Below are 922,746 nucleotides of genomic sequence, written 5' to 3'. Positions count from 1 at the left end.
TCACCAGAATAATGTGTCTGTTTTCTACAACAATGAAGTAATTAAGCAGAATATAAAAAGAATAGTGTTGGAGGGAAAAGCGGCGGACTTATACCCAGAAGGATATGATTTATCTACATTATTTGTAAGCTATACGGAAAGGAAATTCAACCATGACATAGAAAGAGGTTCCAAAAAAGCTTTAAGAAAAATAGCTAAGGAAATAAAAAACAAACCCAATAAGTAGGAAATGGCTAAGTAAGCTTACTCTCTATTTACTCAATAAGAATAAAACTCTCCAGCTAGAGCAAATTAGACTCTAGGAGGTGAATAGTCATGAGTAAAAACAACAAAAAAACAATCAATGTCAGAACTCATAATAGTTACGAGCTGTATAAAAACCCAACGAATAATCCTGATGAGGAGTTTTCAGAAGAGTTTGTAGAGATATCCAAAAATAAGATAACGAATGAAATTAATAAAAACCCCTCTAACAAAAGAAAAAATAATTAATATATAAAAGGTGAGATTAATTGGAGCTCACCTTTTTCTTGTATTTATTTACCCTAGCAAGCATGTTGTGTTTCCCGCTATTAGTTATATAAACTTTATCTTAAATTATACATGATGGTGTCATACTACCAAATTCTATGTGGATTTTCTCTTTTATTGTTTCAAACTTTTCTAAAGCAACTAATGCATTATTACCACTTCTTTTATTTTTTGCTTATAGTCCATAAATATACTAATGAGTAAACTAATTGGATTTCTATATCGCCTGAGATTTAGAGTAGCTATTAATAGCCTGAACATTCTCCGATATTAGGCAATTCTATGCAGGGATATATTTCTTTCTATCGAATTTAAATTAGAAAGGAAAGGGTGAAGGAAATGAATAAAAATAATCCTGTAGAAGGAGCTCAAAAATTTGTACATAAGTATTTTCCAAATTGTAATGGGGCCTTGTTAGCAGGGAGTGTCGTTCGGGGGGAGACGACGGAAACGTCTGATTTAGACATTGTAATTTTTGATGAAACGTTTCTTTCTTCCTATCGAGAGACATTTATAGAATTCGGGTGGCCAATTGAAGTGTTTGTACATAATGGAAGCTCCTATAAGTCGTTTTTTGAGATTGATCGAGAGCGTGCACGACCTTCGCTGCCTAGAATGGTGTCAGAGGGAATAATTTTAAGAGACGATGGGATTATAGAAGCTATAAAAAAAGAAGCGGAGGAACTATTAAAGGAAGGACCAGAACAATGGACCGAGAAAACTATACAATTCAAACGGTATTTTCTTACAGATACATTAGATGATTTTATAGGAAGCTCTAATAGAGCGGAAGGAATATTCATCGCAAACACATTAGCAGAAATTACAAGCGAATTTGTTCTTAGAACTAACCGACGTTGGATAGGAACTTCTAAATGGATTGTTCGCTCTTTAAAAGCATTTGATGAAAACTTCGCCAATCAATTTGTTGAAGCTTTTGATACATATTACACAACCGGCGATAAAAGCAGAGTAATTTGTTTAGTAAAGGCAGCGATGGAGCCTCATGGGGGACGGTTACTAGAAGGTTTTTCATTAGGGAAATGATGGAATAAGGAGGTCTTATGAAAACTATAATTGGAATATTATCCATATTATTTGGAGCATTGTTTATAAATATCACAACTAATCAATTCGAGAAAATAGGAAATATTATGCTGACCTTTTACGGGATAACGTTATGTGTACTCGGTGCTAATGTACTTAGCAATCGAAAAATAACAAATGGAAAAATTTACACAAGAGTTATAGGAATAGGTATTGCGATGATATTATTTGGAGTTGCGTTCGTATTGAAACCAGGTGAAGCAGGTAGCAGTTTTGGAATGACCATAATTATCCTTGGTTTGTTATTTTCATTAGTAGATTATTTAGAACTATAGGATAATGAGCTGGAATGAAGTCGATGTCCAAAATAAATATAATGCCGACTAATAAAAGAATTTTGCAAACTTTTTACTCTTGTTCGACGTCTAATAAATACTAACTATAAAAAGTCCGGTTTAATAGGCATATAACAGGAGGAATAGCGTGAAGAATTTACTAGTTCTTTTAATGCCAATGATGCTATTGGTAGGATGCAATAATGAGGAGACAGAACCGGCTACAGAAACCGATAAGCTAGGAAGCGAGACGGTAATAGACGAGCCAAATATTGTTGAAGAAGATAAAGATAATAATGTAGTGGAGGAAAATAAGAATAAGCCAGTAGTCCAGGAAAAACCTGTAACTAAAGAAAAAACAGAAACTGTAAATCTCTCCGGAACAAAAGATAAATATTTAAAGCAGCTAAATGACATTGAAAATAGTCTAGGTGATTTAAACAATCAATACAACAATGGTACACAAACCGAGATGAACGAAGCAAAGTCAAAAATTTTAAATAAATGGGATGCAGCTTTAAACGAGATCTATGGTGTATTGAAAAAACAGCTGTCTGCAGATGAAATGAGTAGTCTAAAAGTGGAACAGCGAAATTGGATTAAACAAAGAGATCAAAAGGCTAAAGATGAGTCCTCTGTTTTTACAGGTGGAACAATGGAAGCTACTATATACGTATCTACACAGGCACAGCTGACGAAAGAACGCTGTTATGAATTAGTACAAAAATATATGAAATGAAAATAGAGTTGAAAGTCAGCGAATGTTGATTTTCAACTATTTTTGTACTTACTCAATATACTGGAAGGAATAATTACTCATTTGTTGAATTAAACAATAGGCTTAAATATGAGGTGAAAAACCATGTGGATCATTAAAAATATGGAGAATAAGGAACTGGAATTCTTGAAGGATATGTTATATGAATCGATTTATATGCCGGAGGATGTAAAAGATAAAGCAAAGCTATTAAACTCCCCTTCAATAAAAAAGTATTATGAAGATTGGGGAAGAAAAGGAGATATAGCATTAATAGCAACTGATGCCAATAATAGAGCAGTAGGAGCAGTTTGGTATAGACTTTTTGATGAATCTAATATGGGATATGGCTATGTAGACAATCAAACTCCGGAATTAGGAATCGCAGTTATGAAAGAAGCAAGAGGATTAGAAGTAGGCACTTTACTTATGAAAAAGATAATCGAACAGGCTGCAGTGGATGGATATAAAACACTCTCCTTAAGTGTTGACCCTGATAACAGAAGCGCAGTTCATATTTATCGGCAGCTAGGTTTTGTAGACTACGGCATATCAGGGACATCGATAACGATGATTTACCGTGAAGAGAGCAAAGTTTAATATTAAATAATAAAGTCAGTTTGGGGAACAACTAAAGTGACTATTTAAATCTTAAACAAGGGTGTGTTTCACATGAAGACTGCAGTTTTCTTGGATCGGGATGGTGTAATTAATGAGGTGCTCACGGAGCGAGTTAAATTTGTGAACAAACCAGAGCAGCTATACTTTTTAAAAGGGGTACCTGAAGCTATTAAGAAATTGAACGCTTCCTTCGATCATATATTTGTCGTTACCAATCAAGGAGGAGTAGGATTGGGGTTTATGAAGGAATCCCAGCTGCAAAGAATCCATGACCATATGATTGCAGTTTTAAAAAAGGAAGGTGCTACTATTCATGAGGTTGTGTACTGTCCGCATAAGCCAAAGTCTGGTTGTGCATGTCGAAAGCCAAACAGTAAGTTAATAGTAGATCTGGGTAAAAAGTATAATGTGGATTTGTCCAAATCCTATATGGTAGGGGATACGGACACAGATATTATTGCTGGGAAAAAAGCCGGAACAAAAGGAGTTTTTCTAGGGAAAATTGACCCTATTGCGGATGCTGTATTTCCGGATCTTAAAAGCGCGGTAGAATGGATTTTACAGGATGCAAAAACAAGTTAAGGTATTTTATGTTACATCAAGCGTATAATTTGAAAAGGAGTAGGATTTTGCTAAAGACTCGTGAATATGAGATGATTTGAATATGCATGGATCCACGAATAATACCATATGTATGTGAAATACTATATGGATAAACAAATCATATAAGTTTTGTGTAAATGCAAGTTGTATTGGGTAGTGAATACTAGAAAGAATACGTGATATTAATAGGAGGAATTTGAAATGGAAGAAAAAATGGGTAGTATTGAAGTAGGAGAAATCCTAACGGTATTAGATGAAGAAGATCGCGAACAAGAGATCGAAGTAATCGGGCTTTTAACAATTGAAGAAAAAGAATATGCAGCAGTTGCATTTGCGGAGGATACGCAAGAAGAAACCGACGAAGACATGGATGTATTCTTTTTCCAAGTAGTTGAAGGTGAGGACTTAGCGGAAATCGAAACAGATGAAGAATTTGAAAAAGTATCTGCAGCATTTCTTGAAGCAGAAGAAGCAGTAGAAGACGAAGAATAGAAAAACTAGAAAAGAGAGGATAATCTCCTCTTTTTTTCAATTAGTAGTAGGATAGCTTTGGTAGGAGGTAAATGGAATGTTACAAAATGAAGGTAAACTAGATATTGGCAGTACATTTAAAGTGTTAGATGAAAATAACCAAGAACAAGAAATGAAAGTTGTAGGATATTTGACTGTAGAACAGATGGAATATGTTGCAGTCATTTTCCTAGAGGATATACAAGAAGATTCTGAAGAAGATATAGGTATTTTCTTTTTCCGGTTAGATGAAGACAAAAACTTTGTCATGATGGAAAGCGACGAAGAGTTCGAAAATGTATCGGCAGCATATATCAAGCTAGAGAAAAATAACTTTGCTAAAAAGAAAAAAAGATAAATACTTGTAACTTTAAAGCATGATACCTAACACAATAGGTATCATGTTTTTTTATATACATCTTCAGGCGGAGATAGAACCGTACCTAGGGGCTAATTTTAATATAGCTATAATAAGATAAAATGAATAATAATAGTAAAAGATAAAGGGGTAGAACTAGTGGATACGTATAGATGGAAAGTTGAAGAGGAACTATTTCTTTGGAAAAGGAAGATGACGAAACGAACGGGATTAATAGGTCGTACGTCTAAGAATGTACAAACAAAGGTTAACGGACTTATTCCTGAAAAGGTCCATCAAGTGATAACGGAAAGTATTAAGAATATGGTAAAGGTGACGCTTGTTGGGTCAAATATAAAAATGAAAAAAAGGCTGCCACTGGAACTTAACCTTCAGGAGCGAGATGAACTTTTACAGGAAAAACTTACTACGTTCCGAAAAACTGCTGTAGTAGAAGGAGCAGGGACAGGAGCAGGAGGCATACTCCTTGGACTCGCTGACTTCCCGCTACTATTATCAATTAAGATGAAGTTTCTCTTTGAAGCAGCGACGGTTTATGGATTCGACACGGATGAATACGAGGAAAGGTTATATATATTGCATATATTCCTTTTAGCTTTTTCTAGTGAGGAAAAAAGAAAAGAAACGCTAGAAATTATGGAGCACTGGGAGCAACAAAAGAGCTTAATTGGCGAGATTTCCAACAGGAATATCGGGATTATATTGATCTAGTGAAAATGCTCCAATTACTACCTGGAATAGGAGCGATGGTAGGAGCTGTTGCTAACTATAATTTGCTCGATCAACTTGGTGAAACAGCGATGAATTCATACCGACTTCGTTTATTGTCAAAAAATGGTCTTGAAATAACAAAGGGCATTGACTTTAATAATTAGATTCCATACCAAATTATTGGTATTTTCTCTATCTTGCAATCATAGACTTCAAAGACTGCAAAAGAAGGAGAGATTTTTTTATGAGTTTTAAATATGTTGGTATCATACTAGGCGCTTCTGCACTATCAATCGGACTTTTTTCAGCGAACGTCCATGCAACTACTACTTTGAAAGAACAACCCCCTGTACAAATTCAAGCAGCATCAACAGACAATGTTTTTACAAAAGAGGATTTGATCAAAAAGTTTCGAGGTCTATTTCCAAAGCAATTCGATTTCTTGAAGAGTTCCGATTTCCAGATGAACGGTGGTTATTATTTTCCTGGTGACGAGACAATGCGTTATGATCTATACTTCACAAAAACAATCGATGGAAAACAGTTATATGGCAATGTTTCGTTTGTTGGTAAAGATTTACAAATAGAAAACTTCTCTTATCAACCTGCAACTGTAACAGAAGCGCTTTTTCCAGCTAAAGTTTCTAAAGTGGAAGCGCAAAAGATAGCCGGAGATTTTATGAAAAAATATCTAGACGGCGGAGAATATCAATTAGAGACGGATTCTTATGGCTATTATCCAAATCAGGTATTAACGGAACCAATACGATATTCATTTTCCTACACTCGTTTGAAAAACAAAGTTTCTGTTACTGACCAACGAATTGAAGTTTCCGTTCTAGGAAACGGTGAAATTGTTGGCTTTTATAGAAATCCAGAAACTAACAAAGCATCCACTTTTGATGACGTGAAAAAAGTTAAAGCGAAAGATGGCGTATTAAAGAAGGTAAAAGAAAATATATATGTGGAAAAGCAATATCAAGTAGAAACAGATTACCAAACTGGTGAACGACATGTGCGACTCGTATATCAACCGTTACCAAATTTACTTGGTGTTCATGCTTCTTCTGGAAAATACTTAACTTCCAAAGGATACTCAGTAGATTTCCCTAAAAAATCAACCATTTCACTGCTTTCTTCCAAGCAGCTCCCAGCCAACTATAAGAATGGGATCACTATAGAAGAAGCAAAGAAAATGTCCGAGAAATTACTGAAAATAGATTTGAAAAATGTTAAGTTGAACATCGACTCTATCAGAGAAATGACTAATTATAACGGACAGGAAGTTATTAGTGTTCAATATATGTATAATTTTCCAAATGGCGGTACTGGAGCAAGTATAGAGATAGACAAACAAACAGGTGAAGTAATTCAGTACTATAATATGAAGAGTGAGATCTTAGCGCAGATGGGTGAGAAGCCAAGTGAAGCGAAGCCACTTTCCGAAAAACAAGCGCTTGAAAAAGCAGTGGAACATATGAAAAAGTGGATTCCATCTTACCTTCATAACTATGCAAAACCTACAGAAGTAGCATATATGGATGAAATGCAGGGTAGCTTTATGTTTAATTTCCCGAGAGTTGTAAATGGAGTTGTGGTTTCGGGTGATTCTATTAATGTCGGAGTGGCGAAGGATGGTTCACTAAATAATCTTTATGTTAATTATCAAGAGGTGAAGAGTTGGCCATCACCAGAAAAAGCAATATCAGAAAAAGAAGCGAAGGAAATAATAACTAAGGCATTGAGTTTAAGACTTAACTATATGAAATCCAATCAAAAAGAGGGAAATAACCACTATGACCTAGTCTACTCTCAATTATTTAATGAGAAATCTTTTAGTACTTTAGATGCTTTAACAGGTGAGTGGCAAGTGCTTAATGGAGAGAACAATACAACTGTTGTTTCCCATCCTTGGGCGCAAGAGGAACTAAATTATTTTATAAATGCAAAAATCCTTGATGTCAAAGATCCAAAACAGTTTGACGGAGATGCTGCTATTTCCAAGGGAGAAGCGCTAAAAGTAATGATGAAATCACTTACTTATATGTATGATGGCTATTATTATCCTGAGCAGGACAATCAGAAACAATCATTTGACAATATCGATCCTAAGCATCCACTATACCAGTCGGTCGAGCGTGCTGTGGATATGGGAATCCTAAAAGCCGATACAAAGAGTTTTGCGATAGATGAGCCGGTAAGTAAAGAACTGCTAGCAGTTTGGTATATTCGTGCATTAGGTCTCGAACAGGCTGCCAAAAATTCGACTATTTATAAACTTCCTTTTACAGATGCTGATAAAGTACAAAAGGAATTATTAGGTTATGTCGCACTCGCTAATTCATTAGAATTATTGGAGGCGGAAAAAGGAGTATTCAATCCTAAAAAAGAAGTAACCTATGCAGAACTAGTAGTTTCAACAATTCACCTTGCTCACAAGATTTCAGAAAAAGGAAGAACTTTTCTTTATTGATATTTAAGCAATTTAAACAGCTTTCAATTATTTAAATTTACGTTGCTTTTTGGATCTCTGGATGATATTATCGGATTATAAATACGCATATTGGTCACATGTTACTGAACTTTCAGGCATGGTGGTAAACTGTGAGGGAATAATACTATTATTCTTTTCCATTACCCCATGCCTTTTTATGTTCTTTTAGGTCTCATGGAGCAATATATTTTAATAAGACAATTTCCATAATATCTTTATACAAAGGAGTTCTACTAATGTTTGCTAAATTCATGAAAAAAAATAAAGTACAAGTATTCTCACCACTATCTGGTCAAGTGATTCCCCTAGAACAAGTTCCAGATCCAGTTTTCAGTCAAAAAATGATGGGTGAGGGAGTAGCAATTATGCCAACTGGAGGAGATGTAGTAGCGCCGATTGATGGGACAGTTGTATTAATCTCTAAAACAAAGCATGCGATCGGTATTCGGACAAAGGACGATACCGAAGTGCTAATTCACGTTGGTTTGGAAACAGTCACACTAAAGGGTGAAGGATTTACTGTATTTGTAAATGAAGGCGATGTAGTTTCTACAGGACAAAAACTAATGACAGTGGATTGGGATTTTATCAAAGATAAAGTGCCAAGCATTATTACACCAGTAGTAATTACGAATAGTGCAGAAAGAACTGTAGAATATACTGATGCGTCAGCAAGTGTAGCGGGTGACACATTGGTAATGTCTGTTTCTTCGAAGTAATTCAGGTTGGATAGTATGTGAAGGAGGCTGACTTTCCATTAAAATCACAAAGATACTTAATAATAACGCTGTGATTGTTCTACATGATGGACGCGAGAAAATAGCTATTGGCTCGGGTATAGCTTTTCAAAAGAAACGGAATGACATTATCATTGGGTCCAAAATTGAAAAGATTTTTGTTATGCAAGAAAATGATAAGCTAGTGCAGCTATTAAGTCGAATTCCAGAAGAACATTTTACTATTTCAGAAGAAATAATTACTTACGCCGAAGCGTATTTAAATACAAGATTAAATGAGCATATTCATATAGCTTTGACAGACCACATCTCATTTGCTATTGAAAGAGCAAAGGATGGCATTAATTTAAACAATAGACTGCTTCATGAGATTCGAGTTCTATATAGAGCAGAGTTTGAAATAGGTCTTTGGGCAATTCAGCATATAAATAAAACGTGTCAGGTAGAAATGCCTGTAGATGAAGCGGCTTACATAGCGCTTCATATTCACACGATGAAAATTCAAGGGGGGGATTTACATCAGACAATAAGACAAACTAATTTAATAAAGGGCATGGTTTTATCGATTAAAAAGTACTTGAATATTGAAATTGAGGAAGACGATATTTCCTATCATCGGTTAATCACCCATTTACGCTTTGCATTAACACGGTTAAATCAATCTGAGCTTCATATGATGGATGAGGAAATGTTAGTGATGATTCAAAAGAAATTCCCGGTTGGCTATAGTTGCGCAAGCCAAATAGCAAAAGAGCTTAAGGCGGACCATGGAATTGAGTTTCCCGAAGAAGAGTTAGGTTATATTGCACTGCATATTGAACGGTTAAGAAAGCAAGTTTCATAATTCGGCATTATTTTATACTATTATATTTTTATTAAAAATCAGTTAAAAGGAGATGAATAAATTATGATGAAGTTTTTACAAAATTTGGGGCGTTCGTTAATGCTTCCAGTAGCTGTTTTACCCGCAGCTGCAATATTAATGGGGATTGGATACTGGATTGACTCGGATGGTTGGGGATCAGGAAATGTATTTGCAGCCTTCATGATAAAAGCTGGTAGCTCGATTATTGATAATATTCCTATTCTGTTTGCAGTAGGAGTAGCGATAGGGATGTCCAAGGCGAAAGATGGGGCAGCCGCTTTAAGTGGATTAGTAGCTTTCTTAGTTGTAACTACGATGCTTTCAAGTGGGACTGTTGGTTTATTACAAGGAATCGATGTAGAGAGTGTTGATCCTGCATTTGGAAAGATTAATAATGCATTTATAGGTATTCTTTCTGGTCTTGTTGCTGCAACAATGTATAATCGCTTCAGTCACGTGAAATTACCTGATTTCTTAGCATTCTTTAGTGGAAAACGTTTAGTACCTATTATGTCCGCTGTTGCAATGTTAGTTGCTTCTGCAGCACTATTTTATATTTGGCCAATCGTTTTTGGTGGACTAGTTAACTTTGGTGAAGCAATTAGTAGTCTAGGAGCAGTAGGCGCTGGGCTTTATGGCTTCTTTAACAGACTATTAATACCTACAGGATTGCATCACGCATTAAATGCAGTGTTTTGGTTTGACACTGTTGGTATAAATGATATCAATAAGTTTTGGAGCAGTGAAGGCGTTAAGGGTGTAACTGGTATGTACCAAGCCGGATTCTTCCCGATTATGATGTTCGGATTACCAGCAGCAGCTCTTGCAATGTATCACACGGCTAAAACAAAAAGAAAAAAACAAGCAGCTTCTCTTATGCTTGCAGCTGGTTTTGCTTCATTCTTTACAGGTGTAACTGAGCCACTTGAATTTTCATTCATGTTCTTAGCTCCAGCACTTTATGTAGTTCATGCAGCTTTAACAGGGTTATCTTTATTCATCGCAGCATCCTTTAACTGGACAGCAGGCTTTGGATTTAGTGCAGGGTTAGTCGATTATCTTTTAAGTCTTCGAATTCCAATCGCTAATTTCCCGCTTATGCTATTGCTACAAGGGCTAGTATTTGCAGTTATTTACTATTTCTTATTCCGTTTCTTAATCTTGAAGTTTAACTTAAAAACTCCAGGTAGAGAAGACGATACAGATGAAAGTGAAGAAACTGTTGTAGTTTCATCTGATGATAAGTTTTCAAATATGGCAGCTAGAATCTATGATGGGCTAGGTGGGGATGCCAATGTTGCATCTGTAGAACACTGTACAACTCGTTTACGTGTAGAAGTATTAGATATGGATAAAGTCGATCAAAAGAAAATTAAAGATACTGGTGTTCCAGGTATTAATATAGTTGGTCCGAAAAATATTCAAGTTATTGTTGGAACAAGCGTACAATTTGTTGCAGACGAAATTGAGAAAATACGTAAAAAGTAGATAATTGAAAAGCTGTTTAATTTGGGTGTCCATATTAAACGGCTTTTCTTTATGGTGATGCAGATTCTATTTATCATTTTGGGATTATTAATCTATACTGTTATTAAGCAAACTGCGGAGGTGTAGTAATGAGTAAAACAATTCTAATATCGAACGTGACTATTGTAAATTATGATCGTGAAATTACAGGGGATCTATTTATCCGAAATGGTAAGGTAGAGAAAATTGGACAAGCTTTACAAGTGGAGGCAGATATCTTTTTAGATGGAACTGCAAAGAATTGGATAGTTATGCCAGGTTTTATCGATATGCATATTCATGGGTCAGCTGGTTTTGACATGATGGATGCTACAGAAGAAGCGCTTAGAGGAATGTCTCGTTCATTAGTAAAAGAAGGTACGACTAGCTATTTGCCAACTACTATCACTCAACGGGTGGATGCGATTGAAGCAGCGCTTGAAAATGTAAATGGCTTTGTAAATAATGCAGATGAAGCAGAGGTTTTAGGGATTCATGTAGAGGGACCATATATTTCTACAAAATGGGCTGGAGCACAGCCAATTGAACATATTAGCGAGCCCTCTATTGAACAGTTTCTAAAGTGGCAACAACTTAGTGGAAATCGCATTAAACAAGTGACCGTTGCTCCCGAAATAGTGGGTGGTTTTGAATTTGTACAAGCCATGAGTGAGGAAGGCATTATCTCTTCAATCGGACATTCAGATGCTAGTTCAGATGAAGTTGAAAAGGCAGTACAATTAGGAGCTAAGCAGGCTACCCATTTATATAACCAAATGCGTCCATTCCATCATCGTGATACAGGTGTAGTCGGATCAGTTCTGCTAGACGATCATATGAAAGTGGAAATCATTGTTGATTATATACATAGTCATATGAAGGCAGTGAATTTAGCATACCGTTTGAAGGGTGCTGAAGGAATTATTTTAATAACAGATGCTATGCGTGCTAAAGGATTAGAGTATGGGGAATACGATCTTGGTGGACAGACTGTTTATGTCACAGAAAAAGGTGCACATCTGTCTAGTGGCGCATTAGCGGGAAGTATACTGACAATGGACCAGGCTGTTCGTAATATGAAGCAAACGACGGGTTGTTCCTTGCAAGAACTGGTATCGATGTCCTCTACTAATGCAGCGAAACAATTGAAATTATCCCATAAAGGGTATATTGATGAAGGCTTTGACGCAGATTTGGTTATATTGGATTTGGAATTGAATGTACAAAAAACAATCTGTCGAGGAAATATAGTATTTGAAAGTTAATGAAAATAGAGGTGATCAAATGCAGTCCTATTGGAAGGAAATAAATAGTTTACTGGAGCAGGTTGCAGAACTGGAAAAAGAAAATATAGATAATACTTCTAAGCTAATTGGTGACCGTATTAAAAAGGGGGGAATAGTGCAATTATTTGGTTGTGGACATTCCCATCTTTTAGCTCAGGAAGCATATTACCGTGCAGGAGGGTTAGTACCGGTTGCTCCGATTACCATAGAGCCTTTAATGTTACACAAAGGTGCGTTGACTTCTTCACAGAACGAGAAAGATCCTACGTTCATCGAGCGTAATAATGACCACATAAGCTTCCAACCGAATGATATTCTAATTGTTATTTCTACTTCTGGTCGCAATCCAGCTCCAATAGATATGGCTTTCTCAGGGAAAAAGGCGGGTATTTTAGTTATCTCTCTTCAGTCTTTAAATTATAAAGATCAAGAAGGTCGACACGCGAGCGGGAAGCGCCTAGAAGATGTAGTGGATATCGTTTTAAATACACATATACCTGTTGGTGATGGACTTCTGAGTAACAAGGGATTGCAATATGGTCCATCTTCTACGGTTGTTGGGGCTGCTCTTCTTAATGCACTTATCTCGCAAATTATCGAGGAGATAAGTAAGGAATCTGATCAAATACCGGTGTTTAAAAGTGCAAATATCTCAGATAGCCAATTGCATAATGAAGAGATGATGGAAAAGTATAAAAGTCGAATAGATTTTAACTAAAGTATTATTAGTGCTTGTTTGCTCTCGATTTGCATCAAATGACCAAATTGAATATAATGATAATTTTACTAACGTAAAAATTTAGCAATTAGTGAGTATGCGCAATTCAGAAAAAGGTGGTTTTCAGTATGGCATTAGATTTAGAAGTATGGGAAGACAATGATGCTCTATATAGTCGGGCACAAGAAATATTTTCAACACAGATAAAGAATGGTGCAACTACATTTGGATTAGCAACGGGCGGGACGATGATTCCACTTTATGAAAAGTTGCGAAGTAGCGCGTTGGATTTCTCTCACTGTAATAGTGTAAATCTAGACGAGTATGTGGGAGTTCCTCAAGGACATCCAGCAAGCTACCATACGTTTATGCAACAACATCTCTTTGATGCAAAACCATTTAAAGCTACATATATTCCTAATGGTGTAGCTGAAGATGTACATGCAGAAGCATTAAAATATGAAAACGTGTTAAAATCACTAACTGTCGATATGCAATTATTAGGTGTCGGAGTGAATGGGCATATAGGTTTCAATGAACCAGGTACATCCTTTCAAAGTGAAACAGATGTGGTTGAGCTAACAGCTTCCACTAGATCTGCAAATGCTAGATTTTTTGACTCGCTTGATGAAGTTCCAAAGCAAGCCATTACGATGGGCATTGCTTCTATAATGAGAGCGAAATGCATTCTTTTAATTGCAGTAGGAGAAGAGAAAAGAACTGCGATTGAAGCGTTATTAAAAGGAGATGTAACGGAGGATATTCCGGTTACACGGCTTTGTAATCATCCCAATGTTATTGTGTTAACTGATTTGCAAATATAATAACGACTAAAAATAGCATAGTTACAAGTAGCGTTCGAAGAGTCCATTTTCGAACGCTTTTTTGTATGTATGAAGAAGCAGTGTTTATTGTAAATACATAATGAGAAATAGAAAGAAGGAATTTTCGGATAATTGCAGAAGTAGGTATAGATGAGTTTGTTTATAAGGAGGGAATTACTATGGAACGAAATACTTCACTAGACTATGCCCAAAAATTAGATGAGCAAGATACTTTAAGGATGTATCGACACGAATTTTATATCCAACCAAATACCATTTATATGGATGGAAATTCCCTTGGGTTACTCTCTAAGCGAGCAGAAAATTCAGTATTAACCCTACTAGATTCTTGGAAAGAATATGGAATAGATGGCTGGACAAAAGGGCAGTATCCTTGGTTTTATTTCCCTGAGTTATTAAGTGAGATGTGTGCTCCACTAGTAGGAGCCTCAAAGGACGAAGTAATTATAACGGGCTCTACAACGGCAAACTTGCATCAGTTGGTTGCTAGTTTTTATCGACCCGAGGGAAAGCGTACGAAAATAGTTGTGGATGAACTAAATTTCCCATCTGATATATATGCTATTAGTAGTCAGCTGTCCTTGCATGGATTGGATGCTAAAGACCATATGATAATGGTGAAAAGTCGAGATGGCTATACGTTAGAGGAAGAAGATATTATTAATGCGTTGACCGATGATGTGGCTCTAATAGTACTACCTAGTGTGCTATATCGAAGTGGTCAAGTATTAGACATCCAATTGCTCACGGAAGCGGCGCATAAGCGCAATATTATTATTGGTTTTGATTTGTGTCATTCAATAGGATCTGTACCACATGAGTTAGATAAATGGGATGTAGATTTTGCTTTTTGGTGTGACTACAAGCATCTGAATGGTGGACCTGGCGCAACAGGTGGCTTATATGTGAACCGTAAGCATTTCGGAAGAAAGCCTGGATTAGCAGGGTGGTTTGGGTCAGATAAAGAGAAGCAATTTGATATGTCTACCCAAATGGTACCAGCAGTTGATGCTGGTGCGTATCAGATCGGGACTCCTCATATACTAAGTAGTGCACCATTATTAGGTTCGCTAGAGATGTTCCAAGAGGTTGGAATGGAAGCGATTCGTGAAAAATCATTAAGGCTTACCGATTATCTGATGATGTTAATTGATTTGGAGTTGGGTGAGTATAATTTTGTCGTTTCTAATCCGCGTGAATCAGAAAAGCGTGGGGGTCATATCTTTTTAGTGCATGAAGAGGCGGCACGTATATGTAAAGCGTTAAAAGAGCATCAAGTCATTCCCGATTTTCGTTCACCTAATGGTATTCGCCTGGCACCAGTTGCATTGTATAACTCGTTTGAAGACGTTTGGAATACTGTGCAGATGTTAAAAAGGATTATGGAGGAAGAGCTGTATAGAAAATATGAAAACAAACGTGATGTCGTTGCTTAATAAGGAGGGATGATATGCAAGATGAAAAGAAGGAAAGTGGCATTCATACAGATTTTAGCAATGATATGACGTATGGAGAATATTTGCAACTGGATAATTTATTGTCTAGTCAGAACAGATTATCTGGACATCATGATGAAATGCTGTTCATCATTATCCATCAAGTTAGTGAACTTTGGATGAAGCTTATCCTACATGAATTGACTAGTGCCATTCATGCTATTCAGGCTGATAAGATGCAATCTGCCTTTAAAATGCTAGCAAGAGTGACGAAAATTCAAACACAAATTATTCAAGCTTGGGATGTTCTTTCTACATTAACACCGGCAGAGTATCTAGAATTTCGAGATAAGTTAGGCAAGGCTTCTGGATTTCAATCTTTTCAATACCGACAAATCGAATTTGCTCTTGGCCATAAGTCCAAACATATATTAAAGATTTACGAGCAGGATGAAGAATTGCATAGAGAATTAGAAACTGCTTTTCTTGCACCGAGTATTTATGATGTTTCGATTCAAGCATTAGCTAGAGCGGGGTTTCCGATAGCTCCTTCATTATTGAATCGAGATTATTCCATTTCGTATGTGGGAGATGAATCAGTAGCCAATGCATGGAAGGAAGTTTATCAAAACGTCGATCAACACTGGAATTTATATCAACTAGCAGAAAAGCTAATAGACGTGGAAGACTGGCTTCAACAGTGGCGCTTTCGTCATATGAAAACGGTTGAAAGAATAATAGGATTTAAGAAAGGCACTGGGGGATCTTCCGGTGTGAATTATTTACGACATGTGTTAGATCATCGTTTTTTCCCGGAACTTTGGGATTTACGCACTAATTTATAGGGGGTCACGGATATGAATAAGGAATGGATCGATATTACACAAACTATCTCTACTAGAATAGCTACATGGCCAGGAGATACACTCTTTGAATATGAACTAACCGCTACAAAGGATGATGGTGGTGCTGCAAATGTTGGGACGATTACAGCAAGTTTGCATACTGGAACACATGCAGATGCCCCATTTCACTATGTAAGTGAAGGGAAAACGTTAGATATGCTAGACGTTAATATGTATATTGGTCGTGCCAAAGTGGTGAGTGTCGTTGGGGCTACGGAAATTGGTAGGGAGGAGTTAGAAGGGTTTGATCTAACAGGTGTAGAACGTTTGCTTTTAAAAACAACGAATACTGCATCTCCTGAAAAATTTCCAGACAGGATTAACACGTTGAAGGAAAATATTGGACCTTTTTTAAAGGAAAAGGGTATCTATCTCATTGGCACCGACCAACCGTCCGTGGACGGTATCGAAAGTAAGGAACTATTAGCTCACCATTCGCTGTTTAACAACGATGTATTTATAATTGAAAATCTTTTGCTCGAAAATGTAGAACCAGGTGATTATGATTTAATCGCTCTGCCCTTGAAAATTGAAGGGGCAGATGGAAGTCCCATACGAGCTGTGTTAAGAAAAGTATAATACCAAGGGTAGATATAGCACTTAGAAATGCTAGTCTATCCATTTTTTCTTTTGGTTCTATTAAGGAGGAGCTTGAATGAAAAGATTTTTATTTATTTTCCTTTCAACGGTAATAGTTGGAGGTGTTTTTTATATGGGCATGGATTATCAAATGCGATTAAGAGAAAGGTCAGCGATAGTATTTGATATTAAACCTTTTATAATATTTACAAGTATTTTCTCTATTTTTATGGGAATGTTGTTACGATTACCTAAATTGATCATAGAAATTAAAGATAAAAAGAGATGGTCGATTGATTGGGTAAAGGTCCTTGTAATTGGAATCCCATCTATTTATATCGCTATGATTCGGCTTCTGGCTATTGTTTATGGAAAGAATTTGTTATTTTTCAATGAAGTAATGCTATTAGGTGATTTTACATTCACGTATATAGCAGGAGTTATATTTGGCTATGTTTTGTTAGACAGTCTGAAAAGCAATGATTCATCAAATGATAAGGGTAAATTAGCATAATAGTGAATTCAGTCGATAAAAAAGCCTTGTTATTATACAAGGCTTTTAGTTTGACGACAAAGGTATTTTTATAAACGGTTATGAATAGTAATAAATGTTCCTAAGGATGTTTATTCATCCTATTAAAAGTAAGATATTGAATTCTCTATTGGAACTGTTTATAAGGCAAGGTCCACCACGAAGACTCCAGTGGTAAAAGCTTGAGCTGAAGACCCCGCAGGAACGTAGTGACGAGGAGGCTGAAGCCAAGCCCACGGAAAGTGAAGTGGTGGGCCTTGCCGAGTTTAATATTCAACTCTATACACCTAGAATTGAATTTGTCTACAGTCTGAAAGCCTTGTTATTATACAAGGCTTTTACTAATGGAGATTGTTTCTTTAGAATTAGTTTTTCTCTATTTGTTCATAATTTACCTTCTCGTAGTGAGGTAAATCATATCCGATAATTTTAAAAACGCTTATACTAGTTATATGAAGTGAAATAAGGAGTGGTTATGTTGAAAAGAATAGTAGTTATAGGCGGAGGCATTACAGGCCTTTCAACGATGCATTATTTGCAGAAACTCAAAAAAGAAAAGTCATTAGATATAGAGTTAGTGTTAGTTGAAGCAAATGAGTATTTAGGTGGTAAAATCCATACCGTACTGGAGAATGACTTTATCATGGAGGTTGGGGCAGATTCAATCGTTGCAAGAAATGAATCCATCATTCAGCTAATTGAAGAGCTTCAACTAGAAGATGAAAAAGTGTACAACTCAACAGGCATTTCATATATTTACACAAATAATGAGCTCCATGCGATTCCTGCAGATAGTGTTTTCGGTATCCCTGCAAGTATCGAGTCGTTAAATAGCAGTACGCTAGTATCCGAATTAGGGAAAAAAGAAGCGTTAAAGGATTTAGAAATACCAAATGAAACTTTCACAAAAGAAAGTTCTGTCGGATCATTTTTAGAATATTTCTTAGGGAAAGAATTAGTGGAAAAACAAGTTGTTCCTGTGTTATCTGGCGTATACTCGGGGGATCTAAATAAGCTTTCTATCGCTTCAACATTGCCATACTTAATCGATTATAAAAACAAATACGGCAGTATAATGAAAGGGTTAGAAGAAAACAAAGCGCAATTCCAGGCCTCAGCAAATAAGAAGTTTATTTCCTTTCAAAACGGACTTTCTACACTTATCGATCGCTTAGAGGAAGTGCTAAGCCAATCAACAATTATTAAAGGTGTGGCAACGAAGAAAGTAGAGAAGAAAGATGATTATTATTCGATTTTATTGACTAACGGAGAAACGATTGAAGCGGACAGTGTAGTGCTAGCAACTCCTCATAACGTGGCGCAAGTAATTCTTCAGGATGAAGAGTTGGATACGGACTTTAACAAATTGAAAAATTCCTCCCTTATTAGTGTATATCTTGGTTTTGATATTCCAGACGAGCAGCTCCCAGCGGAGGGAACTGGTTTTATCGTTTCGGAAAATAGTGATGTGAGATGTAATGCATGTACGTGGACAAGTCGGAAATGGACGCACACATCAAAAAATAATCAGTTATTAGTTCGTATGTTTTATAAGAGTTCGAACCCGGCTTTTGAGAGTATGAAGAACATGAGTGAAGACGAGCTAGTGGAAGTGGCGCTTCAAGATATTGAAATGAGCTTGAAATTAACAGGCAAACCTGAAGTCATAGAAGTAACAAAATGGAACGAGCAAATGCCGAACTATCATTTAGCGCATGGAGATGCGATTCAATCATTAACAGCTAAAATGGCAAATGACATGCCAAATGTCTTGTTAGCTGGCTGTTCTTATTACGGAGTTGGGATTGCGGCTTGTATTAAGAATGGCAGAGAAACTGCAGAAAAAATCATAAATTCAATAGTACAGTAAATTACGGGACCAAAATTCACTTTTGGTCTTTTTTTTATGCGGAAAACAGAATAGTTGCGTATTTAATGGAATTTACAATTTCTTTTATTGTGCTACGATGCGGGTGGGGGTGGTTGGTTGCTTACAAGAATAGATACAAGAGAATACAATTTAGTGGGCCTACAAATGTTAGGGGAACGATTAAATGATACACATCCGCAAAAGGAAATAATTATTGCAAAAGCAAGGGCGGCAAAAGCTGGTTTGCAAGGAGAAAGAAGAATAAGGGACGTGTTTGCAAAATATACATTTCCATTTGAATACTTTCTCGTTGAAAGTGTAGGTTTGAATTCAAACGGTAAATTTCAAATGGATGCTATCTTTCTGACACCTTATTTTTTAGTTATTCTTGAAAGTAAAAATATTAGTGGTAAATTATTTTTTAAACAAAATCCTGCATTATTAGAGCGTGAAACAAATGAGGGGAAAATTGATGTTTTTGAAAGCCCAGAAATTCAATTGTCGCGAAATATTTATTTACTTCAAGAGTGGCTAGGTGAACATGTATTGCCTATCCCAATCCACGGAGTAATTGTTCTGAGCAACCCGAAAGTGAGAGTAATTGAACCTCCGAAAAAACATATTGCTATTCTTCCGCAAACGATCCCAGTCTATTTACGCAATCTACCTCGTGAAACTATGTATTATAATTCAACCCAGATGCAAAAGTTTAGTGAAAAAATAGTAGTCGACCAACAAACCTACATTCCTTTTCCAATGTGTGCACGCTGGGGTATTAAACCTGAAGACCTGATAAGCGGGGTACGATGTGAAAAGTGTAATTTTCATGGAATGGTAAAAAGGAAAAATGGTTGGACTTGTCCTATCTGTGGTCATTTCGATAAGATTGCTCATGAAAAAGCAATAAGGGATTGGTTTATGCTAATTAGCGATACGATAACGAACAAACAATGTAGAACCTTTCTCCATTTAGAATCAAGCGAGATTGCCCACAGACTACTACAATCAATGAATCTAACCCACACAGGAACCTCTAGGGATAGAAAGTATAAATGGACTTGGTAAAAGGAAACACCCGAAAGTTTGTTAGAATCACCTGAATGTAGACGATAATCACCAGAATATACTCAAAAATCACCCGAATATAGTGTGAAATCACAGGAATAACTCAGCTCAACCCAGTTCTTCCGAAAATATAGAAAGTTCAAAATATAACTTGACGCTTTAGTTGAATAAAGGTACGATATGTCTAATTAGAAAACTGAATAGTGAAATTCTTATCAAGAGAAGCCGAGGGACTGGCCCTACGACGCTTCAGCAACCAGCCATTCATTTGGTCAGGTGCTAAATCCAGCAGACTTTGCAAAAGTTTGAAAGATGAGAAGGTGGTATCTTGCATACTAGTAAAGCCTTCTTTTCATAGAAGGCTTTTTTATATGGGAGGATGAATGCACTATGAGTTTATTGGAGAAGTTACAGACGTCAATACTGACAGCAGACGGGGCAATGGGGACACTACTGTACTCTTATGGAATTGACTATTGTAATGAAGAGTTAAATATTCAAAAACCGGAAATTATAGAGAAAATCCATCAGGATTATATTGCGGCCGGAGCAGATATTATTCAAACGAATACATACGGAGCAAATGCTATTAAGCTTGCTCGCTATGGACTAGAAAATCAAGTGAAAGAAATAAATGAAGCTGCCATTCAAATTGCGAAAAGAGCTGCCGCATCTGGAAACCAATTCGTCCTCGGGACTATTGGGGGGATTCGAGGAATTCGAAAAAGTGATGCTACACTCCAAGAAATTATTCATTCACTCGACCAACAAGCAATCCAATTGTTGGCGGGAGATCCAGATGGTCTATTACTTGAAACCTATTATGATTTCGAAGAGCTAAAGACTACTGTGACTTATCTTCGTACACTTACCGATATTCCGATAATAGCTCAAGTGTCTATGCATGATCCGGGTATTTTGCAAAATGGCTTACCTCTAAATGATGCGCTGCATGAGCTTGAAACAATTGGAGCCAACATTGTGGGAGTCAACTGTCGACTAGGTCCACATCATACAATTCAAGCATTTGAAGGAGTAAAGCTGCCAGAAAAGGCATTCTTATCTGCTTATCCAAATGCGAGCTTACTGGATATAGATGAAGGACGCATAGTTTACGAATCCGATGCTGAGTACTTTGGTAAAGCTGCATTATATTTGAGAGATGCAGGAGTGTGCTTAATAGGTGGTTGCTGTGGAACGACTCCAAAGCATATTGAAGCAGTGAAAAGACATATTGGGCATTTAACCCCTATTACCAATAAAGTAGTAGAGACAAGAAAGCCTATTATTATTCAAGATGCTAAGCCAACTAATACCCAAGCTCTACATGAAAAAGCGAAAACAGAACGGACCATAATTGTTGAATTAGACACTCCCCGTCATCTCGATACGACTACATTCATGGAAGGTGCAGAAAAGCTATATGCAACTGGAATTGACGCGGTGACAATGGCGGATAATTCATTGGCTTCTCCACGAGTTAGTAATATGGCGATGGGTTCGATGTTAAAACACCAAAAAAATATTAGACCACTTGCTCATATTACGTGCCGTGATCGTAATTTAATTGGTCTTCAATCTCATTTGATGGGATTGGATGCGCTTGGAATCCATGACATTCTTGCAGTTACTGGAGACCCGACTAAAATTGGGGATTTTCCTGGGGCGACAAGTGTTTATGATGTATCAAGCTTAGAACTGATTCAACTGATCAAACAATTAAACGAAGGTATTTCTTTCTCAGGAAAGTCGCTACGGAAAAAGGCTAACTTCTCTGTAGCAGCTGCTTTTAATCCGAATGTTCGTGTGCTGGACCGTGCAGTGAAGCGACTAGAGAAGAAAATTGAGTGTGGGGCGGATTATTTCATCACACAGCCTGTCTATTCGAAAGAAAAAATCCATGAGATTTACGAAGCGACCAAGCATTTATCAACCCCTATTTTCATCGGAATTATGCCACTAACCAATAGTCGAAATTCTGAATTCCTTCACAATGAAGTCCCAGGCATAAAATTGTCTGAAGAGGTGCTAGAGCGTATGCGTTTATGTGGAGAGGATAGAGAGCGAGCTACTGCAGAAGGTATTCAAATATCGAAGGAATTAATCGATACAGCAGCGGAACTATTTAACGGAATTTATATTATTACACCATTTTTCCGTTACGACATGTCTCTAGAATTAATTCATTATATTCAAGAGACTGACCGGGAGAAAGAGAGAGGATTCAGCTATGTCCAAACATCTAATTGAGCAGCAGCTCCAACAAAGAATACTAATTATTGATGGTGCAATGGGAACGATGATACAAAATGCGGATCTTAGCCCTGAAGACTTCGGAGGGGAAGAATACGACGGTTGTAATGAGTATTTAAATATCGTCAAACCAGATGTTATTGAACATGTTCATCGTGAATATTTAGCTGCTGGGGCTGATATTATTTGTACGAATACATTTGGTGGAACCCCAGTCGTGTTAAATGAATATGATCTTGGTGCTCAGGCACATGATATAAACTTTCGAGCAGCCCAGCTAGCTAAAATATGTGCAGATGAATTTTCTACATCTGACTGGCCACGATTTGTAGCTGGGGCAATAGGGCCAACGACTAAAACACTATCGGTTACTGGTGGTATTACGTTTGACGAACTTACAAACGACTTTTATGTACAGGCAAAAGCTTTAGTAGAAGGTGGAGTAGACGTTATTTTACTAGAAACGAGCCAGGATATGCTGAATGTGAAGGCTGCGACAATTGGTATCCAACAGGCTTTTACTGAGCTAAAGATAGAACTACCTATTATGATTTCTGGAACCATTGAACCGATGGGAACGACACTTGCAGGGCAGAGTATTGAAGCATTCTATATTTCCATCGAACATATAAAGCCACTTTCTGTTGGATTGAATTGTGCTACCGGACCAGAATTTATGACCGATCATATCCGTTCGTTATCTGAGCTATCAGATGGATATGTTAGCTGCTATCCTAATGCTGGCTTACCAGATGAGGAAGGGCATTATCACGAATCTCCTGAATCACTTTCTAAAAAGCTGAGAGGCTTTGCGGAAAAAGGGTGGTTGAATGTTGTTGGTGGATGCTGTGGAACTACTCCAGCTCATATTCGAGCAATACGAGAAGCGGTAAAGGATCTTTCACCACGTAAACCCGTAGAAGCAGGTCATGGGCATGTAGTATCAGGGATTGAGCCTCTTCAATACGACGAAACGATGCGGCCACTCTTTATAGGAGAACGAACAAATGTAATTGGCTCTCGAAAATTTAAACGTTTAATCGTAGATGAAAAATTTGAGGAAGCCTCTGAAATTGCTCGGGCACAGGTAAAAGGTGGAGCTCATGTTATCGATATTTGCCTAGCAAATCCGGACCGCGATGAACTAGAGGACATGACTAACTTTATGAAAGAGGTAGTGAAAAAAGTTAAAGTGCCACTTGTTATTGATTCGACTGATGAAAAGGTAATTGAAGTTGCACTGAAATATTCCCAAGGAAAAACAATTATCAACTCTATTAATTTAGAAGATGGAGAAGAGCGGTTTGAAGCTGTAATGCCTTTAGTGAAGAAATACGGTGCTGCAGTTGTAGTTGGCACAATTGATGAGATAGGAATGGCGGTTACAAGACAGCGAAAGTTAGAAATCGCAGAACGTTCATATGATTTATTAGTTAATAAATGGGGGCTTGCGCCAGAGGATATTATCTTTGATCCACTCGTATTCCCAGTCGGAACAGGTGACCAACAATACATTGGATCAGCAGTAGAAACGATTGAAGGGATTCGCCTCATTAAAGAAAAACTGCCAAGAGCACTAACTATTTTAGGAGTAAGTAATGTATCCTTTGGTCTTCCGCCAGTTGGTCGCGAAGTATTGAATGCAGTCTATTTATATCATTGCACGCAGGCTGGTTTGGACTACGCGATTGTAAATACCGAGAAACTGGAGAGATATGCGTCTATTCCTAAACAAGAAATCGACATGGCCAACGAGCTTTTGTTTACGACGACTGACAAAACACTTGCTGATTTCACTGATTTTTACCGAGATAAAAAGAAAGAAAAGACCGAAGATGATATACCCAAAACTGTACCAGAACGTCTTGCCTATTATGTTATTGAAGGGACGAAGGAAGGACTTATCCCGGATTTAGAAGCAGCACTTCAAATGTATGATGCACCACTAGATGTTATTAATGGTCCATTAATGAAGGGCATGGCTGAGGTAGGGCGACTGTTTAATGACAATCAGTTAATAGTTGCAGAGGTTCTTCAAAGTGCGGGAGTGATGAAGGCTTCTGTTGCATATTTGGAGCAGTTCATGGAGAAAAAAGAGGATGACTCTGGTAAAGGGAAGATCGTCCTTGCGACTGTAAAAGGCGATGTACATGATATAGGTAAAAACTTAGTTGATATTATATTGAGTAATAACGGATATAAAGTAATCGATGTTGGGATTAAAGTAACTCCAGCCACGTTAATAGAGGTAATCCGGAAAGAAAAGCCTGATATGATCGGACTTTCAGGGCTCCTTGTAAAATCTGCGCAGCAAATGGTCATCACTGCTCAAGACTTTAAAGAAGCGGGTATTGATGTGCCAATATTAGTAGGTGGAGCAGCACTTTCTCGTCGTTTTACTGAGACAAAAATTTCCACTCAATATGATGGGCCTGTTCTATATGCGAAAGATGCCATGCAGGGTCTAGACTTAGCCAATCGATTACAAAATAAAGAAGATAAAGAAACTCTATTAGTAGAACTTAGTGTTCAACAGGAAAAACGAAAAATTGCGGAAGCTAATCGCTCGGCCAAACAAGCGGTAGCTGTTTTAGAAAAACCAGTGAAGACAGTAAGTGAGGATGTTCAGGTATACATTCCAAAGGATGTTCGTAAACATGTATTAAAGGATTATTCAGTTGCGCATTTGCACCCATATGTAAATATGCGAACATTAATAGGCCATCATTTAGGATTAAAAGGGTATAGTGAAAAACTATTAGCAGAGAATGACGGGCGTGCAACGGAATTACATGAATTAGTCACAGGATATTTGCAATCTGATATATTGAAGCCACAAGGAGTATATCAATTTTTCCCTGCTCAGGCAGATGGCAATGATGTCATTATTTATGACCCGACCGATGGTAAAACAGAAATCGAGCGCTTTACATTCCCACGTCAATCCGTCGTGCCATTCCTGTGTTTAGCAGATTATATAAGGTCTGTAGACAGTGGAGAAATGGATTATGTAGCGCTGATGCTAGTTACTGCAGGACATGGAGTTCGTGCGGAAGCAGCTATACTTAAAGAGCAAGGGAAATTCCTAGAGAGCCATGCGTTACAGGCAACTGCACTTGAAGTAGCAGAAGGATTTGCCGAACGCATTCACCAAGAAATCCGAGACCAATGGGGATTCCCAGATGCAACGGAATTCACCATGCGCGACCGTTTTGCTGCAAAATACCAAGGCCAACGCTTCTCCTTCGGCTATCCAGCCTGCCCGAATCTGGATGATCAAGCAAAGCTATTTGGTTTGATAAAGCCTGAAGTAATTGGAGTAGAGCTTACAGAAGAGTTTATGATGGAACCGGAAGCATCAGTTTCTGCCATCGTATTTGCTCATCCGGATGCAAGATATTTTGTAGTGGATTAAAGATTAACCACTGCCAACTGACTTGGCAGTGGTTTTTTAATAGCTAATCGGTTAAGAAACACTTAATATCTGCGGAATCAATCGATGATCCACTAAAATCAATCGATGATGCTCCATAATCGATCCACCGAGTAAGAATATCGATCGATAGCGACCGATAATCGATCAATCACAAACAATAATCGATCAATCCTCACACATTTATAAGGAACGGCTCTTCACTCGCTTCAATTGTGCAACGATAATAACGCTTATAATCACAAGTAAAAACCACGAGCTAATTTTGCCGATATGCACGAGCGACCAGGTCTCCGCTTGGTTAGGATACTGCCATGCACCTAAGAAGGTAACGATATTCTCAGCGATCCAAATAAAAAAGCCAATTAGTAAAAATGCAAGAATCATAGGCATTTTAAACACTTTTTCTCTTAACTCAAAAGTCACTACTGTGCGGAAAAAGATGATTAACAATAAGCATTTTAGAATCCAACGAATATCAGAGGTGAAATGGTGGGTAAAGAAATTGAAGTAGATAAGAACACTAATTCCTACCGCCCAAAAGGGTTTCGGCCAATTGTACATATGGAGATTCATCCTACGCCAACTTTGACAAATATAGCTCGCAACACTCGCATACATAAACCCGCTATACAAAGGTACGCCACCTACCTTACTAAAGGCGTCCTCGGGGTACGACCAAGAACCCATATGTACTTTATATAATTCTAAACCGAGACCAATAATATGAAACAAACAAATTACCTTAAATTCATCCCAAGTCTCTAATTTGGAAATGAGCATAAATATTTGCCCCGCTATACAAAGGAGTAGGATCAGATCATATCTAGGGATAAGTGGGATACTGACAAATTTAGAAAGAGCTAAGGCTGAAAAGATGATTACAGGAAATATACAAGAAAGTGCCTGTAAATAAGTAAATAGTAGAAGATTTCGCATTCCCATACTCCTTTTAAATGGCTATAGGAATATGGACGAACTTAAAACAGATTGGTTCAAGGATGATTATTCATGTATAATTTTGACTATATTTAAAAAGACAAGGGGGAATTGCTCATGAATTCGGAAAGTTATTCGATAGGGGATAGAAGAATTCGGAGAACAAAAAATCTCTTGAAGATGCATTTTATCCAGCTAGTGAAGAGCAAAGGATATAAAAACGTTACGGTCACAGATATAGTGGAAAAGGCAGACTATAATAGAAGCACCTTTTATTTACACTTTAAAGATAAAGAGGACTTAGCAGAAGAATTGCTAGCAGAAGTATTAGGAGAATTAAAATTAGCATTTCATAAGCCATTTCTAGACACAAAGGTTGTTGATTATAATCATATATTACCTTCATCCAATGCTTTTTTTAAACACTTTTATGATAATAGAGATTTTTATAGTTTATTAACATTAGAAGATTCCATTCCTAGGATGAATGATAAATTCTTTTTGAAATTTAAGGAAGTATTTGAGGGAATCGTATATTTAAATGCAGCGAATGAAAGTATTGAGCTAGAGCATTATAATACATATAAAATGTATGGTTCTTATGGGGTAATTCTTGAATGGATACATGGTGGGTGTAAACAAACACCAGAGCAAATTGCAGATAATTTATTAGAAATATTTAAAACCAATAATAGCTCATTTCATTTCAAAAAGAAAAGCTAATTCTAATAAAAAAAGCTGGTCTTGACAGATGTCAGGACCAACCAAAATTATTATTTTTTATCTAAATTTACTTCAGATGCTTCGACTTTTTTATCATCTTTTTCTTCATCATTTATAATATCTCGAGTCGAGGTTTTGAATTCTTTTAACGTTTGTCCAACAGCTTTGCCTAGTTGAGGTAATTTAGATGGACCAAAGATGATCAAAGCAATAATTAGTACAAGTATTAAACCGGGTATCCCTATGTTTGGCATAGAATCTCCTCCTTCTATAAAGAATCGTTATTAATATAACACATTTTGAAAGAAAATGATGGTTCTACACTTGCTACTGTATTATTTTTTAGGAACTAATGGTCCGCCGCCGTTTTTTAAGTACTCAATCATACCTTCAGTTGCTCGGTAAGCCAATGCACCAACAGTTGGAGTTGGATTCGTTGGACCAAAGTGAGGGAATGCCGAAGCTCCACAAACGAATAAATTATCTACATCCCACATTTGCATGTAATTATTTACTGCAGAGTTTTCAGGGCTATCACCCATGATTACACCGCCACCATCATGTTGGAAAGTAAATCTTCCACCAAAATGCTCAGCCATTGGAATTGTATCGATAATGTCTGCTCCCATTTCTTTTACTACTTCATTAATTTTTTCAACTAAAAATTCATTACGTTTATGGTCCATCTCAGTATAATCGAATGTTACACGAATTAACGGATCACCGTAATCATCTGTATACGTTGGATCTAAGTCTAGATAATGATCTTTATGAGGCAATATAGCTCTTTGTGATACTACACTTAGGTTACGGTAGAAATAGTGTAAAGAGTTTTTCTTAAATTCTTTACCCCAAGTCGGCGTACCAAATGGTGCAGGATTATTAGAAATAGGTTCATTACCAAATAAATGCAATTCAATCTGCCCACCATGTATGAAATCTAGATTTGCATGGTCAAAGTTATCCGCATTAAAGTCATTGAAAGCCGATCCTAAAGAACCTGTTCCGATGTAACTATTGAATTTTTTCTCTTCAAAATAACCAATAGCTCCAGTAATCGTATGATGATCTGTGTAGTTTTTACCGATAATTCCTTCACCAGTTTTAGGATTATACGGTTTTCCAATACCAGATAACAATAGTAAGCGAACATTATTAAAGATATAGCTTGTTAAAACAACAAGATCTGCAGGTTGTTCGAACTCCTCACCAGTTCTTGTATCTTTATATAAAACACCAGTTGCTTTTGTTCCATCATATAATACACGCGTTACGATAGAATTTGTTCGAAGTTCAAAATTACCTGTTTTCTTAGCAGTTGGTATTACTGTTACGATTGGGTCTGCTTTTGCTCCGTACTCACAGCCATAGTTCCCACAAAATGCACAGTACTGACATGCATTTAATGTTTCTCCATCTGGATTCGTATATGTTTCTGACACATTTGCAGTAGGAACTACGAATGGATGATATCCAAGTTTCTCTGCTGCTTCATGAAACATTTTCATTTGTGGTAATTTTTTTAGTGGTGGTGTTGGGTAATCGATCGAACGATGTCCTGCTAAAGGATCGGGTTCCCCTGATATACCAGCCATTTGTTCAAACTTGGAGTAATATGGTTCGATTTCATCGTACGTAATACCCCAGTCTTGAATAGTAACATCAGCCGGAATTTTACCTTCACCATATTTTTCAATCGTTTTACTACGAATTTCAAAATCATATGGGAAATAGCGATACGTTTGGCCACCCCAGTGAGCACCGCCGCCGCCAGTACCAGTTCCTACTACTAATGCACCTTCATCACGTACTGGTTTGGCAGTATCGTTTAATGTATTACGGAATGTAATAGTATCTTTTGTTAACTTTTGCATTAATTCTTTATGAATATTATATTTTAATTCATCATGACCATGTAAATAATCTTCGATGGATCTTTCTACTCCACGTTCTAATCCAACAACATGATAGCCAGCTTTTGTCAGTTCAGCAGCAACAATACCGCCTGTCCAACCCATACCAGTTGTTACAACATCAACTTTTGGTAATTTTGTAACCATAATAATCCTCCTCTTATTGTTTTACCTTATGAATGTTTGTGTCCGCCTAAACTAATAGGATCTATTAATACAAATTCTTCTTCATCTAAATAGGAAGCATACGACATTTGAGCTCCAGGGAATTCTTTCATTTTCCAGCCAGCCATGTTTTTATTGCCACCATAAAGTGGGTCTGAGAAACAACCTTGTAATGTAAGTGTTCTTAGTAAACCAAAAAATGCTGCAGAATTTACTAAATCCATCTTTACTTCTCCAGCTTCAAAAGTACTAAGGATAGTAATTTGTTGCTCTTCCGATAAATCTTTGAAGACCGTTCCATCATACTCTTTCTCTGCAACTTCATTTATTTTACGAACACCCTGCAGCATAATTTCTGCTTTATCTAGAGGGACTTCGCCTGGTTGGAAAGGACCTTTTCTATAATCATCCGTATTAATTCCCCAAGGGCTAGCTAATTGTTTGTCTATAAAGTAAGGAGCGCCGAGTGTAATAGCGCCTGGACCATGCTCATCCTCTGGATAAATTAGTTCCGTCGCTGTACTAAGTGCATCAAAATCTTTTTGTCTTACGAAAAACTGACGAGTATCACTGTAATCGATTGCCGTATGAGTACTTCCGCTAGTAGCCGTATGACTAGTTGTTTCCGTTTTCCCTCCAACTAACGAACCGATTGCTCCACCTAAAACAAGTCCCCCAACTGTTAAACCAGAATTTTTGATGAATGTACGTCTAGATGAACGCTTATCTAAAATAGGACTCTTTTTTTCTTGTTCTGACATATTCAAACCCTCCATTTATGAAAAAAGTATTAATGTACAATAGTTTGCCAATTATAAACGATTGAAAATAAGGCAGTGCTTACTAATAATGCGGCGATGAAAAGTGTGTATTTTTTTCCGGTCCAACAAGCAACAATAATGGACAATCCAATAGCTGCGCCAATTAATGAGAACCAGGGAAAAATATTATTAGTGAAATGAAGGAAAAGTGCAAAATCAGCAACAATAAATAGGGCAAACAAAAACTGATTTAATAGTTTCAACTCTTCTAAATTATATTGAGTCACATTATCTCTCCTTTAAATTCTATCTTTTTGGAATAATATTTTTTTATAGTTATAACAAGCAATGAAATTGTAACAAGTTTGTAATATGGACACAATCACTAATACATGGCTATATGACTAACAACTAGACATATGTATATAGAGTGTTTAATAGAAAAGTGTATTGTGAATATTCAATGTATAATAATTGTAGAAAAGATGTATGCGCTCAATATTCCTTTTTATTCTTAATCTTCAGGCTGAAAAACTAAATTATATCAACCATCTACGGCTTAGGACTTAGTCACTTTCCACCTTAAGTACGTTTGGAATTATTAAAAAATAGAGGATGATTAGGATAATAGATTAGAGGAAAAATACCTCTTCTGAACGAGGTGGAAAAAATGGGGAAAAAGGTTTATATCATTCTAAGTAATACTGGGACACTTTTTTCAAAAGCGATTGGCATGTATACAAAAAAAGAGTTGAACCATGCCTCTATTGCTTTTGATGAGGAACTAAATGAGATGTATAGCTTCGGTAGAAAAAGTGATCATAACCCTTTTAATGGCGGGTTTATAAAAGAAAACCCGATTAAGGGAATGCTTCAAAGAGCTACTTGTGCCATTTATGAGTGTGCGGTAACGGATTCCGAATATTTACGGATGAAAAGTATAATCACTCAAATGGAACAACAACAGCAATTATACAAATATAATTTAATCGGCTTAGTGTACGTTGCGATAAATATTGAAAAAGAACGTGAGAATGCATTCTTTTGTTCTCAGTTTGTCGCTACAATTATGAAAGAATGTCCGTCCTCGCAGTTCCGGGTTGCACCTCCTTTAACGCAGCCATATCATTTCGAACAACTTTCAGCATTATCCTTAACATTTAAAGGAGATTTACAAACGTATGTTAGTGGAAAAAGGAAAGTAGAGAAACCGATTCACGTATCGGTTTGGAGAAAGTATGCACTTTCTATAGCAAGCTTTATGTAATACTGGAATATTTACTCATTGTTCTGGACAGTATAGAGAGGAATGTAAATTCTATCTTGTGTTTAGGAGGATGAACAGTGAAGGAAGAACAAACTAATAACACTACAAATGTGGAAAATGAGGATACTCTTACGAATAGGCAGGGGCATCCGGTAACGAATAATCAGAATATGAGGACCGTTGGAAACAGAGGACCAGCAACGTTAGAAAATTATGATTTCATTGAGAAAATAAGTCACTTTGACAGAGAAAGAATACCAGAGCGAGTAGTTCATGCAAGAGGTGCCGGAGCGCATGGTTATTTCGAAGCTTATGGTGCTGTGGGAGACGAGGCAGTTTCTAAATATACTCGTGCTAAAGTATTTCAGGGAAAAGGAAAGAAAACTCCTGTTTTTGTTCGATTTTCATCCGTTATTCATGGAGGGCATTCTCCTGAAACGCTACGTGATCCACGTGGGTTTGCAGTGAAGTTTTATACAGAGGATGGAAACTGGGATTTAGTAGGGAATAACTTAAAAATATTCTTTATCCGTGATGCGATAAAGTTCCCGGACATGATTCATGCTTTTAAGCCAGATCCGGTAACTAATATTCAAGATTCAGAACGTTTTTTTGATTTTTGTGCGAGTTCCCCTGAGTCATTTCATATGGTGACTTTCATCTATTCTCCATGGGGCATTCCGGCAAATTACCGAATGATGCAAGGGTCAGGTGTAAATACGTATAAATGGGTAAACAACGAAGGTAAAGCAGTCCTTGTAAAATATCACTGGGAGCCAAAGCAAGGCATTCGTAACTTAACTCAAAAAGAAGCAGAGGAAATACAGGCAAAAAACTTTAATCATGCAACACAGGATTTATATGATGCAATTGAAAAAGGTGATTTCCCTGAGTGGGAGTTACTAGTCCAAACGATGAGTGATGATGATCATCCAGAGTTAGACTTTGATCCATTAGATGATACAAAGCTGTGGCCTGAAGACTTATTCCCCTGGAAGGCTGTTGGAAAAATGGTGTTAGATCGAAACCCAGTGGATTATTTTACAGAGGTGGAACAGGCAGCGTTTGGTACCGGTGTACTCGTAGATGGATTGGACTTTTCGGACGATAAAATGCTACAAGGCCGTACATTTTCATATTCAGATACACAACGTCACCGTGTTGGAGCAAACTATTTACAGCTTCCGATCAATGCACCTAAAAAACGTGTTGCAACCAATCAAAGCGGTGGCCAAATGGCGTACAAGTTAGATAGAGGTCCGTTCCAAAATCCACATATCAACTATGAACCTTCCATACTAGATGGCTTAAAGGAAGCAACACAAATTGGTAAAGAGTACACTCCAATGATTAAAGGAAACTTAGTGCGCGAGTCCATTGACCGTCAAAATAACACAAAGCAAGCAGGAGAAACCTATCGACAATTTGAGCAATGGGAAAAAACGGAGCTCATCTCGAATTTAGTAAACGACCTGTCTGCCTGTGACCCACGAATTCAAGAAAAGATGATTGCTTTAGCGGAGGAAGCAGATGAAGACTATGGGCGTCATTTAAGAGAAGGACTTGCTCAAGCTAAAAGTAATGGTTCCTCTCAAAAACCGTTGGGAAATAAAGACGGAGATAAAGCACCAGAACAAGCAATTGATAAAAGTCATGAAGCGGATCCATATTAACCGGAAAACCCTGCTCTCCAAGAGCAGGGTTTTCCAGTTTGACGACAAAGGTATTTTATAAATGGTTATGAATAGTAATAAATATTCATAAGGGTTTTATTTATCCTATTAAAAGTAAGATTTACATACTCTATTGGAACTGTTTATAAGGCAAGGTACCACCACGAAGACTCCTGTGGGATTAGCTTGAGCTGAAGACCCCGCAGGAACGTAGTGACGAGGAGGCTGAAGCCAAGCCCACGGAAAGCGAAGTGGTGGGCATTGCCGAGTTTAATATTCAACTCCATCTAAAATTAAGTTTGTCTACAGTCTGAACCCTGCTCTCCAAGAGCAGGGTTTTATGCTGTTGTCTCCAACTTTATTGGTATATACTAATGCATAGTAGTTTGATAGGAATAGAAGTAGAGGAGTGGATGATTTTGTCTAAAATATATATAATTCATGAAAATGATGAGTGGACGGTTCATTTAACAAAACGATTAGAAGAATTAAATTTACCGTATGAATTATGGCATCTAAACCAGGGAATTGTAGATTTAACAACAGCGCCTCCAGAAGGGGTGTTTTATAACAGAATGAGTGCTTCTTCCCATACTAGGGGACATAGATATGCACCTGAATTAGCTGGTGGAGTGCTGTCTTGGCTTGAGCTTCATGGAAGAACAGTATTTAATGGAACGAAAGCGTTAAGTTTAGAACTAAGTAAGATCAATCAGTATACTGCTTTACAAGCAAGCGGCATCAATACGCCAAAAACGATAGCGGCTGTTGGTAGTGAGGAAATAATTTTAGCTGCTAAAAAGCTTGGGAAGACGCCATTTATCACAAAGCATAATCGTGCTGGTAAAGGATTAGGAGTACAATTATTTCAAACAATTGAGGCATTGGAAGCTTACGTGAATGGCCCTGCATTTGAAGATCCTGTAGATGGTATTACGCTTATCCAACAATACATCCAATCACCAGATGCTTATATTACGAGAGCAGAGTTCATCGGTGGTAAGTATTTATATGCAGTAAGAGTAGATACTTCAGAAGGATTCGAGCTTTGTCCGGCAGATTCTTGTCAAATTGGAGATGCATTCTGTCCAGTGGGAGAAGAACCAGCTATGAAGTTTGAAGTTAAAGAAGATATAGATGTATCTTGGGTCGAGCGATATGAAGCATTCTTGCAAGCAAACAAAATTGATGTAGCCGGTATTGAATTTATTCGTGATGCAAACGGGGAAGTGTACACGTATGACGTAAACACAAATACGAACTACAATGCGGATGCAGAGGCTAAGGCAGAGAAATATGGGATGCTGGAGCTTGCTAATTTTTTAGGGACTGCCCTAGAAAAGTCTAAAGTCCATGCTTAATAGAGTTAGCACCAAAGGAGGGTTTTTATGAGCTTAGTATTGTTTGGGGCTATTTCATTAGTTATTTTGTTTGGGCTATTTGCATTAGCTATCGCCATATTTGTGTTACTGAAGATGACTAAAAAGTAAAGAGTAAGTCAGTCTTTATTGAAAGAGAACGATGTAATCTAAAATGACTATCAGATTATATATCAATCTGATAGCCATTTATAAGGGATGAGAGATAGCGTACTTCGAAAATGTTTAACGTTTTTTAAAGTTAGATTTCTCATAACCAAAGTTCATGCGCTGATAGCGTCCGAGTATGATTTGGTGGAGGCCATATAAAATTAGTCCAATTGCTACTATAGCTAGCAAAAATTTTCCGAAGGGCTGGTTTGCTAATTCTGTCAAAGCACCCCCAAACCCTTTAGATTCTTCGGAGTTATTTGTATATGCGGTGCGAATAAAGAAAAATCCGATCATACTTATAACAGTCCCTCTTGAAATAAGACCAATTTTCCCTGTTATTCTAGCAATATTTCGTTCCATACCATTCATTTCATAGGTTTTGAATTCAGACATGAATTTCTCTTTAATACCACTATAAAGTTCGAAAACGCCACATCCAATAATTATTGCACCAACTATTCCAACTAACCATATACCAAATGGTTGTTCCAGTAACTTAATGGAAACGTTTTTCTCAGATTCACTATTACCAGCATTTCCCGTATGGCTTGCTAGTTTTATAGCTCCATATGATAAATTTGCATAAATGACTCCACTAATGAAATAACCCGCTCTTTTTATTAGACCTGGTACATCAGTTCCTACATTATTAGGATCTTTAATTGCTAATATAAAAACCCATAGGATATAACCAAATAAACCTATTCCAATAATCCATAAGGCAATTTCCCCGAATGGTATTTCAGAGATTGATTGCAGTACACCAGACGTTCCGGTCATCTCTCCTCGGGGTCCGAATGCTGCTAAAGCTGCTAGAATGCCGATCATTCCATACACAATACCTATAGTCATATAACCAAAACGACCAAAGCGACGAACCCAAGGTTTCGCTTCGCTCATTTTATGTTTTGCCCCGGATGATTTTAATGATACATCCATGTATTCGACACTTCCTCTACTATTCTCTTATTTATAAAGTACCCTTTTTCTCACTAAATAGAAACCCAATCTAGCGACCAATATATGCTAGCTAGAATGACAGAATTCTTAACCAAAAGAGGATTGATCTATATTAATCAGCATAACTCTGGAATTATAAAAATCTCCATTACTTGTCTTGCCTACTCATTGTTTTTAAAAGAGACAACACTTTGTTATGATTAATATAAAACTAGTTACATAAGTTTCTATCTTGGAGGATATAAAATGAAGTTGGTTTCATGGAATGTGAATGGCATAAGAGCCTGCGCGAAAAAAGGATTTCTCGAATATTTTAATGAAGTAAACGCTGATATTTTTTGTTTGCAAGAAACAAAGCTACAAGCTGGTCAAATTGAGCTACCCTTACACGGCTATGAACAGTATTGGAACTATGCCTTGAAAAAGGGCTATTCTGGTACAGCAATTTTTACGAAGGTAAAACCGATTTCCGTTAAATATGGTGTTGGTGATAATGTTTCAGAGGACGAAGGTAGAATTATTACACTAGAGTATGATCAATTTTACTTGGTGAATGTATACACTCCGAATGCTAAACGAGATCTAACGAGACTTCCATATCGACTGGAATGGGAAGATGAAATGCGTACTTACTTAATAACACTTAATGCTATAAAGCCTGTAATTATGTGTGGGGACTTAAACGTGGCTCATAGCGAAATAGATTTGAAAAACGCTAAATCTAATAGAGGTAACTCAGGGTTTACGGAACAAGAGCGTGGCAAAATGACCGATTTACTTGCAGCAGGATTTGTAGATACATTTCGTTACTTTTATCCAGAAAAAGAAGATGCCTATAGTTGGTGGTCCTATATGAGTCAGGTGCGAGAGCGGAATATTGGATGGAGAATAGATTATTTTATAGCTTCTGAAAAACTAGTTCCTTTTTTGAAGGATGCTTCTATAGATTCACAGGTACTCGGAAGTGATCATTGTCCTGTTATTTTAGAATTAGTGCAGTGACAAGGTTAGAATGATATATTTCACGTAAGGGTATAATACTTTAGTTAAATAGAGTACAATATTTGTAAATCAGATATTATGGAGGTACCAATAGATGAATGCTTTAGCAACGCAATTAAATGAAAAAATGCAAAAAGAAAACCCAGCAGTCTATAATATGTTGTCCGATTTAGGTAAAAACTTGTACTATCCAAAAGGTATTTTAAGTCAAAGTGCAGAAGCAGGGAAAAAAGCACATCGTTTTAATGCTACTATTGGAATCGCAACGGAAAATGGGGAACCGATGCATTTCAACCATATACAAAAGAAGTTAGATTATAAACCAAATGATATCTATCCATATGCACCTCCTCAGGGGAAGGAAGCTTTACGGTTAGTATGGAAGGAAAAGCTTTTAGTAGACAACCCATCGATGAATGGTAAATCAATTGGTACACCGATAGTAACTAGTGCACTAACACATGGCTTAAGTATTGCAGCAGACTTGTTCATGGATGCTGGAGACGTATTAGTAACACCGCAACAATATTGGGGGAACTATAACACAGTGTTCCAAGTAAGAAGAGGTGGACGGGTAGAGACTTTCCCTCTTTTCAATGAGGCTGGTAGTTTCCATGTGGAAGCGTTCCGTGACACACTTGCTAAACAAACGGAAAAAGCAATCGTCTTGTTAAACTTCCCTAACAATCCTACGGGCTTTACGCCTTCTGTTAAAGAGGCAGAAGCAATCGTTCAAGTATTGAAGGATGCTGCTGAAGGTGGTTTGAAATTAGTAGTTTTACTAGATGATGCATACTTCGGGTTATTTTATGAGGATTCTATTAAAGAATCGTTGTTCGGTTTATTAGCGGATAGTCATGAAAACATTTTGCCAGTCAAAATTGATGGTGCGACAAAAGAAAATTACGTTTGGGGATTCCGTGTTGGATTTATCACATATGCGGCGAGTCCTGATACATTAGATGCTCTAGAACAGAAGACGAAGGGAATAATTCGCGGTACGGTTTCAAGTGGATCTCATATTTCTCAGACAATTCTGTTGGAATCTCTTCAATCTGAAGAGTTTTTACAAGAAAAAGAAGAAAAGTTCCAAATTATGCAGGGTAGAGCAGTAAAAACAAAGCAAGTCCTAGCGGATGAAAAATTCGCTCCATATTGGACCTATTATCCATTCAACTCGGGTTACTTCATGTGCTTGAAGTTAAACGCAGTGGATGCAGAAACTTTAAGACTACATTTACTTGATCATTATGGTGTAGGAGTAATCGCAAGCAACAAAACAGACATCCGCGTTGCATTCTCCTGTGTAGAAGAGAATGACATTCAAGAGTTGTTTGATCTAATCTATGAAGGTTGTAAAGACTTAACTAAATAAGAAGGTATTAAAAAAACTGTTCAGGAGTCTAAACTCTTGAACAGTTTTTTTATTTGATTCGACTATCGAAGAAACCGCATTTCTATCAAATTCGAAACATAAAATATTTAAACGGACATTTCACTATTTTTGAAGGGAGAGTCAGATGAAAAATAGAGGATTATCAGTATCTGCACTATTCTTTATAGGATTAGTAATCACTTTAGTAGCTTTTTTTATGATATATCTAGTAATAAACTTTGAAAACTTGAATGAAGGGAACGGAGAAGTTCCATATGCCAGCATAACAGTAAAAGAGGAACCAGAGGAAGAGACAGAAGTGGAAGAAAGTCCATTAATACCTAATGAAGTAGTAAAATATTCTTCAACTGAATGGACAACAAATGGTGGAGATTACTACAACAGACGTTATTCTATGCTAAACCAAATCACTACTGAAAATATTGGGGATTTAAAACCAACTTGGGTTAGTAGCTTAGGAGGGTCAGGAGCAGAAGGTAAATATTCTGGAGAAGCAACTCCTATTGTAGTTGATGGTATTATGTATATCGCTACTGGAGCAAATGATGTTTTCGCTATAGATGCTAAAACTGGAGAACAATTATGGGTATACAATCCGGATATACCGCAAGAAATGGATACAGTATGCTGTGGTTGGACGACTCGTGGAGTTGCGGTCGGTGACGGAAAAGTATTTGTAGGATTACTGGACGCACGTTTAATCGCACTCGACCAAAAGACAGGAGAAGTATTATGGGAAACTACTGTAGCTGAGTGGGAAGAAGGTTACACGATCACTAGTGCACCTCTATTATATAATGGGAAAGTCTATACGGGGGTAGCGGGAGGAGAATATGGTATTCGTGGACGTGTAATGGCCTATGATGCAGATTTAGGTTTTGAAGTTTGGCGTTTCTACACAATACCTGGTCCGGGTGATATAAACGGAGATACATGGCCAGCAGATAGTGACGCTTGGTTAACAGGTGGAGGACCGGTATGGAATACTCCATCCGTTGATCCTGAACTGGGGTACATTTACTTTGCAACTGGAAATACCGCTCCAGACTTAGATGGAAGTAACCGTGAAGGGGATAATTTATATGCCAATTCGGTCGTCGCGGTGAATGCTGAAAACGGACAATATGTATGGCATTTCCAAGAAGTGCATCATGATATTTGGGATATGGATCCAGCAAACCCAGTCGTTCTTTATGATGTAGAAATGGATGGGAAAATGAGAAAAGGGCTTGGGCAGGCCGGTAAAACTGGTTGGGTTTATCTATTAGACCGTGCCGATGGAACGCCGCTTGTTGGTATAGAAGAAAAACCTGTACCGCAGGATGAACGTCAAAAAACGGCAGCAACGCAACCGTTTCCTGTTGGAGATGCCTTTGTTCCTCAGGCTGTGACAGAGGAAGATGTGAAGAATGATCTATCATCTGATTTCACAGGTGAAATTGGAGGTATCTTTACACCATTTTGGGATGTTCCAATTACACTTAAGCCAGGGCCAACTGGTGGAGCAAACTGGCCACCTTCAGCTTATAATCCGGATACAGAGTACTTTTATGTATTAGGTAATGACACATATATGTCCTTTGAAAGAAGTGAGTTGGAAGAATTTAAAGAGGGAGATCAATACTTTGGAAGTATTTTTGGACCAATTTTAGATGCTCCAGTTCGGGGGACTGTCACTGCAATCGACGTAAAAACTAACAAAATTGCTTGGCAGCAAAAGTGGGATACTCAAGCGTATAGTGGAGTGTTAACTACTAAAGGAAATCTTGTTTTTGTTGGACATAATGACGGCCGTTTGATTGCATACGATGCAAAAACGGGCGATCAAGTTTGGGAATACATGATGGATGCAGGAGCAAATGCACCTTCCGTTACGTATGAAATTGATGGTGAGCAATACATCAGTATATATGCTGCGGGTAATGCACTTGCAGGTAGTAAGCATGGAGATAAGATATACACATTTAAATTAGGTGGAGATTTACCAGAAGGGCAAGTAATTAAGTTCCCAGCAAAAAGTACAAAACCAGCAGAAAAGCCGACTGAAGGGGACACAGTGAGTGCAAATCCTGATAAAGGGATTACTGTATATGATGCAAACTGTTTAGCTTGCCATGGAAACCAAGGCGCAAACGGCCATAATGGACCTAATTTACAAAAAAGTGAAGTTGCTGTAAGCAGAGATGATGTTATAGCGCGTATTGAAGAGGGTGGTACTTCCATGCCTTCGTTTAAAGATACGCTGACCGCTGAAGAAATCGAAGCAGTTGCAGCCTATGTTGTAGATGTAATTTCTCCAATGGGAGAATAATAAAACCCAAAAATACTAGCTACTCATTAAGTTGTTATTCAAACTTATTGAGCAGCTTTTTCTGTTTTTAAAACTACTAATATTAATTAGATTAGATATCATTCTCTCTAGGATAATACGTCACACCTAAACGTCAGGTTTTCTCCGAAATTGTAAGCGTCATTGGGATAGGATTATTTGCAAAGAAAAAGGGTAAATAGTGTATACTTATTTCAATAGTTATGAAAAAGGGGATTTTTATGAAGAAAAATTATCCAGATGACGGTTTAGCCTTACATACTGATTTATACCAAATAAATATGGTGGAAACCTATTGGGCAGATAATATGCATGAACGGAAAGCAGTGTTTGAATTGTTTTTCCGCAAACTCCCATTTGGTAATGGATATGGCATTTTTGCAGGACTAGAAAGATGTCTAGATTATTTGCGTGATTTTCACTTCACCGACAGTGATTTAGAGTATTTGCAAGAAGAGCTTGGATACAGAGAAGACTTTATAGCCTATTTACGTACTATTCGTTTTACCGGAAATGTATATTCAATGGTTGAAGGGGAGCTAGTATTTCCGAACGAACCGATTATTCGTATTGAATCTACGCTTGCGGAAGCGCAGCTAGTAGAAACGGCCCTGCTTAATATCGTCAATTATCAAACGTTAATAGCGACAAAAGGATCTCGTATTAAACAAGTGCTTAAAGATGAAATCGCTATGGAGTTTGGTTCAAGACGTGCGCAAGAAATGGATGCAGCCATCTGGGGTACTCGAGCTGCCTACATAGGTGGAATAGATGGAACTAGTAATGTTCGTGCTGGGAAAAAGTTTGGAATTCCTGTGACTGGAACGCATGCTCATTCACTAGTGCAAGCATATAAAAATGAATATGAAGCATTTCATTCGTATGCGCAGCGCCATAAAGATTGCGTATTTTTGGTGGATACATATAATACATTAAAAACTGGGGTTCCTACAGCTATAAGAGTAGCGAGAGAACTGGGAGATAAGATTAACTTTATCGGTATTCGTTTAGATTCAGGTGATATTTCATTTTTATCGAAGGAAGCTAGAAAAATGTTAGATGAAGCTGGCTTCCCTAATGCTAAAATCGTTGTTTCCAATGATTTAGATGAATATACTATTTTGAACTTAAAAGCACAAGGTGCCAAGGTTGATAGTTGGGGAATCGGAACGAAGTTAATCACTGCATACGATCAACCAGCACTTGGAGCAGTTTATAAAATTGTCTCTATTGCAAACGAGGCAGGGGTGATGGAAGACACGATTAAGATTTCTTCCACTACTGAAAAGGTGACAACGCCTGGCCAGAAAAAACTATATCGAATTATTGATAAAGAAAATGGTAAAGCAGAAGGTGACTATATTACAATGCACGATGAAGATCCAACACATGAGGAACGCTTAAAGATGTTCCATCCAGTGCATACATTTGTCTCTAAATTTGTAACCAATTTTGAAGCAAGGGATCTACATGAAAAAGTGATTGAAAATGGGGAAGTTATTTATCGAATCCCTGAGTTATCGGAAGTTCGGAAATATGCGCATGACAATCTGGATCTATTGTGGGAAGAGTATAAACGCTCTCTAAATCCGGAGGAGTATCCAGTGGACTTGAGCCAAAAATGTTGGGACAATAAAATGCGTAATATTCAAGAGATTAAGGACATGGAACATAATATTATTGACCAAAATGGAGGTAGGTATTAATGTCAGCTAAACAACAAGAAATTATAGCAGCGTTAAAAGTGAAACCAACCATTGATGTACAACAAGAAATACGTATTAGTATTGATTTCATGAAGGACTATTTAAAAAAACACCCCTTTTTAACAAGTATGGTCTTAGGTATTTCTGGAGGTCAAGATTCTACATTAGTAGGGAAACTTGCTCAGCTCACAGTCGATGAATTAAATGAAGAGCTTGGTGAGGATAAATATTCATTTATAGCAGTAAGTTTACCGTATGGTATTCAATTCGATGAAACGGATCGTCAAGATGCATTGGACTTTATCAAGCCAAGTAAACGTATAACAATCAATATAAAAGAAGCTGTGGATGCTAGTGATAGGGCTTTAGTGGAGGCTGGAGTGAGCTTATCTGATTTTGCTAAAGGGAATGAAAAGGCTCGAGAGCGTATGAAAGCTCAATATTCTATAGCAGCTATGCACAATGGTGTGGTCCTTGGTACGGATCATGCAGCAGAAGCCGTAACAGGATTTTATACAAAATACGGAGATGGTGGAGTAGATATTACGCCAATCTTCCGCTTAAACAAGCGTCAAGGTAAGCTGATTTTGAAAGAATTAGGTTGTCCTGAACATCTCTATACTAAAATTCCGACTGCAGATTTGGAAGAAGACAGACCGGCTCTACCGGATGAAGTAGCGCTTGGCGTAACATATGATGAAATTGATGATTATTTAGAAGGTAAAACGGTATCGAAGGAATCGGAAGAAAAAATTGAAGGTTTCTATATTCGGTCCATGCATAAACGTAATATGCCAGTCACCATTTTTGATGATTTTTGGAAATAATAACAAAGTCTGATGTATAAAATAAAAAGTCGAACTGTCGAGTAAAAAGGCAGCTCGACTTTTTTGTTTTCTATTTGTACTTAAGGCAAATTTTGGGTATGCTTATAGCGTATTGTAAAAATTTTCACGCAAGTCAATTTATACGTGATTTTAGGGGGAGAATGATGAGAGAACGAGCACAGATAGAAACGATTATTCGAAATATAGAAAAAGTAATGATTGGTAAAAAGGATATTGCGGAACTTGCAGTAGTTGCATTATTAGCGCAAGGACATGTGTTATTAGAAGACGTACCAGGTGTAGGTAAAACGATGATGGTGCGAGCACTTGCCAAATCTATTGGAGCAGATTTTAAAAGAATTCAATTCACACCGGATTTATTGCCTTCGGACGTATTAGGGGTTTCTATTTATAATCCAAAGGAAATGGAGTTCGAGTTTAGACCTGGACCTATTATGGGGAATATAGTGCTTGCGGATGAAATCAATCGTACATCCCCAAAAACGCAATCTGCGCTACTAGAAGGGATGGAAGAAGCTTCCGTTACCATTGATGGAGTGACTATGCCGATTCCAAGACCATTTTTTGTAATGGCGACGCAAAATCCGATTGAACATGAAGGGACCTACCCGTTACCAGAGGCCCAATTAGATCGTTTTTTACTTAAGTTAAAGATGGGTTATCCGCATCCAAGCGAAGAAATTGAAGTATTAAATAGATTAGAGCATGCATCACCGATTGATACATTGGTGCCTGTCATTTCTCTAGAAGAGTTAATCGAACTTCAGAAAAAGGTGAAGCAAGTAACAGTAGATGAAACAATAAAGAGCTACATCGTTGAACTATCTAATCGTACAAGACAGGATACATATATTTATCTAGGAGTAAGTCCACGTGCATCTATTGCATTAATGCGCGCGTCGCAGGGTCTTGCGTTGCTTCATGGTAGAGATTATGTAAACCCAGATGATATTCAATATTTGATGCCTTATGTTTTTGGACATCGTGTCATCTTACGCCCTGAGGCACGTTATGATGGAATTTCGTCTGAGGAAGTGCTTGCTCGAATTGTGAAGAGGACTCCGGTTCCTATTAAGAGGAAAATAAGTCAATGAAGCATATGCTCAATCGATGGAATAAGATTCGAGGGATAGTAGGCGTTCTATTCCTTCTAGTAGTAGCTTTTGTTTATGCAATGTTTCAAGGAGGGTTTGTTAGCTGGTTTTTGTTTTATTTGATCGTCCCTATTTCTTTATATTCGTTGTTATTATATATGAATTCACTGAACGATATCGTTGTGGACCGAATAATTGAAACTGGTAAAGTTCAAAGTGGTGGAAGGTTTTCAGCAACTATTCAGGTGACAAGAAAAAGTCGTTTTCCACTAATGTACGTTCAAATGGAGGAGAAAGTAAGCCCTTCTCTTGCTACAGAAGCTTCATGGAAACAGCTTACCTTTTGGGGCATGAAAAAAGAATTTAGGTGGACTTATGAAATAGAGCATATTCCACGTGGCGAGCATGTTTTAGAGGGGACAAGCATTGTAGTAAGCGATTTATTTGGTTGGGTGAAAAAAGAAGTATTTGTAACAAACTCTAAAACAATTCTCGTATTTCCAAACTTGACTGAGATGGTCTACATTCCAATTGAAACGAGATATGACCAAGGAGCGGCTGCTTCTAGAATTCAAGCTATGAAAGATACATCAATGGCAACTGGGGTTAGATCATACCAATCGGGTGATCGTGTATCATGGATTCATTGGAAGTCTTTCGCCAGAACACAAACACTAAAGACAAAAGAATTCGAAGATCGTCAATCCCAGGATATGTTCGTGGTGATGGACCGAACGCCTTCTCCTCTGTTTGAGGAAGTGGTCGACTTAACAGCCTCAATGATGCAAGCGATTGTAAAACATCAGGCATCCTCTGCATTTCTCTCGGTTGGAGAGGAACGATTGTTCTTGCCTGAAGTTCAAACTGACCAGCATCTTCAACGAGTGCTATATCATTTAACAAAGGTAAAAGACGATTTAACGAAGCCGCTAGAGCAAGTAATTTTGCATGACCGATCATTATCCAATGCGACAACTCTTTTATATGTGACTAGTAATCTAACTTATGAATGGATGGATAATGTACAAAAAAATGCAACAAACTTACGAGCGTGTACTTGTTTTGTCATAAAATCCAAAAATGAAAAAAATACGAGTGAAGAGAATGCTATGTACAAGTATGCAGCAAGTAGAGGTTTTCAAGTACAGTCGATTACGAAAGATCGCTTTGCCCAAGCCTTTTTGGAGGTGAAACGTTCATGAGTAACAAAGCGCAGCAAACAATAATATCTATACTTATTTATTCTTTTGTTTTTATCTTAATGATGGAATGGTTAAAACCAGTTATCGAGTTAACGAGTACAGGTTTTTTAAGCTTATTTGGTTGGTATTTAGTAATCTCCTTTTTGTTTTATCTTATAAAATTGAAATGGATATATGCATTTCCTGTTAAGTTAGTATTTATTTGTTGGGTAATTATACATATCTATACAGATCTATCTTTCTTATCAATAGAGGCATTGAAGTTTATTTGGGGGATGTTCGTAGGAAATATCGCTTCTCTTATAAGTCAAGATTGGGTACAGGTGACAGACCCCTTCCGAACATTTTTATTTTTCATTTTATTATGGATGACTACGTATCTATTAAACTATTGGATACGAGTACGTAAAAACTTAATGTTATTCTTTTTGTTTACCGTTTTATTTATAACAATCTTAGATACATTTAGTCCATATAGTGGAGAGAAGAGTATTGTTACCGTGTTAATATCTGGCTTCCTCATTTTGGGACTATTATATGCTCAAAAAATGTTATCGGGGCAAGATGGGAAAATACATGGTGCATTTATAGTAGCATGTATTGGAAGTTTGTTAAGTATTATAGTTATTAGTAGTGCCCTCGCTTACGTTTTGCCAAAAGCAGGTCCTAGTTGGCCAGATCCAGTGCCTTTTCTATTATCGACCAGTCCAAATGCAGATAATAGGGAAGATGGAAAAGGTGTTGGTGGAGGAATACAAAAAGTCGGCTATGGAGAAAATGATGAGCGCTTGGGAGGAGCCTTTGCGAGCGATGATACTCCCGTATTTTATGCGACTAGTCCAACGAAACAATATTGGAAGATTGAAACGAAGGATATGTATACTTCTAAAGGCTGGGTAAATTCAGCAACAGAGCCTCCAATCCTTTCGAACTACGGGCTGGGAGAACCGATTCAATCTGATATTGCACCTGGGACAGAAGATGAGTCGTTAATAGCTAGAATCTATATGTCTCAACCGTATCCTTTTATCATGCAGCCTTATGGAATCGAGCGGGTTGACTCAGTGGAGCCTATTTCTTTAAAAATGAATGAAAGAAATCAAAAACTATATACATTTAATGGAGACAATGAAGTACCTGTTGGAACCTATGAAGTAACCTATAACGAGCCAATCTATAGCTTAAAAGCACTTAGGGATACGGCGCCTGCAAACTTAGAAGGATTGTCTAGTGAATTCGATCGCTATTTGCAGCTTCCAGAAACATTACCTTCAAGGGTAAAGGAATTGGCAGCTTCTATTACTGCAGATACCGATAATTTATATGATAAGGCAAAAGCAATTGAACGCTATTTCCGATTAAATGGTTTTAGCTACAATCAGGATTTGGCGGCAGTTCCAGAAGGTGATACCGATTATGTCGATCAGTTTTTATTTGATACGAAGGTCGGCTATTGTGATAACTTCTCCACTTCGATGGTTGTATTGTTGCGTTCGGAAGGAATTCCTGCACGTTGGGTGAAGGGGTTTGCACCGGGAGACGTAGTTGAACGTGATAATGGAGTTCCAGTTTATGAAGTGACAAACAATAATGCACACTCATGGGTAGAAGCTTATTTTCCAGGTACTGGATGGATGACATTCGAGCCTACAATTGGATTTACGAATGCTGTCAATTTAAATTATGATATAGACAATGAAAAAGATGAGTTGGAAACACCGGAAAATACACCTAAGGAGACTCCAGAAAAGTCTCAAGCTGAAAAAGATAAGAAGGAAGTTTCCAAAGGTTTTACAGAAATCATGAGTAGCTTTGCTAAATGGATTTCTAATAACAAAGCACCTATATTATGGACACTACTCGGTTTAGTATTGCTTTCTATGGTAGCCTATCGTTATCGAAGAAAGTGGTTATCCAAAGTGTTAATACCGGTGAGCCGAATGCGGAAAAACGACTGGGATACATTTGAAAAAATGTATCATCAGCTATTGAAACAATTAGATGCATATGGAATGAAGAGAGAGCAAGGACAGACGCTATCTGCTTATGCAAAATATGTGGATTCTGGCTTTGGAGAAACACATATGCGTAAATTAACAGATGCATATGAAAAAGGCTTATATGGTAATAATCGAGAGGGCGTAAATTATGAGTCGATGAGAGAAAGTTGGGAATATTTAATCAATCAGCTTAGCGGTTGATTTTGAGGGCAACTACCTGTAAACTAAAGTCAAATTAAATGACCAATGTTGCCCTCGTATATGTCCGATAATATGGTTCGGATGTTTCTACCAAGTTGCCATTAACAACTTGACTATGAAGGTGAATGCAGTCATGTCTTTTTTAGGCATATGCATTCACCTTTTTGATGTAGAGAACATAAACGCGTAGAAAGAGGAGGTATGCTTTCTTACGCGTTTTTTTATCATTCTATTAGATTGAGGGTACGTTTGGATTATTATCAGAAGAGGTGGAACTAATGACTTTAACACCATTATTAAAGGAACAAGAAAAGATAGTTGTTTTGGATTTCGGTAGTCAATATAACCAACTAATTACACGTCGTATTCGTGAATTTGGTGTTTACAGTGAACTACTGCCACATACAGTTACAGCAGAAGAATTGAAAAAAGTAAATGCAACAGGGATCATCTTCTCAGGCGGACCTAATTCAGTTTACGATGAAAATGCATTCCATATCGATTCTGCAATCTATGACATAGGTGTTCCAATTTTAGGTATTTGCTACGGTATGCAGCTAATGTCTCAGCATTTTGGTGGGAAAGTAGAAAAAGCTTCTCATCGCGAGTATGGGAAAGCGGAGATCAATGTGAAAAACGCAACTCCTTTATTTGGACAACTTCCAGAAAACCAAGTCGTTTGGATGAGTCACGGAGACCATGTAACAGTTGCTCCTGAGGGCTTTGAAGTTATTGCAACAAGTCCATCTTGTGAAGTAGCTGCAATGGCAAACGAAGCAAAAAATTACTATGCTGTACAATTCCATCCTGAAGTTAGACATTCTATTTATGGGATTGAGTTAATACGTCAATTCGTATTTGATATTTGTCATGCTAAAGGTGACTGGTCCATGGAAAGCTTTGTAGAGATGCAAATCCAAAACATTCGCCAAGAAGTTGGGGATAAAAAAGTTCTTTGTGCACTAAGTGGTGGAGTAGATTCTTCAGTAGTTGCGGTACTAATCCATAAAGCAATTGGAGACCAACTAACATGTATGTTTGTGGACCATAACTTAAACCGTAAAGGTGAAGTAGAGCAAGTAATGAAGACTTTCACAGAAGGTTTTAATATGAATGTTATTAAAATTGATGCTCGCGAACGTTTCATGAACAAATTAGCTGGGGTTTCAGATCCAGAGAAAAAACGCAAAATTATTGGGAACGAATTTATATACGTATTTGACGAGGAAGCTTCTAAGTTAGACGGTATGGATTTCCTAGCACAAGGTACGCTTTATACAGATATTATTGAGTCTGGAACTGCAACAGCTCAAACGATTAAATCTCATCATAATGTTGGTGGATTGCCAGAAGATATGCAGTTTAAACTAATTGAGCCACTTAAAACATTGTTTAAAGACGAAGTGCGTGCATTAGGATTAGAACTTGGTATTGATGAAAAAATCGTTTGGCGTCAACCTTTCCCAGGACCTGGTTTAGGAATTCGTGTATTAGGTGAAATTACTGAAGAAAAATTAGAAATCGTTCGTGAATCTGATTTCATCCTTCGCGAAGAAATCGCCAAAGCCGGACTTGATCGTGATATTTGGCAGTACTTCACCGTTCTTCCAGACATCCGCAGCGTTGGTGTAATGGGTGATGCACGTACATATGATTATGCAATCGGTATCCGTGCAGTAACCTCTATTGATGGAATGACTTCTGACTGGGCACGTATCCCATGGGACGTTCTAGAGAAAGTATCTGTTCGTTTAGTCAATGAAGTGTCTCACATTAACCGCGTACTGTATGACATTACGAGTAAACCACCAGCTACGATTGAGTGGGAATAGGACCAAACACTAAACATCTTATATCAGGATTTAAAGGTTATGAGTGATCGTTTCAAAATAGGGCTTTCTTTTATTCATGTAATTCATGATTAAAGGGAGGTCTTATTTTATGTTCTGAATCATTGAATTGAAGGAAGGTTTCAAAATGAATCAGGAAACTGTATTATGTAGAGATGTGTATTAAAGCATTGGAGTTGATTCATATTAAGAAGTACAAGTACATTCAGTACCGTAAATCTAATCTTTAGATTAGCTATTAAGCTAATAGGGTTTAATTCCGTAAAATAAGGTATATTATATTTGTTGAATAGATTCTCTTTAAAGACAAGAAAAGTGGGTGAACAAAGTGGGAAAATATCTTTTGGATAATAAAGGTCAGGCAGCTGTGGCAAGTTATCATGAAAAAAACAAGCCTGCCAAATTTGATAAAAAGCAGCAGCTAGAAAAAATACGGGCAGAGTATTTGAAAAAGAAACAAAACCAAACGGAAAAATAATATAAATGAAAACACAGGAGGATAAACCCTTTCCTGTGTTTTTCTTATTCCAGTTATTGGAGATAGAGTTATTTGAATTTATAAATGAATAATAGTCGTTCCGTTTTTAATATAATACATATTCCTTCTATTTAAAATGGAAATTACAAATTTGCTCTTGTTTACAGTAGTAAGTATGAGGAGTATTTGAATTAGTAAGAAATACTAAAAATGTCATAATGACGAACTATATTAACTTTTTATATAAAAACGTTCGGATTTAGTATTGATTTTCTAAAATAATGATGTTATATTACATATATAATTTAATATGTCGTCGTATAACGTTGGGAATAAGGCCCAAAAGTCTCTACCGAATCACCGTAAATGATTCGACTACGATTAAGAGGAAGAAGGATAATTCTTCCCTTACTTGAGATACTAAAGCATACGACTGATTTACTAGTCGTATGCTTTTTTCTGTTATACGGACAATAACTGGAGGAAATCATGAAAAAGTATTTTCAGTTTGAAGAATTAGGGACTAATTACCGCAGTGAAATTATTGGAGGGTTAACAACTTTCCTAGCTATGGCGTATATTCTTATAGTAAACCCGATGATCCTTTCGCTTGAAGGGATAGAGGGTTTACCAGATTCCATGCATATGGATAAAGGAGCTGTATTTACAGCTACTGCTCTTGCAGCAGGTCTTGGTTCTATATTAATGGGAGTACTGGCGAAATATCCAATTGCACTAGCACCAGGTATGGGATTAAATGCATTTTTTGCTTTTACAGTAGTACTAGATTTTGGAATCTCATGGCAAATTGCTTTAACTGGCGTTTTTGTAGCAGGAGTAATCTTTATACTTCTATCGTTAACTGGCATTCGTGAAACAATTATAAACGCAATTCCAACCGAACTAAAGTATGCAGTGGGTGCTGGAATTGGTTTGTTTATCACTTTTGTAGGTTTGCAAAACTCTAAGATTATCGTGAGTGATCCTTCTGTAATTGTTGGTCTAGGAGATTTAGCAGACCCTAACATTTTATTAACGATTTTTGGGCTTGTTATTACAGTGATTATGATGGTGAAAGGCGTTAAAGGTGGAATATTCTACGGAATGCTGATTACGGCAATCGTTGGTATGATTTTCAGTCTAGTGCCACTACCATCCGGAATCGTAAGTAGTATTCCAGATGTAAGCCCAACATTTGGAGCTGCACTTGATCCAATTTTTAATGATCCAACTTCTTTATTAACTACACAATTCTTAGTTGTAGTGCTTACTTTCTTATTTGTAAACTTCTTTGATACAGCTGGAACATTGATATCTGTTGCTAACCAAGCGGGATTAATGAAAGGCAATAAATTACCACGTGCTGGTAAAGCGTTACTAGCAGATGCAATAGCTACTACAGCTGGAGCAGTAGCGGGTACTTCCACTACTACTAGTTATGTAGAATCAACAGCTGGTGTTGCAGCTGGGGCGCGCTCAGGTTTCGCGGCAGTAGTAACGGGAGTGCTGATGTTATTAGCATTATTCTTCTATCCAATATTAAGTGTAGTTACTTCTTATGTAACGGCGCCGGCGTTAATAATAGTTGGGGTATTGATGGTTTCTGCTTTAGGAAATATAGAGTGGAAAAAATTCGAAGTTGCAGTGCCTGCGTTTTTCGTAATCATTGCAATGCCATTAACTTATTCTATTGCAACTGGTATCGCCATTGGATTTTTATTCTACCCAATTACAATGATCGTAGCAGGGCGTATTAAAGAAATCCATCCGATTATGTATGGTTTATGGGTTATATTCCTTTGTTACTTTATCTTCTTATAAAAATAGTAAAACAAGAGAGAAGCATTGTGCTTCTCTTTTTTGTTTCTTCTATATAGATTTACCTTATGATAAATTCATCTAACTTTACTAAACTTTGAAAACTAAAGAGGGTATTATCTCTTTGTTCTAACTTATTTTAATTAGAATCTTAAATATTATAATTAGGAATCTAGATAGATTTGAGTTTAAAGGAAGTGTCGTTATTTTCATAGAAACCTAGCGTTTAAAAGGGTTCCTATTAACTCTATTTAATTGTTGCATTTATCAGAAAAAAGTGTTATTATATTTTACACAACAACTTTACAAAAAGCTGTTGACGAAGGTAGCAAAAGGGTGTTAAGATACAAAGGTCGCTGAAACAAGACGACAACTTAAACAACATGAACATTGAAAACTGAACATGCAAAACGTTAAGAAACATAGCTTTCAACTAACTTGTTAGGATGAGAGCAAAACAATTTTGGACATCATTTAATGATGATGCCAGCAAAACAAAATGAGCTTTTAAACTAGTTCTAATTTGTTCGCTTTCAATGTGCTCTGCATACTGGAAGTGAACTATTATGGAGAGTTTGATCCTGGCTCAGGACGAACGCTGGCGGCATGCCTAATACATGCAAGTCGAGCGAATGACGAAGAAGCTTGCTTCTTCTGATTTAGCGGCGGACGGGTGAGTAACACGTGGGCAACCTGCCCTGTAGATTGGGATAACTCCGGGAAACCGGGGCTAATACCGAATAATCCATTTCCTCACATGGGGAGATGTTAAAAGACGGCATCTCGCTGTCACTACAGGATGGGCCCGCGGCGCATTAGCTAGTTGGTGAGGTAACGGCTCACCAAGGCGACGATGCGTAGCCGACCTGAGAGGGTGATCGGCCACACTGGGACTGAGACACGGCCCAGACTCCTACGGGAGGCAGCAGTAGGGAATCTTCCACAATGGACGAAAGTCTGATGGAGCAATGCCGCGTGAGTGAAGAAGGTTTTCGGATCGTAAAACTCTGTTGTGAGGGAAGAACAAGTACGAGAGTAACTGCTCGTACCTTGACGGTACCTCATTAGAAAGCCACGGCTAACTACGTGCCAGCAGCCGCGGTAATACGTAGGTGGCAAGCGTTGTCCGGAATTATTGGGCGTAAAGCGCGCGCAGGCGGTCCTTTAAGTCTGATGTGAAATCCCACGGCTCAACCGTGGAAGGTCATTGGAAACTGGGGGACTTGAGTACAGAAGAGGAAAGCGGAATTCCAAGTGTAGCGGTGAAATGCGTAGAGATTTGGAGGAACACCAGTGGCGAAGGCGGCTTTCTGGTCTGTAACTGACGCTGAGGCGCGAAAGCGTGGGGAGCAAACAGGATTAGATACCCTGGTAGTCCACGCCGTAAACGATGAGTGCTAAGTGTTAGGGGGTTTCCGCCCCTTAGTGCTGCAGCTAACGCATTAAGCACTCCGCCTGGGGAGTACGGTCGCAAGACTGAAACTCAAAGGAATTGACGGGGGCCCGCACAAGCGGTGGAGCATGTGGTTTAATTCGAAGCAACGCGAAGAACCTTACCAGGTCTTGACATCCCGCTGACCGGCCTAGAGATAGGCTTTTCCCTTCGGGGACAGCGGTGACAGGTGGTGCATGGTTGTCGTCAGCTCGTGTCGTGAGATGTTGGGTTAAGTCCCGCAACGAGCGCAACCCTTGATCTTAGTTGCCAGCATTTAGTTGGGCACTCTAAGGTGACTGCCGGTGATAAACCGGAGGAAGGTGGGGATGACGTCAAATCATCATGCCCCTTATGACCTGGGCTACACACGTGCTACAATGGACGGTACAGAGGGTCGCAACCCCGCGAGGGTGAGCAAATCCCATAAAACCGTTCTCAGTTCGGATTGTAGGCTGCAACTCGCCTACATGAAGCCGGAATCGCTAGTAATCGTGGATCAGCATGCCACGGTGAATACGTTCCCGGGCCTTGTACACACCGCCCGTCACACCACGAGAGTTTGTAACACCCGAAGTCGGTGGGGTAACCCTTACGGGAGCCAGCCGCCGAAGGTGGGACAGATGATTGGGGTGAAGTCGTAACAAGGTAGCCGTATCGGAAGGTGCGGCTGGATCACCTCCTTTCTAAGGATAATATCGGAATACGAATATTTATTCGTATCTTAACGTTTTGCAGTTCAGTTTTGAATGTTCATTTTATATGAAGATTCAACGCTTGTTCTTTGAAAACTGGATAAAACGACATTGAAACAATAAACAACAAGAAATTCTGTTGTGATTATTTACGTAATCACGACGTGTAAGACTTTTTAACTTTTAGGTTAAGTTAATAAGGGCGCACGGTGAATGCCTTGGCACTAGGAGTCGACGAAGGACGGCACTAACACCGATATGCTTCGGGGAGCTGTAAGTGAGCTTTGATCCGGAGATTTCCGAATGGGGAAACCCACTGTTCGTAATGGAGCAGTACATTTGCGTGAATACATAGCGCATCTGAGACACACCCAGGGAACTGAAACATCTAAGTACCTGGAGGAAGAGAAAGAAAATTCGATTCCCTGAGTAGCGGCGAGCGAAACGGGAATAGCCCAAACCAAAAGGCTTGCCTTTTGGGGTTGTAGGACACTCTACATAGAGTTACAAAGGAATGAGTTAGACGAAGCGATCTGGAAAGGTCCGCAGGATAGGGTAAAAGCCCCGTAGTCTAAAATTCATTCTCTCTTGAGTGTATCCTGAGTACGGCGGAACACGTGAAATTCCGTCGGAATCTGGGAGGACCATCTCCCAAGGCTAAATACTACCTAGTGACCGATAGTGAACCAGTACCGTGAGGGAAAGGTGAAAAGCACCCCGGAAGGGGAGTGAAATAGATCCTGAAACCGTGTGCCTACAAGTAGTTAGAGCCCGTTAATGGGTGATAGCGTGCCTTTTGTAGAATGAACCGGCGAGTTACGATCCCATGCAAGGTTAAGTCGAGAAGACGGAGCCGCAGCGAAAGCGAGTCTGAATAGGGCGAATGAGTATGTGGTCGTAGACCCGAAACCAGGTGATCTACCCATGTCCAGGATGAAGGTAAGGTAACACTTACTGGAGGTCCGAACCCACGCACGTTGAAAAGTGCGGGGATGAGGTGTGGGTAGCGGAGAAATTCCAATCGAACCTGGAGATAGCTGGTTCTCTCCGAAATAGCTTTAGGGCTAGCCTCAAACGTTAGAATCTTGGAGGTAGAGCACTGTTTGGACTAGGGGCCCATCCCGGGTTACCGAATTCAGACAAACTCCGAATGCCAATGATTTATGTTTGGGAGTCAGACTGCGAGTGATAAGATCCGTAGTCAAGAGGGAAACAGCCCAGACCACCAGCTAAGGTCCCAAAGTATTTGTTAAGTGGAAAAGGATGTGGCGTTGCTTAGACAACCAGGATGTTGGCTTAGAAGCAGCCATCATTTAAAGAGTGCGTAATAGCTCACTGGTCGAGTGACGCTGCGCCGAAAATGTATCGGGGCTAAACAAATCACCGAAGCTGTGGATTGATACCTTTGGTATCAGTGGTAGGAGAGCGTTCTAAGGGCGTTGAAGTCAGACCGGAAGGACTGGTGGAGCGCTTAGAAGTGAGAATGCCGGTATGAGTAGCGAAAGACGGGTGAGAATCCCGTCCACCGTATGACTAAGGTTTCCTGAGGAAGGCTCGTCCGCTCAGGGTTAGTCGGGACCTAAGCCGAGGCCGATAGGCGTAGGCGATGGATAACAGGTTGATATTCCTGTACCACCAAACCACCGTTTGAGTAATGGGGGGACGCAGAAGGATAGGGTAAGCATGCTGTTGGTTATGCATGTCCAAGCAGTAAGGTGTGAATGTAGGCAAATCCGCATTCTTTAACATTGAGCTGTGATGGCGAGGACGTATGTCTAGAGTTCCTGATTTCACACTGCCAAGAAAAGCCTCTAGCGAGGTGAAAGGTGCCCGTACCGCAAACCGACACAGGTAGTCGAGGAGAGAATCCTAAGGTGAGCGAGAGAACTCTCGTTAAGGAACTCGGCAAAATGACCCCGTAACTTCGGGAGAAGGGGTGCTCTTTTGGGTTCATAGCCTAGAAGAGCCGCAGTGAATAGGCCCAGGCGACTGTTTAGCAAAAACACAGGTCTATGCAAAACCGTAAGGTGAAGTATATGGGCTGACGCCTGCCCGGTGCTGGAAGGTTAAGAGGAGTGCTTAGCGCAAGCGAAGGTGCGAATTGAAGCCCCAGTAAACGGCGGCCGTAACTATAACGGTCCTAAGGTAGCGAAATTCCTTGTCGGGTAAGTTCCGACCCGCACGAAAGGCGTAACGATCTGGGCACTGTCTCAACGAGAGACTCGGTGAAATTATAGTACCTGTGAAGATGCAGGTTACCCGCGACAGGACGGAAAGACCCCGTGGAGCTTTACTATAGCTTGATATTGAATTTTGGTGCAACTTGTACAGGATAGGCAGGAGCCTTAGAGCCCGGAGCGCCAGCTTCGGAGGAGGCGTCGGTGGGATACTGCCCTGGTTGTATTGAAATTCTAACCCATACCCGTAACCCGGGTAGGAGACAGTGTCAGGCGGGTAGTTTGACTGGGGCGGTCGCCTCCTAAAGTGTAACGGAGGCGCCCAAAGGTTCCCTCAGAATGGTTGGAAATCATTCGAAGAGTGTAAAGGCAGAAGGGAGCTTGACTGCGAGACCTACAAGTCGAGCAGGGTCGAAAGACGGGCTTAGTGATCCGGTGGTTCCGCATGGAAGGGCCATCGCTCAACGGATAAAAGCTACCCCGGGGATAACAGGCTTATCTCCCCCAAGAGTCCACATCGACGGGGAGGTTTGGCACCTCGATGTCGGCTCATCGCATCCTGGGGCTGTAGTCGGTCCCAAGGGTTGGGCTGTTCGCCCATTAAAGCGGTACGCGAGCTGGGTTCAGAACGTCGTGAGACAGTTCGGTCCCTATCCGTCGTGGGCGTAGGAAATTTGAGAGGAGCTGTCCTTAGTACGAGAGGACCGGGATGGACACACCGCTGGTGTACCAGTTGTTCTGCCAAGAGCATCGCTGGGTAGCTATGTGTGGACGGGATAAGTGCTGAAAGCATCTAAGCACGAAGCCCCCCTCAAGATGAGATTTCCCATTACGCAAGTAAGTAAGATCCCTCAAAGACGATGAGGTAGATAGGTTCGGGGTGGAAGCGTGGCGACACGTGCAGCTGACGAATACTAATCGATCGAGGACTTAACCAAATTTTGTTTAACGTAACAATGTCGTTTATCCAGTTTTGAGTGAACAAGCACTCTAGTTTACATGAGGGTTTCAAGACACGAGTAATTCGAGGAAACAATTGAGAGAGGAAAGGAGCATACTACCGTATGTGACTGACCGAACGAATGAAGTTGACGAAGAAGTACGATGTGTATTGGAAGCCGAAAGAGTCTAGTGATGATGGCGAAGAGGTCACACCCGTTCCCATACCGAACACGGAAGTTAAGCTCTTCAGCGCCGATGGTAGTTGGGGGTTTCCCCCTGTGAGAGTAGGACGTCGCTGGGCACCAAAAAGAAGTCGTTACCGAGTTATATCGGTAACGACTTTTTTGTGATTATAGATATTTTTCTCCCACTTATCCAAAGGGAAAAGTTCACTATTTGCAACTAGGAACAAGGAAGTTTGATATCCTTTTTCTTTAACATGCGCAATTAAGAAAGGCTTAGGTACTCGTTACCTACAATACCTGGCGAGGCTATTTTTGGTGCTCTTTTTTGTGGTGATTTTTTACTATTCCAAGTAAACAGCTCAAACTTCCAACTACGCCCCTTTAGCAAAAAAAAGAGAAACCCCACTGTGATTTCTCTCATTTTTATACTATTACTGCATTTTTCACGGTAAAGTAAGCGTAAAAAAGAGGGGCAAATCTCAAGAATGTAAGGAAGAGATGCTCAGAGGTATATTATACCGGAGAATCAAAAGAGAGCCCTAACGATAAAAATCTAGACATATTATGCCATCATAAGTTTTAGCCACGGCCGATTAAACTCTTGCACAGGTCTTTGTAAGAGTATGACATCACTAGACGCCATATAAAAAGTCGGCACTAAGTTTAATTCAATAGCAACTTATTAGACTTTTTTTGAATATAAAGAAGTAAGAAAATTAATTTTATATTTTATGAAATTCACTCCCTACTTTCATAAATGAAGCATATGAAAATTTCAAAGATTCTTGAGTTTTCTGGGATATGAAAGCTTTTTTAAGTGAATATAAATAGGAAGCTTTTTAAGTAACTCCATTTTTTGTTGCTCATTATACTTTTTTTCAATTTCCTTGAGACGACTTATTTCTTCTTGAGAATATGGAGAGAGCGCATTTTTCCCATCTTCTTTATATTTTCTAATCCACGTTGTAACTGAATTGACGCTTACGTGCAATTCATCTGCTACCTCTTTACGTCCTCTTCCGTTTTTTAGAACTTCTTGTACTGCATACATTTTTTGTTCTTGTGTTGTTTGTGTATATCTTTTTCTAAATTGTCCATGCATTGACTGATCCCCCTAGAAATTGGTGATATTCTCTAACAGTATTTATGAACTAAAACAATTTCAAATCCACACTTCACCCAATTAGTGTATTGTACTATCTTTTGTATAATATGTCATCAGAATATTGTAAATTTTAACTTTATAATAAAGGAATACAATTTCAGCTAAAAGCTTTAATTCCTTGAAATTGCGACACTATATGCGATAATGAAGAACAACATATGTTAGGAGTTGATGAAATGGATGTATCTCCAATTTTAATGATAATCATTATTTTTTCTATTAATATTGTTTATGTTACTTTCTTTACTTTGCGAATGATTCTTACATTAAAAGGATACCGTTATATCGCCGCACTTATAAGTATGGTAGAAACGGTAATTTATATAGTGGGACTAGGTCTAGTATTAGATAACTTAAATGAAATCCAAAACTTGGTTGCTTATGCAGTTGGGTATGGTACTGGAGTTATTATTGGAACGAAAATTGAAGAAAAAATGGCACTAGGGTATATTATGGTAAATGCAATCTCTACAGACACTAAACTAAACTTACCTTTAATATTGAGAGATGAAGGATATGGAGTTACAGATTGGCATGCGAATGGTAGACAAGGTGAGAGACAAGCTCTTCAAATACTAACACCAAGGAAATATGAGTTAAAACTGTATACTAGACTGAAAGATCTTGATCCGGGTATTTTCATAATCGCCTATGAACCCAAGTCAATTCACGGCGGATTTTGGGTGAAATCTTTAAAGAAGGGAAAACTGTTTAAATGAAGAAAGAAACAAAATGGTTTGAAGTGGAAGAGAATGAAACTATTTCAGAGTGTATAGACAGAATGACTGAAGATGGTTATCAAATTGCTGGACGGAGAGAAGAGCCAATTTTTGCAGAGGTTGAAGGTGGTCCCCCTGTACCAGTAAGACAATTAATTATGTTAAAAGGAATTAAAGAAACATAATTGTTGTAATTACTCCTAAAACCGAACAATAAAGTTATCTGAAAATTAATCGTTCGTATTTAAGCGTTGACGTTCTTCGTATAAGTTGTTAAAATATGAATAGAAATAGACGATTATATCCCCATATATGCTAAAGGATTGGCTTTAGCGTCTCTACCAAGTCACCGTAATGACTGGACTATGAGGGAAAGCGACTTATGGATAATGCAAAAGGGTGTGTTTGTTTATGTTTTCCCTGACACAAACTGGGCAATTATGTTCCCTAAGTAAACTGCTTTTCTTTCATAGAGAGAGTAGTTTATTTGGGGAATTTTTTATGCTTACAACATATAAGCCTTAGGTTAATCTATTATGCTCGATATAATCTTCAGAGTTTTAGTTTCGATGCCGAGGTGAATCTGACAGAAGGGACGATAACAATGAATACAAAAATTGGTGTGATTATGGGTAGCTCAAGCGATTGGGAGACGATGAAATATAGCTGCGAAATTCTTGAGGAACTGCATATACCGTTTGAAAAACGCGTAGTATCGGCACATCGTACTCCAGATTTAATGTTTGAATATGCAGAGGAAGCGAGATCACGTGGAATACAGGTGATTATTGCAGGAGCTGGAGGTGCAGCGCATTTACCAGGTATGGTTGCGGCTAAGACAACACTTCCGGTAATCGGGGTGCCCGTTCAATCTAAAGCACTAAACGGATTAGATTCATTATTATCGATTGTTCAAATGCCTGGTGGAGTACCGGTGGCAACTGTTGCAATAGGTAAAGCAGGAGCTACAAATGCTGGATTGCTTGCCGCTCAAATCCTTTCTATCTCAGATGATGAGTTAGCAGAACGTCTTGAAAAGCGAAGAGAAGATACGAGAAACAAAGTTCTTGAAAGTAATGGTGAACTTCAATGACAAAAGTAATCTATCCAGGACAGACTATAGGAATTATTGGTGGAGGCCAACTTGGTCGTATGATGGCACTAGCTGCTAGGGAAGCAGGATTTAAGGTGGCGGTTTTAGACCCTACGATAGATTCTCCTTGCGGGCAGGTTTCCGATATACAAATTGTTGCCCCGTATGATGATGAAACGGCGTTAGAGGAGTTAGCAGAAGTAAGTGATGTTATAACTTATGAGTTTGAAAATATTGATTATACAGGGTTGAAGAGGCTATCAGAAATTGCGTATGTTCCCCAAGGAGCGGAACTGGTGAGAATTACGCAGGATCGTATTCTAGAAAAAATAGAAATTCAGTCGGCTGGTGTAGCTATTGCGAAATTTGTCGAAGCTAGCACGTATGAAGAGTTAGAGCAAAGAATTGATAGAGTGGGCTTCCCTTGTGTAGTTAAGACCTCTCGCGGAGGATATGATGGCAAAGGGCAGCAAATAATTCAAACAAAAGAGCAATTATCCTTAGCCAAATCTTTGTTTGCTCACTCCGCCTGTATCGCTGAATCCTTTGTTCCCTTTACAAAAGAGATATCCGTCATTGTACAGCGTAATGGAAGTGGAGAAACGTATTGTTTGCCGATTGGTGAAAATATTCATGTAAATCATATATTGCATGAAACGATTGTGCCAGCAAGAATCGATGAAACACTTACTACAAAAGCAATAGAGGCCGCTGAGAAAATTGCCAACCATTTAAACTTAATTGGTACGCTTGCGGTTGAAATGTTTGTTTTAGAGAACAATGAAATCATAATAAATGAATTGGCACCTAGACCACATAATTCTGGCCACTACTCAATTGAAACATGTAATATTTCTCAGTTTCATCAACATGTAAGAGCTATCTGCGGATGGTCACTTAGAAAGCCAAAACTTTGGACATCAACAGTTATGGTGAATATATTAGGTCAGCATGTAATACCTGTTACAAACAATCTTTCTAAGTATCCTAACTGGTCGGTTCATTTATACGGCAAAAGCGAAGCGAAAGAGAATAGAAAGATGGGACATGTCACCATCCTATCGACTAATATTGAAGACACTTTAAACGAAATAGAACAATCTAAAATTTGGTTATAAATTAGGAGGAAGTTAAATGATAGAACGCTACACACGCCCAGAAATGGGAGCAATATGGACAGAACAAAATAAATACAATGCATGGTTAGAGGTAGAAATTCTAGCTTGTGAGGCTTGGGCAGAGATTGGAGATATTCCAAAAGAAGATACAGTTCTCCTTCGTAAAAATGCCTCCTTCGATGTAGAACGTATATTAGAAATCGAAAAAGAAACAAGACATGACGTAGTAGCGTTCACTCGCGCCGTATCAGAAACTTTAGGAGAAGAGCGTAAATGGGTTCATTACGGTCTTACTTCAACAGATGTAGTAGATACAGCTCTTTCTTATATCATTAAGCAAGCAAATGTTGTTTTGCGAAAAGATATTGAAAACTTCATCGAAATCTTAGAAAACAAAGCAAAAGAACATAAATACACAGTAATGATGGGGCGTACACATGGTGTTCATGCAGAGCCAACTACTTTTGGTTTAAAGTTAGCACTTTGGACAGAAGAAATGAAACGTAACCTAGAGCGCTTTGAGGCTGCTGCAAAAGTAATTGAAACTGGTAAAATGTCAGGTGCTGTTGGAACGTATGCGAATATCGATCCATTTGTTGAACAATATGTATGTGAAAAGTTAGGTTTAGCTGCATCACCAATTTCTACACAAACATTACAACGTGACCGTCATGCACAATACTTAAGTGTTATCGCATTAGTTGCTACTTCTATCGAAAAATTTGCTACAGAAATTCGCGGTCTACAAAAATCAGAAACTCGCGAAGTAGAGGAGTTCTTCTCTAAAGGTCAAAAAGGATCTTCTGCAATGCCACATAAACGGAATCCTATCGGTTCTGAGAACATGGTTGGGCTATCAAGACTTATCCGAGGATATATGATGACAGCATATGAAAATGTTGCATTATGGCATGAAAGAGATATCTCTCATTCATCTGCAGAACGTGTAATTTTACCAGATGCAACAATTGCCTTGAACTATATGCTAAACCGCTTTGGTAATATCGTGAAAAACTTAACAGTATTCCCAGAGAACATGAAACGTAATATGGATTCCACTTTAGGATTAATCTACTCCCAACGTGTATTACTAGCATTAATAGATAAAGGGTTAGCTCGTGAAACAGCATATGATACTGTTCAACCACTTGCTATGCAAGCATGGGAGTCTCAAACTGCATTCCGCACTTTTGTAGATGCAGATGAGCAAGTTACTTCTCTATTATCAAAAGAAGAGCTAGATGATTGCTTTGACTATAACTATCACATTCAACATGTAGATATGATTTTTGAACGTTTAGGACTTAACTAAGCTTTAAATTGATTAGGGGGAATTGAAAGTGGAAAAGGGTCGCCTACTATACGAAGGTAAAGCAAAACAATTATTTGAAACAGATGATGAAAATATATTGTTTGTGTCATATAAGGACAGTGCTACAGCATTTAACGGTGAGAAAAAAGAAGATATTGATGGAAAAGGCATTTTAAACAATAAAATCACAACGATTCTTTTTGAACAGTTAAAAAGTAAAGGAATTGAATCCCACTTTGTAGAGCAAATCTCAGACAATGAGCAGCTTGTTCGCAAAGTGGATATCATTCCACTTGAAGTAGTAGTCCGTAATATCGCAGCTGGAAGTCTATCAAAGAGATTAGGAATTAAAGAGGGTACACCTTTAAAGCATACCATCGTGGAATTTTACTACAAAGACGATGAACTAGGAGATCCACTACTCACAAATGCTCATATAGAATTACTTGCACTTGCTACACCGGAGGAAATAGATACTCTTCAAACTAAAGCACTGGAAATCAATCAAGTGCTTCAGCCCATTTTCAAAGAAATAGGTGTTACCCTAATCGATTTTAAATTGGAGTTTGGAAAAACGGCAAATGGAGAAATCTTACTTGCTGATGAAATTTCTCCCGACACTTGTAGATTGTGGGATGACAAAACAAATAACAAACTAGACAAAGATGTGTTTAGACGTAATTTAGGAAGCTTAACAGAAGTTTATGAAATAATACTTTCCCGCCTAGGAGGATTATCAAAATGAAAAAAGTTAAAGTGTATGTGACGTTACGTGAAAGTGTTTTAGATCCACAAGGTTCTGCAGTGATGGGAGCTCTTCATTCAATGGAATACAGCGAAGTAAAGGATGTTCGTATTGGGAAGTTTTTAGAACTTCAGATTGAAGAGGGAATTCGTGATATAGATACAGTAGTAAAGGAAATGTGTGAAAAGCTTCTAGCAAATACAGTGATTGAAGACTATCGTTTTGAAGTTGAGGAGGCTGTAAGCAAATGAAGTTTGCAGTAATCGTATTTCCTGGATCGAACTGTGATTTAGATATGTATCATGCGATCAAAGATGAACTTGGAGAAGGAGTAGAGTACGTTTGGCATGATGCAAAGGATTTGAGCGAATTTGATGGTATTTTATTGCCAGGAGGGTTCTCCTATGGGGATTACTTGCGTTGTGGAGCTATGGCCAACCAATCGAATGTAATGTCTGAAGTGGTGAAGGCAGCTGAGGCAGGTAAACCAATTCTAGGTATTTGTAACGGGTTCCAAGTATTAACGGAAGCTGGGTTGTTACCTGGAGCACTTCTGCGCAACAAAAACTTAAAATTCATGTGCCGTACCGTAGAGTTAAAAGTAGTAAATAACGCTACACAGTTTACAACTGGCTATAAAAAAGACGAAATAATCCAAATTCCAATTGCCCATGGCGAAGGAAATTATTATTGTGACGATGAAACACTTACTAGATTAAAAGAGAATAACCAAATTGTTTTTAAATACGCTTTTGAAGGACCTAATGGAAGCATTGAGGACATTGCAGGTATTGTAAATGAAAAAGGGAATGTCCTTGGTATGATGCCACATCCAGAGCGTGCAGTACATGATCTTATAGGTGGATCAGATGGACTAGCGTTATTCAAATCAATAGTGAAACAGTGGAGGGAAACTCATGTCAGTCATGCTTGAACCAAATCCAATGCAAATTAAAGAACAAAAGATATATGCTCAAATGGGAATGTCTGATTCAGAATTTGAAATGGTGGAGAAAATTCTTGGTCGTTTACCGAATTATACAGAAACCGGATTATTTTCAGTTATGTGGTCAGAACATTGTTCGTATAAAAACTCTAAACCGGTATTAAGTAAGTTTCCTACAAAAGGGAAGCATGTTTTACAAGGACCGGGTGAAGGTGCTGGAATTGTTGATATTGGCGATGGTCAAGCAGTTGTATTTAAAATGGAGTCCCACAACCATCCATCTGCAATTGAACCTTATCAAGGAGCTGCAACAGGCGTAGGCGGTATTATCCGTGATGTTTTCTCGATGGGAGCTCGTCCAATTGCATTGCTGAACTCACTTCGATTTGGAGAACTGAAGACTCCACGTGTGAAATATTTATTTGAAGAAGTAGTAGCTGGTATTGCGGGTTATGGTAACTGTATCGGAATTCCAACAGTTGGCGGAGAGATTCAATTTGACGACTGTTACGAAGGAAATCCACTGGTTAACGCAATGTGTGTAGGTCTGATCAATCATGAGGATATTCAAAAAGGAATTGCAGCAGGTGAAGGTAACACAGTCATGTATGCTGGAGCTAAAACTGGACGTGACGGCATTCACGGAGCAACATTCGCATCGGAAGAATTAACTGAAGCTTCTGAAGAAAAGCGCCCTGCAGTTCAAGTTGGGGATCCTTTTATGGAGAAACTTCTATTAGAGGCTTGTTTAGAAGTGATTAAGTCAGATGCGTTAATTGGTATTCAAGATATGGGAGCAGCAGGGTTAACTTCATCATCTGCGGAAATGGCTTCAAAAGCTGGCTTCGGTATAGAGATGAATTTAGACTTCGTACCCCAGCGTGAAACGGGGATGACAGCATACGAAATGATGCTTTCAGAATCACAAGAACGCATGTTAATCGTTGTAAAAAAAGGTCGTGAAGAGGAGATTGTTAAAATCTTTGAAAAGTACGACTTAGATTGTGTAGCGGTTGGTAAAGTGACAGGCGATAAAATGCTTCGATTAATTCATAACGGAGATGTAGTAGCGGATGTACCTGCAGATGCACTTGCAGAAGAAGCACCAGTTTACTATAAACCATCGTCGGTACCTGCATACTATACGGAATTTCAAGCAATGGAAAATGTAGAGCCTGTAATTTCGGACTACAAAGAGACTTTACTAAATCTACTTCAACAACCAACAATTGCTTCTAAAGAATGGGTTTATGATCAGTACGACTACCAAGTACGCACAAGTACAGTAGTAACCCCTGGTTCAGATGCTGCAGTAGTTCGAGTTCGGGGGACGAATAAAGGACTTGCTATGACAACGGATTGTAATTCTCGTTATATCTATCTAGACCCAGTAACAGGTGGGAAGATTGCAGTAGCTGAAGCAGCTCGTAATATCGTTTGTTCAGGTGCAACGCCACTTGCTATTACAGACTGTTTGAACTTTGGTAACCCAGAAAACCCAGAAATCTTCTGGCAAATTGAGAAATCTGCAGACGGTATTTCAGAGGCTTGTATTGCATTAGAATCACCTGTTATTGGTGGGAACGTTTCGTTATATAACGAACGTAGTGGAACTGCGGTTTACCCTACACCAACAATTGGGATGGTCGGACTTGTAGATGATCTTGCACATGTAACAACCCAATCAGTGAAACAAGCTGGAGATGTTGTATATGTAATCGGGGAAACTAAAACAGAGTTTGGTGGATCGGAACTACAAAAATTAGTGGAAAAACGTATTTTTGGGCTTGCTCCATCTATCGACCTTGAAGTAGAAGTGACTCGTCAAAAAGCTCTTTTAACAGCTATTAAATCTGGTGTTGTACAATCTGCGCATGATATCTCTGAAGGTGGTTTTGCAGTAGCTTTAGCTGAAATAGCTTTCGGTGCAAATGGTCTTGGAGTTGAAGTAACTATTACTGGATCAGCTACAAGTGCATTATTTAGTGAATCTCAATCACGCTTTATCGTCACGGTAAAAGCTGAACATGCTAGTAAATTTGAAGAAATCGTAGCAGATGCAGTACAAATTGGTAGAGTAACTGAGTCTAATAATTTAGTAATCTCACATGAAGATGGAACTACTTGGATTAGCGGTTCTGTTGATGAATTCCGTTCCGCTTGGAAAGGAGCAATACCATGCTTGCTGAACTCAGAGGCTTAAACGAAGAATGTGGTGTTTTCGGTATTTGGGGTCATCCAAATCCTGCAGCCATGAGTTATTACGGATTACATGCACTTCAGCATAGAGGGCAAGAAGGTGCTGGAATTATTGTGACAGATGGTACTAGGCTACGCGCAGTAAAAGGCGAAGGTTTAGTAAACGATGTATTTAATAATGGCAAGTTAGAGAAATTGGAAGGTCATGCTGCAGTAGGGCATGTGCGTTATGCTACTTCCGGCGGCTCAGGAATTGAAAATGTCCAACCTTTGTTGTTCAACTCAACTACTGGTGGCCTTGCGATTGCTCATAATGGGAATATTGTAAATGCTACACGTTTAAAACGTAATTTAGAACAGCAAGGTAGTATTTTCCAAACGACTTCGGATACGGAGGTACTTGCCCATTTGTTGAAGAAGAGTAATCTTGCTTCTTTCGAGGATCGTGCCAAACAAGCTTTACGTTTATTGGATGGAGCTTTCGCCGTTGTCATTATGACGGAACACGCGATGTATGTAGCGCAGGACCCACAGGGCATGCGTCCTCTTTCTTTAGGAATGTTAGATGGTGCTTATGTAGTAGCTTCTGAGACAAGTGCCTTCGATTTGATAGGTGCAGAGCTAGTTCGCTCGATTGATCCAGGGGAGTTATTAATAATAAATGACGAAGGTTGCCGTTCAGAGCGTTATGTAGAGAAAAAAGACCGTGCTATTTGTACGATGGAATATGTCTACTTCTCTCGTCCAGATTCAGATATTGATGGCATTAATATTCATATGGCTAGAAAACGTCTTGGTAAGCAACTTGCGAAAGAATTGACAATTGATGCAGATGTTGTAACAGGCGTACCTGACTCCAGTATTTCTGCTGCTATTGGTTTTTCAGAAGCTACAGGTATTCCTTATGAGTTAGGTCTTATAAAGAATCGTTATGTGGGTAGAACGTTTATCCAACCTTCACAGGACTTACGGGAGCGTGGGGTGAAGATGAAACTTTCACCAGTACGTCAGGTTGTAAAAGGAAAACGAGTAGTCATGGTAGATGATTCAATTGTTCGTGGGACAACTTCACGTCGTATTGTGAAAATGCTGAAGGATGCTGGGGCGACAGAGGTTCATGTCGTTATAAGTTCCCCACCATTAAAAAATCCATGTTTTTATGGGATTGATATAAGCTCGGATTCTGAGCTTATTGCTGCTAATAATACAATTGATGAAATGCGTGAACTGATTGGAGCAGACTCGTTAACATTCTTATCGGTTGAAGGAATGGTAGAGGCAATTGGCAGATCAGATGGGGAAAAAAATTGTGGACATTGTTTAGCATGTTTCACTGGAGAATATCCAACTAGTATCTATGCGGATACGAAATTACCACATGAAAAAGAGCTTGTTCGATAGGAGGATTTTACATGTCAAAAGCATATGAAAAAGCAGGCGTGAACATTGAAGCTGGGTATGAAGCCGTGCAAAGAATGAAATCACATGTCGAGCGCACAGCTAGAAAAGGTATCATGGGTACTTTCGGTGGTTTCGGTGGAATGTTTGATTTGTCTTCCTTGAATTATAAGGAACCTGTTTTGATATCTGGAACAGATGGTGTTGGAACAAAGCTAAAGCTTGCGTTTATGACAGATTCACACGATACAATCGGCGTAGACTGTGTAGCAATGTGTGTGAATGATATCGTTGCACAAGGTGCGGAGCCTCTATTTTTCTTAGATTACGTAGCAGTAGGTAAAGCAGTTCCTGAACGAATTGAACAAATCGTTAAAGGTGTGGCTGACGGCTGTGTACAGTCTGGAGCAGCATTAATCGGGGGAGAGACAGCCGAAATGCCTGGTCTTTATGAGGAAGACGAATATGATCTTGCTGGATTTGCGGTTGGAGCATGCGAAAAATCAAAAATCGTTACAGGGGAGAATATTACAGAAGGTGATGTACTAGTAGGTATCGCTTCTAGCGGTGTTCACTCAAACGGATATTCACTAGTACGTAAAATTGTTTTTGAAGAGCAAGGCTATTCTCCAAAGGATGTTGTAGAAGGATATGAAACGTTAGGCGAAATTGGTAAAGCCCTTTTAACACCAACGAAAATCTATGCGAAGCCAGTAATGGAAATGCATAACGAGCTTTCTATCCACGGGATGGCACATGTGACGGGTGGAGGTTTTTATGAAAATCTACCGCGTATGATGCCTGAAGGGTTAGCTGTGGAAGTTAAACTTGGTTCATGGGAAGTGCTTTCTGTATTTGATTTGTTAAAAGAAAAAGGTAAGTTAGAAGACCGTGATTTATACAATGTGTTTAATATGGGGATAGGCTTTGTACTTGCACTATCAGGTGAAGAGGCGCAAAAAGCAATTGCAATTGCGGAAGCCCACGGAGAAAAAGCATATACGATTGGCCGTGTAGTGAAAGGTGAAGGTGTTATTTTCAACGGAGCACATGACGGGAGTTTAGTGTAATGACCGGAATGACAAAATTTGCTGTATTTGCATCAGGGAGCGGTACGAACTTTCAAGCTATCAACGATGCAGTGCAGGAAGGAAAACTCCCTGGTGAAGCTGTTCTAGTAGTGACAGATAAGCCAGGAGCTTTAATAGTAGAACGTGCCGAGAAAGCGGGTATGGAAGTACTTGCTATTAAGCCTGCCGGTTTTTCTTCCAAAGCAGTGTATGAGCAACTGATTTTAGAAAAACTACGAGAGTTAGATGTAGAGTGGATTGTGCTCGCTGGATATATGCGACTGATCGGAGATGTATTGCTAGCAGCATTTCCCAATCGAATTATCAACATCCATCCTTCGCTATTACCAGCCTTTCCTGGGAAAGACGCTATCGGACAGGCAATGGATCACGGCGTGAAGGTGACTGGCGTAACGGTTCACTATGTGGACGCAGGAATGGATACTGGAACAATCATAGCTCAGCAAGCAGTAGAAGTAGTAGAAGGCAATAGAGCACAAACCGAAGAACGAATTCATGCAGTAGAGCATGCTTTGTATCCGAAGGCATTGCAGCAACTGTTTGTCGGTAAATTATAGGGTTACTCACAAAACGGAAAATATCTATTTAACTTGCACTGTAGCTGATTTGTTTTTCGTTATGGGAGGGCATTTCGGCTAATGCAGGCGTAATGAAGTAGTTATTTATAATAATAGGAACACAACTAGAACTACCAATTTAAGGAGGAATTATGGTGTCAAAACGTGCGTTAATTAGTCTTTCAGATAAATCAGGAATTCTCGAGTTTGCAAAAGAGTTGGAACTACTTGGCTATGAAATTTTATCAACTGGTGGAACCAAAGCATTTTTAGAACAAAATGGTGTGGCAATTACATCAGTAGACCAAGTGACAAACTTTCCAGAAATTTTGGATGGTCGAGTAAAAACATTGAACCCAATGATACATGGGGCTTTATTGGCAAAGCATGACGACGCTTCTCATCAAGCACAATTAGAAGAGCATCAAATAACTCCTATTCAAGTAGTTTGTGTTAATTTATATCCTTTCCGTGAAACAATTTCTAAGTCAGATGTGACGTTTGAAGATGCTATCGAAAATATTGATATCGGTGGTCCATCAATGCTTCGCTCTGCAGCGAAAAATCATCAGTATGTAACAGTTGTAACGGATGCATCTGACTATGAGGAAGTACTTGCTCAGTTAAAAGAAACTGGTGAGACGACACTAGAAACGCGTCGTAAACTGGCTGCAAAAGTATTCCGCCACACCGCTGCTTATGATGCGTTGATTGCTGGCTATATGACTGACTTAACTGGAGAAGAATTCCCAGAACTATTAACACTTACATATGAACGTAAGCAATCATTACGCTACGGTGAAAATCCGCATCAACAAGCAGCGTTTTACAAACGACCACTTGGATCTGATTTTTCTGTAGCTTCTGCTACTCAATTACATGGGAAAGAACTATCCTATAATAATATCCAAGATGCCAATGCTGCGATTCAAATAGTAAAAGAATTTAAGCTTCCAGCTGCAGTAGCGGTAAAACATATGAACCCATGTGGTGTTGGTACCGGCGAAACAATCTCAGATGCATTCAATAAAGCCTATGAAGCGGATTCAACATCTATTTTCGGAGGAATCGTTGCCTTAAACCGTGAAGTAGACGCAGCAACCGCTAAAGTATTGGCTGGCATTTTCTTAGAAATTGTTATTGCTCCTTCATTCTCCGATGATGCAATTGCAATGTTAACGGCGAAGAAGAACATTCGCTTGCTCACAATTTCTTACGAACAAACGAAAAAAGATGCATGGAATACTGTATCTGTAGAAGGTGGATTATTAGTGCAGTCTCCTGACACGTTCGGATTAAAAGAGGCAGATGTGAAGGTCGTTACAGACCGAGAGCCGACCGCGGAAGAATGGAAAGCATTAGAGCTTGGTTGGAGCGTAGTGAAACATGTAAAATCTAATGCAATTGTAGTAGCTACAGAAGATATGACTATTGGTGTCGGCGCAGGACAGATGAACCGCGTAGGCTCAGCTAAAATTGCTTTAGAGCAAGCTGGAGAACGTGCAAAAGGAGCAGGTCTTGCTTCAGATGCATTCTTCCCAATGAATGATACGGTGGAAGTGGCGGCTAAAGCAGGAATTACAGCTATTATTCAAACAGGTGGATCAGTGAAAGACCAAGATTCAATCGACAAAGCAAATGAGTATGGGATTGCGATGGTATTCACTGGCGTACGTCATTTCAAACACTAAGGAGGAATTGCTAGATGAATATTCTTGTAATTGGTAGTGGGGGTCGTGAGCATGCAATCGCCCAACAATTCATAGATTCACCTTCAGTTGAAAATGTATTTGTAGCTCCAGGTAATGACGGTATGTCAGGTGGTATTCAGATTGTGTCTATTGATGCGTTGGCCTTTGAAGAGCTAGCAACCTTCGCAAAGGAGAACAAAGTCGACTTAACATTCGTTGGACCGGAGCAACCACTGGCAGCGGGTATTGTAGATTATTTTGAAGCAGAAGGTTTACGTATATTTGGACCAACAAAAGCTGCGGCTCAAATTGAGGGTAGTAAGGCATTTGCAAAAGAAATTATGGATAAATATAATATTCCTACTGCTGCATATGAAACTTTTACAGAAGTAGATAAAGCAAAGGAATATATTGAGAAGTTAGGTGCTCCCATCGTTGTGAAAGCAGATGGACTTGCTGCAGGAAAAGGTGTAGTTGTTGCTATGACTGTGGATGAAGCGAACAAAGCGGTGGAAGACATGATCGGCAACCAATTATACGGAGAATCCTCATCACGTGTGGTCATTGAGGAGTATTTGGAAGGGGAAGAATTCTCCTTTATGTCATTTGTACATAAAGGCCAAATTCATCCAATGGTTATCGCACAGGATCACAAGCGAGCTTATGATGGAGATAAAGGACCTAACACGGGAGGAATGGGTGCTTATTCCCCAGTTCCGCAAATCTCCTCGGACATAGTTGATATAGCTTATGAAACTGTAGTAGTTCCTACCGTTAAAGCGATGACAGAAGAAGGAATTCCATTTACAGGTATTCTATATGCTGGTCTTATTTTAACAAGCGAAGGACCAAAAGTGATCGAGTTCAATGCCCGTTTTGGAGACCCAGAGACACAAGTGGTATTACCCCGAATGACAAGTGATTTTGGAGAGTTTATGATAGCTTTGATGAATGAAAATCCGTTTGAACTATCATGGTCGGACGAGGGGATGCTTGGAGTTGTAATTGCATCAGAGGGCTACCCTACTGACGTGAAAAAAGGAGCCAAGCTGCCAGATCTAGGGACATTAACAGACACTGGATTATTCGTTTTTCATGCTGGTACAAAAGCAGATGATAAAGATTTTATTGCTAATGGCGGACGTGTCATACTTGTAGCAGCAAGGGAGTCTTCTATAAAGAAAGCGCAACAAAAAGTTTATTCAGGTCTCACTAAGTTAGAATGGGATGGTCTCTTCTATCGAAAAGATATTGGTTGGCGTACATTTCAATAATTGCTGAACAGGCAAAGAAAAAACTGATGTTTTTCTTTGCCTGTTTTTCTATATTGGTTTTAGGTTCCTATTTCCTAACTTTCCTGTAAGAATTACCAAAAATAGAATTCAGTACTTTGCTTTACTAAAGTACTATGCTAATATTATTTTTATGAGTAAACAAAAAGAAAGGAGAATGGATGCAATGCAATATCCCATTTGGAAAATTGAAGAAATAAGGCATCAGATTGATGTGGTCAATGGAACAAAGTCTCCTGATATAGTAATTACTAATGCAACTTTTTTGCATAGTCATTTAAAAAAGTGGATCACAGGAAACATATGGATAGTGAAAGATCGAATTGTTTATACGGGTTCTGAAATGCCACTAGTTTCCGACCAAACTGAGGTATATGATGCAACTGGTCAAAAAATAGTACCTGGCTATATTGAGCCTCACGTACATCCATTCCAACTTTATAATCCACAAACATTTGCAGATTATGCAGCGCAATTGGGAACGACTACGTTTATAGCGGATAACTTAACATTGTTCTTGATGCTTGAAAATAAGAAAGCGTTTTCATTAATGGACGAACTGAAAGAACTGCCATTTTCCTTCTATTGGTGGGCGCGTTTTGATTCGCAAACTGAGTTAAAGAATGAAGAAGAATTATTTACCTCTAAGACGATTGGAGAATGGATTGAGCGTTCGGATGTCATTATGGGTGGTGAACTGACTGGATGGCCTCGTTTGCTTTCTGGAGATGATCAAATGCTCTATTGGATGCAACAGGCTAAGACAAACGGTATGAAAATTGAAGGCCATTTTCCTGGAGCTTCCGAGCGCACGCTTGCAAGAATGCGTTTGTTAGGAGCAGACGGAGATCATGAAGCAATGACCATTGAAGAAGTGGAACGACGAATTCTACAGGGATATGCAGTAACTCTCCGTCATTCGTCTATACGTCCTGATCTTCCACAACTATTAAAGGATATTTTGGAAAAGGATCTTCAAATTTTTGATCACTTAATGATGACGACAGATGGAGCAACACCTTCTTTTCATATAGATGGAGTTATGGATAAATGTATTCAAGTTGCACTAGATGCAGGTGTAAAACCGATTGACGCCTATTTGATGGCATCCTTTAATGTGGCAAAGTATTATAATATGTCTAATCTACATGGGGTGATTGCAACAGGGCGCTATGCAGATCTCAATTTCTTAAAGGATGAACACAGTCCAGTACCTTTAAGTGTACTTTCCAAAGGAATTTGGCTAAAAAAAGAACAACAAAAAACGAGGGCGCTTGATCCAATCAATTGGTCATCTATACCAGATCTAAACTTGTCATTTGACGTTTCGGAAGCTGATTTTCAGTTCTCTATGCCATTTGGGATAGAAATGGTAAATGATGTAATTACCAAACCCTATTCCATTAGCCATGATACGACTGAAATGGAATTATCCAAAAATCATGATGAAAGTTTTCTTTTGTTAATAGATCGCAAAGGAAAGTGGAAAGTTTCAACACTTATTAAAGGCTTTGCAACTTCACTAATGGGCTTCGCCTCTTCATACTCTAATACGGGTGATATTTTATTGATCGGGAAGAACAAAGAAAGTATGCAACAAGCTTTCCGGGAAGTAAAAAAAATGAATGGTGGAATTGTTATTGTGGAGGATGAACAAATCATTTGTTCTGTCCAACTCCCGATAGGTGGAGTATTATCTAATAAGCCAGTAGAAGATTTAATAGAAGAGGAACTAGTTTTAAAAAGAGAACTAGCAGCTAGAGGATTTAAGCATGGGGATGCTATTTACACATTGTTATTCCTTCAAGCAACACACTTACCGTATGTAAGGATAACGCAAAAAGGAATTTTCGATGTGATGAAAAAACAAGTATTGTTTCCAGCATTAATGAGGTAGGGGGACGTAAGTTGTGTTCAAACAGTGGGGAATTTTAATGTTAGCTAGTGTACTTCTTGTAGCTTGTTCCGATAAAGAGAAAGGAACAGAAGAGGTTAATCCAGTAGACGATACAATAGAGGAAGTCGGGGAAGAAGTTGTAGAGACAGAAGAGGAAGTAGTATTGCCGTTCACAGCACCTTTCACAGGTGTTGGATCAGAGAAAGAATTGACACAAAGACCTATTCTAGTCACTATAAACAATCATCCGCTTGCACGTCCACAGTCAGGAATTGCAAAAGCAGATATTATTTACGAAATGTTAGCAGAAGGTAATGTAACAAGATTTTTAGCAGTTTATCAAAGTGAGATTCCAGAAAAAATGGGCCCAGTTAGAAGTGCTAGAGACTACTTTGTTGATATTGCTAGAGGGCTAGATGCATTTTATGTTGCACATGGATATAGTCCTGATGCTCAAAGTATGCTAAGTTCTAGAGTAGTTGATAACATAAACGGAATGCAATACGACGGTATATTATTCGAACGATCGAGGGAGCGAAAAGCACCGCATAATTCGTATATATCAAAAGATAAAGTATTAGCAGGTGCAGAAAAAGTAAAGGCTTCGATGGAGATTACTAAAATACCAAGGTTTTCTTTCTTCGACTCTTTTGAAGGGATAAAGATTGGGAATCCAGTATCTAATTTTTCTATACATTACGGTGCAGGCTCCACTTTTGAAAACGAATATACGTATATTTCAGACGAAGGTTTATATGAGCGTGAGACCGCTGGAGCTCTGACAATAGATAAAGAGACAGACAAAGCTGTTAAAATTGCCAATATAATATGCATGGAAATTCCGCACAAAATTATTGATAGTTCAGGTCGCCGTCAGTTATCTTTAAATGATGGAGGAAGAGCGTATATTTTTCAAGCAGGTATTATGAAAGAAATCGAATGGGAGAATATCGATGGAATTCTGATGCCGATGGAAAATGGAGTTCCTGCTAAACTAGTACCTGGTCAAACATGGATCAGTTTTATACCGACAAACCCTGGTTTAGAAGAGATGGTCACTTATTTACCTTAACCAATCTAGAAGACCCAATATAAACAAGAAGGAGGATGACTGCAATGCAAATTGAAAAAATCAAAGGCAATCAAACAGAACAACTATTTAAGGCAGTATTAGAGTTAAAGAACATGGAAGAATGTTATAAGTTTTTTGACGATCTTTGTACAATAAGCGAAATTCAATCCTTAGCACAACGTTTCGAGGTTGCACATCTATTACGTTTGAAGAAAACATATGAATCTATTAAAAAAGAAACTGGGGCAAGTACTGCTACCATTTCACGTGTAAGACGTGCCTACGACTACGGCAACGGTACTTATGATGAAATGTTAGGTCGCTTATATCCAGATGAAAATTCGACGCCAACCATTAAAGAGTAGATTAAAAAATATAAGTTTTCAAAATATGTAAGAACATGTACTGAACAGCGATGTCTGTTCAGTTTTTTTGTTATAATGGGATGAATGTTAACTAATTAGATGTAGGTGAAAAAATTGGAATATAAAGATTGGCGACATATATTCAAGTTAGATCCAGCAAAAAATATAGAAGCAGATGCTCTTGAACTAATATGTGAATCTGGCACAGATGCAATTATTATCGGGGGCTCTGACAATGTAACACTCGATAATGTGATTGATTTGCTAATGCGGGTTAGAAGGTATGCAGTTCCTGTGGCGTTAGAAGTATCTACGATTGAAGCTATAACTCCTGGATTTGATTATTATTTTATACCTAGTGTATTAAATAGCTCCGAAACGAAGTGGGTGAAGGATTTACATCACGCAGCTACGAAGGAATTTGGAGAGGTTATGAATTGGGATGAAATTATTCCAGAAGGGTATTGTATTTTAAACCCTGATTGTAAAGCTGCAAAATTAACGAATGCCTTGCATCCGTTAAGTGAAGAGGACATTATAGCATATGCGGAAATGGTCGAGCATTTGTTTAGATTTCCGGTTTTCTACATGGAGTATAGCGGAATGTATGGAGATGTACAAACTGTGAAAAAAGTGAGTAAACGTTTAAAAAACACTCAACTGTTTTATGGTGGAGGTATTCAAACCGAGGAGCAAGCAAGACAAATGGCTACCTATGCAGATACAATAATTGTTGGTAATTATATATATGACAATCTGGCAGAGGCTTTAAAAACAGTAGAAGCAGTAAAGACATTGAGTAAACAATAGATTTACGATATGATTAGAGAACAAATGTTCTTGAAAGGAAGTGCACTATGGAAATCATCGCGAAAAACTTATTGAATGGTATGAATAAAGAACAAGAAGAAGCCGTGAAGACAACAGAAGGTCCACTTCTTATTATGGCAGGTGCAGGTTCAGGGAAAACACGTGTACTAACCCACCGAATTGCTTATTTAATCGTAGAAAAGGAAGTATACCCATCGAAAATACTAGCCATCACCTTTACCAATAAAGCAGCAAGAGAGATGCGAGAGCGTATAGATGGCTTATTAGGACCGGGGACTGGAGAAAGAATGTGGGTATCTACATTTCACTCCATGTGTGTACGTATTTTAAGAAGAGATATTGACCGAATAGGATATACAAAAAACTTTTCTATTTTAGATACAAGTGATCAACTGACGGTTATTAAAAATGTTTTAAAAGAACAAAATATTGATTCAAAACAATATGATCCTCGTTCGATGTTAAATGCGATTAGTGGAGCCAAGAATATATGCATCGATTCGGATATGTATCGTGCACAGATGAATGAGATGAATCCTTTTGAAAAGACAGTAGCAAATGTGTATCAAAGCTATCAAAAAAAATTGAGAAAGAACCAATCACTCGATTTTGATGATTTAATCATGCTAACATCAACGCTGTTTAAACGAGTTCCTGATGTCCTGGAGTTTTATCAAAACAAATTCCAGTATATCCATGTAGATGAATATCAAGATACAAACAAAGCGCAGTATGAGTTAGTACAAATGCTTGCTAAAAAGTTCAAAAATATTTGTGTTGTTGGTGACTCGGATCAATCGATTTATCGTTGGCGAGGAGCAGATATTCAGAATATCCTATCGTTTGAAAAAGATTATCCTAATGCAAAAGCCATCATGCTAGAACAAAATTATCGTTCTTCTCAACGAATCTTACAGGCAGCAAATGACGTCATTGGTAATAACACGAGTAGATACCCGAAGGTTTTACGAACAGAGAATCTAGATGGGGAAAAAATCGAGTTATTCCGTGCGATGAATGAACAGCAGGAAGCACAATATGTCGTTCAAAAAATTCAAGATTTAATGGAATTAGAGAATCGTACATTAAATGATTTTGCCGTTTTATATCGGACGAATGCCCAGTCACGTGTGATGGAGGAAGTACTTGTAAAATCGAATATGGCCTATACAATTGTGGGCGGTACAAAGTTCTATGATCGTAAAGAGATTAAAGACTTACTTGCCTACCTGCGTCTAATAGCAAATAACGATGATGACTTATCACTTGCTCGAATTATTAATGAGCCGAAACGAAATATTGGAGCGACTTCTTTTGAACGTATGGCTCTCTATGCAATAGACCAAGATCGTTCGATTTTAGATGCATTAAACGAAGTCGACTTTATGGGGATACCTGCTCGGGCTGTAAACTCTGTTATTCAATTCCAAGGGCTGATCAATAACTTAACCCAAATGCAGGAGTTTTTGTCTGTCACAGAAATAGTGGAGCAAGTGCTTGATAAAACAGGGTATCGTACGATGCTTAAAAATGAAAAGACAATTGAATCGGAAAGTCGATTAGAAAATATTGAAGAGTTTTTATCAGTAACGAAAGCATTTGAGAAACAGAGTGAAGATAAGTCGTTAGTTGCCTTTTTAACCGACCTGGCACTTATCTCAGATATAGATAAGTTGGATGAAGAGGAAGATATATCAAAAGGGAATATTATATTAATGACGATGCATGCTGCAAAAGGCTTGGAATTTCCAGTAGTATTTATCATAGGGATGGAAGAAAATATATTCCCACATTCACGTTCTCTTGGTGATGATGATGAAATGGAAGAGGAACGACGCTTGGCTTATGTAGGAATCACTCGTGCAGAAGAAAGACTTGTGATAACCTGTGCCCAGTCTCGAACTATTTTTGGTCGTGGCAGTTTTAATAGCCCATCTCGTTTTATCAAAGAGATTTCAGATGATATTATTGAGGTCGTTGGATGGACTAAAGACATCGGCAAAAATCCAGAACGAAATGCAAAAGCTATGGCTAACACTCGTAAAGCAGTAGTTACTCGTCCAGCATATAACGAGTCTGGTGGGGATAAAATGGGCTGGCAAGTTGGAGATAAAGCGACCCATAAAAAATGGGGCGAAGGTATGGTTGTCAGTGTTCGTGGCGATGGTGAGAATACCGAGCTAGATATTGCATTTCCAAGTCCTACGGGCATTAAGCGTCTGCTTGCTAAGTTTGCCCCTATCGAAAAAGTATAACTACAACAGGAGGAACCCTGGATGGATCAGTTAGAACAACGAGTACAAGAGTTACACAAGCTGTTAAATGATTATGGACATGCCTATTATGTATTAGATGATCCTATTGTTCCGGATGCCGTATACGATCAATACTTGCATGAACTAATAGCTTTGGAGGAACAAAATCCAGATTTGATATTACCAGATTCTCCTACTCAGCGAGTTGGTTCCATCGTAAGTGAAGGCTTTAAAAAGGTAACTCATGCAAATCCAATGCTTAGTCTATCTAATGCATTCAATGAAGGGGATTTGCGTGATTTTGATAAACGTATTCAAGGTATTATCGATGAAACACCAACGTATATATGTGAACTGAAAATCGATGGACTGGCAATTTCCCTATTATATGAGGACGGTCTTTTGAAAAGAGGGGCTACTCGAGGAGATGGGACGATTGGTGAAGATATTACCAGTAATATTAAAACCATTCGTTCGATTCCAATGCGCCTAAAAGATTCAGTAACCTTGGAGGCAAGAGGCGAAGCGTATATGCCAAAGTCTTCCTTTGCAAAGTTGAACGAAGATCGCACAGCACAAGCAGAAGTCTTATTTGCCAACCCACGGAATGCGGCAGCAGGTTCTTTACGTCAGCTTGACCCGAAAATAACTGCTAGCCGTAATTTATCGATGTTCGTCTATGGAATGGGCGGAGATGGTGAGGACCAGAATATAGACAATCATTTGGATGCACTAGGTTTTATGAATACACAGGGATTACCGACTAATAAGGAAACGAAGAAGTGCACTTCTATCGAAGAAGTGCTCAGCTTTATAGAAGAGTGGACAGAAAAAAGGCATGACATTCCATATGAAATTGATGGAATTGTTATAAAAGTTAATGACTATGCCCAACAAGAAGAGCTAGGATTTACAGCAAAGAGTCCACGATTTGCAATTGCTTATAAATTTCCTGCCGAGGAAGTAGTCACGCAAATTATTGATATCGATTTAACTGTTGGTCGCACAGGTGTTGTCACGCCAACTGCAATTTTAGTACCAGCACAAGTAGCAGGTTCTACTGTACAACGTGCTACACTTCATAATGAAGATTTAATCCGTGAAAAAGATATTCGAATTGGGGATCATGTCATTATCCGTAAAGCAGGAGACATTATTCCAGAAGTAGTGTCTGTTATAACGGAAGAGAGAAAAGGCACAGAGGAACCATATAAAATGCCAACTCATTGCCCGGTATGTGAAAGTGAATTAGTGAGAATCGAAGAAGAAGTAGCACTTCGTTGTGTAAATCCGCAATGCCCAGCTCAGATCCAAGAAGGTATTTACCACTTTGCTTCACGCAATGCGATGAATATTGATGGACTTGGTGAAAAAGTGGTAGAACAGCTTTTTAGAGAACAACTGATCAAGGATATTTCAGATTTATATAAATTGACAGTAGATGACTTAGTGAAGCTTGAGCGCATGGGGCTCAAGTCAGCAACCAATTTAGTGGAAGCATTAGAAGTATCTAAAGCAAACTCAATGGAGCGAGTGCTATTTGGACTTGGTATTCGTCATATTGGAGAAAAAGCTGCCAAAATACTTTCGGCTAATTTTCATAGTTTTGAGGCATTGATGAAAGCAACAAGGGAAGAGCTTATAGCTATTTATGAAATTGGTGACAAAATGGCTGATTCATTAGTGACTTATTTTGAGCAGGAAGAGGTCCAGTTATTGATTGAACGCTTAAAAGAAGCTGGATTGACCCTACAGTATACTGGTAGAATTATTGATGCAGATGTAATGGAGAATAGTCCGTTTGCTGGTAAAACAGTTGTTTTAACAGGAAAACTGATGCAACTATCACGTACTGATGCTAAAGAAAAAATAGAGTCATTAGGTGGTAAGGTTGCTGGAAGTGTCAGCAAGAAAACAGATTTGGTCATTGCCGGAGAAGAAGCAGGATCAAAATTGGAAAAAGCAACAAGCCTAGGTATTGAGGTTTGGGATGAACAAAAATTATTGGACTCCATAGTGGAGTAAAGGGAGTGGCGAACATGACCAAAAAACATATAGGCATGTTGACGCTGGCTTTATTACTAACGGTTTCTGGGTGTGCTCCTTCTTTAGATGACGAAACAAAAGTTATACAAAATACAGAAGAAGAAGAGACCAAGACAGTAATAATTCCGAGTTTGCAGCTAGATGAAACATACTACAGAACATTATTACCTTATGAGGAAAGTGCAAGTAAAGGATTAGTATTATCTAATTTGTCTACTAAGTACGATATGAAGGAAGTGGAAACTGGACTTCTACGTATTTCTCAAAATGAATTCTCGCCTGATAAGTATTTGTTCCAGGAGGGACAGTACTTAGATACGACAACACTGAAGAAATGGCTTGCAAGAAGCAACCAAGCAGAAGGTGGATTAAACCCGGATGATAAAGGTTTAACTGGAGAAGAAAAAGCCCAAAAAGCACCAGTCTATATCACGCATATTGTGGAACAAAACTATTTGGAAAAAGTAGATAATAAAGTTAGTCTATCTGGGATATCTATTGGATTGGCGTTAAATTCCACGTATTATTACACGAAGGAAAAATACGGTGCTACTTATGAAGAAAAGCTGAGCCAGGCTCAGATTGAAGAGAATGGAAGAAGAATTGCGGAAGAAGTAGTTACCCGTTTACGTAAGATAGATGGTCTTGCAGATATTCCAATTGTAGTAGGTTTGTTTAAGCAAAATAGCCGAAATGCAGTTGTTCCAGGAACATACTTCTCTTATAGCACTGCGCCAGCGGGCAAAAATGTGTCGGATTGGAAGGGAAATGATGAGGAATATATTTTATTCCCAACGGCTGAATCAGAAGAAAAGTACCGAGATTTAGATACAATTTTCCGGAACTTCAAAATGGATGTAGAGACATATTTCCCTAACTATACAAGCATTATTGGGACTGGTTATTTCAAAGACAAACAGCTTCAAAAATGGACGATCACCATTCCTATTCAGTTTTATGGAACGGCAGAGATAATTGGCTTTACACAGTATTTGGCTGGACTTGTAAAGGATCATTTTAATCCATCGATGAATGTAGAATTACAGGTTAATTCCTTGGATGGTGCAGAAGCATTACTTGTTAAAAAAACTGGCGATGAAGAAGCTTATGTCCATATTTACACGCAATAGGCTACGCTCTGTTCAAGTAGAGTGAAAAATGATATGATATTTCGTATGGTTATTGAATTCGGAGGTGTTATAAATGGCGGAATTAACAAAAGAAGAAGTTAAGCATGTTGCGCATCTTGCAAGACTTGCAATTACAGAAGAAGAGGCAGAAAAGTTTGCGCTACAACTAGGAGCAATCACTGAATTTGCTGAGCAATTAAAAGAATTAGATACAACAAATGTAGAACCTACTACACATGTCCTACCTTTAGTAAACGTGTTACGCGAAGATGTAGCTACAAAAGGATTGGACCGTGATACGATGATGTTAAATGTTAAAGAACAAGAAGCAGGACAAGTAAAAGTACCATCAATAATGGACTAATAGATGTAAGGAGGGAAAATCATGACGTTATTTAATCACTCAGCGAAAGAACTACAAGCACTTGTACATAGTAAAGAAGTTTCTTTAGTAGATTTGACTAACGAAGCTTTTGGACGTGTGGAAAAACTAGATGGCGAGGTAGAAGCCTTCTTAGCTTTGAACAAAGAAAAAGCATTAGAAACAGCTACAGAATTAGAAAAAGTTCCTTTTGAAGAACGTGGACCATTATTTGGGTTACCGATCGGAGTGAAGGATAATATCGTAACTGAAGGATTAGAAACGACTTGTGCAAGTAAAATTTTACAAGGATTCAATCCTATCTATGATGCAACTGTTGTGAAAAAGTTGCGTGAGGCTGGAATGATTACAATTGGTAAACTGAATATGGATGAGTTTGCAATGGGATCTTCCAATGAAAACTCAGCATATAAAACAACAAAAAATCCATGGTCATTAGATCGTGTTCCTGGTGGATCTTCAGGTGCATCTGCAGCAGCTGTAGCAGCTGGTGAAGTACCATTCTCCTTAGGCTCAGATACAGGTGGATCTATTCGTCAACCGGCATCCTATTGTGGTGTTGTTGGGATGAAACCTACATACGGACGTGTGTCCCGTTTTGGATTAGTAGCGTTTGCATCTTCTTTAGATCAAATTGGTCCAATCACTCGTAATGTAGAAGACAATGCACTACTTTTAGAAGCAATTTCTGGAGTTGATGCACATGACTCTACTTCGGCAGATGTTGAGGTTCCAAACTTTGCAGCTGCTCTTACTGGAGATATTAAAGGTCTTCGTATTGCCGTGCCTAAAGAGTATTTAGGAGAAGGTGTAAGTGAAGCAGTTCGTGGGTCTATTATGGATGCATTGAAAGTATTAGAAGCAAAAGGAGCTACTTGGGAAGAGGTTTCATTGCCACATTCTAAATATGCTTTAGCGACATATTATATTCTTTCTTCTTCAGAGGCTTCTTCTAACCTTTCTCGTTTTGATGGAATTCGTTATGGCTTCCGTGCTGAAAACGTAGAAAACTTATTGGACCTTTATAAAGAAACTCGTGCGCAAGGATTTGGGGACGAAGTAAAACGTCGTATTATGCTTGGGACTTACTCGTTAAGTGCTGGAACATATGATGCTTACTATAAAAAAGCGCAGCAAGTTCGTACGCTTATCAAACAAGATTTTGATAAAGTTTTAGCGGACTATGATGTAATCGTAGGACCAACTGCACCAACTCCAGCATTCAAAATTGGAGAAAACGTAGAAGATCCATTGACGATGTATGCCAATGATATATTAACAATCCCAATTAACCTTGCAGGTTTGCCAGCAATTTCTATCCCTTGTGGATTTGAAGATGGAATGCCACTAGGATTGCAAATTATCGGAAATTATTTTGATGAGTCCACGATTTATCGTGTAGCACATGTTTACGAGCAGTCTACTGATTTCCATAAACAAACTCCTCAAATATGGGAGGGAAAATAACATGAACTTTGAAACAGTTATTGGTTTAGAAGTACACGTTGAGTTAAAAACAGAGTCGAAAATCTTCTCATCAGCACCTAATCATTTTGGTGCTGAACCTAACACTAATACAACAGTAGTAGACCTAGGATACCCTGGTGTTTTACCAGTATTGAATAAAAATGTAGTCGATTTTGCGATGCGTGCAGCACTCGCATTAAATATGGAAATTGAACAAAATACAAAGTTTGATCGCAAAAACTATTTCTATCCAGATAATCCGAAAGCATATCAAATTTCACAATTTGATAAACCAATCGGTAAAAATGGTTGGGTTGAAATTGAAGTCAATGGTGAGAAAAAACGTATCGGGATTACTCGTCTACATATGGAAGAGGATGCTGGGAAACTTTCACATGCAGATGGATATTCACTAGTAGACTTTAACCGTCAAGGAACTCCACTAGTAGAAATCGTTTCAGAGCCAGATATTCGTACTCCTGAGGAAGCATATGCTTATTTAGAAAAAGTTAAATCAATTATCCAATATACAGACGTTTCTGACTGTAAAATGGAAGAAGGATCTTTACGCTGTGATGCCAATATTTCTATTCGTCCTTATGGTCAAGAGGAATTTGGGACTAAAACAGAGTTGAAGAACTTAAACTCTTTCAACTTTGTACGTAGAGGGTTAGAGCACGAAGAGATTCGTCAAGCAGAAGTATTATCTACTGGTGGAATTATTGAACAAGAAACTCGTCGCTATGATGAGAAAACTGGTAAAACGATTCTTATGCGTGTTAAAGAAGGTACGGATGACTATCGTTATTTCCCAGAGCCAGATTTAGTGGATCTTGTAATTGATGATGCATGGTTAGAACGTGTACGCTCAGAAATCCCTGAACTACCAGATGCGCGTAAACAACGTTATATCCAAGAGCTTGGATTATCTCCATATGATGCACATGTATTAACGTTGTCTAAAGATATGGCGAACTTCTTTGAAGCAACCATTGCTGATGGTGCAGACGTAAAACTGGCTGCTAACTGGATGATGGGTGAGGTTTCCGCTTACCTAAATGCAGACCAAAAAGAGTTGAAGGATATAGAACTTACTCCTGCTAATCTTTCTGGAATGATCAAACTAATCTCTGATGGCACCATTTCTTCAAAAATTGCGAAAAAAGTATTCAAAGAGCTTGCTGATAATGGCGGAGACGCTGCGGAAGTAGTAAAAGCTAAAGGCTTAGTACAAATTTCGGACGAAGGCGCACTTCGTGAAATCGTTACAGCAACACTGGATGCTAACCCACAATCTATTGAAGATTTTAAAAACGGAAAAGACCGCGCAATCGGCTTCTTAGTTGGACAAATCATGAAAGCAACAAAAGGCCAAGCAAACCCGCCTCTTGTTAACAAAATCTTGAACGAAGAAATTACTAAACGCTAATACTCAAGGATACCCACTTTAAGTGGGTATCCTTTTTTGTGGGTATATTTAACTCGTCTCTCATATGGATGCAAAGTTCTCTCGGATAAAAGTCAATCGCTCTCGTATAGTGTGGATATTTCGAGATGTCTCTCGTAAGGATTCGAAATGCTCTCGGATAGCAGGTTATTGCTCTCGGATAGCAGGTTATTGCTCTCGTATGGATGCCAAGCTCTCTCGGATAGCAGTTGATCGCTCTCGTATAGTGTGGATATTTCGAGGTGTCTCTCGTAAGGATTCGAAATGCTCTCGGATAGCAGGTTATTGCTCTCGTATAGATGCCAAGCTCTCTCGGATAGCAGTTGATCACACTCATTAGTAAAGAACTTTTTGAATAGAATTGTATTTATTTCCAAGAAAACTGATGCTATGATAAATGAATATTTATTTAACATATAAAGAGGTGAATCAAGGTGGAGCTATGTTTTATTGGTGGGGGACATGTTTTAAAGGGTGAGCTAGATGATATATTTGAAGAATTGACGAAAAAGATTAAAGCAAATGCAAAAGTTTTAGTAGTTCCTTTTGCGACAGAAGTTTCTAATTATGACAGCTGGATGGTAAATCTAAAACAGGCTTTTTCTACCTATACAAACGCTACACTTAGATTATTACATGAGGACCTATCCAAAAAAGAAATGGAAGATTTGATAAATGATAGCGATGTTCTGTATTTAATAGGCGGGAGACCAGAAAAATTACTTCAGCTGATTGAAGAAAAAGAACTTGCTAGGAGTATTGAAAATTTTCCTGGGCTATTAATCGGTTATAGTGCAGGGGCTTTAGCATTTTGTAAGGATTGTCTTTTAACTAAAGACGATGACTATCCGGAGTCCTTAGTCATAAAAGGGTTAGGTTTAGTGGACTTTAGTGTGGAGGTGCATTATAACGAAGCATCTGATGACGAATTGTCTACTCTTTCCTCCGCTCGTAGGATTTATGCTCTCCCTGATGGAAGTGCCATTTTCTACAAAGAAGGTAAACTACATAAAAAAGTGAATGATGTCATTTTATTTGAATCGAAGAAAAAATTAATGTTATAGAAATTGGCTGTCTTTGATGACAGTCTTTTTTTTTGAAATGAATGGCACAGTTTGTGACACTAACATATAAAGATATTTGCTCAACTAAGTAATGAGGATGAAAATGTACACTTGGGTTATATTGATTTAGAGAGCGGAAAATCACACGAAATTAAAGCACCTCCATTTTCAGAGACGCTGTATTTGAAGACTATAATTCGATAAACGTAAAGGAAACCACTATGGTAAAAATAGAAGACAATGAGCAACATGAGTGAAAGACTTGTGCGACCACGCTTTACAGAAGAAGGCACACTTGTGGTTAACGGTGAAGGGGAACAGAGAAAGCTGTATTTACAGGGTGTAAACTTCGAACAATAATATAGTTTATATATTCATGAGTCTAGCTTGTTTGAATAACATTTAAAAACGAAGTATACTTAGAAAAAAGGGGGCTACTCACTTGACTACAGAACAACAGTATTTTGAAAATGCAAAACCACTAGCTCAATATATGGATGTTATGACTACGAAAAAAGAAGAATCTTTCAGCATCTATGAAAAATTTGATGTGCCAGCGGATGATGAATTCATCCAAGTACTAAAGGATAGAGCGCCACATATATTAGTTATTACAGAAGACTGGTGTGGCGATGCAATGATGAACAATGCGATATTGCGTAAAATTGCAGAAGCAGCAAATGTAGAAGTACGTGCTGTTTATCGCGATGAAAACTTGGATTTAATTGACCAGTATTTAACAAATGGTGGTCGTTCAATTCCCGTTTATTTGTTGATAAGCAAAGATGGTGAAGTGATTTCTAAATGGGGTCCCCGTGCAGAGAGTGTTCAGCAATTCGTAATGGATGGCAGAGCTAAATTCCCAGCCAAAGAAGACCCATCATTTGAGGAAACTCAAAAAGAATTTTACGCACAAATGTCTAATGAATTTGTAAACAATCAAGAATTTCACCTAGCAGTATATGAAGCAATTCGTAATGCTTGGTTACCAGCACTACAAAAATAATTAGGCTGATCAAATTATTAAAGGAGTCGGCAACAGTCGACTCTTTTAATAGTGGAATGAAACTTTTTTTGATGAAACATAGTCTTTATAATAACAAAGATTGTGAAACAGAAAGGAAATAAGTATGAAACGTGCACGAATTATCTATAATCCAACTTCTGGAAGAGAACTATTTAAAAAGAACTTAGCAGAAGTATTGGAAACGTTAGAGATTGCTGGGTATGAGACATCGTGTCACGCCACTACGCGTGAAGGTGATGCTACAGAGGCAGCGAGGAAAGCAGTGGAAAATGGCTTTGATATTATCATTGCATCTGGCGGAGATGGTACGCTAAATGAGGTTGTTGCAGGGGTAAGTGAATTCGAAAAGCGACCTAAAATTGGGCTGATTCCAATGGGGACGACGAATGACTTTGCAAGAGCAGTTCATATTCCAAGAGACATAAAAAAAGCTGTGGAGATTATTGTTAAAGGTGATTCTATTCCAGTTGACGTGGGATTAGTTAATGACCGCTATTTTATCAATATTGCTGGTGGTGGTCGAATTACCGAGCTTACGTATGATGTACCAAGTAAACTGAAAACAATGCTTGGGCAGCTTGCTTATTATTTAAAAGGGATTGAAATGCTTCCGTCGATTAAATCAACAAGAGTTAGAATTGAATATGACGGGGAAGTATTTGAAGACGAGGCCATGATGTTCCTAGTTGGTTTAACGAACTCGGTCGGTGGGTTTGAAAAGCTTGCCCCAAGTTCAAGTATTAATGATGGATTGTTTTCTTTGTTAATATTGAAAAAGTTGAACATAGCAGAGTTTATCCGTGTGGCATCTTTAGCCTTACGGGGGGAACATTTAACGGATCCCCATGTTATTTTTAAAAAAGCAAAACATATTAAAGTAACTTCTGACGATATGGTTCTTTTAAATTTAGACGGAGAATACGGCGGAGTTATACCTGCCACATTCCAAAATTTACACAGACATATAGAGGTTTTCGTACCGATTGATGAAATACGTGAAGAGGATAGACCTTAAGTAAAAGCTCAGCATTTTATTAAATGCTGAGCTTTTTTATATTCTTTTAGAAAACACCGATAGATAAAGTTCAATATTTTTGTTTTTGGGTAATATGATGATAAAGGGGTGGAGCACATGTATAAGAAACAAGAGAAGTATTTAATGTGGCTTGCTTTTGTTGTGGCAGGAATCATGATGCTATCAATAGCGGGGAGAATATTTGGGAACTAGAATGGGGGAAGGCTGATGAATGAAGAATCGGTATTTTTTAGTCGCGTTTTAACCGAATTGACCTTATCGTTTCATATTATTTACGCAACTATTGGTGTTGGTGTACCTTTAATGATTATGATTGCCCAGTGGGTAGGTATTAAAAAGAATGATGAGCATTACATATTGTTAGCACGTAGGTGGGCGAGAGGATTCGTCATTACTGTAGCGGTAGGAGTTGTTACAGGGACCGCAATTGGTATGCAGTTGTCATTACTGTGGCCGAACTTTATGGAACTTGCGGGGAATATTATAGCTCTTCCTCTATTCATGGAGACTTTTGCTTTCTTTTTTGAAGCTATTTTCCTTGGTATTTACTTATATACTTGGGATCGATTTGAGAACCAAAAGAAGCATCTCCTGTTACTTATTCCAGTTGCCATTGGTGCTTCATTTTCCGCAGTTTTTATAACCATGGTAAATGCATTTATGAATGCCCCTCAAGGATTCGATATAGTTAACGGGGAATTAGTGAATATTAGCCCGCTGCTAGCCATGTTCAACCCTGCTATGCCAACAAAGGTTGCTCATGTAGTGGTAACGGCGTATATGACCTCTGCATTTGTGTTAGCGGCGATTGCAGCTTTTCGTTTATTGAAAGGCTCTAATCATATATACCATAAAAAAGCATTATTTTTAACGATGAAAGTAGGGTTAGTATTTTCAATTGCTACTGCTATTATTGGAGATTTCTCAGGAAAGTATTTAGCGGAGTATCAGCCTGAAAAACTAGCTGCAGCTGAATGGCATTTTGAAACGGAAGAAAGTGCGCCACTAATTCTCTATGGAATATTAGATGATGGAGAAGTGAAGTATGCAATAGAAATACCCTTTGCTTTGAGTATTCTCGCCCATTTCAATCCGACTGCAGAAGTGATTGGTTTAGATCAGTTCCCAGAGGATGAAACACCGCCGTTATATATTCACTACTTGTTTGATATTATGGTGACGATTGGTATGTCGATGGTAGCACTTTCGGGACTATACTGGCTTGGTAAAATCCTGAAATGGTCCTTTGTCAATTCTAGATGGTACCGTTGGCTCATAGTTTTGGGAGGACCAGCGTCTATACTCGCTATTGAAGCTGGTTGGTGGCTTGCGGAAGTAGGAAGGCAGCCATGGATACTAAGAGGTATTATGCGGGTGGAAGATGCTGCAACGACCAGTCCACATGTCGATATCATGCTGATTTTATTTGCTGGTCTTTACCTAGTACTTGGGGTCGGAAGTATCGTTGTTTTAAGTCGTATGTTCAGAAAGAATCCAGTCGAACAGGAAATAGAAGACCGACATGCTGAAAAGGGCGGTGATATGTTATGACATTAGAGATCATCGGAATTTTTGTGTTGTGGACGTTTCTTTTCGGATATTTAGTCGTTGCATCTATTGACTTTGGTGCAGGTTTTTTTAACGCGTATAGTTTACTCACAGGAAGGCAGAGGATATTAACGAATATTATACAGCGTTATTTGTCGCCAGTTTGGGAGGTAACGAATGTATTTTTAGTTTTTTTCTTTGTAGGGATTATCGGATTTTTCCCGAAAACTGCATTTTATTATGGTACGACCTTACTAGTTCCTGCAAGTATAGCTCTAATATTACTTGCGATTCGCGGCTCTTATTATGCTTTTGAAACATATGGTTCTAGAGGGCACAAGGGATACTCATTTATGTATGGTCTTGCTGGTCTTTTTATCCCGGCAGCTTTGTCTATTGTATTAACAATATCAGAAGGCGGCTTTGTTCATATGATCAATGATTCGCCTACTCTCGATTACGAGGCATTATTTACAAGCCCACTCACATGGTCGATTGTTGTATTAAGTCTTTCTTCAGTATTGTATATTTCATCCGTGTTTTTGACCTGGTATGCCAATAAAGCAGGAGACATAGATGCGACAAGGCTGATGCGAAAGTATGCACTTATTTGGGCACTGCCGACGATAATAACAGCGGGTGGAATTATGGTGGAGCTTCGTTCACATAATCCGGAGCATTACGAAAACATGCTTAATATTTGGTGGGCATTTGCATTATCACTATTACTTTTCATCGGTACAGTGTGGTTATTATGGTCGAAAAGAAGTTACGGATTGGCTTTTGTGTTATTAGGAGGCCAGTTTCTTATAGCATTCTTCGCATACGGATTTGCGCATCTCCCATATTTGCTGTATCCACATTTAACAATCTATGACAGCTTTACTAATGAAGCAATGGCTCTTGCTTTAATAGTCGCTTTTATAGCTGGGCTTGCTTTACTAATACCATCGCTATATTTACTACTGAGATTGTTTTTGTTCAATAAAGATTATGTACGTGGAAAAAAAGAAGATAATCACGCATAAGGAAGGAGCAAACTATGACAGAGTTTATGATATTTTATGCACCATTCATCGTATTAATCGGCTCCATTATCATAGCCTTTTGGGCAGCTTCTAAAGACGGGGCAGTGAAGGACGAATAAACGAATGTCCTCGGTCGACTTGATCGGGGACATTATTATGTGTTCAGTCAGATGACCCTAAAAACTTTATATGGCCAAAACAGATTAAATATAGTCCATAAATAGCACTATTACATGCAAGAAAGCCCTAAAAGTTAATAAGATAGCCCATATAGCCCATTAAATATTTATTGGACCTGGAAAGAATATCTTCTTATTAGAAAACACTAAAGGATATTTTAGTCTAATATCTATTCTGCTACAATTGGAGGGACAGGAAAGGGGTATTTTTGATGAAATATGATGTACTACTATTTGATTTAGATGACACTTTACTTGACTTTGGAATGACTGAACATAATGCATTTCGTTTTTTGTTTGAAGAGTATGGATTGCCAAATGGTTTAAATGATTATCTAGATACCTACAAGGCTATAAGTAAAAGCTTATGGGAAGACCTAGAATATGGTCGTACCACTTTAACAGAGCTAAAAGTCGAACGTTTTAAACGGTTATTTACCGAACATTCCTTAGACATAGATCCGATTATATGCGGAGAGAAGTACATAGAAAATTTAGGGAAAGAAGTTCATCTGATTGAAGGAGTAGAAGAAATGTTAGCAAGCATGAAAGATTTCCGAATCGCTCTTCTTACTAATGGATTTAAAGATGCACAGCATGCACGAGTAAATGGATCTTCTTTAAAGAATATTTTTGAAGCCATCATAACCTCGGAAGAAACAGGATTCCAAAAACCTCAAAAAGAAATTTTTGCATATGCATTAGAGAAGCTACAAATTTCAGATCCATCTCGCGTATTAATGGTTGGTGATTCACTTTCTTCCGACATTCAAGGAGGAAATAATTTTGGAATTGATACATGTTGGTTCAATCCAAATAGAAAACAGAATCAAACTAATATAGAACCAACCTATGAAATTCATTCATGGGAGCAATTAGCTGGTCTCGTTAAAATATTGGCAGTAGAAACAAAGTAATATTGGACCTCAAAATGAGGTTCTTTTTTATTTTTATTCTACTTATAGCATTTTATACAGTTTTTCAAAAAAGGATAATTGCTGCCTAGTGGCACATGATAAAACAAATTGAAGGAAGGAGATTTGTCTATGAAAAAACATTGGGTTAGTGTTATAACAGCAATTTTAATGTGTTTGGGAATAATGGGGTTTTCATTAGAAACAAAAGCAGAAATGCCAGCAGATATAAAGTTAACGGCGAAACAACAAGAAGAGATGAAGTCTTTACAACAAGATGCGCTTAACCAAAAGAAAGAAATTATTAACAAATATGTTGAGTATGGTGTGTTTTCTAAAGAAAAGGGACAAAAGATAATAACCCATCTAGAGGAGCGCTATTTAAAACTGGAACAAAACGGATTTGTTCCAGTCATTCATGACGACTATAGAAAACATCGAAGTAATGAATCCTAATCTTATACTAAGCTAAAGCTCTAGTTAGGTTTTTCTCATTAATTTACCTCTGTCCTGCTATTAATTTCATATGCAAAAAAGCCAAGTAGTAGGCCTGCCCCAGAGCCAAAAGATAAAGTGGATAATAATGAAAATGAGAAAAGTATATTAAATATAACCCCAACTACACATCCAAATAGCATTCCTAGAGGTATCAAACTGTCCAGTAAATCTTGTTGGTCGTTTGAATTTTTTCTGCCAGTCTTACCTTGCTTTTGTTTATGCTCAAGCTTTTTAATAATAAAGATCGCAATGCCTCCAACTATTACAACGGGCAGTACATTACCTATAATTTCCATAAGTAACTCCATCTTATTACCTCCATTATTATCTAATTTGATTTATTTTTAACTTGTTTTTTAAAACATTCAGGACAGTGTTTGTGGAAGATGGGCTTTTTAAATAAATAAAGCTATAACTAGTATAACATTTCTAAAAATTCTGTTATATTATAGAAGGTTCACATAACTGTGATTTTGTGTAGAAGAATTGAAAAATAATTGATAATGCGTATGAGTCAGCAGACTTGTACGCATTCTTTTTGGTATAATGAATCAATCATAACTAGAACGGAGATTAACATTGAATACACCAGTACAAAAAAATGATCAGTTAACAGTCTATATTGAAGATTTAACACATGACGGAGCGGGTGTCGCAAAGGTCGACGGATATCCTCTATTTATAGCAGGAGGCTTGCCAAATGAAACTGTAGAAGTCCACGTGCTTAAAACATTAAAAAACTATGGCTTTGCCAAGTTAAAAAATATCGTAGAGCCATCTCCATTTCGTGTAGAAGCACCTTGTCCAGTATTTTATCAATGTGGAGGCTGTCAGCTTCAGCATATGACATATGAAGGACAGCTTGCATGGAAGGAAAGTATGGTTCGCAATGTCATGAAACGCATTGGGAAAATAGAAGCACCAGTTCTTCCTGTAAAAGGTATGGACAAGCCTTGGGAATATCGCAACAAATCTCAAATACCATTTGATTTAGAAAATGGTCAAGTTATTGCAGGCTTCTATCAAGCGAAATCTCATCGAATAGCAGATACGAATACTTGTTTAATACAATCAGATGAGGCAGATAGATTACTAAGAGCAGTAAAAGAAAATGCATTGAAACTGGATTTAGTTCCATACAATGAAGAAACGAAAAAAGGTCAGCTACGCCACTTAGTCGTCCGTAAAGGACGGGCAACTGGAGAAGTGATGGTTGTACTTGTAACGAAGCATGCAAAATTAGCGAAGCAAGAGGAAATTATTCAATTCATCCGTGAAGTAGAACCAAATGTGAAATCAATTGTTCATAATGTGAATAACCAGAACACAAATGTGATTTTTGGAAATGAAACAAACGTTATTTGGGGCAAAGCCGTTATTGAAGACTTAATCGGGGATGTTCGCTTTGAAATTTCAGCGCGCTCATTTTACCAAGTAAATCCTGTACAAACGGAGGTCCTATACAAGCAAGCACTGGATTATGCACAGCTAACAGGGGAAGAAACAGTAATTGACGCATATTGCGGAATTGGTACAATTTCATTATTTTTAGCGCAAAAAGCCAAACAAGTACTTGGAGTAGAGATCGTCCCACAGGCAATTGAAGACGCAAAACGAAATGCAGAGCTGAATGGTTTTACTAACACATACTTTGAGGCTGGACCTGCAGAGGAAGTTATTCCTAATTGGTACAAAGAAGGCAAGCATGCAGATGTCTTAGTAGTGGATCCACCGAGAAAAGGTTGTGATGAAGCACTATTAACGACAATTATAGAGCAGCGTCCAAAGCGTGTTGTTTATGTATCTTGTAACCCCGCAACGCTTGCTCGTGATTTGAGAATATTAGAAGACGGCGGTTATAAAACAAAAGAGGTTCAACCAGTGGATATGTTCCCGCAATCGACGCATTGTGAAGCTGTGGCGTGGCTTGAACTAGCTGACTAATCCTACATCAAGCGTGCTTTTCAACGTACGCTTTGTTGGGATGAATCTTTGGTATAGCTAATTTAATATTGTTGAAAACATAAAAAGCAGACGGTTTAGAAGTGCAATAATGCACTTCTAGTTGGGCGTCTGCTTTTACTTGTTAGTTTATGAATTAAGGGAGCTAAGATTGTTGGTGTCAGCTCTGTAAGTGGTTGTTTAGAATTTTATTGAGGAAAAATAGCTGTTATCAACCTAACCTTACATTGGAAAGCTTTACATAGATTTTAATAATTGAATTACCTCTTTGGCCACTGCACCACCTGATGCAGGATTTTGTCCAGTAACGATACGATTATCAGCTACAGCAAACACTGCCCAGTCTTCGCCTTTTACGTAATTTGCCCCTTTACGAACAAGTTCATCTTCAGTTAAAAATGGCACGACTTTATCTAGTCCAACAGCAATTTCTTCTGTGTTAGTAAAACCAGTCACTTTAGTATTTTTAATTAAATATTCACCGTCACCATTTTTAATATTTAATAATCCAACAACTCCGTGACAAACAGCAGAAACAACGCCACCGTTATCGTAAATGGTACTGGCAATGTTTTGTAGGTTTTCATCTTCTGGGAAATCCCACATAACTCCATGACCACCTGCATAATAGATAGCATCATAATCATTTGGATTAATAGCGTCAGCCGATAAAGTAGTACTTAGCTTGTTTAAGAAATCATCATTTGAATAATATTGCCAATCCAATTCCGTCATTTGATCAGCTTGTAGGCTGTGTGGGTCAAGTGGCGTGTGACCACCTTTAGGGCTTACAAAATCAATTTGGTAGCCTTCCTTTTCCATTTCAGCTGTAAAGTGAACAGCTTCCCCTAACCATAATCCTGTTGCGCGTTCTAAATTTGGATATTTAGAAATATTTGTTACTACTACTAAAATCTTTTTCATTATACATTCTCCTTTTGATTTGATACTATCAACCTTAAAGGTTAAACCATACTTTAAGTCAAGGAGGATGCCTCGTGTATACAATTCAACAAGCTAGTCTCTTAGTTGAAATTCCATCAAGCTCAATTCGATACTATGAAAAAATAGATTTAATTGCATCAATAAAAAGAAATACACAAAATCATCGAATATTTGATGATCAAGATATTGAACTCCTAAAATTAATCAAATGTTTTCGAAATCTGGGCATGTCGATTGAGGATATACGAGAAAATATTTCAACTCTGAATTTAGAACAGGAAGAGATTAATACGCAAGCTATATTAGTTCAGCACAAGGAAAAATTAGAAGAGCAAATTGGGGTTTTAAACTCTTATATTCATGAAATCGATGGGAAAATAGTTACTTAAATAGCGGATTACCTGTAGAGCGTGCAAACAGAGAAGAGTTCGCTTAGGAACCGAGCCTAGTTCTAAAACCTTTTAATATTAAAAGGTTTTAGATGCTACATAATCAATACACCGCTCCACAAACTCCAGTTAGCTCTTTTTCAAAAGTAAAATAAAATTTACGATGGAAGCGCTAAAAATAGCTCCTTTTTAGTGAATGAAAATACGGAAATACGAAATATCTATTTTTGTTGTACAAGTAATTATTAGATGTGTCATGCTGGATCCGACGACCAAAGAAAAAAGGTTGTTGAAAATAAATTAATAAAAATTGACTCGACTTTATTAAACTGGGAACTAGCCAAAATAATTAAACCCACCAGCACTCCAAACATTGTGAAGCAGTCACTTGGTTGGAGTTAGTATAATGAAAGAAGAACGAATTTCCGTTGTATGGAATTCGTTCTTTTCTCTTGTTGTTTTAAAAAAGATAAAATAATTTTTAGAAGGTAAGTCCATGAATACAACCTTGACTATTAATCAAAGGGGATAGACATCACTATTTGTAACTTTTGTATGGAAAAATCCCAATTGACCTCTACAATGATCTGTCCCATATTCACACTTTATTAATGAATGTCTTGAACTACTTTTTCTAGGAATTCACCCATTTGTTTAACAACTGGCTCTGAAAAGTCAAAATTTACCCCAGTTTCTTTATAAATAGTTGCGATGGATTGATTGTAGTCTGCACTTGCACCTTTTTTAAAGGATTCAACTGCTTTCTCTGGGTTGTTCTGATAATTCTCCAGTATTTGTAGTGCACCAAGCATCGAGATAGAGTATTCAATAAGATAGAAAGGAACTTGGAAATAATGAAGGGTACCAGCCCAGATCATCCCAATTTCTTCCTCCAGGCCAGAAGTATCAACAGGGTTTAAGCCATAAAGTTTTGAGATTTCAAAGTACTTTTCATCTCGCTCTTTGGAAGTGTGTTTAGGATTTGTATACATCCAATGCAGGAAGAGATCTCCTGCTAATGGTCCGATTAACATCGAAAATGCTCGTCTCAGCTCTTCACGCTGTGCATTCTTAAAATCCTCCTCTTCTGGATAGAAACGGTCAAGCTTATCCAATAAGAGTAATTCCATCCCATGAGAATAAAGCTCAGCAACTTCACTTCGTCCTTTGTAGTCTTCAATGGGGCCGTGTTCGGATAACTGAAAATATCCATTCACTGCATGGCCCATTTCATGAATTAATGCGATAAGAGAGAAAAAGGAAGGACTAAAGTTCGCAAAAACAAAAGTATCCCCTGATATAGGTAAAGAAGTACAGAAACCACCTGGGACTTTACCTTTTCGGTCATCGAGGTCTAGTAACCCATTCGCTCTCATGTAATCGAAACGGTCTGCAAAAAATGGGTCAGTTTTGCCTAACATTTCAGAAACGCCATCCATCAGAGTAGACACCTCAGAGTATGGTGGGTTTTTCATGAATTTAGCCGTGTTATCCCAAGGGCGATACTTATCGACACCAAGCTTTGTTTTAAAAACATTTGAGAGACGATTCCAAGCGGGAATAATATATTTTGCTACATTTTCATGAAAGTCATAACAATCCTGGATGCTATATTCACGATTTTTCTCTATAAACATATAATCACGGTAATTTTCAAATCCTGCATTTAAAGCTATTTGATGGCGCAGTTGAATAAGCTCGTCCATGATGGCATCCATATCGGGCTTAATTTGACGATGGGCTGACATCATTGTGTGATAAGCTTTTTTTCGCACGGCTCTGTCTAGATGATCTAGAAGGGATTCGATAAATGGAAAAGGCTTTTCCTCTCCCTCCCATTCAACTGTTAGGCTACCCATAATTTCATCGTACTTAGTACAAAGCTCTTGTTCCTTTACAAGTAGTGGAATATTCTCTTCTCTGAAAAGTTTAACCTTCGACTCACGAACACGTCGCATCAAGCCGTAACGGTTATCATCTAAATGAGTAAAATAAGTAGAATCACAGCATTTTTCATTTAACTTTGCTACGTATTTCATTAAAAGTGGTTGAATGGCTTGCTGATCGTGAAGATAAGTTGACTTGATGTCCGCATCTTCTGTGTTTCGGTAGAAGTCGACTTGGTGACCTGTCATCGCCTCATCGATTATAAACAGTAAATCCTTTTCGTCTTCTAACCACTTTTCTAAATCAGAAATGGATTCAATCGGAACAGCAAGTAAACTTTTAAACTGAGCTTCCACCCGTTCGACATCTTGTAAATCAATTAATTCTTTATAATAATTAGGACTTGTATTTTGTGACATGAATGACTCTCCTTCTATCATATAATTATTTCAATAATTTTAATTATTAAAACTATTATATTATAGATTGCTAGTTATTAACCCTTTTAGAAAAAATAATTAACAAAAGATGCCTTAAGGGAAGATGAGTTTAGTTGAAGATAAAAAATAAAAATAGGCTCGATTCCCCAAGAATAGGAACCGAACTTATATAATTAATCTCACCAGCACCAACGGACATTGTAAGAAATACGAATGGTATAAAAGATAAAAAAAGCGTAGTAGTAAAGACCATAGCCATGGTTTCTACTACTATGCTTAATTTGTTTTAAAACAATAGATTTTCGCATTAATGAGCAAAACTTAAAGCTTCTCTACATTGTGATTTAAGCGCGTGAGAAATTGCTTGAGTTGCTGTAAATCACTATCAGAAAAATCATCGTAGAGATCATTCATAAATTGATCTTTAAACATTGTACAACCCTCTAATAATTCTCGTCCTTTATCAGAAATCGTTACAAGTACTTCACGATTGTTTTTTTCATTACGTTTGCGTTCGACATATTGCTGTTCTTCAAGCAACTTTAAGTGTCGCGTAATTGCCGATTGATCGATAGCTAGGGATTGTTGTAGTACTTTTTGTGAAACACTACCCTTTTTAATTAGAGAAGCTAAAATTTCATATCTAGTCAAACTAACTTCTGTTCTTTTTTCAAAAACTTGCGTTACGTGCCGGTCTAATCTTTTCAACATCATAATCATTTGTTTTTTATCATCCAAACAAACTTCCATACTATTCCTCCTCACATTGATTGTTTTTCGTTTTGCACGCATTAAAAATTGAGTTCGAATTCGGCATTTATTTTAGAAGATTTTTAGGTGTTTCATAATGTACGCCAGATGCTCTATGTGACATTGAACAGAGGGACGCTATGTCTAAACCTATATAATAGCATTTTCGTTTATTAGAAAGGATAACAAAATCAAATTTAAAATGAATTAAGAGCTGAAATGCCTTATTTAGCTAGAAAAGCGAATAATTTGTTCAAACGGTAAACGTGATGAATTACGTGCTGGCATAGCCGCTTTACCGATAGCGATTAACACCATTGGTATCTCATTTGCAGGTAGCTCGTATTTTTGAGCGAATGCTGCTTTATCGAAGCCACCCATAATTACAGTGTCATAACCCATATCCTTCGATAAAAGTACGATTTGCATAGTAATTAAACCAGCATCTAAATGTGCAATGTTTGTCCGTTGTTCATTCGATAAATCGCTATACGTGGATTCCGAGTTGGCGATCATCATATCAGCAATATCGCGTGGCATATAGCCTAGCTCAACATTTAAATCATTAATTTGTTTAGCGTTTTTATGCATTTCATTATCACCTAATACAGCAATAATCGCTGAAGATGTTTCAATTTGTGCCTGATTAAAACCAGCAATACGTAATTCTTTCTTTTGTTCTTGATCATCAATAACTAGGAAGCGCCAAGGCTGTAAGTTACTTGATGATGGAGCTGATGTAGCTTGCTGTAAAATATGCTCGATTGTTTCGCGAGGAATCGTAACGCCCGACTCATACTTACGCACAGATTTACGCTCCTCCATTAATTGTTCTAAAGCTGTTTTTTGTTGTATCATATTTTCCACCCTTTTTTATTGAAATATAAATCTATGGTTATTATAGTTGATTAATCAATAGTTGACAAGTCATGTGTTTGATTGGAATCTTTAATAGGAGAAGGATTAAAAAATGGTAAGGTGTTTTGATTCGATTGTTTATGTATATGAAAGATAGCTTGAGGAGTAGGGAAACATCTTATCTTTGTTGGAATTGGTTTAATAGTGAAATTAAAAGCAGATGGTATAGAAGTGCTGGTATCGCACATCTAAACCATCTGCTTGTTATTATAGAAGGTAAACTTTTGATTTAATTTAATAATGCTCACACTTGTCTTGAATTACTTTTTCTAGAAATTTACCCATACGTTTAACTGCTGGCTCTGAAAAATCAAAATCCACTCCCGTTTCTTTATAAATAGCGGCAATGGGTTGATTGTAATCCGCACTTGCACCTTTTTTATAAGATGCTCGAGTTAGTTGGACAGTATTATTTATTTATATCCGGGGAGATTAGTAAAAATGAACTTTACCAATACTTGATACTAGGTATATCCCTTTTAATTCTAGTACGATTCATAAACCGATAATCTCTTGATTTAATTTAATAATGACAGGGGGATAAAATCGATTGTTGACTTAAGGACTTTATAAATTTTAGTTAGTATAATCAATAAAAATATCGCTATATCAAAATCCGCGTTTGAATGGGTTTAGACAAAGAGGTTTGTTTGAGGCTTTTGAATTGCAGTTAATTATCTCACCGGGTGCAACGCTGATTTAACACATTAAATTGAGATGTTTTAACGTTTTATATTTTCGTATTTAGTCCGACCTACCTAAAATTAAGACTAATTTATTTTCTCTTATTCTTACCCATTTTCTCGTTTCCACGTTTAAAGTTACCTGTAATTTTCGCTAACAATAATTGTACTTCTAACATATTATTTTCAACTGCTTTAATTCTTGCTATAAGTCGCTCAGCCTCCTTATCCTTTACAACTTTAATCTGTTTACCTTTGTAATTGATTGTTACCGTTCCATTTTTCGTTATTTGATAAGTAAATGGTTCCTCACTTAATCTGTTTCGTTTATCTATTTCGCTCACTATACCAGCTCCCTAATTATTTTGGGTTTCTTATTATATTCAAATAAATAAGCCAACAATCCAATGAAATATAAAAGAGATAGAATCGAAATTTAAAATTTTCCTAACTTATCTATAACTATATATTGCATATAAGCACTAGCAATTGCTAGACTAAAATCGAAAAAGATTGTTGCGTATGCAATAAGATAACCAAGAATTCCCGAAAGAGCTGTGGAATACCACGTTAACGAGTAGTCCTAATGAAAGAAAAAAACTAGACAAATTAGAACTTATCTAGTTAAATAAATCATGGAAAAACACAAGCTTGTTGGGATTACTGTCAAATAAGGTTTTACTTAGAGGAGAAGCATGGAAAAAATTAAAAAATACTTCGGTGAATTTAATATGACCTGGCCAAGAGTTATTCTTTTGGCTATTATTACAGCCGTATATACTGCCCTAATCAATCAGGTGTCTTTTTTGAAAGGTACCTCATTTCAGGACATAGCTATTTATGTTGACTGTTGGTTTCTTTTTGCCATTTTCATTATTGTTAATTGCCAAAAGTGGTGGGAAGCTTCGCTTAAATGTTTCGTGTTCTTCCTTGTCAGCCAGCCTCTTATTTTTTTGATTGAGGTTCCGTTTTACGAATACGGTTGGGAGATATTCCGTTATTATGAATACTGGTTTAAAATCACACTTCTGACCCTGCCTGGTGCTGTGATAGCATTCCAACTCAAAAAGAAAAACTGGCTCAGTGTCCTAGTTCTATCCGTGGCAACAGGTTATCTTTCCGCCGCTAGCGTCCGTTATTTCAGAACTGCAATGGCAAATTTTCCGAATCATTTACTCAGCTCTATTTTCTGCCTTGCTCTGGCCATTTTCTTCGTTTTTATTTTGCTAGATAAGAAAAAGCACCGCGTCGCAGCGCTTACTGTCATAGCTGCAGTTCTTATTACGTTTGTTAGCATCACTGGAGTAGACAAGTCCAAGGATATATTCCTTGACGATGGAAATTGGGCATACTCGATGGAGGATGAGTCTGTTGTCGTTGTCGAGATTAAAGATGGGAACCATGTCGTGCTTACGGCAAAGCATGATGGCAATACGTTCATCCGCTTTGAAAATGCTGACGGTAGTGAGCAAAACTACTATATTACTGTAAGCGGCGGCAACATTTGGATTAACCTGCTTGACGAAAACTGAACTTTTACTCCACGCTCAGCATCATGACAATGTGAAGTCGTCTCGTGGTTGGAGTTAGTATAAAAAGAACAAAGCGGTAAGGGTAATACCTAAAAAGGTAGCATTTAATAATGCAGCTAATTGGCTGGTATGAGTTCGGTTTTTTACCGGCTCATGCTCGCCAATTTTTGTTTAATTCGTTCATTGTTATAAAAAGTCCTGATCTCACTAAATTGGAGCAAGCCTATGAAATGGTTGGAACTGTTGGGCGGATTCTAATAGTAGAGTCCGGTCTTTTTTACGTTGTTCCAATAAGGATTATAGGTGTTTTTGGTTAAAATTTATTGAACGTAAGAGGCAAATTAACATGCAAGTTTCTTTAAATAAGTGGATTGTTTAGAAGGGCAGGAAAGCATTTCAAAACCGTCTGCTTTTTCATTCCACCTATCTTTAATTCGTCATGAATGTTGGTGAGTAAGTATTAGAATTAGTTGGCGGAAGAAATCATAACTTTATATGTCTACCCTCAAGTAAATCAATAAGATTTTTCTCCAAGGTAGTATTGATATTCCACTTCTTATGTGAATTTTCTGATTATTAAACTGATTAATATCCCGGTCTAGTGTATATTAAGGATAAATAAAATAACTAATTACGCAGGAATGGTTGCGTTGGTTGAAAGGAATGTTCAATGAGTAGGATTATTTTTTCGACAGAGAGTGGCGCTGATTTACCGAAAGACCTGGTTGAGAAACATCAAATCCAAGTAGTGCCGATGCATGTCATCATGGATGGGAAGGATTACTTAGATGGTGAGTTACCGGTAGAGGATGTTTTTGATTATCATAGTCGCACGAAAAAAATACCATCTACAACAGCAACGAATATACATGAGTACCATGAATTGTTTACGAAAATTAGAAAATATTTTCCTGATAGCATCATTATTCATATTGGATATACGTCCAAAGCATCTGCTTCCTTTCAAAGTGCATTAATCGCAGCGGAAGATTTTGAAGATCTTTTTCTAATTGATGCGCTAAATGTAACAGGTGGATTAGCTGCAATCGTGATGTATGCTGTAACTTTGCTTGAGGAAGAACCTTCCATTAGCCATGTTCACTTAATGGAAAAAATAGAATCTGTAGTTCCTAAAACAAGACTGGCTTTCCTTCCCGGCAGTTTAGATTTTCTAAGGTCTGGTGGAAGGGTAAGTAACGTTGCTTATATTGGAGGAGTACTATTAAAAATAAAGCCCTGCATCGAATTAGTAGAAGGAAAGCTTGTTTCAACTAGAAAATATCGTGGAAGTATGAGCATAGTTGCGGAAAAGCTCATGCGAGACTACTTAAACCAATACGATATTGATAGAAAGCAGCTGTATTTAATCTACTCTATTGGACTTGATGAGAGTATTAAAAGACGAATGGATGAAATCGCGAAGGAAGCAGGTTTCGAGAAAATCACATGGATGCAAGCAGGTGCAATGATTTCTACCCATGCTGGACCAGGTGGTTTTGGGATTGCAGGAGTGGAATGTTAGAAATTTTAGAGGGATTTAGTATATAAATAAAAGAGAGTAAAATCTAAGCAGGGAGATTCACTCACTTTGGCTGAGATTGTGGATAGTCCTTAGTTAACTAGTCTTTACAACATCTGAGCCGATTGATATATTAAGTGTTAATATCAAAAATAAAGATTAGGGAAAAGGGGTTTGAAAAGTGGATGTTAGATACCCAATTGGAGAATTACAAGTTCCTGAAAAAGTAACATTAGAAAATATTCAAGAATGGTTAAAGGAAATTAGAACGTATACGGTGCGACTTAGAGAAACGGTTGACACATTAAGTGATGAAGAGTTAAACAAAACGTATCGTGAAGGTGTATGGACAGTTCGTCAGCTTGTTCACCACATTGCAGATTCACAGTTGAACATGTACCAACGTTTGAAGCTAGCTTTAACTGATGAGAATCCAGTAGTACCAGGATTTAGTGAGGAGAAGTGGGCAATACAACCAGATACAATACTTCCTGTAGAAAGTTCTATCAAAATGCTAGAAGGTATAAATGAGCGTATTGTTTCTTTAGGGCAGGATTTAACTGAAGACCAATTAAAACGAGTATTTACTCATCAAACAAACGGCGAAATAACAGTGGCGAAAAAAGTTGCAAAACTGGCTTGGCACGAAGAGCATCACTTAGCTCATATAAAGATCGCATTATCCAATTAATATAATAATTAAAATAACAGACGGTTGAGAATTGCGATAATGCACTTCTCAACCGTCTGTTTAGTTTTAGATTTTTTTTTTAGTATCAAACATGGTAGAAGAAAAATTATATAAGCTAGGTTATACTATAATAATGACTTTATTATTTTAACCAACAGATAACACCATAGTGAGAGGATTTGAATTTTAGTATGATAGATAATTTTTGGCGAGATTTACCACGACCATTTTTTGTACTTGCGCCAATGGAAGATGTGACGGATGTTGTTTTTCGTCAAGTTGTAAGTCAAGCTGGTAGACCAGACGTGTTTTTTACGGAGTTTACAAACTCAGATAGCTATTGTCATCCAGAAGGGACGAAAAGTGTCCGTGGTCGCTTAATTTTCACTGAGGATGAACAGCCAATGGTGGCACATATATGGGGAGATAATCCTGAGTATTTTCGTCAAATGAGTATTGGTATGGCAGAGTTAGGATTTAAAGGTATTGATATTAATATGGGATGCCCTGTACCGAATGTGGCTACTAGAGGAAAAGGAAGCGGACTTATCCTTCGTCCAGATGTTGCAGCGGAACTTATACAAGCAGCAAAAGCAGGAGGATTGCCAGTCAGTGTGAAGACAAGACTTGGTTTTACGGAACTAGAGGAGATGCATGACTGGCTAACACATATTTTGAAACAAGACATTGCGAATCTTTCCATTCATCTACGGACAAGGAAGGAAATGAGCCAAGCAGATGCCCATTGGGAGCTCATTCCGGAAATAAAAAAATTACGCGATTCTATAGCACCAAATACGCTACTAACAATTAATGGGGACATTCCTGACCGTAAAAAAGGTTTGGAGCTTGCTGAAAAATACGGTATTGATGGAGTGATGATTGGACGAGGTATTTTTAAAAATCCATTCGCTTTTGAAAAAGAACCAAAGGACCATTCCACTACTGAATACCTGAATCTGCTAAGATTACAACTGGATTTACAAGATCAATATGCAGAAGAATTACCACGATCAATCACAGGACTGCATCGCTTCTTCAAAATATATGTCAAAGGATTCCCTGGAGCTGGGGAGTTAAGAAACCAATTGATGAATACAAAGTCAACGGATGAAGTGCGTGCTTTGCTTGATAAATTCGAGGAACAAAGTGAAGAGACGGAGAAAACAGTAGAATGATTAGAAACAGTGAGTAGAATTTCGTACTCACTGTTTTTTATGTGTATTTATTTCAATCAAAAATATAATGGATGACATCTATCGCTTGATCAACAGTTTCTACGGTTACATTCGCCTTGTTTGAAAGCTCTTTTAGTGGGTGAGTCAATGATTCAGGTCTAATAATAATCGTCGGCTTGTTCATAGCAATAGCCGTGCTAGCATCCATTGCAGTATTCCATTGTTTATATTTCTCCCCGAATAAAGCTATGACGATATCCGCTTTTTGCATTAAGACTTGTGTTCGGAAATTATTAATATCTGATGCAGCATCATCTTTATAAAGGTTAGATGGCTGTTTTCCTTGAATTTCTTCACCGATATTGTCTGAACGATCATGGTTTGTTTGAGGCCCTACAAATTCGAGAGGAAGATTTTTGGCGTTTGCTTTTTGTGCAACTTCTTCTCTCCAATCATCATGAATTTGACCTGCTAAATAAACAATAAGTTTCATGCTAATTCCTCCAATACTATTTGACTCTACTCATATAGTATCGAATTTAATGAAGTTTTCAAAGGGAACACCTAAATCTCCTTGCTTCAAATGAGGTGTCCTTCATTTAGCGTGAGCTTGAAATGAAGTTTAAACTGTGTGAAGATAAATTCAATAAGACTTGAGTTAAATTAGGAGGAGATATATATGACAAAACAAAATAGGCAGTTGTCACACGAGCAACGTGAGGAATTACTCGACATATTGAAGAACCGTTTTGAGAAAAATATGAACCGTCATGACGGGATGGAGTGGAATAGTGTCCAATCAAAGCTAGAAGCGAATGATGATAAACTCTGGACGCTCTATGAAATGGAGAGAACTGAAGGGGAACCTGATGTAGTGGGCTATGATAACGAGAATAACGAATATATTTTCATGGACTGTTCAGCAGAAAGCCCTAAAGGTCGCAGAAGTATTTGTTATGACCGTAAGGCATTGGATTCTAGGAAAAAAAATAAACCAGAGAATTGTGCTTTAGATATGGCAACAGAGATGGGCATTGAACTTTTAACAGAGGAACAGTATCGAGAGTTGCAGAATCTAGGAAACTTCGATTTAAAAACGTCAAGTTGGGTGCAAACACCGGACAATATAAGAAAACTTGGAGGAGCAATCTTTTGTGATAGTCGCTACGATACTGTCTTTACGTACCATAATGGAGCAGATTCCTATTATGCCGCAAGGGGATTCCGAGGCTCTCTAAAGGTTTAGAATTATACTTTGAATTGGAAGACGAAAATAAGTTGCCAAATTCTAATACAAAATTGACAAAAATAAATAATATTATTAAAAAAAGGTTGGAAATTAATGTACAAAGTTAATGGTAGTTATGAAAGTTAAAGTTGAAAATACGATAATTGAATTTAATGTTCAGTATGGAAATGGAAAGAAGCTATCTATTCATATAGATTCATCAGGTTTCATTACTGTTAAAGCTCCAAAAGACACAAGTAAAGAAGTAATTAATGGAGCAATAGAAAGTAAAGGTACATGGATACTAGAGAAACTCGAGGAGATTAGAAAAGCTCGAGAATTACCTCAGGCAAGAGAGTATCATGCTAATGGCAAGTTCTTATACATGGGAGAAGAAAGATTTCTTCATGAATTAATAGATTGTAGTGATTTAAATGAAGAAGTACTTAAAAGAAATCTGAAGAAATTCTATATGACTAGATGCAAGGCTATTACCGAGGAACGTATAAAAATATATCAAAAACAGCTGAAAGTAAAACCTAAAATTATTGAAATTGTAGAATCTAAAGTTAAATGGGGTAGCTGTAGTTCAGGTAAAAAGATTACCTTTAATTTTCGTCTTGCTATGGCTCCCATTGAAGTAATCGATTATGTAATAATTCATGAGTTATGTCATATTACACATATGAATCATGATCGATCATTTTGGCGACGAGTGGGGAGTATTATGCCAGATTATAAAGAGAAGGAAGAATATTTAGCAAGGCACAGTCAGTCAATGTCACTTTAAAAAAAACTACACTGCTCAAAAGTGTAGTTTTTTTTATTAAAAATTTATATTAATAACATTCGTGACAAAGGATACGTTATAAATTTAATCTCGAATTATTAAAACTGTTCGGCTACAAAGAAAATCTAACTAAATTATATTTAACTGTGCTCATAACCTCCGTGTCCCTTAAGTGGTTGCATATTTTATAGAGAGGGGGAAGTTATATATTGTCCTCTTTGATTAATTTATAGGGGGGAGGAATGGACATGTTGTTTTTTGGAAATGAAATACGGAAAGTAAGTAAAAAAATGGGGCCTTCAGCATGGAGTACTATGCGATTACAAGACCCACGCGTAAACGGACAATTGCGGAAGGATCAGATAGCCCGGGAAAAGGAAGCAAATGAAGCAGAGAAACATAGAAATCGTTTATTGAACAGAGATGACTGATTGGGATAAAAGACGTTGCTTCACCCGGAAAGCTGGGGCTACGTCTTTTTTGTTTTAGGATAAGTATATAAAAATCACCGGGAATACTTCCGTTGCAGGTCGACGCTTTCCGCGTGGTAGATCGGTTTTTCTGATGAAGTTGAGTCTATAATATTTGTTTGTGTATATGTATAATTATAACAAATAGTATTACATAGACGGGGAGGTCATATTATTGTTACTCTACTTTTGATAAGTATCATCTATTCTAATATGTTAATAACATTAAGGAGATGATATTTATGAAATACAAAAATACAACCAGTGATATTTCCACCGATATGTTAGAAGGTTTTTTCGTAGATTGGCCAAATCCCCCCAGTCCCAAGACTCACTTAATAATGCTAAATAAAAGCAGTAAAGTAATTGTGGCGATTGATGAAAGTTCTAATCAAGTAGTTGGATTTATTACTGCGATTAGTGATGGCGTTTTATCTGCCTATATTCCATTTCTGGAGGTTTTACCAGAATACAAAAAGAGAGGTATAGGCAAGGAATTAGTAAATCACATGCTAAAAGAACTTAATGACATTTATATGATTGATTTGTGTTGCGACGATGACTTGGTTCCTTATTATGATACGTTTGGAATGACTAAAACAAATGGTATGGTTTTAAGAAACTATAAAATGCAATCTGGCAATATAAAAAATTATGAGCAAAAAATCTAAAAGTGTAGTGTAAACCATTAACACTTAACAATAAAACTTTAAAAAGATGCGAATGGTGTTATATAAGGTAATTCCTCAAATGGTAGTCTAAGTTGTTTTAAACCAATTAAGTTCGGGGAAACTTAGAAGGAATAATGGATAGATTCAGCGAATTTAGAAAGAATGTATTAAAAAAGGGAGCTGGAAGAATGGATACTAATCGCTCATTAATAACAGTAGAAGCAATTATACATGCACCTGTGGAACAAGTATGGGAATATTGGACAGTACCTGCTCATATAACAAATTGGAATAATGCCTCGGAAGAATGGCATACGCCATACGCTGAAAATGATTTAAGAGCTGGGGGCAAATTTGTTTCTAGAATGGAAGCAAAAGATGGAAGCTTTGGCTTTGATTTTGGTGGCCTATATGATGAAGTGCGTTCTTATGAGTTCATCTCCTATACATTAGGGGATGGGAGAAAAGTTGAAATTACATTCATTCCTCACCAAAACGAAACGAAAGTGGTAGAAGTTTTTGAGCCTGAAACAACTAATCCAATTGAAATGCAACAAGAAGGTTGGCAGGCAATTTTAAACAATTTCAAAAAATATGCGGAGCAACAATAAATAAAAAGGTGCCTGTTTCTAATACAATTTTGTATTTGGAAACAGGCACCTTTTACTAAAGGAGAAAAAACATGAGAACTTCAGATGAAATATTTGAATTAGTTTTAGGTTACGCAGCAAATGATGAAAGGATTCGAGCAGTAGGGCTAAATGGTTCAAGGACGAACCCCAATGCTCCAAAAGACTTGTTTCAGGATTTTGATATTGTTTATGTGGTAACTGATGTGAATTCATTCATTGAAGATCCACATTGGATAGAGGTATTCGGTGAACGAATCATTATGCAAACTCCCGAGAATATGTCTATGTTTCCGCCAGGTTTAGGTGGTAGGTTCTCCTACCTAATGTTGTTTACTGATGGAAACCGTATTGATCTTACGCTTGTTTCGAATGATGAAAAAGATACATATTACAAAGAGGATAAGTTAACGGTTATTTTAATGGACAAGGATAACGACCTAGCTGAACTCCTGCCACCAACAGACAAGGATTATTGGGTAAAACGTCCTTCTGCCGAATTCTTCTCCGATTGCTGTAACGAGTTTTGGTGGGTATCTACATATGTGGCGAAGGGCTTGTGGAGAAGTGAAATTCTTTACGCAGCGGAGCATTTAAATAATATTATGAGACCGATGCTGTTAAAGATGCTCGAATGGAAGGTTGGTATTGAACACTCTTACTCCGTCAGTATAGGTAAATTTGGTAAGTACTTGGAGAAGTACCTATCCGAAGAGAATTGGCAAGAACTACTCTCCACTTATGCTGATGGAAGTTATAAAGATATGTGGAGAGCATTATTTGCAATGTTAGTTCTATTTCGTACCACAGCTATATTTGTAGCTGAAGGATTAGGTTATGAATATTCCAGAGAAGAGGATGTCAAAGTTACTGCATACCTAGAGCATATAAGCCATTTATCACCCAACGCAACGAAAATCAATGGATGAAAGTATGAAACATTTGAAAGTGTAATTTCCAATTTTAATGTTGTACTCTATAGAATAACTTTGAAATAAATGGAAAGTAATATAGTACTGATTTAGACTCATCCTAAGTAATTCTAAAGTGAGTTTTATAAATATTTAAAATAGACTGACTTGTTTTTAATTAAATTTACAAAAGCTTTACAATTGTAGTATTAAAAATTTACACTCTGCCTTTATTCTATAATTAGACAAAATACGTCATAGAACAGACATAACTTATTTTCTTGGAGGTAAGAAATGATTAGCTTGAATAAAGTGAAAATAGGATTGTTACTGCTGTCTATACTTACTGTATTAACAGCATGTTCAAACAATAACAAGGATACTACAGAGTCAAGTGGTAATAATGCAACAGTATCTATTTCCGGATCTACTTCCGTAGGACCTCTAGCTGAAAAATTAGCAGCAAAATATACAGAGAAAGACAACACGAATATCGAGATAAATCAAATTGGTTCCTCAGCGGGAATTACAAACGCTATTAGTGGGGTGTCGGAGATAGGAATGTCTTCGCGTGATTTAAAAGAAGAAGAAGTTGCAAGTGGATTGAATGAAGTAATTATTGCTTATGATGGAATTGTAGTAGTAACTCATCCAAGTAATAAAGTAAAAGATTTAACGATGGAGCAGGTTAAACAGATTTTTACTGGGGAAATAACAAACTGGAGTGAACTCGGTGGGGATGACTTAGAAATTGTAGTGGTTTCTCGCGAGGACGGATCAGGTTCACGTGATGCCTTTCAAGAAATAGTAGAATATAGCTCTGGAGAGTTAATCAGAAACTCGATCATTGCAAGTGGTAATGGAAATATTAAAACAACAGTTGCTAACAATAAACATGCAGTTGGTTTTATCTCTTTTGAATATATTGATGAGAACATTTCAACAATTGACATTAATGGTGTAGAAGCTACAGCAGAAAATGTTTTACAAAAAAAATACAGCTTGTCTAGGCCATTCTTGTTTGTCTATAAAGAAGGACAATTAACTGAGGCGGGACAGCAATTTATAGATTTTATACTAAGTGAAGAAGGACAACTCATTGCAGCAGAAGCAGGAGCTATCCCTATAAAGTAGATATAGATGAATTAGGAAGACAACAACATAAACTTTTGACTTACTTTTGGAGGAATAAGAGTGTCTATCCCAACAACTAACAAGCAGTCCGTCGAAATCGGCAAAGCAAACAAGAGAAAGTATATGTTAGAGAAGGTGTCCCAAAGACTATTCTTAATTTGTGCACTTCTCTCCGTAATCACTTTATTGTTAATCATTGGATTTGTATTTTATAAAGGTGCCCATCCATTTGTAGCGGAGGGCTATAGCTTTATAGATTTTATATTTGGTAGTGATTGGGTACCGAGTGAAGATAAATTCGGTATATTCCCAATGATTGTTGCATCTATTTTTGCGACAATTGGAGCTTTAATCATTGGAGTTCCTATTGGTCTATTTACAGCTATTTTCTTAGCTGAAATTGCCTCAGAACGATTAGCAAAGATTATTTCACCAGCAGTACAATTGCTAGCAGGTATTCCATCAGTGTTATATGGTGTGTTTGGACTTGCTATCATTGTTCCATTTTTACAAAATACTTTCGGTTTAGTGAAAGGGCAAAGCCTAATCGCAGTTATTCTAGTGCTAGCAATCATGATGTTACCAACCATTGTAACGGTTGCTGAAACTGCCATTCGTGCAGTGCCGCAAACATATCGTGAAGGATCACTAGCTCTCGGGGTATCGCAAATTGGGACAATTTTTAAAGTTATTGTACCAGCAGCAAAATCTGGTATTATGACTGCCATTGTATTAGGTCTTGGTCGTGCAATTGGAGAAACAATGGCAGTTATCTTAGTAGCTGGGAACAGCTTAATCGTGCCAACTAGCTTAACAGATAGTGTGCGTCCATTAACGACAAATATTGCTTTAGAAATGGGTTATGCATTCGGTACTCATCAAGAAATGTTATTTGCTACGGGAATTGTTTTATTCTCGTTTATCTTAATACTAAATTTCGTTTTAGCAAAAATAAGTTCCAAAGGAGGCAACTAAGATGAGACAATTTAAAGATAACTTACTCCGAGGACTTTTGTGGTTATCAGCTTTCTTATCAGTTGCCGTTCTTGTTATGATTGTAGGTTTTATCTTTTATAAGGGAATTGGTTTGATCAGCTTCGACTTTATCTTTGGTGATTATTCTCCAGATGGAGATGGTGGTATTTGGCCAATGATCGTAACGACTATATATACAGTCCTTATCTCGTTAGTCATCGCAACACCTATTGGAATATTGGCAGCCGTTTATCTACAGGAATATGCAAAACAAGGCCGATTAGTAAGACTAATACGATTTGCAACAGAAAGTTTAACAGGAATACCATCTATTATTTACGGTTTGTTTGGAGCGGTGTTCTTTGTTACAACATTAAAATTAGGTATGTCGATATTAGCAGCTTCATTAACTTTAACGATTATTGTATTACCTGTAATTATACGGACAACTGAAGAAGCATTAAAAACAGTTCCAGGTTCGTACCGAGAAGGTTCACTAGCGCTTGGGACAACAAAATTACAAACACTGTATAAAGTAATTTTACCAAGCTCAATGCCAGGTATACTATCTGGTATTATCCTTTCAGTCGGAAGGATTGTTGGTGAGTCAGCTGCTATCTTCTTAACTGCTGGAACCGTGGCAGCTATGCCAGACAGCATTCTATCATCTGCTAGAACCTTAACTGTACATTCGTATCTAGTTACACAAGAATCTGGAGATATTGAACTTGCTGCAGCTGTAGGTATAGTTTTAATCGTAATTATATTAGCAATTAACCTTTCGGCAACATATATTTCGAAAAAATTTAACAGAGCTACAAATAAATAAGAGTATGTTAAGTCCACAGTAATTGAACATGCAGAGCTAATGACCAAATAAATTACGTAGGGAAGGTATTTTAGCATATGGAGCAAAGTAAAGAAGCAACTATAATCAATGTAAGAGATTTAAATTTATTTTATGGCGAGAAACAAGCATTATTTGGAGTCGATCTTGCTATTCAGGAAAAAGAGGTTACAGCTTTAATCGGTCCATCTGGCTGTGGGAAATCTACTTTTTTACGCACACTAAATCGTATGAATGATTTAATCGATGGTGTGAAAATTACAGGAGAAATTGTCATTGATCATGAAGATATTTATAAATCTAATGATGTTATCAAACTCAGAACGAAGGTAGGAATGGTATTTCAAAAACCAAATCTATTTCCTATGAGTATTTATGACAACGTGGCTTACGGACCAAAAATGCAAGGTATTAAAAACAAAAAAGAATTAAATATAATTGTAGAAGAAAGTTTACGTAGTGCAGCAATTTGGGATGAAGTAAAAGATCGTCTTAAAACATCGGCCCTAGGATTGTCAGGTGGTCAGCAACAACGTGTATGTATTGCTCGTGCAATAGCGATGAAACCTGATATTATTTTAATGGACGAGCCTACTTCCGCATTAGATCCGATTTCTACTCTAAAAATAGAAGAACTAATCACCAATATGAAAGAAGATTATACAATTGTTATTGTGACACATAACATGCAACAGGCTGCTAGAATCTCCGATAAAACCGCATTTTTCTTAAATGGAGAAGTAGTAGAATACGATGATACAGATAATATTTTCTCCACCCCACAGGATCAGAGAACAGAAGACTATGTTACAGGTCGATTTGGATAATAGGAGGTTACCAATGGGTATTCGTGTAAACTTTGAAAATAATTTAGAAGAACTAAAGAGTAAGATTATCGAAATGGGTGAACTCTCAGTTGTCGCTCTAGAAAAATCTTTTAAGGCGTTAAAAACACAGGATGTGGAGATTGCTCTAAAAGTAATTGAAGGAGATACAGCGATTGATAATCTTGAAATAGAAGTAAATCAGTTCTCCATATGGATGATAGCGAAAGAATCACCTGTTTCCAGAGATTTACGTGAAATAATTGGTGTCCTTAAAATTTCATCTGAAATTGAACGGGTCGCAGATTTTGCTGTAAATATTGCAAAAGCAACGATTAAAATCGGCAATACTGAATCTTTACTAGATATTACCCATCTAGAAAAGATGAAAGATATATCGATCGAAATGCTTCGAAAAGCATTACAATCATTCTTAGAGGAAAATATCCTGCTTGCTAAAGAAGTGGGAGATTTAGAGGACAATGTAGATCAATATAGTAGAGAGACATATAAAAAACTTACTGCTTATCTAAGTGAACATCCAGAAGAAACAAGTCAGCTTGTACAATTATTATTTGTTAATCGCTTTTTAGAGAGAACAGCAGACCATATTACGAATATCGCTGAAAGCACAGCTTATTTGATAAAAGGTCAAATATATGATTTCAATTCATAGGCAAATGAAATCAAACTGGTGGAGAAAATGAAAAATTTCTCTTCCAGTTTTTTTATACTAGCTCACATTGTGCTATTCTAGTAATGATTAGTTCCGTATGATATCTACTTATGCGGACATTGGGAGGTTTATAAATGGAAAATAATGATATATTAATCAGATTGAGATATGCCCTTGATATAAAGAATAAGGATATGGTAGAGGTATTTAAACTTGGCGGTATGGAAGTAACTAAAGAGGAAGTTCTCAAAATTCTTACCAAAGCAAAAGAGGAAAGTGAAGAGGAAGAAGTAGTAGAGGATGAAAACCACATAAAGTGTAATAATAAAATGTTAGAATCGTTTTTGAATGGACTAATCACACATAAAAGAGGCAAGCAGGATCCAAAACCGGAACAGCCAGCAGATACGGAGCCAGTTGTACAGCAGAAGGATCACGTGAATAATATGCTGTTGAAAAAGCTTAAAGTAGCTCTACAATTAACAACAGAAGATATGCTAGATGTGTTGCATGATGGTGGTATTGTAGTTTCAAAAGGTGAGCTTGGAGCTATTTTACGAAAACCAGGTCATCGTAATTATAAAGAATGCGGAGACAATTTTGCGCGCAAATTCCTTAAAGGCTTAGCGGTTAAATATAGAAGTTAAATTAAAAAAGAGCGAATTCCAGTAGTTGGAATTCGCTCTTTTTAAGACTTTACGCCTTCTGGTAGTGTAGTTAATACTTCCTTTAAAGTAGTAAGCTCCTCAGCATTTAAAGGAACCATAGGTAGGCGAACTCCACCCACGGGAACACCTTTTAAATTCAATGCTGTTTTAACAGGTGTAGGATTTGGGGCTGCAAATAATGCTTTCATGACAGGCAATAGTCTGCGATGATCCATTGCAGCTTCTCTTACATTGCCATTATTGAACTTTGCGATCATTGCTTGCATTTCATTTCCTATAATATGCGAAGCTACGGAAATAACACCCGTTCCACCAATTGATAGTACCGGAATTGTTAAACCGTCATCACCACTATACAGCGAAAAGTCCTCACGAGTATTACTAATAATCTCAGACATAGTGTCCAAATTGCCGCCCGCTTCTTTGATAGCAACGATATTCGGAATCTCAGAAAGTCGGATGACGGTATCTAATGACATGTTGACCACGCTTCGACCTGGAATATTGTATAGCATAATCGGCAATGATGTTGTTGCAGCAATTGTTTGGAAGTGTTGGTACAAGCCTTCTTGAGATGGTTTGTTATAATAAGGAACAACAAGCATAATACCATCGACACCAGCATCAGTAGCCTGTTTTGTTAAATTGATAGAAGCTTTTGTGCTATATGAGCCGGTTCCAGCAATAACCGGCACTCTACCATTCACAACTTCAACTGTAAATTTAAACAGCTGTACTTTTTCTTCATCAGTTAACGTCGGAGACTCTCCGGTTGTTCCAGACACAACCAAACCTTGTGTTCCATTGGAGATTAAGTAATTTATTAAGTTTCTTGTAGCTGGAAAATCTATATCCTCATTATGATCAAAAGGAGTAACCATAGCCGTTAATATTTGTCCGAAATTCATAACTTCTCCACATCCTATAATTTATTATTAAAAATTCAGGGAGAAGGGCTTCATCAATTACACTTCGGTGTAATTGCGTCCAGATTTTGAATTGCGCTAGCGCAATTAACTCCAAAGTCTGTGACATCCACCGGAGGCTTAACTTGATATTTGTTTGGTAGTCAAGTTAAGTAAACGCGAAAAAGCAACAACGAGGGCTCGTTGTTGCAGTAGAAATAGAGTAATATTTCTGTGCGTAAGATAGCCCTCCATATAGTCTCCTATATGACAATTCAGTGTTTGTTCAACAGCTGAACCAGCTTCAAGAAAAATGAGATTCTTTCAACTTCGGCAAATTCCCCTTTCCACAAATGTCCTAGGATCTCATTATCCTCTAATTGTGTACTAATGGTTTTTGCGCCTCTATCCTTACTTCAAATATAATTGAAATAAGAGAATATTTAATTATTAAAATAATACATGACTTTTAATACTATTGCAACAGTTTACCTGTAAAATAAATATTAAGTAGTAAAATCCGTCAAAGTTGATCTTCACTCCAGGTGGACGCTTTCCGCGGATATGGCTTCACTCCTCGTCACTGGAGTCGCCACCTTGCGCTACAATCAACGGAGTCCAATTTTATATTGATAAAAGTAATTTGAAGTTGACCCAAATAACTTTTAAATTAGTTTATTAATAAGTTTCGTATGTAAAAACCATACTATATAAGAGGTGAAGAGAATGTATAAATTATTGTCCCATAATGATTTAGATGGTGTCGGATGTGGTATTTTAGCAAAGCTAGCATTTGGTGAGAATGTAAAGGTGCGCTATAATTCGATTTCATCTCTTAATCGGGAGATTGAATATTTTTTAGAAAATGATGAACCTGATACATTTTTATTCGTAACGGATTTGACGCCGAACGGGGATAATGAAAAAAAATTAAATGATTTTTACAATGCAAATGGGAAGGTACAACTAATCGATCATCATAAATCAGCGTTGCACTTTAATGATTATGAATGGGGATATATTTTAGTGGAAGATCAGGAAGGCAAATTAACTTCTGCCACATCCTTATTATATGAGTACCTTGTATCCAACAAATTATTGGAACCAACTGCTGCAGTAACAGAATTTGTAGAATTAGTTAGACAGTATGATACATGGGAATGGGAAAAGAACGGGAATCATCAGGCACATTCCCTAAACTCATTGTTCTATTTAATATCGATGGAAGAATTTGAAGAAAAAATAATGGAACGACTTCGTACGAGTGACCATTTTGATTTTGATGAATTTGAAAAGAAAATATTGAAAATGGAATCCGAGAAGATTGATCGCTATATTCGTCGCAAGAAAAGAGAGATTGTACAGGCAAAAGTGGGAGACCATATTGCTGGGGTGGTCTATGCAGAAACGTATCATTCGGAGTTAGGTAATGAACTTGGCAAAGAGTTTCCACATCTCGATTACATCGCAATTGTAATCATGGGAGGAAAAAGAATTTCTCTTCGTACAATTTATGATCATGTCGATGTTTCTGAAGTTGCTGGACAGTTCGGCGGCGGAGGACATCAAAAAGCATCAGGATGTACTTTAACGGAGGAAGCATATAAGTTATTTGTTTTGGACACTTTCCATCTGTCCTCAATACCAGAAGATGCAAAAAGAAATCAGTATAATTTGAAACAATCGGCTTTCGGTTCGTTTTATAAAAATAGAAATAATGACACGTTCATCTTATATTCTAAAAATGATCAAGATTGGATTCTCGAAAAAAATAAAATCGAATTAGAACAAACCTTTACAAGCTTTGAAGATGGCGAACGTTTCTTAAAGAGAAACTATGAGGCAGCTTTAGTAAGGGATGATCTGTTTGTCGATTATTTAATGAGTGAAGTGAAGAAGAGAGAGGATGCTTGAGGACAAGGGTTACTGAGTATTACTGGCGTTCACTCTATTGAATACTAGCAGATGGTTCCTTACATACTCTCTCTCGAGTTATTTTTACCCGTGAAACAGAATATCTTTCCAAAATCCTCTTTCTCCAATGAAACTGATAAATTGAATATAAATAGGATAATAAGGTATCATTAAGGCCGAAAGCATCCTTATATAAACAATTGAACGCAATAATGATTGGGGGAAAAATTAAGTGGAAATTGGTATAACAACGTTTGTGGAAACCACTCCAGATGTAAAAACTGGAAAAGTAATTAGCCATGCGGAGCGTATTCGTGAGGTTGTGGAAGAAATAGTATTAGCAGATGAAGTTGGGCTAGATGTATTCGGTGTAGGAGAACATCATCGCAAGGATTACGCGGCTTCCGCGCCCGCTGTTCTTCTGGCTGCAGCTGCGTCACGGACGAAGAATATAAGACTAACTAGTGCTGTAACAGTACTTTCATCGGATGATCCAGTACGAGTATTTGAGGAATTTTCTACATTAGACGCTATTTCCAATGGTCGAGCAGAGATCATGGCAGGGCGCGGTTCCTTTATCGAATCTTTCCCACTCTTTGGATATGATTTAAAGGATTATGATGAATTGTATGAAGAAAAGTTAGATTTACTCTTAAAAATACGTGAGTCTGAAATGGTTTCATGGAGTGGTAAGCATCGAGCTGCGATTCAGAATCGTGGGGTTTATCCACGTCCCGTACAAGACCCACTTCCCGTTTGGATTGCGAGCGGTGGAACACCGCAATCTGTTGCTCGAGCTGGATTCCTTGGATTGCCACTAGTGTTGGCAATTATCGGAGGTAGCCCACTCCAGTTTGAGCCACTTGTGAAACTGTATAAGAAAGCCGCGACTCAAGCAGGACATGATTTATCGAAGTTAACGGTTGCATCGCACTCGCACGGGTTTGTGGCAGAATCTACGGATATTGCAGTAGAAAAATTTTTCGCACCAACACAGCAAGCAATGAACGTTATAGGAAGAGAGCGCGGATGGGGTCCGTATACTCGTTCGACATTCGATGATGCACGTAGCTTGGAAGGTGCTTTATACGTTGGAGATGTGAAGACAGTAGCTGAAAAGATTATTTTCTTACGTAAAAATGTGGGTATTACTCGCTTTATGCTGCATGTACCAGTTGGATCAATGCCTCATGAAGACGTGATGAAAGCAATTGAACTACTTGGCAAAGAAGTGGCACCAATTGTTCGTGCAGAAATAGATAGATGGGAATCAGCTGGTGAAGTTGAAAGTAATTAAGACAATTTTCTATAGAGTGTAGAAAGTAACCCCCAAAAAGTACAATAGCACCATGAACTGTGAGCCGAATGAGCTGCAGTTCATGGTGCTTTTTTTGAAGACGGTAATAAGTTGTCAGTTAGATAAAATCCAACGGTCTTTCATAAATAGCACACGCCCGATAAAGAAAATAATAATTGCTAATAGAATATTACTGCTTAGTGTCAGTAAAATATGTTCTACATTCAACACACCAAAAAATAACTCTTTGAAGATTGTAAATAAATTCATTAGGGGCACTACAAAATGTATAGTTGATAATTCATTTAACCCTAAACTTGACGTAAGTAACGCTGGCAACATAACAATCATTGTCACTGGTGTTCCATAACTTTGAGATTCTTTTACCGTTTTCGCTAAAATACTTGTTACCATTAGGGCAGATGCCATAAGTGCAGCAAAGGCTATTATTACTAATAGTGCTACCACTGCTATCCATATTGCTTCATTGTTTTCAAATGCCAAACCTTCCTTTAATTTCTCAGTAAAGAATATAATCTCCACTGTGACAATGAGCAAGGTAATGATGCCTGTCAAACTTGCTATAATCACCATGGTTATCCATTTTCCTAATAATAGAGCACTACGGTTCACTGGAGTCATCAATAAAGCTTCCATTGTCCGACGTTCTTTTTCACCAGCGACTAAATCCGAAGCTGATGGGCCAACTCCTATACCTACTGCAACCGATAACATTAACGGAACTAAGAATGCAATTAACATCATAGATGAATCACCTTCCACCGTTTGAACTTGTTGAATTGTAAAGGGTGTTAATAGTTCACTATCTAATTTATTTTGTTGTAAACGTTCCGCAACAATTTGTTGATTATATTGTCCAAATGCAGACTCAATATAACTAGCTGCAAGCGCGCTTTTTTGACTGTATAAATCACCAAGTACTTGAATAGTTGGTGTATTCTCGGTTGTTATTTGTTGTTCAAAGTCAGATGGAATTATTACTCCAGCTATTGCATCGCCATTCGCAATAGTTTCTTCCACATTTGCAACACCTGTCACTTCCATATTGTCATAAGAAGTGAGTAATTGCTTTGCGAATTCAAGTTGCTCTTCATTTACGACAATCCCGTAAGTTTCATCTTCATCACTAGCTAATAAATTTTCATAGAAGAACACAAGTGCACTCATGAGTACCAATGGAAGCAATACTGTAAGAAGTAAAGTTCTACGATCTCGAAAACTATCTTTCAATTCTTTTTTTAAAATATTAAGCATCCTTTTGTCCTCCTCGCACTAACTTACTCATAAAGATATAGTTTAAGTCCTGGTTATTTTCTTCTCTATAAAGTTCTTCAAGAGTTCCTTCATATACTAATTCACCTTTATGAATCATTGCCACTCGATCGCAAAGCGTGGTTATTTCTTCTACATAATGACTAGAGAATATAATCGTTTTGCCTTCCCCTTTTAGCTGATGAACGAGTTGGCGAAATACACTCGAAGATGTAATATCAAGACCTGTAGTCGGTTCATCAAAAAGAATAATATCGGGATCATGCAGAATCGTTCGTGCAATGGCTACTTTTTGTCGCATTCCTTTCGAAAAACTACCTACTCTACGATCTAAGTAGTCGCGCATACCAAAAGTTTTTGCTAGCTTTTCAATACGCACTTTTGTCTCATGTGCGCCTAAGCCATACAAGGAGGCAAAGTATTCTAGGTTCTCTCTTGCTGTTAGACGATCGTACAAACCTGTCTCACTTCCGAATAATACTCCGAGTCTTTTTTTTACTTCATCAGATTCTTTCACTGTATCAAAGCCATCAACTTGAATTTCACCACTCGAGGGTTGAATGAGTGTAGCGATTGAACGGAGTAAAGTTGTTTTCCCAGCTCCATTTTCACCAAGTAGTCCGAGAACTTCACCTTCTTCAATTTTTAAAGAAACATGCTTTAAAGCTGTTACGTACTTCTTTTTTTCAGAGAACTGCTTTGTTACTTCTTGTATATGGATCATATTTTTCACCTCTGTTATTTATTGTCTTTATCTTACTAAGGAAAGCAGTGGCTGTCTGCGAAGATGTCGCGAAAGAGCCATTTGAGGTCGCCAAACGGGTAAAACAAAGTAACTTATGCCAGAAAATTCATTTTAGTGTAAAATTAATAAGGTATAAGGGGAGATAATATGAGAGTAGGACTAGTTGATGACAGACAAATAGATTTAGATAAATTACAAGGGATTATCGCAATGATTGAAAAGGTTGAGATAGTTTTTGCGACAACTTCTGCGACAACAGCTTATGAAGAAATCAAAAAGCAATCCGTTGATTTACTTATTGCTGATATTGAGATGCCAGACCTCACAGGCTATGAACTAGCTGACATTATCCATTCACATGCACTTAATATCTCTGTTATTTTTGTAACAGCGAATAGTGGTTATGCTGTACATGCTTTTGAAATTAATGTACACGACTACATTATGAAGCCATATACAAAAGATCGCCTCATCCAATCAATTGAACGTTTAATGATGAAACAGTATAAATCGGAAATGACTGGGCGTCTATATATTAAACAAAAAAATGATATTCATATTATTCAAAAACAAGATATTATTTTCATCGAACGTACGGGACGTTCAACAATGATTCATACAAGAAATGGTCAGGTCAAAACCTATCAAACTCTAAATGAATTAGAAGGTGAATTAAGGGAGCGTTCATTTTTAAGATCTCATCGTTCCTTTATTATTAATATTCTTTTTATTATGAACTTCTCCTTATATGCAAAAAATTCCTACCTTGTTTCCTTTGAGAATATAGAAGAAAAGGCAATGATTACTAAGGAAAATATTGGAATACTTCAACGAAATTATTTCTGAGGTGAGATTTATGGGAAGACGCTTTTTATATAGTGCTTTGTGCATATTACATATGATTTTATTTTTACAAGCAGTATCATCATTCTGGATAGCAGGACTAATAGGGCTTATCATCAGCATCTATACTTATAAATACGTAATACTGGATGAAACCTGGAGTATTCAACTATTATTAATTGGCGTGTATATATTTAGTGAACCTTCGTTAGCATATATTTGTGTATTATGCAGTAGTACCGCGTTATTTCTATACAGCGTGAAAGATAGTAAAACAAAGAACATGATTAGTGAAAAAATAGCTGCAACGGATGTTCAACAAGACAAATTCAACCAAACTTTCCAAACTCTTAGAAATGAAAGACATGACTATTTAAAGCATATAACAGCTATTCATTATTTGCTGGAAAAGCAAACATCGAAAGAGGTAAAGGAATATATGGAAGTATTAATTGATGGATATGAGGAAACAAACTTATCTATTAAAGGAGAGCATGGTGCAGTGGCCGCTATATTACACAGCATTTATAAACGTGCTCACGATGCCAATATAACTCTCAACTATCACTTCGATCTACCCTGTTCTAAATTGCCTTTGCCTACTCCTAAAGTGGTTGCATTGGTAGGTAACATTTTGGAAAATGCTTTAGATGCGTGTGAGGAATGGCAACAACAAAGTGGCATGCAAGGCTATATTGAAATGACTTTGCAAAAACGAAGTGGTCTTTACATATTAACTTGTAAGAATAGTACGTTACCACTCTCTCCACATATTGCAGATCAATTATTTCAAACGGTGGGCATAACAACTAAATCTTCCCATGATGGACTTGGTACTTCTATTATTCAAAATATTATTAAAGAACAACAAGGATATTTAGATTTTTTAAATGAAAAGGAAACTTTTACATTAACCTGTAAAATTCCAAGTATTCAATAGTAGAAGATGGACAGTTTAATGCCATAAGATGAACGGAAAAGGAGGGGTGGTCGTGACATGAGTCATGACCACCCCTCCAAAATTAGCCAGAAAATAATATAGCTTAAAGCAGCCGCCCAAGGCATTCGATAACATTTGAAACAGGTTTTTCTTATTTTTCGATTATGAAGCAGCGGTTTGACTCATAGAAATAGAAAGAGGAATAATTCTGTAGCTTAAAGTAAATCATCCATACGTTGAATGTTATAATTATAATAGTAATTGGAGTGGAATTTATAAATAAGAAGTGAAGGTGAGTAATGATATGAACAAAGAATTAATCATTAATACCGATGCTTGTTACAAGCAGGCAGAAGAGAAGGCCAATCATTATTTTCAATCACTTTATACGCAGGTTCAACAGAAGACATATGTGAAAGTTCTTACAGAAGATATACATTTGTGGAAACATAATCATATACGACACCATTCAATACTTTCTCTGTTTTCCAGGGGGAAAGGAAAAGCTAATGCGAGTGGATATCACAGTTATATAAAGTGGCTAAATTATACAGGGAAATTAGATAATTATCTGAATCGAAGTATTTCATATATATTTATGAGAGATTTAGGAAAAGCGTTGAATTCTCCAGAAACGGAAAGTCGAATCCGAAATGTAGTGGAAAGTTTGAAAACTCATCTTATCTCTTCCGCAACAGATCGAGAGAATGATAGTGAAATGTTCAATATGACTGCCTTGTATCGCCTGGCTCAGAAAGAAGGCGTGGAATCGACTTTCATCTGGCTGATCAATAAGTTAAAAAATGTATCCGCTAGTATTCCTACAGGGATGGAGGCTGAGCATGCCCAACGAAAACTTATTAAAATCATTGCAGGGGTAATCATGCAAGAAATAGAAGAAATGAATGGGGATGTTTCTCCAGAAGAGCGAAAGTATAGGCTTGATAAAGCGATAAGGCTAGGGTTTTCCTATGGACTTACGTATCCATTTATTGACGATCTTCTAGATGCTAAAATTCTAACAGTAGACGAAGAAAAACAATATGCTAATCTGATACGCACTACCCTTACTACGGGAATAGTTCCCGAACTAGGTGATTGGAAAGGGGAAAATGCGGAACTGATTGGTTATATTCACTCAGAACTTAGTGAAGCATTTGAATATATTAAGGAACATCAGCGACCAGAGACAAGAAATAACTTTTTCGAGCAATCTTATGTGTTTTTCAACTCTCAAGAAGTGGATCGCAAATATGATTTGGCTTATCCAGAATATACGAATGAGGAGCTTTATATACCAGTCATTCTAAAATCTGCATCTTCTCGATTGATTGTTCGTTCTGTAATTGGTGCTTCTGAGGATGAAGGTTTTGACACTCGAACATTTTTTTACGGAATCTACAATCAACTTGCGGATGATTTTGCAGATATGTTTGATGATATGGAGGAAGGGGCGGTAACTCCCTACACATATTACTTGAAGTATCACGATAAACGGCCAGATCTCATAAATCCATTTGAAATGTACTGGACAGTAATCTCTAATTTGATTCATCATGTTTATGATTCGGATCAAATGACGCGTGAAGTTATTTTAGACCGAGCTATCAACGGTCTTAAAAGATTTAAGGAGCGGGTAGGTTCCGGAAAATATAAGGAGATAATGAACCTTTTTGCTTCTGGAAACCCTACTTTCAATAAACTAATCCAAGAGATGGTTCGAAAAGCAGATGATGTAGATTTCTTCGATAAGCTGCTGCGTGACCATATGATTACAAGCTTGAAAAATAATAGACAGGGACAGGAAGAATTTATAGAAAACGCCAAAACTGTCCGGAATCAGATTAACGAAGTTCTAGATCTCTCAAAACCTGATAAGTCGCCTGATTCCATTATAGATGCTGCGAATTACAGTCTACAAGGTGATGGAAAACGTTTAAGACCAATAGTCACTTGGTTTATGGGAGTCAATGCATATGGGTTAAAAAGCTCAGAGCTAGAACCACTTTTAAAATCATTAGAGTATATGCATACAGCTTCTCTCATTTTTGACGATCTTCCATCTCAAGATAATGCTTCACTCCGCAGAGGTCGGCCTACCCTCCATGAGGTTTATAATGTTTCCATCGCAGAGTTAACAGGACTTTTCTTGACTCAGAAAGCTATTTGGGAGCAAACGACATTGGATCAGTTCGATTCGAAAGCTGTGTTGAAACTCATCCAGTATTCTGCCCAAGTGACGGCCGATATGTGTAGAGGTCAGGCAATGGACTTAAATTCAAAAGGCGAACAATTATCTTTGGACCAATTAAATAACATGTGCTTCTACAAAACAGGACTTGGATTTGAAGCATCTATTCTAATGCCTGCAATCCTTGCCAATACTAGCGAATTAGAAATTGAAGCATTGAAAAAGTTTGCACGCCATGCAGGTATTGCATTTCAGATTAAAGATGACCTCCTTGATGTAGAAGGAGATACAGCTTTGTTAGGGAAAACCGTTGGGAAGGATTCCGAAAATAACAGCTCTACTTTCGTTTCTATATTAGGGGTTGAAGATGCCAAAAAAGAGATGTGGGAAAATTACTGTGTTGCGATGGAATCATTACATGACGTGCCACGAGATACAACTTTTTTGAAGCACTTTTTGGATTATATTATTAATCGAGACAAGTAGACATAGCTTTAGAGACTACCATTAAGTTTTTATTTTCAAGACTTAATGGTAATCTCTTTTTATTTTGAATAAAGTACTTAAAAATGTCTGGTGAACACTGAGATTGCGGGACTTGAAGAATAACACAGCTGATTTTTGCTTCAGATGGACGCTTGCTGGGATTAAGCAAAGCCTCTAACTTAGAGATAAGATTAGTCAAAGTTAAAGGAGGGATAAAACCGTCTGCCCGATAACGAATACTATTTAATAATGAAAGAAGGAGTATATTTTCTTTTTTTTGAGTCTATTTTATCATTAATTATTTTAGGATAATACACCTGTATTTATGTGGTTTTATCTTCATTTATATAAAGTGGATCTAGTTGATTGGAGCGCAGAGCGGCGACTCCAGTGGGAACAGCACGAGCTGAAGACCCTGGACTGAGCGTAAGCGAAGGAAGCGGCTGAAGCCGTGCCCACGGAAAGCGTCCGCTCGGAGCGGAAATCAACTGCATACTTACCAACGTTTCTTTTTTAGAGGACCTGGCGTCTCTTTAACCAGTTTGTCTTATGGCCTTATTGAAACGGGAGTACCGATCGGAATTATACGTGCTAATTCTTCTACATCTTTATTGTTCATACGGATACAACCACGTGATACTGCTCTGCCAATCGAACTGGGATCGTTAGTACCGTGAATCCCATAATGTTCTTTCGATAAACTCATCCACATGGTGCCGAAAGGTCCTCCCGGATTAGGTGCTTTGTTTATAATGATAAAATCTCCAACAGGTGTATTGAATAACATTCTTCCTACCGCAATAGGATACTCTTTTTGTAAAAGCCCATCTTTAAACAACCGTAGTCGCCGATTGTTTATGGAAACCTCGATCTGATATGGCAGTGAGTTAGGATCTGGAAAACCTGGTATCACAATGGATTGACCTATATAAAGTATATTTGGGTTTATAGATGGGTTAGCGCTAATGATGTTGGATAGGGGTGTACGATAGTCTCGAGCTATTTGACTCAGTGTTTCCCCTTGTTGAACAGTATGAATCAGCATAAACACCTCCGCTTTAATGAAATAATATATTATATGCTAAATGATTGAAGTTGGTAATTTATTTTCGTCTATTTCGGTGATTGGAAGTAGACAATTTCAAAGACTTAAGTATAAGGACATAGTTTCACGAATAGAATCTCTTATAACAGAATTCTAAAGGTGGAATGAGATTGAAAATACTAGTTATATTTCTATTATTCTTTATTTATTTCGCATTATCACTTTCACTAGAAAGTACAAATGCAATTGGATTGTATCTGGTCATTTCATTGGGATTATTCTTTTGGGGAGTTATAGAATGGAAACTTTTTATAAATAGAAGAAACGCTGAAAGTAGAAGGAGATTAGAGGAACAACTTGCAGAAATTCCCCATACACAGTCTCTGATCTCGAACAATTTGTTAAATGTCATGTTAATAGATGATGTAGGAAACTTTCTTTATATACTTCAAAGAGATTCCATAGAAGAAGATTTTAGTATAGATCCTATTTCCTTTTCTAAAGTATTAGAGGTTGGCTTAGTAGAAGAGGGAGAGGTTATAAACTTATATCCGCGGAAAGGTTTGTTAGGCAGTACACTATTGCATGATCAAGCCGAAATGGAAGAAGATGTTGACGAGGAAGATGAAGAAGAAGATGAGGATGACGTTGAATCTATAGAAGCATTATGTTTGAGAATAGTGGTGGATGATTTGATCAATCCTATTTTAGAATATCCATTTATTGCAGATGACCAATCCTTTGAAATCGATTCGGAAGAATACACAGAAGTAAATACACTTTGTAATGAATGGTATCAAAAAGTATGTATTATTATTAAACGCTATGAACATACCAATGTAGCTGTGAGACTTTGGCAATAAGAGAACAACTGTCGGAAGAAATAATAATATAAAAGGTGTCGAACCAATTAACGGAAAATGACTTAGGCGGCACCTTTTTATACTAAGTATAAGTGATTTAATGAGATCTCCCTAGCTCTCACAAGTTGGCATACCTGGAACCGTGCCACTTGTCGGAGATAATCTTTTTTGCTTGGATTGTTCTTGGAGAATACTTATTAATACTTTTTGAATTAGTTTGGATTCGGGAGTTTCATTCAAATGAAATGCAAGATTACATTCTTCCGTTGGATCTCTAGTGACATTATATAATTCATATTCATCGTCGACTGGAGTTTGTTTCGTGGTAGTTATACAAATAGCTACTTCCTTCGTATCTGTAACTGGAGTGGAATCCTCCTGACTTGTCACTTTATCTTCTACACCGGGATTGCTCCAAAACTGTGGATTGTCAAAATAACGGGTAAGCTTCCAGACCTCATCGGTTTTTTCTTTGCCAGTAGGCAATTTCAAAATAATGGTTTCTAGATGGTTTGGCTGAATAACTGATTCATATGGTTTTCCGGTTACAGTAAACTGATTTAATCCTTTTGTCACTTCATCGTCCGTCATAAAGTATATAGGCTCGTTTGCCCGAGGGAAATTGGTTTTTCCATTTATTAACGGGGAGAAATCTCGTCCAACCAATGGGTGCACCTCGCTATGGCTTTTCTTAAGTTCTTTTTGAGCATCGACTGCATTAATATTGGCAAGACCTAAAAGTGTAGGGATAATGTCTAGATGGCTTGTGATTATGTCCGTTTCTCTAGGGACTGAAAATTTTGGGCTATGAATTATTAAAGGAACATGTAAGGATTCTTCATAAGCATTATGCCACTTTTGAAATAGTCCACCATGTGCTCCTACTAAGCTTCCATGATCTGCTGTGAAAATTATTATTGTGTCTTCATAAAAGATGGATGATTGAAGGGCTTGAAATACTTTGTACATTTCATCATCTACCTTCTTTTGTAGAGAATAGTAGAGTTGTCTATAAAGTAGCGAATCGAATGTGGGCTGAAGGGCTTGTTGGTAGATATCACGATAACTTAACTGAACAGAAGGTTTGGTAAGTAGGTTTTCATTTGCTGTAGGTGCTGGTGGAACGAAAGGAAGAGTCGGATCAATCTCAAAATTATAGGAGGGATTGAATCGTGTGAATAGACCAAGCAGGGTAATATCATGTGGGTTCACGAATGAGGATACGATTAACCAAGGTTGATCGTTAGGTGATTTTGCATTTTTTTCGAGTGAATGTATTAAATCTACTACCTCTTTAGCGTAAACTTCATCTCTTCCACTTACTCCGACACCTGCCGAAGATGCAGAATTTCGCGGATTTGATCCATGAGGTTCAGGACCTATCCAACCATCAAAGCCATAATCACTTAATCTATTGGCTTTTTCATAAATTTGCTCTTGCGCACTGTTAGGTACACCAGTTTTTGTATTGTAGCTCGGTAATGCGTCATGCGTACCAGGTATTAGAATATCCTCATCCGATAGATGCCATTTTCCTTTCCAGTACGTTTGATATCCCGCTGTGCGAAAGTATTCCCCTAAAGTAGGCACTGTGCTATGATCTAACCAAAATACATCGGGATCAAATGCACCTTTTGCAACACCAGTCGTTTGTGTCACTCCATGAAGTGACGGATACTGGCCAGTAAAAAGCGTTGCTCTACTTGGTGAACAAGCGGTACTCCCAATATAATGATTTGAAAATGTCATTCCATTTTTGCGTAACAGCTCTTGCGTTTTTAAATTTTTCACTCGCCACTCTTTTATTGCTTCAGTTTCATAAACAGTCGGAAATCTCTCTTCATCTACAATGATAAAAAGAATATTAGGTCTTTTATTGTGATGATGAGAATTTGAAAAGTTCTCATTTGATTTGCTCAATTTAATAACTCCTCCTACTTTATTTTATATATCTGTTTAGTTTATGAAAAAAGGAGCAGGGGATATGGATAGTTAGTCTAGAGAGATGTCCAATTAACGCAAAAAGCTGCAACGACAAATAGTCATTGCAACTCTTATTGAATTATTCTTACTCTTAGTTCTTAGTAATGGCTATCAACTATCGCATTACTTACTTTTCTCCAACATTTCTAAGAAAGCAGGGGCGATTGTTATTTGTTGATTTGAATTACTTATTAACTTAGTCAATTCATCTACTTCGGTTACTTTGTTTTCTTTTTTGATTACTTTTACTTCATTATGCAGTCGTTCCATTTTCTGATCTAATGCAAATGCTGAATCGGCTGCTTCTTTTAACTCGATTAATAACTGTTCCGGTACCGACTGATCATATTTATAAAAGATTTTATGTTCAAGGCTTGCCCAAAAATCCATCGCAATAGTTCGTATTTGCACTTCGACGGTTACAATTTCTTTACCATCGGACATAAAAACAGGTGTTTCCAATAAAACATGTAAACTTTTATAGCCATTACTTTTTGGGTTTTTAATATAATCTTTTACTTCTAATACCTTTATATCACTTTGTTTTTCCAACATACCAAAAACTCGATATATATCAGAGATGAAAGAACAAGTAATACGCATTCCTGCAATGTCTTTCACATTTTCACGGATGCTTTCTACTGAAATACTTTTACCCTTGCGATTAAGTTTTTTTAATATACCTTCTGGAGATTTCAATCTGGAATTCGTATGTTCAATTGGATTATAATCATGGATCATTAAAAATTCTTCTCGAAGAATTTCAATTTTTGTTTCAAGCTCACTCAATGCAAACTTATACAACAGCATCATTCGAGTCATTTTCTTTTTCATCTGTTGAAACTGTTCTACTTGTTCTTTATTCATCTATAAGCGCTCCTTCAATAACTACCTGTAGAAATGATAACAAACTTATCCTTTCTAAACAAACGTATTGCTAAGTAACGATTTTAGGATGAAATATATTTTACAAGTATTTGGATTTAGTTTTTTAGTATCTAGAGTTTCTACAAGTAAAAGCTGTTTGCAATTTCATATAATTATAGAGCGTTCGGGCATGTCTTCCCTTTGGTGTGTGATTATTTACTTTAGGCTGTAGCCGACGGAGAAACTCACGATCACATTCACATCGATTATTTCCTCTTCTATAGCATTCATCGTGTGCTTTACAAGCCGCATCCACATCATTTATAGGAGCACCAGGTCCACTACAACCGGGTCCACACCAATTATAACCAGGGAACACACAAAAACGGGGATTTCCATTTCTTCTATATGCCAAATATATGACCTCCTTATCATTGTTTTCTTTCTTATAGTCTATTCCTAAAATTTGGTATTGTATAAACTATCCGACCCATTCATGGATTGTCCACTAGTAGTCGATAAAAGCAAAAAAAGCTGTTTTTCCAAAACAGCCATCATAGCTAGAATGCTATGATGCTAGGATGTTCATAACACAGATGAGACTTTGAGAATTAAATAATCCGTTTGGATACAATGGTATCTATTTTAAAATTTATTACCTTGACTTCAAGATAATAAATCCATACACTTAACTAAACCAAGTGAAATACTATGTTTAATAGAAAAGGATGATGAGACATGGAAGAGACTAAGAAACAAGGTCCAACTGAAGTGGATGAAAAGGGTAAATTTATTCGTCAAAAAAATCGATTCTCAACAACTTTTGGAAGTGAAGCTGGGGAACTTCCAGTAGAAGCAGGAAAGTATCGTCTACTATGGGCAGCTGTTTGTCCATGGGCACATCGCTCTGTCATTGTGAGAAGTGTACTTGGGTTAGAAGATGTTATTAGCTTAGGAACTGCAAGTCCAATGCGTCCGAATATTGATTGGGTAGATTGGGAGTTTTCCTTAGATAAGAATGGCGTTGACCCCGTTTTAGGTATTAAATATATAAGTGAAGTATATTTACAAGCAGATGCGACATATGAAGGCAGACCCACTGTTCCGGTCATTGTCGATATAGCAGAAAAAAAAGCTGTGAATAATGACTATTTCCGATTAACCAATCATTTAGAGACAGCTTGGAAGCCGTTCCACAAAGAAAATGCACCTGAGTTATATCCAGAGCATTTACGAGAAGAGATTGATGCATTAAGCGATATCATTTTCCATGAAGTGAATAATGGAGTGTATAAATGTGGCTTTGCACGTTCCCAGGAAGCATATGAAGAGGCATACGACGTGTTATTTGCCCGTTTGGACGAACTAGAAAATCGTCTTTCTACGCAACGTTTCTTGTTTGGGGATTATATTACAGACTCAGATGTTCGCCTATATGCGACACTTGTACGCTTCGATGTTGCGTACTATGCGGCTTTCAAAACAAATCGAAACCGCATTGTTGATTTTCCGAATTTATGGGGTTACTTACGTGATTTATACCAAACACCTGGATTTGGTGATACAACAGATTTTGAAGCGATTAAAATACATTATCATTTATCAAACCATATTGCTAGTGACGATCAAAAAGGACCAAATAATATATTACCAAAAGGTCCGGATACGTCTATCTTCAACTCAAAGCATGACCGTGAGGCTTTAAGTGGTAAGGAAGAGAAATTTCTTATTCAATAAGGAGATGAAAAAAATGATTATTCGTAATGCGAAAGAAGAAGAGTTAGTTCATATACGTGAAATGAGATTACATGCATATGAAGAGCATGCACCTAAAATACCGGAGGCCCACTGGAATGCACTTCAACAATCTATTCTATCGGATGCAGATTCCAAACCTGGTATTGAACGAATCGTGGCAGAAATTGATGGAGAAATTGCAGGAAGTGTTGCTTTGTTTGCACCTGATAAACAAATTTATGAAGGTTTACTGGACGAAGTGCTCAATTATCCAGAGTTACGTATGCTAGCTATCTCTCGACAAGCTAGAGGTAAGGGTGTAGCAACAGCACTTATCCATGAATGTATGAAGCGCACAAAAGAAAAAGGTTTTACAGAGATGGGACTGCATACTGCAGATTTTATGGAAAATGCCATAACATTATATACGCACCTAGGCTTTGAACGCTTACCACAATATGATTTTGAACCAGCAAATGACGGGATTATTGTAAAAGCATTTCGAATTAAAGTATAGCTAAGGAAAAAGATTCTCTTTATGTAAAATAAGAGGATCTTTTTTTTACGTTGTTCCGATTATGTAGCTGAATAATGAACATTTTCATATGATGAAAGGATGGAGCCAGTTCTTTCATAAATGTGGTATTTCTAAATCACCAACCATATTATAGACTTCATCGTTTTAACTCTTGATCAAAACAAGGAGGTGATATGTATGAACGAACAGGAAAATAACAGTAAAGAAGAAGCTGCTTCTCCTAAACAAAAGGAAACAGAAATAGGAGTAAATAAAAATAATGCAATTGGTTTAGATGAAAATATTGCTGGAATGCTTTGTTATTTTTTCATCGTCGGACTTATCTTTCTATTTGTAGAGAAGGAAAATCGCTTCATTCGTTTTCATGCATTGCAGTCCGTATTTTTAGGGGTAGCTCTTATTATAATAAGTATGGTCTTGCCTTTTATCCCAATAATCGGTTGGATGCTGAGTATCTGGTTGCCTTTACTTGTCCTTGCACTGGTAGTTTTCTTAATGTACCAGGCTTACAATGGGAAATACTACAAGCTTCCACTTCTTGGTGATATTACTGAAAAACAGTTAAAGTAAGTTAGATATAAAGTTTCCGTAATTAGATGAAACACTAAAATGGGATACCTAGTTCTTTACAGCATAGTCTGTTTTAAGAGCTAGGTGTTTTTGTTTAAAATGAGTGAAAGAAAAAGAGAGTCAAAAGGAGTGATATAAGCTATTGAAAGCTAGTAAATTCATTTCTATATTAGACGATGAAGTGGGTCAGCTGTCAAATCGTCTACAATTGTTAAAGTGCATACCTGATTTAACTCAAGAAGGAATAGAAGATTACCAAGTTGTCTTTTGTATTTTGGAAATTGATCATTTCAAACGTTATATTGATTTTCATGGTCGTAAAGAAGGAGAACATTGTTTACAACAAATTTCAGAGTGTATAAAAGTATTTTTGAATGGACGACAAGGAGAAATAGGACGTCTTAGTGAAGAAAAATTTGTTTGTTTTTTTATGGATATTAGTCGAGATACATTAGGTCCCTTGATGAATAATATGAGGGAGGCTATTGAAAACCTAAACTTAAAGTTTTGTTGTGAGCAGCATTCTTTTCACATTACTAGTAGTGTGGGTGGCGTACATGGTGTAGTGAGGCAATTTAAGGATATGGCAGAAATGCTTGTAATAGCAGAAGAGGAGCTCTATCAAGCAAAATCGACTGGATGTAATAACGTCAAAATAAAATTCAAATGATGAAGGCTGCTCGGGGAATTACACGAGTAGTTTTTTATAGAGGAAATTCAAAAGACTAAGCCGAATATTAATAGAGTAGATAGGGAGGGAAAAGATTGGAATATGCCTTTAAAATGTTTTCTGGAGTACATTTAACTTCCGCTATTACATTATTTATATTAATCTTGCTGTTATTTTTTACTAGAAACAAGTGGTCTCATCAACAACAGAAAATCCAATTAAGGGAACGTTTTTTCGCTCTGACTTTATTTATTATGGATGGTTGTTATTATATGTGGCTTGTTCAAACAGGAAGGTGGGATTGGGGAAACTCATTGCCCCTTGAGCTATGCAGCATTAGTTTAATCGTTACAATGGTTTTACTTTGGACTGGTAACAAGAAGTTCTATCCGTTTGTATTTTTTGCTGGAATTGGAGGAGCTATTCAGGCAGTTGTCACCCCGGTATTAGATATAAATTTTCCTCACTTCAGGTTCTTTCATTTCTTCTATACACATTTTGGAATTATTTTAACTGCCCTTTATTTCACATGGGTGAGAGGTTACCGACCAACTTTTAAAGGGCTTATCCAGACGATGGTTATTTTGAATATATTGCTACCTTTCTTATTCGCTATAAATTTTATAGTAGATGGCAATTATATGTTTTTACAGGAAAAGCCAAAGGGTGGGAGTTTATTGGATTTCCTAGGTCCTTATCCGTGGTATGTATTATCACTGGAATTTGTAGCGTTTGGTGTATTTTACTGTCTATGGCTTTTGTTTAGGAACCGGAGCAAGTAAGGAGAGAGTGTATATGTTAAATAATCCGACCATCTTTTCAGACTGGGTAACACCACATTCCATAGAGTGGTATGAACAACTGTCAGCATTGCAACGTGTTTATAAGTACAATTGGAATTCTACAATAACCATACCAAATGGAGAGTCTGTTTTTGATGAAGAAGTGATGAGGTTGATCAAAAACAAAAAGGTTTTGGATGCTGGTTGTGGGCATGGCGAGTTTACTAAGTATTGTAGTTCATTTGCAAGGCAGATTGTAGGTTTTGATGTTACCGAAAACTTCTTGGAAATCGCGAATGTAAATGAGAAGTCGAATCTATCTTTCCTAGCTGGAAATACAAAACATGGGATGCCTTTCAAAAAAGAGGAGTTTGAATGTGCTTACATACGAAAGGGACCTACCTCGGCATATTCCTCCCTTGCTGAAATAGTTCAAAAGGGAGGAATCATTCTGGGACTTCATCCTGGAGACGACTTCGGCAAAGAACTGCCTCAAATATTCCCAAAGTTATTTGAACAATCCTTGGGTACGCCTTTCTTAGATAAAATAGAATTACAATTAGCGAATAATAAGTACACCACTTCTAAAATTGACTATATAGTAAGTACAGAATATCTTCTTTCACCTTTAGACGTATTAAAATTACGCTGCTTTGGTCAGCAGGCTTCAGTTTATGACAAGCTAAAGGAAGAAGATTTAGAGGAAGTTACTAAAATATTTAATGAAAATAGTACAACGAATGGTCTAGCAGTGACCAATTCCTTCTACATCGTTCGCTTAATTGTTTAAATGGACTGAAACTTTTTTTATGGTAAAAGTGTCCTATATATAAAGGGGAGAATTTACAGCATGAAGTTATTAAAAAAGACGAGCATGGCTATTCTAGTCATGTTAACCGTGATTGTATTGAGCGCATGCGCAGAAAAGGAAACACCAAAAGAAGCAACACCAAAAGAATCAATGTCTGCAGGTGAAAAACTCGTTAATATTATGAATTATGAGCTTTCTACAAAGCTTCTCACTTTGGATGAGGTTGAATGGATTGATGAATCGGATACGGATAGGATTAAGGAATTGGGATTAGATGTAGAGAAAGATCTACCTACGTCATTTGCTGTTAATGGATTTGCAATTTATAACGAAAACATGGAAGAAGTAAGCATAAAACTAGCTGATGATGCAGAACTGTTTTTAGTAAATCAAGAAAATCCATTGGAGCCAAGAGCGGTTGATGAAAAGGAATTTATCACTTATTTATTAGGTGTTAAAGGTCCTTATAATGTAACGGTTAAAGATGATGAAGTAGTGAGAGTCGAAGAAAAGTATATGCCTTAATGAACGAAAACACTTGGATTACTGTAAATAAACAGTAATCCAGGTGATTTTTTTGTTCTAGGATAGTTTTTATCGATTATGAGCTATGGTAAGAGCTTTAAGGTCTAAAGTGGTGATTTTATGGGCTATGTGTGCACTCCTTCGCTTGAGAAATATTATTTATAAAAGAGGAATTAATTGCTAATCGGGAGAATTTAAGAGTAGAAAGCATTATAGAAGGGATTGAAATCTTGTATATATTAAAGAAAATGACACAGACGCAAGCTGAAGATATAGCTAGTAATTGGCATTATAATGATGAATACTCTTTTTATGATATGGATGCAGATGAAGAGGACCGTGTTGAATTCTTAAATCCAAATCAACGTAAGGAGTCTACATTTGCTGTCATGAATGGTCAAGATATTATTGGTTACTTTAGTTTTAATAGAGTAGATAAAGGAACGATTGATATAGGTTTAGGGCTGAAACCAAATTTAACTGGAAATGGAAGAGGAGTGGAGTTCCTAAGAGCAGGCCTAGATTTTGCTAAATTTACGTATAATCCTGACTATATTACATTATCGGTAGCAACCTTTAATCAACGAGCTATAAAAGTATATAAAAAAGTTGGATTTAAGGAAGTGCAGACATTTATGCAGACAACAAATGGAGGTTGTTATGAGTTCCTTAAAATGACTTATCCATGTGTTCGCTAAAAGGAGAGATATTTATAAATATAAAAGTAAGATTAATTTTCGTTATGATATGTTTAATCGTTTTAGTAGGGTGCGCAGAACAACAGTTAATATCAGAGGATAAGATTCGTATTGGAGTTATTGGCGACAATATAGAACAATTTAAGTATTCAAATGTCATTTATGAATCTTTAGAGGTGGAGGAAGTACTCACAAATGACGAATTGAAAACAAAGTATAATTTTCTAATGGTTAGTAATGAACATTTTAACACTGTATCTGGAAGTGATTATATATCTCGTTTTGACAGTATGCAGATGCCTGTTTTATTTGTTGACTCAACAAAAGGGTGGATGCCCTTTATTAGCCCATTAAATTTGCAAATACCTAAACTGTACAGTGAATTTAACACTCTCCCTTTTAAACAATCTATCATTTCTACCTATGAACTTACGGGGGTATTTAGTGGAGTATCAGTTCAATATCCCAATGATGAAAAACTTTCTCAAGAAGAATTTGAAGAACTAGCGACTTATATTTTCAGATAATATAAAAGCTTATGGGCTTGAAAGTATCGACATTGATTTCACAATAGAACTTAAATAAGATAGACGAGAAGAGACACATCGCTAGGAGGTGAGAATTTGGAAGAGACCAATAAGTTCGCTTTGTATTTTTATGCTTATGCAGGTGCATTAGGTCTGGTTCTTTTAATAGTAACTATCATAAAATATTATGAAAGTGTTGAATTTAGTTCTAGTTACCTATTACCTTTCTTTGGATTTATTCTTACATTTTCTTATATAAATTACTTGGAAAGTAGAGCAGGCATTAGTAAAAAGATTATTTGGATCAAATCGATTTCATCAATTATTATGTTGCTGTTAATTTCAAAGGTTTTATTTTATTAATCTAATACCGCACATTCAGTGGTAACTTTTACGGCAATGTATGACTACTAGGGCAGTTTAAAACCGGATGGTATAGATATATTGGTTTCGACAAAACGTTCAACCAGAATAGAGGGGATATTATGGATATATCTTTTAAAACGGCAGAAGGTAGATTTAATTATCGTGTGGGGGGATTGATAGTGCATGATAACAAGCTGCTAATCATGCAAGACCAAGGTCAGCCATACTATTATGTCCCAGGTGGACGTATTAAAATGAACGAAAAAAGCGAAGATGCAGTCAAGCGTGAAATAAAAGAAGAGCTAGGCGTGGAAGTCACTGTAAAGCGAATGCTTTGGGTAAATGAAAATTTTTTCAAAGAGGAAACACTTAATGAACAATTTCATGAAATTTGCTTCTTTTATTTGCTGGAGTTAGAAGATGAAAAACTCCTAAAAAATAATGAATTTGTAGTAGATGAAGAAGGAAAAATACATACATATTATTGGAAAACGCTGAATGAACTTAAACTTATTAATCTGTATCCACAGTTTTTGAGAGAGAAGATAGTTGAGCTGCCTTTGCATATAAAACATATTGTAGTGACTTAAAATAAGTCGTGGTGATACTATAGTTAAGCGAAGTGAGTAATGGAATAATAAAAAACGCTGATTTGATTCAGCGTTTTTATTATGTTGATATTTGGTAGAAATCATCTTGTTAATAGGTAGTTACTTTCGTAAACTTTTGCAATGTATAAATCCATCTTTGCCACCAAGTAAATCCGTCTTGGAACTCTTCCAATTCTACTGTGTACATAGCGTCTTCGTTATTCCAAAGTCGTTCAAAATAAGTTTCCATTTGGATTACTAATTCACTATCATTTGGTGCTACTACTTTTAAATTATTTTCAAGATTATAATCATCTAGCGTTCTTTCCGTGTAATTAGAAGAACCACTAGAAATAATCGTATGCTCGTCCGATTGAATCCAAATTGCTTTTGTATGGTATTGACCAATCACCGTATTATACCATCGTATATTCAGTTTACCTTTTGTATCTTCAACCATTTCCTGTACTACCGGACGATTTGGAAGACCAGATTTTTCCTGGCCAAATGAATTTTCGTTTGGATCGAGAATCATATTAACTTCTACACCTCGATTTGCGGCATCTATTAGTGCATTTACGATATCTCGCTTAGCAACAAAAAACATCCCGAGCCAAATTTTATCGCCTTTTTTGGTTGCTGCTAAGTCTTCGAGTAAAGCATCGAGAATCTTTTTCTCTGTTAAATACTGCACCTGATATTGTCCGTTGGATTCTTTTGTATCTACACGAGGCAGTTTAGGACCACCGGAAAACAAGGAAACGGCTTCTTCTGATTTTAAAATATCATTTAAGATGGGACCGGTAACTTTCAGTGCAATATTACCATGAAACCCACTCGCATCATGCGGGTTAGAAGACGTTACCATTGCTTCTTTTTCCGTAACTACTGCCTTCCGATGGTTTGCTTTCACATTAAGCAAAGTCAAATAGGAAGCAACTGTCATCTTAGGGGCTTCACTTGCCATCGCATTCGCAATCCAGCCCTCGCCTCCAAAGTCAAACCACTGGAAAAAGGTACGATAAATACCCGAATAGACGGGGGTAGAATCGCGCAAAGGATCTAAATCGGTATAAACTATTTCTACACCAGCTTCTCGCATTTTCTTAAACCACTTACTTTCAAAGGACCCGTAGCCCTTGTTTAGAGGATCGGTGATAAATACGATAGGCATATCTGGATGGTCTATCTTTTTTTGGGCTAATGTTGAAGACAATGTATCTGCAATCTTAGGGAAGTCTTCCTTTTCATCGTAATAGCCATCAACCAGGAAAAAATCCACTACGACAAAATCTTCTGCTTCCTCAATCATGTTATAAACTTCTTCAAATATATGATTTTCGTGTACCATGCCAGTCCCTTTTTGGTCCTGTGCATAGGTTAAATCAGTAATCATCTCAACTGAATCTGTATTATGTATGTCCCCTTTAAAAGAAACTCCCTCTGGTAAGGGTTTATATGTATGCCACAGCATGACTGCTATATAAACTACCGCAAACGCACATAGAGAACCGACCACTATTCTTTTTCGTTTACTCCATGGCTTCTTCTTCTTTCTAACCATCTTTCTTCCCCCTACTAATTCTCTTTTCTAGTTCTTTTCCCTTATAACTTGGAATACAAACCACCTTAAAGAAGTCATGTAGCATTGTTTCTTAGGAAAGTGGACACACCTAGATATTCCATTAAATATCAATGAAAAAAGAGACCAATCATATTATGATATGGGCTCTTTTCTGTTGTCTATTATTTAGAAGAAACTACCAAAAACCGGATAGTCTTGTCTGAATAGTTATACCAGTAATGAGGCATATTCGCATCGAACATTATGGATTGTTGTTCCTGTAATTCCCTTTTTGACTCATTTACGACAACAGTTAATGTGCCTTCTAGAACAAATAAAAATTCATGACCTCCGTGAGAAAAGGCATTTCCTTCATTTTCACCTGGCTGGAGAGTTACTAGTATAGGGGCATAGGATGCTTCTTTCATATCACAGGATAAATCCTTGTAATAGAATTGCTGTCTTATTTCTTCTAGTTCTTCTGCGTGTGTGCTATCTGGGAAAAATACGGTTGGATTCACTGTTAATGCGTCTGCTATTTTTTTTAGGGATTCGAGTGTAACGCTCGATTTTCCTCGCTCCACCTGAGATAGGAAACTGATGGAGACATTGGTTTGTTCTGCTAAATCCTTTAAGGTTAGTTTTCGTTCTTTTCGTAATTCCTTTAAAATCTTACCAATTGAATGAGAAGACATCTATTATTCTCCTTAACTATGATGTATATATACATCATACCTTACCTTTTTGATATTCTTCCAATTATTATATTAAAAATAATGTTGACAGAAAATTTAAAACTATTTAGAATGTTAAAAACGGGAGAATTAAAGTGTCACTTCAATTATTAAAGGGGAAATGTGCGATGGATCCAAAGAAAATGAGGAAAGTCTGGATTGCAAGTTTAGTAGGAAGCTCGATTGAATGGTTCGATTATTTCTTGTATGGTACAGTTGCAGCACTTGTATTTAATCAAATATTTTTTGTTACAGAAGATCCATCAGTTGGACTAATACTTGCTTATGCATCATTTGCTCTATCATTCTTCATTCGCCCATTCGGAGGGATTATCTTCAGTCATATTGGAGATAGAATTGGGCGTAAAAAAACTCTAGTAGTTACACTATCACTGATGGGCGTCGCTACTTTTGGAATGGGGTTACTTCCAACCTATCAGGCGATTGGAATTTGGGCACCAATTTTGTTAATCACTTTACGTTTAGTCCAAGGGCTAGGTATTGGTGGAGAATGGGGAGGAGCCCTATTATTAGCGGTTGAATACGCGCCAAAAGAAAAAAGAGGTCTTTACGGATCCATCCCCCAAATGGGTGTAACGATTGGGATGGTAATGGGTACAGTTGCCTTATCTATAATGACTCTACTACCGGAAGAGTCCTTCATGACTTGGGGTTGGCGTATACCATTCTTATTAAGTGCTTTACTAGTAATTTTCGGATTGTGGATTCGTAAGGGAATTGACGAAACGCCTTCATTTAAAAAAGTACAAGAAACTGGAGATATTCCTAAATTACCAATTGTAGATACATTAAGGTATCACTGGCGTGAAGTATTAATAGCAATTGGTGCGAAGGTAGTAGAAACGGCACCATTTTATATATTTGGAACATTTGTTGTTTCCTATGCAACTACGGAACTAGGTTTTTCTAGAACGACGACTTTGAACACCGTAATGGTAGCGACGATTATTACAACTATATTGATTCCTATTATGGGTAGCTTATCCGATAGAATCGGTCGTAAAAAAGTGTATGTAGCTGGTACAATTGGGATGCTATTATTTGCTTTCCCATATTTCTGGATGCTACAACAACAATCAGTTGTTTTACTAGTTGTGGCAACTGTAATCGGTCTAGGTATTATTTGGGCTCCAATTACAGCGGTACTTGGTACTATGTTCTCTGAAATATTTAACGCGAAGGTTCGTTATACTGGAGTTACATTAGGGTACCAAATTGGAGCGGCTTTAGCTGGAGGAACTGCCCCATTGGTAGCGGCGAGCCTGATGTTACAGTTTAACGGTTCTTATGTGCCAGTTGCAGTATATATCATGTTCACGGCAGTAATCTCTTTAATTGCTATTTGGGCAGTAAAAGACCGCAGTCAGGAAAACTTAGATGAGGAAAGTCCGTTAATAAAACCAGGTAGCAAAAGTATTAAAGTTGAAAAAGAATTAAGCAAAGTCTAATAACAAAACTCGTCTTTGCACGTGAGTGAAAAGACGAGTTTTTCATCATTGGAGGGTCACATAATGTTAATAGTGAATGAACAACAAATTATGCGTACATATAATATGAATGAAGCAATAAAAGATGTAGAAGAAGTGTTGAAGGCGAAAGTAGCTGAGAAAATTTCAAACCCGCATCGGACTGTAATCGAATTTCCACAACATGAGGCATCAGCCCTTTACATGCCGAGTGCGGATTTAGTAGAGGAAGTAACTGCTGTTAAAGTAGTAACTATCTATCCAAACAATCCAACTAATGGAAAACCAACGACACAAGGGGTTGTTCTATTATCGGACGCCAAAAATGGGGAGCATGTGGCAATGTTGAACGCTTCTTACTTAACTCGATTACGAACGGGAGCCCTAAGTGCTATTGCTACCAATTATTTAGCTAGAAAAAATGCAAAGGTACTGACGGTTATTGGTACTGGGGCCATGGCTTTTGAACAAACTTTAGGCGTACTAGCAGTTCGAGATATCGATCGAATTATATTATTTAATCGTACTGCAAAAAAAGCACAGCAATTTGGAGAGCAGTTAAAAGATTTTGGTATAGAAGTTCCTTTTGAAATAGCAGAAGACGTATCTGTAGCAGTTCGTCAGGCACATATCATTTGCTGTGCAACTCGTTCAGTCGAACCTGTATTTAATGGGAATGACTTACAACCAGGCACACATATTAATGGTGTAGGTTCTTATTTACCACATATGTTGGAGCTAGATGTAACAACTATAAAACGTGCTTCTAAAGTAGTTGTGGATGATTTGGCAGGAGTGAAGGATGAAGCTGGTGAACTGATACATGCTGAGAGTATTGGGGAGTGGTCATTTAATGATGTGCACGGAGAAATAGGACAGCTTGTTGCACGACAAGTAAATGGTCGAGAAGAGGAAGATGAAATTACTATATTCAAATCTGTAGGAGCGGCCTATTTTGATTTGGCTGTAGCTAAAGGCGCCTATATAAAAGCCAAAGAAAAAAACATTGGAACACATATAGAAGTTTGATGAACAAGCTAAAACTGTCTCCACTATGGGACAGTTTTTTTATTGGAAGAAAAATTAACTCTATGAGAGGTTTTATTTTATAAATCTGTGGAAGGATAGCATTATTGACAGGTTTTAATATCCATGATAAAATTACTTTGAATTAGAGATACTTAAATTAAAGATAAATTATTGGAGGAATATAGATGAATCACTTAAAAGGAATACACCATGTTACTGCTATTACAAGTAGTGCAGAAGAAAACTATAGATTTTTCACTTATGTATTAGGCATGAGACTCGTTAAGAAAACAGTCAACCAAGATGATATTCAAACTTATCATTTGTTTTTTGCAGATGATGTTGGTGGGGCAGGAACGGATATGACGTTCTTCGATTTTCCAAACATACCTAAAGGGACACACGGTACGAACGAAATATATCGTACTGGCTTCCGCGTGCCTACTGATGCTGCGTTAGATTACTGGGTAAAACGTTTTGACCGCCTAGATGTAAAACATACTGGCATACAAGAGCAATTCGGAACTCAGGTGTTATCATTTGTAGATTTTGATGACCAACAATATCAACTAGTATCAGATGAAAACAATAATGGTGTAGCAGCAGGCACACCATGGCAAAAAGGTCCCATCCCACTAGAATTTGCTATAACTGGTCTAGGACCGATTACTATACGCATTGCTGAATTTGACTACATGAAAGAAGTGCTTGAAAAGGTATTATTATTTAAAGAGATTGGGCAAAACGGGTCATTCCACTTATTTGAAGTAGGTGAGGGTGGTAATGGTGCACAGGTTATTATAGAAAAAAACGTCATACTTCCTCCAGGTCGTCAAGGTTTCGGAACTGTTCATCATGCAGCCTTCCGAGTGGAAGATCGAGCAGTATTAGATGAATGGACACAACGGATGGAAAGCTTTGGCTTCAAAACATCTGGATTTGTTGATCGATTCTTTTTTCAATCCTTGTATTCAAGAGTTGCAAACGGCATTCTGTTTGAATTTGCCACAGATGGTCCAGGATTTATGGGGGACGAATCATATGAAACACTTGGGGAAAAATTGTCATTACCTCCATTCCTAGAACCACAGCGCGAACAAATTGAAGGACTAGTTCGTCCAATCGATACAGTTCGAAGCACAATCGAATTTGTAAAAGAATAAAAATAGAGTAAACCGTTTCCTAAAAGGGAGGCGGTTTTTTTATATGGCTGCATTAATAGTTGAGAGTAAAAAAATGCTTCTAGGAATAGTATCCGCTTAGTGAGTAAACGAGCGATGAGCCAAGTAAATTCAGTTTAACAGTGAGTAAAAACTTACTTATAAAGCTATCTGAACTATGTAGTAGATTCATTAAAACAGATTTCAAATAAAAGTCATAAATAGAGCAATCGAATGCTTTATCTTAAACTTTTCAGGGTATACATAGAGGTTAGTAAATATAGTATAGATAAGGGGGCATACAATTTGATTCGTTTCGAGAATATTACGAAGGTGTTTCCAGACGGAACGAAAGCTTTGCAAGGGGTCTCTTTAACAATTCCAAAGGAGCAATTAGTGGTCATCATAGGACCGAGTGGTTGTGGTAAAACAACCCTTTTAAAACTTATTAATCGTTTAGAAACTCCTACGACTGGAGAAATTTACGTAGGCGACAAGGCAATTTCTGCTATCGATCCTGTTGAACTAAGGAAAACAATTGGATATGTAATTCAGCGCATTGGCTTATTTCCTCATATGACTATTGAAAAAAATGCTGCACTAGTCCCAAACTTGAAGGGCTGGCCAAAGGAAAAAACGGCAACCCGTATTTTCGAATTAATGAATATGGTAGGACTTAAACCCGAACAGTTTTTACGAAAATACCCACTTGAGTTAAGTGGTGGTCAGCAACAACGAATTGGTGTTGTGCGTGCACTAGCTGCGAATCCAGATATTATATTAATGGATGAACCATTTAGTGCGCTGGATCCGATTAGCCGGGAACAATTGCAAAATGAGATAAAGTATTTACAAGAAAAGATAAAGAAAACAATTGTCTTTGTTACACATGATATTGATGAAGCACTGAAAATTGCAGATATGGTTATAGTCATGAAAGATGGCATGATTGAGCAGATTGGGACACCTACAGAGTTAATAGAAAACCCTATTAATGATTTTGTGAAAAACTATATCGGAATCGAAAGAATTAATCGGAAAAAATCTGTTGGAAAAAGGGAGCTAAAGGACTTTTCCTCCTTTTTTGACGGCGAATGGGAAGCTCCATATATAGAGGTCGATGCAGCTATGTTAATAGAAGAGGCTATTGCCTTACTAGAAAACGGAACTACACATGGCCTTCTAGTGAAGGGTAACAACAAGGTGCTGGGCTTTGTAAATCAATCTATCCTACTTCGTGCAATATTAGCGAAGGAAGAGGTGGTATAAGTGAGTACCTTTATAGAGACGGTTCAAAGTCGTTCAGATTTAATACAAGAGGCGTTTATGCAGCATATTTACTTATCATTTGTAGCTTTAGCCGTTGGTATTGCCATTGCCTTACCTTTAGGAATATTAGTTGCAAGGTATCGTAGAATAGCAGAGCCAGTTATAGGAATCACCGCGATCTTTCAGACAATACCTAGCTTAGCGCTTTTTGGCTTCCTCGTTCCATTAATAGGAATTGGTGCTAAAACAGCTTTAATAGCCTTAATAATTTATGCACTTTTACCTATTTTACGTAATACATATACCGGGATTTCAAATATCGACGAATCTATGATTGAAGCTGGAAGAGGAATGGGCATGACGAAAGGTCAGTTGCTCTGGCAAATTGAATTTCCGCTTGCTTTGCCATTTATAATGGCGGGTATTCGAACGGCTACAGTTCTAACTGTAGGTATTGCTACCTTGGCAACATTTGTTGGAGCAGGTGGGTTGGGAGACGTAATTTACCGTGGATTGCAATCATACAATAATTCGCTCGTATTAGCAGGGGCATTACCAGTTGCATTACTAGCAATTCTGTTTGATCTGCTATTGAAATGGATTGAGAAAAAAGCTACACCAAAAGGAATGAAAACTGGAGGATGAAGAGATGAAAAAGATCATAGGATTAGTAGGAATTGCAGGAGTGATGCTTTTAAGTGCTTGTTCGAATTCAGATGAAGCATTAGTAATTAGTGGGAAGCCGTGGACGGAACAATTTATACTCCCACAAATTTTAGGCCAATATATTGAGGAAAAAACAGATATTGATGTGGAATATAAGGAAGGTCTAGGAGAAGTAGCAATTATGACTCCCGCTTTGGAAAAAGGTGATATTGATCTTTATGTTGAGTACACTGGCACAGGCTTAAAGGATGTTTTAAAAGAAGAATCTGAAGTAGGAGAAAGCTCAGATAGTGTATTAGAAAAAGTAAGGAAAGGCTATGAGGAAAAGTTTGAGGCTACTTGGTTAAGTCCACTTGGATTTGAAAATACGTATACACTAGCTTATACAAAAGATAATGAGTACAATGCAGAAACTTACTCAGAATTGGTAGAAGCTTCTAAAACTGGTGGTATGGTATTTGGGGCCCCTCATGCATTTTATGAAAGAAAAGGAGACGGCTTTGATGATTTAATAAATACATATCCATTTGTATTTTCTGAAACGCAAAGTCTAGATCCTAATGTTATGTATGAAGCATTGAAAAACGGAGACGTCGATGTTATACCTGCCTTTACGACTGATGGACGTATCGAACGATTTGACTTGCAAACGACAACGGATGATTTGGGATTCTTCCCTAAATATGATGCAGCTCCAGTCGTACGTATGGATGCTTTAGAAAAGTTTCCAGAGCTTGAGGATGTACTAAACGAGTTAGCGGGTAAAATATCCGAAGAGGATATGTTGAAGATGAATGCGAGAGTTGACATTGATGGAGATAAACCCGAAGATGTAGCCCACGACTTTTTAGTGGAAAAAGGATTAATAGAAAAATAAAAAACACCCGGTTCTAGTTTTCTAGAATCGGGTGAAGTTATTTAGATTAGCGTCTTAAAATTCAATCGTTTATCTAAAGCGATAATAATTGGGATACCGACAGCTAATACGGTGAACTCACCAGCTGCAACGGTTAACCATGTATAGAAGAATGGGAAATCTAGCGCAAGCATTAGTTCAAATGCGATAATACACATGGTAAATGTAAAGAGCACTGTATTAATAACCATGCGTGCTATGTTTCCTTTTACATATTTAGTCGCCAAAATCGTTAGCGATAACGTAATGATGGAATGTGCTACTCCAAATGTTAGGTCATAAGCGGCCATTGGAGAGAACATATTTGTTATAAATACTCCTAATACAATACCAAAAAAGTATTTTTTATTAAATACGATTAAGTGATTGAACATCTCCGCAATACGAAACTGTACTGCACCAAATGCAAAAGGAGCCACTAGTAGAGATACCGCGACATAAAGAGCGGCAATAACACCAGTTACTGCTATAGTCTTTGTTTTCATTATTCATTTCTCCTTAGTTTTTTTCCGTGGGAGGTTCTCGAACCACGTTAGTTTTCACAAACAGTTATTCTATGCGAATAGCTATCAACTGTCAAGGGAATCTTTAATATATGAATCTTAGTGTCCTATGGTAGAATCATGCAAAGTACGAAAAGGAAGGTTTTATATGAGAAAGATCACATTTTTAGTAAGTATATGTATAGCTGTTTTGCTAAGTGGCTGTACATTAAATCAGCAACCAGATAAAACAATACAAGCATCACAAGTGCCAGTGGAACCTGGAGACAAAATGAAGGTTCATTTTATAAATGTAGGGCAAGGGGATTCAATATTAGTACAATCGCCAAACGGAAAAAATTTGTTAGTAGATGGGGGGACAAAAGAAGCTGGAAAGGATGTAGTAAATTATCTACGAAAACACGGGGTTGAGAAGCTCGATTATGTTGTGGCAACTCATCCAGATGCCGATCATATCGGAGGCTTACATTCCGTGTTGAATTCTATATCTATAAAAAATTTCGTGGACTCTGGAAAAACACATACTTCTCAAACGTATAAGGAAATGTTACAGCTTATATTAGACAAAAATATACCATTCATCGTGCCAAAAACTGGCGATACGATTCCTCTAGATGAGGAGTTAGATATCTCTGTCATACATATGGGAGACAAATCAGCTGATAATAATGAAGCATCTATAGTATTAAAATTATCTTACGGAGAAACTTCCTTTTTATTGATGGGAGATGCAGATATCAGGGTAGAGAAAGACATACTAGAAGAGACGAATGTTAAAGCAACCGTTTTGAAAGCAGGACATCATGGTTCGGACACTAGTAGCTCGCAAGATTTTATAGAAGCAGTAAATCCAGAGGTTACCATTTTAAGTTATGGAAAAGATAATTCCTATGGTCATCCAAATGCAGAGGTGAAGTCAAGACTGGAGCGGATAAGTTCACAATTATATGCCACAGCAATAGTTGGTAATATAGTAGTGGAAACAGATGGAGTAGATTATAACGTAATAACAAATGGTAATGTTGGGCCAACTGAAATTGCTAATACGGAAGCCATAGGTATTAATATTTCTAGTAAAGACCTTAGAGGCGAAATAGTAGGAATTACCAACTCCGGTGAGTCAGCTGTTAATTTAGAAGAATGGCATTTAGTTTCCGTAGATGGTAATCAAACATTTAAGTTTCCGAACATTAGCTTGCAAGCAGGGAAAACAATATACGTCACAAGTGGACCCAAAGCAAAAGAGGGAGCTGGCTATTTGAAATGGACTACTACGCAAATGTGGAGAAATGATGGGGATGCAGCTATATTATTAAATAACAAAGGAGAGATTGTGAGTGAATTCGAATAAATATACGCTCGATCGTTTTGAAGGAGATTATGCAGTCTTTTTAAAAACTCCAAATGAAACAGAAATCCTTCAAATTCTCTGTTCTGATATAAAAGTTAAACTAAAACAAGGGGACATAGTGAACATTTCATCAATAGAAGATAAGTATGAAATCGAACCTCTTGTGGAAGAAACAACTAATCAGAAGGAAAAGGTTCGTCGATTACTGGAACAGCTAAAAGAAAGAAGCTGACTGGAGTTTGACAATATAATAATTGCCTTGCTGTAGTTTAAGATCAAAGAGTTGCTTCGGCAACTCTTTTTTTGTAGGTTATGTTAAAAGATAAAGGGTGATTTAAAATGTACTTAAAAATGAGTTGGGATATGTATCTCAAGTACATTTTATATTGCTGTCCTTTTTTACTAAAGCACCTGTTAGTTGTATAACACTTACGACTAGCTCCTAATATTTCTGTTCTGCTAAAGTCCCTGTTTTTCCAATAACTTCTTAAAAATCTTTATTATTAATATCCCAGCTATCCCTATTATTCCTCCTACAAGACCAGCTATAATTACAGTAACAATTTCGCCCCAATAAACCTCTTCGTTCTTCCATAAACTTTTTGCAATTAGCACGATTATTATTACAAACATAAATGAGAACCACGATTTAAATTGCCTTTTAGTCACTATTTCCCCCCTTAAGATGGCCTTGTTTAACTAAAGTTAAGGTACATTACTTCACAAACACGGTAAATTTTGCGAGTTATTCTCCACTTTTATGTCTATTATCTCCCATCAAATAGATGTTGGAACTTTCTCCTGGTTTTGCATTTGAATTAATCGGATTCTGATTATTGTTACTAATTTTATTATTTCTTCTGTCAACTAATAAAGCAAAGGTGATAATAACAAAAAGAATAATAAGAACTATTAACCAAATCATATTTATCTCTCCTTTATTTACAGTATATTCGAACTCTTGAAACCTACAATCTTTTTAAAGGATTTTCTTCTTCAACTAACCCGCTTCGTTAATTCAATAAGAAAAAAGCTTTACTCCATCTTGAAGTAAAGCACCCGTTAGTTGAATAAACTAAAACCATCTATCTAATGTCCATCCTTCAGCTAATCTCTGTTTAAGTAAGGTGTCATTCCAAGTTCCCCAAGGTGATAGTTGCTTTTGTTCCTCAGTCATTCTTTCGACTTTTTCTCTGTTCCAAGTATCATAATCAATGAGATGCCAACAAATAAATTCACCATTTACCGTATGTTCACTTCTAAATTTTTTAGGTAATTTAAAATTTTGTGGAATGGGATAACTACCTTTTTTAGTTACTAACTTTTGATTTAATGCAGCTCCTAAAGGGAAATGAATAAGATATAATTCCTTCTCTTTCACTATTTCATCTTCTATAACATAACCCTCCTTAAATAAGCAGGGTAATATACGAATTAACTCTCCAATGGTTTCGTCTTTATGAACATATTGAAATAACCCTATTCCATTTGATGTAACTATCTCAAAAACATCACCAATTTTTAACCGTGTCACTCAAATCATTCCCTAGTGTTTTTCTTTATTTTAACACACGCCTTATTCAACTAAACTGCCGCTTTAGTTCAATTAGAAAAAAGGCTTTACTCCTTCTTGAAGTAAAGCACCCGTTAGCCATCCATGTAGCGCAAAATCAGCGCTACACCACAGAGAATGAAAATGTGAAAACCTGGGTATAGGATACTACGGCTGGGAGAGGAAGGTCGATGAACTATGGTGCCATAGAGCCCATCCGTTAGTCTGACTCCAACGACCACGGTGCATCACAGACTGTCGCTCCCTTACGGGAAGCACTCATGGGAGATTAATCCTACTCTGGTTATTGCACCAGCCTCCAATACTATTTGCCGTAGAAAGGATGATTACCATGGAAGTAATCATTGAACGTGCTTGTGGGATGGATGTCCATAAGGATTCCATTACTGCTTGTATTATTACGCCTAAAAGAAAGGAGATTCAAACGTTTTCCACTAAAACTGTATTTCTATTACAGTTAATTGACTGGATTAAGGAGCATGGTTGTACTCACGTAGCAATGGAAAGTACAGGTGTATTTTGGAAGCCTATTGTTAACTTGCTAGAAGCCGAGAGCATTGAGTTTTTAGTAGTGAACGCTCAACATATGAAGGCAGTACCAGGTCGCAAGACCGATGTAAAGGATGCCGAATGGATTGCCAAACTTCTTCGTCATGGTCTACTTAAAGCAAGTTTTATTCCAGACCGAAATCAGCGGGAATTACGAGAGTTGGTTCGATACCGTCGAAGTATTATTGAAGAGCGTGCGAGACAACATAATCGGATTCAAAAGGTTTTAGAAGGAGCGAATATCAAACTCGGTTCCGTTGTCTCCGACATCATGGGTGTTTCGTCGCTTGATATGCTTCGTGCTATCGCCGATGGCGAAAATGATCCTGAGAAATTAGCCAGCTTTGCCCGCCGATCAATGAAGAAGAAAAAGAGTGAACTAGAACTAGCTCTTCGAGGGTATATCAATCCACATCAACGTCTCATGTTAAGAACCATTCTGGTCCATATAGAATTTCTAACTGAGCAGATTGAGCTATTAAACGAAGAGGTGGCTACTAGGTTATCCTCCCATCAAGAAGATATAGAACGATTGGATTCCATTCCTGGCATCGCCACTCGAATGGCTGAACAAATCTTAGCCGAAGTCGGTACAGATGTGGAGAAGCAATTTCCCAGTTCAGCGCACTTATGTTCCTGGGCAGGATTAGTACCTGGACATAATGAAAGTGCGGGCAAGAGGAAATCAACCAACATGAAAAAAGGAAACAAGTACTTGAAATCGGCGTTAATTGAAGCAGCGCATTCTGTTAGAGGATCCAAAACCTACTTGGGAGCCTTGTATAGGCGTACTGCATCAAGAAAGGGTAAAAAGCGTGCAGGTATATCAGTGGCCCATGCCATTTTAAGAATCAGCTATTATCTCCTAACTCGCAAAGAAATGTACGTAGACTTAGGGGAAGATTATTTTGACAAACAAAAAGAACAATCGATTGTACGATATTCTGTTCGAAGACTTGAAAACTTAGGTTACAACGTGACAATCACTGAACCAAATGCCTCCTAGTTCAACCCACAATTTAATTCACATTTAGGCGCCGCACTTTTTTAAAAAATTATTGAGCTGCGTCAGATTTCGTATTGCCTTTTTCTCTAAATCGAAGATTTAAATTTTCATGGGAGTTGAATAACCGTTTATGTTGTTTCTTTTGTTGCGCCCCTGTGTTAGAAACTACTCTGATAATTCACTACAATTCAGTCCTTGTTTGAAAGTCTACCTAAATCCTGTTCACTTAGCCATTTCCTAACTGATTGCCTAGATTCCGTATTTCACATGTTTGATATAGTCTCTGGATAGTAACCGAATCATTTCTTGTACGGAGGTGTTGTTAATGATCCTAAGAGAACTAGAACTTTTTGCCAATATACACCCTATAGTATTTCTTATAGAATAGGTGAGAAAGTTTTTCAAAATTTCCATCGGGATAAGGAGAATAAGTAAGTGAATAAATGGTATTTATTTGTGTCAGTTAGTATATTAATCCTTGGATTTATGATAATGCCTAGTACAGGCAAGGCTAGTTCCTTTTCTGAGGCGGAAAAGCTAGTTCAAAAAGCAGAGAATGCTGCATCCATGTTAAAATGGGAAATTTCTTTAGAGTATCGGAAACTTAAATACGCTGATCCCATCACATCGCCGAATATGAAATTATACAATGATACAAAACGTGCAAAGCAGTTAGCGGACGAAGCCACTAAAAATCTGTCTACTCAAGAAAAAAACATACTAAGCGCTCGATTGGCTAGCAATGTTGATATTCATCTGACTAGGTCTATGGCTTATATAGATGCTATACAGTCTGGTAAGAAAATTCTAGTAAAAACAGATGCGCTAAATAGTTCATATAAATTAGATCCTTTTAGTGCTGCAACTGAAAAAGCGTATCACTATTTATCTAGTGAGATTAGAAAGCAAGCGATTTTACTATATCGTGTATACGGCAAGTCAACTAGAGATGCGATTTTAGACAAATACAAAAGTCCAGGTGAAAAAGCCAGACAATCTGCCATCCATGTAATAAGCTCAAAACTTGAAATGGAAAAGCTTCAGCAAGCTATTGCGAATGGTATAGCTAAAGAAGAGTTGCTTTTTTCCGTTCAGCAAATAGAAGTGAATATCCGTAAAGTGGAGGATGAAAAAGCTAGAGCCCTCTTACAAACTCAATTAGATGAAGCTAAAAAGAGCATTTTAGAAAAGGATATGCCTGTTAAAGATGAGTTCTTCTTTTTATCTGATCTAGTTAGAGAGGTCGTTATTCATCCGTCCCAACCAATTATTTATGCTCTGAATGAAAAGAAGGATGTTCTAGCTATCAACTTTGAAACGGGTGAAACGAAGCGACTTTCGATGAACTTAGAAACTCAAACGATCTACTATCAGAACAATGAGTTATATGTTGGTCTTTTAAAAGGGATACATAGTCCTTTTCGTTATGATCAAGAAGGTGCTATTGCTATTATTGATACCAACAGTTTTACATTAGCAGAACAGTTTGATACGAATATCGACCCGTTTGATATTGTGGCAGATGACAAGTCTATTTACGTATCAAGTGGCTCTGGTCAATGGACAACTATCCAAGGGTATTCTAGAGAAACGTTACTGGAAACATCTGAGGGCCATGTGTATTCAGAAAGTTATATAGAGATGCATCCAAGCTTTGAAAGAATTTATTCTATTGATACGACGCTAAGTCCAAGAATAGTCAAGACGCATTTAGTGGTAGATGGTAAATTAACTCCTGGCTACGACACTGCATACCAGGGAAATTATAGACTCCAGAAAAATATGAGTATTTCTCCTGATGGAAAATACATCTTTAACGGTTCTGGTGTAATTATGGCATCTTCTGATCATTCACAGATAAACATGAAGTATCTAACAAAATTACCTACCTCCTTTGAGCAAATCACTTACAACCTAAATGAAGGATTCTTTTATACAAGTAATAAAAACAATCTAGAAGTCTATAATTACGCAACAATGGAAAAAGTAACGAGTCATGCATTGAGCGGAAATATTCAACATATTTTCTATCAAGACGGGAAATTGATAGTTGTTACTATCGAAGAATTATACTCTACCAAGCTTCCCACATATGCTATAAAAATGTATAAGGTCGAAGGTAGTAAAGTCACCGAGCTTTGAGTCGTCCTAAAAGCAACGTCCACCTAATTCAGTGTTGGGCGTTCTTTTTTGCTGACTGTAGAATATTTTACCAATATACTTATCTTTATTAATCTCTTAGACTAAATAGGTAAGATTTTGAAAATTTACAATTAGATAAGGAGCGAAAGTAAGTGAAGAAGTGGAAGTTTATATGGAGAATCCTCCTTTTAGCAGCTGTTATTCTGATTGTCCCTACTAATAGTAACGCAGCTACCGTATCAGATGCAGAAAAGCTTGTTAAAAAAGCAGAGAACGCTGCCACCGTTTTAAAGTGGGAAGTTTCTTTAGAAAATCGAAAGATCAAGTATTCAGATCCCGTGACATTACCTAATATGAACTTTTATAACGACACCAAGCGTGCTAGACAATTAGCGTACAATGCGATTAACACATTGCCTACACAGGAAAAAACGATATTAACCAAAAGAATGGAAAGCAATGTAGATATCCATTTAAATAGATCTATGGCTTATATCGACGCACTAAAGTCTGGTAATAAAATCCTTGTAAAAAAAGGTGACTTGGATTTTGCATATGGTTTCAATCCATTAAGTGAGCAAACGGAAAAGGCTTACCATGATTTGTCTAGTGAGATTCGTAAACAAGCGATATTACTCTATCGTGTTTATGGAAAGTCAACTAGAGAGGCAATATTAGACAAATACAAAACACCAGGAGAAAAAGCTAGACAAACCACTATGCATGCAATAAGCGCAAAAATGGAATTGGATCAGCTTCAGTCCTCTATTGCTAAGAACAAAACAAAAGAAGAACTACTTCTAACGGTTAAACAAATTGAAGCGACTGTTAATAATCTACAAGATGAAAACGCTAAAAATCTACTAATCACTAAACTTAATCAGATTAAAAAGACTATTCCAGGTGTTAGTCTCTTAGATTTTAATGAGTTCTTCTATTTAACAGATTTAATTCGGGAAACGGTAATACACCCAACAGAGCCAATTATTTATACGCTAAACGAAAATAAAGATGTTCTAGAGATTAACTATATGACAGGTAATATTCGACGACTTCCCATGAATCTAGTTCCCCAAACATTATATCTACATAATAATGAGCTATATGTTGCTTTATTAAAAGGACCACGTAGTCCTTATGGGGAATTGCAAGACCAGGAAGGGGCTGTTGCAATAATTAATACTGCTAATTTTATGTTAACGGAGCAATTTAATATTCAATCAAATCCATATGACATTCTGGCAGATGATCAGACCATTTATGTAGCAAGTGGGGCAAGTCAAGTGGGGAATATCCAAGGGTATTCAAGAGAAACGTTATTGGAAACCTCTAAAATCAGTTATACAGATGATGAGAGTTATATAGAAATGCATCCAAGCTTGAATAGAATTTATTCTGTTGATACGACTGTTAGTCCTAGAGATGTGGAAACCCATTTTATTGAAGATGGTAAGATAAAAAAAGGATACGATTCACCTTACCACGGTGATTATGATCTTCGTACAAATATAAGTATTTCACCTGATGGAAAATATATTTTTAACGGCTCTGGAGTCGTTATGATTGCTTCCGATTCGAAGGCAATGAATATGACGTATTTTACAAAACTATATACGCCTTTTGATGAGATTACCTTTAATCTGGAGGGTGGATTATTCTATACAGCCAATAGAAAAAATCTAGAGGTCTACAATTATAAAACAATGGAAAGAGTGAAGAGCTATCCACTGAGTGGTTACATCGATGATCTATTTTATCAAAATGGACGAATAGTAGTGGTTACGACCGAATCATTATATTCTTCAAAATTCCCAAAACATGCGATCAAAACCTATAAAGTGGATGGAAGTGAAGTTATTATCCAGTGATGCGTCCCTGTGTCAGAAACAATTCCGATAATTTAATACAATTTCAATATTTACACTAGCAAAAGAGCATGAACCCATTTTAGTAAAGGGTTTCGTGCTCTTTTTGCTTTCAGAGATCCTGTTGCTTAAAGAATAAATCCGCACATACAGTGGTGTGAGAGGCTGTAAGCTAATTCTTCCCTCCTACCCGATTCTTGAACAACATTAAACAAGGAAAACAATAAACTAATGGCGAATATTTGATAAACAAACTAATAAGGATGATGGTTATATGAGAATAATAATTCTAGGTGCAACAGGCTTTTTAGGCTCAAATTTATTTCAACTGGCTTCACAGAACATACTGAACATTTCCTCCTTGCAGATACAATCACATTCTGAAATCCTTATTCAACTACCCTGCTGCGTTAGTTCAATAAGAAAAAAGGCTTTACTTCTTCTTGAAGTAAAGCACCCGTTAGTTTAAGTGTAATTTTTCACAATATAACAAGTAAAGATAAATTAACTTTTATCATCTTTAATCAACAAAAAAGATAATAAGTCCTATATAAGTAAAAACACTTGAAAAAAATAACAAACCAAAAACTATTCCGTTTATCGCTTTATAATGATTCCGTATCAAATAGATTAAGAGTATTCCAAAAGCAATTGAAATATCTTTACCTGCGTTACCAAAAATATCAATTAATAAATCACTTTCCATAGAACCCAATACTAGACCATTTAAAACAAACAAGGATAAAAAGCATAAGAAAATTTGCATACGAACGCCTCCTCTTCCAATTGTTATTCAACTACCCTGCCGCGTTAGTTTGATAAGAAAAAGGCTTTACTCCTTCTAAAAGTAAAGCACCTCATTAGTTCAATAAGAACATTTCACAAAATACTCTTTAAAATTTCTAATAAAAAACCTGAGAGCGACATTATAGCAAAATAACGATAAAGTCTAAATGAATTAAGGTAGTACTCATCCGCTCTTATCATTTTTTCTTTCTTTTTATTAAGCCAAATACACACTTTTATTAGTTCAATTAATGCAAGTATTAAAAAGACAATAAAGACGATAAAAAGTATATTTTTTAAGAAAAAAATTATTATCATTTGTCTAACCTCCACACACCAAACTAACATATATTTACCTCCGCTTTGTTTATTGCGAAAATTTTGTTTATATGTAGTCATCCTAACTCTTATTCAACTAAATTGCTGCTTTAGTTTAATAAGAAAAAAGGCTTTACTCCTTCTTGAAGTAAAGCACCCGTTAGTTGAATAAGAATATATTATTTTTCTAATATTCCTATAATTTCTTCAAGTAAATCAAATGGTTCTACTTCTACCCCAATTAACTTCGCATTCCAGTTCGCACCAACTAAAAGACCATCTTCATTCATTCCGTTCAACCAAGTATTCATAAAAATTTCCAAAGGTATCGATGACGGCTTATAATGTGACCAACCATCTACTGCACATTGTCGTGCATATGCCTCATCTGACCAAAACAACATAACAACAGTATCTTCATATTCATTAGATTCGCAAACACACCATCCATCTTCATTTTCTAAACCCCAAACCACTTTATTTTCCGAAACTCTTTTTATAAAATTTTCATAACGTCTTTTAGAATTTATTATCAAATCAAGCATCGTTTTAATTCTCCCCATCTTTCAGTTTCCATATAATTCTTTACCTCTATAAGCTTAACGATATATCGCCTTGATTCATACATGTATTTTTTTCTTATTAAACTAAACTGCCCCTTTAGTTTAAGTGAACGCTTTCACAATCTAACATTTATATTAACATAGGTATCAGAACGGGAAACCCATTCCTTATTCATTAAAATCAATCCGAGCCCTTAATATAGCCTTTTTGTACTTTAGGTGCCGGTATTGAAGAAGGGATTATCTATTATTTGTAGAACTAATTACTATTACTTTTTTCTGAAAGGAGCATGTGGATGAGACAAATAATTGCTCTTGGTGGTGGTGGCTTTTCGATGGAACCAGATAATCCCTTGTTAGATTTGTATATATTGGAACAAGCAAAGAAAGTTAATCCACAAATTTGCATTATCCCTACTGCAAGTGGGGATTCTGATAGTTATATATCAAGGTATTATAACTTTTTTAACCAACAAGATTGTAAACCATCCCATTTATCATTATTTGCACCTCCGACAAGGGATCTGGAGAGCTTTATTTTAGAGAAAGACATACTTTATGTTGGTGGAGGAAATACTAAAAACCTTTTAGTCTTGTGGAAAGAATGGAGTTTAGATGACATTTTAAGAAAAGCGTGGAATCACGGCGTTATTTTGGCAGGGTTAAGTGCAGGTTCCATTTGTTGGTTTGAAGAAGGGATTACTGACTCGTATGGGGATGGACTTGAACCAATAAAATGCTTGGGTTTTTTAAACGGGAGTAATTGTCCGCATTACGATGGAGAAATAGAAAGAAGAGCAGCATATCACAAACTTATGGAATCAAAAAAAATAAAATCAGGCATTGCGACAGATGATGGGGTTGCTATTCATTACAAGGAACAAGGAATTAGTAAAATAGTAAGCTCTCGGCCTAACGCTAAGGCGTATAGTGTTTCCTTCGAAACTAAGGTTATAGAGACAGAACTTCAAACAGAATTTTTAGGCTCTTATTGAAATACCGCCGTGCTTTAACAGAACAAGGCTGTAATGAATTGGCTAACAGACGGAGGAATTCAATTGAAAAAATGTATACTGCTAATTTTATTTAGCTTCACCTTAATCTTATCTGCTTGTTCTCAAGCTGAAGAGGACACACAGTAATATTTAGGGGTTATTGGTGAAGGAAAAGCTTTTGGTTATGAGTACACCGTAACAAAAGAACAAAACAATAAATTTTCTTGGAAGATTGGATACAAAGGAGATATATCTATTATTAAAGAGAGTGATGCCAATAAAAAGGATTTAATAAATTTTATGGATGCTGTAAACGATAGTAAATTAGTATTAGTAAAACTAATTACATCGTTATCATACTTTTTAATCGTAATTATCACAACGGTTATCCTCTTTAAGAAAGATAGAAAAATACTTAAAGATAGCGGAATTATTATATCTATATTTGCTGGTATTGCAATATATATTGCCTTCCAAGCATCATTTGATTTAATTAGTTTATTACAAGATACAAAGTACTATTACTTGACACTAACTAATTGAGCTATTGGTTGCTTTACTTCAAGAAGGAGTAAAGCCTTTTCTTGTTGAACTACCGGCGAAGTTTAGTTCAACAGGAATTTAATAGTCATTCTGTAGCAATTTGGTAGCTATTCTATTATGGAAAGAAGGAAGGAAATAATGTTACAATCACTGATTTTTGATATGGATGGAACTCTATTTCAAACAGATAAAATTTTAGAAATATCTCTAGATGATACATTTAATCATTTACGGTCATTAAATAAATGGGATACAGTAACCCCTATTGATAAATATCGTGAAATTATGGGCGTACCTTTACCAAAAGTATGGGAAGCTTTGTTACCCAATCACTCCAAGGTAGACAGAGAACAGACTGATGCCTACTTTCTGGAAATGTTAGTTAAAAACATAAGAAGTGGAAAAGGGGCTTTATATCCTAATGTAAAAGAAGTTTTCAGTTATTTAAAAGAGAATAATTGTTCCATTTACATAGCGAGTAATGGGTTAACAGAGTACTTAAAAGCAATAGTAAATTATTATAATTTAGATAATTGGGTTACTGAAACTTTTAGTATTCAACAAATACAGTCGCTAGATAAAGGAGATTTAGTTAAAGCTATTTTAAAGAAATATGATATAAAAAAAGCAGCAGTAATCGGAGACCGTCTATCTGATATAAATGCGGCTAAGGATAATAGTTTAATTGCAATTGGATGTAATTTCGATTTTGCACAAGAAGATGAGCTCGCGCAGGCTGATCTGGTAATAGATGACTTAATTGAACTAATAACAATATTACCTAAAATAAAACACTCACATCTGCAGAACTAGGAAATTCAAACTTATGAAGTGTGTATTACGTCCTCAAAATAGGTGAAATATTTGTATAGAATCATTAATATTAATGATTTTAGGAAGGCGATGATTAAAATGACTAAGCTAACAAAGATTGTATTATTGCTTTTTTCAATCATTATGTTGTTTAGCATCTTATTTTTGAATCGTGTATTAAGCCCAACGTTAAGTAGTATTCATGTGAATGAGAAGTCAATTGATGTCAATGGTATAGAAATTGCTATTGATGATACCTATGATTTAGGAATAAATAATGAATTTGGGGAGAGATTGTATAAATGCTATTTTCACTCCGTTCTAAAGGGATTTTTTTATGCAAAATAAAATAATAATATGGATTGCCATTCCACTTTTATTGGTAGGGTCTGTAATAGTTAACTGGAACTATATTTCCAAATCTATTGAATGGAAATTGAATTGGGGATTTGCGGCACCTATAACAAATAAGATAGAAACAGTATTTCATACAAGGAATGAGTTTCCGAATGAGGGGGAAACCTTTCATGTCCTTAAGTATAGGTATATTGAAAAGAAGTTAAAGGAGAAAGATGGTTGGATTCCTATTAATGAAGAATCCTTTGATACTGTTTCAAGACACCTTAAAACATTTCAAAAAGATGTGGTTAGTATCAATAAGGATACGCAGAACCTTAATGTGTTATTTCAAGAGAATCCCGTGACTTACGATAATAATGATAAATACTTTTATAAACTAGAGGAAGATAATAGCTATATCCTTGTAATTTCAAATGTGAAAGAACAAAAACTATTTGTAATGGAATGGATTCAATAGTTGCATATAAAGATCTTGTTTAATTTTGTTGGATAAATTGACTAATTTCATAAAGCTGATTGAAAATAAAAAAATGATGAGGGATTCAGATGGAGCAGGAGTTACTAAAGGTATTTGATGATAAACATAACCCAATAGGAGTGAAGTCCCGAGAGGAAATCCATCGACTCGGTTTATGGCATGAAACATTTCAATGTTGGTTCATTGGTAACCATGAAGGAAAACAATATGTTTACTTACAATTACGCAGTAACTTAAAGAAGGATTATCCAGGCTTATTGGATATTACTGCTGCAGGTCATTTGTTGGAAAGTGAAACTGTCTTTGATGGAATACGCGAGGTAAAAGAGGAGCTTGGAATCGATGTCGTTTTTGAGGAATTGTATTCACTGGGTGTGCTGAAGTATTCAGTTACAACGGCTGATTTAATAGATAATGAGCTAGCACATGTATTTATATATGATTGTTCACTGGATTGGGACCAATTTACGTTACAGGCAGAGGAAGTATCTGGGATTGTGCGAGCCGAGATTTCTCAATTTGTAAGCTTATGGAAGGGTGAATTAGAGGAACTAGAAATCATTGGTTTCAGAGTAGAGGACGATGGAACAACAAGCCCGATTCATGAAATAGTTGGAAAGACAAATTTTGTGCCACATGCGCAATCGTACTATGAAGAAATATGCAGAGGAATAATATTTGTTATATCAAAAAACCAACTTTCTAGTTGAAAGTTGGTTGTATATTTTATTCTAAGATTTTAACATTTACATTTTTACGTCCCCATTTATAGGCTTCGCTTTTGGAGGAAAAAAACACGTCAATTTTATTTCCTTTGATCGCACTTCCTATATCACCAGCTACTGCATATCCATAACCTTCCACATAAACCTTAGTTCCTAATGGAATTACTTTTGGATCAACTGCGATAACTTTTACATCGGGATTACGTTTGAGGTTAATACCTGTGCTAGTAACACCAGAGCAACCGTTACAGTTTGCTGTGAATGCACTTGCAGAAACTACAATCTCCTTCACTACATTATCATCTGTAGATCTAGACGGGTTTTTCTTTTTCTTTGCTGCAGTTGCCGTTTTTGCTGAAGTTTTTAATTTTTGATTGAGCTTAATCGTATCGGATTTTAAATTGTTCCAAGATTTTAAAGTGGATACAGACACTTTGTGTGTTTTAGCAATTTTAAACAAAGTATCTCCTTTTTGAACCGTATAAGTTGAAGATGCGGCTAGGCTTATGCTTGACCCGCTAACCAATAGTGCAATTGTGATGATGAGTGTCCCAAGAATTCTTCTCAAATACTCTACCCCTTGCTATTTAGTCTAAGCATATCTTACCAATACATTATTACGAGAATATTACGACAATTTGGCATTATCATGACAAATATAAATAATATTACAGATATATATCACTAGATTATAGTCTATTAAATAGACTGGTTATTTATACCAATAAGATAGAAGATAGCCCATAAACTTTGCAATATAGCCCTTAAAACGGTATCAAGAGCCCATAAAAACAAAAAACAGTCTATAAACTCACAAACATAGGCCATAAACTCACTTCACAACGAAAAGGCCTCACTAGTTTTTCACTAGCGAAGCCTTTATTCCATCCATTATAGTTACACTAGAATCTCTCCATCAAACACACTCACAGCAGGTCCTGTCATGAATACTCCTTCATCGGTGTAACGGATAACTAAATCCCCACCTAAAAGTTTTACAGTAATATTGGAATCTTTATCACAGTATCCATTTAAGACTGCTGCTACAACTGCCGCGCAAGCTCCGGTTCCACACGCAAGTGTTTCTCCACTGCCACGTTCCCATACGCGCATATAGAGGGTGTTACGGTCCTTAACTACGATAAATTCTGTATTTACACTCTCCGGAAAAAAAGAATGATGCTCAAATTTTGGTCCAATAAGTGGTAAGTCTACTAACATCGGGTCCTCCACGAATACAACACAATGAGGGTTCCCCATGGATACGGTTGTTATATGGTAGGATATGTCCTCCACTTGCAAGGGGAAGTTTATTAATGGATTTTCTTCTTTCGATTGAACTGGTATAAGAGCTGGTTCTAAAATAGCTTTGCCCATATCCACTTTAGCAGTAGTCATTTTGCCATTTTCCATAAAAAGTTCTATCGTTTTAATCCCACTAAGTGTCTCAATCTTTAACACTTCTTTTGCAATGATATTATTGTCATACACGTATTTGGCAACACAACGAATAGCATTTCCGCACATTTTACCTTCACTGCCATCTATATTGAACATGCGCATCTTAGCATCAGCTTCATCGGAAGGGCATATTAATACAATCCCATCTCCACCAATACCAAAATGGCGATCTGATATTTGCTGGCTTAGTGTACTAGGATTATCTATAGTATGCTCAAAACAATTAATATAAATATAATCATTTCCGCAGCCATGCATTTTTGTAAAAGGTATCTTCATTTTCAATGTAACTCCTTTGTCACAATCTTCTTATTTATCCCATTATAGCATAGGGATAAGCAAGGGAATATGTTATGGAGTTTTGCTATTAAACGTGTCTCCACCCTGGATTGTGCCGTTTTCATACCCTTTGTAAAACCAACTCTTACGTTGTTCAGATGTACCATGTGTGAAACTTTCGGGAACGACATAGCCCATAGCTTGTTTTTGGAGTGTGTCATCACCAACTGCACTTGCAGCGGTCAGTGCCTCATCTAAATCCCCTTCTTCTAAGTAGCCCATACCTTGTGCATGCTTCGCCCATACTCCAGAGAAATAATCAGCTTGAAGCTCAAAGCGGACAAGGTATTTATTGAATTCTTCTTCACTTAGCTTCTGCTGTAGAGGCATTACTTGTTCGGTTGTCCCGAGTAAAGTTTGCACATGGTGGCCAACTTCATGGGCAATTACATAAGCCATGGCAAAATCTCCTGGGGCATTGAACTTCGTTTGTAGTTCCTGATAGAAACTTAAGTCGATATATAACTTCTGGTCACCAGGACAGTAAAAAGGTCCAACGGATGCTCCAGCTGCACCACATGCAGAATTGACACTATCCGTATATAACACTAAAGTCGGCTCCACGTATTCCATACCGTTTTCTTTAAATATTTCTGCCCATACCTTTTCCGTATCAGCTAGAATAACGGAAACGAATTCAGATAGCTCTTTTTCTTGTTCGGATTCTTCATAGGGTACACTGCTCGACTGGTCTGTTGTTCCAAGATTACCCATTAGATCATCAGGGTTTCCACCAAGTAACGTAATGATAATTACAATGATTAGTCCGATTCCTCCACCTACTCCGGCAATGGCCTTACCGCCACCTTTTCCTCTGCGGTCTTCTACGTTGGAACTACCGGCTCTACCTTTCCATTTCATGTTGCCCACATCCTTCTCTGTTGCAGATTATATGTATATTGTTTTTATACCCAAAAATTTTCATATTAGTCATTCATGAAGGATAGATTCCTTTATAATGAATTAAAAAGGGGGATTAATCATGCTGAAAAAACCAAAAATGCTAAAAGCGGGAGACAAGGTGGCGACTATTAGTTTGTCGTGGGGTGGCGCTGGTGAACCTGATCTTCGATGGAGGTATGAACAAGGAATAGATAGATTGCGTAATGTGTTTGGCTTGGAAGTGGTGGCGATGCCAAATAGTTTAAAGGGTGGAGACTATTTATATGAAAACCCACAAGCACGTGCAGAAGATTTAATGAATGCATTCAAGGATCCTACTATTAAAGGTATCTTTTCTAATATTGGGGGCAGCGAAAGTATTCGACTATTACCTTATATTGACTTCGATGTAATTCGAGATAATCCTAAGGTTTTTATCGGCTATTCGGACTCTACTGTCACGCATCTATTTTGTCACAAAGCAGGGATATCCTCCTTTTATGGACCGGCTATATTGACGGATTTCGCGGAAAATGTAGAGATGCATGAATATACGGTAGAAGCATTGAAGAAGACATTGTTTACAGCAAGTGCAATAGGTGAGGTAAAACCTGCAACTGAGTGGACAAGTGAAAGATTGGAATGGATTATCGAAAACAAAGATAAAAAACGGAAAATGAATACAAATAAAGGCTATGAATTATTACAAGGTTCTGGAATAGCACAAGGTAGATTAATCGGAGGATGTATCGAAGTATTAGAATTTGCTAAAGGTACATCACTTTGGCCAGCAAAAGAATATTGGAAAGACAGTATATTATTTTTTGAAACGTCTGAGGAGTTACCAACACCTGGTAATGTAGAATATTGGCTACGTAATTATGGCACTCAGGGAATCCTTCAGCAAGCAAAGGGGATAATTTTTGGTAAACCTCAAAATGAGAAGTACTATGAGGAATATAAGGAGTCCATTCGAGTAATTATGAAAGAACTTTCTTTAGAAAATTTACCAGTTTTATATAATTTAAACTTTGGTCACACAGAACCTAAATTTGTACTACCATATGGCGCAATGGCAGAGATTAATTGTGAAAATAGGACGTTTTCCATTTTAGATAGTGGAGTGGAGTAATTGATGTCATCTTATATTATAGTCGGAGGAGGAATTCTAGGAGCATCGACCGCTTATCATCTTGCCAAGCGAGATGTGAAAGTCACCCTTATCGATCGTCACGATAAAGGGCAGGCATCGGCTGCAGCTGCTGGGATAATTTGCCCTTGGATTTCTCAACGAAGAAATAAAAAGTGGTACGCATTAGTAAAAAATGGAGCAAGCTACTATAAACAACTTGTAGAAGAGTTAGAGTCTCTCGGAGAATATTCCACAGGTTATAAGCGGGTAGGTGCTATTGCACTTCAAAATGATCCGAAAAAACTACAGAAAATGTTAGAACGTGCACTAGAGAAAAGAGTAGATGCGCCTGAAATAGGTGAATTGAAAATATTGTCACCAGAAGAGACGAAAGTACGATTTCCTCTAATTTCAGAAGACTTCACTTCCTTGTACGTGGAAGGAGCTGCACGAGTGGATGGTAGTGCAATGCGTGATGCATTAATAAGTGCGGCTAAAAAGCATGGGGCAATAGTGATTAACGGTGATGCTACATTTTCGGATGGTGTTTTACTAGTGAATGGTCACTCAATGGAGGCAGATGCAATCGTGTTAACTGCAGGTGCATGGGGCAATGAGTTGCCACAGGAGCTTGGTGTTGATATGAAAGTTAGTTTTCAAAAAGCCCAAATCATGCATTTCCAAGTGAATGAGTTGGACACTGGAGAATGGCCGGTGGTATTACCCCCAACGAATCAGTATTTATTAACATTTGATAATGGTAAGGTTGTGGCTGGATCTACGTATGAAGAAAATACCGGTTATGATACTAGCGTGACGGAGGCTGGTAAGAAAGAGCTTTTAGAAAATGCTGTTAGTATCACGAGTTCATTAAGAAGTGCGGAAATTTCAGAAGTTCGAGTAGGATTTAGACCATACACGCCAGAATTTCTTCCGGTAATTGGAAAATTGCCTGGTTATGAGTCCATTTACTTCTCCAATGGGTTAGGGGCATCTGGTTTAACCGCAGGGCCGTTTGTTGGCTCTGAGTTAGCTAGATTAATCATAGGAGAAAAGACTATTTTGGATCTAACTGATTATGCACCAATGTAAAGATTAATATGGGGGTTGAGGATTGTGAATTATTCACAAACAGAAGAAGTAAATGATATGACCGTGGTAGAGGCTTTAGAAAAGAATTTAGCTATTATCCGATTTGATTTAGACCGTCGTGTTGCGTATGTAAATGAAAATTTTGCAAAAGAGATTGGCTACTCCGTAAGCGAACTAATGGGAAAACAGCATAAAGAGCTATGTTTTCCCACATTTACAAAAAGTCCAGAATACGAAAAACTTTGGAAAGATTTGATGTCTGGAAATACGCTTCAGGATAAAGTAGAGCGTAAAAGTAAACTGGGTAATAGTGTTATGCTAGAAGCTACTTATATGCCAATAATCGGATCTGCTGGAAAGGTTTTAGGGGTAACTAAAGTTGCAACGAATGTAACAAAACGCCATGAAATATTGTTAAGCGTGACAGAAGAACTGAAAGAAATGTCCATGGAATTGAGTACGCGTGCAGAAGTTGGCACTAATAGAAGTGAGGAACTGCTGCAGCGAATAGATGAAATTGCAACTGGCTCCAAAGAAAATACTGCTTCTTTGCAGAGCCTCCAAGGACAAGCAGATTCGATTCGAGGAATTGTACAAACCATTCGAGAGATAGCTGCTCAAACGAATTTACTTGCATTAAACGCTGCAATAGAAGCAGCGAGGGCAGGAGAGCACGGACGTGGGTTTAATGTAGTGGCCCAGGAAGTGCGTAAATTAGCTGGCAGAGTGGAGAATTCTATCGTAGAAGTACGTGAAAATATTGAAGGAATTGCGAAGCAAGTGGAAAAAGTAACGACTAGTAATAGTAATTCCCAGACAAGTATCGAAAAAAGTCAGAAAGAAATACGTTCTGCTTTGGAAGAGTTCAAGGATATTTCATCAGCAGCAATCAAATTAGAAAGCCAAGCAGCAGAATTTGTGAAGCTGATTTAAAGTTGTAAAATGTATATTCTTACCTCAATCATGCTAAAATAGGTGAGGTATAGGAGGTGCAACAGATGAGTAAATATCTTATAAGCTATATTGAGATTGAACGGCAAATAGATTTTTATTATCAAATGAAGCAGATTGAAAAGAAGTTCGAACTTCAGTTAACAGTAGATGGGTTCATATCTGATCGTCATCAGTTTATGTTACAACATGTATACGATGTATCTCATAAACCATTCTCGTTTGGAGGCGGCCTATTATACCTTCATACAAACCAAGGCGTTTTTCCTTTCCAAATTCAAGAAAATCCATCAACATTTATACAAGGTTTTAAGTCATTGAAAACTGAACACTCCTGAACATCTACGATTTCATAAAACGTGGGTGTTTTTTTGATATCCCGACTGAATTTTATGAATCATTGAACATTTTGAAGAGCAATTGAAAACGGGGATAAGCATGCTATAATGAGAAATATTCAAATAATAAGAACTCGTATAATAGCAGGGATATGGCCTGCAAGTTTCTACCAGCTTACCGTAAACAAGCTGACTATGGGTGGCGATGAAGTACTTAGTTTATGGCATTTTTGTCATAGTCTATTTTATTTCTATTCGACTTTTTTAGCTCGAATGACATTGCTCCACTCCATAATTGAGTGGTTGCAATATCATTCGGGCTTTTTGTTTGTCCAAATTAAAAATAGAGAGGGAATGTTTAATTATGAAATTATTACAAGAGGAAATTATTAAAAATGGTAAAGTATTATCAGAAAATGTATTAAAAGTGGATACTTTTTTAAATCATCAAATAGATCCTGTGCTAATGCAAGCAATAGGAAATGAATTTGCTGCACGTTATAAAGATGCTGGAATTACTAAAATACTAACGATTGAATCTTCTGGTATTGCCCCTTCTATGTTTGCTGGACTTACACTAGGTGTGCCTGTAGTATTCGCGAGAAAACGTAAATCACTTACTCTATCAGACAACTTATTTACTTCTAAGGTGCACTCATTTACTAAAGGGGAAACAAATGATATTTCTGTTTCAAAAGATTTTATAAGCAAGGAAGACACGGTATTGATCATTGATGACTTCTTAGCGAATGGACAAGCGGCATTAGGGCTTTTAGAAATTTTAGATCAAGCAGAAGCAAATACTGCAGGTGTTGGAATAGTAATAGAAAAAGGCTTTCAGCCAGGAGGAAAGCTAATTCGTGACAAAGGTATCCGAGTAGATTCACTAGCTAATATTAAATCATTGGCAAATGGTAAAATTGAGTTTTTTGAGGAGGAAACTGTAAGATGAATAGCGCCTTAAAAAATACTGCGCTCGGAATTCAGCATGTCCTTGCAATGTACGCAGGAGCGGTAATTGTACCCTTAATAGTTGGAGGAGCAATAGGTCTTACAACAGAACAGCTTACATATTTAGTAGCAATTGATATATTAATGTGTGGTGTGGCAACCATCTTACAGGTTATGAGTAATCGCTTTTTTGGAATCGGACTTCCTGTAGTCTTAGGATGTACGTTTACAGCAGTTGGACCAATGATTGCTATAGGTGGGGATTATGGGGTTTCCGCTATTTATGGAGCAATTATTGTTTCTGGGGTAGTCGTTATATTAATAAGTGGCTTTTTTGGGAAGCTTGTGAAGTTTTTCCCACCAGTTGTAACAGGCTCTGTAGTAACGATTATTGGGATTACGTTAATACCCGTTGCGATTAATAATATGGGCGGTGGTCAAGGAGCAGCTGATTTTGGTTCCTTGCCGAATATTCTATTAGCCTTTGGAACTCTACTATTTATCGTATTGTTATACCGATTCTCTTCAGGCTTTATAAAAGCTATCTCTATATTAATAGGTATTGTAGGCGGAACGATTGCAGCGGCATTTATGGGAAAAGTAGACTTTTCTCCAGTGCGAGATTCAGATTTTTTCCATATGATTCAACCTTTTTACTTTGGTACACCTACTTTTGAAATCTCTCCTATTATTACAATGACGTTAGTAGCCATCGTATCGTTAGTTGAATCGACAGGTGTATACTTTGCTTTAGGGGATATGCTTGGTAAAAAGATAGAAAAAGAGGATTTAACTAAAGGTTATCGTGCGGAAGGGATCGCTGTAGTATTAGGTGGTATTTTCAACTCATTCCCTTATACTACGTTTTCTCAAAACGTTGGGCTAATGCAAATCTCTGGGGTGAAAACGAAAACGGTTATTTATATAACTGGGGTAATGCTAATTGTACTTGGTTTCATCCCAAAGATTGCTGCTCTAACAACAATCATTCCCGCGTCTGTGTTAGGTGGAGCGATGATTGCTATGTTCGGGATGATTGTGGCACAAGGGATTAAAATGTTAAGTAAAGTCGTATCTGATACAGAAGATAATTCAATGATTATTGCATGTTCTATTGGTATAGGACTTGGAGTAACAGTCGTTCCTGAATTATTTGCGGAATTACCAACGAGCATGAAAATCTTGACGAGTAATGGGATTGTGGCAGGGAGTATAACTGCAATTGTTTTAAATATTGTGTTTAACATGATTCCAAGAAGAAAAAAATCATAATAATTTAATTACTGCGAAGGAGATATTCCTTCGTAGTTTTTTATTTTGGGATCCATAAACACAAAAGAAGTGTTTCTCATACTATAATGTGAGGTGAGAAAATGCCAAGAATAAAGTATCGAGATGCGGACGTTGACTTAGTGGCAAGGATGATGAGAGCAGAAGGCGAAGGCGAAGGAAACCAAGGTATGTTATATATTGGGAATGTAATTGTTAATCGTGCTGTTGCAGATTGTTTAGATTTTAGAGATGTAAGAACAATTGAAGACGTCATTTATCAGGTGCAGGGAGGAAATTATTCTTTTGAAGCTGTTCAAAAAGGTAATTTATTTTATTCGCCTGCGAGAGAAAATGAAAGAAAATTAGCAAGACGAGTTTTGGAAAATTGGAGAGACCACCCAGCGAAATTTGCTCTTTGGTATTTCAATCCATATGGCGAATGCCCTCCAACATGGTATGATCAACCTTTTACTGGTCAATTTAAACAACATTGTTTCTATGAACCAATAGCCGGAACATGTGAAAGTGTTTATAGGGGATAGGTAACAGTAATTAGTATTTAACCACTCTAATGAGCCTTACTACATAGTGTTATGTAGTAAGGCTCTAGTTTTTTTGGCTTTATGCTTGTAAAGAAATTGTTAAATATTCAAAAGCGTGATAAAAGTCACTGTGCACCAAATACCTATTTGGTAGCATGGATATTAATGCTAAACACTTTGGAGGTAATAGAATGTTTAGAAAAAAACGAATTAGTTCACCTATCAATCTGTTAAATAGACCTGATGTTCACTTCGATATTAAGGATAAACTTAGACTGATTCAGTTGCAGTTGATTGATTTCACTGAAAAGGATCTTGCCAACCTTTAACAAATGGAATCATACTTTGCGCCCCACATTCCAGAAGCGGTTAAGAACTTCTATGACTCCCTAATGGCAAATGAAGAATTAATCGATATTATAAATAAACATAGTTCACGAAATCGTTTAGAACAAACATTAATAATACACATTGGGGATTGGTTTGCTGGATTTTTGAACGAGGGGTACATAGAAAAACGAAAGAAAATTGCTAAAATGCATGTACATATTCAGCTGAAAACGAAATGTTATTTAGGAGCATGTTATCAGCTCCAAAACAGTTTAGTGGAAAAAATACAATTAGCTCAATTGCCAATTGAAAAACAAATCGGATTTGTAGCATCTTTAAACAAAATAATTAACTATGAGCAACAATTAGTTGTAGAAATTTACGATAAGTATGCCGAAGAGCAAGCAGGGGAAAAAGAAGATCGTATAAAAAGAGCCATAAAAGAAACATTGGGAAGTATCGTTACTAACCTAGAATATCAAACTACTGAAACCACCACCTCTGTAGAGGAGCTAATTGGAACTACAAAAGATGTGGAGATAGAAGTAGCGAAGGGAGTAGAAATCTCACAGAGGACGATTGAAAAGGCCGAAAATGGGAAGCAAATTATACAAACCTTAACGGGTCATTCACAGGAAATTTACGACAAAACGAAGTCGATGTCAGGCTTAATCATCAAATTAAACCAATCTTCTCAAGAAATTTTGAATGTCGTAAAGATAGTCAAAGATATAGCGACTAAAACAAATTTGCTCTCATTGAATTCAGCGATAGAAGCAGCAAGAGCTGGAGAGAGATTATGGATGAGAATCGGTTGAATGTCATAAAGAATCGGTCGAATATCACAAATAATCGGTCGAATCCAACGGACAATCGGTTGAATAATACGAAACCTCCTCTATGGTCAGGGGATATAGATTTATGGGGAATCTGAATTTTCTCACAGATCTCATTCATTAGCTATAAAATTGTCTATTTCGTAAATCGAAATAATGTGGTAGGATAGTTTAATTAATCAATGAGTTGTGGGGATATAGAATGAGAATAAGAGATTGGGATCGTAGTTTACAGGTCCGTTTGTTTGGGGAGTTTTTTAGTAATTTAAGCTTTTGGATGGTATTTCCCTTTTTAGCTATTTATTTTGCTGATGAATTTGGTACGAGTATGGCAGGGGTTTTACTAGTTGCATCGCAAGTTTTTTCAGTAGGGGCTAATTTAGTAGGGGGCTATTGTGCGGATAGATTTGGTCGCCGGACAATGCTGTTTTTCTCAGCAATAGCAGAAGGGTTGGCATTCATATTATTTGCGTTTGCGAACTCCCCCTGGTTAGATTCACCGATGCTAAGCTTTGTAGCCTTTACGATTGCGGGGATGGCAGGGTCGTTATATCATCCTGCAAGTCAAGCAATTGTCGCGGATGTTGTGCCGGAAAAAGACCGAAGCACTGTATTTTCGGTGTTCTATACGTCTATAAATATTTCGGTAGTAATTGGTCCAATAGTTGGGGCGGTATTATTCTTTAATCACCGTTTTATACTTTTATTAGTTTCGGGAATTATTTTCTGTATCGTTGGTTTGGCAATTAGATTTTTAACGGAAGAAACTTTGCCCGACGATATGAAGGCTAAGATGGCAAGCGGGTCGAATAATTGGACTCAGGTGATTGTCACTCAGGTTAAAACTTACGGGTTAATCGTAAAGGATAAGGTTTTCTTCTTATTCGTTATAGCAGGTATTTTACTTGGACAAACCTATATGCAATTGGATATGCTGATACCAGTTTATATGAAAGAGGTTATCGACAAGCAAGTGCTTGGTACTCTTTTTAATAGGGAATGGTCTGTAACAGGAGAAGGCTCGTTTGGTATTCTTCTTTCCGAAAACGGATTATTAGTAGTACTGTTTACGGTAATTGTTACAAGGTGGATGACAAAATATCCGGAGAAGTGGGTGTTTTTTCTATCTTCGTTTTTATACGCAGTGGCAATGCTTATATTCCCGATGACAGCGAACTTCTGGGTTTTCTTAATAGCGATGGCAATCTTTACTTTAGGAGAATTAGCAACAGTTGGATTACAGGAAAGCTTTGTGTCCAAATTAGCTCCTGACGATATGAGGGGACAATATTTTGCGGCGGCAAGTCTCCGCTATACTATTGGTAGAACAATTGCACCCTTAGTATTTCCGCTAGTAGCTTGGATTGGGTTTACGTGGACATTCGCGATACTTGCAGCTTTAGCTTTACTGAGTGGATTCATCTATTTGCTGATGTTCAAAGAATACAACAAACGAAAAAAAGAAATAGCTGGATAAATTGGACAAGGGGCGCTCTCATAATGAGAACACCCCTTGATTTTGTATAGGTATAACATAACTTTTGAATTTTAAAATTTTCATCCCGAAAAGCTCGGGGAATAATTTCCATGAAAGAAACCTTTCAATGCCGCGGTAAATTGTTCCACTGGTTGCCTTCTAACCTAAGCAACGTAAACCCTACCTTCTTTTACGTCCTTGCGACCCTATAGCCGCTCCAGTGTGAATAAGTATTATCAAAAACACATATAGCAGAATGCCAATATCGAAAAACTATGTCGTACCAAATGTTAACTAAAGTATTATCTCACACATGAAAATAATTGTCAAACATGACTAAAACTAAGATGCTTGAATGATATACTATTTGTAACGAATAAGGTGTAAAGAGGGTGCAGAAATGGAACGTTGGGATATTGTGAATGAGTTCAGAGAGAGTACGGGAAAGATATGGATAAGAGGAAATGAGATGATGGAGGGTGACTTTCATCAAGTAGTTCATGTATGGATCATGAATGAAAAAGGTCAATTTCTTATTCAACAGCGTCAGCCGTGGAAAAAAGGCTGGCCAAGTATGTGGGATTGTGCTGCAGCAGGGGCTGTTCTTGTAGGAGAAACTAGTGAAATGGGTGCTATTCGTGAAACGAAAGAAGAATTAGGCATTGAGTTGCAAATGGAAGACGCAGAGCTGATATTCACTGTAAAGTTTTCTCGTGGTTTTGATGACCATTGGCTAGTCAAACAAGAAATAGAGGCGGATCTATTAAATTTACAATACGAAGAGGTAGCGGATGCTAAATGGGCATCAATCGATGAAATATATGAACTGGTTAAAAGTGGAGATTTTATCCCCTATCATCTTTTAGAAGCGCTTTTTGAAATAAGTAAGTCTTCTATTTCTCTAAGGAAAGCTAGTTTATCAGACGCTTCTGAACTATTTACATTACAAAAAAAAGTGTTTCAACCTATCTATGAAAAATACCAAGACCATGATACTAGTCCTGTTTTCCAGACGTTTGAAAGGTTTAATGAACGGTTACAGACAGGGGACTATTTTAAAATCTTAAAAGATGAATTGTTGGTAGGGAGTGTTCATGTATATCCGAAGTCACCAGGGGTGATGAGATTACACATGATTAATATTCTCGAGGAATTTCAAGGGAAAGGTATTGCCCAAGAAGTCATGAGCCGTATTGAGGGCATGTATCCACATGCGATAAAGTGGGAGCTAGATACAATTAAGCAAGAACAAAGAAATTGTTACTTATATGAGAAAATGGGCTATATGAAGACTGGTGATGAATGGAAGGTAAATGAGCAGATGACCCTCATTCACTATATGAAAACGAATGGTATAAACCAGTTAATATCATTTTAATAAGTGTATTAAGTTATATAAACCGGTAAAAAGGGATGCTAGTTAATTGTGGTGGAAATCACAATTAACTAGCATCCCTAAAAATTTACTCGGTAAATATATAGCAAAACGTCTATTCAAAGTCCTTCGAAGAGGTTTTAATCTAAAAGGACCCACGTCATTTTTATCCGTTTTTCATTAACTAACTGTTACTGCTGAGAAAAATTCATTGTATAATGCACGCAGAATTTTGTTCTCACTACTTTCTTGAACACCAAATGACAGACTGACCTCAGAAGATCCTTGGTTAATCATTTCAATATTTGCTCCAGTATTTGCAATAGCGGATGCAGCACGTGCTGCCAGTCCTGTACTATTGTTCATACCTTCTCCTACAATTACAATCATGGAAAAATGATGGCGGAAGTGGACATCATCTGCTTTAAGTTCGTTCAATACTCGACTCATAATACGTGCTTCTTTCTCTGGGTCCAGTTGATGACTACGTACAATAACAGAAATATCGTCTAATCCAGATGGTGTGTGTTCATAAGAAATATGCTCTTCTTCTAAAATTTGAAGCAACTTACGACCAAATCCGATTTCTCGGTTCATTAAATACTTACTTACATATAAAATAGAAAAACCGTTATCAGCGGAAATTCCAGTTACTGGGCGCTTGTTGTTTTTACGTTTAGCTACTATTTTCGTTCCAGGAGCTGATGGGTTATTTGTATTTTTAATACATACTGGAATGCCACTTTTAAATACAGGCATTAATGCTTCATCATGAAAAACAGAGAAGCCAGCGTAGGAAAGCTCTCGCATTTCACGGTATGTGATTTCTTCAATTTCAGCAGGATGGTTCACTACTTTAGGATTAGCGCAAAACACAGAATCGACATCCGTAAAGTTTTCGTATAAATCGGCTTTCACTGCTGCTGCAAGGATAGAACCGGAGATATCAGATCCACCACGATCGAATGTGCGCAGAGTGCCATTTGGTGTAAACCCAAAAAAGCCAGGGAATACAACAACGCCAGAAAGGTGGTTTAATGCATATAGATTGTCATATGCCTGTGGTAACGCTTGGGCTCGCTCAGGGAGATCATTTACAAGCAACCCTGCAGTCCTCGGGTTAATATATTGAGAATCGAGACCAATACTAGTGAAATAAGCGGAAATTAGTTTTGCATTATTATCTTCTCCACTTGCTTTAATATTGTCTACAAATAATTCAAGAATACTTTGGTCTTCGTTAATACGTGAACGTAGGTCCTCTTCAATAACGTTACAAATTGTATCATCTAGTTCTAGGCCCTGTGCGATTTCTTTATAACGATCCAAGACTTTGAATAGTTTTTCTTCTACTTCTTCTTTATGTATAGCAGCGATTGCCAATTCAATTAGTAAGTCCGTTACTTTTTTATCGGTATCGTAGCGTTTACCTGGTGCAGATACAACAATGAATTTTCGAGATGGATCTGCTTTAACTATTGCAGCTACTTTTTTAATTTGGATTGCACTTGCAACAGATGTTCCACCAAATTTACTTACTTTCATCTAATCAAATCCTTATAATTTAATGTTATTGTACTCACAGGAAAAACAAATGGTTTTATACAGTGTACAAATTAAACTCTTTAAGGTCAATAACTTTATAGCTATTTTTAAAATATATTTTTATATATACGAACTTTAATTGGTTTAGAATAAATAAAGTTCGCTTTTACATTTAAATTTCATATATTAATTATATTTTTAATGCTTATATCATTAGAACACGAATTAAAAATATTTATAAAGTTTTTTCGGATTGTTAAACTGCTTCATATCAATGTTTTTTTGACACAAATAAAAATGATAGCGTTTTCAAGTATTTTGACTATATTGACAATTAGTCTACTGGTGAGTATGATGAATTTAATTCAATAAAGCGTAAACAATTTTGACGGAGATAAACTTTACAATTTGAGATCTTCAGAGAGCTGATGGTTGGTGTAAATCAGTGATTTTGTTTGTAGAGTAGCACTCTAGAATTGGTGGACTGAAAACAGAGGATTTAGGTTCATCCGTGAAATGCGCGTTAAGCATACTAATTGAGAATCTGCGAGATGATTGCAGTAAAATTTGGGTGGTACCGCGTGAGTGTATAAGCTCTTCGCCCCTTACATGTTTGTAGGGAGTGGAGGGCTTTTTTATGTTTTTAAAATAAGGAGGAGTACTGGTATTTCATTTGATGCTAAATAATCGTACAAAAATATAGTAATAAAAGGAGAAGATTCATATGACATTTAATATTCTAATCAGTGATCCACTAAGCGAAGATGGTATTTTCCCGTTAAGAAATGCAGAAGGATTTAATATCGTTGTTGATACTTCATTAACTCCAGAACAACTTGGCGAAAAAATTGGTGGGTTTGATGCATTGTTAGTTCGTAGCCAAACACAGGTTACTCGAGAAATTATTGAAAAAGGAACTAATTTGAAAATTATTGGTCGTGCAGGAGTTGGGGTGGATAACATCGACTTAACTGCTGCAACAGAACGTGGGATCATCGTTGTTAATGCTCCTGATGGAAATACGAACTCAGCTGCAGAACATTCTATTGCTATGCTTATGTCGCTTGCGCGCAATATCCCACAAGCCTTCCATTCCTTGAAAAATAAAAAATGGGATCGCAAAACTTTTATCGGCGTAGAAGTGAAGAACAAAACATTAGGTGTTCTAGGCTTCGGAAGAATTGGGCAGGAGGTTGCTTTCCGTGCAAAAGGGCAACGTATGAATGTCATTGCCTATGACCCATTTTTAACAGCTGAAAAAGCGGAGAAACTAGGAGTTCAGTTTGGTTCAGTAGAAGAGGTGATCAAAGCGGCAGACTTTATAACAGTACATACGCCTCTATTGAAAGAAACTCGTCACTTAATAAATAAAGAAGCTTTTGAAAAAATGAAAGACGGGGTTCAAATTATTAACTGTGCTCGAGGTGGAATTATCGACGAAGATGCATTATATGATGCTATCATGTCAGGTAAAGTTGCAGGTGCTGCACTGGATGTATTTGAGGAAGAACCTTTTGTAGAGCATAAATTATTAACACTTCCACAGGTTATTGCAACACCCCATTTAGGTGCTAGTACGATAGAAGCACAAGAGATTGTAGCAATTGATGTGTCTTATGACGTTGTGAGCTTCTTACAAAATGGGACAGTGAAGAATCCTGTTAACCTTTCTTCTGTACCAAAGGATGTCCTAGCTAAAATTGAGCCATTCTTTAATCTAGCGGAGCAATTAGGTTCATTCCTAAGCGATCTTGCGGATGGAGTACCTGAGGAGGTCAATATTACTTATTCTGGGGAATTGGCAAATCTAGACACTCGTCCATTATCACGTAATGCTATAAAAGGTCTACTGAAAAGCAAATTAGGGGAATCAGTAAATGATGTAAATGCGAAATTCCTTGCAGACCGTTTGGGCATTACAGTAAACGAATTAAAAACTTCCAAGTCCAAAGGTTTTACAAGTTTAATAACGGTTGAAATGAAAACAGCGACTGGAACAAGAAAAGTAGCAGGCACATTATTAAATGGTCTAGGTGGCCGTATCGTACGTGTAGATGACTTTATCGTAGATGTAGTTCCATCTGGTTATTTATTATTTATCCGTCATAAAGACCAACCGGGTGCTATTGGTCGCGTAGGAACACTGCTTGCTTCGGAAGGTATCAATATTGCAGCGATGCAAGTGGGTCGTTCTGAAGTAGGTGGAGATGCGATTATGATGATTTCAATTGATAAGCATGTGGAAGAGTCAGGTGTAGAGCAGCTTAAGGCATTAGAAGATATCTTTGATGCAACGCCGATTGATCTATAAAATAAAAAGGTGGATTCACGACAATTAAATGTCGAGGATCCACCTTTTCTTAATAGAAGAAGAGTATAAAATTTAGTGCAGTGAGTTCATCTATCTAGGTATCATGAAGAATAAGATCTATACAATGATACTACTGATTTCCGTTTCTGGTGGAGAACAAAGGCTAAGTGCGCCACGTCCTGTGGCAAAGCCTTTGTGACCAACCTCCTGTTGTCCTCCTCGTTCGCTACGCTCCTGCGGGGTCTCGACTTTCTCGCTTCGCCACCTTGCACTCCAATCAATATAGTGAGTAGTACTCCACTCTAAGATTATGCATAGCTTCTCGCTTAGATGTTAATAGTGATTACCGGAAAAAGAAGTGGTGGTCGTGACGTTAGTCACGACCACCCTTCAAAAATTAGCTTAAAGTATAGCAACAAGTCTGTCCAAAGCGCTTCGAAAGCGATAGAAACAGGTCTTTACCTTAAAGTACCGAGTGTTTTTTGTCCGTTTTTATAAAGAGAGCAATGTTAAAAGCTCTCGCAAGTTTTCAATTGTATATGTAGGTTTTACTTCTTCACTGGCCGGTTTTTCCTCGCGGTTAATCCACACAGATTGAATGCCAACCTTAGAAGAGCCCAATATATCGGTCATTAAGTTATCACCGACCATCAATACTTCTTCTGCCGATAATCCTACCATCTCTAAGGCATGTTCAAAAATGGATGGATCAGGCTTTCCTTTACCGAAGGATCCAGAGATAAGGATATGATCAAAATATGGAGCTATCTCCGGTGTGATTTCTAATTTAGTGTTTTGAAGACTTGGTGAACCGTTTGTCATTAATAATAATGAATACTTTTCTTTTAGTTGGTCTAATACTTCATAGGTTTCTTCATATACAAAGGGGCTTTCTTTTCGCATTCGTGGGAAATACTCCGCCAGCTCTCTGCCTAATTCTTCATTATTAATCCCTAACTGCTCTAATCCCTTCGTCCAAGCTAAACGCTGATATTCGGGTATGATAGCTTTCATCTTTTGAAAATCTTCAGAAGGATCGTCAAAAGTTCCCCATAGCCCTTCAAAAGGATTAATGCCGATCATTTTAGTGTAAGCACGTGTTTCATATGTATCGTACAATGTGCTTGCCTCTGAACGTACGGCTTGTTCTAGAGCAAATGGATCCACATTAACCTGAGTGGCTGCATATACGCATGTTTTGTGAAACGCAGTGGACACACTTTTATTGTCCCATAGTAAAGTATCATCTAAGTCAAAGAAAATTGCTTTTTTCATTCCCATAAACCCCCAGTACGTATTTATATAATACTTTACCGTACTAAAGAGAGTGTGTCACTAGAATGGAATCATTTTTTCAAGAATACCACCTTCCCGAATAAGATTTTCTATATCTTTAATGGTAATTGGAAAATAGGGGAAGCCGTATACATACGGAGTCCATTCATACACTTGAAAATAAATGACAAGTGAATGGTCCGCTATATAAAAATCTTGATCACTTCGTATTTGTGTAAAATCCTCTAATAGAGGTACATCCCACTCGACAATTTTCTTTTCAATCATGTCAGAGAGGACTTTTACATAATTGCTGTCTGGCTTAAACAATTCACTTAGTCCATACTGCTTCCCAGTCTTGACATCAAAGGTGAGTGATTTTGTAATTGTTAGACCATGGGCTCCACCTGTAAACGAATAGACAGTTAAACTTAAGCTGAGAACGCCTCGTTCATTCGTTTTAATCTCATAAGTACCGACCATTTCAACTAAATGTTCACTGTAAAATCCTTGTTCGATTAAAAGCTTGTTTAGTTCATGAATAATATCTGCATTAATCTTTTTTTCAACGGCAGGATTGGGTAGATTAGTTACTATAGGATAGTACACGTTAATTTTTGGCGAACTTTTCTTAATATATTTCGTTTCTATACGAATAGGTAGATCCAAGGCAAACAACCTTTCTTCAGAAGTAATAATTTATGATATGAGTGGGAGAGGAATCATATGTTTTTAAATAGAGTGACCCTTTTCAAAGAGCCGCAAATGGAAAGGCAGTATCCATTCACCATTCCTGCAATTAGTAACTTTAATGAATTAGAGCTAACTTCTCCTGTCACTTTCTTTGTGGGAGAGAACGGGACTGGGAAATCGACATTATTAGAAGGAATTGCAGATAAATGTGAGTTTAATACTGCTGGAGGAAGTCGAAATAACCTTTATGATGTAGATGCTGCAGAAAGTGCACTGGGGAAATATCTAAGACTTTCTTGGATGCCCAAAGTAACTAGTGGTTTCTTTTTACGAGCAGAATCCTATTATCAGTTTGCTTCACATCTGGATGAACTGGAAAGAGAAAATCCTGGCCTTGGTGTGTTAGACAGTTATGGTGGAAAATCCCTTCATGAGCAATCTCATGGTGAGTCATTTTTGTCGTTATTTAAAAATCGATTTAATGGTAGGGCTATTTATCTGTTAGACGAACCAGAGGCAGCATTATCACCGCAGAGACAATTGGCATTTTTACGTATCATGCATGATTTGATCAAAGAACAGAATTGCCAGTTTATCATTGCGACACACTCTCCAATATTATTAGGATATCCTGAAGCGACGATCCTAAGTTTTGATGAAGGACAAATTGAGGAAATCGATTATGAACTGACAGCGCATTATCAAATTACAAAGTATTTTTTAGATCATAGGGAAAAATTTTTAGAAGAGTTATTTGAAGGTGAGTAGATGTATGTAATCATAAATTATTTAGATGATATGTTATTTTTTATAGGGATTGCCTTTCCATTGATCGTCATTTGGCGACTATTTCGTTGGAAGAAGAGAGGATTTAAGCTTAAAGAGACTTTACATGAGATTGGAATATTAGTGTTTTTCTCAGTACTTGTTGGTCTTTTTTCTCAAACAATAATACCTAAAGTAGGGGACGTACCTGCCTATACTACTGGTGTAAATTTGGAGTTATTTCGTGTTGTAGAAGAAACCTACAAGTCAGTTGTATACCTAGGTTTTTGGCAACCATTTTATATAAACTTCCTTGGTAATATCATTCTATTTATGCCAATTGGATTTCTTCTACCTTTACTATTTAAAAGGATGGAACTTTTTATATTACCTGTATTTGTGGGATTATGTATCTCCTTATTTATTGAAATTATGCAGATTCCACAAAGTAGGAGCAGTGACGTGGATGATTTGTGGCTGAATACACTTGGGACATTTCTAGGCTTTGTATGCTATTACTTTGTTCGTAAAGCTTTCCCATCATTTACGGGTGCTTTCAAAAGAATGAAAAGACAAGTTTATTAAACCTTAGAATGGGTAAAATACAATGGAATAAAATTTGCAAGGAGACATTAACATGATGATAAAAGAGTCACAAACAGAACAAAAACGTGATGGAATTATTGAAGAATTTGTAAACAAAGGTGTATATAAAATTGATGGAAGACAATTATATGAGTTGAATTTTTATGAATTAATGAAGGAATATACAACTGAAGAGGATAGTAAATAAGTGCCTTTTTTACAGGTACTTTTTTTTATCTAAATCTCTATAATCTATAAATAATAGTCGATATAAAAAATATGGTACACTTGACTTAAATACGGATAAGGTGGAAACAAATTTGACTTTTATAACTAACTTAAATGAAACATTACAAAACAAATGGCAGGATGCAAATTTTGCATCACCAATGCCTATACAATCTCAATTAATCCCACATATGCTGGATGGCTCTGATATTGTTGCAGAATCTCCAACAGGAACGGGAAAAACGCTTGCTTATGTACTTCCAATCTTGCAGATGGTAGACCCTACCAAAAAACATATTCAGGCAATGGTAATCATTCCTTCTCAAGAACTTGGAATGCAAATTGTAGAGGTTTTTCGTGAATGGGTGAAAGGTACAGACATTTCAGTTGCACAATTAATTGGTGGAGCAAATATTCACAGACAAATTGATGTACTTAAAAAGAAACCGACAATTGTCGTTGGAACCCCTGGTAGATTGCAAGAACTAGTAAAAACGAAAAAACTAAAAATGCATGAAATAAACATCGTTGTCCTAGATGAAGGAGACCAACTTCTGAGCAGAGAACATCGCACAACTGTGAAAAGTTTAGTTGATGCAACTGTCGAAAGCCAACTAATAGTAACTTCTGCAACAATCACAGAAGAAATAGAACTAGTTGCGGAACGTATGATGAAGAATCCTGTGCGTATTCAAGTAGCAGCAGAAGATATTCCTTCGCAAGGGGAAGTTATCCATAGTTTCGTGAAGACAGAACCTCGTGATAAAACTGAATTACTGCGTAGAATATCTTACTTGAAAGGTATGCGAGGCCTTGCATTTGTAAATAGTTTAGATCAGCTATTAATGAAGGATGCAAAACTTTCTTATAGAGATGCGCCGATTGTATCCCTTCATTCTGAAATGAAAAAGGATGAACGGAAGAAAGCATTAGATGATTTTAAAAGCGGTAAAGTAAGTTTACTAATTGCTACAGATGTGGCAGCAAGAGGATTAGATATATCTGGACTTACTCATGTAATCCATGTAGATGTACCACACTCAGTGGAACAATACTTACATCGTTCAGGACGCACAGGTCGTGCAGGTGCGGATGGAGAGGTAATGACATTATTAACTTATTCCGATGAAAAGACTTTTAAAAAGTGGACAAAAGAGCTTCCTAAAAAGCCAATTCAAAAAGTATGGTATCGCGGAGAGTTAATCGAGGGGACATCTAAAACTATTAGTCAAAAGGGGAAATAAAGATGGATTTTCAACAAAAGCTTGAAGAGTATGCAGAATTAGTAGTGAAGGTAGGCTTGAATATACAGCCGAACCAACCACTTCTTATAAATACGACGACAGATACAATTGAATTTACACGATTAATAGTGAAAAAAGCTTATGAAGCTGGCGCAAAAAGAGTAGATGTCAACTATACAGATGAAGTAAATGCACGCGCATTTTATGATTTTGCTCCAGATGAAGCATTCCATGAATTTCCTAAGTGGGCTGCTATGCAGCGTGACGAGTTAATCGAAAATAAAGGCGCATTATTATGGATTGACGCGGATAACCCAGATCTACTAGAAGGTGTTTCGATTGACCGTATTTCAAGCTTTCAAAAGGCAAGTGGGAAAGCGTTAGAAAATTATCGAAAAGCTGTGATGAATGATGTAATTACATGGTCCATCGTTGCAATGCCTTCGGAGAAATGGGCTGCCAAAGTTTTCCCTGATCTTAAGCCTGAAGAACAAATGCAAGCCCTTTGGGAGTTGATATTCAAAGTTGTGCGCATCGGCGAAGGCACAGCAGTTCAACAGTGGAAAGAACATATTGACAACCTGGAAAGTAGAGCGGCACTACTAAATAATAAGCATTTCAAAAAGCTGCACTATAAAGCAGAAGGAACAGATATTCAAGTGGAACTTCCAAAAGAACATATTTGGATGTCCGGAGCTAGTAAAAATGGTCAAAACACACCATTTATAGCAAATATGCCAACAGAAGAAGTATATACTGCACCACTTAAAACAGGTGTAAATGGCTATGTGAAAAATACAAAGCCATTTGTTTACCAAGGAAATGTAATAGATGATTTTACTTTGACTTTTGAAAATGGGAAGATTACTTCTATTAAAGCTGCAACTGGTGAGAAACTATTGCAAGAGTTAATTGGAACAGATGAGGGAGCAAAGTATTTAGGCGAGATTGCTTTAGTGCCACATGAATCACCTATTTCCGCTTCGAATGTATTATTCTTTAACACCTTATTTGATGAAAATGCCTCCAACCATTTTGCAATTGGAGAAGCATACCCTACCTGTGTGGAAGGTGCTCGTGGCTTAACTCATATTGAATTAGAAGCTATGGGTATTAACACATCCATTGTGCATGAAGATTTTATGATTGGTAGTGGCGACATGGATATTATGGGAGAATTAGCAGATGGATCAATGGAGCCTATATTCAAAAAAGGAGCATGGGCTTTTTAAGGAGTGAGTAGTTTGAAAAAAATGCTTGGTACTTTAATCATTCTGTTTATCTCATTTGGCTCTATAACAGTAGATGCAAAGGGATCTGAAGTCTATATTGCACTTGGCGATTCTTTGGCAGCCGGTCAAACACCAAATCGTGCCATCGATACTGGTTATACAGACTTAATCGCACAGAAACTAACTACAACAGGACAGCTGGCTTTCTATTCAAAAGCATTAGCATTTCCAGGATATACAACAGCAGATGTTCTTGAGAGTATTCAGACAGATGAAGCGAAAGAGTTGCTGAAGAAGGCTACGTTAGTTACGATATCCGCAGGAGCAAATGATTTGCTACAAATGGTACAAGTGAATTCAACGAGTGGTTCTGTAGCATATCAACAAATTTCAGCTGATTTTGCTTTAAATAATGCGCGAAAAAATATAGCGCAGATTATTAAAGAAGTGCAAGTACTAACACCAAAAGCAAAAATTTATGTCATGGGTTATTATTTTGCTTATCCTCATGTCAGAGAGTCGCAAAAGGGTGGTATTAAAAAAGAGTTAGACCGTTTGCAGCTTATATTAAAAAAACAATCAGAGGCAAATGGAGCAACTTATGTGTCAGTAGAGGAGTCATTTGGAGTTAATGCAACGACATTATTACCAAATCCTGCAGATGTCCATCCAACGATGGAAGGTTATCGTATTATGGCAAATGCATTTTTTTCACAGTACAACAAGGGAATATTTGTGACCCAAAGTGAGTTGCCTGCACCGAATCCACTATCGTTTGAACAAATTCTGAATGCTAGTAAAGAAGAAGGAAAATCTCCTGTAGCTAGGGCAGAGGGAAAGGACAACTACTACTCATTAACAGAATTGAAGCCACTAATATAGCATGTTGCTTACCTTTCCAAATGCTTAGCTTGTATTGACGCTTGGGGGAAGTTGCTTAAATAGGGGTAGAAGTTGCAAATTTACTGATGAATGCTGCGCAAAAGCACCTCATATACTAAAAAACTGTCCCCTTATTTAGGAGGACAGCTTTTTAGCGAGTAGTTTTTTTAGATTTTAACACTTTGCGGATAATGGGATAAACAATTGGTGCAAATTTAATTGCTGTTTTGACTAAGTTTTTTACTTTCATCATAATCGCTCCTTGGCTTTCGTTATTAATAATTATGTACCCTTAAGAGCCTATAAATAAACGTTATCTTAATACTTTAATGCCTTGAACAATATTCCAAACCATTACTATAACATACACAAGCATATATATACCGATTAGTATTAAAGGTCCCACTGCCATCCAAAGGGTAGGCTGTTCATTATATCCAGTTGTAAAAGGCATAAAACTTGAAAAGATACTAATGAACAAAATTACTAATAAAACAACAGGTATGATATGAGAGATTAAGGATTTTTTTGCATGATATTTAACTTCAGAATCCTGTGAGACAAAATAAACGATGATGGGCAAAAAAAAGGGAGCAAACAAAACACTAAAATAGGAAAGTGCTGATAAAATTCTTGGATTATCCAGTTTATATCACCTCTATTCTTTCTAATATATCCTACGAAATTATGATATTTTTCTCACTTTTACCTAAGGAGACTAAGATGTTTTTATAAGTTTCCGTAGAGGAAATAGATACATATTCTTTTTCACCATGCCAGTCCCCACCACTTGGTCCAAACTCAATAGCGCCTGCTCCAGTTTCTGCATAAAAGCGAGCATCAGCTGCTCCATGCTGCCCAAATAACACAGCAGGTTTTCCTATAAACTGTGAAGTGACCTGAGCAATACGTTCGATATATGGGTTAATAGCTTCAGTTGTTACTGCAGGAGCGGTAGTGTGCACTTGTATTTCACTATTGGGAAATTCTTCTGTCAACGTTTGTAGGTCTAAAAGAATACTATGCATATCTTGTCCGGGTACGTAACGAAGATCATAACTTACTATGCACTCATCAGGAACTACGTTATATCGTTCTCCTGCTTGTATTTTTGCCAAGTTTAAGGAAGGATAATCATAGAACTCATTGCTTGCTGTTAAAAAAGAAAGTGTGCGAAGCTGTTGGTCAAAAAGAAACGCTTGTTCAATTGCATTTATTCCTTCCCAAGGACGACTGCCATGACTAGATTTGCCCTTAAGTATTACATCAAACTGGATAATTCCTTTTGCCTGTAAGCCAATTTGTAGATGGGTAGGTTCTCCGCATATAACAAAGTCACCGATATATCCTTGATCGACCAAAAATTTAGATGTCTCTCCGTCTGTTTCCTCATCGGTTACGATATGTAGTTGAATTTTTTGAGCAAGATTTTCAGGTTGTTTAGATAGCTCATAAAAGGCTTGCATCATCGCAGCAACTCCCGCTTTCATATCAGCTGTTCCACGACCATATAAATAATCTCCCTCAATATAAGGCTGAAATTGTGAAGTTTCTCCTGGAACAACATCTACGTGACCATTCCAAATCATACATTTATCACCGTCTCCTATTACTGCCACAAGCATCAGTTTTTCCTCATGCTTTAAGATCGTAGTAGTAATACCTCGTTCCTCTAGCCAATTCTCACAAAATAACAAAGCATTATTTGCGCCTTCCAATGTGTCACTTTTGATACGTATTAAATCTTTTAATAATGTAATCATGTAAACATCCCCTTACGCATATAGTTTTTACAAGTATAACAAAAGAACAAAAGAAGGTTGCAATACTTTATCTATTCAGCTACAATGAACTCGAACTAAATAATTCAAACCACAAGGGGCGCCGTTGATACGGCTGAGATAGTACCCTTCGAACCTGTAAGTTAATACTTGCGTAGGGATGTGGATGGAAACTGACAATCGCGCGATGTCTGGGTCTATCCCGGGGGTCGTTTTTTTTGTGGTCAAAAAAAGGGGATTGTCATGAAGAATAATCGAGTATTAATATTAATGGAAATCGCTATTTTTGCAGCTTTAGGATATGTTTTAGATATGATCGGCTTTGGAATGCCGCAAGGTGGATCAGTTACATTCGTTTTAGTACCTGTTATTTTAATGGCTTTTCGTCGTGGTATTGTAGCAGGTTTAACTACTGGATTTTTGATAGGTGTATTACAAGTCGTTACAGGCCGTTTTTACGCAGCGCCCTTATCATTTGAAATAGTGATAGCACAAGTAGCAATAGATTATTTCATCGCATTTATGGTAGCTGGTTTTGCTGGTTTTCTGAGACCTGCGTTTCTACATGCATTTGAACAAAAGGATAAAATGAAAATGGTTAGAGCAGTTGTCTTGGGAACGTTCATCGCAGCTTTTCTTCGTTATTTAGCTCATGTAACTTCAGGTATTCTATTCTTTGGTGAATTTGCTGGTGAGCAAAATGTTATTTTGTATTCGTTGATCTATAATTCTACTTATATGATTCCTGTATTTTTAGTAGCAGCTTTCATTTGTTCCATATTATTTGTTAAAGCTCCGCGCCTCACACTGCCGAATCTTCACTAAATATGGTATGATTAGAATACATTTAGTGAAGAAGGGATCTTGTTAAGATGATTGTACAAACTGACGAAGAGTTAGTAGCATTAAAAAAAATAGGGCGTATTGTTGCAGAAATTCGAGATGTAATGAAGGCTGCTACTAAACCTGGTGTGACTACGAAAGAGTTAGATGAAATCGGCGGAAAGCTATTTAAAGAGCATGGCGCGATTTCTGGACCAATGGGAGAATATGATTTTCCGGGATATACTTGTATTAGTGTTAATGAGGAAGTAGCTCATGGTATGCCAGGCGCTCGTGTTATAAAAGATGGTGATATCGTGAATATAGACGTTTCAGGATCACTTGATGGTTATTTTGCAGACACAGGAATTTCTTTTGTCGTAGGCGAAGGATATGAAGAGAAAGAGAAGTTGTGTGCTGTAGCTGAGAGTGCATTTGAGCGTGCAATGCTAAAAGTTAAAGCAGGTTCACGATTGAACCAAATTGGTAAAGCAGTAGCTAGAGAAGCCAAAGATAATGGCTTGCATGTTATTATGAACCTAACTGGACATGGTATTGGGAAATCACTTCATGAAGCTCCTCAACATGTATTGAATTATTATGATGCATGGGATCCAACAATATTAAAAGAAGGAATGGTTTTAGCAGTTGAGCCATTTATTTCTGCGAAGGCAGAGCATATTGTGGAATCAGGTGATGGTTGGACATTTATCACTCCTGATAAATCCTTAGTAGCACAGATTGAGCATACAATTGTTGTCACAAAAGGTGCACCAATTTTATTAACTAAATTAGATTAAAACAAAACGCCTTCAAGAGTTCACTCTTTCGAAGGCGTTTTTTATATTAAGAGTATGAATTATCCTACTACGAAGTCAGTGCTCATGGTAATTTTCGGCTGATTCCGTTACAGGTGGACGGTTTCCATGGGCGTTGCCTCAGCCTCCTCGCTTAGAAAACACATTTATATCTAGTTATTTAAAAATACATTAACTATTTCTTAAAGTTGTAGGAGACAGACAGATAAATATGTTTAACGAAAAAAGAGAGGCTGTTTGTGACAACTACCACAAACAGCCTCTAATATTGTAAAATGTCTGTCCAAACCTTAAGGGGTTCTGGAACCTTTCTTAAGGAAAATTATCCCAACGACCAAGACGCAGCTTAGGAAAAGAGAAGCTGAGGTCAGGAGCAGTTGACTAAAGTTGTGTTGGATTGCTACCCCGACGAAAGTCCAGATAAACACAACTGACATAAGACGATCAAAATAATGATAGCGGAAGTGAAGAGCTATCGCTGTCGCAATGGTTAAGAAGATAACACCCCAAAGTGATTTTGTCATACCAAATCCACCGAATTCATAAAACGTGAGGAGATAAGATAGATTTATGAAGAAACTGATAAATGTCCATCCTAAAAGGAAGGAAATTGGTAACCGATTTTTTCGATTTATATCATCTAAAGGATAGGTTAAATATAATTTAAACAAGCAGCTTAGTAAGATAGTGAGAATACCAAAAGCATAACCAAACAGTTCGTAATGCCAACTGAATATATACAAAATATATAACACAGATGATGCCCCGTATAATAGAACGCGTCTAGTAGGGATAGGATGAGAAGACTTGTAGTCTTTCATTATATTCCAAATCCACCAAGCTAATGAGATGAAAATAACAATCCATATGTAAAACACATAATTTGCTGGAGTAAAAAAGACGGGAAGTCTATTGAAAATCTCGCCACTGGTTTGACCATTTATGGGAAGTAGAATAGATAGTAATTTAACGATTACAGTAGATATAAAAAATAATATTAAAAGGATTATTTTAAACATTCAGCTGCCTCCTTCTATTTAATAAGTATACCTTTGATATATACCAACAACAAATTAGAATTATGAATGTTATGTGACGAAATTGGGACAATCTGTATGAGGAAAACATGATATACTAGAAATCTAATATAATTGTCAATATAGGAGGAATATTTAGATGATTGAACAAACTTATCCGGTTGTATGGGATCTTGATCGCTTTTTTGAAGGGGGTAGTAGCTCTCCATCTTTAAGAAGCCATTTGGATGAAGTAAAAGGAAAGCTAAGCAGTTTTGACACAAAACTCCAAGACTTTAACTCACCAACATCTATAGCAGATGTCTCCGTTATTGAGCAAACAATAGAACAATTAAAAGATATCGCAACAAATTTATCTGAAGCTGGAGCAGTAATAGGTTGCTTTATGGCACAGGATACAACTGATAAGCAGGCAGCATTATTAGAAGGGGAGATAGGGTCACTTTATGCTAGATTCTCTTCTCAAATGCTCACAATTCAACAAGTGCTAAGTAAAACAGAGGAATCTGTATGGGAAGATCTACTTCAAACACCTGAGCTTTCTTCATTTGCATTTGTGTTGAATGAATGGAGAGAAGAAGCAAAAAGAATGCTTTCTGAAAAAGAGGAAGACATAATTACTAAACTTGAGGTAGATGGCTATCATTCATGGGGACAACTTTATGATTTACTTGTAGGTGATATTCGTATTAAACTTACAATAGATGGAGAAGTAAAAGAAATGTCAGTTGGACAGGTTAATAATCTGAGCTCCCATGAAGATGCAACGATTCGAAAAGAATCATTTGAAGCACTTGAAGCTTCTTGGACAGATAAAGAGGAGTTTTTTGCAAAAACACTGAATCATATTGCTGGCTTCCGTCTTGCAGTTTATGAAAAGAGAGGATGGAATTCTGTTTTAGAAGAGCCTCTTCATATTAATCGTATGAGTGAACAAACACTAGATGCAATGTGGGGAGCTATCTCTAAAAATAAAGCTCCATTCGTAGAATACTTAAACAAAAAATCGGCAATGCTAGGCGAAAAACAAATGCATTGGTACGACTTAGATGCACCCGTGAGTACTTCTACAGAGAAAATGGATTATCAACAAGGTGCTGAGTTTATACTAAAACATTTTAAAGAATTTGGACCAAAGTTAGAGTCATTTTCAAGAAATGCGTTTGAAAAAGGTTGGATTGAAGCAGAGGATCGTCCAAACAAGCGTCCAGGAGGATTTTGTACAGGAATGCCTGTAACAGAGGAATCACGCATTTTCATGACGTATAGTGGGTCTATGTCCAATGTTTCTACGTTAGCTCATGAATTGGGTCATGCCTTCCATTCATATGCTTTAAGACCAGTACATTGGATGAACCGTCAATATGCTATGGGTGTTGCGGAAACTGCATCCACATTTGCTGAAATGATAGTTGCCGATGCTGCTGTAAAGGAAGCAACAACTGATGATGAAAAAATTGCTTTACTAGAAGATAAAATTCAACGTAGTGTAGCATTTTTTATGAATATCCATGCTAGATTCTTATTTGAAACTAGATTCTATGAGGAACGTAAAAATGGAATAGTTTCTGCTGCTCGTTTGAATGATTTAATGGTTGCAGCTCAACAGGAAGCATACGGGGATGCATTAGACACAACACATCCTCATTTCTGGGCATCTAAACTGCATTTCTATATAACGGGAGTACCATTCTATAACTTCCCATATACATTTGGTTACTTATTCTCTTTAAGTATCTATGCTAAAGCTATAAGTGAAGGTGCGAACTTTGAAGAGAAGTACATTGCATTATTGCAAGATACGGCAGTAATGTCGGTAGAAGACTTAGCGATGAAACATTTAAATGAAGACATTACTCAAGAAGCATTTTGGATAAAAGGAATTGATCTATGTATCCAAGATGTTAAAGAGTTTATTCAATTGACTAACGCAAAAGGGTGAAGGTGTTTGATTTATCTAGAAGGAGATACATGTTATTTACGAACATTAAATACGAAAGATGCACCAGCTCTAGCGGATCTGACTTATCGCAATAAGATGTATTGGTCTGTTTATGAACCGCTGCATCGGGATGATTATTATACTACTTCTGTCCAACGGGAGAAAATTCGGGAATCTCTTATGCTCTCAAAGGAAAAAAGAGAGTATAGCTTCGGGATTTTTGAACATCAGTCAGACAAAATGATTGGTAGTGTATCCTTATACAGTATTAAAAGAATGCCTTTTTCTAGTGGGCTTATCGGGTATTCTATGGACGAATCCAATATTGGAAAAGGGATTGCTTCTGAAGCGGTTCACCTTGTGAAAATATTCGGATTTGAGCATGTCCAACTAAATCGTATTGAAGCATATGTATCTCCAAATAACCCTGGTTCTATTAAAGTATTAGAGAAAAATGGCTTCAACCAAGAGGGATTACTACGAAAACTACTTTATATCAATGGTAAATGGCAGGATCATTTTATCTATGCATCCTTAACAGAAGAAGATATTTAACAAACTTAAAACCCACTTATTCATTTTTCATGAATAGGTGGGTTTTCTTTAGAATTCATTATTTAGTCTCGCTGTCGATTTCCCTGGAAATAGTTTATTTCTTGTCGATATTCCCATCAGTCACTAAATCTAGACGCCCGGTTTCCGGATCTATAATTAGACCATGAACAGGGATTTCCGGAAGCATAAGCGGGTGATTACGAATCATTTCAACACTATGTAAGACACTACTTTCTACGTTAGAAAAACCTTCCAACCATTTTTCTAAGTCCACGCCAGAATTTTTAAGCGTATCTAATACACGAGGATCTACCCCACGTGTAATCATTTTATCAATCATTTTATCGGTTTGTATAGCACTCATTCCACAATCATGATGACCAATTACATATATCTCATCGGCCTGAAGCTCATAAACAGCTACCATAAGACTACGCATGATTCCACCAAATGGATGGTTGATAATTGCGCCAGCACTTTTAACGATTTTGACATCGCCATTTTTAAAATTCATGGATTTTGGAAGCATCTCTGTGAGTCTTGTATCCATACAAGTTAAAATAACAATTCGTTTGTTTGGAAACTTTGTAGTTAAAAAAGGTTCGTAAAGTTTACTTTCTACAAAATGATCATTGTAAGTTAGAATTTCTTGTAAGCTTGGCATCGTATTCCTCCTTTAGGTTATAATTATATTTTATAGGAAATGAAAGATAATTGCTTTATTTAATACTTAGTACTTCCTATTCAATTTAATAGTATACAAAAAAGCAAAATGTTGTTCATCTGAATGAACAGTATTTTGCTTTTTCATTAGGTATTTTTATATTTTAAGGTCTAGAAACCATTAAGTGAACTTTATTTTATTTCGCTAGTTTTTGTTTTCGGTCTGAGACAATATAGGATTTCCCTGTCCCAATAGCAACAGATTGTAATGGCTCCGGTGCAAGGTGAACTGGAACTTCAATGACCTGAGTTAACCATTCGGAAATACCTTTTAGTAGTGCTCCACCACCAGTTAGTATTACCCCGTGATCGACGATATCTCCAGCAAGTTCAGGCGGGCAAGTTTCCAACGTAGCACGAATTGCTTCTAAAATTGTTTCCAGTGATTCTGTTAAAACTCCTTGAACTTGAGTAGACGATAGATAAATGGTCTTTGGTAATCCACTCACTACATCTCTCCCGGTAACTTGCATTTGTTCTATTGCATGGGGAACTAAAGCATGTCCAATAGTCATCTTTATAAGTTCAGCGGTAGGTTCGCCAATTATGACATTATATTCTTTTCGGACAAAGTGAATAATCGCTTCATCCATACGATCTCCAGCAGCCTTTACTGTATTAGATGCGACAACACCACCGAAAGAAATAATACCCACTTCCGTAGTACCTCCACCAATATCCACAATCATACTTGCCACTGGTTCATCTACAGGCAGACCAGCACCGATTGCAGCTGCAACAGGTTCTTCCATTAACTGAACTTCCTTTGCTCCACTTTGTCTTACGGCATCTTGTATAGCTCTTCGTTCAACAGAGGTTGCACCAGATGGAGTACATACAACAACAGTTGGTTTTCTCAAAGAAGTGCCAAGTTTTTTTCCTGCTTTTTGCATAATAAGTTTTAATAATTGTGTTGTAATATCAAAATCGGCAATTACGCCATCTTTTAGAGGACGTATTACCTCAATAGAAGTGGGAGTCTTGCCAACCATTTTTTTTGCCTCTTCACCAAAAGCTACAATTTCACGAGTTTTAGTATTTACTGCTACTATGGTAGGTTCATCTATTAATAAGCCTTTGCTTTTTGTATAAACTAATGTATTTGCTGTACCTAAATCTATTCCAATATGTGAGTTTGAAAACATTTGTCTTCCTCCTATTCCAATCATACTAAATAAGTATAATAGATAAACAGAGGTTTGCCATTTGTCACATTATGGTATTTTACATATATTTCATCAGATTTTAGGTCAATAGAAATAGAGAGGGACATAAAAATAAACGAATAGTATTGGTTTGTCATCTCTTTGTAATAGTTTTGTAGTTAATTTGAGAACAAAAAGAGATAACATAACATAAAAAAACAACCGTCAGCTTACTCGACGGTTGTTTTTGGTATTATTGAAAAGGTTTTGGATCTATCGTAGTGGAATCTTTTGAATTCATGCCTTTTCCGAAGAAATGTAAAATCGCATATCCAACGATTCCCATTACTACAGAAAATCCAAGTACTGTAGATATGAATAAAGCCATTATTAAACACCTCACTAGTCTTGTTTATTTGATTATAACCCAAATTCGAAAGAATAGTAACTAGTAAAATATTGAATTATAGTTAACAATTAAAATGCCCAGTTCCCATTACGGAATATTGGCTCTGTAGTTCCATCTTCTTTTATACCGTCAATATCCATTTTATCTGACCCAATCATGAAATCAACATGTGTAATACTTTCGTTCAAACCATTTTCTGCTAGTTCTTCACGACTCATATTTTTGCCACCTTCTAAACAGAAAGCATATGCACTTCCGATTGCTAGATGGTTAGATGCATTTTCATCAAAAAGAGTGTTGTAAAATAATAGATTTGAATTAGATATCGGTGAGTCATGTGGTACAAGTGCAACTTCGCCTAAGTAATGAGACCCTTCGTCCGTTGCCACTAAGTTCTCCAGAACTTCTTGACCTTGTTCTGCCACCACTTTAACAATACGACCATTTTCAAAAGTAATAGTGAAATTATCAATAATATTTCCACCATAGCTTAATGGTTTCGTGCTTGCTACATAACCATTAACGCCTGTTTTCAATGGGACAGAGAATACTTCTTCCGTAGGCATGTTAGCCATGAAAGAAAATCCTTTTTCGTTTGTGCTGCCAGCTCCACACCATAAATGACCCTTTGGTAATTCAATAGTTAAGTCCGTACCTGGAGCAGTATAATGAAGCTTTTGATAATTTTTTTCGTTTAGATAATCTACTTTCGTGTGTAAAAGGTTATCGTGGTCAATCCATGCTTGCGTTGGGTTAGCAACATCCGCACGAACTGCTTGGAAGATTGCTTCCCATAATGCTGGTACTTGTTCCTCTTCTGATAGCTCAGGGAATACCTTTTTAGCCCAAGCTGTAGATGGAGATGCAATTACTGACCAACTTATTTTATCGGATTGCACATATTGACGATACTTGCTCAGAGCTTGACCAGCAGCTTTTTGGAATGCTGAAATTTTAGAAGAATCCATGCCTTTTAATAGGTCGGGACTTTGGCTGACAACACTTATAAATGCTGCACCACCATCAGCTAATAGTTCTTTTTCTTGTGCTTTCCAAGATGGGAAGAAGTCAAATGAATCCTCGGGTGCCAGTTCATAACGAAGACGAGTAATCTCATCGTCTGTTAAATCTACGAATACTTGTTTAGCTCCGGCTATGTATGCTTTTTTAGTAATTAATCGAACAAGTTGCACACTATCCGTTGAAGCGGCGATAAATAAATTTTGACCAGGCTGAATGTTTACTCCTACTTCTACAACAAGAGAAGCATAATTTTCTAGTTTTGTGTTGAAAGATGTCATTTAGATACTTCCTTTCTATTATTATCTCCATAGTATCAGTATTGAACATGTATTATCAATATTCAAATTTGTCTATTAGTAAAAATTTGTTCATAATTTAGAAATTTAATATAAACATTCTGGCAACTTATATTAATAAAATATTTATCTTGCCGAAATAAAGTAGAGAAATAGAATGTGGGGGAAGTTGAATGGATAAGTCTACAGTGTTTGGTTTAATAATAGGATTTGTATCATTATTAGTTGGGATGGTTATGAAAGGTGTTACCATAGGAGCATTATTAAATCCTGCAGCAATCTTAATCATCATTTTCGGTACGATTGCTACAATAGTTATTGGATTCCCAATGAATGAATTAAAGAGAATACCTAAGCTTTTTGGCGTTATTTTTAAGGAAAAAAAACTAGTACCAGATGTTGAAGTTATTAAAATGTTCTCTAGCTGGGCAGATTTAGCAAGAAGAGAAGGGTTATTAGCGCTTGAAAGTAAAACAACAGATGTAGAAGACCCGTTTTTGAAAAATGGTCTTACATTAGCAATTGATGGACAAAATGCAGACTATATTCGAGATGTACTAACAGAGGAAATTGACGCACTAGAGGAAAGGCATTCTGGTGGTGCTCAAATTTTTACTCAAGCTGGTACATATGCTCCAACGCTTGGTGTACTTGGAGCAGTAGTAGGTTTAATAGCTGCTTTAAGTGATATGAGTGATATCGATAAACTAGCTCATGCTATCTCTGCAGCCTTTGTCGCAACTCTTTTAGGTATTTTCACTGGATATGTTCTATGGCATCCATTTGCAAATAAATTAAAGCGTAAATCGAAACAAGAAGTTAGACAAAAGACAATGATGCTAGAAGGAATACTTTCTGTATTAGAAGGAGATGCTCCTCGAGTTATTGAACAAAAACTAGCTTCCTACTTATCTATGTCTGAGCGTAAAAAAGTTTTAGATGAAAGCGGGGAGGCTGGCCTTGGCAAAGAAGCATAAAAAACATAAGCATGAAGAGGAAGTAAGTGAAGCTTGGCTTCTTCCATATTCGGATGTTTTGACCTTATTATTAGCATTGTTTATCGTATTATTTGCTACGAGTTCCGTAGATCAGCAAAAAATGGAACAAATGTCTGAAGCCTTTAACCAAGTTCTTAATGGTGGGACTAGTGTTTTTGAACAACCGTCTCCGGTGGAAATGCCTGATACACCTAATGATTCAGGCAAGGGAGAAGATGGAGAGAGTAAGGCTTATTTGGAAGATCAGCAAGCACTGTCAGAAATTCAAGATAGTGTTGATGAATATATAGCGGTAAATGCACTTGAAAAACAATTTATTACGAAACTTACGGATGAAGGATTACTAGTAACAATAAGAGATAGTATCTTATTCGATACCGGGGAAGCCGAAGTAAAAGGGGAATATCGTCAAATTGCAGTAGATATTTCTGATTTGCTAGTGTTTGATCCACCAAGAAATGTAGTTATTACTGGTCATACAGATAATATTCCGATCTCTAGTAGTGAGTATTCTTCTAACTGGGAACTGAGTGTAATGCGTTCAGTAAACTTCCTAAAAATATTAGCAGGCAACAATACGATAGATCCTCTATATTTTAGTGCGAAAGGTTACGGTGAATTTAAACCTGTAGTTGCCAATGATACTCCAGCAAATAGAGCAAAAAATAGAAGAGTTGAAGTACTCATTCAACCACGTGTTTTAGAAGATGGTACATTAAACGATAAACCTGAGTAAATAGAGCAACTGACAACTAGATTAATGGTTGTCAGTTTTTATTTGACTTATTAAAACAAAAGTTTATAATTGAAACATAAGTTTAAAGTGGCGAGGAGGTGGAAAGTAAATGAATTCAAAAGAAACAAGTATTTTAAAGTACTTACGAGAAAACCCGTATGCTTCTCAAATGGAAATAGCAAATGAATTAAAAATGTCTAGACCAGCCGTTGCGAATATAATCTCCCAATTAATTAAAAATGGGAATATTACAGGAAGAGCGTATATATTACCTGAGAATAAAGAAATTATTTGCATAGGCGGAGCGAATGTAGATAGAAAATATACATTGAATAATAAACTCCAAATGGGTACATCCAATCCGACATCCAGTATACAAAGTGTAGGAGGGGTTGCAAGGAATATTGCTGAAAACTTAGGTAGACTAGGACAATCTGTTCGCTTATTGTCTGTTGTAGGTACCGATATGGAATACGAAGCGATTGAAAAAGCCTCTAGTCATTGGATGAATTTATTTTCAGTCGAAAAGTTACCAAATTACACAACTGGAACATATTCCGCAGTGTTAGATTCAACGGGAGAAATGCTTCTTGCTTTAGCTAATATGGATATTTATGAACAGTTAACTGTGGATTATTTAAAGAAACACGAAGCTCATTTGACCAATGCACAGCTAATCATTATAGACATGAACTGCTCGAAAGAAGTAATAGAATATATTCGAACTGTCTCTATTGGACATAATATACCGCTTGCTTTAATACCTGTATCTTCCCCGAAAATGGATAGAATGCCTGAATCCTTAGAGGGGATTGAGTGGTTAATCACCAATAAAGATGAGGCAGAAACGTATTTAGGTGTGAGCATTAACGATAAGGAATCTTGGGAAGAAGCCACAAGACTATTTGTGCAAAAAGGTATTTCTCATGTCGCTATAACTTGGGGGAGCCAGGGCATCATGTATGCAGGTAGTGATATGGAAACGTCGCATTTTCCAGCAATACTAGTGGAGAATGTAATTGATGTAACAGGAGCAGGAGATGCATTTGTATCCGCAACTTTATATGCATGGTTAAATGGTGATGTTATTTCAACTGCTATACAAACAGGTATGTTAAATGCCAGTAATACAATTCGTTCAAGCGAAACGGTAAGAACAGAACTTTCCAGAAATAATTTAACTAATGAGATGGAGGAATTTATAAAATGAAACAATATATCACTTATTCAGAAGAAGTAGCAAAAGGTATGCAAGAAGGAAAGGCTATAGTAGCGCTAGAGTCGACGATTATCTCACACGGTATGCCATACCCTCAGAATGTAGAAACAGCTAGAAAAGTAGAGCAAATTGTACGTGACAATGGTGCCGTTCCAGCGACTATTGCTATCATGGACGGGAAGATTAAAATCGGTTTATCTGATGAAGAATTAGAAACACTAGGAACTAGCAAAAATGCAAGAAAAACTTCTAGACGAGATCTTGCATACGTTGTATCTTCAAAAGAAATTGGTGCAACTACAGTAGCAACGACAATGATTTGTGCAGAAATGGCCGGCATTAAGCTATTTGTTACAGGTGGAATTGGCGGGGTGCATAGAGGCGCAGAAACGACGATGGATATCTCTGCTGATTTAGAAGAACTAGCAAATACAAACGTTGCAGTAGTTTGTGCAGGGGCAAAATCTATTCTAGATATCGGTTTAACTCTAGAGTACTTAGAAACAAAAGGTGTTCCAGTTGTAGGCTACAAAACTGACTCATTCCCAGCATTTTATACAACGACAAGTGAATTCAATGCGGATTTCCGTTTAAACAGCGAAAAAGAAGTAGCAGAAATGTTAAAAGCTAAATGGGATCTTAAGTTGGATGGAGGAGCAGTAATTGCAAACCCTATCCCAACAGAACATTCTTTAGAAGACTCTTATATTAACTCGATTATCCAAACTGCTTTACAGGAAGCTGAAGCAAATGGCATCAAAGGAAAAGACGTAACTCCATTCATGCTAGGTAAAGTAAAAGAGCTAACAGAAGGTAAATCTTTAGAGGCTAACATCGAACTAGTTTATAATAATGCTCGAGTTGGTTCTAAAATTGCAGTCGAGTTAAATAATCTATAATCATAAGGGCTATCTATTGTCGGTAGAAGACAATAGATAGCCCTTTTTTACAAGTTAAGCAAGTTATAAAAATACAGTATGAACACTTGATTTTGCAGAGTATTTAAGAATGATAACACTACTGATTTCCGTTACATATGGAGAACAAAGGCGAGGACGCAGAAAGCGTCCGCTCGGAGTAGAAATCAATGGCATATTTCCGTATTTGTTTTAAAAGGACCGGGCGCATTTGGGAAACATTTGAAATATAAATGGATAAATTATTCTTTCCGAAAGTAAATCTCCATCAAGAGCAAGTAAATGGCTATCTAGTGGTAATATGCCTTAATTCTTCCTTGATCTCTTAAATGGAATAAAATAATAAAGTTGACCATGAACGAATTCATGGTCAACCATTATCATATGATTATTTACGTAAGTTTCCTAGTTCAGATGCGATTGCTTGCATTTCACTTGGACTAAAAGTATCTCGTTTTTTTACCATTTCATATAAGTAAACAAGATCTTCATATTGTGTTGCATTAAAGTCTTCTGCTCTCATTGCGTCTACATTGACCATACGAAGCTTTTCTTTAATTGTTTCAATCATATACGTTACATTTTCCGCTGAGGGTTGTGATAGATCCATTCTTAGTAACCTGCCTTTCATACATTAGAATTATCATTTCACGCTACGCCTACAATGTCAAACACTAAATAGATTTTGATGCCTCTTTTTCTTCTTTTAATTTCTCCTGGATTTTCTTCGTTTCATAAATAATTACTCCAGACAGTCCTAGAAGACCTATTAAGTTAGGAATTGCCATTAATGCATTGGTAATATCAGAGAACGTCCAGATTAAATCTAGAGAAATGACTGACCCAACAAATACCATCAAAACAAAAGCAATACGATATACAATTAGAAGAGAAGGATTTTTAAATAAATATTGGAAACATTTCTCGCCATAATACGCCCATCCGATAATGGTAGAAGAAGCAAAGAATATCAATCCAATTGCCACTACTATTGGTCCGAGGTCACCTAAGAAGTGGCCGAATGCTCCGGTTGTAATTTCATTTGCAGCTAGGCTTTTATCCGTATATATTCCCGACATAACAATTGTAATACCAGTAATGGAACAAATGATAAATGTATCAAAGAACACCTGTGTCATGGAGATAAGTCCTTGCCTACCTGCAAGATCTGTTTTTGCAGCAGCTGCCGCAATAGGAGCAGAGCCTAAACCAGCCTCATTGGAGAAAACTCCACGAGCAATCCCGTAACGAATAGCGGCACCGATTGCTCCGCCTGCAGCGGCTTCACCAGAGAACGCCATTTTGAAAATCGTAGCAAAAGCTTCAGGTATTGCAGTAACATTCATAACCATGACTATTAATCCAGCAGCTACATAGAATATAGCCATTACAGGAACAAAAATTGCCGTAACCTTACCGATAGATTTAATACCACCTAAAATAACTAAAGCAGCAAATACAGTTAGTACAATTCCTGTTATCCAATTATCAATACCAAATGTAGCATTAACTACTCCAGCAACGGAATTCGATTGAGTACCGTTACCAATACCGAATGCCGCAATTGCTCCAAAAATTGCGAATAAAACAGCTAACCACTTTTGTTTTAAGCCATGCTCTAAATAGTACATAGGTCCGCCGGCCATTTCGCCATTTGCATCTTTTACCCGATACTTAACTGCTAGTACGGCCTCTCCATATTTTGTTGCCATCCCGAAGAATGCGGAAACCCACATCCAAAATACTGCACCTGGTCCACCTAGAACTATAGCAGTGGCAACACCAACAATATTACCAGTTCCCACTGTTGCAGCCAGTGCAGTCGTAAGAGCTTGAAACTGTGAAATATCTCCTTCTGCCGACTTATCATGGTTTTTGGAGAAAACTTGCTTTAAAGCAGCAGGTAACAAGCGTAATTGTAAAATTCCTAAACGCACTGTCAAATAAATACCTGTACCTACTATTAATACAAGAAGTGGGATACCCCATAAAAAAGTAGAAACGGAACCTAAAAACTCATTTAATTTTTCCATCGACAAGAACCTCCACATATTTAAAATGAACTCTATCATCCTTTCAAATTATTTCTCCTTGTTACAATATTCGTAAAATTATGAGTTCTAGTCAAGGGTATTTTTTAAATATATAAAATTATTGTTTGATTCTTTTTTACTGAGGGTATAATTAAATCATCTATATAGTTAAACTTGGAGGTAATTCGGATGAGTGAAAATAAATTTGTAAAAGGCATTTTATATGGAGCAGTTGTGGGGGGAGCAATCACCCTACTAGATAGAAAAACTAGAGATTCAGTTATGAACAAAACAAGATACGTACGAAATGAAATTAAATATTACAGCAAAAATAGAGAAGAGTTAAAAAACAATATTGAACAGCAAATAACAAAGTGGAAGTCTGTCTATGATCAATTTTCATCGGATGCTATGTATTTAACTGAAAAAGTGAACGAGGCTAAAGAAATAACGCCTCAGGTTAAAACTTTATTTACAGATACAAAAGATGCATTTTCCCAATCAAAAGAAGAATACAAATCAATTGTAGTTCCTGAACAAGAAGAAAAAAGTATTTTTGAACCAAAAAAGTAATGGCCATAACGAAAGGAGAGGATGAAGTGAAAGAATTTCATAAGACTGAAGAAGATGCGAACCCTTCATCCTCAAATAGTAGTTGGTACGAGAAGTTAAAATTTCTTAATATAAAGAAGAAGGAAAAGCAAGACGTGCACCATGATCTTACAACATGGTCGGGATACATAAAGCATTTAATACAACATATTCAAAAAACAGATATTGCAGGATTAGCAGCTCAGTTAGCCTACTTCTTTCTATTATCTTTATTTCCCTTACTAATTTTCATAGTTACTTTGTTGCCGTACTTAAATATTGACGAGGCGCAAGTCTTCCGTCTATTAGAGAACATCGCGCCACAGGAAGTATATATCCTTATTAGTGATACGTTATCTGAAGTTCTTACAAATAGAAATGGTGGGCTATTATCCATCGGGATCATTGGTACGATATGGTCTGCTTCTAATGGAGTGAATGCAATAGTTAAGTCGTTAAACCTTTCATATAGATTGGAAGAAACAAGACCCTTTATAATTGTTCGACTATTATCTATCGTGTTTACGTTATTAATGATTATGTTGTTTGTAGTAGCACTAGTATTACCAGTCTTTGGTCAGCAAATCGGAACAATTCTCTTCTCATACTTTGGGTTTGAAGAAAGTTTTGTAACGCTTTGGAATAATTTAAGGTGGACGATTAGTCCATTAATCATGTTTATCGTTTTAATCGCGTTATATTGGATTGTCCCGAATACAAAACTATTCTTAAGAAGTGTACTACCAGGGGCTGCTTTTGCAGCAATTGGTTGGCTTCTAGTATCATTAGGATTCTCTTTCTATGTTAGTAATTTCTCTAACTATTCGTCCACCTATGGAAGTATCGGGGGAATCATCGTATTAATGTTATGGTTATATATATCAGGGAATATTTTGTTGGTTGGCGGTCAAATAAATGCAGTTATGCAGGAACGTAAAATAGCATTAGAAAAAAAAGAAACAGAAGGACACGTTTAAACGTGGTCTTCTGTTTCTTTTTAAGTGCTCCTATATATTTCGATTCAACATACGTAATCCATTTAATATAACTAATATGGTACTGCCTTCATGACCAATAACTCCTAATGGAAGATCTACTACTTGAAGGAAATTAGAGACAATGAGTAGGGCGATTACCGTTACGGAAAATACGATATTTTGCTTAACGATACGTCGCATTTTACGTGACATCTTCACTGCGTACGCAATTTTAGATAAATCATTTTTCATTAATATAATGTCAGCAGTTTCTAGTGCCACATCTGTACCTTCTCCCATGGCAAATCCAGTAGTTGCTGTTGCAAGTGCTGGAGCATCATTTATACCATCTCCAACCATCCCAACAAACTTATGTTGCTGTAGTAATTCTTTCATATGCTTCACTTTAGTTTCTGGTAAACACTCTGCAATATATTGGTCAATACCAGCCTCTTTTGCGATGACACTTGCAGTCTTTTCATTGTCCCCTGTAAGCATTACCGTTTTAATACCAAGGGATTGAAGTTGTTTAATCGCAGCCTTTGCTTCTTCACGGACCGTATCTTTTAATGCAGCTACAGCTGCGATTCCTTTTTCATCTCGCATAAAAATAACTGTTTTTCCTTCTTCAGCAAGTGTAATAGCGATACCATTTTGAAAGGCAAAGGCATCTTTCCTATTAACAAAGTCAGGTTTTCCAACTAGTATTGTCTCTCCATCGATAGTAGCTTGTATTCCAAATCCCGGTTTGTCTTCAATAGGAATAAGGGGTAAATTTCCTACACCTTCAGATTTTGCAAAGGCTGTAATTGCCTGAGCTAGTGGATGATTGGATTGACCTTCAATAGTTGCAAGCTTTGTTAACGTAGCTATTCTATCTAAATCTGGTCGAACTAAATAATCTGTTACAACGGGTTTCCCGGTTGTTAATGTACCAGTTTTGTCTAATGCGATTGCTTTCATCTCACTGATGTTTTCTAAATGTACTCCACCTTTGAATAATATCCCCATTTTAGCACCGTTCGAAATTGCTGCTAAAGTGGCTGGCATGATCGAAGCGACCAGAGCACAAGGAGATGCCACTACCAATAAAACCATTGCACGATAGAATGTGGTGTTCCAGTCCCAATCAAGTAGGTAGTGGGGAAGGAACAGCATAAATGCTACTGAAATTAGAACCACTTTCACATACGTACTTTCAAAGCGTTCGATAAACTGTTGAGCAGGAGACTTTTCATCCTGAGCTGTTTGCACAAGATTAATAATTTTTTGGAATAGCGAGTCCTTGTTATCCTTCGTCATTTCCATCGTAATAGCACCGCTCATATTAACAGTTCCTGCGAAAAGTTCATCATTTAATTGTTTAGTTACAGGGATTGACTCGCCACTTATAGCAGACTCGTCAATCACAGTAGTTCCGCTTAGTATTTTACCATCTGCAGGAATTCGTTCACCTGGCTTTACAATTAAGTGATTGCCTACTAAAAGTTCACTTACTGCAACGCGAGAGCTAGTGCCATCATTATTTAAACGCAACGCCTCATCGGGTTGGAGCTCCATAAGAGAGGAAATTTCCTTTTTGCTTTTATTCATCGTGTACGTTTCAAGGGCACCACTTACAGCGAATATGAATATTAGAATGGCACCTTCCGTCCAATAACCAATGATGGATGAGCCTATTGCTGCAAGTATCATCAGTAATTCTACATTTAGTTCTTTTTCTTTAAATGTTTCTATTAAACCTTCTTTGGCTTTTGCATATCCACCTATTATAAATGCAAGTAAGTAGAAAATAATTGATGCAGTTTCTTGATCGGTATTTCCTAACAGCCAAGCTATGAGGATTAGTATCCCAGAGAAAAGAGCTGCGATCAATTCAATATGAGACTTTAAGGTTTCAAGAAATAATGGGGTAGATTTACTCTCAGTTATTGTTGTCATATAAAAACCTCCTTGATAATGATTTTCAATATTAATAGTCCTTATAAATGAAGAAAATGGACTTCCAATAGGAAATCCATTTTGTATTTATTACTAATTTATAATTATTATAATCTAGAGGTTTTTATAAGTCAACTGTTTACATTAACTGAATACTTTTTCTTTATAAGCTGATAGTTTTTCAAGTGAAGATTTTTCTACATCAGCATGTAAGCTATTACCATGGGAATCCATTGTTACTACAGCTGTGAATTTTTCGACACGAAGATGCCACATAGCTTCAGGAATGCCGAATTCCATCAAGTCCACACCTTCTACCCCTTTAATACAATCTGCATAATACTGAGCAGCTCCGCCGATTGCATTTAAGTAAACTCCACCATGTTCAGAAAGAGCAGCAAGTGTTTTGGGACCCATTCCACCTTTACCGATTACTGCACGAATGCCAAATTTCTTCATAATATCGCCTTGGTAAGGTTCTTCACGGATAGATGTAGTTGGACCTGCAGCACGAACATGCCAGTCACCTGCGTCATCTTTTTGCATGACAGGACCACAGTGATAAATAATTTGCCCATTTAAGTCAACTGGTGCATCATGGCTCATCAAGTGGTGATGTATTGCGTCACGGCCAGTATACATACGACCACTGATTGAAACAACATCTCCGACCTGGAGTGCACGAATTTGTTCCTCTGTGATAGGAGCTTGTAATTCTACTACTTTTTGAGGAGCTTCTTCGGAAGATTGGTCTTTGAACTCAATTTTCTCTCCATCTTGGTAGTGCCATTCGATAATTTCACCTGTAGTGGAGTTAATATTAATCGCCATACGACGGTAAGCCCAACAATTATAAGCAACAGACACATAGAAACTTGCAGGAATACGGTGCATTACTCCAATTTTACAGCCAAGTAATGTAGCTTCTCCACCGAAGCCCATTGTACCAATGCCTAGTGTGTTAGCTTTTTCAACTATATATTGCTCTAATTTTGCTAGGTCAGGATTTGGGTTTGTATCTTCTACATGACGGAATAATTGTTCTTTGGCTAAATCATATCCAGAAGAACGATCCCCACCGATTCCTACTCCGATAAAGCCAGCTGAACAGCCTTGTCCTTGTGCTTGATAGACAGAATGTAAAATACATTTGCGAATTCCGTCTAAGTCACGACCAGCACGACCTAATCCTTCTAACTCAGTAGGTAGGCTATATTGAATATTTTTGTTTTCACAGCCGCCACCTTTTAAAATAAGCTTCATCTCAATGTAGTCGTTTTCCCATTGCTCAAACTTAACAACAGGAAGACCATCCCCTAAATTATCCCCACTGTTAGCACCGGTTAAAGAGTCAACTGCATTCGGACGAAGCTTTGCATCTTTAGTAGCTGTAGCTATTGCACGCTTAATCGCTGCTTTAATTTCTAATTGGTTCACGCCAATAGGTGTTTTAATCTTGAAAGTTGGTAAACCCGTATCTTGGCAAATAGGAGAAACATTATCATCTGCCATTTGAATATTATTTGTGATCGTATCTAAACTCATCGCAGCTCGAGTACCAGCATTTTCAGCAGCTTTTGCCTTTTTTATCGCACGTCGAACATCCTTAGGTAAATTTGTAGAAGTTTCGGTAATTAAATCATAAATACTTTTTTCTAATTGCTCCAATTGCATGAGGTGAACGCTCCTTTTATATGTAAATAGGTAACAAACATTACAAGTATACTATTTTATGGAGATGAAAAAAAGAGTAGCTGAGGGAATAAATACTTGGAATGGCGTAAGTGCGGGGACAGTGGCTTCAGGGGAAAATGCTCTCACACTAGTAGAGGCTTAGGAGAGAGGTGTATCCGTAGGGAACCACCCGAGTGTCCAAGTAGAGTGGTCATCAGCCTGAGAGAAGAAGTTATGTGCCCGAGAACCACGGCTATCCGCCCAGGAAACGCCCGATCGCCCAAGAGAACGGCTTATCCGCCCGAGCGAAGTAGGTATGCGCTCGAGAACCACGGCTATCCGCCCACGAAATGCCCGAGTGCCCAAGAGAACGGCTTATCCGCCCGATCGAAGTAGGTATACGCCCGAGAACCACGGCTATCCGCCCACGAAACGCCCGATCGCCCAAGAGAACGGCTTATCCGCCCGAGCGAAGTAGGTATGCGCCCGAGAACCAAGGCTATCCGCCCACGAAATGCCCGAGTGCCCAAGAGAACGGCTATCCGCCCGAGCGAAGTAGGTATGCGCCCGAGAACCACGGCTATCCGCCCACGAAACGCCCGATCGCCCAAGAGAACGGCTTATCCGCCCGAGCGAAGTAGGTATGCGCTCGAGAACCACGGCTATCCGCCCACGAAACGCCCGATCGCCGAAGAGAACAGTGTATCCGCCCGAGCGAAGTAGGTATGCGCTCGAGAACCAAGGCTATCCGCCCACGAAACGCCCGATCGCCGAAGAGAACAGCTTATCCGTCCGAGCGAAGGAGCTATGCGCTCGAGAACCACGGCTATCCGCCCACGAAACGCCCGATCGCCGAAGAGAACAGCTTATCCGTCCGAGCGAAGGAGGTATGCGCCCGAGAACCACAGCTATCCGCCCACGAAACGCCCGAGCGCCCAAGAGAACGGCTTATCTGTCCGAGCGAAGGAGGTATGCGCCTGAGAACCACGGCTTATCCGCCCGATCGAAGTAGCTATCCGCTCGAGATCTACAACCATCCATCCACGAAAAAAAAGTTCGGAATGATTTCATTCCGAACTTTTTAATTATTCTTTTGTGTTTTTAAACTGTTCAACTTTTAACTCAAGGTCGTCCATCATTTGAATCAGGCGGTCTATATCTTCAAGTTCAGTTGTTTCAGGTTCGATTGTGTCTAAAACTTCTAAAAACATTTGAAGTCGATCTTTTAAATAAGATACTTGTTGTTCTGGATTTGAAATTTGTTTACCCACAGAATAACACCTCACTTTAGTATAGGATATAGGAAATTGTAAAGAAAAGATAGGTCTAAAGAGTTAATTTAATGATTTCTATATTTACAATGTTTACAATATTCTGTTTATATGATAAAGTATCAATAAGATACATAGAAGGGAGGCCGTAGTGAACAGTCGACCATTCTAATCAGTTGAAAGAGGGTGTATAGACATTTCACCGGCAGACAGGCCGAAAATGCAGTTATGAATATACAAGTAAATAATAGTTATATGTAAAGGCTCAGTCCATTATCTTACAGAGATATCGGCTGAGCCTTTTGTTGTGTAAATTTATATATTACCCATTCTTATTCTCTGCTAAACTAAAGCTATTATGAAAATAGTTTGGATAAAAAGAGGTAATAATATGCATGAATTTACATTAGAAGAAAAAAGACGTTTTAGAATATTAGTTGCTATTGTTTCGATATCTGGTTTTTCGCAAGGGATGTTGCTTCCTTTAATTTCTGTAATTTTTGAACAAGATGGTGTTAGTGCTACTTTAAATGGATTAAGTGCAACTGGATTATACATAGGTACGTTATTAATCTCTCCTTTTATGGAACCACCTCTACGAAAATTCGGATATAAACCGATAATAATTGTAGGTGGACTTCTTGTTATTGTGTCCTTAATGCTTTTTCCTTTGTGGAAAAGTGTAGCATTTTGGTTTGTGTTGCGGCTATTGATCGGAATTGGTGATCATGCTCTTCATTTTTCGACACAAACTTGGATTACTAGCTTTTCACCACAGCATCGATTAGGTAGAAATATTGCTATTTACGGATTATCATTTGGCGTAGGTTTTGCGGTGGGACCTTTATTTGTCCAATTAGTGGAGATCTTTGAAGGTTTACCGTTCATTGTTTCGAGTATCCTTTGTTTAGGTGCGTGGGTCCTTGTATTCTTCATTAAGAATGAAAAGCCTGAAGTTTTTTCCGATAGTGCCTTAATAGCTGGGACCTGGAAACGCTTTGGAGCAGCATTTGCAGTTGCATGGATAGCATTTATACCACCGTTTAGCTATGGTTTTTTGGAGTCCTCACTGAACGCAATCTATCCGGTGTATGCACTACGTAATGCTCTAGAAGTTACAGATCTTTCTTATATATTAGCAGCATTTTCTATCGGGGGTGTTGTATCTCAGCTACCATTAGGGGTATTAAGTGATCGCATCGGTCGAAGAAAAGTGTTGATCGTGGCATTGGCCATGGGCTCTTTAACATTTGGTATAGCTAGTATGTTCGAAACTTCCGTACTAGTCATAGGAAGTATGTTTTTTATAGCAGGTACATTTGTAGGTTCAACGTTTTCCCTTGGTATTTCGTATATGACCGATTTAACACCAAAAGAATTACTACCAACTGGCAATTTACTCTGTGGAATTTTCTTTAGTTTAGGAAGCTTGTCTGGACCATTTTTAGGTGGGCTTTTCATACAACTATTTGATGGCCTAAGTTTCTTAATACTTATAGCTCTATTGTTAGGTTCATTATCATTTCTTATACTCATCTCCAATCCACAGAAGAAAGGTCGATTGTTATGAAGCAAAAATCATCTAAGTTAGGAAGTAAAATTACACTCTATATTGTCGTAGGGATACTATTACTCGTAGCATTATTTACCACTGTCCTTGTTTACAACACGAACAAAACTGTAAAAGATTCATTAGGGGGAAATGGCATACATATTGCGCAAAATATCGCAACGTTAGTAGATGTTCCAGCCTATGAAGAATTTAAAAAGAACCCTGAACAAAATGAAAAGTACTGGGAATTAAGAGAAGAGTTAAATAATTTATTAATACAAAATGGCATATTATATGCGTATATTACGGATATTCCTAAAGAAGGAGAAACAGCCACCATCATTGTCGATGCTGCAGGAAAAGATGATGATAGTGCTTATTTACCAGGGGATATAAGTGAAGGAACAAATTATGAAGCTGTAGAAGGTGCATTAACTGGAAGTGGAAGCTACACAGACTTAATTGAGGATGAAGAATACGGGGAATACTTATCATCGTATGCTCCTTTGAAAAATGAAGCAGGAGAAATAATTGGGATTGTAGGAGTTGATATTTCTGCAGCGAATGTCCAAGTAATTCAACAAAAAAGCTTAAAAGAATCTGTTCCTTTTTCTTTGATAATGGTTATTCTGTTAGGTACAGTCATCACTTTAATACTCTATCGTTATGTTCGAACTGCCTTGAAGCCACTAACAAATATGCAAGATGCTTCTATTAAGTTTGCAAATGGAGACCTTCGAGGGGCTGAAGAATTATTAAAATCGGTGTCATTAAAACAGAATAATGAAATATCCGATTTTGCTAAATCATTCCGAAAATCCATTGTTCAATTATCCTCTATTTTAACAAATATGAATGGAACAGCGGGTTCGCTATTAAAAGTATCTGATGAATTAGAGGAAGTAATGAAGTCAGTTAGATCCTCAAATGATGAAATATCAGAGAGTATTTATAAAATAGCTTCTGGATCTGAAATACAGAAAATAAATAATGATGAAGCTCTAACTGCTATGGAAGAGATGACTATTGGCATCCAGAGAATTGCAGATTCTTCTACATCAGTGGCCACATCATCTAGTGATATGACAGAACTTGTTACCTCAAGTGCAGCAAATTCTATGACAGTAGTTCACCAGATTAAAAACGTCGAGGCTTCTGTATTGGCAACTGAAAAACATGTGAAAGATCTAGGAGAGAAATATCAATCCATTGAAGAGATGGTTACAGTGATTACAGGTATTGCTGATCAGACGAATCTACTAGCATTGAATGCAGCTATTGAAGCGGCTCGGGCAGGTGAAGCAGGTAAGGGCTTTGCTGTTGTTGCAGATGAGGTTAGAAAACTAGCAGAAATGTCGAGAAACTCTGCGGAGGAAATACGTGATCATATTCAAGGATTCCAAACAGTAACTGTTCTAGCACTAGAAGAAATGGCTAGAAGCGCAAAAGATGTACAAAGTGGATCATTAGCCGTCGAAGAGATCGGAAACGATTTGAATAAGGTACTGGAATCTGTTGTCCGTGTAAATGAAGAAGTGCAAGATGTTTCAGCTGTAACAGAACAAATGTCTGCAAGCTCCGAAGAAGTACTTGCATCCATGGAGCAAGTTACCGCTATTGTAAATGAGTCAGTAGAACAAACGAAAACTGTTGCTGTTTCGGCAGATTATCAAGTGGATACCGTTGAAAACTTAGACAAAACAATTCAAACTCTACAACAATCAGCCCGTCAGCTTCAAAAAGCAATTAACCAATTTAATCTGTAATAGCGAAGCACTAAGGATTGTTCTTTTTTAAGAACAACCTTAGTGTTTTTGCTTTTGGCTATTTTAAAGATAAAGGCTTTTCTGGTCTATTAGGGCAATATTTGCAACTAGGGTCGCTACATTTAGAGTCTATCCAACTATTACATTTAGGACAAAAATACGTATCAAAATTATCATAATAAACTAAATTAAACTTGCAGGTTGAACAATACTTTTCTTGTTCAATTTGACCATAAAATTCAAAGTCATCTACTATCACTTTGTTATCTACTTCTTTTATTTTCATGAAAATCTCCCCCTTAAGTTCATTTCCTACGTCCCATCCCTGAAAATAACATTATATAAACAACTCTTGACAATATTCTGAATAATAGGTTAGTCTGAGTTAATTATAGTAAAGGGAGAGATTCATATGCAAAGAATAACACTGACTTCTTCATTCAAATTGGAGGGCATGTTGGTTTAATAATATGATCTCCGATTTGATTCAATCCAGAATCAACTAAATCGGAGGAATTATAGTGAGCATACAAAATTTTTATTACACAATCACAAGTTCTAGATCGTTTTTTATCCAAATTGTGTTTACATTAAATGCTATTTATTATGTAACGCAAGCAGACTTAAATGCATTGCAACTGGTTTTAATCGGCACAATTATGGAAGTTTCCGTTCTCTTGTTTGAAATGCCAACGGGCTTGTATGCAGATCACTACGGACGAAAACGTTCACTAGCACTGGGCACAGTTATTATTGGTTTGGCACATGTTCTTGAAGGGAGTACGCCAGAATTTTGGGCGATTGCTTTCGCTTCTGCGATGTGGGGAATAGGCTGGACTTTCATAAGTGGAGCTGAACAAGCATGGATTGCGGATGAGTTAGACGGCGAAGACTTAGACACCACGTTCATTCGTGGTTCCCAATTTTCTTCTTTTGCACGTTTCGCAGCAATTTTGGCCAGTGTGGCAATTGCGGCTGTTTGGTCGGTACAAACGGCGATTATATTTGCAGGTGTCATGCTGATTGCCCTTTCATTCTGGGCATTCATCAAGCTACCCGAAACCAAGTTTGTCAAAGTAACACGTGAAAAAGGTGTCTCGGGTGTCACTCATATGGTTACCACTATCAAAGCTGGACTATCACAGATTCGTGGGAATACTATGCTAGTTAGCATAGCGGTAGTTACATTATTATGGGGACTTGCGAGTGAAGGATTCGACCGTTTATATGGTGCCCATTTCATTACTGACTATAATTTGTCGGAAGATGAGTCCATCTACTGGTTCGGTGCTTTTTATGCGATTGCATTTTTACTTAATATTGTCGTACTACGTTTTGTTGAGAAAAACGTGAAAGGTCGCTACGCGGCTGTGCTATTGCTTATAAATGCTGTGTTGACAGGAACGATGCTAATTTTCGCATGGACAGGTCATTTCTGGGTAGCTGTGGTGATGTACTGGGTGACAAGTGCACTGAGAAACGTAAACTATCCATTAATGAGCATCATTACAAATGAACAAATTGAATCGAAAGGTAGAGCAACAACACTTTCCATGTTTGGGCAACTTGATGCTTTTGGACAAATTGTTGGGGGCCCATTAGTAGGATTGTTAGCATTATACACAACAATTGCAGGAGGCATTTCGGCATCTGCATTCCTAATTTTACCCGTTCTTTATTTCTTATGGCGAATGAAGCGGAAAACGGTTCATTCATAATTTTTTAGTACTTGATGCGAATGAGCATCAGGTACTATTTGATTGGAGTGATATGTGATAAGAAGCTACTCCATCAATATGATGCCAGTTGTTGTAGCCCCTTTAGTTTAAGTGATAACCTTCACAACAATGATGTATGTATCTTTACCATAACCGTAATTGTGTAACTTTTCTGCTTACTTTACGTATAATCAATAAATACACTACTTCAAAAAAAGGAGTGGAATCGATGATAACGCTGAATGCAGAAAAAAAGTATATAAATTTACTTCTATACTTGCTTCTCATAGCTTTTGTGCTTGTCACATACACCTTGGATTTATATCCAGGAGCACATCAAATAGATTATAGTGATGAGCAATCTTTTACTATAACTAAGAAAGGTATGCTTCACTCGGAGCAACATAAGGTTATCAAAACAGAGGAATCCACCTTAAAAGTTGCACTGATAGATTATGAGGTAAATTTTCTGAAGGCACTTTGGCTTGCGGGTATTATAGTATTCTCCATGTTTTTTATTAATCTTGTTAACTTACTGGAACAAGGGAGTATTAAGCCAGCCCTAATAATATCAGCTATTTATATCGTTATTTTTATAGGGGCTCTTTTTGTCTATATAGATAGATTCCTTTTTGTAAATGAAGTAATTAAGAAATTAATAGTTTGAAGATCAACTAAAATGAAAAATAGATATTGTTTATTGAAGAATGGAAGGAAATGATATTTTCAAATGGAAGCAATGGAACTTAAAGAGATATTATCGGAGCTTAAAAGTGGGGAAAGAATTTGGGAAGCCGAGGAAACAGTCATTATTATCAAATCGATGATTGAACATATTGGTTCTTCAGATGGCGAGTTGAGAGATCAATTAATATATAGCTGGTTTTATCATTTAATAATAAAAAAGAATTTGCTAGATCAGGATCTGTTGAAGGAACTATTAGAAGTGGCACTAAAGGATTTGTTATTGAAAGGTATTGGAGATAAAGACACAGATACTGTATTCACAAGGTCTTTTACTACTCTTTTAATAGCACTTATCTTATCTAGAGACAACGAAGATGACTTTCTTAGCCAAGATGTAATTTTGCAAGTAAAGAATAAAATAGTAGATTATATTAATCTTGAAAAAGACTTAAGAGGATATATTCCATATAAAGGATGGGCTCACAGTGTAGCGCATGTCGCAGATACTTTGGATGAATTGATAAAAAGTAAAAAAGTGGACGAAAAATACTTTGGAGAAATCTTAAATGCACTGTGGGATAAAGTCCTTGTTTCCACTACTGTTTACATTCACGAAGAGGAGGAAAGAATATTAGTTCCAATACTGGAGATGCTCGAACGAGGTCTAGAAATAAAAGAAATACAATCATTGTTACAGCAAATACCAGATGAATTACATAAACAGAAAATGTTAGTGAGTGAAGAAGAGTATTGGTATTTATATGCAAACTGCAAGTCATTCTTAAAAAGCTTTTTGATTGAAGTTCAAAAAAGACCAAAATTATATCCTTTGCAAAAAAGTATTGAAGATTGCCTTGAATCGGAATGGAATCTTATGTCATGAGAAAAGGACAGACAAGTTGAATGTCTGTCCAATGTATTATATATAATTAAGGTTTTAACACGAATTTAATACTTTCTTCTTCATGATCATGGAAAGTTTTATAAGCATCGCTTGCTTTGTCTAATGGCATACTATGTGTAATAATTTCTTTTGGATCGAATTCACCGTTCGTAATTTTATCAAATAAGGTAGGCATATAATGTACAACTGGGGCTTGTCCCATCTTTAGGGTTACATTTCGTTCGAAAATATTACCTAGTGGGAACATATTATACAATGACCCGTAAACGCCTGTTAATTGAATTGTCCCAAACTTTCTTACTGCGTTTATTCCGATATCTAGAGCACTTAATGTTCCACCCTGGAGTTTTAGCTTTTGTTCCACTTTTTCAACCATCGACATTTTACCGTCCATACCTACACAGTCAATCACTACGTCTACTCCACCGTTAGTAATTTCTTTAATATGTGAACCCATATCATCGTATTGTTCAAAATTATACACTTCAACATTATTCATCTTTATAGAATGTTTTAAACGATAATCTAAATGATCCACTGCAATTACTCTCTTTGCACCTTTCATCCAAGCAAACTTCTGTACCATCAGACCGATAGGACCTGCTCCTAAAACGGCAACGGTGTCTCCTTCTTTCATGCCAGAGTTTTCAACACTCCAATAGGCAGTAGGAAGAACGTCTGAAAGAAATAACAAAGATTCATCTTCTAGTTCACAAGATTCCGGTATTAAGAACGGCAGATAGTTTCCATATGGTACTCGTAAGTATTCTGCCTGACCCCCAGGGAAATTACCATAACGTTCGGTAAAACCAAAGTAACCCCCTGTATCCAAGGCTGGATTATCATTAGAGTTATTGCATTGGCTTTCCATCTCATTCTGACAATAAAAACATTCGCCACATGATACGTTAAATGGAATAACTACTCTATCTCCTTTTTTAACTTTCGTTACTGCTGGTCCAACCTCTTCCACTATTCCCATTGGTTCATGCCCGATGACATAGTCCTTTCGAGTAGGCATGGCACCTCTATAAATATGAAGATCTGATCCACAAATAGCTGTAGTGGTAATACGTACGAGGATATCATCTTGTTTTTCTAATTTGGCATCTGGAACTTCTTTTACTTGGACATCTTTGGCACCTTGATATGTGACAGCTTTCAAAAAAATCTCCTCCTTTAAAAGTATGTTCAATTTAATCTTTCCCTATGATCTCCAAATTAAAACTCATGAAGATATGATGAGGGTGGGGAGTGAGAAAAGTAGTAATCATTAAAATCTGGTAGAAAAAATAAAAATCCCGAGAAATAATTCTCGGGATTTTCTATTATTTTAGTATTAATAATGTTACTGCTTCAACATGTGCAGTTTGAGCAAACATATCAACAGGCTGGATGTATTCTATATTGTAAATTTCTTTAAGAGCAGCTAAATCCTTCGCCAGTGTCGATGGGTTACATGATGTGTAAACAAAACGTTTTGGTTTAATATCCAAGATCGTTTTTAACAATTCATCATCTAAACCTGCGCGTGGTGGATCTACTGTTAATACATCTGGAACGAATCCTTCATTTTTCCACTTTTGTAACCAATGTTGTGCTGTACCATGTACATATTGCGTATTTTTGAAGCCATTTCGCTTGGCATTCTTTTTAGCATCTTGAACAGATTCTTGAATAATATCCATACCACGAACCTCTTTGGCATTTTTTGCAAGCCATAGTCCGATGGTGCCGACACCACAATAAGCATCTACGATTGTTTCTTCTCCTGTAAGAGCCGCTGCTTTTTCGATCTCATTGTACAAATGCACTGTTTGTTCCGGATTTAACTGGAAGAATGCTCGAGCAGATAAATCGAAAGCTAATTCTCCAAGCTTTTCATGAATCGTTTCTTTCCCATGTAAGTTAATCGTCGTATCACCAAATATTAGCGAAGTATCTTCTGCATTGATATTCTGATTAATGGACACTATATTAGGATCAATTGCTCTTATTTTTTGAACTAGTTCTTCTTTTTGATGCATTTTCTTTTGAGTTGTCACAAGGGTAACTTGAATTTGTCCAGTTTTCATACCCGTACGAACGACAATTGTGCGGACGACTCCTTTAGAATTTCTTCCATCATAGATAGAAATTTTCATTTCTTCCAGGAATCTTTTTATTTCATTTGTAATATGGGTAGTAGCCGGGTGTTGAACGGAACATTCGTTAATATCGATTAACATATTGGATTCTTCCGCGTATAATCCAGCAATAACTTTATCGCCTAATTCTCTCACTTGGAATTGACTTTTGTTGCGATAGTGCCATGGGTTTTCCATGCCAATCGTTGGTCTTACATCAATTGATGGGGCTAAGTCCTTCACATATCGTTCTAAAGCCTGTATAACTAAATCTCTTTTTACAAGCAGCTGACTTTCATAAGTCATGTGCTGTAACTGACATCCCCCACAGGATTCATATACTGGGCAAGGTGGAGTAACACGATGCGGAGACGGTTCTCTTAATGTTTTAACTTCTGCTTCGGCATACTTAGGATTTGCTACTGTCACTTTCGCAGTAATTACTTCTCCTGGAAGTGCACCTTTAACAAAAACAACATTACGTTTAAAGAATCCAACGCCTTCTCCATTGATACCAAGTCGTTTAATCGTCAGGGGGAATTCTTGTCCTACTTCTATAACTGATTTTTCACTCATACCTTCACGTCCTTTATAATCTTCCTTCTATTATAAAGGAGTTTATTCAGGAAGCAAAGTAAGCGGAATATCCAGATTATTCATGACTAGATCATCTAGTGTTCCAAATGTATATCCCATTTTTCTAGCATCCTTGATGAACATTGGTAAGCCTTCTGCATTATCAGGAGATACTGTGTGCATTAAGATGATTGCACCAGGGTGGATTTGGGACATTAGCTCATCATAAGCATATTTACCACCTTTTTTCTGATCCTTATGCCAATCAATAAAAGCTACAGACCAAAAGATATGCTGATATCCTATTTCATTGGCAGCCTCTAGCACTTGTTCGTTAAAAGTGCCTTCCGGTGGCCGAGTGACGGTTGTTCGGGTTAATGAAGTTAGTTCACTTAAACGTTTATCAAATTTTTGCAGTTCTTTTTTCACACCATCCTTAGAGAGCCTTGCTAGGTTCGGGTGTCCATATGAATGGTTGCCAATCTGGTGTCCTTCTGCAATCATTCTTTTTACTAAAGGAGTTGCACTTTCTAAATAATGCCCAGTTAAAAAGAATGTAGCTTGAATATTTTCAGCTTTTAAAGTGTCTAAAATACTTTCGGTATAGCCGTTTTCATAGCCGTTATCGAATGTAAAATATAGAATTTTTTCATCTGCAGATCCCTTATATATGGAACCATGTTTTTTGAGCAAGGCATCCATTTCTCCACCTGCTTCTGCTTGTTGTTCATTTGTAGCTTTTTTTAAGCCCCAATGGATTTCCTTATCAGCTTGGGCAGAAAAAGGTTTATTCATAAATCCGATACTTAAAATGATTGTTGCAATAATAATTCCTACTAGGTGAGATTTCCACATAAAAACGCAACCTTTCTTTTTTAAGTAGGTTGCGCCAATAAGAGTCAGTTATTCATTTATAAATAACGCGTAAAGCACTTTCTAAATTAGGAAAGTGGAATGTATAACCTTCATCCAGTAGAACCTTTGGTATAACATGTTGGCCTTCTATGACAAGCTGACTTTTTTCACCTAAAGCAAACTTTAAAGCAAAAGATGGAACGGGAAAATAATGTGGCCTTTTCAATACAGTTGCTAAGGTTTTTCCAAAATCGTTCATCTTTTTTGCATGGGGCGCAGTAATATTAAATGGACCATTAATGGGTTGTTCTATTGCAAATAATAAGGCACTTGCAACATCTTTAACATGTACCCATGACATCCAATTATCACCTGTTCCAATAGGTCCACCAACAAAAAGCTTGTATGGTAATGCCATCAATGGAAGTGCACCTTCAGATTTCCCTAAAATAATTCCGAATCTACCATAAGCAACACGTATCTGAAGCTCTTCTGCACTTTTAGCTTTCAGCTCCCAATCTCGAACCGTTCGAGCTAGAAAGTCAGTACCAACTTCTTTCGATTTTTCTGTATATCTTGTACTAGTCGAGGCTGGATAAATGCCAATCGCACTTGCATTTACTAGTACTTTCGGTTTTACAGCAAGCGCTTTTAATATCCGGAGCAGTTCATCCGTTGTTTGCATCCGACTATCATAGATTTTTTGTTTTTGTACTTCTGTCCATCGCCCATTATTAATGGACTCACCAGCCAGATTTACAAAAGCATCGATGCCTTCTAACTGTTTTTCAGGGTGGGCATTTTCAGATAGCCACTGTACATATGTTATGCCATGTTCCGTTCCCTGTTTAGAACGAGATAGTATATATACATCATGTCCTTTTTGCAACAGTAACTCTGTCAGTTCGCTTCCTACAAATCCAGTTCCTCCAGTAATTGCAATTTTCATTTATCTTTAACCTCCTTCTTAGTTTTATCATAACAGTTCAATCATTTATCACCAACCAACTTATACGCTATAATTGAAGAAAGGCGAATGGAGAGAGTGAAAATGCCGGTTATTACGAGAATTGGACGACAAAAGAATAATAATGAACGGTATAATTTATATTTGGATGAAAAGTATGCATTTAGTTTGGATGAAGCAGTTCTGATCAAGTACCAATTATCTAAGGGCAAAGTCATCGAAGAATTTACACTAGATGAAATTGTTTTTGACGATGAAGTAAGAAAGGCGTTTAACAAAGCCATTAACTTTTTAAGTTACCGTATGAGAAGTGAGTACGAAGTAAAACAAAAACTATTGCAAAATGAGTATGGTGAAGCAGTTATATTAGAAGCAATTCGAAAATTATATGAGTATGGCTTTCTTAATGATGAAAGCTTTACGAAAGCCTTAGTAGAAACACAAAAGAAAAATAGCAAAAAAGGACCTACTGCAATACGTCAGGAACTGAAGAAAAAAGGAATTGATAAAGATCTCCAAGAGAAAGTATTGGGCAATTATTCAGAAGAAGAGCAAGTAGATATAGCGAGAACTTTGGCAGAAAAGATTATTAATCAAAATCAGGATAAAACACCAAGGCAGATAAAACAAAAAGTCCAAGATACACTTCAAAGAAAAGGGTATAATTTTAGTATAATTACCCAAGCACTTTCAACATTCGAATTAGAAAAAAATGAAGAAGAATGGATCGATATAATTGCTACGCAGGGAGACAAAATTTGGCGAAAACATTCGACTAAGTATAAAGGAAACGATTTACGAAGACGTATAAAGACAGCGTTATATCAAAAAGGTTTTCCTGCAGAACAAATTGATCTATATATAGAAAAGAAGGAGTTGGAAGAGCAAGATGAGTGAAAAAAAATATGGTGATATGACTGTACCAGAGCTAAGAACGGAAATTGCAAATTTAAAAGAGAAATCACGAAAAGCCGAGCAACTAGGAATAGTAAATGAATATGCCGTTTACGAAAGAAAAGCATTGATGGCCCAAGCTTTTCTAATAGATCCTGCTACTATTAAACCAGGTGAGATGTACCGAATTATTGGAGATCCTGGTGTGTTTTTTCAGGTAGAATACTTAAAAGGAAGATTTGCATGGGGTTACAGATTAGGTGGAGAAAAATATGAAGAGGCCTTGCCAATATCAATGCTAGAATCACTGGAGGAAAGAAAATAATATGCAAACAAAAATAGATGAATTAACTTTCGCACTTCTAGAAAAAAATGATAAGCTATCTGCTGCAAAGGCAAGAGCTTGGATAGAGTTACTATGGTCAGACTTTGAATCCTCGTATGCCAAAGCTGGATATGATTATAAAGGGGCTGCTGTCACAGAAATGGTCATTAGAAAATGGATAGATGGCTACGGTGCACAGCTACATGAATTTGCAAATACGAACGAGAAGTATAAACATTTATTGGAGACCGACGATTTTAGCAATTAAAAACGCTAGGAAATGTATCCTAGCGTTTTTTCTTTATTAGTTATGTGGGATAAAATCTAGCTTTTTACGTAGCTTATCCTCACTAAATATCCAACCTGTGTAGGAATTGACTATTTCTAGATCTTCATTTAAATGTGCCACGGCTACGAATGGATAAAAGTCATTACTGCGATATCGTAAGTCAATTAGTCTTACTTCATATATATGCTCAAATTCTGTAATCTCCCAGCGGTATATAGGAGAAAACGAAGTAAATGCACTCATATTTTGGTCTTTCAAAGCAGCTTTTACTAAATCAGATTCGGGCAGCGGATTACGTTCGAACTTATCATAAATAGTGATAGATCTGCCGTATGCTCTTCCTACATAATGATGTGTTTTAGAATTTGCAGCTACTCTCCATTGAAAAAATTTCATCGTAGGTGCAACAATAATTTCATCTGCATCGGGAATAGTATGCTTAACAGAATTTTTCACTGCATGCTGTACGGCGAATCGTAAAATATAGTACAGGAAAATAATAGCGTACATAGTAAGAAAAGTTGGTACAGGATTTAAGCTTAACATCCATAAAAGTATACCAACCACATGAATACCAAAAATAATTGGATCAAATGTATTAATAACTCCCAGGGCAACCCATTTCTTTGAAAATGGCCTTAAAGCTTGAGTTCCATAAGAATTGAAGATATCTACAAAAACATGTACAAATACAGCAAGAAAAGTCCATAACCATAAATGCAGTAAATTGGCTTCAGGGAAAATAAGCCATAACACACCTGCTATTAAAATAGGCCATAAAATAACGGCTGGAATTGAGTGGGTAATTCCACGATGATGTCGAATATAAACTGCATTATTGCGTAATTTTAGAACAGTATCTATATCAGGGGCTTGAGAGCCTATAATTGTACCTGCTATAACTGCAGTCGTTGTAAGTGTGCTCCCTGCAACAACGGGGTCAATAAGAGAGAGACCGCCTAGTGCAACACCCATAACAACATGTGTACCTGTGTCCATACAACCAGCTCCTTTAGGATTACAGCTTACTACATCTTAAAATAGATTAGTTAAAAAACAAAGCCGCTACTATTCATATACCCAAATTTAATGTCAATAATCGCAAGGAAGGATTTTACAGTGAACGAATTATACAAAAAAAATGTTAGAGAATCACTAGTTTCATGGTTTTTAGAAGAAAAACGTGACTTGCCGTGGAGGAAAACAACAGACCCATATAAAATTTGGGTTTCCGAAGTAATGCTACAACAAACAAAAGTGGATACTGTTATTCCTTATTATGAAAGATTTATCGCAAAATATCCTTCACCACAATCATTAGCTAATGCAGAAGAAGGAGAACTATTAAAAGAATGGGAAGGATTAGGTTATTATTCCCGTGCCAGAAACTTACAGAGTGGTGTAAAAGAAGTAGTTGAACATTATAATAGCGTTGTACCTTCCAATCGAAAAGAAATTTCCAAGTTGAAAGGTATTGGTCCATATACTGCTGGTGCTATTTTAAGTATTGCATACGGAGTGCCAGAACATGCTGTAGATGGTAATGTTATGCGTGTACTTTCTAGAGTCTTATTGATAAAAGAAGACATTGCGAAGCCAAAAACAAAGAAAATATTTGAAGAGGCAGTAATGGATTTGATAGATCGTGAAAATCCCTCTGCCTTTAACCAAGGTCTTATGGAACTAGGTGCAGTAATTTGTACCCCAACTAAACCAAAATGTCTTTTGTGTCCAATAAGAGAAAATTGCTCTGCATTTTTTGAAGGTGTGCAAGATGAGTTGCCTATAAAAACAATTCAAAAGAAATCAAAGACCCATAAAGTGAAAACCGTAGTTATACAGAATAAGGATGGACATGTATTACTTGAAAAACGAGCTTCTAAAGGCTTACTAGCGAATATGTGGCAATTCCCAATGGTAGAGTTACCAACGCCTAACCATACAGTAGAAGAGATTGTCGAACATGATTACGGAATAGAGATTGAAAAAGGTCCGTTAATCAATGAGTTTAAACATGTGTTTTCGCACCTAGTATGGGAAATGGAAAGTTTTGAAGCAATCTTGAAGCAGGAAAAAGAGCTTCCAAATCGTTGTAAGTGGCTTACTATAGAAGAAATAAATCTACAACCGATGCCCGTCCCGATGTTGAAAATTTGGAATGCATGGAAAGAGAGGGAGATTTGAAAATGACAACAAATAAAGTAGCTTTAGTTACAGGTAGTAGCAGAGGTTTAGGGAAAGCTATTGCTATCGAACTTGCCAAAAACGGATATGATATCGTCGTAAACTATGCTCGAAGTAAAACCGCTGCTCTTGAGACAGTGAAGGAAATTGAAATCCTAGGAAGAAAAGCACTTTTAGTAAAGGCGAATGTAGGAGATGTGGAAAAGCTTCGTGTTATGTTCCACACTATTAAAGAAGAGTTTGGTCGTTTAGATATTTTTGTTAGCAATGCTGCTTCCGGTGTTTTAAGACCTATTATGGAATTAGAGGAATCACATTGGGACTGGACAATGAATATTAACGCCAAAGGAATGTTATTTGGTGCCCAGGAAGCGGCTAAGTTAATGCCAGACGGTGGGAAAATTTTGGGGATCAGTTCTTTAGGGTCTATCCGTTATTTAGAAAACTACACAACAGTCGGAGTTTCAAAAGCCGCAATAGAATCACTCACAAGGTATTTAGCAGTGGAGCTTGCACCTAAAGGAATTGTAGTAAATACTGTATCTGGTGGTGCGCTCGACACTGACGCACTCAAGCATTTTCCAAATCGAGATGAATTACTAGACGATGCCAGAGTAAATACACCAGCAGGACGGATGGTAGAAATAGATGACATGGTCAAAACAGCTATGTTCTTGCTATCTGATGACGCTTCCATGATTAGAGGCCAAACAATTATTGTCGATGGCGGAAGATCGTTAAAAATGTAGTGTCTTACACTCCCACTAATTTTTCAGCTAGGAAGACATAAATGCATAGCGTGCGACGGCCACATCTGAGTAAAACTTCTTATATTGGTATAATGAAGACTGTCTATCTAAACTTGAAGGCGAAGATGCAAATGTAAGCTAGATTCATAAATGACTATCTATTTATAGTAGCTATTACTTCATACACAGTGGTCGGTTGGATGTGCGCCTTCCAAGCCGCATGAGCGCGAAGAATGAGACGTTAAAAGGGTGAAGGAACGGAGTGACTCATCCTTAAAGGCTCATGCGTAGCGTGCGGCAGCGCACATCCGTGTAGAAATTTCTTTTATTGCTAGTACTCTATATGAAATTGACTCAAAGAATGAATAAAATTATGCCATCTGCACATGATAGGAATGTACGGAGGTGAACAATCCATGAAGAATAACAGAAAACAGCAGAACCAAAACCAAGAGTTTGCTTCTGAAACTGATATTCAAAAAGTTAAAGAACAAAATCGTCAAGCAGAGTTGAAAAAACAACAAGCTAGCGGTCCACAAGCAAATCGTTCTTCTAACCGAACTAAATAACATGGATTCACCAAAAATCAGCGAGGGTAAATAACCCTCGCTGATTTTTTTACTATAGTTTTTTACATTGAATTGCTATAATAAGAAAATAAGTATAAAAATTCTAAATTTACGCTTGATGAAAAGGTGGCTAAATCATGGCGATTCCAAATGAAGGAGAAACTATTCAAATTCACAGCTACAAGCATAATGGTCGAATCCACCGGGTCTGGCAAGAAACGATGGTTTTAAAAGGAACCAAAAATATTGTAATTGGAGCAAATGAACGAACACTTGTAATTGAATCCGATGGTAGAACTTGGATTACTAGAGAACCTTCTATTTGTTACTTTCATGCAGAATATTGGTTTAACATTATTTGTATGCTACGAGAAGATGGTGTATACTATTACATCAACATGAGTTCTCCATTTGTCTATAACAATGGAATGCTAAAGTACATTGATTATGATTTAGATGTGAAGGTATTTCCTGATATGACCTACACAATTCTGGATGAAGACGAATATGAGCAACATAAAAAAGAAATGAAATATCCAGAAGAAATTGATGGTATTTTAAATCGAAATGTCGAGAAGCTCATTTCCTGGATCAAACAAAGAAAAGGTCCGTTTGCACCAGATTTTATTGAGGCTTGGACAAGTCGTTATCATTTTCAAAAACAGTTGAATGAGTAGTTAGAGAAACCTGTTGAAATATGCAACAGGTTTTTCTCATGGTAGAAGGGAGTTTTTATATGAATTCGATGAAAAGATATATGGAATTTGTAAAACCGTATAACTTTCAAATTTTCTTGACAATCGTCATAGGGGTTATAAAATTTGCTATCCCATTATTTATTCCGATTCTTATCAAGATTGTAATTGATGATATTATCGGAGCAGAAGCATTAACCAATGATGAAAAAATGACTCAATTAATATATTGGCTTGGCGGGACTGCATTAGTATTCTTAATCGTTCGACCACCAATAGAGTATTATAGACAATACTTAGCGCAATTAGTGAGTAATAAAATCTTGTTTGATATACGTAAGAAAATGTATATCCATTTACAAAAGCTTAGCTTAAAGTACTACTCCAACACACGTGCTGGTGAGGTTATTTCTCGAGTTATCAATGATGTGGAGCAGACGAAAAATTTTGTCATGATTGGATTGATGAACGTCTGGTTGGACCTAGCGACTATTTTAATCGCTATCGGCATCATGTTAACGATGAATGTAAAGCTTACTTTAGTTACATTATTAGCATTTCCGTTCTATGCATTCAGCGTTAAATACTTCTTCGGAAGATTACGGGATTTAACAAAAGAGCGTTCTCAAGCATTAGCTGGTGTTCAAAGTTACTTACATGAGCGTGTACAAGGAATGAGTATTATTAAAACCTTTACGCTAGAAAAGCATGAACAAAAATTATTTAATGAGACAAATGGAGAATTTTTAGATGCAGCAGTAAAACAAACAGTATGGAATGCAAAAGCATTTGCAGTAGTTAATACGATTACAGATATTGCTCCTTTACTTGTTATTGCTTATGCGGGTTATGAAGCTATTCATGGAAGACTTTCTGTAGGGACAATGGCTGCATTTATTGCTTATGTGGAGCGCTTATACAGCCCGTTAAGACGTTTAGTCAATTCATCCACAACATTAACGCAATCATTCGCTTCGATGGATCGTGTATTTGAGCTAATGGATGAAGAGTATGATATTGTCGATAAAAAAGGTGCTTCTACTTTAGGAACCTCTAGCGGAGAAGTGACATTTTCTAACGTATCATTCCAGTATGAAAAAGATGGACATATGATTTTAGAGGATATCGATTTCCGTGTTAATGCAGGTGAAACAGTAGCTTTTGTAGGTATGAGTGGCGGCGGTAAATCGACTATTATTAGCTTAATTCCTAGATTTTATGATGTTACTAAGGGACAAATACTAATTGACGGTAAGGATGTTCGTGATGTCACCATTGAATCCTTAAGAAAGCAAATCGGTATAGTGCTACAAGATAATATTCTTTTTAGTGATTCGGTCAAGTCCAATATTTTAATGGGGAAACCTGGTGCTACAGATGAAGAAGTAATGGAAGCGGCTATAGCAGCAAACGCACATGACTTTATCATGGAGCTTCCTGAAGGATATGAAACAAAAGTCGGAGAGCGTGGAGTGAAACTTTCAGGAGGTCAAAAGCAGCGTGTTGCGATCGCCAGAGTATTTTTGAAAAATCCATCTATTTTAGTTCTAGATGAAGCAACTTCAGCATTAGACTTAGAGAGTGAATCTTTAATACAGGATTCTTTAGAGAAGCTAGCTTCCAATCGTACGACCATAATCGTAGCACACCGTCTATCTACTATTACGCATGCCGATAATATAATCGTTATTGAAAATGGTAAAGTGATTGAGAACGGTTCACATGCGCAATTGATGAAACAAAAAAATACTTATTACAATCTATTTCAAATTCAACAACTTGATACAGAATAATTACTCAAACATCTTATAAGTGTTTCTTCCGCTTATAAGATGTTTTTTTATATTTAGGAAGGGAGGATAGTCGTATGATTTTTCAGAAAAGTGTTGCATAACAGAATTTTTTGTGTAAAATATCATTTATAGTACTTTAGTTAGAAGATTCGAATATTTGTGAAAAGAGGGAACATCATGAGTGAACGACAAACAATTTTGGAAGTGAAAGATCTTCAAACGTCCTTTTTCACAGATGATGGTGTTATTCCATCCGTAGATCATATTGATTTTCATGTAAGAGAAGGCGAGATTCTAGGTATTGTTGGAGAATCAGGATGTGGAAAAAGTGTTACTTCTCTTTCCATCATGGGACTAGTTCCAAGTCCACCAGGGAAAATTACGAGTGGTCAAATATTGTTTGAGGGCAAAGACTTAACAAAGTTTTCTGAGAAAGAAATGCGCAAAGTCCGCGGCAACGATGTGGCAATGATTTTCCAAGAACCAATGACATCATTAAATCCTTTATTTACAATTGGAAATCAATTACTAGAGGCAATAACCTTACATAAGAAAGACTGGAACAAAAAGAAAGCGAAAGCAAGAGCGATAGAAATGCTAAAACTAGTTGGACTTCCGAGAGCAGAAGAACTTATGAATGACTATCCACATCAGCTCTCCGGTGGAATGAGACAACGTGTAATGATAGCTATGGCATTAGTTTGTGATCCCAAGCTCTTGATAGCTGATGAACCGACAACAGCTTTAGATGTAACTATTCAAGCCCAAATATTAAAGTTAATGCGCGAGTTAAATGAACGGCTGAATACGGCGGTAATATTAATAACGCATGATCTAGGCGTAGTAGCTGAAACTTGTGAACGAGTTGTAGTGATGTATGCAGGAAAAGTAGTAGAAGAGGGCACCGTGGATACAATCTTTAATAACCCACAGCATCCATATACAAAAGGTTTAATTGCTTCTGTTCCAGATATGCGATATAAAAAACAGCGCCTCTACTCTATTCCTGGGAGTGTTCCAAAACCTGGATCCATCAAACAAGGTTGCAGATTTGCAGCTCGCTGTGAATTTGTAGTAGGAAGATGTACGGAAGAAAATCCTCCTCTATATGAAACAGCTGAAGGTCATAAAACAAGATGCTTCTTATACGATGAAAAGGAGGTTTTGGAAGATGACAGAGCCGCTGTTAAAAGTTGAAGGATTGAAAAAGTATTTTCCAATACGTACTGGGATGTTAGGAAAACATACAGGTAATGTGAAAGCTGTAGATGATATTTCTTTCTTTGTAAATGAAGGAGAAACTCTAGGAATAGTGGGTGAATCTGGTTGTGGTAAATCTACTACAGGCAGGATGCTTATGAGATTACTAGAGCCTACTGAAGGAAAAGTGACGTTTAACGGAAAAGATCTAACGAGTATTTCAAATGATGAGATGAGAAAAGCTAGACGTGAAATACAAATGGTATTCCAAGATCCTTATGCTTCTTTAAATCCTCGTCATACAATTGAAAAGATTCTAATGGAGCCTTTAATTGTCCATAATATTGGAGACCCAAAGAGTAGAAAAAAGAAAGTACATGACTTTCTAGAAATTGTCGGTTTAAGTAGCTATCATGCCAAACGTTATCCACATCAATTTAGTGGAGGACAAAGGCAACGTATAGGAATAGCAAGAGCATTGATGACTAATCCGAAGTTGATAATAGCGGATGAGCCAGTGTCGGCACTCGACGTTTCGATACAGGCACAAGTCTTGAATCTCATGCAAGATTTACAGAAGGAGCTCAAGTTAACTTATATCTTTATTGCTCATGATTTGGGAGTTGTTCGCCATATCAGTGATCGTGTAGGGGTAATGTATTTAGGAAGAATGGTAGAACTCGCTACAAGTGAATCCATGTACGCTGAACCTTTACATCCTTATACAAAAGCTTTACTTTCTGCAGTTCCAGTTCCAGATCCGGAGTTTAAACGGGAACAAATTATTTTAGAAGGAGACATTCCAAGTCCCTCAAATCCACCTTCTGGGTGTACCTTCCATACAAGATGTCCTTTTAAGATGGATATTTGTGTGAAGGATGTTCCACAATTACAAGAAGCTAAAACAGGTCATTTTGTTGCATGCCATTTATATAATGAGCAATTGCAGCATTGATAATAAATAAATAATTGGAGGGGTCCAAATGGGAAAAACGAAGATATGGTCATTTTTGCTGCTGATGTTCGTTGCACTTACTATGGTACTTGCTGCGTGTTCATCTGACGATTCATCAGACGGCGATACAAAAAAAGATAATGACAAGGGAACTACAGAAACTGCGGAAGATAAAGTATTAATCTTTGGTCGTGGAGGAGATTCTGTTTCACTCGATCCAGCTGCTGTAACGGATGGTGAATCATTCAAAGTTACACAAAACGTGCAAGAAACTTTATTAAACTTTGGTGAGCAAGATACAACAATTAATGAAGGATTAGCTACAAAGTGGGAGCCATCTGAAGATGGACTTACGTATACATTCACACTTCGTGAAGGTGTAAAATTCCATGATGGAACTGATTTTAATGCAGAAGCAGTTGTTAAAAACTTTGAACGTTGGGCTAGCGGTTCTGAAGATCTATTCCCCTATTATGGGTCTATGTTCGGTGGATATGCTGGTGATGAAGGTCATGTAATTGAATCAGTTACTGCTGAGGGAGATTACACGGTAATATTCAAACTTACGCGTGCACAAGCACCTTTCTTGAAAAATATTGCAATGAGTCCATTCGCTATTGCAAGTCCAACTGCATTTGAAGCAGCAGGAGATAAATATGGAGATAGCCCAGTTGGTACTGGACCATTCAAATTTGTAGAGTGGAAACGTAATGATTCTATTACTATTGAAAAGTATGAAGAGTATTGGAATTCGGAAGAGCCGAAATTAGATCGTGTTGTTTTCCGTGCAATTCCTGATAACTCTGCTCGTTTAAACTCTCTTTTAACTGGAGAAATTGATTTAGCTGATGGTGTAAATCCTTCGGACGGAGCTACAGTTGAGTCAGAGGCAGCTCTACAACTATTCGAACGTCCATCTATGAATGTTGGGTACCTTGGGTTAACAAATACTCGTCCTCCATTCGATAACCCAAAAGTTCGTCAAGCTGTAAACTATGCAATTGATAAACAAGCTATTGTGGACGCTTTCTTTGAAGGTCGTGCAGAGGTAGCGAAAAACCCTATGCCATCTTCTATTAGTGGATACAATGAAGATATTCCGGGTTATGAGTACGATCCAGAAAAAGCGAAGCAATTATTAGCAGATGCTGGTATGGCTGACGGTTTTGAAATGGAACTATGGGCAATGCCTGTACCACGTCCTTATATGCCAGATGGTGCAAAAGTTGCTGAAGCTATTCAAAAGAACTTAGCTGATGTTGGTATTACTGCTAATATCGTATCTTACGAATGGGCTACTTATTTAGAAAAAGCTAAAAATGGTGAAGCAGATGCATTCTTATTAGGTTGGACTGGTGATAATGGAGATGCGGACAACTTTATCTATGTTTTACTTGACGAAGATAATATCGGAAGTAACAACTATAGCTACTACAAAAACGATGAGACACATAAAATCTTAATCGAAGCACAAACAGAAGTAGACGAAGACAAACGTAATGAACTTTATAAACAAGCACAAGAATTAATCTTTGAGGATGCTCCGTGGGTTCCACTTGCTCACTCAACACCATTACTAGCTGGAGATGCTGAAATTACTAATTTCTTCCCACATCCAACTGGTTCTGATAGATTAAACAAGGTCGACTTTAAGTAATAAGCTTAAGGGGGGAGGTCTTCGTGATTTCTCCCCTTTATTCATTAAATTAGATATTGTATTTATTCAGCATTTGTTTAGCTCCTACGTCTAGTCCCTCGAGTTGCTTCAAGATATCAGGGGCGTATGATGAGGGTCAGTAGTTGTGACACGACGATCATAATCATATACTGACTTCCAATTACATAGGCGTTTGTGCTTTTCTTAATTTAAATTAGAGAGGTGAAGAAAATGCTTCACTATATCGGTAAACGATTATTACAATTGATACCTGTATTACTTGGTATGACATTTGTTGTTTTCATGATCATACGAGCAATTCCTGGTAATCCCGCACAAGTAATATTAGGACAATTAGCATCTAAAGAAGCGATAGAAGCATTGGAGATTAAACTAGGCTTGAACCAGCCTTGGTATACACAATACTTTGACTATTTAGCTGGTCTCCTAAAAGGTGATTTGGGCGAATCTATGCGAACGGTTCAACCAGTTGCTAAAGAGATTTGGCCATACTTGGCTGCAACAATGGAGCTAGCTTTCTTTGCCATTATTATTGCAGTAATAATTGGAGTTAATGCAGGTATTATATCGGCTTGGTTCCAAAACTCTTGGTTCGATTATATGGCAATGGTCTTAGCTTTAATCGGAGTATCCATGCCAATTTTTTGGTTAGGTTTGATGGAACAGTGGATTTTTGGTATTGAATTACAATGGCTTCCAACGACTGGTCGAGAAGAGGTTCGAGATCCCATTAACTCCATCACGAGCTTGTATGTAATAGATACAATTATACAGGGAAGATTCGATCAACTAGGTACTGTACTGAAACATTTAATATTACCTGGTATTGCGTTAGCAACAATTCCTATGGCGATAATTGCTCGTATGACTAGATCAAGTATGCTTGAAGTAATGAGAGCGGATTATGTTCGTACTGCTAGAGCTAAAGGGCAGAAAATGTTTTTTGTAGTTTACAAACATGCTTTAAAAAATGCAATTATACCCGTATTAACTGTAATTGGACTTCAAACTGGGCTTTTACTTGGAGGCGCTATTTTAACGGAGACTATCTTCGGATGGCCAGGAATCGGCAGGTATATTTACGAAGCTATCTCGTTCCGTGATTATCCAGTAATTCAGTCCGGTATATTGGTTGTTGCTTTTATATTCGTGATGATTAACTTATTTGTAGATATTTTATATGGGTTAGTAGATCCGAGGATTAAATATGATTAAAAGGAGGAATAGATATGTCCGAAATGGTTCCGAATGCGACAAATGATCAACTAATAGTAACTAAAGAAACGTCGACCGGTCCTTGGCGAGATGCATGGCGTAGCTTTCGAAAAAACAAAGGAGCGCTTGTAGGAGCAGGGATTGTCTTATTCTTCTTATTTTTAGCATTTTTTGGTCCTTGGCTTGCACCACAAGGTATTAATGATCAGCTTTTAACAGATCGATTGAAACCACCGTCTAGTAAGTATTGGTTTGGTACGGATGATTTTGGTCGTGATATATTCTCTAGAATTATTTATGGAGCTAGAATCTCCTTAATGGTAGGGTTTTTCTCTGTTATTGGTTCTGTAGTAGCTGGTAGTATTTTAGGTATTATTGCAGGTTACTATGGGAAATGGATAGACATGATTATTTCAAGAATTTTCGATATCATGTTAGCTTTTCCAAGTATATTATTGGCCATTGCTGTAGTTTCTGTCTTAGGACCGTCTTTACAAAATGCATTGATTGCTATTGCGATTATTAATATTCCTAACTTTGGTCGCCTAATACGCTCGAAAGTTCTAAGTATTAAAGAAGAAGAGTACATAACATCTGCTAAAGCAATTGGGATGAGGGACATTCGAATTTTGTTTTCTCATATTCTACCTAATTCTATGGCACCGGTTATTGTTGCAGGAACACTGGCAATCGCTTCAGCTATTATTGAAGCAGCTGCTCTAGGGTTCTTAGGATTGGGAGCTCAAGCGCCTGCTCCTGAATGGGGGAAAATGCTAGCGGATGCCCGTATGTATTTAAGAAATGCACCGTGGACGATGATTTTCCCAGGAGTAGCAATAATGTTAACAGTTGTAGGATTTAACTTGATGGGTGATGGACTCCGAGATGCACTAGATCCGAAGATGAAAAATTAATAACCCTGCCACTTAGCATTCTAACGCTAAGTGGCATTTTTTTAGAAGAACTTTTACGAGGCGTAACTAATTTACTTGTTGTATTTGCTAAACAATAATCGGACGATCCAACTACTAATATCTAAAAAAAACTGGTTGGTCGCGAGAAAACTCACGATCAACCAGTTTTTTTAATAAGGCGTTTCTTCAATTTCAACAGTCAGCTCTTCGCTATGAAAGTTTTGATATGAGGTGATGAGTTTATCCACATGTTCCAATTGTTCCTCATAGCTTAAAATAGCAGATAGTAAATGTAGCAGATGGTATGAAGAAAACTCCTCTTCCATTTGTGTAATAGTAATTTGTTTGACGAAAATATCCATTACTTCTTGCCTTTGTAAAAATGCCTCGGAATCGTTCTCTTCAATATGCTCGGGTCTTAACTTACCGATGAATTTCAAATGGAGCTGTTCATGATAGGTTAATAGAGTATCCAATCTTTCCTTTATCATCATTAGAAAATGTTCGGGAAGAAGAGTAAATTCATGCTCATGGTGATGCAACTTTTTTAGTACATCTAAGCTTTTATAGGAAGCCGAAATTAATTCGCGGTAGACGACTAATTTTCTTCCCTTTGTGTGGTTTGCTTTCTTAGTGTATCCACGTTCTTCTTTAAAGAATGAGTATATTTGATCAACACGAACAAGTCTTTCATTTAATTGACTAATGGTTTGTTTAGTCGATTGATGATCGGATGCTTGTCGAACTGCTATTCGTAACCAACGAATTATTTCGTCCTGTGTATAGTGAATTGCATTGAATAGCTTCTTTTCAAACTTAGGAGGTAAAAATACTAAATTCACAATAAAAGCAGATATTACTCCAACTAGAATGGTAGCAAATCGTAATACTGCAAATAGTAGAAAGTCATCTCCTTGTATTTCCATAATCGCAATTACCGTAACAAGAGCTAGTGTTAAGGCTTTCTCTAATTTTAGTTTAAGCATAATTGTAATGGTGATGATTGCGGCAAATCCTACGATTACATAATCTTTACCGAAAACTAAAGAGAAGATAACTGCAACAATGGCTCCGATTAAGTTCCCTTGAATTTGTTCAGTGGCTGTTTTATACGACCTATATATAGAAGGTTGAATGGCGAAAATAGCTGCTATTCCTGCAAATACAGGATTGGGAAGCTGAAGTAATTCAGCTATGAATAAAGAAAATACAATAGCTACTCCAGTTTTAAATATTCGAGCTCCTAATTTCATTAAATCCAATCCTTTCGTAAGAAACAGCGCACTTGTTTATTGAAGTTTAGCAAATGCATTATTAACTGCAGAAAGTGTTTCTTGAATATCACTTTCTGAATGCGCAGTTGTGATAAACCAAGCTTCGTATTTTGAAGGTGCCAAGTTAATACCTTGGTTTAACATTAACTTAAAGAACTTCGCAAACATTTCCCCATCACTTGCTTCTGCTTGTTCATAATTCTCTACTTTCACATCTGTGAAGTAAACGGAAAGTGCGCCTTTAATACGATTAATAGTGATGGTCACATTATTTTTCTTGGCTGCTTCTAAAATACCGACCTCAAGTAGTCCACCTAGTCTATCGAGTTCATCATATAACCCAGGAGTTTGTAAAACTTCTAAGCAAGCAATACCCGCTTGCATAGACGCTGGATTACCTGCCATAGTTCCCGCTTGGTATGCTGGTCCTAATGGGGCAACTTGCTCCATAATTTCTTTTCTGCCACCGTAAGCACCTATTGGAAGACCTCCACCGATGATTTTACCTAATGCTGTTAAGTCAGGTGTTTGCTCTAACATAGTAGATGCTGCGCCGTAATGGAAACGGAATGCGGTAATTACTTCATCGTAAATAACTAGTGCACCTTTATCTTTTGCCAATTTATGAACTAGTGGAAGGAAATCTTCATTTGGCTCTACCATTCCAAAGTTTCCTACGATTGGCTCCACTAAAATACAAGCTAATTCGTCTCCCCATTTCTCCATAGCCTCCTCAAAAGCTTTTGGATCATTAAATGGAATAGTAATTACTTCTTTCGCTGTTTCTTTAGAAACACCCGCAGAGTCAGGAGTACCTAATGTAGCAGGACCTGAACCAGCTGCAACTAGTACTAAATCAAAGTGGCCATGATAGCATCCCGCGAATTTCATCACTTTTGTTCTTCCAGTATAAGCACGAGCAACTCGAATTGTTGTCATTACTGCTTCTGTTCCTGAGTTAACAAAACGAACTTTGTCCATTGAGGGAATAGCATCCTTTAACATTTTTGCAAAGGTTACTTCATGTTTTGTTGGAGTCCCATATAACAGACCAGTTTGTGCCGCTTTTGTGATGGCCTCGGTAATATGAGGATGTGCATGACCTGTAATAATAGGTCCGTATGCCGCTAAATAGTCGATATATTTATTGCCATCCACGTCATAAAAATAAGCACCTTCTGCTCTTTCCATAACGATAGGTGCTCCTCCACCTACTGCTTTATATGATCGTGATGGACTGTTTACACCACCTACTATATGTTCTAGTGCCTCAATTTGAATTTTTTCTGATTGTGTTTGTTTCAATGTCCTAGCCTCCGCTCAGTTTGTTTACAGATAGAAAGTATAACGTTTCTATTCAATTATTGTCTAGTATACTAATTCTTTAAGTTCCTCTTAATTGTAGACAATAATATTGAAAATTGCTAAGAAAATTGAACAAAGTGACTAACTTCGTTACGATATATATATAATAGGAGGGATTATGATGGAAAAACTAGAAGGCATGGTAGCACCTAACTTTTCATTGAAAAATGAAAAAGGAGATATTATTTCATTAAAAGACTTTGCAGGGAAGAAATATGTCGTTTTGTATTTTTACCCAAAGGATGCTACACCGGGCTGTACAACGGAAGCATGTGATTTTAAAGCGGCTCATACAAGTTTCACTGACTTAAATGCAGTTATTCTTGGAGTTAGCGCAGATGATGAAAAGGCCCATACAAAATTTATAGACAAGCATGGTCTTCCATTTTCGCTATTAGTAGATGATACGCATGAAGTATCAGAGGCATATGGAGTATGGAAGTTGAAAAAGAATTTTGGAAAAGAGTATATGGGTATCGAACGTTCTACTTTTTTAATCGATCCTACTGGAACGGTCGTAAAAGAATGGAATAAAGTTAAAGTCGACGGACACGTAGAAGAAGCACTTCTAACATTAAAATCATTAGTGACTGAAGGGCAATAATATGAGTATATTGTTTTCTTTTTTACCAAAGCAGGAGCAACAGGATGAATTAGTAAAAAAGTTCCCACATGCAGAATTTATATTTCAAAAAGGTTTAAATGAAGAACTGCTAAAGTCAGCGTCAATTCTAGTTACGTACGGCGAGGACATAGATGCACCTCACCTCAAAACTGCCGAACAGCTAAAATGGATTATGGTGGCTTCTGCTGGCTTAGAAAAAATGCCGTTACTGGAAATTGCAAAGCGGGGCATTGTCGTTACCAATGTACGAGGAATTCACAAAACTCCAATGGCAGAAACGATCTTAGCCCATATACTTTCTATTAAGAAGTCACTCCCGTTGATCAATGAAAATCAACGAAAAGGGGAATGGTCTAAACGTGTGTCTCCAACCGAATTATTAGATTCAACTGCGATAATATTAGGTCCCGGTGCAATAGGCGGGGAAGTAGGAAGAATACTACAGGCTTTTGGCGTGCACACAATTGGATGTAATAGCAGTGGAAAACTACCTCCATTTATGGACGAAATAGTTACCTTCGATAAACTAAATGAAGTTTTACCGAAAGCGGATATTGTTATTTCCATTCTACCGAGTACGGAGCAAACAAAGGGATTAATCACATACGAGCATTTACAGTCTATGAAGCAGAGTGCAATCTTTATGAATTTTGGACGTGGTGATTTAGTGAAAGAACAACACTTACTACGTGCATTAGAAGAAGAGAAAATCGCATATGCTGTACTGGATGTATTTGAGAAGGAACCACTTGCCGCAGAACACCCATTTTGGAGTATGAATAATGTAATCGTTTCTCCACATGTCTCCAGTCACTCTTCTCAATATGTAATAAGGGCGCTACAAATTTTCTCAAGTAATTTAAATGCTTGGATGGAGCAAAAGCCACTGGAAAATGAGATTGATTTGGAAAAGGGTTACTAATCTATGTATATCTTTCCTTAACGAGTAATAAATTTGACAGTTCATGCCCTTTCTATTTATACTTATTGTAACAATTATAATTAAAGAATGAATATGAAAAGAGGTGCATTGCGATGACGGAAGTACATTTAAGAGATGCTTTAGATACATTAAAATCGACTGGTGTACGAATTACACCTCAACGCCATGCGATACTGGAATTTATTATCCAATCTATGTCACATCCCACAGCGGACGATATATATAAAGCACTAGAAAGTAAATTTCCTAGCATGAGTGTTGCAACGGTTTATAATAATTTACGTGTTTTTAGAGAAGCAGGACTCGTTAAAGAGTTAACCTATGGCGATTCTTCTAGTCGTTTTGATTTTGTTACGAATGATCATTATCATATGATTTGCGACGCTTGCGGTAAAATTGTTGATTTTCATTATCCTGGATTAGATGAAGTAGAACATTTAGCTTCTCATTTAACTGGGTTTGATGTAAGCTATCATCGAATGGAAATTTACGGTGTTTGTCCAACATGCAAAGAGCATGCAACTAAAGTTCAATAAGCAAAACCGAGCGTAGTAAGACACGCTCGGTTTTTTATTTGTATAGTGGAGGTTGGCAAAAGCTCTGTATTTGCCACAATATACTAAGACAAAAAACATAGGATTTTCACTTCCACCTTCCACCTACTTAGAATAGAAAAAACACTTTGCTAAAAAAGCAAAGTGTCCATTATCTTTTTTTATTCAATGCTTCATCAAATTCTTGACCTTCAAGATTAGGATCTAGCGTTAAAGGTTCTTTACAATACATACACATATCTACTCTACCTAATACTTTAGTATGCTTACCACAGTTAGGACATACAACAGGCACTGCTTTTGTTGATAATAATCCAATCCAACCATAGACTGCTGTACTAGCTAAAATAGATAGTAGCCCCAGCGTTACGAAAATGGTAACTAATATACCGTTATCTTTAAAAAAGATTGCACCGTACATAATGATAAAACCAAAGAATATAAGTCCAAGTGCAAACGAACGTATACGATTTATTTTGTTTTTATAGGGTTTCATTTTTCAGCCTCCTAATTTCTACATACACTATATCATATTTTAGTATAAAGTTAAGTTAGGAATGAATTATAGAAGGAAATATAGAAAAGTTGTCGAAAATTTATAGTAGAAGTAAATAAAGGAGGCTTCATTTTGGAAGCGTTATTGAGACCGATTTATCAAGAAAGAGCAAGTGAACCTAATACACTTGGTGTTATTTTAGTAGAGAAACGGGCAGATTTTAGTCCTATTACAGATATGTTTGACTCTATTTTATTAATATTAACGAAAGAATCTGAGGTACCTGTTTTTACAAAGCATTATACGTATGAGGATAAAAAAACTGCGCTTCATATAATTACAGAAAAGCAGTTAAGAAAATGGCTCTTGTTGGGAACTAACCCGAAACTGGTGGATTGGTTAATCAACGGTCGCGTGGTATTTGATCGCAATGAATATGTAGAAAGTTTAAAACAAGAGCTATACGTATTTCCGATAAACGGAAGAAAAGCTCGAATGGGTATAGAGTTTGCCAAACTAACGAGACGGTATTTAGAAGGAAAGCTTTTTTTTGAACAACGTAATTTCTTAGATGCTTATAATCATATGGTAGATTCTTTACATCATCTAGCACGATTAGCTGTTTTTGAAAATGGTATGCACCCAGAAGTGATGGTATGGAATCAAGTAAAAGCATTAGATCCTTCTATATATAAATTGTACGATGAGTTAATCTCTAGTGATGAATCATTAGAAAAAAGATTAGAGCTTTTGTTTTTAGCGAGTGACTTTTTGATTCATTCCCGATCAAAAGATGGAGCACAACACATTATAGAAGTACTTGGCTCAAAAGAGTTTTGGACGATCCAAGAAATTCATGAGCAAGAAGAGCTTAAAAACTACTCTGTAGATTTAGAGGTTTTTATCGAGTTTCTAATAGATAAAGGGTATATTTCAATTGAAGAACAGCAAACCAAAAGCAACGCGATCATGCATAGATACTACAAAGTGATGATGTAGAAACAACATTTAAAAACGAACAATGAAATTTGTTCGTTTTTATTGTTGACATAATAAATAAATGCATGGTATTATAATAAGCGTCGTCAAAAACAACACAAACTATTTCAAACAAATAATAGTGAAAAAGTTTTTTAGAAAAACTTCTTGACACTTACCGAGTACGATGGTAAATTAGAGAAGTCGCAAAAAACGACACAACAAAATGAACATTGAAAACTGAACATGCAAAACGTTAAGAAACATAGCTTTCAACTAACTTAGTTAGTATGATAGCAAAACAATTTTGGACATCATTTAATGATGATGCCAGCAAAACAAAATGAGCTTTTAAACTAGTTCTAATTTGTTCGCTCTCAATGTGCTCTGCATACTGAAGGTGAACTATTATGGAGAGTTTGATCCTGGCTCAGGACGAACGCTGGCGGCATGCCTAATACATGCAAGTCGAGCGAATGACGAAGAAGCTTGCTTCTTCTGATTTAGCGGCGGACGGGTGAGTAACACGTGGGCAACCTGCCCTGTAGATTGGGATAACTCCGGGAAACCGGGGCTAATACCGAATAATCCATTTCCTCTCATGGGGAGATGTTAAAAGACGGCATCTCGCTGTCACTACAGGATGGGCCCGCGGCGCATTAGCTAGTTGGTGAGGTAACGGCTCACCAAGGCGACGATGCGTAGCCGACCTGAGAGGGTGATCGGCCACACTGGGACTGAGACACGGCCCAGACTCCTACGGGAGGCAGCAGTAGGGAATCTTCCACAATGGACGAAAGTCTGATGGAGCAATGCCGCGTGAGTGAAGAAGGTTTTCGGATCGTAAAACTCTGTTGTGAGGGAAGAACAAGTACGAGAGTAACTGCTCGTACCTTGACGGTACCTCATTAGAAAGCCACGGCTAACTACGTGCCAGCAGCCGCGGTAATACGTAGGTGGCAAGCGTTGTCCGGAATTATTGGGCGTAAAGCGCGCGCAGGCGGTCCTTTAAGTCTGATGTGAAATCCCACGGCTCAACCGTGGAAGGTCATTGGAAACTGGGGGACTTGAGTACAGAAGAGGAAAGCGGAATTCCAAGTGTAGCGGTGAAATGCGTAGAGATTTGGAGGAACACCAGTGGCGAAGGCGGCTTTCTGGTCTGTAACTGACGCTGAGGCGCGAAAGCGTGGGGAGCAAACAGGATTAGATACCCTGGTAGTCCACGCCGTAAACGATGAGTGCTAAGTGTTAGGGGGTTTCCGCCCCTTAGTGCTGCAGCTAACGCATTAAGCACTCCGCCTGGGGAGTACGGTCGCAAGACTGAAACTCAAAGGAATTGACGGGGGCCCGCACAAGCGGTGGAGCATGTGGTTTAATTCGAAGCAACGCGAAGAACCTTACCAGGTCTTGACATCCCGCTGACCGGCCTAGAGATAGGCTTTTCCCTTCGGGGACAGCGGTGACAGGTGGTGCATGGTTGTCGTCAGCTCGTGTCGTGAGATGTTGGGTTAAGTCCCGCAACGAGCGCAACCCTTGATCTTAGTTGCCAGCATTTAGTTGGGCACTCTAAGGTGACTGCCGGTGATAAACCGGAGGAAGGTGGGGATGACGTCAAATCATCATGCCCCTTATGACCTGGGCTACACACGTGCTACAATGGACGGTACAGAGGGTCGCAACCCCGCGAGGGTGAGCAAATCCCATAAAACCGTTCTCAGTTCGGATTGTAGGCTGCAACTCGCCTACATGAAGCCGGAATCGCTAGTAATCGTGGATCAGCATGCCACGGTGAATACGTTCCCGGGCCTTGTACACACCGCCCGTCACACCACGAGAGTTTGTAACACCCGAAGTCGGTGGGGTAACCCTTATGGGAGCCAGCCGCCGAAGGTGGGACAGATGATTGGGGTGAAGTCGTAACAAGGTAGCCGTATCGGAAGGTTCGGCTGGATCACCTCCTTTCTAAGGATAATATCGGAATACGAATCTTTATTCGTATCTTAACGTTTTGCAGTTCAGTTTTGAATGTTCATATTTATTATATGGAAATTCAAAGAGGGCCTATAGCTCAGCTGGTTAGAGCGCACGCCTGATAAGCGTGAGGTCGATGGTTCGAGTCCATTTAGGCCCACCATACCCTTTTTAAATCCCGGGGCCTTAGCTCAGCTGGGAGAGCGCCTGCCTTGCACGCAGGAGGTCAGCGGTTCGATCCCGCTAGGCTCCACCAAAGATTATTATTTGTTCTTTGAAAACTGGATAAAACGACATTGAAACAATAAACAACAAGAAATTCTGTTGTGATTATTTACGTAATCACAACGTGTAAGACTTTTTAACTTTTAGGTTAAGTTAATAAGGGCGCACGGTGAATGCCTTGGCACTAGGAGTCGACGAAGGACGGCACTAACACCGATATGCTTCGGGGAGCTGTAAGTGAGCTTTGATCCGGAGATTTCCGAATGGGGAAACCCACTGTTCGTAATGGAGCAGTACATTTGCGTGAATACATAGCGCATCTGAGACACACCCAGGGAACTGAAACATCTAAGTACCTGGAGGAAGAGAAAGAAAATTCGATTCCCTGAGTAGCGGCGAGCGAAACGGGAATAGCCCAAACCAAAAGGCTTGCCTTTTGGGGTTGTAGGACACTCTACATAGAGTTACAAAGGAATGAGTTAGACGAAGCGATCTGGAAAGGTCCGCAGGATAGGGTAAAAGCCCCGTAGTCTAAAATTCATTCTCTCTTGAGTGTATCCTGAGTACGGCGGAACACGTGAAATTCCGTCGGAATCTGGGAGGACCATCTCCCAAGGCTAAATACTACCTAGTGACCGATAGTGAACCAGTACCGTGAGGGAAAGGTGAAAAGCACCCCGGAAGGGGAGTGAAATAGATCCTGAAACCGTGTGCCTACAAGTAGTTAGAGCCCGTTAATGGGTGATAGCGTGCCTTTTGTAGAATGAACCGGCGAGTTACGATCCCATGCAAGGTTAAGTCGAGAAGACGGAGCCGCAGCGAAAGCGAGTCTGAATAGGGCGAATGAGTATGTGGTCGTAGACCCGAAACCAGGTGATCTACCCATGTCCAGGATGAAGGTAAGGTAACACTTACTGGAGGTCCGAACCCACGCACGTTGAAAAGTGCGGGGATGAGGTGTGGGTAGCGGAGAAATTCCAATCGAACCTGGAGATAGCTGGTTCTCTCCGAAATAGCTTTAGGGCTAGCCTCAAACGTTAGAATCTTGGAGGTAGAGCACTGTTTGGACTAGGGGCCCATCCCGGGTTACCGAATTCAGACAAACTCCGAATGCCAATGATTTATGTTTGGGAGTCAGACTGCGAGTGATAAGATCCGTAGTCAAGAGGGAAACAGCCCAGACCACCAGCTAAGGTCCCAAAGTATTTGTTAAGTGGAAAAGGATGTGGCGTTGCTTAGACAACCAGGATGTTGGCTTAGAAGCAGCCATCATTTAAAGAGTGCGTAATAGCTCACTGGTCGAGTGACGCTGCGCCGAAAATGTATCGGGGCTAAACAAATCACCGAAGCTGTGGATTGATACCTTTGGTATCAGTGGTAGGAGAGCGTTCTAAGGGCGTTGAAGTCAGACCGGAAGGACTGGTGGAGCGCTTAGAAGTGAGAATGCCGGTATGAGTAGCGAAAGACGGGTGAGAATCCCGTCCACCGTATGACTAAGGTTTCCTGAGGAAGGCTCGTCCGCTCAGGGTTAGTCGGGACCTAAGCCGAGGCCGATAGGCGTAGGCGATGGATAACAGGTTGATATTCCTGTACCACCAAACCACCGTTTGAGTAATGGGGGGACGCAGAAGGATAGGGTAAGCATGCTGTTGGTTATGCATGTCCAAGCAGTAAGGTGTGAATGTAGGCAAATCCGCATTCTTTAACATTGAGCTGTGATGGCGAGGACGTATGTCTAGAGTTCCTGATTTCACACTGCCAAGAAAAGCCTCTAGCGAGGTGAAAGGTGCCCGTACCGCAAACCGACACAGGTAGTCGAGGAGAGAATCCTAAGGTGAGCGAGAGAACTCTCGTTAAGGAACTCGGCAAAATGACCCCGTAACTTCGGGAGAAGGGGTGCTCTTTTGGGTTCATAGCCTAGAAGAGCCGCAGTGAATAGGCCCAGGCGACTGTTTAGCAAAAACACAGGTCTATGCAAAACCGTAAGGTGAAGTATATGGGCTGACGCCTGCCCGGTGCTGGAAGGTTAAGAGGAGTGCTTAGCGCAAGCGAAGGTGCGAATTGAAGCCCCAGTAAACGGCGGCCGTAACTATAACGGTCCTAAGGTAGCGAAATTCCTTGTCGGGTAAGTTCCGACCCGCACGAAAGGCGTAACGATCTGGGCACTGTCTCAACGAGAGACTCGGTGAAATTATAGTACCTGTGAAGATGCAGGTTACCCGCGACAGGACGGAAAGACCCCGTGGAGCTTTACTATAGCTTGATATTGAATTTTGGTGCAACTTGTACAGGATAGGCAGGAGCCTTAGAGCCCGGAGCGCCAGCTTCGGAGGAGGCGTCGGTGGGATACTGCCCTGGTTGTATTGAAATTCTAACCCATACCCGTAACCCGGGTAGGAGACAGTGTCAGGCGGGTAGTTTGACTGGGGCGGTCGCCTCCTAAAGTGTAACGGAGGCGCCCAAAGGTTCCCTCAGAATGGTTGGAAATCATTCGAAGAGTGTAAAGGCAGAAGGGAGCTTGACTGCGAGACCTACAAGTCGAGCAGGGTCGAAAGACGGGCTTAGTGATCCGGTGGTTCCGCATGGAAGGGCCATCGCTCAACGGATAAAAGCTACCCCGGGGATAACAGGCTTATCTCCCCCAAGAGTCCACATCGACGGGGAGGTTTGGCACCTCGATGTCGGCTCATCGCATCCTGGGGCTGTAGTCGGTCCCAAGGGTTGGGCTGTTCGCCCATTAAAGCGGTACGCGAGCTGGGTTCAGAACGTCGTGAGACAGTTCGGTCCCTATCCGTCGTGGGCGTAGGAAATTTGAGAGGAGCTGTCCTTAGTACGAGAGGACCGGGATGGACACACCGCTGGTGTACCAGTTGTTCTGCCAAGAGCATCGCTGGGTAGCTATGTGTGGACGGGATAAGTGCTGAAAGCATCTAAGCACGAAGCCCCCCTCAAGATGAGATTTCCCATTACGCAAGTAAGTAAGATCCCTCAAAGACGATGAGGTAGATAGGTTCGGGGTGGAAGCGTGGCGACACGTGCAGCTGACGAATACTAATCGATCGAGGACTTAACCAAATTTTGTTTAACGTAACAATGTCGTTTATCCAGTTTTGAAAGTACAAAAAAAATATAAAAAAAAGCTTGAATTATTTTCTAGTTTTGTTATACTAAGTATTGTCTTTCAAATTAATAAGGTCTAGTGATGATGGCGAAGAGGTCACACCCGTTCCCATACCGAACACGGAAGTTAAGCTCTTCAGCGCCGATGGTAGTTGGGGGTCTCCCCCTGTGAGAGTAGGACGTTGCTAGGCTGTATTATTCCGAAGTAGCTCAGTGGTAGAGCAATCGACTGTTAATCGATTGGTCGTAGGTTCGAGTCCTACCTTCGGAGCCATTTTAGGAGAGCTGTCCGAGTGGCCGAAGGAGCACGATTGGAAATCGTGTAGGCGGGTTAAACTGTCTCAAGGGTTCAAATCCCTTGCTCTCCGCCAGATTAGTTTTCTACATAAAAGTATGGCCCCTTGGTCAAGCGGTTAAGACACCGCCCTTTCACGGCGGTAACACGGGTTCGAATCCCGTAGGGGTCACCATTTATTAAATTGAACGAATGAAGTTGACGCAGAGATGCGAAGCTTATCGTAATTTAACCCAGGAGGATTAGCTCAGCTGGGAGAGCATCTGCCTTACAAGCAGAGGGTCGGCGGTTCGAGCCCGTCATCCTCCACCATTTCTTTTGAAACAAATTAGCAATTATAGTATTGTCGCGGGGTGGAGCAGTGGTAGCTCGTCGGGCTCATAACCCGAAGGTCGCAGGTTCAAATCCTGTCCCCGCAACCAAATGGTCCCGTGGTGTAGCGGTTAACATGCCTGCCTGTCACGCAGGAGATCGCCGGTTCGATCCCGGTCGGGACCGCCATTTTTTAAAAGATTGGTGATAAGCAAGAAGGTCGAGGAAGCGATTGAGTGATGGAAGGAACGTACTAAAGTACGTGACTAACTGAACGAATGAAGCTGACAAAGAGATTCGCAGCTTAGCACAATCGAATTTGGCTCAGTAGCTCAGTCGGTAGAGCAAAGGACTGAAAATCCTTGTGTCGGCGGTTCGATTCCGTCCTGAGCCACCATATTTATACGCCGGAATAGCTCAACTGGTAGAGCAACTGACTTGTAATCAGTAGGTTGAGGGTTCAAGTCCTTTTTCCGGCACCATACACTGGTGGGGTAGCGAAGTGGCTAAACGCGGCGGACTGTAAATCCGCTCCTTCGGGTTCGGCGGTTCGAATCCGTCCCCCACCACCAGTTTTTAGGGGCATAGTTTAACGGTAGAATAGAGGTCTCCAAAACCTTTGATGTGGGTTCGATTCCTACTGCCCCTGCCAATTTTTTTTAGTTAGCTTTGAATAATGGCGGTTGTGGCGAAGTGGTTAACGCATCGGATTGTGATTCCGACATTCGGGGGTTCAATTCCCCTCAGTCGCCCCATATTCCTTAGTAGTTAGCTCTTTTTTTATTTGTGGCGGTTGTGGCGAAGTGGTTAACGCACCGGATTGTGATTCCGGCATTCGGGGGTTCAATTCCCCTCAGTCGCCCCATTGGGGTATAGCCAAGCGGTAAGGCAATGGATTTTGATTCCATCATGCCCTGGTTCGAATCCAGGTACCCCAGTTTGCGGAAGTAGTTCAGTGGTAGAACACCACCTTGCCAAGGTGGGGGTCGCGAGTTCGAACCTCGTCTTCCGCTCCAATTACTTTACGGCGGCATAGCCAAGTGGTAAGGCACAGGTCTGCAACACCTTTATCACCGGTTCAAATCCGGTTGCCGCCTCCAATTTTTAAAAATGATTTAATAACTGCCTAGTATTTATTTTGCCGGTGTGGCGGAATTGGCAGACGCGCGGGACTCAAAATCCCGTATCCTCTGGATGTGCCGGTTCGACCCCGGCCACCGGTATAAAAGCAAAGAACCCTTGATATTTCAAGGGTTCTTTTTTTGGAAAAATGTAGATAACATAGTTGTACTATAAATAGAAAAAGAAATTACTCACGGTTTCAATAGTAATAAGAATAAGCCCAAGAGAAATCACCTCTTGGGCTTTATATGTTTACAAGCTACCACAAAGCTTTTGATCATTTAGTGTGTTCCTACAATAGTTAGGAATCAACACGGCAAACTCTGCACTCCTTTGGAATCTAGGGCAATTCTCTTAAGCAACGATACATGTTACGCATAACCATTTACAAAGTACTCGATTATTTCTAAATCGTCTTCCGTCACGTCACGGCCAAAATGAGAGGACATCTCTTCTGCAATTGCCTCTATTTTTCCTTTATGTTTATTTGTTAATTCTGCACTTGTCTTCAATAATGATACAAAGGAAGTAAATTCATCCTTTGTTAAAGGTGCTGGATGATGAGATAGGAAGAAGATTTCTGCGTCATAGCCTTCAATTTTCTCCAAAAGCTTATACATCTTTTCAATGGTATAATGCCACTTTTCTGCGTACATATTTGCATAGAGACAGTCCCCAAGAAATAATGTCTTTTCCTCTGCTATATAAATGAGATTCGAATCAGGTGAATGATCTCCACCAACATGTTCAATGATACAGTTAACCCCACCTATATTAAGTTTGATTTGCTTGTCAAAAATGATAGTGGGATCTGGTATGATAACTTCTCGCATACTTCCTAGCTCTAGCTTTATCGCATCTGCACAAAAAGGAATTTCAATCCCTGCTTCGACACGTCCATCCAACTCCTTGTCTTCCCATGATAGCTTTTGAAGTTCTTTTACTTTGTTATAGGTCATGGAATTGGAAACTGAAGGAACATCCATTTCACGTAAGCCAAATACATGATCCCAATGCCAATGTGTGAGAGCCAGAATATCCCCGGTGAGATGATAGGAAGCTAATTGCTCTTTAAAGTATTTAGCGTGATTAGAAGAATTACCAGCATCAATCAGTAGAGTCTGTTTGTCCCCTACAATAGCAGCTAATATCGGTCGATCTGTCTTTTGATATGCAGGCAGGTAAAAGAGTCGATCGGAAAGTTTTTTCAATGTTTGCATGAACTCGTACTCCCTTAAGAATGTTTATAATGTTCATTATATACTACTGTTTCAAGAGATGAAAAATAAAGCTAACTAGAAGTGTTTTTTAACTTTGCACTCCCGGGTGGGGATACATAGTTGTTAAATCTAGTTGCATATAAATTTGCTCGTGCAAACATGTAAAATTTATTATTGTTTGATAAAGATCCACTTTCATTTAATTTTTTAAACTATATATGTACTTTAGTAAGCGAGTCTCTTAAAGGTAGAGTTTGAAAAGATTCACAAGATAGCTTATTAAGCCCTCCCGTGAACCAATTCTAATAGTAAGTAAAACCTATCCAACAAACTGTTTGATTAGCTCGTTAAATTTTTCTCGTTCTTCCCAGAAAAGCCCATGTCCGCTATAGTGAAATGGAACGAGATGCGAATTTTTTATGGCTTCGTTAAGTTCTTGAGCTTGTTTAAATGGCACAAGCTTGTCATGTACACCATGAACGATTAATGTAGGAACTGTTATTTTAGGAAGATCTGTACCAAGCTTTTCATCTCTTAAAGTGTTGATAATTGCTGCTGTGGACCAACCAGCTGCTTGTAGTCCTAATCCATTAAACCAATTAGAGAATGGGGCAGAAATATATTGAAAGAAAAAAGTATCTGTTACACCTTGCATCATTTTAGGTCGGTCGTTTAATGTTTCTGTAAGAAGTCGGTTCGCTGTTTCCTGTGTAAATCCAGTTGGAGCAGCGGCGTCTATTAGAATCAGTCTCGATAATCCGTAAGCATTGTGACGAGTCGCATATCGTATAGCGATTGCTCCTCCTGTAGAATGGCCAGCTAGCGTAAAGTTGGTTAACTGGAGTGATTTAACTACTGCATGGATGTCATCTGCTAGTCTGTCAAAGTTGTAGCCATGGATTGGTCTATCTGACTTTCCAAATCCTCTCCAGTCAATACCAATACAGCGATATCCCATTGATGGCAGAACATCATACTGATATTCGAATTGTTCATGGTTTAAAGGCCAACCATGTAAAAACACAATTGTCTTGCTTGCACTAGGATTGATATCCTCTACAAATAAATTCACACCTTGTTCTACGTTTACAAAGTAACCCACGCCAATTCCTCCATGAAAAAGTTTTATAGGTTAAGATACTCGAAAGTGTTTAAATGGGTGAATCGCAAGATACTAACCACAAATCGCAAATTAGAATTTTTTAATCGTAAGTTCCCCTAAGATAATCGCAAGTTCCAAGGCTTGCTCTTTACATAAAAAACATAAAATTATTAGCAGAGCTTTATTCACATTGTATTAAAGTAGGATATTTGGTATATTATTAGTAATACAATCTACGAAGTGACCAAGTAAATGAGAATTGTGAAACAGAAAGTATGGCCAATGCTGAAAGCTATACCACCGCTTCTTATTGAAACCTATCACGGAGATGTTATGTAAACATAACCGACTCGTTTTCGTTAACAAACGTTTAGAGGGCTTAAAATTTTTAAGCTAAACTAAGGTGGTACCACGTCTATTCAGCACAGAGACGTCCTTTTACGAGGATGACTTTGTGCTTTTTTCATTGATGTAAATAGGAGGAATATAAATGACAAATCAACAGCAAAACGATTTTACTAAATGGTATATTGACACGATTCAGAAGGCAGATTTAATGGATTACACACCAGTTCGTGGGTGTATTGCTTTTAAACCAGATGGCTTTGAAATTTGGGAGCATATTCAAGATGAGATGAACAGACGTTTTAAAGAAACAGGTCACCGTAATGCTTATTTCCCAATGCTAATTCCTGAATCTTTCTTCCAAAAAGAAAAGGATCATATTGAAGGGTTTGCGCCAGAATTACCATGGGTTACTGAGGCAGCTGGTGAAAAATTAGAAGAGCGTTTAGCATTACGCCCAACATCAGAAACAATGATTGGTCATTTGTATTCGAATTGGATTAAGAGTTATCGTGATCTGCCAGTTCTTATTAACCAATGGGCTAACGTTTTTCGTTGGGAAAAGAAAACACTTCCATTTATCCGTACTTCTGAATTTTTATGGCAAGAAGGACATACAGCACACGTAGACGAGGAAGAGGCACGTCAGGAAACAATGCAGATGCTTAACATCTATAAAGAGGTTGTAGAGGAGCTTTTAGCAATTCCTGTATATGATGGTCAAAAAACACCTTCCGAACGTTTTGCAGGAGCTGTAGATACCTATTCTATCGAAGCTATGATGAAAGACGGAAAAGCTGTTCAAGCTGGGACTTCTCATTACCTTGGAACAAAATTTGCGGAAGCATTTGATATCAAATACTTAAACAAAGAAAACAAGCATCAGCATGTGCATACAACGTCTTGGGGAACATCTACTCGTTTAATCGGTTCAGTTATTATGGTACATGGTGATGAACAGGGTCTTGTATTACCTCCACGTGTTGCACCAACTCAAGTAGTGCTAATTCCTGTGGGTCCTTGGAAGAAGAACCCTGCAATTATGGAGAAATTAGATGAGCTATATGCTGCATTAAAAGCAAAAGGTATTCGTGTTCGACTTGACGATTCAGATCAATCTCCTGGTTATAAATTCAATGAATGGGAGCTTAAAGGTGTACCGGTTCGTATTGAATTAGGACCTCGTGATTTAGAGAACAATCAAGCACTGATCAAAGTACGTGACCTGATCGAAAAAGAATCAGTAGAAATTGCTGTTATAGTAGAACGTATTGAAGAAGAGTTAACTACTATGCAAACACGTTTACTGGAGAAAGCTCGTGCATTCCGTGATGAGAATTCCCATACAAATGTAGATTCTCTAGAGCAATTAAAACAACATCTTACGGATTCAACGGAAAATGGCACAATTCCTGGATGGATTCTTGCAGGATGGTGTGGGGAGGATGCTTGTGAAGAGAATGTGAAGAATGAAACGAAATTTACGACTCGTAATATTCCATTCAACCCACCAACTGAAAAAGCAACATGTATTAACTGTGGGAAAGATTCGAAACATACTGTATGGTTCGGTCGTGCCTACTAAAAAATAGTAGTGATTAAAAAAAACAACCCTAAGTGGTTGTTTTTTTGATGACGAAACATATTATTTTGATCCTGCTACCCAATTCATACCCCAGTTATACGCATGATCCATCTCTTTATGACCCTTGAAGTATTCTACTAAGCGTTCAATTTTAAATGTCTCATTATTTATATTTTCAATCATTGCGACTGCACACATTATTTGTCCATTACGATGTTCATCTAGCTTCACTTCAATAGCTGGTCCAGCCGGATATGTTAATGTAACAACTCCATCTGCTTCTGCCCAATTGGCTACCCCTTGATAGATAAATGAATACACCAAAATTCTTTTTATATCTGTTATTTTATTTCCGTTAATTCTCAGGTTTTCTCCTCCTGATATGGAACCAGTACGATCATCACCATCGAGTTCCATATAGGGTGCTTGCTTTAGTGTGCCAAAAGCGTTACCTAAAGCTTGTACGCAGCCTTTTTCGCCGTTATTTAATTCATATAAGCAACCTAGGTCTAAGTCTACACCTTTAGGTTTTCCACCGAGTAGGGAAGAAAGGAATCCAGTAGATTTTGCTTTAACTTGTTGATCCCATTGGAGATTTACTAAAATTTCTCCGATATTATTGTTGTTTTTAGTAAGATTAATGGACTGTCCCTTTTTCTTAAGCTCAATCTTGTTCAAATTTACCATCAATAATCACTCCTTTTCTAATTTCACCATTTTGTCTACTTAAACTAAAACCGAAGAATCTTCTGAAGATAGGATTACTGGCTGTTCTATGTGTGTTGCTTTCAAACCAAATTTAGGATAAAGAGGCTCCAACTGATTACCTAGCAATAATTTAATAGCATAGTAGGGGAAATTGATATCTGCTAGACAGCTGATATGCAATCCACCACTCATACGGGGATTAATCTCTAGTAGCTTAGGAATACCGTCTTTGTATTTAACTTGGATATTAAATACATAAGGAATTTTATATTGTATTGCCATTTTCTCTGCGATTTCGATTAAATCTTTGTTGTATTCAATTTCTCGAATACGTCCATTTCCTTTTTTCCTAGGTATTGCAGTAAGTAGTGTTCCGTCTGCATCAGCTAAACAGTCGATACTATACTCATAGCCATCCAAATATTCCAAAACCATTAAGTCCGGGAAATGCTCCTGCGTTTGTAAAATTCTAAGGGCAGTTTCATATGAAATTTTTTGAGAAGAAGCAGTATTGAATATAAAAGGAATCGTATCTGCATCATTATCTATAATTCGGAATCCGCTTGCTCCTTCTCCAATGACAGGTTTAATGCATAGTTTCGTATTATCCTTACTTAATTGTTCATAGGCTTCTTTAAATTCCTTCGCATTGTTAACAATTTGATAGGATGGAATAGTAACGATAAAGTTACCTTCCTTTTCTTGGCTTTGTAAAGATTGATACATCGCTGCTTTGTTATCTACCATGGCCATTAAATCACCATCCGGACAAACCAACACTGACACACCGATGTCTTCGAACTTTTCTAAGTGCCGAGATATAAGCAAGTTTTCTTTTCGTGGAACAAATATATGAATCTGATTTTGTATACAATAGTCTAAGCAAAACTGTATATAATCCTCGCCCTCAATATCTGGCTCTGTACTAAACACATCGCAATAATTGAAATATACAGTGTCAGAATTAGGATGTGTTCCATGAATGATAAATTCTTGTTGATCGGGATTATGACGTATCAACTCCATGTAGTGTGAAACAGTTGAAAACCATCTGTTAAACCAAATATTGAGGACCATTATAACTCTCCTTTGCTCGTATGAAAGTTTGTATTTAAAATTTTTGTTTTAAAATCACCGCCATGTATTTGAGTAAACATGGAAGCCATAGATTCAAGTAATTTCTTACTTTCCTCTATCTTTAAGGAAGGACGTAGAAATACGATTTGTAATGCTTCTGTAGTATCTTCTGTTACAGCTGTTCGTGCAGAGTCTACAAATGGACTTCCAAATGGTCCTGCCTCATCCTGTAGAGTTATAATATTTTTTAATGTATTATCTCTGTCATTTAATCCGACATAAGTTGTTTCTTCGGTTCCAATAGTGATGTTTGTTTCACCTTGAATTTTCGCCACATCATATATACCCATTGGAATTTCATATTGCATAGAGAAGAAGTTGTTTAAATCTACAGCAGAATGCAAGGGTGTGATATAATTTTGTTTTGCAATCCTTCTATACATAGCTTCCATTGAGGGGCGGTACCGATTAGGATCTGCTCCGAACTTTTTCCAGAGAGCTCTCCATTCTTTAATCCCCGCGAAATCATTTACGGGCTTGTCGTCCATTTCAAAGAAAAGTTGCTCTTGAAATAATTGAAGTCTTCCTTTAAGCATTTGGGGTGAGGAAGTAACAATAATTTTGGTATAATGAATAATACCTATTTTAAATGAGGGCTCTATTTCAGTAATTGAATCATCCAATTTTACTAACATATCAACCATCCTTACAATTATTTTTCTTAAGTGTAGCATAAGAAAGGAGAACATTTGTGAATATCATTCAGTTTCAAGAAAACCTCATAGATTATGCAGCATCCATTGGAATTGACAAAATTGGATTTACTTCTGTTTCTCCATTTCATGAATTAAAAAATCGATTAATCCGACAGCAGGAGTTAGGGTATGCCTCTGGATTCGAAGAACCTGATATTGAGAAAAGAGTGCATCCTGAAAACTTGTCAGAAGAAGCTAGTAGTATTATATCTATTGCAATTGCGTATCCTTCAAAAATGAAAGATGCCCCTCAAAGTGTGAAAGGTGCAAGACGAGGAATCTTCGCACGCGCATCATGGGGTATAGATTATCATACAGTTTTACGTGAAAAGTTAGCACTGTTAGAATTATATATTTTATCGCATATTCCAGATGCTAAATTGCGCTCAATGGTAGATACAGGAGAACTTTCGGATCGTGCCGTAGCAGAGCGCGCCGGAATAGGATGGAGTGCAAAAAACTGCGCTATTATTACTCCTGAGTTTGGTTCTTATGTCTATTTAGGAGAAATGATTACGTCAATTCCTTTTGAGTCTAGTGAGCAGATGGAGGACCAATGTGGTGATTGTCGATTATGCTTAGATGTTTGTCCAACAGGAGCCTTAATAGAAGGTGGTCAGCTAAATGCCCAGCGCTGTATTGCTTTTATAACCCAAACGAAAACAAGGGTTCCAGATGAATTTCGAGCAAAAATTGGTAATCGCATATATGGTTGTGATACATGCCAAACAGTTTGTCCAAAAAACAAAGGCAAAGCCAATCTTCACCAAGAATCATTTAAGCCAGAACCTGAGTTAGTGAAACCTTTGCTACTACCTTTACTTAAAATGACGAATCGCACATTTAAAGAAACATATGGTCATATGTCCGGTGCTTGGCGAGGGAAGAATCCAATTCAGCGAAATGCTATAATTGCATTAGCTCATTTTAAAGAGCAGGCAGCAGTTCCAACACTGATAGATTTAATGCAACATGATGCTAGACCAGTCATCCGTGGTACAGCAGCGTGGGCAATAGGTAAAATAAATACACAAGAAGGCTTGCTAGCCCTTCAAGAGGCTGAACAAAGTGAACAAGTGGATGAAGTTTTAGAAGAGATTAGAAAAGGGTTAGAATATTATACAGTAGAGAATTAGGAAGTGGAATATTTGAGTATTAATGTTGTTTTATATCAACCAGAAATACCTGCTAATACAGGGAATATAGCTAGAACTTGTGCCGGAACAGATGTTAAATTACATTTAATCCGACCTTTAGGATTCTCCACAGATGATAAGATGCTAAAGCGAGCAGGATTAGATTATTGGGAACATGTAGATATTACTTATTATGATGGTCTCGATGAGTTTTTTGCAGCACATCCATCTGGCGAATACTATTTAATTACAAAGTTTGGGGCTAAGCCACATACTACGTTTGATTTTAGTGATACGGAGAAGGATCATTTCTTTATTTTTGGACGTGAAACAAAAGGGTTGCCAAGAGAGTTTATAGATGCACATCCTGATCGTGCATTGAGAATTCCTATGAACGATAATATTCGTTCCTTAAATTTATCGAATACAGCAGCCATTCTAGTTTACGAGGCATTACGTCAGCAAAACTATCCAAATTTGCACTAAGAAGAGCTAGGTATCATGATTGGGTTCACTAAAAAAACGGACGAGGTCATAAATGACTCGTCCGTTTTAACAATAGATTATTTTTCAGATGCACCTGGTTTGTCATCGTATCCTGCTGTGAAAATTGCCACAAGGAACGAAATACTAACACCAAGAATAAGGATTAGTTTCATATGGAGTGCCTCCTCTATAGTATTCTGCACCTAGTATACCCTAATTTGTTTGAAAAAGAAATATTTCAAAAAAACGAAATTTGACAAAAATCGTTCATTTGAATGTTGCAACCTTTCGAATATTCTACTAACATAAAGAAAAGGAGTGATTTTTGATATGAACGAATTCAAAAATGGTCCAGAGAACGGTTCAATGGCAACAAACATGGAAGAACTAAAGCAGTTAGGAAAACAAATGGATAGAATGAGAGACAACAAAGAGCTAGAAGAAGATAATCGAGTGTCCGATCCAGCCCAATCGGAAGAAACATCTTCCATGAAGAAAAGAGAAAACGACTGAGTAACTCAGTCGTTTTCCTCCTAAGAAAGGATGAGAACTATGGCTTTAAATATACATTCAACAAAAAAGTTATCAAATGGAATTGAGATGCCTAGATTGGGATTAGGCGTTTATAAAATGACTGAACCTGATATGGCAATTCAAGCAATGACAGCTGCTCTAGATTATGGCTATCGTCATATTGACACGGCAAGTTTATATGCCAACGAAAAAGAAGTGGGCGAAGCAGTTAGATCATCAAATGTTCCACGCAAAGATATATTCATTACTACAAAGGTGTGGAATACAGATCAAGGCTATGATCAAACTCTCAGAGCATTTGAAAAGTCTTTAAAGCTCTTAGAGATGGATTACGTAGATTTATATTTAACGCATTGGCCAATTACAGAAACTTTTGTAGATACATATCGAGCAATAGAACGGTTATATGATGAAAAGCTAATTCGAGCTACAGGTGTTGCCAATCATCATCAGCATCATTTGGAGGCTATTTCTGTTAAAGCAAACGTTAAACCAATGGTTAACCAAATTGAATGTCATCCACGCCTTACGCAGTTTGATCTACGTGAGTATTGTGCAGAACAAGAAATCGCGATAACTTCGTGGTCTCCACTTGCAAGAGGACGAATATTAGAGGAGCCAACATTACAACGTATTAGTAACAAATATGGTAAGTCTACTGCTCAAACCATTATAAGATGGCACCTGCAACATGATTTGATCGTCATTCCTAAGTCAGAAAATCCATCTAGAATTGCCGAAAATATGGATGTATTTGATTTTGAGTTATCATTCGAGGACATGAAAAATATAGATGCACTTAACTTAAATGAGCGTACTGGTAAAGATCCAGATAACTTTAGTTTTTAATAAGATGATTTAAGTAATATTGCACGATAGTATCTCTCCTGATTTTGAAGAGAAACTATCGTGTTTTTATTTATATTGGAAAATATTACGAAATAATGAAACCTATTACATATTTAAGCGTATTAGTAATAATACATGAATAAATATTAGATGAGGTCAATAATGAATATATTTTTTGAAAAGACTTACAAGAAAAAAAGTAGTAAGCCGTTCATAATATTAAAGATGCTATTGATAAGTTTGATGATTGCAATGCTAATAATGACCATATGGAATAATTTAGATATTTTTTATGTGAGATTAGTATTCATATTAGCAGGGATTAACTTTATGGTAGATGCTATAGAAAGTTATCTTCAAAAAGAAAGTAAAAAAGTGATAATAAGAGAAGTAGTGTTAGGGGCTTTGCATATATTATTTGCTTTAATCCTTAAGTGGTGAGTGTTAGGAGGAGACTTTAATGGAAGGTTTTATGGGAACAGGAAATTGGCTAGGCATCTTATCTATCGTTTTTATAGTATTATGCTTTTATTTTACGCTTACTTTTTTTCAATACTTAAAACAAGAGGATGCACGTTTAACTAAACAATCCAAATTTGGAGCAGTTATTTGCCTCGCAGTGAGCTTGCTAATTCCAGCAATATACAATCTATATATTTTTATGGAGATGATGAGGTAAGGGAGTATGGGGTTATGAAGCAATGGAAGACGTTAAATACGGAGTATGTCCATAAAAGCTCTTACGGAAATATTAGGAAAGATATATGTGAGCTTCCTAATGGTCTGGTCATTAATGATTATTTTGTAAATGAGTATTCCGATTGGGTGAATGCTGTTGTTCTAACTAAGGAAAATAAAATACTACTGGTAGAGCAATATAGACATGCCGGAAATGATATCTATTTAGAAATTCCTGCAGGTAAAAGAGAACATGGGGAAACGGATGAGGAAGGCATTATAAGAGAAGTTAAAGAAGAAACAGGGTACATTTCACGACAAACACCTATTTTGCTGGGTGAATTTATGATTAATCCTGCTACGCAAACTAATAAAATTAGAACCTATCTCCTGTTAGATGCATATAAACAATTTGATCAAGAACTAGATGAAACCGAGGAGATATGTGTACAATTGTTAGATTTTGAATCGTTAGGTTCTCTTATAAAAACAAATAAGATCAAAACACAGCTTTTTACTGCTCATGCTTATCATCTGACAAAGACTTTCCTTTCTGAAAACCCGTAAAAGTAGAGGAGTGATTATTATTTCTAACACAGATTACTTCATATTATTTGTAATTACTCTCGTAAGTATACTTATCAATTTTATTTTGTCGAAACTGTACAAAGACAAGGAAAAAGTAGATAAGGGTTTTGTATTTGTTTATCACAAGCTAACCTATAGAAGAAAAATGGTGCGAACACTTTGGACAGCTCCTTTTTTAATTCTTTGTTTAATTATGATAAAGAAAGTTAGTGAATGGCCATCGTACTTAATTCTCCTGTTCTCTATCTTTTGTTTTGTAATGATTGTTTGGGATTTTTCTTATAACTATTTAAAGTGGAAAAAGTTAGAGAAAAATAGAGAAGAAGTAGATGCTAGAGAAAAAGAAAAAGTAAAATCCATATAAAACGCAGATGAGAATTAAAAATCTCACCTGCGTTTTCATTTGTGCAACGTTTGAATTCATACTCGCAACGTCGGTTAGTATAGAAGCAACATTTGACTACTTATTCGCAACGTCCACTGATTTACTGCCATAACATCAACCTAGTTCTGTTGGCGTTTATCTTCTATAACGAGTACTTCACCTGTTATGGGATGATTAAATTGGACTTTAAATGCATGAAGCTCATACATTTTAGTTGGTGTTCTTTTAGCACCATATAGTTCGTCTCCAACAATTGGATGTCCTAGATGAGCTAAGTGAACTCGAATTTGGTGGGTACGTCCAGTTTCTAAAATGGCATGTACTTTCGTGAATTGTTCATGTTTCCCTGCAACTTCATAATGAGTAATAGCATTTTGCCCAGACGGAGAAACTCTTTTGCGGGTCGGATGGTGGCGATCATTACCGATAGCTGCTCGAATGGTGCCATGCTGGTTTTTCACTTGACCTTCTACAGTTGCCTCGTACGTGCGGACAATTGTTTTGTTCTCCAGCATACGATCGAGCATACCTTTGACAAGTGGATTTTTTGCAATAACTACTAATCCCTTTGTGCCTTCATCGATGCGATGTACATGTTCACCGTAATGCTGGTCTTTACTGTGTAAATAATTTGTCACAGTGTTCATAAAGGTATGATTTTGACCATCTTCGTTAGGATGTGTCGCTACTCCGCGTGGTTTAGAAGCGATTAGTAAATACTCATCTTCATATGCTACATATAAAGGAATCTGATCGGAAAGGAGATAGTTTGAAGATTCCCCCTCCCATTTAATAACGAGTACATCACCTTTTTTGTTTGGAAGCTTCCATTGTAGAAGTTCTCCGCTCTTGTTGCTTACGGCTTTCTGCATTAGTAACTCATGTATTAACTTCTTGCCTAATTTCCATTTCTCTTGAAATAGATTATTGATGGTTAATCCATCTTCTTGTACGGTATACGTTAATGTATGAATCATCTTCCTAACTCCTTTAAAAAAAGGGTCTGTCTGCTCGACATGACCCTTTTGGTTATTTTAAAACGACTTCATCAAAGAATCCTTGAATTTGACTATTAGATATGGCACCTTCTACTCGAACTACTTCTTGGCCTTTTTCAAAATAGATCATTGTTGGTGTTGCTTTGATACGGTAATCATTCCAACCCTTTTCATACTCAAGTACATTGTATTTTACAATTTCAACTTTATTTTCTTTAGCAAGCGGTGTCAGTCGTGGTGTCATCTCTTGACAATGTACACACTCTGGGCTGAAGAAGTAAGCTGTCACAGGTTCTCCAGTAGCAATCTTTTTTTCCAATTCTTCTGGTAAAATAATATTTTGATAGTTCGGATCATCGATTAGATCAATAGTAGATTGTCTTAGGTCATCCGTATCGTATGGATTATTCGCTAATGCATCCTTGTTTTTCTGAGCGTTTAACACAAAGATTAATACAAAGACTGCAACGATAATACCACCAAAAATAAGTAGTTTTTTCAAGTTACTTTTCCTCCTTGATGTCCCTCCATACTAAAACACTTGTAATTGCAATTATAATAAATGCAATAAGAGCTAAAAATGGAATGGTTATAAAACCTGCATAGTTAATATATTCTCCAGTACACGCTACTCTACCACATGCGGGTGCTGATTCTTGCATGAAAGTAAGTTTTTGAATGCTATAATGATAAGCAGATATACATCCACCAATCACGGAGAATATAAAAGTTGTTACTGCAATTTTAGGGTTTTTTTGAACATATGCAATTCCTAATATTAGCACAAGTGGATACATGAGTATACGCTGGTACCAACATAAATCACATGGTTCGTATCCTCTTACTTCTGAAAAGTAGAGTGAACCTAATGTTGCAGTAAGGGAAACTGTCCACATAAATAGTAATAGATTTTCCAGTTTTTTTGTCATAGGAACTCCTTTAAATTACTTTGAACTCAAATTAAAGTATAATCCTTCTTTAAATACATGTAAAATATTTTATCTGAAGAGCAAATAGCTATATAATGAAAGTTACTGATGAAAGAGGAGCCGATACAATGACAGAAGAATTTGATTTATCCCCATTCGAACAAAGCATGATTATAAGACAAACGTCTTTTTCCGATATAGAGTCGATCTTAGAAATACAACGACAATGTTTTCCGGGTATGGACCCTTGGGAAGTATCCCATTTACGTAGCCATTTAACTATTTTCCCAGAAGGCCAACTTGTTGCAGAACTAGACGGCAAAGTAATTGGTTCCTGTTCTAGTCTTATTATAAATTTTGATGAGTATGATGATCGTCATTCTTGGTCGGATGTAACAGATGCAGGCTACATTACGAACCACAATCCAGATGGCTATAATTTATATGGTATTGAAGTAATGGTGCATCCTGAATATAGAAGAATGAAGGTTGGTCAACGTTTATATGAAGGCAGAAAAGATATTGCAAGACAGTTCAATTTAAAGTCCATTATAATCGGAGGGCGCATTCCAAACTATCATAAGTTTGCAGAAGAAATGTCTCCAAGAGAATATGTGACATCTGTTTCTCGCCACAAAATATATGATCCAGTACTTACCTTCCAATTGATGAATGGCTTTACGCTAATGCGTATTAACCCAAATTATCTACCGGATGATATGGCGTCAGCCAAATATGCAACGCTGATGGAATGGAATAATGTCGATTATATTCCACTTTCTAAACGTCACTTTAAAACAAGCTATCCTGTACGAATTTGTGCAGTGCAATATATGATGCGTAAAATAAATTCATTTGAAGAGTTTGCTAACCAATGTGAATATTTTGTTGACGTAGCTTCCGATGCTCAATCTGATTTTGTAGTGTTCCCGGAAATCTTTACTACGCAGCTAATGTCCTTCCTGAATGAACCATCGCCAAGTCAGGCAGTTCGTAAACTGACAGAATATACTCCGCAATATATGGAGTTATTCTCAGATTTATCGATTCGTTATAATATCAATATTATTGCTGGTTCTCACTTCGTGGAAGAAGAAAACGAGGAAATTTATAATATCGCCTATTTATTCCACCGAGATGGTGCAATTGATAAGCAATATAAAATTCATATTACACCGAACGAACGTAAATGGTGGGGAATTAGTGCAGGCGATTCTGTACAAGTATTTGATACGGATTGTGGGAAAATTGCGATTCAAATTTGTTATGATATAGAGTTTCCAGAACTTGCCCGCATAGCTACTGATATGGGTGCAAATATTATCTTCTCTCCATTTTGTACCGAGGATCGTCAAGGATACTTACGAGTTCGCTATTGTGCACAAGCACGTGCTATTGAAAACCAAATCTATACTGTTATTTCAGGTACAGTTGGAAACTTGCCACAAACAGAAAATATGGATATTCAATATGCACAGTCTGCCATTTTCGCACCTTCTGATTTTGAATTTGCACGTGATGGTATTGTGGGAGAAACAGAACCAAACGTTGAGATGGTCTTAATAGGGGATGTAGATTTAGAAATCCTTCGTCGTCAACGTCAAGACGGGACAGTTAAGCATTTAAAAGATAGACGTCATGATGTATACAGTATCGATTATAAAAAATAATGAAGTGGAGTTGACTTTCCTATGCGTTATAGACAACTATTTGACCAATGGAATAACTTCTCAGAGTTAGAAACCGATTGGAAAGAGAACCTTCAACAGCTAGCCAAGGATGAAAAAAGGATAGAGGATGCATTTTACCGTGATCTAGAATTCGGAACAGGTGGCATGCGTGGAGAAATTGGTGCTGGAACGAATCGTATGAACACGTACACTGTTCGTAAAGCGACTACAGGTTTAGCTTCCTATATTAAGGGAGCCGGAGCAGAAGCTATGGAGCGTGGAGTGGTTATCGCTTATGATAGTCGAAGATATTCTCCAGAGTTTGCGCGTGAAGCAGCGAGTACACTAGCCTCTAATGGTATTAAAGCGTATTTATATATGGAACCTAGAACTACACCTCAGCTGTCATTTACGGTTAGACATTTACACGCATTTATGGGGATAGTTATTACTGCAAGTCATAATCCTCCTGAATATAATGGATACAAAGTATATGGCGAGGATGGTGCGCAGCTAAACATTGAGGACGCTGAGGTTGTTATTGAGCATGTCAATGATGCTGGAGATGCACTCCATATCGATCAACGAAATCCTGATAAACAATTAATAATTCAATTAGATGAAAAATTGGATGTAGCTTATTTGGAAGCCTTAAAAACAGTGCAAGAAAACGAAGAATTAGCATCTTCTTCTGATCTGAAGGTGGTATTCACTCCCTTACACGGTGCTTCTGGTAAAACAGTCCAACGTATATTAAAAGAAGTTGGTTACAAGCATATTTCCTATGTAGAAGAACAGATGGAGCCAGATGGAGACTTCCCGACAGTGGAATCTCCAAATCCGGAAGAGCAAAGTGCTTTTGAATACGCAATTCAGTACGGCGAAAGGAATCATGCAGATATTCTAATAGCAGTCGATCCAGACGGGGACCGCGTTGGTATTGCCGTAAAATCGGATTCTAAGTATGAACTTTTAACTGGCAATCAAACCGGTGCGATATTAATCGAATATCTATTATCACAACGTAAAGCGAAGGGTAATATCCCAGCTAATGGTCGCATATTTAAAACGATTGTTACTTCTGATCTAGGTCGTGTAATTGCCGAATATTACGGAGTAAGTTCAGAAAATGTATTAACAGGCTTCAAATTTATCGGCGAAAAGATTAAGAAATACGAAGAGACAAAAGAGTTTGAGTTTCTATTTGGCTATGAGGAAAGTTATGGTTACTTGATAAAAGATTTTGCACGTGATAAAGATGCGGTGCAAAGCGTGTTAGCGATAGTAGAAGCTGCTGCCTATTATAAGCAACAAGGAAAGACCTTACTCGATGTTTTAGCAATGTTATATGAAAGACATGGCTTCTATTTAGAAGGGCTTCAATCTGTTACGAAAAAAGGAGTAAGTGGTGCGAATGCCATTAAAAACTTACTAGAGCGGGTTCGGACAAACAGAATTACGGAAGTAGCAGGGATACATGTTACCTCTCAAGAGGATTACTTGCACTCCACTCGAATGTTTACCGATGGACGAGAAAAAGAGGAATTATTCTTACCAAAATCAAATGTAATTAAGTACTTCCTTGCAGACGGCTCATGGGTTTGTGTAAGACCAAGTGGAACCGAGCCTAAGATCAAATATTATTTTGGTGTACTTAGTGGCACAGAAGTAGAAAGTAAAGAAAAACTAAATTCTTTGAAGGAAGATTTTTCGTTTAAGATGAATCAATACTTAGTAGATTAATATAGAAAACAGGAAAAGTGAAATCTCTTTTCCTGTTTTTTTCGGTCAAAAGTATGATGCGCATACCCTACAGTGAATAGTAAATAAGTGATACTATGGAATTATCTGAATTACATACTTGGAGGAGTTTACATGTTATCAAATGAACTCTCGAACATAGAATTACTAAAAGAAATAGCAGAGTTGTTAAATGAAGAAACGGAAATGGAGAAAATGCTACAAGGTGCCTTGCAAAAACTATTAGATGGTACCTTATTTGAAACTGGGTGGATATTTTTTATTGATGAAAAAGGAAAACAACAGTTAATTGCACATGAAAATTTACCGAACGCATTAAAGCAGGATGACTGCAGACATTTGCAAAAGGATAGCTGCTGGTGTGTGTCCAGGTTTCAAAAGGGTGAGTTAAAAAAAGCTTCCAATATTATTGAGTGTAAAAGAATAGTAAATGCAAGAAAAATGAGTAATGAGGACAGTGGGGGCATCACGCATCATGCAACTGTACCCTTACAATCAGGACAAGAAAGCTTTGGCCTATTAAATGTTGCCACTCCAAACACGATACGATTTTCAGACGGCGAACTCGCGTTGCTCGAATCGGTGGCTTTTCAAATTGGGTCAGCAATTAAGCGGATTCTCCTCACAAGACAGGAGCAGCAAGTAGCTCTTGTACAGGAGAGAAACCGATTAGCACGAGATTTACATGACTCCGTTAACCAATTACTATTCTCCGTCACGCTTACTGCCCGTGGAGGAATTGAAATGACAGAGCAGCCGGATATTAAAGATACATTTAAAGAAATTCAATATTTAACGCAAGAAGCACTAACAGAAATGCGCGCCCTCATTTGGCAGCTACGTCCCAAAGGATTAGAATCAGGAATTATTGAAGGCCTTAAAGGATATGGTGATATTCTAGGGCTTACAATGACAGTGAAAGTAAAGGGCGTTGTTAACTTACCTGCGATTATAGAAGAAACACTCTTCAGAATTGCTCAGGAAGCACTGAATAATATTCGGAAGCATTCTGGTGTACTCATAGCAGAACTATACTTAACGGTCACTTCTACAGATGTATTGTTAGTTGTGAAAGACGAGGGTTGTGGATTTCATATGAAAGAACCCAATAAGCTACGTTCAATTGGTTTACAGAGTATGAAGGATAGAGCTAGTTTCGTTGGTGGGACAGTAGATTGGGTGACAGGTTGCGAAAAAGGAACAGAAATATTAGTGCGATTACCTTATTAGGAGGGTGTGATTATGATACGTGTATTAATAGCTGATGATCATCATGTAGTAAGAAGAGGATTAATGTTTTTTCTGAAAACCCAAAAGGATATGGATATTGTAGGGGAGGCTACTAACGGAAAAGAAGCGATGGAGCTAACACAAAGTTTAAAGCCCGATGTTATATTAATGGATTTAGTAATGCCGGTAATGGACGGAATTGAAGCAACGAAACTTATAAAATCTACTAATCCGGAAATTCAAATACTAATGCTCACTAGTTTTTCAGATAGAGATCATGTAATTCCTGCCTTAAAAGCTGGCGCAGCGGGTTATCAGTTAAAGGATATAGAACCGGATGACCTCGCTGATGCCATTCGTAAGCTCATGCGCGGAGAAAATACGATACATCCAGAGGCAACAACTCAATTAGAAAAAGAGTGGGAGCCCGTTGTACCAAGTCCACATGAAGAACATCCTTTAACACCTAGAGAGCAGGATGTATTATCTGAGTTGACAAAAGGAAAGAGTAATAGAGAAATAGCATCCTCGTTGTTTGTCACCGAAAAAACAGTCAAAACACATATTTCCAATATATTCGCGAAGCTACATGTTCAAGATCGTACACAAGCCGCCCTATACGCAGTAAAACACGGCCTAACAGAACCAAGCGGACGATGAAAAGCACGGAGAATCGCAATGACTATGCGATTCTCCGTGCTTTTTGTTTTTATTAACGTATCGATCGATGGCAACTAAGAATCAATCGATCAGCAGAAACTATCTACTGCTGATCGAGCAAGTCCATATTTGGTTCAATGTGGACTAAGATAACTGAAAAAGGTTTGACCTTCATAATACGATGTTCTATTTCTTCTGTTATACGATGACTATTCAACACGTTTAAATATGGATCCACTGTAACCGTAATATCGACAAACATTAAATTTCCATGCATTCTCGCTTTAAAATCAGTTAACTCATCCACACCCTCGACTAGTCGTACTATCGTAGAGAGGGATTCAGCTTCATCCACATTAAAACCGTCGGATAGCGTATATGCTGCATCATGAAAAATAGTATAGGCGGTATAGATAATGATGATACCAACTAACAGGGCAGTTATACCGTCTAAAAGAGGAAAACCTAAAATAGAACCGACGATACCAATAGTTGCACCGATACTAACAAGTGCATCAGAGCGATTATCATAAGCTGCCGCTTTTAGAGCAGCACTATTTATACGGTTTCCAAGGTTTAAATTATATCTATAAACAATATACATGATAATGGCACTAAACAAGGCAACAATTGCGGTTAAAAGGGAAGGTGACTCTTGGATAGGGTTAGCAAGATGTTGTACTGCTTGAATGAGAACCTGGATACCGATAAACGCCATAATAAAAGCGGCAACAAGGGAGGCAATGGTTTCTGCCCGTAAATGTCCATATTGGTGATGCTTATCTGGTGGTTTTTGAGAAATTCGCAATCCGATTAAAATAGCAACGGACGCAATGATGTCTGTAAAATTATTTAGACCATCGGCTTTTAAGGCTTCAGATGAACCGATAATACCAACAGTTAACTTAAGTGTACTTAAAAGTAAGTATACGCCAATGCTAATCCAGGCACCTTTTTCCCCTTCACGTAAGTTTGTATATAGTTCCACAATGTTTCCTCACTTCAACAATTATAGACATAGGAAAACGACCCTCATTTGAGAGTCGTTTTTTGAAATCTAATAATTTTTTTATTCCACTATCGGTTCTAGTTCTTCAACTGGAGGTGCAGATTTAATAATCTCTAGATATTGAATATGATGCCCATCAACTTCTTTAATCATGAAATCATAGCCTTGTTCCTGAATCTTTTCACCTTTAATGGTTTCGTAGCTTTTAGTCATAAACCAACCACCTATAGTATCTATATCCTCTTCATCGATATCTATACCAAGTAGGTCGTTAACATTTTCTATTAACATTTTCGCATCGAGAATATAATGATTTTCCTCTAACTTTTGAACTTCTGGAAGTTCATCAGTATCGAACTCGTCACGTATATCTCCTACGATTTCTTCGATAATATCTTCTATAGTTACAAGTCCTGAAGTACCACCGTATTCATCCATTAAGATTGCCATATGAATTCGTTCACGTTGAATCTTAAGTAATAAATCAGCGATTGGCATATTCTCAATAACTCGGATAATCGGTTGCATATAATCACTTACGGGTGTGGTTGCATTCGTTGGATCTTTTATATATGCAGTTAACAAGTTTTTCATATTTACAAGTCCAATAATATGGTCTTTATCACCGTCAGTTATTGGATATCTTGTATATTGTTCCACACCGATCAACTGAAATACTTCATCTAATGTAAAATCTTTATCAATAGAAGTAATCTCGGTGCGTGGAACCATGATTTCTTTTGCAATACGATCATCAAATTCAAAGATTTTGTTAACATATTTGTATTCGGCTTGGTTGATTTCTCCGCCTTTAAAGCTATCGGAAAGAATCATACGAAGCTCTTCTTCGGAATGGGCTACTTCTGACTCTGATACAGCATTTAAACCAAATACTTTGGTTGCTAAGAAACGAGCAGAACCATTCATACCGTGAATAACTGGATACATAAGTTTATCGAAAATGATAAGCGGTTTTGCTACCGCTAATGTAATTTGTTCAGACCTTTGAATAGCAAACGTCTTTGGTGTTAACTCTCCTACAACTACATGTATATAAGTTACAAGAGAGAATGCAATAATAAATGAAAGTAAAGAGGAAACACTCTCTGGGAGCTCAAAATAAGTAAATGCCGGATGTAAAATCCGTTCAATTGTCGGTTCTCCGAGCCAACCTAGCCCTAAAGCTGTTATGGTAATCCCGAGCTGACATGCAGATAGATATTCATCCAGATTGGAAACTACTTTTTTGGCATTTATCGCCTTAGTGTTTCCTTCAGCTATAAGCTGATCAATTCTTGTAGTTCTTACTTTTACAATTGCAAACTCACTCGCAACGAAAAATGCAGTGAATGCGATTAAGACAGCAAATGCTGCCAATCGTATGGCTATGTCCAAATAATTACTTTGTCCCTAACCCAAATGGGGGGTAAGACAAAGTGTACACCTCCTGTTTTCTAAAAAATAGTTTATACGTTTAATAATAAAATATAAAAAAAGAAATTACAAATCTTTCTACTTTAAATAGAGATTTCTATTAATAATTTTTACAAAATCTTAACATTTAGACGCTAAGAATTATTAGATAATAAAGATTATGCCTGTAGAGGAGGTAAAAATGAAAAATAAATATATCGATATACTGAAAGCATCTACTAAGCTTGGCTTAACGTCATTTGGAGGACCAGCTGCTCATATTGGTTATTTCCGGGAAGAATATGTGGAAAAAAGAAAATGGCTAGATGACAAGTTATATGCGGATATCGTTGCGCTATGTCAGTTTTTACCTGGACCGGCCTCCTCCCAAGTAGGAATCTCTATTGGATTATTAAGAGGAGGATTATTGGGAGGTATAATCTCGTGGATAGGTTTTACAATACCGTCTGTAATTATTTTAATGTTATTTGCTGCATTCATATCGAGTTCGGGATCTTTTGATAGTGGGTGGATTCAAGGACTAAAAATAGTAGCTGTTGCTGTAGTAGCACATGCGTTAATAGGTATGCAAAAATCATTAGCACCAGATCGTATAAGAATAAGTATCGCCATAGGATGCGCAATATTAACATTGCTTATTCCTACCGCAATTGGACAAATTACGATTATTCTCATAGCGGGTATTTTTGGTTTTTTCTATTATAAAAATGACGCAATAGAACCAGCACCTGAATTGAAGTTAAGTTTTGGTAAAAAGACTGGCATTATTAGTTGGGTATTATTTTTTACATTGCTCACTTTGCTTCCATTACTAAAACCGTTTGTACAATCTGTCTATTATGCGATATTCGATACTTATTACCGCGTTGGATCTATTGTATTTGGTGGTGGGCATGTTGTATTACCAATGCTACAAAGAGAGGTTGAGCTATCTGCTGATATGTTCCTGACTGGTTATGGAGCAGCACAAGCAGTGCCAGGACCATTATTCACAATCGCTGGTTTTTTAGGACAGATAACTGCTGGTACAGGTGGAGCATTGCTTGCCGTTTTTGCGATGTTTTTACCTTCCTTTTTATTGGTCATTGGAACATTGCCATTTTGGTCTATTATTCGTTCTAAAAAAGGGATTCAAGCAGCTTTAAAGGGAGTGAATGCAGCCGTTGTTGGAATTCTTCTTGCGGCACTTTATGATCCTGTTTTTACAAGTGCGGTAAATAGTACGCTTGATTTTGTTATTGTGTTAATTACTTTTACACTTTTAGTGGTGTATAAGTTAGCGCCATTCAAAGTAGTACTCATCAGTATTGTGTTAGGCGCAATTGTTCATTCATTATAAAAATTCAAAAAGTATTGACAATTAAAATTTCGGTATGCTAATGTTAATATACACAAAAAAATGGAAATGGAGGTATGACAAATGATTCGTTTAAAAGATAGCGCTGTTAACTTAAAAAGTTGTTCATACCTTCCATTAGATCGGAAATGATTTAATAATAGACTTTTGTATTCCATTGTCTATTATTGAGCGCATTACCTCTAGATGGGTAATGCGCTTTTTTCTGTCTTTTTGACTTCCAATTTTTGGTGAAAAATAAAAAGGAGTGTTGGTTATGGAAACAATTCAACGGACAAAGCAAATTTTATTAAAGGAATCTCTTGAAGGTGGCTAGTTATTAAGTAATGTGTAGAAAGAAGAAAAGAGGGGTTATATAATGTTTTCTGTTTTATTTAAGTTGAAGTGGTTTTTTAAGGATCATTGGAAACGATATACAGTAGCGGTTAGTTTGCTAATAATTGCTAGTGCTCTGGAGGTTTTACCACCGTGGTTAGTTGGGGAAGCGATCGATTCCATAACTATGGGAGATATGACTAGAGAGTCGTTAATGCAATATGTATTCTATTTTATCGGAATAATAATAGTAGGTTATATATTAAACTTTGTTTGGCAATACCAACTGTTTGGTGGTTCGATTACAATCGAGCGTATTTTACGGTCAAAGTTAAATTTGAAATTTTTGAATATGACTCCTACATTTTATGAAAAAAATCGTACGGGTGACTTAATGGCTCGTGCAACGAATGATTTGAACGCAGTAGCAACTACAGCAGGATTTGGGATTATGACATTAATCGATTCTACTATGTACATGGCTGCACTTATACTGGCAATGGGCTTTATCATTTCATGGAAGCTTACTATCTTTGCAATTTTACCAATACCTATTTTAGCTTTTATAATGCAATATTTAGGGAAAATTATTCATGAAAAATATATGGTAGCTCAAGATGCATTTGGTGATCTGAATGACCGTGTACTAGAATCGATCGCCGGGGTTCGAGTTATACGCGCTTATGTTCAAGAAAGAGCGGATGAGAAGAACTTTGCTGATATGAGTGAAGAAGTCTATGAGAAAAATATGGTTGTAGAACGTATTGATGCTCTTTTTGGTCCTATTACGAAGGTAGGAACTGGTATCAGTTATGTAGTTGCACTAGGTTATGGTGCTTATCTAGTATCCAAAGGTGAAATGACAGTCGGAAATTTAATCACCTTTAATGTTTACTTAGGTATGGCAATTTGGCCGATGTTTGCAATCGGGGAACTGATCAATGTAATGCAACGCGGAAATGCCTCGCTTGATCGCGTGCAAGAAACATTAGACTACGAGCAAGATGTAAAAGATCCAACTTCACCAGTTCAGTTAGACAATGTGGAGTCAATTGGATTTACCGATGTTGGATTCCAATACCCATTGTCCCAAGTGAAAAATCTTCAAGATATTCGAGTGAACTTAGAGAAAGGTCAGACACTTGGGATTGTAGGGAAAACGGGTTCTGGGAAAACTACCTTTATGAAGCAATTATTAAAGGAATATCCGATTGGTGCTGGACAGCTAACAATTGGAGAGACCGCAATTTCCGCACAAACGAAAGATCAGGTGCTAGAGTGGATTGGATATGTACCGCAGGATCATGTCTTGTTTTCGAGAACCATTCGTCAAAACATTCTATTTGGTAAAGAGGATGCAACAGAAGATGAACTAGAGGAAGCAATTCGCCTAGCGCATTTCCAACAGGATCTGATGAACTTACCGATGGGCTTAGAAACGTTAGTTGGAGAAAAAGGGGTATCATTATCCGGTGGACAAAAACAACGTGTATCCATTGCTCGAGCACTTATTAAAAATCCAGAAATACTACTGTTAGATGATTCTCTTTCTGCAGTAGATGCAAAGACAGAAGCCAAAATTATCGAAAATATACAAAATGAACGCAGTGGAAAGACAACAATTATTACGACGCATCGATTGTCTGGTATCCAACATGCAGACCATATTATCGTTTTAGATGAAGGTCTTATTGTAGAAGAAGGAACTCATCAAGAGCTTCTAAAACAAAATGGTTGGTACAAAGAGCAGTTTGATCGTCAGCAGCTAGAGGGGGTGTCGTCATGAGTACAGGGAAACGACTCTACCATTATGCGTTATTTTATAAAAAACCAATTATCCTTGGTCTAATCTTTTTAACTATTGCAGTGTTTGCAGATCTAACTGGTCCATTTATTGCAAAGAAAATTATTGACGACCATATCACAGAAGGGGCTATTAACCTTCAGCCGATACTAATGTTACTTGCTGTCTACTTTGGTTTAGCCATTGTCACAGCAATCTTTAGATATTTTATGTTCATCAACTTACAGGTCGGTGCTAACCGCGTTGTGCAAAAGCTGCGTAATGATGTTTTTCAACATATTCAAACTTTGCCGATACAGTATTTTGACAACTTGCCGGCAGGAAAAGTAGTTGCGCGTGTTACGAATGATACAGAAGCTATTCGTAATTTGTATGTGCAAGTACTTTCTCAGTTTGCGACTAGTATCATTTCGATTGCAGGGGTTTATGTTGCCTTGTTCATCTTAAATGTACAAATGGCTCTCATGGCACTTTTTGTAGTTCCTATTGTATATGTGTGGATGATTGCTTATCGTAAGTATGCATCTAAATATAATCACGTAGTTCGTACGAAAATTGCAGATTTGAATGCAATGCTAAATGAATCCATCCAAGGGATGTCCATTATTCAAGCATTTAAACGTGAGAAGCAGATGGAACGCGAATTTGAAGAGATGAATGATGAACACTATACGTACCAGAAAAAGTTACTTACATTAGATTCAGCAACTTCGTTTAACTTAGTAAGTGTGCTTCGTACGATTATGTTCGTCATGTTCATCTGGTATTTCGGAAGCTTATCCATGGAACCAAATACAATCATTTCAGCAGGTATGCTTTATGCCTTTGTAGACTATACAACTCGTTTATTTAATCCAATCACTGGGATTGTAAACCAATTTGCTCAGTTAGAAAGATCATTGGTTGCTGGTCATCGAGTATTTCAATTACTAGATGAAACTGGAGAAGATGTAAAAGACGAACGTATGGAACGATATGAAGGGAATGTAGAGTTTCAAAATGTATCATTTGCCTATAAAGCAGATGAATATGTCTTGAAAAATTTAAACTTTGTTGCCAACAAAGGGGAGACAGTAGCATTAGTAGGTCATACAGGATCTGGGAAAAGTTCCATTATGAATTTATTGTTCCGTTTCTATGATCCTTCTAAAGGTAAAATCCTAATCGATGGTATAGATATAACGACTGTACCTAGACAAACAATTCGAGATCATATGGGCATCGTGTTGCAGGACCCTTATTTGTTTTCAGGTACGATAGAGTCAAATGTGAGTTTAAGTGATCCTCGTATTTCTAGAGAAACGGTTATAGCCGCTTTAGAAGCGGTTGGTGGGGAACGAGTGTTGAAGAATCTAGAAAAAGGCTTAGATGAGCCTGTAATAGAAAAGGGTAGCACCTTATCATCCGGTCAACGACAGCTTGTTTCCTTCGCTAGAGCACTTGCATTTGATCCTGCTATATTAATCTTGGATGAAGCGACATCTAATATTGATACAGAAACAGAGGAAATTATTCAACATGCAATGGATGTACTGAAAAAAGGAAGAACTACTTTTATCATTGCTCATCGACTTTCTACTATTAAGAATGCAGACCGCATTTTAGTACTAGACCGTGGGGAAATTGTAGAAAGTGGATCGCACGACGAGTTAATAGAGCTACAAGGTCGCTATGAACAAATGTATAAACTACAAGCAGGAGTATCTCAGCATGTTTAACACATGCGGGGATATTCCCTTTTTTGTTGAATAGGTTATCCGCGTGACGAACTGAGCTATGTGCTCGAGCGACTAGGTTATCCGCCCGAGAAACTGAGCCATGCGCCCGAGCAGCCCGTTTATCGGCTCATCAAGCGGCCGAACGCTCGATTGATTAGGTTATCCGCCCGAGTGACCAAGCCATGTGCCGGAGCAAAGCACTTATCCGCCCGCCAAACAGAGCCAAGAATCCAAGCGAAACATTTATCCGCAGCACGCAATTATATATTGAAATTTTCTAACGATAATCGTATATTTAGTGTACCGAAATAAAAAAAGAAGAGGTACCTTATGATTTATTGGTTTGCAAATTGGAAAAAGAGCATTGCTTTATTCAATAGAAATATAAAAATGTTCATGCTTGCCAATGTACTCATTCAAGTGGGGATGGGTGTATTTTTAGTTATGTACAATCTATATATAAAGGAACTCGGGTTTCCAGAAACATTGAACGGTAAAATCATCTCTATGACATCTCTTGCTTCAGCGATTATGTTAATACCAGCTGGATATCTAAGCGACCGGCTAGGTAGGAAAGGAATTATTATTACTGGTGCTATTTTTGCTGCTGGTACGTTATTTTATAGAAGTTTGGTCACCGGCGAACAAAGCTTAGTTTATGCAGCTTTCTTTACTGGGTTGTTTATGGCATTGGTGCAAGTATCCGGTGTTCCTTTTCTTGCTGAAAACTCCACTGCTGGAGAACGAATGCATCTTTTTAGTATTCATTTTTCGTTGATGACTATAGCAAGCGTTATTGGAAGTCTTGGAGGAGGGGTATTAGCAGATGCGCTTCATCTAATTGGGAATATCTCCACAGTAGATTCTATTATGTATGTACTAATTATTGGAGCGATTATATTTACGATGGGCATAGTTCCATTGTTTCAGCTGAAACCAACGCAAAAAATAGAAGGTCAAACAGAGGCAAGTACCGAAGAATCAGAAGGAAATGCTCCGACTGGGTTCAGAAAAAATATGAAGGTTATTGTGTTATTTGGAGTTGCAAATCTATTAATAGGAACAGGGTCTGGTCTAGTTATTCCTTACTTGAACTTATACTTTGCGAACCGATTCGATGCATCGAACACTTATATTGGAATTATCTTGTCACTCGGATCAGCGATGGCAGCCGTTGCAATGCTACTTGGGCCAGCACTTGTGAAGAAGGTAGGGAAATTTAAGGCATTGGTCATTTTTCAGCTACTATCGATTCCATTTCTGTTCATCACAGGTTACACCAATTCATTAATCATCGCTTCGATTGCATTTTTGATGCGCCAAGCTCTAATGAATGCGGGGAATCCTATCCAAAGTGCAATTGCAATGGAACTAGTACAAGATAAATATAAAGGACTTGCTAACTCGGTAAATCAAATGGTCTTTAATGTAGGATGGGCAAGTACTGGTGCAATTTCGACAGGGCTTGTTATGACATTTGGCTTTTACTGGGGATATGCTTATACATTTACAATTACAGGGATTCTCTATATTATTGCATCTACTTATTTTTATTTACTGTTTGGGCGTAAGCGTACTTTGCGCAAGAAACAAGTATGAATGCTTCTTGCACAGTGACACCTCAGTCATACACGTGAAATAGCATTAACTCATGTATCATTTTTTTTACTGTTTCTTCATCAGCAGGTGTTTCACCTAGCCACTTAATCGTGCCATCCGGTTCATATTCTGCAGCGTATCTTTGTTGTTTATAAAAGAAAGAGACGGACCAACCAGGTAGTTGTTTGTTTTCATAGAGTGGTTTGAAGCTAAAGTGTTGTAGCAAGAATATCAACCTTTCATGTGAGTGAATTTGTTCGCATACACTAATATAAATGATTAGTGAAGGAGCATCGAATTGTTTAATGATCAGCTAAGGCAAGCAATACTTAATGAATATCATGATTATCATTTTTATCGTTCTATGTATAAATTGACGGATGATCCATACTGGCAAGGTTTTATCGAACATATTTATGAGGATGAAAAAAGCCATTACGAAATGTTCCAACAACTCTATTATATGCTCACTGGTACATTTGTACAAAACTTTCCAGAACCCACTTTATGTACAGACATGAAAGAGTGTTTAAAAAATGCGATAAGAGATGAATTAGAGGCTGCAGAACTGTATAAGGAAATGCTCTTACAAATACCAATCCAACAAGCATATGCTCCTCTATTTGTTGCGATGCACGATGAAACGGAGCATGCTATTCGTCTTACTACTTTGCTTCATCTATTGTAAATTCTTTTAGTGTTTGCCTCTCCTCTGCTATAATAATCTAGAAGCTAGAGGAAAAAGGTGAAATTGATGAATTTTATATGGACAATCACATTTATGGCAGTGGTCGGAGCAGCAATCGGAGCGGTAACTAATCACTTTGCTATTAAAATGCTATTCAGACCTCATGAGGCAAAATATATAGGGTCTTGGCGCATTCCATTCACACCTGGTCTGATCCCTAAGAGACGTGATGAACTTGCAAAACAATTAGGTAATACAGTAATTCAACATTTGCTGACACCTGATATTTTCAAGAAAAAATATTTTAACGAAGAGATGAAACAAAAGGCAAATCATTTTTTAACTGAGCAACTAAACGATAAAATCTTTCAGTCGGATAAAACGATAACAGATTGGTTAAAGCTTGCTGGACTAGAAAATGTTCCGACTATTGTAAATGATAAAATAGAAGAACAGGTGGACGTTCAATTTAGTCAATTAAAAACTAGGTTTGAACAAGAAACTATACGTCAACTTGCACCAATAGATTGGCAACTAAAAGCGGACACTAAAGTCGGAGAAATAGTTTCGTACATTCTACTCAAAGGTGAAGATTTCTTCGAATCAGAAGAAGGCAGAATGACGGTAAGAAATCTAATTGATGATTTCCTTTCTACAAAAGGGACGCTTGGCAATATGATACAAATGTTCATGGGCGAATCTTCATCACTTGCTGGAAAAGTTCAGCCGGAAATACTAAAATTCCTAAGAGCTCCAGGTACTAAAAATATGTTAGAAAAAATAGTACGAAGCGAATGGGAGAAGTTAAAAGATCGCCCACTCAATGAAATGATGGACGGCTTTGACTTTGAACCAATTGTTAAAAATGTTAAAGTATACTTAACTGGACAATTGGCTGTGGAAGAAAGATTGAACTATAATTTCCTCCATTACTTCCCTGGAGCAACTGGATGGACAGAGTCATATCTTATACCTAAAGTGACGACATTTGCATTCCATGAAGCAGAAACAAAGCTAGAAGAAGTCTTGCGTAAAATGAAATTAGAAGATATGGTAAAAGAGCAAGTTGATACTTTCCCAGTATCTCGCTTAGAGGAAATTGTTCTTGGTATATCGAAAAGAGAGTTCAAAATGATCACCATTCTAGGTGGTGTTCTTGGTGGACTTATCGGTATTATTCAAGGACTAATCGTTTTCTTAACTAATTAACCCTAAAGGAGCTTACAACATGATTAACATTTATGATGACATTAACAAACTTGAAAAAACACTACGTCAAACAGATGAATTTTCCAACGTTCAAACAGCAGTAGAATCTGTAAAAGCTGACGAACAGGCTCTAGTATTATTCCAAAGTTTCCGTAAAGTTCAAATGTCTCTTCAAGAGAAGCAAATGAATGGTGAAGAAATCTCTGGAGAAGAGATTGAGTATGCACAAAAAACGGCTCAGCTAGCACAAGGAAACGAAAAGATTTTCCATATGCTTCAAGCTGAAATGGCTTTGAGCCAACTTATTGAAGAAGTAAACCGTGTATTGATCAAACCCGTTCAAGAACTTTATGAAGGTATCTAAGAAAACAAATGAAAGGAACTTCTCCTACTATGGAGAGGTTCCTTTTTTCATTTACTAGAGAAATGGATAAATACTCCGTTGCGCTAGTAAATCCTCATCGAATGCGAGTAACTAAAAGCTATAAATAGTTTTCCCCTTTCTAAGAAGGACTTTAATAGTATAATGGCGAATTTAACAAGAATGAATGACTATTCACTTATAAAGGGGAATGTATATGTACAAAACTATATTGTTAGAAAAAGATGGTCGTATTGCGACTTTAACAATGAATCGTCCAGAAGCGATGAACTCGATGAATGGGGTTATGATGAGAGAGCTAGCAGAAAGTCTAGAATCTCTGCTAACAGACAAATCAGTTCAAGTGTTAGTTATAAAAGGTGAAGGGCGAGCATTTTCTGCTGGTGGAGACATTAAAGCAATGCTAGATAAAGAGAATCCTTTAGACATTGACGAGGCGATGACGTATCTTACAAGAATTGCTACAGCTTTATATAAGTTACCACAGATTACTATTGCATCAGTTCACGGCGCTGCTGCTGGATTAGGTTTTAGTATGGTATTAGGCTGCGATATTATCATAGCAGAGGAAAATAGTAAGCTCGCTATGAATTTTATCGGAATTGGGCTTGTTCCAGACGGTGGAGGCCATTTCTTCTTAAAGGAAAGAGTAGGGATCCCAAAAGCAAAACAACTGATGTGGAGCGGGCAGCTTTTCTCTGGAAAAGAAGCACAAAAAATCGGACTTGTGGATGAAGTTGCATCCGATGGTTTAGGTTCTGCAACTGCAGCATCCTATGCACAAAAACTAATCCAATCTCCAATTGCTGCCATGATCGCATCAAAAGAAATCTTACACGCAACGAAAATAAATGAATTGCAAACTGTTCTAGAAAAAGAAGCTGTTACGCAATCCGCAATGCGAAGAACCGAAGATCATTTAGAGGGTATTAAAGCATTTGTTGAAAAAAGAAAACCCGAGTTTAAAGGAAGATAAGATTTACATGGAGGATCATTTAGCTGATCCTCCTTTTTATTTGATTACATACTTTATTAAAAATGAAAGAGGATGGAAGCGACAATTAAACTGTTGGGATAATTTGTGGAATTAGAGATAAGTGAACGTTTTATAAAGTTCTTTTAACTAGGTTATTTTTCTTCTGAAAAGTTCTATTTACAAGATAGATACCAATAATAATAAACAAGCCACCAACGATGATAGAAGGGTATAACGTCTCCCCTAATAGTAACCAACCAGATAATACACCGAAGAAAGGTGCCAAAAATAAATAGGCACTCGTTTTTCCTGGATCCCCCTTTTGTAAAAGATAATACCAGACGGCGAATTGGACAATAGAAGACATAATACTTAACCATAATAAAATGAACAATGAATTACCATTCAAAATGAAGACTTGTTTTTCAAGAATAAAGCTGCCAAGTAGAAGTAGTAATCCACCAAAAAGCATCTGGTAAGCGGATAGAACCCACGTATTGAAAAGTGCCCCCCATTTTTTAACTAATAATGTGGAAATTGCCCAAAAAACAGCAGAAAGAATGCCAAAAAGAACGCCAATCTTTAATTCAATTTGCGCACCTACTGCAATACTAACCCCTACTAACCCTAAAAGAACACCAACCCATTGATAAAATTTATAGCGTGTTTTTAAAAACAAGGTACCGAATACAACAACAAGTAACGGGTTAGTGAATGTGAGAATTGAGGATTCACTAGCTGTAATGGTTCGTAAACTCAAGAAAATACAACCCATAACACTGGCAGTTTGGAAAGTACCAATAATAAGCATCTTTATCCAGTTTCCTTTAGATACTGGGTGCGGTCTTTTTAAAACGATAACACTTACTGCCATTATGAATCCAGCAAGTGTGAAGCGTAATCCTGCTAATAACAATGGGGATGAATAAGACAAACCTATTTTACCAACTGCAAAAGAAGAACCCATTAAAAATGTCGTTAAGAGTATTAATAATGTAAATTTGAAAGTATTCATTTTTTATCTCCCTACATATTATACTGAGCTATTTATGTCTATTATAACTTCTAAACATTTCAACTACGGTCGATATATGGAATGCAATTATGGTGCAATATGTCTTCATTAAATCAACCTCTCCGTTTTGATGTTTAACCGCTTTTGACTTACTCAGTATGGGAAATTACAAAACTATCAACTGAAAAAGTTGATCGGATTAAATGCTGAAAGAATGATATTGTTTTAGGTATGCTACGGACAAGAACATTACTCGATTTAAATATGACATGCAGTTATCTTATTAAGAATGGTACAGTAAGTTTAACAAGATGGAAGAGGTGAAGCTATTAATGGAACAATGTTTATGGCCGCAAAGCAGTGAGCTTATGCAAGCTTATCATGATGAAGAATGGTGCAGACCTAGTTGGGATGACCGGTATATTTTCGAGATGTTGACGTTGGAGGGGGCACAAGCTGGATTGTCGTGGAGTATTGTTTTAGCAAAACGCAAAGCTTACAAAGATGCTTTTCAAAATTTTGACATTGAGTATTGTGCTAGTCTGAGTGACACGGATTTAGAATTTATAAAAGAAAATTACAATGTCATTAAACATTTTTCAAAGCTTCAATCCATTCGCACCAATGCAGAAGCAGTAGTGAGGATACAAAAAGAATTTAAGAGTTTTTCCCATTTTTTATGGCACTTTGTTGATTTTAAACCAATTAATAATAATTGGGAGACAGACATTCAAATCCCTGCTCAATCTCCATTATCGGTACAGGTTAGCAAAGAGTTAAAAAAGAGAGGCGTCAAATTTGTGGGACCTGTTACAACGTATTCCTTTTTACAAGCAATAGGCATAGTAGATGATCATATTAAATCATGCGATCATCATACTTTAAATCAAATAAATCGTGAAAAGACTTGATATGACTTTAACAAGCAATATATTGATGGGTGGAAATGATAATTTACTAGAAATTTGCGTTAACGAAGAATATTCTACGTGCTTACTCAAATGAGCACTATTGAAGCCTATCGGATCTATATGAAAAATAAAAAAAGGACTTAGCCAATATAATGGTTAAGTCCTTTTTGTTGTTCTATACATGAAATAATACTAGTTTCCCAGAACTATTTACTAAACGATGTGTTTTATTGGAAAAGCCTTTTTCTTCAATAATTGCTTCCCCTTTTTGCTTTGCTTCCTCGTCATTTTCATATTCCCAAGTTTCCTCTAAAATTAGTTCTCCGGTTGGTTCAAAGGCAGTAAATCGGTATGGTTTCATGAGTCAAACACCCCTTCATTATTCTACTATATATTATACACAAAAAATTATGAAAACAAAATGTAAAGCTAGCTTGACAATGAAGTGTGAAGTAAAGTAAACTTTACGTAAAGCTAACTTTACAAAAAAGGAGGGGCAAGTTGAAAAACTACGTTCGAGATAAACGGATGGCATTTGGCATGACACAGGACGAACTATCAGAAAAGCTAGATGTATCCAGACAAACAATAATATCGTTAGAAAAAGGAAAATACAATCCATCGATTAATTTGGCTTTTAAGTTATCCAGACTATTTACATGTACGATTGAGGATCTATTCATTTACGAGGAGGAAGAGAAGGATGTATGAAAAATTTGATTTACTTACATTTTTAATCGGTTTGCCATTAGCAATTGTAATAATAGGTATAGTTTTCATGATCAATCGAAAAATCGGCAAGAAAAAGAGATGGTTTGATGAACGATACAATAGAATACATGAAAAAGCACGATCCTATTCATGGGTAGCGACGACTATTGCAATCTTAGTTGTCTGGATGATTGTCATAGTAATGGAGGGACCTGGGCTGACCTTTTTCTTATTAACGGGTCTTTGGATCGTTCATATGCTTTCCTATACAATCGGAGCATTTGTTGCAAATCAAGATAACTAAGAAGGATCGTAGAAGACTGTATACATTTAGTTGTATACAGTCTTTTCCTTATGGTAAAATAAGAACAAATATTCTATTTTGGGATGAGGTGTACTTGATGGCAAGAATTCGTTTTCTACATGTGGCAGATTTACATTTGGACAGCCCTTTTAAAGGTATTTCCTCTATTCCTAAAAAAAGGTGGAAAGAAATACGGGAGAGTACTTTTCAAGCGTTTCAAAACATGATTAATTACGCGGTGGAAAGTAAACCGGACTTTATATTAATAGTTGGCGATATTTATGATGGGGAAAATCGGAGTCTCCGTGCGCAGCATTTATTTCAACAAGGAATGGAAGCTCTAAATGTAGAAAATATTCCGGTTTACATCTGTCATGGCAATCATGATCATTTAAGTGGGAATTGGGTTCGTTTTCAATTGCCTGCAAATGTTCATGTATTTGGCGAAAAGGTAGAAACCAAAACACTCTTAATAAGAGAAGAAAAAGTCCATATTACAGGATTTAGTTATAAAGAACGTCATATTCAGGAAGCAATGCATAGCTACTATCCAATTTCTAATCATGAGGAAATTCATATTGGAATGCTCCATGGTAGTGTAGAAGGCAATAAGGAGCATGATGTATATGCACCATTTCGAAAAAGTGATTTGCTAGAAAAAGGCTATCATTATTGGGCGCTTGGTCATATACACAAGCGTCAAATAATCCATTCCGAACCACCTATTGTTTATCCGGGAAATACGCAAAGTAGGCACCGCAATGAAAGTGGCATAAAAGGATTCTATGAAGTAACTTTACTTAATACTCAAGCTGACCTTCAATTTGTCCCATCATCTGCTTTTATTTATGACAAACTTTCTATAGATTGTGCAGATATAATCCATGCAAATGAATTAATCATCCATATTGAAACTGCACTAAGAAATTACAGTGAAATATACGGGAAAGCAATCTTGGAACTTACGTTAAATGGAATGACAGATGAAACAATTGAATTATTAAAATCTAGCAATAAAGAGGAGTGGCAAGTATTAATCCAGGAGAGTCTCGAACAAGCAAATAACTTTTTAATAATCAAAGAACTGTATATAGAAACTCCCATTGAGAAAAGCCCTGAATCTACTATGCTATTATCTTCTTTGAATGAATGGAACACTTCAGAATGGAAGCTCGCTTTAAAGGAACTTTATCAGCATTCTAGAGGGAGTAGATATTTACAGCCCTTAGATCAAGTTTTTATGGATGACGTCGTAAAAGAAGCAGAATCATTAGTTTTAGAGGCTATTGCAAGGAGGGGTAGCAATTGAAACTTGTAAAGCTTCAAATATATGGCTTTGGAAAGCATGAAAATATAGAGATTAAACTTAGCGATGGTATAAATGTGTTCTTTGGTGAAAATGAGGTAGGAAAGACTACTATTCAACAATTCATCCTGCATATTTTATTTGGATTTCCGCAAAGAAATGCACAGTTACTTCGCTATGAACCTAAAAGCAATGCTACTTATGGAGGTAAAGTAGAAATAATTGATGACCAAGGACAGCTCATAACGATTGAGCGAGTTAAAGGGAAAGCAAGTGGAGAGGTTACATTATATTATCCAGATGGGACCCGTGGAGGCGAAAGGGAGCTGTCTAGTATTCTCCACGCTTATTCACGCTCAGACTTTGAAGCCATTTTTTCTTTCTCTTTACTTCAATTACAGGGCTTCGAGAAGATGACAGAAGAAGAGCTTACGAAAACGTTGTTATCTTCAGGAACAACCGGCATCGATACATTAGCGATTGTCGAAAATCAATTTACAAAAGATATGGGAGAGCTATTTAAGCCCACTGGCAGAAAACCTTTAATCAATCAAAAGATAGAAGAACTACGTGAACTGGAGACTGCCTACAAGCATCAGCTAGAAGAAGTAGGAAAATACCAACCTGCTATAAAACGTCTGAACGAAATAGAAACGATAGTTGAGGAACTAGATCAACAAGAAAAAGAGATTTCTCAGCAGTTACAACGCTATATGGAATGGAAGCAACTGAAACCATTGAAAGAAACAGAAATGGACTTAAATCTGGAGCTCGACTTAGTAAAAGAACAGACCTTTCCTTCAGACGGTATTCGAAGATTTGAGTTGACGAAAGATAAGTTGAATCGTAATTCTATAGAGATGGAGCAAGTGAAAAAAGAATTAGATTCTTTAACGATCAATACAACTAGCTTAACTTCATCGCAAATAGAGGGATTACAATCATTTCTAAATCGAGAGGCAGAATGGCATCAGCTTCGCTCCAAACGAATACAAATAGAAGAGGAGCAAAGTAAAACACTGCAAAGCCAAATGCAGCAGTTAGCGCTAGTAGGAGTGAACTGGGAAAAAAGCTTGCAGCATATAGTCCACGCAGATGTTTCCATACAGCAAGAGGACAAACTGGTTACGACGCTTCAAACTGAAAAAAACTTGGAGCTTGAGATACAGCAAGAAAAACGATTACTTCAAATGAAGGAACAGGACTTGCTCCATTTACAACAAAGAGTGATAGAGTCCAAAAAGGTTAATAAATCCTCTTGGGCTCAACAAACCAATAAAATAATGTTCGGTATTATTGCAGCTATTGTTCTTATCGGGGTTATTATAGGTGTTGCACAATCAAATTGGATAGTTCCTCTTACTGCTATTATCATTAGCGGAATTGTATATGCAGGATTTACTTTCATGATGAATACATGGAAGCAATCGGATGATGTTCGAATATATGCAGATTTATTAAACAAGGAACTGCAGCCACTACAACAAGCAATTTCACATTTGAATCAAAAAATTAATGAGTTAGAAACTAATAAAACAAATATATCAAAACAGGTAAATGAGTTTTTGACAAGCTATCATATTAGTGAACAATTATCACCAAGTCTATTACCTGAACTATTTAAGCGACTTCGCCTAATTCAAGAACAGCAAATTCAGCTAGAACAAATGGAAACAAAGCTCTATGAAGTTGGTCTGCGAATACAGGAATTGTATAGACAAGCATTGGAAAAAGTTCCTTTTAATCTCTCAGAAGAAATGCTATTCCACCAATTACGAGATTTCTATTTAGCTGAAAAGCAAAAGTTAGAAGATCAGCAGTATAAAGCGACAAGGATTTCCGAGCTGCAAAAGAAATATAAAGAGCTTGCTTTACTTCAAGAGTCTTTTACCGAACAAATCCGCCTATTATATCAGGAGGCAAATGTGGATTTAGAAAGCGATTATTATACGGCAAATTCTCTCTATGAGAAAAAAGTGGAGCTTGAAAAGGAATTACGCCATATCCACATGCAATTAGCTGGAAAACATATAAACTTGAACGATTTTGAAATTACATTTGAGGACAAGTGTAAGGGAGAACTACATCAGCTACAACAACAGAGACATAAATATAATGATGAAAAAGCAACTTTGTCTTATCAAACGAAAAGATTATTAGAGGATGAAGAGCAGAGTGAACAATTACAATTATTAGAACAGAAAAAAGCAGAACTACATGAGCTCGTAAAAAAATGGGCGGCTCAAAAAGTAGTTGTTGAATCGATTAAACAGATGATGAAACAGTTAAAAGAAGAGCGACTTCCCGAAGTATTAGAAAATGCACAACATTACTTTCAATTGCTTACAAACCAATCATATGTACAATTGATCTTATCACCAGAAGGGAACTTTGAGGCAGTTAAAACCACTGGACAACGCTTTAAAATTGCAGAGCTCAGTCAAGCGACAAAAGAGCAAGCATATATTTCCTTACGCCTGGCCCTAGCAGTTTCCTTGCAAAGAAAAGCACCATTTCCCATAATCATGGATGATCCATTTGTACATTTCGATCGTGTCAGACTTCAACAAGTGGTACAATTAATGGCAGAGCTACAAAAAGAACACCAATTACTCTATTTTACTTGTCATGACAACATGCAATATGTATGGGAAGACGCATCCGTCATACAAGTAGCGACATTATTACCTAGAAAGGTAGGGGTTGTGAAATGAAAGGCATTACACAATTGCGAGTAGGGGAACCAGTTGATCACTACTTACTTATAAAACAATCTACAAAAGGTGTAACAACCGTTGGAAAACCATTTATGTCACTAATATTGCAAGATAAGAGTGGAGATATTGAAGCAAAACTGTGGGATACAAATGATGAGCATGAAAAGCTTTATGGTGCGAGTCAAATTGTACGTGTCGGTGGGGAAATCCAAGATTACCGTGGGAAGTTCCAGTTACGTGTAAAAAGTATTCGCCCAGTAAAAGCGGAAGAACCCATTTCGATTAATGATTTAGTTCCATCTTCAGAAAAACCAAAAGAAGAATTGATGGAAGAGCTTTTACAATACTTCTTTGAAATGAAAAATCCAATAATACAACGTATTACGAGACATCTGATGAAAAAACATCAGACATCATTTATGACGTTCCCTGCAGCAACTAAAAACCATCATGACTATGCTTCTGGACTAATAGATCATGTTGTGTCTATGCTTAAATTAGGAAAATCGTTATGTGATTTGTATCCAACGTTAAATAAGGATCTTTTATATGCAGGAATTATCTTACATGATATTGGAAAAGTAGTGGAGCTTTCAGGACCTGTAGCAACAACATATACAGTAGAAGGTAATTTACTTGGACATATTACCATAATGGTAACTGAAATTTCTAAAGCTGCCGAAGAATTGGAAATCGAGGGAGAAGAGGTAATGCTTCTTAAACATATGGTACTGTCTCATCATGGTAAAGAAGAGTGGGGAAGTCCAAAACGTCCTGCACTTCGTGAAGCGGAGATGCTCCATTATATCGATAATATTGATGCGAAGATGAATATGCTTAATCGTGCATTAGATAAAACAAACCCTGGTGAATTCTCCGAGCGATTATTCCCATTAGAAAACCGTTCATTTTATAAGCCAACATTTGAATAGACAAAAAAAGCGTAAAGGTGCGAAGCCTTTACGTTTTTTTATGGCTTTGTATTACCGATCATTTTCGTAGTTTGTGAAGCTTTAACTAACAGACGCACTAATTCTATAAAGGGTGCTTTACTTCTTCATAAAGGAGTAAAGCACCCTTTTGGGTTAAAAAGTATAGATAGATTAATTGAACAAGGGAAATCTTAAAGGAATAGAGAATAGATAGAATTGAAGGGGATGAACACATGGAAAGAAAGTTCAGTAAGATTTCCATTATATTAATTATTGTTGGAATTTTTGGTGCATATATGGCGTTCCCACCCATTAATATTGATATTTTTGGGTGGTGGGGAATATGCATTGGCTTTGGTATCTATCTAACAGGCATAGTGCTTGGCATCTGTGCATTCTTTAAGAAAGAAAAAGGGGTAATGAAGTATATCTCGTTACTTTCTGTTTCGTTGGGTGCATTATTTATAGGTTTTCTTTATGCAATTATCGGTAAAATTTAATGACTAATTTGGTGAGCTTATCCCACCCAATGAAGATTTTAATACGCTCAATATCTATAAAATTGCATAACAGAAATTACTATTAAAATAAGCTGAGCCCTCAGAATATGGTGCTAGAATACTTAAGTTATAGGAGGTACATATATGTTTTATAGGAGAAAATTTTACATTATAAAAAATGAATTTGTAGAGAAGTTTAATGAACACTTCAACAATACTAATTTACCTAATCAACTAAAGCACGGAGCTCGTTTGGTAGGACGATGGATGTCGGATAACAAAGATAATACCACAGAAATATTTGCTATTTGGGAATATGACAGTTATAACGATTATATAGAAATAGAGAACAATGTAAAAGCTGACAATGCCCATATTAAACGCATTAAAGAGTGGTATGAAAAAAATGGTGGAAGGGAACATGTTTTTACTAATTATATATTGGAAGTGAAAAATGAAGCATTAGTATCTACTTTAAATAAAGTAGATTATTAATCTTAAATACGTGTTTAAATCTTTGGGTGCTTATGCGCGTTGGTTCATTCACGTCTTCCACATGTTACTAGGGAAATTAAACATATCTTCTTAAACACAGGTGCTTTAAGAAAGATCATATTGATAATTATTTTATGTATTAAGTTGCATTTTTTCGTTCCGTACATGAATGATAGTATTCTGAAAAAGAACGAGAGCAAAATAAAAAAGGTTGAACATGACTTCCGTCATGTTCAACCTTTTTACTTGTGTTATTTATTTTTCGTCTTCAGTTGCCTCAGCATCTTCAGTTGTATCTGTTTTAGCTTCTGCATCTTCAGCTGGTGTTTTTTGTTCTTCAGCAGCTGCTAAAAATTGATCTAATGATGTTTTTAAGTCCTCATCTTTAATCTCGATTTTAGCGTCTTTCATCATTTTAGCCACTTTTGGTAATAATTTTGATTGGTCAGCTTTTTCTAACTTCAATTGTTTTTCAATTTCAGCTTTTTTATCTTCATATGATTTCTCAATTGTGCGAGTATCCGTTACTTCAATAACGTGGTAACCAAATTCCGATTTAACTGGTTCAGATATTACATTTTTCTCTAAACCAAATGCTACTTTTTCGAATTCTGGAACCATTTGGCCTTTACCAAACCAACCTAGTTCTCCGCCACTTGTTTGAGCTACTTCTTCCGTAGAGTATTCTTTTGCAACTTCTGCAAAGTCTTTACCTGACTCTAATTCAGCTTTAACTTTTTTCGCTGTTTCTTCGTCTGCTACTAATACGTGACGAGCATTAATTTCATTTTTAATATTTTCATATTCTGCTTTAATTTCTTCTTCTGTTACTTTAACATCTTCTATTAAAGCTTTTTCTTGCAATAGGTTTAGTTCTAAGAATTTTTTGTAAGATTCTTCAGTATAGCCTTGTTGAGCAATCATTGCTTCAAAACTTTCCCCGTACTGCTCTTTATCAGCTTTTAACTGAGTGTTTACTTCATCCTTAGACACTTCGTACTTATCTGCAAGTACTTTTTCAATCATTAGCAATTGGAATGCTTGATCGCCGATAGATGATTTCATCTCTTCATACAAATCATTCTGTGTAATATCTCCGACTTTAGATGTAGCAATAACTTCACTGTTTTTGTCTGAGTCCCCGCTACAAGCTCCTAAAGCAAGAACTGATGCTGCAAGTGTTAATGTTAATACTGTTTTTTTCATGAAATATTCTCTCCTAACTTCTATGTGTTGCCGTAGTTACTATAACATAAACGAAATAAAAACAAAAATAGTTCCCTTACATTTGCCTACCGAACATTTAAAATGCCGCATAGGATACATGGAAAAGGAGGTGTTTTAAATGAGCGGACAATATAACGGTGGCGGCGGATATAACGGTGGTTCAGGGTTTGCTTTGATCGTAGTTTTATTTATTCTATTGATCATTGTAGGCGCAGCGTTTCTCTACTAATTAAATAGGAGAAACTGAGATCGTCTAAAAAACGATCTTAGTTTCTCGTATTTGTAGAGTGAAAAAAAGAAATGACCCAATCTTATGAAGATTTGGGTCCACTTTTTTTCTCTTAAACTGCGTAAACTAGCTCAACATAAAAGGAAACAAGAAGAATCGTGATCAGGATATTGATCGTACGAAAAATCTTCGGATGTTTCTCTTCCGGAATTTCTTTTGACATTACTAAAGCATATGTCATTCGGTTAATTTGTAGCAAATAAAATGCTGAGAATAGAACTAATGTGAATATAATCATGTCTAGACTCCCTTCATATACTGACTAAGCATAACAAACAATGAGGAGGATATACAAGTGTTACATATTGTTAATAGTTTTATTCCGCTATTAAAATTTCGTACCCTGCATCTGTTTCCTCGATTAAAGCGCACTTAGGTGATTTACTTAAGTTTTTTACATAAATTAAATCGATTAAGCAAATTCCACAATGGTAAGCAAACAAAATAGTAAAATAGTGTGCAAAAACAGGAACTGCTAACGCTCCTATGACAAGTAAAGCATTTAAGAAAATAAAAGGAGCTAGTAAGATGAAAAGAAATCTGCCTTTTTGAATTGGTTCTATTATTCTTAAATGTACAGTGGGAATAAATCTAAATTGATTAAAGACAATAAATTTTATTTTTTCTTTAAGTCCAATCATTGGGATAAAATGAAATATTTTATGAAGTGGATAAACACCCAAAAATGCTATCGTAAATATCCAAAAGTAATCATCCGATTTATGTGTATCATTAATAATTCCTAATAAGGCATATGCAAATGAAAAAACCATAATTACTACTAAAGAAGAAAGAACAAATAATCTTTCTAAGCCATATTGTTTTTTCACATTAATTGTTTTCCAGCAGTGCAAGGTATGCAACTCCTATATATATAAATTTAATTTAGATACATAAGATAATCCTTTTTAATAGAAAAAGCAACCTCTTTATTTATAGGGGATTATTAACCTCGTATTATTAGTCTTTTGCTACAATTGTACTCTCGAGATTTTTTAATGATCTTTCGAAGATATCCATGAAATCGTCCCCGTAAATATTGCGAATAACAGCGGTTACATCCATGAAATCTGGAAATTTGCCATATACCTCTTTGATAGGGAGAGAGCCTTCCAGTACAGCATGCGGAGTCTCATGGTAGTTTTCATACATCTCTTCTAAAAGTACCTGTCCTTTTTTGGTCACATCTACATACGTATTTCGCTTATCTGTTTCTCTTTTAGAAAATGAAAGTAATCCGCGTTCCTCTAATTTCTTAGAAAAATTAAATGCTGTGGAGACATGCATGACTCCGAATTTTGCTATATCAGAAATAGTTGCACCTTTAAGGTGATATGATATCCATAAAATATGATGTTCATTAATATTCAAGTCATAAGGTTTTATCCATGATTGCCAATCTTTTTCTACTGCTTTCCAAAGTGCTTTAGATAGTTGTGCTATCCGCTGACTGTAAAGCATTGCTTCTTTCTTCGTATAAAATTGATCTGCCATGTTACCCCTGCTTTCTGTATTTAATTTCTTAAAAACATTATAGCAAGAAAGTAAGTAAGTGAATACAAGTTTAATAAATATTATTATTTTTATAATAATATTTCGGATAATTTTTAGAGTGAAACGTTTATAAAAAAAGGGTATATCCCATTTTGGAATATACCCTCCGTTCATATTATATTGTTGCTTCTTTTTTCTTTGGTAACTTACTTTCTAAATCTGCCATTGCTTCTTGAATAGATGAAATTTCTGCTTGAAGATGGGCTTGAAGAGGTGCAGTTTCGTTTTTCCATTGGGCAATACTAGATTTAAGGTCTTCAATTGTACTTGGTACTACTTCTTTTGAAGAATTTGTTAAGTTGTTTATTGAACTTTTAACATCTGCTAGTTGAAGCTTTATGTCAGAAAGCTTGTCTCTAAAATCATTAGAGGTAGACTTTAAGGAAGATCGAACTTCCATACCTGATTTTGGAGTGGTCATAAGTACAGTAGAAGCCCCAACTAGTAAACCAGTTGTTAACCCGTAAAATAATGGTGCTAGTTTCATAATAATTCACTCCTTTGCTTATATGTATTATTCCTTACCTTATGATAATTAAAACATATTATTTTATATAACAAAAGGGCAAGCTCCACGATAGGCAATTTGCACAGCAGCAAGGCACTTGTGTCTGGACGGAGCATCACTTTAGAAATTTATTTATATGTCGCTAATTAGATAGTTTTCTATAGAAAAAAAGCTTTCCTTCGAAAAGGAAAGCAGTTAGATTATATTTATACGGTTAGGGCTGTTTCAAAACTAGTACGTTTAATCAATTTACCTATAATTGGATAGATGATAAAGAATGCTATTGCATTTATAGCAATCGCTGGAATTACTACAATAACAAATAATTCCTGGAAAATTGCACCTGCTCCGAATACAAAAATAGCAGTTGATAAGAAAACTGTACCTGATATTAGTGTGCCAATTCCTGTAAGGATTACACCGACTGCAACCTTATTGGCTAATTTGTTTAATAATAATACAAGACCTAAGAAAACAAATGCTGTTACTGCTTTATCAATGATATTTGGAACAAATCCTCCTGGAAAAGTAGAAAACAGTCCAGAAATAACACCTGTTGAAATACCAAGTAAGAATGTGCTTTTTACGTTAGGAAATAATAGTATTCCTATAAACATCATTGTCAGCATAAAGTCTGGTTTCATCCCACCATTAATTCCTGGGATAATAATGTAAAGTACTGCTCCGACACCTACTAAAAGGGCCATCAAAACTAAATTCTTCGTATTCATTTCTCATCTCTCCTCAGCTATTCTATGCTCTGTTTGTTAATTTCCTCTAACGTATCCTCATGATCGTTAGCAAGAAACTTATATATGATTTTACTTGCTCGATGTAGTAATAGCAAGAATTACTTCTTCAATTTTTCAAATAATTCTCCTGCTAAGTTTTGTATGATCTCCGGAGTAAATGTTTTCTCTTTTGTGATCCAAGTTGGACGGAAGCCATCTGTTTGATCGTAACGCGGGATGAAGTGTAAATGGAAATGAAATACGCTCTGACCGGCAGGTGCTCCATTGTTATTTAATAGGTTCATGCCCACTGGACCGAAACTTTCTTTCAAAGCACTCGCAATTTTAGGGACAACTTTGAATAAGTTACTAGCTTCTTCTTCGGATAAATCATACACGTTCTCTTTGTGATTTTTAGGAATAATTAGTGTGTGACCTTTTGTTAATGGCATTATATCCATGAAAGCATACACATACTCATCTTCATAGATTTTCGCACTTGGAATAGAACCATCAATTATTTTGCAAAAAATACATTCACTCATCATATAGCCTCCATATTCATCGTTATGAAAAGTTTAACATATAATAGGACAGGCTGTGGAATGATAGAAGATTTTTTGAATTTTTTTTGGTAAACTATGTATAAGAAGTGAGGTGCGTAAGATGACTGTATTAGAAGTCAAAGACGTGACAGGTGGCTATACAAGAAAGCCTGTGTTACATGATTTAAACTTTTCGATTGAAAAAGGAGAACTAGTAGGGTTAATCGGGTTGAATGGTGCTGGTAAAAGTACTACCATCAAACATATTATCGGAACAATGAACGCTCTAAAGGGTGAAATCCTACTTAACGGTAAAACATTGAAAGAGGATCCAGCACAATATCGTACATCGTTTTCCTATATACCTGAAACGCCAGTGTTATATGATGAGTTGACGTTAAAGGAACATCTTCAGCTAACAGCGATGGCCTACAATTTAGATGAATCTGTTTTTGAGGCAAGAAAAGAAGCATTATTGAAAGAATTCCGTATGGAAAAAAGATTGAACTGGTTTCCAGCGCACTTTTCTAAAGGAATGAGACAAAAAGTAATGATTATGTGTGCGTTCCTAGTGAATCCAACATTGTTCATTATCGATGAACCGTTTGTAGGTCTGGATCCATTAGGTATTAAATCATTACTGGAGCAGATGAAAACAAGAAAAGATGAAGGGGCATCCATATTAATGTCCACACATATATTGACTACTGCTGAAAAATACTGTGATCGTATCCTACTTTTGCATAACGGGAAAATTCGTGCTCAGGGGACAATGGACGATTTACGGGCGGCATTTCAAATGCCTGATGCAACATTAGATGATCTTTACATCGAAATGACGAAGGAACAACAAAATGAATAATTTGCGTGAAGTATGGAGTAAACGGTTTATATTTTATATAAATGAATTGCAAAAATACTTGAAGTATATTATTTCTGGGCATATTGCAATTGTCATTGTATTTGTAATTGGGGCAGCCGGGTATACGTATAGTGAATGGTTGAATACAGCTCCAAAGGATTTTCCCGCCTTTTTAGTTGTATCATTCATCGTGAGTATTTTACTCGCTTTGAGTATGCCAGTTACGTTAATGAAAAAAGCAGATAGTGTTTACTTTCTTCCATTAGAAACAAAACTAGGTGAATATTTAAAACTCGCGCTTACATGGACTTTCTTTTCATCTATTATAGTACCGTTAGCAGCTTTAGTTGTGTCGATACCACTGCTAACAAGAATAGCTGGTTCCACATCACAAGAAATATTATTCTTCTTCGGAGCGATCCTTATTTGGAAGTATTGGAGTATCCAAACGGAATTCCAATATCGATGGGCATCCAACGGTAAAAATGTCTGGGTAGATTATTTCATGCGAATGATTTTATTGTTTACCGGTTTATATTTCTTACTAAGTGGTACCTATTTATTTTTACTTGCGGTCGTTATTATTCAAATACTCTATTTAATAGCTTGGAAGAAGAAAAAAGCAGAAGTACCTTTTCCTTTTGATCATTTCATTGAAGTAGAGCAATCACGTATGATGCGTTTTTATCGTTTTGCTAATTACTTTACAGATGTCCCGCATATTCAGGGGATGACGAAAAGAAGAAAGTGGCTTGATATTCTTTACAAACTTGCACCCTATGAACAAAAACACACACAATTATATTTAGTGGTACGTACATTTGTCCGTACAAATGATTATTTCTATTTATGGGTTCGTCTTACAGCGCTCGCTATGATCGGGGCCATTTTCATACCGTTTCCAATCGTTGCGATCATCTTTACTAGTGCTCTTTCATTTGCTACAGTCATTCAACTCCGCCAGTCTTTAGCGGCAGGAGAAGAATTCCGAATGGATTTACTGTTTCCTATTAAAGAGGGTGCACGAAAAAAAGCTGTTGATAAACTGATAAGAATAATTCAACTCATTCAGGCAATTTTCGTCTTCATCGTAATTTTAGTACAAGCAGGGTTCATAATGGAGTTAATGTTCATACCGATTGTGATGATCATTATTTCTGAACTGACGCTTCGGGTAAGTAAAATATAATTTAAGAAAAACTAGGCAAAAAGACGCCTAGTCCTTTAAGAACAGAAACTTGGGTATGCAGTTGATGTCCGCTGCGCGGACGCTTTCCGTGGGCACGGCTTCAGCCTCTTCCTCGCCCGCGGAGCCCAAAAGGATGTTGGTCACAAAGGCTTTGCCACAGGACGTGGCGCACTTTAGCCTTTGTTCTCCACATGTAACGGAAATCAGCAGACTCATTCTAAAAAGTCCTGTAAAACCGGTGTTCTTGCCGGTACTTTTATATACTTTCTTATATGGTAAGAAAAAAAGAGGGAGCTTTAAAAAGCTTCCTCTTCTTCTATGGATTGGTAGGTAGATATATATGGTGCGCTTGTAAACAAATTTTGTTTATCTGCAATCATACTAAAATCCAGGTTGACTGTTTTTTCCCATACTTCATAGCTACTCGGACCAGTCCATTCCGATAAAATGATATATGTTTCGGATTTAATAGGTTCTAGCACTCTTAAAGCGATAAAACCCGGTTCATTTTGCGCAGTAGGACCAAGGTTTGTGTATTTGTGCTCGAAAATTGTTTTCCCTTCATCTGTAATGGGAATATGTTGTAAAACGAAGTAACCATTGTGTGAAAAGTTCCCTGCCGATTCTAGCACTTTATATTTTCTGGGTACTTGAAAAACTGATTTATTGGAGGTTTCGTGGATTAGAACGGAATTTCCAGTTCCGTGTAATAGGAAGAGTTCTTCGTTTGGATGTTTCTTTTTTATGGACTGCATAAATTCCGGAGTCCCGGATGTCATATATAAATTCATGAAATTAACTCCCTTTCTCTCTTTTCTTATATCGTTCCCATATTAATGATTTTAAAAACATAATACACAAGTATCATACAGAATTCCGGACAAATTTATGACAAATGCACTGTTTGGCTATACTTTAGAAAAAAGAACGTCTATAGTTGTAACGTATAGGAAAAACAGTACGTTTATATAAAGAGAGGCAGGTACCTTTAATGACTAAATTTAACGATACACTTCTTCGTGCAGCACGTGGAGAGCAAGTTGAACACACGCCAGTTTGGTTTATGAGGCAAGCTGGAAGATCACAACCTGAATACAGAAAAATAAAAGAAAAATATTCTCTAGAGCAAATTACACACGAACCTGAACTTTGTGCATATGTTACACGTTTACCAGTAGATAATTACAACGTCGATGCAGCAATTCTGTACAAAGATATAGTAACACCGCTTGTTGGAATAGGCGTAGATGTAAAGATTAAAAATGGAGTTGGCCCTGTAATTTCTAATCCAATCCGTACAGTTCAAGATGTAGCAAACTTAGGGGATTTATCTCCTGAAGATGATGTGCCATTTGTATTGGATACGATTAAATTATTAACGACTGAGCAGCTAAATGTTCCATTAATCGGATTTGCAGGGGCGCCATTCACTCTTGCTAGTTATATGATTGAAGGCGGTCCTTCAAAAAGCTATAACAAAACAAAAGCATTTATGGTTTCAGAACCACAGGCTTGGTTTGCATTAATGGATAAGCTTGCAGATATGATTATTGTCTACATCAAAGCTCAAGTTAAAGCTGGTGCGAAGGCTATTCAAATATTCGATTCGTGGGTAGGGGCTTTGAATGTAGCAGATTACCGTATTTTCATCAAACCGGTTATGACACGTATTTTCACGGAGCTTCGTGAAACAGGCGTTCCGCTTATTACATTTGGTGTTGGTGCTAGCCACTTAGCGAAGGAATGGCATGACCTTCCTGTTGATGTAGTCGGTATTGACTGGCGCTTATCTATTGAAGAAGCCCGTGCAAAAGGACTGACAAAGCCTTTAATGGGGAATTTAGATCCATCTTATTTAGTTGGCAGTTGGGATGAAATTGAAAAACGCGCGAAAATTATCGTAGAACAAGGTGTGGCTCAGCCTGGGCATATCTTTAACCTTGGACACGGCGTGTTCCCAGAAGTAGAACCGGAAACACTTAAACGTTTAACTTCTTTTGTTCATGATTATAGTAAAGAACTAATCGCAGCAAAATCAAACTAAATTTTTATGAGGTGAAGATGATGAAAAAAACAATGGGATTATTAGTAATGGCTTACGGAACTCCTTACTCAGAAGCAGATATTGAACGATATTATACACATATCAGACATGGTCGTAAACCGAGTGATGAGCAACTGGCTGATTTAACTGGACGTTACGAAGCAATTGGAGGTATTTCCCCACTTGCTAAAATCACTGAAAGCCAAGCAAGAGGATTATGTGACCGTTTAAATGAATTGCAAGATGAGATTGAATTCAAGTTATATATTGGCTTAAAACATATCGAGCCTTTCTTAGAGGATGCAGTTGCAGAAATGCATAAAGATGGTATTACAGAAGCAGTATCAATGGTATTGGCACCACATTTCTCTACTTTCTCTATTAAATCATATAATGGTCGTATTAAAGAGGAAGCAGAAAAGCTGGGTAACCTTAAAATTACTTCAATCGAAAGCTGGTACGATGAACCAAAATTCATCCAATACTGGAGTGACAGAGTAAGCGAAGCATTCGCAGCAATGACGGAAGAGCAACGCGAAAAAGCATGCTTAATCGTTTCTGCCCACTCATTACCAGAAAAAATAAAAGAATTAGGCGATCCATATCCCGACCAATTGCAAGAAACAGCAGATTTAATTGCACGAGCAGCAGGCGTGGAAAACTACGAAGTGGGCTGGCAAAGTGCTGGACAAACTCCTGAGCCTTGGATTGGACCAGATGTACAAGATTTAACTCGTGAATTACACGAACAAAAAGGATATACTACATTTGTTTACACTCCAGTAGGATTCGTTGCAGAGCATTTAGAAGTTCTTTACGATAATGACTATGAATGTAAAGTAGTATGCGATGATATCCAAGCGACATATGTACGCCCTGAAATGCCAAATGCACAACCTCAATTTATCGATGCAATGGCAGATGTCGTTTTAAAACACTTGAAATAATAGTTATCTAAATTACTCTGGACATCTGAATGATGTTTAGGGTAATTTTTTTGATCTTTAGGTGGAACAAAAAATTGAAATCTATTTCAAACTTTTTTCACATATTCTCGTTATAATGAAAGAAATGGGGGTGGATAGGTGAAAAAGTTATATATACTCTTATTACTTTGCCTTATAGGAGGGTGTTCAGAGGCAAGCTTTCCAGCCATCCCCTCGGATACGGATTTTGTTGCTAGCTTGAATACATTAGGCGGAAGCATAGACTTTATATCAAATGAAGCTGAAATAATGGAGTCATGGGAGCTAGAAGAGGCCTACACGGGTTTTGCATTAGCAACAGATGATCTACTTCTAGTTTACGGATACACCGTTGAAAAGGCAGAGCTCATTGAATTATCAACAGGTAAACAGGTAGCTTCTATTGACGTAGGTGAAGGCTCTACTTATGCGTATGTATATGAAGAAAAAATCTATATTACCAATGCTATAGATAATACAGTTTCCCTTTATAATACAAAAGGGGAAAAAATACAGACTCAAGCTACTGGAAATTATCCAATGGCAATGATTTCTGATGGCAATAATCTTTTTGTCGTCAATTTTAAAGATGAATTCCTCTCTAAACTATCTATGGAGTTAGAAGAAGTAGATGAGTGGGCGATTCCGACTTCTTCTCATGGTCTATTTATAAAGGACAACGAACTTTGGTTAGGCGGCCACGGTGCAGGAAGTAGTCCTAATCGCTCTATTAAAAGAATGAATATAAATACTGGTGAACTAATAGGTGAAATTGAAGTTCCATTAATGCCTATTAATATGGCTAGAGCGAAAAATGGACATGTTTTCACCGTAAGTCACGGTAGTAGTTCAGTCTATGAAATATCCGAAACTGGTGAGGTTTTAAACTCTATCAAAGCAGGAGCAAACCCGTTTTGGATAAGCTCCTTTGGTGATAGTATGGTGCTTGCTGGTTATGATGATCATCAATTATATTTTATCCAGTCTGGTGAGATTACCAAAAAACTGCAGGTCGGAAAAGGCCCATTCCAGTTAATCGTAAGGGAGATTGAATGATGACTACTATATTAGTCGTAGATGATGAAAGAGAAATGCGCAAGCTAGTTGAACTTCATTTATATCAAGCAGGTCATCATGTCCTCCACGCGGATAATGGAGAAGACGCAATTGAACAAGTGCGAACGTCCAACATAGACTTAATACTGCTAGATGTGATGATGTCTGGCATGAATGGATTTGAGGTTTGTGAGAAAATAAGAACATTTTCTCCAATACCGATTATCTTTTTAACTGCGTTGGATGCTAAAACAGATTTAGTCAAAGGGTTAAAGCTTGGTGGGGATGACTATGTCATCAAACCATTTACAGCTATCGAATTAATGGCTCGTATAAATGCTATACTTCGTAGAGTTGGGATAAACTCATATGAACATCATAAAGTAGGAATTATTGAACATGATGTAGTGAGTAGACAAATTACAGTAAATAATGAAAAAATCCAACTGACGTTAAAGGAATATGAATTACTTCATATATTCATGAAATATGAAGGAAAAGCATTTTCCAGAGAGCAGCTATTAGAACGAATTTGGGGAATGGATTATGAAGGCGGAACGCGCACTGTTGATACGCATATTAAAACACTTCGTTTAAAGCTAGGAGAACAAGCTGGGAAATATATTGAGACGGTGTGGGGAATAGGTTATCGGTTTGAGGTAGTAGAATGAAAAAACTATCCGTAAAAATTTGGATGTTGCTTTTATTGTTCATAACTATCACGATTGTATTCTTAATGATATTCACTAATTTTCTATATGAAGAACTTTATGTGGAGGATACAGAAACCTCCATGATAGAGATAGCAGAAAACTTACGAGGTACGTATAAGGGTGGAGCAGTTACAAATGACTTCATCAAACAAACAGAAGACTTCAATCGATTTTCGGACGTAGAGGTTTTTACTGTACGAAATCCGAAAGAGCTTAGTGCTTGTATTCCTTTTGATATAGACTATGAGTCATTAATTGGTCCAGAGGAACGCGCTCAGCTTATTGAAGGTGAGGCAGTCATTAAACGAGGTTATGAAAAGAGATTTAACCGTGAAGTTGTATCCGTTATTTATCCTTTAGTTGATGAAAATAGGCTAGAAGGAATTATTTATGTCTATGTACCATTAACGAAAATGACGGAAATGGCTTCGAAGGATGTCATTTTTTTATTGATAACAGTATCTCTTCTACTCCTTTTAATGGCATGGATCAGCTTAAAGACAGTGCAAAAAGTTCTCGTGCCGCTAGATAAGCTAAAAGTAGCAGCCAATGAAATGGCAGTAGGAAAATACGACACAAGAGTTGATGTGAAATCGACCGACGAAATTGGGGAACTTGCTAAAACCTTTAACCAAATGGCTACGTCTATTCAGGAAGAAGATGAGAAAAAAAGAGATTTCTTATCTATAGTATCCCATGAACTACGTACGCCGATTAGTTATATAAAAGGGTATGGGGAAGCATTTGAACAGCATCTTGTTCCAGAAGAAAAGAAAAAAGAGGTTTATACACTTATTGTGCAAGAGGCTAATCGAATGCAGAAACTGACAAATGATTTGCTAACATTAGCACGTTCTGAACAGCATCAGGAAGTTCATATATCGCCTTTAGTGTTATCGGAGATTGTGCGGGAGGTATTGCAGCTGGTCAAAACATTAGCAGATAAAAAGCAAATATCGTTTACTGTTACAATAGACGAGGATACAATTATAAAAGCTAATGAGCAAATGACCAAACAAATATTAATCAATATTTTAGAAAACGCTATTCACTATTCGTCTGTTTCATCCTCCATCAAAATAGGAAATGAACTAGCAAAGAATGACACAACTATTCATATTCAAGATGAAGGGTGTGGAATTGCACCGGAGCATTTGACACGTATTACCGAAAGGTTTTATCGTGTGAATAAGGCTAGAAGTCGTATAGATGGGGGAACTGGTCTTGGACTATCCATTGCTTCTCAACTTATCGAAATGCAAAAAGGCAAGCTAATATTCACAAGTGAAGTAGAAAAAGGAACAACGGTTTATATAACATTACCAATTTGGGAGGAATAGTTTTTATGAAAAAGACATTAGCAGTTCTAGTATTTGCAACGATGACACTTGTAGGTTGCGGAGATAAAGAAGTATCGGAAAGTCCATCAACAAGTAATAATGAAGGCACACTGGAAGAAGTGATAGTAGACATCCAAACAGCTGAAACACTTTCTGTAGATGATGTTGTCTTATCTGCAAAAGTAACGCAATCGGATGAAGCAGTGGATGATGCTAGCGTTGAATTTGAGGTATGGGAATCAGGCTTGCGTGACGAAGGGCATATGATAGAAGGAAATTTAACAGAAGATGGCGTATATGAAGCAAATTATTCATTTGATCATGATGGAGTTTATTATATGTTTGCTCATACAAATGCAAGGGGACTTCATGTTATGCCAAAGCAGGAACTGATTGTTGGTGAACCCGATATGAGTAAGGTATTGCCAGATGATAGTGATAATTCAATGAGTGAAATGAATCACGAATAAATACCTTGCCAATGAAATAAGATGGGTGTATTATAATGACTAGATGACCGAAACGGTTTTCTGGTCATTTTTTAGATTGGGGTGTAGCGAATGGATCGCAGGCAGGAAATATTAGAAGCTGCAACTAAATCCTTTTCTTTGTTTGGCTTTAAAGCTACAACGATGGAGCAAATAGCTAAAATTGCAAATGTAGGAAAAGGAACAATATATACCTTTTTTGAAAATAAAGAAGTACTTTTTCAAGAAATTGTACTTCGTGTAATTACGGAGATGAAACAGGAAGCGACAAAAGTGATTAATGAAGAAGCTTCTTTCCAAGAAAATGCATATGCCGCTTTGATGAAAATGCTAGAATTCCGGGACACTCACCAACTGTTTGCTAAAATTATTGCAGAGGAGCAGGAATGGAGAACCCCCGCATTAATACAGGTAAGGGCGCAAATTGAGCAAGCAATTGTTTCCTTTATTAAACAGAAGGTTGATAAGTATATTAATGCAGGAGAAATTCGTCAAGTAAATAGTGAACTCTTTGCATACTTACTATTAAAAGGGTATTTGGCGTTCGTTAACGACTGGAATCTAACACACGAAAAACCGTTAACAGAAAAGGAAATAACAGACTTTTTTCAAGATACCATTTTTCATAGTCTCATTATTTGAGACTTATTTTTTGGAGAAAATTGACCAACTGAACGAATTGGTCATACAGTACTAGGAGGGAATATTAATGATTAAATCAGAATGGAAAAATATTTTCACAAATAAAAAGTTACTCATTTCTATAATAGCGGTATTGTTTATACCTGTTATGTACGCAGGAATGTTCCTATGGGCATTTTGGGATCCCTATGCAAACTTAAGTGATCTACCTGTAGCAGTAGTAAATGCAGACGAAGGTGCTACGTATAATGATACTGCTCTATCGTTAGGGGACGACCTATCAGAGAAGTTAAAGGAAAGTGAACAGTTTAAGTTTATTTCTGTTTCAAAAGAAGACGCAGATGAAGGATTAGTAAATGAGGACTATTATTTATTAATCGAGATTCCTGAAAACTTTTCACAACATGCCACAACATTGTTAGATGAAGAGCCCCAAAAGATGGTAATAACATACAAAGCAAATGAAGGATATAACTTCCTATCCTCTCAAATTGGGGAAACTGCAATGGACCGAATACGTGCAGAGGTGAATAAGCAAGTCTCTGAAACCTATGCGGAGCAATTATTTGATTCTATTACGAAATTGGGAGATGGATTTGCCGAGGCTTCGGATGGAGCTGGTAAATTAAAAGATGGTGCTGCAGAGATTAATACGGGAGCATCTGATTTAAAAGGTTATTTAGAGCAATTGGCCAGCAGTACGATCAAGCTTCAAGATGGTACTAGTACAGTTGTAAATGGCATACAGAAAGCAGCAACTGGTTCAACCGAGTTAAATAGTGGACTATCAACACTTTCAGGTGGTTCAAAGCAATTAGCAGACGGAGTCAATCAAACAGCTACTGGTGCAGCTCAACTAAATAGTGGAATTCAAACATATACAAGCGGCGTAGCTAAGCTAAATGATAGCTATCAATTATTAAGTGAAAAAGAAAAGGAATTAATAAATTCCTTAGCTACATTACAGTCTAGCAGTGCAACTATTAATAACAGTACGAATCAGTTATCCGAAGGTTCTACTCAGGTAACGGCTGGGATTCAAGCACTATCTCAACAGTTAACTCAGTTATCTGAGTCATTACCAGCAGAACAGGCAGCAAAACTAGTTGAAACAGTGAAACAGTTAGAAACGGGTAGTTCTACAGTATCAGCGGGTCTTAAAAAGCTGGCTAATGGTACAGCTGCACTAGAAAAAGGTACTACTCAAGTGAGCAGCGGGGCAAATCAGCTTAGTGCCGGTTATACACAAGCACAGCAAGGGATTTCCAAACTAAATGGCTCTTCTAGTGCATTAATAGAGGGTTCTGCAAGCTTAGCAACTGGTACTAGTACACTTGCTTCTAAAATGAGCGATTTTACAACAGGTATTCAACAAGCATATAATGGCTCCTCTAGTTTAGTAGCTGGTCTGAATGAGTTAGCATCTGGCTCAAATCAGTTAAAAACTGGAACTGGAACATTGGCTGAGAAATCTGGAGAGTTAGCATCTGGCTCCGCTAAATTAACGGAGGGAACAGAACAATTAGCAGAAGGAACTGGAACTTTACAATCTAGCTTAAAGGATGCTAGTGAAAAGTCTAAAGAGGTATCAGCAAATGAGTCAACCTACGAAATGGTTGCTTCTCCAGTAGATGTGGAAGTCGAAGGAGTAAATGAAGTACCAAACTATGGTACCGGATTTACACCATACTTCTTATCTTTAGGATTATTTGTTGGAGCATTACTAATATCGATCGTATTTCCATTCGTGCAGTCTGCTATTAAGCCTACAAGCGGATCATCTTGGTTTTTCAGTAAGATCTCAGTATTGTCATTAGTAGGGATAATACAATCATTAGTAGTTGTAGCTATCGCTTTGTTTGCCTTAAAATTGGAGCCGCAAAGTGTAGGGTTATTCATATTATCAACAATCATTACAAGCTTTACCTACTTGGCTATTGTCCAATTACTTGTAACTGTACTAGGTGACCCAGGTCGCTTTGTAGCAATTGTCATCTTAATACTTCAATTGACAACTAGTGCAGGTACGTTCCCATTGGAGCTAATACCTCAGCCGTTACAAATCTTTAATAAATTCTTACCGATGACTTATTCAGTCCAAAGTTTTAAAGCATCTATTTCAACAGGAAACATGAGCAATTTCTGGTCAACTAATAGTGTATTATTAGGGTTTATGATAGTATGTTTTGCCTTAACTTTTGGTTACTTCATGCTAATGTTCAAAAAACGCCACTCTAAAGAAACAGTTGAAGCTTAAACTTTTTAACCCATCTCGTAAAAGAGGTGGGTTTTTTTTGAATAAAGCAAGATCCTGTGAACTTGAATTGTAAGCAATTATTTTAGATTTAATAGGAAACACCCCAAGGATATCATTCTTGGGGTGTTTGCATATGTGTTCCTTTTTACGAACAAAAAATCCCACTAGAAAGGGAGGTTTCTAGTGGGTAGTTCTTTCCATTATTAAAGTTTTGTACATTTATCACAGTGGTTCCCGTAGCATTCATGTTGTTCTTCAATTGTGTCACCACAGGTAGCACATTTCTTCGCGGGTAGGTTACGGAAAAATTCAAGTACGTTTTCTAACATAGTTGTTCCACCTCCATCTGTTATATAACTGGTTTTATTATTATCATTGTATTATAACACAGTTCAATTTGTCAACATATTGTCTGAAATTTTGATAAAATAATGTTAAAGGAGAGATGAACATGTATTTTATTGATAACAAAGGAATTACAGATCCACGCATTAACTTAGCAATTGAGGAATATGCATTAAACACAATGGACATAGAAAAGGATTCTTTTCTTCTGTTTTACATAAATCAGCCTTCCATTATAATTGGAAGAAACCAAAATACGGTGGAAGAAATAAATACTGATTTTGTAGAGAAGAATGGGATTATTCCTGTTCGAAGACTTTCAGGTGGTGGAGCTGTGTACCATGATTTAGGAAACCTGAATTATAGCTTTTTAACAAAGGATGATGGAGAAAGCTTCCGTAACTTTAAAAAGTTCACTCTGCCTGTTATAGAGGCACTTGCAAAAATGGGTGTAAATGCAGAGCTATCTGGAAGAAATGATATTTTGGCAGAAGGTAAAAAAATCTCTGGCAATGCACAATTCTCTACTCGTGGCCGAATGTTCAGCCACGGAACATTAATGTTTGATACAGATATAGATGCTGTTGTATCAGCTTTAAAAGTAAGTAAAGAAAAAATTGAATCTAAAGGTATTAAATCTATTCGAAGTCGCGTAACAAACATCAAAGAGCTGTTAGATAATCCTATGACAATCGAACAGTTCCGTTTAGAAATTCTTGCTTCTATTTTTGAAGGAGAAGAAAATATCCAGTATTGGGAGTTAACAGAGCAGGACTGGGAAAATATCCACAAGCTTTCAGAAGAGCGTTACCAGCAATGGGATTGGAATTACGGTAAATCACCTAAATTTAATATGAAACATTCACATCGCTTCCCAGTAGGTGGAGTAGATGTGCGTTTAGATGTAAATAGAGGCATGATGGAAGAAGTGAAAATCTTCGGCGACTTCTTCGGTGTAGGTGATATGGCGGAAGTAGAACAGCTACTAACTGGCAAACCATATAGCAAAGAAGGCATAGAAGCGGCGTTAGCAAACGTAGACGTACCTAAATACTTCGGTGGTATTACAAAAGAAGAGCTTGTTCAATTAATTTATTGATAAATGGAAGAGAGTCTGACGTATGTTGGGCTCTTTTTTGATATGATAAAGTAAGAACTGTTTTTGTGGAGGAGGATATTTGTGACAACGCATCGTGTGTTAGTAGTAGAGGATGACCGAAAAATTGCATCTTTGCTTGCAGATACTTTAAGGAAATATCATTATGAGGTACATACTATAGAGAACTTCGATCAAATAGTAGAGGAGTTTACTGCATTTGATCCACATATTGTTTTACTAGATATAAATTTACCGTCCTATGATGGCTATTATTGGTGTCGCCAATTGCGTCAATTGACGACTTGTCCGATTATATTTGTTTCCGCGAGATCTGGAGAAATGGATCAAATTTTCGCTCTAGAAAATGGTGGAGATGATTTTATCACGAAGCCTTTTCACTATGAAATCGTCTTAGCTAAAATAAGAAGTCATTTGAGACGAACGTATGGTGAATATGCTGCAAAGCAGGAAGAAAGAATTGTGAAGGTTGGCAGGCTCCAACTTTATATGGAGCGTATGGAGTTACATACGCCCAATGGTGAAATTCCGCTTCAAAAGAAAGAGTGTACGATATTGGAATTATTGTTACGCAATCATCCGAAGCTTGTGACCAGAGAGCAGCTACTAGAGGAGCTGTGGGATGACCAGTCATTCGTGGATGAGAATACATTAAATGTAAATATGACAAGAGTTCGAAAAAAGTTAAGTGACTATAAGGTTATATCTACGATTGAGACGGTAAGAGGAGCGGGATATAGATTAATCCTAAGCCCGGAGGAGTCATAATATGATTCGATTGTTCATAAAGGAGCATTTAGTTTTTTTAGTGTTTCAGGTTTTATTAGTATTATTTGTCATGCTATTGTATTGGCTAGATGGCTTCCGAAATGTTGATACTGCAGTGTATTCTATAGTTATTACGAGTATATTGACAATGACCTTTTTAGGGACCTTATTTGTAAAAAAGTATGCATTTTATAAAAAAATTCTTTCTGTACCTACTGAAATAGAGGGTGTCTTACAACGAGAGTCGCAGTCCGCAGAGATCAAACAAGTAGAGACGTACTTGCAACATATTTACCGTCTGTATCAAAAGGAAGTACAGCTTTTATATGCGAGGCAAAATAGACATCTCCAATTTATGAATAGTTGGGTGCATCAGATGAAAACACCTATTTCCGTTATCGAGTTAATGACGCAAGGGAATGATCAAGTTGATGCAGTTGGTGTTTCGGAGGAAATGGATCGTCTGAAGCGTGGTCTCGAAGCAGTTCTGATGAACGCACGATTAGATACATTTGAAGAAGATATGCATATTGAACAAATTGATATAAAGCAACTTGTTACCGAAGTGGTTTCGAGTAATAAGCGTTTGTTTATAGGAAGTCATGTGTTCCCAGTCATTTCGATTGCAGAAGAATGTGTGATTACTTCAGATTCAAAATGGTTACGATTTGTAATAGCTCAATTTATAACAAATGCTATTAAATATACATTTGAAGAAAACAAAAAGGTATACTTTGAAACTACCTTTGAACATAACCAAGTAATTTTGTCCGTGCGAGATGAGGGAATTGGTATTCCTGGCTCTGACATGAAAAGGGTAACGAAAGCCTTCTTCACTGGAGAAAATGGAAGGAAAACGGGAGAATCTACTGGCATGGGATTATATTTGGCTCAAGAAATTTGTCACAGGTTAGGACATGAGCTTCAAATCGCATCCACTGTTGGAGATGGAACTACTGTATCTATTATTTTTGAACAACATGAATCTACAGAACGAGGTGAGCTCGATGTCGATATTGATGCTGGAAGAAATAACGAAGGTTTATGAAGGAAAAGTAGCGCATCTAGCGATCAATCAACTGAGCTTCGAGGTTGAAAAGGGTGAGTTTCTAGCAGTTATGGGACCTTCAGGAAGTGGTAAAACAACATTACTAAATCTAATATCAACAATAGATCGCCCGACTTCTGGAGATATAATGATCAACGGTCTGGATCCATTGCAGTTGAAAAGCAATGATCTATCCCTATTCCGTAGAAGACAGCTTGGCTTTGTATTTCAGGATTTTAATTTACTTCCTGCGTTAACAGTGGAAGAGAATATGGTCTTACCTCTAACTTTAGATGGTCAGCCGGTAAGTGTCATGAAAGAGAAAGTTAATAAGATTGCGGAACAGCTTGACCTAACCTCTATTTTAGAAAAGCGTCCATTTGAAATTTCAGGCGGACAGGCGCAAAGAACTGCTATTGGACGCGCATTAATACATGAGCCCTCCATCATACTGGCAGATGAACCAACTGGAAATCTAGATTCAAAAGCTGCAAAGGATGTACTAGAACTACTATCTAATGTAAACAAAAAAAGTAAAACAACCATCATTATGGTGACACATGATCCGATTGCTGCGAGTTATTGTGATCGAGTTCTATTTATAAAAGACGGCGAATATTTTAATGAAATTTATAAAGATGACCGCAGACAAACGTTCTTTCAACGTATTTTAAATGTCTTATCATTACTAGGTGGAAATGTAAATGACCTTTCAACAATTCGCTTATCATAATGTCATTCGTAATGCACGGGTATATGCTGCATTTTTACTAGCTAGTATTTTTTCAGTTTTAGTATTTTTTGTTTACTCTATGTTAATGTTTCACCCTAATATTGAAGATCAATTTTTGCAAAATATTGCATTTGGTGGAATGTTCATTGCACAGGTAATTCTAATAATATTTACTTTGTTTTTTTTGTTTTATTCGATGAGTGCTTTTTTACAGGCACGGTCGCATGAATTTGGAGTGCTTCTTAACTTAGGAATGGACAAGCATCAGCTGAATCGGATGATTTTTTTAGAGACAATGATTTTAGGCGTCGTATCCACATCTGTAGGTATATTTTTCGGATTTGCCTTTTCTAAATTTTTCTTTATGGTTATTCGTGAAATGTTTTTACTAGATAGTCTGCCGCTATATATGTCATGGAAACCCTTTACATTAACCATTCTTGTATTTTTATCTTTGTATATTATTATTTCGTTTGGTAGTTCAGTATTTATTCGTAAAAAGAATATTATTCAATTGTTGAAAGGATATAGTAAGCAAAATGAACAGGAGAATTACAGCAAGGGTAGAGCAGTTTTAGGGTTATTGCTACTTTTAACGGCTTATAGTTTAGTAATATTTTCACTATTTCAACTTAAGGTTTACCTGAGCGTAGTCATTATTATACTGGCTTTTATAGGTACCTATCTGTTCTATACCGACAGTATTTTGTATATTTTAGGAGTTATACGAAAGCGTAAGAATTTATATTGGCATTCTTTCCGATTAATAGCTTTTGCAGAAGCTTCTATAAAAATTAGAGAAAATGCTCGAATGTTTTTTATAGTAACGCTTGTTTCGACTTTAGCCTTTCTTTCGGTTGGAGTCGTGACTTCGTTTACATCTTTTACAGCGCAATATCGGGAGATGAACCCGATTAGTATTTTTTACACTAGTAATTGGGACAATCCTTTTGAGGAAGAGCATGTGATGAAATTATCTCAGGAACTCCAAAAGGAAGGGTTATCCTACGAGTTGGTTAAGTTCACCGTAAAAAAACAAACTTCCTCCAATTTACGTAGCCGTGTAAATCTTATAAAGGAATCAGAAGTGAATAGTTTGGCGGTTGCATTGAAGATTCCATTGATTGACCTTCAAAATGGGGAAGCATTGGTCATTCCGAATAAGCGTGAGGCATCTGAAGAAATAAGAACAGAAGATGAGCAAACAGTGTTAGAAGAAAGTAATGTACCAATTCAAATTAAAGGAGTCTATAAACAGGTGATTTTCCCTTCACTTGCTCTTGGAGATAAATCATTAATCATTAGTGATGAGGATTATGGGCTGATAACCGAGCCTTTATATGGGCATGGCTTGAGGGAATCTAACATAACCTATTATGCTTTTCACGTTTCTGAGTGGCTTCGGACGAAGGATGTTGGGACAGATTTAGATAGAATTATGACACAGTCCATGGGTACTTCAAATACAAATCCCAACTCCTTCTATTTCTCCAATCCTGGTTTAAATTATTCACTTATCCAGGCAACGTTTTCTTTATTGTTATTTACAGGTCTACTGGTAGCAGCGGTATTGTTGCTTGCAGCTGGCAGTTTTGTTTACTTTAAACTTTATACAGATCTTGAGCGTGACAAAAAACAATATGATGTACTTCGGAGAATGGGTGTTACGGATAGAGAGCTAGTGAAAATCGTAAATCGTCAGTTAATCCCTCAGTTTTTCTTGCCTTGGGGATTGGCTATGGTGCATAGTACATTTTCATTTATGTTTTTACAAGCCTTTTGGGTTGATCTAGCTGCCGTTTCGATAGCGATGGAAATGTTACTCGTGTTAATAGCGTTCACGATTATTCAAGTCTCTTATTTCTTTTTGATCCGTTGGAGATACATTGCTCATATTCAGTAAAAAGGAAGGTTTAAAGGTTATCGATTGGTGTTAATATCGCAAGAAGTGTAATGTAAATAAAAATGTATATTAAATGGCACCGCTAGTGCGGTGCCATTTGTATATAAAAATAAAGGGTATGTTAAAGGTAAAGATTGATTTTTAGTAAAGCATTATGGATTTTACCTGCATCTAAAAGTTTGTGAAAGAATTTACTTAAACTAAAGCGGCAGTTTAGTTGAATAAGAGAAGTGGAGATGGGTGAAAATATGACAAATTCGTGGGAAGGCTTTTTAGACATAATTGCGTTAGACCAAAGTATCAGACTAAAAGGAAATTTACAGATTTTAATGGATTCATTTCCCAAATGGTAATCCAAATAAATCCTTGTTGGTAAGTTTATTCGACCAGATTGAAAAAAATTTATGGGAATAAGAGATGCACAATCTTTTGGTGGAATAATGGTAGAAGTCTTAATTCAAAGACTATTAGTAAAGACGATTTGGATTTTTTACAGTATTTTTGGGATGAAATAGTTGGAAATTTCTTTGTTGTTTTTACTAGAAGAGGTTGATATAAAAAGAACAAAAGTCGAAGGCGAGGAAGCATTCATTGGAAAGTGTTTAAAAACAACAGTCACACAAACTATTATCAGTTGTTGGATTATAAAATAAGAAACTCCTGACTAAATCAAAACGATTAATGTCAGGAGGTTCTATTTAAATACGTTCTTTATTTTTATAATTCGGAAGCATACTTGTTTAACTCTTTACTCATCGAGTGAATTTTGGTAATGATGTTAGAGATTTCTTCAGTAGAGGATACCTGGTCTCGTCCAACAATAACAACCTCTTGTATGGAAGCTGTAATCTCATTCACAGACTTTTGGATGTTAGTTAATGTTTGTCTTATTTTTTCTGTGGAAGAAACTGTTTCTAAAGAAAGTTTTCTTATTTCATTAGCAACTACTGTGAAGCCAAGACCTTTATCACCAGCCCTTGCTGCTTCAATAGCAGCATTTAACCCCAAAAGATTTGTTTGATCAGCGACTCTCTTAATGAAATTTAGTACTTCATCCGTATTATTCACTTCTTCCGAAGCACGATTGGACTTTTCTAACAATACATTACTTATTTTTGAGAGACCTTCCGAGCCATCTTTTATAGATACAACACGATTATTAGCTTGTTCCAGTGATTGTACAATCTGCTCTGAAATGGTTCTAAGTTGTTTTTCGTTTTGTTTTTGTAATTGAATGGCTAATGCTCCAATGACCTGACCATTATCTACAATAGGTGCAACTGATCCAGTGAACGGAATTCCAAAGAATTCGGATGGAACTTCTTCGCTTATTACTATCATGTTTTTAATACAATCTGCTAATGGTTCGAGTGGATTGATTTTAGTACCAGCTCTTGCTCCTATATCTATTTTACGCCCAGGATGATAAGCAATCCATTCTTGCGTATTTGTTAATCCAATAGCTATGTCTGGTAATATCGAGTGGAATATAGGTAAGATTTCTAAATAGTTTTGTAGACTTGGATGAATGGCTGAATTCGAATTTAAAATTTTAATATTAGTCATTTTCTATTTTTCCTTTTCTACTAAAAGATGGATTTTAATTTATCTTATCACTAGTAATTAAAATTGTCTGCTAAATTGTATTTTTTTGGTGCTCCATTACTATTATCGTTGTGAATTTTCTATTAAATTAGAGGATATAAGCTTTATTATAATTAATTGTCTTATTCCTAATATTTTTCTCTTTATAATAAATACAAATTCTATTCCAACTGTTGATTTGATTGATAATTAGAACAAGATCGACATATTGTTTCTCGTCATAATGTTCTCGTATTCGCTGATAAAGCTCATCTGGAACACGTTTCATCGGGATTAATGTCACGTGCTCTGTCAATTCTAAAGCTACTTTTTCTGCTTCAGTGTAGAAATCACACTCTTTCCATGCACTGACACAGTAAAGTCGCTGTTCGGTTTCACCCATTTTTCGGGCATCGGTTGTATGCATATTCAAACAAAATGCACATTCGTTAATTTGAGAAGCACGAATTTTAATTAGCTCACGAAGTTTTCGTTCGATAGCTGTAGTTTTCGTATATTTCTCCATTTCCATCATATCATATTTATTCAAGATGAAATCCAACTGTAAAGAGTAATTAGGGGTGCTTCGCAGTAAGTAGATAATGTGTAATAAAAGAGAAGGTGCTTATTGGGCACTGACTACCTTTTATGAGACAAGAATAAAACACCTAATTATGCAGCCAATTGACGGTATTGAACCGGTGATTGGCTGTTTAGTTTCGTTTGAATACGGATATTGTTATAATAAATAATGTATTCTTTGACTATATTTATCACACGCGCATTAGTCGTGTGGTAAATATCTTCAAGGTAAAACGTTTCAGACTTTAGCGTGGAATGGAACGTTTCGATGGGGGAATTATCAGCTGGCGTGCCTTTGCGGGACATGCTCATGGTAATTCCTTTTCCTTTGACTGCTTTTTGATAAGCATACGACGTATAAACGGATCCTTGGTCGCTATGCAGAATACATCCTTTTGGTACTTCGGGTAACTGGTGAAGTGTATCTAATACAAGGGTTGTATCTTGATTCAAGCCAATCGTATAGGCGATAATTTCACCGTTAAAGAGATCTTTAATACTGGAAAGATACAACATCGTCTGACCAAAAGGCAAGTAGGTGATATCTGTTACAAGCCTTTCCAGTGGCTTAGTTGCCGTGAAGTCACGAGCCAATAAGTTATCAGCGATATAGGCAGGTTGACCAGTTTTCTTACGTCTCTTGACTTTGACCTTACATTGCCATCCATATTTTTGCATAATACGCTGCACGGTTTTTTCCCCAATACCTGGATACAAAGCAGTTATCTTTCGATAACCATATCGGAACTTATGTTTTTTGCACATGTCTCCGATCTGCAGATCTCGAATCTCCTTTTGTGTGAGTTGACCCGCCTGCTTTCTCCATCGATAGTAAGACGAGCGACCTACACCAAGGTGGCGACAGATTTCACCAACTGGCATGATATCCTTTAAGTCTTCCACTAATTGAATTACTACTGCTGGCGCCACTTCCTTTCCAATTCCTTGTACTTTTTTAAAACTTCAATCTGCTGTTTCAAAAAACGATTCTCTGCTTGTAGTTTGGCAGTTTCACTACCATATTCCGGTCCTTTACCGAAGGTATATTGTTTACCGACTGGTTGATGGAGACGGTGGGTTTCTCCATTTCGATGCCACCGCAACCATGTTTCCAATTGTGTTTTGTTCCGAATGTTTAACTCTTCCATTACTTCTTTTACCGGCACCCCAGCCAATCGCATTTCAATGGCCTTCATTTTTACTTCCACTGGATAACTGATTCTTGTTCCCATAGAAAAAACACCTCCGTATTGATAAGTTAGGTAATGTATACCCGCTTTTCAACGAAAGGTGTTTTTATTTGTCTCATTTTTTTAGGTCACTGCATTTAGCTAACGGGTGCTTTACTTCAAGAAGGAGTAAAGCCTTTTTTATTAATTAGCATAAGATGAGAATGGGAGTTTTTATGTAGCATTTGACATAAGACGAGTTATAAAAAACCTACATCAAATGTAAGAACAAGAACTATTTCTTTTCAAGTTCTTCTATTCTTTTTTGTAATTTTTTCAGTCTATATTCATTGCCGACAGAAGAACCAAGACCAGCTACAGCAAAGTCAAAAGCGATATAAACAAGATAATTTTCCATTAAGACACCACCTAATATTTGTTAATTTAACTGTATAGTAAAAATCTTGACTATACAAGATGCTTAATCAAGTAACGGGTGCTTTAGTCAAATAGAGCAACGTCCTTTAAGGCGTTGCTCCTTCTTCATTTAAAAGTACTTCTGATAATACTCTTTTCTTAACCTTCCACTTAGCTGAGCATAGATCTAGGTGGTTTCACTTTTCTCATGGCCCATAAGACTTTGTATGACTTCAAGAGGAGCTCCATTATTCAACAAATGAGTTGCGTAGCTATGTCTAAGTTGGTGCGGATGAATTTCTTTATTAATTTCAGCACGATTGGAGATTCGCTTGATGATGTATCGCATTTGGGCGACGCTCATTTTGTGAGGCTGTCTAGCGGTTACAAAAATAGCAGAGTTATGATCATTACGGCTTTCTATATAGCGTTTAAGCCATATATCGCAACGTGTATTAAAATAAACCTCCCTTTCCTTGTCACCTTTTCCTCTAACAATCGCAGATTGATTGGACCAGTTAATATGGTTCTTTTCTAATGCAACTACTTCTCCAATCCGACAACCGGTAGAAAACATGAATTCAAAAATCGCTTTTTCGATTGGAGAATGACAGGATTCACGAAGGTGTTCGATTTCCAGCTCAGTTAAATATTTTGGTATCCGCTTACCCACTTTGGGTTCTTTGATTTTGGACGTTGGATTCTTACTCAGGTAGCCTTCTTCGTGGGACCAACGAAAAAATGACTTCATAAAACGAATGCGATGTGCAAGACTTGCTGGTTTTAAATGCTTGCCGGATATAGCGAGATATTCTTTCAGTTGATTTGTATCCAGTACCTCTATCTCTACATCCTTAAAATAATCAATTAGTAGCAAAGACTGTAACCGGTAGGCCTTCAATGTTTGTGGTGAAAATCCCTCTATTCGCTTATCAGCCTCAAACGAAGTCCATGCATTCGATAGTAACAACTCTATTCCCCCTAAAATAGTAATATTAAAAGGATTATTGCCAATTTAATAGAATTATAGACATAGGGTGTATTTCAACTAACGCGGCAGCGCGACAAGTTTTGTTATAAGCACTTATGTGTGAAAAAACAAGGGATTTCTTCGGAAATCCTAACTTTATAACCGAGGATAGGAATGACAAAACCATGTATTTTGAAACTATCCCATTAAGTTTCCTGCATGCGTCATAATGGACAGATTATGGGGTCTGAAGCTCAGGTAAAGTCGGCAGAACAAAGGCTGAAGCCACTCCTTACGGAAAAAGGTATGCCAATGGATATGCCGGATGGCTGAAAAACTAAATATGGTGAGAATTTTCTTGTGAAATAGAATAGACAAACTTCCGAACGTACGGGTCTAAAGTTAGAGCATAAGGAAACTTGTGTACCATCCAACGATGGGGTGAGTGACGTGGAGTAAAAATTGCTGCTATGAAACACGCTATACCGAACAATGGCGGTATCCAGCTCACAGGCTTACAGGAAGCACCTAAGTTTAGAAAAAGATAGCTAGGTTTTAAGGGACTTGGAAAGTAAGGAACGTTGAATCAAGGGCTGTCACCCGAAACGGTTGCTATAAGCTTTATGGCGAAATGCATTTATCCTTGTGAGGGTAGGGGTACGACCAATGAAACTTCTGTAATGGAAGTGGAGGAACAGCCCCAAGTCTAGTGATAAGTAATAATTATTTTTCAATTGTGCATTGCACCGGTCGGGTAAGAACGTGGGAACATCACTTCAAAGAGGAATGATGCCACAGTGCAAGCTCTCCGATATTGGGATTATTATGGGATGACAGACACCTTTACGGACTTACATGAACGAGCCAAAAATAAAGAATCATTCCTTCTGTTATACGGCATCATCACGTCGAGGAACAATATTTTATTAGCGTATCGAACAATCAAGTCAAATAAAGGGTCGAAGACCCCTGGAACAGATGGTAAAACTATTGTAGACATAGAGAAACAATCAGAGAACGAATTAGTAGAAGAAATACAAAGTAAGCTTAATAATTATCGCCCAAAGAAAGTTAGACGTAAACTAATCGAAAAAGATAATGGCAAGATGCGACCATTAGGTATTCCATGCATTCTGGATAGAATCATACAACAGTGCTTTAAACAAGTGTTAGAACCGATTGCTGAGGCTCATTTTTATAATCACAACTATGGATTTAGACCTTTGCGGTCTACTCATCATGCAATGGCAAGAATTCAATTTCTAGTTAACCGGTCGAAACTCCATTACGTTGTAGACATTGATATCAAAGGGTTCTTTGATAATATCAATCATACCTTGCTAATTAAGCAGCTATGGAATTTAGGTATCCGGGATAGACAAGTTCTGGCCTGTATATCTAAAATGTTAAAAGCCGAAGTGGATGGAGAAGGTATTCCAACAAAAGGTTCTCCGCAAGGTGGCCTACTTTCGCCGTTATTGTCTAATATTGTATTAGATGAATTGGACCAATGGGTAGCGAATCAATGGGAACTATTCCCCATCCTCAAAAACTTAAAAACTAGAGAAAGTCAGCTAGTTGAAAAGAAGCGAACTCACTTAAAAGAAGGCTACATAGTTCGTTATGCCGATGACTGTGTGCCACGAAAGCAAACGAAGTGTGCTTGAGAAGTAAACTTTGTAAGCTATGCTGCACTTAAGATGAGAGAAGGCCTCTCGCAATCGCTATACAGGTAGAGATTGCAAACCACCCTAAGGTGCTATAGTCAAAAGCTATGGTATTGAGCGTTAGGGGAAAAGGCAGAGCATGACTCTGTCAGGTATGTATTAAGGAGACGAAAACCATTGAACCGCTGATGAAGTATCGAAAGCGTAGAGATGTCATCAAAACTGAGGGGGAGTCATTAACTCAGGATAAGTTCGGAGGAAACCTGTTTACTGTCCGTTCGGTGACCGGTATAAAGGCGGCGTGAACTTAATACAGGCTTTTGTGTGGAACGTGGGAACCTACGACATGGATGCTAAGGGAGAGATTTCAAGTGGAAGCCCCACAAGAATCGGAGTACCAATGCCATGTATAGGGGCGGAATAACTCGTAGTAGCGATGAAATCTCCTAACGGAGATGGAGCGAAGGGGTTATATTATTCAGTTTTATATACAAGTCAACCAACAAACTGGGAGGAACTTATGCATAAAACAAAGCCATATGTTATATCCAAAAACGTAGTATATGAAGCTTTTCTAAGAGTAAAAGCAAACAAAGGGTCAGCAGGAATTGATGAACAATCCATAGCAGAATTTGAAGAAAATCTCAAAGATAATCTGTATAAAATATGGAACCGAATGTCATCTGGTAGTTATTTTCCTCCAGCTGTTAAAGCTGTAGAAATACCAAAGAAAGCTGGGGGTACAAGAACACTTGGAATCCCAACTGTGGCGGATAGAATTGCACAAATGACGGTGAAATTATATTTTGAACCTTCGGTAGAACCATTCTTTCATGAAGACTCCTATGGATACAGACCGAAGAAAAGTGCCATTCAAGCGTTAGAGATCACTCGGAAAAGATGTTGGAAGTACAATTGGGTACTTGAATTTGATATTAAAGGTTTATTTGATAATATAGACCATGATTTATTGATGAGAGCGGTAGAAAAGCATACAAAAGTAGAATGGATAAAGCTATATATCAAAAGATGGTTAAAAGCACCGTTTCAAACGAATAAAGGAATAAAAGAACGTACCTCTGGCACACCGCAAGGTGGGGTCATAAGTCCGGTATTAGCAAATCTATTTCTTCATTATACGTTTGATAAATGGATGGAAATCAATCATCCTAACAATCCATTTGCTAGGTACGCAGATGACGCAGTCATCCACTGTAAGACAGAGGAAGAAGCAAAGAAGTTGCTTGAATCCCTAAACAAGAGAATGAATATATGTAAACTCGAACTTCATCCAACTAAAACCAAAATTATTTATTGCAAGGATGCAGATAGAAAAGAAGAGCATGAAAATATATCGTTTGATTTTCTAGGGTATACGTTCAGACCGAGACTGTCGAAAAACAGGTGGGGGAAACACTTTGTGAATTTCACTCCTGCTATCAGCAATAAATCTAAGAAATCAATTCGGCAAAAAGTAAGAAGTTGGAAACTGCAACTGAAGGCATATAAGGAACTCTTTGACTTATCGATGATGTTTAACTCAGCTATTCAAGGATGGATTAATTACTATGGGAAGTTCTACAAATCCGAAATGTATTCTAGTTTGAGGCATATTAATAAAGCCTTAATCATGTGGGCAAGAAAGAAATATAAAAGACTTGCTCGTCATAAGAAAAATGCGGAACGTTTTATGGGTAGGATTGCTATTCAGAATCCTAAGCTCTTCAAACATTGGGAACTAGGAATAAAGCCTACGGCTGAATAATGGGAGCCGGATGAGTTGAGAGGCTCACGTCCGGTTCTGAGAGGGGCTACTGGGGAGGTTCCAGTGGTCTACTTGCCTTAAAATCATCTGTCGAGATTGGAAAACTGCCCAAAAATGGTATCATGCTGTTAAGCTCTATCTAAAAGAACGTTTAAAACTTGATATTTCACCAGAAAAATCGAAGATTATTAATCTACGCAAGAATGAGTCTGCTTTTCTTGGCTTCACAATACGTGCCAATCGTAAAGGAAAAAAGCGAGTGGCACACACGTTTGTCAAAGCTGAAAAGATGCAGAAAATTAAGGTGGATGCAAAGAAACGATTAGAAATACTCCGAACATCGCCAACTACTCAAAATGCCATGCGCTTTAATAGTTTTGTCTTAGGGTTACACAATTATTTTAACAGAGCTACTCACGTCAACTTAGCGTTCTCACGACTTGCCTACGAAATAGGTGCATCTATGTACAATCGTCTTAAACCTATCGGTAAATATGAACATCCTAACAACCCGCCACCTGTCTATAAAAAGTTCTATGGCTTAGGCTCTAAAACATATAAAATTGCCGGGATATACCTCTTCCCCCTTGGGATCATCAAAACTAAAAATGTGATTGCTTTTACTCAAAGTATAACCCCATTTACCGAAGAAGGTCGAGTACAAATATCTAAACGGTTGAGTAAAAATATAAGACAGGAAATAGTATTGTTAATGGATTCAAAAATACCGACACGAAGTGTCGAATATATGGATAATAGGATTAGTAGGTACAGTATGAAAAAAGGAAAATGTGAAATAACTGGCATGTTCCTACAAGCAGAAAACGTATACTGCCACCATTATATACCTAAACATCTTGGTGGAAACGACAAATTCAATAATTTACGTATTCTCCAAAAAGAAGTACATGAATTAATCCATATGACCGACAAAATTAAGGCGAATACACTCATAAAAATTTTGGGCATCACTGAATCGATGTTAAAGAAAATTAATAAATATCGAGAAAAATGTGAGCTAGAAATAATAAACTAACCCAAATCAACAAGAGTAACTTGAAACTTATAATTAATAATACCATCGCTAGATGGAACGCGGAATGCTGGGAAACTGGCACGTTCCGTGCGGAGTAGGGGAAAAGCTGGAGATAACTTCAAATGCTTACCTATTACTAACGTTTAGTTGAAGAAGCTAATTAATAAATTTTGGTATTTGGTTTGATATAATCCCTATAGTGGAAGAGGGTGTTATTTTGAAGAAAAGATATATAGCTCTGCTTATTGCATTGGCGATAGTTATGAATGTAATTGTTTTATACTTATTTTTTTTGTTTTTGGAAATGAAAAATCAAGGAGAGTATTGGAAATATGATAAAGGGGTTACTATTGAGGTAAATAATCTGAGTAATCAAAGTCTACCTAATCTTATTTTCTCATATAGCGTCAATAAGACAGATTATAAAGAGGTAGGAACGATTAAAAGTCTAAACGCTGGAGAATCAACTCAAATAACTGGTAGCAGTGAAGAAATAAATACTGGCGATTTAAGTTTATATTTACAATATTATATTAATAATGGCGGAAAAAAATTGGATAGTATAGTCTATTTCAATATTATGAAACCTAGAAAAGCAGTCGCAGTTATAGATATAATTGAAGTGGATGCCAATGGATTTTTAAAGTATGAAATGAAGGGTTTTGATGGTCTTTGGGAATTTGGACCAGAAGAAATTGGCAGTAGTGAAGTGAAATATTAATAATTGTGGAAATATTCTTATTCGACTAACGCGGCAGTTTAGTTGAAGAAGAGACGTTGAGGTTCTATGTCGCATTTGACACATATTGTGCAATAAAAAAAGTGTTTAGAAATAACCATTCTAAACACTAAGCATAATCTAATCAGGTGTGTTGCCTAACTTGTTTTGACTTTCTAATACAGAACTGTCATATGCAATTAAAGCTACATCTAATTGTTCCTCTAGTTGTTTTATTTCCTTGAGTTGCTCATGATTTAGTTCTGCAAATTTTGTTTCTTCCAAAAGACTCACATCCTTCTACAAGTATTATTTTAAGTATGAGAATTTTTTTGGAATTTAAACTTAATATTTACAATAAAACCGATTGTATTACCGTTATTGTCCATATCCTAATGAACAATTCGACCATAATGTGTAATAAATGGGCAGGTACTTATTCAACTAACGGGTGCTTTAGCAGAACAAAGAAAATATATTATAAATTAAATTTGAGTGTAAACCGAGGATTTGGGAGGTAATTTTTCTATGTCGCATCCATATAAAAAATTTGAAAATACACCTTTATGGGCAGTTATAAATAATGGTATAGATGACCTTGTGGAAAATAATGATATTGAAGAAAGTACACAAAGAGATTACATCGTTGGCTATCTCTGTAAGTTAATATCGGAATTAGAAACAGAAAATAAATAAGACTCTTTGTTTCACTAACGAGGTGCTTTAGGAGAAGTAAAACAAGAATATAATCGAGATTGGATTATAGGGGAGTTGGAATTGTGTGAACCTCTTTAAGTTTTTTGTTTATCAAGTCGTTTTTTCTATGATTGGTTTAGCAAATAATTCTTTTTTTAGGGACTTTATTTATGAACAGTTCCATATCAATAATAAATTTACTGTTTCACTGATTAAGACACCTATTGATTTGATAATAATTTATTTCACCTTTAGGTTATATTTCTTGTTAAAAATTAAGTTGAGATATAAGATTTTAATTCACATAGGTGCTTTTATTGTTGGGTTTGTAATTTTAGGATTAATAACTAATCAAATAGTTATGTAAAAATCTAAGGTTCAACGAATGATTTCTTATTAAACTAAAGGGTGCTTTAGTGAAATAAGAAATGCAATAAATTTGGATATAGCCAAGAAAAAGAACATGTATGAAGGTATGTGAACACTGTTGTTTTACATTCTTTTTCTTCTTTGTTTAACATCAAGTGAGGAATTAGTAGAAGAATTAACAGAACCAAAATTTAAGGTTATCAAACAAAAACAGATGTTCAGTGAAAGTTCGAAAGATAAATTAATGGAATCCTTAAGAAGAATAGCTATATTGGATAATGAGAACAAGAAGATGAAAAACAATAATGCTCGTTTACTTGGAAAGTTGACTAACAGATAAGAAAACCCCTGTATCTTTTACCTACTAAGGATGATAATTGATACATGGGGTTTTATAATGGTTCTATATACTAGCCTAAAATGATATTTGTCAAACGGTTTACCGCAGTATGCAAAGTTTCTTTCCCCTCTACACATGCCATTGCAACCCCATAAATGCCCCAACTCCAAAATGTAGCAAGAAAATAATGTTCTTCCTTCACACCATGCTCTTTATCTAATAAAGCGTGCAGATTTTCCGTCAATCGTTGTTTAATTTCATAGTCCATTTTCGGTTTAAATTCTTTAACTGCTCGTTGACAATGTAGGGCTAAATTTGTTTGAGAACCCATAATAGCTTGTAGGGACATAATAATCGTTTGTTCATCGATGACTTCTTGTAATGCTACTTCTTTAAAAATTTCTTTCGTAAGAACTTCTCTTTGAATCACATCGATTAAATCGTATTTATCCATAAAATGATAGTAAAATGTTGAACGGTTAATCTCTGCTTCTTGTGTAATATCAGCAATGGAAATATCACTAAAATCTTTTTGTTTAATCAGTCTCATAAAACTATTCATGATATTTTGTCTTGTCCGTTGAACCCGTGGATCTAGTTTTTTCATTCGTACCTACCTCCTCAAAACAAAATTATTTTTTAACACTTGTTGGATTAAATGAATGACTCGATTATAACAGAAAAATTTTTAGAAAAAAATAAGCAATTCGTGGTCCATACAAAATGGACCACGAATTGCAATATAAAGATAATAAACGATTAGAATTTTTGTGCTAATTGCTTTGATCGCTCGATGCCTTCTGCTTTAATTTCCTCTGCTTTTGTTGGCATTTTAGCTTGACCTTCAATAAATAAACCTTCGTATTCAGTAATACCCATGAAGTTCATGATATGTTTTAAGTATCTATCGCCTAGCTCTTCATCTGCTAAATGACCTACTGAATAAAAATCTCCACGAGCTTGAATGTGAAACACTTTTTTACCATGAAGTAAGCCTACAGCACCAGTTTCCGTATATCTAAACGTCTTGCCAGGTACAGCTACAGCATCAATGTATGCTTTCACAACTGCTGGAAATGAGAAATTCCACATAGGCGTTACGAATATCATTTTATCCGCTGAAATAAATTGATCGAGAACTTCGTTTAGGCGACTAACTTTTGCTAATTCCTCAGTTGAAAGAGCATCCAATGGCTGTCCTGCACGAAGTTTTCCCCACCCACTGAAAACATCTGCATCTAAATCTGGAATATCGTCCTTAAATAAATCCACGGTTACAATTTCATCCATTGGGTTTGTTTCTTTATATGTTTCAATAAATGCCTTTCCTGCTGCCATACTAAACGAATGATTTTCATCATTTGGATTTGCTGTAATAAATAATACCTTAGTCATAATTATTCCCTCTATTTCTTTAAGATTTACAACAACTGTTGTGTGAATTAGTATAAAACGATTTATTAACTAAACAAACCAACAGTTTTATCGAATTGTTGCAAATCCAACATTCAGCTGGTATTGACTAAAAAAAGAATAATCTAAATAAAATTAAAACTCCTGTCATAAAAAAAGATTAGAGAAGATTAGCTTCCTGACACGTAGGCCCAGACGGAAAAACAAGAAAGAAGAAATAACTCTTATTCAACTAAAGTCGTGCTTTAGTAAAAAAATGGACATCAAAGTAAACGGGCTTGGAGATACAATTCACAGCTCCGTTTTATTTGTAGTATTTTTAAATCATCCTTTACCTTTAACATAGCCAAAATAAAAAACCCAGTCCATTGAACTGAGCAATACATTGCCTACGCAGTATTTAACTTTATAAGAAAATGGACCTCTATTATATTTAGCTATTTATTCAAATTCGGTGATCAGGATTCGCTTGGTTTTGTAACTATTTTTACAAGTGCAGTGGATGTTATAACAAACATGGCAATAGTATAAGTACCGGTGATTAAACTATTTGCCCCACTATAATAGAGAGCAATTGAGTTCCTTTCACAATATTCCCACCCATATATGCCCTTTTAAGACCATTTTATTTTTCTCTGATTTTATACTAACTTGGAAAAGATAAACATAGCTCACTTATTAAATATGTTAGGTAGAACAACTTTCCATATATCATTTTCTTTTTTTAATTCCATTAAGGTCGTAGCTGTGAACCTGCCATAGGTAACCAATAATTCGACTAATAAGCCATTACTCTCTTCTTGTTTGACCTGGATTGAATCATAATATCTGAAATCTAAGGCTATTTCCATGTTGGATATGTTAAGGTGCGTGTAATATTTATCTTTAAAATTGTCGAATTCCAATGACTCACCTTCCATATAAGCCAACGCATAGATAGCTTCGATATCATCAATAACTGCTGAATGAATATATATAAGTAAAATATTTCCTGGTGAAAAACCTTTTAAGTATTTTGTATCATATTCTTCTGTAAATTGTTTATAGGACTTTAATTCTTCTTCCGACAAGTCAGTTAAATAAGAAAACTGTTCTTCCGAGTCCACCATCTTTAATACTTTCTAATCCACTTTACTGATTACATCTTCCTTTTTTGTTTCATTTGTTTTTAAGGAATTACTAGGCGTACAACCAGTTATTAAGAATAATGAAGTTAAAAATGCAACGAGAGAAATATTAGATTTCAAATAAATTACTCCTTTCATGCACCCTTGTAAGCTATATATTCTGCATGTTCTTAATTATTCCTTCTTCTACAAAAGTAGCCTTCCTTTTCACAGGTTTCACATAGCCTCTAGAATTCGAAGTTCTAGTTTTTGTTGAATTGTCAAAACTTTTCTTATATAATGAATATGGGATAATGAATGGTCATTCATTCAAAAAGATGGGGGACGAGAATATGAGTTTAGTTTCACGTGTTCAACAGATTGCCAGTGAGCATCCAGAGAAGATTGCTTATAACTTTATGGGGAAAGATACTACATACGCAGCATTTGAACAATCAGTGGAGTTATTTGCAGGGGCTTTAAAGTCAATTGGTGTGGAAAAAGGGGATAATATAGGTTTTTTACTAGGTAACTCACCACACTTTTTAATTTCTTTATATGCCACTATGCGAATAGGTGCTACCGCTGTTCCGATAAACCCAATTTATTCGCCAGATGAAATCAGTTATATTGTAAAAAACAGCGACGCTAAAGTAATTATTGCTCTTGATGCATTATTACCATTAGTAGAGAAAGCTGCAGGGGTTTTCACTTCGGTTGAAAATTATATTATTTGTGAAACACAACCAGACACGGTTCAAAAACTAGCAGCTTTACCTGAAAACTTAAAGACAAAAGTGAAACCGTTTTCAGTAATGATTTCTTCAGCTGCTATGGGTACGTCTGCTGTGGAAACTGATCCAGATGATATAGCAGTAATCTTATATACTTCCGGAACAACTGGTCATCCAAAAGGTGCAATGTTAACATATAACAATATTTACTCCAATGCTCGAGATGTTGCAGAATACTTAAAGATTAATACAGAGGATCGCGTAATTACAACGTTACCTGTATTTCATGTGTTCGCTTTAACGGTTGTTGTGAATGCTCCATTATTAATGGGTGCAACGCTACTATTAATTCCAAGATTTAGCCCGCAAGAAGTGTTTCAAATTGCAAAAGAGCAACAAGCTACTGTATTTGCAGGTGTTCCAACAATGTATAATTTCTTGTATCAATTCCCTGAAGGAAATGCAGAAGATTTTTCCAGTATACGTTTAGCAATATCAGGAGGATCTTCTTTACCTGTAGCCCTGTTGCATAACTTTGAGGACAAGTTCAATGTTCGTATATCTGAAGGGTATGGATTGTCAGAGGCATCACCAGTTACATGCTTTAACCCAATTGACCGTGATCGCAAGCCTGGTTCAATCGGAACAAATATCATAAATGTGGAGAACAAAATCGTCAATGAGCTTGGGGAAGAAGTTTCAGTAGGTGAGGTAGGAGAGTTAATCGTTCGTGGACCTAACGTGATGAAAGGTTACTACAAAATGCCGGAAGAAACAGAAAGTGCCATTCGCGATGGGTGGTTATATACTGGGGATCTGGCTAGACAAGATGAGGAAGGTTATTTCTTTATCGTAGATCGCAAAAAGGATATGATTATCGTAGGTGGGTATAATGTCTATCCTCGTGAAGTGGAGGAAGTTTTGTTTGCACATCCAGGTATCGTTGAGGCAGCGGTTGTCGGAATCCCTGATCCAAACTTTGGAGAAGAAGTGCTTGCATTTGTTGTAAAAAAAGATCCTACATTAACAGCGCAACAACTGGAAGCATATTGTTTAGAAAAACTAGCAAAATATAAAGTGCCGAAGAAGATTGAATTCTTAGAGGAACTTCCGAAGAACACAACGGGTAAAATATTACGTCGTTCTTTAAAACCACAAACAGTTTAAGAGATAAATTTGTTCAAGCTCCTCATGTATCTATGAGGAGCTTTTTTTTATATAAACTTTTCATAGAAAATAGAAGGAAAAAGATTTCGGTTGTCGAAATAAATAGGGAGAGAAATTTAAATAGAGGGAGATATTAATAATGGCAAAACGAAAATTAGAAGCTACTGATTTATTTAAAATACAATCAATCACCAATCCAGTAATTTCACCGGACGGGAATGAGGCAGTTTTCATCCGTACGGAAATGCACAAAAAGGATAACAAGTACTATGCTTACTTATATCATGTGAAGATCGAAACGAGTGAGGTAACACAATGGACTCATGCAAAAGAAAAAGTATCCTCTCCGAAATGGTCTGCAGATGGTAAACAATTAGCATTTATATCGAATCGTGACGATAAAAACCAAATTTACATAATGTCGGCTAAAGGTGGAGAAGCAAAACAGCTGACGAAATTTGAAAAAGGTGTTTCGAGCTTTATATGGTCTCCTTGTAGTAAAAAGATTTGGTTCTCTGCATCTCTAAAAGATGGGAGAAGTTGGACAGACGAAGCTGAAGAGAAAGAAGACAAACTACCAGAAGCTTACGTGGTAGATAATATGAAGTACCATAATGATGGTGTAGGATTATTACCAAAAGATACTTACCGACAAATAGGGTCTATCGTTATAGCATCAGGGGAAATTAAAGCCTTCACCGAAGGTACATTTAATCATAGTCTACAAGCAATTTCTCATGATGGAAAAAAACTAGTAATGGGTGTTAATCGTGATGAAAGTCAAGATTTTTCATTCCATGAACCTATGTTATTAATCGATATAGAAACGAAAAAGGAATCAGTAATCATTGAAGAAGACGGACACTTTGGAGGAGCTACATTTTCATCGGATGACCAATATATCGCTTTTGGTGGAATGCTTCACACATTTAAAAATGCAACGCATGCAGAAGTATATGTATATGAAGTGAGTACTGGAAAACTCCAAATACTAACAGAAGGGATAGACGCGCCAGTAGGTGACTATGCAGGGGCGGATATTCAACAAGGAGCAAATGCACCTGATGTTGTTTGGACTAACCAGAATCACCTATATTTCCAGTTATCCACAATGGGAGACGTACGGCTGTATTTTGCATCTTTGGATGGAGAAATTTATCCAGCATCTCCAGAAAACGAGCATGTATATGGATACGATATCGCTAGAAATGGAACTTATGCTCTAGCGACAATAAGTAATACAATATTTCCCGGGGAATTATTTAAACTAAATTTGGCGACTGGTGAAAGAATTACAATCACTAACTTTAACGAAGAGTTGATAAACGAGGTAGAGCTTGTCGAACCAGAAGCCATTGTGTATAAGGGTCTTAACGATTGGGATGTACATGGTTGGCTTATGAAGCCAGCGGGCTATCAAGAAGGACAGAAGTATCCCCTTGTTGTGGAAATTCACGGTGGACCTCATACGATGTATGCAAATACGTTTTTCCATGAGCTTCAACTATTAGCAGCCCAAGGGTATGGAGTATTATATGTAAATCCACGTGGAAGTCACTCATATAGTCAACATTTCGTCGACGCGGTTCGTGGGGACTACGGTGGTGGCGACTATGAAGATATCATGGCTGGAGTAGACTATGTGTTGAAGGAAAACAACTGGGTTGATGAAAACCGTTTAGGTGTAACTGGTGGGAGCTATGGTGGATTTATGACTAACTGGATCGTCGGTCATACAAATCGTTTTAAAGCAGCTGTTACGCAGCGTTCGATTTCTAATTGGATTAGTTTTTATGGAGTTTCTGATATTGGATACTACTTTACTCCATGGCAAATTGGCACTGATATGACAGATATCGATAAACTATGGGATGCTTCTCCACTTAAATATGCAGCTAATGTAGAGACACCTTTATTGATCTTGCATAGTGAAAATGACTATCGCTGTCCTATCGAACAAGGACAACAGCTATATATTACGCTAAAAGCTATGGGGAAAGAGACAAGTTTCGTTCGTTTCCCGCAATCTGATCATAATTTATCTCGAGTAGGGTTCCCAAATCTAAGACAAACACGACTAGACCAAATCACAAGCTGGTTTGCAAAATATCTTTGAAAATAGAGAAAACCCCTTCATTTCGATTTTGAAATGAAGGGGTTTTGCTGAATCGGAAACCTATTATCTTTTGTGAAATCCTTTTTTGTAATAGACAAAGACTAACCCAATTATCCATATAGGACCTACGATTAGGGCAATTCGTGTATCGGGGAAATAAGCCATGAGGCCAAGAACCAATACTAAGAAAGCTAATGCTAAATAAGAACCTACTGGGTAGAACAAAGCTTTATAGGAAAGCCTTGAAATTTCCCCTTTTGTAAGTGTTTTGCGGAATTTCAATTGGGATAATAATATAATTCCCCATGTCCAAACGGCTCCGAAAGTCGAAATACTCGTTACCCAAATGAATACTTTTTCAGGAACTAAGTAGTTTAATACAACGCCGACTAATAACAAGAAGGCAGAAAATATAATAGCCTTGGAAGGTACTCCCGTTCTACTAATGCTAGCGAATGAATTAGGAGCTTGTTTCTGCTCAGCCAAATTAAATAACATACGTCCTGTGCTGAAAATACCACTATTACAACTAGATAATGCTGCTGTAAGCACAACAAAGTTTATAATACCTGCTGCTGGACCAATTCCAATTTTCTCGAACATTAAAACGAAAGGACTTCCATTGGCTCCTATTTCATTCCATGGATAAATGGACATGATTACAAATAATGCCCCGACATAGAAAAGCAAAATACGCCAAAACACCGTGTCGATTGCTTTTGGAATAACCGTTTTAGGGTTTTTGGCTTCCCCTGCAGTTACACCAATCATTTCGACACCCAAATAAGCAAACATGACCATCTGTAAGGACATAAATATGCCAGTAACTCCATTTGGCGCAAATCCGCCGTTCGACCATAAATTACTTATGCCGACAGCAACTCCGCCATTACCAAGACCAAAGAGAATGACACCTAGCCCAACAAAAATCATCGCTAATATGGCAATAATTTTAATAAGTGCAAACCAAAACTCAAATTCCCCATAAGCTTTTACAGCAATTAAGTTAACCAATGTCATAATAACTAATGCCGCTAATGCCCAAATCCAAGGGGCTGTGTCTGGATACCACATTTTCATATATACTCCTACAGCAGTAATCTCTGCCATACAAGTAACTACCCATAAAAACCAATAATTCCATCCAGTTATGTATCCTGCAAGAGGGCCAAGATAATCCTTTGCATACCGACTAAATGAACCTGAAACTGGATTATGTACGGCCATTTCACCCAGTGCACGCATAATAATGAAAATGGCTATTCCTCCGACAATATAGGAAATCAGAATAGCAGGTCCTGCCAGCTGTATGGCTGTAGCTGAACCTAAAAATAGACCAACTCCGATTGCTGCTCCTAATGACATCAAGGTGATATGTCGCTGTTCTAATCCTCGCTGTAACTGCTGATTTCCACCCAAGCTATGTCACTCCTTATAAATTTATTACTCTGCAAGATAAAACTCTATCACAATAATATACGTATTGGGAACAGTCTATCATACTGATATTGTGATAAAATTATGAATACAAAGCATGATAGATTGGAGTTAAAAGATGAAAGTTGTATCGATTCGTCCTATTATCGAAAAAGAGCTTGTTCGACTGTGGGAATTAAGTGCAAAGGAAAGTGCTCCCGAATGGAAAAAATGGGATGCACCTTATTATCCCCATATTCCTTCAACTTTAGAACAATTTTTAGAAAAGAAAGATCAACTCGCCAACCAAGAAGATATGTGGGGGATTTATGTAGATGGAGAATTAGTCGGCTCGCTCTGTTACTACTGGGAGCATGAAGAATCCCTTTGGCTAGAAATGGGGATTGTCATTTATGAACCCCAATTTTGGAGTGGAGGAATAGGTACAGAGGCACTCCGAATGTGGATTAATCATTTATTTAAAGAATTACCACTTGTTCGTGTTGGCTATACAACCTGGTCAGGCAATGAACGGATGATTAAAGTCGGTGAAAAGTTAGGAATGACAATGGAAGCAAGACTTCGAAAATGTCGATTCTTTAACGGTGTATATTATGACTCAATACGAATGGGGTTATTAAGAGAAGAATGGGAAGAGTTAGAATGACTCCATTTTTGCAATTAAAGCAGCTGAAGAAGCATTGGGATGCATAAGTACCTACAATTGAAAGATTGGAGATAGTGAATGGAGCCAATAGTGATTGAAGAAACGCCGTCTATAGTTACAGTTAAATATGATTCAACGCCATACGAATTACCAGAACAAATGAGGGAAAAACATGAACACTTCTGGAATGAACAATTAAAGATAAATCCACATTTTCGTAATGGAGAAGTCTTTACCATTCAAAAAATTTGTAGAAATTCAGAGGAACTTCAAATTACTGTAGCAAAAACAGACTACAAGCATTATTTATATACGATTCGTCATGAAGAAAAAGTATTTCCGTGCAAAGTTATTTTTACTTGTGTGGCTGTTATTACCAAAGACAATTATATTGCATTTGGGAAAATGAACAAACATACTTCCACACCAGGTCGTTTACAATTTACAGGTGGAGGTTTAGACGAGTCGGATTTAAAAGGTGAGTTATTTAATCTGGAGAAAAGTATCGAAAAAGAATTGATTGAAGAAATGGGTTTATCAATTAACCCCTCCTATACAAAATCTTTTAGACCAATGTTTGTTAAGCGCGGAGGATTAAATGATTTTTGGGCTGTCGTTTTCGAGCTGAATGTGAATTTTACATCGAATGAATTACAAGTTATATTAGAAAAACACAATATGAGTATAATAGGAAAAGGCGAACAACCAGAATTTGCTGAGTTCCTCTTAGTCGCGTTAGATAAAGAAAGTGTGCATTCCTTTATACAAAATGATCTTTCTTTAAAAGAGGAATACTTAGAGCCAATTTTGGAGAAGTATATTAATCAAATGACTTAAGAATGACAAAATGCTGCAAGGGTTTGCTCCTGGCAGCATTTTCTATTGATTTAATATCCATTTGACTGCTTCCAGTAAATTCTCGGCAATATAATCCGGTTCTATGTCTTTCCATTCGACTCGATACTGTGATAACGAGTCTGTTCCCCAACCAGTAAGCACTAATATTTTCAGCGCTCCAACAGCTTGAGCAGCTAGCATATCAGTACCACCGACATCCCCAATAACTACACAATTTTTAAGATTGAGATTGTATTTGCTAGCAGCCTCAAGTAACATGCCAGGATTTGGCTTACGACATACACAGGAATCGAGAAGGCTATGTGGACAAATGAACCCATCATCAAAACCATAGGACAGAAATTCTTTTTGAAATTCCACTATGGATGCCTCTCCTCGACTCACCCGATGTTGGTTGGTGAATCCAAATATTTTAATTCCTTGGGATTGTAGTAACTGAATCGCTGTTCTACTAAACTCATAAGGAACAAAGTCATTTGGATGTATAAAATGACCTGTGCCACCAATTGTCCCATCACGATCTATAAAAACTGCTTCTAATTTCCTTATCAATTTATCCATTGCTCCATTAGTGCAATCTCTCTTTCACCAGAATTCATTTTAATTCGTCGTCCAATAGGCATTGTTAACATCGGGTGGGTATGGCAGCAGTCGAAGTCAGCAAGAATTGGAATTGTTGAAACTCCTATAATTTCTACTAAAATATCAGCCGGCATTCTCCCGGTTCCTTGATCATCAAACAATTCATGTTTTCCTAATATAATTCCAGAAACTCTATCAAATACACCATTTAACTTTAATAGGTTGAAGTTTTTTTCCACAACAGCTGCAGATTTCATCGTGTCTTCTATTAACAAAATATCTCCATCTTTTATTAAAGGCATAAACGGGCTTCCCCAAATACCATACATAGCATTCAAATTCCCACCTATTAATCTACCTTCAGCAGTTCCCTCATTTACGCAAGTCCATTCATTCGGTCTTAGTTGTTTGTCACAGGTTTTAATTTCCCAATTGAGTGGCTCATCTGTCCAATAAGGGGGGAGTGGGATAGTGAAAGGAATTTGTTGCTCGTTTATTAAAATATCCTTGAAATAATCATATGTATAATTTACGTAGGGTTCAAACTCTCCAAATGACGGCACTAATGCTGGTCCATAAAATGTTGGTATTCCAGTTTGAGCATAAATTGCGAGTAAAATTGCGGTAGCATCGGAGTAGCCAATCATGATCTTAGGGTTTCTTTTAAAAGCTTCATAATCAATATATGGCAAAATAGCGTTAGAGTTTGTCCCACCAATAGTAGACATAATACAGTGGATTTCAGGATTACGAATAAGCTCGTTTAACTCCTGAGCACGCTCTTGAATATCTCCAGAGCGGTAAAAGTCTTGTTTCCCAGTTAAATTTCCCTCTATAATTTCAAATCCCTTTGCTTCTAAAAAAGTTCTAGCTCTTTCAAAGCGCTGGGGAGAAGAATGCGTAATCGGTGAAGAAGGTGAATAAATTCCAATTTTGTCGCCTTTTTGTAACCTATTTAAACCTTTCATAGGTAGAATCATTCCTTTCAATAAATCGTAATGAGAGAATAAATTATAAAGATATGACTCTGAAGTTAAAATAATAAGTTGAATATTCTCTATTTAACATAACTTAAATATTATATAATTGGAACTACTTATATTAAATGAGTAATACATAGTAGAGAGGAGATAGATTAATGTATAAAGAAGAAATTGAGTTTACTAGTAAAGAAGAATTTTATATAAGTACGGATAAAAATTTATTGGATAAGGATGTTATCTATAAATTTCTTAGTCAAGAATCCTATTGGTTAGAAGGTACTTCAAGAGAATTAGTTGAAGCATCGATTGAGAATTCCATTCTTTGCTATGGGATTTATGAGGGGGATCCAACTAAGGGCAATCCAAAACAAATAGGTTTTGCTCGTGTTGTATCAGATCTTGTCCGATATTCTTGGTTGGGCGATGTTTTCGTACTTCCCGAGTATAGAGGAAAGGGACTTAGCAAATGGCTAATGACAATTATTACTGAAAATCCGAAATTGAAAGGCACTAATTTTCATTTGGCGACAAGAGATGCTCATACCCTGTACGAACAATTCGGTTTTAAGTCTGCGGAGAAAAGCGAAGTTAGTATGACCAGACCCCTTGATTGGGACGCTATTAATGCAATTTACAAAAAAGAAACGGTTTGAATCATTTTTGTATATCTTGTGACCTTTCCAAAAGAATACGTTTTCACTTATAGCTTTGGTTAGGAACTTTACATGGGCTTCTTATATAATGAGGGTAGAATTATGTAAGAAAGGATTCGCTCTATTATGCAATTAACTATTACATTTGTTGTTTTAGCGATCAGTATCGTTTTGTTTATAAGCAATCGAGTGCGTGCAGACCTTGTCGCGATTCTTGCACTTTTAGCTTTTGTTATTTCAGGTGTGTTAGAGCCTACGGAGGCACTTGCAGGGTTTTCTAATTCTGTCGTTATTATGATTGCAGGGCTATTTGTTGTGGGAGCTGGAATTGTTCGGACAGGTCTGGCACAGTCTGCCGGGAATTTATTGTTGAAATGGTCGGGGAAAAGCGAGAGGAAATTATTCGTTTTATTACTTATTATTACAGGCAGTGTTGGCTCCTTTATGAGTAATACGGGGGTAGTTGCTTTAATGCTACCGATTGTTATTAGCATCGCCATCAGTATTAATAGCAGCCCGTCTAAGTATTTAATCCCCCTATCTTATATTAGTAGCTTGTCAGGGCTAATGACACTAATTGCCACACCGGCCAATCTGATTGTCAGCCAGGTCCTTGTAGATAATGGATTTGAAAAACTAGGTTTTTTTGAAATTACCCCACTTGGAATTATTGGAATCACTACTGGTATCTTATATTTTCTTGTTGCTCGAAAATATGTGTTGCCGAATGATAAAAGAAAAAATAATGCCGGAGAAGGGCATAAATTATCTCCACAGCAACTGGCAGCAGATTATGAGTTAGGTGGTAACTTGCATCGTATTCGAGTGGTAGAGGATTCTTCGATTATTGGAAAACAACTCGCGGAGTTAAAGCTTCCTGCAAAATATCATCTTGCTATTTTGAAAATTGACCGTAAGTCGATGGAAGGCATGAATATCCTACCTATCCGTTATCAGGAAATGGCTGGTCCTATGAGTGTGATTGAAGGCAAGGATATTTTATATGTTCAAGGTCCACTAGAAAATACTTTGCAATTTGTGAGAGATTTTCACTTAGAGGTTGATGAAGAAACGAATGCAGAGGAACTCGTTTCTAAACAATTGGGTATAGCAGAGGTACTATTAACTCCACATTCCAATTTGATAAACGAAACGGTTGGAAGTATTAGTTTCCGAGAAAAATATAACTTAAATATACTAGGCATTAATCGCAAAGGAGAATATGTATTAACCGAAATGGCGGAAGTACGATTGCGATTCGGGGATGCGTTGTTGGTCCAAGGAGCTTGGGAAGAGATTGAGCTTTTGTCTAGAGCTGTAAAAGATGTTGTGATTATTGGGCAACCTAAAGAGCATGCAAGTATGGCTGCTGCTAGTGGGAAAGCGCCAATTGCTGGAGCAATTATGCTATTGATGATTGGGTTAATGGTTTTGGAAGTGTTTCCTGCAGTCATTTCTGTTCTTTTAGCCGCTACTTTAATGGTCATGACTGGGTGTCTGCGTAATATGGATGATGCGTATGGCAAGATGAACTGGGAAAGTATTATTTTAATCGCCGCCATGCTTCCAATGGCAACTGCCCTTGAAAAAACGGGTGGTATGGTAATTCTTTCCGAAGGGATAGTTAATCTTCTTGGTGGGTTCGGTGCAATGGGAGTGTTAGCTGGTATTTACTTTGTGACGATGATATTTGGTCAATTTATTAGTAATACTGCGACTGCTGTTTTGTTTGCCCCAATAGCAATGACTGCAGCCATTAGTTTAGATGCAAATCCGTATACATTTTTAATCGCTATAGCTGTATCTTCAAGTATGGCTTTTGCGACTCCTGTAGCGTCTCCTACTAATGCATTAGTAATGACAGCAGGAGGATATAAATTCTTTGACTTTATCAAGGCAGGAATACCTTTACAAATAATTATGTTCATCATTATGATGATTGCAATTCCAATATTTTTCCCATTGTAATTTTAAAGAGTTTCTCTTCCAAAGAGATGCTCTTTTTTTGTTTGACAATTTGTTGGAATATGATATAACTAATATTGTTAAGCCTAAAACAAAGTATGCAAGTAGGAATAATATGATTCAAAAAGGGGTTAAAAAATGGGCAGAGAATTTGTCGATATTTTTGATGGTTGGGCAGACTCTTATGATGCTTCCGTTTCGGGTAAAGATCCGGAGTATCGAGATGTATTCGAAGGCTATGAAACTATTTTAAGTGAGGTAGCTAACCGTGTTTCTGGTACTATTATTGAATTTGGAACAGGAACTGGGAATTTAACTGCCAAGTTATTAGAAGCAGGTTTTTCAGTTATTGGTATCGAACCTAATACTAAGATGCTTGAAGTAACCGCTAAACGTTTTCCTTCTATTAACTTAATTGATGGGGATTTACTTGAATTTGATGTACAAGATGAAAATATAGATGCATTTGTAAGCACTTATGTGTTTCATCACTTAACGGATGATGAAAAAGGAATAGCACTGAACAAATATGCTAACCTACTTTCGAAAAATGGAAAGGTCGTTTTTGCGGATACTGTTTTTCTTACAGAGGAAGCCAAACAAGCGCAAATTGCTAAGGAAAGAAATCGTGGATTCTTAAATGTAGTAGAAGATCTGGAACGAGAATATTATACAACGATTCCTAAACTAAAAGAATTGTTCACAGAAGCAGGTTTTCAAGTAGAATTCGTGAAAATGAATGATTATGTTTGGTTAATGGATGCAACCAAAAAATAAGGAGCGATAACGATGAAAAAAATGAATGTAGAAAGCTTTAACTTAGATCACACAAAAGTAGCGGCACCATTTGTACGCCTTGCAGGTACAAAAGTAGGGAACAGTGGCGATGTAATATTAAAATATGACATCCGTTTTAAACAGCCAAATAAAGAGCATATGGAAATGCCTGGTCTACACTCTTTAGAGCATTTAATGGCAGAAAATATTCGCAATCATACTGATCAAGTAGTGGATTTGAGTCCTATGGGCTGTCAAACTGGTTTCTACCTATCTGTTATCAATCATGATAACTTTGAGGAAATTCTGGAAATCTTAGAAAAAACATTACAAGATGTTTTACAAGCAACAGAGGTTCCAGCTTGCAATGAAGTCCAATGTGGTTGGGCTGCAAGTCATAGTTTGGAAGGTGCGAAAGAAATAGCTTCTGACATGCTAGCTAAAAAAGATGAATGGCGTCAAATTTATAAAGAGGAAGCATAATGAACATTTTTAGTAGTGTACAAGATTTAATAGGCAACACACCTGTAGTAGAGATAAAACATATTCCTATTCCTAATAATTGCCGTATTTTCGCAAAGCTTGAATATTTTAATCCTGGTGGCAGCGTAAAGGATCGACTAGGCTTGTCCTTGATTGAAGATGCTGAGAGGTCTGGGAAACTTCTACCAGGCGGTACCATTATTGAACCTACTGCAGGTAATACTGGTATAGGAGTTGCTTTAGCTGCAATTGGTAAAGGATATAAAGTTATTTTTGTTGTTCCAGAGAAATTTAGTGTAGAAAAGCAAACGTTAATGCGTGCATTAGGGGCGGAGATTGTAAACACAGATACAGCTTTAGGTATGCAGGGAGCGATTAAAAAAGCTATAGAACTAGTGGCTACAACACCAAATGCTTTCTCTCCTTCTCAATTTTCTAACCCTGCAAATCCAGCTACGTATACAAAGACAATCGGACCTGAATTATGGCGAGATTTAGATGGTGAAATTGATGTCTTTGTTGCAGGTGCAGGATCAGGTGGAACATTTATGGGTACTTCAATCTATTTGAAAAAACAAAAAGAATCGATTAAAACAGTTATTGTAGAACCGGTCGGATCCATATTAAATGGTGGTGAATCTGGTTCTCATGTGACAGAAGGAATCGGTATGGAGTTTCTACCGGACTTCATGGATACTTCCTATTTTAATGCAATCCATACTGTTACAGATGAGGATGCATTTCAACAATTACGAGCACTTTCAAAAAAAGAAGGCTTACTAGTCGGAAGCTCATCTGGAGCTGCTTTTCAAGCTGCATTGAAGGAAGCAGAGATAGCGAAAGAGGGAAGTCATATTGTAACGATTTTCCCAGATTCGAGCGAACGATATTTAAGCCAGAACGTTTATGAACTTTTCAAGGAGGAATAAGGATGCGCGCTAAAACGAAGTTAATACATGCAGGAATTGTTGGGGACGAGGCAACTGGAGCAGTATCGACACCTATTTATCAAGTAAGTACTTATAAACAAGAGGCAGTAGGCAAATTCAAAGGCTATGAATATTCACGTACTGGCAATCCGACGCGCCATGCTTTGGAAGTATTAATCAGCGAGCTAGAAGGAGGAGTTGCAGGGTTTGCTTTCGCATCTGGAATGGCAGCAACAAGCTCTGTTATGATGCTTTTTAGTAAAGGTGACCATGTTATTTTAACGGATGATGTATACGGTGGAACTTTCCGTGTAATTTCTAAAGTATTGAATCGCTTTGGCATTGAAGCAACATTCGTAGATACTGGAGACTTATCGAATGTTGAAGCGGCTATCCAAGAAAATACAAAAGCAATTTTCTTAGAAACCCCTACAAATCCATTGTTGAAAATTACCGATATTGAAGCAATTTCCAAGTTTGCGAAAGAAAAAGGATTATTGACTATTGTAGATAATACGTTCATGACGCCATATTTCCAACAACCGATATCACTTGGTGCGGACATTGTCGTGCATAGTGCTACTAAATATTTGGGTGGACATAGTGATGTTGTGGCAGGTCTTGTTGTTGTAAACTCGGATCAGCTAGCAACCGACTTACACTTTGTTCAAAACTCTGTAGGAGCAGTTCTTGGGCCGCAGGATTCTTGGTTGCTTATGCGTGGTATTAAAACACTGGGTATTCGGATGGAAGAGCATAATGTAAATGCTCAACGAATTGCAGAGTTCCTAAATAATCATGAAGCTGTTTCTAACGTTTTTTATCCTGGTCTAGCTACTCATCCAGCACATAACTTGATGAAGAAACAGTCTACAGGATTTGGCGGAATGATTTCCTTCGATGTTGGAAGTGGGGAGAAAGCAGATGAGCTTTTAGCGAAGCTTCGCTACTTTACACTTGCAGAGAGTTTAGGTGCGGTGGAGAGTTTAATCTCAGTTCCTGCGCGAATGACTCATGCATCCATCCCAAGTGAGCGTCGCGCTGAGCTTGGTATTACAGATGGGCTTGTCCGAATTTCAGTAGGAATTGAAGATGTGGAAGACTTATTAGAGGATTTAACACAAGCACTCGCATAATGTTGGATTAAGCATATCCCTTTGACAGAGGGGGTGTGCTTTTTTGTTGCTATATATCATTTAGTTGGAATGTGAACAGATTTAGTTGGAATTTCAATATATAAAGAGAGGCTGCAACCTCTCTTCATTATTACCAAAAAAATGCAGTAGCTAGTACGATGCCGGTAATCGCACCTAGTGCAATACCGTAGCCAAAGTCCGATCCGTATCCTCCAAAGCCGAAAAATCCAAGTCCGTAACCACCAAGATTTTCATCAGGACGAATCCATACCATATTTCTATTAACTCTTGTAACCTCTCCACGATGTACTCGCCCTTGGTTATCTACAATTCTTACTCGTTTTCCCTGATAGCTACAACAGAGATTATACATATCATTTTGATTCATCTATAGTCCTCCTCTCGCTAAAACTACATACAAGTATGTTCTGTTAGTTTATGTTGGTCCAGTGGACTTGCTAGAGACACTTGTCTATACACGGTAACTAAAATAAATTAAAAACATATGCTATAAGACAAAAAGGAGAGGGTTCATGTCGGTCAAAGAAACAAGAAATTTACTCTTTACATTTGCTGAAAAATGCGAAGAACAGCATGGGAGAGGGGCTGAGACTTTACAGCGAGAGATTATATGCGATTCAGTTATGAAGTTTTTCCCAGAGGTAAATTCGGAGGTCATACAATACGAACTTTTAAAAAATGGTTTATTTGAACCGACTGAATGGAAGTCTTTAAAGAAAACCGTGCGAAAATTAGAACTCAATCATGTTTGGGATATTGTGAAACAAGAATATAAATATTTGCGAGAATTATGGGGAGGTCCCAAGGTTTCTATTTATATTTATCCGATAAAAAAAGAAAGTGCACAGTGGAGAAAGGATTTTCCCCGTAAAAACGGGATCGCTTATCGAAATGTACTTTTTCTTTTCGTCTCTCCTGAGCTTAACAAAGAAGAGATTAAAGCATTAGTAGCTCATGAGTATAATCATGTATGTAGATTAAAATTTTTAAGTTCTCCGTCTTCAGCTATCTCCTTAGCAGATTCAGTGATTATTGAGGGGCTAGGCGAGTTTGCGGTAAAACAGTTGTACGGAAAAAAGTGGATAGCTCCTTGGACGAATATGTATCGTTTGGAAGAGGCGAAAGAAGTTTGGGAAAGGCATTTTGTACCTGGCTTGCACATAAAGGGTATTAAAAATCACCAGCTTTACTTATTTGGTCAAACTAAGACGCCGTTTCCGAAGTGGATTGGCTATCATATTGGCTATCAAATTGTGTATACGTACAATAAAAAACACGGGCCTTTTGTTATGAAGGAATTGCTGCTTAAGTCATCTGATGAAATAATCGCAGGCTCTGATTTTGCTATATAAACTGGAATCCTTTCCTATAAAAAAAGCGTCATCTCTGGCTTTCAAGAGATGACGCTTTTTTGGGAGGAATTCATCTTTATCTAATATTGTAGCAACTCAGAGGATTCACCATTACTCAAATCAATAGTTTCAATAAATCTTTCAACTGTAGTTGTTAAATATGTATTGGAACGTCTGATAAATACGGTTTTAATTTCACTGTATTTCGTAGGCAATAAATGACAGTGGATCAGTCCACGGGCCTCTAAATGGGACACTGCTGACCTTGGGATAAAAGTGATGCCTAAGCCAGCGACAACACTGCTTAAAATCGTTTCTAACGTTCCAAACTCCATTACTTTTTTAGGAACTATATTTTCATCTTTATACCAGGCTTCTAATCTAGCTCTGTATCCACAGCCTTTGCTAAAACATAAAAAGGGTTCATTTTTCAGTTGTTCTAGAGTTGTAGTATTTATATTTGATATTAATACTAGTTCTTCTTGAAAAACATCATGGGAGACAAGCTCTGGATGGGGAGTAGTTTCTGTAACAAAAGCTCCATCTAATCGATGATTCAATACTTCCTCCTGCAGTTTTTCTGTGACACCTGAGAAGAGAGAAAGGTCTACCTCTTTATACTTTTTAGTAAATGTAGATAAAATAGTTGGTAGTTTTATAACAGTTTCGACTGTTCCAATTTCTAATTTTCCCGATGGGTGTTCTTTATTTTGCACTACCTTTTTCATTTCGTTGGTTAATGATAAAATTTGCTCACAATATACTAATAGCTTTTTTCCTTCAGGTGTTAAATTCATCCCTCTATTATGGCGGTTAAATAATGGTGTATTTAGCTCTACTTCTAATTTTTTAATACGTGCTGTAATGTTGGATTGAACATAACTCAGTTCTTTTGCGACTGCTGTAACTGTTCCTTTTTGTGCAACAAGTTGAAATATTTCTAAGTCTTTTAACTCCACCTTGCATTCTCTCCTTTGTAAAATTATATGATATCACAATAAATGATACATAACATCAAAAATAATCATTTTACATGATAGGTAATCATGACGTTTAATAGATAAGGGAATACGAGAAGGAGAATAAATTTTATGAAAAATAATATTTTTTTAGGTGCCTTATTATGTTTTATCGCAAGTGTGTCATGGGGAGCAATGTTTCCGGTAGCGCATCATGCTTTTACTTATATTGATCCATTTTACTTTACTATTTTCCGCTACGGAGCAGTCTCCATAATTTTAGTTTTACTTTTACTATGGAAGGAAGGACCAAAGGCGTTTCGATTGGAGGGAAAGGGAAGGTTATTATGGTTTTTTGGGACAATGGCTTTTACTGTCTATAACTTACTTATTTTCTGGGGTGAAGACTTACTAGGAGAACCAGGTGTTATGGTTGCTTCTATTATGGAATCGTTAATGCCCATGATTTCAATTATAATCGTTTGGCTATTTTATAGACGCCGTCCTTATTCATTTACAATTTTATGTGTGGTGGTTTCTTTTGTGGGAGCAATACTTGTTATTACTAAAGGTGATATCACTTCCTTTTTGACTGCTACCAATAATATAATTCCATCTATATTGATTTTCATCGCGGTTATTGGCTGGGTTATTTATACAATGGGTGGAGACAAGTTTAGAGGGTGGTCTGTGCTTCGTTATTCGACATTAAGCTGTTTACTAGGTACGATTTCTGCAGTTGTAATTGTAGCAATAGCAACGATGGTAGGATACGTCTCTGTGCCGACATTTGGTACTATTCAAACAGTTAGTCCACATTTGCTATTTATGATTGTCTTTCCTGGAGTTATTGCTTTAGTTGGATGGAATATTGGTGTTAGTATTCTTTCGCCTTTAAATGCTTTGTTGTTTATTAACTTTGTTCCTGTTACGACTCTTGTTATTTCGAGTGTTCAGGGTAACCATATCTCTTCCTTTGAAATTATAGGAGTAGGTTTTATTATTCTGGCTCTTCTTGCTAATAATATTTTTGTCCGGTTAATTCAAAAAAAAGAGACAAGTCAACAAGTAAAACAAAGTTTACAAGAGAGTATTTCCTAGTTATAAAGCGACTTTCACTACAATGAAAATATTGTAGAAGAAGGCGCTTTTTTTGTGAATATTTACGCTATACTAGTTTTAGTATAATAAGGTTGGTGGGAATAATGTTTAAATATATGGGAGAATTATTATTAGTACTTACCGCTATTATTTGGGGTAGTGGATTTGTAGCAAGTGCAGTAGCTTTGGAACATTATACGCCGTATCAGATTTTAGCTGGCAGGTTTTTAATCGGAGCGGTTATATTAAGTCTTATATTTTTCAAAAAGTTTAATAAGCTAAACAAAAGTACGCTTATTAAAGGAGCGCTATTAGGGCTATTTTTATATATTGCTTTTGCTCTTCAAACAGTGGGACTCCAATTTACAACACCATCCAAAAACGCTTTTTTAACAGCCGTGAATGTTGTTATCGTTCCATTTATAGGATTTCTTTTATATAAAAGAAAAATAGATATGTACGAACTAACTGGTGCTATTCTCGCTGTTGTTGGTATTGCTGTCCTATCTTTAAAATTATCTTCGGACATCAATGTGGGAGATGTATTGACCTTAGGTTGTGCGGTAGGATTTGCTTTTCATATTTATTACACGGCTAAGTTTGTTAAGACGGAAGATCCTGTTGTGCTTACGATTGTGCAAATGGTTACTGCAGCAGTTATTGGTTGTATCGTCATACTATTTAGAGGAGAAACGAGTTTTTCCGTCGAATCTGAAGGTGTGCTGAATCTGTTATACTTAGGAATTTTTTCTACAACGATTGCTTTTCTCATGCAAACAGTGGCTCAAAAATATATTACAGAAACTAAGGCAGCCATTATATTAGCTACTGAATCGTTTTGGGGCATGGTCTTTTCCATTATCATTTTGAGTGAAATCATGACAGGAAGAATGATTATTGGAGCATTTCTCATTTTGTTAGCTATTCTAATTTCCGAAACAAAAATGGGATTTTTGAAAAAGGATAAAATGAAAACAGTCGGCTGATTTTACAGTTTGTGGTATAGAATCTCGCTGGAGCTTTTTGTGAAGGTATGTAGTTTTACAATCGATTCACAAGATAGTATTATTTTGACTCCAGCGGCCACACTGTATGGAAGACGTATGCATTCATTCATGAGAGATGAATCATACTCGGGTTCCTGCATTATCCCAACATTGGTTTTTAAAATGAAAAAAAATTTTCTCCACAGTCATTTTACGTTAGTGTCTTTTTTACTAAAGCATGATATTACCTTCAGAAACCTATCTTGTAAAAAGCAGCCAAATTAAAACAATAACAATAGCGATAAAAACCCAAGTAATGGCTTGGCTACTTTTTTTCATTACAAAACCTCCTCTTAAAACACTCAATACTAAACTATTTTTGTTAAAATAAGGAAATATTTATTTCCTTTTTCTACTAAAATATGGACCTAAACTTGTTTCATGTGTATTAACGTATGTCCAAGTGAAATCCTTATCAACGACAAAGATATCACCTTCATTATAGTCATCTTTCTGTACAAAATCACTGGCAGTAACAAATGTTGCATTTTCTATGATCAACGCGTAATCAGAGTTTTGATAGAATACGTAACATGTATTTTTTGATATATTATTAAATGCTTCATTGGCTTGCGTTTCTTTTAAACAATCTCTTTTTTCATAACTAAAAATATGCCATAAGTAGCCATGAGCAAAACCGTTATAAGACAGATGAATTTCTTCCTTCTCTTTATAGCTAAGGTGTCCAGCAAAACTATCTTCCCACTGCTGCCGTATATAAGGTCCCCAACCTGGTATTTCTCTCACCTGTACTTTTTTTATTTTAAGCCGATTTACTATATCCATAAATACCTCCATAAATATAAAAGTTCATTCGTTTCAAAAGTTCTAGCTAAAAGTCTTCACTAATTTGAACCAAACAATCTATGCCTCTTAAGTTGAACTTGGAAAGAAGAGGTGCTTATTATTGTTCCACTTAGGATGCGTTGGTTGTTAAAAGCGTCTGTCTTTACTCATTAAATCTTCCCATGATTATAGTATTATAATAATTCCCATCTGATAGTAGCTTATCCTTCTTCAATATCCCTTCTTCTTCAAAACCATATTTTTTATAAAGCATGATGGCTTTTTGATTAGTTTCCAGTACGTTCAAAGTAATTTTCTTAATTTCGTTTGTATCAGCGAACCTAATTGTTTCTTTTAACAAGTTTGTACCAATGCCGTATGTCCAGAAATCCTTGAGTACACAAACACCAAATGTGACTTTATGAGACATTCTTTTCAACTGACTTCCTTCACACCTTGAAAAGCCAACAATCTTACCGTTTGCTTCGCAAACTAAAAATAGATTATAAGGACTTTTGATGTCTTCAATGATTAGTTGTTTAAAACTACCTTCATCTATGTATGCTTCGCCCATTTCTCTATCCATATTTTCTGTTTCGCCATCTATCTGCAACCTCACTTCAGCTAAAGTTTTCGCATCCTCCTCTTTTGCTGACCTTATTACATAACTCAGATTTCGTATATTAAATTTTATTGTATTTCCTCTAATTACAAACATCTCCTTTCTGCAGTTTTGTTTAAGCGAATACTTTCACATATTTTAATATTTCAATTTCTCTTCATGTATGAATCGTTATTTCTGGTAAAAGATAAGAACGAATCTTAGTTGTTTTCGATATGTTATCCCATATCGTCGCTATCATTCGTAGAACTAATGAAGGAGGAGTTAATCAGTGGGATTTATACATCGGCTTGCTTTAGCCCTCGTTATAATTGGTGCAATTAACTGGGGATTGATCGGCTTTTTCGAATTCGATTTAGTTGCTTCTATTTTTGGAGGTCAGACTGCAGCTTTTTCTAGAGTGATCTATGCATTAGTAGGAATAAGCGGCTTAATCTGCATTCCACTTTTATTTAGAACGTCTGAGGAAGAAGAGTTCGGAACCAGCAGACAAAGTTCTCGAAACCTTCAATATGGAACTGAATTCGGGGAGGAACCAGAATTCACGGATATAAATGAAGCAGCTTCAAAAGAGAATGAGAAAAATAAATAACTAAGAAAGGATAGATAACTGCACCTTCAAGCAGATTATCTATCCTTTTTTAATAAGCATTTATGGATGCGGAAACTTATTTCCCCTTAAAAATCGGCTTTCTTTTTTCTCCGAAGGCTTGTAATGCTTCTAATCGATCTTCTGTAGGTATTGTAATTTCATATGCTTTTCTTTCAATACTTAAGCCAGTTTGTAGATCAACATTCATCCCGTGTTTTACAGCGAATTTAGCTTGCTGCAAAGCAATAGGTCCATTTGCAAGCATTAGTTGTGCAAATGCCTCTGTTTCTTCTTGGAGAGCTTCTCGAGTTGTTACCTTCGTTACTAATCCATAGGACATTGCTTCATCTGCTTTTAGTCTTCTAGCAGTTAATATCAATTCTAATGCTTTAGATTCTCCTATAAGTCTTGGCAGACGTTGAGTTCCACCAGCTCCGGGGATTATTGCTAAACTTGTCTCCGTCAAGCCAAGTAGAATATCATCTGAAGCAATTCTAAAATCACAGGCAAGCGCCAATTCTGTTCCGCCACCAAAAGCATAGCCATTTAGCATAGCTATAGTGGGTTGAGGAAGGTTTTCAATCGCTGTAAATACTTCGCCAATTTTATATATATTCCGTTTAACTTGTTGATCAGTTAATGTTTTTCGTTCCTTTAAGTCTGCACCAACACTAAATGATTTTTCTCCTGCACCCGTGAAAATAACAACACGAATATCAGGGTTAATACGTATAGATTCTGTAATATCTCCGAGTTTACGTAGCATTTCATAGTTAAATGCATTTAATGCGTCTGGTCTGTTTAGCGTGACATATGCTATATTCCCCTGTTGTGTATAACGAATAGATTCCATTATTATTTCTCCCCTTTCGACGTTCTTCCCCATTATCAAACATATCATGTTCCAAGTTTTCTGTCATCCACAGGTAACAATTAGAAAATACATCGATATCCTTGGAAATATTTGCTACAATAGACATATTGAATATTTAGGATTTGAGGAGTTTGTATGGATGTTTTTGTGGCAAGACAACCAATCTTTACAAAAAATGAGCATATTTTTGCCTTTGAATTATTGTATCGTAATAGTGGTACGAATGTATTTCCTATTACAGACGGAGATTTTGCGACTTTAGAGGTATTAACTCATTCATTTTTGACGATTGGTATAAACAACCTTGTTGGAGAAAAATTATGCTTTATTAACTTTACAGAAAACTTATTAGATAATACAGTATTTGACAAGATTCCACCTAAACGTGTTGTTGTGGAAGTTCTAGAGGATATTTCGATTACGCCGTCTTTAATTGGAAAGCTTAAGTATATTAAAAAACTTGGATTTTTAATTGCATTGGATGATTTTATTTTACATGAAAATATAAACTTATATGATGAATTATTTAGTTTAGTTAATTTTATAAAAGTAGATTTTATGTTGAGTAAACCTTCTGAAAGACAAGTAATTGAAAAAATTGTGAAGAACAATTATCCTCATATTGTCCTGTTAGCTGAAAAAGTAGAAACGCGTGAAGAATTTTATCAGGCAAAAGAAGCTGGATACGGGTTATTCCAAGGGTACTTTTTTGCTAAACCTGAAATTATTAAAGGAACAGACGTACCTGCTAATATGGCACAATATTTTCGTATTATTAGCTTACTTAGTGACCCAGTTTCTTCTATTGAACAAATAGCAGAGGAAATAGAGCGTGATGTGTCGCTTTCCTTTAAAGTTTTGAAAATTATTAACTCTCCAACCTCCAGAAAAAGATCTAAGATTCGTTCCATTAAACAAGCTGCAGTGATGTTGGGCCTTGAAGAATTGAATCATTGGTTATATGTATTAATGTTGAGAGAGTCGACCGTAAATTCAAATGGTGATGGCATGGCTCTAATTGAAGCATCCTTATTTCGTGCGAAGTTTTGTGAGCTGTTAGCCAAAAATCATTCATTACGAAACTCTTCTGAATACTTTCTTGTAGGAATGTTTTCTTTAATAGATACATTATTGCATCAAAAGATGACTCTTTTACTTCAAGAACTGCCTCTCACAGATGAGGTAATAGAGACGCTAGCAGGAGAAAATACTGATATGACTCCTTATTTAGAACTTGCCGTAGCATGCGACGAAGTTAGATGGAATGCTATGATCGCAGGTGCTGGAGCTATGGGTATTGATCATATTACATTAAACAAATATTATTTAGAAGCCCGTAGGTGGGCTATGGATATAGTAGCTTAAGAACAACTGCCATTTTAGAGATGGCAGTTGTTCTTTTTAGTGATTGTTTTTTCTAATGTTTCATTTATATACCAATAACTCGTTTGTTGCTTTTTCCGATAAAAGTAGTACAATTAATAATAAGAACGTATGTTCCTAAAAGGGGAAGGAGGAGTAGTTATGCCATTAATACCGGAAGAGGCAATTCCATATCTTGAAAACATGATTTATCTTCCAATGGTCTTGACTATTTTAGAAAAAGATCGGACTATTTTTGAAAATGCTCCATTTAAATTGAAGCGTCCGTATATCGTTTTAGTAGAAGAAGCAGGAAAGCAAGTACAAAAAGAGTTAAAACAGACGCATATGTACATGAAGCGTCACAGTATGAAAGTTCTTCGGGGAGAAGGAGATGATATGTTCACAGAGTATGTATTTTTTCATGGTGGCTATGAAGAACATCGTCGTTACTTAAATGTTCGTCTCCGCAATAGAGTTGAAGAACTACTATCTATATATTTGGCAGTAGTAGAAAAACTTCGTTAGTACTGTGTGTCTTTTTGAATTTGTGGAGTTTGCGTGGTGTAACCAGTGTTTATTAAATAGCTCATCCGTTTCAGTAAATGCATATTTAGTATATTAGCAAATCCAACCTGTCTACTTATTGTTTGTGGAGAAGAAGGAACGATTATTTTTTGGCCATTAGTTAAAACAACGACACAACCTTCCTCAGACGGATAAAATCCTGCTATTGCCTTCAAAGAGAACCACACATTTAAATCAGATTTTGGCGAGAGTATTGGTAAGAAAATACATGGATTTCCGAAATCATGCGCTATAAGAATTGGTAACTTTAAATAATTTCCAATCGCATCTCTCGATAATCGTACTGTATGCTGAAACGAAGAGCCATAAAAAGAACAAGAATGACGAACAATATCAAAAGGCTTTTTACCTATAATATGGGATTCACCTGAAAAGTTAGTTACTTTCGTAAATATCATATTATTCACTATAAAAGGTTGAAGTACAGCGGTTTCAAATGAAATAAAATAAGATTTTTCTTCTGCTTTATTCGACATAAAAATCCACCCCTTTGTATTATATACCTTAATTATAGTTAATATTGGAAGTAAAGCAAGTATATATACCGAAATTTCGGAATATTCCATATTAACCATGTAATCTTAATTTTCTAAAAATGATTGCAAGTAGCTCGTTGCTTTTATATAATAGAAAAAAGACATCGGGGTGATGGAGATGGACAAACAATATTCATATGCAGATTTCTTGAAAGCAATGAGCCAGGCAGGGAAGGAAAGCTCTGCTGAAAATTTGTTAAACGAAATATATCTTGATATGTTTTTGAACATAATCCACCGGGAACAAAGTAGTAAACGTCTATTAACATTAATAGATGAGGCATTGGATCAGAAAGACATGGCAGCATTTATGGATTATACAACTGCACTTCATCAACTAAACAGTCCTAAATAATCAAATCTAACGTAAAAAACCACTTCTATTGAAGTGGTTTTTTTATATCGCAAAATTCTATTTCTTTTGACAAAATAGTACGTTAAGCTAAGAGAAGTTGAAAGATTTACCACTATAAGTGTTAAAGAAGGAGGATGCAATAAATGAAACATGGTTTGCTGACAGCATTATTTTTACTATTAATTCTACCAACTATTGTCCAAGCAGAAGACAGATGGGATATTAAAACCCTTGATACCTATCAAGTACTAACGGATGCCTCCATTGATTCTTCTATATTATTAGATGGTACAAAAGCTGATGTATACGAAACAACAGGTTTGCAGGAAGGATATTATAAAATTGATTTTAATGGAGTACAAGGATTTATCCATAGTAGTCAAGCAAGCACTTTGTTTGAACAAGAGCGAATGAGTTTTAAAGTAGTGGAGGATCAAATCCCATACTATATTATGACAAAAGGAAAGCTAGTGCAAAAAGGAACTCTGTTAAAAGAAGCTGTTTTAACTCGTACTAAAACTGCTTCTATCTATCATTTAGTAGAAGTGGGTAAAGAAGTATACTATATTCCACTGGCAGGTACGATTCCTACGACGACGGAACCTATAATAGATACTAGCAAAAAAGCGAAATATCCAATGAAATTATATAATCGTGATGAGGTACCTATTTACAATAAACAATTAATCCAAATAGCAACTCTTTCCGCCAATCAATCTGTGGATTTAATAGCATTAGAAAAGAGTAAAGGTGTTATTTATTTTCTTGGACAAGAGGCAAGGATAAATATGAATGATTTTGTCCATATGGATTTATTGCAACCGAAAAAAGTTTTAACTTATGAAGAAATGACTTATTTACTTCAAGTAGTTGCTACATTATATCCAGAGTTTACAAAGCTCCAGCAAATAGGTAAATCTGTAGAAGGTACCCCTATGTATGCGATGAAAATAGGAAACGGCAAAAAGGAAGTTCTACTAGATGGTTCTTTACATGCTCGCGAGCATATGACGACAAACGTTGTAGTTGAAATGATTGACACATATAGCATTCATTACAAAAACAAATCTGTTTATGGTGGATATAATGTTCGTGAGACATTGGACCAAACTGCTATTTGGTTTATCCCCATGATGAATCCTGATGGTGTAAAACTTGTTCAATCCGGACCAAAACCTTTAAAAAATGGGGCACTTGCTACAAAGATAAATGGAAGTACTAATTTTAATCGGTGGAAATCGAATATTCGTGGAGTAGATTTAAATGATAACTTTGCGTCTGGTTGGGATAAGATTACCGGCGGTCATAAGAAACCTGCATATATGGCATATAAAGGACCTAGTGCTTTTAGTGAACCAGAGTCACAAGCATTTCGAGATTTCGTCAAAAAACACAAATTTAAAACGTATATTTCTTACCATTCTTCAGGTCAAATTATGTACTGGTTTAACTATCAAAAGCAAGCAGAATCCAAGCGAGATCAAGCATTGGCAAAAACATTATCAAAGCTCACTGGCTACAAAGTAATGCCTCCTCAATATTTGCCGGGTTCAGGGGCATCTGCTGATTGGTTTATCCAACAAACGAAAATGCCAGGTATCACATTAGAAATTTCTCCGTATGTAGGAGATATTCCTGTGCCTTTATCGAAGTGGGATGCTATCTGGAGGCAGAACAACAAAGTAGGCTTATATTTAGCGCAAGAAGCATCTAAAAGATAATAATGGAATTAATAAAAGTCACTGATATCAGTGGCTTTTGTTATATTTAAAAAACGTATGTTCGTTTTATTAGGAAACAAAAAAAGAGTATGTTAAACTGAAATTATTCAAAAAATGGGAGGCTTATGTATGGAACAAATATTCGAATTACAAGCTCCGTATGAGCCAGCGGGAGATCAAATCGAAGCGATAAAAGAACTAGTAGCGGGTGTTAAAGAAGGGAAAAGATATCAAACCTTACTAGGTGCGACAGGTACTGGTAAAACATATACGATTTCAAATGTTATTCAACAGATAAACAAACCAACGCTAGTGATGGCACATAACAAAACATTAGCAGGTCAATTATATAACGAATTTAAAGAGTTTTTTCCTAACAATGCGGTTGAGTACTTTGTAAGTTACTATGATTATTTTCAACCAGAAGCGTATGTTCCTTCAACGGATACATTTATAGAAAAAGACTCCAGTGTCAATGAGGAAATAGATAAGCTTCGCCATTCCGCAACCTCTTCTTTATTCGAAAGAAAAGACGTTATTATTATTGCGTCTGTATCCTGTATTTACGGATTAGGGAATCCAGAAGAATATAATGAAATGGTCGTATCGCTAAGAACGGGAATGGAAATTGAACGCAATCAGTTATTACGTAAACTAGTCGACATTCAATATGAACGAAACGATTTAAACTTCGTACGTGGAAAGTTTCGTGTTCGCGGTGATGTAGTAGAAATTTTCCCCGCTTCACGTGATGAAAAATGTCTTCGTGTAGAATTTTTCGGAGATGAGATTGATCGGATTCGTGAAGTTAACGCACTTACGGGAGAAATTTTAGGCGAACGAGATCATGTTGCTATCTTTCCTGCATCCCATTTCGTTACTCGGGAAGAAAAGATGAAGCTAGCGATAGCTAATATTGAAAAAGAATTGGAAGAACAGCTGGCTTACTTACGCAGCGAGGATAAGCTGTTAGAAGCACAACGATTAGAGCAACGTACAAGATATGATTTAGAAATGATGGAAGAGATGGGCTTTTGTTCAGGCATAGAAAACTACTCCCGCCATTTAACATTAAGAGAGGCTGGAGCAGTTCCATATACATTACTAGATTATTTTCCAAAAGACTTTTTACTCGTAGTAGATGAAAGTCACGTTTCATTGCCTCAAGTAAGAGGAATGTATAATGGTGACCAAGCTAGAAAATCTGTGCTTGTAAATTACGGTTTTCGATTGCCATCTGCACTAGACAACAGACCTTTAACTTTTAATGAATATGAAAAACATATAAACCAAGCTATATTTGTTTCGGCAACACCAGGTCCTTATGAGTTGGAGCATACACCAGAAATGGTAGAGCAAATTATCCGACCAACTGGACTTTTAGATCCTGTCATAACTGTCAAGCCTATTGAAGGGCAAATAGATGATTTGATCAATGAAATTCATGAGAGATCTGCCAAAAATGAGCGAGTAATAATCACTACGCTAACTAAAAAAATGTCAGAGGATTTAACCGATTACTTAAAAGAAATAGGAATTAAGGTTCAGTACTTACATTCTGAAGTAAAAACTCTAGAACGCACAGAAATTATTCGACAGCTCCGTCTAGGTACGTACGATGTAATAATAGGGATTAACTTATTACGAGAAGGTATAGATATACCGGAAGTTTCTTTAGTAGCTATATTAGATGCGGATAAAGAAGGATTTTTACGTTCTGAACGTTCTTTAATACAAACAATTGGTCGTGCCGCCCGTAACTCAAATGGGGAAGTAATTATGTATGCGGACAAAATGACGGACTCCATGCGAAAAGCGATTGATGAAACGCAACGTCGCCGGACAATTCAAATGGAGTATAACGAAAAACATGGTATTACACCAATAACAATTAAAAAGAAAATAAACGATGTTATCCGTGCATCAAAAGTCGCGGAAGAGGAAGAAACATATGCTCAACGATTAATGAGTGGAAAACCACTATCGAAAGAAGAAAAAGCAACACTTCTAAACAAATTAGAGAAAGAAATGAAAGATGCAGCTAAAGCACTTAATTTTGAACGAGCTGCAGAATTACGGGATGCTATTTTGGAACTGAAGCTGGAAGGGTGATATGTGTTGAAAAATCAAGAAATCGTTATTCAAGGTGCACGTGCAAATAATTTAAAAAATGTTAGCTTGAAAATACCAAGAGATAAGCTAGTAGTCATGACTGGACTTTCTGGCTCTGGTAAGTCTTCTTTAGCTTTTGATACTATCTACGCGGAAGGTCAAAGACGCTATGTAGAGTCATTGTCTGCGTATGCACGACAATTTTTAGGACAAATGGAAAAGCCAGATGTCGATGTTATTGAGGGTCTATCACCAGCTATTTCCATCGATCAAAAAACAACGAGTAAAAATCCACGCTCCACTGTAGCAACGGTGACGGAAATTTATGATTATATGCGACTATTGTATGCGCGAGTTGGAAAACCGATATGTCCCAACCATGGTATTGAAATTTCATCACAAACGATTGAACAAATGGTCGATCGCTTAAGTGAGTACCCGGAAAAAACAAAGATGCAGGTGTTAGCACCCATTGTTTCAGGTCGTAAAGGAACGCATGTCAAACTTTTGGAAGAGATGAAAAAAGAAGGTTTCGTTCGAGTACGTATCGATGGGGAGTTAATCGATTTAGATGATGATATCAATCTAGACAAAAATAAAAAACATAATATTGAAGTGGTTATCGACCGAATTATCATGAAAGAAGGAGTTGCTCCAAGGCTTAGTGATTCCCTAGAGTCTGCACTAAGACTTGCAGATGGTAGAGTTTTAATAGATGTTATGGAGCACGAAGAAGTTCTATTTAGTGAACATCATGCCTGTCCAATATGTGGTTTTTCTATCGGAGAATTAGAGCCTCGTATGTTTTCGTTCAACAGTCCCTTTGGAGCTTGTGGGGAGTGTGACGGACTTGGTACTAAGTTAGAAGTAGATGCGGAATTAGTCGTTCCAGATAAAAGTATTTCCTTAGCAGATGGAGCAATTGTCGCATGGCAACCAACAAGCTCTCAGTATTACCCGAAGCTATTAGAAGCCGTTTGTAAGCATTACAAAATAAAAATGAATGTTCCAGTTGAAAAATTACCAATCGATCAATGGAACAAAATTATGTATGGATCAGGGGACGATAAAATTCGTTTTCGCTATGAAAATGAATTTGGCCAAGTTCGTGATAGTGAAATGTCATTTGAAGGTGTCCTTGCTAATATTGAACGCAGATTCAAAGATACGTCATCGGATTATATTCGTGAGCAAATGGAGAAATATATGGAGCAACACGATTGCCCTGCATGTAAAGGTTATCGTTTAAAAGAGGAAACGCTTGCGGTAAAAATAAATTCCCTTCATATCGGTGAAATTACAAGATTCTCCATTGAAGAAGCAAATAAATTTTTCGCGGAGTTGTCCTTATCAGAAAAAGATATGCAAATTGCTCGTCTTGTGTTGAGAGAAATCCATGAACGATTAGGATTTTTAGAGAATGTGGGACTAGATTATTTAACGTTAAACCGTGCATCAGGAACTTTATCCGGAGGAGAAGCGCAACGTATTCGTTTAGCTACTCAAATCGGATCAAGACTGACAGGTGTGTTATATATTTTAGATGAACCTTCTATTGGTTTACATCAGCGAGATAACGATCGATTAATTGAGACGCTAAAAAACATGCGAGATATAGGAAATACATTAATTGTCGTAGAGCATGATGAAGATACAATGATGGCTGCTGACTATTTGATAGATGTGGGACCTGGTGCAGGAGTGCATGGTGGAGAGATAATCGCTGCAGGAACTCCTGAACAAGTGATGAAAAACAAAAAGTCACTAACAGGACAATATTTAAGTGGGAAAAAGTTTATTCCACTTCCAGCTGAAAGAAGGAAACCAGACGGTCGCTTTATCAAAATAAAAGGCGCTTCTGAAAACAACTTAAAAAATGTCAGTGTAGATATTCCGTTAGGCGTATTTACCGCTGTGACAGGAGTTTCAGGATCTGGTAAAAGTACATTAGTCAACGAAATATTATATAAATCATTAGCACAAAAGTTAAATCGCTCTCGAGTAAAACCTGGTATTAGTAAAGGTGTTGAGGGTATAGAAATGTTAGAAAAAGTGATTGAGATTGACCAATCGCCAATTGGACGTACCCCAAGATCTAATCCCGCTACCTATACGGGCGTGTTTGATGATATACGAGACCTTTTTGCAACAACAAATGAAGCAAAAGTAAGAGGATATAAAAAAGGAAGATTTAGCTTCAATGTAAAAGGCGGCCGCTGTGAGGCATGTCGCGGAGATGGAATACTCAAAATTGAAATGCATTTCTTGCCAGATGTCTATGTGCCATGCGAAGTCTGTCATGGTAAAAGATATAATCGTGAAACATTGGAAGTACATTATAAAGGTAAAAATATAGCGGATATTTTAAAAATGACTGCAGAGGATGGCTATGCCTTTTTTGAGAACCATCCAAAAATAAGCCGGAAGATAAAAACGATCGTAGATGTAGGATTAGGGTATATGGAATTAGGACAACCTGCTACAACACTTTCTGGTGGTGAGGCACAGCGGGTTAAACTGGCTTCTGAATTACACAAGCGCTCTAACGGGAAGTCATTTTATATTTTAGATGAGCCAACTACGGGTCTGCATGTAGATGATATCGCAAGATTATTGATCGTACTTCAACGTTTAGTAGATAACGGTGATAGCGTGCTAGTAATTGAGCATAATTTAGATGTCATTAAAACAGCAGATTATATGATTGATTTAGGACCTGAAGGTGGAGAAAAGGGTGGTACCATCATTGCGGTAGGTTCACCTGAAAAAATTGCTGCATCAAAAGATTCCTATACAGGGAAGTACTTGAAAACCGTTTTAGAAAGAGATCGACAAAGGATGGATGATGTTGTAGCGAAAGCAACTAAAAAGAAAAAAAGTCCAGTATCCACTACATGATGAAACTTTTTGATTTTTCATTCGTATAAAGTAATGTAAGTAAAAATGATTTATAGTATAAATTCATGAGGAGGCCTTTCACTATGCAAGAAGAACGAAAACGTATTTTAGATATGGTTGAAAATGGCACGATTACTGCACAAGAAGCATTGGCATTACTAGAAGAGCTTGGAAAACAAACAGCACCTGTTACACCGTTTGTCCCTGAGGAAAAAGAATATAAAAAGTCATCGAATAATAATACGGATTTCGTCGAGGACTTGAAGCGTGATTTTACCGTGATGGGTGAAAGATTTATGCAGTTTATGCAAGGTACCGTCGACAAAATGAAAGATTTTGAAATGCCATTTGGAGAACCGGTTGTATTTGAAGAAGAATTCGTCCAAGCGGATACAGATTTCACAGATATCTCTATTAATATTGCGAATGGTAAAGTGGAAGTACTTCCGTCGGAAGAAAAGCATGCGCATGCTAGTGTCAAAGTTAAATCCTTTAAGAATTCATCTGAAGAGGAAGCAAAGGCACGTTTCCGTGAGGAGTTTATATTTACAACAGAAGGAAACAAATTACGTCTTTATAGTGATATGAAAACCACTTCTGTTCAAGTAACGTTATATGTACCGACTAAAGAGTATAACTATATTTCTGCTCGATTGTTTAATGGTGAGTTCTTAGCTAAGAATTTAGAAGCGAATTCATTTAAAGTGAAGACTACAAACGGAAAAGTAGAATTAGAGGACTTGAAGTTTGAAAGAGCTGATATAGAAACGGTTAATGGATCGGTTCAAGTTCAAAGGGTTGTAGGAGAAACAATTGAAGTAGAGACGATGAATGGTCGTATTTACGTAGATGGCAAGCTTAAAGAAATTGAGGGTTCATCGGTTAGTGGACATGTTATTTTAACAACAAAAGATAAAGCAGCACGTAAAATAGAAGGAACGGCAGTAGCTGGAACGGTTGAACTGTACATTCCAAAAGATGTTTCGATTAAAGGCGAAGCTACTTCCCAAATTGGTAAGATAGATGTTCAATTGGCTGATGTTACACACTTAAATCAATCTGAGCAGCTGTTAAACAAAAAGGTTGGGTTCACGAAAATAGTCGATTCCGAAGCTGTACCTTTACGAGTATACGGGGATGCAAAAACAGGATCTGTTGTTGTCCGTTATACAGTAGAAGGAGAATAAGAAAAAATGGAGGGGGATAATATCCCCCTCCATTTTTTTATGTGCAAAGATAATAAAATGATATTACGGATTTCTGTTTTAGATGGACGCTTATCGCGGGAGTTGCTACACGATGTGGCGTACTTATCCTTTGTTCCATTGGTACATTCCTGCGGAGTCTTCACTTAACGCTCTTTGTACTAGAGTTCATTTCAACCTAAACTTATGAATTAATACGTACCATTGTAGTCAGTTATTCGTTTATCTCAAGTGGATATTGTTGATTGGAGCGCAGGTCGGTGACTCTAGTGGGAACAGCACGAGTTGAAAGCCCCGCAGGAGCACATGTTTTCGTAGTGACGAGGAGATTGAAGCCGTGCCCACGGGAAAGCGTCCGACCAGAGCGGAAATCAACGCCATCCCTATGTATGGACGTATTTTTAAAGTATATCTTTTCAAGTTTAACGTTTCTGTTGAATCCAACATAGAATTGCATAGGTGATGGCTTTTGCACAGTGCATTCTGTAATTCGTGGATTGAAGTAAGATTGCTTCATTTTTATTCGTCATGAATCCACATTCCACTAGTACTGCTGGCATTCTTGTATCTCGAACAACCGCAAAGTCTGCTTTTTTCACACCTCTGTTTAATCTTCCTGTAATCGAACATAAAGAGTTTTGGATAAGCGATGCGAGAATAGTGGACTGTTTGGAAGGCTTCGTATAGGTGAAGGTTTCAATTCCACTCGTATTATTCCATGTTGTCCCGAATGCATTCGCATGGATAGAAATAAATGCATCCACTCCCATTTTATTTGCTAAAGCTGTTCTTTCGTTTAAAGGAACATCCCTCCCTCTGTCATGACCATTAATAACTATTAGTCCAATAGCAGTCAGCTCCTTTTTAACAAACTGTGCAACAGCCTCATTAAATTCAAATTCTTTCATTTTTCCATCTAGTGTACGTTTCCCCGCAGTATTAGGTCCGTGGCCAGCATCCAACATAATTTTCATCGGAAAAACCTCCCTTCCTCTCTTAAATAGAAGAAGAAAAGATAAATGGATACAATTTAAGTAGACAATCATGATAAAATAAGTACTAGGTTTGCAAATGTAGGACGAAGGGAGTTAAGGGGTATGTCACATGTGACGACGAAAGATATAAAAGAGCATTTGAATCTCACATTAGTAAGTGGGGAAGAAGGTATTGGACGTCACATTTCCATGAGTGATATTTCCAGACCAGGAATTGAAATTGCAGGTTACTTTACACATTATCCTTCAAATCGTATACAGCTTTTAGGAAAGACAGAGATTTCTTTTTTTGCTTTGCTACAGCCAAAAGAAAAAAGTGAACGAATGAGAAGACTTTGTGCACAAGATACACCGGTCATCATTGTCTCACACGGAATGGAAGTACCGAAGGAGTTAATCGCTGCATCTAATGAAAGTTCGGTTCCTGTATTAACGACAAGTTTGCCTACTACAAGATTTTCTAGTATGCTTACAAACTTTTTAGAAAGTAGGTTAGCGCCTTCAACTGCAGTACATGGGGTACTTGTAGATATTTATGGGGTTGGTGTGCTAATCACCGGGAAAAGTGGAGTCGGAAAAAGTGAAACGGCGTTAGAGTTAGTGAAAAGGGGTCACCGTTTAGTAGCGGATGATTGTGTAGAGATTAGACAAGAGGGGGAGGACACGCTAGTTGGAAGTGCTCCACAGTTAATCGAACATCTTTTAGAAATCCGCGGATTAGGTATTATCGACATAATGACCTTATTCGGAGCAAGTGCAATTCGGAGTTATAAACGTATAACGCTTGTAATCGAATTAGAAATCTGGGATGAGAAAAAGACATATGATCGCCTAGGTCTAGAAGAAGAGAAAATGGAAATTATTAATACAGCAATTACGAAGTTAACTGTTCCAGTTCGCCCTGGTCGAAATATAGCAGTTATAATTGAAGTGGCAGCCATGAATCATCGATTGAAAAAAATGGGTGTAAATGCTGCGGAAGATTTCGCTAAACGTTTAAATGATGTTATAGAACAAAATACAGAAGTGGATTATTAATTGATGCTTGAAGGGAGATACATATGAGTTTGTTACAAATAATTGATCCAGTAGCTTTTTCGCTAGGACCGTTATCAGTACGTTGGTATGGAGTAATCATTGCTCTAGGTATCGTATTAGCATTTTTCGTGGCACAAAAAGAAATGGTAAAACGAGGATTTCATCCGGATTATTTAACCGATTTACTTATTTGGGCGGTTCCCATTGCTATTCTTAGTGCGCGAATTTACTATGTTATTTTTAAATGGGATTTCTATGGTCAAAACCCTGGCAAAATTATTGAAATTTGGAATGGTGGAATTGCCATTCATGGGGCGTTGATAGGATCGTTTATCACGGCCTATATTTTCACCAAAAAACGTGGCTCTTCTTTTTGGAAGGTTGCAGATATAGTAGCACCGAGTATTTTAATCGGTCAGGCTATTGGTCGGTGGGGAAATTTCATTAATCAAGAAGCTCATGGTGGAGAAGTTACGAGAACTTTCTTAGAAAATTTAATGCTTCCCAATTGGATTATTGAACAAATGTATATAGATGGAAAATATTATCACCCAACTTTTTTATATGAATCCATCTGGAACTTTGTAGGCGTGATCATATTAATATTGCTTCGAAAAGTAAATTTACGTCGAGGGGAAATGGTGCTGTTTTATGCAGTGTGGTATTCTATTGGCCGATTCTTCATCGAAGGAATGCGTACGGACAGTCTCTATTTAATAGGGGAGTTGCGAACTGCACAAGTCGTTTCAATAGTGACCATTGTAGTTGCTCTAATTGTATTTATATATAGAAGAATGACAGTCAAACCTGTTGTTCATTATCAGGATAAGTAAGAAAGCTGGGATAAGATGGGGACGTTGAAAAACGGACTGTTAGCTGGTCTTAAAACAACATGGACATTAAGTAAAGTAATCTTCCCGATTACATTAATTGTAGTGATTTTACAATATACTCCTGTTCTTCCTTGGATTATTGATTTCATCTCGCCGTTTATGGGGTTATTGGGACTTCGGGGAGAAGCCGCAATTCCTTTAGTGCTAGGAAACGCATTAAATTTATATGCCGGGATCGCAGGTATACTATCTTTGGAGTTAACTGTAAAAGAAGTTTTCATATTAGCGACAATGCTTTCCTTTTCACATAATATTTTCATTGAAACTGGAGTTGCCCTTCGCGTTGGAGTGAAATTATGGGTTGTTTTGGTTGTACGATTTGGTTTGGCAATCCTTTCTGCTGTCATTATTAATCTTGTGTGGCAAGGAGGCGGAGAGGTAGCAAAATATGGTGCGCTAAAAGTAAGTCAGCAAGTTCCTGATGGATGGGGAGAAATTATTTTGCTTGGCTTACAGAAGGCCACGTTCGGTGTTATACAATTAGCGCTAATCGTTATACCATTAATGGTCATCATCCAATTTTTGAAAGACCGAAATTACTTGCAAAAGTTCTCAGAAAAGCTAGCTCCCTTTACGAAAGTTATTGGCGTACAACCAAATGCTTCTCTTACACTTGTAGCAGGCCTAACGATTGGGCTTGCTTATGGGGCAGGTGTAATGATTCAAGCAGTGCAAGAGGATGGAGTTAGTAAAAAGGATGCAACATTGGTCTTTATATTCTTAGTGGCATGTCACGCAGTGGTCGAGGATACATTAATCTTTATACCATTAGGAATTCCAATATGGCCATTACTATTAATAAGATTAATAACCGCTTTCGTATTAACAATTGTAGTAGCTTATGTTTGGAGGAAAGCGGAGCAAAGTAAACATAAGGAAGTGGTAGTCCCGTGAAAAACTATAAAGCGCTACTTTTTGATTTAGACGGTACATTATTAGATACGAATGAACTAATTATTGAATCTTTTTTACACGTATTAGGAGAAACATTTCCGGGGAAATATAGTCGGGAGCATGTGCTACCGTTTTTAGGTCCACCATTATATGAAACATTTGATGGAATAGATCCAACATTAACGGAGACTTTAACTGCTTCTTATCGTAAATGGAACCTAGAAAGACATGACCAGATGGTAGTACCGTTTGAAGGTGTCGTAGATACTTTACGACTACTAAAGCAGGATGGCTATAAAATGGCAATTGTTTCTACTAAAAGAAGAGAAATGATTGATCGAGGTCTCCAATTAATGGAGTGTGAAACATTATTTGATACGATTGTTGGATTCGAGGATGTTACACATACTAAGCCCGACCCTGAGCCAATCCAAATAGCACTTCAAAGAATTGGAGCTAATAAGGAAGACGCACTGATGATTGGCGACAACTTTCATGATATTGTAGGAGGGCAAAGAGCTGGTGTTGATACAGCAGCTGTAGCTTGGTCCATCAAAGGAGAAGCACACTTAGCTACTTATAATCCTACTTATATGCTTCATCAAATGAGTGACCTACTAGATATAGTAAAAGGGCAGCATATATGAGAAGGACCGAGCGTTATCCTGTAAAAGGTGCAAACTCTCTATGGCATGTATACGACACTGTTCCATTTTGGAAAGTGATGAAAAATTTTATTTTTATACAGGCGGCTAGATATTCCCCATTTTTAAGTTGGAAGAACTTTTTCTATCGGACCTTTTTGAAAATGGAGGTAGGAAAGGAAACTTCTTTTGCTTTAATGGTGATGGTGGATGTCATGTTCCCAGAGCGTATTAAAGTAGGCGACAATTCCATTATCGGCTACAATACGACAATTCTAGCACATGAATATTTGATCGATGAATATCGTATCGGTGATGTCATAATTGGTAATCGAGTATTGATTGGTGCAAATACGACCATTTTACCTGGCATTACAATTGGAGATGACGCAATTGTTTCTGCGGCAACTCTCGTCAATGCAGATATCCCAGAAGGATGCTTTGTTGGAGGAAACCCAATGCGCATTATTTATACGAAGGCAGAAATGATAGAACGAAGTAAAAACTAATGGAAAGGCTATCCTATTTTGGATAGCCTTTTTTGTGTGTGGAAAAATTTACTATTCCAACTAAAGGGCTCAAAATTCCAACTAAACAATCTCGTTCCTTATTAACACTGATAAATTCTCTCCATAAAAATATATCTCACTCAAAAAGAGGGAATACCAACAAGTTGACGAAATGGTTAAAATAGTATAAAATTTTATTAATTCATCTTGTTAGTTCTCTAGTGTACTAAAGTATTTTTAGGAGTGGTAATGTGAGCAAAATTCAAATGTTTGAAAAACCTCTTGGAATGAGAGATTCGTTTCCAGAAGTAAACGAACAAAAAGAATACATACGATTAACAGCAAGAGACTTTATACGAAGAAAAGGGTACGACTTTATAAAAACGCCTTCCGTGGAGTATTTCGAAACAATAGGTAAGGCTTCCGCTATTGATGAATCATCATTATTTAAACTAGTAGACAACCAAGGCGAAATGCTAGTTTTACGTCCCGATATGACGACGCCGATTGCTAGAATAGCAGCTTCTAAGTTATTGAAGGAAAAAAATCCATTACGCTTAGCATACTATGCGGATGTATTTCGAGCACAACAGCGAGAAGGCGGAAGACCAGCAGAGTTTGAGCAGCTAGGACTCGAACTGATTGGGGATTTTAGTCCTTATGCTGATAGTGAAATAATTTATACAGCAATCGAACTGTTGAAGGATTTAGGGGTTCAAGGCTTCCGAATTACAATCGGTCACGCTGAAATTCTAACGGCATTCTTGACAAATAACACGAATAATAATGAAGAGGTTGAATTGCTTAGACAACTATTAGTCGAGAAGAATTTAGTAGGTTTCTCACAAATGTTAGAAAGCATGAACTTACTAGAAGAACAAAAAGGCAGACTAAGTAAAATAATAGAATTTACAATCGATGCCAATGTATTTTCTGATTTCCGTCAATTCCTTAATGATGATCAACAATATTTGATTGATCAAGTGGAAGAACTTCAAGCTCTATTAGAATTTCAATTGAATGACTTTTCGGTTGTATCTTTCGATTTCTCTTTGGCAAGTCATATGAGCTATTACACAGGCATGCTGTTTGAGATTCATGCGGCAGGAAGTGGCTTCTCTATTGGTAATGGTGGTCGATATGATGAGTTATTTAAACAGTTCAACGAAAAAGTAGGAGCTACTGGATTTGGAATCCGAGTAGATCGATTATTGGAAGTTTTACCGAAGCAACTAATGAAAGAAAAGCGCACACTTCTTCTATTTGATAAAGGCTCTTTTTCTAAAGCGAATGTGTTAGCGGAAGCTAGAAGAAATGCATCCGAATATGTGACACTGCAATACGCGGAGAGTGTAAGTGATATTGAAGCGTTTAAACAAATTTTCGATGAAGTCATTATCGTGTCCGAAGGTGGTTCTTTCCGTGAAGAATGAATTAACAATTGCAATGCCAAAAGGGCGTATTTTTGAAGAAGCATATAAACTATTTGTCCAAGCAGGATTTAACTTACCGGCCGAGATTGATGATTCTAGAAAGTTAATCGTAGAGGCTCCCGACGAGCGCATTCAATTCATATTGGCAAAACCGATGGATGTACCTGTATACGTTGAACATGGTGTAGCGGATATCGGTATTGCGGGCAAGGATGTTTTGCTAGAGCAGCATCGTGATGTCCATGAACTATTAGATTTACAAATTAGTAATTGTTATATTGCTACTGCAGGTCTTCCGAACACAACGATGAACGATATTGCTCCACGTGTTGCTACAAAGTATCCTAGAATCGCAACAAACTTCTATAAGGAAAAAGGAGAGCAAGTCGAAATCATAGAGTTGAATGGATCGATTGAGCTGGCTCCAATGATCGGTCTTGCAGATCGCATTGTCGACATTGTTTCCACTGGACAGACTCTTAAGGAAAATGGCTTAGTAGAATATGAAAAAATTGTACCCATTTCCTCGCGGTTGATCGTCAATCCAGTAAGCTACCGAGTAAAAAGTGAACGGATTAATGCTTTTATTGCACAACTAAAAAATGAATTGAACAAAAGGTAGGGAATCCTATGAGAATAGAAAAGCTTACAAATACAATTTCATTATTGCGTTCGGTGGAACAAGCAAATGCCGATCATTTAACGACAGTTCGTGAGGTAATTACGGATGTACGAAAAAATGGTGATCTAGCACTTTTTCGTTACACAGAAAAATGGGATGGCGCAAAACTCACATCACTCAAAGTAACCAAAGAAGAGATGGACGAAGCGTATGCTAATTTTGATAGACAACTGATAGGCGATTTGGAAGAGGCAGCTACTAATATTCGCGCATTTCATACAGAGCAGGTTCGCAAACAAATAGACTTCCCATTAGCTAACAATTCTTATATTCAATACAAAATTTCACCATTAGATGCGGTAGGTTTATATGTACCAGGTGGAACAGCTGCTTATCCTTCCTCGGTATTAATGAACGCAATACCTGCATTAGTAGCAGGAGTAGGAAGGGTAGTTATTGTATCACCACCATCGAGTAATGGAAAACTACCTGATTCAGTATTAGTAGCAGCTCGTATAGCTGGCATTACCGAAATATATAAAGTTGGCGGTGCTCAAGCTATAGCGGCTTTGGCCTACGGTACTGAGTCGATAAGAGCGGTAGATAAGATTACGGGACCGGGAAATAGCTTTGTAGCACTTGCTAAACGAGAAGTGTTTGGTAGAGTTGCAATCGATATGATAGCTGGTCCAAGTGAAATAACGATAATTGCAGATGAAACTGCCTATGCAGACGAGGTAGCAGCCGACCTTTTGGCGCAAGCAGAGCATGACCGATTTGCAAGCTCTGTTTTAATTACTACAAGTGAAACTCTGGCAGAACAAGTTTTCTCAGAAGTAGAAAGACAATTAAAGCTTCTTCCGAGAGAAGAAATTGCTCGTGCATCTATTGAAAAATTCGGATATATCTATATTGCAGAATCATTAGAACAAGCGGTAGATGCGGTTAATGAACTTGCACCTGAGCATTTGGAAATTATTACAAAGCAACCAGAGGAACTCAGTAAAAAAATTAAGCATGCTGGAGCTATTTTCATCGGGAGATTCAGTAGTGAGCCAGTAGGTGATTATTTTGCGGGTACCAATCATGTACTTCCGACAAATAGCACGGCAAGATTTTCAAGTGGATTATGTGTAGATGATTTTGTGAAGAAAACAAGTGTCGTCTACTATTCGAAAGAAATGTGGCAGGAGCAATATCCTAAAATTGCACGCTTAGCGAGACTAGAGCAATTAGAAGGGCATGCTAGGTCTGTAGAGTCAAGAAGTTGGGATAAGGGGGATTCACAATGACAAACAAAAGAACGGCAAAAATAGAAAGAATGACGAACGAAACAAAAGTATGGGTTGAAATAGATTTAGATGGTGAAGGAAAAGCGGACATAGATACAGGAGTACCATTTATGGACCACATGTTAGATTTATTTACTAAGCATGGCTTATTTGATGCATCTATTAAAGCTAAGGGAGATACGTATATTGATGATCACCATACGACAGAAGACATCGGTATTGTTCTAGGACAAGCGGTAAAAGAAGCATTAGGAGACAAAATAGGTATTAAACGCTATGGTAATGCCTTTGTACCAATGGATGATGCTTTAGCACAAGTAGTCATTGATATTTCGAATCGTCCACATTTAGAGTTTCGTGCACAGTTTCCAACTGAAAAAGTAGGGAATTTTGATACAGAGCTTGTTCATGAATTTCTCTGGAAATTTGCCTTGGAGGCACGTATGAATGTACATGTAATCGTTCATTATGGTGCAAATACACATCATATGATTGAAGCAATTTTCAAAGCATTGGCTCGAGCTATTGATGATGCTATTACAAAAGACGATAGAGTGAAGGGCGTTCCTTCTACAAAAGGTCTACTTACATAAGAAGGAGAGAATAATATGACGTCGATTCAAGTTTACCCCGCAATTGATATGAAAGGTGGAAAATGTGTCCGCCTGTATCAGGGAGATTATGAGCAAGAAACCGTTTATGGAGATTCTCCATTCGATATGGCTAAGAAGTTTGCAGATGAAGGTGCTACATGGATTCATCTAGTGGATTTAGATGGGGCAAAAGATGGCGAAAAAATTCATGCCGACGCAGTTATACGCATTGCAAAAGAGCTACCAGTTAGTGTACAAATTGGTGGAGGCATTCGTACGAAAGAGGACGTTTTATTTTATTTGAATAACGGTGTAAATCGGGTAATTATAGGAAGTCTTGCTATTTCACAACCGGACTTAGTAGTAGAGTTATTGGAAGAATTCGGGGGGGACCGAATTGTCATTGGACTAGATGCAAAAGATGGCATGGTGGCTACACACGGGTGGCTAGAAACCTCTACGCAATCTGCCGTTGAGGTCGGTCAGTTTTTTGCTTCTAAAGGAGCCAAACACGTTATCTTTACGGACATTGCAACAGATGGAACGCTTCAAGGACCAAACTTACAGGCAAACAAAGAACTTGCTGAAGAAACGGGATTATCTATTATTGTATCGGGTGGGATTAGTTCGTTAGAAGATATTGCAGCCGTAGCAAAATTAGCGCAAACGACTACAGTTGCTGGTGTAATTACAGGTAAAGCATTGTACAATGAGCGGTTTACGCTTTCTGAAGCACTTCAAGAATCGATTAAATAAGTAAATAACCATTCGGTAAAATTGAATGAAAGAGGAGTAGAACTATCATGACTAATTTAACATTTGATGAAAAAGGTTTAATACCTGTTATTGTGCAACACGCGATGACAAGAGAAGTATTAACTCTTGCGTATATGAATGAGGAAGCTTATGCAAAAACGGTAGAAACCGGAGAAGCATGGTTTTTTAGCCGTAGCAGACAGGAACTTTGGCATAAGGGCGAAACTTCGGGAAATACGCAAAAAGTAGTTTCTATTAAGACAGACTGTGACTCGGATGCATTAGTAGTAGAAGTACTGCCAGCGGGACCTGCTTGTCATACTGGAGAAGATACATGCTTCCATAAGACAGTAGAGAAAATGGATGACACGGTAGGCTTTAATGCAATCTCCTCTCTTATTAATGTTATCGAAGAAAGACAGCAGTCCATGCCAGAAGGTGCGTATACAACGTACTTATTTGAAAAGGGTATAGATAAAATTTGTAAAAAAGTGGGGGAAGAGGCATCTGAAGTTATTATTGCTTCCAAAAATAATGATGGAGAAGAACTGAAGTGGGAAGCGGCAGATCTTCTATATCATTTACTAGTTCTTTTACAAAACCAACAAGTCAGTTTCTATGACTTACTGCAAGTATTACAGAAGAGACACGAAGCCAAAGCAGATAAAAAATAAATATATGTGATATACTGAAGAATATACTAATAAGGGACGTTTTTAACGTTCCTTATTATTTTTCGGAGGATTATATTGAATAAAAAAAGTAAAAAAGTACTTAGAGAAAATATCATATCGTTTTTACCTACGGGTGAATACTACTATAAAAAAGCATTAGATGAACTACAAAAAGATCAATATGAAAAAGCACATAAATATTTAAAACGAGCAGCAGAACTTAGTCCTAATGATCCCATGATATTGCTACAATATGCGATATTACAAATGGAGATAGATAATTTTGAACTAGCTCATGAGCTTTTGAGAAGTGCCCATGCTATTGATGGTAATGAGTCTGAAATAGTTTTCTTTTTAGCGGAAGTAAATGCCCATCTCGGGAATTTTGTAGAGGCCAATAAATTTGCTCAGCTGTATTTGGAAATGGATATACAAGGGGAGTATACGGAAGAAGCAATGGAAATTGTTGACTTCACGGAGCAGGAAGATATAGTTTCACTTCAAGTAGATGCTCCATCAGGTGAAGCGTTATTTTTACAAGAAAAATCGAGACGTTTGATGGAACAAGGGAAGTTTGCTGAGGCGGTAGAGCTATTAGAATCTATCGTGGTGGATCATCCAGATTTTTGGGCGGCATTTAATAATTTGGCGCTTGCTTATTTTTATATTGGCGAAGAGGAACAAGCGAAAGCTTTACTACATGATGTCCTACATGAAAATAGAGGTAATATCCACGCGCTATGTAATTTAGCAGTGATTCATTACTATGAAAAAAATGTAGAAGATCTGGAAGAAATCGTAGAGTTATTAGCAAAGATAAACCCTTACTTTGTTGAACATCGCTATAAGTTAGGTGCAACATTTGCGTTAATAGGCAAATATGATCAAGCCTTTAAATGGCTGAGAAGTTTACAGCGAAAAGGTTTTGAAGGGGATCCAGGATTCTATTTCTGGTTGTCTCATTCTGCTTATTTCTCTGGTCATGAAGAGATTGCTAAAAGTGCTTGGAAGTCGTTATTAAAACTAGATCCCGAAAAAGCTGGATTTGAACCTTGGTTACCTCAGAAAAGTGAATCAGATGATGCGGCTTCTAAAATTCAAAAGGAATATATTTTAGAGAAGATCGAGCATAAGCATGTGAGTGAACGTATATATGGGTTTTATTTGTTAGGGAAATCTAAGCATCGTCAAGAAATTATTTCACATCCTAAATGGATTGTAGTAGACAATCTAACAACGATGGAAAAACTATTCCTTGCCAATTCATTGGGGCATGATTTTGATGAAAAATCACCTGCGGAGAAAGCTTTCCTACGCGCTATTGCAGCGACAGATTTATTATATGATAAATATAAGCCGTTGGAACATGAAGACACATTTCTATTTCAAATGTGGTTTGTACTAGTGGAACGTGCACTAGAAAAAGGCTATAGCTTCAAAAATCCAAGTGCATTAGCAGCAGCAACGGAGTATATGTTTGAATCGTCTCGTTCTAAAAATGTAACAAAAAAATATTATGCCGAGCAATATGGTATTACGACCAATACATTGACTAAATATATTAATGAACTAATGCCATTTTTGCCTCTTTTTGATGCGTAGGCAAAATAGTTGAAGCGTATGAAAAAATCCTATAGATTGAGGATAGTAGCAATGTATGTAGGAGGAATAGAAGATGACTGTAGATAAAATTTATGATGTAATAATAATTGGTGCTGGACCAGCAGGAATGACAGCGGCGGTATATACTTCACGCGCAAACCTTTCCACTTTAATGATTGAACGTGGGATTCCAGGTGGACAAATGGCAAACACAGAAGAAGTTGAAAACTACCCTGGATTTGAAATGATCTTAGGACCTGAGCTTTCCACTAAGATGTTTGATCATGCGAAAAAATTTGGTGCGGAATATGCATACGGCGATGTGTCAGAAATTGTTGATGGAGAAGCTTACAAAACAGTTAAGGTAAGTGGAAAAGAATATAAAGCATTAGCAGTCATTATTTCTTCTGGTGCGGAATATAAAAAAATGGGAATTCCAGGCGAAACTGAGCTTGGTGGCCGCGGAGTTAGTTATTGTGCAGTTTGTGATGGAGCTTTCTTTAAACAGAAAAACCTTGTAGTTGTAGGTGGAGGAGACTCTGCTGTTGAAGAAGGTGCGTTCCTAACGAAATTTGCAAACAAAGTAACTATTGTGCATCGTCGTGATACGTTGCGTGCACAAAAAATTCTTCAAGATCGCGCATTTGCAAACGAGAAAATTGATTTTATCTGGAACACCACTTTAAAAGAAATTCATGGCAAAGATGGTAAAGTAGCAAGTGTTACATTAGTGTCTACTGTGGACGGTACGGAAAAAGAATTTGAAACAGACGGTGTATTTGTATACGTAGGGATGCTTCCATTAACAAAACCTTTTGGAAACTTAGGCATTTTAAATGACAATGGGTATATTGTGACTAACGAAAAAATGGAAACAACTGTACCTGGGATATTCGGCGCAGGAGATGTTCGTGAGAAAATGCTTCGTCAAATCGTTACTGCAACAGGCGACGGAAGTATTGCTGCACAAGCTGCGCAACACTATATTGAAAAATTGAAAGACAAAACAATCTCAAACGCTTAATTTAACTTTATTTTAATCTGATTGTAAACGTCTTGAAATATACAAAGTGTATAGTAAAGAATATAAATTGACCCCCCTTTTTATATAGAAACATTTGACGGGCTGTTTCGCGATATTAATCGTGAAGCAGCCTCTTTTTATGAAAATTAATGTATAATATAGTTTATTAACACATGATAGATGTGGAGTGAAGATTTGTGCAAAGAATAGCAAACCTGCTCGTATGTAAAGATGATAAAGTACTACTATTAAAAAAACCAAGAAGAAATTGGTATGTGGCACCAGGCGGTAAGATGGAAATAGGAGAATCTATTCTAGTTTCTGCCGTAAGAGAATTTACAGAAGAAACTAATACTGTTCCAATACAGCCACACTTAAAAGGAATTTACACAATGGTTATCGAAGAAGAAGGTAAGCGTGTAGATGAATGGATGTTATTTACCTTCGTCGCTAGAGATATAGAAGGTATACCTTATGAAGTAACAACCGAGGGTATATTAGAATGGCATTCAGTCGAAAGCTTACACCATCTTCCTATGGCCGAAGGTGATCGAACAAATCTATTATTTGCTGCGCAAGAAAAAGGTATGCAATATGGAACTTTTGTATATACACCTAATTTTGCCTTAATAAAGGAAACAATTCAGCAGTCAACGGAGGGGGAATAAACAATGGATAGTCTTCAAAAGCACGAAACAGAAGTTGTCATTATTACAGGAATGTCAGGTGCTGGAAAGACTGTAGCTATCCAAAGTTTTGAAGACCTTGGCTATTATTGTATTGATAACCTACCACCAGAACTATTAAGTACGTTTATCAAACTTATGATAGAGTCCAACAAACAACCACGGAATATCGCAGTGGTAATGGATTTGCGTGGTGGAGATATGTTCAATTCATTAGCAGATTCTGTTAATGAATTAGAAGAGGCAACAAAGGTGACACCGAAATTACTATTTTTGGATGCCGGAGATGAAGTACTAGTTAGACGATACAAGGAAACACGTCGATCGCATCCACTCGCTAACTCCGGATTACCATTAGAAGGTATTAAAAAAGAACGACAATTACTTTCTGATTTAAAGGGAAGAGCACAATACATTTACAACACTTCTAAGATGAAACCACGGGAACTAAGAGAGAAAATACAAGAAGAGTTTTCCTCCAAAAGTAGTCAAGTGTTCACTGTGAACGTCATGTCTTTTGGATTCAAGCATGGTATTCCGATAGATGCTGACTTAGTGTTTGATGTACGCTTTTTACCTAATCCCTACTATATAGAAGAGCTACGCTTAAAATCTGGGCTTGACGAAGAGGTATCTAGTTACGTATTAAAGTGGATCGATACTAAAACCTTAATCGAAAAGTTAACAGATCTGTTTCAATTCATGATTCCTCAATATAAAAGAGAAGGTAAAACCCAACTAGTTATTGCTTTTGGATGCACCGGAGGGCAACATCGCTCTGTTACACTAGCCGAATACTTTGGAAAGTCATTGAAAGCAGACGACAAAACCCTTGTAACGCACCGCGATGTTGTCATTAGAAAGGATTGAAGGAATGAGATCTACAAAACATCGTAAAAAATTGGTGATACTTGGTGGAGGTACTGGTCTGTCTACGTTACTTCGTGGCTTAAAGAAATTTCCACTGGATATTACAGCAATTGTAACGGTTGCCGATGACGGTGGTAGCTCTGGGCGACTACGTGATGAATATGATATACCGCCTCCAGGGGATGTTCGAAATGTGTTAGCAGCCCTTTCCGATGTGGAGCCTTTAGTAGAAGAAATGTTTCAGTATAGATTTTCTCAATCGGAGGAGTTAAAAGGTCATTCACTAGGCAATTTAATGTTAGCTGCCCTAACCTCTATAACAGGGGATTTTGCGCATGCCATAACGGAAATGAGTCGAGTGCTAAATATTCGTGGAAAAGTTCTACCTGCAGCCAATCAAATAGTAACTTTACATGCATTGTTTGAAGATCAAACAACCGTTGCGGGAGAATCTAAAATCCCTAAGTATGGTAAAAAAATTGAAAAAGTATTTATTACTCCTACGGACGTGAAACCGCTGCCAGAAACGATTAATGTCATTCGTCAGGCAGATGTTATTGTTATTGGTCCAGGAAGTCTATATACTAGTATTTTGCCTAATCTATTAGTGCAAGATATTCAACAAGCAATTAGGGAATCGAACGCAAAGAAAGTGTATATATGTAATTTAATGACACAGGCAGGGGAGACAGGGAATTATTCTGCATATGATCATGTAAATGCCCTGATCGAACATGTCGGAGAGAATTTCTTAGATGCTGTGTTGATAAGTAAGGAAGAAATTCCCGAAAATGTTCAGTATATGTATAAACAAGAGCAAGCATCTCCTGTTAAAATAGATATTGACCAATTAAAAAAGTTGAATATAGATATAGTAAAAAAAGACATTTCAGTCGTTCATGGCGGTGCAGTCCGTCATGATGCAACCGAAGTGGCAAAATGGCTTGTAGAATACGCAGACGGTTTAAAAACTTAACCCGTCCAGGAGAAAGGGGGAAACGGAAATGTCGTTTGCTTCTGAAACAAAAAAAGAGATGACCCAGGAAGAATCAGAACCTTGCTGTGCACGGGCAGAGCTATCAGCGCTTATACGCATGAATGGATCTCTCTCTTTTAGCAACAAAATGTTAAGCTTAGATGTACAAACAGAAAATGCAGCTATTGCTAGAAGACTATATACGTTGATAAAATCGTTATATCCATATCAAGTAGAATTGCTCGTTCGAAAAAAAATGAGGTTGAAAAAGAATAATATTTATATTTGTCGTATTAGAGATGGGGCAAAAAGTCTGCTAGAAGATCTTCAAATTCTAAAAGACGGCTTTCAATTTGAATATTCTATCTCCAAAGATCTTGTCTCAAAAAATTGCTGTAAGCGTGCTTATCTTAGAGGTGCATTTTTAGCAGGAGGATCAGTAAATAATCCGGAAACTTCTTCTTATCATTTAGAAATTTATTCTTCCTATAAAACACATAGTGATGCACTAGTAGATTTGATGAACGGATATGAACTAAATGCGAAAACAATTGAACGAAAAAAAGGGTTTGTCGCCTATTTAAAAGAAGCAGAAAAGATATCTGATTTTTTAAGTATTGCTGGAGCTCATAGAGCATTACTAAAATTTGAAGACGTTCGAATAATTCGAGATATGCGAAATAGTGTTAACCGACTAGTAAATTGCGAAACGGCCAATCTGAATAAAACAATTAGTGCAGCCATTCGCCAAGTGGACAATATACGTTTTATCGAAAATTCTATCGGATTAGATCGGTTACCTGAAAAACTTCGTGAAATAGCTAGGTTACGTGTAGAGTATCAAGATGTTACACTTAAAGAACTAGGTGAGATGGTTTCCTCAGGCGATGTGAGTAAATCAGGTGTTAATCACCGATTGCGAAAAATAGATGAAATAGCAAATGCGCTTCGTAATGGAGAGACAATTTAAGAAATGGGGAGTAGACTATGGCAGAACAGCAGGTGGAAGTAAAATTATCTTCAGGACTTCAAGCAAGGCAGGCTGCACTTTTTGTACAAGAAGCAAATCGTTATATTGCAGATGTCTATTTAGAAAAAGATACTAAAAAAGTGAATGCAAAAAGTATTATGGGAATTATGAGTTTAGCGATCAGCAAAGGAACAAAAGTAGGCTTAAGTGCAGACGGTTCCGATGCAGAGGAAGCAGTAGAAGCTTTAGCTAACTTCATCTCGAGTGAATCATAAAAACGAACGGCCTCATTAGTCATTTAGACGAAAGGGCTATTTTTTTTGAGGAAAATAAGGCATTATAAAACTCAAGAAGTTAGGAAAGTAGTTGCTCCATAGCTATTTAACGGTATCTTAGTGAATAAGATAGGTGGTGACTGTATGAAAAAGAATTTCATCTTAGGATTCTTTTTATGCTTAATCGTTTTAGCAAGTATTCAATTATCCAAAAGTATACTAATAGAAAATGAATTAACGGATGAGTTTTTTAGTAGTAATACTATTTTAAGGATAGAGGAAATAAATAAGACAAATTTTACAGAAACCAATACATCATTAGAAAAGCAACAAGCAATGAAAGAATTACTAAAAGGGCAGAAACTATCAATAATGGAGAAATCGTTTGATCCGCTTAAGGCGGAATATAGGATAGTGTCAACATCAAATCCGAATGACCAAATTTATATATTTGTTGAGGAAAATGTAATTGTATTTCCTCACAAAAGTAGTAGAGGATATAGCATAAAAAATAATCATGAGCTGATAAGAGAAGTTGATTTTTTATTGAAGTGAGGAAATTTCCTTTAAAAAAATCCCAAAGGAATAAATTCCTTTGGGATTTTAGTGGATAGATTATGCTTTTTTCATTTCGCTACGATCGATAATATGATCGATTAAGCCATATTCTTTAGCACGTTCAGCAGTCATGAAATTATCACGATCTGTGTCTTTTGCAATGACTTCGATTGGTTGACCAGTACGTTCAGAAATAATTTTGTTCAACTTATCGCGTAAATGTAAAATGCGTTTTGCAGCAATTTCGATTTCAGTTGCTTGCCCTTGTGCTCCACCAAGTGGTTGGTGAATCATTACTTCTGCGTTAGGAAGCGCATAACGTTTCCCTTTTGTTCCAGCAGTAAGTAGGAATGCTCCCATAGAAGCAGCCATACCGATACAAATTGTTTGTACATCAGGTTTGATGAACTGCATTGTATCATAAATTGCCATACCAGCTGTAATACTTCCGCCTGGGCTATTGATGTAGATAGAGATATCTTTTTCTGGATCTTCTGCTTCTAGGAATAATAATTGTGCAACGATTGAGTTTGAAACGTTGTCATCAATAGCACTTCCAAGCATAATGATACGGTCTTTTAATAATCGAGAGTAGATGTCATATGCACGCTCTCCACGATTAGTTTGTTCAATAACAGTAGGAATTAAATTCATCCTGATTTCCTCCTTCAAAGGTGGGTTAAATTATTTAGTTACTGAGAAAAGTTCCCTCAGTTGTAACTTTATCATACACATAATGGTCAAGGAAGGTCAAATGTTAAGCTTTGAAATGTTTGCTTGAATTATATGCCTTCTATTTGTATAATAGATAAGTCGCTTGCCCTTGTAGTGTAATGGATAACACACAAGCCTCCGAAGCTTGTAATGTGAGTTCGATCCTCGCCGAGGGCATATTATTTTAACATAGTTATACATAAGATATTGCAATCCTCCGTTTATTTTCTATATAAACGGAGGGTTTTTATTAGTTTAAAAACACTGGGTTTGTATTGTTTAGGGTGTTTTTTCGTCCTCTTTATTTCTTCTACCAAAGGAAACTGCATAAGCATCATGTCTAAAATGAAGAATCGAATCTTCGGAAAGGTCTATACCTTCTCCCACTATTGTCGGGTCAAACAATAGACTTTCAGTAGGGAAAACCTTTTTATTAATTGTTAAACTCCCTACTAATATCTTTTGTCTATCAGATGGCCATTTATCGGTAGGGTCATCGGTAGGATCTGTATCTTCCCCTATTCGAATATAGAGCTCAAATCCGACAGAGCCTTTTTCGACTCGCTTCTCTAAGTCCTCGTGTAAATAATTCTTCGATAAATGAATGTTGTCCAAGATAGAAGGGGATTTTTCATCTTTTAAAGGATGCCATTCATATTTTATAGATTGTCTTTTACCTTCAGCATTAACTAAAAAGAATGCATGAATAGGGTAGTAGTTTAAAGCCGCATAGCTAATCGGAGGTTGCTTTAGCTGTTCCTTAAGAGTGAGCAATGTATTCTTATGTTCTGGAAAGGTTGTCAGAAGCTTAGCCACTCCTAAACCTAAATCTACGGAGTGAATACCCGTTTTATGAGAGCCTAAAATTTTCAGCATATCTATAAAGGTTTTAGGGTCTTTTGTGACGAACATTGGAACCGTAGTACACACTTGATGACTATTAGAACCATCTGGCTGATGGAAATGGATAGCCATTCCTTTAGCTGGAGATAAGAAATCTGCTGCAGAGGGGTCTGGTAGACTATTGGAAAAACGAACGGTAGCAGCTACTGGTTCTTGTTGAAGATGGGGTGCCGTCGTATATGGAATCGCATTTCCGTTTGGAATAAAAGTGGCTTCATAAAATTCGCCTTTTGCATGGGCACGTCGATAACCAGGAAATTTACCTTGAAGTTGTTCTAATGTATTAACGGCATTTTGCGGTAGTGAATTACTCATCCAATCACCTCATTTTTTTGAATGAAAAGAAAGATTTCATTTATTAATCATTACCACTGAATAAATTACCTAAACAATGAAGTACTAAAAATATGTAAATATAGTATGAAAATGGTTAGCTAAGCTGATTTATATCTAAAATATGTTTACTTGCGAAACGGAAAAGTCATCCCATCTAGTTACTTCTATATAAGCATAAGATGAAACTTATATATATTTGGTCCGTAAATGATAATAGGTTTTGTATTTTCGAATTAAAGGTACAATAATACTATAATTATTGAAGAGGTGAGCGAGTTGAAAAAATTATTAGTGCCCATTATTATAGTCGTTGTAATTATTGCGATAATCGCAGGGATATTTATGGGAAGTTATAACGGATTTGTAGACAAAGAAGAAAACGTAAATAATGCGTATGCGCAAGTTGAAAACCAACTGCAACGTAGAATGGATTTAATACCGAACTTAGTTAGTACCGTTAAAGGTTTTGCAGCACATGAGGAAGAAGTGCTTGGAAATATCGCAGATGCACGATCAAGATTGGCAGGAGCGGGTTCACCTGAGGAACAAGCTGAGGCAAATGATGAATTATCGGGAGCTTTGAGCCGATTATTAGTTGTTGTGGAGAATTATCCAGAACTTAAGGCTGATGCGAACTTTAGACAATTAATGGATGAACTTTCAGGTACAGAAAACAGACTTTCTGTAGCAAGACAAGATTATAATACAGTTGTTTCGGATTACAATAAAAAAGTAAAACGGATGCCTGGTAGTATTGTAGCGTCTATGTTTGGCTTCGATGAGAAAGAATACTTTAAATCAGCTGAGGGAGCGGAAGAAGCGCCCGTAGTCGATTTTGAAGGAGATGGAGAGTGATGAAGAAAAGTGCATATGCTATCACATTTGCACTTCTCCTTACATTCCTCTTCCCATTATTAACTTTTGCAGAATCTAATTATCCAGAGCCTTTACCAGGTGAATTATATGTGCAAGACTTCTATGACGTTCTAACAGAAGAGCAAGAACAAGAAATTGAAAGGCTTGGACAAAACCTAGAAAATGCTACTGGTTCGCAAATCGTTGTAATGACAGTAGAGTCTTTAGAAGGTCAGGATGTTGCGACATATGCTGTAGATGTAATGCGTGGCTATGGTATAGGGGATGAAGAGAAGGATAATGGTGTACTTTTTATCTTGGAGATGGATCCTAATAAAGTAGAAGGCCGTGATGTATATATTGGGGTCGGCTACGGTTTAGAGGGAGCTTTACCGGATGGTAAGATTGGTAGAATTTTAGATGATTACACCTTTCCTTACTTAGAGAGTGGGGATGTACCTGGTGCTATTCTTTCGACTTATCAGCTATTATATAATCAGGTAGCTACTGAATACGGTTGGGACGGGGAGTTAACAAGTCCCAAAGGTCCTTCTCCTCTTGTAGGCTCTACAGATGGCGGTGGATCCACGATTAGAACAATTATTGTAGGTGTGATTGTCATATATATAATTGTTAGTTTAATGTCTGGAGGCGGAGGTAGTTCCGGTTCTGGTAGAAGACGAGGTATTAGTGGTAGAAGCTTCGGAGGCTTCGGCGGAGGCGGTAGAAGTTCCGGTGGTGGCTTTGGAGGTTTTGGCGGCGGTAGCTCAGGTGGTGGAGGAGCAGGTCGTAAGTGGTAAATATTAAAGTAAGTTTCTTAAATAAGATATAAACTAGAAAAAACCAACAAATTGTTGGTTTTTTTATTCGTTTTCAGCGAATTCCTCTAACATCAGCCTGACTTTTTCATACATCTCAACATGAGATTCTATAGTGATATCGCCAAGGTTTCCAAAGTCAGCACCTGTTGCGAACATTAGCACCCCATCATCGAATATGGTAATTGTATACAACGTATTTCCTTTATCTGCAGCATTTGTTAAGTAAATTTGATAATTATCGATTTGAGGAAGAGCTGCCGACCTCTCCGTACTTTCTTGTTCAGTTGCCGTTTTTATAGGAAGGTCATCAAAGTTTTCCAAAATATTATTTATCTTATTCTTGTCCGAAGTACAACCCGATTCAAATTCTACTTTCTCACCTTGGACATTCTTACGAGTATTAAAGCAAAGCGTATCGAAGGAAATATCAATAAGAGGTGTTCTAACATCCTGATTATCTTCAATATATGCAGGGAATTTTTCAATTTTCTCTTGAAGTTCGATGCCCCCACCATCCCTCACACCATTATAACTCCCTATTTTTCCAGGCTCAGATGTAGAAAAGATAAATTCTTCTTTCAATGTATGGAAAATTTTCTGACCTTCGTTATTAGTTAGGGAGACTTCGATAATGGGACGATAGATATTTGGATGCTCTTTTTCCTGTACTACTTTGACATTTTCTAAATGCACTTCGATGCTATTCTCTATAAGACTATAGTTATATTTGAAAATCAAATTCGACGCAATTGCATTTTTTAACAAGTTCTCAGTAAAATATTCACCATAAATAGTTGAATAATAATCCATTAAATCTGTGTATTTCTTTGATTGTAGAAGTTGGTCGTACTCTTCTTGGTTCTTCGTTTCCGTTACATTTTGGAGGTCCCACCATTCGTCTTGTAAGCGAGCAAGCTCCATATCTGGTCCATTATATTCTCTCTCTAACACCGCTCGTATAATTTTTTCGTTATCGATAGCTTGAGATGATTGCTCTGTTTCGGAGGGGTTTATATAAGTGAAAATTAGAAAAGAAGCGATTGCGATTATAGCCAATGAAATAAAAGCAGGAATAATAGGGCGTTTTCTTTTTGTTTCCACTTTTGCTTTTAATGCTAGCCAGGTATTTCTTTTTGCTTCTTCTGACCGCTCTACATGTTTCATTTCTGCCAACAGCTTATCGAATTCTTTTGATGGATCCATTTGGGTGACCTCCTTCCTGATGAAACTCCTTTTTCAGTGCCTCAAGTGCTCGTGTCATTTTCATCTTTACTTTAGCTTCTGTCCAACCAAGTATATAAGCGGTCTCTTGAATGGAACACTCTTGTATTTTGCGTAAGAGTAAGACTTCTTGGTAGTCTTTTTTTAGGGTATACAGGGAGTTATACATTCTAGCAAGCTGTTCTTTTTTTTCATAACTACATTCGGGCGATAATTCCTTATTTTCTATATCATGTTCTTTCTCGAAGGAGAAAAATTGTACGACCCTTTTCCTTCGAAAATAGTCATAAGTAACATTACGGGCAATTTTTAATAGCCAAGTAGAAGTGGAAGCTTCTTGGTTAAAGGTGCCAAGTCCTTTATATGCTTTATAAAATGTCTCTTGGGTGAGATCTTCCGCACATTCCTTGTGGCGAACAAGAAAGTATATAAAGCTATAAACCTTGTCGCTGTATTCTTTATATAGCTGTTCTATTTCCATCCTCTGACCTCCCTTATAGCTATAGACGAACGGTGAGTTTAAAAGTATCGCTATTATTTTTCCTTTAAACTGTTATGAGCGATTTTATTTATAAAAAAGATTATAATAAAATGAATGAAATGATTATTAAAAGGGATGATATAGATGATTGTACATTTTTACACAAGACCAGGCTGTCATTTATGTGATGATGCTAGGCTTATGTTGAAGTTAGTAAGAGAAGACGTAGCTTTTGACATAAAAGAAGTAAATATTGAAGAAGATGATACACTGCATGAAAAATATATGCTGATGATTCCGGTGATCGAGTTGGAAGATAAAATAATTCAATATGGACAAGTAGATTACGCAACTATATTGGAAGCGTTGCTTAGATAACTTTCTAAGCAATCGCAACAACCAACTTCTGATTCGCAACATAGCGAGGCATAATCGCAACAACCAACTTCTAAATCACCATATAGTAATCCGTAATCGCAACCTATGAACACCCAATCGCAATATAAAGTAGTAGTAGAAGTGCTTGAAAGCAGCTATAAGTATGTTTTGGAAAAAATTCTGGATAAATTTGTGTAGAAATAGGTTTCAAATTCTTGCTATTGGGAATATAGTATTGTAAGCTTAATTTAGAAATTAAATTTTTTTAAGTGCATGGGACAAAAATAGTAACCATGGGACAAAAACGTCACATGTGGTTGGGATGTGAAAAATGGATTCATTATTACAGGCTCAGTTAAAGTTAATGCCTGAGATGAGCATCTTGCTACAAAAAAGATATCAAATACTTCAAACGATTCAATTGTCTCCTGGTTATGGTCGTAGAGTGATCGGTGACATTCTAGGATTGTCTGAACGAGAAACTAGAAAAGAATTGGACTTTTTGCGCAATAAAGGCTTCATAGAAATATCAAGAGATGGCGCTAGTATAACTTCTAGCGGAAATGATTTATTGATAGAGCTGAAAGAAGTTGTTCGAGAATGGTCAGGTAGATTACAACTCGAAAAATCGCTTGCAAGTTATTTAAATATAAAAGAAGTGATAATTGTTCCGGGAAATGTAGATACTAATACAAATACTGCTTTGCTTCAGTCTCAAGAAGCAGCTAAATATTTGGAAAGTATTCTATCGGATGAGTTCATCATTGCTGTTACTGGTGGTACAACGATTGCTTCCATTTCAAATTATGTTCATCAAACGGACAAGTGGAAGCGACTATTATTTATAGCCGCAAGAGGTGGAGTTGGTAAGGATGTTAGGCTCCAAGCCAATACAATTGCTTCCTTATTTGCAAATAAAATGAATGGTTCATACCGAACATTATATATGCCAGATAGCTTGAGTGAGGAAGCATACTCTACGATGAAAAAAGAGCCATTTATAAAAGAAATGGTGGATTTATATGAACGCACGAACATCATTATTCATGGTATTGGGGATGCACTTGAGATGGCCCGCCGAAGAAATTCAAGCTTAGAAGAAATGCAACGCTTGGAAGAAATTGGCGCGGTGAGTGAGGCTTTTGGGTATTACTTTAATAACCAAGGGGAAGCAGTGCACAGAATTCGCACGATTGGCGTTCAACTTAAGCAATTAGAAAATATGGAGCATCTTCTAGCAGTAGCTGGAGGAACTAAAAAAGCAAATGCTCTACTTTCATATTTTAAACAAGCACCAGCTCAAACGGTTTTAGTAACCGATGAAGGTGCAGCACAAGAAATGATGAGAATAGTGGAACAAAACAACTAGGAGGAATTTAAAATGACAGTAAAATTAGCGATTAATGGTTTTGGACGTATCGGACGTAAAGTATTCAGAGAAGCTTTAGAACAAAAAGATTTAGAAGTAGTAGCAATCAATGACTTAACGGATGCTGCAATGCTTGCACATTTATTGAAATATGATTCAGTTCACGGAATCTTCAATGCAGACGTTTCTTCTGAAGGAGATTACCTTGTAGTAAATGGCAAAAACATTCGCGTGTTCGCAGAAAAAGATCCTTCAGCACTACCTTGGAAAGAAGAACAAGTGGATATCGTAATTGAATGTACGGGAATTTTCAGCACAACTCAAGCAGCTAGTAAGCATATTGAAGCTGGAGCTAAAAAAGTAATTTTATCACAACCTGCTAAAGACGATATGCCTACATTCGTTATGGGTGTAAATGCTGATCAATACAACCCAGCAACTGACCATGTAATTTCAAATGCATCTTGTACAACTAACTGTTTATCACCAATTGCTAAAGTATTACAAGATCAATTTGGTATCAAACGTGGGATGATGACAACAATTCATTCTTATACAAACGATCAACGTATTTTAGACTTACCGCATAGTGATTACCGTCGCGCTCGTGCAGCAGCAGAATCAATGATTCCTACAACAACAGGAGCAGCAGCAGCAGTAGCTAAAGTACTTCCTGAGTTGAAAGGGAAATTAGATGGTATGGCAGTTCGTGTACCAACTCCAAACGTTTCAATCGTAGACTTTGTTGCAGAATTAGATAAAAATGTTACAGCAGAAGAGTTAAATGCAGCGCTTAAATCAGCTTCTGAAAGTGATTTAAAAGGAATTATGGATTATAACGAGCTTCCTTTAGTTTCAAGAGACTATAACGGAAATACAGCTTCCTCTACAGTAGATGGTCTTTCTACAATGGTACTTGGAGATAACTTAGTAAAAGTATTAGCTTGGTATGACAACGAATCAGGATATTCTGCGCGTTGTATCGACCTTGCATTACTTATGGCTAAAAAAGGACTATAAGATTTTCGTTTTGACAAGGAAATACACATAATATGAATGTGATTTTACGTGGCGAATCGATAAAATAACCTCTATAATGAAAGAGGGTAAAGGAGCCAGGGATTACCCCTAGCTCCTTTTTTTAACATAATAGATGAATGAGGTGCTTTTATCGGCGCCTGTGCTTTTCATAACATAGAAGGAGGCTTATCTCATGAAGGTAAAACAAACAATGAGCGATGTAGCTTTACAAGGAAAACGTGTATTTTGTCGTGTAGACTTCAACGTACCAATGGAAGATGGGATTATCACGGATGATACTAGAATTCGTGCAGCATTACCAACGATCAATTATTTAATCGAACAGGGTGCGAAAGTAATTCTAGCAAGCCATATGGGACGACCTAAAGGTGAAGTGAAGGAAGATTTACGTTTAACCAAAGTTGGAGAACATTTAGCAAAACTTTTGGATAAGCCAGTGAATAAATTAGAAGAATCTATCGGCGAATCGGTAGAGAAAACAGTTTTAGAAATGAATGACGGAGATGTTGTTCTATTAGAAAATGTTCGTTTCCATGCAGGTGAAGAAAAGAACGATGCAGAGCTAGCTAAATCTTTTGCCAAGCTTGCAGAGATTTTTGTCAATGATGCTTTTGGTGCTGCTCATCGTGCACATGCTACAACGGAAGGTATTGCAAAACTACTACCAGCTGTGTCAGGTCTTTTAATGCAAAAAGAGTTAGATGTATTAGGCAAAGCTTTAGCAGAGCCTGAGCGTCCATTTACTGCCATCATTGGTGGGGCAAAAGTAAAAGATAAGATTGGCGTTATCGATCATTTATTGGACAAAGTAGATAATATCCTAATAGGTGGAGGCTTATCGTATACATTTACGAAAGCACAAGGCCATGAGATTGGAAAATCTCTACTAGAAGAAGATAAATTGGACCTTGCGAGAGGCTTCCTAGAAAAGGCAAAAGAAAAAGGTGTTTCTTTCCATTTGCCAGTGGATGTAGTAGTAGCTGATGATTTTTCAAAGGATGCTAACATAAAAGTAGTGGATATCGATCAAATTCCTTCTGATTGGGAAGGATTGGATATTGGACCAAAAACAAGAGAATTATACGCGGACGTTATTAAAAATAGTAAGCTCATTATTTGGAATGGACCGATGGGTGTATTCGAAATGGATGTATTTGCAGAAGGAACAAAAGCGGTAGCAAATGCAATGGCAGAAACAGCTGGCTATACAATTATCGGAGGCGGCGATTCTGCGGCAGCTGTAGAAAAGTTTAATGTTGGTGAGAAGATGGACCATATTTCCACTGGTGGCGGAGCTTCCTTGGAGTTTATGGAAGGTAAGGATTTACCGGGAGTTTCTGCTTTAAACGATAAGTAATGGAGGAGATGTCATATGCGTAAACCAGTAATAGCAGGGAATTGGAAGATGTATAAAACACTTGCGGAGGCAAAGGAATTTGCACTTCAGTTAAAAGAACAACAAGTGGATGGCACAAAAGTTGATGCAGTAATCTGCGCTCCACCGCTATTTTTAGATCAGCTTGTTGAAGCGACAAAGGGTTCTTTCGTTTCAATTGGAGCACAAACAATGCACGAGGAAAAAGAGGGCGCTTATACTGGTGAAGTTAGTGGACATCAGCTACAAGACCTAGGAGTAGAATATGTAGTACTCGGTCACTCGGAACGTCGTCAATATTTTAATGAAACAGACGAATCGGTGAATAAAAAAGCTAAAGCTGCTTTTGAAAATAACCTGACACCAATCATTTGTGTAGGCGAAACTTTAGAGCAACGTGAGCAGAACGAAACAGAAACGATCGTATCTAACCAAGTAATGGCAGCAATTGAAGGGTTAACAGAGGAACAACTAATCCAGTCTATTATTGCATATGAACCTATTTGGGCGATTGGTACTGGGAAAACAGCTACTGCTGACGATGCAAATGATGTCTGCCAAGCAATTCGTGAAACGATACTAGATGGCTACGGGGAAGAAGTGGCAAATAGTGTTCGTATTCAGTACGGTGGTAGTGTGAAACCTGAAAATATTGTAGAGCTTTTATCTAAAGAACATATTGATGGTGCACTTGTAGGAGGAGCAAGCTTACAAGTAGATTCTTTTGTAAAACTGTTGGAGGCCGGTGCAAATGCCTAAAAGTCCAGTAGCATTAATCATTCTAGATGGTTTTGGCTTGCGTCATGAAACCTTTGGCAATGCAGTCGCTCAAGCCAACAAACCAAATTTTGATCGATATTGGAAAAGTTTTCCTAACGCAACCTTAACGGCGTCTGGAGAAGCAGTTGGCTTACCAGAAGGCCAAATGGGTAACTCAGAAGTTGGTCATTTAAATATTGGTGCTGGGAGAGTTGTATACCAAAATCTAACTCGTATTCACAAATCAATTCGTGAAGAGGAATTTTTCTTGGAGCCTAAACTTTTAGCTGCCATTGAACATGTAAAGCAAACAGGTGGAAAATTACACTTAATGGGATTACTTTCGGATGGTGGCGTTCATAGTCACTATACGCATTTATTTGCATTATTGAAGCTAGCTAAAGAACAAGGATTAGAAGACGTTTTTGTCCATGGCTTTTTAGATGGACGCGATGTAGGTCCTCGTACAGCCATTGGTTATGTAACAGAAACAGAAGAGAAAATGAAGGAAATCGGCATAGGGAAGTTTGCCTCTATTAGTGGTAGATACTATGCGATGGATCGCGATCGTAGATGGGAAAGAGTTTTACTGGCATATAAAGCTATTGTTGACGGTTTAGGAAGAACAGCAGAATCAGCGACAGCTGGTATTTTAGCATCCTATGAAGAAGATATTGTGGATGAATTTATTGTTCCTTTCGTTATCGAAGAAGATGCAAAGCCTGCTGTAACGATTGATACAAACGATGCCGTTATTTTCTTTAACTTCCGTCCTGACCGTGCTATTCAATTATCGATGGCTCTTAACACACCATCATTTGATAGTATTCCTTTAAGCGACAAGCATCCAACGAATTTAAAATTTGTTACATTTACTCATTATAGTGATGATGTTGTGGCAGATGTGGTTTTCGAGAAAGCAGATCTTTACAACACAGTAGGGGAAGTTCTTGCGAAGCATGGCAAAACCCAATTACGTATTGCAGAGACAGAGAAATACCCACATGTAACATTCTTCATGAGTGGTGGGAGAGAAGCAACTTTCCCAGGTGAAGAACGTATCCTGATCAACTCGCCAAAGGTTGCTACATATGATTTGCAGCCCGAGATGAGCGCCTATGAAGTTACAGATGCTCTATTGGATGCAATTGCACATGATAAATTTGATGCGATTATTTTAAACTTTGCTAACCCCGATATGGTTGGACATAGTGGAATGCTAGAGCCGACGATTAAAGCTATAGAAGCAGTAGACGATTGTTTAGGTAAAGTGGTCGATGCAATTTTAGCTAAAGGCGGTCATGCAATTATCACTGCCGACCATGGTAATTCAGATGAAGTAACAACGGTGGAAGGGCAACCGATGACAGCCCATACAACCAATCCGGTACCGGTGGTTGTTACAGAGAAGAATGCAACACTAAGAAGTGACGGAATTTTAGCCGATTTGGCTCCAACCATGTTACACTTATTAGGGATAGAAACACCGCCTGAAATGACAGGTAAAACACTAATCGAAACGGAGAGTTAAAAATGCCAATTATTACACAAATTCAAGCACGTGAAGTATTAGATTCACGCGGAAACCCAACAGTAGAAGTAGAAGTATTTACAGAAAGCGGTGGATTTGGACGCGCAATCGTTCCGTCTGGTGCATCTACTGGTGAATATGAAGCAGTAGAACTTCGTGATGGTGACAAGTCAAGATACCAAGGCAAAGGTGTTTTAAAAGCAGTTGAAAATGTGAACAACATTATTGCAGCTGAACTAGAAGAAAACTTCTCCGTATTGGATCAAGTAGAAATTGACCATGCAATGATCGAATTAGACGGAACTGAAAATAAAGGGAATTTAGGCGCAAACGCTATTCTTGGCGTATCAATTGCTGTTGCACATGCAGCTGCAGATTATCTAGACATTCCGCTTTATCAATACTTAGGTGGATTCAATGCGAAGCAACTACCAGTACCAATGATGAATATTGTAAATGGTGGAGAGCATGCGGATAATAACGTAGATATCCAAGAATTTATGGTAATGCCAGTAGGCGCAGAATCATTCCGCCACGCATTACGTATGGGTGCTGAAATTTTCCATAGCTTAAAATCAGTATTAAAAGAAGCAGGATTAAACACAGCAGTTGGAGACGAGGGTGGATTTGCACCTAACTTAAAATCTAACGAAGAAGCTCTTTCTACCATTATGACGGCAATTGAAAAAGCTGGATATAAACCAGGCGAAGAAGTACTTCTTGCAATGGACGTTGCAGCTTCTGAGTTATTTAACAAAGAAGATGGCAAATACCACTTATCTGGTGAAGGCGTTGTAAAAACTTCAGAAGAAATGGTTGCTTGGTATGAAGAGCTTTGCGAAAAATACCCAATCATCTCCATCGAAGACGGCTTAGATGAAAATGACTGGGCTGGTCACAAATTATTAACGGAACGTTTAGGTAAAAAAATACAATTAGTTGGCGATGATCTTTTCGTAACAAACACGAAAAAATTAGCGCAAGGTATTGAACAAGGTGTAGGTAACTCTATTCTTGTGAAAGTAAACCAAATTGGTACACTGACAGAAACATTTGATGCTATTGAAATGGCTAAACGTGCTGGATATACAGCAGTAATCTCTCACCGTTCTGGTGAATCAGAGGATGTTACAATTGCAGATATCGCAGTTGCAACAAACGCTGGCCAAATCAAAACTGGTGCACCATCTCGTTCAGACCGTGTAGCAAAATACAACCAATTACTACGTATTGAAGATCAATTATATGAAACTGCTCAATACCTAGGCAAAGAAACATTCTATAACTTAAAAAAATAATGTAACAAAGCAGTTAGCGAAAGTTGCTAACTGCTTTTTTACTGCTAAATATGCTACTGATTTTCGTTTCAGGTGGACGCTTTCTGTGGGGTGAGCGATGAGCTATCACCGTCGCTTACGCGTCGATGTGATATCTCATCTGTCTCACTCTTCCCACTAGAGTCGCCACCTTTCACTCCAATCAGTTAAGTGAGTAGTACTCCACGAGAAGATGGACCATCGCCTCTCGTTTAGATGATAATAGTAGTCAAAGTTAATAGAGAGAGAAAACTGTCTACGGGGTTAGACCCGGTTTTTCTTAAATAGAAAGTAAAAATTCTACGTTCTATAAAAGCCAGGGATATCAAAACCTAAAGTTTCGCGAGGACTTACTACGTTTAAAATAGATAAATAAGAAACACCACTTATTCCTTATGAAAAGGAGGAAGTGGTGTTTTATTACTTATACAAATATTAACCAAAGGAGCATAGTGACAATAATTGTTGTAGCACCTTGAAGTAAGGTGGCCATTGTTTGTGCCTTGTATGCATCTGTTACTTTCATTCCACTAAATTGTGTAACTACCCAGAAGTAGCTGTCATTTACGTGGCTGACTGTCATTGCACCTGCTCCTATAGCCATAACCACTAATGCTAATGGCATCGCTCCTTCAATACCTAATGTAGGCAGCATTGGAGCTATGAGCGAAGATGTTATAACAAGTGCCGCTGTAGAAGACCCTTGCGCCGTTTTAAGTGCCGCTGCTATTAAAAACGGTACTAATAGGAATAATGCTCCTGTTGATAGAGCACCTAAATCCATCTTTTGTAAAATATCGGCAACACCAGAATTCTTGATGACTGTACCGAATGATCCACCAGCACCTGTGATTAGTAGAATGGGAGCTGCTTCTTTTAACGCATCACCAATCCATCCAGACAATGTTTTTTCACTAATTTCGGGTAACAATAAGAAGGCTGAAAATACGCCCAATATTAACGCGACAGTTGGTGCGCCTAAGAATTGCAAGAAATGTGTAAAGCCTGATTCGCTTCCTGTTAAAGCTGCCACTGAACCAATACCGATCAGCGCTATAGGTAAAACGATTGGAAGAAATGATTTGAAGGTAGATGGCATTTTACCAAATGATTTGATAATTTCATCATAGTCAAGTGCCTCTTCCTGATCCGCTTCTACATCAATTTTTGACCCTACTTTTACCGCCCAAATATAACCTACTATAACTGCAGGAATTGCTACTAATAGACCAACTAAAATGATTGTTCCTAGATAGTCCGAAGCCCCGATATTACCAGCTGCAGCTATTGGCCCTGGTGTTGGTGGAACTAATGTATGTGTCGCATATAACCCAGTGGATAATGCGACAGCCATTGAAGCAACTTTCACTTTGGAACGCTTCGCTAATGACTTCATCAAACTCGATAGAATAATAAATCCAGAATCACAAAATACAGGAATTGACACAATATATCCGATAATTGACATGGCAAGTTGTGGACGTTTTTCCCCTAAAACTCGAAGTACAACCTCTGCCATACGATAAGCAGCACCCGATTTTTCTAAAATAACGCCTATGATTGTACCAGCAACAATGACAATACCTATACTCGTCATCAGTCCACCGAAACCAGTATTTACATTTTCGACTACTGTTAGTAATGGCATGCCTGAAGCAATACCTACAAAAAAGGCACTAATCAGTAATGCTAAAAATGGGTGGAGCTTGAACACCGCCGTTAAGACTACAACTAAGATGACTCCAATTAATATGACTAAAAGTAACACATGATACACCCCTTTTTATTTTTGTAATAACTTAAACATGGTCTCTTTTGTTCTAATCCTTAAATAATGTTCCGCATTTTCAATCGACTCCTGTTGCGAAACAGAATCATCTGTAACGCTCACTAATAAATCGAAGTGAGTAGATAATGCCAAAATACTATCCGAAGCTATAAGACCGGAGATTAATATGACTGGAATATTCTTTGCTTTAGCCACACTCGCAATGCCAATTGGCGCTTTTCCAGAAAGGGTTTGAAAATCTGATTTTCCTTCCCCTGTAATAATAAAATCTGCGTGCTCAATTTGTTGATGAAAATTAACAGCTTCCAAGACAACTTCAATACCTGGTTTTAATGTGACTGGAAAAAATGCTAAAAATGCACCTCCAAGTCCGCCTGCTGCCCCTGCCCCTGGACGATCATGAAGGGCTATCCCTGTTAAACTCTCTATCTTATTTGCTAGATTTGCTAGATTTTTATCGATTGATTCAACCTGTTCTGGTGTAACGCCTTTTTGAGGTCCGAAAATAGCTGTAGCTCCATTTGGCCCGATGAAAGGATTATCTACATCGCATGCAATAACGAAGTGAGCATCTGCTATACGCAAGTCGAATTCAGTTGCATCAATTTCATGAAGGGACTGCAGTGACTCGGCACCCTGAGAAATTTCATCGCCAACTTCATTAAGGAATTTCATCCCTAGAGCACGCAGCATTCCAGTGCCACCATCATTCGTAGCACTTCCTCCAATACCAATAACAAATTTCCGATATCCCTCGTCTAATGCATGTCGGATTAACTCACCTGTCCCATAAGTAGATGCGATAAGCGGATTTCTTTCATGGTCTAATAGAAGAGTTAACCCTGAGGCTTTAGCCATCTCAATGACGCATGTTTCGCCGTCCCCAAGAATTCCATACTCTACTCGAATAGGACGACCTATTGGATCATTTACCTCCAGGAAAACTAGTTTTCCTTCTGTTGCAGAGATAAGTGGCTCTAAAGTTCCTTCCCCTCCATCTGCAACAGGTAGTAGTACAGTTTCAATTGTTGAATCGAGTTCCTTTATACTTCTAACTATTACTTGCCCAGCCTCTGTTGCGGTTAGTGATCCTTTAAAAGAATCAGGACTGACAACGATTTTCACTATAATACCTCCAATTAATAAAGCGCTTACATAGAATTTACAAAACAGCTTGCTGAACAAATTGTTGACCAAACAATGTTGCGACTTCAACGTAATATTAACGTTATGGAAACAAACGGCATGATCTTAGCTTCAGGTGACCTATTGCGTATCGAAAGTATTCATGAAGGAGCTTTAATAGTTGCTCAAACGAAAAAGCCTTTATGGATTACGGAACAGAACAAACATTTATATCCAAAGACAAAGCCGGGAATAAATTTACCTATATTCTATCAAAATGATTTGGTAGGGGTTATAGGCATTACAGGAGATCCTGAACAAATAGAAGAAATTGCAACACTTGTACAACTCACAACAGAAATGATGGTGCATCAAGCACTAATTGTATCGGAACGAGAGTGGAAACGAAAAATGCAAGAGATGATTTTTCTAGAGCTTATGAATAACCAAGGCATACAAAAGGTTATGTTCGAAAGAATGACAAAGTTAGGTTTTTCACTGAAACCTCCTTTTTACGCATGGGCAATTGAACTAAATCCAGAAACAGCGTCCTATCAAACTATTGTCCAAGATCTTGAATATTTTTTTCGAAACGACTCAATTATCCTCGGACACTATCAGCTGGACGAACATTTTATCCTTATTTCCGAGATGGAAGAAAAAGAAATGAAAAAGAAATTAACGATGCTCAGTCCTAAGTTGAAAAAGTATAAAGCTCTTAGACTAGGTGTCGGACAAGTAGTAGAGACACTGGATAGTATTCACTATGCCTATGAAACTGCGAAGGTAGCTTTACAATACGGTAACCCGAAAAACGTTATTGCGTATTTTGAAGACGTAGAACTCTATTCTTTATTCAAAAAAAGAGAGTCATCTGAAGCGCAGCATTTTACGAATCATATGTTAAAAGGATTAAATGATAAACTACTTCATACATTACAAGAGTATTTCAACTGCAACCAACAGCTAGCGATATGTGCGGAGACATTAGAGATTCATAGACATACCTTGACCTATCGTTTAAACAAGATATGCGAAATAACCGGTTATAATCCATCCGTTCTTCAGGATGCTATTACCTTGCAAATTGCATTATGGTTAAAGAAGGATTGAATATTTCACTTAGTAAAGTCGGGCAACAAGAAGGGCAGCCCTATGTGAGTCCTTTATATAACTTCTATCAATTGATCAATCTCTTTTTATGAGTTTCTTAACCTAGATTAAATCCAAGCTTTAAGGGTGATGGAGGAAGGCTAGTAAATTCTATACGAGTGCGAGTAAACAAATTTCAAGCTAATACACAGAGGAGTCAGATTTTTTTAACTAAATATTTTTCCGATAGGTTGTCAATGTTCGTGTTTTTTGGTAAAATTAGATATGTTGTGAACGTTCATATCAGGAGGTGGAATAAATGCACGCATTATTAATGACTTTACTAGTCATCGTTGCGATCGCATTGATCGTTGTTGTATTGTTACAATCAGGGAAAAGTGCTGGTCTCTCAGGAGCCATCTCTGGTGGAGCTGAACAACTTTTTGGAAAACAGAAAGCTCGCGGTATGGACTTAGTCTTACATAGAGTAACGATTGTACTGGCAGTTCTATTTTTCATATTGACTATTGCCGTAACTAAATTTTAATCCTAATCTATTGATAGGATGATTTTTTCTGGCGAGTGTATTATACACCTAAGCCTTTTTGATAATAAAACAGATGCGAACCGCCTGACCGACTTCTGATTGGTTAGGCGTTTTCTTATACATATGAAACATAAGGCATTATTCGGGCATATTACATTAATTAATGAAATAATTAGTATTGGCGAATAATGTATATAGCTTAATATTGATGGAGGTTTTACATATGCGAATTTCAACTCCTAAGCCATTTTTCTTTGAAGCTGGAAAACGTGCAGTATTGCTACTTCATGGTTTTACAGGGAACTCTTCAGATGTTCGTATGCTTGGACGGTTTTTAGAAAAAAATGGGTATACATCCTTAGCTCCTCATTACAAAGGGCATGGCGTTCCACCAGAAGAGTTACTGGAAACTGGACCACAGGATTGGTGGAAGGATGTCATGCAAGGATATGACCGACTAAAATCAGAAGGTTATGAAGAAATTGCTGTTGCTGGGTTATCTCTTGGAGGAGTATTCTCCCTGAAGTTAGGGTATACAGTACCTGTAAAAGGTATTGTTACGATGTGCTCCCCAATGACGATGAGAACAACTGATATTATGTTTGAAGGTGTATTAAAATACGCAAAAGAATATAAAAAGTATGAAGGAAAATCCGAACAGCAAATAGAAGAAGAAGTAGAGGCTATACGACAAACACCAATGGAGACATTGGCTGAGCTAAGAGAGTTTGTTTACAATGTCCGTGAGCATGTAGATCATGTGTATGCTCCGTTACTCGTAACTCAAGGGAAAAAAGATAAGGTAATCGATATTACCTCTGCAGATTATATATATGAACAGGCAGAATCGTTTGAGAAAAAACTAAATTGGTATGAGAATTCAGGACATGTAATTACACTTGGCTCGGAAAAGGAACAATTACACGAAGATATATTAAACTTTTTAGAGTCGCTTGATTGGAATGTGTAAAACAGTCCAAAAGTGCACACGCTGAAAAAGGAGGGATGTTTGATGGAAAATATGAAAGAACAATTACTTGAACTTATGAACACAGAAGAATATAAACCATTAACAACAAAAGAGTTGGAAGAACATTTTAATCTGGTAGATGCAGATGATTTTAAAGAATTAGTAAAAACGCTTGTTCAAATGGAGGAACAAGGTGCAGTCGTTCGCTCTAGATCGAATAGATATGGAATTCCTACTCGTATGAATCTAATAGCTGGGAAATTCATTGGACATGCAAAAGGATTCGGTTTCGTTACTCCAGAAGAGAGCGGAAATGATGATATTTTCATACCACCTACAGAAGTAAATGGAGCAGTCAACGGAGACAAAGTACTTGTACGAGTTTCCAAAGATTCATCTGGAGATCGCCAAGAAGGTGCGATTATCAAAATAACCCAACGCGGCATGACGCAGGTTGTCGGAACATTCCAGGACAATAAAGGCTTTGGCTTTGTTATTCCAGACGATAAAAAGGTCCCAATGGATGTGTTTATCGCTAAAGGAGATACATTAGGCGCTATTGAAGGGCATAAAGTAGTCGTAGAAATTACCGAATGGCCAAATGAAAGAAAGTCCGCTACCGGGATGGTAACACAAATTTTAGGACATAAAAATGATCCAGGTGTCGATATACTTTCTATTATTTATAAGCATGGTATTACGATTGACTTCCCAGAAGAAGTGATTAACCAAGCAGAAGCTGTTCCAGACCAAATTGACGAAAAAGATTTAGAGAATCGCCGTGATCTTCGTGACGAAGTAATCGTTACAATTGACGGAGCAGATGCTAAAGACTTAGATGATGCAGTAACCGTAACGAAAAATTCGGATGGTACATATAAACTTGGCGTCCATATCGCTGACGTTAGTCATTATGTAACGGATGGATCACCATTAGACCGTGAAGCTTATGACCGGGGAACAAGTGTCTATTTAGCAGACCGCGTTATTCCAATGATTCCGCACCGTCTATCAAACGGAATTTGTTCGTTAAACCCTCAAGTAGATCGTTTAACATTATCTTGTGAAATGATTATCGACGGTTCAGGAATGGTAACTTCACATGAAATTTTCCAAAGTGTTATTCGCACTACGGAAAGAATGACGTATGCAGATGTATACAAAATTCTTGAAGAAAAAGACGAAGCATTAATGGAACGCTATAAAGACTTAGTCCCTATGTTTGAACTAATGGGAGAGCTTGCGGAAGTTCTTCGTACGAAACGTGAAAGACGCGGAGCAATTGACTTCGATTTCCCAGAAGCGAAAATTCTTGTAGATGAAGATGGCTGGCCAACAGATATCGCTATAAGAGAACGTACTGTAGCAGAGCGTCTGATTGAAGAGTTTATGCTTGCTGCCAATGAAACAGTTGCCGAGCATTTTAAATGGATGGACGTACCGTTTATCTATCGTATTCATGAAGATCCAAAGCCTGAAAAACTAGAACGATTCTTTAATTTCTTAACGAATTTTGGGATTGTCGTTAAAGGTACTGGTAACGAAATTCATCCAAAAGCGTTACAAGAAATTATTGAAAACATTGAAGGAATGCCTGAAGAACCGGTTATTTCTACAATGCTTCTACGTTCATTACAACAAGCGAAATACTATTCTGAATGTCTAGGACATTTTGGTTTATCAACCGAGTTTTATACGCACTTCACATCACCAATTCGTCGTTATCCGGATCTAATCGTACATCGTTTGATACGCACATATTTGGTAAATGAAGATGTGTCCCAAGCTACCGTAAATCATTGGGGAGCTATCATGGACGATATTGCAGAGCATACGTCTAAACGAGAACGTCGCGCTGTAGATGCAGAGCGTGATACGGATGCACTTAAAAAAGCACAGTTTATGGCTGACAAGATTGGCGAAGAATTTGAAGGTATTGTTAGTTCCGTAACAAACTTTGGTCTGTTTATCGAACTTCCTAATACAATTGAAGGCCTAGTACATGTTACGAATATGACGGATGATTATTATCGTTTTGACGATCGTCAATTGGCGATGATTGGAGAACGTGGTGGTAAGCAGTTCCGCATTGGTGACGAGGTAACGGTTCGAGTATCTGCCGTAAAACCAGAAGAAGCTTCGATTGACTTCGAAATTGTAGGGATGAAAAAAGCATTCCAACGTACAAGAAGAGAAGCACCAAAAGTGATAAATGCCTCTAAAAGAGCAAGCAGTGGGTCAGGCAGTCGAGAAAAATCGCAGCCAGGACCAGCAAAAGGACCAAAACAGAAACAGAAGTTTTACGAGTCTGTTGCGAAAAAATCACAACGTCGTAAACGTCCAAAGAAAAAATAAGAGAGCGATCACTAAGTCGCTCTCTCTCAGTTTTTGAGTTTTGAGGGGTGAATGAAATGGCTAAAAAGAATGAAGACAGGATTCTTGCACAGAACAAAAAAGCAAATCATGATTATTATATTGAAGAAACGATTGAAGCTGGAATTGTATTGCAAGGAACTGAGATTAAATCTATACGTAATGCTAAAGTACAGTTGAAGGACTCTTTCGTACGTATTCGGAATAACGAAGCGTGGATTTCGAATATGCATATCAGTCCATATGAGCAAGGGAACCGATTTAACCATGATCCATTGCGTGCAAGAAAGCTATTGCTACACAAGAAACAAATAAGTGAGTTAATCGGTGATACAAAAAGAGATGGTTATTCCATCGTTCCTTTGAAGATGTATATGAAAAACGGCTTCGCCAAAGTATTAATAGGCGTCGGAAAAGGGAAAAAAGATTATGATAAACGCGATGTGTTGAAGAAAAAAGAAGCAAAACGCGATATGGATCGAGCATTTAAAGAGAGCAATAGATAAGAGGATAACCATAACTGGTAGAATGTCTCTCTTGAATTTTGACTATATTTGATGTATAGTTAGGTATGTAACAAAGCTTACATTATTCCATAAACGGGGACGTTATGGATTCGACAGGGATAGTCTGAGCTTGAGTTGCGCGTCGGAGGCTCGGCTCCGTAAAAACGGAACTTATAACAACAGGCAAAACAAACAACAACTTAGCATTCGCAGCGTAAGCTCGGATCTGCTTTATCTACCCATCGCCCATGTGGCTAGGTAAAGCTCAACTTTAGTGGGATACGGTAGCCAGTGCAACTTGAGCTGTCTGCAAGAGATTTCCAAGTTAGCGTACACAACGCCCGCTTGTCGGCATAGTGCTACGCGAAACCTAAATAGGCAAGATACACGCGTAGAAGCTTAAGTGTTAGAGTTTCTGGACGCGGGTTCAAATCCCGCCGTCTCCATACTTAAAGTGGCTGTAAATGCAGTCATATCAACGGTTTTAACTATAAGGGAGTTTGAACGGGTGTTGAACTAGGGAGGAAACTCTCTAATAAACTCCCTAACGAACTTGCGACAATTGACCTTCTAATTTATTAAAGTTAGGAGGTTTTTTGTATGGGTAGAAAACATGGTATTTTTTCCATTCAATCAGAAGAGGTTAACATTTCCACAAAGAAAAAAGTAGTAAAAAGAAGCGGTATAACAATTCCGCAAGCATTAGAAACAATTTATCAGCAAATGCGAATCGCAGGAAATCGAATTAGAACAATTGAAAGCTACGACTATATCTTTAATCAGTTTTTAAAGTTCAATAAATTGGAATATGTAGAGGATATCACAGCCGATAGCATTTACGAGTACTTAGGTTCATTAGAAGTTGCTCAACAGACGAAATTAATACGTTTAAAATCTATAAAAGCTGTATTAAGTAAATTTCATAATAACGGTTGGATGAAACAAAAATTCTGGAGTACCATAAACATCAAAATTGATAAGCAAATAAAAAAAGGTGCTAAGGCAAATGATATTGAAACGCTTATTGAACTAATTGACCAAAACACTTTCATTGGCTTTCGAGATACAGTAGCCATTCTAACAATGTATAAGACTGGTATACGTATTCAAACTTTAGGAGAGTTGAAAGAGAGACATATTGATTATGATAATCTTTCCTTAAACTTGGATGGCTCTATTTTGAAAAATCATAAGTTCTTAAAACTGCCAATTGACCAAGAATTAGCCGACTTTTTCAAAGTATTGATTAATCAAAATGATAAGATTCGAAGTTACTACAATACGGAGAATACAAATATCATCATTACTCAGAACGGCTTACCCATTAATAATAGTAAAACGTCTAATAACGCCATTTCCAAACAACTTAATAAATATTCCAAACGATTCGGTTTGGAAGACATCAATGCACATGCAATACGTAGAGGATATGCAAAGAAGCTACTAGACGCAGGAGCAAGCATTGCTATAATCTCAAAGGCACTTGGACATTCTGATTTAGGTGTAACAACACAGTATTTAGATTTAGATGTCGAAGAGGTAGCGTCTAGCTTGAGGGACTACCTTTGAGGGTTATAAAATAACATCTTATTTAGATGAGTAGAAGGCATGACCCATACTAAGAATTTTAAGAATCCAGTCTTTCATTAGATTGGGTTCTTTTTTTCTATATGTTTAAAAAGGCTTGTTGGAGCAGTAAACGGCAACGCAAGACGAACCTGTCTAGATGTTGAATAACACATGTGAAGAGGACATGGGGGAGTGTTTACAGGATAGCCAATAGCTACCCTAAGTACAATGGCTAGAACAGTTCTAGCCACAAAATAGGAATGAAATATAATTACGATACGAAAGGGAATTTAAGTTTCTGCCAAAAAGAGATAACAATTCAATTGCAAAACACTCTTGGAATTACAAAAACGAGCTGATGATGATGAAGTTGAATGAGTTATAAGTTATTTTTAATTGTTATTTTCAAAAAAGCCAAAACAATAGAATTTCATTGCGTAAAGGCTCTTTTAAATTTGAGTGGATATCAGTTGAGTTTACTGAAACATTTAAATTACAACTAAAGGAGCAGTATAATGATAGATTTATTTAGGGATAAAGGTATTTTTACAGAAGAAGAAGCAATTGAAATTACTACTCAATATGGTTATGATGGCGCAGAATATAAAACAGCGGTTTGGAAAACAAGAGGATGCTTGTCACCTAATAGAACATTGGATGCACTTATTCGAAAACTAAAAACCATTTACGATATTGTTGAAGTTGAAGGGAAAGGAAAAAAGCGTAAATACACCCTTAATAATAAAAAGGAAGTAGTTACCGAAATAGAATACAATTATAAAGGTACTGTTCCAACAGCGGATGACTATTCAATGAAAGAATATATTTTTAACTATCTAATAAAGAATGGAGTAATGAGTCCTAAAACATATAATAGGTGGGGAGAAGAGTTTGGATTACTACAACAAAAGATGGTTTCAGTTGATTTGTTAACTGATGCTATGAGGGAGCTACATAGCGGGGTGTTTTTTAATCCCAACGAAATCATTAGTGAGTTTATAAATGCTATTAAGAATCATAATATTGCTATAGTGCGTAATTCTTTTAATCGTCTTGAAAAGGAAGGAAGAATTAGTCAATCATCTATCTATGTTTTTAAAACAATCAAGGGTCATCATAAAGAGGTTAGTAAAGATGAATATGAATACGCAATTGAATACAAAAAGGAGTTAGTTGAATCATTAGGAGTTGACTATAAGCATTTTATATTATCTTATCATAGTGGTCATATAAATAAAGAAATGAAAGAGATTATCAAAGAAGTAGATAGTCAAATGTCGAAAAAATTCAATATCCATTACATGTATGAAATGATAAATATCTCAATTATAGATAAACAAGTGAAAGAAGACATCAAAAGAGTTGAATTTGACCGAGCATATTTTAAAAAGTTTATTAAATTAGCTATGGACAGACAGAATAGGCATGATTATAAAATCACTAAATCTTTTTGGAGAAGTACTTATTTGATGAACACATTGAAGATATTGTCACTAATTATTAAGGATAAATCGGAGTTAGAGCGAATAAATAAATTAATGGGTAAAGAAATAAAAAGAATATCAACAGATGGATTTATGGATTATACAGTAGAAAATTAGTTATTAGTTCTAAGAACGATTACTTTGTACACATTCCAAACTAGTAATATATATATCTATATACTACTTTGGGTTGTGTACATAATTTTAAAATCTAAAAGTGATTGCTATTCAGCCCGTGAGGGGGTGTGGGGGTGGTGCGGGAGGTTCTGTAATTGTGGAGTGAAACGGAACATTTACAGAAGATGGTCCAGCACCCCCACTAAAATTATTTCACCCATCTGCTTTGGTATGTACTGATACAGCCACTAACTACAAGAAGTTTGCCAAACTCAAAGGACTATTGCAGAGGGGTTACGTAATAGTAAATGAAATCACAATTCTATTTAGATTGGTAGTGGGTTAGACAAACAAATTCATCTCTATAGAGAAAAAATTAAATATTATAAAAATAACATTTTGGTTCTATTTGGTAACTGTTACAATAGGTTTAAAGGGTGAAAAAAGTATAGCATATTTAGATTAGAAAGGAGTAAGTTTGATGGATAAAATACTTTACTTTCCGACAATTAATATACCTAAGAGTCAATGGTTGATGAGTGCTTTATTTTATTGGGATAAGGTAGGGTCTATCGTTCCGTTAGATTTTTTAGAAAGACCACATAAGTTAGATAAATACATGAGAGAACTAGTTCACGCTGAGTTAATTGAGCAAGTAGTTCCAGAACAGTATTTAGGAAGTATCCCAAATCTAAGAAAAGGATTCTTGGATTACATTGATAATAATCCAGTATTTAACCATATATCAGGATTGGGTAATATGGGGCTGATTGGAAATGGGAGATTAATTCAGTCTACTTCGTTAATACATATGGGGAAACTTGACGATATTGGCGAAGAACTGGTAAGAAGAGGCTTAGCAACAAAGCAAAGAGGCCCATGGTATGCTGTTGAGAGTTATACAGCATCGAATTATATGACCTACTTAGCAACATTGTTAGGAACAGTAACAGATTATATGCCTGTAACAAATAGTTATAAAGAATTGTCGAATTTTCTTGAAATTCCCAAAAAATATGACAATCGAAAAGCTCTAAAAGAGCAACTTAGGGCGCGTATTCTTGAAAGAATACTACCTGTTCCATCAGTTATAGATGACCCATATGATATTTTTCGTTTTAAAGAAAAGCATCATGATGAATTAAGAAGATTTAGAAATTACATAGAGGATTTTATTCTTAATCTTGAAACATTTCCAGATGACCTTGTTGATGAAAAAATAAAATATTTTGTTAGTAATTCGGAAGATGAGATTAAATATATAAAAGATAGAATGCAATCTTTTAAATGGAAAGATGTCAATTTAACTACAATATGTTCTATAGGCTCACCAACAATATTTTTATTGAATGAAGTTGTAGAAAATAGTTTAATGAATACAGCAGGTGTCACTCTTGGATTACTAGGAGCAGTGAGTACTGCGCTTGGCAAAGAAAGATTATTAGATATTAAGTCTAAACCTTTAGCTTACGCCGCAATAATAGAGAGAAACTTTTGAAATCTTAAAGTACTACTAAATAAAATGGCGGCGAAGAGGTTCTACACCTTTCAAATATATTAATTTTATTCAGTTGCAAAAGAACATAGTATTTCTTCCCTTACTTAAAAATTCTTTTCTCATGGAAGTAAATCTTTATATGAAGCCTTGGCAAGCTCCTTGGTCTTATGGAGATAAGACTAAAATACTTATGGAAGAACTACTATTTTCAATTGAATTTTTAGATATAAAGAAAATGAAATGATAATCGAAAATAAGCTATACATAGTGTGTTTATTATTTCCAATATAGTACAATTAAAGAAACATACTATATTGAAGAGCGGTGAAATTATTGAAGAGTAACTTTGCTTTTTTTGAAGGTCAATGGGAAGTGCTAGGTAAATTAGGGGAAAGTGCTGAGCGTAATGTGTATCAAGACCCTCATACATCGATTATGAAACTTCGATTGTTTGCTGAAACGATTGCAAAAGCTGTATTAGCTTCTGATAATATTCGTGAAGCTTACAATACATCGCAAGTAGACCGAATAAATACAATGAGAAAAGAAGGCCTTGCAGAGCCAGAAATATTAGATATTTTTGATATATTACGTCGTAAAGGGAACACAGCTTCTCATGAAGCAAACTATGGTAAAACAGAAGAAGCGAAAAGCTTATTGGAGCTTGCATATCAACTATCTATTTGGTTTGTGGAAGTGTATGTTGATTGGAGCTTTTCCGCTCCTAAGTATATAGAACTGTTGCAACAAGTTGATATAACTACTAAAGAGCAACTTCAACAAAAAATAGAACAACTTGAAAAAGAAATTGAAACTAAAGAGAAGCAACTTGTTAAACAATTAGATGTAATAACAGATGATACGATTTCAAAAGATGTACGTGTAAAGCGTAGAGAAAAATCACAGCTTCATGTTAAGAAACATCGTCTTTCAGAAGCACAGACGCGAATTATTATTGATGAGAAATTAAGCTCTGTTGGTTGGGTTGTTGATACAGAAAATCTTAGTTTTAAAAAGAATAAAACAATGCCAGAGAAGAATAAAAATATGGCTATTGCTGAATGGAAAGTTGGTAGCAAATATGCTGACTACGCTCTATTCATTGGATTGCAATTAGTGGGCATTGTTGAAGCAAAAGCGAAGCATCGAGATATTCCCGCAGCTCTTGATAGTCAAACGAAAACGTATGCACGTTTAATAGAAGAAAAGGAAGGTATCACATTGCTTCCTGCAAATGGTGAATATAAAGCACCATTCTTATACGCTTCAAATGGACGACCATACTTAAAACAATTACAAGACCAATCAGGTATCTGGTTCTGGGATTCACGTACACCTCACAAACATGCGCATGCATTAGAAGGATGGCACTCACCAGAAGACTTAAGCTTACTTTTAGATGTAGATGATAAAGAAGCAAATGCGAAACTAGCAGTAGAAGATATTACAAAGTTTGGTTTACGTCCTTATCAACAAACTGCGGTTTTAGCTGTTGAAAAAGCATTAATCGAAGGACAGCGTAAAATGCTACTTGCGATGGCAACAGGAACAGGGAAAACACGTACAGCAATTTCACTTATGTATCGACTGATTAAAGCGAAGAAATGTCGTCGCATCTTATTTTTAGTTGACCGTAATTCACTTGGGCAGCAAGCAATTGACTCGCTAAAGGATACGAAAATTGAAGGCTTATCATTTGCTAGTATTTATGATGTAAAATCGCTTGAAGATATGACACCAGATGTTGAAACAAAGGTACAAATTGCGACAGTACAGGGAATGGTCAGACGCTTATTTTATAATGATGGAGAAAAGTTGCCTTCTGTTGGACAATATGATTTTATCATTGTCGATGAAGCACATAGAGGTTATACAAGTGACCGCGAAATGTCAGATGATGAGTTGTTATTCCAAAATCAAAATGACTATGTGAGCCAATATCGTCGCGTTATTGACTATTTTGATGCAGCAGTTCTTGGACTAACAGCTACACCAGCACTTCATACAACGGATATTTTTGGAATACCAATTTATAAATACTCTTATACAGAAGCTGTATTAGACGGTTACTTAGTAGACCATGAGCCGCCATATTTATTTGAATCAGAGTTAGCGAAGAGTGGTATTAAATTTGAAAAAGGCGAAGAAGTTGAAGTATATGACCCTGAGCAAGGTAAAATCATTCTTGAGCGTTTAAAAGATGAACTAAACTTCAATGTCGAGCAATTTAATAAACAAGTCATTACTGAACCATTTAATCGCGCAGTCCTAAATAGATTAACAGACTATCTTGACCCAGAAAGTCGAGAAAAAACTCTTATCTTTGCTGCAACGAATCAACATGCGGATTTAGTAGTACGTTTACTAAAAGAAGCATTTGCGAATCGTGGTGATGTAGTTTCAGATGATGCGATTGTAAAAATTACAGGTTCTATTTATAATCCAAATGAAATGATTAAACGCTTTAAAAATGAGCTTTTACCAAATATAGTTGTAACGGTTGATTTGCTAACTACAGGAATAGATGTGCCTACCATTACAAACTTAGTCTTTTTAAGACGTATAAAGTCGCGTATTTTATATGACCAAATGTTAGGTCGCGCAACTCGTTTATGTCCTGACATAGGGAAAACACATTTTCGAGTTTATGATGCGGTTGGTATTTACAATCAACTACAAAAATATACAGATATGAAGCCTGTTGTGAAGCAGCAACATTTCACGATTACAGATTTACATGAATCATTTAGGCAAGCTGAATCAGAAGATGAAGCTGAGCATTTCCGTAATCAGCTTGTTGCGAAAATTCAGCGCAAAAAGCAAAAAATAGATGATGCAGGGCAACGTCGCTTTGAAGAATTATCAAAAGGTGTATCACTTGATGAATGGGCGCAAGAAATTCAACATTATCGACCAGAACAAGCTCAAACAAATAGTATTTTGTTTGAATATGTCGCAACGTATCAGACACCTAAAGAGCTTCAAATTATTTCAAAGCATGAAGATGAAGTAAAGGACGTAACCCGTGGATATGGAGAAGGAAACGAAAAGCCAGCAGACTATTTAGACGGTTTTGTCCAATATATTCGTGATAACATGAATGAAATCCCAGCACTTCAATTAATATGCACAAGACCAAAAGAATTAACACGGAAAGATTTACGAGAGATTGTAACTCTTTTAGATATAAAAGGTTTCAAACAATCACATTTACAATCAGCTTGGAAGCAAGCGAAGAATGAAGAAATTGCTGCGGATATTATAAGTTTTATTCGTCAAGCTGCATTAGGTGAAGCTTTGGTTGACCATGAAACGCGCGTGAAAAATGCTATGCAAAAAGTTTATGCATTACACGATTGGACAATAAGACAGCGTAAATGGCTTGACCGTATTGAAAAGCAGTTGCTACAAGTCCCTGTTTTAGCACCAACGCCAGAAGAGGCATTTTCAGAAGAGCCTTTTAAAAGTAGCGGAGGTTATAAAGTGCTAAAACGTGAATTTGGAGATGAGATTGATAAGATTGTATATGCGATTAATGATAATTTGTATATAAGTTAATGAGGTGAGTAGATGATTGAAGAAGTATGGCAACGTATTGTTGAAAATCACGGGAATATATTTAAGCAAATTCGAGGAAAACAGTTTTCGTATACAGTTGTAGGAACATCAATTAAATTAACGACAACGAATCAACTAATAGCAAAAACTAAATTTGAAAAAGCTTTAGCTTTCTTACCGTTAAGTAATACAGTACCTATTCAACATTTGAGAGCACCGTCTTACATTTATGCAATTTTGACAGATAAACGAATAATTGAGTAATAAAAAGGGAGTCCATTAAGATGGATTCCCTTTTACTATCGAGATTATACCGAAATTCAGGTATAATTACTTAGATGAACAGACACCTAGGAGGAACACAATGAATAACGCAGAAATTGTTTCGAAGCTTTGGAATTTAGCGTCCGTCTTAAGAGATGACGGTATTACATATCATGAGTACGTTACTGAATTAACATATCTACTTTTCTTGAAAATGATGCAAGAACAAGGTACGGAATCTATTATTCCAGAAGGCAAGCGTTGGAGCGACCTAGTTAGTAAAGAAGGAATAGAATTAAATAGGTTTTATCGTCAATTACTACTCGATTTAGGTAATGAAGATATTGAAAATGAAAGTTTGCGTATGATATATAATGGTGCTTCAACTAGCATAGATGAGCCAAAAAATCTTGAAAAAATTATTAAATCAATTGATGGTTTAGATTGGTACAATGCTAAAGAAGAAGGATTAGGAAATCTTTATGAGGGATTACTTGAGAAAAATGCGAGTGAGAAAAAATCAGGAGCAGGTCAATATTTTACGCCACGTGTATTAATTGATGTAATGGTTCAACTGATTGAACCAAAAATAGGAGAGCGTTGTAATGACCCAGCAGCAGGAACATTAGGCTTTATGATTGCGGCTGACCATTATTTAAAGGAAAAAACAGATAATTATTTTGACCTTTCACCAGATGAGGCGGAATTCCAGAAGAAAGAAGCCTTTACGGGGATGGAGCTTGTTAAAGATACACATCGTTTAGCATTAATGAACGCATTACTTCATGATATGGAAGGGCGTTTAGAGCATGGAGATTCTTTATCAGCAAATGGTAAATGGATGAAAAACTTTAATGTTGTATTAACAAATCCTCCGTTTGGTACGAAAAAAGGTGGCGAACGTGTTACACGTGATGACTTAACATTTGAAACATCGAACAAACAATTAAACTTCTTGCAGCTGATTTATAACTCCTTAGTAACAGATGGTACAGGACGCTCAGCTGTTGTATTACCAGATAATGTACTATTTGAGAGTGGAATAGGGGCGCAAATCCGTCGTGACCTAATGAATAAATGTAGTTTGCATACTATCTTACGTTTACCAACAGGTATTTTCTATGCACAGGGAGTAAATACAAATGTTTTATTCTTTGATAGAGGAATAACCGATGAAGACAATACAAAAGAAGTATGGGTTTATGATATGCGTACAAATATGGTGAACTTCGGAAAACGTACACCATTTACAGAAAAGTATTTTGAAGGGTTTATTGCTGCTTACAATGCAGAAAATCGTCTTTTAGTGAAAGATGAACGCTTTAGTATGTTTACGCGTGAGAGTATTGCATCAAAGGGTGATAATTTAGATATTGGTTTAATCTCTGACGATTCACTATCAAGCTATGATAACTTACCAGCCCCAATTGAATCAGCAGAAGAAGCCATTGAGAAACTGAAACAGGCAATAAGCTTATTAAATGAAGTGGTAGATGACCTGCGCGCCATTGAGGTGAGTAAGGATGAGTAAAAAAACGAAAGTTCAGACATTAGATGAACTACTAGAAGAAGCATTAGTGCCAGAAGACGAGCAACCTTATGAGATTCCTGAGAATTGGGTATGGGTTTATTTAAAAGATATTACTCAAATAAATATGGGACAATCACCTAAAGGAGAGAATACTACTGAGAATATAGAAGATACTCCATTAATTGGTGGTCCTGCTGATATGGGAGAGAATTTTCCTATCGCTCAAAGATTCACATCAAAACCTACTAAATTAAGTGAAGTAGGGGAATTGATTGTTTCTATAAGGGCTACTTTAGGTAAAACTAATATCGCAGATGGGGAGTATTGTTTAGGAAGAGGAGTAGCTGGGATACGTTCTCATTATTTTGATTTAAAGTTACTTAGATTCTACTTTTCAACTATCAAAAATTATTTATACGAAATTAGTACGGGGACTACTTTCTCTCAGATTTCAAAGAATGATATAGAAAAATTGATGATTCCATTACCGCCAATAAAGGAACAAAAGAGAATCTTGTATAAACTAGAAGAGTTATGGAATAAAATTGATGAAGCTAAACAATTAATTAAAGAAGCAAATGAAACGTTTGAACTTCGTCGTGTAGCTATATTAGAAAAAGCATTTCACGGAGAGTTGACAAGGAAATGGCGGAAAGAGAATGTGTCTATTCTCCCCTATGTTATTGATGAATCTATTCCTGAGGAATGGAAACCAGTTATTAATATACCTAATACATGGGTGTATAAGTCGGTTGAAGATATATGTATTAAAGTAACTGATGGCACACATGATACTCCTAAAAGAACTGAATCTGGAGTACCTTACATTACAGCAAGGCATATAAGAGAAGGAAAAATTGACTTTGATAATTGTGACTATGTAAGTGAAGAGGACCATAAAGTCATTTACTCTAGGTGTAATCCAGAAAAGAACGACATTCTCTTAGTAAACATAGGGGCAGGAACAGCAACTACCGCATTAATTAATGTTGACTTTCAATTTAGTTTAAAAAATGTTGCTTTATTAAAACCTGACAATAGTATTGTAGATTCTAAATATCTTGAGTATTATTTAAGATTTGTTAAACTTTTCATTTTTAACAAGTTTACAAATGGAGGGGCGCAACCATTTCTAAGCTTAAAAAAGATAAAATCAATACCTATTATAGTGCCGACTTTGCAAGAGCAAAAAGAAATTATTGATAAGCTAGATTTAATTTTTCAGAAGGAAATTCGGATAAAAGCTGAATTGGAAAGGTTATCAATAATATTGAATGATAACAAAATGTCCATTCTCTCAAAAGCTTTTAAAGGCGAGCTAGGAACAAATGATTCTAATGATGAACCAGCAATTGAATTATTAAAATCTGCATTACATGAGAAATTGAGTTAGCTTCAAATTAATATACGTTTGATATATACTATTATATAGAAGGTCATTGAACCAAGTTCGTAAAATATGTAATACTCCCTATGAGTAAAACCATCAAATATATAAGTATGAAAACGGCACAAACCGTTGGGACTCTAATGTCGGCATAGTGCTACGCGAAACCTAAATAGGCAAGATACACGCGTAGAAGCTTAAGTGTTAGAGTTTCTGGACGCGGGTTCAAATCCCGCCGTCTCCAGAAATCATTGGATTACAATAGATGTCAAAATGTGACTTAAAGCATAAAGATGTCAGATTACATCTTTATGCTTTATTATTTAGTTGACAATCTTATGCTTTAGAAAGTAAAGTGAGTTTTTTAAAACTTGTGGTCTCAAATGTTTTGAGTATATTTAAAGCCCGTAAAAAATTAAGTGTGGCACTGGGCACTGACCTAAACAAATGAGACAAATAAAAACACCTTTCGTTGAAAAACGGGTATACAATACCTAAATTCAATGCGGAGGTGTTTTTTCTATGGGGACAAGAGTTAGTTATCCAGCAGAAGTGAAAATGAAGGCAATTGAAATGCGCTTGGCTAAGGTGCCGGTAAAAGAAGTAATGGATCAGTTGAACATTCGTAATAAGACGCAATTAAAGACATGGATGCGGTGGTATCGAAATGGAGAAATCCACCGTCTCCATCAACCAATTGGTAAACAATATACCTTCGGTAAAGGGCCAGAATACGACAGTGAGACAGCCAAGTTACAGTTGGAGAATCGGTACTTGAAACAGCAAATTGAAGTCTTAAAAAAGTACGCAGAATTGGAAAGGAAGTGGCGCCAAAAGTAGTCATCCAATTAGTCAAAGAATTAAAGGACATTATGCCAATAGGCGAGATTTGTCGGCACCTAGGTGTAGGTCGCTCATCCTACTATCGTTGGAGAAAGAATGCGGATCAACTCACTCAAAAAGAAATTCGAGATCAGCAGATTGGCGACTTATGCAAACAACATAGGTTCCGATATGGTTATCGCAAGATTGCCACTCTGTACCCAGGAGTTTGTGAGAAGACTGTGCAGCGTATCATGCAAATAAATGGTTGGCAATGTAAAGTTAAGGTGAAGAAACGCAAGCGTACCGGGCAGCCCGCATATGTCGCACCGAATTTATTGGCACGGGATTTTACAGCATCTAAGCCCTTGGAGAAGTTAGTCACAGATATTACGTACTTGCCTTTTGGCCAATCGATGATGTATCTTTCTAGTATTCTAGATGTCTACAATGGGGAGATTGTGGCACAAACTATTGGATTTAAACAAGACACCGACTTTGTGTTGGACACGCTCTATCAATTGCCTGAGCTACCCGAAGGGTGTATTCTGCATAGTGACCAAGGTTCCGTTTATACATCCTATGCTTATCAAAAAGCAGTCAAAGAAAAAGGAATTATCATGAGCATGTCCCGCAAAGGCACGCCAGCTGATAATTCCCCTATCGAAACGTTTCACTCCTCGCTAAAGTCAGAAACGTTCTACCTCGACGAAATTTACCGCACAACTAATGCGCGTGTGATAAGTATCGTCGAAGAATACATTACTTATTATAACAATATCCGTATTCAAACGAAACTAAACAGCCAATCGCCGGTTCAATACCGTCAATTGGCTGCATAATAGGGGTTTTTATTCTTGTCTCAAAAAGGGTAGTCAGTGCCCTGCTATAGTGGCTTTATTTTAGAAAACTTTATAGTTAATTTTTTTGCGACTTTAAGTATATCTTTGCCATAATGGCAAGGGTATACTTAATTTTGTTTTAGGGACTCTGGAAGGAAGGGATTAACGTTTGTTTTGTTGAACTTATTATACTAATAGATCAAAATACAAAAAAATGATTGTAGTAAGACCTATAAATAGGTAGTCAGAAACCATTTGTTAGAGGAGTTTGTGAAATGTTTCACTTAAACTAACGAAGCAGTTGTGCGGCCGAGCCTAGGTCGTATCATATAGCGGGTGGGATTCCCGTCGAGAAAGAACTAGCCATTCACTCGTAGCGAGTCTTGGAGGGCTAATGGTAACATTAGCCTTTAAGCGTAGACAGTTAGGTGGCGGGCCGAAAGCCAAATGGTTGAAGGGATTGAGCTCCATAATGTTAGTAAATCGAGAGGGCTGATGCCTTAACTGCGGTAGAAAGCTACATTTTATTCTTCGATAAAGGCAAGAAGAATAAAACCTCTCTGGGGTCAGAGACCTTGGCACGTCACACATGGATATGATACGGCAACTCGGGAGACCCTACCGGTCTCTTCTAATAGAAGAGTATGGTGTACAAGTGATAATAAGCAAGGAAACCAAATGCCGTTGTAGGGAGTCGGATAGCAGCGTAGTACCAATGAAGTTGGGTAATGCCGATGGAGGAAAGGCTGCTACCAAGTTATCACCCTTACTAGGGACACATTTACTACACTCGGAGGTAGGAATATTAAATGGAAACAAAACTATTAAGGATAGCAGAATTAGCAAAATCTGATCCTAAAATGAAATTTACATCTATTGTCCATTTACTAAATAAGCAATCTCTAGTTCAGTGTCATCTTGAATTACCTAATAAGAAGGCTACTGGGATTAATGGCACAACTAAAGAGCAATACAGTGAAACACTAGAGGAAAATATAGAGGATTTAGTAAGTAGGCTTAAAAGTAAAAGTTATCATCCTGTTCCCGTAAGGAGAATGTATATTCCGAAGCTTAACTCCAACAAGAAAAGACCATTGGGGATACCGGAACATGAAGATAAGATTGTACAGAAAGGCATTACAAAAATACTAAATGCCATCTATGAAAATGATTTTCTAGATTGCTCTTTTGGGTTCCGCCCAAATCGTAACTGCCACGATGCTTTGAAAATATTAAATTATTACATGGAAAAGAAATCAGTAAATTATATAGTAGATGTAGATATCAAAGGGTTCTTTGACAACGTTGACCACATATGGATGATGGAGTTCTTAAAACTGCGAATTGCTGACCCTAACTTACTAAGAATAATTGGTAGGTTTCTTAAAGGTGGATACATGGAGGAAGGAAAGAAATACAAGACAGATAAAGGCACACCGCAAGGTGGAGTCATATCTCCGATACTTGCCAATCTATACCTCCATTATGTCCTGGACCTGTGGTTTGAGAAGGAAGTTAGAAAACAGTGTAAAGGAGAAGCATACATAGTTCGTTATGCAGATGACTTTGTTTGTTGCTTCCAATATAAGAGCGAAGCTCAGGAATTCTTTCAATCATTAAAGCTGAGATTACAGAAGTTTAACTTAGAAATAGCGGAGGATAAAACCAAAATTATCCCCTTCGGGAGATTTGCGGAGAAAGATGCAAAACTAAAGGGAAATGGAAAACCTGACACCTTTGATTTCCTAGGTTTTACACACTACTGTGGAAAGAGTAAATCTGGATACTTTCGTGTGAAACGGAAATCAAGCAGGAAAAAGCTACAAGGTAAACTTAAGGAATCGAAGGAATGGATAAAGAAGAACCGAAACAATGATATTCATATGATTATGGATAGATTTAAACGCTCGCTTGTAGGTTATTACAACTACTATTGCATCACAGATAACACTCCAAGTGTTCAACAATTTAAAGACAAAATCCAATACTTACTGTTTAAATGGCTCAACAGAAGAAGTCAAAGAAAATCCTTTACTTGGGATAAATTCAATCTCTTTCTTCATAAATATCCGTTACCTTCACCAAGAATAAAGGTGAATATATACGACTTAAGAAAAGAGATTAGCTATATTTTGTGAATGAAGACTTGGAGGAGCCGTGTGCGTGAATAGCGCAAGCACGGTTCTGTGAGGGGAGAAGAACACAATCTACCGCAAGGTAGAGAGGTTCTCTTCTACTCGACTAGTTTAAGAAGATGGTAAAGTAAAGTATTGTTAATACATGCAAACATAGGGGTGGAAATATGGAATTAATATTGGCAACAAATAACGAGATTAATGCACTTCATTTAAAGTTTAATAAGTTTGATGTTCATCTTCTCGAAGAGCCCAGAAAACTATACAATTTTATCGGTACTATGGATGTGTTTAATCGTGTGCTTAATGCAGAAGAGGCAAGTGAGCTATTAGTGAGAAGTCATAATATAAAGCACAGTGCTAAATTTGTTAGCACTTTTACAAATCTTTTTAACATAGGTGAAAAAGAAGTATATGTACACATTAATAAAAAAGCAGTTGGAAAAGAAGAATTGAAGTACATATTAAGTTGTTTAAATCGAAAAGAGGCTAATTTTTTCCGAAAATTGTTTTCCGATAACAAGGGGATTTATAAAATAGGTGACCATGAAGCCATTGTCTTTTTAACGAAACTCTCAGTGAATGAACTATGTTTTGCAGATTTTTTCTTTCCTTCTCTTGATACAGTGATAATAGGGAATTATGATTTGTCATTTCCTGTTTATTCCAAGACGGTAATAGGGTTTAATAAGTGTAAAGAGATAATTGAAGAAAACGATTTGTTTATGCGGTAGTAGGAAATGAACAGCGATAGAAGTACCGATTTTTTGTTAAACTAACGGGTGCTTAGTTAAAATGGATGTTGCTTAGGTAATTCTTTTTTCTTATTGAATTAACATTGATGGTTAGCTACAAAACGGCATAGGAGGAAGGAATAGTATGCAATATAATTTAGCTTTCAATATACCAACCTATACGGATGATGAATCAACCTTTCCAAAGCCATTAATCGGAAATTACGATTATTGGACTGCATTATTCGAACATTTTTTAAAAAGTTCAGATACAATTGAAATTCATTGTTGGAATGAAGAGATTGACACTATTTCAGAGATTAAATCTCTCAATATAAATGAATTAGAAATTGTTAAAGGAGAAAATCTCACTATATTTAGCTGGCGAAAACACTCTACCCTTTCAGATTATTTATTGAATAACTATTTAAATATAATAGGAGAATTCAAGTGGTTCACAGTTAATTTAGACAAGGATATGGTGTCTGTGTTTCATTCGGGACACTGGGGGACGGAATTCTTTGTACCTAATGCATTGAAAAGTGATGTTGCATTAATCAAAAGTGTAATTCCCGATGAAACAAGTTTTCATCAAAGTTAACAATTCCTTATTCAACTAACGAGGTGCTTTAGTTCAACAAGTTGGCTGTCTGTAAAGGTAGCTTTTTCTTCTTAAACTAACGCGGCAGTTTAGTTTACTTTCTAAATAAATGGATAGTTATGTTAAATTGTATAGGAGGCATTTGTGAGGTTGCTTCAGAACTTATAATTATAGGATAAAAGTTGATAAAATGTTTATCTTTATTAATTTGACAATTTTAAAAATTTGAAAGAGAGGAGTTTATCGTATGTTAAAAAAAATAGTTTTTCTTAGTTTTCTAAGTATTTCTGTACTGGCAGGTTGTGGAGACGACAATGAACAAAACTCAACCGATAAGAAAGCACCTTCAGAGGGGGTTGAACAGAATGTTTCCTCTAGTAGTAATGATAAAATCAATCTAAATGATTTTATGGAAATTAAATCTTCTGCTTTAAATGACAGTGGTAATGGTGAATATAAACTTTCTGATACTAAATTAGAAAATGCGGAAGTTATTATAACTGATCCTCTTAATTTAGAAAAAAATGAGAAAGTAACAATTGAATTCCTATTAGAATCTAATGATTCTATAAACAACATAACTATTGGAATAATTAAAAATTATAATCCAGATGGATCTAACGAAATTGAAAAAATACATTCGGAAATCGTAGATGACAAATTGAAAATCACTTATACACCTCAAGATGATTCTGAATATTCATTTTGCTTTATAGGAAGCATGGCAGATACTGTTTTGATAAAAAACGGAAAAATAACAAAGTTGTAGGGAAGGATATTATATCAAAATGATATACCAACTGTATTTTAGTGTATCTGATGAATATGAAAAAATTGATTATTGGGTTCCTGTGATGAACTATTTTTTATTACAATCAGACAGCATAGAAATCCATTGTTGGAATGAAGAAGAAGTTGTTGTCGAGGAAACAAAATCAATGCTTAAAGGCTCATTTGAAACAATCACGGAAAACAACCTCACTATTTTCAAGGGAAATAAAGCACTAGATGTTGTAAAACATTTATTATATATTACAAGTGAATTATTACAAATCTAATATTGTATTAATTTATAACAATTGCAGTAGAGATAATTTACATTCTTATATTGCTTTAGGGAACAGTTAAAGTATCTTTAAATCATTTGGGTCAAACTTCCGTATGGAGAATTGTTGTGGAATGTGCAATTTATTTTTGAAAGGGGAATTTAGAAATGATGAAACAAGCTATGATTTCAGGAATTGTATTTTGTTCAATCTTGTTAGTTGGATGTAATACAACCGAGGTATTAGAAAGCGAGCAGGAAGTAGTAGTTTCTCAGAGAAGCAGCTTATTTTCTGAATTACAAAATGAAATAATATTATCAATTACAGAGCAGACGGAACTTGCTAGTGATTCACTAGCAATAATGATAGATGGTGGTACTGATGAATTAACAGTTTCAGTAGGTTTCCCGAAGGATGCAAAAATTGATAATACGTTGATTCAACAAATAGTTGAAGATTCTATTAAGAATGTTTCTGAAGCAGAAACAGTAACAGATAGCGAAGAAAAAATAAAAGTGAAAATAAAGATCGAGAAATACTAACATTGAATTTCTTAAAGGATACAAACGTCCTTAAAAATAAAGTAGTTTTATAAGTATGTGAATAAATGTACTTAAACTAACGGGTGCTTTACTTCAAGAAGGAGTAAAGCCTTTTTTTATTGAACTAAAGCAGCAGTTTAGTTGAATAATGCTGTAAAGTGATTGTAGTTTATAATAGCTAGAATATACTGTAAATAAAGGAGTGATAAATATGATTTGGTTAATAATTCTTATTATACTTTTTATTATTATCGCCTTTGCTTTACTAGTTGACAGGAGAAACAAGAAAATTAATAACAATAACCAGAATCCAATTAATTCAAATGCAAAACCAGGTGAAAGTTCGAACATCTATATGATGGGAGATAGTAGACATAAAGGTGGAGAATAACCGCTTAATTTACAGAGTTGTAAAGTGGCGTATTTAAACTAACGAGTGCTTTACTTCAAGAAGGAGCAAAGCACTTTTTCTTATTGAACTAACGCAGCAGTTTAGTTGAAGAAGGAAATATTACAACTGTGTAACAAATATTACAAGGGTGGTTTTTGAGTTCATTTGGTAATAGGTCAAATCCTTTTAAAAATGATGTTTAGGAGGTTCGATTGAGGCAGTTATATAATACGTCATTTGTGTGATTTAAATAGTAAATATGATTTGCAAATGCCTTTTAGAGCTAAATCGGAGCGCTTTTCTCATCTGAATTTTCTGGCAAAATAACGTTAAATTAATATTGATGTAACATCGGGAATGGTAACATTTAGTAAAATGGATAAGAGAGATAACTTTTACTAAGGGGGAAGTTTTTTGGAAAAGGCAATATTGAATTATGAGAATTTGCAAGAAATGTTAGATGGATTCCTAAGAGAGCCAAAGGATTTTTGGGATGATTTTTATATTGATAGGACTAAAGAAATTCCTTTTTTCAAAATTAAAGCTCCTGATGAAAATCTTGTAGAATATTTTAATAACGGGCTGGCACCTAAACGAGTATTGGAATTAGGATGTGGACCGGGTAGGAATGCTGTTTATATGGCTCATAAAGGCTGTGAGGTAGATGCTTTAGACCTGTCTACCAATGCGATAGAATGGGCAAAAGAAACGGCTAGAGAAGAAGGAGTTAATATAGATTTTCATTGTATTTCCCTATTTGACTTCAAGTTTCAGCCACACTCGTATGATTTTATTTATGACTGTGGGTTGTTTCACCATTTAGCACCACATCGCAGATTAACATATATTGAAATGCTGAAAAAAGCATTGAAAAGAGATGGATACTTCGGAATTGTTTGCTTCAATACTGAGGGTGCCTTAGATACATCGGATTGGGATGTCTACAAAGAAGGTAGTTTAAAAGGAGGAATAGGTTACGCTGAAGGGAGATTAAAAGAAGTGTTTATAAATGATTTCAATATAATTAATTTTAGGGAAATGAAAAAGATTACTCAACCAGATAATTTATTTGGTGAGGACTTTTTATGGGTCAGTTTGATGCAGGTTAGAAGTTAATTTCTTATTCAACTAACGGGTGCTTTAGCAGAACAAGGACAAGTCTACAGAGAGAACAAGTGAATAGAAAATACTGAGAAGTGGGGTTAGGAATTGGAGAAAGTTCTTGAAAAATTAGAGGAACTAAAGTCAGGTGAAGTGGGAATTATTATTTATTCTCAAGTAAAACAGGATATAGTTTTATCATTAAATAAAGGGCTATTAGTACCTCTTGCTTCTGCGGCAAAAGTTGCTATTGCCTTTTGTATCGCAAAATTGGTTGAAGAAAGACACTATAAATGGACAGACATTGTTGAAGATGTAATTTTAAATCCAGAAGAGGATAGCAACGAAGTGTATCCTCACTTTCAAGGTAGAGAAAACTTGGCACTCCAAGATGCGGTGGAAGTTATGATAGCCTGTCACGATAGCTTTGTCGCAGAGAGAATTGTTCAATTTTGTGGTGGATGGGAAATGATTAACAATAGAATAAAATCGTATTTTAAAAACATAAATATTACTCAAAATCCAAGAGACTTGGAAAACAGCGGAGAATTGAGTGAGATGTTAGAACTTTTACGATTAATACATCAAGGATACAAAACTAATCCTGATTTATGGATTCCCGTAATAAATGGTTTAGTTCGGCAACGAGGTGATATAGAAGGTATACCAAGCCATTTCTTAAATCATATGACTGGTGGATTAGATAATGTATTAGTTGATATTGGGATAATGGGTGAGTTTTCCAAAAAGCCATTATTATTTGTTTTGGGTGCAAAGGAGTTACCAAATCGATATAAAGAGAAATTAGCTGATGAAATAATTATTGATGCAATGAAATTACTTTATGATGAGTATTGCAATCAGGAAGTTGAATTGGAAAATGAAAGTCTAACTAATTCGTAAAATGCTTATTAAGCTAAGGGGTGCTTTACTTCAAGAAGGAGTAAAGCCTTTTTTCTTATTGAACTAAAGCAGCAGTTTAGTTGAATAAGATGATAAAGCAAGAGGTGAAAATATGGAATTAATAATGGCAACAAATAACGAGATTAAAGCACTTCATTCAAAGTTTAAAAAGTTTAATGTTCATCTTCTCGAAGAGCCCAGTAAGCAATACAATTTTATCGGTATTATGGACGTGTTTAATCGTGTGCTAAATGAAGAAGAGGCAAGTGAGCTATTAGGGAGAAGTCATAATATAAAGCACAGTGCTAAATTTGTTAGCACCTTTACAAATCTTTTTCACCTTTGTGAAAAAGAAGTATATGTACACATTAATAAAAAAGCAGTTGAAAAAGAAAAATTGAAGTATATATTAAGTTGTTTAAATCGAAAAGAGGCTAATTTTTTCCGGAAATTATTTTCCAATAACAAGGGGATTTATAAAATAGCTGACCATGAAGCCATTATCTTTTTAACGAAACTCTCAGTGGATGAACTATGTTTTGCAGATTTTTTCTTTCCTTCTCTGGATACAGTGATAATAGGGAATTATGATTTGTCATTTCCTGTTTATTCTAAGACGATAATAGGGTTTAATAAGTGTAAAGAGATAATTGAAGAGAACGGCTTATTTATACGGCAGTAGGAAATGAACAGTGGTAGAACTACCGATTTCTTTTTTCACTAACGGGTGCTTTACTTCAAGAAGGAGTAACGCCTTTTTATTATAGGTTCAGAAGGGTAATTTGTTTAGACTGAAAAATATGTAAAGATATAACTGCAGGACCTAAATTCATATTTGGATAGGAGAAAAAAATGATTTCAATTGATAGAAAAATAAGATTACAAGATTTAGAGATTTTTCGTTTCTTTAAAGATCATAAGATGTTAGCTTATGTTATTATCGAAGATACTAGAGGACCATATACAGAAGAAGACAAAAAGTTAGACCCACTTTGTTTTTTAGACGAAGAAGATCTAAATGAAATTGTTAATGTATTTAGAATTTATCTCCTATCAGATAAGCCTTTAGAAAAAGAAGATTCGATTATGTTAAGACAGTTTTTTGGAGAAATAGTCGGTATAGGTTCTTCTACAAACTACATTACTCAAGAATATGTACATAAAGACTTATATGAACATGTTGATTCTCAGAATATTAAAACTTATCAAAGAATGTTAGATATTGTTGGATCAAATTATAAAATTAAAGCCATTGATAAAAAAAACTGGTCACATTTATCTCAAGAATAAAGTCAATTTAGTTGAATGTCATGGGTTGCTTAGGCAACTCTTTTTTCTTATTGAACTAAAGCAGCAGTTTAGTTTAAGAAGGAATTGTTATAATTTATGTTGAACTTAGAAGTATAAGGAAAACCTGGAAAAGAGGTAGTTAAAATGAAATTTGCTAGATTTCTATATTTTTGTATAGTGTTTATATTTATTATGTTATTTGTGAATCTTTACATTCTTGATAGACCATACCATCATATTGTTTTTATGGTAGTCGGTATAACTTTTATAGCATCTTCATTTGTATATTATAAATATCAAGAAAAGGCAACAAAGTCATAAAAACGTGGAGTTGCTGAGAACTTTAGAACAAAAACGTAAAAACATTGTGAAAATTACACTTAAAATAAAGGTGTGCTTTACTTCAAGAAGGAGTAAAACCTTTTTTCTTATTGAATAAAAGGGGCTGTTTAGTTTAATAATGGTATCTTTTGAAATTGACAGATTATCAGTAGGAGGTATAAATAAATGGAAGAAAAAAAGTTTGATATTTTAATGTTATTTCAAATAATATTTGTAATCCTTGTTATATTAATTGGTATTTACGGTAAGGTTACGGAAAACTATAACTTACTACCATTGATGTTAATACTTCTGAGTATAACGTTACTTATAATGGGGTTACGAGAATATAAAAGAACTAAGAGTTTATTGTGGGGTATCTTCCTTTTATGCACTTCGGTATACATTTTATTCTCTGTGGTTGAAGGCATTATGAATAATTAAATTGAATTATTATTCAACTCCCATGAAAATTAAAAAATGCTCAAAATATACAAAATTGCATAACAAAAGAGACTCAGAAATTGCTTTTTTAAAAAAAGGCTGAGCCTTCAGAATGTTTATATTAAGTTAAAAGGTAAATCAAGAATCAACTCCATTCTTGTAAGAATAAAGGGTGGCTGGTGCAATAACCAGAGTAGGATTAATCTCCCATGAGTGCTACTCGTATAGAGTGCGACAGTCTGTGATGCACCGTGGTCGTCGGAGTCAGACTAACGGATGGGCTCAATGGCACCATAGTTGATCGACCTTCTTCGCCAGCCGTAGTATCCTATACCCGATTTTCACATTTTCATTCTCTGTGGTGAAGCGCTGATTTTGCGCTTCATGGATGGCTAACGGGTGCTTTACTTCAAGTATGGGTAGCACTTTTTCTTGAACGAACCAATAGATAGATTTTAATGGGAGGATTATATGAGAGGCAAAACAAAAGACTCTAAATATCCAAATTTCAACAACTATTTTAAGAAATTATTTCCCTTTATTTTTATACCAACTTTAATAGTATCTCTGTTCAGTGACCCTTACATTACAAATAATCCGTTCGAAGAATTAGAGGATTATGGTTCCTTTTTATTTGTAATATTATTTTCCTTATTAATAGCAACTATAGTTAGCTCAGTAATTATTAGTCTTATTTGGACATTTACTAAAAAGGTCGATTAAGTGGTATAGTTTTCATTCCCAGTGTCTGCCTTTCTTCAACTCCCATGAAAATTAAAATCTTCGATTTAGAGAAAAAGGCAATACGAAATCGGACGCAGCTCAATAATTTTTTAAAAAAGTGCGGCGCCTAAATGTGAATTAAATTGTGGGTTGAACTAGGAGGCATTTGGTTCAGTGATTGTCACGTTGTAACCTAAGTTTTCCAGTCTTCGAACAGAATATCGTACAATCGATTGTTCTTTTTGTTTGTCAAAATAATCTTCCCCTAAGTCTACGTACATTTCTTTGCGAGTTAGGAGATAATAGCTGATTCTTAAAATGGCATGGGCCACTGATATACCTGCACGCTTTTTACCCTTTCTTGATGCAGTACGCCTATACAAGGCTCCCAAGTAGGTCTTGGATCCTCTAACAGAATGCGCTGCTTCAATTAACGCCGATTTCAAGTACTTGTTTCCTTTTTTCATGTTGGTTGATTTCCTCTTGCCCGCACTTTCATTATGTCCAGGTACTAAACCTGCCCAGGAACATAAGTGCGCTGAACTGGGAAATTGCTTCTCCACATCTGTACCGACTTCGGCTAAGATTTGTTCAGCCATTCGAGTGGCGATGCCAGGAATGGAATCCAATCGTTCTATATCTTCTAGATGGGAGGATAACCTAGTAGCCACCTCTTCGTTTAATAGCTCAATCTGCTCAGTTAGAAATTCTATATGGACCAGAATGGTTTTTAACATGAGACGTTGATGTGGATTGATATACCCTCGAAGAGCTAGTTCTAGTTCACTCTTTTTCTTCTTCATGGATCGGCGGGCAAAGCTGGCTAATTTCTCAGGATCATTTTCGCCATCGGCGATAGCACGAAGCATATCAAGCGACGAAACACCCATGATGTCGGAGACAACGGAACCGAGTTTGATATTCGCTCCTTCTAAAACCTTTTGAATCCGATTATGTTGTCTCGCACGCTCTTCAATAATACTTCGACGGTATCGAACCAACTCTCGTAATTCCCGCTGATTTCGGTCTGGAATAAAACTTGCTTTAAGTAGACCATGACGAAGAAGTTTGGCAATCCATTCGGCATCCTTTACATCGGTCTTGCGACCTGGTACTGCCTTCATATGTTGAGCGTTCACTACTAAAAAATTAATGCTCTCGGCTTCTAGCAAGTTAACAATAGGCTTCCAAAATACACCTGTACTTTCCATTGCTACGTGAGTACAACCATGCTCCTTTATCCAGTCAATTAACTGTAATAGAAATACAGTTTTAGTGGAAAACGTTTGAATCTCCTTTCCTTTTGGCGTAATAATACAAGCAGTTATGGAATCCTTATGGACATCCATCCCACAAGCACGTTCAATGATTACTTCCATGGTAATCATCCTTTCTACGGCAAATAGTATTGGAGGCTGGTGCAATAACCAGAGTAGGATTAATCTCCCATGAGTGCTTCCCGTAAGGGAGCGACAGTCTGTGATGCACCGTGGTCGTTGGAGTCAGACTAACGGATGGGCTCTATGGCACCATAGTTCATCGACCTTCCTCTCCCAGCCGTAGTATCCTATACCCGGATTTTCACATTTTCATTCTCTGTGGTGTAGCGCTTTTTTTGCGCTACATGGGTGGCTAACGGGTGCTTTACTTCAAGAAGGAGTAAAGTTTATTCTAATTGAACTAAAGCAGCAGGTTAGTTGAATAGGAGAATGAAAGTTTTTATATCGCATTTGACACATATAACGACATAGAAGGAATGTTAGATTTGGAACTATTATCACTTATAAATGAATAAGTTCAAAAAGGATATGCAATCAAGCATGGCATTGTTAATCAATGCGAAAACGGATATTGCGAAGAGATCCATGCAGGTAACATACCTAACTTCACTTACACATTTTATATTCATCAAATGGAAGAAGAGCTTTGGTTATATTCGGTAGATACGTTAGAGGAAGGATTTTCTTTAGAAGAAAAATAGCTAAAAGGCAACAAAACTATAACTGGTTTTTAGGGTAAGTCGTTGTATTTAGACTCCTTAAAGTAAAGAAAAAATAAATATTATGACCCAGAGAGAGCGTATGTATTTGAGGTTTTTGTAATTTCATTTTTATCTAGTAAAGCAGCTAAAATAGAAGAATTCCCTATCTATTACTAGTTAATTATCTCTTATTTATTTTTGCTTGATAAACAAACGATTTGAATATTTGCTTCGAGAAGTTGATAAACAAATCTTTGTTGACCTAAGAGAAGTTATAAACGAAAACCCAGCGTTACATGATAAAATATTTATATATACAACCGCCGACATCTTAAATGTACTTGAGAAATAAACAAAGATAAAACCTCTTATTGACCAGGTATATCAAATACCTTGACTGTCTATAAGCGGTTTCTTCATCTTTGTTATTCAACAGACTAAACAATGACTTTTATTATATTAGCCAAGTCTTTTTCTGCTCGGTTGATATTAGATTTATCTTTTGTAAGAGTAAAACCCAAAATTGCATTTTGGAAAGATTCAGCCGCTTCACCTAAATATCCACATTTTTTTAAAAGTAGACCGTTCAAATGATATACCTTTCCTAATATGTACATCGATTGGTGCGATTCTAGATAATAAAGGACCTTATTAATGACATCTAAAGCATCGAGGTATCGTTCTAATTTAAATAATGTATGAGCATAGTTATAACCAACTCGCGGAGTAAGAGTGGGATCCTCAACAACAATATGATTTTGTAATTTCTTGTTTATAACATTATAGATTCTATGGGCTACTTCGACTTTTTCAATCGATAAATTAATTAGAGCAATGGAATTTAAAATATTGAAATCCAACTCTGAATTACTTGTCTTCAAATTTGCAAGTGAGTTTAAAACACGAAGAGCATCTAAAGGTTTCCCCACATTTTTGTGTAATAGAATCGCATGCTGCCATTGAATAAACTTCCTAAATTCCTCTTTGGTATAAACAGAGTCAATATCGTTTAAAACCTTTTTACATTCGTCTATGGTAAATTTTAACGATAGATAATCCTCATTATAAGTATGCTCTCTGCAAAGCCTCTTTAGTTCTTCCACTTCCTCATTTAAAGGAAATAATGCTTTAAAGGGCATCTCTAGTTTCGTACAAATGTCGTTTAGAATCTCTAAACGGGGAAGTTGTTTACCTTGCTCCAGTCGATAAATTGTTGATTCATCACATAGGTTTTCAGCGAGTGTTTTTACGGTAAATCCTTTTGCTTTCCTATAATCTGACACTTTTCTTCCTAAATCATACATTTTCTACACCCCTTTATGTCATAATCATGCACATTATCCTGTATACCTTAACAATAGTTTACTTTATATTAGTAAAGAAGGCACTATTATTAAGGAGGAAATCATGAGAAAAAAGAAACGAGTCATATTTACTATATTAGTAGCTCTAGGACTTTTTATAACTACTAGTCCCCATATAGAGAATAATAATCTACCAACAAAAAGTTTAATCGAAGTATTAATGGATGAACCAATTGATGGAAACCATTAATATATAAAAAACTCAGTTTATTTTAATCGTCATAGTAAGTAGTTATAGCAATCATTTAAAGTAGTTAATCCCATATAGATAACCCCTTACGTAAATGATCATCAATATTCATTGAAATTTAAAGTCAAACGAAAAGATCTTGTTTTTGATAACACAGTAGGTACATACGAAGTAAAATTAAAGCCAGATGGATCATATAACGATGGTTTATTTACTTTGTCACTTGATAAGTCTTCCAACTATTATATTGAATTTGCTGGACCAAATGAATTTAATGGATATATCGAATAATTCTTTAAACAATATGAATACAACTTCATTAGTGATTATACTAATTGCTATGGTGATTACTCATATAGGACAGCTTCTACAAATCACTCGATAAGAAAAAGAGAAATCGATGCCATTCGATTTCTCTTTTTTCTTGTATATCAGCAAGACCATTTACTAGAACACCCTCACATGTATTTATATATGATACTTTTTGCTAAGTCGTCTATTATACTTCACTTCCTACTGTCACAACTCTTGCATAACATCCTGTATATATTAATAATAGGTTTCTTTATATTGGAGTAGAAGACAGAGATATGGGGAGGGAAAAAGAGAACAATTTTTATAGCAATATTGCTAGCAACTAGTATATTCGTAAAGGTTGCAAGTAACGCTAGTGATAATCTCACACATTCTGCACAATATTTGTAATTAAATCAGACGAGGGAGCGATATTCATGAGTAAAATTTTCACTAAAATATCTTCACTAGCTTTAGCAGCAGCTGTTGTAGGGAGCGGATTAAGCGTTAATGTCAACGCTGCTGAATTAGAAAAGAAAGTACCAGATTCAATTGAATTAAAGAATGCAGTAGTCTCTGAAACACAAGAAAATGTAGGTGTAAATGAGGTAGGAGCAGGAGTAGGAGATCCAAACGTAATTGTACCTTATGATGTATCAAAACCAACTTCTACTTGGAATCTTTCTACGGATGGTCGATATCCGATCAGTGGAAAATCAAGCATGGCTACCTTATACTCAAATTACTTATTTACGGGAGTAAGTTCATTTACTATTAATATAAGAAATTATCATAACACTTCATTGAAAGTTAAATTAAAACGCAAGGACGCTATTTTGGATAATACTTTAGAGACGTATATAGTAAAACCATTTTCAAGTTGGCAAGATGATTTAAACGTTTCTTGGTCAGTCAATAGTTCTTCTAAATATTATCTTGAATTTGAAGGTCCAAGTGAGTTTTCTGGAAGTATCCAAAAAAACTAAAATAAATTGTACTAATTGCTAAGGTGATTACTCATATAGGACAGTTTATACAAAACACTCCTGTAAAGAACAAGAAAAAAGAGAAATCGATGGCATTCGATTTCTCTTTTTTTTTATTATATCAGCTAGTTATGTCCCAGCCTCTATATAATTATATTGGAGTTGCATAAAGCTGTTTTTTTATTGGATCCCAAATGATAATCCCAACATCTTGTTTTTGATCTGTAATAGTAATAGTGATAGGTATAGGAAGATAATTAACTAAAACAGTATTAAATTTACCAGCAGTGAGCTGTAAAAGACCAATTAATTCAGGATCATTAATTAAAGGCACGTTAACATCTATTTTTAAGTCGATTAATTGCCCGTTTTCATATCGAAGTTTACCAACTATTTTAGGATTTAAATGTTCAAAACCATCATGAATATCTTCTTTTAAAATTAATAATTTATCATGAGTTTCTTTGTCTAAACTATATAATGAATCTGAAGGGAATGTATAATTTTTTATATCTATATCAGTCCATTCATCTATTCTATCTCCTTCTGGAATATATGTTTCAGTTAAAAATATTCCTGGAAGTATACTATTTTCAATCGATTCTTGGTATAAAGTTAAATAAATAGGGACATTAGGTATTTCTTTATTGTTTCTAATATCTTTAATTATAATTTCGGCAATTTCCTTACCGTAATTTTCCACGTCATTTACATTATCATCGTTACTATCTACTTTAACTTGATCTGTATAAACTAAACCTTCAACATTTACTCTAATGTCATAAAATTCATTTAAGGATATGGCTAAAGATATTCCTTCTACATTTCCATTTTCTTTGTTAATAAAGTTTTGCTCTAATACATGAGATAATATCTTAGGATTATTTTTTTCGTCCTCTAAAACATCTCCAGTACTATTTTTTATAGTTGGGTTTAAACCAAAACCTTCTTTTGATTTTCTAACTAACCATTGACTAATAGTATTTTCATCTAAATATTGACCTTCCTGCATATAAAACTTGTTTGTAGAAAAGTGTTCTATTGATAAGTCCATTAGTCCTTTCTCTATTTCCTCTACATTTAAAGAATTGTTTATATTCCTCATTATCAATCCTCTTGAAACATTAAAATTTTCAGGTTGTTTAATTTCATATATATCCTTAGTTTGAGATGGTGATATAATATTTTCCACAATTTGTTCATCACTACTACAAGCAACTAAAAAGAATAGTGGTGTTATTAAAAACAAAATATTCTTCCGTATATCCATTTATTAGATCCACCTTTCTAATCTACATATAATTTAACCATACATTTCTATTTTAGGGAATTTAAAGTGAAAAGTATATACAAAACACAGATAACCAAATTAGTTATATAAAAATCTAACTTAATTATCTAAGTTTAGAATAGTACAAAGAGTTTTTATTCTCGAATTATTATCTCCATTATATTAAACAAACAACTCTTCTTATCTTGTAGTATTCGTGTTAACAGAAGATGGACTAATCTACACCTAAGATTAAATTTGTGGTCATATCTAAAACCTTTACAAGAGCTATATAACTAACTAGAGGTTCCAAAGGAGTTTCTATATATAAAATCAAGTTAATAAAACCGATTGGGAATCCCCCCCTTTAAACAAGGTCACGATTAGATACGTGTAACTTTTTCTGATTTAGTCGTGGAGTTTGAAGGAAGTATTTATCTTGAATTGTTTCACGACAGTAATTACTTTGAGGGATGGCAGTTAAGCGGGGAGAACGGGTTTTATTTATTTACTTTACCAGGAGGTACTTATTCGGTTTAAGTGGTGTACTAACCCCCTTCTTCTTCATACTAACGGGTGCTTTAGTTAAATATTCGAATTCCGAAATAATTAATATAAAATTACTGCGTATTTTAAATTTGAATCATAACATTAAGAAATGAGTTACTAACTATAATGTAAAAACCTTAAAGTACAATTGGATGGGTTACCAACTATAATGTAACTGGACATTGAAAGACAATAGATATGTATACTGAACAATAAAAAAATTAGCCGTATTTAAAGGAATTTTCCCTTAAATGCCGCTCTTTTTATATAATGAAGTTCCATTAGTATACAACTTTATTGTCCTAATGAAATTTCATTAAGCCTAACAATGCTACTTAAAGCATTTGTTAGTATACATCTTTATTGTAATTAAACATCCAAATATGTTGTGTCCAGTGACATTATAGTGGGGTACTCATGTTAAGAGATAAAGCTAGAGCTCAAGGATAGCAGTTGAAAAAAGTATGTTAAAAATCACCTCTAGTTTAATTAGAGGTGATTTTTTATTGAATATTTATGTTATAAAAATTAAATTAATGGTCTGAAATAGGAGGCTGCCACAATAAGTCTCGTTATTATTATAACTTATTGCCAAGCCTCTACATTTGTTATCCTTGTACTCATTGTAACAATTAAACTTAGAATTCTACATAATATACTTATTTGTCACAATTCCTGCATAACATCCAGTATATTTAAATATTCTCCTTAGTTATATTTGAAAAGTGAAAAAACTTTAATTAGAAGGAGAAGTTAGGATGAAGAAAAAAAGCAAAGTAATAGTCAAATTAGGAGGAAATATGAAAAAATTAAAAGTGAGTATCTGTTTATTAATTGTTTGTATAAGTTTTCCATTTGCGGCATACGCTTTTTATGGGGAAGTAGAGGGCGGTACGCTCCTTTTTGATGCAGGGCAAAATGATACAAAGATTCATAGTAGAATACAAGACAATTTGCACAACTTAAATGCATATGTTGTGGATGATGGTAAAAACTTTGCAGTAACGGCATCAGTTAAAGTTGGCAGTACAACGCATACATCTGATTGGAAAATAGCGGAAGCAAGTATAGCTGCAAATAGAGTATGGTATGCAAATGAATCTTCACATTATAACTTTAAATCAATAAGTACAAAATACACAAATCAAAATTGGGGAACTAATTATTAATAGATTTTAAAGAGCTATAATTTTTTATTATGTAGCCAGTTTAAAATAGTTGGGTATATTTATCCAACTATTTTAAATATGTTGAACTATACTAATTAAGTTAGTTAGTGAAAGAAATAATAATAGTTTATTTTACATATGAGATGGAAGGTATTTATATGAAAAAAATATATATAATTTATTTGACTGGTTTAATGATTATATTTTCCTATATTTATACTAATTCCATTTATGAAATCCATGGACTTAATAATATCGGAGATTCCTCATTGAATGAATATCAAGTAGATTATAAATCTGGTGAGGACTTATTAAAAGTCTATAAAGGACTTATTGAAGAGAAAGCAGAATTTCAGGTAGTAAAAAACCCTATTTCAGATGATGGAAATACCTATTATGATATTTACCATACAGATATAAACTCAGTAAAACAATTTGTTGGTATTTCTCATAATATTTATCGATATTTTAAAATGACAGAAGATGACTTTATAGATAGTCCTGGATATTTCAGTACAAATTTATCCAATAACCAAATAGAAGAATTTTCGCAAAAAAATGCAGTAGACATTAAAGTATTAAGCAAAAATGGGCTATCTTACGGTGACATTTTTTATAATAATCTATTACAATTTTTAATATTAAGTATCACTACTTTTGCCATTTTATATATATATACAATGTTTAGATTTAAAACAAATGCAGTGAAAAAGTTAGCGGGTTTTTCACCTTCAAAAATAGTCATAACGAACATAAAGGAAACTTTACATATACAAGGAATTCTTATCGTACTATTGGTTGTAGGACATTCATTATTTTATTTGACAACTGGTAAATTTTCTTGGACCTATGCAATTTTCTTAATATTATTTTTATCAATCATTAGTATCGCAATCATTTTATTACTGTTATTATTACAACATTTCGTAAGGAAGACCAATGTTGTTGCGGCGATAAAAAATAAAATATTTTCTAACAGACTATATACTATTATTAATTTGATTAAAATTATATTAATTCTTTCTGTTACCATTCTAATGAATCTTGTTATTAATTATTATGAAGAGGTAGATAAGGTCTATAAAAAATATGATCACTATAAAATGCTAGATTCCTTTTATTCTTCGCATGGTAGAAATTCAGATGAACTTGATAAATTATTAAAAAATACCCAAATGTTGGAAAAAGTTGCTGACAATGTAAAGCAAATGTATGCTGTAAATAAAGATCAAGCATATATTATGTTTGATCCAGTTATAGATAATTTGAACCCAGATTTGCAATACAATGGAATTTCGCGAGAAGAAGTAATGAATACTTATCAAAGAAATAATATAATTTTAAATAAAAATTATATAGAAAACTATACTGATATTAAAGTGCAATGGGACTTTAATGATAATATCCCTACAATACTTGTTCCTGAGAAATACAGAACTAGTGAAGAAGATATAAAAGAACATTTTATAGAAAGGTATAATACCACACTTAACTATAATACAAGGTATGGTATTAAAGTTAAGGAAGTTAGTATTAATGATATACAAATTATTTATGTTGAAAATGGAAATAAATATAAAATATTAAGTTCAATTCCCTTTGAAGATGAGATAGATATTGAACTTACAGATTCTATTATCATGCTTGATAATGGAAGTTTTGGAAGTGGATTTTATTTCGATATGTTAGGTTCTTCTCAGCTGGCATTTAAGTTAAATGATAGAGAAGAATTTAAAAGTATGTTGATTCAGTATGATTTAGATAATCTATATATGGCAAATAACTTGTTGACCCCTTTTGAAACTATTTTCAGTAATTATGAATTTCTAATGGATCAAGCAAAGCTTTTTGTATTCTTATTTATCATATTATTAGTTTTTATTATTTATATTTCGAATTATATAGATATGATTGTGAATGGTAAAAGGTATGCTTCAAGATACGTGCAAGGGTATCATTTACTAAAGAATTTAAGAGCTAATTTTGTAATGATAATTTTTATGATTGGTATTTCTATTGTATTTTATATTTTAAAAGTAAATATTTTAATTTATTTGCTGTTTATCTTATATGATTTGGTATCTATGCTTTATTTGTACAAGAAGCTTATAGTAAAAGACATATATAAAGTTTTGAATGGTGGGAGTTAACTTGGAAATAGTGAGATTAGAAAGCATATGTCAAGAGTTTAATGAAAATAGGGTTTTTGAAAACATTAACTTTTCTATAAATAATGGTGAAATGATAGCAGTCATGGGTAAGAGTGGTAAGGGTAAAACAACTCTATTAAATATAATGGGATTAATCTCAAAACCATCTGAGGGAGATTTATATTTATTTAATCAAAAGAATGTTGAAATCAATTCAAAACAAGCAATGCTATTAAGACGTCATAAGATTGGTTATTTATTTCAAAATTATGGTTTGGTAGAAGATGAGACAGTAAAATGGAATTTAAATATTGCATTAGAGTACAAAAACTTGTCTAAAAATGAACGACTACAAAAAATTAAAGAAGCACTAAAAGTTCTCCATTTAGAGAAACTTATGGATAAACAGGTATATAAGCTAAGTGGAGGAGAACAACAGAGAATAGCGATGCTAAAACTATATCTACAAGAAAGCCAACTCATATTAGCAGATGAACCCACAGGTTCTTTAGATGAAGAAAATCGGGATGTCATTATACAAATGTTGAAAGATTTTAATAACGAGGGTAAAACAATCGTTATTGTAACCCATGATAATTATATTGCTCAAACTTGTAGTAGGGTCATTAATATATAGAAAAAAGGATCTTCAAGTGAAGATCCTTTTTCAATATCGATAACAGGGGTTATATCTACATGGGGTTATGCAGCGAAAGAGTTAATTCTTGAAAAAATCTGAACGCATTCCCTTCGAAAAACGTTTGGCTATCATCAGATAATAAAAGGGACTAACATTACTCCCTTGATGAAGATGTTCAACCATATTTCCTTTTCTTATTGAACTAACGCCGCAGTTTAGTGGAACAAGGATTATAGTCAGATTTACAATCCTAAGTATAGAAATGTTATCAAACGATGCTTTGGAAACCTTATAAAAACAACTTAACTATTCTTCCATTTTTTTGAAACTTTCAGTTCATTGTATTCGTAAAGATAAGTGAATGGATTTCTTTTGAACGCTGAAATTGGAGGATACATATGTCAAAATTAGACTTAAATAAATTTGAAGAACACTTTATCAATGAAGAGTTTGAATTACTTTATAAAACTACATCAAAAGATTTTCAAAATCTTCTTGGGTTAAATGAATTTCAAAATATATGCTATTCCTATAAACAAGGTATTCAAAAATTAGAGAAGTTTTCCGAAAAGGAATGGTTTGGTACAACTCAAGTTATTTGGATAGACCAAAATAAAGAAAAAGCGATTCAGTTAGCATATGATTCTAGGCAAGTAATTACAGGATTTTATTTGAAACCGTTTATCACTTACGACTCTGACAAAAAATGGACAAAAAACCAATATCGTATGCCAATCCGTGATGAGTGGTTCGTGTTTTGGGGCGGTACAAATGAGTTTGATAATTATCATTATGCGTATGAAAACCAACGCTATGCTTACGATTTAGTACGTGTAATAAACGGGGTAACATATGAGGGTACAAATTTAATCAATGAAAATTATTTTGCTTTTGGCACATATATTGTTGCACCTTTTAATGGGAAAGTTGTAGAAGTAGTAGATGGTATTAAAGATAATGTACCTGGTGAAATGAACGAGCAATATCCTGCCGGCAACTATATCGTGATTGAACATCCAAATAAGGAAAATAGTATGATTGCACATTTTAAAAACGGCTCGATTTTAGTAAAGGAAGGCGAACAAGTTAAAGAAGGCCAACTATTAGGGCAATGTGGGAATTCAGGAAATTCGTCAGAGGCACATATCCACTTTCAAGTAATGGACCGCCCACAATTTGAAAAAGCGAAATCAATTCGCATCCAGTTCCAAAATCATCTTGAACCAGTACAGGGGGATACAGTGACGTCATTGCCTTTGGATGACAATAAGGTGGATACTTTGATAAAATAGAAAATTCATTAACATTTACAGATATAGTACTGACGATTCCAAAAATCATTGGACAGTATTTTAAGGGATAAAGAGAAATTTATAAAGCATGCGAAACAAATTCAAAAAATGTTCCCAAATAAAAGTTTCGGATTATATATAACCTCTTAGAATTTTTAGCATCTAGGAGATTTCTCTTTGTTTAACTTTAAACAGTTTTTTATGCAAAGTCGTTTGATGATGGATACCACAAGACTCTCTTTATTCTTCACCCTCAGAGTTGTGAACTTATATTGAATTGTGAAGATTTCGAATCATATACAGAAGATACAAAAGAAGAGGTTTAGGCTAGATTGTGAAAAATTGTACTTAAACTAACAGGTGCTTGTGCGGCCGAGCCTAGGTCGTATCATATAGCGGGTGGGATTCCCGTCGAGAAAGAACTAGCCATTCACTCGTAGCGAGTCTTGGAGGGCTAATGGTAACATTAGCCTTTAAGCGTAGACAGTTAGGTGGCGGGCCGAAAGCCAACTGGTTGAAGGGATTGAGCTCCATAATGTTAGTAAATCGAGAGGGCTGATGCTTTAAGCACGGCAGAAAGCTACATTTTATCCATCGTTAAAGGCAAGAAGGATAAAACCTCTCTGGAGTCAGAGACCTTGGCACGTCACACATGGATATGATACGGCAACTCTGGAGGCCCTACCGGTCTTTTCTTCTTATAGAAGAGTATGGTGTACAAGCGATAATAAGCAAGGTAACCAAATGCCGTTGTAGGGAGTCGGATAGCAGCGTAGTACCAATGAAGTTGGGTAATGCCGATGGAGGAAAGGCTGCTACCAAGTGATCAACCTCACTAGGGACACATTTACTACACACAGCGGTAGAGATAATAAATGTAAACTAAACTATTGAGGATAGCAGAGTCAGTGTGAATGATGATTTGGAGGAGCCGTGTGCGTAAATAGCGCAAGCACGGTTCTGTGAGGGGGGTGGAACACAATCTACCGTAAGGTAGAGAGGTTCCCTTCTACTCGACTACTTCAAGAAGGAGTAAAGCCTTTTTTTCTTATTGAACTAACGCGGCAGTTTAGTTTAATAAGAAAAAAATACATGTATGAATCAAGGCGATATATCGTTAAGCTTATAGAGGTAAAGAATTATATGGAAACTGAAAGATGGGGAGAATTAAAACGATGCTTGATTTGATAATAAATTCTAAAAGACGTTATGAAAATTTTATAAAAAGAGTTTCGGAAAATAAAGTGGTTTGGGGTTTAGAAAATGAAGATGGATGGTGTGTTTGCGAATCTAATGAATATGAAGATACTGTTGTTATGTTGTTTTGGTCAGATGAGGCATATGCACGACAATGTGCAGTAGATGGTTGGTCACATTATAAGCCGTCATCGATACCTTTGGAAATTTTTATGAATACTTGGTTGAACGGAATGAATGAAGATGGTCTTTTAGTTGGTGCGAACTGGAATGCGAAGTTAATTGGGGTAGAAGTAGAACCATTTGATTTACTTGAAGAAATTATAGGAATATTAGAAAAATAATATATTCTTATTCAACTAACGGGTGCTTTACTTCAAGAAGGAGTAAAGCCTTTTTTCTTATTAAAGTAAAGTAAGCAGTCTAGTTCAATAAGAAGATAAGATAGGAAAATGAAATGTGTGCCGAAATACAACTTAAAACTACTGGATTAAGGAGGAAAGGAATGACAAAAGATAAAAAAAACTAGATAAAAAAATGCACCGAATAGCAGACGAAGAACGATATATAGAAGTAAAGGAAATGACAGCAGAGGAATGGAATACAAAACTTGAAGAAAAAAGTAAGGCTAAAACTGGGAAGATGAAAGATAAAAAACGAAGGAAAAAAGTACAAGATAAAGTAATACATGGGACGACACCCGAAGAAAGATTTAAAGAAATACACGGAATGACTATTCAGGAATGGAATGCAGAGCAAGAAGAAGAGTTTAAAGCTAAAACAGGAATGACATACGATGAATGGTATGTAAATCAAATAAAAACAACCATACCTATTGAATTTCTTAAAGAACCCAACGGCACTATTACAGAAGATGATGTAAAGATGGTTAAGGATTTGCAAGTATTGGGACTGAAAGATGAAGTGATAAACGTTTTACTGCATTATGTTACAGTGGTTAGTAGAATAGGACTTGTACATCCTTTAATCAAAGAAATGGGTAAAAGTTGGCACGAAAACAATATACTAACCGTTGAAGAAGCTATTGTATTTGTTAGGGAAGAACAGAAAAAGTACAAAGAATCATCAGAGAAAGGACCATAATAGCAACTTTCTTCTTTAAGTAACGAGGTGCTTTACTTGAAGAAGGAGTAAAGTATTTTTTCATTTTGAACTAACGTGACAGGCTTGTTAAAGATTGCAGTATAAGGATTTTACTGAAACTGATAAAAGATTTGGAGGAAGAGAAAAATGAAAGATATTCATGATGAAAGTACATGACCCGTTTGGGCTAATGAAACAATAGACATTGTCGAACCAAATCCCAAGTGGATAGAAAAAGGTACTCAAGAAAAAGTCCATCTTCTTAATCTACTTTCAACTTTCGGCATAACGGAAATTCAACATTATGGAAGTACATCAATTCCTAATTTACCAGCTAAACCAATAATTGATTTAATGGCTAAAATTGATTCATTTCAAAAAATTAAAAAAATATCTTCATGGTTAGCTAATCATGACTGGCATTATGTACCACCTAACTTAGACAATCGACCATGGCAAAGATTTTTTGTGAAAGTAATTAACGATAAACGAGTAGTGCATTTACATATTTTACTTGAGGGAGAGGAACGGTGGGATAATCAGCTACTTTTTCGTGATGTATTACGGAATAATCAGCAGTTTATTGATGAATACGCTATTCTTAAAAGAAATTTAGCAAAAAAATATAACAATGATCGTGAAGCATACACTAAAGCAAAAGCAGAATTTATCAATTATGTTCTTAAATCTTAGTTGCGAACTAATATGAGTTTGTGAAAAAATATACTTGCACTAACGGGTGCTTTAGGAAGAAAAGGATATCAAATACAATGAGCTTGGAGACACATTTCCCAACTCATTTTTTTGTGCATTTTAAATTAACCTTTATCTTTAACATAGCCTTATATTATAAGTCCTCTACGATAAAACTTCTAAGTTAATATTTTGAGGAAAGAAATAATAATGAATATAGTGAATATTTACCGTTATATGATAAAATAGGACATAATTCTTAGAAGCTTTCTTAACAGATTAGTAGGAGTGGGGTATACTAGTGAATGTATTATTTAGATTATTTTTAACTTTTAATGCTACTTCCTTAATTATAGTTGTATATCTTGCCAAAGAACAATTTGTGTTAGGAGATATTGTTTCTTGTTTTGATATTATTCCTGACTTTATCTCTTATTTTATATATATTTTGATTCCAATTTGTCTTACTTATGTCAGTCTTACATTGTCAAACTTTTTAGATGACGATAGTATTCATTCAGATAAAACCCCTGTAATAAAAGAAGTTGAACAAGCAAATAATGCATTTCTTCCAAGTTATCTTGGTTACTTTTTTGTTGCATTAAGTGTTCCATATTTCGAAACCTTATTCTTTGTTTTTATTATACTTTTTGTTTTTACATTTCTGTCCCAGACACTATATTTTAATCCATTATATCTAATATTCGGTTACCACTTTTACTATGTAACCACTAATACAAGCGTAAAGGTATTTATTATTTCTAAACGAATACTAAAGGATCCTAAAAATCTCAGCTTTCAAAGATTAAAACGCATTAATAATTTTACTTTTATAGATCGAGAGGTGTAAATTATGAATTATTTGGTCTCCAAAACTAAGGGTGTTCAAGGAGAGTTTTTTAAAGTTCTATCAAGTGAAAAAGATATTTATCTGATACCTCAAAACTTAGAAAATGGAGTTCCATATTCTCCATCCTATAAGCTTGAGGAAGATGAATGGTTCACGATAGATGATTTTTCCAACAAAGAGTTCTATATAGAATTCTTATCTAGAACTTTCATATCAACTGACTATAATCAAGTTACCAAACAAAACTACAGTAAATTAGAGTATTTATGTTCAGTTCAAGGGGGAACTTACTTTTTTCAAAAGATATATGAATCGAATTTGATAAAAAAGAAGTTTCTTTCTATGTCTGCTACTCCAGTTCTTGTTGATAGTGAAAATGAACCAATATTAATATTGAACAAAATTCCAGATGCAATTTACGACAAGGATTTTGATTTACTTTATTTTAAAAAGTTAAGTGCATTAACAAGTATTTTCCGAGGAATTGAAACATTATATAAAGAAGCAACACAGGGAGAAACAGAGCAATTTTTAAAAAATGACTTTATTAGGTTAGAGGAAGGTTACAATGTTAATAAGGTGAAGACAGCTAATAGAAAGCGGATAGCATTAGCTATGGATACACTTGGAACCTATTCTCCTCAAGATCAGCAAAGTATATTTGCCTATACAAAAGAATACTGCGGAGAATTACAATATGATGAAAACCAAAAATTTTTTAGGATTAAATCCGAGGATGATCTAAAAAAACTTCTCTATGGTATAGAGCAACGATATTATACAACATTGCTCGGTAATGAAAAAAGGCTTGCAAATTCAGTAATGGTCCTAAATAATTGAACACTTTTAATTGGTTATGACTGCACAGTAAAGATATGGGAAGCAAAAATAACATTTATAAGAACAGCAAACAAAAGCGTCCAAAAAGTTGAACGTTTTTGTTTGCATTTGACTGATTCAATTTTTATTCGTAATAGTAGCAGATACCCTTGTATGCTTTGAACTTTAAAACACTAACGGGGCAGGTGTGCGGACGAGCCTAGGTCGTATCATATAGCGGGTGGGATTCCCGTCGAGAAAGAACTAGCCATTCACTCGTAGCGAGTCTTGGAGGGCTAATGGTAACATTAGTCTTTAAGCCTAGATAGTTAGGTGGCGGGCTGAAAGCCAACTGGTTGACGGGATTGAGCTCCATAATGTTCGTAACTCGAGAGGGCTGATGCCTTAACTGCGGTAGAAAGCTACATTTTATTCTTCGTTAAAGGCAAGAAGGATAAAACCTCTATGGGTTCAGTGACCTTGGCACGTCACACATGGATATGATACGGCAACTTGGGAGACTCTGCCGGTCTCTTTTTATAGAAGAGTATGGGTGTACCTGTGAGGGGGAGGAACCACAATCTTCCGTAAGGTAGAGAGGTTTCCTTCTACTCGACTAGTTGAAAGAGGAAAGTAAAAACGCTTAGAGAAATATTCTCTAAGCGTTTTTATTATGTTATTACAATTAAAACATCGTTAATTCGTTATATTCAATCCACTTTTCTTTTTCCCGCTCAACTGCTCGATTTTGCCATTCAAACCAAACGAAAGAACATTCACTACAATGACTCTCTACACCACTATTATTATGTAAATCTCTACGTATAAATAAAGTCCTTTTGCGACAACAGTAACAATAAATAATCTTTTCATCATGTTTTTTTATTATCATATAAACTTCCCCTCCAATATACATTATTAATTGTCTATTACATGGGAATTTATTCTTTAATCAAATAAATTGATCATTTAAAACTTATTAGAAATATTGGTCATCTATATACCCTTTATATTTTGATGTTTCTTTTTCAAAATTATTTTAGGTATTTGAATAAATATATTATTTAATTGCCAATAATTAATAGTAATCTATCAAGGTAATTATTGGAGGTGTTAACTATTCAAGCGTCTAGAAGTATTTTGTATAACATTGAGCCTATTGGAATTGAAACAGGTTTAGTAGAAAGTCTGGTTAGTTATTTAATTAGGCTCTCATATGAACATAACATCAATGTTGGTCACTTGGTAAATAAGATAGTGGTTCCTGAATTGCATAAAGATTATTTGGAAAGAAGCTCTAAATACGGTGGCAACAGTTTTTATGAAGGCGCGAAAACAATAAATGGATATACAGATAACTCAACTGAATTGGTTCGTGTTTTGGAAGAGTTAACAACCAGAATAGATTTAACTAGCTTAACTCTGTTTAAATTAAAAGATTTAGTTCCTCTAAGAAATTTATTTAAAGAAACTTTTTCTTGGTGTCCGGAATGTATAAAGAATTGGAACGATACTAATAAGAGTATATACTATCCTCTAATTTGGTATTTAAAACCGATACAGACTTGTTTTGAACATAAGTGTTTTTTAATTGACAAGTGTCCGACTTGCTATAAAAAAACTGGCATACTGCGTAGAAAAATGATTCCTGGTCATTGTCCATTCTGTTTTAATTTGTTAATTCAGGATGAAGTTATAAAAGAGATAAATAATCAGGAATGGCAATGGCATACATTTGTCTATCTAAATATTGAATGCTTAATAGGAATAAAATCTAGTAAGCTATTCGCTAAAGAACAGATTAGTAAACAATTAAAATTTATCAAACATCAATATTTTTCTAATAATATTATTGATTTTTCCGAATACTTATGTATTCCTAAAAGTACTTTAAGAGCCTGGATTAAATCTGAAAATATGCCGCCACTAGAAGAGTTACTAAAAATCTGTTTTAAATTAGATATTACAATTTTGGAATTCCTCTCAAAAAGTTTGCAAAATGTGACTATAAGTCATCTGGTTGAGAAACAGAATACAAAAAAAGAGTTAGTGATTAGAAGGAAACTTGACCTTGTTTCAATTGAAAATAGAATGAAGGAAATTCTCAAATATGACCCGCCAATATCTATGGCGGCAACTGCAAGAATGGTAGACCGAGATAAACGAATTTTATATTGTAATTTTCCAGAGTACTGTAAACAAATTTCAAAAAGATATAGAGATTATATCGATCTAAAATCAAAACAGAGAATAGAGGAATTAAAAAAAGAAATTCAAGTAGCCTTTTATTCTTTAGTAAATGAGGGTATATATCCAAGTAGTCGGAAGATTCAAATTAAAACTAAAAGAAGTTTACTGAGGGAGAGGGCTCTTCAAGAATTTTGGAAAGAATTATTGGTTAAGAATAATCTTTACAATGGATAGTGGAGAAATAGTAACAATTAGTGATAGCTAGTTTGAAGATTTGGGATACTAATTTAAATAGTACTTGAACAAGAAAAGTGGAATAAATAGAAATATGGAGGTGAATAGGAATGTTATCTGAAGTTGAATTTTTAAGCTGGTGCGAAAGGAATAATATAACAAAAAAGACACAAGAATATATCAATAGTAACATCCGCTTTGCCCCACCTGCACGGTCAGTAGGTGGAGGTCGTAAAAGTACTTCGGGGAAATATCCATCAAAAAAAATGGGTGTAACTATTCAGTGGGAAAGCGGAAAAGTTGAGGGGCCAGCGGTTTTGATGATGGAGAATGAAGAAAAAGTATTAGAATATTATGATCAACCAAATAAAATTAATATTAGTTACGTAAATGGGTCAGGTAGAAATAGAGGAGTTCTGTATACACCTGATTTCTTTGTTATTAGGAAAAACGGGGCTGGTTGGGAAGAATGGAAAAATGAAGATGACCTATTGGCTATATCCAAAAGGCAACCTTGGAAATACATTAAGGACGAAAGTGGTAATTGGAGATGTCCACCTGGGGAGAAGTTCGCCAAAAAATTAGGTCTGGAATTTAAGGTATGTACAAGTAATCGTATTAATTGGAATCTGCATAGAAATTATGTATTTTTAGATGATTACTTACGAAAAATAAATAATCTAGAGGGAAATATGGATTGTTTGGATGAAATTAAGGAAGTTATCTTTGAAGAACCTGGAATAACACTTAAGAATTTAATAGATAAATCTACTAGTCATGAATTTTCTGCAGATGATGTATATATTTTCGTAATTAATAACCTTATTTATGTAGATCTAAACGAAGCCGCATTAGCGGAGCCAGATTCCGTAAGAGTATTCTTGCATGAGGAACATGCAAAGATGTTTAGCAATTTAATTTCATGTAATTCAGATTTATTTTCTCCTAAAAAAATCACTATACAAGTCGGAACAAAGTTTTTATGGGATAACTATATATGGAAAATTATTAATATAGGTGCAAGCAGCTATTCATTTATTTCGGATGGAACTTATAATGAAATTACACGAGAATTATTTGAAAAGTTATTAAACGAAGGGAAAATTATTTTTGAGACTACTGACCAAGTGGATAATAATTCTTTAATTGATTTAATTGTTGAAGCAAGTGAAGAGGACTATAAAGAAGCAAACTATAGATTAATCCATGTGAAAACATATTTAGAAATAGGATCAAAAGAATATAAAAAGAAGAAAGAACCTAATTTACGCAGAGTCCGTGATTGGGTAGGTAAGTTTAGAAAAGCCGAAAAACTTTTTGGAAATGGTTATGTAGGACTACTTCCTAATCATAAAGCCAAAGGAAACAGTCAGAACAGATTTAGTATAGAGGTAACTTCTTTAATGGATCATTATATAAAAGAAGAATATGAAACGCTGGTTCAAAAAAACAAAACTTTAGTTTATGGTTCCTTTAAGAATGCATGCGAGGAAAAAGGCTACATTGCACCAAGTTTAGCAACTTTTTGTAGCTACATTAACAATCGACCAATTGAAGAACAAGTTAGAAAACGGAAGGGAAGAAGAGCAACCTATCAAAAAGAGACTTTTTATTGGGAACTAGAAAGAACAACACCGAGACACGGGGATTTTCCTTTTAATATATGTCACCTTGACCATACAGAATTAGATATTGAGCTATTGTGTTCGCAAACAGGGAAAAACCTTGGTAGGCCACACTTATCTTTGATGATAGATGCCTTTTCAAGAAGGGTATTAGCATTTTATTTATCTTTTGAGTCACCGAGTTACAGATCATGTTTAATGGTTTTTCGAGATTGTGTTAGGCGTTATAATCGGTTGCCGCAGCAGATAGTAGTGGATAATGGAAGAGAATTTCATAGCATTTATTTTGAAACACTACTTAGTATGTTCGAAAAAGAATCAAAGCGAAGACCGCCAGCACAACCACGATATGGTTCAATTTTAGAAAGACTCTTTGGAACAACAAACACTAAATTCATTCATAATTTACATGGAAATACCAAGATAATGAAGAATGTAAGAGAGGTTACGAAAAGCATAAATCCCAAGACACAAGCTGAATGGAGCTTGGCGAGCTTATCATTAGCTTTAAATGAATTTTTCTTTGAACTCTATGATACTATTGAACATCCTGCTTTGGGTCAAACACCAAGAGAAGCTTTTCAAAAGGGGTTATTTTACTCCGGTGAGAGGAAGGAGTTTTATATTCCATATGATAGTCTTTTTGAAATCTTGACTTTACCTTCAACTCAAATAGGGGAAGCAACAATTCAACAAAGTGGTATAAAAGTAAATTATATCTATTACTGGAATGATGAATTTAAAAGTCTTCATGTAAAGAAAATGAAAGTAAAAGTCAGATATGATCCTTTTAACATTGGGATAGCATACGCATATGTAAATAAAAGGTGGATAAAATGTAATTCTCAGTACTATTCAGTCTTTAAAAACTTAACTCAAAAAGAGCTTAATTTTATAACATCAGAAATTAAAAAAAGTAAAAAAAATCATTCAAAAAGTTACACAATAAATGCACAAAGAATAGCCAAGTTTATAAAAGAATTAGAAGGTAATAACCAGTTTGATTTATTAAAGTCTAAAGCTGCTGAATTAAAGAGTGCAAACAAATGGATTAATAAAGATTCAAATATTAAAAGTATTAACTCAGAAGTACCTAAACCAAATAAAGTAGAAGAATCGATTGAAAATTTTAACGAAGATCAAATCCTTGATGTATATGGAGAGTTTTAGTATGAGTAAAACTAAAAGATTTCCTTTTAATTTACAAGAGGCATCCATTGAGGAAAAAAAGAATTACTTTCTAAAACGTAACGTTAACCACCCTATACTACATAAGGTTTTTTTAAGTGTAATGGAAAAAATCCAGTCATCATCTGGAGGAAAACTTTATTTAGTTTTTGGTCCTAGAGGTGTAGGAAAGTCAACTTTATGTAGTAGAGTTAAAGATGAAGTATTAAAAGGCAATCAAACAATTATACAGAATGATAAAGGTGTAATCCCAGTCATATCTCTCGAACTACCATCACCAGATAACGGGAGATTCAATTGGAAAGATTTCTATAGGAGATTGTTAAGAGAGTTGAATGAACCGCTTATTGACTATAAAGTTAGTTATTCTAGTAATGAGGCCAAAAACAAAATACCCAATCATTACCCATCTACAGCACCAGAATTAAGGGAATCTTTAGAGAATGCTATTATTCATAGGAAAACAAAAATAATCTTATTAGATGAGTCGCAACATTTACTTAAAGTTGCAGGTGCCAAGGGAATACAGGATCAGATGGACGCAATAAAGTCTCTTGCTAATTTAACTAGTTCAGTTTTTGTGATGTTTGGAACTTATGAGTTAATAGATTTTTTCGACATAAATGGACAGTTAGGTAGAAGAACTGAAGAAATTCATTTCCGTCGTTATAAAATAGAGGATTCTCAAGATCTTATATCATTCAAAAGCGTTATTAATACATTTCAAACTCAATTGCCACTTACAGAGGACTCTAATCTAATTCCAAAATGGGAATTCATGTATGAACGATCCATTGGATGTGTAGGGATACTTAAAGAATGGCTTAATGTTTGTTTAATTGAGGCCTTGAATAAAAATTTACCTAAAATCACTGAAGAATTATTAATAAAGCATGCCCCTCTGCCTTCAAAAACTTTAAAAATAGCGGAAGAAACTATATATGGTGAACGTAAGATAGATGAGCAAGAAGATTCTCGTTCTCTTCTTCAAAATGTATTGGGCTTAACTAAAGATAGGGAAGAAGATAAAAATGAGAATAAAAAGACTCTTGAGAAAAAGATTGTTGGAAAACGGAATCCAGCTCGAGATGAAATAGGAATAACAGAGAATGGGACTTAATAAGGTGGTGACAAATTATTAATAATAAATTAGAAACATACGATAATTTCTTAATTGAACCCCCAGAAATAATCTCTTATTCTTTATATAATATAAAGCCAATTACTATATGTGGTAAGGATGGAGAAAGTTTAACAAGTTTTTTGTTTAGGTTAGCGAATGCTCATTGTGTTTCACTGGGGAAATTGACAGGTTACTTGCTGGCACCACAACTATCTGGTAAGTATAGTAAAAATCCATATAGGTTTCCTCCTCCTCATATTAATGGATATGGTAATATATCTCGACAAACTTTGGATATTTTGGAGAAATTAAATGGACTTAGTTGTAATACACCTTTGACTTTGAAGAATTTTGAAACAGTCTTCAGTATAAGAAATTTACTTAGAAAACATAGAGCATGGTGCGCATTATGTCTTGAAGATATGAGAGGGGAAATAATTTACGAGAAGTTAATCTGGTATATAACCAAATATGATGTATGCATTATACACCAAGTGAAAATAGAAGATACTTGCAGTAAATGTGAACGTCAACAAGAAAGCATTCCTTTGAAAGCACAGAATGGACATTGTCAATTCTGTAATAATTGGCTTGGGAGAAAAGGTAAAAAGACGTCAAATATAGATGTGATAGAAGATAAAGAAATTATATATAAGTCCAAACAAATAGAGGAAATGGTTAATTACTTTTATAAAAGATCAGCAAATAAAAAAAAGTTGATCTCATCACTAAAAAAAATTGATGAACAGTCAAAATATGAAATGCAAAGAAGAGAACTTTGTTTATTTAATTTAGGGATAGTGAATGAAACGTTTATCAATTATTGTAAGGGGTCGGGAAGATTGTCCCTAGATATACTCCTTGAAATTTGTTGGAACCTAAAAGTGAGTATAGTTAAATTAATGGAAGATAAACATATAGACTTTTCCCTGGATAATGAAAGTTTTATTGCGAGAAAAAGATCGTATAAAAATGAAACTGATTATTTGAAAGTAAAAAAGTATTTAGAGGATATTGTTAGAAGTAATGAATTCACCCATCTATCTGCGATAGAAGTAAAAATGAATATCACAAGTGTTACTTTACGGAAAAGATTTCCAAAATTAATGAGGAAAATTATTAATAAGAATAATTCATTAAGAAAGAAATACGGAAAAAAAATTGAACAAGGTTTTAAATCTGACCATATAGAAATTCTAAATTATTTGAATAGGTTATTCCATTCATCTAAGTTAACCCCAATTAATCATATTGCCAGTGAATTAGGAGTTAGTCATACTTTCTTGACTAAAAAATTTCCAGATTTAATAGAATCTATTCATCAAAAAAACCAGTCTTTAATGGAAAGGCGTGCAATTAAAAAGAGTAATAGAGTTTCAAAGTTTCATAAAATAGAAAAAGAAGAGCTTAAGAATATTGAAGTGAGGTTGCTGGAGATTTTAGAATCAATAATTGAAGAGCCTAAGTTTATTAATGATGTCTTAAAGGAAATAGGTAAGTCGCGAGCATTTGTTAAGTACTTTCCTGACATATTTAATAAAATTGTCGAAAAAAATAAAGAAGTGGGGGCGAGAAATCGAGAACAAGTGCTTCAACAGCGTAAAAAATTAATAAAAGAAGCTGTTATTCATCTTCATTCTACTGGGGTTTATCCAGGAATTAAACCAGTAGAAAGGCATATAGGATTTCAACTCGATAAAAATTTACTTGAATTTAGGAGAAATGCTCTAGCAGAATTGAATATTGAAAAGAAGATGTTTCCGAAATAAAGGTTTGAATATATTAGGAGTATCTACAATCTTGTTCGAACACTCTATAAAGGATAATATTGAATATAAGAGTACCGTAATGGTCCAGTAAATATTTGATGTTCTTATAAAGCAAAAAAACGTTAGAAGTTAGATTATAAAGCAATAGAATGTAAGGAGTTAAATATATATTCTAAATTTCTTTAAAGACATCAGTAGGAATTAAATTCCTACTGATGTTTTTAAAGAAATTGACTAAAGAATCGTTGTCATTAATGGTTTTATTAACATGACATACTTATGGTTTATTCTGTTACTATTTTATGGTTTAAGTCACACAAAACCCTTGGATAGGGTTTTGACATTTTTAATCCATTAATCCAAAAAGGTGTAGTCTTCTCCTAATGAGAAGACTACACCTTTTTAGTTAACTCTATAAACAAAAAACATTTGCCTTAGGCTCCTATATAACAAGAAAAAGGCAGGTATTTTCCAAAACCTAATTGTAATACAAGTTTTCTGTCGGATATACCGGATCATTGGTGATGTCGATTCCAAGCTTTTTAAAAGTCTGTTCGTTTTCTCTATTCATTATAACCGTAGAATGAGCTTGTGTGTCTTTTAAATTTGGCATCTGCTTATAAGCTAGCTCAGAAGTAGGGTTGGTGACTGCACTGATTGCCAGTGCAATAAGCACTTCATTGGCACTTAGTGTCGGGACTCGGCTGTTTAAATCATCGGTTTTCAACCGTTGAATCGTCTGCAAAATCATCGGTGACAACAAATTAATTTCATCGGCAATATTGGCCAATTTCTTCAACCCATTCAGAATCGCGGCTGCCGAAGCATCCATTAAAGTTGTCGTTCGACCGGTGATCATCTCTCCATTTGGCAGTTCTATCGCAATTACGGCTTGCAAATTCGTGCTGTCAATTTTCTCTTGGATTGCTTTCGCATAATTACGGGCCGGCAATACAGGTGCCCGATCCTCTTTTTTTAAGTCCGTCTCTTCCAAAATCACTTGCATATGGCGTACACTATCTTCATCGGCAAGCCCTTTTTTATAGTCGTTCTCTACACTGAAACTGCGCCGAATGATTTCCTGCCTTGCAGCTTCCTGCACGACCATATCGTCGGTGATACCAGATTTCAGACGATTAACACCCATATCGGTTGGTGAGCGGTAAACAGACTCTTTACCAGTAATTCTTTCAATAATCCGTTTGATGACAGGAAACGTCTCCATATCACGATTGTAATTGATCGCTACTGTCCCGTATGCTTCATAGTGATAATTGTCAATCATATTCACGTCTTTCAAATCGACGGTAGCCGCTTCATAAGCGATGTTTACCGGGTGCTTTAATGGCAAGTTCCAAACCGGAAAAGTCTCAAACTTGGCATAGCCGACTTTATTCCCCAGTTTATTCTCGTGGTACATTTGGTTAAGGCAGGTTGCAAGCTTTCCGCTGGCCGGCCCGGGCGCCGTTACTACCACGATTGGCTTTGTCGTTTTAATATAGGGATTCTTCGCAAATCCTTCCTCGCCAATGACCGCGTCCACATTTGTGGGATAACCTTTGATTTCGCTGTGGGTGTAGACGCTAATTCCGCTTCTCTCAAGCTTGCTCATAAATACTTTTGCTGTTGGCTGTCCTTGATAACGAGTGAGCAACACACTGTTGACAGAAATACCATATGCCCGATATTCATCGATTAAGCGCAAGACATCTTGGTCATAAGTGATACCATAATCTTCACGGACTTTGTTCCGCTCGATGTCTCCAGCGTACACACAGATGATGATTTCCGCATTTTCTTTCAGTGTATTCAATAATTTGATCTTGGCATCTTCATCAAATCCAGGCAAGACACGCTTGGCGTGTTTGTCGCCAATCAATTTTCCGCCAAATTCCAAGTAAAGTTTATCATACTGCTGCACCCGTTCTAGAATGTAGGCAGATTGTTCTTGCAAATATTTCTCCGAATCAAATCCGACTTTTTTCATTTAATTTCCGCCCGCCTTCTATACTCTAAGCATTCTCATAAACGATAGATTATAACACATTAAGAGAGAATGCTAACTAAATTACATCTTTTATTATTATAAAGCTTTTAAAAAAATAGACAAAGGAAAACTGGTCAAACCGTTTTAGTGATTGGTTATTCTAATAGGTACATTGACCTTAATATGGATGTATCCAACCAAAATAACGGAATTTGGGCGTGAGGAGTTTACCCGCTTAACCTTTTTATAGTTTAGCATTCCGAAATTCAAAAAGTTGTTCAATTCTTTAACCCTCCTGAATAGATTAGCCTTTACGAATTGGTTACCTTCTAAAGAGTGAAGAAACATAGTTAGAAAGTAGAAAAAGTATTGCCAGTAAAAAAATTGGACACCGATAAGTTATGGAATGGAAGTAGTTTTTAAACAAATGCCAAATGTAGCTTGTTGGTAATAGACCAACTTTACAAAAGCTATAATTATATATTTAAGCAATTTGTTCAATAAAATGGGGTGGTATTTATAGAAGAAATCAATTCAGAAAGTATTTTTAATTACTTGGAAAATCTCGATGTTTCTTTGCAAACAAAAAAATCCGTACTAGGAAAGCTTTTATAACAATTGGATATAAGGAAATTTGGAAGAGCATACATATCAAAATTGAGAAGGAAGTAAAATCATCCGCTAAACAATGTGATAATCAAGCGGTGTTTCATTTGATAGAAAAATCTACCCAAAAGTAATAGGAAGAGAATTTGATTATGAGATGAATCGCGTGTATGTATATTTAGAGCATCTATCAATTGATTCATCTGATGAATACGATTTAAAAGCTTATGTAGATAGTTACTTAAGCATGATTGGGGTTGTTCTTATTATGGCTTTGAGAAATAGTAAAGATTAATCAACTTCAAGCACTCTCATAAGTTTGGGGGTGTTTTTCTTTTGACCAAATTTCATGGGAGTAGTTGTAACCGTCAAGTGAAAACATACAGTTTTTGCTCGTTTGAAATGAACTTAATGTATCCTTTAAGTTAAAACATTTAGTTGCACTAACTAGCTCTGTGATCTGTTACACATCACCTCAAATAAATGAGCCATGCTTACACGTAGGTAAGCATGGCTCATTTAATGGTTAGATACTTATGCCAAGTGAAACCAGTAAGTAGTTTAGTGAGACGATTGCAACAGAGATGTGTAACAATACAGTTAACCAATTCTTATGTGTCCCTTGAAAGTCTTGCACTAGCATAGCTACTGACCATATGAAAATAAATAGGTAAGCAAGCTGTAATAGTATAGCTGGTAACATTAAAAAACCTCCCTTTCGATATTATATGAAATAAACAAGAGAAGGATGCCAGTGGAAAACGAGTGAAGAGGCTGTTGAAAAGAACTAAGAGAAGATGAAGGAAGAGTTAGCAGATATAATAACGTATGCACTTTTGTTTGCTAAGAAACTAATATTGATGTTGTGAGCGCAGTACATCAAAAATTAACTAATAATGAAGAGAAATATCCTGTGGAGAAGTCATTCGGGACTCTAGGGTTTTTTCTTCAGTGTAGTGGCTTTCACCTAGCTTCACTGAGTATCAATCAAACGTAAACTTTCTAAATTCCACGTTTGTTTCTAACATAGGGAACAATTGACTTTGTATATACATATTTTATACAATGATAACTCGACTGAAATTTTAGAAAGCTTAGGGGGGGAGTATCATAATGAGCACAATATATGAAGAGGAATTAAAGAGATTGCAGGAAGTTTTATCTACACTGGATGACCGAATACACAAGCTAGAAAGTATTCCAGTTTATCATGGAGATAACTATACCGAGCAAGTTCTTGAAAGTATGAGGGAGTTAAATCGGCAAAACTTACGAATTGGTGTACAGGAGCCATACTTTGGTCGGTTAGATTTTAGGGAGGATGGCCATTTAGAGCCAAATCCATTATACATTGGGAAAGTTGGTGTTTCGGATGAGGCAGCCAAGAAACCAATAGTGATTGATTGGCGTGCACCAGTTGCGAGTATGTTTTATTCTTTCAATGGAGGAGAAGAACTGGCTTTTTATCAATCGCCTGATGGATTGGTAGAAGGAGAAGTCTATTTAAAAAGAAATATAGCCATTCGTAAAAGAGAACTAGAGCGTGTGGTGGATACGTATATAAAAGGTAGTGAAGATGTATCCCTGACAGACGAATTTCTCTTATACCGATTAGGTGAAAATAAAGATAATAAATTAAAAGATATCGTTTCAACGATACAATCTGAGCAAAATGAAATTATCCGAGCTGAGAAAAATATACCGTTATTGATTCAAGGGGTTGCAGGGAGCGGAAAAACAACTGTCGCTTTACATCGCCTTGCTTTTTTAATCTATGAATATCGTGAACAGCTACAAGCAGATAGAATGATCATTTTCGCACCAAACAGTTTGTTTTTAGACTATATTTCTGGTGTACTTCCTGAACTGGGAGTAGGTAATATTAAACAAACTACTTTTCCAGAGTGGGCGTTACGTCTCTTAGATAATGCGGTGAAATTAAAACAACCAGAAGAAAAGTTGAAAGAAGCTTTTTCAATTAATCGTGACAATCATAAAGTGATGCTCGATAAATTGAAGGGGTCAATCAAGTTTAAGTCATTTATTGAAACAAGTCTCATTCAATTTGAAGAAAATCTAGTACCAACAACGAATCTCGAACTTTGGGATCAAGCTGAGATAACAGTAGATGAAATTAAGAAGTGGTTATTGGTTGAATATAAGCATTATCCATTAACAAAGCGCAGGGAACGATTAGTTGCACGAATCAAGCGTTGGATAGAGATAGAACTTAAAAAGGTCGAAGGAACTAATGAGAAAAAGCTACTGAAAAAAGAGGCTAATATAAGATTAAATGCATATATGAAGTTCTGGCCGAAAATAAGCGCTTTATCGTTTTATACATCCTTGATGAAACGAAAAGAAATAGTAGAACTACTGCCAGAAGGGCTTGTACGAGAAACAGAAAAGAATTGCCAAAAGAAAGAAGTAAATGTAGAAGATTTAGCACCACTCCTCTATATTCATCACCAATTAATAGGAATAGAGGGCAAACAAAAATTTCATCATGTTGTCATCGATGAAGCACAAGACTTTTCACCATTTCAAATTTATCTTTTAAAAGAGATTACACTGGGAAATTCTTTTACCATTTTGGGCGATTTGTCTCAAGCAATTTATAATTATCAAGGTATTGAGGACTGGAATGACTTTAAAGAATTGTTTCAAGAAACGGGTTATTATGAACTGACGAGAAGCTATCGTTCGACAAAGGAAATTATCGAATTTGCAAATGAGGTCATAAAGCATGCTGAAGTTCCAGTAGGTCTTGCAACACCAGTTTTTCGTAGTGGTGAAAAAGTGAAAGTGATTGCTACGGATGATCAAATTAACGAAGTCGTGAAGGTATTACAAGATTTAGGGAAAGGAAATCTCAAGACGATTGCGATAATAGGTAGAACAGACGCTGAATGCCGTTCGATACATGAAAAGTTACTAACTGCAGGGATTAATGCGAACGTCATTAAAGCAAATCAAAGTAAATACGCAGGTGGTATTTCAGTCGTACCGGTGTATTTAGCTAAAGGGTTGGAATTTGATGCAGTGCTACTTATCGATGTGGATGCAAGTCACTATAAAGATTCAAAGTATGATGCCAAATTATTATATGTAGGCTGCACGAGGTCTCTCCACGATTTACGTATTTTCTATTCTGGTGAAGCATCACCATTAATTCAAGGAATTCCAGAAGAATTTTATGAAAGTAAATAATAGATGTTGGAAGAGGATTACTCTGTGAGATGTTAGAGGGCCTCTTTTTTGCGTTATTTTAGCGAGAGTAGTTGGTCTTCTTGGAGAAACTGTTTAAAACCATGTCCACCTGTTACAAATTGTTGATCTAAGAATGATTTAATCTGTTCCATTGTCATGTCATCAATATTTTCTGTAAAAACTTTTGCAGTATCAAACTTACCTTTAATTAGTTTCATCATTTCAAACTTCCTCCTTTTTAACACCTATGTAACCATTCTAGTAAGGAGCAATAATCCCTTTTTCTTTAACGTAAATTTTATCAATCTTTGTCTAGCATTTTTATGGTAGCTAAAAACCTTCTAATTCAAAGGATAAGGATGAATTAGAAGGCTTTTCTATCAAATCATATATTATATCTAGGTTATGACTAATTTAGAACGGTATTTCCAACAAGAATAACTATTCAGACTGTTTAATAGTTTGCTTAAATAGTCGGAATAATAATCCTTAACTGCTATTCATTTAAAGAAACACTATTTCATCTTACTTTTTGTTTTCTCATCCATTGGGTTGCGACCCACTTCTCACCTGTTATAACTGGTGCTCCACCATGTAAAGTTAAATCGTTTATATTTTGATCATTATAAAAATACTCGAAGTAAACGGCCATCCCTTTTTTGGGTGTTACTGAAAAATTTAATTTAGGGAAGTAAGTTTCTCCACCTTCTTCTACATCATTTAAGTACATAACAAGTGTACTGATTCTATTATTGTTTGCTGCTTTACTAGTGGATGAAAAGAAATCATTATGAGCTCTATACTCTTGACCGGGTGTATATTGGAGTATTTGAAGGCCTTCTCCGTGTTCTATAGGTATATTCATGATAGAGGAGACTCTTTTTTCAACTCTCGCAACAATTTCATTTTCACTTTCTTCGAAAAACATACTACTACTTGTTCTTAGTTCATTTACTTCGCGTGACGCTCCAATTTTGGAACGATTCAATTTGTCCTTAGACAACCTGATTAATTCCTCGCACTCTTCATTACTTAATACATTACCCAATAGCACTATTAGTGGTTCCTCTAAACGAGTGACTATGTCAATCTCTCTATCTGTCATTATTTTGTTGCCAACGTGATCGAATATAGATTGCTCTTTGTTGTCCGTTATCAAGTGCAAATCTCCTCTTAGACTATTAAATTTTCAAAGCTAGTAAGTTATTATGTGAGAATATAATGCTAACGGTTAACTTTTCCTTAAAATATTTGAATTAAAAGGAATTAACTTATGCTCCTTTCTGGAATTAATTTCAATATATTTTATCATACTATTTTTATATATCGCAAATATGAGAAAAGTAAAATAAGTTTTTGGAATAGTCATTAGTTGGGGAATTATTTCATCGGTGACCTTTAACTATTTTGTGATAATGTATTTAAGAGGAGGGATACCCATGAAATGCGGTGCAAAGTGTTTTACTGTGGAGGCTGAAATAAATGGCAAGATGCAATCGATACCCGTGACAGCGAGGACTTCTATTCAAGCCAGAAAAGCTTTATCTCTAGAGTATGGCAATGAAATAAAGATTATTGCAGTGAAGGCTGATCCTGTTACTTAGGAAATTAATAGAAGATAAAAAAAGCACCTTTTCCTGCATATACATGGAGGGAAAGGTGCTTAAAATGTAATTTTAGTATACTTGGAAAAACTACGTTTACTTAGCCGCGTATCATGTTTCGACCACCATTAACTGGGATAGTTTGCCCGTTAATGTAGCTTGATGCATCAGAAGCTAGGAATACCATAACTGGTGCCATATCGCGATCTACGTCGCCCATTTCACCTTTCATCGGTACTTTTAAACGCTCTGCTTTTAAGAATGCTTCACGAGCATCTGGCTCTAAGCTATCTAAATATTGTTGGTACATAGGTGTTTTCATAGTTGGGTTTACACAGTTCGTACGGATATTGTATTTAATCGCCCACTCGTATGCAATTGTACGCGACCAAGAAAGTACTGCACCTTTAGAAGCTGCATATAGAGCGGAGTTTGCCATACCAGCTAATGCTGCGTCTGAAGCGAAGTTAATGATGGCAAATTCGCCTTCTTGACGTGCCATAATTTTGCAAGCTGCCTGGTTTGTGAAAATGGTACCGTTAATATTTACATCCCAAACAAATTTCATTTCTTCTGGTGTATAATCTTCTGCAGTATTAATTTTTTCGACTCCAGCTATATGTGCAAGAACATCTAATCCGCCCATGTCCTTAGAAGCTTGTTCGAACACAGCGAATACTTCATCGCGATCAGAGACATTACAGTGATAGTATGTAGCTTTTCCTTCGCCAAGTTTGTTCGCTTCTTCCACAACTTTTAACCCTAGTTCATCTTGAATATCCAACACTGCCACTTGAGCCCCTGCTTTTACATAACCACGAACTGTACCTGCAGCAATACCCATGGATCCACCAGTTACAATAATACGTTTATCTTTTAATTGCATAATAAAGCAGCCCCTATCATTTTATAGTTGTTTCTATATAAATTATAAAAAGCCAGTAACATAAATTCTACTATCGAAAAATGAAGTGTGTAACCTATTTTGTAACAGTTTATAGAAAGTGTAACCTTTGGTAGCTAGTATAAATGATTAAAAGCTGGAATTGTCCATTTCTCATACATTAAAGCCATTTCTTTAGGATGAATTATCATACCATCATTTATCCATTTCTTCAGGATCATCGTGTGAGAAGCTGCATAAAAGTAGATAGAATATTCTTTTGCATGGTCGGGTATATCTAAATTCCCCACTCTTTCGGAAATCATGTCGCTTGTATGATCAAGTATTAAATCCAAGAATGAGTTTTGACCTGTAAACAAACTTACTCTTGTGTAAAATAATCGGTCCTCATAAAATTGCTCATAAAGCCAACTAATGATTGTTACGGAGGGGAATTCAAAAGACTTAGATAGCTTAAACAATTGAGTCATTGGTTGAATAATATTTAAGAAAACGATATGGTCCACAATATCGTTTTTATCCTTGAAGTATTGATAGAAGGTTTTTCTAGAGATGCCCGCAACTGTACTAATTTCTGCTACAGATATTTTTTCGAAATCTTTTTCAGTCACTAATTTTTTGAAAATAGTAATGATTATGTCGTAAGTCTTAGATTTTTCCTTGTAGATTCTATTGTTTAAATCCTCTAATTTAAGTTGCCATTTATTATTTTTAATCATCTTCATTCCTCTTTATAAAGAATTTAATAATCATATTCTATCATTGATTTGCGAAAACAAAATGTGTCTATACGCAATCGTTGACCATTAAAAAACCCTTCGAAGATGGTACACTAAATCCAATACTTACATTCGGAGGTAACGGACATGAGCGGAAGATCAGAAGATAGAATGGTAAAGGAAATAATTTTAGATAATAGGTTAATAAAAGTAAATCATTATGAACAAGAAAAAATAAATGGTTTACACCAAATTTCAATAGTGTTTGACGTAACAAGTGAAGATTATCATGATATTGCGACTTTACTGTATAAGGGTACTTTTGAAGTTACTGTTCCAGACGCAGTATTATTTTTCCGGGGAACTATTAGGAATTACTCAACTTCCATTACTAACTTATATGAGCAAGGGCAAGTGGGCGAATATAAATTGACTTTGCTGGAGACGGAGATATAAGAAGGGGGCTTAAAGATGAAGTTAAGTATTCTGGATCAATCGCCGATTTCATCCAATCAAACAGCTCAAGAGGCTTTAAAGGATTCGTTGAAGTTAGCACAAGTTGGAGAGTCGTTAGGGTATTCTCGCTATTGGGTTACGGAACATCATGATTTACCTGGCTTAGCAAGTTCGGTTCCAGAAGTGATTTTAAGTTATATTGGAGCAAATACTAGTACAATTCGAATCGGCTCGGGAGCTGTGTTATTGCCTCATTATAAACCGTTCAAAGTGGCAGAAATTTATAATACACTTGCTACATTATTTCCTAATCGTATCGATGTAGGTATAGGACGTGCACCGGGAGGATCAGCTGAAGCAACCAATGCTTTATCGGATAATTATTTGCAAAATGTTTATAAGATGCCTAGTTTAGTGAAGGATTTACTGCATTTCCTAGATGATGATTTTCCGGCTGACCACGAGTACTCGAAAATCTCTGCGTCTCCCATTCCGTTAGTAGCACCAGTACCTTGGCTTCTAGGGACTAGTAAAAAAAGTGCTTTGCTCGCTGCAGAAAATGGGATGGCCTATACATTTGGGCAATTTATGAGTGACAATGATGGACCGTCCATTATTCAGGAATATCTAGAAGCTTTTACTCCTCGGAAACAAGGACAAACAGCGCAAGTGATGATAACTGTTTCTGTTATTTGTGCGGAAACAACGGAAAAAGCAAATGAGTTATTGTTAAGTTCGCTCATATGGGAATTGCAGAAAGCTAAAGGGGGAGGACACAAAGGAATTCCATCTATTGAAGAGGCACAGCAATATAAATGGGATGACCGAGAAAAAGTTACGCTTGATAATATGAAAAAGAATATAATCATCGGTAATCCACAGGAAGTAAAAGAGAAATTAATCGACTTGCAAGCTTCCTATAAAGCAGATGAAATTATGCTAAGTACCATTACATATTCTGCTGAAGCGAGAAGAAACTCCTATAGACTAATAGCAAATGAATTACTTATTAATAATTAAACATGGGACAGCCCACACCCTAGGTCAAAGTTAAACACATGAAGACGAATTACTAAATAATGATGAAAATGCCCGTGAAGTATATAAACTTCACGGGCATTTTTTCGTTAGATGAGTTAGTGTATTGCTATAGATTAAATAATAGTGTATGATACCCAGTATAAGATAGTGTATGACACATAGTATACAGTAGTGAGGTGAAACATGGAAAAATTGTTAAGTTCATTAATAACTGAGTTACGTAGAGGAACATTGACACTTGCTGTATTGAGCCAGCTAAGAACACCTCAATATGGATACTCTTTGGTGCAATTACTAGAAAAGTCGAGTGTTTCTATCGACCAAAGCACTCTATATCCTTTGCTGCGGCGCTTAGAAAAACAGGAATTAGTCGAGAGCAGCTGGGATACAACGGAAAGTAGACCGAGAAAGTATTATGTATTAAGCGAATATGGAATTGAAATTTTGGAGCAGTTAAAAGCCGAATGGGAAAAATCTACGAAGGAACTTCAAAACTTATTAAAAGGAGATGTTGAAAATGAACCTGATTGATATATATATACAGGAAGTGACACGCAGGCTTCCTGAAAAAAGTCGTGATGATATTGCACTTGAATTAAGGTCAACTATTGAAGATATGCTCCCAGAAAATTACACAGAGAAAGAAGTAAAAGAGGTTCTAGGAAATCTAGGAAACCCGGCATCACTTGCAAGTGAATACTCAGATCGACCGATGTATTTAATAGGGCCCAGATACTTTGATACGTACATGACTCTTTTGAAAATCGTGATACCAATCGTGGCGATACTCGCATTTTTAGTTATTGTTGTGGAAAATGTCATTTCTTATAGTGGGGAAGAAGACATTGTTAACGGAATTATTAACGTAATCATTTTGATCCTAGGTCATGGTATTTGGGGTATGTTCAGTGCAGCAATGGAGACATTCTTTTGGATTACGCTTGTTTTTGCCATTTTGGAACGCAAGGATACTTCAAAAAGCAAATCACCACTCACACCGGGTTGGACAGAATGGACACCTGATGATTTAAAAAGCATATCGCTTATTTCGAAAGAGAAGAAAATTTCCACTGGAGATATATTTGGTCACCTGTTGTGGATTGCTATTTTTATTTCAGTTTACTTTAATGCTGGTCACTTACTAGGTGTTTATGAAAAAGTACAAGGCAAAATAGAGTTAATCACCCCTACATTTAATCAGGAAGTATTACATTCGTATTGGCTAATTGTAATAGTTGCGTTAATAATAGAAATTGCTTTTGTATTTTATAAACTTATCCTTCGTCAATGGACATCTAAATTGGCAATTATGAATACGGTAAGAAATATAGTTTCTACCATAGTATTTATCATCGTTATTAGTAATGATCAACTTATAAATGAAGAATTCTATATGTATTTAGAGGATTTGTGGCAGTTATCATTTGAGCTTAAAAACTTATTTATCATTATTTTAATTGTATTTTGGTTATTTTTAAGCATTCTAGATATCGTACAAGGATTTAGAAAAGCAAATACGAAATAACAGGAATTTGGTTATTTGTAGTAACGCTCACATAAGTAAGGAACATTCACGTAGCGACAACTAGCTACAGGCATCCATCTATAAGGATGCTTTTTTTCTTTGTCCTACATGGATTACTGCTTACTTTTTTGTGAAGAACAAGGAGAATTAAAAAAAGGTGTGCGTTATTCCAGTTAAAAATAGCATCTAAGACCCCGCGTTTCAAACCTTCAAATTATTATATTTGGAGGTTTTTTTGATGGAACGTTATTTAAGGGGAAATACATTTCATAAAGATAATATTGTTAAAGCTTAAAAAGCAACTGTAGATATTTATTATTAAAAATTATCTAAAAATATATATTGACAGGAGGTTAAAATAACATTAAATTTAAATGAGAATGATAATCAGTCTTATTTCATTGCATATAATTATATTTAAGTATTAATAGAAATTATACTTTTTAATAAGAGTTGATAATTTTATAGAAGAGGAAGGGTTACATATGCAAAACAAAAAATCTTTATTACTAATGCTTGCAATGGCTTTTTTTGCAGTTTTAGTATTAGTAGGATGTTCAGATGATTCAACAACTGAAGAAGTAGATAAAAAGGATTCAGATACTTCAACTGAAACAGCAGCAAAAACAGAAACAGAATACCCAATGACAATTAAACACGCTTTAGGAGAGGCAGTACTTGAAAGCAAACCTGAGCGTATTGTAACTATACAATGGGCAAACCATGATATCTCTTTAGCCCTAGGTGTTGTGCCAGTTGGTTTTTCAGCTGCAAACTTTGGCGTTCAAGATGATAGTGGTTTACTACCATGGACAAAAGAAAAATTAGATGAACTTGGAGCTACAGATCCAAACGTGTTTCAAGATACAGATGGGTTAGATTTTGAAGCGATTTCAGATGCAAATCCAGACGTTATCCTTGCTGCATACTCAGGTATTACAGAAGAAGAATATGAAACATTAACACAAATTGCACCAGTTGTAGCATATCCAACATCAGCATGGACTACTACATGGCGCGAGCAGGTTGAATTGAATGCGGCAGGTATGGGGATGAAAGAAGAAGGCGAACAACTGATTAAAGATACGGAAAATTTAATCGCTGAAAAATTAAGCGCTTATCCACAAATCGAAGGTAAAAAAGTTGTGTGGGTGAATTTCTCTGCGCAGGATTTATCGCAATTACACATTTATACACCAGTGGATTCACGTGTAGCATTTTTAGAAGAATTAGGGCTAACGGCTCCTGAAAGTATTTCATCATTAATCACAGATCCAAAAAGTTATTCATTAAACTTAAGTACGGAAAATGTAGAAGCGTTGTTTGATGCAGATATTATCGTAGGATATGGTGATGAGGAATTGTACAATACCATTAAAGCAGATCCTTTACTTGGTAAAATTCCGGCTGTTGAAAGAGGTTCTGTAGCATTTATCACAAGTGATACACCATTAGTAGCGGCAGGAACTCCAAACCCACTTTCAATCGCGTATACGATTGACGAGTATTTAGAACTAATCGGAGGAGCTATAGACAAGATCAATGAATAGCACCACTGATTCCAAAAAGAAGCAATTAGATTTACATTTGCCAAAGCATTTTACGCTCATTTTGGTGATTGCAATCATCTTGTTGATTGTTAGCATCGTCTCCTCGCTTATGTTAGGGGCAAGGGTTGTAAGTTATCAAGAGCTGATGGACGGCTTATTTTATACAAACCAAGATTCTTATGGAGCCAACGTAGTGCGCAAACGAATTTCCCGCACGGTCTTTAGTTTGTGCTGTGGTGTTGCTTTAGGAATTGCAGGTGTGTTGATGCAAGCCGTAACACGTAATCCATTAGCAGACCCTAGTATTTTAGGGGTAAACACAGGTGCCACGTTATTTGTTGTAATAGGTATTACACTTTTTAACATTACAACTGCAGGGGAATATATTTGGTTAGCTTTAATAGGAGCGAGCATTACAGCAGTTTTCGTGTTTGGAATTGGTTCCATGGGGCGTGGTGGTGCTACACCTATTAAGTTACTCCTAGCAGGAGCTGCAACTAGTGCAGCTCTTTCTTCGCTTGTCACCGCAATTATTATTCCGAGCGCTTATGCTCAGGATCAGTTTAGATTTTGGCAAGTGGGAAGCGTTGGATCAGGAAATTGGGATTCTATCAAGATTTTCCTCCCGTTTCTTATCGTTGGGCTTTTAATAGCGTTTATTTCCGCACCTGCTTTAAATGCATTAGCCTTAGGGGATGATGTTGCGACTAGTCTAGGAGTACGCCCTGGTGTATTACGTGCTTTTGCCATCATTGCCGGTGTTGTTTTATGTGGGGCTGCTACTGCTTTAGCAGGTCCAATTGGATTTATCGGTCTGTTGGCAACACACGCTATGCGTTTTGTTATTGGACCAGATTTACGCTTTTTAATACCGATGTCGGCATTAGCAGGAGCCATCATTTTGACGTTTTCAGATGTTGTTGGTCGACTGATTGCTAGTCCAGGAGAGCTTGAAGTTGGTATTCTAACTGCGTTTATTGGTGCACCTATACTTATCATATTAGCTAAGAAATCGAAAGTGCGGTCATTATGAAAAATCAACCTGTTGAAGTTAATTTTATTATGCAAGGGATGCGTCAGAGAAGACGGAGATGGCTTTTTGTTACGACGCTCCTCGTCATTTTAGCTGTAGTACTTAGTTCTGCTATGTTGCTGCTCGGCAATACAATTTATCCAGTACATATTGTTGTGCGGACCCTATTGGGCGAAGAGATTTCTGGAGCCAATTTTGCGGTGAATACAATTCGACTTCCACGAATGCTCGCAGGGGTATTTGCAGGATTTGCTTTTGGTGTTGGAGGCTATGTCTTCCAAACGATGCTGCGAAATCCATTAGCAAATCCAAATATTTTAGGGATTACATCGGGCTCAAGTGTAGCAGCAGTATTTTGTATAACTGTATTGCATACGAGCAACTCGACTATATCTATTGCAGCCGTCATTGGTGGTTTAGCAACGGTAATTGTTATGTATTTATTAGCTCGCGGGGGAACATTTTCCATCGGTCGCATAATCATTATCGGTATTGCGATTCAAGCTATGTTAGATGCTGTCATTTCTTTTTTACTCCTGAAGAGTGCTCAACAAGATATTGCTGGAGCAATCAGATGGCTTGGAGGCAGTTTGAATGGCTCCAAAATGAGTGAGTTGCCTCCATTAATAATCGTTGTATTACTTTTCACGCCAGTAATTATTATATTTGGGAAGCAATTAGGCATTTTAGAGCTTGGTGAGCAAATGGCTTCTTCCCTAGGTGTTTCAACCGATAGACTACGGATTATTCTAATAGTCAGTTCTGTCTTTATGATTGCAATTGCTACAGCAACAACGGGACCAATTGCTTTTGTATCATTTTTAGCAGGGCCAATCGCAAATCGACTAGTTGGTGTTAGCTCATCTAATATTCTTCCAGCAGGGTTAGTAGGGGTCAATCTTGTTCTAATTGCCGATCTTATTGGACAATTTGCATTTGAATATAGATTTCCTGTAGGTGTTATCACAGGATTACTAGGGGCACCATACTTAATATATTTACTAATCCGTATGAACCGAAAAGGAGAATTGTAATGGGGAACACACACAGTTTTCGAGCCGATAAATTGTTTTCCGGCTATGACAATAAAACAATTATTCAAGGAATTGACCTTGAAATACCTAAAAATAAAATAAGTGTAATTATTGGTGCAAATGGTTGTGGAAAATCTACACTTCTTAAAACGATAGCAAAGCTCATAAAGCCCTCAGAAGGTGATGTAACGCTTGACGGAAAAGCGATAAACAAATACCCACCTAAGCAGTTAGCACGGATATTAGGTATTCTTCCTCAATCACCTGTTGTACCGGAAGGAATTACAGTTGCCGATTTAGTTGGAAGAGGAAGGTTTCCGCATCAATCCTTGTTTAGTGGATGGTCTAAGAAGGACTATGAGGCAGTTGAGGAAGCAATGGATTTTATGAACATTACGGAGTTTGCTAATCTTGATATTGACGAGCTATCCGGTGGTCAAAGGCAGCGAGTTTGGATAGCCATGGCTCTTGCACAGCAAACGGATATTTTACTACTAGATGAACCAACAACATTTCTAGATATCACCTATCAAGTAGAAATTTTAGATTTACTAACAAGCCTTAATGAAAAGTATGGGACTACCATCGTTATGGTGCTGCATGATATCAACTTATCTGCTCGTTATGCAGATTATATCTTTGCGCTCCATAAAGGTGAGCTTGTCGCAGAAGGAAAACCTTCGGACATCATAACAAGTGACTTAGTAAAATCTATTTTTGACTTGAATTGTGTTGTGATCCAAGATCCAATTTCCGATACACCTTTAGTTATACCTAAAGGCCGCTACCATGTAAAAAGTTAAATTTACGAGTGAACAGTCCTTATGACGATGTTTTGTTCATCCTTATTTTCGAAATGATGTAATTTAAATATAAGTGAGAAGACCAGAAAAACTAACTTCTGGTCTCAGTTTGACGACAAAGGTATTTTTATAAACGGGCATGAATAGTAAGAAATGTTCCTAAGGATGTTTATTCATCCTATTAAAAGTAAGATATTGAATACTCAATCCGAACTGTTTATAAGGCAAGGTCCACCACGAAGACTCCAGTGGGAATAGCTTGAGCTGAAGACCCCGCAGGAACGTAGTGACGAGGAGGCTGAAGCCAAGCCCACGGAAAGCGAAGTGGTGGACCTTGCCGAGTTTAATATCCAACTCTATACACCTAAAATTGAGTTTGTCTACAATCTGAGACCAGAAGAACTAACTTCTGGTCTTTTTTGTTTTCTTAATGATTAATCAATTTTAAAGGTTATCTACTAAATCAATTGACGAGGTCAATAATCATCCTATACAATAGTAAATGAAAGTGATTCTCATTATCATTTAATTTCCACTTAAAGATAATACAAAGAACCGTATTGTATGAACAAGGTCATTCAGCACAAACCAATAACAAGGGAGGAACATCTTATGAATGAAAATTTTATAATACTAGAAATGTTTCAGCATGAAGTAAGCTGTTGCTGTCCAGGACAAAAGCATAAACATATGATTGAGTTCCATCCAAGTGATGTATGGACGATAATAGATGAGCAAAAGTACGATGATTCTCTTGGATGGCACTTTTTGGTGACTGTTAATGGAGAGTTTCAATTTCTTATTCAAGTGGATGATATTGAAGAGCTTAGTAACGAAGGCAGAATTTGCTCCCTTATGGATTTAGAGTTAAAAATGATGCATTTGAATTTTAAAGTGAATGAATCACTCGATCAACATGATGAGGAGGCATTTACTTTGTTTGCAAATGAACTAAGCAATGTGCAGAAGATCATGGAAAATGGATATTCCTCTTTAGGTATAAAAGCTTAACCAAACCTTCCGTGAAGGAATTTTTTATATATTGTTACATATTATTACCGGAACATGAAAGAGAATGTATTGTTAATGCATATTAGCATATCCAATATTTGCTAATAATAATTACCTCCGTTATGGCAATCATAATTTTTGGAGGTGAAGAACAATGGCAAACAACAATAACAATAACGTTCCGAATGCAGCTCAAACAAATGCAGAAGAAGTTAGAAAGCAAAATGCTCAAGCAAATCAAAAAGCGCAACAAAATGGACAAGGTGCTTCACAAAACAAGTTTGAATTTGGATCAGAATTTGGGGTATCCTCAGAACGTCAAACAAATGCCCAAGAAGTGAGACAACAAAATGCTCAAGCAAATCAAAAAGCAGGACAAGCTGGATCTCAAAACATGTCTAGCGAATTTGGATCGGAATTTGGCGTATCAAAAGAGCGTCAAACAAATGTGCAAGAAGTGAAACAACAAAATGCTCAAGCTAACAGTAAAGCACAACAAAACGCAAATAATTTTAAGAAATAATATATAACTAAAATTTTGATGGGAGCTTAAACACTCCCGTCATTTTTTATTGGTTTAAAAACCTGGTTTACAAAAAAACTCAAAAAGTTGTAACAAAAAATAACAATGCAAGATTCTAAAAATTTGTGCTAAAATAAAATATCAGTCTACTTAAAGTTAAAATAAGTACATATTATTTTAATTGGGAAATTGAATTTTGTATTTCTTTCTAAAGGGAGAAAACTATGGGGGATAGTATGATGAAGAATTTATTAGCTAAATGGAATCAAATGAGTTTAGTAAAAAGGATTGTTATTGGTATTATTGTCGGTGTTATCTTAGCTTTAGCCGTTCCAACTGGCGCAAGCTGGATTTCTATTTTGGGCTCTTTATTTGTCGGAGCATTAAAAGCAGTTGCGCCGATATTAGTATTATTTATAGTAATGCACGCAATTGCTGTACATAAGAGTGGTAAAAAGACGAATATGAAATCAATTCTTGGCCTTTATGCTATTGGTACATTACTTGCCGGAGCAGTGGCTGTAGTAGCAAGTTTTCTATTCCCAGTTACACTAACGCTTACAACAGGAGTAGAAGAACTAACTCCCCCTGAAGGTATTGCTGAAGTTATTGAGACCTTACTATTTAACCTAGTTGCTAATCCAATTGATGCAGTAGTAAATGCTAACTATTTAGGGATATTAATGTGGGCGATTGTTCTTGGCTTTGCACTAAAAAATGCAAATCAACATACAAAAGATATGTTAGGTAATTTTTCGGATGCTATCACTAAAATAGTACAATGGGTGATCAATTTAGCACCACTTGGTATTATGGGGCTTGTATTTGATGCAATTGTAACAAGTGGTCTTTCGGCTTTAGCTGATTATGGTAGATTACTATTAATATTAGTTGGGTGTATGGTGTTTATCGCACTTGTAGTGAATCCAATAATTGTGTATATCTATACGAGAGAAAATCCTTATCCAATTGTTCTAATGGTTTTAAGAGAAAGTGGTATTACGGCGTTCTTTACACGTAGTTCCGCAGCAAATATTCCAGTAAATATGAAACTATGTGAAAAACTTGGATTAGATGAGGATACTTATGCAGTATCAATTCCTCTAGGTGCTACTATTAACATGGCTGGCGCAGCAGTGACTATTGCTGTTCTAACTCTAGCAACTGTAAATACATTAGGTGTTGAAGTAGATTTTGTGACTGCTCTTATGCTTGTTGTCGTTGCCGCTATCTCTGCAGCAGGTGCATCAGGTGTTGCAGGGGGATCATTGCTACTTATCCCATTAGCATGTAATTTATTTGGCATTCCTAATGACATTGCTATGCAAGTAGTTGGGGTTGGGTTTATCATTGGTGTTATACAAGATTCTTGCGAAACTGCTTTGAATTCTTCATCTGATGTATTGTTCACGGCTACAGCTCAGCGTGCGAAAGAGCGTAGAGAAGGTAAAACTAAAGTAGTTAAAACGATATAATAAAATTTTAAAAGCCACGGTTACCGAGAATAATTCGGTAATCGTGGCTTTTAAATATTAATACATTTATTTTACTTCTTTAAATCCTTGACTTTCTAATATTTCAAGAGACTTTTTCATACTCACGCCTTTATCTTTAGGATCTTCGGTAAACTCCATCCCCGGTAAGCTCTTTATGTCATCGTATTCTGCAACCTCATAATCTATAGTTAACGTTTCAATAGCTTTAGTATCCTCATATTCTAGGTTATGTGTTATTCCATCAATGTCTTGAAATTGCTCCACAAGGGGAGCAAAAAGCTCTTGTGCTTCTTCTTTGGAAGGAATACCCGCTAAGTCATATTGGATAATGTTTTCGGTCGATTGTTTAGTAACTTTATCTCCTTTAGTTGTGTATACCATCGTGGTAATAACACCATTTTGTTCTAATTCAAATGTTCTAGTAGACTCACTTCCACATGCTGTTAAAAATAGAGCTAAAACCATAATAATTATAAATCCAGTTAATTTTTTCATTGTTACACTCCTCGTGTATGTATAATTTAGTATAAAATTTTAAATACCATTATTAACCATAATATGATGCCAAAAAGAAAGCAGAACTGATTTTTTAAAATAGCATTTCTAGAAAAATGAAGATGATATAAATAATAATGTTTTATTTCCCGGCAGTTAACATCTCCTTTTTTCTTAGTTTCTCTTAAATTGGTTTTAATACCCTTCTATTCACCTAAACTTTTTTTAGTTTATAAGAAAAAATACCCTATTAATAGGTATCTTAAACTTTTTTTGTTGTATTTTAGTAAAAAATAAAAAAAGCTTGAAATTGTTATTCTACGCCTTTTTTCGAGACGACATAAATAATTTTTTCAGAGGTGAATTCTAATGATTGCGTATATAGTGTTACAAAATAGTGAACGCTTACATCAAATATACTTTTACTTTCTCCACTTGCAAACATTGTATTTGGACATCAGGAATAATGAAGGTATACTTAATAAGTAAGTGAGAAGGTTGTCAGACGTTCAACCTTATAAGAATACATCTTTGTGGAGGCATACAATGAATTATATAATCTCAATCGTGGGCTTAATTGTTGTTCTGGGACTTGCTTGGATTGCAAGTAGCAATCGTAAAGAAATTAAAGTCAGACCAATTATCCAGATGCTTATCTTGCAATTAATTTTGTCCTTTTTATTACTGAATACTAAGTTTGGGTTAATTATTATTGAGGGGATTGCAGCCGTTTTTACAAAATTACTAGATTTTGCGAATGAAGGAATCAGCTTTGTATTTGGTGGCATTGCGAATGAAGGACAAGCTCCTTTCTTCTTAAATGTTTTACTTCCAATCGTCTTCATATCAGCGCTAATTGGTATTCTACAGTATATTAAAGTTCTTCCTTTCATTATGAAGTGGTTGGGCTGGGGAATAAGTAAAGTAAACGGACTGGGTAAATTAGAGTCATACAATGGGGTAGCATCTGCTATTGTTGGCCAATCGGAAGTATTTATCACGGTGAAAAAGCAGCTTGGACAATTATCGTCTCAACGTCTTTATACACTCTGTGCATCAGCGATGTCTACTGTATCGATGTCTATTGTTGGGGCTTATATGACAATGGTGGAACCGAGATATGTCGTGACGGCTATCGTGGTTAATCTATTTGGTGGATTCATCATTGCTTCTATTATTAATCCATACAATGTCACTGAAGAAGAAGATATACTCGTTGTTCAAGAAGAAAAACAGAGCTTCTTTGAAATGTTGGGCGAATATATTATGGATGGATTTAAGGTTGCGATCGTAGTAGCGGCGATGTTAATCGGATTCGTTGCACTTATGGCAGGAGTAAATACCTTATTTGATATGGTATTAGGAATTTCATTCCAAGAAATTATTGGATATATCTTTGCTCCATTTGCAATTTTAATGGGTATTCCTGTATCAGAGTCAGTAACAGCTGGTGGTATTATGGCTACCAAACTAGTTACAAACGAATTTGTAGCGATGCTTTCATTAAATGATTTAGCATCAAATCTAAGTGAACGATCAATCGGAATTATTTCCGTGTTCCTTGTTTCGTTTGCAAACTTCTCTTCCATTGGGATTATTTCTGGTGCTGTAAAAGGTCTTCATGAAAAACAAGGTAACGTTGTAGCACGTATGGGCTTGAAACTGTTATACGGAGCAACATTAGTAAGTGTATTAACAGCGATTATTGTAAGTTTTATCTTATAAATAAAAATTTCACGATTTCAAAGAAATTAGTCTTATAAAGAATGAGCAAAAAACCTCCTAAGCAATTTTGATTAGGAGGTTTTTTGTATTAATTATTAGTCAATTTTTTGACGTGTTTTTGTTACGCTATTATGGAGAAAGGGGATTCCTTATGAAAACTCGAATGAGGGAACTAAGGGCACGTGATGGGTTGAACCAAACACAACTTGCAAAGCTTATTAAAGTTTCCAGACAAACAATTAGTTTAATAGAACGAGAAGAATTAATACCATCTTTGTTAATTGCTGCTCGACTTGCACGTGTGTTCAATGAACCAGTGGAAAGTATATTTCTAATCGAGGAGGATGAATTATAATGAAAACAGTGATACAAGTACTGCTTTGTGCAGTAACAGGGTTTGTTGTCGCTATACTTATGCTCAATAATTTCACTATAGATCTTATGGAGTATGCCGAAACAATAGTATAACTTTAATCGGTATCATTATAATATTGTTAGGTGTTAGCTTAAAATTATATTGGGAAGTAAAAAAACTGTATAACACGGAAGCTAAAGGGGATGAAGAAGATGAAGTAGATTTATTGATCTATAAAAAATTTGCAGATTACTCATTTCTAGTGCAGTCTAGTATAGTACTTTCCGTGTTGGTCTTGTGTACAACAGTAATTACATTACAGAGTATAGTTTTAACAATCATTGCCATCGCTACTATGATTGTAAGTTATTTGTTCACAATATTCATGACCAACTTAATCCAATTAGTATACCCAGAACGAAATATCCCCAAATTATCTGATTCCAAGTATGCAGAAAAACTGTTAGAAATTTCGGATGAAGGTGAAAAACATGTTATGTTAATTGGGTTTTATAAATCCTATAATTTACTGAATGTTGGTCTACTCATTGGTATTGTGCTTTCTACTTTCTATTCCATTTCGACAGATCAATCTCAACTATTCTCTATTATAGTAATGAGTTTAGTATTAGTCATTGTAAATGGGAAGTATTGTTTTACCATTCGAAATAAATAATTTTAATATTAAATTCCCTTTAGGAAAAAAGATAATAACTCCTTCAAAAGAATTTCATTAATCTAGGCAATAAAAAAAGCACTACCTCCAAGGAGATAATGCTTTTTTTCTAAAGAATTCTTTGTTCCTAAAGAACTCCTGCGGGTTTGGCACCCATTAATGTCGACTAAAATAATAATCGATAGTATCGATGTCAAACTTATTTCTTACTAGAAGATTAGTATAGCACATAAGTATATTAAAAACAACATTTATTGAAATGTGTATAAGGAGCCTATAAGTGATGGTATAATAACTCATTGAGGTAGATTTAGGATTCATGAATCTTGTTGAACAGAAGGTTGACGATGCTTCTTCTTCTTATACTTAAATAATATCGCAATCGGAGGTGTCAATATGAATAAAAAATGGACGATAGATGAAATAAGAAATTATGTTAGTAAAAATTCAGAAAGTACATTACTTTCAAAAGAATACGTAGGTTACTCACAAAAACTACTATTCAAATGTTCATGTGGAACGAACTTTGAAAAAACATTTACAAAGTTTAAAGCGAGTAATCAAAAAAAATGCTCTAATTGTCAAGAAGCTAGACCTTCGCGATAAGGTAATGAGGATTTTATAATAACAGATAAACAGATCATAGCTGGTTGCTATGGTCTGTTTATTGTCGTTAAAATAACTTTATTCTACAGAGGTGTCCTCATTGGCCATCTGTTTAACGCGTTGTTTTCTAGACTTTCTAAAATATAATAATTCATATATACATGGTATTACTATTAATGTAAGCAGGGTAGCCATAGCCAACCCACCAATAACAACAATAGCAAGACTTTGTGATACTAGGCTTCCCGTTTCAGCTTTTTTCAGCAATAGAGGAAGCATTGCACAAATCGTTGCAATGGCTGTCATGAAGATTGGTCTCATTCTCGTAGCGGCTGCCTCTACAAGCGCATCTCGTATAATCATTTTCTGCTCGTTTTGTTTCACGCGATCTAACAGTACGATCGCATTGGTTACAACGATACCTATAAGCATTAATGCACCAAGAAGGGCAGTAATATCTAAGGAAATACGACTGATAAGAATTCCTAAAATAGCGCCTATTGCAGCTAAAGGTAGTGAGCAAAGAATGGCAATAGGAGCTTTGATAGACTTAAAAGTAATGACCATTATTAGGAATACAATTCCAATGGAAACAAGCATGATTAGGAATAAATCTGTAAAATCTTCCGCTTGTTGACTACTTGAACCACCTATTAATACCTCAACATTTTCAGGGATATCCATACCTGTATTGTCTTGGTCCCCGAATATTGCTAAGTTAACTGCTGTTGCAATTTCGGAAAGCTTGGAAGGATCAACAGATGCCGTTACTCGAAGGTATGCATCCCCGTCTTTATGAATCTGGTTGGTAGAGCGTTCCTCACTTTGTAAAGTCGCAACGGAAGAGACTGGGGCTATTCCTTCATGGGTCATAACAGGAATATCTTTTAGCTCATCGGGTGTTACGGTATCCAGAAGAGGTTCCAGAATTACAGATTTTTGCTTGTCATTTATACTAACTGTTCCTATCGGTGTTTTGTTTAATAGTACTGCTAACTGGGATGCAATTTGTTCTGTATTGCCTTTAGAAGGATCAACTATTAGGGAGTGAACAGTTTTCTTTTCATCTTGGTTAGTCGTAACTTCCTCTACACCCTCTAATCTTTCTACCTTCTCTATAATTTCGGTTGCTACTTTCTCTAATTCAAGTATACTTTCCCCGATAATATCAATTGTTATATTTGGACTAGCTCCACCCATCATAAATGAAGCAGTGCTTACTTCAAACTTAGCATCTGAATATTGTTTTTTTTGAATTTTCATTTCTTTCACTAGAAAGTCGGTGTTCTTTTTATCCTCTAGAAAGATGCTGAAAGTTGCTTCTGTGGAAGAACCGACCCACCCATAATGAGCTGCTTCAGGAGGAGAACCAATTTGAGTAAATATGTGTTGAACCTCTTCCTTTGCAAGAATAGAGGATTCCAATTCAAAGGTTTTTTCCTTCACTATTTCCATTGGTGTATCAATTGGGTAAGCCAGTGTGACGATTACATAGTCAGCGGAAGAACTATCCACAGCCCCTTTAGGAATGGCGAAGTAAGCTCCAATAGACCCAACGAAGAGAAGGAGAGAAACCGAAAACACGATCCATTTATGGTTTAAAGACCAAGTAACCAATTTAGGGAAACGAACTGCGGGCTTATGCTCAGGAATCTTAGCGTTCTTCAATAATCCCGCACTCATCAGAGGGACAACTGTCAATGCAACGATTAAAGAGGCGAGTAATGAATAGGTTACGGTTAAAGCAAATGGTAAAAGGAATTCTTGAAGTCCACCATTTAACAAGCTCATTGGCAGGAAAACCGCTACTGTTGTTAATGTGGAAGCAGTTATTGCAACTCCTACTTGCTTAGTTGCATCAATAATCATTTGTATAGAGAATTTTTCTGATTGCATTTTGCGGAAAATATTTTCAATGACTACAATACTATCATCTACAAGTCGACCCACTGCAACAGCGACGCCACCTAGAGTTAAGATGTTTAATGTTACACCGGACCATGATAGTAAGAATAATGTAAAGCAAAGAGACAATGGAATCGATACGATTGTAATAAATGTAGAGCGTATATTTCGTAAAAAGAGCATGATTATAATCGTTGCAAAAAGTGCACCAAGAAGTACCTCTTTTATCATCGTGTGAACAGAATTCTCCACCAAGTCGGAGGAAGAAATATAAATAACAGATTCCTGTTGCTCAAACTTTTCATTTATTTCTTTTGTTACTTTTTCAATCTCCTTGCTAATCGTAACCGCGTTGGATTGACTATCTTTTGTAATACTAATATCTAAGCTATCCATCCCATTAAATCGACTAACGAAGTTTGAATCATTCGTTTCCTCAATAGTAGAGATATCTCCCAAAGCTATTTCAGGTGTAATCGGAAGAGCTTTTAATTCATCTAGACTTGTAAGATCTCCGATTACTTTAATATTGCTTGTTTTACCGTCTATTATTTTTTCGCCGATTGTGACAGAAATATTTTGACCTTGAAGAATCCCTACAATGGACTGAAGTGGAATTTGATTTTCGGATAGTTTTTCATCATCAATGACAACAGAAATGACGGAATTGGTTATCCCATATACATCTACGTTAGAGACCCCTTTTATCTCTTGATACATGGACTGTAGTTTGTTTCGTGCAAACTCCTTATTTTCTTCAGTTAAACCCTCTTCAAAGGTAACGGCAATATTAACAATTGGAATCATCGAAGTGTTAAGCTGTGAAATAATTGGCTTAGATATATAGGGAGGCAAGGATATCCCATTTAAAGCATCTTGAACATCTAACTTTGCCTGTTTCATATCATATCCTGCCTCGAAAAAAAGATCTACTTTTGAAAATCCATCGCCTGTTGTTGAAAAGACAGACGTTTTGCCATTCAATCCTGTAACTGATCTCTCAATTGGGAGGGTCACCTCAGACTCCATCGTTTTAGAGTCAATCCCTTGGCTCATGGAAATAATAGTTACTTGAGGATTATCCGCTGTTGGTAGAAATTCCATAGGCAGTCTAAAATAACTTACAACCCCTATAACTAGTATTAATACAGTTAGTACTGCCACTGCTGCTTTGTTCCCGAAAGCCCATTTTGTAAATAATGACATATAAAGTTTCCTCCTAGGTTAATTGCCTGTGAATCAAAATAGAAAAATGCTAAAATCTAACGCTTTAAGACAATTTATACTGATTTACCAGATGTGCTCCTCCCTAAGAATGGTTTGGTTACCAGTTAATTGTATAAAAGAGGGTAGGATTCTGCATTGAACTTTGGATAGAAATTAGTCTAGGGCTTGAGGTGTAGTAAAACCTAAGTAGGTTACTTTAAAGAAAAGATAAAAAGAAGGTATGCTTGAAAACTTCCATACATAGAATAAATGATATGGAAACCGGTTTATAAGAATTTTCAAAAAACTAATTGATTTTATTTTTAATTAGATTATAATGGAAATTGAAAGCGCTTTTATATATAGAAATTTGGTTTATTTCCTATTTTTTTAACCTTTATGGAAACCGGTTTCTATAAATAAGATGATTGTAATGACACCGAAGATGCGGAGCTTGATGGGATTAAATATAAGATGGGAGGGCGGTTTGGAGTAAAGGGGTTTTATTGTATGAATACTAGTAAACTATTAAAATTCAGGGGGAAATCATAATGAAACTAAAAAAACTACTAATCGCTTCATTATCCATATTGTTTGTGTTATTCGTTGCAGCATGTTCCGATTCATCAACTGATGATTCAGGTAAAAAAGCAGATGGCAAGGAACAAGTTACGCTTAACTTTTGGATGTTCGGTGCTACTGGTTATGAAGAACTTGTAAAAGAATATGAAAAACAAAATGAAAATATCAAAATTAAAATAAAAACATCAGAAACTGCTGATCATCATAATAACTTATTTACAGCCCTATCTGCTGGTAGTGGGGCACCAGATATAGCAGCACTTGAGCTTGATCAATTGGATCGTTTCCGTGATGCGCAAGATCGTTTTGTGAATTTATACGATATGGGTGCGAAGGATATTAAAGGAGAGTATTTGGACTGGAAATGGGAAATTGCTGAAAATGATAATGGAGAGTTCTTAATGGGTCTTCCAACGGATATTGGTCCAAAAGGCCTTTACTACAGATTAGATATATTTGAAGAAGCAGGATTACCTACAGATCCAGAAGAAGTTTCTGCTTTAATCGCAACTCCAAAAGATTTTAAGGATGCTGCTATAAAAATTAAAGAAAAAACTGGTAAACCAATGGTTGCTAGTATGGAAATGATGTACCGTGCGCAACTAGATGCTTTAGAGGAAAGTTATTTTGACGCAGAAGGAAATTTAATGATAGATGAAAGTGGTAACGGCGTTAAAGAAGCATATGACTTAGCAATCGATATGAATGAACTTGGTTTAGTCGGAAATTATGCAATGTGGTCCGCTGAATGGGCAAATGGTGTGAATAATGGCGACTTTGCTGTTGAATTAGGAGCTGCATGGTTCAAAGGGTGGATGGAATCTAATGCGCCTGATGCTGCTGGAAAATTTAGTATTGCTACATTACCGACGGAGTACAGTGGAAACTGGGGTGGTTCTTACATTTCAATTCCTAAAGAAACAAAGCATGCAGAAGAAGCATATGAATTTGTAAAATGGCTAGTTTCAGCTGAAAATCAATTGAAATCATTCAAGAACAATGGTCTTTTCCCTTCTGCTCCTGCTGTATATGATATGGCTGAATTTAAAGAAGCAAGTGATGAGTATTTTGGTGGACAGTCCACACAAACAGTATTTGCTCAATCTGCACAAAAGATTGGAAAAGTATATAAAGGTAAGGATTATACAAGCGTTCACGATGAAATCCTTGCTGCTTTAGTTAACTCACAGGCTGGTGCTGATCCGGAGAAAGAATGGACGGAAGCTATCAAACGTATTACAACTAAACTAGATCGCTAAGTTCAGAAAAGTGTTTAACATATTCGGCGGTATAACCGCCGGATATACTCTGTATGTAGGTAGGGGGACGAGTGTATGGTTTCTTTAGATGAAAAACAGCAAAAAAAACGAAGGAAAGGTTTTTCATCCCAAGATATGAAAGAGATGCTTTCAGGGTATTTATATATATCCCCATTCTTTATCATATTTGCGATTATTGGTCTATATCCGGCAATATTTAGTTTAATCCTCGCTTTTCAGAAATGGAACGGTATGGGGGAAATGGAGTTTGTCGGGTTAAATAACTTTCAAGTAATACTAAGTGACCCGCTATTTTGGAAATCTGTATATAATACCGTCATCCTTGGACTGATGGGCACTGCTCCTCAGCTCGTAATTGGATTGATACTAGCATTTTTATTGAACCTATCTTATTTACGATTTAAAGCCTTTTTCAGGGTCACAATATTCATGCCATATATCACTTCTATGGTAGCGGTTGCTTTAGTATTTAGTGTGTTTTTTAGTAATAATGAAACAGCGTTAGTGAATTATATTATTGGATTATTTGGTTTTGATCCAGTGAGCTGGAAGACCTCTGAATGGGGTGCGAAAATTGCAATTTCTACGATGGTATTTTGGCGCTGGCTTGGATACAACACCATTATTTACTTAGCAGGGATGCAAAGTATTCCGAACGAGTTGTATGAAGCATCTAAAATAGACGGCGCTAGCATCTTCCAACAACTTCGATATATTACGATTCCGTTATTAAAACCATTTATAATATTGACTGTCTTCTTTTCGACAGTTGGAGCGATGCAATTGTTTACGGAGCCAACAGTGTTTTTAGGTAACACCGCATTTTCAAGGGATGAGGCAATGACAGTTGTTATGTATTTATATCGAGATGCCTTTAAGTTATCTTCCTTCGGGACAGCATCTGCTGCTGCTATTGTTCTGTTGTTATTCATCGTAGTTGCATCTGCAATTAATATGTTACTGACAAAAAGGCTTGGAAGGGATAGGAGGGAAACATAGATGAAAGGTGATGTTGGTACTAAAAAGTGGGGCATTGGGCGTATAGGAATGTACTTGTTTTTAACGGTAATATCGCTCTTTTCGTTATTCCCTTTTTACTGGATGTTTGTTATGTCAACGAGACATAGCTCTGCATATAATTCGATACCTCCAGCGATGGTTCCAGGTGATCAGTTAAAGGAAAATTTCCAAAAAGTATTAGATATGATTCCATTTTTCCAGTCGATGTTCAATACATTAATCGTTTGTCTTACGGTAACGATTGTCGTGTTACTTATAAGTTCACTAGCTGGTTTTGCATTTTCTAAGCTGAAATTTCCAGGGAAAAATATTCTTTTCTTCGCTATATTGTTCACTATCATCATTCCGCCGCAACTTGGATTAATACCACAGTATTTGTTAGTTGCCAAAGCAGGATTATTGGATAATTTATTTGCAGCGATGGTATTATTTTTCCTAAATCCATTAGGAATATTTCTAATGAGACAATATGTGAGCGAATCTGTACCAGATGAATTGATCGAAGCCGCAAGATTAGATGGTTGTTCGATTTTCAGAATATACCGTAGTATTGTATTACCTATCATTTTACCTGCTTTTGCAACACTAGGAATTATTGTGTTCACCTCGGTTTGGGGAGAGTTCTTATGGCAGTTTACGGTGCTTCGAGACCCTGAATCCTATACAATTCAAGTTGCTTTAGCATCATTAAACACTCAATTTAAAGTAGATTTCGGTATGTTGTTATCTGGCGTATTTTGGGCTACAATACCACTTCTAATAGTGTTCTTGTTATTCAATAAACTATTTATATCTAGTATAGCCGAGGGATCGGTTAAATAATTGCGGTCAGCACATGGAATATGAGGGATGTAAAATGACGACTTTAACTATACGTGATATTGCTCAGATGTCGGGTGTCTCTAGGGGGACCGTCTCTAAAGTGATTAACAACTACGATGGTGTAAGTGAACTAACAAAGCGTAAAGTATTAGAGGTTATTGATAAAACTGGCTATCAACCTACTTTTTCTGCTCGATCACTTGCAACGAAAAAATCCAGCCTAATCGGACTGATCTATGCAGGGAAGATAAATGTAGAGTTTAACCATCCTTTTTTCAATGAGGTAATTTCATCTTTTCAAAAAACACTTGGTGCGATGGGCTATGATATTATCATTTTTTCCAATGAAATGTTCGATAAGGACAGTGTAGATTATCTTGCAAGGTCGCGGCATTATCGTTTAGATGGCTGTTTGATAATTGCGGGGGAAGAAGTAGAGGAAGCTGTTTCAGAGTTAGATAAAAGTGATATACCTTGTCTAGGGATAGACCTTGAGTTGACTGGGGAAAATTCTAGTTACGTCATGACTGATAACTTTAAAGTATCACAGCTTGCAGTGGAATACTTATATTTGAACTCTATTAGAGATGTTGGTTATATTGCTGGGAAGGACAGCTCTGATATATCGAATCAGCGATTAGAAGGATTTTTGCAGACAATGAGTCAATTTGGGATGACAGCGCAACCACAATGGATTAAACACGGAAACTTTTTTGAATCTAGTGGATACGAAGCAATGGAAGTAATACTTCAAGGCGAATCTTTGCCAAAAGCAATTATTGCCGCATCCGATATGATGGCTCTAGGTGCAATGAGAGCGATTAAAGACTATGGACTTCGAATTCCTCAGGATATTCAAGTGCTAGGTTGTGATGATGTAGAGGCTTGTCGTTATATGGAGCCTGCTCTTACTACTATTAAGCAGGATAAACAGAAAATTGGTAGATTGGCAGCGATAAAGTTAAACGATTTGATAAATGGAGTAACAGGTTTAAGGCCGTCACTCGTAGATCCAGAACTAGTAATCAGGAATTCTTCGGGTACCGCAGAAGAAGTAACGAAAAAACGATAAATGAAGGGTGGGCAATAAATGGCAATTATACAGTTTCCAAAAGACTTTAAATGGGGAGCAGCAACGGCTTCTTATCAAATTGAAGGTGCAACAAACGAAGATGGTAGAGGGGTATCGATATGGGATACTTTTTCTAAAACTCCGGGGAAGGTACATAATGGAGACACCGGAGACGTAGCGTGCGATAGCTACCACCGGTATGAAGAGGACGTAGAGCTAATAAATGATTTGGGAGCAGATGTGTATCGCTTTTCTGTTGCTTGGCCAAGGATTTTCCCTAATGGTACGGGAGAAGTTAACCAACTAGGAGTCGACTATTATCATAAATTAGTAGACTCGTTGTTAGAAAAAGGTATTGAACCAATGTGTACTTTGTATCATTGGGATCTACCACAAGTCTTACAGGACAAGGGTGGTTGGGATAACCGCGAAACAATCGAAGCTTTCGTTCAATATGCAGATTTCATGTTTAAGGAATTTGATGGCAAGATAAAAAAATGGATTACGGTTAACGAACCTTGGTGTTCCTCGTTCTTGTCAAACTATATTGGAGAGCATGCACCAGGGAATCAGAACCTCCAACTAGCGACGGATATAGCGCATCATTTATTGGTTGCTCATGGCCGTGCGGTAAAACAATTTAGAAACAGCAATATAGAAGGTGAAATAGGTTATGCTCCAAATGTTACTTGGTTTGAACCGTATAGCGCGAAACAACAAGATATTGAAGCGTGCAATCGAGGTAACGCTTGGAATTTAGAGTGGTTTTTTGATCCTGTATTTAAAGGGAGCTATCCTTCCTTCATGGTGGATTGGTTTAAAGAAAAAGGAGCTACTCCTACCATTTTAGATGGCGATCTAGAAATTATTTCACAACCAATCGATTTTCTAGGGATAAACTATTACACGGGTAATGTAGGGCGTTATAAAGAGAATGAAGGGTTATTTGATTTAGAAAATATAGATATGGGATATGACAAAACAGATATAGACTGGTTTATCTATCCGGAAGGTTTTTATAAAGTTCTGGTCAAAATTAAAGACCTTTATGGCAATGTTCCGATATATATTACTGAAAATGGCGCATGTTACAATGAGGAGCCTGAAAACGGGGAAGTCGCCGATCATAAACGAATTGACTACTTAAAGACTCATTTAACGGCATTGAAGCGAAGTATGGATTCTGGTGTAAATGTAAAAGGATTCTTATATTGGTCGCTAATGGATAACTTTGAATGGGCTTTAGGGTATAGTATGCGCTTTGGCATTGTGCATGTGAATTATGAAACTTTAGAAAGAACCAAAAAAGATAGTTACCACTGGTTTGGTGAAACGATTCAGAACGGTGAATTTACATTGTAATCTAAATAGAGAGGTGAGCGCTAAGCTACTTAGTGTTCGCTTCTTTTTTGATGCTGATCTTTTAATAGGTGTTGCATTTTCATATTCACTATTTGATCAACTGGATGAATTGTTTCAATTACTTAATCAATATGTGATAATATTACGTTTAAAGGATTTTAGAAAGTTTTATAGAATGTTATCGGAACAGTATTATTAGGAGGATTTGCATTATGGAGTTTATTACTACTTTGTTCAATTCGCATTATGACCTATATATTCGTTTGGGTGTAGCCACTTTTATAGGCTTCTTTATAGGCTTAGAGAGAGCGATAAAAAATAAACCAGCAGGAATCCGGACGCATATTCTAGTTTGCTTAGGGTCCACTCTAGCAATGGCGTTGTCTTCTCTAAACCAAGGAGCATATATGGATCCGATGCGTTTAGCCGCACAAGTAATTAGTGGTATTGGGTTTCTTGGAGCAGGTGTCATATGGGTAGATAAGGATAATGTAAAGCGGGGTCTAACTACTGCGGCTAACCTTTGGATTACTGCTTGTGTAGGATTAACTATTGGTTATGGTGCATATGATTTAGCGATCATAACAGTTATTTTAATGTTCATCGCAATGAATCTTCCAAAGTTGGCTGTGAAACTAGGTATACTACCTTCTCGAGGGAAAGAAGAAGAAGATAGTGACGGCGAATAAATGTAACAAAAAATAGGTATATGATAGGTAAACTGTCATCACTGTTAAAAACAGTGATGACAGTTTTTTTATTTGAATAGAAATATTTGAGAAGAAAAGCAGGCATTTCAAAGGTTTTAAAGTGATGGTAAATAGAAAATAAAATATATTCAGAAAATTGTGTTGACATCTAATCAAAAACGAATAAAATGAATATTATAAGTTATGTTAGCTTTTCTTACATCGTAAGATAGTTAAGTTGACATTAGAAAAGGAGAGATGAAAATGGAAGATGTAATGTATTTGATGAACAGCGTATGGACCATGATTGCTGCAATTTTAGTTATATTTATGATTGGTGGATTCATATTATTGGAAGCTGGTTCGACGAGAATGAAAAATGCTGGTCACGTTGCAGGTAAAACAATATTTACATTTGGTTTAGCATCAATGGTGTTCTGGGCAGTAGGTTACGGATTTATCTTTGGAGGCGATGCGAACTTCTTCGTAGGTATGACAGACTTTTTCTATAGTGGAGAAATTATAGAAGGAGCTGGTCTTGCCACAACGGTATTCTTTGTTTTCCAGTTAGCATTTGCTGGTATCGCGGTAACGATTGCATTAGGTGGATTTGCAGAACGTGCAAAATTATCCGCATATGTAATTTTCACCATTCTTTTTGGAATAATCGTTTATCCTGTAATTGCTCACTGGGTATGGGGTGGAGGATGGTTGGCTGAACATGGTAAACAGGATTTTGCCGGCTCCACTGTAGTTCATTTAACTGGTGCGATGGCTGCCCTTGCAGCAACAATGATTCTAAAACCGAGAATTGGGAAGTTCAACAAAGACGGCTCGGCAAACAATCTTGCAGGACATAACCAAGTTTATACAGCGCTAGGAGTACTAATACTTTGGGTTGGTTGGTTTGGATTTAATGCCGGGAGTACTATTTCTGTAGATGCTGCATTCTTTGGATATGTTGCATTAAATACAACACTGGCTGCTGGAGCAGGCGCGGTGGCTGCCACATTAATATCATGGGTAGTACTAGGTAAATCAGATATTCCTACCATTTTAAACGGTGCTTTAGCAGGATTGGTCGCTATTACAGCTTCTTGTGCATTCGTAGATGTTTGGGCGTCTGTAGTCATTGGTTTAATCGCAGGAGTATTAGTATTCTATAGCGCTAGATTTTTTGAGAAGCGAAAAGTGGATGATCCAATTTACGCATTATCTGTTCATGGGGCTGCTGGGGTATGGGGCACATTATCTACTGGTTTCTTTGCAACACCAGAGCTTGCCTCTGTTGGTAAACCTGGATTATTTTACGGTGGTGGATTCGATCAATTAGGAGTTCAGCTTATGGGTGTGGTGTCTTGTGGGTTATTTGCATTCGTAGTTTCCTATGCTATTCTCTTTATAATGAAAAAAGTCATGGGTGGTATTCGTGTAACAGAAGAAGAGGAACTAATGGGCCTAGATATGAGCGAACATGGCAACTATGGTTATCCAGAACAAATGATTTTAGAAGAATCTAAATCACTAAATTAAATTGAAAAAGCCTCTATTATTTAGGGGCTTTTTATATAAAAGGGCGTGAACTTGTGGAAACGTATGAATCTATTCGAGAATGGAAGGAACTAAATATTACAAACTTCCTAGATGACATCGTTTCTCTCAATTATTTTCATGATCGGGTGATGCTCAAAGTATTGGAAGTAGCATCTAAGAAAATGGAAATTGGTTCAGCTCCATGTGATTTTTCTTGGTTTATAACTGGTAGTGGAGGACGGTTAGAACAAGGGTTAATCAGTGATCAGGATCATGGAGTTATTTATGAAAAGTCTAATGCTGTAAATGATCTGTATTTTCAGGTGTTTGGAGCAGAAATTTCGAAAGGTCTCTATGAAGTAGGTTATCCATATTGTGAAGGTAAAGTGATGAGCTCCAATCCTATGTGGTGCAAGTCATTTGATAATTGGCGTTTACAGCTCCAAGAATGGGTGAAAGATGAAAGTTGGGAATCCATTCGTTACCTTCAAATTTTCTATGATGCTAGGGTACTGCATGGCAAGGGGGAATTCATGCTTCAATTAAAGTCATTCATTTATGAATACCAATTACAACATCCTATTTTACTAAGTCGATTTTCTGCGAACGTAGAACATGTTAAAAATGTAATTGGTCCAGTTGGCCAGCTATTAGTGGAAAGGCATGGAATATATCATGGATGTGTAAACTTAAAGTACTCGGGATTCATACCATATGTAAATGCCATTCGACTTTTATCGATAAAAGAAGGGGTAATGGAAACTTCCACTTTAGCTCGCATGAATAAACTAATTAAGATGCAAAAATATAGGAGCTTACTAAAATATAGTGATAGAAATTTTGTGGATTTATTAACCTATCGTCTGACCTTATCTCAAGTAGATAGCTATTCGGATACACACTATTTACACATTGAAGAACTGAACAAGACGGAACAGAAAGATATTAAACGGATTATTAAAGGTGGTATTAAATTACATCGCGAAGTAATTGCGATGATGAAAAAAGGTGGCCCCAATGGCATTTGAACCATTCATGCAAATACTAAGAGGTATTCAAGGGAAACGGTCAAATGTCGGTATAGGGGATGTTCAGAACGCTCAACAAATGGCCTTTCTAAGAAATCTGCAAAAAGAAAAGAAGAAAGAAGATACCCTAAAAGTTCCGTTAGATGAGCTAGATGTGGTCGTGTTCGACATTGAAACGACGGGCTTTAAACCCGAACAAGGCGATGAGATTATCTCCATTGGTGCCATAAAAATGTGTGGTTCTTTCATTCAAGAAGATGCTGTTTTTTACTCGCTTATAAACACTGGTAAAGAAATCTCTGCGGAGGTAGTTAATTTAACAGGGCTTACAAACGAAAAATTAAAGGAAGCCAGACATGTTGGGGATGTACTAATTGAATTCCTTAAGTTTGCAAAAGACTGTACACTTGTAGCACATCATGCGAATCACGAAAGAAATTTTCTGCAATACACCAGTAATAGAGTATTCCACACACCCTTTAAGCAAAGAATAGTGGATACGTCTTTTCTTTATAAAATTGTAGAACCCCATATTCAATTAAGTTCTTTAGAAGATTTGTGTAAACATAATACCATTCCAGTAATAGGAAGGCACCATGCATTAGAAGATGCAAAAATGACCGCCAAGCTTTGGAGCCTTTATTTGGAAAAAGTTAAAATGCTAGGCTGCGATACATTACAAGATGTATACGATCATTTTGCAAGAATATAAATGCACGACAGGAGAAATCGCCTGTCGTGCTTTTTTTATGGGGATAAGTTCCTTTTCGAACTAAGTTACGATTTTTCCAAATGAACTGCGCAAAATCCCAACTAAATTTAATAATCCTTCTCTGTCGATACTTTTTCATAAAATAAAAGTTTCCGAAATAAATTTCTGAACCATTCTTGGTCTAAATAGTCTGATAAACAATATGTTCTACCTTATTTATTGAAAATACGGTTAGAATAACTTGTCCTATGAATATAAAATTTAGTTCTTTTTTAATAGGTATATTGAATATACTTTGCTAAGTACTTTCTAAAATTTTGTTAAAAGGAGACCAGCCACTGGAAAGTTTGGAGCATACATTTTCTGAGCAGGATACGACGTTTTTTTATCGACGATTTGGTAAACGGATATTTGATGTGTTAGCTAGTTCATTGCTACTCGTTTTATTATTTCCAGCTATTATATGTTTGACTATTATTCTATTTATCTTTACAGGTAGTCCTGTTTTATACAAGCAAACTAGGGCAGGATTACATAATCGATCCTTTAAAATTTGGAAATTTCGAACAATGCATACTGGGGATATTGAGTCCAGTTTTCATCAATATGAATGGAAGGATGAAGTGCCACAAAACTTTTCTTTTACAACACCACCAACCTTAATAATTACAAAGCCGGGGAAGTTTTATAGGAAATATAGTTTAGATGAAATTCCACAGCTTTGGAATGTCTTAAAAGGGGATATGAGTTTTATAGGTCCAAGGCCAGAAATCATTGAAATTACTAATCATTATTCTCCTAGCCAAAAGAAACGCTTATTGGTAAAACCAGGTATCACAGGTTATGCACAGGTGAATGGTCGTTCCGCAATCACTCATGGGGAAAAGGTAAAACATGATTTATATTATGTCAAGCATTGCTCTCTGTTGCTTGACCTGAAGATTATAATACGAACGATTTTCATAGTAATTACGGGAAAAGGTGCTTGTTGAAAAAGAAAGGAAGAGGGGTTTGCTAGTAGATATTCATAATCATATTTTGCCTGGTCTAGATGATGGTCCTAAATCTCTAGAAGAAGCATTGTTACTTGCAGAAAACGCTGTTGCTAATGGAGTTTCTCATGTTATAGCAACCCCTCATCATAAAAATAGAAGGTATGTAAATTCACCATTGACAGTAAAACAAGCTGCAAAATGGTTGAATGATGAGCTATTAGAAAGATCAATACCACTGCATATTTTATGTGGACAAGAAATCTATTTTCATAACGATATGCTACAGAATATAGAGAGAGATATTTTGTGCTTAGGAGATAACGGAAAGTATTTATTGTTAGAGCTACCTACTTACTATTTCCCAACATTTATTTTTGATATCTTACTGGAGCTTCAGTTTTTAGGATATACCCCAATTATTGTTCATCCGGAAAGGTATGATTTTTTAAAAAAGGATAAGCAGTTAGGATATGAGCTAGTGAGACGAGGAGCACTATTTCAAGTGAATGCATCAACAATTTTAGGTATGAATGGGTTATCGTTGCAAAGATTCGCAAAGGATCTAATTAAACATAACTTAGTGCATTTCATTGCTTCCGATGCCCATCATTATAAAGAGAGACCCTTTTTGATAAAGGAAGCGTATAAATATATTCAAAAGAAATTCACTTCACAATACGTCACTTATTTTATGGATAACGCAAAACATGTGCTGGAGGGTTCTTTTCTACAACCTATACCGCCTATCAGTTTCAAAAACTAAAATACTTCTTTTCCTATAGAGGAGATGATCTGTTTGGAAGGTAAAGTTAGCCTATATGAAATAGTAAAAATAGTAAAGAAAAGAGCGCTATTAATTATAGTCTGTTTACTATTAATCGTAGGGATTACTGGTGCTATAAGTTATTTTTTTATTACTCCACAATATGATGCCAATGCACAAATATTGATTAATCATAAAGCGGTACAAGATCAACAATTGAGCACTCAAGATATACAGACAAATTTACAATTGATAAATACCTATACGGCCATCATAAAAAGTCCGGTCATTCTTTCAATTGTAATTGATAACCTAAATTTAAATACCACTCCTGATTTACTCATGGAGAAAATAGCGATGTCTAATGATCAAAACTCTCAAGTGCTCAATATCTCTGTAGAGGACACTAGTCAAAAAAGAGCAGTTAGTATTGCGAATAAGACTGCAGAGGTCTTTCAGGAGCAGATAACTGAATTGATGAATGTGGACAATGTCACGATACTTTCCCCGGCAAAAGAAAAGAAAAACAAAAATCCAATCATACCAAACATTCCTTTAAACTTAGCCATTGCTACATTTCTTGGATTAATAATAGGGGTTAGTATATCACTAATGATAGAGTTCTTCGATACAACAGTTAAAACTGAGCGGGATGTACAAGATATTATGAATTTTCCATTGTTAGGTCTTATAAGTCCTATTTCTACCAAAAGCATTATAAAAAAGGACATACAGTGAAGGGAGGGAGTGAAGGTGTTTAAAAAGAAAAATATGCAGCATGGTAGAAAACTTGTCATATTTACAAATAGGAAATCTATTGTGGCGGAACAAATTAGAACTGTTCGCGCAAATATTAAATTTGCAATGAAAGATAAACAGTATAAGACACTCTTATTTACATCGACCTCAATTGGTGAGGGTAAGTCTACATTAGCTTCGAATATTGCTATTTCCTTTGCTCAGGACGGACAGAAAGTTCTTTTGGTAGATGCTGATCTTAGAAAACCTACTATGCATTATACGTTCAATAAGCCTGTTTCGCCGGGACTTACGAATCTCTTAATGAGTAATTGGAGTTTATCAGACATTCTAAAGGATTCCGGGGTAATTGGTCTAGACTTGATAACTTGTGGACCGATTCCATCTAATCCAGCAGAATTACTCGGCTCGTTAACTATGAAAAAATTTTTGAAAGAGACAATTTCGTTATATGATCTAATTATTTTCGATGCACCACCTTTACTCTCGGTAGCTGATGCTCAAATACTAGCAGACATATGCGATGGTACAGTCCTAGTAACTAGCTCTGGCATAACCGAAAAGAAAAATTTGTATAAAGTTAAAGAGGTTTTAGAGGCATCAAATGCTCACGTATTAGGAATAATATTGAACCGTTTTAAACTAGAAAAAAATCATTATTATTATGAGTATTATGGAGAGAAAGAATAATTATTAGAAAAGTCAAGTTGAGGGGAGGAAAAAATTGAAAAAGAGAATATTGCATATTCTAAGTTCAAATGAATTAGCAGGCGCAGAAAATGTTGCAATAAATATTATTAATAATCTTTCTAATAAGTATGAATGTGCATATGCCTCTCCGGAGGGGGGGATAAGGAAAATACTAGAATCTAATGACATCCACTTTATACCACTTGAAAAATTTAATGTTTTTCAACTAAGAAAGGTAATAGATTTGTGGAAACCAGATATAATTCATGCTCACGATTTTAAAGCTACGGTGAAATGTCTGGTTGCTTCTATTATGATTCCGGTAGTTTCACATATTCATCAAAATCCGAATTGGCTTAAACGAGTAAATCCCTATTCTATATTGTTTTTTCTTGCTTGTTTCAAAATAAAACAAATTGTTGTTGTGAGTCCAGATATAAAAAAGTCGACTTTCCTCGCTACTATTTTTAATAGCAAGACAACTGTAATTAGAAACATAGTAGATATTAAGCGTATTAAAGAAATGTCTGAAACCACTATAGAGGATGAATATGATATTGCCTTTATAGGAAGGTTAAATCGTATCAAAAATCCTTTGAGATTTATTTCTATTATAGAAAAAGTGAAAGAAGTTATACCTAATTTAAAGGTTGTAATGCTAGGGGAGGGACCCCAGGAGAAAGAGTGTAAAGAGCATATTAAAAAAAGTGATTTAGTAGGTGTCATTGATTTGAAAGGTTTTTTACCTAATCCTTATCCACAGTTATCTAGTAGTAAAATTTTGGTGATGACTAGTCTTTCAGAAGGATTGCCAATTGTAGCAATAGAAGCACTGGCATTAGCCAAACCAATCATTGTCCCTCGTTTGGAGGGGATGGAATACATTGTGAACAAGACCTGTGGATTTATATGTAATAGTGAGGATGAGTTTGTGTCGAAAATCATTTACTCACTAAAATCGGAGAAATCTTATATAGACATGTCTAGAGCAGCTGCAAAACAAGCTACAGAACTATGTGATATGAATGTATATAGAAGAAATCTAGATCAGGTATATCGAAGTGTTTTCTAATAAGAATACTTTAAAAATGTCTCCCTCTAAAACTTCAAATGAATCAATTTTTTGGTTGTTGTTAGATACAGTAATAATTGGAGGATCTATTTTAGGTCAATTATTTGGTCCTAGTAACCTAATTATCTCTGCTTTAATTTGCTATCTAATAATGCGCTTGTTTTTTTCTTCATTGATTAATAATTTTGCGATTTTGATCTTTCTAGTACCCAATCTAGGCAGTACTTTTATATATATAGGTACCACTTCAATTCCTATTTTAAATTTATTGATATGTGTGGCTTTATTAAAACTCTGTTTAACATATTTTCATGATACAGTGAACAAAAAAGTTCTACTTGTAGCTAGTGTTTTTGTCCTGTATGAATGGATTCATATTTTTTTCTATGATGCAAAAACACTGGCTTTACTAATAAGTTGGAGTGCGGCAGTTTTATACGTATTTCTAATAAGTATCTATTGTCGTTCCGCCTATCATCATGAAACAGTCCTTAAATATTTTCTTGCAGGTGTTGGTATTTCTATAGTTTATGGTTTATTAAATTTCTATAATTTGTATGGCACTCTTCTGGCCAATAATCCTACGATTCGATTTAAAGGGGCTGCTGGTGACTCCAATTACTTTGCTATGTATATTATGATTTCGATGTTCAGCATACTATATCTTATAAATAAAAAAAGTAGTAAATGGGTACAAAGCATTTATCCATTACTTTTCCTTTTTTACGGAGCTTTTGGTGTGTTAAGTCTATCGAGAATGTTTTTGTTGGTTGTTAGTTTTTTAATGTTAGTAATGGTAGTGAAAGTGTTTATTGGACTTAGAGATAATAAAAAAATGTTTTGGTTTATTATTATTCTATTGTTATTAATAGCAAGTTTCTTTTTATACTTTAGTGAAGAAATTAATTCTGTATTTAGTTTATTCCTTTCTCGATTTACAGACTTTTTAGAAGATCCAAGTGGATTAACAAGTAATAGGAATGTAATAGCTGAGAGATATTTTGATTTTATAGTGTCTGACTTTTTTTCCATGTTAGTTGGTATTGGTATTCAAGAATATTACATTAGATCAGGTGTTTTTCTAGAAACCCACAACATTTTGCTAGAGATATTGGTAGTTTGGGGGCTAGTGGGCTTTCTAATATTCGGATTATTTATAGCAACAATATTTAAAATTGTGGCGGCCGAAAGAAAAATAAGTGAAACTAGTATTTTAGGATGGTTACCTATTATCTGTATGGCGGTGAGCTATATGTCTATAAATGCTATGTCCAACGAGAGTTTCTTTCTATTAGTTTTCTTTGCAATAAATCATATATATGAATTTGAGTAATTAATTTCGTAAAACTAGGAATGAAAATTAATAAATAACTAAGCGAAGAAGGACAAGCTATAGAAATGATAAAGAAGACAGCGTTTGTCATTATGATTATTACGATATTATCTAAGGTAACGGGATTTTTTAGAGATATAACACTCTCCTATTTTTATGGTGCTTCATCTATTAGTGATGCCTACATTGTCTCTATTACAATTACATCTGTTCTTTTTAGTTTAATAATTGCAGGCATCTCTACTGCTTATATACCTATGTATAAAAATATTGAATATAACGATAGTCGTTTTGCAGCCATTAAATTTACAAATAACCTAATCAATATCATCCTTATTATCACTACTACAATAATCGTAATGGGACTAGTTATGTCAAACTTATTAGTAAAAGTATTTGCTTTTGGCTTTGATGGAGAGACGTTGAAAATAGCCGTTTTATTCACTCGAATTGGGATGGTGGGTATCTACTTCTCTAGTTTAACCCAACTATTGGTTGGATATCTCCAGCTAAATGGGAAATTTGTAATACCCGCTATGATAGGTCTTCCATTTAATCTAATAATCATTATGTCAATTTTTGTTAGTACTCAAACTGATATTATCGTACTTGCTATTGGTAGTGTACTTGCGGCACTCTTTCAACTAATTTTTTTATTTCCTTCCTTATCTAAAACTAATTATAGATATAAATCAACTGTGAAGTTTAAAGATCCCCATATAAAGAAAATGTCCTTAATTGTTTTTCCGATAATGATTGGTATTTCTATTGATCAAATAAATTTAATGATTGATAAAACACTTGCTTCCACAATTATGGAGGGAGGTATATCAGCATTAACTTATGCAAGTAGATTAAACGATTTTGTACAAGGTATTTTCGTCCTTTCATTTGTCACTGTTATGTTTCCGGTTATTTCTAACTTAGTTGCACAAAAAAATATTACAGATTTTAAAAAGTCAATTAGTGGAGTAATCTCCAGTGTAATTCTAGTTGTCGTTCCAGCTAGTGTAGGGATTATGGTATTATCGGAACCCGTTATAAGATTACTATTCGGTCATGGTAACTTTGATGAACAAGCAATTCATATGACTTCACAAGCTCTTTTTTACTATTCCATAGGCATGATTGGTTATGCGATACGAGAGGTATTAAATCGTACATTTTATTCCTTGCAAGATTCGAAAACTCCAATGTTTAATGCAGCACTCGCAGTCGTATTAAATATTGTATTAAATTTTGTTTTATCTTCCATTATGGGACTTCATGGCCTAGCTTTGGCGACAAGTATTTCCGCATTATTTTGTTCGTTTATCCTAGGATTAAATTTACGTAAAAAAATTGGTCCATTTGGTATTAAAGAAAATGTTATTACTTTACTGAAGGTAATATGTGCATCTTGTGGGATGGGATTTGTTATTTATATACTACAAAAGTATATGCTGACAAGCTGGGTTCCTTTTTTGAAAATGTCTGTTGTCATAGTCATTGGTGTTTTAATATATTTCTTACTTATAACTATTTTAAAAGTAAAGGAATCAAAACTAATTATTCATCTTATAAGGAAGAAGCTTCATCTTTAACTTCTAAAAAAAAGAGGGATGTTGATGAGAATTGTTCAACTAATCACACATATGTATGAGGTAGGAGGAGCTCAAGTACATGTACTAGATCTTTCGGAAAGACTAGTAGCGGACGGTAATCAAGTTTCAATTTTTTATGGAAACGAAAAACAACGAGCTGACGTGCTAACTATTAATAATGTTGAATATATACCATTGAAAAACCTTATAAGAAAAGTACATGTGGCAAAAGATGTTCTAGCTTTTTTGGAGATAAGGAAAGCGTTGAAGCAAAAACAACCTGAAATTGTTGCCATACATTCTTCCAAGGCGGGAATAATTGGTAGACTGGCTTGTTGGACACTACGAATACCTTTCGTTTTTACAGCACATGGGTGGGCCTTCACAGACGGAGTAGAAAAAAACAAACAGAACTTTTATCGTACGCTGGAAAAATGGATAGGGAAATTAAGTACAAAAGTAATTACAGTATGTGAATATGACAGAGTTTTGGCATTGCAGCATCAAGTATTAACCTCGGCAAAATTAGAAACAATTCACAATGGTGTGATTGATCGAAGTCAACCTAAACAAGCTTTACCTCAGGATATGGTCAAGATATTAATGGTTGCTCGTTTTGATATCCCGAAAAAGCATTTAGAACTTTTAGAGGCCCTGTTCGTTATACAGGAACTAAATTGGCATATGATTTTTGCAGGAGATGGAATACTAAGGGAGCAAGCTGAAAATTATGTGCAAGAACATAATCTGGGGCATAAAGTAACTTTTTTAGGTAATCATTCTAACATTTCGGAACTACTAAACGATGCAGATATTTTTGTACTAACCTCATCATGGGAAGGGTTACCATTATCTATATTAGAAGCGATGTCTCATGGACTTCCAATTATTGCTTCCAATGTAGGAGGGATTAAGGAAGCTGTTAGGAATTCTGAAAACGGTTTTTTAATTCATCATAATTTGCCTCAACTTCTTTCTATATTAATAGAGAACCCTATGCTTCGAAAAAAAATGGGAACAAAGAGTCGTGAAATATATGAAATTAGCTTTACCTTTGAACGGATGTATGATCAAACCTTAGTAACATATAAAAATTTAATTAAATTGGGGGAAAAAGGTTGAAGGTGCTAGTCACAGGAGCAGCTGGGTTTATAGGTTCGTATGTAGTACAAGAGCTCATAAATCACCAATATTCGGTTGTTGCATTAGATAATTTATCAAAGGGTCATAAAAATAGGTTACCTAGGGGTGTCACATTCTATGAAACTGATGTGAATAATACTGAGACTGAGGAGATTTTTCAACTCGAACAGCCTGATTATGTTATTCATCTAGCTGCACAAACCTCAGTCCTAGCTTCTATGGTTAATCCAGTAGAGGATTGCCAAGCGAATGTTTTAGGTACGCTGAATATTCTTAAATTCTCCAATCAATTTAAAGTGAAAAAGTGTGTTTTTGCTTCTTCAGCTGCCGTTTATGGAAATCCAACAGTTATCCCTGTAGAAGAAGACTCTAAGTTGTCTCCACTTTCCTTTTATGGATTATCAAAAGTTTCTGCTGAGAATTATGTGCATTTGTATGAAAAAATGTTCGGTCTTAGAAGCTGTATTTTAAGGTTTTCAAATGTCTTTGGGCCAAATCAAGAGAATGGAGTTATCTCAAACTTTTTAAATCAAATTTATAAAGGAAATGCTCCCATTATCCATAACGGAAGTCAAACGAGAGATTTTATTTATGCTAAGGATGTAGCAGCCGCTTGTCTAACTGCAATGTTGAGTAATGAAACGGGTGTTTTTCATATTAGTTCCGGCACAGAAATTTCAATTTATGAAGTATTTAAATCTATCTCTCAATTAACAGAGATAGAAATAGAGCCGCTTTTCAAAGAAATGGATGTTGCGGAGATTAAAAGAAGTGTCCTTTCAAATGAAAAAGCTAGAAGGGTTCTAAATTGGGAACCAAGTTATTCTTTAGAAGAGGGATTAAGAGAAGTTATCCACTCTTATAGCAAGGTCTATCATTTGTAAACAAAAGGAGGATTATTTGAAGCTTATAAGTATTAAATCTTATACACATTTAGAAGTTTACGAAGAAGACTGGAATAAGATAACAGGGGATAATAAAAATACGAATCCCTTTATAGAATATCAGTTTGTTTATAACTGGTGGAAAATTTTAGGGGCTCAAGAAAACGTAGAGATTTTGGCAGTACAGGAGCATAACAGGATTATTGCTTTTTTTCCATTTCAATTTCAAAAAAAATGGTTTGGATATATAGCTCACTTCTTAGCTCTTGGAATAACAAATTATATGGATATTATAGCTAGGAAGTCTGACGTAAGCAGGACAATAATGTTTGCGTTAGATGAGGTAATAAATTCAAAAAAAAGTATTGTGTTTTATCTCCATGGTTTATTGGAAAGTACGAATACCCCACATGAATTATCAAAGTATTTACATGCGAGAAATATGAAAGAACGCCACTTCTCTATTGTTACCCCGTTTATAGATTTTGATAATCTAGATCTTGATGAGTATATGAATTCTCGAAAAAAAATGCATGGGATGGATCGTCGGAGCAAGCGATTAAAAGCATTAGGTGATGTTTCTTTACAAGTTTTAAAAGGGAATGAAATGGATGAAATTGTACGCCTGCATAAGCGAAGGTGGGAAAAGAAAAATGATACAAGTGGTTTTTCAACAGAAAGCAAGCAGAAGTTCTTTAGACATTTAGCTGAATTACCAGAAGGAGATTTTTCTGTTCGTTTGACAACATTACAATTACGAAACGAAAAGATTGCTTTTACGTATGGGTTTACATGCCGTACAAGGTATTTAGGATATGTATTAGGTCATGACTCGGATTTTGATTGTTTTGGGCCAGGAAGATTATTGGTAAAAGAAAAAGTTAGCCAACTAAAGTCTGAGGGATTTCAAAAATTGGATATGAGTATTGGCTACGAGCCCTACAAAATGGAATGGAATACGGACGTGGACTATACAAGGAAATCTATATTTTCGACAAATACTATAAGGGCAATGACTTTTAGAAATACATTATGGTTCAAGAACATATTTATTTCTAAAGTTAAGAAGTATAGAGCTGTCGTGTTATTTAGAAGAAATACAATAGGGAAGATTAAATACTTTTTTCGTCATAAAGGAAGTTTTCGATATTGGGCTAGAGACATTCATAAGAAGCTATTTCCCTTTGTCTATGATAAAAAGTCATATGTTATAGGTAAAATAGCGAAAGCAATAGCAGTAGGAGATGCACAAGCTAACTTTTCAGAAATTACGCCTAATTTAGTGCTTTCCTCTAAGCTTGAACGAAAAGATATTTTACAGAAGATTTATAACGGTTATGCAGGATTTTACACAAAAGATATATTAAAAGCATTTTGGGTTAATGAAAACGTCATTCGATTAGATGATGTTGAAGTAGTCATGAATCTAAAAAAAAGAAGCGTTTATATTCGAGATTGGCAAAATGAAAATATCCTACAAATTATTGGGTTTGTGAATCGGTATTACAAAGGAAAAGATGTATTTATAAGTGTGCTAACAAAAGATCAAGAAAGTGTTAAAATACTAACTAATCTTGGGGTTCAATGGACTGATAAAGTGACTTTTACAAGAGTTTTAGGTAAATCTAAAACTAGTAGAGAAGAATTCTGAATGAAAAGAAGGTGTCCAGATCATACTTGTGAAGCGAAAACTAATAAATTTGACCCTAGTGAATTGTTACTTTTTAAAAACTGGAGAAACTTCATTACCACCTGCGCACTTAATCGGATTTTCACATGCCTATCGACCGGTTAACCAATTAATAAAGCAAACTACATTACTTATAGATTTAACAAAAAGCAAGGAACAATTATTGCAAGATTTTCATCGTACAAATAGAAAACAAATTCGACAGGCGACTAATTATGATTTTCAGATAGAGGTGATTGACTCGCCTAACCTAACTGATATTCGAGAATTTCAAAAATTTTATAACAAATTTGCGAAATATACAAATACGTATAAATGTGGTGCATTCCACATTAAAACCATGGAACTATTAATGGAAACCAATAATTTAATTATTACCAGGATAGTAAGTAAGAATAGTAATGAAATCCTTGCCTATCAAGTTTACGTTGCGGATCAGGATACTGCATTTTCCTTATACTCTGCATCTCATTTTAGATTAAAGGCCGATGCAATTGACAAAAGAATGTTAAGTATAGCTAGCAGGTTTTTGTTATGGCAAAGTATTCTTTACTTTAAGCGAAGAAAAAATTTGGTGTATGACATGGGTGGATTAACGGAGAATAAAAATATTAGTAGTTTCAAAATGGAATTCGGTGGGGAGATTAAAGAAGTATACTCAGGTTATGAAGCAACATCAACACTTGGGAAATTGGTGCTCTTTGGGAGAACGATTAAACTGAGGAAAGGATGAGGAACTGGGAGCTCTTATTATTTCTTTAGATTTTGAGCTTAATTGGGGAGTACATGATGTATACACAATAGAAGAATATGGCGCCAATATATTGGGTGCTCGATTGGCAATTCCTCAAATACTACAATTGTTTTTAAAATATGATATTCATGCAACATGGGCGATTGTGGGAATGCTATACTGCAAGGATAAACAGGAACTCATATCTTATTTAAAAGAGGTGGATATACCTTATGGGAAAACTGCATTTAGCCCCAAAAACAATCTTTCTAATGTAGGTGAAAATGAAACGTTGGATCCTTATCATTTCGGATTGTCACTAATCAAGATGATTCAAGAAACATCAAATCAAGAGGTTGGAACGCATACCTTCACTCATTATTATTGCTTAGAAAAAGGGCAAAAGAAGGAGCATTTTATAAAGGATTTGGAGGCTGTTACTTCTTTAGGAAATACAGCATCTTTGGTTTTTCCAAGAAACCAAGTAAATCAACATTATTTACATGTATGTAAAGAGTATGGAGTTAAGGCGTATCGAGGAAATGAAAAAAACTGGATGTATAAAGCTAATACAAGCAATGAAAATTCATGGCTGAAACGATTGTGTCGCTTAATAGATGCTTATGTGAATATATCAGGAAATCATACTTATTGTTTAAAAAATATGGAGACAGATCCTATTGTGAATATTCCTTCCAGTCGATTTTTGAGGCCGTATAATAGTAGATTGTCTATATTAGAGCGATTTCGTCTTCGTCGAATTAAAAAGGGATTAACTAGCGCTGCAAAGAAAAATGAGCTCTATCATTTATGGTGGCACCCACATAATTTTGGGAAAAACACAAAAGAGAATCTACTATTTTTAGAAGAAATTTTAAAACATGTCGACTATCTAAAGCACAAGTATAACTTTCAGAGTATGCATATGAGAGATGTAACGGAGGTTTTAAAGATTATTTCTTCAAAAATTCTTAAGACCAGCTACTATTTTCCTTTTATTCTAGCTCTCTAAGATTGTTAGCTATGACATGCTGAACTCTCTTGTTTCCAATTTGGTAGTTAAAAGTTGGATAGAGGATTATGCATTATCCATGATCCTCTATCAGCTTAAATAATTATCTCACACCATATCTCCGCTCAAGATGAAATAGCTCGGAATCTTCGTTTCTATTTCCTAGTATTAAATCTCTTAAAATATAAGAGCCTAGCATGCTATAGACAGTACCATTTCCACCATATCCAAGTAGGTAATAGTGATTGGACTTCGTTTGGTGTTCCCCTATAAATGGAATATTATCAATAGATTCTCCAAAGCTTGCTGCATATGCGTATTCTATTTGAATATCATAGTCGGGGAAGAGCTCTCTTGCTTGTTGTAACAAATTTTCTGCTCGTTGTTGAATAACTTCCTCAGAGTCTGGTGCCTCAGCTTTATCCTCATCTAATCCCCCAACTATTAATCTTCCATCAACTGTTGAGCGAATATATAAATAAGGTCGCTGAGTTTCCCAAATTAACGCTTGTTCATACCAATCACTCAGTTTCGAGATTGGGTTACTAACGAAGGCAAAAGAGCGGTTAATATCTGCCCCAATTCTTTTGCCAACTGGGGGAGTTTCATAGCCAGTTGTATAGATGATTTGTTTAGCTTTAAAGGTGTTATTAGATGTTCGGATATCTAAATAATCATTGTCCTCAAATACATCCATTACCTCCGTATAAGGGAATAAATGTCCACCCAGTTCCTCAATTCTAGTAAGAACTCCATGAACAAACTTAAGTGGGTTAATCTCTGCATCGCCATGAGTAACTAAGGCGCCATATTTGGTAAAAGGCATTTTTTCTGCCATTTCATTTCTTCCCCAGTAGTCGCAAGGGAACCCGTATTTTGTTAATGTGTCATATTCAGCTTTTATCTTTTCTACATCGTTTTCATCGCTCGCATAGCATATGCTTGGTCTGCGTATGAAGTCTACTTCGTTTGGAAGTTTTTTCGCAACACGTTCAAGATCATCCATTGCCTCATAACAAAGTTGGTAAAAACGAACAGCATCTTTTTCTCCGATTTGTCCAATTAGTTCGTGTAGCATAATATCATTGGAGTACTGTAACAGGCCGGTATTTGCACTAGAACTGCCTGTAGCCATTTCACGTTTATCTAGTATCGCTATTTTGAGACCACTTTCAGCTAAAGCAAGTGCTGTAAGTGCACCTGACATTCCAGAACCAACTATGACTACATCATATATGTCTAGTTTTTCATAAGTAGTTTTTGGTGTAAATGGTGTTGTAGTAGTTGGCCAATAAAGAGATCCATTATGTATTTTCATCTTTCATACTCCATTCTATTAGTTTCCTAGTATATACCCATTGTTTAATAGAATGAACCTCCCCATGTTATAATAAGTAAACTTCAAAAAAAGGGTGTTTGAAATGACTCAGGAAAAACCACATGTATTAGTAATAGATGGAATGGCATTATTATTTAGATCGTTTTTTGCCACAGCAATGTCTGGTAACTATTTCAAGAATGATAAAGGAATTCCGACAAATGCGGTGCAAGGTTTTGCTCGGCATGTATTAGCAGCACAAAATTTGATGCAGCCTACTCATATGGCTGTTTGTTGGGACAAAGGGATGCTTACATTTAGGAATGAGTTATACGACGGTTATAAAGCAAACCGTCCAAAGCCAGCTGAAGAGCTTATTCCACAGTTTGATATGGCTCAGGAGTTGTCTGAGCATTTAGGATGGATGAACTTTGGAATAGCTGGAATGGAAGCAGATGATACCATTGCTTCCATTACACATAAATGGAAGGATGACGCAAGGTTTACGATAGTGAGTGGAGATAAGGATCTGCTCCAATTACTGGAGCCATCTACAGAAATTGCGTTCACGAAAAAAGGTTTTTCTATTTATGATATGTATAATGAATCTCGCTTCTATGAAGAATACGGCATTTCTCCATTGCTTTTCCCTGATGTGAAGGCATTTATGGGAGATTCTAGTGATGGCTATGCGGGCGTAAAGGGAATTGGTCCGAAAACAGCTTTACAACTTGTTCAAACCTATGGAACAGTAGATAAAGTCTTAGAGGCTTTACCGCTTTTGAAAGCTGGTCAACGAACTAAAATTGAAACGGATTTGGAAATGCTAAAGCTTTCTAAAGAGTTAGCTACCATTCGAAGAGATGTCCCGATTGGAGCGGAGCTGGAACATTTAGTATTAAAAGAAATCCCTTCAGCGAAACACGATTTCTTATATGAGCATGGTTATACTATTTTGGCGAGACAGCTTCAAAAATAGTTATTTTCCTATTGGAGTAATTTGGACAAATGTCAAAATCGGTGCATTATCTGAATAGCGAACTCTTCTAATTTGACTTGGACGATTTCTACCTCCATTGTCGTGGATTATTAATACTACTTCGCTATCAACTATTTCATAGCCAATAAGTGGAACCCAGTGATAGGAAAACGTAAATTTTTTATTCCACTTTAGTGAAAAGTACTTATCGAATTTTAAGGCAACTGCTCTGCCACTTTTTAGTTCGACCAGAGCATCTCGTAACGTACATTTGTCTACTATCCAATTCGGCCCGAGCAACTTACGCATATTTCGTATTAATCGATAGGTAAATAGCCCAATACGTGTACCTCCCAATTTTTCATACAAATCATTTGGCTGATGGTAACTAGTATTTGGGAACAAATAATTTAATAACACGTAAGCAGTGACTGGACCACACGCAGAAGCGCGGTAGTTAGCTTGAATTGTAGTATCATATTGGGAGTAACCTTGAACCGGTAATTGTATCTTCATGTTCGACCTCCTAATAGAGTTTTCCTTTTTCATGGGAAAACTCTATTTTTATATCTGAAGCAAATTATTATTCTCTAAATTGTTCGTCTATTCTATAATACAATTTAACACAATCGATAATACTGGAGGAAATAGAATGATTAGGTTACTGCAAAGCAAGGATTTAAAAAAGGCTGCCGATATAGCTTCATTAGCTTATCCTGGAATGCTAATTCAAACGGATGAAAAGAAAAAAGAATTAATAGAGCGATTGGAAACAGAACAAAGGGAAGCTAATGGAATTCAATTCTATGGTTGTTTTGATGAACAAGATGAACTTCTTGGGATTTTTCGTGTGAATGATTTCGAGTGCAATATAAATGGAAAGTTTCAACGTATATTTGGTATTGGTATGGTCGCAGTGCATTTATTACATAAAAAAGAAAAAGTAGCTTATCAACTTCTATCTTATTTTCATAACTATGCTAGACAGGAAAAGGTCGCTCTTGTTTCACTTTATCCTTTTAATCCAAGTTTTTATCGGAAAATGGGTTATGGTTATGGCCCACTACGATATGAATTTAAATTTAAACCGGGAGAAATGTTAGCTGATGGCAATAAAGGCCGAGTGAAATTTTTAACAGCTTCGGATGAAGAGGCGATTGTAACTCTCTACAATGAATACGCACAAAACAACCATGGTATGTTGAAAAGAACTTGGAAGGAGAGAGAGTATATTAAAGCGAGAAAAACATATTATGTTGGTGTAGAGGAGGAAAATCGTTTAGTCGGGGCTCTAGGTTTCACGTTGGAACCAGTAAAAGATAGTCATTTTCTACATCATCATATGATTATTCATGAATGGATCTGGAGTAACCCAAATGCCTATAAGCAACTCGCTTCATGGGTAAGTTCACAACAGGATCAAGTAGATCGAGTTATTTTCCGCACGAATGATCAATCATTTGTATATAGTCTTTCTAATCCATCGAACGATTCCAATCATGTAATTCCCAGTGTATATCATGAGGTGGCTACTACAGGTTCTGGTATTATGTATCGAATTACAAGTATAGAGTCATTTGTTAATGGCACTAATTTTCATGGTCTAGGAAAACCTCAAGATGAGACAAAAGTTTTATTGGCAATTGAGGATACATTTATTACAGATCAACATGGATTATATGAATTATCTTATAGTAGTGGGCAGTGGGCGATTCAGAAAGTTGAAGATAATATACAAGCAAATATTACTATTGGAATCCATGATTTAAGTTCGTGGTGGATGGGCTGTGTAACGGTAGAAACACTATATAATATCGGAGAAGCAGCGATACATCAGATAGATCCTAAAATACTAGATGAATGGTTTAAACCAAAAAATGGGCCAATTTGTTTTACGGCTTTTTAAATTAATAGAGCGAAAGTAAAACAAAAGGAGAATCGCTATACAATAAGCAATTCTCCTGATCATTATTTTTTAATGTTAAGGGTATTATCGGATTCACCTAAAAGTTTTTTCAATGCTTCACGGAAACTTTTATACGTTTCAATATCAACTTGGATACTAGCATGCACAATTTCACGGATAAAACGAGGATTGAAACCAACATAAATAGGACGAATACCCATTAAACGAAGTGAGCTATTCAAACTGGAAATAGCCAGTGCAAGTTCGTTATAGTCAAAGGCCTCCACATCTTCTACATTAACACCAGTAAAATCAAATACTGCTTGTTCAATTTCTTTGTGTTCTCCAATATATTGAAGCGTTTTAGTTTGAATATTTTCAAAGCGTTCTCTAAACATATAGCCAGCGATAGGGATTAAAATCGTCTTTGGAACGATTGATGGAATAATAGGTGTAGAGATTGTTTTGATAATTTTTTCGTAGTAAGTGATTTTTTCTTTAAGTTCCATTATTTCTTGTTCGTGAGACATATAAGTAAGCACCTCTATTATTTTCTGTTCTTTCGTCTAAAAGAAAAGGCTGCTTCTAATAGAAACAGCCTTTCTATCCATATACTTCTTGGTAGCTATGATTCTGTTACCGTGCTCTTGCAGAAAGCTCGTCGAGTATAAAGGTTAGATGTATTTTACTATAGATACTATCTTACTTACTTTGTGCATCTAAAAATTCTGTAACCTGCTCAGGGGATTTTGCATTTGCGCTATGAAGATGTGCTTTTTTCTCGCCATTTTGGTAAATAAGAAGGCTTGGAATTCCCATTACTTCATATTTTTCAGCTACGTCCGGAAGTTCATCACGATTTACTTCGTACCAAGTGTATTGGTTGTATTTTTCAACGATCGGATCGATGAACATTTCCATACGACGGCAATCAGGACACCAGCCAGCTTCAAATTTTACTAATACCTCTTTATCACCAGAAATGATCTCATTGAATTGTTCAGTAGTTGTAATTTTTTGCATGTTTATTTACCTCCTATGACTTTGTTTACAGTGTACACTGTTTCTTATGTTGGAGAAAGAAAAAAGAATTATTTATTCATTTTATTATTGCGAAAATTTAAATTTTGGTCTAAACTAATAGACATAGAGATTGCTTCTATTTTTTTTGTGAATAAAATGAATGAGCGTTCATTCAAGATGAAGGGGAGGCTTTGCATATGACATATCAAATTAAAAAGGCCGCTGTATTAGGTTCAGGAGTTATGGGGTCAGGAATTGCTGCTCACTTAGCGAATATCGGTATTCCTACATTACTATTAGATATCGTACCAAAAGAGGTAAGCAAAGATGAGGAAGCAAAGGGACTAACTATAGAGCATCCAACAGTAAGAAATAAATTCGCCGGGACAGCTATTCAAAAGTTGTTGAAGCAAAAACCTGCACCACTAAGTGCTAAGAAAAACTTACAGTTAATAACGGCAGGCAACTTAGAGGACGATCTTGAAAAACTAAAAGACGTCGACTGGATTATTGAAGTAGTAGTTGAAAACTTAGAAATTAAAAAGAGTTTATATGAAAGAATAGATGCAATTCGTAAGTCAGGCACAATCATTAGTTCAAATACATCAGGCATTAGTATTAATGCTATGGTGGAGGGTCGTTCGGAAGATTTTGGAAAGCATTTCTTAGGAACACATTTCTTTAATCCTCCTCGTTATTTGAAACTTTTAGAAGTTATTCCAGCTAATACAACAGCTCCTGAAGTTGTGGATTTCATGAAGCAGTTTGGTGAAGATGTATTAGGAAAAGGCGTAGTACTAGCAAAGGATACACCGAACTTCATTGCCAACCGCATTGGTACTTATGGCTTGCTTGTAACACTTCGTGAAATGCAAGCTAGAGGATATTCAGTTGGAGAGGTAGATTCGGTGACAGGACCACTAATTGGTCGTCCTAAGTCTGCGACATTCCGTACATTAGACGTAGTTGGTTTAGATACATTTGCACATGTTGCGAAAAACGTATTTGACCAAACAACTGGTGAGGAACAAAAAGTATTTGAAGTACCTGCATTTATGCAAAAAATGTTGGACAACAAATGGCTTGGTGCTAAAACGGGGCAAGGGTACTTCTTAAAAGAAGGAAAAGAAATTAAAGAACTAAATCCTGAAACGCTTGAATATGAAACAATGAAGAAATTGAAAACGCCTTCAATGGAAATGGCTAAGCAACAAAAAGGTCTTGCTGCAAAAGTGAAAACATTAACTTATGCAAAAGATAGAACTGGAGAATTACTTTGGAGCATTTTAAGTCCTACACTAATTTATTCGGCTAAATTACACGGAGAAATTGCAGATAATATCGTTGCAATTGACCAAGGAATGAAGTGGGGCTTCGGTTGGCAGCAAGGTCCATTTGAAATATGGGATGCCATCGGAGTAAAGGAATCCGTTGAAAAAATGTCTGCTGAAGGACTTGAAATTCCAGTATTCGCTCAGTCTTTACTTGATAAAGGATTCGAATCCTTCTATAAAGAAGAAGATGGAGATCAATACTATTTTAACGGAACTGATTATTCATTAGTTGCCGTAAGTGATAAAGTAATTGACCTAAAAAGATATAAGAAAAAACATGGCGTGATTAAATCTAATTCGGGTGCTAGTTTAATAGATTTAGGAGATGGAGTTGCTTTGCTTGAGTTCCATTCTAAATCGAACTCGATTGGTCTAGATATCCTTCAAATGATTAGCTTTGCGGTGGAGGAAGTTGAGAAGAACTTCAAAGGCCTTGTTATAGGTAACCAAGGGAAAAACTTCAGTGTTGGAGCGAATCTGGGAATGATTTTAATGGAAGCACAGGACGATAATATCTTCGAATTGGATTTTGTAGTTCGTCAATTCCAAAATGCAATGATGAAGATTAAATACTCGGCTAAACCAGTTGTAGTTGCTCCATTTGGAATGACTTTAGGTGGGGGAGCAGAAACATGCTTACCGGCTGCTCATATCCAAGCATCTTCTGAGACTTATATGGGCTTAGTAGAAGCTGGAGTTGGCCTTATCCCTGGTGGTGGAGGTAACAAAGAGCTTTATATTAAGCACTTAAAGGGACTTCCAAACGGTGTCGAGATAGATTATCTATCGGTAGCAAGCAAAGTATTTGAAACGATTGCAATGGCAAAAGTTTCTACATCAGCTGAAGAAGCTCGTGAAAACAACTTCTTGAATTTTGCAGATGGAATTAGTGTTAACCCAGACCACTTAATTTATGATGCGAAGCATGCAGTACTATCTCTTGCAGAAGCAGGATATAAAGCACCAATTCGTGAAAAAGTTCCTGTATCAGGATCTCCAGGATTTGCGGCACTTGTTTTAGGTGCTGAAGGAATGTTCCTTTCAGGATTTATCAGTGAGCATGATCTTAAAATTGCGAAAAAGCTTGCATATGTTGTTGCAGGTGGAGAAGTTCCATACGGTACGTTTGTAGATGAGCAATATTTACTTAACTTAGAGCGAGAAGCTTTCTTAAGTTTAGTTGCAGATCCAAAATCTCAAGCAAGAATGCAACACATGCTAGTGAAGGGTAAACCACTACGCAACTAGAGTTGTATAAAGGTAAAGGAGGAGAGCTCATGCGTGAAGCAGTATTAGTAGCTGGGGCAAGAACACCAGTAGGTAAAGCGAAAAAAGGTTCTTTAGCGACGGTTCGTCCAGATGATTTTGGAGCGCTAGTAGTTAAAGAAACATTACTAAGAGCGGGTGGATACGATGGCCCGATAGATGATTTTATATTAGGTTGTGCAATGCCAGAAGCAGAGCAAGGGATGAACGTTGCTCGTAATATCGGAGCATTAGCAGGACTGCCGGATACAACTCCAGCAATTACAGTGAATCGTTTCTGTTCATCTGGTTTACAGTCCATTGCATATGGTGCAGAGCGTATTATGTTAGGTCACGCGGAGGCGATTATCGCTGGTGGCGTAGAGTCTATGAGTATGGTTCCAATGATGGGTAATACCATTCGCCCGAACGCACATCTAGCACAAACAGCTCCGCAATACTATATGGGAATGGGGCACACAGCAGAACAGGTGGCCACGAAATATGGTATTAGTCGTGAGGACCAAGATGCATTTGCAGTAAGATCACATGAACTAGCAGCAGCTGCAATTGCTGCAGGAAAGTTCAATGATGATATTGTACCTGTTGAAGTTATCAAGCATTTTGTAGACGAAAACAATAAAGCACAACAGAAAAAATTCATGTTCGAAATGGACGAAGGCGTACGTGTCGGAACTTCACTGGAAACACTTGCAAAATTACGTCCAGCATTCAATGTTCGTGGATCCGTAACGGCAGGAAATGCTTCACAAACTTCTGATGGAGCAGGCGCTGTTCTAATCATGGACCGTGAAGTTGCTGAAGCACAAGGATTAAAACCGCTTGCAAAATTCCGTTCTTTTGCAGTTGGAGGAGTACCTCCTGAAGTAATGGGGATTGGACCAATTGTAGCAGTACCAAAAGCATTAAAACTTGCTGGTTTATCCATTGAGGACATCGATCTTTGGGAAATCAACGAAGCATTTGCTTCTCAATCAATTCAAGTTGTTCGTCATTTAGGCTTAGATATGGATAAGGTGAATGTAAATGGTGGAGCGATTGCACTTGGTCATCCACTTGGAGCGACGGGAACAATCTTAACATTGAAAATGATGAGTGAGTTAAGACGTCAAGGGAAGCAATTCGGAGTTGTTACAATGTGTATCGGTGGCGGTATGGGAGCTGCTGGAGTTTTCGAATTACTATAAGAATCTTTTAAACAAATAGGAGGAATATATATGAACGAATTAAAAGAGGCAATCAAAGGTGGAGCGTTTTTAGTAGAAGATTTGGACGCTAGTCGTATATTTACACCAGAGGATTTTAACGACGAGCAAAAGATGATTGCGAAAACGACAGAGGAGTATGTTAAAAACTCAGTACTTCCAGTGGTAGAAAACTTGGAGCATCATGAATTTGAACACTCTGTTCGTTTATTAAAAGAAGCGGGTGACCTAGGTCTACTTGCAGCTGATATTCCAGAAGAATATGGTGGAATTGGCTTAGACAAAATTTCTTCTGCACTAATTTCAGAAAAAATGTCTGTAGCCGGTGGGTATTCCATTACTCACGGAGCACATGTTGGAATTGGTACACTGCCAATCGTTCTATTTGGTAATGAAGAACAAAAACAAAAATACCTTCCGTCATCTGCATCAGGTGAGAAGATATTTGCTTATGCACTTACAGAACCAGGTTCAGGATCTGATGCACTAGGCGCAAAAACTACGGCTAAGTTAAATGCTGAAGGTACACATTATGTATTAAATGGGGAGAAACAATGGATTACTAATGCTGGATTTGCAGATGTATTCGTTGTTTACGCTAAAGTGGATGGAGACAAATTCTCTGCATTTATCGTAGAAAAAACATTCCCAGGCGTGTCTGTAGGAGCAGAAGAGAAGAAAATGGGTATCAAATCATCTTCAACTCGTACATTAATCTTACAAGATGCTCAAGTTCCTGTTGATAATCTTTTAGGTGAAATCGGACGCGGTCACGTTATCGCTTTCAACATATTAAATATTGGTCGTTATAAATTAGGGGTAGGTACAATCGGTGGATCTAAACGTGCGTTAGAATTAGCAATCGCTTATACAAACCAACGTCAACAATTTAAAACACCAATCTCTTCCTTTAATTTAACGAAGAACAAACTAGCTACAATGGCTTCAAAATTATATGCGACAGAAAGCTTAATCTACCGTACTGTAGGATACTTTGAAGAGCGTATGAGTCAGTTAAGCCCAGAAGAGCAAAAAGACGGAAAAGCAATCGCTGCTTCTATCGCTGAATATGCAATTGAATGTTCTATTAACAAAGTAGTAGGATCTGAGGTTCTAGATTACATTGTTGACGAAGCTGTTCAATTACATGGTGGATATGGCTTCATGCAAGAGTATGAAGTAGAGCGCCTTTACCGTGACTCTCGTATTAACCGCATCTTCGAAGGAACAAACGAAATCAACCGCTTAATCGTTCCAGGAACATTCCTGAAAAAAGCAATGAAGGGTGAATTGCCACTTCTTCAAAAAGCTGCGGGCTTACAAGAAGAGCTATTAATGATGATGCCTGAAGAGGTTGGAACAGAAGCACTTGCACAAGAAAAAGTATTAGTAGCTAATGCAAAGAAAATTGGTATTTTAGTAGCTGGGCTTGCTGCTCAACGTTTTGGTACAAAACTAGAGGCAGAGCAAGAAGTACTAGTGAACATTGCGAATATCGCTAATAACCTATTTGCTATGGAATCCGCAGTCCTTCGTACAGAAAAAGCTATCGGTCGTGATGGAGAAGAAAAAGCAGCACAAAAACTTCTTTATACACAAATCTTTACACAAGAAGCGTTTATCGAAATCGAACAAGCGGCAAAAGAAACTCTTATTGCAGCTGTAGATGGAGATAACCAACGTATGATGATTTCTGCTTTACGCAAATTGACTCGCTACACTCCATACAACGTAATTGAGAAAAAACGTGAAGCATCGGTTAAACTGATCGAAGCAGAAAAATACGTTCTTTAATCAATTCATGAAAAAGCCGATTCCTTATGAATCGGCTTTTTTGAAGATTAAGAGTATATAAAATTGTACCGGAACACTGTGTTTTAAGGGTGAAAGAATGAATAATTACTAATACTGATTTGCGTTTCAGGTGGACGCGTTTCGCGGGGTGAGCGATGAGCTAGCGCGTCGCTGTGATATCTCATCTGTCTCACTTATCCCGCAGAAGTCGCCACCTTTCACTTCAATCAATTAAGTTAGTAGTACTCAACTTTAAAATATTGCATAGCTTCTCGCTTAGATATTAAGAGTAGTAAAAGTTAATATAGGGATAAAACCGTCTCCTTAGTTAGGAACATTATTTTAATAAGGAAGTAGAAAGTGGATTTTCTTTGATACGATTCCCTTTCAGCCTTACTTATTTTAAGAAGAAATTATTATATTTAGGTAGTTTTATAATCAATTATCCGAACATTTAAAGCAATCTAGTTGTTTGGAGCGCAGAGCGGTGACACCAGTGGGAACAGTACGAGCTGAAGACCCTGGACTGCATCGCGAGGGAAGCGGCTGAAGCCGGGCCCACGGAAAGCGTCCGCTTGAAGCGGAATTTAATGGCACTTCTATATTCTTATTTTTAAAGGACCGGGCGCATTTTGCTCGGCTTTTCTTGATTGGAGGTTCAATCATATATTAATTTATTCAAAATAATTGCCTATCCTTTCGGCTTTTATGTATGATTAAAAGAAAAAGGTGGTACAACATGACTATTCAATATTATGGCTATCCAAAATGTACAACGTGCAGAAAAGCAAGTAAATGGTTAAAAGATAATGGATTAGATTACATAGACAATCATATTGCTGAAAATCCCCCAACGAGAGAAACTCTTCAAAAAATGTTTGAGGTAAGTGGACTAGAACTAAAAAAATTCTTTAACACTTCCGGTATGAAATATCGCGAGCTTGGACTAAAAGACAAGCTTCCAACAATGTCAGAAGACGAACAATTATCCTTACTTGCTTCGGATGGAATGCTTATTAAACGACCAATTGTTTTTGACGGGAATAAATTAACGCTAGGCTTCAAGGAGCAACAGTTTGAGGATGTATGGAAGACTTCTTAAAGTCACTTGTTTTTACTATTAAAATATGTGAATATAGTAGATGAATGTATTATTAATGGAGAGGGGTATAATATATGAACGCACCTAAAGATTTAAAATACTCAGCAGAGCATGAATGGGTAAAAACTGAAGGCGGCAATGTCCGTATCGGTATTACTGAATTTGCACAATCTGAACTTGGAGATATCGTTTTTGTTGAACTTCCACAAGTTGGAGATGAGATCAAAGCAGGAGATCCGTTTGGAAGTGTTGAATCGGTTAAAACTGTTTCTGAACTGTATGCACCAATTAGCGGTAAAGTAGTAGAGGTAAATACAGAACTAGAAGATAGCCCTGAGTATGTTAACGAATCCCCTTATGAAAATGCATGGATGATTGTTATTGAACCATCTGATGCAGCTGAAGTGGATGGTTTACTTTCTCCAGAAAAATACGAAGAATTAATTTCAGAATAATTTCGAAAACGCCGCTTAATATCGGCGTTTTTTTCATATAATATTGGAAAGGGCATAGTTGGGAGAGAGGCTGAATGGCTATTGTCTTTAGTGAAAAGATAATTCTTGTTGAGGGTAGATCTGATAAACTAAAGCTTTTAAAACTGCTGGATGAATCAACAGAAATTATTTGCACCAATGGAACGATATCGAATGTCAGGCTAGAAGAAATTTTAAGTCCTTATGAAGGCATTCCTATTTATGCGTTTCTGGATGCAGATAAGTCTGGTGAGCAAATTCGCTCTGTCGTGAGAAAAGAATACCCTGAAGCGATTCATCTATATACCAATCCGATGTTCTGCGAAGTAGCGACCACACCATTCAAAGTTTTGGCTTCTATATTAAAAAGTGTTAATATAAAAGTGAAAAGACAATATTTACTTTAGGATGATGTTAATATGAATGAATGGACCTTAGAACAATGGAACAGCCATAAGAACAGTGGGCAGCTTACCATATTTTATATTTATACACCTATGTGTGGAACCTGCCAAGTTGCTAGTAAAATGATGCAAGTTATAAAAGAGATAAAGCCTTTTTTAATTGGTCAAGCAAATATTAACTATCTTGGAGATTTTGCTATGGATCATCAAATTGAAAGTGTGCCATGTCTGCTAATCGCTAAAGGAGGAACGGTATATAAAAAAATATATGCCTTTCAGTCAGTTCCGTTTATCTTGGATGCGATAAAAAGTATTGACGACCAAGTTGTCGTATGATAACATTTGATATACCGACAAATTAATAGTTTTACTCTTATTAAGAGAGGTGGAGGGAAGTGCCCTTTGAAGCCCGGCAACCGTCATGTAAATGAAATGGTGCCAAGTCACGCAAAGCAAATGCTTTGGGAAATGAGAGAATGGATAAATGTTATTAAATTGGATAACTTTAAACCCTTCTGCTCTTTTGCAGGAGGGTTTTTTTAGTTGAAAATGGGAAGAATAAGGTTTTAATACAAAGTAAATTTCAACAACCTGTTAATAATAGATAGGTATAGAATAGTTTAAAGAAAGGGGGCAAGGTTCCCATGATTAGTTTAAAAAATATTTCCAAAAAATTTAGTACGAAACAAGGTACGATTGTTGCAGTGGAAGAGGTGAATCTTGACATAAAAAAGGGTGAGATCTTTGGCATTATTGGTTATAGTGGTGCTGGCAAAAGTACACTCATTCGCTTATTAAATGGATTAGAAAAACCAACTTCAGGTGAAATCATCGTAAATAATGAAGACATCACAAAGATAAATGAAGTGAAGCTTCGCCAAGTAAGACAAAAGGTAAGTATGATTTTTCAACATTTTAATTTGTTATGGTCAAGAACGGTTGAAGAGAATATTGCTTTCCCATTGGAGATCGCCGGTATACCACCAGCTCAACGTTCTCAAAGAGTAAAGGAACTTATTGATTTGGTTGGTCTGGAAGGGCGAGCGCATTATTATCCTTCACAACTATCAGGTGGACAAAAGCAACGTGTTGGGATTGCACGCGCATTAGCCAACCGTCCAGAAGTACTTCTTTGTGATGAAGCAACTTCTGCATTAGACCCCGAAACTACAGATTCTATTTTAGATTTATTAGTTAGTATCAATGCAAAACTAGGTCTGACAATTGTATTAATAACCCATGAGATGCAAGTTATTCAGAAGATATGTGGTCGCGTTGCAGTTATGGAAAAAGGTCATGTAGTAGAAGAAGGAAATGTGCTAGATGTATTTCAAAATCCGCAACAAACGATTACGAAACGTTTTGTTTCGCAGGTCAGTGATTCCAATAAGGCGTTGCAAACAATACAGCAATTAAAAGAACTTTATCCAAATGGCAAGCTGATTAAGCTCGTATTTGTTGGAGAGCAGACTGTACAACCAATACTGTCTAGACTTATCAAACAGTTTGATTTGGAAGTAAATATTGTACAAGGAAATATTTCGCATACACAAACTGGTGCATTTGGTACGCTAATCCTTCAGTTAGAAGGAGAAGCATTACTAATAGATGATGCAATTCGATATATACACGAACAAAAAGTAAATACAGAGGTGATCAACAATGATTAATAATTTGTTTCCTAATGTTGATTGGCCAAAAATGTGGGAAGCCACAGTTGAAACATTATATATGACTGCAGTATCAACAATTTTAACAGCTATTATTGGACTAGTTCTCGGTCTTCTACTTTTCTTAACTAGCCCTCATCAAGCGTGGGCAAACAAATTAGCAAACTGGTTAACAGGAGCTTTCGTCAATATATTCCGCTCCATTCCATTTATTATTTTGATCATTTTGCTAATACCTTTAACGAAGTTTTTGGTCGGAACAATGCGTGGTCCAAATGCGGCCTTCCCGGCTTTAGTAATCGGAGCTGCTCCATTCTACGCCCGTATGGTGTTAATAGCGCTTCGAGAAATTGATAAAGGTGTGCTAGAAGCTGCAAAATCGATGGGTGCTAAAACTTCTACTATTATATGGAAAGTATTAATGCCAGAATCTATGCCTGCTTTAGTATCAGGCATAACGGTTACAGCGATTTCACTAGTTGGATATACAGCGATGGCTGGTATTATCGGAGCTGGTGGACTAGGAACATTAGCCTTTTTAGATGGTTTCCAAAGAGGTAGGACAGACGTAACGCTTGTTGCCACGGTATTAATATTAATTATGGTATTTATCATCCAGTGGATTGGTGATGTAATTACTACGAAGATAGACAAACGATAATAGGTGTTAACGAGAGTACTCGATCACATAGAAATAATAGGATAAAAAGGGAGAGATATTGAATGAAGAAATTTTTAGCTGGAGCATTACTATCAGTAAGTGCATTAACCCTTGCAGCATGTGGAGATGAAAAAAGTAGTCAACTAGTAGTAGGTGCATCTAACGTACCTCATGCAGTTATATTAGAAGAAGTTAAACCAATTCTAGAAGAACAAGGAATTGAACTTGTTGTAGAATCATATCAAGATTATGTATTACCAAACAAAGATTTAGATTCAGGAGACTTGGACGCAAACTTTTTCCAACACATTCCTTACTTTGAATCACAAAAAGCTGATTTTGGATATGACTTCGCCAACGCAGGCGGTATTCACATCGAGCCAATCGGTTTATACTCTAAAAAATACGGTTCTATTGAAGAGCTTCCAGAGGGTGCAACTATTTTAATGAGTAACTCTGTTGCGGATCATGGACGTATCCTTGCAATGTTAGAAGCGAAAGGCCTTATTAAATTAGCAGACGGCATTGATAAAACAAAAGCGGAAGTAAAAGATATTGTGGAAAATGAGAAAAACCTTGAATTTGATGCTAACTATGAATCTGCTTTAATGGTTCAGTTATATGAAAATGAAGAAGGCGACGCAGTACTGATCAACTCTAACTATGCAATTGACGCTGACCTTAATCCATTAGAAGACTCAATCGCTATTGAAGAATCAGATGAATCTCCATACGTAAATATCATCGCAGTAAACTCTGGTGATGAAGACAATAAAGAGATTAAAGCTTTAGTAGAAGCATTAAAATCTAAAGAAATCCAAGACTTCATCCTAAGCGAATGGGGCGGATCAGTAGTACCGGTAAAATAATAATATTGTAGAGAAAACAGGCATCCTGGGGTGTCTGTTTTTTTGTGGTTGGTTTTTGGTTAGGATATGCCATAACAATGTCCAAATAGCCCATAACTAATATATATAGCCCATTAAACAAACCAACTCCATGATTAATAGAATATTACGTATATTACTCATCCTATTCACTTTAATAAATGAGTGTGCTAAAGTGTATGAAAGTTATAAATAACACATTTGTACATTTGAGGAGGACACTTCATGAAAAGGTTTGGGTTATTGCCACGAATAGTGGTAGCGATAGTAACTGGTGTTTTATTGGGATTAGTTGTCCCTAAAATAGTAGTGGAGATTATGGCTACTTTTAATAGTATTTTTAGTTCATTTTTAGGGTTTATTGTTCCTTTCATCATTATTGGTTTTATCGTTCCGGGGATAGCTAAACTCGGAAAAGGTTCTGGTAGATTACTAGGGATTTCTACGGGTATTGCTTATTTATCTACTTTAGTAGCAGGTTTTATTGCATTCTTTATCGCTTCCAATTTATTGCCGAAGCTTATAGGTGGGAAAGAGAGCGTGAAGTTAGAAAATCCAGAGGAGTTTTTAATTGGTGGGTTGTTTGACATGCCCATCCCTCCAATGATGGATATTATGACTGCATTGGTTTTCTCCTTTATTATGGGAATTGGAATTTCTAAATTAAAAGGAAATACGTTACAAAATGCATTTGAAGAGTTTAGTGAGATTATTGAAAAGGTAATTTCGTTTGTTATTATTCCGTTGTTACCGATACATATATTTGGGATATTTATGAATATGGCGTACGGTGGTCAAGTGGCAAAAGTATTATCTGTTTTCGGAGTTGTGTTTGTCATGATTATCGCACTGCATATTGTAATGCTTCTATTACAATATACTGCTGCCGGTACTGTAACTGGAAAAAATCCTTTGAAGCTGTTAAAAACAATGTCACCAGCCTACTTTACAGCTTTAGGTACACAGTCTTCAGCGGCAACTATTCCGGTGACGTTAAAACAGGCGCAGAAAACGGGTGCTTCCGATAAAGTAACAAACTTTACGATTCCTCTTTTTGCAACTATTCACTTATCAGGGAGTACGATTACGCTTGTCTCATGTTCTATTGGAGTATTGCTTATAAATGGGCAAGATATTCTGTTATCTATGTTTATACCATTTATATTCATGCTCGGTGTAACAATGATCGCAGCTCCTGGAGTTCCAGGTGGAGCCGTTATGGCAGCATTAGGTTTACTGGAAACAATGCTAGGCTTCAACGGGGCTATGATAGGTTTAATGATTGCTCTTTATATTGCACAGGATAGCTTTGGAACAGCGACAAATGTAACTGGTGACGGAGCACTTGCGATTATCGTAGATAAGTTTTCTAAGACAAATTAAGTTTTTTTATAAATAAATGTTTAAGTCCGAATTAGTTGGGTATATAAATCATGAACTCAAAAATAGAGAGGATGATTCATTATCAGTTCGGAAGATTTACCTTATACAGAACAGATGGACCACGCATTTAGAGGAGTACATGGTTTTGGATACGATGAATTGAGACAAAGTCAGGAATTACGATTGCAGGTCGAAAACAAGCGACAGCAGGATCATGAAAAATGTATGCAATTAGCGGCTAAACTTGATGCCCAAGCATTTAGGGGATAATATACAAGAATCCATGGAGAATTTCTCCATGGATTCTTTTTTGTTTACACTAGCTTCATAGTGAAATCCATTCTCAATTAGAAAGTTCTTAATGAAAATAAAGGAAGATTACTATTTACCTAATAGTTTAGTGAAAAGTCAATAGAAAACAGTAAATCTGTATATTCTACAATATTAAATAGAATATGCTTCAAAAGATTTGCAAGGTACCTTCGTTTGGGTTAAGATTAGAATGATAATAAATTAGAATGATTATACATTCGTATTTACTTAATGGAGGTTATTAAATGTCGACTTTAGCTATTAAAGATTTACACGTTGCAATAGACGGTAAAGAAATTTTAAAAGGTGTTAATTTAACAATTAATACAAACGAAATTCACGCAGTAATGGGGCCAAATGGTACAGGTAAATCTACTTTAGCTTCTGCTATTATGGGTCATCCAAAATATGAAGTTACATCTGGTTCAATTGAATTGGACGGCGAAGATGTATTAGCAATGGAAGTAGACGAACGTGCGCAAGCAGGTCTATTCCTAGCAATGCAATATCCAAGTGAAATTACTGGAGTAACAAATGCAGATTTCTTACGTTCAGCAATCAATTCACGCCGCGAAGAAGGCGATGAAATCTCACTAATGAAATTCATCCGTGAGCTTGATAGCAAAATGGAATTTTTAGAAATGGATTTAGATATGGCACAACGTTATTTAAATGAAGGATTCTCAGGCGGAGAGAAAAAACGTAACGAAATTCTTCAATTAATGATGTTACAACCAAAATTCGCTATTTTAGATGAAATTGACTCTGGTCTTGATATCGATGCTTTAAAAGTTGTTTCTAAAGGGATCAACCAAATGCGTGGAGAAGGATTCGGAAGCTTAGTAATCACTCACTATCAACGTCTTCTTAACTACATCACACCTGATCATGTTCATGTAATGATGCAAGGTCGCGTAGTTAAATCTGGTGGACCTGAGCTTGCTCAAAGATTAGAAGCAGAAGGCTATGAATGGATTAAAGAAGAATTAGGAATTGAAGACGAAACAGTTGGACAAGAAGCATAAGAAAGGAGTCGAATAAGCATGACGGTTGAAACAAAATTGGCATTAACCGAGCAAGATATCCGCTCCTTTTCAGAAGGTAAGCAAGAACCAAGCTGGATGACAGAACTTCGTCTAAAAGCATTTGGTCAACTTGAAACTCTTCCGATGCCAACACCAGATAAAACAAAAATTACTAATTGGAATTTCACTGAATTTCCAGTTCATACTGTAGAGAGCAGCAAATTTACATCTTTAGTAGAATTACCTGAAGAAGTGAAGGCTGTCGTAAATGCAGAGCAACAAAACATTTACATTCAACATAATAATACACCTGCTTTTCTTTCATTATCAGAAGAGCTAAAAGCAAAAGGTGTTATTTTAACAGATATATACACTGCAATTCGTGAGCATTCAGCACTTGTTCAACAATACTTCATGACCGATGGTGTCAAAGTAACAGAACATAAACTAACTGCACTTCATGCTGCATTATTAAACGGTGGTGTATTCTTATACGTACCTAAAAATGTAGTAATCGAAGAACCAATTCAAGTTATTTACTTACATGATGATAAAACAGCTTCTCTTTTCAATCACACTTTACTAGTAGCTGATGAAAATAGTTCTGTAACATATGTAGAGAACTACTTATCTACTGTGGATCATGCAGAAGGATTAGCTAATATCGTGACGGAAGTCATTGCCAAAGACAATTCAAGAGTTACATTTGGAACAGTTGATGTTCTAGCAGAAGGATTTACAACATACGTTAATCGTCGTGGTGTAACAAGTCGAGATGCAGTTCTTGAGTGGGCACTTGGTATGATGAATGATGGTGATACTATTTCTGAAAATACAACACATTTAGTTGGAGATAATTCAGAAGGTCATGTGAAAATGGTTGTTGTAGGTCGCGGGAAACAAAAGCAAAACTTTACAACAAAAGTAATCCACTGGGGCAAACATACGGAAGGTCAAATTCTTAAGCACGGCGTTATGAAAGACGAAGCTTCATCTATATTCAATGGTATTGGTAAAATTGAGTATGGTGCTACTAAATCTAACGCAGAGCAAGAATCTCGTGTATTAATGCTTAGCGAAAAAGCACGTGGAGATGCAAATCCTATTCTTTTAATCGATGAAGATGATGTAACAGCAGGTCACGCAGCATCAGTTGGCCGAGTAGATCCACTTCAGTTGTACTATTTAATGAGCCGTGGTATTTCTCAACATGAAGCAGAGCGTCTAGTAATTCATGGATTCCTTGCTCCTGTCGTAAACGAATTACCGATAGAAGGCGTGAAGAAACAACTGACGGAGGTTATTGAAAGGAAAGTTCGCTAATGCTCAATACTAAAGAGATTCGAAGCTATTTTCCGATTTTAAACCAAGAGATTAACGGTCATCCATTAGTCTATTTAGACAATGGGGCTACTTCTCAAAAACCAATTCAAGTAATAGAAGCGATCAAAAAGTATTATGAATTTGAAAACGCAAATGTGCATCGTGGTGTTCATACGCTGGGTAACCGAGCGACGGATAGTTACGAAGGAGCACGTGAAAAGGTTCGAAAATTTATTAATGCTAAGTCTACTAAAGAAGTTATTTTTACTCGTGGTACAACAACCGCTATCAATATGGTGGCACAGAGCTACGGCCAAGCTAACCTAAAAGAGGGCGATGAAATTGTTATTACGCATATGGAGCACCATTCCAATATTATTCCTTGGCAGCAACTAGCTAAGAGAACAGGTGCCGTATTAAAATATATCGATTTAGAAGCTGATGGTACACTTTCTTTAGAGAAGGTTAGAGAAACTATTACTAACCGAACTAAAATTGTGTCAATCGTTTATGTATCGAACGTCTTAGGAACCATGAATCCGATTAAAGAAATTACGCAAATTGCACATGAACATGGAGCTGTAATGGTAGTTGATGGTGCTCAAGCTGCACCACATCTAAAATTAGATGTTCAAGCACTTGATTGTGACTTCCTTGCATTCTCTGGACACAAAATGTGTGGGCCTACTGGAATAGGGGTACTATACGGAAAAGAAGCTTTATTGGATAAAATGGAACCAGTCGAATTTGGTGGGGAAATGATCGACTTCGTAGGTTTGTATGATTCTACGTGGAAAGAACTTCCTTGGAAATTCGAAGGGGGAACACCAATAATTGCTGGTGCCATTGGTCTTGGAGCTGCAATTGATTTCTTAGAGGAAATTGGCTTAGATGAAATTGAAAAGCATGAACATGAGTTAGCTGCTTACGCCATGGAAAGAATGTCTACAATTGAAGGGTTAACCATTTATGGACCTGTCGATCCTGCGAAACGTGCAGGAATTGTTACATTCAATTTAGATGATGTGCATCCACATGATGTTGCAACAGTTTTAGATATGAGTGGAATTGCAGTTCGTGCGGGACATCACTGTGCACAACCATTGATGAAATGGTTGCAATGTGTGGCAACTGCTCGTGCTAGTTTCTATATATACAATTCAGAAGAGGATTTAGATCGTCTAGTTACTGGATTGCTTTCAGCAAAGGAGTATTTTAACGATGTCTTCTAATTTAGATCAACTTTATCGCCGTGTCATTATGGATCATTATAAAAATCCTCGTAACAAAGGTAGTATCGAGGATGGGGCTTTGACAATTGATATGAATAACCCTACTTGTGGAGATCGCATCCATTTAACACTTCAAGTGGAAGATGGTAAAATTCAAAATGCGAAATTTGATGGAGAAGGATGCTCAATTTCTATGGCATCTGCTTCTATGATGACACAAGCAGTTAAAGGAAAGTCTGTAGAGGAAGCTTTACAACTTTCTAGTACTTTTTCTGAAATGATGCTTGGGAAAGATTATGATGACTCTTTAGATCTTGAAGATATAGAATCATTAAGTGGTGTTTCTCAGTTTCCAGCACGTATCAAGTGTGCAACTTTAGCTTGGAAGGCAATGGAAAAAGGCGTTTCAGAAGAAAAAGAATAACAGACGAACGGAGGAAATACGATGGCTAAAAAAATGCCTGAAATTGGTGATTACAAATATGGTTTCCACGATAAAGACGTATCCATTTTCCGTTCTAAACGTGGATTAACGAAAGAAATCGTAGAAGAAATATCACGTATGAAATCAGAACCACAATGGATGTTAGATTATCGCTTAAAAGCGTTAGAAATTTTTTACTCAAAACCAATGCCTCAATGGGGTGGAGATTTAGGGTCATTAAACTTCGATGAAATTACGTATTACGTGAAGCCTTCTGAACAAACAGAAACTTCATGGGATGAAGTACCAGAAGAAATCAAAGCTACTTTTGATAAATTAGGTATTCCAGAAGCAGAACAAAAATACCTTGCAGGTGTTTCTGCACAATACGAATCAGAAGTTGTATATCATAACATGAAGCAAGAGCTTCAAGACTTGGGTATAATATTTAAGGATACTGATTCTGCACTTCGTGAAAATGAAGATATTTTCAAAAAGCATTGGGGTACAGTAATTCCTTCTTCCGATAATAAGTTCTCTGCACTTAACTCTGCAGTATGGTCGGGTGGATCGTTTATCTATGTACCACCAGGCATTAAAGTGGAAACACCATTACAAGCATACTTCCGTATTAACTCTGAAAACATGGGTCAATTCGAACGTACGCTAATTATTGTAGACGAAGGTGCTTCTGTACATTATGTAGAAGGATGTACAGCTCCTGTTTACACAACAAATTCACTTCATAGTGCAGTTGTTGAGATCATTATTAAAAAAGATGCTTATTGCCGTTATACAACAATCCAAAACTGGGCAAACAACGTTTATAACTTAGTTACAAAACGTGCAGTTTGTGATGCAAATGCAACGATGGAATGGATTGACGGAAATATTGGATCTAAATTAACGATGAAATATCCAGCCGTTATCTTAAAAGGTGAAGGCGCTCGTGGTATGACTCTTTCTATCGCAATTGCTGGTAAAGGTCAACACCAAGATGCTGGTGCGAAAATGATGCATTTAGCTCCAAATACTTCTTCTACTATTGTTTCGAAATCAATTTCTAAACAAGGTGGTAAAGTAACATACCGTGGTATCGTTCATTTTGGCCGTAAAGCTACTGGTGCACGTGCGAATATCGAATGTGATACATTAATCATGGATAATCAGTCTACTTCTGATACAATTCCTTACAACGAAATCTTGAATGATAATATTTCTTTAGAGCATGAAGCAAAAGTTTCAAAAGTATCTGAAGAACAATTATTCTACTTGATGAGTCGTGGACTTAGTGAAGAAGAAGCTACTGAAATGATCGTAATGGGCTTCATCGAACCATTTACAAAAGAACTTCCAATGGAATATGCTGTAGAAATGAACCGTCTTATCAAGTTCGAGATGGAAGGCTCTATCGGTTAATCCATTTATATAAATGCAGCAGGGTGTACTTCACCTTGCTGCATTTTTTTATACTCTAAATAGGCAAATTGCTAAAAACTGTTAGGTTTGGTTATAACTATTAAGTGGTACTCAGAAAGTAGTAGAAGTATTTTGTAAAGAGAGGTATCGACAATGATTGTATTTGAAAGAGAAAAAAGCTATGTCATGGTTACTCAAGATGATCATGCCCAAGTTTCCAAGCAAATAGCAGAACATTGTAAAGATGATTTTTATTACGATTCTAAAGATGTGCAGGAAGTCGTTCTCGCCATTCAAGAGCATGACCGTGGTTGGATAGATCCGGATAAGTCCCCAGTATGGAATGATCAATTAGAACAGCCATTCTCGTTTATAGATTATCCTACAGATCTGAAGATTTCTTTTTATGAAAAAGGATTAGATGAAGTGGAGGAAATGAGTAAGTATGCTTGTTTATTGTGTAGTTTACATTACTCCTCTTTTGTCCAAGATGCTGATGAAACTGCAGTTCAAAAATTTTGGGATATAGAAAAGCAAAGACAGGATCGACTTTATGATGAATTAGGAATTGTCGGCAATGAGAAAAAGAAAGAAACGTTAATGTATCATTTAGATCTGCTGAAGTTTTCAGATTTTCTATCTTTGTTTATTTGTTTACACGAGCCAGGAAACAATGATAAATTGCATCCATTTTTTAAAAATGGATTTCCACAATTATTCCTATTCGTCACGCAGGAGCCAATTATAGCTAGCTGGGAAAGCGATGAAGTCGTTACTTTATCCTTCTCCCCCTTGAAGAGCGAACTAAATGTAAAGCTTACGTATAAAGAAGTATGGAAAGAACAGATTGAGAAAGATGGACTATTGCAGGCATTTAAGGATACTCCAGTTGCGCATAGAAAAGTTACGTTTAAATAATAGTATGCAAAAACCAGTCAAAGTAATTTGACTGGTTCTGTCTCTTTTTAAACCATCACAACAAACTGAGAAGCAAAAGATTGTTCTTTCTCTATTTGGATAGCTTGAATTTTAGCAACTTCTTTTTTCCTTACTGAAGCACAATCAGCAGTATTAAGAGAGGTAATTGTATTTTTGTCGATTAAAGAAGAGAAGTAATCCGCATCTTTTAGAGCACTGTTTAACCCAAATGCTCCAGTAGGAGTCATCGTGTGAACTGCATCTCCGATTAAAGCTAACCCTTTTTTCCCCCAAGTCTCACTAGAGCTACTATACACATCTAATAGAACAAAATCCTTCCAAGATTGAATATTTTCTCGAACGGTTTGTTCAAGTTCTGGAAAAGCCATTATGAGTTGCTCGATAAATGGAGTAAAAGGCTGTTTTCTAAGTGTTGCAAAAGAACCCTCTTCAATATTCCAACCAATTTGTATATAACCCTTTGCCTGTGTAAATAGGGAAATTTGCTTCCCTCCAATTAAAGTCATCCGAATAGACGGTTCCCAATTTACAGGTGCTGGTATTCTAGCCCAGAGTAAATCATATCCGTGTTTTCGAATAGTTACATCCAGATCAGCTTTCTTACGTACGGTCGAATAACGACCATCTGCACCAATAACCAATTCACTTTCAATAATAATTTCTTCTCCATTTTCGGATGCTTTTACTCCAGTGTAGGAGCCATGTTCATCTTGTAAAAGTTCATCAACTTTTGTGTTCAGCATTAAATGGAAGTTTGTATACTTCTTTGCAGCGTCTATCAATACTTGTAGTAAATGTGCTTGGGGAACATGAATACCAAGATGTCCGATCTCAGGATGAGGTAAAATAGTTTTAAATACTTCCCCATGCTGCCAATATTCAAGTTTTTTCATTCGTAAAAGCCCGAGCTTTTCTATTTCGTCAAATAAGTTATATTTTTTTAGAATCGCTTCGCCTTCTTCATTTAAATGTTCTCCACGAAACGTTTTTCCGATTTGATTTGTTCGCTCTATTAATACAACAGATATATTTTTCTTTGCCAATAAATACGCTAGAAGGGCACCACCAGGACCTGCACCGACTATACATACATCTACTTTCATCATGTTATTTCCTCCCTTTGCTTCAAAAAAGCGTAATGGGCTATATGTAACGACGACACTTATATATTTTAGCTAAATAAAAAATTATTATCCATCTTTTCATCCTTTGGGGGTCAATACGCTAATACGTGTAGTGCATACAGCTGAATACACCCAACTGAGTGATTATGCTATTATAGTAATAATAGTGAGGTGTTGTAAATGATTCAAATAGGCCTAACAGGATGGGGGGATCATCCTGACTTGTATGTATCCTCGGCAAGAGAAAGGTTACAAGATTACAGTGCACATTTTCCAGTGGTGGAATTAGATGCAGCATTCTATGCAATTCAACCAATAAAAAATAGCTTAAAGTGGATTAAAGAAACTCCAGATAATTTTCAATTTGTTGTAAAAACTTATCAAGGTATTACGGGTCATTTACGTGGTGATTTTCCTTTTGATTCGATCGAAGAAATGTTTGAATTATATCGACAATCGGTTATGCCATTTAAAAATTCGGGAAAGCTATCAATGATACTTGCACAATTTCCGCCTTGGTTCCAATGCACAAAAGAAAATGTACAATATATACGTAAAGTGAGAGAAGAACTAAAGGACTTTGAAGTGGTTATTGAGTTTCGTCACCAATCTTGGTATTCTTCTGAATATAAAGATTCTACGCTTCATTTTTTAAAAGAGAATGGTCTTCATCATAGTGTTTGTGATGAACCGCAGGCTGGGGATGGTAGTATTCCTTTAGTTCCAATTGCAACTACAAACAAGGTACTCGTAAGGTTACATGGTAGAAATACTTATGGGTGGGTTAATCCGGGCAATAATGTGAAGTGGAGAGAAGTAAGATACCTATACGATTATAATAAAGAAGAGCTTTCTTCTATTAAAGGTATTTGTGAGTATTTAGAGAAGCAGGCAAAAGAGGTTGTTGTGTTGTTTAATAATAACTCTGGAGGTCATGCAGCCAATAATGCCAAAACATTTCAAAGTATGTTAGGAATAGATTTTGAAGGACTTGCTCCAAAACAATTAGATTTTTTTGAAGGAGATTTTTAAATGGAATGGATTATACTAGCAATTAGTGGACTTTTCTCTGGAATTGTAGGAGCATTGGTTGGCCTCGGTGGAGGCGTTATTTTAGTACCGGCTATTTTGTTTTTTGGAGCTTCTCTTAGTTTAATACCAAATATTACTCCGCAAAGTGTTGTTGGTCTTTCTGTGGTTATGATGATATTCACAGGACTTTCTTCTACCCTATCCTATATGAAAACCAAAACGGTCGACTTTAAAAGTGGATTTATTTTTTTCATTGGTAGTATTCCTGGTACTATACTCGGAGCATTTGTAAACAAAGGACTGGACTTACCTTCTTTTAATTTATACTTTGGTATCTTACTTGTTATTTTATCTACTTTATTGTTGGTAAGAGATCGTTTAAGTCCTGTTCGATGGTTTGTGGAAAATGGGAAAAAGAAAACCTTTAATGATGGCGATAAAACATTTGTATATGGATATCCAATTTGGTTCGCATTATTATTAACTTTTGGTGTAGGATTCGCATCGGGTCTATTTGGTATTGGTGGGGGATCTATACTCGTACCAGCGATGATATTACTATTCCTGTTTCCGCCTCATGTGGCTGTCGGTACGTCTATGTTCATGGTATTTCTGTCGTCTTTAGTGAACTCTGTCACACATATTTCATTAGGAAATGTACCGTGGCTGTATACGATTCCGGTTATACCTGCTGCCTATATCGGAGCTAAGATAGGAGCAAAGTTAAATAAAAAGTTGAACTCAGATACACTAGTTTTGGCTTTGCGAATTGTACTTTTATTACTAGGTGTACGATCGATTATAGAAGGACTATTTTAACGTAAAATATGTAATGGATAGGGTGGGCAAAGAATGAGAGAGACGATTTATATATTCCACACAAATGATTTGCATAGTCATCTAGAAAACTGGCCCGCTATTCAGCAATTTCTCTCAGATACTCGGAAGAACCTTGGTGACAAGGCTTCCTATTTAACATTAGATATTGGAGATCATCTAGATCGTTCGAATATATATACAGAGGGTACACTTGGAAAGGGAAATGTGCATCTTCTAAATGATGCCAAGTATGATTATGTAACGATAGGAAATAACGAAGGCATTACCCTAAGTCATGAAGAATTAGAAACGTTGTACATAGAAGCTAATTTTGAAGTGATTGTCTCCAATTTCACGGAGTTAGGAGGAAATATTCCTTCTTGGGTATTACCCCACAAAATACATGTAACACCAACTGGTATACGGATTGGCATTGTTGCGGCAACTGCTGACTATGGTATTTACTATGAAAAATTGGGATGGCAAATTCAAGAGCCGATTACCCGACTGAAAGAGGTATGTAATACACTTCGTCCGCAAGTGGATGTTCTTATTTGTATGTCACATTTAGGGAAATCACTTGATGAAATAATTTCTTTGGAAATACCACAAATTGATGTGATATTGGGTTCACATACACATCACACGTTTGAAAAAGGTAAAGTAATTGGGAACACGTTGCAAGCTGCTACCGGTAAATTCGGGATGAATGTCGGACTTGTAACGTTGGAGTTTGATCATGCAGCAAAAGTAATCCAATCGAAGAAGGCAGTTTTATTTCCTACGGAAGCACTACCAGTTCCACTATATGCAAACGATTTACAGACTGCTTGGGAAAATGAAGGAATAGCGGAGATGTCTAATATTGCTTTTTATAATTCTTTTTTATTGAAGAAGGATTGGTTTAAGGAATCGGATCTATCCCGCTTTTTCGGAAAAGCACTTCTAGCTTTTACAAAAGCGGATTGTGCCATGTTTCCAGCGGGGATATTCTTAAAGGATCTTCAACAGGGGCCGATTACTGCAAGAGATCTACATCAATGTTTGCCTCATCCGATAAATCCTTGTGTTATTACATTAACCGGTGCAGAACTACTAGAAGTTATCCGAACAGGGAAAAATGAAAAATGGCCAACGCTTGAAGTAAAAGGGTTAGGGTTCAGAGGTAAATACCTTGGGGTCATATTATATGAACAGCTAATAGAGTTAGAAAGTGGTATAGTTCTAGTAAATGAATCTCCTATTGAACTAGAAAAAGTATATACATTGGCAACTTTAGATATGTTTACATTTGGTTACTTTTATCCGTCTTTAAAATTTGCTCCCAAACAGTATTTTATGCCAGAAATGATTCGAGATATTGTGAAATGGTATGGACAGCTTGAAAAAAGTGAATATGAGTCATGAAAATCCTCTTTCTTACATAAGTAGTAATTAGGGGGATTGTTTTTGTTCTATAGAAAGAAGAAAAAACGATTGACTTTCTTTACTAATCAGCGAAAATTAGCCATTTTTTTAGTTTGTTTTATGTTGTCAGTTGGAGGCCTCATCTATTATATTAATAAACAATTGACAGCTACCTATTTGGAATATGCAGAAGTACAAACAACAAAAATAGCATCCATGGTAATAAATAAAGCAATTAACTCAAGAATTTCAAATACGCTCGATGTAAATGACATAATCGAAGAGGTGCCATCAGACAGTACTACAATGGTAACTACTCGATTTAATACAGAAATTATAAATCGTATACTATCTGATACAAATCAGTTAGTTCAGTCTCATTTGGAGCAGGCTGAGCAGGGAAACTTTTCTAGCCTACCGTATTTAGATGACATCGAGTACGATAAACAAACGATGGAGGATCAGGGGGGAGTTGTATTCTTCGTTCCGATAGGGCAAGCGACGAATATCCCCATCATAGGTAACTTAGGCCCTAAAATTCCTATACGCTTTCACGTTATCGGAAATGTTCAATCGAATGTAGTTCCTTCTATTACTAAGTTTGGAATAAACAATGCTTATGTGGAGGTTAATATCCACATTACGGTAAATGTACAAATAATAGTTCCTCTGGCAAGTAAGATGAGTACGGTGGAACAGAGTATACCTGTGGCAATGGGAATCGTGCAAGGCCAGGTTCCTTACATTTACACAGGAGGAGACGGGGACGCTGCACCATCAATAGAAGTACCATTGCCATTACCTGAAAAATAAAAATCCTTAAGAATATTGTTTTTACTGCTATACTAGTGGAAATGAATAAGAATAGGTAGAGGCCGCATAACAAAAGAGTAGTTTACAGGAGAATGACAACTGTGATTGTAAACGAAAGGAAGTTATGCCGAAATTAGATGTTGACCGTCAAGTCAAATCTAGTTGGGGTTATTTTGAACAAAAATAACACTGTCATTTATACATATGTATAAATGGAGAGCTACAAAGTATAAAATTTTTGCTTGAAATTTTATCTAAAAGCCAACCTATATTTATATTAGGTTGGCTTTTTTATATTCTAAGGCATAATACACTTGTTCATTTTCGTTAGTGTATCGTCAGCTCATATCTCATCGAGTCTTGGGGTATATAAGGTGTAGATCATGCAGTCGTTGCGATAGGATGTCGCGAATTCAGACTGCCTACATTGAAGTAGGCACATACGCATTTCATATTGTCTAGCTTCAGCGCCTAGCCCCTCGAGTCGTTTCAGTCTGACGGTTAAGGCAAAGTACGCCTTGACCGTCAGGCTTCCAACGCGAGTCGGGGCTGGAGTAGGCGCATACGCATTTCATACTGTCTAGCTTCAGCGCCTAGCCCCTCGAGTCGTTTCAGTCTTACGGTTAAGGCAAAGTACGCCTTTACCGTCAGGCTTCCAACGCTAGTCGGGGCTGGAGTAGGCGCATACGCATTTCATTATTAGGAGGAAATTATGATGGAAAATACGATTTTTTCAATTTTACCGCCATTACTAGCGATTGTAATGGTACTTGTTACGAAAAGAGTTTTACTATCACTAGGAGTCGGGATTGTTTCAGCGGCTTTGTTAGTAGAAAGCTTTTCGCCGATTGATTCATTAATCATTCTTTGGGATTCCTTTATCACGTCATTTTGGGATAATGGATTGAATATGTATAATATTTATATATTATTGTTTATATTGTTGCTTGGGGTGGTTACTGCGATTGTTAGTCTGTCAGGAGGAAGTACTGCATTTGCTGCATGGGCAGTTAAACGTATTAAAACAAATCGCGGTTCTAAACTCCTTACAGCTTTTTTAGGTATTATTATCTTCGTAGACGATTATTTTAATGCACTTGCTGTAGGACAGATTGCTCGTCCAATTACTGACACTCATCGTGTTTCTCGTGCAAAGCTAGCTTATTTTATCGATTCTACTTCTGCACCTGTTTGTGTAGTTTCTCCCGTTTCTAGCTGGGGTGCGTTTCTAATAAGTCAGCTAGGTGTTATCTTTGCTACCCATGCCGTAACAGACTATACTCCACTGCAAGCGTTTATGTTAATGGCACCGATGAATTTCTATGTCATTGCTGCGCTTGCAATGGTATTTTTTACGGCATGGACAGACAATGATTTAGGTGAGATGAAAAAACATGAAACACTTGCAAGAGAAACTGGTGTCCTTTTTGATCCAAATAAATCAAATCCAGGTGATTTACAAGGTAATTTCCCGGAAAATAATTTTGGTAAAGTAAAGGATCTAATCCTTCCGATTGTATCATTAATAGTAGTAACTCTTTTTGCAATGTTTTGGACAGGCTATCAGGCTTCAGGAAAAGTAATGGACATATTTGTTATTTTTGAAAATACAGATGTTCCGCTCTCTCTATTTATAGGTGGGATGATATCGAGTATTTTAGCTGTACTATTGTATACGCGTCAATTCAAGAAAAACAAAGATGCTAATTTGGGCTTACTGGGGAAAGGAATTATTTCTGGTATAAATTCAATGTTACCTGCTATTTGCATTTTAATATTTGCTTGGTCCCTGTCATTTTTAATAACAGCTTTAGGAACTGGTGAGTATTTAGCTCATCTCGTTACAGATAATAATATTCCAGCAGGGGTTATTCCAGTCTTACTGTTTGTTTTAACAGCTTTTATGGCTTTCGCAACTGGATCTTCATGGGGATCATTTGGGATACTATTACCAATTGGTGCAAGTATCATCATGGTAGTAGAGCCAGAGTTATTACTCCCTGTTTTAGCGGCCGTTTTAGCGGGAGCTGTTTTTGGAGACCATTGTTCACCTATTTCAGACACTACAATTATGTCAGCGACTGGTGCAGGAGTTAATGTAATCGATCACGTAATGACTCAGTTACCATATGCCATTATTAGTGCAGTCATTGCTGCAATTGGTTATTTAGTATTAGGTCTTACAGGTTCTGTTATGTTTGGCTTTATAACAGTAGTGGTCATCCTTATCCTATTTTTCACGATCTGGAATTTTAAGAGTAAGAGGGTAGCTTAGTTGTTTTAAAATTGGTTGTCTTTGGTATTTGTATGGTTGTTTGCAATTAAATAATATGTTACATTGACAACAGTGTAGTTAGTTTATTTAGAATGGGGTCGGGATGAAATGACATCGTGTAAACCAACGAAAACAGAGTACCAAAGAAAACCAGAATGGCTAAAAATTAAGTTAAATACGAATGATGAATACAAGGGTCTTAAAAAGCTGATGCGTGAAAATAATTTAAATACAGTATGTGAGGAAGCAAAATGTCCAAATATACATGAGTGCTGGGGTTCACGTAGAACAGCTACATTTATGATTTTAGGAGCTATTTGCACACGTGCTTGCCGTTTTTGTGCCGTAAAAACTGGCCTACCTAATGAGTTAGATTTGGCAGAACCAGAAAGAGTTGCAGATTCGGTTGTTGTTATGAATTTAAAACATGCTGTCGTTACAGCAGTTGCTCGAGATGATTTAAAAGACGGTGGTTCTGAAGTTTTTGCTGAAACCATTCGTGCGATTCGACGCAAAAATCCTTTTACATCAATAGAAGTTTTACCTTCTGATATGGGCGGTATTGAACAAAATATCCGTAATATTATGGATGCAAAACCGGATATCCTAAATCACAATATTGAAACGGTTCGTCGACTCACTCCGAGAGTTAGAGCGAGAGCTAAATACGATCGTTCACTCGAATTATTGCGTCGTGCAAAAGAAATGCAACCAAGTATCCCAACGAAATCATCCCTAATGTTAGGTTTAGGGGAAACTCATGAAGAGATTCTGGAAGTAATGGACGACCTTCGTGCGAACAATGTAGATATCATGACGATTGGTCAATACTTGCAACCTTCAAAAAAACATTTACCGGTACTAAAATATTACTCCCCAGCAGAATTTGGAGAATTACGAAAAATTGCGATGAGCAAAGGATTCTCCCATTGTGAAGCTGGTCCACTAGTTAGAAGTAGCTACCATGCAGATGAACAGGTAAACGCTGCGGCTAAGCAAAGACAACTGCAAGGTGAACAACTTCTAGCTACTCCAAATAGTTAATGGATGGTGATTGAATGATAGTTGCAGAAGGCTTTACATATGAAATTATAGAAGATTATCGCGAGGCATTTAAAGAGGAAGCGTTTTTAGATCGTTATAGTGAAATTTTAACTAAATACGATTATATTATGGGTGACTGGGGTTACGGTCAGCTGCGTCTTAAAGGTTTTTTTGAGGATCGTAGTCATAAGGCTACATTTGATACGAAAATAGGAACGATGAAAGATTATTTATATGAATATTGTAATTTTGGATGCGCCTACTTTGTCGTAAAAAAAATAGGGGTTGCTCCAAAAATTGTTCCTGACGAAGCTATAATAGAAGTAAACGAAAACCTAGAGCAAGATCAACTATGATCTGCTCTAGGTTTTTTGCTTTTGCAACCAGATATGGGCTATCCCTCAAAAAATCTCCACACTAGTCTGGTTTAAGGATTAACTATTTGTATAAACTGATATTATTTCTAACTCTACTGCAATAAAAAAGCTAGTCGTGATATGAAATCACAACTAGCTATTTATATATTATATTAACTCAATAATTCTCGAAGATAATCTCGTAATTCTACTGCTTCTTCTTCTGATCTATTAAATACATGTTCGAGATAGCCTGGTTCTTCCACATCATCAGCTCCGATAATGGCAGCTCGTCCATATTGTATATCCATTACAAGTACTTTTCCAAAAAAGCGAGAGCTTTGAGAAATAGCTAAATCATATCTTTGGGATTCTCCTGTAAAGCCAACAAATCTCGTTTTAGTATCCTCTACATCATCGTACAAATAAAATCGCTCCACTATGTGACACTCCTTCCTACCTTAGAATTATGGTACTATAGAATAGGAGTATATATCAACTGAACAACAATTAGGAGGCCTTTCCATGTATTTTGTAGATAGAAAAAAGATTGCTTTAACATTGGCTCATATGAACCAATTGTTGAACCTTATTGAAACAAAACAAGATTGGCAAGTAGATGAATTATCTAACTTAGCGTTTGAGCGAATTGGTCATAATATTATTGAATCTATTATCGACGTAGGCAATTCAATGATCGATGGGTTTATCATGCGTGATCCTGGTGGATACGATGATATTATCGATATTTTAACGGATGAGAAAGTTATTTCTGCTGAGATGGATGGACCATTAAAAGAAGTTATTGAGTTTAGAAAAGTGCTTGTTCGCCAATTTTATGCGGTGGACCACAAAAAATTAGAGGAAGTTCTGAAGAATAATTTACCATTCTTAAAGGCCTTCCCGAAAGCTGTAGAAACTTATTTAGTTAATGAATTAGGGCCAGTTTCTGCCTTTTTACCTGAGGATTCTAATGTTAAATTATAAAGCTTACTTTATCGATTTAGATGGCACTGTCTATAGAGGTAAAACACCAATTCCTGAGGCTGTGAAATTCATTCATTATTTACAAAGCAATGGTAACCAACCATTTTTTGTGACGAATAATTCTTCTATGACTCAACAACAACTACAGGAAAAGCTGGCCATCATGGATATTCAAGTAGATACGGAACATATTATTTCATCGTCTATTGCAGCTGCAAATTATATTAATGAGTTTATGCCAGGTAAAGAAGTATTTATGATTGGTGAACTGGGCTTGGAAGATGCACTTAAATCACGAGATATTTCGATTACAACTGGCATGGCAGATGTTGTCGTACTTGGAATTGATCGTCACATTAATTATGAGAAGCTGGCAACTGCCTGTCTTTCCGTAAGAGCGGGCGCTACATTTCTTTCTACTAATAGTGATCATGCTTTTCCTTCTGAAATTGGATTTTTACCTGGAAATGGAGCCTTTACAAAGTTAGTGGAACATTCTACTGGAGTAGAACCAATCTATATGGGGAAACCTCAACCTTTTATGTTAGAGTTTATACAAAAAAAATATGGATTTAGTAAAGAAGAGATGGTCATGATTGGCGATAATTATCAAACAGACATCTTGACCGGAATTAATATGGGGATTGACACAGTACATGTGAACAGTGGGGTAGATTCTACTGCAGAAGTTAAGCTTCAGGCAGAGCAACCTACCTATTTTTTAGAATCTTTAAGCGAATGGACAAAATAAAAAGACTGTGCTCAAAGTACAGTCTTTTAAAATAGAGGGTTGTCCTCTATAAATTGATATATGTTTGCGACAAGTTCGCTTGGGGTATTTGCTTCTACAACTTCACCATTCACAATAGCAAATAAAGTTTCAGAACAGAGGGAGCAATAACTCAGGCAACCATACTCTAAAACGTCTAAATTGGAGTCTTGTTCTAATATTTCAAATGCTTCTTGGGACCCGTTTGCAAGGTTGCTTATACAAAATTCAACCATAGGATTCACAGCTGTTCACCTCACTACATGGTCATGCTACTCTTTTTTAAAGAAAACGTCAATTAAGAAGTTCTATTGTGAAATGTATCACAATCTATTATAATTTGAGATGACATTAAATTTAAGGGAGAATATTATGCGAAAATTAGTATTGTTAGGTGGGGGATATGGAAATATGCGAATATTACTTCGCTTATTGCCAAATAATATTCCTGATGATGTAGAAATTACTTTAATAGACAGAACACCGTTTCATAGTTTAAAAACAGAATTTTATGCACTAGCTGCTGGAACATCTCCAGATAGCGGTATTAGAGTAGCTTTCCCAGAAAACGAAAAATTAAAGGTAACATACGGAGAAATTTTAGAAATAGATGTAGATAGCAAGCAAGTGTTATTAGCTGATGGACAAGCAGTTTCTTATGATGAATTAGTAATTGGACTAGGTTGTGAGGATAAATACCATAATGTACCTGGTGCAGATGAATTTACTTATAGCATTCAAACGATTGGTAGTTCAAGAGATACGTACAATAAAATTGGTGGTCTACCATCAGGTTCTGTTGTAGGTATTGTTGGAGCGGGACTTAGCGGAATAGAACTTGCGAGTGAACTTCGTGAAAGTCGCCCAGATTTATCGATTAAATTATTTGACCGCAGTCCACGTGTTTTGAGAGATTTTCCAGAACGATTAAGTAATTATGTACAAAAGTGGTTTGATAATAACAATGTAGATGTAGTTAGTAATTCAAATATTACAAAAGTAGAGCCAAACAAATTATACAATCACGAAGAAGTAATTCCTGTAGATGTAGTTGTATGGACTGCAGGTATACAACCAGCAGCACCAGTAAGAGCATTACCTGGTGAAAAAGATAAAACCGGTCGTGTTATATTAACACAGTATCATGACTTACCAAGCTATCCAAATGTATATGTTGTTGGTGATGCAGCATCACTGCCATTAGCACCAAGTGCCCAGTTAGCAGAAGAGCAAGCTGAGCAAATTGTTAAAGTGCTTCAAGCGCGTTGGAAAGATGCACCACTTCCTGAAAAGATGCCAGAAATTAAGCTTAAAGGATTCATGGGCTCTCTTGGGAAAAAACAAGGATTTGCCTATTTAGCGGATATCTCAGTCACTGGACGTATTGCACGTTTGATGAAGTCTGGTCTGCTGTGGATGTATAAACGTCATAATGGGTAATAGAAAAAGCTTCGAAGGCTCCTTAGAGAGCACTTGGAAGCTTTTTTTGATCAATCTGTGTAGCCATATTTCTCAAGGGCAGCATAGATTGGTTTTAATTGGATATACCCTTCTCCAATCATCTCATCATTAATCATTACAAGTGGATAAAAGAATTCATCTTCCGCAATTCGGTAGGCGATGCTCTGTTGTTTTTCATTCTCAATTGGCTTTTCAATATCGATATAGTTGAAAATAACTTTGTGATTTGGAAATTTGCGGTCGATTGCAGCTTGTAACCATTCGTATGTATCCTTAGAAGATGGTGCGTTTACACAACTTGCGCAAACAACATCAGCCCCATAAATTTCTATATTTATAGATTGAAACGTCATAATAATGACCTCCTTGGAATTCTTTATTGGATTTTTTCCTTCCTTCACATTATAATGATTATAGCGAAAGGAGTCGATAGAAATGACTGATACAATGAATGAACAAGTTCAAGAGGTTTTAGATAAATTGCGTCCATTTTTACTTCGAGATGGAGGAGACTGCGAGCTTGTAGACATTGAAGATGGTATTGTAAAACTACGTCTTCTAGGAGCTTGTGGCAGCTGCCCAAGTTCAACGATTACACTTAAAGCTGGTATTGAACGTGCACTTCTAGAAGAAGTTCCGGGAGTAGTAGAAGTAGAACAAGTATTCTAATAATAATTATAAGCAAGCACCTATGTCTGCCTCGACAGGTATGGCACTGGAGTCTTTGCAGAGAATCTCTTGTAGTTAGAGTTCCTGCAAAATAGATTTTATACTTTCTTAAAGTAGAAAAAGGAGCCTAACCTATGGCTTCTTTTTCTTTTTGCGCACGAATTTCCTGCCAACGATCTTTTGCCATTTCAACAATAGTCGGTTCTAGAGAACTATTTTGTTTTTCAATTACTTTAGAAAAGTATCGCGTAGCATATTCAATATCACCGATTTTTCTCGATAATTCCGCTATTAAGTAGAGCATACGGGACTCAGACATTTGTGTACCATTGTAGTCATCGTTTGAATAGGACTCTGCATACCGATTACGTGCCATTTCTAAGAACCGGATTTCCTCTTCTTGTTTGTCTTGTAAACGGTATAACCATGCAGTACGTAACGCTAAACCGGCCATATTTACAAATTTTTCTTTCTTAAGAGTGCCCGATAGAATTCCGAGTTTATAGGTCATAATTCCCTCTTCAATCGACCTTTCATTACTGTATGTTCGAGGTACCCATTTACTGGAAATTTGTTCTTGGATTATTTCTTTCACTCCTGGTGCAAAATACTTTGTGAAGTCATCTGTAAATGAAAATCCACAATGTTCACATACGAATATGTTATATAGCAAAGGATTTATTTCTTTATTTTCATATATTGGTTGAAAATCTGTATGGTGTGATTCAACTTTGATAAATTTGGAGCGGACCTTTGTTGTTTTGAATTTTTGTTTACAATGTAAACATTCAATGTCTTTTTGATAATAGGGTGTAAGTTCCATCTTTAGTCCTCTTTTCACTTGATGTTTTATAGTTCCATTATACCTAACGTGGGTGATGAAAGCTAAGTAAATATTCAAGTGGTTTTCCTTGTCTACATAGTAATAACATTGATATGATATAAATAAGAAAAGGAAGGTGATTCAGATGTCACAAATAGTTATTTTATCTGAAGCGGCAGCTTACCGTGTAAAAGAAATGATGACACATAATGGAGAAGAAGGCTCTGCTCTTCGTGTTTCAGTTAATGGTGGCGGATGCAGCGGTCTTACTTACGGAATGGGATTTGAAAAAGAAAAACAGCAAGAAGATATAGAACTTCATCAGCATGGAATAGATATAGTAGTGTCGACAGAAGATGCTTCTATCCTAACTGGAACAACCATTGACTATAAAGAATCATTAATGGGGGGCGGTTTTACGATAGAAAACCCTAATGCCATTGCTTCTTGTGGTTGTGGAACGTCATTTAGAACAGCTAAAAAAGAAGGAACTCCGGAAAGCTGCTAATAGAGGAAAGAACATTTTCTGTAGAAGGAAATGTTCTTTTTTTGTAGTAGATTTTTCAGCTTTAGCCTAAGGTGCTTTTTTGGAAAGATAGGAGCTCAATCTCAGTATTTTCAGACCTTTACAATTAAATAACAATGTATTGAAATCATGTGAGAAAAGGTCTAATATAGGAAGTAAGAGTTTTTGTCGGAAAATAGACAAAGATGAAGCGTTTAGAAGTTATTTTTGTGTAATAACTTTTCTTAAAAAATATAAAAAGGTGGTTGTGATCTTCGTGAAAAGACCAACAATTCTAGTATTAGGTGCAGGATACGGTGGACTATCTACAGTAGTAAACCTTCAAAAATTAGTAGGTGCAAATGAAGCAGATATTACATTGATCAATAAAAATGATTATCATTATGAATCCACTTGGTTACATGAAGCTTCTGCTGGTACATTACGTCCCGATCAAGTTCGCTATGATGTGAAAAGCGTAATCCAATCTAGTAAAGTTAACTTTGTAAAAGCTACAGTTGATGCTATTGACGTTAATACTAAGAAAGTTACAACGAGTGCTGGTGAGTATACATATGACTACTTAGTTATTGGTTTAGGCTTTGAAGGAGAAACATTTGGTATTCCTGGCTTAGATAAATATGCACTTTCAATTGCTAACGTAAATGCTGCTCGTCAAATTCGTGATCATATCGAATATCAATTTGCTACTTGGTCTACTGAGGAAGTACATGATGATACTCGCTTAACTATCGTAGTAGGTGGAGCAGGATTCTCGGGTATTGAATTTTTAGGTGAACTAGGAAATCGTATTCCAGAACTTTGCAAAGAATATGATGTACCGAAAGAAAAAGTACGTGTAGTTTGTGTAGAGGCTGCTCCAATGGTTTTACCAGGATTCGATCCAGAGCTAGTTGAATATGCAGTAAGACAATTAGAGTCTAAAGGAATTGAATTCTCTATTGGAACTCCAGTAGTTGAAGCAACTCCAGAAGGCGTAAAAATTAAAAAAGGCGAAGAAGAATTCGAATTTATCAAAGCTGGTACTGTTGTATGGGCAGCGGGAGTTCGCGGAAGTCGCTTAATCGAAACATCAGGTATTGAAAATATGCGTGCGCGCGTTAAAGTAGAAAAAGATATGAGAGCTCCTGGTTTCCCTGACGTATTCATCGTCGGTGACTGTGCTTTATTAATTAATGAAGCTATTAATCGCCCATATCCACCAACTGCTCAAATTGCGATGCAACAAGCAGTAACTGTTGCTAAAAATATTGTAGCTCTTATTAATGGTAACCCAACAGAAGAATTTGTACCCAACCTAAAAGGAGCTGTATGTTCTCTTGGAGAGCATGACGCAATTGGGGATGTAATGGGAAGAAAACTGACAGGTACAAAAGCATCAATTATGAAAAAAGTAATCGATAATCGTGCCCTTTACATGATCGGTGGACTTCCACTAGTAGTGAAAAAAGGTAAATTCAGCTTATAATATCCGTTAACTATAGAAGCTCCCACTAAAATTTAGTGGGAGCTTCTTTTTTGATCATCAGTAAATTGAAATAAAAAGTATTTTATTAAGTTTTTACTTGTATTAGAGCTAGTTTTAGCCATATACCAAGTAGAAAACTGCATTTTGTTGCTAATTATATTACTCCTTTACAAATTATTTTGTATGTGATATATTATCTGAATATTAAGAAATATAGAGAGGGGTCGATTACATTGATAAAAAAAGAGACAAAGAATACGCATTGCCCATATTGCAAAGGGGAGGGATATTTCCAACTTCGCTTAGGTGGATCTGAGACTTGTAATTGCTGTAATGGATCTGGAAGAAAGTGAAGAAAGTATGACAAAAAAGTGAAAACAAATATGTTCATTGAATACTAACCTCCGTTAAGGTAAACTATTTACAGATGTTACGGAGGTTATATAATATGGAGTTTATGTTAGTTCAAATGATACTTTCAGTTGTTATATTTTTTGTCATGTTTTTTGGGATCGCTTTCTTATTGAATATGTTACTTCGTATGACATGGTTCATGGCCATTCTTTATCCGATTGTTGTGGTATTAATCATCGATGAAGTTAGATTTTTTGATTACTTTACAAAACCAGGTTCAGCTTTCTCCGCTCTAGGGGAAAAAATTGTTTCTCTTCATGCGGCTGATATTATAATATTAGCTGGCGGACTCGTTGGTACTATTGCAGCAGGCTTTGTCATAAAATTTTTAAGAAAAAATGGATATCAGATGTTTTAATAGAAAAGGATGGCTCCATAATGGAGCCATCCTTTTCTTTGTTTGGTTTTTCCTATAGTAGAAAGTTATAAATGATTACGGAAATTAGTATTCCAGTTATAGCACCCATAAAAACTTCAATTGGTTTATGACCAAGTAACGTTTTAAGCTCTTCTAACTTTTCATCATTTTTTTTATGTGACCATTCTTTGGTTTGTTCAACGAATAGTTGAAAGTCAAGACGCATTTGATTGATCATAATTGCTTGTTGACCTGCTTGAAAACGGACACCCGTTGCATCGAACATAACAATTACTGCAAATACCGTAGCAACTGCAAATAATGTTGAATCGAGTCCTGTTTCAAAAGCTATTGCCGTACATAAAGATGTAACAGCAGCTGAGTGAGAACTAGGCATCCCGCCAGTAGAAGTGAATAGCGACCAATCTAATTTTCTCGTCATTAAAAAGTGAATTGGAATTTTGACAAATTGTGCAAAGAAAATAGAAAAAAGTGCAGCTAGTAGTGGAGTGTTTTGGAGGATTGCCAAAGTAGACACCGCCTTTCATTTTGAACTTATATTATTGATAGTATAACACACTCCTACTAGTCGAAAAATAAGTAAGGTTCCTATATAATAAGATTATATCCGAAAATAGTAGGGGGAAAAATAATGATCATCCATACAAATGAAGTATTGTTTGAAGAAGTACAATCTGAAACTCTTGTAGTGGCAGTTTCAAAGCATGTAGAAAACACACCGAAATGGGATACTTTCTTAAAGAGCTTTGGGGAGCATATTGGAGATTGGGTAAAAAGTGGGGATATCTCCACTGATTTAAAGAAAATCGTTAAAATTCCTGTTTCTAACCATGAATCCGTAAAAAGAGTACTGTTTGTAGGTATAGGTGATCGTAAACAATTAACACAAGAACGACTTCGCGAAGCATTTGGCCTTGTTGGGAAAGAATTACTAGTTAGTAAACCTGAATCACTAGGAATCTGGCTACCTTCATTTACAACGGATGCTATAACTGTAGCAGATGTAGCTTATTTAGCAGCTGAAGGTATTGGCATGGGTTCATTTACATATGAAGGGTATAAAACATCTTCTAATGTTCCGGACTACTATCTGCCATCTATTGAACTTTTGATGGACGAAGAGGATGAAGAGATCGTCTCGTATTTTGAAGTGGGAACTATTTATGCAGATGCGGTAAATGAAGCAAGAATTCTTGTGAACACGCCTGGTAATGTGCTGACTTCTACTCAGTTGGGTGAATATGCAAGAGAATTGGGCGAAACATACGGATTCGAAACTGAAATACTGGGCAAGAAAGAAATTGAGGAGCTTGGAATGGGCGCACTTCTTGCTGTAAACCAGGGATCAGTTGAAGAACCAAGACTTATCGCATTAAAATATCAAGCAACAGACGACTGGACAGATGTTGTAGGGTTAGTAGGGAAAGGTATCACTTTTGATACAGGTGGATACTCGATTAAAACGAAAACTGGCATCGTTGGGATGAAAGGAGATATGGGAGGAGCTGCGGCCGTTTTAGGTGCAATGCAAATCATTGGTGAGCTTCGTCCAAACAAAAATGTTATTGCTATTATTGCTTCTACAGACAATATGATTTCAGGCAATGCCTTCAAACCAGATGATGTTATTACATCCATGAGTGGTAAAACGATTGAAATTTTAAATACAGATGCAGAAGGTCGTTTAGTTCTAGCAGATGCTGTTACATATGCTAAGCAACAAGGTGCGAACTATATTGTAGATGTTGCGACATTAACTGGTGGCGTTATAACAGCATTAGGATACGATAAAACCGGTGCATTAACGAACAATGAAGAGTTCTTCGAGACATTCATGGAATCTTCATTAGAAACAGGAGAATTCGTTTGGAGACTACCTCTAACTGAAAACGATAAAAAACGTATTCGTAAAAGTGATGTAGCAGATCTAAATAATTCACCTGGTGGAGATGGCCATATGATATTCGGTGGTGGATTTGTTGGGGAATTTGTGGAGGAAACTCCGTGGATTCATTTGGATATTGCGGGTACATCTGATACAAAATCAGCTCATGACTTTGGACCAAAAGGTGGTACAGGGGTAATGGTACGTACACTAGCAACATTAGTAGAAAGAATGGCAGAAGAAGAGTAGGGCGTAGGGCAAACACACAGCCTCGCTTTCCCTAGTGGCATACACTGAGGGGAAAGGAGGAGTAACATGGTAAGATTGCGCGGAGGTTATAGAGGACCCGGCTATGGTGGTTACAGAGGTCCAGGATTTGGAGGCATAGGAGGCATAGGAGGCTTCGGAGGCTTTGGGGGCCCGTTTGTAGGGGGCTTACTCGGAAGTTTTGTAGGTTCTGCATTATATGGAGGTGTTGGTGGATATAGGCAACCATATCCATATTATCCTTATCCTAATTACTATCCATATTCACCATATCCTTTTTATGGTGGTTATTACTAATAAAATTAATACTGGTAAAAAAGCTTCTGTATCCTCGGTTAATCCTTGGGTACAGAAGCTTTATTTTATTTATAGTGTAGATTGAGCTTAAGTAAAAATAAGAGATCTAGAATCGATTATTTCTCCCAATGAAGGGGGGATATGTCGAATGGGACCGAAAAAGGAGAGGAGAGAGGTTCGTTTGAATTTATTCATGACCTAGTCCTATTTAAAAAGCAAATTGGTAGAAAATCTACCAATTTGCTTTTTAAAAATCGAGTATTAATTTTCCGGTAATCATTCTATCAATCATTCAAGTTCCGATACAGTTACAAATGTATATCCTTCGCTGATCAAATATACAAGTACATCTTCTAGTCCTTGAGCAGTGGATAAATGTATATCATGCATTAAAATGGTGCTTCCATCATGAACACTGCTCTTCACAGATACTAATAGCTGAGAGGCATCACGGTGTTTCCAATCAAGTGTATCCACGTCCCATAATACAACCGGTAAGTTCAAAATGTTCACCAAATCATCATTGAAAGCACCGTAGGGAGGACGAAAAACGGTTGGTTCCTGTCCAGTGGATTGTTCGATGATGTTATTTGTTTTGGACACCTCTTCCAAGATTGCATCTGTGGTCATATTAGTCAATTTTGCATGAGTCCATGTGTGATTGCCAAGCTCATGTCCGGCTTTCAACACATCGCTTGCAATCTCCGGGTAGAATTCTACTCTGCTCCCAAGCATAAAGAATGTCGCTTTTGCATCATATTTTGCTAAAGTTGTAAGAATACTAGGTGTAACTTTTGGATCTGGTCCATCATCAAAAGTTAAAGCAACTCGCTTCGTTTTAGTATCATCAATTTGTTGGTCAACTTGAGTTGAAGTCTCATCTTTACTGTTTTTTTCCACTTGAACATCCACAGAACTATCTTCTACAGGAGGTTTCGGCAATCTATCCACTGAATTATCAAGCTTATAAGGTGCAAGTAGTTGTTCGTTTAACTCGGAAAGGGGGACAGCGATAATCGGTGCACCTGCAACCCCGCTAGCAATCTCATACTCATCAAAATAGATAACAAGTGTATCGTCTATTATTGCAAACTGTTCAAAGTTACCCCACCTAGGTTCGGTAGCTAGCAACATTTCCTCTTCTTGCACCTGATCTTTCAAGCTGGGGTCTTTCTTAATATTATCTCGTACAAGTGATGAAAGCTTTACCAGATTAGATTCATCATCTCCAAATAGATCATTTATCCCTATAATTTTTTCTGATTTGGGGTGAAAATTAACCGTATTAAATTCTGTATATCCATTTGCTCCTCCAGTATACATTCCGGTAATCATAACAAATGAAAAAGAGCCTGAGGTATGTGGAAATATTTCAAATGCGATGTTCAATTCACCAGGGATCTTACTACCGATCCGTTTATTTTCTTGCATGGTGCTTAAATAAGTGTCCAGTTGTTCATCTATGTATTTTTTAATATGTACATTGAATGCTTCTACTTTGCTGTTTGGGTATTGTATTGAATAAGGCGAATACTCGTCATTTGACACCTCCGTTTTAATAAGTATTCCAGGAAAAGCTGATTCTTTAGTAGAATCTTCTTTTGTTATTTTTGTATTTTTTCCATTGCTGCTAGTTTGGTTTGCATTACCCTTTGTTGAGGAACTGAGTAGGATAAAGCTCATGCTCAGAAGTGCAATTAAACCAATACAAGCAACCTCAATCCAAGGACCTCGTTTTTTGTTAGTGGGTTTGTTCATAAGATGGTATTCTCCTTTATTAATTGTAATTCAACTTCACATTCATAAATAAATATACTACTATTTAGACGGTTAATAAGATAAAAAGTTTACTAAAATAATAGTTTCTAGGGAATTTATATTCATTACGATAAATATTACTAATCTAGCTACGAGAGAGCCCGAATTCAATCTATAAATTCATCAAAAAAAGCATGTTTTGAATTTTTTCAAAACATGCTCGTTAGATTTAATATTAAACAGCTCTTATTGAAGCTTTTCTCTTTTCTTTTTAATCACGTCAGCTAAATCATCTCTGACTGTTTGATCGGAAAGTTTTACACCTGATAGATAAGCTGCGCGACCCATCATATGACCTCCTACTGGCCCGGTGATGAAGAGAAAGGCAATCCCTAATAATATTCTAGAATTGAAATGTCCTTCGATTAGCCAAAAATGAAGGAAGACCCCTAGCAGAATACTCATAACCCCTAAAGTGGCACTTTTTGACGCGGCATGAGCTCTGGAGAATGCATCGGGTAGACGTATTAAACCAATTGCAGTTACTAAGATGAAAATGGTTCCAAAGGAAATTGTAGCAATGATAAGTATATTAGCTATTACGGTCACGTTGAATGATTTCTCCCTTCTCCGTGAATTTAGAAAATGCCACTGTTCCTATAAAGGATAGAACAGCTAGTAATAATATAACTTCTAAGAAAAAGACAGTATCAAAGAGTATGGATATAAGCCCGATCAGCGTTATAAGTCCTACTCCTATTGCATCTAACGCAATAACACGGTCAGGTGTAGACGGACCTTTTACTAGACGATAAACAAAGGCTAGGATGGAGAAACTGATTAACACTACTATTACCCAGAGAAAGGTTATCATGATCTGCTCACCTCCAAAATGGCTTTTTCAAACGTATTTCGAATTGAATCTATAGCTTCATCAATATCTTCAAAGTCTAGCGAGTGGATGTATAGTGTTTTATTGTCGTCTGAAATGTCGATAACTACGGTGCCTGGTGTTAATGTGATCAAACTAGACAAAAGGGTAATCTCCCAATCCTGTTCGAGTACTGTCGGCATTGCAAAGATCGCCGGACGAATAGGCATTGTTGGTTGGATGATTAACTTTAAAACAGAGAAATTGGACATGACAAGTTCCTTTAGGAAAAGGCTAGTTAACTTCACAACAGCCCACAGACGATCCATATAAAATCGAGAGCTAAAGGATTTACGTAGCATGAACAGCATTAGTAAACCAATTAAATAACCGACTATAAATGTCGTAGGCTTAAATGACACGGATAGGAACATCCAAGTAAGTGCTATTAATACATTCAATAAAATTTGAAAAGCCATATTATTTCACCCCTTCAAATACAGCGTCAATATATAGAGAAGGTTCAAGGAGCACATTTGTGGCATCTCCCATAAATGGTACCAAGTATTCTGCACCAACACCATATAGAACTGTAATAGTAGCTAATGTTATAGCAGGAGCTAATAAATGACGGTACTTTTTATCACTAATAAGATGTTCTCCTTTTTCTTCCCCCCAGAATGCGTAAATGAAAATACGAATAACTGAAAGTAGAACTATAAGACTGGAAGCTAGTATGAAAATACTTTGCCATAATAGATCTCCTTCAAAACCACCTTGTACGATTAAAAGTTTCCCTATAAAACCACTGAGAGGGGGGATACCAGCCAGTCCGAATGCAACAACTAAGTAAACCCAGCCTAACATCGGGTAACGCTTCATAAGTCCTCCCATTTTCCGTAAATCTGACGTTCCAGTTATCTTAATAATAATTCCTATTAATAAGAACAGAGCGCCTTTTATGAGAATATCATGGATCAAATAAAACACAGATCCCATCATTCCACTTTCATTCATCACGGAGGCTCCAAACAATATAACACCTACTGCTATTACGATATTGTATATAATAATTTGTTTGACATCGAAATAGGCTAATGCCCCAATGCAACCTACAACAATAGTAAGGATGGACAGTATCATTAACAAAGTATGTGTATACCCAACATCGGTGGTGAAAAACAGAGTATAAGTTCGCATAATTGCGTATACTCCTACTTTTGTGAGCAATGCACCAAACAGTGCAATCACTGGGATAGGTGGCGCTGCATATGATCCTGGTAGCCAGAAAAATAATGGGAATATACCACCTTTAATCCCAAATACGATGAGGAACAATACAGCTATCACTGTCACAATTCCTGATGGACCTATTTCTGCAAGCTTCACAGAGATGTCTGCCATATTCAGTGTGCCGACTACGGAATACAAATAACCTACAGTAATAACAAACAATGAGGAAGATACAATATTTACGATTATGTATTTGATAGATTCTTTTAATTGAACCTTTTCTCCTCCTAATACAATTAGAACATATGAGGACATTAACAACACTTCAAAGAATACAAACATATTGAAAATATCGCCTGTAGTAAATGCACCGTTTACACCTGTGAGCATGAATAGTATGGCAGGGTAGTAGAAAGCCTTTTCTCGTGCCTCTCCTATAGAGCTAAAGCTATACCACACTACAAAGAACGCAATAAGTAGAGAAGATGTAACCAACATTGCAGAGAACATATCCGAGACCATTGTAATTCCAAATGGTGGTGCCCAACTGCCTAAAGTAAGTGCTTGTACACCATCTACTTTTACTTTGTAAAGTAAGACAAAGGAAGAAGCTAAAGCAAATAGCAAACCAATCATCGTTACAATTCGTTGCGCTTTCACTTTTTTCGGGAATAGTAATAGAACAGCAGCAAACAGGAAAGGAATTAGGACAGGAAATAATAATAAGTTAATCATTGTCTTCATTTCCTTTCATCAAATCCATATTGTCGGTACCAACAACTTTATATGCACGATAAGCTAAAACGAGAGAAAATGCAGTCACTCCAAAGCTAATCACAATCGCGGTTAAGATAAGTGCCTGTGGCAAAGGATCGGCATAATCAGTGATGCCATCTGCTAATACTGGAGCAGATTTCCCTCCTAATCCACCCATAGTCAGCAACAGTAAATGAGTTCCGTGACTTAGTAAACCTGTGCCAATTATTATACGTAACAAGCTTCTAGAAAGTATTAAATAGACGGCAGCCATAAATAGAAAGCCGATTAAAATGGACATGAGGATTTCCATTATTCATCTCCTCCTATCATTTGAATGATGTTCATCGTAACGCCTACCACTACTAAGTATACGCCTGTATCAAAAAACATAGCTGTATGAATAGAGGTTTCACCAAGTAATGGTAAGTTAAAGTAATCATAGACATGAGTGAAGAAAGGAACATTAAAGAAAATGGATCCTGCTGCAGTAAATAGGGCTATTAATAATCCTATAGCAGTAATTAAGGTGTAATTAATCGGTAGCATGTCTTGTACAGTTTTCAAATCAAAGGCTAACATCAGTAAAACGATTCCACTAGACATGACTAATCCGCCTACAAATCCTCCCCCAGGTGTATAGTGACCTGCAAAAAAGATATGAATGGAAAATAGAAAGATGATGAAAAATACTAATTTCGTAGTAGTCTGGATTATTAAATCATTTGTTTTCAACTTTTCTATCTCCTTTCTTTTTTGCTAGGCGAACAGTAATCATTCCTATAATTCCAAGTGAAGCAATAGTAAGTACACTAATTTCAAATAATGTATCAAAGCCACGATAATCGACTAAAATAACGTTTACGATATTACCTCCACCTGCTTCCGAGTAAACAGTTTCCTTATAATACTCAGAGATGGAGACAACAAGCTTTTGAGAGTGTGAAGCTATAGCAATCAACGTCACCATGACTCCAACACCTAAAGCAATTAGAAAGTTATTCAATCGGAAACGACGATCTTCTTTCCCTTTTTCATACTTGTTCAATTTCGGAAGATGATAGAAGGCACCTAAGAAAAGTGCAACCGATACAGTTTCAATGACTAACTGTGTTAATGCTAAATCTGGAGCTTTAAAAATGATATAAAATAACGCTACAGTATATCCAACAGCACCAAGAGCAATGATAGCAGTGAGTCTAGATTTGGTAACTAAAATAGTGATTGTACTGATGATTAACACAACTGAAATTAATACCTCAAAAAATTGAATTGGAGCTAGATTAGTGAGGTCCATAACAAATGCATCTTTTATCCACATTGTAAAAGCTAACAGAATTATCAATGCTGCAAACATGTAGATTAAATAGGATCGAATAGATCCAGTCATATAACTAGAAGATAATCGGTTTGCACCTTTGTCTGAGAGATTCATCAGGCCATCATAAAATCTATTCAGTGAAATCTTAGCAGGCATATTTTCGTATAGTGGAACCCATTTAGCAATTGTTTTATATAAGAGGAACCCTATTAAAAAGATGCCTAATGTCATATACAATGCTGTAGATTCAAAACCATGCCATGCTTTAATCTTAAATCCAACATCTGCTGGTACTTGATATGCAAGCGGCTGAATGGCAGCTACTGCAGGTTTTATAAACGTATTACCAAAAAAGTTGGGAACAAAGAATATTACTATTACAAGTATTGCTAAAATTGCAGGAGACACTAGCATTCCTAGAGGAGCTTCATGTGCTTTTTTCGGTAATAGTTCAGGTTTATATTTCCCACGGAATGTATGGAAAACGAAATACAAACTGTACACAAAGGTGAAAACACTAGCAACCCAAGCAATTACTGGAAACAAAATCCACCAGGAATCTAAAGAGTGTACATTAAATTGCTGCAAGGAAAGCGTAGCATCTAAAAACATTTCTTTACTTAAGAAACCATTAAATAATGGAATACCAGCCATGGAGAAACTACCGATCATAGCGATGGTAAAACTAATAGGCATCAAGCTCATTAGGCCGCCAAGTTTACGAATATCTCGTGTACCTGTCTCATGATCAACAATACCTGCAATCATGAACAAGCTACCTTTAAATGTAGCATGATTCATTAAGTGGAATATTGCTGCAAAAGAAGCGAATGTAAAGGTGGTTACTAAGTCTTCTGTAACATGATAGGAGATTGACCCAATTCCAAGTAAGGACATGATCAGTCCGAGTTGGCTCACGGTAGAGAAAGCAAGTATAGCCTTTAAATCTGTTTGTTTCACAGCAAAGATAGAACCCCAGAATAATGTTAACAATCCTACTCCAGTCACAAGCCAAACCCAAACTTCAGATAAAGCGAATATTGGAGTGAACCTGGCAACTAAATATAAGCCTGCTTTAACCATTGTAGCTGAATGTAAGTAGGCACTTACAGGAGTTGGGGCTTCCATCGCATCCGGTAACCATATGTAAAAAGGAAACTGAGCTGACTTTGTAAAAGCTCCAATTAGTACTAGGACAAGTGCCCAAACAAATAAATCATGATTGACGAGTGTAGAAGCTTGGTCGATTAGTTCACGAATAGAGAACGTGTTTCCCATAATACCTAGTATGATGAAGCCTCCAAGCATCATCAACCCACCGAATACAGTAATCATCATCGATTTTAGAGCGCCAAAGCGAGAGCGATCCTTTGTATACCAATATCCAATAAGTAAGAAAGACGAAATAGAGGTTAACTCCCAGAAAAAATATAAACTAATGAGATGATCCGATTGGACAACGCCTAACATTGCACTCATGAATAGCAATAGATAAACGTAGAAGTTTCCAAGTTTCTCTTTTTCCTTATCCAAGTAAAAAATAGAATAGAGAACGACTAACATACCGATTCCAGTAATTAGTAAAGAAAATAGTAAACTTAACCCGTCCAGATATGAAACTAAGGAAATATCCAAGGATGGAATCCATGCAAACTCCTCCATGTAAGTATTACCGGCCATGATGTCAGGGATATAGGTACCATAAAAGGCAACCAATCCAAGTGGAACAAGTAGTACAAACCAGCCGGTATGAATATTAGAAACTTTCTTGAACAGAAAAGGAATCACGAAGGCCACTATTATAGGTAAGAAAATAGCAAAAATAAGGGACAAGGGGAATCCTCCTTTCAGATAAGTATGTATTTATATGCACCTCAAATTATAACGTAAAAAATTATTATTTGCATGGACTATTGCGTATAGTCTATTTCATTCGATATGATAATTAGGATTAGTTAAATAAGTAGTACTACGTTTTGGAAATGTCATAAAGTATTCACTTGTTTCAATAATCGACACAAAAATAGCATTTATCAATTAAAGGAGTACTTATGAAAAACCCTTATCTGTTTGGCTTTTTACCATTAATTACAATAGTATTATTCAGTTTGTCCTTTGCAACATTCTCGATGAATAAAGTTATAGACCTTTTTAAGGTGATCGGGGTGTATAGCGGGATGAGAGAATTTCTTTCTGATATAGAACTAAAACTTTTTTTACTGATTATTTTGGCATTAATCTATTTTATGGTTTTTTCGGCATTAAAACTTATTGCTGAAACCATTCATGAAATAGGTATGTTATTTTTCTCGAAGGACTATGAAGGAAAAACAATGGCGCAGGCCCGTGGTGGATTTGTAATCTTTTTTATAGGGGCAATAATTTCTCTAGTAGGATTTCAATCGATTCAGTTTCTACTAATTATATTCTTGTTAACTACTTTTATATATTTTGTGTATGTTGTATATAAATTGAGTGGTTCAATGAGTCTTATCGGTACACTTGGTTTAGTCATGTTTGAAATTATTATCTGGAGTCTTTTCATGGCTCTGGTCATATATATAATTATCAAACTATACAATGGGATAATTGCCAGCCTACCGTTTCTTTAGGATTTACTAGATATACTATAGAACGGACATTTATCAGAGTAAGCAGTATAAGGCTAAAATGAATTATGACTTAGCGGGGTAGAGAAATGGAAAATATAGACAAAATCATAAGCGCTCTAACGAACAAACACATCATTGAAGAACAGAATATAGAATGGAAAGAGATAAAAAGTGGCACAACAGATGGAACTATATATAGATTATCTTCTGAAAAGAAGCCGTTATATGTATTAAAAAAAGATGAACCTAAAGTTGTTGCCGCGACTAATGGATTTCTTGAAACTTATAAAAATATTAAGTTATTGCCAAATGTACTTTACACGGATGAATTTAATGAGTTTATTGTTTACTCGTATATTTCAGGAGACACTCATATAAATCGCGGATCTAAATTTGAATGGATGAAGATTATAGTTGGAGAATTGATAAATCATTATAAAAAGCAGAGGAGAATTTTAGCCGTGGGAGAGTAACAGGTATAAATAGAAGCTTATGGGCTGACTTTAATCTGGAAAGCTTGGAATATGCTAAAGCTAATATCGGGGATTTATTTTCGAACGAAGAACACAGGAGAGTTAGACTTTTAGTAAATAAACTAAATACTTATGAATACCAACAAGAGAAATATTATCTTCACGGAGATGCAGGTGTGCATAATTTCGTATTTAAGAGCCACAAATTAAATGGAATTATCGACCCATCACCATTAATTGGTCCTAAGATTTATGATTTTACATATGCATTTTGTTCCTCTCCTGACGATTTAAATCTAGAAACCTTATATTCTTCGTTTTCGTTGTTGCATCAAGAACAGCGCATTACTAAGGTGGAACTTTTGGAAGAGGTTCTATTTCAGTTGTATACACGTATTGGTATTTGTAAAAAAGTGCATCCTCAAGATTTGGTTGCCTACCTTGAAGTATGGAAGGAATGGCGAGTATACCTTCCTTCTTTCTAATTCTATTTCTAAAATATGACAACGGAGTTGTCTAATGAAAAGGTTAGTAATTATGACAGTTGGAAAAACGCATAGTGGCAAAACTACATTTGCCAAAGCTTTAGAAAAAGAGCTTCTCAACTCAGTTGTGATAGATCAAGATAATCATGCGGAGTTTCTTTATGAGCATTACCAATCCTTATTGCCCAAGCAGGGTAGTAATACGATAAAATATGCAATTACACAAGCTATTGTTCATCATGCTGTTCATGAGACAAATTATCATATGATTCTTTGTAACTCAAATCGCAATCGGAATGGTCGTTTGAAACTAATCAATTATTATCAAAACAAAGGGTTTACTTGTATCCTCGTAAAATTTGAAATCCCTGATCATGTTTTAAAAGAGAGAATTACAAAAAGTGAGCGTAGTACATCGATTTTAAGAGTGGCTGCTACTTTTGATGAAGTATTTCTTCGCCAACAGGCAGAAACAAAAGAAGGCGATATACTAGCTCCTGCTGGAGATGAAGCCGAGCATTTATTTGTTATTAAAAAGCAAGAGGATGTTGAGTCCATCATTCGAAAAATCGTAGATACTGCTTTTTGAGGTATGTAGAGATTAGAAAAAATTATTATATAAAGAAGCAAAATAGCGAACGAAATTTCATCTTCGAGAACTTGCTTACTGAATAGGAAGCTATCCTTTCTCTAGTAATCCATGCTAACGTGTCTCCGAGTGGTACAAAGAAGACGGACACAACTATAAGACGAGAAAAAGGGATGCTGGTAGGTTGTGAAGGACGTCACAACAAACTAGCATCCCTTAAATATGACTCGGTAATAATCAATTAGCATAGTAACTATTCAGAGCCGTTCGAAAACGATAGAAACAGACTTTCTCAATTCATTATTTGATTAAAAATTTTATGGTGAATTTTTTTCGATTCTATCGATTTCATATTTTTCGGCATATCATAACCAATCCACACTGCAGCTGTATAAGTATCTGTAAGCCCTGTAATCCAGTAATCATAAAAATCATTGGTTGTTCCTGTTTTAGCCCCAATATAAGAGGACTGCACACTTATGCCTTTGCCGGTCCCATTAGCGACCACGTCTGCTAGTAAATCTCTCATTGTATGCACAGTTGTAGGAGACCAGACTTCGATCTTTTCTTCTTGCCATTCATATAGAGAATCGCCATTCTTGTTCGTTACTTTTTGAATAGCGTGAGCCGGTTTATACATTCCATTGATAAAGCCTGTGTAAGCATCAGCCATCTCCAGGACTGTAACCCCATTCGTTAACCCCCCTAGAGCAGCAGGGTAGGTATGATCTCCCGGAACTAAGTGATTAAATTGAAATTGCTCTAATTTCGCAAATGCCTCTTCAATCCCTACAGTTTGTAATAGACGCACAGCGGGTGTATTGTGACTAAATCGAAATGCTTGTTTTAGCGATACATTGCCGTATATGGCCCCACCATAATTTTGCGGACAATAACTCATAATACATAGTTTCCCCCCACTAATCTCATTGTTTGGAGTTAATGAAGTCGTTTCAAAAACGGGACCATATACGAGTAAAGGTTTTAAAGCTGAACCGGGTTGTCGCACTGCTTGATTGGCCCGGTTAAAATCAAACTTTTTATAATCTTTGCCGCCGAACATACTGACTATTTCTCTTGTCTCATTATTAATAACGATAGAAGCAGCTTGTAAATCATTTGTTCTGTCTAGGAGATTATCGATATATGTTACATCTTCTTTTTGCTTATGAGGATCTAATGCGGTATGCACGATTAGTCCTTGCGAGATTACTTCGTTAACCCGAGTTTGTAATTCGTTTTTTAGAAACACCGCCTGCTGCTCGTTGGAGGCAGAATCAATTTTCTGTTGAAACCCCTCGTTACTACTGATCAGGGACTTTAGCTCGTCTAACACATAGGTGCTATAAACTGGATACAATTGTTTTTTTGTCTTAGTCTGAAGAACAATAGGCTCGTTTTTTAAGCTATTTCCTTGCTCTGAAGAAATTTTGTTGTTTTTCACTAATACCTCTATCAACAACTCTTGTCGTTTTTTTGTAGCTTCGAAGTTTTCTAAAGGATTATATAGAGACGGGTTGTTAGGTATAGCGGTTATGAATACTTGTTGTGCTTCTGTTAATTCATTTAACGGTTTACCAAAGTAGTAGGTTGCAGCTGCCCCAATTCCATACACTTGGTTACTAAAGTATATTTCGTTTAGGTAATTCTCAAGTATCTCATCTTTTTCTGTTTGTTTTTCCATCTCATAGGCATAGACGAGTTCCGTAACTTTTCGTTCATACGTTTTTTCTGTAGATAAGTAACGTAGCCTCACTAATTGCTGAGTAATCGTACTTGCCCCCTGGTCGCTGGAATTTGCGGCAGCATTGGCAAAAACTGCACGGAAAATCGCACTGAAATTAAAGCCAATATGATTATAAAACTCTGCATCCTCACTTTGTATAAGCACCTCTTGTACGAAGAGAGGAATAGATTCTAATGGCAGGGGATCTCGCCACTCAACATAATCTTCCGAGAAAATTTCCTTATCTTTATCCAACAGTACTATAGGAGATGTAATAACGGGTGTATTCAGTGGAATTGCCTCTTTTAAACTTTCTTTAAACTCTGATGCAGTTAAAATTTCGCTATGGATAAACGAGTATAAAATCCAAATGAGAGGAAAGCAAAGAAGAACAATAATATATCCAAATGCTTGTCGCATAAACTTGCACTCCAATTCTAATAATCTAATAACTAAAGCGCAAATACCCATGTCTCCCATGGAAAGAGCTAAGGTATGTCAATTTAAATTTACGACATCGTGGTTCTTCTGCGAGAAGGGCATCGCAAAATAAAAAACATTTTGTAACGACTCGATGGGTAAGGCGCTGGATCTGGTCAGATAATATGTCAAAGCATATATTCTCTTTTCTAATAAAAAGAATAGCACACTTTCGATATGGAAAGTGTGCTATCTTTAAGTTAATTTTGCATGCATTTCTTCCTCTATTAACACATCCTCAAAATCTATTCGAGGTTTTTTTCTAGCGTAGTATATAATAACGAATGCTATTAAGAACAACGCACCAGTAACAAAAAAGACAGATGAAATACCGATGTAACCACTGATAAATCCTCCAAACATTGGTCCAATTATATTACCTAAAAAACGGAAACTTGTATTATATCCCATTAGTTCACCTTGAACCTCGATAGGGGCTTCTCTTCGTATTAAAGCGGTAGTAATTGGTATTAATCCACCAGATGCAATACCGAACAAGAAACGAAGTATTATCAGTTGCCATAATTCGGTGACGAATGCCTGAGGAACGATAAAAACAAAGGCTATAATTAGAAGAAAGGATAATATCTTTTCATATCCAATAGAATCTCCTAGTTTTCCCCAAGTTCTTGCAAACAGTAGACTTCCTACTCCGGTAGCACTAAAGGTAATACCTGCAAGAAGGGCAACTTCTTTCGAGTTCGTTAATTGAGAAACATATAAAGATAAAAGTGGCTGAATACTAAAAAGTCCAATTTGTATTAAGGAAGTTATCATTAGAACATTTAACACGAGACGGTGGTGAAATATACTGGAGATAACAGTTTTTCTGGAATATTCATGATCTCCTTCTTTTTTCTCTTTGCGAATTTCATGTATTCCAAAAAGAACGATTAAAGCCGCAATAGAGACAGCTGTTGCAGTAATCATAAATGTATATTGAAAACCGAAAGTATCTGCTAGTAACCCACCAATAATGGGGCCAAATAATGTACCAGAAACACTACCCATTTGCAAAGTACCCATTGTTTTTCCAGCAATTTTCTTTGGAGTTTGAGAGCTTATAAAGGCTAAAGAGGTAGGGATGAATCCAGTGACAATCCCCATAAACAAACGTAGGACAAAGAAGGCTTCTACAGAATTAACAAACCCCATTAACAAAACACTAATTGCAATCCCAAATCCATTAATGATTAAGATTGGTTTATATCCATATTTATCAGCTATTCTTCCCCAGATAGGTGACATTAAAAATGCAGAAACAAATGTAGCGCCGAATACGAGTCCCGACCATTTTTGAACATACGCTTCCGAGAAATCACCCATTGTATTTATATATAAGGATAAGAACGGCATAATCATTGTCATCGTGGCAGAAACTAGAAAGATTGAAAACCACATGATCGTAAAATTGCGCTTTTGTACGCTCACTGAAATCCCTTCCCTCTATTGTTTTCTTAGCTTGTACTATTACTAGTATAGAACATTTAGTGTGTCGAAGAAAGTTAGATACTTTGTCACTGAATTTTGGTGTATTGTTATGGTAAACTAATTTGGGGTGAATGATTCATGAAAAAACTATTAGTCATTATAGGGATAGCAACAACTATTTGCTTTTTAAGTGCTTGTGGAACAGATGATTCCAAAGCATCGAAAGTAGAGTTAAAAAAAGAAGATTCTACTATTAATTCTGATACCCAACAAGAAGGAGAGATAATCATGTATCCACAACTATCTAAAGAGGTTGCTTCAAATGAAGCACTAGTAACTATGAATACATCAATGGGATCGATTAAGATTAAATTATTCCCGGAACTAGCTCCAAAAACAGTGGAGAATTTCTTAACACATGCAGAAAACGGTTATTATGATGGCTTAATATTCCACCGTGTTATTCAAGATTTCATGATCCAAGGTGGAGATCCAACTGGTACTGGCATGGGGGGAGAAAGTATTTACGGAGCAGAATTTGAAGATGAGTTTTCGATGAATCTCTTCAACCTAAGAGGAGCTCTTTCTATGGCAAATGCAGGACCAAATACAAATGGTAGTCAATTTTTCATCGTTCAAGCTTCTGAACCACCTGCAACAGCTAAGCAAATGATCGATGGTGGATGGCCAAAGGAAATAGCTGAAGCTTACGAAGAAATGGGCGGAACTCCGCATCTTGACCAAAAACACACTGTATTTGGTCAGGTCATTGAAGGTATGGAAGTAGTGGACCAAATGGCAGCAGTTAAGAAAGGCGCTCAGGACAAGCCACTAGTCGATATCACAATAGATTCAATCGAAATCACGCAGAAATAATTAGAGGAGTGTCTATATGTTTTCGTTTTTACATCTAGCTTTTTTGTATTTCCCAGAAGATAAATCGGAATATATACCTGTTGTAATCGAATTAGTTGTTTTAGTAGCGCTTTGTGTAATTGTTTTTAGATGGTTATTGAAAAAATCTAGAAAAGACGCTGAGAAAGCAAGAGTTTTAGAAGAAAAAATTATGCAAGCAAAAAAAGATGAACTTCACAAATAGTCTCTAAAATAGTATGACAATTACTATAGGTGCATATACAAAGAGACCCTCCATTTACAGAGGGCTCTGAAAAAGTCCTAAAAGGTATTTTATAGCGAGTAAGGGAACAATTTTATGTTCTCTTGCTCGTTATTTTAAATTGGGGAGTCGTTGATTTGCATTCCAGTTGAAGTCGCTACCTTCCAAGCTAATCAGCTAGTATCATCTGCTTATTAGGAAGAAATTTTTCTTCTATCTAAAGAATTTTTCTCTTCCTGTATACTCAGATGGTGCGTCCCATGATTTCAAACAAAGAAACTCTTAACTAAGTCCATACATGTGATTTACGATATCGTCGTGCCGAAAGACAATAAGCTTAGTCAATTTTCGCATAGAACTTCACTTCAGGGTACCACAATAATATGCACTGTGAATTTCAAGCGAAAAGTGAAGATATTAGATGACTAAGGGTAAGAAATAGAAAATGAAATAAGGCACTCTCTGACCAAAACGGACAGAAAGTGCCTTGTTTTTTTATTCATAAAAGTCTTTTAGTACTATGAAATGATCGTGCTTTAAAATACTTCTATTCAAGTGATTTTTTAAAACGTTCGACGCCATCTTGAACGGTGGATAGGGGACAAGCTAGATTCATTCGCAAGAATCCCTCTCCCGCTTTTCCATACTTGGATCCTGGTTCTAGAGCAAGCTTACCAACAGTTAATAGACGATCCATCATTTCTTTTTCAGAAAGGCCTGTCCCACGGTAATCAATCCAAACCAAATAGGTGCCTTCAGGCTTGGAAACTTTAATGCCCTCTAATTTGGAAAGATGTTCTATCACGTAATCCATGTTTACAGTTAATACCTCTAATAATTCTTCCAACCATGGACCACCTTGTTCATATGCAGTTTGAAGGGCAGTAAGTGAAAATATATTTAAGCCCATATATCCACGACTCATCGCAAGGTTCTCTAATACTTTACGTTTTTGTTCATCAGGAACCACCATAGCAGCTGCTTGAATACCTGCAAGATTAAACGTTTTAGTTGGAGCAAAAAAAGTAATAATATTATTTGGTTCTTCCGCTACATTAAGTAATGGAGTGTGCTTATTTGGTTCAAAAATGAGATCCGAATGAATTTCATCAGATAATACTAATACATTATATTGCTGACAAAGTGCAGCCATTTTCGTTAAGTCACCTTTGCTCCAAACTTTTCCACCTGGATTATGTGGATTACATAATATAAAAGCTTTTACATCATTCTTTAAACAGTTTTCAAATGAATGCCAGTCCATCTCATAGGAATTATCCATTTCTATTAACTGACTTGTAACCACTTCTCTCCCTAAATTTGTAGGGATGGTCGTAAATGGGGGATAGACTGGAGTATGAATAAGCACCTTATCGCCAACTTCCGTGAAGGCTTCAATTACTTCCGCTATTCCTGGTATTACTCCTTGGCGAAACATAATCCACTCATTTTGTATAGTTACTTGATGCTTATCTGCAATCCATTTAGTAAGCGATGATTTTGTTTCTTCAGGTGCCATTGAGTAACCAAATACTGGGTGCTCCATACGTGTTTGTAATGCCTCAATGATAACAGAAGGGATGGCGAAATCCATATCCGCAACCCACATAGGGAGTACTTCCGAAGCGTTATTGATAGAATATACTTGCTCTAACATATCCCATTTTGCAGAATATGTATTTCGACGATTAAAAACAGTAGAAAAAATGGACAAAGTGATTTCCCCTTTCAATTTATATTTATTATGTTATTATAACCCTATCTAATAAAACTAGTAAGGTGAAACTAAATGGACACAATTGAAATGAATAGAAGAGCGGTATGGACATTACAAAAATGGGATCCTTTCCACATTGGAGAGAATGCATATGAAACAGAAACGGCAGATGTTGTTGCCTATCTACAAAATATTGACCATCCATCTGATTTAGCGAAACGAATTCAAGAAATTTATGAACATTCTTTTGAAGAATGGATTCCATTAGAAAAATGCGTAGAGATATCTTATAAGCTAATCGCTTTAAAGTATGAAATGAAATGTATTATTTAAAAACAAAAAGCTTTCGGTTTTATTAAACCGAAAGCTTTTTTTATTGATTAAGCTTCTTTAATACCGTCTAATAAGTTAGAAGCTGGAACTTCAAGTGCATTGGACAATCTTAGAATTGTTTGAACTGATGGTTGTTCAACGCCTGATTCGTAGGCTTCTAGCTTACCAGTACCAATTCTTGTTTTTAATGCAAGAGTTTCTAGCGTAATATTACGCTCTTCTCTAAGTTGACGTAATTGCTCATGTAAACCTTTTTTCATGTTAAACCCACCCCTATCTTAATGATTATATTATAACATAATTCCTCTTAAAACTTTTGATATTAATGTCAGAAAAAGTACAATTTTTACATTAATAATTTCATAGCACCTTGGATGAATACCACAAGTATAGCGATAGGAGCTGCAAAACGCACAATAATATGCCAAGAATTCAGTAGAAAATCATTCAATTGAAGTTCTTGGATTAGTGTGGACTTAGAAAAATGGAAACCAGCAAATAATGATATAAACAATGCTCCCAGCGGTAATCCGATACTACTCGTTAAGAAGTCGGCGAAGTCGAAAATCGACATACCTAAGATGCGAACATCTGCTAATATACCAAAAGATAGGGCACTTGGAATACCTAATAAGAAAATGAGGAAGCCATAACTCCAAGCAGCCCGTTTCCTTCTATCATATTTAGACTTGATGCCAATTGATACAACTATTTCTAACATACTGATGGAAGAAGTAAGTGTTGCAAACAATAGGAGAACAAAGAATAAAATTAAGAAAAATTGACCGAAAATGATTTGATCAAATACTGCTGGAATAATGATGAACGCTAACCCTGGTCCTGCGTCCGGTGAGAAGCCTAATGCAAAGACTGCTGGGAAAATAACAAGACCTGCCATAATGGATATACCGATGTTTAAAAGAGAGACGCTAAGTGCAGATGAGCTAATATTAGTCTCCTTCGGTAAATAAGATGCATAAGTAATCATTCCAGAAATACCAACACTTAAAGAGAAGAACGCTTGGCCTAATGCAAGTAATGCAGTCTCCCATGTAAAGTAGGACCAATCCGGTACAAATAAAAACCTAATCCCTTCGATAGCACCGTCTAGTGTGAGGGATCGAATAGCTAGTACTACAAAGAAAATTAGCAAGATGGGCATCATCCATTTACTAGCTTTCTCAATTCCTCCTTTAATACCCCCAGATACAATCCAAATTGTTAACAGGATAAAAGTTGCCTGAGCAATTAATACCTCCCATGGATTTGAAATCACGGTATCGAACAGATCATTAAAGAATGATTCACTACTACCATTTAAGCTAAATGTAATGGCGCGGAACAAATAAGATATAATCCACCCACCAACAACACTATAGAATGATAATATGATAAATGAAAAGGCAAAACCTGCCCACCCGATTAGAAACCAAGGTTTGTCCGGAGCAAGTTTTTTGAAGCCTGTGACAGCATCTGCTTGACCTTTTCTCCCAATTACAAATTCAGCAAGCAAGATAGGAAGACCTATTAGTAAAGTACATAAGATAAACAAGATAACAAACACACTACCCCCGTTTGTCCCTGCCATATAAGGAAATTTCCAAATAGCACCTAGTCCAATTGCACTTCCGGCTGCCGCTAATATAAATCCTATTTTAGATCCAAAATGATCCCGATTTGTCACGAAAATTCCTCCTTTAATAGGACTGTTTTATTGTACCTGAGGATTTAGAGAAAATGTTAATTTATTTTACGAAACAAACTGCAATAATCTTTCGTATCATCATTAGAGCACTAGAGAGAGAGGGAGGAATATGTTAGAGATCGAGTTAATAGAAAGAGCGCAAAAAGGGGACAAAACCGCATATACAGAACTCATACATATACATCATAGAACCGTTGAAAAATTTGCATTTCAGTGTGGTGTTCAAGTTCATGACATTCCAGATGTTACTCAAGAGGTATTTGTGAAGCTATATAGGTTCTTACATCAATTTCAGCGTGAACGGTTTACGACGTGGTTATATAAAATCACCTTAAATACTGCAAGGGATTACTACAGAAAAGAAACGAAAGAAAAGGAAAAGGAACAGAAATTGCACGTAGAAGTCGGATTAAATTATACAACGAAATCAGCGGAGGAACGAGTTTTAGTGTTTGAGGAAGACCGGCATCTCCATAATGCTATCCAAGCACTAGATGAAAAATATCGTCATCCTATTATTATGTTTTACTTTCATGAATTATCATATGAACAAATTGCAGAAGTATTAAATGTACCCTTATCTACGATAAAAATACGGTTAATGCGAGCAAAAGCATTATTAAAATCTGCTATACAAGTGAATGGAGGAGTCAAGCATGGACGATAAACAATTAGAAGAACGTTTAAATCTTTTAAAATCATCCTATGATCGATTGCCCTCATCTATTGATCCCGGTGAAATTTTAACAAAAATAGAAAATGAGAATAATGTTCCTCCGATAGAAAAGAAAATCAGAGGATCAAAGCGGCAACGAATTACCGTATGGGCAGTGAGCGTAGCAAGTGTGTTAGGGATTGGACTTTTAGGAACAACATATCTAACCGATTCAGATAATACAACAACTAGTGATGAAAACTACAGCGATGAAGATATAGAAAAATTTAAAAGCCGTTATAAAGACGAACGATTAAAACGTCAAAAAATTCTTCAGATGAATGATGCGGAGTTTACTACATTAGATTTTGTTCAGTACGCTGATAATATTTTTTCCTCCCAAATTGCCCCAGGGACTTTAGAAGGGAAAAATGATGATATTTCTATTCAAGAGGCATATGATTTGGCTATTGAAGGATTAAATCTTCCTTCTGAAATGATAGAAGTGGCTAAACAAAGAGGTAAAATAAATAGTAAAGAAAGCTCCTATTTTGTAGAAGATTTTGTTACTAAAACGGAGAATTTAGTTTTCTACTATGAGCAAATTCTACGAGATAATGAAGATGCTCTTAAAGTTGCCAAACATGAGGGAAGACTAAGTGAGCATGTACTCATTGCCAATCGATATAATCTCTCAAAAGAAATACAAAGCATGATCGAAGTTTTGCCTAAAGAAGGATTGAAATTAGGTGTAAATTTGGAAGGAACGGAATTTCGAATTATACCTGATTGGGCCTTATTCACAAGAGACCTTTTCTCCATTTTAGATGAAAATGAGGCTCGTTATTTAGGAATGTATGAGTTAATTCCAGGTCACGGGATAGCCACTTTGTTAGAGGAACAAGAACTATCTCAATTAGGATATTATTTAGCTAGCATAGAATTTACATTACTAAATTCAAGCGAAAGTTCGGCAATACATTCTCGCTGGGAAAATTATTACTTTGAGTTAGCAGAAAAAATTATTTTTCCATCAGACATTGGTGAAATATTAAATGATGACAATAAAATAAATATTGAAACCCAGATGGCATGGGAGTCACTAGTAAATATTCCGGGTGTGTCACCATTAGCTACAATGATGAAGCCTATCGTTGCTTCAATGAAATCAAGTGATTGGACATACAATGAGAACTATAAACTGTTGGACATTGAGCAACTAAGAGATTATTATCTCTTAGCCTTGGATAACAAACTAGAAACGAACAAATTAGACTGGATTTCTATACTGCCTGACGGAGTGGAGAATAGTTTAGAGACTCCTTATACAATGTATGGAATTCATGAATTGTATAAAAAGTTCAATGAGAACTTTAATCCCCTAGTATTACATGGAACTGGACCTATGGATATCACGCTCTTGTATCATTATGCTGATGGGCAAGATAACCATGAAATGATGTGGGAATTGATGACTAGTGATTTTAAAAATGAATATAAAAAAGCAGAATTTTTAGAGAATCCAACTTTTCAAAATATTATTGGAGATAGTGCAAAAAATCTATACTTTAACAAAGAGTATTTAATCCCGGACAATAATAATTTGAAAACCTATATTGGACAGGAAAAAGGAAGTCAAGTCAGCTACGATATACTTCTCCGTCTGGAAAATGATGATATATGGAGAATTCAAGGAGAAGAGGATCATTTAACAAGTAATGCAACTCCAGTGGACGATAAATTTGTCCAACGTGTGCATGCTTTATATAAGTTATTTGCAGGAACACATGACCAATCTGTCTTAACAGTGGCGTCACCGGAGGAAATTGTGGGGCTGTATTATTATTCTGCTCAGTTAAACGACTATGAAACACAGTATGAATTGTATATAAAAGATGAAGGGTGGGCACAAATACCTAAAGAGGAATACATGAACGGGGAGCATCAGATTATAGTAGATATTAGGCTTAATTTTAAAACGATGGAATTCAATACTCATGGCAAAGGAGAGGGAGTAGTTACCTTAACTAAACATCTCGATACCCGTAAATTTGCGGATAATAAAGTAATTGGCTTTCAGCTAATCCAAACTGAAAATGGATGGAGACCACCTTTTATGCCGACACAGTGATTTTTGCCGTCATACTTCCTACTATGTTATAATTTAACATGACTATATCGTATATAAGAAAGTAGGAACGGATTATGACTCAAAATTATAAGGTAGGAGATGTTGTCACGGGTAAAGTTACAGGGATTCAACCATACGGAGCCTTTGTAAGCTTAGATGAGCAAACACAGGGTCTAGTGCATATTTCAGAAATAACATACGGGTATGTAAAAGAAGTGGAAGAATTTTTAACTGTAGGGCAAGGCGTAGAGGTGAAAATTCTAGAGATTGACGATGAGGCTGGTAAAATAAGCTTGTCCATGAGAGAACTCCAGGAAAAACCGACACTACCAAAACGTGACGATAGACCTCGGAAATCACTTCAAGATCGTATAGATGAACATGATGAAGAAGGGTTTAATTCGTTAAAGGAAAAATTAGCGGACTGGATCAAAAAATCAGCACTATAAAAAGAGTTAGCTCTCGCAGAGATTATCCTCATGTATAAAAAAAGCAAGAATGTTGTTCAAAAATATGAACTCATTCTTGTTTTTTTGTATAAGCAGAATCTCTTATCGCTTCATTTTCCGTATTCGATATTGTAAATTTTGACGGCTCATGCCTAATGCTTCCGCAGCTTTAGTTATATTGCCATCAAATTTATCTAAAGCTTTTTGTAAGTAATACATTTCTGCGGATCGTAAATATTCATCTAGAGGAACCAATTCTTTATCGGAAGTTATCACAAAATCCTCTGCTTTTCCTGAAGTCACATTAAAATCCTGGACCTTTAACTTAAAGTGTAAAGGTAACATATCAAATTTCAATACTTGTTCAGTAGTTACCATTGAACTTATTTCATCTAGCAGCAGTTCTAATTCTTTCAGATTACCCGGCCATTCGTACTTTAAAAAAGCTTGAACAACTTCTTCTTCAATATCCTTTATAGTGGAACCATAACGGTTTAAATAGCGATTAAAATAATCATACATAAAAGGAAGGATATCTTCTGTACGTTTGCGCAAAGGTGGAATACTGATTGTTACCTGGGCAAAATAATAATATAGTTCCTTGCTTAACTTATTCGAAGAAATAAGATCTACTGGGTCCTCGCCAATACTTGCTATATAAAGGTTTTGTCCTGCTTCATTTGCAGATAGAATTTGCAAAAGTTCATTTTGTAATTCGAGGGATAATAAATCAATTCTTTCACAAAATATTGTACAGTGTGACATATCAGAAAGCTCTTTTTGAAATTTTTTTATTAAAAAACTATCCGAACTATGACAGTATAGAGAGATAAACTGTTTGTTTACTGGGGAGAGTTGGTTGTGAATTCCTTCAGCAATCAATTCCTTGCCCGTTCCAGCTTCTCCAACTAAAAGGACAGGCATTCGTACATGTGCCGCCTTAATAGAACGTTCTAATATATCTTGCATTTCTGATGAAACTGCTGTAATGCTAGAAAGGGTAATCGATTCATTGTACCTCTTTAAAGGCTGATAAATTAGTCTCTCTAGAGCAGTAATATCGCGAGAAAACTCCACTGCTCCTATAAGTTTTTCCTCAAGACATATAGGGTATGTATCATTAATAGTGGTTATTTCTTGGCCATTACGATTCCAGTAGGTCTGTTTAGCTCGTAATACTGGTTCGCCACTATGCAAAACTTTTAACAATGTACTTTCTTGTTGTTCAAATTGGAAAAGTTCGAAGATGGAACGGTCTACAACATCAGTTAAATTTAGCCCTTCAATCTCTTTCATTTTTTCATTGTAAATAATGGTTTTGCCTGTTAAGTCAATGGCATGAATACCAACTGCTACCTGTTCGGTAGCAAATTTATAAAACGGTAGAAAATCTTTTATTTGTTCGTCCAAAAGGCTCACCTCAAAAAAATATTTCACATTTTAGAATTTTTTACTTGAATTACGCAACAATCTTTTGCATTATTATATATGTAAACTAATTAGAACTGCAAATTTTTTTTGCACCCAAATCGAAGGAGGATATTAAATTGATACCTTACAAACATGAACCATTCACGGATTTTTCAAAAGAAGAAAATAAAAAAGCGATGCAAGAAGGATACAAAGTAGTTGATGCATACCTAGGAAATGATTTCCCATTAATCGTTGGTGGAGAACGTATTACTACAGAAGCAAAAATTAAATCTTATAATCCAGCAAAAAAAGAAGAATTAGTTGGTGCTGTTTCTAAAGCTACACAAGAAATTGCTTCTAAGGCTATGGATATTGCTGATGAAACATTCCAAACTTGGAAAAAAGTTAAACCTGAAATACGTGCAGACGTTCTTTTCAAAGCAGCAGCTATCATTCGTCGTCGTAAATTTGAGTTCTCTGCTCTATTATCAAGAGAAGCGGGTAAAACTTGGGTTGAAGCTGATGTAGAAGTTGCCGAAGGAATTGACTTCTTAGAATACTACGGACGTGAAATGTTACGTTTAAAAAATGGTGCACCAGTTGAAAGTCGTCCAGGTGAATATAACCAATATAACTATATTCCACTAGGTGTTGCTGTTGTAATCTCACCTTGGAACTTCCCATTTGCAATCATGGCTGGTACTACTGTTGCGGCAATGGTAGCAGGTAATACTGTACTATTAAAACCAGCTTCCACAACTCCAGTCGTTTCTTATAAATTTGTAGAAGTATTAGAAGAGGCGGGTATGCTTCCAGGAGTAGTAAACTTCATCCCAGGTTCTGGTGCTGAAATTGGTGATTTCATGGTAGAACATCCACGCACTCGTCTAATCAGCTTCACAGGTTCTCGTGATGTTGGATTAGGAATAGTAGAAAAATCTTCTAAATTAGCTCCAGGGCAAATTTGGATTAAACGTTCTATTCTTGAAATGGGTGGGAAAGACACAATCGTAGTGGATAAAGAGGCTGATTTAGAATTAGCAGCTCAATCTATTGTGAAGTCTGCATTCGGTTTCAGTGGTCAAAAATGTTCTGCATGTTCACGTGCAGTAATCGTAGAAGACGTTTACGATACAGTGTTGAACAGAGTAGAAGAATTAACAAACGCTTTAACGGTTGGTATTCCTGACAGTGATGAGCACTTTGTTGGTCCAGTTATCGATGGTGCTTCATTCAAAAAAATTATGAGTTATATCGAAATTGGTAAAGAAGAAGGTCGTTTGGTTACTGGTGGTACAGGAGATGATTCTAAAGGATTCTTTATCCAACCAACTGTCATTGCTGACCTATCTCCAACTGCACGTATTATGCAAGAAGAGATCTTCGGACCAGTTGTTGGTATTTCTAAAGCAAAAGATTTCGATGAGGCATTAGAAATAGCAAACAATACAGAGTACGGTTTAACAGGTGCTGTAATTACAAATAATCGTTTGAATCAAGAAAAAGCGCGTGAAGAGTTCCATGTAGGGAACCTATACTTCAACCGTGGATGTACAGGTGCTATTGTTGGTTACCAACCATTTGGTGGATTTAACATGTCTGGTACAGATTCAAAAGCTGGTGGACCAGATTATGTCCAACTTCATATGCAAGCGAAAACAACATCTGAAATGCTTTAAAATTTCCAAGGCAGACTTTGTTTGAAGTCTGCCTTCATTTTAAAAAAAAGGGGTAATGAAAGCATGACTATTTCATCGCAAATGATTGAACAAACGAATAAATTTGGTGCAAACAACTATAACCCACTTCCAATAGTAGTATCTGAAGCAGAGGGTGTTTGGGTAAAAGATCCTGAAGGTAACAAATATATGGATATGCTTTCTGCTTATTCGGCAGTAAACCAAGGACATCGTCATCCGAAGATTATTCAAGCGTTAAAAGATCAAGCGGATCGTGTAACTCTAACTTCTCGTGCTTTCCACAATGACCAATTAGGTCCATGGTATGAAAAAGTTAGTGAGTTAACAGGTAAAGACATGGTCTTACCAATGAATACTGGAGCAGAAGCAGTTGAAACAGCATTTAAAGCAGCTCGTAGATGGGCATATGATGTAAAAGGTGTAGCAGCTGACCAAGCAGAGGTAATTGCATGTAATGGAAACTTCCACGGTCGTACTATGGGAGCGGTTTCACTTTCATCTGATCCTGAATACAAAAGAGGATTTGGCCCAATGCTTCCAGGTATTAAGTTAATACCTTATGGTGATTTAGAAGCGTTGAAAGCTGCAATTACTCCTAACACGGCAGCATTTATAATTGAGCCAATTCAAGGGGAAGCTGGAATTATCATTCCACCTGCTGGATTCATGAAGGCAGCGCTTGAATTATGTCGCGAGAATAATGTTTTATTTATCGCGGATGAAATCCAAGCTGGTCTTTGCCGTACTGGTAAAATGTTCGCATCTGAATGGGAAGAAATAGATCCAGATATGTATATACTAGGAAAAGCATTAGGCGGTGGAGTTTTCCCAATCTCATGTATCGTTGCAAACAAAGAAATTCTAAGTGTATTTAATCCGGGATCTCATGGGTCTACATTTGGTGGTAACCCAATGGCATGTGCGGTTTCAATCGCAGCGTTAGACGTGTTGATAGATGAAAAATTAGCGGCTCGTTCCCTAGAACTAGGAAATTACTTTATGGATGCATTGAAAGAAATTAAACATTCTTCTATTAAAGAAGTACGCGGTCGTGGATTGTTTATTGGAATGGAATTAACAGAAGACGCACGCCCGTTCTGTGAAGAGCTTAAGGAATTAGGCTTACTATGTAAGGAAACACATGATACAGTAATTCGTTTTGCTCCACCTCTAATCATTTCAAAAGAAGAGTTAGATTGGGCAATTGAAAGAATCCAGAAAGTATTCAATAAATAATAATTTTTAGACAAATATCAACAATTCTATGTTACAATGGTTCCGAAGAAATTATTAAATATTAAAGAGGCGAAAATATAAAATGGCTGAAAATTTAAACCTGTTTACATCAACTCAGGCTGTAATTAAAGAGGCTCTGAACAAACTTGGTTATGACGAAGCAATGTATGACCTTTTGAAAGAACCACTAAGGATGCTAGAAGTTCGAATTCCAGTACGCATGGATGACAATACAGTAAAGGTATTCACTGGATACCGTTCACAGCATAATGATGCTGTTGGACCTACAAAAGGTGGAGTACGTTTTCATCCAGGTGTAACACCAGATGAAATGAAGGCTTTATCTATGTGGATGACATTAAAAGCTGGTATTGTGGACCTTCCTTATGGTGGAGGTAAAGGTGGAGTTATTTGTGATCCGCGCGAAATGTCAATGGGAGAAATTGAACGTCTAAGCCGTGGATATGTACGTGCGGTAGGACAAATCGTTGGACCGACAAAAGACATTCCTGCTCCAGACGTATTTACAAATGCTCAAATCATGGCATGGATGATGGATGAATATAGTCGTATGGACCAATTCAATTCACCAGGCTTCATCACTGGTAAACCACTTGTACTTGGTGGTTCACAGGGACGCGACCGTGCAACTGCTCAAGGTGTTACTATTATTATCAATGAAGCTGCAAAAAAACGTGATATTGATATGCAAGGAGCGCGCGTTGTTATCCAAGGTTTTGGTAATGCAGGAAGCTTCTTAGCTAAGTTTTTGAGTGATCAAGGTGCAAAAGTTATTGCTATTTCCGATGCTTACGGAGCTTTACATGATCCTAATGGTCTAGATATTGACTATCTATTGGATCGTCGTGATAGCTTTGGTACTGTAACAACTCTATTTGAAAATACGATTTCTAACCAAGAGTTATTAGAATTAGATTGTGATATTTTAGTTCCAGCTGCTATTGAGAACCAAATTACTGCTGAAAACGCTCATAATATTAAAGCGAAGATCGTAGTAGAGGCTGCCAATGGACCAACTACAACAGAAGGTACAAAAATTCTTTATGACAGAGGAATTCTATTAGTTCCTGATGTTTTAGCAAGTGCTGGTGGTGTAACAGTTTCTTACTTTGAATGGGTTCAAAATAACCAAGGTTATTACTGGACTGAAGAAGAAGTAGATGAGAAACTAGTGAAGAAAATGGTAGATGCATTCGCAAATATCTATGAAGTGGCATCCACTCGTAATATCGATATGCGTTTAGCTGCTTACATGGTAGGTGTACGTAAAACTGCGGAAGCGTCACGTTTCCGTGGATGGGTATAATATAATTGAAGTACTAGTAAGGTGAACCGCTTGTTTTTTACAAGCGGTTTTTTTATTATTAAGAAAGTATGGAAAGAGGAGGATGTCAAATGAATGCTTTTTCATTTTATAACCCTGTAAAATTGATATTTGGTAAAGATCAACTATTAAAGTTAAAAGGGGAATTATCATTATACGGAAAGAAAGTCCTTGTTGTTTACGGCGGGGGGAGTATCAAGAAAAATGGTTTATATGATAGCGTTATGACTGAATTAAAAGAAACAGGAATGGAAGTTTTTGAACTTGCAGGGGTGGAACCAAACCCTAGACTATCCACAGCTAGAAAGGGAGCAGAGATCTGTAAAAAAGAAGGCATTGATGTTTTGCTAGCAGTTGGTGGAGGTTCCGTAATTGATTGTACGAAACTTATCGCAGTTGCAGCTAAATACGACGGAGATGCTTGGGACTTTGTTTCACGTAAAGCGGTTCCACAAGAAGCTTTACCTTTTGGAACTATTTTAACTCTTGCAGCAACCGGTTCAGAGATGAATTCTGGATCTGTTATTACTAATGAAGAAACTCTAGAGAAGTATGGATGGGGAAGTCCTTTAGTTTATCCTAAATTCTCTATTTTGGATCCAGTAAACACGTTCACTGTTCCTCTTGATCAAACGGTTTATGGAATAGTGGATATGATGTCTCATATGTTCGAACAATATTATAATAATGCGACAAATACACCGGTTCAAGATGAAATGATAGAAGGTACTCTTCGTACAGTAATAGAAGTAGGACCAAAACTCATAGAAGACCTTACAAACTATGAGCACCGTGAAACTATTCTATTTGCAGGTACATTAGGGTTAAATGGCTTCCTACAAATGGGGTACAACGGGGACTGGGCAAGTCATAATTTAGAACACGCGATTTCAGCAGTTTATGACATTCCACACGGTGGAGGATTAGCTATCGTTTTCCCTAGATGGATGCGTCACAATGTAAAAGTAAATCCTCAGCGTTTTGCTAAGCTTGCAATTAATGTCTTTAACGTGAATTCTGAAGGTAAAGCAGTAGAAGAAGTAGCGTATGAAGGAATTGATCGCTTAGAAGCGTTTTGGAAGTCATTGAATGCACCTTCTACATTAGGTGATTACAATATAGATGAAAGCAAGATCGATTTGATGGTAGAAAAAGCAATGGTTTATGGAGAATATGGTAATTTCCATAAGTTAAATGAAGAAGATACAAAAACAATTTTAACAGCTTGTCTATAATAGTAAGAAATAAGAAAACCACATGGCAGAATTGATGTGACCCCAAAAAGTTAGACATAATTATTTGATTTGATATTTGAGAGAATAAAAAGATTTAGCGAATAAGTCATTCTTTTTCCTGCCCATCCATTTCTTCCGAAGCGTAGCGAGGAAGAAATGGATGGGCAGGTCGTGGCTTGCTTCGCTACCGCGTTTATCATTTAACACTTATTAAGCTGCTTGTTGGGCATGAGTTCGGTATTGTATCGGACTTTTGCCTTTTAATTTTGCCTTAATTCGTTTGTTATTATAGTACTCCATATATTTTTCTAGTTCTAATTTAAAATGTTCCACACTCTCAAATTCTTTTAAATAGAGAAACTCTGATTTCATAATGCCAAAGAAATTCTCCATCACTGAATTGTCGTAACAGTTCCCTTTACGAGACATACTTTGCGTGATGCTTCTTTTTTGTAAAGCATGACGATACTGTTTCATTTGATAATGCCAACCTTGATCGGAATGCATGAGAAGCTCATCTTCTTCGGAGAGACGTTCAAATGCTTTCTCTAACATTTCTGATACAAGTGAATAGGTAGGTTTAGAGCCGATTGTATAGGTAATGATTTCACTATTAAATAAATCCAGTACAGGGGACAGATAAAGCTTTTCTCCGAATAATTTAAACTCTGTAATATCTGTAACCCATTTTTCATTCGGTTGCTCGGCTGTGAATTGACGATTTAAAATATTCGGCGCAACTTTACCAACTGTTCCTTTATAGGATTTATATTTTTTCATACGCACAAGGCATTTTAAACCTAACTCTTTCATAATTCGCTGTATTTTTTTATGATTTACTCTTTGCCCACGATTGGTTAATTCATCACGAATACGACGATATCCATAACGACCTTCATGTTCCTCATAAATCGTTTTAATTTCTACTTTTAAATCGGCATCTGGATCAACTCTATCCATTTGTTTTACATAAAAATAATAGGTACTTCGAGGAATTTCTGCTAGCTTTACTAATTCTTTCACCGGAAACTCATGCCTTAATTCATAGACTACTTGAGCTTTGTCTTGTTTGGTGATTTTTCCTTGTTTTGAACTAAGGCATTCAACTTTTTTAAATACGCATTTTCCATACGCAAGCGTTCTAATTCTGCTTGTAACGCTTCCACTGATCCTTCTGCTGGAGTGTTGTTTTTAATAGCTTGTTTTACGTTTTCGTTTTTCATGAATGGACGCCCCTTTTTCTTTGATTTAAGGGCGTCAATTCCAATGTCTTCCAACTGCTTTTTCCATGTCAAAATTGTGGAGTGAGTTGGAATATTAAAAATTGCTGCTGTTTCTCGTATAGACGTCCCATTTTCGTTCATGTAATTGAGTACGTCTAGTTTATATTCCACTGTATAATTTGTACAGCGTTTCTTAAAAGCTTCATCTCCATGATGTTGATATTGCTTAATCCAGTTTAGTAATACCGAATGATCAACTCCTACCATATTTGAGACTGGTTTAAGCCCTTCATCCCCATTTAAATATATTTTGACAAACTCTACTTTTTCTTCTTCCGTAAATTTCGACAAAAGAAAAGCACCTCCAATTGTTAGATTTTTGTCTAACAATTGGGGTGCAGTTCAAATTCGTCATGTGGTTTTCTTATTAATATTGTTTTCGATAACACTAATCACGTGTTTTTAACACGGTACGTTGATCTCGATGTTCAGTCCACGTTCTGATTCCGTCATCTTCATCAAAGGAGATTGTAATATCTGTTACTCCTTGTTGATTTAAAATAAGTTCTTTAATTTTATCCTGAATATCGTCCACCTCGGCGAAAGAATATTGAGGATCTATCTCAATAATTATTTCCACATGGAGATATTCACCTTCTTTTATAACTTCAAGCTTTTGAATATCCTTTACATGCGGATTCTCAGAAACAATATGAGCAATATGAGTGAGCATTTGTTCATCTGTTTCCCCTAGTGCGCCTCGAGCGTTATCTAGGAATACTTTCCCTACCACATAGAACATCATAATACCGATCATAATAGAAGCTATACCTTCTGCTTGTAAAAAACCAGTAAAGTGGGAAATTAAAACTGCCACAAACGCTAATATTCCTCCTGCTGTTGCTACTAAGTCCTCCATAAAAACAAGCTTTGTTGCAGGTTTAGCTCTCTTTAAGTGAGTAAAGCTTGTTGTTAATGGAGAAAAGGCGGTTCCTTTAATCCCGACTTCATGCAAAATCTCTTTTCCAGCTTTATATAAGACGGCAAATTCCAAAATTATGGCAATAGCAAGTACGCTTAGGGTAATGGCAACACCTGTAGATTCAGTCGGGTGTTGAATATGGTGCCAACCTTCTATAATTGTTTCATAAGATAAAATTCCGACAATAATTACAGCGCCTAAGCAAACGAGGTTTACTAAGCGTCCAAAACCATTTGGAAATCTTGGCGTAGGGGCTTTCTTAGATAAGGATGACCCAATATAAACAAAGAATTGGTTTGCTGCATCGCCAATGGAGTGCATCATCTCTGCAAACATAGCTACATTTCCTGTAAAGAAAAACGCACCACCTTTTAAAATTGCAATAATAGTATTTACAACTGCTGCTAATAATGAAGGCTTATTACCACCTTTTAACAACCTAAATAATTCTCCCATATGATTACTCCTTTTTAAATAGATTCTACATCTACCGATTCGATAAATTTTTGTTTTTTAATGGTAGCGTAAAATTCTGCAGTATTTTTCTTAGTGATTATTGATAACCTCATATTCATTTCATGTTTAATTGTATTATTGTCTAAAGTGACGTCTTTAATGCGAATACTTTCTATATAAACACCGCTTCCTTGTAAATAGTCATATACTTTGGGAATGCTTTCTGGATTTCTTACCACAACTGTTAGAGATAGCTCCTTGGATCTCAGCCGTTTTGGACCTACTTTTGTTAGAAGGGGAGGGATTAACTCAATTCCTATTATTACAATAATTACACTAAGAGCGGATTCCATATAAAATCCAGCACCTACAGCTATACCAATCCCGCCAGCTCCCCAAATCATAGCTGCGGTTGTTAAACCAGTTATAGTATCATTACCTTTACGGAGTATAACTCCTGCACCGAGAAAACCTATACCGCTTACTATTTGTGCTGCCAAACGCAAAGGATCCATTGTAATATTTATAGCATCATTCGGAATGGCGGTGTAAGCTGCTTCTATTGATATATAAGTAAGGAGACAACTAAATGTTGCAATCACTATACTTGTCTTTAATCCAATAGGTTTCTTTTTTAGTTCCCTTTCTATACCTATTATTAAACTTAATAATGCAGCAAAGATTAATTTAAATGTAATTTCAGTATAATCATCCAAGTAGTTTACCCATTCCATCGATAACTCCTCCTTTATTCTTTAGGGGTTGAAGATATTTTACAAATCGATTTAATCTAAGAAGGACATTAAATATGGAGATCTGTAGAGTGATAATTTATACTTAAGGTGGATGCACTAAACTAAAAGCATAGTAGTAGATTGGGAGATTTCTTGTTATCTCCTATTATAAGTATAGAAGATGTTAAAATAAAGTTCTGACGTATGTATCAATTTCTAACTTATTTCATTATTGCTTTAGGGTGAGCTCTATTAGTCAAACTAATATTTGAAATCACGCTGATTGAATTTGCTGTAGAGGTTTGGTAGTCTTTTATGAACGAAATAAGAAGGCTAGATTTCTCATGAGTTATTCTGGAAGAACTTATTAAGTGATTGTAAGAGCTCAACAATTCAAGAGTTTAATAGATATTAAAGTTTTTTTCACAAAAAGGGTTGCTTTTTCTTTCTAGACGATGTATATTAATACTTGTCCTTCGGAACGAGATACAAACAACTTAAAAAAAGTTAAAAAAAGTGTTTGACATCAAATCTGAAATAAGTTATACTAATAAAGTCGTCAAAACGACGCGAACAACATGAACATTGAAAACTGAACATGCAAAACGTTAAGAAACATAGCTTTCAACTAACTTGTTAGGATGATAGCAAAACAATTTTGGACATCATTTAATGATGATGCCAGCAAAACAAAATGAGCTTTTAAACTAGTTCTAATTTGTTCGCTTTCAATGTGCTCTGCATACTGGAAGTGAACTATTATGGAGAGTTTGATCCTGGCTCAGGACGAACGCTGGCGGCATGCCTAATACATGCAAGTCGAGCGAATGACGAAGAAGCTTGCTTCTTCTGATTTAGCGGCGGACGGGTGAGTAACACGTGGGCAACCTGCCCTGTAGATTGGGATAACTCCGGGAAACCGGGGCTAATACCGAATAATCCATTTCCTCACATGGGGAGATGTTAAAAGACGGCATCTCGCTGTCACTACAGGATGGGCCCGCGGCGCATTAGCTAGTTGGTGAGGTAACGGCTCACCAAGGCGACGATGCGTAGCCGACCTGAGAGGGTGATCGGCCACACTGGGACTGAGACACGGCCCAGACTCCTACGGGAGGCAGCAGTAGGGAATCTTCCACAATGGACGAAAGTCTGATGGAGCAATGCCGCGTGAGTGAAGAAGGTTTTCGGATCGTAAAACTCTGTTGTGAGGGAAGAACAAGTATGAGAGTAACTGCTCGTACCTTGACGGTACCTCATTAGAAAGCCACGGCTAACTACGTGCCAGCAGCCGCGGTAATACGTAGGTGGCAAGCGTTGTCCGGAATTATTGGGCGTAAAGCGCGCGCAGGCGGTCCTTTAAGTCTGATGTGAAATCCCACGGCTCAACCGTGGAAGGTCATTGGAAACTGGGGGACTTGAGTACAGAAGAGGAAAGCGGAATTCCAAGTGTAGCGGTGAAATGCGTAGAGATTTGGAGGAACACCAGTGGCGAAGGCGGCTTTCTGGTCTGTAACTGACGCTGAGGCGCGAAAGCGTGGGGAGCAAACAGGATTAGATACCCTGGTAGTCCACGCCGTAAACGATGAGTGCTAAGTGTTAGGGGGTTTCCGCCCCTTAGTGCTGCAGCTAACGCATTAAGCACTCCGCCTGGGGAGTACGGTCGCAAGACTGAAACTCAAAGGAATTGACGGGGGCCCGCACAAGCGGTGGAGCATGTGGTTTAATTCGAAGCAACGCGAAGAACCTTACCAGGTCTTGACATCCCGCTGACCGGCCTAGAGATAGGCTTTTCCCTTCGGGGACAGCGGTGACAGGTGGTGCATGGTTGTCGTCAGCTCGTGTCGTGAGATGTTGGGTTAAGTCCCGCAACGAGCGCAACCCTTGATCTTAGTTGCCAGCATTTAGTTGGGCACTCTAAGGTGACTGCCGGTGATAAACCGGAGGAAGGTGGGGATGACGTCAAATCATCATGCCCCTTATGACCTGGGCTACACACGTGCTACAATGGACGGTACAGAGGGTCGCAACCCCGCGAGGGTGAGCAAATCCCATAAAACCGTTCTCAGTTCGGATTGTAGGCTGCAACTCGCCTACATGAAGCCGGAATCGCTAGTAATCGTGGATCAGCATGCCACGGTGAATACGTTCCCGGGCCTTGTACACACCGCCCGTCACACCACGAGAGTTTGTAACACCCGAAGTCGGTGGGGTAACCCTTACGGGAGCCAGCCGCCGAAGGTGGGACAGATGATTGGGGTGAAGTCGTAACAAGGTAGCCGTATCGGAAGGTGCGGCTGGATCACCTCCTTTCTAAGGATAATATCGGAATACGAATCTTTATTCGTATCTTAACGTTTTGCAGTTCAGTTTTGAATGTTCATTTTATATGAAGATTCAACTCTTGTTCTTTGAAAACTGGATAAAACGACATTGAAACAATAAACAACAAGAAATTCTGTTGTGATTATTTACGTAATCACGACGTGTAAGACTTTTTAACTTTTAGGTTAAGTTAATAAGGGCGCACGGTGAATGCCTTGGCACTAGGAGTCGACGAAGGACGGCACTAACACCGATATGCTTCGGGGAGCTGTAAGTGAGCTTTGATCCGGAGATTTCCGAATGGGGAAACCCACTGTTCGTAATGGAGCAGTACATTTGCGTGAATACATAGCGCATCTGAGACACACCCAGGGAACTGAAACATCTAAGTACCTGGAGGAAGAGAAAGAAAATTCGATTCCCTGAGTAGCGGCGAGCGAAACGGGAATAGCCCAAACCAAAAGGCTTGCCTTTTGGGGTTGTAGGACACTCTACATAGAGTTACAAAGGAATGAGTTAGACGAAGCGATCTGGAAAGGTCCGCAGGATAGGGTAAAAGCCCCGTAGTCTAAAATTCATTCTCTCTTGAGTGTATCCTGAGTACGGCGGAACACGTGAAATTCCGTCGGAATCTGGGAGGACCATCTCCCAAGGCTAAATACTACCTAGTGACCGATAGTGAACCAGTACCGTGAGGGAAAGGTGAAAAGCACCCCGGAAGGGGAGTGAAATAGATCCTGAAACCGTGTGCCTACAAGTAGTTAGAGCCCGTTAATGGGTGATAGCGTGCCTTTTGTAGAATGAACCGGCGAGTTACGATCCCATGCAAGGTTAAGTCGAGAAGACGGAGCCGCAGCGAAAGCGAGTCTGAATAGGGCGAATGAGTATGTGGTCGTAGACCCGAAACCAGGTGATCTACCCATGTCCAGGATGAAGGTAAGGTAACACTTACTGGAGGTCCGAACCCACGCACGTTGAAAAGTGCGGGGATGAGGTGTGGGTAGCGGAGAAATTCCAATCGAACCTGGAGATAGCTGGTTCTCTCCGAAATAGCTTTAGGGCTAGCCTCAAACGTTAGAATCTTGGAGGTAGAGCACTGTTTGGACTAGGGGCCCATCCCGGGTTACCGAATTCAGACAAACTCCGAATGCCAATGATTTATGTTTGGGAGTCAGACTGCGAGTGATAAGATCCGTAGTCAAGAGGGAAACAGCCCAGACCACCAGCTAAGGTCCCAAAGTATTTGTTAAGTGGAAAAGGATGTGGCGTTGCTTAGACAACCAGGATGTTGGCTTAGAAGCAGCCATCATTTAAAGAGTGCGTAATAGCTCACTGGTCGAGTGACGCTGCGCCGAAAATGTATCGGGGCTAAACAAATCACCGAAGCTGTGGATTGATACCTTTGGTATCAGTGGTAGGAGAGCGTTCTAAGGGCGTTGAAGTCAGACCGGAAGGACTGGTGGAGCGCTTAGAAGTGAGAATGCCGGTATGAGTAGCGAAAGACGGGTGAGAATCCCGTCCACCGTATGACTAAGGTTTCCTGAGGAAGGCTCGTCCGCTCAGGGTTAGTCGGGACCTAAGCCGAGGCCGATAGGCGTAGGCGATGGATAACAGGTTGATATTCCTGTACCACCAAACCACCGTTTGAGTAATGGGGGGACGCAGAAGGATAGGGTAAGCATGCTGTTGGTTATGCATGTCCAAGCAGTAAGGTGTGAATGTAGGCAAATCCGCATTCTTTAACATTGAGCTGTGATGGCGAGGACGTATGTCTAGAGTTCCTGATTTCACACTGCCAAGAAAAGCCTCTAGCGAGGTGAAAGGTGCCCGTACCGCAAACCGACACAGGTAGTCGAGGAGAGAATCCTAAGGTGAGCGAGAGAACTCTCGTTAAGGAACTCGGCAAAATGACCCCGTAACTTCGGGAGAAGGGGTGCTCTTTTGGGTTCATAGCCTAGAAGAGCCGCAGTGAATAGGCCCAGGCGACTGTTTAGCAAAAACACAGGTCTATGCAAAACCGTAAGGTGAAGTATATGGGCTGACGCCTGCCCGGTGCTGGAAGGTTAAGAGGAGTGCTTAGCGCAAGCGAAGGTGCGAATTGAAGCCCCAGTAAACGGCGGCCGTAACTATAACGGTCCTAAGGTAGCGAAATTCCTTGTCGGGTAAGTTCCGACCCGCACGAAAGGCGTAACGATCTGGGCACTGTCTCAACGAGAGACTCGGTGAAATTATAGTACCTGTGAAGATGCAGGTTACCCGCGACAGGACGGAAAGACCCCGTGGAGCTTTACTATAGCTTGATATTGAATTTTGGTGCAACTTGTACAGGATAGGCAGGAGCCTTAGAGCCCGGAGCGCCAGCTTCGGAGGAGGCGTCGGTGGGATACTGCCCTGGTTGTATTGAAATTCTAACCCATACCCGTAACCCGGGTAGGAGACAGTGTCAGGCGGGTAGTTTGACTGGGGCGGTCGCCTCCTAAAGTGTAACGGAGGCGCCCAAAGGTTCCCTCAGAATGGTTGGAAATCATTCGAAGAGTGTAAAGGCAGAAGGGAGCTTGACTGCGAGACCTACAAGTCGAGCAGGGTCGAAAGACGGGCTTAGTGATCCGGTGGTTCCGCATGGAAGGGCCATCGCTCAACGGATAAAAGCTACCCCGGGGATAACAGGCTTATCTCCCCCAAGAGTCCACATCGACGGGGAGGTTTGGCACCTCGATGTCGGCTCATCGCATCCTGGGGCTGTAGTCGGTCCCAAGGGTTGGGCTGTTCGCCCATTAAAGCGGTACGCGAGCTGGGTTCAGAACGTCGTGAGACAGTTCGGTCCCTATCCGTCGTGGGCGTAGGAAATTTGAGAGGAGCTGTCCTTAGTACGAGAGGACCGGGATGGACACACCGCTGGTGTACCAGTTGTTCTGCCAAGAGCATCGCTGGGTAGCTATGTGTGGACGGGATAAGTGCTGAAAGCATCTAAGCACGAAGCCCCCCTCAAGATGAGATTTCCCATTACGCAAGTAAGTAAGATCCCTCAAAGACGATGAGGTAGATAGGTTCGGGGTGGAAGCGTGGCGACACGTGCAGCTGACGAATACTAATCGATCGAGGACTTAACCAAATTTGTTTAACGTAACAATGTCGTTTATCCAGTTTTGAAAGAATAAATTTTTTAAAAATAACTCTTGTAATATTCTACAGAGTTGGTATAATAAAACTTGTCTTTCAATAATTATTCAAGTCTAGTGATGATGGCGAAGAGGTCACACCCGTTCCCATACCGAACACGGAAGTTAAGCTCTTCAGCGCCGATGGTAGTTGGGGGTTTCCCCCTGTGAGAGTAGGACGTCGCTGGGCTTGCAATAAATACATAACTTACCCAGGAGGATTAGCTCAGCTGGGAGAGCATCTGCCTTACAAGCAGAGGGTCGGCGGTTCGAGCCCGTCATCCTCCACCATATATTTACTCCTGCCGGAGTAGCTCAACTGGTAGAGCAACTGACTTGTAATCAGTAGGTTGAGGGTTCAAGTCCTTTCTCCGGCACCATTTTCCGAGCCATTAGCTCAGTTGGTAGAGCATCTGACTTTTAATCAGAGGGTCGTAGGTTCGAATCCTACATGGCTCATCACTTTTTCAGTGAATTATGTATGCGGGTGTGGCGGAACTGGCAGACGCACTAGACTTAGGATCTAGCGCCGCAAGGCGTGGGGGTTCGACTCCCTTCACCCGCACCATTTAATTTAATAACCGAGCGGAAGTAGTTCAGTGGTAGAACACCACCTTGCCAAGGTGGGGGTCGCGAGTTCGAACCTCGTCTTCCGCTCCAAAGATTCACTAAAGTGCCGGGGTGGCGGAACTGGCAGACGCACAGGACTTAAAATCCTGCGGTAGGTGACTACCGTACCGGTTCGATTCCGGTCCTCGGCACCACTTTTTTGAAACATTGCGCTCGTAGCTCAATTGGATAGAGCACTTGACTACGAATCAAGAGGTTGCAGGTTCGAGTCCTGCCGAGCGCACCATATAACGGGAAGTAGCTCAGCTTGGTAGAGCACTTGGTTTGGGACCAAGGGGTCGCAGGTTCGAATCCTGTCTTCCCGACCAGTTATTATTTATGGGGCCTTAGCTCAGCTGGGAGAGCGCCTGCCTTGCACGCAGGAGGTCAGCGGTTCGATCCCGCTAGGCTCCACCATTTATAAATTAGTTTGAAAATCATGGCGGTGTAGCTCAGTTGGCTAGAGCACTCGGTTCATACCCGAAAGGTCGTGGGTTCGACTCCCTCTGCCGCCATCTTAAGGACCTTTAGCTCAGTTGGTTAGAGCAGACGGCTCATAACCGTCCGGTCGCAGGTTCGAGTCCTGCAAGGTCCACCAACAATGTCTTGGAGGAATACCCAAGTTCGGCTGAAGGGATCGGTCTTGAAAACCGACAGGCGGGTCATACCGCGCGGGGGTTCGAATCCCTCTTCCTCCTCCATTTTTATCTTATTGTTTGTGGAAGTAATAATAATCCTTAAGTATTTTATTGTCGCGGGGTGGAGCAGTGGTAGCTCGTCGGGCTCATAACCCGAAGGTCGCAGGTTCAAATCCTGTCCCCGCAACCAAATGGTCCCGTGGTGTAGCGGTTAACATGCCTGCCTGTCACGCAGGAGATCGCCGGTTCGATCCCGGTCGGGACCGCCATTTATTTAATAATATTAATACATATCAATTGTAAATATAGCCTAAACAATTAGCTTTTATTTTAAGATTGAAGAGGCTCAGTAGCTCAGTCGGTAGAGCAAAGGACTGAAAATCCTTGTGTCGGCGGTTCGATTCCGTCCTGAGCCACCATTTAATGCGGGTGTAGTTTAGTGGTAAAACCTCAGCCTTCCAAGCTGATGATGAGAGTTCGATTCTCTTCACCCGCTCCAAAATAATGGGCCTATAGCTCAGCTGGTTAGAGCGCACGCCTGATAAGCGTGAGGTCGATGGTTCGAGTCCATTTAGGCCCACCATTATTCCGAAGTAGCTCAGTGGTAGAGCAATCGACTGTTAATCGATTGGTCGTAGGTTCGAGTCCTACCTTCGGAGCCATATATGGGGAAGTACTCAAGTGGCTGAAGAGGCGCCCCTGCTAAGGGTGTAGGTCGGGCAACCGGCGCGAGGGTTCAAATCCCTCCTTCTCCGCCATATATTGGCCCCTTGGTCAAGCGGTTAAGACACCGCCCTTTCACGGCGGTAACACGGGTTCGAATCCCGTAGGGGTCATACTCAAAAAAAGGTAACCAATCATTGGTTACCTTTTTTATTTTTAACTTTTATTTTATTCCTTTCTCTTTTTCTATGCCAATGTATGGAAAGGTCAGTCAATAGAATGTATACAACATAATGACCATTGATACCGCATGAATAATGAACCTAAGGTTATATTTATAGTGGTTTTAAAATATGATATAATTTCCAATGAAGGGAGAGGTTATAGTTGTTTCAAAAATTTAGTAAAGTTATGCTCATACTTGTACTAGCGGTAGGCTTCACAAGCTTAGGTAACATGCAAGCAGACGCAGCTACAAACAAAGTTATGTGGGGAAAAACAGAGTTAAAACAAGGGCAAATAGGTAAAGTAACAATTCTTGCAGACACGAATTTAGTTAAAGTTGGCTCCAATGGATCACTTAATAAAGTACGCACACTAAAAAAAGGTGATGAATATAGAGTCTATACGTATAAGGGAACAAATGGTGGCTTATATGGAGTAGGGGCAAGTAGTTTCGTACAAAAAGGTTCTAAAGTGAAATATGAAACTCCATCTAAAAGTAAGCTAGCTTTGCTTAATAAAGAAGTAATTGGTGGGCTAACTCCAAAAGCAGGGATGAAGCTTGTTTATTCTCCTAGCTTTACTGAAAATACACAAAATGAATTTACTGTTAGTGATTCCTATAATTCTGAATATGATGTGACGGAAGCTTTTCTAATGAAGAAAGGTAATTCCCTAAATAGTTTTACTTATATTGAACATAAAGATCGTTTAATATTTGGGGTAGGTCATACAGATTGGGCCATACTTGATATTGCTTTTCCATTGATTGAAGGAAAAACAACGAAAGAATATTATTTAACAGAGGACAACAGTCAAGCTTTTTATAATGTAAATGTGGAAAGTACTACTAGTACGGTTAAAGTAAAAGCCGGAACATTCCAAAACGTGGTAGTTGTTCGCACAAACTATGGCTACACGTTCTATATCGCACCTGGAATCGGAATTATCAAGCTTGTCGATAAAAAAGGTGTACTTAAAGCAGAGTTATTATCCTATAAATAAGAAAAAAACCAGAGTGCTAGCTTTTTACTAGCATTCTGGTTTTTTAAAATATTATAAATAATAGCCAATCAATAGACCTAAGCCTAAAAGGAATACAAAAATCGTATTCGTAAGAGCGGTGTCTTTCATAGCAGGCGCAACTTTAACTGGATTTTCTGTTTGTTTAAATAATTTTATCGCATGTATAGGTTTTTTCAAACTCAATAAAACTAATAAACTCCATGGAGTGATTATTTGCAAAACTACTAAACCTATAATCCATAGGTAAGACAAAACAAAATAGGAAGCTAGAATTGTAATTGCTGTTTTCCGACCAACTAATATAGCCATCGTTTTTCGTCCGCCTATTGTGTCTTCTACTAAATCGCGAATATTATTAGATAGCATGATTGCTGCTACTAGCAGAGCACTTGGTACAGATAACAATACAGCGAATAAAGGCACTGAACCTACTTGAATATAAACTGCAATTAAAACAATAAGCATCCCCATAAATAACCCACTGAAAAGCTCACCAAAGGGAGTACTAGAAATAGGGTAAGGTCCCCCAGTATAGAAATATCCCACTGCCATAGAAATTGCACCGACTATTAATAATAGCCAAGAGCTTTCATAACAAATATAGATACCTAATATAGCAGCTATTACATATAGCAATAGAGCTAGTTGCATTACCGTTTTGGGTTTTACACCATTCCTAACAATTGCCCCACCAATACCGACCGATTCCTCGCTATCGAGACCTCGTACAAAATCATAATACTCATTAAACATATTTGTAGCAGCTTGTATCAGTAGACAAGCTAATAACATAGCAATAAACAATAGCCAATCAATATTTGCCTCGTATAGGGCAATCATTGTACCAAGAAAAACTGGTGCAAATGAGGCAGTTAGGGTATGTGGTCTTGTCAGTTTCCACCATACGCGCCAGCCCTTGTCAGCTTGAAATTCGTGTGACATATTTTTTCTCTCCTTTAAAAGAATCCAATATCAATTTTAACATAAATTTATAGCTAAATGTGTGCTGAAATGTGTAGAAAGATGTATGATTAAAGGTAGAGTAAATTAGTTAACCTAGATAAAAGAGTAGTTACTAAACGGAGGTCATATTTATGCCGAAAACCACCGGTACCATTAATACAAAATACCGTTTTTATACTGAAACAATAGAAGTATCGAGATTGTCTGCACAAGCTTTTTTTGAAGCAGGGGATGAAATATATAAAGGGAAACGTTATTTTTGGCAAAACAAAGAGAAGACATTGACCTTAGTAGGATTGGGACATGCTCATACTATTACAAATAACTTAGAAGATAATAGATATAAGGATATTGATACAAAATGGAAGGAACTTTGCCAGTCATCATTAAAGGAAAAAGCGGATGTATCTCCTATCCTATTTGGCGGGTTTGCTTTCGATCCAAAAAACAAGATTTCTTCGGAATGGGATACATTTCCTTCTGCATTCTTTGTCGTGTCTACGTTTCAGCTAGTTATCCAACATGATCAGGCATTCGTGAACATTCACTATATTACGGACGAAGCAAAGAGTACGGAAACGTTTGAACTGTTACGTATAGAAAGAGATACGTTAATACACACTGCTCAAGTAAAAGAGTTAAGGGTACATGAAAAACCGTCCTTGATCAAACGAGAAGACCGCTTGAAGAACGAGTATTTACATGCTGTAGAGGATGTAACGAAGAGAATTCGAAAAGATGAAGTCCAAAAAGTAGTTATAGCTAGATCACTTAAACTGACATTTGCTGATACTTTCTCACCAGCAACAGCAATATATAATGCTTCCATGGAGCAACCTGAAAGTTATCTATTTGGATTAGAAAATGGAGAGAAAATCTTTTTTGGTGCAACACCAGAGCGACTTGTTAAAGTAGAAAATGACAAAGCCCAATCTGCTGGACTTGCCGGTTCTACGAGAAGAGGAAAGCATTCTCTTGAGGATAAGGAGCTTGGAGAGGCATTATTATCAGATCCCAAAAATTTAGGTGAGCATAAATATGTAGTGGAAATGATTAAAAAAGTATTCATGCAATATTGTGAAGACGTCAAAGTACCCACTAGACCAAAGCTTATGAAAATTAGAGATATTCAGCATTTATATTCTCCGATTGAAGGAAGTCTGAAAAAGAATTCATCCCTTTTTGAGCTAGTACAGGCTTTACATCCTACTCCAGCACTAGGTGGGGAGCCACGCCAGGATGCGATTAAGATTATTCGCGAATCGGAACAGATGAATCGTGGGTATTATGCTGCTCCAATTGGCTGGATAAACGCTGAAGGAGACGGGGAGTTCGCTGTTGGAATACGTTCTGCTTTAGTAGAAAATGAACACGCCTATTTATATGCAGGTGGCGGAATCGTTGCCGAATCATCCTCCATAGAGGAATTTGAAGAAACACGAGTGAAGTTCCGTCCAATGCTTCGAACACTTGGAGGAAATATGAATGACTAACATCGAGTATTTAACATCTTATGTAAATCACTTTGTAGAAACAATTAGACAGGCAGGTGTTCAGGACATAGTGATGTGTCCTGGTTCAAGGTCAACTCCTCTGGCATATGCATTTGCCAAAAGTGAGGGTTTTCAATTTTATAGACAAATAGATGAACGTTCCGCCGGTTACTTTGCTCTTGGCATTGCGAAAGCTAAGAAAACTCCAGTTGTGCTTTTATGTACTTCTGGAACCGCTGCTGCAAACTTTTTTCCAGCTATTGTAGAAGCGTATTATGCTCGTGTACCGCTATTAGTTGTTACAGCTGATCGTCCACATGAACTTAGAGAAGTGGGAGCACCTCAAGCAATAGACCAGCTTCATCTATATGGAAAGCATGTTAAATGGGCAGTAGACTTTCCTCTACCAGAATCAGAAGCAAATTTAGCGTTTGTAGAGCGTCATATTCAGCGTGCAGTGTCTACTTCCAAAACTGCTCCGATGGGACCTGTTCATATTAACGTACCATTCCGTGAGCCGTTATTACTTGATATGGAACAGCCATTACCAACAATGAACATACATGTACCCGAGATTGGAAAGTTGGCACCAAGTGAAGAATTTTTAGTGTGGTATAAAGATTTGCTTCAAAATGAAGTAAGAGGCATATTTATCGTAGGAGATTCTCTTCAAACTACTGATGGTTTTTGGGAATTTGTAAAAATGGTACAATGGCCAGTTCTTGTTGATCCGTTATCGAATTTACGCACATCTATACCTGCGGATTGCATGGATTTATGTATTGATCAATACGATGCCATTCTGAAAAACAAGTCCTTTCAAGAGATGGCTGTACCAAATATCGTAATTCGTTTTGGAGCACAACCAGTTTCTAAACCACTTATGCTTTATTTAAAAGAGTGTAAGCCTACGGTATTTATGGTTGTCGACGAAAGTCCACTTTTCCGTGATTCACTTCATATTGCTACGCATCATGTACAAGTGGATGCTGAATCACTATGGCTAAAAACAGATACAAAGTCTTCTTCTACATACACGGATTGCTGGACTCAAGCAAATAATATAGCGACTGCTCATGTGAACAGCTATATGGAACATGAAACAGATGAAGGTGCATTAGCAGGTTTGTTGTTTGAAGCACTACCAGATAAGTCATATTTATTTGCTAGTAGTAGTATGCCAATACGAGACCTTGATACCTTTTTCAATAAAACCACTAAGGATATTCAACTCTACGCAAACAGAGGAACGAATGGAATAGACGGGGTAGTTTCTTCCGCACTTGGAGTTCAAGCAGCACTAAATCGTCCTGGTTATTTATTGATTGGAGATTTAGCGTTTTTACATGATCTGAATGGTTTGATAGTTAGTCGGTTCCACCATTCTGATATGACGATTATTGTTATGAATAATGACGGCGGAGGAATTTTCTCTTATCTCCCTCAATCTACAGAAACCAATTATTTTGAGCATTTATTTGGTACTCCGACAGGTTTAGAGTTTTCCAATATAGCATCTATGTATAATGCTCAGTACAATGCAGTTCACTCGAAGGAAGATTTTAAAGAAGCTTTAGCCGAGGAAAAGACGAAGGATATTCGTATTATCGAAGTATTCACGAATAGACAAGTAAATACAGAGACACATCGAAAATTATGGGCTGCGATTTCGAAGGAGCTGGATTCGGTTTGGAAAGTATAACAGTCAATATCCGAGGAATTGATATTCATATCAACAGATATAATAAGGGTGCAAATGAAAAAATTGTTTTTTTGCATGGATTTACGGGGTCTACACATAGTTGGGATGAAGTAATTTCACATCTACCCAGTACATTTGATCTCCTTGCAATTGATCTTATAGGACATGGGGGGACTTCTAAACCTATGGATTCAGGTCGTTATTCAGCAGAGGAGCAGATAAAAGATTTGCATGCATTATTTCAACAGCTTCAGTGGAGTAACCTTACGCTTGTTGGTTATTCAATGGGTGGTAGGTTAGCTCTAGCCTATGCAAGTCAGTACACTGTAAAAAGACTAATTCTAGAAAGTAGTTCTCCCGGACTTATAGGAATAGAAGAACGCACCAATAGAAAACAATCCGATGAGCAGCTTGCCAATCGAATATTGGAAGAAGGGCTTGTATCTTTTGTAGATTTTTGGGAAAGAATACCTTTGTTTCAATCCCAAAGAAAGTTATCCTTGGAGAAACAGCAGCTTATACGACAAGAGCGACTAGCAGGGACTGAAATTGGTTTGGCAAATAGTTTACGTGGATTTGGCACTGGAGTGCAACCTTCTTATTGGGAAAAGCTTGATGAGGTTGTTACACCTACATTTTTAATAACAGGCGAGTTAGATGAAAAATTTAGTAATCTTGCGAAAAAGATGAAAAACTACTTTCCAAACGCTGCCCATACAGAAGTTAGGAATGTAGGTCATGCAATTCATGTGGAAAATCCTGAATTGTTTGCTACAATAGTAAAGGATATTATTTTAAAGGAGGATGTAAGATGACTCGTGAATGGACAACATTACATACATATGAAGATATTAAGTATGAGTTTTTTAACGGAATTGCTAAAGTAACTATTAACCGTCCTGAGGTGCGTAATGCATTTCGCCCTAAAACAGTAATGGAAATGATTGACGCATTTTCTCGTGCTCGTGACGATAAAAATGTAGGTGTCATTATTTTAACTGGTGAAGGTGAGCATGCATTCTGTTCAGGCGGAGACCAAAAAGTACGTGGACATGGTGGATACGTTGGAGAAGACGAGATTCCACGCTTAAACGTACTAGACTTACAACGCCTAATCCGTGTAATACCTAAACCGGTTGTCGCAATGGTAGCTGGTTATGCAATTGGTGGCGGACATGTTCTACATGTTGTTTGTGATTTAACAATTGCAGCGGACAATGCTAGATTTGGACAAACTGGTCCTAAAGTTGGATCATTTGATGCTGGTTATGGTTCTGGCTATTTGGCACGTATTATTGGACATAAAAAAGCGCGTGAAATTTGGTATTTATGTCGTCAATACGATGCACAGCAAGCTCTTGATATGGGCTTAGTCAATACAGTAGTTCCATATGAACAGTTAGAGGATGAAACTGTTCAGTGGTGTTCAGAAATGCTAGAAATGAGTCCAACAGCACTTCGCTTCTTAAAAGCTGCGATGAATGCAGATACGGATGGTTTAGCAGGGCTTCAACAATTAGCAGGTGACGCAACACTGCTTTACTATACAACGGATGAAGCCAAAGAAGGCCGAGATGCATTTAAAGAAAAACGCAAACCAGATTTCGGGCAATTCCCACGTTTCCCGTGATTAGTGAATGACGAGTACAAAAAAGCTATCCTTTATGGGATAGCTTTTTTACTAGATAAGCAAGTATATAAAAATACAGCATAAACAATGGTTTTACAGAACTATTAAGAAAGAGTAATACTACTGATTTCCGTTATATGTGGACGCTTTCCGCGGGCAAGGTCGAGCCTCCTCAGTCAGGCGCTCCGCTTCTTCCCGGCGGGGTCCAACTTTCTCGCTTATCCCGGCTAGATTTCACTAAAATCAATTAAGTGTGTAGTACTCCACGATAATATTGACCATAGTCTTTCGCTTAGATGATGAGAGTTGTCCAAGTGAAGAGATGGATAAAATCGTCCGCTTGTAAGGAATACTATTTTATTAGGAAAGATGAAAATGGATTTTCTTTGATTGAAGCGCAGAGCGGCGACTCCAGTGGGAATAGCACGAGCTGAAGATCTTGGACTGAGTGAAAGCGAGGGAAGCGGCTGAAGCCGTGCCCACGGAAAGCGTCCGCTCGGAGCGGAAATCAACACATCTCTAAGTTTTGTTTTTAAAGTATCGGGCTTCTTTTTGTCTGGTTTTTTTACATAGAATATCAAGGTATATTAAGTATATAGTTTAAAGAAAGGAGTTTAACATGTTTCCTAATTTACTATTAAAACGTGCCTATTTGACTCCGGAACGCACTGCTTTACGGTTTGGGGAAGAGGCATGGACATTTCAACAACTTTATAACGAAGCCAATGAATTTGCAGAGAAATTACACGCTAAAGGAATTCAGCCCGGTATGAGGATTGCTATTTTATCAAGCTCCAATGCAGAGCTAGTAATTGCCATACATGGTTGTCTTCAACTTGGTTGTGAATTAGTTATGTTAAACGAACGTTTAAGTGAAGTAGAGCTAAACTATCAGCTTCATGATAGTAAGCCAAATATTTTACTTGTAGATAACTATGAAAGAGAAATAAATTATAACCAAAGATTTTCTTTTCATGATATTCATAACAACAAAAGAAAAGTATATGCTATGGAAAGAGATTGGCCAAAAAGTCGTACTATTTCTATTATGTATACTTCTGGAACTACGGGAAGCCCTAAAGGAGTACGTCAATCATTAGAAAATCATGTGATGAACGCAACTGGTTCCGCACTACATCTAGGTATTCATCCCGATGATTGCTGGCTATGTGTAGTACCCTTGTTTCATATAAGTGGATTTTCTATTCTAATGCGTTCTGTATTATATGGAATGACTGTTAGCCTTCATACTAAATTTGATTCGGAAAAAGTAGTTGATGAAATATTAGAGGGTGCTGCCACAAGAATGTCATTAGTAGCAGTGATGCTTCAACGCATCGTATCCGTTTTAGAAAATCGAAATCAGTATTTCCCTGATTCGTTTCAATCGATTTTAGTTGGTGGCGGTCCCGTTCCTTTGTCTTATTTAGAGAGGGCAATCGAACGGAATATACCAGTATTACAAACGTATGGCATGACAGAAACAGCTTCTCAGACCACTACCTTATCAAGTGAGGATGCTATCCGTAAGCTTGGATCTTCTGGGAAACCTCTTTTCTTTGCAGATGTTCGGATAGATGGGGAAGAAAAAATGGGAGAAATATGTATTAAAGGGCCACATGTGACGAAAGGATATATTGGAGCAGCCGAGTCTAAGAAACCATTATTGAATGGTTGGTTACATACTGGAGATATAGGTTATTTAGATGAGGAAGGTTATTTGTTTGTTGTAGATCGTCGCTCAGATCTAATCATTTCGGGCGGGGAGAATATTTATCCTGCAGAGTTAGAGCAAGCATTAGTTAAACACCCAGCAGTTGTTGAAGCAGGAGTTACAGGTCGACAAGATGATAAATGGGGACAAATTCCAATAGCTTTTGTTGTAGTAAAAGAATTAGTTTCTATTGAAGAGTTAGAGGCTTTCATGAAGACACAGATTGCCTCTTATAAATTGCCAAAAGAATATTACTTTATAGAAGAATTACCTCGTAACGGGGCAAATAAGTTAGTGAGAAGAGAGTTATTAAATTTGATATGAATAGCTTTAAAAGATAAGAAAGTATAAAGAATGGATTGTATCATTTTGTTGGGATATCAATGAATGAATAATGCTACTCATTTCCGTTTCTGGTGGACGCTTTCCGTGGGCGAGGCCGAGCCTCCTCGGTCGCTACACTCCCTGCGGGGTCTCGACTTTCTCGCTTATCCCGCTGGAGGTGCCACCTTTCACTACAATAGTGAGTAGTACTCCACTCTAAGATTAAGCATAGCTTATCGCTTAGATGTTAAGAGGTAGTCAAAGTTATTATTGAGATAAAAGCGTCTGCAAAAAAACTATTCTGTCTGGAAGAAAGAAGAAAGTATATTTCTTTTATACTTTTGGAAACAAAGCAAGTAGTAAGTGGTTGCCTCATAAAGAAGTGAAATAGCAAACGAAATTGTATCATCGGGCCCGCACGATGCGGGTAAGGCAGTCGTTGCGATACGATGTCGCGTACTTAGACTGTCATCATCTTTGCTCTATCAATAGGAAATTATCTTATCTCTAATTATCCAAAAGCGCACTTACCTGTTTCTGAGAGTTGAAGGAAGGCGACGGACAGACAAATGCCATAAGATTACCCAAAAAAGGGATGCTGGTTGTTTGTGACGTTCGTCACAAACAACCAGCATCCCTAAAAAGTTAATTCGTTAATCATTATAGTAATATCTGTCCATAGTCCTTTGAAAACGATAGGGACAGGTTTGAACGTAAAGAGTTAGCCGTCTTTGCCCGATTTTTCTTATGAATAGCTTTACAATTTTATTTCAAAACCGTTCTTAATGTCTCGAGGTTTTTGTTCATTAATGTAAAATAAGTTTCTTTGTTTTGGATATCTTCTTTCGATAGCACACCTAAATTATGCAAAACCAAGCTTTCTGCACCAATTTCTTTTTGAATCACTTCAGTCAATTTAGAAGATACATTTTGCTCAAATAAAATATATTCAATATTTTTTTCTTCTGCCAAATCGATTAATTTAGTCAGTTCTTTTTGGGAAGGTTCATCTTGTGAATTTAGTCCAGCTACTGCCAGTTGTTCTAACCCATATGTGTTAGCAATATAACCAAATGCTGAGTGAGAAACAAAAAATGTTTTGTTAGGTGCATTATGCGCCATTTCTTCAAAGTCTGCATCTAGTTGTTGAAGATCACTAACTAATTCATCATAATTTTTTTCAAAAGTCTCTTGTTGCCCTGGTGAGATCTCTACTAAAGAGTCTTTAATAGAAAGCGCAAGACTTTGACTGATTTTAGGTGACATCCAAACATGTGGGTCGATATCCCCGTGATCATGTCCCTCATGGCTGTGATCTTCTGAGGATTCACTTTCGTGTTCATGATCGTGAGAATCCGTTGAAGTCGCTTCTTCCTCTTCGTGAGCGGCTTCCTCTAATTGTTCGTCTGAAATTGCATCCACAGTGGCTATCATATTCACTTCTTCATCTGCCAATGTCTTTTTAGCATTCTCTACAAAACCCTCTAAGCCAAGTCCTATGTAAAAAAACAAATCAGCATCTGCAAGTGCCATCATATCTTTTTGTGTTGGCTCAAAAGTATGTTCATTTGCGCCAGCAGGGTAGATAGAAGAGACATGTACAGATTCTCCACCGATACGTTCAGCAAAGTATTGTAATGGGTATACGGTTGTATATATTTGAACTTTCTCATCCGTATTTTGAGCTTTCTCTTCACTTTTTCCGCAAGCTGCAAGGAATAATACTAGACAAAGACTACTCCATATTAAAATTCGTTTCAATAAATTCACTCCCTAAATAGTAATGATTACGTTTTGAAAAATGATAACTTCATTAGATTACAGGACTTTCGGAAAAAATGCAAGAAAAAATAGCCTTTGTTTATTTTTTCTTCAAAGGCCATTCATCAGGAACGGGATCAATGCCACCTTCATGAAAAGGATGGCACTTCGATATTCTCTTTACAGTTAAAATACTCCCTTTAATTGCTCCATGTTTTTGAAGTGCTTCAACTCCATAATGAGAGCAGGTTGGATAAAAGCGACAACTAGGTGGAGACAGTGGGGAAATAAACTTTTGATAAAAACGAAAAATAGATATTATAATATGCTTCATGTATTAATCAACATCCTTTGGATGAGGATCAATTTTCGAAGGTTTCTCATTCATAGCTAATTTGTACAAAAAGGTAAAGCCAAAAATACTTAATAATATTGCTGCACCTAATATCCAAAATACCATTTTTATTCACTCCAATTAAACTTATCGTTATGTTTATTGTATGAGAGTTAGAGGTATATTAAAAGAGAAAGCAACTATTATTAAAGGGAGAGTGACAATTTTATGTCAGCAGCATTAAACAAAGAACTAAACAAACAAGTAGCAACATGGTCAGTTATGTACACTAAATTACATAATTTTCATTGGTATGTAAAGGGTCCGTCATTTTTTACTTTACATGCTAAATTTGAAGAATTATATAACGAAGCTACACTTAATATGGATGAAATTGCTGAACGTTTATTAACACTTGGTGGTAAACCTACAGCAACTTTAAAAGAACATTTGGAGCTTTCAGAAGTAAAAGAAGCTTCGAGTAAAGAGTCGGCTGACGATATGGTACAAACGGTTGTAGATGATTTTGATAAAATTATGAAATCTCTTAAAAAAGGGATGGAAGAAGCAGCCAATGATGAAGATGATATGACAGAAGATGTATTAAATGCAATTTACCAAAAAACTGAAAAACATCAGTGGATGTTAAATGCATTTTTAGGAGATACTAACGCTAGCACTGCTAAAAAATAATAAACGTTTAATAATAATTTGGATTTGCCGATATAAAGTTAGTTAGGGAGGGATTTCTTTGGATATAAACTCCATAATGTCATCTAACTTACTACAATTGCAACAGACCGTGCAAATGAGTGTTTTACAAAATGCTATGAACATGGAAACTGTAGCAGCGATAGAATTATTAGAAGGCATGCCACAATCAGCTGCAACACATCCTCATAAAGGAAGCGTTGTAGATATTCAAGCTTAATAAGCAAAGCGAAAGCGCCTATGTTAGCCTCGAAAAGCGTTGGAGGAGTGACAGTAAAGGCGTTTTTTGCCTTTACCTGACATTCTAAAACGACTCGAGCGGCTAGGCGCTGTAGCCTAGACAGATGATGATTAAAAAGTATCTCCTCTTGCTTAAAAAACATGTGCCCTAGTGGTGCATGTTTTTTTGATTTTTGCACAAACTTCTATAAAAGGATGTGTGAAAATGACCTTATACAAAGTGTATATCTCCATTAAAAGTCAGCAAGTATATGCTTATCCTGAAGAATCTCAGTGGGAATATGAAGTAACAGCTACCAGAAATGAAATAAAAGTATTTGAAAAGCTTTTCTATCAGCTGAAGTCAGTGCAAAGCAGAAACTTTCTACGGGCTCATGAGCCACAATTGGTAAAGCCATACCATGTGGATGGGGAAAATGACCAATATGATAGAAGACTCAAGAAAGTGTATGCATGGATTCATGAATTCACTTCAGATGACTCTAAACGATTTATCGAACAGTTACCTTATTTTCAAAGAAGAAAGGAGATTCAATTATGAGTAAAAATTTAAATAGAAAAGGTAATGAAAATCCTGTAACTTATCGTAATGTTAGTTCCTTGCTAAACCTATCCCCTCAAGATAAATCCAAGCAGAATATCGCACAAAATAGAGAAGAAGGAAATGAAGATTATAAAATGGGCCCACCCAAATAATAGTTACTTATAGACTTAGCTCTCATTGGGCTAAGTTTTTTTATATACATGAGTCAATTTCATAAATAAAATCCGAACAACGTTGATTTCCGTTCCAGGCGGTCGCTTTCCGCGGGCGTTGCCTCAGCCTCCTCGCTTCGCTGCGGGGTCTTCGCCTTAAACTATTTCCGCTCGAGTCGCCGCCTTCCATTTCAATCAACTAAAACGACTTCTTATAAAAACGAATTTAATTGATATAAGTAATTATGAAATTGATTCATATGTTAAAATTTAAAGAAAACAAAGGGAGTCAGGATATGATTTCTTTCCAAGATTTAAATGGTTATGATGTATTGTTAACTTTTGAGCAAGATAGCTTTGCAATCCCATCTGAACATGTACTAGTCGTAGCAAAATATAAAGGCAAATGGTTGGTGACGAAGCATCCTAAAAGGGGTTTAGAGTTTCCAGGTGGTAAGTTAGAGCAGGGAGAGACTTTAGTTGAAGCAGCAATTAGAGAAACAAAAGAAGAAACAAATGTGGATATAGTGGAGTTAGCATGGCTTGCAGAATATATGGTAATAGATAATATCCCTTTTTGTAAAACTGTTTATGTAGCGGAAGTTGGGTATATTAATAAAGAGAAGACAAACTTTGAAACAGAAGGAGCCTTTTGGTTATCTTCAGAAGAACTTACACAAAGTAATTATTTGAGCTTCCATATGAAAGATGATGGAATGAAAGCCATTTTAAAGAAGGTGAAAGAAATTGAAAGCAAATGGAACGATTGAAAAAGTTCGAGTTTATCCATCGCCCAATCCTCATATTGTATTAAGAGAAATTACATATTGGTCCTGTGGACTACGTGTCAAAGGGATGCTAGCGTCACCAAAAGAAGTAGGAGACTATGAAGGTATTCTATATTGTCGTGGTGGTATGCAAAGTATTGGGATGGTTCGACCCGCCCGAATCGCACAAATTGCTTCTGAAGGTTTTATCGTATTTGCGCCATATTATCGCGGCAATCGTGGTGGTGAAGGAAAAGATGAATTCGCTGGAGAAGATCGTTGGGATGCTATCTATGGAGTAGATATACTTAAGCAATATTGCCTTGCAGAACGGATTCACCTATTTGCATTTTCTCGTGGTGGAATCATGGCATTATGGATTGCTATTCTACGTAATGATATTACCTCTTTAGTTACATGGGCGGGTGTGTCCGATATTTATCTAACATATGAAGAAAGACTAGATATGAGAAAGATGATGAAACGAGTCATTGGTGGTACTCCTAGCAAATATCCAGTGGGATACGAAGAGCGAGATGTATTACCTCTTATAAAGGAAATGAAGACATCCACGCTAATAATTCACGGCGAGCAAGATAAAAATGTCTCTTTTGAGCATGCAAAGGTTTTAGAGCATGCATTAGTAGGGAATAGTATACCAGTTGAAACCTGGTACTATCCAGAATTCACACATTTTTTTCCGAGCAAAATAAATAGACGTGTAGTAAAAGATGCATGTCATTGGATGAAAAATCAGAGAGGGGTTTTATAGTGGGTAATGTTGTAGTAACAACTGAGGCAATGAGTGTAGAGGGGAAATCTTCGTTTCCCATAGATACGAGTTTTTGGGAGGATTTGTGGGATCAATATACAAACGAGTTCCAAGAAGTAGTGATCCATTGTTGGTTGGAAGAACTAGAAGTGTTAGAAGAGTTAAACTCTCTAGCTGTTTCCGTTCAGACAGAGGGATTGATGAAAGTGGTTACTATTAATCTAACGGATGAAAATAGACTCTATTTTAGAAATTATTCTGTTGATCCAAAAGGTGGTTTAAAGTGGTATACAATGTTCTTTCAAGAAGATGGGGTTGAACAGATGGAAATAGGTCATTATGGTTCTGAAATTATTCTATATAAAGTTAATGAAGAGGAAGCCGAAAAGTTTGTAGAAATATTTCCTAAAATAACGGATAGTGAATATCATGAGACTAATGGTGACTAGAATAATGCTAATTTGACTTAACCATCCTTTGCAATAAAATATACTCATTATTCTTTTTAGCAAATAAAAGCACAAATATAAAAAAAGAGCCAAATTCATAAGAATTTGGCTCTTTTATGTTTACTCTATTAAGCTAATGGTCCACCTTTAACAGAAATATCTTCAGAAACTGTACCAAACTTTTTAAAGTTATCACGGAAAGACTTAGCTAAATCAGCGGCTTTTTTGTCATATGCTGCTTTGTCTGCCCATGCATTACGAGGGATAAGGACTTCAGAAGGTACGCCTTCTACTACTTTAGGAATAGCTAATCCGAATACTGTATCTGTTTCCGTATCAGTATTGTTTAGTTTGCCATCAATAGCAGCACGAACCATTGTACGTGTGTATGACAGCTTCATACGGTTACCAACACCGTATTCTCCGCCAGTCCAACCAGTGTTTACTAAGAACACTTGTGCACCGTGCTCGTCAATCTTCTTGCCTAGCATTTCTGCATATACTGTTGCATGTAATGGTAAGAAAGGAGAACCGAAGCAAGTCGAGAATACTGGTTGTGGGGATGTAACTCCACGTTCAGTACCAGCAAGTTTAGAAGTAAAGCCACTTAAGAAATGGTACATTGCCTGTTCTTTCGTTAGTTTACTAATCGGAGGCAATACGCCAAAAGCATCCGCAGTTAAGAAAATAATTGTATTTGGGTGACCTGCTACAGAAGGGTCAACAATATTATCGATATATTGAATTGGGTATGCAGCACGTGTATTTTCGGTTAATGAGTTATCTGCATAGTTAGCTACGCGAGTTTCTGCATCTACTACTACGTTTTCTAGGACCGTGCCGAATGAGATCGCGTCCCAAATTTGTGGTTCGTTTTCACGAGTTAGGTCGATACATTTTGCGTAACAGCCACCTTCGATATTGAACACACCGTTATCCGACCAACCGTGCTCATCGTCTCCGATTAATTTGCGACCAGCATCTGCTGAAAGGGTAGTTTTCCCTGTTCCTGATAATCCGAAGAATAATGTAACGTCTCCATCATCCCCAACGTTTGCAGAGCAGTGCATTGGTAAAATGTCCTGTTCTGGTAGTAAGTAGTTCATAATAGAGAAAATCGATTTCTTCATCTCGCCAGCGTACTCAGTTCCACCGATTAGCACTGTGCGTTTTTCCATAGATACGATGATAAACGTCTCTGAGTGAGTACCGTCTACCGCTGGATCTGCTTTAAAGTTAGGAGCAGATAAAATAGTGAAATCAGTCGTATGAGTAGCAAGTTCTTCTTGTGTTGGTCGTATGAATAGCTGATGAGCGAAAAGGTTATGCCAAGCGTATTCGTTAATAATTTGAATACCTAAACGTGATTCTTTGTCTGCTCCTGCATATCCTTTAAACTCGAATATTTCATCTTGTTTGTTTAGGAAGTTAATCATTTTTTTATATAATGCATCGAAAATGTCAGAAGAAATTGGTTGGTTTACTGAGCCCCAATCGATTTTGTCTTTAGAAATAGCTTCATCTACTATATACTTATCTTGGGGAGAACGGCCAGTATATTTTCCTGTTTCAGCTTTAACTGCACCAGTAGAAGTTAGTACTGCTTCTCCTCTTGTTGTAGCTTTTTCCACAAGTTGTGGCACTGACAATTGGCTGCTAACGTTATTTCCTGCTAACAATGCTTTCAGTTCACTCACTGTTTCGATTGAATTCATTTTGAATATACCATCCTTTTTTTATATTTCCTCTTCAAAAGAGGAAGTTTTCTAGATATGTGAATTAGTATAACACATTAGGTTCATTAGTCTATACTATTCACTTTTAATTTTTTCGTTTGTGTATAAAATACAAACAAAAATAGTTGACATATTATACATACTTACGTATGATGATAAATTGAACGGATACTCTTATCCCGAGCTGGTGGAGGGGTCAGGCCCTATGAAACCCGGCAACCTGTAGTATTTTCTTTATTACAAAGGTGCCAAACCTGAGACAAGGTGAAATTCCTTGATTGATAAGAGTGAAAGGTGCTTATGATACTAATACCTTTCCTCATGTATATTTACGTGAGTGAGAGGTTTTTTTATTGAACATCGCCCTTTATCCTTGTGTGCCAAGTCCGAAACGGCTTCAAGTTAACTTCAATGCATTTAACTTACATGTACTATTATGTGAAGAAAATGCATGAAACATTTTGAATGGCTTGACATGGGAATGAGTACCGTATCAATTCTTGAGAGAAATCTCGCGGGATATAGGAGGAACAATCTATGACACAACGTCGATTATTTACGTCAGAATCAGTGACAGAGGGACATCCAGATAAAATTTGTGATCAAATCTCTGATGCAATTCTAGATGCAATTCTAGCAGAAGACCCAAATGCTCGTGTAGCTTGTGAAACGAGTGTAACAACAGGGTTAGTATTAGTTGCTGGAGAAATTACTACATCTACTTATGTAGATATTCCTAAAGTAGTTCGTTCTACTATTAAAGAAATTGGTTATACACGTGCGAAGTATGGTTTTGACTCAGAAACTTCTGCTGTGCTAACTTCTATTGATGAACAATCACCTGACATTGCACAGGGTGTAGATCAAGCGTTAGAAGCAAGAGAAGGATCAATGAGCGATTCTGATATAGATGCAATTGGAGCAGGAGACCAAGGCTTAATGTTTGGTTATGCATGTAATGAAACTCCAGAGCTTATGCCGTTACCAATTAGTTTAGCGCATAAACTAGCTCATCGATTGGCACAAGTCCGTAAAGATGAAACTTTAGATTATCTTCGTCCAGATGGAAAAACACAAGTAACTGTAGAGTATGATGAGAACAATAATCCGGTTCATATCGATACAATAGTTATATCTACTCAACACCATCCGGAAATTACGTTAGAACAAATTCAAAAAGATATTAAAGAAGTAGTGATCAATCCGATTGTTCCTACAAATTTAATAGATGAAAATACAAAATACTTTATCAATCCAACTGGACGCTTTGTAATTGGTGGACCACAAGGAGATGCTGGTTTAACAGGACGTAAAATTATCGTAGATACTTACGGTGGATACGCTCGTCATGGTGGGGGAGCATTCTCTGGTAAAGATCCAACAAAAGTAGACCGTTCTGCTGCATACGCTGCACGCTATGTTGCTAAAAATATTGTTGCCGCTGGTCTTGCTGATCGTTGTGAAGTACAACTTGCTTATGCAATTGGTGTAGCTAAACCTGTTTCCATTGCTGTAGAAACTTTTGGTACTGGAAAAGTAGAAGAAGTGAAATTAGTTTCATATATTCGTGAACTATTCGACCTTCGTCCAGCAGGAATTATTAAAATGCTAGATCTACGCCGTCCAATATACAAACAAACTGCTGCTTATGGTCACTTTGGTCGTACAGACATTGATGTGCCATGGGAAAAAACAGATAAAGCTGCACAATTAAAACAAATGGCTGGATTATAATAGTATGAACAAAAAAGGCTTTCCTATAAGGGAAAGCCTTTTTTCATGGGGAATATAATAAGAATTGATCAATGGATGCCAATAATCGATCGATTGAGTCATAAAATCGATCGATGAAAGTTATTAATCGATCAATCAAGACAAATAATCACTAACAAATGTTATTTTTGAAGGGATTTATAGTATTGTCCTTTTTCTACATATTCTCGGATAATTCTTTGGACATCGGCCTTATCTTCATCGTTTAGCTCACGAACGACTTTTGCAGGGCTTCCTAGTGCCAAAGAATTGGGAGGTACCTTCTTGCCAGGAGGTACTAGACTACCTGCTCCGATGAATGCACCTTCTCCAATTTCAGCTCCATCTAAAATAATGGATCCCATCCCTATTAATGCACCTTTACGTATTGTGCAACTATGTAAAGTGACTTGATGTCCAATAGTTACTTCGTCTTCTATAATGAGTGGATTATTTGGACTTTGATGCAGACAACTTAAATCTTGTATACTAACTTTACTTCCAATAATAGTAGGAGCAACATCCCCTCTAATTACCGTATTAAACCAAATTGTAGTCTCTGGACCGATTGTCACATCACCTGTAATTGTGACATAATCAGCTATAAAAGCAGAGTCGTCTATAATTGGTGTTTTCCCTTTATATGGATAAATCATTTAACATACGCTCCTTTTGAAAATAGATTATAATTAATGGTAACAGACATACAGTTTGAATGAAAATATATACCGTGGAAATGCAAGGAAGAAAAGAGGTTTGTTTATATGTGGAAATGGGAAACAGAAGGAAAGCCAAAAGCCGTAATAGTTATTGTTCATAGTGCATATGAACATCATAGAAGATATGCTTGGTTAATCGAAAAGTTGAGAAGCTCCAACTATCATATCGTTATGGGTGACTTGCCCGGTCATGGAGAATTAAAAAAATCAAAAAATATTCATGACGAATCCTTCGAACTATATAAGAACTACATTAAACAAGCGATGCAAGTGGCAGTTTCATACGACCTACCTATATTTTTAATGGGGCATGGCCTTGGAGCAACCTTACTTATTAAAGTTTTACGAAAACTAGATATTGAATATGCGGGAGTAATATTGACATCTCCATGGCTCCAACTTCAAAAACTCCCTTCCAAATGGACCAATACACTAGCCAAGTTGTCCATACCGCAGAAAATCAATCATGATATTCAATTAAATGAGTTAACGAGAAATTATGAGGTAATTCAACAATTTGTATCTGATCCTACTTATAGTACCTTTATTTCAACAGAATGGTACAAGGAGCTTCAAACACTCCTAAAAACAGTAAATCAATCGGAAATCTCTATTCCAAATAAACCAATTCTCGTTATGACTGGTGAACGAGATAAGATTACCGAGACAAATGCTGTAGCAAGATGGTTGAAGAGGCAGGAACTTTCTGAATATCAATATAAAGAATGGAAAAATTGTTTTCACGACCTCTATCACGAACCAGAGCGAGAAGAAATCTTTACTTACTCTCAGTCATTTATTAATAATGTGTTAACGGATATAGGCTATATTGTTTAAAACTAAAACTCTCTTCTACTAAATTGTAGAGGGGAGTTTTGTGCGGATTGACATAACACCTTTTGGTTCTATATAATATGACACCTAAGAGTTTCACATTTATGTAGTAAAGGAGAAATTTAAAAGTGAAAAATAATTTACCTGATATAACGCAAACAGTTTTAGTAGAAGCACCAATTCAAAAAGTATGGAACTATGTCTCCACTGCGGAAGGAATTTCAGCTTGGTTTATGTCCAATGATTTTCAAGCTCGAGTTGGATTTGAATTTACTATCCAATCACCATTTGGGCCATCCCCTTGTAAGGTACTTGAAATAGACGAACCACATAAACTTTCTTTTCAATGGGATACAGATGGTTGGTTTATAACTTTTCTTTTGAAAGAAATTGGTTCTCAAACTGAATTCACATTGATTCATGGTGGATGGAAGGAAGCAGACTCTATTGTACCGAAAGCTAAAAAGTCGAATGCTGATGTTCGTGATACAATGGCGCAAGGTTGGAATGGAATTGTACAAAATAAATTTAAACAAGTAGTTGAATCTTAATGAGTGAATCGCTCAAAAAAGTAGATGTTTTTCAAGCTATTGCTGATCCAACGAGGAGAGACGTCCTTCGACTATTAGCAAGTAAAGAGAGATCCATTGCTGAAATTACTTCTAATTATGATATGAGCAGAACAGCAATTGTTAAACATCTAAATGTTCTAACGGAAGCCGGTCTAGTCACAGGTCAAAAGTTAGGCAGAGAAAAAGTGTATCATTTAAAGCTGGAGCCATTGACGGAAGTGAAGCAGTGGTTGGACTATTATGAACAATTCTGGCATAACAAACTTTCTAAATTAAAGTTCTTAGTTGAAAATGAAGACGAAGATAAATAACAGAAAAACAACCCCGTCAATTATACTGACGGGGTTTCATTGTATATAAGCAACATACTTTTTGTGCTCTTTCTGATAATTTAATTAAAACACTTGAAAATAAGAATATTCCATTATATAGTATTAGTGTACTATATAACTAATACACTAATATACTGTTAATAAAGGAGTTGGAAAATTGAAGGGATTATTATTAAAGGAATGGGCTCTGTACAAGTCGTGGCTACTTGGTTCAGCTGTAATGAGTTTGGGTGTTGTTTTCATTCTTCCGATATTATTGGAGAAATATCTAGCATCTGTTCAAAACGTACAGGAAATTAGAATGGGATTAATGTTTATAATGCTTGGTTTTAGTATTGTAAATCTCCTAGTCCAGTTTAATAACTCATTAAATACGGACAATGGAAAAAAAGATACGTGGTTACATAATCCAAATTCAATGCACACGTTGATTGGTGCTAAAATTTTGTTTAGCCTAGGAGTATATTTTATTGGAAATATATTCATTACGACAGCTGGCATCTATTTCTTGTCCGATATGATAATTGGTAGCTTTGCTCAGATGCTTTATCTTCAAATTTTATTGCTAGTTGTATTGCTAATAGCGGGTATTATTTTAACTATTATTTGGCTATTATTTTGGACATTGTATGTAGAAGGTAAATACTGGATTGGTAAATTTTCTGTAATTCTGTCTTTAGTGGTTTTCTTGTTAGTTGCTAGTTTTTTACCGAAAGTACTTAGTTTTCTTTCTATTGATAAGTTATTAATGCAAGGTGAAGTATCTTTAAAATTTTTAGGTACTTACTTACCTGAGTCTGCTTCAAGTGATTTCACCCTGGATATAGGTTCAATTTATATAGTGGAAGAAATTTTTATGTGGATTATTTTTATTCTGTTATTTTGGCTTACTTGTAAATGGTTGGAGAAGGTGGTAACGAGATGACACAGCATTTCACTCGTGACAAACCTATTTATAGCCAACTCGTAGATATAATCTGTGGGGATATTTTAAAAGGAAATTTACAGCCTGGTGACAAAATGCTATCTGTTCGAGAATACTCATTGGAGGTTGGTGTTAATGTCAACACTGTACAACGTGTATATAAGGAGCTTGAGATGATGGGGCTAACAGATACTAAGCGTGGTCAAGGTACCTTCATTACAACAGAGGAAGGGCGAATTCAGCATTTGCGAGAGGATATGAAAGTTGAATTGGTCACTCAATTTATTCAGTCTATTGCAGCGTTTGGTTTTTCAAAAGAAGAAATCATTCAAATTTTGCAAAGAAAGGAAGAGAGTAAATGATTCAACTTCAACATGTCTCGTATAACTACCAAAGACAGGAAGTACTAAAGGATATATCACTTTCTTTTCCAATCGGGCAGATAATAGGTATAGCTGGGGAGAATGGCAGTGGGAAATCTACTCTACTGAAAATAATTGCTGGTATACAAAGACCAAGAAAAGGAACTATTTCTCTTTACAATGAGTCCTTATCTAGGAGACATGCAGCTGACATAGCGTATTTACCTGATATGGATTTGTTTTATAGCTTTTATACAACTAAGGAGCTTTTCACATTCTATGCATCTCAGTTTTCGGATTTTTCTATTCATAAGGCATTAGAAGTAGCCAATTTTTTAGAAGTAGATGTAGATGTGAAATTGAAAAAGCTGTCAAAAGGAAATCGTGGTAGGGCAAAAATGGCAGCCACACTTGGTAGAAATACTGCCTACTATGTAATGGATGAACCATTTTCTGGGTTGGATCCAATTGTACGTGAATCATTGATAAAGGGGCTCATTCGCTATACAAATATGGAGGAGCAATCCATCATTTTATCAACGCATGAATTACATGAAGTCGAGCCTATACTCGATCAACTAATCGTCTTAAAGCAAGGAAAAGTAATTGCCCAGGATGATTTAGAAACAATCCGTTTTGAAACCAATCAGGATGCAGTGAGCTGGATGAAATATGTAACGAAAGAGAAGGTGAATTGAAGTGTCAAAACCAATTGTTGAATTAAAAAATGTTACGAAGATTATTAAAGGAAAAACACTTATTGATAATCTGTCACTAGAGTTATTTCCAGGACAAATTACTGGATTTTTAGGACCGAATGGGGCTGGTAAAACAACAACTGTTCGTTTAATGACAGGTCTTATGCGTCTAACTAGTGGAACAATTACAATTGAGGGTGCATCTATAGCAGATGATTACGAAAAGGCAATTTCGAATGTAGGGGTAATTGTAGAAAATCCGGAAATGTACAAATATATGTCGGGATACAAGAACCTAATTCATTTCTCTCGAATGCACAAAGATGTCTCAAAAGAGCGAATTGATGAAGTAGTTAAACAAGTAGGTTTAACAAAGCGTATTAATGAGAAAGTATCGACGTATTCCTTGGGGATGCGGCAGCGATTAGGATTAGCACAAGCACTACTGCATGATCCTAAATTCTTAATACTAGACGAGCCAACAAACGGTTTAGATCCTGCAGGAATTCGAGAGTTCCGGACGTATCTTCGAAAAATTGCCGTGGAAAATAACGTTTCTATATTCGTCTCTAGTCATCTTTTATCAGAAATAGAGTTAATGTGTGATAGGGTTGCTGTTATTCAAAATGGTAAGCTGATAGATGAACGGATGATTCAAAGCGATGAAAAGGCACGTATGAAGCTTAAGGCTGAGCCATTCGAATTGGTAGAAAACTATCTAAGTTCAAATGACTATGTATTTACAACGCAAGAAGGGGTATTTTTACTTGAGTTAAAAGAGGATAAGGTACCTGATCTTATCAATGAATTAGTTGCACAACAGGTTCAAATATTTGCTGTTTCAGCCGTGCATGAAACACTTGAAGAGCAATTCCTTCAAATGACAGGAGGCGGTCAAATTGTTTAATTTGATACAGAATGAATGGATGAAGTTATGGCATAAAAAAGGCACATGGGCAATTTTAGTTATTTTACTATTAGTTATTATCGGTGTTGGTGTGTTAGATAAAGTATTTATGGAAGAAGTGAATGACTCAGATTGGAAACAGGAACAACAAGCTATGATTACTGACGCTAATACACAGCTTCAAACTCCAGATTTAGATGAATGGTCCATCCAAATGTATGAGGAACAAAAAGAAATGGCGCAGTATCGCTTAGACAATAACGCAGCACCTCAAGTGAACCAAAGCATGGAGGGGAATATGGCATTTGGGGCATCTATAATGGTGCTAATAACATTATTGACTGTGATTCCAGGTGCGTCGATTGTATCGCAGGAATTTACAGATGGTACGATTAAGATGCTTTTAACGAGACCGGTTAGTCGTTTTAAAGTATTAACATCTAAACTAATAACGATATTCTTATTTGGATTTACTTTAATATTAGTGACAATTGTTCTTACAACTGTAATTGGATTTATCTTATTTGGAACAGCTACTGGGGTTGATTTGACTATTGTTGATGGAGTAGTGCAACAGACAAATACGATGAAAGATATATTCTTAACGTACGTGTATTCTCTAGGGGATTTCACTATGTCTATCCTTTTTGCATTCTTTATCGGAACGGTATTTAGTTCACCTTCTATTGCAATAGCTTTGTCTATGTTATTTTTAATGATGGGACCTATGATTATTATGCTTTTGCAAAAGTATATACCAGTGGAATATATCTGGTTAACACATTCAGACTTAACACAACATCTGAGAAAAGAATTTTTTATAGAAGAAACTACTCTCTTTATGTCACTAGCTGTCCTTGGAGTTTACGCAATAATATTTATAGCATTAAGCTTCATGACATTTATTAAAAGAGATGTCAAGGCATAGGTATGCTATTTATGTTATAATTTGTTGGTTGAAAAAGAGAATAGAGTTAGGAGATTTAACATGCAAAGCCAACATATTATTCGTAACATTATTGTAGAAACACCTTCAAAACCTGGAAATTTTGCTAAAGTCGCAACTGCAATCGGTATGGCAGAGGGAGATATCGGGGACATTACTACTCTTAAAAGTGGTGCGTTAACAACTATTCGAGATATTACTATTACTTGTAAATCAAAAACCCAATTAGATCAAGTGATTTCCAATATAGAATCGATTGATAACGGCGTGAAAATTCATGCTGTAACTGATGATGTACTAAAGGCGCATGAAGGCGGTAAAATTGCGATGAAGAGCAGACTAGATGTTCGTTCTCTTCGCGATCTTCAACGTATTTACACACCGGGTGTAGCATCGGTTTGTATGGAGATTTTACACAATCCAGAAAAAGCGAACTATTTTACTTCCATTGGTAGTTCTGTTGCTATTGTAACGGATGGAACTGCTATTTTAGGTCTAGGGAATATAGGGCCTGTTGCAGGGATGCCAGTTATGGAAGGAAAAGCGGTACTGCTAGACCAATTTGTTGGATTAAGTGGAATACCAATATTATTAAATACTAGCGATCCAGATGAGATTGTGGAAACAGTCAAACATATTCACAAAGGTTTTGGAGCAATTTTACTGGAGGATATTGGCTCTCCACATTGCTTCGAGATTGAAGAAAGATTAAAAGCAGAACTATCCATACCGGTTATGCATGATGACCAACATGGTACAGCCGTAGTAGCACTTGCTGCAATATTGTCTGCTTGTAAAGCTACTAACGTGGATATTAAACATGCAAAAATCGGACAGATTGGACTTGGTGCCGCAGGCTTAGCAATTTGTCGTATGTTAATGGCATATGGAGTAGAGGAAGTTTACGGTTTAGATAGACAAGAAGCTGCACAAGAGCGTTTAACTAGTTACGGTGGAAAAACTTCAGAATCATTAGAAGCGATAATGGAAAAATGTGATATTATTGTTGCTACAACTGGAGTTTCTGGCCTTATTAAAGCTGAGATGGTTCGAGAAGGGCAAATAATACTAGCATTATCAAACCCAAATCCAGAGATTTTACCATCTGATGCAATTGCGGCAGGAGCAGCATTTGCAGCGGACGGACGCTCGGTAAATAATGTTATCGGATTCCCAGGTATCTTCAAGGGAGCTTTAGATGCTGGCGCAAAAGAGATTACTTATCCAATGTTAATCGCTGCGTCATTAGCAATTGTTAAGCATACTAAACCAGGTGAACTGATTCCAAACCCGTTGGATCCAACATTGCATCATTTAGTTGCCAGAGCAGTAGAAGAAGCTGCCAATAAAGAAATGACTAAATAAGAAAAGAAGATTTCGGCTATGATGCCGAAATCTTCTTTTTAAATTTGTCTTCATAGTTAGTGACTTCCCGCAAAGCTTTTTCTTCTGTAGGAATCCGGACAGAGAGCATCGCCAGATTTAAAAGGGTAAAAGCTATAGCCGTAAAATATGCTTGGAACATGAGTGGCAATAAAACAATCTCCACACAAACAACTACATAGTTTGGATGTCGCATGAATGTATAGGGACCACTTTTAACAACATTTGCATCTGGTAAGATGATTATTTTTGTATTCCAAAAAGATCCTAAAGAGGTCAAACACCACACACGGAGCAATTGAACAAATATAAAGAGTAGCAGAAATACTGGGAACAAAGGAGATAGACCTCGTTCAAATACTAAAACTTCTGCTATCAAACTTATAAAAAAACAAACATGCATTGCAACCATAAATGGATAATGAGATGCTCCCACTTCATAAGCCCCTTGTGCAAGCATTCTTTTTTCATTGCGTTTTGCAACAGCCACTTCAATAAGTCTCTGAATAATCACTAGTGAGATAAGGATGAAGAATAACAAACTAATCCCTCCAATTTAATAATATAGCTTCCCCACAAAAACCAGGTCCTAATGCTACTAGTAAACCTAATTCATCATTTGAGCGTTGTTTCTTCATAAACTGCTCTAGTACATAAAGAACCGTAGGAGACGACATATTCCCATGCTTCTTTAATACATCACGTGAAATATTCGTATGTTCTTCTGTTAATTGTAATGTTTGTTCATATGCTTGTAATACTTTTTTACCACCTGGATGGGCCACAAAGTTCGCTAGTTGCTCCTTCTTAATATGTTGCTCACTTAAAAATTCATCTATAAAGGGTCCTAACCATGTAGAAATGATAGAAGGTATACTTTTAGAAAATACAACATGCAATCCATTATTTTTTATATCCCAACCCATTACATCTTCAGAATCTGGCATCCATTTAGAAGCAGTTGCGGTAATATGAGGAACTGATTTTGTTGTTGCCAGCTTTGCCTCATCTCCACAAACTAATGCACAAGCGGCTCCATCTGCAAACAGCGAAGCTCCAATTAGGTTACTCTTTGAAAAGTCATTTGGTTGAAAGGTTAAACTACAAAGTTCTATGCAAACTACTAATACTTTTGAGGTGGGATGCGCCTTACAATAATCGAATGCTCTACTTATCCCTGAGGCACCACCGGCACAGCCTAATCCCCATAGTGGAATCCGTTTCATACGATCTGAAAAGGGAAGATGATTCATGACTCTGGCATCGATACTCGGGGTAGATATACCAGTACTACTAACAAAAAATATGGCATCAATTTCACTAGGATGCAAGGGAGTTTCTAAAAACTCATTACTATTTAAACAACGCTGTATTACTTCCACACTATATTGTGTGGCTAACTCAATATACAAATTATTACGTTCTTCAAAGCTATGTTCACTTTGGTGCCATTCTAAAGGCACGCAAAAATGGCGAGTTTGAATATCTCCATTTTCAAACACCTTTAATAGTCTGTTCAATTGGGGAATCTTATCATGAAATAGTTCTTTTGTTAGATTCTCAATGTTTGATTGTTCCAAGGAATATGGAGGGTTATATGTACTAATCGAAGCAATTTTCGGCATGAAGTGTCTCCTTTAAATTTATTCTCATTAAGCTTTAGGGATTTCACAAGCTATGTCATATTACATTTTCTTTTCTTAATAACTTGCCCTTGTTACTACTATATATGCAACTATGTGCTATAGAGGGTCGCTAAAGAAAAATCGCTTGGAAAGGATTATGTAAGCTCTCATATTATTAATATCATTATGTTTCCCTAAATATTCTAATAATAAACTGTAATATCTTATGTAGGAAAAAGATTAGGATTTAGTTTTACATATAGTTTTCTTTAAAAGGATTATTACATGGGAAAAAAGAATATATATTCATAAGGGGTAGTATGCGGTTCATCTGGCATCTCTTTTAGCAGTTGGGAAGAAAAGGGCATAGCTAAAATCAGCATTTTTGAAAACGGAGGGCATGACACATGTTAGAAAAAGAATTGCTCGATGAAAAAGACAATCGTAAGTATTTTGTATATATGACAAATCGAAGTCCACATTTTCCAATGTTCGAGGATCAGTTAAAGAATATAGAGAATCGGATGTACGAAGAAATTGATATGGGTTACACAAATCTTTGGGTGATGAAACGTATCGGTATTTTAAAAGAACAAAAATGGACTTACTTTCCTGAAAATGACTTAGAAGTAATTGAAAACCCCGGGCATAATCAAGAAGAAAAGCATAATTATTATACATTTTTATTTTTAAAGATGGATGCAGATTCACCGTTTTTTCTTTATTCTTCATTTGAAAAAGTAATTAGTTTTAGCACACTCGAGGAAGCTGTGGAAAATGCTACTGAACTATTGAAAAAGAAAAGTTCTTACTATCCAAACCGTGTATTTTATGTGTTGTGTGGAAAATTACTCAAAAACTATACATGGCACTAATGATAAAAAGAGCTCATTTCATAACTGAATTTGAGCTCTTTTTATGGTTGTCTTAAAAAGACAGTGTCTATATAGACTTTTTCATCTTTTCAATTGCAATGATAAATGGTGGATTGTTTTGTTGGTTTAAGAATTGATAGCTTAATACATGAGCAAATGATTGAGGTAATTGTTGAACATAGCTTAGTAAAGCCTCTTTTTCTTCTTTACCTCCGGGGTGACCGTGATAAACGACTAGTACGATCATTCCACCAACTTTGAGAAGTTGTAGTAACGATTCAATAGCTTGTAATGTAGAATTACCCGTAGTAATAATTTCATGGTCACTTCCAGGTAAATAACCTAGATTGAATATGGCTGCTGAAACTTCTTGTTGGATATAAAGGTGTAGGTTTTCATGCCCATCTTGAATTAATGTCGCTAGCTCTAATCTATTTGCTTCTTCTAATCTGTCGCTAGTTGCTTGAATAGCTTCGGCCTGGACATCAAAAGCATAAACATGTCCATTTTCACCAACAAGCTCGGTTAAAAACAAGGTGTCGTGTCCATTCCCTGCAGTTGCATCTACTACAGTATCTCCTGGTTCAACCGTAGACATGAGCAATTGTTTCGCAAAAGGTAATACTCTTTTTAGTTTCATTTCATTACACCACTTTTTTCATAATGTTTTCCTTGATAACTTTCTCGTGAAGCAAGTTCCGCATCTATCCCGTTTAATACATCCCATTTATTTACACTCCACATTGGTCCAATCATTAAGTCAATGGGGCCATCTCCAGTTATACGCTGAACGACCATCTCAGGAGGCAAAACTTCTAGCTGATCAGCTACTAGCTGAATATAGGGGTCACGCTCCATGAACTCTAACATTCCTTTTTCATACTGTTTAACCATTGGTGTTCCTTTTAACAGATGAAGTAAATGTATTTTTATCCCTTGAACATCGAGTTTGGCAACTTCTCTAGCGGTTTCCATCATCATGTCTCGGTTTTCTAAGGGTAGCCCGTTTATAATATGCGTACATATAGAAATTCCATGTTTTCTTAATTTATTGACTCCTTCTATATAAGTAGGGAAGCCGTGGGCACGGTTTACTAAATTAGCAGTTCGCTCGTGAACTGTCTGTAGTCCAAGCTCTATCCATAAAAATGTTCGTTTGTTGAGCTCAGCTAGGTATTCAACTACATCATCGGGTAGACAATCAGGTCTTGTCGCAATAGAAATCCCTATCACACCTTCTAAGGCCAATGCAGCTTCAAATTTTTCTTTTAAAACAGGGAGGGGGGCATGTGTATTCGTATAAGCTTGGAAATAAGCTATATATTTTCCGTTTTTCCATTTCTCATGCATGTTTGTTTTAATCTTTTCGAATTGCACTGGTATAGGATCTACTTTATCGCCAGCGAAATCTCCACTACCTGCGACACTACAAAAAGTACAGCCGCCAAAAGCGACAGTACCATCTCTATTTGGACAATCAAACCCCGCATCTAAAGCTATTTTGAAAATCTTCATGCCAAATCTATCTCTTAAATGTCGATTCCATGTATAATACCGTTTCCCATCTGAAGGGAATGGAAAGTTATTTTCATTCATATTCTTCACTCCTTAACAGGATTATTTTAACATGACTTTGAGAAGTTTGTTCTAATCTTCTTGAAGTGCTATTTGAAAAGGAATACAATATTCTGAGTGCAATAGAAATGGGGTGTTACAATTGCCAAAAGCAGTATGGTTTTTAATAATTGGAATGTTTATCAATACAATGGGAAATTCTTTTTTATGGCCATTACATACAATATATATGCATGAGCATTTAGGACAAACACTAACGATGGCAGGATTCGTGCTAATGATTAATGCTGGAACTGGAGTTATTGGTAACTTACTTGGTGGTTACTTATTTGACAGAATAGGTGGATATAAATCTATTATGTTCGGAATTATATTGTCAATGATTTCTCTTGTGCTTTTAACTTTTTGGCATGGATGGCCAGAATATATATGGTTTGTGGCAATTTTAGGTTTTAGTGGTGGTATTATTTTCCCTAGCATGTATGCGTTAGTAGGTAGTGTCTGGCCCGAAGGTGGTCGTAAGGCGTTTAATGCTATATATTTGTCCCAAAATTTAGGAGTGGCTCTTGGTCCAGCCGTGGCAGGATTGGTTGCAGATCATAATATTAATAATATTTTTCTAGCAAATTTATTGACTTATGTATTATTTTTAGTGGTTGCAGGCGTCTATTACCGCAAAATGGGACTTGCTCCAAATATTAATGCTTCTGTACTGAAAAGTTCTAAAAAAATCAAACAAAAAGCACCGTTTTATGCGTTGTTAATTGTCACTATCGGTTATATGTTTACATGGGTAGCTTATGTACAATGGACTTCTACCATTTCTACTCATGTGTTGGATTTAGGTATAACATTAAAACAATATAGTTTACTATGGACTATAAATGGCGGACTCATATTGGCAGCTCAGCCACTTATAAAGCCAATTATAAATAGATTGGAGCATAAGATAAAAACACAAATGATTCTTGGCATTGCTATATTTATGGCGTCATTTGTTGTTGTTTCTTATGCGGAAGATTATACAATGTTTATCGTTGCAATGGTGATCCTGACACTCGGGGAGGTATTTATCTGGCCAGCAGTACCAACATTGGCTGGACAGTTAGCACCGAAAGGGAGAGAAGGATTTTATCAAGGTATAGTGAATAGCATGGCTACTATTGGAAGAATGATTGGTCCGTTAGCTGGAGGTATTTTAGTAGATGTATATGGTATTCAAGCCATGTTCTTTGTTTTAACTTTGCTAATAGGGTTAGCAATAATTCCTACGCTTTTATATGATCGACCACTGAAGAAAGCAGAGCTGGAGAAGGAAGTGATTTAGTTTGGATAATTTTCAACAACATTTACCAACTTCTGTACTTGCCGAAATTTTAGAAAATGCATTTCAATGGTTTGTTGTAGTAGATGCAGATTCGAAAATTCTATATATCAACGAAGATTATTGCCGCTTTCTTGAAGTAACGAGAGAGGAAGCGATAGGTAAACCAGTAGCTGATATTATTGAAAATACGAAAATGCATGAAGTTATAAAGTCTGGTGTTCCAGACAATGCATCTCCACATTATATTAAAGGAACGTATATGCTAGCGAATCGAGTTCCTCTTTTTGTAGACGGAAAGATTGTTGGGGCTTTTGGAAGTGTAATTTTCAGAGATATGTCCGATTGGAAAAGACTAAGTTCTCATGTTCGTACCACAATGGAAAGAATGCAGTTAAATATAGAAGACAATAGTTATACCGAGTACAGATTGGAAGACATAAAAGGAAGTTCACCAGCTATCCGGAAGATTAAAGAAACGACTGGAATAATAGCACCTAGTGATCTTCCAGTCTTAATTGAAGGGGAGAGTGGAACTGGAAAAGATATGTTTGCACATAGCATACATCAGCTTTCTGAACGCTCGGACTTTCCTTTTGTTAAAGTGAATTGTGCAGAAGTTCCGGTTGAGTTATTGGAAAGGGAACTATTTGGTGTATATAATCCACTTACTGAAACTGTCCAAAATGGAAGAGTTAAACAAGCAGATAAAGGGACTCTATATATAGATGAAATTAGTGCACTTCCGCTGACACTTCAAGCAAAGTTATTAAGAGCAATGCAAGAAGAGGAAATTACTCCACTGAATTCGGAGCAGAGTGAAAAAGTAAATATACGAATAGTTGCTTCGTCCAACATTTCCCTTTCTCAACTAATTGAGGAAAAGAAATTTAGGGAGGATTTATATTATCGTTTACAAGCAATTACATTGAAAATTCCACCTTTAAGAGAAAGAATGGAAGATTTTGTTGATTTACTGAATTTCTTTTTACAAAAGTTCATGCTTCACGCGGGGCGAAGACATATCACACTCGCAACAAAAACTCGGGAATTACTTCAATCCTATCATTGGCCAGGTAATGTAAGGGAATTACAAAATATTTTACAGGCTGCTGTTTACTTAGCAGAAAAAGATACTATTATGCCTTCCGCTCTGCCTTCCCAGATTAAGTTAAGTAATGTACCTTCTTTTCAAACTACGGGGACGCTTGAGGATATATTAGCAGAAGTAGAAAAGAAAGTACTTCAATCTTACTTAGAGGAAGAGTCTGATAAAAGACAAATTGCCAAACAACTTGGACTCAGTAGATCAACACTTTACGAGAAGATAAAAAAACACAACTTATGACCTAAATCCGTTTTTCTGGACACGTATCCAGAAAAGCGGATTTTTATTTTATTTCTAAATACCTCTTGATAACAAGTTTGATATAAATATATATCCGAAAATTCGGATTTTAAGGATATTTACAGTTAACATTTTTGTCACATTTTATATTGATAGAAAATTATGGTTGTGCTTTAATGACTTATGAAAGCGCTTTTAAAATTTTGTATTCAAAAGTTAACCAAGGAAGAAATCTATTCACTGCAGAGTTTAGATTTTGGATACTAGCAAAGAAAATTGGTTGTAAATGAATTTACGATTAGGATGATCGCGCACTTAATTTTTTCTTACTTGATTTTGTTATTTATTTCAATCACTTTTATACACGGATGCTACAAATACAACTTATTACTCTTAAATAATTGGGGGAAATGTAAATGGAAATATTGAGTATGGTCGGTCTTATAGCAGGTTTAGCATTACTAATAGTGTTGACTATGAAAGGCGTTAATATTTTAATAGCTGGTCCTATTTCAGCACTATTGGTAGCTGTGACAAGTGGAATGCCTTTATTTTCCCAGCTTGCTGGTAAAGATGAGGCTGATTATGTTACGAGTTATATGTCAGGTTTTACTGGTTTTATCGCTTCGTGGTATTTGATGTTCTTACTTGGAGCGGTTTTCGGAAAGGTCATGGAGGATAGTGGTGCGGCAGATTCCGTATCCAAGTGGATTGTTGGTAAGTTGGGGATGAAGTATGCAGTACTAGCTATTGTCCTAGCTTGTGCAGTATTAACATTTGGAGGAGTAAGTCTTTTCGTAGTTGCTTTTTCTGTCTATCCAATGGCTATTTCTTTGTTTAAACAAGCGGATTTACCGCGTCGTTTTATACCAGCGACATTAGCCTTAGGATCTGTCACGTTTACGATGACATCTGCGGGTTCACCTGAAATTCAAAACTGGATCCCAATTCAATATTTAGGGACTGATGCATATGCGGGTTGGGAAGTAAGTATAATTGTCGCTTTGTTTATGGCCACTTTTGGATACTGGTGGTTGAAACGTATTATTCAAAAGGCTGTCAATAAAGGGGAACGATTTATAGATCGTGAAACAGATCCAACATTTGATACTAATAGAAATCTGCCAAATCCGTTTTTAGCAATGATTCCATTACTAGTAGTACTAATAATCTCATATATTTTCCATGATAAACTTGCGCAGTCGGCTTTAATAATTGCATTACTTGGTGGTGTAATTGCCACTTATATTGTTGGAAGAAAATATTCTAAAAATTTCTGGGAAGCATTTTCAGCAGGTACAGTCGGTGCGATTATAGCAATCGGAAATACTGCCGCAGTAGTGGGTTTCGGAGGAGTTGCTAAAAACGTACCTGCATTTACAACGGCAGTAGAGGCAATGACAAATATTCCTGGTTCACCTCTAATTGGTGCTGCAATTGCGGTATCGGTAATTGCTGGTATGACGGGTTCTTCATCGGGTGGTCAGACAATTGCATTGCCATTGTTAGCCCCGCATTATCTAGATATGGGGGTAAATGCTGAGGCATTACACAGGGTCGTAGCCATTTCTTCGGGTGCCCTTGATTCATTGCCGCATAATGGCTATGTCGTCACTACTATTCAATCAATCTGTGGTGAAAAACATAGTGCAGCTTATTGGCCGGTTGCTGCGACCACTGTAGTCGTACCAACACTTGGTGTAATAATTGCGATTATTCTCTTCTCGTTTGGGTTAGGGATTTAAAATTAAAAATTACGATACGACATATTTCTGGAGGTTATTAAATGGTAAAAGATAGAGTGCTCCTTATTACGGGAGCCGCAGGGGGCATTGGGTTGGAGATTGCTCATGAATTTTATAAGGCTGGGGCGATTGTAGTACTAACAGATGTAAATGAAGAAAAAGTAAAAGAAGCCGCAAAACTTTTAGGAGATGATGTAATAGGTCTTAAATGCGATGTGACAAAGGAAGAAGATATTATTGATTCAATTCATGTGACTATAGAGAAGTATGGAAGTGTGGACATTCTTATTAATAACGCCGGTATGCAGCACGTTGCAATGTTGGAAGATTTTCCAACAGAACGCTTTGAACTATTGATAAAAATAATGCTGACGGCTCCGTTTATAGCAACTAAACACGTTCTTCCGCATATGCGGAAGAAAGGATTCGGGAGAATTATCAATATGGCATCTATAAATGGTTTAGTCGGTTTTGCTGGGAAAGCAGCGTATAACTCAGCTAAACATGGTTTAATTGGACTTACGAAAGTTGCAGCTCTGGAAACAGCAGCGGATGGAATAACTGTTAATGCAGTTTGCCCAGGGTACGTGGATACGCCACTTGTTCGAAACCAATTCAAAGATTTAGCGAAAGTACGAAATGTTCCAGTGGAATCTGTATTGGAAGAAGTGTTATATCCTCTAGTTCCACAAAAACGACTGTTAGAAGTGAAGGAAGTTGCAGATCTAACTCTTTTTTTAGCTAGCGATTCCGCTAAAGGAATGACCGGGCAAGCAGTTGTTTTGGATGGTGGCTATACTAGTCAATAGGTATTCTATTTATATAAAAACTTTGGATTCAATTCTAGGTGCGATTCAGAATAATTATGCTTAGAATCTAGGTATAAGAATATAGTTTGCTAAGTTGTCGAATATTTGAGAAAATAATAATGTATCAAGCTTAGATGAAAGGGGATTGGAGCATGAAACCTATTTACAATTCAGCTAAAGAGGCTGTTGCAGGGGTGCAAGATGGAATGACGCTGATGGTTGGAGGTTTTGGACTAGTTGGAATTCCAGAACAGCTAATACTGGCTTTAGTCGATAAAGGTGTGAAGGACTTAACGGTTATTTCGAACAATTGTGGCGTGGATGACTGGGGTCTAGGTCTGCTACTTAAAAATAAGCAAATAAAGAAAATGATAGGTTCATATGTTGGAGAAAACAAAGAGTTTGAAAGACAAGTAATCTCGGGTGAAATAGAAGTGGAATTGACTCCACAAGGAACTCTAGCGGAGAAAATCCGTGCTGGTGGGGCTGGAATTCCCGCTTTCTTTACTCCTGCTGGTGTAGGTACTACAGTGGCGGAAGGTAAAGAAGTGCGAGTTTATGATGGAAAAGAATATGTACTAGAAGAGGCACTTCGAGCGGATTATTCTTTCATACGTGCAGCTCAAGCAGATAAATTCGGAAATCTTATCTATAATATGACAGCGCAAAACTTTAATCCAATGATGGCTGCTGCTGGTAAAATTACCATTGCAGAGGTAGAAGAAATGGTAGAAACAGGAGATTTAAATCCTGCTCAAATACATACACCAAGCATTTATGTTCAAGGTCTATTCCAAGCGGAACAAGAAAAAAGAATCGAACGTTTAACGACACGTTCTTAAGGAGGAGTTTCGATTGAATTCACGTGAAAAAATTGCAAGAAGAGCAGAAAAAGAAATTGAAAATGGAAACTACGTAAACTTAGGAATTGGAATTCCGACTTTAGTTGCGAATTTCATCTCTCCCGATAAAACGGTCGTTTTACAATCGGAAAATGGCTTACTTGGTATTGGACCGTACCCAACCGAGCAAGAAGTTAACCCTGACCTTATTAATGCAGGTAAGGAAACAGTAACGACTATTCCAGGCTCGGCTTTTTTCAATAGTGCAGAGTCATTCGCGATGATTCGCGGAGGACATGTCGACGTGGCTATTTTAGGTGCGATGGAAGTATCCGAAAAAGGTGACCTCGCTAACTGGATGATCCCAGGCAAGATGATTAAAGGCATGGGAGGGGCAATGGATCTCGTGCACGGTGCAAAGAAAATTATCGTCATTATGGATCATTGTGCTAAAGACGGTTCTGCTAAAATTAAAAAACAATGTGAATTACCTTTAACAGGCAAGGCAGTTGTGAATAAAATAATAACAGAACGGGCAATGATAGAAGTAACAGAAAATGGACTTGAATTGAAAGAGGTATTCGAGGGTTACTCTGTTCAGGATATTATAGATGCTACAGAAGCGGAACTTATAATTAATAACGTAATAGAAAATGTCTCTATTTAACATCAGCTTGTATTTTAAAGTGGAATCCATTATTATTAAAACTAATAGAAGTCGACTGTGAAAAGGATTAGTAAATAAATCTCGTATCTTTAGAGAGCTAACGGATGGTGTAAGTTAGCGTTACGAATTATTGAACTCGCCTTTGAGTCTGTATAAGTGAACTGATAGTAGCTTGTACCGTTTTCCGCGTTAAGGAATCAAGTTGAGTGAAGTTTTCACTAATTTGGGTGGTACCGCGTGAGTATATCTCTCGTCCCTTAGTTTTTTAAGGGGCGAGTTTTTTTATGTCTAGCTTTAGAGTCTAACCTCTCGGGGCAAATGTGAAATAGCTGATGTGGCTGAGGTGCTTCTTCCTAAGTCCGCACGATGCGGGTTATGTCTGCTATGCCACAGGATGTGGTGCACTTTACAGATCTATCCTAAACACATTTGCCTGTCGAGGCAGAAATAGGCGCTTCCGCTTTTCATACATTGGAGGAGGAAAAATTTATGAGCTTTAATCATGAAGCAATCGAAAAAAAATGGCAAAAGTATTGGCAAGAAAACAAAACGTATAAGATGACAGATGATCCGTCTAAACCAAAATTCTATGCATTGGATATGTTCCCTTATCCTTCAGGAGTAGGTCTACATGTAGGTCATCCACTTGGATATATCGCAACGGATATTCTAAGTTCGTTTAAACGTAAACAAGGTTATAACGTTCTTCATCCAATGGGGTGGGATGCTTTTGGACTTCCAGCGGAGCAATATGCAATTGATACTGGGAACGATCCTGCAGAGTTCACGGCAAAAAATATTGCTACTTTTAAACGTCAAATGACGGATTTAGGATTTTCTTTTGACTGGGACAGAGAGGTAAATACGACCGATCCTTCTTATTATAAATGGACTCAATGGATTTTCATCCAGCTGTACAAAAAAGGCCTAGCATATGTAGATGAAGTGCCGGTAAACTGGTGTCCAGCATTAGGAACTGTTTTAGCTAATGAAGAAGTAATTGACGGTGTGTCAGAGCGTGGAGGACATCCAGTAGAACGTCGTCCGATGCGACAATGGGTACTTCGTATAACTGCTTATGCAGACAGACTTTTAGAAGATTTAGATGATCTTGACTGGCCAGACAGCTTAAAAGAAATGCAACGTAATTGGATAGGACGTTCAGAGGGTGCGGAGCTTACTTTTGAAGTGGCAGGCACGAAAGAATCCTTCCGTGCATTTACAACACGTCCGGATACAATTTTTGGTGCAACCTATGCAGTATTAGCGCCTGAGCATAAGCATGTGGATGCTATAACTACTGAGGAACAAGCAGAAGCAGTGCTAGCTTATAAAGATCAAGTGAAATTAAAAAGTGACCTTGAACGTACAGATCTTGCAAAACATAAAACAGGTGTATTTACAGGTGCTTATGCCGTTAACCCAGTAAGTGGAGAGAAGATGCCAATATGGATTGCTGATTATGTATTAGCGACATACGGTACTGGTGCTATTATGGCAGTTCCTGCACATGATGAGCGTGACTACGAGTTCGCAAAACAATTTGATTTGCCAATCGTGGAAGTAGTTGCAGGTGGAGACATCTCACAAGAAGCTTACACTGCTGATGGCACACTTATTAACTCTGAGTTTTTAAATGGCTTAAACAAACAAGAAGCAATTGCCAAAGCGATTGAATGGTTTGAAACAAATGGTAAAGGTGAGAAGAAAATTACGTATCGTCTACGTGATTGGTTATTCAGTCGTCAACGTTATTGGGGCGAGCCGATTCCAATTATTCATTGGGAAGATGGCACTTCTACACCAGTAGAAGAGTCTGAATTACCGTTAATGCTTCCTGTTACTACAGATATTAAACCAAGTGGTACAGGTGAGTCGCCACTAGCTAATATTACGGAATGGGTTAATGTTGTGGATCCAGTAACCGGTAAAAAAGGCCGTCGTGAAACGAATACTATGCCTCAGTGGGCAGGTAGCTGCTGGTATTACCTACGTTATATCGATCCAAACAATGACGAGGCACTTGTCGATCCAGAACTAGCGAAACGCTGGCTTCCAGTGGACATTTATGTAGGTGGAGCAGAGCATGCAGTACTTCATTTATTGTACGCACGTTTCTGGCATAAATTCCTTTATGATATTGGTGTAGTTACTACGAAAGAGCCATTCCAAAAGCTATTTAACCAAGGGATGATTCTTGGAGAAGGTAACGAGAAAATGTCTAAATCGAAAGGGAATGTAGTTAACCCTGATGATATCGTGAAAAGTCATGGAGCCGATTCACTTCGTCTTTATGAAATGTTCATGGGGCCACTAGACTCCTCGAAACCATGGTCTACAAATGGTTTAGATGGATCAAGAAGATTCCTAGATCGTATATGGCGTCTATTGGTCGATGAAGACGGTAAGTTGAGTGCTAAAGTTACAGATACTTCTTCTGATAATATGGAAAAAGCATATCATCAAACAGTTAAAAAAGTAACGGAAGACTTTGAAGCAATGCATTACAATACCGCTATTTCACAAATGATGGTATTTATCAATGAAGGATATAAAGCGGAGCAAATTTCAACAGAATATGTTGAAGGATTTGTGAAGCTTATTTCTCCAATCGTTCCACATATTGCAGAAGAATTATGGCGTATTCTTGGACATGACGATACAATCGTTTACGAATCTTGGCCAACATTTGATGAATCGAAACTAGTAGACAATGAAGTAGAAATTCCAGTTCAAATTAAAGGGAAAGTACGTGCAAAATTGAACGTTGCTAAAGATGCAACAAAAGAAGAGTTGGAAGCATTAGCTCTTGCTTCAGAACAAGTTCAACAATGGTTGGATGGTCAAGAAGTGAAGAAAATTATTGCCATTCCAGGTAAAATGGTCAATATCGTAATTTAATGAAGCTTGACTATAAATAAGAGTATTTTAAATCATCTCAACTCTATGCTTTTCTTAGAGTTGAGATGATTTTTTTGTTGTAGAAATGAGCAGCTTTTTTATTTGCAATATCTATTGGAATTCATAAGGGTTAGGATAACCTATTTCTATTAATACTTCTTGTACGATATCCTCTGCTAATTGGAGATCCTTTACGTAGTAATAAGCCAAACGTATTAGGGGTTCTGTAAATTGCAGCATTAACGTTTTTAGGTCATTAATATTTATCAAAACCACAACTCCTTTCCATATATAAACGATTCCTAGCACTTTAAAGTTTGGATTTTTCTGAATTATTTTCCTACTCTGCCTTGAAAGTTCTGAAAAATGATATGATGAAGGTTATAAGAATATGGGAGGGATGTGTGCAATGAGTGCATTTATTAAAAGAGTGGGAACTACATACATACCAGTTGTTAATCCAGAGAAATCATCATTATGGTATCAAGAAATGCTAGGAGCTGTTGAAAATTTTAGAAATATGGACAAAGCAATTTTAGAATTTGCAGATCAAAGTTTTTTTCTTGTTAAGGCCAAAAAAGGAGAACGGTCTTGTTTTTTGGATATTTATGAACAGGAACATTTTACAATGACTTTTGAAGTGAATGGAATAGATCGACTAATAGAATTTAACAGCTTTCTTCAGGAAAAGGGAGTACGTGTTGGGAAAATTGAAAATCGGGGGCATCCCGGCACCAATTTTGTATTCTATGATTTAGACGGGAATATGTTTGATGTATGGAGTGAATTGAGTCCTACTTTCAAGAATAGATTGGATTAAAATGATTTAGTGATATTTGAATGAGCGTTATATCTGTGGAAAATCAAAAATAAAGGAAGTGCGAATAGATGAATTTTGAAGAAGTTATGCAGGAACTCGAAGCTCTTGGTAAAGAAAGAACTAAAAAAATATACATATCCAATGGAGCACATGAGCCACTTTTCGGCGTGGCTACTGGTGTGATGAAACCAATTTCAAAGAAAATAAAAATAAATCAACAGTTAGCGGATGAGCTATACGCAACAGGGAACTATGATGCCATGTATTTTGCCGGTATTATTGCAGATCCAAACGGCATGACTGAAGCGGATTATAATCGCTGGATGGATTCAGCATATTTTTATATGCTTTCTGATTTTGTAGTAGCTGTAACTTTGTCAGAGTCCGATATCGCTCAAGAAGTTGCGGACAAATGGATTACAAGTGACGAGGAGTTGAAAATGTCAGCAGGGTGGAGTTGCTACTGCTGGCTTTTGGGGAATCGAAAAGACGTTGAGTTTTCAGAAAGCAAAATGTCTAATATGCTTGATATGGTGAAAAATAAGATTCATGAATCACCTGAACGAACAAAATCTTCGATGAATAACTTTATATTAACTGTGGGAACTTCTTATGTACCTCTGCATGAAAAAGCACTAGAGACTGCAAAGGAAATAGGCATAGTTGAAGTCAAAAGAGACAACAAAAAAAGCAGCTTCTTAAATGCTTACGACAGTATTCAAACAGCAGTAGATAAAGGAAGAATTGGTTTTAAACGCAAGCATGTTAGATGTTAATATCTTATAGAGCAGCTTGTCCTTAATAGGGATAAGCTGCTTTTTGCTATCTTTTGTTTATTCCAACTAGCGTGCTCAAAATTCCAACTAAACCTCTCATTTTTCCAACTAAACCCTCCAAAATTCCAACTAAAACACCTGTAAGAGATTTTTCGGATCAAAAAAGCTCCTAGAACGATCCTAGGAACTCCCTTTTATATATTTTCTCAGAAGCTTTCGATAAATGACTGCATTATTCGGCTTCCTTGTTCTGTCCCAATAGATTCCGGGTGGAATTGAAGGCCATATAAAGGGTAGTCGACATGTTTGATGGCCATTATTTCATTGTCGTCTTCTGACCTTGCTAGAATTTCTAGTTCGTCTATTAATGACTCTCCGTCTATCACAAGCGAATGATATCGCATGACTGAAATTGGCTCCTCGAAAGTTTTGAACAAAGCTTGAGGACTATAAGATATGGTGGACATTTTACCATGTCTAATGGTTTTTGCCTGCACAATTTTTGCTCCAAAAGCTGCGCCAATCGATTGATGGCCAAGACAGATACCTAAAATGGGATACTTTTTATATAGCTTCTGAATAATGTCGATCGAAACACCTGCATCTACAGGAGTACCAGGGCCAGGAGAGATAATAATAGCCTCAGGGTTCAGTTCTTCCAGTTCTTCAATAGTAATAGCATCATTCCGAACGACTTTAACGTCTTTGCCTAACATACTGACTTGTTGATATAAATTATACGTAAAAGAATCATAGTTATCGATTAACAAAATCATCGTTGCACCTCCAAGAGAGCCTTAGCTTTATTAATCGTTTCTTCATACTCGCTCTTTGGAATAGAATCGTGGACAATACCAGCTCCAGCTTGAACATGGGCATAATGATCTTTTACAACCATTGTACGAATGGCAAGTGCCAAATCCATATTACCTGTAACAGATACATAGCCGACAGCCCCCGCGTAGATCCCACGTTTCATTGGTTCTAAATTATTTATAATCTGCATAGCTCTAATCTTCGGTGCTCCTGAAACAGTTCCAGCAGGTAAGCAGGTAGTTAACACATCTAAAATATGTGCATTTTCAATTAGTTGACCAGTCACCTCAGACACAATATGCATGACGTATTTATAGTATTCAACTTTCATATATTTCTCAATTTGAACAGTTCCTATTTCAGCTATTTTACCAATATCATTACGTCCAAGATCTACGAGCATTCGATGTTCTGCAACTTCTTTTTCATCATGCAATAAATTATGAGCAATGCGAGCATCTTCCTCAGGAGTTTGCCCGCGAGGCTTTGTCCCTGCTATAGGGTTCGTTGTTACTATTCCATTTTTTACTTTTACTAAGCTTTCTGGAGATGTCCCCAAGATAGTGTAAGTTTCAAAGTCCATATAGAACATATAAGGAGATGGATTGGAAGTACGAAGCTGTCGATACAACGAAAAAGGGTCTCCGTCAAATGGAGAGGTAAAACGTTGAGATAGGACAACCTGGAATATGTCGCCTTTTAAAATATGTTCCTTTGCTGTTTCCACCATATTCGTAAAATCTTTTTCCTGAATCTGTGGTTTAAAGGAGAGAGAGGGTTCCGTTCGTTCAGGATTTATCGGTCCCTGCTCTAGTTCAGACAATATCTTATCAATAGCATCAGTCATCGAATCTGAAGAACGCCCATTTTGGAATAAATCGATCGCAGCTATGGAAACCGTCTGTTTTAGATGATCAAAAATAATAAACGTATCGTAAAACATAACATGTACATCTGGCATATCTAATTCGTCGTTTAATAAATCTCCTATTTTTTCATTATAAAAAGCAGTTTCATATCCGAAATAGCCAATAGCACCACCGAAAAAAGAAAATGGATAGCAGTCTTGATGAATTGGCATCATCTGTTTAAGCTTTTCTATCACTGACCTGTGTTCACTTTCGGTTGAACGATTTTCGACGGATAGTGAATATCCATGCTGGTCTCCGGTTAGTTCCCCGATAGGGTCAACTGCAATAAAGGAGTATCTTCCACTTTCCTCATGCTTAGCGGAGGATTCAAATAACACTTTTTTCCTTCCGTGCAAAGAATGGTAAATGGATATAGGAGTCATCATATCTCCTTGGATTTCTTTCATTTGATAACTTTTTGTCTCAACTGTCATTTCTCAGCTCTCCTATTCTTAACTAATCTCAGCTCAACTCAACTTAACTAAACACAAAAAGGCCCTCCATCGCAAAGGACGGAGAGCCGTGGTGCCACCTTTATTGATTACTATTGTAATCCACTTATTGCAACCTGACAGTTGCGAGTCCTATAACGTAGACGAACGCCAAAACCTACTGATTATATACGTTCAGCTTTGGAGCTAAGAAGCCCATTCACTTTATTGCTTGCACTGACTCGCAGCTACCGTCAGCTCTCTAGAGCATTTCATAAAGTTACTATTCTTCCTAATCGCTTATTAACGTATATTGTAATATAAATTATCTTATAATTCAATCGATTTTGCGGCACTCATTCCAGCAATTTTACCAGTAACAAGAGCAGAGGTGATATTGTAGCCGCCTGTGTATCCGTGGATATCTAATATTTCCCCACAAAAATAGAGTCCAGCCTTTTTCTTCGACGCCATTGTTTTTGGTTCTATCTCCTTGATGGATACACCTCCACCAGTAACAAAGGCTTTTTCTAATGGTTGTGTCCCATAAACAAAGACATTGAATTGTTTTAACTCATGTGCGAGTGCACGAATCTTTTCATGCGGAAGATTTTGACCATCTTCACTTTCTTGAATAGCGGTACGTTGAAGTAAAAACAATAGCCATCTTTCAGGAACAATACCTTTCCACACATTTTTTACTGCTTTTTTGGGATCCTCTTTTAAAGCAGATAGAAGCATTTGGAAAGTTTGTTCTTCATTTTGTTCTGGAAGACTATCAATTCGTACGGAGACAGGTTGTCCGCCATTTTTCTTTTGTTCTTTTACAACAAATTGACTGCATCTTAAGATGGCTGGTCCACTTAAGCCGAAGTGAGTAAACAACATATCCATCTCATGTGTAATTATTGGTTTTCCTTTTTTATTTAACACAGAAACACCAGCACCTCGAAGTGCGAGGCCTTGAAGTTCTTTCGATTTGATGAATGTCTCATTGGATAAAAGAGGTACCTCTGTCGGATATAAATCCGTGACAGTATGACCAGCTTTTTCTGCCCAAGGATATCCGTCTCCAGTAGATCCGGTTTGAGGAACTGCTTTGCCCCCAACCGCTACGACAATAGCACCGGAAGTGATTTCTTCACCTGAAGCTAGTCTTACGCCAATTACTTTTTCATCATTCATTAACAACTTGGAAACTACTGAATTTAACTTGATTTCTACTTGTAGTCTTTTTAATTCATCTAATAGAGCATTTACAACATCCATCGCCTTGTTAGAAACTGGGAACATTCTTCCGTGATCTTCTTCTTTTAAAGCAACTCCTAGATTTTCAAAAAACTCGATGATATCCTCATTATTAAATACAGAAAAAGGGCTAAATAAAAAGCGGCCATTTCCAGGGATATTTTTTACAATCTCTTCTTGAGGTAGTCTATTTGTAACGTTACAACGACCCCCACCAGATATAGCAAGCTTTTTCCCAAGCTTATTTCCTTTTTCGATTAGTAGTACCTTTTTGTTTTCTGCCCCAGCCGCCGCAGCAGCCATTAGTCCTGAGGGACCCCCACCAATTACAATAACGTCATACATAATATATTCACACTTTCAGTTTTTTCTTTATTATACATGATTGTGGTTTTGTTTAGACAGTTGTAAACTGTAAGATAGACATTTTAACTTTATTAAGCAAATATTTTTTGCGACGAGCTTGCGCAGGAGTAGAAGTATCCCACTTCCATAAGTGATGTGGTGAATGCAAAATATGTATTCAACTAAATGGTATCCACAAACCTCTGCTTAATAAAGTTAAAGCCTCCGGCGGATGCCACAGATTTTTAGATGAATTTCTCAGGCGAGCTTGAGAAATATCTGGGCGCTCTGTTTTCTGCGACGAGCTTGCGCAGGAGCATATTCGCCGAGGCGAATTTGATAAGAATGGAAGGGTTAGATGGCATCAAATTTACTGAAAGGGACAATGATTTTAACAATTGGTCTCTTATTATCGAGAATACTAGGTGTTCTATATGTAATACCTTTCTATCAAATAGTGGGGGAGGAGTATATTGCACTTTATCAATACGCTTATACTCCATATTCCATCATGCTAGCAATTGCAGTATCTGGTGTACCAATTGCTGTATCAAAGTTTGTATCTAAATATAATTCCCAAGGAGATTATGCTACTGGAAGAAAGCTCGTGAAGTCGAGCATGTTGCTTATGGGAGTGACCGGGTTTTTAGGGTTTTTAATCCTTTACTTCCTTGCAGATCCAATAGCTCATCTTATTATTAAAGATGATGAAGCAGATTTTTCCGTAAATGATGTAGCTTCTGTTATTAGATTTGTCAGTTTTGCAGTTATTGTAGTTCCGGTTATGAGCTTAGTAAGAGGATTTTTCCAAGGATATCAACATATGACACCTACAGCAATCTCTCAATTATGGGAACAAATTGTTCGAATCCTATTTGTGTTAGTTGGTGGTTTCTTTGTTGTTTATGTATTCAATGGTACAGAAAAGACTGCAGTATCCTTTGCTGTATTTGCCGCGTTTTTAGGTGCAATTGCAGGATTAGTCGTTCTCGTATGGTATTGGAAAAAATTGAAGCCGGAGTTTAACAATTTGTTAACTACATCAGGGAAGATTAGTTCAGATGTATCATTAACAAATATTTATAAAGAAATGTTAATTTATACTGTTCCTTTTGCGCTTGTAGGAGTTATTAATCCTTTATTCCAATTTATCGATATGATTACGTTTAATAATGCGATGTCTGTCATTGGAATAGGTGGGGATATATCTAACACATTATTAGGCATGTTAAATTACACTACCCATAAGCTTGTAATGATTCCTGTCATGCTCGCAACTGGTTTTAGTATGACGCTAATCCCGTTGATCACTAGTTATTATGCAAAACAAGATTTTGTACAGGTTCGTAAAGCGTTGGACCAATCATTCCAAATTTTATTGTTTTTAACTGTACCTGCAGCAATGGGGATTTCTGTGTTAGCAGATGAATTTTACTTAGTGTTTTATGAAGCTAGTGAAACAGGGGCAACCGTACTTGCCCATTACGCTCCAGTTGCCATATTGTTTGCTTTATATCCAGTAACGACTGCGATATTACAAGGAATTGATCGTCAAAAGTTAATAATTTTAAACTTATTACTTGGGATACTAACGAAGCTAATCCTAAATACGCCGCTTATTAAAGCTTTTGAAACTGATGGTGCAATTATCGCTACAGCATGTGGTTATTTAGTGGCAATCGGGTTAAACTTATTTGCTATTCGCAAGACATTACATTATAAATCGAATATGGTCGTTCGAAGAGTAATGCTTATTATTATCGTCAATGTAATCATGTTAGTGCTTGTGTTCCTAGTCAAATTAGGATTCGGACAATTCATGACGATTGATACTAAACTAGAAGGATTACTTGCGATTATCGTTTGTGCTGGTATTGGAGCTGTATTTTATGCTTTTGTTACATTACGCTTGGGTCTTGCTCAAAAACTCTTCGGAGAGAGACTTACACGCTTTACCAAAAAAATTGGTTTTTAGGAGAATAAAATGCGATTAGATAAATTTCTATCTCATATGGGATATGGTACAAGAAAAGAAGTAAAAATATTGGTCAAATCCAAAGCTATTCAAGTAAATGAAGCTGTTGTAAAAGACAGCTCCATGCACGTGAACGAGCTGAAGGATAAAGTGACAGTTTACGGAGACGTAGTAGTATATAAAGAGTTTATCTATTTAATGATGAACAAACCACCTGGAGTAATTTCTGCGACAGAGGACTCTAGGGAGCAAACAGTCATAGATCTATTAGATGAAGACGTACGTCATTTTGAACCATATCCAGTAGGAAGATTAGATAAGGATACTGTAGGTCTTCTTCTATTAACGAATGACGGGGCTTTGACACACCGACTTCTATCACCAAACAAAGACGTACCCAAAGTGTATTACGCGAAAGTAGAAGGTGTAGTAGATGAATCGGATATTACAGCCTTTTCCAATGGAGTAATATTAGATGATGGCTATCATACAAAGCCAGGCATACTAAAAGTCTTAAAAAGTGATTCTATTTCTGAAATCGAATTGGCCATTACAGAAGGTAAATTTCATCAAGTGAAAAGAATGTTTGAAGCAGTTGGAAAAAACGTAGTTTACTTAAAAAGGCTTTCGATGGGGTTACTTGAGTTGGATGCTACATTAGCAGAAGGTACATATCGAGAACTAACAGAAGAAGAGCTAACACAAATACAGCAAAAGAATGACCAGGCTTAAGTTTTAGCTTGGTCATTCTTTTCATATTGTTCATATCTAAGATGTCATTTTAACGCGTTTGTTCGTCGTGGTCCATTTACCTCTTGTTGGGCTAATGATTAAGTCATTAAAAGCAAGCACATTCAAATCTCGTTGAATTGTGCGAGGAGTGATGCCAAATTCATCGACTAAATCTTGTGTTGTAACTGTCCCGTGATCACGGATGAACATATACATGTCTTTTATTCGAGTAAGCATCCGATCAGTAGTTGGTTTCATAAGTAACCACTCCTTCATCATGATATCCCTTGGCTAGACTAGCGGACGACTTGGGTGAAAAGCAACTGAGTAATTGCAATTTACAGCCCCTTTACAAAATGATAGTCAAAGTATTTACTTTCTGACAATTCCATTATAATAGATTTCTATTAAAATTTCTATAGATATAATCATATTTACAAAACATTCACATTTCTTGCCAGTGAATACCGAGTCAGAAAAGAATGTTATTTTGTTAGGAAAACACTGTCTGAAGGTTATAAATTTCCTTCTTTTTTTGTGTCTTTTACTATAAAAAGTGTAAAATGAAATATAAGCATTACTTAGGAGGATATTAATATGAATTGGTTAGAACTAGCAGAATCCAAAAAGGCAGATATCATAGCAGAATTACAAAGATTAATACAAATTCCAAGTGTCATGGATGAAAAAGCAGGTAATGATGAAATGCCTTTTGGACCTAAACCGTTGGAGGCTCTTCTCCACATATTGAACGAAGGTGAGCAAGAAGGATTTATCACAAAAAATGTAGATAATATGGCTGGACATATTGAAATGGGTGAAGGAGAAGATATATTAGGAATCCTTTGTCATGTTGACGTCGTGCCAGAAGGTAAAAATTGGACGTATCCACCGTTTGAAGGTGTTGTAGCTGACGATAGAGTGTATGGCCGTGGTGCTATAGATGATAAAGGTCCAACTATTGCTGCATGGATGGCCATGAAATTAGTAAAAGAAGCAGGGATTAAGCTATCCAAAAAAGTCCGTCTCATTATTGGGACAGACGAAGAAAGTGGATTCCGTTGTATGGATAGATATTTTGCAAAGGAAGCAATGCCTCAGATGGGATTTGCACCGGATGCTGATTTCCCAATTATTAATGCAGAAAAAGGAATCGCGAGTTTGATCTTTACACAAACTGGTTCTGCTGATACTGAAACGATTCAGTTTTTCCAAGCAGGTAACCGTACAAATATGGTGCCAGATGAAGCATTCGCAGTTATCTTCGGTGGTCTCCATATGATTAAAGAAAAGTTCCAAACATTTGCAGCTGAATTTAATGTTGAGGGAGAAGTCACACAAGAAGGCCCTATGGTTAAAGTGCTTGTTTTTGGTAAATCTGCACATGCAATGGAGCCAGATGATGGGATTAATGCAGGTATACTATTGGCTAAATTTTTACAAAATATTAATCTTACTCCACATTCCAAAGCGTTCGTTAACTTTTTAGTAAATTCATTTGGAGAAGATAGCAGAGGGCATGCCCTGGCACTCAATTTCACAGATGAGCTTTCAGGAGATACGACCTTAAATCCTGGTGTTATTCACTATGCCCCTGCACAAGGATCTTGTACGCAAGTAAGTTTGCGTTATTCTGTAAGCTATCCTTTTGACGAACAGTTAAGTGCCTGCAGAGAAGTACTTAGTGGTTCAGGCATTACTTTGGATTTAAGTACTAATTCTAAGCCTCATTATGTCGATAAAGAAGATATACTTATTAAATCTTTACAAAAAGTATATGAAAGACATACCGGTGAAAAAGCAGAGTTATTATCTATCGGTGGCGGCACGTATGCAAGAGTATTAGAAAAAGGGGTAGCATTTGGTATGGTGTTCCCTGGCAGAAAAGATGTAGCACATCAAGTGGATGAATATGTAGATATCGAAGATTTAATAAAAGCAACTGCTATTTATGCAGATGCAATAGTAGAACTTGCTGGAAGCTCAAATTCGGAGGGAGAATAAACATGGTAAAAGTATTATGGAATGATCAATTTGTACAAGAAGAAGACGTGAAAATTGGATTCGAAGATCGTGGTTATCAATTTGGAGATGGAATTTATGAAGTGATCAAAATATACAAAGGAGATATGTTCACAGCTAAAGAGCATATTGATCGACTATATGCGAGTGCGGACAAGATTCAACTAGTTATTCCATATACTAAAGACGTAATGCATAAAATGTTACACGAACTGATTGAAATGAATGAACTTCAAGATGGTCAAGTGTATCTTCAAGTTACCAGAGGAACAAGCATGCGTCAGCATAATTTTCCAGTTCCAGCAGTGGAATCTGTTTTAACAGCCTATACAAAAGAAACAACACGCCCACATACACAGTTAGAAAATGGAGTAAAAGCTTGCTTTGTAGAGGACGTTCGTTGGCTTAGATGTGATATCAAATCGTTAAATTTGTTAGGAAATGTTTTAGCAAAACAAGAAGCTATTAGTAAAGACTGCTATGAGGCTGTACTACATCGTGGAGAAACAATTACAGAAGGTTCATCTTCTAATATGTATGGTATTAAGGATGGAGTTTTGTATACACATCCTGTTAGTAATTTAATACTTAACGGAATTACACGCCAAGTTATTTTGAATTGTTGTGAAGAAGTAGGACTACCGGTAGTGGAAGAAGCATTTACAAAAGCGCAAGCATTAGAAATGGATGAAATGATTATGTCTTCTACGAATGCGGAAGTAATGCCGATAATTTCCATTGATGATAGAATAATTGGTACTGGAAAACGTGGCGAATGGGCTGAAAAGCTACAATTAGCTTTTGAAAAAAGAATTCCTACATCCGTTGAAGCATGAACAAGCATTATTTTATCGCTATAAAAATCCCTAAGGAGTTAGCTTCTGCGATTATTCAGGAACGTGATAAAACCAATTTACACAGGACTCATAAAATCTTACCAGTTGCAGAAGATCTTCATATCACGCTCTATTATTTAGGGCATGTTGCAGATGGTATATTACAGCAAATAATTCATTCGCTAAATCGTTTAGAATGGGAATCGTTCGAATTGAAAACAAGTGGAGTAGCTCATTTTGGTAATGAAGCTACCCCGCGTGTTGTGTATACGTCATTAGAAAAAAGCGATTCTTTACAATTATTGCAGCAAAAAATTGTGCAACTGTTAAGTAACTTTATAGAGGTACAGAAAACAAACGATTTCAATGCTCATATTACAATGGCAAAAAAATGGGCTTCTTTGGAGTCGCTAAATTTAAAAGCGTTCAACTTACCTGATGTAGTCTTTGACGTTTTAAGTTTCTCCATTTTTACCGTTAATGTGAATCGGTCTCCGCGTTATGAAGAAATATGCACAGTCAAGTGGAGGAGGGGTGAAAATAATGGCCCAACTAGTTAAATTACAAGATTATGTTTCCCGTTATCAAGTAGATTTAAAAAGATACCCAACGCAGTTTGTACGTTTAAAAAAACAACAATGGGATCGGACAAAGGAAGAGTGGGAAAGAGGTTCTTTTACTTCTGAGTGGATTGAAAAGGAAGATGAAGTAGTTGTAGAATACAAGAGAAAATCACTTTTATCCATTCTGTTTCCAAAAAGCAAGAAAGAAATAGTAGAAGGCTTAGACTGGGAAAATAAAGAGTTGACGGAAGAGATTCCTATATCAGAAGAATCTACTACGTTGCTTTTTGAACCTAAACTAGTTTATAAACCTCAAACAAAAGAAGAGTTAAAACGTATGTATCTAGATCAGCTGTTTCACTTTCAATTAAAATGGGCAAGTTCCACTTTACGTGAAAAGTCTTATGTAGATCCAAAATATATGCGTGACACACTACTGAGGGATTTTACACTGAAGCTACCAGATAATTATTTTGTCTTTTATTATCCAATCTTGAAGCTAAAAAAGGCCCCAATAGAGCTAGATATTATACTTATACTTCCTACTGAAGTTGTTTGTATTGTAGTACTAGAGGGCAAAAATTCCGATGCTTTTATAGGGAGTGGGGAACGATTTTGGCTTAAGAAAAGTGGGGAAGATGAAAAGAAAATATTAAACCCTACGATTAATCTAAATCGAATGGAATCGATATTAGGACAGATTTTCCAACAGCAGGACATAGAATTGCCGATAAAAAAAGTAATTCTTTCAAGAAATGGTTATATTGATTATCCGGGAAATTCGTTTAATACAGAATTTATCGATACGAGAAAGTTTCCTGAATGGTTTCTTTCATTGAAATCTTCGCATTCTCCGATGAAGCATATGCAATTTAAAGCAGCCCAGGCGATATTAGATCTAGTACAAACCACTTCTTATTCTAGATCTAGTTGGGATATAGGTAATGAGGAAACCAATGAATAACATTGTCTTTATAGTAAATGAGCACGCAGGGAATGGTTTAGGTAAGAAGGTGTGGAGGAAATGGAGAGAAACAATCGATTTTCCTCACACAGTTTATATGACGAAAAGAGAAGATCACGCCACCGAAATAGCCAAAAAATGCGCCGAATCAATGGATGATTTGCTTTTAGTTGGAGTTGGTGGTGATGGTACTATTCACGAAATTATTTTGGGTATCGTCGGTTTTGAGCATGTTCGAGTTGGAATAATCTCGGCTGGGAGTGGAAACGACTTTGGACGAACCTTTTATGTTTTTCATACATTGAAAGACCTCAAGGAAGTTGCACAGAGTAATTTCCACACCAAAATGGATATTGGAACAGTAAACACTCCAAATTTGGAATACAAATTTGTTAATAATGCCGGCTTTGGTTTTGATGCAAAAGTTGTTTACCTTGCAAATTATTCTATTTGGAAAAGCAGGCTGAACCTTTTTAGGCTAGGTAAACTTGCATACATATTATTTCTTATAAAAGAGTTACTAACGTTTAAAACGTTTTCTTTTACCTTACATAATAAAGATGAAGTCACTCGATATGATGATGTTTGGTTTTTTGTTATTTGTAATCAGCCTTTTTTTGGAGGTGGAATGAAAATCTCTCCTGATTCCATTCCTAATGATCAATTACTTGAGATGACAGTAGTAAACAAATTATCAAGATGGAAATTGTTATTTATTTTTGGTACAGTATTCTTTGGAAAACATACTAAATTTAAAGAGGTAAAACAGTATCAATCATCAGATTTTAATATGGTTATTCATGATGAAGTGTATGGTCATGTGGATGGTGAGTTTTCATGTATAACAGAAACAGATATAGCTTATTCATGTTCAGTAGAGGGACATGCATGGAATTTAGCAAACCGTTAAAGAAAGAGGAGTTTGAATAATGAGGTTAAGACATAAACCATGGGCAGAGGATTTTATCAATGCTCATCCGGAAATAGTTATCCCAAATCCAGAAGAAGTTAAAGGTAAATGGGCCGAAGTATTTAAGAATGACAATCCATTGCATATTGAAGTAGGTTCAGGAAAAGGGCAGTTTGTAACAGGAATGGCAAAGCAAAATCCGGATATCAATTATATTGGCATAGAGTTATATGACAGTGTGATAGTGTCAGCGTTAGAAAATGCGATTGCCGCTCAGCCATTACCTAATCTACGATTATTGAAAGTAAACGGATCAGATCTTGCAAAGTATTTTGAAAAAAATGACGTAGACCGTGTATACCTAAATTTCTCAGATCCATGGCCAAAAACTAGGCATGCGAAACGACGTTTAACACATGCAGAGTTTTTAGAACTATACAAATCGATTCTAGTAGATCATGCTGAAATCCATTTCAAAACGGATAATCGAGGTTTATTTGAGTATTCATTAACGAGTATGTCAGCTTTTGGAATGCTTATCAAAGAGGTCTCTCTCGATTTGCATGTTAATATGCCGGAAGATAATATTATGACGGAATATGAAGAAAAGTTTTCTGCAAAAGGTCAACCAATATACCGAGTTGAAGCAAAATACGTGTAACTTTAGTGAGCGAAAATGCTAGTTAGCTCGATAAATGTATACACCGAGGAATATTTGAAAAGGGGAGTGGGAGAATGGACAAGTTTCAATTTCACGAAATGTCATTTACATGGTTAAAGGGAGGAACAACTTTTATGGACGGGGGTGCCATGTTTGGAGTTGTTCCAAAACCATTATGGGAAAAGAAATATCCTGTCAATGAGAAAAATCAAATTGAACTGCCATCGGATCCATTACTCATCCAATATAAGGGGCAAAACATTTTAATGGAATCAGGTCTTGGTTACCGGAAAATGACGGAGAAGCAATTGCGAAACTACGGTGTTACCGATCAATCTCAAGTGGAAGATAATCTTGTAGAATTAGGATTATTGCCAGAAGACATCCATATTGTTATGATGACTCATCTTCACTTCGATCATGCCTGTGGTTTAACAAAATGGGATGAATACCGAATTGTTTCCACTTTTCCAAATGCTAAAATTTATGTGTCCGATGTGGAATGGAACGAAATGAAAAATCCTAATATTCGCTCCAAAAACACATATTGGAAAGAAAATTGGGAGCCAATAGAAGACCAAGTGATACCATTTACAAATTCTCTTAAAATAGTAGAGGGAATTGAGATGATTCACACGGGAGGCCATAGTGACGGCCATAGTATTGTTGTATTCAAGCAGCAAGAAGATACTGTCATACATATGGCAGATCTAATGCCTACCCATGCTCACCAAAACCCACTGTGGGTGCTTGCATATGACGATTATCCGATGACTTCAGTGTTTGCAAAAGAAAAATGGGTCAAACAAGCACTTCAACAAAATTATTGGTTCAGCTTTTATCACGATGCTTTCTATCGAATGATCAAATGGTCCGAAGATGGAAAAGAGATAGTAGATTTAGTTGAGAGAAGTAGATAAAAAGAAAAGTTCAATTACCTATTTCAGCCCCGATAAGCACTTGGTAGGATTTCAAGTTAAGGCGTCCTTTGACTTTACTGAATTCTTGAGTGATTCAGGAGCTGTTCTAGAGTTGGACAGATAAAGCGAGGGCCTTGACGATGTCAGCCCTCGTTATTTTTGTGGAAAATTTACTCTTTTCCAACAAACATATCTGAAATTCCAACTAAACTATATTAGATGACAAAAAAATGGCTGATCATGAGAAAATCATGACCAACCTTCCACTTTTAAATTTAAATTTTCACCAATTCAACGACGGATCCTGTTTTTGCATCTGCTGCGAACTCAAATTGCTCAATTTCCCCTTCTTTCACTCGAGAAATACCGCCTTTATATACATTCATACTTATTGCTTCTTTTTGAAACTTCTCTGGGGTCATATATATCCAGGATCCATCGATTGGACCCTCTTTTTTGAATGAGCTTTTAATTTCATTTAATACTAATTCTGCTGAACGATTAAAATCCATTTGTTTCGTGGCTTGGCTGGCTATAACACCAATTACAATTCCAGTTCCAAGTCCCATCATGTAATCCTTTAATTTCATCAGTATTCCTCCTCATCGTATTTTTTTTAGTGTATCATACATCCTCGTTCCGATTAAATTTTTCGGTTTACGAAGTTTTATTGTAGTAAACGAACCCAACTTTTATTACAATAGAGGGGAAGATAATTTTCTACACAGCTTTAGGAGGCTTTTTTAATGAATGCAGAAACGCGCTCGCTCTTTAAAACATTGACAGAACTACCAGGAGCACCTGGGAATGAATATGCTGTACGTGCCTTTATGCGAAATGAACTGACTAAATATTCAGATGAAATTGTTCAAGATAATTTAGGCGGTATATTTGGTCTTAAAAAAGGTGATGAAAATGGACCGAAAATTTTAGTTGCTGGCCATATGGATGAAGTAGGATTTATGGTATCTGGGATCACAGATAATGGAATGATTCGTTTTCAACCTCTAGGTGGTTGGTGGAGCCAGGTTTTACTTGCACAACGAGTGGAAGTTGTTACTAAGACTCAAACAGTTCCAGGAGTAATCGGTTCTATTCCTCCGCATTTGTTAAGTGATGAACTTCGTAGCAAACCGATGGATATAAAAAATATGCTAATAGATGTTGGAGCAGACGATAAAGAGGATGCTCTACGAATGGGCATAAAACCTGGTGATCAAATCTTACCTGTTTGTTCGTTTACACCTATGGCAAATGATAAAAAAATAATGGCTAAAGCCTGGGACAATCGTTATGGTTGTGGATTGGCTATTGAACTTTTGAAAGAAGTGCAAAACGAGAAACTTCCGAATATGCTATATTCCGGTGCAAATGTAATGGAAGAAGTAGGTCTTCGTGGTGCACAAGCATCTGCGAATATGATTAATCCAGACTTATTTTTTGCTTTGGATGCGAGTCCTGCAAATGATGCATCTGGAAATAAAAATGAGTTTGGACAACTAGGAAAAGGAACACTTTTACGAATTTTCGATCGTACAATGGTGACACATCGTGGAATGCGTGAGTTCGTATTAGATACTGCAGAAACACATAATATTCCATATCAATATTTCATCTCACAAGGGGGTACTGATGCGGGACGCGTTCATACTTCGAATGAAGGTATTCCTAGTGCAGTAATTGGTATTTGTTCACGATATATTCATACCTCTGCATCTATCATCCACACAGATGACTATGCTGCAGCCAAAGAGCTTATTGTGAAACTAGTTAAATCATGTGACCGTACTACTTTAGAGACAATTAAATCGAATGTATAAGTAGTGGAGTGGCTATGTTACTCTATACTTTTAAAAAGATGCCTTCCGGGGCATCTTTTTAACTAGAAAGGAATATTATTGCATGAGAATATTAATAGGTACGCATAATAGAGCTAAAACAAAAGCAGTTCAAACTATTTCTAGTATATATTATCCAGAGGCAAATTATGAAAACAAAGAAGTTCCATCACTAGTGTCCGATCAACCGATGGGTCAGGAAGAGACTAGGCAAGGTGCTATTAACCGAGCAAAGCAGTTAATAGATGAGCTAATGGAAGATTCAGACACACTATTTGGGATAGGTTTAGAAGGCGGCGTACAAGAAATAGATGGTCAATTGTATATTTGTAATTGGGGGGCATTGGCGACGCCTGCCGGTGACGTATTTACTGCTACAGGAGCTGGTGTACCCCTACCAGGGGAAATAGCGGAACAATTACGAGGCGGTGCCGAACTTGGACCTGTAATGGACGTCTATACTAATAAGAAAGGTATACGTCACGATGAAGGTGCCATTGGTGTCTTCTCCAATGGACTTGTTAATAGAAGTGCAATGTTCGAGCATATAATGTTATTATTGATTGGGCAATTTGAATTTGCTAATAAGCCCAAGTAGTTGCAACTGTAGGGAATCATCGATAAAATATATAGCAGTTATCACTGAATGGAGGAAAGAGAATGACCCGAATTTGGATGCGATTATTGATCGCGTCATTAGCTGTCATTTTATTAGCAGGATGCTCTTCTTTGGAAGAACAAACTTCAGATGGACTTGAGAACGCAAAAGTAGCTTTTCAAGGCGACGCAGAAAAACCAAATGAAAAAGTAAATGATATTAATATTTTTATACCTAGTGGTTTTTCGATAGAAGAAGAATCTAATGAAACAAATATTATTCTTTCTAAAGGAAAAGAATCATTTATACTCTTTATTAATCCAAATGAATTACCTAGTAGTCAACTATACTATGATTTGATGACATCTGATAAAAATTTAAAAGTATTAGAAGAAAAAACATTTGAGCAAAATGGACGATTTGGATTTGCTGCAATTATTGAAAATAGTGAAGAAAAGTATGAACTTATAACGAGCATTGGTGGCATCAAACTTACAACTATTTCTGACCAACAAGATGTTGCGAAAAATTTAGAAAAAATGATGCTTATCGTTCGTTCCATTTCAACAAACTAGAGGAGTGGTACATATGGAAAACCTAGCTTCAGTGGAACAATTCAAAGAGATAAAACAGCAAGGAAAAGTTGTATTTAAATTCACAGCTGATTGGTGTCCAGATTGTCATTTCATCGATCCATTTATGGGAGAGATAGAAGAAAAATTTGCAGATATTACATTTGTTTCTGTAGATCGTGATCAGTTCATTGACTTATGTATCGAGCTTGATATATTTGGTATCCCTAGTTTTCTAGCATATGAAAATGGCGAAGAAAAAGGTCGGTTTGTTAGTAAAGACCGTAAAACTAGAGAAGAAATTGAATCATTTCTTCAATCGATTTAACCCCATCCAAACGGTTCACCTAGTGGACCGTTTTGTTTATTCCGAAGTAGTAGGACTGCCACCCCAAAGGATCGCCAAACAATGCCCAAGTGGCAGTTCAACTTCTGGGGGAGACCTGTATGGTTTCGTTTTTCAACAGGACGATTAAGAAACCCGACGGATTGAAGTTTCACTTTGAAAGGACTAGATGATAAATGAAAGCACTTGAACTTGTAAGGCATTTAAAAACAAAGCTTTCCGAAGATATATACACGTATGATTATAATAGAGAAACAAACAAGCTACGCTTGACTCATAAAGAAATAGGAAAGGGAATTGAAATTTCAATCCCTCCGATTTTAGCTAAATATGAAATGAAAAAAGAAGTGGCGATTAACGAGGTTGTATATACAATAAACGAAACATTCCAAGCGATGGAAAAAGAGATGGCCGGTGAAATAGATCCATCGTTGTCCGTGTATCCCGTTATCCGCTCCACTTCCTTTCCACTTAAATCGAATGAAGGTAACCGTTTTATAACGAAAGATCATACAGCAGAAACACGCGTATACTATGCAGTCGATCTTGGTAAGACTTACCGTTTACTAGATGAAAAAATGTTGTTGGAGTGGAAAGTCAGAGAAACGGAAGTAAGGGAACGAGCACTCTTCCAAGTGAGAAAATTAGAAAATCATTATAAAATAGATGAGGTAGCAGGTAATACTTTTTATTTCTTTAATAATAACGATGGATATGATGCAAGTCGTATATTGAACGAATCGCTATTAAAAGATATGAAAAAACAAATTACTGGAGATATGACTATTTCTGTACCCCATCAAGATGTTATGATAATTGGTGATATAAGAAATGAAACAGGTTACGATGTTCTAGCGCAAATGACGATGCATTTCTTCACGGTTGGAACAGTGCCTATTACTTCATTATCTTTCATCTACGAAAACGGAGATTTAGAACCTATATTCATCATGGCGAAAAATCGAGTATCAAAGGAGAACGAGGAAAAATGAATATTTTTTACAACAAACCTGGAGTTGGAGATGTACTATTAATCCAACTAACACCTGAAAAAACAGAAAAAGTTATTACGGAAACTAATGGTGATGTTACACAAGTAAAAGATGCAACAACAAACGAAGTACTGGCTATAAACATTTTTGAATTTAGCAAATACAAAGAGCTAGATGTTCAAGGTAATATATCTTTAACTGCTGAATTAATCGAAACCGTGCAAAAAACATTAGAGAAAAACGGTGTTTCTTATACATTAGAAGCAGATCTATCTCCTAAGTTTGTGGTAGGCCTTGTAGATTCATTGGAACAACATCCAAATGCGGACAAGTTAAAAGTATGCCAAGTACATGTTGGTGAATCGACTTTACAAATTGTATGTGGTGCTCCGAATGTAGAAGCAGGTCAAAAAGTAGTAGTAGCTAAAGTTGGAGCAATTATGCCTTCAGGTATGGTTATTAAGGATGCTGAACTTAGAGGTGTAGCTTCAAGTGGAATGCTATGTTCTGCAAGAGAATTGGCTATTCCGAATGCACCTGAAGTAAAAGGGATTTTAATCCTAGATGAGCAAAAAGAAGTTGGAAGCGAATTTATAGCATAAAGAAATGACAAGCATGCCTTTAAGGTGTGCTTTTTTTGATGAAAAGAAAATTATAAAACTCTGGACCCGAAACTATCTGTAATTGAATCTTTTCCAGACTCCAGTGGTCGTCCAGGAGGATATAGTACTTAAAAAAGAAACAAAGCGGGTGGAATATTTAACCATAAATTTTGCTATTCCGATACATAAGTGGCATATTCCCCTCGGATAAAATCCTAAAACACATGATTTTTTTACCATTCTACCTTATAAATACAGACGAAACCTATTATTATTGGTAGAATAAGAGGTATCTTTTAGAAAGAGTGATGAATTTGAATTGGTTAAAAAAATTATTTGCCTCAGATGAGAAAGAATATGAAGAGGAATACAAAGAGAAGCAACAAACGTTAGATCCTACAAAGAAAAAAACTCCTTTTCGTTTCCCATTGATATCAGACGAAGAAAAAAATGAAACTGTATATGGATATCCAAAGGAAGAGCAAATAGGTGAAATTTATAAAGAAGAGGCTCCAGTTGAAGAGCAAATATATAAACCTCTATATACACAAGATCTTTGGAAACAACGAGCACAGAAACCTACTATCGTTCACCGAGCAGAGAAGAAGATAGTGGAGGAAAAAGTAGTAGCTGATACTCCTCCTGTAATTCGAAAGAAAAGAGCATTCACGCCTACAGAAGTACCATCACCAGTTTATGGATTTTCAAGAACAAACCTAAATAAAAAAGTGGAAGAAAAAGAACAAAGAACGGAAACGATAAATCCGAACGTATTAAATAATGCTCAAGCTATTACGCCTGGTCCAGAACTGAGCGAAGTAAAAGAGCAAGTCCTTGTAGCAGATGTAAACAGACAAAATATGCAAGTAACTGAGGCAGTAAACGAGGATGTACAAGTAATAGAGTTAGTAGAAAATATTATTGAAGAAGCAGCAGTGAAACCATTTGAAGAATTATCGCCTGTTACAGAACTAGACGAAAACCCCCAAGTGGATGTTTTAGAACGGGATTTGCAAATAATAGAGGTAGTAAACGAAGATATACAAATAGCTGAAGTAGTAGACGAGTTTGAGCAAGTGAATGAGCTTGTTGAAGCTGTACAAGCAGAGGTAGCAGTGACTGAAATACCTGAAATAACACATGCTCCAATGCAAACTACGGATATTTTAGCAACAGAAAAACCTGTCAAAGAAAAGATTAGACCATTTAATGTATTAATGCTGAAATCAGATAAAAGTAAAATGAATAGAATAGATACTATGAACAAATTATCTCCGATAGCACAGAAAGCGGTTCCTGTAACAAAGCCAATTATTCAGCAGGAGCAAAAAGAAATAAAAGAAAATGTTCCAATAGGTGGGCAAGAAGTTGAAACCTTAACGGAACAGGAGCAAAAAGCGAAACAATCAAATTATGTGAGACCATCTATTAGTCATTTACTACCTCCCGAAATGAATGTAGAGGATAGAGAATGGATGGAGGAGCAAGCTTTTACATTAATAGATGCTTTGTCCCATTTCCAAGTAACAGGTGAGATTGTTCAAATGGTACAGGGACCAGCGGTTACTCAATTTGAAATAACGGTTGGTCAAGGAACAAAGGTAAGTAAAATACGCAATCTAGCAGATGATCTAAAACTTGCTTTAGCAGCGAAAGATATTCGTATTCAAGCACCCATTCCAGGAAAGAGTTCCATAGGAATAGAAATCCCGAATAGAAAGTCTCGAGCAGTGCGCTTATCGGAAGTGATAAATACAGATACATTTTTAAAATCGGATTCACCTCTAGAAGCGGCATTGGGATTGGATCTAACAGGTAAGCCAGTGACATTGGATCTTCGGAAAATGCCCCATGGACTCATAGCTGGAGCAACCGGATCTGGGAAATCTGTATTTATTAATTCATTATTAGTAAGTCTATTGTATAAAGCGACGCCTGATGAAGTAAAATTACTATTAATCGATCCTAAAATGGTAGAACTTGCACCTTTCAATCATATACCTCATCTTGTAAGCCCAGTTATTACGGATGTAAAAGCTGCAACAGCTGCATTGAAATGGGCAGTGGAGGAAATGGAAAGACGTTATCAGCTGTTTGCTCATATCGGCGTTCGCGATATATCTAGGTATAATACGCTGGCTACGGAGAAGAGACAGTTTGCGCAAAAACTTCCTTATATTGTTATTGTCATCGATGAGCTTGCAGATTTAATGATGATGGCGCCAACGGAAGTAGAGGATGCTATTTGTCGAATTGCACAAAAAGCAAGGGCATGTGGAATACACTTAGTATTAGCAACACAGCGTCCTTCTGTTGACGTTATTACTGGCCTGATTAAAGCTAATATCCCTACACGAATTGCGTTTTCTGTTTCATCACAAATCGATTCTCGTACTATTTTGGATCAGCAAGGGGCAGAACGTTTACTAGGTAAGGGAGATATGCTTTATCAAGGAAATGGTATGTCTAGTCCTGTACGAATCCAAGGTACGTATGTCTCTGATGATGAGATTGAAAGTGTTATTGAATATGCGAGGAGTCAAGGGAATCCTGATTATTTGTTTGAGCAAGAGGAACTTCTACAAAAAGAAATTACTTCTGAGCAGGATGAATTATTTGAAGAGGCTTGCCGTTTTATCGTAGAACAGGGCACAGCATCTACGTCGTTGCTACAACGTAAGTTTCATCTAGGATATAACCGTGCAGCCCGATTAATAGATGCAATGTATGAAAATGGATATATTACAGAACAAAAAGGAAGTAAAGCAAGAGACGTATTATTAACAAGTGAAACATTAGAGGGAATATTTGGTTAAAATTATTTTTTAAGTATTATAAGAAATAGTGATATAATTATAAATACGTCTAAAAAGGCGCATGAATTATATAATGTATATGAGTGGGGCTAATCCCAGGAGGTTTATACGTATGACAAAGTACCATTTTACAGGCATTAAAGGGTCTGGAATGAGTCCATTAGCGCAAATTTTGCATGATACTGGCTATGAAGTTCAAGGTTCTGATATTGAAAAATACTTCTTTACTGAAAAACCATTACACGAGCGGAATATAGAGATTTTATTGTTTGATGAATCCAATATTCAGGAGGGCATGACTGTTATTGCAGGAAATGCATTTCCTGACAGTCAACCAGAGTTAGTCAAAGCTAGAGAACTTGGCTTGGAAATCATTCGTTACCATGACTTCTTAGGCAATTATATGAGTCAGTTTACATCTATAGCAATTACCGGCGCTCATGGAAAAACGTCGACTACAGGATTGTTATCGCATGTATTGAGCGGACACGAACCGACATCTTATTTAATAGGTGATGGTACAGGAAAAGGTATGCTAAATGCATCTAACTTTGTGTTTGAAGCTTGTGAATATCGACGTCATTTTTTAGCCTATAATCCGGATTATGCAATAATGACAAATGTTGATTTTGATCATCCTGATTATTTCCAAGATATTGATGATGTATTCCAGGCATTTCAATCTATGGCGATGCAAGTAAAAAAAGGCATCTTTGCATGTGGAGATGATAAATACTTGCAACAAATAAAATCAGAAGTTCCTGTAGTCTACTACGGTTTTGGTGAACATAATGATTTTGCAGCTCGCAATATTGAAATAACCCCGGAAGGTACATCTTTTGATGTATTTGTTCGTAACGAATATTATGATCGCTTCACAATTCCCTTGTTTGGAGATCATACTATTCTAAATGCTCTTGCAGTTATCTCTCTCTGCCAATATGAAGGTGTCCCTGCAGATACTATACAAAAAGGCTTAGAGTCGTTTGAAGGGGTTAAAAGAAGGTTTACAGAGACAGTCGTAGGTAATGATATTATCATTGATGATTATGCTCATCACCCGACAGAAATAAGAGCAACAATTCAATCTGCTAGACAAAAGTATCCAAATCATCAAGTTATTGCGATTTTCCAACCACATACTTTCACAAGAACACAAAAGTTTTTACAAGAATTCAGTGAGAGTTTGAGCTTGGCAGATCGGGTTTATCTATGTGATATTTTTGGTTCTGCAAGAGAGAACGCAGGGAATTTAACCATCGAAACGCTTGGAGATATTATTGAAGGAAGTCATATCCTTACAGAAGAAAATGTAGAAGAATTAAAGACAAAGGAACATTCTGTTTTCTTATTTATGGGAGCAGGCGACGTACAGAAGTATCAACAAGCTTTTGAAAAAAAGTTAAATAAATAAGAAAAAGCTTAATCCGATGTGGATTAAGCTTTTTTTTGAAGGATATTTAAAAGAAACGTAGTATAGTATAGGTAGGAAGTTTAATTTGATTTGAATAGGGTAAAAATGTATTAAGACATACAAGTTTCTAGGAGGATGGACAATGGAAAATCTATTATACATAGCAGCTATTATAGCCGCTGTTGCATTTCTAATCTTATGTATTAGTTTGGCAATGACATTATTTTCAGTTAAGAAGACGCTAAATAATGTAGCAGACACGTTAGATGGATTAGAAACAAATCTGCAGAATATGACGAAAGAAACAGCGGAACTACTTCATAAAACAAATAACTTAGCAGAAGACATTCAAGTTAAATCTGAGAAGCTGAACACAGTAGTAGATGCAGTAAAAAATGTAGGTAGTTCAGTTAATGGATTTAATCATTCTATCCAACGTTTAACAACTTCCGTAACAACTGAAGTGGAGAAGAATGAAGAAAAGATAGCGCAAGTAGTGCAATGGAGTAACGTTTTCTTAGGTGTTCGCGACAAATGGAAAGAACGCAAAGCATTAGAACGTGCTGGGTATTATACCTATGAAAACGATCAAAATAAACCACAATAATCGGAGGAATTTACATGACAAATCAAAAACAGACTAAACCTAACTACAATGAAGCAACTTATAATCATGAATACTATGCAAACCAACCTTCTTATAATCAGCAAGGAAATTCAAATTATCCGCCAGTACCTTACTATAATAGCGATGATATTTATCGTGACGAAGAAGTAAATGGTAAGGACTTTATCATTGGTGTTTTAATCGGTGGTATTATCGGTGCAACAACCGCATTATTATTAGCACCTAAAACGGGAACAGAGCTTCGTGGAAATCTTTCCACTCAAGCTAATCAGCTTAAAGATAAAACCATCGATCTTTCATCAACTGCAAAAGAAAAAACAACACAACTTTCTAAGCAAATTCAAGAACAATCTGGACAATTGGTTGATAAAGTAAAAGCTATTAAACCAAGTGCTTCTTCACCTCTTGATGATGGTACTGCTTCTTCTGAGGGAGAAGAGCCAATGGAATTTATGGAAACGATTTCTCATACAACTGAGGAGTTAACAGAACAAGAAGAAAATGCAACTGCAGTAGCAGAGGCTATTAAAGAAGCAGTTGCCGAATCAGATAAAAAGTAATCGAATAAAATAAATATCAAAGGAAGCACTGCATCTAGCAGTGCTTTCAGACTGTAGACAAACTCAAATTTAGGTGTATAGAGTTGAATATTAAACGGCAAGGCCCACCACTTCGCTTTCCGTGGGCTTGGCTTCAGCCTCCTCGTCACTACGTTCCTGCGGGGTCTTCAGCTCAAGCTATTCCCACTGGAGTCTTCGTGGTTGATCTTGCCTTATAAAACAGTTCCAATAGAGTAATCAATATCTTACTCTTTAATAAGAAGAATAAACATCCTTAGGAACATTTATAACTATTCATAACCGTTTATAAAAATACCTTTGTCGTCAAACTGGAAGCACTGCATCTAGCAGTGCTTTTTTTGTTTTTGGCTATGTTAAAGGTAAAGGTTGATTTAAAAGCACATAAAAAACGAGCTGGGCTATGTTCTCCCAGCTCATTTTATTTTGATGTCCTTTTTTACTAAAGCACCCGTTAGTTGAAGAAGGAAAGTGAAGCTAGTTCCACAATCTCGTCCGATTGTTGATTTTTCATTTATTGACAAACAGCTCATCTATTGTAGTGTCCAATACAGAAGCTATACTAAAAGCTAATTGTAAAGTAGGATCATATTTATCATTTTCAATTGCATTTATCGTTTGTCTAGATACCTTACAAAACTTTGCTAGTTCCTCTTGGGATAATTTAGCTGATTTTCTTAATTCTTTAATATGATTTTTCATTTAACCACCATATTTCTTCCTAAAAAACAGTAATGAACTTAAATATATAATGGAAGTTGTTATGAGAAAGATAACTGGATTTATACCCTCATACGAACCATTTTTCCAAATATTTATATATATTTTTTTAAAAAGTTGAATTAACACGTATCCGATTACTATTGCAAAGGTGAAGGACTGGGCTTTCATTTTAATAAAATTTTTTCTTTCATCACCCAATTGTGGTAAAGATATAAGAGTAACGATAATTAAAATAGCACTAATCCCTAAGATACTAAATAAAACAGCCCAAATAATCCAGTCCATATTTTATTTCCTCCTCGTAATAAATGTAAAAAGAATTTGACATTTTTATTGTATCACTGATTGGTCAAATGTCTTATACTTTTTACATTTCGTCATAAATAGGGAAGAATTCTCTATAAGAAAAAATGCTTTACCCTTCTTGAAGTAAAGCACCCGTTAGTAGAAGAAGAACTAAATGTCTCTACTCTTGTTTAAAATGCAATAACTTATCTAAGGGTATATCTGATTCTTTGAAACCATATTTCGTTAACATTATTAGTTCTATCGCTTTTTTAGGGTCCTCTTGATAAAACTTTATAATTACTTCACAATGTGCCAATGCTAAGTGTTCTGTAAGCATTCGTGCAAATTCACCCAGTATTTCTCTATGTTCATCTTTAACAGAACCATCAGAGAAATATGTAGCAGAGACATAGTTTGCACGCTGGTCATCTTCTTCATAAATTAAAAAAGGATTTTCAAAATCATCAAGTGTGGCAGGTCGAAACTCATCTAAAATAGCTAAAGTATAATGTTGGTCGCTAATTCGAATATCCCACACTTCAAAGTCCCTTAATCTAATTTTACGTTCAAAATAATCAATCAAACTTTTACGTCCCCTTTCATTTTGTTTGACTGCTATTAACCTTCAAACTTCATCCAAATGGTATATTTAATATGAATTTAATTTAGTAATATAGGCACTGCTATTATTGCTATACCTACACTTATAAAGAATGTAATAAGCCAATCTCGTTTTCAAGTAGTCTTAAGTAGTATATTCAGTACCGAACCAAAACAAAAACAAGCTATAAATCCAAACAAAACCCAAGTGAGTGGTTCCATAAAGTACCTCCTAGCCTTAACTGTGTAGTTTTTCATCAAAAATCCATTTATAAATCTAATCTACTTCTTTACTTGAATACGTTTGAAACGAAATAAGGTTACATTTATAAAAAATTTCCGTTGATAATCATCAAAAATCCACTTATCTTATTCAACTATACTGCTTCGTTAGTTCAATAAGAAAAAAGGCTTTACTCCTTCTTGAAGTAAAGCACCCGTTAGTTAATTATTCAATTTTTCCTTCTCTCGCCAATTGTGTTCCATCAACCAAACCTAATTGACCAAAAGTATAAATATATTCTGATTGACCTCTCTTTTTTACACCTTGAATATTTACAAAGTATTCATTACCTTCTTCTAACAAATTATATATTCTTGAATCCTCAATCATTACCTTATATCTCTCTTTATTTGGACTGTTATCATTAGCATTAGAACCTATAACCCACATTTTCATATATTTTCCTGGCTCAATATGATGTTCTTTCTTTTCAATTTCAAAAGTCATTGCACTACTTTTATAAGATTTGCCTACCTCAAAATATAAATAAAATAAGAAACCTACTATTAAGAAAAAAATAATCAACCAAACTACCCATTTTTTATGAGAATAATTGAACAAAAATCCACCTCCCAATAAAAGTTCTTCTTCCAAAAAACTGCTGCTTTACTATAATAAGAATAAGGCTTTACTCCTTAATAAAGTAAAGCACGACGTTAGTTGAAGTAGAAGACTCACAAACACTGACTATGGCATTCTTTAAAATGAAACTTTCAACTCACTATCAAAATGAGACAAACTATTGGCTGGTTTAGTTGAAGAAGTACAAAGAGAACCTATTAAATCGTGCCCCTTTGTGGCATCATCCACTAAGCCCCTATCCCTTCAAAATGGGTTTCTTCACCATTCTTAAAAACTTTCAGGTACTCATAGTCCCCTTTGACATTGATTTTGTACAACTTATATGTGCCTGCTTCCCCCTCAGAATTAGAAATGTCGTTCAGGTAAATGTTAATCGAATTTTCATCTGTTTTGATATCTATATCTCCAAATTCTTTTCCATCATCCAAAAAATCTTGATTAAGATACAAATAGCGTTTTTTGGAATCGTTGTACATATAAATGCCAGTTCCTGTACCTTTTTCATCATTTTCTACATCCATAATAAAATTTTTCACAATGTCATTTGCCTTTTCTAAATTAATTTCTGAAATAGTTACTTTATTTCCTCCGCATCCTGTCAGAATACCGCAAACAATTAAAATTAGTAATAAAAATTGCTTCAAATTTCTCCAACTCCTTTGTTTGTTTTTACCGCAACCTTTTCACAATCTGTCCGAATCTTGAACATAAGTTAAACAACACTCTTGAACTAACCTGCTGCTTTACTTTAATACGTTAAAGATGTTCCAATTTTATATAAATTTACCATTTATTATAAATAAAAATCCATTTGGCTTATTAAACTAAACTGCTGCGTTAGTTCAATAAGAAAAAGAGTTACCTATGGCAACCCCATGATTTTTTACTAAAGCACCCGTTAGCCATACATGCAGCCAAAAAAACTGCACCACAGAGGATGAAAATTGATGCAGAACGGGTATAGTTCAGTATGGCTGGCGAAGAAGGTCGATCAACTTTGGTGCCATTGAGCCCATCCGTTAGTCTGACTCCGACGACCACGGTGCATCACAGACTGTCGCACTCTATACGAGTAGCACTCATGGGAGATTAATCCTACTCTGGTTACTGCACCAGCCTTGCCTTTATTATAAGAAGAAAGGAGTTGATTCCTGATTTAACTTTCAACTGAATATAACCACTCTAAAGGCTCAGCTTTTTTAAAAAAGCTATTTCTGAGTCTCTTTTGTTATGCAATTTTGTTGATTTTGAGTGTTTTTTAATTTTCATGGGAGTTGAACAAGGAGTAATAAGGGTAGTCAGTGCCATCTCTTCTTAGTATTTAATATCTAGCCAAATCTCCGAAGGCAGTAGCGAATTCTGATCTTACCTGTACGATGAATTCTATGGGTTCCCCGGTATTATCTTTAGTATGTAGATTCTCACGGGTATTTCCTTCATACCAAGTTCTACCATCCGAGGTCTTATTAATCTCTTCGTCCCCTTCAAAGTAAATTTCGAAAGCTCTTTCTTGTTCGTTATAATAATCATACACTTCTTTTTCACTAAGTTCAGAAGATAACTTTTTGTAGGCAACAACAATTGGTCGCCCCGAATTACCCGAAGGTCCTCCACCGTAACCAACTCCATAATCAAATCCTTGTTCAAGCACTTTTGTTTCTGGAGGAAGTGGATAAGAAAAGAAATTATTTGCATATTCTTCAGCAGTCTTTTTATCTTGGCTAAAAAAAGATACAGCTAACCATGAAACTGCTAGCATGATTGATAAGATAATCAAAATCTTATATCTTTTATTCAAGAAACCTCTCCTATCTAGTGCCCTTTTAGGTTCTTTGGTATCTGTAATAGTCATATTACATAAAGACCAACCGCCATTTACTATCGAATACAAAAAATTAATTTTGTTTTTCTGTCGTACCAAAGACTTCATCTACCTGCTTAGCGAATACCATGTGTATATAGTGTATCTCTTGTTCTTCTGTAGCGATACCTGTCGCTAAACCTGCTAAGCTATTAGTTTTCGTCCCTTGAATATGCATCAAAACATTATGATCTTTGTCAACTGTTGAAAAATCACCCTTTTTCCAGCGTTTTAATACATCTAAATACGTTTCATAATGCTCATATTTGTCTTTATTTTCTTCTACCATCTGTATCAAAATATCGATTCTTTCTGGTGTTATCATAATTGAACCTTCTTTTTCATCGGCAATAATCTTTTGGTGCGCCATTTGTTGAATCACTTCTTCCACTAGATTGTCAACAAATGGTTCATCTCCACTTTTCCATTCATCAGTCATCTTGTCATGAACCTTATTTTCCCAACCAAATGTTGAATCCACTGTCGATACAAACTCTTTTTTTTCATCTTCTTTTGAACTGCTATCTAATTCATTTTCAATAACTTTAGAAGTTTCTTTTTCATAGTTCTTTTCCATAATTAAATACGTACCGCCTATACTTAACAGAGCCGTTAAGACAACTAGACCTAAAACACGAATCCATTTCATTTCTTTAACCACCTTTATTAATAATTACCCCAAAAGAGGCATGCCCATCAAATAGTTAGAACTTTCTCCTGTTTTGAATTTGAATATAGTGGATTCTTTTTGTAGATATATTCTACATTCTTCCTCAACTATCCTGCTGCTTTAGTTCAACAAGAAAAAAGGCTCTACTCCTTCTTGAAGTAAAGCAACCCGTTAGTTAAATAACATTTAGAAACTATATATTTTTTTTCATTAAAATCTTTATACTCTACACCTACTATTTCACCTGACAATGAATAATTGAATATTAGTTGCTCATTAACCATTTCAGTTAAAAAAGTTGTTTTTGATGCATTGTGACTAACTGGCACAAGTTTAAATTTATATAATACCCCGTACATTTTAGGAACAGTTAAATATAGTTCACCATTATTTATAGAGATGTCTAAAATTAATCCCTCATCATTTTCAATAGAATACTTCCCAGCAATAAGTTCCTTGTTTATAAAGTTAATTGGTTGAGCTGGGAGAGGTAGTGATACATGTTCATCAAAAACTACCTTAGCCATTTCTTGAATTAAATGTGTTACAGGAGTAATGTTCATATTGCTTAGAAAGATTATCGTAACTTGTTCATCGACAAATCTGAAAAAATTACTACAAAAACCACTAATATCTCCAAAATGGTGCATGCATTTTCTGCCCACCATTTCAGACACCACCCAGCCTGAGGCGTAAGAACTAAGGTTTGGAGTAGACATTTTTTCCATTTGTTCTTTGTTAAGGAGTTGAGATGATTTTAATGCCTGATCCCAAAGGAATAAATCCTCTGTTGTAGAATATAAACCATAGGCTCCTAAAGGAAAGGATAAATCTGTATATGCTGAGTGAATTGGTTTTTCCCAAAATGAATAACCTGAAGCTAAGTCTGCAACTATCTCAATTCCGTCATCACAGCCTGTATTATTCATACCTAAGGGACTACATATATTTGCTTGTATGTACTCTGCAAATGACATACCTGAAACTTTTTCTAAAATTGCTGTTAGTAATGTGTATCCTGAGCTTGAATATTCAAATCTCTTTCCAGGTTCGAAGTTCAATTCAAGATGTTTAAATGAATCGATTAGTTGATGTAAAGTCATCGGAAGTCTCATAGTTTTAGACCAAAAATCAGGGAAACTTGTGTAATTTGGAATTCCTGTAGTATTTGTTAGACAATGATAAATTGTAATTTTTTCACCATGTGGATAATTAGGAAGATACTTCCCTATACAATCATCTATAGATAATTTCCCTTTTTCATGTAATTGAAAAATACCCATAGATGTAAAAGCCTTAGTAAGTGAGCCAATGCGAAATTTAGTAGTAGGTTTATTGGGTACAGCATGCTCCCAATTAGCCATGCCAAAACCTTTGTTTAAAAGAATATTTTCTTTAGAAGCTATTAATATTGAACCATTCAAATAACCATTTTCTTCGTACCTTTCTATCCACTTACCTAATCGTTCCTCTGTCATCATGTAATTTCCCCCTATAATCCTTAACAAATCTTCATAACACTTTCTTCAACTAAACTGCTTCGTTAGTTTAAGTGTAACATTTCACATGTACATAAAAATAGACCATCATTTTTTGATGGTCCTGTTTAACTAAAGCACCCGTTAGTTTAAGTACAACCCTTCACAATCAATTGAATTTTATCTCATTACTCGGATAAACATCTGCAAACCAATTTAAGGCACTATTATGATGATTTATAATTTGTTGTGCAGTTAACTCATTAGAATCCCAGGTACTATGTGTATCTGAAACTAAAGTCACCTTATATCCCATACTAAATGCCCTTCTACACGTTGTATCTACACAAAGTTCCGTTTGAATCCCAGTAATGTATAAATGTTCAATTCCCTTTTTTTTCAACTCTTCATCTAAAGATGTATTAAAAAATGAATCTGGAGTTGCTTTTTGTATTATTATATCTTCATTTTCGGGGGCAATATCAGAATGAATTTTCCACCCCTCTGTTCCCGATTCTAATGGTTTTCCAGTAGGTGCATTATGCTGGATATAAAAAACTGATGTCTCAGTTAATCGTGCTTTTTTTAATAAATCATTTAATTTTTTTAATAATCTATCACCATTAAAGACAACATTTCCTTCTTGAAACATTCCATTTTGAACATCAATAATTAGTAACGCCTTTTTTGTCATATTCATCCCCCTAATACAGAATATACGTTCTATATATATTATAAATATTCGAACATTCTTCTTCAACTAACCTGCCCCGTTAGTTTAAGTGAACACTTTCACAAGCCTATATTTATTTATTTATTTTATCATAAATTTCCAATACGATTCGGAAACCTATTCTTCGCAGTCATTAACGATTATCAACCTCTTTCTTTAACAGAGCCTTGTTTTTAAAAAAATAAGAGGGGATTTCCTGTTCCTATAGAATTTAAGTAAGAGATAGGCAATTGCAATTACGCTGCTTTAAAACGTCATTGATTGCATATTTGATTTTTGTAGAACATGAGGAGGACTATTATGAAGGCAATTATATTTGATTTTGATGGAACATTGGCTAATACTTTACCTATTTGTTTTTATGCTTTTCAAAATGTGTTTAAAAAGTTTGATAATAAGGATATTTCTTCCGATGGTATAAAGGATATGTTTGGTCCTTCTGAAACAGGTATTATAAGAAAAAATTTGTCTAATGCAAATAAAGAAGAGGCAATTGAATATTACTACGAAACGTATTCTGAACATCATAATAGATTAGTAGAGACTAATCTTGAAATTCTAGAATTGCTGAATTACTTGAAAAAGCTAGATATTAAAATAGGGATTTTTACTGGAAAAGCAAAAAGAAGTTTAGATATTTCTTTAAAAGAATTGAATATGGATGAATTATTCGATGTTATCATAACTGGAGATGATGTGATAAATCCGAAGCCAGATTCAGAGGGGCTGATAAAAGCATTATCTATATTAGGAGTAAATAATTCGGATACAATTTACATAGGTGACAGTGATGCTGATATAGTTGCTGGGGTACAAGCTAATGTGTACACCATTGGGGTACAGTGGTTGTCAGAGTATCAAACATCTACATTTAGTGAACAACCCAACTTGATAATTAAAAGTATAAAAGAATTTAAAAGTTCCTTTAAGTTAGGTATCTTATGAGTAAACAATGGTTAGAGTGGGCAAAAAGAATACAAGCTTTGTCTCAGTCAGGGCTGGCATTTTCTAAAGATATATATGATATCGAACGTTATGAAGAATTACGTGAGATTAGTATAGAAATTATGAGAGAACATACTGAATTAGAAATGGATAAAATTAGGGGTTTATTTACAAATGAAACTGGCTATCAAACTCCTAAAGTAGATGTACGTGGTGTGGTTTTTAAAAACAATCAAATTTTAATGGTAAGAGAAAATATAGATGATAAATGGGCTTTACCAGGCGGGTTTTGTGATATAGGACTATCCCCATCTGAGAATGTGATGAAGGAAATAAAAGAGGAATCAGGCTTTGATGTACTACCAATAAGACTAATTGCTTTAATGGATAAAAATAAACATCCACATCCTCCTGAAGCTTATCATTATTATAAGATATTTATATTGTGTGAAATTATTGGGGGAAAACCTACCTTAGGAATTGAAACGAATAGTATTAACTTTTTTTCGGAACATAATTTACCGCAGCTTTCTACGAATAGAAATACGGAGTCACAGATTAAAACGCTCTTCGAGTTTCTGAGGAATCCACAAAAAGAAACGATATTAGATTAAAGTAAAGCTGGATTGATATTAATATTTCAGAGCAGAAGAGGTGACGTATGGAGAATGTAATACATAAAATAGCCAATTGGATAAGCGCGACGGATAAAAGAATTACTATTGGAATTTCAGGACATGGTGCATCTGGAAAGACAACACTTGCATATAATCTTATAAAGATTTTAGGGCAGGACTGTGTAAATTATATTAATACGGACCCTTATATTATTGGATCTCAACTTAGAAAATATGCGTTGATAGATTATGAATATCATAATGAAATTCATCATGATAAAATGACAGCTTGTCACCCTTCTGCACATAATATATTGGCTTTAGAGAGAGATATTCATATGATGAGAGATGGTTTAGATATTTATACAATAGGTACGAATTATTCAACGAGCAAGTTACTTTCTTCGCAAAATAATATTAATATAGTCGAAGGGATGAGCGTTGCATTTACAGATCCTACTCTATATGACCTCAAAGTCTATTTGTATACTGATGGAAAAACTGAGTTAACGAGAAGAGGTATACGTGATACTTCTAAAAGAGGAACAGATATAAATTATTTAAGAAAATCACATGAAATGCGTAGAATTCAATATGAATTATTCATGCATCCTTATCATCGGAATTTTGATGTCGTTTTAAAAAATTCCAATGAGGATTATTTTCTAGAAAAGGGTAATTTTGATGAACTTTTAAAGTGGTGATTATTTTAGTTGGAATTTTGAAGGGTTTAGTTGGAATAAACGGGACTGTAGTTGGAATTCTTGAGGCTCAAGTTGGAATAGGTAATTTTATACAAAATAAAAACGAGGACTGACTATGTCAGATGCTCGTTTTTTCATGCTTTTATGCAATTTAAAATTGTAGCCAATATCGAAGGGAGCTCTTATTCAAAGACAATGTCCAGTTGATCCCCACCGAATATTTCTTCATCGAAACGGGAAGGAGTTCCATTTTTTAAGATTTGGAAGGAGCCAGCTTGTTCAGGCATAGTCCATTCTGTAAAGCGAAAAACGTCTTGAAAGATCCAAGGGGAACTATTTATATCTTGCCACTGAATTTTCGATTCGTTCGCAATAATATCCGTTGAGGATAATTGGACGTTATTTTTATGAACAATTGCGCAATCTCTGGAAAGCTCTAGCGTGTTATTTTGGAACGTAATTTTTATCTGGTCTACCAGTTTTTTATCGAGTTGATTTGCCAGTTGTTCCAGTGTAGGTGAATTATGTGTTTCCATTTTTATAATATCATTCTCTTGTACAGAATAGGAAAGTTTTACTGGACTGCCATTTAGTGATAATTTGGTTGAAAATGTCGGGATAAAATGTTTTTTATTATTTATCGTGACGGTGTATGGATGGAGCTGAGTCAAATAATTTTCTTTATGAATTGCATACAAAACTTGTTCAACAGTTTGTGGAGTCTCCACAGTAATTTTGTCATTTTCTTGTAACATAGTGTCTAAAGATACTTTCTTGCCATTTATTTGTATGGAAGGTTCTACTATATACATAACTCCCTGGAATGTTATAGATTTAATAGTAGCATCATCTAAAAGATCTCGAACTGTGGCCATTCCTTCTTTTCCATCGATGCCCTCTAATAGTTCAATCTTATCGTTATTTTGAATAGATGATTTTGTATTGGTTTCTATACCATTCAGCTGAATAACGGCAGGCTTTCCATGCTCTCCGGGAATATGAATAACTTGTCCATTCACATGTACTGATAGGGCCGCACCAGGCTTTCCATAGAGTTTACGTGCAGAGATATTAGCGGCTAGTAAGGCATCTGTTATAGTCATTTCTTTGAGTTCAAATAACCGAACAATTTGATTGTTTACTTGTACAGACATATATTGGATTGGTGCACGCTTTGCAGCGATAGCAATACCAATAGGAGTCACCAATTCAGGTGTAATTGGGATATGATCTGCTTTCGTTAAGTTCTGAATGGCATCAATGCCACGAACAGCTACTCGATTGGCAGGTAAATTTAGTTTTTCAGCTAAAATACGAGGCAACGTTGGAGTCAAACTTCCTCCACCAACAAGCATTACCGCTTTTGTAGGTTTATTATTATTCAGTCGAAGAATTTCGTTTGAAATGGAACTAGCTAAAACCTCTATAGCTGGCTTTAGTGAGTCGACAACTTCTTCTTTTGGAATGTCTTGTTCGAAGCCTAAAATATCCTGAATTTGAATGAATTCTTCGGTATTAAGGGTTCTTTTTGCTTCTTCGGCTAATGGGAAGTCTAATAAGTAAATGTCACTTAAAGCCTCAGTAATTTCATCACCAGCCGTTGCAACCATTCCGTAGGCAACTACAGTTCCCAAATCTGTTATAGCAATATCGGAAGTACCTGCTCCAATATCGACTAATGCTACATTTAATCTTCTCATAGAAGGAGGGATCAACACATTAATCGCGGCAATTGGTTCCAGTGTCAATGCTTCCATTTCTAAGTTAGCTCGTTTTAATGCAGAAATAAGAGATTCTACTACTACCCGAGGTAGAAATGTAGCAATAACCTCTATAGATGCTTCGTTTCCTTGTTGATCAACTAGACTGCCTATTTCTTCTCCATCTAATCGATAATAGACAACACTGTAGCCTACACAATAATAATGATTGGTATTTTTGTCCGTACTGCTTTGAAGTAGGTTACTTTGTGCTTTTTGTACTGCTGATAACTCAAGTCGGCTCATATCGTCTTCTGAGAAGATAGGTCTATTTTTAATATCCATTATGACTTCAGCTTGCTCTGTTTTTAGTGCTCTACCAGCAGCAGCTACACTAACCTTTTCTAGCTTGCCATGCTTTTTTTCTAACTTTTCTTTGACAGACTGAATTATCTCAGCCACTTTTAAGACATTATGTATTTGACCGTCAACCATTGCTCTTTCCTTATGTTCTTCTACTAATATATCAACAACATGGAAAGACTCCCCATGCTCTTCTAAAATGATTCCCACTACGGACCTTGTCCCAATATCTAATGCAAATAATTTAGATGCCAAATTCCCACGTCCTCTTCTAGACAAATACTTTAACGAGTTGAATCGCTAAAATAAAATGCGTGACATTTTCTCATGCATTGATTATAATATGTCTTATATCTAAAAATGTATCACAATTTTCAGTCGTTATAAAGTACCGATGGAGAGAAGAGAGGAGAATTATCTATGAGTCATGTAGATTTAGACGCTTTACGCGCACGTGTTGATGAAATTAACGTAGAGATCTTACAGTTAATAAACGAAAGAACTGGTGTTATACAAGAGATTGGTAAAGTAAAAGAAAAACAGGGTGTTAATAGATATGATCCTCTTCGTGAAAGACATATGCTAGATCACTTGAAAGAAAATAACGCTGGACCACTTCCGCAATCAACTGTTGAGCATATTTTCAAAGAAATTTTCAAAACTGCATTGGAAATACAAGTAGATGATCAAAAGAAAGCACTTCTTGTGTCTCGTAAAAGAAAACCTGAGAGTACGATCGTTAATATTAATGGAGAACTTATTGGAACAGGTACACCATCGTTTGTATTTGGACCATGTTCAGTCGAGTCCTATACACAAGTGGCAGAGGTAGCAGCAGCTATCCAATCTAAAGGATTGAAGCTAATCCGTGGTGGAGCATATAAGCCACGTACTTCTCCGTATGATTTCCAAGGTCTAGGATTAGAAGGACTAAAAATATTAAAACAAATTTCAAAAGAATTTGGCTTGTCTACAGTTTCTGAGATTGTAACGCCAAGTCATTTAGACGAAGCATTAGACTATATTGATGTAGTTCAAATCGGTGCTCGTAATATGCAAAACTTTGAATTATTAAAAGCAGTAGGCTCTATCAATAAGCCAGTACTATTAAAACGAGGAATGGCTGCTACATTGGATGAATTCATCCATGCAGCTGAATATATAATGTCTCAAGGTAATGACCAGATTATTTTATGTGAACGTGGTATTCGAACGTATGAACGTGCGACAAGAAACACGTTAGATATATCTGCGGTGCCAATATTGAAACAGGAAACACATTTACCAGTATTTGTAGATGTAACACATTCAACGGGTCGTCGTGATATACTTCTACCTGCTGCTAAAGCCGCAATTGCTATTGGTGCTGACGGGGTAATGGCAGAAGTTCATCCAGATCCAGCTGTTGCTTTATCGGACGCGGCTCAACAAATGAACTTACAACAATTTGATGAGTTTTATGACTCTGTACAGAAATTCTTGAAAAATCATGAGATCCACGCATAGATAGTGAAAAAATTCACAAAACCGACTCTAATTTTAGAGTCGGTTTTACTATTTGATTGAAAGTTGGGAAGGTTATCAAGTATTATTAATATATATATAAATTTTTGTATGTAAAAAAGGTGAAGGAGGGATATATGTTGACTATTACAATTTACGATGTTGCCAGAGAGGCAAATGTATCAATGGCAACTGTTTCACGCGTTGTTAATGGAAATCAGAATGTGAAGCCTGCTACCCGTCAAAAAGTATTGGCAGTAATTGAACGACTGGATTATCGACCAAATGCTGTTGCACGAGGATTAGCGAGTAAAAAAACAAAAACGGTCGGCGTTATCATTCCCGATATATCAAATGTATTTTATGCAGAGCTAGTACGTGGTATTGAGGATATTGCAACGATGTACCGTTATAACATCATCTTAACAAACTCCGATCAGCAAGAAGATAAAGAAGTTCAACTACTATCTACACTACTTAGTAAGCAAGTAGATGGGGTAGTTATGATGAGTGATGAAATTTCCCCTGAGATGTTGCATGAAATGAACAGAGCAACCGTTCCAATTGTTTTAGCAGGAACAGTGGAAACATCGAACTCGTTTCCTTCTGTAAATATTGAATACCATGATGCAGCAGTGGACGCTGTGAATCGTCTGATTAAAAATGGACATAAACGCATTGCTTTTGTATCTGGATCTATTGATAGCACCATTACTAAACTATACAAGGTATCAGGTTATGAAAGAGCATTAAATGAGGCTAGTATCGAAATTGACACAGATCTTATAGTAGGTGTCAATAATACATACGACGATGGTCTTGTTGCATGGGATCAGTTACGAGAGTTAAAGGATCCGCCAACAGCATTTTTTGCTGGTAACGATGAAATTGCTATTGGTTTAATCCATGGTGCACAAGATAACGGATTACGCGTACCCGAGGATATAGAAGTAATGAGTTTTGAAAACTCGAAACTAACAAGAATGGTTAGACCTCAACTAACGAGTGTCGTATTACCATTGTATGATATTGGGGCAGTCTCAATGAGATTGCTGACGAAGCATATGAACAAAGAAAATATTGAAGAGAATAACGTAATTCTTCCGTATTGGATTGAGGAACGAAAATCAGTTAAATAAAAAAAACACCAGTAAACTAAACAGTTACTGGTGTTTTTTAAATGCTTGCTGATTTCGCAACTGGTAAAGTGCTTTATCGAGCATATGTTTATTTTTTTCGGTAATTTCTTCTTTACGTGGAATAGGTTCGTATAGCGGATTTGGATCTTGCCAAGTAGGGATGAGTGGGACTGGTGCTTCTTTCGACCATCGATCCAACCAACTTTTTGGTAATTCGCCTTCTGGCAATGGAATATCATTCATCTCCATCCATACGTAGGACCATGCACGAGGTACTACTCTCCAAATATCGTAGCCACCACCACCAACTGCAATCCATTTGCCATCACAAAATTCATGTGCGAGCGCATGCGCCAACTTAGGAATCTCTCGATAGATATTCATTGTTCCATATAAATGTGTAAGTGGATCAAAATAATGAGCATCTGCACCATTTTGGCTTAGAATGACATCCGGTTTGAATGCTTCTACAATTTCACGAAAACTTGTCCGGTATATATCTAAAAAGGACTCGTCTTCTGTAAATGCATCAATAGGGAAATTAAAAGACGTTCCGTAACCTTCTCCTGTCCCTCGCTCGGTAATATTCCCTGTGCCGGGGAATAGATATCTTCCTGTTTCATGAATTGAAATAGTGCATACATTTGGATCATCATAAAAGCTCCATTGGACACCATCTCCGTGGTGAGCGTCTGTATCTATGTAAAGAACACGAGCATTATACTTTTCTTGCATATACTTAATGGCGACAGAACTATCATTATAAATACAAAAACCAGATGCACGACCTTTAAAACCGTGATGAAGACCTCCACCTAAGTTTACCGCATGAGTAGACTTACCTTCCATTACATAGTCCACAGCAGTCAACGTTCCACCTACAAGGCTTGCGCTTGCTTCATGCATATCTGGGAAGATAGGGGTATCTTCCGTACCGATGCCGTAACTCTCATATTTAGTGCTATCGGCATCTATCTTGCTAGCTTCTTTTACCATTTCAATATAGTTTGCATCATGGACGAGAAGTAATTCCTCGTCCGTTGCTATTCTAGGAGAAACAATTTCTGATAAGGATAAAGCATTTACTTCTTTTAATAGATCCACCGTCAATGTTAGGCGTTTTTGGTTAAATGGATGAGTATCCGAAAACTTATAGCCTAATTGGTTTTCGGAAAAGACGAATACAGCATTTTTCATAGTCCCAGTCCTGGATGATTCGGCCATAATACCTCATAGCCTTCAGCACGAATAGATTTGATAAGTTCTAGTGGATTGATCGTCTTTACGCGAAGCACTAAGATTTTATAGTCGCTGTGATCCTTATCGGGATAAACTAATACACTTAATACATTGACTTTTTGCTCGTGGAAAACTTTTGAAACGTCGAACAGAACACCAGGCTTATTTGGAACTCGAATTTCAATTTGGGAACCTGGTTGATGTACACCTGTAAGTTCAATAAATTTGTAAAGTAAGTCGGACTCGGTAATCATTCCTACCAGTTTTCCATGTGATACGATTGGTAAACAACCAATTCGATTATCATAAAATATACTTGCAGTTTCCTCTACGAAATCTAGAGGATGGCCTGTGATTGGATTTTTAGTCATAATTTCTTCTAATGTACGATTATATATTTCAGGGTCTGATACATTTTGTAAGGTGGATGGAGTTGCATCTTTTAAATCTCGATCGGTCACAACTCCTAATACTTGACGCTTGTCATTAATAATTGGTAAATGACGTATTTTCTTCTCTTTCAGTAGTTTTAATGCATCATTTATCGTGTGATCCGGAGTTAGACTCGGTACGGAAGTATTCATGATTTGTTCAACTAGCATTGGCATGAACTCCTTTTGTCAGATAGTATTCAATGATTAATACATAAATCTATTCATAAATCGTAATTGGTCAAATTGTTGGATAGATTCATTGTCCACCCTGTTACCTATCTTCGCCATTAGACAATTAGCTGGATGGGAACTGATCTCAGGATCATCCGTTGCAAAATATTCAAGTCCACCCGCTTGCATCATTTTCTCCATTACTTTTCTATACTCCCAAACATTTAAACCAGTGCCTTTCAAATCCCAGTGCCAATAATACTCTGTCGTAATCGTAATATAATCTTCCATCGCATCATCCATCATGGAGACACGAAGGAGTGTTTTCCCAACTCCGGTGCCACGGAATTTTGGAATTACCTCGATTGCTCCTAATTCTATCAAATTTTCCATATTACCTTGTGACCACCTTTCTAAGGGGTCTGGATGTAAATATGTGCAATAACCTACAATTGTTTCTTGATCACGCACAATAATTATTCTTCCTTCAGGCAACTTGGCAATTTCAATAATTGCTTGATGCTGTTGTTTAGGTGCACGAAAAGCTACCAAATCCTCATGGAACTGAAGCCTGGCAATTTCCTCAGAAGGAACAGGACCCTCTATAATGACAGTGCCATGTACCGTCTCTTTCTGCATGGAGTTATACATTTTGGTATGTATCAAGGATTCACCACCCATTAATAGTATTGTAATTGTATTTATTATACATGATTTTAAACAGAGAAAGCGATTACCATAATTATTTGATAAAAGATTCAAAAAAGTAGAAAGATTAGCAAAAAGGGTAAAAAGTGTTGTAGAATGAAATAGTATAGTTATAGAAAGGGTGATTAGGATGAAGATGGAAACATTACAAGTAGTTCAAGGGGACTTTCAGTTAAAAAATTATGAGGAAACTGCAAAAAACTTTAAATGGGAAGATGCAGAAAAAGAGTTCTCATGGTATAAAACTGGCAAAGTGAATATGGCGTATGAAGCAATTGATCGTCATGCAGAATCCGATAAAAAGGATAAAGTCGCACTTCATTATCAAGATGTAGATCGTAAGGAATCTTATACATTTGGCGATATGAAAAAATGGACGGATAAAGCTGCAAATGTATACGTAACCCATTCAAATTTGTCAAAAGGGGATCGTCTGTTTATATTCATGCCGAGGTCACCAGAATTGTATTTTGCACTTCTTGGTGCTACAAAAATGGGGTTAATTGTTGGTCCACTTTTTGAAGCGTTTATGGAAGGCGCTGTTTACGATCGTTTACAAGATAGTGAAGCAAAAGCAATTGTTACAACACCGGAATTATTAGATAGAATTCCAATGGATAAATTACCTAAATTAGAGACGGTATTTATAGTTGGTGAAAATATAGAGGAATCCGATAAGTTCATCGATTTCAAAAAAGCTTTACATAATGCATCAGAAGACTTTGAAATTAGATGGGTCGATAGAGAAGATGGTCTGATTTTACACTATACATCTGGCTCCACAGGAAAACCAAAAGGGATTTTACATGCCCATAATGCGATGGTACAGCAATATCAATCGATGAAATGGGTGATGGATATAAGAGGTGACGATATCTATTGGTGTACCGCAGATCCAGGTTGGGTGACGGGAACGGCATATGGCATCTTTGGTCCATGGCTCACGGGAACTACCTCCCTTATTCTTGGTGGCAGATTTTCACCAGATGCTTGGTATAAAGCGATAGATGATTATGGAGTAACGGTATGGTACAGTGCACCTACAGCATTTCGTATGCTGATGGGAGCAGGAGATGCCATCGTTAAAAAGCATGATTTATCTTCATTACGTCATGTGTTGTCAGTTGGCGAACCGTTAAATCCGGAGGTTATCAAATGGGGTATGCAAGTTTTCAATAAACGAATCCATGATACTTGGTGGATGACAGAGACTGGTGCACTGATGATCTGTAATTATGGTTGCATGCCTATTAAACCAGGTTCAATGGGGAAACCACTTCCTGGAACTGAAGCAGCTATTATAGATAATCAGGGGAACATTGTCCCGCCTTATACAATGGGGAATCTTGCTCTTAAAAAGGGTTGGCCAGCCATGATGCGTCAGGTGTGGAACAATAAAGAAAAGTATGAGTCATACTTCATTAACGATGAGTGGTATTTCTCTGGGGACTCGGCTTATATGGATGATGATGGATACTTTTGGTTCCAAGGTCGAGTAGATGATGTTATTATGACTTCTGGCGAACGCGTTGGGCCGTTCGAAGTAGAAAGTAAATTATTAGAGCATCCAGCTATTTTAGAAGCTGGTGTTATTGGAAAACCGGATCCTGTCCGTGGCGAAATTATTAAAGCGTTTGTTGCGTTAAACGAAGGGTACGAACCATCGGAAGAACTAATAACAGATATTCAACAATTTGTGAAAAAAGGACTTGCTGCACATGCAGCACCTAGAGAGATCGAATTCAAAGATAAGTTACCAAAAACAAGAAGTGGTAAAATTATGCGCCGTGTATTAAAAGCTTGGGAGTTAAAACTGCCAACCGGCGATTTGTCTACTATGGAAGACTAGTAATCTAAGTCAATCTATTACTAGAATATATAAATACAAAATGGCACTGCACATAGCGGTGCTTTTTGTATTTATATTAGCTAACAAAAGGATGCTGAGGAGGTGAAAATTATGTATGGAACTGATTGGCTTGCCTTACTTCTCCTACTAGCGATTGTTATGTTACTATTCCTATTGTTTAATGCTGTTATGAGAAAATGGCTACAAGTCGAGAAGAAGAAACTGTTTTCATATAATCATATTAATGAGAAACACAAAAAAATGGATTGGACTATAAGGGTCGTCTTTCTAGTGGTACTGCTGCTAGGGAATTTCATAAATGTTACGAGGGAGCCAATGGAGTGGAAGTATGCAGTAAACAAAAAAGATTATATTTTTACAATCAGCCAGTTAATATTTGGAGTTCTATTAATACTAACGGTGATTCAGAATAATTTTGGGGATTGATTTAAACGCAATGTCCTAGGGGATTTGTTGGAATAATACATGGTGTAAAGTTTAAACAGAGAAGGGTGAAATAAATTGGAACAACTAAGTCAAATTATTGAAAAGCTAAAAATAAATGTTCTTTCCATAGAAGATGTGCCTAATTCATTTAGCTCCACTGTATATAGAGTGGAACAGATTAATAAAGAAATAGTATATTTGAAAATCCCCTATTCCAAATTGAAACTAATACGTGAATATGAAGCGATAGAAATCTTAAGTGAAGCGCTACCTGTTCCTAGATTATTGGAATATTGGGAAGGGGATGATAATATTCCAGGTGCTATGTTGCTGTCAGAGATGAAAGGGCAGCCAATCACTGGAAATGTGAGTGAAGTATTAGCCTATGATATTGGCGTCCATCATGCAAAAATGCATAATGTGACTCCACAAGAAGGTAATTCCTTTAAAGGGATTTCTAATGTGTATGAACAATGGTCGACTTTTATGAAATCGCATTTTTATGGATTTGCGGAAGATGTAAAAGAGGTGATACCAGTTGACTTGTTAAAAAAATCTATAGAGCTGTTTGAAGAGCAACGTAAATGTCTGCCTCATTCAGATGGACCGAGCTTTATACATATGGATTTCCGTCCGGCAAATATTATTATTCAGGACAACCAAGTATCTGGAATTATAGATTTTGAAAGTGCTCGCTTTGGTTCGACGGAAATGGATTTCACCAAAATAAATCGTGATATTTTCACTAAAAACTCCGGAACATTAGAAGCGTACAAAAAGGGGTATCAATCTATTCGTCCATTAATAGATCTAGAGGTTATCTTGCCGTTTTATCGTTTTACAGATGCGTTTAATTCACTTGGATGGTGTAAACGCCGTGGAATCGAAAAGCATCAGCAGTTTTTTGATGAAAATTTTGTTATTTTAAAATCGATATTACAGAGTGAACGATAAATGATGAGAATTTTTTTGATAGGGCTGTGAATAAATCAGTAAAATTACTAATAAGTCCATAAAGGTGTATGCTTATTTCTAAGTTGAAAGAATTTATTCAATTCCAATCAATGCGGGAACAGGAATTTCTCACAAAGGAGCTTATGGTATATGAGAGAAAAACTTATGGAAATGCTAGATGCACGTAAAGATGAAATGATTCAGATTCGTCGCTATTTACATGAACATCCTGAATTATCATTTAAAGAAGAAAAGACCTCTCGATATATTGCGGAGTTTTACAAAGGTAAAGGTGTAGATGTACAAACGAACATCGGAAATGGTTATGGAATTATTGTAACAATAGTGGGGGCAAAACGAGGAAAGACTATAGGGTTACGCGCAGATTTTGATGCGCTTCCGATTGTCGAAGAAACACCTGTACCTTTCAAATCGAAAAATGAGGGTGTCATGCATGCATGTGGACATGATGGTCATACAGCTTATTTGTTAGTTCTGGCAGATTGTTTAATACAACTGAAGTCTGAGCTAGCTGGAACGGTAAAAATAATTCATCAGCATGCGGAAGAAGTACCACCAGGTGGTGCGAAAAGTATTGTAGAAGCTGGTCTGTTGGATGATTTAGATGAAGTATATGGGATTCATTTACTTCCAATTGCTCCTGTTGGAATGGTTGGGTACAATAAGGGCTATGCTTTCAATGGTAGGGCATATATGAAATTGAAAATACAAGGGCGAGGCGGGCATGGTTCATCGCCTCACTTAGCAAATGATGCAATTGTGGCAGGGGCACATTTTGTAACTGCTGTTCAAACTATTATAAGCCGAAGATTAAGTCCATTTGATATTGGTGTGATCACCATTGGGTCGTTTGATGGGGCTGGTACCTTTAATGTTATTAAAGATAGCGTAGTACTAGAGGGTGATATTCGTTACATGACAGAGGCAACGAAAGAAACGATAGAACGGGAAGTAAAACGTCTTGTCAGAGGACTTGAGGAGGAGTTTGATGTAAGTTGTGAACTTACATATACACCCGACTATCCACCTTTATACAATAATCCTGAACTTACAGAGAAAGTAGCGGTAACATTATTAAATGCGAATGTGAAGGAAATTACAGAAGTAATGGAGGTCCCACCAATGGCTCCTTCTGAAGACTTTGCGTATTATGCGGAAAGGTTTCCTGCTTGTTTCTTTTATATCGGGTGTACTCCAAAGGGTGTTGAAGAACCATATTTCAACCATAACCCTAAATTTGACATCGACGAAGATGCACTGTTAGTGGCAGCAAAAGCTGTTGGACAAGTTGTTTGTAGCATGCAAGAATAAAACAAAAAGAGTCATTCAAATTAACTTTTGAACGACTCTTTTATGATATAAGTGTAAGTGTAAGTGTAAGTTACAAGTTTTTTCTATTCCTTATTGAACCAAAGCTCATCTTTGTTATCAATTTCACCATTATAATTAATCAGAATTTCGTCTCCAGCTTTAATATCGACGTAAGCAAAGAAATCGAATGTGTGATTATCAAAATTAATCTCATAGTCTGCATTAGGTTCATATGAATGATTAAATAACATACCATATCCAAGTAGGATGGCAGTGTGATTTATCCCATACTCAAAAGCGTAATCAGCTAGTAAGGTTTTTTCAATATGTTCATGCTGGTCGTTTGGGTATGAAATGACAGGTGCTTCATGAAAAAGCTGTCCTTTTTTGATATCACATGTAGCAAATACCCCTCTATTAAACTCTCCATCACTTAGTGGAGATACTTTTACCTCAATCATGTTTGTTCTCCTTCTCACTATTAAATATTCTATCTAACTGTAACATTAATTTGCACATTATGCTCTGTTTTATGTGAATTTCGTAATTATATGAGGTAATGTTGGCCAATTAACAAAACAAAAAAGAGCCCAATATAACTTTGGGCTCCTTCGGTACTGTATTTGTTCTAATTATTCCCCGTCAGCAGGTGGTTCTTCCTCAGGGGGAGTTACAGGTTCTACTACTTCAGGAGGAGTAACGGGTTCTACAACAACAGGAGGCGTTGTAGGCTCTTCATTCTCTTCCGGTGCTGTTGGAGGCACTATTGGTTCTGTAGGTACTACAGCTTCTATGGATACTATATTAGATGCGGCAGATTCTAATCCTGTGATATCGACAGCAACAGCGATAAATTGGCCAGCTCTATTAATAGGTAGACTGTTTCCGGCAGCTTCTTTAGTGGATGAGAGTAGAGTTCTTTGTCCGTTTATAACTTCATAAACTCGATACCCTACAACATCTCCAGAAGTCGAATTAGACCAAGTAATCGTCCCATTAGACATTGCAGCAGACACTGCGGCTGGTGCACTGCCGTCAGCATTAAATACTTCCTCAGACACTACATTTCCTCCAAAGGTAGATTTGGCAGGGAATAACTTAGAAGCATTACCTCCAAATTTACCAAGCATCCGATTGATAAAATCTTGGTTTACTCCATACCCACCACTAACTACAAATTCCCCTGGAGTGGAATCGAGTGCGCGATATCTGTTTCCGTTTATTTCTACATAGGAAGAAGAGATTAAACTATCATCCTTTGCAGTTGGTAATAAAACAGCTGCATTAAATAAATCTGACTTCACTAAACCTGCTTGTGAACATGCATCTGACACTGCTAATCCTGAAATCCCACAGAAGGATCTAGTAACGACACCTTCAGGAGCAGTAAAGTTATTTGGTGCATCTACTAATTCAGAATTTACATCATACATTGCGTTCATCATATTAGACCAGAGCATATTGATACGCACGCTTGGATGATTGTAACGATTATTCATATAATATAAGGTTTGGGTATCATCACCATAACCCAACCAAACTCCTAAAGAAATATTAGGGTTATAGCCAACTAGCCATGAATCATTATGATTCTGTGTTGTACCTGTTTTTGCGCCAAAATCTGATTGGAATTTCAACCTAGCTTTTGCTAGTTTTGCAGTACCTTCAGACATAACATCTCTTAACATATCGGTAATAATATATGAAGTAGCAGCACTGAATACTGGCACAGGTTCCACTTCGTGTTGATAAATAACATTACCGTCAACATCTTCAATTTTTTCGATCATATAAGCATCAATAAACTGCCCGTTATTTGCAAATGTTCCAAAGGCATTTGTATTTTCCTCGAGTGTTGCACCATTTGTCATTCCACCAATAGAGAGAGCATGATTAGCATACTCTGCTTCATCTATATGCTCAAATCCCATCTTTGTTAGGAATTGAGTTGGCTTGCGATCCATGATTAAATCGTATAATCGTATCGTTGACAAGTTTTGTGAGGTTGTCAAAGCATCTCGAGCAGAGATAATACCTAGCTCTTGTTCAGTTGTATAGTTTGATGGTGATTTTGACCACGTAGTACTACCTAATTTTTCTAGCTTCAAATCGACTACGGGACTACCAGCTCCAATTACACCATATTCAATCGCAGGAGCATAGACGAGCAGTGGTTTGATGGTAGAACCTATTGGCCGGATACCTTGTGTAGCACTATTTTGGGCTTCAATTTTATGATCTCGTCCACCTAAAAAGGAAAGTATTTTACCCGTACCATTTTCAATCATCATCCCACCAACCTGAACAGGGAAGTCTTTTACCACTATCTCTCCTGAATCTTCATCCTTTACTTCCTTCTGGAAGGTATGTCCGTAAAATTCAAATTCATCTCTTACTTTTAACATAGCTTCATACATCTCTTTATTAATAGTGGTATGAATGCGGTAACCATCTGTACTAATGGAACGTTGTGCTAAAATATCATACTTTTGATAAAGCTTTTTTTCATTATCTAATCGAGCAGGATCAATTGAATCGGCTTCTGCAAACTGATCTCTTAAAATTTCTTTCACTCTATTTTCCACTTCAGCTGTTAACCAAGGATACTTGTCTTCAGGAAGTGTTTCTGGCTCTCTAAAATCTTTCGTAATATCGTAGCTCACGGCATTCTTATATTCCTCATCCGTAATATAACCAGTTTCATTCATTCGGAATAAAACAATTTTCATCCGTTCAATCCCAAGTTGGAGAGCTTCTCCTTCTTTTATCTCTCCACCTTGTCTAAAAGGAGTATAAGCAAATGGAGCTTGGGGAATACCAGCTATGTAGGCTGCTTGTGGTAAAGTCAGATCTTTTGCTTTTACATTAAATATTCCATTCGCCGCTGTTTCAATTCCAGCGATGTTTCGTCCATTTGAATTTCGGCCGTAGGGGATTATATTCAAATATGCTTCTAATATTTCTTCTTTGTTCATGAAGTGTTCTAAGCGCATAGCTAATAGTATTTCTTTTGCTTTACGTTCATAAGAAACCTCGTTGGTTAAAATTTGGTTTTTGATTAATTGTTGAGTTAATGTAGAACCACCAGTTTGTGTATCAGAGTTGGATACATCTTGAAGCAATCCGCGGAAAATTGCTTTAGGAACAATTCCCTTATGTACTTCAAAGTATTCATCTTCCGTCGCTAAAACTGCATCTATTACATAAGGAGAAACCTCTGATAGATTTGTTTCTGTTCTTTCTAAATCAGTGCGTAGTTTACCTAAATACACGTCTCCGGCAAAGTAAACTTCCGATGTCTCTTCATAGTTAAAGACAGCACTGCGCATCTCATCTTTACCACGAAGTGGTTCTTCTTTTACCAATGAAGCAAAATATCCTGCGCCTACAGATAAACCGAATACTCCGAGTGTCAGGATACCCACTATAAGAAGTAAACTTAAATTCCAGATGACACTAGAAGAAACTCTTAATCCCTTAGCCCATTTAGTAGACTCCCACATATCAATTTTTTCTTTGTATCTCTGTATATTTTCTTGCCATTTCTTCATTCAGTTCTCGCCCCCTAAATCTTGAATTATTATACCATAAGCCTAATTGTTAGACGATAGTTATTGACATACAATGTAGATTAGGTAAAATAGATATATATTTTAACGAAGAAAAGTCCGAAGTAGTAATTATACATACTGTGAAGAGAGCTAGCGGTTGGTGAGAGCTAGTCAGTGTATTATGCGAATTACAGGCTTGGAGTTAAACGTACTCACAACGATACGGTGATTGAAGCGGAGGGAATAATTCCTTCAAGCTGGGTGGTACCGCGCTAATTGATTAAGCGTCCCTGCATGATTTTTTATCATGTGGGGACTTTTTTATTTTAAGGAGGCAATATTAATGACGAATTTATTGGATGATTTAGCTTGGAGAGGTCTTCTATACCAACAAACCGATGCTGAGGGCATGGAACAGCTTCTTAGTAAGGAAAAAGTATCATTATACTGTGGAGTAGATCCTACAGCAGATAGCATGCATATAGGACATATTGTACCGCTTCTTACTTTAAGACGTTTCCAAATGCATGGACATAGACCAATTCTTTTAGTTGGTGGTGCAACTGGAATGATAGGGGATCCCTCTGGTCGTTCAGAAGAACGCCAATTACAAACGACAGAGCAGATTGATTTGAATGTTCAAGGTATTAAAAAACAAATGGAGCAAATTTTTGATTTCAATACCGATAATGGTGCACAAATGGTGAATAACAGAGATTGGATCGGCTCTATGGATGTTATTGAATTCCTGAGAGATTTTGGAAAACTAATTAACATTAACTATATGTTGGGAAAAGACTCTATTTCTTCACGTTTAGACACAGGACTTTCTTTTACTGAGTTTGCCTATACGCTAATTCAGGGAATTGATTTTAATCATCTATACGATCATTTTGGGTGCCGAGTTCAAGTAGGGGGTTCTGACCAATGGGGAAATATTACTACTGGTTTAGAGGTAATTCGTAAAACACATGATGACAATACAAAGGCTTTCGGTATTACAATACCATTAGTAACGAAAGCTGATGGGACCAAATTTGGTAAGTCTGCATCAGGTTCTGTTTGGTTGGATGCAAAGAAAACATCCCCATACGAGTTTTATCAGTTCTGGATTAATACAGCAGATTCAGATGTTATTAAATACTTGAAAATCTTCACCTTCTTGGAACGTGAAGAAATTGAAGCTTTAGAAGTTACCGTTGAAAACGAAGCCCATTTAAGAAAAGCACAAGCAACTTTAGCAGAGGAAATGACTCGTCTAATCCACGGACAAGAAGCATTGGATCAAGCAATTCGAATTTCACAAGCATTATTTAGTGGCAATTTGAAAGCCTTAACTGCATCAGAAATGAAAGATGCATTTAAAGATGTACCTTCTGTCGAGATGACAAAAGATGAAAAATCTATTGTTGACTTCATAGTAGAGGCTACGGTGTCACCATCTAAGCGCCAGGGACGAGAAGATGTAACAAATGGTGCTATTTCTATTAATGGAGAAAAAGTCACGGATGTTGCATATGTAGTAAGTGCGGCAGACCGGTTAGAAGATGAGTTTATGATTATTCGTCGTGGTAAGAAGAACTATAAAATGATTAAGTTTGTATAAGATAAAAGCTACTTCCCAATACTATAAGGGAAGTAGCTTTTTATTAGTTAAAAACCACCACGTTCATCTACGTGATGATTATTTTGTCCATCTTTAACTTGTAACTGTTTCTTTTCGTGCTCGTTTAACTTTTGGTATTCTAAATAACTTTCTCCTGTAACATTGTCTTTTTTCTTCTTATTAGATGTATTAACCGATTTATCTGTTTTCATAGAAAATCCTCCTGTTTTTTAAAAGTTCTTCGTTAGTATTGACCAGTTTTGTGTAATTAGTCACAAATTTAACAAGAAGATTCAAAAAGAAAGTATTACTAGTTAAAAAAGTACATGAAATAGTATAAAATGATAAATAGGATAAAAGTTTGGAAATATAAACACATTTTTTTATTATTAGATTGAGGGGACGTTATTAGTGAGTGCAAAGAGATACCTGTTACATCATTTCGATGACTTTTTTGTTGTTCTATTCGAAAAGGATAACAAAGCAAATAAATTAGTTATCTTAAAAGACAAATTTACAGTGAATGCAAAAGAGGGAGATTTATTAGAGGTAGAGATAAATCAAGATAAATCAGGTTATAATTTTAAAATGCTAGAAGAAGAAACAGATAATACGAAAAAAAGATTATTAGACTTAATTGAGAGTATGAAAAAGAAATAACTCCCGATTTTAAAACTAATCTCAATCAGTCTATACACCTTTCTGTTGGAAAGAGGAGAAGATTCCTCTAACATCCTAGAGGTGTTTTTTATATACAGATACTATTTCAATAAAGAAAAAAGCCTATGGAACCTTGTTTTATCAAGGTTCCATAGGCTTTTAATATCACTCTTTGCAGAGCAATAATATTAACGAGAGTAGTACTCAACGATAAGAGCTTCGTTGATTTCAGCAGCTAATTCTCCACGTTCTGGGTTACGAACGAAAGTACCAACTTTGTTGTCTGCATCAAAAGTTAAGTATTCTGGTACGAAGTTGTTAATTTCCATTGATTCATTTACAACATCAAGGTTTTGAGATTTTTCACGAAGAGAAATTTCTTGACCTGCTTTTAAACGGAATGAAGGAATATCAACACGTTTACCATCAACCATAACGTGACCGTGGTTTACTAATTGACGTGCTCCACGACGTGTACGAGCAAGACCTAAACGGTAAACAATGTTATCAAGGCGAGTTTCAAGAAGAATCATGAAGTTTTCACCATGTTTACCTGGCATTTTACCAGCTCTATCAAATAATGTACGGAATTGACGTTCGTTAACACCATAAGTGTGACGAAGTTTTTGTTTTTCTTGTAATTGCATACCGTACTCAGTTAATTTTTTGCGTTGGTTAGGACCGTGTTGTCCTGGTGCGTAAGGGCGTTTTTCTAATTCTTTACCAGTACCGCTTAGTGAAATACCAAGACGACGTGATAATTTCCATGATGGACCTGTATAACGAGACATATATGTCTCCTCCTCTATGTTGGTTTTATTTTGTTGTAAAATAAGACCAGATGTATTCAGACTAGCAGACATTTTGTTTTCATGTATCATCGCCCTAGCAGCCGAGGGTTACGGGATACACCATCTATAGTATAGAGGAACAAAATGAGCAATCTAGGCCATACAACTGCTGCATTTATTTTACACAAATTTTATTGTATCTCTATATGTATCCAAAGTCAAACGATAATCAAATTCAAAAATTATTACAGAAATAGCATAGACATATAAAGGATAAATAGGATAAAATATAGTTATATTGAATTATCGGTAACTGTGCTAAAAGTATCATAATTTACTCTTGGAAAGCTGAGAGGTGAACTAATGGAAAGTGAAAATACAATTATCGGTTTTAAAAGTAGAATACTTGACATTTGGAATGAAAATGTATTCACCCATGAATCCAGTATTAAATGGTTTGATGACTTGAAAAATATCTTATTTGAATTTTTTGATATACAAGAAGCAAAGTATTACATATATGATGCGGAAACTTTTTTACAACTTTCATGGAATCACTCTTTTGCGAAAAAGCTCAATGCTATTAAATGGGAAGAGATAGAGCCATTGTTCTATGATAACGACGTAATAGATGCTCACAAAATACAACTAAAAGATTCTACTGGTATTGACGTAGCTTTATTATTACGAGATAAAGAATTGCATCCATTAGGATTAATCATAATGGAATCCTCAGAAAAGTGGATAGAATTTTCAAAAACACCTCAACTAGATATATTCTTGACTACTATTACTAAATTAGTTAAAACGATTAGAAAATCTGTATATTTAACACAGCAGGAGAGCCAGTTTAGAAATTTGTTCAATGTAACGAAAATGTTTAATTCGACATTAGATATCGGTCAAATATTAGAGGGGACATTAAACTCTATTGAAATAGCATTTCCAAAATTTAAATCTATACTTATTTTATCAAATGATCAGGATCGTAAAACGTCTGCTCCATATAAATTATTCGATTATACAACAGAAAGAAATACTACCGTGGAGGCATATGTATCTGGTGAAATAACGACAGAATTAGCGCAAGATTTAGGTGTAAGATTACTGAATATTCCTATTGTGGGGAAGCAAGGTATCTATGGTATTTTACAAATGTCCACACCTTTAGACTATTTATTTTCAATTAGACAAAAAGAATTTGCAGTTTTACTTGCTAGAGCGGCTGGCAATGCATTAGAAAATGCTAAACTATACATCCAATCACATCGGTTAGTTTCGGATCTACAATTAATCAACGAAACTTCGCATAAATTGAACATGAATTTATCATTAGATGAGATGGTTGTTTTTTTACGCAATCAATTAATGAAGTTTTTCCACCCAGAGCATGTAGGTTTTGTGTTTATAGAAAATGACGAATATAAAATATCACCAGCAAGTACGGATGTATTTCATACGATGGAAGGGCATCTTTATATTCAATATGTCACGAATCACTTTAAAAGTGAGAAGGATTCTTTATTTATCGCCGATTTCAATCGTCTAATAGAGTCAAAATATGAGTACCGCTCATTAGTGACAATTCCTTTAAAAGAACAAAATACTATAACCGGGTTTAGTATAATCTTGCATAAGGAACCCTATTTTTTCTCTTTTGACAACTACAAATTAATGCAGTCTTTGATACAACATTCATCTTTAGCTATAAGTAATTCTACATTAAGATACAAGCTACAAAAAATGGTGGAACGAGATCACTTAACGAATCTTTTTGCACGAAATTATTTAGATAGGTTCGTTGAAGATGCGATGGAATCAGATGACCAAGGTGTCTTCGTCCTTATTGATATCGATAACTTTAAACGTATTAATGATACACATGGGCATCAAATTGGGGATGAGATTCTAAAACAAATAGCAAGAGTCATACAAGGAATGATTAAAAACAAAGGAGTTAGTGCGAGATGGGGTGGAGAAGAGTTAGCCCTCTATTTATCTCATATGTCCCTAGAGCAAGGAGTGGAAATGACCAAACAGTTACTGGCGGCCATTCCTCAAAAGACAAACCCTTCTGTAACAGTGTCTATTGGTATATCGCACTGGTCTCGAAGTGATAATTTGAGTTTTAATAATCTCTTTCACAATGCGGATACAGTATTGTACGAAGCAAAAAATAATGGGAAAAATCAGCTATGTATTTATAAGGCATCTCACTCTTCTTGATGAGGTGTCTTTTCTTTTTAAAGAATTCCATGTACACTATATGTAAGCGTTTACAATAAGGGGTGTTTTTATGAGTAATTCAAATTTTTCAAAAGAGACAATGTATATCCATACGGGGTATAAAACTGGAGATCATCAAGATAGCCTAGCTGTTCCACTTTATCAGACGTCGACATTTGCATTTGACACAGCGGAACAGGGTGAAAGAAGGTTCGCAGGGGAAGAACCAGGGGGAATCTATTCAAGGTTAGGGAACCCGACCGTACAAGTATTAGAGGAACGGATTGCCGCAATGGAGTTAGGGGAAGGCGCACTAGCTTTTGGTTCTGGAATGGCAGCGGTGAGTACTATATTAGTTCACCTTACTAAATCAGGTGATCATATCCTATGTACGAGAGGGATTTATGGCTGTACATTTGGATTGTTGAAAATTTTGAAAGAAAAATATGATATTTCACATGACTTAAAGACTTTAATGACTGAAGAAGAGATAGAAAATGCTATTAAACCAAATACAACTTGTATTTATATAGAAACACCAATTAATCCAACGATGGAAATTGTGGATATCGAGCAAATAACAAAAGTTGCTAAAAAACATGGTATTCCGGTAGTTGTAGATAATACATTTTCCTCCCCATACTTACAAAATCCGATAGAACTAGGAGCAGATTTCGTACTGCATAGTGCGACAAAATACATTAATGGGCACGGTGATGTTATTGCTGGAATTCTAGTAGGAAGAGATAAAGGGGAAATGGAGACAATTCGCGGTACTGTACAAAAAGACTTTGGCGGCATTATTTCGCCATTCGATGCTTGGCTATTAATACGCGGATTAAAAACATTGCATGTTCGCATGGACAGACATTCGGAAAATGCTAGTAAAGTATTCGACTTTTTAAAGGCACATCCATCTGTTGAACATATCTATTATCCGTTTGATGTAGATAATCCACAATATCATGTAGCGAAGAAACAGATGAAAGCCGGTGGCGGTCTTATTTCTTTCTCTATAAAAGGAGGGGTGAAAGAGGCACAAAAATTAATGAATGAACTAAAACTGATAAAAATTGCAGTCAGTTTAGGAGATGCTGAGACATTGATCCAACATCCTTACACAATGACTCATTCTGTTGTACCGGAAAAAGAAAGATTAGAGATGGGGATAACAGGCGGCCTGTTAAGACTTTCTGTAGGGCTTGAGAACTCTAGTGATATTGTAGAAGATTTACAGCAAGCTTTATCTAATATGTAAAAAGTGGGAGGAGATATCTCCTTCCACTTTTTGCTGTATAATAAGAGTCTTTTTAAAAGACGTGGAGCTTTTATGAGGGAACATCTCTATGTGTCTAAGGGAAGGGATATGCGAGTCTGAATAATTAAGGAGGTAAATGGTAATTTTATTTTCGAATAATCCGAATGAAACATACTCAACCATTGTGGAAAAAGAAAACGGTGTCGGAAGTAAGAATACTCCCGGTAACCATTTGCAAAGAGATCTTAGCTTCTTATTTTCTCGCAGACCCTCTGCTAACTAAAGCACTAAACGTGGTGTGTTTATAAATGGAAGGCGAAGTCATAGCAGTTAGCAGAGCTCCGTAATTGAGGGAGAATGCAACTTCATCACCCGATTTTAAATAATTATTATTAGCATCCAAAATAATGTGATCACTACTTGAACCAATTATCTCAAGTGGGAGGAGGGGTGTTAATCCAGAGACGAGGACATCTTGTCGCCCAACACCCACAATTATTCTTCTAATTATTCCGTTGTCCGGAAATGATATAAATTCTCCAAAAGCATTTTTACCCCTCATGCCGGTCGGTACAGAAGGCTTTAGTTTCGACTCAATTACTTCCGCAAAAAAGGAAAATGCATCTGTGAATAAATTGGGAATAGGTTCGCCTTTTACCGTCTCACAGCCTAAAAATATAGATTCACCAAGACGCATATTATTGACTTCTCTTACATCCGTTGTATTCATAAGCCAATTATGGTTTGCGGAGTTCCCCCCTGATACATAAGGGAAGGGAATATTGAACTTTCGTTTCATTCTTTTTACGAGTGAAGAAAACAATTGCATTTTGTGCTCTGTAGGGATGACTCCACCAAAGCAAGCAAAGTTTGCACCAATACCCGCAATTTGAATATTAGGGAATATAATCACTTCTTCAATAAAGGCAGCAACATCATTTAGCAATATGCCTTCTCGTAAATCTCCCATTTCAACCATTATAATAATTTGATGTATTTTCTTCTGTTTCTTCGCTTCAGCTGAGAGGGCACGAACAACTTCGATTTCTGTATTCATACTAATATCTGCAAACTCTATAACTTTTTGAATTTCACTCATTCCAGGAGTACGTAATAATATGAATGTTGCTTGTAAATTTGCCATCTTCATTTTTTCTATATTAGAAATTTTGGAATCTGCAATACTCTTAATCCCACTATCTATCAGCACTTTTACTACTTCTGGTTTGGCAAATACCCCTTTGACGACTCCAGTAATATGAACGCCTTTTGCTTCATACAACTCTCTTAAAGTTGTCGCATTATGCTTAATTTTATCTAAGTTAATTTCAATTCTAGGGTTAGATGCCATTTAAGATACAACCAGTTTCGCACTGTTTTGTAGAGATGGGAAAAATTCAATAATAGAGTCAATTATATTATCAGAACCTGTAGTTAACAAATCCGTTACTGGTAGTTGGAAGGTTTGCTCATATTCACGAATAGTAGTATTAACTTCCTGATGATCCATACCTTCATGATTAAGGGTAATACCGATTACTTTTGTCTCACTGAAATGCTCAATAAGGTCTATCTCACTTTGGACACTCGGCATGTTCACAAAAGGGAAATCTCCTAGCACTTTTCTTTTTGGGGGATGTTGTAAAATAACAGCTTTTGGTCTAGACCCTCTTAAAATACCACATGAACTTGCATAAGCAGGATGACTTAGAGCGCCTTGTCCTTCAACAATAATAATATCAGGATTATCTGTATTATTTGCACGTACTACTTCACTTTCAAGTTCACCAATAACGTATTGTAATGGAAAAGCATCCATTGCAAAGCCATAAGCAGCCCCTTGTATAAGCCCAGTTTGTCCGGTTGCTATAAAAGCAGTTTTATATCCTCTTGCCTTCAATGCTTTTTCAATAATCACTGCAGATGTTCGCTTCCCACAAGCCCCATCGGTTCCTAAAACTGTAATAATAGGAGTGGTTACTTTAAGGATATCACCGGTAAATAACTTCCAAGAATCTTTTGGTTTAGGCTTTCGAATATCTTGGATTTCTACCCCATAACGAGTAGCAATGCTCATCATTTCTTCATCTTCTGTAAGAAATTCTTGAAGTGGATTGATAATATGAAGACCAGCTTGCATTGCGGATATAATAACTTCTCGTTCATTGTCTTTTAAGAAAGCATCTGAGGGGGCGATTCCAAATATGAAATAAGTAGGTTTTTGAGGTGAGCATTCGATAGCATCTTCTAAGTTTTTACACAATGGAATGCCATTCTTTTTGTTATCTAAAAATTGTCCTGAGTCTAGGCCGTTTTTTGTGCTATCGATAACGGCAGTTATAGAATAATTGCCAGGTTCACGTATTAATCCATTGGCCGTCTTTCCATCCATCGAACTAAATTGGGCCTCACAATAAATAATTGCATTTTTCTTCATTGAACTTACCTCCAAGTAAATCTGTTTTCTAGATAAAAAAAGAACATCTGGTACACCCTAATAAAAGGGGAAATAGATGTTCAATAAGAAATAGATTTAGTTTTATTATGACAATTATCAAGCATTTGCTTCAAAGAATTTAGTATACAAGACCTATTATACACCTTTTTTTTCCAAAAGTAAAATATTTACACTGCCTACGAATGAAAGTAGTCCAGGTCACATGAAGTTTACTAATAGTATATCTAAGCTTTTACTGTTTTAGGGATAAGGCAGCTAGTAATTGTAAAAGTTACGCTTTAAGTAAATAAGGCACCCTCTATTCAACATGAACAGAAAGTGCCTTAATATTAATCGTATAACAATTTCAATTTTATATATGCTTCACTAATACTTCGATAAACTGTTCCAGTCCTTCTGCATCCTGCTCGGAGAATCGATCCTTAATAGGACTGTCGATATCCAAAACACCTACTAACTTACCGTCTTTAGTGATGGGAACCACAATCTCAGATTGTGATGCAGCATCGCAGGCGATATGACCTGGATAAGCGTGTACGTCTGGTACGATAACTGTCTCTTGTTTTGTAGCGGCAGCTCCACAAACACCTCTACTCAGTGGGATTCTAACACAAGCCGGTAATCCTTGGAATGGACCTAAGACAAGCTCTCCATCTTCCATTAAATAAAAACCAACCCAATTAATCTGATCAAAAAATTGATTTAATAATGCCGAAGCATTACTAAAATTAGCAATTGCATTAGTTTCTCCCGTTAAAAGAGCGTCCAGTTGTTTAGAAAGCATATTATAATTTGCAGTTACATCTTCAGAGTATGCTGATTTCGTGAACATATTTTCATTCTCCATTCTATAGTAAGTTACTTATATTATTATAAAACTGATGTAGATCTTTTGCTTGATGTGCGTCTGACCCAAAAACAAGAGGAATTTCTAGTTCCTTCGCAAACTTTATATAAGGAAGCGGAGGATACACTTCTAAACAATATGGCTTAGCTAATCCAGCGGTATTAACATCCAGTTCTAGCTGTTGATATTTGATTTCTTTTAAAATATTTACTATATCTTCATGGTCTTGTACTACTTCCGTAAGTGTATGTTGAAATTTATGCACTAACGTAATATGACCTATTCTCCGTGGTTTATAGTCGCCCAGATTACTCGTTATTGAATCTATCAATGTTTTATAATACAATTTATACACAGCCATTGGGCTTCCAAGCCGTTCGACAAATTCTGTGAACGTAGATTTAGAGAAGTCAATACAAGTATAGTCATTTTCAAATTTTAAAAAGTGAACAGATAAAATAGAGTCATCTAAATATTTTCCATATGTATTTAAAAAAGAAGTAATATTTTGTTCAAACCCAGATATAAAATCGACTTCTAATCCTGTAGAAATAACAATATCTTTCTTGTATTCTTTTTTCAACTTTTGTAACTTTGTAATATAAGACTCTAAATGGCTCATGCTCATTCCACTATCCTTATCAGGCGTAGGATCTATAAAACCTAAAGGTAGAGGAGCATGTTCTGTAAATGTAATGGTATCAAAACCACTTTGTATGGCTTTTTCAATATACAGATGAAAGGAATCTTCTGTTCCATGTGGACAATAAGGTGTGTGGATATGCCCATCCTTTTTCAATAAAAATCAGCCTCCAAACTATAGAAATATAATTTTTAAAAAGAATTAACAGTTTTTCTCTTGTTTATGAAACAATAACATAAAAAGCATGGTAAGATATAGAGTAGTATTGGAAATAGAACTTTTTGAATTTGGAACAGGGGGCTTACGATGAAGTATATCATCCCAGCAGTTATTATACTTTTAGGAATTGCAATTTTTGCATTTATCATAAGACGAAAACATAACGTAGAAATAGAAAGATTAGAACATGAGAAACATCAAATTCAAAATAAACCGATTTTAGAAGAAATGACAAAAGTAAAACAGCTGAATATGAATGGGCAAACCGAGGAAATGTTTGAAAGATGGAGAAATGCATGGACAGAAGTAATGGATGTGCATATGCCAAAAATCGATGTTCTTTTATTTGACGCAGAAGAAAGTATAGATAGATTTATATTTCCGAAAGCGACTAAAATTGAAAAAGAAATTCAAATATTGATAACACTTTGTGATAAGAAAATGTCTGAAATTTTAATCGAACTCGAAGATTTAATAGGTAGTGAAGAAAAAAACCGTATCGAGATGGAACAATTAAAAGATCAACATCGTGCAGCTAGAAAAACACTTCTTGCACATCAGTATTCATTTGGAGAAGCAGTGAAGGCGTTGGAACAAAAGCTGGAGTCTTTCATTCCACTGTTTGATGAGTTCGATCGACTAACGGATACAGGTAACTATTTAAGTGCACGTGAACTAGTTATTACTGTCCAAGAAGATGGCCAAAAATTCTTTCCTAAATTACATGACATTCCTACAGTATTATCTGATATACAACATAAAATACCAGCCATTATTCATGAGTTGCGTAATGGACAAAAAGAGATGGAAGAGAGTTCTTACTACTTACAGCATCTTGAAATGAATCAGAAATTAGACTCCATAGAAGCTGAACTTGTGGAATTAAAACAAGCAATTATTGAATTGCATGTCGGGAAAACAATGAGCAGAGTGGAAGAGTTAAAAGATGAACTAGATACATTTTATGATTTACTGGAAAAAGAAGTGCTTGCGAAAAAATATGTGGATCAATATAAAGAGCAAACAGGGTCTCGCTTACGAGAAGTTACTACTGTTACACGAGCTGTTAGTGAAGAAGCTGCGTATGTGCAACAGAGCTATCGTCTGCCAGAAAAAGAGGCAGAAATTCCCCAAAGTTGTTTAAAAGAGCTAGAGGAATTAGAGAAAAAGTATGAATTGCTTTCCAGTCGCGTAGAAGAAGAGCAATCTGCGTACTCAAGCCTACAAGAAGAGTTAAATGAAATTGCTGAAGAAATTGATCGACTATATGAAGAACAAGACCGATTTGCAAATCGATTGAAAAATCTTCGAATAGATGAAAATAATGCACGTGAAAAGCTTGATGAACTAAAGGATTTATTACATGATACCGATCGTATGTTACAAAAAGCCAATATACCTGGAATCCCAGAAGATATGGACGTTCGTTTAGAAGAAGCAGAAGAGCACATTTATGTCGCAATGCAAAGTCTGCAAGAAGTACCTTTAAATATGTCTCTAGTAGATAATTACTTAGAAAAAGCAGAGGCTTGTATGGAAGAAGTACATAGCAGAGCAAAAGAAATGCTTGAAAATGTTTTACTAACAGAAAAAATCATTCAATATGGTAACCGCTATCGTGCAAGTCACCCGCAAGTTCATGCAAAACTGTTAGAAGCAGAGGAAGCGTTTAGGCAACTGCGATATTCTAAGGCTCTAGAAGATGCAGCGACAGCTGTCGAAGAGGTTGAACCGGGAGCTTTAAAGAAAATTGATACATTAGTGAAGGAAGACGCTTGGCGTACATAATCAAACGATTTAAAGAACAGTATGAAATTGAGATGTTTGAAAATCATATTTTGTATACAAACGTGAACCACCTCACTATGTGACGGTGGTTTTTTTCCGAAAAGGAGAGTTATTGAAATGATTTATTTAGATAATAGTGCGACGACCAAAGTACATCCAGAGGTATTAAATACGTTCGTCGCTGTGAACGAAAAATTTTGGGCAAATCCTGCATCAATTCATACATTTGGACATCAGACAAATGAATTGTTACAATCTGCTAGAGAACAAATTGCAGACATATTGAAAACTTCAAATGAAAAAATATTTTTTACATCTGGGGGAACGGAGTCCAATAACTTAGCGATATTTGGTTTAGCTCATAAATATAAGCAACGAGGGAAGCATGTATTAATTTCTGAGATTGAACATCCTTCTATTATAGAAACAGCTAAAAAATTGAGCGAAATAGGGTTTGACGTTGAGTGGATTCCCGTCAACTCAGAGGGCATCATTATATTGGATACACTAGAAAAACTGGTTCGAAAAGATACTATATTGGTTAGTGTTATGCACGTGAACAATGAAACAGGTGCTATACAACCAATAGAAGAACTTTCTAAAATTGTTAGAGCACAAAGCAGAGCGCTTATTCACATGGACGCTGTTCAGAGCTTCGGGAAAATTCCAGTTGACTTTAAAATCTTGGATATTGATGCTATTACGATCTCTTCTCATAAAATACACGGATTAAAAGGCTCGGGATTACTTGCATTAAAAAAATTCATCGAAATAGAACCGATATTATACGGTGGAGGACAGGAATCGGGTATTCGCAGTGGTACAACCTCCGTACCCTTGGCAGTTGCTACAGCGAAAGCGATAAGATTAGCTGCAACAGACTTACAAAACAACATTTTAAAATTACAAACACTTTCTGATGATTTGATGGTATATTTAAATACTTTTCCTTCTGTTAAAGTAATATCTCCAGCAAAAAAAGCACCACATATTGTTACATTTTCGGTGCAAAAAGTTAAAGGTGAAGTAATGATTAATGCATTGCAGGAACAGGATATCATTGTATCCACTAGTAGTGCATGCTCTTCCAGACAAACAAAAACAAGTCATGTACTAAAGGCTATGCATATTTCGGATGATTATATAAAAGGCGTATTAAGAGTAAGCCTTAGTACCCTTAATAACCAACAAGAAATAGACCAATTTAAAATTGTATTCAAGCGTGTCATGAATGTAATTAAAGGAGATTAAAATAGGATGAAATGGGAAAAAATATTAGTACGTTATGGTGAACTATCAACGAAAGGGAAAAATAGAAAGCAATTTATTTCACATTTACGAAATAATATTAGGTTTTCCTTTGTTGATTTGCCAAATATTAAAATACAAGCGGAAAGAGATCGCATGTTTTTAACATCTACTGATGATTCGGAAATTGAGGCACTAATAACACGATTACCTAAAATCTTTGGGATTCAATCGTTTAGTCCAGTAGCTTCTTGTTCTAAAGAAATGGATGATATTCAAGCAACTGCACTTCAAATTATGGATAGTTTAGACAGTGAAGATAAAACGTTTCGTGTTACTGTAAAACGTTCAGATAAGTTTTTTCCACTAGACACATACGAGTTACAAAGTGTCGTAGCAAGTAATGTATTAAGACAATACCCAAGTTTAAAAGTTCAAATGAAGAAACCAGAAATAGATTTACGTATTGAAGTATTAAATGATGCAGTATATATGATGGCACAGGTTATTCCTGGAGCAGGTGGAATGCCTTTAGGTTCAAATGGTCGTTCGTTGCTTATGTTATCAGGAGGAATTGACAGTCCTGTAGCTGGATACATGTTATTAAAACGTGGTGTTCGCCTCGATGCAATACATTTTCATAGTCCACCGTTCACAAGTGAAAGATCGAAGGAAAAAGTAATGGATCTAGCCAATCAGTTAAGTCATTTTGGTGCGACTGTAAGACTACATGTCATACCTTTTACAGATATACAACAAAGTATACAAGCTCAAATACCTGAAAATGTATCCATGACTACGACTAGACGGTTAATGATGAAAATTGCTGATCTTGTTCGAGAAGAAATAGGAGCATTAGGAATTGTTACTGGGGAAAGCTTAGGTCAGGTAGCCAGTCAAACTTTGGAAAGCTTAACTGCAATAAATGCAGTTACGTCTACGCCAATTTTCAGACCACTAATCTCTATGGATAAGCTTGATATTATTGATATTGCCCGGGAAATAGGGACTTACGAAACTTCCATCTTGCCTTACGAGGATTGTTGTACTATCTTTACACCATCTTGTCCAAAAACTAAACCTAAACTCGAGAAAGTGGAATACTACGAGAGCTTTAAGGATTTTGATGAATTAATAACAGAAGCAGTGCAAAATAGAGAAGTTCTTTCATTCCCTATGAAGAAGGCTAATGATTTTTCAAATCTCCTATAGTAAATGACAAAATATACCTTTTATCCTCCATGTATGAATTAGATGAAAATGAACAATCTAATTTCACAAGGAGGTGAGGAACATGCCAAACAACAACAACTCAAATCAACTTCTAGTACCTGGAGTAAAACAAGCACTTGATCAAATGAAATATGAGATTGCTCAAGAGTTTGGAGTACAACTTGGTGGTGAAGCATCATCGCGTGCCAACGGATCCGTAGGCGGAGAAATTACTAAGCGATTAGTTGCACAAGCCCAACAACAAATGAACGGATTCCAAAAATAAGTGAATTAAGAAAACCGGTAGCCTAAGCTGCCGGTTTTTTTTATAGATAAGCGTATTTCCAACCAACCTCTACCAAAGTCATTAATAATAGTTGTATACTATCTGAAAATTTAAATTTTATTAACCAAAGTGGCTAATTTTCCTCTATAATTAAAATAGTACAAAGGAGGAAATCAAATGAATAATCAAAATTTAATTGCTCCAGAACATTATAATCTCATTACTGAGTTCGAAAAGTATGCAGTAGACGATGAAAAGTTAGCTATAATATGGGAATCTGAAGATGGTCTGCAGAAAAAAAGTACATATAAAAATTTAATACAGAGAGCTAATAAGATAGCTAATCTTTTTACCCGTAAAGGTCTCCAAAAAGGAGATGTGGTATTAATAATGGTACCACGGTTAATCGAGGCTTATGAAATTTATATAGGTGCACTAAAAGCTGGGCTAGTTGTTATCCCAAGTTCCGAAATGCTTCGCGCAAAGGATATTGAATATCGCTTGACACATAGTGAAGCGAAGGCAATTATTGCATACGAACCATTTTTAGATCAATTTGAAGATGTTCGGAATTTAGACGAGCAACTATTATTAGTAATCGGTAATAAGAAAGACAATTGGATATCTTTAACGGAAGAAATACAAGCCGAATCAGATGAATTTCAAACAATTGATACGCTAAGGGATGACATGGCATTCCTATCGTATACGAGTGGTACTACCGGAAATCCTAAAGGTGTAGTCCATACCCATGGATGGGCGTTTGCACATTTACGCACTTCTGGGCCGAACTGGTTGGCAATACAAGAAGGAGATGTAGTGTGGGCTACAGCAAGTCCGGGCTGGCAAAAATGGATTTGGAGTCCATTCTTAGCGACACTGGGTAGCGGAGCAATTGGTTATGTATATAACGGTAAATTTGAACCCAAAAAATACTTAACAATTATTCAAGAGCAAAAAGTAAATATTCTTTGTTGTACACCTACTGAGTACCGGATTATGGCTAAAGTAGATACATTAAACGAGTATAATCTTTCGTCGCTTCAGAGTGCTGTTTCTGCAGGAGAACCATTGAACAGAGAAGTAATCGAAACGTTTAAAAAAGTATTTGGTCTAGAGGTCCGAGATGGCTATGGCCAAACTGAAAATACATTGCTAGTTGGAACGATGAAGGGCATGGAGGCAAGACCTGGTTCCATGGGCAAACCAACACCGGGTAATACAGTGGAAATTATCAATGAGTTAGGGAAGATTTGTGCTACTGGAGAAGTTGGAGATATAGCTGTTCATATTGAAACGCCAGCACTATTTAAAGAGTACTTAAAAGATCCTGAACGAACCTCTATGCAATTTAGAGGAGATTATTATATTACAGGTGACCGAGCAAAAAAAGATGAAGATGGATACTTCTGGTTTGAAGGGCGAGGAGACGATATTATTATTAGCTCAGGCTATACAATTGGACCTTTTGAAGTAGAAGACGCATTGACAAAACACCCAGCTGTTCAAGAATGTGCAGTAATTGGGGCGCCACATCCGGAAAGAGGTAGCATTGTTAAAGCATTTGTTGTGTTGCGTGATGCATCCTTAGCGGGATCTGAGGATTTAATAAAAGAACTACAAAATCATGTGAAACAAATAACCGCACCCTATAAATACCCAAGAGAAATTGAATTTATCGACGAATTACCAAAAACAACATCTGGGAAAATTAGAAGATTAGATTTGCGACAAAAAGAACAGAGTAAAAGTCGATCATAAAAATTAAAATGGTTTATCAAACACGAAGAGATCATACCTCTTCGTGTTTTCTTATTTACTTTAATGCTCTAAAGCAATATAATGATTTAATATTTCGAGTTACAAAGTAAAGAGGTGCTTTTATTGGGTTCAGAAGAAAAACAAGGAATCATATTTGTAGTACTGGCATATGTATTTTGGGGTTTCATGCCAATTTACTGGAAGTTATTAGAGCATGTTTCTAGTGATGAAATACTTTCAGGTAGAGTAATTTGGTCATTTATTTTTACCTTCATGTTAGTGATTGTAGGTAGAAATTTAAATCAGCTGAGATTAGATTTGAAGGATTTATGGGCTCACCAAAAATCTTTTTGGGGGCTATTTCTAGCTTCTTATCTTGTATCAGGAAATTGGTTTACATACATATATGCAGTAAACGCAGGTTATATCGTACAAACAAGTTTGGGGTATTATATAAACCCACTTCTTTCTATATTATTGGGGATTGTATTTTTAAAAGAAAGACTATCCAGAGCACAACAGTTTTCTGTACTACTAGCTGCTATAGGAGTGATTATTCTAACTGTTTCTTACGGTGGAATTCCGTGGATAGCTTTTACGCTTGCCATAACATTTGCTTTATATGGTCTGATTAAGAAAAGTATTAAAATCGATGCGTTAAGAGGATTAACGATTGAAACTTTTTTTGTTTTACCTGTTGCGCTCGTATACTTTATCTATTTAGTAGTATCAGACAAGGCGGTATTTTTTAATACCGATGCTCCTACTGCCATCCTACTCATTTTCACGGGTGTTGCAACTGCCGTGCCTTTGATCTTGTTTGCTAAGGGAACTAAGACAATGCCACTGTATATGTCAGGATTTTTTCAATATATTGCACCAACGTTAATGCTGCTAGTTGGAATATTTTTATACGACGAGGCATTTAGTAAAATAGAGTTTTTATCATTTTCATGTATCTGGCTTGCATTAATACTATTTACGGTTTCCAAAATAATGCAAGTGAGAAAAGTACAAATTCATAAGTGAAATACCGACAACATTTATTTACATTTCAGGTGACGGAATGACAAACTTTATAAAAAAGGGATGCTGGTTGGATGTGACGCTCGTCACATCCAACCAACATCCGCTATAAAATTATGAAACAAGTAATTAGCAAATGGACTATCTAGTTCAAATTATAAAAAAGATCTTTTCACTTTTTCCCAGTAACTATTATTTTTCATTTTAACCGTTTTAATGATTTTATCACTCAAACAAATAGATACATTTTCAACATGCTGAATACTAAGAGCTTCGTTGTCTGTGCTCATCGAAGGGTAATCATTCCAGTCTTTATGCAGTCGAAGTTCTAGTGTTCTTTCTCCGCTTAATATAAAAGAGGAACCTAGCGTTCTATAATCATTGCTATTCACAGAAGCTATTTCCGCAACTTGAATACAAGGTAGAAGAGGATCAACCACTGCCCCATTTAGTGACTTGTTATAACCTGAACTTCCGGTCGGAGTGGAAATAACCATACCATCTCCTCTAAAGGACTCAAAATGCTTGTGGTCAATAATTATATCTAGTACAAATGCTTTGATAATATTTGAACGAATCGTAAATTCATTTAAACATAAAAATTTAGGGTCATTATTTACCGAGATTTCTAGTAAAGGATATTTCCGAACTTGGATATTTTTTGTAAGAACTGCTTCAGCCATTGCTTCTATATCATCCGCTAAAAAATCACAGTACATGCTTAGCGTATCTGTTGTAGAAATTCCAGCATATAAGCAATCCTGCCTAAATCCTGTTTTACGGACTGCTTGTAAAAAAGAACCATCCGTCCCGATGCTAACAATTATGGAAGCAAGCTGAGGGTCTTCCACGACTGTAAAACCATGAGTATGTATGGCTTCAGCGATACTTTCTTTTCTTTGCAAAGATTTTGTGTCATTCTTAGTATATAAATATATTGCGTTTTTGGAGGGCATAAACATTCTCCTTTACTATTGTATATATTTATTTTAACATTTCGTGAAACATTTAGATATTCTTTACGTATGTAAAGAGGAGTATTAAAGGAGGAATTGTACATATGAATATGAAACGCTGGTTTGCTATTTTAGGAGCATCACTGTTACTGCTTATTTCTATTTTCGTCAATACTGTTTCCACTGCTTTTTCAACAGATTGGACATCGTATTTAGAGGACTTTGCATCTGCTTCTAGCTCAGAGTTTTTTGAAACTGTTTTGGAAGAAGGTAGTATGAACGAACGAATCGTAGTACTTACGGTAGATGGGACTATTCAAGATACTGGAAGTGCAAGCTCGCTTTTTGCAGCGGAAGGATATAATCATCAATTCTTCATGCAACAATTAGAACAAGCAAAAGTCGATGACACTGTAAAAGGGATTGTGTTACAAGTAAATTCACCAGGTGGCGGAGTTGTCGAATCGGCACAAATTTATAAAGAAATTATTGAACTTCAAGAAGAAACTGAGAAACCGATCTATGTTTCTATGGGAAGTATGGCTGCTTCAGGTGGATACTATATATCTGCACCTGCTGATAAAATATTTGTGAACAAAGAGACGATGACAGGTTCTATTGGTGTCATTATGCAAAGTGTTAACTATGGTAAACTAGCAGAAAAATATGGCGTAGAATTTGTAACAATTAAATCTGGTCCATACAAAGATATTATGAGCCCTACTAGAGAAATGACAGAAGCTGAAAGAACAATGCTTCAAGAAATGTTAAATGACTCGTATGAGGACTTCGTTGATATTATCGAAAAAGGTAGAAATATGACCGAAGCAGAAGTGAAAAAAGTTGCGGATGGACGAATTTTAAATGGTCGACAAGCAATTGAAGCTGGCTTAGCTGATGAATATGGATTTGTAGAGGATGTAATTCAATCTATTAAAACAGATTATGACTTACAAGATGCAGAAGTATTTGAATATGGCTATTCACAAAGTTTTGCTTCCCTATTTGCTGTGAAAGCACAATCATTCTTAGGTTTAGATTTGGAATCCAAGCTTATTGCGAAGTTAATCACAGAAAATAGCTCACCAAAAATGATGTATTTATACGGGAATGAATAAGGAGGGTTTAAGATGAGTGAATTTGTACAATCAGAAGAGCAGCATGTGCAAGCGAACACCTCTGCAACCCAGCAAGTAATTGTTCATCGAACGGCACAATATGAACAGAAGGCTGCGGGCTTTTGGATTCGATTTTGGGCATATACAGTAGATATTCTCATTTTGGCATCTGTTGGTATGTTATTGATCAAACCTATATTTAGGTTGTTTTCATTAGACTTAAATAATCCTGTATGGTATGCGCCTTTTACATTAATCACAGCAGCTATTTTTTACGCATACTTTGTGTTGATGACAAAGCTTTGTAGCCAGACAGTAGGAAAGATGATTTTTGGTATTAAAGTTATATCAAAAGACGGTGGAAAACTAAAATGGAGTACTGTTATATTTAGAGAATGGATTGGTCGCTTAATCTCTATTGTTCCATTGAATATACCTTATTTAGTGGTAGCTTTTACTCCTAAAAAACAAGGGGTACATGATTTTATCGCGGATACGCTTGTTGTCCATGAGACCGTATTTGATCTAAAAGAGAAAGTCACATATGAGAACGCTCCTGCAAAAGAGTTGCATGAGCCGAACGTATTCTAGTAAGATAAAGATAATGAAAAAGGAGGCTACATATTATGGCAAAAGTAACATTTAAAAATAGTCCGGTCACATTAGTTGGAAAAGAAGTGGTAGTTGGTAGTAAGGCACCTGACTTTTCTGTGCTAGCAAATGATTTATCACCTGTGACTCTACAAGATTCTGCTGGTAAAATTCGTTTAATCAGTGTAGTTCCTTCCCTAGATACAGGAGTTTGTTCTACACAAACAAACAAATTTAACGAAGAGGCTGCTAGTTTAGGTGAAGATGTAGCAATTTTAACAGTATCGATGGATTTACCTTTCGCTCAAAAACGTTGGTGCGGGGCTAATGCTGCTGATGCAATTCAAACTTTATCAGATCACCGTGATGCAGCTTTCGGAGAAGCTTACGGGGTACTTATGCAGGAATTACGCTTATTAGCTCGTTCTGTATTTGTAGTAGATAAAAACGATGTTGTAACTTATGTTGAATATGTTGGAGAAGGTACAGATCATCCAAATTATGAAAAAGCATTAGAAGCAGTAAAAGCACTAACGAACTAAGAAAAGCACAAGCGCCTACCGTTGCATGTCTGAAGAGACTTGAAGGGTTAGGCGCAGTAGCTAGACAGATAAAGGGTAAAAAAGTATATACTTTCTTATCTTTAAAAAAATGCAAACCCACTCTGAAGAAGGAGTGGGTTTTACTATGAGGGATACTATGCATACACATGTAGAACAAATTTTTACGTTTATTGATCAAGAGAGTAATTATATTGAAAATGAAGCTTCTGCTACTTATTTAGAAGGTGTCGTTTATGCGTTAGAGCTATGGCTTAATGAAAAAAAAGTGCCATCTGTTCGGGACGCAGATAAAGAAGAAGTACGCAAAGCAATTCAATTAGCAATCTTAAAAGGAATGAAGAAGTCCGTTCAGGTTAATCATCAAATGACACCGGATGCGATAGGATTATTAGTAAGTTACTTTGTGAAAGAAATGACTAAGGATAGAAAAGAACTATCGATTTTAGATCCTGCCCTAGGAACAGGGAATTTGTTATTTACGATTATGAATGCACTACCAACGGAAAACTACGCATTTGGTGTAGAAATTGATGAGTTGTTAATTCAATTGGCTGCGCAAACTGGTGAGCTCCTTACACACGACGTACAGTTATTTAGACAAGATGCATTAAAGCCTCTTTTAATTGATCCTGTGGATATTGTAGTAAGTGATTTACCGGTTGGATATTATCCAGATTCGGAAACTTCGCAAGATTATTTCCTTCATAGTACGGAGGAAATGTCGTATGCCCATCACTTGTTTATGGAGCAGTCGATGAAACACGTTAAACCAGGTGGCTATCTTTTCTTCCTAGTACCAGATACTATATTTGAATCGAAACAAGCACCGAAGCTTCATGAATTCATCAAGGAAAATGGTTGGATTCAAGCAGTCATTCAATTTCCAACTTCTATTTTTAAAACAAAGGGACAAGAAAAAAGCTTGCTAATATTACAAAAGAAAAGCAGTGACTTAAAAGCGCCAAGAGAGGTTCTTTTAGCAAAAGTTCCAAACATGATGAACAAAGAATCTATGGAACTGTTTTTGAAAAAGGTCGAAATTTGGGAAGAAGAGAATACTAAGTGAGTTGCTAGCTCCTTCGTTGAACGGTACAATTAAAGTACTAGTTCAACGAAGGAGCGTTTTTTATGCCAATAATATTAGCTATAAATGCAGGAAGCTCTTCATTAAAATTCCAAGTTTTTGAAATGGTAGACGAACAAGTAATTGCTAAAGGATTAATAGAAAGAATTGGTCTAGGAAATCCAATTTTTACAATGACGACAAATGAGGAACGTATAAATATTATTGAACAGGTGGACAATCACGAACAAGCGGTAAAACTATTGATGTATATGTTAATTGAAAAGAATGTAATAGAATCGTTAGATGATATTGATGGAATAGGACACCGAGTTGTACATGGAGGAGAGGTTTACAGTGACTCTGTTTTAATAACTACTGAAGTATTAGCGAAGCTAGAAGAACTATCGGAGTTAGCGCCGCTTCATAATCCAGCGAACGTTACTGGTATAAAAGTATTTAAAAAAGAACTTCCTAATGTGCCAGCGGTTGCTGTTTTTGATACTGCTTTTCATCAAACGATGCCAGAAAGTTCTTATCTATATTCCATCCCATATAATTATTATGAAAAGTATGGTATTCGAAAATATGGTTTTCATGGGACTTCCCATAAGTATGTTTCAGAGAGAGCTGCAATTTTATTAAACAGACCTTTGGAAACTACTCGATTTATATCCTGTCATCTTGGCAATGGGGCGAGTATTGCGGCTATCCACCATGGTAAATCTATCGACACATCTATGGGGTTTACTCCGCTTGCAGGGGTAACAATGGGAACCAGGTCAGGTAATATAGATCCTGCTCTAATCCCTTATTTGATGGAGAAAACAGGGAAAGATGCAGAAGGTATTTTAGATATTTTAAATAAGAAATCAGGAATGCTAGGTGTTTCCGGGTTCTCTAGTGATCTGCGTGATATCGTTACGGAAGCTACAAAAGGGAACGACCGGGCACAGTTAGCTTTAGATGTATTTGCTAATAGAATTCATAAGTACATCGGCTCCTATGCTGCACGTATGAATGGTGTGGATGCCATTATTTTCACTGCAGGAATCGGTGAAAATAGTGAGGTTATTCGTGAAAAAGTCTTAAAAGGACTGCAGTTTATGGGCGTGTATATGGATCCCGATCTAAATAAAATAAACGGAAAAGAAAATTTCATCAACTACCCGCATTCACCGGTTAAAGTGATAGTTATCCCGACAAATGAAGAGATTATGATTGCTAGAGATACGGTGAGAATAGCGGGATTGTAGCTAGCATGAGTGATTTCAAATTGTATAAAGTTTAAATCCGGATAAATAAAGGATATAGAAGGTAATAGTTCTAATAGTTATGCAATATGCAAATGTGAATTTTTAAAAATGAGAGTAGGCCTCATCAACTATATTTGATGAACTACTCCTTTTTATATTTGTTTTATCCCTAAGTAAAATTTGATTAATTTAATAGACATTTATAGAAAATAATCTATATAAGTCAATGTAAAAAAGTGTAATCTTCCTAATATTGATTTCCACTTCAGGCGGTCGCTTTCCGCGGGCACGGCTTCAATCTCCTCGTAACTGCGAAAACATATGCTCCTGCGGTTACTCGTCGCAAAGACATTGGTCAAAATAAAGTTTGCCCAATGTCTTTCCTGCGGGGCTTTCAGCTCGCGCTGTCCCGCTGGAGTCGCCGCCTTCCGCTCCAATCAAACGAATTGACTTTGTAATAAATAAAAATGAACTAGTTGAAAAATGGAATCTTGAAAACATAACCTTGAATATAAATTAGCAGAAGATTATTAGGCTATATGAAAGGTGTTATAATTTTATTAAAATATGCAAATAAATGGAGATGTAATAGTGAGTAAAACTTATATTAATCAGAGTACATTATCTTCTAAATTAGGGTGGTCAGAGGCTACCGGCAGGAAATGGATTACTGAGTTTCAAGAATTTGTTCCGCCTAAAATGGTAGGCAAAAGTAAAATGTATGATGATAATGCGTATAAAGTTTTAGTTACCATAAAGCAACTTTCTGATAAAAAATTCACCAGAGGAAAAATATTAGAGATTTTTAAGGAAGAAGGCGTTCCTGAAACTGTAGATGAGGTAGAAAAAATAATTAAAGAATATTCAGTTTTAGACGAACTAGGACAAGCTCTAGTTGATTCAATCCCTTCATTAAAAGATCTTATTATACCTTTATTGAATGTCATGAGGGATAGAAAACCCTTCATAGCATCAATGTTAAATAAAGGTGTTGCTGAGTATCTTTCTCTAACTGATGATCAATTAAGTATTGCTTACCCTGAAAGTAAGGAAACTATTTTTACGTCTAGGATGAGAGCATCGAGGTTTTCTTTGCAAAAACAAAGTTATATTGAAGAAGTAAGTACTCATACTTATCAAATTACCAACGAAGGAATAGAACTATTAAATAATAACAACGTGGATATAAACGAAGAAATTGAAGAGTTAGAAAAGGTTATTGATCCTATAGAAGTAATTCAAGAAAATGTCGAGGAGATCGAAGAAGAACTTGTAAATAAGTTAGTGAATGAATTGAAAAAAGCCCATTGGAGAAGACTGGAAACAATTGTTGTTGAATTACTCACGGCTATGGGCTATGGAGATGGACAGGTAACGCAAAGAACTAATGATGGTGGATTAGATGGAATAATCAAAGAAGACAAACTAGGTTTAGATAATATCTATGTTCAAGCAAAAAGATGGGAAAATACGGTTGGTAGACCGGAAGTTATGAGTTTTTCTGGAGCATTGGATGCGAAAGCAGCTAGAAAAGGCATTTTTATAACAACATCATCTTTTTCTAAAGGAGCAGAAGAATATGTTGAGCGTCTTGAATCTAAAAAAATTATATTAATTGGTGGAAGAAAACTTGCAAGACTAATGATAGAGAACGATATAGGAGTAAGTATAAAGAAAAAAATAGTTTTGAAAGAGATAGACTTTTCTTATTTTAATGGCGAGTAGCTGCGCATAGTGGGAGAAGCTACACTGTTTGGGTATTAATGTATGTGTGAGTTAAAGAAGAATTAGATCATAGCATGTTAGAAGGAAAACAAAGCTTAAATAAAAAATGGCTAAACGTGAGAAGTTTCACGTCTAGCCATTTTGTAAATCTATGAGTTTATACTTCTGGACGTTCTTCTGTACGTACTACTAATACGTCGCATGTAGCGGAACGTACGATATATTCGGATACACTACCGATCAAGAATCTTTCCATTGCATTTAAACCAGTCGCTCCACAGATGATAAGATCTGCTTCTACTTTTTTAGCAATGTCTTTAGAAATCATTGTTTTTGGTGAACCGTAATCCACAACAACATTTACATTTTGTACTCCAGCAGCAAGCGCTTCTTTTTTATATCCACCTAGTAAATCTTCTGCAAATGTTTGAGCTCTTTCAGCGATAGAGCGGTCATAAGCTTCAATTGCAGCGAATGAACGAGTATCGATAATATTAATAAGATTTAATGTTGCATTGTTACGTGCGGCAATAGAAACAGATTTTTTGAATGCATATTCCGCTTCTTTGGAACCATCGACTGCAACTAAAATTTGATTATATTTTAATGTCATTTTAAAAACCTCCTTGTTGGTTATATATATAGTATTCGAGATTGTTAGACATATTCCTTCTTTTTCTTCATTTTAATTCTGTTTATTAAGTCATATTTGTGAATACTTAAAATTGAAAATTAAATAGTTGCAGTATTTTAAATATATAAATGATAAAATGAATTTGTATGAAATATTGTGTCATCTTCATACCAACATGATTTACATAGGAGGATGCAAGAAATGCGTATTGGGATTCCAAAGGAAACAAAAAACAATGAAAATCGCGTAGCAATGACACCAGCTGGAGTAGTGAGTCTTACTCATTACCAACATGAAGTTTTTATCGAAACCGGAGCTGGGCTTGGGTCAAGCTTTACAGATGAAGACTATATTACTGCAGGTGCTAAAATTGTATCCACTGCAAAAGAAGCATGGAATCAGGAGATGGTCATGAAAGTAAAAGAACCTACTCATGCTGAATATGAGTTAATCCGTGAAGAGTCAATTCTTTTCACCTATTTACATCTAGCTCCTGAAGCAGATTTAACAAGAGTACTAATAGATAAAAAAGTTACAGCTATAGCATATGAAACAGTACAATTACCTAATAATACATTACCGTTGTTGTCTCCGATGAGTGAGGTTGCTGGCCGTATGGCAACTCAAATTGGTGCACAGTACTTAGAGCAAATACATGGTGGAAAAGGAATATTACTTGGGGGAGTTCCAGGAGTTCCTCGCGCAAAAGTAGCAATCATCGGTGGAGGGATTGCTGGGGCCAACGCAGCGCGTGTAGCTATTGGGATGGGAGCACAAGTAACGATCATCGATTTAAATCCGGATCGTCTTCGTCAATTAGAGGATATATTTGGGTCAAGCATCCAAACATTAATTTCTAGCCCATATAATATTGCAGAGGCAGTTAAGGAAGCAGATTTAGTTATTGGGTGTGTATTAATCCCCGGTGCAAAAGCTCCGAAATTAGTAACAGAAGAAATGATTAAAACGATGTCTCCTGGTTCTGTCGTAATTGATATTGCTATCGATCAAGGTGGAATTTTCGAAACTTCTGATCGTATCACAACACATGATAATCCAACATATGAAAAACATGGGGTAGTACATTATGCTGTAGCAAATATGCCTGGAGCGGTTCCAAGAACTTCTACAATGGCGCTTTTAAATGCTACAATTCCGTATGCGTTACAAATTGCCAACAAAGGCTATAAACAAGCATGTCTAGATAACCTGTCGCTTCAAAAAGGACTTAACACTTTAGCGGGACATGTTACTTTTAAAGCGGTTGCAGAAGCACAAGATTTACCTTATGTAGATGTAGCTACACTTTTAAAATAATATGATAAAATCATCACTCAAAGCAATTATGCTTTGAGTGATTTCTAGTTAATGGGGCGATATTATTGATATATTTATACATAGGACTTGCAGGTTCGTTAGGGGCGGTTGCAAGGTATGCTATTAGTATTATTATAGTACATGATTCAGGTTTTCCATTTTCAACTTTACTGGTAAACTTGATTGGATGTTATGCATTGGCATACCTAATGTCTAGAAGGCTCCGATTTTCGAGTAAGCTAAAGTCTGCCATTAGTACAGGTTTTCTCGGATCTTTTACAACTTTTTCTGCATTCAGTGTGGAAACGATCACAATGATAGAAGCTAACCAAATTGGTATTGCCATTCTTTATATGACAGTAAGTATTGTAGGTGGAATTATGATGAGCAATCTTGGGTGGAAAAAAGAGGTGGGACCATGAGTTTCATCTTAGTTGGTATTGCGGGATTTATCGGTGCTAATCTACGATATATCCTTTCCAAAAAACTAAACAAAAGCGCAAGTGGTTCTTTCCCATTTGGTACACTATTAGTTAATTTAGTAGGGGCATTTTTGCTTGGTTTATTGGTAGGTAGTCAAGCGGGAGAAACTTATATGGTTTTTATTGGATCAGGATTACTAGGTTCTCTGACGACTTTCTCTACATTAAATAAAGAACTATATTCCCTGCAAAAATATCCTAAAACTTGGCTTATGTATTTTCTTATTACTTATGTAGGGGGCTTTGTTTTTGCATATGTTGGATACTTACTATTTTTGTGAAAATATCATTTCGGAATAGGAGCTATTAATAATGACAGATTATAAACAATCCAAAGAAACGAACTGGGATGATGGACACAGATTATGGCCATTGCCAAATATGCCTTGGACAATGAAACAAACTTGGAATGATTTGCTTTTTGCTCATTTTCCAGTTAATTTTAATGTCTTACGAAAACTAGTTCCTAACATATTCCCATTGGACACTTATGATGGCGTGTGTTGGGTCGGAGTAGTACCATTCCATATGACAGATATTCGATTACGTGGATTACCTCCTATTCCAGGAACTGATAAATTTCCAGAGTTGAATGTTCGAACATATGTAACAATCGATGGTAAACCAGGAGTATATTTTTTTAGTTTGGACGCCACAAATCTACTTGCGATAAAAGTTGCTAGAACTTTTTATCACTTACCATATGTTCGTGCAAATATGAAGGTCAAAAAGCAAGGGGATATGATTGAATATGAGAGTGTAAGAAAATCTGAGGATGCTCGGTTTGTGGCAGATTACCGTCCAGTATCTGAGAAATATTTTGCAGAAAAAGGTTCTTTCGAAGAGTGGCTCGTGGAACGTTACTGCTTATATACACTAAACCCCAAAGGAGTTCCATTACGATGTGACATTTTACATCACCCATGGGAACTTCAACAGGCAGAAGCAAATATTAAAGAAAATACAATGCTTAGTAGTCGAGGTATTGTTGTAGAGAATGACAGTGTAGTCCTGCATTATTCAAAACAGATCGAGGTAAGAATGTGGCCGCTTGTTAAAGCGTTTTAAAAAAACAAAGCACTGCATGTTCGCAGTGCTTTGATAGATATCTTATAAAATTTGTAATTCTTTCGGAAACTTCGTTAACACTTCAACGCCACTTTCTGTCACTACTACATCATCTTCAATACGAACGCCGGTAATATCAGGATGATATATTCCAGGTTCGATTGTAAATACCATTCCTTTTTCTAGCTTCATGTCATTCACACCAGTTATCGAAGGGAATTCATGGACAGAAATTCCAAGTCCATGTCCTAGACGATGGGTAAAGTATTCTCCGTAACCAGCTTCTGTAATAATATCTCTTGCAGTTTTATCAAGCGTCATAGCAGTAACGCCTGGTTTTACTGCCGCCACCGCAGCTTCTTCTGCACGACGTACTGTTTCATAAATTTCGCGTTTGTCTGGAGAAGGTTCTCCAAATGCTACTGTACGTGTAATATCTGAGCAATAGCCGTTATACACTACGCCTAAGTCAAAAAGAATGAAATCTCCTTTTTGGATTTTACGGTCACCAGGAGTTCCGTGAGGTGAAGCTGTTTTAGGACCACTCAACACCATTGTGTCAAATGACATCTGTGCAGCTCCTTTTTCTTTTACGGCCAATTCAATGGCATTTAAAATTTCAATCTCCGTTTTACCTTCTGCAATTTCCTTGCAACCAACTTCAATTGCATAGTCAGCAAGCTCGGCCGCTTTACGCATATTGACTAATTCTGCTTCAGACTTAATAACACGTAGGTCATTGATTTTTTCGTCGATTCTAGAAACTTGCAGATTTGAAAGTCGTTCTTCTAGTGCTTCTAATCTTTCAACTGTCATATGTGATTTCTCAACCGCTAGGCTTTGAATATTACTAGCCGTTTCATTCATTTTTTGTACTAAGATATCCCATGCATTGTCTGTGTCTTGATGTCCAATTATTTCTCCATTCCAACCTGCTGCTTTTGCATCTGGAATTTCCATTTTAGGACAAATGATAAACGGTGCAGCTTCCTTGAAGATGGCTACACCTAAAAGACGCTCATGGGGATTGCTTTTAAATCCAGTAAAATAAAAAACGTTATCTGGAGTAGTGATAAATGCTGCATCAATTTGATGTGTTTGTAGATAGGATTGTATTTTTTCTGTTTGATTCATATGGGCACCTCTTTTAAATTTAATACTATAAGCATATCAGAATAAAGGATTTCTGACATCTACGTTGAATGAATTAATAAGGAGTACTACTTTTAAATAATGATTCAAAAGGAGAGAACACAATATGGAAATCAGCTATCACGGACATTCGGTAGTTAAAATTATGACCGATACACACACAATCTTAATAGATCCTTTTATCACCGGAAATGGACAAACTGATTTAGATGCGGCCAAAGAGAAAGTAGATGTAATTTTAGTGACGCATGGTCACAATGATCATTTAGGAGATACAGTAGACCTGGCAAAAAGAAATAATGCCACGGTAATCGCAACATTTGAACTTGCCAATTATGTAGAATCATTCGGCATTAATGTGCATGCCATGGGAATAGGTGGATCTTATGATTTTGAATTTGGAACAGTAAAATTCACGCAAGCATTTCATAGTAGCTCGTTTACAACAGAAGATGGAGAAATTATTTATGGCGGAATGCCTGCTGGAGTACTTTTCACATCGGAGGGCAAAACTATCTATCACGCAGGCGATACGGCTTTGTTTGGAGATATGAAACTAATCGGTGAACGCAATAATATAGATGTTGCATTCCTTCCAATTGGAGATAATTTTACAATGGGTCCAGAGGATGCAGCATACGCGGTACAGCTACTAAAACCTCAAATTGTTGTACCGGTACATTATAATACGTTTCCACCTATAAAACAGGATCCTCAAATATTTAAGAACCTTGTAGAAACTGCAGAAGTACAAGTGTTGAGTACTGGTGATTACATTCAATGGATTCGTGACTAGAAAATAAGGCTTATGTGGTACAATAAACGTATAATAATCGTTTGGATGTGACTACATGACAACAAAACATGAACAGATACTAGCATATATAGAAAAACTTCCAGTGGGCGATAAAATATCTGTTAGACAAATTGCAAAGGATTTAACTGTCAGTGAAGGGACAGCCTATCGTGCGATTAAAGAGGCAGAAACGAGAAGAATAGTCAGCACTATTGAACGAGTAGGGACAATTCGCATCGAGCTAAAGAAAAAAGAAAATTTCGAGCGTTTAACCTATGCAGAAGTAGTAAATATTGTGGATGGTCAAGTATTGGGTGGAAAAACCGGATTGCACAAAACGTTAAACAAGTTTGTGATTGGGGCAATGCAACTAGAAGACATGATGCGGTATGTAGAGCCGAGCAATCTGTTAATAGCAGGGAATCGATTAAAGGTTCATGAGACTGCGTTACAAGCTGGTGCTGCAGTTCTTGTTACAGGTGGATTTGATGTAACTGAGAACACCAAAAGATTAGCGGACGAACTAGAGCTTCCCGTCATTTCTACCAGTTATGATACATTCACTGTGGCGACAATGATCAATCGTGCAATTGATGATCAACTCATAAAAAAAGATGTGTTATTAATCGAAGATATATATGTTCCGCTACAAGAAACGTCGTATTTATACGCTACTGATCAAGTGAAACAATACCGAGTACTAAATAATAGTACAACGCACGGTGTTTTCCCGGTAGTGGATGCGTCGAAGAAATTAGTAGGAATAATAACAGCTAGAGATGTCATTGGTAAATCTAACAATGAACCGATTGAAAAAGTTATGACGAAAAATCCTATTTCCGTCACGATGAAAACAAGTGTATCGTCAGCAAGTCATCGAATGATTTGGGAAGGTGTAGACCTTTTACCTGTTGTGCGAGATACCAATTATTTGGAGGGTGTCATCAGTAGACAAGATGTCTTAAAAGCATTACAGGCTGCAGCTCGTCAACCACAAAATGGCGAAACGATAGATGATATTGTTAAACAGCAAATAAAAATTATTTCTACAGAGGATTTTATATTTGAATTTGTCGTTACACCTCAAATGACGGATCATTACGGTGCTATGTCCAATGGAGCTTTTACGATATTAGTAACGGAAACAGGGGCACAAACATTGAAAATTCGTAAACGTGGGGAAAGTGTCGTTGAGAATATGACCATCTTCTATACGAAACCAATTCAGCTTGAAAGTATTCTACGCATTCAAGCGAAAGTATTAGAACTGAGCAGAAAAGTTGCGAAGATGGATATCGAAATCTTCAATGATAAATTACTAGTAGGAAAAGCTATGGTCACTTATCAGTTATTAGAAAGATAAGCATTTCAAGCTTTTTTTGTAATTGGTTCTAGTCATAGGACAAAAAAATGATGCAGCTAATTTAGCTGCATCATTGATTTATAGATAATTCTTCTTTTACAAATTGCCCGTAGTGTTTGGCTACTTTTACATTGTGATATGTGAAATAAGCTCCAAGTAAAATAAACAGACCGGCAACGACATATGTTATAGAAGATTGATAAACGATTAGAAAGTTAATACCAAAAAACAATAAAAATGCACCTAGACATACGGAAGCTTTTGCGCCAAGCCATTTTTTGCGTATTGGCAGTGGTGTACGGAATTGCTTCGTTTTAAAATAAAAATACCAAACAAATGTAACTACTATAACTGCTACTAATAGTATATTAAGCATAATGACCCTCCATCTATAAGTTAAGCTGTTATCTATTGTAAAGGTAAAAATGGAAAAATGCGAATAGAAAAAACAGGCAAGCGAGGTTATATGGGATGAAAAGACAAATCATAGACACAATCGAGAAGTACGAAAAAATTATATTGCATCGGCATGTTAGGCCCGATCCAGATGCCTATGGTTCCCAAATAGGATTAAAAGAACTCATTCAGCTAAATTATCCATCGAAAAAAGTCTTTGCCACTGGAACCCATGATGAAACGCTAAATTTCCTAGCTCACCCTGACGAGGTTTCTGATGAGGACTTTCAGGATGCTTTAATCATTGTCACAGATACAGCAAATACCGAAAGAATTGATGATGACCGATATAAATTAGGAAGTTATATTGTGAAGATAGATCATCATCCTAATGATGATGCTTATGGCGATTTACTATGGGTAAATACAGAGGCAAGTTCGGTAAGTGAAATGATCTGTGAACTATTCGAAGAAGCAAAAAACTATAAACAGTGGAAAATGGATGCGTCCATTGCACGATTATTATTTGCAGGAATAGTAGGAGACACAGGTAGATTCATGTTCCAAAGTACAACTAAACAGACAATGGATTTTGCAGGAGAATTACTTACATATGGTTTTGATAGTACGAATTTATTTAATGGCATGTATGAAGTCGAACGGAATCTTCTTCAGCTAAAAGGCTATGTATATGCTAATTTTGAAATGGATGAAACTGGTGTAGGTCATATTAAACTTACGAAAGAAATTCTACAAAAGTATCAAGTCGACCAATCAGAAGCATCCTTACTGGTTAGTGCATTAGCTGATGTAAAGGGCATGAAATGCTGGGTTTTCTTTATAGAAGATTCTTCAGAAATTCGAGTTCGACTTCGTTCAAAAGGTCCGGTTATTAATGGAATAGCCAAAAAGTATGGTGGCGGAGGACATCCACTTGCCTCGGGAGCTGCTGTAAAGACATGGGAAGAAGCTGCTTTAGTAATAGAAGATTTAAAAAAGCTGTAAATTGAGGTGTTAATATGAAAACAGTATATCCACAAATTGTGACATCGGCGGATATGCTGAAAAGCACAATTCAGTTGGAACAACTTATACAAAAGTTAAAACAAAATAATGCAGGGGCAGCAGCCATTACAAATAGTAGATTGTATGGTTTACTGCCTTTTTGGCATGCATTACATGCACAACAGATTAAAGCCGTACTTGGTCTCACTGTTAATGTACAACTTGAAACTGGTATTGTAAGTTTGGTGCTCTATGCAAAAGATAATAACGGATATGAAAATTTGCTGAAAATATCGAGTAGTATCGAGACAAGAGAAATTACAGTGCTCCCCAAAAGATGGTTAGAAGCATATAAGAATGGATTAATCGCTATCTACAAAGGAGAGTCTACCACAGAGCTTGAGCTGCTTAGCGAATTACAGATGATTTTTGGGAATGGTCAATTTTATCTAGCAATAGAACGCCCAAATGGGGAAAAAATGGAGCATGAAGAAACCATCATCCAGTACAGTGAACAATTAACTATACCTATTACTGCTTTCCATATGAGTCGATACATAGAAAAAGAAGATGCTTTTGCATATGAAGTGTTAAATGCAATGGATCAGTCACTTAAAATGAATGATCACACTCGCTTAAAACCATCTACAGACTCCCTTCACATACTTTCTAGTGAGGAATGGAGTGAATGGTTTTTTGATGCCCCATCATGGATTGAAAACACTGAGAGAATGCTAAATAGTTGTAATGTCTCTATTGAAAAGTCTGCTTCTATTATGCCTAAGTACCCATTACCCGAAACGAAAAATTCTAAGGATTACTTAAGAGAACTTTGTGAAGAGGGATTGAATAAACGGATAAAAGAAATTACGAAGCCATATGTTGAACGTTTAAATTACGAACTGTCCATTATTAACCAAATGCATTATGAGGATTATTTTTTAATCGTTCAGGACTTCATGAAATTTTCAAAACAACAAAATATATTAACTGGACCTGGCCGTGGGTCTTCGGCCAGTTCACTAGTAGCATTTTCTTTGAATATAACAGATATAGATCCCCTGCGATATGGTTTACTATTTGAACGATTCTTAAATCCTGAACGTATCACAATGCCGGATATTGACATCGATTTTGCAGATTCTAGAAGGATGGAAGTTATTCAATATGTCGTAAAGAAATATGGTCAGAACTATGTTTCTCAAATAATTACATTTGGTACATTGTCTGCAAAAGCAGCAGCAAGAGAGGTTGCTAGAGTGTTTGGATTTGAATCTACCACTTTAGAAGCTATTTCTTCTTTCATACCCGCAAAGCCTGGGATCACGTTAAAAGAAGCATTTGATATGTCTGAGAAATTACGTGAATTTATACAAACAGAGGAAATCCGAAAAAAATGGTTTCAGGTGGCACTAGCTTTAGAGGGGTTACCTAGAAATGCCTCCACACACGCAGCAGGTATAGTATTATCACCAGTGTCTCTAGTAGATGTTATCCCTATTCAAAGTGGGCATGAGGATATCTATTTGACCCAATGGCCAATGAAAGAAGTAGAACAAGTGGGCTTACTTAAAATGGATTTTTTAGGGTTGCGAAATTTGACGATTATTGAAAGAATTTTAAAGATCATTAATTATAAACAATCTGACCCATTCAAGTTAGCGGAAATACCGCTCCATGATGAACTGACCTTTCAGTTATTGCAGCAAGGGGATACTACAGGGGTATTTCAATTAGAATCGGCTGGAATGCGTCAAGCCCTTAAACAAATCGATCCAACTAAGTTTGAAGATGTTGTTGCAGTGAATGCACTATTCCGACCAGGGCCAATGGAAAGCATTCCTTTATACGCCAAGCGAAAAGCTGGTCAAGCACCAGTAACGTATGAACATCCCATATTAGAGCCAATCTTAAAAGAAACATATGGCATTATTGTTTATCAGGAGCAAATAATGCAAATTGCTTCCAAAATGGCTGGCTTTACATTCGGGGAAGCTGATTTATTACGCAGAGCTGTGAGCAAAAAAAATCGAGAAGTCTTACAAAGTGAACGTGTACACTTTGTTCAAAAAGCAATTCAAGAAGGGCATTCAGATCATTCTGCGACAGCAGTTTATGATTTAATCGTCCGATTTGCTGACTATGGTTTTCCAAAAAGTCATGCTGTCGCCTATAGTGTAATTTCTTTTCAAATGGCGTATTTAAAAGCCCATTTCCCTGTAGCATTTTATAGTGCACTATTAAGCATTGCTACAGGAAACCAAGTGAAAATTAATGAACTAATGATGGAAATGAGACAAAAAGATATGGTTATTCTCGCTCCATCTATATTTAGTAGTCAACGCTTTTTCACTGTGGAAAGCGGAGGTATTCGTTTCGGTTTACAAGCTATAAAAGGAGTTTCCCATAATTTTATTCAAAAATTATTACAACAACGCAAGGAAAGAGAATCACAGTGGGAAGATATTTTTGAACTTGCCTCCGATTTATCTGCAGTTTATTTCACTAGAAAAAATGTAGAACCATTGATCAAAGCTGGGGCTTTAGATGAATTTGGTTACGATAGAGCCACTCTATTATCGACTTTAGATGCGGCTGTTAAATATGCTGAATTGATAAGTCCTACAGAAGAATCTGATTTGTTTGGTGGAGATGCTTCTCATTTTGGAAAGTCTAAACATATTAAATCCGAACCGCTTCCAATAATGGAGAAATTGCAATTTGAGAAAGAAGTTTTGGGTCAATACTTTTCGGAGCATCCTACTGTATCTAAAAAGAAAATGTTAAATAATAAATTCGTTGATATTTGGGATGTTTTGCAGGCAACAAAAGATATCCAAGTGAAAATAGTTGGAATTATTCAAGACATAAAACGTATTCGGACAAAAAAAGGAGAAGCAATGGCTTTTCTAACAGTACAAGATGATACGGGTAGTCTATCGGTAACGTTATTTCCAGAGGAATATGCAAAGTTCAACGCATTATTAAAAGAGCAAGAGATGCTCGTTATTTCAGGGAAGTCAGAACGTAGAAATGGTCGTTCACAAATCATTACTAAATATATAGAGAACTAAGCTGCATAGATTATTATGCAGTTTTTTCTTTACGTTTGAACAAATCTTTTGTATGCTAATAATTATGAGTGGTCTGACCACTTTGTAATTTATGGAAGAGTGAGGCGTAATGGACCAAACGAATAATCCTAAAAAAATGTTTTTAGAAATTGTAAAGCAATTGAGACAGCTCATTGCAGATGAAAATGTTTCCGTTGGTGGTAAATTGCCATCTGAAAGGGAACTAGCTGAGCGACTTCAAGTAGGTAGGTCAACCGTTAGGGAAGCGCTGAGGAGCTTAGAATTACTCGGTTTAATAGAAACACGCCGAGGAGAAGGTACCTTTTTATCGGATTATCGAAAGCATCGGCTAGTCGAGCTGTTATCTACATTTATCCTTCAAGAATCTAAATCGAAGGAAGATGTGCATACAACACGAGAAGCATTAGAGAAGGATGCAATTCAAACAATTTGTATGTCCAAGAGGCTTTATGCGCTACATATATGGGATGCCTTTAAAGAAAAACTAATAGAAGAAGACGTAGTTCGTGAAGATATTATTCGAGAGATTATTATCATTTCCGATAATCGATTAGGTTTAAAAATATGGTTTTTATTAAAACAGTTTGCAGGAGAGCCTTACCAAGAAAATATGAGTTTAGAAGAGAAAACTATTTGGATTCAGCTTTTAATGGCTTTGCAAAATGGAGAACAACAACAAGCGTTATCTCTTTATAATGAATGGCTCTTGTTGCTTAATAGGGGAGATGTATAAATGAGTATTCGAGATATATTTAGAAAAAATCAAAAGAAAAGATATGCAACTATACCAACTGAAAAAGCAAAAAACGATGTACCAGAAGGCATAATGATGAAATGCCCTGAGTGTAGAAAAAATGTATTTACAAAAGACTTGATGAAGAATTTAAAGGTTTGTCCTACTTGTGACCACCATATGAAAATGACTGCATGGGAGAGAGTAGACATATTTTTAGATGAAGATTCATTTGTATCAATGGATGATCATTTAGAAACAGTTAATCCATTGAATTTCCCAAGTTATACGGAAAAGATAAAAGCAGATGGACAAAAGACGGGATTAAATGAGGCTGTTCTTACTGGAATTGGAAAGTTAGATGGTCAACAGGTCGCCGTAGCAATTATGGATTCACATTTCCGAATGGGATCAATGGGCTCAGTAGTAGGAGAAAAAATTACAAGAGCTGTGGAGAAAGCGACAGAGCTAGGAATTCCTTTTATTATTTACACTGCAAGTGGAGGAGCGAGAATGCAAGAAGGTGTTCTGTCCTTAATGCAAATGGCGAAAACGTCTGTTGCCTTGAGAAGACACAGTGATCATGGACTACTTTATATTTCTATTCTTACCCATCCTACAACGGGTGGAGTTTCTGCGAGCTTTGCTTCGGTAGGTGATATTAATATCGCTGAACCTAAAGCTTTAATCGGGTTTGCTGGTAGACGGGTGATTGAACAAACAGTGCGAGAAAAACTGCCAGAGGATTTTCAAACAGCTGAGTTTTTAATGAATCATGGTCAGCTAGATGCCATTATTCATCGTAAAGAGATGCGAGAAAAAGTAGCTTCCATCGTCCATCTTCATACGATTAAGGAGGTCACAAAATGATAAAAGTACTACCTTTTGAAGAACCAATAGTTCAATTAAAAACAAAAATAGAAGAGTTAAAAGAATATACAGCTAGTGCTGATGTAGATATGTCAGCTGAAATAATCCATCTAGAAGCTAGACTTAAGAAGTTAGAACATGAAATCTATGAAAATATGGAGCCTTGGGACCGTGTTCAGGTCGCTCGTCATCCGAGTCGTCCTACTACAAGAGATTATATTCAATTATTATGTACAGACTTTATGGAACTCCATGGAGATCGACTTTACGGAGACGATGCAGCGATTATTGGGGGAATTGCCTTATTTGAAGGAAGACCAATAACAATTATTGGACATCAAAGAGGGATAGATACAAAAGAGAACATTAAACGTAATTTTGGTATGCCTCATCCAGAGGGGTATCGTAAAGCATTACGATTAATGAAACAAGCAGAAAAGTTTAAGCGCCCCATTATATGTATGATTGATACGAAAGGTGCTTATCCTGGGAAAGCTGCGGAAGAACGTGGACAAAGTGAAGCAATAGCTAGAAACTTAGTAGAGATGGCTGGTTTAAAAGTACCAGTAATAAGTATTGTTATTGGAGAAGGTGGTAGTGGAGGAGCTTTAGCATTAGGTGTGGCTAATCATATTCATATGCTAGAAAACTCTACGTATTCGGTTATTTCTCCTGAAGGAGCAGCATCTATTCTTTGGAAGGATGCATCTTTGGCGAAACAAGCTGCAGAAGCGATGAAAATTACAGCTCCAGACTTAAAGAAGATGGAGATTATTGATACTGTCATCCAAGAAGTCCATGGGGGAGCTCATAAAAATATAGAAGCACAGGCGGAATATATGAAGGAAACCCTTATTAACTCATTGAAAGAATTAGAGAAATTAACTCCCGATGAGCTAATCGAAAATAGATATATTAAGTTCAAAAACATTGGAGAATTTAATGAATAAAATGCGTCAAGAACGACGCATTTTTTTTTAATTCATTTCGTGATAAGCTTATAATATGAAATTCGTTGTTTGGAGGGAAAAAAGATGAAGAGAATTGGTGTGTTAACAAGTGGAGGAGACGCTCCCGGTATGAATGCTGCTGTTCGAGCGGTTGTAAGAAAAGCTATTTATGAAGGGCTTGAAGTAGTCGGTATATTCCATGGTTACCAAGGTCTGATCGATGGTAAGATGGAAGTTTTAGACTTAGGTTCTGTAGGGGATATTATTCAAAGAGGTGGAACAAAACTGTTTTCTGCTAGATGTCCGGAATTCCGTACGGAGGAGGGGCAACAAAAAGCAATAGAGCAGCTAAAGGCACATGGTATTGATGGATTAGTAGTTATCGGCGGGGACGGTTCTTATAGGGGTTCTATGAAGCTTACAGAAAATGGTTTTCCGTGCGTAGGAATTCCTGGAACAATCGATAATGATATTCCAGGTACGGATTATACTTTAGGTTTTGATACAGCTTTAAACACAGTGATTGAGAGTATTGATAAAATTAGAGATACTGCTACATCGCATGAACGAACTTTTATCGTAGAGGTAATGGGAAGAGACGCTGGAGACTTGGCATTATGGGCTGGCCTTGCTGGTGGAGCTGAAACTATTATTATTCCTGAAGTAGAGATAAATATGGATGAGATTGTCGAACGTCTTAAAAGCGGTTCGGAACGTGGGAAAAAGCATAGTATAATTATTGTCGCTGAAGGTGTGATGAGTGGTGCAGAATTTGCTAGTAAGCTTAAAGACCTAGCAGATATTGAAACACGAGTTTCCGTACTTGGACATATCCAACGTGGAGGTTCCCCAACGGGCCGTGATCGTGTATTAGCAAGTTTATTTGGCGCTAAAGCTGTTGAGGTTTTAATAGCAGGAAATGGTGGGCGTGCGATTGGCATCCAGAATCATCAAGTGGTAGACTATGATATGAATGAAGCTTTTGATAATCATGAAGAATTTGATATGTCTATGTATCAATTATCTAAAGAATTATCCATTTAATTAGGAAATATATTGCCCTTAAAGAAAGGAATGTACTATGAGAAAAACTAAAATTGTATGTACAATTGGACCCGCAAGTGAATCAGAAGAAATGTTAGAGAAATTAATAAATGCTGGAATGAACGTTGCCAGATTAAATTTCTCGCATGGTAATCATGAAGAACATGCAGCAAGAATTGAAACGATTCGTAAAGTTTCTAAAAGAATAGGTAAAGTTGTAGGGATATTATTGGATACAAAAGGACCAGAAATCCGTACACATAAAATGGAAAATGGTGCGCTTGAGCTTCAGTCTGGAGAAACCATTGAGATTTCGATGACAGAAGTGTTAGGTACTCTTGAACGTTTCTCTATTTCTTATGATAAATTAATCGAGGATGTTAACGAAGGCTCGGTTATTCTTTTAGATGATGGCCTTATTGAATTAATCGTTCAAAAAATTGATAAAGAGAATGGAATTATCTCCACTTTTATTCAAAATGCAGGAACGTTAAAGAACAATAAAGGTGTAAATGTACCTGGTGTATCCGTACAATTACCTGGCATGACAGAAAAAGATGCGCAGGATATCCTTTTTGGTATTGAGCAGGATGTAGATTTTGTTGCTGCTTCTTTCGTTCGCCGTGCAAAAGATGTGTTAGAAATTCGCAAACTGCTAGAAGAAAATAATGGAGCACATATTCAAATTATTCCGAAGATCGAAAACCAAGAAGGCGTGGATAATATTGATGAAATTATTCAGGTATCTGATGGTTTAATGGTTGCAAGGGGAGATCTAGGAGTAGAAATTCCAGCAGAAGAAGTTCCTTTAGTACAAAAGAAACTAATTGCAAAATGTAATGAGGCTGGAAAACCTGTTATCACAGCTACTCAAATGCTCGATTCTATGCAACGTAATCCGAGACCTACTCGTGCAGAAGCAAGTGACGTCGCAAATGCTATTTTTGATGGAACGGATGCAATTATGCTTTCTGGAGAAACAGCTGCGGGACTTTATCCAGTAGAGTCTGTGCAAACAATGGATAAAATTGCTCGTCGTACTGAAAATGCAGTAGATTATCGTGAAAATGTTACCAAGATTAGTAAAGCACGCGATGTAAACTTAACTGATGCTATTGGTCAAGCGGTTGCGCACACAGCGATTAACTTGAAAGTAAAAGCAGTTATTGCACCAACTGAAAGTGGATATACTGCTAAAATGATTGCTAAATTTAGACCGGGTGTTCCAATAATTGCGGTAACTTCATCAGAAACTCCTTCTAGAAAACTTACATTAGTTTGGGGAGTATATCCGATTGTAGGGAAAAAAGCTCACTCTACAGATGAGGTTTTAGAGGATGCTGTGGAGGAAAGTATTTTACATCAATATGTTACTCATGGTGATCTAGTAGTGATAACTGCCGGAGTACCTGTAGGAGAAGCAGGCACAACTAACTTGATGAAGGTTCATGTTATTGGAGACTTAGTTGCAAGAGGACAAGGTATTGGTAAGAATACTGCATTCGGAAAAGCAATAGTTGTGAATAGTGCAGAAGAATTAGCAGGACAAGATACAACTGATAGCATTATTGTGACATTAGGATCTGATCGTGATATGGTTCCGAGTATCGAAAAGTGCAGAGGTTTAATCACTGAAGAGGGTGGTTTAACTAGCCATGCCGCAGTCGTTGGACTTAGCTTAGGGGTACCAGTAATCGTTGGAGTGAAAGATGCTACGACACTTATTAGAAATGGCCAAGAGTTAACGATAGATGCCGAAAGTGGTTTTATCTATCATGGTCGTGCAAGCATAATTTAAGAAGATGCCTCACCATAAAAGGTGGGGCTTTTATTGAATGAAAAATAGGTTTTATTATATTAGCAATTTATCCAAGAATACTGCTGATTTTCGTTACAGCGCTCTTGCCTGTTTGCCAAAGTTTTTGAATGGTGACGGACAGATAGATGGCATAAGATTACCGAGAAAAGAAAGGCTGGTTGTGACATCAGTCACGATCAGCCTTTCAAAAATTAACCGATAATATTATAGCAACCAATCTGTACAAAGTATGTTGGAAACGCTACAAACAGGTTATGAACATAGAAGATGCCCTGCGCATTTATTAAAGGAAGGTGAAATGATGAAATGGATTATTGGTTTGTTTATCTTAATCCCAGCGATTGAATTGTATCTCCTCATGCTATCAGGGAAAACTATTGGAGCGGGATACACATTTTTATTGATCATTGCAAGTGGTGTAATAGGTGGATATTTTGCAAAAAGACAGGGCCTAAAAGCATTTCGTGAAGTATCGGAAAGCGTTAAAAACTATCAAGCGCCCGGTGAAGCTGCCATAAATGGTATAAGTATATTTATCGGAGCTATTTTAGTTGTACTTCCAGGATTTATATCCGATATTATTGGGTTCATGCTTTTGTTTGCTCCAACCCGTAATTTATTTAAACCGCTTGTTTATAGATGGATCCGCAAGAAGATGAAAAACGGTCAAGTTATTGTGATGAAGTCTTCGTAAAGTTCTCCCATTTGTGGGCGAATAGATAAATAAATGGACTAAACAAAATTCCTATAAAACCAAAGATTAAAATGGCTGCTGCGCTCAAATAAAAGACGTGGACAGCCTTTATTTGTGTGGTGGAGGACCAGAGTACTGATTCGACGATATGTCTGGTTAACTGAACAAAAAGGTATAAAAGCAAGACAATTGTGCCTACCATTGGCATCTCCATTAAAAAGAAGTAAATACTTAACGGAATTAAAATCAAGCCTGTACCTAAAAAAGGGATACTATCGACTAAAGAGATTAGAAAAGCATATTTAATTGGGTTATGCAATCCTAGTACCGAGAATCCAATAGCAATTAAAATAAACGTTAAAACAAATAGTTTAAGCTCCACGTGAATGAACTGATTTACTACAGTGGAAGATTTAAGCAAGGCTCTGTGGCAAAGAGTTCTCATTTTTTTGGGAAAGTAAACTAGAAACCATTCGCGGTCTTTTATAGATTCGAACAAGGAAAAAAACAATCCAATACTAAACAAAAAGATTTCAAAAAAATAAGATGGTAAATGGGTTACGTTTAATAATAAATCATTCAATAGCTTATTTAATATTGTTTGAAATTTACCTTCAAACATCGTAAATACAGGATGACTTTGTAATTCCATCACTGGTAACAAAACAACATGCTCGTGTAAAAAAGGTATTAAATCAATAAATGTCTGAATGAGAAAAAATAATACGACTAAAAAACTACCTAATATTAAAATAACTGTGAGTAAAACACTTAAGAAAACTGGGAGTTTAAATTTTTTATGTAATAAATTAGTTAAGGGAAAAAGAAAATAACCTCCAATAATTGCCAAAGTGAGAGGGTAAGCAACAAATGATATTAGTATAATTATTCCAAATGGTACCCATTGTAATAAGAAATCTTTTTTATTTTCTTGTAGAGTAATCATTTTCATCCAATCTTTTCAATTAATTAGGAGATTTAAAGATAAATTTCAACAAACTTAAGCGTTTTCATTCACAAAAACGCCAAAATTGATTATACTGATTAAGTAAGCAATGCTAGGAACATTAATATATACATATAATTCTTCTGATTTATAAAGATTTGATCAGTAGATTTATGTTGTAAAGGGGAGACTATGATATGACAACAACTAAAGGTTTAGAAGGAATTGTAGCGGCAGAGACGTCAATCAGTTCAATCATCGATGATACACTTACATATGTTGGATACGATATTGATGATTTAGCAAATAATGCGGGCTTTGAAGAGGTAGTTTACTTGCTTTGGCATAAACGTCTTCCAAATGCGACAGAATTAGCTGAATTGAAACAGCAATTAGCTGACAATATGGCTGTACCACAAGAAGTTTTGAATCATTTCAAAACATTCCCTATCAATGACGTACATCCAATGACAGCTCTTAGAACAACAGTTTCTATGCTTGCATTATATGATGATGCAGCAGAAGATATGTCCGACGAAGCAAATTACTTAAAAGCTATTAAATTACAAGCAAAAATGCCGACATTAGTGACAGCTTTCTCACGTGTTCGTCAAGGTTTAGAGCCTGTAGCACCTAAAGCAGATTTGGGATATGCAGCTAACTTCTTATACATGTTACACGGAGAATTACCACAAGATATAGAAGTTGAAGCGTTTGATAAAGCACTTGTTTTACACGCAGATCATGAGTTAAATGCTTCTACATTCACTGCTCGCGTATGTGTAGCTACACTTTCAGATATCTATTCTGGTGTAGTAGCAGCTATTGGAGCTTTAAAAGGACCATTGCATGGTGGAGCAAACGAACAAGTAATGAAAATGTTAACAGAAATTGGTACACTTGATAATGTGGACGCTTATATCAAAGATAAATTAGATAACAAAGTTAAGATTATGGGATTCGGTCACCGTGTATATAGAAAAGGAGACCCACGTGCAAAACATTTACGTGAAATGTCTCAGAAACTAACTACACTAAATGGTGAATCTAAACTTTATGATATGTCTATTCGTATCGAAGAAATAGTTACAGGACAAAAGAATTTACCGCCAAACGTAGATTTCTATTCTGCATCTGTTTATCATTCGTTGAAAATTGATCATGATCTATTTACACCTATTTTTGCAGTATCACGTGTATCTGGTTGGAGTGCCCATATTCTTGAGCAATATGCAAACAATCGTTTAATCCGTCCACGTGCAGAATATGTTGGACCTGGAATGCAAAAGTATATTCCAATTGAAGAAAGATAATAGTAGTATTATCTTAGTAAGATAGGGCTTAAACACTTTTGTGTTTACTGCCCTATGATTATGATGGTAGGAGGAAATAACAAATGACAACAGGTAAAATTACAGTAGAAAACGGTGTACTTAACGTACCAAACACAGCGGTAATTCCTTTTATAGAAGGAGACGGAACGGGTCCAGATATCTGGGCTGCAGCGTCACGTGTATTAGAAGCTTCAGTAGAAAAAGCTTATAATGGCGAAAAGAAAATTGAATGGAAAGAGGTTCTTGCTGGTCAAAAAGCATTCGATAAAACTGGCGAATGGCTTCCTCAAGAAACTTTAGATGTTATTAATGAATATTTAATCGCTATTAAAGGACCTTTAACTACACCAATCGGTGGAGGAATTCGTTCATTAAACGTAGCATTACGTCAAGAACTTGATCTATACACTTGCCTACGTCCAGTTCGTTATTTCACTGGTGTTCCATCTCCGGTTAAACGTCCTGAAGATACTGATATGGTTATTTTCCGTGAAAACACTGAAGATATCTACGCTGGTATTGAGTATGCACAAGGTACAGACGAAGCAAAAAAACTTATCAACTTCTTACAAACTGAGTTTGGAGTTAAAAATATTCGTTTCCCAGAAACTTCAGGTCTTGGTATCAAACCTATTTCTGAAGAGGGTACAAAACGTTTAGTTCGTGCTGCTCTTAACTATATTATTAAAGAAGGTCGTACTTCTTTAACTTTAGTTCATAAAGGGAATATCATGAAGTTCACTGAAGGTGCTTTCAAAACTTGGGGTTACGAAGTAGCAGAACAAGAATTTGGTGATAAAGTATTTACATGGAACCAATACGATCAAATTAAAGAAGAGCAAGGAACTGAAGCTGCTGATAAAGCACAAGCTGATGCAATTGCGTCTGGTAAAATCTTAGTAAAAGATTCTATTGCTGATATCTTCTTACAACAAATTTTAACTCGTCCAAAAGAGTTTGATGTAGTTGCTACAATGAACTTAAATGGAGATTATATTTCTGATGCACTTGCTGCACAAGTTGGTGGTATCGGTATTGCTCCTGGAGCGAACATTAACTATGTAACTGGACATGCTATTTTTGAAGCTACTCATGGTACAGCTCCTAAATATGCTGGTTTAGACAAAGTTAACCCATCTTCTGTTATTCTTTCAGGTGTCTTAATGCTTGAGCATTTAGGATGGAACGAAGCTGCTAAACTTATCATGGATTCAATGGAGAAATCTATTGCTGCTAAAGTGGTAACTTATGATTTTGCTCGTTTAATGGATGGCGCTAAAGAAGTTAAATGTTCTGAGTTCGCTGATGAACTTATTAAAAACATGTAATATCAATTGAATCTTGGTTTAAAGGAAGGGAATATTCCCTTCCTTTTCTTTAATAGACAAGAAATATTTAAAAATGTGCATTGAACACTGGGTTCAAGATGTTTCAGAATGAATAATAATGCAGATCTTCGCTTCAGGTGGCCGCTTTCCGCGAGCCAGGCCGAGCCTCCTCAGGCCAACAGGATGTTGGTCACAAAGGCGTATAAGAGAGGGCATAGCCTTTCGTATAGATGGTAAGAGTAGACATAGTAAATATAATGGTAAAATCATATGTCGAATTAGGATTTGACCATATAGAACAGGAATCTTTTTGCCGGATTCTACTAATAATGAACTAAAGGAGTGTTTTCTAATGACATTGAAAAGAAGTAAAATCTCAGTAATTGGTGGCGGATTTACAGGTGCAACAACTGCTTTTCTACTTGCTCAAAAGGAACTTGGTGATATTGTTTTAGTAGATATTCCACAATCCGAAAATGCTACTAAAGGTAAAGCTTTGGATATGGCACAAGCGGGACCCGTCCAAGGCTTTGATGCTGATATCATTGGCACTTCTAGTTATGAAGATACGAAAGACTCGGATTTAGTAATTATTACAGCTGGTATCGCTCGTAAACCAGGAATGAGCCGCGATGATTTAGTGCAGACAAATCAAAAAGTGATGAAATCTGTTACATCTGAAATCGTAAAATATTCTCCGAATACGACAATCTTAGTTTTAACGAACCCTGTGGATGCAATGACCTATACAGTTTATAAGGAATCTGGTCTTCCAAAAGAACGTGTGATTGGCCAATCGGGAGTACTTGACACTGCTCGTTTCCGAACATTCGTTGCGAAAGAATTAAACCTCTCCGTAAAAGATGTAACTGGGTTTGTACTTGGTGGGCATGGGGACGATATGGTACCGTTAGTTAGATATTCATTCGCTGGTGGAATTCCATTAGAAACTTTAATTGATGCTACTCGCTTAGAGGAAATTGTAGATCGTACTCGTAAGGGTGGAGCGGAGATTGTAAATCTTCTTGGTAATGGTTCTGCTTATTATGCTCCAGCTGCATCTTTAGTAGAAATGGCTGAAGCAATTCTGAAAGACCAAAAACGAGTATTACCATCTATTGCATATTTAGAAGGTGAATATGGTATGGATGGAATTTACCTTGGTGTTCCAACAGTATTGGGTGCTGGTGGTATCGAGAAAATTATCGAACTTGAGTTAACAGAAGAAGAAAAAGCATTATTAAACAAATCAGCAGAAGCCGTTCAGGCGGTTATGAAAGTCTTAGCATAATAATAATTGTCATGAATCGAGTGGGGAAACCTACTCGATTTTTTATTGAGGAAAAAAGAATAGCTTACTGCTTGATAAAGTGTCTTTAGCCATAAGTTCTCCAACACTTAACAGGTCCTATCATCACCTTGCGCTTTGCGTAGGTTTATTGTTAATATAGAATTAGTATAAGGTACAATGCTAGCTCAAAATGAAAGTGTTATGGATGGCGAATTTCCTGTACTGCATCCGATTATAGAAAAGTAACAAATATTGTAGCTAACATCGATTTGGAATGGGGGTTTCAAATCAACCTTGGAGGCCGATAAAATGAGAAAAGTATTAGTTGTGGATGATGAAAGTTCAATCGTAACTCTTTTAAAATATAATCTTGAAGAAGCAGGCTTTGAAGTCATAACAGCAAATGATGGCTTAGAGGGGCTTAATAAAGCCTTGGAAGAAAAGCCCGATGTGATTTTACTGGATTGGATGTTGCCCCATATGGATGGCATGGAGGTCTGTAAAGAGCTTCGTATTAAGAAGGTGCAAATTCCAATAATCATGTTAACAGCTAAAGATGAAGAATTCGATAAAGTATTAGGTCTTGAACTAGGTGCAGATGATTATATGACCAAGCCATTCAGTCCTAGAGAAGTAACAGCACGAGTTAAAGCTATGATTCGTCGTTCTGGCATTTCTACTGAAAAAAAACAAGAGAAAACAAAAGAAGAAATGTATACTTTCGGTCCACTACAAGTATTTCCAGAACGTTTCGAAGTACTTTTAAACAATGAGGTCATTGAATTTACGCCAAAAGAATTCGAATTACTTGTCTATTTAATCGAAAACAAAAATCGAGTTTTAACAAGAGATCAGCTACTAAGTGCCGTTTGGAATTATGATTTTGCAGGCGACACTCGCATAGTAGATGTACATATTAGCCATTTACGAGACAAAATTGAAGTTAATAGTAGAAAACCTCATTTCATTAAAACAATTAGAGGATTAGGATACAAGTTTGAGGAGCCTAAGAGCTAATGAAATCATTTCATTCCAAACTTTTTAGAACTTATTCTATTATGATAGGGTTAATATTAGCTTGTCTAGGACTAGTACTTGGGCAGCTTTTTCCTATTTATGCAAAAAACGCTTCCGAAAAGGTCATTAATATTAAATTAGAAGAATTATCTAAAGACTTAGCAACTACAGGACTAACAGTTGATGAACAGAGAGATATTAATGAGACGATAGGTAATTCCTTTTACCAAGCGGAGATGCTTGAACCTCATTCCTTATGGATTTTTTTGTTTATCATTTTAGCTATTACATTTCTCATTGCACTCTTTTTAGGTTCTAGTATTTTCAAAAAGTATGCTCAGCCAATCGAGCATCTGACAGAAACCGCTATGGAATTAGCTAGAGGTAATTATCGAATTCGTGCATTTGAAGATGAATTTTCTGGAATGTCGAAGCTAAGCAACTCTATTAATATACTCGCACGCAGTCTACATGATATATCGGTCATGAGGGAAACGGAAAAAGAGCGGTTAAAAACGTTAATCGAGAATATGGGTAGTGCGCTCATAATGATTGATCGGAATGGTTATATTACGATCGTAAATCGTTCGTTTCTTAAGCAGCTTGATATTTCGTTTAAAGATGTGGATGGAAAGCTATTTAATAAAATCGGTCTACCTAAAAAAATTGAAGATTTCATTGATCAACTATTTTTAACTGAGGCTTCTAGCCGGGAACAAATATCCATTAAGAAAAACATACATACTTATTATATGGATGCTTACGGAGCTCCTGTCATCGGTGAACATGGAAAATGGCTTGGGATAGTGATAGTCATGCATGAAGTGACAGAGCTTGTGAAACTGGAGCAAGTAAGAAAAGATTTTGTAGCAAATGTTTCGCATGAATTGAAGACACCTGTTACTAGTATTAAAGGTTTTTCCGAAACATTATTGTATGGAGCGTATAAAAATGAAGAAACTTTACTTTCTTTCCTAGAGATAATTCATAAAGAAAGCAATAGACTTCAAATGCTCATTAATGATTTGTTAGATCTTTCCAAAGTGGAACAAGTAGGATATGAAGTAGACTTACAAAAGGTCAACTTATTGGATGTCGTTGCGCGAAGTAAAGAAATGACTAGTCATATTGTTGAGGAAAAGAATATGCGCCTGGAGATAATATCTGAAGAGCCAGTCTTTGTATTAGGTGATTTAAATCGTTTAATCCAAATAACGATGAATTTGTTGATGAATGCACTGACTTATTCCCCTGAAGATAAAACTGTTACTATAACCATTAGTCAGACTAAAAAGTGTGGAGTAATACGTATTCAGGATGAAGGAATTGGAATTGCAAAAGAAGAGATTAACCGAGTATTCGAGCGTTTTTATCGCGTAGATAGAGCTAGGAGCAGAAACTCGGGAGGAACTGGGCTAGGCTTAGCAATTGTTAAGCATCTAGTGGAAGCGCATCATGGCTTACTAGAAGTAGATAGTGAAGTAGGAAAAGGTACTGTCTTTACGGTATCTATTCCACTTGTTAAAAGATAACGGAGGTATTTATGAATAACCAACCCTTTATCCCAATAATTATTGGGACAGATATGAATGCTTATAATATGGCAATTTCTTTTCATGAGGAATACAATATTAAGCCAATATTAGTAGGTAAAGAAGAAATGTCTTTTACTAAATGGAGCAGTGTGATTGAACATATTGAGATTCAGCCAAACTTATGGGATAAATCTGCATTTGTTCAAGTACTTTCTGAAGTCGCACAAAAATATAAAACAAACGATAAGCAATTGCTATTAATAGGAACAAATGATTTTTATGTGCGATTAATAATTGAAAATGCCGATGCTTTAAAGAAAATGTATGTTTTTAACTATATGTCGGAAGAATTAATGAACAATCTATTGGTGAAATCAAATTTCTATAAGCTTTGTGAAGAGCATGGAATTGATGCACCGAAAACTTATTATTATTCATGTGCAAAAAAAGCGGCATTTACAGAGGAAGTACTCTATCCGCTAATCATAAAACCAAGTAATGGTGTGATGTATTATAAAAACAAGTTTCCTGGCCAGCAAAAAGTTTATCGAGTAGAGTCTAAAGCTGAACTAGATGATATTTTAGAAAAAGTAAATGCAAGTGGTTATACGGAGGACTTGATAATTCAGGATTACATCCCAGGCGATGATACATATATGTGGGATTCCGTATTTTATATGAATTCTAAAGGTAAAGCTGAACTTAGCACTCTTGCACAAGTGGTGCTACAAGAGCATACTGTAACTGCTATTGGTAACTATACAGCGCTTATTACTCGATATAATGAGGAATTAATGAAAAAGCTACAGCACTTTTTAGAAGCAGTCGGTTATGTAGGTTTTGCTAACTTCGATTTAAAATTTGATGAGCGAGATGGCAAGTTCAAAGTATTTGAAGTAAATATTAGACAAGGTCGTTCTAGTTATTATACAACTGCTCTTGGACATAATATGGCTAGATATTTTGTGGATGATGTTATTTATCAAAAGGAAAAAGCCCTTACTTTGTTGAATGAGCATTATTTGTTTACGGTAGTACCTAAAATAGTATTAAAGAAATTTGTTGAAAATGAAGAGATTCAACAAGAGGTTAGAATGCTATTGAGGTCTGGTAAATGGGGAAATCCACTTTTCTACAAGAAGGACAAGCATTTTACGCGTAAATTATTTTTAGTTGCTCGTCAGTTCAATTATTATAAGAAGTATAAAAATAATAATTGGTAAGGAAATATTTACAATTTATTCACAAGGGGTTTACAATTGTTTGCTATATTTAAAAAGACCCCTTTTCCAAACGATGTACCTAAAAAGCTAGCATTTTTGCTAGCTTTTTTTTATTTGGCTCAAATAACCTATTCCAACTAAAAAACAAAACCAAAGAAAAGTAAAGGAAACAAGTATTCTATTAATTTTGAAACTAATTACCAACTTAAACCGTAAAAGGAAGTATACATAAAAAGGAGGAAATAATATGAGTACTAAAAGATTATTAACTATTATCGCTTTGAGCTTAATGGGCATTATGTTAATTTCTGCTGTTTTTACTTCATGGTATACGGTAGATGAGTCGGAACAAGCAATCGTCATCACATTTGGTGAAGCGAGTGAGCCAATAGTGGATCCGGGATTGAAGTTTAAAATGCCGTGGCCAATTCAAACAGTAGAAAAACTGTCTAAAGAAACGTTTAGTCTGAAATTTGGTTATAGCCAATCTGCAGATGGAGAAATCGAATCATTTGATAAGGATACAAAAATGATTACAGGGGATGACAATATTGTATTAACGGATTTAGTCGTTCAATGGAAAATAACAGATCCTAAATCATATTTATTTAACGCGGAAAATCCAAGAGAACTACTTCATGATGCAACTTCAGCTTCGATACGTTCCATTATTGGGAACTCTAAAATAGATGATGCCTTAACATCTGGGAAAGCTCAAATTGAGAGTGATACAAATGATTTGCTACGCTCGTTAATAGAAAAGTACGATATTGGTATCTCTGTATTAACAGTGAAGCTACAAGATGTGGAGCTTCCCAATGCAGAAGTTCGTTCAGCATTTACAGCGGTAACGGACGCTGAAGAAACGAAAAATACAAAAGTAAATCAGGCCGATAAATACAAGAACCAAAAGTTAAGTGAAGCAATAGGTGAAAAAGATGCGATTATATCTAATGCGAATGGATATAAAACCGCTCGTATAGAACAAGCAAAAGGGGATATAGCACTATTTGATAAACTCTATGTAGAATATCAAAATAACAAAGAGATTACAAAACAGCGTTTAGTTATGGAGACATTAGATGCAGTACTACCAAATGCTAATTTATATATTATGAATGATGATGGTGGGACGATGAAATATCTTCCGCTTCAATCACTAGAAGCTACTAAACAAGCAACTCCACCAGCTAGCACTACAACTGAAACAGAGACAGAAGAAGGGAGCGGAAAGTAATGACTGAAAACAAAAATCCATTCTCCAATCTAGAAGCAAAGTTTAAGACTGTAGATAACAAAGCAAGTAAAGCTCCTAAAGAGAAAAAACCGATAGATTACAAAAAATACACGAAGTCATTTATCGCCATCTTCTTAGTTTTTGTCTTGTTCATTATCGCCCTTGCGAATATCTATGTGGTCAAAGAGGGAGAATTTAAAGTTATTCGTCAGTTCGGGGAGATCAAAGACATTAAACAAAATCCCGGAATTCATATGAAAATACCATTCGTTCAATCTGTCACTACAGTACCTAAATATCAAATGAATTATAATATATCTGAGGCAGAAATAAATACGAAAGACAAACGTCGAATCATTATTGATAATTACGCAGTGTGGAGAGTGGTAAATCCAAAAGAGATGATCTCTAGTGCGGGTACATTAGTTGGAGCTGGCTCCCGTATGGAGGAATTCATCTACTCAGTTGTTCGCTCGGAGCTAGGTCAATTAGAATATAGTGAAATTATTAATGATGAAAATTCATCTCGTGGTAGTTTGAATGATCAAATAACAAACCATGTTAATGAGTTATTGAAAAAAGATAACTATGGAATTGAAGTAATAGATGTTCGTATTAAACGAACAGATCTTCCTCTGGAAAATGAGCAATCTGTATACAATGAAATGATTTCAGAAAGACAAAGTATTGCTCAAAAGTTCCTATCTACCGGAGATGCAGATAAACGTAGAATTGAAGCGGAAACTGATCGCGAGGTTCGTGAAATGTTGGCATCTGCCAATAAAGAAGCATCTGTCATAGCGGCTGAAGGGGATGCAGAGGCAGCAAAAATCTATAACCAAAGTTTTTCAAAGGATCCCGAGTTCTATTCACTGTACAGAACTTTAGAATCTTATAAGAAAACAATTGGAAGTGAAACGATGATCATTATCCCTTCTGATTCACCATATGCAAACATCCTATCAGGTTATCTAGAATAGTATATGAATCGTCATTCTCCTTACTGTCATGGTAAGATATAGGGAATGACGGTTTTTATTATTAAGGAGTGAATGTATTTGTCAACCGAGAAAATCCTATTATTAGACGGCAATAGTTTGGCATACCGAGCTTTTTTTGCCCTACCTTTATTAACAAATGAACATGGAATACATACAAACGCAGTATATGGCTTTACAATGATGCTACAAAAAATTATGGATGAAGAAAATCCTACTCATATGCTCGTGGCATTTGATGCCGGGAAAACGACCTTCCGTCATTCTACTTTTGGGGATTATAAAGGTGGAAGACAAAAAACACCACCAGAACTATCGGAACAATTCCCTTATATACGCAAGTTAATCGATGCTTATGGTATTAAGCGATACGAACTGGAAATGTACGAAGCAGACGATATTATCGGTACTTTAAGCAAGCGTGCAGACGAAAAAGGGCAGCAAGTTGTAATTGTCTCAGGTGATAAAGATTTAACACAACTAGCTACAGATAAAACAACTGTGTATATCACTAGAAAAGGCATAACCGATATTGAAAAATATACACCTGAACATGTACAAGAAAAGTATGGCTTAACTCCATTACAGATTATAGACATGAAAGGTTTAATGGGAGATGCTTCTGATAATATTCCAGGAGTTCCTGGTGTCGGAGAAAAAACAGCTATTAAGCTTTTAAAAGAACATGGTTCGGTAGAGGATTTATATAAAGCACTTGATACAGTTAGTGGCGTTAAACTAAAGGAAAAACTCATCGCCAACGAAGAGCAGGCAATTATGAGTAAGGCATTAGCTACGATTGAAACAGCTGCACCGATACAGATTTCTATAGACGATCTTTCATATACTGGTCCTAATATGGAAGAAGTAATTGAAGTTTGGAAGGAACTAGCTTTTAAAACTCTTCTTGAGAAATCTGACTATATTTCTGAGGAATCCGAAACTACAGAAGTAGCATTCGAGATTGTTGAAGAAATTGACTCTACAATATTAGATAAAGTAATGTCAGTCCATTTAGAAATGTATGATGGGCAATATCATACAAGCGAATTATTAGGTATTGCTTTATCAGATGGAGAAAAGGGTTATTTTGCTCCTGCTGATATAGCTTTTCAATCGAAGGATTTTTGTTCTTGGTTAGAAAATGCTACGAATAAAAAGTATTTAGCAGACTCCAAAGCGACACAAGCAGTGAGTAGAAAACATAATGTGAATGTACATGGAGTGGAATTCGACCTTCTTTTAGCAGCGTATATAGTAAATCCTGCTATTTCTTCAGAGGATGTTGCGGCTATTGCTAAAGAATTTGGATATTTTAACTTGCTGACAAACGATAGTGTTTATGGGAAAGGTGCCAAAAAAACCGCACCTGAAATCGAGAAAATTGCAGAACATGCCGTAAGAAAAGCAAGGGCTATTTGGGACTTGAAAGAAAAGTTAGAAGTAAAACTGGAAGAAAATGAACAATATGCGTTGTATAAAGAAATAGAGCTACCGCTTGCATCTATCCTTGGTACGATGGAATCAGATGGGGTGCTGGTGGATAAACAAATTCTTGTAGAAATGGGTCATGAGCTTAATATTAAGTTACGAGCGATTGAACAAGACATTTATGCGTTAGCTGGTGAAACGTTTAATATTAATTCACCTAAACAATTAGGTGTAATACTATTTGAAAAAATTGGTCTTACCCCTATTAAAAAGACAAAAACGGGCTATTCAACTGCAGCAGATGTTTTGGAAAAACTAGCAAGTGAACATGAAATAATAGAGCAAATTTTACTATATCGTCAATTAGGTAAACTCAATTCCACATATATCGAAGGATTATTAAAAGAGATTCATGAAGATGATGGGAAGATCCATACCCGATATCAACAAGCCTTAACTTCAACTGGGCGTTTGAGTTCGATCAATCCAAACCTTCAAAATATACCAGTTCGTTTAGAAGAAGGTAGAAAAATACGTAAAGCCTTTGTTCCTTCACAACCGGGATGGGTAATGTTTGCGGCGGATTACTCTCAAATTGAATTGCGTGTTCTTGCCCATATGTCTAAGGATGAAAACCTGGTAGAAGCTTTTAATAATGATCTGGATATTCATACTAAAACGGCTATGGATGTATTCCATGTGGAGCAGGAAGCAGTAACGTCCGATATGCGCCGTGCTGCTAAGGCAGTTAACTTTGGGATTGTGTATGGTATTAGTGATTATGGTTTATCACAAAACCTAGATATTACTAGAAAAGAAGCGGCGACATTTATCGAGAATTATTTAAATAGCTTCCCAGGTGTAAAAGGATATATGGATGATATCGTTCAAAATGCGAAACAAACAGGCTACGTTACAACAATTTTGAATAGACGAAGATATTTGCCTGAAATAACAAGTTCTAACTTTAATCTCCGCAGTTTTGCAGAACGTACTGCTATGAATACACCAATTCAAGGGAGTGCAGCCGATATTATTAAAAAAGCAATGATCGATATGGCGGAAAGATTAATATCAGAAAATATGCAGACCAAAATGCTACTACAAGTACATGATGAATTAATTTTTGAGGCTCCACCAGAGGAAATTGCAATGCTAGAAAAAATAGTGCCAGAGGTGATGGAAAACGCTATTAAACTGATTGTACCTTTGAAAGTGGATTATGCCTTTGGTTCATCTTGGTATGACACGAAGTAGGGGGTAACTTGTATGCCGGAATTACCAGAAGTAGAGGGCGTATTACGCGCCCTTCAACCAATTGTAACTGGAAAGACTATTAAGTCAGTAGAAGTTTCTGAAACCATTTATAATTCCAAAGCAATTGGTAAAGAAGCAATTATTAAAGGGTTAGATGTAGAGCAGTTTTGTCTAGTTTTACCTGGCACAAAGATCGACCATCTAGAAAGAAGGTCCAAATATATTTATTTTCATCTTCTAAAGGATGGACTCCCTTATATGCTCGTATCGCATTTGGGCATGTCAGGGGCATGGTTTTCTGTGAAAAACTTGCATGAAATTACAGAAGCTAAGTTTAGAAAGCATGCGCATGTTACCATCTATTTTGAAGAAGGGGATCTGTTAGTCTATTCGGATATCCGACGGTTTGGCGAACTGCGATTCTTAGAAACAGAAGCGGACTACCCACCTCTACTATTAATGGCACCTGAGCCTTTTGATCAGCATGCATTAGATCATTTTCTGCATATGAGTGCATTGCCAAAATACGAAAATAAAGCAATAAAAGAATTTATCATGGATGGTCATGTTGTGTCTGGTTGTGGCAATATTTATGCAACAGAAGCATTATTTCGTATGAAAATACATCCGGCTCGGGCAGTAAAAAGAATTAGTAGAGAGCGGAAAATTCATTTGTTTCAAGAAATTGTAATTGTCTTACTTGATAGTATAGAAAATGGGGGTAGTACGATCTCTGATTATCGTACTATTAATGGCGGAGCAGGAAATATGCAAAATAGACTTCAAATGTATGGCAAAAAGGAATGTGGATTCTGTGGCACGAAAACGAAACAGAAGACAATCGGTGGTCGGACATCTACCTATTGCCCAGCATGTCAAAAATAAGGAGCAACCAGATGATTATTGGATTAACGGGAAGTATTGCTAGTGGGAAAAGCACCGTTGCGAATATGTTATCGGAAATGGGCTTTCCCATTATTGATGCAGATCTTGTCGCGCGTATAGTAGTTGAAAAAGGAACTGCGACTCTAGAGACAATTAAAGAAGTTTTTGGTACACAAGTTATCCATGAGGATGGAACGTTAAATAGGGAAGAATTAGGGGCATTAATTTTTTCGGATCCTTCCAAACGTAAGCAGTTAAATGATATTATGCATCCTGCTATCCGGGAAGAAATGTTAGTGCAAAGGCAACAGCTTGTGCAACAAGGGAATCCAGTAATTATTATGGATATACCATTGCTTTTTGAAAGTAGATTACAATCTTTTGTCGATAAAATCCTTGTTGTGACTGTAACTGAACAAAAACAATTAGAAAGATTGATGGCTCGAAATGGTTTTACACATGAAGAAGCCAGATTACGTATTCAATCACAATTACCTTTGTCTGTTAAAGAAGAAGGTGCGGATGCGGTTATTTATAATAATGAAACCATCGAGGAAACAAAACAACAATTGCTAAAAATATTGGCGATTTGGGAGCAAACGAACTAAAGGTTAGTTAATAACATTTTAAGCATTAGAATTCGAAAAGTGATACTATTTTTTCGCAAGTGGAAATAAAGAAGAAGAGAAGCGTCTGAATTTGTATCTTCAGATGCTTTTTCTATGTAGAAGGAAAAATTTCCTTCTATTATTCCTAAATAGTATTGTTGAAGAGGATTTGCGTACAGATAAATGCCATCATATTTTCGAAAAAAGAAAGGCTGTTTGTGACGTTAGTCATAAACAGCCTTTTAAAAATACTCGGTAATAGTAGAGAAATAATTCGATTCATAGCCAACAGGAAACTATAGTAACAGGTTTTCACTTTCCCAACTTCAGCTGTTCTGTAACCAACCGAAAGTTATTTGAAAATACTAACATTTATAATGTATACTTTAGGGGCTACACAATAAAGAAAATGTGTTATACTAATTCAAGGTTATAAACAATTAAGTATCACACAGTTACAGGAGGACTTTTCACATGACAGTTTCAGTAGCGATTAATGGTTTTGGACGTATCGGACGTATGGTTTTTCGTCAAGCAATAGCACAAGAGGATTTAAATGTGGTAGCGATAAATGCGAGATACCCATTAGAGACGTTGGCACATCTTATTAAATATGATTCTACACATGGTACATTCACTGGAGATATTTCATTAGCAGAAAACGCACTAATCATTGATGGTCAGCGTGTTCAAATTGTGGATGATCGAGATCCAGCAAATTTACCTTGGAAAGAGTTAAACGTGGATATTGTAATTGAATCTACTGGAAAATTTAATGATGGAGAAAAAGCTAAAGCACATATCGAAGCTGGTGCGAAAAAGGTAATAATCACAGCTCCTGCAAAAAACGAAGATGCCACAATTGTTATGGGAGTTAACGATGATAAATTAGATTCATCGATTCACCATATTATTTCAAACGCTAGCTGTACTACAAATTGCTTAGCACCTGTAGTTAAAGTATTAAATGATACATTTGGTATTGAAAATGGGTTAATGACGACTGTTCATGCATATACAAACGATCAGAACAATCTCGATAATCCTCATAAAGATTTAAGACGTGCACGTGCTTGTGGCCAATCAATCATTCCAACTTCCACTGGCGCTGCGAAAGCACTTTCACTTGTGTTGCCTGAGCTTCAAGGGAAAATTCATGGTATGGCGTTACGTGTGCCGACTCCGAATGTCTCTTTAGTAGATTTAGTAGTAGATTTACAGAAGGATGTTACTGCTGAAGAAGTAAATGATGCTTTTGTAAAAGCATCTGAAGGGGCAATGCAAGGGATTTTAGGAATTACGATGGATCCGCTAGTATCAATCGACTTTAATACTTCTACATTATCTACTACAGTAGATGGGTTAACTACTATGGTTATTGGTAACCGTAAAGTGAAGGTTCTTGCATGGTACGATAATGAGTGGGGTTACTCAGCTAGAGTAGTGGACCTAACTAAAAAAGTAGCTTTATCACTGTAATTATCTTATCCTCTTTCTAGCTGATAGAAAGAGGATTTATTAATTCTTGCATAATTCTGTAAAACAACATATAATGAGAATCGTGTTACTTTATTAGAACACCGACTACTTAAAGGGTTAGGACCTCTTTGGACTAACTTTCCCCCGTGGTAGTCAACTTTGAGGTTAAAAATAAACTTATCAAAGGGGGAAACGGACATTGGAAACAATGGGACGTCACATTATTGCAGAACTATGGGAGTGCGATTTCGACAAACTTAACGATATGCAATTTATCGAACAAACATTTGTTGATGCTGCACTAAAATCTGGTGCAGAAGTTAGAGAAGTTGCATTTCACAAATTTGCGCCACAAGGTGTAAGTGGAGTCGTTATTATTTCCGAATCGCATTTAACGATTCACAGCTTTCCAGAGCATGGTTATGCGAGCATTGATGTGTATACATGTGGTGATTTGGATCCATCAATCGCAGCTAACTATATTGCAGATGCTCTTAATGCTGGAATTCGCGAAACGTTAGAAATGCCACGTGGTATGGGACCAGTTAAAAAGCCTGCATCACGTTTGACAGTTCAAGCGTAATAAATTTATACCTGACTGAGTGAGCAGAGGAGTGATTCCTCTGCTTTTTCGATTTTATAGAAGAATATTGTTATAATAGATACATACATAAAAATACCGTGAAGAATTAGGAGAGATCTATATGAGATGCCCAACTTGTCAATACAATGGCACAAAAGTTGTCGATTCTCGTCCTGTGGATGACAATAAGGCAATCCGAAGAAGAAGAGAGTGCGAAGAATGTGGATTTCGTTTTACCACATTCGAAAAAGTAGAAGAGACACCATTAATCGTTATTAAAAAAGATGGTTCTCGAGAAGAGTTCAGTCGAGAAAAAGTATTGCGTGGGCTAATTCGTGCATGTGAAAAGAGACCTGTGGAGTTAGAACGACTAGAAAATATTGTTTTCTCTATAGAAAAAGAATTGCGAAGAATGGGAAATGCAGAAGTTAGGTCAGAGGACGTCGGAGAGATTGTCATGGACCAGCTAGCAGAAGTAGATGAAGTAGCTTATGTTCGTTTTGCTTCCGTCTATCGCCAATTTAAAGATATAAATGTATTTATCGATGAGTTAAAGGAAATTTTAAAGAAAAACCCTTCCTTATAAATAGAATTATTTTAATACTTATCAATATAAAGGAGTAGATACAATTGTCGATGTTATATAAAGAACTACAGCCAGCAGATTTGTATATGATTCGCTTACCATATTCTTTATCAGATTATGATCGGCAATTGTTAACTTTGTTTTATCAACCGTTAGTTGGAGCAGAAAGCATAAGTTTGTATTTAACACTTTGGGCAGACGGAGAACATAATGATAAAGAGCGATGGTCACATTATCAACTGATGAATGTCCTTGGAATGCCAATAGGGAAAATTTTTCAGGCCCGTCTTGCTCTGGAAGCAATTGGTCTTCTCCGTACTTGGAAAAAAACAATGGAGGATGGAAGTGTATTCCATTATGAACTTGCAGCACCATTAGATGCTGAGTCATTTTTAAAGGATCCATTACTTTCTATGTTTTTGCTCAATAAAGTAGGAGAAAATGCCTTTAAACAACTACGTAATCGTTTTATACAAAATTCTAATTGGAATGATGGTTTCACGGACGTCTCTAGAACTTTTGTTGATGTATTTAAACCGTCTACTAAAATGAATAATACTGTATCTTACGATGAAGATTTCGAATCGAAGGAAAGAAAGTCTTCTGTTCCTTTTTATTATAATGACTTTGACTTTTCGTTACTTCAAGAAGGTCTTTCAGAACAATTAGTGCCTAAATCAGCGATGACAATAGAAGCGAAAGAAGTAATTGCAAAACTCTCTTTTTTATATAATTTAAGTCCTGTGGAAATGCAAAAAGTTGTTATACTAGCGTTAGATGACGATCTGCATTTATCCGAAGCGAGATTAAAGAAAGCGTGTGCAGATTATTACAAGCTGACTGTTTCGAAAGTAGCCCCTATTATTGAAAAGATTGAGAAAAAAACTGTACTTTCTGAACCTACGGGGCCTTTAACAAAAGAAGGTGAGTTAATAAATTATTTAGAAACAACACCTCCGATATCTGTATTAAAAGATATTGCGAATGGGAAAGAACCAATTCTTGCAGACGTTCAGTTGGCGAATCATTTTGTTACTCATTTTAAAATGCCAGTTGGAGTTGTAAATGTATTGTTGCAATATGTATTACTACGTACAGATATGAAACTCACGAAAAATTATGCAGAGAAAATTGCTTCTCATTGGATGAGGAAGAATGTCAAAACAGCCAAAGAAGCAATGGAGCTTGCTCGAAACGAACATGAACAATATGTAAAATGGAAAAATGAAGGTTCTCCACAAAAAACATATACTAAAAAACCGACTCGCGAGGAAAAAGTGCCTGATTGGTTTTATAAAAAAGATGGGGAAACGAAAAAATCAACTGGTAAAAATACAAATGGAATACAAAATATTGATGAAGAACGGCAAAAATTATTAGCAGAGCTAGGCATGCTGAAAAGGTAGGTGGCAAAAGTGGAACGTATTAATGAAACCTTAAAAAGAGTTATATCTCCTGAATTTACTACACGACTTAACGATATGAAAAAAGAAGTTTTGGAAGACACGAGAGTGCAAAAGTTTCTAGAGGAGAACGCCTCAGATATTAATAAAGAGATAGTCGATCGTAGTTTGAGTAAGTTATATGAATTTATTTCTCAATCCCATGATTGTGGTTCTTGTCCATCGCTAGATCAGTGTCAGAATTACATGAAGGGGTATGAACCTAAACTAGTCCTTGACCGAAATTTGATAGATAATAATTTTGTTCGTTGTAAACGAGGCATTATTGAAGACGAGCGTAAGAAAGTTATTTCCATGATTGACAGTATTCATATGCCTAAAGAGGTTATGGAAGCAACGCTTGCCGGAGTAGATTTAGAGGATGGCAGTAGGGTAGTTGCTGTTCGTGCAGCTAAAGACTTTTTGAATGAATGGGAGCGTACAAACGTACTTCCAACTAAAGGTTTATATATTTACGGGAAGTTTGGTGTAGGGAAATCTTATTTACTTGGTGCTTTGGCAAATGAGTTAGCCGCTAGACATATTCATTCGGTTGTTGTATATGTACCTGAATTTCTAAGAGAAATGAAACAAGCGATTCAAGATCATTCACTTGCTGAGAAGATTGAATTTGTGAAACGTGCTCCTGTTTTAATGTTAGATGACATTGGAGCGGAGATTATGTCGAGTTGGACCCGTGATGAAATACTAGGGACAATCCTGCATTACCGAATGTCGGAACAACTGCCAACTTTTATGTCTTCTAACTTCAATTATGATGAATTACAACATCATTTATCTTTCACACAGCGTGGGGAAAAGGAAGTAGTAAAAGCTGGTCGAATTATGGAACGGATTAAAGCACTTACGACACCAATCTCACTTCAAGGTAAAAATTGGAGAGAAAGTTAATGAAAAAGAGTGAGACGGCAGGGCGAAAATTGATTCTATCTTGCAATTGATTTTTCTGTGGCGTATAATTATTTTCATAAGAATAGTTAAAATGCAAAGAAGAGGACAACAATCAGTTTGTACGACTTTTAAGAGAGAGAAGCCTTGGCTGTAAGCTTCTTAAGTATCGGCAATCGATTTACCACCTCCGAGCAGTGATTGTGAATTTATATAGCAATTACCGGTCACCGGCCCGTTAGCCGATGCAGAGCTTCGTCTATTTCATTCATCATTACTTCTTAAGTAATGGATAGACAGAAGAAGGGTGGAACCACGACTTTAACCTCGTCCCTTTCTAGGGATGGGGTTTTTTTGTTGTTTTCACAATGTATAGCTCCAGTGCTTGTTGGGGCTAAAAACGGGCGCTTGCGCTTTTCTAATTATAAAAGGAGTGTTCAAAATGGCAGAAGTTATTAAATTGAAGTTTCCAGATGGAGCGGTGAAGGAATTTCCTGTTTCAACAACTACAGAAGAAATAGCACAATCGATCAGTCCTGGATTGCGTAAAAAAGCACTTGCCGGAAAACTTAGTGGAGTACTAATCGATCTTAAATCACCAATAATGGAGGATGGAGATATCTCAATCATTACTCCTGAATCTGACGAAGCGCTAGAAATCTTACGCCATAGCTCGGCACATTTACTTGCGCAAGCAGTTAAACGCCTTTTCAAAGATGTTAAACTAGGTATTGGGCCAGTTATTGAAAATGGTTTTTACTATGATATTGATTCACCAGTACCGATTACTGCAGAAGACCTACCGTTAATCGAAAAAGAAATGAAAAAAATTATTAATGAAAATATTGAAATCATTCGTCATGATGTATCTCGTCAGGTTGCTTTTGACAAATTTAAAGAAGATGAATACAAAGTAGAACTTTTAGAAGCAATCCCCGAGGGAGAACAAGTTTCTATTTATGAGCAAGGAGATTTCTTTGACCTTTGCCGTGGTGTTCACGTGCCGTCAACAGGTAAGCTTAAGGAGTTCAAGCTATTAAGTATTGCTGGTGCATATTGGCGTGGAAATAGTGATAACAAAATGCTTCAACGTATTTATGGTACAGCATTCTTTAAAAAAGAAGAGCTAACACATCATTTAAATATGCTAGAAGAAGCAAAAGAACGTGATCACCGTAAAATTGGGAAAGAACTAGAATTATTTACAACTTCACAAAAAGTTGGTCAAGGTCTTCCACTTTGGTTACCAAACGGAGCTACTATCCGTCGTGTTATTGAGCGTTATATTGTAGACAAAGAGTTAAAACTTGGCTATAAACATGTATATACACCCGTATTAGGTTCGAAAGAGCTTTATGAAACTTCTGGTCACTGGGATCATTACCAAGATTCTATGTTCCCACCGATGGAAATGGATAATGAAACATTAGTGCTACGTCCGATGAACTGTCCACATCATATGATGGTGTTCAAAAGCGGAATGCATTCTTACAGAAACCTTCCGTTGCGTATTGCCGAATTAGGAACTATGCATCGTTATGAAATGTCAGGTGCCGTATCAGGCCTACAACGTGTTCGTGGTATGACTTTGAATGATGCACATTTATTTGTACGTCCAGACCAAATTAAATCAGAATTCCAAAAAGTCGTGGAATTAATTATTTCAGTTTATAAAGACTTTAACTTAGAAGACTATTCCTTCCGCCTTTCTTATCGTGATCCTCAAAACAAAGAGAAATACTTTGATAATGATGAGATGTGGGAAAAAGCACAAAATATGTTAAAAGAAGCAATGGACGAGCTTGGTTTAGATTATTTTGAAGCTGAAGATGAAGCAGCATTCTACGGTCCCAAATTAGATGTTCAAGTAAAAACTGCTATTGGTAAAGAGGAAACTTTATCAACTGTTCAACTAGATTTCTTATTACCAGAGCGCTTTGACTTAAATTACATTGGAGAAGATGGCAAGCATCACCGTCCCGTTGTTATTCACCGCGGAGTAGTTTCGACAATGGAACGCTTTGTGGCATTCCTAATTGAAGAGTATAAAGGTGCATTCCCAACTTGGTTGGCTCCTGTTCAAGTAGAAATCATACCTGTTTCCAATGAAGTGCATTTTGAATTTGCAAAACAAATCGAAGAGCAACTAGTAGCTGCAGGTCTCCGTGTTGAGATGGATGACCGTGAAGAAAAGCTAGGCTACAAGATTCGCGAGGCTCAAATGCAAAAAATACCGTATATGCTTGTACTAGGAGATAAAGAGCTAGAAGCTGGTAATGTTAACGTTCGTAAATACGGAGAACAACAGTCAGAAAGTATTCCATTTGCGGAGTTCTTAGAACGTTTGAAAGAAGAAGTAGCACATTAATAGATTTAGTGTTGACATGAATGTATCAACATGCTATAGTTATTAAGGTTATTGAATACAAGTTTGCGGTATAAGAAGAGGCTGCCCGCTTCTCACCTGTTTGACACCTACAAGTGTTGTTGACTGGTAAGCATGTGATCGACTGTAACATGTAGTTTTCTACATGTACTCATATCGGCGGGCAGACATACAACATATGTCTGTCTGCTTTTTTTATGGATCAAAACGGTGTAACTAGTTCGTTTTTATGAACTTTATGCCCAAACCATGTATTCGCGACACTATTTGGAGGTGGATCATTATTAGCAAAGACATGTATGTAAACGATGGCATTCGAGCACGCGAAATACGAGTTATTGATCAGAACGGCGATCAATTAGGATTAAAAACACGTAACGAAGCACTTGAAATTGCAGGTCGTGTAAATTTGGATCTTGTCCTTGTGGCTCCTCAAGCCAAGCCGCCGGTCGCTCGTATCATGGACTATGGTAAATTCAAATTTGAGCAGCAAAAGAAAGATCGTGAAGTTCGTAAAAATCAAAAAATCATCATAATGAAAGAGGTTCGTTTGAGCCCAACAATAGATGAACATGATTTCCAAACGAAATTGAAAAACGCGATAAAGTTCCTTGAAAAAGGAGATAAAGTGAAAGCTTCTATCCGCTTTAAAGGCCGTGCCATCACTCATAAAGAGATTGGACAACGAGTTTTAGATAGATTTGCAGAAGCTTGTACGGAAGTATCCACTGTCGAGTCAAAACCGAAAATGGATGGCCGTAGTATGTTTTTAGTGCTTGCACCAAAAAACGAGAAACAATAAAGAGTACAATTGTTTAGGAGGAATTCGACATGCCGAAAATGAAAACTCACCGTGGAGCTGCAAAGCGTTTCAAAAAAACCGGAACTGGAAAATTAGTACATGACCGTGCTTTTGGAAGCCACTTATTCGCTAACAAGTCTACTAAAGCTAAACGTAAACTACGTAAATCTAAAGTAGCATCTTCAGGCGATTACAAACGTATCAAAACTTTATTAACTTACATGAAATAATAACAGATAGCAGGAGGTAATGAATCATGCCACGCGTAAAAAGCACACCAGTAACTAAAAATCGTCGTAAAAAAATTATAAAATTAGCAAAAGGTTATTACGGTTCTAAACATACATTATACAAAGTTGCTAACCAAGCAGTAATGAAATCATTCATGTATGCATACCGTGATCGTCGTAACAAAAAACGTGATTTCCGTAGATTATGGATTACACGTATCAATGCGGCAGCACGTATGAACGGTCTTTCTTATAGCCGTTTAATGCACGGATTGAAGTTAGCTGAAATCGAAGTTAACCGTAAAATGTTAGCGGATCTTGCAGTAACTGATACTCAAGCATTTACACAACTTGCAGATTTAGCTAAAAAAGCAATCGCAAAATAATTTAAGTTAAAAAAGCTGATAGAGATTCTATCAGCTTTTTTTGTACAGGGAGCAGAAAATATGACAAATGTTATTCTTGTTTTCATATTAATCATGTCCATTATTGCTTTTTTTGTAATGGGTTACGACAAATCACAGGCAAAAAAACATGGCCAACGTATATCAGAAAAAACCCTTTGGACACTTGCAATTATGGGTGGAGGAATCGGTGCGTATGTTGGAATGCAATTATTTCGCCATAAAACGAAGCATACAAATTTTCGAGTAGGCTTTTTGATGCTACTGATTTTATATGCATTTTTAATATTTTACATATTCACAACAGACAGCTCTATCATTGCATAGAGGCTGTCTTTTTTTTGCACTGGTTTCCGCTGAGCAGACAGAACTGTGTTGAACGCCACTAATTAAATGACCTTTAAGAGCTTATTGAAAATGAAGGATGGCCACGGTTCATGGCGGTTTTTTATGGTGTGAATAAGCCGACAATGATGCCAATAGTACCAAAGAAGCGTAGAATGATGTTATTTTGTCTGTGAACAGTATATGACATTTTGCGGAAGGTAACATAAAAACCGTCTTCTGAAATGTTTTTTATGCATTGCTACGGGATAGATTCATGGTTTAGCGCATACATTGAAGGTGATATATCATGGATACCATGGGAGGATTAAAATGCGAAAACTTTTGTATCTACTACTGTTTCTCGGAACATGTATACTATCCGCTTGTTCCTATGATAGCGAAACAGCGGTTAAAAACGGCGATGTCATTAATATGCATGGACCTGTTTACAATTTCCCGCGCTTTGAACGATTCTTGGACAACATCGAAGCGAAAGAAGGGGCCTCCGTAAGGATTACCAATTATACGCTGGAAGGAGACCCAACATTGTACAATTTAACTTTCGACGGATCTATATTCGATTTGGAAATTGATCGTTCAAAAAATAAGGATCGGGGAGACAACCCTGCTAAAGTGAACATAACCTGTGCGGAGCTAGTATCAGAGGAGGGACAGCAATTATTCACCTATACACTGGAAGGGTGTCAGCAAGATCCCCCCGTTGAAAGCTTCACAATCTTAAGTGTCATGAAGGAACAAGTAGAGGACCACGAGCATTGACTATTACAAAATCGAAAACACCTCTTATAAAACACTTTTTATAAATAAATAAACGCAGGAATTCATTCACGAATTACTGCGTTTTAATTGCATTAAAATAGGTTATTTAACAATCTTAAAAGAGAACGAATTAGAATCTGTGGCTTAATAATTTTCAATTATCACCAGGTTTCATCAAGGTGTTGAGCATAGTAGGAAATTCCTCTTTTAAAGTACTGAAGATTTTCATCAGACGTTGTTTCCATCAAGTTAGTCAAAGCAATCTCCATTGCTTGTTTATAGTTTTTGGAATTGTATAGAGCCATTGAGTAAAAAATTTGTAGTCCGCGATGTTCGGGAAACTCTGTCACACCTCGTCCTAAAGTTTCAATTGCTTCTGGATAGTACCCCAAAGCTCGGTAGGTACTGCCAAGACCTAGTAAACATCTTTGAAGATCTTGTTTTGTGAGACCTAGCTCGAGAGCCCTTACATAATAGGGGATAGCTTCCTTCGAATATCCAGAGTTATCATGAACAATGCCCGTCTGATAGTTGACTTCAGCGTGATCTGGATAGGTAGCGACCATTTCTAAAAGTAGAGTACGTGCTTCTTTCAGAATGTCTTGGTCTTGCTTAGCGCGTCCTTCTTCACGCAATTCAATTGCATTGTCTAAAAGCAATTGCAGATTTGTTTTATCCGTATTATTCATTATTTTATCATTCATTTTTAAAACTCCCTCAAATGTAGTATTGCAAATGGCAAAGTAACATTATAAACACAATACTCTCGGGGAATTTACTAATTTTGAAAGTAATTTTGTAAAAACAGTACCATTATCTTTTAATCCTCCTTAGAAATCAGGAATGAACACTAGGTTCCTCTTTATAGTAATATTCATGGAAACATACGTCAATTAGTTTTTGGAATTGTCAGTTATCTAAGAGAGGACTGATGATTCTGCAAAGGAGTTATAGAATTTTCACAGAGGTAAGTCATACAAGTCATACCCTGAAGGCTCTTGCGTAGGGGCAAGCACACATCCGTATAGGAAAAATTATTATAAATCTACCGATTATCGCTTAAACAAAAAAGTCAGTTGAAATTTCTCAACCGACTTTTTTGAATTTCTATTCATCTTGCATTAATTGCTCGATAGGGCTTTTCCAGTTGATTTTGGCATCTGGATAATTCATCTTAATTTCATTTTGTAAAAAACGTAAGTCATCTTTCGTCAAACCTTGGAGTTTAGCAGGATCCTTTGTCCATATGAAAATAGAAACGACTTCGAATGCTTGGTCAGTCGTACCTAAATATTTTTCGCCTTCAAATAGGGCACCTTTATATGTGATAAAGAAGTTTTTACGAACATTTTTTACCTCATCATAAAAATAATATTGTTCCTTCTCATATGCTTCATCTAGTTTACGCATAGGGTCAAATAGATAGCGAAGGATTTTATAAAAAACGTATATAATCAGTGCCAATATAAACAATCTTAAGATATAGAACATCTCAAATGTCCTCCTTGTAAAATACATTGTACTTGCTATACGATAGAAGAGGTAGTTTGGTTTCAAAATAAATTAAAATATTTGGAGGAAATGATGAATTTACATAAACTTTTTACGATGCAGCGTGCTTTAGACCAATATATTCAATCGAACAAGCAAGTGAAAGAGGATGTTTTTATAAAAAAAGGTCTGGCACTAATTGTGGAACTTGCCGAATTAGCAAATGAAACGAGATGCTTTAAATTTTGGAGTGAAAAAGGACCTTCCGAACGTAGTGTTATATTAGAGGAATATGTCGATTCGATTCACTTTATATTATCTCTTGGTATAGAGAAAGAGCTAGAAGATTTAGAGGAGTGGCCACTTGAGGATATAGAGGGTGATTTAACTGCCCTTTTCATAGGTGCCAATAAATCTATTTTGACATTTTTGGAAGAACCAACGAAAATTCACTACGAAAAAGTGTGGATCATGTACGGAGCAATTGCTGGAAAATTAGGTTTTAGTAGTGCGGATGTATTACAGGCTTATATTGCAAAAAATGAAATGAATTATGAACGACAAAAAAACGGTTATTAATATTAATTGAAACCTTTTCACAGACAAACCGTAAAATAGCAACATGTTATGGAATGGTGGTGTAATTGATGAAAAGGTTTCTTATTTCTATTGTATTATTATTAATCTCGCTTTCTTTTGGATTAGTAGCGGAAGCAAAGTCCTATTCCATTGAAAGAGTACATATAAAATCTTGGATTCAACCAAACGGTGATCTTTTAGTAAATGAAGTGTTTACATACAATTTTAAAGGGGCATTTTTTAATTTACGTCGTTCTTTCCCTGAAGATCACGGAAAAAACGTAGAGGAATTTTATGCGTATAAGCTTGGTCAAGTAAACTTGGAACCTGGGTTTATAGAACAGTCTTTGATGACACCCTTGGAAGTGACTCAAGAAAAGGGAACATTCTATTCGGGAATAGATCTTCGTGATCAACAAGTATCATTTTTGTATGCCTATACACTTAAAAATGCTGTCACTGCTTACGACAATTATAATGAGCTGGATATTGTTTACTTTGAAGATGGAGAGGCACACGATCAGGATTACTTTAATGTAACGATTGATTATATTTTACCAGAAACAGTTGAAACGAATAAGTTTGAAGGTGTTTTGTATAATAAAGTAAAAGGGTTAACGGAAAAAAATACTTTTGGGATTCGGTTTTTTAGTCATATGTCAAGAGCCTATACTGAAACGAAAACTAGTTTAATATTTCCAGCCGACCTGATTTCGCTAACCGAAAAATCTAAAGCATCGATATCTTACAAAGACGCATTGACATATGAAATAGATGAACAAAAAAAGTGGAATAAAAGAATCTCCTACATGGATAAAATTTTCTCCTTCATACCGAAAGTGGCGTTTGCAATTCTAATCATTATTGTGAACTTTCTCTTATTCTTACCACAAAGACATTTTTGGAGAAAAGGAAGTAGCGATGAAGTTTTAAGTACAGATGTATTATATTTATTTTTTATAGATAAATGTGGGAAAATCCATCCAAAAGCTTTCCTTGCAGGTCTTTTTTCATTAGTAGAAAAAGGGGCAGTTAAGGTAAAACTAGCAAAGTCTGCTTTTCGTTTTAAAGATGATCCAAAAGCTCCTGAAGAAACGCTAGATTTCAGGCTTATAAAAGGGGAAACAGCAACTGCTATATTTGAAAAACAAATGATTAGTTGGCTTTTTGTCACTAGAAGTGGATCTAGGAAGTGGGCATTTCATTTACATGATGCTGCAGGGGCCGCGAGAGATAATAAGAACTCAAAATACTTTCATACTAAAGTAAAGAACTTTAAAAAGAAACAAGCAGAGTGGCATCATTTAGTAGAAAAAGAGCTAGAAGAGGTGGGAGCTATTAATAGTAGAATTCCATTGCTAATTATCACTTTAGCTACACTAATAGTTTCAATGATTACTATGTTGGCATATTACGCTAATGTACAAAGCAATTTGGCCATTGCTTGTATTGGAATATTTACGATTATTTTCTTAGTCATACTATGGATAAAGAAACGTTCCACATTATTTTTCAGTATATATATTGTACTGTTGTTTTTCTTTTCCCTATCCATTGGCAATGAAGATGCAGTCAATTCAATCATTGGGTTACTGCTATTGTTTATCATGTTATACCTGGCATTACCAAAGTATATTCTTTCGATGAATGCTGTGCGAGCAAAGGATGCAGTACGATCCTATAGAAAAGAGTTAAAGAATGGCATACCAACTAATTTGAATGAAATCGAACAAGAAAAATGGCTAGTTAGAGCTTATTTACTAGGCAGAAAGAATATTGCTATTCCAGTTGAGAAACTAACTATTCCCCTTGCTACAGTGTTACTCGCAAGTACAGATCCTATAGACTATGTTAGAAAGTCTTGGTGGTGGACCAAAGATTCGACGTCCTCTTCTGATGGCGGATTTTCTGGAGGAGATAGTGGTGGTGGAGCAGGAGCTGACTGAGGTGTTTTAAATTTTGAAAATGCCATTAATTTAGAATATAATTAAATGGTACATATATTTAGGAGGTCGAAATAATGCCGAAGCTAGATGAAACATTAACGATGTTAAAAGATTTAACAGATGCAAAAGGAATTCCTGGTAATGAGCGTGAACCAAGAGAAGTGATGGAAAAATATATCGCGCCTTTCGCAGATAAAATTGAATACGATAATTTAGGCAGTCTTATTGCAGAAAAAGTTGGAGATCCGAATGGTCCTAAGATAATGGTAGCAGGACATTTAGATGAAGTAGGATTTATGATCTCCAAGATTGATGACAAAGGATTCTTGAGTTTCCAAACAGTAGGTGGTTGGTGGTCTCAAGTTATGCTAGCGCAACGAGTAACAATTGTAACGCGTAAAGGGGATACAATTACTGGTATTATTGGCTCAAAACCTCCTCATATACTATCTCCAGAAGCTCGTAAAAAAGCAGCTGACGTAAAAGATATGTTCATTGATATAGGTGCATCTTCTAAAGAAGAAGCAATGGAATGGGGCGTATTACCAGGAGATATGGTAGTTCCTTATTTTGAGTTTTCGGTCATGAACAACGAAAAACTTCTTTTAGCAAAAGCTTGGGATAATCGTATTGGCTGTGCAATTGCAATCGATGTATTAAAAGCACTGAAAGATGAAAAACATCCAAACATCGTTTATGGAGTAGGAAATGTCCAAGAAGAGGTTGGCCTTCGAGGAGCGAAAACAACTACAAACAAAATTAAACCAGATATCGGCTTTGCAGTAGATGTAGGTGTAGCTGGAGACACTCCTGGAATTACGGCAAAAGAATCGACAAGCAAAATGGGAGCGGGTCCTCAAATCGTATTGTTTGATGCATCCATGGTTTCCCACAAAGGGTTACGTGATTTCGTAACGGATACTGCAGATGAGCATAATATACCTTATCAATTTGAAACGATACCAGGTGGAGGAACTGATGCAGGTTCTATGCATATTTCTGTAAATGGTGTTCCTTCTCTAGCGATTGGAGTTGCTACTCGCTATATACACTCTCATGCAGGAATCTTGCATAGAGAAGATTATGAAAATACACTAAAACTAATCGTTGAAGTCATAAAAAAATTAGATCGCGATGCAGTAAACAAAATAACTTTCGATTAAATGTAGGTGTTTATAGGGTAAGGCTGATTCGCAAAATTTTAGGACAAAATGGAGAAAGCCTTCTGACAAATGTCGGAAGGTTTTTTACGTGTCTAAAATAACTGAATTATTAGATGTGAATTAAAATAAGACATTTATTCATCTGTTAAATTGGTGAATTATTACAGAAAATCTTAGATTATATCGAATGACACGTAATTGATAGTGTATAAAGGAAATAGTAATGAAAATAAACTTTCAATTCAAATAAAATCTATGTTATAGTTATGGTAATTTAAGCCAATACTGGAGCGCATTTAAAAGAGATAACCTACATATCTAGCGAGTGGGATTTTTTTTCTTTAAATTCTCTTTACTTTTGTATAATATTATAGTAATATATCTTTTAAAACGTTAAGAGGTAACTATGGATAAAAATATACGTAATTTTAGAATTAACAGAGTAACTTATTTTGTTACTGGTATTATATTTGTATTTTTCGGCTTTTTTATGCCAGTATTTTTAGTAGTTGGTGGAGTATTATTATTTCTAGCTTATTCTACTAATAAAGCATATAAAAAGGCTATTAATGAGCCTAAGCCTAAAGCGGATCCTAAGCCAGTAGTAAAGATGGAAGATAAAGTAAAAATTACAGATATTGACGGTACGGTACTTAATATTAGTAGTTATATGAAATTAGATGATCCTGACAAAGTTTTAATAGCTGAGGGTGGAAAAACATATCATACACATATTTCATGTTTTAAAAACTGGCGTCCAGAAATGAGAGAAAATTTTACAGGATGGACTATTATGAAAAAAGAGGACGCTATTAAGAATGGTATGAGATACTGTAAATTTTGCGAGAAAAATGATGATATAACTTTTGATGATATTTTAGATGAGGAGCTTTAATTAGCTCCTCTTTTTTTAATTACTACGAGTTTAAGCGTAGTTTACTACACTCTTTTTTTCTTTTTTGAAATATTTATAAAAATATAATACATATTATATATAATAAGTGTCTGTAGTTGTAATAATATAGATTTTGCGTGTAGTAAGTGTAGTAAAAAGTCTTAAAGCCTTGATTTTACAGGGTTTTAAGGCTTTTTTATGTGTAGTAAGAGTGTAGTATTTTGTGTAGTAAAAGTGTAGTGCTTAAATACTACAAAACAGTAAACCAAGATGCATTTAAAAATTATGAATTAAAACTTGAACATGTCTCGAATGAGAAAATGCGTGAGTTAACTACGGAACAGTTAAACGAGGCCAAGCAAACAATAGATGAGATAATTCTAGATTTACAATCGAATGAAGCAGCTTATGTGGGAAAATCAACAAAGGAAATGTACACTTTTGCCCTACAATACGCACAAATCATGAAGCAGCGTACGCAATTGTTCTTAAATGATAAAGATTATATGCAGCTGCGAGATGAGTATTTGACGGACAATATGCAATGGATTATGCAATTTGAAGCAACCAGAGGTAACGAGAAAGTATTTATTAACGGTCATAATGGACATATAGAAAAAACTTCTGCGTCATTAGCCGGCTACAAATCGATGGGCAATTATTTAGATGAGTTATACGGGGATGAGTATTTTGCAATTGGTACGGATTTTATAGAGAGCAATTTCCAGTCAAAAAATAGCGGCTCTGGAGATCGTAAAAATTATAAAGTGAAAAATCACAATGATTTAGTAGATGCTTTCAAAGAGGTGGAATCAAATATTTTTTACGTGGATTTTGAAAAGGCGAGTGAGTCCGGTGATTTAGAGGAGATAGTTTCGAAGGAGCAAAAGATGGCAAACATCGGCGATGATTTCCGCATGTGGTATAAATTTTTAAAGATGTTTTACACAATAGAAATGACGCCGAATGAGGCATATGATGGTATCATTATTGTAAAAGAAGCTACACCGACAAGTGTGAAAGAATAGATATAATAAAATTCCATTCTATTTTGTAAAGAGATATTTTAGGGTTTTTATTAACTATGGGTTTAAATAAAAAAGGGAAACCGCTCACGCGATTCCCTTTTTTATTTTATTGTTATTGTTATGCGCTTCTTCTCTTGCCACATATTATTAGGTATTCATTAGATTTTCCAAAAACAGAAAATGAAGTAAAACCATGAAGTGGGAAGCATAAAGAGGCGAAAAGAATAGGAAGGAAATTAAATTTTATTAATGTATATAAATGCACTTGACTTTATATTTATTCAGACATATAATAAAAATTACATAAATATACGGAAAAAGGAGTTTTTATAAATGAAGTTACTTGAGTGGGTGAATTTAAAAGTAGTGGATAGTTTAAAGGGGAAAGACCTATTAACACTTTTAGATTACTCTAAGGAGGAAATAACGGACCTAATCCAGTTAGCAGTTGACTTGAAGATGTTGACGAAGGCTGGTAAATGTCCTCCTTTATTGGAAGGTAAAACTTTAGGGATGATTTTTGAGAAACATTCAACCCGTACAAGAATCTCCTTTGAAGTAGGCATGAAGCAGCTAGGTGGTAATGGTATGTTCATGAATGCACGTGATTTACAGATTGGGCGTGGCGAATCTGTATATGATACAGGGCACGTATTATCTGGTTATTTAGATGGAATCATGATCCGTGCAAATTCACATGCGATGGTTAAAGAACTTGCCGAGCATGCTAGTATTCCTGTAATTAATGGGTTAACAGATATTTTTCACCCGTGCCAAGCGCTTGCAGATATCTTAACGATTCATGAAGTGAAAGGATATACCGCTGGCTTGAAGCTTGCATATATAGGGGATGGAAACAATGTCGCACATTCACTTGTGATAGCAGCTGCCAATATGGGAATGCATATTGCGGTAGCAACACCAGTTGGCTATGAAGCTAATGAGCAAATACTAGAAAAAGCTAAGGCAATTGCTTTAGAAAATGGTGGGTCGCTGTTCGTATCGAATGATCCAATTGAAGCAGCAGTTAATGCGGATGTTGTATATACAGATGTCTGGACTTCGATGGGTCAAGAAGATGAAACGGTAAAAAGACTGGCTGATTTTAAAGACTTCCAGATTAATGATGCATTAGTGTCAAATGCAAAAGACGATTATATGTTTTTGCATTGCTTACCTGCTCATCGTGAGGAAGAGGTTGCGAGCTCTGTAATTGATGGTCCTAATTCTTATATTTTCCAACAAGCAGAAAATCGCTTGCATGCACAAAAAGCAGTACTTGCATCGGTTATGGCTTAAAAAGGTTTCACCAAATGGAGAAGGCAGGGTTTGTCTATTCATTTGTAAGTATAAATATTTCCGTGATGCTGCTTATCAAGATGGATAGCTTCATCACTACATAGGAAGAGTGATTCGGGAGACGCTGAACACTCTTTATTACATAAAAAATGTCTTAGTTGTCGATTATGTCGACGATTAAGACAATTTTTTTATGCTTCATTTCACTATCGAATTATCTTGTTTAGGCAATACAACTCGGCCAGTCCAATAAAAAGGTAGAGTGGCCTGCACTCTACTCAAAATAATGAAGTCTATTCAAATTGGGCTTTTGTTGTTGTGCTGTCACTAGAATTTACAGTGTTCTCTTTTGCTTCCTTCACAGGACGTTTAGACCAGTAAGTGGCTAAGATCGGTCCAGAAATATTATGCCATACAGCACCTAATGCACTCGGTAGTGCTGCAAGTGGTCCTAGATGAGCGGTTGCAAGTGCTACTCCTAATCCAGAGTTTTGCATGCCTACCTCAATAGAAATTGCTCGTCGATCTAACTCCGATAATCCCATGATTTTTGCGGCATAATATCCTAGCAGTAAACCTGCTCCATTATGCAAGAATACTCCTAAAAATACTAGTAACCCAGCAGAAGCAATATTATCTACATTTCCTGCAACAACAGCAGAAACAATCGTGATAATTGCTAATACTGAAATTAAGGGTACTACGTTTATACTCTTCTCTACAACAGTAGGGAACAACTTCTTCACTAATAATCCAAGGATGATTGGAACAATAATTACTTGTATTATGGACCTAAACATATCAACTGCATTTACTGGCATCCACTGTCCTGCAAATAAAAGCAATAATGCTGGTGTTAGTAAAGGAGCTAGTAGCGTGGAGAAGGATGTCATCGTTATAGAAAGTGGAACATTACCTTTAGCCAAATAAACCATTACATTAGATGCAGTCCCTCCGGGTACAGAACCAAGTAATACTAGTCCGGCTGCTAATTCACTAGGCAAATTCAACAAATATGCAATGGCAAAAGCGGTAATTGGCATTATTAGAAACTGTGCAATTACGCCGAATATTACTGGTTTAGGGTGTGTTGCGATTAATTTGAAATCGACAGCCTTTAAAGTCAAACCCATCCCAAACATAACAATACCTAGTAAAATCGTAATATACTTTCCAAATGGTAAAAATGTTTCCGGTATTAAAAATGCTACAACTGCAACAATAATTACGAGAAAAGCAAAATACTTACCTGCAAAATTACTAATGGACTCTAACAATTTCATGTTATACACCTAACTTTCTATATTTACGATTTTTTTGGGATTTAATATATTATTTGGATCGAGAGCTATTTTAATTTTTTCCATCACCTGTAAGGCTGCTCCGTGCTCTAAAGCTTGGTATTTTTGTTTGCCAATACCAACCCCGTGTTCTCCTGTACAAGTGCCGTTACGCTCCAAAGCATAATGGACAATTTTTTCATTGAAAGATTCTGCCTTCGCAACTTCCACTGCATCAGTCATGTCAATCATCAGAATCGCGTGGAAATTTCCATCTCCGACATGCCCAGTAAGTCCGCCTATGAGTCCAATCGAGCTTAATTCATTACGTGCATATACGACTGCATCAGCTAGTTCCGAAATAGGAACACACACATCGGTAACCATCATCTTTTTGCCGACATGCCCGTGAATATAAGCATAAGCTAGGTTATGTCTAGCATCCCAAAGCTTTGTACGTGCTGTATTATCCGTTTCGAATTGAATATCCACGCAGCCATGGTCTTCCATTATTTCTTTTGTAAACTCGACATCTTGTTTTAGTCCTGCTTCATTTCCGTCAAATTCTAAAAATAAGGTTGGGCTTTCTACATAATTCGTTTCGCTAAAACGATTTACTTGACGAATCGATTCTTCGTCGACTAATTCTACGCGTGCTATTGGAATTCCAGTCTGTAAAATAGAAGTGACGGCTTCTACCGCGCTTTGAACAGAAGGGAATACTGCTCGAGCTGCAGTAGTAAATTCAGGTATCCCGTATACTCTTAGTGTTAACTCAGTAAAACAACCTAGTGTCCCTTCCGAGCCAACAAATAGTCCGTTTAAGTGGAACCCAGATGCTGATTTTGCCGCTAAATTTCCCGTGTGTATAACAGTTCCATCTGCAAGGACAACTTCTAAATCACGAACTTGATCACGCATGACACCATATTTAACAGTTGTAGTCCCACTTGCATTAGTAGCAGCCATTCCACCGAGTGTTGCATCTGCTCCTGGGTCTACGGAGAAGAACAGTCCATACTTTTTTAGTTCTTTGTTTAATTGTGAACGTGTCACCCCAGGTTGTACCTTTACTAGTAAATCATTTTCTCGTACCTCTAATATTTTATCCATTAAAGAGAAGTCAATTGTAATTCCGTTATCATACGGAATTATATGACCTTCTAAACTGGAACCACGTCCAAAAGGGACGACGGGAATCTGATAATGATTGGCTAGTTTCATAATTTCACTAACTTCATTCGTGTTTTTCGGAAATACAACTATGTCAGGAAGACATGTCTCATGATACGACTCATCTTTGCTATGTAATTCTCTTACGGTTAGATTGATTGAAACCTGGTCTTCTTTTAAAACTTTTTTTAGTTCATTTAAAATATTTTCAATAGATGTACTCACTTTATTCGCCTCTTTAATAGAATGATATATTTATTAGAATATTTAGAAGGATTCCAATAAAATGATTATAATCATTAATAATGAAAAGGTAAACTAAGGAAATTGTATTATATGGATATAAAAGTAAATTAATATATTGCATATTGGCTTTAAAAACTAGTGTAATAGTGTTGTAAGCGTTATATTTAATTTTAAAAATATTTTGACTAAACAAAAATTCCGCGAAGATTTTTTATCTCCACGGAATTTCATTCATTTTGCAAATGCAGTTGCCAATTCGTTTAATACAGATTGTTTGTTAGATTCGTCTGTCATGTTCCACCATTTCTCGAAAAATACACCAAGTCCAGGTAGTAAATGTTCTTCGCCTTTTTGGATAGCATCTTCTACTACACCGCGAATGTCTGATGCAGTGTGACCTTTCATATTAGCAGTTATCGCTTCTCTAATTTGAAAATCCATTTTCATCACTCCTCGCAATTATCTTCCCCAAACTCTCGCCAGTTATACATGATTTTGTTACACTTATATAAAAAAGGCGGTTACATATAGATGAAACGAATTGAATCACCCCAAAATACGCTAGTAAAGCATTGGAAAAAATTATTAAGCGTACGCAAAGAGCGAGATAAAAGTGGCGAATTCCTAATAGAAGGTTATCACCTAATTGAAGAAGCGATAAAACAAAAAGAAAATGTGTTAACAATCATGATCAGTGATAATAGTGAAATTCCTAACAGTTGGGATGTAGACAATTTAGAAATTGTCGAAATAAATGATGTGATTAAGAAAGAACTTGCGGAAACAGAGCATACACAAGGTATATTTGCACATTGTAAACAACAAACTGTGAAGGATGAAGAGCATGATAACTGGAGTCGTCTATTGTTAATAGATGCTGTGCAGGATCCAGGGAACATCGGTACAATGATTCGGACTGCAGATGCTGCTGGGATTGATGCTGTTATTCTTGGAAAAGGATCTGCAGATGTCTACAATTCAAAAACGTTACGGTCAGCACAAGGATCACATTTTCATTTGCCAATTATAAAAGGAAATCTTCCTGACTGGGTTGAGAAGTTGAAAGAACGAAAAGTAACCGTATTTGGCACAGCTTTTGAAAATTCTACTCCTTTTCATGAAGTGAAAAAAGTGGATGCGTTTGCGTTAATCGTTGGAAATGAAGGTAGTGGTATGAACAAAGAGCTTCTCGAGCAAACCGATCAAAATATTATCGTTCCACTATTGGGACAAGCAGAATCACTAAACGTTGCAGTAGCTACTGGAATTCTGTTATATGGCCTTACTTTAAAATAAATCAGACTTGAACAAAAATACTAAAGTCCGTATAATAGATGTAATATGATAGATAAAAGCTGTCATCGGGAAAAGTATATATGCCAATTCGACATAAGGGATTTTACACCTTGACTGAAAGTGTAACTAGAGAATGCATATAGAAGTTCACCCCGTTAGCTGCCACCGGGACCAGCAATTGCTGTAAAGGTGTGCCGGTGTAGAGCCGTTAGTCGAATTGAGTGATTGCACTGTTTTTGTGCAATAATCAGGGTGGTACCGCGAAATTAGTCCTCGTCCCTTTTATAGGGGCGGGGATTTTTTATTTTGTACATATTTTGAGAAGGGATACTTCTTAGCGAGATAAGGTGCAAAATTTGTTGTCCAATCAGACAAGGCGAATTTGATTAAGGAGAGATCATTAACATGGAAGCACAACTTCAACAGTTAAAAGAAGAAGTACTACAAAAAATTGAAGCTTCAGCGAGCGTCAAGGAACTAAATGACGTGCGTGTTGCCTACTTAGGGAAAAAAGGACCGATTACGGACCTTCTAAAAGGAATGGGTAAACTTCCAGCAGAAGAGCGTCCAAAAATGGGGGCACTAGTAAATGTAGTACGTGAAGAAGTAACTACTGTATTAGAAGCTCGTATGACTTTACTTCAAGAACAAGCTATTAATGAACAGCTAGAAAAAGAATCTATTGATGTAACATTACCAGGTCGCCCTATTAAGACTGGAAATCATCATCCACTTACTCGTGTAGTAGAAGAGATTGAAGATTTATTTATCAGCATGGGGTATGAAATTGCGGAAGGTCCAGAAGTAGAGAAAGACTATTATAATTTCGAAGCGTTGAACTTACCAAAAGGTCATCCAGCTCGTGATATGCAGGATTCTTTCTATATTTCAGAGGATATTCTTTTACGTACACATACTTCTCCCGTTCAAGCAAGAACGATGGAAGCAAAAGAAGGGCAACCGATCAAAATTATATGCCCTGGTAAAGTGTATCGCCGTGATAATGATGATGCAACGCACTCACATCAGTTCACACAAATTGAAGGGCTTGTAATCGGTGAAAATATTCGAATGAGCGACCTGAAAGGTACTCTTTCTATATTTGCGAAGAAAATGTTCGGGGAAGATCGTGAAATTCGTCTGCGCCCAAGCTTTTTCCCATTCACGGAGCCTTCGGTTGAAATGGATATTTCTTGTTTTAAATGTGGCGGCGATGGTTGTAACGTTTGTAAGAAAACTGGGTGGATTGAAATTTTAGGTGCAGGTATGGTTCATCCAAACGTCTTAGAGATGGCTGGATATGATTCTAAAAAACTTTCTGGATTTGCATTTGGTATGGGTCCAGAACGTATTGCAATGTTGAAATATGGAGTGGAAGATATTCGTCATTTCTATACGAATGATGTGCGTTTCTTATCGCAATTCCACCGAACAGAAGTGTAAGGAGGAATTTGACATGTTAGTTTCGACGAAATGGTTATCAGAATATGTAAATACACAAGGGTTAGATCCAAAAGATTTAGGAGAGAAAATCACACGTGCAGGTATTGAAGTGGATGCTGTGATTGATCGTTCTCATGGAATGACAAATGTTGTCGTTGGGTATGTAAAAGAAAAAGTGAAACATCCGGAAGCGGATAAGCTGAATATTTGTCAGGTAGATGTTGGCGAAGAGACTACTCAAATTATCTGTGGAGCACCTAATGTAGAAGCAGGACAAAAAGTAATCGTTGCTCGTCCAGGAGCAGTACTTCCAGGCGGCATGAAGATTAAAAAAGCCAAGCTTCGCGGAGAAGAATCAAACGGTATGATTTGTTCGCTTCAAGAATTAGGCATTGAAGGACGCCTTGTTTCTAAAGCGTATGCGGATGGAATTTATGTTCTTCCGGAAACAGCAGTTCCAGGGGAAAGTGTACTCCCATTACTAGGCTTAGATGATGTAGTTTTAGAACTTGGGTTAACGCCTAACCGTTCGGACGCATTAAGTATGCTCGGAGTTGCTTATGAAGTTGGTGCAATTTTATCTGAGGATATGCAGTATCCTGAAGCATCTTATTCGGAAAGCAATGAAAAAGCCTCTGATTATTTGAACTTAAAAGTAGAGGCAATGGAAGAAAATCCAATGTATATTGCAAAAGTTGTGAAGAATATTCAAGTGAAAGAATCACCACTTTGGTTACAACATCGTTTAATGGCTGCAGGTGTTCGTCCACATAATAATGTAGTAGATATTACGAACTATGTATTGATGGAATACGGTCAGCCTCTACATGCATTTGACTATGATCGTCTAGAAACGAAAGAAATTGTTGTTCGTCTTGCAAGTGAAGGGGAAAAAATTGTTACCCTTGATGATCAAGAACGTACATTAAAATCGAATCATTTAGTTATTACTAATGGTAAAGAGCCAATTGCCATTGCCGGTGTAATGGGTGGGGCTAATTCGGAAGTTCATAATGGTACGACAACGGTAGTTATCGAGTCAGCATACTTTGCTAGCGGATCAGTTCGTCAAACTTCAAAAGATCACAACCTACGCAGTGATGCGAGTGCGCGTTTTGAAAAAGGTGTCGATCCTAACCGTGTAATTCTTGCGGCAGAACGTGCAGCAAGTCTTCTTGCAGAGTTAGCAGGAGGAGAAGTGTTAGCTGGTTCAGTAATGGTTGATGAGCTAGACAAAACTCCAGCTGAAGTGGTTGTATCTCCGGACTTCATCAATAACCGTTTAGGGATGAAAATATCCTTAGAGGATATGACATCAATTTTAACTAGATTGAAATTTGACTACCAAGCAGCGAATGGTCTTTTGTACATTAAAGCGCCAACTCGTCGTCAAGATATTAAAATTGAAGAAGATATAATAGAAGAAATTGCTCGTATGTATGGCTATGATGAAATCCCAATGACTTTACCAGTCGAGGAATCTAAACCAGGCGGATTATCATCTTACCAAGCAAAACGTCGTCAAGTACGTGCATATCTAGAAGGTGCGGGTCTTTACCAAGCGATTACGTATTCTTTAACTTCTAAAGAAATGTCCCAAAAATTTGCTTTAGAAACTGCTCCTGTAACAGAGTTATTAATGCCAATGAGTGAAGATCGTAGTATCCTTCGTCAAAGCTTAATACCACATCTACTAGAAGCAGTAACATATAATACAGCACGCCAAGCAGATACAGTTGCGCTTTATGAAGTAGGATCTGTTTTCTTAGGTGAAACAGAATCAGGTTTACCTCATGAGCAAGAGCATCTAGCAGCAGTAATTTCTGGTAAATGGTTAGATCATAGCTGGCAGGGTGAGAAAAAAGCAGTTGATTTCTTTGTGTTAAAAGGAATTGTAGAAGGATTAATGGATCTTCTTGGCCTTTCAAAAGAAGTTGTATTTGAACGAGCTGAAGTAGAAGGATTACATCCTGGACGTACTGCTTCTATCAAATTAGCTGGAGAGGAAATTGGGTTAATCGCTCAATTACATCCATCAGAGCAAAAAACTCGTGATTTAAAAGAAACCTATGTATTGGAATTGAACTTAGCCAAAGTGCTAAACAAAGAAGTTGAAGCATTGTATTATGCACCAGTTTCTAAATTCCCGTCCATTTCACGTGATATTGCATTAGTCGTAGATAGTGAAAAAGCTACTGGAGAACTGCAAGCAATTATCCATTTATCTGGTGGTAGATTACTTAAAAATGTACATCTATTCGATTTATACGAAGGAGAAAAAATGGAACCAGGCAAGAAGTCGGTTGCATTCTCCCTAACATATTTCGATCCAGAGCGAACACTTACAGATGAAGAAGTAGTAAATGCTCATAACAAAGTATTAAAAGCACTTGCTGAAAAAGCAGGAGCAGAGTTAAGAGGATAATGAATACATTTAGAGCAGTGCCAAATGGTGCTGCTCTTTTTTTATTAATTTTTTATCAATTAAGAATAATTCAGAATAGTGTTTGAATTGTGCGGTGCATAGGGAATAGAAAAAAAGGGGAGGGGTTTTATGGGATTAGGTTTTTGGACATGGACGATAACCATTATATTATCTTTGTTCTTTATTGGTATGTCGTTTTTCTTTAAAAAGAAGGCGGACGCAAGTTTTGCTCATTATGCGATAGCTGGAGGGACACTGCCTTTTTTCTTATTATTATTTACTGATATTGCTACTATTATGGGCGTTGGAAATTTTGTTGGTCATTCATCTAAGGGATATGAGATTGGGATAGCTAATATACCTTTTGTTATTGGTGAGCAAGGAGCCAAAATCATATTTGCTCTCGTATTTGCGGGATTTGCTGCAAAATTTACATACAAAACATTAGCAGAAATGATGAATGATTTAATCGTACGCGATCGTATCACTCGAAGTCTAGTTGCCATTTTGACTTCATCTATTATGATTGCTTGGGTCAGTGGCCAGGCTATGGGTATGGGTGCCTTGTTCTCGACTTTTACAGGGGCTGATCCTATTCTAATGATATTAGTATTCTCGGCAGTGTTTATCATTTACACAGCTGTAGGTGGTATGTATTCAGTGGTATGGACAGACCTTATTCAAGGAGCAATTCTTATCGCAATAGCAGTGTGGTTTTACTTTCAAGTATTTAATCGAATTGATTTTAGCTATTCAACTCTTAAATCGGGTTTAGCAGATGTTGGATCGGGTGAACTAATTCAAATGAATTTATCTGTAATGGAAGTGTTAACGCTGTTTGTGACAGGGACCTTGGGTGTCTTAGCTGCACAAGTGTATTGGCAACGTTGCTTTGCTTCTAAAAGTTCTAAGTCAGCAAGTCGTGCCATGCTTATCAGTGGGGTTGTTGCAATTATCTTTACGATTCTAGCAACTATTAGTGGGTTGATAGTTAAGATTCAAAATCCCACGCTCGATGCCCAAAATGCTATATCGTGGTTGATATTAGAAGAAATGACGCAATTTGCAGCGTTTGCTTTCTTTATCATGATTTTCATGGCTGCCATTTCTAGCGCTTCATCTCTTCTGCATTCTGCTGCTGTTGTAATCATCAATGATTTGGTTATTCCAAATATGAAAGAAAAAGAAGATGCATTTTATCTTAAGTTAACAAGAGTTAGTGTGGTTGTGTTTGGTATGTTCACGATAGTTACTGCTATTTGGGCAGATTCTATTATTGACTTATTTTCTCTTGCATATTCGATGGCCGGTGGTGGAGTTGTTCCGGTATTAATAGTAGGATTAATATGGAAGAATAAGAAAACCACCGCCTTTGAAATGGGAACAAGAAATAGTCGTGTTTCTGTTTGGGGAGCACGTACTGGTATTTTGGCTGGAGCAGTTGTTTCTTTAACAATAGGAATATTATGGGGTGTCCTTGCATCAGTTATTATGACAATAGTTTTCTCGAAATTTTTACCTTCGAAAGAAACAATGATTAGTTAAGTGGAAAAACCTCCATCCAAATGAAAAACCCTGCTTTCGCAGGGCTTATCATTTGGATGGAGGTAGATTATGACTAATCCACCAATCCACATGATCTAAATTGAAAACGATCATATTTGCCATTGGTTTTAAATGAGGAATCTCTCTTTTTATAATTAGTATGTCGATTTCCTCTTCAGTAAGTGGATACCCTACGGTATCTAAATATAAAGATAGCTTTTTAACTCCATAGGCTCTTCTCAATTAATCACCTCCCACAAAAATCTCTTTCCATAAAGAAAGTTTAGTAAAAGGTACTAATTTCAACTCTATATATGTTTAATACCCATTTTCACATAAAATAATCATCCGTTTATTTTATGTTTCCGAATAGTCAGCAGTATTCCAAATAGGACCCCGATGAAGGACATTGCTGAAATGATAAAGTAAAAAGACTGCCCACCAAATTCTTTATAGAGGAAACCACCTGCATATGACGCAATAATACTAGATAAGCCAAAGAATAATAATGCTAAAACAGTTTGTCCAGTAGCTCGCCATTCCTTAGGCATAATATTATATAAATATTGAATAGCGGCGGTGTAGAAAATAGGGAATGTTAGCATTTGTAATACTTGTAAGACAGTTAGAGTAACAGGGTTTGTGACATAGCCTGATATAAAAAAACGTAAGAAGTAAAAGAAGGTAGCGATCGTAATAATCTCCAACTCTTTACCTTTTCGAAGCCACCAAAAGCTGAGTGCAAAAATAATGATTTCACTACCACCTGCTAAGAAAAAAGCAATCCCTACTAAGGATGTCTCTCCTCCCAGTGCTTTGATATGTATTCCTAGAAATGTATCGTTCATACGTGCAGGGACAGAGCTTATGAATACTAATGCTAAGAATAGAAGCATCTCTTTGTTACGTAATACTTGTTTCAATCCTTTTATCGTCACAGGTTTTGGGGAAGCTTGCACATCCGGCATAAACCAAACAATTCCAAATGAGAGAAGCCCCAAGAGTACAAATAAAATAGATAGACTACTCACTCCAAAATAATCCATTGTAAACCCAGCAATTAAAGACAAAATGGCATAGCCAAGTGCACCATATGTGCGGATAGATCCATAGCTAATACGGGCCATCTCTGAAACAGTAAAATTTAAACTCTCCGTTAATGGATCGAGTGGCATAAGGAAGAAATAAACTAACAAAGCGAAAATGATTAGTAACACAAAGTTATCGAAGTTAAATAAAAAATAACCCGAAATAGCAGTCAATCCAACAAGTAGTAACATCACCTTGCGAATTGTTTTTGTTTTATCGCTGATGAACCCCCACAACGGTTGGGCTATTAAAGTTACAAAACCGCCAGTACCTACGATAATCCCTATTTCACTTGTAGATAATCCTTGTTCCCCTAAATACACAGGCAAGAACGGTATAAAAACTGCAAGCAAACCAAAAAACAAAAAATTATATCCCTTTAATAAAACATGTACCTTCAAGAAGAATTCTCCTTTTCTAAAAACAAATAAAATATGATTTCAATTATTAACTTAATTATTGTAACTGATTTGAATGGTAAATAGCCGTTTTTAATAGAATAAACAATGGAATTTAAATTAACCAATAAGTTAGAATAATAAATCTGCTATAATTTCTATTAAAAGAGAAGTTAAGTACTTAATTTGTCTGAATTGATTAGGGGGTAGGCATGTTAAAAAGAAGATATGGGGATCGTTCAGATTGGCAGCGGATTAAGAAGAGAGAGTATGCACAATCTTATGTGGATAAAGAGGAATTCACTGGATATATAACACTTCTTAACATGGTTCAGGTGGTGGAGCCCTTATGGGTGAAGTATGATGAAAAAAGTGTGTGCATTGTAGATGATGGATTTATGTGGTTACAACACTTTCCTACAGGAAAACATTATTCTGTAACTACTATGTTTGATGCTAATGGAAAAGTGATTCAGTGGTATATCGATATTTGCAACGAAATAGGAATAGAGCATAATATTCCATGGTGGGATGACTTGTTTTTAGATATTATCGTATTTCCTACGGGAGAAATTATTCAACAGGATGCAGATGAACTGGAAGAGGCATTAATAAACGGTTGGGTTGATCAAAGAATGTACAACTTGGCATGGCATCAAGTAAATGAAATTACTACTAGTATTGTGGGAAATAATTTTGGCTTACTTCATTATTCCTCAGTTCATAAAGCACTATTAACGAAACTTCTTTAAAAGGGAGAGATTTAAATGCGTAAAGTGGAGGTAGTGTCATATTCAGAGGATTGGAAGAAAAAGTTTGATGAGGAAACAATTCTTCTTCAACATATTTTCGGCCTTGAGATTCAAATTATCCATCATATTGGAAGCACGTCAGTAGAAAGATTGAGTTCAAAACCAATTATCGATATGATGCCTATAGTCCGAGATATAAGAAAAATTGACGCTTATAACAGCGCAATGATTGCGATTGGTTATGAACCTAAAGGTGAAAATGGACTTCCTGGTCGTAGATACTTCCAAAAAGGTGGAGATAATCGAACGCATCATGTCCATATGTATGAATTGGGTAATCTTGAAATTGAAAGACATCTTGCGTTTCGGGACTTTTTAAGAGTACATTCTATTATTGCAAGAAAGTACGGAGATTTAAAAGAAGCACTAGCAGAGCAATTTCCATATGACATTGACGCTTATATTAATGGGAAAGATAAATTAGCCAAAGAGATTGAAAAACAAGCACTCCACTGGTATAAAAGTATTCCTAAAGTGTCTTTGTGAAAAGGAAAAGCACGAAATGTAATTGACATTTCGTGCAAAGAAATTTGGATCCAGATTTTCCCCAGAAAGTTTAACACCAAACGATAATTTCATATGGTGTGGTCTGGGCAGGTATACTTCTTGTAGTTGGACCATAAATAACAATTAAATTTCGATTCGCAGGACTTTTCGTAAAAGGCTGACCATTAGTCAATAATATTGGAGTATATGGTGTTACATTTAGTCTTAACTGGCCATCACTGCTTTCCAATTGGCTATTAAAGAAGTCCACTTTAACATTTCGATTTGTATTTTCTTCTACTATAATAAGTGCCCGGTACTGTGGTGGGAAAATCAGAGGAACAGGGGCATCTCCATCATAGTATCCAGTTACCCTATCGCCCACTGCTACCACTGCATGGTCTACAAAATAAGTAGTGGGGGACACCACGAAATTTACTGAATTTCCGTTGCCATTATCAACCGACATTAATGTATAACAACCTTCGCCTTCACCATTAGCCCCTATCATAAAATCACTAATCCTGGTAACGGTACCCTGAAAAGCTTGAAAATTTACCATACTCAAACCTCCATCGCTATTTAAACACGCACTTATACATGTTATGCATTTGAATGGTTTTGTGCTATCTAAATTTATTATTAGAATTACCCAAATTTACTTTGTATAAATTGTAGATTACATTAAATATTCATAATAAGGCTCTTCTTGTTTTGTATCCTCAAACCACTTCATACTCACATAGGTGAACCCGATTTTTTCTAAAATCTTTAATGAACCTATGTTTTGTGGATCTGCTGATGCAGTGATTATTCTAATATTTCCTTTGTTTTTAGCTAGCTTAAGGCAAGCTGCAGCTGCTTCAGTTGCAAGACCTTTTCCCCAAGATTTCTTACTAAAATGATAAATTAACTCTATTACTCCCGTCGAATCAGTTGGATTAAAACCAGCTGCTCCTATTACTAGATCCGATTCTTTTTCTATTACTGCATAAACGGATAAACCTCTATCTTCATGTAATTTACGATATCCCTCTATAACTTTGGGAAGTAGCTCATGTGCAGAAGGCCCATCACATAGTGACATGACTTCTTCGTTCCCCCAAAATTGTTGAGCGGCTTCCACATGTGATTGTTCAAATACCCATAAATATAATCGCTCTGTTTCCCCAATAACTTTCATGTTGTACAACTCCCAAGCTAAAATCGTTTCTTGTTCACAATATTAATCGCTTTCCCAGTATTGGCAAAATGCCACTTTGTAATAGACTTGAGAAACTCTTCTCCATGCTTCAAATAAATTTTCGCTGCTATTTCATCAACCTTAGCACTTGCTCCTTTAGGTATCGTCGTACCCGCTATTTCGGTCAGACGATCCATTTCCTTCAAGAAAGCATATCTCGCTATGATTGATGCTGCTGCAACAGATACGTGAAGTTGCTCTGCTTTTGTAGAAAACAAAACATTTTCTCGGACGATTTCTTTCTCCGTTTTAATATGATTATAGTAAATACCGCGCTCCGCAAACTGATCGATTAATATATATGCCGGTTTTTCTGAGTCCATTTTTTTTAGTACATGCTTTAATGCTTGGTTATGCATAAGTGCTTTTATCTTACCTTGAGACGACCCACGAGACTGTATGTCATTGTATTTTTCGTTTTTCAATACGAGGACACTATGTGTTAAAGTCGCCATTAAGTCAGGTGCCATTTTACGCATTATGTCATCTGTAAGCATTTTGGAATCCTTCACTCCTAAAGCTTTAACTAGCTCGACTTGTTCTGAACTGACAAAACATGCTGCAACTGTAATGGGACCAAAATAATCTCCAGTACCAGTTTCATCTGAACCTAGAACCGATAAGGTTGCAAAGTTAGGAGGTAAAAGATCCCCCTTCGCACCAGTTGTTGTAGTTTTAGTCGAACTTGTACCCCAAAGGGAAGCTTCGCGCGTAGAACCGTTTCCTTGAAACATCACCTTGCCAGATTTATAAATAGTAATGGCTGTATCTGCAAGCTTTGCTGCAAAAATAACACCAGGAGCAGACCTCTCTACCTTAAATTTCATATAATGTGATTTAACTTTTTCGATTTCGTATGGTTTCAATAATAAGACTGTATTTGACATTCGTTCGTTCCTTTCTTCACATAGCAATCTATTTCGTGTTATTATTAGTATTAGGATTTTCTGAGGAGGGTTATGGCTTTGTCAGAACAAGAAAAAACACGAATTTCGGTTGATATATATGGACAGAATTATAAAATGGTAGGTTCTGAATCGTCGGGCCATATGAGACTAGTAGCATCAATGGTTGATGATAAAATGAGAGAAATAAATTCACATAACAGTCAACTAGATATTGCAAAACTTGCTGTACTCACAGCTGTGAATGCTGTAAATGATTACATAAAAGTAAAAGAACAATTAGAACTCTTAGAAGAAGAATTGAAAAGATTAAAGGACTGAAAACATGTTAGATATAATTATATTAATATTACTTGTCGGTGGTTTAATCACTGGCGCAAAACGAGGGTTAATCGTTCAACTAATCCACATGACTGGCTTTATCATTGCATTAGTAGTGGCTTATTCTTATTATAAACCACTTGCAGATAAATTTGTTTTATGGATTCCGTTTCCTGCTGTAACCGCTGGTGCTAAATTGACAATCGCCGTGGAGAGTTTAGATTTAGCACAAACTTTTTATCGGATTATTGCTTTTGCACTCATTTTTATCGTGGTGAAGTTCGCCTTGCAAATGATTGCATCTATGTTTGATTTTTTGAAGTATTTACCGATTTTAGGGTTTATAAGCAATATGGTGGGTGCAGTTTTAGGACTTATTGAATTTTATTTTATTATGTTTGTCTTATTGTATGTACTTGCTCTTTTACCAATCGATATGATTCAAAATTTAATATCAGGTTCAGTTTTAACTGGATGGATGTTAGAACACACGCCTATCCTGTCGGAGATGGTTAAAAATTGGTGGTATATTTATATTGAAAAGTAACTTCTCTCAATAGAGGGAAGTTTTTTTGAAGTTAGCTATATTGGTTAATTGAGAAGAAAGAGGTGTTTTCGTTGGATAAGAAGACGATTATTAAAACATTAGAAAGAATAGCTTTATATATGGAATTGCAAGGTGAAAATCCTTTTAAAGTATCTGCCTTTCGAAAGGCTGCACAGGTGTTGGAATTAGATGACCGAAGCCTTTCTGAAATGGATAATATCTCCTCCTTAAAAGGGATTGGAGCAGCAACAGGAGCTGTAATAGAGGATTTAATCACTAAAGGAGAATCTTCTTTGCTTGTAGAATTACAACAAACAGTTCCTAGTGGGTTACTTCCGATGCTTAAAATACCTGGACTTGGTGGTAAAAAAATTGCCAAGCTATACAAGGAATTACATATCGATTCCATTGATGCGTTAAAGCTTGCATGTGACGAAGGTAAAGTCCAAAGTCTTCCTGGATTTGCTAAGAAGACAGAAGAAAAAATATTACTAGAAATAGTGAACCTTCAGTCTAAACCAGAAAGAACTGCTGTATGGCAAATTGAACCTATCGTAGATCTTATCGAACACAAATTGGCTTCTATAGCTTTAATTGATAAGTTTTCTGTTGCCGGGTCTTATAGAAGAGTTAAAGAAGCCAGTAAGGACATTGACTTTATCATCGCTACAAGTTCTCCTCAAGAAGTTAGAGAAGAATTGTTAAAAATACTTCCTGTACAGAAAATAATTGCAGCTGGAGATACGAAAGTTTCTGTCACGCTAGATGTAGAAGTCGAAATAGATGTCGATTTCCGACTAGTGGAACTAAAACAATTTGCTTCTGCATTAAATCATTTCACTGGCTCAAAGGACCATAATATAAAAATGCGTCAAATTGCTAAAGACCAAGGAAAGAAAATTAGTGAATATGGTGTGGAATTAGCGGATGGAAGTGTAGAGCATTTTGAATCGGAAGAAGACTTTTATGCTTACTTTGATTTGCCTTTCATACCTCCAACAGTCCGAGAAGATGGATCGGAATTTTCCAAATTGGATCAGCTGCCTTCGTTAGTGAAGTTAAATGATATAAAAGCCGATTTTCATATGCATAGCACTTGGTCGGACGGGGCTCATTCTATAGAAGAAATGGTGGAAGCTTGCCGAGTAAAAGGCTACTCACATATGGTGATTACTGATCACTCTAATTATCTCAAAGTTGCTAACGGACTTTCGAAGGAAAGATTATTAAACCAAATAGATATTATTCACTCTCTAAACGAAAAGTACACTGATATTGAAATATTTACGGGGACCGAAATGGACATACTACCAGATGGTTCACTCGATTTTGAAGATGATGTGCTTTCACAACTAGATTTTGTTATAGCTTCTATCCATTCAAGTTTTAGCCAGCCGCAAGAAAAGATTATGGAAAGACTCTTAAATGCGTTGAAAAACCCATATGTACACATGATTGCTCATCCAACGGGAAGAATAATCGAACAAAGAGATGGTTATAATCCAGATGTTCCTACTCTGATAAAATGGGCTAAGGAAAACGGTAAGATTTTAGAGTTAAATGCTAGTCCTTATCGTCTCGATTTGAATACGGAATACTTAAAGTTAGCCCAAGAAAAAGGCGTACCAATAGCGATAAACACAGATGCACATCATATCGATCAGCTAAAATATATGGATATTGGTGTACGTTATGCACAAAAAGCCTGGTTACACAAAGAAAATATAGTGAACACTTGGTCGTTGGAGAAGTTTAAAGAATATATACAGAAATAATTAGGAGGTGACCCAGTTGATAGCTGAAAGAGCATTAAGGACATTAGAGTATTTTAAAATTAGAGATGAAGTTTCCAATTATTGTACTTCATCTATTGGGAGAAGCCATATAGATAATCTAATTCCTTCCGTTGAGTTTACAGTAGTGAAAAAGTTGTTAGAGGAAATGGATGAAGGAATGACAATACTTCGGTTACGAGGCAATGTTCCAATGGGTGGGATGACAGATATTCGACCTCATGCTAAACGTGCCCAAATTGGGGGTATGCTTAGTCCAACAGAACTAATGGAGATCGCAAGTACTATTAGAGCTAGTAAAATCTTACGTCAATTTTTAGAAAATGTAGCGGAATCCGAAGATGTGAAGATCCCCCACTTTATAGAGAAAAAAGAGGCTATTCCGATTTTAACAGCCCTTGAACATGAGATTAATGATTGTATTGATGAAAACGGCGCAGTGTTAGATAGCGCAAGTAGTATTTTGCGTTCTATTCGCCAACAATTACGCATTCAAGTAAGTCGTGTGCGTGAAAAGCTAGAAAGTTATACTAGAGGGGCAAATGCTGCGAAAATGTTATCAGATTCGATTATTACTATCCGAAATGATCGATATGTGATTCCTGTAAAATCCGAGTATCGTAGTCATTACGGTGGAATTATCCATGACCAATCCTCTTCTGGACAAACATTGTTTGTGGAACCTTCAGCAATAGTGCAAATAAATAATGATATCAGAAGTTTAAGAGTGAAAGAACAGGAAGAGATTAATCGTATCCTTATCAAATTGACAGCTGAAGTAGAAATAGTTGGTCATGATATTTTTGTATTAGTAAGTGTACTAGGAGAAATTGATGTTATTTTAGCTAAAGCAAAATATGGTCAAGCCCAAAAATGTACGATGCCAATCATTAATAATGAGGGATATATTCGTTTAGTAAAGGCTAGACACCCACTTATTCCACTGGAAACAGCGGTGCCAAATACGATTGAATTCGGCAAAGACATTACCACTATTGTCATCACTGGGCCGAATACTGGTGGTAAAACAGTTACACTGAAAACAGTTGGACTTTGTACATTAATGGCGCAAAGTGGACTTCCTATTCCTGCATTGGATGGCTCAGAAGTGGCATTATTTGAATCGGTCTTTGCAGATATCGGAGATGAGCAATCTATTGAACAAAGTTTAAGTACTTTTTCTTCTCATATGGTTAATATTGTGGATATTTTAAAAAAGTATGACGATAAATCATTAATCATATTTGATGAACTTGGAGCAGGAACCGATCCTCAAGAAGGTGCTGCGCTTGCTATTTCTATATTGGATGCAGTACATGGGACCGGAGCTCGAGTAATGGCTACAACACATTATCCTGAACTAAAGGCTTATGGATACAATAGACCTGGCGTGGCCAATGCAAGCGTTGAGTTCGATATTGAAACGTTAAGTCCAACTTATAAACTGTTAATAGGAGTGCCTGGTAGAAGTAATGCTTTTGAAATTTCCGAGCGACTTGGGTTACCAGCATATATTATTAACCAAGCACAAACTTTTACAGGGACAGATCGTGGTGAAGTGAACTCTATGATTGCATCTCTGGAGAACAGTCGTCGACAAGCAGAAAAAGATGCAGAAGAAACGGAAGCCCACTTAGCAGAAGCACGTAAAGTTAAAGCGGATGTTGAACTGAGATTAGCAGAACTAGAACAGAGCAAAGATAAACTAGAACAAAAAGCAAAAGATAAAGCGAAGAAAATCGTAGATGAAGCTAGACGAGAAGCAGAAGATATCATAAGTGAACTGCGGAAAATGCAGTCCAATACACATAACTTCGTTAAAGAGCATGAACTAATCGATGCTAAAAAGCGTTTAGATGCTGCTTTACCAGATAATCCAGTATTGAAGAAGCAAAAGAAATTAAACGAAATGGCAAAAGAGTTGAAATCTGGAGATGAAGTGAAAGTATTGAGCTTCGGACAAAAAGGGACTCTACTTGAGAAATTGTCTAAGACAGAGTGGTCTGTTCAGATTGGTATGCTAAAAATGAAATTAGACGAATCTGACCTTGAGTTTGTAAAACCTGAAAAACAAAAGCAAACTGTCTCAGTGAATTCAATCCGTGGAAGAGACACTAATGTAAAATTAGAGTTAGATCTTCGAGGAGAACGCTATGAGGATGCCATCATGCGTACAGAAAAATATTTAGACGATGCACTTCTTTCAAACTACCCAAGAATCTCTATTATTCATGGAAAAGGCACAGGTGTGTTAAGACAAGCAATACAACAGTTTTTGAAAAACCATTCTCGCGTGAAAAGTTATCGTTTCGGTGAAGCTGGTGAAGGTGGGCATGGTGTAACGGTTGTTGAACTAAAATAAAGTAGAAAAAATGAAACTTTTTTGCGGGCTCTCCGTATAGAAGGAAAAGTGTAAAAGGGGTTTTAAACATGCTTCTATCCAGTTTTTGGTCAAACCCACTCGTAGAGTCTGCAGGTTATTTTAGTGTGGTAATTTTATGCTTACTCGTTTCGATGGTTATTTTTGAAATAGTCACGAAGTATAAAAATTGGGAAGAAATAAGAAAAGGTAATGTAGCAGTTGCACTTGCTACTGGTGGGAAAATTTTTGGTGTATGTAATATATTTAGGTATTCCATTGAACAACATAACTCATTATTCGAAATGGTTGGTTGGGGTTTATTTGGTTTTACACTATTAATAATTGCTTACTTATTGTTTGAATTTTTAACGCCAACCTTTAATGTTGATAAGGAAATCGAAAACGATAATCGTTCAATTGGATTTATTTCACTAGTTATTTCTGTTGGGCTATCATTTGTTATTGGTGCAAGTATTTCTTAGGAGCGGTTGAAATGGAAAAATTGTCGAAAATTTTATTGGCTGTTGGCTTACTTTTTGTCTTAGTAGGTATAATATATGTCGTAACAAATTAATATAATAACTTAATAACGTATTTAAAGACTGTGATGTAACACTTTTCATCTTAATGATAAAGAAGTGAACTTTGCAGTCTTTTTATATTTTATGTAAAGCTTGAGAAAGAAATATCTGTTTAAAACGAGAAAAAGACGGTCAAAAGTGCGTTTAGGTAAGGTATTTATATTGTAGTAAGGAAGGATTAGTTTTTTAAAAAGCAGATAAAACTATTAGACTAGAAAACTTTGAAAACTCTTTTCAATAAAGAATTGAATTGTCATTCATTTTTCTCTATAATTAAAAATAGGAATATTCACGCTATTAAAAACAAAGGGGGCATTAATATGACTGAAAAGCCGTGGTTAGCACAATATCCACCAGAAATACCACATACGCTTGACTATGAACACATTCCTGTTCAAGAATATCTGACGAGAGCGTATAAGAAATTTCCGACAAAAATTGCGATACATTTCATGGGGAGAGATTTATCGTACAAAGAGCTATATGAGTCTTCTTTAAAATTTGCTAACTATTTACAATCCATTGGTATTCAAAAAGGAGATAGAGTAGCAATTATGCTACCGAACTGTCCACAAGGGGTAATCGGATATTACGGAGCACTGTATGCGGGGGCAATAGTTGTTCAAACAAATCCTCTTTATACGGAAAGAGAAATAGCTTATCAAATGAAGGACTCTGGTGCAAAAGTTATTTTAGCTATGGATATATTATATCCACGGGTTACAAAAGTTTTAAAAGATACGAGCCTAGAGAATATTATTGTTACTGGTATTAAAGATTACCTACCATTTCCTAAAAATCTTGTTTATCCTTTTATCCAGAAGAAACAATATGGGTTTAGTGTAAAGGTAGAGCATCGAGGCATCAATCATCTATTCACTGAAATTATGAAAGTTGGAAAAGCTGAACCGATCAGTATGTCTTTTGATTTTGACGAGGATATAGCACTTTTACAATATACTGGTGGTACAACAGGATTTCCAAAAGGAGTTATGCTTACGCATAAAAACTTAGTAACAAATACTACTATGTGTACGGCGTGGAATTACAAGGCAATAGAAGGCGAAGAAAGTATATTAGGAGTTCTTCCATTCTTCCATGTATATGGAATGACTACTGTATTAATATTTTCTGTTATGCTAGGTAATAGAATGGTATTGTTACCTAAATTTGATGTAGAAACTGCACTAAAAACAATTGATAAGCAAAAACCAACGATATTCCCAGGAGCTCCAACGATTTATATTGGATTATTGAATCATCCAGATATACAAAAATATGATTTATCTTCAATTGTAGCTTGTTTAAGTGGCTCTGCTCCTTTACCATTAGAGGTACAAGAAAAGTTTGAAAAAGTTACTGGTGGTAGATTGGTAGAGGGATATGGCTTAACAGAAACCTCCCCAGTGACACATGCGAACCTAATTTATGCAGAAGATCGTATTAAAGGCTCAGTAGGAATTCCTTGGCCAGATACAGAAGCAGCGATTTTCGCAGTCGATTCAACAACACCATTACCATTTGGGGAAATTGGAGAAATAGCAGTTAAAGGGCCTCAAGTGATGAAGGGATACTGGAACCGTCCAGAAGATACTGCAATGACTCTGCGTGATGGTTGGTTCTTAACTGGTGATTTGGGGTATATGGATGAAAGCGGTTACTTTTATGTAGTTGATCGCAAAAAAGATTTAATCATTGCGGGTGGTTATAATATCTATCCGAGGGATGTTGAAGAAGTTCTATATGAACATTCTGCAATTCAGGAATGTGTTGTTGCTGGAGTGCCAGATCCATATAGAGGGGAAACGGTAAAAGCATTTATCGTACTTAAAGAGGGAGCTTCTGTGACAGAAGAGGAGTTAAATACTTTTTGTCGTGAAAACTTGGCAGCGTTTAAAGTACCAAGAATTTACGAGTTCAGAGCGGAACTTCCGAAAACTGCAGTAGGTAAGATTTTGAGAAGAACTTTAATAGAAGAAGAGAAAGCGAAACAAAAAGTAACGGTACAAAGTTAATTGATTATTGACAATCGACAAAATTGAATATAATATAAAAATATGAATGAATCATCATTCATATTTTTATTTTATTTAAATAAAGGTTTAAACTATCTAAATAAAGTAAAAGCCTCTGAAGAATGTCAGAGATTTTGGAGTCATTGGAAAAGGACGAGAACCGTATTCATACGACAACAGCTATTTAACTGTATATGCAGACCTTTTACATTTCAAAATCTAGACGAATAATTCTTTGAGGTAATTGAACAATTGGTGGTGAATTCATAATGAAGAAGGACAAACCAAAGTATAAGCAAATTATTGACGCGGCAATTATTGTTATCGCTGAAAATGGATATCACCAGTCACAGGTTTCTAAAATAGCTAAACAAGCTGGAGTAGCTGATGGGACAATTTACTTGTATTTTAAAAACAAAGAAGAAATTTTAGTCTCGGTTTTTGAAGAAAAAATGGAGATATTTGCACACAATTTAAAAGAAATTATTCAACAGGAAATTAGTTCCTCCGAAAAGCTATATAAAATGATTGAAAATCATTTCGTAGTGTTATCAAGTGATCATCATTTAGCGACGGTCACCCAGTTGGAATTGAGACAAGCCAATTTAGCGTTGAGATTACGAATAAATGCAGTTTTAAGAAATTACTTAGTATTGTTAGATACCATTTTAAAAGAAGGAATAGAGCAAGGCGAATTTGATCGTACGATTGATATTCGCTTAGCAAGACAAATGGTTTTTGGTACAATTGATGAGACGACTACTACTTGGGTCATGAACGAGCATAAATACAACTTAGTTGATCTGACCGGTAAAGTACATCGTCTATTGTTAAATGGTGTGAAAGGTTAACGAAGGGGAGTGGGAAGATGGAATTTCTATCATGGACTATAGAAGACGGCGTAGCTACCGTCATTCTGAATCGTCCGCCAGCAAATGCTTTAGCAAGAGGGGTTATTTTAGAAGTAAATGAGCTGCTAGATGCAGTAGAAAATGATGATGCCGTTCGAGCAATCTTGCTCAAAGGGGAAGGCAGATTTTTCTCTGCAGGTGCTGATATTAAAGAATTCACTTCTATTACATCAGGAGCTGCATTCTCTGAGCTTGCTTCAAGTGGGCAAACAATTTTCGAAAGAGTGGAAACTTTCTCGAAACCTGTAATCGCAGCAATTCATGGAGCTGCACTTGGTGGAGGACTGGAGCTTGCGATGAGTTGTCATATTCGACTTGTAGCTGATAATGCGAAGCTCGGATTACCTGAGTTACAGTTAGGCTTAATACCAGGCTTTGCAGGAACGCAACGACTACCTCGCTATGTTGGGTTTGCGAAAGCAGCAGAAATGTTGCTAACAAGTGATCCGATTAGTGGTAAAGAGGCAGCTCAGTTAGGACTTGCTAATCATGCTTACCCAGAAGAAGAATTATTCGAGCAGGCAAACAAGCTTGCAGTGAAAATTGCGAAGAAGAGCCCTATTGCTGTCAAAAACGCATTAGAAATGCTTCAGTTTGCTAAACCAGCATCTTATTATGAAGGTGTGAAAGCAGAAGCAAATGCTTTTGGAACTGTATTTGTTTCAGAAGATGCAAAAGAAGGCATTTCTGCATTTATTGAAAAAAGAGAACCTGTATTTAAAGGTAAATAATATTTTACATTGGGAGGATATCTAAATGAACATTTATGTATTAGTAAAGCGTACGTTTGATACTGAGGAGAAAATCGTTGTTAGCGGGGGGAAAATTCAAGAAGATGGTGCCGAGTTCATCATTAATCCATACGATGAGTATGCAATTGAAGAAGCAATTCAAGTTCGTGACGCTCAAGGTGGAGAAGTAACAGTTCTTACGATGGGTGGAGAGGATGCTGAGAAGCAACTTCGTACAGCATTAGCAATGGGCGCAGATAAAGCGGTTCTTATAAATATTGAAGATGATGTAGAAGAGTTAGATCAATTTACAGCTGCACATATTATCTCAGAATACTTAAAAGATAAAAATGCAGATTTAATATTAGCAGGTAATGTAGCGATTGATGGAGGGTCTGGACAAGTTGGACCACGTGTTGCTGAAAGTTTAGGTATTAACTATGTAACTACTATCACAAACTTAGAGATTAATGGTACTACTGTTACGATTAAACGTGATGTTGAAGGAGATACAGAAGTATTAGAAACTTCTTTACCATTATTAGTTACTGCTCAACAAGGTCTAAATGAACCTCGTTACCCATCTCTTCCAGGAATTATGAAGGCAAAGAAAAAGCCTTTAGAAGAAGTGGAATTAGATGACTTAGATATAGATGAAGATGATGTAGAAGCAAAAACAGAAACAATCGAAATTTACCTACCTCCTAAAAAGGAAGCTGGAAAAGTATTAGAAGGCGAGCTAGCTGATCAAGTAAAAGAGTTAGTTCATTTACTACACTCGGAAGCGAAAGTCGTTTAACTTATTCAGAAGAGATTATTTTGTACACAAAAGATATGCTAAGGCATATTTGAATCGAATTAATTTTAATATTAGGAGGAAAATAGCATGTCTAAAAAAGTATTAGTATTAGGAGAAGCACGTGAAGGTGCTCTTCGTAATGTATCATATGAAGCAATCGCTGCTGCTAAACAAATTTCAAGCGGCGGAGAAGTTGTTAGTGTTCTATTAGGAGATTCAGTGGGAGAACTAGCTACTGAGCTTGGTAAATATGGCGCTGATCGTGTAATTACTGTGGAGCATCCACATTTAAAACAATATACTTCTGATGGCTATGGTCAAGCATTGTTAGCGGTGATTGAGCAAGAAAATCCAGAGGCAATTGTTTTTGGTCATACAGCACTTGGGAAAGATTTATCTCCTAAAATTGCAAGCAAGCTTCAAATTGGTTTGGTATCAGACGTAACTTCTATCGAGGGTGAAGGCGATGCTGCTGTATATATCCGCCCGATCTATTCTGGTAAAGCCTTTGAAAAAGTTAAAGTGAAGGATGGTATTGAATTTATCACTATCCGTCCTAACAATATTGCTCCACTTGCAAAAGATGACAGTAAATCAGCAGATGTTTCAACTATGTCTGTAGACATTACAAACTTACGTACGATTATTAAAGAAGTAGTTCGTAAATCTACTGAAGGTGTAGATTTATCTGAAGCAAAAGTTGTAATTGCTGGTGGTCGTGGTGTAAAGAGTGAAGAAGGTTTTGCACCTTTAAAAGAGCTTGCAGATGTATTAGGTGGAGCAGTAGGAGCTTCTCGTGGAGCTTGTGACGCGGATTATTGTGATTATTCATTACAAATCGGTCAAACTGGAAAAGTAGTTACTCCGGACCTTTATATTGCAGCAGGTATTTCTGGAGCGATACAGCATTTAGCTGGTATGTCTAACTCAAAAATTATTGTAGCGATCAACAAAGATCCAGAAGCAAACATTTTCAAAGTTGCAGACTACGGGATCGTAGGAGATTTATTCGAAGTTATTCCAATGCTTACCGAAGAGTTCAAAAAACTTAAAGTAAACGCATAATAATAGATAAGGCTGTCCAAAAGAAAAACTTTTGGGCAGCCTTTTTGTGTAAGAAAAAATATAAAAATACAGCATGAACACTGGTTTACAGAACTTATAAGAATGAATAATACTACTGTTTTCCGTTTCAGGTGGACGCTTTCCACGTGCTTGGCTTCAGTCTCCTTGGGCCAACAGGATTGTTGGTCACGAAGGCGTTGCCACACGATGTAGCGCATTTAGCCTTTGTCTCTTTCAAACGCTCCTGTGGGGTCTTCAGCTCAAGCTATCCCGCTGGAATAATAAGAGTAATCAAAATTTAAAGAGGGATAAAAACTGTCTGCCCGATTAGGTAACTATTTTATATAAACTTTATGTTAAACCATTCAAATCGTAATTTAAAAAACGAACCAATAATACGGGGGATTAGTAAAAAGAAATCTGCCAATGTGAATGTAGCTTCTCCTTTATCGAAGGTATCCATTTTCATTTTCCTCTAAGAAGCTTTGTTCCACGATATCACCTTGAATTGGTTCCATACCGTTATTAAACCTTATTCGTATAGACTTACAGTTGATGTAATCTGGAGAATCCATCACTTGAAAATGAATATGGGGTTCAGATGAATTCCCGGTGTTCCCACAATATCCGATTAAATCTCCTTGTTTTACACTGTCGCCTTCTTTAACTACAATGGAATGATTTTTAAAATGAGCGAGTAGGCTATATTCTTTATTTACATGTTGTAATACAACGTAATTGCCCGCTGGCTGTGATTCATCCATTTCACCTGGAATATTATCGTGTATATTATTTACTACTTCTAGTACCATTCCATCGGCTGGAGCGATTACATCTTTTCCAAATGCAACATAACTTTCATTTCGCTTTGGGTTATCCTTATAGGTTTTACTATCGTGCATCATCAACAAGTCAAAGGCATAGCGCTGTGATTCATAAACATAATGATAATTATTAAATTCATTGGTTCCACCCCAAAAAACAACCCATTGATCACGGATTGGCATTGTATAGGTATTCCTAGAATATTGGCCGTCGCTTACAGGGAATGTCATATAAGGTTTGATAAGAAGTAGATGTATAGCATTTCCATTATCAAATACCACACATATAGCTTTTTCTTTACGATTATCTATCCACACATATTGCATAAGTTCTCCCAGAGATGTCGTTTCTAGTAAATGATAACTATCAACGTGCTGATTGAAAATTTGTACTAATTCATGAAATTCATCAAAAGTTACTGTTTCTTGAAATTCCTTTATACATTGTTTATATATTTTTTTTGTTTTCTCTTGCTTGAAAGCTCTTCCAAAGTTTTCTGGCGTAATGGTCGTTTCAACGTTTGAATTCATATAAATCCCCCCATATTAATTATTTGTCGTTAGTATTAATGTCTAATACGAAATAGAATAAATTTTGTTCCAATGTTTTGAATGTTTCTGGTATGCTAAGATTTACTTTCAAGCTAATATGTAGATGTTGGTATTTCTGTCTGTTATAATCATTACATAGTAGATAAAGGAGGAATTTTAATATGGCAATTGTTCATGGAACAGATCAAACATTTAACACAGATATAGAAGAAGGTTTAGTATTAGTAGATTTTTGGGCAACATGGTGCGGACCTTGTAAAATGATTGCTCCTGTACTAGAAGAAATGGATGCTGAAATGAGCGATAAAGTTAAAATCGTAAAAGTAGATGTGGATGAAAACCAAGCTACTGCTAGTCAATTCGGTATTATGTCAATTCCAACATTAGTATTATTTAAAGATGGAAAACCTGTTGATAAAGCAGTAGGTTTCCAACCAAAAGAAGCATTAGTACAACTTGTAGAAAAAAACGCATAATCTAAAACCGGGTGCTACATAGTACCCGGTTTTTTTAAACAGGTGATAATATGAATAATTTGATCGAACAAAAATGTTCCATCCTACCGGATGAACCAGGATGTTACTTGATGAAAGACCGACAAGGAACTATTATATACGTCGGCAAAGCTAAAATATTAAAAAATCGTGTACGCTCATATTTTAAAGGAGCACACGATGGTAAAACACTCCGATTAGTGCAAGAAATTGTTGACTTCGAATATATCGTCACATCATCTGAGTTGGAAGCTTTAATACTGGAGCTCCACCTTATTAAAAAGCATGATCCAAAATACAATATTATGTTAAAAGATGATAAAACGTATCCATACATTAAAATTACTGCTGAAAAAGATCCTCGTCTGATTATTACAAGACAGGTGAAAAAAGATAAGGGTAAATACTTTGGTCCATATCCCAACTCTCATGCGGCACATGAAACAAAAAAACTTCTAGATCGTCTATATCCACTTCGAAAATGTCAAAAAATGCCGAATAGAGTTTGTCTATACTACCATATGGGACAATGTTTAGCCCCCTGTGTGAAAAAAGTAGAAGAGAATACTTATGAGACAATTATTCAAGAAATAGCCAGCTTCTTAAATGGTGGGCATACGCAAGTGAAAAAAGAATTGGTTCAAAAGATGAATTCAGCTGCTGAGACTCTTGAATTCGAACGAGCAAAAGAGTATCGTGATCAGATTTCACATATCGAACAAGTGATGGAAAAACAAAAAATGACGATGAATGATTTCACGAGCAGAGACATATTTGGTTTCCATGTTGATAAAGGTTGGATGTGTGTTCAAGTATTTTTTATCCGACAAGGAAAGCTTATCGAAAGAGATGTGTCATTGTTTCCGATCTTCCGGGATCCAGAAGAGGAATTCATCACATTTTTAGGACAGTTCTATGCGAAGCCAGAGCATATTAAACCAAAAGAAATTTATGTTCCATTAACTACGGATCTTGACTTAGCTTCAAATCTTCTAGAAATGAAAGTTTTCGTTCCACAACGAGGCACAAAGAAAAATCTAGTCGAGTTAGCTGAAAAAAATGCAAAAATAGCTCTTACGGAGAAATTTCATTTAATCGAAAGACAAGAAGAGCGAACGATTGGGGCAGTTGAACAGCTTGGTGATTCAATGGGGATTGCACCTCCAATGCGTATAGAAGCTTTCGATAACTCGCATATTCATGGTACAGATGCTGTATCTGCAATGGTTGTATTTATTGATGGTAGATCAAGCAAAAAAGATTATCGTAAATACAAGACAAAAACGGCCGCCAAACATGATGATTATGGCGCTATGCGCGAAGTTGTACGGCGAAGATATACAAGAGTCTTGAAGGAGAATTTACCACTACCCGATTTAGTAATCATTGATGGTGGAAAAGGGCAAATTGAGGCAGCGCGTGAAATTATTGAGGATGAATTAGGACTTGATATACCGATTGCTGGGCTTGCAAAGGACGGCAAGCATCAGACTTCTCAACTTATTTATGGTGACCCTTTGGAGATAATTCCAATGAAGCGGACTAGCGAAGGTTTTTATTTGCTCCAACGAATCCAGGATGAAGTCCATCGTTTCGCTATAACATTCCATAGACAACAGCGTGGAAAACATACAATTGCATCTTCTCTAGATGGTATTGAAGGGATTGGTCCTCAACGGAAAAAGTTATTACTAAAACAATTTGGTTCTTTAAAGAAAATACAAGCTGCTAGCAAAGAAGAGTTAATGGCTGCAGGATTACCGAGTAAGCAAGCAGATTTAGTGATTGACCATTATCAGAAAAATGTATTGTCTTCTGAATAATCATATGTTATGGTTGTAACAATTTAATATTCACTATTATAGGTGAAGATAGAGGTGCGATTAGACATCAGTACTCAGCAGGAGGAAGGAAAGTTCCTAGAATAGCTGAAGAAAGGGTTTTTCGCCGAAACATAGAATAGCTTTTCCTATTCTGTTGTTGGTTCTGCATTTAATAGATGTAGGATTGTCAGAATTTGATATTCTGGAGGGCTATCTCACATGGACAGATTTTTTGGCCCGTGTATGAGACAATGCTTTTCACAATATGTGAAAAGCATTTTTTAATCCTTTCAGTTAATAAGGGAGCGGATGATCATGACTAAAATTGTAATGAAATTTGGCGGTACTTCGGTTGAATCAACTGAAAAGATTACAAATGTTGCTAAACGGGTAAAAGGTGAAAAAGAAAATGGTCATGATATTGTGGTTGTTGTATCCGCAATGGGTAAAGCGACAGATGAATTATCAAAATTGGCTTTCGAATTAGCAGATTCGCCGTCCAAACGTGAAATGGACATGCTCTTATCTTCTGGGGAGCAAGTTACAATGGCATTGCTTTCTCTCAAGTTAAACGCAATTGGTATAGAAGCCATTTCTCTCACAGGTGCCCAGGCAGGTCTGATAACAGATAGTGTACATAGAAATGCAAAAGTAATGAGAATGGATCCTTCAAAAATTGATGGATTACTTGCAGCGAATAAAGTAGTTATTGTAGCTGGTTTCCAAGGAATATCTGAAGCAGGAGAGATTACTACACTTGGCAGAGGAGGATCTGATACAACTGCTGTAGCTATTGCTGCTTCTATTGAAGCGGAAATTTGCGATATTTATACAGATGTAGACGGTATTTACACGTCTGATCCTCGCTATATTGAAAGTGCGCGTAAACTGGAACAGCTTGAATATGACGAAATGTTAGAACTCGCTAATTTAGGTGCGGGAGTATTACATCCACGTGCAGTTGAATTTGCTAAAAATTATAAGGTTCCATTAAGAGTGCGCCCGAGCTTTAAAGATGGAGAAGGAACGATTTTGAAGGAGGAAGTAGATGTGGAAAATAATTTAGTGGTTCGTGGAGTGGCATTTGAATCAGATATCGTCCGATTGACTATAGAATACGAAGTACCTTTTAATGGTTCCCTCGCTTCTATTTTTACGACTTTAGCAGCAAATCATATAAACGTAGATATTATTGTACAGTCAATCGTAGAAGGAGTGAAACCTGCAGTATCCTTTTCTATTAAAAAGGAATCCTTGTCTGAAGCGATAACAGTTTTAGAGACACACAAACAAGCACTAGGCTTTACTTTCGCAGATTTTGAAGTTGGACTTTCAAAGGTTTCAATTGTCGGTTCGGGAATGGTATCGAATCCGGGTGTAGCAGCTCAAATGTTTGATCGATTAAGAAAAGAAAATATTCCTGTGAAAATGGTAAGTACTTCAGAGATAAAAGTGTCAGTCGTTGTACCCCAACAAAATATGATCGAAGCAGCAAATGCCTTACATGATGAATTTGAACTTGCACTAACTCATCAATCCGTATAATATTTTTATGTTAAAATTCATTTTCTATTAACTATTTGAATCTGTTAAAAAGGTTTTCACAATAGTTTCACTATTAAAGAGGGGTAACAGGAAAAGTCGTATGTGACTATCCCGTTACCCTTTTGTTTTAGAATCCCATTTTATTTGCAAAGAGACAAGGCCATTCTTTTTTACTTCTTCGTCATAACATTCGGTTAAAAAACCAGTAATCTTTTGTTGTTGTTCAGCTAAAAAGCCTGCTTCTAATCGATGACTTCTACTTTGACCACTCTGAGGTAGATTATATGTACTTAGCGTATAGAAAGCGGAGTCTTTTGTAGTTTTTTCTAAATGTAAAGTGCCCCAGCCAGCTTCGTTGAAAAAAGTGATAGCTTCGTCCAATGAATATAGGGGGAATTTGCGGGCTAGATCTTTCCCTGCCCAATATAATATATCTTTTTCATGTTTTCCGAGAATAGAAGTAAGCACATGGTCTCTTAGTAACTCATATCCAAAGGAAGTTACATGTGAATGTTCCTTTTCATTCAAGTAGCAACCCTTCTTTCCAAAAATCAATATTGCCTATTTATTTTATCATAAAAAAATAACAAATGGGGACTTGATTAGATTGTGATTAATTTAACAATTTATTATCCGAAAAAGGTAAAGGAATCCATTTTAAAATACGGAAAGATACCTTGACGCTCCAAAATGATGAGAGTACAATGGATATGTCATAAATACGTAACTTGATGATGTGAAATTTTTGAGAACTTTTGCTTTTTTGAGATAGTTTTCATTCTTTTCAGTCAGAAATTTGAGGGGGTAATTGTTTTGTCGAACGATCGCGAATTTTATTGGCGTCGACTGCATTCCTTACTTGGTATTATACCGGTAGGTCTGTTTTTAGCGCAGCATTTAGTAGTAAATCACTTTGCTACAAGAGGAGCAGAAGCATTTAATAGTGCATCTCACTTCATGGAGAGTCTACCATTTCGATTAATGTTAGAAATCTTCGTAATTTATATTCCATTAATGTTCCATGCATTTTACGGAATTTACATTGCATTTACTGCAAAAAATAATCCGAAGCAATTTGGAACGTTGAGAAACTATTTATTTATATTACAAAGATTTACTGGCATTTTCTTAGTTGTATTTATCGCTTGGCATGTTTTTGAAACACGTTTCCAAGCTGCTATTGGAGCAAAAGAAGTTAATTTTAACATGATGGCAGAGATTTTATCTAACCCATGGATGTTAGGTTTCTATATTGTAGGTGTTGTTTCAGCCACTTTCCATTTAGCTAATGGTATTTGGTCATTCTTAGTTAGCTGGGGTATTACACAATCTGCAAGATCACAACAAATTGTTACTTATGTAACATTAATTATCTTCTTAGCGTTATCTGTAGTTGGCGTACAAGCTCTTCTAGCATTCGTTTAAGAAACTTTAAAGTCGTTCAACTACTATTAAATTGAGGAGTGAGAATAGCATGGCAAAAAGTAAACTGATTGTTGTCGGCGGTGGATTAGCTGGCTTAATGGCAACAATGAAAGCTGCCGAAGATGGCACGCACGTAGACCTATTTTCTATCGTTCCAGTAAAACGTTCACACTCTGTTTGTGCACAAGGTGGTATTAACGGAGCTGTAAATACTAAAGGTGAAGGTGATTCTCCTGCAGTACATTTAGATGACACTATATATGGTGGAGATTTCTTAGCAAATCAAAAACCAGTTAAAGCGATGACAGATGCAGCACCTGGAATTATTAGTTTGTTTGATAGAATGGGTGTTATGTTTAACCGTACACCTGAAGGATTATTAGATTTCCGCCGTTTTGGTGGGACAATGATGCACCGTACAGCATTTGCTGGTGCAACAACTGGTCAACAACTTCTTTATGCGCTGGACGAACAAGTTCGTCGTTTTGAAGTGGATGGTTTAGTAACGAAATTCGAAGGATGGGAATTCCTTGGAATAATTAAAGACAGCGAAGGCGTATGTCGTGGTATTAAAGCGCAAAACCTTCTAACTATGGAAATTCGAGCATTCCGTGGTGATGCTGTAATTATGGCTACTGGTGGCCCTGGGATTATTTTCGGGAAAACTACTAACTCTATTATCAACACTGGTTCTGCTGCATCAATCGTATATCAACAAGGAGCATATTATGCGAACGGAGAATTTATTCAAATTCATCCAACTGCCATTCCTGGTGACGATAAATTACGATTAATGTCTGAATCTGCTCGTGGTGAAGGTGGTCGTATTTGGACTTATAAAGACGGCAAACCTTGGTACTTCTTAGAAGAAAAATACCCTGCATACGGTAACTTGGTTCCTCGTGATATTGCAACACGCGAAATTTTTGATGTATGCGTTAACCAAAAACTTGGTATCAACGGAGAAAACATGGTTTATCTAGATCTTTCACATAAAGATCCACATGAACTAGATGTTAAACTTGGTGGTATCATTGAAATTTACGAGAAATTCACAGGTGATGACCCTCGTAAAGTACCTATGAAAATCTTCCCAGCAGTTCATTATTCTATGGGTGGACTGTGGGTAGATGATAATCAAATGACTAATATTCCTGGATTATTTGCTGCAGGTGAATGTGATTTTTCACAGCATGGAGCTAATCGTTTAGGAGCTAACTCTTTACTTTCTGCAGTATTCGGCGGAAGTGTTGCAGGACCGAATGCAGTTAGTTATATGAGTCATTTAAAAACTCATGCTATTGACATGGATGATTCTATCTTTGAAGCTGAACTTAAATTGGAACAAGACAAGTGGGACAAGGTTATGTCTATGAAAGGTACGGAAAATGCGTACTTACTTCATAAAGAGCTTGGTGAGTGGATGACAGATAACGTAACTGTTGTTCGTTATAACGACAAACTTGAAGCAACAGACAAGAAAATCCAAGAACTTCTTGAACGTTTTGAAAATATTAATATGGATGATACACAACAATGGTCTAACCAAGGCGCATCATTTACACGTCAGTTAAAAAATATGTTATATTTAGCACGCGTTATTACATTAGGTGCGCTTAATCGTAATGAAAGCCGTGGAGCACATTACAAACCTGATTTTCCGGAACGTAATGATGAAGAGTTCTTGAAAACAACAATGGCTAAATTTGATCCAGCTACAGGAGCTCCAGTATTCCATTATGAAGAAGTAGATGTATCACTTATTACACCTCGTAAACGCGATTATTCTGCGAAAGGGGATAATTAATAATGGTTACAGCAACGGAAACAAAAAAAGTGAAATTTGAAATTTTACGTCAAGATACACCTGAATCTACACCTTACTTTGAAAAATTTGAAGTAAATTACCGTCCAAATATGAATGTTATTTCTGCATTAATGGAAATACGTCAAAATCCGGTAAATGTAGATGGGAAAGCTACTAGTCCTGTAACTTGGGATATGAACTGTTTAGAAGAAGTATGTGGAGCATGTTCAATGGTTATAAACGGTCGTCCACGTCAATCTTGTTCGGCTTTAATCGATCAACTGACACAACCGATTCAATTGGCACCAATGAAAACATTCCCAGTAATACGTGATTTACAAGTAGACCGTTCGCGCATGTTTGATTCTTTGAAAAAAGTAAAAGCATGGGTTCCAATAGATGGTTCATACGATCTTGGAGAAGGACCTCGTATGCCAGAACGCAAACGTCAATGGGCATATGAATTGTCTAAATGTATGACTTGTGGTGTATGTCTAGAAGCTTGTCCGAACGTAAACAGTGGTTCTAACTTTATGGGACCAGCACCACTTTCACAAGTACGTTTATTTAACGCACATCCAACTGGCTCTATGAACAAGGATGAGCGTCTAAATACAATTATGGGAGACGGTGGTCTTGCAAACTGTGGTAACGCACAAAACTGTGTAGTTGCTTGTCCAAAAGGTATTCCACTAACAACTTCCATCGCTGCTTTGAACCGTGATACAACTGTTCAAATGTTCAAAGACTTCTTCGGAAGCGACCGTATGGTTGATTAATAGAAATGCGTAAGCGCCTTTGAGAGGTATACAGTCTAAGTACTCGACATCTCGTCGCAACGACTGTATGACCCGCTTCCTGCGGACCTCCGACAAGTAAATGGAAGATTTGTCGTCCAACTTATTTGGACGGAAAAGATTCCCATTTAACCTCGAGGGGAAAGGCTCTGAAGCTAGACAATAGTTAAAATAAGGAAATCTGTGTAGAATATTTTTATTCTATGCAGATTTTTTCTATCTCTGTTACAATAAATGAATATTCATTCATTTTAAAGGAGAGGTAATTATATGAGAGCTAAATACATAGAAGATATGGAGTTATGGGAGTCTGATTTCCATTTTTATTCGGAAGTAAGTGTGCGTTTTTCGGAAACAGATATGTATGGTCATTTAAATAATACGGTGACTTTTGCTTATTTTGAATATGCTCGTATTGAATACTTCAAGCATATACAGCTTATGAATGATTGGTTAAATCCAAAGGGAGAAAAAATACCAGTCGTCGCTGACTTGCAATGTGATTATGTAAAACAAGTATTCTTTGACGAAAAGCTCCGCATTTATGTGAAGGCAAATTCTATAGGCTCTTCTTCAGTGGATATCCATTATATGGCCAAGAACGATAAGGATGAAATTGTCTTTACTGGACGTGGTTCTATTGTACAAATTGAGAAGAAAACTGGTCGTGCAGCAAAGTGGTCTGAAGAGGAACGAGAAGTTTTTCAAAAGAGTATTAACTAGCCGTCACCTACCATCCCCATGCTACATACGTTAGTAGGAGAGTGGATAGGGGGCTATGGCATTGTACGACAATAAACAGCATCGTTCGATTTTAACAAGTAGAGAACGTCAAATTTTTCAATTATTAGTAGAAGATAATTCTACGAAAGAAATTTCAACTTTGTTAACGATAAGCGAAAAAACAGTAAGGAACCATATTTCAAATACAATACAAAAACTGGGCGTTTCAGGTAGGTCACAGGCGATTGTAGAATTATTACGATTAGGTGAACTATCGTTAAATTGATATGATTCCTTGCCATTTTCCTCATAACACGTCACAATAATAGAAATAGGGTTATTGTTTTGAGGAGTGAAGGAATAGATGGCAGAAGATATAAATAAGACAATGTTAGACCAGGATCAAGTTGCTTTTTTAGAAAAAGAGCTTCGACATATATCTGGAATCATTAAACAAAAGGGTAGAGAAATACTAAGTACTTATACTATTACGCCTCCACAGTTTGTAGCGCTTCAATGGTTACTAGAGTTGGGTGATATGACTATCGGTGATTTATCCAATAAAATGTATTTAGCTTTTAGTACAACAACGGATTTAATCGATCGTATGGAAAAAAGTGAACTTGTAAAGCGTATAAGAGATGAACAAGACCGTCGTGTTGTTCGTATACATTTATTAGAAGAGGGCGCTCGAATCATAGAAGAGGTTATAGATAAACGACAACAGTATTTAGAGGATGTACTTCAACATTTCGATCAGGCTGAAGTTGCAAATTTAGCAATATTATTAGAAAAATTACATCAAGAGATGAAGAACTGAGGAATTAACGTGAAAGCCCCAATTGGTGTTATAGACTCTGGAGTTGGTGGATTAACGGTTGCAAAAGAAATTATGCAACTACTACCAAATGAAAAAATAATTTATATTGGTGATACTGCTAGATGCCCGTATGGACCTAGAACAAGTGAAGAAGTTCGTAAATTTACGTGGCAATTGGCAAATGCTCTTGCGAAGATGAATATTAAAATGCTTGTAATTGCATGCAATACCGCAACTGCAGTCGCTCTTAATTCGTTAAGTAAGAAGATGCCTTTTCCTGTAATAGGTGTAATTTTCCCAGGAGCTAGAGCGGCGATTAAAGCATCAAAAAGTAATGAAATAGTAGTGCTAGGTACAAGCGGTACGATTAAAAGTGGTGCATATGAGGAGGCAATTGCGCATTTAAATTCCTCTAGTAGAGTGATTCCACTCGCATGTCCCACTTTTGTCCCGCTTGTGGAAAGTAATGAATACGAAGGTGATTTTGCTCGGAATATGGTGATGGAAACATTATCACCATTAAAAAAAGAGCAGTTTGATACTGTCATTTTAGGTTGTACACATTATCCGCTGTTGCAAAAGCATATTGAAGAGGCAGTTGGAGAACATGTGAAGGTACTTTCATCTGCAGAAGAAACTGCGCATGATGTTCAAGAGTATTTACAATATCATAAATTGAATAATCCGGATCAACAAAAGGAAACACCAATTTTCTACACAACTGGTTCTGTCCCTATTTTTAAGACGATTGTAGAAAAATGGTTAGAAATACCGAATGTAGATATTCGAACAATTTCATTTAAATGACCCTGTTAGCTTGAGAATCCTCGAATAGCGGGGTCTTCTTTTGCTTATTGGGCGTTATACAAAAGAAGCTAATATCGTGCTACAAGAATGGAAGCTGCTTACAAATTTATAAAAAAGGACGAGATATCAAATGAAACAGATTATTATAGCTACAAAAAACAAAGGAAAAGCCAAAGACTTTGAAGCATTGTTTAACCCGCTTGGATATGAAGTTAAGACACTCCATGATGTGGCGGAAGAAATGGATATAGAAGAAACAGGTACGACTTTTGAAGAAAATGCACTATTAAAAGCTACTTCGCTAGCAAACCATTTGCAGTCAATGGTTATCGCAGATGATAGTGGATTAGAAATTGATGCACTAGATGGACGCCCAGGGATCTATTCGGCTCGCTATGCTGGTGAAGAGAAAAGTGATGAAGCAAATATAGATAAAGCGCTAAAAGAGCTAGAAGGCACCAAAGAATCAGAAAGAACAGCCCGATTTGTATGTGCAATCGCTGTTGCTTCCCCAAACAAAGAACCTTTCACTGTCAGAGGGACGTGTGAAGGATTTATAGGGACTGAAAGAAAAGGAACAAATGGATTTGGGTATGACCCAATTTTTTATGTGCCTTCTGAACAAAAAATGATGGCGGAACTTACAGCAGAACAAAAAGGAGCTATTTCTCATCGCGGCAATGCTATAAAAAAACTTTCTTTCGTTTTGGAAGATATAATTTCTGAAGGATAGGTGAGTAAAATGAAATTGTTGATTATGAGCGATACCCATAGTGCTACCAAAATAATGGAACAGGTTATTGAGCGCCATCAAGGCGAGGTAGATGCGATTATCCACTGTGGAGATAGCGAGTTAAATGCGAATTATTTTACTGACAATCCAGTGCATATTGTTCGTGGTAATTGTGATATAGACGATCGTTTTCCTTTAGAGGAATTATTTCCGATTGAGGATGCTAAAGTATTAGTCGTTCATGGTCATAAATACAATGTGAAATCGACTTTAATGCCACTATTTTATCGAGCGCAAGAGGTACAAGCATCGGTCGTGTGCTTTGGACATTCGCATTTATTAGGAGCAGAAATGCAGCAAGGTATTCTATTTATCAATCCAGGCAGTCTTCAGCAACCCCGTGGACGGAAAGAAAAGAGCTACGCAATTGCTGAGCGAAATGAGGAAATTTGGACCGTTTTGTTTTATTCGGATGAACATAAATTGCTTGAAAAAGTCATTTTATAATTTTTTTGAAATAGTATTGACTTAACTTCATTATCATTATATAATAAATCTTGTCTTTCCTATCAGTTTAGGTGGGGGAGTACTTGTCTCAGTAGCTCAGCTGGATAGAGCAACGCCCTTCTAAGGCGTCGGTCGGGGGTTCGAATCCCTCCTGGGACATAATAGTTTAGAGTAGAAATACATAGTAAATAGAATTTGGGATTAAGTCAGGACTACGGTCCAAGAGACTTGATCCCTTTTTTTATCTCACTTATTTTATGCTAAGTAAAATATGATTATCTTCCAATTCAATTGAATGGAGATTTTTTTGTTTTGACAAAAATTAAGGTCGTTTGATGTGAATATTGGTTTAGCTAGAATTATGTTATTTCACGATCAAACGGTAAACAGAGGGTTAATTCAAGGATAATTGATAAAGCATCGGTAGTCATATTTAGTAAAAAAATTGGTAACTGGTAACAATATTTAAGCGGGAATAGTTCTTTATGGAAACAAAAATTCGTACGCTTAATAAATGGGACGACGATCATTTTCTTAAAATAGTGTATTTACTTTTTTAATATTAGTATTGGAGGAACTAATATGAGTTGAGCTTCATATACTTAAAAGATAAAAATGTACTTTCTAAACATCATTAACAAATAGTTTGCTTTTTTTTAGTCTAAAAGTTTCCTTCAGGAAAGAATATTGCGTAAAGAAAATTGCCCTTGTGCAAGTTTCGAGTATTAAACATTAGCGTAGGAGGGGTTATTTGTGAAGACAGCCATTGCTGTAAAAGAATTATATGTGTCCTACTTCGGTAGCGAGGCTTTGAAAAATGTCAGTTTCACAGTTGAAGAAGGAAAGTTAGTAGGTATTATTGGACCAAATGGTGCAGGAAAGTCAACATTATTAAAAGCGTTATTAAACCTTATTCAAAAGGAAAAAGGTGAGGTTGCTATTCTAGGTAAGACGATTAAGGAAATGAGGACAAAAGTAGCTTATGTTCCACAACGAAGCAGCATTGACTGGGATTTTCCTATTACTGTTTTTGATACCGTGCTACTCGGCACATATCCAAAATTAGGTGTATTTAAACGCCCGAAGAAAATAGACAAAGCGTTTGCATATGAATGTTTGGAAAAAGTAGGAATGACAGAATTTCGCAATCGGCAAATTGGAGAACTCTCTGGTGGTCAACAACAAAGAGTGTTTCTTGCAAGAGCATTGGCACAAGAACCTGAAATCTATTTACTTGATGAACCATTTGTTGGTGTCGATGTTACGAGTGAAGAAACGATTATATTGATATTGAAGCAACTTCGTGATCTTGGAAAAACCGTTGTTGTCGTTCATCATGATTTAAGAAAAGCCAAGGAATATTTCAATGAACTAATCCTTTTGAACAAAGAACTCATTGACTTCGGAGTGGTTGAGAAAGTTATTCGACCAGAAGTACTTGAAAAGGCTTATAACATTCAATTTTCCCCTTTGACAAATCTGGAGGCGAAAGCATGATAAATTTTATTGATGCACTTATGTATTATGGCTTTTTACAAAAAGCACTTACTACCTCCATTATGGTAGGTGTTATTTGCGGGGTGATCGGTTGTTTTATTATTTTGAGAGGGATGGCTCTGATGGGTGATGCGATTTCTCATGCCGTACTACCAGGTGTTGCGTTGTCCTATATGCTTGGTATTAACTTCTTTTTTGGAGCTGTATTTACCGGGGTGTTGACCTCACTTGGTATTGGTTTTATAAGTCAGAACAGTCGGATTAAAAATGATGTTTCTATTGGAATTATGTTCACTGCTGCATTTGCGTCTGGGATTATTATGATTACACTTATGAAAAGTAGTACGGATTTGTATCATATTTTATTCGGAAACGTCCTTGCGGTTCGACCATCGGAAATGTGGTCAACATTGCTTATCGGAATTTTTGTTATAGTATGCGTGTATGCCTTTTACAAAGAACTGCTTGTCAGTTCGTTCGATTCAACTATGGCAGCGGCATATGGGTTACCAACAAGAGTTATTCATTATTTCTTAATGACACTTTTGACATTGGTGACAGTTGCTTCCCTCCAAACAGTTGGGATTGTGCTTGTTGTAGCAATGCTCATCACTCCAGCTGCGGCTGCATACTTGTTGACAAATCGTCTTTGGGTTATGCTCTACCTCTCGGCTGGTATCGGAGTGTTATCGTCCATATTAGGATTGTATTTCAGCTATACCTATAATTTAGCATCAGGTGCCGCAATAGTGCTTGCAGCCACAGTACTATTTATTCTTGCATTTGTATTTTCACCAAAAAAAGGCTTGGTGTGGCGTGCTATTAAGAACATTAGAAAAAGAGAAATGCTATCTCGTTAATAATATAAAAGGAGGATATAGATGAAATTTTTTAAACTTTTACCATTTATTATGAGTCTTGCCTTGGTTCTTTTTCTTGCAGCCTGTGGAAAAGAATCCGTGAATTCAGTGAAAGATAAAAATGATAAAATTCACGTTATTGCTACTTACTCAATTATCTACGATATCGTGAAGAATGTTGGTGGGAATCGTGTAGAAGTTCATACCTTGGCTCCAGTTGGTTCGAATCCACACGAATATGATCCACTTCCAAAGGATGTACAACTAACAACGGATGCAGATGCGGTTTTTTACAATGGTCTAAATTTAGAAGGAGGGAACTCCTGGTTTGAAAAGTTGTTGCTTACTGCAGGTAAAACAGGAATTGAGGCACCGGTATTTCGTTTAAGTGAAGGAGTAAAGCCGAAACATTTGACATCCAAGGGAAAAGAATCAGAAGAAGATCCGCATGCATGGTTAGACGTTCGTAATGGTATTAAGTATGCCCAGAATGTGAAAAATGGGTTGATAAAAGTCGACCCTGAACATGCAGATGTTTATGAAAAAAATGCGAAAGAATATATCTTGAAGCTGGAGAATCTACATCAGGAGGCTGTTAAACGTTTTAGTGAAATTCCCCAAGAGCAACGACTATTGATTACAAGCGAAGGGGCATTTAAATATTTCTCTGAAGCATATGGTTTTGAAGCTGCCTACATTTGGGAAATTAACGCAGAAAACCAAGGGTCACCTGAGCAAGTAAAGGCTGTTGTTGATTTTATCCGTTCGAAAACAAACCCTGTCTTATTTGTTGAAACAAGTTTAGACCCTCGTAGCATGGAAATGGTTTCTAATGAAACCGGAGTACCGATTTTTGGGAAGATTTTTACTGACTCCATTGGTAAACCAGGGGAGGACGGAGACACCTATATAAAAATGATGGAATGGAATATTGATATTATTTTAAGTGGATTAACAGAAAAATAAGAAATAAGCATATGATATGAAAATATATTGATATGATTTCCGTACAAGGGACAATTAATTTATAGTTTCAAAAAGAAATCATACAATAGAGTGAAATTTTGATGGTGCAATTGTAAAGGAGGGCCTGTATTGCCGACACCTAGCATGGAGGATTATCTTGAAGAAATTTATTTGCTCATCGAAAGTAAGGGCTACGCGCGAGCTTCAGATATAGCCGAGGCTATGTCGGTTAATCCTTCATCAGTCACAAAAATGGTTCAAAGACTTAATAAAGGGGGATATTTAGTCTACGAAAAATATAAACCCTTAATATTAACTCTAAAAGGAACCGATATGGGGAAACGTCTAGTACACCTACACGAATTGTTAGAAAGATTTTTAAGGATTATTGGGGTTAATGAAGAAAATATATATAAGGATGTTGAAGGAATCGAGCATCATATGAGTAAGAGTTCTATAATAAAAATTGAAAATCTTGTTCAATATTTCGAAGAAGATTCCACACGACTAGAAGAGCTGAATGAGATTCGGAAGATATCAGATTTTACTCAATAAGCTCTGTAGCTTTGATATTCGGATAGAGCAAAATGCCCAGTTATTTTCAGGTTAAAAGTACTCAATTAAAATGTTGCACATTATATAAGAAGTACTGGTTTATTAATGAAATAACCCTTACCCGTGACTTTTTGGAATTAGTTTTAGTTTTAGATATGGGAGTATTTTGATAGCTTTGGTTTTATCTGTTTTTCTAATAGTTAAAAATACAAAATTTGTAAATAGAGTGCAAGACAAGATATGATTATTCTTCGGGTTCATATATTTAAAAATAAATAAATAAAATATAGAATTAAACCTATAAACCCTAGTAAAATCAACTTTCAGCGAATACTTATAAGTATACATGGGACATATAGTAAATAGGTGAAAATAGGGGTTTGTAATTAGGAAGGGATTATGTCAGGGCTTCGGTCCAAGCGACTTGAACCCTTTTTTTATTTCTAAGATTTTATAAAAAGTAACTCAATCATAGTCGAAATGCTATAATTGGATTAAGAATCTATTGAAATGAAATGATGTACATTAAGAATAGTAACGGGTTTTACTGTGAGATTTGAATCGACTGTATTATAGGGAGTGTAGAATAAATGCAAAGCTTTGTTGTCATGCAAGGAGAAACATATCAAGTGGAAAGAGAACTAGGTATTATCACATCTCCACAAAAAGATAGTGGAGGCCAAGAACCTCATTCTTGGCTAAGGATGAAGGAGATAAACGTCGGGGACAGAATCTTTCATTATGTCAAAGGTTATATTGTGGCAATTAGTGTGGCTAAAACGGATTGTCATGTAATATCTAAAACGTTAGATATAGAAAGTCAAAAGAACACGTCTGATAACGACTATCTAGTAGAGCTGGATTACTATGAATTAGAAGAGCCTTTAAATGTACTATCAAACTTCCGTGAGATATCACCACTTCTTCCGATTAAGTATTCACCTTTTCAACAAGATGGTAATGGAAATCCAGGCTATTTATATCCATGTAATGAGCAACTAGTAATAAAATTACTAGAACTTATTAGTGATCTGAACATATACCGTGTAGATGTGGAGCAGTTGGAATTAGCCATTGGAACCGTACGTCGAACCGAGCATAACAACTTTATTCCTATGATTGCTGAAATGGAATCTGAAGTTAAATTAATGATTCGTAAAGGTCATGAAAAGTTTAGGAAAGACTTATTGCCATTATGGGCGAATAAATGTGCTTTGTGCGATATTGAATTACCTATTTTACTTCAAGCAAGTCACTCTAAACCATGGAAAGATAGTACTCATAATGAAAGGATAAATCCTTTTAATGGTATCCTCCTTTGTTGCAATCATGATGCTTTATATAGTAAAGGATATATTGCATTCGATGGACAAGGTAGATTACATATTTCCTCCTCCATTCCAGAAGAAGATTATTTAATATACAATATCTCACCTAAAAAGAAAATTGCTCGATATGAAGAGAACAAGCCATATTTCAAGTGGCATCTAAAGAATATATTTAGTTAGAAAAAAAGAAGCCCAATGTTGGACTTCTTTTTTGTTATTGTATGTCCCAGGAGGGATTCGAACCCCCGACCGACGCCTTAGAAGGGCGTTGCTCTATCCAGCTGAGCTACTGAGACCTGTATTACCCAAATAGGGTGCATGATTATTGTACTTATGTATTTAAGATTCGATCATACTAATTTACGCACCGAAATTACCTACCTTCGTATCTTATCACCAAAACCATTTTGAGGGAAGTAATTTTTTAAAAAAGTAGTAAATTACCGCATTATCATTGGATGGAGGAAAAAATGGGACTACAATGCCTCCGAAAAAAGAACTCTATTGATAGAACCTTAAATTTCATAGATATGTACAATAAAATAAGAACTTTAGGTTTAATTCATTTCTATATGGGAATGTAAAGAGTGAGCCTAAAAAACTCGAAAATATTAAAGGAGGAATTATAAAAATGCCAAACAACCAGGACAATCGCAACAAAAACAGTAATCCAAATTGGTCAGTTAATGATGCGGGACATAACGGCGGGGAAGCAACCTCCAATAATCAAGACTATAAGTTTTATGAAGAATTAGGTCGTAAGGGCGGAGAAGCTCGGAAAAGACCAATGGAGATTGATGATAGTGTTTTTGAAGAAGCTGAAAGAGAAAACAAACAAAGAGATGCAGACAAATATAACCTTTAATAATCATAATTACTGAAATTGAAAATACAATTTAGGCGATGCACAAAGTCCATTTGGCTTTGTGCATTTTTATATTTTCTTAAACCTTTCGATTGAAATTAGAATCCTATTGTTCTATAGTGTATCTTGTTGAAAGAGTAAAACCAAACAGAGCAAGGAGCAGTTAAAAAGATATATGTTAAACAGATACACTAATGATTATATAAAAGAGATTATCCAATACATTATGACAACGGCTAATATTGATCTGGAAATTAGACCGGACGAATCTGGTATAAATATGAGTTACAATTTCATTGGACACTATATAGGTGTCGATTTTACTCGCTTAATAAGTGCCTGGGAAGAAATGGATGCGCCTCTTTCCTTGGATTCATATATAAAAACATTAACAATTCATGAATTAGGCCATGCAGTGGATCGAGCTGCACTACTTGAATCATTGGAGCGGACAATTGAAATCTTTCGAACTAAAAATAGTAATTTAGCGAGTGAAATCTATAACGATAGAGAATTACTTAGTATGTTAATGGAAGAACATGAGATGAATATTATATTTGAAGAGACAGCGTGGATGAATGCTGAACGACTTAACGCAGACTTTAATTTTGTAGATCATTCTACTTTAAGTAACGTAAGGAAACATAGTTTAACAACTTATCAAAGGTTATATTTAGCGGATTTAAAACGATACGAGATTCTGTCAGAAAACCAAGACGTAAAAACAGCATAGTTAAAAGGCAATCCTAAGTATCGTTTTGGGATTGCCTTTTTATTATTTAATGAAAATTGCATTACTAAAAAATGCTCTTATTTTGTTTATAACTATAAATACAGGGAATCTACTAGATATAATCATTTATTAATTTTGTAAAAAGGAGAGAATAAAAAATGACTAACCAAGACCGCGAAATACGAAACGATGAAGATCCAAACACTACTCAAGAGCAGCCAAGCAAAATTGAAGAAATAGATAAAAGAAAAGAAAAAGAACATGAAAAGCAAGAAGAAGGAAACTACAAAGAAGATACAATTAGTACACAAGAAGATAGTAACTTACGTAGATAATATAGAGATGTTATAAGAGATGCTCCTAATCATTTGTCGATTAGGAGCATTTTCTTTGTTCCATTCAAAGTTTCTCTGAAGATTGTATCTATGTCGCAAGAAAATATGTGAACTCTTTAGTGTTAAGATGCTACCACTACGTTAAGACGTTCATGCTCATTGGACAACCCGTTATCGGCTTAATTAGAGTGGTTCTACATTCTTCAAATACTTCATATAATCCCTTTATATAAGACTGAATATTTTGATTTATTAAAATGTTTTTATAATATATAGTAAAAGAAGGAGGAGATGAAAGTGAAAACTATTTTTATCAATGGTCAGATATATACGATGAATCCGAAAGAACCTATTGTGCAATCAATTTTAATGAATAATGAACGAATAATTGATATGGGATCCAATGAAGAGATATTACTACTATGGGGAAGAAATGGAGCTAAGATTATCGATTTGGAAGGGCGGACAGTTTTGCCTGGCTTAATAGATAGTCATTTGCATATTTCTAGTGTTGGTATCAATTCTCAAGAACTAGATCTTACTCATGTAAGATCTGCAGATGAATTATTGGATTCCATCAAGAATTGGGCAACTAAAATGAAACCTGGTGAGTGGATCTTAGGCAGAGGCTGGGATGAAAATACCTTTCTAGATAAAAGAATACCAACTATTGAAGAACTCGATTATGTTTCGTTAAATATTCCACTTTATTTGCCTCGTATTTGTGGACATGCATCATTGGTTAATAGTACTGCTTTCAAAATAAGTGGTTATCATCCACATATGACTATTCCTTATGGGGGGACGGTCGTTCTAAATTCTACTACGAAAAAGCCTAACGGATTATTGCTAGAAACTGCGTCAACCATTGTTTCCAAACATATTCCAAAGAAAAGCTATGAGCAGTTAAAAATTGCCTTAAAATGCGGCTTACAAAAGGCCATAAGTTTCGGGTTAACGAGTATTCATACGAATGATCCAAATTATCTTGGAGGAGCCCAACAAACCTACAAATTATTTGATGAACTTATAAATCATGATGGAATCGGACCTCGTAGTAACCTATTAATAGACTATGATTATTTGGAGGAAATGAAAAACTGCGGAATGTCCACCGGATTTGGAAATAACAAGGTGATGATAGGTGCTATAAAATTATTTGCAGATGGTGCATTAGGTGGGAGGACTGCACATCTATCGGAGCCTTATATAGATGATCCAGATAACGTTGGAAACGCAATGTATGATAATGACGTCTTATTTCAACTTATACACAACATTAGACTGCAAGATATGCCAGTAGCAATACATACGATAGGAGATCAAGCGTTAGTGGATGTCCTTAATATATTAGATCAATTTAAAACGACCAAACATCGCGATAGGCTTATACATGTTTCCCTATTAAATGAACAATTAATACAAAGGTTAAGTAGTAGTCATCGAATAGTCGATGTGCAACCTAAATTTGTATCTAGTGATTATCCTTGGATTGAAGATAGAATTGGAAAACGAAGAGCAAAATTTGCGTATCCTTTTAAAAGTTTATTAGATTCAGGTGTAATATGTGCAGGTAGTTCAGATGCTCCAATTGAACCTTTAAATCCTCTATTGGGTATTCATGCTGCTTTAACTAGAAGGAAGTCTGGAGAAAGTCATGACGGCTATAATGTGAAAGAAAAGCTGACTATATACGAAGCTATTAAACTGTTCACGGTTGGAGGTTCCTATGCAACCAATGAAGAATTAGTGAAAGGAACATTGGAACGGGGAAAGCTAGGTGATATGACCGTTTTAACCCATGATCCATTTCGAATGGAAAATCCTGATCAATTGTTAACAACCGAAATTGAAATGACCGTTATTGGTGGAGAAATAAAGTATCAAAGATAAGTACTAACAAATTAGAGAGGGGTTGTACTGTTGGATGCATTACTGGAGACCATTGTTGGCTGGTTATGGGGATTACCGCTCATATTTACTGTTCTTTTTGTAGGGCTTTATTTTACAATTGGAAGTAAATTGTTTCAATTTAGTTATTTACCACATATTTTTAAAGAAACATTTGGTAAGCTTTTTGGTAAGAAAGAAAAATCTGAGGATTCCAAAGGGATATTAACACCATTTCAAGCTGTTGCTACAGCCATTGGTGGAAGTGTTGGGGTAGGGAATATCGGTGGTGTTGCTACTGCAATTGCAATTGGTGGACCTGGAGCTGTTTTCTGGATGTGGATTACTGCATTACTAGGTATGATAACAAAAACAGTGGAAGTAACTTTATCTGTGTACTACCGAAATACGGACGAAAAAGGGAATCCTTATGGCGGACCAACTTATTATATGGAAAAAGGGCTCGGAGAGGAAAAGAACTTTAAATTTTGGAAGGTTCCTGCCATTCTATTTGGTGTAGGTATTTTCACAACTTTCTTTATAACCCTTCAAAATTATACGATTTCAGAAGCAGTTAGCTCCACGTTCGATATTGGGATGATTCCTGCTTCCTTTATCTATTTGACTATTATATATATCATTATTTATGGAGGCATTAAACGGATAGGTGAGATTGCTTCTTTGCTAGTCCCGTTTATGTGCATGTTCTATGTTATTGCTGGACTTTATATTATTTTTAAAAATTATACAGAAATTATTCCGGTCTTTTCTTTAATTTTCGATAGTGCATTTTCTGGTATGGCTGCAGTAGGAGGGTTTACAGGAGCAGCCATTGCTCAGGTAATTCGCATGGGGGTTGCTCGTGCCGTGTATAGTAATGAGGCTGGTTGGGGTACTTCACCAATGATTCACTCAACCGCAAAAACTTCCCATCCGATAAAGCAAGGAATGTGGGGTGCTATGGAGGTATTCGCAGATACGATGATTGTATGTTCTATCACTGCGTTTACGATAATCATAACAGGTGTTTGGTCTTCAGGTTTGGATGGAGCAGCTCTAACATTATCTGCATTTGAGATTGGAATTGGGGAAATTGGTAGATATATAATAACTATCTCCATTTTCTTATTCGGGCTAACAACCTCTACAGGTTGGTATACGTATTATGAAATAATATTAAGGCATTTATTTAATAATGAAAAGAAGCTTGCATTAAAGTACAAAATTTTAACCTTATTTAAATGGTTATATCCAATTCCAGGGTCATTAATGGTAATTTATGCAGTAATGAATGATATGCCTGGGAAAGCTGTTTGGTATTTTGCTGATATTACGACAGCCATCCCTACGTTTGTTAACTTAATAGTAATACTCTTCTTAAGTAAAAAATTCTTTGAACTGCTTCGTGATTATAAAGCAAGGTACTTAAATATAGGGATTGTTGATCCTGACTTTAATGTGTTTTATGAGGATAAGGTAAAAAAAGGAATTTATAAATAGCTTAATACTAAGGGCAAATCGTGGAAATGCGGTTTGTCCTTTTGAATATGAATTAAATGGAGAGACTTAAATATACTCTCGTGCAAGGTCAACACTTTTAGATTGTTTATAACTAGAAGTATCGGGAATCTATTAAGTAAGGCAAGTTATTAAATATGAACAAAAGGAGAGTAAACAAATGACTAACCAAAAATGAAGAGAAACGATAGGCTGAAGATTCATCACTACATAAGAGCAAGCAAGTAAAAATGATGAAGTAAAAAAAGAAATTGAATTCCCTAGATCCTTTTCCGACTAGGCGCATTTCTTTGTTCGATTCAAAATTTCAATAAGATTGTATCGGTGTATCTAGAATAAATGATATAGTGTATATAATTGAGTACATACATAAGCTAGTGAAGGTGGCGAATTATAATGAAAAAAAAGAATCATCCCATTATGAAGGATGAAAACGTCATTTTATTCCCTGGAATGATCGAAAACTATGTTGAAAAGGGACTTAAATTTGCGGAAGAGAATAACTTTATGGAAGCGGTCTCTTGTTTTGACGAGGCTAACAAATATAAGGAACTGAGTGACATGGTCCAAAGTGTCTACATTTTATCTTTGCTAGAAACAGGAAGAGCTACAGACGCCAAGAAAATATGTGAAACTCTTTACGAAAAAAAGTCTCCTTTTTTTGAACAGGTTATAGAATTATATTTGACAATATTACTTGACCTAAAAGAATACAATCAGTTAAACGAAGTATTAGATGGATTAATGAAGGATTCCACCTATACTTTTCAGCAGAAGAAAAATTTTAAACAGCTTAAAGAACTAAGCATCAAGATGTTATCAGACACAACCCTCTCAGTAGATGAAGAGGTCCACATTCAAATGGACAATGACCAGTTTAAATTAGTGAACTTTAAAAAACTACCTTATGGACAACAAGAACAATTATTACAAATGGCATTCCAAACAGATGTAATGGTCATATCGAAGGATATCATTACAATCATCGAAAGCTCTGATATCATTCCTACTATTAAATCACTAGCTCTTTTACTTCTTGGAGCAGCGGGAGTACAAAATGAGGTTACCGTAGAAAAGTTCGGGTTTAAGGAAACGGTAATTCCGACAGCACCTCCAGAAAGCACAGCGGTTGATCGAGTAGAATCTATCAAACAATATATGGAGAACTCCTTATCCAAAGATCCTACTAAGCTTGAAATGACCTTGGAAATGGTTCATCGCCATGCATATACCTTGTTTCCGTTTGACTGGGTAGGATATACTAATGAAACAGTAGCTAACAAATACATGGAATATGTAGATGCATTATTTGGGAATAGTGAATTGGAGCCTGATGAGTTCTTTCAGTTACTCATTGAACTGGAAAAATCAGTAGAAGTTTTGAGTTAGGAATAATGTTGAAACTCTATTCATCTATGCTATAATATACAAGTTGTCAATATAATTAGTGAAAAACTGCGCTGTATAAGTATATGCAGGGTGCTAAATTATTGTAAATTATTATTTGGAGGTAGAATATATGTCAATGGATCAGACTGTAAAATGGGAAAAACAAGAAGGTAATAATGGTTTATTAACTGTAGAAGTTACTGCACAAGAAGTATCAAAAGGATTGGATCAAGCCTTTAAAAAAGTAGTTAAACAAATTAACGTACCAGGTTTCCGTAAAGGGAAAATGCCTCGTCAAATGTTCGAAAAAATGTATGGTGTGGAATCATTATTCCAAGAAGCTTTAGATATTATCTTGCCACATGCATATGGACATGCTGTTGAAGATGCTGGAATTGATCCAGTAGACCAACCAGAAATCGATATCGTAACAATGGAAAAAGGACAACCTTTAGTATTCACTGCTAAAGTTGTTGTAAAACCAGAAGTAACTCTAGGAGACTATAAAGGTCTTGAAGTAACTAAACTAGAAGAAACTGTTACTGATGAAGAAATCGACGAGCAATTAAAAAGTAATCAAACTCGTTTAGCTGAATTAGTAGTAAAAGAAGATGCAATCGTTGATGGCGATACTGCGGTAATCGACTTCGAAGGATTCGTTGATGGAGAAGCTTTTGAAGGTGGAGCAGGAACAGATTATCCACTAGAAATCGGTTCTAATTCTTTCATTCCTGGTTTCGAAGAACAATTAGTTGGTGCTAAAACTGGAGATGCAAAAGATGTTGAAGTAACATTCCCAGAAGAATACCATGCTGCTGAGTTAGCAGGGAAATCTGCTACATTTAAAGTAACTGTTAAAGAAGTTAAAGGTAAAGAATTACCTGAACTTAATGATGACTTTGCTAAAGAAGTAGATGCTGAAGTAGAAGGTATCGACGCTTTACGTACTAAACTAAAAGAAGCAACTGCTGAAGAGAAAAAACAATTAGCTGCTCAAACACTACGTGATACATTAGTAGAAGCTGCTGCAGAAAACGCAACAATTGATATTCCTGAAGCAATGATCAAATCAGAAACGGACCGCATGTTACAAGAATTTGGTCAACGTTTAGAGCAACAAGGTATGAACTTAGATCTTTACTATCAATTCTCTGGTCAAGACGAAGAAGCATTACGTACTCAAATGACAGAAGATGCTAAAAGTCGCGTAAAAGTTTCATTAACACTTGAAGCAATTGCTAAAGAAGAGAAAATTGAAGCAACTGAAGAAGATATCGTTGCAGAACTAGAAAAAATGAGCGCACAGTTCAATATGAAGCTTGAAGATATTAAACGTGCACTTGGTGGTACAGACGTTCTTGCAAATGACTTACGTTTCCAAAAAACAGTTGAATTCTTAGTGGAAAACGCTAAAATTTCTTAATTTTAAATTCATACGTTGTTAATACTAATAGAACAAGGTACAGCATTCAGAACTGTGCCTTGTTCTATCATATACATAGATTTTTCAATATTAAAAACATACTTAAACGTATTATTTGATTACTTGATGAGAATCTTGTAACATAATTGCTTGAATAGGGGTGAATATTTTGTTCAAATTCAATGATGAAAAAGGGAACTTAAAATGTTCTTTTTGTGGTAAACCACAAGAACAAGTTCGTAAGCTAGTAGCAGGACCAGGCGTATATATATGTGATGAATGTATCGACCTTTGTTCTGAAATCGTAGAAGAAGAGCTAGGAATTGAAGAAGAAGTAGAGTTTAAAGAAGTTCCAAAACCAAAAGAAATTTTAGCTATATTAGATGAATATGTAATTGGACAAGAACGAGCAAAAAAATCACTTGCAGTTGCAGTTTATAACCATTACAAACGCATTAATTCCAATAGTGTCATTGACGAAGTAGAATTAGCTAAATCAAATATAGTATTAATAGGTCCAACTGGTAGTGGTAAAACATTGCTAGCCCAAACACTTGCAAGAATTCTTAACGTACCATTTGCAATTGCAGATGCAACTTCGTTAACAGAAGCAGGATATGTAGGGGAAGATGTTGAGAATATCCTTTTAAAACTAATTCAATCAGCTGATTATGATATCGAACGTGCTGAAAAAGGAATTATATATATAGATGAAATTGATAAAGTAGCTCGTAAATCAGAGAATCCTTCTATTACACGAGATGTTTCTGGTGAAGGTGTACAACAAGCACTTCTTAAAATATTAGAGGGTACTGTTGCAAGCGTACCACCACAAGGCGGCCGTAAGCATCCGCACCAAGAGTTCTTACAAATTGATACAACGAATATTCTTTTCGTTGTGGGTGGAGCTTTTGACGGCATCGAACAAATCATCAAACGTCGTTTAGGTGAAAAAGTTATTGGTTTCGGAGCTGATCCGAACAAAGTAGAAGTTGCTGAAGGTTCAGTACTTTCGCAATTAATACCAGAGGATCTATTGAAATTTGGTTTAATACCAGAATTCATCGGACGTCTGCCAGTACTTGCAAGCTTAGAGCAGTTAGACGTGAGTGCATTAGTTCAAATTCTAACAGAACCGAAAAATGCTCTTGCTAAGCAATATCAAAAAATGATTGAGTTGGATAATGTGAAGTTAACATTTGAAGATGATGCATTGATAGCTATTGCTAAAGAGGCAATTGAACGTAAAACTGGTGCTCGTGGTCTACGTTCAATCATTGAAAACATCATGCTAGATGTAATGTTTGAATTGCCATCTAGAGATGACATAGTCGAATGTATCATAACGAAAGAATCTATTACAGATAAGGCCAAACCTAAGTTGTTATTAGAGGATGGTACAGAATTAGATAAAGATAATGAAAAAACATCGGCTTAATTAGCCATTGAAAAAGCTGGCTTCCATCTGCGCGTGCTTAGCGCATGCAAGGATGTCAGCTTTTTCAACTTCAAAGGAACTTTTTTTATAACAAGCATTATTGATGAAACTACGGACAGAATAAGTTGGAGGTGACTACCCAAATGACTAAAGAAAATAAAGTATTTTATCCAGTGTTGCCTCTTAGAGGCTTACTTGTTTATCCTACGATGATTTTACATATAGACGTAGGACGTGAACGTTCTATAGCTGCACTCAACGAGGCGATGATTCGAGAGGAAAAGTTATTTCTATCTGTTCAAAGAGATATGACCATCGAAAAACCTGATATGGAAGATCTGTATGATGTAGGTATCATTGCAAAAGTAAAACAAATGGTGAAATTGCCAAACGGTACAATGCGGGTTTTAGTAGAAGGATTACAACGTGGTATTTGGGATGATTTTAATCATCTTGATACATTCGACGAAGTTGCAGTTACTGCATTTATTGAGCCAGAAAAAGTGGATCAAGAAGACGAGGCACTTATGCGTACGCTAGTACATAATTTTGAAAAGTATTCAAAATCATCTAAGAGTGTCTCCGAAGAAACGTTCAATTCAGTAACTGATATTGAAGAACCAGGTCGTTTGGCGGATATGGTAGCTTCACATCTGCCATTGAAAATTTCTGGTAAACAAGAAATATTAGAAATAATGGATGTAAAAGAACGTTTAGAATGGTTAATAAGTCGTTTATACAATGAACAAGAAATATTAGACTTGGAAAAGAAGATTAATACACGAGTCAAAAATGCGATGGAAAGAACACAAAAAGAGTTCTATCTTCGTGAACAGATGAAAGCGATTCAAACCGAACTTGGCGATAAAGAAGGTAAAACCGGGGAAGTAGCGGAACTCAAAAAGCGTATTGAAGCAGCAGGTTTACCTGAAGATACGAAAAAGAATGTGTTAAAAGAATTAGATCGCTATGAAAAACTTCCTACGCAGGCTCCAGAAAGTGGGGTTATACGTAACTATATCGATTGGATCGTTTCTATTCCTTGGTCTAAATCAACGGAAGATCAGTTAGATATAAAGCGTTCTGAAAAAATATTGGATAGAGATCACGATGGATTAGAATCTGTCAAAGAGCGTGTGTTAGAGTATTTGGCTGTTAGACAGTTAACTAAATCTTTAAGAGGTCCAATTCTTTGTTTAGCAGGTCCTCCAGGTGTTGGTAAAACTTCCTTGGCAAAATCTATTGCGGAGTCTTTAGGGCGTAACTTTGTTCGTATCTCACTTGGTGGTGTTCGAGATGAATCGGAAATTCGTGGACATCGAAGAACCTATGTAGGCTCAATGCCAGGTCGCATTATTCAAGGGATGAAAAAAGCAGGAACGATTAACCCGCTGTTTTTACTGGATGAAATCGATAAAATGTCGAATGACTTCCGAGGAGATCCTTCCGCTGCGATGCTAGAAGTATTAGATCCTGAACAAAATAATTCATTTAGTGATCATTATATCGAAGAGACATACGATCTTTCAAATGTTCTTTTCATCGCTACTGCAAATGATTTAAGTACTATTCCTGGCCCTTTACGTGATCGTATGGAGATTATCTCCATTGCTGGTTACACGGAGTTAGAAAAGCTCTCTATCGCAAAGAATCATTTATTGCCTAAACAGTTAAAAGAGCATGGTCTAACAAAAGGTCAACTACAACTGAAAGACGATGCTTTACTAGATGTAGTCCGACATTATACAAGAGAAGCGGGAGTCCGTAGTTTAGAGCGAGTACTTGCAAATCTCTGTCGTAAAGCTGCTCTTCAAATTGTTTCAGGTGATAAAAAGAGAGTTTCCATTTCAACGAAAAATCTTGAAAACATTATCGGTAAACGAAAATTTAGGTATGGTCAAGCGGAAACAGAGAACCAAATAGGGGTAGCAACAGGGCTAGCTTACACTACTGTTGGTGGTGATACTCTTCAAATTGAGGTTTCGTTATCTGCGGGAACTGGCAAGCTCCAATTGACTGGTAAGCTAGGTGATGTGATGAAGGAATCTGCGCAGACTGCATTATCTTATGTACGTTCAAAAGCAGAAGAGTTTGGAATTGATCCAACATTTTATAAAAACAAGGATATCCATATTCACGTTCCGGAGGGTGCTGTTCCGAAGGATGGACCTTCAGCAGGAATTACTATAGTTACAGCTCTTGTTTCGGCATTGTCTAAGCGACCTATTAAACGTGAAGTAGGTATGACAGGAGAAGTAACGCTTAGAGGTAGAGTATTACCGATTGGCGGTTTAAAAGAAAAGACACTAAGTGCACATCGTGCAGGTTTGACGACTATTATTTGTCCGGCAGACAACGAGCGCGATATTGAAGATATACCAGAAAGTGTTCGCGAAGTATTGACGTTCCATTTTGTTTCCGATGCTGAAGAGGTGCTTCAACTGGCTCTAGAGGAGGCATAATTATGAAAATTCATAATGTAGAATTATTAATCAGTGCAGTAAGACCAGCGCAATATCCAGAAGGTGATTTACCTGAAATAGCTTTAGCTGGACGGTCGAATGTAGGAAAATCATCTTTTATCAATAAGATGATTGGTCGAAAAAGTATGGCCCGAATTTCATCTAAACCAGGTAAAACACAAACATTGAACTTTTACAAATTGGAAGAGTCTTTAATATTTGTCGATGTACCTGGTTACGGTTATGCTAAAGTATCGAAAACAGAACGTGCTGCTTGGGGTAAAATGATTGAAACTTATTTTACCTCTCGCAACATTTTAAAAGCAGTTGTTTTAATAGTGGATTTAAGACATCCACCTACAGGTGATGACTGTATGATGTATGATTTCCTAAAGCACTATAATATTCCTTGTATTGTTATTGCTACAAAGGCTGACAAAATTCCTAAAGGGAAATGGGATAAGCATAAAAAGATAGTGAAAGATGAACTGCAAATGGATAAAACAGATCCATTAATTGTTTTTTCTTCTGACACTGGTTTAGGTTTCGATGCAGCTTGGGCTGAGATTGAAAGTAGAATTTTAGACTAAGACTACTTCCGGTTAATGGATAGTATAGTAACTATCTTTATAAATAATAGTATTGAATTTTAGTGAGTGAGTTCTTGAGCGATATATGTCGATCAAGGACTTGCTTTTTTAAGGACATTAAAAGCAACCAAAAGATACTTTGGTTGTTTCACCTAACATTAAGATAGAGAACTTAAATGGCATAGATCTACCTAATTGGAATTTCTACCTTATTAAGTTCTTTATGAAAGTACATAGAAGAAAGATTAAAAACTATCCATTCAGGGAATACCAAGCTTACATTCGTTTATATTGTTTGAATTGTCCTACTTTTATTATTTGAATCAGAATGTTTGAATTGACGAATATTGTTTGTTATTATTAATTTATAATAATTCTAAATAAGATTTCATACGTTGTTCACAAATAAGCAAGGAACTAGCGTGAAGCTATGATATAATTGGATTAATGAATTGAACGTGAAGGGGAGACCTATTCCATGCATACAATCGTGGTTGGTGTCAATTATCGTACTGCTCCTGTCGAAATTCGGGAGAAACTGTCGTTTGTAGAAGCGGAGTTACCTAATGCGATGCAGGCACTACAAGACCAAAAAAGTATATTAGAAAATGTCATCGTATCTACTTGTAACCGTACGGAAATCTACGCTACTGTAGATCAACTTCATACGGGTAAATACTATGTAAAGCAATTTTTAGCGAATTGGTTTGATATTCCGTTAGAAAGTTTATCTACCTATTTATTTGTTCACGAGGATGACCAAGCGAATAATCATTTGTTCCGCGTTACAGCGGGCATCGATTCGATGGTACTTGGGGAAACACAAATATTAGGACAAGTGAAGAAAAGCTTCCTAAATGGACAAGAAAACGGAACTACAGGAACTGTTTTCAACCAATTATTTAAACAGGCAGTCACGTTTGCCAAACGTGCACATGCAGAGACTGCAATTGGAGAAAACGCTGTTTCCGTTTCTTATGCAGCAGTAGAGCTAGGGAAGAAAATATTTGGTTCACTAAATCATAAGCACGTCGTAATTTTAGGTGCTGGGAAAATGGGCGAGCTTGCGATCCAAAATCTTCATGGTAGCGGAGCTGAAAAGGTAACGGTGATTAATCGTACTTTTGAGAAAGCGAAGGAACTTGCTTCTAAGTTTGACGGCAATGCTAAACCGATGGACGAGCTTCAATGTGCATTATTAGAAGCTGATATCCTTATCAGTTCAACTGGTTCAACTGAATTTGTAATTGATCTTGAACTAATGCAATTTGTAGAGCGTCTTCGTAAAGGGAAGCCTTTGTTCATGGTAGATATAGCTGTACCACGTGATTTAGATCCACGTATAGGCGATCTTGCTAATGTGTTCTTGTATGATATTGATGATTTACAAGGAATCGTGGAAGCTAACTTAGCTGAAAGAGAACGTGCTGCTCAGCAGATTAATCTCATGATCGAAACGGAAATTGAACAGTTTAATGACTGGGTAACGACGCTTGGAGTAGTACCAATTATTTCGGCTTTACGTCAAAAAGCGAATACGATTCAGTCTGAAACTATGGCGTCAATTGAAAACAAAATGCCTAATTTAACGGATCGTGAACGTAAAATATTAAATAAGCATACTAAATCAATTGTCAATCAGCTATTAAAAGAACCAATTTTACAAGTAAAAGAATTATCAGTAGCAAAAGATCCTGCTGCACAACTTCAACTATTCCAACAAATCTTTGGTATAGAAGAAGATGTACAAAAGGAAGTTGCTATGCAAGCAGAAAAAGCAAAAATCAATTTAAAGCAAACTTTAATGGATTCGCAAAATTTAAAAGAGAATTTATTATATAACTAAGTAAAGGAGGCGTTTTAATATCTGTATGGAGACAAATAGATATTACAAACGCCTTTTTACTATGTAAAAGGAGAATAACATGACTGATCTGACGATGACAAGGCTTCATGAGATTATGGTCATTCTTCAAGCTATAAGCCTTGTCTTTTACTTTATAGATTACTTACAAAAGGATCAACGAGCACATCGGTTAGCTGTATGGTTGCTTTTTGGGGTTGGTACATTACAAACAATATTTTTAGTTATGTATATGGTGGAGATGAAGCGTTTTCCAATTCTTTCGTTGTTTGAAGGGATATACTTTTATGCTTGGCTCATCATTATGCTTTCGCTTGTTTTACAGTTAGTATTTAGATTGGACCTTCCAGCATTCTTTATGAATTTGATTGGGTTTATTTTTATGACGATACATACGTTTGCACCAAATCCGATGTCTCAATCGTTAGTAGGAGATAACCTTAAATCGGAATTATTATTCATCCATATTATGTTTGGATTATTAGCTTATACAGCTTTTGCTTTATCATTTGTTTTTTCGACATTATACTTAATCTTATATAAAGTGCTAAAACAAAAAAAATGGACAAAACAATTCACGCGATTGCCTTCACTGCAACAAGCTGCAAACGGAATGAGTCTGTCCATTTTAACAGGAATTCCATTATTGTTTGTAAGTTTAGTTCTTGGGTTAGAATGGGCATATATATCATTAGAGGGTTTTCCACTTTATGATATAAAGATAGTCAATTCTTTTATAGTGTTAGTGATTTATATTCTTGTTTTATTGATAAGAAAGTCAGCAAAGATTATAGGGACAAATTATGCTTGGATACATATTTATGCCTTTCTATTTGTTTTGATAAATTTCTTATTAGGTAGTCGATTATCACAATTCCATATTTGGTATTAAAGAAGGGAAGCGGCATTTTTGCGTAAAATTATTGTAGGATCTAGACGAAGTAAGTTAGCATTAACTCAAACAAATTGGTTCATTCAACAGATGAAAGATATGGGGGCACCTTTTGAGTTTGAAGTGAAAGAGATTGTGACAAAGGGTGACCAAATTTTAAATGTTACGCTTTCTAAAGTTGGAGGTAAGGGACTTTTTGTAAAAGAAATAGAACAAGCTCTTTACGACAAAGAGATCGATTTTGCAGTGCATAGTATGAAAGATATGCCTTCTGAATTACCTGAAGGTTTAGTAATGGGATGTATTCCAAAACGTGTGGATGAACGGGATGCATTTATATCTACAGGACATGTGAAATTCGCTGACCTTCCAACAGGAGCGGTAGTAGGAACAAGTAGTTTGAGAAGAAGTGCTCAGCTATTGTTGTTAAGACCGGATATCGAGATTAAATGGATTCGTGGTAATGTAGAGACACGTTTGAAAAAATTGCAAGATGGTGAGTATGATGCGATTATTTTAGCTGCAGCAGGTTTAAAACGTTTAGGCTGGAGCGATGAGGTCGTTACAGAATACTTAACTACGGAGGATTGCATCCCAGCAGTTGGACAAGGGGCTCTAGGTATTGAATGTCGCGCGGATGATCAAGAGTTAATCGATGAGCTTGGCAAACTATCTGACCATGACACATGGGTTGCAATAGAAGCAGAGCGTGCATTTTTATCTGCAATGGACGGTGGATGTCAAGTGCCAATCGCAGGCCATGCAACAATTAATGATGGTAAAATTACGATGACTGGACTAATTGCAGCGCCGGATGCATCCGTCGTATTTAAAGAAGTATTAACTGGAATGGATGCAGCTAGACTTGGGAAAGAACTTGCAAGTATTATGACCGAACAAGGAGCATACGATCTAATCCAACAAGTGAAGGCCGATTTGAATGTCTAATAAAACTCCTTTGATAGGTGAGAATGTCATTTTTACTGGCATTCTTAGATCAACGGAAGCATCAGATCTTGTGGAAAGATTTGGTGGGAATGCAGTTATTGCTCCGATGATTGCTACAAAGGAAATAGTTAGTTCTCATGATTTGAGCCTTTTACAGAGTTGTAACTTATATGATTGGCTTATCTTTACTAGTCAAAGTAGTGTAAAGGCATTTCATTCGAAAATGGTAAAATACCAACTAGATGCCAGTTTTTTTACAGCTAAAATTGCAGTAGTTGGTACAAAAACTGCAAGTGCTATTGAAGACTTAGGTCTTTTAGTCAATTTTACTCCTACTATATTTAGTGCAGATGTTTTTGTGCAGGAGTTTCCGGAAGTTGTATCCTCCACTGCGCGATGCTTATTTGTTAAAGGAAATCTTGCAAAAGATACAATAAAGAATGGTCTGTCCAATCATGTACAGGAATGGACTATTTATGAAACAGTTGAGTTAGAGGAAAACAAAGAAAAAGTGGAGAATCTATTAAAGAACAGCGAAAAATGTTCTATTATCTTCACAAGTCCTTCTACCGCCGAAGTATATCATCGCAGTATTGGGGCTTCCTTTGGGTATAATCATACAACTGTATGTGCAATTGGCCATATTACCAAGAATTATTTAGAATCTATGAATGTAACTGTGCAGGTTATGCCCGAAACTTATACCTTAAAAGATGTAATTGTTAAATTAGCGGAATGGAAAGGAAGAGTGCAATGACTGAATTATTTTTTCAACGTCATCGTCGTTTAAGACAATCAGCTGGAATTCGAGCAATGGTTAAGGAAACTTATTTACATAAGGAAGATTTAATCTATCCTATATTCGTAATGGAAGGCGAGAATATTAAAAACGAAGTATCTTCAATGCCAGGCGTTTTCCAATTCTCTCTTGACCGTTTAAATGAGGAAGTAGATGAAGTAGTAGACTTAGGAATTCCATCTGTTATTTTATTTGGGCTACCTGCGGAAAAAGATGCAGTTGGATCTGGGGCTTATCATAATCACGGAATTGTACAAGAAGCAATTCGTCAAATTAAAGCGCGTCATCCGCAATTAATAGTAATAGCAGATACTTGCCTATGTGAATTTACAGACCACGGACATTGTGGAGTAGTAGATGAAAACGAACGTATTTTAAATGATCCTTCGCTTGATTTGTTAGCAAAAACTGCTATAAGCCAAGCAGAAGCTGGTGCAGATATTATTGCTCCATCCAATATGATGGACGGCTTTGTAGCTGCAATTCGCCTTGGTTTAGATGAAGCAGGGTATAAGGATATACCAATCATGTCTTATGCAGTAAAATATGCATCGGCATATTACGGACCCTTCCGTGAAGCAGCAGACGGAGCACCAAAATTCGGTGACCGCAAAACGTATCAAATGGATTATTCTAATCGTATGGAAGCAATACGTGAAGCTTCATCCGACGTACAAGAGGGAGCAGATTTCCTAATTGTAAAACCAGCATTAGCATACTTAGATATTATTCGTGATGTAAAAAATACATTTGTTACACCGATTGTTGCTTACAATGTATCTGGAGAATATGCAATGGTAAAAGCAGCGGCAATTAATGGCTGGATCAACGAAAAAGAAACAGTGCTTGAAACACTAACAGGAATGAAACGTGCAGGAGCAGATATGATCTTAACCTATCATGCTAAAGATGTTGCCCGTTGGTTGGAGGGGAAATAATGACAAAATCATATGAGCAGTCTAAACAGGCATTTACAGAAGCAAAAGAACTAATGCCCGGTGGCGTAAATAGCCCCGTACGTGCGTTTAAATCCGTCGATATGGATCCTATTTTCATGGAGAGTGGAAAAGGTGCAATTATTAAAGATATCGATGGCAATGAATATATAGACTACGTTTTATCATGGGGACCACTTATTTTAGGGCATACGGAACCAAATGTTGTGAAAGCAATTCAACAGGTTGCAGAAACGGGAACAAGCTTTGGTGCTTCTACCTTAATCGAAAATAAATTAGCTAAACTAGTAATGGATCGTGTTCCATCCATCGAGATGGTTCGAATGGTTTCTTCTGGTACGGAAGCAACGATGAGTGCACTTCGTTTAGCACGTGGTTTTACTGGTCGTAACAAAATTTTGAAATTTGAAGGTAGTTATCATGGTCATGGAGATAGCTTACTGATAAAAGCGGGATCTGGTGTTGCAACACTAGGTTTACCTGATAGTCCTGGTGTTCCAGAGTCAGTGGCTAAAAATACAATAGCCGTACCATTTAACGATATAGAAAGCGTTCGTCATGTCTTTGAAAACTTTGGAGATGACTTGGCAGCTGTAATCGTAGAGCCTGTAGCAGGTAATATGGGTGTTGTTCCTCCTGTAGAAGGATTCTTAGAAGGATTACGCGAACTAACGGAGAAAAACGGAACGGTATTAATCTTTGATGAAGTGATGACCGGTTTCCGTGTAGGGTATAACTGTGCACAAGGCTATTATGGTATTACACCTGATTTAACTTGTTTAGGTAAGGTAATAGGTGGAGGACTTCCTGTAGGGGCATTTGGCGGTAAACGTGAAATCATGGAAATGATTGCACCAGCTGGGCCAGTTTATCAAGCAGGTACATTATCAGGTAATCCTTTAGCTATGACAGCTGGTTACGAGACATTAACACGTTTAAATGAACAAACATATGATTATTTTATCGAGCTAGGGGATATACTTGAAAAAGGGTTCCGAGAAGCAGCGACAAAATATAATATTCCGCATACAGTGAATCGTGCAGGTTCAATGATCGGTTTCTTCTTAACAAATGAAGATGTGGTAAACTTTGATACAGCGAAAACGTCTGATTTAGAATTATTCGCTAAGTATTTCCGTCTTATGGCAGAGGAAGGAATTTATTTACCACCTTCTCAGTTTGAAGGATTATTCCTCTCGAGTGCACATACTGTAGAGCATATAGAAAAAACAATTCAAGCATTCCATACAGTATTTGAAAAACTTTCGATGAACTAAATAGCAATTGGAGCCTTGCATTATTTGCAAGGCTCTTTTAGTCTAATGTAATTGACAAATATTGATTACTAAAATATAATTACTTACGAAAAGTAATCTACTAAGAATACTATAGAGATACTATTATGTTTTGGAGAAATGAGGATATAGAATGCCAAATGTGAAAGAAATATCTAATGATGTAGTAAATGTATTAAAAGATAAAATTAAAGTTATTAAGACTGATGAAAGTTCGATTTATCTAGTCGGACCAATTCGACTGCCGGTAAATTTAAATGGTAATACAGTTATATTCCAGTGGTATAGCTGGTTAAATAGTGATGAATACACAGAAGATATCAATCAAATAATAAGTAATTTATCCTCCTCTAACTTAGCTGAATACCAACAGTCTAGCGTGTTAGTATACGGAGACTTTAAAGAGACCGAGGAGTCACTAATCCGCATGCACTCCATCTGCCATACGGGGGATATTTTTGGGAGTAAGCGTTGTGATTGTGGTTTCCAATTAAAACAGTCTATGCAAATGATTGTTAACAACGGAGCTGGTGCTTTATTTTATTTAGCAAATCATGAAGGTAGAGGCATTGGTCTATTTAGTAAAGCAATGGCCTATATTCTACAAGAAAATGGTTCGGATACAGTAGAGGCTAATGAAAAACTAGGTTTTGTAGATGATTCTAGAAATTATGGAGATGCGATCGAAGTCTTAAAAGTATTGCGTTCGAAACCTGTTACATTGATAACGAACAATCCAAAGAAAGTAAAAGCATTAAAGGATGCAGGTTTGGCTGTAGCGGGGCGTACTCCATTATGGGGGGACGTTTCGGAATACAATGAAAAATACTTACACACGAAAATAAATCGTTCAGGTCATATGGAGGAAGAAGGTACTTTTCAAAATGACTAATCACGCATTTTATATGGATCTTGCCCTGCAAAATGCGAGAGCAATGAAAGGACAAACAGATCCGAATCCATTAGTAGGAGCAGTGATTGTAAATAATAATCGTATCGTTGGTATTGGTGCGCATATGAAACCTGGAGAGCCTCATGCAGAAATTCATGCTATTAGAATGGCAGGGGAGCATGCAAAAGGTGCTACGATTTATGTCACACTGGAACCATGTTCCCATCACGGAAGAACTGGCCCTTGTGCTGAAGCAATTGTTGCAGCAGGTATTAAAACTGTTGTCATTGCAACGCTCGACCCAAATCCAATCGTATCAGGGCGAGGAGTCAAAATTCTAGAGGATGCTGGGATAAATGTGATTACCGGTATTCAAGAGGAAGCTTCTAAAAGGATGAATGAAGTATTCAACAAGTTTATCGTAACAGAGAAGCCTTTTGTGACATTAAAATCGGGGATAACATTAGACGGTAAAATTGCCACACACTCTGCTCATAGTAAATGGATTACGTCGGCAGATGCACGAGAGGATGTTCATCATCTTAGAAATGAGCATTTGGCCATTTTAGTCGGGGTTAATACTGTTACGGAAGATAATCCAGAACTAACTACTCGTATTGAAAATGGTCGTAATCCGATTCGTATAGTTTTAGACTCAACATTGAAAATTCCTTTAGATGCCAAGCTTGTAACCGATCAATTAGCGCAGACGTGGATTTTTACAAGTGTAAATTATGACCATGATAAAAAAGAGAAGCTAATCAATCAAGGCGTTCAAGTGTTCCATACAACTGGAACTACCCATGTAGATGTACAAGAAGTCGTTCAAATATTAGGTGAAAAGTCTATCTCCTCTTTGTTAATTGAAGGTGGAGGGACGATCAATGCAGCATTTTTGGAAAATAAATTAATTGATAAAGCAGTTATATATATTGCACCTAAGTTAATAGGTGGTAAAAATGCTCCGACCTTTATGGAGGGTAGCGGTATTGACTTAATGAGTGATGCAGTTGAGCTAATCGATACGGAAATTCAAAAAATAGGGAAAGACTTTAAGTTTGTTGGTTATCCAACTTACAAATAAGATGTAATGGATGTGGCATATTAGATGAAATTTGGATTTGATATTGATGATACATTGATCAATTTAAGAGAACATGCTTTTCATATTTATAACGAAAAGTTAGGACAACAAGTGGAATTAGATAAATTTCATGCGTTAGATAGAGTTGAAATACATGAATTATTCGGATTGTCCGATGAAGCCGGCTCTAAAATGTGGAATGATACATTGGAACAAATATATTATACTAATTGTCCAGCATACCCAGATGCTGTAGAAACGTTAGTAAATCTACAACAACAGGGGCATGAGGTATACTATATTACGGCTAGACCAGCAGAACATCGTGAAAGAACGATGAATTGGTTAATGGAACAAGGATTCCCAGTCACAGAAGAAAAATTCTTTTGTGGCATGAAGGACCAAGCAAAGGTAAATATTATTCGGGACTTACAGTTGGATTATTATTTCGACGATAAGCCAGACGTATTAAACACATTAACAGATGATACATTACAAGTTTATGTGAAAACGCAATCGTATAACCAACATCTTACAATTCCAAGGTTAACAAATTGGTTAGAACTAAAGCAGATTGTGGATAAAAACAACGACAAAAAGTAATTCTAAGTGAAATATGTTCTATCCCTTTTGTTCTATTCATAAGTTGTCCTATAGAAGGAGGATGACTTATGACGACAAAAACCTGGGATGTAAAAGAACAATTTCGTTTTCCACCAAGCTTTGGGGTTCCGAAAGAAATTAAAAATGTTGCAGTAACTCCTCAATGCGAAGTCACTGAGAAGGAGAATATTATTCAAATAGTAGGTATATACCACATCACCTGCCACGTTAAGTTTGAGGAAGGTGAAGAGGAGCATCATGCTACGAGCGAATTCACCGAGATTGAAGACTTAGATCTGCAAGGTGAGGTCGGCTATTTTGAATATGCAGTACCAATGAGTATCGAATTCGGTAAAGACAAATTAAAAGAAGGTTCCAAGCCAACAGTTCAAGTGAACCATATTAACTCGAAACCAACAGAGCAAGCGGCAATTGAAGTTGGGTGGACTGTACACTGTGAATACGAGGAAGCTCCTGTACCCGTTCCAGTTAAACCAGTTGCAGAAGTAGAAGCACCAAACCCTGCTGAACCAGTTGAAGTGAAAATACCGCAAGGCGAGGAGTTCGAGCTTCAATTCATTTTAGATTTGGATGATGGATATTCAAAGCTGACATTCCCATCAAATAATGTTCTTGTAAAACAAAAAACAGATGAGTAGTAATAGTACCAATAAGAGGAAATCCCATGTGGTAGGCACGATTAGTACTCGTATTAATTGGAAAGTACAAATTGGAATACTTACATGCTTACAATAGAAACGTGTTTTACGTAACCAATCGGGCAATAAATATGGGTTATATCCTTTTCTCATTGTAATTCTCCTTTCACCATACTAGACTTGACGGCATATAATAATATCCTTTACAATGGAACAAATGAATAGAGATGCAATGAATGGGAAGAGTAGAATGATTTGGTTCTCAAAAGAAAGGAAACAATTTGCTGAAATGTTTCTGTTAACCGCCATTTGAAGGTAGCCCACGAGCAGTATTTGTGAACGTAAGTAGCAAATGCCGGTTTGAAGCCGTTATCGAATTGAGAGCGTGATGCGTTTTTTAGCATTCGCGAATAAAGGTGGTACCGCGAACAAACTCCTTCGTCCTTTAATGACGATAGGAGTTTTTTTATATTCGTTCAAATGTTGAACGAAAATAAAGCCTCCGGCGGATGTCACAGATTTTAAAGAGGAGTCAAGGAAGGCAGTCTAAGTTCGCGACGTCGTGTCGCAACGCCTACATGACCTACATCCTGTAGGCCTCAAGCTCGATTCAAAATCTGGACGCAATTACTCCGAGGCGTAATTGATATTCTTTTTTAGGAGGAACTGACAATGACAAACGAAACAACGATGTCCACAAAGTATGATCCGCAGTCGATTGAAAAAGGACGGTATGAATGGTGGTTAGAAGGAAAATACTTCGAAGCTCATCCAGAAAGCGATAAAGAACCTTATACTATCGTAATTCCACCACCGAATGTTACCGGTAAACTACATTTAGGTCACGCATGGGATACTACATTACAAGATATTATTGTTCGTATGAAACGTATGCAAGGATATGATGCTTTATGGCTTCCGGGTATGGATCATGCAGGTATCGCAACACAAGCAAAAGTAGAGGAAAAACTGCGTGCTGATAATATTACAAGATATGATTTGGGCCGCGAAAAGTTTGTCGAAGAAACATGGAAGTGGAAAGAAGAATACGCTGGTCATATCCGTGCACAATGGTCGAAACTTGGACTTGGGTTAGACTATTCGCGTGAGCGCTTTACTTTAGATGAAGGATTATCAAATGCAGTGAAAGAAGTATTCGTAAAGCTGTATAACAAAGGTTTAATCTACCGCGGCGAATACATTATCAACTGGGATCCAGCAACTAAAACGGCACTTTCTGATATTGAAGTAATCCACAAAGATGTACAGGGTGCATTCTATCATATGCATTACCCACTTGCAGATGGTACTGGATCAATCGATGTTGCTACTACTAGACCAGAAACAATGCTTGGGGATACTGCAGTAGCAGTACATCCAGAAGATGATCGTTATAAGCATTTAATCGGAAAAACAGTAAAACTTCCGATTATTGGACGTGAAATACCGATTGTTGGAGATGATTACGTTGATATGGAGTTTGGAAGTGGCGCAGTGAAAATTACACCTGCACATGACCCAAATGACTTTGAAATCGGGAACCGTCACAACTTACAACGTATTTTAGTGATGAATGAAGACGGAACGATGAATGGGAATGCAGCTACTTATAATGGAATGGACCGATTTGAATGTCGTAAACAAATCGTTAAAGATTTACAAGATGCAGGAGTTCTTTTCAAAATTGAAGAACATGCGCATTCAGTAGGACATTCTGAACGAAGTGGAGCAGTAGTTGAACCATATCTATCGACTCAATGGTTTGTTAAAATGCAACCACTTGCAAAAGAAGCTATAAAACTTCAAGAAGCAGAAGGAAAAGTGAATTTTGTACCAGATCGTTTTGAAAAAACGTATTTGCGTTGGATGGAAAATATTCATGACTGGTGTATATCACGTCAATTATGGTGGGGACATCGTATTCCAGCTTGGTATCATAAAGAAACTGGAGAAATTTATGTTGGGAACGAAGCACCAGCTGATCCAGAAAACTGGAATCAAGATAACGATGTCTTAGATACTTGGTTCTCCTCGGCATTATGGCCGTTTTCTACATTAGGTTGGCCAGATGCAGAAAACGAAGAGTTCAAAAAGTATTATCCTACAAATGCGCTCGTAACTGGTTATGACATTATATTCTTCTGGGTTTCTCGTATGATTTTCCAAGGGATAGAATTTACTGGTACTCGTCCTTTTGATGATGTTCTAATACACGGTCTGGTACGTGCGGAAGACGGTCGTAAGATGTCTAAATCGCTAGGAAATGGTATTGATCCAATGGATATTATTGATCAATACGGAGCAGATTCGCTACGTTACTTCCTAAGTACTGGATCATCACCTGGGCAAGATTTACGTTTCTCAACAGAAAAAGTAGAAGCTGTTTGGAACTTTGCCAACAAAATTTGGAATGCATCTCGTTTTGCATTAATGAATATGGATGGCTTGAAATTTGAAGAGATAAATTTAGATGGTAAAAAATCGGTTGCGGATGCATGGATTCTTACACGTTTAAATGAAACGATTGAGCAAGTAACAAGACTTTCAGATCGTTATGAATTTGGTGAAGTTGGTCGTGCGCTTTATAACTTCATCTGGGATGATTTCTGTGACTGGTATATTGAAATGGCAAAACTTCCACTTAACGGGGAAGATGAAGAAGTGAAAAAAATGACACGTTCCGTACTAGCTTATGTTTTAGACAATACTATGCGTCTATTACATCCATTTATGCCATTCATTACAGAAGAAATTTGGCAAAACCTTCCGCATGAAGGAGAGTCGATTACAGTTGCTGCTTGGCCGACTGTAATCGAAGCACTTTCAAACAAAGATGAAGCGGACAATATGAAGTTACTTTCTGAAATTATCCGCTCGGTTCGTAATATTCGTTCAGAAGTACAAACGCCAATGAGCAAAAAAGTTCCTTTATATGTTTCCGCGAAGGATGCAAATACATTAGCCGTATTAGAAGCAAATGCTAAGTATTTGGAGCGTTTCTGTAATCCAGAACCACTTGTAATAGGATTAGAATTAGAAGCACCTAGTCAATCAATGTCTGCTGTAGTTACGGGAGCGGTTTTATATCTTCCGCTACAAGGGTTAATCGATATTGATGCCGAGAAAGCTCGTTTAACAAAAGAGCTAGAAAAATGGGCTAAAGAAGTGAAGTTAGTTCAAGGGAAACTATCTAATGAACGCTTTGTTTCCAAAGCACCAGAGGCAGTAGTTGCAGAAGAACGTGCAAAAGAAGCTGACTATCTAGAGAAACACGCATCTGTATTGAAGCGTATGGAAGAATTAAATAATCTATAAAAAATTTGAGCGTGCACCCGATGATTTGGGTGCATGCTTTTTTTCGGGAAGAGTTCTCCAGATTCCAGTGGTTTTTCATGACATTCGGGTGATATTTCTATACATTCAGGTGATTCTCCGCTACTTTCCTGTGTTTCCATTCAAACGTCAAAAAAGAGAGGACGATTAAATCTCGTCTCTCTCTTTTTTTGTGAGTTTCTTATGAATATATTCCATTATAGGCTCTGCAATATCTTCTTTAGTTGTTTCGTAATAGGATCTTGCGCCAACGGGATCCTCGATTTCATTGAAAAGCCAGGTTTCGTCCGGTAATAGAAGAAAATCAATACCAATATAATCACTTTTAAGCGATTTAGCGATTTTCTCTACCTCTATATGTTGTTGTGAGTCTAGCATGTATTTTTCAACTGTACCACCTAGTGTGAAATTAGATTTAAAACTATCTTTTGGTCCAATTCTTTTTACAGCACCCACTACTTCTTCGCCGAGCATGAATACACGTACATCAGTAGCGTTTGTTTCAATATACTGCTGGGCGATAATCGTGTTTTCGGAAAACATATTTAGGAAGGAAGTGGCTTCTTTTTGGGTTTTAACTATTTCTACTTGCTTCCCGCCGTGGCCGTCGATTGTTTTTAGTATAATAGGATATTCATTAATCTCAGTATCAGTTACTATTTTTTTAGTTGGTACGGTTGCAATACCAAGAAGCTGTACAAGCTGTATTGCTTTTAATTTGTCATTGGCAATAACATTTACCTCTGCCCGATTGAACATTGGTATATTGCGTTGTTCTAATTGTTTTGCAAGTTGCGGGTTTCTGGAACGAAAGAATATAAAGTCTGCTTCTGGGATGGGACTTTGATCATCTACTACTTTTAACGTTAACGAATATTGACTCGAAGCATTTATTAATCGATCAATGAAGCTTCGGTTTCGTTCTATTTCGGCTTTTTCGTAAATGAGCAATCCATTCATACAACAGCTCCTATTTTAGATTGAATATATTCAATCATAGCGTCCCCAACATTTATACCAGTCACATTAAAGATGTTACGAATATGTGCAACGCCATTTACTTCACAAACGAGTGGTTCATCATTATCCCCAAACAACAAATCTACACCTGCGAACTCTGCACCTAAAGCTTCAGCAGCTTGGATTGCCACTTCCATTTGTCGGGACGTGAGAATAATAGGGGAGGCGGAGCCACCGTTTGTTATATTGGCACGGAAATCTGTTTGAGATTCGCGAAACATACAGGCAACGACTTGTCCGCCTACTACATTTACACGGATGTCTCTACCTCTACTATTTGCGATAAATTGTTGAAAGACATATTCAATTCCTGCAAGTTCCTCAATTTTTGCGAAGAATTGTTCTCTAGTTTCTATTAAATACACCTTCATACCAAATGAGCCATGTGCTTCTTTAATAATCATAGGTAATGGAATTACTTGCAACACTTGTTCAAAGTAACCTGATTCTTGTATAGAAAATCCTGGATATACTTTAGGTGCTACGATGGTAATTGGCATTGGCACCCCGGCATTTGCCAACATCATGTATTGTCTTGCTTTATTATCGCAGATTTCTATAACATTAGGATCATTAAATACTGGAATACCCTCATTTTTTAAATACTGGGCAAGCAAAATATCTTTGTCTAAAAACACGACAAAATCTGGTTTAGCATGTAACCTTTGCTGGACATTCATCAGCACTTCATAATTTTTCACTAAAATGGCTTGAATATCATGTCTATCCGCCGCTTCCTTTAACAGAAGAGCTTGATCGATAAATTTATCATGTGTAAGACTACCGTTGTATACGATCCAACATGTTTGCATAATGAATGACCTCCACTAGTACGTGTTATAATGTGTTCACAAGAAGTTTAGCACGAAATTTAATCAGACGGAATAGGGTGAACTACGTGGAAATAAAAAATTTTAATAAATATAAAACAAAATGGAATATAGAGAGTGAAACAATTATTAAACCAGGACTCGAGATGATCCAGGCTGCAATGCAGAAATTGGGCAATCCCCAGGACAAGCATAAAGTTATTCATGTGGCTGGGACAAATGGAAAAGGCTCTACAATCGCTTTTTTGACAGCATTAGCAGGCGAACATGGCTTGAGTTATGGATCCTTTACAAGCCCAAGTATAGTCGATGTACATGATCAAATTCAGATAAACGGTATACCCATTACAGAAAAACAAATGGATAAAGCTTTTGCCCTTATGCAAAAAAGAGGGATAAGTGGTATGTTAACGGATTTCGAATTACTAACAGTGGCAGCCTTTTTAATATTTGAGACAATGGAATTAGATGTTTTATTCATTGAAGTAGGCATGGGAGGACGTCTCGATAGTACGAACATCATGAAAAACTCAATAGCTGTTATACCTAGCATTTCCATTGACCATACAAATTTCTTGGGAGATACAATTGAAAAAATTAGTTGGCATAAAGCAGGGATATTAAAGACCAATAGCCAATTAGTAATAGGATCCTTATTAGAACCAGCAAAAAAAATCATGTACAAAGAAGCAGAAGACAAAAATGCGGGAGTCATAGAGTACGATAAAAATTTTCGAGTGGAGAAAGAACGCTATACATATAAAGAATATTCATTTGCAAATTTAAATCCTCAAATGATAGGGGAGCACCATCATTCAAATATGGCATTAGCTATAACTGCATTGCTTATAAGTGGTTTTGATCTAGCAGAACCAAAAGTCCAAGTAGCTGTGAAGAATGCTAGATTGCCGGGTAGAATGGAGAAAATAAGAGATAATCTTTATATGGATGGCGCTCATAATAGGGCAAGTGTGGATGCCCTAGTAGAAACGTTAAAAGAGAGATTTCCAGATAAGCAAATACATTTTATCGTAGGCATATTAAAAGACAAGGAATATAGTGTTATGTTAAGGAAGTTAGAGGAAATCGGTAGTTCTTTTGAATTCGTTAACTTCCAACATAAGAGAGCTTTAGATGCAAAGGTTTTATATAACCTGTGTAAAAATAGTTCAAAAGTTATAAAAGAAGAGGTGGGTGAAGTAGATCTCAATGATAATTCTGAATATTCCGTTACAATCGTCACCGGTTCTTTTTATTTCATTGCTGAGTTAAAGGAAAAAACAGGAATTTAGTAATTGAAACATTCAGGGTAATTAATGATATAATAATTTAAGTATAATGAGAACTTAGTAGTAGTTATTTAGTATGAAAGGAGATTAATAGTCAGATGAATTTTTCGAAGAAAGCACAAAGAATTATGTTTGCTTTGTGGCTATTATTTGTTCCTGCTGGAACTCTCTTAGTGTATTTATATTCCCCCACTAAGCCTGGTGATTGGGAAGGTTATGGGGCTTTTTTACTGCTAGCATTATTGTCGAGTATTTTTCCGTTTTTCATAGCAGGAACTACATTTATTTTAGTAATTTGGGTTCAAATAGCCATCTTTTTAAAATATGGAATTTTAGCAGAGCTAATTTCTATGCAGATATGTATGATTCCTTTAGTTTATCATTTGAAAATATCTAGAGATACCTTATTTAAGTATTTTTATAATTCGTTTATGTTCTTTTCTCTTTCTGTTTTAAGTGGTTCTTTAGTTATGTATTTAGGCTATGAAACTGGTAGTATTATTTTAAAAGATGTTATTATATATGGATCTATTTTTGCTATCTCTTATTTAATTATTAATCATCTTTTCCTCTTTATGAGAGAATATTTATGTGATATGAATCCTGTATTTTTCTCCAAGGATTTATACTGGGAATTTGCATGTCTGTTTATAACATTACCTTTTGGTTTAGGTTTGTATCTGTTTGAAAACACAACAGGCACAACGGCCTTGTGGTTATTAGGATTACCTTTGTTATCAATTACATTATTGATAAGGATGTATAGTGATTCCGAAAAAGTAAATGCGGATTTAAATGAGGCAAGTGAGTTTGGTCATCAACTTGCGGATCGGATGACGACGAATGAAATTTTAGACATGTTCTTGAAAAGATTATCTAATATGTTCCCATTAAACGCTGGATATATTGTAGATAATATAGAAGATAATTTTTTTATACTACGAGCTAGAGAAGATGGACAAAACAAAGAATTGGAATTTGGGCATGAAGATATAAAATATAGCCTAGCTGGTAAAGTATATGAAAAGGGTGAGCCAATTCTCTATAACAAACAGAATGAGTGGTATCATATGCGACCTCCTTTTTTAGCAGATGATATGGAGAGCGTAATGTGTGTACCTATCTACAGAAATCAGAAAATTGAGGGTGTTCTAATATTAGCTGCTAGGGACAAGTTTGCATTTGAACCATATCAACTTAAAATAATACACCTTCTGTGCTCATATTTTGCCGTTTCCTTAGAGAAAGCCAGGTATGTAAGAGAAGCCGTTGAAAAAAGTGAAATCTGTGAATTAACGAAGATTTATAATTATAGATATTTAGATAACCAATTAAAATCGGATATTTCAAAGCTAAATAGCGGAGCATATAGGAACGTGTCATTAATCATGATGGATATTGATAAGTTTAAAGCTGTTAATGATACGTATGGCCATCATAGTGGAAATATTATCTTACAAGATTTTGCAAATATTGTTAAACAGGAAATAGGTTCAAACGGAACAGTAGGAAGGTATGGAGGAGAAGAATTCGTAGTTCTCCTACCAAATTATTCGAAATTACAGGCGATGAATGTTGCCGAGCAACTACGTAAGAAAATCGAACAAACACCATTTATCGTACCACTCGATTTAGGTGAAATAACAAGAGATGAAATAATCTTCATTACTGCAAGTATTGGAGTCTCTTCAGCGCCAGAAGACAGCGACGAAGGAATGTCTCTACTTCGTAATGCCGATAGGGCGTTGTATATTGGAGCTAAACAGGCAGGTAGGAATAGGGTTGCGGAGTATGTGAAATAAATAAACCTCACAGTTCATTTGGCACTGACTACCCTTTTTGAGACAAGAATAAAAACCCCTATTATGCAGCCAATTGACGGTATTGAACCGGCGATTGGCTGTTTAGTTTCGTTTGAATACGGATATTGTTATAATAAGTAATGTATTCTTCGACGATACTTATCACACGCGCATTAGTTGTGCGGTAAATTTCGTCGAGGTAGAACGTTTCTGACTTTAGCGAGGAGTGAAACGTTTCGATAGGGGAATTATCAGCTGGCGTGCCTTTGCGGGACATGCTCATGATAATTCCTTTTTCTTTGACTGCTTTTTGATAAGCATAGGATGTATAAACGGAACCTTGGTCACTATGCAGAATACACCCTTCGGGTAGCTCAGGCAATTGATAGAGCGTGTCCAACACAAAGTCGGTGTCTTGTTTAAATCCAATAGTTTGTGCCACAATCTCCCCATTGTAGACATCTAGAATACTAGAAAGATACATCATCGATTGGCCAAAAGGCAAGTACGTAATATCTGTGACTAACTTCTCCAAGGGCTTAGATGCTGTAAAATCCCGTGCCAATAAATTCGGTGCGACATATGCGGGCTGCCCGGTACGCTTGCGTTTCTTCACCTTAACTTTACATTGCCAACCATTTATTTGCATGATACGCTGCACAGTCTTCTCACAAACTCCTGGGTACAGAGTGGCAATCTTGCGATAACCATATCGGAACCTATGTTGTTTGCATAAGTCGCCAATCTGCTGATCTCGAATTTCTTTTTGAGTGAGTTGATCCGCATTCTTTCTCCAACGATAGTAGGATGAGCGACCTACACCTAGGTGCCGACAAATCTCGCCTATTGGCATAATGTCCTTTAATTCTTTGACTAATTGGATGACTACTTTTGGCGCCACTTCCTTTCCAATTCTGCGTACTTTTTTAAGACTTCAATTTGCTGTTTCAAGTACCGATTCTCCAACTGTAACTTGGCTGTCTCACTGTCGTATTCTGGCCCTTTACCGAAGGTATATTGTTTACCAATTGGTTGATGGAGACGGTGGATTTCTCCATTTCGATACCACCGCATCCATGTCTTTAATTGCGTCTTATTACGAATGTTCAACTGATCCATTACTTCTTTTACCGGCACCTTAGCCAAGCGCATTTCAATTGCCTTCATTTTCACTTCTGCTGGATAACTAACTCTTGTCCCCATAGAAAAAACACCTCCGCATTGAATTTAGGTATTGTATACCCGTTTTTCAACGAAAGGTGTTTTTATTTGTCTCATTTGTTTAGGTCAGTGCCATTTGAACTGTGAGGTTTATTTTTATATTTTTCTTTCTTTTACAAGGGGGGGTTCAACTTTGTAAATGATAGGTTCTGGTTGTTTTAGATTTGAGAATGTTTCTATTATTTCCTGATCGTAAATAATTTGTAATCGGGATTCTCTAGTTTTCTGACCGACTTCTCCTTCAAAATAATCATTACTATTTATTTTAGTTGCACCGGTGAACAATTTATCGCTTGCTCTACCTCGTATAGCGTTTAATACGATTCTTCTTGCGGATATTCCACCTTCAATTCTAATATTTGAACCAACCCCATAAATTTCTAAATCTTGTTCCGAGTAGAAGAATCCTTTAATTTGACTAGGGTTATCTTGGTTCACAGAGTTATTCGAAATTTTAATTTGACCTTTTGAAAAGATTATTAAAGATCCTTGTTTACCATCTGTTAATGGTTTTCCATTGATTGTAGAATATTGTATCTTCACTTCTCCTTCAACATAAAGAAGTACATTACTTTTTAAGTTTGCTCCTTGGATGTTGACGTTGCCTTTTACGTATATTGGACCATCTAAAGTAATATCCGAATAATTGTTAGAGTTATATGTGGTGTTATTATTTCCTATTTGAAGATTTCCTCCTACATATAATCCTTTAGTGAAAGTAGAATTTGAATTTGTTAATTCTAAACTTCCAATAGTTGAAAATTGGTTGAATCTGTTGGTACCATTCATTTCAAAGGATCCACTTTCTTTTTCAGTATCAACGTTTTTATATTCAAAACATATTAGGAACCCACGGACACACTCTCTAGTCCTTTCAGTGTATGTAGGGATAATTTTTGAACTGCTTTTATTTACATTTGAAATTGGAATTTTATTTACTCCAGTAGAATAATATTCACCAGAAATTAAAAAAAAATTTGCTTTTTGATCAGTGATTCCAATTGGACTTATAACAGGATCCCTCTGAACAATTTTTGGGACTTTCTCTCCTGAAAATAGATTCTTCATATCAGTAGTTCTAGAATAAGTTGAACCCGTAAAAGTATTTCTATCTATATGATTATTGTAACCTGTATTAGTAGTTAGTCTATAACTATCTTTCCCTAGTACTAATTTTGAATTTGTAGATCCATCAGAGGGTATTGATTCTGGTAATAGACTTTGAATCCATTGTTCTCCGTTGAGGTAGGCATATCCAAAATTTCTAGTAATAATATTTCCATCTACTTTAAAATCGCCCTTAACAGAGACACCCCCGTGTAAATATAAATTCCCTTCACCATCTTGTATCCCATCTTTATCATTTATGTTTGTACCTACGGCATATTTCAATGTTTCAGGAGCGGATTCTGCACCAATTTCAATTTCAGTTAAAAGTATTTTAGTAGAATCTCCAGATTTACCTTTACTTTCAAAAACAATAGATTTTCTAAGTTCATTTTCAACTGTTGGCTTGTTCTTTTCGAAAGTAGGTTTAACTTCTTTTATACAAGCATTATAGCTACCTGTCTTCCCATTAGAATCTGCTATAGAACCACCCGACGTGCACTTATATTTATTAACTGTAGAATTTAGCAAATTAATAAAATTTGTTCGAGTGAGACCGTTGTTTTCTTCTATTTTTTTCGTGAGCTCCGAATTAATTTGATGAGTAATTCGATCAATTCCTTTTTCAGAAAGATCTTGAGATTGGATGTTATCTTCTCTTATTTCATTTTTAGACATACCGCTAATACTTATTGATAACAGACTAAGACCTAAAATACTAAACAATATTAAGATAACAAGTGTGATTAGCAACGTGTTGCCATGCTGTTTACTTATAATAGGCATCTAACTTTCCTCCTTGTCATTAATTGTTCTTATTTCATTTTCAAATTGTATTTCATTATTCCTTTTTTTATTTATTAAAATTAAATTTATTTTATAGAGGCCATTATCTACTTTTTCTAAAGTTGAATTGTTAGAAATACTTATATTCTTATTGTTCGTATTGAATAAATCTCCGTGGATAAGTAACCTGCCATTTTCAAATCCCGTTTTAAAGTTTGAACCGGAATTTGTAACGATGAAATAGTTTCTGTTAGAGAATTTATCTGGAAAGGTGGATATTTCAGTTTCTTTTGTAGTGTATATTTCTTTTACTAACAAAGCCATTAAATAATCGGCTTCGTCTCTTAAAGAGTTTGTATATTTGATATTTTCATAATGATCTAAACCTTTAGTTAATAGATTGAAAGCAAAGAAAGACAATGTTATTGTAATAATAAGAGAGGCAAGTAATTCAATAAGTGTAAGACCTTTTTGATTTAGAATGTTATTATTCATATGTTATGTACCCTTCTACTGAGCTATTTGTCTTTTTTGTACTTGAAGTAACTGTAACAATCACGCTAATCATTTTTAATTCCTTTTCCTTATTTGTTTGTGATGCATCTATTGTTACCTTGTAGTCCTTATCATTTATATGGGCTATATGGTTTTTCGTTTCTTTATATAACGCTAAAGACTTTGAGTCTACTTTACTCAGGCGTTCAAAGGGATTTAGTTTTATTCGTTCTAATTCTGCATCAGCTAGATAAACTAATACTAATTTTTCATTGTTACTACTAGCAATTTTGTTTGAATTTATAAAAAATTGGGAAAAGGATATTAATATTATAGCGATAATAACAAGTGATCCTAGAACTTCCACTAAGGAGAATCCTTTATCATCTTCCAAGTTTTTACCTCCTCTTAGAATGAGATTAGTATTAGATTCATCATATAGAAACAATAGAAAATTTTCAAATAATACTTTTATATTAACTGAATTTTAAAAGATGATACTTTAGTCTTGTGCATTATATTTTTTTTTAAGTTATTATAATTTTTGAGAGATAAATTTGGAGATTTAGGACTATTATTAGAATTAATTGAAACGTATTATATTTATTGATTTTAAGGAAGTGACAATTTGAAGTTTATTTATAAGACTTTTGTTCTAGTTATTTTAATGCTAGTATTAGTATATTTGGGGACTTATCAACTTACACAATCACTTCAACAAGTGAGTGCTAATAGTGAAAATGCAAATTCAAGTATTGCTGGAATTATAGTGGAAGACTTAAAGAAGGAAGAAATTATAGATTTATTGAATTCAGAAATCGAGAATTGGCAACAAGATTCAATACATATTATTGGGAATGGAACGGATATAATTTTATCACCAGAATGGTTTGAGTTTGATGTGGAGGGCACGGTAGAAGAGTATCTTTATCGGACAAATAAACCATGGTTTGCTTTTTGGGAATCAGAACCATTAGTTCAGATGTCTTTGATTGTGAATTTACAGGATGATTTAAAATATGAGCTTCAAAAGAGTTCTCATTTAAATTTAGAAGAAACGCTGAATAATATTAAGATAGCTGCTGAGAACTTATCAAAGGAGCCTATCGAATCTGTAATTTTAGATGCTTCAATACTTGAATCTGAGCGGTTGGCTTTTAGTTTAGTACCTGCGTCAGCAGATTTAATAGGTTTGCTTGAAATAATTGAGGTTTTGGATGAAACAGTTCTTTATTCTGGAGGAGAGATATCTTTCAACAATTTTTTGAATGAAAGTAATATAGCCTATAATGACAAAACGGTTGATTTTATTGCTTCAGCATTATATAGCACGGTGTTGAACACAAACTTTCAAATTATTGAAAGGCATTCACAAGGTATTATACCTACCTATCTAGAACCAGGGGTTGAGGTGGATGTAGAATTAGACGGGTCGAAAGATTTTATATTTCTAAATAACAATGTTTCTCCAGTAATAATGAAATTGTATATGAAGGGTCCTGATCTTTTAGTTGAGTTATATTCAATTCCTTCAGAAGTAAAAGCAATATATGAAGTGGTAGAAAAGGAAATTATAAATTCAAGAACAATATATCGATATTCTGCGGATATGAAAGTTGGACAAGAAGAACTAATTCAAGAGGGTAAGCCTGGTCTGAGAGTTACAGTCATTCGAACTATCTCTGAAAAAAAAGGACCATTTGAAGAGCGCGAAGAGATTAGTCGTGATTATTATCCTCCTACACACAGAATTGTGATGAAATCACTCGAATCTTATTCGGACGTATCTGATGCAGATTTAGTAGAAGGAACAGATTTAAATGGTGGCGGGTTGGTTGATATTAACAAGACAGAGCAAGATAATCTTGACCCTTCTGTTAATACTGAATCAGGAAGTCAAAATGATGAGAAATCTGAGGTCGAGGATTTAGATAGTTTTCCTCCTGGAAGTTATTATGATAAGGCAGGAAATATAATTGTACCAGAATAAAAGCGTGAAAGTTTTGAGGTGGGAATTTGAGAAACAAAACTCGGAAATTATTAGGAGATTTATTAGTAGAATCTAATGTTATTTCTACAGAACAGCTGACTCATGCGCTAGATAGTAAAAATATAGGTGAAAAACTGGGTGATTATTTAATAAGTGAAAATTTACTAACTGAGCAACAATTAATAGAAGTGCTGGAATTCCAATTAGGAATTCCCCATGTAAATCTCAATCAACACTCTATTGATCCAGAGTTAATACAACTTGTCCCTAAAGAGTTAGCTAAACGCACTAACATCATGCCTTTGAAAAAAAATAAGAATAGATTATTAATTGCAATGGCAGATCCTATGGACTATTTTGCTATTGAAGAAGTGCGTATGGCTACAGGATGTCAAATAGAGACAAGTATCGCTGCAAAAGATGATTTATATCGAACTATCACAAAATACTATGATTTACAAGAATCAATGGATCAAGCACTAATAGATATGACGCCGACTGAAATAGAAAATGATAATCAAATTACAGATGAAGATTCACCGATAGTTCGCTTAGTTAATCAAATAATTGTAAATGGCGTGGCACAACGTTCGAGTGATATTCATTTTGATCCGCAAGAGACTGAGTTGAAAGTTAGATATCGTGTAGACGGTATGTTAAAAACGGAACGTGCTCTTCCTAAATATATGCAAAATGTAATATTGGCTCGTATTAAAATTATGGGTAATCTAAACATTACAGAAAGCAGAATACCACAAGATGGACGAATTAAAATAACGGTAAATATGAGAGCTATAGATATTAGACTTTCTACTTTACCAACTATTTATGGTGAGAAAGTTGTTATGCGTATTCTTGATATAGGCAATGCTTTAAATGATTTAAGTAAATTAAGTTTTAATGATAAAAATTTAACTGCATTTACTAATATGATTGAACATCCTAACGGAATTGTCTTACTAACAGGACCTACGGGATCTGGGAAATCCTCCACTCTCTATGCAGCTTTAAATAAGCTGAATAACGAAAATGTTAATATCATCACTGTGGAAGATCCTGTTGAGTACCAATTAGAAGGCATCAACCAAATTCAAGTACGAGAAGAGGTTGATTTAACTTTTGCAGTAGGGCTTCGTTCAATATTGCGGCAAGATCCAGATATAGTAATGGTAGGAGAAATACGAGATTTAGAAACCGCTCAAATTGCTGTAAGAGCTTCTTTGACGGGGCATTTAGTATTAAGTACTCTTCATACTAATAGTGCTGTGGAGTCGGTATCTAGATTGAGGGATATGGGGATTGAACCATTTTTACTTTCATCATCATTGGTAGGCATAGTGGCGCAACGATTAGTAAGAAACGTTTGTAGGGATTGCGGAGAATATGTTAATCCAAACGAGCGGGAAATAGAGATCTTTTCTCAACATGGTATGACAGTGGAAAAAGTCCGCCGCGGAAGAGGTTGTCCAGCCTGTAACAATACAGGATACCGTGGAAGACTTGCAATTCATGAAGTACTAAAAGTGGATGAATTTGTTAAAGATATAATCCTTACTGGAAAAAGTCCTTCACTATTACGAGGTCGTATGAAAGATACGGGGTATTTAAGTTTACTAGAAGATGGTCTGTTGAAGGTGAAACAAGGGTTTACGACAACAGAAGAAGTCCTTCGTGTAGCTACAGTTAAATGAGGTGAGTTAGATGGAATTCAGTATCATTCAATTACTAGAAAAGACCTTACATGATAAGGCTTCAGATCTTCATTTAACAGTAGGGATAACGCCGGTTTTTCGTGTAAATGGAAATCTAAAATCCTATGGAGCTAATATATTAACAGAAAAGGATACGATTAGAATGTTGGGTGAGTTATTAACTCCCAAAGAGATGGAAGAGTTTGAATTAAAGGGAGAAATTGATTTTAGTTATGCTTTACCTGAACTATGTCGATTCCGAATTAATGCATACCGGCAACAAAACAATGTAGCCATTGCTATAAGAATGATCGAATATAGAATTCCATCTTTAGAGGCATTGGGAATGCCTAATGTACTTTATGCACTTGCGGACAAACCCCAAGGGCTTATATTAGTAACAGGCCCGACTGGTTCTGGTAAATCTACTACGCTAGCATCAATGATAGATTATATTAATTCAACTACTACTAAGCATATTATTACGTTAGAAGATCCGATTGAATATGTACATACACATAAAAAATCAATTGTTAATCAGAGGGAAGTAGGTTCTGATACCAAAAGTTTTTCGACTGGATTAAGAGCTGCTTTAAGACAAGACCCTGATGTTATCTTAGTGGGTGAAATGCGTGATATAGAAACAATTTCGACTGCGATTACTGCTGCAGAGACAGGGCATTTAGTGATGGCAACTCTCCATACTAGCAGTGCACCTACTACTATAGATAGGATAATTGATGTGTTTCCCACACATCAACAAGGTCAAATAAGGATACAGCTAGCGGACGTACTGCAAGGAATCATTTCGCAACGATTATTCATTAGTAAAGACGAAACAGGTCGTGTAGCTGCAACCGAAATTCTTCTGCAAACACCATCTGTCGCGAATCTTATTCGGAATGAAAAGGTACATCAAATCCAAAATGTTATGCAAACTAGTCGTTCTCTCGGTATGCATACATTAGATTCATCTATCAAACAATTAATAACGACAGGGAAAATTTCTTTAGAAGTTGCTAAACCATATATGAATGTAGGTGACTACTAATGGTGGTTTATAAATATATAGGTAGAACATCAAGAGGAACGGTTAAAAAAGGTGTAGTTGATGCTACGAACAAACAAATGGCTATTACTAGACTGCGTACACAAGGCATAAATCCGAGGGAAATAGAAGAGTCTAAGAGTATTCTTCACAAAGAGTTATCTATTGGTGGGAAAGTACGAAACCAAGATTTTGTTATCTATAGTAGACAATTTGCAACTCTTATAAGAGCTGGAGTTTCTATTTTAGAATCTACAAAAATATTAGCAGAGCAGACTACTAGTAAACCTTTAAAAAAAGGATTGCGGGCTGTAGAAGAGGATGTACGTTCAGGTGTCTCCTTTTCAGATGCTGCTTCCAAAAATCCGAAAGTTTTCCCCGCTTTATTTGTGAATATGATTCGGGCTGGTGAAGCTACTGGTAATCTAGATGAATCGCTAGAACGATTAGCATTCTCTTATGAAAAACAATTTAATTTGCAGAAAAAAGTTCAGTCTACAATGGCATATCCATTAGTTTTGCTTTTTTTAACTATGGTCGTCTCGATATTTTTAATGCTAACCATTGTTCCCCAGTTTGTTTCCATGTTCGATGATATGGGAGCAGAATTACCTCTTATTACTAAAATGGTAATGGCGGTTAGTGAATCATTACAGTCATCCTGGTATATATTTTTGGTATTCTTCTTAATTGTTGCTATTAGCTTTAACTTTTTATTTAAAAAAAATGAGCAATTCAACTATTCTATTCATTTATTGTTGCTGAAGCTACCCGTATTTGGAAAGTTACTTCAAAAATCAGCGATCGCGCGAATGACCAGAACTCTTTCCTCTCTTTTCAGCAGTTCTGTACCTATCTTACAAGCATTAACTATTGTTGAAAAAGTTATTGGTAATCCAGTCGTGGGTAAAGTAGTAAGAGAATCGAGGGCTAGTCTTGAACAAGGGAGCACATTATCAGCCCCACTTGCAAAGAGTTGGATCTTTCCTCCTCTGGTTACACAAATGACCTCCATTGGTGAGTCTACTGGGTCACTTGACTATATGCTTGAAAAAATAGCGGACTTTTATGAGGATGATGTTGATCGTACTGTTGATACGCTCAAGTCATTAATCGAACCGCTGATGATTGTTTTCTTAGCTGGAATTGTTGGGACGATAGTAATGGCGATAATGATACCAATGTTTAGTATATACGAACAAATTTAATCTATTTTTAATAAATTTCCACTTTAAGGAGGTGAAAAATTCATGTTGAACGAGATGAATGCACTAAATGAAATGGCAAATAAAGGAGCTAATTATATGAAAAAAATGAAGCAATTATTAAAAAATCAAAAAGGTCTAACACTAATCGAGCTATTAGCTGTAATCGTAATCCTAGCTATTGTAGCTGCTATTGCTGTACCCGCTATTGGGAATATTATTGAGAATAGTAGATATAATGCTGTAAAAGCAGATGCAACAAATGTACTTAGTGCTGCACAATTGTACTTTACCGATGATTCTAGTAAAACAAAGGTAACTGTAGCTGAACTAAAAACTCAAAAATATTTAGAGTCGGAAGGAAAAATTCCAACTGCTTCAGAAATTACAAAAAGTAGTCCTTTAACATTAACCACAACTGCAATAGAATATTCAGGAACTAAAAAAGTCACTTTTTCTGGTGCAACATTAAAAGGAATAACTAATGATATAAATAAAGGTAGTGGAGCTGGTGGTTACACTTTAGGCGCGGCTACTGGTGAAACAGTTACACAACCATAATTAATTTTACTACAGCAGCACAACGCTGCTGTAGTCTCTTAGTTTTATCTTTGAGTAAATGAGTACTTCATTTCCTGAACCATAAAACTAATTACAGCTATGCATGGGGGAGAAGAAATGTTTAAAAAGAAAGCAAGACGCTACGTCGCCTTAGATTTGAATGAATACATAGTAAGAGCACTAGTAATGGCTAGTCCAGATATTGAACAAGCTACTGTTTACGAGTACCCTTTAAACAAAGGTATTTTTGAAAATGATATATTAATAGATGAAATGGCTTTATATGAAATGATGAAGACATGTATACAAAAATGGGGTATCAAGCGTTATAACGTACGTTTTTTTGTTCCTGACAGTACTGTTATGCTGAAAACGTTTGAGCATCCTGCTGATGTTAATTCTGCAAAGTTAAAAGGGTTTGTGGAGATGGAGTTAGGTCAAACTATTCATTTGCCTTTCTCACAGCCACTTATAGATGTATATGATAGTAATCCGAATGACGGAGAGGCGATTCTATTTGCTGCACCATCTGAAGAAGTAAATAAAATTGCTGGTTTATTAGATGATTTGCATTTGGATCCAACTACTGCAGATGTTCGATCATTAGCTACAATTCGGTTTTTAGAGAACACAATCGGCCTGGAAGAAAAAAGGAGTTATTTAATTTCAGAATGGACCATTTCTGGTGTATCTATTAGTATTTATACAGGAGGAAAAGTAGAATTTCTTCGTTACCAATCTATCGATACATTTAATGAAAAATGGCAGAGCAAAAATGACAATGATGAAATTACTTTTAGTTATGATGGGGACCTGGAAGAATACCATGCCCAATTGTTCGATCAAATTGCTGAGATTGATCGAATTCTAAATTTCTATCGTTTCTCTTTATATAAAGGTGAAAAAGCGGTAGACGAAATCATTACTTTGGGTGATTCTCCAGAAATGAATTATGTCGCTTCTGAAATGAAAGCGAATTTTGATACCCCTGTAAGATATATAGATGATTCTCAAGTTCAAATATATCATCCTAATTTAAAATCTAAGCATATTCCACTCATTGGACTAGTATATAGGGAGGCATAATGATGGTTCCAGAAATAAATTTATTGCCTAAAAGGGAACGCCAAAAGTCCAATTTTATTTTAATTTTAGCTATTAGTTTAGTTCTGCTTATTACAGTAATACTATTGCTATTTATACAATATTTTTCTGTTAATGGGGATATAGAAACTCTGACAGCCGAAGAAACATACAAAGTTGCAGAGAAAGAAGATCTAACACAACTTGTCAATGAGATAAATATGTCTGGGCAAGGTGATTTGCAGACTTCTGTCACTTTCTCTGAAAGTGTATCTAATCCAGTGAGTCCATTACTCATAGAAGTGAATAAATTATTGGAAAAACATACTTACTTACGTCAATTTGAATTTGTGGATCAAACTATACTTATTTCAGTAGATGTTGAAACAATGACAAGTTTGGCTAAATTCGTTGATAAATTACTAGTAAGTAATTATTTTTTAGATGTAAAAGTTGAGAGTGTCACTAATTTTGATTTGTCTAATTCTTCGGAGAGAGTAGAAAAAAGATTTGAGGTTATACCTCGTTATTCAGCTATCATAAATTTAAATATTGATCAATCTTATTTAAAAAATGGAGGTGTTACTCCATGAATGATTTAGTTAATGATAAAAAAACGGCATATATATTAATTGCTACGCTAGTGATAGTTCTGTTAGGAGCAGTATACTATTTTATCATTCAGCCATTAAAAAGTGAAAAAGTGTCAAAAGAGTTAAATGTAGAAGTTTTACAGGGAGAAGTAGCTTCTTTGAAAGAAGAGTATTCCTCTACTCAATTAAATAATAATATGACGGAGAATGCATTCTATTTAAAAACACAGGTTCCATTGACTCGTGAATTGAATGAACTTATTCGTTCGATGGAAGAAATAGAATTAATTAGTGATTCTAAAATAATTTCTGTTGAGTTTAATAATTATGATGGAACACTTGAAGATTCTCAGTTATTGCCTGAAATTCCTGAAGGAGATATTGAAACACAAAGTGGTAGTGAAACAACAGGAGAAACAATTGAAGAAGATACTGATGAAATGTCTGAAGAACCGCCTGTTTCTCCTGTATCAGAAGTAGGTCTACCGGAAAATCTAAAATTAATAACATTCAATATATCTATATTGGCAAAAAACTATGATCAACTAGTTTTATTCGTAGAAGAGATCGAAAATTTACAACGTATATACCGAGTTGATCAGATTACTTTGTCTGCTCCTGGAGAGGATCAACTATTGGACAAGGAAGCACTCGATGACCTGGAGGCTACAATACAGCTTACTACGTTTTATCATGAAGAACAGGAATAATGGAGAATTACAATGACAATTATCTATCTTTTTTTATTTTTCATATACGGACTAGTTTTCGGTTCTTTCTTTAACGTAGTAGGTTTACGCGTTCCAAAAGGAGAATCAATTGTTCGGCCACCTTCCCATTGTACGGTTTGTGATCGTAATTTGACGGTTAAAGACTTGGTACCTGTCTTTTCCTATGTATTTTTAAAAGGAAAGTGCCGTGGGTGTGGGACGAAGATTCATTGGGTGTATCCGGTAATGGAACTAGCCACTGGACTATTATTTGCTTTTGCTTATTATCAGCTAGGCTTCACATTGGAGTTAGTAGTTGCGCTATTGTTTATTTCTCTCTTAGTTATTATTACAGTGTCGGATATTGCGTATATGCTTATACCTGATAAAATTCTATTATTCTTTTTGATTCCTTTAATCGTGTTGCGAGTATTTGAACCACTTAGTCCTTGGTGGGATAGTATTGTTGGTGCGGTTGTAGGGTTTGGGGTTTTATTCCTCATTGCGATTGTGTCTAAAGGTGGCATGGGCGGAGGCGATATTAAGTTATTCTTTGTTATTGGCTTGGTGTTAGGATGGGTTCCGACTTTACTAACTCTATTCCTTGCTTCTATTATCGGTACGGTTATTGGTGTTATTTCTTTGAAACGTACGAAACAAGGTAGAAAAACACCGATTCCATTTGGACCATCGATAGCGATAGCCGCTATTATTGCTTATTTTTATGGTGAGTCGCTTGTCGATTGGTATGTGAATTTGTTTTTTTAACTCGATAACTTTTTTGGACGAGCCGACATAGGTCTCGTCTTTTTTTATAATCTTCGTGATAAGGTTATGAAAAAGAGGTGATTCTATGCCAATTGGTAGACGCAGTAATACGCGAAAAAAAGTAATACTAGCAGGGGTGCAAGGGTTGATCATTGGCGTTGTTGGAGTACTATTGTTCGGATTAATATTAAACTTAGCGAATGATAAGAAAGTCAAAAGTCAAGAAGTCAAAGTTACGACTCCAACCGATGAGAAAGATAAGGTGGAGGCCACAAGTGAAGTAGAGGGGAAATCTCTTCCGTTTCAAGCGAAACAATATGGCATGTTCACTTCCAAAGATAGCGCGATGTCCTTCATCGGTTCTCAGCCCTCTCTTGCTAAAGCAAGTGTTTTTCAGGTAGGGAATGAGTTTTTTGTGTGGAGTGATTTGTATGTTACGACTATACCGACGCAAGAAGCAGAGGTGCTGCCTACCTTTGTGAAAAGTTTGTATGTTTCAACGAATACGTGTGATGATCCTAAAGTGAAAAAAGTGATAGATTTAATACAACAAGAGAATTTGACTAAAAATTTCTTTGAGTCTATTGCTAAAAAAGAAGATTATCCAGCTGATTTAATGGAGATAGTGCAAGCTATATCAGCGTTTTCGGACTCTCCATCTATTCTGAGAATGCATGTTTTTTCCCATTATGCTTCGACGAACAATTGCATAAAATTGAATTTTTAATGCCTTTTTAGGGGGAGAATTGAATTGCTGTTTTTTATACACAATTTCCATTTTTTCAATAGTTTTGTATGCTATTGAAAAGGGGGAATATAAAATGAAACTAACATCTGATCACCATTTTATTTTAGCTAGTGAGTCACCTAGGAGAAAGGAGCTTTTTGCTAAATTCGGCATTCCATTTGAAGTGATAGCTTCAGGAGCGGTGGAAATAGTGGAAAAAAATCTTTCGGTAGAAGAAGTGGCTAGGAATATCGCCATTAGCAAAACAACTGCAATCCTAAAGGAGAATCCCAGCGCAATTGTCATAGCTGCGGATACAATTGTAAGCTTTGAAAATGAGTTTTTGATGAAACCGAAAGATAATGCGGAAGCAAAAAGCTTTCTTCAAAAACTATCTGGAAATACCCATCAAGTGACAACAGGAGTTGCTATTTATGGGGGAAATATTTCTGTAAGCTTTGCTGAAACTACTTCTGTAAAGTTTTTTGAACTCTCTGAAGATCAAATAGATGCTTATGTGGCAACGGGAGATTCTTTAGATAAAGCAGGGGGGTATGGAATTCAAACGATGGGTGGATTGTTCGTTGAAAGTATCCAGGGAGATTATAATAATGTCATTGGACTTCCGATCAGTCGCTTGTTTAGAGCGTTATTGTCACTACGCTTGATAGAAGTGGAGCGTGTGGTGAATACATGAATACTAAATTACCACCTTCTTTGATGATACGCGATGTTCATGTATCTGATCGTCCTAGAGAAAGACTAGTTAGACAAGGCGCTTCCAGTTTGTCTAACCAAGAATTGATCGCAATCCTGCTTCGTACCGGAACGAAGCAGGAATCGGTTCTTCACCTCGCCAATCGTGTCCTCAATTATTTTGAACAAATCCAAGAATTAAAAAATGCTTCCATCGAAGAAATAACTGCTGTTAAAGGTATTGGCCAAGCTAAAGCTGTCCAACTACTTGCGGCAGTCGAACTTGGTAAACGTCTATCTCAGCAAAAGACAGACGACAAGTTTACTATACGATCCCCGAAAGACGCTGCTACCTACTTAATGGCAGATATGACCTCATTGAACCAAGAGCATTTCGTAACACTTTTCCTTAATGTCAAAAATCAAATCCTTCATAAACAAACAATATTTATCGGATCACTTAATGCCTCTATTGTGCATCCGAGGGAAATCTTCCGCGAAGCTGTAAAACGTTCAGCTGCCTCCATAATTTGCGCACATAATCATCCCTCCGGTAATCCTACACCGTCCACAGAAGATATTGATGTGACGAAAAGACTATTTGAGGCAGGCCAACTTATGGGCATAGAACTTCTGGATCATGTGATCATTGGTGATCACCAGTTTATAAGCTTAAAAGAAAAAGGGTATATGTGACACTGTGCAATTTCCGTTCTATCAGTTATAATGAGAGTTATGACTTTATGACAACGAAGTAAAACTTGTTTGAGATAGAAAGGGAGTAAATAATAGTGTTTGGATTTGGATCAAGAGATTTGGGAATAGATTTAGGAACGGCGAATACGCTAGTTTTCATCAAAGGAAAAGGTATTGTGCTTAGAGAGCCATCGGTTGTAGCGAAAAATGTACAAAATGGAGCTATTGTGGCAGTAGGAAACGATGCAAAAAATATGATCGGTCGTACGCCTGGTTCAATCGTTGCAATTCGTCCTATGAAGGATGGAGTTATCGCGGATTTTGATACAACTTCTGCAATGATAGAATATTATTTGAAAAATGCGATGAAAGCTTCTGGAATGTCATGGAGCAAACCTAATGTCATGATTTGTGTCCCATTTGGTATTACTTCTGTGGAGCAACGTGCTGTAATTGACGCTGCGAAGCAGGCTGGTGCACGAGAAGCTTTAACAATAGAAGAGCCTTTTGCAGCTGCAATTGGAGCAAATTTACCTGTGTGGGAACCTACTGGTAGTATGGTCGTTGATATAGGTGGGGGTACGACAGAGGTCGCCGTTATATCACTTGGTGGAATTGTAACAAGTGAATCAGTGCGCGTTGCTGGAGATTCTATGGATCATGCCATTACTGCATATATCCGTAAAACGTATAACTTAACGATTGGTGAACGTACGGCAGAAGCAATTAAAATTGAGATTGGCTCTGCAAGAGTATCCGATGAAGAAGAAAAGATGGATATTCGCGGACGTGATTTAGTAACTGGACTGCCAAAAACGATTGAAATTACTTCTAAAGAAATTTCAAATGCATTACGTGAGTCGATTTCCGCTATTATTGATGGTGTGAAGAAGACATTAGAACAAACTCCACCTGAATTATCTGCAGATGTAATGGAGCGCGGAATCATGTTAACTGGCGGTGGAGCATTACTGAAAAATCTAGACAAAGTTATTAGCGATCAAACGAATATACCTGTATTTATTGCAGAAAATCCACTGGATTGTGTTGCAATTGGTACTGGGAAAGCGTTAGATCATATGAATGTACTGAAACGCCAACAAACAAAACACTAAGGAGAAGTGTGATATGCCACAATTTTTTTCGAATAAGCGATTAATATTGCTGCTTGTAGGGATGATTTTTCTTGTGGCGCTCATCAGCTTTTCTTTGCGAGATCGAAATCATGCATCCTTACCTGAACAGGTTATTAAAGATGTGGTCGGGTTTGGACAATCTATATTTTCCAAACCGACCCAATATATAACGGGTGTTTTTGATAATGTAGAATCCTTACTTAATACATATGATGAAAATAAACGACTAAAAGTAAGATTAGAAGATTATGTAGCACTTCAAGCTTCTGTAAATGATCTACGTCTTGAAAATGATGAGCTACGCAAAATTGTTGATAAGGAAGAGGATCTTCGCGCGTATAATCCTATCCAAGCAACCGTTATTGCTAGAAATCCCGACCAATGGGAAGAAAAAATTATTATTGATAAAGGGGAGATTCACGGGATAGAGGTAAATATGGCTGTGATGACTGCTCAAGGGTTAATTGGAAAAGTAACCTTGACCACACCTTATACATCTACTGTGGAACTTTTGTCTACTCAAAATCCAAATTATCGAGTTTCGGCTGTAATTGCTGAAGGGAAAGAAGTTTTTGGATTAATTGAAGGATATGATGAAAAACGTAAAGAACTAATACTAAAAAGAATTGATTCTGAGTACGAAGTGAAAAAAGGTCAAAAAGTAACAACTTCTGGTTTAGGCGGAATTTTCCCGAAAGGTATATTAATCGGTGAAGTTACGGAAGTCACAACGGATGACTACGGCTTAACAAAGTTGGCGTATGTTAAACCTGCTGCAAGTTTCTCTATTTTAGATCACGTAATTGTTTCTAAGCGCACCATTACTAATGTAGATGGTACAGACGGAGGAAATACGGATGCTGATCTTACAGAAGGTGCAGGGGACGGCTCATGACTCGTATTCTAGTGATTGCCATTTCGGTTCTATTATTCTATTTAGAACCGATTTTTGGTCTTTTTTCGCCAATTGAATTAAATAGTGATTTTTATGTACTAGTACCACGCTTTCTCATTATATATCTGATTTTTGTAGCCGTTTATTATGACAGAAAACGAGCGATGCTTTATGGTTTGTTTTTTGGGCTCTTGTATGATGTCTTTTTCATTGATATTATTGGATTATATTCTTTTATTTATCCTCTCATGTGTTTAGTCGCAAGCTTTACGGTTAAATACATTCACCAACATCTGTTGGTTTCTACTATTCTTACCTTGCTTCTAGTAGCAGGGGTAGAGTTGTTATTATTCTTATTTTATACGTCCATCGGTATTAAAACGATGACTTTTACTTATTTTTATCAACATAATCTCATTCCTACAATGATTGCAAATGCTGTATTTTTATTGATGTTCGGATGGGCATTTAAATATATTCTTCTAAATCGGTTTAATCAAAAAGCTTTATTGCTTCAAAAATAGCTTGTTGATTTAACAGTAAATCTGAGGTGACTTGATTGACAAAGAAGCAGTTAATATTTATCAAAGGAACGAAAGAGGGCCTTGTATTACGCCTAGACGATCAGTGTTCATATACAGAGCTTTTAGATGAATTAGCGAAGAAGGTTTCTGATGAAGGTTTTGAAGGTCAAGCAGAGGTATTATTACATTTAGGTTATCGTTATTGTAACGATGAGCAGACGAAAGAGATTATTTCTTGCGTTCAGCAAACAGAACATTTGCGTGTGACTAAAATTCAAAGTGAAGTTATGACTGTGGAAGATTGTAATAGAAGATTACTAGAAAACCAGTCAGAGACTTATGTAGGTATTGTTCGGTCAGGACAAGTTATTACTGCTTTGGGAGATTTAGTAGTTGTTGGCGATGTGAATCCCAATGGTAGAGTCGTTGCAGGCGGCAATATTTTTGTCCTTGGAAGACTTAAAGGAATTGCTCATGCAGGTTCATCTGGAAACAAGGATGCAGTTATAGCGGCATCTTGGCTAGAGGCAACGCATTTAATCATCGATAGTGTGGTTGAAACGATGACAGATGAATTGACCGTTCTTTCTGAGCAACCTGAAATGGAATGTGCTTATTTACATACAAATGGTTCTATCGCAATTGATCGTTTACAAGATCTTCGTCTGTTAAGACCAAATTTATCAACATTTAAAGGAGGAAGCTAATGTGGGAGAAGCAATCGTTATAACTTCAGGTAAAGGTGGGGTCGGTAAAACGACTACAACAGCTAACCTTGGAACTGCATTGGCCCTGCAAGGGAAAAAAGTTTGTTTAATGGATACGGATATTGGTTTACGTAACTTGGATGTAGTGCTAGGTCTGGAAAATAGAATTATCTACGATTTAGTAGATGTTATCGAAGGCCGTTGTAAAATACATCAAGCGCTTGTGAAAGATAAACGCTTCGAGGATAGACTGTATTTACTTCCTGCAGCTCAAACTGTAGACAAAAATGCTGTTAATCCTGAACAAATGAAAGAACTTGTTTTAGAGTTAAAACGCGAATATGATTATGTCTTAATTGATTGCCCTGCTGGAATTGAACAAGGCTATAAAAATGCGATTGCAGGTGCAGATAAAGCAATCGTAGTCACTACACCGGAAATTTCAGCTGTACGTGATGCGGATCGTATTATTGGCTTATTAGAGCAAGAAGGCACAATAGATCCTCCTAAGTTAATCATCAACCGAATTCGTCAGCATCTGATGAACCAAGGTGATGCACTGGATATAAATGAGATTACCACTCACTTATCCATTGATCTATTGGGAATTATCGCGGATGATGAAAGTGTTATAACTTCATCTAATAAAGGTGAACCGGTTGTTATGGATCCTACTAACAGAGCGGCCCTTGGATACCGTAACATTGCGAGACGTATTTTAGGAGAATCGGTACCATTAATGTCCATGGACCTTCCTAAAGTTGGCGTTTTTTCTAAAATCAAATCTATTTTTTCTAAATAAGAATGAAGACCGACTGCCCAGATTTGAGGTAGTCGGTTTATTTTATTTCACTTAAAAAAGGCTTAATAGGTTCCGTGATAGCAAGCTATACTCCTTACAACACTTCAAAAACTAATTCATTAAACAACCTCATCCTTCATATATTCTTCTTAGGGGGAATGTTATGCTTTCAAAAAGAAAATGGGTTCTTTCATTTCTATTTGTACTTTCATTTATTTTATTAGCAAAGTTAGAGGGTAATAGTACTCTCTCAACCAATTATGCCAGTCTACTATTAGAACCACAAAAACCAACAGAAATTTATGAGGATGTAGTTGCATGGATTACTCGAACAGATGATTTAATCAGTGTAAGTGCACCTGTATCTAGTCCTCCTTTAATCGAATATAAATCGATTCAGCCTTTAGAAGATGGTGCAATTTTGTCTATTGATAAATCCCAAGATCTGTATGCATCTGAAGATGGACTTATTATTTATACTGGTCATCGAAAGAAAACTGGTAAAACGTTATCTATTTTATATGATACGGGAGAAACTGCTACATACGGTTTTGTAGATGATTTTCATCAATTGCCATATACGACTGTAAACACGGGAGATATATTTGCCTCTGTTGAAAATGACATGCTATATGTTCAGGTGGAAAAAGATGGAGAGATGTTAGATACCGAAGAGCTCATTGAGTGGCTTGCCGTCTTCTATGAATAAACGATTGTTTCGTGTACACCCCATAATGATTCCTTTTTTTCTATTCTTTTATTTATCAGGAGAAATAGCTATGTATGCGCTCGTGTTTGGATCGCTATTGGTTCATGAGTTGGGTCATCTACTAGTTGCGATATGGATGGGTGCTAAAGTTCAATCTTGCACTATTTTGCCTTATGGTGGAGAGATAAAAATGGAACAATTCTCGAAGCAACCTAAGAGGATACAGGTGTGTATAATCTTAGGTGGACCATTATGTACGCTTCTCTTGCTCTTATTTGGCATGTTTATAGACTTTCCTCAAGCGAATATATTTATAATGATTCAATTATCAATTTTTGGCTTAAATCTATTACCAATATTCCCGTTAGACGGTGGGCGAATCATACATTCTATTTTTCCGAAGTTGTATGAGGAGCTGATCGGCTTTTCGGGATGTATTTGTGTTATTATTTTTGTGGTTAGTTTGTTTTATTTTCCTGTGGCTTTGGTTATCTCCATTATATTTTTATTTCTTGCTTTTCAAAATCTTTCTTATTGGAGATTTCGTAAGTATAAGCTTGCATTTGATTGGATAACGAAAAGCGCTTGACTAAGAATAATATATGTGATAATATTTTAATGTTATGATTTGTAGCAGCACCCGTTGCTACAACCGCTCTGAAAAGGTTATAAGTATTCGAGTTTTGAATCACCTTTTGGAAGGCGAGTCTTAGTCTAAGAGGAGGTGCAAGTATGTACGCAATTATTGAAACTGGTGGTAAACAAATCAAAGTTGAACAAGGGCAAGAAATCTACATTGAAAAATTAGATGCTAATGCTGATGAAGTTGTAACTTTTGAAAAAGTTTTATTCGTAGGTGGAGAAGATGTAAAAGTTGGCGCTCCATTCGTGGAAGGTGCTACAGTTACAGCGAAAGTTGTAAAAAATGGCAAAGCTAAAAAAATTACAGTCTTCAAATACAAAGCGAAAAAGAACTATCACAAAAAACAAGGTCACAGACAGCCATACACTAAATTAGTAGTAGAATCTATTAGTTTATAAGATGATTAAAGTGATTATAACAAAAGATCAATCCGGTCATATACATTCTTTCGAGATGAAAGGCCATGCTGATTTTGCGGAACATGGAAAAGATTTAGTCTGTGCAGGAGCTTCTGCTGTATCATTTGGTGCAGTGAATGCGGTGATCGCACTTACAGGAATCACACCTATAATTACGCAAAAAGGGGACGGAGGCTATTTATACGTCGAGGTTCCAAGCATATCTAATCTAGAAAAAGCTGCTCAAATACAGCTTATTTTGGAAGCGATGATTGTCTCTTTACAAACGATTGAGCAAGATTATGCCAAGTATATAAAAATAACCTTCAAAAAGTAGGAGGTGGAACATATGTTAAAATTAAATCTTCAGTTTTTCGCATCCAAAAAGGGAGTAGGTTCGACTCGTAACGGTCGTGACTCTCAATCGAAACGTCTAGGCGCTAAACGTGCTGACGGACAATTCGTATCAGGTGGATCAATTTTATACCGTCAACGCGGGACTAAAATTCATCCAGGTGAAAACGTTGGACGTGGTGGAGATGACACACTTTTTGCGAAAGTTGACGGTGTAGTGCGCTTTGAGCGTTTCGGCCGCGACAAGAAAAAAGTAAGTGTATATCCTGTAGCTCAAGAAGCTTAATGAATAATAAAAGGACTGCATTTATGCAGTCCTTTTTGATTTCAAAAATTTCGTGTAAGTAAGCTATACTCCGGGAGCATAAAAGAACTAATCCTGTTATACTAGTAGAGGATAGTAAATGTTGGGATGTGTAACTTACATGGATCATAACGAGATTACTTTAAATGAAATACTTCGTCATACAATGCATGATTATTTAAATAATATGCATCTTTTGCAAATGAACTTAGATATGGGTAAAACAGAGGAAGCTAAGGCTTTAATAAAAAAATATTCCCAAAAATGCAACCAATTTTTTGATATAAATAATATTGGTTTATATAAAACAAATGAATGGCTACAAACATTTAGTATTAAATATAATCAATTAACTTTAGATGTTCAAACATCTCTTCTAAATAGAAAAGCAAGTATGTACGATGAAGCCTTAAAAGATTATTTAAGTAGATTCGTACAAGCTATATACCCACATTTTAGAGGATATCAAGAGCAGTTCCTGAAACTTCATATCATTTCAGATGAATTTTTGGAAATACTAATAGATATTCGGGGAGATTGGTCTAATAATAAATGGCGGGATGAACTAATTGAAGATTTATTTCAGCTGGAAATATTAGAAGCAACCAACAATTCGATAACAGTAAAACTAATTGCAAGTGGAAGATTGGAGTGAAGTAAATGTTTGTAGATCACGTGAAAGTTTATGTCAAGGGTGGTGACGGCGGAGATGGTATGGTTGGATTCCGTCGTGAGAAGTATGTTCCTTTAGGAGGTCCTGCAGGTGGGGACGGAGGAAATGGTGGAGACGTTATCTTCGAAGTAGAAGAGGGTCTTCGTACATTGATGGATTTCCGCTATAAGCGCATTTTTAAAGCGACTAGAGGAGTTCATGGTGGTAGTAAGAATATGCATGGTGCCAATGCAGATGATTTAATCATTAAAGTACCACCTGGAACTGTTGTTAAAAACGAAGAAACTGGCGAAGTAATTGCTGATTTAGTAGAGCATGGACAACAAGCTGTAATTGCAAGAGGTGGACGTGGTGGTAGAGGTAACTCTCGCTTTGCAACACCTGCAAATCCAGCTCCAGAGCTTTCTGAAAAAGGAGAGCCAGGTTTTGAGTTAAATGTAGAGTTAGAGTTGAAAGTTTTAGCAGATGTTGGTTTAGTTGGGTTCCCAAGTGTCGGGAAATCTACACTATTATCGGTTGTATCAGCAGCTAAGCCTAAAATTGCTCCATACCATTTTACAACAATTGTACCGAACCTAGGAATGGTAGAAACAGAAGATCACCGCAGCTTTGCAATGGCCGATTTACCGGGCCTAATTGAAGGTGCTCATGAAGGAATAGGGCTAGGACATCAGTTCCTACGTCATATCGAACGTACGCGTGTAATTGTACATGTAATCGATATGTCTGGAATGGAAGGTCGCGATCCTTACGAAGATTATTTAACTATTAATGATGAATTAAAACAATACAATCTTCGTTTAACAGAAAGACCACAAATTATTGTAGCCAATAAAATGGACATGCCAGACTCGGAAGATAATTTAAAAGTCTTTAAAGAAAAAGTTGGAGCAGATATGAAAGTATTCCCTGTTTCTGCTATTTCTCGTCAAGGTTTACAAGAATTATTATTTGCAGTAGCAGACATGTTAGAGGTTGCACCGGAATTCCCATTAGAAGAATTGGTGGAAGAAGAAACAGAAACGTCTGTAATGTACAAATATCAAGCCAAAGAAGACGACTTTACTGTTACTAGAGATGATGATGGAGCGTTTGTACTTGCTGGCGGATCAGTGGAAAGATTATTTAAAATGACTGATTTCAGTAGAGAAGACTCTATTCGTAGATTCTCTAGACAACTTCGTGGGATGGGTATTGATGATGCACTACGTCAGCGCGGAGCTAAAGATGGTGACATAGTACGATTACTAAGATTTGAGTTTGAATTTATCGAATAGAGGAAAGTAGGGAACCGCATGAAAGATGTAACAAGCCAGAGATTTTTTTTAGTACGGGAGGATGTGCTGACAGAGGCAATGCAAAAAACCTTGGATGCAAAACATCTCCTTCAATCTGGAAAGGCATCTTCGATTTGGGATGCCGTAAAAGAAGTAGATTTATCTCGCAGTGCTTTTTATAAATATCGTGATGCGGTTTTTCCATTCCATTCGATTGTTCAAGAACGGATTTTAACGGTCTTTCTTCAATTAGAAGATAGAGAAGGTACACTTGCTAGGTTATTGCAATTGGTGGCTAATTACGCATGTAATGTGTTGACTATCCATCAAACAATACCGATTCAAGGAAGAGCAAGTGTAACATTATCACTTGATGTAACAGCGATGAACAAGGAATTAGAAGACTTTTTGAATGAAATGAAACGATTAGATTTTGTAGAATCTGCAGAAGTGATTAGCTCTGGTGCTCTATAAGGAGGTTTTTCTAATGACAACCAAACAAATTGCTTTTTTAGGACCAGAAGCTTCTTTTACACATTTAGCAACTAAATCATTATTTCAAGAGGATGTATTAGTACCGATACGGACTATACCCGAGTGTATTGAAGCAGTTGCAAATGGAGAAGTGGATATAGCGGTCGTTCCACTAGAAAATGCACTAGAGGGAACAGTTCCGTTAACGATCGACTATTTGTTCCATGAAGCAGAGCTGTTCGTGACTGCTGAGCTAATATCTCCGATTGAGCAACATTTAATGGTTCACCCAAGTAATGTGGAACGATGGGAAGAAATGACAACAGTGTACTCCCATCCACATGCTTTAGCGCAATGCCATAAATATTTGTATTATCGATTTGGGAAAGTTCCATTAGAACAATCTTCATCAACTGCAGCAGCAGCTAAATACGTTTCGGAAAACGAAGATTTATGTATTGCTGCAATTGGAAATACTTCAGCTGCAACGGAATATGGATTAAAGATTGTGGAGCACAATATACATGATTTTCATTTTAATCACACCAGATTTTTTGTGATTTCTAAAAAGAATGATTGTATTGTCCAAGATGGTCATACCGATCAAGTGAAAACTACTGTTATGATTACATTACCTAAAGATGATCGCTCTGGTGCATTGCATCAAGTGCTATCGGTCTTTGCATGGAGACAACTCAATTTAAGTAAAATTGAGTCACGACCATTAAAAACAGGTTTAGGGCAATATTTCTTTATCATAGATGTGCTTGAGGATGAAAAGAAGCCAATGATGATTGGTGCTATTGAAGAGTTAAAGTCACTAGGCTGTGGTGTAAAATCATTAGGCTCGTATTATACATACGAAACAAAAAACGAAGCGATCCGTTCATAAATGGATTCGCTTCGTTTTTTATGTCTACTGTTTAAAAATGTAGAAACACCTGAATGTTTCAAAGGATCACCTGAATGTTTTAAAAAAACACTCGAATGTAGGAGAGAATCACCTGAATGAGCTCCGGAATCACCAGAAAGTAATGATGAATAACCGGAATGTCATCATTTCCCCAACCCCATATTTGAAATTATCCTTCTAATAAATAACCTTTTTCCCTAATTGCATGAATACCTCTATTTAAAATTTCTTCGGTTGGAGCGGATAACAAATGCAAATGAATTCCCGCAGTGAGCTCCAGTAAAAACGGAGCGTCTGTATCTCGAACTTTCTTCAAAAACATTTCAACGTCGTGACGATTTGAAACCATAATGGATGACGTTATTTCTCCGTATACAGGATGTTCAATCGTAACATTCTCTACAGTGACTCCTGCATCTACTAAAGCTAAGAGCTCATCCTCGGAATGAGTAGATTGATGATTGCAAGCAACTCGTTGCTGAACATAAGGGGTACTTTCTTTATCCGGAAGAGCTATATAGCCTTGACTAGTAGAGACAATAGCAGCATTCGTTGCCTTTAATAAGGTTATATCATTCACAATAACCTGTCTGCTGACATTAGCGAGCTTTGCTAACTGATTGCCAGTCACGGGTACATGTTGTTCCTTTAAATAGGAGAAAATCCAATTCCTACGTTCCTCGCCTTTTAACTTTTTCACGATTAACTCCTCCAAACTTGCATAATGACTTGGTTGCTATTCATAAGTTTATCATGAAGGGGTGGTTGTTTGTTTAAAATCTGTGACCATTTTAAGATGGTAGACATAATTTAAAGGAGAAGGAAGGAGGAAGACTGTGCAAACTCATATTGTTGTAAAAGGGGACACTCTATGGAAAATCTCCAGAAATTACGGTGTTTCTTTTGAGGAATTAAAGAAAGTAAATGCGCATTTGGCCAATCCCGAATATATAGTGCCTGGCATGAAAATATTTATACCAAACACGAAAAAAATGGAATCGACTACGCATCCGTACAGTGATAATCGACCAGTAAAGCAAGAAATGGTGAATAAAGAAATGATGAAAAAGGAGGAAGTGAAAATCCAGCAACCTATGGACAAAACGAAAATGCAACCTGCACCACCGAGAATGCCTACTCAACCTGTTGCACCTACGTATCAGATGCCGCAGCAACCCAAACAACAACCAAAGCAGCAACCAATGCCACAACCACTTCCGCAGCAACCAATGCAACCACCTGCTTATACATTCCCATTCCATATGATGCCTGTCCCAGATATTGATATGACACCGTCTCCACAAGGCTGGAGATTAATGGAGTCTACATCTATTCATATACACAACCATATCCAAAATTTTGATATAGAGATGGAAACAGCACCGCAAGTACAACCAAAAGCAGAACCAACACCGCAGCCTGTCCAGCCAATACCTATTCAACCAACACCGCAGCTAACAAGCCCAATAGCACAAGAAGCTTCACCAACATTCGAACCATCACCATCATACCCGGTAATGTATCCATGCCCACCAGTACAGCCATATCCATACATGCACCACCAAGCAGAGTACGGAGGGCATCCTTGTGTACAGATATGTTACGTTCCTGTATATCCATGTCCTCCATATCCCTACCCACATTATTAAAACGTGAGTACGTATATACGGCAAATCAAGAAAAATGTATGGAAATGGAAAAATGAAAACGGCATATTCTCTGTAAAAAAATATCCGACTGTTGAGCAGGCAGAAAAAATTCGCCTAATTCATAAAGAACTAGAATACATGGAAAAACCTTTTATACTTCCTATTATAGAATCGACCCAAGAAGACTTTATTATTCAACCCTGGTATAAAGGGGATCATACGGTTTCCTATCGGTTCAAGGAAGACAGAAAAGCAGTCCATTTACTCCTGAGTCAAATTCATGAGACAAATAAAATGGTTGACTGGGAAGATAGTAATCTATTTTATTCTTTTAACCTTATTTCTAAATGGCAGAACCGGAAATGGAAGATGAACGAAATCTCCTTTTTCATCGAGTCACATATAGGTTGGGAGCAGACAAAATTTCTTTTGCTTTGTGGTGATATCGCTTTACGTAATATGAAACCATTTAATATGGAAAAGCGCACCTTGTTACACGGGGATGTTGTTCATCATAATTTTTTATCCGACAGCTCAGATTACAAAATAATTGATTTTGATCTCGCAGTGATTGGTCCAAGGGAAATGGAAAACATACTCTGGATGCACCGGGTCCTCCCGGAGATAAATTATGATATTCGGTTGCTCATCCATGAATTTCCGCATCTTGAAAAAGTAGTTCGACGCTATAAAGAAGCAATGATGTATCCAAATGAACTATACCGTGAGTGGTTATATGCGTACTCATTGCCGAAAGAGCGAAAACAGAAATTTATCGAGCAGTTAATACCTTATACGAACAAAGCGTTAACAGAATGGCCCAATTTATGCTATACTTTAAGTAAACTTTAATCGTTCTTTTTAGGAGTTGGTCGCTCGAGATTTGAGCGGCCATCTTTGTTTGTGCCTTTGGAAATTATAAATTGTATGGCAGGTTGATAACTACTTACAAGTGATTCTCCATCCAGACTCCAGCGCCTAGCCCTTCGAGTCGCTTCAGAAATGTAATAAAGGCAAAGTGCGCCTTGATTACATTTCTTCCAGCGCTTTTCAGGGCTGACATAGGCGCTTACGCTTTTGATCTTATGCTATAATGGACAGTATGAATTGTGAGGGATTTAAGGATGTATGATTACATAAAAGGACAAGTAACTCGAGTTACTCCAGAATACGTAGTATTGGAACAGCAGGGAATAGGTTACCAACTCTTTACTCCCAATCCGTTTGCCTTCAGAAAAAGTGAGGAAATGGTCCAAGTATATACGCATTTTCATGTTCGGGAAGATGCACAACAGCTAATGGGATTTCCTAGCCTAGCGCAGAGGGAATTATTTCGTAAGCTTATTTTAGTTTCGGGCATTGGACCAAAGGGTGCCTTGGCTATATTAGCTAGTGGGGAGCCAACTCATGTTATTCAAGCAATCGAGCGAGAAGATGAAACCTTCTTAGTGAAATTTCCTGGTGTAGGCAAGAAAACTGCTCGTCAAATGATATTAGATTTAAAAGGAAAACTAAACGATTTAATAGATTTTGAACAGCTAGAATACGAGGATGAGGGGCCAAACTTATTCGATAATGGAGAAGCTGCTCACGAACTAGAAGAAGCGATGCTAGCATTAACAGCATTAGGATATTCCGAAAGAGAGTTAGCTAAAATTCGCCCACTCCTTAAAGCGGAAGCGGAACTTCAAACAACTGATCAATTTATGAAAAAAGCCTTACAGCTATTATTTTCAGGTAAATAAACAAAAGAAAGGAGGTTCTTGCTATGGATGAACGTGTAATTTCCAGCGAAATTTCAAATTTTGATGAACCTTTCGAGCAATCACTTCGTCCTCAGTTTCTTAAACAATATATTGGGCAAGATAAGATTAAGCATAATTTAGAAATATTTATAGAAGCAGCCAAAATGAGAAGTGAAAGTTTAGATCACTGTCTATTATACGGACCTCCTGGACTTGGTAAAACAACACTTGCTGCTGTAATTGCAAATGAAATGGATGTACAAATTCGAATGACAAGTGGACCAGCTATCGAGCGTCCGGGAGACTTAGCGGCAATTGTTAGTTCACTTGAACCTGGAGATGTATTATTTATAGATGAAATTCATCGGTTGAATCGTTCGATTGAGGAAGTCCTTTATCCGGCAATGGAAGACTTTTGCTTGGATATCGTAGTAGGAAAAGGACCAGCTGCAAGAAGTGTGCGTCTAGACTTGCCCCCATTTACATTAATAGGCGCCACTACTAGAGCCGGTGCATTATCAGCCCCATTACGTGATCGTTTTGGAGTATTATTGCGACTGGATTATTATGAGGAAGATGCATTGACCTCTATTGTGGTTCGCAGTGCAGATTTATTTAATGCTTCCATTGACCATGAGTCTGCTGGAGAAATAGCTAGAAGATCTCGAGGAACTCCGCGAATAGCGAACCGATTGTTAAAAAGAGTACGGGATTATGCACAGGTTCGTGGGAATGGCTATATTTCACTTGAAATTGCTAGAGAGGCTCTAGAGCTTCTACAAGTCGATCCTCGTGGATTAGATCATATTGACCATAAACTAATTATGTCCATGATCGAACGTTTTAGAGGTGGTCCTGTTGGATTAGATACTATTGCAGCAAGTATTGGGGAAGAGTCAACGACAATTGAAGAAGTCTATGAACCATATCTACTGCAAATTGGCTTTATCCAACGATCACCAAGAGGAAGGATTGTTACAGCCCTTGCTTATGAACATTTTGGAATTCCATTTCCAGTAGAAAGAAAAGACTAAAAAAGGATGTCCTAATTATGAGAGTAGAAGATTTTGATTTTGAATTGCCCGAAGAATTAATTGCCCAAACACCACTTTTGGACAGAACAAGTAGCAAGCTATTGATAGCAGACTTTGTAAAACAGTCATATACACATACACATTTTAAAGACATATTAGACGAATTACAGGAAGGCGATTGCCTCGTGTTGAATGACACGAAGGTAATGCCTGCTCGTCTGATGGGGATGAAAAAAGAAACAGGTGCCAATATAGAAGTTCTATTATTAACACAAATAGAAGGGGATCACTGGGAAACACTTGTGAAACCTGCTAAACGGGTAAAAGTGGGAACAGAAATCACTTTCGGTGACGGATTGTTAAAAGCTGTTTGTACAGATATAAAAGATCATGGTGGCCGAATTTTCCGCTTTGAATATACAGGTGTGTTTTTTGAGGTATTAGATCAATTAGGTGAAATGCCGCTTCCCCCGTATATTCATGAAAAGTTGGAAAACAAGGATCGATATCAAACGGTCTATGCAAAAGAGCAAGGTTCTGCGGCAGCTCCAACTGCGGGCTTACATTTTACCGATGTATTATTGGATGACATTCGCTCAAAAGGTGTTAAAATAGCCTTTGTGACATTACATGTTGGTCTCGGAACTTTCCGACCAGTTAGCGTAGATTCAATCGATGATCACGAAATGCATTCGGAGTTTTATCGAATTACTGAAGAAACAGCAGATACTATTAACCAAGTGAAAGCCGCAGGTGGAAAGATTGTAGCAGTCGGAACTACCTCGACGAGAACATTGGAAACAGTAGCAACTAAATTTGATGGACAACTTCAAGCTGATAGTGGCTGGACGTCGATTTTCATTTATCCTGGTTATGACTTTAAATGTATTGATGGGATGATTACGAATTTCCACTTACCTAAATCTACTTTAGTCATGCTTGTTAGTGCACTTACTTCTAGAGAGTTTATGTTAAGTGCCTATAAAGAAGCCGTTGACTTAAAGTATCGTTTTTTCAGTTTTGGAGATGCAATGTTTATAAAAGGAAGGAATTATTAAATGACAGCAGTTACGTATGAACTTATAAAAAAAGACAAACAAACAGGCGCTCGATTAGGCGTTGTACACACACCTCACGGATCATTTGAGACACCTGCATTTATGCCAGTGGGTACACAAGCAACAGTAAAAACAATGGCTCCAGAAGAGATTAAAGAGATGAATGCTGGAATTATTCTAAGTAACACCTATCACCTATGGCTGCGTCCAGGAAACGAAATTATTCGTGAGGCAGGCGGACTTCATAAATTTATGAACTGGGACCGTGCAATTCTTACAGATTCCGGTGGATTCCAGGTATTTAGTTTAAGTGATATGCGTAAAATTGAAGAGGAAGGCGTTCATTTCCGCAATCACCTTAACGGCGACAAATTGTTCTTGAGTCCTGAAAAGTCCATGGAAATTCAAAATGATTTAGGTTCTGATATTATGATGGCCTTTGATGAATGTCCACCTTTTCCTGCATCGTTTGAATATATGAAAGCATCTGTGGAGCGTACATCACGTTGGGCAGAGCGTTGTTTAACTGCGCATACGAATACAGACAAGCAAGGGCTATTTGGAATTATTCAAGGTGGAGAATTTGAAGAATTACGCCGTCAATCCGCAAAAGATTTAGTTTCTCTTGATTTCCCTGGATATGCCATTGGTGGATTATCGGTTGGAGAACCAAAAGATGTGATGAATCGTGTCCTTGAATTTACTACGCCAATGATGCCTGAAAATAAACCTCGTTATTTGATGGGAGTCGGTTCTCCCGATTCATTAATCGATGGGTCCATTCATGGTGTGGATATGTTTGACTGTGTGTTACCAACTCGTATTGCACGAAATGGTACATTCTTTACTCATCAAGGTCGTCTAGTTATTAAAGGTGCTAAGTTCGCTCGCGATTTTGGACCGATCGATGAAAAATGCGATTGCTACACATGTAAAAATTATTCGCGTGCTTATATTCGCCATTTATTTAAAGCGGATGAAACATTCGGATTGCGTCTAGCATCGTATCATAACCTGCATTTCCTAATGAAATTAATGGAGAATGTAAGACAGGCAATACGAGAGGACCGTCTTCTAGATTTTAAAGAAGAATTTTTTGAAGAATATGGGTATAACAAACCAAATGCAAAAAACTTCTGATTCTTGTATACTAGAAGATAGAGTTAAAAGGGGGGAAATAAATACATGGATACATTAGTAGGTTTGTTACCAATTATTGCTATGTTCGCAGTAATGTGGTTCTTCATCATTCGTCCAGCACAAAAGCGCCAAAAAACAACTTCACAAATGCAAAACAATCTTAAACGTGGTGACGATATCATTACAGTTGGTGGGTTACACGCAAAAGTTGATGCAGTAGATGATCAAACGATCTTCGTTACAGTTGCAGATGGAACGCGTTTACAATTTGAGCGCGTAGCAGTAGGACGAGTAGTTTCAGAGTCGAAAGTATAATAAAAAGTGAATCGGTCTATGATAGGCACTGGAAGGATTTTGAGTAAAAGAGTACCTTGTTTACTCAAAATCCTGAAGCACTAAACAAATGCTGCAATGCCTGGATACACCACATAAATTCGCAGTATTCTAGGCTTAGATACTTAATTGCTTATCTTTACTAAAATACATAAAAAAAGAACTTGCTCATTTTATGAGTAAGTTCTTTTTCTTTGGGCAAGGTAATAATGAGGTGATTATGTGCAGGACATACTCATAATAATAATTCGGACATTTGTTTTGTACTGGTTTATTTTACTGATTTTTCGTTTAATGGGAAAACGAGAAGTGGGCGAGTTAAGTATTTTTGACTTGGTTGTTTTTCTTTTAATAGCTGAGGTTGCAGGCTTTTCATTGGACGATCCTCAAAGTAGTTTTATCAATGCAATTGTCCCAGTGCTTATGCTATTTTTTATCCAGATGGGCGTTTCCTACTTTTCATTAAAAAGTAAAAAATTTCGTGATGTCATGGAAGGTGAACCTTCCATACTTATACGAGAGGGAATAATTGTTGAAAAAGAAATGAGAAAACAACGCTATAATTTGGATGATCTCCTTCAACAATTACGAGAACAACAAATTGGATCTATTCAGTCTGTCTCCTATGCATTTCTGGAGTCATCAGGGAACTTATCCGTCTTCAAAAAAGAAGGGGAACAATATGTATTTCCTCTCATCATCGATGGCGAAATACAACAGAGACATTTAGAGCATATTGGGAAAAATGAAAAATGGCTAATCCAACAACTAGAACAAAAGCAAATTATGAGTTATAAAAAAATATTTTACTGCAGTTATGAAAACGAAGAGCTCTATATTCAGCTTAAAACTTCATTTAAATAGCGATTTATCAAAATCTATTTTTAGAACTTTTGGCAATCTTGAAAATAACACTTAACTCTTTGCGTTTTATCTGTCTAAACAGTACTAAAGCGATTGTTAAATATAGCATAGTAAATAGGCAATCGATAAGTAAAGGACGACTTCCAATAGAATATATTAACGGTCTGGTAATGATCGTTAACAAAAACACAGCGTAAGGAATGACAAAAAATGAGAAGCCAATTTGTGCTTCTTTTTTTTCTTTTAAAGAAGCGATATGTAAAAAGGAAGTAATTAATACTCCAAATCCAATCGCAACAATCGCGCCTTTTTCTTGAATAGCAACTTGAGAAGCGAGAAAAAATAGTAGTAGTAGTTTCCCTACACCACCATATAGAGAATTGAGAAATGCGGCCTTTGAATTGTCTAATGCCTGCAAAATTGAAAACAAAGGACTTTGAATATAATAAAAGAAAAAAATTGGAGATAGAATTTTCATATAAACAGTAGCATTTTCAACATGAAATAGTGCCTCTACCAGCTCACCACCATGTAGATAAAATAGTGTAGCTGCATAACAGCCAGTTAAAGTAGAAAACTTTAAGGACAGATGAATTCTTTCCTTTAATAGTTTAAAATTACCCCGAGCAAATGCATCACTTACAGCTGGTATAAGAACAATAGATAGTGCGTACGGGATGAAAGAAGGAAATAATAGCAAAGGGACTAAAACACCTGAAATGACACCGTAAAGAGTAGTGGCGGCCACTGCTGTAACTCCAGTAATAGCTAAAGCTTTGATAAAAATAATTGGTTCTAAAAACCATGTGAAAGATCCGAATAGTCGACTACCAGAAGACGGTAAGGCAATTGCAAAGAGTGGAGACAATGGATACGTTTTAGAAGATTTCGTAGTATTTTGTTTAGATTTCCATCTGTCATATTTCCATTTCAAATAGAGCAGTGCGATAAGTTCTGCGATTAGAGCTAAGAGCATTGCATAAGCAGAAGCTTCTTGTGGTGAAGCAGCAGTTAAAAAGAAGGGAAGCGCAAAACTGATTAAAATAATTCGAACGATTTGCTCCATCAATTGGGCCACAGCTGTTTCTTCTAATCGAGCAATCCCTTGGAAGAACCCTTTTAATATTCCTCCAGCGGCAGCAATCGGAACTATTGCGATGGATACGAATAATGTCATAGTGATTGCATCATTTTTTAATAAGTTACCCGAAATATAAGGAGTGACAAAAATAAATAGTGGTGTGAATATTAAGATGGAAATTACTGTGACAATGACAGATGTTCGCATAACAGCGAAATAGTCTTTTGTGGCATTTCTTGCGCGGAGCTCTGCAATAATTTTAGCCATAGCAATCGGAATACCAAGTTGTACCAAAGAAAGGAAAAAAATAAAAGCTGGATATGCAGTCATATAAATACCAACTGTTTCTTCACCAGTTAAGCGAACAAACTGCATACGATAAATAAAACCTAAAAACTTGGACAAAAAAATGGAAATCATCAGCAAAATTGAACCTTTTAAAAATGTAGACAATTAAACACTTCCTTCTCAAATACAGGAACTTCGTATACAATAACAATATGCTTATTGCTTAGTACATTATTCTTTAAAAGAGGTGCGATATTATGGAAAATAATAAATATGAAGAAATATTTGCGCACGTACTACCAGCTATAGAAAGTAAAAGAAATGAGTTTTTCGTGTATCAATACGAAACAGTTTCGGAAAAAGATATTTGGAAATATTGTGTGACGAAGAAGTGGAGGAAGAAGGATATATCTTTGTTGCCTTTATATCAGATCATCAATGATATTCTAACTATTTCTCCAGCAGAGTTTATGACATTTGAACAAATTGATAATCAACGCACTTCTAATTGGTTTGCTGAGATTAATCAAGATGAATTACGAATGTTATTAAATTCAGATTTTGAAGAAAAGTAAATGGACGGGTATTTGACAGTAAGCGCAACGTGTTTCATAATAAAGTTGTTGCTTTTTTTTGAGGAGGAAATTTACATATGAAAACTAGAGGGCGCATAGTTGCGTTTTTATTACTAATTGTTATTTTTGCAGGTACAATCAGTCCAACAGTTACAGGGGTCTTGAACAATATTAAACTCGGTTTAGATCTTCAGGGTGGTTTTGAAGTTCTTTATCAAGTAAAAGAATTAAAGGATGGACAGGAAATAACGGAAGACGTTGTAGCGGATACAGCTTCAGCACTTAGGGACCGTATAGACGTTCTAGGTGTAAGTGAACCTAGTATTCAAGTTGAAGATGGTAACCGTATTCGAGTTCAACTTGCTGGTGTGGATGATCAGAACTCTGCCAGAGAGTTACTATCGACTCAAGCGAACCTAACTTTCCGAGATTCTGATGATAATATAATGCTAGATGGAATGGACTTGAAAGAAGGTGGAGCTAATGCAGCTTTTGATCAACAAGGACAACCTATCGTAACATTAGAATTAAAAGATGCAAATAAATTTGCAGAAATTACTTCAGAAATTGCTGCTAAGCCAGCACCAGATAATGTATTAGTTATTTGGTTAGACTTTGAAGAAGGTGTGGACTCTTACAAAGCGGAAGCATTGAAGCCTGAAGAAGAACAAAAATTCACTTCAGCTCCACGAGTATCCCAACGTATCAGCTCAGATAGCGTAGAAATTTCAGGTGCTTTTACAGTTGATGAAACAAAACATTTATCGGGAATTTTAAATGCTGGTGCTCTTCCGGTTGAATTAGAAGAAATATTCTCTACTTCAGTAGGTGCGCAATTCGGGGAAGAAGCATTAAAAAGTACCATATTAGCTAGTATTATTGGTATTGCGGCAATCTTCATTTTCATGATTGGGTATTATCGTTTACCTGGTGTTATTGCGGTTATTTCTTTAGTAGTGTACATTTTCTTAATCCTCGTTATTTTTGACTGGATTAATGGTGTATTAACACTTCCAGGAATCGCGGCAATTGTACTAGGGGTAGGTATGGCGGTAGATGCCAATATCCTAACCTATGAGCGTGTAAGAGAAGAACTACGTATTGGTAAATCAGTGAAGAAAGCGTTCGATGCGGGAGCAAAAGAATCCTTTACCGCGATTTTCGATGCCAATATTACTACATTATTAGCAGCGGCGGTATTATTCATCTTTGGTACAAGTTCTGTAAAAGGATTTGCGACACTGTTAATAATTAGTATTTTAGTTATTTTTATCACAGCAGTATGGGCTTCTCGTATTCTACTAGGATTATTAGTTCATAGTGGTTATTTCGATAATAAACCTGGTTGGTTTGGTATTCCGAAGAAAAGAATGCATGCTCCAGAAGAAGAAGTGGATACGCTTGACTTAACAACAAAATTTGATCGTTTTGATTTTGTTCATAGTCGTAAAATCTTCTATATTGCTTCTATAACATTGACTATTGCTGGTATTATCATTTTGAGTGTGTTCAAGTTAAATCTTGGTATAGATTTTTCTTCTGGTACAAGGGTTCAAATTGACTCTACTCAACCTCTAACTCAAGAAATTGTTACTGAGAAAATTGAAAACATAGGCATGCCATCAGATGATATTGTCATCTCCGGGGAAAAAGGGGATAGTGCAGTAGTAAGATACAAAGAAGACTTTACACAAGAAGAAATTAAAACACTAAAAGTAGAGATGAATGAGCAGTTTGGTAAGGACCCATCAGTGAGTACGGTTTCACCTACTGTTGGTCAAGAACTTGTCAAAAATGCATTAAAAGCATTAATGTTTGCTGCTCTTGGAATAGTTATTTATGTTGCTTTCCGCTTCGAATGGAGAATGGGACTAGCATCAATCGTTTCGTTGCTCCATGATGCATTCTTAATGGTTGCTGTATTTAGTATCCTTCGATTAGAGGTAGATATTACATTTATCGCAGCAGTATTAACGATTGTTGGTTATTCAATAAATGATACGATTGTTACATTTGACCGTATTCGAGAAAACTTGCATCGTAGTAAAACGATTACTTCAGAAGACGAACTTGCAACAATTGTAAATAAATCACTACGACAAACTCTTGGACGTTCTGTAAATACAGTACTTACTGTAATTTTAGTTGTAGTAGCTCTATTGATATTCGGGGCGGAAGGAATTCGTAATTTCTCAATCGCTCTATTAATCGGCTTACTAGCTGGAACGTATTCTTCTATCTACATTGCAGCGCAAATTTGGTTTGATTTGAAAGTGAAAGAAATGCGTAAAAATGGCGGCATAGAAGTGAAAAAAGAAGAGAAAAAATGGGGTTCTGATGAGCCTGTCGTTTAATGTTTTAGTATAATATGGAGCAGGGTATAACTTTACTATACTCTGTTCCATTTTTTTTATAAATGAGTAAAAAAAGGAGGGTCAATATGAAATTTCAATGGTCATTATTATTCGGTTTAATATTCGCTATTATTATTGCCTTATTTGCTATATACAATGTCGACACTGTTCCAGTTAACTATGTTTTTGGAACAGCACAATGGCCACTTATCCTAGTGATTTTAGGCTCAGCATTATTAGGAGCGTTACTCAGTGGGTCCGTTGCCATTTATCGGTCGTTCATATTATCGCGGAAAGTGAAGCACTTGGAGAAGGATATTGAAAAGAAAGATGCTACCATCGGTGTTTTACAAAATGAGGTAGTAGCTTACAAAGAAAAGCCAGTTGAGTTTTTTGAAGAGCCAGTGACAGTGAAAGATGAAAATTCAACTATTTAACTCTAAAACCTTTTGACATCTGTCAGAAGGTTTTTCTTTAGATCCTTGCAAACACCTTTTTCACAACGTATCTACCTCAGATGAGGTATAATAGATTATAAGGAAGTGAATAATATGATCGAATCTCAGAAAATATGGCAAGTTTCAAGGCCTAATATAGAAGTAGTAGAAATGTTAGAAAAAGAGCTTTCTATACCGAGTGTTTGTGCAAAAGTATTAGCCTCTAGAGGGTTTGAAAATATAGAAGATGCAAAATCATTTTTACAAGTATCGGAAAACCAATTACACAATCCATTTTTGTTTCCAGGCATGGAAGCGCTGGTAGCACGTGTTCATCAATCAGTGGAAACGGAAGAACGTATAATGGTCTATGGTGATTATGATGCGGACGGTATTACTAGCACAACGATCATGGTTAAAGCGCTAGAGTCACTAGGTGCTGATGTCATCTATAAGATTCCAAATAGATTTATAGATGGCTATGGACCAAGTGAGCGTTTGTTCCAAGAAGCTTATGATGAAGGTGTAAAACTAATCATTACTGTCGATAATGGTATTTCAGGTATACAACCTATTGAGTTTGCAAAAGGATTAGGGATGGATGTTATTGTTACTGACCACCATGAACCTGGTGAGATTTTGCCAATAGCAGATATTATAATACATCCGAGTTTAAAGGAGACAACCTATCCTTTCCCACATTTAGCAGGAGTAGGTGTAGCCTTTAAAGTAGCTCATGCTTTACTAGGGGAAATTCCTAAGGAATTCTATTATCTAGTAGCCATTGGCACAATAGCCGACCTTGTTTCATTGACAGGAGAAAATCGTTATTTAGTTCAACAAGGCTTAAAACAGATGCACCATACAGACTCTGTAGCCATTGAAGCTTTGGCAAATGTAAGTGGAGTAGATCTTCGTTCAATCGATGAAGAAACAGTAGGATTTATGTTTGGGCCACGTATTAATGCAGTAGGACGACTTGGTGAAGCAGCGCCTGGTGTAGATATGTTTTTAACTGAAAATCCTAATCATGCACTAGCGATGGCTAATATGCTCAATGAAAAAAATAAAGAACGTCAAGCAATCGTCAAGCAAATTACAGATGAAGCAATGGAGCAACTTGAACTATTTCCCCCTCTGGATGGGGCAAGTGTCATAGTAGTAGGGAAAATAGGATGGAATCCTGGTGTCTTAGGTATTGTTGCTTCCAAATTAGTGGAGAAGTATTATAGACCTGCTATAGTGCTAGGATTTGATGAAGATAAAAAAATTGCTAAAGGGTCAGCACGCAGTATTGAAGGATTCCATATGTATAAAGAGCTTGCTAAAAACCAAGATATTGTTTCTCATTTTGGTGGACATCCAATGGCAGCTGGTATGACATTACCTTTAGAAAATGTGGAAGAGTTTCGTTTAAGATTAAACGAACAAGCGAAAGTAAGTTTATCGGAAGATCAATTAATACCAACTATTTCCATTGATGTTCCATTAGAAATGGATGAAATATCGACAGAATCCATTGAGTCTCTAAAAAAACTAGCTCCATTTGGAATGGGTTTTGCAAAACCAGTCTACTGCATAGAAAATGTAGAAGTTTCAACTGTGCGGAAAATAGGCTCAGCACAAAATCATTTGAAAATGGAATTAAAACAAGGGGCTATCCTTTTAGATGCAATTGGATTTGGAAAAGGGCAATTAGCGGACGAAATAGCTCCAACGACTAAACTTTCTTTTATTGGGGATTTACAGATCAATGAATGGAATGGACGTAAAAAAGCGCAATTGATGATACAGGATATAAAAACGGATGAGTGGCAGCTTTTTGATATTAGAGGTATTCGCCAGGTGACTCGATGGCAACCCCTTATTCCTTTAGAGGATACCGTATATGTTGCTTTTAATGAGGATACGATTAAGCATTTTAGTACAATCATTGATCATAGTTTATATCTGATGAGTGAACTACTGGAGCAGCCGGTACAAGCGAAATATGTAGTGCTATTAGATTTACCGGAAGAGGAAGAATCACTGGTCAAACTAATCCAATCTCACTCGTGGAAAAGAATATATGCACACTTCTTTACCAATGAGTCTTCTTACTTTGAAGGCTTACCGACGAGAGATCAATTTAAATGGTATTTTTCTTTCCTTACAAAAAGAAAAACATTTGCATTGAAACAGCATATTCATGAATTGTCTAAACATACTGGATGGAGTCAAAATACATTTAATTTTATGTCGAGGGTGTTTTTTGAACTTAGTTTTGTTAGAATAGACAATGGGATGATAGTGCTCAATGAAAGTCCAGTGAAAAAGGATTTATCAGAGGCGCCTTCATACAAACAGCGTGAGAAACAGATGGATCTAGAACAAAAATTATTATATGGGCCATATGTGGAGCTGAAACAATGGTTTGAAGAGCGAATAGCAGTACAAACCGTTCCTGAGGAGGAGCAAGTATGGATTTGAAGCAGTATGTAACAACAGTTGAAGATTGGCCGAAGCCAGGTATTAGTTTTAAAGATATTACTTCAATTATGGATAATGGAGAGGCATATAAATACGCAACGGATCAAATTGTTGAATATGCAAAAAAAGTGAATGCTGAAGTTATCGTAGGACCTGAAGCACGTGGATTTATCACTGGCTGTCCGGTTGCTTATGCACTTGGCGTTGGGTTTGCACCTGTTCGTAAAGAGGGGAAGCTTCCTCGTGAAGTAATCCGTGCAGAATATGGCTTAGAGTATGGAAAAGATGTTCTAACTATGCATAAGGACGCTGTAAAACCAGGACAACGTGTGTTAATCGTTGATGATTTATTAGCGACAGGCGGTACAATAGATGCTACAATTCGATTAGTAGAAGAATTAGGCGGTTTAGTTGTAGGTTGTGCATTTTTAATAGAACTTACATACTTAGAAGGTCGCAACAAATTAGAGAATTATGATATTTGCACATTGATGCAATATTGATCATTTTGTGAATATATGTTTGCATTAGGCAAGCTTATTTAGGGTGGACTTTACAAGTCCCTCTTTTTTTTTATACAATATAGCTTATAAACTATTTTAGAAATATAAAACGAAATCAGGTGAATTGGCATGGCAAAAGATCAAGTGAAGACAGCAGAAGATGTGTTTGAAACACTCTTTACTTATATGAATGAAGAGCATGTGAACTTTGTAAAGAAAGCTTACGAATTAGCAGAGCATGCCCATAGAGAACAATTCCGAAATTCGGGTGAACCATATATTCTGCATCCTATTCAAGTAGCTGGTATTCTTGCTGATCTTCAAATGGATCCAGAAACCGTTGCTGCTGGTTTTTTACATGATGTCGTAGAAGATACAGAATATACACGTGATGATATTGTGGAGCAATTTAACGAAGAAGTCGCTTTGTTAGTAGAGGGCGTTACTAAATTAGGTAAGATTAAGTACATGTCCAAAGAAGAACAACAAGCTGAAAATCATCGGAAAATGTTCATAGCAATGGCTCAGGACATTCGTATTATCCTTATTAAGCTTGCGGATCGTTTACATAATATGCGTACTTTGAAACATCTCCCAGAAGAAAAACAACGTAGAATCTCCAACGAAACTTTAGAAATTTTTGCACCTTTAGCGCATAGACTGGGAATTTCCGCTGTGAAATGGGAATTAGAAGATACTTCTTTACGGTATTTAAATCCTCAACAATATTATCGTATTGTTAATTTTATGAAGAAAAAACGTACAGAGCGGGAATCCTATTTAAGTAATGTCATGGAAGATATTAGTAAACAGTTAGCTGAAATGGAAGTGGAAGCTGATATTTCTGGTCGTCCAAAGCATATTTATAGTATTTATCGGAAAATGGTCGTCCAAAACAAACAATTCAATGAAATATATGATTTACTTGCGATGCGTATTATCGTAGATAGTATTAAAGATTGTTATGCTGTTCTAGGAGTTATTCATACGCTATGGAAACCAATGCCTGGTCGTTTTAAAGACTATATTGCTATGCCAAAACAAAATTTATATCAATCATTACATACAACTGTCATTGGCCCTAACGGAGAGCCTTTAGAAGTTCAAATCCGCACAGAAGAAATGCATAATATTGCAGAATTCGGTGTTGCTGCTCACTGGGCTTATAAAGAAGGTAAAAAAGTAGAAGCTGATAAAAAGACAATTGATTCACAATTAACATGGTTTAGAGAAATTTTAGAATATCAACATGAATCTTCGAATGCAGAAGAATTTATGGAATCTTTAAAGTTTGATCTATTCTCTGATATGGTCTATGTTTTCACACCAAAAGGGGATGTAGTAGAGCTTCCGGCTAGTTCGGTTCCAATAGATTTTGCTTATCGAGTGCATTCAGAAGTTGGAAACAAAACTATTGGTGCAAAAGTGAATGGTAAAATGGTGCCACTAGACACGAAACTAAAAACAGGGGATATCATCGAAGTTCTAACTTCCAAACAGTCTTTTGGTCCAAGTAGAGACTGGATTAAAATTGCACAATCATCGCAAGCGAAAAATAAGATCAAGCAGTTCTTTAAGAAACAATTGCGTGATGAGAATGTTATTAAAGGAAAAGAACAAGTAGAGAAAGAGATTAAATCACAAGAATTTGATCTAAAAGAAGTACTAACAGCTGAAAATATAAAGCGTGTATGTGATAAATACGCATTTGCTGGAGAAGAAGATTTATATGCAGCTGTAGGTTTTAATGGTATTACTGCTCAGCAAGTGGTGAATCGTCTAGCAGAAAAAATGCGGAAAATTCGTGATCAAGAAGAAGCTTTAGAGAAAATAACAACTGAAATGCAAACACCAACGGTTAACAAAACAACAGAATCAGGTGTGATTGTTAAGGGAATTGAGAATATGCTCATTCGCTTATCCAGATGCTGTAGCCCAGTTCCAGGTGATGATATCGTCGGATTTATCACGAAAGGTCGTGGGGTTTCGGTCCATCGTGCGGATTGTCCAAATGTACACAACGATGACACAGTTTCCCGTATCATTGAAGTAGAATGGGTACAATCTGACTCTCCAATGAAAAAAGAGTATCAAGTGGACATAGAAGTGTCGGCATACGACCGCTCAGGCTTGTTGAATGAGGTATTACAAGTGGTAAATGAATCTAAAACGAATATTGCTGCAGTGAACGGTAAATCAGAAAATGATATTGCAATTATTCATTTAACCATCCTAATTTCCAATACGGCCCACTTAAATAGGGTAGCCGATCGTATAAAACAATTGCCTGATATATATTCGGTGCAAAGAATTATCAATTAAAGGGAGTTTATTTTCATGAAGGTATTGTTGCAGCGTTGCAAAAATGCAAGTGTGACTGTAGATGGACAAGTTACTGGAAAGATAGAAAACGGTTATTTATTATTAGTTGGTATTACTACAACAGACACTGAAAAAGAAATAAATTATTTAGTGGAGAAAGTGGTAGCTCTTCGTTTATTTGAGGATGCCGAAGGTAAAATGAATCACTCTATAGAACAAGTACAAGGAAGTATTTTGTCAGTTTCCCAGTTCACTTTATATGCGGACACAAGAAAAGGCAGAAGACCAAGCTTTACCGATGCAGCTCGACCTGAAATGGCAAAACCATTATGGGAACTTTTCAATAACAAACTACTAGCAAAAGGGCTAAAAGTAGAAACGGGCGTATTTGGCGCAATGATGGACGTCACGTTTACGAATGATGGTCCAGTAACGATTATGTTAGAAGCTTAAAAAACAAAAAAGTTGTATAAATTACTCTAACTAGGAGTAATTTGTACAACTTTTTTTAAGAATTAGAAAGTATATATTGAATAACATTGTGATTACTGTTAAAGGTTGACGCTTTCCTGGGGTGAGCGATGAGCTATCGCCGTCACTATCTCGTCGTTGTGATAGCTCATCTGATTACAGAACAAAAGTGCTATTGGTTGTGGCAAACGAACGTCACAACCAATAGCACTTTAAAATCACTCGGTAATCATATAGCAAAACGTCTGTCCAAAGCTCATCTAAAACGATAGAAACAGTTTATGACCTAAGAGTTAATCCAACTGAGCATTAAAGTAGTTAATGATGCCATTATAAATGCCGTGTGTCGCTTGTTCTCTATAGTTTTGTGTAGTGACATTCCGTTCTTCAGAAGCGTTACTCAAATAACCTAATTCTATTAATATAGCTTTTTGCTTGTTTTCACGTAATACTAAATAGTCACCCGGCTGGGTCCCTCTATCCTTTAAGGAAATCATATTACCAAGTCCATTATGGACATACGTAGCCAATTCTTTCTGATAACTGTGCATATAATAAGTCGTGAAGCCCCTAATGGAACTATTATCGATAGCATCATAGTGTAAGCTAATAAATGCATCTGCATCTACTTGATGACCAATTGATACTCGTTTTCGAAGATCTACATATTCGTCTGATTCTCTTGTTAAAATTACATTAGCGCCAGCTGCTTGTAATTTGGATGATAATAACTCTGAAGTCATCAACGTAATATCTTTTTCATCCGTTCCAAGTGCCCCGGTTGTCCCGCGGTCATTCCCGCCATGGCCAGCATCGACTACAATAGTCAGACCTTTTAATGTGCCTTTTTTACGATCAGCTTTCTTTTTATCCGTTTTGACTTTGTTTTCGGGATCCTTCTTCACATTAGATGTGGTGGATGACGCTGAAACTACCCAGCTTGCAACATACGCAGTTTGATCACCTACCATAACTTTATACCAATCATTAGTTTTTTCAGCTACTGGAAATGTCGTGCCAGCATCGGCCCTGGTGACTACCTCACTACTAGTAGTACTGTCAGAACGAAGGTTTGTCCCGTTATATAGAATAGTAATAGTGCCATTTTCTTTCTCGGTTCCAGTTGTTGCTGAACTAGAGAAAGTGCCATAAAAACTATACAACCAACCTTTATCGCCATTTTTCAGTTCTACTTGCACCCAGTTATGATTAGAGTTAATAACTGCAAATTGGTCTCCTTTATTAACCTGGCCAATTGTTTTTGATGTTAAATCTGCTTTTGAACGAACGTTTAAGGTATTGACTGAAACCTCAAATATGTTTTTGCCAGAAGGCAAGGACGTATCTTCTTTTATCGTTTGCTCCGTAACAGTAATATAGGATTGATTGACCCATCCTTTTTGACCCTGATAGTCTATTTCTACCCAATCCTCTTGAGATTGATATGCATTTGAAGTATCACCTTCTTTTAATTGACCAATAACTGCAGAAGAAGTAGTAGGTTCGGTACGGACATTCAATTGATTTACTTTAGACACAATCTGCTTATTACTTAATTTAAGCGATTCTTTCGTTGTGTACCAACTAGCAACCCATCCAGTAGTGCCTCCAAAATTAATTTGAAGCCAATCATTTTCTTTCCCTATTATGTCTAACTTGTCGTTTTTTGTAACGGAGCCAATCGTGTCATATGTAAGACCTGGACCTGTTCGTACTTTTAAAGATGCGACATTAACAGTCACTTCATTCTCCTGTGCATCAGCTTGTACGTATGGTAGAAGTAGTAATGTAGATAAAAAAATAACAGTTATTCTATGTATTATTTTAGTGTTCATTGGATCACCTCTATACCCATTGTAAATAGTCTTAGCTAAAAATTCTACCTTTTCTTCAAAAGGGTTGACTTATTTGTCGTACGTCATTAAGATAAAGTATAATCAAAAACTAAAACAAACCGATGACCGAAAAAGTAGCTGTCTAAAACGGATGACAAGAGAAGGAAAGACGTGGCTGAAATCTTTCCTACATACGCATTCAGTGAACAACATTCGAGAGGATTTTTGTCGAAAGAGATTTTTCTTTAGTAGGCAGAAACGGAACTGGCCGTTATCCAGAATTGAGAGGGTCAATATTTTTGACCAACTAGGGTGGAACCGCGGAAGCTTATATAAGCTCTCGTCCCTTGCTATTTTTAGCAGGGGATGAGGGCTTTTTTATATGTTATTGAAAGGGGCAGTTACCATGGATATTAAAGTACCAAGAGGAACACAAGACATCTTGCCATCAGAAACAGGCAAGTGGCAAGCAGTTGAAGAACTAATTAGAGAACAATGTAGAATGTATCAGTATAAAGAGATTAGAACCCCTGTTTTTGAACATACTGAATTATTTACTAGAAGTGTTGGAGATACAACGGATATCGTTCAAAAAGAAATGTATACATTCCAAGACAGAGGGAATCGATCGCTTACATTGCGACCAGAAGGTACAGCGTCTGCGGTAAGAGCATTTGTAGAACATAAAATGTTTGGTTACGCAGATCAGCCAGTGAAACTTTACTATATGGGACCAATGTTCCGTTATGAACGACAACAGGCAGGAAGATATCGCCAATTTGTACAGTTTGGAATAGAAGCAATAGGAAGTGCAGATCCTGCAATTGATGCGGAAGTTATTTCATTGGCAATGTCTGTCTATCAAAAGGCAGGTTTAAAAAAGCTTAAGTTAGTGATTAATTCACTTGGAGATACAGATAGCAGAGTGTCACATAAAACTGCACTAGTTAGTCACTTCGAGCCACATATAGCAGAGTTTTGTTCAGATTGTCAAAATAGATTACAAAAAAATCCACTTCGAATATTGGATTGTAAAGTAGATCGAAATCATCCGTTAATGGAAACAGCCCCTTCTTTGGCAGATTTTCTAAATGAAGAATCTGCTGCTTACTTCGATAAAGTGAAGGAATACTTATCAATCTTAAATATCCCATTTGAAATAGATCCTAACTTGGTACGTGGTTTGGATTATTATAACCACACGGCATTTGAAATTATGAGCGCTGCCGAAGGATTTGGGGCAATCACTACACTAGCAGGTGGCGGAAGATACAACGGACTTGTAGAAGAGTTAGGTGGACCAAATGCTCCTGGCATCGGATTTGCTATGAGTATTGAGAGACTGTTGTTAGCTATTGAGGCAGAAAACAATGAGTGGTCTGAACAATCGACTCTAGACGTATATGTGATTGGATTAGGGGAAGCTGCTAAGAAAAAAGCAGTCGAATTGACTTATCAACTAAGACAGCAAAAAATCACAGCTGAGATGGATTATTTAGAACGTAAAATGAAAACACAAATGAAGTCTGCTGATCGCTTAGGAGCAAAATATGTAATTGTAATTGGTGATGATGAATTAGAAAAAGAAAGTGTTATGTTAAAGGATTTGGCAACTGGCACTCAAAACTTAGTTCCTTTGAGTGCATTAATAGATCAAATCAAAACTAGTTCAACACAGTTGGAGGCAGAGGAATAATGAAAAGAACACATACAAGTGGGCAATTAAACGAACAACAAATCGGTGAAACAGTCCAACTAATCGGGTGGGTACAAAAACGAAGAGATTTAGGTGGATTAATATTTGTGGATCTACGTGATCGTACAGGGCTAGTGCAAGTGGTCTTTAATCCTGAGATTTCCGAATCAGCTATTCAAATCGCAGATAAATTGCGTAATGAATTTATCGTTGAAATTACAGGTGCAGTAGTTGCTAGAGCAGCCAATCAAGTAAACAAAAATATTTCTTCCGGGGCAATTGAAGTACATGCAACGGAAGCTCGCATCATTAATGAATCAAAAAACCCTCCTTTTGCGATAGAGAACCAAACGGACGTCGGAGAAGATATCCGTTTAAAATATCGCTACTTAGACCTAAGAAGACCAGTAATGTACGATACATTCAAAATGCGCTCAGATATTACTAAAACAGTAAGACGCTTCTTAGACGAAGAAGGATTTTTAGAAGTAGAAACACCAATTTTAACTAAGTCTACCCCTGAAGGAGCACGTGACTATTTAGTACCAAGTCGTGTCCATGATGGAGAATTTTACGCACTTCCTCAATCACCACAGTTATTTAAACAGTTATTAATGGTTGGTGGATTTGAAAAATACTATCAAATTGCTCGCTGTTTCCGTGATGAGGATTTACGTGCGGATCGTCAACCAGAATTCACACAAATAGATATGGAGATGAGTTTCCTATCAATGGATGAAATATTGGAAATGAACGAACGTATGATGAAAAAAATTATGAAGGACGTTAAAAACGTTGATGTTACTATCCCGTTCAACCGGATGAACTATGATGAGGCGATGAATCGCTTTGGATCAGACAAACCCGATGTTCGTTTTGGTCTAGAACTAGTAGATCTTTCGGAAATAGTGAAAGATAGTTCGTTCAAAGTGTTCTCATCCGCAGTGGAAACAGGAGGACAAGTTAAAGCGATAAATGTTAAAGGTGCTGCAGCCAATTATTCTCGAAAAGATATAGATGCTCTTGGAGAATTTGTTGGTGTTTATGGCGCCAAAGGACTTGCTTGGTTAAAAGTGGACGAAGAAGGATTGAAGGGTCCTATTGCTAAGTTTTTCGAAGGAGAAGCAGCAACGAGCCTTATCCAAGCATTAGAGGCAACAACTGGAGATTTATTAGTATTTGTCGCAGACCAAACATCTGTGGTGGCAGATGCATTAGGAGCTTTACGTTTAAAACTCGGAAAAGAACTTGATTTAATCGATGAGTCACGCTATGAATTCTTATGGGTTGTGAACTGGCCATTATTTGAATATGACGAAAAAGAAGGTCGTTACTATGCAGCGCATCATCCTTTCACAAGACCTTTTGATGAAGACCTTGCATTAATGGATACAGATCCAAGTAAGGTACGTGCGCAAGCTTATGACTTAGTGTTAAATGGTTATGAATTGGGCGGAGGCTCTTTACGTATTTATTCGAGAGAAGTTCAAGAAAAAATGTTCGAAATACTTGGATTTTCAGAAGAAGAAGCTAGAGCTCAATTTGGCTTCCTAATGGATGCTTTCGAATATGGAACACCTCCACACGGCGGAGTTGCATTTGGATTAGATAGATTGGTAATGCTTCTTTCTGGTAGTACAAATCTACGTGATACAATTGCATTCCCGAAAACAGCAAGTGCAAGTGATTTGTTAACATCAGCACCTAGCGCAGTAGCAACGGCTCAGTTAGATGAGTTAAGCCTGAGCTTAAAATTAAAAAATAAGTAAATTTCAAAAGGATTTCTCGTGACACTAGTCATGAGGAATCCTTTTTTATCTTGGCTATATTAAAATTAGGATTGTTTAAAGATGCTCATAAAAAAATGAACTGGAAAATCTATTTCCAAGTTCATTTTTACTTGTCTTTTTTAACTAAGCACCCTTTTAAAATTACTTCAATTGTTGAAATCCCATTAGTCTACTAGAATACTTCCAACATATTGAGCTATCCCAATACTTGAAATGAGATTTACTTCGATTTAATATTCACCTGTTTCATTGGGAAAATTAAATTCTTTAAGTCTATTTACATCTAATTGTATTTTAGTAATTTACTTAACGTTAACGTGACTTTAAATACATTCAAAAAAATTCTTTTATTTTGTATGGTTATTTCGATTGTCTCTTTTAAAAAACCTGTCTGTCATCAGCAATAATATACACCCTACCAAAATCATGCTGGCAAAAAATATTTGTTGGATGTCCTCGCCCCATCTAGTCAAAATTGTATAGACTTGAAAGATACTCAAGAGTAAGAGTCCCACTTTTAATGGCAAAGTTTTTATTTTCATGTTTAACACCCATTTCTTGTAATTACTAAAATGCTCGTTACTTCTATAAGAAAAAAGGGCGTACTCCTTTGTGAAGTAAAGCACCCGTTAATGAAATAAGTTACTAGATCAGTTCTACTCACAACCAACAAATCAAATTTTCTTCACTATAGCAAACTCAAACTGCATATTCTTTAATCCCGAGATATGCGGTTTTGTCTCATTATTGTCTTCTAACAACTAGTGTTCCAATGACTAATAAAAAAAATAGGATTAATAAATATATACTTAAAGCACCTAATTCAATTGTTTCTGTTCCAAAAGCAATAAGTAAACAAACAATTAACATGCTTCCAAATAGAACTATATACAATGATATTGCATAGAAGTTTTTAATATTTATCCATGTTCTTTCATCAATATCAGGTATATTATGCTTCTTTCGGCTTTCACGGAATTTGATCGTTCCAAGAACAATACCTACACCTACAACCGAACCAATAATTCCTGCAATCATAGTTCCAACAGGTAAATCTGGGACCATCAAACTACCCAAGTAAAAACCGATACTCATTGAAAAAATCAGTGTACAGACTATGATGATTTGCAAATTTTCATGTTATTCCTCCTCTAAAGTAAATATTTCATCCAAGGTTATATCAAAATATTTTATCAACTTGAGTGCCAGCTCCAAGCTTGGATTATACTTATGATTCTCTACCGCGTTAATCGTTTGTCTTGTAATTTGTAAATCTTCTGCCATTTGAATTTGGCTAATCCCTTTTGCTAGACGTATCTCTTTAATTCTGTTTTTTACTTTCAAATCCAACTAACTTCCTCTCGGGATGATGTAAAGATATCTTTACCTTTAGTATAAAACAAAAAAACATTGATGTAAAGATATCTTTACATCAATGTTTCCAACTTTTCATTATGTAACTAAATTGCCTCGTTCGTCTAGTGAACACTTTCAACTTTATAGGGGACAAGTTCTATATATTCATTAACGAGTTATCAACTTTTTCTTTGAACAGAGCATTCAGTGGGCTTGTGATGGACATCCAAACGCCATTAAGTTATCGAGAAAAGAGAGGGTGATCATAGATCTGGAAAAGTTTAAAATTAATGCGGCTTGGGATTTTCTTGTGAATATATTTTAGTTGATATATATAATATTTAAGCAGTATACATATAATCTCAATAGTACATATTCTTTTAGTAAAGAGGGGTAGAAGAACTGATTATTGAGAAGGCGTTATTATTTATTATTATACTTAGGTTACTTTCTGGGAGTATTGAGTTATCTGCAGCAATGCTTATGATTAAATTTAATGATTTAGAAAAAGCATTTTATATTAACTCCTTACTAGCTTTAGTAGGACCGATCGTTTTAATCGTAACAACTGGAATTGGTTTAACAGGCTTATCTGAAAAAATTTCCTTAACTAGAATGGTCTGCTTATTTGCGGGGATATTACTTATTCTTTATAGTTTAAAATCAAATTGAATTTTAAAAATGGACTGGTTAGCTTAATGCTTCCCAGTCCATTATATTTATGCCTTATGATTTTGCCCTTCAATTTCATCTACTTTTATCATTTTCAACGCTATGAAAAAAAGAACAATTCCTATTGCGCCAGCAATAATATAACTAATATTGAGATAATTTTTCATAACTAGTGACATGATTGGTGGACCAGCTGCAACTCCGATGAATCTTGCTGAGCTATAGAAGGAAGAGATGGTACCACGCTCTTCTTTTTTTATATTTTCCGTTATGAGTGCATCTAACACTGGTAGCAAAGCGCCGATCGCAATACCCATTATACTCGTAACGATCAATAATAGAATTAGTTTGTCTTTAGTAAATCCTATAAATGCTACACTGATTGACATAACAACTAAACAAATCATTGTCATTTTTTTCATAGTAGAAACATTACCCTTAATGTTACGGCCGGTTATATATGAAGCAATACAAAGCATCAGAAGTGGAATAGCTATCACAAAACCTTTTTTTACTCCTTTTATATCATGTGTTTTTTCAAGCATTTCGGATAAGAAAAACAAAACGGCGAATAATAGAAGCATAACAAAAGCACCATTTATAAATACAGTAAAAAGCCATTTACTTTCCTTCTTGAATGTCTTTTTAGTATTACTTAGAAAGTCTTTAAACTTTACTGGCTCATCTTTTTCCTTTGGTACTTTTACAAAGAAAAATATCATGACAATAGAAATTAAACTAAAGACCGAAATGGAGAAGAAAGGTAAAAACCATAATACTGCTGCTAAAACAGATCCCAGAATTGGGCTTAAAACTTTGCCGAAAGTATTAGAGGTTTCAATAAGGCCGAGACAGGAACTGGTTTTTTCATCATCATCTTTATATAAATCTCCGACGAGTGGCAATACGATTGGCATTGCACCAGCCGCACCTATACCTTGAAGAATTCTTCCAATAATAATCCAAAAAAACGGGTCATCTATTTTCCAAGAAGCAAAACCAGCGATAAGACCCCCGATTAAAGCTAGTATAAGGCTAGGTAAGATGACAATTTTTCTTCCAAAACGATCGGAAAGATAACCTGCTACAGGTATAAGAAAAATAGCTGCAATGGAATAACTAGTAATAATCATGCTTGACTGAAAAGAACTGATACCTACTTTCTTTTCTAAAACAGGCAAAATAGGTATAAGCATAGAATTACCCAGAGTCATGACGAGTGGAATAGAGGCCATACTGATAACACACCATATACTTACATTGTCAGTTTGATTGTTATTCTTTGTCATTTGCATACCACACCTCAACTAATAATCTTTAAGGTATGATTTCCTTTGCGTGTTACAATATACGTCAAAAGTTTTTTAAAATAGTGCATGAAATGCTTGGATACCAAAATAGATACCGAAGCCTATCATACACAAAGAAGAAATGAATGAAACAGCTTTTAATACCGAAGTGGAAAGTAGGTTTCGTGAACTACTTGAAAAGAAAGCCATAAGGAAATCGACTAGCGCGATACCAAGTAAAATAGCAATACTAATAATAATCGTTTCGATTCCAGAAATTTCACCACCGCCACTAACTAAAATAGATCCATAAATACCTAACCAAAATAAAATAGTCAACGGATTTAAAAAAGCCATTAGTATACCTGCCAGAAGTGAGTGACGTAAACGAACAATTTTACGGAATTTAGGATCCATAGAAATATTATTTATAGTCAGTAAATTTTCGATGCCCGTGTACATAAGTACAAAAAAACCAAAACTCCATAAAAATATTCGCATATACGGGGAATCAATAAATTGACCTACACCAAAATAAACCATGAACATATAAATTATGTCGGTTAAGATGGCACCAATTCCAAAAAACCATGCATGAAAAAAGCCGTTTTTGATACCAGTATTTAAGAGTGTAGCTTTAACAGGTCCTATTGGTGCTGCCAGGGATATCCCTAATAAGAAATATGTACTTAAGGAATTCATTCATGTCCTCCATTTTTGTTATATGAAGCATCATATTCGAGATGGACTAACCTTACGACTGAAGGTGCAAAATTTAATTTTAGGAGAAGTATAGACTGATAATTCTATTTACCTATTATTCAGAATAGTACGAAAATATGGCGATAAAATGATTGAAGTTTTATAATTCATATGCTATTATCTAAATAACACGAATCCTGATGTGTTCGCAATTTGCCAATCAGTTTTGACCGAACAATTTTATCGTTGGGAGTCTAACTTTTATTATGAATGACATGCCCTTAATCGGGACGCCAAGATTAATAAAGAGGACACCCACCTGCATCTTGCGGGTTCAAAACGATACGCTCTATTTGTCGGCACAATTGGGATTCGTATCATTTTTTCAATATCCTCTGGCGCATCTGCTGGAGGTTTTTTCTTGGGATTTAATCCTACTAATCTGATTTATATGGAGTGTTTTTTATGTTACATCAATTTTCTAGAAATGAACTTGCGGTAGGGAAGCAAGGTGTGGAATTACTGAAAGATACAACAGTAGCCATCTTAGGTGTAGGGGGAGTTGGATCCTTCGCGGCAGAAGCATGCGCCAGAAGTGGTGTTGGTCGTATTATTTTAGTAGATAAAGATAATGTAGACATTACTAATATTAACCGCCAATTAGTAGCTTACATATCGACAATAGGTCGATCAAAATCTGAAGTGATGAAAGAGCGTATTGCTGACATTAATCCAGAATGTGAAGTAATCGATATGCATATGTTTTATACGGAAGAAACGTTTGAACAATTTTTTGCGATGAATATAGATTATGTTATTGATGCGTCAGATACAATTATTTATAAAATTCATTTAATGAAAGAATGTTTAAAACGTAATATCAAAATTATTTCAAGTATGGGTGCTGCTAACAAAACAGATCCTACTCGTTTTAAAATTGTCGATATTTCTAAAACTCATACAGACCCTATTGCAAAAGTGATACGTACAAAGTTACGAAAAGAAGACCGCATTACAAAAGGTATACCAGTTGTGTTTTCGGATGAGAGTCCTATTGTTGTGAGAGAAGACGTAGTAGAAACGGTTGGTAAGCCAGAAGCAACTATTAGAAAAGCAAAAATGCCACCGTCTTCCAATGCATTTGTTCCTTCTACAGTAGGTTTAATATGTGCAAGCTGGGTTATAAATGACATTACAAAAGATATTCATATTACACGCGTACAGTAATTGCTTGAAGTTTTTTCCTGATGACTTATACTTAATGTATATATAAAGGAGGGAAATACGATGACTGAAACAAATAACCAAGAAACACCTAAAAAGAAAATGACCCTTCAAGAAGCTGTAAAGCAAAAACTTGAAGACAAAAAGAATCAAGCTGCAGGTGGTAAAACTTCCCTTAACGGTTCTACAGGAAATCAGAAAATGAAAAGCCAACAAACTAAAAAGGTAAGTAATACAAGACGCAAAATGGGTGTTTAATCCATAAAAAATCCAGTCCCTTTCTTAAGGGGACTGGATTTTTTAAAGATTAAGAAAGAATATAAAATTGGACTTAAAAGAATGGGAATACTGTGATTTCCGTTACAGGTGGGCGCGTTTCGCGGGGTGAGCGATGAGCTATCACCGTCGCTAGCGCGTCGCTGTGATATCTCATCTGTCTCACTCATCCCGCAGAAGTCGCCACCTTTCACTTCAATCAATTATGTAGGTAGTACTCAACAACAAGATAGAGCATAGCTTATCATGTGGATAAAAAGAGTAGTCAAAGTTAATCTAGGGATTAAACAGTCTGCGTAGTATTGGGCTATTATTCTGTAACGTAGAATGTAGAAAATGGATTTTCTTTTATATGAGTCCCTTTCAGCCTTACTTATTTTAAGATGAAACATATATATTTAGGCGGTTTTATATCCAATTTTCCGATCAGATTGAGTGGATCTAATTGATTGGAGCGCAGTGTGGCGACTCCAGTGGGAACAGCGCGAGCTGAAGACCCTGGACTGAGCGTAGCGAGGGAAGCGGCTGAAGCCGTGCCCACGGAAAGCGTCCGCTCTTCGCTCCAATCAATGGCCTATCTACGCTTTTATTTTTTACGGACTGGGCGCCTTTATGCCCGATTATCTCATTTTTTTTCTGTTTTAAAATTCTCTAATCTTTTGTAAATAGCAGCCAATCGTTTTTCTTCACCAGCTTCGATCGGTTTATAAAACGAACTTCCTACTAAATTGTCTGGCAAATAGGTTTGATTGACCCAACCCCCAAACGTCCCGATTTTATAATCATGCGGATAAATATATCCGCCATGACCTAAATCTGCAGCTCCTGCATAATGTGTATCTTTCAAATGACTTGGAATATCGCCTGTTTTCCCCTGATGAATACTTGCTATTGCGGCATCTAAAGCGGAATATGCAGAATTGGATTTCTCCGACAGACACATGAGTACTATTGCGTTAGCTAATGGAATTCTTGCTTCTGGTAACCCTAAACGTTCAGCGGATTGAATAGCGGCTAATACTTGTGGTCCTACTGATGGATTAGCTAGGCCGATGTCTTCATAACTCATCACGAGTAAACGTCTGGATACAGCTACTAAATCACCATTTTCTAATAGATGTGCCAAATAGTATAGTGCCGCATCAGTATCACTACCACGGACAGATTTCTGTAAAGCTGATAGTAGGTTGTAAAAATGAGAACCTTTTTTATCCCCAAAAACTCCTACACGATCCACAAGACTTTTCAATGTGGAATCCTCCACAATGGTTACACCATTTTCTTCAAAACTTGCAAAAATAGTAGATTCTAAAAGAGTTAAAGCTTTTCTGGCATCTCCGTTTGCTGAATCGGCTATTAGTTTTCTTTGTTGCTCTGTTATTTGAATGTTCTGTTGACCAAGTCCTTTTATGTTATCTTCCAAAGCTCTCATTAAAAGTAAATCTATATCATCGGTTGTTAGTCTTTTGAGTTGTTTGATCTCTCCACAACGTGACCTGATCGCTGGGTTTACATCATGATAGGGATTTTCTGTTGTTGCACCGATTAAAATAATCGATCCATTTTCCACGTGGGGAAGCAATGTATCTTGTTGTAACTTGTTAAAACGATGAATTTCGTCTAAGAACAAAATAACTTTTCCGCTAATACGTGCATCAGCTACTACATCTTCCACGTCTTTTTTTCCAGCTTTAGTGGCATTCAACGCAACAAAGGGTAATTTTGTCGTACCTGCAATAGCAAATGCAAGAGATGTTTTGCCAACTCCAGGATCGCCGTATAAAAGCATAGAGGGAACATGTCCGTTTTTTATCATTTTATATAAAGCTGTGTTTTCTCCAACAACATGCTGTTGTCCAGCTAGTTCATCAATAGTTTGAGGTCTCATCCGATATGCTAAAGGTTCATTTTGCAAAATGATCTCTCCTTTTTCGTACGTTTGTTCTTTTATTATATAGAAGATTGTCTAAAAAGTCATTTTGAAGTCGATATAGTGTGTAATTATGCTATACTAGGGAAAGAATTTTTTAATCTTATGAGGTGAATTATATTGAAATTTTCAACAAAAGGAAGATACGGTTTAACAATTATAGTAGCTCTAGGAAAGCAGTACGGAGAAGGTCCGATTGCACTTAGACAAATTGCTGCTGAATATAATTTATCTGAAGCGTATTTAGAGCAGATTGTATCACCTCTTAGAAACGCAGGAATTGTGAAGAGTGTAAGAGGGGCATACGGTGGTTATATGCTTTCAAAAACACCTAGTGAAATAACTGCAGGAGATGTTATTCGCGTATTGGAAGGACCAATTCAAATCGTTGAGGGAATTGAAGAGGAAGCCCCGCCACAGCGTGAGTTGTGGATGCGTATTCGAGACGCTGTAAAAAATGTGCTAGATACAACTACAATAGAAGATTTAGCAAAATATACGGAAGAAAATCCAGAGAACCCTGGATATATGTTTTATATATAAGGAGTTTATAATGACTAGAATATATTTGGATCATGCAGCCACATCACCAATGGCCGAGGAAGTAATCGAAGTCTATACAGCTGAAATGAAAGAAGTGTTTGGTAATCCATCTAGTATTCATCAAACTGGAAGAAAAGCCAGAAAAAAAGTCGATGATGCAAGAACAATTTTAGCTAAAAGTATTGGAGCCCATGAAACAGAAATTACCATAACTAGTGGAGGCACAGAAGCAGATAATTACGCTGTTTTTGGAACTGCTTACGCTAGAAAAAACGAAGGTAACCATATAATTACAACTCAAATTGAGCATCATGCGGTTCTTCACGCTTGTGAGCAGCTTGAAAAAGATGGTTTTGAAGTAACTTATCTTCCAGTCGATAAAAATGGATTGATCAGTATCAATGACTTGAAAAATTCACTAAGAGAAGATACTATTTTAGTTTCCGTTATGTATGCAAATAATGAGGTAGGGGTTATTCAACCAATCGTGGAAATTGGTGAATTATTGAAAGATCATCCTGCCTATTTCCATACAGATGCTGTTCAAGCATATGGTAGTTTATCTATTGACGTGATTACATCCCATATAGATTTATTGAGTGTTTCCAGCCATAAGATAAATGGACCAAAAGGAATAGGTTTCTTATATCAAAGAAAAGGTATCTTGTTAAAACCTATTTTTTATGGAGGACAGCAGGAACGAAAAAAACGGGCGGGTACCGAAAATGTACCGGCTATTGTTGCATTTGCAAAGGCAGTTCAATTGAAACAAACAACTTTTACAAATGGCAACTTAGAATATAATCAGTTAAAACAAGTTTTTCTATCTGAATTGGAAAGACTTAAAGTTCCTTTTCAGGTTAATGGTTCTCAGGAATCAGTGCTTCCTCATGTGGTAAATATTAGTATCCCTAATACAGATGTGGAAACTTTTTTAGTGCAATTAGATTTAGCTGGTATTGATGCTTCAAGTGGATCGGCTTGTACAGCAGGTTCTATCGATCCATCCCATGTACTAGTTGCGATGTATGGGGGAAGTACACCCGAGTTACGAAATTCGGTTCGTTTTAGCTTTGGATTGAATAATACGGAAGAACAAGTGTTGGAAGCGGCAAACAAAATAAGCAAGATAGTATTATAGAACAAACCCATCTAAAAGTTTAACTTCATTTAGTTTGAGTTTGTCTATTACTACATGATGTTAAAGATTTTAGCGAAATGAGTGAATACAATGAAAAAAATAGAAGATACACGAGTAGTAGTTGGAATGTCTGGCGGGGTAGACTCGTCTGTTGCAGCATACTTACTGAAAGAACAAGGCTATGATGTAATCGGCATTTTCATGAAAAACTGGGATGACACCGACGAATTCGGGATGTGTACAGCAACCGAAGATTATGAAGACGTGATAAAAGTTTGCAATCAAATAGGTATTCCTTATTATGCAGTAAACTTTGAAAAACAATATTGGGATAAAGTTTTCACGTACTTCTTAGAAGAATATAAAGCAGGTCGAACTCCCAACCCAGATGTAATGTGTAATAAAGAAATTAAATTTAAAGCGTTCTTAGAGCATGCATTAGCTCTAGGAGCAGATTATTTAGCAACAGGTCACTATGCGCAAGTAGAGGTGCGTGATGGACAAACTCGTATGCTACGTGGAAGAGACAACAATAAAGATCAAACTTATTTCTTAAATCAATTAAATCAAGAACAATTAGAAAAAGTGATGTTCCCAATTGGGCACTTAGAAAAGAAAAAAGTCCGTGAAATTGCATTAGAGCAAGGTCTTGCTACTGCAACTAAAAAAGATTCCACGGGTATTTGTTTTATCGGGGAAAGAAATTTCAAAGAATTCTTGAGCCAATATCTTCCTGCTCAACAAGGTGCTATGGAAACGATGGATGGGAAAGTAATGGGACAACATGATGGTTTAATGTATTACACAATTGGACAACGTCATGGTCTTGGAATCGGTGGTTCAGGGGATCCCTGGTTTGTAATTGGAAAAGATTTGGACAGAAATGTCCTGTTAGTTGGACAAAACATTAACAATGACGCACTGTTTTCTACTAGCCTAACTGCAACTGATTTATCTTTTACGACTACATTAGAAAAGCCACAATCTTTTAAAGCAACTGCGAAATTCCGTTATCGTCAAGAGGATATAGGTGTGTTTGTAGAATTGATAGATAATAACCGAGTGAGAGTTATATTTGATGAGCCAGTTCGCGCAATAACACCAGGACAAGCGGTTGTGTTCTATCAAGGCGATGAATGTCTAGGTGGAGCTACAATTGATGAAGTATTCAAAGATGGTCTTAAACTGGATTATGTCGGATAACTGGAGGTAATAGTATGGATTACAATGAATTAGGAATTCAAGCTATACAAGAAGAAAATTATGAAAAAGCAGTAGAGCTTTTTACGAAAGCAATTGAAGAAAATCCAAATGAGGCAATTGGTTATATTAACTTTGGAAATCTTTTATCGTCTATGAACGAAGATGAGCGAGCAGAGAAGTTTTTCCAAAAAGCAATTACTTTAGATGAAGGTGCAGCAACAGCCTATTATAGTCTTGCAAATCTTTACTACAATGCCGAGCGATTTGCGGAAGCTGCAAAGCTATATGAAAAAGCTATTGCAACTGGAATTGAAGGACCGGATGCCTACTATATGCTTGGGAAAAGTCTTGAAAAAGAAGGGTTAACAAAGCTTTCTCTACCATATTTACAAAGAGCTTCGGAGCTAGCTCCTGAAGATATACAAATTAAATTATCTTATGGTATTGCCCTTGCTAGTTTAGAGATGTTCGAACAAGCAGAACCTGTCTTTAAAGAAATAGTGCAGTTAGATGCCGAAAACGCAGATGCTCACTATAATCTGGGTGTATTATATGCAGTTTCAACTTCTGACACTGAAGCTGCATTATCTCATTTAAAAGAAGCTTTTACTTTACAACCCAATTATGATCAAGCACGCTATGTGTACGACATGATTTCCCTACGAAATTAATGAAACTCTGGAGGCGGTAGTATGACCAACGAAATAAATAATGAAAAGCAATTTATTACGGGTCGTCCTATCGTTTCGATTTTTCATAACCCTCAAAACTTATTCTCTATCATCAAATTGAAAATAAAATCCACTAACACTACCTACACAGAAAAAGAAGTAATTGTATCTGGTTATTTCCCTCCGTTAGTACTTGAAGAACCATACAAATTCATTGGTTATATTAAAAATCATCCGAAATATGGCGTGCAATTTCAAGTGGAAACATTCCAAAAAGAAGTACCAGCGACAGAACAAGGAATTATTCATTATCTTTCCAGTGATATGTTCACAGGGATTGGACGCAAAACTGCTGAACTAATTGTGAAAAAGCTAGGCACAAATGCCATTAACAAAATATTAGAGGACCCGCAGGCCTTAGATGTAGTTCCTCGCCTTTCAGAAGATAAAAAAGTGACGCTACGTGCAGTTCTGGAACAAAATTTAGGCTTGGAAAAAGTAATGATTCAACTCAATGAATGGGGATTTGGTCCTCAGATTGCTATGAAAATATATCAAGCATATCGAGAAGAAACACTTGCTGTGCTTACGAAGAATCCATTCCGTCTAATTGAAGAGGTAGAGGGAGTAGGTTTTGTTCGAGCAGATGAGCTCGGCTATAAATTAGGGATTAAAGGAAACCATCCAGATCGTATTAAAGCAGCAATCTACCATTTGCTTCAAACAGCTTCCTTAGGGGAAGGTCATGTATTTCTTTATGCAGAGCAATTATTGGAATCTGTTAAAAAGCTACTAGAAAATGCTCAGCATGAAGAAATTCCTTATGATGCGATTACTAAATGCTGTATTGAACTTGCAGAAGAAAATCGTATTGTCGGAGAAGTGAATCGTTTTTATATACCGTCTTTATATTATTCAGAAGTTGGCATTGGTTCCAAAATCGAAACCCTACTAGCCGAAAATGACACGCATCATCAGTTTCCTTTAGCAGAGATGAAAAAGCATCTTGGAGGTATCGAAGAACGTCTAGGTGTCCAATATGCTCCAACACAGATCAATGCGATTGAAACGGCATTAAATGCAAGTATGACCTTACTTACTGGAGGTCCTGGTACGGGTAAAACTACGGTAGTTCGAGGAATCGTTGAACTATATGCAGAACTACATGGACTGTCTCTGGATCCAAAAGAATGGTTGAAAGACAAGAAACCATTTCCGGTAGTATTAGCCGCTCCAACGGGTAGAGCAGCCAAGCGTCTAAGTGAATCGACAGACTTGCCAGCGATGACTATTCACCGGCTATTAGGCTTTACTGGTCAAGAGGATTCGGATGTGGAAGGAAAAGAAATCGAAGGCAAACTAATTATTATTGATGAAACTTCTATGTTAGATACATGGTTAGGACATCAGCTCTTAAAAGCAATTCCAAAAGATGCTCAAGTTATTTTTGTAGGAGACCAAGATCAACTTCCGCCAGTAGGACCAGGTCAGGTATTAAAGGATTTACTTGCCTCCAATCGAATCCCTACTGTAGAACTAAAGGATATTTATCGCCAGGCTGAAGGATCATCGATTATAGAGCTTGCTCATGAGATGAAACAAGGAACGGTTCCCGCATCCTTATTAGACAAAACAAAGGATCGTTCGTTCATTAAGGCTTCTACAGAGCAAATCCCAAAAGTAGTAGAGCAAGTACTGAAAAGTGCATTATCCAAAGGACTTTCCATTCGAGATATGCAAGTATTAGCTCCTATGTATAGAGGTCCTGCAGGTATTGACGCGCTTAATAAAATGATTCAAGAAATGGTCAACCCAAATACGGATGGAAAACGAAAAGAAATGATTTTTGGGGAAACTATTTATCGTATTGGGGATAAGGTGCTTCAACTCGTCAATCAACCAGAAAGTCATGTATTTAATGGCGATATGGGAGAAGTTATTAGTATATTTAAAGCTGCAGAAACAGTCGAGAAAAAAGAGATGCTAATTGTGTCATTTGATGGTAATGAAGTAACCTATGAAAAAAATGATTTAAATCAGCTGACACTTGCTTATTGCTGCTCCGTTCATAAGTCACAAGGTAGTGAATTTCAAACGGTTATTATGCCTATCACGAGAAGCTATATGAAAATGTTAAGACGAAATTTACTGTATACAGGAATTACGCGCGCTAAAAACTTCCTTATTCTTTGTGGGGACCCAGAAGTATTTAAGTTTGGAGTAGAGCGAACGGATGATCTTCAACGATTGACTACATTAAAAGATCGTTTAACGCATACAGAAGAAGCAGAACCCGCAGAAGAGAAAGAGTTAAAAAGTGATACTGAAACTAAAGCGAATCAAACAGATTTGACCTGTTTAACTGCAGAGAATTATCATGTAGTTGACCCTCTAATAGGGATGAATGGTGTCACTCCGTATCAATTTATGGACACAGACAATTGACACAAGCCCATTTGTTTTTTATAATCAATTGCATATAGTAAAATGTTGACGGAGAAAGTACTAATTGTTATCTGACTAGAAATGGATTCCTTGGCTGAAAGAATTCACTGACCTAACAAATAGGAAAGCTACTCCTGAGTGCAGTTAAAACCTGTCGTATGGCCGCGTTAAGGCTTCTTGAGAGACATAAGTAGAATTATCTACTGTGTAACTAGGGTGGTACCGCGAAACAATAGCTTTCGTCCCTTTTTTAGGGATGAGGGCTTTTTTTATTGTTTTGGTTTTTAGATATCACTTGTGAAGTGATTGGGAGTACTCGCGGTCGAAGATAGTTTGCTGGCGAAATGGGATTTATAAAAAAAATTATTGCTTTTAGTTTTTCGTCTCGAGCGAAAACTACCTTCTAGAGTAGCCGTCTCTTAATGTCAGCATTAAATTAAATCTTTAAAGTTTACTAATACAAATCATTAGGAGGAACTAAACATGAAACAATTAACAGGTGCTCAAATTAGACAAATGTATTTAGACTTTTTTATCGAAAAAGGACATTCCCAGGAACCATCAGCTCCACTTGTACCAATCAATGACCCGTCATTACTATGGATAAATAGTGGTGTAGCAACACTTAAAAAGTATTTTGATGGACGTGTAGTACCTGAAAATCCACGTATTACAAATGCGCAAAAGTCTATTCGTACAAATGATATTGAAAACGTTGGGAAGACAGCAAGACATCATACTTTCTTTGAAATGCTAGGCAACTTTTCTATTGGAGACTACTTTAAAAAAGAAGCGATCCAGTATGCATGGGAGTTTTTAACGGATGCAAAGTGGATGGCATTTGAACCAGAAAAATTATCTATTACGATTCATCCCGAGGACGAAGAAGCATATAATATTTGGAAGGATGAAATTGGAATTCCGGAAGAGAGACTTATTCGTTTGGAAGGGAACTTCTGGGATATTGGGGAAGGTCCAAGTGGTCCGAACTCAGAGATTTTCTATGATCGTGGAGAAAGCTATGGTAATGACCTAAACGATCCTGAATTATATCCAGGTGGAGAGAACGACCGGTATTTAGAGATTTGGAATTTAGTGTTCTCTGAATTCAATCACAATCCAGATAATACGTATACTCCTTTACCAAAACAAAATATTGATACTGGTATGGGCCTAGAGCGTATTACAAGCGTAGTACAAGATGTGCCAACAAATTTTGATACTGATTTGTTTATGCCAATTATCCGTCAAACTGAACACATTTCTGGGAAGTCATATCGTGCAAATGATGTGGATGATACGGCATTCAAAGTAATTGCTGACCATGTTCGTACAGTAGCTTTTGCTATTGGTGACGGTGCATTACCATCCAATGAAGGTAGAGGTTATGTCCTTAGAAGATTACTTCGTAGAGCAGTTCGTTTCGCAAAACAATTAGGGATTGAAAAACCATTCCTACATGAGCTCGTTCCAGTAGTTGGAGAAATTATGCAAGACTTCTACCCAGAAGTAACAGAAAAACAAGATTTCATCATGCGTGTTATGAAAAATGAAGAAGAAAGATTCCATGAAACACTTCATGACGGCCTAGCTATATTGGAAAAGGTTATCGAGGAACAGCAATCAAAAGGGGAATCTTACATCCCAGGAACGACTACTTTCACTCTATACGACACGTACGGTTTCCCAATTGAATTAACGGAAGAATATGCAGAAGAGGCGAATATGACCGTCGACCACGAAGGCTTCAAATCAGAAATGGAAGCACAACGTTCTCGAGCTCGTGCAGCACGTCAAAATATAGATTCTATGCAGGTACAGTCGGAAGTGTTTAGCAATTTACATGATGAAAGTGAATTTGTTGGATACGATACGATGAGTGTTGCTACTAAAGTTACTTCGATTGTTCGTGATCAAGTATTAGTCAAATCAGCTCATGAAGGCGAAGAAGTTAAAGTAGTATTAACGCAAACACCTTTCTACGCTGAAAGTGGCGGGCAAATTGCCGATCATGGAGTTATTCAAAATGATACATTTAAAGGATACGTAAAAGATGTGCAAAAAGCTCCCAATGGACAAAATCTCCACACAGTAGTTATTGAATCAGGAGAAATTATTACAGATGCAGAAGTAATGGCAACTGTAGATAATTCACTTCGTGGACATACGATTAAAAATCATTCTGCTACACATATTTTACATCAGGCGCTAAAAGACGTATTAGGAACGCATGTAAACCAAGCGGGTTCATATGTTGGTCCAGATCGTTTACGTTTTGACTTCTCTCATTTTGGACAAGTTACAAAAGAAGAAATTGAACAAATAGAACGTATAGTAAATGAAAAAGTGTGGGATAATATCCCGGTAGTTACCGGATACCATAATATTGATGAAGCAAAACAAATGGGTGCAATGGCCTTATTCGGTGAAAAATATGGTGATATAGTAAGAGTGGTGAAAATGGGAGATTTCTCATTAGAACTATGTGGTGGTATTCACGTCCAGAACACCTCTGAAATAGGAATCTTTAAAATCCTTTCTGAAAGTGGGATTGGAGCAGGAACAAGACGTATAGAAGCGGTAACTGGTAAAGGTGCTTTCGAAATATTAAAAGAAGAAGAGCAAATGTTAAATGAAGCAGCAAATTTACTAAAAGCACAACCTAAAGATTTAGTGAATAAAGTTACTCAAACACTTCAAGAGCTAAAAAATGTTCAAAAAGACAATGAGTCTCTTTCAGCGAAAATTGCCAATAGCCAAGCTTCATCCGTTCTGTCATCGGCACAAAAAGTAAATGATATAACTGTATTATCCGTAAAAGTAGACGCTAAAGATAACAATCAATTACGCCAAATGATGGATGATTTAAAACAAAAGCTTGAAAAAGCGGTAATTGTTTTAGGTGCAATCGATGGGGATAAAGTCATGATTACAGCAGGCGTAACAAAAGATATAGTTGGTGGTAACTATCATGCAGGGAATATCGTCAAACTAGTGGCAGAGCAATGTGGAGGTAAAGGTGGAGGTCGTCCGGACTTCGCAATGGCTGGTGCTAAAGATACAAGTAAATTAGAAGCAGCTTTAAGTTCTGTAGTAGAATATATTAAATCTGTTTAAACTTTTTCCAAAATAGGGTATACTAATACAATAGGTACATTAGTTTACTCACTTAAAAAAGAAAGCGAGGTGCTGATCATGAGCTCATTTGATAAAACGATGAAATTTAATTTCCCTGAAGAATCGATGGAACAAGAAGTAAAACATGTGATGGTACAAGTTCACTCTGCACTAGAAGAAAAAGGGTATAATTCTATCAATCAAATTGTAGGCTATTTATTGTCAGGTGATCCAGCTTATATTCCTCGCCATCAAGATGCACGAAATATGATTCGAAAACTTGAACGAGATGAAATATTAGAAGAACTGGTAAAGTTCTATATTAAGAAAAATAATGAGGCTTAATGATGCGAATTATGGGGTTAGATGTTGGTTCTCGTACTGTTGGAGTAGCAATCAGTGATGCATTTGGTTGGACTGCACAAGGTATAGAAACAATAAAAATACATGAAGAAAGCTTAGAGTTTGGTCTGGAACGAATTGATGAACTCGTAAAAGAGCATAATGTAACAGAATTTGTTGTTGGATTTCCAAAAAACATGAATAATTCTATTGGTCCACGTGCTGAGGCATCCGAACAATATGCTAAGCTATTAACCGAGAAATATCATTTCCCAGTAACTTTATGGGATGAACGATTGACAACGATGGCTGCAGAACGTATGTTAATAGATGCTGATGTGAGCCGTAAGAAGCGTAAGTTAGTGATCGACAAGATGGCCGCTGTAATGATTTTACAAGGCTTTCTTGATAGAAAAAATAGATGAGGTGACTACAAATGGACCACGGTCAAGAAAATATTACAATTGTAGATGAAAATGGAAATGAACAACTTTGTAACGTGCTATTTACATTTGAATCTGATGAATTTGAAAAATCATATGTACTTTATTATCCAATCGGTGCAGAAGAAGATGAAAATGAAGAAATCGAAATTCATGCATCATCATTTACTCCAAATGAAGATGGAGAAGACGGAGAATTACTTCCAGTCGAGTCCGATGCTGAATGGGATATGATCGAAGAAATGTTAAGTACATTTTTAGATGAACAAGAAGACGAAGAAGACGAAGAATAAGACTATCTATTCAGGTGGATGAGGGAAGCCTCATTCACCTTTTTCTTTGTTTAATTGTTCTGTACATAATTAGCTATTTACACATTCTAGCCTGTGGTGAATAGTGGTAACCATAATCACAAAAGAGAAAAAAATCTACTATATGTCAAGATTCTCTAAAAGCGTCAAGCTCATTACACACGGTAGATTATAGTAGATGATTTGTGCGCTTTTGTTCTTTTATATATTTTCTTGTATAATGAGATAGGATAAAGGGGGAGAACCCGTGGAAAATGAAACAAAAAAAGATATTATGTTTAAGAAAATGAAAAGTAAGAAAAAAGAAGTGAAACTTGTGAGAAAGATTGTTCTAATTATAACTTTCCTTGTAATTATCATCGGAGGGATAGCTGGTCTAGTTATCTATAATTATGTAGAATCAGCGCTCCAACCTTTAGACCCTAATTCCGAAGAGACTATAACCGTTGATATTCCAATTGGATCGGGCTTAGATAATATTTCCAGTGCATTAGAAAAAAGCGGAATTATAAAAGATGCAAAGATCTTTAAGTATTATGCAAAGTTTAACAATGAATCTCAGTTTCAGGCTGGGGAGTATAGTTTAACAAAAGCAATGACTTTAGACGAAATTATTGAAAGCTTAAAAACTGGTAAAGTTTACAGAGAACCGGTATTCGCGTTGACAATTCCAGAAGGATTGACACTTGAACAAATTGGACAAGTTATTGAAAAGAAAACTAAGCATTCTGCAGATGATTTCTTTTCACTTGTAACAAGTGAGGAATTTGTAGATCGAATGATGGTTAAATATCCAAACGTTCTAGGACCAGAGATTAAAGGAGAAAATGTACGCTATGCATTAGAAGGATATCTGTTCCCTGCGACCTATCCGTTTTTTGAGGAAAACCCTTCTATTGAGACAATAGTAGATATGATGCTCTCTAATACCGATAAAGTAGTAACATCTTACGTAGATATATTACAAGCAGAGGAAAAATCTGTTCACTGGTTATTAACTTTTGCGTCTTTATTAGAGGAAGAGGCTACAGCCCAAACAGATCGAGCAACAATTGCGAGTGTCTTTTATAACCGTATAGAAGATGGGATGCCTTTACAAACAGATCCAACTGTCCTATACGCTAAAGGGACACATAAAGATCGTGTGCTTTTTGAAGACTTAGAGTTTGATAATCCTTATAACACGTATCAAAACCAAGGATTACCGCCCGGACCCATCGCAAATGCTGGTAAATCATCTATAGAAGCAACACTTGATCCAAGCGATACAGATTATTTTTACTTCTTGGCAGACAAAGAAGGAACTAATCACTTTTCTAAAACCTATGATGAACATCTTCAAAAAATCGACGAATTTTTAAAATAAAAATTGTGCAGGAGAGGGAGTGTGTCGCATTCCTTCTCCTGCTATGTTATTATAAGAGTTGTTTTTTTACATAATAGGGATTACTATTTTATTGACCTAAAGGGGTTAGTCTAGATGAATATTAGTGATGATTTTTTAAAGGATCTGATAAAACCTCGATCCGCTATTTTTTTGGAAATGGAACAATATGCAAAAGATAATCATGTGCCTATCATGCAACTAATGGGTATGGAATCGCTATTGCAGCTCCTTTCTTTACAACAGCCAAAGTCTATTTTAGAACTTGGAACTGCTATCGGTTATTCTTCCATGCGAATGGCAACTAAACTTGAAGAAGCATCAATTGTGACTATTGAGCGAGATGAAGCTAAGGCAGAACTAGCAAAAGATTATATGCAACGGGCAGATTTACAACATCGTATTCAAGTAATTATAGGAGATGCGTTAGAGATTTCAGCAACAGAGCTGGGAGATTTCACTTTTGATGCTATCTTTATTGATGCAGCGAAAGGTCAATACAAAAATTTCTTCGAAAAGTATGCCCCATTTTTGAATGATGGTGGCGTTATTTATTGTGATAATTTATTGTTAAATGGCTTGTCCGAGTTACCGATGAGTGAAGTACCTAGAAGAAAAAGAACAATGGTCAGAAACCAACATCAATTTATGGAGTGGCTAATGAATCATCCAGATTATGATACAGCATTCCTACCTGTTGGAGATGGTATGTTAGTAAGTATTAAGAGGTGAAAGACATGAACAAAACAGAATTATTAGTTACACCTGCAAGTATTAGTCATATAGAAGAATTAATGGTAGCTGGAGCTGATGCTTTCTTAGTTGGTGAACAGTTTTTTGGTCTTAGACTTCCAGGAGAATTCACATTAGATGAAATTGCAACAGCAAGAGTTCTCACATCCAAACAAAACAAAAAATTATATGTTGCGATGAACGCTCTGTTTCATAATGACAAATTGGAAGCACTGGCTCCTTACATGAAAAGACTTCAAGAGATTGGTGTAGACGGCATTGTGTTTGGAGATCCGGCTGTCATTATCGCTAGACGTGAAGCAGAGGTAACTATTCCCCTACATTGGAATACGGAACAAACTGCAACCAACTATTTTACAGCGAATTACTGGGGAAAGCGTGGTTCTACTAGAGCTGTCCTTGCAAGAGAACTAAGTCTTGATGAGGTAGTAGAAGTAAAAGAAAATGCGACGGTTCAAGTAGAAGTTCAAGTACATGGAATGACTTGTATTTTTCAATCGAAGCGTTCACTTTTAGGGAATTATTTCTTATTCCAAGAAAAAGCATTGGAAGTAGAGAATCGCTCAAAAAACAAAAATATGTTCTTACATGACAAAGAACGTTCCAATAAATATCCGATTTATGAAGATAGCAACGGGACGCATATTTTCAGTCCAAACGATATGTGTATGATTGATGAACTAGATGAGCTATTAGATGCTGAAATAGATAGCTTAAAAATTGATGGAGTGTTACAAGACCCTTCCTATGTAACGGCTGTTACGAGCTATTACAGGCAAGCAATCGATGCCTATTATGAGTCAAAAGCAGCCTATAAAGCTTGTAAAAAAGAGTTGTATAACAAAATAGAAGAAATCCAACCAGCATTAAGACCGTTGGATACTGGCTTTTTCTTTAAAGAAACTGTGTATTAATCCGTTAGGAAAGGGTAGGTTTTACTTTGCTTAATACAAAATTAGATAAAATAAGTGAGCTAATTGACGGTAAACGTGTCATTACGAAAAAACCTGAATTGTTAGCACCAGCGGGAAGCTTAGAAAAGTTAAAAATTGCTGTTCACTATGGTGCTGATGCTGTGTTTATAGGCGGGCGCGAATTTGGACTTCGCTCAAATGCAGGGAACTTTTCCATAGAAGAAATGCGTGAAGGAGTAGAATTTGCTAGTCGCTATAATGCCAAAGTGTATGTGACTACTAATATTTTTGCTCATAATGAAAATATGGATGGGTTAGAAGAATATCTACAAGCAGTGGAATCCACTGGTGTAACAGGTATTATTGTTGCTGATCCTTTAATAATTGAGACATGCAGACATGTAGCACCCAAACTAGAGCTTCACTTAAGCACGCAACAATCCTTATCCAATTGGAAAGCTGTGCAATATTGGAAAGAGGAAGGGCTTGATCGAGTTGTCCTCGCTCGTGAAACTAGTGGAGACGAAATTCAGTTGATGAAAGAGAAAGTAGATATCGAAATTGAAACGTTTGTCCATGGTGCAATGTGTATTGCATACAGCGGTAGGTGTACACTTTCCAATCATATGACTGCCCGTGACTCAAATAGAGGCGGATGTTGCCAATCCTGCCGTTGGGATTATGATTTATATGAGCAAACTGACGGAGCAGAGCAAGCGTTATTTACGGAGGATGAAGTCCCGTTTGCGATGAGTCCAAAAGATTTAAAGTTATTGGAATCAATACCTCGGTTAATTGAATTAGGAATCGATTCTTTGAAAGTTGAAGGCCGTATGAAGTCAATTCATTATATTGCTACTGTTGTTAGTGTTTATCGCAAAGTAATTGATGCATATTGTGCTGATCCTGAAAACTTCCAAATGGAATCTAGCTGGGTCGCAGAACTAGAAAAATGTGCCAATCGGGAAGCTGATACGGCGTTTTTTGAGGCGGAACCTGGAGTTGAACAACAAATGTACGGGGTACACGACAAAAAATTAGGCTATGATTTTGTGGGACTTGTGTTAGAGTATAACGAAGAAACACAAATAGTTACATTGCAACAACGAAATTATTTTAAACCTGGGGACAAAGTAGAGTTTTTTGGTCCAGAAATAGATAATGTTGAAATGGTTATAAAAGAAATTACAGATGAAAAAGGACAATTATTAGATGCAGCAAGACATCCATTACAGATTGTTCAATTTAAATGTACTAAGAAATTATATCCAAATAATATGATGAGAAAAGGGATGAAATAATGACGAAGAAAACTCCTCTTATCATTGGGATCACAGGTGGATCAGGATCAGGTAAAACGAGTGTAACAAACGCTATAAGTGAAGTATTTAAGAACCATTCAGTTGTAGTAATACAGCAAGACTATTATTATAAAGATCAAAGTCACTTGAAGTTTGAGGAGAGACTTAATACAAATTATGATCATCCTCTAGCTTTTGATAATGACTTATTGCTTGAACATATTCACAATTTGTTAGACAATAAAGCAATTGAAAAGCCAGTATACGATTATGCAAAACATACTCGCTCTTCGGAAACGATTAAAATTGAGCCTAAAGACGTAATTATTTTAGAAGGTATTCTAGTATTGGAAGATGAACGACTTCGGAATATGATGAATATCAAATTATTTGTGGATACAGATGCAGACTTACGTATTATTCGTCGTATCTTACGTGATATTAACGAAAGAGGACGTACGGTAGATTCTGTTGTAGATCAATACTTAAATGTAGTTCGTCCGATGCATAACCAATTCATCGAGCCAACTAAAAGATATGCAGATGTAATTATTCCAGAAGGTGGCCAAAATGAAGTGGCGATCGATTTAATGGTAACAAAAATTAAAACTATTCTTGAAACGAATGTTATTGTATAATATGATGATTGAGATTGACAATAATTTCATGTAATTCATATCATTGTGATTAGATGCATATGAATGATACATGGTAAAGTTTTGAGTGTGTATTTAAAGGAGTGTATGGGAGTGTCAACAGAGAAACAGTATCCAATGACCGTTGCTGGTAAACAAAAATTACAAGATGAATTAACGCATTTAATAACGGTAAAACGTAAAGAGGTAGTAGAACGTATTAAAATTGCTAGAAGCTTTGGGGATCTATCAGAGAACTCTGAGTATGATTCAGCTAAAGAAGACCAAGCCTTTGTAGAGGGTAGAATTTCAACTCTAGAGTCAATGATCCGTAATGCGGTCATGATCGAAGGAGAAGGGAATAACGACATCGTTACGCTTGGTAAAACAGTAACATTTGTGGAAATTCCTGATGGTGATGAAGAGACTTACACAATCGTAGGTTCTGCAGAAGCTGATCCAATCGAAGGTCTAATTTCCAATGACTCTCCAATTGCTAAAGGTCTAATTGGCAAGACTACGGGAGATCGAGTGAAAATCCTAACTCCAGGTGGAGAAATGGACGTAGAAATAAAAACTATATCTTAAAATGAAGAGGTAAACGAAATCGTTTACCTCTTTTTTGATAAAAAAATATTGAAGATGCTCCCTGTCCACTGAGTTTGTGGATGAAAGAATAAATAAATGATACTACTGATTTACGTTTCAGGTGGTCGCTTTCCGCGGGCGAGGTCGAGCCTCCTCGTTCGCTGCGCTCCCTGTGGGTCTCAACTTTCTCGCTCATCCCGCTGGAGTCGCCACCTTACACTTCAATCAATTAAGTGAGTAGTACTTAACTCTAAGATATAGCATAGCTTTTGCTTAAATTATAAGAGTAGTACAAAGTAAAAAAAGGATAAAACCATCTGTAGTATTAAGAAGGCTATTCGATTAGTAAGTATAAAGAAAATAGATTTTATATATTACTAGTGGAAATAAAGAGAAGTAGTACTCAGTTTCTAAATAAAGAAGCAAAATAGCGAATGAAATTGTATCTTCATGAGCTTTCTCCCAGAATAAGAAATTTTTTCTCGAGTTATCCACAAACGAACTTACCTGTTTCTAAGAGTTACAGGAGGGTGACGGAAAGACAAACGCCATAAGATTACAGAAAAAAGAGATGCTGGTTGTGACTACCGTCACAACCAGCATCTCTAAAAAATCACTCGGTAATCATACAGGAAAACTTTGTCCAAAGGCCTTCGAAAACGATAGAAACATCTTTTAATCTTAAAAGAAGGTACTTTCCTAAATAGAATCTTTTACCTAAATCACCGGTCATGCAGTTGTGTAAAAAAGGTCTAGTTACATTTCGTCCTGACTATCAATCGGACTATTTTTGAGCTTAGTGAAACAAAACTCTATCATTATCGTCTATTTGTAGTATATTCTCTTATATTGAAGGAGGAAAAACAACATGCCTGAAAAGAATACGAAATTTGATTCGCGATTAGATCAACGAAATCATAAGAGAAAAAAGAATAATATTTTAAATATTCTTATTGGAATAGTAATTCTCCTCATTATCATCGTAACTGTAAACATTGTTACAGGTGATAACGACGAAGATAGTGCTAATACATCTAAAACAAAAAGTGAACAAGTAGAAGAAAGTACGGAGAATGAATCGGAAAATGAAGAAAAAGAAAAGGAATCTGAAGAAGTAGTGGGAAGTAGTACAGAATCTGCTGATTCTTCTTCGTCAACTGAAGAGACAACTACAGAAACAGAAGAGAACGAAAACACTGAAACAGAAGGTAATGAGGATAGTACTGTGACTACAGAACCTTCTAACGATTCAAATGTCGAATCAGTTGTTATAGATTCAGGATGGCAGCCCATAGGGACAGAGCAATCAGGTGAACATGTTTCTAGTTACACTAGCTCTTCTGTGGACTGGGATGAAAAAGTGAAAGCATTGGCCTACGGTGCTAATCTGGATCCTTCCAATATGTATGTTAAATATCTTGGTAACGGTGGAAGCCCCCAAAAATCTATAGGAACGGTTACTTCTAAGGATGGCAGCGAAATCTATCGTATATCTCTCGAATGGGTAGATGGTGAAGGATGGAAACCAACTAAAAAAGAAATACTTAAAGCATTAAAAAAATAGAGTCTTATATGAATAAAAAGAAAAGCTTCTTGACTTAAGAAGCTTTTTTCCTTATTTTTAAAGAAGTGCATTTTAGAGAGGGGCAGTTAAGTTGAAGATAGCAGTTATTGGTGCAATGGAAGAAGAAGTAGAGCTTCTGAGAAATGAAATTGAAAATCCTGAAACAAAGAGTATAGCAAATAGTGAATTTACCAGTGGTACATATAAAAATCATGAAGTTGTTTTATTGAAGAGTGGAATTGGAAAAGTGAACGCAGCTATGTCTACTTCCATTTTATTAAATGAATACAAACCAGATTATGTGATAAATACAGGTTCCGCAGGTGGATATGATCCAACTCTTGAGGTAGGGGCTATTGTAATTTCGGATGAGGTAAGGCATCATGACGTGGATGTCACAGCTTTTGGCTATGAAATTGGGCAAGTTCCTCAACTACCAGCAGCATTCAAAGCAGATGAAAGATTAATGAAATTAGCTGAAGAAGCTGTATATGAAATTGGTAAACACCAAGTTGCAACGGGCTTAATAGCTACAGGTGATATTTTTATGCATGATCCTGCAAAAGTAGAACAAGTTCGTAACCATTTCCCACAAATGAAGGCTTGTGAGATGGAAGCTGCTGCTGTTGCACAAGTTTGCTATCAGTTTGAAGTGCCTTTTGTTGTAATTCGTGCACTTTCTGATATTGCCGGAAAAGAGTCTTCCATGAGTTTCGATGAATTTTTGCCAGTTGCGGCAAAACATTCGACACAAATAGTATTGCAAGTAATTGGGAAATTATAACTTTGTCATTAAATCGCCATACAGAGTAGTTTTAAGCATATTAATAATACCCCTGTTTTGTGCTATTATAACAGTATCAAACGCTTTCAATATTAGAGGGGGAAATCGAATGTTGTTTCTTATGGCGACGGCAATTTTAATAACAGCAGTTTTAGGATTTATCATTATCGCAGAGACAAGTGAAGATTGAACTAACTAAACTCTTTTGGTGTTTGATACATCAAAGGAGTTTTTTTCATGTATATAGGATTGATACAGTTTGACTAGCGCGCGTTTTTCAATACGTGAAACGTAACTTCTCGATATTTTAAGCTGTTTCGATATATCTTTTTGAGTCATTGGCTCATGACCTAACAATCCATATCTTCGAATGATAATTTCAAGTTCTCTGCTCTCTAGTTGAGACAGATGTCGATATAAGCTATTCGTATCCTCCTCTTCTACCAACTGTTCATCGGTGCTTTTATCGATACCTGGGAGTAAGTCTGTAATTTCTAAGGAGTGTCCATCTTTATCCATACCAATTGGCTCATGAAGAGAAACATCCTTTTGTACTTTCTTTAATGATCGCAAATACATTAATATTTCATTTTCGATACATCTAGCAGCATATGTTGCTAACTTCGTTTTCTTTGTAGGAGTATAGCTATTAACAGCCTTCATCAGACCGATTGTCCCTATTGAGATATAGTCATCCAGTAGTTCATGTTTTGGGTGGAATTTTTTTACAACATGGGCAACCAATCGCATATTCCTTTCGATAAGTTCGTCACGAGCAGATAAATCGCCACCTAAAAAACGATCAAGCATGACTTTTTCTTCTTCGGGAGTAAAGGGTTGATGAAAAGCCTGGCCTTTCAAATAACCAAGAACGAGAGGGAATTCTACAAAGATGCTTATAAAGGCAGTCATTAAACCTGTAATGAGGTTCACCTCCATCTAGTTGTTAGACCAGTATATGTCGAAAGCTGACAAAATATGAAAATAGCGACCGCAATCAAAGATGCTTTTCTTAAATAAAAGGAGTATAAACAATGTAGTAGAAGGTCGAAGGATAGGGAAAATTATATGTATCGAAAAAAGAGCTGCTAGCGTGACATCAGTCACGGCTAGCAGCTCAAAAAACAACCAATAATAATATATTGAAAAAGTCTGTTCGGGTTAGAATCTTAAAGGACTGTTTTTCTCGTTAAACTTTTCTTAGCGTAAATGTACTGATCATCAATAATGCGAGAATAATGAATAAGAACATGTACGATACAGATGGTATATGTTCTATCGCAAAATAAGAAAGTGTTAAAATTACACCCGCAACAGTAATTGGTAATCCAGTGAAAAAACCATTTGGTTCAGAAATATTAAATCGTGCAAGTCTGAAAGCACCACATGCTATATAGATTACGGTTATTATCATACCGGTAACACTAAACTCTTGCAAAACCAATGAATAAATCAGTAATGCAGGAGCTACCCCGAATGAAATAATATCGCTCATGGAATCTAGTTGTTTGCCTAATTCGGATTCAAGATGAAATCTTCTTGCTACTATTCCATCAAATCTGTCTAAAAGGCCAGCTATAAATATAAATAATACACTGAATGTGTAATTTTCATTCATCGTTGCCATGATGGCTGCTCCACCAAATGCAAGATTGCCAATGGTGACCATATTCGCCGCATGTGATTTCAATTTTTTTACTGTTTGATACATTGCGTTTTGTAAAAACATTGCAAATCACTCCTTTACAAGTAACGTATTTGTTCATTATACTTCGATTAAGTAAAAATAGTAAGTTTAATTTTTTCAAGGGAGTTAAAAAATGAGAGAAAAATTATATCAAACCATGATTGAATTAACAAATGGGAAATGGTCCTCGTCACTAATCAGAGGGTTTACCCAATCGAAAGCAAGCAAACGTATAATTCCCTCATATATTAAATTTTTTAATATATCCATACAAGATACAATACAAAAGAGAGAGGATTTCACCACTTTACATGACTTTTTTATTCGTAAAGTTAAAGAGGAAAGTCGTCCAATTGATTTAACGCCGAATAGCATCATTAGTCCGGTCGATGCCACTATTGAAACATTTGGGGATATTACAGAAAAAGGGCTCTTTTATGTAAAACAGAAAACTTACACCTTACAGGATATGCTAGGTTCGGAAAAAATAGCTTCGTCCTTTCAAAATGGAAAATATATTGTTTTGTATTTAAGTCCAGCAGAATATCACCGTATACATTCTCCTGTAGATGGTAAAATACTTAACCAATATATTCTTGGTAAAAAATCGTATCCGGTCAATAAATGGGGGCTTCAGTTTGGGAAACAAACGATAAGTGGTAACTATCGAATGTTAACGGAGTTAGAAATGCCTAACGCAAAGAAATGTATACATATAAAGGTAGGAGCCATGTTTGTCAATTCTATAGAGCTTACAAACAAATCAAATGCATGGAAAAAAGGAGAAGAAATTGGATACTTTTCCTTTGGATCGACCGTTGTTATGCTATTTGAAGAAGGTAGTGTGGAGTTCTCAAGTGCTGTTCATCCAGGTAAATTTGTCCGGATGGGTGAGAATGTAGCAAATATGCTATAATAAATAATAGAAAAAGCCTCGAATTGGAGTGTTCGTCTTTGTATTCATATCTTATACCTAGTGAATTTGTAAGAAGTGTCTTTCATATTACCCCTGAATTGTTAGTAGAAAAAGGGATTAAGGCAATTATTACAGATCTAGATAACACATTAGTTGAATGGGATCGACCTGATGCTACCCCTAAATTAATCGAATGGTTCGCAAGTATTAAAGCTGCAGGAATTCAAGTAACGATTGTTTCTAATAACAATGAGTTACGAGTTAAATCCTTTGCTGACCCACTTGGAATTCCATTCATATTTAAGGCACGTAAACCACTTGGAAAAGCATTTCTTAAAGCATTAAGTATTATGTCAGTTAAACGAGAAGAAGTGGTAGTCATTGGAGATCAGTTATTAACCGATGTATTTGGTGGCAACAGATTAAAGCTTCATACGATATTAGTCATTCCGGTTGCAAAATCAGATGGATTTGTGACTAAGTTTAACCGTATAGTAGAACGAAGAATTTTTAGTTACTTGGACAAAAAAGGACAAGTTACATGGGAGGAAGAAGCGTGACAGAAGCACCAAAATGTATCGGTTGCGGTACAACTATTCAAACAGAAAAACTAGGAGAACCTGGTTATGCACCAATATCTTCTTTAGAAAAAGAAGATATTATATGTCAGCGTTGTTTCCGATTGAAGAATTACAATGAATTACAACCAGTTTCTTTAACAGATGATGATTTTCTTCGAATTTTAAACAGTTTAGGAACGCAAAAAGGGTTAATCGTTAAGATTGTAGATATTTTTGATTTTAATGGTAGTTGGTTACCTGGATTGCATCGTTTTGTTGGAAATAACCCTATTCTGCTAATCGCTAATAAGGCTGACTTATTACCTAAATCAGTGAAAAAGAATAAAGTCATCAATTGGATGAAACACGAAGCTAAAAAATTAGGTTTGTCTCCAATAGATGTTTTATTTGTGAGTGCGCATAAAGGAACAGGCATGCCAGAAGCTATGGAAGCTATCGAGCACTATAGAAAAGGTGAAAACGTTTATGTTGTTGGTTGTACAAATGTTGGGAAGTCGACTTTTATTAACCGCATTATAAAACAAGCTACTGGAGAGGATGCGATTATTACGACATCGCATTTCCCGGGAACTACATTAGACATGATTGAAATTCCATTAGATGATAAAAAATCATTATTTGATACTCCTGGTATTATTAATCACCATCAAATGGCGCATTACCTAGACTCATCGGAGTTGAAATATATAACACCTAAAAAAGAAATCAAACCAAAAGTATTCCAACTAAATAGCGAACAAACCTTATATTTAGGCGGACTTTCTCGTTTTGACTTTATCAAAGGTGAACGAGCAGCATTTACTTGTCATATAGCGAATGATATTCCAATTCACCGCACTAAATTAGAAAATGCCGATAATTTATACAAAGAGCATAAAGGTAAATTATTATCTCCACCGAGTGAGGAGTTTGCAGATCTATTACCTCCATTAGTTCGTCATGAATTTAAGATTAAAGACGACAAAACTGATATTGTATTTTCAGGGTTAGGGTGGATTACTGTACAACGGGGTGGAGTAATTGTAGCTGCACATGCCCCAGCAGGTGTTGAAGTGTCTATTCGTCCATCATTAATATAGGAGGGATAGATTTGAAAAGATGGTTTGCTGTAATAGGAAATCCGATATCACATTCCTTTTCACCTACAATGCACGAAACATGGTTAAAACAGCTAGATATAGATGCAAGTTATATTCCAATACATGTTGAACAGAATAATTTAGAGCAAGCAGTTGAGTCTTTAAAGCTTTTAGGATGTAGTGGTTGGAATGTAACTGTTCCTTTTAAACAAGAAATTATTCCGTTTCTGGATGAAATAGATGATTCTGCAAGAGGAATAGGAGCAGTAAATACAGTTGTGAAAACATTAGACAATAAATATGTTGGGTTTAATACCGATGGATTAGGTTTTGTTGAATCCCTCGGATCCATTTTACCTGAGCAAAATATATTGTTGATTGGGGCTGGAGGAGCTGCACGCGGAATAGCTCATGCTTTCAATAGTCTTGGTTATACACAGCTGACAATAGCGAATAGAACGTTAGAAAAGGCTAAAGTACTTGTGGAAGAACTACAGACCGGACAGGCGTTGACTCTGGAAGAAGCTGAAAACATATTAGACACGTTTGATATCGTTGTTCAAACGACGTCATTAGGCATGAAAACTAGTGAAGCATCCTTACCAATTCAACTAAATCGGTTAAAAGAGAATGCAATTGTTGCAGATATCGTATATAATCCTTTAGTTACCCCTTTTCTAGAGGAAGCGAAGAAAAACAATGTTCGAACAATTAATGGTCTAGGAATGCTTGTACATCAAGGAGCACTGGCCTTCTCATATTGGAATGGAACCAAGCCCGATACTGACGGGATGATCCAACAATTGATAGAGCAATTAGGAGGAAATTATGTTAACAGGTAAACAAAAAAGATTTTTACGTAGTCAAGCACACAATCTATCCCCGATTTTCCAAGTCGGCAAAGGTGGAGTGAACGATGCGATGATTAAACAAATCGGAGAAGCACTAGAAGTTCGTGAATTAGTTAAAATTAGTATTTTACAAAACTGTGAAGAAGATAAGCAGGAAGTGGCAGAAGCACTTGCAAAGGGTACTAGAGCAGAGCTAGTGCAACTGATTGGTTTAATGGTAGTGCTTTATAAACCATCTAAAAATAACAAACGAATCGAGCTTCCAAAAGCGAGTCGTGCATGAGAAAAAAAGTAGGGATTTTAGGTGGGACTTTTAACCCGCCGCATATTGGACATTTAATCATTGCAAATGAAGTACTCCACGCGTTGAACCTAGATGAAGTGTGCTTAATGCCAAATGCTAACCCTCCTCATAAAGAAATTCAAAATAGAGTCACAGCTGAGCAACGTCGAACTATGGTGGAATTATCAATACAAGACGTGCCAAAGTTAAAAATAGAAACGATTGAAATCGATCAAGGGGGTACATCTTACACTTTTGATACGATGGAACTTCTTAGAAGACGTGAACCAGAAACTGATTTCTATTTTATTATCGGTGGAGATCAAGTGGAGGATTTACCTAAGTGGTATCGAATCGAAGATCTTATTCAAAATGTGCATTTAGTAGGAGTGCCAAGACCAAATAAATCGCTCGAAACTGCATATCCTATAGTAACTATAGAGATACCTCAAATCGATATATCTTCTACGACCGTACGAAATCGAATAACACACGGCGAAACTACCAAGTTTCTTATAAGTGATGCTGTTCGAGAATACATCCGAGAGGAGAAGTTATATGAAGCATGAATATTTACTGGAGCAGATGAAAAGTCGAATGCCTGAAAAGCGTTTTATACATACAAGGGGTGTAGCTGAAACAGCTATTCAATTAGCCGAGTTGTATGGAGAAGATCCTGAAAAAGCAGAGATTGCGGGAATTTTACATGATAGTGTAAAGTACGCCGAGCAAGAATGGCTGAGGTCTATCATTGTTTCACAAAATATGAATCCGGTATTATTGGATTTTAATCATGAATTATGGCATGCACCTGTTGGAAGTTATGTTGCTAAAACAGAATTTCAAATTGCGGACGAGGATATATTGAAAGCTATTGAGTTCCACACAACAGGTCGAGCTGGTATGTCCAAGTTAGAAAAAATAATTTATGTTTCAGATATGATAGAGCCTAGTCGGAAATTTTCTGGAGTCGAACCTTTACGGGAAAAAGCAAAGATCGATTTAGAAGACGCGATGACCAGTTGTATAAAGCATAGTATTTCATTTTTAATAGAAAAAAAACAACCGGTATTTCCGGACTCATTTCATTGTTACAATGATTTGATACAACAGAGAGGAAAAGTGAAAGAATGACATCTTCAAATTCATTAGTAGAAATCGCTTTTAAAGCAGCGGACGATAAAAGAGCAGAGGATATTGTCGTATTAAATATGCAAGGAGTTTCTTTACTTGCTGATTACTTTTTAATCTGTCATGCAAACTCAGATCGTCAAGTTCAAGCTATAGCAAAAGAACTAGAGGACCAAGCTTTCAAAGCAGGATTTAGAGTGAAACGATTAGAAGGTTTTGATGAAGCAAGATGGATTTTAGTCGATATGGGTGACGTTGTAGCACATGTATTCCACAAAGATGAACGTGCTTATTATAATTTAGAAAGACTTTGGGGAGATGCACCAATGATCGAAGTTGGGCAAGATGCTTAATGTCTACCTATGAACAATTTGCTTATATTTATGATTCATTAATGTCCGACATTCCGTACAATAAATATGCGGAATGGGTACAATCGAATGCTCCGCTGAATACACCCAAAAGATTAGTCGATATTGGCTGTGGAACAGGGGTTCTTAGTATCCAATTTGCTAAAGCAGGATATGAGGTTATAGGTGTAGATTTATCAGATTCTATGCTTACAGTTGCTCAAAATCGAAGCTTTGAAAATGGAACGGACATCACTTTTATCTGTCAGTCAATGGCTGATCTTGAAGGTGTAGATGAGGTAGATGTAGCGGTTATTGCTATAGATTCTCTAAATTATTTAGAGACATTAGAAGAAGTGGAACAGACATTTAAACGTTTGTTTGCTTCTTTAAATCCAAATGGACAATTGTTTTTTGATGTCCATTCACTTTATAAAATGGATGTAATTTACCCAAAAGGTCCTTTTACGTACGAAGATGAGGAAGTTGCTTATCTTTGGCATACGGAACCAGGGGTAGAGGAGCATTCTATTTATCATGATATTACTTTTTTTGTTCGTGATGAATCAGGTTATTATGAACGCTTTGAAGAATCCCATTATCAACGTACGTATTCCATAGAAACTTTTACTAATCTTCTTGCAAAAGTAGGATTTTCTTCCGTGAATGTGCGTGATGATATTTTTGGAAAGCCTTCAGAAGAAGTGGATAGATGGTTTATCCACGCTGTGAAATAAGAAAAAGAGCCCTTTATCAGGCTCTTTTTTTAAGGAAATAAATAAAAACGTCTTGTAAACACTGGTTTTATAGAGCTTGAAAGAATGAGAAATTACTGATTTTGGTCTCAGGTGGTCACTTTCCGCGGGCTTGGCTTCAGCCTCCTCGTCACTACGGATCATTACTTATTTTAATATAATGCACCTACATTTACGTGGTTTTATATCCAATTATCCAAATATATAAAGTGGATCTAGTTGATTAGAGCGCAGTGCGGCGACTCCCGTGCCCACGGAAAGCGTCCATTCGGAAAGGAAATCAACGGCATATCTACGTTTCTATTTTTAGAAGTTCGGGCGTCTTTTTATCCAGTTTTTTTATTCACCTGTATCTGCGTCGTTGCTCTACCTCCAAAGCATGAAAGTGTATTGTAATAGAAATAAGCGGTGGATTATTGATAGAAAACTAGATTACCCCCTCGATATCTATTTATTTTTATTGTTTTATTTCGATTACTTTTTTCCATAAAAATAACTCTTTTCAACTAGAGGTAAATTTAGTATAGTCTTCTTAACTCCATATAATTACCTCTTATGAAAGAGGCTGATAAATCTGCTCCAACTATTCATCCAAAAATATAAGAAAAAGCTATTACTCCCAGTAGTAGTTATAGGAATAATACTGTTTATCAGTATTCAATCCTTTTTAAAATCGGCAACCCCCCAAGCCGATTCCATTCCAACTATCCCTTTAAAAGAAAATCTTACTGTAGAAGAAACAATTGAATATGTAGAAGACCCCATAGTATTCGTAGAAGTAAAAGGTGCTGTGATGAAGCCAGGAGTCTATGAGCTTTCTGAAGGAGACCGTGTGTTAAAGGCGATTGAAATGGCTGGAGGTTACATAGAGTCTAGTAATTCCAAACATATCAATCATGCAGAGCGTGTAAAAGATGAAATGGTTATTTATATTCCAAAAGAAGGCGAAGAAGTAGAAGAATCACCTTTAGCTACTAACGGCAATTCACAGTCATCATTAGTGAACATAAATAATGCTGATGCCACAGTTCTGACTACTTTACCTGGTATTGGGGTTGCTAAGGCGGAGGCTATTATTGCTCATCGGGAGCAGTCTGGAGCCTTCAAGGAAAAACAAGATTTGACGAAAGTGACAGGTATTGGACAAAAGACATTTGAGAAACTCGAACCATTAATAACGGTAAAATAATAAATGCATTATTGATGTTTCTTACACAAACTACTACACTTAAAGAAATATTATTTTGGGGGTAGTTATATGGAGAGAATTACTTGGGATCAATTTTTCATGGCTCAGAGCCATTTACTTGCACTAAGAAGCACATGTACACGTCTTGCTGTTGGTGCAACGATTGTTCGTGACCGCCGTATTATGGCTGGAGGATACAATGGATCTATTTCTGGTGGCGACCATTGTATTGATCATGGATGTTATGTTGTAGATAACCATTGTGTTAGAACGATACATGCAGAGATGAATGCTCTTTTACAATGCGCTAAGTATGGGATTACAGTAAGTGGCGCAGACTTATATGTCACTCATTTCCCATGTCTTCCATGCACAAAATCGATTATTCAATCTGGTATTAGTCGTCTCTACTATGCTCAAGATTATAAAAACAACACCTATGCCATTGAATTATTAAACAAAGCTGGAGTCGAGGTTATTTATGTGCCTTTTGATGAAAGAAAGATAGACTTTCTAAGTGATGAAAAAGTTGCGCTTTACGCAGAGCTGATTTCAAAGCTAAGAGAAAAAGGAGCCAGTAGTGAAGAAATGGAACCATATGAAAAGAAGGTGGCTGACCTATTTGGATTAACAACTTCCGTGGGAATTTAATATATATTGCAATAACAACTATAATCGGTGTAATAGCTGCATATGAATCTACCCTTATCCTTTTATTCCTGATTATAATTCTACTTCTGCTTTTATATAAACAGTTTCCGATATCTTTAATAGTCATTGCTTTAAGCGTTGGAGTCGGTTGCTTTTTTTGGACGGAGGATAGGATGCCTGTTCTTCCATCTGAGGAAAGAGTCACTGAAATTACATGGACTGATACTTATCGCATCAATGGGAGCACTATGAGGGGTTTTGCTATATCGGAGAACAAGGATAAGTGGTATGTTCAATTAAAACTTGAAAGTGAGCAACATAAGGAAGCCTTCCAAAGACATTCGCTTGCCGGTTTGACTATGAATGTTGTGACAGAAGAAACTCCTAATAGGCCTAAGGCACATATATATGCATTTGATATGGAAAGTTATTTGAAAAGTAATGGTTCTGTTGGACAACTTCAGATATCTCAATACGAACTACTTGAACAGAAATCGGGTTTTATAACGTTTATGGCAGGGCAACGTTTTAAAATGAAGCAACATATCCAGGAACACTTCCCAATATCCCTCGAAGCAGAGGCTGAAGCGCTTCTAATAGGAAGTAGGGAGCAGATGTCCACTGATATGCAAACAGCCTATGAGACGCTCGGTATAACCCATTTATTCGCTATTTCAGGTCTCCATGTTGCGTTAATCGTTTGGTTAATCTATGAAATGATGATTCGTTTGGGTGTAAGGAGAGAAACAGCGAACTGGTTGCTTATAATTACTTTACCTTTATATGCTTTGCTGGCAGGTGGAGCTCCTTCCGTTTGGAGATCCGTTTCGGTGACAGAAATCGTACTGATTTCAATGCTTTTACAAAGAAAAATAGCCATAGAAGATGCTTTTTCACTAAGTATTATCGGATTTGTTTTTTTAACACCTTGGATTATATTCCAAATTGGTTTTCAACTCTCCTATTTAGCCGCTTTTTCCCTTATTTTCTCCTCCATATTATTGAAAGCAAGTCATTATTATTTATTTCAATCCTTTAAAATTACTGCAGTTTGCCAACTCATCGTATATCCCATTCTTCTTTATCACTTTTATGAAATTTCTATTTCTTCTTTTCTCGCAAATTTAGTTTTTGTTCCGTTATTTTCTTTTGTCATTTTACCCCTCAATCTTTTGATTCTATTGCTAACCTTTATTTTACCGTCCATCTCAGAAGTATTATTTCTTTTCTATGAACCTGCTAGAGGGGTGCTAGATATCTTCATTTTGAAGTTAGGTACTTTACCATACCAGATGTGGAATCCGGCTAAACCTGCTGTTGAAATAGTATTAATAGCATATTTAAGCGTATGTTTTTTACTTGTTTCTTTAGAAAGAAAAAAGAGTAGGTTTATAAGCATCATCTTATTCTTATTCGTTATAGGATTCATTCAGATTTCACCTTATTTCGATTCCTCTACAAGAATTTCTTTTGTAAATGTCGGACAAGGTGACTGCATCCTCATTGAAATGCCTTTTCGAAAACAAATAATTATGATTGATACTGGGGGATTATTAAGGTTTGATCAAGAAAGTTGGAAGCAAACAAATGAACCATATGAAATTGGTCGGCAGGTTGTATTACCTTTTTTAAAAGGAAAAGGGATCAATACTATCGATACGTTAATTATTACGCATGCAGATGCTGACCATATGGAAGGTGCAGAAGAAGTTTTGAGGGGAGTAGTAGTTAAAGAAATTCATATTACACCGGGATCTGGGGAGAAGGAAGTGATGAATGATTTGTGGATGGAAATTGAGAAACGAGGAATCCCGGTATACGAAAAGAAAGCAGGAGATATTATCGTTTCAGATTATTTTCACTTTCAATATTTATATCCAATGGATGAAATATATGAAGGAAATAATGACTCCCTTGTGCTTTCTATGAGAAATAATTACTTTCATGGATTATTCATTGGTGATTTAGAGGAACAAGGTGAGTTGGATTTGGTGGAGTATTATTCACATATATTACACCAAATGGATGTCTTAAAAGTGGGGCATCACGGCAGTAAAACATCTAGTATTGAACAGTTTTTGACATTAGTACAACCAGATGTAGCGATTATCCAAGCTGGATTTGAGAATCGATATGGTCACCCTCATCCGGAAGTAGTGGAGCGATTAAGAAAATTAGATATTCCCTATTTACAGACGGGAATGAACGGTACAATCGAAGTCAAAATTAATAAAAGTGGAGACATGTCTGTTATGATTCCGTAAAGTAAACGAAAAAAGGGTTTTACCTTCACAAGGCAAAACCCCTTTTTATTTTCAATCAGGATGATTGAAGAATATCTCACTAATTGAAGTTTACTTTATCGAGCTACGAACTCAATAACTGTTGCAATAACAAACATGATTGCAAAAAAACCAAAGGAGACTACAAAACCTACACCAGAATCGATCGCGTCGTTACGTTTCGACTGGACATTTTGTTCAAATTCATTCATTGTTACCCCTCCTATTTCCACCTTATTATAAAGGATTGCCTATGAAAAATCTATAAACAAACTTTTCTTTTTCTAGTTAGGCACATAATGTCACAATTTATCCATGTATTTACGATATAATGAAATTTAACTATACATAGCAGGGAGCACTTAATATGATTTCAGAAAAGTGGATGCAAATATCCAATAATAACATTTCTTCTGTGTATTTATTATACGGGATAGAAGCGTATTTTATCGAAGAAACTTTAAAAAGAATTAAAAGACAATTAAGTGACCAAGGCGAATTAGAAGTGATCACTTTTGATATGGAGGAAAGCAAAGTCGACGAGGTGATGTATGAGGCGGATACTATTCCTTTCTTTTCAGATAAGAAACTTGTAATTGCCAAAAATGCTTTCTTCTTAAAAGCAACGGAAAAAGGAAAAGAAAAAATAGCTCATGACACATTGAGTCTAGAAGAGTGGCTTAAATCACCTTCACCATCGGCAATAACCGTTTTTATAGCACCATATGAGAAACTAGATGAACGCAAGAAAATCACCAAGGCAATGAAGCAAGCGGCAAATGTAATAGAGTCAGCTAGTTTACAGGTTCATGACTTAAAAGGGTGGATTTTACATGAACTTTCTTCCCATGGGAAAACGATGTCTGATGGGGCGATAGATTGCCTAATTGAACTTGGAGGAACCGATCTTGTACATCTGCAAACGGAGCTAACAAAAATAGCTACATATGTTGGTGAAGAGCCAGAAATTGATGTGGATACTATCAAGAAGCTTTTAGTTCGGACATTAGAGCAGGATGTTTTTACACTAGGAAATGCATATCTTTCGGGCAATAAGAGTGTTGCGATTGAAATTTATCACGATTTATTAAAGCGAAAAGAAGACCCATTGAAACTAAATGCATTAATAGCAACGCAAGTTAGATTAATGGTGCAAGTTAGTCATTTAAAGAAAAAAGGCTATCATGCACAGCAGATTGCCAATCAGTTGAAAGTACATCCATATCGAGTGAAGTTATTAATAGATCACCCTATGCTTCACAATGAACAAAAACTATTGCAAACACTGAATGATTTAGCAACAGTCGATTTGCAATTAAAGACACTCAATATAAACCGTGATCGCATCTTAGAGATGTTTTTGTTGAAATAGAGAAATTTGTAGTGAAAGAGATTCGATAACCGTTAATAGGGGGAGTAATTGATGAAAATAACTAAATTTATATTAGCATTAATTATTATTATTTTTTCAAGTTACAGTCTTTTAAGTAAAAATTTCGAGTCACTGCCTTTTATGATGTTCTTCTTAGGTGCGTTTATGCTGGTCTCAGGTTTATCTGAATTTCAGAAAGACAGAAAAAGATTTGAAGGGTACATGTTCATGGCGGTTTCTATATTTATTTTCTTTGTTTCCATACAGGGGTTTTTATTGAATTAATGGAAAAAAAGACTCTAAAATTATTTTTGGGGGGACCTAAAATGTTCGATACAATAGATTACTTACAATTAGGAAATGAAAAACAAATTAATGCTTATAATGCTATTAGTAATTTAGAAATAATGGCTGACTTAAGGGAATATAACCCAACACTTTGTGGTACATTTCCCATTGGAATTGATATAGTAGGTTCTGATTTAGATATTATAATGGATGTCTCTGATTTATCGCTGTATGAGAAAAGGATTGAAACATTGTATGGAGGTAAAGAAAAATTCTTTTTAAAAAGGCTAATAATCTGAGGGGTCCCAGTAGTTAAAGCAAAATTTGTATTTGGCGGGTTTGAATTTGAATTATTCGCTCAATCGCAGCCCGTAAAAAAACAGTACGCTTTTCTACATATGATAATTGAAAATGCTTTATTGGAACAATTCCCCTACATTAGAGCTGAAGTAATACGATTAAAAAAAGAAGGTATGAAAACTGAGCCTGCTTTTTGTAAAATTTTTGACTTAGATGGAGACCCATATGAGAGTTTGTTACAGTATGGAAGACGTTTGGAAATTATTTAACTAATGGATGAATTAGATGAAAATGTAACTTATTCTCTTTTCAATCGTATAAAAGTTAAGGAGGAGATATAAATGAAATATACCTTAGTATTATTCATTTCAGTATGTTTGATGCAAGTAATAATTTTGACGAATATCACTCTTTTTGATGGACAACTGAATGGAATTACAATGTGGTTATGTACTGCTGTTTTTATCTTTTCTGCGACCATATTTGGTTTAAGTAGAAAACCTGTTATGGATTCAAAGAGGAATAAATAATGAAAATTAATACTTATTTTATTCAATTAGCAAGCACGATTATTGTTATTTTTGGAGGCACTTTTACAATTCGTTATTTTAGAGCTGGAGAACTTTTATTAGATCAACTTATTGGATCGATGGTTGGTATTTTGTTTCTAATGGCAACAATTATTTGGAAAAAGTCTTTGTTAAGCAAACCGTTGCTAAAGTGAACTATAAAATATGTATACTTTAGTGAAGCTACCTCTTATGAATTTGTAGGTTTAGCTGTATTTGAGAATGAGAAACCATTTGTATTTGAAATAGGTTTCTTTTTTTACGTCAAAAATTAATGAAGCACACACCCTTTCAAGCATGAAAAAGAATGAGTATCCCCAAAGTACTTGTAATAGGAAAGGAATTATGAAACTTTTTGAATATTCTAACGTAAATTAGTACAATTATATATAAATTTACGATAGGGAGGGATAAAGATGAATATTGTATTTATGGTGATTTTTGCAGGTATTGCTATTACAGTTGTATATAAAATAGCCCATCTCATCTATTTAGTATTTAAACTCGGTTTTAGCTTAGAAGTGATTAAATTCATACTCATCATTGGCCTCATGGCTACCTTTGCAGTATTTATATTAGTAGCAACAGATTTTAGTACAGCAAGTTTCCTTATTTCGTCACTAATAGGTGGCGGTATTTTACCCTCATTATTTGAAATTACAAAGATGAAGCCAAAATCCCATTATGGAGAGAAGAGACCTGTTACCGTATCAGCAAGCAACTATGCATGGAGTTACTATGGTGGAGGAAATGGGGATTGTGGAAATGTAGGTATTAGTAGCGGCAGTAGCGCTAGTTTTCACGGAGATAGCGGTAGTGGAGGGGATTGTGGTGGAGGTGGAGGAGAATAACATCGCCCACTTCTCAATATCAGATCTTATTCTATTAAAATCTTTGGAATAAAAAATAAAGACTATCCAAAAAAATCGGATAGTCTTTTTTTTATTACGCTTTTTTCATTAATTGAGACTTCTTACGAGAAGCTACGTTTTTATGAATTAATCCTTTAGAAGCTGCTTTTTCAAGTTGTTGAATTGCAGTTTTAATAAGATCTTGTGCGTTTTCTTCGTTATTAAGAGCAGCAGTATCAGCTTTTTTAACAGCAGTACGCATTGCTGATTTTGCTTTTGCGTTTTGAGTGTTTAATCTCTCATTTGTCTTAACACGTTTAATAGCGGATTTAATGTTCGGCATACCTTTCACCTCCTAAATAGGTCTGAGATGATACATTTCTTTCTAATACAACAAGCATTATTTTAACAAACACAAAAACAAATTGCAATATATAAATGCAAAGAATATTTACTTGACACTTCGACCACACTAAAAAAGAGGTGATTATATGTGGGGAAGAACTGATTTATTAGACGAATCGGATGAAATGGTAAAGCATCGAACTGGTGGCGAAAAAAACACATTAAAAAACTCCGAGGGCATTTCATTCGACGAAAATCGAGAGGGAGCAGTACTTATTACATCTATTGAGGTAAATGAAGAGGGAGAAAAGAAACTAGGAAAGAAGAAGGGTAAGTACATTACTTTAACAGATTTGACGGTGAGTCCAGATGAGGAAGATAGCTTTAAGCCAATAGAAAAAATATTTATTCAAAAGCTTAAAGAAATGCATCAAGATTTAAATCTTTCGAAGGATTCCAGAATATTAATCATAGGACTAGGTAATGCAACTATTACGCCTGACGCAATTGGTCCGAAGGCAATAGAGTATTTGCAAGGTTCTTCTTTGACTCAAAATACAGAGAAGATAAAGGTGGTAATGTATGCACCAGGAGTAACAGGACAAACCGGATTTGAAACGAGTGATTTTGTCGAAGCGATTAGTAAAGCATATAAACCAGATTTAATCATTGTATTAGATGCTTTAGCAGCTAGGAATAGCGAACGCTTATGCAAAACGATTCAGCTGACGAATACAGGGATACATCCAGGATCAGGTGTTGGTAACCAACGAAAAGAGATTTCAGAAGAGGTATATGGTGTTCCTGTCACAGCTATTGGGATTCCAATGGTTGTAGATGGACCGGTTTTATATGCAGATGCAATGGAGCAGGTAATTCATTATATTGCCTCAAAGGTGGAGGAAAAAGGGAGTCCCTCTGCTGCATTAGCAGTTACTCCAATGGTGTCTAGCAAAAAACCAACCATAGATAAATCTGTACTACAGCCGATTTTTGGAGAATGGGTTACGTGGTCTACAGACGAAAAAAGACAATTATTTGAGGAAGTATTTGTTGGTAAGAATCCATCTTTGTTCGTAACCCCTAAAGAGACGGATGCATGGGTGGAACACTATGCATATTTACTTTCAAATGGCATAGAAAGTTGGATAACAACAAGATAAACTGTTCTAAAATTACTGCTCTCTTCATACGATTGTGTGAGGAGAGTGGAAATTATGGCTAAGTCCTTAAAGAATGTAGTTAGCATTTTATTACTTTTATTTTTAGCACCTATTATTATTGCAACCGTCCAAACGCCTCTTTTTCCGCAACAAAAGCTTCAGACAGCAACAGAACAAGAAGCACCCCCGAAAGAAGAAAGTAACACAGCGGTTGTATATGCTGCACAGTTAGATACAAAAACTGCTGCTGTTTCCGAAATATTGGAACCCAAAAAAGCTTTTGTCTATTTTACCCATTCTCAAGAAGCCTTTAAGCCCATGCTAGCAGCTAAAGGTGACAAAATTGCAACTTATCATCCGGAAAACAATATTACTTCTTTTCAAGAGCAGATAACTTCTCAATTTGCATTTCATCAATTAGAAACGGACATATTGGGGCCTGAGACTACAGGAGATGCGAGGCAGTATAATTCGATACGGCCTTTTGTTCAGGAAGCATTGGCGCATGATGAGTATGATATTGTCTTAGACCTTCATAGAGATGCAGTTAAGGCAGACATAGCTACTCTTCAAGTTGGGGATGAGAGTTATGCCAAGATATATATTGTAGTTGGTGGAGAACATGCCAACCACAAATGGAATGAACAGCTAGCTAATAATCTTTCTATCCAATTAAATAAATTAGTCCCAGGGATTTCTAGAGGTGTAGTAGTGAAATCTGGAAAAGGTGTAAATGGTGTATATAACCAGGATTTATCGAAGAATGCTATTTTAATAGAATTAGGCGGAATCGATAGTACAGAAGTGGAAGTAAATAGAACGATTGCTATTTTGGCAAAAGCTGTTTCAAATCTTTTTCATCAACAAATTACATCCTAACATTGATGAATCGCTTGTTCACTGCTATAATTCATTATAGTTTAATTAGGAGTGAACAAGCATGAATAATGATGAGAGACTGGCACGACAGAAAAAAATACGTAACTTTTCGATTATAGCGCATATCGATCATGGGAAATCTACCCTTGCGGATCGTATATTAGAAAAAACACAAACTGTAACATCCCGAGAAATGCAAAATCAATTACTCGATTCAATGGATCTAGAACGAGAACGCGGGATTACCATTAAATTGAATGCTATTCAATTGACTTATAATGCAAAAGACGGCGAAGAGTATATCTTCCATCTTATTGATACCCCTGGACATGTCGATTTCACTTATGAGGTGTCTCGTAGCTTAGCAGCATGTGAAGGAGCTATTTTAGTTGTAGATGCAGCACAAGGGATTGAAGCACAAACACTTGCAAATGTTTATTTGGCTTTAGATAACGACCTGGAAATCCTTCCTGTTATTAACAAAATCGACCTTCCAGCAGCTGACCCCGAACGTGTGAGAGGCGAAGTGGAGGATGTTATTGGTCTGGATGCTTCCGAAGCGGTATTAGCTTCCGCAAAAGCAGGAATTGGTATTGAAGAAATTCTGGAACAAATTGTAGAAAAAGTGCCTGCTCCAACTGGAGATCCAAATGCACCATTAAAAGCATTAATATTTGACTCCTTATTCGATCCTTATCGTGGAGTTATCGTGTATATCCGTATCATTGATGGAACAGTAAAACCAGGTGACAAGATTAAAATGATGTCATCAGGTAAAGAATTTGATGTTGTAGAAACTGGTGTATTTACACCTAAAACAACACAACGTTCTGAACTGACTGTTGGAGATGTTGGTTTCTTAACAGCTTCTATGAAAAATGTAGGGGACTCAAGTGTTGGGGATACGATTACATTAGCTGACAACCCTGCTACTGAAGCTTTGGCTGGATATAAAAAGATGAATCCAATGGTATTCTGTGGGTTGTATCCAATCGATAATACAAAATATGTTGACTTACGTGATGCTTTAGAAAAATTACAATTGAATGACTCCGCACTTGAATTTGAGCCAGAGACTTCCCAAGCATTAGGTTTTGGATATCGCTGTGGTTTCTTAGGTCTCCTACATATGGAAATAATTCAAGAACGTATTGAACGTGAATTCAATATTGATCTAATAACTACTGCTCCAAGTGTTATCTATGATGTGAAACTTACGAATGGAGAAATCCTAAAAGTGGACAATCCTTCCATGATGCCAGAATCACAAAAAGTAGATAAAATTGAAGAGCCATATGTTAAAGCATCTATTATGGTCCCAGAAGAATATGTTGGTTCCGTTATGGAACTGTGTCAACGCAAACGTGGGAACTTTGTAACTATGGACTTTTTATCTAAAGCTCGTGTGAATATTATTTATGAAATTCCACTATCAGAAATTGTGTATGACTTCTTTGATGCATTAAAATCAAGTACAAAAGGATATGCTTCTTTTGACTATGATTTAATAGGCTATAAAGAATCCAAATTAGTTAAAATGGACATTTTACTAAACAGCGAAAAAGTGGATGCACTTAGTTTTATCGTTCATAGTGACTTCTCCTATGAACGCGGTAAGCTAATAGTCGAAAAACTTAAGGCATTAATACCGAGACAACAATTTGAAGTTCCAGTACAAGCAGCTGTCGGGCAAAAAATTGTTGCTCGTTCCACTATTAAGTCAATTGGTAAAAACGTTTTAGCTAAATGCTATGGTGGCGATATCTCTCGTAAACGAAAACTTCTAGATAAACAAAAACAAGGTAAAAAACGGATGAAACAAGTAGGTTCTGTGGAAGTTCCACAAGAAGCTTTCATGGCTGTTCTGAAAATGGACGAGCCAAATAAATAATAAAACGAAGGGGGAGGCACTAGCAGCCTCCTTTTTCCTATATGGAAGAAGAAAGTAGGGATAGTTATGGTACGAGGCGTATATATACATATTCCTTTCTGTCATCAAATTTGTAATTACTGTGATTTCAATAAATTTTTCTTTCATAACCAACCGGTAGATGAATATATTGAATCACTTGGAAAAGAAATGGCATTGTGGGCAAATGATTTACAAAAAGCAGAAATTGAAACGATATTTATTGGGGGTGGTACTCCTACTTCTTTATCAGTAGACCAATTAGATCGATTATTAGAGCTGATTACCACATATATACCAATGGAGCATGTCACAGAATTTTCATCGGAAGCTAATCCAGATGAGCTGACACTTGATAAAATGCAAAAGATGCGCGAATTTGGTGTGAACCGGTTAAGTATGGGAGTCCAAACCTTTGATCAGGACCTTTTAAAAGTATTAGGAAGAACCCATTCGAATGATCATGTCTATGAAGTGATTAATCATGCCAAACAAACTGATTTCCCTTCGATAAGTATAGATTTGATGTATGGACTTCCAAACCAAACGATGGATCAATGGAAAGCATCCTTGCAGGAAGCATTCCGCTTAAAAATTCCACATATTTCGGCTTATTCATTGTTAGTTGAGCCAAAAACAATCTTTTATAATCTACTATCCAAAGGGAAACTCTCTCTTCCAGGAGAAGACTTAGAAGCGGAGATGTATGGTTATCTTTTAGAGGAAATGAAAAGTCATGGTTATATTCAATATGAGATAAGTAATTTCGCATATGTAGGAAAAGAATCAAAACATAATTTACTTTACTGGAATAATGATGAATATATCGGTTTAGGTGCTGGTGCTCATGGATATGTGAATGGTAAGAGATACTCCAATCATGGACCAATAAAAAAATACATGCAGACAATCGATACAGGGGAACAACCTCTTATGATGCAAAAAGAAGTGACAAACGTGGAAAAAATGGAAGAAGAAATGTTTCTTGGTTTACGTAAGAATGAGGGTGTATCACTTGCAAAATTTGAGGAAAGATATGGTCTAACCCTTCGTGATGTTTACGGAAAAGAACTAGATGAGCTACTTCAGAGGGAATTATTAGTTCTGGAAAATAATTTTGTAAGACTGACTTCCCGTGGAAGGTTTATGGGAAATGAAGTGTTTCAATATTTCTTGAAATAATTAAAGCTAAATCGTTGACAGTTTTCTGTAGATTTGATAAGTTTTATATGAGTATTAGCACTCTCTTTGAACGAGTGCTAACAGAGGTGATAATCATGCTAACAAACAGGCAATTATTAATATTGCAAGTAACGGTAGATGATTTTATCGATACCGCTCAACCAGTTGGATCTCGTCAGCTTTCGAAAAAGGAGGAAGTACCATTTAGTCCTGCTACTATTCGAAATGAAATGGCAGATTTAGAAGAAATGGGCTTTTTAGAAAAAACACATACTTCGTCTGGTCGTGTGCCTTCACAAAAGGGATACCGTTATTATGTCGATAATATGTTAACTCCACAAAGAATTTCGCAAAGCGAGATAAAACAAATTCGTTCTATCTTTGAGGAACGAAAGGTGGAGACGGAGCAAATAATTCGCAAATCCGCTGAAATTATATCGGAGCTAACGAATTATACCTCTATTATGTTAGGCTTAGATGTGAGAAAACATCGTGTTAAACGATTTTCGATTGTACCACTTTCCAGTGATTCTGCTGTAGCGATAATTGTTACAGACAGTGGTCATGTAGAGAATCGACTATTTCCTATCCCTGAAAATTTTCAGGCATCTGATATCGAACGTATGATCAATCTGATCAACGAACGTCTAGTAGGGGTATATTTGCATGAACTCCCTGCAATGCTAGAGGCGGTAACGCTAAATGTATTGCAACAAAATAACGGTCGTCTGAATCATCTTTTTGGATCGCTTAACCAAGCGATGACTATTGAGCATGAAGACAAGGTGTATTATGGTGGGAAGTTACAAATATTGAACCAACCAGAATTTAATGATGTAGAAAAAGCACGGAGTATTATGAATTGGATGGATCATGTAAACCAAATTCCAGGTATTTTCCATTTGGATAAAAAGGGAATTCAAATTCGCATTGGATCAGAAAACAATGATCTTGCCATGGAGGGATGTAGTGTTATTACTGCCTCATATGGTATTGGTGAAGAGCAAGTGGGTTCGATAGCGATTATTGGTCCGACTCGAATGGATTATAGGAGAGTCGTGTCATTACTAGATATCATGAGTAGTGATTTATCTAGAGAATTATCGAAAATATTACATGGACATCAAGGATAAGGAGAATTCCGAACAATGTCAGAAATCAAAGATGAAAACTTAGAAGAGCAAGAAGTAAAAGAAACTATTCAAGAAGAGTCTGAACAGCCGAAAGAAGTTGTGGAAGAAGTAGATGAACTAACTCTGGCTAAACAGCAAATCGAAGAAGAACAAGATAAGCTTATTCGCCTTAGAGCGGACTTTGAGAATTACAAGCGTCGGGTACAATTAGACAAAGCAGCGGATTATAAATACCGTGCTCAATCCGTTTTAACGGATATTCTGCCTGTGCTTGATAATTTTGAACGTGCACTTGCAGTTGAAACGACTTCCGAAGAAGCAGCTTCTTTAGTTAAAGGAGTAGATATGGTTTACCGCACTCTTCTAGAAGCAGTTAAAAAAGAAGGTTTGGAAGCAATCGAAGCAGAAGGTGTAGCATTCAATCCAAACTTCCACCAAGCTGTTATGCAAGAGCAAGATGATTCAAAAGAATCCGGAGTAGTGCTTCAAGAGCTGCAAAAAGGGTACAAGTTAAAAGACCGAGTATTAAGACCTTCCATGGTCAAAGTAAACGAATAAATCATTTTCATCATTACTTGTTTTTATGAAATTGATTGGAATACCCAAAAAAGAATAGCTAGTTATATATTAGGAGGAAAATTAAATGTCTAAAATTATTGGTATTGACTTAGGAACAACAAACTCATGTGTATCTGTATTAGAAGGTGGAGAACCAAAAGTAATTCCGAATCCAGAAGGTAACCGTACGACTCCATCTGTTGTTGCTTTTAAAAATGGTGAAAAACAAGTTGGGGAAGTTGCAAAACGCCAATCTATCACTAACCCTAATACAATCGCTTCAGTAAAGCGTTTAATGGGTACGAACGAAAAAGTTTCAGCTGAAGGAAAAGATTACACTCCACAAGAAGTATCAGCAATGATTCTTCAATATTTAAAAGGATTTGCAGAAGAATACTTAGGTGAAAAAGTAACGAAAGCTGTAATTACAGTTCCTGCTTACTTTAATGATGCAGAACGTCAAGCTACTAAAGACGCTGGTCGTATTGCTGGACTGGAAGTAGAACGTATTATTAACGAACCAACTGCTGCTGCACTTGCATACGGATTAGATAAAATGGATCATGACGAAAAAATTCTAGTATACGATCTAGGTGGCGGTACATTTGACGTATCTATCCTTGAGCTTGGCGATGGCGTATTCGAAGTACTTGCTACTGCAGGGGATAACCGTCTTGGTGGAGATGACTTTGACCAAGTATTAATGGATTACCTAGTACAAGAATTCAAAAAAGATAATGGTATCGACTTGTCTAAAGACAAAATGGCTGTACAACGTCTAAAAGATGCTGCTGAAAAAGCGAAAAAAGATTTATCGGGTGTAACATCAACTCAAATCTCTCTTCCTTTCATCACTGCAGGAGAAGCTGGACCGCTTCACTTAGAAGTAACGATGACACGTGCGAAATTTGACGATTTAACTGCTCATTTAGTTGAACGTACAATGGTACCAACTCGTCAAGCGATGAAAGATGCTGGATTATCTGCTTCTCAAATCGATAAAATCATTCTTGTTGGTGGATCTACTCGTATTCCTGCTGTACAAGACGCTATTAAAAAAGAAACTGGAAAAGAGCCGCATAAAGGCGTAAATCCTGATGAAGTAGTAGCAATGGGTGCTGCTGTACAAGGTGGAGTTTTAACTGGTGATGTAAAAGACGTTGTACTACTTGACGTAACACCACTTTCATTAGGTATTGAAACAATGGGTGGAGTATTTACTAAGTTAATCGAACGTAATACAACAATCCCTACTTCAAAATCACAAACATTCTCGACTGCAGCAGATAACCAACCTGCCGTTGATATTCATGTACTTCAAGGTGAACGCCCAATGTCTGCAGATAACAAAACACTTGGACGTTTCCAATTAGCAGATATTCCACCAGCACCACGTGGAGTTCCACAAATCGAAGTAACTTTCGATATCGACAAAAATGGTATTGTAAATGTTAAAGCAAAAGACTTAGGTACTCAAAAAGAACAAAATATTACAATTCAATCGAATTCTTCCCTTTCTGACGAAGAAATCGAGCGTATGGTAAAAGAAGCTGAAGCAAATGCAGATGCTGATAAAGTACGTAAAGAAGAAGCTGAAGTGAAAAACGAAGCGGATCAATTAGTGTTCATGACTGAAAAAACATTGAAAGATCTAGAAGATAAAGTGTCAGAAGAAGAGAAAAAATCTGCTGAAGATGCTAAAGAAGAGTTAAAAGCTGCTTTAGAAGCTGGAAACTTAGAAGACATCAAAACGAAAAAAGATAAATTAAATGAAATTGTACAACAACTTACGATGAAATTGTATGAACAAGCACAAGCAGATGCTGCAGCTAATGGTGAACAAGCTGGTCCAACTGATGACGGTGTTGTAGATGCAGAATTTGAAGAAGTAAACGACGATAAAGACAAGTAAGATTGTTGAAGTGTCGGTAAGCAAAAAGTCAAAGACCGGTTCCGGCTTTGGCTTTTCTTACTGTATAGGCAAAACTGGAATGTCTTATTTCTCATTAGGTTGATATTCAAGCATATATGATTTTAAAGTCATATTATTAGGTTGAAACAGGCATGATCCGAATGATTAAATTTTCAAAGTTTTGCTATTAGGATTTTGTACATGGTACAATTATTCCTATGTGCAAGTTAACAGAGCAGGAGAGTGAAAGATGAATAAACGTGATTATTATGAGGTTCTTGGTGTATCTAAGAGCGCAACTCAAGACGAGATAAAAAAAGCTTATCGTAAACTTTCAAAACAATTCCACCCAGATATTAACAAAAATGCTGGAGCGGAAGACCAATTTAAAGAAATTTCCGAAGCATACGAAGTATTAAGTGATGAACAAAAACGGTCATCTTACGACCAATTTGGTCACGCAGGTCCAAACCAAGGATTTGGTGGATTTGGTGGCGGTAGTGCTGATGGATTTGGTTTTGAAGATATCTTTAGTTCATTCTTCGGTGGTGGCGGAGGTTCAAGAAGACGTGATCCCAATGCTCCAAGAAAAGGGAATGATCTTCAATATTCCATGACTATTGAGTTTGAAGAAGCGGTATTTGGTAAAGAAAGAGAAATAGAAGTATCTAAAGAAGAAAACTGTGAAACATGTTCTGGCTCAGGTGCAAAACCTGGTACAAAACCAGAAAAATGTTCACACTGTAATGGTCATGGTCAAGTAAATGTCACACAAGATACGCCATTTGGCCGCGTTCAAACTAAACGCGCATGTAATCACTGTCAAGGAACAGGGAATATTATTAAAGATAAATGTGCTACATGTCATGGTAAAGGCGCAGTTAACAAACGCAAAAAAATTAAAGTTACCATCCCAGCAGGTGTGGATGATGGGCAGCAGCTTCGTGTAAGTGGTCAAGGTGAACCTGGAGCAAATGGTGGACCAGCGGGCGATTTATATATCGTTTTCCGTGTTAAAGCAGATCCACGTTTTGAACGCGATGGCGACGATATTTATTACGAGCTACCTTTGACATATGCACAAGCAGCTCTTGGTGATGAAATTGAAGTTCCGACAGTCCAAGGAAAAGTAAAACTTAAAATTCCAGCTGGAACTCAATCACAAGCCAATTTCCGTTTAAAAGGAAAAGGTGTTAAAAACGTTCATGGCTACGGTGTTGGGGATCAACATGTAATAGTAAAAGTAATTACGCCGAAAAAGTTAACAGAAAAACAAAAACAATTATTACGTGAATTTGCAGAAATCAGTGGAGATATTCCAGAAGAGCAAGGCAGTTCATTATTTGATAAGATCAAGAAGACATTAAAAGGCGAATAAAGGAGTTGGCGCAAGTGAAATGGTCTGAACTATCCATCCATACTACAAATGAAGCGGTTGAAGCGGTAAGTAATATTTTGCATGAAGCTGGTGCAAGTGGTGTAGTTATCGAAGACTCAGATGAATTAGGAAGAGAAAGAGAAGATTTATTTGGTGAAATTTATAGCTTAAACCCAGATGACTTTCCGGTAGATGGTGTACGTGTGAAGGCTTATTTAGCTGAAACAAGTTTCTTATTAGAAACAGTGGAAGAGATCAAACTTGCTATCAACAATTTAACAAACTTCGACATAGATCTAGGACATAATGTTGTATCTGTTCAGGAAGTAGACGAAGAGGATTGGGCAACGGCATGGAAAAAGTATTACCATCCTGTGAAAATATCTAATCGATTTACTATCGTACCGACTTGGGAAGACTATGAGCGAGTGAACACGGATGAACTAATCATCGAACTTGATCCTGGAATGGCTTTTGGAACAGGTACGCATCCGACAACAGTTATGTGTCTACAAGCGTTGGAGAAAACGGTTCAAACAGATTCAAGTGTAATTGATGTAGGAACTGGATCTGGAGTACTTTCTATCGGAGCAGCAAAACTAGGAGCTTCTAAGATTCATGCGCTAGATTTGGATGAAGTAGCTGTTAGATCTGCAATAGAAAATATTGCTTTAAACAAAGTAGACCATATTGTTCGTGTAACACACGGTAATCTTCTAGATAATGTGGACGAACAAGCAGATATAGTCGTAGCGAATATATTAGCAGAAATCATCATGACGTTTACGGATGATGCATTCACTATTGTAAAAGAGGGCGGATTATTCATCACTTCCGGAATCATTGCTACGAAAAAAGATGATGTAAGAGAATCATTACAACATGCAGGATTTGAAATTGAGGAAGTCATGATGATGGAAGATTGGGTAACAATTATTTCGAGAAAGCCTGTTAAATAAAGGAGATTGTCATGCAACGTTATTTTACAAATGAACCTATAAGTGAGAATAATACAGTGACAATTACCGGAGATGATGCGCATCATATGATTCAAGTGATGCGCATGTCACCAGGTGATCTAGTTTTTGTTGTGGCTAATAACCAAACATATACGATGGAAATTTTAGATGGGTCTTCAAAAGCTGTCCATTTAAAGGTTAAAGAGGTTCTACTCAACACCAATGAAATGCCAAAGAAAGTGTCAATTGTTTGCGGTCTACCAAAAGGAGACAAGCTGGAATTGATCACGCAAAAAGCAACAGAACTGGGAATGTACGAACTCTATCCATTTGAAGCAAAAAGATCTATCGTGAAATGGGATAAGTCTAAAAACGAAAAGAAAGTAGCTCGATTGCAAAAAATTGCTAAGGAAGCAGCTGAGCAATCACATCGTTCTACCATTCCGCAAATACATAATCCAGTCTCTATAAAAGAGTTAGTTGAATTGTCTAAAGCATACGATGTAAAGTATGTGGCGGATGAGGAAGACGCCAAAACTGATGAACGACAAAAGTTTGCTGAACAATTAAAAAACGTGTATGATAAACAATCGATACTCATCGTATTTGGTCCAGAAGGTGGGCTCGATCGAGCAGAAATAAAGCTATTATTAGATAATGATTTTCAGACAATTGCGCTAGGACCTAGGATTCTTCGAACTGAAACTGCACCGTTATATGCGCTGTCAGCAATTTCTTATGAATTTGAATGAAAGAGGTGTGAGAACTTGTCATCCGTTGCATTCCATACGTTAGGTTGTAAAGTAAATCACTATGAAACTGAAGCCATTTGGCAATTATTTAAGGAAAATGGGTATAGCCGGACTGAATTTGAAAAACAGTCAGATGTATATGTTATTAATACCTGTACTGTCACGAATACAGGAGACAAAAAAAGTCGTCAAGTTATTCGTCGTGCTGTTCGTCAAAACCCAGATGCTGTTATTTGTGTAACTGGTTGTTATGCTCAAACTTCTCCTGCAGAAATTATGGCAATACCAGGAGTAGATATAGTTGTAGGTACACAGGAAAGAACCAAAATGTTGGATTATATTCAACAATATAAAACAGAACGTAAACCTATCAATGCTGTAGGGAACATTATGAAAAATCGAGTATATGAAGAATTGGATGTGCCATCATTCACAGACAGAACTCGAGCATCCTTGAAAATTCAAGAAGGCTGCAATAACTTCTGTACTTTTTGTATCATCCCTTGGGCTCGTGGACTTATGCGTTCAAGAGATCCACAAGAAGTAGTGAGACAAGCGCAACAACTAGTAGATGCTGGTTATATGGAAATAGTTCTGACAGGTATTCATACAGGTGGATACGGGGAAGATCTAAAAGACTATAATTTAGCACAACTTTTAAGAGATATTGAAAACAATGTAAAAGGCTTAAAACGACTGCGTATTAGCTCGATTGAAGCAAGTCAATTGTCAGACGAAGTAATTGATGTTTTAAGAGATTCTAAGATTGTGGTAAGACATTTGCATATCCCTATTCAATCTGGTTCGGATACTGTATTGAAAAGAATGCGTAGAAAATATACAATGGAATTTTTTGAGAATCGCTTAGATCGTTTAAGAGTTGCTTTACCAGATCTTGCAATAACATCGGATGTTATTGTTGGTTTTCCAGGTGAAACAGAGGAAGAATTCATGGAGACATTTAACTTTATACGTGACCAAAAATTCTCTGAACTGCATGTTTTCCCATACTCAAAACGTACAGGAACGCCTGCCGCAAGAATGGAAAACCAAGTGGATGAAGATGTGAAAAATGAACGAGTACATCGATTAATCACATTAAATGATCAATTGGCGGTAGAATATGCTTCTAGATTTGAAGGGGAAGTACTTGAAATTATACCGGAGGAAGCTTATAAACTAGATTCAGCTGCTAATATGGTTGAAGGCTATACAGATAACTACCTAAAGGTTGTCATTCCTGGATCTGAGGATTTAATAGGGAAATTAGTTCGTGTGAAAATCACAAAAGCTGGTTATCCCTACAATGAAGGACAATTCGTTCGTGTTCTAGATGAAGTTGCAGAGTTAGTATAAATATAAAGCCGGTGATTAATATTTCACCGGCTTTTTTATTTGAAATTAGGAGGTGCTGTATTGGAAGTGACGGCTTTACTACCAGGATTGCTATTTATATTTTATTTCGTTCCCGTAATTTTTGTTATTTGGTTTATGGTTACAATTGTAGGGCAACTCAAAGCCCAAACAAAGCTACTAAAACAAATTCATGAGAAAGTAAAAATTCCAGAATAAATAGCCATATAGAGAGAAAAATACTATTGACCCACAAAGTAACCACTATACTTGCACTTTACCGGCAATTAAGAGTATTATTAAGAGGTACGTACATCTTGAAAGGGGAATAACTAATGACTGAAAATATTGCAGCATTAATAGATCATACTTTACTAAAACAAGACGCAACTAAAAATCAAATTGAAAAATTATGTGAGGAAGCTAAAACATATAATTTTGCATCCGTATGTGTTAATCCGACATGGGTAAATTTAAGTGCATCTCTTCTAAAAGAAAGTCCAGTAAAAGTTTGTACTGTTATCGGATTCCCTTTAGGCGCAAGTACTTCAGCTGTGAAAGCATTCGAAACTACTAATGCTATTGAAAATGGTGCAGGTGAAATTGATATGGTACTAAATGTTGGTGCGTTAAAAGACCAAGATTATAACTTAGTACAAAAAGATATCGAAGCTGTAGTAAATGCTGCAAAAGATAAAGCAATTGTAAAAGTTATTTTAGAAACTTGTTTATTAACAAATGAAGAAATTGCGAAAGCAAGTGAATTATCTAAAGCGGCAGGTGCTGACTTCGTTAAAACTTCTACCGGTTTTTCTACTGGAGGAGCAACAATCGAAGCTGTTAAACTAATGCGCGAAACTGTAGGACCTGACTTAGGCGTGAAAGCTTCTGGTGGTGTTAGAAACTTAGCAGACGTTGAAGCAATGGTTGAAGTTGGAGCAACAAGAATTGGTGCAAGTTCTGGAGTAGAAATTGTAAAAGGATTAGAAAGTAAATCTGATTATTAATTTTTACTTGGCATAATTGCTCTAGATTAGTTGTTAGATTAAATTTCTAACTAAATAAAGTAAAAATTATATCTCAAAGTATTGACCAAGTCTTTACAATACGGTATAATTTTTTAGTACATAGCACTAGGTTATGTGCTTGACGTGTGTTCGGAGGGAGGGAAAAAGAGATGTCAAAAACTGTCGTTCGTAAAAACGAATCGCTTGAAGATGCTCTTCGCCGCTTCAAACGTACTGTATCTAAAAGTGGTACAATTCAAGAGGTTAGAAAGCGCGAGTTTTATGAAAAACCAAGCGTAAAGCGTAAAAAGAAATCTGAAGCTGCCCGTAAACGTAAATTCTAATTTACTTTATTTACTAAGCTTCGAAGCTATGGTTTCTAAAACCTGAGCGGAAACGTAAAAAGAAATCAGAAGCTGCACGTTAACGTAAGTGGTATTTATTCCCAACCATCCCTACGTTCAAAACACGTACTTTATGATTAAAATTTACAATTATGTAAACCGAGAAAATTTATTTTCTCGGTTTATTTTTATTTTATGAAACTTTTTGAAAGTTCATCCGTAAATAGGAGTATACATATAGAAGAAAGGAGGTTAAGTGGTGAAATTGACTCGCTATGTCGTTTCTCTTTGTTTATTAGTCTTATCATTTGGAATGATGATTCCTATTATAACAGCACAAACTACAGAAGTTTATAAAGTACCAGTATACGATGAAGTAGAAAAAGGATTATATGCTTTTCTGAAACGTTCAATCCATGAAGCAGAAGAGGCTGGAGCAGAGGCAATTATTTTTGAGATTAATACACCTGGAGGTTTTGTAGATTCGGCAGAAGATATTGCTAATTTATTGGATTCCACATCGATTCGTAAAATTGCGTATATTAACTCTGAAGCATTATCAGCAGGTGCTTATTTAGCACTTCATACAGATGAAATTTATATGTCCCCTAGCGGAACAATCGGTGCAGCAGCAGTCATTGAAAGTAGTGGAAACACTGCAGGTGAAAAAGCAAATAGTGCATGGAAAGCGAAGATGAAAAACGCTGCTGAGTTAACCGATAAAGATCCTATATATGCTCAAGCTATGGCAGATGATACCGTAGACTTACCTGAATATAGAGCCCCTGTCGGTAAGTTATTGACACTTTCTTCAGCGGAAGCATTAGAAGTAGGCTATTCAAAAGCAACCGTTAGTTCATTTGATGAATTACTTGAAGTTACTAAGCTTTCTGGAGCGAAAATAATTGAAACAGAAGAGACCTTTATGGAATCGCTTGCACGTTTTATAACCAATCCAATTATCGTTCCAATCCTGTTATCAATTGCAAGTTTAGGTTTAATCGTCGAATTGTATTCGCCAGGTTTTGGTGTCGCTGGTACAATGGGGTTAATTTCGTTAGTTCTGTTCTTTTTCGGACATTTAGTTGCAGGTCTTGCTGGCTATGAAACAATCATTATTTTTGTGATTGGTGTTTTACTTATTGTCGCGGAGTTCTTCCTGCCCGGAGGAATTAGTGGTATATTAGGGGCGGCAGCTATTATTATAAGTATAGTATTAGCTGGTGGCGATATTGAGCAAATGATTATCGCCGTTATAATTGCATTAACAGTAGCTATAGTGGGAATGGTGATTATTATGAAATTCTTTGGTAGGGAATTAAAAGTGTTAAATAAAGTAATCTTGTCGGATGCGACTACAACTGAAAAAGGATATGTTTCCAATAAAAATAGAGTGGAACTTGTCGGAAAATTTGCAGTGACAATGACACCACTTAGACCTTCGGGAACTATACGTATCGATAATGAAAGAATTGACGCAGTTTCAGATGGTAGTTTTATCGGAAAAGATAAATATGTTAAAATTATTAAAGTGGAAGGCTCTCGTATCGTCGTTCGAGAAGCAGTAGAAGGGGAGGTAACAGAATGATTACAGGCTCAACAGTTACTTTAATCATCGTTATAGTATTAGCATTTGTAGTACTATCAGTATTTTTCACATTTTTCCCAATTACGTTATGGATTTCTGCACTAGCAGCAGGAGTAAAAATTAGTATCTTTACATTAGTAGGGATGAGGTTACGTCGTGTTATTCCTTCACGTATTGTTAACCCATTGATCAAAGCTCATAAAGCGGGTCTTGAAGTTTCTATCAATCAGCTGGAAAGTCATTACCTTGCTGGAGGTAACGTAGACCGTGTGGTTAACGCTTTAATAGCGGCACATCGTGCAAACATTGAACTAACATTTGAAAGAGCTGCAGCGATTGATTTAGCTGGTCGTGACGTATTGGAAGCAGTGCAAATGTCCGTAAATCCAAAAGTTATTGAAACACCATTTATCGCAGGTGTGGCAATGAACGGTATCGAAGTTAAAGCAAAAGCGCGTATTACGGTTCGTGCCAATATTGACCGTCTAGTCGGTGGTGCTGGTGAAGAAACAATCGTAGCTCGTGTTGGTGAAGGGATTATTTCAACAATTGGTTCTAGTGTAAGTCATGAACGCGTACTTGAAAATCCAGATTTAATCTCTCAAACTGTTTTAGCAAAAGGATTAGATTCTGGTACTGCCTTCGAAATTCTATCGATTGATATTGCGGACGTTGATATAGGTAAGAACATTGGTGCAGAACTACAAACAGAGCAAGCAGAGGCAGATAAGAAAATTGCCCAAGCAAAAGCTGAGGAACGTCGTGCAATGGCTGTAGCATCTGAACAAGAGATGAAAGCAAAAGTTGTAGAGATGCGTTCGAAAGTAGTAGAAGCGGAAGCTGCTGTTCCATTAGCAATGGCTGAAGCGCTACGTGAAGGTAATATTGGTGTGATGGATTACATGAATTACAATAATATTAAAGCTGATACTGGTATGAGAGATTCTATTAGTAAAGTTGGCGGAGAAAAACCTTCTACTGACGAGCTAAAATAATATAGCAGAAAGGAGGCAATCTCCTTGGAAGCCTTTATTCCTATAATCATCGCATTACTTTTTAGTGTTTTCTTTAATAAAAAGAAAGAACCAGACAAAAAGACGGTTGAAAAACCTGTAAATAGCACTCCTTCACGTAAAACTGTTTCAGAAAATCCTTTTAAAGAATTAGGTGATTTTGCTAAACAGTTTACGAATGAACGACAGCAGGAGAAAAAAACAAAACCTCCTGTCGTAAGAGAAGTGCCTGTAGTGGAGAAAATGGAGCGAGAGGTTAAGCGAAATCAAGGAGTGGCAAGAACTTCTGGTAGATTGAGTACTCATAAGGAAAGTGCCCCTCTACGTCCAGAAACTACTCCAGTAAACTCTATGCTGCCTAGCAGTGAGGACGAATTGATCAGAGCAATTATTTTTTCCGAAATACTTGCTCCACCAAAATCTAAAAGATAACTCATGAACACCCCTTTACATGCATAAATTCATGTAAAGGGGTGTTTTTTGTGAAGCAGTTATTTCCACTCCATGCGAGTATTATGTTAGAAAATTTTGATGATATTGTATTGGATTATGAATTTTCCTTAATACGGTTAAAAGAAAATAGTTTAGTCTGTTCCTATGACCATTTTCTTTTAGAAATTCATGCCGAAAAGTTGCACATAAAATCGATGTCTAGTGATAAGTTGCATCTACATGTGCAAAATCTTCAGTTCTTTAATATAACTAGGAAGGAAAAAACGGTATGAAGCGTCTTATCAAAATTCAAGCACCAATTTCTACAGATCAGTTTACGCTTTATAAGGCTTTAAAGGAACAAAATATTGAAGTTTATCGGCTTCATACAAACGATACTCATATAAACTTTTCTATTCAAGCAAAAGATTTGAATGCGTTTAGGAAATTAAGAAAAAAACTGAAGATGCCTATTAAATTAGAAGATGAACTAAAAGAAAGTACCATCTCTTTTTATTCATGGTCCATAATGGGAGTTTTCTTCTTTATCGTAATTCCAATTATATTTGCCCAATTTATATGGACCGTTCATATTGAGTCGGATTCACCGGAAAGTAATATTCTACTAACTGAGCAGTTAAAAGAGATGGGTATTAAAGAGAGAATGTTTGCCTCAAAGTTGCCGTCAGAGCAAGAGATACGCCAAAATATTTTATTAAAACATAAAGAGTATTCATGGGTTCACTTTTCAAAATCCGGGTCTATATTTACGGTAGCTCCAATGTTGGCGCCACCTCAAACAGCAAAAGAGCTAAAGGATGCACCTGCTGTAAATCTTGTAGCCAAGAGAAGTGGAGTCATTACAGATTTTATCTTAACAAAAGGGGTGAGA

Annotated in this window: 891 protein-coding genes, 41 tRNA genes, 9 rRNA genes, 2 other RNA genes, 3 pseudogenes, 12 riboswitches and 10 other annotated features (2 of these 968 only partly in view); of the genes and pseudogenes, 729 read left to right on the top strand and 217 right to left on the bottom strand. The window is 36.5% G+C overall.

From position 1 onward, the window contains the following. From MKX53_RS15305 to metH, 25 genes and pseudogenes are all read left to right on the top strand, one after another. A protein-coding gene (locus tag MKX53_RS15305) for an endonuclease MutS2 (RefSeq protein ID WP_340912337.1) crosses the window boundary here: on the top strand, positions 1 to 226 show its final stretch. 1,679 nt of this gene lie to the left of the window's left edge; 226 of the gene's 1,905 nt are visible here — the last part of the coding sequence; its start codon lies beyond the left edge, outside the window; its stop codon occupies positions 224 to 226. An 89-nt stretch (positions 227 to 315) separates the two neighbouring features. Beyond that, positions 316 to 492, top strand: a complete 177-nt coding sequence (locus MKX53_RS15300; protein WP_175496323.1) for a hypothetical protein — start codon at positions 316 to 318, stop codon at positions 490 to 492. 378 nt (positions 493 to 870) lie between these two features. Then, positions 871 to 1,578, top strand: a complete 708-nt coding sequence (locus tag MKX53_RS15295; protein ID WP_340912334.1) for a nucleotidyltransferase domain-containing protein — start codon at positions 871 to 873, stop codon at positions 1,576 to 1,578. Positions 1,579 to 1,595: 17 nt separating this feature from the next. Next, on the top strand, positions 1,596 to 1,913 hold the full coding sequence (locus MKX53_RS15290; protein WP_340912331.1) for a hypothetical protein: 318 nt from the start codon (positions 1,596 to 1,598) through the stop codon (positions 1,911 to 1,913). 148 nt (positions 1,914 to 2,061) lie between these two features. Continuing rightward, a complete protein-coding gene (locus tag MKX53_RS15285; RefSeq protein WP_340912329.1) occupies positions 2,062 to 2,652 on the top strand; it encodes a lysozyme inhibitor LprI family protein in 591 nt (196 codons plus the stop codon). A gap of 123 nt (positions 2,653 to 2,775) precedes the next feature. Then, complete coding sequence (locus MKX53_RS15280) at positions 2,776 to 3,270, top strand: GNAT family N-acetyltransferase (RefSeq protein ID WP_340912327.1); 495 nt, start codon at positions 2,776 to 2,778, stop codon at positions 3,268 to 3,270. Positions 3,271 to 3,342: 72 nt separating this feature from the next. Then, positions 3,343 to 3,873 (top strand): D-glycero-alpha-D-manno-heptose-1,7-bisphosphate 7-phosphatase, encoded by a 531-nt coding sequence (locus MKX53_RS15275; RefSeq protein WP_340912326.1) that lies wholly within the window; start codon positions 3,343 to 3,345, stop codon positions 3,871 to 3,873. Positions 3,874 to 4,107: 234 nt separating this feature from the next. After that, positions 4,108 to 4,386 carry a DUF1292 domain-containing protein gene (locus tag MKX53_RS15270; RefSeq protein ID WP_093538360.1) on the top strand — a complete coding sequence of 93 codons (279 nt, stop codon included), beginning with the start codon at positions 4,108 to 4,110 and terminating at the stop codon, positions 4,384 to 4,386. Positions 4,387 to 4,462: 76 nt separating this feature from the next. Next, the gene (locus MKX53_RS15265) at positions 4,463 to 4,762 is read left to right on the top strand and encodes a DUF1292 domain-containing protein (RefSeq protein WP_093538312.1); all 300 of its coding nucleotides are present in this window, start codon (positions 4,463 to 4,465) and stop codon (positions 4,760 to 4,762) included. Between the two features lie 159 nt (positions 4,763 to 4,921). Then, positions 4,922 to 5,658, top strand: a pseudogene (locus MKX53_RS15260) (EcsC family protein). Positions 5,659 to 5,738: 80 nt separating this feature from the next. Further along, positions 5,739 to 7,967: a YcdB/YcdC domain-containing protein gene (locus MKX53_RS15255; RefSeq protein ID WP_340912325.1), complete on the top strand. Its 2,229-nt coding sequence runs from the start codon at positions 5,739 to 5,741 to the stop codon at positions 7,965 to 7,967. Positions 7,968 to 8,224: 257 nt separating this feature from the next. Further along, a complete protein-coding gene (locus tag MKX53_RS15250; RefSeq protein WP_093538315.1) occupies positions 8,225 to 8,707 on the top strand; it encodes a PTS sugar transporter subunit IIA in 483 nt (160 codons plus the stop codon). Between the two features lie 37 nt (positions 8,708 to 8,744). Further along, positions 8,745 to 9,569, top strand: coding sequence for a PRD domain-containing protein (locus MKX53_RS15245; protein ID WP_093538316.1), 825 nt, complete (start codon positions 8,745 to 8,747; stop codon positions 9,567 to 9,569). 63 nt (positions 9,570 to 9,632) lie between these two features. After that, on the top strand, positions 9,633 to 11,078 hold the full coding sequence (gene nagE / locus MKX53_RS15240; RefSeq protein ID WP_340912322.1) for an N-acetylglucosamine-specific PTS transporter subunit IIBC: 1,446 nt from the start codon (positions 9,633 to 9,635) through the stop codon (positions 11,076 to 11,078). Positions 11,079 to 11,206: 128 nt separating this feature from the next. Continuing rightward, a complete protein-coding gene (gene nagA / locus MKX53_RS15235) occupies positions 11,207 to 12,361 on the top strand; it encodes an N-acetylglucosamine-6-phosphate deacetylase (RefSeq protein WP_340912318.1) in 1,155 nt (384 codons plus the stop codon). After that, a complete protein-coding gene (locus MKX53_RS15230; protein ID WP_340912317.1) occupies positions 12,351 to 13,100 on the top strand; it encodes an SIS domain-containing protein in 750 nt (249 codons plus the stop codon). The genes nagA and MKX53_RS15230 overlap by 11 nt, the downstream gene beginning before the upstream one ends. Positions 13,101 to 13,228: 128 nt before the next feature. After that, complete coding sequence (locus MKX53_RS15225; RefSeq protein ID WP_340912314.1) at positions 13,229 to 13,924, top strand: glucosamine-6-phosphate deaminase; 696 nt, start codon at positions 13,229 to 13,231, stop codon at positions 13,922 to 13,924. 179 nt (positions 13,925 to 14,103) lie between these two features. Next, positions 14,104 to 15,381: a kynureninase gene (kynU, locus tag MKX53_RS15220; RefSeq protein WP_340912311.1), complete on the top strand. Its 1,278-nt coding sequence runs from the start codon at positions 14,104 to 14,106 to the stop codon at positions 15,379 to 15,381. Positions 15,382 to 15,395: 14 nt separating this feature from the next. After that, positions 15,396 to 16,226, top strand: coding sequence for a tryptophan 2,3-dioxygenase (gene kynA, locus MKX53_RS15215; RefSeq protein WP_340912309.1), 831 nt, complete (start codon positions 15,396 to 15,398; stop codon positions 16,224 to 16,226). A 12-nt stretch (positions 16,227 to 16,238) separates the two neighbouring features. Beyond that, positions 16,239 to 16,865, top strand: a complete 627-nt coding sequence (kynB, locus tag MKX53_RS15210) for an arylformamidase (protein WP_340912306.1) — start codon at positions 16,239 to 16,241, stop codon at positions 16,863 to 16,865. A gap of 76 nt (positions 16,866 to 16,941) precedes the next feature. Then, complete coding sequence (locus tag MKX53_RS15205; RefSeq protein ID WP_340831499.1) at positions 16,942 to 17,379, top strand: hypothetical protein; 438 nt, start codon at positions 16,942 to 16,944, stop codon at positions 17,377 to 17,379. 496 nt (positions 17,380 to 17,875) lie between these two features. After that, on the top strand, positions 17,876 to 19,267 hold the full coding sequence (locus MKX53_RS15200) for a protoporphyrinogen oxidase (RefSeq protein WP_340913377.1): 1,392 nt from the start codon (positions 17,876 to 17,878) through the stop codon (positions 19,265 to 19,267). A gap of 117 nt (positions 19,268 to 19,384) precedes the next feature. Next, on the top strand, positions 19,385 to 20,332 hold the full coding sequence (locus tag MKX53_RS15195) for a nuclease-related domain-containing protein (RefSeq protein ID WP_340912303.1): 948 nt from the start codon (positions 19,385 to 19,387) through the stop codon (positions 20,330 to 20,332). 209 nt (positions 20,333 to 20,541) lie between these two features. Beyond that, positions 20,542 to 20,651: riboswitch (SAM riboswitch) on the top strand. A gap of 71 nt (positions 20,652 to 20,722) precedes the next feature. Beyond that, positions 20,723 to 22,582 carry a bifunctional homocysteine S-methyltransferase/methylenetetrahydrofolate reductase gene (locus MKX53_RS15190; RefSeq protein WP_340912300.1) on the top strand — a complete coding sequence of 620 codons (1,860 nt, stop codon included), beginning with the start codon at positions 20,723 to 20,725 and terminating at the stop codon, positions 22,580 to 22,582. After that, complete coding sequence (gene metH, locus MKX53_RS15185; RefSeq protein ID WP_340912298.1) at positions 22,563 to 26,000, top strand: methionine synthase; 3,438 nt, start codon at positions 22,563 to 22,565, stop codon at positions 25,998 to 26,000. The genes MKX53_RS15190 and metH overlap by 20 nt, the downstream gene beginning before the upstream one ends. A 201-nt stretch (positions 26,001 to 26,201) precedes the next feature. On the opposite strand, the gene MKX53_RS15180 is transcribed toward metH, so the two are convergent. Then, positions 26,202 to 26,957 (bottom strand): DUF817 domain-containing protein, encoded by a 756-nt coding sequence (locus MKX53_RS15180; protein WP_340912295.1) that lies wholly within the window; start codon positions 26,955 to 26,957, stop codon positions 26,202 to 26,204. Between the two features lie 117 nt (positions 26,958 to 27,074). Here MKX53_RS15180 and MKX53_RS15175 point away from each other — a divergent pair, with 117 nt between their 5' ends. Continuing rightward, positions 27,075 to 27,680 carry a TetR/AcrR family transcriptional regulator gene (locus tag MKX53_RS15175; RefSeq protein WP_340912292.1) on the top strand — a complete coding sequence of 202 codons (606 nt, stop codon included), beginning with the start codon at positions 27,075 to 27,077 and terminating at the stop codon, positions 27,678 to 27,680. A 50-nt stretch (positions 27,681 to 27,730) separates the two neighbouring features. On the opposite strand, the gene tatA is transcribed toward MKX53_RS15175, so the two are convergent. The 4 genes from tatA to MKX53_RS15155 all read right to left on the bottom strand — a co-directional run bounded on the left by tatA (position 27,731) and on the right by MKX53_RS15155 (position 30,806). Further along, complete coding sequence (gene tatA, locus MKX53_RS15170) at positions 27,731 to 27,934, bottom strand: twin-arginine translocase TatA/TatE family subunit (RefSeq protein WP_090569087.1); 204 nt, start codon at positions 27,932 to 27,934, stop codon at positions 27,731 to 27,733. A gap of 81 nt (positions 27,935 to 28,015) precedes the next feature. Then, positions 28,016 to 29,740 (bottom strand): GMC family oxidoreductase, encoded by a 1,725-nt coding sequence (locus tag MKX53_RS15165; protein ID WP_340770293.1) that lies wholly within the window; start codon positions 29,738 to 29,740, stop codon positions 28,016 to 28,018. Positions 29,741 to 29,766: 26 nt separating this feature from the next. Then, entirely contained in the window at positions 29,767 to 30,519 is a 753-nt protein-coding gene (locus MKX53_RS15160) for a gluconate 2-dehydrogenase subunit 3 family protein (protein ID WP_340912290.1), read from the bottom strand. A gap of 29 nt (positions 30,520 to 30,548) precedes the next feature. Continuing rightward, positions 30,549 to 30,806: a hypothetical protein gene (locus tag MKX53_RS15155; protein ID WP_340770289.1), complete on the bottom strand. Its 258-nt coding sequence runs from the start codon at positions 30,804 to 30,806 to the stop codon at positions 30,549 to 30,551. Between the two features lie 383 nt (positions 30,807 to 31,189). Here MKX53_RS15155 and MKX53_RS15150 point away from each other — a divergent pair, with 383 nt between their 5' ends. The 3 genes from MKX53_RS15150 (at position 31,190) to MKX53_RS15140 (ending at position 34,820) form a co-directional block, all read left to right on the top strand. Beyond that, positions 31,190 to 31,786, top strand: a complete 597-nt coding sequence (locus tag MKX53_RS15150; RefSeq protein ID WP_340912287.1) for a hypothetical protein — start codon at positions 31,190 to 31,192, stop codon at positions 31,784 to 31,786. A gap of 77 nt (positions 31,787 to 31,863) precedes the next feature. Then, the gene (locus MKX53_RS15145) at positions 31,864 to 33,459 is read left to right on the top strand and encodes a catalase (protein WP_093538335.1); all 1,596 of its coding nucleotides are present in this window, start codon (positions 31,864 to 31,866) and stop codon (positions 33,457 to 33,459) included. 419 nt (positions 33,460 to 33,878) lie between these two features. Then, positions 33,879 to 34,820 carry an ATP-grasp domain-containing protein gene (locus MKX53_RS15140; protein ID WP_340912286.1) on the top strand — a complete coding sequence of 314 codons (942 nt, stop codon included), beginning with the start codon at positions 33,879 to 33,881 and terminating at the stop codon, positions 34,818 to 34,820. 243 nt (positions 34,821 to 35,063) lie between these two features. Here MKX53_RS15140 and MKX53_RS15135 read toward each other — a convergent pair whose 3' ends face one another. Further along, the gene (locus tag MKX53_RS15135; protein WP_340912285.1) at positions 35,064 to 35,930 is read right to left on the bottom strand and encodes a DUF1206 domain-containing protein; all 867 of its coding nucleotides are present in this window, start codon (positions 35,928 to 35,930) and stop codon (positions 35,064 to 35,066) included. A 267-nt stretch (positions 35,931 to 36,197) separates the two neighbouring features. Here MKX53_RS15135 and MKX53_RS15130 point away from each other — a divergent pair, with 267 nt between their 5' ends. The 14 genes from MKX53_RS15130 to rrf (MKX53_RS15065) all read left to right on the top strand — a co-directional run bounded on the left by MKX53_RS15130 (position 36,198) and on the right by rrf (MKX53_RS15065) (position 57,422). Continuing rightward, on the top strand, positions 36,198 to 36,953 hold the full coding sequence (locus MKX53_RS15130) for an exodeoxyribonuclease III (RefSeq protein ID WP_340763504.1): 756 nt from the start codon (positions 36,198 to 36,200) through the stop codon (positions 36,951 to 36,953). Between the two features lie 94 nt (positions 36,954 to 37,047). Beyond that, positions 37,048 to 38,328 carry an aminotransferase class I/II-fold pyridoxal phosphate-dependent enzyme gene (locus MKX53_RS15125; protein ID WP_093538339.1) on the top strand — a complete coding sequence of 427 codons (1,281 nt, stop codon included), beginning with the start codon at positions 37,048 to 37,050 and terminating at the stop codon, positions 38,326 to 38,328. 145 nt (positions 38,329 to 38,473) lie between these two features. Continuing rightward, the gene (locus tag MKX53_RS15120; protein WP_340912283.1) at positions 38,474 to 40,660 is read left to right on the top strand and encodes an outer membrane protein assembly factor BamB family protein; all 2,187 of its coding nucleotides are present in this window, start codon (positions 38,474 to 38,476) and stop codon (positions 40,658 to 40,660) included. 239 nt (positions 40,661 to 40,899) lie between these two features. Continuing rightward, entirely contained in the window at positions 40,900 to 42,384 is a 1,485-nt protein-coding gene (locus tag MKX53_RS15115; protein WP_340912281.1) for a nicotinate phosphoribosyltransferase, read from the top strand. Continuing rightward, positions 42,384 to 43,211 (top strand): ammonia-dependent NAD(+) synthetase, encoded by an 828-nt coding sequence (nadE, locus tag MKX53_RS15110; protein ID WP_340912280.1) that lies wholly within the window; start codon positions 42,384 to 42,386, stop codon positions 43,209 to 43,211. Before MKX53_RS15115 ends, nadE begins: the two co-directional genes overlap by 1 nt. Positions 43,212 to 43,375: 164 nt before the next feature. Continuing rightward, positions 43,376 to 44,326: an AAA family ATPase gene (locus tag MKX53_RS15105; RefSeq protein ID WP_093538343.1), complete on the top strand. Its 951-nt coding sequence runs from the start codon at positions 43,376 to 43,378 to the stop codon at positions 44,324 to 44,326. Continuing rightward, on the top strand, positions 44,323 to 45,528 hold the full coding sequence (locus MKX53_RS15100; RefSeq protein ID WP_340912279.1) for a DUF58 domain-containing protein: 1,206 nt from the start codon (positions 44,323 to 44,325) through the stop codon (positions 45,526 to 45,528). The genes MKX53_RS15105 and MKX53_RS15100 overlap by 4 nt, the downstream gene beginning before the upstream one ends. Beyond that, a complete protein-coding gene (locus tag MKX53_RS15095) occupies positions 45,525 to 47,729 on the top strand; it encodes a transglutaminase domain-containing protein (RefSeq protein WP_340912277.1) in 2,205 nt (734 codons plus the stop codon). Before MKX53_RS15100 ends, MKX53_RS15095 begins: the two co-directional genes overlap by 4 nt. A 34-nt stretch (positions 47,730 to 47,763) precedes the next feature. Further along, a riboswitch (purine riboswitch) is annotated at positions 47,764 to 47,865 on the top strand. Between the two features lie 142 nt (positions 47,866 to 48,007). After that, positions 48,008 to 49,561, top strand: coding sequence for a glutamine-hydrolyzing GMP synthase (gene guaA, locus MKX53_RS15090; protein ID WP_340912274.1), 1,554 nt, complete (start codon positions 48,008 to 48,010; stop codon positions 49,559 to 49,561). Positions 49,562 to 49,907: 346 nt separating this feature from the next. Then, positions 49,908 to 50,057: a hypothetical protein gene (locus MKX53_RS15085; RefSeq protein WP_093538347.1), complete on the top strand. Its 150-nt coding sequence runs from the start codon at positions 49,908 to 49,910 to the stop codon at positions 50,055 to 50,057. Positions 50,058 to 50,353: 296 nt separating this feature from the next. Further along, positions 50,354 to 50,455, top strand: a riboswitch (purine riboswitch). A 91-nt stretch (positions 50,456 to 50,546) separates the two neighbouring features. Next, a complete protein-coding gene (locus tag MKX53_RS15080; protein ID WP_340912272.1) occupies positions 50,547 to 51,878 on the top strand; it encodes an NCS2 family permease in 1,332 nt (443 codons plus the stop codon). A 560-nt stretch (positions 51,879 to 52,438) separates the two neighbouring features. Further along, positions 52,439 to 53,993: ribosomal RNA gene (locus MKX53_RS15075) — 16S ribosomal RNA — on the top strand. A gap of 195 nt (positions 53,994 to 54,188) precedes the next feature. Next, a 23S ribosomal RNA gene (locus MKX53_RS15070) occupies positions 54,189 to 57,117 on the top strand. Positions 57,118 to 57,306: 189 nt separating this feature from the next. Then, positions 57,307 to 57,422: ribosomal RNA gene (gene rrf / locus MKX53_RS15065) — 5S ribosomal RNA — on the top strand. Together the 16S, 23S and 5S rRNA genes form the textbook arrangement of a ribosomal RNA operon. A 659-nt stretch (positions 57,423 to 58,081) precedes the next feature. Here rrf (MKX53_RS15065) and MKX53_RS15060 read toward each other — a convergent pair. Further along, a complete protein-coding gene (locus MKX53_RS15060) occupies positions 58,082 to 58,408 on the bottom strand; it encodes a transposase (RefSeq protein WP_093538031.1) in 327 nt (108 codons plus the stop codon). Positions 58,409 to 58,647: 239 nt separating this feature from the next. Between MKX53_RS15060 and MKX53_RS15055 the strand changes: the two genes are divergently transcribed. The 32 genes from MKX53_RS15055 to MKX53_RS14905 all read left to right on the top strand — a co-directional run bounded on the left by MKX53_RS15055 (position 58,648) and on the right by MKX53_RS14905 (position 92,776). Continuing rightward, positions 58,648 to 59,190 carry a DUF2179 domain-containing protein gene (locus tag MKX53_RS15055; RefSeq protein ID WP_340912269.1) on the top strand — a complete coding sequence of 181 codons (543 nt, stop codon included), beginning with the start codon at positions 58,648 to 58,650 and terminating at the stop codon, positions 59,188 to 59,190. Continuing rightward, positions 59,187 to 59,375 (top strand): NETI motif-containing protein, encoded by a 189-nt coding sequence (locus MKX53_RS15050; protein WP_093538033.1) that lies wholly within the window; start codon positions 59,187 to 59,189, stop codon positions 59,373 to 59,375. The genes MKX53_RS15055 and MKX53_RS15050 overlap by 4 nt, the downstream gene beginning before the upstream one ends. Before the next feature lie 101 nt (positions 59,376 to 59,476). Beyond that, a riboswitch (purine riboswitch) is annotated at positions 59,477 to 59,576 on the top strand. A gap of 218 nt (positions 59,577 to 59,794) precedes the next feature. Next, positions 59,795 to 60,283 (top strand): 5-(carboxyamino)imidazole ribonucleotide mutase, encoded by a 489-nt coding sequence (gene purE / locus MKX53_RS15045; RefSeq protein ID WP_093538034.1) that lies wholly within the window; start codon positions 59,795 to 59,797, stop codon positions 60,281 to 60,283. Then, on the top strand, positions 60,280 to 61,401 hold the full coding sequence (purK, locus tag MKX53_RS15040) for a 5-(carboxyamino)imidazole ribonucleotide synthase (RefSeq protein ID WP_340912267.1): 1,122 nt from the start codon (positions 60,280 to 60,282) through the stop codon (positions 61,399 to 61,401). Before purE ends, purK begins: the two co-directional genes overlap by 4 nt. Positions 61,402 to 61,417: 16 nt before the next feature. Beyond that, positions 61,418 to 62,713, top strand: a complete 1,296-nt coding sequence (gene purB / locus MKX53_RS15035; protein WP_211895466.1) for an adenylosuccinate lyase — start codon at positions 61,418 to 61,420, stop codon at positions 62,711 to 62,713. A gap of 28 nt (positions 62,714 to 62,741) precedes the next feature. After that, positions 62,742 to 63,458, top strand: a complete 717-nt coding sequence (gene purC / locus MKX53_RS15030; RefSeq protein ID WP_340763493.1) for a phosphoribosylaminoimidazolesuccinocarboxamide synthase — start codon at positions 62,742 to 62,744, stop codon at positions 63,456 to 63,458. After that, positions 63,455 to 63,709, top strand: coding sequence for a phosphoribosylformylglycinamidine synthase subunit PurS (purS, locus tag MKX53_RS15025; protein WP_340912266.1), 255 nt, complete (start codon positions 63,455 to 63,457; stop codon positions 63,707 to 63,709). The genes purC and purS overlap by 4 nt, the downstream gene beginning before the upstream one ends. Further along, positions 63,706 to 64,392 carry a phosphoribosylformylglycinamidine synthase subunit PurQ gene (gene purQ, locus MKX53_RS15020; RefSeq protein WP_340912263.1) on the top strand — a complete coding sequence of 229 codons (687 nt, stop codon included), beginning with the start codon at positions 63,706 to 63,708 and terminating at the stop codon, positions 64,390 to 64,392. The genes purS and purQ overlap by 4 nt, the downstream gene beginning before the upstream one ends. Then, on the top strand, positions 64,376 to 66,607 hold the full coding sequence (purL, locus tag MKX53_RS15015; protein WP_340912261.1) for a phosphoribosylformylglycinamidine synthase subunit PurL: 2,232 nt from the start codon (positions 64,376 to 64,378) through the stop codon (positions 66,605 to 66,607). Before purQ ends, purL begins: the two co-directional genes overlap by 17 nt. Next, positions 66,583 to 68,004 carry an amidophosphoribosyltransferase gene (gene purF / locus MKX53_RS15010; protein WP_340912259.1) on the top strand — a complete coding sequence of 474 codons (1,422 nt, stop codon included), beginning with the start codon at positions 66,583 to 66,585 and terminating at the stop codon, positions 68,002 to 68,004. Before purL ends, purF begins: the two co-directional genes overlap by 25 nt. Before the next feature lie 11 nt (positions 68,005 to 68,015). Beyond that, positions 68,016 to 69,071 carry a phosphoribosylformylglycinamidine cyclo-ligase gene (gene purM / locus MKX53_RS15005; RefSeq protein WP_340912256.1) on the top strand — a complete coding sequence of 352 codons (1,056 nt, stop codon included), beginning with the start codon at positions 68,016 to 68,018 and terminating at the stop codon, positions 69,069 to 69,071. Continuing rightward, entirely contained in the window at positions 69,071 to 69,649 is a 579-nt protein-coding gene (gene purN, locus MKX53_RS15000; RefSeq protein ID WP_340912253.1) for a phosphoribosylglycinamide formyltransferase, read from the top strand. Before purM ends, purN begins: the two co-directional genes overlap by 1 nt. Positions 69,650 to 69,804: 155 nt before the next feature. Next, positions 69,805 to 71,340 (top strand): bifunctional phosphoribosylaminoimidazolecarboxamide formyltransferase/IMP cyclohydrolase, encoded by a 1,536-nt coding sequence (gene purH / locus MKX53_RS14995; RefSeq protein WP_340913376.1) that lies wholly within the window; start codon positions 69,805 to 69,807, stop codon positions 71,338 to 71,340. 14 nt (positions 71,341 to 71,354) lie between these two features. Further along, complete coding sequence (gene purD, locus MKX53_RS14990; protein ID WP_340912251.1) at positions 71,355 to 72,614, top strand: phosphoribosylamine--glycine ligase; 1,260 nt, start codon at positions 71,355 to 71,357, stop codon at positions 72,612 to 72,614. A gap of 184 nt (positions 72,615 to 72,798) precedes the next feature. Then, the gene (locus tag MKX53_RS14985) at positions 72,799 to 74,529 is read left to right on the top strand and encodes an adenine deaminase C-terminal domain-containing protein (protein WP_340770244.1); all 1,731 of its coding nucleotides are present in this window, start codon (positions 72,799 to 72,801) and stop codon (positions 74,527 to 74,529) included. Between the two features lie 13 nt (positions 74,530 to 74,542). Then, positions 74,543 to 75,601: a DUF3048 domain-containing protein gene (locus MKX53_RS14980; protein ID WP_340912247.1), complete on the top strand. Its 1,059-nt coding sequence runs from the start codon at positions 74,543 to 74,545 to the stop codon at positions 75,599 to 75,601. Between the two features lie 44 nt (positions 75,602 to 75,645). Further along, complete coding sequence (locus MKX53_RS14975; RefSeq protein ID WP_093538046.1) at positions 75,646 to 75,966, top strand: YerC/YecD family TrpR-related protein; 321 nt, start codon at positions 75,646 to 75,648, stop codon at positions 75,964 to 75,966. Between the two features lie 114 nt (positions 75,967 to 76,080). After that, positions 76,081 to 76,776, top strand: coding sequence for a heptaprenylglyceryl phosphate synthase (locus MKX53_RS14970; RefSeq protein ID WP_340912245.1), 696 nt, complete (start codon positions 76,081 to 76,083; stop codon positions 76,774 to 76,776). 47 nt (positions 76,777 to 76,823) lie between these two features. After that, entirely contained in the window at positions 76,824 to 79,052 is a 2,229-nt protein-coding gene (gene pcrA, locus MKX53_RS14965; RefSeq protein ID WP_340912244.1) for a DNA helicase PcrA, read from the top strand. A 21-nt stretch (positions 79,053 to 79,073) separates the two neighbouring features. Continuing rightward, entirely contained in the window at positions 79,074 to 81,077 is a 2,004-nt protein-coding gene (ligA, locus tag MKX53_RS14960) for an NAD-dependent DNA ligase LigA (RefSeq protein ID WP_340912241.1), read from the top strand. A gap of 14 nt (positions 81,078 to 81,091) precedes the next feature. Next, on the top strand, positions 81,092 to 82,228 hold the full coding sequence (locus MKX53_RS14955; protein WP_245762738.1) for a CamS family sex pheromone protein: 1,137 nt from the start codon (positions 81,092 to 81,094) through the stop codon (positions 82,226 to 82,228). Between the two features lie 73 nt (positions 82,229 to 82,301). After that, positions 82,302 to 82,592, top strand: a complete 291-nt coding sequence (gatC, locus tag MKX53_RS14950) for an Asp-tRNA(Asn)/Glu-tRNA(Gln) amidotransferase subunit GatC (RefSeq protein ID WP_093538050.1) — start codon at positions 82,302 to 82,304, stop codon at positions 82,590 to 82,592. Between the two features lie 21 nt (positions 82,593 to 82,613). Continuing rightward, on the top strand, positions 82,614 to 84,077 hold the full coding sequence (gene gatA, locus MKX53_RS14945) for an Asp-tRNA(Asn)/Glu-tRNA(Gln) amidotransferase subunit GatA (protein WP_093538051.1): 1,464 nt from the start codon (positions 82,614 to 82,616) through the stop codon (positions 84,075 to 84,077). A gap of 1 nt (position 84,078) precedes the next feature. Next, positions 84,079 to 85,506: an Asp-tRNA(Asn)/Glu-tRNA(Gln) amidotransferase subunit GatB gene (gatB, locus tag MKX53_RS14940; RefSeq protein ID WP_340763481.1), complete on the top strand. Its 1,428-nt coding sequence runs from the start codon at positions 84,079 to 84,081 to the stop codon at positions 85,504 to 85,506. A 452-nt stretch (positions 85,507 to 85,958) separates the two neighbouring features. Next, positions 85,959 to 86,588 (top strand): Type 1 glutamine amidotransferase-like domain-containing protein, encoded by a 630-nt coding sequence (locus MKX53_RS14935; RefSeq protein ID WP_340912238.1) that lies wholly within the window; start codon positions 85,959 to 85,961, stop codon positions 86,586 to 86,588. A 442-nt stretch (positions 86,589 to 87,030) separates the two neighbouring features. Continuing rightward, positions 87,031 to 87,594, top strand: coding sequence for a thioredoxin family protein (locus MKX53_RS14930; protein WP_340912235.1), 564 nt, complete (start codon positions 87,031 to 87,033; stop codon positions 87,592 to 87,594). 124 nt (positions 87,595 to 87,718) lie between these two features. Then, complete coding sequence (locus MKX53_RS14925; protein WP_093538055.1) at positions 87,719 to 88,630, top strand: diacylglycerol kinase; 912 nt, start codon at positions 87,719 to 87,721, stop codon at positions 88,628 to 88,630. Positions 88,631 to 88,855: 225 nt separating this feature from the next. Further along, on the top strand, positions 88,856 to 90,202 hold the full coding sequence (locus MKX53_RS14920) for a cytochrome ubiquinol oxidase subunit I (RefSeq protein WP_093538056.1): 1,347 nt from the start codon (positions 88,856 to 88,858) through the stop codon (positions 90,200 to 90,202). After that, complete coding sequence (locus tag MKX53_RS14915) at positions 90,199 to 91,227, top strand: cytochrome d ubiquinol oxidase subunit II (protein ID WP_340770227.1); 1,029 nt, start codon at positions 90,199 to 90,201, stop codon at positions 91,225 to 91,227. The genes MKX53_RS14920 and MKX53_RS14915 overlap by 4 nt, the downstream gene beginning before the upstream one ends. 14 nt (positions 91,228 to 91,241) lie before the next feature. Further along, on the top strand, positions 91,242 to 91,346 hold the full coding sequence (gene cydS, locus MKX53_RS19745) for a cytochrome bd oxidase small subunit CydS (RefSeq protein ID WP_407691719.1): 105 nt from the start codon (positions 91,242 to 91,244) through the stop codon (positions 91,344 to 91,346). A gap of 272 nt (positions 91,347 to 91,618) precedes the next feature. Continuing rightward, the gene (locus tag MKX53_RS14910) at positions 91,619 to 92,323 is read left to right on the top strand and encodes a YjjG family noncanonical pyrimidine nucleotidase (RefSeq protein WP_340912233.1); all 705 of its coding nucleotides are present in this window, start codon (positions 91,619 to 91,621) and stop codon (positions 92,321 to 92,323) included. 129 nt (positions 92,324 to 92,452) lie between these two features. Next, entirely contained in the window at positions 92,453 to 92,776 is a 324-nt protein-coding gene (locus tag MKX53_RS14905; protein ID WP_340763475.1) for a YckD family protein, read from the top strand. A gap of 38 nt (positions 92,777 to 92,814) precedes the next feature. Here the strand turns inward: MKX53_RS14905 and MKX53_RS14900 are convergent, their stop codons facing one another. Then, positions 92,815 to 93,114: a hypothetical protein gene (locus MKX53_RS14900; RefSeq protein WP_340913374.1), complete on the bottom strand. Its 300-nt coding sequence runs from the start codon at positions 93,112 to 93,114 to the stop codon at positions 92,815 to 92,817. Between the two features lie 283 nt (positions 93,115 to 93,397). Between MKX53_RS14900 and rlmD (MKX53_RS14895) the strand changes: the two genes are divergently transcribed. Then, positions 93,398 to 94,762 (top strand): 23S rRNA (uracil(1939)-C(5))-methyltransferase RlmD, encoded by a 1,365-nt coding sequence (rlmD, locus tag MKX53_RS14895; protein WP_340912231.1) that lies wholly within the window; start codon positions 93,398 to 93,400, stop codon positions 94,760 to 94,762. 255 nt (positions 94,763 to 95,017) lie between these two features. Here rlmD (MKX53_RS14895) and MKX53_RS14890 read toward each other — a convergent pair whose 3' ends face one another. Further along, entirely contained in the window at positions 95,018 to 95,704 is a 687-nt protein-coding gene (locus MKX53_RS14890) for a type 1 glutamine amidotransferase domain-containing protein (protein WP_340912229.1), read from the bottom strand. Positions 95,705 to 95,778: 74 nt separating this feature from the next. On the opposite strand from MKX53_RS14890, the gene MKX53_RS14885 reads away from it, so the two are divergent. After that, positions 95,779 to 96,114 (top strand): MerR family transcriptional regulator, encoded by a 336-nt coding sequence (locus MKX53_RS14885; RefSeq protein WP_340912228.1) that lies wholly within the window; start codon positions 95,779 to 95,781, stop codon positions 96,112 to 96,114. Between the two features lie 608 nt (positions 96,115 to 96,722). On the opposite strand, the gene MKX53_RS14880 is transcribed toward MKX53_RS14885, so the two are convergent. From MKX53_RS14880 to MKX53_RS14865, 4 genes are all read right to left on the bottom strand, one after another. Continuing rightward, positions 96,723 to 98,420, bottom strand: a complete 1,698-nt coding sequence (locus MKX53_RS14880; RefSeq protein ID WP_340912226.1) for a M3 family oligoendopeptidase — start codon at positions 98,418 to 98,420, stop codon at positions 96,723 to 96,725. Between the two features lie 342 nt (positions 98,421 to 98,762). Then, positions 98,763 to 99,191 carry a MarR family winged helix-turn-helix transcriptional regulator gene (locus MKX53_RS14875; RefSeq protein WP_093538070.1) on the bottom strand — a complete coding sequence of 143 codons (429 nt, stop codon included), beginning with the start codon at positions 99,189 to 99,191 and terminating at the stop codon, positions 98,763 to 98,765. Between the two features lie 228 nt (positions 99,192 to 99,419). Beyond that, a complete protein-coding gene (locus MKX53_RS14870) occupies positions 99,420 to 100,049 on the bottom strand; it encodes a nitroreductase family protein (RefSeq protein ID WP_340763470.1) in 630 nt (209 codons plus the stop codon). 835 nt (positions 100,050 to 100,884) lie between these two features. Continuing rightward, positions 100,885 to 101,136, bottom strand: coding sequence for a hypothetical protein (locus MKX53_RS14865; protein ID WP_093538072.1), 252 nt, complete (start codon positions 101,134 to 101,136; stop codon positions 100,885 to 100,887). Positions 101,137 to 101,487: 351 nt separating this feature from the next. Here MKX53_RS14865 and MKX53_RS14860 point away from each other — a divergent pair, with 351 nt between their 5' ends. The 4 genes from MKX53_RS14860 to MKX53_RS14845 all read left to right on the top strand — a co-directional run bounded on the left by MKX53_RS14860 (position 101,488) and on the right by MKX53_RS14845 (position 105,712). Beyond that, on the top strand, positions 101,488 to 102,324 hold the full coding sequence (locus tag MKX53_RS14860) for a hypothetical protein (RefSeq protein WP_340912224.1): 837 nt from the start codon (positions 101,488 to 101,490) through the stop codon (positions 102,322 to 102,324). Between the two features lie 670 nt (positions 102,325 to 102,994). After that, positions 102,995 to 103,846: a DegV family protein gene (locus MKX53_RS14855; RefSeq protein WP_340912221.1), complete on the top strand. Its 852-nt coding sequence runs from the start codon at positions 102,995 to 102,997 to the stop codon at positions 103,844 to 103,846. 178 nt (positions 103,847 to 104,024) lie between these two features. Beyond that, positions 104,025 to 104,534, top strand: a complete 510-nt coding sequence (locus MKX53_RS14850) for a YfiT family bacillithiol transferase (protein WP_340912219.1) — start codon at positions 104,025 to 104,027, stop codon at positions 104,532 to 104,534. A 191-nt stretch (positions 104,535 to 104,725) separates the two neighbouring features. Beyond that, the gene (locus tag MKX53_RS14845; RefSeq protein WP_340912217.1) at positions 104,726 to 105,712 is read left to right on the top strand and encodes a tRNA dihydrouridine synthase; all 987 of its coding nucleotides are present in this window, start codon (positions 104,726 to 104,728) and stop codon (positions 105,710 to 105,712) included. Between the two features lie 52 nt (positions 105,713 to 105,764). On the opposite strand, the gene MKX53_RS14840 is transcribed toward MKX53_RS14845, so the two are convergent. Further along, positions 105,765 to 106,205 carry a YtoQ family protein gene (locus MKX53_RS14840; protein WP_093538078.1) on the bottom strand — a complete coding sequence of 147 codons (441 nt, stop codon included), beginning with the start codon at positions 106,203 to 106,205 and terminating at the stop codon, positions 105,765 to 105,767. A gap of 186 nt (positions 106,206 to 106,391) precedes the next feature. Between MKX53_RS14840 and MKX53_RS14835 the strand changes: the two genes are divergently transcribed. The 12 genes from MKX53_RS14835 to MKX53_RS14780 all read left to right on the top strand — a co-directional run bounded on the left by MKX53_RS14835 (position 106,392) and on the right by MKX53_RS14780 (position 115,514). Beyond that, positions 106,392 to 106,958, top strand: a complete 567-nt coding sequence (locus tag MKX53_RS14835; protein ID WP_340912216.1) for a DUF4256 domain-containing protein — start codon at positions 106,392 to 106,394, stop codon at positions 106,956 to 106,958. 118 nt (positions 106,959 to 107,076) lie between these two features. Next, on the top strand, positions 107,077 to 107,730 hold the full coding sequence (locus MKX53_RS14830) for a M48 family metallopeptidase (RefSeq protein ID WP_093538194.1): 654 nt from the start codon (positions 107,077 to 107,079) through the stop codon (positions 107,728 to 107,730). A 248-nt stretch (positions 107,731 to 107,978) separates the two neighbouring features. Then, a complete protein-coding gene (locus MKX53_RS14825) occupies positions 107,979 to 108,161 on the top strand; it encodes a hypothetical protein (RefSeq protein ID WP_217646104.1) in 183 nt (60 codons plus the stop codon). A 281-nt stretch (positions 108,162 to 108,442) separates the two neighbouring features. After that, complete coding sequence (locus MKX53_RS14820) at positions 108,443 to 108,871, top strand: GNAT family N-acetyltransferase (protein WP_340912214.1); 429 nt, start codon at positions 108,443 to 108,445, stop codon at positions 108,869 to 108,871. 188 nt (positions 108,872 to 109,059) lie between these two features. Then, entirely contained in the window at positions 109,060 to 109,482 is a 423-nt protein-coding gene (locus MKX53_RS14815) for an SRPBCC family protein (protein ID WP_340912212.1), read from the top strand. A gap of 71 nt (positions 109,483 to 109,553) precedes the next feature. After that, positions 109,554 to 110,429, top strand: a complete 876-nt coding sequence (locus tag MKX53_RS14810) for an aminoglycoside 6-adenylyltransferase (protein ID WP_340912209.1) — start codon at positions 109,554 to 109,556, stop codon at positions 110,427 to 110,429. Positions 110,430 to 110,705: 276 nt separating this feature from the next. Further along, a complete protein-coding gene (locus MKX53_RS14805) occupies positions 110,706 to 111,545 on the top strand; it encodes a phosphate ABC transporter substrate-binding protein (protein ID WP_340763457.1) in 840 nt (279 codons plus the stop codon). A gap of 60 nt (positions 111,546 to 111,605) precedes the next feature. Beyond that, positions 111,606 to 112,520, top strand: a complete 915-nt coding sequence (gene pstC / locus MKX53_RS14800) for a phosphate ABC transporter permease subunit PstC (protein WP_340912207.1) — start codon at positions 111,606 to 111,608, stop codon at positions 112,518 to 112,520. A gap of 1 nt (position 112,521) precedes the next feature. Then, on the top strand, positions 112,522 to 113,349 hold the full coding sequence (gene pstA / locus MKX53_RS14795; RefSeq protein WP_093538084.1) for a phosphate ABC transporter permease PstA: 828 nt from the start codon (positions 112,522 to 112,524) through the stop codon (positions 113,347 to 113,349). A gap of 77 nt (positions 113,350 to 113,426) precedes the next feature. After that, on the top strand, positions 113,427 to 114,194 hold the full coding sequence (gene pstB / locus MKX53_RS14790) for a phosphate ABC transporter ATP-binding protein PstB (protein ID WP_340770194.1): 768 nt from the start codon (positions 113,427 to 113,429) through the stop codon (positions 114,192 to 114,194). A gap of 13 nt (positions 114,195 to 114,207) precedes the next feature. Further along, positions 114,208 to 114,867, top strand: coding sequence for a phosphate signaling complex protein PhoU (phoU, locus tag MKX53_RS14785; protein WP_340763452.1), 660 nt, complete (start codon positions 114,208 to 114,210; stop codon positions 114,865 to 114,867). Between the two features lie 134 nt (positions 114,868 to 115,001). Beyond that, on the top strand, positions 115,002 to 115,514 hold the full coding sequence (locus tag MKX53_RS14780) for a YehS family protein (RefSeq protein WP_340912204.1): 513 nt from the start codon (positions 115,002 to 115,004) through the stop codon (positions 115,512 to 115,514). A gap of 41 nt (positions 115,515 to 115,555) precedes the next feature. Here MKX53_RS14780 and dapA read toward each other — a convergent pair whose 3' ends face one another. Continuing rightward, positions 115,556 to 116,443, bottom strand: coding sequence for a 4-hydroxy-tetrahydrodipicolinate synthase (gene dapA, locus MKX53_RS14775; RefSeq protein ID WP_340912202.1), 888 nt, complete (start codon positions 116,441 to 116,443; stop codon positions 115,556 to 115,558). 233 nt (positions 116,444 to 116,676) lie between these two features. Continuing rightward, positions 116,677 to 116,856: riboswitch (Lysine riboswitch) on the bottom strand. A gap of 310 nt (positions 116,857 to 117,166) precedes the next feature. Between dapA and MKX53_RS14770 the strand changes: the two genes are divergently transcribed. Further along, a complete protein-coding gene (locus tag MKX53_RS14770; protein WP_340912200.1) occupies positions 117,167 to 118,354 on the top strand; it encodes a DHH family phosphoesterase in 1,188 nt (395 codons plus the stop codon). A 232-nt stretch (positions 118,355 to 118,586) separates the two neighbouring features. Next, entirely contained in the window at positions 118,587 to 119,651 is a 1,065-nt protein-coding gene (locus MKX53_RS14765; RefSeq protein WP_340912199.1) for an LLM class flavin-dependent oxidoreductase, read from the top strand. Positions 119,652 to 119,765: 114 nt separating this feature from the next. On the opposite strand, the gene MKX53_RS14760 is transcribed toward MKX53_RS14765, so the two are convergent. Then, positions 119,766 to 120,926, bottom strand: coding sequence for an ABC transporter permease (locus MKX53_RS14760; RefSeq protein WP_340912197.1), 1,161 nt, complete (start codon positions 120,924 to 120,926; stop codon positions 119,766 to 119,768). Beyond that, positions 120,919 to 121,668 carry an ATP-binding cassette domain-containing protein gene (locus MKX53_RS14755; RefSeq protein WP_340912194.1) on the bottom strand — a complete coding sequence of 250 codons (750 nt, stop codon included), beginning with the start codon at positions 121,666 to 121,668 and terminating at the stop codon, positions 120,919 to 120,921. Before MKX53_RS14755 ends, MKX53_RS14760 begins: the two co-directional genes overlap by 8 nt. A 168-nt stretch (positions 121,669 to 121,836) precedes the next feature. Between MKX53_RS14755 and MKX53_RS14750 the strand changes: the two genes are divergently transcribed. The 3 genes from MKX53_RS14750 (at position 121,837) to MKX53_RS14740 (ending at position 126,149) form a co-directional block, all read left to right on the top strand. Beyond that, complete coding sequence (locus tag MKX53_RS14750; protein WP_340912193.1) at positions 121,837 to 122,535, top strand: LytR/AlgR family response regulator transcription factor; 699 nt, start codon at positions 121,837 to 121,839, stop codon at positions 122,533 to 122,535. A 10-nt stretch (positions 122,536 to 122,545) separates the two neighbouring features. After that, positions 122,546 to 123,472 (top strand): sensor histidine kinase, encoded by a 927-nt coding sequence (locus tag MKX53_RS14745; RefSeq protein ID WP_340912192.1) that lies wholly within the window; start codon positions 122,546 to 122,548, stop codon positions 123,470 to 123,472. 304 nt (positions 123,473 to 123,776) lie between these two features. Beyond that, positions 123,777 to 126,149 carry a polyprenyl synthetase family protein gene (locus MKX53_RS14740; protein WP_340912190.1) on the top strand — a complete coding sequence of 791 codons (2,373 nt, stop codon included), beginning with the start codon at positions 123,777 to 123,779 and terminating at the stop codon, positions 126,147 to 126,149. A 547-nt stretch (positions 126,150 to 126,696) separates the two neighbouring features. Here MKX53_RS14740 and MKX53_RS14735 read toward each other — a convergent pair. Next, on the bottom strand, positions 126,697 to 127,191 hold the full coding sequence (locus MKX53_RS14735) for a L,D-transpeptidase family protein (protein WP_093538197.1): 495 nt from the start codon (positions 127,189 to 127,191) through the stop codon (positions 126,697 to 126,699). Positions 127,192 to 127,364: 173 nt separating this feature from the next. Here MKX53_RS14735 and MKX53_RS14730 point away from each other — a divergent pair, with 173 nt between their 5' ends. Further along, a complete protein-coding gene (locus MKX53_RS14730) occupies positions 127,365 to 128,057 on the top strand; it encodes a hypothetical protein (protein ID WP_340912189.1) in 693 nt (230 codons plus the stop codon). Between the two features lie 111 nt (positions 128,058 to 128,168). Here the strand turns inward: MKX53_RS14730 and MKX53_RS14725 are convergent, their stop codons facing one another. From MKX53_RS14725 to MKX53_RS14715, 3 genes are all read right to left on the bottom strand, one after another. Then, positions 128,169 to 129,977: a sulfatase-like hydrolase/transferase gene (locus tag MKX53_RS14725; protein ID WP_340912187.1), complete on the bottom strand. Its 1,809-nt coding sequence runs from the start codon at positions 129,975 to 129,977 to the stop codon at positions 128,169 to 128,171. Between the two features lie 186 nt (positions 129,978 to 130,163). Continuing rightward, positions 130,164 to 130,907, bottom strand: coding sequence for a GTP pyrophosphokinase (locus MKX53_RS14720; RefSeq protein ID WP_340912186.1), 744 nt, complete (start codon positions 130,905 to 130,907; stop codon positions 130,164 to 130,166). 124 nt (positions 130,908 to 131,031) lie between these two features. Beyond that, positions 131,032 to 131,286 (bottom strand): phospholipase, encoded by a 255-nt coding sequence (locus tag MKX53_RS14715; protein ID WP_340764545.1) that lies wholly within the window; start codon positions 131,284 to 131,286, stop codon positions 131,032 to 131,034. A gap of 359 nt (positions 131,287 to 131,645) precedes the next feature. On the opposite strand from MKX53_RS14715, the gene MKX53_RS14710 reads away from it, so the two are divergent. The 11 genes from MKX53_RS14710 (at position 131,646) to MKX53_RS14660 (ending at position 138,721) form a co-directional block, all read left to right on the top strand. Further along, the gene (locus MKX53_RS14710) at positions 131,646 to 132,644 is read left to right on the top strand and encodes a glutathione S-transferase family protein (RefSeq protein ID WP_340912185.1); all 999 of its coding nucleotides are present in this window, start codon (positions 131,646 to 131,648) and stop codon (positions 132,642 to 132,644) included. Positions 132,645 to 132,657: 13 nt separating this feature from the next. Beyond that, positions 132,658 to 133,161: a GNAT family N-acetyltransferase gene (locus MKX53_RS14705; protein WP_340770171.1), complete on the top strand. Its 504-nt coding sequence runs from the start codon at positions 132,658 to 132,660 to the stop codon at positions 133,159 to 133,161. A 198-nt stretch (positions 133,162 to 133,359) separates the two neighbouring features. Then, positions 133,360 to 133,752 (top strand): DUF4870 domain-containing protein, encoded by a 393-nt coding sequence (locus MKX53_RS14700; RefSeq protein WP_340912183.1) that lies wholly within the window; start codon positions 133,360 to 133,362, stop codon positions 133,750 to 133,752. A gap of 142 nt (positions 133,753 to 133,894) precedes the next feature. Beyond that, the gene (locus MKX53_RS14695; protein WP_340912180.1) at positions 133,895 to 134,422 is read left to right on the top strand and encodes a GGDEF domain-containing protein; all 528 of its coding nucleotides are present in this window, start codon (positions 133,895 to 133,897) and stop codon (positions 134,420 to 134,422) included. Positions 134,423 to 134,517: 95 nt separating this feature from the next. Next, positions 134,518 to 135,204 (top strand): YwaF family protein, encoded by a 687-nt coding sequence (locus MKX53_RS14690; RefSeq protein ID WP_340912179.1) that lies wholly within the window; start codon positions 134,518 to 134,520, stop codon positions 135,202 to 135,204. A gap of 13 nt (positions 135,205 to 135,217) precedes the next feature. Further along, positions 135,218 to 135,994, top strand: a complete 777-nt coding sequence (locus MKX53_RS14685; RefSeq protein WP_340912177.1) for a methyltransferase domain-containing protein — start codon at positions 135,218 to 135,220, stop codon at positions 135,992 to 135,994. Between the two features lie 60 nt (positions 135,995 to 136,054). Continuing rightward, entirely contained in the window at positions 136,055 to 136,540 is a 486-nt protein-coding gene (locus MKX53_RS14680; RefSeq protein ID WP_093538099.1) for a hypothetical protein, read from the top strand. A gap of 248 nt (positions 136,541 to 136,788) precedes the next feature. Continuing rightward, positions 136,789 to 137,238 carry a GNAT family N-acetyltransferase gene (locus tag MKX53_RS14675; RefSeq protein ID WP_445678284.1) on the top strand — a complete coding sequence of 150 codons (450 nt, stop codon included), beginning with the start codon at positions 136,789 to 136,791 and terminating at the stop codon, positions 137,236 to 137,238. Positions 137,239 to 137,282: 44 nt separating this feature from the next. Then, positions 137,283 to 137,765 (top strand): hypothetical protein, encoded by a 483-nt coding sequence (locus tag MKX53_RS14670; protein ID WP_340912174.1) that lies wholly within the window; start codon positions 137,283 to 137,285, stop codon positions 137,763 to 137,765. 96 nt (positions 137,766 to 137,861) lie between these two features. Beyond that, a complete protein-coding gene (locus MKX53_RS14665) occupies positions 137,862 to 138,128 on the top strand; it encodes a hypothetical protein (protein ID WP_340912172.1) in 267 nt (88 codons plus the stop codon). A 122-nt stretch (positions 138,129 to 138,250) separates the two neighbouring features. Continuing rightward, positions 138,251 to 138,721 carry an NUDIX hydrolase gene (locus MKX53_RS14660; RefSeq protein ID WP_340912171.1) on the top strand — a complete coding sequence of 157 codons (471 nt, stop codon included), beginning with the start codon at positions 138,251 to 138,253 and terminating at the stop codon, positions 138,719 to 138,721. A 109-nt stretch (positions 138,722 to 138,830) separates the two neighbouring features. Here the strand turns inward: MKX53_RS14660 and MKX53_RS14655 are convergent, their stop codons facing one another. Next, positions 138,831 to 140,285, bottom strand: a complete 1,455-nt coding sequence (locus MKX53_RS14655; protein ID WP_340912168.1) for a phospholipase D family protein — start codon at positions 140,283 to 140,285, stop codon at positions 138,831 to 138,833. 182 nt (positions 140,286 to 140,467) lie between these two features. Next, positions 140,468 to 140,980 (bottom strand): helix-turn-helix domain-containing protein, encoded by a 513-nt coding sequence (locus MKX53_RS14650; protein ID WP_340770155.1) that lies wholly within the window; start codon positions 140,978 to 140,980, stop codon positions 140,468 to 140,470. 167 nt (positions 140,981 to 141,147) lie between these two features. Between MKX53_RS14650 and MKX53_RS14645 the strand changes: the two genes are divergently transcribed. From MKX53_RS14645 to MKX53_RS14620, 6 genes are all read left to right on the top strand, one after another. Beyond that, entirely contained in the window at positions 141,148 to 142,488 is a 1,341-nt protein-coding gene (locus MKX53_RS14645; RefSeq protein WP_093538105.1) for an MFS transporter, read from the top strand. 63 nt (positions 142,489 to 142,551) lie between these two features. Next, on the top strand, positions 142,552 to 143,535 hold the full coding sequence (locus MKX53_RS14640) for an ornithine cyclodeaminase family protein (protein ID WP_340912164.1): 984 nt from the start codon (positions 142,552 to 142,554) through the stop codon (positions 143,533 to 143,535). Between the two features lie 185 nt (positions 143,536 to 143,720). Then, the gene (locus MKX53_RS14635; protein ID WP_340912163.1) at positions 143,721 to 144,698 is read left to right on the top strand and encodes a ring-cleaving dioxygenase; all 978 of its coding nucleotides are present in this window, start codon (positions 143,721 to 143,723) and stop codon (positions 144,696 to 144,698) included. 303 nt (positions 144,699 to 145,001) lie between these two features. Next, positions 145,002 to 145,964 carry an ABC transporter ATP-binding protein gene (locus MKX53_RS14630; protein WP_340912160.1) on the top strand — a complete coding sequence of 321 codons (963 nt, stop codon included), beginning with the start codon at positions 145,002 to 145,004 and terminating at the stop codon, positions 145,962 to 145,964. Positions 145,965 to 146,021: 57 nt separating this feature from the next. Further along, complete coding sequence (locus tag MKX53_RS14625) at positions 146,022 to 146,609, top strand: ABC transporter permease (protein ID WP_411747102.1); 588 nt, start codon at positions 146,022 to 146,024, stop codon at positions 146,607 to 146,609. Between the two features lie 4 nt (positions 146,610 to 146,613). Continuing rightward, a complete protein-coding gene (locus MKX53_RS14620; protein WP_340763420.1) occupies positions 146,614 to 147,507 on the top strand; it encodes a glycine betaine ABC transporter substrate-binding protein in 894 nt (297 codons plus the stop codon). A gap of 41 nt (positions 147,508 to 147,548) precedes the next feature. On the opposite strand, the gene MKX53_RS14615 is transcribed toward MKX53_RS14620, so the two are convergent. After that, on the bottom strand, positions 147,549 to 148,031 hold the full coding sequence (locus MKX53_RS14615; RefSeq protein WP_090568286.1) for a QueT transporter family protein: 483 nt from the start codon (positions 148,029 to 148,031) through the stop codon (positions 147,549 to 147,551). A gap of 7 nt (positions 148,032 to 148,038) precedes the next feature. Further along, positions 148,039 to 148,083, bottom strand: a riboswitch (PreQ1 riboswitch). Between the two features lie 114 nt (positions 148,084 to 148,197). Between MKX53_RS14615 and MKX53_RS14610 the strand changes: the two genes are divergently transcribed. Together MKX53_RS14610 and MKX53_RS14605 are read left to right on the top strand one after the other, a co-directional pair. Beyond that, positions 148,198 to 149,400 (top strand): MBL fold metallo-hydrolase, encoded by a 1,203-nt coding sequence (locus tag MKX53_RS14610; protein WP_340912157.1) that lies wholly within the window; start codon positions 148,198 to 148,200, stop codon positions 149,398 to 149,400. Continuing rightward, positions 149,387 to 149,632: a DUF3006 domain-containing protein gene (locus MKX53_RS14605; protein WP_093538112.1), complete on the top strand. Its 246-nt coding sequence runs from the start codon at positions 149,387 to 149,389 to the stop codon at positions 149,630 to 149,632. The genes MKX53_RS14610 and MKX53_RS14605 overlap by 14 nt, the downstream gene beginning before the upstream one ends. A gap of 227 nt (positions 149,633 to 149,859) precedes the next feature. On the opposite strand, the gene MKX53_RS14600 is transcribed toward MKX53_RS14605, so the two are convergent. The 3 genes from MKX53_RS14600 to MKX53_RS14590 all read right to left on the bottom strand — a co-directional run bounded on the left by MKX53_RS14600 (position 149,860) and on the right by MKX53_RS14590 (position 150,934). Continuing rightward, positions 149,860 to 150,069, bottom strand: a complete 210-nt coding sequence (locus MKX53_RS14600; protein WP_340763415.1) for a hypothetical protein — start codon at positions 150,067 to 150,069, stop codon at positions 149,860 to 149,862. A gap of 76 nt (positions 150,070 to 150,145) precedes the next feature. After that, the gene (locus tag MKX53_RS14595; protein ID WP_340763414.1) at positions 150,146 to 150,325 is read right to left on the bottom strand and encodes a hypothetical protein; all 180 of its coding nucleotides are present in this window, start codon (positions 150,323 to 150,325) and stop codon (positions 150,146 to 150,148) included. Positions 150,326 to 150,475: 150 nt separating this feature from the next. Beyond that, the gene (locus MKX53_RS14590; protein WP_340763412.1) at positions 150,476 to 150,934 is read right to left on the bottom strand and encodes a hypothetical protein; all 459 of its coding nucleotides are present in this window, start codon (positions 150,932 to 150,934) and stop codon (positions 150,476 to 150,478) included. Positions 150,935 to 151,304: 370 nt separating this feature from the next. Between MKX53_RS14590 and MKX53_RS14585 the strand changes: the two genes are divergently transcribed. The 3 genes from MKX53_RS14585 to MKX53_RS14575 all read left to right on the top strand — a co-directional run bounded on the left by MKX53_RS14585 (position 151,305) and on the right by MKX53_RS14575 (position 156,538). Next, on the top strand, positions 151,305 to 152,528 hold the full coding sequence (locus tag MKX53_RS14585; protein ID WP_340912155.1) for an IS110 family transposase: 1,224 nt from the start codon (positions 151,305 to 151,307) through the stop codon (positions 152,526 to 152,528). Positions 152,529 to 152,963: 435 nt separating this feature from the next. Further along, on the top strand, positions 152,964 to 154,670 hold the full coding sequence (locus MKX53_RS14580; protein WP_340912154.1) for a hypothetical protein: 1,707 nt from the start codon (positions 152,964 to 152,966) through the stop codon (positions 154,668 to 154,670). Between the two features lie 152 nt (positions 154,671 to 154,822). Continuing rightward, entirely contained in the window at positions 154,823 to 156,538 is a 1,716-nt protein-coding gene (locus tag MKX53_RS14575; protein ID WP_340763408.1) for a hypothetical protein, read from the top strand. Positions 156,539 to 157,055: 517 nt separating this feature from the next. Here the strand turns inward: MKX53_RS14575 and MKX53_RS14570 are convergent. The 3 genes from MKX53_RS14570 to MKX53_RS14560 form a co-directional block, all read right to left on the bottom strand. After that, positions 157,056 to 157,301, bottom strand: a complete 246-nt coding sequence (locus MKX53_RS14570; protein ID WP_340763407.1) for a hypothetical protein — start codon at positions 157,299 to 157,301, stop codon at positions 157,056 to 157,058. Positions 157,302 to 157,414: 113 nt separating this feature from the next. Continuing rightward, complete coding sequence (locus tag MKX53_RS14565; protein ID WP_340912153.1) at positions 157,415 to 157,639, bottom strand: hypothetical protein; 225 nt, start codon at positions 157,637 to 157,639, stop codon at positions 157,415 to 157,417. Positions 157,640 to 157,818: 179 nt separating this feature from the next. Continuing rightward, positions 157,819 to 158,202: a DUF2750 domain-containing protein gene (locus tag MKX53_RS14560; RefSeq protein WP_340911809.1), complete on the bottom strand. Its 384-nt coding sequence runs from the start codon at positions 158,200 to 158,202 to the stop codon at positions 157,819 to 157,821. 296 nt (positions 158,203 to 158,498) lie between these two features. On the opposite strand from MKX53_RS14560, the gene MKX53_RS14555 reads away from it, so the two are divergent. The 5 genes from MKX53_RS14555 to MKX53_RS14535 all read left to right on the top strand — a co-directional run bounded on the left by MKX53_RS14555 (position 158,499) and on the right by MKX53_RS14535 (position 162,101). Then, positions 158,499 to 159,197 carry a Type 1 glutamine amidotransferase-like domain-containing protein gene (locus MKX53_RS14555; protein ID WP_340912151.1) on the top strand — a complete coding sequence of 233 codons (699 nt, stop codon included), beginning with the start codon at positions 158,499 to 158,501 and terminating at the stop codon, positions 159,195 to 159,197. Positions 159,198 to 159,878: 681 nt separating this feature from the next. Beyond that, entirely contained in the window at positions 159,879 to 160,553 is a 675-nt protein-coding gene (locus MKX53_RS14550) for an HAD family hydrolase (protein WP_340912148.1), read from the top strand. A gap of 51 nt (positions 160,554 to 160,604) precedes the next feature. Next, positions 160,605 to 160,901: a hypothetical protein gene (locus MKX53_RS14545; protein WP_340912147.1), complete on the top strand. Its 297-nt coding sequence runs from the start codon at positions 160,605 to 160,607 to the stop codon at positions 160,899 to 160,901. Beyond that, entirely contained in the window at positions 160,891 to 161,370 is a 480-nt protein-coding gene (locus tag MKX53_RS14540; RefSeq protein WP_340912145.1) for a hypothetical protein, read from the top strand. Before MKX53_RS14545 ends, MKX53_RS14540 begins: the two co-directional genes overlap by 11 nt. Positions 161,371 to 161,459: 89 nt before the next feature. Then, positions 161,460 to 162,101 (top strand): NUDIX hydrolase, encoded by a 642-nt coding sequence (locus tag MKX53_RS14535; RefSeq protein ID WP_340912144.1) that lies wholly within the window; start codon positions 161,460 to 161,462, stop codon positions 162,099 to 162,101. Between the two features lie 16 nt (positions 162,102 to 162,117). On the opposite strand, the gene MKX53_RS14530 is transcribed toward MKX53_RS14535, so the two are convergent. From MKX53_RS14530 to ypfJ, 3 genes are all read right to left on the bottom strand, one after another. Then, entirely contained in the window at positions 162,118 to 162,684 is a 567-nt protein-coding gene (locus MKX53_RS14530) for a 3D domain-containing protein (RefSeq protein WP_093538121.1), read from the bottom strand. A gap of 329 nt (positions 162,685 to 163,013) precedes the next feature. Beyond that, positions 163,014 to 163,856, bottom strand: coding sequence for a diaminopimelate epimerase (gene dapF, locus MKX53_RS14525; protein ID WP_340912140.1), 843 nt, complete (start codon positions 163,854 to 163,856; stop codon positions 163,014 to 163,016). Between the two features lie 72 nt (positions 163,857 to 163,928). Continuing rightward, positions 163,929 to 164,777 carry a KPN_02809 family neutral zinc metallopeptidase gene (ypfJ, locus tag MKX53_RS14520; RefSeq protein ID WP_340912136.1) on the bottom strand — a complete coding sequence of 283 codons (849 nt, stop codon included), beginning with the start codon at positions 164,775 to 164,777 and terminating at the stop codon, positions 163,929 to 163,931. Positions 164,778 to 164,898: 121 nt separating this feature from the next. Between ypfJ and MKX53_RS14515 the strand changes: the two genes are divergently transcribed. From MKX53_RS14515 to MKX53_RS14470, 11 genes and pseudogenes are all read left to right on the top strand, one after another. Then, positions 164,899 to 165,930, top strand: a complete 1,032-nt coding sequence (locus MKX53_RS14515) for a S66 family peptidase (protein ID WP_340912133.1) — start codon at positions 164,899 to 164,901, stop codon at positions 165,928 to 165,930. Positions 165,931 to 165,933: 3 nt separating this feature from the next. Beyond that, positions 165,934 to 167,022, top strand: coding sequence for an NAD(P)/FAD-dependent oxidoreductase (locus tag MKX53_RS14510; protein WP_340912132.1), 1,089 nt, complete (start codon positions 165,934 to 165,936; stop codon positions 167,020 to 167,022). A 57-nt stretch (positions 167,023 to 167,079) separates the two neighbouring features. Continuing rightward, a pseudogene (locus MKX53_RS19740) lies at positions 167,080 to 167,418 on the top strand (PAS domain S-box protein); the annotation flags it as partial. 45 nt (positions 167,419 to 167,463) lie between these two features. Beyond that, positions 167,464 to 167,955 (top strand): methyl-accepting chemotaxis protein, encoded by a 492-nt coding sequence (locus tag MKX53_RS19735; RefSeq protein ID WP_411747672.1) that lies wholly within the window; start codon positions 167,464 to 167,466, stop codon positions 167,953 to 167,955. A 65-nt stretch (positions 167,956 to 168,020) separates the two neighbouring features. Continuing rightward, a complete protein-coding gene (locus MKX53_RS14500; protein ID WP_093538125.1) occupies positions 168,021 to 168,311 on the top strand; it encodes a hypothetical protein in 291 nt (96 codons plus the stop codon). Positions 168,312 to 168,425: 114 nt separating this feature from the next. Further along, positions 168,426 to 168,527, top strand: a riboswitch (purine riboswitch). Between the two features lie 148 nt (positions 168,528 to 168,675). Continuing rightward, the gene (locus MKX53_RS14495) at positions 168,676 to 169,263 is read left to right on the top strand and encodes a xanthine phosphoribosyltransferase (protein WP_340912130.1); all 588 of its coding nucleotides are present in this window, start codon (positions 168,676 to 168,678) and stop codon (positions 169,261 to 169,263) included. Beyond that, the gene (locus MKX53_RS14490; RefSeq protein ID WP_340912126.1) at positions 169,260 to 170,534 is read left to right on the top strand and encodes a nucleobase:cation symporter-2 family protein; all 1,275 of its coding nucleotides are present in this window, start codon (positions 169,260 to 169,262) and stop codon (positions 170,532 to 170,534) included. The genes MKX53_RS14495 and MKX53_RS14490 overlap by 4 nt, the downstream gene beginning before the upstream one ends. 101 nt (positions 170,535 to 170,635) lie before the next feature. Then, positions 170,636 to 171,076: a cell wall hydrolase gene (locus MKX53_RS14485; RefSeq protein ID WP_093538128.1), complete on the top strand. Its 441-nt coding sequence runs from the start codon at positions 170,636 to 170,638 to the stop codon at positions 171,074 to 171,076. A gap of 332 nt (positions 171,077 to 171,408) precedes the next feature. Further along, positions 171,409 to 172,224 (top strand): globin-coupled sensor protein, encoded by an 816-nt coding sequence (locus MKX53_RS14480; RefSeq protein ID WP_340912124.1) that lies wholly within the window; start codon positions 171,409 to 171,411, stop codon positions 172,222 to 172,224. Positions 172,225 to 172,444: 220 nt separating this feature from the next. After that, a complete protein-coding gene (locus tag MKX53_RS14475) occupies positions 172,445 to 173,719 on the top strand; it encodes an MDR family MFS transporter (protein WP_340912123.1) in 1,275 nt (424 codons plus the stop codon). A 400-nt stretch (positions 173,720 to 174,119) separates the two neighbouring features. Continuing rightward, positions 174,120 to 175,097 (top strand): GNAT family N-acetyltransferase, encoded by a 978-nt coding sequence (locus tag MKX53_RS14470; RefSeq protein ID WP_340912120.1) that lies wholly within the window; start codon positions 174,120 to 174,122, stop codon positions 175,095 to 175,097. Positions 175,098 to 175,274: 177 nt separating this feature from the next. Here MKX53_RS14470 and MKX53_RS14465 read toward each other — a convergent pair whose 3' ends face one another. Further along, positions 175,275 to 176,639: an aspartate kinase gene (locus tag MKX53_RS14465; RefSeq protein WP_340912118.1), complete on the bottom strand. Its 1,365-nt coding sequence runs from the start codon at positions 176,637 to 176,639 to the stop codon at positions 175,275 to 175,277. A gap of 376 nt (positions 176,640 to 177,015) precedes the next feature. Continuing rightward, positions 177,016 to 177,248, top strand: a binding site (T-box leader). Between the two features lie 115 nt (positions 177,249 to 177,363). Here MKX53_RS14465 and serA point away from each other — a divergent pair. Continuing rightward, positions 177,364 to 178,950 carry a phosphoglycerate dehydrogenase gene (gene serA / locus MKX53_RS14460; RefSeq protein WP_340912117.1) on the top strand — a complete coding sequence of 529 codons (1,587 nt, stop codon included), beginning with the start codon at positions 177,364 to 177,366 and terminating at the stop codon, positions 178,948 to 178,950. Positions 178,951 to 179,442: 492 nt separating this feature from the next. Here the strand turns inward: serA and MKX53_RS14455 are convergent, their stop codons facing one another. Together MKX53_RS14455 and MKX53_RS14450 are read right to left on the bottom strand one after the other, a co-directional pair. Beyond that, on the bottom strand, positions 179,443 to 180,225 hold the full coding sequence (locus tag MKX53_RS14455) for an HAD family hydrolase (RefSeq protein WP_340770084.1): 783 nt from the start codon (positions 180,223 to 180,225) through the stop codon (positions 179,443 to 179,445). A gap of 60 nt (positions 180,226 to 180,285) precedes the next feature. Then, positions 180,286 to 180,894 (bottom strand): DUF3298 and DUF4163 domain-containing protein, encoded by a 609-nt coding sequence (locus tag MKX53_RS14450; RefSeq protein ID WP_093538134.1) that lies wholly within the window; start codon positions 180,892 to 180,894, stop codon positions 180,286 to 180,288. A gap of 57 nt (positions 180,895 to 180,951) precedes the next feature. Between MKX53_RS14450 and MKX53_RS14445 the strand changes: the two genes are divergently transcribed. The 6 genes from MKX53_RS14445 to MKX53_RS14420 all read left to right on the top strand — a co-directional run bounded on the left by MKX53_RS14445 (position 180,952) and on the right by MKX53_RS14420 (position 185,854). After that, positions 180,952 to 181,686 carry an AAA family ATPase gene (locus MKX53_RS14445; RefSeq protein ID WP_093538135.1) on the top strand — a complete coding sequence of 245 codons (735 nt, stop codon included), beginning with the start codon at positions 180,952 to 180,954 and terminating at the stop codon, positions 181,684 to 181,686. Then, entirely contained in the window at positions 181,687 to 182,268 is a 582-nt protein-coding gene (locus MKX53_RS14440; RefSeq protein WP_340912114.1) for a VanZ family protein, read from the top strand. Positions 182,269 to 182,320: 52 nt separating this feature from the next. Next, on the top strand, positions 182,321 to 182,476 hold the full coding sequence (locus tag MKX53_RS14435) for a Fur-regulated basic protein FbpA (RefSeq protein WP_340912113.1): 156 nt from the start codon (positions 182,321 to 182,323) through the stop codon (positions 182,474 to 182,476). Positions 182,477 to 182,588: 112 nt separating this feature from the next. Then, positions 182,589 to 183,740, top strand: a complete 1,152-nt coding sequence (locus MKX53_RS14430) for a DEAD/DEAH box helicase (protein WP_093538137.1) — start codon at positions 182,589 to 182,591, stop codon at positions 183,738 to 183,740. Positions 183,741 to 183,742: 2 nt separating this feature from the next. Continuing rightward, positions 183,743 to 184,972, top strand: a complete 1,230-nt coding sequence (locus MKX53_RS14425; RefSeq protein WP_340912111.1) for an aminopeptidase — start codon at positions 183,743 to 183,745, stop codon at positions 184,970 to 184,972. Between the two features lie 21 nt (positions 184,973 to 184,993). After that, the gene (locus MKX53_RS14420) at positions 184,994 to 185,854 is read left to right on the top strand and encodes an SGNH/GDSL hydrolase family protein (RefSeq protein ID WP_340913367.1); all 861 of its coding nucleotides are present in this window, start codon (positions 184,994 to 184,996) and stop codon (positions 185,852 to 185,854) included. 313 nt (positions 185,855 to 186,167) lie between these two features. On the opposite strand, the gene MKX53_RS19730 is transcribed toward MKX53_RS14420, so the two are convergent. Continuing rightward, a complete protein-coding gene (locus MKX53_RS19730; RefSeq protein WP_445678283.1) occupies positions 186,168 to 186,500 on the bottom strand; it encodes a DUF4870 domain-containing protein in 333 nt (110 codons plus the stop codon). A 31-nt stretch (positions 186,501 to 186,531) separates the two neighbouring features. Next, positions 186,532 to 187,617 carry a M20 family metallopeptidase gene (locus MKX53_RS14415; RefSeq protein WP_340912109.1) on the bottom strand — a complete coding sequence of 362 codons (1,086 nt, stop codon included), beginning with the start codon at positions 187,615 to 187,617 and terminating at the stop codon, positions 186,532 to 186,534. Between the two features lie 104 nt (positions 187,618 to 187,721). After that, positions 187,722 to 187,813: riboswitch (TPP riboswitch) on the top strand. Positions 187,814 to 187,878: 65 nt separating this feature from the next. Here MKX53_RS14415 and thiT point away from each other — a divergent pair. Then, complete coding sequence (thiT, locus tag MKX53_RS14410) at positions 187,879 to 188,460, top strand: energy-coupled thiamine transporter ThiT (RefSeq protein WP_093538141.1); 582 nt, start codon at positions 187,879 to 187,881, stop codon at positions 188,458 to 188,460. A 47-nt stretch (positions 188,461 to 188,507) separates the two neighbouring features. Beyond that, a complete protein-coding gene (map, locus tag MKX53_RS14405) occupies positions 188,508 to 189,257 on the top strand; it encodes a type I methionyl aminopeptidase (protein WP_093538142.1) in 750 nt (249 codons plus the stop codon). Positions 189,258 to 189,565: 308 nt separating this feature from the next. On the opposite strand, the gene MKX53_RS14400 is transcribed toward map, so the two are convergent. Continuing rightward, positions 189,566 to 190,294, bottom strand: coding sequence for a tryptophan-rich sensory protein (locus MKX53_RS14400; protein WP_340912108.1), 729 nt, complete (start codon positions 190,292 to 190,294; stop codon positions 189,566 to 189,568). 157 nt (positions 190,295 to 190,451) lie between these two features. Between MKX53_RS14400 and MKX53_RS14395 the strand changes: the two genes are divergently transcribed. Together MKX53_RS14395 and MKX53_RS14390 are read left to right on the top strand one after the other, a co-directional pair. Next, positions 190,452 to 192,254 carry a M3 family oligoendopeptidase gene (locus MKX53_RS14395; RefSeq protein ID WP_340912106.1) on the top strand — a complete coding sequence of 601 codons (1,803 nt, stop codon included), beginning with the start codon at positions 190,452 to 190,454 and terminating at the stop codon, positions 192,252 to 192,254. Between the two features lie 6 nt (positions 192,255 to 192,260). Further along, entirely contained in the window at positions 192,261 to 192,809 is a 549-nt protein-coding gene (locus MKX53_RS14390; protein ID WP_340770072.1) for a GNAT family N-acetyltransferase, read from the top strand. 94 nt (positions 192,810 to 192,903) lie between these two features. Here MKX53_RS14390 and MKX53_RS14385 read toward each other — a convergent pair whose 3' ends face one another. The 4 genes from MKX53_RS14385 to MKX53_RS14370 all read right to left on the bottom strand — a co-directional run bounded on the left by MKX53_RS14385 (position 192,904) and on the right by MKX53_RS14370 (position 196,387). Continuing rightward, a complete protein-coding gene (locus MKX53_RS14385) occupies positions 192,904 to 193,473 on the bottom strand; it encodes a beta-class carbonic anhydrase (protein WP_093538146.1) in 570 nt (189 codons plus the stop codon). 196 nt (positions 193,474 to 193,669) lie between these two features. Continuing rightward, the gene (gene mreBH / locus MKX53_RS14380; protein WP_340912105.1) at positions 193,670 to 194,677 is read right to left on the bottom strand and encodes a rod-share determining protein MreBH; all 1,008 of its coding nucleotides are present in this window, start codon (positions 194,675 to 194,677) and stop codon (positions 193,670 to 193,672) included. 253 nt (positions 194,678 to 194,930) lie between these two features. Next, on the bottom strand, positions 194,931 to 195,065 hold the full coding sequence (locus MKX53_RS14375) for a hypothetical protein (RefSeq protein WP_281249761.1): 135 nt from the start codon (positions 195,063 to 195,065) through the stop codon (positions 194,931 to 194,933). An 89-nt stretch (positions 195,066 to 195,154) separates the two neighbouring features. Then, the gene (locus MKX53_RS14370) at positions 195,155 to 196,387 is read right to left on the bottom strand and encodes an aminopeptidase (RefSeq protein WP_340912102.1); all 1,233 of its coding nucleotides are present in this window, start codon (positions 196,385 to 196,387) and stop codon (positions 195,155 to 195,157) included. Between the two features lie 191 nt (positions 196,388 to 196,578). Here MKX53_RS14370 and motA point away from each other — a divergent pair, with 191 nt between their 5' ends. The 4 genes from motA to MKX53_RS14350 all read left to right on the top strand — a co-directional run bounded on the left by motA (position 196,579) and on the right by MKX53_RS14350 (position 200,257). Continuing rightward, positions 196,579 to 197,382 (top strand): flagellar motor stator protein MotA, encoded by an 804-nt coding sequence (motA, locus tag MKX53_RS14365; protein ID WP_340912100.1) that lies wholly within the window; start codon positions 196,579 to 196,581, stop codon positions 197,380 to 197,382. Continuing rightward, the gene (motB, locus tag MKX53_RS14360; protein WP_340912098.1) at positions 197,366 to 198,139 is read left to right on the top strand and encodes a flagellar motor protein MotB; all 774 of its coding nucleotides are present in this window, start codon (positions 197,366 to 197,368) and stop codon (positions 198,137 to 198,139) included. Before motA ends, motB begins: the two co-directional genes overlap by 17 nt. Before the next feature lie 109 nt (positions 198,140 to 198,248). Further along, positions 198,249 to 199,349 carry a carbohydrate kinase gene (locus MKX53_RS14355; RefSeq protein WP_340912096.1) on the top strand — a complete coding sequence of 367 codons (1,101 nt, stop codon included), beginning with the start codon at positions 198,249 to 198,251 and terminating at the stop codon, positions 199,347 to 199,349. Then, positions 199,346 to 200,257: a pseudouridine-5'-phosphate glycosidase gene (locus tag MKX53_RS14350; RefSeq protein WP_093538151.1), complete on the top strand. Its 912-nt coding sequence runs from the start codon at positions 199,346 to 199,348 to the stop codon at positions 200,255 to 200,257. The genes MKX53_RS14355 and MKX53_RS14350 overlap by 4 nt, the downstream gene beginning before the upstream one ends. Positions 200,258 to 200,663: 406 nt before the next feature. On the opposite strand, the gene MKX53_RS14345 is transcribed toward MKX53_RS14350, so the two are convergent. Together MKX53_RS14345 and MKX53_RS14340 are read right to left on the bottom strand one after the other, a co-directional pair. Then, on the bottom strand, positions 200,664 to 200,885 hold the full coding sequence (locus MKX53_RS14345; protein ID WP_093538152.1) for a DUF1128 domain-containing protein: 222 nt from the start codon (positions 200,883 to 200,885) through the stop codon (positions 200,664 to 200,666). Positions 200,886 to 200,949: 64 nt separating this feature from the next. After that, complete coding sequence (locus MKX53_RS14340; protein WP_340770061.1) at positions 200,950 to 202,308, bottom strand: alanine/glycine:cation symporter family protein; 1,359 nt, start codon at positions 202,306 to 202,308, stop codon at positions 200,950 to 200,952. A 189-nt stretch (positions 202,309 to 202,497) separates the two neighbouring features. On the opposite strand from MKX53_RS14340, the gene MKX53_RS14335 reads away from it, so the two are divergent. Further along, positions 202,498 to 202,881: a hypothetical protein gene (locus MKX53_RS14335; RefSeq protein ID WP_093538154.1), complete on the top strand. Its 384-nt coding sequence runs from the start codon at positions 202,498 to 202,500 to the stop codon at positions 202,879 to 202,881. 26 nt (positions 202,882 to 202,907) lie between these two features. Further along, positions 202,908 to 203,876, top strand: coding sequence for a YihY/virulence factor BrkB family protein (locus MKX53_RS14330; RefSeq protein ID WP_340912093.1), 969 nt, complete (start codon positions 202,908 to 202,910; stop codon positions 203,874 to 203,876). 30 nt (positions 203,877 to 203,906) lie between these two features. On the opposite strand, the gene MKX53_RS14325 is transcribed toward MKX53_RS14330, so the two are convergent. The 3 genes from MKX53_RS14325 to MKX53_RS14315 all read right to left on the bottom strand — a co-directional run bounded on the left by MKX53_RS14325 (position 203,907) and on the right by MKX53_RS14315 (position 208,762). Beyond that, positions 203,907 to 205,817, bottom strand: a complete 1,911-nt coding sequence (locus tag MKX53_RS14325) for a heavy metal translocating P-type ATPase (protein WP_340912091.1) — start codon at positions 205,815 to 205,817, stop codon at positions 203,907 to 203,909. A 144-nt stretch (positions 205,818 to 205,961) separates the two neighbouring features. Further along, positions 205,962 to 207,491: a fumarate hydratase gene (locus MKX53_RS14320; RefSeq protein ID WP_340770055.1), complete on the bottom strand. Its 1,530-nt coding sequence runs from the start codon at positions 207,489 to 207,491 to the stop codon at positions 205,962 to 205,964. Between the two features lie 1,085 nt (positions 207,492 to 208,576). After that, the gene (locus MKX53_RS14315; RefSeq protein WP_093538158.1) at positions 208,577 to 208,762 is read right to left on the bottom strand and encodes an SE1561 family protein; all 186 of its coding nucleotides are present in this window, start codon (positions 208,760 to 208,762) and stop codon (positions 208,577 to 208,579) included. Positions 208,763 to 209,153: 391 nt separating this feature from the next. Here MKX53_RS14315 and MKX53_RS14310 point away from each other — a divergent pair, with 391 nt between their 5' ends. Then, a complete protein-coding gene (locus MKX53_RS14310; RefSeq protein ID WP_340912089.1) occupies positions 209,154 to 210,332 on the top strand; it encodes an MFS transporter in 1,179 nt (392 codons plus the stop codon). Next, positions 210,329 to 212,080, top strand: a complete 1,752-nt coding sequence (locus MKX53_RS14305) for a methyl-accepting chemotaxis protein (RefSeq protein WP_340912086.1) — start codon at positions 210,329 to 210,331, stop codon at positions 212,078 to 212,080. Before MKX53_RS14310 ends, MKX53_RS14305 begins: the two co-directional genes overlap by 4 nt. A 58-nt stretch (positions 212,081 to 212,138) precedes the next feature. On the opposite strand, the gene MKX53_RS14300 is transcribed toward MKX53_RS14305, so the two are convergent. Then, a complete protein-coding gene (locus MKX53_RS14300) occupies positions 212,139 to 212,366 on the bottom strand; it encodes a hypothetical protein (protein WP_340912084.1) in 228 nt (75 codons plus the stop codon). A 235-nt stretch (positions 212,367 to 212,601) separates the two neighbouring features. Between MKX53_RS14300 and MKX53_RS14295 the strand changes: the two genes are divergently transcribed. From MKX53_RS14295 to MKX53_RS14285, 3 genes are all read left to right on the top strand, one after another. Then, positions 212,602 to 213,798 carry an MFS transporter gene (locus tag MKX53_RS14295; RefSeq protein WP_340912082.1) on the top strand — a complete coding sequence of 399 codons (1,197 nt, stop codon included), beginning with the start codon at positions 212,602 to 212,604 and terminating at the stop codon, positions 213,796 to 213,798. Between the two features lie 229 nt (positions 213,799 to 214,027). Next, positions 214,028 to 214,465: a hypothetical protein gene (locus MKX53_RS14290; protein WP_340912080.1), complete on the top strand. Its 438-nt coding sequence runs from the start codon at positions 214,028 to 214,030 to the stop codon at positions 214,463 to 214,465. 63 nt (positions 214,466 to 214,528) lie between these two features. Continuing rightward, on the top strand, positions 214,529 to 215,368 hold the full coding sequence (locus tag MKX53_RS14285; RefSeq protein WP_340912078.1) for a DUF2785 domain-containing protein: 840 nt from the start codon (positions 214,529 to 214,531) through the stop codon (positions 215,366 to 215,368). Between the two features lie 46 nt (positions 215,369 to 215,414). Here MKX53_RS14285 and MKX53_RS14280 read toward each other — a convergent pair whose 3' ends face one another. The 4 genes from MKX53_RS14280 to MKX53_RS14265 form a co-directional block, all read right to left on the bottom strand. Further along, complete coding sequence (locus tag MKX53_RS14280) at positions 215,415 to 216,554, bottom strand: zinc-dependent alcohol dehydrogenase (RefSeq protein WP_340912076.1); 1,140 nt, start codon at positions 216,552 to 216,554, stop codon at positions 215,415 to 215,417. A gap of 163 nt (positions 216,555 to 216,717) precedes the next feature. Further along, complete coding sequence (rlmD, locus tag MKX53_RS14275) at positions 216,718 to 218,091, bottom strand: 23S rRNA (uracil(1939)-C(5))-methyltransferase RlmD (RefSeq protein ID WP_340912074.1); 1,374 nt, start codon at positions 218,089 to 218,091, stop codon at positions 216,718 to 216,720. Positions 218,092 to 218,133: 42 nt separating this feature from the next. After that, positions 218,134 to 218,946 (bottom strand): polysaccharide deacetylase family protein, encoded by an 813-nt coding sequence (locus tag MKX53_RS14270; RefSeq protein WP_340912072.1) that lies wholly within the window; start codon positions 218,944 to 218,946, stop codon positions 218,134 to 218,136. A 52-nt stretch (positions 218,947 to 218,998) separates the two neighbouring features. Next, positions 218,999 to 219,895 carry a TIGR01777 family oxidoreductase gene (locus tag MKX53_RS14265; RefSeq protein WP_340912070.1) on the bottom strand — a complete coding sequence of 299 codons (897 nt, stop codon included), beginning with the start codon at positions 219,893 to 219,895 and terminating at the stop codon, positions 218,999 to 219,001. A 102-nt stretch (positions 219,896 to 219,997) separates the two neighbouring features. Here MKX53_RS14265 and recX point away from each other — a divergent pair, with 102 nt between their 5' ends. The 3 genes from recX to MKX53_RS14250 are packed head-to-tail and all read left to right on the top strand — an operon-like array spanning position 219,998 to position 221,400. After that, a complete protein-coding gene (recX, locus tag MKX53_RS14260; protein ID WP_340763326.1) occupies positions 219,998 to 220,810 on the top strand; it encodes a recombination regulator RecX in 813 nt (270 codons plus the stop codon). Beyond that, positions 220,803 to 221,132 (top strand): YfhH family protein, encoded by a 330-nt coding sequence (locus MKX53_RS14255; RefSeq protein ID WP_093538169.1) that lies wholly within the window; start codon positions 220,803 to 220,805, stop codon positions 221,130 to 221,132. The genes recX and MKX53_RS14255 overlap by 8 nt, the downstream gene beginning before the upstream one ends. Before the next feature lies 1 nt (position 221,133). Further along, on the top strand, positions 221,134 to 221,400 hold the full coding sequence (locus MKX53_RS14250) for a YfhJ family protein (RefSeq protein ID WP_093538170.1): 267 nt from the start codon (positions 221,134 to 221,136) through the stop codon (positions 221,398 to 221,400). A 36-nt stretch (positions 221,401 to 221,436) separates the two neighbouring features. On the opposite strand, the gene MKX53_RS14245 is transcribed toward MKX53_RS14250, so the two are convergent. Then, positions 221,437 to 222,420, bottom strand: coding sequence for a metal-dependent hydrolase (locus MKX53_RS14245; protein ID WP_093538171.1), 984 nt, complete (start codon positions 222,418 to 222,420; stop codon positions 221,437 to 221,439). A 120-nt stretch (positions 222,421 to 222,540) separates the two neighbouring features. Here MKX53_RS14245 and mutY point away from each other — a divergent pair, with 120 nt between their 5' ends. The 10 genes from mutY (at position 222,541) to nikC (ending at position 233,373) form a co-directional block, all read left to right on the top strand. Then, positions 222,541 to 223,605, top strand: a complete 1,065-nt coding sequence (mutY, locus tag MKX53_RS14240) for an A/G-specific adenine glycosylase (RefSeq protein ID WP_340912068.1) — start codon at positions 222,541 to 222,543, stop codon at positions 223,603 to 223,605. A 2-nt stretch (positions 223,606 to 223,607) separates the two neighbouring features. Continuing rightward, positions 223,608 to 224,354: an enoyl-[acyl-carrier-protein] reductase FabL gene (fabL, locus tag MKX53_RS14235; RefSeq protein ID WP_340912066.1), complete on the top strand. Its 747-nt coding sequence runs from the start codon at positions 223,608 to 223,610 to the stop codon at positions 224,352 to 224,354. A gap of 416 nt (positions 224,355 to 224,770) precedes the next feature. Then, positions 224,771 to 224,923: a gamma-type small acid-soluble spore protein gene (locus MKX53_RS14230; protein WP_245762747.1), complete on the top strand. Its 153-nt coding sequence runs from the start codon at positions 224,771 to 224,773 to the stop codon at positions 224,921 to 224,923. A 137-nt stretch (positions 224,924 to 225,060) separates the two neighbouring features. Continuing rightward, positions 225,061 to 225,600 carry a nucleoside tri-diphosphate phosphatase gene (ntdP, locus tag MKX53_RS14225; RefSeq protein ID WP_093538175.1) on the top strand — a complete coding sequence of 180 codons (540 nt, stop codon included), beginning with the start codon at positions 225,061 to 225,063 and terminating at the stop codon, positions 225,598 to 225,600. A 59-nt stretch (positions 225,601 to 225,659) separates the two neighbouring features. Next, positions 225,660 to 227,411, top strand: a complete 1,752-nt coding sequence (locus MKX53_RS14220; RefSeq protein WP_340770034.1) for an ABC transporter ATP-binding protein — start codon at positions 225,660 to 225,662, stop codon at positions 227,409 to 227,411. Between the two features lie 177 nt (positions 227,412 to 227,588). Continuing rightward, the gene (locus MKX53_RS14215) at positions 227,589 to 228,608 is read left to right on the top strand and encodes an ABC transporter ATP-binding protein (protein WP_340912063.1); all 1,020 of its coding nucleotides are present in this window, start codon (positions 227,589 to 227,591) and stop codon (positions 228,606 to 228,608) included. Next, positions 228,583 to 229,566, top strand: coding sequence for an ABC transporter ATP-binding protein (locus MKX53_RS14210; RefSeq protein ID WP_340770031.1), 984 nt, complete (start codon positions 228,583 to 228,585; stop codon positions 229,564 to 229,566). Before MKX53_RS14215 ends, MKX53_RS14210 begins: the two co-directional genes overlap by 26 nt. Before the next feature lie 28 nt (positions 229,567 to 229,594). Beyond that, complete coding sequence (locus tag MKX53_RS14205) at positions 229,595 to 231,223, top strand: ABC transporter substrate-binding protein (protein ID WP_340912060.1); 1,629 nt, start codon at positions 229,595 to 229,597, stop codon at positions 231,221 to 231,223. Positions 231,224 to 231,454: 231 nt separating this feature from the next. Further along, positions 231,455 to 232,459 carry an ABC transporter permease gene (locus tag MKX53_RS14200; RefSeq protein WP_093538180.1) on the top strand — a complete coding sequence of 335 codons (1,005 nt, stop codon included), beginning with the start codon at positions 231,455 to 231,457 and terminating at the stop codon, positions 232,457 to 232,459. A 23-nt stretch (positions 232,460 to 232,482) separates the two neighbouring features. Next, complete coding sequence (gene nikC / locus MKX53_RS14195) at positions 232,483 to 233,373, top strand: nickel transporter permease (protein ID WP_245762752.1); 891 nt, start codon at positions 232,483 to 232,485, stop codon at positions 233,371 to 233,373. A 170-nt stretch (positions 233,374 to 233,543) separates the two neighbouring features. Here the strand turns inward: nikC and MKX53_RS14190 are convergent, their stop codons facing one another. Together MKX53_RS14190 and MKX53_RS14185 are read right to left on the bottom strand one after the other, a co-directional pair. Further along, positions 233,544 to 234,626: an FUSC family protein gene (locus MKX53_RS14190; protein ID WP_093538182.1), complete on the bottom strand. Its 1,083-nt coding sequence runs from the start codon at positions 234,624 to 234,626 to the stop codon at positions 233,544 to 233,546. Positions 234,627 to 234,662: 36 nt separating this feature from the next. Then, entirely contained in the window at positions 234,663 to 235,952 is a 1,290-nt protein-coding gene (locus MKX53_RS14185) for a glutamate-1-semialdehyde 2,1-aminomutase (protein WP_340912058.1), read from the bottom strand. A gap of 181 nt (positions 235,953 to 236,133) precedes the next feature. On the opposite strand from MKX53_RS14185, the gene bcp reads away from it, so the two are divergent. The 3 genes from bcp (at position 236,134) to perR (ending at position 238,116) form a co-directional block, all read left to right on the top strand. Further along, the gene (gene bcp, locus MKX53_RS14180) at positions 236,134 to 236,616 is read left to right on the top strand and encodes a thioredoxin-dependent thiol peroxidase (RefSeq protein WP_340913366.1); all 483 of its coding nucleotides are present in this window, start codon (positions 236,134 to 236,136) and stop codon (positions 236,614 to 236,616) included. Position 236,617: 1 nt separating this feature from the next. Further along, positions 236,618 to 237,559, top strand: coding sequence for a D-2-hydroxyacid dehydrogenase (locus MKX53_RS14175; RefSeq protein ID WP_340912055.1), 942 nt, complete (start codon positions 236,618 to 236,620; stop codon positions 237,557 to 237,559). A 113-nt stretch (positions 237,560 to 237,672) separates the two neighbouring features. Beyond that, the gene (perR, locus tag MKX53_RS14170) at positions 237,673 to 238,116 is read left to right on the top strand and encodes a peroxide-responsive transcriptional repressor PerR (protein ID WP_139185114.1); all 444 of its coding nucleotides are present in this window, start codon (positions 237,673 to 237,675) and stop codon (positions 238,114 to 238,116) included. 169 nt (positions 238,117 to 238,285) lie between these two features. On the opposite strand, the gene MKX53_RS14165 is transcribed toward perR, so the two are convergent. Further along, positions 238,286 to 238,630 carry a YgzB family protein gene (locus MKX53_RS14165; RefSeq protein WP_093538186.1) on the bottom strand — a complete coding sequence of 115 codons (345 nt, stop codon included), beginning with the start codon at positions 238,628 to 238,630 and terminating at the stop codon, positions 238,286 to 238,288. Positions 238,631 to 238,762: 132 nt separating this feature from the next. Here MKX53_RS14165 and MKX53_RS14160 point away from each other — a divergent pair, with 132 nt between their 5' ends. The 22 genes from MKX53_RS14160 (at position 238,763) to MKX53_RS14055 (ending at position 246,754) form a co-directional block, all read left to right on the top strand. Further along, positions 238,763 to 239,629, top strand: a complete 867-nt coding sequence (locus tag MKX53_RS14160; RefSeq protein ID WP_093538187.1) for a nucleotidyltransferase-like protein — start codon at positions 238,763 to 238,765, stop codon at positions 239,627 to 239,629. A 386-nt stretch (positions 239,630 to 240,015) separates the two neighbouring features. Further along, positions 240,016 to 241,570: ribosomal RNA gene (locus tag MKX53_RS14155) — 16S ribosomal RNA — on the top strand. 95 nt (positions 241,571 to 241,665) lie between these two features. Continuing rightward, a tRNA-Ile gene (locus tag MKX53_RS14150) sits at positions 241,666 to 241,742 on the top strand. A gap of 17 nt (positions 241,743 to 241,759) precedes the next feature. Next, positions 241,760 to 241,835: transfer RNA gene (locus tag MKX53_RS14145), tRNA-Ala, on the top strand. A gap of 115 nt (positions 241,836 to 241,950) precedes the next feature. Then, positions 241,951 to 244,879 (top strand): 23S ribosomal RNA (locus tag MKX53_RS14140). A 120-nt stretch (positions 244,880 to 244,999) separates the two neighbouring features. Further along, a 5S ribosomal RNA gene (gene rrf / locus MKX53_RS14135) occupies positions 245,000 to 245,115 on the top strand. 8 nt (positions 245,116 to 245,123) lie between these two features. Next, a tRNA-Asn gene (locus MKX53_RS14130) sits at positions 245,124 to 245,198 on the top strand. A 5-nt stretch (positions 245,199 to 245,203) separates the two neighbouring features. Next, positions 245,204 to 245,295, top strand: a tRNA-Ser gene (locus MKX53_RS14125). A gap of 24 nt (positions 245,296 to 245,319) precedes the next feature. Continuing rightward, positions 245,320 to 245,394, top strand: a tRNA-Glu gene (locus tag MKX53_RS14120). Positions 245,395 to 245,455: 61 nt separating this feature from the next. Beyond that, a tRNA-Val gene (locus MKX53_RS14115) sits at positions 245,456 to 245,531 on the top strand. Between the two features lie 35 nt (positions 245,532 to 245,566). Further along, positions 245,567 to 245,641, top strand: a tRNA-Met gene (locus tag MKX53_RS14110). A 3-nt stretch (positions 245,642 to 245,644) separates the two neighbouring features. Continuing rightward, a tRNA-Asp gene (locus tag MKX53_RS14105) sits at positions 245,645 to 245,720 on the top strand. 132 nt (positions 245,721 to 245,852) lie between these two features. Then, positions 245,853 to 245,928: transfer RNA gene (locus MKX53_RS14100), tRNA-Phe, on the top strand. A 9-nt stretch (positions 245,929 to 245,937) separates the two neighbouring features. Next, a tRNA-Thr gene (locus MKX53_RS14095) sits at positions 245,938 to 246,013 on the top strand. Positions 246,014 to 246,019: 6 nt separating this feature from the next. After that, positions 246,020 to 246,103, top strand: a tRNA-Tyr gene (locus tag MKX53_RS14090). Between the two features lie 6 nt (positions 246,104 to 246,109). Then, a tRNA-Trp gene (locus MKX53_RS14085) sits at positions 246,110 to 246,183 on the top strand. A gap of 27 nt (positions 246,184 to 246,210) precedes the next feature. Continuing rightward, positions 246,211 to 246,286 (top strand) — tRNA-His (locus tag MKX53_RS14080). 34 nt (positions 246,287 to 246,320) lie between these two features. Next, a tRNA-His gene (locus MKX53_RS14075) sits at positions 246,321 to 246,396 on the top strand. Position 246,397: 1 nt separating this feature from the next. Further along, positions 246,398 to 246,469, top strand: a tRNA-Gln gene (locus MKX53_RS14070). Positions 246,470 to 246,472: 3 nt separating this feature from the next. Further along, positions 246,473 to 246,547 (top strand) — tRNA-Gly (locus MKX53_RS14065). A 10-nt stretch (positions 246,548 to 246,557) separates the two neighbouring features. Then, positions 246,558 to 246,631: transfer RNA gene (locus MKX53_RS14060), tRNA-Cys, on the top strand. A 40-nt stretch (positions 246,632 to 246,671) separates the two neighbouring features. Next, positions 246,672 to 246,754 (top strand) — tRNA-Leu (locus tag MKX53_RS14055). 270 nt (positions 246,755 to 247,024) lie between these two features. Here MKX53_RS14055 and MKX53_RS14050 read toward each other — a convergent pair. Together MKX53_RS14050 and MKX53_RS14045 are read right to left on the bottom strand one after the other, a co-directional pair. Then, positions 247,025 to 247,873 carry an MBL fold metallo-hydrolase gene (locus MKX53_RS14050; protein WP_340912054.1) on the bottom strand — a complete coding sequence of 283 codons (849 nt, stop codon included), beginning with the start codon at positions 247,871 to 247,873 and terminating at the stop codon, positions 247,025 to 247,027. A 319-nt stretch (positions 247,874 to 248,192) separates the two neighbouring features. Then, positions 248,193 to 248,975, bottom strand: coding sequence for an alpha/beta fold hydrolase (locus tag MKX53_RS14045; RefSeq protein WP_340912053.1), 783 nt, complete (start codon positions 248,973 to 248,975; stop codon positions 248,193 to 248,195). Positions 248,976 to 249,201: 226 nt separating this feature from the next. Continuing rightward, positions 249,202 to 249,416, top strand: a binding site (T-box leader). 49 nt (positions 249,417 to 249,465) lie between these two features. Between MKX53_RS14045 and proS the strand changes: the two genes are divergently transcribed. Further along, entirely contained in the window at positions 249,466 to 250,905 is a 1,440-nt protein-coding gene (gene proS, locus MKX53_RS14040; protein WP_340912052.1) for a proline--tRNA ligase, read from the top strand. Between the two features lie 60 nt (positions 250,906 to 250,965). Here proS and MKX53_RS14035 read toward each other — a convergent pair whose 3' ends face one another. The 3 genes from MKX53_RS14035 to MKX53_RS14025 are packed head-to-tail and all read right to left on the bottom strand — an operon-like array spanning position 250,966 to position 253,385. Further along, entirely contained in the window at positions 250,966 to 251,592 is a 627-nt protein-coding gene (locus MKX53_RS14035; RefSeq protein WP_340912050.1) for a TerD family protein, read from the bottom strand. A 39-nt stretch (positions 251,593 to 251,631) separates the two neighbouring features. Beyond that, positions 251,632 to 252,690 (bottom strand): ATP-grasp domain-containing protein, encoded by a 1,059-nt coding sequence (locus tag MKX53_RS14030; protein WP_340912048.1) that lies wholly within the window; start codon positions 252,688 to 252,690, stop codon positions 251,632 to 251,634. Further along, on the bottom strand, positions 252,690 to 253,385 hold the full coding sequence (locus tag MKX53_RS14025) for a B3/B4 domain-containing protein (RefSeq protein WP_340912046.1): 696 nt from the start codon (positions 253,383 to 253,385) through the stop codon (positions 252,690 to 252,692). Before MKX53_RS14025 ends, MKX53_RS14030 begins: the two co-directional genes overlap by 1 nt. 56 nt (positions 253,386 to 253,441) lie before the next feature. On the opposite strand from MKX53_RS14025, the gene queG reads away from it, so the two are divergent. The 7 genes from queG to MKX53_RS13990 all read left to right on the top strand — a co-directional run bounded on the left by queG (position 253,442) and on the right by MKX53_RS13990 (position 257,695). After that, on the top strand, positions 253,442 to 254,581 hold the full coding sequence (gene queG, locus MKX53_RS14020) for a tRNA epoxyqueuosine(34) reductase QueG (protein WP_340912044.1): 1,140 nt from the start codon (positions 253,442 to 253,444) through the stop codon (positions 254,579 to 254,581). A 12-nt stretch (positions 254,582 to 254,593) separates the two neighbouring features. Beyond that, entirely contained in the window at positions 254,594 to 255,067 is a 474-nt protein-coding gene (gene trmL, locus MKX53_RS14015) for a tRNA (uridine(34)/cytosine(34)/5-carboxymethylaminomethyluridine(34)-2'-O)-methyltransferase TrmL (RefSeq protein WP_093538561.1), read from the top strand. A 330-nt stretch (positions 255,068 to 255,397) separates the two neighbouring features. Continuing rightward, positions 255,398 to 255,580 carry a hypothetical protein gene (locus MKX53_RS14010; RefSeq protein WP_340912041.1) on the top strand — a complete coding sequence of 61 codons (183 nt, stop codon included), beginning with the start codon at positions 255,398 to 255,400 and terminating at the stop codon, positions 255,578 to 255,580. Between the two features lie 39 nt (positions 255,581 to 255,619). Further along, positions 255,620 to 256,450 (top strand): aldo/keto reductase, encoded by an 831-nt coding sequence (locus MKX53_RS14005; RefSeq protein ID WP_340912038.1) that lies wholly within the window; start codon positions 255,620 to 255,622, stop codon positions 256,448 to 256,450. Between the two features lie 162 nt (positions 256,451 to 256,612). Further along, entirely contained in the window at positions 256,613 to 256,891 is a 279-nt protein-coding gene (locus tag MKX53_RS14000; protein WP_340912035.1) for a hypothetical protein, read from the top strand. Between the two features lie 19 nt (positions 256,892 to 256,910). Next, positions 256,911 to 257,129 carry a hypothetical protein gene (locus tag MKX53_RS13995; RefSeq protein ID WP_340912033.1) on the top strand — a complete coding sequence of 73 codons (219 nt, stop codon included), beginning with the start codon at positions 256,911 to 256,913 and terminating at the stop codon, positions 257,127 to 257,129. 14 nt (positions 257,130 to 257,143) lie between these two features. Next, positions 257,144 to 257,695 carry an NUDIX hydrolase gene (locus tag MKX53_RS13990; protein WP_340912031.1) on the top strand — a complete coding sequence of 184 codons (552 nt, stop codon included), beginning with the start codon at positions 257,144 to 257,146 and terminating at the stop codon, positions 257,693 to 257,695. 525 nt (positions 257,696 to 258,220) lie between these two features. On the opposite strand, the gene MKX53_RS13985 is transcribed toward MKX53_RS13990, so the two are convergent. From MKX53_RS13985 to MKX53_RS13975, 3 genes are read right to left on the bottom strand one after another with little or no spacing between them, the layout of a single operon-like run. Then, on the bottom strand, positions 258,221 to 259,078 hold the full coding sequence (locus tag MKX53_RS13985; RefSeq protein WP_093538570.1) for an RluA family pseudouridine synthase: 858 nt from the start codon (positions 259,076 to 259,078) through the stop codon (positions 258,221 to 258,223). Positions 259,079 to 259,130: 52 nt separating this feature from the next. Beyond that, positions 259,131 to 259,601, bottom strand: a complete 471-nt coding sequence (locus MKX53_RS13980; protein ID WP_340912027.1) for a thioredoxin family protein — start codon at positions 259,599 to 259,601, stop codon at positions 259,131 to 259,133. Between the two features lies 1 nt (position 259,602). Further along, positions 259,603 to 260,028, bottom strand: coding sequence for a disulfide oxidoreductase (locus tag MKX53_RS13975; RefSeq protein ID WP_093538572.1), 426 nt, complete (start codon positions 260,026 to 260,028; stop codon positions 259,603 to 259,605). A gap of 128 nt (positions 260,029 to 260,156) precedes the next feature. Between MKX53_RS13975 and MKX53_RS13970 the strand changes: the two genes are divergently transcribed. The 4 genes from MKX53_RS13970 to MKX53_RS13955 all read left to right on the top strand — a co-directional run bounded on the left by MKX53_RS13970 (position 260,157) and on the right by MKX53_RS13955 (position 265,349). Then, positions 260,157 to 261,698, top strand: coding sequence for a GNAT family N-acetyltransferase (locus MKX53_RS13970; protein ID WP_340912025.1), 1,542 nt, complete (start codon positions 260,157 to 260,159; stop codon positions 261,696 to 261,698). A gap of 21 nt (positions 261,699 to 261,719) precedes the next feature. Then, positions 261,720 to 263,441 (top strand): phospho-sugar mutase, encoded by a 1,722-nt coding sequence (locus MKX53_RS13965; protein ID WP_340912023.1) that lies wholly within the window; start codon positions 261,720 to 261,722, stop codon positions 263,439 to 263,441. A 132-nt stretch (positions 263,442 to 263,573) separates the two neighbouring features. Beyond that, entirely contained in the window at positions 263,574 to 264,689 is a 1,116-nt protein-coding gene (locus tag MKX53_RS13960; protein ID WP_340763292.1) for a GAF domain-containing sensor histidine kinase, read from the top strand. A 12-nt stretch (positions 264,690 to 264,701) separates the two neighbouring features. After that, positions 264,702 to 265,349: a response regulator gene (locus MKX53_RS13955; RefSeq protein WP_093538576.1), complete on the top strand. Its 648-nt coding sequence runs from the start codon at positions 264,702 to 264,704 to the stop codon at positions 265,347 to 265,349. A gap of 103 nt (positions 265,350 to 265,452) precedes the next feature. On the opposite strand, the gene MKX53_RS13950 is transcribed toward MKX53_RS13955, so the two are convergent. Together MKX53_RS13950 and MKX53_RS13945 are read right to left on the bottom strand one after the other, a co-directional pair. Beyond that, positions 265,453 to 266,337: a cation diffusion facilitator family transporter gene (locus MKX53_RS13950; protein WP_340912021.1), complete on the bottom strand. Its 885-nt coding sequence runs from the start codon at positions 266,335 to 266,337 to the stop codon at positions 265,453 to 265,455. An 81-nt stretch (positions 266,338 to 266,418) separates the two neighbouring features. Beyond that, entirely contained in the window at positions 266,419 to 267,753 is a 1,335-nt protein-coding gene (locus tag MKX53_RS13945; protein WP_245762770.1) for a hemolysin family protein, read from the bottom strand. 220 nt (positions 267,754 to 267,973) lie between these two features. Here MKX53_RS13945 and chrA point away from each other — a divergent pair, with 220 nt between their 5' ends. The 4 genes from chrA to MKX53_RS13925 all read left to right on the top strand — a co-directional run bounded on the left by chrA (position 267,974) and on the right by MKX53_RS13925 (position 274,585). Next, positions 267,974 to 269,131 (top strand): chromate efflux transporter, encoded by a 1,158-nt coding sequence (chrA, locus tag MKX53_RS13940; protein ID WP_340912020.1) that lies wholly within the window; start codon positions 267,974 to 267,976, stop codon positions 269,129 to 269,131. A gap of 376 nt (positions 269,132 to 269,507) precedes the next feature. Beyond that, entirely contained in the window at positions 269,508 to 271,250 is a 1,743-nt protein-coding gene (locus tag MKX53_RS13935) for an ABC transporter ATP-binding protein (protein ID WP_093538580.1), read from the top strand. Continuing rightward, positions 271,247 to 272,986 (top strand): ABC transporter ATP-binding protein, encoded by a 1,740-nt coding sequence (locus MKX53_RS13930; protein WP_340912018.1) that lies wholly within the window; start codon positions 271,247 to 271,249, stop codon positions 272,984 to 272,986. Before MKX53_RS13935 ends, MKX53_RS13930 begins: the two co-directional genes overlap by 4 nt. 330 nt (positions 272,987 to 273,316) lie before the next feature. Then, positions 273,317 to 274,585 carry an MFS transporter gene (locus MKX53_RS13925; RefSeq protein WP_340912016.1) on the top strand — a complete coding sequence of 423 codons (1,269 nt, stop codon included), beginning with the start codon at positions 273,317 to 273,319 and terminating at the stop codon, positions 274,583 to 274,585. A gap of 22 nt (positions 274,586 to 274,607) precedes the next feature. On the opposite strand, the gene MKX53_RS13920 is transcribed toward MKX53_RS13925, so the two are convergent. After that, positions 274,608 to 274,811: a YheE family protein gene (locus MKX53_RS13920; RefSeq protein ID WP_090570212.1), complete on the bottom strand. Its 204-nt coding sequence runs from the start codon at positions 274,809 to 274,811 to the stop codon at positions 274,608 to 274,610. Positions 274,812 to 274,883: 72 nt separating this feature from the next. Here MKX53_RS13920 and MKX53_RS13915 point away from each other — a divergent pair, with 72 nt between their 5' ends. From MKX53_RS13915 to MKX53_RS13900, 4 genes are all read left to right on the top strand, one after another. After that, entirely contained in the window at positions 274,884 to 275,273 is a 390-nt protein-coding gene (locus tag MKX53_RS13915) for a ferritin-like domain-containing protein (protein WP_093538583.1), read from the top strand. Between the two features lie 66 nt (positions 275,274 to 275,339). After that, on the top strand, positions 275,340 to 276,482 hold the full coding sequence (locus tag MKX53_RS13910) for a DUF445 domain-containing protein (RefSeq protein WP_340913363.1): 1,143 nt from the start codon (positions 275,340 to 275,342) through the stop codon (positions 276,480 to 276,482). Between the two features lie 19 nt (positions 276,483 to 276,501). Continuing rightward, on the top strand, positions 276,502 to 276,846 hold the full coding sequence (locus tag MKX53_RS13905; protein ID WP_093538584.1) for a YlbF family regulator: 345 nt from the start codon (positions 276,502 to 276,504) through the stop codon (positions 276,844 to 276,846). A 214-nt stretch (positions 276,847 to 277,060) separates the two neighbouring features. Beyond that, positions 277,061 to 277,840, top strand: coding sequence for an enoyl-CoA hydratase (locus MKX53_RS13900; RefSeq protein ID WP_424513178.1), 780 nt, complete (start codon positions 277,061 to 277,063; stop codon positions 277,838 to 277,840). 130 nt (positions 277,841 to 277,970) lie between these two features. Here MKX53_RS13900 and MKX53_RS13895 read toward each other — a convergent pair whose 3' ends face one another. Further along, positions 277,971 to 278,855 (bottom strand): DMT family transporter, encoded by an 885-nt coding sequence (locus MKX53_RS13895; RefSeq protein WP_340912011.1) that lies wholly within the window; start codon positions 278,853 to 278,855, stop codon positions 277,971 to 277,973. Between the two features lie 332 nt (positions 278,856 to 279,187). On the opposite strand from MKX53_RS13895, the gene MKX53_RS13890 reads away from it, so the two are divergent. Further along, positions 279,188 to 279,766: a DNA-3-methyladenine glycosylase I gene (locus MKX53_RS13890; RefSeq protein ID WP_340912009.1), complete on the top strand. Its 579-nt coding sequence runs from the start codon at positions 279,188 to 279,190 to the stop codon at positions 279,764 to 279,766. Positions 279,767 to 279,941: 175 nt separating this feature from the next. On the opposite strand, the gene MKX53_RS13885 is transcribed toward MKX53_RS13890, so the two are convergent. After that, the gene (locus tag MKX53_RS13885) at positions 279,942 to 280,127 is read right to left on the bottom strand and encodes a YhzD family protein (RefSeq protein ID WP_340912008.1); all 186 of its coding nucleotides are present in this window, start codon (positions 280,125 to 280,127) and stop codon (positions 279,942 to 279,944) included. Positions 280,128 to 280,267: 140 nt separating this feature from the next. Here MKX53_RS13885 and MKX53_RS13880 point away from each other — a divergent pair, with 140 nt between their 5' ends. The 7 genes from MKX53_RS13880 (at position 280,268) to MKX53_RS13850 (ending at position 286,731) form a co-directional block, all read left to right on the top strand. After that, on the top strand, positions 280,268 to 280,477 hold the full coding sequence (locus MKX53_RS13880; RefSeq protein ID WP_093538589.1) for a helix-turn-helix transcriptional regulator: 210 nt from the start codon (positions 280,268 to 280,270) through the stop codon (positions 280,475 to 280,477). Beyond that, complete coding sequence (locus tag MKX53_RS13875; protein ID WP_340912007.1) at positions 280,470 to 280,781, top strand: hypothetical protein; 312 nt, start codon at positions 280,470 to 280,472, stop codon at positions 280,779 to 280,781. The genes MKX53_RS13880 and MKX53_RS13875 overlap by 8 nt, the downstream gene beginning before the upstream one ends. A gap of 97 nt (positions 280,782 to 280,878) precedes the next feature. Further along, on the top strand, positions 280,879 to 282,090 hold the full coding sequence (locus tag MKX53_RS13870) for a metallophosphoesterase family protein (RefSeq protein ID WP_340912006.1): 1,212 nt from the start codon (positions 280,879 to 280,881) through the stop codon (positions 282,088 to 282,090). Continuing rightward, positions 282,087 to 284,801 (top strand): ATP-binding protein, encoded by a 2,715-nt coding sequence (locus MKX53_RS13865; RefSeq protein ID WP_340912004.1) that lies wholly within the window; start codon positions 282,087 to 282,089, stop codon positions 284,799 to 284,801. The genes MKX53_RS13870 and MKX53_RS13865 overlap by 4 nt, the downstream gene beginning before the upstream one ends. Then, on the top strand, positions 284,798 to 285,736 hold the full coding sequence (gene yhaM, locus MKX53_RS13860; RefSeq protein ID WP_093538593.1) for a 3'-5' exoribonuclease YhaM: 939 nt from the start codon (positions 284,798 to 284,800) through the stop codon (positions 285,734 to 285,736). Before MKX53_RS13865 ends, yhaM begins: the two co-directional genes overlap by 4 nt. Before the next feature lie 233 nt (positions 285,737 to 285,969). After that, positions 285,970 to 286,236 carry a hypothetical protein gene (locus MKX53_RS13855; protein ID WP_340769982.1) on the top strand — a complete coding sequence of 89 codons (267 nt, stop codon included), beginning with the start codon at positions 285,970 to 285,972 and terminating at the stop codon, positions 286,234 to 286,236. 144 nt (positions 286,237 to 286,380) lie between these two features. Next, positions 286,381 to 286,731, top strand: a complete 351-nt coding sequence (locus MKX53_RS13850; protein WP_340912002.1) for an NIPSNAP family protein — start codon at positions 286,381 to 286,383, stop codon at positions 286,729 to 286,731. 255 nt (positions 286,732 to 286,986) lie between these two features. On the opposite strand, the gene MKX53_RS13845 is transcribed toward MKX53_RS13850, so the two are convergent. Further along, positions 286,987 to 287,937, bottom strand: a complete 951-nt coding sequence (locus MKX53_RS13845) for a peptidylprolyl isomerase (RefSeq protein ID WP_340911999.1) — start codon at positions 287,935 to 287,937, stop codon at positions 286,987 to 286,989. A gap of 139 nt (positions 287,938 to 288,076) precedes the next feature. Between MKX53_RS13845 and MKX53_RS13840 the strand changes: the two genes are divergently transcribed. Next, a complete protein-coding gene (locus MKX53_RS13840; protein WP_090570162.1) occupies positions 288,077 to 288,187 on the top strand; it encodes a YjcZ family sporulation protein in 111 nt (36 codons plus the stop codon). 112 nt (positions 288,188 to 288,299) lie between these two features. Here MKX53_RS13840 and MKX53_RS13835 read toward each other — a convergent pair whose 3' ends face one another. From MKX53_RS13835 to MKX53_RS13810, 6 genes are all read right to left on the bottom strand, one after another. Further along, a complete protein-coding gene (locus MKX53_RS13835; protein WP_090570160.1) occupies positions 288,300 to 288,485 on the bottom strand; it encodes a hypothetical protein in 186 nt (61 codons plus the stop codon). A gap of 79 nt (positions 288,486 to 288,564) precedes the next feature. Then, positions 288,565 to 289,101 carry a DUF3267 domain-containing protein gene (locus tag MKX53_RS13830; protein ID WP_093538597.1) on the bottom strand — a complete coding sequence of 179 codons (537 nt, stop codon included), beginning with the start codon at positions 289,099 to 289,101 and terminating at the stop codon, positions 288,565 to 288,567. 106 nt (positions 289,102 to 289,207) lie between these two features. Further along, positions 289,208 to 289,741, bottom strand: coding sequence for an HTH-type transcriptional regulator Hpr (locus MKX53_RS13825; RefSeq protein ID WP_093538598.1), 534 nt, complete (start codon positions 289,739 to 289,741; stop codon positions 289,208 to 289,210). A 175-nt stretch (positions 289,742 to 289,916) separates the two neighbouring features. Further along, entirely contained in the window at positions 289,917 to 290,288 is a 372-nt protein-coding gene (locus MKX53_RS13820; protein WP_093538599.1) for a YtxH domain-containing protein, read from the bottom strand. A gap of 227 nt (positions 290,289 to 290,515) precedes the next feature. Next, entirely contained in the window at positions 290,516 to 291,040 is a 525-nt protein-coding gene (locus MKX53_RS13815; RefSeq protein WP_093538600.1) for a tryptophan transporter, read from the bottom strand. A 119-nt stretch (positions 291,041 to 291,159) separates the two neighbouring features. After that, positions 291,160 to 291,585 (bottom strand): HIT family protein, encoded by a 426-nt coding sequence (locus MKX53_RS13810; RefSeq protein WP_093538601.1) that lies wholly within the window; start codon positions 291,583 to 291,585, stop codon positions 291,160 to 291,162. Between the two features lie 121 nt (positions 291,586 to 291,706). Here MKX53_RS13810 and MKX53_RS13805 point away from each other — a divergent pair, with 121 nt between their 5' ends. Beyond that, a complete protein-coding gene (locus tag MKX53_RS13805; RefSeq protein ID WP_093538602.1) occupies positions 291,707 to 292,447 on the top strand; it encodes an ABC transporter ATP-binding protein in 741 nt (246 codons plus the stop codon). Next, positions 292,440 to 293,636 carry an ABC transporter permease gene (locus tag MKX53_RS13800; protein ID WP_340911997.1) on the top strand — a complete coding sequence of 399 codons (1,197 nt, stop codon included), beginning with the start codon at positions 292,440 to 292,442 and terminating at the stop codon, positions 293,634 to 293,636. Before MKX53_RS13805 ends, MKX53_RS13800 begins: the two co-directional genes overlap by 8 nt. A gap of 296 nt (positions 293,637 to 293,932) precedes the next feature. Here MKX53_RS13800 and MKX53_RS13795 read toward each other — a convergent pair whose 3' ends face one another. Further along, complete coding sequence (locus MKX53_RS13795; RefSeq protein WP_093538604.1) at positions 293,933 to 294,427, bottom strand: antibiotic biosynthesis monooxygenase family protein; 495 nt, start codon at positions 294,425 to 294,427, stop codon at positions 293,933 to 293,935. A 200-nt stretch (positions 294,428 to 294,627) separates the two neighbouring features. Between MKX53_RS13795 and hemE the strand changes: the two genes are divergently transcribed. The 8 genes from hemE (at position 294,628) to MKX53_RS13755 (ending at position 303,141) form a co-directional block, all read left to right on the top strand. Next, positions 294,628 to 295,680 carry a uroporphyrinogen decarboxylase gene (gene hemE / locus MKX53_RS13790; protein WP_340911995.1) on the top strand — a complete coding sequence of 351 codons (1,053 nt, stop codon included), beginning with the start codon at positions 294,628 to 294,630 and terminating at the stop codon, positions 295,678 to 295,680. Between the two features lie 17 nt (positions 295,681 to 295,697). Continuing rightward, on the top strand, positions 295,698 to 296,627 hold the full coding sequence (hemH, locus tag MKX53_RS13785) for a ferrochelatase (RefSeq protein ID WP_340911993.1): 930 nt from the start codon (positions 295,698 to 295,700) through the stop codon (positions 296,625 to 296,627). Positions 296,628 to 296,765: 138 nt separating this feature from the next. After that, on the top strand, positions 296,766 to 297,701 hold the full coding sequence (locus MKX53_RS13780) for a YncE family protein (RefSeq protein WP_340911991.1): 936 nt from the start codon (positions 296,766 to 296,768) through the stop codon (positions 297,699 to 297,701). Further along, a complete protein-coding gene (locus MKX53_RS13775; RefSeq protein WP_093538608.1) occupies positions 297,701 to 298,372 on the top strand; it encodes a response regulator transcription factor in 672 nt (223 codons plus the stop codon). Before MKX53_RS13780 ends, MKX53_RS13775 begins: the two co-directional genes overlap by 1 nt. Further along, a complete protein-coding gene (locus tag MKX53_RS13770) occupies positions 298,369 to 299,754 on the top strand; it encodes a sensor histidine kinase (RefSeq protein ID WP_340911989.1) in 1,386 nt (461 codons plus the stop codon). Before MKX53_RS13775 ends, MKX53_RS13770 begins: the two co-directional genes overlap by 4 nt. Before the next feature lie 5 nt (positions 299,755 to 299,759). Further along, positions 299,760 to 300,224 carry a FixH family protein gene (locus tag MKX53_RS13765; protein WP_340831341.1) on the top strand — a complete coding sequence of 155 codons (465 nt, stop codon included), beginning with the start codon at positions 299,760 to 299,762 and terminating at the stop codon, positions 300,222 to 300,224. Positions 300,225 to 300,314: 90 nt separating this feature from the next. After that, on the top strand, positions 300,315 to 300,884 hold the full coding sequence (locus MKX53_RS13760) for a TetR/AcrR family transcriptional regulator (RefSeq protein WP_340911988.1): 570 nt from the start codon (positions 300,315 to 300,317) through the stop codon (positions 300,882 to 300,884). A 67-nt stretch (positions 300,885 to 300,951) separates the two neighbouring features. After that, a complete protein-coding gene (locus MKX53_RS13755) occupies positions 300,952 to 303,141 on the top strand; it encodes a YhgE/Pip domain-containing protein (protein ID WP_340911986.1) in 2,190 nt (729 codons plus the stop codon). Between the two features lie 203 nt (positions 303,142 to 303,344). Here MKX53_RS13755 and yhfH read toward each other — a convergent pair whose 3' ends face one another. Next, positions 303,345 to 303,470: a protein YhfH gene (gene yhfH / locus MKX53_RS13750; protein ID WP_340763258.1), complete on the bottom strand. Its 126-nt coding sequence runs from the start codon at positions 303,468 to 303,470 to the stop codon at positions 303,345 to 303,347. Positions 303,471 to 303,592: 122 nt separating this feature from the next. Between yhfH and MKX53_RS13745 the strand changes: the two genes are divergently transcribed. From MKX53_RS13745 to MKX53_RS13725, 5 genes are all read left to right on the top strand, one after another. Beyond that, positions 303,593 to 304,585 (top strand): lipoate--protein ligase, encoded by a 993-nt coding sequence (locus MKX53_RS13745; protein WP_340769960.1) that lies wholly within the window; start codon positions 303,593 to 303,595, stop codon positions 304,583 to 304,585. 81 nt (positions 304,586 to 304,666) lie between these two features. Next, positions 304,667 to 305,371, top strand: coding sequence for a response regulator transcription factor (locus MKX53_RS13740; protein WP_093538614.1), 705 nt, complete (start codon positions 304,667 to 304,669; stop codon positions 305,369 to 305,371). A gap of 1 nt (position 305,372) precedes the next feature. Next, positions 305,373 to 306,419 carry a sensor histidine kinase gene (locus MKX53_RS13735; protein ID WP_340911984.1) on the top strand — a complete coding sequence of 349 codons (1,047 nt, stop codon included), beginning with the start codon at positions 305,373 to 305,375 and terminating at the stop codon, positions 306,417 to 306,419. Continuing rightward, complete coding sequence (locus tag MKX53_RS13730) at positions 306,379 to 307,152, top strand: ABC transporter ATP-binding protein (protein ID WP_093538616.1); 774 nt, start codon at positions 306,379 to 306,381, stop codon at positions 307,150 to 307,152. The genes MKX53_RS13735 and MKX53_RS13730 overlap by 41 nt, the downstream gene beginning before the upstream one ends. After that, entirely contained in the window at positions 307,124 to 309,055 is a 1,932-nt protein-coding gene (locus MKX53_RS13725) for an FtsX-like permease family protein (RefSeq protein ID WP_093538617.1), read from the top strand. Before MKX53_RS13730 ends, MKX53_RS13725 begins: the two co-directional genes overlap by 29 nt. Before the next feature lie 717 nt (positions 309,056 to 309,772). Here the strand turns inward: MKX53_RS13725 and MKX53_RS13720 are convergent. The 5 genes from MKX53_RS13720 to MKX53_RS13700 form a co-directional block, all read right to left on the bottom strand. Next, a complete protein-coding gene (locus MKX53_RS13720; protein ID WP_340911981.1) occupies positions 309,773 to 310,621 on the bottom strand; it encodes a methyl-accepting chemotaxis protein in 849 nt (282 codons plus the stop codon). Positions 310,622 to 310,748: 127 nt separating this feature from the next. Continuing rightward, positions 310,749 to 311,174 carry a carboxymuconolactone decarboxylase family protein gene (locus MKX53_RS13715; RefSeq protein ID WP_340913361.1) on the bottom strand — a complete coding sequence of 142 codons (426 nt, stop codon included), beginning with the start codon at positions 311,172 to 311,174 and terminating at the stop codon, positions 310,749 to 310,751. A 137-nt stretch (positions 311,175 to 311,311) separates the two neighbouring features. Next, positions 311,312 to 312,453 (bottom strand): IS3 family transposase gene (locus MKX53_RS13710; protein ID WP_340910623.1). Its coding sequence is split into 2 segments (ribosomal slippage): positions 311,312 to 312,180 and positions 312,180 to 312,453, totalling 1,143 coding nucleotides; the frame shifts between segments, so codons are not numbered across the junction. A gap of 232 nt (positions 312,454 to 312,685) precedes the next feature. Continuing rightward, on the bottom strand, positions 312,686 to 312,808 hold the full coding sequence (locus MKX53_RS13705) for a hypothetical protein (RefSeq protein ID WP_340911978.1): 123 nt from the start codon (positions 312,806 to 312,808) through the stop codon (positions 312,686 to 312,688). A 186-nt stretch (positions 312,809 to 312,994) separates the two neighbouring features. Next, positions 312,995 to 313,777: a tyrosine-type recombinase/integrase gene (locus tag MKX53_RS13700; protein WP_340911977.1), complete on the bottom strand. Its 783-nt coding sequence runs from the start codon at positions 313,775 to 313,777 to the stop codon at positions 312,995 to 312,997. An 830-nt stretch (positions 313,778 to 314,607) separates the two neighbouring features. Between MKX53_RS13700 and MKX53_RS13695 the strand changes: the two genes are divergently transcribed. From MKX53_RS13695 to MKX53_RS13680, 4 genes are all read left to right on the top strand, one after another. Beyond that, positions 314,608 to 315,444, top strand: coding sequence for a reverse transcriptase domain-containing protein (locus MKX53_RS13695; RefSeq protein ID WP_445678268.1), 837 nt, complete (start codon positions 314,608 to 314,610; stop codon positions 315,442 to 315,444). A gap of 520 nt (positions 315,445 to 315,964) precedes the next feature. Next, positions 315,965 to 317,209 carry a group II intron reverse transcriptase/maturase gene (gene ltrA / locus MKX53_RS13690; protein WP_340911974.1) on the top strand — a complete coding sequence of 415 codons (1,245 nt, stop codon included), beginning with the start codon at positions 315,965 to 315,967 and terminating at the stop codon, positions 317,207 to 317,209. Between the two features lie 259 nt (positions 317,210 to 317,468). Beyond that, positions 317,469 to 318,245, top strand: a complete 777-nt coding sequence (locus tag MKX53_RS13685) for an HNH endonuclease signature motif containing protein (protein ID WP_340911972.1) — start codon at positions 317,469 to 317,471, stop codon at positions 318,243 to 318,245. A 217-nt stretch (positions 318,246 to 318,462) separates the two neighbouring features. Further along, positions 318,463 to 318,966 carry a hypothetical protein gene (locus MKX53_RS13680; RefSeq protein WP_340911970.1) on the top strand — a complete coding sequence of 168 codons (504 nt, stop codon included), beginning with the start codon at positions 318,463 to 318,465 and terminating at the stop codon, positions 318,964 to 318,966. A 138-nt stretch (positions 318,967 to 319,104) separates the two neighbouring features. Here MKX53_RS13680 and MKX53_RS13675 read toward each other — a convergent pair whose 3' ends face one another. Next, complete coding sequence (locus MKX53_RS13675; protein WP_422193388.1) at positions 319,105 to 319,248, bottom strand: hypothetical protein; 144 nt, start codon at positions 319,246 to 319,248, stop codon at positions 319,105 to 319,107. A 243-nt stretch (positions 319,249 to 319,491) separates the two neighbouring features. Between MKX53_RS13675 and MKX53_RS13670 the strand changes: the two genes are divergently transcribed. Continuing rightward, the gene (locus tag MKX53_RS13670; RefSeq protein WP_197275600.1) at positions 319,492 to 319,659 is read left to right on the top strand and encodes a hypothetical protein; all 168 of its coding nucleotides are present in this window, start codon (positions 319,492 to 319,494) and stop codon (positions 319,657 to 319,659) included. Between the two features lie 487 nt (positions 319,660 to 320,146). After that, positions 320,147 to 320,368: a hypothetical protein gene (locus MKX53_RS13665; RefSeq protein WP_340911966.1), complete on the top strand. Its 222-nt coding sequence runs from the start codon at positions 320,147 to 320,149 to the stop codon at positions 320,366 to 320,368. Between the two features lie 70 nt (positions 320,369 to 320,438). On the opposite strand, the gene MKX53_RS13660 is transcribed toward MKX53_RS13665, so the two are convergent. The 4 genes from MKX53_RS13660 to MKX53_RS13645 all read right to left on the bottom strand — a co-directional run bounded on the left by MKX53_RS13660 (position 320,439) and on the right by MKX53_RS13645 (position 323,028). Continuing rightward, positions 320,439 to 320,975, bottom strand: coding sequence for a TetR/AcrR family transcriptional regulator (locus MKX53_RS13660; RefSeq protein ID WP_093537615.1), 537 nt, complete (start codon positions 320,973 to 320,975; stop codon positions 320,439 to 320,441). Between the two features lie 152 nt (positions 320,976 to 321,127). After that, positions 321,128 to 321,763, bottom strand: a complete 636-nt coding sequence (locus MKX53_RS13655) for an FMN-dependent NADH-azoreductase (protein WP_340911964.1) — start codon at positions 321,761 to 321,763, stop codon at positions 321,128 to 321,130. Positions 321,764 to 322,452: 689 nt separating this feature from the next. After that, positions 322,453 to 322,890: a hypothetical protein gene (locus MKX53_RS13650; protein WP_340911962.1), complete on the bottom strand. Its 438-nt coding sequence runs from the start codon at positions 322,888 to 322,890 to the stop codon at positions 322,453 to 322,455. Positions 322,891 to 322,902: 12 nt separating this feature from the next. Next, positions 322,903 to 323,028 carry a hypothetical protein gene (locus tag MKX53_RS13645; RefSeq protein WP_340911960.1) on the bottom strand — a complete coding sequence of 42 codons (126 nt, stop codon included), beginning with the start codon at positions 323,026 to 323,028 and terminating at the stop codon, positions 322,903 to 322,905. Positions 323,029 to 323,240: 212 nt separating this feature from the next. Between MKX53_RS13645 and MKX53_RS13640 the strand changes: the two genes are divergently transcribed. Next, positions 323,241 to 324,788, top strand: a complete 1,548-nt coding sequence (locus tag MKX53_RS13640) for a fatty acid--CoA ligase family protein (protein WP_445678027.1) — start codon at positions 323,241 to 323,243, stop codon at positions 324,786 to 324,788. A 139-nt stretch (positions 324,789 to 324,927) separates the two neighbouring features. Further along, a complete protein-coding gene (locus MKX53_RS13635) occupies positions 324,928 to 326,904 on the top strand; it encodes a S9 family peptidase (RefSeq protein WP_340911957.1) in 1,977 nt (658 codons plus the stop codon). 63 nt (positions 326,905 to 326,967) lie between these two features. Here the strand turns inward: MKX53_RS13635 and MKX53_RS13630 are convergent, their stop codons facing one another. Continuing rightward, entirely contained in the window at positions 326,968 to 328,323 is a 1,356-nt protein-coding gene (locus tag MKX53_RS13630; RefSeq protein WP_340911953.1) for an amino acid permease, read from the bottom strand. 136 nt (positions 328,324 to 328,459) lie between these two features. Between MKX53_RS13630 and MKX53_RS13625 the strand changes: the two genes are divergently transcribed. Together MKX53_RS13625 and MKX53_RS13620 are read left to right on the top strand one after the other, a co-directional pair. Then, positions 328,460 to 328,987, top strand: coding sequence for a GNAT family N-acetyltransferase (locus MKX53_RS13625; RefSeq protein WP_093537622.1), 528 nt, complete (start codon positions 328,460 to 328,462; stop codon positions 328,985 to 328,987). Between the two features lie 78 nt (positions 328,988 to 329,065). Then, a complete protein-coding gene (locus MKX53_RS13620; RefSeq protein WP_340911951.1) occupies positions 329,066 to 329,824 on the top strand; it encodes a hypothetical protein in 759 nt (252 codons plus the stop codon). Between the two features lie 42 nt (positions 329,825 to 329,866). Here MKX53_RS13620 and MKX53_RS13615 read toward each other — a convergent pair whose 3' ends face one another. Further along, a complete protein-coding gene (locus MKX53_RS13615; RefSeq protein WP_340911949.1) occupies positions 329,867 to 330,406 on the bottom strand; it encodes an HAD-IIIA family hydrolase in 540 nt (179 codons plus the stop codon). Further along, the gene (locus MKX53_RS13610; RefSeq protein WP_340911946.1) at positions 330,394 to 331,395 is read right to left on the bottom strand and encodes a S66 family peptidase; all 1,002 of its coding nucleotides are present in this window, start codon (positions 331,393 to 331,395) and stop codon (positions 330,394 to 330,396) included. Before MKX53_RS13610 ends, MKX53_RS13615 begins: the two co-directional genes overlap by 13 nt. Before the next feature lie 170 nt (positions 331,396 to 331,565). On the opposite strand from MKX53_RS13610, the gene MKX53_RS13605 reads away from it, so the two are divergent. The 6 genes from MKX53_RS13605 to MKX53_RS13580 all read left to right on the top strand — a co-directional run bounded on the left by MKX53_RS13605 (position 331,566) and on the right by MKX53_RS13580 (position 337,353). Then, entirely contained in the window at positions 331,566 to 332,063 is a 498-nt protein-coding gene (locus MKX53_RS13605; protein WP_340911944.1) for a GNAT family N-acetyltransferase, read from the top strand. Positions 332,064 to 332,189: 126 nt separating this feature from the next. Continuing rightward, on the top strand, positions 332,190 to 334,031 hold the full coding sequence (locus MKX53_RS13600; protein WP_340911943.1) for an SLC13 family permease: 1,842 nt from the start codon (positions 332,190 to 332,192) through the stop codon (positions 334,029 to 334,031). A gap of 135 nt (positions 334,032 to 334,166) precedes the next feature. Then, positions 334,167 to 334,805 (top strand): class I SAM-dependent DNA methyltransferase, encoded by a 639-nt coding sequence (locus MKX53_RS13595; protein ID WP_340911942.1) that lies wholly within the window; start codon positions 334,167 to 334,169, stop codon positions 334,803 to 334,805. 12 nt (positions 334,806 to 334,817) lie between these two features. Next, on the top strand, positions 334,818 to 335,288 hold the full coding sequence (locus MKX53_RS13590; protein WP_093537628.1) for an S-ribosylhomocysteine lyase: 471 nt from the start codon (positions 334,818 to 334,820) through the stop codon (positions 335,286 to 335,288). Next, positions 335,288 to 336,217, top strand: a complete 930-nt coding sequence (locus tag MKX53_RS13585; protein ID WP_340911939.1) for a PLP-dependent cysteine synthase family protein — start codon at positions 335,288 to 335,290, stop codon at positions 336,215 to 336,217. The genes MKX53_RS13590 and MKX53_RS13585 overlap by 1 nt, the downstream gene beginning before the upstream one ends. Before the next feature lie 2 nt (positions 336,218 to 336,219). After that, positions 336,220 to 337,353: a bifunctional cystathionine gamma-lyase/homocysteine desulfhydrase gene (locus tag MKX53_RS13580; protein ID WP_340911937.1), complete on the top strand. Its 1,134-nt coding sequence runs from the start codon at positions 336,220 to 336,222 to the stop codon at positions 337,351 to 337,353. 130 nt (positions 337,354 to 337,483) lie between these two features. Here MKX53_RS13580 and MKX53_RS13575 read toward each other — a convergent pair whose 3' ends face one another. Next, a complete protein-coding gene (locus MKX53_RS13575) occupies positions 337,484 to 337,741 on the bottom strand; it encodes a hypothetical protein (RefSeq protein WP_093537631.1) in 258 nt (85 codons plus the stop codon). Positions 337,742 to 337,886: 145 nt separating this feature from the next. On the opposite strand from MKX53_RS13575, the gene MKX53_RS13570 reads away from it, so the two are divergent. Next, complete coding sequence (locus MKX53_RS13570) at positions 337,887 to 338,726, top strand: DUF2268 domain-containing protein (protein WP_340911934.1); 840 nt, start codon at positions 337,887 to 337,889, stop codon at positions 338,724 to 338,726. A gap of 80 nt (positions 338,727 to 338,806) precedes the next feature. On the opposite strand, the gene MKX53_RS13565 is transcribed toward MKX53_RS13570, so the two are convergent. Next, on the bottom strand, positions 338,807 to 339,685 hold the full coding sequence (locus MKX53_RS13565; protein ID WP_093537633.1) for a LysR family transcriptional regulator: 879 nt from the start codon (positions 339,683 to 339,685) through the stop codon (positions 338,807 to 338,809). 132 nt (positions 339,686 to 339,817) lie between these two features. Between MKX53_RS13565 and MKX53_RS13560 the strand changes: the two genes are divergently transcribed. Both MKX53_RS13560 and MKX53_RS13555 read left to right on the top strand, forming a co-directional pair. Beyond that, positions 339,818 to 340,786 carry a DMT family transporter gene (locus MKX53_RS13560; RefSeq protein WP_093537634.1) on the top strand — a complete coding sequence of 323 codons (969 nt, stop codon included), beginning with the start codon at positions 339,818 to 339,820 and terminating at the stop codon, positions 340,784 to 340,786. A 104-nt stretch (positions 340,787 to 340,890) separates the two neighbouring features. Then, positions 340,891 to 341,772, top strand: coding sequence for a DMT family transporter (locus MKX53_RS13555; RefSeq protein WP_340911930.1), 882 nt, complete (start codon positions 340,891 to 340,893; stop codon positions 341,770 to 341,772). A gap of 399 nt (positions 341,773 to 342,171) precedes the next feature. Here MKX53_RS13555 and MKX53_RS13550 read toward each other — a convergent pair whose 3' ends face one another. Together MKX53_RS13550 and MKX53_RS13545 are read right to left on the bottom strand one after the other, a co-directional pair. Further along, positions 342,172 to 342,618, bottom strand: coding sequence for a DUF4275 family protein (locus MKX53_RS13550; protein WP_340911927.1), 447 nt, complete (start codon positions 342,616 to 342,618; stop codon positions 342,172 to 342,174). A gap of 163 nt (positions 342,619 to 342,781) precedes the next feature. Next, positions 342,782 to 343,336: a GNAT family N-acetyltransferase gene (locus MKX53_RS13545; protein ID WP_340911924.1), complete on the bottom strand. Its 555-nt coding sequence runs from the start codon at positions 343,334 to 343,336 to the stop codon at positions 342,782 to 342,784. 175 nt (positions 343,337 to 343,511) lie between these two features. On the opposite strand from MKX53_RS13545, the gene MKX53_RS13540 reads away from it, so the two are divergent. After that, the gene (locus MKX53_RS13540; RefSeq protein ID WP_093537638.1) at positions 343,512 to 343,832 is read left to right on the top strand and encodes a DUF378 domain-containing protein; all 321 of its coding nucleotides are present in this window, start codon (positions 343,512 to 343,514) and stop codon (positions 343,830 to 343,832) included. Positions 343,833 to 343,908: 76 nt separating this feature from the next. Here MKX53_RS13540 and MKX53_RS13535 read toward each other — a convergent pair whose 3' ends face one another. After that, on the bottom strand, positions 343,909 to 344,685 hold the full coding sequence (locus tag MKX53_RS13535) for an enoyl-CoA hydratase-related protein (protein ID WP_340911923.1): 777 nt from the start codon (positions 344,683 to 344,685) through the stop codon (positions 343,909 to 343,911). A gap of 156 nt (positions 344,686 to 344,841) precedes the next feature. Here MKX53_RS13535 and MKX53_RS13530 point away from each other — a divergent pair, with 156 nt between their 5' ends. After that, positions 344,842 to 346,071 carry an EAL and HDOD domain-containing protein gene (locus tag MKX53_RS13530; protein ID WP_340911922.1) on the top strand — a complete coding sequence of 410 codons (1,230 nt, stop codon included), beginning with the start codon at positions 344,842 to 344,844 and terminating at the stop codon, positions 346,069 to 346,071. A gap of 159 nt (positions 346,072 to 346,230) precedes the next feature. Further along, entirely contained in the window at positions 346,231 to 346,596 is a 366-nt protein-coding gene (locus tag MKX53_RS13525) for a hypothetical protein (protein WP_093537641.1), read from the top strand. Here the strand turns inward: MKX53_RS13525 and MKX53_RS13520 are convergent. Continuing rightward, entirely contained in the window at positions 346,593 to 347,132 is a 540-nt protein-coding gene (locus MKX53_RS13520) for a competence protein ComK (RefSeq protein WP_340911918.1), read from the bottom strand. The two genes, MKX53_RS13525 and MKX53_RS13520, sit on opposite strands and share 4 nt — an antisense overlap. Positions 347,133 to 347,310: 178 nt before the next feature. On the opposite strand from MKX53_RS13520, the gene MKX53_RS13515 reads away from it, so the two are divergent. The 5 genes from MKX53_RS13515 to MKX53_RS13495 all read left to right on the top strand — a co-directional run bounded on the left by MKX53_RS13515 (position 347,311) and on the right by MKX53_RS13495 (position 355,465). Further along, entirely contained in the window at positions 347,311 to 347,547 is a 237-nt protein-coding gene (locus tag MKX53_RS13515; protein WP_340911917.1) for an IDEAL domain-containing protein, read from the top strand. 143 nt (positions 347,548 to 347,690) lie between these two features. After that, entirely contained in the window at positions 347,691 to 349,268 is a 1,578-nt protein-coding gene (locus MKX53_RS13510) for a M14 family zinc carboxypeptidase (RefSeq protein WP_340911915.1), read from the top strand. 129 nt (positions 349,269 to 349,397) lie between these two features. Further along, on the top strand, positions 349,398 to 351,380 hold the full coding sequence (uvrB, locus tag MKX53_RS13505) for an excinuclease ABC subunit UvrB (protein ID WP_340911913.1): 1,983 nt from the start codon (positions 349,398 to 349,400) through the stop codon (positions 351,378 to 351,380). 6 nt (positions 351,381 to 351,386) lie between these two features. Further along, positions 351,387 to 354,278 carry an excinuclease ABC subunit UvrA gene (gene uvrA, locus MKX53_RS13500; protein ID WP_340911910.1) on the top strand — a complete coding sequence of 964 codons (2,892 nt, stop codon included), beginning with the start codon at positions 351,387 to 351,389 and terminating at the stop codon, positions 354,276 to 354,278. Between the two features lie 83 nt (positions 354,279 to 354,361). After that, complete coding sequence (locus tag MKX53_RS13495) at positions 354,362 to 355,465, top strand: DUF4097 family beta strand repeat-containing protein (RefSeq protein ID WP_093537647.1); 1,104 nt, start codon at positions 354,362 to 354,364, stop codon at positions 355,463 to 355,465. 440 nt (positions 355,466 to 355,905) lie between these two features. On the opposite strand, the gene MKX53_RS13490 is transcribed toward MKX53_RS13495, so the two are convergent. After that, a complete protein-coding gene (locus MKX53_RS13490; protein WP_340911908.1) occupies positions 355,906 to 356,457 on the bottom strand; it encodes an N-acetylmuramoyl-L-alanine amidase family protein in 552 nt (183 codons plus the stop codon). Positions 356,458 to 356,580: 123 nt separating this feature from the next. Here MKX53_RS13490 and hprK point away from each other — a divergent pair, with 123 nt between their 5' ends. The 19 genes from hprK (at position 356,581) to MKX53_RS13395 (ending at position 372,784) form a co-directional block, all read left to right on the top strand. Then, the gene (gene hprK, locus MKX53_RS13485) at positions 356,581 to 357,516 is read left to right on the top strand and encodes an HPr(Ser) kinase/phosphatase (protein ID WP_340911905.1); all 936 of its coding nucleotides are present in this window, start codon (positions 356,581 to 356,583) and stop codon (positions 357,514 to 357,516) included. A gap of 23 nt (positions 357,517 to 357,539) precedes the next feature. After that, complete coding sequence (gene lgt, locus MKX53_RS13480; RefSeq protein WP_093537650.1) at positions 357,540 to 358,349, top strand: prolipoprotein diacylglyceryl transferase; 810 nt, start codon at positions 357,540 to 357,542, stop codon at positions 358,347 to 358,349. A 15-nt stretch (positions 358,350 to 358,364) separates the two neighbouring features. Beyond that, a complete protein-coding gene (locus MKX53_RS13475) occupies positions 358,365 to 359,303 on the top strand; it encodes a nucleoside recognition domain-containing protein (RefSeq protein WP_093537651.1) in 939 nt (312 codons plus the stop codon). Then, complete coding sequence (ppaX, locus tag MKX53_RS13470) at positions 359,300 to 359,950, top strand: pyrophosphatase PpaX (RefSeq protein WP_340911903.1); 651 nt, start codon at positions 359,300 to 359,302, stop codon at positions 359,948 to 359,950. The genes MKX53_RS13475 and ppaX overlap by 4 nt, the downstream gene beginning before the upstream one ends. Next, positions 359,947 to 360,456, top strand: coding sequence for an acyltransferase (locus tag MKX53_RS13465; protein ID WP_340911902.1), 510 nt, complete (start codon positions 359,947 to 359,949; stop codon positions 360,454 to 360,456). Before ppaX ends, MKX53_RS13465 begins: the two co-directional genes overlap by 4 nt. Before the next feature lie 251 nt (positions 360,457 to 360,707). Further along, positions 360,708 to 361,889: an ATP phosphoribosyltransferase regulatory subunit gene (locus MKX53_RS13460; RefSeq protein ID WP_340911899.1), complete on the top strand. Its 1,182-nt coding sequence runs from the start codon at positions 360,708 to 360,710 to the stop codon at positions 361,887 to 361,889. 13 nt (positions 361,890 to 361,902) lie between these two features. After that, a complete protein-coding gene (gene hisG / locus MKX53_RS13455; RefSeq protein WP_245762730.1) occupies positions 361,903 to 362,511 on the top strand; it encodes an ATP phosphoribosyltransferase in 609 nt (202 codons plus the stop codon). An 8-nt stretch (positions 362,512 to 362,519) separates the two neighbouring features. Beyond that, the gene (gene hisD / locus MKX53_RS13450; protein ID WP_340911897.1) at positions 362,520 to 363,803 is read left to right on the top strand and encodes a histidinol dehydrogenase; all 1,284 of its coding nucleotides are present in this window, start codon (positions 362,520 to 362,522) and stop codon (positions 363,801 to 363,803) included. Further along, positions 363,800 to 364,396: an imidazoleglycerol-phosphate dehydratase HisB gene (gene hisB, locus MKX53_RS13445; RefSeq protein WP_340763206.1), complete on the top strand. Its 597-nt coding sequence runs from the start codon at positions 363,800 to 363,802 to the stop codon at positions 364,394 to 364,396. Before hisD ends, hisB begins: the two co-directional genes overlap by 4 nt. A 15-nt stretch (positions 364,397 to 364,411) precedes the next feature. Next, a complete protein-coding gene (hisA, locus tag MKX53_RS13440; protein ID WP_340911895.1) occupies positions 364,412 to 365,152 on the top strand; it encodes a 1-(5-phosphoribosyl)-5-[(5-phosphoribosylamino)methylideneamino]imidazole-4-carboxamide isomerase in 741 nt (246 codons plus the stop codon). Between the two features lie 47 nt (positions 365,153 to 365,199). Further along, the gene (gene hisIE / locus MKX53_RS13435; RefSeq protein WP_340911893.1) at positions 365,200 to 365,826 is read left to right on the top strand and encodes a bifunctional phosphoribosyl-AMP cyclohydrolase/phosphoribosyl-ATP diphosphatase HisIE; all 627 of its coding nucleotides are present in this window, start codon (positions 365,200 to 365,202) and stop codon (positions 365,824 to 365,826) included. Positions 365,827 to 365,901: 75 nt separating this feature from the next. Beyond that, positions 365,902 to 367,428, top strand: coding sequence for a tetratricopeptide repeat protein (locus tag MKX53_RS13430; protein ID WP_340911891.1), 1,527 nt, complete (start codon positions 365,902 to 365,904; stop codon positions 367,426 to 367,428). Positions 367,429 to 367,501: 73 nt separating this feature from the next. Next, positions 367,502 to 368,452 (top strand): thioredoxin-disulfide reductase, encoded by a 951-nt coding sequence (gene trxB / locus MKX53_RS13425; RefSeq protein ID WP_340769894.1) that lies wholly within the window; start codon positions 367,502 to 367,504, stop codon positions 368,450 to 368,452. Between the two features lie 197 nt (positions 368,453 to 368,649). Further along, the gene (locus MKX53_RS13420; protein WP_093537661.1) at positions 368,650 to 369,120 is read left to right on the top strand and encodes an NUDIX hydrolase; all 471 of its coding nucleotides are present in this window, start codon (positions 368,650 to 368,652) and stop codon (positions 369,118 to 369,120) included. A 3-nt stretch (positions 369,121 to 369,123) separates the two neighbouring features. Beyond that, on the top strand, positions 369,124 to 370,008 hold the full coding sequence (gene rapZ / locus MKX53_RS13415) for an RNase adapter RapZ (RefSeq protein WP_093537662.1): 885 nt from the start codon (positions 369,124 to 369,126) through the stop codon (positions 370,006 to 370,008). A gap of 4 nt (positions 370,009 to 370,012) precedes the next feature. Beyond that, complete coding sequence (locus MKX53_RS13410) at positions 370,013 to 370,984, top strand: gluconeogenesis factor YvcK family protein (protein WP_093537663.1); 972 nt, start codon at positions 370,013 to 370,015, stop codon at positions 370,982 to 370,984. Positions 370,985 to 371,012: 28 nt separating this feature from the next. Further along, entirely contained in the window at positions 371,013 to 371,954 is a 942-nt protein-coding gene (whiA, locus tag MKX53_RS13405; RefSeq protein ID WP_093537664.1) for a DNA-binding protein WhiA, read from the top strand. A gap of 17 nt (positions 371,955 to 371,971) precedes the next feature. Next, positions 371,972 to 372,229 (top strand): HPr family phosphocarrier protein, encoded by a 258-nt coding sequence (locus MKX53_RS13400; RefSeq protein ID WP_093537665.1) that lies wholly within the window; start codon positions 371,972 to 371,974, stop codon positions 372,227 to 372,229. 144 nt (positions 372,230 to 372,373) lie between these two features. Continuing rightward, entirely contained in the window at positions 372,374 to 372,784 is a 411-nt protein-coding gene (locus MKX53_RS13395) for a hypothetical protein (RefSeq protein ID WP_340911889.1), read from the top strand. A 60-nt stretch (positions 372,785 to 372,844) separates the two neighbouring features. Here MKX53_RS13395 and clpP read toward each other — a convergent pair whose 3' ends face one another. Further along, complete coding sequence (gene clpP / locus MKX53_RS13390; RefSeq protein ID WP_093537667.1) at positions 372,845 to 373,441, bottom strand: ATP-dependent Clp endopeptidase proteolytic subunit ClpP; 597 nt, start codon at positions 373,439 to 373,441, stop codon at positions 372,845 to 372,847. A 165-nt stretch (positions 373,442 to 373,606) separates the two neighbouring features. On the opposite strand from clpP, the gene MKX53_RS13385 reads away from it, so the two are divergent. Continuing rightward, positions 373,607 to 373,678, top strand: a tRNA-Arg gene (locus MKX53_RS13385). Positions 373,679 to 373,780: 102 nt separating this feature from the next. On the opposite strand, the gene MKX53_RS13380 is transcribed toward MKX53_RS13385, so the two are convergent. Then, positions 373,781 to 374,719 (bottom strand): catalase, encoded by a 939-nt coding sequence (locus MKX53_RS13380; RefSeq protein WP_340911887.1) that lies wholly within the window; start codon positions 374,717 to 374,719, stop codon positions 373,781 to 373,783. Positions 374,720 to 375,016: 297 nt separating this feature from the next. Here MKX53_RS13380 and MKX53_RS13375 point away from each other — a divergent pair, with 297 nt between their 5' ends. Together MKX53_RS13375 and MKX53_RS13370 are read left to right on the top strand one after the other, a co-directional pair. After that, on the top strand, positions 375,017 to 375,595 hold the full coding sequence (locus MKX53_RS13375; protein ID WP_093537669.1) for a LemA family protein: 579 nt from the start codon (positions 375,017 to 375,019) through the stop codon (positions 375,593 to 375,595). Continuing rightward, complete coding sequence (locus MKX53_RS13370) at positions 375,595 to 376,395, top strand: TPM domain-containing protein (RefSeq protein WP_340911885.1); 801 nt, start codon at positions 375,595 to 375,597, stop codon at positions 376,393 to 376,395. Before MKX53_RS13375 ends, MKX53_RS13370 begins: the two co-directional genes overlap by 1 nt. 63 nt (positions 376,396 to 376,458) lie before the next feature. Here the strand turns inward: MKX53_RS13370 and MKX53_RS13365 are convergent, their stop codons facing one another. Together MKX53_RS13365 and MKX53_RS13360 are read right to left on the bottom strand one after the other, a co-directional pair. Next, positions 376,459 to 377,619: a hypothetical protein gene (locus tag MKX53_RS13365; protein WP_340911882.1), complete on the bottom strand. Its 1,161-nt coding sequence runs from the start codon at positions 377,617 to 377,619 to the stop codon at positions 376,459 to 376,461. Continuing rightward, entirely contained in the window at positions 377,594 to 378,118 is a 525-nt protein-coding gene (locus tag MKX53_RS13360) for an RNA polymerase sigma factor (RefSeq protein WP_093537672.1), read from the bottom strand. Before MKX53_RS13360 ends, MKX53_RS13365 begins: the two co-directional genes overlap by 26 nt. 144 nt (positions 378,119 to 378,262) lie before the next feature. Here MKX53_RS13360 and MKX53_RS13355 point away from each other — a divergent pair, with 144 nt between their 5' ends. The 7 genes from MKX53_RS13355 to eno all read left to right on the top strand — a co-directional run bounded on the left by MKX53_RS13355 (position 378,263) and on the right by eno (position 385,869). Then, entirely contained in the window at positions 378,263 to 378,496 is a 234-nt protein-coding gene (locus MKX53_RS13355) for a glutaredoxin family protein (RefSeq protein ID WP_340763193.1), read from the top strand. A 331-nt stretch (positions 378,497 to 378,827) separates the two neighbouring features. After that, positions 378,828 to 379,865, top strand: coding sequence for a sugar-binding transcriptional regulator (locus MKX53_RS13350; protein WP_340911880.1), 1,038 nt, complete (start codon positions 378,828 to 378,830; stop codon positions 379,863 to 379,865). 12 nt (positions 379,866 to 379,877) lie between these two features. After that, the gene (gene gap, locus MKX53_RS13345; RefSeq protein WP_340911878.1) at positions 379,878 to 380,885 is read left to right on the top strand and encodes a type I glyceraldehyde-3-phosphate dehydrogenase; all 1,008 of its coding nucleotides are present in this window, start codon (positions 379,878 to 379,880) and stop codon (positions 380,883 to 380,885) included. A gap of 211 nt (positions 380,886 to 381,096) precedes the next feature. Next, on the top strand, positions 381,097 to 382,263 hold the full coding sequence (locus MKX53_RS13340) for a phosphoglycerate kinase (protein WP_445678282.1): 1,167 nt from the start codon (positions 381,097 to 381,099) through the stop codon (positions 382,261 to 382,263). A 15-nt stretch (positions 382,264 to 382,278) separates the two neighbouring features. Next, complete coding sequence (tpiA, locus tag MKX53_RS13335) at positions 382,279 to 383,040, top strand: triose-phosphate isomerase (protein WP_340831289.1); 762 nt, start codon at positions 382,279 to 382,281, stop codon at positions 383,038 to 383,040. Next, entirely contained in the window at positions 383,033 to 384,571 is a 1,539-nt protein-coding gene (gpmI, locus tag MKX53_RS13330) for a 2,3-bisphosphoglycerate-independent phosphoglycerate mutase (RefSeq protein ID WP_340911873.1), read from the top strand. Before tpiA ends, gpmI begins: the two co-directional genes overlap by 8 nt. A gap of 2 nt (positions 384,572 to 384,573) precedes the next feature. Next, the gene (gene eno, locus MKX53_RS13325) at positions 384,574 to 385,869 is read left to right on the top strand and encodes a phosphopyruvate hydratase (protein ID WP_340911871.1); all 1,296 of its coding nucleotides are present in this window, start codon (positions 384,574 to 384,576) and stop codon (positions 385,867 to 385,869) included. A 442-nt stretch (positions 385,870 to 386,311) separates the two neighbouring features. On the opposite strand, the gene MKX53_RS13320 is transcribed toward eno, so the two are convergent. Beyond that, complete coding sequence (locus tag MKX53_RS13320) at positions 386,312 to 387,655, bottom strand: GntP family permease (RefSeq protein ID WP_340911868.1); 1,344 nt, start codon at positions 387,653 to 387,655, stop codon at positions 386,312 to 386,314. Between the two features lie 15 nt (positions 387,656 to 387,670). Next, the gene (locus MKX53_RS13315; protein WP_340911866.1) at positions 387,671 to 388,801 is read right to left on the bottom strand and encodes a glycerate kinase; all 1,131 of its coding nucleotides are present in this window, start codon (positions 388,799 to 388,801) and stop codon (positions 387,671 to 387,673) included. Positions 388,802 to 388,831: 30 nt separating this feature from the next. Here MKX53_RS13315 and MKX53_RS13310 point away from each other — a divergent pair, with 30 nt between their 5' ends. The 27 genes from MKX53_RS13310 (at position 388,832) to MKX53_RS13180 (ending at position 417,592) form a co-directional block, all read left to right on the top strand. After that, on the top strand, positions 388,832 to 389,914 hold the full coding sequence (locus MKX53_RS13310) for a CdaR family transcriptional regulator (protein ID WP_340913359.1): 1,083 nt from the start codon (positions 388,832 to 388,834) through the stop codon (positions 389,912 to 389,914). 298 nt (positions 389,915 to 390,212) lie between these two features. Then, a complete protein-coding gene (gene secG, locus MKX53_RS13305; protein ID WP_090566811.1) occupies positions 390,213 to 390,440 on the top strand; it encodes a preprotein translocase subunit SecG in 228 nt (75 codons plus the stop codon). A gap of 223 nt (positions 390,441 to 390,663) precedes the next feature. Beyond that, positions 390,664 to 391,410, top strand: coding sequence for an alpha/beta hydrolase (locus tag MKX53_RS13300; protein ID WP_340911864.1), 747 nt, complete (start codon positions 390,664 to 390,666; stop codon positions 391,408 to 391,410). A 42-nt stretch (positions 391,411 to 391,452) separates the two neighbouring features. Then, positions 391,453 to 393,765, top strand: a complete 2,313-nt coding sequence (gene rnr / locus MKX53_RS13295; protein ID WP_340763180.1) for a ribonuclease R — start codon at positions 391,453 to 391,455, stop codon at positions 393,763 to 393,765. Between the two features lie 56 nt (positions 393,766 to 393,821). Then, complete coding sequence (gene smpB, locus MKX53_RS13290; RefSeq protein WP_093537685.1) at positions 393,822 to 394,289, top strand: SsrA-binding protein SmpB; 468 nt, start codon at positions 393,822 to 393,824, stop codon at positions 394,287 to 394,289. 95 nt (positions 394,290 to 394,384) lie between these two features. Next, positions 394,385 to 394,738: a transfer-messenger RNA gene (ssrA, locus tag MKX53_RS13285) on the top strand. Positions 394,739 to 394,889: 151 nt separating this feature from the next. Next, the gene (locus tag MKX53_RS13280) at positions 394,890 to 395,858 is read left to right on the top strand and encodes a tyrosine-type recombinase/integrase (RefSeq protein WP_340911862.1); all 969 of its coding nucleotides are present in this window, start codon (positions 394,890 to 394,892) and stop codon (positions 395,856 to 395,858) included. 515 nt (positions 395,859 to 396,373) lie between these two features. Continuing rightward, complete coding sequence (locus tag MKX53_RS13275; protein WP_340911861.1) at positions 396,374 to 397,459, top strand: hypothetical protein; 1,086 nt, start codon at positions 396,374 to 396,376, stop codon at positions 397,457 to 397,459. A 481-nt stretch (positions 397,460 to 397,940) separates the two neighbouring features. Next, positions 397,941 to 398,957 (top strand): DUF6236 family protein, encoded by a 1,017-nt coding sequence (locus MKX53_RS13270; RefSeq protein WP_340911859.1) that lies wholly within the window; start codon positions 397,941 to 397,943, stop codon positions 398,955 to 398,957. A 333-nt stretch (positions 398,958 to 399,290) separates the two neighbouring features. Continuing rightward, positions 399,291 to 402,515 (top strand): type I restriction-modification system endonuclease, encoded by a 3,225-nt coding sequence (gene hsdR / locus MKX53_RS13265; protein ID WP_340911856.1) that lies wholly within the window; start codon positions 399,291 to 399,293, stop codon positions 402,513 to 402,515. Between the two features lie 12 nt (positions 402,516 to 402,527). Then, positions 402,528 to 402,779, top strand: a complete 252-nt coding sequence (locus tag MKX53_RS13260; RefSeq protein ID WP_340911852.1) for a hypothetical protein — start codon at positions 402,528 to 402,530, stop codon at positions 402,777 to 402,779. A 100-nt stretch (positions 402,780 to 402,879) separates the two neighbouring features. Beyond that, a complete protein-coding gene (locus MKX53_RS13255; protein WP_340911850.1) occupies positions 402,880 to 404,310 on the top strand; it encodes a class I SAM-dependent DNA methyltransferase in 1,431 nt (476 codons plus the stop codon). Then, complete coding sequence (locus MKX53_RS13250) at positions 404,303 to 405,703, top strand: restriction endonuclease subunit S (protein WP_340911848.1); 1,401 nt, start codon at positions 404,303 to 404,305, stop codon at positions 405,701 to 405,703. Before MKX53_RS13255 ends, MKX53_RS13250 begins: the two co-directional genes overlap by 8 nt. Positions 405,704 to 406,219: 516 nt before the next feature. Continuing rightward, positions 406,220 to 407,361 (top strand): IS3 family transposase gene (locus MKX53_RS13245; RefSeq protein ID WP_340910158.1). Its coding sequence is split into 2 segments (ribosomal slippage): positions 406,220 to 406,490 and positions 406,490 to 407,361, totalling 1,143 coding nucleotides; the frame shifts between segments, so codons are not numbered across the junction. Positions 407,362 to 408,170: 809 nt separating this feature from the next. Continuing rightward, positions 408,171 to 409,499 (top strand): group II intron reverse transcriptase/maturase, encoded by a 1,329-nt coding sequence (gene ltrA, locus MKX53_RS13240; RefSeq protein ID WP_340910211.1) that lies wholly within the window; start codon positions 408,171 to 408,173, stop codon positions 409,497 to 409,499. A 164-nt stretch (positions 409,500 to 409,663) separates the two neighbouring features. Continuing rightward, the gene (locus MKX53_RS13235) at positions 409,664 to 410,230 is read left to right on the top strand and encodes a hypothetical protein (RefSeq protein ID WP_340911847.1); all 567 of its coding nucleotides are present in this window, start codon (positions 409,664 to 409,666) and stop codon (positions 410,228 to 410,230) included. Between the two features lie 145 nt (positions 410,231 to 410,375). Further along, positions 410,376 to 410,831, top strand: coding sequence for a hypothetical protein (locus MKX53_RS13230; protein ID WP_340911846.1), 456 nt, complete (start codon positions 410,376 to 410,378; stop codon positions 410,829 to 410,831). A gap of 247 nt (positions 410,832 to 411,078) precedes the next feature. After that, the gene (locus MKX53_RS13225) at positions 411,079 to 411,600 is read left to right on the top strand and encodes a hypothetical protein (RefSeq protein ID WP_340911845.1); all 522 of its coding nucleotides are present in this window, start codon (positions 411,079 to 411,081) and stop codon (positions 411,598 to 411,600) included. A 19-nt stretch (positions 411,601 to 411,619) separates the two neighbouring features. Next, on the top strand, positions 411,620 to 411,889 hold the full coding sequence (locus tag MKX53_RS13220) for a hypothetical protein (protein WP_340911843.1): 270 nt from the start codon (positions 411,620 to 411,622) through the stop codon (positions 411,887 to 411,889). Positions 411,890 to 412,044: 155 nt separating this feature from the next. Next, positions 412,045 to 412,419, top strand: coding sequence for a topoisomerase (locus tag MKX53_RS13215; protein WP_340911840.1), 375 nt, complete (start codon positions 412,045 to 412,047; stop codon positions 412,417 to 412,419). Positions 412,420 to 412,630: 211 nt separating this feature from the next. Then, positions 412,631 to 412,810: a hypothetical protein gene (locus MKX53_RS13210; RefSeq protein ID WP_340911839.1), complete on the top strand. Its 180-nt coding sequence runs from the start codon at positions 412,631 to 412,633 to the stop codon at positions 412,808 to 412,810. Between the two features lie 414 nt (positions 412,811 to 413,224). Then, positions 413,225 to 413,926 (top strand): class I SAM-dependent methyltransferase, encoded by a 702-nt coding sequence (locus tag MKX53_RS13205; protein ID WP_340911837.1) that lies wholly within the window; start codon positions 413,225 to 413,227, stop codon positions 413,924 to 413,926. Positions 413,927 to 414,019: 93 nt separating this feature from the next. After that, positions 414,020 to 414,814 (top strand): serine hydrolase, encoded by a 795-nt coding sequence (locus MKX53_RS13200; protein ID WP_340911836.1) that lies wholly within the window; start codon positions 414,020 to 414,022, stop codon positions 414,812 to 414,814. Positions 414,815 to 414,926: 112 nt separating this feature from the next. Continuing rightward, positions 414,927 to 415,496, top strand: coding sequence for a hypothetical protein (locus tag MKX53_RS13195; RefSeq protein WP_340911834.1), 570 nt, complete (start codon positions 414,927 to 414,929; stop codon positions 415,494 to 415,496). Between the two features lie 170 nt (positions 415,497 to 415,666). Further along, complete coding sequence (locus MKX53_RS13190) at positions 415,667 to 416,104, top strand: terpene synthase (protein WP_340911831.1); 438 nt, start codon at positions 415,667 to 415,669, stop codon at positions 416,102 to 416,104. 507 nt (positions 416,105 to 416,611) lie between these two features. After that, positions 416,612 to 416,869, top strand: coding sequence for a DUF3953 domain-containing protein (locus MKX53_RS13185; RefSeq protein WP_340911829.1), 258 nt, complete (start codon positions 416,612 to 416,614; stop codon positions 416,867 to 416,869). A gap of 471 nt (positions 416,870 to 417,340) precedes the next feature. Continuing rightward, positions 417,341 to 417,592: a hypothetical protein gene (locus MKX53_RS13180; RefSeq protein WP_340911828.1), complete on the top strand. Its 252-nt coding sequence runs from the start codon at positions 417,341 to 417,343 to the stop codon at positions 417,590 to 417,592. Positions 417,593 to 417,747: 155 nt separating this feature from the next. Here MKX53_RS13180 and MKX53_RS13175 read toward each other — a convergent pair whose 3' ends face one another. Both MKX53_RS13175 and MKX53_RS13170 read right to left on the bottom strand, forming a co-directional pair. Beyond that, positions 417,748 to 418,971, bottom strand: coding sequence for an IS110 family transposase (locus MKX53_RS13175; RefSeq protein ID WP_340911825.1), 1,224 nt, complete (start codon positions 418,969 to 418,971; stop codon positions 417,748 to 417,750). 1,039 nt (positions 418,972 to 420,010) lie between these two features. Continuing rightward, positions 420,011 to 420,877, bottom strand: a complete 867-nt coding sequence (locus MKX53_RS13170) for a helix-turn-helix domain-containing protein (protein WP_340911823.1) — start codon at positions 420,875 to 420,877, stop codon at positions 420,011 to 420,013. Between the two features lie 103 nt (positions 420,878 to 420,980). Between MKX53_RS13170 and MKX53_RS13165 the strand changes: the two genes are divergently transcribed. The 3 genes from MKX53_RS13165 to MKX53_RS13155 all read left to right on the top strand — a co-directional run bounded on the left by MKX53_RS13165 (position 420,981) and on the right by MKX53_RS13155 (position 422,407). Further along, positions 420,981 to 421,127: a hypothetical protein gene (locus tag MKX53_RS13165; protein WP_340911821.1), complete on the top strand. Its 147-nt coding sequence runs from the start codon at positions 420,981 to 420,983 to the stop codon at positions 421,125 to 421,127. Positions 421,128 to 421,238: 111 nt separating this feature from the next. After that, positions 421,239 to 421,418: a hypothetical protein gene (locus MKX53_RS13160; protein ID WP_340911819.1), complete on the top strand. Its 180-nt coding sequence runs from the start codon at positions 421,239 to 421,241 to the stop codon at positions 421,416 to 421,418. Between the two features lie 440 nt (positions 421,419 to 421,858). Next, positions 421,859 to 422,407, top strand: coding sequence for a hypothetical protein (locus MKX53_RS13155; protein ID WP_340911818.1), 549 nt, complete (start codon positions 421,859 to 421,861; stop codon positions 422,405 to 422,407). A gap of 151 nt (positions 422,408 to 422,558) precedes the next feature. Here MKX53_RS13155 and MKX53_RS13150 read toward each other — a convergent pair whose 3' ends face one another. Next, positions 422,559 to 423,677: a CamS family sex pheromone protein gene (locus tag MKX53_RS13150; RefSeq protein ID WP_340911816.1), complete on the bottom strand. Its 1,119-nt coding sequence runs from the start codon at positions 423,675 to 423,677 to the stop codon at positions 422,559 to 422,561. Positions 423,678 to 424,984: 1,307 nt separating this feature from the next. Between MKX53_RS13150 and MKX53_RS13145 the strand changes: the two genes are divergently transcribed. The 9 genes from MKX53_RS13145 (at position 424,985) to MKX53_RS13105 (ending at position 434,161) form a co-directional block, all read left to right on the top strand. After that, positions 424,985 to 425,395: a hypothetical protein gene (locus tag MKX53_RS13145; protein WP_340911814.1), complete on the top strand. Its 411-nt coding sequence runs from the start codon at positions 424,985 to 424,987 to the stop codon at positions 425,393 to 425,395. 158 nt (positions 425,396 to 425,553) lie between these two features. Continuing rightward, complete coding sequence (locus MKX53_RS13140; protein ID WP_340911812.1) at positions 425,554 to 427,545, top strand: hypothetical protein; 1,992 nt, start codon at positions 425,554 to 425,556, stop codon at positions 427,543 to 427,545. A gap of 10 nt (positions 427,546 to 427,555) precedes the next feature. Beyond that, complete coding sequence (locus MKX53_RS13135) at positions 427,556 to 428,182, top strand: putative bacteriocin export ABC transporter (protein WP_340913357.1); 627 nt, start codon at positions 427,556 to 427,558, stop codon at positions 428,180 to 428,182. A 401-nt stretch (positions 428,183 to 428,583) separates the two neighbouring features. Beyond that, a complete protein-coding gene (locus tag MKX53_RS13130) occupies positions 428,584 to 429,477 on the top strand; it encodes a M23 family metallopeptidase (protein WP_340911811.1) in 894 nt (297 codons plus the stop codon). Positions 429,478 to 430,634: 1,157 nt separating this feature from the next. Beyond that, entirely contained in the window at positions 430,635 to 431,018 is a 384-nt protein-coding gene (locus tag MKX53_RS13125) for a DUF2750 domain-containing protein (protein ID WP_340911809.1), read from the top strand. 193 nt (positions 431,019 to 431,211) lie between these two features. Then, positions 431,212 to 431,778 carry a DnaD domain protein gene (locus tag MKX53_RS13120; protein ID WP_340911808.1) on the top strand — a complete coding sequence of 189 codons (567 nt, stop codon included), beginning with the start codon at positions 431,212 to 431,214 and terminating at the stop codon, positions 431,776 to 431,778. A 198-nt stretch (positions 431,779 to 431,976) separates the two neighbouring features. Next, positions 431,977 to 432,471, top strand: a complete 495-nt coding sequence (locus tag MKX53_RS13115; protein WP_340913354.1) for a GrpB family protein — start codon at positions 431,977 to 431,979, stop codon at positions 432,469 to 432,471. A 301-nt stretch (positions 432,472 to 432,772) separates the two neighbouring features. Continuing rightward, positions 432,773 to 433,321, top strand: a complete 549-nt coding sequence (locus tag MKX53_RS13110; RefSeq protein ID WP_340911805.1) for a hypothetical protein — start codon at positions 432,773 to 432,775, stop codon at positions 433,319 to 433,321. A 3-nt stretch (positions 433,322 to 433,324) separates the two neighbouring features. Next, positions 433,325 to 434,161, top strand: a complete 837-nt coding sequence (locus MKX53_RS13105; RefSeq protein WP_340911803.1) for a hypothetical protein — start codon at positions 433,325 to 433,327, stop codon at positions 434,159 to 434,161. Positions 434,162 to 434,825: 664 nt separating this feature from the next. Here the strand turns inward: MKX53_RS13105 and MKX53_RS13100 are convergent. Further along, a complete protein-coding gene (locus MKX53_RS13100; protein WP_340911802.1) occupies positions 434,826 to 435,032 on the bottom strand; it encodes a hypothetical protein in 207 nt (68 codons plus the stop codon). Positions 435,033 to 435,250: 218 nt separating this feature from the next. Here MKX53_RS13100 and MKX53_RS13095 point away from each other — a divergent pair, with 218 nt between their 5' ends. The 4 genes from MKX53_RS13095 (at position 435,251) to MKX53_RS13080 (ending at position 442,269) form a co-directional block, all read left to right on the top strand. Beyond that, entirely contained in the window at positions 435,251 to 436,564 is a 1,314-nt protein-coding gene (locus tag MKX53_RS13095; RefSeq protein ID WP_340911800.1) for a TniQ family protein, read from the top strand. A 110-nt stretch (positions 436,565 to 436,674) separates the two neighbouring features. After that, positions 436,675 to 439,359 carry a TnsA endonuclease N-terminal domain-containing protein gene (locus MKX53_RS13090; RefSeq protein ID WP_340911798.1) on the top strand — a complete coding sequence of 895 codons (2,685 nt, stop codon included), beginning with the start codon at positions 436,675 to 436,677 and terminating at the stop codon, positions 439,357 to 439,359. Between the two features lies 1 nt (position 439,360). Next, positions 439,361 to 440,497: an ATP-binding protein gene (locus tag MKX53_RS13085; RefSeq protein WP_340911796.1), complete on the top strand. Its 1,137-nt coding sequence runs from the start codon at positions 439,361 to 439,363 to the stop codon at positions 440,495 to 440,497. Between the two features lie 14 nt (positions 440,498 to 440,511). After that, positions 440,512 to 442,269 (top strand): TniQ family protein, encoded by a 1,758-nt coding sequence (locus tag MKX53_RS13080; protein ID WP_340913352.1) that lies wholly within the window; start codon positions 440,512 to 440,514, stop codon positions 442,267 to 442,269. Positions 442,270 to 442,747: 478 nt separating this feature from the next. Here MKX53_RS13080 and MKX53_RS13075 read toward each other — a convergent pair whose 3' ends face one another. Next, positions 442,748 to 444,256 (bottom strand): DUF1846 domain-containing protein, encoded by a 1,509-nt coding sequence (locus MKX53_RS13075; protein ID WP_340911794.1) that lies wholly within the window; start codon positions 444,254 to 444,256, stop codon positions 442,748 to 442,750. Positions 444,257 to 445,019: 763 nt separating this feature from the next. On the opposite strand from MKX53_RS13075, the gene MKX53_RS13070 reads away from it, so the two are divergent. Beyond that, complete coding sequence (locus MKX53_RS13070; RefSeq protein WP_340911792.1) at positions 445,020 to 445,157, top strand: hypothetical protein; 138 nt, start codon at positions 445,020 to 445,022, stop codon at positions 445,155 to 445,157. 231 nt (positions 445,158 to 445,388) lie between these two features. Here MKX53_RS13070 and MKX53_RS13065 read toward each other — a convergent pair whose 3' ends face one another. Continuing rightward, positions 445,389 to 445,565, bottom strand: a complete 177-nt coding sequence (locus MKX53_RS13065) for a hypothetical protein (protein WP_175496292.1) — start codon at positions 445,563 to 445,565, stop codon at positions 445,389 to 445,391. 410 nt (positions 445,566 to 445,975) lie between these two features. On the opposite strand from MKX53_RS13065, the gene MKX53_RS13060 reads away from it, so the two are divergent. Continuing rightward, on the top strand, positions 445,976 to 448,072 hold the full coding sequence (locus MKX53_RS13060) for a HelD family protein (RefSeq protein WP_340911791.1): 2,097 nt from the start codon (positions 445,976 to 445,978) through the stop codon (positions 448,070 to 448,072). 53 nt (positions 448,073 to 448,125) lie between these two features. Here the strand turns inward: MKX53_RS13060 and MKX53_RS13055 are convergent, their stop codons facing one another. Both MKX53_RS13055 and MKX53_RS13050 read right to left on the bottom strand, forming a co-directional pair. Beyond that, entirely contained in the window at positions 448,126 to 448,293 is a 168-nt protein-coding gene (locus MKX53_RS13055) for a hypothetical protein (protein WP_340911789.1), read from the bottom strand. 299 nt (positions 448,294 to 448,592) lie between these two features. Further along, positions 448,593 to 449,177, bottom strand: a complete 585-nt coding sequence (locus MKX53_RS13050; protein WP_093537820.1) for a 2OG-Fe(II) oxygenase — start codon at positions 449,175 to 449,177, stop codon at positions 448,593 to 448,595. Between the two features lie 334 nt (positions 449,178 to 449,511). Here MKX53_RS13050 and MKX53_RS13045 point away from each other — a divergent pair, with 334 nt between their 5' ends. Further along, on the top strand, positions 449,512 to 449,676 hold the full coding sequence (locus tag MKX53_RS13045; RefSeq protein WP_340911786.1) for a hypothetical protein: 165 nt from the start codon (positions 449,512 to 449,514) through the stop codon (positions 449,674 to 449,676). Between the two features lie 100 nt (positions 449,677 to 449,776). Here MKX53_RS13045 and MKX53_RS13040 read toward each other — a convergent pair whose 3' ends face one another. Together MKX53_RS13040 and MKX53_RS13035 are read right to left on the bottom strand one after the other, a co-directional pair. After that, the gene (locus MKX53_RS13040; protein WP_340911783.1) at positions 449,777 to 450,562 is read right to left on the bottom strand and encodes an SDR family NAD(P)-dependent oxidoreductase; all 786 of its coding nucleotides are present in this window, start codon (positions 450,560 to 450,562) and stop codon (positions 449,777 to 449,779) included. A gap of 134 nt (positions 450,563 to 450,696) precedes the next feature. Next, entirely contained in the window at positions 450,697 to 451,299 is a 603-nt protein-coding gene (locus tag MKX53_RS13035; protein WP_340911780.1) for a TetR/AcrR family transcriptional regulator, read from the bottom strand. 171 nt (positions 451,300 to 451,470) lie between these two features. Here MKX53_RS13035 and MKX53_RS13030 point away from each other — a divergent pair, with 171 nt between their 5' ends. The 11 genes from MKX53_RS13030 to sstT all read left to right on the top strand — a co-directional run bounded on the left by MKX53_RS13030 (position 451,471) and on the right by sstT (position 461,750). After that, the gene (locus tag MKX53_RS13030; protein ID WP_340913351.1) at positions 451,471 to 451,755 is read left to right on the top strand and encodes a DUF3219 family protein; all 285 of its coding nucleotides are present in this window, start codon (positions 451,471 to 451,473) and stop codon (positions 451,753 to 451,755) included. Between the two features lie 15 nt (positions 451,756 to 451,770). After that, positions 451,771 to 452,775 carry an LLM class flavin-dependent oxidoreductase gene (locus MKX53_RS13025; RefSeq protein ID WP_340911778.1) on the top strand — a complete coding sequence of 335 codons (1,005 nt, stop codon included), beginning with the start codon at positions 451,771 to 451,773 and terminating at the stop codon, positions 452,773 to 452,775. Between the two features lie 204 nt (positions 452,776 to 452,979). Continuing rightward, positions 452,980 to 453,327, top strand: a complete 348-nt coding sequence (locus tag MKX53_RS13020; protein WP_340911777.1) for a PadR family transcriptional regulator — start codon at positions 452,980 to 452,982, stop codon at positions 453,325 to 453,327. Further along, positions 453,314 to 454,321 carry an HAAS signaling domain-containing protein gene (locus MKX53_RS13015; RefSeq protein ID WP_340911774.1) on the top strand — a complete coding sequence of 336 codons (1,008 nt, stop codon included), beginning with the start codon at positions 453,314 to 453,316 and terminating at the stop codon, positions 454,319 to 454,321. The genes MKX53_RS13020 and MKX53_RS13015 overlap by 14 nt, the downstream gene beginning before the upstream one ends. Before the next feature lie 485 nt (positions 454,322 to 454,806). Then, entirely contained in the window at positions 454,807 to 455,871 is a 1,065-nt protein-coding gene (locus tag MKX53_RS13010; RefSeq protein WP_340911771.1) for an iron-siderophore ABC transporter substrate-binding protein, read from the top strand. Beyond that, positions 455,864 to 456,904 (top strand): FecCD family ABC transporter permease, encoded by a 1,041-nt coding sequence (locus tag MKX53_RS13005; protein ID WP_340911770.1) that lies wholly within the window; start codon positions 455,864 to 455,866, stop codon positions 456,902 to 456,904. The genes MKX53_RS13010 and MKX53_RS13005 overlap by 8 nt, the downstream gene beginning before the upstream one ends. Further along, positions 456,901 to 457,938, top strand: coding sequence for a FecCD family ABC transporter permease (locus MKX53_RS13000; RefSeq protein WP_340911766.1), 1,038 nt, complete (start codon positions 456,901 to 456,903; stop codon positions 457,936 to 457,938). The genes MKX53_RS13005 and MKX53_RS13000 overlap by 4 nt, the downstream gene beginning before the upstream one ends. Beyond that, entirely contained in the window at positions 457,938 to 458,741 is an 804-nt protein-coding gene (locus MKX53_RS12995; protein WP_340769834.1) for an ABC transporter ATP-binding protein, read from the top strand. The genes MKX53_RS13000 and MKX53_RS12995 overlap by 1 nt, the downstream gene beginning before the upstream one ends. A 612-nt stretch (positions 458,742 to 459,353) precedes the next feature. Further along, positions 459,354 to 459,752, top strand: coding sequence for a hypothetical protein (locus tag MKX53_RS12990; RefSeq protein WP_340911764.1), 399 nt, complete (start codon positions 459,354 to 459,356; stop codon positions 459,750 to 459,752). A gap of 154 nt (positions 459,753 to 459,906) precedes the next feature. Beyond that, on the top strand, positions 459,907 to 460,275 hold the full coding sequence (locus MKX53_RS12985) for a gamma-type small acid-soluble spore protein (RefSeq protein WP_093537711.1): 369 nt from the start codon (positions 459,907 to 459,909) through the stop codon (positions 460,273 to 460,275). A 239-nt stretch (positions 460,276 to 460,514) separates the two neighbouring features. After that, complete coding sequence (gene sstT / locus MKX53_RS12980) at positions 460,515 to 461,750, top strand: serine/threonine transporter SstT (RefSeq protein ID WP_340913349.1); 1,236 nt, start codon at positions 460,515 to 460,517, stop codon at positions 461,748 to 461,750. Positions 461,751 to 461,816: 66 nt separating this feature from the next. Here sstT and MKX53_RS12975 read toward each other — a convergent pair whose 3' ends face one another. Then, positions 461,817 to 462,266: a YehR family lipoprotein gene (locus tag MKX53_RS12975; RefSeq protein WP_093537712.1), complete on the bottom strand. Its 450-nt coding sequence runs from the start codon at positions 462,264 to 462,266 to the stop codon at positions 461,817 to 461,819. A 546-nt stretch (positions 462,267 to 462,812) separates the two neighbouring features. On the opposite strand from MKX53_RS12975, the gene MKX53_RS12970 reads away from it, so the two are divergent. The 4 genes from MKX53_RS12970 to MKX53_RS12955 all read left to right on the top strand — a co-directional run bounded on the left by MKX53_RS12970 (position 462,813) and on the right by MKX53_RS12955 (position 465,628). Further along, the gene (locus MKX53_RS12970; protein WP_093537713.1) at positions 462,813 to 463,991 is read left to right on the top strand and encodes a NupC/NupG family nucleoside CNT transporter; all 1,179 of its coding nucleotides are present in this window, start codon (positions 462,813 to 462,815) and stop codon (positions 463,989 to 463,991) included. Positions 463,992 to 464,142: 151 nt separating this feature from the next. Further along, complete coding sequence (locus MKX53_RS12965; RefSeq protein ID WP_340911760.1) at positions 464,143 to 464,346, top strand: helix-turn-helix transcriptional regulator; 204 nt, start codon at positions 464,143 to 464,145, stop codon at positions 464,344 to 464,346. A gap of 136 nt (positions 464,347 to 464,482) precedes the next feature. Beyond that, positions 464,483 to 465,022 carry a DUF3169 family protein gene (locus MKX53_RS12960; protein WP_340911758.1) on the top strand — a complete coding sequence of 180 codons (540 nt, stop codon included), beginning with the start codon at positions 464,483 to 464,485 and terminating at the stop codon, positions 465,020 to 465,022. A 396-nt stretch (positions 465,023 to 465,418) separates the two neighbouring features. Further along, on the top strand, positions 465,419 to 465,628 hold the full coding sequence (locus MKX53_RS12955) for a hypothetical protein (RefSeq protein ID WP_093537716.1): 210 nt from the start codon (positions 465,419 to 465,421) through the stop codon (positions 465,626 to 465,628). A 78-nt stretch (positions 465,629 to 465,706) separates the two neighbouring features. Here the strand turns inward: MKX53_RS12955 and MKX53_RS12950 are convergent, their stop codons facing one another. Beyond that, complete coding sequence (locus tag MKX53_RS12950) at positions 465,707 to 468,739, bottom strand: efflux RND transporter permease subunit (protein WP_340911756.1); 3,033 nt, start codon at positions 468,737 to 468,739, stop codon at positions 465,707 to 465,709. 551 nt (positions 468,740 to 469,290) lie between these two features. Between MKX53_RS12950 and MKX53_RS12945 the strand changes: the two genes are divergently transcribed. From MKX53_RS12945 to MKX53_RS12845, 21 genes are all read left to right on the top strand, one after another. Continuing rightward, positions 469,291 to 470,580: an ABC transporter substrate-binding protein gene (locus tag MKX53_RS12945; RefSeq protein ID WP_340911753.1), complete on the top strand. Its 1,290-nt coding sequence runs from the start codon at positions 469,291 to 469,293 to the stop codon at positions 470,578 to 470,580. Positions 470,581 to 470,655: 75 nt separating this feature from the next. Next, positions 470,656 to 471,600, top strand: a complete 945-nt coding sequence (locus MKX53_RS12940; protein WP_093537719.1) for a carbohydrate ABC transporter permease — start codon at positions 470,656 to 470,658, stop codon at positions 471,598 to 471,600. Further along, entirely contained in the window at positions 471,601 to 472,443 is an 843-nt protein-coding gene (locus MKX53_RS12935; RefSeq protein ID WP_093537720.1) for a carbohydrate ABC transporter permease, read from the top strand. A gap of 34 nt (positions 472,444 to 472,477) precedes the next feature. After that, the gene (locus MKX53_RS12930) at positions 472,478 to 473,515 is read left to right on the top strand and encodes a LacI family DNA-binding transcriptional regulator (RefSeq protein ID WP_340911750.1); all 1,038 of its coding nucleotides are present in this window, start codon (positions 472,478 to 472,480) and stop codon (positions 473,513 to 473,515) included. 18 nt (positions 473,516 to 473,533) lie between these two features. Next, complete coding sequence (locus MKX53_RS12925; RefSeq protein ID WP_340911747.1) at positions 473,534 to 474,877, top strand: GH1 family beta-glucosidase; 1,344 nt, start codon at positions 473,534 to 473,536, stop codon at positions 474,875 to 474,877. Between the two features lie 212 nt (positions 474,878 to 475,089). Next, positions 475,090 to 475,566 carry an MgtC/SapB family protein gene (locus MKX53_RS12920; RefSeq protein ID WP_093537723.1) on the top strand — a complete coding sequence of 159 codons (477 nt, stop codon included), beginning with the start codon at positions 475,090 to 475,092 and terminating at the stop codon, positions 475,564 to 475,566. 264 nt (positions 475,567 to 475,830) lie between these two features. Then, positions 475,831 to 477,099, top strand: a complete 1,269-nt coding sequence (locus MKX53_RS12915) for an ammonium transporter (RefSeq protein ID WP_093537724.1) — start codon at positions 475,831 to 475,833, stop codon at positions 477,097 to 477,099. 53 nt (positions 477,100 to 477,152) lie between these two features. Then, complete coding sequence (locus MKX53_RS12910) at positions 477,153 to 478,127, top strand: DUF294 nucleotidyltransferase-like domain-containing protein (protein WP_340911743.1); 975 nt, start codon at positions 477,153 to 477,155, stop codon at positions 478,125 to 478,127. Next, positions 478,117 to 478,839: an exonuclease domain-containing protein gene (locus MKX53_RS12905; protein ID WP_340911740.1), complete on the top strand. Its 723-nt coding sequence runs from the start codon at positions 478,117 to 478,119 to the stop codon at positions 478,837 to 478,839. The genes MKX53_RS12910 and MKX53_RS12905 overlap by 11 nt, the downstream gene beginning before the upstream one ends. A gap of 317 nt (positions 478,840 to 479,156) precedes the next feature. Then, entirely contained in the window at positions 479,157 to 479,831 is a 675-nt protein-coding gene (locus MKX53_RS12900) for a sugar transferase (protein WP_340911738.1), read from the top strand. Positions 479,832 to 479,850: 19 nt separating this feature from the next. Beyond that, a complete protein-coding gene (locus MKX53_RS12895; protein ID WP_340911736.1) occupies positions 479,851 to 480,597 on the top strand; it encodes a tyrosine-protein phosphatase in 747 nt (248 codons plus the stop codon). A gap of 33 nt (positions 480,598 to 480,630) precedes the next feature. Beyond that, the gene (locus MKX53_RS12890) at positions 480,631 to 481,335 is read left to right on the top strand and encodes a YveK family protein (protein WP_340911734.1); all 705 of its coding nucleotides are present in this window, start codon (positions 480,631 to 480,633) and stop codon (positions 481,333 to 481,335) included. Positions 481,336 to 481,350: 15 nt separating this feature from the next. Next, positions 481,351 to 482,046, top strand: coding sequence for a CpsD/CapB family tyrosine-protein kinase (locus MKX53_RS12885; protein WP_340911732.1), 696 nt, complete (start codon positions 481,351 to 481,353; stop codon positions 482,044 to 482,046). Positions 482,047 to 482,080: 34 nt separating this feature from the next. Further along, positions 482,081 to 483,118, top strand: coding sequence for a glycosyltransferase (locus MKX53_RS12880; RefSeq protein ID WP_340911729.1), 1,038 nt, complete (start codon positions 482,081 to 482,083; stop codon positions 483,116 to 483,118). Further along, positions 483,108 to 484,451 carry an O-antigen ligase family protein gene (locus MKX53_RS12875; RefSeq protein ID WP_340911727.1) on the top strand — a complete coding sequence of 448 codons (1,344 nt, stop codon included), beginning with the start codon at positions 483,108 to 483,110 and terminating at the stop codon, positions 484,449 to 484,451. Before MKX53_RS12880 ends, MKX53_RS12875 begins: the two co-directional genes overlap by 11 nt. Before the next feature lie 65 nt (positions 484,452 to 484,516). Then, entirely contained in the window at positions 484,517 to 486,034 is a 1,518-nt protein-coding gene (gene murJ / locus MKX53_RS12870; protein ID WP_340911725.1) for a murein biosynthesis integral membrane protein MurJ, read from the top strand. A 24-nt stretch (positions 486,035 to 486,058) separates the two neighbouring features. Beyond that, positions 486,059 to 487,156, top strand: a complete 1,098-nt coding sequence (locus tag MKX53_RS12865) for a glycosyltransferase family 4 protein (protein ID WP_340911723.1) — start codon at positions 486,059 to 486,061, stop codon at positions 487,154 to 487,156. Positions 487,157 to 487,158: 2 nt separating this feature from the next. Continuing rightward, positions 487,159 to 488,061, top strand: a complete 903-nt coding sequence (locus MKX53_RS12860; protein WP_340913347.1) for an NAD-dependent epimerase/dehydratase family protein — start codon at positions 487,159 to 487,161, stop codon at positions 488,059 to 488,061. Between the two features lie 16 nt (positions 488,062 to 488,077). Then, on the top strand, positions 488,078 to 489,712 hold the full coding sequence (locus MKX53_RS12855) for a GNAT family N-acetyltransferase (protein WP_340911721.1): 1,635 nt from the start codon (positions 488,078 to 488,080) through the stop codon (positions 489,710 to 489,712). Between the two features lie 28 nt (positions 489,713 to 489,740). Beyond that, positions 489,741 to 490,484, top strand: a complete 744-nt coding sequence (locus MKX53_RS12850) for a hypothetical protein (RefSeq protein ID WP_340911718.1) — start codon at positions 489,741 to 489,743, stop codon at positions 490,482 to 490,484. A 103-nt stretch (positions 490,485 to 490,587) separates the two neighbouring features. Further along, positions 490,588 to 491,496: a polysaccharide deacetylase family protein gene (locus MKX53_RS12845; protein WP_340911716.1), complete on the top strand. Its 909-nt coding sequence runs from the start codon at positions 490,588 to 490,590 to the stop codon at positions 491,494 to 491,496. A 103-nt stretch (positions 491,497 to 491,599) separates the two neighbouring features. Here the strand turns inward: MKX53_RS12845 and MKX53_RS12840 are convergent, their stop codons facing one another. Next, positions 491,600 to 492,814 (bottom strand): NAD(P)/FAD-dependent oxidoreductase, encoded by a 1,215-nt coding sequence (locus MKX53_RS12840; protein WP_340911715.1) that lies wholly within the window; start codon positions 492,812 to 492,814, stop codon positions 491,600 to 491,602. Positions 492,815 to 492,917: 103 nt separating this feature from the next. Between MKX53_RS12840 and MKX53_RS12835 the strand changes: the two genes are divergently transcribed. Next, a complete protein-coding gene (locus tag MKX53_RS12835; protein WP_340769811.1) occupies positions 492,918 to 493,793 on the top strand; it encodes a 5'-3' exonuclease in 876 nt (291 codons plus the stop codon). Here the strand turns inward: MKX53_RS12835 and MKX53_RS12830 are convergent, their stop codons facing one another. Beyond that, positions 493,794 to 494,309, bottom strand: a complete 516-nt coding sequence (locus MKX53_RS12830; protein ID WP_340911713.1) for a C39 family peptidase — start codon at positions 494,307 to 494,309, stop codon at positions 493,794 to 493,796. Positions 494,310 to 494,445: 136 nt separating this feature from the next. Between MKX53_RS12830 and MKX53_RS12825 the strand changes: the two genes are divergently transcribed. Beyond that, positions 494,446 to 495,699, top strand: a complete 1,254-nt coding sequence (locus MKX53_RS12825; protein WP_340911711.1) for a GNAT family N-acetyltransferase — start codon at positions 494,446 to 494,448, stop codon at positions 495,697 to 495,699. Between the two features lie 62 nt (positions 495,700 to 495,761). Here the strand turns inward: MKX53_RS12825 and MKX53_RS12820 are convergent, their stop codons facing one another. Both MKX53_RS12820 and MKX53_RS12815 read right to left on the bottom strand, forming a co-directional pair. Then, positions 495,762 to 496,229, bottom strand: a complete 468-nt coding sequence (locus MKX53_RS12820; RefSeq protein ID WP_340911709.1) for an STAS domain-containing protein — start codon at positions 496,227 to 496,229, stop codon at positions 495,762 to 495,764. A gap of 172 nt (positions 496,230 to 496,401) precedes the next feature. Then, entirely contained in the window at positions 496,402 to 496,722 is a 321-nt protein-coding gene (locus MKX53_RS12815) for a thioredoxin family protein (protein WP_093537748.1), read from the bottom strand. A 197-nt stretch (positions 496,723 to 496,919) separates the two neighbouring features. Here MKX53_RS12815 and MKX53_RS12810 point away from each other — a divergent pair, with 197 nt between their 5' ends. The 17 genes from MKX53_RS12810 (at position 496,920) to MKX53_RS12730 (ending at position 515,554) form a co-directional block, all read left to right on the top strand. Next, positions 496,920 to 499,304 (top strand): 3-hydroxyacyl-CoA dehydrogenase/enoyl-CoA hydratase family protein, encoded by a 2,385-nt coding sequence (locus tag MKX53_RS12810; protein WP_340911707.1) that lies wholly within the window; start codon positions 496,920 to 496,922, stop codon positions 499,302 to 499,304. Positions 499,305 to 499,333: 29 nt separating this feature from the next. Next, the gene (locus MKX53_RS12805) at positions 499,334 to 500,509 is read left to right on the top strand and encodes an acetyl-CoA C-acetyltransferase (protein ID WP_093537750.1); all 1,176 of its coding nucleotides are present in this window, start codon (positions 499,334 to 499,336) and stop codon (positions 500,507 to 500,509) included. A gap of 30 nt (positions 500,510 to 500,539) precedes the next feature. Beyond that, on the top strand, positions 500,540 to 502,321 hold the full coding sequence (locus tag MKX53_RS12800) for an acyl-CoA dehydrogenase family protein (RefSeq protein ID WP_093537751.1): 1,782 nt from the start codon (positions 500,540 to 500,542) through the stop codon (positions 502,319 to 502,321). Between the two features lie 739 nt (positions 502,322 to 503,060). After that, positions 503,061 to 503,423: an arsenate reductase family protein gene (locus tag MKX53_RS12795; RefSeq protein ID WP_340911705.1), complete on the top strand. Its 363-nt coding sequence runs from the start codon at positions 503,061 to 503,063 to the stop codon at positions 503,421 to 503,423. A 74-nt stretch (positions 503,424 to 503,497) separates the two neighbouring features. Next, the gene (gene gcvH, locus MKX53_RS12790) at positions 503,498 to 503,878 is read left to right on the top strand and encodes a glycine cleavage system protein GcvH (RefSeq protein WP_093537753.1); all 381 of its coding nucleotides are present in this window, start codon (positions 503,498 to 503,500) and stop codon (positions 503,876 to 503,878) included. 74 nt (positions 503,879 to 503,952) lie between these two features. After that, complete coding sequence (locus MKX53_RS12785) at positions 503,953 to 504,303, top strand: toprim domain-containing protein (protein WP_093537754.1); 351 nt, start codon at positions 503,953 to 503,955, stop codon at positions 504,301 to 504,303. 12 nt (positions 504,304 to 504,315) lie between these two features. Continuing rightward, on the top strand, positions 504,316 to 504,636 hold the full coding sequence (locus MKX53_RS12780; RefSeq protein WP_340911703.1) for a thioredoxin family protein: 321 nt from the start codon (positions 504,316 to 504,318) through the stop codon (positions 504,634 to 504,636). Between the two features lie 34 nt (positions 504,637 to 504,670). After that, positions 504,671 to 504,775: riboswitch (SAM riboswitch) on the top strand. A gap of 169 nt (positions 504,776 to 504,944) precedes the next feature. Next, on the top strand, positions 504,945 to 505,970 hold the full coding sequence (locus MKX53_RS12775; protein WP_340911701.1) for a methionine ABC transporter ATP-binding protein: 1,026 nt from the start codon (positions 504,945 to 504,947) through the stop codon (positions 505,968 to 505,970). After that, the gene (locus MKX53_RS12770) at positions 505,963 to 506,631 is read left to right on the top strand and encodes a methionine ABC transporter permease (RefSeq protein ID WP_093537757.1); all 669 of its coding nucleotides are present in this window, start codon (positions 505,963 to 505,965) and stop codon (positions 506,629 to 506,631) included. The genes MKX53_RS12775 and MKX53_RS12770 overlap by 8 nt, the downstream gene beginning before the upstream one ends. A gap of 62 nt (positions 506,632 to 506,693) precedes the next feature. Continuing rightward, positions 506,694 to 507,500: a MetQ/NlpA family ABC transporter substrate-binding protein gene (locus tag MKX53_RS12765; RefSeq protein WP_093537758.1), complete on the top strand. Its 807-nt coding sequence runs from the start codon at positions 506,694 to 506,696 to the stop codon at positions 507,498 to 507,500. 243 nt (positions 507,501 to 507,743) lie between these two features. Continuing rightward, positions 507,744 to 508,901, top strand: coding sequence for a dicarboxylate/amino acid:cation symporter (locus MKX53_RS12760; protein ID WP_340911699.1), 1,158 nt, complete (start codon positions 507,744 to 507,746; stop codon positions 508,899 to 508,901). A 557-nt stretch (positions 508,902 to 509,458) separates the two neighbouring features. Further along, complete coding sequence (sufC, locus tag MKX53_RS12755; RefSeq protein ID WP_093537761.1) at positions 509,459 to 510,238, top strand: Fe-S cluster assembly ATPase SufC; 780 nt, start codon at positions 509,459 to 509,461, stop codon at positions 510,236 to 510,238. 18 nt (positions 510,239 to 510,256) lie between these two features. Then, entirely contained in the window at positions 510,257 to 511,561 is a 1,305-nt protein-coding gene (gene sufD / locus MKX53_RS12750; protein ID WP_340911698.1) for a Fe-S cluster assembly protein SufD, read from the top strand. Further along, complete coding sequence (locus MKX53_RS12745) at positions 511,561 to 512,793, top strand: cysteine desulfurase (protein ID WP_340763065.1); 1,233 nt, start codon at positions 511,561 to 511,563, stop codon at positions 512,791 to 512,793. The genes sufD and MKX53_RS12745 overlap by 1 nt, the downstream gene beginning before the upstream one ends. Next, complete coding sequence (gene sufU / locus MKX53_RS12740) at positions 512,783 to 513,217, top strand: Fe-S cluster assembly sulfur transfer protein SufU (RefSeq protein WP_093537764.1); 435 nt, start codon at positions 512,783 to 512,785, stop codon at positions 513,215 to 513,217. Before MKX53_RS12745 ends, sufU begins: the two co-directional genes overlap by 11 nt. Before the next feature lie 21 nt (positions 513,218 to 513,238). After that, the gene (gene sufB, locus MKX53_RS12735) at positions 513,239 to 514,636 is read left to right on the top strand and encodes a Fe-S cluster assembly protein SufB (RefSeq protein WP_093537765.1); all 1,398 of its coding nucleotides are present in this window, start codon (positions 513,239 to 513,241) and stop codon (positions 514,634 to 514,636) included. A 153-nt stretch (positions 514,637 to 514,789) separates the two neighbouring features. Then, positions 514,790 to 515,554: a DUF3891 family protein gene (locus tag MKX53_RS12730; RefSeq protein WP_340911696.1), complete on the top strand. Its 765-nt coding sequence runs from the start codon at positions 514,790 to 514,792 to the stop codon at positions 515,552 to 515,554. Between the two features lie 47 nt (positions 515,555 to 515,601). Here the strand turns inward: MKX53_RS12730 and MKX53_RS12725 are convergent, their stop codons facing one another. Continuing rightward, positions 515,602 to 516,681 carry an FAD-dependent monooxygenase gene (locus tag MKX53_RS12725; RefSeq protein WP_093537767.1) on the bottom strand — a complete coding sequence of 360 codons (1,080 nt, stop codon included), beginning with the start codon at positions 516,679 to 516,681 and terminating at the stop codon, positions 515,602 to 515,604. Between the two features lie 198 nt (positions 516,682 to 516,879). On the opposite strand from MKX53_RS12725, the gene MKX53_RS12720 reads away from it, so the two are divergent. The 7 genes from MKX53_RS12720 (at position 516,880) to MKX53_RS12690 (ending at position 524,445) form a co-directional block, all read left to right on the top strand. Next, positions 516,880 to 517,731 (top strand): DUF72 domain-containing protein, encoded by an 852-nt coding sequence (locus MKX53_RS12720; RefSeq protein WP_340911694.1) that lies wholly within the window; start codon positions 516,880 to 516,882, stop codon positions 517,729 to 517,731. Further along, a complete protein-coding gene (locus MKX53_RS12715) occupies positions 517,732 to 518,550 on the top strand; it encodes a sulfite exporter TauE/SafE family protein (protein ID WP_340911692.1) in 819 nt (272 codons plus the stop codon). It abuts the gene before it with no gap. A 33-nt stretch (positions 518,551 to 518,583) separates the two neighbouring features. Continuing rightward, positions 518,584 to 519,957: a bifunctional metallophosphatase/5'-nucleotidase gene (locus tag MKX53_RS12710; RefSeq protein WP_340911690.1), complete on the top strand. Its 1,374-nt coding sequence runs from the start codon at positions 518,584 to 518,586 to the stop codon at positions 519,955 to 519,957. 42 nt (positions 519,958 to 519,999) lie between these two features. Then, entirely contained in the window at positions 520,000 to 520,770 is a 771-nt protein-coding gene (gene yunB / locus MKX53_RS12705; protein ID WP_093537771.1) for a sporulation protein YunB, read from the top strand. 48 nt (positions 520,771 to 520,818) lie between these two features. Beyond that, positions 520,819 to 521,001, top strand: a riboswitch (Lysine riboswitch). 484 nt (positions 521,002 to 521,485) lie between these two features. Further along, positions 521,486 to 523,045 carry a Na+/H+ antiporter NhaC family protein gene (locus tag MKX53_RS12700; protein ID WP_422192771.1) on the top strand — a complete coding sequence of 520 codons (1,560 nt, stop codon included), beginning with the start codon at positions 521,486 to 521,488 and terminating at the stop codon, positions 523,043 to 523,045. Between the two features lie 108 nt (positions 523,046 to 523,153). Then, positions 523,154 to 524,089 carry a lipoyl synthase gene (gene lipA, locus MKX53_RS12695; protein WP_093537773.1) on the top strand — a complete coding sequence of 312 codons (936 nt, stop codon included), beginning with the start codon at positions 523,154 to 523,156 and terminating at the stop codon, positions 524,087 to 524,089. Positions 524,090 to 524,103: 14 nt separating this feature from the next. Then, entirely contained in the window at positions 524,104 to 524,445 is a 342-nt protein-coding gene (locus MKX53_RS12690; RefSeq protein WP_340911683.1) for a YutD family protein, read from the top strand. 173 nt (positions 524,446 to 524,618) lie between these two features. Here the strand turns inward: MKX53_RS12690 and MKX53_RS12685 are convergent, their stop codons facing one another. Next, positions 524,619 to 524,885, bottom strand: coding sequence for a DUF3055 domain-containing protein (locus MKX53_RS12685; protein WP_093537775.1), 267 nt, complete (start codon positions 524,883 to 524,885; stop codon positions 524,619 to 524,621). A gap of 85 nt (positions 524,886 to 524,970) precedes the next feature. On the opposite strand from MKX53_RS12685, the gene MKX53_RS12680 reads away from it, so the two are divergent. Then, complete coding sequence (locus MKX53_RS12680; protein ID WP_340911681.1) at positions 524,971 to 525,432, top strand: DUF86 domain-containing protein; 462 nt, start codon at positions 524,971 to 524,973, stop codon at positions 525,430 to 525,432. Continuing rightward, on the top strand, positions 525,419 to 526,183 hold the full coding sequence (locus MKX53_RS12675) for a TIGR01457 family HAD-type hydrolase (protein ID WP_340911679.1): 765 nt from the start codon (positions 525,419 to 525,421) through the stop codon (positions 526,181 to 526,183). Before MKX53_RS12680 ends, MKX53_RS12675 begins: the two co-directional genes overlap by 14 nt. A 26-nt stretch (positions 526,184 to 526,209) precedes the next feature. On the opposite strand, the gene MKX53_RS12670 is transcribed toward MKX53_RS12675, so the two are convergent. Next, entirely contained in the window at positions 526,210 to 526,446 is a 237-nt protein-coding gene (locus MKX53_RS12670) for a YuzB family protein (protein WP_093537778.1), read from the bottom strand. A gap of 127 nt (positions 526,447 to 526,573) precedes the next feature. Here MKX53_RS12670 and MKX53_RS12665 point away from each other — a divergent pair, with 127 nt between their 5' ends. Next, on the top strand, positions 526,574 to 527,641 hold the full coding sequence (locus tag MKX53_RS12665; RefSeq protein WP_093537779.1) for an NAD(P)/FAD-dependent oxidoreductase: 1,068 nt from the start codon (positions 526,574 to 526,576) through the stop codon (positions 527,639 to 527,641). A 50-nt stretch (positions 527,642 to 527,691) separates the two neighbouring features. Here the strand turns inward: MKX53_RS12665 and MKX53_RS12660 are convergent, their stop codons facing one another. Continuing rightward, positions 527,692 to 528,015, bottom strand: a complete 324-nt coding sequence (locus MKX53_RS12660; RefSeq protein WP_340911677.1) for a YuzD family protein — start codon at positions 528,013 to 528,015, stop codon at positions 527,692 to 527,694. Positions 528,016 to 528,097: 82 nt separating this feature from the next. Between MKX53_RS12660 and MKX53_RS12655 the strand changes: the two genes are divergently transcribed. Next, positions 528,098 to 528,331 carry a NifU family protein gene (locus tag MKX53_RS12655; protein ID WP_090567122.1) on the top strand — a complete coding sequence of 78 codons (234 nt, stop codon included), beginning with the start codon at positions 528,098 to 528,100 and terminating at the stop codon, positions 528,329 to 528,331. A gap of 127 nt (positions 528,332 to 528,458) precedes the next feature. Here the strand turns inward: MKX53_RS12655 and MKX53_RS12650 are convergent, their stop codons facing one another. Further along, positions 528,459 to 529,154 (bottom strand): DUF2225 domain-containing protein, encoded by a 696-nt coding sequence (locus tag MKX53_RS12650; protein ID WP_340911675.1) that lies wholly within the window; start codon positions 529,152 to 529,154, stop codon positions 528,459 to 528,461. Positions 529,155 to 529,299: 145 nt separating this feature from the next. Here MKX53_RS12650 and MKX53_RS12645 point away from each other — a divergent pair, with 145 nt between their 5' ends. The 4 genes from MKX53_RS12645 to MKX53_RS12630 all read left to right on the top strand — a co-directional run bounded on the left by MKX53_RS12645 (position 529,300) and on the right by MKX53_RS12630 (position 531,920). Then, positions 529,300 to 529,662: a HesB/IscA family protein gene (locus MKX53_RS12645; protein WP_093537782.1), complete on the top strand. Its 363-nt coding sequence runs from the start codon at positions 529,300 to 529,302 to the stop codon at positions 529,660 to 529,662. Positions 529,663 to 529,936: 274 nt separating this feature from the next. After that, a complete protein-coding gene (locus tag MKX53_RS12640) occupies positions 529,937 to 531,148 on the top strand; it encodes an NAD(P)/FAD-dependent oxidoreductase (protein WP_340911673.1) in 1,212 nt (403 codons plus the stop codon). A 185-nt stretch (positions 531,149 to 531,333) separates the two neighbouring features. Continuing rightward, on the top strand, positions 531,334 to 531,501 hold the full coding sequence (locus MKX53_RS12635) for a YuiA family protein (RefSeq protein ID WP_340911670.1): 168 nt from the start codon (positions 531,334 to 531,336) through the stop codon (positions 531,499 to 531,501). Positions 531,502 to 531,596: 95 nt separating this feature from the next. Beyond that, entirely contained in the window at positions 531,597 to 531,920 is a 324-nt protein-coding gene (locus MKX53_RS12630; protein ID WP_093537784.1) for a YuiB family protein, read from the top strand. 52 nt (positions 531,921 to 531,972) lie between these two features. Here the strand turns inward: MKX53_RS12630 and MKX53_RS12625 are convergent, their stop codons facing one another. Further along, on the bottom strand, positions 531,973 to 532,449 hold the full coding sequence (locus tag MKX53_RS12625) for a divergent PAP2 family protein (RefSeq protein ID WP_093537785.1): 477 nt from the start codon (positions 532,447 to 532,449) through the stop codon (positions 531,973 to 531,975). A 123-nt stretch (positions 532,450 to 532,572) separates the two neighbouring features. Here MKX53_RS12625 and MKX53_RS12620 point away from each other — a divergent pair, with 123 nt between their 5' ends. Further along, positions 532,573 to 534,075 (top strand): leucyl aminopeptidase, encoded by a 1,503-nt coding sequence (locus tag MKX53_RS12620; RefSeq protein WP_093537786.1) that lies wholly within the window; start codon positions 532,573 to 532,575, stop codon positions 534,073 to 534,075. A gap of 66 nt (positions 534,076 to 534,141) precedes the next feature. Further along, positions 534,142 to 534,390 carry a hypothetical protein gene (locus MKX53_RS12615; RefSeq protein ID WP_340911669.1) on the top strand — a complete coding sequence of 83 codons (249 nt, stop codon included), beginning with the start codon at positions 534,142 to 534,144 and terminating at the stop codon, positions 534,388 to 534,390. A gap of 288 nt (positions 534,391 to 534,678) precedes the next feature. On the opposite strand, the gene MKX53_RS12610 is transcribed toward MKX53_RS12615, so the two are convergent. From MKX53_RS12610 to MKX53_RS12575, 8 genes are all read right to left on the bottom strand, one after another. Then, positions 534,679 to 536,148: a polysaccharide deacetylase family protein gene (locus MKX53_RS12610; protein ID WP_340911667.1), complete on the bottom strand. Its 1,470-nt coding sequence runs from the start codon at positions 536,146 to 536,148 to the stop codon at positions 534,679 to 534,681. A 246-nt stretch (positions 536,149 to 536,394) separates the two neighbouring features. Continuing rightward, complete coding sequence (mnhG, locus tag MKX53_RS12605) at positions 536,395 to 536,757, bottom strand: monovalent cation/H(+) antiporter subunit G (protein WP_093537789.1); 363 nt, start codon at positions 536,755 to 536,757, stop codon at positions 536,395 to 536,397. Then, positions 536,741 to 537,022 (bottom strand): Na(+)/H(+) antiporter subunit F1, encoded by a 282-nt coding sequence (locus MKX53_RS12600; RefSeq protein ID WP_340911664.1) that lies wholly within the window; start codon positions 537,020 to 537,022, stop codon positions 536,741 to 536,743. Before MKX53_RS12600 ends, mnhG begins: the two co-directional genes overlap by 17 nt. Continuing rightward, positions 537,019 to 537,498 carry a Na+/H+ antiporter subunit E gene (locus MKX53_RS12595; protein ID WP_093537791.1) on the bottom strand — a complete coding sequence of 160 codons (480 nt, stop codon included), beginning with the start codon at positions 537,496 to 537,498 and terminating at the stop codon, positions 537,019 to 537,021. Before MKX53_RS12595 ends, MKX53_RS12600 begins: the two co-directional genes overlap by 4 nt. Position 537,499: 1 nt before the next feature. Next, entirely contained in the window at positions 537,500 to 538,987 is a 1,488-nt protein-coding gene (locus MKX53_RS12590) for a Na+/H+ antiporter subunit D (protein ID WP_340911661.1), read from the bottom strand. Further along, complete coding sequence (locus tag MKX53_RS12585; protein ID WP_093537793.1) at positions 538,980 to 539,321, bottom strand: Na(+)/H(+) antiporter subunit C; 342 nt, start codon at positions 539,319 to 539,321, stop codon at positions 538,980 to 538,982. The genes MKX53_RS12590 and MKX53_RS12585 overlap by 8 nt, the downstream gene beginning before the upstream one ends. Then, entirely contained in the window at positions 539,321 to 539,743 is a 423-nt protein-coding gene (locus MKX53_RS12580; protein ID WP_093537794.1) for a Na(+)/H(+) antiporter subunit B, read from the bottom strand. The genes MKX53_RS12585 and MKX53_RS12580 overlap by 1 nt, the downstream gene beginning before the upstream one ends. Continuing rightward, positions 539,730 to 542,162, bottom strand: a complete 2,433-nt coding sequence (locus MKX53_RS12575) for a Na+/H+ antiporter subunit A (RefSeq protein ID WP_340911660.1) — start codon at positions 542,160 to 542,162, stop codon at positions 539,730 to 539,732. The genes MKX53_RS12580 and MKX53_RS12575 overlap by 14 nt, the downstream gene beginning before the upstream one ends. A gap of 218 nt (positions 542,163 to 542,380) precedes the next feature. Here MKX53_RS12575 and MKX53_RS12570 point away from each other — a divergent pair, with 218 nt between their 5' ends. From MKX53_RS12570 to MKX53_RS12555, 4 genes are all read left to right on the top strand, one after another. Next, complete coding sequence (locus MKX53_RS12570; protein WP_340911657.1) at positions 542,381 to 542,941, top strand: DUF5366 family protein; 561 nt, start codon at positions 542,381 to 542,383, stop codon at positions 542,939 to 542,941. 86 nt (positions 542,942 to 543,027) lie between these two features. Beyond that, positions 543,028 to 543,414 carry a hypothetical protein gene (locus tag MKX53_RS12565; protein WP_340911655.1) on the top strand — a complete coding sequence of 129 codons (387 nt, stop codon included), beginning with the start codon at positions 543,028 to 543,030 and terminating at the stop codon, positions 543,412 to 543,414. Positions 543,415 to 543,458: 44 nt separating this feature from the next. After that, a complete protein-coding gene (locus MKX53_RS12560; protein WP_340911651.1) occupies positions 543,459 to 543,899 on the top strand; it encodes a hypothetical protein in 441 nt (146 codons plus the stop codon). 34 nt (positions 543,900 to 543,933) lie between these two features. Then, positions 543,934 to 544,488 carry an ATP-binding protein gene (locus tag MKX53_RS12555; RefSeq protein WP_340911648.1) on the top strand — a complete coding sequence of 185 codons (555 nt, stop codon included), beginning with the start codon at positions 543,934 to 543,936 and terminating at the stop codon, positions 544,486 to 544,488. A 292-nt stretch (positions 544,489 to 544,780) separates the two neighbouring features. Here the strand turns inward: MKX53_RS12555 and MKX53_RS12550 are convergent, their stop codons facing one another. Both MKX53_RS12550 and MKX53_RS12545 read right to left on the bottom strand, forming a co-directional pair. Further along, a complete protein-coding gene (locus MKX53_RS12550) occupies positions 544,781 to 546,634 on the bottom strand; it encodes a transglycosylase domain-containing protein (RefSeq protein ID WP_340911645.1) in 1,854 nt (617 codons plus the stop codon). Between the two features lie 255 nt (positions 546,635 to 546,889). Beyond that, positions 546,890 to 548,125, bottom strand: a complete 1,236-nt coding sequence (locus tag MKX53_RS12545; RefSeq protein WP_093537800.1) for an MFS transporter — start codon at positions 548,123 to 548,125, stop codon at positions 546,890 to 546,892. A 282-nt stretch (positions 548,126 to 548,407) separates the two neighbouring features. Between MKX53_RS12545 and MKX53_RS12540 the strand changes: the two genes are divergently transcribed. Then, positions 548,408 to 549,001, top strand: coding sequence for a peptidylprolyl isomerase (locus MKX53_RS12540; protein WP_340913345.1), 594 nt, complete (start codon positions 548,408 to 548,410; stop codon positions 548,999 to 549,001). 16 nt (positions 549,002 to 549,017) lie between these two features. Then, entirely contained in the window at positions 549,018 to 549,224 is a 207-nt protein-coding gene (locus MKX53_RS12535; protein WP_093537801.1) for a hypothetical protein, read from the top strand. Positions 549,225 to 549,789: 565 nt separating this feature from the next. Here the strand turns inward: MKX53_RS12535 and MKX53_RS12530 are convergent. Then, positions 549,790 to 550,956 carry a MalY/PatB family protein gene (locus MKX53_RS12530; RefSeq protein WP_340911642.1) on the bottom strand — a complete coding sequence of 389 codons (1,167 nt, stop codon included), beginning with the start codon at positions 550,954 to 550,956 and terminating at the stop codon, positions 549,790 to 549,792. A 75-nt stretch (positions 550,957 to 551,031) separates the two neighbouring features. Here MKX53_RS12530 and MKX53_RS12525 point away from each other — a divergent pair, with 75 nt between their 5' ends. Continuing rightward, on the top strand, positions 551,032 to 551,292 hold the full coding sequence (locus MKX53_RS12525; RefSeq protein ID WP_093537803.1) for a DUF1871 family protein: 261 nt from the start codon (positions 551,032 to 551,034) through the stop codon (positions 551,290 to 551,292). Between the two features lie 47 nt (positions 551,293 to 551,339). Here the strand turns inward: MKX53_RS12525 and MKX53_RS12520 are convergent, their stop codons facing one another. Then, on the bottom strand, positions 551,340 to 551,552 hold the full coding sequence (locus tag MKX53_RS12520) for a helix-turn-helix domain-containing protein (RefSeq protein ID WP_093537804.1): 213 nt from the start codon (positions 551,550 to 551,552) through the stop codon (positions 551,340 to 551,342). 86 nt (positions 551,553 to 551,638) lie between these two features. Next, positions 551,639 to 552,976: a sodium-dependent transporter gene (locus MKX53_RS12515; protein ID WP_340911638.1), complete on the bottom strand. Its 1,338-nt coding sequence runs from the start codon at positions 552,974 to 552,976 to the stop codon at positions 551,639 to 551,641. A 130-nt stretch (positions 552,977 to 553,106) separates the two neighbouring features. On the opposite strand from MKX53_RS12515, the gene MKX53_RS12510 reads away from it, so the two are divergent. The 3 genes from MKX53_RS12510 (at position 553,107) to yugI (ending at position 556,232) form a co-directional block, all read left to right on the top strand. Beyond that, positions 553,107 to 553,664, top strand: coding sequence for an RNA polymerase sigma factor (locus MKX53_RS12510; RefSeq protein WP_340911635.1), 558 nt, complete (start codon positions 553,107 to 553,109; stop codon positions 553,662 to 553,664). Next, complete coding sequence (locus MKX53_RS12505; protein WP_340911632.1) at positions 553,654 to 555,783, top strand: hypothetical protein; 2,130 nt, start codon at positions 553,654 to 553,656, stop codon at positions 555,781 to 555,783. The genes MKX53_RS12510 and MKX53_RS12505 overlap by 11 nt, the downstream gene beginning before the upstream one ends. A gap of 74 nt (positions 555,784 to 555,857) precedes the next feature. Continuing rightward, a complete protein-coding gene (yugI, locus tag MKX53_RS12500) occupies positions 555,858 to 556,232 on the top strand; it encodes a S1 domain-containing post-transcriptional regulator GSP13 (protein WP_093537808.1) in 375 nt (124 codons plus the stop codon). Positions 556,233 to 556,334: 102 nt separating this feature from the next. On the opposite strand, the gene MKX53_RS12495 is transcribed toward yugI, so the two are convergent. Further along, positions 556,335 to 557,651: a sigma 54-interacting transcriptional regulator gene (locus MKX53_RS12495; protein WP_322788093.1), complete on the bottom strand. Its 1,317-nt coding sequence runs from the start codon at positions 557,649 to 557,651 to the stop codon at positions 556,335 to 556,337. Positions 557,652 to 557,779: 128 nt separating this feature from the next. Here MKX53_RS12495 and pruA point away from each other — a divergent pair, with 128 nt between their 5' ends. The 4 genes from pruA (at position 557,780) to MKX53_RS12475 (ending at position 563,161) form a co-directional block, all read left to right on the top strand. After that, complete coding sequence (pruA, locus tag MKX53_RS12490; protein ID WP_340911627.1) at positions 557,780 to 559,324, top strand: L-glutamate gamma-semialdehyde dehydrogenase; 1,545 nt, start codon at positions 557,780 to 557,782, stop codon at positions 559,322 to 559,324. Positions 559,325 to 559,387: 63 nt separating this feature from the next. Then, complete coding sequence (locus MKX53_RS12485; protein WP_340911624.1) at positions 559,388 to 560,581, top strand: ornithine--oxo-acid transaminase; 1,194 nt, start codon at positions 559,388 to 559,390, stop codon at positions 560,579 to 560,581. 82 nt (positions 560,582 to 560,663) lie between these two features. Further along, positions 560,664 to 561,908, top strand: coding sequence for a Glu/Leu/Phe/Val family dehydrogenase (locus MKX53_RS12480; RefSeq protein WP_093537812.1), 1,245 nt, complete (start codon positions 560,664 to 560,666; stop codon positions 561,906 to 561,908). Positions 561,909 to 561,997: 89 nt separating this feature from the next. Beyond that, positions 561,998 to 563,161: an iron-containing alcohol dehydrogenase gene (locus tag MKX53_RS12475; protein WP_340911621.1), complete on the top strand. Its 1,164-nt coding sequence runs from the start codon at positions 561,998 to 562,000 to the stop codon at positions 563,159 to 563,161. A gap of 210 nt (positions 563,162 to 563,371) precedes the next feature. Here the strand turns inward: MKX53_RS12475 and MKX53_RS12470 are convergent. The 3 genes from MKX53_RS12470 to MKX53_RS12460 form a co-directional block, all read right to left on the bottom strand. After that, a protein-coding gene (locus MKX53_RS12470) for an IS3 family transposase (protein ID WP_340909071.1) occupies positions 563,372 to 564,735 on the bottom strand; the annotation gives its coding sequence in 2 pieces (ribosomal slippage) (positions 563,372 to 564,276 and positions 564,276 to 564,735; 1,365 coding nt in all). 97 nt (positions 564,736 to 564,832) lie between these two features. After that, positions 564,833 to 565,822: a cation diffusion facilitator family transporter gene (locus MKX53_RS12465; RefSeq protein WP_093537814.1), complete on the bottom strand. Its 990-nt coding sequence runs from the start codon at positions 565,820 to 565,822 to the stop codon at positions 564,833 to 564,835. A gap of 14 nt (positions 565,823 to 565,836) precedes the next feature. Next, a complete protein-coding gene (locus tag MKX53_RS12460) occupies positions 565,837 to 566,556 on the bottom strand; it encodes an MgtC/SapB family protein (protein ID WP_093537815.1) in 720 nt (239 codons plus the stop codon). Between the two features lie 758 nt (positions 566,557 to 567,314). Here MKX53_RS12460 and MKX53_RS12455 point away from each other — a divergent pair. From MKX53_RS12455 to MKX53_RS12340, 24 genes are all read left to right on the top strand, one after another. Further along, a 16S ribosomal RNA gene (locus MKX53_RS12455) occupies positions 567,315 to 568,869 on the top strand. Positions 568,870 to 569,064: 195 nt separating this feature from the next. After that, positions 569,065 to 571,993: ribosomal RNA gene (locus MKX53_RS12450) — 23S ribosomal RNA — on the top strand. 120 nt (positions 571,994 to 572,113) lie between these two features. Then, a 5S ribosomal RNA gene (gene rrf / locus MKX53_RS12445) occupies positions 572,114 to 572,229 on the top strand. Positions 572,230 to 572,254: 25 nt separating this feature from the next. Continuing rightward, a tRNA-Val gene (locus MKX53_RS12440) sits at positions 572,255 to 572,330 on the top strand. A gap of 13 nt (positions 572,331 to 572,343) precedes the next feature. Beyond that, positions 572,344 to 572,419 (top strand) — tRNA-Thr (locus tag MKX53_RS12435). Between the two features lie 6 nt (positions 572,420 to 572,425). After that, positions 572,426 to 572,498, top strand: a tRNA-Lys gene (locus tag MKX53_RS12430). A 24-nt stretch (positions 572,499 to 572,522) separates the two neighbouring features. Then, positions 572,523 to 572,607, top strand: a tRNA-Leu gene (locus MKX53_RS12425). Positions 572,608 to 572,624: 17 nt separating this feature from the next. Then, positions 572,625 to 572,699, top strand: a tRNA-Gly gene (locus tag MKX53_RS12420). A gap of 15 nt (positions 572,700 to 572,714) precedes the next feature. After that, a tRNA-Leu gene (locus MKX53_RS12415) sits at positions 572,715 to 572,803 on the top strand. 15 nt (positions 572,804 to 572,818) lie between these two features. Beyond that, positions 572,819 to 572,895, top strand: a tRNA-Arg gene (locus MKX53_RS12410). Between the two features lie 5 nt (positions 572,896 to 572,900). Continuing rightward, a tRNA-Pro gene (locus MKX53_RS12405) sits at positions 572,901 to 572,977 on the top strand. Positions 572,978 to 572,989: 12 nt separating this feature from the next. Continuing rightward, positions 572,990 to 573,065, top strand: a tRNA-Ala gene (locus tag MKX53_RS12400). A gap of 24 nt (positions 573,066 to 573,089) precedes the next feature. After that, a tRNA-Met gene (locus MKX53_RS12395) sits at positions 573,090 to 573,163 on the top strand. 6 nt (positions 573,164 to 573,169) lie between these two features. Then, positions 573,170 to 573,246, top strand: a tRNA-Ile gene (locus MKX53_RS12390). Between the two features lie 10 nt (positions 573,247 to 573,256). Beyond that, positions 573,257 to 573,349, top strand: a tRNA-Ser gene (locus tag MKX53_RS12385). A gap of 52 nt (positions 573,350 to 573,401) precedes the next feature. Beyond that, positions 573,402 to 573,476: transfer RNA gene (locus MKX53_RS12380), tRNA-Met, on the top strand. A 3-nt stretch (positions 573,477 to 573,479) separates the two neighbouring features. Next, positions 573,480 to 573,555, top strand: a tRNA-Asp gene (locus MKX53_RS12375). Between the two features lie 74 nt (positions 573,556 to 573,629). Then, positions 573,630 to 573,705: transfer RNA gene (locus tag MKX53_RS12370), tRNA-Phe, on the top strand. A 6-nt stretch (positions 573,706 to 573,711) separates the two neighbouring features. Continuing rightward, positions 573,712 to 573,785 (top strand) — tRNA-Gly (locus MKX53_RS12365). A gap of 7 nt (positions 573,786 to 573,792) precedes the next feature. Further along, positions 573,793 to 573,869: transfer RNA gene (locus MKX53_RS12360), tRNA-Ile, on the top strand. Positions 573,870 to 573,873: 4 nt separating this feature from the next. Further along, positions 573,874 to 573,948, top strand: a tRNA-Asn gene (locus tag MKX53_RS12355). Between the two features lie 5 nt (positions 573,949 to 573,953). Next, positions 573,954 to 574,044 (top strand) — tRNA-Ser (locus MKX53_RS12350). A gap of 6 nt (positions 574,045 to 574,050) precedes the next feature. Next, positions 574,051 to 574,122 (top strand) — tRNA-Glu (locus tag MKX53_RS12345). Between the two features lie 214 nt (positions 574,123 to 574,336). Continuing rightward, positions 574,337 to 575,176: a hypothetical protein gene (locus MKX53_RS12340; protein WP_340763026.1), complete on the top strand. Its 840-nt coding sequence runs from the start codon at positions 574,337 to 574,339 to the stop codon at positions 575,174 to 575,176. A 51-nt stretch (positions 575,177 to 575,227) separates the two neighbouring features. Here the strand turns inward: MKX53_RS12340 and MKX53_RS12335 are convergent, their stop codons facing one another. Beyond that, complete coding sequence (locus MKX53_RS12335) at positions 575,228 to 576,139, bottom strand: 1,4-dihydroxy-2-naphthoate polyprenyltransferase (protein ID WP_093536773.1); 912 nt, start codon at positions 576,137 to 576,139, stop codon at positions 575,228 to 575,230. A 152-nt stretch (positions 576,140 to 576,291) separates the two neighbouring features. Here MKX53_RS12335 and MKX53_RS12330 point away from each other — a divergent pair, with 152 nt between their 5' ends. The 5 genes from MKX53_RS12330 to MKX53_RS12310 all read left to right on the top strand — a co-directional run bounded on the left by MKX53_RS12330 (position 576,292) and on the right by MKX53_RS12310 (position 583,023). Continuing rightward, positions 576,292 to 577,653 (top strand): isochorismate synthase, encoded by a 1,362-nt coding sequence (locus MKX53_RS12330; protein ID WP_340911617.1) that lies wholly within the window; start codon positions 576,292 to 576,294, stop codon positions 577,651 to 577,653. After that, positions 577,646 to 579,355: a 2-succinyl-5-enolpyruvyl-6-hydroxy-3-cyclohexene-1-carboxylic-acid synthase gene (gene menD, locus MKX53_RS12325; protein ID WP_340911615.1), complete on the top strand. Its 1,710-nt coding sequence runs from the start codon at positions 577,646 to 577,648 to the stop codon at positions 579,353 to 579,355. Before MKX53_RS12330 ends, menD begins: the two co-directional genes overlap by 8 nt. Then, a complete protein-coding gene (gene menH, locus MKX53_RS12320) occupies positions 579,343 to 580,170 on the top strand; it encodes a 2-succinyl-6-hydroxy-2,4-cyclohexadiene-1-carboxylate synthase (protein WP_340911612.1) in 828 nt (275 codons plus the stop codon). The genes menD and menH overlap by 13 nt, the downstream gene beginning before the upstream one ends. After that, positions 580,167 to 580,985 (top strand): 1,4-dihydroxy-2-naphthoyl-CoA synthase, encoded by an 819-nt coding sequence (gene menB, locus MKX53_RS12315; RefSeq protein WP_093536780.1) that lies wholly within the window; start codon positions 580,167 to 580,169, stop codon positions 580,983 to 580,985. The genes menH and menB overlap by 4 nt, the downstream gene beginning before the upstream one ends. Before the next feature lie 619 nt (positions 580,986 to 581,604). Next, positions 581,605 to 583,023, top strand: coding sequence for an o-succinylbenzoate--CoA ligase (locus tag MKX53_RS12310; protein WP_340911609.1), 1,419 nt, complete (start codon positions 581,605 to 581,607; stop codon positions 583,021 to 583,023). A 765-nt stretch (positions 583,024 to 583,788) separates the two neighbouring features. Here MKX53_RS12310 and MKX53_RS12305 read toward each other — a convergent pair. The 3 genes from MKX53_RS12305 to MKX53_RS12295 form a co-directional block, all read right to left on the bottom strand. Further along, complete coding sequence (locus tag MKX53_RS12305; RefSeq protein ID WP_340769772.1) at positions 583,789 to 584,784, bottom strand: metal ABC transporter solute-binding protein, Zn/Mn family; 996 nt, start codon at positions 584,782 to 584,784, stop codon at positions 583,789 to 583,791. A gap of 100 nt (positions 584,785 to 584,884) precedes the next feature. Continuing rightward, positions 584,885 to 585,118: a membrane protein insertion efficiency factor YidD gene (yidD, locus tag MKX53_RS12300; protein WP_093536783.1), complete on the bottom strand. Its 234-nt coding sequence runs from the start codon at positions 585,116 to 585,118 to the stop codon at positions 584,885 to 584,887. Between the two features lie 3 nt (positions 585,119 to 585,121). Next, positions 585,122 to 585,244, bottom strand: a complete 123-nt coding sequence (locus MKX53_RS12295) for a hypothetical protein (protein ID WP_340911607.1) — start codon at positions 585,242 to 585,244, stop codon at positions 585,122 to 585,124. A 102-nt stretch (positions 585,245 to 585,346) separates the two neighbouring features. Here MKX53_RS12295 and MKX53_RS12290 point away from each other — a divergent pair, with 102 nt between their 5' ends. The 7 genes from MKX53_RS12290 to MKX53_RS12260 all read left to right on the top strand — a co-directional run bounded on the left by MKX53_RS12290 (position 585,347) and on the right by MKX53_RS12260 (position 588,753). Next, entirely contained in the window at positions 585,347 to 585,811 is a 465-nt protein-coding gene (locus MKX53_RS12290) for a Dps family protein (protein WP_340911604.1), read from the top strand. A 58-nt stretch (positions 585,812 to 585,869) separates the two neighbouring features. Continuing rightward, entirely contained in the window at positions 585,870 to 586,049 is a 180-nt protein-coding gene (locus MKX53_RS12285; RefSeq protein ID WP_340911601.1) for a YjfB family protein, read from the top strand. A 225-nt stretch (positions 586,050 to 586,274) separates the two neighbouring features. Further along, positions 586,275 to 586,610 carry a transposase gene (locus tag MKX53_RS12280; RefSeq protein ID WP_340911600.1) on the top strand — a complete coding sequence of 112 codons (336 nt, stop codon included), beginning with the start codon at positions 586,275 to 586,277 and terminating at the stop codon, positions 586,608 to 586,610. Further along, positions 586,607 to 586,765, top strand: a complete 159-nt coding sequence (locus MKX53_RS12275; protein ID WP_340763013.1) for a hypothetical protein — start codon at positions 586,607 to 586,609, stop codon at positions 586,763 to 586,765. The genes MKX53_RS12280 and MKX53_RS12275 overlap by 4 nt, the downstream gene beginning before the upstream one ends. A 296-nt stretch (positions 586,766 to 587,061) precedes the next feature. Then, positions 587,062 to 587,535, top strand: coding sequence for an NUDIX domain-containing protein (locus tag MKX53_RS12270; protein WP_340911597.1), 474 nt, complete (start codon positions 587,062 to 587,064; stop codon positions 587,533 to 587,535). Further along, positions 587,513 to 588,304, top strand: coding sequence for an alpha/beta hydrolase family protein (locus tag MKX53_RS12265; protein ID WP_093536788.1), 792 nt, complete (start codon positions 587,513 to 587,515; stop codon positions 588,302 to 588,304). The genes MKX53_RS12270 and MKX53_RS12265 overlap by 23 nt, the downstream gene beginning before the upstream one ends. Beyond that, positions 588,304 to 588,753 carry a hypothetical protein gene (locus MKX53_RS12260; protein WP_340911593.1) on the top strand — a complete coding sequence of 150 codons (450 nt, stop codon included), beginning with the start codon at positions 588,304 to 588,306 and terminating at the stop codon, positions 588,751 to 588,753. The genes MKX53_RS12265 and MKX53_RS12260 overlap by 1 nt, the downstream gene beginning before the upstream one ends. A gap of 128 nt (positions 588,754 to 588,881) precedes the next feature. On the opposite strand, the gene pckA is transcribed toward MKX53_RS12260, so the two are convergent. Then, positions 588,882 to 590,468, bottom strand: coding sequence for a phosphoenolpyruvate carboxykinase (ATP) (gene pckA, locus MKX53_RS12255; protein ID WP_340911590.1), 1,587 nt, complete (start codon positions 590,466 to 590,468; stop codon positions 588,882 to 588,884). Positions 590,469 to 590,660: 192 nt separating this feature from the next. Beyond that, positions 590,661 to 590,777, top strand: a riboswitch (SAM riboswitch). Positions 590,778 to 591,026: 249 nt separating this feature from the next. Here pckA and metK point away from each other — a divergent pair. After that, positions 591,027 to 592,223, top strand: a complete 1,197-nt coding sequence (gene metK / locus MKX53_RS12250) for a methionine adenosyltransferase (RefSeq protein WP_093536790.1) — start codon at positions 591,027 to 591,029, stop codon at positions 592,221 to 592,223. 161 nt (positions 592,224 to 592,384) lie between these two features. On the opposite strand, the gene MKX53_RS12245 is transcribed toward metK, so the two are convergent. Then, entirely contained in the window at positions 592,385 to 592,897 is a 513-nt protein-coding gene (locus MKX53_RS12245) for a gamma carbonic anhydrase (RefSeq protein WP_340911588.1), read from the bottom strand. Positions 592,898 to 593,005: 108 nt separating this feature from the next. Between MKX53_RS12245 and MKX53_RS12240 the strand changes: the two genes are divergently transcribed. The 9 genes from MKX53_RS12240 to MKX53_RS12200 all read left to right on the top strand — a co-directional run bounded on the left by MKX53_RS12240 (position 593,006) and on the right by MKX53_RS12200 (position 599,901). Next, on the top strand, positions 593,006 to 593,797 hold the full coding sequence (locus tag MKX53_RS12240; RefSeq protein WP_340911586.1) for an alpha/beta hydrolase: 792 nt from the start codon (positions 593,006 to 593,008) through the stop codon (positions 593,795 to 593,797). 125 nt (positions 593,798 to 593,922) lie between these two features. Further along, entirely contained in the window at positions 593,923 to 594,345 is a 423-nt protein-coding gene (locus tag MKX53_RS12235) for an SRPBCC family protein (RefSeq protein ID WP_340911584.1), read from the top strand. Then, positions 594,345 to 594,677, top strand: a complete 333-nt coding sequence (locus MKX53_RS12230) for an ArsR/SmtB family transcription factor (RefSeq protein WP_340911582.1) — start codon at positions 594,345 to 594,347, stop codon at positions 594,675 to 594,677. Before MKX53_RS12235 ends, MKX53_RS12230 begins: the two co-directional genes overlap by 1 nt. A gap of 178 nt (positions 594,678 to 594,855) precedes the next feature. Continuing rightward, the gene (locus MKX53_RS12225; RefSeq protein WP_340911579.1) at positions 594,856 to 595,623 is read left to right on the top strand and encodes a hypothetical protein; all 768 of its coding nucleotides are present in this window, start codon (positions 594,856 to 594,858) and stop codon (positions 595,621 to 595,623) included. Further along, positions 595,620 to 595,985, top strand: a complete 366-nt coding sequence (locus tag MKX53_RS12220; RefSeq protein ID WP_093536796.1) for a GntR family transcriptional regulator — start codon at positions 595,620 to 595,622, stop codon at positions 595,983 to 595,985. Before MKX53_RS12225 ends, MKX53_RS12220 begins: the two co-directional genes overlap by 4 nt. Continuing rightward, on the top strand, positions 595,982 to 596,683 hold the full coding sequence (locus tag MKX53_RS12215; protein ID WP_340911577.1) for an ABC transporter ATP-binding protein: 702 nt from the start codon (positions 595,982 to 595,984) through the stop codon (positions 596,681 to 596,683). The genes MKX53_RS12220 and MKX53_RS12215 overlap by 4 nt, the downstream gene beginning before the upstream one ends. Position 596,684: 1 nt before the next feature. Beyond that, positions 596,685 to 597,590, top strand: coding sequence for an ABC transporter ATP-binding protein (locus MKX53_RS12210; RefSeq protein WP_340763004.1), 906 nt, complete (start codon positions 596,685 to 596,687; stop codon positions 597,588 to 597,590). After that, positions 597,583 to 598,518, top strand: coding sequence for an ABC transporter permease (locus MKX53_RS12205; RefSeq protein ID WP_093536799.1), 936 nt, complete (start codon positions 597,583 to 597,585; stop codon positions 598,516 to 598,518). The genes MKX53_RS12210 and MKX53_RS12205 overlap by 8 nt, the downstream gene beginning before the upstream one ends. Positions 598,519 to 598,578: 60 nt before the next feature. After that, the gene (locus tag MKX53_RS12200; protein WP_340911576.1) at positions 598,579 to 599,901 is read left to right on the top strand and encodes an NAD-dependent malic enzyme; all 1,323 of its coding nucleotides are present in this window, start codon (positions 598,579 to 598,581) and stop codon (positions 599,899 to 599,901) included. Positions 599,902 to 599,917: 16 nt separating this feature from the next. Here MKX53_RS12200 and MKX53_RS12195 read toward each other — a convergent pair whose 3' ends face one another. Together MKX53_RS12195 and MKX53_RS12190 are read right to left on the bottom strand one after the other, a co-directional pair. Next, positions 599,918 to 600,460: an isoprenylcysteine carboxyl methyltransferase family protein gene (locus MKX53_RS12195; protein ID WP_340763002.1), complete on the bottom strand. Its 543-nt coding sequence runs from the start codon at positions 600,458 to 600,460 to the stop codon at positions 599,918 to 599,920. 1 nt (position 600,461) lies between these two features. Continuing rightward, positions 600,462 to 601,544: a type III polyketide synthase gene (locus tag MKX53_RS12190; protein ID WP_340763001.1), complete on the bottom strand. Its 1,083-nt coding sequence runs from the start codon at positions 601,542 to 601,544 to the stop codon at positions 600,462 to 600,464. Positions 601,545 to 601,951: 407 nt separating this feature from the next. Here MKX53_RS12190 and MKX53_RS12185 point away from each other — a divergent pair, with 407 nt between their 5' ends. Further along, complete coding sequence (locus MKX53_RS12185; RefSeq protein ID WP_340911575.1) at positions 601,952 to 602,419, top strand: hypothetical protein; 468 nt, start codon at positions 601,952 to 601,954, stop codon at positions 602,417 to 602,419. A 67-nt stretch (positions 602,420 to 602,486) separates the two neighbouring features. On the opposite strand, the gene MKX53_RS12180 is transcribed toward MKX53_RS12185, so the two are convergent. Together MKX53_RS12180 and MKX53_RS12175 are read right to left on the bottom strand one after the other, a co-directional pair. Next, positions 602,487 to 603,059, bottom strand: a complete 573-nt coding sequence (locus tag MKX53_RS12180; RefSeq protein ID WP_340911574.1) for a class I SAM-dependent methyltransferase — start codon at positions 603,057 to 603,059, stop codon at positions 602,487 to 602,489. Beyond that, entirely contained in the window at positions 603,056 to 604,015 is a 960-nt protein-coding gene (locus tag MKX53_RS12175) for a TIGR01212 family radical SAM protein (protein ID WP_340911571.1), read from the bottom strand. The genes MKX53_RS12180 and MKX53_RS12175 overlap by 4 nt, the downstream gene beginning before the upstream one ends. Positions 604,016 to 604,136: 121 nt before the next feature. Between MKX53_RS12175 and MKX53_RS12170 the strand changes: the two genes are divergently transcribed. The 7 genes from MKX53_RS12170 to leuS all read left to right on the top strand — a co-directional run bounded on the left by MKX53_RS12170 (position 604,137) and on the right by leuS (position 613,630). Continuing rightward, positions 604,137 to 605,321 (top strand): MDR family MFS transporter, encoded by a 1,185-nt coding sequence (locus MKX53_RS12170; RefSeq protein ID WP_340911568.1) that lies wholly within the window; start codon positions 604,137 to 604,139, stop codon positions 605,319 to 605,321. Position 605,322: 1 nt separating this feature from the next. Further along, positions 605,323 to 606,666, top strand: coding sequence for a sigma-54 interaction domain-containing protein (locus MKX53_RS12165; protein WP_093536807.1), 1,344 nt, complete (start codon positions 605,323 to 605,325; stop codon positions 606,664 to 606,666). Between the two features lie 422 nt (positions 606,667 to 607,088). Beyond that, on the top strand, positions 607,089 to 608,411 hold the full coding sequence (locus tag MKX53_RS12160; RefSeq protein ID WP_340764512.1) for a GntP family permease: 1,323 nt from the start codon (positions 607,089 to 607,091) through the stop codon (positions 608,409 to 608,411). Positions 608,412 to 608,452: 41 nt separating this feature from the next. Next, positions 608,453 to 609,220, top strand: coding sequence for a 3-hydroxybutyrate dehydrogenase (locus MKX53_RS12155; RefSeq protein ID WP_340911564.1), 768 nt, complete (start codon positions 608,453 to 608,455; stop codon positions 609,218 to 609,220). A 152-nt stretch (positions 609,221 to 609,372) separates the two neighbouring features. Next, the gene (locus MKX53_RS12150; protein ID WP_340911562.1) at positions 609,373 to 610,062 is read left to right on the top strand and encodes a CoA transferase subunit A; all 690 of its coding nucleotides are present in this window, start codon (positions 609,373 to 609,375) and stop codon (positions 610,060 to 610,062) included. A 13-nt stretch (positions 610,063 to 610,075) separates the two neighbouring features. Beyond that, positions 610,076 to 610,729, top strand: a complete 654-nt coding sequence (locus MKX53_RS12145; protein WP_340911560.1) for a 3-oxoacid CoA-transferase subunit B — start codon at positions 610,076 to 610,078, stop codon at positions 610,727 to 610,729. 48 nt (positions 610,730 to 610,777) lie between these two features. After that, positions 610,778 to 610,990, top strand: a binding site (T-box leader). Positions 610,991 to 611,218: 228 nt separating this feature from the next. Beyond that, positions 611,219 to 613,630: a leucine--tRNA ligase gene (gene leuS, locus MKX53_RS12140; protein ID WP_340911557.1), complete on the top strand. Its 2,412-nt coding sequence runs from the start codon at positions 611,219 to 611,221 to the stop codon at positions 613,628 to 613,630. Between the two features lie 111 nt (positions 613,631 to 613,741). Here leuS and MKX53_RS12135 read toward each other — a convergent pair whose 3' ends face one another. Next, entirely contained in the window at positions 613,742 to 613,900 is a 159-nt protein-coding gene (locus MKX53_RS12135; protein ID WP_340911554.1) for a hypothetical protein, read from the bottom strand. 139 nt (positions 613,901 to 614,039) lie between these two features. Here MKX53_RS12135 and MKX53_RS12130 point away from each other — a divergent pair, with 139 nt between their 5' ends. Together MKX53_RS12130 and MKX53_RS12125 are read left to right on the top strand one after the other, a co-directional pair. Beyond that, on the top strand, positions 614,040 to 614,450 hold the full coding sequence (locus MKX53_RS12130) for a VOC family protein (RefSeq protein ID WP_340911552.1): 411 nt from the start codon (positions 614,040 to 614,042) through the stop codon (positions 614,448 to 614,450). Between the two features lie 68 nt (positions 614,451 to 614,518). Next, a complete protein-coding gene (locus MKX53_RS12125; RefSeq protein ID WP_340911549.1) occupies positions 614,519 to 615,226 on the top strand; it encodes a DNA alkylation repair protein in 708 nt (235 codons plus the stop codon). Between the two features lie 206 nt (positions 615,227 to 615,432). On the opposite strand, the gene MKX53_RS12120 is transcribed toward MKX53_RS12125, so the two are convergent. The 3 genes from MKX53_RS12120 to MKX53_RS12110 all read right to left on the bottom strand — a co-directional run bounded on the left by MKX53_RS12120 (position 615,433) and on the right by MKX53_RS12110 (position 618,977). After that, positions 615,433 to 616,002: an anthranilate synthase component II gene (locus tag MKX53_RS12120; RefSeq protein ID WP_340911546.1), complete on the bottom strand. Its 570-nt coding sequence runs from the start codon at positions 616,000 to 616,002 to the stop codon at positions 615,433 to 615,435. Further along, complete coding sequence (gene trpE, locus MKX53_RS12115; protein WP_340911543.1) at positions 615,999 to 617,387, bottom strand: anthranilate synthase component I; 1,389 nt, start codon at positions 617,385 to 617,387, stop codon at positions 615,999 to 616,001. Before trpE ends, MKX53_RS12120 begins: the two co-directional genes overlap by 4 nt. Before the next feature lie 71 nt (positions 617,388 to 617,458). After that, positions 617,459 to 617,690 (bottom strand) — a binding site (T-box leader). A 24-nt stretch (positions 617,691 to 617,714) separates the two neighbouring features. After that, the gene (locus tag MKX53_RS12110; RefSeq protein ID WP_340911542.1) at positions 617,715 to 618,977 is read right to left on the bottom strand and encodes a BaiN/RdsA family NAD(P)/FAD-dependent oxidoreductase; all 1,263 of its coding nucleotides are present in this window, start codon (positions 618,975 to 618,977) and stop codon (positions 617,715 to 617,717) included. Between the two features lie 358 nt (positions 618,978 to 619,335). On the opposite strand from MKX53_RS12110, the gene MKX53_RS12105 reads away from it, so the two are divergent. After that, entirely contained in the window at positions 619,336 to 620,952 is a 1,617-nt protein-coding gene (locus MKX53_RS12105) for a putative polysaccharide biosynthesis protein (RefSeq protein ID WP_340911539.1), read from the top strand. 9 nt (positions 620,953 to 620,961) lie between these two features. Continuing rightward, on the top strand, positions 620,962 to 621,684 hold the full coding sequence (locus MKX53_RS12100) for a pseudouridine synthase (RefSeq protein WP_093536819.1): 723 nt from the start codon (positions 620,962 to 620,964) through the stop codon (positions 621,682 to 621,684). Positions 621,685 to 621,720: 36 nt separating this feature from the next. Here MKX53_RS12100 and MKX53_RS12095 read toward each other — a convergent pair whose 3' ends face one another. Beyond that, complete coding sequence (locus tag MKX53_RS12095) at positions 621,721 to 621,942, bottom strand: DeoR family transcriptional regulator (RefSeq protein WP_093536820.1); 222 nt, start codon at positions 621,940 to 621,942, stop codon at positions 621,721 to 621,723. Between the two features lie 339 nt (positions 621,943 to 622,281). Between MKX53_RS12095 and pepV the strand changes: the two genes are divergently transcribed. From pepV to MKX53_RS12060, 7 genes are all read left to right on the top strand, one after another. Beyond that, positions 622,282 to 623,688 (top strand): dipeptidase PepV, encoded by a 1,407-nt coding sequence (gene pepV / locus MKX53_RS12090; protein ID WP_340911535.1) that lies wholly within the window; start codon positions 622,282 to 622,284, stop codon positions 623,686 to 623,688. Positions 623,689 to 623,690: 2 nt separating this feature from the next. Continuing rightward, positions 623,691 to 624,542, top strand: coding sequence for a D-amino-acid transaminase (gene dat / locus MKX53_RS12085; RefSeq protein WP_340911532.1), 852 nt, complete (start codon positions 623,691 to 623,693; stop codon positions 624,540 to 624,542). Beyond that, on the top strand, positions 624,539 to 625,102 hold the full coding sequence (gene thpR / locus MKX53_RS12080; protein WP_340911530.1) for an RNA 2',3'-cyclic phosphodiesterase: 564 nt from the start codon (positions 624,539 to 624,541) through the stop codon (positions 625,100 to 625,102). Before dat ends, thpR begins: the two co-directional genes overlap by 4 nt. Then, positions 625,086 to 626,069: a nuclease-related domain-containing protein gene (locus MKX53_RS12075; RefSeq protein ID WP_340911528.1), complete on the top strand. Its 984-nt coding sequence runs from the start codon at positions 625,086 to 625,088 to the stop codon at positions 626,067 to 626,069. The genes thpR and MKX53_RS12075 overlap by 17 nt, the downstream gene beginning before the upstream one ends. Further along, positions 626,062 to 626,979 (top strand): diacylglycerol/lipid kinase family protein, encoded by a 918-nt coding sequence (locus tag MKX53_RS12070; RefSeq protein ID WP_340911527.1) that lies wholly within the window; start codon positions 626,062 to 626,064, stop codon positions 626,977 to 626,979. Before MKX53_RS12075 ends, MKX53_RS12070 begins: the two co-directional genes overlap by 8 nt. Before the next feature lie 19 nt (positions 626,980 to 626,998). Next, on the top strand, positions 626,999 to 627,640 hold the full coding sequence (gene trmB / locus MKX53_RS12065; RefSeq protein ID WP_340911524.1) for a tRNA (guanosine(46)-N7)-methyltransferase TrmB: 642 nt from the start codon (positions 626,999 to 627,001) through the stop codon (positions 627,638 to 627,640). A gap of 74 nt (positions 627,641 to 627,714) precedes the next feature. Then, positions 627,715 to 628,560, top strand: coding sequence for a YtnP family quorum-quenching lactonase (locus MKX53_RS12060; RefSeq protein WP_340911520.1), 846 nt, complete (start codon positions 627,715 to 627,717; stop codon positions 628,558 to 628,560). A 275-nt stretch (positions 628,561 to 628,835) separates the two neighbouring features. Here the strand turns inward: MKX53_RS12060 and MKX53_RS12055 are convergent, their stop codons facing one another. Further along, on the bottom strand, positions 628,836 to 629,150 hold the full coding sequence (locus tag MKX53_RS12055) for a hypothetical protein (protein ID WP_093536828.1): 315 nt from the start codon (positions 629,148 to 629,150) through the stop codon (positions 628,836 to 628,838). Positions 629,151 to 629,306: 156 nt separating this feature from the next. On the opposite strand from MKX53_RS12055, the gene MKX53_RS12050 reads away from it, so the two are divergent. The 10 genes from MKX53_RS12050 to MKX53_RS12005 all read left to right on the top strand — a co-directional run bounded on the left by MKX53_RS12050 (position 629,307) and on the right by MKX53_RS12005 (position 638,926). Next, positions 629,307 to 630,380 carry a M42 family metallopeptidase gene (locus MKX53_RS12050; RefSeq protein WP_093536829.1) on the top strand — a complete coding sequence of 358 codons (1,074 nt, stop codon included), beginning with the start codon at positions 629,307 to 629,309 and terminating at the stop codon, positions 630,378 to 630,380. Between the two features lie 82 nt (positions 630,381 to 630,462). After that, positions 630,463 to 630,996, top strand: a complete 534-nt coding sequence (locus MKX53_RS12045; RefSeq protein WP_340831103.1) for a DUF84 family protein — start codon at positions 630,463 to 630,465, stop codon at positions 630,994 to 630,996. Between the two features lie 62 nt (positions 630,997 to 631,058). After that, positions 631,059 to 631,571 carry a hypothetical protein gene (locus MKX53_RS12040; protein WP_093536831.1) on the top strand — a complete coding sequence of 171 codons (513 nt, stop codon included), beginning with the start codon at positions 631,059 to 631,061 and terminating at the stop codon, positions 631,569 to 631,571. Positions 631,572 to 631,584: 13 nt separating this feature from the next. Next, positions 631,585 to 631,896, top strand: a complete 312-nt coding sequence (locus MKX53_RS12035; RefSeq protein WP_340911516.1) for a thioredoxin family protein — start codon at positions 631,585 to 631,587, stop codon at positions 631,894 to 631,896. Between the two features lie 194 nt (positions 631,897 to 632,090). Then, positions 632,091 to 632,906: a DUF1444 family protein gene (locus MKX53_RS12030; RefSeq protein ID WP_093536833.1), complete on the top strand. Its 816-nt coding sequence runs from the start codon at positions 632,091 to 632,093 to the stop codon at positions 632,904 to 632,906. Continuing rightward, a complete protein-coding gene (ytpR, locus tag MKX53_RS12025) occupies positions 632,903 to 633,508 on the top strand; it encodes a YtpR family tRNA-binding protein (protein WP_340911511.1) in 606 nt (201 codons plus the stop codon). The genes MKX53_RS12030 and ytpR overlap by 4 nt, the downstream gene beginning before the upstream one ends. Positions 633,509 to 633,822: 314 nt before the next feature. After that, positions 633,823 to 636,324 (top strand): DNA translocase FtsK, encoded by a 2,502-nt coding sequence (locus MKX53_RS12020; protein ID WP_340911507.1) that lies wholly within the window; start codon positions 633,823 to 633,825, stop codon positions 636,322 to 636,324. A gap of 112 nt (positions 636,325 to 636,436) precedes the next feature. Then, positions 636,437 to 637,738 carry a UDP-N-acetylmuramate--L-alanine ligase gene (gene murC, locus MKX53_RS12015; protein ID WP_340911504.1) on the top strand — a complete coding sequence of 434 codons (1,302 nt, stop codon included), beginning with the start codon at positions 636,437 to 636,439 and terminating at the stop codon, positions 637,736 to 637,738. A gap of 142 nt (positions 637,739 to 637,880) precedes the next feature. Then, positions 637,881 to 638,345 carry a DUF948 domain-containing protein gene (locus MKX53_RS12010; RefSeq protein WP_093536837.1) on the top strand — a complete coding sequence of 155 codons (465 nt, stop codon included), beginning with the start codon at positions 637,881 to 637,883 and terminating at the stop codon, positions 638,343 to 638,345. A 14-nt stretch (positions 638,346 to 638,359) separates the two neighbouring features. Beyond that, on the top strand, positions 638,360 to 638,926 hold the full coding sequence (locus MKX53_RS12005) for a YtxH domain-containing protein (protein WP_340762965.1): 567 nt from the start codon (positions 638,360 to 638,362) through the stop codon (positions 638,924 to 638,926). A 528-nt stretch (positions 638,927 to 639,454) separates the two neighbouring features. Here MKX53_RS12005 and MKX53_RS12000 read toward each other — a convergent pair. The 9 genes from MKX53_RS12000 to MKX53_RS11960 form a co-directional block, all read right to left on the bottom strand. Beyond that, positions 639,455 to 639,646, bottom strand: a complete 192-nt coding sequence (locus MKX53_RS12000) for a helix-turn-helix transcriptional regulator (RefSeq protein ID WP_340762471.1) — start codon at positions 639,644 to 639,646, stop codon at positions 639,455 to 639,457. Beyond that, positions 639,647 to 639,952, bottom strand: coding sequence for a hypothetical protein (locus MKX53_RS11995; protein ID WP_340762472.1), 306 nt, complete (start codon positions 639,950 to 639,952; stop codon positions 639,647 to 639,649). 181 nt (positions 639,953 to 640,133) lie between these two features. Beyond that, positions 640,134 to 640,538: a hypothetical protein gene (locus MKX53_RS11990; protein WP_340911502.1), complete on the bottom strand. Its 405-nt coding sequence runs from the start codon at positions 640,536 to 640,538 to the stop codon at positions 640,134 to 640,136. Between the two features lie 465 nt (positions 640,539 to 641,003). Further along, a complete protein-coding gene (locus tag MKX53_RS11985; RefSeq protein ID WP_340911499.1) occupies positions 641,004 to 641,432 on the bottom strand; it encodes a hypothetical protein in 429 nt (142 codons plus the stop codon). A gap of 215 nt (positions 641,433 to 641,647) precedes the next feature. After that, positions 641,648 to 642,064, bottom strand: coding sequence for a hypothetical protein (locus MKX53_RS11980; protein WP_340911496.1), 417 nt, complete (start codon positions 642,062 to 642,064; stop codon positions 641,648 to 641,650). Between the two features lie 677 nt (positions 642,065 to 642,741). Continuing rightward, entirely contained in the window at positions 642,742 to 643,218 is a 477-nt protein-coding gene (locus MKX53_RS11975) for a hypothetical protein (RefSeq protein WP_340911494.1), read from the bottom strand. 97 nt (positions 643,219 to 643,315) lie between these two features. Further along, on the bottom strand, positions 643,316 to 643,930 hold the full coding sequence (locus tag MKX53_RS11970; protein ID WP_340911492.1) for a DUF6241 domain-containing protein: 615 nt from the start codon (positions 643,928 to 643,930) through the stop codon (positions 643,316 to 643,318). Positions 643,931 to 644,094: 164 nt separating this feature from the next. Next, positions 644,095 to 645,432, bottom strand: a complete 1,338-nt coding sequence (locus MKX53_RS11965) for a serine hydrolase domain-containing protein (RefSeq protein WP_340911488.1) — start codon at positions 645,430 to 645,432, stop codon at positions 644,095 to 644,097. A 166-nt stretch (positions 645,433 to 645,598) separates the two neighbouring features. Further along, on the bottom strand, positions 645,599 to 646,123 hold the full coding sequence (locus MKX53_RS11960) for a cysteine hydrolase family protein (protein ID WP_340911486.1): 525 nt from the start codon (positions 646,121 to 646,123) through the stop codon (positions 645,599 to 645,601). 336 nt (positions 646,124 to 646,459) lie between these two features. Between MKX53_RS11960 and MKX53_RS11955 the strand changes: the two genes are divergently transcribed. The 3 genes from MKX53_RS11955 to MKX53_RS11945 are packed head-to-tail and all read left to right on the top strand — an operon-like array spanning position 646,460 to position 648,428. Continuing rightward, positions 646,460 to 647,107 (top strand): HAD family hydrolase, encoded by a 648-nt coding sequence (locus tag MKX53_RS11955; RefSeq protein WP_340913343.1) that lies wholly within the window; start codon positions 646,460 to 646,462, stop codon positions 647,105 to 647,107. Then, complete coding sequence (locus MKX53_RS11950; protein ID WP_340911484.1) at positions 647,104 to 647,721, top strand: NUDIX hydrolase; 618 nt, start codon at positions 647,104 to 647,106, stop codon at positions 647,719 to 647,721. The genes MKX53_RS11955 and MKX53_RS11950 overlap by 4 nt, the downstream gene beginning before the upstream one ends. Before the next feature lie 47 nt (positions 647,722 to 647,768). After that, complete coding sequence (locus tag MKX53_RS11945) at positions 647,769 to 648,428, top strand: uridine kinase family protein (RefSeq protein WP_340911482.1); 660 nt, start codon at positions 647,769 to 647,771, stop codon at positions 648,426 to 648,428. A gap of 182 nt (positions 648,429 to 648,610) precedes the next feature. On the opposite strand, the gene pilM (MKX53_RS11940) is transcribed toward MKX53_RS11945, so the two are convergent. Next, positions 648,611 to 650,746 carry a pilus assembly protein PilM gene (gene pilM, locus MKX53_RS11940; RefSeq protein ID WP_340911481.1) on the bottom strand — a complete coding sequence of 712 codons (2,136 nt, stop codon included), beginning with the start codon at positions 650,744 to 650,746 and terminating at the stop codon, positions 648,611 to 648,613. Between the two features lie 165 nt (positions 650,747 to 650,911). Here pilM (MKX53_RS11940) and MKX53_RS11935 point away from each other — a divergent pair, with 165 nt between their 5' ends. Beyond that, positions 650,912 to 651,997: a bifunctional 3-deoxy-7-phosphoheptulonate synthase/chorismate mutase gene (locus tag MKX53_RS11935; RefSeq protein ID WP_093536848.1), complete on the top strand. Its 1,086-nt coding sequence runs from the start codon at positions 650,912 to 650,914 to the stop codon at positions 651,995 to 651,997. Positions 651,998 to 652,134: 137 nt separating this feature from the next. After that, complete coding sequence (gene ccpA, locus MKX53_RS11930; protein ID WP_340764507.1) at positions 652,135 to 653,133, top strand: catabolite control protein A; 999 nt, start codon at positions 652,135 to 652,137, stop codon at positions 653,131 to 653,133. Between the two features lie 24 nt (positions 653,134 to 653,157). Here ccpA and MKX53_RS11925 read toward each other — a convergent pair whose 3' ends face one another. The 3 genes from MKX53_RS11925 to MKX53_RS11915 are packed head-to-tail and all read right to left on the bottom strand — an operon-like array spanning position 653,158 to position 655,643. After that, positions 653,158 to 654,330: an acetoin utilization protein AcuC gene (locus MKX53_RS11925; protein WP_340762960.1), complete on the bottom strand. Its 1,173-nt coding sequence runs from the start codon at positions 654,328 to 654,330 to the stop codon at positions 653,158 to 653,160. After that, positions 654,327 to 654,974, bottom strand: coding sequence for an acetoin utilization AcuB family protein (locus MKX53_RS11920; RefSeq protein WP_340911480.1), 648 nt, complete (start codon positions 654,972 to 654,974; stop codon positions 654,327 to 654,329). The genes MKX53_RS11925 and MKX53_RS11920 overlap by 4 nt, the downstream gene beginning before the upstream one ends. 36 nt (positions 654,975 to 655,010) lie before the next feature. Next, positions 655,011 to 655,643 carry a GNAT family N-acetyltransferase gene (locus MKX53_RS11915; protein ID WP_340911478.1) on the bottom strand — a complete coding sequence of 211 codons (633 nt, stop codon included), beginning with the start codon at positions 655,641 to 655,643 and terminating at the stop codon, positions 655,011 to 655,013. 172 nt (positions 655,644 to 655,815) lie between these two features. Between MKX53_RS11915 and acsA the strand changes: the two genes are divergently transcribed. From acsA to MKX53_RS11895, 4 genes are all read left to right on the top strand, one after another. Further along, positions 655,816 to 657,534: an acetate--CoA ligase gene (gene acsA / locus MKX53_RS11910; protein ID WP_340911476.1), complete on the top strand. Its 1,719-nt coding sequence runs from the start codon at positions 655,816 to 655,818 to the stop codon at positions 657,532 to 657,534. A 111-nt stretch (positions 657,535 to 657,645) separates the two neighbouring features. After that, positions 657,646 to 657,981, top strand: coding sequence for a DUF4181 domain-containing protein (locus MKX53_RS11905; RefSeq protein WP_340911475.1), 336 nt, complete (start codon positions 657,646 to 657,648; stop codon positions 657,979 to 657,981). 75 nt (positions 657,982 to 658,056) lie between these two features. After that, positions 658,057 to 658,935, top strand: a complete 879-nt coding sequence (locus tag MKX53_RS11900; protein ID WP_340911474.1) for a phosphotransferase family protein — start codon at positions 658,057 to 658,059, stop codon at positions 658,933 to 658,935. Positions 658,936 to 659,085: 150 nt separating this feature from the next. Continuing rightward, the gene (locus MKX53_RS11895) at positions 659,086 to 660,267 is read left to right on the top strand and encodes an amidohydrolase (RefSeq protein ID WP_340911473.1); all 1,182 of its coding nucleotides are present in this window, start codon (positions 659,086 to 659,088) and stop codon (positions 660,265 to 660,267) included. Between the two features lie 83 nt (positions 660,268 to 660,350). Here MKX53_RS11895 and MKX53_RS11890 read toward each other — a convergent pair whose 3' ends face one another. Then, positions 660,351 to 660,728: an SET domain-containing protein gene (locus MKX53_RS11890; RefSeq protein ID WP_093536856.1), complete on the bottom strand. Its 378-nt coding sequence runs from the start codon at positions 660,726 to 660,728 to the stop codon at positions 660,351 to 660,353. A 171-nt stretch (positions 660,729 to 660,899) separates the two neighbouring features. Next, positions 660,900 to 663,818 (bottom strand): transglycosylase domain-containing protein, encoded by a 2,919-nt coding sequence (locus tag MKX53_RS11885; protein ID WP_340911471.1) that lies wholly within the window; start codon positions 663,816 to 663,818, stop codon positions 660,900 to 660,902. Between the two features lie 99 nt (positions 663,819 to 663,917). Next, positions 663,918 to 664,113, top strand: a binding site (T-box leader). A gap of 48 nt (positions 664,114 to 664,161) precedes the next feature. Here MKX53_RS11885 and tyrS point away from each other — a divergent pair. Next, positions 664,162 to 665,424 (top strand): tyrosine--tRNA ligase, encoded by a 1,263-nt coding sequence (gene tyrS / locus MKX53_RS11880; RefSeq protein ID WP_340911467.1) that lies wholly within the window; start codon positions 664,162 to 664,164, stop codon positions 665,422 to 665,424. Between the two features lie 47 nt (positions 665,425 to 665,471). Here the strand turns inward: tyrS and MKX53_RS11875 are convergent, their stop codons facing one another. Further along, on the bottom strand, positions 665,472 to 665,636 hold the full coding sequence (locus MKX53_RS11875) for a hypothetical protein (protein ID WP_340911465.1): 165 nt from the start codon (positions 665,634 to 665,636) through the stop codon (positions 665,472 to 665,474). Positions 665,637 to 665,835: 199 nt separating this feature from the next. On the opposite strand from MKX53_RS11875, the gene MKX53_RS11870 reads away from it, so the two are divergent. Further along, positions 665,836 to 666,084: a DUF3006 family protein gene (locus MKX53_RS11870; RefSeq protein WP_175496237.1), complete on the top strand. Its 249-nt coding sequence runs from the start codon at positions 665,836 to 665,838 to the stop codon at positions 666,082 to 666,084. Between the two features lie 188 nt (positions 666,085 to 666,272). Here MKX53_RS11870 and rpsD read toward each other — a convergent pair whose 3' ends face one another. Further along, a complete protein-coding gene (gene rpsD, locus MKX53_RS11865; protein ID WP_093536861.1) occupies positions 666,273 to 666,875 on the bottom strand; it encodes a 30S ribosomal protein S4 in 603 nt (200 codons plus the stop codon). A gap of 363 nt (positions 666,876 to 667,238) precedes the next feature. Between rpsD and MKX53_RS11860 the strand changes: the two genes are divergently transcribed. Both MKX53_RS11860 and megL read left to right on the top strand, forming a co-directional pair. Continuing rightward, the gene (locus MKX53_RS11860) at positions 667,239 to 669,101 is read left to right on the top strand and encodes a sensor domain-containing diguanylate cyclase (protein WP_340911464.1); all 1,863 of its coding nucleotides are present in this window, start codon (positions 667,239 to 667,241) and stop codon (positions 669,099 to 669,101) included. A 70-nt stretch (positions 669,102 to 669,171) separates the two neighbouring features. Then, positions 669,172 to 670,359, top strand: a complete 1,188-nt coding sequence (gene megL, locus MKX53_RS11855) for a methionine gamma-lyase (protein WP_340911461.1) — start codon at positions 669,172 to 669,174, stop codon at positions 670,357 to 670,359. Positions 670,360 to 670,612: 253 nt separating this feature from the next. Here megL and MKX53_RS11850 read toward each other — a convergent pair whose 3' ends face one another. The 4 genes from MKX53_RS11850 to hisJ form a co-directional block, all read right to left on the bottom strand. Next, a complete protein-coding gene (locus tag MKX53_RS11850) occupies positions 670,613 to 671,710 on the bottom strand; it encodes an alanine/ornithine racemase family PLP-dependent enzyme (RefSeq protein WP_340911458.1) in 1,098 nt (365 codons plus the stop codon). Beyond that, entirely contained in the window at positions 671,711 to 672,796 is a 1,086-nt protein-coding gene (locus MKX53_RS11845; RefSeq protein ID WP_340769727.1) for a DUF1611 domain-containing protein, read from the bottom strand. A gap of 373 nt (positions 672,797 to 673,169) precedes the next feature. Continuing rightward, complete coding sequence (locus tag MKX53_RS11840; RefSeq protein WP_093536866.1) at positions 673,170 to 673,649, bottom strand: GAF domain-containing protein; 480 nt, start codon at positions 673,647 to 673,649, stop codon at positions 673,170 to 673,172. 16 nt (positions 673,650 to 673,665) lie between these two features. Then, positions 673,666 to 674,463: a histidinol-phosphatase HisJ gene (hisJ, locus tag MKX53_RS11835; protein WP_340911454.1), complete on the bottom strand. Its 798-nt coding sequence runs from the start codon at positions 674,461 to 674,463 to the stop codon at positions 673,666 to 673,668. A gap of 150 nt (positions 674,464 to 674,613) precedes the next feature. On the opposite strand from hisJ, the gene ezrA reads away from it, so the two are divergent. From ezrA to rarD, 6 genes are all read left to right on the top strand, one after another. After that, positions 674,614 to 676,314: a septation ring formation regulator EzrA gene (ezrA, locus tag MKX53_RS11830; RefSeq protein ID WP_340762940.1), complete on the top strand. Its 1,701-nt coding sequence runs from the start codon at positions 674,614 to 674,616 to the stop codon at positions 676,312 to 676,314. A 117-nt stretch (positions 676,315 to 676,431) separates the two neighbouring features. Continuing rightward, complete coding sequence (locus tag MKX53_RS11825) at positions 676,432 to 677,565, top strand: cysteine desulfurase family protein (protein WP_340911451.1); 1,134 nt, start codon at positions 676,432 to 676,434, stop codon at positions 677,563 to 677,565. A 6-nt stretch (positions 677,566 to 677,571) separates the two neighbouring features. Beyond that, positions 677,572 to 678,774 (top strand): tRNA uracil 4-sulfurtransferase ThiI, encoded by a 1,203-nt coding sequence (thiI, locus tag MKX53_RS11820; protein ID WP_340911449.1) that lies wholly within the window; start codon positions 677,572 to 677,574, stop codon positions 678,772 to 678,774. A gap of 82 nt (positions 678,775 to 678,856) precedes the next feature. Continuing rightward, positions 678,857 to 679,060, top strand: coding sequence for an alpha/beta-type small acid-soluble spore protein (locus MKX53_RS11815; protein ID WP_093536871.1), 204 nt, complete (start codon positions 678,857 to 678,859; stop codon positions 679,058 to 679,060). A gap of 177 nt (positions 679,061 to 679,237) precedes the next feature. Next, a complete protein-coding gene (gene mbcS / locus MKX53_RS11810) occupies positions 679,238 to 680,821 on the top strand; it encodes an acyl-CoA synthetase MbcS (protein WP_340911446.1) in 1,584 nt (527 codons plus the stop codon). A 123-nt stretch (positions 680,822 to 680,944) separates the two neighbouring features. Next, positions 680,945 to 681,850, top strand: a complete 906-nt coding sequence (gene rarD / locus MKX53_RS11805) for an EamA family transporter RarD (RefSeq protein ID WP_340911443.1) — start codon at positions 680,945 to 680,947, stop codon at positions 681,848 to 681,850. Between the two features lie 152 nt (positions 681,851 to 682,002). On the opposite strand, the gene MKX53_RS11800 is transcribed toward rarD, so the two are convergent. Continuing rightward, on the bottom strand, positions 682,003 to 682,803 hold the full coding sequence (locus MKX53_RS11800; RefSeq protein ID WP_340769721.1) for an NAD kinase: 801 nt from the start codon (positions 682,801 to 682,803) through the stop codon (positions 682,003 to 682,005). Between the two features lie 104 nt (positions 682,804 to 682,907). Between MKX53_RS11800 and sppA the strand changes: the two genes are divergently transcribed. The 6 genes from sppA (at position 682,908) to MKX53_RS11770 (ending at position 689,119) form a co-directional block, all read left to right on the top strand. Continuing rightward, positions 682,908 to 683,921 carry a signal peptide peptidase SppA gene (gene sppA / locus MKX53_RS11795; RefSeq protein ID WP_340762933.1) on the top strand — a complete coding sequence of 338 codons (1,014 nt, stop codon included), beginning with the start codon at positions 682,908 to 682,910 and terminating at the stop codon, positions 683,919 to 683,921. A 12-nt stretch (positions 683,922 to 683,933) separates the two neighbouring features. Beyond that, positions 683,934 to 684,512: an RDD family protein gene (locus MKX53_RS11790; protein WP_340762932.1), complete on the top strand. Its 579-nt coding sequence runs from the start codon at positions 683,934 to 683,936 to the stop codon at positions 684,510 to 684,512. Between the two features lie 35 nt (positions 684,513 to 684,547). Beyond that, on the top strand, positions 684,548 to 685,054 hold the full coding sequence (gene tpx, locus MKX53_RS11785; protein WP_093536877.1) for a thiol peroxidase: 507 nt from the start codon (positions 684,548 to 684,550) through the stop codon (positions 685,052 to 685,054). Between the two features lie 145 nt (positions 685,055 to 685,199). Beyond that, the gene (locus MKX53_RS11780; RefSeq protein WP_340911441.1) at positions 685,200 to 686,141 is read left to right on the top strand and encodes a class I SAM-dependent methyltransferase; all 942 of its coding nucleotides are present in this window, start codon (positions 685,200 to 685,202) and stop codon (positions 686,139 to 686,141) included. 62 nt (positions 686,142 to 686,203) lie between these two features. Continuing rightward, the gene (locus tag MKX53_RS11775) at positions 686,204 to 687,394 is read left to right on the top strand and encodes an acetate/propionate family kinase (RefSeq protein WP_340911440.1); all 1,191 of its coding nucleotides are present in this window, start codon (positions 686,204 to 686,206) and stop codon (positions 687,392 to 687,394) included. A gap of 591 nt (positions 687,395 to 687,985) precedes the next feature. Beyond that, positions 687,986 to 689,119 carry a restriction endonuclease gene (locus MKX53_RS11770; protein WP_340911438.1) on the top strand — a complete coding sequence of 378 codons (1,134 nt, stop codon included), beginning with the start codon at positions 687,986 to 687,988 and terminating at the stop codon, positions 689,117 to 689,119. Between the two features lie 157 nt (positions 689,120 to 689,276). Here the strand turns inward: MKX53_RS11770 and MKX53_RS11765 are convergent, their stop codons facing one another. Beyond that, positions 689,277 to 689,732, bottom strand: a complete 456-nt coding sequence (locus tag MKX53_RS11765) for a universal stress protein (protein ID WP_093536879.1) — start codon at positions 689,730 to 689,732, stop codon at positions 689,277 to 689,279. A 222-nt stretch (positions 689,733 to 689,954) separates the two neighbouring features. Between MKX53_RS11765 and ald the strand changes: the two genes are divergently transcribed. From ald to MKX53_RS11745, 4 genes are all read left to right on the top strand, one after another. Beyond that, entirely contained in the window at positions 689,955 to 691,070 is a 1,116-nt protein-coding gene (ald, locus tag MKX53_RS11760) for an alanine dehydrogenase (RefSeq protein ID WP_340911436.1), read from the top strand. Between the two features lie 65 nt (positions 691,071 to 691,135). Then, entirely contained in the window at positions 691,136 to 691,492 is a 357-nt protein-coding gene (crcB, locus tag MKX53_RS11755; RefSeq protein WP_340762929.1) for a fluoride efflux transporter CrcB, read from the top strand. Further along, positions 691,489 to 691,833: a fluoride efflux transporter FluC gene (locus tag MKX53_RS11750; RefSeq protein ID WP_340911434.1), complete on the top strand. Its 345-nt coding sequence runs from the start codon at positions 691,489 to 691,491 to the stop codon at positions 691,831 to 691,833. The genes crcB and MKX53_RS11750 overlap by 4 nt, the downstream gene beginning before the upstream one ends. A gap of 31 nt (positions 691,834 to 691,864) precedes the next feature. Continuing rightward, a complete protein-coding gene (locus MKX53_RS11745; protein WP_445678267.1) occupies positions 691,865 to 692,620 on the top strand; it encodes a YqjF family protein in 756 nt (251 codons plus the stop codon). 42 nt (positions 692,621 to 692,662) lie between these two features. On the opposite strand, the gene MKX53_RS11740 is transcribed toward MKX53_RS11745, so the two are convergent. Next, positions 692,663 to 693,754, bottom strand: coding sequence for a M24 family metallopeptidase (locus MKX53_RS11740; RefSeq protein ID WP_340911431.1), 1,092 nt, complete (start codon positions 693,752 to 693,754; stop codon positions 692,663 to 692,665). A gap of 124 nt (positions 693,755 to 693,878) precedes the next feature. On the opposite strand from MKX53_RS11740, the gene MKX53_RS11735 reads away from it, so the two are divergent. Further along, positions 693,879 to 694,568: a metal-dependent hydrolase gene (locus MKX53_RS11735; RefSeq protein WP_340911429.1), complete on the top strand. Its 690-nt coding sequence runs from the start codon at positions 693,879 to 693,881 to the stop codon at positions 694,566 to 694,568. Between the two features lie 55 nt (positions 694,569 to 694,623). Next, on the top strand, positions 694,624 to 695,931 hold the full coding sequence (locus tag MKX53_RS11730; protein WP_093536886.1) for a DRTGG domain-containing protein: 1,308 nt from the start codon (positions 694,624 to 694,626) through the stop codon (positions 695,929 to 695,931). 70 nt (positions 695,932 to 696,001) lie between these two features. Here MKX53_RS11730 and MKX53_RS11725 read toward each other — a convergent pair whose 3' ends face one another. After that, a complete protein-coding gene (locus MKX53_RS11725) occupies positions 696,002 to 696,307 on the bottom strand; it encodes a YtpI family protein (RefSeq protein WP_093536887.1) in 306 nt (101 codons plus the stop codon). 95 nt (positions 696,308 to 696,402) lie between these two features. On the opposite strand from MKX53_RS11725, the gene MKX53_RS11720 reads away from it, so the two are divergent. The 8 genes from MKX53_RS11720 (at position 696,403) to MKX53_RS11685 (ending at position 706,537) form a co-directional block, all read left to right on the top strand. After that, positions 696,403 to 697,332 carry a DHH family phosphoesterase gene (locus MKX53_RS11720; protein WP_093536888.1) on the top strand — a complete coding sequence of 310 codons (930 nt, stop codon included), beginning with the start codon at positions 696,403 to 696,405 and terminating at the stop codon, positions 697,330 to 697,332. Between the two features lie 14 nt (positions 697,333 to 697,346). After that, positions 697,347 to 700,406: a DNA polymerase III subunit alpha gene (gene dnaE / locus MKX53_RS11715; RefSeq protein ID WP_340911426.1), complete on the top strand. Its 3,060-nt coding sequence runs from the start codon at positions 697,347 to 697,349 to the stop codon at positions 700,404 to 700,406. 109 nt (positions 700,407 to 700,515) lie between these two features. After that, on the top strand, positions 700,516 to 701,160 hold the full coding sequence (locus MKX53_RS11710; protein ID WP_340911423.1) for a FadR/GntR family transcriptional regulator: 645 nt from the start codon (positions 700,516 to 700,518) through the stop codon (positions 701,158 to 701,160). Continuing rightward, a complete protein-coding gene (accD, locus tag MKX53_RS11705; RefSeq protein WP_340911422.1) occupies positions 701,161 to 702,030 on the top strand; it encodes an acetyl-CoA carboxylase, carboxyltransferase subunit beta in 870 nt (289 codons plus the stop codon). After that, on the top strand, positions 702,027 to 702,980 hold the full coding sequence (accA, locus tag MKX53_RS11700; RefSeq protein WP_340762921.1) for an acetyl-CoA carboxylase carboxyl transferase subunit alpha: 954 nt from the start codon (positions 702,027 to 702,029) through the stop codon (positions 702,978 to 702,980). The genes accD and accA overlap by 4 nt, the downstream gene beginning before the upstream one ends. 84 nt (positions 702,981 to 703,064) lie before the next feature. Then, the gene (gene pfkA / locus MKX53_RS11695) at positions 703,065 to 704,024 is read left to right on the top strand and encodes a 6-phosphofructokinase (protein ID WP_340911421.1); all 960 of its coding nucleotides are present in this window, start codon (positions 703,065 to 703,067) and stop codon (positions 704,022 to 704,024) included. A 37-nt stretch (positions 704,025 to 704,061) separates the two neighbouring features. Next, positions 704,062 to 705,822, top strand: a complete 1,761-nt coding sequence (pyk, locus tag MKX53_RS11690; RefSeq protein ID WP_093536894.1) for a pyruvate kinase — start codon at positions 704,062 to 704,064, stop codon at positions 705,820 to 705,822. Positions 705,823 to 706,141: 319 nt separating this feature from the next. Further along, complete coding sequence (locus MKX53_RS11685; protein ID WP_245762673.1) at positions 706,142 to 706,537, top strand: FxsA family protein; 396 nt, start codon at positions 706,142 to 706,144, stop codon at positions 706,535 to 706,537. Here the strand turns inward: MKX53_RS11685 and MKX53_RS11680 are convergent. Continuing rightward, positions 706,515 to 707,483 (bottom strand): AI-2E family transporter, encoded by a 969-nt coding sequence (locus tag MKX53_RS11680; protein WP_340911418.1) that lies wholly within the window; start codon positions 707,481 to 707,483, stop codon positions 706,515 to 706,517. The genes MKX53_RS11685 and MKX53_RS11680 overlap by 23 nt on opposite strands. A gap of 197 nt (positions 707,484 to 707,680) precedes the next feature. Between MKX53_RS11680 and citZ the strand changes: the two genes are divergently transcribed. From citZ to MKX53_RS11570, 22 genes are all read left to right on the top strand, one after another. After that, on the top strand, positions 707,681 to 708,796 hold the full coding sequence (citZ, locus tag MKX53_RS11675; RefSeq protein ID WP_093536897.1) for a citrate synthase: 1,116 nt from the start codon (positions 707,681 to 707,683) through the stop codon (positions 708,794 to 708,796). An 83-nt stretch (positions 708,797 to 708,879) separates the two neighbouring features. Next, the gene (gene icd / locus MKX53_RS11670) at positions 708,880 to 710,145 is read left to right on the top strand and encodes an NADP-dependent isocitrate dehydrogenase (protein WP_340911415.1); all 1,266 of its coding nucleotides are present in this window, start codon (positions 708,880 to 708,882) and stop codon (positions 710,143 to 710,145) included. 352 nt (positions 710,146 to 710,497) lie between these two features. Next, the gene (mdh, locus tag MKX53_RS11665) at positions 710,498 to 711,436 is read left to right on the top strand and encodes a malate dehydrogenase (protein WP_093536899.1); all 939 of its coding nucleotides are present in this window, start codon (positions 710,498 to 710,500) and stop codon (positions 711,434 to 711,436) included. A 309-nt stretch (positions 711,437 to 711,745) separates the two neighbouring features. Then, positions 711,746 to 712,453 (top strand): response regulator transcription factor, encoded by a 708-nt coding sequence (locus MKX53_RS11660; RefSeq protein ID WP_093536900.1) that lies wholly within the window; start codon positions 711,746 to 711,748, stop codon positions 712,451 to 712,453. After that, positions 712,453 to 713,985: a two-component system histidine kinase PnpS gene (gene pnpS, locus MKX53_RS11655; RefSeq protein WP_340911412.1), complete on the top strand. Its 1,533-nt coding sequence runs from the start codon at positions 712,453 to 712,455 to the stop codon at positions 713,983 to 713,985. The genes MKX53_RS11660 and pnpS overlap by 1 nt, the downstream gene beginning before the upstream one ends. 11 nt (positions 713,986 to 713,996) lie before the next feature. Continuing rightward, a complete protein-coding gene (locus MKX53_RS11650) occupies positions 713,997 to 715,211 on the top strand; it encodes a carboxylate--amine ligase (protein WP_093536902.1) in 1,215 nt (404 codons plus the stop codon). A gap of 247 nt (positions 715,212 to 715,458) precedes the next feature. Continuing rightward, a complete protein-coding gene (gene hflK, locus MKX53_RS11645; protein WP_340911409.1) occupies positions 715,459 to 716,448 on the top strand; it encodes an FtsH protease activity modulator HflK in 990 nt (329 codons plus the stop codon). Further along, positions 716,448 to 717,428, top strand: a complete 981-nt coding sequence (hflC, locus tag MKX53_RS11640) for a protease modulator HflC (protein WP_093536904.1) — start codon at positions 716,448 to 716,450, stop codon at positions 717,426 to 717,428. The genes hflK and hflC overlap by 1 nt, the downstream gene beginning before the upstream one ends. A 78-nt stretch (positions 717,429 to 717,506) precedes the next feature. After that, positions 717,507 to 720,134 (top strand): DNA polymerase I, encoded by a 2,628-nt coding sequence (gene polA / locus MKX53_RS11635; protein WP_340911406.1) that lies wholly within the window; start codon positions 717,507 to 717,509, stop codon positions 720,132 to 720,134. 12 nt (positions 720,135 to 720,146) lie between these two features. Further along, the gene (gene mutM / locus MKX53_RS11630) at positions 720,147 to 721,019 is read left to right on the top strand and encodes a bifunctional DNA-formamidopyrimidine glycosylase/DNA-(apurinic or apyrimidinic site) lyase (RefSeq protein ID WP_340762911.1); all 873 of its coding nucleotides are present in this window, start codon (positions 720,147 to 720,149) and stop codon (positions 721,017 to 721,019) included. Between the two features lie 11 nt (positions 721,020 to 721,030). Next, the gene (coaE, locus tag MKX53_RS11625) at positions 721,031 to 721,627 is read left to right on the top strand and encodes a dephospho-CoA kinase (RefSeq protein WP_340762910.1); all 597 of its coding nucleotides are present in this window, start codon (positions 721,031 to 721,033) and stop codon (positions 721,625 to 721,627) included. Positions 721,628 to 722,101: 474 nt separating this feature from the next. Further along, on the top strand, positions 722,102 to 723,106 hold the full coding sequence (locus MKX53_RS11620; protein ID WP_340911405.1) for a glyceraldehyde-3-phosphate dehydrogenase: 1,005 nt from the start codon (positions 722,102 to 722,104) through the stop codon (positions 723,104 to 723,106). A 199-nt stretch (positions 723,107 to 723,305) separates the two neighbouring features. Then, complete coding sequence (speD, locus tag MKX53_RS11615) at positions 723,306 to 723,689, top strand: adenosylmethionine decarboxylase (RefSeq protein WP_093536909.1); 384 nt, start codon at positions 723,306 to 723,308, stop codon at positions 723,687 to 723,689. 121 nt (positions 723,690 to 723,810) lie between these two features. Continuing rightward, complete coding sequence (gene nrdR / locus MKX53_RS11610) at positions 723,811 to 724,275, top strand: transcriptional regulator NrdR (protein WP_093536910.1); 465 nt, start codon at positions 723,811 to 723,813, stop codon at positions 724,273 to 724,275. Between the two features lie 50 nt (positions 724,276 to 724,325). Further along, the gene (locus tag MKX53_RS11605; protein ID WP_340913337.1) at positions 724,326 to 725,681 is read left to right on the top strand and encodes a replication initiation and membrane attachment family protein; all 1,356 of its coding nucleotides are present in this window, start codon (positions 724,326 to 724,328) and stop codon (positions 725,679 to 725,681) included. A gap of 9 nt (positions 725,682 to 725,690) precedes the next feature. Beyond that, positions 725,691 to 726,629, top strand: coding sequence for a primosomal protein DnaI (gene dnaI / locus MKX53_RS11600; RefSeq protein ID WP_340762908.1), 939 nt, complete (start codon positions 725,691 to 725,693; stop codon positions 726,627 to 726,629). Positions 726,630 to 727,068: 439 nt separating this feature from the next. Continuing rightward, a complete protein-coding gene (thrS, locus tag MKX53_RS11595) occupies positions 727,069 to 728,994 on the top strand; it encodes a threonine--tRNA ligase (protein ID WP_340911402.1) in 1,926 nt (641 codons plus the stop codon). Between the two features lie 298 nt (positions 728,995 to 729,292). After that, positions 729,293 to 729,814: a translation initiation factor IF-3 gene (infC, locus tag MKX53_RS11590; protein ID WP_217646099.1), complete on the top strand. Its 522-nt coding sequence runs from the start codon at positions 729,293 to 729,295 to the stop codon at positions 729,812 to 729,814. Between the two features lie 29 nt (positions 729,815 to 729,843). After that, a complete protein-coding gene (gene rpmI / locus MKX53_RS11585; protein WP_093536914.1) occupies positions 729,844 to 730,044 on the top strand; it encodes a 50S ribosomal protein L35 in 201 nt (66 codons plus the stop codon). Positions 730,045 to 730,070: 26 nt separating this feature from the next. After that, positions 730,071 to 730,430: a 50S ribosomal protein L20 gene (rplT, locus tag MKX53_RS11580; RefSeq protein ID WP_093536915.1), complete on the top strand. Its 360-nt coding sequence runs from the start codon at positions 730,071 to 730,073 to the stop codon at positions 730,428 to 730,430. A 60-nt stretch (positions 730,431 to 730,490) separates the two neighbouring features. Continuing rightward, positions 730,491 to 730,775, top strand: a complete 285-nt coding sequence (locus MKX53_RS11575; RefSeq protein ID WP_093536916.1) for a DUF1294 domain-containing protein — start codon at positions 730,491 to 730,493, stop codon at positions 730,773 to 730,775. 330 nt (positions 730,776 to 731,105) lie between these two features. Next, positions 731,106 to 731,555 carry a DUF4362 domain-containing protein gene (locus tag MKX53_RS11570; RefSeq protein ID WP_340911399.1) on the top strand — a complete coding sequence of 150 codons (450 nt, stop codon included), beginning with the start codon at positions 731,106 to 731,108 and terminating at the stop codon, positions 731,553 to 731,555. Between the two features lie 161 nt (positions 731,556 to 731,716). Here the strand turns inward: MKX53_RS11570 and MKX53_RS11565 are convergent, their stop codons facing one another. Together MKX53_RS11565 and MKX53_RS11560 are read right to left on the bottom strand one after the other, a co-directional pair. Further along, the gene (locus MKX53_RS11565) at positions 731,717 to 732,259 is read right to left on the bottom strand and encodes a tetratricopeptide repeat protein (RefSeq protein WP_340911397.1); all 543 of its coding nucleotides are present in this window, start codon (positions 732,257 to 732,259) and stop codon (positions 731,717 to 731,719) included. Positions 732,260 to 732,662: 403 nt separating this feature from the next. Beyond that, positions 732,663 to 733,046 carry a sigma-w pathway protein ysdB gene (locus MKX53_RS11560; RefSeq protein WP_093536918.1) on the bottom strand — a complete coding sequence of 128 codons (384 nt, stop codon included), beginning with the start codon at positions 733,044 to 733,046 and terminating at the stop codon, positions 732,663 to 732,665. A 93-nt stretch (positions 733,047 to 733,139) separates the two neighbouring features. Here MKX53_RS11560 and MKX53_RS11555 point away from each other — a divergent pair, with 93 nt between their 5' ends. The 6 genes from MKX53_RS11555 to argF all read left to right on the top strand — a co-directional run bounded on the left by MKX53_RS11555 (position 733,140) and on the right by argF (position 739,956). Then, entirely contained in the window at positions 733,140 to 733,625 is a 486-nt protein-coding gene (locus tag MKX53_RS11555) for a dUTP diphosphatase (RefSeq protein WP_340913334.1), read from the top strand. 68 nt (positions 733,626 to 733,693) lie between these two features. Beyond that, positions 733,694 to 735,571: a DUF2207 domain-containing protein gene (locus tag MKX53_RS11550; protein ID WP_340911394.1), complete on the top strand. Its 1,878-nt coding sequence runs from the start codon at positions 733,694 to 733,696 to the stop codon at positions 735,569 to 735,571. A 74-nt stretch (positions 735,572 to 735,645) separates the two neighbouring features. Further along, a complete protein-coding gene (locus tag MKX53_RS11545) occupies positions 735,646 to 736,734 on the top strand; it encodes a M42 family metallopeptidase (RefSeq protein WP_340911391.1) in 1,089 nt (362 codons plus the stop codon). Positions 736,735 to 737,140: 406 nt separating this feature from the next. Then, entirely contained in the window at positions 737,141 to 737,629 is a 489-nt protein-coding gene (locus tag MKX53_RS11540; protein WP_340911388.1) for a hypothetical protein, read from the top strand. A 221-nt stretch (positions 737,630 to 737,850) separates the two neighbouring features. Next, a complete protein-coding gene (locus MKX53_RS11535) occupies positions 737,851 to 738,657 on the top strand; it encodes an erythromycin esterase family protein (RefSeq protein WP_340911386.1) in 807 nt (268 codons plus the stop codon). A gap of 333 nt (positions 738,658 to 738,990) precedes the next feature. Beyond that, positions 738,991 to 739,956 carry an ornithine carbamoyltransferase gene (gene argF, locus MKX53_RS11530; RefSeq protein WP_093536928.1) on the top strand — a complete coding sequence of 322 codons (966 nt, stop codon included), beginning with the start codon at positions 738,991 to 738,993 and terminating at the stop codon, positions 739,954 to 739,956. Between the two features lie 293 nt (positions 739,957 to 740,249). Here the strand turns inward: argF and MKX53_RS11525 are convergent, their stop codons facing one another. From MKX53_RS11525 to sspI, 3 genes are all read right to left on the bottom strand, one after another. Next, positions 740,250 to 741,239, bottom strand: coding sequence for a bile acid:sodium symporter family protein (locus tag MKX53_RS11525; protein ID WP_340911383.1), 990 nt, complete (start codon positions 741,237 to 741,239; stop codon positions 740,250 to 740,252). A 9-nt stretch (positions 741,240 to 741,248) separates the two neighbouring features. Next, on the bottom strand, positions 741,249 to 742,634 hold the full coding sequence (locus MKX53_RS11520) for an FAD-binding oxidoreductase (RefSeq protein WP_340911379.1): 1,386 nt from the start codon (positions 742,632 to 742,634) through the stop codon (positions 741,249 to 741,251). A gap of 252 nt (positions 742,635 to 742,886) precedes the next feature. Continuing rightward, on the bottom strand, positions 742,887 to 743,096 hold the full coding sequence (sspI, locus tag MKX53_RS11515) for a small acid-soluble spore protein SspI (RefSeq protein ID WP_093536931.1): 210 nt from the start codon (positions 743,094 to 743,096) through the stop codon (positions 742,887 to 742,889). A 90-nt stretch (positions 743,097 to 743,186) separates the two neighbouring features. Between sspI and MKX53_RS11510 the strand changes: the two genes are divergently transcribed. From MKX53_RS11510 to MKX53_RS11495, 4 genes are all read left to right on the top strand, one after another. Continuing rightward, the gene (locus MKX53_RS11510; RefSeq protein WP_340911377.1) at positions 743,187 to 743,951 is read left to right on the top strand and encodes a TrmH family RNA methyltransferase; all 765 of its coding nucleotides are present in this window, start codon (positions 743,187 to 743,189) and stop codon (positions 743,949 to 743,951) included. A 52-nt stretch (positions 743,952 to 744,003) separates the two neighbouring features. Next, positions 744,004 to 744,235, top strand: a binding site (T-box leader). A gap of 121 nt (positions 744,236 to 744,356) precedes the next feature. Continuing rightward, positions 744,357 to 745,394 (top strand): phenylalanine--tRNA ligase subunit alpha, encoded by a 1,038-nt coding sequence (pheS, locus tag MKX53_RS11505; RefSeq protein ID WP_340911375.1) that lies wholly within the window; start codon positions 744,357 to 744,359, stop codon positions 745,392 to 745,394. 13 nt (positions 745,395 to 745,407) lie between these two features. Further along, positions 745,408 to 747,819, top strand: a complete 2,412-nt coding sequence (gene pheT / locus MKX53_RS11500; protein ID WP_340911372.1) for a phenylalanine--tRNA ligase subunit beta — start codon at positions 745,408 to 745,410, stop codon at positions 747,817 to 747,819. Between the two features lie 129 nt (positions 747,820 to 747,948). Beyond that, complete coding sequence (locus tag MKX53_RS11495; RefSeq protein ID WP_340911369.1) at positions 747,949 to 749,364, top strand: sodium:solute symporter family protein; 1,416 nt, start codon at positions 747,949 to 747,951, stop codon at positions 749,362 to 749,364. Between the two features lie 48 nt (positions 749,365 to 749,412). Here the strand turns inward: MKX53_RS11495 and MKX53_RS11490 are convergent, their stop codons facing one another. Both MKX53_RS11490 and MKX53_RS11485 read right to left on the bottom strand, forming a co-directional pair. Next, positions 749,413 to 749,607, bottom strand: a complete 195-nt coding sequence (locus tag MKX53_RS11490) for a hypothetical protein (protein ID WP_093536936.1) — start codon at positions 749,605 to 749,607, stop codon at positions 749,413 to 749,415. Positions 749,608 to 749,708: 101 nt separating this feature from the next. Further along, positions 749,709 to 750,854 carry an MFS transporter gene (locus MKX53_RS11485; RefSeq protein WP_340911367.1) on the bottom strand — a complete coding sequence of 382 codons (1,146 nt, stop codon included), beginning with the start codon at positions 750,852 to 750,854 and terminating at the stop codon, positions 749,709 to 749,711. Between the two features lie 209 nt (positions 750,855 to 751,063). On the opposite strand from MKX53_RS11485, the gene MKX53_RS11480 reads away from it, so the two are divergent. Then, positions 751,064 to 751,603, top strand: a complete 540-nt coding sequence (locus MKX53_RS11480) for a DUF402 domain-containing protein (protein ID WP_340911364.1) — start codon at positions 751,064 to 751,066, stop codon at positions 751,601 to 751,603. A gap of 15 nt (positions 751,604 to 751,618) precedes the next feature. Then, on the top strand, positions 751,619 to 752,149 hold the full coding sequence (locus tag MKX53_RS11475) for a GrpB family protein (RefSeq protein WP_340911361.1): 531 nt from the start codon (positions 751,619 to 751,621) through the stop codon (positions 752,147 to 752,149). Between the two features lie 70 nt (positions 752,150 to 752,219). Here MKX53_RS11475 and MKX53_RS11470 read toward each other — a convergent pair whose 3' ends face one another. The 3 genes from MKX53_RS11470 to rnhC form a co-directional block, all read right to left on the bottom strand. Beyond that, positions 752,220 to 752,711: a hypothetical protein gene (locus MKX53_RS11470; protein ID WP_340769689.1), complete on the bottom strand. Its 492-nt coding sequence runs from the start codon at positions 752,709 to 752,711 to the stop codon at positions 752,220 to 752,222. Between the two features lie 117 nt (positions 752,712 to 752,828). Next, entirely contained in the window at positions 752,829 to 753,332 is a 504-nt protein-coding gene (locus tag MKX53_RS11465) for a GNAT family N-acetyltransferase (RefSeq protein ID WP_340911359.1), read from the bottom strand. A 17-nt stretch (positions 753,333 to 753,349) separates the two neighbouring features. Then, complete coding sequence (rnhC, locus tag MKX53_RS11460) at positions 753,350 to 754,279, bottom strand: ribonuclease HIII (RefSeq protein ID WP_340911356.1); 930 nt, start codon at positions 754,277 to 754,279, stop codon at positions 753,350 to 753,352. A 78-nt stretch (positions 754,280 to 754,357) separates the two neighbouring features. Between rnhC and zapA the strand changes: the two genes are divergently transcribed. From zapA to MKX53_RS11410, 10 genes are all read left to right on the top strand, one after another. Then, complete coding sequence (gene zapA / locus MKX53_RS11455; RefSeq protein WP_093536943.1) at positions 754,358 to 754,618, top strand: cell division protein ZapA; 261 nt, start codon at positions 754,358 to 754,360, stop codon at positions 754,616 to 754,618. 4 nt (positions 754,619 to 754,622) lie between these two features. After that, entirely contained in the window at positions 754,623 to 755,165 is a 543-nt protein-coding gene (locus MKX53_RS11450; RefSeq protein WP_093536944.1) for a CvpA family protein, read from the top strand. A gap of 71 nt (positions 755,166 to 755,236) precedes the next feature. Continuing rightward, on the top strand, positions 755,237 to 756,940 hold the full coding sequence (gene polX, locus MKX53_RS11445; protein WP_340911353.1) for a DNA polymerase/3'-5' exonuclease PolX: 1,704 nt from the start codon (positions 755,237 to 755,239) through the stop codon (positions 756,938 to 756,940). A gap of 16 nt (positions 756,941 to 756,956) precedes the next feature. Next, positions 756,957 to 759,320, top strand: coding sequence for an endonuclease MutS2 (locus tag MKX53_RS11440; protein WP_340911350.1), 2,364 nt, complete (start codon positions 756,957 to 756,959; stop codon positions 759,318 to 759,320). A 68-nt stretch (positions 759,321 to 759,388) separates the two neighbouring features. Beyond that, on the top strand, positions 759,389 to 759,802 hold the full coding sequence (locus tag MKX53_RS11435; RefSeq protein WP_340762876.1) for a DUF350 domain-containing protein: 414 nt from the start codon (positions 759,389 to 759,391) through the stop codon (positions 759,800 to 759,802). Positions 759,803 to 760,221: 419 nt separating this feature from the next. Then, positions 760,222 to 761,916: a long-chain-fatty-acid--CoA ligase gene (locus MKX53_RS11430; RefSeq protein WP_093536948.1), complete on the top strand. Its 1,695-nt coding sequence runs from the start codon at positions 760,222 to 760,224 to the stop codon at positions 761,914 to 761,916. Between the two features lie 269 nt (positions 761,917 to 762,185). Next, on the top strand, positions 762,186 to 762,767 hold the full coding sequence (locus MKX53_RS11425; RefSeq protein WP_093536949.1) for a TetR/AcrR family transcriptional regulator: 582 nt from the start codon (positions 762,186 to 762,188) through the stop codon (positions 762,765 to 762,767). Positions 762,768 to 762,784: 17 nt separating this feature from the next. Then, entirely contained in the window at positions 762,785 to 763,558 is a 774-nt protein-coding gene (locus tag MKX53_RS11420) for an enoyl-CoA hydratase (RefSeq protein WP_340911348.1), read from the top strand. Between the two features lie 25 nt (positions 763,559 to 763,583). After that, complete coding sequence (locus MKX53_RS11415) at positions 763,584 to 764,357, top strand: electron transfer flavoprotein subunit beta/FixA family protein (protein WP_093536951.1); 774 nt, start codon at positions 763,584 to 763,586, stop codon at positions 764,355 to 764,357. Between the two features lie 87 nt (positions 764,358 to 764,444). Beyond that, entirely contained in the window at positions 764,445 to 765,422 is a 978-nt protein-coding gene (locus MKX53_RS11410) for an electron transfer flavoprotein subunit alpha/FixB family protein (RefSeq protein WP_340911346.1), read from the top strand. 446 nt (positions 765,423 to 765,868) lie between these two features. Here the strand turns inward: MKX53_RS11410 and MKX53_RS11405 are convergent, their stop codons facing one another. Further along, complete coding sequence (locus MKX53_RS11405) at positions 765,869 to 766,777, bottom strand: M23 family metallopeptidase (RefSeq protein ID WP_340911343.1); 909 nt, start codon at positions 766,775 to 766,777, stop codon at positions 765,869 to 765,871. A 182-nt stretch (positions 766,778 to 766,959) separates the two neighbouring features. Between MKX53_RS11405 and trxA the strand changes: the two genes are divergently transcribed. The 3 genes from trxA (at position 766,960) to MKX53_RS11390 (ending at position 770,660) form a co-directional block, all read left to right on the top strand. Further along, complete coding sequence (trxA, locus tag MKX53_RS11400) at positions 766,960 to 767,274, top strand: thioredoxin (protein WP_093536953.1); 315 nt, start codon at positions 766,960 to 766,962, stop codon at positions 767,272 to 767,274. Positions 767,275 to 767,324: 50 nt separating this feature from the next. Then, complete coding sequence (gene uvrC / locus MKX53_RS11395) at positions 767,325 to 769,115, top strand: excinuclease ABC subunit UvrC (RefSeq protein WP_093536954.1); 1,791 nt, start codon at positions 767,325 to 767,327, stop codon at positions 769,113 to 769,115. A 41-nt stretch (positions 769,116 to 769,156) separates the two neighbouring features. Beyond that, positions 769,157 to 769,336, top strand: a riboswitch (Lysine riboswitch). 94 nt (positions 769,337 to 769,430) lie between these two features. Further along, the gene (locus MKX53_RS11390) at positions 769,431 to 770,660 is read left to right on the top strand and encodes an aspartate kinase (RefSeq protein WP_340911341.1); all 1,230 of its coding nucleotides are present in this window, start codon (positions 769,431 to 769,433) and stop codon (positions 770,658 to 770,660) included. Positions 770,661 to 770,774: 114 nt separating this feature from the next. Here MKX53_RS11390 and MKX53_RS11385 read toward each other — a convergent pair whose 3' ends face one another. Next, positions 770,775 to 771,188, bottom strand: a complete 414-nt coding sequence (locus MKX53_RS11385) for a YslB family protein (RefSeq protein WP_093536956.1) — start codon at positions 771,186 to 771,188, stop codon at positions 770,775 to 770,777. Positions 771,189 to 771,473: 285 nt separating this feature from the next. Here MKX53_RS11385 and MKX53_RS11380 point away from each other — a divergent pair, with 285 nt between their 5' ends. The 15 genes from MKX53_RS11380 (at position 771,474) to MKX53_RS11310 (ending at position 783,665) form a co-directional block, all read left to right on the top strand. After that, positions 771,474 to 772,085 carry a succinate dehydrogenase cytochrome b558 subunit gene (locus MKX53_RS11380; RefSeq protein WP_093536957.1) on the top strand — a complete coding sequence of 204 codons (612 nt, stop codon included), beginning with the start codon at positions 771,474 to 771,476 and terminating at the stop codon, positions 772,083 to 772,085. 49 nt (positions 772,086 to 772,134) lie between these two features. Then, a complete protein-coding gene (gene sdhA, locus MKX53_RS11375) occupies positions 772,135 to 773,892 on the top strand; it encodes a succinate dehydrogenase flavoprotein subunit (RefSeq protein ID WP_340911339.1) in 1,758 nt (585 codons plus the stop codon). 2 nt (positions 773,893 to 773,894) lie between these two features. Continuing rightward, the gene (gene sdhB / locus MKX53_RS11370) at positions 773,895 to 774,671 is read left to right on the top strand and encodes a succinate dehydrogenase iron-sulfur subunit (RefSeq protein ID WP_093536959.1); all 777 of its coding nucleotides are present in this window, start codon (positions 773,895 to 773,897) and stop codon (positions 774,669 to 774,671) included. Positions 774,672 to 774,959: 288 nt separating this feature from the next. After that, positions 774,960 to 775,412 (top strand): acyl-CoA thioesterase, encoded by a 453-nt coding sequence (locus MKX53_RS11365; RefSeq protein ID WP_093536960.1) that lies wholly within the window; start codon positions 774,960 to 774,962, stop codon positions 775,410 to 775,412. A gap of 61 nt (positions 775,413 to 775,473) precedes the next feature. Next, the gene (locus tag MKX53_RS11360; protein ID WP_245762675.1) at positions 775,474 to 775,698 is read left to right on the top strand and encodes a helix-turn-helix domain-containing protein; all 225 of its coding nucleotides are present in this window, start codon (positions 775,474 to 775,476) and stop codon (positions 775,696 to 775,698) included. Between the two features lie 78 nt (positions 775,699 to 775,776). Then, entirely contained in the window at positions 775,777 to 776,232 is a 456-nt protein-coding gene (locus MKX53_RS11355) for a MarR family winged helix-turn-helix transcriptional regulator (protein WP_093536962.1), read from the top strand. 9 nt (positions 776,233 to 776,241) lie between these two features. Next, entirely contained in the window at positions 776,242 to 777,039 is a 798-nt protein-coding gene (gene racE / locus MKX53_RS11350; RefSeq protein ID WP_093536963.1) for a glutamate racemase, read from the top strand. Positions 777,040 to 777,169: 130 nt separating this feature from the next. Beyond that, positions 777,170 to 777,772, top strand: coding sequence for an XTP/dITP diphosphatase (locus MKX53_RS11345; RefSeq protein ID WP_093536964.1), 603 nt, complete (start codon positions 777,170 to 777,172; stop codon positions 777,770 to 777,772). A 9-nt stretch (positions 777,773 to 777,781) separates the two neighbouring features. After that, entirely contained in the window at positions 777,782 to 778,279 is a 498-nt protein-coding gene (locus MKX53_RS11340) for a metallophosphoesterase family protein (protein WP_340911336.1), read from the top strand. A gap of 85 nt (positions 778,280 to 778,364) precedes the next feature. Continuing rightward, positions 778,365 to 778,438 (top strand) — tRNA-Arg (locus MKX53_RS11335). Between the two features lie 594 nt (positions 778,439 to 779,032). After that, entirely contained in the window at positions 779,033 to 779,776 is a 744-nt protein-coding gene (locus MKX53_RS11330; protein WP_340911333.1) for a metal ABC transporter ATP-binding protein, read from the top strand. Next, positions 779,776 to 780,636 (top strand): metal ABC transporter permease, encoded by an 861-nt coding sequence (locus MKX53_RS11325; protein ID WP_093537081.1) that lies wholly within the window; start codon positions 779,776 to 779,778, stop codon positions 780,634 to 780,636. Before MKX53_RS11330 ends, MKX53_RS11325 begins: the two co-directional genes overlap by 1 nt. A 21-nt stretch (positions 780,637 to 780,657) precedes the next feature. Next, positions 780,658 to 781,602, top strand: coding sequence for a metal ABC transporter solute-binding protein, Zn/Mn family (locus MKX53_RS11320; RefSeq protein WP_340911331.1), 945 nt, complete (start codon positions 780,658 to 780,660; stop codon positions 781,600 to 781,602). 129 nt (positions 781,603 to 781,731) lie between these two features. Continuing rightward, positions 781,732 to 782,157: a transcriptional regulator MntR gene (mntR, locus tag MKX53_RS11315; RefSeq protein WP_340911329.1), complete on the top strand. Its 426-nt coding sequence runs from the start codon at positions 781,732 to 781,734 to the stop codon at positions 782,155 to 782,157. 590 nt (positions 782,158 to 782,747) lie between these two features. Beyond that, complete coding sequence (locus tag MKX53_RS11310; RefSeq protein WP_340911326.1) at positions 782,748 to 783,665, top strand: HNH endonuclease; 918 nt, start codon at positions 782,748 to 782,750, stop codon at positions 783,663 to 783,665. Positions 783,666 to 783,707: 42 nt separating this feature from the next. Here MKX53_RS11310 and MKX53_RS11305 read toward each other — a convergent pair. Further along, positions 783,708 to 783,781, bottom strand: a tRNA-Arg gene (locus MKX53_RS11305). Positions 783,782 to 784,116: 335 nt separating this feature from the next. On the opposite strand from MKX53_RS11305, the gene MKX53_RS11300 reads away from it, so the two are divergent. From MKX53_RS11300 to MKX53_RS11200, 21 genes are all read left to right on the top strand, one after another. Further along, positions 784,117 to 784,350 carry a stress-induced protein, KGG, repeat-containing protein gene (locus MKX53_RS11300; RefSeq protein ID WP_340769675.1) on the top strand — a complete coding sequence of 78 codons (234 nt, stop codon included), beginning with the start codon at positions 784,117 to 784,119 and terminating at the stop codon, positions 784,348 to 784,350. A 175-nt stretch (positions 784,351 to 784,525) separates the two neighbouring features. Beyond that, complete coding sequence (locus tag MKX53_RS11295; protein ID WP_340911324.1) at positions 784,526 to 785,083, top strand: integrase; 558 nt, start codon at positions 784,526 to 784,528, stop codon at positions 785,081 to 785,083. A gap of 158 nt (positions 785,084 to 785,241) precedes the next feature. Then, positions 785,242 to 785,418 (top strand): hypothetical protein, encoded by a 177-nt coding sequence (locus MKX53_RS11290; RefSeq protein WP_175496240.1) that lies wholly within the window; start codon positions 785,242 to 785,244, stop codon positions 785,416 to 785,418. Between the two features lie 291 nt (positions 785,419 to 785,709). Further along, positions 785,710 to 787,311 carry an amidohydrolase gene (locus MKX53_RS11285; RefSeq protein WP_340911320.1) on the top strand — a complete coding sequence of 534 codons (1,602 nt, stop codon included), beginning with the start codon at positions 785,710 to 785,712 and terminating at the stop codon, positions 787,309 to 787,311. 30 nt (positions 787,312 to 787,341) lie between these two features. Continuing rightward, the gene (locus tag MKX53_RS11280; protein WP_340911318.1) at positions 787,342 to 788,808 is read left to right on the top strand and encodes an alanine/glycine:cation symporter family protein; all 1,467 of its coding nucleotides are present in this window, start codon (positions 787,342 to 787,344) and stop codon (positions 788,806 to 788,808) included. A 414-nt stretch (positions 788,809 to 789,222) separates the two neighbouring features. Next, a complete protein-coding gene (locus tag MKX53_RS11275) occupies positions 789,223 to 790,215 on the top strand; it encodes a hypothetical protein (RefSeq protein WP_340911315.1) in 993 nt (330 codons plus the stop codon). 136 nt (positions 790,216 to 790,351) lie between these two features. Beyond that, a complete protein-coding gene (tig, locus tag MKX53_RS11270; RefSeq protein WP_340913331.1) occupies positions 790,352 to 791,638 on the top strand; it encodes a trigger factor in 1,287 nt (428 codons plus the stop codon). Between the two features lie 169 nt (positions 791,639 to 791,807). Next, complete coding sequence (gene clpX / locus MKX53_RS11265; RefSeq protein ID WP_093536975.1) at positions 791,808 to 793,076, top strand: ATP-dependent protease ATP-binding subunit ClpX; 1,269 nt, start codon at positions 791,808 to 791,810, stop codon at positions 793,074 to 793,076. A 143-nt stretch (positions 793,077 to 793,219) separates the two neighbouring features. Next, on the top strand, positions 793,220 to 795,538 hold the full coding sequence (gene lon / locus MKX53_RS11260; protein ID WP_340911313.1) for an endopeptidase La: 2,319 nt from the start codon (positions 793,220 to 793,222) through the stop codon (positions 795,536 to 795,538). A gap of 2 nt (positions 795,539 to 795,540) precedes the next feature. Continuing rightward, the gene (gene yihA, locus MKX53_RS11255) at positions 795,541 to 796,128 is read left to right on the top strand and encodes a ribosome biogenesis GTP-binding protein YihA/YsxC (RefSeq protein ID WP_093536977.1); all 588 of its coding nucleotides are present in this window, start codon (positions 795,541 to 795,543) and stop codon (positions 796,126 to 796,128) included. Positions 796,129 to 796,606: 478 nt separating this feature from the next. Further along, positions 796,607 to 797,974, top strand: coding sequence for a glutamyl-tRNA reductase (hemA, locus tag MKX53_RS11250; RefSeq protein ID WP_093536978.1), 1,368 nt, complete (start codon positions 796,607 to 796,609; stop codon positions 797,972 to 797,974). 79 nt (positions 797,975 to 798,053) lie between these two features. Then, on the top strand, positions 798,054 to 798,884 hold the full coding sequence (gene ccsA, locus MKX53_RS11245) for a cytochrome c biogenesis protein CcsA (protein WP_340911311.1): 831 nt from the start codon (positions 798,054 to 798,056) through the stop codon (positions 798,882 to 798,884). An 18-nt stretch (positions 798,885 to 798,902) separates the two neighbouring features. After that, the gene (gene hemC, locus MKX53_RS11240; RefSeq protein ID WP_340830991.1) at positions 798,903 to 799,832 is read left to right on the top strand and encodes a hydroxymethylbilane synthase; all 930 of its coding nucleotides are present in this window, start codon (positions 798,903 to 798,905) and stop codon (positions 799,830 to 799,832) included. After that, positions 799,825 to 800,589, top strand: coding sequence for a uroporphyrinogen-III synthase (locus MKX53_RS11235; protein WP_340911309.1), 765 nt, complete (start codon positions 799,825 to 799,827; stop codon positions 800,587 to 800,589). Before hemC ends, MKX53_RS11235 begins: the two co-directional genes overlap by 8 nt. After that, the gene (hemB, locus tag MKX53_RS11230; RefSeq protein WP_340911307.1) at positions 800,586 to 801,569 is read left to right on the top strand and encodes a porphobilinogen synthase; all 984 of its coding nucleotides are present in this window, start codon (positions 800,586 to 800,588) and stop codon (positions 801,567 to 801,569) included. Before MKX53_RS11235 ends, hemB begins: the two co-directional genes overlap by 4 nt. Beyond that, positions 801,569 to 802,864 carry a glutamate-1-semialdehyde 2,1-aminomutase gene (gene hemL, locus MKX53_RS11225; RefSeq protein WP_340911304.1) on the top strand — a complete coding sequence of 432 codons (1,296 nt, stop codon included), beginning with the start codon at positions 801,569 to 801,571 and terminating at the stop codon, positions 802,862 to 802,864. The genes hemB and hemL overlap by 1 nt, the downstream gene beginning before the upstream one ends. A gap of 151 nt (positions 802,865 to 803,015) precedes the next feature. Beyond that, positions 803,016 to 803,774 (top strand): GTP cyclohydrolase II, encoded by a 759-nt coding sequence (locus MKX53_RS11220; protein ID WP_093536984.1) that lies wholly within the window; start codon positions 803,016 to 803,018, stop codon positions 803,772 to 803,774. Beyond that, a complete protein-coding gene (ribD, locus tag MKX53_RS11215; RefSeq protein WP_340911302.1) occupies positions 803,767 to 804,858 on the top strand; it encodes a bifunctional diaminohydroxyphosphoribosylaminopyrimidine deaminase/5-amino-6-(5-phosphoribosylamino)uracil reductase RibD in 1,092 nt (363 codons plus the stop codon). The genes MKX53_RS11220 and ribD overlap by 8 nt, the downstream gene beginning before the upstream one ends. 24 nt (positions 804,859 to 804,882) lie before the next feature. After that, positions 804,883 to 805,461, top strand: a complete 579-nt coding sequence (locus MKX53_RS11210) for a 5' nucleotidase, NT5C type (RefSeq protein ID WP_340911299.1) — start codon at positions 804,883 to 804,885, stop codon at positions 805,459 to 805,461. Between the two features lie 68 nt (positions 805,462 to 805,529). Then, positions 805,530 to 806,120, top strand: a complete 591-nt coding sequence (locus MKX53_RS11205) for a hypothetical protein (protein ID WP_093536987.1) — start codon at positions 805,530 to 805,532, stop codon at positions 806,118 to 806,120. A gap of 223 nt (positions 806,121 to 806,343) precedes the next feature. Then, positions 806,344 to 806,569, top strand: a binding site (T-box leader). Between the two features lie 223 nt (positions 806,570 to 806,792). Next, positions 806,793 to 809,435, top strand: a complete 2,643-nt coding sequence (locus tag MKX53_RS11200; protein ID WP_340911295.1) for a valine--tRNA ligase — start codon at positions 806,793 to 806,795, stop codon at positions 809,433 to 809,435. Positions 809,436 to 809,600: 165 nt separating this feature from the next. On the opposite strand, the gene MKX53_RS11195 is transcribed toward MKX53_RS11200, so the two are convergent. Further along, a complete protein-coding gene (locus tag MKX53_RS11195) occupies positions 809,601 to 810,413 on the bottom strand; it encodes an ATP-grasp domain-containing protein (RefSeq protein WP_340911293.1) in 813 nt (270 codons plus the stop codon). Further along, positions 810,410 to 811,285 carry an ATP-grasp domain-containing protein gene (locus MKX53_RS11190; RefSeq protein ID WP_340911290.1) on the bottom strand — a complete coding sequence of 292 codons (876 nt, stop codon included), beginning with the start codon at positions 811,283 to 811,285 and terminating at the stop codon, positions 810,410 to 810,412. The genes MKX53_RS11195 and MKX53_RS11190 overlap by 4 nt, the downstream gene beginning before the upstream one ends. An 86-nt stretch (positions 811,286 to 811,371) precedes the next feature. Here MKX53_RS11190 and MKX53_RS11185 point away from each other — a divergent pair, with 86 nt between their 5' ends. Both MKX53_RS11185 and MKX53_RS11180 read left to right on the top strand, forming a co-directional pair. Beyond that, positions 811,372 to 812,595 (top strand): bifunctional folylpolyglutamate synthase/dihydrofolate synthase, encoded by a 1,224-nt coding sequence (locus tag MKX53_RS11185; protein WP_340911289.1) that lies wholly within the window; start codon positions 811,372 to 811,374, stop codon positions 812,593 to 812,595. Between the two features lie 95 nt (positions 812,596 to 812,690). Beyond that, on the top strand, positions 812,691 to 814,394 hold the full coding sequence (locus MKX53_RS11180) for a sensor domain-containing diguanylate cyclase (RefSeq protein ID WP_340911285.1): 1,704 nt from the start codon (positions 812,691 to 812,693) through the stop codon (positions 814,392 to 814,394). A gap of 61 nt (positions 814,395 to 814,455) precedes the next feature. On the opposite strand, the gene MKX53_RS11175 is transcribed toward MKX53_RS11180, so the two are convergent. The 4 genes from MKX53_RS11175 to MKX53_RS11160 form a co-directional block, all read right to left on the bottom strand. Further along, positions 814,456 to 815,597, bottom strand: a protein-coding gene (locus MKX53_RS11175) for an IS3 family transposase (RefSeq protein ID WP_340910158.1) whose coding sequence is annotated in 2 segments (ribosomal slippage) — positions 814,456 to 815,327 and positions 815,327 to 815,597 — 1,143 coding nt in all. Because the reading frame shifts where the segments join, the coding sequence is not laid out codon by codon here. A gap of 114 nt (positions 815,598 to 815,711) precedes the next feature. Beyond that, positions 815,712 to 817,508, bottom strand: coding sequence for a DUF7305 domain-containing protein (locus tag MKX53_RS11170; RefSeq protein WP_340911282.1), 1,797 nt, complete (start codon positions 817,506 to 817,508; stop codon positions 815,712 to 815,714). Beyond that, positions 817,509 to 818,003 carry a pilus assembly FimT family protein gene (locus tag MKX53_RS11165; RefSeq protein WP_340911280.1) on the bottom strand — a complete coding sequence of 165 codons (495 nt, stop codon included), beginning with the start codon at positions 818,001 to 818,003 and terminating at the stop codon, positions 817,509 to 817,511. Beyond that, positions 817,996 to 818,397 carry a type IV pilus modification PilV family protein gene (locus tag MKX53_RS11160; RefSeq protein WP_340911278.1) on the bottom strand — a complete coding sequence of 134 codons (402 nt, stop codon included), beginning with the start codon at positions 818,395 to 818,397 and terminating at the stop codon, positions 817,996 to 817,998. The genes MKX53_RS11165 and MKX53_RS11160 overlap by 8 nt, the downstream gene beginning before the upstream one ends. Positions 818,398 to 818,631: 234 nt before the next feature. Between MKX53_RS11160 and MKX53_RS11155 the strand changes: the two genes are divergently transcribed. From MKX53_RS11155 to pheA, 26 genes are all read left to right on the top strand, one after another. Continuing rightward, the gene (locus MKX53_RS11155; RefSeq protein WP_340911275.1) at positions 818,632 to 819,993 is read left to right on the top strand and encodes a G5 domain-containing protein; all 1,362 of its coding nucleotides are present in this window, start codon (positions 818,632 to 818,634) and stop codon (positions 819,991 to 819,993) included. Between the two features lie 26 nt (positions 819,994 to 820,019). Next, positions 820,020 to 821,684, top strand: coding sequence for a GspE/PulE family protein (locus MKX53_RS11150; protein WP_340911273.1), 1,665 nt, complete (start codon positions 820,020 to 820,022; stop codon positions 821,682 to 821,684). 10 nt (positions 821,685 to 821,694) lie between these two features. Continuing rightward, positions 821,695 to 822,735, top strand: coding sequence for a type IV pilus twitching motility protein PilT (locus tag MKX53_RS11145; protein WP_340911272.1), 1,041 nt, complete (start codon positions 821,695 to 821,697; stop codon positions 822,733 to 822,735). Then, entirely contained in the window at positions 822,735 to 823,940 is a 1,206-nt protein-coding gene (locus tag MKX53_RS11140; RefSeq protein ID WP_340911270.1) for a type II secretion system F family protein, read from the top strand. Before MKX53_RS11145 ends, MKX53_RS11140 begins: the two co-directional genes overlap by 1 nt. A 42-nt stretch (positions 823,941 to 823,982) precedes the next feature. Further along, on the top strand, positions 823,983 to 824,498 hold the full coding sequence (locus MKX53_RS11135) for a prepilin-type N-terminal cleavage/methylation domain-containing protein (RefSeq protein WP_445678266.1): 516 nt from the start codon (positions 823,983 to 823,985) through the stop codon (positions 824,496 to 824,498). 117 nt (positions 824,499 to 824,615) lie between these two features. Beyond that, a complete protein-coding gene (pilM, locus tag MKX53_RS11130; RefSeq protein ID WP_340911268.1) occupies positions 824,616 to 825,584 on the top strand; it encodes a type IV pilus biogenesis protein PilM in 969 nt (322 codons plus the stop codon). Then, the gene (locus MKX53_RS11125; RefSeq protein WP_340911266.1) at positions 825,584 to 826,174 is read left to right on the top strand and encodes a hypothetical protein; all 591 of its coding nucleotides are present in this window, start codon (positions 825,584 to 825,586) and stop codon (positions 826,172 to 826,174) included. Before pilM (MKX53_RS11130) ends, MKX53_RS11125 begins: the two co-directional genes overlap by 1 nt. Beyond that, positions 826,171 to 826,884 carry a hypothetical protein gene (locus tag MKX53_RS11120; RefSeq protein ID WP_340911265.1) on the top strand — a complete coding sequence of 238 codons (714 nt, stop codon included), beginning with the start codon at positions 826,171 to 826,173 and terminating at the stop codon, positions 826,882 to 826,884. Before MKX53_RS11125 ends, MKX53_RS11120 begins: the two co-directional genes overlap by 4 nt. Before the next feature lie 12 nt (positions 826,885 to 826,896). Beyond that, entirely contained in the window at positions 826,897 to 827,652 is a 756-nt protein-coding gene (locus tag MKX53_RS11115; RefSeq protein ID WP_340911263.1) for a prepilin peptidase, read from the top strand. Positions 827,653 to 827,737: 85 nt separating this feature from the next. After that, positions 827,738 to 828,379 (top strand): hypothetical protein, encoded by a 642-nt coding sequence (locus tag MKX53_RS11110; protein ID WP_340911261.1) that lies wholly within the window; start codon positions 827,738 to 827,740, stop codon positions 828,377 to 828,379. A 94-nt stretch (positions 828,380 to 828,473) separates the two neighbouring features. Continuing rightward, positions 828,474 to 829,076, top strand: coding sequence for a Maf family protein (locus tag MKX53_RS11105; protein WP_340911259.1), 603 nt, complete (start codon positions 828,474 to 828,476; stop codon positions 829,074 to 829,076). Then, complete coding sequence (gene radC, locus MKX53_RS11100) at positions 829,073 to 829,771, top strand: RadC family protein (protein WP_340911256.1); 699 nt, start codon at positions 829,073 to 829,075, stop codon at positions 829,769 to 829,771. Before MKX53_RS11105 ends, radC begins: the two co-directional genes overlap by 4 nt. Positions 829,772 to 829,866: 95 nt before the next feature. Then, the gene (locus tag MKX53_RS11095) at positions 829,867 to 830,886 is read left to right on the top strand and encodes a rod shape-determining protein (RefSeq protein ID WP_093537008.1); all 1,020 of its coding nucleotides are present in this window, start codon (positions 829,867 to 829,869) and stop codon (positions 830,884 to 830,886) included. A 13-nt stretch (positions 830,887 to 830,899) separates the two neighbouring features. Further along, the gene (gene mreC / locus MKX53_RS11090; RefSeq protein WP_093537009.1) at positions 830,900 to 831,802 is read left to right on the top strand and encodes a rod shape-determining protein MreC; all 903 of its coding nucleotides are present in this window, start codon (positions 830,900 to 830,902) and stop codon (positions 831,800 to 831,802) included. Beyond that, positions 831,799 to 832,326, top strand: coding sequence for a rod shape-determining protein MreD (mreD, locus tag MKX53_RS11085; RefSeq protein WP_340762817.1), 528 nt, complete (start codon positions 831,799 to 831,801; stop codon positions 832,324 to 832,326). The genes mreC and mreD overlap by 4 nt, the downstream gene beginning before the upstream one ends. A gap of 35 nt (positions 832,327 to 832,361) precedes the next feature. After that, the gene (gene minC, locus MKX53_RS11080) at positions 832,362 to 833,033 is read left to right on the top strand and encodes a septum site-determining protein MinC (protein ID WP_093537011.1); all 672 of its coding nucleotides are present in this window, start codon (positions 832,362 to 832,364) and stop codon (positions 833,031 to 833,033) included. Between the two features lies 1 nt (position 833,034). After that, positions 833,035 to 833,835, top strand: a complete 801-nt coding sequence (gene minD / locus MKX53_RS11075) for a septum site-determining protein MinD (RefSeq protein ID WP_340911253.1) — start codon at positions 833,035 to 833,037, stop codon at positions 833,833 to 833,835. Between the two features lie 163 nt (positions 833,836 to 833,998). Next, positions 833,999 to 834,544 (top strand): hypothetical protein, encoded by a 546-nt coding sequence (locus MKX53_RS11070; RefSeq protein WP_340911251.1) that lies wholly within the window; start codon positions 833,999 to 834,001, stop codon positions 834,542 to 834,544. Next, positions 834,537 to 835,133, top strand: a complete 597-nt coding sequence (locus MKX53_RS19725; RefSeq protein ID WP_445678265.1) for a metalloprotease — start codon at positions 834,537 to 834,539, stop codon at positions 835,131 to 835,133. Before MKX53_RS11070 ends, MKX53_RS19725 begins: the two co-directional genes overlap by 8 nt. A gap of 51 nt (positions 835,134 to 835,184) precedes the next feature. Further along, positions 835,185 to 835,264, top strand: a sequence feature (ribosomal protein L21 leader region). A 12-nt stretch (positions 835,265 to 835,276) separates the two neighbouring features. Beyond that, entirely contained in the window at positions 835,277 to 835,585 is a 309-nt protein-coding gene (rplU, locus tag MKX53_RS11065) for a 50S ribosomal protein L21 (RefSeq protein WP_093060533.1), read from the top strand. Between the two features lies 1 nt (position 835,586). Next, the gene (locus MKX53_RS11060; RefSeq protein WP_093537015.1) at positions 835,587 to 835,922 is read left to right on the top strand and encodes a ribosomal-processing cysteine protease Prp; all 336 of its coding nucleotides are present in this window, start codon (positions 835,587 to 835,589) and stop codon (positions 835,920 to 835,922) included. A 12-nt stretch (positions 835,923 to 835,934) separates the two neighbouring features. Then, complete coding sequence (gene rpmA, locus MKX53_RS11055) at positions 835,935 to 836,225, top strand: 50S ribosomal protein L27 (protein WP_090564003.1); 291 nt, start codon at positions 835,935 to 835,937, stop codon at positions 836,223 to 836,225. A gap of 139 nt (positions 836,226 to 836,364) precedes the next feature. Next, complete coding sequence (locus MKX53_RS11050) at positions 836,365 to 836,898, top strand: Spo0B domain-containing protein (RefSeq protein ID WP_340762809.1); 534 nt, start codon at positions 836,365 to 836,367, stop codon at positions 836,896 to 836,898. A 5-nt stretch (positions 836,899 to 836,903) separates the two neighbouring features. Further along, positions 836,904 to 838,193, top strand: a complete 1,290-nt coding sequence (gene obgE, locus MKX53_RS11045; protein ID WP_340762808.1) for a GTPase ObgE — start codon at positions 836,904 to 836,906, stop codon at positions 838,191 to 838,193. 18 nt (positions 838,194 to 838,211) lie between these two features. Then, positions 838,212 to 838,667, top strand: a complete 456-nt coding sequence (locus MKX53_RS11040) for an ACT domain-containing protein (protein ID WP_093537018.1) — start codon at positions 838,212 to 838,214, stop codon at positions 838,665 to 838,667. Between the two features lie 13 nt (positions 838,668 to 838,680). Then, positions 838,681 to 839,559, top strand: a complete 879-nt coding sequence (gene pheA, locus MKX53_RS11035) for a prephenate dehydratase (protein ID WP_340911249.1) — start codon at positions 838,681 to 838,683, stop codon at positions 839,557 to 839,559. A gap of 190 nt (positions 839,560 to 839,749) precedes the next feature. On the opposite strand, the gene MKX53_RS11030 is transcribed toward pheA, so the two are convergent. Continuing rightward, complete coding sequence (locus MKX53_RS11030; RefSeq protein ID WP_093537020.1) at positions 839,750 to 840,280, bottom strand: transcription repressor NadR; 531 nt, start codon at positions 840,278 to 840,280, stop codon at positions 839,750 to 839,752. Between the two features lie 136 nt (positions 840,281 to 840,416). On the opposite strand from MKX53_RS11030, the gene safA reads away from it, so the two are divergent. From safA to MKX53_RS10990, 8 genes are all read left to right on the top strand, one after another. Then, complete coding sequence (gene safA, locus MKX53_RS11025) at positions 840,417 to 841,229, top strand: SafA/ExsA family spore coat assembly protein (RefSeq protein ID WP_340911246.1); 813 nt, start codon at positions 840,417 to 840,419, stop codon at positions 841,227 to 841,229. Between the two features lie 138 nt (positions 841,230 to 841,367). Further along, the gene (locus MKX53_RS11020; RefSeq protein WP_340830958.1) at positions 841,368 to 842,081 is read left to right on the top strand and encodes a phosphotransferase; all 714 of its coding nucleotides are present in this window, start codon (positions 841,368 to 841,370) and stop codon (positions 842,079 to 842,081) included. 272 nt (positions 842,082 to 842,353) lie between these two features. Continuing rightward, positions 842,354 to 842,974: a Holliday junction branch migration protein RuvA gene (ruvA, locus tag MKX53_RS11015; protein WP_340911243.1), complete on the top strand. Its 621-nt coding sequence runs from the start codon at positions 842,354 to 842,356 to the stop codon at positions 842,972 to 842,974. A gap of 23 nt (positions 842,975 to 842,997) precedes the next feature. Further along, entirely contained in the window at positions 842,998 to 844,008 is a 1,011-nt protein-coding gene (gene ruvB, locus MKX53_RS11010) for a Holliday junction branch migration DNA helicase RuvB (RefSeq protein ID WP_340911240.1), read from the top strand. A 17-nt stretch (positions 844,009 to 844,025) separates the two neighbouring features. Beyond that, positions 844,026 to 845,066 (top strand): tRNA preQ1(34) S-adenosylmethionine ribosyltransferase-isomerase QueA, encoded by a 1,041-nt coding sequence (gene queA / locus MKX53_RS11005; protein ID WP_340911238.1) that lies wholly within the window; start codon positions 844,026 to 844,028, stop codon positions 845,064 to 845,066. Further along, a complete protein-coding gene (tgt, locus tag MKX53_RS11000) occupies positions 845,067 to 846,206 on the top strand; it encodes a tRNA guanosine(34) transglycosylase Tgt (protein WP_093537026.1) in 1,140 nt (379 codons plus the stop codon). 45 nt (positions 846,207 to 846,251) lie between these two features. Continuing rightward, positions 846,252 to 846,521 carry a preprotein translocase subunit YajC gene (yajC, locus tag MKX53_RS10995; protein ID WP_093537027.1) on the top strand — a complete coding sequence of 90 codons (270 nt, stop codon included), beginning with the start codon at positions 846,252 to 846,254 and terminating at the stop codon, positions 846,519 to 846,521. Positions 846,522 to 846,761: 240 nt separating this feature from the next. Beyond that, complete coding sequence (locus MKX53_RS10990; RefSeq protein WP_340830954.1) at positions 846,762 to 847,403, top strand: DUF421 domain-containing protein; 642 nt, start codon at positions 846,762 to 846,764, stop codon at positions 847,401 to 847,403. A gap of 7 nt (positions 847,404 to 847,410) precedes the next feature. On the opposite strand, the gene MKX53_RS10985 is transcribed toward MKX53_RS10990, so the two are convergent. Further along, entirely contained in the window at positions 847,411 to 848,937 is a 1,527-nt protein-coding gene (locus tag MKX53_RS10985; protein ID WP_340762795.1) for a putative polysaccharide biosynthesis protein, read from the bottom strand. 92 nt (positions 848,938 to 849,029) lie between these two features. Between MKX53_RS10985 and MKX53_RS10980 the strand changes: the two genes are divergently transcribed. From MKX53_RS10980 to dtd, 7 genes are all read left to right on the top strand, one after another. After that, complete coding sequence (locus tag MKX53_RS10980; RefSeq protein ID WP_340911234.1) at positions 849,030 to 849,347, top strand: post-transcriptional regulator; 318 nt, start codon at positions 849,030 to 849,032, stop codon at positions 849,345 to 849,347. A gap of 77 nt (positions 849,348 to 849,424) precedes the next feature. Beyond that, a complete protein-coding gene (secDF, locus tag MKX53_RS10975; protein WP_340911232.1) occupies positions 849,425 to 851,701 on the top strand; it encodes a protein translocase subunit SecDF in 2,277 nt (758 codons plus the stop codon). An 86-nt stretch (positions 851,702 to 851,787) separates the two neighbouring features. Next, on the top strand, positions 851,788 to 852,138 hold the full coding sequence (locus tag MKX53_RS10970) for a LapA family protein (protein ID WP_340762792.1): 351 nt from the start codon (positions 851,788 to 851,790) through the stop codon (positions 852,136 to 852,138). A gap of 114 nt (positions 852,139 to 852,252) precedes the next feature. Further along, positions 852,253 to 854,607 (top strand): single-stranded-DNA-specific exonuclease RecJ, encoded by a 2,355-nt coding sequence (recJ, locus tag MKX53_RS10965; protein WP_340911229.1) that lies wholly within the window; start codon positions 852,253 to 852,255, stop codon positions 854,605 to 854,607. After that, positions 854,598 to 855,110 carry an adenine phosphoribosyltransferase gene (locus MKX53_RS10960; RefSeq protein ID WP_093537034.1) on the top strand — a complete coding sequence of 171 codons (513 nt, stop codon included), beginning with the start codon at positions 854,598 to 854,600 and terminating at the stop codon, positions 855,108 to 855,110. Before recJ ends, MKX53_RS10960 begins: the two co-directional genes overlap by 10 nt. Positions 855,111 to 855,239: 129 nt before the next feature. Continuing rightward, entirely contained in the window at positions 855,240 to 857,432 is a 2,193-nt protein-coding gene (locus MKX53_RS10955) for a RelA/SpoT family protein (protein ID WP_340911226.1), read from the top strand. Positions 857,433 to 857,447: 15 nt separating this feature from the next. Next, positions 857,448 to 857,885, top strand: a complete 438-nt coding sequence (gene dtd / locus MKX53_RS10950) for a D-aminoacyl-tRNA deacylase (RefSeq protein WP_340911223.1) — start codon at positions 857,448 to 857,450, stop codon at positions 857,883 to 857,885. 311 nt (positions 857,886 to 858,196) lie between these two features. On the opposite strand, the gene MKX53_RS10945 is transcribed toward dtd, so the two are convergent. Then, positions 858,197 to 859,738 (bottom strand): SH3 domain-containing protein, encoded by a 1,542-nt coding sequence (locus MKX53_RS10945; RefSeq protein ID WP_340911221.1) that lies wholly within the window; start codon positions 859,736 to 859,738, stop codon positions 858,197 to 858,199. Positions 859,739 to 859,851: 113 nt separating this feature from the next. Further along, positions 859,852 to 860,089: a binding site (T-box leader), on the top strand. Between the two features lie 55 nt (positions 860,090 to 860,144). On the opposite strand from MKX53_RS10945, the gene hisS reads away from it, so the two are divergent. Together hisS and aspS are read left to right on the top strand one after the other, a co-directional pair. Further along, positions 860,145 to 861,434 carry a histidine--tRNA ligase gene (gene hisS, locus MKX53_RS10940; RefSeq protein WP_340911219.1) on the top strand — a complete coding sequence of 430 codons (1,290 nt, stop codon included), beginning with the start codon at positions 860,145 to 860,147 and terminating at the stop codon, positions 861,432 to 861,434. Then, positions 861,431 to 863,203 carry an aspartate--tRNA ligase gene (gene aspS / locus MKX53_RS10935; protein ID WP_340832050.1) on the top strand — a complete coding sequence of 591 codons (1,773 nt, stop codon included), beginning with the start codon at positions 861,431 to 861,433 and terminating at the stop codon, positions 863,201 to 863,203. The genes hisS and aspS overlap by 4 nt, the downstream gene beginning before the upstream one ends. A gap of 765 nt (positions 863,204 to 863,968) precedes the next feature. On the opposite strand, the gene MKX53_RS10930 is transcribed toward aspS, so the two are convergent. Both MKX53_RS10930 and MKX53_RS10925 read right to left on the bottom strand, forming a co-directional pair. Continuing rightward, entirely contained in the window at positions 863,969 to 864,355 is a 387-nt protein-coding gene (locus tag MKX53_RS10930; protein ID WP_340911215.1) for a hypothetical protein, read from the bottom strand. 9 nt (positions 864,356 to 864,364) lie between these two features. Then, entirely contained in the window at positions 864,365 to 864,568 is a 204-nt protein-coding gene (locus MKX53_RS10925) for a helix-turn-helix transcriptional regulator (protein ID WP_093537085.1), read from the bottom strand. A gap of 417 nt (positions 864,569 to 864,985) precedes the next feature. Here MKX53_RS10925 and MKX53_RS10920 point away from each other — a divergent pair, with 417 nt between their 5' ends. Beyond that, positions 864,986 to 865,252, top strand: coding sequence for a YqhV family protein (locus MKX53_RS10920; protein ID WP_340771425.1), 267 nt, complete (start codon positions 864,986 to 864,988; stop codon positions 865,250 to 865,252). Between the two features lie 47 nt (positions 865,253 to 865,299). Here MKX53_RS10920 and MKX53_RS10915 read toward each other — a convergent pair whose 3' ends face one another. Together MKX53_RS10915 and MKX53_RS10910 are read right to left on the bottom strand one after the other, a co-directional pair. Beyond that, the gene (locus MKX53_RS10915) at positions 865,300 to 866,541 is read right to left on the bottom strand and encodes an MFS transporter (protein ID WP_340911213.1); all 1,242 of its coding nucleotides are present in this window, start codon (positions 866,539 to 866,541) and stop codon (positions 865,300 to 865,302) included. A 75-nt stretch (positions 866,542 to 866,616) separates the two neighbouring features. Beyond that, positions 866,617 to 867,243, bottom strand: coding sequence for a LysE family transporter (locus tag MKX53_RS10910; protein ID WP_340911211.1), 627 nt, complete (start codon positions 867,241 to 867,243; stop codon positions 866,617 to 866,619). A 191-nt stretch (positions 867,244 to 867,434) separates the two neighbouring features. On the opposite strand from MKX53_RS10910, the gene ssrS reads away from it, so the two are divergent. From ssrS to MKX53_RS10895, 3 genes are all read left to right on the top strand, one after another. Next, a non-coding RNA gene (gene ssrS, locus MKX53_RS10905) (6S RNA) lies at positions 867,435 to 867,619 on the top strand. Between the two features lie 89 nt (positions 867,620 to 867,708). Continuing rightward, entirely contained in the window at positions 867,709 to 868,470 is a 762-nt protein-coding gene (locus MKX53_RS10900; RefSeq protein WP_093537043.1) for a tRNA threonylcarbamoyladenosine dehydratase, read from the top strand. Between the two features lie 60 nt (positions 868,471 to 868,530). Beyond that, the gene (locus MKX53_RS10895) at positions 868,531 to 868,725 is read left to right on the top strand and encodes a hypothetical protein (protein WP_093537044.1); all 195 of its coding nucleotides are present in this window, start codon (positions 868,531 to 868,533) and stop codon (positions 868,723 to 868,725) included. A gap of 643 nt (positions 868,726 to 869,368) precedes the next feature. Here MKX53_RS10895 and MKX53_RS10890 read toward each other — a convergent pair. Next, positions 869,369 to 870,658, bottom strand: a complete 1,290-nt coding sequence (locus MKX53_RS10890) for a replication-associated recombination protein A (RefSeq protein WP_340911207.1) — start codon at positions 870,656 to 870,658, stop codon at positions 869,369 to 869,371. Positions 870,659 to 870,793: 135 nt separating this feature from the next. On the opposite strand from MKX53_RS10890, the gene cymR reads away from it, so the two are divergent. The 17 genes from cymR (at position 870,794) to mtnN (ending at position 888,812) form a co-directional block, all read left to right on the top strand. After that, the gene (gene cymR / locus MKX53_RS10885) at positions 870,794 to 871,216 is read left to right on the top strand and encodes a cysteine metabolism transcriptional regulator CymR (protein ID WP_093537047.1); all 423 of its coding nucleotides are present in this window, start codon (positions 870,794 to 870,796) and stop codon (positions 871,214 to 871,216) included. 10 nt (positions 871,217 to 871,226) lie between these two features. Continuing rightward, complete coding sequence (locus MKX53_RS10880) at positions 871,227 to 872,357, top strand: cysteine desulfurase family protein (protein ID WP_340911204.1); 1,131 nt, start codon at positions 871,227 to 871,229, stop codon at positions 872,355 to 872,357. A gap of 90 nt (positions 872,358 to 872,447) precedes the next feature. Further along, positions 872,448 to 873,560, top strand: a complete 1,113-nt coding sequence (gene mnmA / locus MKX53_RS10875) for a tRNA 2-thiouridine(34) synthase MnmA (RefSeq protein WP_093537049.1) — start codon at positions 872,448 to 872,450, stop codon at positions 873,558 to 873,560. 14 nt (positions 873,561 to 873,574) lie between these two features. Beyond that, the gene (locus MKX53_RS10870; RefSeq protein WP_093537050.1) at positions 873,575 to 874,231 is read left to right on the top strand and encodes a tetratricopeptide repeat protein; all 657 of its coding nucleotides are present in this window, start codon (positions 873,575 to 873,577) and stop codon (positions 874,229 to 874,231) included. 21 nt (positions 874,232 to 874,252) lie between these two features. Beyond that, complete coding sequence (gene recD2, locus MKX53_RS10865; protein ID WP_340911202.1) at positions 874,253 to 876,676, top strand: SF1B family DNA helicase RecD2; 2,424 nt, start codon at positions 874,253 to 874,255, stop codon at positions 876,674 to 876,676. Positions 876,677 to 876,712: 36 nt separating this feature from the next. Next, positions 876,713 to 876,926 (top strand) — a binding site (T-box leader). A gap of 233 nt (positions 876,927 to 877,159) precedes the next feature. Next, a complete protein-coding gene (gene alaS / locus MKX53_RS10860; protein WP_340911200.1) occupies positions 877,160 to 879,793 on the top strand; it encodes an alanine--tRNA ligase in 2,634 nt (877 codons plus the stop codon). Positions 879,794 to 879,871: 78 nt separating this feature from the next. Next, complete coding sequence (locus MKX53_RS10855) at positions 879,872 to 880,138, top strand: IreB family regulatory phosphoprotein (protein WP_093537053.1); 267 nt, start codon at positions 879,872 to 879,874, stop codon at positions 880,136 to 880,138. A gap of 2 nt (positions 880,139 to 880,140) precedes the next feature. After that, positions 880,141 to 880,560 carry a Holliday junction resolvase RuvX gene (gene ruvX / locus MKX53_RS10850; RefSeq protein ID WP_093537054.1) on the top strand — a complete coding sequence of 140 codons (420 nt, stop codon included), beginning with the start codon at positions 880,141 to 880,143 and terminating at the stop codon, positions 880,558 to 880,560. Between the two features lie 11 nt (positions 880,561 to 880,571). Then, positions 880,572 to 880,871: a DUF1292 domain-containing protein gene (locus MKX53_RS10845; RefSeq protein WP_340911197.1), complete on the top strand. Its 300-nt coding sequence runs from the start codon at positions 880,572 to 880,574 to the stop codon at positions 880,869 to 880,871. Between the two features lie 265 nt (positions 880,872 to 881,136). Continuing rightward, positions 881,137 to 882,255 (top strand): endolytic transglycosylase MltG, encoded by a 1,119-nt coding sequence (mltG, locus tag MKX53_RS10840; RefSeq protein ID WP_340830936.1) that lies wholly within the window; start codon positions 881,137 to 881,139, stop codon positions 882,253 to 882,255. A gap of 114 nt (positions 882,256 to 882,369) precedes the next feature. Continuing rightward, positions 882,370 to 883,005, top strand: a complete 636-nt coding sequence (locus MKX53_RS10835; RefSeq protein ID WP_340911195.1) for an O-methyltransferase — start codon at positions 882,370 to 882,372, stop codon at positions 883,003 to 883,005. A gap of 5 nt (positions 883,006 to 883,010) precedes the next feature. Then, positions 883,011 to 883,940, top strand: coding sequence for a peptidase U32 family protein (locus MKX53_RS10830; protein ID WP_340911193.1), 930 nt, complete (start codon positions 883,011 to 883,013; stop codon positions 883,938 to 883,940). A gap of 26 nt (positions 883,941 to 883,966) precedes the next feature. Beyond that, complete coding sequence (locus tag MKX53_RS10825) at positions 883,967 to 885,241, top strand: peptidase U32 family protein (protein WP_340911192.1); 1,275 nt, start codon at positions 883,967 to 883,969, stop codon at positions 885,239 to 885,241. After that, positions 885,241 to 885,879 carry a uridine kinase gene (gene udk, locus MKX53_RS10820; protein WP_093537060.1) on the top strand — a complete coding sequence of 213 codons (639 nt, stop codon included), beginning with the start codon at positions 885,241 to 885,243 and terminating at the stop codon, positions 885,877 to 885,879. The genes MKX53_RS10825 and udk overlap by 1 nt, the downstream gene beginning before the upstream one ends. 111 nt (positions 885,880 to 885,990) lie before the next feature. Continuing rightward, on the top strand, positions 885,991 to 886,464 hold the full coding sequence (greA, locus tag MKX53_RS10815; protein WP_340762769.1) for a transcription elongation factor GreA: 474 nt from the start codon (positions 885,991 to 885,993) through the stop codon (positions 886,462 to 886,464). Between the two features lie 868 nt (positions 886,465 to 887,332). After that, positions 887,333 to 888,028 carry a YrrS family protein gene (locus tag MKX53_RS10810; RefSeq protein WP_340911190.1) on the top strand — a complete coding sequence of 232 codons (696 nt, stop codon included), beginning with the start codon at positions 887,333 to 887,335 and terminating at the stop codon, positions 888,026 to 888,028. Positions 888,029 to 888,119: 91 nt separating this feature from the next. Further along, positions 888,120 to 888,812 carry a 5'-methylthioadenosine/S-adenosylhomocysteine nucleosidase gene (mtnN, locus tag MKX53_RS10805; RefSeq protein ID WP_093537063.1) on the top strand — a complete coding sequence of 231 codons (693 nt, stop codon included), beginning with the start codon at positions 888,120 to 888,122 and terminating at the stop codon, positions 888,810 to 888,812. Between the two features lie 195 nt (positions 888,813 to 889,007). Here the strand turns inward: mtnN and sigK are convergent, their stop codons facing one another. After that, complete coding sequence (sigK, locus tag MKX53_RS10800; protein ID WP_093537086.1) at positions 889,008 to 889,736, bottom strand: RNA polymerase sporulation sigma factor SigK; 729 nt, start codon at positions 889,734 to 889,736, stop codon at positions 889,008 to 889,010. A gap of 265 nt (positions 889,737 to 890,001) precedes the next feature. Continuing rightward, positions 890,002 to 890,541, bottom strand: a complete 540-nt coding sequence (pssA, locus tag MKX53_RS10795; RefSeq protein ID WP_340911187.1) for a CDP-diacylglycerol--serine O-phosphatidyltransferase — start codon at positions 890,539 to 890,541, stop codon at positions 890,002 to 890,004. A gap of 91 nt (positions 890,542 to 890,632) precedes the next feature. Between pssA and MKX53_RS10790 the strand changes: the two genes are divergently transcribed. The 12 genes from MKX53_RS10790 to MKX53_RS10735 all read left to right on the top strand — a co-directional run bounded on the left by MKX53_RS10790 (position 890,633) and on the right by MKX53_RS10735 (position 900,549). Continuing rightward, complete coding sequence (locus MKX53_RS10790; protein ID WP_340911184.1) at positions 890,633 to 891,415, top strand: phosphatidylserine decarboxylase; 783 nt, start codon at positions 890,633 to 890,635, stop codon at positions 891,413 to 891,415. Positions 891,416 to 891,453: 38 nt separating this feature from the next. Next, the gene (locus MKX53_RS10785) at positions 891,454 to 891,975 is read left to right on the top strand and encodes a YqeG family HAD IIIA-type phosphatase (RefSeq protein WP_093537066.1); all 522 of its coding nucleotides are present in this window, start codon (positions 891,454 to 891,456) and stop codon (positions 891,973 to 891,975) included. Next, positions 891,972 to 893,075: a ribosome biogenesis GTPase YqeH gene (yqeH, locus tag MKX53_RS10780; protein WP_340762764.1), complete on the top strand. Its 1,104-nt coding sequence runs from the start codon at positions 891,972 to 891,974 to the stop codon at positions 893,073 to 893,075. The genes MKX53_RS10785 and yqeH overlap by 4 nt, the downstream gene beginning before the upstream one ends. An 11-nt stretch (positions 893,076 to 893,086) precedes the next feature. Further along, positions 893,087 to 893,917 carry a shikimate dehydrogenase gene (gene aroE / locus MKX53_RS10775; RefSeq protein ID WP_340911182.1) on the top strand — a complete coding sequence of 277 codons (831 nt, stop codon included), beginning with the start codon at positions 893,087 to 893,089 and terminating at the stop codon, positions 893,915 to 893,917. Next, positions 893,904 to 894,209, top strand: a complete 306-nt coding sequence (yhbY, locus tag MKX53_RS10770; RefSeq protein ID WP_093537069.1) for a ribosome assembly RNA-binding protein YhbY — start codon at positions 893,904 to 893,906, stop codon at positions 894,207 to 894,209. The genes aroE and yhbY overlap by 14 nt, the downstream gene beginning before the upstream one ends. Then, on the top strand, positions 894,206 to 894,778 hold the full coding sequence (locus MKX53_RS10765; RefSeq protein ID WP_093537070.1) for a nicotinate-nucleotide adenylyltransferase: 573 nt from the start codon (positions 894,206 to 894,208) through the stop codon (positions 894,776 to 894,778). Before yhbY ends, MKX53_RS10765 begins: the two co-directional genes overlap by 4 nt. After that, complete coding sequence (yqeK, locus tag MKX53_RS10760) at positions 894,768 to 895,343, top strand: bis(5'-nucleosyl)-tetraphosphatase (symmetrical) YqeK (RefSeq protein ID WP_093537071.1); 576 nt, start codon at positions 894,768 to 894,770, stop codon at positions 895,341 to 895,343. The genes MKX53_RS10765 and yqeK overlap by 11 nt, the downstream gene beginning before the upstream one ends. Next, complete coding sequence (rsfS, locus tag MKX53_RS10755; RefSeq protein WP_093537072.1) at positions 895,340 to 895,693, top strand: ribosome silencing factor; 354 nt, start codon at positions 895,340 to 895,342, stop codon at positions 895,691 to 895,693. Before yqeK ends, rsfS begins: the two co-directional genes overlap by 4 nt. Further along, positions 895,693 to 896,427 carry a class I SAM-dependent DNA methyltransferase gene (locus MKX53_RS10750; RefSeq protein ID WP_340911180.1) on the top strand — a complete coding sequence of 245 codons (735 nt, stop codon included), beginning with the start codon at positions 895,693 to 895,695 and terminating at the stop codon, positions 896,425 to 896,427. Before rsfS ends, MKX53_RS10750 begins: the two co-directional genes overlap by 1 nt. A gap of 583 nt (positions 896,428 to 897,010) precedes the next feature. Continuing rightward, positions 897,011 to 897,634 carry a helix-hairpin-helix domain-containing protein gene (locus MKX53_RS10745; RefSeq protein ID WP_340913325.1) on the top strand — a complete coding sequence of 208 codons (624 nt, stop codon included), beginning with the start codon at positions 897,011 to 897,013 and terminating at the stop codon, positions 897,632 to 897,634. A 69-nt stretch (positions 897,635 to 897,703) separates the two neighbouring features. Next, the gene (locus MKX53_RS10740; RefSeq protein WP_093538481.1) at positions 897,704 to 898,285 is read left to right on the top strand and encodes a ComE operon protein 2; all 582 of its coding nucleotides are present in this window, start codon (positions 897,704 to 897,706) and stop codon (positions 898,283 to 898,285) included. Between the two features lie 173 nt (positions 898,286 to 898,458). Next, entirely contained in the window at positions 898,459 to 900,549 is a 2,091-nt protein-coding gene (locus MKX53_RS10735; RefSeq protein ID WP_340911177.1) for a DNA internalization-related competence protein ComEC/Rec2, read from the top strand. Positions 900,550 to 900,644: 95 nt separating this feature from the next. Here the strand turns inward: MKX53_RS10735 and MKX53_RS10730 are convergent, their stop codons facing one another. Continuing rightward, complete coding sequence (locus MKX53_RS10730) at positions 900,645 to 900,779, bottom strand: YqzM family protein (RefSeq protein WP_090563866.1); 135 nt, start codon at positions 900,777 to 900,779, stop codon at positions 900,645 to 900,647. Positions 900,780 to 900,934: 155 nt separating this feature from the next. Between MKX53_RS10730 and holA the strand changes: the two genes are divergently transcribed. The 6 genes and pseudogenes from holA to MKX53_RS10700 all read left to right on the top strand — a co-directional run bounded on the left by holA (position 900,935) and on the right by MKX53_RS10700 (position 903,947). Continuing rightward, positions 900,935 to 901,939, top strand: coding sequence for a DNA polymerase III subunit delta (gene holA / locus MKX53_RS10725; protein ID WP_093538482.1), 1,005 nt, complete (start codon positions 900,935 to 900,937; stop codon positions 901,937 to 901,939). Positions 901,940 to 901,990: 51 nt separating this feature from the next. Continuing rightward, on the top strand, positions 901,991 to 902,224 hold the full coding sequence (locus tag MKX53_RS10720) for a DUF3953 domain-containing protein (RefSeq protein ID WP_340911174.1): 234 nt from the start codon (positions 901,991 to 901,993) through the stop codon (positions 902,222 to 902,224). Then, positions 902,224 to 902,796 (top strand): annotated as a pseudogene (locus MKX53_RS10715) (DUF4269 domain-containing protein). The gene MKX53_RS10720 and the pseudogene MKX53_RS10715 overlap by 1 nt, the downstream one beginning before the upstream one ends. A 72-nt stretch (positions 902,797 to 902,868) precedes the next feature. Next, positions 902,869 to 903,057 carry a hypothetical protein gene (locus tag MKX53_RS10710; protein WP_340911172.1) on the top strand — a complete coding sequence of 63 codons (189 nt, stop codon included), beginning with the start codon at positions 902,869 to 902,871 and terminating at the stop codon, positions 903,055 to 903,057. Then, the gene (locus tag MKX53_RS10705; protein WP_340911171.1) at positions 903,057 to 903,251 is read left to right on the top strand and encodes a hypothetical protein; all 195 of its coding nucleotides are present in this window, start codon (positions 903,057 to 903,059) and stop codon (positions 903,249 to 903,251) included. Before MKX53_RS10710 ends, MKX53_RS10705 begins: the two co-directional genes overlap by 1 nt. 261 nt (positions 903,252 to 903,512) lie before the next feature. After that, positions 903,513 to 903,947, top strand: a complete 435-nt coding sequence (locus MKX53_RS10700; protein ID WP_340911168.1) for a hypothetical protein — start codon at positions 903,513 to 903,515, stop codon at positions 903,945 to 903,947. A 94-nt stretch (positions 903,948 to 904,041) separates the two neighbouring features. Here the strand turns inward: MKX53_RS10700 and rpsT are convergent, their stop codons facing one another. Then, on the bottom strand, positions 904,042 to 904,290 hold the full coding sequence (gene rpsT, locus MKX53_RS10695) for a 30S ribosomal protein S20 (RefSeq protein WP_093538488.1): 249 nt from the start codon (positions 904,288 to 904,290) through the stop codon (positions 904,042 to 904,044). A 148-nt stretch (positions 904,291 to 904,438) separates the two neighbouring features. On the opposite strand from rpsT, the gene gpr reads away from it, so the two are divergent. The 19 genes from gpr to MKX53_RS10600 form a co-directional block, all read left to right on the top strand. Beyond that, positions 904,439 to 905,455 (top strand): GPR endopeptidase, encoded by a 1,017-nt coding sequence (gpr, locus tag MKX53_RS10690; protein WP_340911167.1) that lies wholly within the window; start codon positions 904,439 to 904,441, stop codon positions 905,453 to 905,455. Positions 905,456 to 905,509: 54 nt separating this feature from the next. Further along, positions 905,510 to 906,334: a stage II sporulation protein P gene (gene spoIIP / locus MKX53_RS10685; RefSeq protein ID WP_340769609.1), complete on the top strand. Its 825-nt coding sequence runs from the start codon at positions 905,510 to 905,512 to the stop codon at positions 906,332 to 906,334. 61 nt (positions 906,335 to 906,395) lie between these two features. After that, a complete protein-coding gene (gene lepA, locus MKX53_RS10680; RefSeq protein WP_093538491.1) occupies positions 906,396 to 908,225 on the top strand; it encodes a translation elongation factor 4 in 1,830 nt (609 codons plus the stop codon). Between the two features lie 66 nt (positions 908,226 to 908,291). Beyond that, the gene (gene hemW / locus MKX53_RS10675; RefSeq protein WP_340769607.1) at positions 908,292 to 909,425 is read left to right on the top strand and encodes a radical SAM family heme chaperone HemW; all 1,134 of its coding nucleotides are present in this window, start codon (positions 908,292 to 908,294) and stop codon (positions 909,423 to 909,425) included. Positions 909,426 to 909,520: 95 nt separating this feature from the next. Then, positions 909,521 to 910,558, top strand: coding sequence for a heat-inducible transcriptional repressor HrcA (gene hrcA / locus MKX53_RS10670; protein ID WP_340911165.1), 1,038 nt, complete (start codon positions 909,521 to 909,523; stop codon positions 910,556 to 910,558). Between the two features lie 15 nt (positions 910,559 to 910,573). Next, positions 910,574 to 911,116, top strand: a complete 543-nt coding sequence (grpE, locus tag MKX53_RS10665) for a nucleotide exchange factor GrpE (protein WP_340911163.1) — start codon at positions 910,574 to 910,576, stop codon at positions 911,114 to 911,116. A gap of 85 nt (positions 911,117 to 911,201) precedes the next feature. Then, positions 911,202 to 913,028 (top strand): molecular chaperone DnaK, encoded by a 1,827-nt coding sequence (gene dnaK, locus MKX53_RS10660; RefSeq protein ID WP_093538495.1) that lies wholly within the window; start codon positions 911,202 to 911,204, stop codon positions 913,026 to 913,028. A 250-nt stretch (positions 913,029 to 913,278) separates the two neighbouring features. Beyond that, positions 913,279 to 914,406, top strand: coding sequence for a molecular chaperone DnaJ (dnaJ, locus tag MKX53_RS10655; protein ID WP_340911161.1), 1,128 nt, complete (start codon positions 913,279 to 913,281; stop codon positions 914,404 to 914,406). Between the two features lie 14 nt (positions 914,407 to 914,420). Beyond that, positions 914,421 to 915,365 (top strand): 50S ribosomal protein L11 methyltransferase, encoded by a 945-nt coding sequence (gene prmA, locus MKX53_RS10650; protein WP_340762746.1) that lies wholly within the window; start codon positions 914,421 to 914,423, stop codon positions 915,363 to 915,365. 11 nt (positions 915,366 to 915,376) lie between these two features. Further along, the gene (locus MKX53_RS10645) at positions 915,377 to 916,117 is read left to right on the top strand and encodes a 16S rRNA (uracil(1498)-N(3))-methyltransferase (RefSeq protein ID WP_093538498.1); all 741 of its coding nucleotides are present in this window, start codon (positions 915,377 to 915,379) and stop codon (positions 916,115 to 916,117) included. A 15-nt stretch (positions 916,118 to 916,132) separates the two neighbouring features. Further along, a complete protein-coding gene (gene mtaB / locus MKX53_RS10640) occupies positions 916,133 to 917,473 on the top strand; it encodes a tRNA (N(6)-L-threonylcarbamoyladenosine(37)-C(2))-methylthiotransferase MtaB (RefSeq protein WP_340911157.1) in 1,341 nt (446 codons plus the stop codon). Positions 917,474 to 917,533: 60 nt separating this feature from the next. Further along, positions 917,534 to 917,689: a hypothetical protein gene (locus tag MKX53_RS10635; RefSeq protein WP_340764614.1), complete on the top strand. Its 156-nt coding sequence runs from the start codon at positions 917,534 to 917,536 to the stop codon at positions 917,687 to 917,689. Between the two features lie 116 nt (positions 917,690 to 917,805). After that, positions 917,806 to 918,477: a deoxyribose-phosphate aldolase gene (deoC, locus tag MKX53_RS10630; RefSeq protein WP_340911153.1), complete on the top strand. Its 672-nt coding sequence runs from the start codon at positions 917,806 to 917,808 to the stop codon at positions 918,475 to 918,477. Between the two features lie 170 nt (positions 918,478 to 918,647). Further along, positions 918,648 to 918,821 (top strand): 30S ribosomal protein S21, encoded by a 174-nt coding sequence (rpsU, locus tag MKX53_RS10625; protein ID WP_016426884.1) that lies wholly within the window; start codon positions 918,648 to 918,650, stop codon positions 918,819 to 918,821. A gap of 313 nt (positions 918,822 to 919,134) precedes the next feature. Further along, on the top strand, positions 919,135 to 920,409 hold the full coding sequence (locus MKX53_RS10620) for an NfeD family protein (protein WP_340913323.1): 1,275 nt from the start codon (positions 919,135 to 919,137) through the stop codon (positions 920,407 to 920,409). Beyond that, positions 920,406 to 921,404, top strand: a complete 999-nt coding sequence (floA, locus tag MKX53_RS10615) for a flotillin-like protein FloA (protein ID WP_093538501.1) — start codon at positions 920,406 to 920,408, stop codon at positions 921,402 to 921,404. Before MKX53_RS10620 ends, floA begins: the two co-directional genes overlap by 4 nt. Positions 921,405 to 921,428: 24 nt before the next feature. Continuing rightward, positions 921,429 to 921,854, top strand: coding sequence for a hypothetical protein (locus tag MKX53_RS10610; RefSeq protein ID WP_340911150.1), 426 nt, complete (start codon positions 921,429 to 921,431; stop codon positions 921,852 to 921,854). 50 nt (positions 921,855 to 921,904) lie between these two features. Beyond that, on the top strand, positions 921,905 to 922,147 hold the full coding sequence (locus MKX53_RS10605; RefSeq protein WP_340911147.1) for a hypothetical protein: 243 nt from the start codon (positions 921,905 to 921,907) through the stop codon (positions 922,145 to 922,147). Further along, on the top strand, positions 922,144 to 922,746 hold the 5' portion of the coding sequence (locus MKX53_RS10600) for a sporulation protein YqfD (protein WP_340830917.1). 504 nt of this gene lie beyond the right edge of the window; the window shows 603 of its 1,107 coding nt (coding positions 1-603); its start codon is at positions 922,144 to 922,146; the stop codon falls past the right edge of the window. Before MKX53_RS10605 ends, MKX53_RS10600 begins: the two co-directional genes overlap by 4 nt.

This window comes from Psychrobacillus sp. FSL K6-4615, assembly GCF_038008225.1.
Taxonomy (GTDB): Bacteria; Bacillota; Bacilli; order Bacillales_A; family Planococcaceae; genus Psychrobacillus; species Psychrobacillus psychrotolerans.
The sequence above is the reverse complement of the archived record's forward strand: the minus strand, read 5'-3'. Positions and strand labels throughout refer to the sequence as shown.

What these genes read in the sequence shown, in the direction of transcription:
- serA (WP_340912117.1), top strand. Translation starts at nt 177,364, where the DNA reads ATGACATTTAATATTCTAATCAGTGATCCACTAAGCGAAGATGGTATT.
- tyrS (WP_340911467.1), top strand. Translation starts at nt 664,162, where the DNA reads ATGACGAATTTATTGGATGATTTAGCTTGGAGAGGTCTTCTATACCAA.
- MKX53_RS13990 (WP_340912031.1), top strand. Translation starts at nt 257,144, where the DNA reads ATGAAGCAATGGAAGACGTTAAATACGGAGTATGTCCATAAAAGCTCT.
- MKX53_RS11525 (WP_340911383.1), bottom strand. Translation starts at nt 741,239, where the DNA reads ATGAAATTGTTAGAGTCCATTAGTAATTTTGCAGGTAAGTATTTTGCT.
- MKX53_RS14305 (WP_340912086.1), top strand. Translation starts at nt 210,329, where the DNA reads ATGAAGCAAAAATCATCTAAGTTAGGAAGTAAAATTACACTCTATATT.
- MKX53_RS11345 (WP_093536964.1), top strand. Translation starts at nt 777,170, where the DNA reads ATGAAACAGATTATTATAGCTACAAAAAACAAAGGAAAAGCCAAAGAC.
- MKX53_RS14320 (WP_340770055.1), bottom strand. Translation starts at nt 207,491, where the DNA reads ATGCAATTGGAGCAATTAGAAAAAAGTATTTATGATTTAATTACCGAA.
- MKX53_RS11190 (WP_340911290.1), bottom strand. Translation starts at nt 811,285, where the DNA reads ATGCAAACATGTTGGATCGTATACAACGGTAGTCTTACACATGATAAA.
- MKX53_RS12520 (WP_093537804.1), bottom strand. Translation starts at nt 551,552, where the DNA reads ATGAAAAAAGGTTTACATGAGCAATTACGTCAACTTAGAGAAGAGCGT.
- MKX53_RS13100 (WP_340911802.1), bottom strand. Translation starts at nt 435,032, where the DNA reads ATGATAATAAAAAAACATGATGAAAAGATTATTTATTGTTACTGTTGT.
- MKX53_RS12595 (WP_093537791.1), bottom strand. Translation starts at nt 537,498, where the DNA reads ATGGCTTTTCAAATTTTATTGAATGTATTAATAGCACTTACTTGGATG.
- dnaK (WP_093538495.1), top strand. Translation starts at nt 911,202, where the DNA reads ATGTCTAAAATTATTGGTATTGACTTAGGAACAACAAACTCATGTGTA.
- MKX53_RS13795 (WP_093538604.1), bottom strand. Translation starts at nt 294,427, where the DNA reads ATGAATTTATATATGACATCCGGGACTCCGGAATTTATGCAGTCCATA.
- MKX53_RS14900 (WP_340913374.1), bottom strand. Translation starts at nt 93,114, where the DNA reads ATGGAAATTATAGGTAATGTACTGCCCGTTGTAATAGTTGGAGGCATT.
- MKX53_RS14780 (WP_340912204.1), top strand. Translation starts at nt 115,002, where the DNA reads ATGGAAAATAATGATATATTAATCAGATTGAGATATGCCCTTGATATA.
- MKX53_RS13905 (WP_093538584.1), top strand. Translation starts at nt 276,502, where the DNA reads ATGATTAACATTTATGATGACATTAACAAACTTGAAAAAACACTACGT.
- MKX53_RS13195 (WP_340911834.1), top strand. Translation starts at nt 414,927, where the DNA reads ATGGAATTAATAATGGCAACAAATAACGAGATTAAAGCACTTCATTCA.
- MKX53_RS11200 (WP_340911295.1), top strand. Translation starts at nt 806,793, where the DNA reads ATGACAAACGAAACAACGATGTCCACAAAGTATGATCCGCAGTCGATT.
- MKX53_RS13025 (WP_340911778.1), top strand. Translation starts at nt 451,771, where the DNA reads ATGAAGTTAAGTATTCTGGATCAATCGCCGATTTCATCCAATCAAACA.
- yqeK (WP_093537071.1), top strand. Translation starts at nt 894,768, where the DNA reads ATGAAGCATGAATATTTACTGGAGCAGATGAAAAGTCGAATGCCTGAA.
- MKX53_RS11725 (WP_093536887.1), bottom strand. Translation starts at nt 696,307, where the DNA reads ATGCTTAATATACTATTAGTAGCAGTTATAGTAGTTACATTTGTTTGG.
- hisA (WP_340911895.1), top strand. Translation starts at nt 364,412, where the DNA reads ATGACGTCGATTCAAGTTTACCCCGCAATTGATATGAAAGGTGGAAAA.
- MKX53_RS11890 (WP_093536856.1), bottom strand. Translation starts at nt 660,728, where the DNA reads ATGATTGAGGTAAAAGTATCTCCACTAAGTGATGGAGAGTTTAATAGA.
- MKX53_RS11495 (WP_340911369.1), top strand. Translation starts at nt 747,949, where the DNA reads ATGGGATTAGGTTTTTGGACATGGACGATAACCATTATATTATCTTTG.
- alaS (WP_340911200.1), top strand. Translation starts at nt 877,160, where the DNA reads ATGAAACAATTAACAGGTGCTCAAATTAGACAAATGTATTTAGACTTT.
- MKX53_RS14400 (WP_340912108.1), bottom strand. Translation starts at nt 190,294, where the DNA reads ATGTTTAAAATAATCCTTTTAATATTATTTTTTATATCTACTGTAATC.
- MKX53_RS13640 (WP_445678027.1), top strand. Translation starts at nt 323,241, where the DNA reads ATGAGTTTAGTTTCACGTGTTCAACAGATTGCCAGTGAGCATCCAGAG.
- MKX53_RS11420 (WP_340911348.1), top strand. Translation starts at nt 762,785, where the DNA reads ATGGAATTTCTATCATGGACTATAGAAGACGGCGTAGCTACCGTCATT.
- uvrC (WP_093536954.1), top strand. Translation starts at nt 767,325, where the DNA reads ATGAATAATTTGATCGAACAAAAATGTTCCATCCTACCGGATGAACCA.
- pcrA (WP_340912244.1), top strand. Translation starts at nt 76,824, where the DNA reads ATGGAAATCATCGCGAAAAACTTATTGAATGGTATGAATAAAGAACAA.
- motA (WP_340912100.1), top strand. Translation starts at nt 196,579, where the DNA reads ATGGATAAGTCTACAGTGTTTGGTTTAATAATAGGATTTGTATCATTA.
- hprK (WP_340911905.1), top strand. Translation starts at nt 356,581, where the DNA reads ATGTCACATGTGACGACGAAAGATATAAAAGAGCATTTGAATCTCACA.
- rpsD (WP_093536861.1), bottom strand. Translation starts at nt 666,875, where the DNA reads ATGTCTCGTTATACAGGTCCATCATGGAAATTATCACGTCGTCTTGGT.
- MKX53_RS11550 (WP_340911394.1), top strand. Translation starts at nt 733,694, where the DNA reads ATGAAAAGGTTTCTTATTTCTATTGTATTATTATTAATCTCGCTTTCT.
- MKX53_RS14805 (WP_340763457.1), top strand. Translation starts at nt 110,706, where the DNA reads ATGATTAGCTTGAATAAAGTGAAAATAGGATTGTTACTGCTGTCTATA.
- ypfJ (WP_340912136.1), bottom strand. Translation starts at nt 164,777, where the DNA reads ATGAAATGGAAAGGTAGAGCCGGTAGTTCCAACGTAGAAGACCGCAGA.
- MKX53_RS13495 (WP_093537647.1), top strand. Translation starts at nt 354,362, where the DNA reads ATGCAAGAAGAACGAAAACGTATTTTAGATATGGTTGAAAATGGCACG.
- pyk (WP_093536894.1), top strand. Translation starts at nt 704,062, where the DNA reads ATGAGAAAAACTAAAATTGTATGTACAATTGGACCCGCAAGTGAATCA.
- MKX53_RS11115 (WP_340911263.1), top strand. Translation starts at nt 826,897, where the DNA reads ATGACAATTATCTATCTTTTTTTATTTTTCATATACGGACTAGTTTTC.
- MKX53_RS10870 (WP_093537050.1), top strand. Translation starts at nt 873,575, where the DNA reads ATGGATTACAATGAATTAGGAATTCAAGCTATACAAGAAGAAAATTAT.
- MKX53_RS12645 (WP_093537782.1), top strand. Translation starts at nt 529,300, where the DNA reads ATGTCACAAATAGTTATTTTATCTGAAGCGGCAGCTTACCGTGTAAAA.
- MKX53_RS14245 (WP_093538171.1), bottom strand. Translation starts at nt 222,420, where the DNA reads ATGGACACAGGTACACATGTTGTTATGGGTGTTGCACTAGGCGGTCTC.
- MKX53_RS11650 (WP_093536902.1), top strand. Translation starts at nt 713,997, where the DNA reads ATGAATAACCAACCCTTTATCCCAATAATTATTGGGACAGATATGAAT.
- MKX53_RS12820 (WP_340911709.1), bottom strand. Translation starts at nt 496,229, where the DNA reads ATGTCTCACGAACAAGAAATAATGGAACTTAAAGAAAAAATCACTTAC.
- pnpS (WP_340911412.1), top strand. Translation starts at nt 712,453, where the DNA reads ATGAAATCATTTCATTCCAAACTTTTTAGAACTTATTCTATTATGATA.
- MKX53_RS14975 (WP_093538046.1), top strand. Translation starts at nt 75,646, where the DNA reads ATGCAAATTGAAAAAATCAAAGGCAATCAAACAGAACAACTATTTAAG.
- MKX53_RS13560 (WP_093537634.1), top strand. Translation starts at nt 339,818, where the DNA reads ATGAAAAATAATATTTTTTTAGGTGCCTTATTATGTTTTATCGCAAGT.
- MKX53_RS14875 (WP_093538070.1), bottom strand. Translation starts at nt 99,191, where the DNA reads ATGGAAGTTTGTTTGGATGATAAAAAACAAATGATTATGATGTTGAAA.
- MKX53_RS13600 (WP_340911943.1), top strand. Translation starts at nt 332,190, where the DNA reads ATGCAATTAACTATTACATTTGTTGTTTTAGCGATCAGTATCGTTTTG.
- MKX53_RS11285 (WP_340911320.1), top strand. Translation starts at nt 785,710, where the DNA reads ATGAAAGTGAAAACTATTTTTATCAATGGTCAGATATATACGATGAAT.
- radC (WP_340911256.1), top strand. Translation starts at nt 829,073, where the DNA reads ATGAATACTAAATTACCACCTTCTTTGATGATACGCGATGTTCATGTA.
- MKX53_RS13090 (WP_340911798.1), top strand. Translation starts at nt 436,675, where the DNA reads ATGTTATCTGAAGTTGAATTTTTAAGCTGGTGCGAAAGGAATAATATA.
- rpmI (WP_093536914.1), top strand. Translation starts at nt 729,844, where the DNA reads ATGCCGAAAATGAAAACTCACCGTGGAGCTGCAAAGCGTTTCAAAAAA.
- yhfH (WP_340763258.1), bottom strand. Translation starts at nt 303,470, where the DNA reads ATGTTAGAAAACGTACTTGAATTTTTCCGTAACCTACCCGCGAAGAAA.
- pilM (WP_340911268.1), top strand. Translation starts at nt 824,616, where the DNA reads ATGTTTAAAAAGAAAGCAAGACGCTACGTCGCCTTAGATTTGAATGAA.
- rpmA (WP_090564003.1), top strand. Translation starts at nt 835,935, where the DNA reads ATGTTAAAATTAAATCTTCAGTTTTTCGCATCCAAAAAGGGAGTAGGT.
- MKX53_RS14870 (WP_340763470.1), bottom strand. Translation starts at nt 100,049, where the DNA reads ATGATACAACAAAAAACAGCTTTAGAACAATTAATGGAGGAGCGTAAA.
- rplT (WP_093536915.1), top strand. Translation starts at nt 730,071, where the DNA reads ATGCCACGCGTAAAAAGCACACCAGTAACTAAAAATCGTCGTAAAAAA.
- MKX53_RS14915 (WP_340770227.1), top strand. Translation starts at nt 90,199, where the DNA reads ATGACATTAGAGATCATCGGAATTTTTGTGTTGTGGACGTTTCTTTTC.
- MKX53_RS14750 (WP_340912193.1), top strand. Translation starts at nt 121,837, where the DNA reads ATGAGAGTAGGACTAGTTGATGACAGACAAATAGATTTAGATAAATTA.
- MKX53_RS13255 (WP_340911850.1), top strand. Translation starts at nt 402,880, where the DNA reads ATGAATAACGCAGAAATTGTTTCGAAGCTTTGGAATTTAGCGTCCGTC.
- MKX53_RS11140 (WP_340911270.1), top strand. Translation starts at nt 822,735, where the DNA reads ATGGTGGTTTATAAATATATAGGTAGAACATCAAGAGGAACGGTTAAA.
- MKX53_RS11165 (WP_340911280.1), bottom strand. Translation starts at nt 818,003, where the DNA reads ATGAATAATAACATTCTAAATCAAAAAGGTCTTACACTTATTGAATTA.
- MKX53_RS13475 (WP_093537651.1), top strand. Translation starts at nt 358,365, where the DNA reads ATGGGGACGTTGAAAAACGGACTGTTAGCTGGTCTTAAAACAACATGG.
- deoC (WP_340911153.1), top strand. Translation starts at nt 917,806, where the DNA reads ATGACTGAAAATATTGCAGCATTAATAGATCATACTTTACTAAAACAA.
- hisD (WP_340911897.1), top strand. Translation starts at nt 362,520, where the DNA reads ATGAGAATAGAAAAGCTTACAAATACAATTTCATTATTGCGTTCGGTG.
- MKX53_RS12825 (WP_340911711.1), top strand. Translation starts at nt 494,446, where the DNA reads ATGATTAGGTTACTGCAAAGCAAGGATTTAAAAAAGGCTGCCGATATA.
- MKX53_RS11070 (WP_340911251.1), top strand. Translation starts at nt 833,999, where the DNA reads ATGCTTTCAAAAAGAAAATGGGTTCTTTCATTTCTATTTGTACTTTCA.
- MKX53_RS12905 (WP_340911740.1), top strand. Translation starts at nt 478,117, where the DNA reads ATGGCATTTGAACCATTCATGCAAATACTAAGAGGTATTCAAGGGAAA.
- menD (WP_340911615.1), top strand. Translation starts at nt 577,646, where the DNA reads ATGACTAACATCGAGTATTTAACATCTTATGTAAATCACTTTGTAGAA.
- MKX53_RS10855 (WP_093537053.1), top strand. Translation starts at nt 879,872, where the DNA reads ATGAGCTCATTTGATAAAACGATGAAATTTAATTTCCCTGAAGAATCG.
- MKX53_RS13730 (WP_093538616.1), top strand. Translation starts at nt 306,379, where the DNA reads ATGTCGATATTGATGCTGGAAGAAATAACGAAGGTTTATGAAGGAAAA.
- MKX53_RS13545 (WP_340911924.1), bottom strand. Translation starts at nt 343,336, where the DNA reads ATGTTTGTAATTAGAGGAAATACAATAAAATTTAATATACGAAATCTG.
- MKX53_RS11575 (WP_093536916.1), top strand. Translation starts at nt 730,491, where the DNA reads ATGACAAATGTTATTCTTGTTTTCATATTAATCATGTCCATTATTGCT.
- MKX53_RS11850 (WP_340911458.1), bottom strand. Translation starts at nt 671,710, where the DNA reads ATGGCATCTAACCCTAGAATTGAAATTAACTTAGATAAAATTAAGCAT.
- MKX53_RS14955 (WP_245762738.1), top strand. Translation starts at nt 81,092, where the DNA reads ATGACCAAAAAACATATAGGCATGTTGACGCTGGCTTTATTACTAACG.
- MKX53_RS14445 (WP_093538135.1), top strand. Translation starts at nt 180,952, where the DNA reads ATGTTTTTAAATAGAGTGACCCTTTTCAAAGAGCCGCAAATGGAAAGG.
- kynB (WP_340912306.1), top strand. Translation starts at nt 16,239, where the DNA reads ATGAATAAGGAATGGATCGATATTACACAAACTATCTCTACTAGAATA.
- hemB (WP_340911307.1), top strand. Translation starts at nt 800,586, where the DNA reads ATGACTGAATTATTTTTTCAACGTCATCGTCGTTTAAGACAATCAGCT.
- MKX53_RS14420 (WP_340913367.1), top strand. Translation starts at nt 184,994, where the DNA reads ATGCTTGGTACTTTAATCATTCTGTTTATCTCATTTGGCTCTATAACA.
- MKX53_RS13230 (WP_340911846.1), top strand. Translation starts at nt 410,376, where the DNA reads ATGCAATATAATTTAGCTTTCAATATACCAACCTATACGGATGATGAA.
- hemL (WP_340911304.1), top strand. Translation starts at nt 801,569, where the DNA reads ATGACAAAATCATATGAGCAGTCTAAACAGGCATTTACAGAAGCAAAA.
- MKX53_RS14640 (WP_340912164.1), top strand. Translation starts at nt 142,552, where the DNA reads ATGTTAATAGTGAATGAACAACAAATTATGCGTACATATAATATGAAT.
- hemE (WP_340911995.1), top strand. Translation starts at nt 294,628, where the DNA reads ATGACTAAATTTAACGATACACTTCTTCGTGCAGCACGTGGAGAGCAA.
- yhaM (WP_093538593.1), top strand. Translation starts at nt 284,798, where the DNA reads ATGAAAGGCATTACACAATTGCGAGTAGGGGAACCAGTTGATCACTAC.
- obgE (WP_340762808.1), top strand. Translation starts at nt 836,904, where the DNA reads ATGTTTGTAGATCACGTGAAAGTTTATGTCAAGGGTGGTGACGGCGGA.
- MKX53_RS13155 (WP_340911818.1), top strand. Translation starts at nt 421,859, where the DNA reads ATGAGTAAAATTTTCACTAAAATATCTTCACTAGCTTTAGCAGCAGCT.
- yajC (WP_093537027.1), top strand. Translation starts at nt 846,252, where the DNA reads ATGGATACATTAGTAGGTTTGTTACCAATTATTGCTATGTTCGCAGTA.
- MKX53_RS11405 (WP_340911343.1), bottom strand. Translation starts at nt 766,777, where the DNA reads ATGAATTCAAACGTTGAAACGACCATTACGCCAGAAAACTTTGGAAGA.
- MKX53_RS14455 (WP_340770084.1), bottom strand. Translation starts at nt 180,225, where the DNA reads ATGAAAAAAGCAATTTTCTTTGACTTAGATGATACTTTACTATGGGAC.
- MKX53_RS13810 (WP_093538601.1), bottom strand. Translation starts at nt 291,585, where the DNA reads ATGAGTGAATGTATTTTTTGCAAAATAATTGATGGTTCTATTCCAAGT.
- MKX53_RS11995 (WP_340762472.1), bottom strand. Translation starts at nt 639,952, where the DNA reads ATGGACTGGATTATTTGGGCTGTTTTATTTAGTATCTTAGGGATTAGT.
- MKX53_RS13760 (WP_340911988.1), top strand. Translation starts at nt 300,315, where the DNA reads ATGGATCGCAGGCAGGAAATATTAGAAGCTGCAACTAAATCCTTTTCT.
- MKX53_RS13695 (WP_445678268.1), top strand. Translation starts at nt 314,608, where the DNA reads ATGACAGACACCTTTACGGACTTACATGAACGAGCCAAAAATAAAGAA.
- MKX53_RS14625 (WP_411747102.1), top strand. Translation starts at nt 146,022, where the DNA reads ATGCAGCATATTTACTTATCATTTGTAGCTTTAGCCGTTGGTATTGCC.
- MKX53_RS12990 (WP_340911764.1), top strand. Translation starts at nt 459,354, where the DNA reads ATGAATGAAAATTTTATAATACTAGAAATGTTTCAGCATGAAGTAAGC.
- MKX53_RS11110 (WP_340911261.1), top strand. Translation starts at nt 827,738, where the DNA reads ATGCCAATTGGTAGACGCAGTAATACGCGAAAAAAAGTAATACTAGCA.
- MKX53_RS12045 (WP_340831103.1), top strand. Translation starts at nt 630,463, where the DNA reads ATGAGAATATTAATAGGTACGCATAATAGAGCTAAAACAAAAGCAGTT.
- hemW (WP_340769607.1), top strand. Translation starts at nt 908,292, where the DNA reads ATGGTACGAGGCGTATATATACATATTCCTTTCTGTCATCAAATTTGT.
- MKX53_RS13175 (WP_340911825.1), bottom strand. Translation starts at nt 418,971, where the DNA reads ATGGAAGTAATCATTGAACGTGCTTGTGGGATGGATGTCCATAAGGAT.
- trxB (WP_340769894.1), top strand. Translation starts at nt 367,502, where the DNA reads ATGACTGTAGATAAAATTTATGATGTAATAATAATTGGTGCTGGACCA.
- MKX53_RS11840 (WP_093536866.1), bottom strand. Translation starts at nt 673,649, where the DNA reads ATGTTCACGAAATCAGCATACTCTGAAGATGTAACTGCAAATTATAAT.
- MKX53_RS14345 (WP_093538152.1), bottom strand. Translation starts at nt 200,885, where the DNA reads ATGGATCTATCACAACCCTCAGCGGAAAATGTAACGTATATGATTGAA.
- coaE (WP_340762910.1), top strand. Translation starts at nt 721,031, where the DNA reads ATGATTATTGGATTAACGGGAAGTATTGCTAGTGGGAAAAGCACCGTT.
- MKX53_RS14335 (WP_093538154.1), top strand. Translation starts at nt 202,498, where the DNA reads ATGAGTGAAAATAAATTTGTAAAAGGCATTTTATATGGAGCAGTTGTG.
- MKX53_RS13145 (WP_340911814.1), top strand. Translation starts at nt 424,985, where the DNA reads ATGAAGAAAAAAAGCAAAGTAATAGTCAAATTAGGAGGAAATATGAAA.
- MKX53_RS11410 (WP_340911346.1), top strand. Translation starts at nt 764,445, where the DNA reads ATGTCTAAAAAAGTATTAGTATTAGGAGAAGCACGTGAAGGTGCTCTT.
- MKX53_RS11920 (WP_340911480.1), bottom strand. Translation starts at nt 654,974, where the DNA reads ATGCTAGTTGAACAAATCATGAATACTTCCGTACCGAGTCTAACTCCG.
- lepA (WP_093538491.1), top strand. Translation starts at nt 906,396, where the DNA reads ATGAATAATGATGAGAGACTGGCACGACAGAAAAAAATACGTAACTTT.
- ytpR (WP_340911511.1), top strand. Translation starts at nt 632,903, where the DNA reads ATGAATATTTTTTACAACAAACCTGGAGTTGGAGATGTACTATTAATC.
- MKX53_RS15225 (WP_340912314.1), top strand. Translation starts at nt 13,229, where the DNA reads ATGGCATTAGATTTAGAAGTATGGGAAGACAATGATGCTCTATATAGT.
- MKX53_RS13835 (WP_090570160.1), bottom strand. Translation starts at nt 288,485, where the DNA reads ATGATTATATTCACATTAGTTCTATTCTCAGCATTTTATTTGCTACAA.
- ruvB (WP_340911240.1), top strand. Translation starts at nt 842,998, where the DNA reads ATGGATGAACGTGTAATTTCCAGCGAAATTTCAAATTTTGATGAACCT.
- MKX53_RS12945 (WP_340911753.1), top strand. Translation starts at nt 469,291, where the DNA reads ATGAAACTAAAAAAACTACTAATCGCTTCATTATCCATATTGTTTGTG.
- MKX53_RS13555 (WP_340911930.1), top strand. Translation starts at nt 340,891, where the DNA reads ATGTTTAAATATATGGGAGAATTATTATTAGTACTTACCGCTATTATT.
- MKX53_RS12190 (WP_340763001.1), bottom strand. Translation starts at nt 601,544, where the DNA reads ATGCCGAAAATTGCTTCGATTAGTACATATAACCCTCCATATTCCTTG.
- MKX53_RS12805 (WP_093537750.1), top strand. Translation starts at nt 499,334, where the DNA reads ATGCGTGAAGCAGTATTAGTAGCTGGGGCAAGAACACCAGTAGGTAAA.
- ruvA (WP_340911243.1), top strand. Translation starts at nt 842,354, where the DNA reads ATGTATGATTACATAAAAGGACAAGTAACTCGAGTTACTCCAGAATAC.
- MKX53_RS12720 (WP_340911694.1), top strand. Translation starts at nt 516,880, where the DNA reads ATGATTCAAATAGGCCTAACAGGATGGGGGGATCATCCTGACTTGTAT.
- MKX53_RS13165 (WP_340911821.1), top strand. Translation starts at nt 420,981, where the DNA reads ATGAGAAAAAAGAAACGAGTCATATTTACTATATTAGTAGCTCTAGGA.
- MKX53_RS12275 (WP_340763013.1), top strand. Translation starts at nt 586,607, where the DNA reads ATGAGTAAAAATTTAAATAGAAAAGGTAATGAAAATCCTGTAACTTAT.
- MKX53_RS11275 (WP_340911315.1), top strand. Translation starts at nt 789,223, where the DNA reads ATGAAAAAAAAGAATCATCCCATTATGAAGGATGAAAACGTCATTTTA.
- MKX53_RS11545 (WP_340911391.1), top strand. Translation starts at nt 735,646, where the DNA reads ATGCCGAAGCTAGATGAAACATTAACGATGTTAAAAGATTTAACAGAT.
- MKX53_RS11790 (WP_340762932.1), top strand. Translation starts at nt 683,934, where the DNA reads ATGAGTGAATTTGTACAATCAGAAGAGCAGCATGTGCAAGCGAACACC.
- MKX53_RS13965 (WP_340912023.1), top strand. Translation starts at nt 261,720, where the DNA reads ATGCGTTATAGACAACTATTTGACCAATGGAATAACTTCTCAGAGTTA.
- MKX53_RS15095 (WP_340912277.1), top strand. Translation starts at nt 45,525, where the DNA reads ATGAGTAACAAAGCGCAGCAAACAATAATATCTATACTTATTTATTCT.
- MKX53_RS14375 (WP_281249761.1), bottom strand. Translation starts at nt 195,065, where the DNA reads ATGGCTTTATTCATATCTACAGTACTTGGATTTTCTGTAGTAATGGGA.
- MKX53_RS10895 (WP_093537044.1), top strand. Translation starts at nt 868,531, where the DNA reads ATGACTGAAACAAATAACCAAGAAACACCTAAAAAGAAAATGACCCTT.
- MKX53_RS13850 (WP_340912002.1), top strand. Translation starts at nt 286,381, where the DNA reads ATGTTTTATAGGAGAAAATTTTACATTATAAAAAATGAATTTGTAGAG.
- MKX53_RS12120 (WP_340911546.1), bottom strand. Translation starts at nt 616,002, where the DNA reads ATGATTTTGTTAATCGATAACTATGATTCTTTTACGTATAATTTATAT.
- perR (WP_139185114.1), top strand. Translation starts at nt 237,673, where the DNA reads ATGACGGAAGTACATTTAAGAGATGCTTTAGATACATTAAAATCGACT.
- MKX53_RS14570 (WP_340763407.1), bottom strand. Translation starts at nt 157,301, where the DNA reads ATGCAAATTTTCTTATGCTTTTTATCCTTGTTTGTTTTAAATGGTCTA.
- sstT (WP_340913349.1), top strand. Translation starts at nt 460,515, where the DNA reads ATGAAGAATTTATTAGCTAAATGGAATCAAATGAGTTTAGTAAAAAGG.
- MKX53_RS10945 (WP_340911221.1), bottom strand. Translation starts at nt 859,738, where the DNA reads ATGAACACTAAAATAATACATAGAATAACTGTTATTTTTTTATCTACA.
- MKX53_RS12830 (WP_340911713.1), bottom strand. Translation starts at nt 494,309, where the DNA reads ATGAAGATACAATTACCGGTTCAAGGTTACTCCCAATATGATACTACA.
- MKX53_RS15175 (WP_340912292.1), top strand. Translation starts at nt 27,075, where the DNA reads ATGAATTCGGAAAGTTATTCGATAGGGGATAGAAGAATTCGGAGAACA.
- MKX53_RS14550 (WP_340912148.1), top strand. Translation starts at nt 159,879, where the DNA reads ATGTTACAATCACTGATTTTTGATATGGATGGAACTCTATTTCAAACA.
- MKX53_RS15130 (WP_340763504.1), top strand. Translation starts at nt 36,198, where the DNA reads ATGAAGTTGGTTTCATGGAATGTGAATGGCATAAGAGCCTGCGCGAAA.
- MKX53_RS11845 (WP_340769727.1), bottom strand. Translation starts at nt 672,796, where the DNA reads ATGAAGAAAAATGCAATTATTTATTGTGAGGCCCAATTTAGTTCGATG.
- MKX53_RS13985 (WP_093538570.1), bottom strand. Translation starts at nt 259,078, where the DNA reads ATGATTCATACATTAACGTATACCGTACAAGAAGATGGATTAACCATC.
- MKX53_RS12240 (WP_340911586.1), top strand. Translation starts at nt 593,006, where the DNA reads ATGTGGAAATGGGAAACAGAAGGAAAGCCAAAAGCCGTAATAGTTATT.
- MKX53_RS15190 (WP_340912300.1), top strand. Translation starts at nt 20,723, where the DNA reads ATGAGTTTATTGGAGAAGTTACAGACGTCAATACTGACAGCAGACGGG.
- MKX53_RS15105 (WP_093538343.1), top strand. Translation starts at nt 43,376, where the DNA reads ATGAGAGAACGAGCACAGATAGAAACGATTATTCGAAATATAGAAAAA.
- MKX53_RS14615 (WP_090568286.1), bottom strand. Translation starts at nt 148,031, where the DNA reads ATGAAAACAAAGACTATAGCAGTAACTGGTGTTATTGCCGCTCTTTAT.
- MKX53_RS11925 (WP_340762960.1), bottom strand. Translation starts at nt 654,330, where the DNA reads ATGAAAAATGCTGTATTCGTCTTTTCCGAAAACCAATTAGGCTATAAG.
- nadE (WP_340912280.1), top strand. Translation starts at nt 42,384, where the DNA reads ATGTCAGCTAAACAACAAGAAATTATAGCAGCGTTAAAAGTGAAACCA.
- icd (WP_340911415.1), top strand. Translation starts at nt 708,880, where the DNA reads ATGACAACAGGTAAAATTACAGTAGAAAACGGTGTACTTAACGTACCA.
- MKX53_RS13075 (WP_340911794.1), bottom strand. Translation starts at nt 444,256, where the DNA reads ATGAAAAAAGTCGGATTTGATTCGGAGAAATATTTGCAAGAACAATCT.
- nrdR (WP_093536910.1), top strand. Translation starts at nt 723,811, where the DNA reads ATGAGATGCCCAACTTGTCAATACAATGGCACAAAAGTTGTCGATTCT.
- MKX53_RS13380 (WP_340911887.1), bottom strand. Translation starts at nt 374,719, where the DNA reads ATGAGTAATTCACTACCGCAAAATGCCGTTAATACATTAGAACAACTT.
- MKX53_RS12535 (WP_093537801.1), top strand. Translation starts at nt 549,018, where the DNA reads ATGTTTTCGTTTTTACATCTAGCTTTTTTGTATTTCCCAGAAGATAAA.
- pstA (WP_093538084.1), top strand. Translation starts at nt 112,522, where the DNA reads ATGAGACAATTTAAAGATAACTTACTCCGAGGACTTTTGTGGTTATCA.
- MKX53_RS13875 (WP_340912007.1), top strand. Translation starts at nt 280,470, where the DNA reads ATGTATGAAAAATTTGATTTACTTACATTTTTAATCGGTTTGCCATTA.
- MKX53_RS13280 (WP_340911862.1), top strand. Translation starts at nt 394,890, where the DNA reads ATGGGTAGAAAACATGGTATTTTTTCCATTCAATCAGAAGAGGTTAAC.
- thrS (WP_340911402.1), top strand. Translation starts at nt 727,069, where the DNA reads ATGGCAGAAGTTATTAAATTGAAGTTTCCAGATGGAGCGGTGAAGGAA.
- MKX53_RS14165 (WP_093538186.1), bottom strand. Translation starts at nt 238,630, where the DNA reads ATGAAACCCTATAAAAACAAAATAAATCGTATACGTTCGTTTGCACTT.
- ribD (WP_340911302.1), top strand. Translation starts at nt 803,767, where the DNA reads ATGACTAATCACGCATTTTATATGGATCTTGCCCTGCAAAATGCGAGA.
- whiA (WP_093537664.1), top strand. Translation starts at nt 371,013, where the DNA reads ATGTCGTTTGCTTCTGAAACAAAAAAAGAGATGACCCAGGAAGAATCA.
- MKX53_RS14760 (WP_340912197.1), bottom strand. Translation starts at nt 120,926, where the DNA reads ATGCTTAATATTTTAAAAAAAGAATTGAAAGATAGTTTTCGAGATCGT.
- rlmD (WP_340912074.1), bottom strand. Translation starts at nt 218,091, where the DNA reads ATGAGTGAAAAATCAGTTATAGAAGTAGGACAAGAATTCCCCCTGACG.
- MKX53_RS10735 (WP_340911177.1), top strand. Translation starts at nt 898,459, where the DNA reads ATGCCTGTTCTTCCATCTGAGGAAAGAGTCACTGAAATTACATGGACT.
- MKX53_RS10705 (WP_340911171.1), top strand. Translation starts at nt 903,057, where the DNA reads ATGAAAATTAATACTTATTTTATTCAATTAGCAAGCACGATTATTGTT.
- MKX53_RS14585 (WP_340912155.1), top strand. Translation starts at nt 151,305, where the DNA reads ATGGAAGTAATCATTGAACGTGCTTGTGGGATGGATGTCCATAAGGAT.
- gcvH (WP_093537753.1), top strand. Translation starts at nt 503,498, where the DNA reads ATGAACGCACCTAAAGATTTAAAATACTCAGCAGAGCATGAATGGGTA.
- mreC (WP_093537009.1), top strand. Translation starts at nt 830,900, where the DNA reads ATGCCACAATTTTTTTCGAATAAGCGATTAATATTGCTGCTTGTAGGG.
- MKX53_RS12050 (WP_093536829.1), top strand. Translation starts at nt 629,307, where the DNA reads ATGAATGCAGAAACGCGCTCGCTCTTTAAAACATTGACAGAACTACCA.
- MKX53_RS14025 (WP_340912046.1), bottom strand. Translation starts at nt 253,385, where the DNA reads ATGTTAGTAAAATTGGATGATTCAATTACTGAAATAGAGCCCTCATTT.
- MKX53_RS11210 (WP_340911299.1), top strand. Translation starts at nt 804,883, where the DNA reads ATGAAATTTGGATTTGATATTGATGATACATTGATCAATTTAAGAGAA.
- MKX53_RS13705 (WP_340911978.1), bottom strand. Translation starts at nt 312,808, where the DNA reads ATGGAAAATTATCTTGTTTATATCGCTTTTGACTTTGCTGTAGCTGGT.
- MKX53_RS14655 (WP_340912168.1), bottom strand. Translation starts at nt 140,285, where the DNA reads ATGGTTAGAAAGAAGAAGAAGCCATGGAGTAAACGAAAAAGAATAGTG.
- acsA (WP_340911476.1), top strand. Translation starts at nt 655,816, where the DNA reads ATGAAGATGGAAACATTACAAGTAGTTCAAGGGGACTTTCAGTTAAAA.
- MKX53_RS13910 (WP_340913363.1), top strand. Translation starts at nt 275,340, where the DNA reads ATGAATTTTATATGGACAATCACATTTATGGCAGTGGTCGGAGCAGCA.
- spoIIP (WP_340769609.1), top strand. Translation starts at nt 905,510, where the DNA reads ATGGCTAAGTCCTTAAAGAATGTAGTTAGCATTTTATTACTTTTATTT.
- MKX53_RS11480 (WP_340911364.1), top strand. Translation starts at nt 751,064, where the DNA reads ATGTTAAAAAGAAGATATGGGGATCGTTCAGATTGGCAGCGGATTAAG.
- dtd (WP_340911223.1), top strand. Translation starts at nt 857,448, where the DNA reads ATGAAGGTATTGTTGCAGCGTTGCAAAAATGCAAGTGTGACTGTAGAT.
- MKX53_RS12475 (WP_340911621.1), top strand. Translation starts at nt 561,998, where the DNA reads ATGAATGCTTTTTCATTTTATAACCCTGTAAAATTGATATTTGGTAAA.
- MKX53_RS12970 (WP_093537713.1), top strand. Translation starts at nt 462,813, where the DNA reads ATGAATTATATAATCTCAATCGTGGGCTTAATTGTTGTTCTGGGACTT.
- MKX53_RS11470 (WP_340769689.1), bottom strand. Translation starts at nt 752,711, where the DNA reads ATGGTAAATTTTCAAGCTTTTCAGGGTACCGTTACCAGGATTAGTGAT.
- sufU (WP_093537764.1), top strand. Translation starts at nt 512,783, where the DNA reads ATGTCTTCTAATTTAGATCAACTTTATCGCCGTGTCATTATGGATCAT.
- MKX53_RS12105 (WP_340911539.1), top strand. Translation starts at nt 619,336, where the DNA reads ATGGCATCAAATTTACTGAAAGGGACAATGATTTTAACAATTGGTCTC.
- MKX53_RS14385 (WP_093538146.1), bottom strand. Translation starts at nt 193,473, where the DNA reads ATGCCAAGCTTACAAGAAATTCTAACTTACAATGATCATTTTGTAGAA.
- MKX53_RS12760 (WP_340911699.1), top strand. Translation starts at nt 507,744, where the DNA reads ATGAAAAGGTTTGGGTTATTGCCACGAATAGTGGTAGCGATAGTAACT.
- MKX53_RS10845 (WP_340911197.1), top strand. Translation starts at nt 880,572, where the DNA reads ATGGACCACGGTCAAGAAAATATTACAATTGTAGATGAAAATGGAAAT.
- MKX53_RS12795 (WP_340911705.1), top strand. Translation starts at nt 503,061, where the DNA reads ATGACTATTCAATATTATGGCTATCCAAAATGTACAACGTGCAGAAAA.
- purK (WP_340912267.1), top strand. Translation starts at nt 60,280, where the DNA reads ATGACAAAAGTAATCTATCCAGGACAGACTATAGGAATTATTGGTGGA.
- MKX53_RS14035 (WP_340912050.1), bottom strand. Translation starts at nt 251,592, where the DNA reads ATGGTAAATTTGAACAAGATTGAGCTTAAGAAAAAGGGACAGTCCATT.
- MKX53_RS12200 (WP_340911576.1), top strand. Translation starts at nt 598,579, where the DNA reads ATGCAAAGCCAACATATTATTCGTAACATTATTGTAGAAACACCTTCA.
- MKX53_RS11180 (WP_340911285.1), top strand. Translation starts at nt 812,691, where the DNA reads ATGAATTTTTCGAAGAAAGCACAAAGAATTATGTTTGCTTTGTGGCTA.
- proS (WP_340912052.1), top strand. Translation starts at nt 249,466, where the DNA reads ATGACAAATCAACAGCAAAACGATTTTACTAAATGGTATATTGACACG.
- MKX53_RS19735 (WP_411747672.1), top strand. Translation starts at nt 167,464, where the DNA reads ATGTCCATGGAATTGAGTACGCGTGCAGAAGTTGGCACTAATAGAAGT.
- MKX53_RS15255 (WP_340912325.1), top strand. Translation starts at nt 5,739, where the DNA reads ATGAGTTTTAAATATGTTGGTATCATACTAGGCGCTTCTGCACTATCA.
- MKX53_RS13040 (WP_340911783.1), bottom strand. Translation starts at nt 450,562, where the DNA reads ATGCAATTAAAAGATAAACGTATTATTGTAACTGGTGGATCCATGGGT.
- MKX53_RS13215 (WP_340911840.1), top strand. Translation starts at nt 412,045, where the DNA reads ATGATGAAACAAGCTATGATTTCAGGAATTGTATTTTGTTCAATCTTG.
- MKX53_RS13845 (WP_340911999.1), bottom strand. Translation starts at nt 287,937, where the DNA reads ATGAAAAAAACAGTATTAACATTAACACTTGCAGCATCAGTTCTTGCT.
- MKX53_RS11540 (WP_340911388.1), top strand. Translation starts at nt 737,141, where the DNA reads ATGGATAAAAATATACGTAATTTTAGAATTAACAGAGTAACTTATTTT.
- MKX53_RS14495 (WP_340912130.1), top strand. Translation starts at nt 168,676, where the DNA reads ATGAAATTATTACAAGAGGAAATTATTAAAAATGGTAAAGTATTATCA.
- MKX53_RS15250 (WP_093538315.1), top strand. Translation starts at nt 8,225, where the DNA reads ATGTTTGCTAAATTCATGAAAAAAAATAAAGTACAAGTATTCTCACCA.
- MKX53_RS13550 (WP_340911927.1), bottom strand. Translation starts at nt 342,618, where the DNA reads ATGGATATAGTAAATCGGCTTAAAATAAAAAAAGTACAGGTGAGAGAA.
- MKX53_RS10765 (WP_093537070.1), top strand. Translation starts at nt 894,206, where the DNA reads ATGAGAAAAAAAGTAGGGATTTTAGGTGGGACTTTTAACCCGCCGCAT.
- MKX53_RS13260 (WP_340911852.1), top strand. Translation starts at nt 402,528, where the DNA reads ATGATTGAAGAAGTATGGCAACGTATTGTTGAAAATCACGGGAATATA.
- MKX53_RS11060 (WP_093537015.1), top strand. Translation starts at nt 835,587, where the DNA reads ATGATTAAAGTGATTATAACAAAAGATCAATCCGGTCATATACATTCT.
- MKX53_RS12865 (WP_340911723.1), top strand. Translation starts at nt 486,059, where the DNA reads ATGAGAATTGTTCAACTAATCACACATATGTATGAGGTAGGAGGAGCT.
- pheA (WP_340911249.1), top strand. Translation starts at nt 838,681, where the DNA reads ATGACAACCAAACAAATTGCTTTTTTAGGACCAGAAGCTTCTTTTACA.
- mreD (WP_340762817.1), top strand. Translation starts at nt 831,799, where the DNA reads ATGACTCGTATTCTAGTGATTGCCATTTCGGTTCTATTATTCTATTTA.
- thiT (WP_093538141.1), top strand. Translation starts at nt 187,879, where the DNA reads ATGAAGAATAATCGAGTATTAATATTAATGGAAATCGCTATTTTTGCA.
- MKX53_RS13770 (WP_340911989.1), top strand. Translation starts at nt 298,369, where the DNA reads ATGAAAAAACTATCCGTAAAAATTTGGATGTTGCTTTTATTGTTCATA.
- lgt (WP_093537650.1), top strand. Translation starts at nt 357,540, where the DNA reads ATGAGTTTGTTACAAATAATTGATCCAGTAGCTTTTTCGCTAGGACCG.
- MKX53_RS11960 (WP_340911486.1), bottom strand. Translation starts at nt 646,123, where the DNA reads ATGACAAAAAAGGCGTTACTAATTATTGATGTTCAAAATGGAATGTTT.
- MKX53_RS11415 (WP_093536951.1), top strand. Translation starts at nt 763,584, where the DNA reads ATGAACATTTATGTATTAGTAAAGCGTACGTTTGATACTGAGGAGAAA.
- MKX53_RS10720 (WP_340911174.1), top strand. Translation starts at nt 901,991, where the DNA reads ATGAAAATAACTAAATTTATATTAGCATTAATTATTATTATTTTTTCA.
- pssA (WP_340911187.1), bottom strand. Translation starts at nt 890,541, where the DNA reads ATGTTTTTACAAAACGCAATGTATCAAACAGTAAAAAAATTGAAATCA.
- MKX53_RS12930 (WP_340911750.1), top strand. Translation starts at nt 472,478, where the DNA reads ATGACGACTTTAACTATACGTGATATTGCTCAGATGTCGGGTGTCTCT.
- MKX53_RS13220 (WP_340911843.1), top strand. Translation starts at nt 411,620, where the DNA reads ATGATATACCAACTGTATTTTAGTGTATCTGATGAATATGAAAAAATT.
- MKX53_RS15125 (WP_093538339.1), top strand. Translation starts at nt 37,048, where the DNA reads ATGAATGCTTTAGCAACGCAATTAAATGAAAAAATGCAAAAAGAAAAC.
- MKX53_RS14645 (WP_093538105.1), top strand. Translation starts at nt 141,148, where the DNA reads ATGGATCCAAAGAAAATGAGGAAAGTCTGGATTGCAAGTTTAGTAGGA.
- MKX53_RS11355 (WP_093536962.1), top strand. Translation starts at nt 775,777, where the DNA reads ATGGCAGAAGATATAAATAAGACAATGTTAGACCAGGATCAAGTTGCT.
- MKX53_RS10955 (WP_340911226.1), top strand. Translation starts at nt 855,240, where the DNA reads ATGGCAAAAGATCAAGTGAAGACAGCAGAAGATGTGTTTGAAACACTC.
- MKX53_RS13580 (WP_340911937.1), top strand. Translation starts at nt 336,220, where the DNA reads ATGCGCGCTAAAACGAAGTTAATACATGCAGGAATTGTTGGGGACGAG.
- smpB (WP_093537685.1), top strand. Translation starts at nt 393,822, where the DNA reads ATGGCTAAAAAGAATGAAGACAGGATTCTTGCACAGAACAAAAAAGCA.
- MKX53_RS14755 (WP_340912194.1), bottom strand. Translation starts at nt 121,668, where the DNA reads ATGATCCATATACAAGAAGTAACAAAGCAGTTCTCTGAAAAAAAGAAG.
- MKX53_RS13855 (WP_340769982.1), top strand. Translation starts at nt 285,970, where the DNA reads ATGGAAAGAAAGTTCAGTAAGATTTCCATTATATTAATTATTGTTGGA.
- accA (WP_340762921.1), top strand. Translation starts at nt 702,027, where the DNA reads ATGATAAAAGTACTACCTTTTGAAGAACCAATAGTTCAATTAAAAACA.
- MKX53_RS12075 (WP_340911528.1), top strand. Translation starts at nt 625,086, where the DNA reads ATGGCCCAACTAGTTAAATTACAAGATTATGTTTCCCGTTATCAAGTA.
- MKX53_RS14880 (WP_340912226.1), bottom strand. Translation starts at nt 98,420, where the DNA reads ATGTCACAAAATACAAGTCCTAATTATTATAAAGAATTAATTGATTTA.
- MKX53_RS12935 (WP_093537720.1), top strand. Translation starts at nt 471,601, where the DNA reads ATGAAAGGTGATGTTGGTACTAAAAAGTGGGGCATTGGGCGTATAGGA.
- MKX53_RS11780 (WP_340911441.1), top strand. Translation starts at nt 685,200, where the DNA reads ATGAGGGATACTATGCATACACATGTAGAACAAATTTTTACGTTTATT.
- ligA (WP_340912241.1), top strand. Translation starts at nt 79,074, where the DNA reads ATGGATCAGTTAGAACAACGAGTACAAGAGTTACACAAGCTGTTAAAT.
- MKX53_RS15115 (WP_340912281.1), top strand. Translation starts at nt 40,900, where the DNA reads ATGAAGAAAAATTATCCAGATGACGGTTTAGCCTTACATACTGATTTA.
- mreBH (WP_340912105.1), bottom strand. Translation starts at nt 194,677, where the DNA reads ATGTTTTCAAACTCACATATTGGAATAGATTTAGGTACAGCAAATACA.
- MKX53_RS15160 (WP_340912290.1), bottom strand. Translation starts at nt 30,519, where the DNA reads ATGTCAGAACAAGAAAAAAAGAGTCCTATTTTAGATAAGCGTTCATCT.
- yugI (WP_093537808.1), top strand. Translation starts at nt 555,858, where the DNA reads ATGACTCAAAATTATAAGGTAGGAGATGTTGTCACGGGTAAAGTTACA.
- MKX53_RS14700 (WP_340912183.1), top strand. Translation starts at nt 133,360, where the DNA reads ATGAACGAACAGGAAAATAACAGTAAAGAAGAAGCTGCTTCTCCTAAA.
- MKX53_RS11040 (WP_093537018.1), top strand. Translation starts at nt 838,212, where the DNA reads ATGAAAGATGTAACAAGCCAGAGATTTTTTTTAGTACGGGAGGATGTG.
- MKX53_RS12460 (WP_093537815.1), bottom strand. Translation starts at nt 566,556, where the DNA reads ATGGAATGGGTAAACTACTTGGATGATTATACTGAAATTACATTTAAA.
- MKX53_RS12000 (WP_340762471.1), bottom strand. Translation starts at nt 639,646, where the DNA reads ATGAAAAATCATATTAAAGAATTAAGAAAATCAGCTAAATTATCCCAA.
- queA (WP_340911238.1), top strand. Translation starts at nt 844,026, where the DNA reads ATGAGAGTAGAAGATTTTGATTTTGAATTGCCCGAAGAATTAATTGCC.
- MKX53_RS11235 (WP_340911309.1), top strand. Translation starts at nt 799,825, where the DNA reads ATGTCTAATAAAACTCCTTTGATAGGTGAGAATGTCATTTTTACTGGC.
- ntdP (WP_093538175.1), top strand. Translation starts at nt 225,061, where the DNA reads ATGGCGATTCCAAATGAAGGAGAAACTATTCAAATTCACAGCTACAAG.
- mutM (WP_340762911.1), top strand. Translation starts at nt 720,147, where the DNA reads ATGCCGGAATTACCAGAAGTAGAGGGCGTATTACGCGCCCTTCAACCA.
- MKX53_RS14000 (WP_340912035.1), top strand. Translation starts at nt 256,613, where the DNA reads ATGAATATATTTTTTGAAAAGACTTACAAGAAAAAAAGTAGTAAGCCG.
- MKX53_RS11800 (WP_340769721.1), bottom strand. Translation starts at nt 682,803, where the DNA reads ATGCCCTCCAAAAACGCAATATATTTATATACTAAGAATGACACAAAA.
- MKX53_RS13015 (WP_340911774.1), top strand. Translation starts at nt 453,314, where the DNA reads ATGAACCTGATTGATATATATATACAGGAAGTGACACGCAGGCTTCCT.
- MKX53_RS13250 (WP_340911848.1), top strand. Translation starts at nt 404,303, where the DNA reads ATGAGTAAAAAAACGAAAGTTCAGACATTAGATGAACTACTAGAAGAA.
- MKX53_RS15205 (WP_340831499.1), top strand. Translation starts at nt 16,942, where the DNA reads ATGAAAAGATTTTTATTTATTTTCCTTTCAACGGTAATAGTTGGAGGT.
- MKX53_RS14560 (WP_340911809.1), bottom strand. Translation starts at nt 158,202, where the DNA reads ATGGGGAGAATTAAAACGATGCTTGATTTGATAATAAATTCTAAAAGA.
- fabL (WP_340912066.1), top strand. Translation starts at nt 223,608, where the DNA reads ATGACAACAAATAAAGTAGCTTTAGTTACAGGTAGTAGCAGAGGTTTA.
- MKX53_RS13745 (WP_340769960.1), top strand. Translation starts at nt 303,593, where the DNA reads ATGTATTTTATTGATAACAAAGGAATTACAGATCCACGCATTAACTTA.
- MKX53_RS12680 (WP_340911681.1), top strand. Translation starts at nt 524,971, where the DNA reads ATGTATTTTGTAGATAGAAAAAAGATTGCTTTAACATTGGCTCATATG.
- MKX53_RS13765 (WP_340831341.1), top strand. Translation starts at nt 299,760, where the DNA reads ATGAAAAAGACATTAGCAGTTCTAGTATTTGCAACGATGACACTTGTA.
- MKX53_RS12610 (WP_340911667.1), bottom strand. Translation starts at nt 536,148, where the DNA reads ATGAACAAACCCACTAACAAAAAACGAGGTCCTTGGATTGAGGTTGCT.
- MKX53_RS10790 (WP_340911184.1), top strand. Translation starts at nt 890,633, where the DNA reads ATGAGAGAAAAATTATATCAAACCATGATTGAATTAACAAATGGGAAA.
- MKX53_RS13975 (WP_093538572.1), bottom strand. Translation starts at nt 260,028, where the DNA reads ATGACAAAAAAACTGGAAAATCTATTACTATTTATGTGGACAGTTTCC.
- MKX53_RS14845 (WP_340912217.1), top strand. Translation starts at nt 104,726, where the DNA reads ATGATAGATAATTTTTGGCGAGATTTACCACGACCATTTTTTGTACTT.
- MKX53_RS11145 (WP_340911272.1), top strand. Translation starts at nt 821,695, where the DNA reads ATGGAATTCAGTATCATTCAATTACTAGAAAAGACCTTACATGATAAG.
- MKX53_RS11170 (WP_340911282.1), bottom strand. Translation starts at nt 817,508, where the DNA reads ATGCCTATTATAAGTAAACAGCATGGCAACACGTTGCTAATCACACTT.
- MKX53_RS14500 (WP_093538125.1), top strand. Translation starts at nt 168,021, where the DNA reads ATGAGTAAATATCTTATAAGCTATATTGAGATTGAACGGCAAATAGAT.
- tgt (WP_093537026.1), top strand. Translation starts at nt 845,067, where the DNA reads ATGACAGCAGTTACGTATGAACTTATAAAAAAAGACAAACAAACAGGC.
- rplU (WP_093060533.1), top strand. Translation starts at nt 835,277, where the DNA reads ATGTACGCAATTATTGAAACTGGTGGTAAACAAATCAAAGTTGAACAA.
- purM (WP_340912256.1), top strand. Translation starts at nt 68,016, where the DNA reads ATGTCAAAAGCATATGAAAAAGCAGGCGTGAACATTGAAGCTGGGTAT.
- MKX53_RS14215 (WP_340912063.1), top strand. Translation starts at nt 227,589, where the DNA reads ATGAGTGAACGACAAACAATTTTGGAAGTGAAAGATCTTCAAACGTCC.
- phoU (WP_340763452.1), top strand. Translation starts at nt 114,208, where the DNA reads ATGGGTATTCGTGTAAACTTTGAAAATAATTTAGAAGAACTAAAGAGT.
- MKX53_RS14825 (WP_217646104.1), top strand. Translation starts at nt 107,979, where the DNA reads ATGTTGTTTTTTGGAAATGAAATACGGAAAGTAAGTAAAAAAATGGGG.
- MKX53_RS14660 (WP_340912171.1), top strand. Translation starts at nt 138,251, where the DNA reads ATGGATATATCTTTTAAAACGGCAGAAGGTAGATTTAATTATCGTGTG.
- hemH (WP_340911993.1), top strand. Translation starts at nt 295,698, where the DNA reads ATGATGAAAAAAACAATGGGATTATTAGTAATGGCTTACGGAACTCCT.
- thiI (WP_340911449.1), top strand. Translation starts at nt 677,572, where the DNA reads ATGAAATGGGAAAAAATATTAGTACGTTATGGTGAACTATCAACGAAA.
- yhbY (WP_093537069.1), top strand. Translation starts at nt 893,904, where the DNA reads ATGTTAACAGGTAAACAAAAAAGATTTTTACGTAGTCAAGCACACAAT.
- MKX53_RS11685 (WP_245762673.1), top strand. Translation starts at nt 706,142, where the DNA reads ATGATGAAATGGATTATTGGTTTGTTTATCTTAATCCCAGCGATTGAA.
- leuS (WP_340911557.1), top strand. Translation starts at nt 611,219, where the DNA reads ATGAGCTTTAATCATGAAGCAATCGAAAAAAAATGGCAAAAGTATTGG.
- MKX53_RS14810 (WP_340912209.1), top strand. Translation starts at nt 109,554, where the DNA reads ATGAGAACTTCAGATGAAATATTTGAATTAGTTTTAGGTTACGCAGCA.
- MKX53_RS14425 (WP_340912111.1), top strand. Translation starts at nt 183,743, where the DNA reads ATGGATTTTCAACAAAAGCTTGAAGAGTATGCAGAATTAGTAGTGAAG.
- MKX53_RS14050 (WP_340912054.1), bottom strand. Translation starts at nt 247,873, where the DNA reads ATGCAAACATTGAAAAAACTTTCCGATCGACTCTTTTACCTGCCTGCA.
- MKX53_RS14610 (WP_340912157.1), top strand. Translation starts at nt 148,198, where the DNA reads ATGAGAAAGATCACATTTTTAGTAAGTATATGTATAGCTGTTTTGCTA.
- MKX53_RS12835 (WP_340769811.1), top strand. Translation starts at nt 492,918, where the DNA reads ATGACTCAGGAAAAACCACATGTATTAGTAATAGATGGAATGGCATTA.
- MKX53_RS12070 (WP_340911527.1), top strand. Translation starts at nt 626,062, where the DNA reads ATGAATAACATTGTCTTTATAGTAAATGAGCACGCAGGGAATGGTTTA.
- MKX53_RS12810 (WP_340911707.1), top strand. Translation starts at nt 496,920, where the DNA reads ATGACATATCAAATTAAAAAGGCCGCTGTATTAGGTTCAGGAGTTATG.
- MKX53_RS14720 (WP_340912186.1), bottom strand. Translation starts at nt 130,907, where the DNA reads ATGAATAAAGAACAAGTAGAACAGTTTCAACAGATGAAAAAGAAAATG.
- MKX53_RS12940 (WP_093537719.1), top strand. Translation starts at nt 470,656, where the DNA reads ATGGTTTCTTTAGATGAAAAACAGCAAAAAAAACGAAGGAAAGGTTTT.
- trpE (WP_340911543.1), bottom strand. Translation starts at nt 617,387, where the DNA reads ATGACAGTTGAGACAAAAAGTTATCAAATGAAAGAAATCCAAGGAGAT.
- MKX53_RS13185 (WP_340911829.1), top strand. Translation starts at nt 416,612, where the DNA reads ATGGAAGAAAAAAAGTTTGATATTTTAATGTTATTTCAAATAATATTT.
- MKX53_RS11435 (WP_340762876.1), top strand. Translation starts at nt 759,389, where the DNA reads ATGCTTCTATCCAGTTTTTGGTCAAACCCACTCGTAGAGTCTGCAGGT.
- MKX53_RS11950 (WP_340911484.1), top strand. Translation starts at nt 647,104, where the DNA reads ATGAGTAAACAATGGTTAGAGTGGGCAAAAAGAATACAAGCTTTGTCT.
- MKX53_RS13340 (WP_445678282.1), top strand. Translation starts at nt 381,097, where the DNA reads ATGAGCGATGTAGCTTTACAAGGAAAACGTGTATTTTGTCGTGTAGAC.
- ccsA (WP_340911311.1), top strand. Translation starts at nt 798,054, where the DNA reads ATGACTGATCTGACGATGACAAGGCTTCATGAGATTATGGTCATTCTT.
- MKX53_RS13735 (WP_340911984.1), top strand. Translation starts at nt 305,373, where the DNA reads ATGATTCGATTGTTCATAAAGGAGCATTTAGTTTTTTTAGTGTTTCAG.
- MKX53_RS11895 (WP_340911473.1), top strand. Translation starts at nt 659,086, where the DNA reads ATGAGAGAAAAACTTATGGAAATGCTAGATGCACGTAAAGATGAAATG.
- ezrA (WP_340762940.1), top strand. Translation starts at nt 674,614, where the DNA reads ATGAAGTATATCATCCCAGCAGTTATTATACTTTTAGGAATTGCAATT.
- cydS (WP_407691719.1), top strand. Translation starts at nt 91,242, where the DNA reads ATGACAGAGTTTATGATATTTTATGCACCATTCATCGTATTAATCGGC.
- MKX53_RS14220 (WP_340770034.1), top strand. Translation starts at nt 225,660, where the DNA reads ATGAATTCGATGAAAAGATATATGGAATTTGTAAAACCGTATAACTTT.
- hrcA (WP_340911165.1), top strand. Translation starts at nt 909,521, where the DNA reads ATGCTAACAAACAGGCAATTATTAATATTGCAAGTAACGGTAGATGAT.
- ald (WP_340911436.1), top strand. Translation starts at nt 689,955, where the DNA reads ATGCGTATTGGGATTCCAAAGGAAACAAAAAACAATGAAAATCGCGTA.
- rsfS (WP_093537072.1), top strand. Translation starts at nt 895,340, where the DNA reads ATGACATCTTCAAATTCATTAGTAGAAATCGCTTTTAAAGCAGCGGAC.
- MKX53_RS12510 (WP_340911635.1), top strand. Translation starts at nt 553,107, where the DNA reads ATGTTAGAGATCGAGTTAATAGAAAGAGCGCAAAAAGGGGACAAAACC.
- MKX53_RS14465 (WP_340912118.1), bottom strand. Translation starts at nt 176,639, where the DNA reads ATGAAAGTAAGTAAATTTGGTGGAACATCTGTTGCAAGTGCAATCCAA.
- MKX53_RS12095 (WP_093536820.1), bottom strand. Translation starts at nt 621,942, where the DNA reads ATGAAACCAACTACTGATCGGATGCTTACTCGAATAAAAGACATGTAT.
- MKX53_RS14890 (WP_340912229.1), bottom strand. Translation starts at nt 95,704, where the DNA reads ATGAAAAAGATTTTAGTAGTAGTAACAAATATTTCTAAATATCCAAAT.
- MKX53_RS11875 (WP_340911465.1), bottom strand. Translation starts at nt 665,636, where the DNA reads ATGAAAACAGATAAATCGGTTAATACATCTAATAAGAAGAAAAAAGAC.
- MKX53_RS13490 (WP_340911908.1), bottom strand. Translation starts at nt 356,457, where the DNA reads ATGAAAATTATGTTGGATGCTGGCCACGGACCTAATACTGCGGGGAAA.
- MKX53_RS14510 (WP_340912132.1), top strand. Translation starts at nt 165,934, where the DNA reads ATGTCATCTTATATTATAGTCGGAGGAGGAATTCTAGGAGCATCGACC.
- MKX53_RS11720 (WP_093536888.1), top strand. Translation starts at nt 696,403, where the DNA reads ATGAAAAGACAAATCATAGACACAATCGAGAAGTACGAAAAAATTATA.
- MKX53_RS15275 (WP_340912326.1), top strand. Translation starts at nt 3,343, where the DNA reads ATGAAGACTGCAGTTTTCTTGGATCGGGATGGTGTAATTAATGAGGTG.
- MKX53_RS13520 (WP_340911918.1), bottom strand. Translation starts at nt 347,132, where the DNA reads ATGTCGAATAAAGCAGAAGAAAAATCTTATTTTATTTCATTTGAAACC.
- MKX53_RS14470 (WP_340912120.1), top strand. Translation starts at nt 174,120, where the DNA reads ATGGAACGTTGGGATATTGTGAATGAGTTCAGAGAGAGTACGGGAAAG.
- MKX53_RS13020 (WP_340911777.1), top strand. Translation starts at nt 452,980, where the DNA reads ATGGAAAAATTGTTAAGTTCATTAATAACTGAGTTACGTAGAGGAACA.
- MKX53_RS15280 (WP_340912327.1), top strand. Translation starts at nt 2,776, where the DNA reads ATGTGGATCATTAAAAATATGGAGAATAAGGAACTGGAATTCTTGAAG.
- MKX53_RS13410 (WP_093537663.1), top strand. Translation starts at nt 370,013, where the DNA reads ATGAGATCTACAAAACATCGTAAAAAATTGGTGATACTTGGTGGAGGT.
- gatC (WP_093538050.1), top strand. Translation starts at nt 82,302, where the DNA reads ATGGCGGAATTAACAAAAGAAGAAGTTAAGCATGTTGCGCATCTTGCA.
- MKX53_RS13635 (WP_340911957.1), top strand. Translation starts at nt 324,928, where the DNA reads ATGGCAAAACGAAAATTAGAAGCTACTGATTTATTTAAAATACAATCA.
- ltrA (WP_340910211.1), top strand. Translation starts at nt 408,171, where the DNA reads ATGGAAACAAAACTATTAAGGATAGCAGAATTAGCAAAATCTGATCCT.
- recD2 (WP_340911202.1), top strand. Translation starts at nt 874,253, where the DNA reads ATGACCAACGAAATAAATAATGAAAAGCAATTTATTACGGGTCGTCCT.
- MKX53_RS13350 (WP_340911880.1), top strand. Translation starts at nt 378,828, where the DNA reads ATGGATTCATTATTACAGGCTCAGTTAAAGTTAATGCCTGAGATGAGC.
- MKX53_RS12765 (WP_093537758.1), top strand. Translation starts at nt 506,694, where the DNA reads ATGAAGAAATTTTTAGCTGGAGCATTACTATCAGTAAGTGCATTAACC.
- floA (WP_093538501.1), top strand. Translation starts at nt 920,406, where the DNA reads ATGATTACAGGCTCAACAGTTACTTTAATCATCGTTATAGTATTAGCA.
- sppA (WP_340762933.1), top strand. Translation starts at nt 682,908, where the DNA reads ATGAATATGAAACGCTGGTTTGCTATTTTAGGAGCATCACTGTTACTG.
- MKX53_RS11195 (WP_340911293.1), bottom strand. Translation starts at nt 810,413, where the DNA reads ATGAATGGATTGCTCATTTACGAAAAAGCCGAAATAGAACGAAACCGA.
- ruvX (WP_093537054.1), top strand. Translation starts at nt 880,141, where the DNA reads ATGCGAATTATGGGGTTAGATGTTGGTTCTCGTACTGTTGGAGTAGCA.
- MKX53_RS14395 (WP_340912106.1), top strand. Translation starts at nt 190,452, where the DNA reads ATGATTGAACAAACTTATCCGGTTGTATGGGATCTTGATCGCTTTTTT.
- MKX53_RS14205 (WP_340912060.1), top strand. Translation starts at nt 229,595, where the DNA reads ATGGGAAAAACGAAGATATGGTCATTTTTGCTGCTGATGTTCGTTGCA.
- MKX53_RS13170 (WP_340911823.1), bottom strand. Translation starts at nt 420,877, where the DNA reads ATGTATGATTTAGGAAGAAAAGTGTCAGATTATAGGAAAGCAAAAGGA.
- purS (WP_340912266.1), top strand. Translation starts at nt 63,455, where the DNA reads ATGAAAAAAGTTAAAGTGTATGTGACGTTACGTGAAAGTGTTTTAGAT.
- MKX53_RS14475 (WP_340912123.1), top strand. Translation starts at nt 172,445, where the DNA reads ATGAGAATAAGAGATTGGGATCGTAGTTTACAGGTCCGTTTGTTTGGG.
- accD (WP_340911422.1), top strand. Translation starts at nt 701,161, where the DNA reads ATGAGTATTCGAGATATATTTAGAAAAAATCAAAAGAAAAGATATGCA.
- MKX53_RS12590 (WP_340911661.1), bottom strand. Translation starts at nt 538,987, where the DNA reads ATGATTAACTTATTATTATTTCCTGTCCTAATTCCTTTCCTGTTTGCT.
- MKX53_RS12780 (WP_340911703.1), top strand. Translation starts at nt 504,316, where the DNA reads ATGAATGAATGGACCTTAGAACAATGGAACAGCCATAAGAACAGTGGG.
- MKX53_RS11365 (WP_093536960.1), top strand. Translation starts at nt 774,960, where the DNA reads ATGAGAGCTAAATACATAGAAGATATGGAGTTATGGGAGTCTGATTTC.
- MKX53_RS14285 (WP_340912078.1), top strand. Translation starts at nt 214,529, where the DNA reads ATGGAAGCAATGGAACTTAAAGAGATATTATCGGAGCTTAAAAGTGGG.
- MKX53_RS11825 (WP_340911451.1), top strand. Translation starts at nt 676,432, where the DNA reads ATGATTTATTTAGATAATAGTGCGACGACCAAAGTACATCCAGAGGTA.
- MKX53_RS12700 (WP_422192771.1), top strand. Translation starts at nt 521,486, where the DNA reads ATGGAAAATACGATTTTTTCAATTTTACCGCCATTACTAGCGATTGTA.
- MKX53_RS13130 (WP_340911811.1), top strand. Translation starts at nt 428,584, where the DNA reads ATGTCAAAATTAGACTTAAATAAATTTGAAGAACACTTTATCAATGAA.
- MKX53_RS14230 (WP_245762747.1), top strand. Translation starts at nt 224,771, where the DNA reads ATGAAGAATAACAGAAAACAGCAGAACCAAAACCAAGAGTTTGCTTCT.
- MKX53_RS13045 (WP_340911786.1), top strand. Translation starts at nt 449,512, where the DNA reads ATGAAATGCGGTGCAAAGTGTTTTACTGTGGAGGCTGAAATAAATGGC.
- MKX53_RS14770 (WP_340912200.1), top strand. Translation starts at nt 117,167, where the DNA reads ATGTATAAATTATTGTCCCATAATGATTTAGATGGTGTCGGATGTGGT.
- MKX53_RS11560 (WP_093536918.1), bottom strand. Translation starts at nt 733,046, where the DNA reads ATGTTCTATATCTTAAGATTGTTTATATTGGCACTGATTATATACGTT.
- MKX53_RS12785 (WP_093537754.1), top strand. Translation starts at nt 503,953, where the DNA reads ATGGCTATTGTCTTTAGTGAAAAGATAATTCTTGTTGAGGGTAGATCT.
- MKX53_RS13235 (WP_340911847.1), top strand. Translation starts at nt 409,664, where the DNA reads ATGGAATTAATATTGGCAACAAATAACGAGATTAATGCACTTCATTTA.
- MKX53_RS12245 (WP_340911588.1), bottom strand. Translation starts at nt 592,897, where the DNA reads ATGATTTATCCATATAAAGGGAAAACACCAATTATAGACGACTCTGCT.
- MKX53_RS11740 (WP_340911431.1), bottom strand. Translation starts at nt 693,754, where the DNA reads ATGAATCAAACAGAAAAAATACAATCCTATCTACAAACACATCAAATT.
- rpsT (WP_093538488.1), bottom strand. Translation starts at nt 904,290, where the DNA reads ATGCCGAACATTAAATCCGCTATTAAACGTGTTAAGACAAATGAGAGA.
- MKX53_RS13800 (WP_340911997.1), top strand. Translation starts at nt 292,440, where the DNA reads ATGAATAATTTGCGTGAAGTATGGAGTAAACGGTTTATATTTTATATA.
- hemA (WP_093536978.1), top strand. Translation starts at nt 796,607, where the DNA reads ATGCATACAATCGTGGTTGGTGTCAATTATCGTACTGCTCCTGTCGAA.
- MKX53_RS11205 (WP_093536987.1), top strand. Translation starts at nt 805,530, where the DNA reads ATGACGACAAAAACCTGGGATGTAAAAGAACAATTTCGTTTTCCACCA.
- MKX53_RS14355 (WP_340912096.1), top strand. Translation starts at nt 198,249, where the DNA reads ATGAATTCAAAAGAAACAAGTATTTTAAAGTACTTACGAGAAAACCCG.
- MKX53_RS11390 (WP_340911341.1), top strand. Translation starts at nt 769,431, where the DNA reads ATGACTAAAATTGTAATGAAATTTGGCGGTACTTCGGTTGAATCAACT.
- MKX53_RS13055 (WP_340911789.1), bottom strand. Translation starts at nt 448,293, where the DNA reads ATGATGAAACTAATTAAAGGTAAGTTTGATACTGCAAAAGTTTTTACA.
- MKX53_RS11565 (WP_340911397.1), bottom strand. Translation starts at nt 732,259, where the DNA reads ATGAATGATAAAATAATGAATAATACGGATAAAACAAATCTGCAATTG.
- MKX53_RS14910 (WP_340912233.1), top strand. Translation starts at nt 91,619, where the DNA reads ATGAAATATGATGTACTACTATTTGATTTAGATGACACTTTACTTGAC.
- MKX53_RS15120 (WP_340912283.1), top strand. Translation starts at nt 38,474, where the DNA reads ATGAAAAATAGAGGATTATCAGTATCTGCACTATTCTTTATAGGATTA.
- MKX53_RS15300 (WP_175496323.1), top strand. Translation starts at nt 316, where the DNA reads ATGAGTAAAAACAACAAAAAAACAATCAATGTCAGAACTCATAATAGT.
- MKX53_RS12565 (WP_340911655.1), top strand. Translation starts at nt 543,028, where the DNA reads ATGGAAAATATAGACAAAATCATAAGCGCTCTAACGAACAAACACATC.
- MKX53_RS13515 (WP_340911917.1), top strand. Translation starts at nt 347,311, where the DNA reads ATGGACAAACAATATTCATATGCAGATTTCTTGAAAGCAATGAGCCAG.
- MKX53_RS12955 (WP_093537716.1), top strand. Translation starts at nt 465,419, where the DNA reads ATGAATAAAAAATGGACGATAGATGAAATAAGAAATTATGTTAGTAAA.
- purE (WP_093538034.1), top strand. Translation starts at nt 59,795, where the DNA reads ATGAATACAAAAATTGGTGTGATTATGGGTAGCTCAAGCGATTGGGAG.
- MKX53_RS13105 (WP_340911803.1), top strand. Translation starts at nt 433,325, where the DNA reads ATGAATTATTTGGTCTCCAAAACTAAGGGTGTTCAAGGAGAGTTTTTT.
- MKX53_RS15180 (WP_340912295.1), bottom strand. Translation starts at nt 26,957, where the DNA reads ATGCGAAATCTTCTACTATTTACTTATTTACAGGCACTTTCTTGTATA.
- MKX53_RS13530 (WP_340911922.1), top strand. Translation starts at nt 344,842, where the DNA reads ATGGATGTTTTTGTGGCAAGACAACCAATCTTTACAAAAAATGAGCAT.
- MKX53_RS12230 (WP_340911582.1), top strand. Translation starts at nt 594,345, where the DNA reads ATGAGTGAATCGCTCAAAAAAGTAGATGTTTTTCAAGCTATTGCTGAT.
- MKX53_RS13225 (WP_340911845.1), top strand. Translation starts at nt 411,079, where the DNA reads ATGTTAAAAAAAATAGTTTTTCTTAGTTTTCTAAGTATTTCTGTACTG.
- pepV (WP_340911535.1), top strand. Translation starts at nt 622,282, where the DNA reads ATGAATTGGTTAGAACTAGCAGAATCCAAAAAGGCAGATATCATAGCA.
- MKX53_RS15060 (WP_093538031.1), bottom strand. Translation starts at nt 58,408, where the DNA reads ATGCATGGACAATTTAGAAAAAGATATACACAAACAACACAAGAACAA.
- purL (WP_340912261.1), top strand. Translation starts at nt 64,376, where the DNA reads ATGTCAGTCATGCTTGAACCAAATCCAATGCAAATTAAAGAACAAAAG.
- hisS (WP_340911219.1), top strand. Translation starts at nt 860,145, where the DNA reads ATGGATATTAAAGTACCAAGAGGAACACAAGACATCTTGCCATCAGAA.
- MKX53_RS14535 (WP_340912144.1), top strand. Translation starts at nt 161,460, where the DNA reads ATGGAGCAGGAGTTACTAAAGGTATTTGATGATAAACATAACCCAATA.
- MKX53_RS13085 (WP_340911796.1), top strand. Translation starts at nt 439,361, where the DNA reads ATGAGTAAAACTAAAAGATTTCCTTTTAATTTACAAGAGGCATCCATT.
- MKX53_RS11775 (WP_340911440.1), top strand. Translation starts at nt 686,204, where the DNA reads ATGCCAATAATATTAGCTATAAATGCAGGAAGCTCTTCATTAAAATTC.
- MKX53_RS11450 (WP_093536944.1), top strand. Translation starts at nt 754,623, where the DNA reads ATGTTAGATATAATTATATTAATATTACTTGTCGGTGGTTTAATCACT.
- MKX53_RS12010 (WP_093536837.1), top strand. Translation starts at nt 637,881, where the DNA reads ATGGAAAATCTATTATACATAGCAGCTATTATAGCCGCTGTTGCATTT.
- hisIE (WP_340911893.1), top strand. Translation starts at nt 365,200, where the DNA reads ATGACTAATTTAACATTTGATGAAAAAGGTTTAATACCTGTTATTGTG.
- MKX53_RS14855 (WP_340912221.1), top strand. Translation starts at nt 102,995, where the DNA reads ATGAGTAGGATTATTTTTTCGACAGAGAGTGGCGCTGATTTACCGAAA.
- MKX53_RS12100 (WP_093536819.1), top strand. Translation starts at nt 620,962, where the DNA reads ATGCGATTAGATAAATTTCTATCTCATATGGGATATGGTACAAGAAAA.
- MKX53_RS12770 (WP_093537757.1), top strand. Translation starts at nt 505,963, where the DNA reads ATGATTAATAATTTGTTTCCTAATGTTGATTGGCCAAAAATGTGGGAA.
- MKX53_RS12130 (WP_340911552.1), top strand. Translation starts at nt 614,040, where the DNA reads ATGAGTGCATTTATTAAAAGAGTGGGAACTACATACATACCAGTTGTT.
- MKX53_RS13050 (WP_093537820.1), bottom strand. Translation starts at nt 449,177, where the DNA reads ATGACAGATAGAGAGATTGACATAGTCACTCGTTTAGAGGAACCACTA.
- MKX53_RS11430 (WP_093536948.1), top strand. Translation starts at nt 760,222, where the DNA reads ATGACTGAAAAGCCGTGGTTAGCACAATATCCACCAGAAATACCACAT.
- MKX53_RS13355 (WP_340763193.1), top strand. Translation starts at nt 378,263, where the DNA reads ATGATTGTACATTTTTACACAAGACCAGGCTGTCATTTATGTGATGAT.
- MKX53_RS10880 (WP_340911204.1), top strand. Translation starts at nt 871,227, where the DNA reads ATGACTAGAATATATTTGGATCATGCAGCCACATCACCAATGGCCGAG.
- mbcS (WP_340911446.1), top strand. Translation starts at nt 679,238, where the DNA reads ATGAATAATCAAAATTTAATTGCTCCAGAACATTATAATCTCATTACT.
- MKX53_RS13360 (WP_093537672.1), bottom strand. Translation starts at nt 378,118, where the DNA reads ATGGAAATAGAACAGCTATATAAAGAATACAGCGACAAGGTTTATAGC.
- MKX53_RS12630 (WP_093537784.1), top strand. Translation starts at nt 531,597, where the DNA reads ATGGAGTTTATGTTAGTTCAAATGATACTTTCAGTTGTTATATTTTTT.
- pheT (WP_340911372.1), top strand. Translation starts at nt 745,408, where the DNA reads ATGTTAGTTTCGACGAAATGGTTATCAGAATATGTAAATACACAAGGG.
- MKX53_RS13000 (WP_340911766.1), top strand. Translation starts at nt 456,901, where the DNA reads ATGAAAAATCAACCTGTTGAAGTTAATTTTATTATGCAAGGGATGCGT.
- MKX53_RS14540 (WP_340912145.1), top strand. Translation starts at nt 160,891, where the DNA reads ATGCAAAATAAAATAATAATATGGATTGCCATTCCACTTTTATTGGTA.
- MKX53_RS11745 (WP_445678267.1), top strand. Translation starts at nt 691,865, where the DNA reads ATGACAGATTATAAACAATCCAAAGAAACGAACTGGGATGATGGACAC.
- MKX53_RS11620 (WP_340911405.1), top strand. Translation starts at nt 722,102, where the DNA reads ATGACAGTTTCAGTAGCGATTAATGGTTTTGGACGTATCGGACGTATG.
- MKX53_RS12620 (WP_093537786.1), top strand. Translation starts at nt 532,573, where the DNA reads ATGATCATCCATACAAATGAAGTATTGTTTGAAGAAGTACAATCTGAA.
- MKX53_RS14200 (WP_093538180.1), top strand. Translation starts at nt 231,455, where the DNA reads ATGCTTCACTATATCGGTAAACGATTATTACAATTGATACCTGTATTA.
- MKX53_RS12550 (WP_340911645.1), bottom strand. Translation starts at nt 546,634, where the DNA reads ATGCGACAAGCATTTGGATATATTATTGTTCTTCTTTGCTTTCCTCTC.
- purF (WP_340912259.1), top strand. Translation starts at nt 66,583, where the DNA reads ATGCTTGCTGAACTCAGAGGCTTAAACGAAGAATGTGGTGTTTTCGGT.
- metH (WP_340912298.1), top strand. Translation starts at nt 22,563, where the DNA reads ATGTCCAAACATCTAATTGAGCAGCAGCTCCAACAAAGAATACTAATT.
- eno (WP_340911871.1), top strand. Translation starts at nt 384,574, where the DNA reads ATGCCAATTATTACACAAATTCAAGCACGTGAAGTATTAGATTCACGC.
- MKX53_RS14635 (WP_340912163.1), top strand. Translation starts at nt 143,721, where the DNA reads ATGAATCACTTAAAAGGAATACACCATGTTACTGCTATTACAAGTAGT.
- MKX53_RS14820 (WP_340912214.1), top strand. Translation starts at nt 108,443, where the DNA reads ATGAAATACAAAAATACAACCAGTGATATTTCCACCGATATGTTAGAA.
- MKX53_RS12775 (WP_340911701.1), top strand. Translation starts at nt 504,945, where the DNA reads ATGATTAGTTTAAAAAATATTTCCAAAAAATTTAGTACGAAACAAGGT.
- dnaJ (WP_340911161.1), top strand. Translation starts at nt 913,279, where the DNA reads ATGAATAAACGTGATTATTATGAGGTTCTTGGTGTATCTAAGAGCGCA.
- MKX53_RS14860 (WP_340912224.1), top strand. Translation starts at nt 101,488, where the DNA reads ATGGAAAAAATTAAAAAATACTTCGGTGAATTTAATATGACCTGGCCA.
- MKX53_RS10740 (WP_093538481.1), top strand. Translation starts at nt 897,704, where the DNA reads ATGGAGAGAATTACTTGGGATCAATTTTTCATGGCTCAGAGCCATTTA.
- MKX53_RS15135 (WP_340912285.1), bottom strand. Translation starts at nt 35,930, where the DNA reads ATGGATGTATCATTAAAATCATCCGGGGCAAAACATAAAATGAGCGAA.
- MKX53_RS11935 (WP_093536848.1), top strand. Translation starts at nt 650,912, where the DNA reads ATGAGTCATGTAGATTTAGACGCTTTACGCGCACGTGTTGATGAAATT.
- MKX53_RS13775 (WP_093538608.1), top strand. Translation starts at nt 297,701, where the DNA reads ATGACTACTATATTAGTCGTAGATGATGAAAGAGAAATGCGCAAGCTA.
- MKX53_RS14255 (WP_093538169.1), top strand. Translation starts at nt 220,803, where the DNA reads ATGAGTGAAAAAAAATATGGTGATATGACTGTACCAGAGCTAAGAACG.
- MKX53_RS12995 (WP_340769834.1), top strand. Translation starts at nt 457,938, where the DNA reads ATGGGGAACACACACAGTTTTCGAGCCGATAAATTGTTTTCCGGCTAT.
- MKX53_RS11965 (WP_340911488.1), bottom strand. Translation starts at nt 645,432, where the DNA reads ATGATGACAGAGGAACGATTAGGTAAGTGGATAGAAAGGTACGAAGAA.
- MKX53_RS11220 (WP_093536984.1), top strand. Translation starts at nt 803,016, where the DNA reads ATGCCAAATGTGAAAGAAATATCTAATGATGTAGTAAATGTATTAAAA.
- hflK (WP_340911409.1), top strand. Translation starts at nt 715,459, where the DNA reads ATGAGTACTAAAAGATTATTAACTATTATCGCTTTGAGCTTAATGGGC.
- MKX53_RS11120 (WP_340911265.1), top strand. Translation starts at nt 826,171, where the DNA reads ATGAATGATTTAGTTAATGATAAAAAAACGGCATATATATTAATTGCT.
- MKX53_RS12185 (WP_340911575.1), top strand. Translation starts at nt 601,952, where the DNA reads ATGTTAGAAAAAGAATTGCTCGATGAAAAAGACAATCGTAAGTATTTT.
- dat (WP_340911532.1), top strand. Translation starts at nt 623,691, where the DNA reads ATGGTAAAAGTATTATGGAATGATCAATTTGTACAAGAAGAAGACGTG.
- MKX53_RS13585 (WP_340911939.1), top strand. Translation starts at nt 335,288, where the DNA reads ATGAACATTTTTAGTAGTGTACAAGATTTAATAGGCAACACACCTGTA.
- MKX53_RS14830 (WP_093538194.1), top strand. Translation starts at nt 107,077, where the DNA reads ATGAAAGTTAAAGTTGAAAATACGATAATTGAATTTAATGTTCAGTAT.
- MKX53_RS10730 (WP_090563866.1), bottom strand. Translation starts at nt 900,779, where the DNA reads ATGAATGAATTTGAACAAAATGTCCAGTCGAAACGTAACGACGCGATC.
- MKX53_RS14905 (WP_340763475.1), top strand. Translation starts at nt 92,453, where the DNA reads ATGAAAAAACATTGGGTTAGTGTTATAACAGCAATTTTAATGTGTTTG.
- MKX53_RS14565 (WP_340912153.1), bottom strand. Translation starts at nt 157,639, where the DNA reads ATGATAATAATTTTTTTCTTAAAAAATATACTTTTTATCGTCTTTATT.
- murC (WP_340911504.1), top strand. Translation starts at nt 636,437, where the DNA reads ATGACAAAGTACCATTTTACAGGCATTAAAGGGTCTGGAATGAGTCCA.
- MKX53_RS12965 (WP_340911760.1), top strand. Translation starts at nt 464,143, where the DNA reads ATGAAAACTCGAATGAGGGAACTAAGGGCACGTGATGGGTTGAACCAA.
- MKX53_RS12060 (WP_340911520.1), top strand. Translation starts at nt 627,715, where the DNA reads ATGGACAAGTTTCAATTTCACGAAATGTCATTTACATGGTTAAAGGGA.
- MKX53_RS12920 (WP_093537723.1), top strand. Translation starts at nt 475,090, where the DNA reads ATGGAGTTTATTACTACTTTGTTCAATTCGCATTATGACCTATATATT.
- rpsU (WP_016426884.1), top strand. Translation starts at nt 918,648, where the DNA reads ATGTCAAAAACTGTCGTTCGTAAAAACGAATCGCTTGAAGATGCTCTT.
- MKX53_RS13670 (WP_197275600.1), top strand. Translation starts at nt 319,492, where the DNA reads ATGTCGCATCCATATAAAAAATTTGAAAATACACCTTTATGGGCAGTT.
- MKX53_RS11815 (WP_093536871.1), top strand. Translation starts at nt 678,857, where the DNA reads ATGCCAAACAACAACAACTCAAATCAACTTCTAGTACCTGGAGTAAAA.
- grpE (WP_340911163.1), top strand. Translation starts at nt 910,574, where the DNA reads ATGTCAGAAATCAAAGATGAAAACTTAGAAGAGCAAGAAGTAAAAGAA.
- MKX53_RS14005 (WP_340912038.1), top strand. Translation starts at nt 255,620, where the DNA reads ATGGCTTTAAATATACATTCAACAAAAAAGTTATCAAATGGAATTGAG.
- dapA (WP_340912202.1), bottom strand. Translation starts at nt 116,443, where the DNA reads ATGAATTTCGGACAAATATTAACGGCTATGGTTACTCCTTTTGATCAT.
- pckA (WP_340911590.1), bottom strand. Translation starts at nt 590,468, where the DNA reads ATGAATTCAATCGAAACAGTGAGTGAACTGAAAGCATTGTTAGCAGGA.
- MKX53_RS13825 (WP_093538598.1), bottom strand. Translation starts at nt 289,741, where the DNA reads ATGGCAGATCAATTTTATACGAAGAAAGAAGCAATGCTTTACAGTCAG.
- sdhB (WP_093536959.1), top strand. Translation starts at nt 773,895, where the DNA reads ATGGTTACAGCAACGGAAACAAAAAAAGTGAAATTTGAAATTTTACGT.
- MKX53_RS14650 (WP_340770155.1), bottom strand. Translation starts at nt 140,980, where the DNA reads ATGTCTTCTCATTCAATTGGTAAGATTTTAAAGGAATTACGAAAAGAA.
- recJ (WP_340911229.1), top strand. Translation starts at nt 852,253, where the DNA reads ATGATCGAATCTCAGAAAATATGGCAAGTTTCAAGGCCTAATATAGAA.
- trxA (WP_093536953.1), top strand. Translation starts at nt 766,960, where the DNA reads ATGGCAATTGTTCATGGAACAGATCAAACATTTAACACAGATATAGAA.
- MKX53_RS14325 (WP_340912091.1), bottom strand. Translation starts at nt 205,817, where the DNA reads ATGACAACAATAACTGAGAGTAAATCTACCCCATTATTTCTTGAAACC.
- MKX53_RS11475 (WP_340911361.1), top strand. Translation starts at nt 751,619, where the DNA reads ATGCGTAAAGTGGAGGTAGTGTCATATTCAGAGGATTGGAAGAAAAAG.
- MKX53_RS14675 (WP_445678284.1), top strand. Translation starts at nt 136,789, where the DNA reads ATGACACAGACGCAAGCTGAAGATATAGCTAGTAATTGGCATTATAAT.
- MKX53_RS12800 (WP_093537751.1), top strand. Translation starts at nt 500,540, where the DNA reads ATGAACGAATTAAAAGAGGCAATCAAAGGTGGAGCGTTTTTAGTAGAA.
- MKX53_RS14985 (WP_340770244.1), top strand. Translation starts at nt 72,799, where the DNA reads ATGCAATATCCCATTTGGAAAATTGAAGAAATAAGGCATCAGATTGAT.
- MKX53_RS13615 (WP_340911949.1), bottom strand. Translation starts at nt 330,406, where the DNA reads ATGGATAAATTGATAAGGAAATTAGAAGCAGTTTTTATAGATCGTGAT.
- MKX53_RS13890 (WP_340912009.1), top strand. Translation starts at nt 279,188, where the DNA reads ATGGAACAATGTTTATGGCCGCAAAGCAGTGAGCTTATGCAAGCTTAT.
- yidD (WP_093536783.1), bottom strand. Translation starts at nt 585,118, where the DNA reads ATGAAGCATATTATAATATCTATTTTTCGTTTTTATCAAAAGTTTATT.
- MKX53_RS13725 (WP_093538617.1), top strand. Translation starts at nt 307,124, where the DNA reads ATGACCTTTCAACAATTCGCTTATCATAATGTCATTCGTAATGCACGG.
- MKX53_RS14310 (WP_340912089.1), top strand. Translation starts at nt 209,154, where the DNA reads ATGCATGAATTTACATTAGAAGAAAAAAGACGTTTTAGAATATTAGTT.
- trmB (WP_340911524.1), top strand. Translation starts at nt 626,999, where the DNA reads ATGAGGTTAAGACATAAACCATGGGCAGAGGATTTTATCAATGCTCAT.
- metK (WP_093536790.1), top strand. Translation starts at nt 591,027, where the DNA reads ATGACACAACGTCGATTATTTACGTCAGAATCAGTGACAGAGGGACAT.
- MKX53_RS12220 (WP_093536796.1), top strand. Translation starts at nt 595,620, where the DNA reads ATGACACAGCATTTCACTCGTGACAAACCTATTTATAGCCAACTCGTA.
- MKX53_RS10710 (WP_340911172.1), top strand. Translation starts at nt 902,869, where the DNA reads ATGAAATATACCTTAGTATTATTCATTTCAGTATGTTTGATGCAAGTA.
- MKX53_RS14840 (WP_093538078.1), bottom strand. Translation starts at nt 106,205, where the DNA reads ATGAAACTTATTGTTTATTTAGCAGGTCAAATTCATGATGATTGGAGA.
- MKX53_RS13510 (WP_340911915.1), top strand. Translation starts at nt 347,691, where the DNA reads ATGAAACATGGTTTGCTGACAGCATTATTTTTACTATTAATTCTACCA.
- gpr (WP_340911167.1), top strand. Translation starts at nt 904,439, where the DNA reads ATGTGGGGAAGAACTGATTTATTAGACGAATCGGATGAAATGGTAAAG.
- MKX53_RS12615 (WP_340911669.1), top strand. Translation starts at nt 534,142, where the DNA reads ATGGTAAGATTGCGCGGAGGTTATAGAGGACCCGGCTATGGTGGTTAC.
- secG (WP_090566811.1), top strand. Translation starts at nt 390,213, where the DNA reads ATGCACGCATTATTAATGACTTTACTAGTCATCGTTGCGATCGCATTG.
- MKX53_RS11860 (WP_340911464.1), top strand. Translation starts at nt 667,239, where the DNA reads ATGGAAAGTGAAAATACAATTATCGGTTTTAAAAGTAGAATACTTGAC.
- MKX53_RS13300 (WP_340911864.1), top strand. Translation starts at nt 390,664, where the DNA reads ATGCGAATTTCAACTCCTAAGCCATTTTTCTTTGAAGCTGGAAAACGT.
- MKX53_RS14925 (WP_093538055.1), top strand. Translation starts at nt 87,719, where the DNA reads ATGAAACGTGCACGAATTATCTATAATCCAACTTCTGGAAGAGAACTA.
- MKX53_RS12035 (WP_340911516.1), top strand. Translation starts at nt 631,585, where the DNA reads ATGGAAAACCTAGCTTCAGTGGAACAATTCAAAGAGATAAAACAGCAA.
- sufD (WP_340911698.1), top strand. Translation starts at nt 510,257, where the DNA reads ATGACGGTTGAAACAAAATTGGCATTAACCGAGCAAGATATCCGCTCC.
- MKX53_RS13900 (WP_424513178.1), top strand. Translation starts at nt 277,061, where the DNA reads ATGTACAAAACTATATTGTTAGAAAAAGATGGTCGTATTGCGACTTTA.
- sspI (WP_093536931.1), bottom strand. Translation starts at nt 743,096, where the DNA reads ATGGATTTTCAAATTAGAGAAGCGATAACTGCTAATATGAAAGGTCAC.
- MKX53_RS14265 (WP_340912070.1), bottom strand. Translation starts at nt 219,895, where the DNA reads ATGAAAATTGCAATTACTGGAGGAACTGGATTTGTAGGAAGCGAACTG.
- MKX53_RS14340 (WP_340770061.1), bottom strand. Translation starts at nt 202,308, where the DNA reads ATGGAAAAATTAAATGAGTTTTTAGGTTCCGTTTCTACTTTTTTATGG.
- MKX53_RS12505 (WP_340911632.1), top strand. Translation starts at nt 553,654, where the DNA reads ATGGACGATAAACAATTAGAAGAACGTTTAAATCTTTTAAAATCATCC.
- sdhA (WP_340911339.1), top strand. Translation starts at nt 772,135, where the DNA reads ATGGCAAAAAGTAAACTGATTGTTGTCGGCGGTGGATTAGCTGGCTTA.
- MKX53_RS13840 (WP_090570162.1), top strand. Translation starts at nt 288,077, where the DNA reads ATGAGCGGACAATATAACGGTGGCGGCGGATATAACGGTGGTTCAGGG.
- MKX53_RS13535 (WP_340911923.1), bottom strand. Translation starts at nt 344,685, where the DNA reads ATGGAATCTATTCGTTATACACAACAGGGGAATATAGCATATGTCACG.
- mnmA (WP_093537049.1), top strand. Translation starts at nt 872,448, where the DNA reads ATGAAAAAAATAGAAGATACACGAGTAGTAGTTGGAATGTCTGGCGGG.
- dapF (WP_340912140.1), bottom strand. Translation starts at nt 163,856, where the DNA reads ATGAAGATACCTTTTACAAAAATGCATGGCTGCGGAAATGATTATATT.
- nagE (WP_340912322.1), top strand. Translation starts at nt 9,633, where the DNA reads ATGATGAAGTTTTTACAAAATTTGGGGCGTTCGTTAATGCTTCCAGTA.
- MKX53_RS14490 (WP_340912126.1), top strand. Translation starts at nt 169,260, where the DNA reads ATGAATAGCGCCTTAAAAAATACTGCGCTCGGAATTCAGCATGTCCTT.
- MKX53_RS12745 (WP_340763065.1), top strand. Translation starts at nt 511,561, where the DNA reads ATGCTCAATACTAAAGAGATTCGAAGCTATTTTCCGATTTTAAACCAA.
- MKX53_RS13035 (WP_340911780.1), bottom strand. Translation starts at nt 451,299, where the DNA reads ATGATTAAAAATAATAAATGGCAACTTAAATTAGAGGATTTAAACAAT.
- gap (WP_340911878.1), top strand. Translation starts at nt 379,878, where the DNA reads ATGACAGTAAAATTAGCGATTAATGGTTTTGGACGTATCGGACGTAAA.
- kynU (WP_340912311.1), top strand. Translation starts at nt 14,104, where the DNA reads ATGGAACGAAATACTTCACTAGACTATGCCCAAAAATTAGATGAGCAA.
- MKX53_RS14815 (WP_340912212.1), top strand. Translation starts at nt 109,060, where the DNA reads ATGGATACTAATCGCTCATTAATAACAGTAGAAGCAATTATACATGCA.
- MKX53_RS15050 (WP_093538033.1), top strand. Translation starts at nt 59,187, where the DNA reads ATGAAGAAAGAAACAAAATGGTTTGAAGTGGAAGAGAATGAAACTATT.
- MKX53_RS11290 (WP_175496240.1), top strand. Translation starts at nt 785,242, where the DNA reads ATGACTAACCAAGACCGCGAAATACGAAACGATGAAGATCCAAACACT.
- MKX53_RS11310 (WP_340911326.1), top strand. Translation starts at nt 782,748, where the DNA reads ATGCAAAGCTTTGTTGTCATGCAAGGAGAAACATATCAAGTGGAAAGA.
- MKX53_RS13150 (WP_340911816.1), bottom strand. Translation starts at nt 423,677, where the DNA reads ATGGATATACGGAAGAATATTTTGTTTTTAATAACACCACTATTCTTT.
- gatB (WP_340763481.1), top strand. Translation starts at nt 84,079, where the DNA reads ATGAACTTTGAAACAGTTATTGGTTTAGAAGTACACGTTGAGTTAAAA.
- MKX53_RS13650 (WP_340911962.1), bottom strand. Translation starts at nt 322,890, where the DNA reads ATGGTGGACTCGGAAGAACAGTTTTCTTATTTAACTGACTTGTCGGAA.
- MKX53_RS13180 (WP_340911828.1), top strand. Translation starts at nt 417,341, where the DNA reads ATGAGAGGCAAAACAAAAGACTCTAAATATCCAAATTTCAACAACTAT.
- MKX53_RS11020 (WP_340830958.1), top strand. Translation starts at nt 841,368, where the DNA reads ATGGAAAAACCTTTTATACTTCCTATTATAGAATCGACCCAAGAAGAC.
- MKX53_RS13465 (WP_340911902.1), top strand. Translation starts at nt 359,947, where the DNA reads ATGAGAAGGACCGAGCGTTATCCTGTAAAAGGTGCAAACTCTCTATGG.
- pfkA (WP_340911421.1), top strand. Translation starts at nt 703,065, where the DNA reads ATGAAGAGAATTGGTGTGTTAACAAGTGGAGGAGACGCTCCCGGTATG.
- MKX53_RS12150 (WP_340911562.1), top strand. Translation starts at nt 609,373, where the DNA reads ATGAAACCTATTTACAATTCAGCTAAAGAGGCTGTTGCAGGGGTGCAA.
- pheS (WP_340911375.1), top strand. Translation starts at nt 744,357, where the DNA reads ATGGAAGCACAACTTCAACAGTTAAAAGAAGAAGTACTACAAAAAATT.
- hflC (WP_093536904.1), top strand. Translation starts at nt 716,448, where the DNA reads ATGACTGAAAACAAAAATCCATTCTCCAATCTAGAAGCAAAGTTTAAG.
- tig (WP_340913331.1), top strand. Translation starts at nt 790,352, where the DNA reads ATGGATCAGACTGTAAAATGGGAAAAACAAGAAGGTAATAATGGTTTA.
- MKX53_RS12335 (WP_093536773.1), bottom strand. Translation starts at nt 576,139, where the DNA reads ATGTCACACGAATTTCAAGCTGACAAGGGCTGGCGCGTATGGTGGAAA.
- citZ (WP_093536897.1), top strand. Translation starts at nt 707,681, where the DNA reads ATGACAACAACTAAAGGTTTAGAAGGAATTGTAGCGGCAGAGACGTCA.
- MKX53_RS12730 (WP_340911696.1), top strand. Translation starts at nt 514,790, where the DNA reads ATGATTGTATTTGAAAGAGAAAAAAGCTATGTCATGGTTACTCAAGAT.
- MKX53_RS12585 (WP_093537793.1), bottom strand. Translation starts at nt 539,321, where the DNA reads ATGGAAATCCTCATGTCCATTTTAATCGGCTTTCTATTTATGGCTGCC.
- MKX53_RS15100 (WP_340912279.1), top strand. Translation starts at nt 44,323, where the DNA reads ATGAAGCATATGCTCAATCGATGGAATAAGATTCGAGGGATAGTAGGC.
- MKX53_RS10810 (WP_340911190.1), top strand. Translation starts at nt 887,333, where the DNA reads ATGCCTGAAAAGAATACGAAATTTGATTCGCGATTAGATCAACGAAAT.
- MKX53_RS13275 (WP_340911861.1), top strand. Translation starts at nt 396,374, where the DNA reads ATGATAGATTTATTTAGGGATAAAGGTATTTTTACAGAAGAAGAAGCA.
- MKX53_RS13755 (WP_340911986.1), top strand. Translation starts at nt 300,952, where the DNA reads ATGATTAAATCAGAATGGAAAAATATTTTCACAAATAAAAAGTTACTC.
- guaA (WP_340912274.1), top strand. Translation starts at nt 48,008, where the DNA reads ATGACTTTAACACCATTATTAAAGGAACAAGAAAAGATAGTTGTTTTG.
- MKX53_RS12915 (WP_093537724.1), top strand. Translation starts at nt 475,831, where the DNA reads ATGGAAGATGTAATGTATTTGATGAACAGCGTATGGACCATGATTGCT.
- menB (WP_093536780.1), top strand. Translation starts at nt 580,167, where the DNA reads ATGACTCGTGAATGGACAACATTACATACATATGAAGATATTAAGTAT.
- MKX53_RS13605 (WP_340911944.1), top strand. Translation starts at nt 331,566, where the DNA reads ATGTATAAAGAAGAAATTGAGTTTACTAGTAAAGAAGAATTTTATATA.
- MKX53_RS12310 (WP_340911609.1), top strand. Translation starts at nt 581,605, where the DNA reads ATGTTTCCTAATTTACTATTAAAACGTGCCTATTTGACTCCGGAACGC.
- megL (WP_340911461.1), top strand. Translation starts at nt 669,172, where the DNA reads ATGAGTAATTCAAATTTTTCAAAAGAGACAATGTATATCCATACGGGG.
- MKX53_RS14270 (WP_340912072.1), bottom strand. Translation starts at nt 218,946, where the DNA reads ATGTGGAAATCTCACCTAGTAGGAATTATTATTGCAACAATCATTTTA.
- MKX53_RS11510 (WP_340911377.1), top strand. Translation starts at nt 743,187, where the DNA reads ATGAAACGAATTGAATCACCCCAAAATACGCTAGTAAAGCATTGGAAA.
- MKX53_RS11750 (WP_340911434.1), top strand. Translation starts at nt 691,489, where the DNA reads ATGAGTTTCATCTTAGTTGGTATTGCGGGATTTATCGGTGCTAATCTA.
- murJ (WP_340911725.1), top strand. Translation starts at nt 484,517, where the DNA reads ATGATAAAGAAGACAGCGTTTGTCATTATGATTATTACGATATTATCT.
- MKX53_RS13365 (WP_340911882.1), bottom strand. Translation starts at nt 377,619, where the DNA reads ATGGATCCATCAAAAGAATTCGATAAGCTGTTGGCAGAAATGAAACAT.
- MKX53_RS14010 (WP_340912041.1), top strand. Translation starts at nt 255,398, where the DNA reads ATGAACGAATTCAAAAATGGTCCAGAGAACGGTTCAATGGCAACAAAC.
- MKX53_RS15165 (WP_340770293.1), bottom strand. Translation starts at nt 29,740, where the DNA reads ATGGTTACAAAATTACCAAAAGTTGATGTTGTAACAACTGGTATGGGT.
- holA (WP_093538482.1), top strand. Translation starts at nt 900,935, where the DNA reads ATGATTTCAGAAAAGTGGATGCAAATATCCAATAATAACATTTCTTCT.
- MKX53_RS12710 (WP_340911690.1), top strand. Translation starts at nt 518,584, where the DNA reads ATGAGAGAGACGATTTATATATTCCACACAAATGATTTGCATAGTCAT.
- MKX53_RS12290 (WP_340911604.1), top strand. Translation starts at nt 585,347, where the DNA reads ATGTCAGCAGCATTAAACAAAGAACTAAACAAACAAGTAGCAACATGG.
- MKX53_RS14710 (WP_340912185.1), top strand. Translation starts at nt 131,646, where the DNA reads ATGGAAGAGACTAAGAAACAAGGTCCAACTGAAGTGGATGAAAAGGGT.
- MKX53_RS12655 (WP_090567122.1), top strand. Translation starts at nt 528,098, where the DNA reads ATGACTGATACAATGAATGAACAAGTTCAAGAGGTTTTAGATAAATTG.
- MKX53_RS12950 (WP_340911756.1), bottom strand. Translation starts at nt 468,739, where the DNA reads ATGTCATTATTTACAAAATGGGCTTTCGGGAACAAAGCAGCAGTGGCA.
- MKX53_RS15055 (WP_340912269.1), top strand. Translation starts at nt 58,648, where the DNA reads ATGGATGTATCTCCAATTTTAATGATAATCATTATTTTTTCTATTAAT.
- MKX53_RS13625 (WP_093537622.1), top strand. Translation starts at nt 328,460, where the DNA reads ATGAAAGTTGTATCGATTCGTCCTATTATCGAAAAAGAGCTTGTTCGA.
- MKX53_RS14740 (WP_340912190.1), top strand. Translation starts at nt 123,777, where the DNA reads ATGAACAAAGAATTAATCATTAATACCGATGCTTGTTACAAGCAGGCA.
- MKX53_RS13065 (WP_175496292.1), bottom strand. Translation starts at nt 445,565, where the DNA reads ATGTTACCAGCTATACTATTACAGCTTGCTTACCTATTTATTTTCATA.
- MKX53_RS10750 (WP_340911180.1), top strand. Translation starts at nt 895,693, where the DNA reads ATGTCTACCTATGAACAATTTGCTTATATTTATGATTCATTAATGTCC.
- MKX53_RS13815 (WP_093538600.1), bottom strand. Translation starts at nt 291,040, where the DNA reads ATGAATACGAAGAATTTAGTTTTGATGGCCCTTTTAGTAGGTGTCGGA.
- MKX53_RS12110 (WP_340911542.1), bottom strand. Translation starts at nt 618,977, where the DNA reads ATGTATGACGTTATTGTAATTGGTGGGGGTCCCTCAGGACTAATGGCT.
- MKX53_RS12270 (WP_340911597.1), top strand. Translation starts at nt 587,062, where the DNA reads ATGATTTCTTTCCAAGATTTAAATGGTTATGATGTATTGTTAACTTTT.
- MKX53_RS10970 (WP_340762792.1), top strand. Translation starts at nt 851,788, where the DNA reads ATGAAATTTCAATGGTCATTATTATTCGGTTTAATATTCGCTATTATT.
- MKX53_RS11970 (WP_340911492.1), bottom strand. Translation starts at nt 643,930, where the DNA reads ATGAAATGGATTCGTGTTTTAGGTCTAGTTGTCTTAACGGCTCTGTTA.
- MKX53_RS12675 (WP_340911679.1), top strand. Translation starts at nt 525,419, where the DNA reads ATGTTAAATTATAAAGCTTACTTTATCGATTTAGATGGCACTGTCTAT.
- MKX53_RS13590 (WP_093537628.1), top strand. Translation starts at nt 334,818, where the DNA reads ATGAAAAAAATGAATGTAGAAAGCTTTAACTTAGATCACACAAAAGTA.
- MKX53_RS12840 (WP_340911715.1), bottom strand. Translation starts at nt 492,814, where the DNA reads ATGAAAATACATAATGGATCTCTTTATTGGCCAACTACTACAACACCA.
- rapZ (WP_093537662.1), top strand. Translation starts at nt 369,124, where the DNA reads ATGGATAGTCTTCAAAAGCACGAAACAGAAGTTGTCATTATTACAGGA.
- MKX53_RS11050 (WP_340762809.1), top strand. Translation starts at nt 836,365, where the DNA reads ATGGATCATAACGAGATTACTTTAAATGAAATACTTCGTCATACAATG.
- MKX53_RS11945 (WP_340911482.1), top strand. Translation starts at nt 647,769, where the DNA reads ATGGAGAATGTAATACATAAAATAGCCAATTGGATAAGCGCGACGGAT.
- MKX53_RS13395 (WP_340911889.1), top strand. Translation starts at nt 372,374, where the DNA reads ATGAAAAAGAATTTCATCTTAGGATTCTTTTTATGCTTAATCGTTTTA.
- rnhC (WP_340911356.1), bottom strand. Translation starts at nt 754,279, where the DNA reads ATGTCAAATACAGTCTTATTATTGAAACCATACGAAATCGAAAAAGTT.
- MKX53_RS13620 (WP_340911951.1), top strand. Translation starts at nt 329,066, where the DNA reads ATGGAGCCAATAGTGATTGAAGAAACGCCGTCTATAGTTACAGTTAAA.
- MKX53_RS12330 (WP_340911617.1), top strand. Translation starts at nt 576,292, where the DNA reads ATGCCGAAAACCACCGGTACCATTAATACAAAATACCGTTTTTATACT.
- MKX53_RS14685 (WP_340912177.1), top strand. Translation starts at nt 135,218, where the DNA reads ATGTTAAATAATCCGACCATCTTTTCAGACTGGGTAACACCACATTCC.
- MKX53_RS11125 (WP_340911266.1), top strand. Translation starts at nt 825,584, where the DNA reads ATGATGGTTCCAGAAATAAATTTATTGCCTAAAAGGGAACGCCAAAAG.
- MKX53_RS12485 (WP_340911624.1), top strand. Translation starts at nt 559,388, where the DNA reads ATGACTATTTCATCGCAAATGATTGAACAAACGAATAAATTTGGTGCA.
- MKX53_RS12815 (WP_093537748.1), bottom strand. Translation starts at nt 496,722, where the DNA reads ATGCAAAAAATTACAACTACTGAACAATTCAATGAGATCATTTCTGGT.
- MKX53_RS12555 (WP_340911648.1), top strand. Translation starts at nt 543,934, where the DNA reads ATGAAAAGGTTAGTAATTATGACAGTTGGAAAAACGCATAGTGGCAAA.
- MKX53_RS10620 (WP_340913323.1), top strand. Translation starts at nt 919,135, where the DNA reads ATGATGATTCCTATTATAACAGCACAAACTACAGAAGTTTATAAAGTA.
- MKX53_RS15290 (WP_340912331.1), top strand. Translation starts at nt 1,596, where the DNA reads ATGAAAACTATAATTGGAATATTATCCATATTATTTGGAGCATTGTTT.
- MKX53_RS14370 (WP_340912102.1), bottom strand. Translation starts at nt 196,387, where the DNA reads ATGACATCTTTCAACACAAAACTAGAAAATTATGCTTCTCTTGTTGTA.
- MKX53_RS12030 (WP_093536833.1), top strand. Translation starts at nt 632,091, where the DNA reads ATGAAAGCACTTGAACTTGTAAGGCATTTAAAAACAAAGCTTTCCGAA.
- MKX53_RS11105 (WP_340911259.1), top strand. Translation starts at nt 828,474, where the DNA reads ATGAAACTAACATCTGATCACCATTTTATTTTAGCTAGTGAGTCACCT.
- MKX53_RS11555 (WP_340913334.1), top strand. Translation starts at nt 733,140, where the DNA reads ATGAATTTACATAAACTTTTTACGATGCAGCGTGCTTTAGACCAATAT.
- MKX53_RS12280 (WP_340911600.1), top strand. Translation starts at nt 586,275, where the DNA reads ATGACCTTATACAAAGTGTATATCTCCATTAAAAGTCAGCAAGTATAT.
- MKX53_RS11425 (WP_093536949.1), top strand. Translation starts at nt 762,186, where the DNA reads ATGAAGAAGGACAAACCAAAGTATAAGCAAATTATTGACGCGGCAATT.
- MKX53_RS13060 (WP_340911791.1), top strand. Translation starts at nt 445,976, where the DNA reads ATGAGCACAATATATGAAGAGGAATTAAAGAGATTGCAGGAAGTTTTA.
- nagA (WP_340912318.1), top strand. Translation starts at nt 11,207, where the DNA reads ATGAGTAAAACAATTCTAATATCGAACGTGACTATTGTAAATTATGAT.
- tpiA (WP_340831289.1), top strand. Translation starts at nt 382,279, where the DNA reads ATGCGTAAACCAGTAATAGCAGGGAATTGGAAGATGTATAAAACACTT.
- MKX53_RS13400 (WP_093537665.1), top strand. Translation starts at nt 371,972, where the DNA reads ATGGCAGAACAGCAGGTGGAAGTAAAATTATCTTCAGGACTTCAAGCA.
- MKX53_RS12175 (WP_340911571.1), bottom strand. Translation starts at nt 604,015, where the DNA reads ATGAATGAAAATAACTTTCCATTCCCTTCAGATGGGAAACGGTATTAT.
- bcp (WP_340913366.1), top strand. Translation starts at nt 236,134, where the DNA reads ATGGAAAAACTAGAAGGCATGGTAGCACCTAACTTTTCATTGAAAAAT.
- udk (WP_093537060.1), top strand. Translation starts at nt 885,241, where the DNA reads ATGACGAAGAAAACTCCTCTTATCATTGGGATCACAGGTGGATCAGGA.
- MKX53_RS13870 (WP_340912006.1), top strand. Translation starts at nt 280,879, where the DNA reads ATGGCAAGAATTCGTTTTCTACATGTGGCAGATTTACATTTGGACAGC.
- MKX53_RS14595 (WP_340763414.1), bottom strand. Translation starts at nt 150,325, where the DNA reads ATGATTTGGTTAATAGTTCTTATTATTCTTTTTGTTATTATCACCTTT.
- MKX53_RS13525 (WP_093537641.1), top strand. Translation starts at nt 346,231, where the DNA reads ATGCCATTAATACCGGAAGAGGCAATTCCATATCTTGAAAACATGATT.
- MKX53_RS12650 (WP_340911675.1), bottom strand. Translation starts at nt 529,154, where the DNA reads ATGGAACTTACACCCTATTATCAAAAAGACATTGAATGTTTACATTGT.
- MKX53_RS12215 (WP_340911577.1), top strand. Translation starts at nt 595,982, where the DNA reads ATGATTCAACTTCAACATGTCTCGTATAACTACCAAAGACAGGAAGTA.
- MKX53_RS12665 (WP_093537779.1), top strand. Translation starts at nt 526,574, where the DNA reads ATGCGAAAATTAGTATTGTTAGGTGGGGGATATGGAAATATGCGAATA.
- MKX53_RS14190 (WP_093538182.1), bottom strand. Translation starts at nt 234,626, where the DNA reads ATGAAATTAGGAGCTCGAATATTTAAAACTGGAGTAGCTATTGTATTT.
- MKX53_RS13010 (WP_340911771.1), top strand. Translation starts at nt 454,807, where the DNA reads ATGCAAAACAAAAAATCTTTATTACTAATGCTTGCAATGGCTTTTTTT.
- MKX53_RS13995 (WP_340912033.1), top strand. Translation starts at nt 256,911, where the DNA reads ATGGAAGGTTTTATGGGAACAGGAAATTGGCTAGGCATCTTATCTATC.
- MKX53_RS14620 (WP_340763420.1), top strand. Translation starts at nt 146,614, where the DNA reads ATGAAAAAGATCATAGGATTAGTAGGAATTGCAGGAGTGATGCTTTTA.
- yihA (WP_093536977.1), top strand. Translation starts at nt 795,541, where the DNA reads ATGAAAATTCATAATGTAGAATTATTAATCAGTGCAGTAAGACCAGCG.
- MKX53_RS10700 (WP_340911168.1), top strand. Translation starts at nt 903,513, where the DNA reads ATGAATATTGTATTTATGGTGATTTTTGCAGGTATTGCTATTACAGTT.
- MKX53_RS14680 (WP_093538099.1), top strand. Translation starts at nt 136,055, where the DNA reads ATGAAGTTATTAAAAAAGACGAGCATGGCTATTCTAGTCATGTTAACC.
- MKX53_RS13370 (WP_340911885.1), top strand. Translation starts at nt 375,595, where the DNA reads ATGAAGAAAAGTGCATATGCTATCACATTTGCACTTCTCCTTACATTC.
- MKX53_RS13895 (WP_340912011.1), bottom strand. Translation starts at nt 278,855, where the DNA reads ATGAATACTTTCAAATTTACATTATTAATACTCTTAACGACATTTTTA.
- MKX53_RS12005 (WP_340762965.1), top strand. Translation starts at nt 638,360, where the DNA reads ATGACAAATCAAAAACAGACTAAACCTAACTACAATGAAGCAACTTAT.
- MKX53_RS14555 (WP_340912151.1), top strand. Translation starts at nt 158,499, where the DNA reads ATGAGACAAATAATTGCTCTTGGTGGTGGTGGCTTTTCGATGGAACCA.
- MKX53_RS12525 (WP_093537803.1), top strand. Translation starts at nt 551,032, where the DNA reads ATGGACACAATTGAAATGAATAGAAGAGCGGTATGGACATTACAAAAA.
- MKX53_RS12600 (WP_340911664.1), bottom strand. Translation starts at nt 537,022, where the DNA reads ATGATAACCTTTCTCTGGGTAATAGTAGTGTTAATCAGTTTCTCCATC.
- MKX53_RS13270 (WP_340911859.1), top strand. Translation starts at nt 397,941, where the DNA reads ATGGATAAAATACTTTACTTTCCGACAATTAATATACCTAAGAGTCAA.
- MKX53_RS12660 (WP_340911677.1), bottom strand. Translation starts at nt 528,015, where the DNA reads ATGACGTTTCAATCTATAAATATAGAAATTTATGGGGCTGATGTTGTT.
- sufC (WP_093537761.1), top strand. Translation starts at nt 509,459, where the DNA reads ATGTCGACTTTAGCTATTAAAGATTTACACGTTGCAATAGACGGTAAA.
- MKX53_RS15080 (WP_340912272.1), top strand. Translation starts at nt 50,547, where the DNA reads ATGAAAAAGTATTTTCAGTTTGAAGAATTAGGGACTAATTACCGCAGT.
- MKX53_RS13005 (WP_340911770.1), top strand. Translation starts at nt 455,864, where the DNA reads ATGAATAGCACCACTGATTCCAAAAAGAAGCAATTAGATTTACATTTG.
- MKX53_RS14350 (WP_093538151.1), top strand. Translation starts at nt 199,346, where the DNA reads ATGAAACAATATATCACTTATTCAGAAGAAGTAGCAAAAGGTATGCAA.
- uvrB (WP_340911913.1), top strand. Translation starts at nt 349,398, where the DNA reads ATGGAACAAATATTCGAATTACAAGCTCCGTATGAGCCAGCGGGAGAT.
- gatA (WP_093538051.1), top strand. Translation starts at nt 82,614, where the DNA reads ATGACGTTATTTAATCACTCAGCGAAAGAACTACAAGCACTTGTACAT.
- pstB (WP_340770194.1), top strand. Translation starts at nt 113,427, where the DNA reads ATGGAGCAAAGTAAAGAAGCAACTATAATCAATGTAAGAGATTTAAAT.
- secDF (WP_340911232.1), top strand. Translation starts at nt 849,425, where the DNA reads ATGAAAACTAGAGGGCGCATAGTTGCGTTTTTATTACTAATTGTTATT.
- MKX53_RS13120 (WP_340911808.1), top strand. Translation starts at nt 431,212, where the DNA reads ATGCACCGAATAGCAGACGAAGAACGATATATAGAAGTAAAGGAAATG.
- MKX53_RS14670 (WP_340912174.1), top strand. Translation starts at nt 137,283, where the DNA reads ATGATATGTTTAATCGTTTTAGTAGGGTGCGCAGAACAACAGTTAATA.
- MKX53_RS12155 (WP_340911564.1), top strand. Translation starts at nt 608,453, where the DNA reads ATGGTAAAAGATAGAGTGCTCCTTATTACGGGAGCCGCAGGGGGCATT.
- MKX53_RS14440 (WP_340912114.1), top strand. Translation starts at nt 181,687, where the DNA reads ATGTATGTAATCATAAATTATTTAGATGATATGTTATTTTTTATAGGG.
- MKX53_RS13655 (WP_340911964.1), bottom strand. Translation starts at nt 321,763, where the DNA reads ATGACTAAGGTATTATTTATTACAGCAAATCCAAATGATGAAAATCAT.
- MKX53_RS12975 (WP_093537712.1), bottom strand. Translation starts at nt 462,266, where the DNA reads ATGAAAAAATTAACTGGATTTATAATTATTATGGTTTTAGCTCTATTT.
- MKX53_RS13820 (WP_093538599.1), bottom strand. Translation starts at nt 290,288, where the DNA reads ATGAAACTAGCACCATTATTTTACGGGTTAACAACTGGTTTACTAGTT.
- MKX53_RS19725 (WP_445678265.1), top strand. Translation starts at nt 834,537, where the DNA reads ATGAATAAACGATTGTTTCGTGTACACCCCATAATGATTCCTTTTTTT.
- MKX53_RS13595 (WP_340911942.1), top strand. Translation starts at nt 334,167, where the DNA reads ATGGGCAGAGAATTTGTCGATATTTTTGATGGTTGGGCAGACTCTTAT.
- purB (WP_211895466.1), top strand. Translation starts at nt 61,418, where the DNA reads ATGATAGAACGCTACACACGCCCAGAAATGGGAGCAATATGGACAGAA.
- MKX53_RS15150 (WP_340912287.1), top strand. Translation starts at nt 31,190, where the DNA reads ATGGGGAAAAAGGTTTATATCATTCTAAGTAATACTGGGACACTTTTT.
- MKX53_RS15265 (WP_093538312.1), top strand. Translation starts at nt 4,463, where the DNA reads ATGTTACAAAATGAAGGTAAACTAGATATTGGCAGTACATTTAAAGTG.
- MKX53_RS13960 (WP_340763292.1), top strand. Translation starts at nt 263,574, where the DNA reads ATGTTATCAAATGAACTCTCGAACATAGAATTACTAAAAGAAATAGCA.
- MKX53_RS11300 (WP_340769675.1), top strand. Translation starts at nt 784,117, where the DNA reads ATGCCAAACAACCAGGACAATCGCAACAAAAACAGTAATCCAAATTGG.
- MKX53_RS15270 (WP_093538360.1), top strand. Translation starts at nt 4,108, where the DNA reads ATGGGTAGTATTGAAGTAGGAGAAATCCTAACGGTATTAGATGAAGAA.
- MKX53_RS13930 (WP_340912018.1), top strand. Translation starts at nt 271,247, where the DNA reads ATGAGTACAGGGAAACGACTCTACCATTATGCGTTATTTTATAAAAAA.
- MKX53_RS14435 (WP_340912113.1), top strand. Translation starts at nt 182,321, where the DNA reads ATGATGATAAAAGAGTCACAAACAGAACAAAAACGTGATGGAATTATT.
- MKX53_RS13030 (WP_340913351.1), top strand. Translation starts at nt 451,471, where the DNA reads ATGGTAAAGGAAATAATTTTAGATAATAGGTTAATAAAAGTAAATCAT.
- MKX53_RS13805 (WP_093538602.1), top strand. Translation starts at nt 291,707, where the DNA reads ATGACTGTATTAGAAGTCAAAGACGTGACAGGTGGCTATACAAGAAAG.
- purN (WP_340912253.1), top strand. Translation starts at nt 69,071, where the DNA reads ATGACCGGAATGACAAAATTTGCTGTATTTGCATCAGGGAGCGGTACG.
- rnr (WP_340763180.1), top strand. Translation starts at nt 391,453, where the DNA reads ATGGAAAATATGAAAGAACAATTACTTGAACTTATGAACACAGAAGAA.
- MKX53_RS12570 (WP_340911657.1), top strand. Translation starts at nt 542,381, where the DNA reads ATGAAAAACCCTTATCTGTTTGGCTTTTTACCATTAATTACAATAGTA.
- MKX53_RS11680 (WP_340911418.1), bottom strand. Translation starts at nt 707,483, where the DNA reads ATGATTACTCTACAAGAAAATAAAAAAGATTTCTTATTACAATGGGTA.
- MKX53_RS12295 (WP_340911607.1), bottom strand. Translation starts at nt 585,244, where the DNA reads ATGGTATTTTGGATATTAGGTGCAGCAATATTATTAAGTATTTTTGGC.
- argF (WP_093536928.1), top strand. Translation starts at nt 738,991, where the DNA reads ATGAAGTTACTTGAGTGGGTGAATTTAAAAGTAGTGGATAGTTTAAAG.
- MKX53_RS11320 (WP_340911331.1), top strand. Translation starts at nt 780,658, where the DNA reads ATGAAATTTTTTAAACTTTTACCATTTATTATGAGTCTTGCCTTGGTT.
- MKX53_RS13935 (WP_093538580.1), top strand. Translation starts at nt 269,508, where the DNA reads ATGTTTTCTGTTTTATTTAAGTTGAAGTGGTTTTTTAAGGATCATTGG.
- MKX53_RS12480 (WP_093537812.1), top strand. Translation starts at nt 560,664, where the DNA reads ATGGCTGAAAATTTAAACCTGTTTACATCAACTCAGGCTGTAATTAAA.
- MKX53_RS12465 (WP_093537814.1), bottom strand. Translation starts at nt 565,822, where the DNA reads ATGGGAGAATTATTTAGGTTGTTAAAAGGTGGTAATAAGCCTTCATTA.
- MKX53_RS14515 (WP_340912133.1), top strand. Translation starts at nt 164,899, where the DNA reads ATGCTGAAAAAACCAAAAATGCTAAAAGCGGGAGACAAGGTGGCGACT.
- recX (WP_340763326.1), top strand. Translation starts at nt 219,998, where the DNA reads ATGCCGGTTATTACGAGAATTGGACGACAAAAGAATAATAATGAACGG.
- MKX53_RS13955 (WP_093538576.1), top strand. Translation starts at nt 264,702, where the DNA reads ATGATACGTGTATTAATAGCTGATGATCATCATGTAGTAAGAAGAGGA.
- MKX53_RS13660 (WP_093537615.1), bottom strand. Translation starts at nt 320,975, where the DNA reads ATGAAAAAACTAGATCCACGGGTTCAACGGACAAGACAAAATATCATG.
- MKX53_RS13925 (WP_340912016.1), top strand. Translation starts at nt 273,317, where the DNA reads ATGATTTATTGGTTTGCAAATTGGAAAAAGAGCATTGCTTTATTCAAT.
- MKX53_RS11570 (WP_340911399.1), top strand. Translation starts at nt 731,106, where the DNA reads ATGCGAAAACTTTTGTATCTACTACTGTTTCTCGGAACATGTATACTA.
- hisB (WP_340763206.1), top strand. Translation starts at nt 363,800, where the DNA reads ATGACAAACAAAAGAACGGCAAAAATAGAAAGAATGACGAACGAAACA.
- MKX53_RS10915 (WP_340911213.1), bottom strand. Translation starts at nt 866,541, where the DNA reads ATGACAAAGAATAACAATCAAACTGACAATGTAAGTATATGGTGTGTT.
- MKX53_RS14835 (WP_340912216.1), top strand. Translation starts at nt 106,392, where the DNA reads ATGACAAAACAAAATAGGCAGTTGTCACACGAGCAACGTGAGGAATTA.
- MKX53_RS14290 (WP_340912080.1), top strand. Translation starts at nt 214,028, where the DNA reads ATGATAACGCTGAATGCAGAAAAAAAGTATATAAATTTACTTCTATAC.
- MKX53_RS11135 (WP_445678266.1), top strand. Translation starts at nt 823,983, where the DNA reads ATGTTGAACGAGATGAATGCACTAAATGAAATGGCAAATAAAGGAGCT.
- lon (WP_340911313.1), top strand. Translation starts at nt 793,220, where the DNA reads ATGACTAAAGAAAATAAAGTATTTTATCCAGTGTTGCCTCTTAGAGGC.
- MKX53_RS11605 (WP_340913337.1), top strand. Translation starts at nt 724,326, where the DNA reads ATGTTATATAAAGAACTACAGCCAGCAGATTTGTATATGATTCGCTTA.
- chrA (WP_340912020.1), top strand. Translation starts at nt 267,974, where the DNA reads ATGAAAAATAAATATATCGATATACTGAAAGCATCTACTAAGCTTGGC.
- map (WP_093538142.1), top strand. Translation starts at nt 188,508, where the DNA reads ATGATTGTACAAACTGACGAAGAGTTAGTAGCATTAAAAAAAATAGGG.
- nikC (WP_245762752.1), top strand. Translation starts at nt 232,483, where the DNA reads ATGGTTCCGAATGCGACAAATGATCAACTAATAGTAACTAAAGAAACG.
- MKX53_RS13610 (WP_340911946.1), bottom strand. Translation starts at nt 331,395, where the DNA reads ATGAAAGGTTTAAATAGGTTACAAAAAGGCGACAAAATTGGAATTTAT.
- clpP (WP_093537667.1), bottom strand. Translation starts at nt 373,441, where the DNA reads ATGAATTTAATTCCTACTGTTATTGAACAAACTAATCGTGGAGAGCGT.
- MKX53_RS13970 (WP_340912025.1), top strand. Translation starts at nt 260,157, where the DNA reads ATGACAGAAGAATTTGATTTATCCCCATTCGAACAAAGCATGATTATA.
- MKX53_RS12180 (WP_340911574.1), bottom strand. Translation starts at nt 603,059, where the DNA reads ATGAAACTAAAAAGAGTATTACCTTTTGCGAAACAATTGCTCATGTCT.
- mdh (WP_093536899.1), top strand. Translation starts at nt 710,498, where the DNA reads ATGACATTGAAAAGAAGTAAAATCTCAGTAATTGGTGGCGGATTTACA.
- MKX53_RS14250 (WP_093538170.1), top strand. Translation starts at nt 221,134, where the DNA reads ATGCAAACAAAAATAGATGAATTAACTTTCGCACTTCTAGAAAAAAAT.
- MKX53_RS11905 (WP_340911475.1), top strand. Translation starts at nt 657,646, where the DNA reads ATGTATGGAACTGATTGGCTTGCCTTACTTCTCCTACTAGCGATTGTT.
- MKX53_RS11735 (WP_340911429.1), top strand. Translation starts at nt 693,879, where the DNA reads ATGGAAATCAGCTATCACGGACATTCGGTAGTTAAAATTATGACCGAT.
- gpmI (WP_340911873.1), top strand. Translation starts at nt 383,033, where the DNA reads ATGCCTAAAAGTCCAGTAGCATTAATCATTCTAGATGGTTTTGGCTTG.
- MKX53_RS12715 (WP_340911692.1), top strand. Translation starts at nt 517,732, where the DNA reads ATGGAATGGATTATACTAGCAATTAGTGGACTTTTCTCTGGAATTGTA.
- sufB (WP_093537765.1), top strand. Translation starts at nt 513,239, where the DNA reads ATGGCTAAAAAAATGCCTGAAATTGGTGATTACAAATATGGTTTCCAC.
- MKX53_RS11710 (WP_340911423.1), top strand. Translation starts at nt 700,516, where the DNA reads ATGGACCAAACGAATAATCCTAAAAAAATGTTTTTAGAAATTGTAAAG.
- MKX53_RS10835 (WP_340911195.1), top strand. Translation starts at nt 882,370, where the DNA reads ATGAATATTAGTGATGATTTTTTAAAGGATCTGATAAAACCTCGATCC.
- MKX53_RS12725 (WP_093537767.1), bottom strand. Translation starts at nt 516,681, where the DNA reads ATGATGAAAGTAGATGTATGTATAGTCGGTGCAGGTCCTGGTGGTGCC.
- MKX53_RS13720 (WP_340911981.1), bottom strand. Translation starts at nt 310,621, where the DNA reads ATGACTAATATTAAAATTTTAAATTCGAATTCAGCCATTCATCCAAGT.
- MKX53_RS13575 (WP_093537631.1), bottom strand. Translation starts at nt 337,741, where the DNA reads ATGAATCAAAATGATATGTATAATCTCTGTTGTAGCTATCAGGGAAAA.
- MKX53_RS14030 (WP_340912048.1), bottom strand. Translation starts at nt 252,690, where the DNA reads ATGGTCCTCAATATTTGGTTTAACAGATGGTTTTCAACTGTTTCACAC.
- MKX53_RS11885 (WP_340911471.1), bottom strand. Translation starts at nt 663,818, where the DNA reads ATGAAGAAATGGCAAGAAAATATACAGAGATACAAAGAAAAAATTGAT.
- MKX53_RS10645 (WP_093538498.1), top strand. Translation starts at nt 915,377, where the DNA reads ATGCAACGTTATTTTACAAATGAACCTATAAGTGAGAATAATACAGTG.
- MKX53_RS14705 (WP_340770171.1), top strand. Translation starts at nt 132,658, where the DNA reads ATGATTATTCGTAATGCGAAAGAAGAAGAGTTAGTTCATATACGTGAA.
- MKX53_RS14175 (WP_340912055.1), top strand. Translation starts at nt 236,618, where the DNA reads ATGAGTATATTGTTTTCTTTTTTACCAAAGCAGGAGCAACAGGATGAA.
- MKX53_RS14300 (WP_340912084.1), bottom strand. Translation starts at nt 212,366, where the DNA reads ATGAAAATAAAAGAAGTAGATAACAAAGTGATAGTAGATGACTTTGAA.
- MKX53_RS14485 (WP_093538128.1), top strand. Translation starts at nt 170,636, where the DNA reads ATGCCAAGAATAAAGTATCGAGATGCGGACGTTGACTTAGTGGCAAGG.
- MKX53_RS14480 (WP_340912124.1), top strand. Translation starts at nt 171,409, where the DNA reads ATGGAATCATACTTTGCGCCCCACATTCCAGAAGCGGTTAAGAACTTC.
- MKX53_RS14210 (WP_340770031.1), top strand. Translation starts at nt 228,583, where the DNA reads ATGACAGAGCCGCTGTTAAAAGTTGAAGGATTGAAAAAGTATTTTCCA.
- MKX53_RS15295 (WP_340912334.1), top strand. Translation starts at nt 871, where the DNA reads ATGAATAAAAATAATCCTGTAGAAGGAGCTCAAAAATTTGTACATAAG.
- MKX53_RS11340 (WP_340911336.1), top strand. Translation starts at nt 777,782, where the DNA reads ATGAAATTGTTGATTATGAGCGATACCCATAGTGCTACCAAAATAATG.
- MKX53_RS12690 (WP_340911683.1), top strand. Translation starts at nt 524,104, where the DNA reads ATGATAGTTGCAGAAGGCTTTACATATGAAATTATAGAAGATTATCGC.
- MKX53_RS12040 (WP_093536831.1), top strand. Translation starts at nt 631,059, where the DNA reads ATGACCCGAATTTGGATGCGATTATTGATCGCGTCATTAGCTGTCATT.
- MKX53_RS12055 (WP_093536828.1), bottom strand. Translation starts at nt 629,150, where the DNA reads ATGAAATTAAAGGATTACATGATGGGACTTGGAACTGGAATTGTAATT.
- MKX53_RS11660 (WP_093536900.1), top strand. Translation starts at nt 711,746, where the DNA reads ATGAGAAAAGTATTAGTTGTGGATGATGAAAGTTCAATCGTAACTCTT.
- MKX53_RS12985 (WP_093537711.1), top strand. Translation starts at nt 459,907, where the DNA reads ATGGCAAACAACAATAACAATAACGTTCCGAATGCAGCTCAAACAAAT.
- hisG (WP_245762730.1), top strand. Translation starts at nt 361,903, where the DNA reads ATGCCAAAAGGGCGTATTTTTGAAGAAGCATATAAACTATTTGTCCAA.
- MKX53_RS13210 (WP_340911839.1), top strand. Translation starts at nt 412,631, where the DNA reads ATGATTTGGTTAATAATTCTTATTATACTTTTTATTATTATCGCCTTT.
- tatA (WP_090569087.1), bottom strand. Translation starts at nt 27,934, where the DNA reads ATGCCAAACATAGGGATACCCGGTTTAATACTTGTACTAATTATTGCT.
- MKX53_RS13570 (WP_340911934.1), top strand. Translation starts at nt 337,887, where the DNA reads ATGTCGGTCAAAGAAACAAGAAATTTACTCTTTACATTTGCTGAAAAA.
- thpR (WP_340911530.1), top strand. Translation starts at nt 624,539, where the DNA reads ATGAACAAGCATTATTTTATCGCTATAAAAATCCCTAAGGAGTTAGCT.
- MKX53_RS13140 (WP_340911812.1), top strand. Translation starts at nt 425,554, where the DNA reads ATGAAAAAAATATATATAATTTATTTGACTGGTTTAATGATTATATTT.
- MKX53_RS13070 (WP_340911792.1), top strand. Translation starts at nt 445,020, where the DNA reads ATGAATCGCGTGTATGTATATTTAGAGCATCTATCAATTGATTCATCT.
- MKX53_RS10980 (WP_340911234.1), top strand. Translation starts at nt 849,030, where the DNA reads ATGGAAAATAATAAATATGAAGAAATATTTGCGCACGTACTACCAGCT.
- MKX53_RS14745 (WP_340912192.1), top strand. Translation starts at nt 122,546, where the DNA reads ATGGGAAGACGCTTTTTATATAGTGCTTTGTGCATATTACATATGATT.
- kynA (WP_340912309.1), top strand. Translation starts at nt 15,396, where the DNA reads ATGCAAGATGAAAAGAAGGAAAGTGGCATTCATACAGATTTTAGCAAT.
- ltrA (WP_340911974.1), top strand. Translation starts at nt 315,965, where the DNA reads ATGCATAAAACAAAGCCATATGTTATATCCAAAAACGTAGTATATGAA.
- MKX53_RS11765 (WP_093536879.1), bottom strand. Translation starts at nt 689,732, where the DNA reads ATGACATTAAAATATAATCAAATTTTAGTTGCAGTCGATGGTTCCAAA.
- tpx (WP_093536877.1), top strand. Translation starts at nt 684,548, where the DNA reads ATGGCAAAAGTAACATTTAAAAATAGTCCGGTCACATTAGTTGGAAAA.
- MKX53_RS11465 (WP_340911359.1), bottom strand. Translation starts at nt 753,332, where the DNA reads ATGAAAGTTATTGGGGAAACAGAGCGATTATATTTATGGGTATTTGAA.
- MKX53_RS13190 (WP_340911831.1), top strand. Translation starts at nt 415,667, where the DNA reads ATGATTTCAATTGATAGAAAAATAAGATTACAAGATTTAGAGATTTTT.
- MKX53_RS12925 (WP_340911747.1), top strand. Translation starts at nt 473,534, where the DNA reads ATGGCAATTATACAGTTTCCAAAAGACTTTAAATGGGGAGCAGCAACG.
- MKX53_RS10900 (WP_093537043.1), top strand. Translation starts at nt 867,709, where the DNA reads ATGTTACATCAATTTTCTAGAAATGAACTTGCGGTAGGGAAGCAAGGT.
- dnaE (WP_340911426.1), top strand. Translation starts at nt 697,347, where the DNA reads ATGAAAACAGTATATCCACAAATTGTGACATCGGCGGATATGCTGAAA.
- MKX53_RS10910 (WP_340911211.1), bottom strand. Translation starts at nt 867,243, where the DNA reads ATGAATTCCTTAAGTACATATTTCTTATTAGGGATATCCCTGGCAGCA.
- lipA (WP_093537773.1), top strand. Translation starts at nt 523,154, where the DNA reads ATGACATCGTGTAAACCAACGAAAACAGAGTACCAAAGAAAACCAGAA.
- purD (WP_340912251.1), top strand. Translation starts at nt 71,355, where the DNA reads ATGAATATTCTTGTAATTGGTAGTGGGGGTCGTGAGCATGCAATCGCC.
- MKX53_RS11295 (WP_340911324.1), top strand. Translation starts at nt 784,526, where the DNA reads ATGTTAAACAGATACACTAATGATTATATAAAAGAGATTATCCAATAC.
- MKX53_RS11730 (WP_093536886.1), top strand. Translation starts at nt 694,624, where the DNA reads ATGACAACAAAACATGAACAGATACTAGCATATATAGAAAAACTTCCA.
- MKX53_RS10960 (WP_093537034.1), top strand. Translation starts at nt 854,598, where the DNA reads ATGGATTTGAAGCAGTATGTAACAACAGTTGAAGATTGGCCGAAGCCA.
- MKX53_RS13125 (WP_340911809.1), top strand. Translation starts at nt 430,635, where the DNA reads ATGGGGAGAATTAAAACGATGCTTGATTTGATAATAAATTCTAAAAGA.
- MKX53_RS13715 (WP_340913361.1), bottom strand. Translation starts at nt 311,174, where the DNA reads ATGATGGAAATGGAGAAATATACGAAAACTACAGCTATCGAACGAAAA.
- MKX53_RS12125 (WP_340911549.1), top strand. Translation starts at nt 614,519, where the DNA reads ATGAATTTTGAAGAAGTTATGCAGGAACTCGAAGCTCTTGGTAAAGAA.
- MKX53_RS14415 (WP_340912109.1), bottom strand. Translation starts at nt 187,617, where the DNA reads ATGATTACATTATTAAAAGATTTAATACGTATCAAAAGTGACACATTG.
- purQ (WP_340912263.1), top strand. Translation starts at nt 63,706, where the DNA reads ATGAAGTTTGCAGTAATCGTATTTCCTGGATCGAACTGTGATTTAGAT.
- MKX53_RS13885 (WP_340912008.1), bottom strand. Translation starts at nt 280,127, where the DNA reads ATGAAACCATACCGATTTACTGCCTTTGAACCAACCGGAGAACTAATT.
- MKX53_RS10830 (WP_340911193.1), top strand. Translation starts at nt 883,011, where the DNA reads ATGAACAAAACAGAATTATTAGTTACACCTGCAAGTATTAGTCATATA.